This is a genomic window from Dyadobacter chenhuakuii (assembly GCF_023821985.2).
GTDB classification, from domain to species: domain Bacteria; phylum Bacteroidota; class Bacteroidia; order Cytophagales; family Spirosomataceae; genus Dyadobacter; species Dyadobacter chenhuakuii.
The window spans coordinates 3,747,443-4,455,000 of record NZ_CP098805.1 but is presented as its reverse complement, the minus strand read 5'-3'; the positions used below and the strand labels follow the sequence as shown (position 1 = coordinate 4,455,000).

592 protein-coding genes, 6 tRNA genes, 2 rRNA genes and 1 riboswitch (2 of these 601 running past the window's edge) are annotated in these 707,558 nt (G+C 45.4%); of the genes, 282 read left to right on the top strand and 318 right to left on the bottom strand.

The window, feature by feature from the left end; all coding sequences use genetic code 11:
• The 4 genes from NFI80_RS18525 to NFI80_RS18510 form a co-directional block, all read left to right on the top strand.
• Positions 1–1,890 (top strand): 23S ribosomal RNA (locus NFI80_RS18525) (it extends 932 nt beyond the left edge of the window).
• Positions 1,891–1,982: 92 nt separating this feature from the next.
• Positions 1,983–2,094: ribosomal RNA gene (gene rrf / locus NFI80_RS18520) — 5S ribosomal RNA — on the top strand.
• A 144-nt stretch (positions 2,095–2,238) separates the two neighbouring features.
• Positions 2,239–2,589, top strand: coding sequence for an ISAon1 family transposase N-terminal region protein (locus tag NFI80_RS18515; protein ID WP_445438751.1), 351 nt, complete (start codon positions 2,239–2,241; stop codon positions 2,587–2,589).
• The gene (locus NFI80_RS18510) at positions 2,585–3,568 is read left to right on the top strand and encodes an ISAon1 family transposase (protein ID WP_445438752.1); all 984 of its coding nucleotides are present in this window, start codon (positions 2,585–2,587) and stop codon (positions 3,566–3,568) included. The genes NFI80_RS18515 and NFI80_RS18510 overlap by 5 nt, the downstream gene beginning before the upstream one ends.
• Positions 3,569–4,066: 498 nt before the next feature.
• Here NFI80_RS18510 and dxs read toward each other — a convergent pair whose 3' ends face one another.
• The 4 genes from dxs to mutL all read right to left on the bottom strand — a co-directional run bounded on the left by dxs (position 4,067) and on the right by mutL (position 9,738).
• Complete coding sequence (gene dxs, locus NFI80_RS18505; RefSeq protein ID WP_235165744.1) at positions 4,067–6,013, bottom strand: 1-deoxy-D-xylulose-5-phosphate synthase; 1,947 nt, start codon at positions 6,011–6,013, stop codon at positions 4,067–4,069.
• 76 nt (positions 6,014–6,089) lie between these two features.
• Positions 6,090–7,007, bottom strand: a complete 918-nt coding sequence (locus NFI80_RS18500) for a rhomboid family intramembrane serine protease (protein WP_235161902.1) — start codon at positions 7,005–7,007, stop codon at positions 6,090–6,092.
• A gap of 3 nt (positions 7,008–7,010) precedes the next feature.
• Positions 7,011–7,796: a rhomboid family intramembrane serine protease gene (locus NFI80_RS18495; protein ID WP_233794638.1), complete on the bottom strand. Its 786-nt coding sequence runs from the start codon at positions 7,794–7,796 to the stop codon at positions 7,011–7,013.
• Between the two features lie 55 nt (positions 7,797–7,851).
• The gene (mutL, locus tag NFI80_RS18490; protein WP_235165743.1) at positions 7,852–9,738 is read right to left on the bottom strand and encodes a DNA mismatch repair endonuclease MutL; all 1,887 of its coding nucleotides are present in this window, start codon (positions 9,736–9,738) and stop codon (positions 7,852–7,854) included.
• A gap of 240 nt (positions 9,739–9,978) precedes the next feature.
• Between mutL and NFI80_RS18485 the strand changes: the two genes are divergently transcribed.
• Complete coding sequence (locus NFI80_RS18485) at positions 9,979–10,143, top strand: hypothetical protein (protein ID WP_169720018.1); 165 nt, start codon at positions 9,979–9,981, stop codon at positions 10,141–10,143.
• A gap of 69 nt (positions 10,144–10,212) precedes the next feature.
• Here the strand turns inward: NFI80_RS18485 and nagB are convergent, their stop codons facing one another.
• The gene (nagB, locus tag NFI80_RS18480; RefSeq protein WP_026629652.1) at positions 10,213–12,153 is read right to left on the bottom strand and encodes a glucosamine-6-phosphate deaminase; all 1,941 of its coding nucleotides are present in this window, start codon (positions 12,151–12,153) and stop codon (positions 10,213–10,215) included.
• Between the two features lie 213 nt (positions 12,154–12,366).
• Here nagB and glyA point away from each other — a divergent pair, with 213 nt between their 5' ends.
• From glyA to serS, 5 genes are all read left to right on the top strand, one after another.
• On the top strand, positions 12,367–13,671 hold the full coding sequence (glyA, locus tag NFI80_RS18475) for a serine hydroxymethyltransferase (protein ID WP_233794640.1): 1,305 nt from the start codon (positions 12,367–12,369) through the stop codon (positions 13,669–13,671).
• Between the two features lie 133 nt (positions 13,672–13,804).
• Positions 13,805–14,506 (top strand): tetratricopeptide repeat protein, encoded by a 702-nt coding sequence (locus tag NFI80_RS18470; protein ID WP_026629650.1) that lies wholly within the window; start codon positions 13,805–13,807, stop codon positions 14,504–14,506.
• A 104-nt stretch (positions 14,507–14,610) separates the two neighbouring features.
• On the top strand, positions 14,611–15,117 hold the full coding sequence (gene ribH, locus NFI80_RS18465; RefSeq protein WP_235165739.1) for a 6,7-dimethyl-8-ribityllumazine synthase: 507 nt from the start codon (positions 14,611–14,613) through the stop codon (positions 15,115–15,117).
• A 68-nt stretch (positions 15,118–15,185) separates the two neighbouring features.
• On the top strand, positions 15,186–16,544 hold the full coding sequence (locus NFI80_RS18460) for an aspartate kinase (RefSeq protein ID WP_235161899.1): 1,359 nt from the start codon (positions 15,186–15,188) through the stop codon (positions 16,542–16,544).
• A 1-nt stretch (position 16,545) separates the two neighbouring features.
• Positions 16,546–17,838 carry a serine--tRNA ligase gene (gene serS, locus NFI80_RS18455; RefSeq protein ID WP_235161898.1) on the top strand — a complete coding sequence of 431 codons (1,293 nt, stop codon included), beginning with the start codon at positions 16,546–16,548 and terminating at the stop codon, positions 17,836–17,838.
• A 69-nt stretch (positions 17,839–17,907) separates the two neighbouring features.
• Here the strand turns inward: serS and NFI80_RS18450 are convergent, their stop codons facing one another.
• Both NFI80_RS18450 and NFI80_RS18445 read right to left on the bottom strand, forming a co-directional pair.
• Complete coding sequence (locus NFI80_RS18450) at positions 17,908–19,167, bottom strand: hypothetical protein (RefSeq protein ID WP_235165737.1); 1,260 nt, start codon at positions 19,165–19,167, stop codon at positions 17,908–17,910.
• On the bottom strand, positions 19,164–20,432 hold the full coding sequence (locus NFI80_RS18445; RefSeq protein WP_235165735.1) for a hypothetical protein: 1,269 nt from the start codon (positions 20,430–20,432) through the stop codon (positions 19,164–19,166). Before NFI80_RS18445 ends, NFI80_RS18450 begins: the two co-directional genes overlap by 4 nt.
• A gap of 72 nt (positions 20,433–20,504) precedes the next feature.
• Here NFI80_RS18445 and NFI80_RS18440 point away from each other — a divergent pair, with 72 nt between their 5' ends.
• Positions 20,505–21,644 (top strand): acyl-CoA dehydrogenase, encoded by a 1,140-nt coding sequence (locus NFI80_RS18440; RefSeq protein ID WP_235165756.1) that lies wholly within the window; start codon positions 20,505–20,507, stop codon positions 21,642–21,644.
• 173 nt (positions 21,645–21,817) lie between these two features.
• Positions 21,818–22,747: a helix-turn-helix domain-containing protein gene (locus NFI80_RS18435; RefSeq protein WP_026629643.1), complete on the top strand. Its 930-nt coding sequence runs from the start codon at positions 21,818–21,820 to the stop codon at positions 22,745–22,747.
• 65 nt (positions 22,748–22,812) lie between these two features.
• On the opposite strand, the gene NFI80_RS18430 is transcribed toward NFI80_RS18435, so the two are convergent.
• On the bottom strand, positions 22,813–23,247 hold the full coding sequence (locus NFI80_RS18430; RefSeq protein WP_235165733.1) for a nuclear transport factor 2 family protein: 435 nt from the start codon (positions 23,245–23,247) through the stop codon (positions 22,813–22,815).
• A 105-nt stretch (positions 23,248–23,352) separates the two neighbouring features.
• Between NFI80_RS18430 and NFI80_RS18425 the strand changes: the two genes are divergently transcribed.
• Positions 23,353–23,745: a hypothetical protein gene (locus NFI80_RS18425; protein WP_235165732.1), complete on the top strand. Its 393-nt coding sequence runs from the start codon at positions 23,353–23,355 to the stop codon at positions 23,743–23,745.
• Here the strand turns inward: NFI80_RS18425 and nadD are convergent, their stop codons facing one another.
• The 7 genes from nadD to NFI80_RS18390 form a co-directional block, all read right to left on the bottom strand.
• Complete coding sequence (nadD, locus tag NFI80_RS18420; RefSeq protein WP_235165727.1) at positions 23,746–24,318, bottom strand: nicotinate (nicotinamide) nucleotide adenylyltransferase; 573 nt, start codon at positions 24,316–24,318, stop codon at positions 23,746–23,748.
• Positions 24,315–24,881 carry a guanylate kinase gene (gene gmk / locus NFI80_RS18415; protein ID WP_235165725.1) on the bottom strand — a complete coding sequence of 189 codons (567 nt, stop codon included), beginning with the start codon at positions 24,879–24,881 and terminating at the stop codon, positions 24,315–24,317. The genes nadD and gmk overlap by 4 nt, the downstream gene beginning before the upstream one ends.
• A 10-nt stretch (positions 24,882–24,891) precedes the next feature.
• Positions 24,892–25,182 carry a phosphohydrolase gene (locus NFI80_RS18410; RefSeq protein ID WP_233794649.1) on the bottom strand — a complete coding sequence of 97 codons (291 nt, stop codon included), beginning with the start codon at positions 25,180–25,182 and terminating at the stop codon, positions 24,892–24,894.
• Between the two features lie 84 nt (positions 25,183–25,266).
• Positions 25,267–25,866: a sigma-70 family RNA polymerase sigma factor gene (locus NFI80_RS18405; RefSeq protein WP_035360656.1), complete on the bottom strand. Its 600-nt coding sequence runs from the start codon at positions 25,864–25,866 to the stop codon at positions 25,267–25,269.
• 221 nt (positions 25,867–26,087) lie between these two features.
• Complete coding sequence (locus NFI80_RS18400) at positions 26,088–26,591, bottom strand: hypothetical protein (protein WP_026629636.1); 504 nt, start codon at positions 26,589–26,591, stop codon at positions 26,088–26,090.
• Positions 26,588–27,427 (bottom strand): rod shape-determining protein MreC, encoded by an 840-nt coding sequence (mreC, locus tag NFI80_RS18395; protein ID WP_235165723.1) that lies wholly within the window; start codon positions 27,425–27,427, stop codon positions 26,588–26,590. The genes NFI80_RS18400 and mreC overlap by 4 nt, the downstream gene beginning before the upstream one ends.
• Positions 27,428–27,461: 34 nt before the next feature.
• A complete protein-coding gene (locus NFI80_RS18390; RefSeq protein WP_019946014.1) occupies positions 27,462–28,487 on the bottom strand; it encodes a rod shape-determining protein in 1,026 nt (341 codons plus the stop codon).
• Between the two features lie 175 nt (positions 28,488–28,662).
• Between NFI80_RS18390 and NFI80_RS18385 the strand changes: the two genes are divergently transcribed.
• The 3 genes from NFI80_RS18385 to NFI80_RS18375 are packed head-to-tail and all read left to right on the top strand — an operon-like array spanning position 28,663 to position 31,795.
• The gene (locus NFI80_RS18385; RefSeq protein ID WP_235165721.1) at positions 28,663–30,165 is read left to right on the top strand and encodes a GH3 auxin-responsive promoter family protein; all 1,503 of its coding nucleotides are present in this window, start codon (positions 28,663–28,665) and stop codon (positions 30,163–30,165) included.
• 19 nt (positions 30,166–30,184) lie between these two features.
• Positions 30,185–31,345: a 1-deoxy-D-xylulose-5-phosphate reductoisomerase gene (locus NFI80_RS18380; RefSeq protein WP_235165719.1), complete on the top strand. Its 1,161-nt coding sequence runs from the start codon at positions 30,185–30,187 to the stop codon at positions 31,343–31,345.
• Entirely contained in the window at positions 31,346–31,795 is a 450-nt protein-coding gene (locus NFI80_RS18375) for a hypothetical protein (protein WP_235161891.1), read from the top strand.
• Positions 31,796–31,867: 72 nt separating this feature from the next.
• Here the strand turns inward: NFI80_RS18375 and NFI80_RS18370 are convergent, their stop codons facing one another.
• The 7 genes from NFI80_RS18370 to NFI80_RS18340 all read right to left on the bottom strand — a co-directional run bounded on the left by NFI80_RS18370 (position 31,868) and on the right by NFI80_RS18340 (position 36,794).
• The gene (locus NFI80_RS18370) at positions 31,868–32,632 is read right to left on the bottom strand and encodes a glycosyltransferase family 2 protein (protein ID WP_235165717.1); all 765 of its coding nucleotides are present in this window, start codon (positions 32,630–32,632) and stop codon (positions 31,868–31,870) included.
• A 44-nt stretch (positions 32,633–32,676) separates the two neighbouring features.
• Positions 32,677–33,501, bottom strand: coding sequence for a glycosyltransferase family 2 protein (locus tag NFI80_RS18365; RefSeq protein WP_235165716.1), 825 nt, complete (start codon positions 33,499–33,501; stop codon positions 32,677–32,679).
• A 15-nt stretch (positions 33,502–33,516) separates the two neighbouring features.
• Positions 33,517–33,741, bottom strand: coding sequence for a DUF2283 domain-containing protein (locus NFI80_RS18360; RefSeq protein WP_235165714.1), 225 nt, complete (start codon positions 33,739–33,741; stop codon positions 33,517–33,519).
• Positions 33,742–33,743: 2 nt separating this feature from the next.
• Entirely contained in the window at positions 33,744–33,983 is a 240-nt protein-coding gene (locus NFI80_RS18355) for a hypothetical protein (RefSeq protein ID WP_235165712.1), read from the bottom strand.
• A 19-nt stretch (positions 33,984–34,002) separates the two neighbouring features.
• Entirely contained in the window at positions 34,003–34,821 is an 819-nt protein-coding gene (locus NFI80_RS18350; protein WP_082217464.1) for a phytanoyl-CoA dioxygenase family protein, read from the bottom strand.
• A 136-nt stretch (positions 34,822–34,957) separates the two neighbouring features.
• Positions 34,958–35,893, bottom strand: coding sequence for a glycoside hydrolase family protein (locus tag NFI80_RS18345; protein ID WP_235165710.1), 936 nt, complete (start codon positions 35,891–35,893; stop codon positions 34,958–34,960).
• 19 nt (positions 35,894–35,912) lie between these two features.
• On the bottom strand, positions 35,913–36,794 hold the full coding sequence (locus NFI80_RS18340) for a class I SAM-dependent methyltransferase (protein ID WP_235165709.1): 882 nt from the start codon (positions 36,792–36,794) through the stop codon (positions 35,913–35,915).
• Between the two features lie 163 nt (positions 36,795–36,957).
• Between NFI80_RS18340 and NFI80_RS18335 the strand changes: the two genes are divergently transcribed.
• Complete coding sequence (locus tag NFI80_RS18335; RefSeq protein WP_235165708.1) at positions 36,958–38,166, top strand: M20 metallopeptidase family protein; 1,209 nt, start codon at positions 36,958–36,960, stop codon at positions 38,164–38,166.
• On the opposite strand, the gene NFI80_RS18330 is transcribed toward NFI80_RS18335, so the two are convergent.
• Both NFI80_RS18330 and NFI80_RS18325 read right to left on the bottom strand, forming a co-directional pair.
• Positions 38,129–38,878 (bottom strand): polyprenol monophosphomannose synthase, encoded by a 750-nt coding sequence (locus NFI80_RS18330; protein ID WP_235165707.1) that lies wholly within the window; start codon positions 38,876–38,878, stop codon positions 38,129–38,131. The genes NFI80_RS18335 and NFI80_RS18330 overlap by 38 nt on opposite strands.
• A 34-nt stretch (positions 38,879–38,912) precedes the next feature.
• Positions 38,913–39,287 carry a DUF4296 domain-containing protein gene (locus NFI80_RS18325; RefSeq protein WP_235165705.1) on the bottom strand — a complete coding sequence of 125 codons (375 nt, stop codon included), beginning with the start codon at positions 39,285–39,287 and terminating at the stop codon, positions 38,913–38,915.
• A 69-nt stretch (positions 39,288–39,356) separates the two neighbouring features.
• Here NFI80_RS18325 and NFI80_RS18320 point away from each other — a divergent pair, with 69 nt between their 5' ends.
• From NFI80_RS18320 to rnhB, 4 genes are read left to right on the top strand one after another with little or no spacing between them, the layout of a single operon-like run.
• Positions 39,357–40,244, top strand: coding sequence for a DUF58 domain-containing protein (locus NFI80_RS18320; RefSeq protein ID WP_235127167.1), 888 nt, complete (start codon positions 39,357–39,359; stop codon positions 40,242–40,244).
• A gap of 1 nt (position 40,245) precedes the next feature.
• Positions 40,246–41,160, top strand: coding sequence for a hypothetical protein (locus tag NFI80_RS18315; protein ID WP_235165703.1), 915 nt, complete (start codon positions 40,246–40,248; stop codon positions 41,158–41,160).
• An 8-nt stretch (positions 41,161–41,168) separates the two neighbouring features.
• Positions 41,169–42,188 (top strand): VWA domain-containing protein, encoded by a 1,020-nt coding sequence (locus NFI80_RS18310; RefSeq protein ID WP_235165702.1) that lies wholly within the window; start codon positions 41,169–41,171, stop codon positions 42,186–42,188.
• Positions 42,188–42,817 carry a ribonuclease HII gene (gene rnhB, locus NFI80_RS18305; protein ID WP_235165701.1) on the top strand — a complete coding sequence of 210 codons (630 nt, stop codon included), beginning with the start codon at positions 42,188–42,190 and terminating at the stop codon, positions 42,815–42,817. Before NFI80_RS18310 ends, rnhB begins: the two co-directional genes overlap by 1 nt.
• Here rnhB and NFI80_RS18300 read toward each other — a convergent pair.
• The 5 genes from NFI80_RS18300 to rpmH form a co-directional block, all read right to left on the bottom strand.
• Positions 42,775–43,311: a DUF2480 family protein gene (locus NFI80_RS18300; RefSeq protein WP_235165699.1), complete on the bottom strand. Its 537-nt coding sequence runs from the start codon at positions 43,309–43,311 to the stop codon at positions 42,775–42,777. The genes rnhB and NFI80_RS18300 overlap by 43 nt on opposite strands.
• Before the next feature lie 77 nt (positions 43,312–43,388).
• The gene (gene tsaB / locus NFI80_RS18295) at positions 43,389–44,081 is read right to left on the bottom strand and encodes a tRNA (adenosine(37)-N6)-threonylcarbamoyltransferase complex dimerization subunit type 1 TsaB (protein WP_235165697.1); all 693 of its coding nucleotides are present in this window, start codon (positions 44,079–44,081) and stop codon (positions 43,389–43,391) included.
• Positions 44,082–44,237: 156 nt separating this feature from the next.
• Positions 44,238–45,890 (bottom strand): S41 family peptidase, encoded by a 1,653-nt coding sequence (locus NFI80_RS18290; RefSeq protein WP_235165694.1) that lies wholly within the window; start codon positions 45,888–45,890, stop codon positions 44,238–44,240.
• 6 nt (positions 45,891–45,896) lie between these two features.
• A complete protein-coding gene (gene rnpA / locus NFI80_RS18285) occupies positions 45,897–46,310 on the bottom strand; it encodes a ribonuclease P protein component (RefSeq protein ID WP_035360648.1) in 414 nt (137 codons plus the stop codon).
• 15 nt (positions 46,311–46,325) lie between these two features.
• The gene (rpmH, locus tag NFI80_RS18280; RefSeq protein WP_015813300.1) at positions 46,326–46,484 is read right to left on the bottom strand and encodes a 50S ribosomal protein L34; all 159 of its coding nucleotides are present in this window, start codon (positions 46,482–46,484) and stop codon (positions 46,326–46,328) included.
• 277 nt (positions 46,485–46,761) lie between these two features.
• On the opposite strand from rpmH, the gene NFI80_RS18275 reads away from it, so the two are divergent.
• Together NFI80_RS18275 and NFI80_RS18270 are read left to right on the top strand one after the other, a co-directional pair.
• Entirely contained in the window at positions 46,762–47,250 is a 489-nt protein-coding gene (locus tag NFI80_RS18275) for a Panacea domain-containing protein (protein WP_051350060.1), read from the top strand.
• Positions 47,213–47,683, top strand: coding sequence for an adenine nucleotide alpha hydrolase family protein (locus NFI80_RS18270; RefSeq protein WP_235161879.1), 471 nt, complete (start codon positions 47,213–47,215; stop codon positions 47,681–47,683). The genes NFI80_RS18275 and NFI80_RS18270 overlap by 38 nt, the downstream gene beginning before the upstream one ends.
• A gap of 2 nt (positions 47,684–47,685) precedes the next feature.
• Here the strand turns inward: NFI80_RS18270 and NFI80_RS18265 are convergent, their stop codons facing one another.
• The 6 genes from NFI80_RS18265 to NFI80_RS18240 form a co-directional block, all read right to left on the bottom strand.
• The gene (locus NFI80_RS18265) at positions 47,686–48,282 is read right to left on the bottom strand and encodes a hypothetical protein (RefSeq protein WP_235165693.1); all 597 of its coding nucleotides are present in this window, start codon (positions 48,280–48,282) and stop codon (positions 47,686–47,688) included.
• A gap of 390 nt (positions 48,283–48,672) precedes the next feature.
• The gene (locus NFI80_RS18260; RefSeq protein WP_235165691.1) at positions 48,673–50,193 is read right to left on the bottom strand and encodes a RagB/SusD family nutrient uptake outer membrane protein; all 1,521 of its coding nucleotides are present in this window, start codon (positions 50,191–50,193) and stop codon (positions 48,673–48,675) included.
• 25 nt (positions 50,194–50,218) lie between these two features.
• Positions 50,219–53,557: a TonB-dependent receptor gene (locus NFI80_RS18255; RefSeq protein ID WP_235165689.1), complete on the bottom strand. Its 3,339-nt coding sequence runs from the start codon at positions 53,555–53,557 to the stop codon at positions 50,219–50,221.
• A gap of 171 nt (positions 53,558–53,728) precedes the next feature.
• Positions 53,729–54,835 carry a FecR family protein gene (locus tag NFI80_RS18250; protein WP_235165688.1) on the bottom strand — a complete coding sequence of 369 codons (1,107 nt, stop codon included), beginning with the start codon at positions 54,833–54,835 and terminating at the stop codon, positions 53,729–53,731.
• A 107-nt stretch (positions 54,836–54,942) separates the two neighbouring features.
• Positions 54,943–55,551, bottom strand: a complete 609-nt coding sequence (locus NFI80_RS18245) for an RNA polymerase sigma factor (protein ID WP_235165687.1) — start codon at positions 55,549–55,551, stop codon at positions 54,943–54,945.
• A gap of 124 nt (positions 55,552–55,675) precedes the next feature.
• Positions 55,676–56,569, bottom strand: a complete 894-nt coding sequence (locus NFI80_RS18240; protein WP_235165686.1) for a KilA-N domain-containing protein — start codon at positions 56,567–56,569, stop codon at positions 55,676–55,678.
• Positions 56,570–57,002: 433 nt separating this feature from the next.
• On the opposite strand from NFI80_RS18240, the gene NFI80_RS18235 reads away from it, so the two are divergent.
• The 10 genes from NFI80_RS18235 (at position 57,003) to NFI80_RS18190 (ending at position 66,011) form a co-directional block, all read left to right on the top strand.
• Complete coding sequence (locus tag NFI80_RS18235; protein WP_235165685.1) at positions 57,003–58,322, top strand: site-specific integrase; 1,320 nt, start codon at positions 57,003–57,005, stop codon at positions 58,320–58,322.
• Between the two features lie 52 nt (positions 58,323–58,374).
• The gene (locus NFI80_RS18230) at positions 58,375–59,124 is read left to right on the top strand and encodes a hypothetical protein (protein ID WP_235165684.1); all 750 of its coding nucleotides are present in this window, start codon (positions 58,375–58,377) and stop codon (positions 59,122–59,124) included.
• A 202-nt stretch (positions 59,125–59,326) separates the two neighbouring features.
• Entirely contained in the window at positions 59,327–59,623 is a 297-nt protein-coding gene (locus tag NFI80_RS18225; protein WP_235165683.1) for a helix-turn-helix domain-containing protein, read from the top strand.
• Positions 59,624–59,670: 47 nt separating this feature from the next.
• Positions 59,671–59,973, top strand: coding sequence for a hypothetical protein (locus tag NFI80_RS18220; protein WP_235165681.1), 303 nt, complete (start codon positions 59,671–59,673; stop codon positions 59,971–59,973).
• Positions 59,957–60,433 carry a hypothetical protein gene (locus NFI80_RS18215; RefSeq protein WP_235165679.1) on the top strand — a complete coding sequence of 159 codons (477 nt, stop codon included), beginning with the start codon at positions 59,957–59,959 and terminating at the stop codon, positions 60,431–60,433. Before NFI80_RS18220 ends, NFI80_RS18215 begins: the two co-directional genes overlap by 17 nt.
• A gap of 125 nt (positions 60,434–60,558) precedes the next feature.
• Positions 60,559–62,022 (top strand): hypothetical protein, encoded by a 1,464-nt coding sequence (locus NFI80_RS18210; RefSeq protein WP_235165677.1) that lies wholly within the window; start codon positions 60,559–60,561, stop codon positions 62,020–62,022.
• Between the two features lie 382 nt (positions 62,023–62,404).
• The gene (locus NFI80_RS18205) at positions 62,405–62,695 is read left to right on the top strand and encodes a terminase gpP N-terminus-related DNA-binding protein (RefSeq protein ID WP_235165676.1); all 291 of its coding nucleotides are present in this window, start codon (positions 62,405–62,407) and stop codon (positions 62,693–62,695) included.
• A gap of 206 nt (positions 62,696–62,901) precedes the next feature.
• Positions 62,902–64,572: an AIPR family protein gene (locus NFI80_RS18200; protein WP_235165675.1), complete on the top strand. Its 1,671-nt coding sequence runs from the start codon at positions 62,902–62,904 to the stop codon at positions 64,570–64,572.
• A 117-nt stretch (positions 64,573–64,689) separates the two neighbouring features.
• Positions 64,690–65,139: a hypothetical protein gene (locus NFI80_RS18195; RefSeq protein WP_235165672.1), complete on the top strand. Its 450-nt coding sequence runs from the start codon at positions 64,690–64,692 to the stop codon at positions 65,137–65,139.
• 8 nt (positions 65,140–65,147) lie between these two features.
• On the top strand, positions 65,148–66,011 hold the full coding sequence (locus NFI80_RS18190) for a restriction endonuclease (RefSeq protein ID WP_235165671.1): 864 nt from the start codon (positions 65,148–65,150) through the stop codon (positions 66,009–66,011).
• Between the two features lie 126 nt (positions 66,012–66,137).
• On the opposite strand, the gene NFI80_RS18185 is transcribed toward NFI80_RS18190, so the two are convergent.
• The gene (locus tag NFI80_RS18185; protein WP_235165669.1) at positions 66,138–66,863 is read right to left on the bottom strand and encodes a YozE family protein; all 726 of its coding nucleotides are present in this window, start codon (positions 66,861–66,863) and stop codon (positions 66,138–66,140) included.
• 469 nt (positions 66,864–67,332) lie between these two features.
• Positions 67,333–67,405, bottom strand: a tRNA-Met gene (locus NFI80_RS18180).
• Positions 67,406–67,565: 160 nt separating this feature from the next.
• On the opposite strand from NFI80_RS18180, the gene era reads away from it, so the two are divergent.
• The 3 genes from era (at position 67,566) to NFI80_RS18165 (ending at position 70,573) form a co-directional block, all read left to right on the top strand.
• Positions 67,566–68,489, top strand: a complete 924-nt coding sequence (era, locus tag NFI80_RS18175) for a GTPase Era (protein ID WP_235161861.1) — start codon at positions 67,566–67,568, stop codon at positions 68,487–68,489.
• Positions 68,490–68,553: 64 nt separating this feature from the next.
• Positions 68,554–69,864: a ribosome biogenesis GTPase Der gene (gene der, locus NFI80_RS18170; RefSeq protein ID WP_235161860.1), complete on the top strand. Its 1,311-nt coding sequence runs from the start codon at positions 68,554–68,556 to the stop codon at positions 69,862–69,864.
• Between the two features lie 325 nt (positions 69,865–70,189).
• Complete coding sequence (locus NFI80_RS18165) at positions 70,190–70,573, top strand: hypothetical protein (protein WP_235165667.1); 384 nt, start codon at positions 70,190–70,192, stop codon at positions 70,571–70,573.
• 64 nt (positions 70,574–70,637) lie between these two features.
• On the opposite strand, the gene NFI80_RS18160 is transcribed toward NFI80_RS18165, so the two are convergent.
• From NFI80_RS18160 to NFI80_RS18145, 4 genes are all read right to left on the bottom strand, one after another.
• Positions 70,638–71,474, bottom strand: coding sequence for a fumarylacetoacetate hydrolase family protein (locus NFI80_RS18160; protein ID WP_235165666.1), 837 nt, complete (start codon positions 71,472–71,474; stop codon positions 70,638–70,640).
• Between the two features lie 92 nt (positions 71,475–71,566).
• Positions 71,567–74,431: an excinuclease ABC subunit UvrA gene (uvrA, locus tag NFI80_RS18155; RefSeq protein WP_235165661.1), complete on the bottom strand. Its 2,865-nt coding sequence runs from the start codon at positions 74,429–74,431 to the stop codon at positions 71,567–71,569.
• Positions 74,432–74,547: 116 nt separating this feature from the next.
• A complete protein-coding gene (locus NFI80_RS18150) occupies positions 74,548–75,336 on the bottom strand; it encodes a cysteine hydrolase family protein (protein ID WP_235165660.1) in 789 nt (262 codons plus the stop codon).
• Positions 75,337–75,362: 26 nt separating this feature from the next.
• The gene (locus NFI80_RS18145; protein WP_235165659.1) at positions 75,363–75,914 is read right to left on the bottom strand and encodes a hypothetical protein; all 552 of its coding nucleotides are present in this window, start codon (positions 75,912–75,914) and stop codon (positions 75,363–75,365) included.
• Between the two features lie 96 nt (positions 75,915–76,010).
• Between NFI80_RS18145 and NFI80_RS18140 the strand changes: the two genes are divergently transcribed.
• The 4 genes from NFI80_RS18140 (at position 76,011) to NFI80_RS18125 (ending at position 80,250) form a co-directional block, all read left to right on the top strand.
• Positions 76,011–77,309 carry a hypothetical protein gene (locus NFI80_RS18140; protein ID WP_235165658.1) on the top strand — a complete coding sequence of 433 codons (1,299 nt, stop codon included), beginning with the start codon at positions 76,011–76,013 and terminating at the stop codon, positions 77,307–77,309.
• Between the two features lie 71 nt (positions 77,310–77,380).
• Positions 77,381–78,358, top strand: a complete 978-nt coding sequence (locus tag NFI80_RS18135; protein WP_235165657.1) for a glycosyltransferase family 2 protein — start codon at positions 77,381–77,383, stop codon at positions 78,356–78,358.
• Between the two features lie 14 nt (positions 78,359–78,372).
• Complete coding sequence (locus NFI80_RS18130) at positions 78,373–79,131, top strand: DUF5672 family protein (RefSeq protein ID WP_235165655.1); 759 nt, start codon at positions 78,373–78,375, stop codon at positions 79,129–79,131.
• Between the two features lie 87 nt (positions 79,132–79,218).
• A complete protein-coding gene (locus NFI80_RS18125) occupies positions 79,219–80,250 on the top strand; it encodes an OmpA family protein (RefSeq protein ID WP_235165653.1) in 1,032 nt (343 codons plus the stop codon).
• Between the two features lie 5 nt (positions 80,251–80,255).
• Here NFI80_RS18125 and tpiA read toward each other — a convergent pair whose 3' ends face one another.
• A complete protein-coding gene (gene tpiA / locus NFI80_RS18120) occupies positions 80,256–81,017 on the bottom strand; it encodes a triose-phosphate isomerase (protein WP_233794685.1) in 762 nt (253 codons plus the stop codon).
• A 299-nt stretch (positions 81,018–81,316) separates the two neighbouring features.
• On the opposite strand from tpiA, the gene NFI80_RS18115 reads away from it, so the two are divergent.
• The 5 genes from NFI80_RS18115 to NFI80_RS18095 all read left to right on the top strand — a co-directional run bounded on the left by NFI80_RS18115 (position 81,317) and on the right by NFI80_RS18095 (position 88,228).
• A complete protein-coding gene (locus tag NFI80_RS18115) occupies positions 81,317–82,585 on the top strand; it encodes an aspartyl protease family protein (RefSeq protein WP_233794686.1) in 1,269 nt (422 codons plus the stop codon).
• A gap of 40 nt (positions 82,586–82,625) precedes the next feature.
• Positions 82,626–83,282: a tRNA (5-methylaminomethyl-2-thiouridine)(34)-methyltransferase MnmC2 gene (gene mnmC2 / locus NFI80_RS18110; protein ID WP_235165652.1), complete on the top strand. Its 657-nt coding sequence runs from the start codon at positions 82,626–82,628 to the stop codon at positions 83,280–83,282.
• Positions 83,283–83,297: 15 nt separating this feature from the next.
• Positions 83,298–83,882, top strand: a complete 585-nt coding sequence (lpcA, locus tag NFI80_RS18105; protein WP_235165650.1) for a D-sedoheptulose 7-phosphate isomerase — start codon at positions 83,298–83,300, stop codon at positions 83,880–83,882.
• Between the two features lie 36 nt (positions 83,883–83,918).
• The gene (locus NFI80_RS18100) at positions 83,919–84,356 is read left to right on the top strand and encodes an NUDIX domain-containing protein (protein ID WP_235161848.1); all 438 of its coding nucleotides are present in this window, start codon (positions 83,919–83,921) and stop codon (positions 84,354–84,356) included.
• An 89-nt stretch (positions 84,357–84,445) separates the two neighbouring features.
• A complete protein-coding gene (locus NFI80_RS18095; protein ID WP_235165649.1) occupies positions 84,446–88,228 on the top strand; it encodes a DEAD/DEAH box helicase in 3,783 nt (1,260 codons plus the stop codon).
• A gap of 15 nt (positions 88,229–88,243) precedes the next feature.
• Here the strand turns inward: NFI80_RS18095 and NFI80_RS18090 are convergent, their stop codons facing one another.
• The 6 genes from NFI80_RS18090 to NFI80_RS18065 form a co-directional block, all read right to left on the bottom strand.
• Positions 88,244–88,561 (bottom strand): hypothetical protein, encoded by a 318-nt coding sequence (locus NFI80_RS18090; RefSeq protein WP_233794691.1) that lies wholly within the window; start codon positions 88,559–88,561, stop codon positions 88,244–88,246.
• 153 nt (positions 88,562–88,714) lie between these two features.
• Positions 88,715–89,098 carry a RidA family protein gene (locus NFI80_RS18085; protein ID WP_235161845.1) on the bottom strand — a complete coding sequence of 128 codons (384 nt, stop codon included), beginning with the start codon at positions 89,096–89,098 and terminating at the stop codon, positions 88,715–88,717.
• Between the two features lie 33 nt (positions 89,099–89,131).
• A complete protein-coding gene (gene recQ, locus NFI80_RS18080) occupies positions 89,132–91,282 on the bottom strand; it encodes a DNA helicase RecQ (RefSeq protein WP_235165640.1) in 2,151 nt (716 codons plus the stop codon).
• A 59-nt stretch (positions 91,283–91,341) separates the two neighbouring features.
• The gene (locus NFI80_RS18075; RefSeq protein ID WP_235165638.1) at positions 91,342–93,468 is read right to left on the bottom strand and encodes a helix-hairpin-helix domain-containing protein; all 2,127 of its coding nucleotides are present in this window, start codon (positions 93,466–93,468) and stop codon (positions 91,342–91,344) included.
• A 23-nt stretch (positions 93,469–93,491) separates the two neighbouring features.
• On the bottom strand, positions 93,492–94,355 hold the full coding sequence (gene nadC / locus NFI80_RS18070; RefSeq protein ID WP_235161842.1) for a carboxylating nicotinate-nucleotide diphosphorylase: 864 nt from the start codon (positions 94,353–94,355) through the stop codon (positions 93,492–93,494).
• A gap of 57 nt (positions 94,356–94,412) precedes the next feature.
• Entirely contained in the window at positions 94,413–96,185 is a 1,773-nt protein-coding gene (locus tag NFI80_RS18065) for a capsule assembly Wzi family protein (RefSeq protein WP_235165636.1), read from the bottom strand.
• A 125-nt stretch (positions 96,186–96,310) separates the two neighbouring features.
• Here NFI80_RS18065 and upp point away from each other — a divergent pair, with 125 nt between their 5' ends.
• Positions 96,311–96,955, top strand: coding sequence for a uracil phosphoribosyltransferase (upp, locus tag NFI80_RS18060; RefSeq protein ID WP_026629584.1), 645 nt, complete (start codon positions 96,311–96,313; stop codon positions 96,953–96,955).
• A gap of 8 nt (positions 96,956–96,963) precedes the next feature.
• On the opposite strand, the gene NFI80_RS18055 is transcribed toward upp, so the two are convergent.
• On the bottom strand, positions 96,964–99,993 hold the full coding sequence (locus NFI80_RS18055; protein WP_235165635.1) for a carboxypeptidase-like regulatory domain-containing protein: 3,030 nt from the start codon (positions 99,991–99,993) through the stop codon (positions 96,964–96,966).
• A gap of 353 nt (positions 99,994–100,346) precedes the next feature.
• Here NFI80_RS18055 and NFI80_RS18050 point away from each other — a divergent pair, with 353 nt between their 5' ends.
• Entirely contained in the window at positions 100,347–101,414 is a 1,068-nt protein-coding gene (locus tag NFI80_RS18050) for a mannose-1-phosphate guanylyltransferase (RefSeq protein ID WP_235165633.1), read from the top strand.
• A gap of 244 nt (positions 101,415–101,658) precedes the next feature.
• On the opposite strand, the gene recF is transcribed toward NFI80_RS18050, so the two are convergent.
• Entirely contained in the window at positions 101,659–102,762 is a 1,104-nt protein-coding gene (recF, locus tag NFI80_RS18045; protein WP_235165631.1) for a DNA replication/repair protein RecF, read from the bottom strand.
• A gap of 127 nt (positions 102,763–102,889) precedes the next feature.
• On the opposite strand from recF, the gene pdhA reads away from it, so the two are divergent.
• Positions 102,890–103,921 carry a pyruvate dehydrogenase (acetyl-transferring) E1 component subunit alpha gene (gene pdhA, locus NFI80_RS18040; RefSeq protein WP_026629579.1) on the top strand — a complete coding sequence of 344 codons (1,032 nt, stop codon included), beginning with the start codon at positions 102,890–102,892 and terminating at the stop codon, positions 103,919–103,921.
• A 137-nt stretch (positions 103,922–104,058) separates the two neighbouring features.
• Positions 104,059–104,934 carry a twin-arginine translocase subunit TatC gene (gene tatC / locus NFI80_RS18035; RefSeq protein WP_235165630.1) on the top strand — a complete coding sequence of 292 codons (876 nt, stop codon included), beginning with the start codon at positions 104,059–104,061 and terminating at the stop codon, positions 104,932–104,934.
• A 7-nt stretch (positions 104,935–104,941) separates the two neighbouring features.
• On the opposite strand, the gene NFI80_RS18030 is transcribed toward tatC, so the two are convergent.
• The 5 genes from NFI80_RS18030 to NFI80_RS18010 form a co-directional block, all read right to left on the bottom strand.
• Positions 104,942–106,036, bottom strand: a complete 1,095-nt coding sequence (locus NFI80_RS18030) for an aminotransferase class I/II-fold pyridoxal phosphate-dependent enzyme (protein WP_235165625.1) — start codon at positions 106,034–106,036, stop codon at positions 104,942–104,944.
• 20 nt (positions 106,037–106,056) lie between these two features.
• Positions 106,057–107,070: a dipeptide epimerase gene (locus NFI80_RS18025; RefSeq protein ID WP_235165624.1), complete on the bottom strand. Its 1,014-nt coding sequence runs from the start codon at positions 107,068–107,070 to the stop codon at positions 106,057–106,059.
• An 11-nt stretch (positions 107,071–107,081) separates the two neighbouring features.
• Positions 107,082–107,957 carry an NAD kinase gene (locus tag NFI80_RS18020; RefSeq protein ID WP_235165622.1) on the bottom strand — a complete coding sequence of 292 codons (876 nt, stop codon included), beginning with the start codon at positions 107,955–107,957 and terminating at the stop codon, positions 107,082–107,084.
• A 90-nt stretch (positions 107,958–108,047) separates the two neighbouring features.
• Positions 108,048–108,719 carry a CBS domain-containing protein gene (locus NFI80_RS18015; protein ID WP_233794706.1) on the bottom strand — a complete coding sequence of 224 codons (672 nt, stop codon included), beginning with the start codon at positions 108,717–108,719 and terminating at the stop codon, positions 108,048–108,050.
• 83 nt (positions 108,720–108,802) lie between these two features.
• Positions 108,803–109,576 (bottom strand): alpha/beta fold hydrolase, encoded by a 774-nt coding sequence (locus NFI80_RS18010; RefSeq protein WP_235165621.1) that lies wholly within the window; start codon positions 109,574–109,576, stop codon positions 108,803–108,805.
• Positions 109,577–109,939: 363 nt separating this feature from the next.
• Here NFI80_RS18010 and NFI80_RS18005 point away from each other — a divergent pair, with 363 nt between their 5' ends.
• Positions 109,940–110,863 (top strand): alpha/beta hydrolase, encoded by a 924-nt coding sequence (locus NFI80_RS18005; RefSeq protein WP_235165620.1) that lies wholly within the window; start codon positions 109,940–109,942, stop codon positions 110,861–110,863.
• A 2-nt stretch (positions 110,864–110,865) separates the two neighbouring features.
• Here the strand turns inward: NFI80_RS18005 and NFI80_RS18000 are convergent, their stop codons facing one another.
• From NFI80_RS18000 to glpK, 6 genes are all read right to left on the bottom strand, one after another.
• Positions 110,866–112,263 (bottom strand): NADH-quinone oxidoreductase subunit N, encoded by a 1,398-nt coding sequence (locus tag NFI80_RS18000; RefSeq protein ID WP_235161835.1) that lies wholly within the window; start codon positions 112,261–112,263, stop codon positions 110,866–110,868.
• 7 nt (positions 112,264–112,270) lie between these two features.
• Positions 112,271–113,719, bottom strand: coding sequence for a complex I subunit 4 family protein (locus tag NFI80_RS17995; protein ID WP_235165619.1), 1,449 nt, complete (start codon positions 113,717–113,719; stop codon positions 112,271–112,273).
• Between the two features lie 47 nt (positions 113,720–113,766).
• Positions 113,767–115,683 carry an NADH-quinone oxidoreductase subunit L gene (nuoL, locus tag NFI80_RS17990; RefSeq protein WP_235165618.1) on the bottom strand — a complete coding sequence of 639 codons (1,917 nt, stop codon included), beginning with the start codon at positions 115,681–115,683 and terminating at the stop codon, positions 113,767–113,769.
• Between the two features lie 30 nt (positions 115,684–115,713).
• The gene (gene nuoK / locus NFI80_RS17985; protein WP_026629568.1) at positions 115,714–116,067 is read right to left on the bottom strand and encodes an NADH-quinone oxidoreductase subunit NuoK; all 354 of its coding nucleotides are present in this window, start codon (positions 116,065–116,067) and stop codon (positions 115,714–115,716) included.
• A gap of 104 nt (positions 116,068–116,171) precedes the next feature.
• Positions 116,172–116,981: a 3'-5' exonuclease gene (locus tag NFI80_RS17980; protein ID WP_233794712.1), complete on the bottom strand. Its 810-nt coding sequence runs from the start codon at positions 116,979–116,981 to the stop codon at positions 116,172–116,174.
• 129 nt (positions 116,982–117,110) lie between these two features.
• On the bottom strand, positions 117,111–118,616 hold the full coding sequence (glpK, locus tag NFI80_RS17975; RefSeq protein WP_233794713.1) for a glycerol kinase GlpK: 1,506 nt from the start codon (positions 118,614–118,616) through the stop codon (positions 117,111–117,113).
• 104 nt (positions 118,617–118,720) lie between these two features.
• Here glpK and pbpC point away from each other — a divergent pair, with 104 nt between their 5' ends.
• On the top strand, positions 118,721–121,018 hold the full coding sequence (gene pbpC, locus NFI80_RS17970) for a penicillin-binding protein 1C (RefSeq protein ID WP_235165616.1): 2,298 nt from the start codon (positions 118,721–118,723) through the stop codon (positions 121,016–121,018).
• Between the two features lie 2 nt (positions 121,019–121,020).
• On the opposite strand, the gene NFI80_RS17965 is transcribed toward pbpC, so the two are convergent.
• The 3 genes from NFI80_RS17965 to NFI80_RS17955 are packed head-to-tail and all read right to left on the bottom strand — an operon-like array spanning position 121,021 to position 123,943.
• Positions 121,021–122,019, bottom strand: a complete 999-nt coding sequence (locus NFI80_RS17965; protein ID WP_235165615.1) for a M28 family peptidase — start codon at positions 122,017–122,019, stop codon at positions 121,021–121,023.
• 2 nt (positions 122,020–122,021) lie between these two features.
• On the bottom strand, positions 122,022–123,524 hold the full coding sequence (gene cysS / locus NFI80_RS17960) for a cysteine--tRNA ligase (protein ID WP_235165613.1): 1,503 nt from the start codon (positions 123,522–123,524) through the stop codon (positions 122,022–122,024).
• A 32-nt stretch (positions 123,525–123,556) separates the two neighbouring features.
• Positions 123,557–123,943, bottom strand: a complete 387-nt coding sequence (locus tag NFI80_RS17955) for a DUF5618 family protein (protein ID WP_235165611.1) — start codon at positions 123,941–123,943, stop codon at positions 123,557–123,559.
• Between the two features lie 185 nt (positions 123,944–124,128).
• Between NFI80_RS17955 and NFI80_RS17950 the strand changes: the two genes are divergently transcribed.
• Entirely contained in the window at positions 124,129–125,046 is a 918-nt protein-coding gene (locus NFI80_RS17950; RefSeq protein ID WP_235161828.1) for a PfkB family carbohydrate kinase, read from the top strand.
• Positions 125,047–125,120: 74 nt separating this feature from the next.
• The gene (locus NFI80_RS17945; protein WP_235165609.1) at positions 125,121–125,924 is read left to right on the top strand and encodes a glycerophosphodiester phosphodiesterase family protein; all 804 of its coding nucleotides are present in this window, start codon (positions 125,121–125,123) and stop codon (positions 125,922–125,924) included.
• Here the strand turns inward: NFI80_RS17945 and NFI80_RS17940 are convergent, their stop codons facing one another.
• The 4 genes from NFI80_RS17940 to kdsA all read right to left on the bottom strand — a co-directional run bounded on the left by NFI80_RS17940 (position 125,925) and on the right by kdsA (position 128,554).
• Positions 125,925–126,476, bottom strand: a complete 552-nt coding sequence (locus tag NFI80_RS17940; RefSeq protein ID WP_235165607.1) for a DNA-3-methyladenine glycosylase I — start codon at positions 126,474–126,476, stop codon at positions 125,925–125,927.
• A gap of 23 nt (positions 126,477–126,499) precedes the next feature.
• Positions 126,500–126,961: a GyrI-like domain-containing protein gene (locus tag NFI80_RS17935; RefSeq protein WP_235165606.1), complete on the bottom strand. Its 462-nt coding sequence runs from the start codon at positions 126,959–126,961 to the stop codon at positions 126,500–126,502.
• A gap of 82 nt (positions 126,962–127,043) precedes the next feature.
• On the bottom strand, positions 127,044–127,742 hold the full coding sequence (locus NFI80_RS17930) for a phosphatase PAP2 family protein (protein ID WP_235165604.1): 699 nt from the start codon (positions 127,740–127,742) through the stop codon (positions 127,044–127,046).
• Positions 127,742–128,554, bottom strand: a complete 813-nt coding sequence (gene kdsA / locus NFI80_RS17925; RefSeq protein ID WP_235165601.1) for a 3-deoxy-8-phosphooctulonate synthase — start codon at positions 128,552–128,554, stop codon at positions 127,742–127,744. The genes NFI80_RS17930 and kdsA overlap by 1 nt, the downstream gene beginning before the upstream one ends.
• A gap of 231 nt (positions 128,555–128,785) precedes the next feature.
• On the opposite strand from kdsA, the gene NFI80_RS17920 reads away from it, so the two are divergent.
• From NFI80_RS17920 to NFI80_RS17900, 5 genes are all read left to right on the top strand, one after another.
• Positions 128,786–129,022: an acyl carrier protein gene (locus NFI80_RS17920; protein ID WP_026629555.1), complete on the top strand. Its 237-nt coding sequence runs from the start codon at positions 128,786–128,788 to the stop codon at positions 129,020–129,022.
• A gap of 43 nt (positions 129,023–129,065) precedes the next feature.
• Positions 129,066–130,319 carry a beta-ketoacyl-ACP synthase II gene (gene fabF, locus NFI80_RS17915; RefSeq protein ID WP_235161822.1) on the top strand — a complete coding sequence of 418 codons (1,254 nt, stop codon included), beginning with the start codon at positions 129,066–129,068 and terminating at the stop codon, positions 130,317–130,319.
• Positions 130,320–130,333: 14 nt separating this feature from the next.
• A complete protein-coding gene (gene rnc / locus NFI80_RS17910; RefSeq protein WP_235165598.1) occupies positions 130,334–131,080 on the top strand; it encodes a ribonuclease III in 747 nt (248 codons plus the stop codon).
• Between the two features lie 292 nt (positions 131,081–131,372).
• Positions 131,373–131,804, top strand: a complete 432-nt coding sequence (locus NFI80_RS17905; RefSeq protein ID WP_233794726.1) for an Hsp20/alpha crystallin family protein — start codon at positions 131,373–131,375, stop codon at positions 131,802–131,804.
• 223 nt (positions 131,805–132,027) lie between these two features.
• Positions 132,028–133,563 carry a Do family serine endopeptidase gene (locus NFI80_RS17900; RefSeq protein ID WP_026629551.1) on the top strand — a complete coding sequence of 512 codons (1,536 nt, stop codon included), beginning with the start codon at positions 132,028–132,030 and terminating at the stop codon, positions 133,561–133,563.
• A gap of 77 nt (positions 133,564–133,640) precedes the next feature.
• On the opposite strand, the gene NFI80_RS17895 is transcribed toward NFI80_RS17900, so the two are convergent.
• Entirely contained in the window at positions 133,641–135,326 is a 1,686-nt protein-coding gene (locus NFI80_RS17895) for a pseudouridine synthase (protein ID WP_235165596.1), read from the bottom strand.
• A gap of 295 nt (positions 135,327–135,621) precedes the next feature.
• Between NFI80_RS17895 and NFI80_RS17890 the strand changes: the two genes are divergently transcribed.
• From NFI80_RS17890 to NFI80_RS17875, 4 genes are all read left to right on the top strand, one after another.
• Positions 135,622–137,571, top strand: coding sequence for an acetoacetate--CoA ligase (locus tag NFI80_RS17890; protein WP_233794729.1), 1,950 nt, complete (start codon positions 135,622–135,624; stop codon positions 137,569–137,571).
• A 137-nt stretch (positions 137,572–137,708) separates the two neighbouring features.
• Positions 137,709–139,412 carry a S41 family peptidase gene (locus NFI80_RS17885; protein WP_235165594.1) on the top strand — a complete coding sequence of 568 codons (1,704 nt, stop codon included), beginning with the start codon at positions 137,709–137,711 and terminating at the stop codon, positions 139,410–139,412.
• 43 nt (positions 139,413–139,455) lie between these two features.
• Positions 139,456–140,208 carry an SDR family NAD(P)-dependent oxidoreductase gene (locus NFI80_RS17880; protein WP_235165593.1) on the top strand — a complete coding sequence of 251 codons (753 nt, stop codon included), beginning with the start codon at positions 139,456–139,458 and terminating at the stop codon, positions 140,206–140,208.
• A 2-nt stretch (positions 140,209–140,210) separates the two neighbouring features.
• Positions 140,211–141,440 (top strand): MFS transporter, encoded by a 1,230-nt coding sequence (locus tag NFI80_RS17875; protein WP_235165589.1) that lies wholly within the window; start codon positions 140,211–140,213, stop codon positions 141,438–141,440.
• Here NFI80_RS17875 and NFI80_RS17870 read toward each other — a convergent pair.
• The 3 genes from NFI80_RS17870 to NFI80_RS17860 all read right to left on the bottom strand — a co-directional run bounded on the left by NFI80_RS17870 (position 141,411) and on the right by NFI80_RS17860 (position 145,804).
• A complete protein-coding gene (locus NFI80_RS17870) occupies positions 141,411–142,127 on the bottom strand; it encodes a peptidoglycan DD-metalloendopeptidase family protein (RefSeq protein ID WP_235165588.1) in 717 nt (238 codons plus the stop codon). The two genes, NFI80_RS17875 and NFI80_RS17870, sit on opposite strands and share 30 nt — an antisense overlap.
• Positions 142,128–142,192: 65 nt before the next feature.
• Positions 142,193–144,772 carry a zinc-dependent metalloprotease gene (locus tag NFI80_RS17865; RefSeq protein ID WP_235165586.1) on the bottom strand — a complete coding sequence of 860 codons (2,580 nt, stop codon included), beginning with the start codon at positions 144,770–144,772 and terminating at the stop codon, positions 142,193–142,195.
• 87 nt (positions 144,773–144,859) lie between these two features.
• Positions 144,860–145,804 (bottom strand): Ppx/GppA phosphatase family protein, encoded by a 945-nt coding sequence (locus NFI80_RS17860; protein ID WP_235161151.1) that lies wholly within the window; start codon positions 145,802–145,804, stop codon positions 144,860–144,862.
• A 156-nt stretch (positions 145,805–145,960) separates the two neighbouring features.
• Between NFI80_RS17860 and rpsU the strand changes: the two genes are divergently transcribed.
• The 3 genes from rpsU to NFI80_RS17845 all read left to right on the top strand — a co-directional run bounded on the left by rpsU (position 145,961) and on the right by NFI80_RS17845 (position 149,784).
• Positions 145,961–146,155 carry a 30S ribosomal protein S21 gene (rpsU, locus tag NFI80_RS17855; RefSeq protein WP_026629542.1) on the top strand — a complete coding sequence of 65 codons (195 nt, stop codon included), beginning with the start codon at positions 145,961–145,963 and terminating at the stop codon, positions 146,153–146,155.
• 104 nt (positions 146,156–146,259) lie between these two features.
• Positions 146,260–147,132, top strand: coding sequence for a tyrosine-type recombinase/integrase (locus NFI80_RS17850; RefSeq protein WP_235165583.1), 873 nt, complete (start codon positions 146,260–146,262; stop codon positions 147,130–147,132).
• 66 nt (positions 147,133–147,198) lie between these two features.
• The gene (locus NFI80_RS17845; RefSeq protein ID WP_235165582.1) at positions 147,199–149,784 is read left to right on the top strand and encodes a phosphoenolpyruvate carboxylase; all 2,586 of its coding nucleotides are present in this window, start codon (positions 147,199–147,201) and stop codon (positions 149,782–149,784) included.
• 328 nt (positions 149,785–150,112) lie between these two features.
• On the opposite strand, the gene NFI80_RS17840 is transcribed toward NFI80_RS17845, so the two are convergent.
• The gene (locus NFI80_RS17840) at positions 150,113–150,643 is read right to left on the bottom strand and encodes a hypothetical protein (protein ID WP_235165581.1); all 531 of its coding nucleotides are present in this window, start codon (positions 150,641–150,643) and stop codon (positions 150,113–150,115) included.
• 224 nt (positions 150,644–150,867) lie between these two features.
• On the opposite strand from NFI80_RS17840, the gene NFI80_RS17835 reads away from it, so the two are divergent.
• From NFI80_RS17835 to NFI80_RS17825, 3 genes are all read left to right on the top strand, one after another.
• Positions 150,868–151,302: a MarR family winged helix-turn-helix transcriptional regulator gene (locus NFI80_RS17835; protein WP_082217549.1), complete on the top strand. Its 435-nt coding sequence runs from the start codon at positions 150,868–150,870 to the stop codon at positions 151,300–151,302.
• Positions 151,303–151,498: 196 nt separating this feature from the next.
• Positions 151,499–152,230 carry an SIMPL domain-containing protein gene (locus tag NFI80_RS17830; RefSeq protein WP_235161156.1) on the top strand — a complete coding sequence of 244 codons (732 nt, stop codon included), beginning with the start codon at positions 151,499–151,501 and terminating at the stop codon, positions 152,228–152,230.
• Positions 152,231–152,347: 117 nt separating this feature from the next.
• On the top strand, positions 152,348–152,680 hold the full coding sequence (locus NFI80_RS17825; protein WP_026629535.1) for a YtxH domain-containing protein: 333 nt from the start codon (positions 152,348–152,350) through the stop codon (positions 152,678–152,680).
• A gap of 16 nt (positions 152,681–152,696) precedes the next feature.
• Here the strand turns inward: NFI80_RS17825 and nudK are convergent, their stop codons facing one another.
• On the bottom strand, positions 152,697–153,323 hold the full coding sequence (gene nudK / locus NFI80_RS17820; RefSeq protein ID WP_233794741.1) for a GDP-mannose pyrophosphatase NudK: 627 nt from the start codon (positions 153,321–153,323) through the stop codon (positions 152,697–152,699).
• Positions 153,324–153,466: 143 nt separating this feature from the next.
• Here nudK and NFI80_RS17815 point away from each other — a divergent pair, with 143 nt between their 5' ends.
• Positions 153,467–153,985, top strand: coding sequence for a cupin domain-containing protein (locus NFI80_RS17815; protein WP_235165579.1), 519 nt, complete (start codon positions 153,467–153,469; stop codon positions 153,983–153,985).
• Between the two features lie 15 nt (positions 153,986–154,000).
• Here NFI80_RS17815 and NFI80_RS17810 read toward each other — a convergent pair whose 3' ends face one another.
• A complete protein-coding gene (locus NFI80_RS17810) occupies positions 154,001–155,344 on the bottom strand; it encodes a hypothetical protein (protein WP_235165574.1) in 1,344 nt (447 codons plus the stop codon).
• 48 nt (positions 155,345–155,392) lie between these two features.
• Positions 155,393–157,159: a gamma-glutamyltransferase gene (gene ggt, locus NFI80_RS17805; RefSeq protein WP_235165572.1), complete on the bottom strand. Its 1,767-nt coding sequence runs from the start codon at positions 157,157–157,159 to the stop codon at positions 155,393–155,395.
• Positions 157,160–157,305: 146 nt separating this feature from the next.
• On the opposite strand from ggt, the gene NFI80_RS17800 reads away from it, so the two are divergent.
• Both NFI80_RS17800 and NFI80_RS17795 read left to right on the top strand, forming a co-directional pair.
• Entirely contained in the window at positions 157,306–158,547 is a 1,242-nt protein-coding gene (locus tag NFI80_RS17800) for an ABC transporter permease (protein WP_026629530.1), read from the top strand.
• A gap of 66 nt (positions 158,548–158,613) precedes the next feature.
• Positions 158,614–159,063 carry a DUF8785 domain-containing protein gene (locus NFI80_RS17795; protein ID WP_233794745.1) on the top strand — a complete coding sequence of 150 codons (450 nt, stop codon included), beginning with the start codon at positions 158,614–158,616 and terminating at the stop codon, positions 159,061–159,063.
• 74 nt (positions 159,064–159,137) lie between these two features.
• Here NFI80_RS17795 and NFI80_RS17790 read toward each other — a convergent pair whose 3' ends face one another.
• Together NFI80_RS17790 and NFI80_RS17785 are read right to left on the bottom strand one after the other, a co-directional pair.
• Positions 159,138–159,473 (bottom strand): translation initiation factor, encoded by a 336-nt coding sequence (locus NFI80_RS17790; RefSeq protein WP_235165570.1) that lies wholly within the window; start codon positions 159,471–159,473, stop codon positions 159,138–159,140.
• Entirely contained in the window at positions 159,473–160,351 is an 879-nt protein-coding gene (locus NFI80_RS17785) for a diacylglycerol/lipid kinase family protein (RefSeq protein ID WP_235165569.1), read from the bottom strand. Before NFI80_RS17785 ends, NFI80_RS17790 begins: the two co-directional genes overlap by 1 nt.
• A gap of 225 nt (positions 160,352–160,576) precedes the next feature.
• On the opposite strand from NFI80_RS17785, the gene NFI80_RS17780 reads away from it, so the two are divergent.
• The gene (locus NFI80_RS17780; RefSeq protein ID WP_233794748.1) at positions 160,577–161,008 is read left to right on the top strand and encodes a YybH family protein; all 432 of its coding nucleotides are present in this window, start codon (positions 160,577–160,579) and stop codon (positions 161,006–161,008) included.
• 51 nt (positions 161,009–161,059) lie between these two features.
• Here NFI80_RS17780 and NFI80_RS17775 read toward each other — a convergent pair whose 3' ends face one another.
• Both NFI80_RS17775 and meaB read right to left on the bottom strand, forming a co-directional pair.
• A complete protein-coding gene (locus NFI80_RS17775; RefSeq protein ID WP_235165568.1) occupies positions 161,060–161,542 on the bottom strand; it encodes a lipocalin-like domain-containing protein in 483 nt (160 codons plus the stop codon).
• An 84-nt stretch (positions 161,543–161,626) separates the two neighbouring features.
• Positions 161,627–162,619: a methylmalonyl Co-A mutase-associated GTPase MeaB gene (meaB, locus tag NFI80_RS17770; protein WP_235165567.1), complete on the bottom strand. Its 993-nt coding sequence runs from the start codon at positions 162,617–162,619 to the stop codon at positions 161,627–161,629.
• A 137-nt stretch (positions 162,620–162,756) separates the two neighbouring features.
• Between meaB and NFI80_RS17765 the strand changes: the two genes are divergently transcribed.
• On the top strand, positions 162,757–164,751 hold the full coding sequence (locus NFI80_RS17765) for a M1 family metallopeptidase (RefSeq protein WP_235165565.1): 1,995 nt from the start codon (positions 162,757–162,759) through the stop codon (positions 164,749–164,751).
• A gap of 67 nt (positions 164,752–164,818) precedes the next feature.
• Here NFI80_RS17765 and NFI80_RS17760 read toward each other — a convergent pair whose 3' ends face one another.
• The 5 genes from NFI80_RS17760 to yihA all read right to left on the bottom strand — a co-directional run bounded on the left by NFI80_RS17760 (position 164,819) and on the right by yihA (position 169,005).
• On the bottom strand, positions 164,819–165,763 hold the full coding sequence (locus NFI80_RS17760; RefSeq protein ID WP_026629522.1) for a 3-oxoacyl-ACP synthase III family protein: 945 nt from the start codon (positions 165,761–165,763) through the stop codon (positions 164,819–164,821).
• Between the two features lie 144 nt (positions 165,764–165,907).
• A complete protein-coding gene (locus tag NFI80_RS17755) occupies positions 165,908–167,032 on the bottom strand; it encodes a glycosyltransferase (protein ID WP_235165564.1) in 1,125 nt (374 codons plus the stop codon).
• Positions 167,029–167,685: a deoxyribose-phosphate aldolase gene (gene deoC / locus NFI80_RS17750; protein ID WP_235161167.1), complete on the bottom strand. Its 657-nt coding sequence runs from the start codon at positions 167,683–167,685 to the stop codon at positions 167,029–167,031. Before deoC ends, NFI80_RS17755 begins: the two co-directional genes overlap by 4 nt.
• Before the next feature lie 79 nt (positions 167,686–167,764).
• Entirely contained in the window at positions 167,765–168,289 is a 525-nt protein-coding gene (locus NFI80_RS17745) for a DUF5606 family protein (protein ID WP_026629519.1), read from the bottom strand.
• A 107-nt stretch (positions 168,290–168,396) separates the two neighbouring features.
• On the bottom strand, positions 168,397–169,005 hold the full coding sequence (gene yihA / locus NFI80_RS17740) for a ribosome biogenesis GTP-binding protein YihA/YsxC (protein ID WP_026629518.1): 609 nt from the start codon (positions 169,003–169,005) through the stop codon (positions 168,397–168,399).
• Between the two features lie 154 nt (positions 169,006–169,159).
• On the opposite strand from yihA, the gene NFI80_RS17735 reads away from it, so the two are divergent.
• Positions 169,160–169,645, top strand: coding sequence for a thioredoxin family protein (locus NFI80_RS17735; RefSeq protein ID WP_233794755.1), 486 nt, complete (start codon positions 169,160–169,162; stop codon positions 169,643–169,645).
• A gap of 91 nt (positions 169,646–169,736) precedes the next feature.
• Here the strand turns inward: NFI80_RS17735 and gmd are convergent, their stop codons facing one another.
• Together gmd and NFI80_RS17725 are read right to left on the bottom strand one after the other, a co-directional pair.
• Entirely contained in the window at positions 169,737–170,849 is a 1,113-nt protein-coding gene (gene gmd, locus NFI80_RS17730) for a GDP-mannose 4,6-dehydratase (protein WP_233794756.1), read from the bottom strand.
• Positions 170,850–170,910: 61 nt separating this feature from the next.
• Positions 170,911–171,537 carry an SPOR domain-containing protein gene (locus NFI80_RS17725; RefSeq protein ID WP_235165563.1) on the bottom strand — a complete coding sequence of 209 codons (627 nt, stop codon included), beginning with the start codon at positions 171,535–171,537 and terminating at the stop codon, positions 170,911–170,913.
• A gap of 55 nt (positions 171,538–171,592) precedes the next feature.
• Here NFI80_RS17725 and murB point away from each other — a divergent pair, with 55 nt between their 5' ends.
• Positions 171,593–172,609 (top strand): UDP-N-acetylmuramate dehydrogenase, encoded by a 1,017-nt coding sequence (gene murB, locus NFI80_RS17720; RefSeq protein WP_235165562.1) that lies wholly within the window; start codon positions 171,593–171,595, stop codon positions 172,607–172,609.
• Between the two features lie 33 nt (positions 172,610–172,642).
• Here the strand turns inward: murB and NFI80_RS17715 are convergent, their stop codons facing one another.
• The 3 genes from NFI80_RS17715 to NFI80_RS17705 form a co-directional block, all read right to left on the bottom strand.
• The gene (locus tag NFI80_RS17715; RefSeq protein ID WP_235165560.1) at positions 172,643–174,637 is read right to left on the bottom strand and encodes a T9SS type A sorting domain-containing protein; all 1,995 of its coding nucleotides are present in this window, start codon (positions 174,635–174,637) and stop codon (positions 172,643–172,645) included.
• A gap of 129 nt (positions 174,638–174,766) precedes the next feature.
• Positions 174,767–175,675: an ROK family protein gene (locus NFI80_RS17710; RefSeq protein ID WP_233794760.1), complete on the bottom strand. Its 909-nt coding sequence runs from the start codon at positions 175,673–175,675 to the stop codon at positions 174,767–174,769.
• Positions 175,676–175,748: 73 nt separating this feature from the next.
• A complete protein-coding gene (locus tag NFI80_RS17705; RefSeq protein WP_233794761.1) occupies positions 175,749–176,459 on the bottom strand; it encodes an SDR family oxidoreductase in 711 nt (236 codons plus the stop codon).
• A gap of 62 nt (positions 176,460–176,521) precedes the next feature.
• Here NFI80_RS17705 and NFI80_RS17700 point away from each other — a divergent pair, with 62 nt between their 5' ends.
• Positions 176,522–177,250: an MlaE family ABC transporter permease gene (locus NFI80_RS17700; RefSeq protein WP_026629510.1), complete on the top strand. Its 729-nt coding sequence runs from the start codon at positions 176,522–176,524 to the stop codon at positions 177,248–177,250.
• Positions 177,251–177,290: 40 nt separating this feature from the next.
• On the top strand, positions 177,291–178,037 hold the full coding sequence (locus NFI80_RS17695; protein WP_235165558.1) for an ABC transporter ATP-binding protein: 747 nt from the start codon (positions 177,291–177,293) through the stop codon (positions 178,035–178,037).
• A gap of 5 nt (positions 178,038–178,042) precedes the next feature.
• On the opposite strand, the gene NFI80_RS17690 is transcribed toward NFI80_RS17695, so the two are convergent.
• The 6 genes from NFI80_RS17690 to NFI80_RS17665 all read right to left on the bottom strand — a co-directional run bounded on the left by NFI80_RS17690 (position 178,043) and on the right by NFI80_RS17665 (position 187,602).
• Complete coding sequence (locus NFI80_RS17690; RefSeq protein WP_235165556.1) at positions 178,043–179,545, bottom strand: lipopolysaccharide biosynthesis protein; 1,503 nt, start codon at positions 179,543–179,545, stop codon at positions 178,043–178,045.
• A 150-nt stretch (positions 179,546–179,695) separates the two neighbouring features.
• Entirely contained in the window at positions 179,696–180,301 is a 606-nt protein-coding gene (locus NFI80_RS17685; RefSeq protein ID WP_235161177.1) for a TetR/AcrR family transcriptional regulator, read from the bottom strand.
• A 246-nt stretch (positions 180,302–180,547) separates the two neighbouring features.
• A tRNA-Gln gene (locus tag NFI80_RS17680) sits at positions 180,548–180,618 on the bottom strand.
• A gap of 66 nt (positions 180,619–180,684) precedes the next feature.
• Positions 180,685–181,563: an ACP S-malonyltransferase gene (gene fabD / locus NFI80_RS17675; RefSeq protein ID WP_235165554.1), complete on the bottom strand. Its 879-nt coding sequence runs from the start codon at positions 181,561–181,563 to the stop codon at positions 180,685–180,687.
• A gap of 95 nt (positions 181,564–181,658) precedes the next feature.
• Positions 181,659–184,544, bottom strand: a complete 2,886-nt coding sequence (locus tag NFI80_RS17670) for a T9SS type B sorting domain-containing protein (RefSeq protein WP_235165553.1) — start codon at positions 184,542–184,544, stop codon at positions 181,659–181,661.
• Positions 184,545–184,758: 214 nt separating this feature from the next.
• Entirely contained in the window at positions 184,759–187,602 is a 2,844-nt protein-coding gene (locus NFI80_RS17665; RefSeq protein ID WP_235165551.1) for a T9SS type B sorting domain-containing protein, read from the bottom strand.
• A gap of 266 nt (positions 187,603–187,868) precedes the next feature.
• Here NFI80_RS17665 and NFI80_RS17660 point away from each other — a divergent pair, with 266 nt between their 5' ends.
• The 3 genes from NFI80_RS17660 (at position 187,869) to NFI80_RS17650 (ending at position 191,458) form a co-directional block, all read left to right on the top strand.
• The gene (locus tag NFI80_RS17660) at positions 187,869–188,540 is read left to right on the top strand and encodes a succinate dehydrogenase cytochrome b subunit (protein WP_026629476.1); all 672 of its coding nucleotides are present in this window, start codon (positions 187,869–187,871) and stop codon (positions 188,538–188,540) included.
• A gap of 61 nt (positions 188,541–188,601) precedes the next feature.
• Positions 188,602–190,590 carry a fumarate reductase/succinate dehydrogenase flavoprotein subunit gene (locus NFI80_RS17655; RefSeq protein WP_235161180.1) on the top strand — a complete coding sequence of 663 codons (1,989 nt, stop codon included), beginning with the start codon at positions 188,602–188,604 and terminating at the stop codon, positions 190,588–190,590.
• Between the two features lie 115 nt (positions 190,591–190,705).
• A complete protein-coding gene (locus tag NFI80_RS17650; RefSeq protein WP_026629474.1) occupies positions 190,706–191,458 on the top strand; it encodes a succinate dehydrogenase/fumarate reductase iron-sulfur subunit in 753 nt (250 codons plus the stop codon).
• An 85-nt stretch (positions 191,459–191,543) separates the two neighbouring features.
• On the opposite strand, the gene NFI80_RS17645 is transcribed toward NFI80_RS17650, so the two are convergent.
• The 4 genes from NFI80_RS17645 to NFI80_RS17630 all read right to left on the bottom strand — a co-directional run bounded on the left by NFI80_RS17645 (position 191,544) and on the right by NFI80_RS17630 (position 195,844).
• Complete coding sequence (locus NFI80_RS17645) at positions 191,544–192,164, bottom strand: OmpH/Skp family outer membrane protein (protein WP_233794769.1); 621 nt, start codon at positions 192,162–192,164, stop codon at positions 191,544–191,546.
• Between the two features lie 96 nt (positions 192,165–192,260).
• Positions 192,261–192,620, bottom strand: coding sequence for a hypothetical protein (locus NFI80_RS17640; protein ID WP_235165549.1), 360 nt, complete (start codon positions 192,618–192,620; stop codon positions 192,261–192,263).
• A gap of 5 nt (positions 192,621–192,625) precedes the next feature.
• Entirely contained in the window at positions 192,626–195,073 is a 2,448-nt protein-coding gene (locus NFI80_RS17635; RefSeq protein WP_235165548.1) for a penicillin acylase family protein, read from the bottom strand.
• A gap of 42 nt (positions 195,074–195,115) precedes the next feature.
• A complete protein-coding gene (locus tag NFI80_RS17630; RefSeq protein WP_235165547.1) occupies positions 195,116–195,844 on the bottom strand; it encodes a copper homeostasis protein CutC in 729 nt (242 codons plus the stop codon).
• A gap of 277 nt (positions 195,845–196,121) precedes the next feature.
• Between NFI80_RS17630 and NFI80_RS17625 the strand changes: the two genes are divergently transcribed.
• Both NFI80_RS17625 and NFI80_RS17620 read left to right on the top strand, forming a co-directional pair.
• Positions 196,122–196,343, top strand: coding sequence for a DUF2795 domain-containing protein (locus tag NFI80_RS17625; protein WP_013927448.1), 222 nt, complete (start codon positions 196,122–196,124; stop codon positions 196,341–196,343).
• Between the two features lie 150 nt (positions 196,344–196,493).
• Positions 196,494–197,147, top strand: a complete 654-nt coding sequence (locus NFI80_RS17620) for an AlbA family DNA-binding domain-containing protein (protein ID WP_233794773.1) — start codon at positions 196,494–196,496, stop codon at positions 197,145–197,147.
• An 81-nt stretch (positions 197,148–197,228) separates the two neighbouring features.
• Here the strand turns inward: NFI80_RS17620 and NFI80_RS17615 are convergent, their stop codons facing one another.
• Both NFI80_RS17615 and NFI80_RS17610 read right to left on the bottom strand, forming a co-directional pair.
• The gene (locus NFI80_RS17615; protein WP_233794774.1) at positions 197,229–197,582 is read right to left on the bottom strand and encodes a DUF3127 domain-containing protein; all 354 of its coding nucleotides are present in this window, start codon (positions 197,580–197,582) and stop codon (positions 197,229–197,231) included.
• Between the two features lie 83 nt (positions 197,583–197,665).
• A complete protein-coding gene (locus tag NFI80_RS17610) occupies positions 197,666–198,916 on the bottom strand; it encodes a cystathionine gamma-synthase (RefSeq protein WP_255703590.1) in 1,251 nt (416 codons plus the stop codon).
• A gap of 38 nt (positions 198,917–198,954) precedes the next feature.
• Between NFI80_RS17610 and NFI80_RS17605 the strand changes: the two genes are divergently transcribed.
• The 5 genes from NFI80_RS17605 (at position 198,955) to NFI80_RS17585 (ending at position 203,740) form a co-directional block, all read left to right on the top strand.
• Positions 198,955–199,638, top strand: coding sequence for a TVP38/TMEM64 family protein (locus NFI80_RS17605; RefSeq protein ID WP_235161186.1), 684 nt, complete (start codon positions 198,955–198,957; stop codon positions 199,636–199,638).
• A gap of 127 nt (positions 199,639–199,765) precedes the next feature.
• On the top strand, positions 199,766–201,349 hold the full coding sequence (locus tag NFI80_RS17600; protein WP_235165545.1) for a sodium:solute symporter family protein: 1,584 nt from the start codon (positions 199,766–199,768) through the stop codon (positions 201,347–201,349).
• Between the two features lie 24 nt (positions 201,350–201,373).
• A complete protein-coding gene (locus tag NFI80_RS17595; protein ID WP_235165542.1) occupies positions 201,374–202,345 on the top strand; it encodes a dihydrodipicolinate synthase family protein in 972 nt (323 codons plus the stop codon).
• 31 nt (positions 202,346–202,376) lie between these two features.
• Positions 202,377–202,727, top strand: coding sequence for an RNA polymerase sigma factor (locus NFI80_RS17590; protein ID WP_235161189.1), 351 nt, complete (start codon positions 202,377–202,379; stop codon positions 202,725–202,727).
• A gap of 137 nt (positions 202,728–202,864) precedes the next feature.
• A complete protein-coding gene (locus NFI80_RS17585; RefSeq protein WP_026629464.1) occupies positions 202,865–203,740 on the top strand; it encodes an AraC family transcriptional regulator in 876 nt (291 codons plus the stop codon).
• A 3-nt stretch (positions 203,741–203,743) separates the two neighbouring features.
• Here NFI80_RS17585 and NFI80_RS17580 read toward each other — a convergent pair whose 3' ends face one another.
• The 6 genes from NFI80_RS17580 to prfB all read right to left on the bottom strand — a co-directional run bounded on the left by NFI80_RS17580 (position 203,744) and on the right by prfB (position 208,125).
• Entirely contained in the window at positions 203,744–204,178 is a 435-nt protein-coding gene (locus tag NFI80_RS17580; protein WP_233794780.1) for a DoxX family protein, read from the bottom strand.
• 80 nt (positions 204,179–204,258) lie between these two features.
• On the bottom strand, positions 204,259–205,548 hold the full coding sequence (locus NFI80_RS17575; RefSeq protein ID WP_235165541.1) for an MFS transporter: 1,290 nt from the start codon (positions 205,546–205,548) through the stop codon (positions 204,259–204,261).
• Positions 205,549–205,571: 23 nt separating this feature from the next.
• Positions 205,572–206,360, bottom strand: a complete 789-nt coding sequence (locus NFI80_RS17570; protein WP_235165540.1) for an alpha/beta fold hydrolase — start codon at positions 206,358–206,360, stop codon at positions 205,572–205,574.
• The gene (locus NFI80_RS17565) at positions 206,360–206,743 is read right to left on the bottom strand and encodes a type II toxin-antitoxin system VapC family toxin (RefSeq protein WP_235165538.1); all 384 of its coding nucleotides are present in this window, start codon (positions 206,741–206,743) and stop codon (positions 206,360–206,362) included. The genes NFI80_RS17570 and NFI80_RS17565 overlap by 1 nt, the downstream gene beginning before the upstream one ends.
• The gene (gene vapB, locus NFI80_RS17560; protein WP_235165537.1) at positions 206,740–206,952 is read right to left on the bottom strand and encodes a type II toxin-antitoxin system VapB family antitoxin; all 213 of its coding nucleotides are present in this window, start codon (positions 206,950–206,952) and stop codon (positions 206,740–206,742) included. The genes NFI80_RS17565 and vapB overlap by 4 nt, the downstream gene beginning before the upstream one ends.
• A 98-nt stretch (positions 206,953–207,050) precedes the next feature.
• Positions 207,051–208,125, bottom strand: a protein-coding gene (gene prfB / locus NFI80_RS17555) for a peptide chain release factor 2 (protein ID WP_157486611.1) whose coding sequence is annotated in 2 segments (ribosomal slippage) — positions 207,051–208,064 and positions 208,066–208,125 — 1,074 coding nt in all. Because the reading frame shifts where the segments join, the coding sequence is not laid out codon by codon here.
• A 278-nt stretch (positions 208,126–208,403) separates the two neighbouring features.
• Here prfB and lpdA point away from each other — a divergent pair.
• Entirely contained in the window at positions 208,404–209,801 is a 1,398-nt protein-coding gene (gene lpdA, locus NFI80_RS17550; RefSeq protein WP_233794784.1) for a dihydrolipoyl dehydrogenase, read from the top strand.
• 136 nt (positions 209,802–209,937) lie between these two features.
• Complete coding sequence (locus NFI80_RS17545) at positions 209,938–211,695, top strand: response regulator (protein WP_235165535.1); 1,758 nt, start codon at positions 209,938–209,940, stop codon at positions 211,693–211,695.
• A 13-nt stretch (positions 211,696–211,708) separates the two neighbouring features.
• Here the strand turns inward: NFI80_RS17545 and NFI80_RS17540 are convergent, their stop codons facing one another.
• Entirely contained in the window at positions 211,709–212,704 is a 996-nt protein-coding gene (locus NFI80_RS17540) for a polysaccharide deacetylase family protein (RefSeq protein WP_235165534.1), read from the bottom strand.
• A 165-nt stretch (positions 212,705–212,869) separates the two neighbouring features.
• Here NFI80_RS17540 and NFI80_RS17535 point away from each other — a divergent pair, with 165 nt between their 5' ends.
• A complete protein-coding gene (locus tag NFI80_RS17535; protein WP_233794787.1) occupies positions 212,870–213,850 on the top strand; it encodes a hypothetical protein in 981 nt (326 codons plus the stop codon).
• A 28-nt stretch (positions 213,851–213,878) separates the two neighbouring features.
• Here the strand turns inward: NFI80_RS17535 and NFI80_RS17530 are convergent, their stop codons facing one another.
• Positions 213,879–214,874, bottom strand: coding sequence for a bifunctional heptose 7-phosphate kinase/heptose 1-phosphate adenyltransferase (locus NFI80_RS17530; RefSeq protein ID WP_235165532.1), 996 nt, complete (start codon positions 214,872–214,874; stop codon positions 213,879–213,881).
• A gap of 59 nt (positions 214,875–214,933) precedes the next feature.
• Positions 214,934–216,181 (bottom strand): bifunctional 3,4-dihydroxy-2-butanone-4-phosphate synthase/GTP cyclohydrolase II, encoded by a 1,248-nt coding sequence (locus tag NFI80_RS17525; RefSeq protein WP_233794789.1) that lies wholly within the window; start codon positions 216,179–216,181, stop codon positions 214,934–214,936.
• A 184-nt stretch (positions 216,182–216,365) separates the two neighbouring features.
• Between NFI80_RS17525 and NFI80_RS17520 the strand changes: the two genes are divergently transcribed.
• The 4 genes from NFI80_RS17520 (at position 216,366) to NFI80_RS17505 (ending at position 221,854) form a co-directional block, all read left to right on the top strand.
• Positions 216,366–218,315, top strand: a complete 1,950-nt coding sequence (locus NFI80_RS17520) for a T9SS type B sorting domain-containing protein (protein WP_235165527.1) — start codon at positions 216,366–216,368, stop codon at positions 218,313–218,315.
• 181 nt (positions 218,316–218,496) lie between these two features.
• Complete coding sequence (locus NFI80_RS17515; RefSeq protein ID WP_235165525.1) at positions 218,497–220,407, top strand: T9SS type B sorting domain-containing protein; 1,911 nt, start codon at positions 218,497–218,499, stop codon at positions 220,405–220,407.
• A 53-nt stretch (positions 220,408–220,460) separates the two neighbouring features.
• Positions 220,461–220,808: a YbaB/EbfC family nucleoid-associated protein gene (locus NFI80_RS17510; protein WP_233794792.1), complete on the top strand. Its 348-nt coding sequence runs from the start codon at positions 220,461–220,463 to the stop codon at positions 220,806–220,808.
• Between the two features lie 11 nt (positions 220,809–220,819).
• Positions 220,820–221,854, top strand: a complete 1,035-nt coding sequence (locus tag NFI80_RS17505) for a glycosyltransferase family 2 protein (RefSeq protein ID WP_235165520.1) — start codon at positions 220,820–220,822, stop codon at positions 221,852–221,854.
• On the opposite strand, the gene NFI80_RS17500 is transcribed toward NFI80_RS17505, so the two are convergent.
• Positions 221,835–222,056, bottom strand: coding sequence for a PspC domain-containing protein (locus tag NFI80_RS17500; RefSeq protein WP_026629451.1), 222 nt, complete (start codon positions 222,054–222,056; stop codon positions 221,835–221,837). The genes NFI80_RS17505 and NFI80_RS17500 overlap by 20 nt on opposite strands.
• 351 nt (positions 222,057–222,407) lie before the next feature.
• Here NFI80_RS17500 and NFI80_RS17495 point away from each other — a divergent pair, with 351 nt between their 5' ends.
• Complete coding sequence (locus NFI80_RS17495) at positions 222,408–222,602, top strand: cold-shock protein (RefSeq protein WP_026629450.1); 195 nt, start codon at positions 222,408–222,410, stop codon at positions 222,600–222,602.
• Positions 222,603–222,665: 63 nt separating this feature from the next.
• Here NFI80_RS17495 and lysS read toward each other — a convergent pair whose 3' ends face one another.
• Entirely contained in the window at positions 222,666–224,381 is a 1,716-nt protein-coding gene (gene lysS, locus NFI80_RS17490; protein ID WP_235165519.1) for a lysine--tRNA ligase, read from the bottom strand.
• A gap of 217 nt (positions 224,382–224,598) precedes the next feature.
• On the opposite strand from lysS, the gene NFI80_RS17485 reads away from it, so the two are divergent.
• On the top strand, positions 224,599–227,094 hold the full coding sequence (locus NFI80_RS17485) for an AsmA family protein (RefSeq protein ID WP_235165512.1): 2,496 nt from the start codon (positions 224,599–224,601) through the stop codon (positions 227,092–227,094).
• A 2-nt stretch (positions 227,095–227,096) separates the two neighbouring features.
• On the opposite strand, the gene NFI80_RS17480 is transcribed toward NFI80_RS17485, so the two are convergent.
• Both NFI80_RS17480 and NFI80_RS17475 read right to left on the bottom strand, forming a co-directional pair.
• Complete coding sequence (locus NFI80_RS17480; RefSeq protein WP_233794796.1) at positions 227,097–227,807, bottom strand: response regulator transcription factor; 711 nt, start codon at positions 227,805–227,807, stop codon at positions 227,097–227,099.
• Positions 227,808–227,893: 86 nt separating this feature from the next.
• The gene (locus NFI80_RS17475; protein ID WP_235165505.1) at positions 227,894–228,733 is read right to left on the bottom strand and encodes a hypothetical protein; all 840 of its coding nucleotides are present in this window, start codon (positions 228,731–228,733) and stop codon (positions 227,894–227,896) included.
• On the opposite strand from NFI80_RS17475, the gene NFI80_RS17470 reads away from it, so the two are divergent.
• Positions 228,732–229,952 (top strand): AI-2E family transporter, encoded by a 1,221-nt coding sequence (locus NFI80_RS17470; RefSeq protein ID WP_235165502.1) that lies wholly within the window; start codon positions 228,732–228,734, stop codon positions 229,950–229,952. The two genes, NFI80_RS17475 and NFI80_RS17470, sit on opposite strands and share 2 nt — an antisense overlap.
• A 3-nt stretch (positions 229,953–229,955) precedes the next feature.
• Here the strand turns inward: NFI80_RS17470 and NFI80_RS17465 are convergent, their stop codons facing one another.
• The 4 genes from NFI80_RS17465 to NFI80_RS17450 are packed head-to-tail and all read right to left on the bottom strand — an operon-like array spanning position 229,956 to position 233,165.
• Positions 229,956–230,435, bottom strand: coding sequence for a gliding motility lipoprotein GldH (locus NFI80_RS17465; RefSeq protein WP_235165496.1), 480 nt, complete (start codon positions 230,433–230,435; stop codon positions 229,956–229,958).
• Positions 230,436–230,478: 43 nt separating this feature from the next.
• Complete coding sequence (locus tag NFI80_RS17460; RefSeq protein WP_235165495.1) at positions 230,479–230,979, bottom strand: hypothetical protein; 501 nt, start codon at positions 230,977–230,979, stop codon at positions 230,479–230,481.
• Between the two features lie 47 nt (positions 230,980–231,026).
• Complete coding sequence (locus NFI80_RS17455) at positions 231,027–231,824, bottom strand: (Fe-S)-binding protein (protein ID WP_235165493.1); 798 nt, start codon at positions 231,822–231,824, stop codon at positions 231,027–231,029.
• Entirely contained in the window at positions 231,825–233,165 is a 1,341-nt protein-coding gene (locus tag NFI80_RS17450) for a 4Fe-4S dicluster domain-containing protein (protein ID WP_235165491.1), read from the bottom strand. It abuts the gene before it with no gap.
• A gap of 232 nt (positions 233,166–233,397) precedes the next feature.
• Here NFI80_RS17450 and NFI80_RS17445 point away from each other — a divergent pair.
• From NFI80_RS17445 to NFI80_RS17390, 12 genes are all read left to right on the top strand, one after another.
• A tRNA-Phe gene (locus tag NFI80_RS17445) sits at positions 233,398–233,470 on the top strand.
• Between the two features lie 398 nt (positions 233,471–233,868).
• Positions 233,869–234,162 carry a helix-turn-helix transcriptional regulator gene (locus NFI80_RS17440; RefSeq protein ID WP_235165489.1) on the top strand — a complete coding sequence of 98 codons (294 nt, stop codon included), beginning with the start codon at positions 233,869–233,871 and terminating at the stop codon, positions 234,160–234,162.
• 45 nt (positions 234,163–234,207) lie between these two features.
• On the top strand, positions 234,208–235,185 hold the full coding sequence (locus NFI80_RS17435) for an AAA family ATPase (RefSeq protein ID WP_235165488.1): 978 nt from the start codon (positions 234,208–234,210) through the stop codon (positions 235,183–235,185).
• Between the two features lie 368 nt (positions 235,186–235,553).
• Positions 235,554–236,459 carry a DUF8464 domain-containing protein gene (locus NFI80_RS17430; RefSeq protein ID WP_235165484.1) on the top strand — a complete coding sequence of 302 codons (906 nt, stop codon included), beginning with the start codon at positions 235,554–235,556 and terminating at the stop codon, positions 236,457–236,459.
• Positions 236,456–236,836: a hypothetical protein gene (locus NFI80_RS17425; protein ID WP_235165480.1), complete on the top strand. Its 381-nt coding sequence runs from the start codon at positions 236,456–236,458 to the stop codon at positions 236,834–236,836. Before NFI80_RS17430 ends, NFI80_RS17425 begins: the two co-directional genes overlap by 4 nt.
• The gene (locus tag NFI80_RS17420; protein ID WP_235165467.1) at positions 236,833–237,543 is read left to right on the top strand and encodes a hypothetical protein; all 711 of its coding nucleotides are present in this window, start codon (positions 236,833–236,835) and stop codon (positions 237,541–237,543) included. The genes NFI80_RS17425 and NFI80_RS17420 overlap by 4 nt, the downstream gene beginning before the upstream one ends.
• Complete coding sequence (locus NFI80_RS17415; RefSeq protein ID WP_235165464.1) at positions 237,524–238,057, top strand: hypothetical protein; 534 nt, start codon at positions 237,524–237,526, stop codon at positions 238,055–238,057. Before NFI80_RS17420 ends, NFI80_RS17415 begins: the two co-directional genes overlap by 20 nt.
• Before the next feature lie 223 nt (positions 238,058–238,280).
• The gene (locus tag NFI80_RS17410) at positions 238,281–238,610 is read left to right on the top strand and encodes a plasmid mobilization protein (RefSeq protein ID WP_235165463.1); all 330 of its coding nucleotides are present in this window, start codon (positions 238,281–238,283) and stop codon (positions 238,608–238,610) included.
• A complete protein-coding gene (locus NFI80_RS17405) occupies positions 238,607–239,389 on the top strand; it encodes a relaxase/mobilization nuclease domain-containing protein (RefSeq protein WP_235165462.1) in 783 nt (260 codons plus the stop codon). Before NFI80_RS17410 ends, NFI80_RS17405 begins: the two co-directional genes overlap by 4 nt.
• Before the next feature lie 116 nt (positions 239,390–239,505).
• A complete protein-coding gene (locus NFI80_RS17400; RefSeq protein WP_235165460.1) occupies positions 239,506–240,933 on the top strand; it encodes a hypothetical protein in 1,428 nt (475 codons plus the stop codon).
• Positions 240,934–240,985: 52 nt separating this feature from the next.
• The gene (locus NFI80_RS17395) at positions 240,986–242,149 is read left to right on the top strand and encodes an AAA family ATPase (protein WP_235165447.1); all 1,164 of its coding nucleotides are present in this window, start codon (positions 240,986–240,988) and stop codon (positions 242,147–242,149) included.
• Complete coding sequence (locus tag NFI80_RS17390; protein ID WP_235165445.1) at positions 242,150–242,764, top strand: HNH endonuclease; 615 nt, start codon at positions 242,150–242,152, stop codon at positions 242,762–242,764. It begins immediately after the preceding gene.
• Between the two features lie 334 nt (positions 242,765–243,098).
• Here NFI80_RS17390 and NFI80_RS17385 read toward each other — a convergent pair whose 3' ends face one another.
• From NFI80_RS17385 to NFI80_RS17335, 11 genes are all read right to left on the bottom strand, one after another.
• Positions 243,099–243,572 (bottom strand): helix-turn-helix domain-containing protein, encoded by a 474-nt coding sequence (locus tag NFI80_RS17385; RefSeq protein ID WP_235165442.1) that lies wholly within the window; start codon positions 243,570–243,572, stop codon positions 243,099–243,101.
• Between the two features lie 79 nt (positions 243,573–243,651).
• Positions 243,652–245,469, bottom strand: a complete 1,818-nt coding sequence (locus NFI80_RS17380; protein ID WP_235165439.1) for an RNA-directed DNA polymerase — start codon at positions 245,467–245,469, stop codon at positions 243,652–243,654.
• Between the two features lie 152 nt (positions 245,470–245,621).
• The gene (locus tag NFI80_RS17375; RefSeq protein ID WP_235165436.1) at positions 245,622–247,586 is read right to left on the bottom strand and encodes an AAA family ATPase; all 1,965 of its coding nucleotides are present in this window, start codon (positions 247,584–247,586) and stop codon (positions 245,622–245,624) included.
• A gap of 344 nt (positions 247,587–247,930) precedes the next feature.
• Positions 247,931–249,073 carry a Fic family protein gene (locus NFI80_RS17370; protein ID WP_235165433.1) on the bottom strand — a complete coding sequence of 381 codons (1,143 nt, stop codon included), beginning with the start codon at positions 249,071–249,073 and terminating at the stop codon, positions 247,931–247,933.
• A 626-nt stretch (positions 249,074–249,699) separates the two neighbouring features.
• Positions 249,700–250,395 carry a hypothetical protein gene (locus tag NFI80_RS17365; RefSeq protein ID WP_235165430.1) on the bottom strand — a complete coding sequence of 232 codons (696 nt, stop codon included), beginning with the start codon at positions 250,393–250,395 and terminating at the stop codon, positions 249,700–249,702.
• Between the two features lie 2 nt (positions 250,396–250,397).
• Positions 250,398–251,666 (bottom strand): site-specific integrase, encoded by a 1,269-nt coding sequence (locus tag NFI80_RS17360; protein WP_235165424.1) that lies wholly within the window; start codon positions 251,664–251,666, stop codon positions 250,398–250,400.
• Between the two features lie 208 nt (positions 251,667–251,874).
• Complete coding sequence (locus tag NFI80_RS17355; RefSeq protein WP_235165421.1) at positions 251,875–252,450, bottom strand: hypothetical protein; 576 nt, start codon at positions 252,448–252,450, stop codon at positions 251,875–251,877.
• A gap of 158 nt (positions 252,451–252,608) precedes the next feature.
• The gene (locus NFI80_RS17350) at positions 252,609–253,199 is read right to left on the bottom strand and encodes a hypothetical protein (protein WP_235165420.1); all 591 of its coding nucleotides are present in this window, start codon (positions 253,197–253,199) and stop codon (positions 252,609–252,611) included.
• Between the two features lie 34 nt (positions 253,200–253,233).
• Positions 253,234–254,775: a DUF6973 domain-containing protein gene (locus NFI80_RS17345; protein ID WP_235165414.1), complete on the bottom strand. Its 1,542-nt coding sequence runs from the start codon at positions 254,773–254,775 to the stop codon at positions 253,234–253,236.
• A 120-nt stretch (positions 254,776–254,895) separates the two neighbouring features.
• Entirely contained in the window at positions 254,896–255,996 is a 1,101-nt protein-coding gene (locus NFI80_RS17340) for a Fic family protein (RefSeq protein ID WP_255703589.1), read from the bottom strand.
• Between the two features lie 50 nt (positions 255,997–256,046).
• Positions 256,047–256,265, bottom strand: a complete 219-nt coding sequence (locus NFI80_RS17335) for a helix-turn-helix transcriptional regulator (RefSeq protein ID WP_255703588.1) — start codon at positions 256,263–256,265, stop codon at positions 256,047–256,049.
• 118 nt (positions 256,266–256,383) lie between these two features.
• Here NFI80_RS17335 and NFI80_RS17330 point away from each other — a divergent pair, with 118 nt between their 5' ends.
• Positions 256,384–256,644 (top strand): hypothetical protein, encoded by a 261-nt coding sequence (locus NFI80_RS17330; protein WP_235165394.1) that lies wholly within the window; start codon positions 256,384–256,386, stop codon positions 256,642–256,644.
• 7 nt (positions 256,645–256,651) lie between these two features.
• Here the strand turns inward: NFI80_RS17330 and NFI80_RS17325 are convergent, their stop codons facing one another.
• The gene (locus NFI80_RS17325) at positions 256,652–256,804 is read right to left on the bottom strand and encodes a hypothetical protein (protein ID WP_235165386.1); all 153 of its coding nucleotides are present in this window, start codon (positions 256,802–256,804) and stop codon (positions 256,652–256,654) included.
• Positions 256,805–257,245: 441 nt separating this feature from the next.
• Between NFI80_RS17325 and NFI80_RS17320 the strand changes: the two genes are divergently transcribed.
• The 3 genes from NFI80_RS17320 (at position 257,246) to NFI80_RS17310 (ending at position 263,425) form a co-directional block, all read left to right on the top strand.
• Entirely contained in the window at positions 257,246–260,287 is a 3,042-nt protein-coding gene (locus tag NFI80_RS17320; RefSeq protein WP_235165377.1) for a SusC/RagA family TonB-linked outer membrane protein, read from the top strand.
• A gap of 19 nt (positions 260,288–260,306) precedes the next feature.
• Positions 260,307–261,989, top strand: coding sequence for a RagB/SusD family nutrient uptake outer membrane protein (locus NFI80_RS17315; protein ID WP_235165376.1), 1,683 nt, complete (start codon positions 260,307–260,309; stop codon positions 261,987–261,989).
• 203 nt (positions 261,990–262,192) lie between these two features.
• Positions 262,193–263,425 (top strand): sensor histidine kinase, encoded by a 1,233-nt coding sequence (locus NFI80_RS17310; RefSeq protein WP_235165374.1) that lies wholly within the window; start codon positions 262,193–262,195, stop codon positions 263,423–263,425.
• A gap of 51 nt (positions 263,426–263,476) precedes the next feature.
• Here the strand turns inward: NFI80_RS17310 and NFI80_RS17305 are convergent, their stop codons facing one another.
• Positions 263,477–264,058, bottom strand: a complete 582-nt coding sequence (locus tag NFI80_RS17305; protein WP_235165372.1) for a hypothetical protein — start codon at positions 264,056–264,058, stop codon at positions 263,477–263,479.
• Between the two features lie 12 nt (positions 264,059–264,070).
• Entirely contained in the window at positions 264,071–264,853 is a 783-nt protein-coding gene (locus NFI80_RS17300) for a hypothetical protein (protein ID WP_235165370.1), read from the bottom strand.
• 161 nt (positions 264,854–265,014) lie between these two features.
• Between NFI80_RS17300 and ubiE the strand changes: the two genes are divergently transcribed.
• The 3 genes from ubiE to NFI80_RS17285 all read left to right on the top strand — a co-directional run bounded on the left by ubiE (position 265,015) and on the right by NFI80_RS17285 (position 266,600).
• Positions 265,015–265,737 (top strand): bifunctional demethylmenaquinone methyltransferase/2-methoxy-6-polyprenyl-1,4-benzoquinol methylase UbiE, encoded by a 723-nt coding sequence (gene ubiE, locus NFI80_RS17295; RefSeq protein ID WP_026629415.1) that lies wholly within the window; start codon positions 265,015–265,017, stop codon positions 265,735–265,737.
• On the top strand, positions 265,686–266,414 hold the full coding sequence (porT, locus tag NFI80_RS17290; protein ID WP_310587943.1) for a type IX secretion/gliding motility protein PorT/SprT: 729 nt from the start codon (positions 265,686–265,688) through the stop codon (positions 266,412–266,414). Before ubiE ends, porT begins: the two co-directional genes overlap by 52 nt.
• Positions 266,415–266,525: 111 nt before the next feature.
• Positions 266,526–266,600 (top strand) — tRNA-Val (locus tag NFI80_RS17285).
• 90 nt (positions 266,601–266,690) lie between these two features.
• Here the strand turns inward: NFI80_RS17285 and NFI80_RS17280 are convergent.
• The 6 genes from NFI80_RS17280 to NFI80_RS17255 all read right to left on the bottom strand — a co-directional run bounded on the left by NFI80_RS17280 (position 266,691) and on the right by NFI80_RS17255 (position 276,130).
• Positions 266,691–268,592, bottom strand: a complete 1,902-nt coding sequence (locus NFI80_RS17280; protein WP_235165368.1) for a T9SS type A sorting domain-containing protein — start codon at positions 268,590–268,592, stop codon at positions 266,691–266,693.
• A 36-nt stretch (positions 268,593–268,628) separates the two neighbouring features.
• Positions 268,629–270,539: a T9SS type A sorting domain-containing protein gene (locus NFI80_RS17275; RefSeq protein WP_235165366.1), complete on the bottom strand. Its 1,911-nt coding sequence runs from the start codon at positions 270,537–270,539 to the stop codon at positions 268,629–268,631.
• A gap of 176 nt (positions 270,540–270,715) precedes the next feature.
• Positions 270,716–273,574, bottom strand: a complete 2,859-nt coding sequence (locus NFI80_RS17270; protein WP_235165365.1) for a T9SS type A sorting domain-containing protein — start codon at positions 273,572–273,574, stop codon at positions 270,716–270,718.
• 266 nt (positions 273,575–273,840) lie between these two features.
• Positions 273,841–274,224, bottom strand: coding sequence for a carboxypeptidase-like regulatory domain-containing protein (locus tag NFI80_RS17265; protein ID WP_235165362.1), 384 nt, complete (start codon positions 274,222–274,224; stop codon positions 273,841–273,843).
• Between the two features lie 63 nt (positions 274,225–274,287).
• Positions 274,288–274,722 (bottom strand): carboxypeptidase-like regulatory domain-containing protein, encoded by a 435-nt coding sequence (locus NFI80_RS17260; protein WP_235165361.1) that lies wholly within the window; start codon positions 274,720–274,722, stop codon positions 274,288–274,290.
• A gap of 250 nt (positions 274,723–274,972) precedes the next feature.
• Positions 274,973–276,130: a Gfo/Idh/MocA family protein gene (locus NFI80_RS17255; RefSeq protein ID WP_235165360.1), complete on the bottom strand. Its 1,158-nt coding sequence runs from the start codon at positions 276,128–276,130 to the stop codon at positions 274,973–274,975.
• A 116-nt stretch (positions 276,131–276,246) separates the two neighbouring features.
• Between NFI80_RS17255 and NFI80_RS17250 the strand changes: the two genes are divergently transcribed.
• The 9 genes from NFI80_RS17250 (at position 276,247) to NFI80_RS17215 (ending at position 284,516) form a co-directional block, all read left to right on the top strand.
• Positions 276,247–277,704 (top strand): bi-domain-containing oxidoreductase, encoded by a 1,458-nt coding sequence (locus NFI80_RS17250; RefSeq protein WP_310587942.1) that lies wholly within the window; start codon positions 276,247–276,249, stop codon positions 277,702–277,704.
• A gap of 92 nt (positions 277,705–277,796) precedes the next feature.
• Complete coding sequence (locus NFI80_RS25625) at positions 277,797–278,357, top strand: Gfo/Idh/MocA family protein (protein ID WP_310587941.1); 561 nt, start codon at positions 277,797–277,799, stop codon at positions 278,355–278,357.
• Entirely contained in the window at positions 278,354–280,198 is a 1,845-nt protein-coding gene (locus NFI80_RS17245; RefSeq protein ID WP_235165358.1) for an alginate lyase family protein, read from the top strand. The genes NFI80_RS25625 and NFI80_RS17245 overlap by 4 nt, the downstream gene beginning before the upstream one ends.
• Positions 280,155–281,420 carry a glycosyltransferase family 4 protein gene (locus tag NFI80_RS17240; protein WP_235165357.1) on the top strand — a complete coding sequence of 422 codons (1,266 nt, stop codon included), beginning with the start codon at positions 280,155–280,157 and terminating at the stop codon, positions 281,418–281,420. Before NFI80_RS17245 ends, NFI80_RS17240 begins: the two co-directional genes overlap by 44 nt.
• Before the next feature lie 46 nt (positions 281,421–281,466).
• Complete coding sequence (locus NFI80_RS17235) at positions 281,467–282,093, top strand: thioredoxin family protein (protein WP_235165356.1); 627 nt, start codon at positions 281,467–281,469, stop codon at positions 282,091–282,093.
• Between the two features lie 62 nt (positions 282,094–282,155).
• Complete coding sequence (locus NFI80_RS17230) at positions 282,156–283,208, top strand: 4Fe-4S dicluster domain-containing protein (RefSeq protein ID WP_254414155.1); 1,053 nt, start codon at positions 282,156–282,158, stop codon at positions 283,206–283,208.
• Positions 283,209–283,219: 11 nt separating this feature from the next.
• Positions 283,220–283,738, top strand: coding sequence for an NADH-quinone oxidoreductase subunit J family protein (locus NFI80_RS17225; protein WP_235165354.1), 519 nt, complete (start codon positions 283,220–283,222; stop codon positions 283,736–283,738).
• The gene (gene nuoK, locus NFI80_RS17220) at positions 283,735–284,046 is read left to right on the top strand and encodes an NADH-quinone oxidoreductase subunit NuoK (RefSeq protein ID WP_255703587.1); all 312 of its coding nucleotides are present in this window, start codon (positions 283,735–283,737) and stop codon (positions 284,044–284,046) included. Before NFI80_RS17225 ends, nuoK (NFI80_RS17220) begins: the two co-directional genes overlap by 4 nt.
• 23 nt (positions 284,047–284,069) lie before the next feature.
• Positions 284,070–284,516, top strand: a complete 447-nt coding sequence (locus NFI80_RS17215) for a DMT family transporter (RefSeq protein ID WP_235165353.1) — start codon at positions 284,070–284,072, stop codon at positions 284,514–284,516.
• Between the two features lie 50 nt (positions 284,517–284,566).
• On the opposite strand, the gene NFI80_RS17210 is transcribed toward NFI80_RS17215, so the two are convergent.
• Positions 284,567–285,082 carry a DUF6265 family protein gene (locus NFI80_RS17210; protein ID WP_235161224.1) on the bottom strand — a complete coding sequence of 172 codons (516 nt, stop codon included), beginning with the start codon at positions 285,080–285,082 and terminating at the stop codon, positions 284,567–284,569.
• A gap of 132 nt (positions 285,083–285,214) precedes the next feature.
• Complete coding sequence (locus tag NFI80_RS17205; protein WP_233794823.1) at positions 285,215–287,107, bottom strand: amidophosphoribosyltransferase; 1,893 nt, start codon at positions 287,105–287,107, stop codon at positions 285,215–285,217.
• 227 nt (positions 287,108–287,334) lie between these two features.
• On the opposite strand from NFI80_RS17205, the gene recO reads away from it, so the two are divergent.
• Both recO and NFI80_RS17195 read left to right on the top strand, forming a co-directional pair.
• Complete coding sequence (gene recO / locus NFI80_RS17200; protein WP_235161225.1) at positions 287,335–288,030, top strand: DNA repair protein RecO; 696 nt, start codon at positions 287,335–287,337, stop codon at positions 288,028–288,030.
• Positions 288,031–288,098: 68 nt separating this feature from the next.
• Entirely contained in the window at positions 288,099–288,830 is a 732-nt protein-coding gene (locus tag NFI80_RS17195) for a hypothetical protein (protein ID WP_235165352.1), read from the top strand.
• 357 nt (positions 288,831–289,187) lie between these two features.
• On the opposite strand, the gene lptB is transcribed toward NFI80_RS17195, so the two are convergent.
• Positions 289,188–289,919, bottom strand: coding sequence for an LPS export ABC transporter ATP-binding protein (lptB, locus tag NFI80_RS17190; protein ID WP_235165351.1), 732 nt, complete (start codon positions 289,917–289,919; stop codon positions 289,188–289,190).
• 42 nt (positions 289,920–289,961) lie between these two features.
• Entirely contained in the window at positions 289,962–291,674 is a 1,713-nt protein-coding gene (gene recJ / locus NFI80_RS17185; protein ID WP_235165350.1) for a single-stranded-DNA-specific exonuclease RecJ, read from the bottom strand.
• A 119-nt stretch (positions 291,675–291,793) separates the two neighbouring features.
• Here recJ and ruvX point away from each other — a divergent pair, with 119 nt between their 5' ends.
• The 3 genes from ruvX to NFI80_RS17170 all read left to right on the top strand — a co-directional run bounded on the left by ruvX (position 291,794) and on the right by NFI80_RS17170 (position 293,733).
• Positions 291,794–292,207, top strand: coding sequence for a Holliday junction resolvase RuvX (gene ruvX / locus NFI80_RS17180; RefSeq protein WP_235165349.1), 414 nt, complete (start codon positions 291,794–291,796; stop codon positions 292,205–292,207).
• A gap of 49 nt (positions 292,208–292,256) precedes the next feature.
• On the top strand, positions 292,257–292,841 hold the full coding sequence (gene def, locus NFI80_RS17175) for a peptide deformylase (protein ID WP_233794829.1): 585 nt from the start codon (positions 292,257–292,259) through the stop codon (positions 292,839–292,841).
• Between the two features lie 94 nt (positions 292,842–292,935).
• The gene (locus NFI80_RS17170) at positions 292,936–293,733 is read left to right on the top strand and encodes an amidohydrolase (RefSeq protein ID WP_235161229.1); all 798 of its coding nucleotides are present in this window, start codon (positions 292,936–292,938) and stop codon (positions 293,731–293,733) included.
• A 25-nt stretch (positions 293,734–293,758) separates the two neighbouring features.
• Here the strand turns inward: NFI80_RS17170 and gatC are convergent, their stop codons facing one another.
• Entirely contained in the window at positions 293,759–294,046 is a 288-nt protein-coding gene (gene gatC / locus NFI80_RS17165; RefSeq protein WP_233794831.1) for an Asp-tRNA(Asn)/Glu-tRNA(Gln) amidotransferase subunit GatC, read from the bottom strand.
• Between the two features lie 619 nt (positions 294,047–294,665).
• Here gatC and NFI80_RS17160 point away from each other — a divergent pair.
• The 6 genes from NFI80_RS17160 (at position 294,666) to NFI80_RS17135 (ending at position 300,685) form a co-directional block, all read left to right on the top strand.
• Positions 294,666–295,505 (top strand): MotA/TolQ/ExbB proton channel family protein, encoded by an 840-nt coding sequence (locus tag NFI80_RS17160; RefSeq protein ID WP_026629396.1) that lies wholly within the window; start codon positions 294,666–294,668, stop codon positions 295,503–295,505.
• A gap of 61 nt (positions 295,506–295,566) precedes the next feature.
• Positions 295,567–296,181 carry an ExbD/TolR family protein gene (locus NFI80_RS17155; RefSeq protein ID WP_233794832.1) on the top strand — a complete coding sequence of 205 codons (615 nt, stop codon included), beginning with the start codon at positions 295,567–295,569 and terminating at the stop codon, positions 296,179–296,181.
• A 36-nt stretch (positions 296,182–296,217) separates the two neighbouring features.
• Positions 296,218–296,799, top strand: coding sequence for an ExbD/TolR family protein (locus tag NFI80_RS17150; RefSeq protein ID WP_026629394.1), 582 nt, complete (start codon positions 296,218–296,220; stop codon positions 296,797–296,799).
• 29 nt (positions 296,800–296,828) lie between these two features.
• On the top strand, positions 296,829–297,653 hold the full coding sequence (locus tag NFI80_RS17145; RefSeq protein WP_233794833.1) for an energy transducer TonB: 825 nt from the start codon (positions 296,829–296,831) through the stop codon (positions 297,651–297,653).
• A 221-nt stretch (positions 297,654–297,874) separates the two neighbouring features.
• Positions 297,875–298,831: a substrate-binding domain-containing protein gene (locus NFI80_RS17140; protein ID WP_235165348.1), complete on the top strand. Its 957-nt coding sequence runs from the start codon at positions 297,875–297,877 to the stop codon at positions 298,829–298,831.
• 96 nt (positions 298,832–298,927) lie between these two features.
• Positions 298,928–300,685, top strand: a complete 1,758-nt coding sequence (locus tag NFI80_RS17135; RefSeq protein ID WP_235165347.1) for a tetratricopeptide repeat protein — start codon at positions 298,928–298,930, stop codon at positions 300,683–300,685.
• Positions 300,686–300,759: 74 nt separating this feature from the next.
• On the opposite strand, the gene NFI80_RS17130 is transcribed toward NFI80_RS17135, so the two are convergent.
• Positions 300,760–300,966 (bottom strand): hypothetical protein, encoded by a 207-nt coding sequence (locus tag NFI80_RS17130; RefSeq protein ID WP_084439472.1) that lies wholly within the window; start codon positions 300,964–300,966, stop codon positions 300,760–300,762.
• 105 nt (positions 300,967–301,071) lie between these two features.
• Between NFI80_RS17130 and NFI80_RS17125 the strand changes: the two genes are divergently transcribed.
• Positions 301,072–302,475 (top strand): BatD family protein, encoded by a 1,404-nt coding sequence (locus NFI80_RS17125; protein WP_235165346.1) that lies wholly within the window; start codon positions 301,072–301,074, stop codon positions 302,473–302,475.
• 7 nt (positions 302,476–302,482) lie between these two features.
• Positions 302,483–303,562, top strand: coding sequence for a chorismate synthase (gene aroC, locus NFI80_RS17120; protein WP_235165345.1), 1,080 nt, complete (start codon positions 302,483–302,485; stop codon positions 303,560–303,562).
• Here the strand turns inward: aroC and NFI80_RS17115 are convergent.
• From NFI80_RS17115 to NFI80_RS17105, 3 genes are all read right to left on the bottom strand, one after another.
• Complete coding sequence (locus tag NFI80_RS17115; protein WP_235165344.1) at positions 303,559–303,753, bottom strand: hypothetical protein; 195 nt, start codon at positions 303,751–303,753, stop codon at positions 303,559–303,561. The genes aroC and NFI80_RS17115 overlap by 4 nt on opposite strands.
• 125 nt (positions 303,754–303,878) lie before the next feature.
• Positions 303,879–305,225 (bottom strand): Gfo/Idh/MocA family protein, encoded by a 1,347-nt coding sequence (locus NFI80_RS17110; protein WP_233794839.1) that lies wholly within the window; start codon positions 305,223–305,225, stop codon positions 303,879–303,881.
• 23 nt (positions 305,226–305,248) lie between these two features.
• The gene (locus NFI80_RS17105; protein ID WP_233794840.1) at positions 305,249–306,235 is read right to left on the bottom strand and encodes a formylglycine-generating enzyme family protein; all 987 of its coding nucleotides are present in this window, start codon (positions 306,233–306,235) and stop codon (positions 305,249–305,251) included.
• A 138-nt stretch (positions 306,236–306,373) separates the two neighbouring features.
• Between NFI80_RS17105 and NFI80_RS17100 the strand changes: the two genes are divergently transcribed.
• Positions 306,374–308,284 (top strand): ABC-F family ATP-binding cassette domain-containing protein, encoded by a 1,911-nt coding sequence (locus NFI80_RS17100; protein WP_235165343.1) that lies wholly within the window; start codon positions 306,374–306,376, stop codon positions 308,282–308,284.
• A gap of 51 nt (positions 308,285–308,335) precedes the next feature.
• Complete coding sequence (locus NFI80_RS17095; protein WP_233794842.1) at positions 308,336–308,965, top strand: DedA family protein; 630 nt, start codon at positions 308,336–308,338, stop codon at positions 308,963–308,965.
• A gap of 3 nt (positions 308,966–308,968) precedes the next feature.
• Here the strand turns inward: NFI80_RS17095 and NFI80_RS17090 are convergent, their stop codons facing one another.
• On the bottom strand, positions 308,969–309,496 hold the full coding sequence (locus NFI80_RS17090) for a gamma carbonic anhydrase family protein (protein WP_235165342.1): 528 nt from the start codon (positions 309,494–309,496) through the stop codon (positions 308,969–308,971).
• A 119-nt stretch (positions 309,497–309,615) separates the two neighbouring features.
• Between NFI80_RS17090 and NFI80_RS17085 the strand changes: the two genes are divergently transcribed.
• Positions 309,616–310,176, top strand: a complete 561-nt coding sequence (locus NFI80_RS17085; protein WP_235165341.1) for a YqgE/AlgH family protein — start codon at positions 309,616–309,618, stop codon at positions 310,174–310,176.
• 12 nt (positions 310,177–310,188) lie between these two features.
• Here NFI80_RS17085 and NFI80_RS17080 read toward each other — a convergent pair whose 3' ends face one another.
• Positions 310,189–310,410 (bottom strand): hypothetical protein, encoded by a 222-nt coding sequence (locus NFI80_RS17080; RefSeq protein WP_235165340.1) that lies wholly within the window; start codon positions 310,408–310,410, stop codon positions 310,189–310,191.
• A gap of 95 nt (positions 310,411–310,505) precedes the next feature.
• On the opposite strand from NFI80_RS17080, the gene NFI80_RS17075 reads away from it, so the two are divergent.
• The 3 genes from NFI80_RS17075 to gcvP all read left to right on the top strand — a co-directional run bounded on the left by NFI80_RS17075 (position 310,506) and on the right by gcvP (position 315,089).
• The gene (locus tag NFI80_RS17075) at positions 310,506–311,762 is read left to right on the top strand and encodes a metallophosphoesterase (RefSeq protein ID WP_235165339.1); all 1,257 of its coding nucleotides are present in this window, start codon (positions 310,506–310,508) and stop codon (positions 311,760–311,762) included.
• A gap of 94 nt (positions 311,763–311,856) precedes the next feature.
• Positions 311,857–312,063 carry a hypothetical protein gene (locus tag NFI80_RS17070; protein ID WP_233794846.1) on the top strand — a complete coding sequence of 69 codons (207 nt, stop codon included), beginning with the start codon at positions 311,857–311,859 and terminating at the stop codon, positions 312,061–312,063.
• A gap of 131 nt (positions 312,064–312,194) precedes the next feature.
• Positions 312,195–315,089, top strand: a complete 2,895-nt coding sequence (gene gcvP / locus NFI80_RS17065) for an aminomethyl-transferring glycine dehydrogenase (RefSeq protein ID WP_235165338.1) — start codon at positions 312,195–312,197, stop codon at positions 315,087–315,089.
• A gap of 247 nt (positions 315,090–315,336) precedes the next feature.
• Here gcvP and NFI80_RS17060 read toward each other — a convergent pair whose 3' ends face one another.
• The 16 genes from NFI80_RS17060 to NFI80_RS16985 form a co-directional block, all read right to left on the bottom strand.
• Positions 315,337–315,855, bottom strand: coding sequence for an NADH-quinone oxidoreductase subunit J family protein (locus NFI80_RS17060; protein WP_233794848.1), 519 nt, complete (start codon positions 315,853–315,855; stop codon positions 315,337–315,339).
• A gap of 34 nt (positions 315,856–315,889) precedes the next feature.
• Positions 315,890–316,483 (bottom strand): NuoI/complex I 23 kDa subunit family protein, encoded by a 594-nt coding sequence (locus NFI80_RS17055; RefSeq protein WP_235165337.1) that lies wholly within the window; start codon positions 316,481–316,483, stop codon positions 315,890–315,892.
• 15 nt (positions 316,484–316,498) lie between these two features.
• Positions 316,499–317,578 (bottom strand): NADH-quinone oxidoreductase subunit NuoH, encoded by a 1,080-nt coding sequence (nuoH, locus tag NFI80_RS17050; RefSeq protein WP_235165336.1) that lies wholly within the window; start codon positions 317,576–317,578, stop codon positions 316,499–316,501.
• A gap of 42 nt (positions 317,579–317,620) precedes the next feature.
• Positions 317,621–318,736, bottom strand: coding sequence for an NADH-quinone oxidoreductase subunit G (locus NFI80_RS17045; protein ID WP_026629374.1), 1,116 nt, complete (start codon positions 318,734–318,736; stop codon positions 317,621–317,623).
• A gap of 21 nt (positions 318,737–318,757) precedes the next feature.
• On the bottom strand, positions 318,758–320,275 hold the full coding sequence (locus NFI80_RS17040) for a glycosyltransferase family protein (RefSeq protein ID WP_235165335.1): 1,518 nt from the start codon (positions 320,273–320,275) through the stop codon (positions 318,758–318,760).
• Positions 320,275–321,615, bottom strand: a complete 1,341-nt coding sequence (nuoF, locus tag NFI80_RS17035) for an NADH-quinone oxidoreductase subunit NuoF (protein WP_235165334.1) — start codon at positions 321,613–321,615, stop codon at positions 320,275–320,277. Before nuoF ends, NFI80_RS17040 begins: the two co-directional genes overlap by 1 nt.
• Positions 321,616–321,638: 23 nt before the next feature.
• Positions 321,639–322,136, bottom strand: coding sequence for an NADH-quinone oxidoreductase subunit NuoE (gene nuoE, locus NFI80_RS17030; protein WP_026629371.1), 498 nt, complete (start codon positions 322,134–322,136; stop codon positions 321,639–321,641).
• A 13-nt stretch (positions 322,137–322,149) separates the two neighbouring features.
• Positions 322,150–323,376 (bottom strand): NADH dehydrogenase (quinone) subunit D, encoded by a 1,227-nt coding sequence (nuoD, locus tag NFI80_RS17025; protein ID WP_026629370.1) that lies wholly within the window; start codon positions 323,374–323,376, stop codon positions 322,150–322,152.
• 18 nt (positions 323,377–323,394) lie between these two features.
• Positions 323,395–323,895 carry an NADH-quinone oxidoreductase subunit C gene (locus NFI80_RS17020; RefSeq protein ID WP_235161246.1) on the bottom strand — a complete coding sequence of 167 codons (501 nt, stop codon included), beginning with the start codon at positions 323,893–323,895 and terminating at the stop codon, positions 323,395–323,397.
• Positions 323,896–323,901: 6 nt separating this feature from the next.
• Positions 323,902–324,444 carry an NADH-quinone oxidoreductase subunit B gene (locus NFI80_RS17015; protein WP_233794856.1) on the bottom strand — a complete coding sequence of 181 codons (543 nt, stop codon included), beginning with the start codon at positions 324,442–324,444 and terminating at the stop codon, positions 323,902–323,904.
• 26 nt (positions 324,445–324,470) lie between these two features.
• The gene (locus NFI80_RS17010) at positions 324,471–324,845 is read right to left on the bottom strand and encodes an NADH-quinone oxidoreductase subunit A (protein WP_026629367.1); all 375 of its coding nucleotides are present in this window, start codon (positions 324,843–324,845) and stop codon (positions 324,471–324,473) included.
• Positions 324,846–325,042: 197 nt separating this feature from the next.
• On the bottom strand, positions 325,043–327,193 hold the full coding sequence (locus tag NFI80_RS17005) for a sialate O-acetylesterase (RefSeq protein WP_235165333.1): 2,151 nt from the start codon (positions 327,191–327,193) through the stop codon (positions 325,043–325,045).
• Between the two features lie 162 nt (positions 327,194–327,355).
• Positions 327,356–330,532: a T9SS type A sorting domain-containing protein gene (locus tag NFI80_RS17000; RefSeq protein WP_235165332.1), complete on the bottom strand. Its 3,177-nt coding sequence runs from the start codon at positions 330,530–330,532 to the stop codon at positions 327,356–327,358.
• Positions 330,533–330,606: 74 nt separating this feature from the next.
• Positions 330,607–331,614, bottom strand: a complete 1,008-nt coding sequence (obgE, locus tag NFI80_RS16995; protein ID WP_026629364.1) for a GTPase ObgE — start codon at positions 331,612–331,614, stop codon at positions 330,607–330,609.
• A 20-nt stretch (positions 331,615–331,634) separates the two neighbouring features.
• The gene (locus NFI80_RS16990) at positions 331,635–332,216 is read right to left on the bottom strand and encodes an adenylate kinase (RefSeq protein ID WP_235165331.1); all 582 of its coding nucleotides are present in this window, start codon (positions 332,214–332,216) and stop codon (positions 331,635–331,637) included.
• A gap of 156 nt (positions 332,217–332,372) precedes the next feature.
• The gene (locus tag NFI80_RS16985) at positions 332,373–333,176 is read right to left on the bottom strand and encodes a T9SS type A sorting domain-containing protein (protein WP_235165330.1); all 804 of its coding nucleotides are present in this window, start codon (positions 333,174–333,176) and stop codon (positions 332,373–332,375) included.
• A gap of 171 nt (positions 333,177–333,347) precedes the next feature.
• Here NFI80_RS16985 and NFI80_RS16980 point away from each other — a divergent pair, with 171 nt between their 5' ends.
• The 4 genes from NFI80_RS16980 to NFI80_RS16965 all read left to right on the top strand — a co-directional run bounded on the left by NFI80_RS16980 (position 333,348) and on the right by NFI80_RS16965 (position 340,066).
• Positions 333,348–335,174, top strand: coding sequence for a sensor histidine kinase (locus tag NFI80_RS16980; RefSeq protein ID WP_235165329.1), 1,827 nt, complete (start codon positions 333,348–333,350; stop codon positions 335,172–335,174).
• A gap of 77 nt (positions 335,175–335,251) precedes the next feature.
• A complete protein-coding gene (locus tag NFI80_RS16975; protein WP_235165328.1) occupies positions 335,252–337,894 on the top strand; it encodes a valine--tRNA ligase in 2,643 nt (880 codons plus the stop codon).
• 24 nt (positions 337,895–337,918) lie between these two features.
• Entirely contained in the window at positions 337,919–339,256 is a 1,338-nt protein-coding gene (locus tag NFI80_RS16970) for a DEAD/DEAH box helicase (protein WP_233794863.1), read from the top strand.
• Positions 339,257–339,325: 69 nt separating this feature from the next.
• The gene (locus NFI80_RS16965) at positions 339,326–340,066 is read left to right on the top strand and encodes a tetratricopeptide repeat protein (RefSeq protein WP_051350046.1); all 741 of its coding nucleotides are present in this window, start codon (positions 339,326–339,328) and stop codon (positions 340,064–340,066) included.
• Between the two features lie 75 nt (positions 340,067–340,141).
• On the opposite strand, the gene NFI80_RS16960 is transcribed toward NFI80_RS16965, so the two are convergent.
• Together NFI80_RS16960 and NFI80_RS16955 are read right to left on the bottom strand one after the other, a co-directional pair.
• Positions 340,142–341,224: a YncE family protein gene (locus NFI80_RS16960; protein ID WP_235165327.1), complete on the bottom strand. Its 1,083-nt coding sequence runs from the start codon at positions 341,222–341,224 to the stop codon at positions 340,142–340,144.
• A 51-nt stretch (positions 341,225–341,275) separates the two neighbouring features.
• Positions 341,276–343,168: a TonB-dependent receptor plug domain-containing protein gene (locus NFI80_RS16955; RefSeq protein WP_235165326.1), complete on the bottom strand. Its 1,893-nt coding sequence runs from the start codon at positions 343,166–343,168 to the stop codon at positions 341,276–341,278.
• A gap of 77 nt (positions 343,169–343,245) precedes the next feature.
• A riboswitch (cobalamin riboswitch) is annotated at positions 343,246–343,446 on the bottom strand.
• Between the two features lie 83 nt (positions 343,447–343,529).
• Between NFI80_RS16955 and NFI80_RS16950 the strand changes: the two genes are divergently transcribed.
• Both NFI80_RS16950 and NFI80_RS16945 read left to right on the top strand, forming a co-directional pair.
• Positions 343,530–344,468, top strand: a complete 939-nt coding sequence (locus NFI80_RS16950; RefSeq protein ID WP_252172069.1) for a DMT family transporter — start codon at positions 343,530–343,532, stop codon at positions 344,466–344,468.
• Positions 344,469–344,533: 65 nt separating this feature from the next.
• On the top strand, positions 344,534–345,091 hold the full coding sequence (locus NFI80_RS16945; protein ID WP_235165324.1) for a thioredoxin family protein: 558 nt from the start codon (positions 344,534–344,536) through the stop codon (positions 345,089–345,091).
• A 206-nt stretch (positions 345,092–345,297) separates the two neighbouring features.
• On the opposite strand, the gene prfA is transcribed toward NFI80_RS16945, so the two are convergent.
• Entirely contained in the window at positions 345,298–346,371 is a 1,074-nt protein-coding gene (prfA, locus tag NFI80_RS16940; protein WP_233794869.1) for a peptide chain release factor 1, read from the bottom strand.
• A gap of 139 nt (positions 346,372–346,510) precedes the next feature.
• Here prfA and NFI80_RS16935 point away from each other — a divergent pair, with 139 nt between their 5' ends.
• Together NFI80_RS16935 and NFI80_RS16930 are read left to right on the top strand one after the other, a co-directional pair.
• Positions 346,511–347,092, top strand: a complete 582-nt coding sequence (locus tag NFI80_RS16935; protein ID WP_235165323.1) for a hypothetical protein — start codon at positions 346,511–346,513, stop codon at positions 347,090–347,092.
• Between the two features lie 58 nt (positions 347,093–347,150).
• Entirely contained in the window at positions 347,151–347,735 is a 585-nt protein-coding gene (locus tag NFI80_RS16930) for a hypothetical protein (protein WP_235165322.1), read from the top strand.
• Here the strand turns inward: NFI80_RS16930 and NFI80_RS16925 are convergent.
• The 3 genes from NFI80_RS16925 to NFI80_RS16915 are packed head-to-tail and all read right to left on the bottom strand — an operon-like array spanning position 347,726 to position 350,543.
• Entirely contained in the window at positions 347,726–349,246 is a 1,521-nt protein-coding gene (locus tag NFI80_RS16925) for a GH3 family acyl-acid amido synthetase (RefSeq protein WP_235165321.1), read from the bottom strand. The genes NFI80_RS16930 and NFI80_RS16925 overlap by 10 nt on opposite strands.
• Positions 349,247–349,277: 31 nt before the next feature.
• The gene (locus NFI80_RS16920) at positions 349,278–350,153 is read right to left on the bottom strand and encodes an aldo/keto reductase (protein ID WP_233794873.1); all 876 of its coding nucleotides are present in this window, start codon (positions 350,151–350,153) and stop codon (positions 349,278–349,280) included.
• A 33-nt stretch (positions 350,154–350,186) separates the two neighbouring features.
• Positions 350,187–350,543 (bottom strand): DNA gyrase inhibitor YacG, encoded by a 357-nt coding sequence (locus tag NFI80_RS16915; RefSeq protein WP_233794874.1) that lies wholly within the window; start codon positions 350,541–350,543, stop codon positions 350,187–350,189.
• A 257-nt stretch (positions 350,544–350,800) separates the two neighbouring features.
• Between NFI80_RS16915 and NFI80_RS16910 the strand changes: the two genes are divergently transcribed.
• Complete coding sequence (locus tag NFI80_RS16910; protein WP_235165320.1) at positions 350,801–351,142, top strand: single-stranded DNA-binding protein; 342 nt, start codon at positions 350,801–350,803, stop codon at positions 351,140–351,142.
• 90 nt (positions 351,143–351,232) lie between these two features.
• Here NFI80_RS16910 and NFI80_RS16905 read toward each other — a convergent pair whose 3' ends face one another.
• A complete protein-coding gene (locus NFI80_RS16905) occupies positions 351,233–352,717 on the bottom strand; it encodes a xylulokinase (protein ID WP_235165319.1) in 1,485 nt (494 codons plus the stop codon).
• A gap of 318 nt (positions 352,718–353,035) precedes the next feature.
• Here NFI80_RS16905 and NFI80_RS16900 point away from each other — a divergent pair, with 318 nt between their 5' ends.
• The 3 genes from NFI80_RS16900 to NFI80_RS16890 all read left to right on the top strand — a co-directional run bounded on the left by NFI80_RS16900 (position 353,036) and on the right by NFI80_RS16890 (position 356,012).
• The gene (locus NFI80_RS16900) at positions 353,036–354,499 is read left to right on the top strand and encodes a M28 family peptidase (protein ID WP_235165318.1); all 1,464 of its coding nucleotides are present in this window, start codon (positions 353,036–353,038) and stop codon (positions 354,497–354,499) included.
• 9 nt (positions 354,500–354,508) lie between these two features.
• Positions 354,509–355,318, top strand: coding sequence for a 4-(cytidine 5'-diphospho)-2-C-methyl-D-erythritol kinase (gene ispE, locus NFI80_RS16895; protein WP_235165317.1), 810 nt, complete (start codon positions 354,509–354,511; stop codon positions 355,316–355,318).
• 82 nt (positions 355,319–355,400) lie between these two features.
• On the top strand, positions 355,401–356,012 hold the full coding sequence (locus NFI80_RS16890) for a cytochrome c oxidase subunit 3 (protein ID WP_235165316.1): 612 nt from the start codon (positions 355,401–355,403) through the stop codon (positions 356,010–356,012).
• Here NFI80_RS16890 and NFI80_RS16885 read toward each other — a convergent pair.
• From NFI80_RS16885 to ettA, 5 genes are read right to left on the bottom strand one after another with little or no spacing between them, the layout of a single operon-like run.
• The gene (locus tag NFI80_RS16885) at positions 356,009–357,250 is read right to left on the bottom strand and encodes a TCR/Tet family MFS transporter (RefSeq protein WP_235161264.1); all 1,242 of its coding nucleotides are present in this window, start codon (positions 357,248–357,250) and stop codon (positions 356,009–356,011) included. The genes NFI80_RS16890 and NFI80_RS16885 overlap by 4 nt on opposite strands.
• Positions 357,251–357,260: 10 nt before the next feature.
• The gene (locus NFI80_RS16880; RefSeq protein ID WP_235165315.1) at positions 357,261–358,832 is read right to left on the bottom strand and encodes an OmpA family protein; all 1,572 of its coding nucleotides are present in this window, start codon (positions 358,830–358,832) and stop codon (positions 357,261–357,263) included.
• Positions 358,833–358,851: 19 nt separating this feature from the next.
• Positions 358,852–359,448, bottom strand: a complete 597-nt coding sequence (locus NFI80_RS16875) for an LOG family protein (protein ID WP_026629344.1) — start codon at positions 359,446–359,448, stop codon at positions 358,852–358,854.
• Between the two features lie 32 nt (positions 359,449–359,480).
• On the bottom strand, positions 359,481–360,863 hold the full coding sequence (locus NFI80_RS16870; RefSeq protein WP_235165314.1) for a UDP-N-acetylmuramate--L-alanine ligase: 1,383 nt from the start codon (positions 360,861–360,863) through the stop codon (positions 359,481–359,483).
• 23 nt (positions 360,864–360,886) lie between these two features.
• Positions 360,887–362,554: an energy-dependent translational throttle protein EttA gene (gene ettA / locus NFI80_RS16865; RefSeq protein ID WP_026629342.1), complete on the bottom strand. Its 1,668-nt coding sequence runs from the start codon at positions 362,552–362,554 to the stop codon at positions 360,887–360,889.
• A gap of 70 nt (positions 362,555–362,624) precedes the next feature.
• Between ettA and NFI80_RS16860 the strand changes: the two genes are divergently transcribed.
• Entirely contained in the window at positions 362,625–363,905 is a 1,281-nt protein-coding gene (locus NFI80_RS16860) for a DUF349 domain-containing protein (RefSeq protein ID WP_082217289.1), read from the top strand.
• 18 nt (positions 363,906–363,923) lie between these two features.
• Here the strand turns inward: NFI80_RS16860 and NFI80_RS16855 are convergent, their stop codons facing one another.
• Complete coding sequence (locus NFI80_RS16855; RefSeq protein ID WP_233794884.1) at positions 363,924–364,952, bottom strand: LacI family DNA-binding transcriptional regulator; 1,029 nt, start codon at positions 364,950–364,952, stop codon at positions 363,924–363,926.
• A 276-nt stretch (positions 364,953–365,228) separates the two neighbouring features.
• Between NFI80_RS16855 and NFI80_RS16850 the strand changes: the two genes are divergently transcribed.
• From NFI80_RS16850 to NFI80_RS16830, 5 genes are all read left to right on the top strand, one after another.
• Positions 365,229–365,840 carry an RNA polymerase sigma-70 factor gene (locus NFI80_RS16850; RefSeq protein WP_235161267.1) on the top strand — a complete coding sequence of 204 codons (612 nt, stop codon included), beginning with the start codon at positions 365,229–365,231 and terminating at the stop codon, positions 365,838–365,840.
• A gap of 8 nt (positions 365,841–365,848) precedes the next feature.
• Positions 365,849–367,039, top strand: coding sequence for a mannonate dehydratase (uxuA, locus tag NFI80_RS16845; protein WP_235165313.1), 1,191 nt, complete (start codon positions 365,849–365,851; stop codon positions 367,037–367,039).
• 128 nt (positions 367,040–367,167) lie between these two features.
• Entirely contained in the window at positions 367,168–368,592 is a 1,425-nt protein-coding gene (gene uxaC, locus NFI80_RS16840) for a glucuronate isomerase (protein ID WP_235165312.1), read from the top strand.
• Positions 368,593–368,606: 14 nt separating this feature from the next.
• Positions 368,607–369,602, top strand: coding sequence for a sugar kinase (locus tag NFI80_RS16835; RefSeq protein WP_235165311.1), 996 nt, complete (start codon positions 368,607–368,609; stop codon positions 369,600–369,602).
• A 24-nt stretch (positions 369,603–369,626) separates the two neighbouring features.
• Positions 369,627–370,292 (top strand): bifunctional 4-hydroxy-2-oxoglutarate aldolase/2-dehydro-3-deoxy-phosphogluconate aldolase, encoded by a 666-nt coding sequence (locus tag NFI80_RS16830; RefSeq protein ID WP_235165310.1) that lies wholly within the window; start codon positions 369,627–369,629, stop codon positions 370,290–370,292.
• 33 nt (positions 370,293–370,325) lie between these two features.
• Here the strand turns inward: NFI80_RS16830 and NFI80_RS16825 are convergent, their stop codons facing one another.
• The 8 genes from NFI80_RS16825 to NFI80_RS16790 all read right to left on the bottom strand — a co-directional run bounded on the left by NFI80_RS16825 (position 370,326) and on the right by NFI80_RS16790 (position 382,777).
• Positions 370,326–371,477: a DUF748 domain-containing protein gene (locus NFI80_RS16825; RefSeq protein ID WP_233794890.1), complete on the bottom strand. Its 1,152-nt coding sequence runs from the start codon at positions 371,475–371,477 to the stop codon at positions 370,326–370,328.
• A 227-nt stretch (positions 371,478–371,704) separates the two neighbouring features.
• Positions 371,705–373,231 (bottom strand): tagaturonate reductase, encoded by a 1,527-nt coding sequence (locus NFI80_RS16820; RefSeq protein WP_235165309.1) that lies wholly within the window; start codon positions 373,229–373,231, stop codon positions 371,705–371,707.
• A gap of 121 nt (positions 373,232–373,352) precedes the next feature.
• Complete coding sequence (gene lon, locus NFI80_RS16815) at positions 373,353–375,869, bottom strand: endopeptidase La (RefSeq protein WP_235165308.1); 2,517 nt, start codon at positions 375,867–375,869, stop codon at positions 373,353–373,355.
• 132 nt (positions 375,870–376,001) lie between these two features.
• A complete protein-coding gene (locus NFI80_RS16810; protein WP_310587940.1) occupies positions 376,002–376,559 on the bottom strand; it encodes a DUF6702 family protein in 558 nt (185 codons plus the stop codon).
• Positions 376,537–377,853: an RIP metalloprotease RseP gene (gene rseP, locus NFI80_RS16805; RefSeq protein WP_233794894.1), complete on the bottom strand. Its 1,317-nt coding sequence runs from the start codon at positions 377,851–377,853 to the stop codon at positions 376,537–376,539. Before rseP ends, NFI80_RS16810 begins: the two co-directional genes overlap by 23 nt.
• 128 nt (positions 377,854–377,981) lie before the next feature.
• Positions 377,982–379,790 (bottom strand): MutS-related protein, encoded by a 1,809-nt coding sequence (locus NFI80_RS16800; RefSeq protein WP_235165307.1) that lies wholly within the window; start codon positions 379,788–379,790, stop codon positions 377,982–377,984.
• Entirely contained in the window at positions 379,790–381,601 is a 1,812-nt protein-coding gene (locus NFI80_RS16795; protein ID WP_235165306.1) for an ABC transporter ATP-binding protein, read from the bottom strand. The genes NFI80_RS16800 and NFI80_RS16795 overlap by 1 nt, the downstream gene beginning before the upstream one ends.
• A 93-nt stretch (positions 381,602–381,694) precedes the next feature.
• A complete protein-coding gene (locus tag NFI80_RS16790; RefSeq protein WP_235165305.1) occupies positions 381,695–382,777 on the bottom strand; it encodes an acyltransferase family protein in 1,083 nt (360 codons plus the stop codon).
• Positions 382,778–383,006: 229 nt separating this feature from the next.
• Here NFI80_RS16790 and NFI80_RS16785 point away from each other — a divergent pair, with 229 nt between their 5' ends.
• Genes NFI80_RS16785 through NFI80_RS16765 form a run of 5 tightly spaced genes read left to right on the top strand, consistent with a single transcriptional unit; the run spans position 383,007 to position 386,983 of the window.
• The gene (locus NFI80_RS16785; protein ID WP_026629327.1) at positions 383,007–383,576 is read left to right on the top strand and encodes an RNA polymerase sigma factor; all 570 of its coding nucleotides are present in this window, start codon (positions 383,007–383,009) and stop codon (positions 383,574–383,576) included.
• On the top strand, positions 383,557–384,960 hold the full coding sequence (locus NFI80_RS16780; RefSeq protein ID WP_235165304.1) for a porin family protein: 1,404 nt from the start codon (positions 383,557–383,559) through the stop codon (positions 384,958–384,960). Before NFI80_RS16785 ends, NFI80_RS16780 begins: the two co-directional genes overlap by 20 nt.
• A 41-nt stretch (positions 384,961–385,001) precedes the next feature.
• The gene (locus NFI80_RS16775) at positions 385,002–385,508 is read left to right on the top strand and encodes a QcrA and Rieske domain-containing protein (RefSeq protein ID WP_235161279.1); all 507 of its coding nucleotides are present in this window, start codon (positions 385,002–385,004) and stop codon (positions 385,506–385,508) included.
• Between the two features lie 13 nt (positions 385,509–385,521).
• Positions 385,522–386,409, top strand: a complete 888-nt coding sequence (locus tag NFI80_RS16770; protein WP_235165303.1) for a DUF5777 family beta-barrel protein — start codon at positions 385,522–385,524, stop codon at positions 386,407–386,409.
• 19 nt (positions 386,410–386,428) lie between these two features.
• Positions 386,429–386,983, top strand: a complete 555-nt coding sequence (locus NFI80_RS16765; protein WP_254414154.1) for a YceI family protein — start codon at positions 386,429–386,431, stop codon at positions 386,981–386,983.
• A gap of 4 nt (positions 386,984–386,987) precedes the next feature.
• Here the strand turns inward: NFI80_RS16765 and NFI80_RS16760 are convergent, their stop codons facing one another.
• Complete coding sequence (locus NFI80_RS16760) at positions 386,988–390,164, bottom strand: glycoside hydrolase family 2 TIM barrel-domain containing protein (RefSeq protein WP_235165301.1); 3,177 nt, start codon at positions 390,162–390,164, stop codon at positions 386,988–386,990.
• 86 nt (positions 390,165–390,250) lie between these two features.
• Between NFI80_RS16760 and NFI80_RS16755 the strand changes: the two genes are divergently transcribed.
• On the top strand, positions 390,251–391,024 hold the full coding sequence (locus NFI80_RS16755) for a type III pantothenate kinase (RefSeq protein WP_233794903.1): 774 nt from the start codon (positions 390,251–390,253) through the stop codon (positions 391,022–391,024).
• On the opposite strand, the gene NFI80_RS16750 is transcribed toward NFI80_RS16755, so the two are convergent.
• Positions 391,008–391,409 carry a gamma-glutamylcyclotransferase family protein gene (locus tag NFI80_RS16750; RefSeq protein ID WP_235165300.1) on the bottom strand — a complete coding sequence of 134 codons (402 nt, stop codon included), beginning with the start codon at positions 391,407–391,409 and terminating at the stop codon, positions 391,008–391,010. The genes NFI80_RS16755 and NFI80_RS16750 overlap by 17 nt on opposite strands.
• A gap of 149 nt (positions 391,410–391,558) precedes the next feature.
• Here NFI80_RS16750 and NFI80_RS16745 point away from each other — a divergent pair, with 149 nt between their 5' ends.
• The 4 genes from NFI80_RS16745 to NFI80_RS16730 all read left to right on the top strand — a co-directional run bounded on the left by NFI80_RS16745 (position 391,559) and on the right by NFI80_RS16730 (position 396,300).
• The gene (locus tag NFI80_RS16745) at positions 391,559–393,019 is read left to right on the top strand and encodes a BCNT domain-containing protein (protein ID WP_026629320.1); all 1,461 of its coding nucleotides are present in this window, start codon (positions 391,559–391,561) and stop codon (positions 393,017–393,019) included.
• Between the two features lie 78 nt (positions 393,020–393,097).
• Entirely contained in the window at positions 393,098–394,420 is a 1,323-nt protein-coding gene (locus NFI80_RS16740; protein ID WP_235165299.1) for an Nramp family divalent metal transporter, read from the top strand.
• A gap of 128 nt (positions 394,421–394,548) precedes the next feature.
• Positions 394,549–395,856, top strand: a complete 1,308-nt coding sequence (locus NFI80_RS16735) for a Gfo/Idh/MocA family oxidoreductase (RefSeq protein WP_235165298.1) — start codon at positions 394,549–394,551, stop codon at positions 395,854–395,856.
• A 72-nt stretch (positions 395,857–395,928) separates the two neighbouring features.
• Positions 395,929–396,300: a DUF5618 family protein gene (locus NFI80_RS16730; protein WP_235165297.1), complete on the top strand. Its 372-nt coding sequence runs from the start codon at positions 395,929–395,931 to the stop codon at positions 396,298–396,300.
• A gap of 83 nt (positions 396,301–396,383) precedes the next feature.
• On the opposite strand, the gene accC is transcribed toward NFI80_RS16730, so the two are convergent.
• From accC to NFI80_RS16685, 9 genes are all read right to left on the bottom strand, one after another.
• Positions 396,384–397,727 (bottom strand): acetyl-CoA carboxylase biotin carboxylase subunit, encoded by a 1,344-nt coding sequence (accC, locus tag NFI80_RS16725; RefSeq protein WP_026629315.1) that lies wholly within the window; start codon positions 397,725–397,727, stop codon positions 396,384–396,386.
• 35 nt (positions 397,728–397,762) lie between these two features.
• Positions 397,763–398,245: an acetyl-CoA carboxylase biotin carboxyl carrier protein gene (accB, locus tag NFI80_RS16720; RefSeq protein ID WP_235161288.1), complete on the bottom strand. Its 483-nt coding sequence runs from the start codon at positions 398,243–398,245 to the stop codon at positions 397,763–397,765.
• 37 nt (positions 398,246–398,282) lie between these two features.
• Positions 398,283–398,849, bottom strand: coding sequence for an elongation factor P (gene efp, locus NFI80_RS16715; RefSeq protein ID WP_026629313.1), 567 nt, complete (start codon positions 398,847–398,849; stop codon positions 398,283–398,285).
• 27 nt (positions 398,850–398,876) lie between these two features.
• Positions 398,877–399,872 carry a beta-ketoacyl-ACP synthase III gene (locus NFI80_RS16710; RefSeq protein WP_233794911.1) on the bottom strand — a complete coding sequence of 332 codons (996 nt, stop codon included), beginning with the start codon at positions 399,870–399,872 and terminating at the stop codon, positions 398,877–398,879.
• Positions 399,873–399,960: 88 nt separating this feature from the next.
• On the bottom strand, positions 399,961–400,899 hold the full coding sequence (gene plsX / locus NFI80_RS16705) for a phosphate acyltransferase PlsX (protein WP_235161289.1): 939 nt from the start codon (positions 400,897–400,899) through the stop codon (positions 399,961–399,963).
• Positions 400,900–401,031: 132 nt separating this feature from the next.
• Positions 401,032–401,226, bottom strand: a complete 195-nt coding sequence (gene rpmF / locus NFI80_RS16700) for a 50S ribosomal protein L32 (RefSeq protein WP_084439466.1) — start codon at positions 401,224–401,226, stop codon at positions 401,032–401,034.
• 112 nt (positions 401,227–401,338) lie between these two features.
• Complete coding sequence (locus tag NFI80_RS16695) at positions 401,339–401,890, bottom strand: YceD family protein (RefSeq protein WP_235165296.1); 552 nt, start codon at positions 401,888–401,890, stop codon at positions 401,339–401,341.
• Between the two features lie 73 nt (positions 401,891–401,963).
• Complete coding sequence (locus NFI80_RS16690; protein WP_235161291.1) at positions 401,964–402,596, bottom strand: acetyltransferase; 633 nt, start codon at positions 402,594–402,596, stop codon at positions 401,964–401,966.
• Between the two features lie 121 nt (positions 402,597–402,717).
• Positions 402,718–403,374 carry a hypothetical protein gene (locus NFI80_RS16685; RefSeq protein WP_235165295.1) on the bottom strand — a complete coding sequence of 219 codons (657 nt, stop codon included), beginning with the start codon at positions 403,372–403,374 and terminating at the stop codon, positions 402,718–402,720.
• A 108-nt stretch (positions 403,375–403,482) separates the two neighbouring features.
• Here NFI80_RS16685 and NFI80_RS16680 point away from each other — a divergent pair, with 108 nt between their 5' ends.
• Positions 403,483–404,964 (top strand): M61 family metallopeptidase, encoded by a 1,482-nt coding sequence (locus NFI80_RS16680; RefSeq protein ID WP_235165294.1) that lies wholly within the window; start codon positions 403,483–403,485, stop codon positions 404,962–404,964.
• Between the two features lie 16 nt (positions 404,965–404,980).
• On the opposite strand, the gene NFI80_RS16675 is transcribed toward NFI80_RS16680, so the two are convergent.
• Together NFI80_RS16675 and NFI80_RS16670 are read right to left on the bottom strand one after the other, a co-directional pair.
• Positions 404,981–405,895, bottom strand: coding sequence for a TIGR01777 family oxidoreductase (locus tag NFI80_RS16675; RefSeq protein ID WP_235165293.1), 915 nt, complete (start codon positions 405,893–405,895; stop codon positions 404,981–404,983).
• Between the two features lie 54 nt (positions 405,896–405,949).
• Positions 405,950–406,768, bottom strand: a complete 819-nt coding sequence (locus NFI80_RS16670; protein WP_235165292.1) for a lysophospholipid acyltransferase family protein — start codon at positions 406,766–406,768, stop codon at positions 405,950–405,952.
• Positions 406,769–406,993: 225 nt separating this feature from the next.
• On the opposite strand from NFI80_RS16670, the gene NFI80_RS16665 reads away from it, so the two are divergent.
• Complete coding sequence (locus tag NFI80_RS16665; RefSeq protein ID WP_235161296.1) at positions 406,994–408,463, top strand: M48 family metalloprotease; 1,470 nt, start codon at positions 406,994–406,996, stop codon at positions 408,461–408,463.
• On the opposite strand, the gene NFI80_RS16660 is transcribed toward NFI80_RS16665, so the two are convergent.
• Positions 408,464–410,140, bottom strand: coding sequence for a hypothetical protein (locus NFI80_RS16660; protein ID WP_235165291.1), 1,677 nt, complete (start codon positions 410,138–410,140; stop codon positions 408,464–408,466).
• A gap of 249 nt (positions 410,141–410,389) precedes the next feature.
• Here NFI80_RS16660 and NFI80_RS16655 point away from each other — a divergent pair, with 249 nt between their 5' ends.
• From NFI80_RS16655 to NFI80_RS16640, 4 genes are all read left to right on the top strand, one after another.
• Positions 410,390–410,815: a MarR family winged helix-turn-helix transcriptional regulator gene (locus NFI80_RS16655; protein WP_252172068.1), complete on the top strand. Its 426-nt coding sequence runs from the start codon at positions 410,390–410,392 to the stop codon at positions 410,813–410,815.
• An 87-nt stretch (positions 410,816–410,902) separates the two neighbouring features.
• Positions 410,903–412,234 carry a TolC family protein gene (locus tag NFI80_RS16650; protein ID WP_233794921.1) on the top strand — a complete coding sequence of 444 codons (1,332 nt, stop codon included), beginning with the start codon at positions 410,903–410,905 and terminating at the stop codon, positions 412,232–412,234.
• A 7-nt stretch (positions 412,235–412,241) separates the two neighbouring features.
• Positions 412,242–413,294, top strand: a complete 1,053-nt coding sequence (locus NFI80_RS16645) for an efflux RND transporter periplasmic adaptor subunit (protein ID WP_235161300.1) — start codon at positions 412,242–412,244, stop codon at positions 413,292–413,294.
• Between the two features lie 25 nt (positions 413,295–413,319).
• Positions 413,320–416,445, top strand: coding sequence for an efflux RND transporter permease subunit (locus NFI80_RS16640; RefSeq protein WP_235165289.1), 3,126 nt, complete (start codon positions 413,320–413,322; stop codon positions 416,443–416,445).
• A gap of 275 nt (positions 416,446–416,720) precedes the next feature.
• On the opposite strand, the gene NFI80_RS16635 is transcribed toward NFI80_RS16640, so the two are convergent.
• The 3 genes from NFI80_RS16635 to NFI80_RS16625 all read right to left on the bottom strand — a co-directional run bounded on the left by NFI80_RS16635 (position 416,721) and on the right by NFI80_RS16625 (position 418,007).
• Positions 416,721–417,029: a GIY-YIG nuclease family protein gene (locus NFI80_RS16635; RefSeq protein WP_235165288.1), complete on the bottom strand. Its 309-nt coding sequence runs from the start codon at positions 417,027–417,029 to the stop codon at positions 416,721–416,723.
• A 215-nt stretch (positions 417,030–417,244) separates the two neighbouring features.
• Positions 417,245–417,604, bottom strand: a complete 360-nt coding sequence (locus NFI80_RS16630; protein WP_235165287.1) for a helix-turn-helix domain-containing protein — start codon at positions 417,602–417,604, stop codon at positions 417,245–417,247.
• A 4-nt stretch (positions 417,605–417,608) separates the two neighbouring features.
• Positions 417,609–418,007, bottom strand: coding sequence for a hypothetical protein (locus tag NFI80_RS16625; RefSeq protein ID WP_235165286.1), 399 nt, complete (start codon positions 418,005–418,007; stop codon positions 417,609–417,611).
• Between the two features lie 371 nt (positions 418,008–418,378).
• On the opposite strand from NFI80_RS16625, the gene NFI80_RS16620 reads away from it, so the two are divergent.
• A complete protein-coding gene (locus NFI80_RS16620) occupies positions 418,379–419,068 on the top strand; it encodes a hypothetical protein (RefSeq protein WP_235165285.1) in 690 nt (229 codons plus the stop codon).
• Positions 419,069–419,129: 61 nt separating this feature from the next.
• Here the strand turns inward: NFI80_RS16620 and NFI80_RS16615 are convergent, their stop codons facing one another.
• The 4 genes from NFI80_RS16615 to NFI80_RS16600 form a co-directional block, all read right to left on the bottom strand.
• A complete protein-coding gene (locus NFI80_RS16615; RefSeq protein WP_235165284.1) occupies positions 419,130–421,616 on the bottom strand; it encodes a glutaminase family protein in 2,487 nt (828 codons plus the stop codon).
• Between the two features lie 88 nt (positions 421,617–421,704).
• Complete coding sequence (locus tag NFI80_RS16610; RefSeq protein WP_235165283.1) at positions 421,705–422,043, bottom strand: HepT-like ribonuclease domain-containing protein; 339 nt, start codon at positions 422,041–422,043, stop codon at positions 421,705–421,707.
• Positions 422,030–422,320, bottom strand: a complete 291-nt coding sequence (locus NFI80_RS16605; protein ID WP_235165282.1) for a nucleotidyltransferase family protein — start codon at positions 422,318–422,320, stop codon at positions 422,030–422,032. Before NFI80_RS16605 ends, NFI80_RS16610 begins: the two co-directional genes overlap by 14 nt.
• A gap of 81 nt (positions 422,321–422,401) precedes the next feature.
• The gene (locus tag NFI80_RS16600; protein WP_235165281.1) at positions 422,402–424,507 is read right to left on the bottom strand and encodes a protein-disulfide reductase DsbD family protein; all 2,106 of its coding nucleotides are present in this window, start codon (positions 424,505–424,507) and stop codon (positions 422,402–422,404) included.
• A 129-nt stretch (positions 424,508–424,636) separates the two neighbouring features.
• On the opposite strand from NFI80_RS16600, the gene argB reads away from it, so the two are divergent.
• From argB to NFI80_RS16570, 6 genes are all read left to right on the top strand, one after another.
• Positions 424,637–425,434, top strand: a complete 798-nt coding sequence (gene argB / locus NFI80_RS16595) for an acetylglutamate kinase (protein ID WP_235165280.1) — start codon at positions 424,637–424,639, stop codon at positions 425,432–425,434.
• 58 nt (positions 425,435–425,492) lie between these two features.
• Complete coding sequence (locus tag NFI80_RS16590) at positions 425,493–426,821, top strand: cytochrome c (RefSeq protein ID WP_235165279.1); 1,329 nt, start codon at positions 425,493–425,495, stop codon at positions 426,819–426,821.
• A gap of 42 nt (positions 426,822–426,863) precedes the next feature.
• Entirely contained in the window at positions 426,864–430,229 is a 3,366-nt protein-coding gene (locus NFI80_RS16585; RefSeq protein ID WP_235165278.1) for a VCBS repeat-containing protein, read from the top strand.
• The gene (locus NFI80_RS16580; RefSeq protein WP_235165277.1) at positions 430,226–431,536 is read left to right on the top strand and encodes a vanadium-dependent haloperoxidase; all 1,311 of its coding nucleotides are present in this window, start codon (positions 430,226–430,228) and stop codon (positions 431,534–431,536) included. Before NFI80_RS16585 ends, NFI80_RS16580 begins: the two co-directional genes overlap by 4 nt.
• 205 nt (positions 431,537–431,741) lie before the next feature.
• On the top strand, positions 431,742–435,086 hold the full coding sequence (locus tag NFI80_RS16575; RefSeq protein WP_235165276.1) for a SusC/RagA family TonB-linked outer membrane protein: 3,345 nt from the start codon (positions 431,742–431,744) through the stop codon (positions 435,084–435,086).
• Between the two features lie 38 nt (positions 435,087–435,124).
• On the top strand, positions 435,125–436,819 hold the full coding sequence (locus NFI80_RS16570; protein WP_235165275.1) for a SusD/RagB family nutrient-binding outer membrane lipoprotein: 1,695 nt from the start codon (positions 435,125–435,127) through the stop codon (positions 436,817–436,819).
• Positions 436,820–436,997: 178 nt separating this feature from the next.
• Here NFI80_RS16570 and NFI80_RS16565 read toward each other — a convergent pair whose 3' ends face one another.
• Complete coding sequence (locus NFI80_RS16565) at positions 436,998–437,537, bottom strand: thioredoxin domain-containing protein (RefSeq protein WP_235165274.1); 540 nt, start codon at positions 437,535–437,537, stop codon at positions 436,998–437,000.
• 12 nt (positions 437,538–437,549) lie between these two features.
• Positions 437,550–438,890 carry an argininosuccinate lyase gene (gene argH / locus NFI80_RS16560; RefSeq protein WP_235165273.1) on the bottom strand — a complete coding sequence of 447 codons (1,341 nt, stop codon included), beginning with the start codon at positions 438,888–438,890 and terminating at the stop codon, positions 437,550–437,552.
• Positions 438,891–439,047: 157 nt separating this feature from the next.
• On the opposite strand from argH, the gene tnpA reads away from it, so the two are divergent.
• The 3 genes from tnpA (at position 439,048) to NFI80_RS16545 (ending at position 442,689) form a co-directional block, all read left to right on the top strand.
• The gene (gene tnpA, locus NFI80_RS16555) at positions 439,048–439,521 is read left to right on the top strand and encodes an IS200/IS605 family transposase (protein WP_256565285.1); all 474 of its coding nucleotides are present in this window, start codon (positions 439,048–439,050) and stop codon (positions 439,519–439,521) included.
• Between the two features lie 137 nt (positions 439,522–439,658).
• Positions 439,659–440,831, top strand: a complete 1,173-nt coding sequence (locus NFI80_RS16550) for an AIR synthase related protein (protein ID WP_233794939.1) — start codon at positions 439,659–439,661, stop codon at positions 440,829–440,831.
• Positions 440,832–440,982: 151 nt separating this feature from the next.
• A complete protein-coding gene (locus NFI80_RS16545) occupies positions 440,983–442,689 on the top strand; it encodes a PQQ-dependent sugar dehydrogenase (RefSeq protein WP_235165272.1) in 1,707 nt (568 codons plus the stop codon).
• 46 nt (positions 442,690–442,735) lie between these two features.
• On the opposite strand, the gene NFI80_RS16540 is transcribed toward NFI80_RS16545, so the two are convergent.
• Complete coding sequence (locus NFI80_RS16540) at positions 442,736–443,314, bottom strand: O-methyltransferase (protein ID WP_235165271.1); 579 nt, start codon at positions 443,312–443,314, stop codon at positions 442,736–442,738.
• A gap of 104 nt (positions 443,315–443,418) precedes the next feature.
• Between NFI80_RS16540 and ypfJ the strand changes: the two genes are divergently transcribed.
• The 3 genes from ypfJ (at position 443,419) to NFI80_RS16525 (ending at position 445,967) form a co-directional block, all read left to right on the top strand.
• Positions 443,419–444,267 carry a KPN_02809 family neutral zinc metallopeptidase gene (gene ypfJ, locus NFI80_RS16535; RefSeq protein WP_233794943.1) on the top strand — a complete coding sequence of 283 codons (849 nt, stop codon included), beginning with the start codon at positions 443,419–443,421 and terminating at the stop codon, positions 444,265–444,267.
• 125 nt (positions 444,268–444,392) lie between these two features.
• On the top strand, positions 444,393–445,316 hold the full coding sequence (locus NFI80_RS16530) for a DUF6268 family outer membrane beta-barrel protein (protein WP_235165270.1): 924 nt from the start codon (positions 444,393–444,395) through the stop codon (positions 445,314–445,316).
• Between the two features lie 180 nt (positions 445,317–445,496).
• Entirely contained in the window at positions 445,497–445,967 is a 471-nt protein-coding gene (locus tag NFI80_RS16525; protein WP_233794946.1) for a hypothetical protein, read from the top strand.
• 115 nt (positions 445,968–446,082) lie between these two features.
• Here the strand turns inward: NFI80_RS16525 and NFI80_RS16520 are convergent, their stop codons facing one another.
• Positions 446,083–446,685 carry a Crp/Fnr family transcriptional regulator gene (locus NFI80_RS16520; RefSeq protein ID WP_235165269.1) on the bottom strand — a complete coding sequence of 201 codons (603 nt, stop codon included), beginning with the start codon at positions 446,683–446,685 and terminating at the stop codon, positions 446,083–446,085.
• Positions 446,686–446,815: 130 nt separating this feature from the next.
• Here NFI80_RS16520 and NFI80_RS16515 point away from each other — a divergent pair, with 130 nt between their 5' ends.
• The 5 genes from NFI80_RS16515 to NFI80_RS16495 all read left to right on the top strand — a co-directional run bounded on the left by NFI80_RS16515 (position 446,816) and on the right by NFI80_RS16495 (position 451,610).
• Positions 446,816–447,388, top strand: a complete 573-nt coding sequence (locus NFI80_RS16515; RefSeq protein ID WP_235165268.1) for a hypothetical protein — start codon at positions 446,816–446,818, stop codon at positions 447,386–447,388.
• 134 nt (positions 447,389–447,522) lie between these two features.
• On the top strand, positions 447,523–448,131 hold the full coding sequence (locus NFI80_RS16510) for a hypothetical protein (protein WP_235165267.1): 609 nt from the start codon (positions 447,523–447,525) through the stop codon (positions 448,129–448,131).
• A gap of 70 nt (positions 448,132–448,201) precedes the next feature.
• Entirely contained in the window at positions 448,202–448,735 is a 534-nt protein-coding gene (locus NFI80_RS16505; RefSeq protein WP_235165266.1) for an RNA polymerase sigma factor, read from the top strand.
• The gene (locus tag NFI80_RS16500) at positions 448,719–450,272 is read left to right on the top strand and encodes a hypothetical protein (RefSeq protein ID WP_235165265.1); all 1,554 of its coding nucleotides are present in this window, start codon (positions 448,719–448,721) and stop codon (positions 450,270–450,272) included. The genes NFI80_RS16505 and NFI80_RS16500 overlap by 17 nt, the downstream gene beginning before the upstream one ends.
• A gap of 297 nt (positions 450,273–450,569) precedes the next feature.
• Positions 450,570–451,610, top strand: coding sequence for an SGNH/GDSL hydrolase family protein (locus NFI80_RS16495; protein WP_235165264.1), 1,041 nt, complete (start codon positions 450,570–450,572; stop codon positions 451,608–451,610).
• Between the two features lie 73 nt (positions 451,611–451,683).
• Here NFI80_RS16495 and NFI80_RS16490 read toward each other — a convergent pair whose 3' ends face one another.
• Positions 451,684–452,622, bottom strand: coding sequence for a DUF4249 domain-containing protein (locus NFI80_RS16490; protein ID WP_235161325.1), 939 nt, complete (start codon positions 452,620–452,622; stop codon positions 451,684–451,686).
• Positions 452,623–452,652: 30 nt separating this feature from the next.
• Positions 452,653–455,049, bottom strand: a complete 2,397-nt coding sequence (locus tag NFI80_RS16485) for a TonB-dependent receptor (RefSeq protein WP_235165263.1) — start codon at positions 455,047–455,049, stop codon at positions 452,653–452,655.
• Positions 455,050–455,275: 226 nt separating this feature from the next.
• Between NFI80_RS16485 and NFI80_RS16480 the strand changes: the two genes are divergently transcribed.
• The 3 genes from NFI80_RS16480 (at position 455,276) to NFI80_RS16470 (ending at position 458,818) form a co-directional block, all read left to right on the top strand.
• Positions 455,276–455,731: a MarR family winged helix-turn-helix transcriptional regulator gene (locus NFI80_RS16480; protein ID WP_235161327.1), complete on the top strand. Its 456-nt coding sequence runs from the start codon at positions 455,276–455,278 to the stop codon at positions 455,729–455,731.
• Between the two features lie 16 nt (positions 455,732–455,747).
• The gene (ppsA, locus tag NFI80_RS16475; RefSeq protein WP_235165262.1) at positions 455,748–458,372 is read left to right on the top strand and encodes a phosphoenolpyruvate synthase; all 2,625 of its coding nucleotides are present in this window, start codon (positions 455,748–455,750) and stop codon (positions 458,370–458,372) included.
• Between the two features lie 74 nt (positions 458,373–458,446).
• Positions 458,447–458,818 carry a hypothetical protein gene (locus NFI80_RS16470; RefSeq protein ID WP_233794956.1) on the top strand — a complete coding sequence of 124 codons (372 nt, stop codon included), beginning with the start codon at positions 458,447–458,449 and terminating at the stop codon, positions 458,816–458,818.
• 77 nt (positions 458,819–458,895) lie between these two features.
• Here NFI80_RS16470 and NFI80_RS16465 read toward each other — a convergent pair whose 3' ends face one another.
• The 6 genes from NFI80_RS16465 to NFI80_RS16440 form a co-directional block, all read right to left on the bottom strand.
• The gene (locus tag NFI80_RS16465; protein ID WP_235162017.1) at positions 458,896–461,319 is read right to left on the bottom strand and encodes a TonB-dependent receptor; all 2,424 of its coding nucleotides are present in this window, start codon (positions 461,317–461,319) and stop codon (positions 458,896–458,898) included.
• Between the two features lie 147 nt (positions 461,320–461,466).
• Positions 461,467–461,898 carry a hypothetical protein gene (locus NFI80_RS16460; RefSeq protein ID WP_235162016.1) on the bottom strand — a complete coding sequence of 144 codons (432 nt, stop codon included), beginning with the start codon at positions 461,896–461,898 and terminating at the stop codon, positions 461,467–461,469.
• A gap of 3 nt (positions 461,899–461,901) precedes the next feature.
• A complete protein-coding gene (locus NFI80_RS16455; RefSeq protein WP_235162015.1) occupies positions 461,902–463,917 on the bottom strand; it encodes a fibronectin type III domain-containing protein in 2,016 nt (671 codons plus the stop codon).
• 27 nt (positions 463,918–463,944) lie between these two features.
• Entirely contained in the window at positions 463,945–465,942 is a 1,998-nt protein-coding gene (locus NFI80_RS16450; RefSeq protein ID WP_235162014.1) for a fibronectin type III domain-containing protein, read from the bottom strand.
• Between the two features lie 13 nt (positions 465,943–465,955).
• On the bottom strand, positions 465,956–473,554 hold the full coding sequence (locus NFI80_RS16445; protein ID WP_235165261.1) for a hypothetical protein: 7,599 nt from the start codon (positions 473,552–473,554) through the stop codon (positions 465,956–465,958).
• Positions 473,538–475,232 (bottom strand): hypothetical protein, encoded by a 1,695-nt coding sequence (locus tag NFI80_RS16440; RefSeq protein WP_235165260.1) that lies wholly within the window; start codon positions 475,230–475,232, stop codon positions 473,538–473,540. Before NFI80_RS16440 ends, NFI80_RS16445 begins: the two co-directional genes overlap by 17 nt.
• Positions 475,233–475,477: 245 nt before the next feature.
• On the opposite strand from NFI80_RS16440, the gene NFI80_RS16435 reads away from it, so the two are divergent.
• From NFI80_RS16435 to NFI80_RS16420, 4 genes are all read left to right on the top strand, one after another.
• On the top strand, positions 475,478–477,019 hold the full coding sequence (locus NFI80_RS16435; protein ID WP_374759693.1) for a hypothetical protein: 1,542 nt from the start codon (positions 475,478–475,480) through the stop codon (positions 477,017–477,019).
• A 115-nt stretch (positions 477,020–477,134) separates the two neighbouring features.
• Positions 477,135–478,475, top strand: a complete 1,341-nt coding sequence (locus tag NFI80_RS16430) for an outer membrane protein assembly factor BamB family protein (protein ID WP_233794963.1) — start codon at positions 477,135–477,137, stop codon at positions 478,473–478,475.
• 137 nt (positions 478,476–478,612) lie between these two features.
• Positions 478,613–478,924, top strand: a complete 312-nt coding sequence (locus NFI80_RS16425) for a DMT family transporter (RefSeq protein ID WP_235165258.1) — start codon at positions 478,613–478,615, stop codon at positions 478,922–478,924.
• 15 nt (positions 478,925–478,939) lie between these two features.
• Positions 478,940–479,458: a GNAT family N-acetyltransferase gene (locus NFI80_RS16420; protein WP_235165257.1), complete on the top strand. Its 519-nt coding sequence runs from the start codon at positions 478,940–478,942 to the stop codon at positions 479,456–479,458.
• Positions 479,459–479,533: 75 nt separating this feature from the next.
• On the opposite strand, the gene dinD is transcribed toward NFI80_RS16420, so the two are convergent.
• Positions 479,534–480,301, bottom strand: coding sequence for a DNA damage-inducible protein D (gene dinD, locus NFI80_RS16415; protein WP_235165256.1), 768 nt, complete (start codon positions 480,299–480,301; stop codon positions 479,534–479,536).
• Positions 480,302–480,746: 445 nt separating this feature from the next.
• Here dinD and NFI80_RS16410 point away from each other — a divergent pair, with 445 nt between their 5' ends.
• Positions 480,747–481,022 (top strand): hypothetical protein, encoded by a 276-nt coding sequence (locus NFI80_RS16410; RefSeq protein ID WP_235165255.1) that lies wholly within the window; start codon positions 480,747–480,749, stop codon positions 481,020–481,022.
• 40 nt (positions 481,023–481,062) lie between these two features.
• Here the strand turns inward: NFI80_RS16410 and NFI80_RS16405 are convergent, their stop codons facing one another.
• The 4 genes from NFI80_RS16405 to NFI80_RS16390 all read right to left on the bottom strand — a co-directional run bounded on the left by NFI80_RS16405 (position 481,063) and on the right by NFI80_RS16390 (position 485,933).
• Entirely contained in the window at positions 481,063–483,456 is a 2,394-nt protein-coding gene (locus NFI80_RS16405; RefSeq protein ID WP_235165254.1) for a TonB-dependent receptor, read from the bottom strand.
• 152 nt (positions 483,457–483,608) lie between these two features.
• On the bottom strand, positions 483,609–484,760 hold the full coding sequence (locus NFI80_RS16400) for a sensor histidine kinase (protein ID WP_235165253.1): 1,152 nt from the start codon (positions 484,758–484,760) through the stop codon (positions 483,609–483,611).
• A gap of 3 nt (positions 484,761–484,763) precedes the next feature.
• Positions 484,764–485,522, bottom strand: coding sequence for a LytR/AlgR family response regulator transcription factor (locus NFI80_RS16395; protein WP_235165252.1), 759 nt, complete (start codon positions 485,520–485,522; stop codon positions 484,764–484,766).
• Between the two features lie 162 nt (positions 485,523–485,684).
• Positions 485,685–485,933 (bottom strand): hypothetical protein, encoded by a 249-nt coding sequence (locus NFI80_RS16390; protein ID WP_235162006.1) that lies wholly within the window; start codon positions 485,931–485,933, stop codon positions 485,685–485,687.
• A 143-nt stretch (positions 485,934–486,076) separates the two neighbouring features.
• Between NFI80_RS16390 and NFI80_RS16385 the strand changes: the two genes are divergently transcribed.
• The gene (locus NFI80_RS16385; RefSeq protein WP_235165251.1) at positions 486,077–487,714 is read left to right on the top strand and encodes an ABC-F family ATP-binding cassette domain-containing protein; all 1,638 of its coding nucleotides are present in this window, start codon (positions 486,077–486,079) and stop codon (positions 487,712–487,714) included.
• Positions 487,715–487,861: 147 nt separating this feature from the next.
• On the opposite strand, the gene NFI80_RS16380 is transcribed toward NFI80_RS16385, so the two are convergent.
• Positions 487,862–488,404 carry a putative antibiotic biosynthesis monooxygenase gene (locus NFI80_RS16380; protein ID WP_235165250.1) on the bottom strand — a complete coding sequence of 181 codons (543 nt, stop codon included), beginning with the start codon at positions 488,402–488,404 and terminating at the stop codon, positions 487,862–487,864.
• Positions 488,405–488,819: 415 nt separating this feature from the next.
• Positions 488,820–489,467 (bottom strand): Crp/Fnr family transcriptional regulator, encoded by a 648-nt coding sequence (locus NFI80_RS16375; protein ID WP_235165249.1) that lies wholly within the window; start codon positions 489,465–489,467, stop codon positions 488,820–488,822.
• A 187-nt stretch (positions 489,468–489,654) separates the two neighbouring features.
• On the opposite strand from NFI80_RS16375, the gene NFI80_RS16370 reads away from it, so the two are divergent.
• The 4 genes from NFI80_RS16370 to NFI80_RS16355 are packed head-to-tail and all read left to right on the top strand — an operon-like array spanning position 489,655 to position 493,836.
• Positions 489,655–490,614 (top strand): hypothetical protein, encoded by a 960-nt coding sequence (locus NFI80_RS16370; RefSeq protein ID WP_235165248.1) that lies wholly within the window; start codon positions 489,655–489,657, stop codon positions 490,612–490,614.
• A gap of 21 nt (positions 490,615–490,635) precedes the next feature.
• A complete protein-coding gene (locus tag NFI80_RS16365; RefSeq protein WP_235165247.1) occupies positions 490,636–491,913 on the top strand; it encodes a hypothetical protein in 1,278 nt (425 codons plus the stop codon).
• A gap of 1 nt (position 491,914) precedes the next feature.
• On the top strand, positions 491,915–493,213 hold the full coding sequence (locus tag NFI80_RS16360) for an outer membrane protein assembly factor BamB family protein (protein WP_235165246.1): 1,299 nt from the start codon (positions 491,915–491,917) through the stop codon (positions 493,211–493,213).
• 35 nt (positions 493,214–493,248) lie between these two features.
• A complete protein-coding gene (locus tag NFI80_RS16355) occupies positions 493,249–493,836 on the top strand; it encodes a hypothetical protein (RefSeq protein WP_235165245.1) in 588 nt (195 codons plus the stop codon).
• A 267-nt stretch (positions 493,837–494,103) separates the two neighbouring features.
• Here the strand turns inward: NFI80_RS16355 and NFI80_RS16350 are convergent, their stop codons facing one another.
• A complete protein-coding gene (locus tag NFI80_RS16350) occupies positions 494,104–495,657 on the bottom strand; it encodes a DMP19 family protein (RefSeq protein WP_235165244.1) in 1,554 nt (517 codons plus the stop codon).
• A gap of 90 nt (positions 495,658–495,747) precedes the next feature.
• Positions 495,748–496,647 carry an alpha/beta fold hydrolase gene (locus NFI80_RS16345; protein WP_235165243.1) on the bottom strand — a complete coding sequence of 300 codons (900 nt, stop codon included), beginning with the start codon at positions 496,645–496,647 and terminating at the stop codon, positions 495,748–495,750.
• A gap of 94 nt (positions 496,648–496,741) precedes the next feature.
• Between NFI80_RS16345 and NFI80_RS16340 the strand changes: the two genes are divergently transcribed.
• From NFI80_RS16340 to NFI80_RS16325, 4 genes are all read left to right on the top strand, one after another.
• A complete protein-coding gene (locus NFI80_RS16340; protein WP_235165242.1) occupies positions 496,742–499,885 on the top strand; it encodes a DUF3427 domain-containing protein in 3,144 nt (1,047 codons plus the stop codon).
• A 334-nt stretch (positions 499,886–500,219) separates the two neighbouring features.
• Positions 500,220–500,549 (top strand): type II toxin-antitoxin system RelE/ParE family toxin, encoded by a 330-nt coding sequence (locus NFI80_RS16335; RefSeq protein WP_235165241.1) that lies wholly within the window; start codon positions 500,220–500,222, stop codon positions 500,547–500,549.
• Positions 500,550–500,568: 19 nt separating this feature from the next.
• Positions 500,569–501,666: an ImmA/IrrE family metallo-endopeptidase gene (locus NFI80_RS16330; RefSeq protein WP_235165240.1), complete on the top strand. Its 1,098-nt coding sequence runs from the start codon at positions 500,569–500,571 to the stop codon at positions 501,664–501,666.
• Between the two features lie 15 nt (positions 501,667–501,681).
• Positions 501,682–502,812, top strand: coding sequence for a beta family protein (locus tag NFI80_RS16325; protein ID WP_235165239.1), 1,131 nt, complete (start codon positions 501,682–501,684; stop codon positions 502,810–502,812).
• On the opposite strand, the gene NFI80_RS16320 is transcribed toward NFI80_RS16325, so the two are convergent.
• Positions 502,803–503,522 carry a sce7726 family protein gene (locus NFI80_RS16320; RefSeq protein WP_235165238.1) on the bottom strand — a complete coding sequence of 240 codons (720 nt, stop codon included), beginning with the start codon at positions 503,520–503,522 and terminating at the stop codon, positions 502,803–502,805. The two genes, NFI80_RS16325 and NFI80_RS16320, sit on opposite strands and share 10 nt — an antisense overlap.
• 459 nt (positions 503,523–503,981) lie before the next feature.
• Between NFI80_RS16320 and NFI80_RS16315 the strand changes: the two genes are divergently transcribed.
• Positions 503,982–504,269 (top strand): hypothetical protein, encoded by a 288-nt coding sequence (locus NFI80_RS16315; protein ID WP_235165237.1) that lies wholly within the window; start codon positions 503,982–503,984, stop codon positions 504,267–504,269.
• A gap of 327 nt (positions 504,270–504,596) precedes the next feature.
• Here NFI80_RS16315 and NFI80_RS16310 read toward each other — a convergent pair whose 3' ends face one another.
• Positions 504,597–505,871, bottom strand: coding sequence for a relaxase/mobilization nuclease domain-containing protein (locus NFI80_RS16310; protein WP_235165236.1), 1,275 nt, complete (start codon positions 505,869–505,871; stop codon positions 504,597–504,599).
• Positions 505,859–506,290 (bottom strand): plasmid mobilization protein, encoded by a 432-nt coding sequence (locus NFI80_RS16305; RefSeq protein WP_254414153.1) that lies wholly within the window; start codon positions 506,288–506,290, stop codon positions 505,859–505,861. The genes NFI80_RS16310 and NFI80_RS16305 overlap by 13 nt, the downstream gene beginning before the upstream one ends.
• Before the next feature lie 583 nt (positions 506,291–506,873).
• On the opposite strand from NFI80_RS16305, the gene NFI80_RS16300 reads away from it, so the two are divergent.
• The 4 genes from NFI80_RS16300 (at position 506,874) to NFI80_RS16285 (ending at position 514,774) form a co-directional block, all read left to right on the top strand.
• The gene (locus tag NFI80_RS16300) at positions 506,874–509,981 is read left to right on the top strand and encodes an SIR2 family protein (RefSeq protein ID WP_235165234.1); all 3,108 of its coding nucleotides are present in this window, start codon (positions 506,874–506,876) and stop codon (positions 509,979–509,981) included.
• Positions 509,982–510,063: 82 nt separating this feature from the next.
• The gene (locus NFI80_RS16295; RefSeq protein ID WP_235165233.1) at positions 510,064–510,933 is read left to right on the top strand and encodes a glycosyltransferase family 32 protein; all 870 of its coding nucleotides are present in this window, start codon (positions 510,064–510,066) and stop codon (positions 510,931–510,933) included.
• Positions 510,930–513,158 (top strand): family 16 glycosylhydrolase, encoded by a 2,229-nt coding sequence (locus NFI80_RS16290; protein WP_255703584.1) that lies wholly within the window; start codon positions 510,930–510,932, stop codon positions 513,156–513,158. Before NFI80_RS16295 ends, NFI80_RS16290 begins: the two co-directional genes overlap by 4 nt.
• Positions 513,155–514,774, top strand: coding sequence for a carbamoyltransferase C-terminal domain-containing protein (locus NFI80_RS16285; RefSeq protein WP_235165231.1), 1,620 nt, complete (start codon positions 513,155–513,157; stop codon positions 514,772–514,774). Before NFI80_RS16290 ends, NFI80_RS16285 begins: the two co-directional genes overlap by 4 nt.
• A 195-nt stretch (positions 514,775–514,969) precedes the next feature.
• Here the strand turns inward: NFI80_RS16285 and NFI80_RS16280 are convergent, their stop codons facing one another.
• The 8 genes from NFI80_RS16280 to NFI80_RS16245 form a co-directional block, all read right to left on the bottom strand.
• On the bottom strand, positions 514,970–516,190 hold the full coding sequence (locus tag NFI80_RS16280) for a site-specific integrase (RefSeq protein WP_235165230.1): 1,221 nt from the start codon (positions 516,188–516,190) through the stop codon (positions 514,970–514,972).
• Between the two features lie 250 nt (positions 516,191–516,440).
• A tRNA-His gene (locus NFI80_RS16275) sits at positions 516,441–516,516 on the bottom strand.
• A 118-nt stretch (positions 516,517–516,634) separates the two neighbouring features.
• Positions 516,635–517,237: a superoxide dismutase gene (locus tag NFI80_RS16270; RefSeq protein ID WP_026629244.1), complete on the bottom strand. Its 603-nt coding sequence runs from the start codon at positions 517,235–517,237 to the stop codon at positions 516,635–516,637.
• 63 nt (positions 517,238–517,300) lie between these two features.
• Complete coding sequence (locus NFI80_RS16265; RefSeq protein WP_211237755.1) at positions 517,301–517,717, bottom strand: nucleoside deaminase; 417 nt, start codon at positions 517,715–517,717, stop codon at positions 517,301–517,303.
• Positions 517,718–517,833: 116 nt separating this feature from the next.
• On the bottom strand, positions 517,834–521,748 hold the full coding sequence (locus tag NFI80_RS16260) for an Ig-like domain-containing protein (RefSeq protein ID WP_235165229.1): 3,915 nt from the start codon (positions 521,746–521,748) through the stop codon (positions 517,834–517,836).
• 79 nt (positions 521,749–521,827) lie between these two features.
• The gene (locus NFI80_RS16255) at positions 521,828–524,884 is read right to left on the bottom strand and encodes a serine hydrolase domain-containing protein (RefSeq protein ID WP_235165228.1); all 3,057 of its coding nucleotides are present in this window, start codon (positions 524,882–524,884) and stop codon (positions 521,828–521,830) included.
• Positions 524,885–525,073: 189 nt separating this feature from the next.
• Entirely contained in the window at positions 525,074–525,781 is a 708-nt protein-coding gene (locus NFI80_RS16250) for an ATP-binding cassette domain-containing protein (RefSeq protein WP_235165227.1), read from the bottom strand.
• Between the two features lie 78 nt (positions 525,782–525,859).
• Complete coding sequence (locus NFI80_RS16245; protein WP_235156725.1) at positions 525,860–526,975, bottom strand: acyltransferase family protein; 1,116 nt, start codon at positions 526,973–526,975, stop codon at positions 525,860–525,862.
• 220 nt (positions 526,976–527,195) lie between these two features.
• Between NFI80_RS16245 and NFI80_RS16240 the strand changes: the two genes are divergently transcribed.
• Entirely contained in the window at positions 527,196–527,606 is a 411-nt protein-coding gene (locus NFI80_RS16240) for a hypothetical protein (RefSeq protein ID WP_235156726.1), read from the top strand.
• Positions 527,607–527,708: 102 nt separating this feature from the next.
• On the opposite strand, the gene NFI80_RS16235 is transcribed toward NFI80_RS16240, so the two are convergent.
• From NFI80_RS16235 to asnS, 9 genes are all read right to left on the bottom strand, one after another.
• Positions 527,709–529,376: a complex I subunit 4 family protein gene (locus NFI80_RS16235; protein ID WP_235156727.1), complete on the bottom strand. Its 1,668-nt coding sequence runs from the start codon at positions 529,374–529,376 to the stop codon at positions 527,709–527,711.
• A gap of 37 nt (positions 529,377–529,413) precedes the next feature.
• The gene (nuoL, locus tag NFI80_RS16230) at positions 529,414–531,372 is read right to left on the bottom strand and encodes an NADH-quinone oxidoreductase subunit L (protein WP_235165226.1); all 1,959 of its coding nucleotides are present in this window, start codon (positions 531,370–531,372) and stop codon (positions 529,414–529,416) included.
• 61 nt (positions 531,373–531,433) lie between these two features.
• Positions 531,434–532,669, bottom strand: a complete 1,236-nt coding sequence (locus tag NFI80_RS16225; protein WP_235165225.1) for a serine hydrolase domain-containing protein — start codon at positions 532,667–532,669, stop codon at positions 531,434–531,436.
• A gap of 75 nt (positions 532,670–532,744) precedes the next feature.
• Positions 532,745–533,881 (bottom strand): T9SS type A sorting domain-containing protein, encoded by a 1,137-nt coding sequence (locus tag NFI80_RS16220; RefSeq protein ID WP_235165224.1) that lies wholly within the window; start codon positions 533,879–533,881, stop codon positions 532,745–532,747.
• Between the two features lie 574 nt (positions 533,882–534,455).
• Positions 534,456–534,881, bottom strand: coding sequence for a hypothetical protein (locus tag NFI80_RS16215; RefSeq protein WP_235165223.1), 426 nt, complete (start codon positions 534,879–534,881; stop codon positions 534,456–534,458).
• An 8-nt stretch (positions 534,882–534,889) separates the two neighbouring features.
• On the bottom strand, positions 534,890–535,624 hold the full coding sequence (locus NFI80_RS16210; RefSeq protein ID WP_235165222.1) for a hypothetical protein: 735 nt from the start codon (positions 535,622–535,624) through the stop codon (positions 534,890–534,892).
• On the bottom strand, positions 535,561–538,191 hold the full coding sequence (locus NFI80_RS16205) for a DUF6443 domain-containing protein (protein ID WP_235165221.1): 2,631 nt from the start codon (positions 538,189–538,191) through the stop codon (positions 535,561–535,563). Before NFI80_RS16205 ends, NFI80_RS16210 begins: the two co-directional genes overlap by 64 nt.
• Before the next feature lie 39 nt (positions 538,192–538,230).
• On the bottom strand, positions 538,231–541,854 hold the full coding sequence (locus NFI80_RS16200) for a T9SS type A sorting domain-containing protein (protein WP_235165220.1): 3,624 nt from the start codon (positions 541,852–541,854) through the stop codon (positions 538,231–538,233).
• Between the two features lie 164 nt (positions 541,855–542,018).
• Positions 542,019–543,455 carry an asparagine--tRNA ligase gene (gene asnS / locus NFI80_RS16195; RefSeq protein ID WP_235165219.1) on the bottom strand — a complete coding sequence of 479 codons (1,437 nt, stop codon included), beginning with the start codon at positions 543,453–543,455 and terminating at the stop codon, positions 542,019–542,021.
• Between the two features lie 193 nt (positions 543,456–543,648).
• On the opposite strand from asnS, the gene NFI80_RS16190 reads away from it, so the two are divergent.
• From NFI80_RS16190 to NFI80_RS16180, 3 genes are all read left to right on the top strand, one after another.
• A complete protein-coding gene (locus NFI80_RS16190) occupies positions 543,649–544,287 on the top strand; it encodes a hypothetical protein (protein ID WP_235156739.1) in 639 nt (212 codons plus the stop codon).
• Positions 544,288–544,306: 19 nt separating this feature from the next.
• Positions 544,307–545,086, top strand: a complete 780-nt coding sequence (locus tag NFI80_RS16185) for an enoyl-CoA hydratase/isomerase family protein (RefSeq protein WP_235165218.1) — start codon at positions 544,307–544,309, stop codon at positions 545,084–545,086.
• Positions 545,087–545,176: 90 nt separating this feature from the next.
• A tRNA-Arg gene (locus NFI80_RS16180) sits at positions 545,177–545,250 on the top strand.
• Positions 545,251–545,458: 208 nt separating this feature from the next.
• On the opposite strand, the gene NFI80_RS16175 is transcribed toward NFI80_RS16180, so the two are convergent.
• Positions 545,459–546,328, bottom strand: coding sequence for an alpha/beta hydrolase (locus NFI80_RS16175; protein WP_235165217.1), 870 nt, complete (start codon positions 546,326–546,328; stop codon positions 545,459–545,461).
• A 310-nt stretch (positions 546,329–546,638) separates the two neighbouring features.
• Here NFI80_RS16175 and NFI80_RS16170 point away from each other — a divergent pair, with 310 nt between their 5' ends.
• The 4 genes from NFI80_RS16170 (at position 546,639) to NFI80_RS16155 (ending at position 551,150) form a co-directional block, all read left to right on the top strand.
• Positions 546,639–547,595, top strand: a complete 957-nt coding sequence (locus NFI80_RS16170) for an SDR family oxidoreductase (RefSeq protein WP_235165216.1) — start codon at positions 546,639–546,641, stop codon at positions 547,593–547,595.
• A gap of 33 nt (positions 547,596–547,628) precedes the next feature.
• On the top strand, positions 547,629–548,414 hold the full coding sequence (locus tag NFI80_RS16165) for a helix-turn-helix domain-containing protein (protein WP_235165215.1): 786 nt from the start codon (positions 547,629–547,631) through the stop codon (positions 548,412–548,414).
• Positions 548,415–548,578: 164 nt separating this feature from the next.
• Complete coding sequence (locus NFI80_RS16160; RefSeq protein WP_235165214.1) at positions 548,579–550,231, top strand: phytoene desaturase family protein; 1,653 nt, start codon at positions 548,579–548,581, stop codon at positions 550,229–550,231.
• Between the two features lie 97 nt (positions 550,232–550,328).
• A complete protein-coding gene (locus NFI80_RS16155; protein ID WP_235165213.1) occupies positions 550,329–551,150 on the top strand; it encodes an alpha/beta fold hydrolase in 822 nt (273 codons plus the stop codon).
• A 97-nt stretch (positions 551,151–551,247) separates the two neighbouring features.
• Here the strand turns inward: NFI80_RS16155 and NFI80_RS16150 are convergent, their stop codons facing one another.
• Positions 551,248–552,315, bottom strand: coding sequence for an SDR family oxidoreductase (locus NFI80_RS16150; RefSeq protein ID WP_235165212.1), 1,068 nt, complete (start codon positions 552,313–552,315; stop codon positions 551,248–551,250).
• Positions 552,316–552,453: 138 nt separating this feature from the next.
• Here NFI80_RS16150 and NFI80_RS16145 point away from each other — a divergent pair, with 138 nt between their 5' ends.
• Complete coding sequence (locus NFI80_RS16145; RefSeq protein ID WP_235165211.1) at positions 552,454–553,035, top strand: Crp/Fnr family transcriptional regulator; 582 nt, start codon at positions 552,454–552,456, stop codon at positions 553,033–553,035.
• Positions 553,036–553,103: 68 nt separating this feature from the next.
• Here the strand turns inward: NFI80_RS16145 and NFI80_RS16140 are convergent, their stop codons facing one another.
• The gene (locus tag NFI80_RS16140) at positions 553,104–553,829 is read right to left on the bottom strand and encodes a DUF5131 family protein (protein WP_235165210.1); all 726 of its coding nucleotides are present in this window, start codon (positions 553,827–553,829) and stop codon (positions 553,104–553,106) included.
• Between the two features lies 1 nt (position 553,830).
• On the bottom strand, positions 553,831–554,958 hold the full coding sequence (gene tcmP, locus NFI80_RS16135; protein ID WP_235156758.1) for a three-Cys-motif partner protein TcmP: 1,128 nt from the start codon (positions 554,956–554,958) through the stop codon (positions 553,831–553,833).
• A 366-nt stretch (positions 554,959–555,324) separates the two neighbouring features.
• Here tcmP and NFI80_RS16130 point away from each other — a divergent pair, with 366 nt between their 5' ends.
• From NFI80_RS16130 to NFI80_RS16120, 3 genes are all read left to right on the top strand, one after another.
• Positions 555,325–555,567: a hypothetical protein gene (locus NFI80_RS16130; RefSeq protein ID WP_235165209.1), complete on the top strand. Its 243-nt coding sequence runs from the start codon at positions 555,325–555,327 to the stop codon at positions 555,565–555,567.
• A 142-nt stretch (positions 555,568–555,709) separates the two neighbouring features.
• Complete coding sequence (locus NFI80_RS16125; protein ID WP_235165208.1) at positions 555,710–556,537, top strand: HAEPLYID family protein; 828 nt, start codon at positions 555,710–555,712, stop codon at positions 556,535–556,537.
• A gap of 146 nt (positions 556,538–556,683) precedes the next feature.
• Positions 556,684–557,196, top strand: coding sequence for a DUF6934 family protein (locus NFI80_RS16120; RefSeq protein ID WP_235165207.1), 513 nt, complete (start codon positions 556,684–556,686; stop codon positions 557,194–557,196).
• 341 nt (positions 557,197–557,537) lie between these two features.
• Here the strand turns inward: NFI80_RS16120 and NFI80_RS16115 are convergent, their stop codons facing one another.
• The 5 genes from NFI80_RS16115 to NFI80_RS16095 form a co-directional block, all read right to left on the bottom strand.
• The gene (locus NFI80_RS16115; protein WP_235165206.1) at positions 557,538–557,993 is read right to left on the bottom strand and encodes a hypothetical protein; all 456 of its coding nucleotides are present in this window, start codon (positions 557,991–557,993) and stop codon (positions 557,538–557,540) included.
• Positions 557,986–558,624, bottom strand: coding sequence for a hypothetical protein (locus NFI80_RS16110; RefSeq protein ID WP_235165205.1), 639 nt, complete (start codon positions 558,622–558,624; stop codon positions 557,986–557,988). The genes NFI80_RS16115 and NFI80_RS16110 overlap by 8 nt, the downstream gene beginning before the upstream one ends.
• A 173-nt stretch (positions 558,625–558,797) precedes the next feature.
• Positions 558,798–560,426 carry a RagB/SusD family nutrient uptake outer membrane protein gene (locus tag NFI80_RS16105; RefSeq protein ID WP_235165204.1) on the bottom strand — a complete coding sequence of 543 codons (1,629 nt, stop codon included), beginning with the start codon at positions 560,424–560,426 and terminating at the stop codon, positions 558,798–558,800.
• 17 nt (positions 560,427–560,443) lie between these two features.
• On the bottom strand, positions 560,444–563,491 hold the full coding sequence (locus NFI80_RS16100; protein ID WP_235165203.1) for a SusC/RagA family TonB-linked outer membrane protein: 3,048 nt from the start codon (positions 563,489–563,491) through the stop codon (positions 560,444–560,446).
• 518 nt (positions 563,492–564,009) lie between these two features.
• Positions 564,010–564,906, bottom strand: coding sequence for a helix-turn-helix domain-containing protein (locus NFI80_RS16095; protein WP_235156766.1), 897 nt, complete (start codon positions 564,904–564,906; stop codon positions 564,010–564,012).
• A gap of 164 nt (positions 564,907–565,070) precedes the next feature.
• Between NFI80_RS16095 and NFI80_RS16090 the strand changes: the two genes are divergently transcribed.
• The 6 genes from NFI80_RS16090 to NFI80_RS16065 are packed head-to-tail and all read left to right on the top strand — an operon-like array spanning position 565,071 to position 571,038.
• Positions 565,071–565,475, top strand: a complete 405-nt coding sequence (locus NFI80_RS16090; RefSeq protein ID WP_233795030.1) for a putative quinol monooxygenase — start codon at positions 565,071–565,073, stop codon at positions 565,473–565,475.
• Positions 565,476–565,481: 6 nt separating this feature from the next.
• On the top strand, positions 565,482–566,048 hold the full coding sequence (locus NFI80_RS16085; RefSeq protein WP_233795031.1) for a DapH/DapD/GlmU-related protein: 567 nt from the start codon (positions 565,482–565,484) through the stop codon (positions 566,046–566,048).
• A gap of 18 nt (positions 566,049–566,066) precedes the next feature.
• Positions 566,067–567,125: an NAD(P)-dependent alcohol dehydrogenase gene (locus NFI80_RS16080; RefSeq protein ID WP_235165202.1), complete on the top strand. Its 1,059-nt coding sequence runs from the start codon at positions 566,067–566,069 to the stop codon at positions 567,123–567,125.
• A 24-nt stretch (positions 567,126–567,149) separates the two neighbouring features.
• On the top strand, positions 567,150–567,788 hold the full coding sequence (locus NFI80_RS16075) for a (2Fe-2S)-binding protein (protein ID WP_233795033.1): 639 nt from the start codon (positions 567,150–567,152) through the stop codon (positions 567,786–567,788).
• Positions 567,785–568,768: an FAD binding domain-containing protein gene (locus NFI80_RS16070; protein WP_235165201.1), complete on the top strand. Its 984-nt coding sequence runs from the start codon at positions 567,785–567,787 to the stop codon at positions 568,766–568,768. The genes NFI80_RS16075 and NFI80_RS16070 overlap by 4 nt, the downstream gene beginning before the upstream one ends.
• Positions 568,769–568,791: 23 nt before the next feature.
• Positions 568,792–571,038, top strand: a complete 2,247-nt coding sequence (locus tag NFI80_RS16065) for a xanthine dehydrogenase family protein molybdopterin-binding subunit (RefSeq protein WP_235165200.1) — start codon at positions 568,792–568,794, stop codon at positions 571,036–571,038.
• Positions 571,039–571,052: 14 nt separating this feature from the next.
• Here NFI80_RS16065 and NFI80_RS16060 read toward each other — a convergent pair whose 3' ends face one another.
• The 4 genes from NFI80_RS16060 to NFI80_RS16045 form a co-directional block, all read right to left on the bottom strand.
• Positions 571,053–572,408, bottom strand: a complete 1,356-nt coding sequence (locus NFI80_RS16060) for a hypothetical protein (protein ID WP_235165199.1) — start codon at positions 572,406–572,408, stop codon at positions 571,053–571,055.
• A gap of 115 nt (positions 572,409–572,523) precedes the next feature.
• A complete protein-coding gene (locus NFI80_RS16055; protein ID WP_235165198.1) occupies positions 572,524–575,166 on the bottom strand; it encodes an ABC transporter permease in 2,643 nt (880 codons plus the stop codon).
• Complete coding sequence (locus NFI80_RS16050; RefSeq protein ID WP_235165197.1) at positions 575,163–575,489, bottom strand: PadR family transcriptional regulator; 327 nt, start codon at positions 575,487–575,489, stop codon at positions 575,163–575,165. The genes NFI80_RS16055 and NFI80_RS16050 overlap by 4 nt, the downstream gene beginning before the upstream one ends.
• A 182-nt stretch (positions 575,490–575,671) precedes the next feature.
• Complete coding sequence (locus tag NFI80_RS16045) at positions 575,672–577,477, bottom strand: glycoside hydrolase family 15 protein (protein WP_235165196.1); 1,806 nt, start codon at positions 577,475–577,477, stop codon at positions 575,672–575,674.
• A gap of 180 nt (positions 577,478–577,657) precedes the next feature.
• On the opposite strand from NFI80_RS16045, the gene NFI80_RS16040 reads away from it, so the two are divergent.
• Positions 577,658–578,020, top strand: a complete 363-nt coding sequence (locus NFI80_RS16040; RefSeq protein WP_235165195.1) for a DUF4180 domain-containing protein — start codon at positions 577,658–577,660, stop codon at positions 578,018–578,020.
• 61 nt (positions 578,021–578,081) lie between these two features.
• Here NFI80_RS16040 and NFI80_RS16035 read toward each other — a convergent pair whose 3' ends face one another.
• A complete protein-coding gene (locus tag NFI80_RS16035; protein ID WP_235165194.1) occupies positions 578,082–578,558 on the bottom strand; it encodes a hypothetical protein in 477 nt (158 codons plus the stop codon).
• A 530-nt stretch (positions 578,559–579,088) separates the two neighbouring features.
• Here NFI80_RS16035 and NFI80_RS16030 point away from each other — a divergent pair.
• Positions 579,089–579,337 (top strand): hypothetical protein, encoded by a 249-nt coding sequence (locus tag NFI80_RS16030; RefSeq protein WP_235165193.1) that lies wholly within the window; start codon positions 579,089–579,091, stop codon positions 579,335–579,337.
• Between the two features lie 139 nt (positions 579,338–579,476).
• Positions 579,477–579,632 (top strand): hypothetical protein, encoded by a 156-nt coding sequence (locus NFI80_RS16025; protein ID WP_233795043.1) that lies wholly within the window; start codon positions 579,477–579,479, stop codon positions 579,630–579,632.
• 147 nt (positions 579,633–579,779) lie between these two features.
• Here the strand turns inward: NFI80_RS16025 and NFI80_RS16020 are convergent, their stop codons facing one another.
• On the bottom strand, positions 579,780–580,670 hold the full coding sequence (locus tag NFI80_RS16020) for a helix-turn-helix domain-containing protein (protein WP_235156778.1): 891 nt from the start codon (positions 580,668–580,670) through the stop codon (positions 579,780–579,782).
• A gap of 63 nt (positions 580,671–580,733) precedes the next feature.
• Positions 580,734–581,558 (bottom strand): oxidoreductase, encoded by an 825-nt coding sequence (locus NFI80_RS16015; protein WP_235165192.1) that lies wholly within the window; start codon positions 581,556–581,558, stop codon positions 580,734–580,736.
• Between the two features lie 123 nt (positions 581,559–581,681).
• On the opposite strand from NFI80_RS16015, the gene NFI80_RS16010 reads away from it, so the two are divergent.
• On the top strand, positions 581,682–583,955 hold the full coding sequence (locus NFI80_RS16010) for an ATP-binding cassette domain-containing protein (RefSeq protein WP_235165191.1): 2,274 nt from the start codon (positions 581,682–581,684) through the stop codon (positions 583,953–583,955).
• A gap of 22 nt (positions 583,956–583,977) precedes the next feature.
• Here NFI80_RS16010 and abc-f read toward each other — a convergent pair whose 3' ends face one another.
• The 5 genes from abc-f to NFI80_RS15985 form a co-directional block, all read right to left on the bottom strand.
• On the bottom strand, positions 583,978–585,567 hold the full coding sequence (gene abc-f / locus NFI80_RS16005) for a ribosomal protection-like ABC-F family protein (RefSeq protein WP_235165190.1): 1,590 nt from the start codon (positions 585,565–585,567) through the stop codon (positions 583,978–583,980).
• Between the two features lie 179 nt (positions 585,568–585,746).
• Positions 585,747–586,826: a DUF4249 domain-containing protein gene (locus tag NFI80_RS16000; RefSeq protein ID WP_235165189.1), complete on the bottom strand. Its 1,080-nt coding sequence runs from the start codon at positions 586,824–586,826 to the stop codon at positions 585,747–585,749.
• Between the two features lie 146 nt (positions 586,827–586,972).
• On the bottom strand, positions 586,973–587,770 hold the full coding sequence (locus tag NFI80_RS15995; RefSeq protein WP_235165188.1) for a LytR/AlgR family response regulator transcription factor: 798 nt from the start codon (positions 587,768–587,770) through the stop codon (positions 586,973–586,975).
• Entirely contained in the window at positions 587,767–588,846 is a 1,080-nt protein-coding gene (locus tag NFI80_RS15990; RefSeq protein ID WP_235165187.1) for a sensor histidine kinase, read from the bottom strand. The genes NFI80_RS15995 and NFI80_RS15990 overlap by 4 nt, the downstream gene beginning before the upstream one ends.
• A complete protein-coding gene (locus NFI80_RS15985) occupies positions 588,843–589,931 on the bottom strand; it encodes a sensor histidine kinase (RefSeq protein WP_235165186.1) in 1,089 nt (362 codons plus the stop codon). The genes NFI80_RS15990 and NFI80_RS15985 overlap by 4 nt, the downstream gene beginning before the upstream one ends.
• 309 nt (positions 589,932–590,240) lie before the next feature.
• On the opposite strand from NFI80_RS15985, the gene NFI80_RS15980 reads away from it, so the two are divergent.
• The gene (locus NFI80_RS15980) at positions 590,241–590,630 is read left to right on the top strand and encodes a LytR/AlgR family response regulator transcription factor (protein WP_235156786.1); all 390 of its coding nucleotides are present in this window, start codon (positions 590,241–590,243) and stop codon (positions 590,628–590,630) included.
• Positions 590,631–590,742: 112 nt separating this feature from the next.
• Positions 590,743–590,955, top strand: coding sequence for a hypothetical protein (locus NFI80_RS15975; protein WP_026631134.1), 213 nt, complete (start codon positions 590,743–590,745; stop codon positions 590,953–590,955).
• Positions 590,956–590,960: 5 nt separating this feature from the next.
• On the opposite strand, the gene NFI80_RS15970 is transcribed toward NFI80_RS15975, so the two are convergent.
• The 8 genes from NFI80_RS15970 to NFI80_RS15935 form a co-directional block, all read right to left on the bottom strand.
• A complete protein-coding gene (locus NFI80_RS15970) occupies positions 590,961–591,356 on the bottom strand; it encodes a type II toxin-antitoxin system VapC family toxin (RefSeq protein ID WP_235156787.1) in 396 nt (131 codons plus the stop codon).
• On the bottom strand, positions 591,338–591,574 hold the full coding sequence (locus NFI80_RS15965) for a hypothetical protein (RefSeq protein ID WP_235156788.1): 237 nt from the start codon (positions 591,572–591,574) through the stop codon (positions 591,338–591,340). The genes NFI80_RS15970 and NFI80_RS15965 overlap by 19 nt, the downstream gene beginning before the upstream one ends.
• A 62-nt stretch (positions 591,575–591,636) precedes the next feature.
• Positions 591,637–592,584: a D-2-hydroxyacid dehydrogenase gene (locus tag NFI80_RS15960; RefSeq protein WP_235156789.1), complete on the bottom strand. Its 948-nt coding sequence runs from the start codon at positions 592,582–592,584 to the stop codon at positions 591,637–591,639.
• A gap of 151 nt (positions 592,585–592,735) precedes the next feature.
• The gene (locus NFI80_RS15955; RefSeq protein ID WP_235156790.1) at positions 592,736–595,117 is read right to left on the bottom strand and encodes a M1 family metallopeptidase; all 2,382 of its coding nucleotides are present in this window, start codon (positions 595,115–595,117) and stop codon (positions 592,736–592,738) included.
• Positions 595,118–595,149: 32 nt separating this feature from the next.
• Entirely contained in the window at positions 595,150–595,761 is a 612-nt protein-coding gene (locus NFI80_RS15950; protein WP_235156791.1) for a HupE/UreJ family protein, read from the bottom strand.
• A gap of 209 nt (positions 595,762–595,970) precedes the next feature.
• Positions 595,971–597,320 (bottom strand): beta-helix domain-containing protein, encoded by a 1,350-nt coding sequence (locus NFI80_RS15945; protein WP_235156792.1) that lies wholly within the window; start codon positions 597,318–597,320, stop codon positions 595,971–595,973.
• 72 nt (positions 597,321–597,392) lie between these two features.
• A complete protein-coding gene (locus NFI80_RS15940; protein WP_235156793.1) occupies positions 597,393–600,209 on the bottom strand; it encodes a TonB-dependent receptor in 2,817 nt (938 codons plus the stop codon).
• 117 nt (positions 600,210–600,326) lie between these two features.
• Positions 600,327–601,817: a M14 family zinc carboxypeptidase gene (locus NFI80_RS15935; protein WP_235156794.1), complete on the bottom strand. Its 1,491-nt coding sequence runs from the start codon at positions 601,815–601,817 to the stop codon at positions 600,327–600,329.
• 281 nt (positions 601,818–602,098) lie between these two features.
• On the opposite strand from NFI80_RS15935, the gene hisH reads away from it, so the two are divergent.
• The 13 genes from hisH to NFI80_RS15870 all read left to right on the top strand — a co-directional run bounded on the left by hisH (position 602,099) and on the right by NFI80_RS15870 (position 613,962).
• Positions 602,099–602,689, top strand: a complete 591-nt coding sequence (hisH, locus tag NFI80_RS15930) for an imidazole glycerol phosphate synthase subunit HisH (protein WP_235165185.1) — start codon at positions 602,099–602,101, stop codon at positions 602,687–602,689.
• A gap of 10 nt (positions 602,690–602,699) precedes the next feature.
• The gene (gene hisA / locus NFI80_RS15925) at positions 602,700–603,422 is read left to right on the top strand and encodes a 1-(5-phosphoribosyl)-5-[(5-phosphoribosylamino)methylideneamino]imidazole-4-carboxamide isomerase (RefSeq protein WP_235156796.1); all 723 of its coding nucleotides are present in this window, start codon (positions 602,700–602,702) and stop codon (positions 603,420–603,422) included.
• 4 nt (positions 603,423–603,426) lie between these two features.
• Positions 603,427–604,200: an imidazole glycerol phosphate synthase subunit HisF gene (gene hisF / locus NFI80_RS15920; RefSeq protein WP_233795064.1), complete on the top strand. Its 774-nt coding sequence runs from the start codon at positions 603,427–603,429 to the stop codon at positions 604,198–604,200.
• Between the two features lie 84 nt (positions 604,201–604,284).
• A complete protein-coding gene (hisIE, locus tag NFI80_RS15915) occupies positions 604,285–604,914 on the top strand; it encodes a bifunctional phosphoribosyl-AMP cyclohydrolase/phosphoribosyl-ATP diphosphatase HisIE (RefSeq protein WP_235156797.1) in 630 nt (209 codons plus the stop codon).
• 13 nt (positions 604,915–604,927) lie between these two features.
• On the top strand, positions 604,928–605,263 hold the full coding sequence (locus tag NFI80_RS15910) for a phage holin family protein (protein WP_026631145.1): 336 nt from the start codon (positions 604,928–604,930) through the stop codon (positions 605,261–605,263).
• Between the two features lie 59 nt (positions 605,264–605,322).
• On the top strand, positions 605,323–605,661 hold the full coding sequence (locus tag NFI80_RS15905) for a phage holin family protein (RefSeq protein ID WP_235165184.1): 339 nt from the start codon (positions 605,323–605,325) through the stop codon (positions 605,659–605,661).
• A gap of 99 nt (positions 605,662–605,760) precedes the next feature.
• Positions 605,761–606,183: a hypothetical protein gene (locus NFI80_RS15900; protein ID WP_233795067.1), complete on the top strand. Its 423-nt coding sequence runs from the start codon at positions 605,761–605,763 to the stop codon at positions 606,181–606,183.
• Positions 606,180–606,953, top strand: a complete 774-nt coding sequence (locus tag NFI80_RS15895) for a phosphoglycerol geranylgeranyltransferase (RefSeq protein ID WP_235165183.1) — start codon at positions 606,180–606,182, stop codon at positions 606,951–606,953. The genes NFI80_RS15900 and NFI80_RS15895 overlap by 4 nt, the downstream gene beginning before the upstream one ends.
• 151 nt (positions 606,954–607,104) lie before the next feature.
• The gene (locus tag NFI80_RS15890; RefSeq protein WP_233795069.1) at positions 607,105–607,284 is read left to right on the top strand and encodes a hypothetical protein; all 180 of its coding nucleotides are present in this window, start codon (positions 607,105–607,107) and stop codon (positions 607,282–607,284) included.
• 68 nt (positions 607,285–607,352) lie between these two features.
• A complete protein-coding gene (locus tag NFI80_RS15885; RefSeq protein ID WP_235165182.1) occupies positions 607,353–607,967 on the top strand; it encodes a SprT family zinc-dependent metalloprotease in 615 nt (204 codons plus the stop codon).
• Positions 607,945–611,337 (top strand): type IX secretion system sortase PorU, encoded by a 3,393-nt coding sequence (porU, locus tag NFI80_RS15880; RefSeq protein ID WP_235165181.1) that lies wholly within the window; start codon positions 607,945–607,947, stop codon positions 611,335–611,337. Before NFI80_RS15885 ends, porU begins: the two co-directional genes overlap by 23 nt.
• A gap of 104 nt (positions 611,338–611,441) precedes the next feature.
• On the top strand, positions 611,442–612,602 hold the full coding sequence (gene porV, locus NFI80_RS15875) for a type IX secretion system outer membrane channel protein PorV (RefSeq protein ID WP_235165180.1): 1,161 nt from the start codon (positions 611,442–611,444) through the stop codon (positions 612,600–612,602).
• A gap of 79 nt (positions 612,603–612,681) precedes the next feature.
• A complete protein-coding gene (locus NFI80_RS15870; RefSeq protein ID WP_235165179.1) occupies positions 612,682–613,962 on the top strand; it encodes a M16 family metallopeptidase in 1,281 nt (426 codons plus the stop codon).
• On the opposite strand, the gene NFI80_RS15865 is transcribed toward NFI80_RS15870, so the two are convergent.
• Positions 613,963–615,285, bottom strand: a complete 1,323-nt coding sequence (locus NFI80_RS15865) for a cryptochrome/photolyase family protein (RefSeq protein ID WP_235165178.1) — start codon at positions 615,283–615,285, stop codon at positions 613,963–613,965.
• A 131-nt stretch (positions 615,286–615,416) separates the two neighbouring features.
• Between NFI80_RS15865 and NFI80_RS15860 the strand changes: the two genes are divergently transcribed.
• The gene (locus NFI80_RS15860; RefSeq protein WP_233795075.1) at positions 615,417–616,271 is read left to right on the top strand and encodes a 3-keto-disaccharide hydrolase; all 855 of its coding nucleotides are present in this window, start codon (positions 615,417–615,419) and stop codon (positions 616,269–616,271) included.
• Between the two features lie 139 nt (positions 616,272–616,410).
• Here NFI80_RS15860 and murA read toward each other — a convergent pair whose 3' ends face one another.
• The 4 genes from murA to NFI80_RS15840 form a co-directional block, all read right to left on the bottom strand.
• Positions 616,411–617,718 carry a UDP-N-acetylglucosamine 1-carboxyvinyltransferase gene (gene murA / locus NFI80_RS15855; protein ID WP_235156806.1) on the bottom strand — a complete coding sequence of 436 codons (1,308 nt, stop codon included), beginning with the start codon at positions 617,716–617,718 and terminating at the stop codon, positions 616,411–616,413.
• A 44-nt stretch (positions 617,719–617,762) separates the two neighbouring features.
• A complete protein-coding gene (locus NFI80_RS15850) occupies positions 617,763–618,470 on the bottom strand; it encodes a DUF4290 domain-containing protein (protein ID WP_233795077.1) in 708 nt (235 codons plus the stop codon).
• A 118-nt stretch (positions 618,471–618,588) separates the two neighbouring features.
• A complete protein-coding gene (gene porU2, locus NFI80_RS15845; RefSeq protein ID WP_235165177.1) occupies positions 618,589–621,024 on the bottom strand; it encodes a putative type IX secretion system sortase PorU2 in 2,436 nt (811 codons plus the stop codon).
• Between the two features lie 32 nt (positions 621,025–621,056).
• Complete coding sequence (locus NFI80_RS15840) at positions 621,057–621,566, bottom strand: dihydrofolate reductase (protein WP_235165176.1); 510 nt, start codon at positions 621,564–621,566, stop codon at positions 621,057–621,059.
• Positions 621,567–621,801: 235 nt separating this feature from the next.
• Between NFI80_RS15840 and NFI80_RS15835 the strand changes: the two genes are divergently transcribed.
• From NFI80_RS15835 to NFI80_RS15795, 9 genes are all read left to right on the top strand, one after another.
• Entirely contained in the window at positions 621,802–622,176 is a 375-nt protein-coding gene (locus NFI80_RS15835) for a PadR family transcriptional regulator (RefSeq protein ID WP_026631159.1), read from the top strand.
• A 29-nt stretch (positions 622,177–622,205) separates the two neighbouring features.
• Complete coding sequence (locus NFI80_RS15830; RefSeq protein WP_235165175.1) at positions 622,206–624,761, top strand: PspC domain-containing protein; 2,556 nt, start codon at positions 622,206–622,208, stop codon at positions 624,759–624,761.
• Between the two features lie 67 nt (positions 624,762–624,828).
• Complete coding sequence (locus tag NFI80_RS15825; protein WP_235165174.1) at positions 624,829–625,524, top strand: head GIN domain-containing protein; 696 nt, start codon at positions 624,829–624,831, stop codon at positions 625,522–625,524.
• Positions 625,525–625,682: 158 nt separating this feature from the next.
• Positions 625,683–626,540 carry an outer membrane beta-barrel protein gene (locus NFI80_RS15820; RefSeq protein WP_235165173.1) on the top strand — a complete coding sequence of 286 codons (858 nt, stop codon included), beginning with the start codon at positions 625,683–625,685 and terminating at the stop codon, positions 626,538–626,540.
• A gap of 20 nt (positions 626,541–626,560) precedes the next feature.
• On the top strand, positions 626,561–627,079 hold the full coding sequence (locus NFI80_RS15815; protein ID WP_235165172.1) for an acyl-CoA thioesterase: 519 nt from the start codon (positions 626,561–626,563) through the stop codon (positions 627,077–627,079).
• Positions 627,080–627,133: 54 nt separating this feature from the next.
• On the top strand, positions 627,134–627,502 hold the full coding sequence (locus tag NFI80_RS15810; RefSeq protein ID WP_235165171.1) for a Rid family detoxifying hydrolase: 369 nt from the start codon (positions 627,134–627,136) through the stop codon (positions 627,500–627,502).
• A 36-nt stretch (positions 627,503–627,538) separates the two neighbouring features.
• A complete protein-coding gene (gene gltX / locus NFI80_RS15805) occupies positions 627,539–629,089 on the top strand; it encodes a glutamate--tRNA ligase (RefSeq protein ID WP_235165170.1) in 1,551 nt (516 codons plus the stop codon).
• A gap of 102 nt (positions 629,090–629,191) precedes the next feature.
• Positions 629,192–629,446 carry a hypothetical protein gene (locus tag NFI80_RS15800; protein ID WP_026631166.1) on the top strand — a complete coding sequence of 85 codons (255 nt, stop codon included), beginning with the start codon at positions 629,192–629,194 and terminating at the stop codon, positions 629,444–629,446.
• 52 nt (positions 629,447–629,498) lie between these two features.
• On the top strand, positions 629,499–630,278 hold the full coding sequence (locus NFI80_RS15795; RefSeq protein WP_233795085.1) for a TIGR00266 family protein: 780 nt from the start codon (positions 629,499–629,501) through the stop codon (positions 630,276–630,278).
• A gap of 77 nt (positions 630,279–630,355) precedes the next feature.
• On the opposite strand, the gene NFI80_RS15790 is transcribed toward NFI80_RS15795, so the two are convergent.
• From NFI80_RS15790 to NFI80_RS15770, 5 genes are all read right to left on the bottom strand, one after another.
• Positions 630,356–631,363 (bottom strand): ligand-binding sensor domain-containing protein, encoded by a 1,008-nt coding sequence (locus NFI80_RS15790; RefSeq protein ID WP_235165169.1) that lies wholly within the window; start codon positions 631,361–631,363, stop codon positions 630,356–630,358.
• 74 nt (positions 631,364–631,437) lie between these two features.
• Positions 631,438–633,417, bottom strand: a complete 1,980-nt coding sequence (locus NFI80_RS15785; RefSeq protein ID WP_235165168.1) for a sialate O-acetylesterase — start codon at positions 633,415–633,417, stop codon at positions 631,438–631,440.
• A 209-nt stretch (positions 633,418–633,626) separates the two neighbouring features.
• Positions 633,627–635,204 (bottom strand): RagB/SusD family nutrient uptake outer membrane protein, encoded by a 1,578-nt coding sequence (locus NFI80_RS15780; RefSeq protein ID WP_235156816.1) that lies wholly within the window; start codon positions 635,202–635,204, stop codon positions 633,627–633,629.
• 37 nt (positions 635,205–635,241) lie between these two features.
• Positions 635,242–638,472: a SusC/RagA family TonB-linked outer membrane protein gene (locus tag NFI80_RS15775; protein ID WP_235156817.1), complete on the bottom strand. Its 3,231-nt coding sequence runs from the start codon at positions 638,470–638,472 to the stop codon at positions 635,242–635,244.
• Positions 638,473–639,076: 604 nt separating this feature from the next.
• Positions 639,077–640,168: a Gfo/Idh/MocA family protein gene (locus NFI80_RS15770; RefSeq protein WP_235165167.1), complete on the bottom strand. Its 1,092-nt coding sequence runs from the start codon at positions 640,166–640,168 to the stop codon at positions 639,077–639,079.
• Between the two features lie 283 nt (positions 640,169–640,451).
• Here NFI80_RS15770 and NFI80_RS15765 point away from each other — a divergent pair, with 283 nt between their 5' ends.
• The 10 genes from NFI80_RS15765 to NFI80_RS15720 all read left to right on the top strand — a co-directional run bounded on the left by NFI80_RS15765 (position 640,452) and on the right by NFI80_RS15720 (position 656,158).
• Positions 640,452–642,422 (top strand): DUF3858 domain-containing protein, encoded by a 1,971-nt coding sequence (locus tag NFI80_RS15765; RefSeq protein WP_235165166.1) that lies wholly within the window; start codon positions 640,452–640,454, stop codon positions 642,420–642,422.
• A 9-nt stretch (positions 642,423–642,431) separates the two neighbouring features.
• The gene (locus tag NFI80_RS15760; RefSeq protein WP_254414152.1) at positions 642,432–644,360 is read left to right on the top strand and encodes a DUF3857 domain-containing transglutaminase family protein; all 1,929 of its coding nucleotides are present in this window, start codon (positions 642,432–642,434) and stop codon (positions 644,358–644,360) included.
• Between the two features lie 122 nt (positions 644,361–644,482).
• Complete coding sequence (locus tag NFI80_RS15755) at positions 644,483–645,421, top strand: dihydrodipicolinate synthase family protein (protein ID WP_235165164.1); 939 nt, start codon at positions 644,483–644,485, stop codon at positions 645,419–645,421.
• Between the two features lie 91 nt (positions 645,422–645,512).
• Complete coding sequence (locus NFI80_RS15750) at positions 645,513–646,988, top strand: aldehyde dehydrogenase (NADP(+)) (protein WP_235165163.1); 1,476 nt, start codon at positions 645,513–645,515, stop codon at positions 646,986–646,988.
• A complete protein-coding gene (locus tag NFI80_RS15745; RefSeq protein ID WP_235165162.1) occupies positions 646,988–647,989 on the top strand; it encodes a 4-hydroxyproline epimerase in 1,002 nt (333 codons plus the stop codon). The genes NFI80_RS15750 and NFI80_RS15745 overlap by 1 nt, the downstream gene beginning before the upstream one ends.
• A gap of 94 nt (positions 647,990–648,083) precedes the next feature.
• Positions 648,084–649,346 carry an NAD(P)/FAD-dependent oxidoreductase gene (locus tag NFI80_RS15740; protein ID WP_235165161.1) on the top strand — a complete coding sequence of 421 codons (1,263 nt, stop codon included), beginning with the start codon at positions 648,084–648,086 and terminating at the stop codon, positions 649,344–649,346.
• Between the two features lie 162 nt (positions 649,347–649,508).
• Positions 649,509–651,296: a DUF885 family protein gene (locus tag NFI80_RS15735; protein ID WP_235165160.1), complete on the top strand. Its 1,788-nt coding sequence runs from the start codon at positions 649,509–649,511 to the stop codon at positions 651,294–651,296.
• A gap of 50 nt (positions 651,297–651,346) precedes the next feature.
• Positions 651,347–652,774: an APC family permease gene (locus NFI80_RS15730; protein WP_235165159.1), complete on the top strand. Its 1,428-nt coding sequence runs from the start codon at positions 651,347–651,349 to the stop codon at positions 652,772–652,774.
• Positions 652,775–653,030: 256 nt separating this feature from the next.
• On the top strand, positions 653,031–654,581 hold the full coding sequence (locus tag NFI80_RS15725; protein WP_235165158.1) for a M20/M25/M40 family metallo-hydrolase: 1,551 nt from the start codon (positions 653,031–653,033) through the stop codon (positions 654,579–654,581).
• Positions 654,582–654,595: 14 nt separating this feature from the next.
• Positions 654,596–656,158 (top strand): M61 family metallopeptidase, encoded by a 1,563-nt coding sequence (locus NFI80_RS15720; protein WP_235165157.1) that lies wholly within the window; start codon positions 654,596–654,598, stop codon positions 656,156–656,158.
• Between the two features lie 379 nt (positions 656,159–656,537).
• Here NFI80_RS15720 and NFI80_RS15715 read toward each other — a convergent pair whose 3' ends face one another.
• On the bottom strand, positions 656,538–657,011 hold the full coding sequence (locus NFI80_RS15715) for a DUF6934 family protein (RefSeq protein WP_235165156.1): 474 nt from the start codon (positions 657,009–657,011) through the stop codon (positions 656,538–656,540).
• A gap of 298 nt (positions 657,012–657,309) precedes the next feature.
• Between NFI80_RS15715 and NFI80_RS15710 the strand changes: the two genes are divergently transcribed.
• Complete coding sequence (locus tag NFI80_RS15710) at positions 657,310–657,564, top strand: hypothetical protein (protein WP_235165155.1); 255 nt, start codon at positions 657,310–657,312, stop codon at positions 657,562–657,564.
• 205 nt (positions 657,565–657,769) lie between these two features.
• On the opposite strand, the gene NFI80_RS15705 is transcribed toward NFI80_RS15710, so the two are convergent.
• From NFI80_RS15705 to NFI80_RS15665, 9 genes are all read right to left on the bottom strand, one after another.
• The gene (locus NFI80_RS15705; protein ID WP_235165154.1) at positions 657,770–658,231 is read right to left on the bottom strand and encodes a DUF6934 family protein; all 462 of its coding nucleotides are present in this window, start codon (positions 658,229–658,231) and stop codon (positions 657,770–657,772) included.
• An 80-nt stretch (positions 658,232–658,311) separates the two neighbouring features.
• A complete protein-coding gene (locus NFI80_RS15700; RefSeq protein WP_235165153.1) occupies positions 658,312–659,697 on the bottom strand; it encodes an aminopeptidase P family protein in 1,386 nt (461 codons plus the stop codon).
• Positions 659,698–659,781: 84 nt separating this feature from the next.
• Entirely contained in the window at positions 659,782–661,365 is a 1,584-nt protein-coding gene (locus NFI80_RS15695; RefSeq protein ID WP_235165152.1) for a RagB/SusD family nutrient uptake outer membrane protein, read from the bottom strand.
• 22 nt (positions 661,366–661,387) lie between these two features.
• Positions 661,388–664,378, bottom strand: a complete 2,991-nt coding sequence (locus tag NFI80_RS15690) for a SusC/RagA family TonB-linked outer membrane protein (RefSeq protein WP_235165151.1) — start codon at positions 664,376–664,378, stop codon at positions 661,388–661,390.
• A gap of 37 nt (positions 664,379–664,415) precedes the next feature.
• Positions 664,416–667,946 carry a PVC-type heme-binding CxxCH protein gene (locus NFI80_RS15685; protein ID WP_235165150.1) on the bottom strand — a complete coding sequence of 1,177 codons (3,531 nt, stop codon included), beginning with the start codon at positions 667,944–667,946 and terminating at the stop codon, positions 664,416–664,418.
• A gap of 84 nt (positions 667,947–668,030) precedes the next feature.
• Positions 668,031–670,352 (bottom strand): S9 family peptidase, encoded by a 2,322-nt coding sequence (locus tag NFI80_RS15680; protein WP_235165149.1) that lies wholly within the window; start codon positions 670,350–670,352, stop codon positions 668,031–668,033.
• A gap of 201 nt (positions 670,353–670,553) precedes the next feature.
• Positions 670,554–671,717, bottom strand: coding sequence for an NRAMP family divalent metal transporter (locus tag NFI80_RS15675; RefSeq protein WP_235165148.1), 1,164 nt, complete (start codon positions 671,715–671,717; stop codon positions 670,554–670,556).
• Between the two features lie 14 nt (positions 671,718–671,731).
• Complete coding sequence (locus NFI80_RS15670; RefSeq protein ID WP_235165147.1) at positions 671,732–675,580, bottom strand: hydantoinase B/oxoprolinase family protein; 3,849 nt, start codon at positions 675,578–675,580, stop codon at positions 671,732–671,734.
• Between the two features lie 33 nt (positions 675,581–675,613).
• Entirely contained in the window at positions 675,614–676,069 is a 456-nt protein-coding gene (locus tag NFI80_RS15665; RefSeq protein ID WP_235165146.1) for a hypothetical protein, read from the bottom strand.
• Between the two features lie 212 nt (positions 676,070–676,281).
• On the opposite strand from NFI80_RS15665, the gene NFI80_RS15660 reads away from it, so the two are divergent.
• Positions 676,282–676,599, top strand: coding sequence for a nucleotidyltransferase domain-containing protein (locus tag NFI80_RS15660; protein ID WP_235165145.1), 318 nt, complete (start codon positions 676,282–676,284; stop codon positions 676,597–676,599).
• Positions 676,600–676,617: 18 nt separating this feature from the next.
• On the opposite strand, the gene NFI80_RS15655 is transcribed toward NFI80_RS15660, so the two are convergent.
• From NFI80_RS15655 to NFI80_RS15640, 4 genes are all read right to left on the bottom strand, one after another.
• The gene (locus NFI80_RS15655) at positions 676,618–677,496 is read right to left on the bottom strand and encodes an AraC family transcriptional regulator (RefSeq protein WP_235165144.1); all 879 of its coding nucleotides are present in this window, start codon (positions 677,494–677,496) and stop codon (positions 676,618–676,620) included.
• 18 nt (positions 677,497–677,514) lie between these two features.
• Positions 677,515–678,486, bottom strand: coding sequence for an arabinan endo-1,5-alpha-L-arabinosidase (locus NFI80_RS15650; protein WP_235165143.1), 972 nt, complete (start codon positions 678,484–678,486; stop codon positions 677,515–677,517).
• A gap of 10 nt (positions 678,487–678,496) precedes the next feature.
• The gene (locus tag NFI80_RS15645) at positions 678,497–682,261 is read right to left on the bottom strand and encodes a PVC-type heme-binding CxxCH protein (RefSeq protein ID WP_235165142.1); all 3,765 of its coding nucleotides are present in this window, start codon (positions 682,259–682,261) and stop codon (positions 678,497–678,499) included.
• A 222-nt stretch (positions 682,262–682,483) separates the two neighbouring features.
• Positions 682,484–683,611: a Gfo/Idh/MocA family protein gene (locus tag NFI80_RS15640; RefSeq protein ID WP_235165141.1), complete on the bottom strand. Its 1,128-nt coding sequence runs from the start codon at positions 683,609–683,611 to the stop codon at positions 682,484–682,486.
• A gap of 162 nt (positions 683,612–683,773) precedes the next feature.
• On the opposite strand from NFI80_RS15640, the gene NFI80_RS15635 reads away from it, so the two are divergent.
• Positions 683,774–684,325, top strand: coding sequence for a GNAT family N-acetyltransferase (locus NFI80_RS15635; RefSeq protein WP_235165140.1), 552 nt, complete (start codon positions 683,774–683,776; stop codon positions 684,323–684,325).
• A gap of 62 nt (positions 684,326–684,387) precedes the next feature.
• On the top strand, positions 684,388–685,833 hold the full coding sequence (locus tag NFI80_RS15630) for a glycoside hydrolase family 125 protein (protein WP_235165139.1): 1,446 nt from the start codon (positions 684,388–684,390) through the stop codon (positions 685,831–685,833).
• Between the two features lie 575 nt (positions 685,834–686,408).
• Here NFI80_RS15630 and NFI80_RS15625 read toward each other — a convergent pair.
• Together NFI80_RS15625 and NFI80_RS15620 are read right to left on the bottom strand one after the other, a co-directional pair.
• Complete coding sequence (locus NFI80_RS15625) at positions 686,409–687,236, bottom strand: sugar phosphate isomerase/epimerase family protein (protein ID WP_235165138.1); 828 nt, start codon at positions 687,234–687,236, stop codon at positions 686,409–686,411.
• 220 nt (positions 687,237–687,456) lie between these two features.
• Positions 687,457–687,885 carry an META domain-containing protein gene (locus NFI80_RS15620; protein ID WP_235156847.1) on the bottom strand — a complete coding sequence of 143 codons (429 nt, stop codon included), beginning with the start codon at positions 687,883–687,885 and terminating at the stop codon, positions 687,457–687,459.
• Positions 687,886–688,170: 285 nt separating this feature from the next.
• Between NFI80_RS15620 and NFI80_RS15615 the strand changes: the two genes are divergently transcribed.
• Positions 688,171–689,031, top strand: a complete 861-nt coding sequence (locus tag NFI80_RS15615; protein WP_235156848.1) for an AraC family transcriptional regulator — start codon at positions 688,171–688,173, stop codon at positions 689,029–689,031.
• A 64-nt stretch (positions 689,032–689,095) separates the two neighbouring features.
• Here the strand turns inward: NFI80_RS15615 and NFI80_RS15610 are convergent, their stop codons facing one another.
• From NFI80_RS15610 to NFI80_RS15565, 10 genes are all read right to left on the bottom strand, one after another.
• Entirely contained in the window at positions 689,096–690,532 is a 1,437-nt protein-coding gene (locus NFI80_RS15610; protein WP_235165137.1) for a Gfo/Idh/MocA family protein, read from the bottom strand.
• Between the two features lie 26 nt (positions 690,533–690,558).
• A complete protein-coding gene (locus NFI80_RS15605) occupies positions 690,559–691,350 on the bottom strand; it encodes a ThuA domain-containing protein (protein ID WP_235165136.1) in 792 nt (263 codons plus the stop codon).
• 91 nt (positions 691,351–691,441) lie between these two features.
• Positions 691,442–692,278: a BRO-N domain-containing protein gene (locus NFI80_RS15600; RefSeq protein WP_235165135.1), complete on the bottom strand. Its 837-nt coding sequence runs from the start codon at positions 692,276–692,278 to the stop codon at positions 691,442–691,444.
• A gap of 42 nt (positions 692,279–692,320) precedes the next feature.
• Positions 692,321–693,109 (bottom strand): SDR family NAD(P)-dependent oxidoreductase, encoded by a 789-nt coding sequence (locus NFI80_RS15595; protein ID WP_235165134.1) that lies wholly within the window; start codon positions 693,107–693,109, stop codon positions 692,321–692,323.
• A 43-nt stretch (positions 693,110–693,152) separates the two neighbouring features.
• Positions 693,153–694,352, bottom strand: coding sequence for a mannonate dehydratase (uxuA, locus tag NFI80_RS15590; RefSeq protein ID WP_235165133.1), 1,200 nt, complete (start codon positions 694,350–694,352; stop codon positions 693,153–693,155).
• A gap of 56 nt (positions 694,353–694,408) precedes the next feature.
• Positions 694,409–695,740 (bottom strand): DUF3748 domain-containing protein, encoded by a 1,332-nt coding sequence (locus NFI80_RS15585; RefSeq protein ID WP_235165132.1) that lies wholly within the window; start codon positions 695,738–695,740, stop codon positions 694,409–694,411.
• 49 nt (positions 695,741–695,789) lie between these two features.
• A complete protein-coding gene (locus tag NFI80_RS15580; RefSeq protein ID WP_235165131.1) occupies positions 695,790–698,018 on the bottom strand; it encodes a ligand-binding sensor domain-containing protein in 2,229 nt (742 codons plus the stop codon).
• Between the two features lie 71 nt (positions 698,019–698,089).
• The gene (locus NFI80_RS15575; RefSeq protein ID WP_235156855.1) at positions 698,090–699,259 is read right to left on the bottom strand and encodes a sialidase family protein; all 1,170 of its coding nucleotides are present in this window, start codon (positions 699,257–699,259) and stop codon (positions 698,090–698,092) included.
• 5 nt (positions 699,260–699,264) lie between these two features.
• Positions 699,265–701,520 (bottom strand): ligand-binding sensor domain-containing protein, encoded by a 2,256-nt coding sequence (locus NFI80_RS15570; RefSeq protein WP_235156856.1) that lies wholly within the window; start codon positions 701,518–701,520, stop codon positions 699,265–699,267.
• Positions 701,517–703,397, bottom strand: coding sequence for a PfkB family carbohydrate kinase (locus NFI80_RS15565; RefSeq protein WP_235165130.1), 1,881 nt, complete (start codon positions 703,395–703,397; stop codon positions 701,517–701,519). The genes NFI80_RS15570 and NFI80_RS15565 overlap by 4 nt, the downstream gene beginning before the upstream one ends.
• Before the next feature lie 593 nt (positions 703,398–703,990).
• Here NFI80_RS15565 and NFI80_RS15560 point away from each other — a divergent pair.
• Entirely contained in the window at positions 703,991–704,533 is a 543-nt protein-coding gene (locus NFI80_RS15560) for an RNA polymerase sigma factor (protein ID WP_235156858.1), read from the top strand.
• Between the two features lie 52 nt (positions 704,534–704,585).
• On the opposite strand, the gene NFI80_RS15555 is transcribed toward NFI80_RS15560, so the two are convergent.
• Both NFI80_RS15555 and lgt read right to left on the bottom strand, forming a co-directional pair.
• Positions 704,586–705,218: a hypothetical protein gene (locus NFI80_RS15555; RefSeq protein WP_235165129.1), complete on the bottom strand. Its 633-nt coding sequence runs from the start codon at positions 705,216–705,218 to the stop codon at positions 704,586–704,588.
• A 29-nt stretch (positions 705,219–705,247) separates the two neighbouring features.
• On the bottom strand, positions 705,248–706,078 hold the full coding sequence (gene lgt, locus NFI80_RS15550; protein ID WP_233795133.1) for a prolipoprotein diacylglyceryl transferase: 831 nt from the start codon (positions 706,076–706,078) through the stop codon (positions 705,248–705,250).
• 50 nt (positions 706,079–706,128) lie between these two features.
• On the opposite strand from lgt, the gene yidD reads away from it, so the two are divergent.
• Positions 706,129–706,338 carry a membrane protein insertion efficiency factor YidD gene (gene yidD / locus NFI80_RS15545; RefSeq protein ID WP_233795134.1) on the top strand — a complete coding sequence of 70 codons (210 nt, stop codon included), beginning with the start codon at positions 706,129–706,131 and terminating at the stop codon, positions 706,336–706,338.
• On the opposite strand, the gene NFI80_RS15540 is transcribed toward yidD, so the two are convergent.
• Together NFI80_RS15540 and prmC are read right to left on the bottom strand one after the other, a co-directional pair.
• Positions 706,335–707,288 carry an AAA family ATPase gene (locus NFI80_RS15540; protein ID WP_026631209.1) on the bottom strand — a complete coding sequence of 318 codons (954 nt, stop codon included), beginning with the start codon at positions 707,286–707,288 and terminating at the stop codon, positions 706,335–706,337. The genes yidD and NFI80_RS15540 overlap by 4 nt on opposite strands.
• Before the next feature lie 49 nt (positions 707,289–707,337).
• Positions 707,338–707,558 carry the end of a peptide chain release factor N(5)-glutamine methyltransferase gene (gene prmC, locus NFI80_RS15535; RefSeq protein ID WP_233796323.1) on the bottom strand. The gene runs 640 nt beyond the window's last position, so 221 of the gene's 861 nt are visible here — the last part of the coding sequence; its start codon lies beyond the right edge, outside the window — the gene reads right to left on this strand; it ends in the stop codon at positions 707,338–707,340.

Sequence of the window (707,558 nt, the reverse complement as noted above, 5' to 3'; positions counted from 1 at the left end):
ACTCCGAATGGGCTATGATATACACGGCAGTGAGGGCTGGGGTGCTAAGGTCCCAGTCCGAGAGGGGAACAACCCAGAGCATCAGCTAAGGTCCCAAAATATATGCTAAGTTGAACTAAGGGGGTCCGACTGCAGAGACAGCCAGGATGTTAGCTTGGAAGCAGCTATACATTTAAAGAGTGCGTAACAGCTCACTGGTCGAGCGGGGCGGGCATCGATAATAAACGGGCATCAAGCATATTACCGAAGCTATGCGATAGTAATTTATTACGATCGGTAGGGGAGCATTCTCACAGGGGTGAAGGTTTGGCGTAAGCTGGGCTGGACTGGTGAGAAAAGCAAATGTAGGCATAAGTAACGATAATGCGGATGAGAAATCCGCACACCGAAAGACTAAGGATTCCTCCGCTATGCTAATCAACGGAGGGTTAGGCGGGGCCTAAGGGATAGCCGACAGGCGACTCTCGATGGACAGCAGGTTAATATTCCTGCCCTTGCATGCAGTGTGAAAAAGTGACGGAGTATTGTGGTAAGTACGTACTGACGGAATAGTGCGTTGAGCAGAACCTACGGGTGAAGCGAACTTACGAAAACGCTTCCAAGAAAAGCTTTTGAAACGCCAGCTGTACGCAACCCGTACCGTAAACCGACACAGGTAGTCGAGAAGAATATTCTAAGGTGCTCGAGTGAATCACGGCTAAGGAACTCGGCAAATTAACCCTGTAACTTCGGGAGAAGGGGAGCCTCCTCAGTGATGAGAGGCCGCAGAGAAATGGCCCAGGCGACTGTTTAGCAAAAACACAGGGCTCTGCCAAAACGAAAGTTGACGTATAGGGCCTGACACCTGCCCGGTGCTGGAAGGTTAAGAGGGGATGTCATCGCAAGAGAAGCATTGAATCGAAGCCCCAGTAAACGGCGGCCGTAACTATAACGGTCCTAAGGTAGCGAAATTCCTTGTCGGGTAAGTTCCGACCTGCACGAATGGTGTAACGATCTGGGCACTGTCTCGGCCGTGAGCTCGGTGAAATTGTAGTAGCGGTGAAGATGCCGCTTACCCGCCACGGGACGGAAAGACCCCGTGCACCTTTACTATAGCTTTGCATTGTTTTCGGGTCAGGGATGTGTAGGATAGGTGGGAGGCTGTGAAGTTGCGTCGCCAGGCGTGATGGAGCCAACGTTGAAATACCACCCTTCGCTGGCCTGGGATCTAATCCGACAAAGTCGGAGACCGTGCATGGTGGGTAGTTTGACTGGGGTGGTCGCCTCCAAAAGTGTAACGGAGGCTTCCAAAGGTCTGCTCAACACGCTTGGTAACCGTGTGTGGAGTGCAATAGTACAAGCAGGCTTGACTGTGAGACCGACGGGTCGAGCAGGTGGGAAACCAGGGTATAGTGATCCGGTGGTTCTGTATGGAAGGGCCATCGCTCAAAGGATAAAAGGTACGCCGGGGATAACAGGCTGATCTCCCCCAAGAGCTCACATCGACGGGGAGGTTTGGCACCTCGATGTCGGCTCGTCACATCCTGGGGCTGGAGAAGGTCCCAAGGGTTCGGCTGTTCGCCGATTAAAGTGGCACGCGAGCTGGGTTCAGAACGTCGTGAGACAGTTCGGTCCCTATCTGTGGTGGGCGTAGGAAGATTGACGGGGGCTGCCTTTAGTACGAGAGGACCGAGGTGGACCCACCGCTGGTGAACCGGTTGTCACGCCAGTGGCATGGCCGGGTAGCTATGTGGGGAATAGATAAGCGCTGAAAGCATCTAAGTGCGAAACTAGCCCGAAGATGAATCTTCCACATAAGGGTCGTTGTAGACTACGACGTTGATAGGCTGCAGGTGTACGTGTAGAAATACATTCAGCTGAGCAGTACTAATTACCCAAGAGCTTGCACATTAACATCTTAACACTTTTTGATCTCTTCTACTTCCAATATGACATTGATTACTCAAAGATATTGTTGAGTGATAAAAACCAACAAAGACCTTGTTGGTGGCTATTGGCCTGGTGTTCACCTCTTCCCATCCCGAACAGAGAAGTTAAGCCCAGAACCGCCGATGATACTTGGATCAAACCTGGTAAAGTAGGTAGCCGCCACAATACCACTTAAAACTAAAGCCTTGCAGAAATGTGAGGCTTTTTTTGTGCCTCAAGAAATCGCTTAATGTTAAAAAGGGGATCAGTCCGAAAAGTTGGGGGGACGTTAAAAAAGTAGTTTTTTGCAGTGAATCAATTGAGAATACATTGCAAGAGTCGTATTTAGCCCTAGCCCAGTTCCTATTGCCCGAGGGTATCCTCGAGTATTTTGAGCTTTCCAGAATCGTTGAAGCCATTCCAGGCCTTCACATTTACTTAGAAGAAAAGAACCTTCCTCCCACCGAATATAAAGACCGGAAATTAGAGTCGAAGGGCTTTCTGCCCGAGATATACATTCCGGATTTCCCGATTCGTAGTCAGCGTGTTACGCTTTGTATCAAGCGCCGCCGCTGGGAAGTCAAGGATACTGGTGAGGTGGTAAGCAGGGACTGGAATGTAGTGCAACAGGGAACTCGAATGACCAAAGAGTTTGCTGATTTTTTAAAAGGACTGTATTGATAATAACCCTGTCAGCTGCTCGCAGCTAGGCAAGTATTTCCATCTGGACGGTAAGCAGCTTCAGGAGCAGTATAAAAACCATATTAGCGATTACAAGGATTGGGATCAACGTGAGCATGCGGCAGAATGGCTTTTGTATCCAGAAAATGCCGGTCCATATTTAAGCATCGATGAGACCTCACTTTCCAATGGCGAACTTTATACTATTGTAACTAATAAGGCCACAAAAGGAAGGAAAGGCTCTTTGTTAGCAATGGTGAAGGGTACGCAAGCAGCATCAGTGATTGAAATTTTGCGAAAAATACCCAAACGTATTCGCAGCAAAGTGCGCGAAGTGACTTTGGACATGGCTGCCAATATGGGCATGATCGTAAGTCGCTGTTTCCCAAAGGCATTGAAGGTTATTGACCGTTTTCATATCCAGAAATTAGCTTATGATGCCGTCCAGGAAGTCAGAATCAAGTATCGATGGGAGGCACTGGATCAAGAAAATCAAGCTATTGAAGCTGCAAAGCATGCTAATTTGCTTTATCAACCTGAAATTCTTGGCAATGGTGATACTCTTAAACAACTATTGGTAAGAAGCCGGTACTTACTTTTCAAGCATTACGACAAGTGGACTGCTTCGCAAATTCAGCGTTCTAAGCTGCTGTTTGAGCTTTATCCGCTCATTAATCAAGCCTACAAGCTGGCAACGGGACTGGGAACGATCTTTCGAACTGGCAAATCCAAAGAACAAGCCTTCAAAAAGTTGGCACTCTGGTACAATGAGGTGGAAGATTGCCGCCTTGATTCATTTAAAACTGTCGCCAGATCTATTCAGACGCATTATCTGGACATTCTCAATTTCTTTAACCATAGAAGTACGAATGCTTCGGCTGAGTCCTTCAATGCGAAGATCAAGGCATTTCGGTCGTCATCCAGAGGTGTTCGGGATATCCCATTCTTCCTATTGAGGCTTACGAAACTCTATGCTTAACGTCCCCCCAGGTTTTCAGCTTGATCCTTAAAAAGACCATCTCATAAGGATGGTCTTTTTTTGTGCCTGAGGGAATCCGGAGATGTGAATGGGACCGTCTCATAAGGATGGTCTTTTTTTTGTGATTGTTAAGGCACGGCCGACGATACCGCGCTGCGAAGCTTGGCCTGCACGCTTCGTTCAAACCTGCGGGGTCTAACCAGATAAAGTTGGCAGATGGCGTCATCAAAGGCGTGCAGCCAGGCCCCCACTATACCAATGACAGACCATTCTCATAAGTACAGGTTTTCAGTGCTTGGTAAGCTCGTTTTCCTAGGGATTGTTCATTTCACAAGTCCATTTCACAAGTCGTGTAAATAGCAAGCGTACAACGCTGATTTTATATTCTACACAGCAATCAATGGAAAGACGCGCTGGTTTATCTTTCTGTTAGATAGTTAAAACCAAAATGGCTGCTTAGTTTCCCAGCAGCCACGTTAAAACATATTAAGTAAATCCCTAATTTAAAACAATAGTCTTAGCATTAGACCTGGCATTTAAAAACTCTTGAACTGCCTTGATGATGCCTTCTGAATCAACTCCACATTCGCGGTAAAGTTCATTTGGTTCGCCGTGCTCTACGATATTGTCTGGAATGCCCAACCGCTTTACGATGGAAGAATATCCGTTGTCGGCCATGAATTCTATGATAGCGCTGCCAAATCCTCCTTGTAAGCAGCCATCTTCTAGTGTAATGACCCTGTCATAGGATTTGAATACTTCGTGCAGCAGAGCCTCATCTAATGGCTTTGTAAAACGCATATCATACAGTCCTGCCGAAATGCCGTGCAATTCCAACCCTTCACAAGCTTTCAGTGCAAAGTTTCCAAGAGGCCCGAATGAGAGAATCGCAATGTCTTCACCACTTCTCAGTTTTCTGCCCTTACCAATCTGAATTTCTTCAAACGGCGTTTTCCAGTTAGGCATTACGCCCGAACCACGGGGATATCTAATTGTGAATGCTTGCTTTCCTGACTGAAACGAATCCAGCTGCGCCGTGTACATCAGATTTCTCAGCTCCTGCTCATTCATAGGCGAAGCAACAACCATGTTAGGGATGCAACGCATAAAGGCAATGTCATAAAGCCCATGATGGGTAGGACCATCTGCGCCTACCAAGCCCGCTCTGTCGAGGCAGAAGATCACAGGCAGTTCCTGAATGCAGACATCGTGAATAACCTGATCATAGGCCCGTTGCATGAAGGTTGAATATATATTACAATAAACAACTTCGCCCCGCGTCGCCATTCCTGCGGAGAATGTTACAGCATGCTGTTCAGCGATGCCGACATCAAATGCTCTTTTAGGCATAACATCCATCATAATGTTCAATGATGAACCGGATGGCATGGCTGGCGTTACACCAACAATCTTAGGATTTTGCTCCGCGAGCTCTACAATAGTGTTGCCAAAAACATCCTGATATTTTGGTGCTTGCGGCTGATCGTAAACCTTTATTTTAATTTCTCCTGTGATCTTATCAAAAATACCAGGGGAATGCCATTTTGTTTGGTCTTTTTCAGCGGGGCCATAACCTTTACCTTTTACAGTAAGGCAGTGTAGCAACTTTGGTCCCGGAATGCTTTTTAAGTCTTTTAAAACCTCGGTAAGATGACTGATGTCATTGCCGTCAATAGGACCGAAATATCTTAGCCCTAGTGATTCAAAAAGATTGCTCTGACGAAGGATAGCAGTTTTCATCACAGTTTCCACTTTCGAAACGATCTCCTGAGCGCTCTTACCGAAATTGCTCATCTTACCGAGCATATTCCAAACCTCGTCCCTGAATTTATTATAGGTTTGAGAAGTGGTAATATCGGTAAGATATTCTTTCAACGCGCCCACATTAGGATCAATAGCCATGCAGTTATCATTCAAAATGATAAGCAGGTTGGAATCTGTTGCTCCGGCATGGTTCATGCCTTCAAAGGCCATTCCCGCGGTCATCGCGCCGTCTCCTATAATGGCAATATGTTGTCTTTCGAAATTTTTCTCTAATGCAGATGCAACAGCCATTCCTAATGCCGACGAAATGGATGTAGAAGAATGTCCTACCCCAAAGGCATCATAAATACTTTCGCTGCGTCTCGGGAAACCGGAAAGGCCTCCATATGTGCGGTTGGAATGGAAATTATCCCGCCTGCCAGTTAATATTTTATGACCATAAGCCTGGTGACCCACATCCCAAACCAACTGATCATCCGGTGTATTGAACACATAATGAAGTGCAACACTTAACTCAACTACGCCCAGGCTTGCACCAAAATGCCCGCCATAGACGGAAACGTTATCAATGATAAACTGACGTAATTCGTTACATACTTGTGGAAGCTGGGAACTGTCTAACTTTCGTAGGTCCTCAGGGGAATCAATTTTAGCTAATAACTTCCCAGGTTTTATAAGCATATTCAAGCTTTTGAAATCAAATTTTTGCGGAATAAATGCAGACAAAATTAAGCAAATAAGGACATTAAGTCCGACTTTATTTTTGCTGGCTTGCCTTGAACAGCTTTTGCTTTTCTTCTCTCGTCAAACTTTCATAGCCCGATTTTGAAATTTTATCCAGTATGGAATCAATTTCCGTTTGATCAGGCATTTCAATCGTTCCGGATGACGATGCTGAGGAGTAAACACTTGTGCTTCGGTAAACTTGTCTTTCGCGGTAAGTAACCTGCATAGAAGGACGTTTGCGGAATAATCTGGACCATACATTCATCACAGCATATAATGGCTTGCCAAGGTCTGTTCCACTTTGTAATAATTTTATAAAAACATATCCCACAAAAGCACCTCCCAAATGCGCTAAATTTCCTCCGGCGTTAGGGCCAACGGTTTGCGCAAGAGAAAGGATAATGTAAAAAAGGGCAATAAATTTAATCCTGATCGGACCTAAGAATATAAGGTTGAAGGTGTAGTTGGGAAGTAAAGTAGAAGCACCTACTGCCACGGAAAATGCTGCTGCCGAAGCGCCAAGCATTCTCGATCCCTCTACGTGCGCCTGGAAGTAAGGTAATGCATTGTAAAGGACAATGTAAATCAGCCCGCCTGCTATCCCGCCAAGCATATACAGCGCTATAACACGCTTTGCACCCAAATACTCATCAATAAGCTTTCCAAACCAATAGAGGAACAGCATATTGAAGAGGATATGGAAAATATCATCGTGTGTGAAAAAATAAGTGATCAGCGTCCAGGGCCTGTACAAAAACTCATCGGTTGCTGCGGGAAGTTGCAGCGTATTAATCACCGCAGTGTAAACATTTGCGGATTGAGAAAGAGTCAGAATAATCTTTAATAGCAGCAAAGTCAGGAAGACCGCGACATTAACAAGGATTATCTTTACAAGTGCATTCTCTGATTTGGCAAACTCCCTCTTTACGTCATCAACAATATTGCTCATCTCTCAATAGAAATTTGTTCTTTGCGTATTCCAGTAACGCAATAATATATAGGCAAATAGCATTCCTCCGATGTGCGCAAAATGCGCGACATTGTCTGACTGAGCATTCTGAAATCCAGCGTATAATTCGTACAACCCGTAAAAAGCGACAAAATATTTAGCCTTAATCGGAAACGGAACAAAAAGGAGGAAAAGCTCAGTATTCGGAAACAATAAACCAAACGCCATTAGGATGCCGAAAATTGCTCCCGAAGCACCAACCAGCGGCGTATTGATCAAACTTTGATAATAACTATTTACGAACGCTACACTTTGTTGAATGTAGCCAGAATTTGTTGGATTTTCTTCAAACTTATTTAAAAAATCAAGGTTGGCTTCGTAAATTCTTTCAGCATGTTTACTCATAAAATCCACGAGTCCATCCGGCGTCGGATTTTGAGTAAATATTTCAACAGCCTGCCTAACCTGACTGTTTTCAAAATAATCAATCCCGGAGAACAGCATTCCTGCCCCTATGCCCGTAAAAAAGTAAAAGAACAAAAATTTCTTTGGCCCCCAGCCTCGCTCAAGCAATGGTCCGAACATAAATAACCCGAACATATTACTGAACAAATGCCCAAAGCTCCCATGCAAGAACATGTACGTTACAAACTGAAACGGCAGAAACGCAGGGGAAAACACAGACCGCAGCGCAAAGACATTGGTAAGATTAAAAATGTAGGAATCAACTACGAAAAAGAGAATATTGAGAATAAGTAAATTCTTGACAGTAGGGGTTATGGATAACATATTTTGTGTTTAATCAAGATTTATTCAATAACTGATGACCCTATATTTTTGTTCGTCAGGCTTTAAATATACTGGTAAGTTTGTCCATTGTGAGCAACACGATGATTGCTTCTCCGCTAGGCGTTCTGTTGGGGTCCGTGGATGCAAAAAGCTGGTCAATTAAAGTGTGGATTTCTACAAACGAAAGTTTTACTGCATAACGAACAGAAAAGCGTCTGGCCAGTGAGCGCGAAAGGCTTTCGGGTTTATTCAGTTTAAGGTCGGAGTAGCTTTGTTTAAGTTGCTCGATCAGCTCTTCAAAAAGATCTTGCTCACTCTCCTCCGGTAAATCCGCCGGAATTCCCCGAATGATCAGTTCATTGGATCCAAACTCATCAAATTCAAAACCCAGGCTCCTGATCTCCTTTTTCGTCTCATTCACAAGCTGCATATCCGAATGCGTCAGCCTGATCGTTTTCGGAAAAAGCAACTGTTGACACGCACCATTCCGATTTGTAAGCATCTTACGATATCGTTCGTAGAGGATCCTTTCATAAGCCGCCTTCTGGTCAATGAGCATAATGCCGTCTTTGACCTGGGAAAGAATGTATCTGTTATGAAGCTGAAAAAGCACCGCATCGCTTTCCGGCGCAGAAATAACCTCCGAGGCCATTCTGTTGATCTTGCTGGCAATGGTTTTTGGCTGTTCCTGGAATGATGGCCTCGAAACTGTGCTTGCATTGGTTTCAAATGCAGCCAGCTCACGGTTACGGTCTTCGGTATTTTGTAATCCTTCGAAGAGTTTATTCCAATTAGTAAGGTTCGATCTGGACTGTCCGCTTTCGCCTTTTTTAGATTGCGCTGCCCAGTCAGGCATTACTGTTCTTGGAATTAAATTATGGTTTTGATCTGATGATGTTGGGTTCAGAAAATTAATGTTATCATCAAAATCAATGGATTGAGATAAATTATAAACGCCCACAGCTTTCTTCACGGCGGCCATTACAATGGCATACACCGACTTTTCATCATCAAATTTGATCTCCGTTTTCGTCGGATGAATGTTTATATCAATGTGTGAAGGATCAATTTCAATGAAGAGGACGTAAAATGGATGGCTCCCTTCTGGTATAGTCCCGTCAAATGCACTGATAACCGCATGGTGCATGTAACTATGCTTCACATAGCGGTCGTTTACAAAAAAGAACTGCTCGCCGCGTGTTTTTCTGGCAAATTCAGGCTTGCCAATGTATCCCCGAACGCTGATGTAGGACGTATCTTCCTGACAAAAAGCAAGTTGCTCTCGATAACTCTTCCCGTAAATGTCAACAATTCTCTTAACCAGCTTGCCCGATTGCAGGTTGAAAACCTCCGTATCATTATGATGTAATGTAAAGGCAACCTGCGGGTGTGCGAGCGCGACGCGCTGAAATTCATCCAGGACATGACGCATTTCAACCGAATTGGATTTCAGGAAATTGCGTCGTGCAGGAACGTTGAAAAACAGGTTCTTAACCGAAAGATTGGTGCCTTTCAGACAAGCAACTGCTTCCTGCGCCTTAATCTCCGAACCGTCGATCCGGATCATTGTGCCCAGCTCATCAAATTCCTGACGTGTCCTGAGCTCGACCTGTGCAATAGCGGCAATGGAAGCAAGCGCCTCGCCCCGGAAGCCCATTGTTCGGATCCTGAACAAATCTTCCGACTGCCGTATCTTCGAAGTAGCATGCCGCTCAAAGCTCATACGGGCATCTGTTTCAGACATTCCGGAGCCGTCGTCGATGATCTGGATCAATGTTCTGCCAGCTTCTTTCAAAATAACCTGTACATGGCTCGCCTTCGCATCAATTGCATTTTCCATAAGCTCCTTCACCACCGATGCAGGTCGCTGAACAACCTCGCCGGCGGCAATTTGATTGGCTATGGAATCTGGTAATAATTGTATGATGTCGGAAGACGGCATGTCTGAATTTTGATTTATTTAACTATAACAAATAAACAAAAATTTTTTAAGAGCGGGTTCAATTTCGGCGGGTAGCAACCTTGTAGCACTTGCTTTTAGTAGAATCTACAATAGAATAATTACATTGTTTATAAAAATTTTCTACATTTTTCGAACGTTTTTGGAGAATTACTTTGTTGGCAATAAATAAAAACGCTAACTTGGGATATCAAACTCCTATGTTAATAACCTGAACCTGATATGAAAACGCCAATTTCAAAACGATTTAACTTTACGATGGCATTGCAGTGGCTCATATTTTTGCCAATTATTCTGCCGCTCTGCATAATCTTCGGCGCCATCGAAGGCGTTGTGAAAATGGTCGAAAAAATGGCCCAGCGAATGTGGATGGATATGGAATTATAAATGCAAAAAGATATATAAAGTAAAAGCCCGGTGTTCTCACATCGGGCTTTTACTTTATATATTAAAATCTTAGAATTTCCACCTCACAAAAGCTTCCATCGCCTCGTATTCCGCTAAGCCAAGCTCATCATACAAGTGTGCGGTAGCGCGGTTACGCTCTTCCGCCCGCTGCCAGAATTCCCTCGAATCTTCGCCCTGGAACACAACGCCGTCTTTTTGCGACTGGTGTTTGAAAATTCCCTGACGTTTTTTCAAAACCTGATCCGGGCTCATTGGAACAGCCATTTCGATTTCATAAATATCCCATTCAGCCCATGCGCCGCGGTACAACCATACCCAGCAATCCTTCATGAAATTTTTATGTTTCGAGCGCTGTAATGCAGCTTCAATAGCGTCCCAGCATACTTTATGCGTTCCGTGCGGATCGGCGAAGTCACCGGCTGCATAAATTTGGTGCGGCTTAATTTCTTCGATCAGGTTTTCAATGATCTTAATGTCCTCTTCACCGATCGGTTTTTTCTGAACTGTCCCTGTTTCGTAAAAAGGCATGTTGAGGAAGTGCGCCTGGCTTGTAGGGATGCCAACAAAACGGCAAGTTGCCTTGGCTTCACCCTGACGAAGCAATCCTTTCACCTTCCTGATCTCAGGCGTGTCAATTTCGCTGTCTTTTGTATGTTTCAAAAACTCCTTCGCATCCAGGAACATCTGATTCGCTTGCGGGCTGTCGATTCCGAATCCTTTATTGAAGTCAACTACGAAATCGATAAATCGCAATGCTTCATCATCGGCCACGGCAATGTTACCGGAAGTTTGATAAGCCACATGCACCTCATGTCCCTGATCCACCAATCGCTGGAATGTTCCACCCATGGAGATAATGTCGTCATCCGGGTGCGGACTGAAAATCAATACGCGTTTTTTAGATGGCTGCGCTCTTTCAGGACGGTGCGTGTCGTCTGCATTTGGCTTACCGCCCGGCCATCCGGTAATAGTATGTTGTAATTGATTAAATACATTGATATTGATCTCATAGCCGGAACCATATTGCGCCAGCAAATCGCTCATACCATTATCATTGTAATCTTTATCTGTCAGTTTAAGAATCGGCTTGTTCAGCGAGCTGGATAAATGCGTGATCGCCTTTTTGATCATTTTATTATCCCAAACCACCGAATCAACTGCCCAAGGCGTTTTAATGCGGGTAAGTTCAGAAGCAGCACTTTCATCCACAACGAAAGAAACGTCCGGATGCGCCTGCAAATACGAAGCCGGATTTAGCTCTGTAACAGGTCCTTCCACCGCTCCGCGGATCACCGAAGCTTTTCTCTCACCCCAGGCCAGCAGCACAATGCGGCGCGCGTTCAAAATCGGCGCAACACCCAATGTGATCGCTTTACGGGGAACATTATGCAGCCCGCCAAATTCCATCCCGGCCGCCACACGCGTAGAATGATCGAGTGTGATCAGCCTTGTACGTGAATTAATCAGCGATCCTGGTTCGTTGAAACCAATGTGACCATTTCCCCCGATCCCCAAAAGCTGGAAATCCAGGCCGCCTACGGCATTTATTTTATTTTCATAAGATGTGCAGTAATCACGTAGCAATGCAGGAGGAACGGTGCCGTCCGGAAGGAAATAGTTTTCTTTCGGAATATCGACATGATCAAACAGTTGCTCTTTCATGAACCGGTGGTAACTGTAAATCGATTCCGGTTCCATTTGGTAATATTCATCCAGGTTGAATGAGATTACGTTTTTAAAACTCAAACCCTCTTCCCGGTGCATGCGCACGAGAATTGCATAAACCGTTTTCGGTGATGATCCAGTCGCTAAGCCCAAAACACATTTCTTACCCTCTTTCTGCTTCTGGCGGATCAAGTCTGCAATTTCCTTTGCCACTGCATTGGAAGCCTCTTTGGAATCGGCGAAAATTTGAGTCGGTATTTTTTCGTAGGTGATTGGCTGTCCGATCGTTCCGGGCGTTCCCTTCCCGTTATTGGAAGCTTGCATCAAAATTGTTTGTGAATTCACCGATTGCTGGCTCATATTATGCTTGAATTTATTTATAAGAGTTTATGAATAGACAGGGTAGGAAATGGAGAGCAAAAATACAACTCAAAACGAATATTATTAAAATAATTTAAAAAATAAACGCATCCAGAAATATTCTTATTTTTGCACCCAAATCTACGAAATCATCACACCATTTTCCCAATACAACCCATGTCTACACTCACAAGCGTTGAACGTGACACCACCATTTTTGATCTTATTAATAGAGAAAAACATCGTCAGGAATCTGGCATCGAGCTCATCGCCTCTGAGAACTTCACGTCCAGGCAGGTTATGGAAGCAGCTGGAAGCGTGTTGACAAACAAATATGCAGAAGGATTGCCAGGTAAGCGTTACTATGGTGGCTGTGAGGTTGTTGATGAGATAGAACAAATTGCAATTGACCGTTTGAAGGAGCTTTTTGGAGCAACCTGGGCAAACGTTCAGCCGCATTCAGGCGCACAGGCGAATACAGCTGTGTTTCTTGCATGCCTGAATCCCGGCGATAAAATCATGGGTTTTAACCTTTCGCATGGTGGTCACTTAACGCACGGCTCGCCGGTTAACATTTCAGGTAAATATTTTCAGCCTATATTTTACGGTGTAGAAGCCGAAACAGGATTAATAGATTGGGATAAAGTAGAGGAAACGGCTGTAAGAGAGCGTCCAAAACTTTTGATCTGCGGAGCTTCCGCATATAGCCGCGACTGGGATTACGCACGTTTGCGCTCAATCGCAGATCAGATTGGTGCATTATTGATGGCGGATATTGCTCACCCTGCCGGCTTGATCGCCAAAGGTTTATTGAATGATCCGTTTGATCATTGCCACATTGTAACAACCACAACGCACAAAACACTTCGCGGCCCTCGCGGTGGTGTGATCATGATGCGTAATGATTTTGAAAACCCATTTGGTATCAAAACGCCAAAAGGCCAGCTGCGCACAATGTCTTCGCTTTTGGATTCCGGTGTATTTCCTGGAACACAGGGTGGACCTTTGGAGCATATCATTGCTGCTAAGGCGATTGCATTCGGGGAAGCATTGAGCGAAGGTTACTATAACTACGCAGTTCAGGTGAAAAAGAATGCTCAGGCAATGGCCAAAGCATTTGTAGATAAAGGTTACGGCATTATCTCCGGCGGAACAGATAACCATTTGATGCTGATCGACCTTCGGACGAAAAATGGTCAGAACCCAGGCTTAACAGGTAAACTGGCAGAAAATACATTGATCAAGGCAGACATTACCATTAATAAGAACATGGTGCCTTTTGACGATAAATCACCGATGATCACATCAGGTATCCGTGTTGGAACTGCTGCGGTAACTACGCGCGGAATGGTCGAAACTGATATGGAACGCATTGTGGATTTCATTGATACTGTGCTGGTTAATCACGATCAGGATGCTAAGATCGCTGCTGTGAAAGGTGAGATCAATAACTGGATGAAACAATTTCCTTTGTATATCTGATATTTAGCTTTTCAAATAGCGACAGCGCATCGGTTATCCGATGTGCTGTTTTTTTTGTTTATTCCGATGTTTTTTAGCAATAAAATTTCGTTTAGTTTTCATAACTTTGCACTCCAAAATCGAATTAATTGATATGAGCAAGAAAAACACGGACGAATCCGGGCTTGAAATTATTGAAACTCCGGAAGCATTAGCTGGCCAGATCAATAAGGCGGAGGTTTTTTTTATTAAAAATCGCAAGATAGTTTTAGGGATAGCAGGGGCAGTTGTGCTAGCAGTTGTCGCTTTTGCCGGATATCGTTTTTACATCGATGGTCAGGAAGGCACGGCCCAGGATGCACTTGCAAATGTCGTTTACGATTTTGAAGCTGACTCATTACAAAAAGCATTAAACGGAAGCGGTGGCAATGAAGGACTTTTGTCTATCGCTGATTCTTATAAAGGAACTGACGCTAGTAACCTGGCGAATTTCTATGCCGGAGTTGCATTATTAAAGCAAGGAAAATATGATGATGCGATCAAGCATCTTCAATCATTCAGCTCATCTGATCTTTTGGTCCACGCGCGTGCACAATCATTGATCGGCGACGCATATCTTGAAAAAAATCAACCTGCTGAGGCTATTTCTTTTTACAAAAAGGCTGCCGACTATGAGAAAAACGAATATTTCACGCCGGTTTATTTAATGAAATTAGCTATCGCACAAGAAAAAGCCAACCAGCCTGCTGACGCGGTGTCCACATATAAACGTGTTATCGACGAGTTTCCTCTTTCCTCGGAAGTGGTAAACGCGAAGAAATACATGGGAGTATTAGAGGGACAGGTCGGCAAATAATGGTTAACCATTACTGTTTCTGAAAAGGATAAAGCCGACAAAGGTTTTATCCTTTTTTTATTTGCCCAATCAATCATTTACATCCAATAATCTGCTGATTCATTATGTCGAGTGCTGATAAGAATTTAAGTGTTTTCAAAACGGAAGGCCTGCCTGACATTAGCTCAAAAAAGTTTGGAATTCTCGTTGCCGAATGGAATACCGAGGTGACCGAGAAGCTTTTTGAAGGAGCTTACCAAACATTGATCAATAACGGAGCTTCTCCGGAGAACATTGAAAGAGGCAATGTGCCGGGCAGTTTTGAACTCACATTAGGTGCACAATGGTTCGCAGAACGCAGGGACATTGACGCAGTGATCGCATTAGGCGTAGTGATCCAGGGTGAAACCAAGCACAACGATTATATTAATCACGCTGTGGCACAAGGAATTACCAATGTAAGTCTGAAATCAGGCAAGCCCATTATCTTCGGAGTCCTGACGCCCAATAATATGGAACAAGCCCTGGACCGCGCAGGCGGCGTCCACGGAAACAAAGGCGACGAAGCCGCAATCACAGCGATTAAAATGCTGGGCTTATACAATCAGATCGCCACGGCGGGCGCTTACTAAGGGATTATAGATCGTTAGATCATTAAGTTTTTAAATCATTCACTCATTCTCTCATTCAATCATTAAATATGCAAGTCTGGAAATTTGGCGGGACTTCGGTAGGAAAGCCGGAACGCATGCATTCAATCCGCGAACTTCTTAACAGCGATCCAAATCGTAAAATCGTTGTTTTGTCCGCATTATCGGGTTCTACCAATGCGCTTATCGCCATCGGTGAGGCTGCAAAAGCTTATGATGATGCCAAGGCAAACTCACTTATGGATGATTTGAAAGCACATTACCAGCTTTTTATCAAAGAGTTGTACGCCACAGAGCAGGGTTTGGAAGAGGGAACGAACATTGTGGAGACGGAATTCGGCTTTATCAAGTCGCTCATCGGCATCAAGCCTTTCACCATTAAGCAGGAAAAGGAACTGGTTGCAGAAGGCGAAATCCTGAGCACCAAAATGTTCCAGGCTTATTTGGAAGAAAAAGGAGAAAACTCAGTATTGCTGCCTGCGCTTGATTTTATGCGCATCGATGCAGACGGCGAGCCGGAACTGGCAACTATTGAAGATAAGTTGGTAACGATTTTAAATCAATATACAGACAAGCAGACCATCATTACCCAGGGTTTCATTTGCCGGAACCCGCGAGAAGAAGTGGATAACCTGAAAAGGGGAGGCTCCGATTACACAGCTTCTCTTATTGGTGGCGCGATCCGTGCCGATGAAATCCAGATCTGGACCGACATTGACGGAATGCATAATAATGATCCGCGCATTGTAAAAAGAACTTTCCCGATTCGCGAGCTGACATTTGAAGAAGCGGCAGAACTGGCTTATTTCGGAGCGAAGATTTTGCACCCAAGCACGATCACGCCAGCGAAGCTTCGTGGTGTTCCGGTTAGGTTGAAAAACACCATGCAGCCCGAAGCGCCCGGCACATTGATCGCAAACCAGACTTCGGACCGCGACATTAAGGCAATTGCGGCAAAAGATAACATTACCGCGATTTACATTCATTCGACCCGTATGCTGAATGCCTACGGCTTCCTTCGTAGGGTGTTTGAAATTTTTGAAAAATACAAAACACCTGTCGACATGATCACCACTTCCGAAGTCTCGGTTTCAGTGACGATCGACAATTCTGAAAACCTGGAACAGATCACTGCGGAGCTTCGCGAATTTGCTGATTTGGAGGAACATGATCGCGATCAGAATATCATTTGTATTGTAGGAAATTTCAGTGCAGACAAGGAAGGAATTGCTTTAAAAGTGCTGGATGCGATGAAAAACATTCCTATACGAATGATTTCGTATGGTGCATCAGAACATAACTTATCGCTGCTCATCCATTCCAAATACAAGGCAGAAGCATTGAATGTGCTTAATGAGCGACTGTTTTACTACGAAGATGCAATGAAGGACATTTTTACAGCACCCTGATATGTTACAAACGAATTTCATCCGCGAAAACCGTGACTTCACAATCGCCGGATTAACAAAAAAGCATTTCAAAGACGCAGCAGAAGCTGTGGACCTGATTATAGAATTGGATAAAAAGCGCAGAGGTCTACAGCAGGACCTGGACGAGACATTGGCCCAGTCCAATGCAAAAGCCAAGGAAATCGGTGGACTCATGAAAGCCGGAGCAACAGCCGAAGCGGAAGCTGCAAAAGCTGAAACTGCAGTATTGAAAGAGCGTTCCAGGTCATTGGACGAATCGCATAAGGAAGTTGAGGCCAGGTTGCTTCAAGAGCTCGTTAAGCTGCCTAATTTGCCGCATGAGAGCGTGCCGGAAGGAAGAACGGCCGAAGACAATGTGAATGTGCTTGAAGCAGGTGAAAAGCCCGTTTTGCCACAAGGCGCATTGCCCCATTGGGAGCTGATTGAAAAGCTTGGAAAAAACCAGGCGCCGATTATTGATTTTAAATTAGGAAACAAAATTTCAGGTGCCGGATTTCCAGTTTATAAAGGAAAAGCAGCCAGGCTCCAAAGAGCAATGATCGCTTTTTTCCTGGACGAAGCCGGAAAGGCGGGTTACACAGAAGTGCAGCCGCCAATTGTAGTCAATGCAGATTCGGGTTTTGCTACGGGCCAGTTGCCGGATAAGGAAGGCCAGATGTATCACGATGCGCAGGACGACCTTTACCTGATTCCAACAGCAGAAGTGCCGGTTACCAACCTGTATCGCGACGTGATCGTTGCGGAAAACGAGCTTCCGGTGAAGAATGTTGCTTATACACCCTGTTTCCGCAGGGAAGCGGGCAGTTGGGGCGCACACGTGCGGGGCTTGAACCGTTTGCACCAGTTTGATAAAGTCGAAATTGTGCAGATTAATAAGCCAGAAGACTCTTATAAAGCACTGGATGAAATGGTGGAGCATGTGAAAGGTCTTTTGACCAAGCTGGAATTGCCTTACCGCATTCTGCGGCTTTGCGGAGGGGATATGGGCTTTACATCGGCTCTTACGTACGACTTTGAAGTCTGGTCCGCCGGGCAGGAGCGCTGGCTGGAATGCAGTTCTGTTTCCAATTTCGAAACTTACCAGGCCAACCGGTTGAAATTGAGATATAAAACTGCCGACAAGAAAACGCAGCTGCTGCACACATTAAACGGCTCTGCACTCGCATTGCCGCGCATTGTAGCCGCATTGCTGGAAAACAATCAGCAAGCCGACGGAACAGTTAAAATCCCCGCCGCGCTGGTACCCTATTGCGGTTTTGATACGATAGAATAGCATTACTATTCTTTCCAATGCAAAAAGCCTTCGTTCATAGTGAAGGCTTTTTTGTAATGTATAAGAAGCTTATGATTTTGAATGATACAATGCCGCCTCTCTCTTGGGGAATGCTAGCCATATAAAATAACCTGTCAGCAACACAATGCAAACCTGCATAGCGTAATCGACAAACAGTTCCAACGACGCAAATGTATCAAACGGCGTCATATAGCAAGGCATACCAAGCCGCCACCAATACGAAGGATGCACCACGCACAGCACATTGAAAATGAGCAATAATGTAACCTGCATCGGGCTTTTCCAATCAATTACATAAAAAACCAGCGGGATCAGAAACAGGAAAATGTAGTTGCTGTAAGCGCTTTGCTGGACGATCATCATGGTTGCATAAAGCACAATCCAGACGCGGGATAACATGACCCGAAAATCAGCTTTTTGAAGCCTTAATGCTGCCAGACAAGCCAATCCAACCGAAATCACAAGCCCGATCCAGTTCCAGAACTTCTCGCCGACACCAATGTGATTGAAAAACCAGGGGTTAATGATGGCCGGAATGTTTGGCGCCCGCAAGGTTTTGGCTTCGTCCAGCGGTTGGGTAAACTCCCAGCCCACCAGCGGATAAAGAATAGCAAGCGAAATCACGCCCACAATGGCCATAGGAATAACCAGCCTTAATTTATGTTTTTCCAAAATAAACAACGGCACCAGAATGAGCACAAAAATGGCCTTCGTCATCAGCAATCCCAATGCTAAGACCAATGCATACCATTCAACCCGCAATGTCCGCTCGCGCACGAGATAAGCCAGGATCACAAACAGCCACATCCAAACATCTTCCTGAGCACCGATAATGCAAAGCACCAGCCCGCCCGGTAAAAGATAATAAAGCAGCGATTTGAAAAGGAAAATGCCGCGCGATTGAAACGGACGGAAAAAATGGTAAGAAGCCCACAACGCAACGCCATCCATGATCGCCATGGTTAACACGATCATTTTGGGATGATACCAGATTTTCAGGAATGCGCCCAAAAAGTAGGGATAAAGAGGCGAGTAGGGCGACCAGAAATCGCGGTAAACGATTTGCCCTAATGATGCTTTGCTGCCTTCGTCCCAAAAGCCATTGACGTCGGAAGTAGGTTCGAGGCCGGCAATAAGATAGATTAATATGAAAGGTGCAAGCCGGAAAAGAGCCCAGCCAGCGGCTAACATTACATTAACAGACTTATTTTCCAGCCATTTTGTAAGTGCATCCTTTTTGAAAAGAACAATCCCAACCAGTAAGATACAAATCAGGCTGATGCCTAGTTTTGCCAGGACGATGCTCATGCAGTTGTCAGTTTTTCAGAAACCACTTTGCGGTAAGTTTCTCGCAGGATCCAGAAAAAGCACAGCACATTGAGGATTTGCAGGCAATATTCGAATAAGTAGGAAACGTTGCTGAACATGCCCAGAGACGTGTAGGCAGGCTGTTTGATATAAACCCAAACAAACGGCTGCACCACCGTAAGCCAGTTCACTGCCAGTAAAACCACGACGTGGAATGTTTTCCGGACATCAATGATCTCAAAAAGAACGGCCATCAGGTAAGCGATCAGATAAGCACCCATGGCACTTGCCTGGAAAATCATCATACACACAAAACAGGCAATGAAAATGCCGGGAAGCACTTCATTAATATGCCGATGCCGCGCTTTATAAGCCATAAATGCAGGAACGAAAACCGTGAACAACAGCCCAATCCAGTTGATCATGGTTGATTTTTTCTCGTCAACCGTATAAAACAGCTCAACAAATGGTCTTGTTATTGAAAACAGATTAGGCGTCATTAGCTGCTCCGTATGCTGAATAGGCATTAAAAACAGATCACCGATCTGCCAGTAAAGAAATCCAACGGCCGGCAGCCCAACCGCTGCCATTACCAAAAGCATTTTGATTGGTTTTTTGACAACCAGCAAAAGTGCAGGCAATAAGAAAATAAAGGTTACCTTGATCGTCAGTAGCGCCAAAGCATACAGCAGCCCGATGCCGACTTCGTAATTAACGGGTTTTTTAATGGTAAAGCGCCAGATAATCAATGCAGCGCCCCAAAACCAAACCTCTTCCTGTCCATCCACGAGAATGTACATAAACCCGGCAGGAAGCATATAATAAATGACAGCCAGTTGTAAAGCATTGTTAATCCGGCTTTTATAGGTGCTGTAAGTAAGCCAGAGTATAAAGCTTTCCATAAGGACCATAAATAGCACAATGGCACGGGAATTATGCCAGATCCAGACTGGTATGCTTATAATGTAAGCATACAGCGGCGCATGGTAAGACCAGAAATCGCGATACACGAAGCCGCCTGCCTTTGCAGCTTCCGCTTTGTAAAAAAAGAAAGGAATGTCACCTCTCGGATCTTCATTAACGATCAGGAAAATGCCTATCCAGGGAATGAGTCTAAGCAAAACAAAAGCAATCCCTAAAACCACTTTTTCGTTCTCTTTTTGCCATTTAGCGAAGAGCCCCGACTTGCTGATCGTCCAGATTATTCCAAACGTGAGCAGAAGGTTAAGAAGGAGTTTTGTATAAAAAACGGTAAGAACAGGCATTTTTTGCAGCAAAATTTGAGCAAACTTAACATAAATAATCACGTCATGCCATATCATGCACAGTTATTTGGAATGGATTTCAACCTCAGTGAAGAGCATGTCGCCGTTCAGGAAGCAGCCCGCGATTTTGCTGTAAATCATTTATTCCCCGGCGTCATTGAGCGGGATGATGAGCAAAAATTTGACAAAGTTCTCCTCCGGCAAATGGGCGAGCTGGGGTTTCTGGGCATGATGGTTTCGCCGGAATATGGCGGCGGAGGCATGGACACGCTTTCCTATGTGATCGCTATGGAGGAAATTTCCAAGGTGGATGCGTCCGCAGGCGTGATTATGTCGGTCAACAATTCGCTGGTTTGCTGGGGACTGCAAATGTTTGGATCGCCTGAACAGAAAGCGAAATATCTCACCAAGCTTGCCACGGGCGAAATGATCGGTGCATTCTGCTTGTCGGAGCCGGAAGCGGGATCCGATGCCACTTCCCAGCACACGACCGCCGTGGATATGGACGACTATTATTTATTGAACGGCACTAAAAACTGGATCACGAGCGGCGCCACTTCGGACATTTGCCTCGTTATGGCGCAAACCGATCCTGAAAAGGGACATAAGGGAATCAATGTGCTGATTGTAGAGAAGGGACTGGAAGGTTTTGTGGTTGGTAAAAAAGAAAACAAAATGGGCATCAGGGCATCCGACACCACGTCGTTGCTTTTTACAGACGTGAAAGTGCCTAAGGAAAACAGAATTGGAGAAGATGGGTTCGGCTTCAAGTTTGCCATGAGCACATTGAATGGTGGCCGGATCGGCATTGCGGCGCAGGCACTTGGCATTGCGGCAGGCGCGTTTGAGTTATCACTTCAATATTCCAAACAAAGAAAGACTTTCGGCAAACCGATCAGCGAGCACCAGGCCATTCAATTCAAATTGTCGGAAATGGCGACCAGGCTCGAAGCAGCACGCTTACTTGTTTATAAAGCAGCCCGGCTCAAAGACGAAGGCAAAGATTACATTCAAGCCTCGGCAATGGCGAAACTATATGCCTCTGAAACCGCCATGTGGCTGACTACGGAAGCGGTCCAGATTCATGGCGGTTATGGTTATGTGAAAGAATATCATGTTGAGCGCCTGATGCGCGACGCAAAAATCACCCAAATTTATGAGGGTACCTCTGAAATCCAAAAACTTATAATCGCCCGTGAGCTCCTGAAATAATTTGATTTAGGGCATCCTGGCCGATTTATTCGAAATCTTGGATTTAAATGATACAGAAATATCACTTTTTTTTAGTTTTTTGTCAATATATACTTGTATTAGTTTTGTACAATTTATTAGATTTGTACAAAATTTGAAACAACGGTCAAAAGGGCCCTTAATTATAAACAAGTATGGAAGACTATAATAAGATTATTGAGTCGCTGGGGGTAAAGTTTGTGAAAGCGCGTCACATCAGAATTTTGCAACCGATAACCATCAAAAACTTTTACGACGTCCAGAATTCGTTAACAATTTTATACGACGGGGAGGTTTCTTTTGGTTCTGAAGAGTCGCAAAGAGTTGAGGAGGGCGATATGCTTTTCATTCCGGGTGGTAAGCATGCCACGGTGACATATGGCAATGGGCAAACTGCCAAGACCGTTTCGAATGAGGAGTTCATGACCAACCGTGATAATTACATTGAGGCGGGCCACGATCCGGCATTGATCGGAAAATTGCCTAACTCATTTGGTTTGATATCTTTTGAAGCCAAGGTTTTTGATACAGTAAACTTTTTCACTTCTCTGGACGTTCCGCCGTTTTTGATCAAAAGAGACGATCAGATCGCGATCACAATTAACCAGATCCTGACAGAAGATATGCTTGATACACCGGGAAAAGGCCGTATCATCAAAATCAAGACGGAAGAGGTTGTGATCGAGATCATTCGCTACATCTTGAAAAACAAATTGTTTGTTGAGCAACTTGTAACAAACAGCACGTATTTCAAAGATCCTCGTTTGATCGATATTTTCGCTTACATCAAGGATAATCTGGGTGGCGATCTTTCTAATAAGGTTTTGGCTAATGTTGCGAACGTGTCCGAAGATTACGTAGGACAATATTTCAAAATGCTTACCGGAATCAACCCACAGGATTATATCGAATATCAGCGCATGGAAAAAGCCGTTGATTTGCTGCGTACATCCAAGAAAAGCATTCGTGCGATCGGCTCGGATGTGGGTTACAAAGACACCGCTTATTTCTGTCGTCGCTTTAAAATGATGTTCGGGATTCCAGCCGGCAAAATGCGCCGCCGTGAATCATTGATGAACGTATAGTAATCAGAGATTTGATAAAATGAGAAAGAGAACCACACCGGTTCTCTTTCTTGTTTGCTATTAAGTCACTGAACCGGCGTAAACTGCACAGCAACCACTTTCCAGCGCCCGCCGGACTTCACACAAACCGACATATAGGAAAGCGTTCCCTGGAACCCATTGTTTTCAATGCGTGCGCGCACATCCCACATTCCGTTCACGAGCGTTACATCCCCGTATGTACGTGTGCGTGCACCGGAAAGCATGCCCGACTCCACGACGATCATGCCTTGGGAAACTGCCTGTACCAACGCGCGGCCTTCAATAGGCTGTCCCTGCAAACCCACCACGCTGAAATCATTTGAGACGAGGCTTTCCAATGCTTTGGCATCTTCGTCCAGCAATGCCTGGAAAAACAGATTGGAGCAGTCCATTCCGTCCCGGGGCTGCACAGGGGTTGTCTGGGCTTTTAATAGGAAGGGAAAAGCGAATCCCAGGATGATGAGTGCAAATGTTTTCATGCAGCGACGTGTATGGTGTATCGCTAAAAGTATCAAAACAAATTCACCTCCTGAAATTATATGATTAGATTCGTCCTTGTTTTGGAATAAAATCAGGATAGTGTAATGAATAAGTTGATTTCCAGGTATTTGATGTTTGCAATGCTTTTGGGCTTTGCTGCCTGCTCTTCACCACCCGATAAGCTCGGAAGCCTGGACCTTGTAAAATGGCGCGGCGACAGAGGCGGCTGCAATGATGTGCGCGCAGGACTGGAAAAGGATTTCAAAACCATTGAACCGCAGCTAAAAGGGAAATTTGCTGACGATATAGGCGATTTACTGGGCCGTCCGGACATTCACCAACTTGGCGAAAGAAACCAGAAGTTCTACGTTTATTTTCTTTCCAAAGGCGAGCAATGCGATGACATTAAGGCAAAATCAAATGCGCCAAAAGTGATCCTGAAATTCAATGCAGTGGGATTGTTGAGCGAGATTACTTACCAATCGCGTCCTTTGTGATCAGAGATAGAATTTTTTGATCTTAATAAGCTGTTCCACAGGCTCCGGAACGAGATAACGAATAGATCTGCCATTTTGTAAACTGGCGCGAATGTAGGTGGCAGATATGTCCAGCAAAGGCGCTTCGACGAATTTTACAGCCGGATGATTGTTAAATACATGCGATTTTGAATTCGGGCGTGGATATACGTAAAGGCCGGTATATTCCAATATTTTATCGTGGTTTTTCCAGTTTGGAAATTGCGCCAGATTGTCTTCTCCCATGATCAGCCTGAATTCATGCTGCGGAAATTTTTCCTGCAAACGGATCAATGTGTCAATGGTGAAACTGGGCCTGGGCATGTGAAATTCCACATCTGTGGCCCGGAATGCAGCATTATCGGAAATGGCGCGCTGAACAAGATCGTAACGGTCAAATTCGTGCAATAAGCTGCTGTTTTTCTTGAATGGGTTTTGCGGGCTTACTACAAACCAAACCTGCTCCAGATCGGTGGATGTTGCCATGGTGTTGGCAATGATCAGGTGGCCGACATGTATAGGATTAAATGATCCGAAAAAGAGTCCGATTTTCATTGAATAAAATCCAGAACCAGTGCTTCCGCTTTTTTGAGTGTTTCGTCAAGATCATCATTCACGAGCACAACATCAAACTTATCTTCGAAGCTCAGCTCGTAGCGGACTTTTCCAAGGCGGGTTTCCAGTGATTTTTCGGTTTCTGTGCCGCGTTCGCTGAGACGGCGGATGATTTCGGCTTCGGAAGAGACTTTTACAAAAACGGCCAATGCATTGTGGCGGTAAATTTCTTTCAATTTGAGACCGCCCTTTACATCTACATCAAACAAAACCTGTTTGCCCTCATTCCAAAGCCGCTCAATTTCCGTTTTGAATGTGCCGTAATAATTTCCCGCATAAACCTCTTCCCACTCCGCAAACTCGTTGTTGGCAATGCGCTCCCGAAATTCCTTTTTCGGGATGAAATAATAATCTTTTCCGTTCACCTCATGGTCGCGCTGTTCCCTTGTAGATGCAGAGACAGAGAAAGCCAGAAGGTCGGGATATTTTTTAAGAAGATGCCTTACTATTGTAGTCTTTCCGGAACCGGACGGAGCGGAAAATATGATAAGCTTACCTTTCACACGAACAGCATTAACTGTTTATTTTTGAAATAATTGTCTTTAGAATGCTCTCGGGGCAAGGCTTCTTTTCGATCTTAAAATTAAGGGATTCTTTGATGCATTTTTCAAGTCTGTAAGACTCGATGCAAGGCAAGCATTTATCCATGTTTTCACGAAAATGATCTTTCTCGGCCTCGGTTGCTTCATCGTCAAGAATAGCCTGAATTACCTTCATGCATTCAAGATGATGCTCGCATTTCTGCTTCATGGGTTGTTTTTGCGCTTCTTCACTAATTGAAGGCGTGGTAGGGGATGCATTCATTATTAAAATGAAAAATAAGGAATAATGGAATATATGTACAGTTGTACCCTATAACCGAAGAGGTTACAAAAAAAGTTTCACAACCTATGAATCATATCCCATCGAGCTCGCGTAACTCTTTAATTTTTCTTTCAATAAGTTACGCGCGCGGTGCAGTCTGGACCTTACAGTACCGATCGGAATGTCCAGGATCTTGGCCATTTCTTCGTATGTAAACCCTTCAATATCACATAAAATGATCACCGTCCGGAAGTCCACCGGCAGTGCATTTAGTGCATTTGCAACCTCATCACCTATTAATTCCTGAACTGCATCCGCCCGAAGATCGACCGTGTAAGTTGTATCAGAAGCTTCCTCAGAGTTGTAAGTAGTTTCGACTTCCTGATAATCTACTTTGGAAGGCTCCTTACTTTTCTTGCGGTAATCATTTATAAAACTATTCTTGAGAATCCGGAAAAGCCATGCTTTTGCATTGGTGCCTTGTTCAAAAGAAGAAATAAAACGGAAAGCCTTTAAATATGTGTCCTGAACCAGGTCATTTGCATCGTCTTCGTCCATAGTAAGGCGAAAGGCGAAATTATACATTGAGTCAATGTGTGGCATGAACTCACGGTTAAAAACTTCATAACGAAGGTCATCCGTGTATTCATTAGTCGTGAGCGTTTCTGACATGGCAACTAACATAGGAATGCTGAATTTACAAAGATTAACAACAGCTCCAAATCGTACAAATTAAAATTTGATGAATGGCTTATTGAAGCTACTTAACAGCCATCTTTTCACGATAAAAAATAAATCAACTGGGAACCGCATCCTAAAATATTCCAAATTGAATTGCCTCCTGCCGTATTTAATGTATCAACATCAAATTTCGAGCCACGAAGGTTTCGTGTCAAAATGTCATATTAACGTTTGGAAAAAAGTTCCAGGAGTATGATTAGAAGGGTAGTAAACAGCACACTGGCGCCTATGCGGATCAGTGTGTAAAGGATCATTCCAAAATGATTGATCTCCATTAAAAAGAGCATGGAATGATGTAGCAGGATGAGTGGTAAGACATAACCAAGAAATGCACCCAGACCTTGCGCCCTTATTCCCACCTCTGCACGTTCCGCGCCGCGGGATTTCATCTGGTAATGGATAAGGAAAGGTCTCAGGTAAGCGATCAAAACGGTGGCCGAAGCATGCATCCCGAATGTGTTGGAAAACACGTCTACGGTAAAGCCAATGCCGAAAGCAATCAGCAAAAGATACATTCTGTCTACATCAGCAGGAAGCAGCAATACGCCGGCAATGTATATAAAACAGAACGCGTAGTTGAACAACACGACATTCCGCATGAAGAAGATCTGCAGGAACAGATACAACAGGATCATCAGGGAATATTGTATTGCCTCTCGTAAACTCATTTGGTATTTATCGTACGTAATTTAAGACTATCCTGCTCCCCAAGTTGTTGATTTTGTACCACATAAACATAAGAGAGGTTCCTGAAATCGGTTGCCAGCCGCAATACAATGTTGTAAAAGGTCTGATTGGGATGCACACTTACCGTTTCCACCCTGCCCACCATAATGCCGGGAGGAAAAACAGAATTTTGATCCGAAGTAACCGCCGAGTCCCCCTTGAAGATCTTCGTATACTTTGATACATCGATCATATCAATGAAATTAGGATCCTTTCCTGGCCATTTGGCATAACCAATTTCCTTGCTCCTGACAAGCTTCGACGACACCATGAACTGCGAATGCAGGATGGAAGTAACCACAGAAAAGTTCTCTGAACAAAACCTGACCTTCCCAACTACGCCGGTTGCTGAAATAACGCCCATCCCGGGTTTGATCCCGTCAGAGCTCCCCTTATCGATCGTCAGCACATTATTGGTCTGGTTGGTCTCATTATCAACCACTTTCGCTACGGTAAATGTGAAGCGTGATGCAAATGATGAGTCCGGAACGTAGCCAGCCGGAGAATCGATGGGTTTTGTCTGCGTTAATGCCGTAACAGTGGCACGAAGCCGCGCATTTTCATTCGCTAATGCGGCGTTCACCTCGTCCAGTTTCGTGTATTCCTTTGCTGAATTAGAAAAAGCCAATGTTTTGGCGACATAATAATTCGAAGTGTTGAAATAAGTTGCGCCCCAGTAAGTGTTACTGCGCACGATTAACCATACACTGAGAACTTCCAGCAAAATAAATACCAAAAAGAAACGATTCCGGACAACGAAATCAACGAGTTGGAGCATGGGCTAAAGTGTTCACATCGTGAACGATCCAATACTACGAAATCAGTACCGGCTTGTACAATTCAAGATTTTTAAGGACTTCGCCTGTTCCTTTCACTACGGCTTTTAAAGGATCATCCGCAATGTGAACGGGAAGCTTGGTTTTCTGAGCAATGCGTCGGTCAAGGCCATGGATAAGCGCCCCGCCGCCTGTCAGATAAATACCATTCTTGAAAATATCCGCAGAAAGTTCAGGAGGAGAAATTTCAAGTGCCTTCATGACACCTTCCTCAATTTTAGAGATTGATTTATCGAGAGAATAAGCGATTTCACTATACGTAACACGGATTTCCTTTGGAATCCCGGTCATTAAGTCACGGCCGCGGATCTGATAATCGTCCAATGGAATTTCGAGTTCAGGAGAAGCGGATCCGATGGCCATTTTAATCAATTCCGCAGAGCGCTCACCGATCAAAAGATTGTGCTCGCGGCGCATATAATCAACAATGTCTCTCGTAAATACATCACCTGCAATGCGAACAGATTGCTCGCAAACAATCCCTGACAACGCTATAACCGCGATTTCCGTAGTTCCACCGCCAATGTCAACGATCATCACACCATTCGGCTGAGTAATGTCAATGCCGATCCCGATAGCAGCTGCGATCGGCTCGTGCACCATATATACTTCTTTCGCGCCTGCATGCTCGCATGAGTCTTTTACGGCACGTTTTTCAACTTCTGTAATCCCGGAAGGAATGCAAACCACCATGCGGTGGGAAGGTGTAAAAAAACGGCTGCCGGTATCGATCATTTTGATCATACCACGGATCATCATTTCGGCAGCAGTAAAGTCAGCAATTACACCATCTTTAAGTGGGCGGATCGTTTTAATATTCTCGTTGGTCTTCTCATGCATTTGCATAGCTGTGTGTCCGATGGCTAAAACTTTGCCTGTGGTTTTGTCCATGGCAATGATAGAAGGCTCGTCAACAACTACTGTATCTTTATGGATGATCAGGGTATTTGCAGTCCCCAAATCGATCGCTATATCGCTCGTCAAAAAATCAAACAATCCCATATATTTTTTTAAAATTTTCGCTCACTTTGATTTCAGGATGGCAAAATTACAGATAAATAACCACAAACAAAGGCATTTAAAAAATTTCGGCTAATGGCCGTTTTGGCCTCAGAAAAGCCTGTTAGGCGGCCTTGTAGAATAGAATTTACAAAACCTGTGTACCTTTGTTTTTACTATGGGAATCAGAGCACTATTGAGTGAGCCGCTGGCTCGATACATTGTACAGCAGCAACAGGATTGGATCTCGCGGAGCGTCGAAGTGCAGGAAAAATGGAGGGGTAATCTGGTCCGGAAAGCGCTTCATACGGAGTTTGGAAAAGATCATTTTTTTAAGGACATCCACAGCTATTCCGACTTCAAAGAAGCGGTCCCCGTCCACGATTATGAAGACCTTCACAAGTATATTGATAAGGTAAAGAACGGGGACGAAGACATTCTCTGGCCCGGCAAGCCCTTATATTTTGCCAAAACGTCAGGCACAACATCCGGAACCAAGTACATTCCGATTTCCCGCGACTCGATTTCCAACCACATTGATTCTGCCCGCAATGCCATTTTGACGTATATAGCAGAAACCAAAAAAGCCCAATTTCTTGATAATAAGCTCATTTTCTTATCCGGAAGCCCAGTCCTGACGGAAACAGGCGGTGTACTGACAGGCCGCTTGTCAGGTATTTCCAATCACCACGTTCCGGGTTACCTCAGATCCAACCAGATGCCGAGCTACGAAACGAACTGCATTGAAGATTGGGAAACGAAGCTGGACAAGATCATCGACGAAACGCTCGACCAGCGCATGTCGCTGATATCAGGCATTCCGCCGTGGGTACAAATGTATTTTGACAAGATTATCGAAAGGACCGGGAAAAAGATCAAAGACGTCTTTCCGGACTTTTCGCTGTTCATATATGGCGGCGTCAATTTCGAGCCTTACCGCGCCAAACTCTTTGAATCTATCGGAAAGAAGATCGATTCGATTGAGCTATATCCCGCTTCGGAAGGCTTTTTCGCCTACCAGGATTCTCAAAAAGACGACGGTTTGCTGCTGCTTTTGGACACGGGCATCTTCTATGAGTTCATCCCCGTTGAAAACTACTTCGACGAAAATCCCCGGCGATTATCCATCGGAGAAGTGCAGGTTGGGCAGAATTATGCAGTGATCGTGAATAATAATGCGGGGTTATGGGGCTATTCTTTGGGTGATACGGTGCGGTTTGTCTCTGTAAACCCGTACAAGATCCTGGTAACGGGCCGGATCAAGCATTTTATATCCGCATTCGGCGAACACGTGATCGGGGAGGAGATAGAAAAAGCATTGCGTTATGCCATGGAACGACATCCCGAGGTTGAAGTTGTCGAGTTTACGGTTGCGCCAATGGTAAATTCCGAAAATGGCGGACTTCCTTATCATGAATGGTTGGTGGAATTTGCCGTCGAGCCTAACAATAAGGAACAATTCGTGGCCGACGTCGACAGAAAGCTTACCGAACTCAACATCTATTACAAAGATCTGATCAAAGGCAGCATTTTGAAAACACTGGAACTGGTGCCATTGCGCAAAAACTCGTTTATCGATTACATGCGCGCGAATGGCAAACTAGGGGGCCAGAACAAAGTGCCCCGATTGTCCAACGACCGGAAAATCGCGGATGAACTGATCAAAATCAACCGGCAGTAAATATAACCTCAGCATCAGAATGAAAAAAAATATAGCAATTCTTGGATCAACAGGTTCGATCGGGACGCAGGCGCTGGAAGTGATCGAGGCAAATCCCGAGATTTTTTCGGTAGCCGTTCTTACTGCGCAGGATAATGCAGATCTGCTGATCGAGCAGGCAGCGAAATTTCTGCCCAAAGAAGTCGTTATCGGAAATGAAAAGCATTTTGATAAGGTTAAATCAGCTCTTTCCTCATTCAATATAAAAGTTTACAGCGGCATCGAAGCACTGGTTTCCGTCGTTGAATCGGAAGAAATTGACACAGTGCTTACGGCGATGGTGGGTTATGCCGGACTTTTGCCTACTATTCACGCCATTAAGGCTGGAAAGGACATTGCATTAGCAAACAAAGAAACGCTGGTTGTTGCCGGCGAGCTTATTACCGGACTAGCCAAACAATACGGCGTAAAGATTTACCCGGTCGATTCCGAGCATTCTGCCATTTTTCAATGTCTGGTTGGAGAAGAGGAAAACACGATCGAAAAGATCATACTAACGGCTTCGGGCGGTCCTTTCCGCGGCAAGGATCGGGCGTTTTTGGCTAATGTTACCAAGGCACAAGCATTAAAGCATCCTAATTGGAGCATGGGTGCCAAGATCACGATTGATTCGGCCACGCTCATGAACAAAGGCCTGGAAGTGATCGAGGCCAAATGGTTATTTGATTTGGAAGCTTCACAAATAGACGTCATCGTTCACCCGCAAAGTATTGTGCATTCGCTTGTGCAATTTGAGGATGGCAGCATTAAGGCACAAATGGGCTTGCCCGATATGAAACTGCCAATTCAGTATGCATTGCGTTATCCGGCGCGTCTGAAATCGACTTTTCCGAGGTTTAATTTTATGGATTACCCTTCCTTAACCTTTGAAAAGCCCGATATGGACACTTTCAGGAACCTCTCCATTGCTTATGAAGTTTTGGAAAAAGGCGGAAATGCGGCTTGTATTGTCAATGCAGCCAATGAAATTGCGGTAGAAGCGTTTCTTCAGGATAAGATCGGATTTCTGGATATTTCGGACCTGATCATTGAAAGCCTTGCCAAAATGTCCTACATTTCCGCCCCGACGTATGATGACTACGTTCAAACCAATGAGGCGACAAGGCGTTTTGCTTCAGAACTGATACAGGTAAAAGTTTAAATGAAAACCACCCTACTAAAATATTTATCAGTTGCTCTTGCCAGTACGCTCAAATTTTTCGGAGGGCCCATTGCAGGAGTCGTCCTGAAACTAACGTGGCTTGAAACTGCTATTTGCTCGGCTATCGGCATGATGTTCAGCGTGTTCGTACTTACATATGTAGGCGGCGCGATTCAGGATTTTATCAAAAAACGCAGAAAAACACCGCCGAAAAAATTCAGCCGGACCAATCGCATTGCGGTTAATATCTGGAAACGTTTTGGGATCATCGGCATCGCATTTCTGACGCCACCATTATTTACGCCGCTTTTCGGTCCCATCCTCGCCGTCGCCTTCAAAGTGCCGCGCCCGGCGATTTTCCTATGGATGTCTGCAAGCGCGATCATCTGGGGACTCGCCATTTCCTACATTGCCCACAAAATGACATTCGTCCAGGAATGGATTAAGTAAATGTTCAAGAAAATGATGCTGACGGCCGGCGGATTAAGGTAACTCCCTGTCAATTGGCAATAAATGATACTATTAGCGGCTGACTTCCTTTTTAGGCGCAGTAGATTTCTTCATAAAATCGCCTTGCGAGAAGTATTTTTCGATGAGGCAATACATTAAGATAAAGAAATAGCGGCTTCCCATTTCCTTAATTTTCAGCTTCGATTCGCCGTATTTACGGTTTGTCCAGCTATTTGGGACAACGGCATAATTATAACCGCGCACCATTGCTTTTAAGGGAAGTTCAATGGTAAGGTTAAAATGTGGAGCTAAAAATGGCTTAATGCCTTCAATAGTTTCTCTTTTATAAAGCTTAAATGCGTTGGTCGTATCATTGTATTTGATCCCCATCACCACTTTTACAATAAAATTGGCAACGCGGTTGATGACTTTTTTCAATGCAGGATAATCAATGACCTTTCCACCCTTCTCCCAACGCGATCCGAAAACGCAGTCATAATCGCCTTCGAGCATTTTGTAATAATATTTTACCAAATCCTCAGGATCGTCAGACATATCGGCCATGAAAACGGCCACACAATCTCCTTTAAAGCGCTCTAAACCATATCTTACCGCATATCCAAAGCCATTCGGGCCGGGATTTGTGTAGTAAACCAATGTTGGGATTTGAAGTGAAAGCTCGTCCAGCACACGAAGTGTTCCATCTTTGGAATTATCGTTTGTGACGCATATTTCGTGAGGAATATTGTATTTATTTAATGTTTGGTGCAGCGATGTAAGAGTGTGTGTAATTGATTCCTCCTCATTATATGCTGGTATTACGACGCTTAGCTTCATGGATTGCAGATGTTGAAAACAGTACAAATTAAAGATTATTAATTCTAACTGCCAATTTTTTCAAATAAGGATAGCTGCTCATCGTAGCGCGCCAATGTCTTTGCGATCACCTCATCATATCTGTTGCCCAGCCATTTACCAACATTTTCAAACATATCCCGCCGGTTCTGCCAAAACTTTTGATTCGTGTTCGCGTGAACGTTACTCAGCCCCGCGCTATGCTTGTGATAAACGCCCATAGGCTCAGGAAAATAGCCAATCTTGCCCTGTGCAGCCAGTTGAATGATCACCGCCCAATCGCCGGCAGCGGCTTTTGCATGCCAGTCGGCGAAGTCGTTTTGGAGAAAATGATTTCTGTAAACCCAGCTAGCGGTGGCCATAAACCATTTATCTTCCAGAATATCCTCAATGCTGGAAACGGCTTTTTGATCAGGCGTATTAAAAAAATGTTCTGGCGACCCGTCTTCGTAGGTCACCAGAACGTTATGGTGGGATATAGCAAAATCCGGATTCGCATCCAGGAAATCGACTTGCTTCTGTAATTTCAGCGGATCAGTCCAATAGTCATCCCCCTCGCACATCGCCACATATTCGCCTTTACAAGCTTTCAGCAATTGCAGCACATTATTCCGCCCTGCAAATTCCCTCGGCTCCTTGGGACCCTGATTTTCCGAATGTAAATACGCCCGAATCCGTCCAGGATTTTTTTCCTGATATTCGCGAATGATCGCAGGCGTAGCATCCGTAGAAGCATCATCTCCAATCACAATCTCAAATTCAAAATCCGTCACCTGCATCAAGGCCCCATCAAGCATCTGCCCAATGTATCGCTCATGATTATATGTAGGAACGCAAACGGAAAGTTTCAAAGGAAATGGAAAGAATTAGATATTAACGAGTTGTTTAACAGAACCTTGGCTGATCTGCTGGAAGGATAACCCATGCACATTCGTCATATGCTGCGCATGTTCGATAGTCAGTGAAACAGGATTGCCGTTCGCATCCAAATCGACGAGCATGTTCTCATTTACATCATCAGTCGACACGATCTCATTCTGATTAAAAACCAGTAAAAGCGTGTCCGTGTCCTGAAAATACCTGATATCCATAACTAGCTTTCGGTTTTAAATGAGCGGTCGAAAAAGGCGTTGTGCACGGTTTCGCCGTCGTCGAGCAGAACAATACGTAAATATTTTTGGTTCTCCTCGATTTTTGCCCAGCGTCTTATCCGACCGTCTGACTGAATTTCCTCTTTTTCCGGAAAATGAAAGACTTGCTCAATCCATTCATCTTTTATTCCCAGGCGATCGCTTCGCTCTCTTGTGAACAAGAAATACTGTGTGTGTTTCATGAAGATTCTAGCTAAAATTTCAGCTAAAAACCTCTTTCAATTGCTCCACGCTAGGAAAATTAGGTGTTACCAATTCCGTCTCCGGCTTGTAAATGTATGCCATTGGATAGCCTCTTTCGATGAATGTTGGCTCGTCCAGGTTGTTGTAGCGGAGTTGTACGGACCAGCGGATGTTGTTGGTAATGTTGTTGCCGGATTGGTGGATCAGGAATGCGGAGAAGACGAGAATGTCGCCGACTTTGAATTCGGTTTGAACAAAATCTTCTTCTTTCAACGTGGTGGTAATCCCGCCTTGGTAACCCGATGTATTTGATTCCTGCAAACCGATTTTGTGACTGCCTGGAATCACCTGCAAAGCACCAATATCAGCGCCTGCATCAACCATTGGGAACCAGATTACGGTGCTGTCCAATGAGCCCTGGCCTGTGCGCCAATCCTGATGTGCGTCCAGTTTCCAGTGCTTACTGCCATCTTTTGACAAGAAGCGGCTGTTGAACTGCATCGCAGCACGTGCGCCGATGATCGGACTGGAAAGACCAACTTGTTTCAGAATGTCTTCGATCTTCGGATCAAGGCCAAGTCTGTGCAGCGAGAATGTATGCTGAACAGTTTTACCCGTGTTGACGAATGCATTGAAGTCTTTTTCAAAAAACTCAAACATTGCATTTTCAAACTCATCGCGGTTGTCGATATCCGGCGTTTTGCCAGTGACATGCTTGATTTGGGTTGCGAATATTTTTCTGGCGTCCGTATAAATGTTATTGACAACGTCTTTGTCCAAAAAATCTCTTAAAAGGACATAGCCGTCATTGTTGAATTGCTCCTGAAGTGTGCTCATTGTATGACACTTTATGTGGTTTGAAAAAAATTGAGAACCTAATCAGTCTGATAATGTAACCGGCTCTGAATAAGTTCTCAAATTTATGTTTCTGTTGAAATCGAATAAATGACTTTTGTTGCCTTTTAATAAGATCTTAGTCCTCCCAGACCGCGTAAGCAAATCCGGCAGCGCCAAAGCCATTGCCATTATAAAGCAGATATTTCTTGCCGTTATGCTGGTAAAAGTTAGCATAATCGATCATTTGGTAATCAAAATCCTCCGGATTCTCAGATTTAGCAATTCCTACCAAATTATCCTTCCGCTCCCAGTTCGTGCCATCCACTGATTCCGCATAACCTAATCTGTAACTCTGGTTGCGATCCGTGCGGTAGTCACGCGTGTGGCGGTAAGAATAGTACATTTTATAAATCCCATCCTCTTTAAAAACGCTCGGACGGCCTACTGCATGCAGAAAATCGTCAAAATCCAGTGCTGGAATGTCACTGATATCCCAGTGGATCCCGTCCTTACTCGTGGCAGACTGACCTCTATAATAAGGCTCAGGATAATCGTGAATGTATTCGCATTTGTGGCCGGAAATATACCACATCCGCCAGGTGCCGTCTTCATCAATCATCACCGAAGGCTGCGCGGCCCAAAGCGGGTTTTGAATGCTGCGATCCATGATCGGGCCTACGAACATTTTCTTGAATGATATGCCGCCGTCTGTGCTCACAGCCAGTCCCATGGAAAGTCGGTAAGAATTCCAGGTGCGGTTCCAGCCTGTGTAATAAAGCCAGATGTCGCCATTCGGACGGTTTACAAACCAGGAAGGCATGGCACCGGTTTCGTCATATTCACCCGGTCCGCCAAGTTCTAAAATCGGCTTATCGTGGATGTAGAGGATCTTTTTGGGATCGTCGTAATCTACATCGATGAACGTCGGGCGCGATTGGCCGTCTTTGTCTCTGGACGAAAAATATATGCGTAAAAAATCTTCGTGCTTATATGCGAATGGAACCTGTGCGTGCGACAAACTGTGCGGCAATGTTCTGTCCGGCTTATATATAACTCCTTTTTTAACCCACATGAAATGATAATGTTATTGATTAATCAACCGCCTTTTCAGCGCGCAAACGCCAGTTATCCACGAAATCTTTGCCCGGGATCGGCAGGTCAATGTCCACTTCCGGAGCCTTCGCAGTAACTCTGTATTCCATCACATAAAAAGCATTTCCAAACACATAATGCAGCTTGAAATTCTCAATGTTGGCAGGAACGTCTTCCAGAGGCACCTCGGCACGGAAAAGCGGATTGGCTTTTAACAATGTAGCGTAAGTAGGCGTGTTCCGTAACCAAGGCGCAATGCTCTCGTCACCCACAACCACTTTTCCACCCGGACGAACTACGCGGGTAAGCTCGGCAAATGCACGTTTTCTTTCAGAGAATGTATTAATGCCACCAAAATGGAACACAGCGTCAAAAGTATCGTCAGGGAATGGCAGGTAAGAACCGTTTCCAAGGAAATAATGCACATTAACCTCTTCTGTCGAGAGTTTTTCTTGTGCCAGTTTCAACATATTAGGAGAAAGATCGGACAAAACTGCTGTTCCGCCTGGTCTTACGCGGTCTAAAATCAATGATGAATCATTACCGGTTCCAGCGCCTACTTCGAGTGCTTTCATGCCCGGTTTCAATTCCATCAGGTCAATAAAGAATTGTCTGGTCGAAGCTTCGTCTGAATGGTTTAATGTTTCAAAAACCCAGGAAACACCTTTGTCGTAGCGAAGGAAAGCCTGATCGTATAAATATTGCTCGCGGGCATCTTCTGGCAGTAACTCTTTGGGATAAAGCATGTTAACAATGCCCGTATCGCCTACTTCATATATTGTTCCGTCTTCACTTTTCAGTGATTTTCCGTCTTCTGCGATTGTTAGTGCGGTTCCTGTAAGCGGACAAACCAACGATTCTAAAAACTCCTTTTGATTCATTTGTGCTCGGCTGATTGATATATATCTGGTCAAAATTACTTTTTTCTTTTGAACAACATTCAATATCAACCCGCTTATTACCAAAAGGGCTGCACAATATTTATTGTTACCTTTGAATGATTTGTATTGATATCAGTCTCTCAGAATAGATTTTAATTGAATTATGTCTCAGCTGCAAGAAAAAATAAAAGCCCTCGCCAAAGATCAATCCGCCGATATTATCGCACATCGCCGCCATTTGCACAGCAATCCTGAGTTGTCTTTTGAAGAATATAAAACAGCAAAATATGTTGCGGCTGAATTAACAGCAATCGGCTTGCAACCCGAAGAAGGCGTTGCCGGAACTGGCGTTGTCGCGATCATTGAAGGCAGAAATCCTGAAAAACGTGTGGTTGGCTTGCGCGCAGATATGGACGCGCTACCGATTTTGGAGGCCAATGATGTTCCTTACAAATCAACCGTTCCGGGCGTCATGCACGCTTGCGGGCACGATGTGCATACTTCTTCTTTGCTGGGAACGGCGAGGATTTTGAATCAATTAAAAGAAGAGTTTGAAGGAACGATCAAGCTGGTTTTTCAGCCTGCTGAGGAAAAAGCGCCGGGAGGAGCTTCGTTAATGATAAAAGAAGGTGTTTTGGAAAACCCAAAACCGGCGAGCATGGTCGGCCAGCACGTTGCACCGAACATTCCGGTTGGTAAAATCGGTTTTCGCGAAGGCATGTACATGGCAAGCACCGACGAGCTTTACTTAACTGTAAAAGGAAAAGGCGGCCACGCAGCGGCTCCGCATCAGTTGGTGGATCCGGTTTTAATGGCCTCGCATATCATTGTTGCGTTGCAGCAAATCATCAGCCGAAATAGAAATCCCGCCAATCCAGCCGTGCTTTCGTTCGGAAGGTTCATTGCAGATGGCGTAACAAATGTTATTCCAAACGAAGTGACCATTCAGGGAACGTGGCGTTGTATGGATGAAGAATGGCGGGCAGATGGTTTGAAAAGAATGAAAAAAATGGCAGAAGGCATCGCTGAAGCCATGGGCGGAAGCTGTGAATTTGACATTGTACACGGTTACCCGTTCCTTAAAAACCATCCCGAGCTTACCAGACGTGTCAGAAGTTCAGCCACGGATTATATGGGAGCAGAAAACGTCATTGACCTCGATCTTTGGATGGCTGGCGAAGATTTTGCGTTTTACTCACAGGTTGTAGATTCTTGTTTTTACAGACTAGGAACCCGCAATGAAGAACGCGGTATCATTTCCGGCGTGCACACGCCTACATTTGACATTGACGAAAGCGCATTGGAAATCTCAACCGGATTAATGAGCTGGCTGGCTATTTCTGAGCTTGGCCATGCGGGATATAGCGCTTAAAAAAGCTGTTGACTTTCAATGTTATCACGCCAAGGATCGCTTCCTTGAAGATTCCTTTTGACATTTTGGAAGCGCCTTTGGTCCTGTCTGTGAAAATGATCGGCACTTCCACAATGTCGAAACCGTATTTCCAGGAATTGAATTTCATTTCAATTTGAAAAGCATAACCGATGAAACGAATGTTGTCCAGGTTAATGGTTTTCAAAACTTTGCTCGTATAGCAAATAAATCCGGCAGTCGGGTCCATGATCTGCATTCCTGTGATCATTCGCACATAATATCCTGCAAAATAAGACATTAAAACCCTGTTAATGGGCCAGTTAACAACATTAACCCCCGTAATGTAACGCGAGCCGATGGCCACATCGTGACCTTCAACAGCGCATGCATGGTGCAGGCGGATCAAATCTTCGGGCGGATGGGAGAAGTCCGCATCCATTTCAAAAATATATTCATAACCACGCTCCATGGCCCATTTGAAGCCGTGAATGTAGGCAGTTCCCAATCCTAATTTCCCCTTTCTTTCAACCAGGTGAAGTTGGCCTTCATACGTTCTCATAAGCTCTTTCACCACAGCCGCCGTGCCGTCGGGCGAGCCGTCGTCAATGATAAGGACGTGAAATGGCTGACTTAAGCTAAATACTTTTCGTATGATTGCCTCGACATTTTCAATCTCGTTGTAGGTAGGGATTACTACAATACTATTATTCACAACTGGTGATAGGGTTAAATTAAATGTGTGATTTTCAGAGCTTAATATTATTTGTTTTCTCCCGGATCTCCACATTCTTGTTCACTTTTTCATAGATCCGCGTCATCGTTTCCGGACGGGTCATGTAATAATCGTAGCTTTTGCGGTAAGCCACAGTGTCCACTTTGTGTTTTTTCCAAATGTCGCTTTTGAGCTTGCCAAAGATCATCAGCGACGAATCGAGCGATCTTAATTGCATGCGGTTCACCCGCGACTCGGCCAAATGTATATCCGTCAGGATCGTCGCCATTTTTTCCTCGCTCATTGTATCCTTAGGCGGCTTTTCATCGCTGACACAACTTGAAAAAAGCAGCATAGCGAGTAAAAAGTGGATCAACCCGTTCGGGAAATTAACTGTCGGACACCTCATAAAACGCAAAATGTATATCTTTGTTTAGATACGCCGGGTAGCAAAGGTGATAATTTTTTCGCAAAACTAATGTTTGAACAGTTTCTTGGAAAGCTAAGAAAGTATGAAATCCGCATGCGGAAAGCGGTGACCAGCGAGCGTTACGGCAATTTTCACTCCGTTTTCAAAGGTTCAGGTCTGGAATTCGACGACCTGCGGCTTTACCAATATGGCGACGACGTGCGCGCCATCGACTGGAACACTTCTGCCAAAGGACACGGAACATTCGTCAAAATTTTCAAAGAGGATAAAGAGCAAACCGCCTTTTTCATGCTCGATGTAAGCGCGTCGCAGCAAGTAGGAGAGCTGAAAAGACTTAAAATTGACATTGCAAAGGAGATTTGTGGTGTTTTAACATTATCCGCGATTCAGGAAGCCTCGCGGGTTGGTCTGCTTTGTTTTTCTGATAAAAATGAGCGCTATATCCGGCCGTCGGACGGCATGAAGCACGGTTATGGCGTAATTTCAGAACTCTACAAGCTTGTTCCGGAATCAACAAAGACAAACATTGCCGAGGCGATTTTGGTAACGTTAAATGTTGTTAAAAGAAGGAGTCTCATCTTTTTGATCTCCGATTTCATAGACAATAATTATCAGCATAACCTGAAAGCGTTAGCCCGCAAGCATGATCTGATCGTCATTCATTTGTACGATTCAAGGGAAGTGAACCTGCCGGGCTTGGGCATTATTCCGCTTTACGACGCAGAAAAGCAGAGCACGGTTTGGGTTAACACATCTTCCAAACAATACAAGGAAGAAATGGCAAGTCGTTTCAGCAAACGAAGCTCAGAGCTTGAAAGACTTTGCCATCAAAACCGCGCGGACTACATTTCGATCAATACACAAGAGGATTATGTGCCCGCGCTGATCCATTTGTTTAAAGTGAGACGTTATACTAAAAGTAGTGCATCGTCGTAAAATGGTCAGATCCGTCACCGTGCTTTTCACATTGTTTTTGCTCAATGTCCTTTTTCAAACAGAGGGTTTTGGTCAAAAAATAAAGCCATTAGGCCTTTTCCTGACGGACAGCATTGAAGTCGGTAAACCCGTTTACTTCTCGCTCAGCGTTCGCCACAATCCAAAAACGGAGATCTTTTTTCCGGATACATTGTACGATTTTTCACCTTTTGAAATCATTTCAAAAAGAGCATTCACATCCAGCACAGACGATCGCGGAAGTCTGGACAGTGCGGTTTACCACTTGATTTCCTTTGACGTTTCGCATGTGCAGTCACTGAAAATGCCTGTTTATATTTTTAATAAAAAAGATTGCACAGCCGTTTTCACGAAACCAGATTCTGTTTTTCTGATCAAAAGTAATGTTGTTGAAGAAGCGAAAGCGGTGAAACTGGAACCAGAAACTTCTCTTTTGCCGCTGAGCAGCCAGTTCAATTTCTCCATTCTGCTCGGAAGCATTGCCTTGATTATTGGTGTGGTCGGCAGTATTTACTGGGTTTTTGGACAAGATATTTACAAACAATGGCAGCTGATCAAATTGCAGCGAAGACATTTGGAATACGTGCGCTCATTCAACCGGCTAATGCGTAACGCAAGGGAAAAAAACAACATTAAGGACGCAGAGAAGGCGATTATAGTCTGGAAAAATTATTTGGAACGACTTGAAAACAAGCCTTTTGCAACCTACACAACGCGCGAAATCGTTGACAACATGCCCGACGACGCCCTTGCCGAAGCATTGAAAAATATGGACAGCATTATTTACGGACAGGTAATTTCCAAAAACATGGCCGAATCGCTCGAAGTCCTGAAAAGCGGTGCAACGCGGATTTACCGCAATAAAAGAAGATTCATCCTCGACAGGCCCGTCGCTTAATCTGACTTATGGAAAAGTGGTTTTCATTCAAATGGTTTGGTTATGAGGTCTTTCGGTCTTACAAATGGGTGTATCCGTACTTTTTGTATTTGCTGCCATTCGTCCCGCTTCTTTTCTGGCTGCGAAATGCGTTGCACAGGAAGCATAAGCAGCGCCTGGTGATCACTTATAGTCCGGTTCGCGGCGCTCGCGACTGGCAAAAATTGCTTCGTTTTGTCCAGCCAGTTTCAGTAGGACTTGGCATTTGTCTGATTCTCGTTGCACTGGCGCGTCCCCAGGTCATTTCGGAAAGAACAGATCAATATTCGGAAGGCATTGACATTATGCTTTTACTAGACATTTCCGATTCCATGATGGAAAAAGACCTTAGCCCAAACCGTTTGGAAGCGGCAAAACTGGTTGCCAGGGAGTTTATCAGAGGTCGTTTGCAGGACCGGATCGGGTTGATTGTTTTTGCAGGAGAAGCCGTTTCGCTCTGCCCGTTGACGACAGATTATGAGCTCCTTTATGGGTTTTTGAATGAGATAAGTCCTGCTATGGTGCCCACGGCGGGAACGGCAATTGGAAGCGCACTTGCTGTGGCCGTAAACCGCATGCGCGAAACACCGGGTGAAAGTAAAGTGGCGATTTTGATCAGCGATGGTGATAACACTTCCGGGAATTTAGGGCCGGCGACATCGGCGCAACTGGCGCATGCATTTGGGGTGAAGGTTTACACGATTTCGGTGGGTAAGCAAAAAAAATCGACACGCACAGACAGTGCGGCGGTGTCGAATGCGTTAGTAGATGAGACGGAGCTGAAAAATATTGCAGGTTTGGGAAATGGGAAATATTTTCGTGCGTCCGATAATAGTGCGCTAGCGGGTGTCTTCAAGCAAATTGACCAGATCGAAAAAGTGAAATCCAGGGATGTTGTGTCCCGTGATGTGACGGATTTTTACCGGGTTTATCTATATTGGGCAGTGTTGTTCCTGCTGATTGCGATTGGAACAAAAAGTACATTTATGGCAAACATTCTTGAAGATTAATGCTGAAAGCATATTACAATTTCGACGCGGTTGAGGCTGGACTGGACGAGGTGGGCAGAGGTTGTCTGGCGGGCCCTGTGGTAGCCGCAGCGGTAATTTTACCAAGAGATTTTACCCATTCCTATCTTACCGATTCCAAGCAACTGACCAAAATTCAAAGGCTGGAACTCGAAAAAGACATCATCCGCGAAGCCATTTGCTGGGCCGTGGCAGAAGTCGATAATCTGGAAATTGACAGGATCAACATATTGAAAGCCAGCTTTCTGGCCATGCATCGTGCCGTTGACAAGCTGCGCATGAAGCCGGAACATTTACTCGTGGACGGCAACCGCTTCACGCCTTACCCCATGATCCCGCATACGTGCATCATAAAAGGCGACGCACATTATTTCTCAATCGCAGCGGCTTCCGTCTTAGCCAAAAATTATCGGGACGAATTAATGTCCAGACTTTCCGGCCAGTTCCCGCATTATGGATGGGAAACGAATGTCGGTTACCCGACCATTCACCATCGAAAAGCCATTGGCTTGCACGGTCCGTGCCCCTATCACCGCATGACATTCAAATTATTGAAGCCCGAATGCGATCAGGCGATGGAAGAAGAAATGGAAGATTTAGGCTTTTTATAAAGCGGAACCGTGCTGCAAGGCTCACCAAACATTAGGCTCTGAACGATTGGTTTGAGCAATCGGCTAATTTCAACATAAGCAGAAATCGGAACATTCACCTTGCTGCATCCTTTCACAACCACTCTTTTGCCTTCGTATTCGCTAATGTTAAGCTTGCTAATCGCATCTGCGAACAATTTGTCCTCTAAAGCATTCAGATCACCAAAAACAATCGCATTTGCATAAGGCTCCAACTGAACCGCCAGCAACATATAAGCCCAGGTTGGTACAATGGCGTCTTCTGAGCAAGTGACCGCAACATTCTTACCCTCATATTGAGTCCAGTCATGCGCCTTCAGGAATTCACGGAAATCCTCTTCTTTCAGGATCATTCCCTGCCACAAATTGTCTTTGATATCGTATAAAACACGCTCACCGGGATGATACAATTCTTCCAAATCCAGCGAGACAATGCCGCTAACCGCAACCCGGTTTACAATTTCTTCAGTTTCCATCTTAATCTTGCTTTACTTGAATTGCTAACACGAAAAAAGCGCAGTTTGTTTATTTCACCAAACAGAAATCAACTTCACTAAGCAGGCAAGCTGGATTTTTTCGAAGGTGGCGACATAAAATCCTTCAAATAATACGGCTCAAAACCAGCCACATCTTCAAACTGCGCATTCTCAAAAGCCTTTACCGCCAATTCACCGATCGTTACTGCAGAAGGTCGAATTTCTTTGGTTGGAAAAACAGCATTAGGATGATCTCCCAGCAACGCTTCACATTTTGCAGCTCCATCACCGAAGAAAACAACTTTATGCTCACTAAGCAGATCCTGGAATGAATTTTCATCCATGATAATGGCCTGAGTTTCTTGTACGAAACTATTCGTCGAGTCAAAAACAGCCGCATAAACTTCCATTCGCCGCGCATCGATCATGGGGCAAAGCAAGTGTTCGGGATAGAATGCACTCAACTGCAAAGCCATCGCTTCCAGCGTGTTAATAGCAATCATCGGCTTATCCAAGGCATAACACAGCCCTTTTGCAGAGGAGACGCCCACGCGCAAGCCGGTATAAGAGCCGGGGCCTTTGGCAACAGCAATAGCGTCGAGATCATTTAATGTAAAACCTGCATGAGTCACGGCACTTTCCATGAGCGTGGTAAGCATGGAAGAGGATGAACGATCTGTATGCAGGTCGGCGCTGGCGAGTAAAACGGAATTCTCGTGAACTGCCACGGAGCAGCCGCGAATGGAGGTGTCGATACTAAGTAGGAGCATAATATTAAAGAAAGGCAGGAGCAGAAATGCTAACAATTCCTGTCACCCTGAGCGGAGTCGAAGGGGGCGTTACACCTAGGTAGTAGCGCCCCCTTCGGCTCCGCTCAGGGTGACAGGGTAAGTAGCTTTGCTGATTATTATTACAGGGCAAGCAACTTACTTTTTCTTCAAAAGATCATTGTAACGAGCCGGTTCTTTAAACAGCGCCAGCGCCGCCTTCACTTCCGGATCTTCTTTGAATGAGGCTTCTCTTAAACCTTTTTCAAGATAATAATGCTTGATGATTTCTTCTTCCAGGATCTTTTTAATTTCTGGTTTGAAGATTTGCAAATCATTATCCTTGCTATGTGACAGCTTTGATTTCAATGCTTTAAGCTGATCTTCAATTACTTCCAAAGATTTTTCTTTCTTCGCAGAAGCTTCCAGATCATTCAGATCACGCTCAACCTGCGTGGTGTAATCGTATTCTTTATCACCTAGCCATTTGGTAAATGCAGCATAATCCGCGTCGGAAAGACTGAACTCTTTGGCTGGTTTAATAGTCGGGTGCTCGAAGTGGAATTTTACTGCGTAATCGAAGAAAAGACGATTGCGGCCCAGGGAAGTGGCCAGTGGCGAGTAAGTTTCTTTTTCAGTCAAAATGTCTGGCAAAATCCCGCCGCCGTCGAAAACAGAACGTCCATTTTTGGTCTTAAATTCGGTCATTAGTGAATCTGCAATCTTTCCTACGCTTCCATCGTCATTTCTGTGGCTGTAATCGATCGCTTGAATGCACCGGCCGCTGGGGATGTAATATTTTGCGGTTGTGATCTTCATTTTGGTATTGAAAGAAAGATCACGCGTGGTTTGCACCAACCCTTTTCCATAAGTCCGCTGGCCGATCAACACGCCGCGGTCGTAATCCTGGATCACGCCGGAAACGATCTCTGCGGCCGAAGCGCTACGGTTGTTGGTGAGCACGATGACTGGTATTTCGGTGTCCAGTGCAGGATTATAAGCGGTGTAAGTTTTGTTCCATTCGCTTACTTTTCCTTTTGTGGAAACGATTTCTTCGCCTTTGGCAATGAAAATATTAGAGATTTCAATCGCCATATTCAGCAAACCACCCGGGTTGTCGCGCAAATCCAGCACAACGGATTTCATTCCTTTTCCTTTCAATTCCTGAAATGCATTGCGCACTTCGCGGGAGGCCGTTGCTGTGAAATCTTTCAGGTCAATGTAACCCACATCTTCGCTGATCATGCCGTAATAAGGTACATTGGTCACTTTTACAATATCGCGGTTAAGGGAAACTTCCAGCGGCTTGGTGGCGCCGTAACGCTTCAATGTGAGGGTTACGTTGGACTGCGTTTGTCCTTTCAGCAATTTTCCAGTATCAAAATCCTCACGCGTTGAAAGGTCCACGCCGTTGATTTTTACGATTTCATCACCGAGTTGCAAACCGGCTTTTTGTGCAGGTGTATCTTCATAAACCATCATCACCGTATGCTTGCCTTCCGCCGAACTGATGATCGCGCCGATGCCGTTGTATTTTCCGGTGGTCATCGTCATGTAATCCTCAATGTCGTCCTCGGCGTAATACACTGTGTACGGATCCAGTGAGCGGAGCATATTGTCTATGCTGGTCTTAATGAGCTGGTTGGGATTGATTTCGTCCACATAATAAGCATTCAATTCCTTGAACAATGTGGCGTAAATGTCCAGGTTGCGCGCGATTTCGAATAAGCGGTCGTCTTTTTTAAACGAAAAAAAGGCAATCCCTGCCACCACCGGAATGGCCAGCAAGAAGGAGCGAAAATACTTTTTCATGTATGTTCAGGAATTTTGATTTTTTTGAACGGGCCGGGGCAACTTTTCGAGTCTTTTGAGCGATTGCTTCATGGCCGTTTCAATAACGTCGTAAGATGTTATTTCTTTTGCAAGATACAAAAAAGCAATGTAGGAAGGTCTTGATTCCGTGGATAATGCGAGGAGCGACGCCTTGTTCAGGCGGTAAGCCTCACGGCAGCGGCGACGGATGAGATTCCGGTCGACCGCCCGTTTGAATGACTTTTTGGAAACAGAAAATAAAACCTGCGGAAGGGGGGTAGGCGCCTCTTTTTCAATAATATAAAGCACCCTAAAAGGAAAAAGGTAGAACGTGTTGACTTCCGTGCTACCTCTTTGAAACAGCCGTCCGATTACCCGGGGGCTACATAAGCGTTCATTTTTACCAAATGTATTTTTCAAGTTCTCGAACCTGAATTATTGCTTATGACGTTTTTCGTCTGATACTGTCAGTTTCCAACGGCCTTTCTTGCGGCGGCCAGCTACTACTTTACGCCCATTTGCAGTGGACATTCTTTCACGGAAACCGTGTTTGTTTCTCCTCTTGCGATTCGATGGTTGAAAGGTACGTTTCATCTCATTATCAAATTATTGCGCTATAAATCTCTGTCTACCCCTAATTTGGGCTTGCAAAGGTAAGACAAAAAAATTATATTAGTAAACATTTCATCAAAAACTAAAATTAATGGTTAAGAAAAGGGCACTTTTCCTTCCCGTTTCGATTCTAATAGTGACTTAGGAATGTCCGTTGCAGCATTTAAATAAACTTTTTTTCAAATTTGGTGCGTTTATTTGTGCTGATACTGTGTACATTGCGTATATTCAATATGATTTTAATAACCTCACATTCACTATGTATTCGTCTGTTTTAATAGCCGGGCAATTTGTTAACCTTGGCGTAAAGGAAAATAATCCTGTGACGCAGATGAAGTTGCAGAAAATGGTCTTTTTCGCGCATGGGCTGCATTTGGCATTGAATAATGGAGATCCGCTGATCCGGGAGAAATTTCTGGCGTGGAAATTCGGGCCGGTTGTGCCGACGATCTATCAGCTTTACAAAAAATGGGGCAATTCGCCTATAATAGAGAAAACTTCGATTACTGTTAACTCGCAGCCACTGGCCAATTTTTCTGAACTGTCGCCCTCGGCCATTGAAGCGATTAACAACACCTGGGAAATTACAAAAGACGTTGATGCCATCACGTTATCAAACTGGTCCCACGCGACGAATTCGCCCTGGGATGTTACTTATAAGAAGGTTGGAGAGAATGGTGTAATTGACGATAACCTGATTAGAAATTATTTTGAGCAGCAAATCAAATCCCCAATCCCGGCTGTCTGAGTCAAAGCTGTCGGTCGACAGAAATACGTTACGCAACTGGGTAACCGCTGCATCGCCGGAATCAACAGAACAAGATATTAGTGAAAAAACCTTCCTTACGCTGCTTCAACAGGTAAGTCTGGAAGGCTTGTCCCAGAATATCCGGGAGCGGAAAAAATACGCCGAATATATTTTCTGGATGGTTTCCGTGTGGCTGGTGATGGTGATTCTAATCGTGTGGTTAAATGGCCTTGGTGAAGTGTATTGCTACAATTTCCTTGACCCCATCCTGCGCACCGGAGTTAAATACATTAGTTTCAACTTCCAGCTTTCCGATGCTGTCCTTATTGCGTTGATCACGACAGCGACCGTCAACATTACCACATTCTTCCTGGTCGTAACGAAATATCTTTTCCCGAACACCCCCGAAAAAGAAAGCCCGCCCGTGGAGTAACCTTAGATTTCCACGTCCTGTTTCGCCCTGACCTTATAGTCTGATGAATCTTTATCCGACCATTTGTAAACCACCTTTTTGAAGCGAAGGTCCTGGATAATTGGTTTAATATTATCTAAAAACGCGTCCTTGCTTTTTTCCGAGCCAAACAATGCACCGTTGAAAATCAATGTATCGTTCTTCGGGCCGGACGTTGCAATGTTAATCTGCTGGGTTCCGAGCACTTCTTTTTTGGAATCGGCATAAGCTTTTCGCATCGACGGAAATTCCTTAGTCTGGATCTGAATGATCTTTGTTTCCAATGTATCCACCTTGGGCTTAATGACTTTATCCTTACTACCTTTTACCTCGTTATAAAGCGAAGTGTTCGATTTATGCCAAGAAAGTCGGGTCGCGATGTCTGCCTTCGACAAGTCGCTTTTCATGTTCCGGTCAATGTCAATAATTTGATTATCAATAAACAAAACCATGTTCTTCCCTTCCGCAACCGTCAGTTTTTTTGGCGTCAAAAAGTATATACCAAAACCCACCACAGCAGCAGCGATCAAGGCATAAGCGATATATCTGAATATATTTCCTTTACGAGGGTTCTCTTCCATTTTTGTGTTCATCAAGTTTCAAGACAAAGCTAAAAACCCTGTTCCAGGCATTAATAAGCATTACAAGTTACTGCTCGTGCACCTATTTCCCCAGACTGTATACGTTGTGTTTGTGGGAGTTTAGGACAAATAATATCCATTCGGGTCAAATCCCGCAGGATGAAATACCGGCGGCCGTTCCGCGGCGGCAGAGTATTAATTAGCAAACGTTAGAATTCCGGAGGGATGAAATATCGGTAGACAACCATCCATCAACGCACATTAAAAATCCCGGAGGGATGTAACGATGTGCATGTCGTTGCATCCCTCCGGGATTTTGATGTCTTTAATAATTTCTCCTGCTACCGATATTATATCCCTCCGGGATTTGCTTAGTAACCTTGGATTTGCTTAATAACCTGGATTTTGCGGCCCTAAGTTGGGGTTCACCTGCAACTCGACCCTTGGGATCGGCATCAGATAATCCCTTGCTGGGTTGAAGCTCGTATGCGGTTCCAACGATTTTGACCCTGAAAACACCGTTTCGCCCATATTACGGCGCTTAATGTCGAACCAGCGCTTGTATTCAAATGCCAGCTCGATGCGCCTTTCTTCCATGATGAGATCGATGAGGGCGGCTTTGGATAGACCTGCTGTGACATTAGCTGGGAAGGCGGTTTGTTTGCCGGCCCAGTTTCTGGCTCTTGCGCGGATTTCGTTGATGTAGGTCAGCGCTTCTGCGTTAGGGCCGTTTACTTCTACGGACGCTTCGGCGGCGATTAGCAGAATTTCGGCGTAGCGCATGGCGGCGTAGTTGTGGTCGGAATAGCGGCCTTCGGAATTGGATGTTCCGGCAAAACGCGCGTATTTGGCAATGTGTGGCCTTTTTGTATTTGGGAATTCGGTGTATGGGACAAGCTTGCCGCCGATGAGGAGTGAATCGTCGAAGCTAACTTCTTTGCGATAATCGCGGTTGTCCCAGGTGTTGAACACATTCATGGAAGGCACAAGTACGCTCCATCCGCTGCGTGGCGCGTCACCGCCGCGCACGCCCGTCATAGGTGCCATAATGTCGTCATTGGCTCCGCCTTCCCCATTTTTTAGACCGAGGAAATCAATGTCGAAAATGTGCTCTTTCATGTTAGGTGCTTGCGGCGCAACGAACAATGTCTGGAAATCGGCTTCCAGGGCATAGCCGAATTTGTCCTTATTATCAATCACATATTTAGCTTCTGCGTACGCTTTGGCATAATCCGCCAAAGTCAGATGCACCGAGGCCAGATACGAAGCGGCAGTTCCCTTCGAAGCGCGGCTTCGTACTTCCGAAGGCTGTTTTTCGGGCAGCCATTGTTTGGCAAATTCCAGATCTGCAATAATGCTTGCGTAAACCGTCGCTGCCGGTGTTCTGGAAATTTCCTTTACGGCTTCGGGATTGCTGATAAAATAATCAATGTAAGGAACGTCGCCAAAAACCTGCACCAGATTGAAATATGCAAATGCACGCACGAAACGCGCTTCCGCAATCAGCGGATTGATCTCCGCCTCAGGCAACCCAAGCTGTGCGCCACCCGAAATGGCAGCATTAGCAGCACTGATTGTCTGATACCAATTTGGCCAAAACTGGTTGACCATGTTGTTGTTATCATCCATATTGAAATCATTTACCTGCTGCCGCTCGGCAGGCGTTCCGCGGTCGCCAATGTCGACCATATCACTGCGCAACATCAATGCGGAAACAAACTGCCGCCCATAAAGCCGCTCTGTTGCAATCCAGCCATAGGCACCAAAAACCGCCGTTTCTACGTCCTTGGCAGTGCGAAACAAGGATTCAGGCGCGAGCAGGCCCACCGGTTTTTCGTCCAGGTCGGCGCAGCCCAGCGAGAAGCTTGCGGTAAGGATAAAAAGGAATAATTTATTTGTTAAATGCTTCATTTTAAATCGAATTAAGAGTCAGGAATTAAAAACCAACATTCAAGCCAATCGTGTAAGACTTGGCATTTGGATAACTGCCATAATCCAGTCCCAGGTTACGGTTACTGTCCGTATTTCCATCCGACGAGTAGTTCACCTCCGGATCAAAACCTTTGTATTTTGTGAAAGTCAGTATATTTTGTGCACTCGCATAAATGCGCAACTTGCTGATATGCAGCTTGTCCGTAACCGATTTTGGAATGTTGTAGCCCAATGCAATGTTTTTCAAACGGACAAAACTTCCATCTTCTACCCAGCGCGTTGACACACGTCTTGTGCGGCCTGCCATGGCTTTTGGAACATTGGTATTTGTGTTTGTAGGTGTCCAGCGGTTCAATGCTTCTGTCGTCGCATTATTAATCCCTGACAAGAGATTCAGCTCCATCAGCGTATAATTAAGCATATCATTGCCCTGCGATGCCTGGAAGAATATGTTAAGATCGATGCCTTTCCAGCTGAAATCGTTGCTTAGTCCCCACGTATATTTCGGATGCGGGTTACCAATGATCGTGCGGTCGTCGCTGTTCAGCGTGCCATCGGGCTGGCCGGTCAGCTGGCCATCTTTCTTGCCATCAATATCCCTGAATTTTTCACCACCCGCAGCCGTTTCAAAACCACCACCCGGAACAAAGCTGTCGCCTTCCTGATACACGCCGTCATAAATCCATCCATAAAAAGCGCCCACCGGCTGGCCTTCACGCAGGATTTGTGTTTGACCTAATCCCACCAAATGCCCCGGGCCCGACGCATACAGAATGTCCGTTCCGTTTGGTAAGGACAAAACTTTGTTGCGGTTCAGGGAGAAGTTAATGTCCGTATTCCACTTGAACTCGCCCACCAGATTTCGCGTGTTCACAGTAAGTTCAAATCCTTTGTTTTCCACCGATCCAATGTTCTGCAATTGGTTGCTGTAACCAGAATATTGTGGCAGCTGCACACTGAAAAGCAGATCCTTGGTTACGCGGCGATAGTAATCTGCGGTAATGTTCAGTCGGTTGTTCAGCATGCTGAAATCAGTTCCGATGTCGAACTGGTGTGTAGTTTCCCAGGTCAGGTCGTCGTTAGCAACGGTGGTAGGACGCACGGCATTGACCGGCACGCCATTGATAATGGTATACACATTCGAGAACCGAGACATGGTTTGATAAGGCTCAATAGCCTGATTACCAGTCAACCCATAACTCACACGCCATTTCCACTGACTGATTGCCGTTACATTCTGCATAAACGGCTCGCTGGAAATTTTCCACGCAAATGCACCTGAGGGGAATGTTGCCCATTTATGGTTTTTACTAAAATTCGAAGAGCCGTCCTGACGAATGTTGGCCGTGAAAAGATAACGGTCCAGCAAACCATAAGTCAACCGCGCATAATAGGAAGCCAGCTGCCATTCGGTAAGGCTGGAAACCGGACTCTGCCACACCGAAGCGCCGCCCAGGTTCCAGTAAGAAACCGCATCCGTAATGAATGACTGGCCCGTTCCGCCCCATCTTTCGCTCGAAGACGTTTGATAGGAATATCCGAGCATGGCCGAAAGGTCATGGTTAGTGCCGATTTTTTTGGTGTAGGTCAAATAGTTTTCGTTCAGCAGCAATGTGCTTTTTGTGCCGATAACAGATGCCGACCCGCCTACATTACGACCGTCGTTCAATGTTGTAGGGGTGAATTCTCCTGCTCTGCCACTGTTTGTAGTCGCGCCTAATGTGATGCGGAATTTCAAATCGTCCCAAAAGCTGTATTCTGCATAAAGGTTGCCCTGCACGCGGTCACTGAGTGATTCGTTCTGCAATTGCGTGGCGATGGCGTAAGGGTTATCGATCGGGTCATTTAAGCGAGCCACCGTAAAACGGCCGTTAGCACCCATGATCGGCTGATCGGGTTCAAATTTGAATGCAGAGGAAGTTACTCCCGGCGTAAGTCCGCTCGAACCTTCCTGCGTACGCGACTGATTGCGTGAAACACGTTGTGCAAACAGGTTAAGTCCCAGTTTCAAGCGCTTGGCAGCCTGAATGTCAATGTTACTCGTGATCGAAAACCGGTTGTAATCCGAATTCAGAATGACGCCTTTCTGATCATAATAGGCCCCAGATACATAATATTTCACAGCCTCGCTTCCGCCAGCCACCGAAAGCTGGTGGTTTTGGATCCCGCCGCGACGGAAAACTTCATCCTGCCAATCCGTGTCCGCACCCTGGTCAACCACATTCGGCCGCACTTCTTTTACGTAATCCAGAAACTGGCTCGCATTGAGCAGGTCCAGCCTGTTGATTTCTTTTTGCGTAGAAAATGAAGTGTTAAACTCAATCTTTGGCTTACCCGACTGACCTTTTTTAGTCGTAACCATAATCACCCCATTCGCTCCCCTCGAACCGTAAATAGCTGTGGCAGAAGCATCTTTTAATATTTCAATCGATTCAATGTCTTCCGGAGGCGGAATAGCACCGCCCACAAAGCCGTCCACCACATAAATAGGATCGCTGCTGGCATTAATAGAAGTCCCGCCCCTGATCCGCACTTTGAAATTGGACCCCGGCTCACCATTATTTGACTGGATCTGAACCCCGGCCGCACGTCCCTGCAATGCCTGAACCGTTCCTAATGCGGGATATGCCGTCAATTCCTGGGATTTTACAGAAGAAACAGAACCTGTAACGTCACTTTTCTTTACCGTTCCATAACCCACAACAAGCACTTCTTCGAGTGATTTCTGATCCGTTTTCAACATAATGTCGATCTCCGTGCGGCTGCCAACTTTCACTTCCTGCGGCTCGTAACCCACAAAGCTTAGCACTAAAACTGTGTTGGCATCCGGCACAGACAATGTATAACTTCCCGTAGCGTCGGTGGACGTGCCCGATTGCGTGCCCTTGATCAGAATGTTTACACCAGGCAAAGGTTCCTTCGTTTCCGAATCGGTGATTTTTCCCTTAATGGTGATCTCGGCAGGTTTTGAAAATTCCGGTTTCAGCGAGGCTTCCGCATTATCCGTCGCCGGTTTTGGCGTTTCCGATGGCCGGATCACAATATTTTTACCCGAAACTTCATAAGTAAGCCCAAGCGGAACCAGGAAATCATTCAGCACTTTGGAAAGCTCCTGGTTTGATTGCTGAACCGTCACTTTCCTGCTTGACTGGATCACTTTTGAGCTGAAAATAAACCGCACGCCAGCCTGCTTTTCGATGAGGCTGAGCACTTTTTTTACATCCTGCTCCTGCGCTTGCAAACTGATTTTTTTGGTCAGCAGCTCCTGGGCGCGCACGTCCACAGCCGTGGCCGTTCCGATGAACCACAGTGAAATCACGAGCTGAACCAAACTTATCCGCATAAGAAACAACAGTTTACGATTGAACTGTACTGGTATTTTCATAGTTTTGAACAGTTTTGTTAATTGATTATTGGCAAAAACTTTCCCCCGCATCTTTCCAAGGATGACAGTCGGCAAAACTTCGGGGGTTACTTACACAGCCGGTAATGTTCCACCATTACCGGCCATTTTTTAATGATCCTTACAACCTTCTCCTTCAATGATAATGCGGCCGTCGATGAGCTCGTAACGCGCGCCAACTGCCTTGCATACAAGGTCTAATTTTTCGTATAATGTCATTTCCGTAAGCCGCGCCGTGATAGGGCAGCCGTTCATGACGTTTTTGTCAAAAATGATTTCAATGCCATAAGCCTTCTGCAATTCCGCGAAGACATTGGAAACGGGTGTTTCATCAAATTCAAAATTGTGGGGGCTAACATTGCTATCCACCAATTCCGGGCTGGGAATGAGGCTTTTGGTGATTTTTACTGACTCACGTACCACCACAATTTGCTGATTAGGCTCGATCACCACGCCCGTCAGTTCCCTGGAATCCTTTTTTTCATTGATTTCCGGATCTTTCCGCGTGAAAACGGCAACGCGCCCGGTTTTCACTGCTACCGAAACTTCCTTTTCGTTAGCATAGGACCGCACAGTAAAGCTAGTGCCCAAAACTTTGGTAATCACCTCATTAGCATATACAAAAAATGGCCGGGATGGATCTTTAGCAATGTCAAAAAACGCTTTTCCGGAGAGGTAAACTTCTCTTTTTCCGGTTTTAAAATCTGCGGGATAGCTCACTTTGCTGCCCGGATCAAGTTGCAGGCTGCTACCGTCTGCAAGTGAGATCGACAAAGGCTTTTGGGTCTGATTTGTCTTTTCAATGAGCGGCGCGGCGGCGGAGGAAACTAGCTCGTCGTAATTGATTTGTTGCTTGTGGCTGTAAGTCCAGAAAGTGTAACTCATACCGGCTACGACAATCAGCACGGCGGCTATGCTCATTAAGGGCTGGAATAGGCGTATTTTCCGTGAAGTCTCAACAAATTCGTCTTCACTTTTGATATTTCCAATGATCTGGCGAACTGCATTTTCCTTTTCAAAATTTGACAGAAGAGCCGAAGTTGGTGCAATTGCAAGCACCAGATCGCGAGCGCTGCGGACCATTTCCATTTTGTTGGGATGGGCTGCCAACCAGTTTTGCCAGTTTTCCTCATCTTCTCTGGTCGGTTTCAGCACCCAGTTCCGAAAAGCCGGGTCCCAAAGAAAGTCCTCCAAAGTAAAATTATGGTATTGATCCATGTCAAAATGTTGTCATTTAAATAGCATTAGACAACACACAGGATCTGATACTGTATTTTTTTATCTTTTTTTAAAAATTTATTGGGAAGGCGAAAGCTTGGGTTTGATTAATCGATAAACCGAAGCAGAAGAAATAGCGATACAACGGACCGCCATTGTGTTTTGAGGAATTTAAAGGCAGTTTGCAGCAGGTTAGATACCGACTGCGGGTGAATTTCCATAATGGCCGCGATCTCATCCCGGTCCATATCTTCAAAAAATTTCAGGTAAACCGCCTCTTTTTGCCTTTTGGGCAATCCGTTAAGCATATGCGTGATTTGGGAAGCAAGCTGCTGGTCTTGCTCGGACTCTATAAATGAATGTTCTGCATGAAAACCAATGTCGAAACCTTCGTCTGGCAGCAAATGATCAAGAAACAGCATCCGGTTTTTCTGAACCATCCGGTGCAGCCGCCGCCTTAATGAGGCCAGCAGATAGGCTTTGGGTGGAATGTCAGGATTAAGACTGCTTTTTTTCTCCCAAATTTCCAGAAACACATCCTGAATGCAATCCTTAATCAGCTCCCTATCCCGGCAGAATTTATTTCCATATTGAAACAAAAGATCATAGGTAACATCGATCAGCATTTCAAAAGCCGCAACATTCCCAGCCAGCATCTCATGCCACAAAGCAATCTCTTTCTGCTCTTTTTGAATATTGCTGGCAACGAACCTCATTGAAAACACCTATTGAAACGTGTACGAAAACGGATCAACCCTCAGGAAATCCGACTTTATCATGGCGTAATGATAAAAGACACGGACAAGCGTTTTCTGCTTATTTGCCTGGTAATGTTTTGATTTAAATTTTGGGAGGTTGGTCTGGGTTACCAGCCTGCTGATTGCTTTGCAATAGGTAATGTTCAGGATGAGCCATTGACCTCAATGTCGCCAGCTGTGTTAATGCAGTCTTTCGCAGCTCTTCAAATCTGGTTTCCTCTGGTATATTATTGCTGTTTAATATAGCATTGTAACTTTCAAGGTTTGATAGTACAGTCAATTGATGCAAATCTGCAATATCTCTTATATTAAGGCCGTTTGAAGCCAGCTGAACATTCTTTTGCTTCCATTCTTTCGACGTGATGCCGAACAACGCAACATTTAAGAGTTCCGCTTCATTTATATACACAAATTTCTCGTTCTCTTTTGATGTGTTCAGAAAAGGAATCAAGTTGTGTTTGATGGAGTCGGTGTGAATTCTGTAATTGACTTTGCTTAGCATTCTTTTAAGGTTCCACTCGTGGTTGTTAGTTGCTGCCTCCTGTTCTTTTAATCGTTGAAATTCTCGGATCAAAAGAAATTTAAACTCAGGACTTAGCCACGCACAAAATTCCAATACGATATCCTTGTGAGCAAAAGTGCCGCCATATCGTCCGGCATTCGCAGAGATTCCAATTGCATGTGTTTTGTTAATCCATTGTTTGGCAGACATCATGAAACGATTAGTCCCGGCTTCACTTTTAATTCCCTCGAATTCGGGGGAATTAAAATCAGGATTATTAATAGTTTCCCATATTCCCAGGAATTCAATAGTATTCTTATTTCTTATCCATTGTTCTATCAAAGCAGTTCCGCCATCAAAACCTTTGGCCACATCGGAAAGTGAGATAAAGTCGTCGCCATTATCGGCAATGTCTAATGTGATAGAAATTCCCTTTACGTTAAGTTTTCTTTTTTGAGATGGTGCCGTGGTCATATCTGCTGATTTGGTAAAAATCAAATCTATGAAACCATTGCGGAGCTTGGTTTAGGGAAAAAATATGCGGTTAGCCTCATTTATTAAGCGGGTTAGCATCGACTAGGGCAAGGTAGCATAACAGAAAGATAGCTTGGTAGGGAAATCCAAATAAGCCCAAAAACGCAAAAAGGCCGCGAACTTTCGTTTGCGACCTTTTTCTTGTAGCGGGAGCTGGACTCAACATGTTCAAATCTCGCTTTTTGGTTAACGATCTTAAAACTATCAAAAATGCCCTCATTTGATGTGAAAACGGCTCTTTTGATAGGTGAAGAAGTTAAATTAGATTTGAGTGAATTAAAGTAAATTAAATAATTCCGTCCAATATTCCGTCCAATCCGTTGGACGGATTAAATAGAATAAGTACTTTTGACCGTGTTCAAATTCTTAATCTATGGCAAGGAAAACTACCTCTCAAATTACTTACATCCTGCATGATCCAAAGGCAAAAGCAGAAACCCCTATCTATGGCATTATAAGATTCAACAACGACAGAATAAAAGTGTCAACTGGTTTTAAGGTTCTTCCCGAGCATTGGGACGGTGCTAAGTACGACAAGGCAGGCAAACTTGTAAGTCAGGGACGGCAGCGAGTGAAAAACGTGTTGTCTGCGTCTAATAAAGATCAGGTGAACAAATACCTGTCTGATATGGAGCATGAGGTTTCTAGGCTCTTAAATGAGATGAAGTCTGAGCGGGTGGCAGTCACGAAGGAGGCTGTCAAGCAAGCAATAGACGATTGGAAAAACCCGAAAGAGGTCGAGACAGATACCGTTCCAAAGCTTTATAGGTTTATTCAGGAGTTTATTGACAAATCGCCTGAACGAACGAACTCAAAGGGTACTAAGATTACCCATAGGACGATACAAAAGTATAACACGGTTTTTTCAGTACTGAAAGAATTCGCGAGCGGCTATGACCGGGTTGTTGATTTTAGCACGATTGATATTGTCTTTTATACCGACTTCAAGCAGTATTTGGAGCAAAAGGAGTTTTCAGTAAATAACATAGGGAAATACATTCAGACCTTAAAAGTCTGGTTGAATGATGCGTTAACCTATGGTAAAAGTGACAATAAAGCGCACCAGAGCCTTAAATTTAAGGTAACTAATGAGGAGTCAGATTCTATTTACCTCTCTGAAAAGGAGTTGCAAGACATAGCAAAAATCGACTTGTCTAACAATAAAAGGTTAGAGCAAGTGCGGGACTTGTTTTTGGTAGGATGTTATACCGGCTTGCGATTTTCAGACTTAACTACTTTGAAATCAAGCCAAATAAAGAATGGCTTCATTCGAATAGAACAAAACAAGACGTTAGGAAAGGTTGTTATTCCTTGCTTCCCGATCGTCGAAGAAATGTTTAAGAAATATGACGGTAATTTACCCTGTGCCATCTCCAACCAAAAAATGAATGATTATATAAAGGAGGTCTGCAAGCTTGCAAAATGGGAAACACTAGAAAGTATTTCCATTACAAAAGGAGGCAAGAGAATTACCAAAACTGTTCCGAAATGGGAACTTGTTAAAACGCATACTGCCCGACGGTCATTTGCTACTAACATGTATTTGAGAGGAATACCGGCAAAAACAATTATGGCGGTAACTGGGCATGCAACTGAAAAATCTTTCAACAAATACATAAAAGTGACGCAAGAAGAGCATGCAATTTTGATGAAAAAACAATTTGATAGAGGGGTGTTTAGGGAAGCTATGTAGCCAATTAATTGAATGATAGATAATTAACTAGTAACAGATTGTAATAAACCAAATGACAAGTGACGAACGACTACAAATAGCATTAGAGTTATTAGGGCTTAAAGATCAAGTTGTAAAAATTGGCTCAACTGTTAAGGGGCCGCCCCACCTCTTTCAAATGCTAGGTGTTGACGGGCCTTATACGGAATATAATAGAGAGCATGACGGGCCTAACGTCGGCTACAAAGAGAACCCCGTTTTTCATTACCTGCCTGCTGTTTTAGATAAATACGGTCTTTCTCCGGCGGAGGCTAAAAACATACTGCTTTTGATGCAAGGGGCTTTTGGTCAAAATGACAACACGAAATTGCTCGGCCCGGTTTGTGAGATTTTAGACGGAACTCCACCACAACATGGTAGTGAAGATAACAAATTGAAATCTTCTAGAAATGGTCACTCCATTGATCCATCACCGGATAAATCCGCTGTTAGGAAAGTTAAAAGGATAAAGCCTCAGAAATTCGAGGATTTATTTAACGACCAATATACTGAAATAGCTAATAAGTGCCTTCTAGACTGTCGAATAGCGGATAAGAACGGAATATACATCGATAGGTCAAGCTTGCCAAAATATAGACTCCATGCTTTTTGCGTCGCCTTGAATGATGAGCTTTTAAAAAGCGAAAGGTCACTAATCGAGATAAGCGAGTTACTTCAAAAAAAGTTGAATATTCCATATACAAAACTCAAAGAGTCCACAAAACATGATGAATACCTAGCGCAATATGTTAAGATTTTAAAAGGCTATAAATCAAATGTTTGAAGTAAGGAAACGGACTGCAATTGACGAAATTTATTAAGGAATGGAGATGAAGTATTGATATGCTGTTGACCATCAGTGAATTATATTAAAAATCGGACTATTTAAGGCAAGGATATTTAGTTGTCCGTCGGAGTCCGTACCTTTTTTTTGAAACCAGCGACCTTTGTCATGTTCATTAAAATAAAGTAAATAAAACATGATCATGGAAAGACAAATTTTGCAAGTAGAGGGTTTGACAGCTCAAACACTATTAGAGCTGTTCGGTAGCGTAAATAAGCGACTGGATGAATTAGGAGCAAGAGTTAGCCCACCCGACCAAACGGTATTTTTGACGCGTGAGGAAGTGGGAAAGTTTCTTAAAATATCACTTCCAACCGTTTGGGCTTGGTCTAAGCAGGGTATTTTAAAACCTCATCGCTTAGGTAACCAAGTGAGGTATATTGAGTCAGAGGTTTTGCAGGCAGCGAAAGCTACGGGAAAAGGAGGGGTCTCAAAATGAGCATTAACTCAATCCCTCCTATCATTGAACGTAAAAAGTCGTTTATTATGGCCGCACTTGATTTGTTGCCGGAGGTCAAGCCACCTTTTACTATCATAGACAATTATCCCTACTCAATAATGATGTTGGTAAATAGTTTAGAGGGTTATCCATTCGGCGTTTGTCTCCTTCCTAATGAGATTAAAACCGCAATCCATTGCGCCGATTCACTTATCTCGGCATTCTTAGCTGTCTTATGGCAAGGTGAAGTAGAGACGGCTGACATTGAGACGATTGAGAATCTTTTAGAGAGTGCATTGGATAGTATTTGTTCCACAGTAGACAGTATACAGTATGAAAGACACATGTAAAAAGGGTAAGAAGGTGCCTTATTTGATAGAAGAAAAGACGGCGGTGTTTTTCGAGTCGATGACTTATACGCAGCATGCTCATAATTTACTAAAAAAAGGAAAGGTAAAGGGTGTATATACCTGTGAGCGGGCAGTCAGAAAAGCATTAGGAGCGTATCCAATAGGATTGCCTATTACGGCTCCTGTTTCAACCGATTGCGCAAGTATCATGTTTGCTGACAACCTAGTTGCCGGTGCTTGGTTTCTCCTACATCCAAGTAGAACGAGAGATATTGCAGTATGGAAAACAATAGGTGAATACTTGCATAAAGCATGCGAGGCTCTAACTAACGTATACGACTTGGAGTTAGATAGATTTGGAACACCAAAGAGAAGAGATTTCGCAAAAGAGAACAACATTAACAAACTTGCCTTGACACAAGTGGAACTGTTCCGCTTACGTCAAGTATATAAGCGATAAGATGTAATTAGTTGACTGAAAGACCTCCATCCTAGAACCATGATTGCTTTGATAAGGAGTAATACACCTTGGAAGAAGGTCACTAATGCATCGTTACACACATTATAACCAATAACTACTAAATCATGGCAATTGATGGCGTTAACCTGCGGGTTTTCGGCGTAGACCCTTCTTTGTGGCTTAACTGCGAAGATTTGGCCGGACGGTTTGCTGTTAAGGTTAATCCCAAGACAGGCAAGCCAATAAATGAAGTAAAAAAGGCACTATACAAAGGCCTGCGATTTGAAATAAAGCCTTATCCTGATGGAACGACCGGAATGACTATTCGAGGATCGCTTCACAAGTATTTTAACAACGGTAATCATAATTGCAATCAGTTCACTTTTAATGATTTGGTTGACGTAGTGCATGATTTGGAAATGCGCTTTGCAGTGTGTCCGGCTAATACCCACATTGAGAATATGGAGATTGGGGTTAATGTGTACGTGCCGTTTGAGGTGAAGAAAATACTTACCTCTCTGATCTCATACTCGGATAAAAGCTTTGAAGTGATCAATGCCCGTAGGCCCCTCCTAGGCAGACTATGCCCTTCATTCGACTTTGATATAAAACTCTATGATAAGGCATTGCAGGCCGCTACGGATGTTCATATACAAAAGTTCCAGGAGGTCAGCAACCTGCTAAGGTTTGAGATAGCGACCAACCGAATGAGGTGGTTAAGAAGTTGTAATATAAAGACTTTGGCCGATCTGACGGTGCGGGAAAAGGTGTCTCCCTTGTTGGATTTGATGGCGACTGTACTTGACAAAATGATCTTTGTGGACATTGACGCCGATGTTTCGCTATTGTCAGATTCTGATCATGCGCTTTACGGCTTGCTGCGTGACCGGGATAAGTGGCGGCGGTTTGACAAGCGGAAGCGGTACAATATGCGGAAACGGCTACCGAGTCTCTTACAAAAGTGTAACGCTTTCAACTATGCAGGGATGCTACAAACGCTATTGACGGATACTTGGACTGCGTTGTTCGAGGAAGCTGAAAAGGAGGGACTATTGCAACAATTATCGGATTTTAAGAAAACAAGTGAAGCAACCAAAGAATGGACTATTGCACAACTTGAATGCAATAGTGCAATAGTCCCTAGTCAAGAGAAGGAACAAAGGAAGATAGATAAAAATCTGTCGAAAACTGAAACTTCAAAAATATGTCGGTGCTGTGGAAAAGACATATCAGAGCAAAAGCGGGGTAGCAGGTTTTGTTCGGAGAAATACAAAGGGCAAGGAGCAAAAAAATGTCGGAACTCAGAAAGTAATAATCGAAGAGATAAAAAACGGCTCATAATGAAAGCAAAAGAGGCAAATCGATTTCTAATAATCAATTACATGTTCAAAGGGGTGCTTTATTCTGACATATTGCATGCATCGGAGATCAACCCGTGCCGGGAATGGCTAGACTTGGTTATCTCAGTAGAAAGTATCCCACGGATTGCGGATGGAATAAAGTCAAAGCTCCTGGTTTACAGTGAGGCTCGAGAATACTTGCAAAAATTGGTTGATTTTAATGAGGTTACTCCTTTAAACAGCATTTAAACACCCTTCGAGGTCATGCAACAGACTTGCTGTAGGAAGTTAGCTCGACAATGGAGCAAAAATTAAAGTTCGATAATGGTTTTTCAGCACATTGGTATGGTCTTTCCAAAAGCGGTACAAAAAGTACGCTTACCTCATCATTCAACGGGAATTTTGAGGTCGGAAAGATCTAAATCATCCGAAAGTTCGACGATTTTGGTCGAAAAGAGCCATAGAACAGTATACGTAACCGACTTTTCTGGTACCAGGGGTATCGATCTTCTGATACAAAAAACATCTAAAAAATACGCAATCGTGCAAAAGCAGGGTACGCAGGGAGCAATTTTAATTATTTGAAATTTAAGTTTAACTGATAGCAATACACACCAAAATTTACGCAGTTATGGCAAAGAAAACACTCACAATAAAGGAAAGGGCTTTTAACTACCATGTAAAGGGATTGACATTTTCAGAAATAGGCAAGTTATTGGATTTGTCGCCAAGGACGGTGGAGAGGTACAGTCAAGTGGATGAGTGGAAAGCGAGGGCCAACCAAGTAGTCCTTCCTCAACGGGCAAAGGAATTACGAGGAAGGGGTTTTTCGTGCACTACAATTGCGCAAATGATTGGAGTAAGTAAAAGTACAGTTTCCAATTATTTAAGGCGTGCAGAGGTAAAAAATAAGGCTAAATAGGGATGTGCCAGTAATCTTGGATGAAAGAACGTGCTAGAGTTCTATTGCTTGCGAAATAGGTTCTTATTCACCTAGCTATTGAACATGTCGATTAACATCTTATATCTCTATTTGAGTATATAATTGGCAATTCGTATTTTGTAGAGAAACATAAGCTGTGGACAATTCGTCTATGCTGTAATAAACAATTAACAAATCTTTATACGGTGAGCAAATTACACGTTAATCATCTCAAAGCGAAACTAACTGAGCTTTATTCTGACAAGATCGACATTTCAGATGCTAGGAGTGAAGACGACAAAGAGAATTTTTTTTTGACAAGAGCTTATGCCTCGTACACACTACAAATATTAGCGCAAATTGACGCGATAACAGCATCCTCCGCAATTGTTGATGGATTTGATGATAACGGTATTGATGCTATCTATTTTGACAGACGAAACAAAGAGCTATGGTTGGTGCAGTCCAAATGGATAAAAAGCGGAAGCGGGGAACCTGATACGGGAGAAACTTCTCGATTTAAGAATGGTGTGACTGACTTAATAGATTTAAGGTTCGACAGATTTAACGCGAAAGTCAAAGGCAAAGAAGCAGAAGTGATTGAGGCACTGGAAGATCCACTTGTGAAGATAAAAATTGTACTAACATACACCGGACAAGACACATTTTCGGAACATAATAGACGCGTAATTGATGATTTACTAGCTGAACTTAATGATCCTTCTGAACTAGCTATTTTTAACAGATTTTCGCTCAAACAAGCACATAAATCTCTTGTCGGAATACTTGATGGCCAACCAATAAAAGCGGATTTAGCTCTTTCAAATTGGGGTAAAGTAGAGGAGCCTTATAGTGCTATTTACGGGACAATAAATGGAAATGACTTGGCGCAACTGTGGAGCGAAAACCGTGGACGACTTTTTTCAGATAATATTCGAGACTTCATTGGATTTAGCGAGGTAAATGAGGACATAAGAGAAACTGCACTGAACGAGCCAGAAAACTTTTATTTCTATAACAATGGAATCACTGCATTATGTCAGAGTCTACATAAAAAACCAGTCGGTGGTGGGGATAGGGCTGTGGGTATTTTCGTAGCTAACGATTTGAAAATCGTAAACGGCGCACAAACTGTTGGCAGTATTGGAAATGCCTATGAGATAAATCCTGAACAGATTGGAAAGCTAAATGTCTTTATAAAAATAATTTCGCTTGAAAACTGTCCGCCAGAATTCGGATTAAACGTAACAAAAAAAACGAATACGCAAAATCGAATAGACAAGAAAGACTTTGTTTCACTTGATCCCGAGCAAGATAGACTTAAGACAGAATTAGCACTTGAAAGAATTGTGTATCATTTGAAACGATCAGATGGCGTGATTAAACAGGATGAATCCAACTGCTATGTCGAAGAGGTAATAACAGCTTTAGCATGCGCAAAACCTGACATCAATTTAGCGGTTCAGGCGAAACGTGAAGTTGGAAAGTTATGGGAGGACATATCAAAGCAGCCTTACACTGATATTATCAATACGGCTGTTACTGCTACACAAGCTTGGCGTGCTGTTAAAATTATGAGAGAAGTTACGAACAAGCTGAAACTGAAAGAGCAAGCAGCATCAGGTCGTGAAAAAAGTTGTTATATTCATTGTAACAGATTTGTGTTAAATATTGTGTTTTCAAATATTGGACAACAGGTTTTACGTGATCCAAACTTTGACTTTGATGCATACTTTGATTCAACCTTGCCTACCATAATTGATCAAGTTACAGAACAAACAAAAACCAAAATGGAAGAATTGTTTCCTACTTCACTGGTACATCAGGTGTTTCGAAATTTTACGAAATGTAGAACATTGAAAGGATTACTAAATTAGCAAATGCCGCTACTGCAAGGGATTTCCAATTGTTGCTTGCATGTTTAACATATGGTATAGTCAACCCAACTTAGATATTTTTATCTATTGTGTTATTTATCAAAAATCATATAAAGAATGAAGAATCCTTTCGCCGCACAACCCGGCGAACCATTACCGGGCAAATTAGATGAATTTATTGAATGGCAAAAAGAGCAGCTTGCCCTTGCATATTTAGAGCAGTTAGAAATAGATGGTACCATTGATGAGGAAATAGAGGAAAGTTTACATGCAAAGCGATCAATTCGTAGACGCTGGCAATCTGAGTCAGGGTATGTGAGTATTCGTCACGAAATAACCCATTTGGTAACATTTATTGAAGAGAACTTAAATCCCTACTCCAAGCCGTCTGGAAGACCAAAAGATGGCTTGCAAAAGGAATGGTTAGCAGTGAACTTGGCGAAATGGGAGGAACGGTTAAAAGGACAGCGTAAAGATGACCAAGAAATTAAATCGATGGAGCAAGAAGTATTTGAAAGGTGGTATTACATCGCGAGCGTTGGTACTGGTAACCAACAAATTCATTAATTAGGCACATGAAGGAGCATTTTAAATATAGGTTTAGTGATTTATTCAATCCGACGTTAACTGCACTTCACGTCCTTGGAGGTTCTGGATCTGTTGATGAAATTGAAGATCAGGTTGCAACAATTCTAAAATTAACTGACGAGCAGGTCAATGAAATCCATAGAGGTAATACAACGAAGCTCACTTATCGCTTAGCCTGGGCGAGAAATTATCTTAAACACTACGGCCTCTTGGAAAACTCTTCCAGAGGCGTATGGGCATTGACTGAACAAGGCCTAAAGACAAAATCTATAGATAAGGATGTTGTTAATAAAAAGGTAGCGGCAGAAAGTAAAAAAGGCCGCCTTTCAAAGGAAACACCCAAAGAAGTTGAACCAATTGACGAGGCCGAAAACGAGGAAATCGAAAGACTTTCTTGGCAAGAGCAGATAATTGAGGAATTGCAAAATATATCACCAAGCTCATTTGAAAGGCTATGCCAGCGGCTGTTGAGAGAATTAGGATTTCAAAACGTTGAGGTAACTGGAAGAGTAAATGACGGAGGTATTGACGGCAAGGGCCTACTGCGGCTTGGAGGTGTTCTTTCATTTCATGTAATATTCCAGGCAAAACGGTACAAAGGGAGTGTCTCACCATCCATCATTCGTGATTTTAGAGGAGCAATGGTAGGTAGGGCAGATAAAGGCTTGATTATTACAACAGGGACGTTTACAAGGGAGGCAAAAAAGGAGGCCCAACGAGATGGTGCTCCTCCGATTGACCTCATGGATGGAAGTGACCTGGCGGAAAAATTGAAAGAATTGAGACTTGGAGTTGATATTGAACTGATCGAGAAGGTTAATATCAAAAAAGAATGGTTCAAGACTCTTTAGCAAAGTAGTTGTAATCCTCAACCTTTAGGCTGCCTTAATGACGAGCAGTAATCTTACCCCTTACTTGACAAGATGATATATAAAGCCCGCGGTCTGCGGGCTTTATATAAGTCGTACACTTCTCGGCTACCATGTAACGTAATTTATACAGGCTAATTCTGGTGTGCTGCGAACCTCGTCAAGACGTAGGTAATGTTCTTTACCGGCCCTCTTCAACGGACGTTCTACTCTAAAGGAATAATATCTGCCATCGACTTCGATAATTGTCACTGGAATAGCTTTTCTTCCCTCCCAGGAAATCCATGCCTTATCTCCGACGGCAAACTTTTCTACCGTTCTCTTTGAAGAGTGAAGTGGCGTAACATTGGACACATATGTAATCTTCCGGAGATCGTGATTTTTAGGCTTTTGCTTGACAATACGAGGAAGGCTTGATTTGGGCGAATTCTTTCTATGCAGATAAGCTTTGTAGGATTTCCATGCCCTTTTGACAGTTTCCACCACTACTCGAGGTGCGTTTCTAAAGCTCATGTAGTCGAGGTATTTGTCCAAGGCTTCATACAGCGGCCAAGTATTATCTGTCAGCATATCTGAGGCCAAGTCACCCAAAGGGGAATCTCTGTTTTTGTGCTTTTTCAGCCAGTCAGTGAAACTCAGGTGATATACTTCACTCGTCACTTCTAGGTTAGGGATGGATTGCTGCCCTATGCTTTGCAAAAAATGTTTCCAGTTGTGATATCCCAGCTCTATGGAAATTGTATTCAGAGCTTTCATGTGGCTTATGCCGCTTTCCTTTTTTAGATTTTTCGCCTTGCGCTTTACAAAAGCAGGCGTATGTTTTTGCTGTTTCATTTGTGAAATACCTTTAATCTCACAAGAAAATGTCACCCATCAACCATTCTCCTGAATGAGAAAAAGTTAACACAAATGTTATAGAAGACAGTGCTGATACAGCTTTGCAATGATGGGCGGCAGGCTCCTGAATGAGCCACACCCAAAGTTAAAGAACTTTTTTACAACGCCAACGGAATTGAGAGTTTTTAATAACTATGCTTTCGAGTGTGTAGCGATCAAGCAATTGTCAACCTTTGCTCACCGACTAACAGAGTTCCCCGCAATACTAAACAACTAGGGCTTAATGTAGCCGCTACAGAGCATACAACATAGATTCAAAGCAAAGTTAGTTAGTGTAATCGTCTGTTAACTTTTTAGAAATGCCCAAAAAGGTAAAGATTTTTAATATCCGTCCAATAATCCGTCCAACGTGTAAAACGAAGAAAGCCTAATCAGTTAATAAATAACTAATTAGGCTTTTTCTGTGTAGCGGGAGCTGGACTCGAACCAGCGACCTTTGGGTTATGAGCCCAACGAGCTACCAACTGCTCCATCCCGCGGTGTTGTTGAATTGGAGTGCAAACATACGACTATACTGGATATGACGCAACTTTTGACCGATAAATAATTGAAGTTTTTTTGTAATTACCCTCCTTCACAACCTTTTATAGCAATTTCATGGGCGGAAAACCGTACTTTTGTGTGATTTTTAAGTAACACATGGAAGAAAAGACAGAAATAGCAGTTCCTTTCCGCAACCACCGCGCGGGTTTCGTCAGCATTATTGGTAAGCCAAATGTTGGTAAATCCACATTAATGAACGTTCTGGTGGGCGAAAGGATGTCGATAATTACCTCGAAAGCCCAGACTACGCGGCATCGCATCATGGGCATTCTGAATGGGAAGCATGAAGATATCCCGTTTCAGCTGGTCTACTCGGATACGCCGGGTGTCATCAAGCCGGCTTATAAGCTGCACGATTCGATGATGACTTTTGTAAAAGGTTCATTGGAGGATGCAGACGTGGTTTTGTTCGTGGCGGAAATAGGAGAGAAGGTGGCGGATCATGAAGTTTTGCCTTTGCTGAAACGCGCCGATGCGCCGGTGGTGCTGGTTTTGAATAAAATTGACCTTTCTGATCAGGAGCATGTGGATGCGAAAATGGCGGAGTGGGAAGCGGCGATCCAACCGGATGCCATTGTGCCGATCTCTGCATTGCATCAAGCGAACATTGCAACCCTGTTTGACGCCGTAATCACCAGATTACCATTTCACCCGCCGTATTTTGGCGAAGATGAACTAACCGATAAGCCGGAGCGTTTCTTTGCTTCTGAAATGATCCGCGAAAAGATCTTCCTTAATTATCGCCAGGAAATTCCATACAGCTCCGAAGTTTTAATTACAGAATTTAAAGAACGGGACGACATGATCGTTATCCGCGCGGAAATCCTTGTGGAACGCAAAAGCCAGAAAGGAATCATTATAGGAGAAAAAGGCGAAATGCTGAAAAAAATCGGGACGCAGGCGAGGATTGATATGGAAGCGTTTTTTGGTAAAAAAGTGTTTCTGGAACAACATGTGCGGGTTGAGCCGGATTGGAGAAGCAAGGAAAACAAACTCAGGCAGTTTGGCTACGACGAATAATTTATAATAAAAGAAAGAAGGACGGTTGATTGCGAACCGTTTGGACCACATTAATTAATACAAAATGGCAAATATTATTTCAATTGTTGGGCGTCCGAATGTGGGCAAATCCACATTATTTAACCGCCTTACGGAGAGTCGTAAGGCAATTATGGACAACCAGAGCGGCGTTACCCGTGACCGCCATTATGGTTACGGTGAATGGACCGATCAATATTTTACGGTAATTGACACCGGCGGTTATGTCGTTGGTTCAGAAGATATTTTTGAAGGCGCAATTCGTGAGCAGGTTGAGCTTGCATTGGAAGAATCCACGGTGGTTTTGTTCATGGTGGACACGATGACGGGACTTACGGATCTGGACAAAGATTTCGCAAATGTGCTTAGGCGGGTTAAGAAGCCGGTTTATTTGGTTGCTAACAAAGCGGAAACGCAGGAACGTTACCAGTCTGCCGCTGAATTTTACGAGTTAGGGCTTGGTGATCAGATATTTGCTATTTCTGCACAAACAGGCTTTGGAACGGGTGAGTTGTTGGATCAGGTGATCACACATTTTGAGACACCGGGCGTTGAAGATCCCGAGGCTGGAATCCCGCGTATTGCGATCATGGGGAGACCGAATGTGGGTAAATCTTCGTTCCTGAATGTGCTTACAGGAACAGACAGAAGCATTGTGACGGACATTGCAGGCACAACGCGCGACGCCATTCACACGCATTACAATGCATTCGGAATGGAGTTCATCTTAACGGATACTGCCGGACTTCGCCGCAAATCACGCGTTAACGAAGACATTGAATATTATTCCACATTGCGTTCGGTGAAAGCGATGGAGGAATCGGATGTTTGTATCATTCTTTTGGATGCGACACTAGGTCTGGAAGGTCAGGATATGAACATTATCGGTCAGGCAGATAAGGCGAAGAAGGGCATTGTGATCATGGTCAACAAGTGGGACTTGGTTGAAAAGGATTCCAAAACGGCTGATACATTTAAAAAAGCGCTTTTGGAAAGACTTGCTCCAATGAACTACATGCCGATCATTTTCGCTTCCGTGGTTGAAAAACAACGCATTCACCAGGTGATGGAAAAGGCGATGGAGGTTTATAAAAACAAAACCAAGAAAATCACGACTTCGAAGTTGAATGAAGTGATGCAGGCTGAGATCGAAAGATATCCGCCGCCGGCTGATAGAGGAAAGTATATCAACATTAAGTATATGATCCAGCTGCCCACGCCGTCGCCGACGTTCGTGTTTTTCAGCAGCAATCCGAAGCACGTGAAGGAGCCTTACCTGCGTTACCTGGAAAACAGGATGCGCGAGAACTTCGATTTTTCAGGGGTTCCTATTACAATCTTTTTCAGAGAGAAGTAAGAGAATCAGAATGTTATATGAAAAACGCCGGGCCTTCGAGTCCGGCGTTTTGTTTTATCGGGTAACTACTACATTTCAGCCGGTAAAATACGCGTTTCGTCTTTTTTTGGTCAGCCGCTGCAACCTTTTGAATTACCTTTACATCTGTTAATACGAAGGATCTGCCGTTCAACATTTTTAGTCTGCAAAAAATATTTGCTAAAAATTGTTAAAAACAAGGTACTATGTATTGCAAGATACCTAGGAAAACATATATATTTGTACAGTCAATTAGTTACATCGAAATCGCATCCTGATTTTTCTTCTGAACGACCGAAACATAGCCATGAAAACACTTAAAATAGTAACACTCCTAGTTTTGTTCAGCTTGCAAGCTGGCGCAACCGGCTACTCGCACAATATGTTTGTAGCCCACAAAAAGTTACAGGCAGGCAAAGAATGCGTGCAGCCAAGCGAACGCATTATTGCGAAAAAAGCAAAACCAGCAAATGTTGTGAAGCACCACGCAAGTGTGAAGCGCGTTACGGCAATTACTGCTCAGTTTACAAGCAATTCTGAGCCGATGACATTGAATGAAAGAATCCTGGAAGCAGGTCCTTCTTCGTTCTTTTCAAGTGAGCAAAACAGTGATGCCGATGATTCAATCGTTACCAAACTGATCTCATTCGTTCGCTGCACGATTTACGCATTCATCGGATTGCCAAGCTGATCCGACCTAATATTCACCATGAATTAAAAAGCTGCAACTGGTAAGGTTGCAGCTTTTCTCGTTTTCAGCCGACCACATTGGTCAATGTGCCGATGGGCTCGATGGAAATGTGAATGATATCGCCTTGTTGTAATGTGAAATCGGATGGGGGGATGATGCCGGTGCCGGTCATAAGGTAAGCGCCGTGCGGGAAAGCCATTTCGAGGAAAAGATAACGGAGTAGTTCGTCGGGCTTGCGTTTCATCTGGGATAATGTCACTTCGCCGCTGAAAACTTCTTCGCCTGAGCGGACAATGGCAATGTCGATCACCGTATTCTCGCCAAGCGGAAATTCCGGCACATACAGGCACGGACCAATGGCTGCGCTTCCCGTATAAGACTTAGCCTGAGGTAGATACAAAGGATTTTCACCTTCAATGCTTCTGGAACTCATATCATTTCCAATGGTGTAACCCACCAATGTTCCGGATGAGGAGGCAAATAATGTGAGTTCGGGCTCGGGCACATCCCAGGTAGAATCCCGGCGGATGCGGACGGTTCCGTGGTTGCCTATAACCCGCCAGGCGGTCGATTTGAAGAAAAGCTCGGGTCTTTCGGCTTCATACACGCGGTCATAAAAACTGCCGCCGCCTGCTTTTTCAGATTCCTCCATGCGGGCCGTGCGGCTTCTGAAATAAGTCACTCCGGACGCCCAAACTTCCTGAGAACCAATCGGCGCGAGGATTTCCGGCATTGGAATATCGTCTGTGAATGTGATCGGAATGAGGCTTTCAATTTGTATTTCGAGCCAATCGTACAGATCATCCCGGTTCACAGCAACGTCCCAGTCGGTTTCATGCAAACGATAAAAAAGATCGTCGCTTTCCAGCAGGATGCCGTTTTCTGTTTTATATAACTTCATAAGAATCGCATTTTGGTTTCGGTTCAATAAGGCTTTTCCCTATTGTCTTTACTGCATAATCTACGATTCTTCGCTGTAATCAGGCTATTTGATCAGATTTTGTCTTTCAGGAATGTGGCTGTGTAATTGTCGTCGATCTTGGCCATTTCCTCAGGCGTTCCGGCAAATGTAAGGTAACCGCCGCCATCGCCGCCTTCGGGACCGAGATCCAGGATCCAGTCGGCGCTTTTGATCACTTCCATATTATGCTCAATAATGATCACGCTATCACCCTGGTCTACCAATGCATTAATGGCTTTCAGAAGCTTCTTAATGTCATGAAAATGCAGACCGGTTGTGGGCTCGTCAAAGATAAAAAGGGTTTTTCCTTTGTTGGAAGAGCCTTTTCCCAGGAACGACGCCAGCTTTACACGCTGCGCTTCCCCACCCGACAATGTGTTCGAAGATTGGCCTAAGCCTACATAACCAAGCCCCACTTCCTGCAAAGGCATCAGCTTTTCAACCAGCTTTGGTTCAGTGGGCTTGAAAAACTCAATGGCTTCATCCACGGTCATATCCAGGATTTCGGCCACGTCTTTATCATGGTAACGCACTTCCTGGATTTCCTGCTTGAATCTTTTGCCATTACAGCCTTCACATTTAAGGTAAATGTCGGCCATAAACTGCATTTCAATCTTCACCTGGCCTTCGCCCTGGCAAATTTCACAGCGCCCGCCATCCACATTAAAAGAGAAATGGGAAGGTTTATAGCTGCGTGCTTTCGACAATGGCAGATCGGCCATCATCTGGCGGATGTAATCGTAAGCTTTAATGTATGTAACGGGGTTAGAACGGGATGACTTTCCAATTGGATTCTGGTCAATCATTTCCACAGCTTCAATGCGGTCAATGCTGCCCGTGAGCTCGTCGAACTTCCCAACTTCCTCGCTGAATTCTCCCTTCATACGCATTAGCGCAGGATAAAGGATTTTACGGATCAATGTTGATTTCCCCGAGCCGCTGACGCCCGTAACGACCGTTAACGTGTTCAGGGGAATGGTAACATCGAGTTCTTTCAGGTTATTTTCCCGTGCGCCTTTGATTTGTAAATGGTGCAGCGACTGACGTCTGATTTTCGGAACCGGAATCGAATCGTTTTCCAGCAGGAAATCCAATGTGTGGGATTGAATGCCGTTTTCGCTGTTTTCGATATAACCATTGTTTTTCAACTCAGAAATATCTTCCCAATTGCCCTGAAAAACAACGTGTCCGCCGCCCGTTCCGGCTTCCGGGCCAATGTCAATGATCTGATCGGCGGCGTGCATAACCTCTTCCTCATGCTCCACAACGATCACGGTATTACCAAGATCGCGCAAAGATTCGAGCACGCCAACCAAACGTTGCGTGTCTCTCGGATGCAAGCCAATGCTCGGCTCATCCAGAATGTACATGGAACCCACCAATGCGCTTCCAAGTGAAGTCGCCAGTTTAATCCGCTGGAATTCACCGCCGGATAATGTGCTCGTAAGCCGGTTTAATGTCAGATAACCCAAGCCTACGCGGATCATATAATCGAGACGCGTTTCAATTTCGGTCAAAACCCGCCTTGCAATCTGCCGGTCATGGTCGCTGATTTCCAGGTTTTTGAAGAAGGCAGAAACATCCTTGATCGGCATTAAAACCAGATCCGTGATCGAAGCGCCACCCAGTTTTACAAATGATGCATCTTTCCGCAAACGCGATCCGCGGCAATCCGGGCAGGTTGTGCGTCCGCGGAAACGCGAAAGCATGACCCGATATTGAATTTTATAGGTCTGCGTTTCCAGTTCAGCGACGAAGTCATTCAGTCCCTGAAAATATTGGTTACCAGTCCAAAGCAGGTCTTTTTGCTCGTTTGAAAGGTCTTTGTAAGGCCTGTGAATGGGGAAATCAAACTTAGCGGCATTGCGGACAAGCGGCGTAAGCCATTCGCCCATTTTTTCGGTCCGCCAGGGAGCAATCGCCCCTTCATATATAGATAAGCCTTTATCGGGAATGACCAGATCTGGATCAATGCCTAATATTTTACCAAAACCCTCACACCTTTTGCAGGCTCCGTAAGGGTTATTGAAACTAAAAAGATTGACCGTAGGCTCTTCAAACGACATGCCGTCCAGCTCAAACTTATCCGAAAAAACCCGGTGCTCGCCATTCAGCACCTGCACAATGCAAATTCCTTCTCCTTCGAAAAAAGCCGTTTGAACAGAATCCGAAAGCCGATATTGCGTGTCTTCATCGTCGTGCTTTATGCCGGCGCGGTCTATTAAGATAAAAACCTGGTTTCCGGCCTGCGGATAATTGTCCGGGTTTTCGAGAATGTCTTCAATAGAAACGACCTCATCATTGAGATAAATTCTATTATAACCTTTTGATAATAAAATTGTTAGCTCCTCTTCCTGCGTGCGTCCCTCGCGAATGTGCAATGGCGCCAGGATCATGACCCGCGTTCCCTCCTCATGGCCAAGCATGAAATTGACCACATCCGTAACCGAGTCTTTCCGCACCAGTTCGCCCGAAATCGGTGAATAAGTGTGCCCTATGCGCGCAAAAAGCAATTTGAGATAATCATAAATCTCCGTCGAGGTCCCCACCGTAGAGCGTGGATTCCGTGTGTTCACCTTTTGCTCAATGGCAATGGCAGGCGAAATTCCTTTGATATACTCCACTTCCGGCTTCTCCATCCGGCCCAGAAACTGCCGCGCATAACTGCTCAAACTTTCAACATACATGCGCTGCCCTTCGGCAAACAATGTATCAAAAGCCAGCGAAGACTTGCCCGAACCGGAAAGGCCCGTGATCACCACGAGCTTGTTCCGTGGAATGGCAACATCAAGATTTTTAAGATTATTAACTCGGGCACCTTTGATCAGAATGTATTGTCTCGGATCCAGATCATCGAATTGGGCAGCTTCAATCCGCGGCACAGGTAATTGCATCATAGGAGAAATCAATGGGATAGCCGGCGCATGTTTGGTCACACACCGATCTTTATATTAACCAAAAGTACATTTATTTAGTTTGGCATTTCAGGGCGGAATCTTCCGATGCGGCCCTGTTACAGCTGGACTGCGTTTGCCTTCAAAAAAGTCATTCCCTTTTGCGCCGCTTCCTCATAAATGGGGTCGGCGACATCTTCGAAATTGGTCACGTTGGACATGCAATCCGTCAGAATGGTCACCTTAGGGGCCAATTCAGGGGAATACTTTAAAATTTGATTGATGCTCGTCGCCACACAATGTGAACGCGCTTCGCCCGCTACGAGAATTTGATCAAATGCGGCAAGCTCGTCCAAAAATGCCTGATCCAGTTCTGTTTCGGGCGCATTAGCAACCGGAACCTGTGCACGAAAGACGCCGAAATGCTCAGTTAAGGGGTTTGTTCCTTTGATAGCCGCCTTATAATCCCGCCCCGTCCGGTGTGTCCAGGCGAGCAATGCGTCCATGATCGTATCGTCCAGTGCAGCGCCTTTGGAGCCGATCAGGCAATGTTCCGCCCAGATGAAATGCATGAATTCTCCTTCGGCTTCCAGCGTTTCCAGATATTGAATCACATAATCGCGTTCGTAGCGCGGCGTCCACTTTCCGGCTTTCACATTGGCAGCCGTAATCCGGGTGAAAGGCGCCACCGTATTTCCATTCGCATCTTCCCAAAACAGCGGATGCGCAATGTCCAGGACTTTATGCGTGTCCAACGTAGCGAAAATGGCGTCGATCTTTTCTCCTTCCAATGCGATCAGTTTTGCGATCCTTTCCACGTCCTGCTCGGCACCGGGCACAAATAGTGCACCTTTTGGATCACAAAAATCAAACTGTGCGTCGATGAGCAATAGTGCTGTCTTTTTCATTTGGGACGATATGGGATTGAGGCCGTTTAATGTTCCAGTTCTTTCGGGATTTCCATCTGGCGCGCATACATTTTGGAACAAAGCGTATAAAGCGAGGCTAGCATGCGATTGGTGTCCTTAATGTAGTCCACGCGATAATCTTCGTCGAGCTTATTATATGCATTCAAAATCACCTGCGCTTTTTTGGCCAGATACAGCGCGCAAGTGTCTGCACGGGAAGAATAGGTTTTCAATATATCCGCATATTGTTCCATGAAAGTGTTCATCAGGAACAAGTTAAGCTCAATGCTCCCGATTTTATCCTTAGTAACCTTCACATGATAAGAAATATCGCCGCTCAGGTTCCGCATATCCATTAAAACCCAGCCGGGCGTATTTTGGTTGGATTTCGAAGTCCTGGTAATGCGGCCGATAATTTCCTCCCGCCGCTCGGGAATGGTGGCGCTGTCTTCGATCAGCTCAAAGTGCAGCCGGTCCGAAAGCATTTTATCCTTCGTGATCAGCCTTAGCAGCAGCTTATCCTTTTCTTTGGCCGGCATTTGGATAATCGCTTTTTTAAGTTGATCGGGTAATGCCATAAAGTAGGTTTAACATACTTAAATTTACAATCCAGGAATACGCGGTTAACTTTATACAACTCAATATTCCTTCGCTTTTTGACAAAAATATCAGATATGCCTAAATATCTTTCTATCAGTTTAAGCATTGCTATCTTTTTGGTCTTCTGTGTGACGCTTTTCTCCAACACGCTCAACATGCCGTCTTTCGACGACTACGACACGACCATCGGATTTATCAAACGCATCTTTTTCGACGATTATACCGCCAAAGGAAAAGTTGAAATCCTGTTTGGAAGACACAATGAGCACCGGATCATCATAACAAGGCTCGCCGCCGCAGCATATTTCAGCGTTTTTCACCAGGTTGATTTTGCCAATCTCGTGTTTTTTCAAAATCTGATGCTGCTTTGCTTTTTCATATTAATGTTGGTGATTATGGACAACAACAGGCTGCTATATGCTGAAAGCATTCTTTTTGCCTCGGTATTTTTGTTCAGTCTGGGGTTTTGGCAGGTTTCCTTTTATTACTGGGCCGGAAGCCAGCATTACGCGGTTTTTCTTTTCTGTTTCCTGAGCCTTTTTTTCCTGAATAAATCACAAAACATTAAAAGCAAGCATTTTTTCCTGGCGGCCCTGCTCGTCATTATCGCGGTTTTTTCTTTTGGAAACGGGTTTCTTGGCTTGCTGCTGGGAGGATTTATGCTGTTGGTTCAAAAGAAATGGCCGCAACTGGTTGCCTGGACGGTCATTTCTGCTGTTTTACTGTGGGTTACATTCGTTCTGGGCGCACAAGTGGTTGTTGAGCGCGACGTTCCTTTCAACTTCAACTGGATGAAAAGCCTGCTCCTGACTTTCCTTGGCAGTTTTGCCTATGTTAACCCGGCCACCAACTCCGATATCAACATTAATTTTTGCATGATCCTGGGTACGACGGTGCTTTTGGTTTGGATATGGTTGTTTTTTAAAGGTTACCCGCGCCGTAATCCGTTGCTATACTGCATGCTTTCCATGCCCATACTCACGGGCTTTGTGATATCCGTTTCAAGGTTTGAGTACCAGGCTTTTGGTGGTGTGGCGCCGCGCTATATGTTTTTCACGGCGACCATTCCGGTGATCCTGATGCTTATTTTTCTTGACCTTAAAATACTGCGCATTCGGCATTTACGGATTCTGGCGTGGGCGGGCGTGCTGCTTTGGGGAGTCGTTTATGTCAATAATAGAAAAGCGCTGAAAGAAATGAACAAGGACCTGGCCCAAAGAGTGATCGCCTGGCAGAGCGATCCCGAAACGCGCCTCATTCATTTCAACGAAGCGAAGCCTTCCTCCGAGGCGCTGCAATGGGCGATCGACAATAATGTGGTGAAGATTCCTGATTTAAATGAATTCCAGGACACAGAAACCGTTCAAAACTGAGGTCGCAGTTGTGGATAGTGTAAATTGACTGCTAACTTGCAGCGTTTTTTAAATTCTTTTGCAGATTTTTTATGATTTCAGTGGCTTTGTGTACTTACAACGGGGCAAAATACTTGTCCGAGCAGTTGAAGAGCATTGCTGATCAGACACTGCCGGTTGATGAGTTGGTTGTTTGTGATGACAGGTCGAAAGATAATACCATTGAAATTATCAAGTCATTTGCCGAAGGAAGCGCTTTTCCGGTTTACATTCATATCAACGAAACGAACCTCGGCTCGACCAAAAATTTCGAGAAATGCCTTTCCCTATGCACGGGTGACATTATTTTCCTTTGCGATCAGGACGACAAATGGCGCCCCGACCGCGTTCAGAAACAGGCGGATTATCTGAATGCACATCCCAATAAAGATGCCGTTTTCTGCGACGCCATGAAAATGGACGACGATTCAAAGCCAGTCGGCAGCACAATCTGGGAGGAAATTGAATTTGATTCAAAAAAACAGAATAAGTGGAAAAATGGCAAAGCGCATGAGATCCTTTTCACAGGTTTTATCGTGACGGGGGCAACATTAGCCATCAGACAATCGTGTCTGGCGCGGTTGATGCCATTTCCAACCAATGTTCCTGACCTCATTCACGACGCCTGGATGGCCATGGTGCTCAGCCTCGAATGTAAAATTGATTTTATTCCCGAAACACTCATTTACTACCGCATTCACGCCAGCCAGCAGGTTGGGTTTGGAAATAAAGTGGACAAAGTTCAGCTCAAAGACCGGCTGAAACGCGACCGCACCAAGAAATTGATCCCATTGAAGGAAAAAGGGGAAAAGTTGCTCGGAATGTACAGGCTTCTGCAGGCCCTCCCTTTTGTGCCGCAGGAAAAACTGGTCAAGCTGGACCTTGCGCAGAAACACTTTTTTAAACGCGCCGCATTGCCTGATAACCGGCTTTTACGCCTGCCCACGGTTGCAAGCCACATCATTCAGGGCCATTATCATTTCAGCAGCAAAGATTGGTGGTTGCCTGCCATGGGCGACTTACTCGAATAAATGATCCGGTTATAGTGAAATCAAGCAAATCAAAATCTTCCGTTGCAGTTGTTATCCCGGTTTATAAATCGGTGATGAATGAGAATGAAAAACTGTCATTGAAGCAATGCATGAAGGTTTTGGGGAATTATCCTGTCAAAATCGTCAAACCGGCAAGCCTGGATTTGAATGCTGTTACAGAGGCATACCCGAACATTGAGCTCGTTAGCTTCGACGACGCATTCTTCAAAGACATTGCAGCCTACAACCGGCTCATGATCTCTATTGATTTTTACAAAACATTTCTTGCCTACGAATACATACTGATCTATCAGCTAGACGCTTACGTTTTCCAGGATTTACTGTTGGCGTGGTGTGCAAAAGGTTTTGATTATGTAGGAGCGCCCTCGCTGCATATGCCTGCGCTTGACGCACTGGGAGCAGGGGCTTACCAGCAATTTGCCGATGCGCTTTCCACGCATCGCGTTGTGTTCAATGGTGGATTATCATTAAGGCGCATTCCGGCTATTATTCGCTATCTGAAAATTTATAATGCAGTTTATCCGGCTTGGGTCGGGAACGAGGATATGCTTTTTTCGCAGGAAGCAACGCGATTAATTCCTATGAAATTGTTTCTTAAACTCCCTTCCTGGCACGAGGCGCTGGGTTTTGCTTTTGAAAAAAGCCCAGCTGCGACATATGAGATCATGCAGCACAAACTGCCTTTCGGATGCCATGCCTGGGAGCGCTATGATCCGCAATTCTGGTCTGCTTTTATCTCTGACAATCAATAAGTTACATTGTTTAACAAATTTTAACAAACTATCAGGAATGTTAGGACGTTCTTGAAGTTAGTTTTAAAAAGTTAAAAATGTAATGTCATGAATTTCAAAGTGCTTTTGGCAGGAGCAGTTGCCATTGTATTTTCATTCAGTCCGGGTTTTGGACAAATCACGAATAACCCCAAGGTTGAGGAGCAGTCTGTGCCATATGTGAAGATCAGGCGTGTAGAACTTACCGATCAGCAGACCATTATCCACTTTCAGTTTGTTGAAAAAAAGGCAGTGCAGGTCCAGCCGCGTAACCTTCCGTTCCCTATTCCCAGGAAACAGCAGCAGCAATTTCAGCAGCCTAATGCCGGCGCCATCTGGCTCGATCCGGAAACCCGCCTTTACAAGCCAGGAGAAATAGATATAAAGTTCAAGTTTATCAAAGCGGACAACATCCCTACTTCGGGATCAAAAGAGATTATGCCCGGCGACACCGTTAATTTCGTGGCTTATTTTGAGCGTCTGGATCCTGGAATTGAGGTTTTTGACTTTTATGAAGGGCGTAGCACGGGTGGAAGCCAGTCGTGGAATTTTTATGGTATCCACATTAAAAACCCGCTGAAAAAGGAAGCGAAAGCCCCGCAGGCAGCCGCAAAAGTAGAAAAGCCAGTTAAAAAGCCCGTTCAGCCCGCACCAAAGCCAAAGGTGGAAGTGAAACAGGAGCCAGCCGAAGAGCCGGTTGCGGTAGAACAGCCAAAAAGTGGTTTGGAAAAAATGAAAGCCGGTAAAATGGCAATAGGCGAGACGATCAGCTTGCCGAATGTATATTTTGAAACATCAAAAGTGGACCTGCTGCCCGAATCATACGAAGAGCTCAACACGCTCGTGGATTTGCTGAAAGAAAGCGAGAGTATGAAGATCCGGGTTGAGGGCCACACGGATAATGTGGGTGACTTTGACAAAAACCTGGACCTGTCCCGAAAAAGAGCAGAATCGGTGCGGAGCTATTTAATTGAAAAAGGCATCGCTGCCGACCGGATCGAGGCGAAAGGCTACGGAGGCACCCGCCCATTGGCAAAAGGCACCTCCGAAGTCGAACGCAGCAAAAACAGACGGGTAGAATTTGTGGTTACCCAAATGTAATGTGCTTATCTCGCCTTGATAATGTTTGTAAACTCCCTGGATTTCAAGGATGCGCCACCTACCAGGCCACCATCGATGTCCGGGGAGCTGAATAATTCGGGAGCGCTTGCTGCTGTAACACTTCCACCGTACAGGATCGAAATTTCTTCCGCAACAGCCTCGCCATATTTAGATGCAATGTGCTGACGCAAAGCCGCGTGCATTTCCTGCGCCTGCTCCGCCGAAGCAGTTAAGCCCGTTCCGATCGCCCAGATCGGCTCGTAAGCGATCACAACTGAAAGCAATTGTTCTTCCGAAAGATGGAAAAGACTTTCTGTGATCTGGTTTTTTACAAATCCGATATAATCTTCATTCTGACGCTGATCCAGCGATTCGCCGCAGCAGAAAATCGGTGAAACGCCATTTTCCAAAGCAGTATTCACTTTGCTGGCCAGAAGCGCATTGTCTTCATTAAAATACTGACGGCGTTCGCTATGTCCGATCAGCACATATTCCACACCGATCGATTGCAGCATTTGTGCCGAAATCTCTCCCGTATATGCACCCGAGACCTTGTCTGAACAGTTTTGTGCAGCCAGGGCAAAATTCGGGGCGCTTTCCAGATATTTTTTGATAGTAGTAAGATAAATGGAAGGAGGGCAAAGGATCACTTTTACATCACCTTGAACCTCATCGTTCGCCATATTAACGAGTTCGGAAGTCAGCGCAACTGCTTCATCCAGAACTTTGTTCATCTTCCAGTTACCTGCAACAATTTTTTTTCGCATGAGAAAATTTTTATTGTGAAAAACGCCTTTTAACGCAACAAAATTACCATAATTTCCTCATTTACATTATTATCCATAAATGTTCTGAAAAATGTCAGAAACTTTGCACATATAAAGATTTTTTTGTGTTTAATTGAGATAAAATGCATTAATTTTACTTAGATAACCGATCGTGCCGATTTCGGCACTTACTGTTCACCGAGGATAATAAAGACAGAGTTAAGCCATTTATAATCAACGTGTTCTATAATGTTTCTACCGGAGTTCAGAACTTAGCATTTTAAAGAAAGGAGGCCACGATGAAAACGTCTAAGTGGTTATTTGTAGCGATCATACTTTTTACGAGCAGCATAGCATTTGCTAAATCAGAAGATGTGCCCCCCGTTTCCGAGGAGAAGTATGGCTACTTTTTGGATAAAAATCACAAATCCACCCGCATCCCTTTTGAGCTGCATTCAAACCTGATCCTTTTGTATGCAAAGATTAACGACACCGACTCCCTCCGCTTTATTCTGGACACGGGAGTAAGTTCCATCATTATCACAGACCCACACATTCTCAAACCCGACAAGCTGCGCCTGACCAGGAAAGTAAACCTGACCGGCGCCGGCGAAGGCAGCAGCATTTCTGCGCATGTGGCAATCGATAACCGGTTTTCCATGGGCCGCCTTAAAGCCAATCACCAGAACATTGTCGTTTTGGAAGATGATTTTTTAAGACTTTCAGAATATGTCGGCGTGCCGGTTCACGGTATTTTTGGCTACGAAATCTTCAACAACTTTGTGGTTACCATCGACTTTTCGAAGAAAGAACTGATATTAATGCGCCCCGATAAATATCGTTATAAGACAAGAAAAGGCGACAAGCACCCGCTGATCATTGAAGATACCAAGCCATTTACAGATGCGGTAACCCTTTTTGCCGACGGCCGCGAGCACCCGATCCGGGTTTTGATCGATACCGGAGCCGGACACGCATTGTTGCTCAATAACACGCCGAAAGAATCATTCAGGCTACCCGAAAAGGTCATCCGGGCGCAGTTGGGACGTGGTTTGAATGGGGTGATCAATGGCAATCTCGGCAGGATAGACCGGCTGCGGCTGGGCCGTTTTACGATGGACAACATTGTGGCGTCGTTTCCGGACAGCATTGCATTTGGTTCGAAACTGCGCGCCGGGCAGTCGCGCCAGGGTAATATTGGCTGTGAACTGCTGCGCCGTTTCAAGGTAACAATGAATTATTCGCAAAGCTATATGGTGCTCAAACCGGTCAGAAGCCGTTTGCGGGAGAAATTTGAGCATGATATGAGCGGAATGGAGATCCGTGCGGAAGGCATCGACCTGCGTTCATACATTGTCAACCACATTGCCGACGATTCACCGGCTCGTAAAGCGGGGCTTCTGGAAGGCGATCAGCTTTTGTTTATAGATGATCATGCAGCTACGGATTTGAATGTCAGTGAGATTTATAAGCTTTTACAGCGTGGCGACGGGCGGAACATTGATTTGCTGGTAAAACGGAAAGGAGATATTTTCTTTACCCAAATTACCCTCAAAAGAATGATTTAGTTTACTTTTAAGCCAAATTCAATTAAATACGCGGCTTAACTTGGAACGCCTCATCGTAACCGAAGACGGTTCACATTCGCTGTATAGTCCACAGTACAATCAGCAATATCATTCATTACAAGGTGCGCTGGTCGAAGCAGAGCACATTTATGTTAATCTCGGTTTGCGTCCGATCCTTGAACAAGCGGAATCTACGGTTTATGTTTTTGAAATGGGTTTTGGAACAGGGTTAAATGCTTTCCTGACCTGGAAACTGGCCGACTTGCTCAAAAAGAATATTTATTACGTCGCAGTAGAAGCCTTTCCCGTTACGCGGGACGAGGCTTTTTCTTTAAACTATGCCGCATTAACCGGCTACTCCGGCTTTATGGACCTGCACGACTGCGCGTGGTCGGCAGAATGCGCGGTTTCTGAAAACTTTATACTGAGGAAAGAACATTCGCGGCTCGAAAATTTTAAGTCAACCGAGAAATTTGATGTTATTTACTATGATGCATTCGATCCCAGAGCGCAGCCTGAATTGTGGACAGCAGAAATATTTTCACAAATAGCAGCCCAAACCCGGCAAGGCGGCGTATTGGTAACATATTCTTCCAAAGGAATTGTGAAACGTGCGTTAAGGGCAGCGGGTTTTGAAGTGCAGCGACACAGAGGACCGGGACGGAAAACCCACGTTTTGAAAGCGATAAAAATTTAAAAATCTAACATATAAATGGATTACGCCAGCATTATTAGCCAGGAATTAAAAGAAGCACAAGCGATTTTAGACCAATTTTTGAATGACCCCGTCCAAATTGAAAAAATAGAAAAAGCAGCGCGGTTAATGGCCGACGCGATTTTGGCAAACGGAAAGATTATCTCCTGCGGAAACGGCGGCTCACATTGTGACGCCATGCATTTTGCGGAAGAACTAACAGGCCGTTACCGTGATAACCGCCGTTCATTGCCCGCCATAGCCATCTCCGATGTAAGCCATTTGAGTTGCGTAAGCAATGATTATGGCTACGAATACGTGTTTTCAAGGTTTATTGAAGGCCTCGGACAACCTGGCGATGTGCTATTCGGACTCAGCACCAGCGGAAATTCTGCGAACATTATCAAAGCCACCGAAGCAGCGCGTGCGAAGGGCATGAAGGTGATCATTATGTCAGGAAAAGATGGCGGGAAACTGGCCGGAGCCGCCGACATTGAAATCCGCGTCCCACACTTTGGCTATGCAGATCGTATTCAGGAAATCCACATCAAGGTGATCCATATTTTTATGCTTTTGATTGAAAAAATGGTTTTGCAGGAATAATAGGCTATATTATCCTGCACACCAACTCCCAGACCCATGAATGTCCGTCCTTCTGCCATTATTTTACAAGATGAGCGCGTGCTCACTTTACGCTATTGCTATGGCGATCAGGAGGTTTACGCATTGCCCGGCGGCAATCCTGATCCCGGCGAAAGTCTGCAAGCCGCACTTGACCGCGAATTGAATGAGGAATTGGGCGTGATGTCGGACATCAATGAGATGGTGATCTGCGGGGAAGTGATCTGGAAAGAGATCGAAAAAGAAACCCTGCACATGATTTTTCATACCAAAATCACAGGAGATCCCAAGTTGAACCCGGTCCATACAACTGCTGAGGAAATGGTTTGGCTTCCCATCCATGAGCTGGATAAGAAATTAATGTATCCCAATGTCGGAAAGCAGATTCAGGACTTTGTTACGATGTTAACCAAATCGGGCCATATCGGCGTTATCGATCAGCCTTATATCAAATAGCGGAAATTCAGATTTTCCATATATTTTCTCTTCATTTCTATAAAAGAGAAACATACCGTACTTTTGCATTTTAAATGGCAGCAGGGTAAATGGAAAACGAAAAGAAGGAGAAATTATCCAACTTCTTATTAAGACGGACGGAGAAGGATGTATTGTCAAGAGGGCGTTCCATTTATAGCAGCGGGGGATTAAAAGTTTCCAAGCTCGACTACAATGGTCCGGGTAATGCCGAATTTAAGGTCAAGAGCGACTATTCTATTCAATTTTACCAAATATATATCCGGGATTTTCTTACGCCGCAGATCACCACCGAGTGTTCTTGCCCGGATAAAAATGGCCTTTGCAAGCACCGCGTGGCCAGCATTCTATACATTCTCGATAAGATGCCGACCATCAAGCAGGTTGTTCATGAAATGAGCAGCACGGTGATCGAACTGGCAGAGATCAAGGAACTTCAACTAAGAAATCTGGTTCTGGAAGATACCTGGAAAAACAGGGAATCGATCCAGAATGTCATTATTGTTTCGGCCAAAGAAGGTGAAGCTCAATGCATTGTGCGCGAAAATGAACAGGACTTTACGGTTGATTTTCAGCGGATCAAGAGCACCAAGCAGATCCATACTTCCTGCACTTGCAATCAGCAACTGTGGGTCCCCTTGTGTCAGCACAAGCTGGCTGCGTTGCTCAAACTGCGGGAGGAGCTCGGCGATCGCGCATTCGAAGTCATGCGTGATCTTACAGTTGAAAAAAACAATCTCCTGGCGGAATACGGCTATTCGCTGGAAGACGACATTAAGGGGAAGTTTGAATTCAAACTTGATGAAGACGGCGGTTTGTATCTGATCAAAGCCGATCCGGCCTTGCAGAAAGTGGGTCCTTACCAGGATTGGCAAACATTAAGGGACCGCATTTTGCCCGCGCAGAACGTTTCTTTCAGTGTGTCGTCGGATAGTCAGCAGGAGGACGAGGACCGGATCTCTATTTTTGTTTTTTGGCCAAAAGGAAAAAATCATTTGCTGGACATTGGTTTCGGTGTTTTTTCGGTCAAATACAGCTCCAAATCGGAGAAGATTACCAACATTAAGAACATTGCGGGCGGATCGAGCCATTACTATTCCGCGGACGAAATCCCTGTTCTGACGGATGCGGATGCGCGCCTCGTGCGCATTGCGAAGCATTGGGAAGAAGGTTTGCAAAAATTCATACGCAAGCAGGGCTGGTCTTACAATGCATATCTGCATTTTGATGACGTGAGTTCAGAGCAGCGTTATGAAGCCAGGAACTACGTTGGGAAGAACCTGAACAGGATTTTCAACGACCTGGATGCCGAGCGCATTTATCTGGCGGACGGCGATTATGTAACAAGCAACAACCAGCTTACGCAGCTGGAACTGCATCGCGAGCCCGTGAAGCTTTTCTTTGTTCTTACTGAGGATAAGGAGTTTATCACATTAAATCCATACGTTGAACTGAAAGCTGGAAGCCCTTTGGAACTACAAAAAGTGGTTTCCCTGGATAGCTTCTGGCTGGGCATTCATAATGAAAAGACACTTTTCCGCTGGGCTGGCATCAGCGAGGCCGAAATGGTCGCTTACCTGGGTCAGACGGGATATAAAATCAGGGTTAGGAAGGAGTTTTCGGAAGAATTTCTGCGGGACTGGATCATTCCGGTTGCCGAGCAGTTTGACGTTATTTTCCAGACGCGGCACGAAGTGCTTTCCCGCCCTTTAACTTTTAGTAAGCCAAGAATTTATCTGAAAGAGGATGATGCTAACTTGTTGATCGTCCCCAATTTTGTTTATCAGGATGAAAACGAGGAAGGCTCCGAGGTTGTCTTCATGCACGACCAGCGTCGGAGCAAAACCGGCTTCGAAGACAATAAGATTACCATGCTGGAACGTGACCTGCCTGCCGAAAATGCAGTCTGGGAATGGTTGAAATCCTTGAATCCGGCTTTTGCGAACCAAACCGGGCAGCCGTTTTTCTATGTTCCCCTGGACCAGGTAATGAAAGGCGGATGGCTTTTCAGCTTTGTAGAGGCAGTTGGCAAAAAGAAATACGAGCTTTTGGGTTTCAAGGATCTGAAAAAAATGCGCTTCAACCCGAACCGCGGAACCGTAAAAGTGAATGCTTCATCGGGGATCGACTGGTTTGATATGACGGTGGAAATCACATTCGGCGACCAGCGGGTTTCCCTGGCGGATGCTAAAAAAGCATTGTTGAAAAAGCAGAATTACGTTCAGTTACAGGACGGTTCGCTGGGTGTCTTGCCCGACGAATGGATCAGCAAGCTGGAACCATTGCTGCAATTCGGTAGGGTGAATGGAGATAAAATCCATTTGTCGAAAATCCACTTCTCACTTATCGACGAACTCGTTTCGGAAACGGATAATGAAGAGGTGTTCCGGGAGCTTCATGAGAAGAAACAAAAACTCCTCAATTTCAAGCAAATCCCTAATGTAGCATTGCCGGAAAATGTGAATGCGACGTTGCGGCAATATCAGGAAGAGGGTTACAAGTGGATCCATTTCCTGGATGAATTTGGCTGGGGTGGATGCCTTGCGGATGATATGGGTTTAGGAAAAACTTTGCAAATGCTTACGTTCCTCCAACAGCAAAAAAACCTGAATCCGCAAAATACGAACCTTGTCGTAGTTCCTACAACACTGATTTTCAACTGGCAGGCCGAGGCTGCAAAATTTACCCCCGACCTAAGCTTGTATGTGCACCGGGGAATGGCGCGCCGGAAAGACATTGATTTTTTCCGTGAATACGACATTATCCTGACCACATACGGCACCATGCGCAGTGATGTGGAGCTGCTTCGGAAATTCGATTTCAATTACATTGTGCTGGATGAAGCGCAGGCTATCAAAAACCCTGATTCGCTCACCTCAAAAGCTTCCCGACTGCTGCACGCCAAGAATCGCCTGACGATGACGGGAACGCCGGTGGAGAACAATACATTTGACCTTTATTCCCAATTTGAATTCCTGAATCCGGGCATGCTGGGCCACGCGGACTTTTTCCGTAGCGAATATGCGACGCCTATCGACAAATATCAGGATAAAGAGAAAGCTGCTGAACTGCGCAAGCTCGTGTATCCATTCATGCTGAAACGCACGAAGGAGGAAGTTGCGACGGATTTACCGGACAAGACGGAAACCATTCTGTTTTGTGAAATGGGTCAGAAGCAGCGAAAAGTGTACGACACATTCCGCGAGAAATACCGGCTGGAAATTGCCGAGAAACTGGCAACAGAAGGGTTAAACAAAAGCAGTTTCCTGATTCTGGAAGCATTGTTAAAACTGAGGCAAATCTGCGATTCGCCTTCGATCTTGTCGGGTGATGAGGATTTCGGCAATGAATCGGCTAAGCTTGAAGAAATTGTAAGAGAGATCGAAGAGAATGCTTCGAATCATAAGATTTTGATTTTCAGCCAGTTTCTTGGAATGCTGGATCTGATCCGCCAGCATTTGGAAAAAGTGAACATTCCTTACGAATATCTGGATGGGCAAACTGTTGATCGCGCAGGCCGTGTAAACCGTTTCCAGAATGACCAGACTTGCCGGGTGTTCCTGATGAGCTTGAAAGCGGGAGGCGTGGGCCTTAACCTCACGGAAGCGGATTATGTTTATCTCGTTGATCCATGGTGGAACCCAGCGGTAGAAAGGCAAGCCATTGACCGGACGCACCGGATAGGGCAGACGCGCAAAGTGTTTGCCTATAAAATGATTTGCAAGGATACGATTGAAGAGAAAATTCTTTTGCTTCAGCAGCGGAAGCAAGACCTAGCGGAAGACCTGGTTGGCGGAGAATCAGGTTTTATCAAAAAATTAAGTCAGGAAGACATTATGGGCCTTTTTAGTTAAGCGCCCATAGTGTCTTTAATTATTAAGCAATTTCGTTCCCGACGAAATGTTAAGCAGGCTGTTGTTCATCAATTTTACCGAACTCACCGACTGCGAAGAACTATCTAAGGAAGTAAAATCAAACAAATCGGATTTTGACAAAATAGTCACCTCTTGCGCTTGGCGTGAGTTGGATAATTCCTGGTTTGCCAATTCACCACTTCTGTCTATTGAGGGAATATTGTACATTTTTTCCACATTCCCACCCGTCATTGCTTTGTAACGTGCCTCTTTTTGTATTACACAAAGTCCTAGTAAAAAGGTGGCTATGAGCAACGTATGTTTATTTTTCATATTTAAGATGTCTATTTTTTAAGGGTCCTTTTCAGACAACTACAACACAAAGAGCAATTTTCGCTCCAGATGGTTGTAACCGTTAAAAAATTATTTTAGTACAAAAAAGTGCCTTATCATTATGTAAAGGCATTTTTTAACTATTTCAATATATTACGACACAATGGCCGTGAACTCGATTTCAATTAAATATTCCGGCGCAACGAGTTTGCTGATCTCGTAAATCCCCGTAGCGGGCTTGATATCCCTGAAAAAAGCGCCGTGTGCTCTTGCTATATCGTCAAACAGGCTGATGTCCGTGGTAAAAATGCGTGTTCTCACAACATCATTTAAACTGGCTCCGGCTTCCTGCAGAACCTTTTCGATTCTTTCAATAATGTTATTCGTTTGAGCAAAAGCATCGTCTGCCTTTACTTTTTCTCCGTCAACGATGGCAACAGTGCCTGCAACTTCTATAATGTTACCGATGCGCACCGCGCGGCAGTATCCCATTTTGTCTTCCCAGGGAGAACCAGATAGTATATTTTGTCTTGACATGGCGTTGATAGTATAATGATGTAAATATAAAACTTAATTCCGTGATTCCTCGAAAAGTGCAAGTGCGAGCCGGATCTGTCCGTAGTCGAATTGCTCATTAAGCAGCTCGAAAAGGGGTTTGAGTGGATCGTTTTTTCCAACCTGAATTTCCTGTGCAGCTTGAATTATCGTATTATATGCCTGATTATCAATAAGTCCTCGTAAATCAATGTTGTGGCCATCTTCTTTCAGCTTAATTAAATGTGAAATAATGGTGACTGTACTGAGATCACGTTTTTCTGCAATTATTTTTAAAGAGTAACCTTCCTGATACAAATCGAGTGTTTCTACATAGGTCATTCCCTTTACCACACGTGTTCCGGGCTTCGTATTTTCCCTAGCAAAGGCCAGAATTTCGTTAATGAATGTTTCGCCATAACGACGGAATTTCTCTGCACCAATCCCTGAAACGGCTTTCATCTGCGCCTCCGAAATTGGCTTTTTCTGCGCCATCTCTGAAAGCGTTGCATCGCTGAAAACGACATAAGGCGGAACGCCCAGCGCGTCGGCCATTTGCTTTCTTAATATGCGCAGGCGTTCGAACAATGCATCGCGAATGATTTCCTGCTTCGGTTTTTCTTTCGGAACCAGCGCTTCTTCCTTGGCTTTGCGTTCGGAAATCGGAATGAATTTCACGAGCTCTACTTTGCGTTCGCCTTTCAAAACCTGCTTGCTCACCGGATTTAGTTTGAATGAATGTGCTTCGTCGTACGCAATATCCATCACGCCGGAGTTCAGCAGCTGGCCAATGTATTCCGCCCATTCTTCCCCGCGAAGCTCGTTACCGACGCCAAAGGTGGGAAGCCGGTCGTAGCCGTGTTGCAGAATGTTGCGGTTACGGCTGCCCCGCAAAATATCGATCAGCATCCCCATCGCTATTTTCTGGTCGGTGCGCGCAATGCCGGAAAGGGCTTTCTGGGCGATAACGGTGGCATCGAACCGCGTTCTTGGGTTTCTGCACACATCGCAGTTTCCGCAGTCGTAATCCACGGCTTCATTGAAATAGCTGAGTAAGATGCGCCTCCGGCAAATGTCCGCTTCCGCATATTGCTTCATCCGGTTCAGTTTGGCGTGCAAAAGCTCTTTCTGCTCGGCAGATTGATCCGAATTGTTGATCATATCCTGCCTGGTAATGATATCCAGGAAGCTGTAAAAAAGCACGGTGTCCGAAGGGGAACCATCACGCCCTGCCCGCCCGATTTCCTGGTAAAAGCTTTCTACATTTGAAGGCAAGTTGTAGTGAATAACCCAGCGCACATTGGATTTGTCAATCCCCATTCCGAAGGCAATGGTGGCTACAATCACCTGAATGTCATCTTTCAGAAATTGCTCTTGTACGCGAGAGCGTTTATCCGGCGCCAGACCTGCGTGATAATATTCGGCTTTGAAACCGGCATTTTTCAGGCTCGCCGCCACCGTTTCGGTTCCTTTACGGCTCAGACAGTAAATGATGCCGGCCTGTCCCTCGTGTTTTTTCAGAAACTCCTGGATTTGCTGCATGCGTTTTCTACCCGGAAGCACGCTCAGGTTGAGGTTGGGCCGGTCGAAACTAGCGATGAATGTTTCGGCAGATTCAATGTTCAGCTGTTTCAGAATGTCCCGGCGTGTCACGCGGTCGGCGGTTGCTGTTAATGCAATGACCGGAATGTCAGGAAAGCGCATTTTTAAAGTGTTCAGCTGGCGATATTCCGGGCGGAAATCGTGGCCCCAGGACGAAATACAGTGCGATTCGTCCACAGCAAACAACTTTACATTCCACTCGCGTAAAAAATCAAATGTATTTCCCGAAAAAAGGCGTTCGGGTGCAATGTATAGCAATTTCAATTCGCCTGTTTTTGCTTGCCACATCACGCTATCCTGCTCAGCGCCAGAAAGGGATGAATTCAAAAACGCCGCATTCACCCCGTTCCCCCGCAATGCTTCCACCTGATCCTTCATCAACGCGATTAAGGGTGAGATAACAACGGTCAGGCCGTCTTTGAGTATGGCGGGAATCTGGAAACAGACTGACTTTCCGCCGCCGGTCGGCATGAGGACGAGGCAATCTTTGCCTGCCATGACGGTGTCGATGATTTCGGCTTGCTGCGGTCGGAAGGAGTCGTAACCAAAATATTTTTTAAGTGCTTCTAGTTTGTTGTCTTGCATCGGATCTTGAAAAAGAGGTCAAATTTTGGGATTAATTACGGGCAATCAAAAACATTTAATCAAAACTGATACATTACCTGGGCCTTTAACTCGCTGCGTTTGGCACCCTGAATTTCATTCAGGCCGGAGCTGATTTTGTCCAGATTTGCATAGCGCGTTTGTGACCACCTGAGCCACAGCTTCATATTTTTGGAAACGGCATAACGCGCCATGAGATAATGCCGGGTGCCGGCGTCGTAATATGCGGGAATGGAGAAGGCGTAAAGCATATCTTTTTCATACACATATTGTCTGCTGTCATAATCATCCGTTTTGAAATAGGCCAGGCGGGCACTCAGTTCCAGCCTTGGAAATTGCCAGCTTACGTCTTGTAAAAGGGTGAAACCATTTGATTTTGAAATCTTTATATAGGCCAGATTGCCGCTTTGCAAACGGGTTTTGAGCGAGAAGCGAAGTGGTTTCTCATATTCGACGTTGATCGTTGCCGTTTTGCGGATTGTGGAAACGAGCCCATCTTCGTTCCCGCTATCTGACGGCGCATTGCGCTGTTTTTTCTTCTGGTGATATAAAGCGTAAGCATTAAATCGCTTGTTAGGCTTCCAGAGAATGTGGACATAATAATCGTAACCTTTCGAAGGCGCGTCTACCAGATATTTCAGCCACGGAAATTTGAAATAATCATAATATGCACTCAGCTTCCAACGCCGGTTCGGTGCGTAACGAAAACCCGCATAACCGCCCGTTTCATTAATCGGTCGCGTGGCTTCTGCAATGGCATTTCCGTAGAATGTTTGAAAATCGCAGTCGTAATGACGGCCTAACATGCTGAGATCAAACTTTTTGCCCAATGCTGCTATTAAGCCTGCAATGGCTCCGTAACCTCCGCTTTTCGAGCGTGCCGCTTCTCCGAAAAAATGAAAGTTTTGCCATCGGTAATCACCATGCAGGCCAACAACAAGATTGTGTTTTCCGGAAAATTCATAGCGGTTGTAAGCCGTATTCCGCTTCTGTAATTTGATGTCATAACCCGTATTCAGCCATGTGAAGCCAAGCTGGCCAGCTTTGGAAGGCAGCTTAAAGAGCAAATGCATCCCGATATTTTGTTCCAAAAGATTATTATGCTTGTCCCGCTCGCCGGCTGTCCGATGGTAACCGGTGACGGGTAAGGAGCTGGCTATGTGCTCACGATCGTCTTTCGCGTCATTAACAGTTGCATCTCTTTTGGTATAAGAGTAAAATGTTGTTAGCTCAAAATGCTTTGACAATGAAAACGTCGCTGCGGCTCCCCGAAAAAAGTTGGATTCCAATGCAGAAGTGTAAGGTTTTAAGCCTAATGTGCTTCTGTATGTGGAGCTGATGACCTCTGCACCTTTGCCCAGCGAAAATCCCGCGGCCATTACGAGTCCTTGCCCAGCCTGCATTTGATAATCCCCAATGATCAGGTTTTTGATCTTTCCCTGGTTCATAATCTGTACATGAAATGAGGAAAAATCTGAGCCGAGAATTTGCCGTTTTGCATTCCAGTTCCACCAAACTTCGCCCGCATCTTTCTCCATAGCGAAGCCGTAACTGTAAACTCCCGCGCGGGAATTTCTGTATTTCAAATATCCGTAAACTGGTTTTCCGTTATATCTTGAAGCCGTAGATCCGGAATCAGCAGGAAGGAAGCCTTTTTGTTTTTCCAGTAATTTTCCGGACCGGACGATCAGGAAATGTTGCGAAGGGTTTTTCAGCGACTCAGCCAGGGACAATGTGCGCGAATGGACCGTCACAAAAGGCAGTAACCGATAGATGGCGACCAGATCAAAATCAGGAATGGCTTGTAGTTCGTAAAGGGAAATGAGCGGGCCGAGTTGCTCGCGGTATTTGAAAAAGGAATTTAACTGTTTTTCTGAAAGGAGCATTAAAGCCGCCAATTCGTCACGGGTTGCCTTATTAATGTCTATCGGATCAGCATATAATGCGAAAAGCGATTCGTAGAGTTCGCTGTAATCAGCCTCTTCGGAAGGATCGGCGATCAGGTTTTGGATGAAGGCATCAATGTCAATCTCCCTGCGCGGCGGCTCCTGGGCAAAAAGGTTTTTGGGACTCAATAAAAAAATGAGCGTAAGGACAATGCATGGCAGAACCGCCCGATCCCGGATTTTTGACCTAAAAGCGTATGTTAATGTATTTAGTTTAATCATACGCTTTTGGTTTTAGTGAAAGGTTAAAAGGCTTTTAAACTCAAATCCAGACTCCTTGCCTGGTGTGTTAATGCGCCGCTGGAAATGCCATCAATGCCGGTTTCCGCCACCGCGCGCAATGTTTTTTCCGTAATATTTCCCGATGCTTCCGTTTCGTACCGTCCGCCAATGCGTTTTACGGCCTCGCGCAGGTCATCGAGTGAAAAATTATCCAGCATAATAATGTCGACCATCCCCACACGCAGCACTTCGTCGACTTCTTTGAGATTTCTGGTCTCTATTTCAATTTTCAGGTTTTTACCCAATTTTTGCCTGTAAGCACTCGCGCGCAAAATGGCCGGTTCAATGCCTCCTGCATAATCCACATGGTTGTCTTTCAACATGATCATGTCGTACAAGCCCATCCTGTGATTTACCGCACCGCCGATTTTTACAGCTAATTTTTCGAAAACGCGAAAATTAGGTGTCGTTTTTCTGGTGTCGAGCAGCTTTACGGGCAAGTCTTTGATCAGATCCGACATCTGGCGGGCGTAGGTTGCAATGCCGCTCATGCGCTGCATTGTGTTGAGAACCAGCCGTTCAGCTTTGAGGATCAATCGTGCATTCCCTTCAACGGTAAATACCACATCCTTGCTTTTGACGTAAGTTCCGTCAAGAAGTAACACATTTATTTTTAGGGGGGGGTAATTATAGGCTGCGGCCGTCTCGTCAAAAATGATCTGGGCCACCTCAACGCCCGCCAGAATTCCATCCTGTTTCACAAGTAATTGTGCGCGCTTGGTCGCATTTTCTGGCACGCAGGAGAGGGAAGAATGATCGCCGTCGCCAATATCTTCCAGCAAAGCAAGCCGAATCAGATCGCGAAGTTCATGGGGATTGGTTTCCATATTACTTATGGTTTTTGATAAAGGTTATCGGTGTGAAATAAAGGAAGTCGTTGACTACTAGTAAGTGTGCTGGCGAAATGCCATGTTATAGCGCAGTGCCAGGGACCAAACCGTCGACTTGGCGGCTATTGATTCGTCGGGAGAATTAATTCTTCTTTGGAGAAAACGGCCGTCAATAAATAAATTATGTGCCAGCGAATAGCTTGCCCGCAGGTCCGTGTAAGCAGTGGAGGCTTTAATGCCCTGGCCGATCGTCTGGTTCAGATCGCCGTTCCGGTTATCGTAACTCTTTGTAATATCGCTGCCAAAGTTCGTATTTTCATCGGGGTCTTTTCCCTGGTTGGCCATCATAATGGTTCCGTAAAAAGAAAGCCGGGAAGTGGCTTTATAACGGATTATGCCAAGATACTCACGGAAATTCGCGCCTAACGGATGTGTTAATGATTGTCCGTAATGTACGTAATTGGCACCACCGTCCTTATGCGAATAGGTGTAGGGCCGAACCACGTTGTATTCTGCCTGCAAATCCAGGTTAGGCACGCCAAATGCATCCACATACTTTCCGCCAAGCTGAAAACTATATTTATTCGTCCAGGAACCGCTGCCGTTAAAAAGGAATTTTGTCAAAAATTCATCGAGCACAAACTGGCTGTAAATGGAAGCCTTGTTAGCAACCAGCCAACGGAAATCGAAACCTAAGACGGCATTGTCCTTACTTCCCAGATAAGATTCCACATAACGATAGAAAATGATCGGGTTCAGATAATTCAGATCATAACCGCCGCCTACGGAATCCCTGTTAAAAACCTCTGCCTCAAATACACCAATATTGATTTTGTCCGTTAAGTTGACGCTCAAATGGTGAATTGCCGCAAACTTTTTACGTCTCAGGAGCCCGTCGGTTTGATATGAACGGGTATTCGCATTGATCATGCTGGTGTACAAGTTGGTATAGCGGAATTTACCAAGCTGTGTATCAAGTCGTAAGAATAAATATGGGCTGCTGTTATCCGACAGGATCAATGACCTGAAACCGCTTCCGAACACATTATGATCGTGCCCGAACTTCACATTAATGCTCTTTAACGGTCTGAATGTAATGTAGCCTCTTGCCGTAAGATAGTCGATGCCACGGTTCCGGGTTGCTTTGGCCAGTCCTTCACCCGGGAAACTGTAAATATTTTTGAAATCATCAACATAGCGCGGGAAACGGCCCTGCGTATCTGTTACATATGTATAAAATCCCAGCTTCTCATTGATCATCCCACGAATTTCCACACCTCTGCTGGTTCCCCATAATCGGTTTGGTGTTGAATCCTCATTTCTGCCGAACTTTTTACCGTAGCTGTTATCGCTGCCTATGAAGTTGTTTGTAGTAAAGTTAAAATGCAGGTCGAAATCTTGGTTGTGAATGCTGTAAAGGTCGGCGGGGTGATTGAAAAATCTGCGTTTTTTTCCGGGCGGGGGATCCTTAAAAAGGCCTAATCTGGCCAATTTATCGTATTTCAGGGAATCCGTAGCGATCATTCCATTTGTCCACTCCCAGCTATCCTCCCGCAAATAATCAATGGTTTCCCAGTCGCGGTCCGTCAGATTTATTGTTCCTTCCTTTAATATGGAGTCTGTTAACGCAACAATTGCTTTACGCTCAAAGGGCTTGACATTGGAATGAAAACCTTCTGTGAATTTGCCCCTTTTGATCTCTAAACGATCAATTAAATGGTAATAATCGTCATTGAAAGGAACAAAAGAACTTTGTGCATGTACGTATGACAGGGATATCAGTGATAAAATCAATATTTTGAAAAGCCGGATAATTCCTTGATCCATAGGCAAAAAAAATCTACTGTTCACACCATTCACCGTTTGCGGATGATTTTTCAAATAACTCTTCCAAATTACGTCAATGAATTTGTATTATCTTGCATGGAGTAGTTTAAAAAACTGTCCTTCCTATGTTTTTACTTTCCCAAAAACCTTCCATCGCCGATCATTATCTGGCCGAATTGCGTGACGTAAATTTGCAGAAAGACAGGATGCGATTTCGGCGGAATTTGGAGCGGATAGGAGAGTTGCTGGCCTACGAACTTTCTAAAACGCTCACATTCAAAACGGAAAAAGTAGAGACACCTCTCGGACAAGCATCGTCCCGGTCATTGCTCCAACCCGTGGTCCTGGCCACGATTTTGCGTGCCGGATTGCCTTTGCACGAGGGTTTTTTAAATATGTTTGATAAGGCCGACAATGCATTTATCGGCGCTTACCGGGGTCATCACATCAATGCGGAAGAGGAGTTTGAGGTTGAAATGGACTACATTACCAGCCCGGACCTGACGGGTAAAATATTAATATTAATAGATCCGATGCTTGCCACGGGACGGTCGATGGAAAAAGTATATCACGCTTTGCTCCGCTTCGGCATACCCGCACAAACGCACATTGCATCCGTAATTGCCAGTCCCGAGGGCGTTGAATATCTGCAAAAACGCATTCCGCACTGCCGGTTATGGCTAGGCGCAATCGATCAGAAGCTCAACGAGCACTGGTACATTGTTCCCGGACTCGGCGATGCGGGCGATCTGTCTTACGGCGAAAAGTAAGGCGGTTTCTAATTCAGCAATTCATCGAATGTAATCGAGACGTAATAAGTTGAGCCTACATTAGGGCTTCCGTAAGCCTGAATGTAAGATTTGCCCAGTAAATTGGTGCCGCCCAGCTTAATGATCGATTTTAATGCATTGACCTTATAACTCACCTGCGCATCCAGCACGCTCACCGCAGGCACACGCGTGTTTGAGAATATCGGCACATTCGTAGTGCTGGGCAAAACGAAGCTTGACTCCCACAAAAACGCCTGCTGATATTTATAGGCAATGTTGAATCCAACTGAATTATTACTTGTAATTCTTCTCCCGAAAGAGAGGTTATAGCGGTATTTTGGCGTATTAAACTGTGAATACTGTACTTCTGGTGATGGTTTGAAGTCACTCAGCTCGTTGTTGGCAACATTACCGCCTACATTGAATCCTTTTGGCAGTGAATAAGTCAGGCCTAATGCAAATCCGCGCGTTGTAATGGTTTCCGTTGTGTTCACCGTTCTGGAATAGCCATTGAAGTTCCCAACACCTATCCCCGATTCGATTGGAAGGCCGGGAGATGCAGCAGCTGTGGGCACGACAATCACCGTTCCGCCGATGAAATTTTTGTATTTACTAATGTAATAATAGGCATCAACGAAAAGCTTTTTACCAATAACAGCCTTATAGCCAACTTCATAGGAGGCTATGCGTTCAGGTTTCAACTTGGCCGGTTTGTATTTAGGCAGTTTTTCCAATGCATATGCTTTGGCCAGCGTCGGCACCAGGCCAGGAACTTGCGCGGCCAGAATGCCCGGAAGCTGAGCAGAAAGAACCCCCGGCAAAGTCTGGTTCACACCCGCTGTAATCGCTGCCTGAATGGCATCAGGATTATTAGGAATGGCCCCCGCAGCAACACCCTGGTTTACTGCTGTTGTCACCTGTGCTGTTACGGCTGCCATGATGGCCGTAGTAGCTTGTTGCGTAACGGCTGCTTTGGCATAGTTCGTTGCATTTTGCACAATGCTCGGGTCACTGGCAATGACTTGTTTTATAGCATCTTCTGACAAATTCTGCCTTAAAATACCATTGGAAAGATTATACCGGGCATCAAATTCAGGTAAACCGCCGATCAATGTCCCGGATGGTGTTCTGAGGTCAATATATTGGTTCTGGGTGGTCGGGATGCGGAAACCGGTCTGGTAAGATAGCCGAATGTTGTGCTCACCGAATGTGGTTACGGCCGAAACTCTGGGGGTAAACTGTCCATCAAAATTTTCGTTTTTATCATACCGGATCGAAGCTGTCAGTTTCAAATGATCGCTTAGCAAATTCTTGCCAGCCTGTAAAAAAGCACCGAATTCCGAAATCGGGATTTTGCCATTGCGGCCTTCTTTGGTGTCTGCAAATAATGTCCCGGCCGATCTTAGCTCGTAAAGGCGGTAATTGGCGCCCGCCAGCAGCTCGACGAATTTGACCTGGTTTTTAAAATTATAAAATCCTTCAATGTGATAAAGGTTGGTTTTATCAGCAAAACCGCCTCCGCCATTCACGATCGGCAGATTCCTGTATTTATCCAATAACTGATCATACGCTGCGGTTCCCGGCATCGGCATCCCTTTGTCTGCCACTCCGCGTGCTGCCAGATGTGCTTGCTCCTCCGGCATTCCGGCACCTCGTGCGGTCGCAAAAGCGCCTACATATTCGCCAAACCAGGTGGCATGCGGCTTGAAATCATTGAGCATGGAAACTGCGGCTAACCCGGCCAGATACGATTTTCCCGAACGCTCCTGCGTGGTGTAGGCCCGAACTGTGAAATTATCGGCTTTCAGTTCGAGCTTGGCTTGCGTCAGGTTAAAGTCGCGGAGCGAATAGCGGCCTGTTCCGGTGTAAACTGTTGTTCCATAGCCATAATTGACCTGTGCAATGGCTTCTATTTTCTCATTGATCCTGTAATGAACAGCCGCATTGGCTTTGAAACTCTTGGTATTGTAATCCACAATGTCTTTTTCCTGGTAACCCGTGCGGCTTACAAATGTATTCGGAACCAGTGCTACGGCGGCTTGCGGGATCAGGCCGTTGGCAGCCAATGTGCCGGCAACAGCATTGATGTTGGTCTGGACTTCATCCCCGTAAATATTCACGCCATCGTAATCGTTATCGGTTCCTGCACCGCGCCTTGGATCGGATGCGCCGCCTACATTTAAATTATTGTAATTCGTTGCTTCCCAGTCTTTTGCGGTAATATAGGACAGGTTGACTTTGAATGCTACTTTATTATTAAATGCCTTGGCATAGCGAATGGTGCCGTCTATAAATGGCGTTGTAGCTTGGGAGCGGTTGGACTCGTGCATCACGCCCGACTTCACATTGGCACTTAATCCCTGATATAAAAACGGGCTTTTGCTGTTCATAAGGATCAGCCCGTTAATCGCATTAGGTCCATAAAGTGCGGAAGCGGCGCCTGGTAAGACTTCGACATTCTCAACGTCCAGCTCAGACATACCGATGATATTGTCCAGGGGAAAATTTAAACCCGGCGCCTGATTATCCATCCCGTCGATCATCTGGACCGTCCGCGGATTACCCGTGCTGCCAAACCCACGCATGTTTACTGATTTGAACAAAACACCCTGCGTAGTCATATCAATGCCTTTGAGATTGGCCAATGCGTCGTAAAAATTAGCCGACGGCGTTTCCCTGATATTTCTGATGTCCATTTTTTCAATGGCAACAGGCGATTTCATAACGCTTTCTTCTACCCTCGAAGCAGCAACAATAATTTCCTGACCCAAAATCACCTGCTCCACCAGCTTAATGTCCAGTTTGGACATGCCACCGGTCACTTCTATTTCCTGCGTTTGAAATCCAACAGATGAAACAATTAGTGTAAAAGGCGGACTGGAAGTTGTAGTAAGATCGAATGCGCCTTTATTGTCTGTAATGGTCCCGGTTACTTTTCCTTTAACCTGGATACTCACACCGGCAAGTGGCTCCGCGGTTGTGGATTCGGTGATTACGCCATTGACTGTAATCTGTCCGTACGCATTGCAAACAAGCATTATGGCCCAAATAAAAGGGCATAACCTTAGTATTGTAGACAAGTGTTTCATGGTTTTAAGTGGGTTGATGTTCTTCCAGCAAGTTAAAAGAATATTACAGTATCACATAGCATAATTATACTATTTTTTCTTCAAATCATTTTAAATTATACAATCTTGGCATGTTTGAATTTTTAGAAGAACTTGGCCCGTTGTGGTTCGGTAACTAAGTGAAAAATGTGCTATACGGCGAAAAGAGCGCATTAATCCCATTTTCTGGGCTTATTGGTTCGTTTGCATTGGTCATAAGTGGGCGTTTATCCGTAGCTTTGAGTAGTTTTTCATAGTGTGGATAAATAAAATTACCTTTCACAATGCAGGATTCTTATGTAATTATAATGGCCGGTGGAGTTGGTACGAGGTTCTGGCCTTTCAGCAGAACAGACTTCCCTAAACAGTTTCACGATGTGTTGGGAACCGGTAAGACACTTTTGCAGCAGACAGTTGATCGTTTCGACGGCGTTTGCCCGATCGAGAATATTTATATCGTAACAAGTCATGAATACAAGGGCATTGTTAAGGAGCAGATTCCGTCTTTAACGGATGATCAGATCCTTTGCGAGCCCAACAGGCGTAATACTGCACCTTGCATTGCTTACGCTTGTTATAAGATCGCAGCTAAAAATCCGAATGCGAATGTGGTTGTGGCTCCGGCTGACCACATTATTTTGAAGGAGGAAAATTTTAGGGACACTATTAATATCGCTCTGGGCGCGACGCGTAACGAGGACATTCTGGTGACGCTGGGAATTCAGCCAAGCCGTCCAGACACGGGATATGGCTACATTCAATACATTCCGGACAAACTGACGGTTAAGAAAGTAAAGTCGTTCACAGAGAAGCCACATTTGGAATTGGCGCTTCAATTCCTGGATAGTGGTGATTTTGTATGGAATGCGGGGATTTTTGTGTGGAACATTAATGCTTTCAAAAAAGCGTTGAAGAAGTTTCAGCCTAACATTGCCGAGATCTTTGAAGGTGGAGACAGTCATTATTATCTTGAAAGCGAAGATGCATTTGTTCAGAGGGCTTACCAGCATTGCGGCAGCATTTCTATCGACAACGGAATCATGGAAAAGGCTGATAATGTGCATGTTGTGCTAAGTAATTTTGGATGGTCGGATCTGGGAACCTGGAAGTCGCTTTACGAAGTTTCTGAAAAAGACGCCAATCTGAATGTTACAGACGGCAAGCTGATCCTGCATAACACGACGAATTCTATCATCAAAACGCCAAAAGACAAATTAGTGGTTGTCAACGGCCTGGACGGCTTCATCGTCGCCGAGTACGACGGCGTTTTGCTCATCTGCCGTAAAGAAGACGAGCAGAAAGTGAAAGAGTTTGTGGCGGAAGCGAAGGAGATAGATGTAAAGTATGTGTAAGCAAATCCCAGCGGGATAAAAATATTGGTAGCCAACAAATAAATGGTGATATAGCACCATCCCGAAGATTTGATTCAAGCAAATCCCAGCGGGATAAAATATTGGTAGCCAAAAAAAATGTTTTATGCAAACAATCCCGGAGGGATGTAACGGCGTGCACGTTGTTACATCCCTCCGGGATTGCTTTATAGGTATAATGCTTTGCTACCAATATTGCATCGCTCCGCGATTTTGATAACACACTTCAAATAGAATCTGCTCGAATTTTTTCAATCTCAAAAAACCTTACATCCGCTTTTACATTCTCTAGGATCTTCTGGGAGCGCTCTGGTCTGGCGTCGGTGATGAAGACCTGGCCCAGGAAGCCGGTGTCTATTAGTTCGATGAGTTTTTGGATGCGGCGGTCGTCGAGTTTGTCGAAGATGTCGTCGAGCAGCAGGATCGGCGTTTTTTCTTTTTCTTCTTTCAGTAATTCAAATTGCGCCAGCTTCAATGCGATCAAAAAAGACTTCTGCTGGCCCTGGGACCCGAATTTTTTGAGCGTAACACCGTCAATTTCAAATGTGTATTCGTCCTTGTGAATGCCTTTTCCGGTTCGTTGCGCATGTAAGTCACGGGCGCGGTTCTTCCGAAATTCGGCGGCGAAATTTTCACTGGAGACTTCGCTTTCATAGATTACTTCCACCTGTTCATGCCCGCTGCTCAGGAAATCATAGCTTTTCAGGAACAATGGCACGAACCGGTCCATGAATTTGCTGCGGTGATTGTAAATCCGCTGCGAAAGGATAATTAGCGGCTCATTATAGGTTTCCAGCAGGTCTTCATCCACATAGTTGCGCTCTGCAAAAAGCTTCAAAAGACCATTTCGCTGGCTTAAAATCTTGTTATATTGAAGAAAATCGGTGAGATAACCCGGAGCGGCCTGTGCCAGGACGCCGTCAAAAAAGCGTCTGCGCTCCTCGCTGCCGTCGCGGATCAGGTCGGTGTCGTTGGGCGCGATTAACACGAGCGGGAAAAGGCCAATGTGGTCGCTTAGCCGGTCATAATTCTTTTTGTCGGCCATGAAAATCTTGCGCTGGCCGCGCTGCATGCTGCAAGTGATCTGGGTATTTCTGCCAGAATCTTTGAAAACACCATCCAGCACAAAGAAATCAGCTGTATGGCGGATGCCCAGCGCATCCTGATTATGAAAGGCGCTTTTGGTAAGACTCAGGAAATAAATGGCGTCCAAAAGGTTCGTTTTTCCACTCCCATTCTCCCCAACCAGGCAATTTACATGTTCCCCAAAGGTGAAGGCTTTCTCTTCATAGCTTTTAAAGTATGTAAGATGGAGCTTTTCTAGCCACATGAACTTCTTTGTTATTTAGTTTATGCTTATTTTCGCAAATCATATGCGTGAGTACGGCAAAAACAGACTCTGTTCAAACCTCAAACTTTAAGACAAAGTTCTGTCTTTATAAACGAGAACCAAATACATGGCCACCGTTACTGAAAAAAAGAAAAAATCAGACCCAAAGAGTTTACAGCATCCGAAGGAACAATATATGTTCTGGTTCGAGAATATGCTTTTACAGCGTCGTTTTGAAGAAAAAGCCGGCCAGTTATACGGTCAGCAGAAAATCAGAGGATTTTGTCACTTGTACATCGGCCAGGAAGCCTGCTCTTCCGGAGCCGTTACAGCGCTGAAAGAAGGCGACAAATACATTACTGCTTACCGCGATCACGGCATTCCGCTGGCACTGGGAACATCTCCCAATGCGATCATGGCTGAACTTTATGGAAAAAAGACAGGGACAACCAAAGGAAAAGGTGGTTCCATGCACATTTTCGATAAAGAAAAAGGCTTTGTAGGAGGTCACGGAATCGTAGGTGCGCAGATCCCGCTGGGAGCTGGAATCGCCTTTGCTGAGAAATATAACAAAACCGGAAACCTTTGCATTTGCTATTTCGGTGATGGTGCAATTCGCCAGGGAGCTTTTCACGAAGCATTGAATATGGCCATGAGCTGGAAGTTGCCGGTGATTTTCGTTGTGGAAAACAACGGATATGCCATGGGAACTTCGGTGGCAAGGTCTTCCAATGTTACAGAGCTTTACACATTGGGTGAGGCTTACGACATTCCTTCCGAACCCGTTGACGGAATGAGCGTTGAGGCGATCCACGAAGCGGTTGGCCGTGCAGCTGAGCGCGCGAGAAGCGGAGAAGGACCTACTTTCCTGGAATTCAGGACTTACCGTTACAGAGGTCACTCCATGTCCGATCCTCAGAAATATCGTTCAAAAGAGGAAGTGGAAGAATACAAACACCGCGATCCCATTGAGCAAATCCGCGCTGTGATCCTGGAAAACCAGCTGGCGACGGAAGAAGATCTGGAAAACATTGATAAGAAAGTAAAAGATATCGTTGCAGAATCTGTTCAGTTTGCGGAAGATTCAGAATTCCCTGACGCGAAAGAAGCTTACACAGATGTTTATGTAGAGAATGACTATCCTTTTGTAATGGATTAATCAGTCATAAAGCAATTTAAAAAAAACCCGCCGGATTATTTCGACGGGTTTTTTAAGTAAATTCGGCTTTTACAAATACAGAACAATCTTGTTTTTGCTTTTCAACGTAAATAGAATTTTAGTAATAATATAAGAATATGCCCTTAGACCAGGAATTAGAAAGCGAAGAAGAAGAAGTAGGCAAAGAGATGTCGTTTATCGGGCATCTTGAAGAATTAAGATGGCATGTGATTCGGGCAGGTGGATCTATTCTTGTTTTTGCTATTCTGGCCTTTATATATATTAAAGAAATCTACCATTATGTGATCATCGCGCCTTCGCAGCCTGATTTCTGGACTTACCGGATGATGTGTAAGCTGGCAGAAAAAGTACAATACGATGATCTGTGTATCAAGGCATTAAACTTCAAATTGCAGGCGATTGGCGTAGGTGATCAATTCACGATGAGTATGACTTCCGCAGTCATCGCGGGTTTGGTGTTTGCTTTTCCTTATGCTTTCTGGGAGGTTTGGCGGTTCATCAAACCAGGGTTGCGGCCATCAGAAAGGAAGTCGGCGAGAGGAGCCGTATTTTATGTGACATTCCTTTTCTTTTCCGGTGTATTCTTTGGTTATTATATTGTAACGCCACTGGCTATCAATTTCTTAGCTAATTTCACGTTGGATCCTTCGATCATTAACGAATTCAGCTTATCCTCATACATTTCACTCGTTGCGACATTAACATTGGCTTGCGGAATTGCTTTCCAGCTTCCGATTGTTGTTTATGTGCTTGCAAAAGTAGGAGTGCTTACGCCTTCATTTATGCGCGAATATCGCAAGCATGCCATGATCGTAATCCTGATTGTCGCAGCCGTTATCACGCCGTCTCCGGACATTTACAGCCAGGTTATCGTGGCTATTCCATTGTTCCTTCTTTATGAATTAAGTATTCTGGTTGCAGGAAAAGTAGAAAGAGAAAAGCTTGCTGAGGAAAAAGCACTGGCTAGTTCATCAGGTAACGGAGAAATCTAAAAGGGATTTAAGAAATAAAGTTATTACAGACCTCGGCCAATCGGTCGAGGTCTTCTTTTTGGTGGAGCGTGGTGACGGCGATCCTGGTGACGGGAGCATCGTTGACGCTCGGATAGGAAAAGCATGATGCCATAATGCCTTTTACCAACAACGTCTCAAACAAAGCGGAGCCTTCGCAGCAGAATACAGGATAGCCTGGGATGCTTTGAAACAGGTGAGGAGACTGTAAGTGATTCGAGAAATGTTCAACCTTTGTGATCAGCAGATCACTTTGGGTCTTGTAATGTTCTATTTCCAAAAGCCTTTTCAAAGCGTAGGCATATGCGGGCGCGGTTGGGGATGCTCCGGAGAACCAGGCGGAACTGCGAATCGTTTCGGCTATCCGCGCATCACAGGCGATAACGCCAGCAGGAATGCCTAATGCTTTGTTGAGCGAGGAAGCCATCACGACATTGGCCTTTCCAAGCGTCAAAATTGATTTATAAAGGCCATTTGCTGATTCTCCACATACGCCTAATGTATGCGACTCGTCCACCACGATCCAGACATTGCCCCGCAATGGCAAGCTTGAAAAAATTGAAAAATCAAATGCTTCAACGAGAGGCGAGCCAACGGCATCTGTACAAATGATGTGAGCAGTATCCTCAGGGCTTTCTCTGACTTCCCGGATAACGTTTTGTGCCCAGTCCGCCCAGGGACCAGCATATACTTTGTGCTCATTTCCCCATAATGCGGGATGCACCTTGGGTGCGTAATGATATTGAATAGATTGAGAGTTGCCCGATTTATAAATCACCTGCTCAATGATTTTCATCACACATTGCCCTGCCCACATTCCCGATGAAATTAATAATGCAGATTCTGATCCTATCCAATCTGCCAGTTTTTCTTCCGTCTCAGTATAGACAGACAAGCGAAGTGTGTTATTCCGTGAGCTTCCGAAATGCATTCCATATCGTTCCAGACCTTCATATAGGAAACTACGAAAAACTTCGTCGTGTCCCATTCCCAGATAATCTGTTCCGCTGAGCCAAAGATATGTCTCGCAATTGCCGGTTAACACAGTGCGGCCGGGAAGATGGTTGGTTTGAAAAGTTTTCACTGAAAACTACGGATCAAAATTCAGGCATTAAGCATTGCGCCGGAGCCTGTGCGGTTAGGAAAGATAATGCGTCCGTAGTCAAAGGTTACACCGGATGCCGGATCATTGTTGATTAACAGTGAGCCGTCCATATCCACATAATCCAGCAATGGCAGGAAGTGTGCAATGGAAGAGATCCCAACGCTTGTCTCGGTCATACAGCCGATCATTGTTTTCATTCCTAGACTTTTAGCTTCTGCTATCATGCGTTTTGCGGCAGTAGGTCCGCCGCATTTGGTAAGCTTTACATTGATGCCGTAAAACAAGCCGTGGCAGGATTTTACATCACTTTCAATAATGCAGCTTTCATCGGCGATCACAGGAAGCACACATTCGGCAAAGACTTTTTTCATGCCTTCGATGTCATTCGCAGCCAGCGGTTGTTCGATAAATTCAACGCCAAGCTTCTTCAATCCTGGTGCAAAGGCAATGGTTTGCTCTGCCGTCCAGGCACAATTTGCATCTACGCGGAACAGCGCATTCGTGTGTTTACGCAATTCAGATACAATACGAAGGTCTTCGTTGGTGCCTAATTTTATCTTGTAAACAGGCCAGGGGAGCTCTTTCATTTTGGATACCATTTTCTCAACCGTATCAATGCCGATCGTGAAATTGGTGAGCGGGATGTTATCAATATTTAACCCCCAACTTTCATAAAGCTTTTGATTTTTCTTTTTGGCGAATAGATCATGAGCGGCTTCATCCAGGGCGCATTGTGCAAAGGAATTGTTTTGCAAAAGTGGATGCACCAGGTCCCAAAGCTCTTCGGCACTTTGATAGGCGCCACCTTCAATAATCGTTTTCGCAGTTTCTAGCGACTCGATCATATTCGGGATCGTAATGCCGTAGTAGGGGTTGCTGGTTGCTTCTCCCAGGCCGCTCAAATGGCCGTCACGGAGTTCTACAATCAATGTTGGCTGTACATCGCGTGAATCGTGCGCAATGGTGAATGTATGCCTGAGTTGCAGGTCAAATGTGTGATAGATCAGTTGCATCGGTGAATGTGTTAATTCCGCATATCCAATCCCCAGGAAAGCTTGCTTCGCAATGTATTAAGGAAACTGTCGTCGTGCATTTTTATTAATCGCGCGATGAACCCGGCTTTTCTAACGGTTAGTAAGGTGTTTTCATCAACAACCCTTGACCTTGCATCCAGAGAGACCAGAAAATTGTTGCTGCGGCTTTTTACTTCCAGTCTGATGACCGCAGTATCTTCTAAAACCAAAGGTCGGACATTCAAATTATGCGGGCTGATGGGCGTAATAATGAAATTTTGGGAATGCGGAACAAGAACCGGTCCGCCGCAGCTGAGCGAATAACCTGTTGAGCCGGTGGGAGTAGAAATGATCAGGCCGTCGGCCCAGTAGGAGTTCAGAAACTCATCATTGAGATAGGTGTGAACCGTAATCATGGACGAAGTATCGGTTTTTGTGATCGTGAAATCATTTAAACCGAAATTCTGGCCATCAAATAAATCGATATTGGATTCTATTTCTACTAATGTCCTTTCGTCGATCCTGTATTGGTTGTTTTCCAGCGCCTGGATCATATCTGTGATCCGCTCAGGAGGAACGGTGGCCAGAAAACCAAGCCTGCCCACATTGATCCCTATGGCCGGGATCTGCCTTTTTCCAACATGTGAAATGGTTTCAAGCAATGTTCCGTCCCCGCCCATACTCACGATCAGGCGTGCGTCAAAAAGTTCGTCGGGTTTTTCGTAAACAAGCTCTGAGTAGTGCGTGATCCCGTTCTGATCCAGAAAATTCCGAAAGGGTTTGGAGAGCTGGACTTCAACTTTCCGGCGAGACAGCTCATTGAACATGTTTTCAATGAACGGGCGGGCGGACTCATTAAAGTTGCGTCCGTGAATTGCTATTTTCATGGAAGAAAAAGTAGATCATCTTGTTTCTTCCGAAAGATACGCGCAAATATGCCGATTCAAAATACCGGCCGTTGAACTAATGTGAAGAAATCAGGTGGCAAGGTATCTCAAAAGCATATCCAATCGCTCCTGATCTACGCTTTCGATGGGGTCATTGGCATGCGCTTCTTCAATTTCATAACCAAAACGCTCGAGTGTAGCGATAATAGGCGTAATGTGCGTCCGGTTGAGTTTTAATGTAAGCTTCGCTTCGTTCAGCGGATTGTAGCTTTCTCCGGACGAATAATAGCTGCTCAGGACCTTTGTGCCGTTGGATTCGATCAAACGGCTGATCTCTGAAAGCGAATAGCTGCGTTCGGCAATTTTAAGCACTATAACAGCTCCTTTTTCCTGAACACCCAGCTCATTGACGAAATGTTCGATCAGATCATTTACTAAAATACTTCCTGCGAAACTCCGGTCTTCATGCAAAACCGGTATAATCAGCAAGCCGAATTGATTTACAAGCCGTAAAAGTTCGTAAGGATGCTGGTCTTCGGAAGCAAAAATATCCTTGTGCTGGATAATGATCTTCGCAAGCGGGTCCGAATTATCCGTGACATCATAAAGAATGTCCTCGGACACAATTCCCTGATAAATGCCGGCATCTGCCACGACAAGCTGCTTTACACCAAATTCATCCATCCAGTCCAATGCCGTGCTAACCGAATCGGTCAGTTTCAGGACTGGGATCATGGGATTAATCAGGGTAGCAGCAAGCATATTCAGATCGTCATTTTTCGAATCTATAAAAAAACTATATATGTAACAACTTTCGTATCAAAAGAAATTCCCTCAGAAAAATGTCAGGCAACAGGCACTGAAATATGTTTTTCCAGAAAGCTTTCCAGTATCACATTAAATTCATGAGGGCGTTCCATCATGGGCGCATGGCAGCAGTGATCAATAAAATGCAGCTCCGAACCCGCAATAAGCCTGTTAAATTCATAGCCCACATGCGGCGGCGTGATCGTATCATTCAATCCCCAGACCAATAACGTAGGAACATTGATTTCATGCAGATCTTTCGCAAGATTATGTCGCTGCGCAGATTTTGCTATGCCCACAATGCTCATGCATTTAGGAATGCTCGACGTGGTTTCGAAAACTTCGTCAACCAGGTCCTTGGTTGCCACTTCCGGATCGTAGAATGTATATGCAACACGTTCTTTGATGTAGTCATAACTGCCACGCTTCGGGAAAGAGCCGCCCATTGAGTTTTCAAATAAGCCCGAACTTCCCGTCAAAACCAGTTTGTGAACGTTTTCCTGGTTCTTTAAAGTATACAATAGTCCAATGTGGCCGCCCAGAGAGTTTCCGATCACGGTCACATTCGCCAGGTTTTTAAAGGACACAAAATCTTCCAAAAAGGCTAAAAGCGCTTCCAATCCGGCTTCTCGCGGAGGCAGTTCATAAATAGGAAGCAAAGGAATTATAACGCGGAAGCGACTGGAAAAATGATCTATGATGCCGTCCCAGTTGCTCAACGCACCGAAAAGACCATGCAAAAGCAGTAATGTTTCGCCTTTTCCCTCGTCGATAAACTGAAACCTACCTTCTGCATGTACTGGATATTTCATTCTGTTATTGTGGATTGATTATGATATGGCTCATTTTATAACACTTCAAAGAAACTAGTGCATGATTTCCATAAGCTACAAAACTAGTTAAATTTTTTTATTGGTAACAGACATAAAGTAACAAAGCAAATTCTATTTTCTTGTAAATATTATATTAATAATGTCAAAATTTGAAGCATAACGTAGAATGGTGCAATTTGGTTTACGTTGAATGCAGATGTGCCTGCGATTCTGCCCACTTTCAGGTCCAGGTAAAAAAATGCCATTTCATACTTCGTTTCAGGAAAGATAATGTGTAACCGAAATTTAGTTACATTTTAGACTTATCCTGATTAGAAAAAAATTAAAACACGATTAATTAACATGACGCCCCGAAAAGCATTTTCTACAACTCTCGGATTCTGTATCTTACTCATTTCATCCAGCACTTTTCAGGCGTTTGCCCAGACAGTCATGCCGCTTTATCCCGACAAAATTCCGAACTCCATTCAAGTGCCGGATGAGGAGACGAATGTTGATCAGATCGCTAGGAAAGTGTCCCGGCCCACATTAACGGTTTATCTGCCGCCTGCGTCAGCCTCAACCGGAGCAGCAGTGATCGTTTGTCCGGGCGGTGGTTACGGCGTGCTAGTGATGGAGCGAGAGGGACACCAGGTGGCCAAAGCGCTTAACAAAGCGGGCATTGCAGCGATGGTACTGAAATACAGGTTGCCGGACGACAAAATTATGTCCGATAAGTCGCTGGGGCCGTTACAGGATGCGCAGCAGGCGATCAAGACGGTCCGGGAACAGGCGGAAAAATGGAAGATTAACCAGGCAAAGATTGGCATTATGGGCTTCTCAGCAGGCGGACATTTAGCCGCGACCGCAGGGACACATTATGACAGCACATTTATTGCCAACCCAATGAAAACCAGCCTCAGGCCGGATTTTATGATCCTGGTATATCCGGTGATCAGTTTGATGGACCTTATCGGGCATAAAGGTTCGAGCAGCAATCTGCTCGGAAAGACGCCGACGAAGGAGAAGCTTAAATATTTTTCCAATGAACTGCAAGTCACCAAAAGCACGCCACCCACGTTTTTGACGCATGCGGGTGATGACACGGTTGTGCCGGTTTCCAACAGCATTCAGTTTTATGAGGCGCTTAATGCGGTGAGCATTCCAGCCGATATGCACATTTATTCCAAAGGCGAGCACGGGTATCTCAAAACGCCTGCTTTCAGCGAGTGGTTTGGTCGTTGCCTGCATTGGATGAAAGTCAACGAATTTTTGCCTTCAAAATAACCTTATAACAGGCCTTCAAACACGCCGGGAGCAAGTCCGAAGAGGATAGTCAGGAATGTGGCAAGCAATAAAATCACCTGATAAAATGGGGCAACGCGGATCTTGATCAAATCTCCTTCTTTTAAATAAGACGAAATGATCACGCGGAAATAGTAATAAATACCCACCGCGGACATCAACACGGCAATAACGGTGATCCAGATAATTCCTCTGTCTGCCGCGCTGGTGAAGATGAAAAATTTACCCCAAAAACCAGCTGTCAGAGGAATCCCTGCCAATGATAGCATGGAAACCGCGAGCACGAATGCCAGCATAGGATTTTGTTTAGCCAGACCATTAAATGCTTCGTAGCGTTCGTTAGGCTGTCCTTCGAGTGTTTTTTCTCTGGAAACCAACATTAGTACGCCAAAAGCACAGATCGTTGACAATGAATAAGCCAGGGAGTAAAATACGATTGCATTTTGGGAAGGCTTGGTCAATGCGGTTAAAGCGATAAGCATATAACCCGCATGTGAAATCCCGGAATAGGCCAGCATTCTTTTAAAGCTGTTCTGACTCGTTGCACCAATGTTCCCCACGAGTAAAGTAAGCACGGCAATGGTTGCGATAATGATCCACCAAAAGCCATATATTTCACTGAATGAGGTGTTTAACAAACGGAAAAGAGCAGCAAAACCGGCTGTTTTCACAATTGTAGACATGAATGTGGTAAAGATCGTCGGTGCTCCTTCATAAACATCCGGCGTCCAGAAGTGGAATGGCGCAGCCGAAACTTTGAACAACATGCCGATTAACAGCAAAAGCAATCCCGCATATAAGATATAAGGCTGTGCATCTGCCTGAATGTTCGAAGCAAAACCGTGAATGTGGCTGAGTTTGAATGAGCCTGTTGCCCCGTAAATCAAGGTCATGCCGAAAAGCATAAAGCCCGTTGCGAAAGCGCCCATCAAGAAGTATTTCAATGCAGCTTCATTGGAACGCAGGTTGCGTTTGTTGCTTCCTGTCAAAATGTACATCGCGACAGACAAGATTTCCACACCGATAAAAAGCATGATCATGTGCTCAAAACCGATCATCATCAACGCACCAACCAGCGAGAAAAGCATTAACCCAAAATATTCTGCTGGCTCGGAATCAGGGTTTTCCTGGAAGCCTCCTGAAATCGCCACGATCATAAAAGCCGATAGCAGCACGATGCCGTTGAATGCAAGTGTCAGATTATCAACCCGCAGCATATCATAAAAATAAAGCAGCGGTCCTTTGTTCCACTCCACGAAATTGCTCGCAATAGCCAGGACAAGGAAAAATAATACGGCAGGAAGCAAAACATTCTTTGATTTCGAAAAGCCCAGAAACAGGGTTACGACGCCAAGAACAGACAACAATATAATGGGATACATATTTTGACTAGTTATTAACCATTTGTAAAAGTTGACTTACAGCTGGCTCTGTTAATTTCAGAAATGTGTTGGGGTAAATGCCGATCCAGAAAACCATGATCACCAAAGGCAAAAGCACAGCGCGCTCACTCATGGTAAGATCCTGGAATCCTTCAACCCACTTGGAACGCGGGCCGAACATTGATTTTTGGAACATCCGCAGCATATAAACGGACCCCAGAATGATGGTAAGTCCTGCAATTGCGCCCAGCCAGCCATCGTATTGGAAAACGCTGGATAGTAACAGGAATTCGCCTACAAAACCATTTGTTAACGGAAGCGCAACGCTTCCCAGGAGCAGGATCATAAAGTAAACGCTCAAATGCGGTGTGCTCTGCGTGATGCCGCCAAGCTGATCCAGATAACGTGTTTTGGTGCGGCTGTAAATAATATCAATGATGAAAAACAGCCCGATCACATTGATTCCGTGCGCAAGCATTTGAATCAATGCGCCTTGCAAGCCATTGATCGAATAAGAGAAAACACCTGCGGCCATCAAACCAACGTGCGCAAAAGACGAATAAGCGATCAAACGCTTCATATCGCTCTGCTGAATGGCAATGATAGAACCGTAAATGATGCCGATCACGGAAAGGACCATCGCCATCGTGCCCCAGGTTTCCATTCCGCCCGGAACGATCGGAAGCAGGAACCGGATCAGACCATAAACCCCCATTTTCAGCATAATACCGGAAAGGAGCATGGTTGCTGGTGTAGGCGATTCTGTGTAAGTGTCTGGTTGCCATGTATGGAATGGGAACAAAGGCATTTTAATTGCAAAGGCAATAAAGAACGCCCAGAAGATGAAGCCCTGAACCGGTTTGGCAAGTTGCAATGCGTAAAATGCGGTGATCTCAGAAGTATGCGTGCCGGGTGTTTGGTAATACAGATAAACGAGTCCAACCAGCATTAACAAGCTTCCGAAAATGGTGTAAATGAAGAACTTGAATGTTACTTTCAGACGATTTTCTCCACCCCATATCGCTGCCAGGAAGTAAACCGGAATCAGCGCCGCTTCGAAAAACAGATAGAACAAAAACGCATCCGTGGCCGTGAAAACACCGATTAAGGCGGCTTCCATGAACAAGATCAGCGAATAAAAGGAAGCAGGCTTCCTGTAATCATGGTTGAAAGCCGAAAGGATGATAAGCGGTGTCAGAAATGTCGTCAGCAGAACCAGAACAAGGCTGATGCCGTCAATGCCTGCGGCGAAGGAAATGCCTCTGGAAGCGAGCCAGGCGTATTTAAAGCTGAATTGGGTTCCCGCTGCCGGATCAAATTGCAGCCACGTCGCAATGGAAACGCCAAGCACAGCCAGACCGCTCACCAAAGCAACTTGCTTCGCGAGGCGTTCGCCTGAGAGAAGCGTAAGAACACCTGCGGCAATGGGTAAAAGTATTAACAGAAGAGTAAGCATATTTTCAAGTCAACGGTCAGCAACAAATGGTGAACGGATTTTATAGATCAAAGTAAAAGCTTCCAAAACAGGATAACCACAATGCCCAGAACCATGGCAAACACATAATCGCCCGTGGAACCGGTCTGTGTTTTCTTCAAAAGCCCTGCAAAGAATTGGGTAAGTCTTACGAAAGCATTGACCACCAGATCAATAAAGAACTCTCCAAAACTGTAAAGGATATTGGATAAGGTTTTGATAGGCTTCACAAATACATTATCGTAGAGCTCATCCACATAATATTTGTTGTACACCAAACCTTGCAACGCTGATTTTGGCTGAGAATCCGGTGCCGGAACCGAAGCCTTTTGCACATACATAACATAAGCCACAACCGCCGATACCAACGCCACAGCCACCGAAACGCCCATTAACAGATATTCCTCTGAGTGCGAAAGCTCCGTTGGCAAGAAAGCCTCAGGATTCACCTGACGAGACGCGTCATACAACGGGCTCATGAATTCAGCCAGATGATGTGTGCCATGCAATGCTTCCGGTACGCCAATAAATCCGCCTAACGCAGACAGAACCGCCAAAATAACCAGCGGAATCGTCATAGAAGCAGGCGATTCGTGCAAATGATGCTCCTGCTCGTGCGTGCCCCGGAATGTTCCGAAGAATGTCAGGAACAATAGGCGGAACATATAGAATGAGGTCATTAACGAGCCCAAAACCCCGATTACCCAAAGCAATTTGTTGTGCTCGAAAACGTGTGCAAGGATCTCATCTTTGGAGAAAAATCCTGCAAACGGCGGAATTCCGGAGATGGCAATGGTTGCAATCAGGAATGTGAGGAACGTGATAGGAAGCTTTTTCCGCAAGCCGCCCATCGAACGGATATCTTGCTCATCGGACATGGCATGAATCACGCTTCCTGCTCCAAGGAATAGCAATGCTTTAAAGAATGCGTGCGTAATAACGTGGAACATTGAAGCCGAATAAGCCATCGCACCCAAGCCCATAAACATATAACCCAGCTGACTCACAGTGGAGTAGGCCAGGACTTTCTTAATGTCATTTTGTAAAAGACCAATCGAAGCCGCAAACAACGCCGTCGCCGCACCGATAATGCCGACGATTTCCAATGTGGAAGGCGCCAGTGAATAGAGGACATTGGAACGGATCACCATGTAAATCCCGGCCGTAACCATCGTAGCCGCGTGGATCAGCGCCGAAACAGGCGTAGGACCCGCCATTGCATCCGGTAACCACGTGTACAACGGAATTTGAGCCGATTTTCCCATAGCTCCGATAAACAGGAACAATGTAATCATGATGATCACGGGATCACCGATTTCAAAATCCGTTGCCTGGCTGAAAACCTCAAGATATTCAACCGAACCGAATGTGGAGATGATTGTAAAAATCCCCAGTAGGAAACCTAAATCTCCTACCCGGTTCATAATGAATGCCTTGCGGGCAGCATTGTTGTAATTTGTGTTTTTATTCCAAAATCCGATCAGCAGGTAAGAGCACAATCCAACGCCTTCCCAGCCAATGAACATGATCACATAATTGGAACCCAGAACAAGCAGCAGCATGAAGAACAAAAACAGGTTCAGATAAGCGAAAAACTTACCAAAACCTTCATCGTGATGCATGTAGCCGATGGAATAAATGTGGATCAGCGAACCGACTCCGGTAATGATCATCAGCATTAAAAGCGAAAGCTGATCGACCTGGAAAGAGAACGGAATGTTGAGGTTGCCAACTGTGATCCAATCGAAAAGCGGCACGATAACCGGCTGACTGCCAGCCGCTATAAAAGCTTGAAAAGTCATCACCGACAGCACGAAACTCGCCACAACAGCCAATGTTCCGATAATGCCGACAGCGCCTTTGGGTATAGTCTTAAATCCGATTCCGTTGATCAGGAAACCAATCAGCGGTAACAAAGGAATCAGAATGAGTAATGATGCAGACATGTTAAATATTTAATCTTTACTGGCAAATGCTTACCACTTCAATTTGTTAAGGAATCCAATGTCCGTATTTCTTGTGTTCCGGTAAATCATTACGATAATCGCCAGTCCCACAGCTACTTCCGCAGCGGCGACGGCCATGATAAAAAACACAAAAACCTGCCCGGAAGGGTCAGATCTATAAGAAGAAAACGCGATAAGGAGCAAGTTGGCAGCATTCAGCATCAATTCCACAGACATGAAAATGATGATCGCATTGCGACGTGTAAGTACGCCGATAATGCCGATTACAAAAAGTAAAGTGCTGAGAATTAGATAATGTTGAAGGGGAATATTCTGAATAACCGCCGGTATATTGACCTCTGGAATATTGGGGTTTGGGATCATAGCAGGTTTACCTTGTTGGATATTCGGTTAAAATAGTCAAAAATAGATTTCCGGCAAAAATAGACATAAATACTACTTACTCAAGTGCGTTCGCAACGATTATGTCAGCGCTGGGTCAGTGCGCGCAGTTTAATTTCGGTTAGTTTTCTTTTGGTATCCAAAGGAAAATCGCCCTTCATGATCCAATCGTAAAACGAAGGTTCGGCTTTCAAAACATCTGCAATGCGTTTTCCATTGTGTTTTCCAAAATTGAAAACCTCTTCTCCTTTGTCGTTATAGGTCATCCGGCCTGCAAAATCGATCAGTTTGGAAGCCGTAAGCTCGTGAAGCGCAGCCACGTCATTTTTGATCGGTTCTGTTTCCACGCCATGTGAATCAACTACCTTAACGCCTTCATAACGAGCAATTTGTCCTTGCAAAACTTCAAAAGTGGCAATCGTGTCTGCTTCCGCGCTATGCGCATTCACAAGCTCTTTTCCACAATAGAATTTATAAGCAGCGCCCAGGTTACGCGGTTCCATCATGTGGTAAATCCGCTGAGCGTCAACTGTTTTGCGATTTTTCACATCAAATTCAACTCCCACCCGCAGGAATTCTTCCACGAGCATGGGAATATCAAAACGATTGGAATTAAAACCAGCCAGATCGCAGCCTTCCAGGAATGTCGCCAGGTTTTTTGCAATGCCTTTGAATGTAGGCGCGTCCTTCACATCTTCATCGTAAATGCCGTGTATCAGGCTGCTTTCCAGCGGGATAGGCATTTCCGGGTTGATTTTCCGGGTGCGGATTTCGGTTTCTCCATTCGGAAGCGCTTTCACAACGGACAGCTCGACGATTCGGTCGCGGCAGATATTGACTCCGGTTGTTTCAAGATCAAAAAAAGCAAGCGGCTTCTTCAGACGGAGGGTATGCATAAGGCACTGAAATTTGATTTTCGAGCCGTGAAGTTACGCCTAAACCTAAGATAGCGCAAGAAAGAGGTTAGTTTATATAGATTATAAAAAAGTTAAAATTGCTAATCCCGGCATACTAATAAATCAATGCTAATCCATCCAGCCATACGACTTGGTAACCGCTTTTTGCCAGCCTTTGTAAAATTTATCCCTGGTTTCGTTAGCCATGTCCGGGTTCCACGTGTGAGCAATGGCCCAGTTGGCGGTGAGTTCGTCGGTGTTTTTCCAGTAACCTACGGCCAGGCCGGCGGCGTAGGCGGCGCCTAATGCCGTGGTTTCAGCCACAGCGGGTGACACAACTTGCGTATTCAGAATGTCCGATTGGAATTGCATGAGCAGTTCGTTCAAAACCATTCCGCCGTCCACGCGCAGTGAGGCCAGCTTGATGCCTGAGTCCTGTTCCATGGCACGTACGACGTCGACAGTTTGGTAAGCCGTTGCCTCTAAAACTGCTCTGGCAATGTGACCTTTGTTCACATAACCTGTCAATCCGGCAATCACGCCGCGGGCGTCATTGCGCCAGTAAGGCGCATATAAGCCGGAAAATGCGGGCACAAAGTAAGCGCCGCCGTTGTCTTCGACGGTTTTTGCCAGTTTTTCAATGTCGCTGCTTTTTTTGATCAGACCCAAATTGTCCCTGACCCACTGCACCAATGCACCGGTGACCGCGACGCTGCCTTCCAATGCGTATTGGACCGGATTGTCGCCAAATTTATAGGCAATGGTTGTTAGCAAGCCATTTTCCGATGTTTTAAGCTCGTTACCTGTGTTCATCACCAGGAAGCAGCCGGTGCCGTATGTGTTTTTAGCCATTCCCGGTTTGAAGCAAGTTTGGCCAACCAATGCGGCATGCTGGTCGCCCAGGTCGCCGGCAACGGGCACGCCCGGCAGGATTTCGTTGTTGACATAGCCGTAAATCTCACTGCTGCTTTTGATTTCGGGCAGCATATTTTCCGGAATGTCGTAAGCTGCGAGCATTTCCTTATCCCATTGCAATGTTTTGAGGTTCATGAGTTGCGTGCGGCTTGCATTGGTTACGTCCGTTACGTGAATGCCGCCGTCGCCATGCGTTCCGCCTGTCAAATGCCAGATCAGGAAAGTGTCCATGTTGCCAAAAATCGCTTCGCCTTTTTCTGCGTCCTCGCGAATTCCTTCCACATTATCCAAAAGCCATTTCAATTTTAAGCCGCTGAAATAGGTGGAAACAGGAAGTCCGGTGATTTCGCGGAACTGGTTGAGGCCGCCTTCGCGTTCGTATTTGGCGACGAGCTCGGTTGTGCGCGTGTCTTGCCACACCAATGCATTATAATAAGGCTTGCCAGTGCGCTTGTTCCAGACAACCGTCGTTTCTCTTTGATTAGTTATCCCAATCGCCGCAATGTCCGCCGCCGTTGCCGAAACATTGATTCGCGCTATTGCGATCACTTCCAATGTATTTTTCCAGATTTCGGTCGGATTATGCTCCACCCACCCCGGATGCGGGTAAATTTGTTCGTGTTCCTTTTGTCCTACTGAAACAATATTTCCCTGATGATTGAAAAGGATGCAACGCGTACTCGTGGTTCCCTGGTCAATGGCGGCTACGTATTTCGACATGGTGGTATTTTGATTGGCTTTTTTTGCAATAAAGTCAGTAATTAGAGAAAATTACCTGATAGCGACAAATCAGCGCCAAATGAACCCTCACACACATTCCGGAAATGAAGCGTAAATTCAAAATAGCAGGACTGGCTTTGCTGTCTGCCGTTATCCTGTTTCTGATCCTCGATTTCGCCTTTCCATTTCAACCCAAAATCCATTACGCCACGCAGGTTACCGATTATAAGGGGAATGTGATTCATGCTTTTCTGAGTAAAGAAGACAAGTGGCGCTTATATGCCAGCGTTTCGGAAATTACGCCGCTGCTGCGTAAGACATTGATATATAAGGAAGACAAATATTTTTACTATCATCCGGGCGTTAATCCTTTCGCCATTGCTCGCGCTGGCGTCCGTAACATTTTTACGGGCCGCAGAACTTCCGGCGCTTCAACCATTACCATGCAGGTTGTGCGGCTGATGGAGCCGCGGAGGCGGACTTATCTGAATAAAATCCTCGAAATCCACCGTGCATTTCAGCTGGAATTGCATTATTCCAAAGCCGAGATCCTGCAAATGTATCTCAATCTGGTCCCTTATGGCGGCAACATTGAAGGCATTAAGGCGGCTTCGCTGCTGTATTTCGGAAAACCGCCTCAGTTGCTCAGTTTGTCGGAAATTACGGCGTTGACCATTGTTCCTAACCGGCCATCGAGCCTGCGGCCGGGCACACGTAACGATGCCTTGGTGGCTGCCCGCAATGTGTGGCTGCGCCGGTTTGAGGAAGAGCGGCTTTTTGATAAAAACATTATTCAGGATGCGTTGAATGAGCCTTTGGTGGTGAAGCGCCTGCAAGCGCCGAAGCTGGCGCCGCATTTGGCATTGCGATTAAAAAAAGAGAATCCGGATGAGCCGGTGATCCATAGTCAGCTTAAAATTCAATTGCAGAGCCAGATCGAGGAGCAGGTTAAAAATTACATTAACCGACGAAAAATGATGAACATTCACAATGCGTCGGTGCTGGTGGTGAATAATGAGACGATGGAAGTGGAGGCTTATGTGGGCTCGGCGGATTTCAATGATGTGTTCGATGGCGGGCAGGTGGACGGCGTCCGGGCTGTGCGTTCGCCGGGAAGCACCCTGAAACCATTGCTCTACGGGACGGCATTTGATTTGGGATTGGTCACTCCGAAAAAAATTGTAAATGATGTTCCGAGCAATTTCAGCGGTTATGAGCCGGAGAATTTTGATCAGCATTTCAATGGTCCGGTTACGGCGGAATTCGCCTTGGCCAATTCTTTAAACATTCCGGCAGTCAAGATTCTGAAGGAAGTAAGCACGCCCGTCTTGATCTCCAAATTGCGGAAAGCAGGATTTAAAACCATTGACAAACAAGCCAAAGATCTGGGTCTTTCTATGATCCTGGGGGGCTGCGGGGTGACATTGGAAGAGCTAACCCACTTATTTGCAGCATTTTCCAATGAAGGGGAGTTGAAAAAATTACGTTACACTTCCGAAACGCCTTTGGACAAAAAAGGAACGCCTGTCATTTCCCCGGAAGCATCCTACTTACTAACCAACATTCTGACCCAGATCACCCGTCCCGACTTGCCTACAAACTTTGACAACACCTATCATTTACCCAAAATCGCCTGGAAAACAGGCACTTCGTATGGAAAACGGGATGCGTGGAGTATTGGGTATAATCGCCGATATACGATTGGCGTTTGGGTCGGTAACTTCTCAGGGGAAGGCGTTCCCGAGCTGAGCGGCGCAAACACGGCTACGCCTTTGCTGTTTTCCATTTTCAATGCATTGGATTACAACTCGCCCAAAGGCTGGTATGAAACGCCTGCTAATGTCTCATTGCGGAAAGTGTGCGCAGAGAGCGGTGACATTCCATCTGAGTTTTGTACGCATCAGATTTTAGATCAATACATTACGGGTGTGTCGGCTTATAAAAGATGCCAGCATCTGCGGTGGGTTTTTACGGATAAGCCGGGCAAGATTTCTTACTGCACTTACTGCCTTTCTGAAAATGGTTTTGAAAAACGCGCTTACGCCAATCTGGCTCCCGAACTGATCGCCTATAATGAGCTCCAAAAGATCCCTTACCAAAAAATTCCCCCGCACAACCCTGATTGTGAACGTGTTTTCCATGAAGGGCCGCCATTAATCGTGAGTCCGAATGACGGAAGCGAATATTATTTACGCCCCGACGAGCCGCAGCAGATCCAGCTCGCTAGTCAGACGTCCAATGACGTGCAGGAGGTTTTTTGGTATATTAATGATAAGCTCAAACAAAAATCCGCCCCGCATGAAGGCGTTTTTGTGAGCCTTCCGCTGGGGCGGGTTAAAATTTCGTGCAGCGACGACAAGGGCCGGAACTCCAATATCTGGGTGACCGTCAAAAAAATGTGATCCTACAAAGGCTGATCAGCTGCTTCCTGATAAATCACCTGCATCAATGTCTGCCCGACCGCCTTTAATGTCTTAGGATCAATGTGTTCCATCGTGTCATCATTCGTGTGCCATTGGTCAAAGAATGTTTTCGACATGTTATTTGGCTTGGTATGAATGATGTCGATCATCGGGATTTTTGCAATTTTGTTAACCGCCACGTGGTCGTCTGTAATTGCACCGCCTCTTTCGTTGATAAAGAAATTGCTGTATCCAATTCTGCTTGCGGTATTCCAAACCGTATTTACAAAGCGCTCAGCCATTTGTACAGAATAGCCTTCCTTAAAGAATGTGGCACCTTTCGCACCAGCCATATCGAGCAAAATCCCGAAATGAGCGGTGTAATTTGGAATGTGTTTGTTGGCTGCCCAATATTGGGAACCTAAGCAAAAGCCGCTGTATTCATCAGTTGCAACTTCCGAATTCCCCCAATCTTCTGCATCAAAAAATATAATGTCAACGCCAATTTCAGGAGATGGATTTTGCGTAGAAAGCACGCGGGCAACTTCCAGCAAAATTCCAACGCCGCTTGCGCCATCATTTGCTGCCAGTACGGGTTTGTTTTTAACCAAAGAATCCTGATCAGAAAAAGGCCGTGAATCCCAGTGCGCGGCCAGCAGAATCCGTTTCTGCGCTTTTGGGTTAAAGCTGCCGATAATGTTAGTCGAGTTGAGCGTTTGGTTATCGTAAGTTTTTGCTTTGAATTTTTGTTCAATAACATCCAGACCGTAACCTTTAAGTGTTGCCGCCAAATAAGCTGCGCAAGCATCGTGTTGCTTCGTATTAGGAACCCTGGGGCCAAAGTCAACTTGCTTCTGCACAAACTTATAAGCTGAATCTTCACTGAATGCTGGGCTTTTGACAAGGGCGGGCGCTTGCTCGGCGGCTTGTTCGGAACTGTCTTTGGTTTTGCAGCCGTAGGCCAGCACGAAGACAAACAATAACAATGTTAACTTTTTCATATTTACTCTTCGTAAGCCCAATCGATCCGTGTTTTGGAATCGCGGATCACCAGTCCCTGGTTTTTGAAATAAGAACGGATTTCGTCTACTTTTTCGTAGTTCATGGATAATTTATATTCCTTGTAAAGCTTCAACATGCCGTCCAGAATGGCATAACCTTCGTTCAGCTCTTCTTTCAATCCCAAAACATCTTCGAAAAAAGTGACGAAGTTGTTTTTCAAAGCATTGAATGTTTCCTCGCCCAGCGCCGCTGATTTCAGCTGGCCCATATTGAGCATATTAATGTATTTCAACATATTAAACAGGTTCGCAAATGCAACGGCCGTGTTCAGGTCATCATTCATCGCACCATAAAATCCGTCAATGGCTTTCTCGATCTCAATTTTCTTGATCTCGTCCGGGCTCACGCCTTCTTCCGGCATATAGGAAAGCAATTTTGCGTTTCTGAGTCCGTTAGCGAGCTTTTTGTAACCCTTATGCGCTGCCTTTAATGCTTCATTGGAAAAATCGAGCGTGCTGCGATATTGGCTTTGCAGCATGAAGAACCGCACGGTCATGGGACTGTAAGCTTGTTCTAGCAAATCGTGGTTTCCGGAGAAAAGCTCGGCAGGCAAAAACGAGTTATTGAGCGATTTGGACATTTTTTGTCCGTTCACTGTCAGCATATTTGTGTGCATCCAGTAACGCACCGGCTCTTCATTGGTAAGCGATTTCCCTTGCGCGATCTCGCATTCGTGGTGCGGGAATTTCAAATCCATGCCGCCACCGTGAATGTCAAATTGCTTTCCTAAATATTTGGCACTCATGCAAGTACATTCCAAATGCCATCCCGGAAATCCCATACCCCAGGGAGAATCCCATTGCATAATGTGCTCAGGGCTCGCCCTTTTCCAAAGTGCAAAATCAAGCGGATTACGTTTTTCAGATTGTCCGTCCAGCTCGCGGGTTTCGTTTAAAAGATCTTCAATAATGCGGCCTGAAAGCTTGCCATATTCATTGCCGTCTGCCTGATATTTATTGATATCAAAATACACAGAGCCATTCGACTCGTAAGCCGCGCCTTTTTCTATCAAAGTTTTCACCGCCTCAATCTGCTCGATCAAATGTCCCGTTGCAGTAGGCTCAATGCTGGGTGGAATTAAATTGAAAATGGCCGAAACATCGTGAAAATCATTGGTATAGCGTTGCACGATCTCCATCGGTTCAAGCTTTTGGAGCTTGGCCATTTTGCCAATTTTATCTTCACCCGCGTCCCCATCGCCCACCAGGTGGCCTACGTCCGTAATGTTGCGCACATAGCGCACTTTGTAGCCAATATGCGTGAGGTAACGGTACAGGATGTCGAAAGACAAAAACGTGCGGATATTTCCTAAGTGTACATTATTATAAACCGTTGGACCACAGACATACATGCCGACATAGGGAGGGGCAATAGGAACAAATACATCCTTTTTACGGGTCAATGTATTGAATATTCTAAGCGGCTGAAAAGTTTGCGCGGTCATCTATGTTTTTACTTACTTAAAAACTGATTGTATTAATGTTGTGTCTTCACAAGCCGGGTTTCAACCCACTTGATGATCTTTTCTGCTTCTTCAAGTCCTACGGAAGCAATTTTAGCACTTCTGCTTCCCTGGTAACCCATATTGATATGAAGAATTTCGTATGCTGTTACAAATTTGGATAGCAAGCTTTTGTCGACCTTGCTAAGTTCCATTTGATACCACTCTACACTCTTTGGGGTTTTCTTGTTTTTCTCTCCCAGTAATTCATTCAATGCAAGTAAAATGCCTGTATATGCTGTGTGTCCGGCAATCTTGACATACTTTTTGTCCTGATACATTCCATCCTGCTTCTTTGCATTGTTGCTCAAAAAATCTTTTGCGTTGTCAATGTGCCTTCTGGCTTCGCTGATCGCTTCCATAGTAATGTGTTAGTGGTGAAAGTGGTGAATTTTACAAAAATAGCAAATAACCTATGATTGAGTTAAACAGTTTGGCAGAATAGCGTGGGGCCGGGGCGCTATTCGGGCGTTTTGATTATCTTCGCAGCGCTTTTACATAGAAGGCCCAGTTTGAAACTATCTTAAAATCAATACAATACTTATTTATGAGTTTATTAACCGTAGGATCTGTTGCATTCGATGCGCTTGAAACACCTTTTGGAAAAACAGATAAAATTATTGGCGGTGCGGCCACTTACATCACACTAGCAGCATCATATTTCACCAAAGAAAATAATCTCGTAGCCGTTGTCGGCGGCGACTTCCCGGATGAAATGATCTCCCTTTTGCAAGACCATGGCGTTAATACAGAAGGACTTGAAATTGTAAAAGAAGGAAAAACCTTCTTCTGGTCGGGGAAATATCATGAGGATATGAATACCCGCGACACACTTGTTACGGAACTGAATGTGATGGAACATTTCGATCCCATCATTCCGGAATCTTACCAGGGAACGACCTTCTTAATGTTGGGAAATACAGTTCCGGCGACCCAAAAAGTGATTATCGAGCGCATGAAAAGCCGCCCAAAGCTGATTATGCTCGACACAATGAACCTTTGGATGAACATTGCGATGGATGATCTGAAAGCGGTTCTGAAAATGGTGGATTTGATCACGATCAATGATGAGGAAGCGCGCCAGCTTTCGGGCGAATATTCGTTGCGGAAAGCTGCGAAGAAGATCATGGAAATGGGCCCGAAAACATTGATCATCAAAAAAGGCGAGCACGGCGCATTGTTGTTCCAGGGCGACCGCATTTTCTTCGCTCCGGCATTGCCATTGGAAGAAGTTTTTGACCCAACTGGCGCAGGAGATGTGTTTGCAGGTGGATTTATCGGTTATCTGGCAAGCACAGATGACATTTCATTTGAAAACATGAAACGCGCGGTCATTTACGGATCTGCAATGGCATCATTCTGCGTGGAAAAATTTGGGACAGAGCGACTTGTGAACCTGACGCAGGAAGAAATCAATAACCGCGTGCAGGATTTTGTGAACCTGTCGAGCTTCGAAATTCAATAATATTGAGTTGAAATTTTATAAGTCTATGAGTTAAGAATACATCTTACTTGTAGACTTTTTTTATAAAGACCGTCATGTTCAAAAAAGCCACAATCCTTCTTTTTTCGTCATTTCTTGCCTCGCTTACCGTCGTTGCGCAGCAGGTTTTACCAGAGACCAAACATAAAACCGTTGTAATTGCGCACCGCGGAAACCATGTTGCCGTTCCTGAAAACACGATTGCCGCTGCCAGGGAAGCCATTAAAGCCGGCGCTGATTATGTGGAAGTGGATTTGAGGACGACCAAGGATGGGCATTTGGTTGTGCTGCACGATGCCACTGTGGACAGGACCACAAATGGTGCCGGGAAGATCAGCACAATGACTTTGAATGAGGTCAAAAATTTGCAGGTTTTCAATAGAAACAAGAAAACCCATAGAATTCCGGAGTTCAGAGAAGTGCTGGCCGTTTGCAAAGGCAACATTAACATTTATCTCGACTTCAAAGATGCGAATGTGGCTGAAACCTGGAAGCAAATCAGGGAAGCGGGTATGGAGAAGGAGGTTGTTGTTTATTTAAATAAGGAAAGCGATTACCACGAGTGGACGAAAATTGCTCCGAATGTGCCTTTAATATCGAGCTTGCCGAAAACCATCGATAACAAGGAAAAGCTGGCAGGTTACCTGGACAAAATGCATCTGAAAATCGTCGATAACCTGCCGCATGAATCGCTTTTGAAAAATGCAAATGAGCTTGGCGTGCAAGTTTGGCTGGATGTGCAAAGTCCAACCGAAGGGCCTGTTTCCTGGAAAGAAGCCGTTGCCAAGCAGGTTCAGGGATTCCAAACCGACCAGCCAGCTGCCTTGGTAAAATATTTGAAAGAAGCCGGGCTACATTAATCAGGCCTTTTGAGTCGCTTCAATTAATTTGACCTTTTTATAAATCGGACAATCTGCGTCGTGTGCGCCGGGCAGATAACCCGTGCTCATGAGGAATTCATTCACGATTTCGCCGCCGGTGAATTTGAATGTTTTCTTGAAAAGCTTGATCCACTCTTCTTTGCTCAGCGGGTGATGCGCTTCGATCCAGCCTTTGAATGACCCGAAATCTTTTTTCAGTTCCAATATTTTCTGAGCATTCACAATCGCTGCATTCACTTTCAGTCTGTTGCGGACAATTCCAGCGTCAAGTAAAAGCCGCTCCCGGTCCGACTCGTCATATTGCGCGATTTTCTCAATAGAAAAATTATCATAGGCTTTTCTGAAACCAGCCTGCTTTCGCAACATCAATGTCCAGCTCAGCCCAGCCTGATTTATTTCCAAAATCAAACGACCGAAAAGCTCGTCATCATCCGTAATATCAAAACCATATTGATTGTCGTGATAATGCTTATGGAGCAAGTAATCAGCCGTTTCGGAAATGTTGTTGTTGATGAAGCTGCAATAAGACATGGGTCAGGATTTTTAAAGAAAACTTATTTTGTAATGCCGATCTGCACTTCGGTAATGTTGTTTTCAGGATTTTGAAAATCCATATTTAAATACATTTCCCGGTTTTCGCCCGACATGATTAGATTTTTTGCCAAAACATCGGAAATCAACTCACTATATATTTTTCCCAGCCCTTCCCAACTTCCGTAAAGATGCCCGGCCAGACAATTGAAGGGTTCAAGATATTTTAAATTGAATTCAGAATCCGTCAATGGCGCGTCGTAAACACTGACAGGCAATGCGATGGTCAGATTAAACCGGGTTTCGGGATTGCCGTCGGCGCCGTTATAAATCCAGTAAATAGGGCCGGTAATCTCCATTTCCTTGCGAATTGCCTCCCTATACAGGCGATGCGCAACCAGGCGCACGTAACCCATGAGTTCATTCAGAGAAGTTTCGGTTTCGAAATAGAGCACGTGGATAGGTGGAATTGTTTTCGTTTGCATGATGACCATGTTTGAATGTTTTATGCAAATGAAATCACCGCTTGTGACAACCCTATGTCAGCTGGTTTTCCGAATTTCGAATTTAATGTTTCATCCGGCGAACGGTCTGTTGCAGCCAGGGATAACTAATGTAAAGGGCTTTCGTAGCGCCTATGCCAACGCCAGCGCCCATAAGCACATCCGCGAGCCAATGTTTGTTGTTCAAAATCCGTAGCCCGCTAACCGCTGTGGCGGTTCCGTAGCCGCCTATGCTGTACAAAACGCTGCGCTGGCCATATTCTTCGTGCAAAATGGTGGCATTAGCGAATGCCGTTGTCGTGTGGCCGGACGGGAAAGAATAATAATCGGATTGGTCGGGTCGGGGATATTTAATGACCCGCTTTAAACTTTGTGTTACGCCTTGCGCGATAATGTTGGAAAGCAATGCCAGAATAACCTGATCGCCCAGTTTGTGCTTTCCTTTAACACCCGCCGAGGCAAGTCCTAAACTGATCACACCCGGCGCATAAGGAAGAAATTCGTCGGCTTTGGAATGAAAGTTCGGATATTTTGAATGGACCTCCCGCTGAAAATGCCTGCTGATCCTGCCCTGCGCCACTAACCCCGCCAAAGCCAGCGTAACCGGCGGAATCACATCGCCAGCTTTAATTACCCAAAGCGTTGAATCCTTTTCAGTTTTATTTTTCTCCTCAAAACTGCCCTGCGCAATGACTTCCGGAGAAACAATTTGAAAACAGAAAATGACGCAAAAGAGCTGCGTTCTCAGGATGCGTGCCACCATTACATTATCGCTTCACGAACCCTAACCAATCGCTCCAAAAGTCCTTCCAGCTGATCCAGCGGCAGCATATTAGCGCCATCCGACTTAGCTTCGGAAGGATTGAAATGCGTTTCAATAAATAGTCCATCCGCACCCACGGCAATCGCAGCTTTCGCGATGGTCTCGATAAGCTTTGGCTTGCCGCCCGTCACGCCCGATGCCTGATTAGGTTGTTGCAATGAATGCGTGCAATCCATCACAACCGGAACGCCGAACGAGCTCATTTCCGGGAGGTTACGGTAATCAACAATCAGGTCGCCGTAACCAAAACTGTTGCCGCGGTCTGTCAGGATCACCGGACATTCAGGGTTGACCTCATTAATTTTCTCCACGGCAAACTTCATGGAAGCACCCGAAAGGAACTGTCCTTTTTTAACATTAACCGCCTTTCCCGTCTTCGCTGCGGCTGCCAGTAATTCAGTTTGGCGGCATAGGAAGGCTGGAATTTGCAGCACGTCCACATATTCGGCGGCAAACGCTGCTTCGTGCGATTCGTGAATGTCGGTTACCACAGGCACACCAAAAGTATTTCGAACCTCTTCCAAAATCTTTAATGCCTTTTCGTCACCAATTCCGGTGAAGGAATCGATCTTCGTCCGGTTGGCTTTGCGGTAAGAACCTTTGAATATATAAGGGATTTTGAGGCGGTCGGTGAGGCTGGTAATGTGCTCGGCAATACGTAATGCCATGTCCCTGCCTTCAATGGCGCACGGGCCGGCCATGAGGAAAAACAGGTGAGAATCGGCGTTTTTTATATTGGATATGGGAATCATACTATACTTTTTCTGGTGGTCAATAATCAATTTGCGAATGTACGGCTATCCGCTTTGTTCTTTATACAATTGAAAGATTTACTGGGACGCATCCGTGGTAAGCATTTGATTTTCTGGTTTTTTTATTTCAACAACATTAAAAGCAATAAAATGAAAGGACTAAAAAAATTTTGTCAAAGTGAATCGAAATTTCTTTCTTTGTTGCGATTTTAACCAAAAAGTGAATATAAAATGTCAGCAATTGCAGAAAGAGTTAAGCAAATTATCGTCGAAAAACTTGGCGTAGAAGAGTCGGAAGTAACTTCGGAAGCAAACTTCCAGAACGACTTGGGAGCGGACTCTCTAGATACCGTTGAATTGATTATGGAATTTGAAAAAGAATTCAATCTATCTATCCCTGACGATCAGGCAGAGAACATTGGTACAGTTGGTCAGGCTGTTGCATACCTGGAAGAAAACGTGAAGTAATTCGGTTTTTTAGCCAGTATCATTTTATTTCTGTCCCCATTTTATGAGTTTGAAGAGAGTTGTAATTACCGGAATGGGCGCATTAACGCCCGTTGGAAATGATGTTTCTACCTTTTGGAAAAATTTGGTTGCAGGTGTAAGCGGAGCAGCTCCGATTACCCGTTTCGATGCTGAAAAGTTTCGCACCAGGTTTGCCTGTGAAGTTAAAGGTCTGGACGTTACTAGTTACATTCCTCGTCAGGAAGCCCGTAAAATGGACCCATTTACCCAATACGCCGTCATTGCAGCAGATGAAGCAATGAAGGACGCCGGCTTTGACGCAGATACGCTTGATCTCGACAAAGCCGGTGTAATTTGGGGAACCGGAATCGGCGGATTGAAAACCTTTGAAGAAGAGGTGATGAATTTCGCAGAAAACGGCAAAACCCCCAGGTTCAACCCATTTTTTATCCCCAAAATGATCGTGGACAGTGCTTCGGGAGTTCTCTCGATCCGCTATGGTTTCCGCGGTCCCAATTTTATCACCGTTTCAGCCTGTGCTTCGGCCACCAATGCCTTGATTGATGCATTCAATTACATCAAGCTTGGGATGATGAACGTCTGTATTTCCGGCGGTTCGGAAGCGGCGGTTACCATTGCGGGTGTGGGTGGTTTTAATGCATTAAAAGCATTATCCGAAAGAAACGATTCTCCCGAAACGGCATCCCGTCCTTATGATAAGGATCGTGACGGTTTTGTATTGGGAGAGGGCGGCGCGGCGCTGATTCTGGAAGAACTGGAACACGCGAAAGCACGCGGCGCTAAAATTTACGCTGAAATGATCGGTGCGGGCATGTCTTCGGACGCTTACCACATTACAGCTCCCCATCCGGATGGCCTGGGCGCTCATATCGTCATGAAAAATGCGATTGAGAACGCAGGAATCAAGCCGGAAGATGTGGATTATATCAATACGCATGGCACATCTACGCCGATCGGTGATCCACAAGAAATTAAGGCAATTGAAAAATTCTTTGGCGAACACGCGTATGAACTGAATATCAGTTCAACCAAATCCATGACCGGCCATTTGCTGGGTGGAGCTGGTGCGATCGAAGCTGCGGCTTGCATCCTGGCGATCCGTGACCAGGTTGTTCCGCCTACTATTAACCACTTTACCGACGATCCGGAAATTAATCCGAAACTGAACCTGACATTTAACCACGCTCAAAAACGCGAGATCAACATTGCACTCAGCAATACATTTGGCTTTGGCGGACACAATGCATCAGTCGTTTTCAAAAAGTATGAAGACTGATTAACTAATTACACTTGGCAAAGCGAATTCTTATACCGATACTCTCTCTTTTCAGAACCGGAAGTGCTGAGGATAAAAAATTTAAGGAATCGATTGCACATGTAATTGGCGACCGGCCTTCGAATCTCGGCGTCTATCAACTGGCTTTTCGCCACACTTCTGCTTCCCGGGAAACGGCTATCAAAGGTTTTCGTGAATCCAATGAGCGTTTGGAATATCTGGGCGATGCTGTTTTAGGAATGGTGGTTGCAGAGTTTCTTTTTACCAAATATCCTTATAAAGACGAGGGTTTTCTTACCGAAATCCGCTCCCGCATTGTCAACCGGGAATCTCTCAATCAAATCTCAAAAAAGCTTGGCCTCGATCGCCTGATCGAATATGATGGCAACCGTCGCGGCATGTCGCCACGCTCTTCTATGTATGGCGATGCGCTGGAAGCGTTTGTTGGGGCCATTTATCTGGACAAAGGCTTCCGTTTTACGCGGACATTTATCATCAGCAAGCTTATTACGCATTACGATCTGGATAGCATTATTCAGAATAATGCCAATTTCAAAAGCCTCATTATCGAATGGGCGCAACGCGAAGGCAAGGAAATCCGCTTCGAAATTCTGGAAGAACGCGGCACCCGCCACCACCGCGAATTCATCTCTCAAATTCTGGTCAACGACGAGCCTTTTGCTCAGGGCAACGGTTTTACCAAGAAAAAAGCCGAGCAGTCTGCTTCTGAACAGGCCTGCGCAATGTTAGAGCTTCGCTAATTGCCCTTCAAGCGTCATTATTTCTTTCAAGCTTCGCTAGTAGTCGCGGAGTTTTGCTGATTATCTTTCTCATCATTGACTTTTGCAGTGTCACTTGCAAAGTATGTCCGTTTGTCTCATAGTTTTTACTCAAAACACGACATTGTGTCTGCTTTCATAAGGGTATAAATTTTTATCGGACATTATGTCTGCTATTTTTCGACTTTTCGCCTCAGGAATGAGTATTGTTAATAAGCTATCATACCGCAGAGGTTAACTGAAAAATAAAATAGACCATTAAAACTTTATAACAATGAGCACTCTAGTAAAAACCCATTTCGCAAATCCTTCTTACTTAAACGGATTTTTTGGCAAAGATTTATTCAATGAAATCGCAGCCCCTGCATTCTCAGGAAGTGTTCCTGCGGTGAATGTTATTGAAAACACAGAAGGTTTCAAGATCGAAGTTGCGGCTCCCGGCTTGCAGAAATCTGATTTCAAATTAAACCTTGAAAAAAATCAGCTGACCATTTCTGCTCAGAAAGAGCAGAATGAAGAAGAGAAAAACGAAAAATATACGCGTCGGGAATTTAAATACACTTCTTTCCAACGCACCTTCACATTGCCTAACACCATTGACGGCGACAGGATTGAAGCCACTTACAATGAAGGCGTGCTGAGCATCGCGTTGCCAAAACGCGAAGAAGCAAAAGAAAAACCAGCTCGTCAGATCGAGATTGCTTAATTAGCATAATATAAGTTTGAAAGGCGTTATTAATTTTGATTAATAGCGCCTTTTGTTGTGAACAAAGATGCGATTAAATTGTTAGTGACATTGGCAGGATATTTTAGTAAAATCGCATTTCGAAGGACTGCAGTTAAAATATGTTAAATGCGCGTTGTGTGGGAATAAAATAGTAAATGCTTTGCGTTATTCATTCATAAAAATATAACCCCAACAAATGTATATGAAAACAAATTGGAAAGGTTTAGTGTTGGTTGGGTTGATTTCTAGTGCATCAACTCTTGCCGGCTTCAAACTATTTAGTGATAACGATGGTAAAGATGTAATTTTTAAAGAGGCTCCCGCGGAGTCGATTACGCGTTTCACGTCAACCGGCACACCGGTGGGTGCACCCGGGGACTTTGTTTACGCTGCTGAGGCTACAACGCCCACGGTAGTTCACATTAAGTCAACGATGACGCGTCAGGCCTCGCGCGGCGGCGGTCAGCAAATTCCGGATATTTTCAGGGATTTCTTTGGTGACGAATTTGAAGGCGGATCACGCGGCCCTCAGTCTCAGGAAGCATCCGGTTCGGGTGTGATCATTTCTGCGGACGGATACATTGTAACCAATAACCACGTGGTGGAAGGTGCTCAGGAACTGGAAGTTACACTGCATAATAAAAGCAAGTTCAGAGCAAAAGTGATTGGTACTGACCCATCTACGGACATTGCGGTGATTAAGGTAGAAGCGAAAGACTTGCCAGCAGTAGTTTTAGGCAACTCGGATGCCGTGAAAGTAGGAGAGTGGGTTGTGGCGGTTGGTAACCCTTTTAATTTGGAATCAACTGTAACAGCTGGTATCGTAAGTGCAAAAGGACGCGGATTAGGTATCATTGGCCAATCAAGACGCGGTCGCGGCGTTACGCCTGCTTCGGCATCATCTGTGGATTCTCCGCTTGAATCATTCATTCAAACTGATGCGGTTGTCAACCCTGGAAACAGTGGTGGTGCATTGGTTAACCTCAAAGGTGAATTGATTGGTATCAACACAGCCATTGCCAGCCCAACGGGAAGCTTTGCAGGTTATGCCTTCGCGGTGCCTTCGAGCATTGTGAAGAAAGTGTCAAGCGATTTGATCAAATTCGGTAATGTGCAACGTGGTTACCTGGGTATTGCCCTGGATGACCTGGATAGCAGAAAAGCCGAAGAATATGGTGTGAAAGTGAATGATGGTGTATATGTTCGTGAATTCACAGAAAACAGTGCAGCGAAAGCAGGCGGTGTAGTGAAAGGCGACGTGATCGTGAAAGTGGACGGCGTGAATGTTCACTCGATCCCTGAATTGCAACAATCAATCGGCTTGCACAAGCCTGGCGATAAGGTGGCGATTACTGTAAACCGTGATGGCAAAGAGAAAGAGCTGGACATCACATTGCGTAACCGCACAGGCGGTTCAGATATCCTGAAACGTGACGAATCTGCTGCGATTATGAATGCTCTGGGTGCACAATTCGGCAACCTTAGCGACCAGGAAAAACAACGTTTATCCCGTTACAAGCTGGATGGCGGTGTGAAAGTGGTTTCGATCGACGGCGGCAAGTTTGCACGTTCGCAAGTGGAGGAAGGCTTCATCATTACCAAAGTAAATGGTAAGCCGGTTCGTTCCGTGAAAGAATTCCAGGCCGCTATTACTGGCAAGGAAGAGTCAATGGTGCAGTTTGAAGGACTTTATCCTGATGCTCCATACGACGTTTATTCATTCGGATTCCGTTTGTAATATATAGGTTCAAAAAAGAAACCGGCTGTTACGTTTATCGTAGCAGCCGGTTTTCTTTTTGTATTATTCCAAAAATCTTAAAGCATGAATTTCAGCTTTACCACTTCTTTTTCACTTAAAAATCTCCATTTACCACGCGGAAGGTCTTTCTTGTTCAATCCTGCGAATACCGTGCGGTCGAGCTTTTGAACTTCGTAACCCAAATGTTCGAACATCCGGCGAACGATCCGGTTCCGGCCGCTGTGAATTTCCAAGCCAACCACCATCGCGTCTGGCGTTACAATGCCAACTTCATCAGGCCGAATGAAACCGTCTTCCAATTCAAGGCCGTGTTGGAGCTTTTCAAAATCTTCCGTTGTAATCGGCTTATCCAATTCCGCCTGATAGATTTTCTTGATCCCGCCGGATGGATGCGTCAGCTTTACAGCCAGTTCTCCATCATTGGTCAAAAGCAATAAACCCGTTGTATTCCTATCCAAGCGACCCACCGGGTAAACACGCTCGGCACATGCACCTTGAATGAGGTCAAGCACGGTTTTGCGCTCTTCCGGATCGTCGGTTGTGGTGATGTAATCTTTTGGCTTATTAATTAAGATATAAACCATTTTCTCAGGGTTTAATGCCTTTTTGCCGTATTTCACAACGTCAGTAGGCAATACTTTGTAACCCATCTCTGTAATCGTTTTACCATTTACAGAAATCTGACCCGAAGCGATCAGGTCATCCGCCTCGCGACGCGAGCAAATGCCAGCATTAGAAATGTATCTGTTCAAACGAATGAGTGCAGATTCTTCCTTTTCCTTCCGTTTCGGTGCATTTTTCTTTTCGTAGCTGGACAAATTGTAGCGTGGAGCACTTTCAAATCGGCCCACTCTTCTGTCTAATCCGCTGCGATCTTCTGCTTGCTCTGCGTTTTCACTACGGGCAGACTTTTCGAAATCACGCTCTACATGCGCGGTCTCATCTTTTTTTTTAAATTCTGGCTTGCCGTCTCTGCTGGGACGACCAAAAGAACGCTCAGCTGATGGCCGTGAATCACGTCTTTCGCCCTCGCGTGCAGGTCTTTCAGCACGAGGCTTGAATTCTCTGTCGCCGGTGGGTCGGTCACCTTCACGTCTTTCAAAACGTGGTTTAAATTCTCGGTCTCCGGAAGGTCTTTCTCTTTGTCCGGATTCTTCTCTTGAACGGAATGGACGGGACTCTCCCGATTGAGCAGGACGGTCATCGCCTCTTCTCTCAAAGCGCGGCCTGTCGCCTTCGCGTGCCGGTCTTTCAAAGCGTGGTTTAAATTCTCTGTCTCCGGATGATCGTTCTCTTTGTCCAAAATCCTTTTTATCAGCGGGGCTACGGAAGCCACCTTCCTTTTTAGGAAAGCTTGGTCTGTCATTTCCAGGCTTATCAAAGCGCGGTTTGTCAAAACCAGATTTGAATGAAGGCTTGTCGAAGCGAGGCTTATCAAACCTCGGCTTATCGAAGCCCGGCTTGCCGAAGCCCGGCTTATCGAAGCCCGATCTGTCGCTTGATCCTTTTTCGTGATCGAAGCTGGGACGTGCTTTTTGTCCTGCGTTATCTCCGTTCGAGGATGCAGTGCGTAAGCTTGACTTTTTGATGCTTGGTTTACTAAAACGGCTTTCTGCCTCAGGGCGAGCCTTTTTGAATGGATGGCCTGCGCCGTCACTGGATTTGCGGAAGGATTTCTGTCCGCCGGTCGAAGGCTGCGAAGCTTTTGGCGCCTTCGAGGGTGTTGATGTTCTTTTTCTCATTAGGAATGCAGTATCACTACTGGAATTTGTTTCCTCTTACTATTTGCCGTGTACTGACAGCGGTTTTTCGATCTGTATTTCAAAGATGCCACTAAAACCCGCTAATCAACGTATCTGATGATCAGAGTACTAAGTGTTTTAATTAAGTCTGCAAAGATACAGGAAATTTTTAAGTAAATATTTTCACTTGGGTTTATGCCATTTTTGGTAACCAAACGTTTATTAGTACTATTGGTTCAATGCACTGAAAAGCGCGTTTTTCCATAACCTAACCTTCACCTATAAAGATGTAAATATGCCTACTGATGTCCTGCCTCAACCGCTATGGAAACCAGGGAGAACGCTTCTGGAGCAATCCAATCTCAAAAAATACATGGATTGGCTTTTTGTCAAAAGAGGCCTTTATTTCCGCTCCTACCATGATCTTTGGGATTGGTCGGTGACGGATCTGGAAGATTTCTGGGAGAGTTTGTGGCTTTACTTCAATATAAAATCCCATGACCTTTACCTGGAAGTGTTGCAAAGGCCAAAGCATGGGATGATCGGCACTAAATGGTTTACGCGTTCCAAGCTGAACTATGCCGAGCATGTTTTCAGAAATAAAACGAAGGACCGACCAGCCATTCTTTTTCAATCAGAACAATCGGGATTAACGGAAATTTCCTGGGAGACGCTTGAAACGGAAGTTGCCGCTGTGGCTGCCTGGCTCAAACAGCGCGGCGTGCGTCCGGGAGACCGCGTGGCAGCTATTTTGCCAAACATTCCGCAGGCCGTTGTGGCTTTTCTCGCGACCAATGCTGTGGGCGCTGTGTGGTCGTCCTGCTCACCTGATTTTGGTAAAACAGCCATTACAGATCGTTTTTCGCAGATTGAGCCCAAAGTACTTTTCGTGGCGGATGGTTATGTTTATAATGGTAAAACTTACGACCTTACAGCATTCGCACAAGAGTTATCCTTCACATTACCAAGTGTTAAGGACACGGTTTTAGTGAATAATATCAATGCAGAGAACCGCCCGGAAAGATTAACTTCCTGGGAAGACATTCTGCATCTTGAAAATTTCGGGCTTGATTTTGAGCCGCTTCCCTTCGATCACCCGATCTGGATCCTTTATTCATCGGGCACCACGGCTAAGCCAAAAGCCATCACGCATAGCGTAGGCGGCTGCCTTATCGAACATCATAAGGCATTGATCTTACATCAGAATGTAAAACCGGGCGACCGCTATTTCTGGTATTCGACCACGGGGTGGATGATGTGGAATTATGCATTAGGATCGCTGCTATGTGGCGCAACGCTTGTGCTATATGACGGAGCGCCTGCATTTCCATCATCACAAGTGCTCTGGACATTGGCCGAAAAAGCGAAGATCACGCATTTCGGAAGCGGCGCAGCTTACTTCAATGCGTCTATGAAAGCGGGTGTGAGCATTACTTCTGAAAGTCTTAATGCATTGGAAACCATCGGTTCCACCGGCTCGCCGTTGCCGCCGGAGGCCTACGAATGGATTTATAAATATGTAAAAAAAGATGTCTGGCTCATTTCGCTAAGCGGTGGAACGGACGTTTGCAGTGCATTCGTGGGCGGCTGCCCGATTTTGCCCGTTTATCCGGGAGAAATCCAGTGCCGGATGCTCGGCTGCCGGATCGAGGCTTATAGTGAAGATGGCAAACCGGTGACCGACGAGCTGGGTGAAATGGTGATTACGCAGCCTATGCCCTCTATGCCCATTTATTTTTGGAATGATGAGGATGACGAGAAATATATCAGCAGCTATTTTGAAATGTATCCCAATATCTGGCGCCACGGCGACTGGATCAAGGTTACCGACCGCAATTCTGTCATCATTTACGGCCGCTCGGACGCAACATTGAACAGGGGTGGGGTAAGGATCGGAACTGCCGAAATCTACCGCGCCGTTGAGAGCATTCCGGACGTGAAAGACAGTTTGGCGGTGTATCTTGAAAAGGCGAACGGTGACGGGACAATTTCGTTGTTTGTGGTTTTAAGCAAAGACAAAACTTTGACCGATGAGCTGAAACAACGCATAAAGGACGTTTTAAGAAATGAATACAGTCCACGCCACGTTCCGGATACAATAGAGCAGGTTAGCGACATTCCCTATACGATCAACGGGAAAAAAATGGAGGCGCCTATGAAGCGGATTTTGATGGGACAGGATCCTGCCAAATGTATCAATCCGGAGACAATGCGCAATCCGGAGTCTTTAAAGGCATTTGTTTGAGGGCAGAAGTTGGACTAATATCTTATAAATCACCTCTGATACACTTGCTTTAGGCAACCAAAATCGCTTACTTCACGTTAGAGAAATGTGCCTACTGCAACAGGCATGTATACAACGCTTTCAAATATTTTATTGGTATGAATCAAGAAAAATCTCCTAATCCGATTCATAATTCCCGTTCAGTGGTTCGCCTGCCTATCATTATAGCCATTACACTGGCTGCTGGTGTGCTGCTGGGAAGCACTTTTTTTAGCGGGGGCCGCAAGCTTTCGGACGTAGCGAAGGGTTATGCCAAATATCGCGAAGTGCTCATGCTTGTTGAGAATAATTATGTAGATTCTGTTAATACTGAGGAGCTTGTAGATTTTTCTATCTCAAAAATGCTGGAAAAACTGGATCCCCACACCGCTTATTTCAACACGGAAGAAGCCACTGCGGCCCGTTCGCAGCTGGAATCCGGATTTGACGGCATTGGTGTGGAGTTCAATATATATAATGACACGGTTTACGTGGTGACGCCATTAAGCGGCGGTCCTTCGGAAGCGGCCGGAATTCAGAGCGGCGACCGCATTATTTCAGTTAATAAGGAGAATTTATCTGGTCCTGGCGTTACTAATGCGCAGGTTTACAAGCTGTTGCGTGGAAAAAGAGGCACTAAGGTTGATCTGGCCATTGAAAGGGTTGGTTTAGATGAAAAAATGAACTTTGCAGTGGTCCGTGACCGCATTCCGACTTACTCTGTTGACGCATCGTATATGGTAGATCAGGAGATTGGCTATATTAAGGTGAGCCGTTTCTCGGAAACCACTTACGATGAATTCAAATCAGCATTAAAAACACTGAAAGCCAGTGGCTTGAAAAACCTGATCCTTGATTTGCGAGGAAATCCGGGCGGTTACATGGAGCGTGCCACAAGCATGGCCGACGAATTCATTGCAGGCGATAAGCTTTTGGTTTATACAGAAGGCAAGGATAGCCGGTTTGACAGAAAAACGCGTTCACACGTGGACGGAATGTTCGAACAAGGGCCGTTGATCGTATTGGTGGACGAAGGAAGTGCGTCTGCGTCCGAAATCCTGGCAGGAGCATTGCAGGATCACGACCGTGCATTGGTCGTTGGAAGGCGTTCTTACGGAAAGGGTTTAGTGCAAATGCCGATCAAGCTTTCGGACGCATCCGAACTTCGCCTTACTATTTCACGATATTTTACACCAAGCGGCCGGAGCATTCAAAAACCTTATGAGCTGGGCAAAGGTGAAGATTATAGCCAGGATCTTTCACATCGTTACGAGAGCGGCGAATTGTTCAGTGCGGACAGCATTAAATTTGATAAAACCAAAATTTACAAAACAGACGGAGGCCGCATCGTTTATGGCGGCGGCGGGATTACACCGGATATTTTTGTTCCAAAAGATACGCTGCTGAACAGCAAGTATTTATTTGAATTGTATTCCAAAAACATCATCAGAGAATACGCGCTTCGCTACGCGAATGACAATCAGAAAAAGCTTGAAAAACAGTCATTTAATGACTTCTTGACGTCGTTCCAGATATCTGACGCGATGATTGCCGAAATGGTGAAGGATGCTTCGAAGGCTGGAATTAAACCAAATGAAAAAGAGTTAACACTTTCTAAACCCATTATTACTTCGCAAACGAAGGCGATCATCGGACGATATGTCTGGGGCAGGAAGCAGAAAAACGGGCTTAATAATGAGATTTTTCAGGTGCTGAATCCGACGGATAATGTTTATCAGCAAGCGGTCCAGCTATTCAGCCAGGCTGCGCAGCTGGAAAAAGGGAAGTTCAGCAGTTTGAACATTCCCAAAAATAAAAAGTGAGCATCCCCGGAAGCGCACATCTTTTGACGAATTTGATTTTATAATGTCTCGAATTGCATTGATTACCGGAGCGACATCCGGAATTGGAAAGGCCACTGCGGAATTATTTGCAGGTGCCGGAATTGATCTTATCCTTTGCGGCCGCCGCCAGGAACGGTTGGATGAAGTTTCTGCTGAATTATCTTCAAAAGTTAATGTTACCACGCTGGTTTTTGATGTGCGTGACAAAGGCGCGGTGATCGCTATGATCGGTTCCTTGCCGGATGATTGGAAAAACATTGATATCCTGGTCAATAATGCTGGTAATGCACATGGAATGGGTTCATTGGCCGAGGGTGATACGGAGGATTGGGATGCAATGATCGATGGAAATGTGAAGGGCTTGCTATATGTTTCGAAAGCGGTGATTCCGCTGATGCTCGAAAAAGGAGCGGGGCACATTGTCAATATCAGTTCCATAGCAGGAAAGCAGACTTACGTGAATGGTGCCGTTTATTGTGCTTCCAAGGCTGCAGTCGAGGTTTTGAGTGAAGGAATGCGTCTCGATCTGACGCAGCATGGCATTAAGGTGACCAATGTCGCTCCCGGCGCAGTGGAAACAGAATTTTCGCTGGTCCGTTTCAAAGGAGATGAAAGCCGTGCCGAAAAAGTGTATCAGGGATTTGATCCTTTGCAGGCTGTTGATATTGCCGATGCCATTCTTTACGCAGTGAATGCACCTAGCAGGGTTACAATCGCTGACATTACCATTTTAGCTGCTGCGCAATCTGCCGCAACGACGATTCACAGGAAGTAAGCATGAAATCTACTGAACAAAATCCCATTGCTGTTGACTCACCGACAGCAATAAATACTTCGCAAACAGTTTTCCCGATTTTGCTTGCGTTAAGCTTCTGTCATTTGCTGAATGACACGATGCAGTCCTTAATCCCTTCCATTTACCCGATGGTTAAGGAATCTTTTCAATTGAATTTTACCCAGATAGGGCTGATCACATTCACATTTCAAGTGAGCGCTTCTGTACTGCAACCTGTGGTAGGCGCTTACACCGACAAGCGTCCGCAACCCTTCGCGTTGGCTGTTGGAATGTGTTTTACATTGCTGGGACTCATCTCATTATCTCTTGCGAACAGCTTTAATCTTGTTTTGCTTTCAGTTGGGTTGATCGGCGTCGGTTCAGCGGTTTTCCATCCTGAGGCTTCCCGCGTGGCGCGTATGGCTTCGGGCGGTAAGCACGGCATGGCGCAGTCGCTGTTCCAGGTGGGCGGTAATGCGGGGAGTTCGCTGGGGCCTTTGCTGGCAGCATTGATTCTGTTGCCTTATGGACGTTTTCAGGTGATTTGGTTTTCGCTGGTTGCGCTTCTGGCGATTGTTATTTTATCCTGGGTAGGCGGCTGGTATAAGCAAAGTCTAATCCATGTCGCTGCGAAAAAAGTCGAAAAAGCACATCAGGAATCGCATTTGTCAAAAGGGAAAATCGTGTTTGCGATTGGTATTTTGCTGCTGCTAATTTTTTCGAAATACATTTACATGGCCAGTATTTCGAGCTATTTCACTTTTTACCTGATTGACAAGTTTGGTGTGTCCATCCAGAATTCACAGATATATCTTTTCGCTTTCTTATTTGCAGTCGCTGCTGGAACATTCATCGGCGGGCCGGTTGGCGATAGGATCGGCCGGAAATACGTGATCTGGATATCGATTTTAGGCGCAGCCCCGTTTGCCTTGCTGCTTCCTTACGTCAATCTGTTCTGGACGGGCGTATTAAGCTGCATTATCGGGCTCATTCTTTCCTCAGCCTTTTCCGCGATCCTGGTCTATGCACAAGAGCTTATTCCAGGTAAAGTCGGCATGATTGCAGGGCTGTTCTTCGGCTTCGCTTTCGGCATTGCAGGAATCGGATCGGCCATTCTGGGAAGCGTTGCTGACAAAACCAGCATTGAATATGTCTTCTGGATCTGTTCCTTTTTACCGCTTATCGGCTTGCTGACAGGGTTTCTACCGAACTTGGAGCGGAGTAAGGGTTAAGTTGCTGAACAGTTTTCCGCTATCCTCAAAAATCAAATTTGGATCAGGACAGAGATTTAAATAATGTTCGCTGTCCTGAATGCTGCTTACGCCGGGGAAGTCGCCTTGATAGTTACCCATGTCTTTGATAATCTGGAAATGCAGATGCGGTGGCCAGTCGCCGTTTTCGGGGTAGGAGCCTATGGCTGCGAATTTTTCGTTGGCTGAAATATTTTTGCCGACATATAATCCTTCCAGTGAATCCAGTGACAGATGCCCGTAAAGTGTGTAGAAGACGACATTATTTAATGCATGAGCGAGAATAATTGTTGGGCCGTAATCGCCATAATGGTCGTTGAAGGCAAAACTGTGGACGGTTGCGTCTAGCGGTGCATAAATGGGTTCTCCGGCATTTGCCCAAATGTCCGTGCCGAGATGAATGCTCCTTGGTTGGTTGTCTGCGTTATTGAAATGTTTTCGCTGCCGATAGATAATGCGATTCTCTGCGTAGCCGCCAATCCCTGTGAAAGCATTATTTTCAAGCATTTCATCAAATACAAATTGAGAGAAAACCGAAGTTTCGGATAAATCCCTTTGCACAAGCGCTTCATTGGATTCAGAAAAATCCAGCTTTTTAAACGGCTTCGCGCTATGAATGACAGGCGCAAAGCCATTTTGCTTTTCCAGAATTTCTCGAAGTGTAAGCATTAATTGGCATTTGATAAATCTGCTAAGCCCGAACAACCTTGTTTGCGGGCTTAGCAGAGTTGGATTTATTTCGGGTCCAGCGCCATCTTGATCCGTTGCAAAACATCCTGCAAATGATACTTCGTAATTTTATCCGTCGATTTCGTGATAGCAGGTTGTAATGTTGCTTTCAGACTTTCCAAATGTGCCCTCGCAACGGAAGGCAAATCCGTTTTTTCAAGTTCAACAACCCGCGTAGAAAATCCATACGTAATGCCAACCGGTACGGATTGCACATTGACTTTGCCAGGTTTCAGCAGATCAACCAATTTTTCGATATACACTTTTTGAAGATTTCTGCGATGCAGGTCAATGCTTTTGCCCGTTTTCGTTTCTGACCAAATGCCACTTTCCAGGTCTGTAAACATATCGTCCAGCGTATAATTCTTGCTTGAAATTCCGGTTTCCATCAGTCTGACCGCCCTGTCGCCTGCGAAGAGCGTCGTTAATGCATATTCCTGCAATGCTTTGATCGCTTCGACACCGGTTTCTGGTTTGATTTTACTTAAAATATTCTGGTCTAATAACCAGGTCGGCGTTTTGAACAACTGATTGTTAAGGAATACAACTGCTTCTTTCTGAGTCGATTTTGGCACAGTTTCAAAAGTCGATCCCTCCATGTCATATGTGGTAGGGTTATCGTAAATCCCGCCCACATTCTTCATCACGTGGCCAAGATAGCGACGATATTGCTGTATAACATTGTTGTAAATTTCATCCAGCTCCTTATAACTTTCACCGTCCTCGCGGCTCCATTCGATCAGGTTGGGAAGAATTCTTTTTAAATTTTTAATGCCATACTCAGAAGCTTTCATCGCATTATCGCTCAGATCTTCGGTTTGATAACGCGGGTCATACGGGCTGATCTCCGTTCCGAAATGCAGTCGGGAATCTTTGTAAGCCTCTTTGGTCATTTCATTCAAAAGCATTTTTTCAGTCTTCGCATCCTTGGCGTCCAAGAAATTGCTGTAACCCCATTGAATCGCCCATTTGTCGTAATCCCCGATTCTCGGGAACAGATTGGTAATGCTGTCCTCGGGCTGGGCCACGTAATTAAAGCGGGCATAATCCATGATAGAAGCCGTATGGCCATGCTTTTCAATCCATTCTTTGTCACGCAATTTCTCGACAGGTGTAGCCGAGCTCGCACCCATATTATGCCTTAATCCCAGCGTATGCCCGATCTCATGCGAAGAAACGAAGCGCACAAGCTGGCCCATAAGCTCATCATCGAACTTCTTGGTGCGGGCTTTTGGATCCACCGCGCCAGCCTGGATAATGTACCAGTTGCGCAGCAAACGCATGACATTGTGATACCAGCCAATGTGGCTTTCCAGAATCTCACCGCTTCTCGGATCATGCACATTGGGCCCGTACGCATTCTGAATGTCGGCAGCGAAGTAGCGGATCACGGAATAACGCGCATCTTCCAGGCTCATGGTTGTGTCGTTTTCGGGCCAGTATTCGCCGCGGATCGCATTTTTCCAGCCTGCTTTTTCAAATGCTTCCTGCCAGTCATCAACTCCGGCTTTCAAATATTTGCGCCATTTTTCAGGTGTGGCAGGATCAATGTAATAAACGATTGGTTTTTTAGGCTCAATCAATTCGCCGTCGCGCTGCTTTTTAGCATCTTCTGCATTTTTAGGCTCTAAACGCCATCTTACCGCAAAAACTTCTGTATCAGAGCGCTGCGATTCTTCTCCGAAAATGGCATATTGATTTGCAAAATAACCCACCCGACTGTCGAAAATCCTTTTCCGCATCGGCTTTTCAGGCAGCAGGATCAGGGAAGTGTTCATTTCCATAGTCACAACGCCAGCATCGAGCCCGGACGGTAAATACTGACCGATGGACGGGGTAGGAGAAGTAGAGAGCAGCTGCGGCGTTACAGAAAATGTTTTAACGGTCCGGATTTCTGTATTAATGGGAAACGCCCGGATTTTCTCAATGTAGGAAGCTTCCTTTTTAAATGATGTCAATTTCAAAAGCTGCTTGCTGACCGAGCTTAGTGAAAAAACCTGATTATCAGCATTAAAGAAGTCCGTCACATCAATGACAGACGACTTTGCACCAGGCTCTTTTTTAACAGCTTTTATTTCAAAAACCCCGATAATAGGATCTGAGTTTGAGTTTTTAACAGCCTGGAAAATTGGCTTGGTGCTGTCGGGACTCGCAACGACCACTGTTACGGAACGCAATAATAGATTATGGTCCATCCCTTTTTCCCAGCGGATCATTTGCCGGTTGACCTCTTCTCCTCCAAAAATCCCCCCGCCGGCAGCTGTTTTGGCATAGCGCGTTACAGCCATAATGTCTTTGTCCAGCAGTGAATCAGGGATTTCGAAATACCATTTCTCGTCCATTTTGTGAACAGAAATCATGCCTTTCTGGCTCACCGCGCTGGTGTCAATGAGGTCTTTGAAAGCCTTGGGGCCCTTCTTTTTGTCGTCTTTGAGTTTCTCTTTTACTGCGGTGGCCACGGCGTCCACGGCTTTTTCGATCTTGACGTCTTCCTGCTTTTCTTTCTTTTTCTTCTTTTGTGCGTAGGTGGTTGTGGTAAACAGAAATGTGATTCCTACAAAGAGGAAATAACGAATTAATCTCATAGAGTTGGTTTATGTTTTTGCTTGCTTACAAAAATATAAGTTTGCCGGATAGGACGTGCAAATAATTCAGGGGAGGTTACAAAAATATTAAGCTGTCTTTTCGGCCAGCACTTCGGCAAGAACGCCTTCTTTTAATGCATAGCTTGAAACTTGTATCTTCTTGATTCCGTAGCTTTTGAGTACATAGTCTATCAGGCAAACTGCAACCACGATCATGTCCACACGCAGTTCGATCATGCCCGGGATCTGCATTCTTTCGTCATGATTTCCGGTGAGAATGAGTGCATATGCACGGTAAAATTCTTCCAGTGCCAATGAGAAATCAGTTTGGTTTTTCGGAGGCCTTTCATTGGTGCGGAAATGGAAATCAATGTCCACCAACGTGTCGAATGTCCCGGAAGACCCCACCAGCTTATCCGGGGAATACTGGTGGACGGCATTGGCAAGCGGGATCAGTTTTTCTTCAAAATAATTGTAAAGATTTTTGCTGTCACCCTGCGAAAGCGGATCATTGCGCATGAATCTTTCCATCAGTCGCTGCCCGCCAATCTCGAAACTTTGCTTCCAGAAAATCTGCGACCTGTTGCCGATGATGAACTCTACGCTTCCACCGCCAATATCCATGATCAGTGAAGGTGAATCGCCAAGGTCTGCACCGCGTCGGACTCCTTTATAAATGTATTCGGCTTCGCGGTTGCCGTCGATCACAGTGATCGTAATGCCTGTTTTGGAAAGGATTTCAGCACAAAAATCCTGCTGATTCTCTGCATTCCGGATGGCACTGGTGCCGAAAGCGAAAGTTTTCTCATCGGGAACATTGAACTCGTCCAGCTTTTGCCGGAAATAAGTCAGGACGGTCAGTGCACGCTGCAAGGCTTCCTCCGTAATGATCTTTTTGTTGATTCCTCCCAATCCGATCCTTGCCGGTCTGCTATCATGAAATATATTGGTGACAGCATCTCCGTTTTTATCGACAATGAGCAGGTGAAAAGTGTTTGTTCCTAAGTCAATAATTCCCAGTCGCGAGCTCATATAGGGCATTTAATCTGTTAAAAGCTTTTTCCTCAATGCAATGATCACAAAAATAACCTAATAATAATGACTTATTTCTTGATTTTCTGTTTGATAAAGCTTTTCTTTGCAGTCCGATTTCAGAAACCAATTCAAAGAACATTACAATTTATAAGCATGCTTATTATAAACATTAAAGACAACGAATCGATTGACCGCGCTCTTAAGCGTTACAAGAAGAAATTTGAAAGAACTGGTACTATGCGCCAGCTTCGTGCTCGTACTGCTTTCGAAAAACCATCTGTAAGACGTCGTTTCGAAGTTTTGCGTGCCGTATACAAAGAAAAAACTTACGGTCATTTAGAAGACTAGTTCCCAGGAATGGTGTTCTGAAAGATTTCGACAGGATTATTATATCCATATCATAAGGAGAAGGGCTGCTTGTTAAAGGCGGCCCTTTTTTGTATGTTGCTGATATGATAACCTCATTTATTGATTTTCTGAAATTTGAAAAACGCGCCAGTGTTCATACTGTAAAGTCTTATCAGACGGATTTGGACCAGTTTCAGAAATATCTGTTATTTCAATACGAGCTGGATAAGCCCGAAGAGGCAAAGGCACCCATGCTGAGGTCCTGGATAGTAAGTTTGATGGAAGAGGGCATGAATCCATCTTCTATTAATCGCAAAATCGCGTCACTCAGAACATTTTATGGATTTTTGAAGCGTAAAAAGGCGGTTTCCCAAGATCCCACTAAAATTCTCTCAGCGCTGAAAACGCGCAAAAAGCTGCCTGCTTTTGTTGAAGAAAAATCCATGGAAACGCTTTTCATGCCCGATACTTTTACCGACGACTTTGAGGGAGTCCGCGACCGCACCATTATGGAGCTGTTATATGGAAGCGGGATCCGGCTTTCGGAATTGGTTTCGCTTGAAATAAAAGATCTGAATCTTCCCGCCAGGACGATCCGAGTGTTTGGGAAAAGGTCAAAGGAGCGTGTCGTTCCTATTTCTACATCTCTGGCAAATTTACTTTTTCAATATCTGACATTGCGTGCGCCCGAGGAGGATACGGAATGCTTGATATTAACCAATTCAGGCAAAGCAGTTTATCCCGTCTTTATACAGCGAACGGTTGAAAAATATTTGTCGGCCGTCACCACATTGTCGCAAAAAAGCCCGCACGTATTGCGTCATACCTATGCCACACATTTGCTTAACCGGGGCGCGGATCTTAATGCGATTAAGGAGCTTCTGGGTCATGCTAACCTGGCTGCAACGCAGATTTACACGCACAACTCTATCGAAAAGCTTAAAAAAACGCATCAGCAAGCCCATCCAAAAGCCTGAAACCCATTTTTTAGAAGTATATTTGCCTTAATTGCAGTTTCCAGAATATAATTTTGTCACTCCAGTATGAATAACAGTTTCCAGGACGCGGTTGTAACGAAGTACAATATATTTAATAGTCTTTTTCTGAGTTTGCCCTATCGTGGTATTTTTCAGACGGGATCATTGCTCCCCATACTAACGCAGCAGAGTGAGATCGGATTTCAGGAGGGAAAGACGCCACGGGAGATCATAGAGCACTTTTTTTCAGAATTACTGGAAACTGCTACACCAAAAGAAAGGACAGATCTGCTCTTTGCTTTTATCCAATATATAGAAAGGCAAGTTGTACTTTTCGACTCTGTGGAGGATGCTGCATTTGATCAGACGCACGATCTGACTGGCAAAGGATCGGTTAATTATCTGACAGATCGCCTGGATAATGATGAGCTCAAAAAGAAGCTGCTTACCAAGCTCGAAGATTTCAGTGTACGGATCGTGCTTACTGCGCACCCGACACAGTTTTATTCGGGTAAAGTGCTTGGAATCATTAATGATCTCGAAGATGCAATCAAAGAAAATGACTTTACGGAAGTAAACCAGCTGCTCCTGCAATTGGGTAAAACCGCATTCATTAACCACGAAAAACCCACGCCTTTTGATGAAGCGGTGAGCCTTTGCTGGTTTTTGGAAAATGTATATTATGACGCCATCCCATCCATTCTTGAAAAACTGATCAATGGCCTGGGAATGAGCGTCCACGACTGGCCTTACCCGAATGTTTATCGGCTAGGCTTCTGGCCGGGCGGTGACCGGGATGGTAACCCGTTCGTGAATCCGGAAATTACGCTGCAAGTTGCGGCAAGATTGCGGGAAACGCTTTTGAGAGGTTATTATCGTGATTTGAGACAATTGAAGCGCCGCCTGACTTTCAAAGGTGTGGACGAAGCGATCAGTTTGGCAGAACGCAAGATGAACAGCACCATTTTCGGGCCGTTTGAAGAGGGTTATGCCAATGCGCAGGAATTAATTGATGAATTTCTGAAAGCCCGTGAGGTTTTGGTTTCCAAACATCAGGGGCTGTTTGTGGAATTGCTAGACAACTTCATCCTTAAACTAAACATTTTCGGATTCTTCTTTGCTAGCCTGGATGTGCGCCAGGACAGCCGTAAACATGCAAAAGCGTGGGAAGATATCCTTAAAAGGCTGGAAAAGAAGATTCCGTTGCTGAAATACAGTGACTATGAAGGCTGGGATGAGGCGAAGAAAATAGACCTTTTGCTTTCTCTGAACATTCCGTTGCGGGATGAAGATTATGAAGACGAGCTGACCAAGGACATTCTGGGTTCTATCCGCGCTATCAAAACGATTCAGGCACAGAATGGTGAAAAAGGCGCTCACCGTTATGTGATCAGCAATAACACCTCTGCATTGAATGTAATGCAGGTCGTTGCGCTTGCTAAAAACCTGATTGCGGATGAAAGCGGAAAGCTTGCGCTGGACGTGGTTCCGCTTTTTGAAACCGTTGATGACCTTGCGAATGCACCAGAGATCATGCGGACATTGTATCAAAACGAGTTTTACCGCAACCATTTGCAAAACCGCGAAAACCACCAAACTATAATGGTTGGGTTTTCTGATGGAACAAAAGATGGCGGTTACTTACGGGCGAACTGGTCAATTTACCGCGCAAAAGAAGAATTAACGAAAGTATCTCGTGAATTTGGAATCAAGGTTACATTCTTTGACGGCCGCGGAGGCCCTCCTGCGCGCGGTGGTGGCAACAACCATAATTTTTATTCTTCGCTCGGAACAGACATTGAGGATAAAGAAATCCAGCTTACTGTTCAGGGACAGACGATTAGCTCTAATTACGGAACAGTAACCACGGCCATGTACAATTTGGAAAGATTGTTCACGGCAGGGCTTGAAAACCACTTGTTTAGAGGAAATCGTGTTGAAGACGAGCTGAATGAAGAGGATAAAGTCCTTATTGAAGAGATGGCGGCATTGGCCTATGACTCTTATCTGGATCTGAAAAATCATCCGATGTTTGTCAAATATCTGGACAAAAAGACGCCGTTGCGCTTTTATGGACAAACCAACATTGGCAGTCGCCCTACGAAGCGTGGGAACGATGATGAAGGCCTGAAATTCGAAGATTTACGTGCTATCCCGTTCGTGGGATCCTGGGCGCAGATGAAGCAGAATGTGCCAGGCTTTTACGGATTCGGAACAGCGATCGAACAGATGTCGAAAGACGGTAAGAAGGAGACTATTTCGCAATTGTATAAAAAATCATTGTTTTTCAGGACATTGATCGAGAATTCGATGCAGTCATTGTCCAAAGCATTTTTCCCGGCAACCAAATATCTGCGCGATGAGCCCGATTACAAGGAGTTCTGGGATAAAATGTACGATGAGTTTTTACTGACAAGAGACCAACTGCTTGAAGTTTCCGGGCAAAAAGAGCTTCTGGATAGCAACAATGTCACTAAGGTTTCCATTAAAACCCGTGAGCGGATCGTTTTACCATTGATCACCATCCAGCAATATGCATTGCAAATGCTGGCAGAAGATCCGAAGAATCTTCCGGTGGACGTGGAAACATACAACCAGCTCATTATGCGGGCCATGTTTGGGATTATCAACGCGGCGAGGAATTCGGCGTAGTTTTTAAGAATATGAATTAAATGCTCCTGATCATTCGTGGTCGGGAGCATTTTTTTTGAATTGGATTTCATCAAGACAACACAAGGGATTAGAGATGCCGCTTTTTACGAGGTCAGCTCTTCGTGTGAATTCTTCATTGAATTAAGTGTGTCCTAACAGCATCTAAAACCTCGGTGATCGTAGAATCAATAGAGAAAATTAAAGACGGGATGGCTATGTTTGGGACAAAATAGCTAGAATTTGATGTAGACGGAGAGTGTTTCCTAATTGTCAAAGTAACATCCTGTCATAAATCGACTTTTTTATATTGAAATTTTTGGAACATTAGCTAAAATTTTGATATTGTTACAAGCACGAAAAAAGTAAAGTCTCCATCACCCCAAATTTTCCCGTTTTGAAGGACAATATATTGATTTTTTTTAATCCAGTAGCTAAATATGAAATCGTCTGCATTCTCAAAAAGTGCACCTCCTTCATACTCAGGAGTCCAGTCATAGTCTTTATTTTCCTTTAATTTTTCCTTTGCTATACGGGCAAAAGGAAGTTGGTTGTAGTCATGTATCGGCAATGGTTGTGGCGGTCCGAATTGTTTAGTTAACAAGTTATTTGCGGTGTTATATATAGCATCATTAGCAATACTAATTGAAATCTCTACGTCCTCAGATATCAACTCATCATATTCATAGTCGCCATAGTAATATTTAAAAATTACTATTTTCCTGTTTGGGCCATTTCGGAGGAAGTTTGAAAGATTACAGTTTCCGGTATTTTCAATGGGTTCGGAGACATCCTGATCGAATCTACTCTCGAGTAAATCAACTACCTGCCACACTTTTTGCTCTATTTCTTTTACATTCATTGTATAATTATTGTATAGTTAAATTTTCTGGTTTTAATCTACACACCAAAATATTCATGTAGCAATACAATTTTTAAACGGAGTTTTTTGATTATTCATCGGCAATTGTAACCGGCATGCGCTTGTTTATCAAATAATTTTTCCCTGCAATTATTAGTAGACGAATAGTTGAAGGGACTTATAATTGGGATACTCAATTGCCCAAAGCTTCAACGTGACCAATCATGACGCATCATTCTGATCAGCGTGCCTATTTTTTTAAAATAGATACGACTATCAAAAAAATCCGAAATGCTTTACAAAAACAGCTGACGGAGGCCGGTTTTGACCTTACAGTGGATCAGTGGGTGCTAATAGATCATATTTTCAGACGGCAGGGAATCAGTCAGAACGAGCTTGCTGAGCTTACGTTTAAAGATCCGCCAACGGTCACACGCATCATTGATCTGCTGGAAAAAAAGGGGTTGGTGGAACGCGGACCGGCTGCCGGGGACAGAAGAAAATTCAATTTGTTCCTGACCAAAACAGGCGAATCAACCTATAATGAGGCTTTTCCTATTGTTGCAGACATTCGCCGAAAGGGTTGGGGAAGTTTGAATGATTCCGATTATCAGCACTTTGTCCGAATTATGGACTCGATTTATCAGAATTTTACCTGAAAAGGCAGAAAAATAAATTTTTTTTAGTGGTAAGTGGGAGAATAACAGCTGATTGCGTTATGCTCCCATTTATGTTTTAAACCTTTGGCAAATCATTGCATCTAAACTATGTTGACGGCAATGATTCCGGCGCATTACAACGCTAAGCCTGCCGACTGCATCTGTATTTTATATTCAATATTTACTAATGAAAGCCATGAAAAAAATTGTTTTGAGTTCCCTGCTTGCTATGACCGCTTTGTTCCCTGCTTTTTCGCAAATCAAATATGAACAACAGGTCGTTGCACCAAAGATTGAAGTAGCAGGTTTTGCCGAATTGGAAATTGTGCCGGACGAAATTTACTTCAATATCTCACTGCAGGAATATTTTGAAGATGAAAAAAACCAAAAGAACAAGGTCATCATCAGCACTTTGGAAAAACAGCTTTTGAAAGCAGTTGAAGAGGCCGGGTTGCCCAAAGATGCGCTTTCTATCAGTGGATTAGGGGGTTATCAAAATTACACAGATAAGAAAAAGAAGCCTGCTACATTCCTTGAGAGCAAGCAGTATGAGCTGAAAGTGAGCAGTCCTGAGAAGTTGGACGGCATTTTGTCAAAAGTTGAAAGCCGCGGTGTGCAGTATGCGAATGTGAGTCGGGTGGACCATTCAAAAAGAGAAGAATTAAAGAAGCAGGTTAAAATCGACGCATTGAAAGCAGCCAAAGTAAAAGCGGAATATCTGGTTGCTTCGCTGGACGAAAAGCTTGGTAAAGTGCTTGAAATTAAAGAACTGGACGAAAACCTGTACTTTCCTCAGCCTGTTTTTGCGAAGGCCAATATGAGAACATTGGCGCAAGCAGAATCAGCGGATATGGTAGCGGATAGCCAGGTTCAATATCAGAAAATCAAGATAAGCTATCGCATGCAGGCCGCATTTGAAATTAAGTAAGCATGTGATAGTAAATGTGGGCACAGTTTTTTGTGCAAATGTTCGGTGACTTTAAGTATTCCTTTTGTACAAGACATAATTTCATAAATTTAATCTTAAACTAAGTAACTGGAAATCATGAGCATAAACTCAAAACACCTTGCCACATTTATTCTTGGAGCAGCCGCCGGCGTGGCCGCACATAAGTATCTTCAAAGCGAAGAGGGCGAAAAGCTTTTGGAAGACCTGAAAACGAAGGCTAATAATTTGAAAGCCGAAGCAGAAGGTGCAATCGATAAAGCTCCGGAGTATTTTGATGAGCTCAAAACGAAAGGTGCAGATACGCTTAAAAGCAGCTTCCCGGATGCTGAGAGCTTCTTCAAAGATCTTTATGAGAAATTCGTAGGCGGAAAGAGCAGCCCCGAAACGGCGACACCTCAAAACACGCCTACGCCTGATCCCATATCATAGCTAATAGAAAATAAATTTAAATGGCCGAAGAGAGTTGATTTGACTCTGTTTGGCCATTTTTTGTGACTAATTGAGTGAGTTGCGCATGTTGCAGCAGCATAATGGTTTTGGCATCCTTAATTTCCCCGGACTTAACCATATCCAGCGCTTTTCCGAATGGTAATTCCATCACCTCAATGTTCTCCTGTTCCTGCGCGCTGCCGCCTCCATCACTCACTTTCATATCTTCGCTATATTCTGCCACAAAAAAGTAGAGGATCTCGGTAACCGACCCAGGTGACATATAAGCTTCAAATATTTTCTCAACAGAATTGATTTTATAGCCCGTTTCTTCTTCCGTTTCCCGCCTGATGCAATCTTCCGGATTATCACGATCCAGCAGTCCGGCGCAAGCCTCTATCAGCATGCCGGTTTCATTTCCATTCACATAAGTCGGGATTCTGAATTGCCGGGTTAAGAGAACCGTTTGCTTTTCGCGGTTATAAAGCAAGATGACAGCCCCATTGCCACGGTCGTACGCTTCTCTGGATTGCTTTTCCCATTGTCCGTCGGCGCGCTGATAGTCGAATGTGTATTTTTTTAATGTATACCAATTGTTTGACAGCACCTCGTCAGATGTGATGCGAACCCGGTCATTTTTCATATTGACTAATATTGATCGTTTGTGATTAATTATGATCAAAAGTAAGTAAATGATTGAATATGCCAAAACGTGGATTGTATTTTGAAGAATAAAAAGCCTGAGTTCCCGCGTGATTTATTAAACGGGCGTGCTAAATTGTCGATATGATAGAAAACCTGAAACCGGCTCATTATTGGATCGAGAAATATGCATTAAGTCCGCATCCTGAGGGCGGTTATTATACGGAGACTTACCGGGCAGCAGAAAGCATTCCCAAGGAAGCATTACCTGAACGATTCAATGGCGATAGGGCATTTTCAACCGGCATTTATTTTTTGCTGGAAAGCCATAATTTCTCAGCATTCCACAGGATTCAGGCCGATGAAATGTGGCATTTCTATGCGGGGGAAGCGTTGGATGTTTTTGTAATCGATGAGAAAAAAAGGGAAATGCAGGTGATCAGGCTAGGCAATAACCCCGACAATGGAGAAACATTTCAGGCAGTGGTGCCCGCAGGAGCGTGGTTTGCTTCGCGTCCTGCAAAAGGAAGCGCCTATGCACTGGTTGGGTGCACGGTTGCGCCGGGATTTGATTTTGCAGATTTTGAAATGGCCGAAAGGACCGCATTACAAATGCAGTTTCCTGAATTTAAGCAAATGATCCAGGAACTGACAAGAGTTTAAATGTTGACCGAACGATTAGTTGACGCGTAGTTTCGCCCAATATGGCTTGCTAACGGTCTTATCCGGAAACACAGCATAGACTTCATACTGACCGGCTGCAAGGTTCGCAGGAACAACATATCGGCCAACCGGATAACTTACACCGGCAGTGGCCCAATTCACAACCGCCAGGGCTGGTTTCAGATCCACCGTTGTCGCACCGCTTTTCAAACGCAATGCGGGCAATTTGGCAACGTCAAAGCTTGTATTTGATGAGCCGTATTCCACCGGCGATGGTTTTGCATAAAATGTGTCCCCTTTTTTGAATGTCAATGGTTCCACATTTCTCGTAAGCGCCAATGTAAGATCTCCCTTCCAGATCGATTCTATGCCTTTGGTTGTGGCCACATTGGAAACGTAGATGGCACCTTTGCCAATCTGCTTCTCTCCTTCATGAAAGGTAAGCAGGTAAGAGCCGTCAGGTATATTGGCCGGGAATTTTTCCAGATTCAGGTTTGTGGCGCTTACATATTTCAATGCTGCTGTTGCCGGCGTCTTCACGAAATCGTTGGTGAATTTGACCGTATATTTGGTCGATGGAAGGAAATATCCACCACTTATAAACACCGAATCTTTGGTAGAGTAAACAAATTTAGATTCAGAGATCCTGGAAATAGGCTCGCCACGCGTAAACGTAACACCTTCGAATTTGATCGGATTTTTATCCGCAAAAAGGACTTCCATCGTAACAGGGTCCGGGCCCACAAGCTTATCTATCGATTCAAAAACGATATTATCCTGATTCTGGTTATAAGTTGTTTGGTCGGTGAAGCCGGTTTTGGGATTGGTCAGCTTAATGATCGGTGCGGCCTGCCCGGGACGCGCAGGAATGGTCCCAACGCCGGAAACAAATTTGAAGGGGGTTTTGAAGCCATTTGTATTGACAGTAATAGTCTTTGTCAGCAGCTCAACCTTAGGTTCGCCGCCGATTTCGAAATACACTGTGAATGTACCGGCAAACTTGTCTTCCTTATCACGTAATGTAAATGACAGCGGCGGGTTTCCTTTAAAATTATAGGTAATTGTGCTGTCTGTTGTGGCTTTTCCTAGGCTGTCTATCAGCACCACATTTTTGTTTAAAGACATTTTTAACTCTGCCGAATTGCTCTGATATGATTCGGGCATGCTAATCTGATAGTTCTTCGTTACCGAATCAAATGTGACTTTTTCAGAGTCAGTAACGTCAAATGATCTTAAAAACTGTATCGGTGCGAATGGCTTGCCGGTATCCGGATCGGGCCCGAGTTCGTTTGAATCTTTTTTACAGTTTGATAAGCAGGCAGCAGATATAAATAGTAACAGGAATGTAAGTTTTTTCATAACAGGATAAAGCAATGCTTAAGAGTAACGCTCAAAAGCGCTGAAATATTAGTATCCCATACTCGTGTCATCACCCCTCGGATCCGAGCCTCCTTCGAGCGAACCATCCGGGCGTACCAGTATACAATCCATACGCCCGATTGTATTGCGTTGCTGTTCAAGGTTATAACCTTTGTTCTGCAACTTTTTTATAGTGTTTTCCGAAAATGCATTTGATTCAAAAGTGGTTATATCTGGTAACCATTGATGGTGAAATTTTAGTGCGTTAACCGCCTGCTGCATGGTCATACCGTGTTCCAGGACGTTCAGGATGGTTTGGTAAACGGATGTAATAATGGTCGATCCGCCCGGTGTTCCAACGACCATCAGGAGCTTTCCGTCCTTTTCTATAATGGTTGGCGTCATGGACGAAAGCATTCTTTTACCCGGCGCAATGGCATTTGCCTTGTTACCGATCAATCCGTACATGTTAGGCGCGCCAGCCTTTATACTGAAATCGTCCATTTCATTATTCATCAGAAATCCGCCGCCTTTGATCACAACCCGGCTTCCATAGCCGCCATTCAGCGTTGTAGTGAGGGAAACAGCATTGCCTTCTTTGTCAACGATAGAAAAATGCGTTGTTTCAAGACTTTCATAACCTGGGAAAACGCCGCCGCTGATGTCCTTGCTATCCGTTGCTTTATCCCAATTGAAGTCATTCCACCGCTTACTCAGGTAATCTTTACTGATCAGGGTTTCTACCGGCACTTTCACGAAGTCAGGATCGCCCAGGAACTTAGCCCGGTCGGCATAAACCCTGCGTTCCGCTTCGATCATCACCTGAATGGTGGAATCGCTGTGCCAGCCCCATTTCCGCAATGGATGCTGCTCGGTCAGGCGCATGAGTTGCAGCAATGCAACGCCACCGCTGGAAGGAGGCGCCATGGTGATCACCTTATATTCTTTATAGCTTTCTGTGATCGTTTCCCGCCACTGCGCTTTGTAGTCAGCCAGGTCTTTTTTACTAATAATCCCTTCTTTACTTTTATTAATATCCTTTACCAAAAGCCTCGCGGTCCTGCCTTTATAGAACCCATCGTGGCCCTTTTTCTGAATGCGGCGTAAAACCTTGCCCAAATCTTTCTGCACCAGCACATCGCCGGCGACCCAATCTTTCCCGGTTGGATTAATAAAATATTTTGTGCCCGGATTCAATGATAGCAAGTCTTTTTTGATTGCATTAAGTCCGCGTGCTTCTCTTTCTGTTTGCATTACGCCATTCTCCGAAAGGTCAATCGCCGGCTGAATAAGTTGTTTCCAGGGCAGTTTTCCATGTTTTGCATGTGCTTCGGCCATACCAGCCACTGAGCCGGGAACACCCGACGCAAGTCTGCCGAGAATGCTGGATTGGGGGATAACATTGCCGTCTTTATCGAGATACATGTCTGCATGACCTTTTGCAGGCGCTTTTTCGCGGAAATCAATGCTATAACTCTTTCCGGTTTTATCTCTCAACACCAAAAATCCGCCACCGCCCAGATTCCCTGCAGACGGATGCACAACAGCCAAGGCAAATTGCACCGCAACCGCCGCGTCAACCGAATTGCCTCCTGCCTTTAATATCTCAACTCCTACTTTTGAGGCTTCCGGATGTGCAGAGGCAACCATGCCATTTTTCGAAATTACCCCCGGCCTGTCGCTGAAAAATGGTTTCTGATTAGGGTCGTCGGAAAGAAACTGATAGAATCCGGTGGACTCCTTAACTGGTGCTTGCGCAATAAGAAATCCCGGGAAAATACAGCAAACAAGTGCAAGAGTGTAGCGTAATGTCATTGTCAGCGCGTTATAATTCAGTTTGTAATTTATTAAATCAATCACTTTATCTTACCTTTTGTAACAATTTATTTCTGCTCCTGCCACTTTACAGTTAACTTTTGGTTTGAAAGGATTTTGAAAAAAACATTATATCCGACGGCGCTATGAAATTTTTACGGCAGGTTTTAGAAAGTTTCCGTTTTGCCTGGCAGGCGCTCAAATCCAACATTACCCGGACCATTTTATCATTGCTGGGCGTAACGGTGGGCATTTTTGCAATTGTAGCCGTTTTTACCATTGTCGATTCCCTCGAACGCAGCATTAAGGACAGCATGAGCTTCATCGGCGATAAAGTGATATATGTTCAAAAATGGCCCTGGGGTTTCGGAGGAGAATATCAATGGTGGAAATACTTTCAATGGCCGGAGCCTACTTTCGCTGAATATAAATTCCTTTACGATAACCTGGAAAGTGCCAGCGCCGTAGCAGTTATGGATTTCCGGGGCAGCACTACATTAAAGAACGGCTCCAACAGCATTGTAGCGCAGATTCAAGGCGTTTCTTACGAATACAATCAGATTTCAGATATTCCCATTCAGGACGGGCGCTATTTTATCCCGCTTGAAACAAATAATGCACGAAATGTGGCCATAGTAGGCGCAGACATAGCCGCCGCGCTTTTTCCCGGGCAAGATGCAGTAGGGAAGGCATTTAAACTGGCCGGAAATAAGTTTACAATCGTCGGCGTTCAGGTCCGGAAGGGCGAAAGCCTTGTGGATTTCGGCGGAAGTCCTGATAAAAACTGTATAATCCCGTTTGCCTCATTTTCAAAGCTTTTTCAATCGGGGCGCCGCAGTGCTGACATTGTTGTAAAAGGTTTTCCCGAAGATGAAGGAATGAAGGAAGTGGAAGCCGAAATTACGGGCTTAATGCGAACCAAAAGGGGCATTAAGCCGCGGGATGGCAGTAATTTTTCCCTGAACCGCCCCGAAGCCGCTGCGGAAGCAATTGGTCAGCTCTTTGCCGTGCTAACCATTGCCGGCTGGGTAATCGGAAGCTTTTCGATCTTGGTAGGAGGGTTTGGGATCGCCAACATTATGTTTGTTTCTGTTAAAGAAAGAACGAACCTCATAGGCATTCAGAAATCCCTGGGCGCTAAAAACTATTCGATCCTGTTCCAATTTCTATTCGAAGCGGTTATGCTGAGTTTAGTCGGCGGACTGGTTGGCATATTTTTGGTATTTCTTCTATCGTTCATGCCGATGGGCTCATTGCAGATCCTGCTTACGCCGGGTAACATTATACTCGGGCTCGGCGTTTCAAGTATCATTGGTGTGTTGTCGGGAATTGTGCCCGCAATGCTCGCCGCGCGCATGGACCCGGTTATTGCCATTCGGGCAAAATAATAACTAGGAATAGTCAAACTGTTTTGCGAAGTTCGCTGATATCAATAAACTCAGAAAATTACTATTATGCGTAAATGGGTCATATTTGCCATATTTCTGGCCGTCATTTTTGGAATCCTCTATTACCTGACATTCGGCTATTACAGCGAAGGAAAACGCGGAGGTTTCATTACCAAGCTGAGCAACAAAGGATATTTATTTAAAACATACGAAGGCGAGCTGAGAATGGGCGGCCTGTACGAAGGCGACGGCACCATGAATTCTTCGGAATGGGTGTTTTCTGTAAGCGCAAAAAATAAAGATGCGATCGCTAAGCTCGAAGAAGCTATCAAAAACGGGCAGCGCGTTTCACTTACCTACGAAGAAAAATTCTTTACACTGCCCTGGAATGGTGATACCAAATATTTCGTAACCAATGTGGAAGTGCTGGAAAATGTGCGCTCAAACCAGTTGCCGCAGCCACCCCCATCCAATTTGCCTGCTCCAACGGAGATAGACACGAATAAGGTTCTTTAGGCCCTCAATCTCCTAAAGGGGACTTTCTCATCTCGTATGTAAAGTCCCCTTCAGGGGATTTAGGCAAAAAAAAGCTAGCCTCCCGCTTTCTTAGCTTTATAACCCTTCCCAACCAGCCAGTTGATCACCTTATCGCGGTGATCGCCCTGGATCTGGGCTTCCTGGTCCTTTACAGTTCCGCCGCTTCCGCAAAGCGCTTTTAGTTGTTTTCCCAAGGCTTCCATGTCTGCATTGGTGCCAATAAATCCTTTTATAATCGTAATTACTTTTCCACCGCCTTTGCGATCCAGCCAGATCCTCAGGTCCTGCTGTGCAGCGGGTAATGTATCCGGTTCGTCGGCTCCGGAATCGTTGTATTCGAAGTCAGGGTTTGTGGAATATATGACTCCTGTGCGGTTCTTTTTTGACATCAGACAATTACTCGCAGGCTCTGCGGTCTAATTTTAACTTCAATTCTCGTTGTATCAAGCTGAAACGGCTCTCCGTCGTAATGTATCATTGGCGGCACATCCGTCTCCACCACAGCCTCAGTCATATGTGCGTAATCAATGTAACGCGAAGCCTTCATTTGTTTGGTGAAAAGCTGATATGCCAGGGATGTACCATACCATTTCGGGAATGGCTTAATGGTGCAAATGTCGAGTAAACCGTCCTGCAAACTGGCCTGAGGAGCGACCCAGGCATTATTTCCAAACTGACCTGCATTGGCAAATGACAGGGAAAAAGCATGAGTCTCCACACCATTCAACCGGAAACTCTGGGGCTTATAACTCCAATACGACTGAAACGAAACATTAATGTATGTAGACAGTCCACGCTGGTGCTGCTGGCTGAACAAATGCCCTACATAAGCGTCAAAACCCATTCCGGCGGTGCAGAAAAAGGGAATTTGATTAATTTGCGCACTGTCGATGGTGATTATTTTATTCTCAAAAAGCCTTTTCAGAGAAGCTTCCAATGTAAGCGGAATGCCCAGATGACGCGCTAGGCCATTGCCCGAGCCAAGCGGAATGATGCCGATCGGCTGCTCCGTATGCACAAGCGGCTGTGCAATTTCATTGACAGTCCCATCGCCTCCTACGGCAACAATGGCGTTCCAGGGCTGTAAACCCAGGTTTTCTTTTACTAATGTTGTTGCATGCGCCCTTTCTTCTGTAAAAAGTATTTTAGCCTCCGCTCCGTTTTTTTGCGCAAATGTTTCAATAGCCCGTTTCACCTCACCGGCGTTCTTGCCAATCGAAGTGCCGGAGTTGGGATTCAGAATAAACAGATAGGAAGGCTTGTTCACAGGTCAGGCGAAGAATAGGAACAAAATGAGCAGGAAAACGACAATGAATAAGTAATAAAGCCCATCGATAAACGGATATTTCTGACGGTCAAGCTTTTTAAATATATCGTCAAACTTACTCATTCTGATATTTCTGATTTGGATTTTTTGTCTTGCAAACGCTTCCCTTGTTTCTTTCGTGTATATTTAAAATCAGGAAACGATTTACAAAAATCCGCAAAAATTATGAGAAACCGGCTCTTCACCCTCATCCTGATCACGATTTCAATGTTTGCAAAAGCACAGACTTCGAAAGACAAGGAAACCATTTACGGAACCATGAACCGCCAGATGGCCGACTGGAACCGCGGCGACATTGATTCGTTTATGAACGGTTACTGGGAATCGGACTCGCTGATGTTCGTTGGAAAGGCCGGCATAACTTATGGCTACAAAGCCACGCACGAAGGTTATTTGAAGCGCTACCCGGATCGTGCGACGATGGGAACATTAAAATTTACTTACCTGAACCTCACATTTCCAGGCAAGGACGTGGCATTTCTGGTTGGGAAGTTTCACCTGACCCGGCCCGAAAAAGGCGACATCGAAGGACATTACACATTACTCTGGAAAAAGATCAATGGCAAATGGCTTGTAGTATGCGACCACACCAGCTAAAAAAATTGCCCTGCCTTTAAAGGCAGGGCAATAGTAAGAATTGGAATGATATTAAAGTCTTTTGAAGATCAGCAGCGCATTAACAGCCGGCTTGGTTGCATCTGTCTGCGTGTTAACGACAACTGTAAGGTTCGTAGCCGTTTGTGTGATCTTAAATTCCTGGCTGGTTGTGCCTCTGCTTAATGTTAGTTTGTCACCGGCTACTTTCCATTTAGCATCAGTTCCAACGGGAACAAAAGGATCAATTGCAGAAACGGCCGTAGGGCAATCTGCTGCGGTGACAGTGTTATTGGGATTAAAAGTCAGTTTCAATTCCAGGAAACAAGGGGCAGCAGTTTGAATAAATGCCAATGCTGGAATCGTCGTTCCGGGAGTTTCAGGTGTTACAGCTGTTAATTGCCATCTTCCCACTATCGGATTTGTATCTTCCACAGGATCTGGCTCTTTTTCATCGTCTTTGCAGGCAGTCACAACGAAAGCCATTAGCAGGAATGTCAGGAGGGTTAATTTGCTTAATGCGGTGTAGATCTTCATAATCGGGCAGTAATGGTTGGTTTAGTTTAGTAACGCTAAGATTAACGTCCAAACATACTTTAAAAATGCTTTTGCTTAAAGTTTTTATGATTTAACGTTCCGGAATGTTCTAAGCAGATCTTCCGCAGCTGAATCGGGCAGTTCCCTTCCATCACGAACGGCCTCTTCCAATGATGTCAGCTTTGTTTTTACAGCGGCATCACTGAAAAACTGATTTTCCAATGATTGCCTGATAAGGTCGTGCATCCAATTCAGATTTTGGTTTTGTCTGTTTTGGTCAAAAAAACCATTGGCCCTCGTCGTTTTCTCAAATTCCCGGATCAGTTTCCAGATCGCTTCCATTCCATTTTCCTGTAATGCAGAGCATGTGAGCACTTCTGTGGGAAAACCGGAATCCGCTTTTGGGAACAAATGCAATGCATTCTGATAAGCCGAAACCGCCAGAGCCGCCGCTTGCGCATTATCCCCATCCGCCTTGTTGATGGCGATCGCATCTGCCATTTCCATGATCCCTTTTTTAATTCCCTGCAATTCATCACCCGCACCAGCCAGCATAAGGAGCAGGAAAAAGTCCGTTATGCCTTTGACCAATGTTTCAGATTGCCCAACGCCCACGGTTTCGATCAGAATAATATCATGACCCGCCGCTTCACAAAGCAGCATAATCTCGCGCGTGCTCCGGGCGATTCCCCCAAGAAACAAACCCGTCGCCGAAGGGCGAATGTAGGCCAAAGGATTATGAGAGAGCCTTTCCATGCGCGTTTTGTCGCCCAGGATGCTGCCCCGGGATTTCTGGCTGCTGGGATCAACCGCCAAAACGGCCACCCGCTTTCCTAAGGAGGTCAGATAGGTGCCGAAAGATTCGATAAATGTGCTTTTCCCAACACCCGGAACGCCCGTTATCCCGATCCGAAATGCATTGCCGGAATGGGGCAGCGTCTCTTTCAGAATAGCAGCAGCAAGTTCCTTGTCTGCCGGTAACCTGCTTTCCGTGACCGTAATGGCCTGGCTCAGCATGATCCGATCTCCGGCGAGGATTCCGGCTGTGTAGTCTTCAACGGAGAGACGCTTGCGCATGGCATTTTTTACGATGTAACCGGTAATATTTCAAAGTAACTACCGGTTAGCAAAAATGAAACTTTTTATATTAAAAAAGGCGAAAAGCCGTATATTGCTCGTTTACAAACACATATTTTTCAAATTTTATCAATAGAATGAAAATATCCATATTTCGTCTGAGCTTGTTCTTGATGGCAGGTCTTGGATTTTTTAACGCCCACGCACAAGAGCAGGAAAAAGTGAAATACGATTCACACGTGCTTTTTCACCCTTTATTTAATTTTCAGCCTGGTAATGAATACCGGACGGGCAGCGGCTCTCCCGGTCCGAAATACTGGCAAAACCGTGCCGATTACAAGATCAATGTTGCGCTTGACGAGGCAAAGGGAATGGTTAGCGGCGATGTTGAGCTTACTTATAAGAACAATAGCCCGGAATCACTTGAATTCATCTGGCTTCAACTGGACCAGAATGCATTCAATGATCAATCGCGCGGGGGAAAAACAACTCCCGTAACCGGCGGCAGGTTTGGTAACACCGGTTTCAGCGGAGGAGATTCGATTAGAGCCGTTACTGTTCAGCAGGGGAAAGGCGGTTTTGTGGAAGCCACTTATAAAATCACCGATACCCGCATGCAGATCAGGCTTGCAACGCCTGTAAAGCCGAATGGTGATGTGATCAAAATCAAGATCGCATATTCTTTCAAAATCCCTGAGTACGGCTCAGACCGGATGGGAACATTGGAAACGAAAAACGGGATTGTTTATGAAATGGCGCAGTGGTATCCACGCGTTGCCGTGTTTGACGACATTGAAGGCTGGAATTTGCTTCCCTACCTGGGCGCAGGCGAGTTTTACCTGGAATATGGTGATTTTGAATACAATGTTACTGTGCCCTGGGACCACATTGTGGTTGGATCAGGCGAATTGCTGAACCCGAATGATGTGCTTACAGCAGAACAACGGAAAAGACTGGCTGATGCGGCAAAAAGCGATCAGACTGTTATGATCCGCAGCGCAGAAGAAGTTACCAACCCTGCGTCAAGGCCGAAACAGTCGGGAACCCTTACCTGGCGTTTCCGTTGCTTGCAGGCGCGTGATATTGCCTGGGCAACTTCCAAAGCATTTGTTTGGGATGCAGCAAAAATGAACTTGCCAAAAGGTAAAACAGCCCTTGCACAGTCGGTCTATCCGGCAGAAGACGGCGGATTGGACGGCTGGGGCCGCTCGACGGAATACGTGAAAGGCTGCATTGAATTTTACTCAGGTTATGTGCATGAGTACACTTACCCGGTTGCAACCAATGTGGCTGGAATTGTAGGCGGGATGGAGTATCCGGGAATTGTTTTTTGCAGCAGCAAAAGCCGTAAAGATGATCTCTGGGGCGTAACGGACCACGAGTTTGGTCATAACTGGTTCCCGATGATCGTAGGTAACAACGAGCGTAAATATGCGTGGATGGACGAAGGATTTAACACATTTATCAACTTCCTGTCCGCAGATAATTTTAATAATGGTGAGTATAAAAGCGCGCAGATGAATGATATGCAGCGTCTTGCGCCTATCATTTTCCGCCAGAAAGCGGACCCGATCATGACGATCCCGGATGTAGTGCAGGCAGTGAACCTGGGTTGGGAAGCTTATTACAAACCTGCGCTTGGTCTGAAAATGTTGCGTGAGCAGGTTTTGGGCAAAGAGCGTTTCGATTATGCATTCAAAGTATATGTGCAGCGCTGGGCTTTCAAGCATCCGACTCCCTACGATTTCTTCCGTACGATGGAAGATGCAGCCGGTGAGGATCTGGGCTGGTTCTGGAAAGGATGGTTCTTTGAAAATTATAAGCTCGACCAAGGCGTCAAAGGCGTAACTTATGTTGAGCAAAATCCGCAAAAAGGTTCTTTTATAACCATTGAAAACCTGGATCAATGGGCAATGCCGGCTAAAATCGACATTGAAGAAATAAGCGGTAAGAAAACGCGCGTCGAATTGCCGGTTGAAATCTGGCAGCGCGGAGGAAGCTGGACGTTTAAGGCGGCTACACAGCAGCCGATCCGGTCAGTTACTATTGACCCTGAGCACAGTCTTCCTGACATTAATCCTGAAAACAATGTCTGGAAGCCAGCCATGTTCTCGGAGCCGGAAGTGAATTAAGGATTTGAATAAACACGAAAAATGCCCGCATTGATGAGATGCGGGCATTTTTTTGTTTAAATAAATATCAGACCGTAATCAGCATGGCCCCGTAAGAATAGCCACCGCCGAAAACGGTAATCACAATGTTATCGCCTTTTTTGAATTTATCCTTATTCTCCGACAATGCTATCGCACAACCCGCGCAGCCTGTGTTTCCTAAATATTGAATGTTGGAAATCAGCTTCTCCACGGGAATGCCTAATGTATTGATCACATTAAGGCTGATGCGGTGGTTTGCCTGATGCGGAATCAGGTAATCCAGGTCATCGATCGTTAGTCCGCAAGCCTGTAAAACCTGCTGGCTGACCTTTGGCATATACTGGCAGGCATTCTGGAACACGTCCCGACCGTAAGGCATGATTACACCGCGATCATTAGGCCGCAAGACAACTGCTTCAATCGCTTTTCCGCTCGTAGCAGCGCCACCAGTGATCAGTTTCTTGATCTCCATGTCGGAATCCGTCTGGCGTTCTTTTGAAATCAGCAGGGCCGAAGCGCCGTCTCCCCACAAATGCCCCGAAACCGTGTCCATTTCATTATAGTACGCCGTGTTGTGATCAGAAACCACCACCACTGCTTTGGAAGCTTTGCCTAATGCAAAATAACCTTCTACGATCTCGATCGCATTCAATAACGACGAACATGCAGAAGAGATGCTGACAACCGGGATGTCGGGGATTTGAAGCTGATGCTGAACCGCGTGCGCTAATGTAACGATGGTGTCATATGGCGTATAAGTAGCGCCTATAATCAGGTCAATTTCGTTTTTGCTGTAAGGGATATTTTCAAGTAAGGCCTCAACCGCTTTCATAGCCATTGTGGAAGTATTTTCTTCCGGAGAACACTTACGTCTTTCAGAAATTCCTGTGCGTTCTACAATCCACTCGTGGGACAGATTGTTAATATTTGTAAAATATTCATTACCAATAACTTCGCTTGGTAAATAATGACTAACTGTATTAATATACATGATTGAGAAGTTGACTTCGCAAGCTACGATTCTTTTTAATTCCGAAAGTTAAATATTTCGTAGAAATCGTAGTACTTAATATTTGAACAATTCAATAATAAGTTTATAAAATTATACTAAATGGTAAACGCCAAAGAATAAATGCTAGTTTCTATGCAAAGCGCTGTAAAATGTCAGCAATGTACTTTCTTCCGATGCCCAGTTATACATTCTTTCCACCGATTCCCGACCGTTACTTCCCATTTGCCTGCCTTGATCCGGATTTTCAATTAACCACTGCAGCTTTTCACACAACAGCCGGGCGTTATATGGTGAAATACAAAAACCGCATCCCGATTGTTCGACGACATCCCGGTATAAGGGAAAATCGGACGTAATTACCGGCAATTTTAAAGACATATATTCAAACAACTTTGTCGTGTAAGAATCCGGGTAATCTGCAACAGGCTTTAACAATGCAATTCCGGCCACCGCCCGGCGTGCATATGGAAACATTGTCTTCTGATCGGCATATCCGTAAAAAATAAGATTGTCTGCAATCTCCCGATAGCCTGGCAGTTTTTCAATTTCGTTTTGAGAAATCCGAATGCTGCCGAATAAATGCATTTTGAAGTCAGGATAAACTTTCTTCAATGCTGCCAAAGCTGTTACAATTATATCAAAAGATCGTTCCAGCGAAATGACACCCATGTAACTGATCTCCGGACCTTTCTTTTCAACAAATGCTTCGGTTGCGTATTGATCTGTAAATGAGAGTAATGCGTAATTCCGGACTATGGCTGCTGGATAAGTCAGTTTGTCATATTCGTTCAAATAGGCGTCTTCGGTCAGGACAAGGGCAAAATGCTTTCGGGCATAATGATCGAAAATTCGAAATAGCTTTTGGAACAGGAAGTTGTTGTTGAAGGTTTTGATGCTAAACTTTTTGTAAAGATTTTCCTGCACCTCATAAATAACATTGGCCCCCAGCCATTTGAATAACACCGCAACCGGGATCAGTTCCGGAACGAAAATATGCACGAGCTGCGGCCGCAGACGCAGGCATTTCCATAAAAGTAATGTGTGCGAGAAAAGCAGCCGCATGTAAAGACGCTGAAATGCAGGAAGCCACAGCATGGTGATGGCGTCACCGGCAACATTTGGCAGGGCATGCGGCAGCGCGCAAAACACCTCGTATTCTTTTGCAAGCGAAGGCGCGATCTTATATACAATCCTGGGATCTGTGGCCGGATGGACGGTGCTTAACAACAAAACGCGTCGCCTCGTCATGCGCTTACAATGGCAATACCCGATGAGGTTCCGATACGTTCGGCTCCGGCTTCAATCATGGCAATGGCCTGCCCTTTTGTCTTTATCCCGCCGGAAGCCTTGATTTTGACATGTGCAGGAAGGATTGAACGCATTTTTTTAACCACTTCCACATCAGCACCTTGCGCGGCAAAACCGCTTGATGTTTTTACGAAATCAGCATTGGCTTCGGCACATATTTCACAAGCCGTGTAAAGATCAAAGGAATCCAGGTAAGCCGTTTCAATGATTACTTTAATGATAGTATTTTGCGCGTGTGCAATTTCCGCAATCTGGGTGAGTTCCTCCCGCACACTGAGATACGCCATGGATTTGAACTGTGAAATGTTCATCACCACATCCAGCTCCGTAGCGCCGTTTTGCAAGGCATTGGTTGCTTCAAAAACTTTGGTCGCCGTTGTTGAATAGCCGAAAGGAAACCCGATCACCGTGGCTATCTCTATTTTAACAGGACAAAATTCCAGCATTTCCGTTGTATAGGCCACATAAGCGGGAGCCACGCAAACGGCCTTAAACTGATGTATCCACGCCTCCTCACACAATTTCCGAATGTCCGTCTCACTTGCATTGGCAGTGAGCAAAGTATGGTCAATGTAAGCGGAAAGCGATGTCATAAGGTGGGCCGGCGGTAATGTTAAAAAGTAAAAACCCCGTCGGATCGACAGGGTTCAAACAATGATTTATACAACGAAATTATTTTTTGCTTTTCTTTTCCTGCTCAGGAGCGTCTTCCGCAACCACTTCCGAAGTTTCTTCTACCTGCGCTTCTTCGCCAGGTTCCTCAGTGGAAGCAACGAACAGTTCAGGCGTATATTTTGACAATAAATTATACCAGGAAATGATTTTCTTAATGTCTGAAACATAAACTTTTGACCGGTCGAAATCAGGAAGGATTTTGTTCAAAAACTCGATCAATTCTTTGTCAGATGCAGTTTTAGGCTGCAATGTCACTTCTTCGCCATGCTCTTCACGGATTTTCAAAAAAACGTCTGCCAATGGAGCTGATTCTTCTTCACCGTCCGTAAAAATAGAAACGTCTTTCAAAACAGAAACACGTGCAGTTGGCCCGATCAGCGTTTTTTCACGCTTTTCATCCAGGCTTTCCACGATCACACCTGCACGGCTAGGCTTAAGAATACGGAACAATCCGCCTTTTCCTGAAACATTTGCTATTTCTTTCAACAAATCCATTCCTGTTGACTCTACTTTTTCACTCATCCTTTCTTACTAATTAGTTATATCTTAATAATGATTATGTTGAATGCGATGACCACCTCAATTTTGCGCAAAATAACGGAAAGATTGAGCGCGAAACAACCTCTGGCTTACTTTGTCCTTTCAAACGACTGATTATAAGTTTCTATTGCCTCCAGAATCGGGTCGCGGCCTTCGTTTTTTTCTGCCGATGTAATGAACATAGGCGGCACTTCCTCCCATACTTCCGCCAGTTTCTGCCTGTAAGCCTCCATTTGATTTATCGCCTGGTTGGGTTTCAGTTTGTCGGCTTTTGTAAAAATAATGTGGAACGGAATTCCGGCTTCGCCCAGCCCCGCCATAAATTCAAGGTCCACCGCCAGCGCGCTATGCCGGATATCGATCAGGACGAATGTGCAGATCAGATTCTCGCGGTTGTGCAGGTAATCTCCGATCATTTTCTCCCATTTCTCACGCTCAACTTTGCTCACTTTGGCATAACCATAACCCGGCAAATCCACCAGATACCAGGATTCGTTGATAAAATAATGGTTAATAAGCTGCGTCTTACCTGGTTGCTGAGAAGTTTTCGCAAGCGATTTCTTTCCGGTCAGCATATTAATAAGCGAAGATTTTCCAACATTTGAGCGCCCTATGAAAGCATATTCGGGCAAAACGGGATCAGGACATTTCTCATAATCCGAATTGCTCATTACGTATCTTGCTTCCTGAACTTTCATGCTTTTTTGACGTTAATATTAATGCGAAGTTACTTTTTCTTTTTTTACCAACCTCAAATGTCCTGGTGGCATGTTCGCAGGAGGATAATTGGATAAAATAAAACAATAGGGTATTTTCGTTTAAGAGGAATTGAAACCATAACTAAATCAAAAGATGAAAGGTCTTAAAAAATTGTCTCTTCTCGTTGCCATCGTGACTATGACATTTGCAGTTACTATTGCGGCAGAAGCAAATAAAGCGGATAAGAATAGCAAGGAAGTAAAGGCGGAGGAAAAAGGGATCCAGTTTACAGAAGCCAAATGGGCTGAAATCCTGAAAAAAGCCAAAGCTGAGAACAAAATCATATTCTTCGACGCTTACACCACCTGGTGCGGCCCGTGCAAAATGATGCAAAAGAATGTCTTCACACGCGACGATGTTGCAGCTGTTTTTAATAAAGATTTTATCAATGTAAAATATGATATGGAAAGCGGTGAAGGCTTGAAACTGGCCAGCAAATATCCGTTAGAAGCTTATCCTACATTGTTTTTTATTGATGCAAAAGGAAAAGTCATTAAGCAGGTGATCGGGTATCAAACTCCTGAGAAACTAATTGATCTTGGAAAATCTGTTCAGAAAAAGTCTCCTAAGGCGATCTGATCCTGAACATTATGCTATAAGATAAAACCCCCGGAGGATGTCCTTCGGGGGTTTTATCTTATAGCACTGCTATCAAAAACAAGGCTTAATTTTATTCGTAATAATTAGGAACGCGGTGTCCGCTGCTTTCCAGGAGCCTGTCTTTCTTGAAGAGCAGAAGGTCGGCTGTTACCATATCATTGACCAATGCTTTCAAATCATATTTTGGTTTCCAGCCCAGTTTTGTCATTGATTTGGTAGGATCACCGATCAAAAGCTCAACTTCCGTCGGGCGGAAATATCTTGGATCAACGGCTACAACTTCTTTTCCGATCTCAATCTGGAAGTCAGGGTTGTTGCATTTTGTCACCTTAGCGATCTCGGCGGCGCCTTCCCCGCTGAATTCAAGCTCAATGCCAACTTCTGCAAAGGCCATTCTCACGAAATCACGAATGCGCGTTGTGATTCCTGTTGCGATCACGAAATCCTCTGCAACTTCCTGCTGGAGGATCAGCCACATTGCTTCCACGAAATCTTTCGCATGGCCCCAGTCGCGCTGCGCGTCCAGGTTACCCAGGTAAACTTTATCCTGCAATCCCAAAGCAATGCGTGCCACTGCGCGGGTGATCTTGCGGGTTACGAAAGTTTCGCCCCTTAATGGTGATTCATGGTTGAAAAGAATCCCGTTCACCGCAAACATGTCGTAAGCTTCGCGGTAGTTGACCGTGATCCAATAACCATAAAGCTTTGCAACCGCGTAAGGCGAGCGCGGATAAAATGGCGTCGTCTCAGACTGAGGAACCTGCTGCACCAAACCGTAAAGTTCCGATGTAGAGGCCTGATAAATTTTTGTTTTTTTAGTCAAACCCAAAAGACGAACCGCTTCCAGGATGCGCAATGTGCCGATTCCGTCTACATTGGCAGTGTACTCGGGCTCTTCGAAGCTCACCTGCACATGTGACATTGCGCCCAGGTTATAGATTTCGTCAGGCTGTACTTCCTGGATAATCCGGATAATGTTGGTGGAGTCGCTCAGGTCGCCGTAATGCAGTTTGAACCTTATATTTTTCTCGTGCGGATCTTCGTAAATATGGTCGATCCGCTGCGTATTGAATAGTGAGCTGCGACGCTTGATCCCGTGCACTTCATATCCCTTGCTCAAAAGAAGCTCAGCTAAATAAGCACCATCCTGCCCGGTAATACCGGTAATTAAGGCTATTTTCATTATCTATGGGTATGTATAAGTGGATAAAATAATATCCTGCTAAAAATTGAAAATATTGATCCTAGTTGCTCTCGGCAGTAGGGTTAATCATCAGGCTTCGTTTGATATCCACGCGGTCGGACAGGATTACTGCGGAAGAATATCGTTCCCTGATCAGTTCCAGATACTGCTCTGCGTCTGTACGATACATGAAATCGCCCACTTTCACGCGATATGTCGGTTGTGTGTAAGAAACATAGGGGATAAGGTCCGGAAAAGCCTGATATACATAACTTTTGGCATCGTCCGCCTCTTGTCTAACATTACCCACATACATCTGGATCCGAAAGCCGTTTACATAACGGATGGACTTGTTGTGTTTTGCCAGCGTGTCCAGCACCGTTTCCAATCGCTTGTTGACATACAATGGCTTGTCCACATCCGGCTTTGGCGCCGTACTGGCTTTGGGTGTGGTTACCGGTGCTGCTTTTGGAGTAACTGACGGTTCAACATACTCGAAACGAGGCCTTACCGACGACAGATCTTCCCTGTATTCCGAGCTGGAAGAGCTGACAACAGTCTTTTTGCTGCAACCCGAAAGGATGATAATGAAGAGCTGAATCGCCCATAAAAAATTCTTTTTCAGCATCATATCCTTAGCCGTTATTACTGAGCCTGCAAACTTAATCAAAAATGGATGAATCACCATAACATGCTATTTTGAATCTAATAGCTAACTTTACCCGGACTTATTTATTAGTTCAATGCAAATCCAATCAAACTTTTCGCTTCGCAATTTCAATACTTTCGGCCTCGAATCCACGGCTTCCTTTTTCGCCGAAGTAAGTTCGGTTGAAGAACTAACTGAAATATTGCTCGATCCCGTATGGCAGCAAAAGCCTAAATTTATTCTCGGCGGCGGAAGCAACGTGCTTTTCACGCAGAATGTCAATGCATTGGTAATTCATCCTGTCATTAAGGGAATTGAGAAAATAAAGGAAGATGAGGACCATATGTGGCTGAAAGCAGGCGCGGGGGAAGGTTGGCATGAGTTCGTAATGCATTGTGTCTCGCACAACTTCGGAGGCGTGGAAAATCTGTCACTTATTCCCGGCACAGTAGGAGCGGCGCCTATGCAAAATATCGGTGCTTACGGGGTGGAAATCAAGGATGTGGTTGAGTCTGTGGAGGCGGTTTCCATTGAAAGCGGTATAAAAAGGATTTTTTCAAAGGAAGAATGTGAGTTTGGTTACCGGGAAAGTGTTTTCAAAAAAGCGCTCAAAAATCAATATGTGGTAACCGGGGTGACATTTGTTTTGGATAAAAAACCTGTGTTGAACATTGGTTACGGTGATGTTCAGAAAACATTGCTGGAAATGAATGTGACAAGCCCCACGATCCAGGACGTCAGCCAGGCTGTGATTGCCATACGACGCAGTAAACTGCCGGATCCTGCTCAAATCGGGAACGCCGGCAGCTTCTTCAAAAATCCGGAAATCCCATCGGAACAATACAATTCGCTCAAAAACATCTTCCCCGAAATGCCGGGTTATGTTGTAAGTCAAACAATGGTCAAAGTGCCTGCCGGCTGGCTCATTGAACAAGCTGGTTGGAAAGGATATCGCCAGGGTGCGATTGGCGTGCACCAGAAACAAGCATTGGTGCTCGTGAATTACGGCGGGGGCAATGGCAACGAAATTCGTGCGCTGGCAGGCACCATTCAGGATTCTGTGGAAGCCAAATATGGCATCCGCTTATCGCCGGAAGTAAATTTCATCTAGTTAGGAGAAATTCATTTCAAAACAAACCTTCGCTTACCGCACAAGGACCATTTTACGGGTGCTGATTTTATCACCATAATGAACCCGGAGAATGTACTGCCCGCTGCTGAGATCATTCACCGGGATCGTTGCCCAATCCTTGTTCTCGTAGGAAACATTTTTCACCTTCTTGCCATTCACGGTATACAATTCCACCAGACTGATAGCAGAAGTAGTTGAGGCAATGTTGATTACGTCCGTAACAGGGTTCGGATACACATTAATGCTTAGTTCCTGAACCGGCTCCTCGCCCAGTACAACGTCAATGTCCTCTCCCTGCTTGGTGATTGTCGTGGAGGCGAGTTTCGATTCCGACTGGTCGGTGTAACCTCTGATCCGGTATATATAGGTAACGCCTTTTTTTGCGGACGGGTCGGTATATTCGAGTTGACTTGCGGGGAAGCGCATCGTTTCGTGGGAGGCCAGCGTGTCCTTGGCTTCCAATCGTTCCAGCAGGTAGCCGGTAACATTTGGTAATTTGTTCCAGCTCAGCACCACTTGTTTGTCCTTTTCGGCAGCGGCAAGGGCTATGGTGCCCAGGTTTGTATACGGGAAAATCTTGTTGTGATGAAAAGCAAAGGCGCGCAATCCTTTCGTATTCTTTAAAAACGGCCCTATATAGACCCAGGCAGCACTCAAAAGCCCCGAATAATGGTATTTTGAAGGCAAATATTTGATCGTGGAATCATTACCAACCTCTTTCAGCTTGACAATGATCTTATTAGCCTCAGCCCGGCCCGAAGCAAGTTTTTTCCATTCTGCATTCAGGTAGAAAAAGTCTTTTACTGAAAAGACCGAAGTTGGTTCCAGGCTTCCTTCAATGTTAACAGCTACGGTGTCTTTGGGATAAACCATTTGCTGATAATCCTCGAAAACCATTGTTATTTCATCCTTTTCGGGCGTAGAATAGAATGCTTTTTGCAAGCTGGGAGAAGAGATTTTTTCTTTTTCGCCATAGTGGTTATAACCCGCCAGATCCGCCAGGTCCCTGCCCAGTTGCAGATAACCCTCCAACCCATAATGGAACCCGTTCCATCCTGTGGCACCCAATGCTGCATAGGGTTGGATAATCGGATATTTCCGGTCCAATGTTCTTTGCTGCTCGCGTACAACGCCAATCCGGTCGTCATAAGCACCACCACCAAAAAGGGGAAGCTGGAAAACGTAGATCTTTTTAACCATTGGATAATCTTCCTTCCACATTTGCACGAGTTTATCGAAACGTGGCGCCCAGGTTAAAGGATCATTGGAAGAAGATTCTGTTTCACCCTGCCAGAAAAATATCGCTCTCAATGAGGGCAGCAACCCTGTTGTTTTGGCAGCATTGAGCAAAAAGCCGTAAAAACTGGACCGGTCTGTCAGGTCAATCAGGGAAGCCCCGGCGGCGGCACCATTGAGAATGCAGGTCGGAACCTGATATCTTTCTGCTATGACTCTTTGGAATTCAATTCCAAATATGCCCACGCGCTGACCTATGGCATTAGCAAGTCCCCATTCGGCCGCGCCTCCTGATGATCCGTATGTCCGGGCATATTCGTTCCGGTAAGCGTAGTCAACTTCCCAGGCAACCGCATTCGACTGTCCGTAAATGAGATAGAAATCACCAGCCACAACATTATCGCTTTTCGAAATAAGTGTGGAATCGGACTTGGATTTGCAGGCGTAAACTTCATATCCATATTCAGCAAGTTCCGCCTTGATCCTGAATGTGAAGTTGAAAGGAGCTTGTGAGCCGTTGTATTCGAGGTTTTTTCGCTGGTAAGCATTTGGCGCTTTATTCCTGGTTTGTACCACGGAAATGTAAGCGTATCCGGCCGTCTGGACCCTTCCTAAAAATTCCACATTAGCCATTCCGGTGCTGTCCCTTGCAAACAGCTGCATATTCGCCGGAGATTTGTCCAGGATGGCAATGCCGGATTGCTGTGCATGAACATTAGAAATAAAGGCTCCTACAAATGATATGAAAACCAGAAGTATAAATTTTTTCATGCAATAAGTTTGCGTTTACCAGCGGCCCGAACCATACCCTAAAATACAAAAAATCGCTGAACAATCATTGACTAGTAAGGACTGTTCAGCGAGAAGCGTATGATTCTATTTAATCAAAAAATATAAAGATTAATCAAAACACAAAGAAGCCGCGCCGAGCAGACCTGCGTCGTTCGCCAAGGTGGCTCTCTTTATGATAATCGTTTTCAGGTAATAAGGCGTTAACCAGTATTCAAAACGCTCGTTAATGGCAGGCAGAATGTATTCAAACGAAGCAGAAATCCCACCGCCGATCAGAATGGTCGTAATGTCCAGAATGCGGACCATAGAAACCAGCCCTTCGCCCAGCAGATAACCCATTTCCTGGAACACTTGCTTGGCAAGCTCGTCGCCTTTGGAAGCAGCAGCAACAAGTCCGGTTGTGGAAATGGTCCCGTCGGATGGAAGTTGTGTTTGACCCGTGTAATTGGCACGCATGGTGATTGCAAGGTCCAGAAGCTCTTTTTTACCAATGTTCCTTTCCAGCACCTTGCCGTTTTTAGAAGGCACGTGGCCTGGCTCCATGGCATTTCCGCCGCCGCCTTTGAAAACTTTCTTGTCAATAATGGCCGCACCGCCGATGCCTGTGCCTAATGTTACAAAAATATAGTCTTCGGGAAGCTTGTCTTCACCAAAGTAATATTCGCCCAATGCAGCAGCATTAGCGTCATTTTCAAGATAAAAATCGTGTTCAGGAAAGCGGGCTTTCAAATCGGGAACAATGGCGATTCCATCGATCTCAGGAATGGCTGTGATCTCAATTAATGTAGTTCTGTCACGGGTTGTGAGCCCCGGAACGCCGATTCCTACTCTTTTAACCTCGGGATATTCAACAAGCTGGAGCGCTATTGCATCACCTAAACGTTCGATAAAATGCCCTGAACTGCGCCAGCTGGCGGTATCGTGACTGTAAAAATTTGAAATTCTGCCATCCGTAGCGTCAACGATCCCCATTTTTACGTTAGTACCGCCCACGTCTATACCGAGGTATTGTTCCATGAAATGAAATATGGGTTTAATAAATAATTTTAAAAATGCGGCAATTTAGTAAAATTGCTCTATTGTACATCAATCAATCTAAATCTCCCAGCTGCGGCCTGATCAATATCTCTTCCATAACCGCTCTCGGCGACAATGTATACGCCGCCCAAATCGTATCCGCAATGTCTTTGGACTCCATAAACCGCTCTTCGGGCAGGCCTGAGCCTTTCCAGCTGTCTGTATAAGTCGCTCCCGGCAAAACGGCGGTTACTTTTACCTGATGCGGCTTCATCTCTTCCCGCAATACTTTGGTCATTCCGTAAAGCGCAAATTTTGAAATACAATAGGAGCCGCCATTGGGATAGGCCATAATGCTGGCTGTGGAGCACATGGTGAAAATATGTCCTTTCTGATTTTCAATCATTCCCGGAAGGATTCCGCGGGTAAGGTGATAGGCGCTGTAAAGATTTGTCTCCATTGTTTTTTCCAATGTCCCCTCCGTTTCGTTGTGGATCTGGCCTGGAATAAATGTGCCTGTGTTGTTGATCAGGACCGATACAAATCTGGTTTTTGAAACAATAAAATCTATAAATGCAAGAAGGTCATCTTTTACGGAGAGGTCCGAAGTTTGGCAATATAATTTTGCGCTGCCGAACCGGTCGCTCATTTCCTTTTCCAGCGCTTGGAGGTCGCTAGCGTTTCTTGCACAGGTAATTACATCAAACCCCTCTTCCAAAAACCGCTCAACGCACGCTTTTCCGATCCCTTTCGTCCCTCCGGTGATAACCGCTATTGGATTCATTTTTCTGATTGCTTCTTTTTTTGCCTAATTTTCCCGAAAATATTGAATACAATTAAGATATTATGTCTGTAATCGGGAAATACTTCATTTTTTTAGGAACACTATTCGGAAAGGGTGAAAAACTATCGGTGTACTGGCGGCGGCTCATGGAGGAATGTGTGGGGATAGGAGTGAGCTCTATATTCATTGTTGCCATTGTTTCCACATTCATTGGCGCCGTTTCCTGCATTCAAACGGCCTATAACCTCGTTAGTCCTATCATTCCCATTTCAACCGTTGCGCTCATCGTGCGGGACATGGAAATTCTTGAACTGGCGCCTACGATCACTTGCATTGTGCTTGCCGGCAAGGTCGGTTCCAACATTGCCAGTGAGCTGGGCACCATGCGCATTACCGAGCAGATTGACGCCCTGGAAGTGATGGGGATCAATTCATCGTCTTATCTCGTTTTGCCCAAGGTCGTGGCAGCCATGCTGACTTTCCCTATGTTGGTTATTTTTTCTGCATTTCTGGGGATTCTGGGCGGTTACCTGGCCGGCACATTAACAGGCGTTATTACCGAGCGGGATTATCTATACGGGATCAGAGATTCGTTTGTGCCGTACAACATTTTCTTCATGTGTATAAAACCTTTTGTTTTTGGCTTCCTGATTGCAACAATATCTTCTTTTAAGGGGTTTTTCACAACAGGCGGCGCATTGGAAGTAGGAAAGTCGAGCACAGAAGCCGTGACCAACAGCTGTATTTCGATCCTGGTAGCCGATTATCTTTTAGCCCAGCTTTTATTGTAAAAGCGCATTAGCCATGAATTAAGAATAACTGAATCAGCAAATGATTGAAGTAAGCAATATCTACAAAGCATTTAATGGCAAGGAGGTTTTAAAAGGCATTAGTGCATCATTTAAAAAAGGGGAGACCAATCTCATCATCGGCGGCAGCGGAACCGGAAAGAGTGTTTTGCTGAAATGCATGATCGGACTGGTGAAACCCGACCAGGGCAATGTGCTTTACAATGGCCGCGATTTTTACCATTGTGATAAGGAAACGCAGCAGTCGATCCGGCGTGAAATGGGCGTGCTATTCCAGGGTGGGGCACTTTTTGATTCCAAAACAGTGGAAGAAAATGTGCGGTTTCCGTTGGATATGCTTACAGACCAATCGGTTGAGGAAAAGCAGGAGCGTGTTGCGTTTTGTTTGCAGCGCGTTGGATTGGAAGCGGCGGCTAAAAGAATGCCTTCGGAAATCAGCGGCGGGATGAAAAAGCGCGTTGGGATTGCCAGGGCTATTGTAATGAACCCAATGTATCTTTTCTGCGATGAACCCAATTCAGGACTGGACCCGCTTACTTCCGTCAAAATTGATGAGTTGATCAAGGAAATTACAGAAGAATTTCAGATCACAACAATCATCATTACACACGATATGAATTCCGTCATGGAGATCGGACAGAACATTATGTTCCTCTACGAAGGCTCCAAACTTTGGGAAGGCGTTAGTTCAGAGATCATCAGAACAGATGTTCCGGAGTTAAAGGAATTCCTTTTTTCTAATAAGCTGCTCCGCGAAATGGAAAAATAGCTTTTCTATCTTTTATTTAAGAAGGGAATATTCTTCCGCTCAATTAAAAATACAGCCACAGCAAAAATCGCAAGGACAAGCATATGCACCGGAACTGCAATGTACAGATTCGGGATCTTGACGAATGTGGATGCGATGATTACCAGCCCGCCCACGCCAATGTAACCTACGGCAGAAAGGACGTCATAAGGAACAGGATAATACTTTTGACCAAAATAATAACACAATGCGACCATGATAAAAGACGAGGTCGCAAATGCAATGGCAAAGCCCAGATAGCCGATCTGCGGCACCAGAATGAAGCTGGTTGCAATGGTTATGGCCGCGCCCATTAATGTGAGCCAGGTTCCGTATTCTGTTTTATCTGTCAGTTTAAACCACGTAGCGAGGTTATAGTAAACGCCCAGGAACAGATAGCCAGCCAGTAACCAGGGCACCACAGGTAATCCTTCGTGATAGATCTTTTGTTTCAAAAACAACTCCGCCAGCAGATCCAGGTTCAGGCATATGCCCACCCACATGAGCACGCAGATAATGATAAAATACTTGGTAACCTTGGCAAACACCGGTGGCGCATTCTTGTCTTCCCCTTTTGAAAAGAAAAACGGCTCAGCAGCGTATTTGAATGATTGGATTGCCAGGTTCATAAAAATCGACAGTTTGTAACACTGCACATAAATCCCGATTGCCTGCTTGGAGGTTCGTCCGGGATAGAAATTTTCGGGCAATAAGAACTGGATAAACGCCCTGTCAAACAGCATATTCAGCACGCCGCCTGCATTCATGATCATGATCGGGTAGGCGTAAATCCATACCGGGCGGAACAGGGTTTTGTTGAACACAAATTTGAAATCGGCAAATTCTCTTCTCAACATCCAGAAAAACAGCAGGTTAGCAACCAGATTGGCGGTAACAATGTAATCCGGTGCACGTAATGGATCGTAAATCGCATCAACAGCCGGTTGCAGGAAAAGCAGATATTTCCCCGCATGTATATCGCGGCAAAGGATCAGGAAAAAGAGGTTTAAAAAGATATTGATCGCAATATTGGTCACGCGCAGGATTACGAATTTCTTCCCTTTCCCTTCCAGCCGCAGCCTTGCAAACGGGATCGAAACAATGCCATCGATCGCCATAATTACTGCAAACATTCTGACGAGCGAAACGCTTTCCGGGTATTTAATAAATGCTGCAGCGTGGTCGGCGAAGATAAACAGCAGGCCGGAGAAAAATACACTGATAATGATAACTGCGCTGAGAATCAGGTTGTAGTAAGCCTTTCTATCAGTTTCCTGTCGTGCGAAACGGAAAAAAGCGGTTTCCATTCCAAAGGTGTAAAGCACCATCGCGAGGCCCGCATAGGCATAGAGCTGGCCTTGGGCGGCAATTTGTTCGGGTTCAAATAACTTGGTGTGTAGGGCAACCAGCAGGTAATTTAAGAACCGCCCCAGCATTGTGCTGATACCATAAATAGCGGTTTCGCTGGCTAATTTTTTTAGAACGCTCATTGCATGTTAACCTGCGGCAAGTCTTTGCAGGGAACCGCAAATATAGAACAAGGAGTGTACAATATTTCAAATGAAATAGCTGCACACTCCCTGGCAGGCTTCTGATTGAGCCTTAAAATTTTTTTAGCAGGTTAAATTCTGATCAGCAGGTTAATTTCTGATGTCTGTGATGATGCGTTCAATCACTTTTTCAATTCGTTTCCAGCCTTCGTCGGAATGGAGGTCTACGTCGATCATTTTTTCACGGTAGTCCGTAGAAATGGTCATGAAGTAGATGCCGGCCGAAAGGAATGATACAAGCGCGCTGGTGTCGCTGTAATTAGGGAGGTTGCCGATCTTGTCCAGGATCCGCGTTGCAACTTGGTTACGGGCATCGGAAAGCATGGATTTACCTGTTCCGATTTCCCAGCGGAGCAGATCGCGCGTAGCCTTTCTTTCCCGCAAGTCATTCATAAAAGTGTGCATCAGGCTTGTAAGCGCTTTGCTGCGTTCCTCGGGTGCCAGCGTAGGAATGTTGTCAATGTATTCCGTCGCCGTGGTGGAAGTGTACTCACCGGATCTGACATATTGCTCCATCAATCCATCAACACTTTCAAAATAGCGATAGATCAAAACCTTGTTCACGCCTGCTGTGCGCGCAATGAGGTTAACGCCTACCTTTTCTGTTCCGTGTTGTTCGATAACTTCTCCTACTGCTTTGAGGATCTTGCTTTTTGTCCGCTCTCGGTCGCGCTTTTTAACTTTCTCAATTTTCATGTGGGTGCCATTTAGGTTAAATCATAGTAAATTTAATATTTCATATGGAAATATTATATGGTCAAAATACGCGAAGTCACCAATATTGAAAATTTGTTGATAAAAGGGGTGTTTATCGATAAAATCGCCCAATTCATAGATAATAAAGGCCAGTTCGTCGACTAATTTGTACAGATTCTTAAAAAGGAAGGAAGAGGGAAAGACACAAAAAAAGAGCTCACCGGAATGAGCTCTTTAACTTTACTGTTGGCCGACAAGGACTCGAACCCTGAATAAGACAACCAAAATGTCCTGTGTTACCATTACACCATCGGCCAAAACCGTAAACAGTGGTGCAAAAGTAATGCGGCTAATTCATGTTGTCAAGCTTTTCTGGAAAAAAATTAAATGCTTTTTATTTCAACACCCGATGCGATTTTCTTCACAAGGCCTTGGAGCACCTTTCCAGGACCGCATTCGATAAACGTTTCTGCGCCGTCATTTACCATCTGCTCAATGGTTTGCGTCCATCTTACGGGTGCGGTAAGCTGTGAAATGAGGTTTTCTTTAATGACGTTTACTTCGGTTGCCGGCATGGCATTTACATTTTGATAAATCGCACAAATAGGCGCTTCAAATTCTGCTGCGTGGATGGCTGAGGCCAATTCTTCCCGCGCAGGCTCCATCAAAGGCGAGTGAAATGCACCGCCGACTGGCAAAATCAATGCTCTTTTGGCCCCAGCCGCCTTCAAAAGCTCACATGCTTTCTCAACGCCTTCAAAAGTGCCTGAGATCACGACTTGTCCTGGACAGTTATAATTGGCCGGAACTACGATTTCGTCGGTAATGCCTGCACAAACCTCCTCGATAATGTTATCTGCCAGTCCCAGGATCGCCGCCATGGTTGAAGGGCGTATTTCACAGGCTTTCTGCATGGCATCTGCCCGCTTTGCTACCAGTTTTAATCCATCTTCAAATGACAGTGCGCCTGCGGCAACCAGTGCGGAAAATTCGCCTAGTGAATGGCCAGCCACCATATTGGGAGTAAAATCAGGGCTGATCTTCGCCAGGATCACGGAATGTATAAAGATGGCAGGCTGCGTCACATTCGTTTGTTTCAGCTCCTCGTCAGAACCTTCAAACATGATTTTGGTTATTTCAAAACCAAGAATGCTATTGGCCTGATCAAATAGTGTTTTAGCCGAATCTGACGATTGATATAGATCGAGTCCCATTCCTTTGAACTGAGAACCCTGTCCCGGGAAAATGTATGCACTTTTCATAATGATCGTTTCGTTTGGGGATTTGATAAAAAAAGCCCGGTCGTTCAGACCGGGCTACAAAGGAAATACTTCGATGGCAAAGAAAAAAGACGTGCCTATCTGATGATCTGCACCCAGCCTTTGAGTGTTGTGGGCGTGCTTTCTCTTTTTGAGGATTCAAAGAAGATGGTTACTTCATAATAATATTGTCCGGCAGCCAGGTCTTTTCCGCCATTGGTTTTTCCATTCCAATTAATGTTGACGTCCTTGGTGGTAAACACCTGTGCACCCCATCTGTTGAATGCTTTGAATTCAAGAGACTGCACAAAAGCCGGGCATTCGTAAGGCTCAAAAACATCATTTTTGCCGTCTGCATTTGGGGTAAACACATTGGGCAGCACGTACATCGGGCAGTTGTCCTTGCATACAATGTTGCTGGGGGCACTTTCGGCACCAAACCGGTTCACAGCGGTCACATAGTAACATCCTGCGAAGGAAGTAAGGCCCTCATGCGCAAATGTGGTTGCCAAAGGCGATGGCGGCGTGGTTACCGTTGCGATCAATGTGGGCGCATCGCCTTCGTAGCGGGCATAGTAAATGCGGTAAGCCGAAACATTCGGGTCACAGTCTTTTCCATTCACCGATTGCGGATAAGTCCAGGATAGGTGATTGGTCAGGCCGGTTGGGCTGCAGAATGCTTCCGGATGTGCCTGCAACGAATCACAATTCAGCAGATCAATGGCCAGAACAGGCGGACAAGGCTTGGTTGTATCGGATGAGGAAACACACAGGATCTGTGAGAAGTTGTATAGCAAAGCAGGTTTGATCTGCCTGTTATTATATGAGCCAACGGTTTCCACTTTGTAACAATAAGTCGAATCACTGACGATGGTGGTGTTAATAGTCCCATCTGCTGCATATTTATCCGAACCATCGTCTGTAAAAGTGAACGTTTGCGGACCTTGCACGGTCACATCAGCAATGCGGTTGAATGTTCCGGGCCGCCTTTTGTCTTCGCGGTAAACCCGGTGCGTCTGGTTGCCATTCTCCCAGGGAACCAGCGCCGACCAGTTCAGACGGATGCGGTTAGGCTCAGCAGCGCCTTGTTCCAGTCTTACCGAACTGGCTGTTTTAATATCATCCATTTTAACCAGCTGTCCGCCTTGTGTAGCGTAATACTCGAGCTTATAGTTATAGGCATTCGCCAATGTGTTCAGGTTTCTGTCCACGAAAATCGTGTCAGCAGCGCCTGGGGTAAGGTTTGTGTTAATGGTCGCGATCTGAGTAAATGCCGTTCCGTTTTGTCCTACTGCCCTGAACAGGCGATATTGTGCAGGAAGTCCGGATGAAGCCGCAGGTTTTGTCCATTTTACTGTAATAACCCCTTTTGTTTCACTCGTAGAATCAACCGTAACATTTGTAATAACAGGAGCCAGCATCGGCAAATTCAGGCAGAACTCATCAGATGCAATGCTTTCGCCGCCGCCGATCAGGCTTCCAGGCTCATTCACATTGGTTCCCGGACGGGGGAATTCAACAACGATCCTGTAACTGTAAGAAATGCCGGCCCGAAGTCCTTCACCATTGTTGTTGTCCAAGAATGTCGTTTGGTTCACTGCAACCCGGCCCACTTCTTCATAGCCTGATCCCGCCGGAATGCCGGTTATACAAACATCTTCCGGAATATCGGCGCAACCCTCTCTTCTGTAAACAACAATTCTGGCGCCTGCCACCTGGCATTTATAGGAAGTCCAGTTGAGGCGATAAGCGGTTCCGGCCGGGTCTGTTGTTGCTACGGCTCTCAGTCCGAGCGGTTTCGGGCCGTAGACTTTAATGCTAAGCGTGGTCATATCCACCAGTTTTCGGAACAAATTCGGATTGGTGTTGGCCCCTGGCGCGTCTTCTACTTTAAATAATACATCATAGGGCTCCAAACGAATGTGGTTACACGAGGTTTGCCACGTGAATTGTCCGGTAATGGTGCCAATGCCCGATTGCTGCGGCACTGTAAAGCGGGCCAGTTCCGGGCTTACCAATGTTCTTTCGTACACACCGCCGGTAGACGTAAGGTTCAGCTTATCGCCGTTTTTATCCGTCGCCTTGATTTGCTGGTTGATAAGCGTTCCGGCTTCCACACAAATATCCGGGAGCGGTTCTGCGCGCGGCCGGTCGTTTCGGGCATCTTCCACAATGATCTGCATATCGCGCACGATCTCGCCTATAAGCACGCCATCACGCCATTCTTCCACTACAAACGCAACATTATAATATCCTTTTGTAACCGGGGCATCCCAGGTTAAATCACCCGTAAGCCGGTTAATGCCGAAAGTTGCCGGGGAAGCACCATTTTCAGTTTGTCCCGGAGCACCGATCTGGTTTGGGTTAACATATTGCAAATTAACGCCTGCGCCATTGGAAGTTCCTCTTTGCGGCGTGTACAGGCGATACGCAAGACTGTCGCCATCCGCGTCAAATGCATTCGGGTTGTGAATATAACGCTGTCCTACGGCAGCCAGGTCAATGGGCGCATTAAGGAGCACGGGCGTCTGGTTTAAACCGAAACTTGCGTTGATTTCCAGAATGGTGCTCACGTAAAAGTTAAGATTTTGCGTAGGCGGCGGACCAATGTTCAGGATGCCGTTGTTCCGGTTGTCTTCTTCAAATGATATCCTGAATTTCCCCGCCGAAGGAAAAGTGTACCGGACAATGTAGACGTTCTGGGTTGTGTTGTTTCCAATGTTGATGATGGGCAAAATCCGCGGCGCTTCTATCGGACCGTTGCTTCCCACATAAAACTGCACGAAGTTCTGCGCATTGGCAGCGCCTTCTCCGTTTTGCATATCGAAATATGCCGTTAGTTTGATTTCGTAAGTCAGGGAAGTTGCAGAAACCCGTTTTGCCGTAATCTCGCCCGCGCGAATGTGTGTCGCATTGGCCTCAAAGCCAATTCCCAGCAAAATCAGAAAAAAAGAGAATAATAATAACCGTAAAGCAGATCGCATAAATATATCAGAGTCGAACTTTTTAAGATAGAGGTCCAGGCAGAAATACATCTGCCAAGCTATTGATTCAACGAAATTTTAAATAAAAATGTGTGCAGCCGAAGTTAATAAAACAGGCGTTATTGTAAACTTACAAAACAAGTTTATAAAACATATATGTATTGCCATAAACTAGCGCTATGGCAATACAATGGGAAGAAGTAAGGATTTCGGCCTATCTGATGATCTGCACCCAGCCTTTGAGTGTTGTGGGCGTGCTTTCTCTTTTTGAGGATTCAAAGAAGATGGTTACTTCATAATAATATTGTCCTGCGGCGAGGTCTTTTCCGCCATTGGTTTTTCCATTCCAATTGATGTTGACGTCCTTGGTTGTAAACACCTGTGCACCCCATCTGTTGAATGCTTTGAATTCAAGTGACTGCACAAAAGCCGGGCATTCGTAAGGCTCAAAAACATCGTTTTTGCCATCTGCATTTGGCGTAAACACATTGGGCAGCACGTACATCGGGCAGTTGTCCTTGCAAACAATGTTGCTAGGGGCACTTTCCGCACCAAACCGGTTCACGGCAGTCACATAGTAACATCCTGCAAAAGAAGTAAGGCCCTCATGCGCAAATGTGGTTGCCAATGGCGATGGCGGCGTGGTAACGGTTGCGATCAATGTGGGCGCATCGCCTTCGTAGCGGGCATAGTAAATGCGGTAAGCCGAAACGTTCGGGTCACAGTCTTTTCCATTCACTGATTGCGGGTAAGTCCAGGACAGGTGATTGGTCAGGCCGGTTGGGCTGCAGAATGCTTCCGGATGTGCTTGCAACGAATCACAATTCAGCAGATCTATGGCCAGAACAGGTGGACAAGGCTTGGTTGTATCAGATGAAGAAACACACAGGATCTGTGAGAAGTTGTATAGCAAAGCAGGTTTGATCTGCCTGTTGTTATACGATCCAACGGTTTCCACTTTGTAACAATAAGTTGAATCACTGACAATGGTGGTGTTAACCGTTCCATCTGCTGCATATTTATCCGAACCATCGTCTGTAAAAGTGAACGTTTGCGGACCTTGCACGGTCACATCAGCAATGCGGTTGAATGTTCCCGGCCGCCTTTTGTCTTCGCGGTAGACCCGGTGCGTCTGGTTGCCATTTTCCCAGGGAACAAGCGCCGACCAGTTCAGACGGATGCGGTTAGGCTCAGCGGCACCTTGTTCCAACCTTACCGAACTGGCTGTTTTAATGTCGTCCATTTTAACCAGCTGCCCGCCTTGTGTAGCGTAATATTCGAGCTTGTAGTTATAGGCATTCGCCAATGTGTTCAGGTTTCTGTCCACGAAAATGGTGTCAGCAGCGCCTGGGGTGAGGTTTGTGTTGATGGTTGCGATCTGAGTAAATGCCGTTCCGTTTTGTCCTACTGCCCTGAACAGGCGATATTGTGCAGGAAGTCCGGACGAAGCCGCAGGTTTTGTCCATTTTACTGTAATAACCCCTTTTGTTTCACTGGTAGAATCAACAGTAACATTTGTAATAACGGGAGCCAGCATCGGCAAATTCAAGCAGAACTCGTCCGATGCAATGCTTTCTCCGCCGCCTACCAAGCTGCCCGGCTCATTAATGTTCGTTCCCGGGCGGGGGAATTCAACAACGATCCTGTAACTGTAAGATATGCCGGCACGAAGTCCTTCACCATTGTTGTTGTCCAGGAATGTCGTCTGATCCACAGCAACCCTGCCCACTTCTTCATAACCCGATCCCGCCGGAATGCCGGTCAAACAAGGTTGAACAGGAATATCCGAACATCCTTCCCGCCTGTAAATAACGATCTTTGCACCTGGAACCGGGCATTTATAGGAAGTCCAGTTGAGCCGGTAAGCAGTTCCGGCCGGGTCTGTGGCTGCTACAGCTCTTAGTCCGAGCGGTTTCGGTCCGTAAACTTTAATGCTGAGCGTGGTCATATCCACCAGCTTGCGGAAAAGGCTCGGATTCGTTCCGGGGGATGGCGCGTCCTCCACTTTGAAAAGCACGTCATAAGGCTCCAATCGAATGTGATCGCAGCCGGTCTGCCACACAAATTGCCCGGTCACCTGACCAGCCGTATTTTGTCCCGGCACATTAAACGAAGCCAATGCCGGTTTGATCAGAGAACCCTGGTATACACCTCCTGTACTGGTCAGAATCAACGGGTTCCCGTCTTTGTCAACTGCTTTTATCTGCTGATTAATTCGTGTTCCCGCCTCCACGCAAATCACAGGAAGGGGATCAATGGTCGGTCTTGCATTGCGGGCATCTTCCACCAGGATCTGCATATCGCGCACAATCTGGCCGATCCGCACCCCATCGCGCCATTCCTCCACCACGAAAGCAACATTATACTGGCCTTTGGTCACGGGCGCATCCCAGACCAGATCGCCCGTTATGGCATCGATACTGAATGTGGCAGGAGAACCCCCGGCTTCCGTTCTGCCCGGAGGGGTTACCATATTGGGGTCTTTGTAAGGAATGTTCAGGCCGTTTCCTCTTCCGTCGCCGCTTTGGGGAGTGAATAATTTGAAAGACAAGCTGTCCCCGTCGGCATCAAATGCATTGGGATTATGAATATATCGCTGCCCTACTGCCGCAAGGTCAATGGGTGCATTTAACAGAATCGGTGTTTGGTTTGTGCCGATGGCGGTGTTGATTTCCAGTGTTGTATGCACGTAGAAATTAATTCCGTCGGTCTGCACGCCATCTCTTAAATTAAGGGTGTTAGCGTTTCTGTTATCCATTTCCGCCGAGATCTCGTAGGTTCCGGCAGCGGGGAATGTGAATATGGTAACATACTCATTGAAAGTGGTGTTATTTCCAATGTTGCGTATTGTAGCCCTGATCCGGTCCACTTTTCTGGGGCCTTCGCTTCCGAAATAGAAATTGATGTCATTGGCCGATTCCGCGGCTTGCCTTCCACGGTCAGAAACGTCAAAATAAGCTGACAGGCGTATTTCGTAAGTGAGTGACGAGATCCTTCTGGCTGTAATCTCTCCCGCCCGGAAGTGCGTCGCATGCGCATTGAAAGTGGCAAATAGCAAGAGTAATAAACAAAGTATCGGGAGGAATCGTAGAGAAGGACGCATACGAGTAAATTAATGGATCGCCGTTATAGAAAGGTGAACGAAAAATATCGTCAAAAATGTGTATGATTTTAGCATACTAAGTAATTCTTAATAATGATTATAAATAATCGGCTGCTATACAAAAATGGAAAGGTTTTTTTGCCTTGCTTAGGTTTGTGATATACCTTTGAAAGGTTCTAAATATACCTAATTTTTTTGCACTAAAACGATTCGTTTTTCATATGTCGTGGTTTTCACAAACGTTAACGAGCTCTATTGGTAAGAAACTTCTGATGGCTCTTACCGGATTATTTTTGATAAGCTTTCTGGTGATTCATGCCACAATAAATGCTATGATTTTTTACAATGACGGAGGGGAAACCTTTACGCATTGGGGGCATTTTATGGGTACAAACCCCATCGTACGGACGCTTGAGATCGGCCTGGTTGCCGGGTTCCTGATCCACATTGTGGATGGACTGATTCTCTGGAAAAACAATGCATCGGCCCGTCCGGTTAAGTATGCTGTAAACAATCCATCTGCGAACAGCACCTGGTATTCCAGAAGCATGGGTTTGCTAGGCACATTGCTGTTGATATTTCTGGTGATCCATACTGCACATTTCTGGATCCCTAACCGTACCAACCAGTTCACCACAGGCGAGGAGCTGAATCTTTACCAAATGATGCTGGATATCTTCCAGAATCCCCTTGTTGTACTGATTTATGTCCTGGGCTGCATTTCGCTGTTCTGGCATTTGCTCCACGGCTTTAAAAGTGCATTTCAGACTTTGGGACTGAACCACATCAAGTATAATGGTGCGATCAACTTTCTGGGAACGGCTTTTTCTATTGTAGTCCCGATCCTGTTTGCTTTGATGCCGATTTCCATTTACCTGGGATGGGTTTATTAATTAGGCTGTAATCAAGTGCAGCTGTTTTCAATTAACTTTTTGATTAAATAACATTCAATATATGGCAACTTCATCTAGTCTGGATGCCAAAATACCACAGGGGCCGATTGAAACGAAATGGAGTAAATACAAGTCTTCGGTTCCTCTCGTAAACCCTGCCAATAAGCGTAATCTCGAAATTATTGTAGTAGGAACAGGTTTAGCGGGAGCTTCGGCCGCTGCTACGCTTGCGGAAATGGGCTATAAGGTAAAAGCATTCTGTTTTCAGGATTCCCCACGTCGCGCGCACTCCATTGCTGCACAAGGCGGGATCAATGCTGCAAAGAATTACCAAAACGATGGTGACTCGGTTTACCGTCTTTTTTACGATACGATTAAAGGAGGTGACTACCGTTCGAGAGAAGGGAATGTGCATCGCCTGGCCGAGGTTTCGGGAAATATTATTGACCAATGCGTTGCAGCAGGGGTTCCTTTTGCACGCGAATACGGTGGTTTGCTTTCCAACCGTTCTTTCGGTGGAACACAGGTTCAGCGGACGTTTTATGCTGCCGGACAAACCGGGCAGCAGTTGTTATTGGGTGCATATTCAGGTTTACAGCGCCAGGTGGGCATGGGAACCGTGAAAATGTACAACCGCCACGAAATGCTGGATGTGGTGAATATCGATGGCAAATGCCGTGGTATCATCGCAAGAAACCTCATTACGGGTGAAATTGAGCGTCACGGCGGCCACGCGGTGTTGCTTTGCACAGGAGGTTACGGAAACGTATTTTACTTATCGACCAACGCCATGGGCAGTAATGTTACTGCTGCGTGGAAGGCGCATAAAAAAGGGGCTTATTTCGGTAATCCTTGCTTTACACAAATTCACCCGACTTGTATCCCGGTTTCAGGAGAGCATCAGTCCAAGCTTACGTTAATGTCTGAATCCCTTCGTAATGACGGAAGGATCTGGGTGCCAAAAGCAAAAGGAGATGCCCGTCCCGGAAATGAAATTCCGGAAGAAGAAAGAGATTATTACCTGGAACGTCGTTACCCTGCATTCGGTAACCTGGTTCCGCGTGATATCGCTTCCCGCGCTGCCAAAGAAAGATGTGATGCCGGATATGGTGTAGGAACATCCAAACTGGCCGTTTTCCTTGATTTTGCTGCTGCTGTTGAGCGTTACGGAAGAGGGGAAGCGAACAAAAACAACATTGTAAATGCATCCAAGGAAGATATTCTGACATGGGGTAAGGCTGTTGTAAAAGAAAAATACGGCAACCTTTTCGATATGTACAAGCAAATTACGGGTGAAGATCCATATGAGGTGCCTATGCGTATCTATCCTGCGGTGCATTACACAATGGGAGGACTTTGGGTGGATTATAACCTGATGACCACAGTGCCTGGTTTGTATGCATTGGGAGAAGCTAATTTCTCTGATCACGGTGCAAACCGCTTGGGTGCTTCGGCGCTGATGCAGGGACTTGCAGATGGTTATTTTGTAATTCCTTATACAATTGGTGCTTATCTGGCGAAGGAAATTGGAACTGGTAAAATTCCAACGGACCACCCGGAATTTATTAAGGTTGAAAAAGAAGTTACAGACCGGATTGACACATTGTTGTCGATCCAGGGAAAAACTTCTCCTGAGTTATTCCACCGCCGTCTTGGCAAGATTATGTGGGACAAATGTGGTATGGCGCGTAATGAGCAGGGTTTGAAGCAGGCGATCATTGAAATCCGGGAGCTTCGCAAAGAATTCTGGAAGGATGTGAAAGTAATGGGAGGCAAAAATGAATTCAATCCTGAACTGGATAAGGCCGGCCGCGTTGCTGACTTTATTGAACTGGGTGAGTTGATGTGCATTGATGCCTTGACGCGCGAAGAATCTTGCGGCGGTCACTTCCGCGAAGAGCACCAGACGGAAGAAGGAGAAGCGATGCGTGATGATGACAACTTCATGTTTGTGTCTGCCTGGGAGCATAAAGCGCAAGAGGAGTGGGAGCTGCATAAAGAAGAGTTGATTTACGAGAATATTAAGATTGCCCAAAGGAGTTATAAATAGAAGCCGTTTGGCTGTCGGCATTCGATCAGAGTCGTTTGCAGCCGGCTATCAGCTTGTTTCAATATTATTGGTTAATTACTAACCGTTAACTATTACAACAATGAGTGCAGGTAACATGCATATTAAGCTTAAAGTCTGGAGACAAAGCAATAGCAATACAAAAGGAGATTTTGAAAATTACAGTCTGGACCATGTATCCCCGGATATGTCTTTTCTGGAAATGTTTGACGTCCTCAACGAGCAACTGATTGAGGAAGGCAAGGAGCCGGTAGCATTTGACCACGATTGCCGTGAAGGAATTTGTGGAATGTGTTCCATGTACATCAACGGAAGGGCTCACGGACCATTGAAAGGCGTAACAACTTGCCAGTTGCACATGCGCTCGTTCAATGACGGAGATACGATCGTAGTTGAGCCTTGGAGAGCACAGGCATTCCCTGTCATTAAGGACCTTGTTGTGGACCGCGATGCGTTCGACAGAGTGATTTCTGCGGGAGGCTTTGTTTCGGTAAACACAGGTAATGCGCAGGATGCCAACAGCCTTCCGATTCCAAAAGTGGCTGCGGATGAAGCGTTTGCAGCAGCAGCTTGTATCGCTTGCGGTGCTTGCGTGGCAGCTTGTAAGAATGCGTCTGCCATGCTTTTTGTGTCTGCAAAAATTTCCCAGCTGGCATTGCTTCCGCAGGGACAGGCAGAAAGAAGCATTCGCGCAGAGAAAATGGTGGCGCAGATGGATGCAGAAGGATTCGGGAACTGTACGAACACAGGCGCGTGCTCTGCGGAGTGTCCTAAGGAGATCGGACAGGAAAACATTGCCCGTATGAACCGCGAATATATTGGTGCTAAGCTTTCATCTTCGGCAGTTTAACGCCAGGTAAGTTTAGTATAGCACATAAAAAAGCAGGCCGCTAATTCAGTTTAGCGGCCTGCTTTCGTTTTCTACTTTATGTTGCTTACTTCTTTTTAGTAGAATCAGCTTTTGAAGCATTGCTTCCTTTGTATTCTTTGTTCAGGCCGTCAAGGATCTTTTGTGTTACGTCCAATGATGGATTAGCAAACAAAATCCCACCGCCTAACGAGTAACCCAAAACGTATTCGAAACCATTCTCTTTGTTGTATTTCTCAATATAAGAACGGATGTTTTTGTAAAGCTCCTCGTTTTTCTTAGCCTCTTCCTGGCCAAGCGCTTGTGCGGATTGGTCACGGTAAGCAACCAGGTCCTGCTGTTTTTTCATCAATTGCGCCTCTGTTGAGCGTGCTTGCTCAGGCGTCATTGTTTGTGCTCTCTGCTGAAAAAACTGAACTTCATTCTGCAATGAACGGCCTTTTGTATTCAATTCGTTTTCAAGCTGGAAGTTCTTATTTTCCAGTTCTTTTCTTGTATCCTTAAAGAATTCGTAGTTTTTCAACAAAGAATCAACCTGAACGTACACGGTTTTACGACCTGCTACTACACCACCATCTGCTGCTGCACCTGCATCTCCGGAAGGCTTACCTGAAAAATGTAAAAAGAATAACACCGCCACAGCCAGGGAAAGCACGATGTTCCAAATCAATGAAGTATTGTTGTTCACGTTTTTTGAGTTTTGTTTTTTGAACGAGCCGCAAAGATAATAATTTGTGTTTAAGTACAATGAATATCAGAGCCTGTGTAACAATTACGCGGCGTTTTATAAAGATATGCTTTTAGGCGGCGCAGAAATGAACATCCGGCGCACCAGCTGCCCCGATAATCCGGCCAATCCGCCCGTTAACCCGCCTATTAATGCTGAAACCAGCAGGAGCAATATGCCATTGGGCAAAGAAAATATGCCTGCAATCCGGTCGGACATGGCGCCGTCGGAGATGAAGTGTAAATAAAAGCCATAAGCCATCCATAATAGCCCAACAGCCGCAAATCCTGTCCAGAATGCATTGGCGGCATTGGTTTGCCTCATTAGGAAAACCAAAAATGGCACGATGGCTACCACCCACCACGGGGCGAAAATTTGCAGCAATGCGGTCACCACTAATATGATCAGGAAATTCATGAGGATTAAGGTTTTTGAAGCTTTACACTGGATGTCATACGCGGATGCTTCTGGGCTGGTTCAAGTAGATAGATGAGCTCATTAAGCTCCCCGTTTTCCCATTTTTTTAACAAATTCAAATAATAGGGACTTCCCGGGTTCCCCGATTGTCCGCCCGGATAAATGCCATAAGCCCGTGGCACAGGCCCCAGCTCCACCACCATCCGCCAGGAAGGTCCGTTCCGTTTCGTAATGGCATTCACAATGCTGCGGCCACCACCCACTTTCAACGTCGGTGCATTAAATGGTTTAAGACTTCTGCTCAAATGCCTGATTTCCGTCCCTTTCACCTTCGCCCACTGCCACGATTGGCTCATAGGTCCGTGGTGCTTGGTTAAGGTGTCGAGTGCCGCTTTAAAGCTGGTCACCGTCAGATCGGCCAGCGTTTCCTGTTCAGGGGTTGTAATGTTGTCGAACCATTTTTTATCAGGCTCATGGATGATCATATATAATGTTCGGTCACGTGTAGGATATTCCAGGTTTTCACCGAATTCATCATTCCATATGCTAGCGTGCAGCAATGGCATCCATTCTTCGAAAATAGAGGTAGCAACCGATTCAGGTGCGTTTTGATAGTTCCAGTTAGCCAGTGTGATGGCTGCGGCTTTCTGAGAAGGGGTTAATGTTTTTGGTTTTAATATTTCCAACAGTTTTGGTAAAATGTTTCTAGCCAAAACACTGAAATTATCGTTTTGTAACATTCTCAAACTATCGGCATTGGCGCTTGTCATGGACGTTAGTCGCTCATTAATACGCACGCCGCGTTCCGTGGGAGCGAAAACCCAGTTGATAAAATAAGGATAGGAGGGATCAGTGGAGGATTGGTTTGCACTGCTGACGAAACCTCTTTTTGGATTTTTCACATACGGGTTCTGTGCTGCCGGGATCCAGCCCTGCCAGTCTTCCGATGCATTCGTGCCATCAAGGACAAATTTCCCTTGATCCTTGTATTTCAAAGGCAACTTGCCATTTACAGTAAGCGCAATATTCTTGCTGTTATCTGCAAAAACAAAATTTTGCGCGGGGCCCACATAATAGGTCAGTGCCTTGCGGTAATCGTCATAATTTTTGGCCTTATTCAGCTCATAAAATGTAAGAAAGCTATTTCCGGCCTCGTGTCCAATCCATTTGATGGCTAATTCCGGATGTTTTCCCGAGCTGTTGTCTGTTTCTGTAACCGGTCCGTGATGGGTGTATATAACTTCCTCTTCGTAAGGCTGCGCCTGTCCCTTCACATGGATTTGCTCCAAGCGTTTCCTGGTCGGTTTCCATTGGTTATCATGCCAGTATTGCGCCCTGGATTCGTCTTTGAATTTTATTTTATATAAATCAAAAACATCTGCATCCGTATTGGTAACTCCCCAGGCCACATGCTGGTTGAAACCGATAATCACACTCGGAATACCTGGCAGCGACACGCCATAAACATTCATCGACGGTGAATGCAGCTGAACCTGATACCAAATAGACGGCAATGTGAGTTCCAGGTGCGGATCATTGGCAAGGATAGGATAGCCGGTGATCGATTTTTCGGCGCTCACTGCCCAGTTATTACTGCCAATCCCCTCCGGTTTCGCTTCCCGTTGCGTTAATGCACCGGGAATTTTTTTGAATTGGGCCAGACTGTCGCTGTTGGCATGATTACTAGGCTTTCCAGGAATAGGAATCGGCTCAAAATCCCACTTCGTCCCTGAGGGAATAATAGGGCTTTCCTGGAACATGGGATAATCCGGGAACAGATCATTGACCACTTTCTCGCCATACTTCTTCAAGACATTGCTCATATTGAGCTCATTGGACCGCCCGGCCAATGTTAATGTCATCTGTTCCAGCATATACATGGTATTGATCGGCTTCCATGCTTCCGGCTTGTAACCCAGCAGCTTAAACTCAATGGGATAATCTTTCGGCGCGAGCTGGTCAATGTACGCATTCACGCCAGCGGTATACCCTAGCAGCGCTTCCCTTGATTGCGGGTCTTTCATAGCCACCTGAATGTTGGCTTCGGCACCATAACCCATGCCCAGCCGCCTGCTTTGCTGGTCCATCTCCAATGTTGCCTTGCCCAGCACTTCCGAAAGTCTCCCCGAGGCAGCGCGTATTTGCAAGTCCATTTGCCAGAGCCGGTCCTTAGCCGTTACAAAGCCCTGTGCGTAGAAAAGGTCAAAGTTGTTTTTGGCAAAAATATGGGCAACACCCGCGTCGTCGTACCGGATCGTCACTTCCTCTTTCAGTCCGCTGAGTTTCAGGATTTCTTCCCCTCCCTTATCAATGACCTTGTCGCCATTTTGCCCAAACCCTGTAAACGGACTCAAAAACGGGCCTAATGCGGGAGCCGGGCCGAGGGGCTTGTTCAGGAAATAAACAAGGCAAATTGTCGCAGCGAGTGAAACAAAAGCTTTCAAATACTTCATAGAGGGAGAATTGGGTGGCGCACTTTTAAAAGTCGCGCGGCATCAGGAAACTACTTGCACAATAGCCTCAACGAGAGCCAGATCGGCATACATAACCGAATGTTCGTCGGGAATCCCACCTGCCATAGAAATGTCTGCGGGGAAGTATTTTTGTCGACCCGGACGGAATGCCTTGGCGGTCAGGTGTAATGCATGTACACCAGCAGCCGCTAACTGGGCAGCGTTATCATGGTTTACACCAGCTCCCGCCATGATTTCGATGGAATCCCCTGCTTCCTTTGCAAGTTGTTCCAGCAGCGCAATGCCTTCCACTGCGGTTGGTTTCTGGCCGGAGGTCAGAATGCGCTCAGCGCCTGTTTCAATCACTGCTTTTAATGCTTTAACAGGGTCCGGCGTAAGGTCAAATGCGCGGTGGAAGGTCACTTTCATAGGTTTCGCGTGCTCTACGAGCGATTTCGTACGAGTGACATCGACCTGGCCGTCCCTGGTTAAAATGCCTAATACTACACCATTTGCTCCTAATTTTTTAGCCAGATCAATATCCTTTCTCATGATTTCTTCCTCGAAAATATCGTAAACGAAATCACCGCCACGGGGCCTGATCATGACAAAAATATCGATATCAATGTGTTGTCTTACGAGTTCTATCAAGCCTGCGCTGGGCGTTGTCCCACCTTCGCCCAGTCCGCCGCACAATTCAATCCTCCCTGCGCCGCCAGCCTGTGCATTGATACAAGATTCCAAAGAATAAGCGCAAACTTCAATAGTCATAATATTGCTTTTATAATGATTGGGAAAATTACAAAAAGGTTTTCAGGATTGAAGACAATGGCTGGGAATTGTACACAAAGGCTTAGGCATATCTGCTGCGACTTTATTGGCTTCTTGAATATTGTAACTGGTTGGTAAATAGAGGATTAATAATATTGGGAAAATTAAATTTTGAGGGAAGCAATTATTTTTGTTTTTTTTCGCTTTAAGCTTTTAAAAGATGTCAAATTTTTTACTTTTGCAGAAAAGTAAGTAACTATTAATAGGCGAAAATATTATGTACTGGACTCTCGAACTCGCGTCATATCTTGAAGATGCTCCCTGGCCAGCTACCAAAGACGAGCTAATTGACTTTGCAATCAGAACAGGCGCTCCGTTAGAAGTAGTTGAAAACCTACAGGAGCTTGAAGATGACGGTCAGCCTTATGAAAGCATTGAAGAAATTTGGCCCGATTATCCCACCAAAGACGATTTCTTTTTCAACGAAGATGAATACTAGATAGAGAAGACGGCACTAACCAGTGCCGTTTTTTTTGTCCCAATGCCGGAAAACTTTTACAGAATCTGCTGCGCATTATTTTTTTAATCTGATAAAAGGAATGTAAATTGTTAGCGTTATCATAGTGTAGATATCTATCCATTCCAACCGATGGAGCTTCGATTATTGAAAGAGTTGGTTAAGAAAGGTGAGGGTGAACATTTGGAATTCAAGTTGAAGTCCAATCACCCGGAAAAGATCGTCCGTGAGGTTGTGGCATTTGCTAACTCCGGTGGTGGGAAACTCTTCGTCGGGGTGGGAGACGACAAAACGATAAAAGGCCTGAAAGATGCGGAGGAAGATGAGTACACACTCACGAAGGCCATCGACAAATTTATTTATCCCAAAATCAGCTATAAAAAAGAAAGGATCCCGGTAAGTTCGGACCGCGATGTGCTCGTGCTGACCATTCCCAAAAGTATCGATAAGCCGCATTATGTGGTGGACAACACGGGAAACAGGCAGGCTTATATCCGCGTTGAAGACAAATCAATCCAGGCTAGCCGGGAAATGAAAGAAATCATGCGCAGGGGAAGAGGCGAGCGGGATATCCGTTTTCAGTATGGTGATAAGGAGGAAAAGCTGATGAAGCTTCTGGACGAAAAGGAGTCTGTTACGGTGGATCTGTTTGCTGCCTTCGCTGGAATTCCAAGAAAAATTGCTTCCAACACTTTGGTCGTGATGGTGCTGGCGCGGATCCTGGAAGTGCATCCGCACGAAATGATCGATAAGTTTACGATGTCAATGGCTTATCAATCCAATTAACATCAAAAAAATAAAAATCCCGGCTCTGCATCATTTGCTGTCAATAGCAATGTGCGGAGCCGGGATTTTATATGCTTGATTTTAGAAAGGAAGATCGTCCGATTCGTCTTCGCTGAATGTGGTTACGGGTGGCAATGGCTGACCGCCTGCGTTCGAGCCTGAGTTGCCGCTTCCTGCTTTGTCCACTTTCCATGCCTTAACCTCGGTATACCAGCGAGAATTGTATTCGCGGCTTTCCACGTCGATCGACGCCGTTACCTGGTCGTTGATCTGCAAGTTGGCCTGGTCGATTTTATCTCCCCACAGCGCGATGCATACTTTTTTAGGATATTGAGAAGGGATCTCCAGAATGAATTCCTGCTTGCGCCAAGCTCCGTTTTTTCCCTGTCCTGTTACTTCGGGAAGCAAAGCGATGACCGTTCCTGTTAATTCCATTATGATTATATTTTTTAGTGCCTGAAAAAAATGTGATGCCAAAAGTAAGGTTTTTGAACTTTGATTGCAAAGCAAACAGCAACCTATCCGATGGCCCGTTCCAGATCGGCTATCAGGTCTTCCACGTCTTCAATTCCAACACTGAGGCGGATTAATGTGTCTTTTAAGCCTGTTTTGAGCCTTTCTTCTTTGGGAATGCTGGCGTGCGTCATACTAGCCGGATGCGTGCAAAGCGATTCCACGCCTCCCAATGATTCGCCCAAGGAAAAAACTTCCAGGTTTTCCATCACGCGCACGGCTTCTTCATACACATCGCCTTTTAATTCAAATGACAACATGCCGCCATAACCGCGCATTTGCCTGCTGGCCAGGTCATAGGAAGGGTGCGAGGGCAGCCCGGGATAGTAAACCTTTCCAACTTTTGAATGCGCTTCGAGCCATTGGGCCACTTCCAATGCGTTTTCACAATGCCGCTGCATGCGGATATGCAGTGTTTTTATTCCCCTCAAAACCAAAAAACAATCCTGCGGACCCGGAACCGCCCCGCTGGCATTTTGAATGAATGCCAATTGCTTAGCCAGCCCGTCATCATTGGTAATCAACGCGCCCATCACCGTGTCTGAATGCCCGCCGAGATATTTTGTTACTGAATGCATCACGATATCCGCGTCCATATCGAGCGGATTCTGCAAATAGGGCGAGGCAAACGTATTGTCGACAACGCTGTGAAACCCTTTTTCCCGGCACAGGTTGGTTATGGCTCTAATGTCCACGATTTTGAGCAGCGGATTGGTGGGCGTTTCGATCCATATCATTTTGGTTTTCTCCGAAATCGCGTTCCTCACATTTATAACATTGCTCATATCCACAAATTTGAAAACCATTCCGAATGGCTCGAAAATGCGTTTCATAATGCGGTAAGTGCCCCCGTAAATGTCGTTGGTGGCGATAATTTCATCGCCGGGCTTGTATAATTTCAGCACCGCGTCGGTGGCAGCGAGCCCGGATGCGTAGCAAATGCCGTGTTTGCCATTTTCCAATGCGGCAAGTGCATTTTGCAATGCGGTTCGCGTGGGATTATGGGTGCGGGAATATTCGTAGCCCTTATGCTTGCCCGGACTCTCCTGCACGTAGGTGGACGTCTGGTAAATGGGCGTCATAATAGCGCCGGTGGTCGGGTCCGGCTCCACGCCGGCATGTATGGCTTTTGTTGCGAATTTCATGTTTGTGATTTTGTTTGCCACGGATGCACCGCGCGGCGGACCGTGGCAAGAAGAACAAAGGCATAAAGTCAAGATTAGGAAAAACCTTTTAACCAAACAAGTGGTTATCATTATACGCGGAACGAACTAAAAAGTTAAACAGAAAAGCATTGGAGACTTCCTCCCCCAAAAAGTTATCATTACCTGTCATCATAAGCATCTTGCTGACGGTTGTTCCGCTTGTTACAACCTCCATAGCAACTGCCTGGGCCGTTGGGCATGAGAGTCAGCTGCGCAGCTGGCCTTTTGAATGGTGGGTTATCGCAACGCTTATATTAACATTGGCATCCTCCGTCGCCCTTACTCCGCCCACGTTTCTGGCATTGGTTTACGGATATTTCCTGGGATGGACCGCATTACCCTTGCTTTTCGGCTTGAATTTAGGCGCAATCGCCATCATTTACGCTTCTGCTAATTTCCTGCACGCATCTTCCATCCGCGGTTATCTGATCCAGGTTTACCCGCAAGTGAACTCGCTGCTCCGCAGGTTTTATCAAAATGAATTAAGGCTGATATTTTTCGCCAAACTTTCTCCTGTTCTGCCTTTCGCCATTACCAACCTTTTTTTCGCTATGGCAGGCGCGCGGTTCAAACAAGTGATTGCTGGCGGGACGCTGGGAATGATTCCGCGAACGGTCCTGGCAGTTTGGGCGGGCCGTGAAGCGCGTGACATTCGTTATCTGCTGGAACATCCTAATGAAGGTTTAGCGACAAAAATTATATTGATCCTCCTCATCGTCGTCTCGACAATTGGCATCGGTTATTTCTTCAAAGACAAGAAGATAGCAGAATAATCACATTACGCTTTTCAAAGCGGCTCTCCTTTGGTAATATCGTACAATAAATAGGCATAAAACGATATAAATCCAGTGGTTCGATCCTGTTTCTTTGTCATAAAGTTATAATTGTCCGAAAAGTTTAATGAAATCCTTACCATTCGTCGATCTCGTCATCGTTATTGCCTACCTGGTTGGGATGGTTGGTGTCGGCATTTATTTTTCGCGCAACAACAACAGCACCGACCAGTTTACGAAAGCTTCGGGCAAAATTCCAGGCTGGGCAATCGGCATCTCCATCTACGCCACTTTTTTAAGCAGCAACACATTTTTAGGCGTTCCCGGAAAAGCTTATGGGAGCAACTGGAATTCGTTTGTTTTCAGCTTATCCATGCCATTTGCGGCCTGGGTTGCTACTAAGTTTTTCATTCCTTTTTACAGAAATACAGGAGCAGTTTCGGCTTATACGCATCTGGAAGAACGTTTTGGTCCCTGGGCAAGAACTTATGCCGTAGTCTGTTTTTTGCTTACTCAACTGGCCAGAATGGGTTCTATCTTTTTTGGCATTGCATTGAGTCTTCAGGCGCTTACGGGTTACCCCATGTCTACAATCATGATCGTAGTGGGCATTTGCATTGTGCTTTACACGGTAATGGGCGGAATGGAGGCGGTGATCTGGACGGAGGTTGTGCAAGGGGTGATTAAAACGGTGGGCGCATTTGTAATTCTTTACCTGGTGGTTTCAGGAATGGAAGGAGGTTTTCCAAAGATCGTGGAAATCGGTAAGGCCAATGACAAATTTAGTCTGGGGAGTTTTGCGCCTGATTTTACGCAAGCATCGTTTTGGGTGGTGCTGCTATATGGGTTTTTCATGAACCTGAACAATTTCGGCATGGACCAGAATTACGTTCAACGCTATCATACGACCTCGTCGATTAAAGAGGCAGCCAGTTCGGTTTGGCTTTGTGTTTATCTTTATTTGCCCGTTTCGCTGATATTCTTTTTACTCGGATCTTGTCTTTACGCGTACTACCAAAGCAATCCTGAGCTGCTCAACATTGTACGCATGCAGGTGGCAGCGGAAAGATTGCCGAACGGCTCTTCCCAGGCCATTGCCCAATTGGCTTCCACATTGACCCCAGCCGATTATGGCGATAAGGTAATGCCGCATTTTATGGTTAACAAAGTGCCCGTGGGCTTGCTAGGACTCATTATTGCCGCCATTATGTCTGCTGCAATGAGCACGATCAGCTCTGGCATGAATGCATCGGCAACCGTTTTCTCTGTGGATATTTATCAAAAATATATCAAATCGGATCTTACACAAAAAGAGTCGTTGCGGCTGCTATACATTGCTACGACGGTTTTCGGACTGCTGGGAATGATCACCGGAATTGCCATGATCGGGGTGAAAAGTGTGCTGGATGTGTGGTGGATGCTTTCGGGAATTTTCGCCGGTGGAATGCTTGGGTTATTCTTACTCGGCATTGTATCAAGATCAACTAAAAACACGGAAGCGCTGACTGCCACATTAATAGGCATTGCGGTTATTATCTGGATGACATTTTCTACGCAACTTCCCGACCAATACGAATATCTGCGTAACCCGCTGCATCAGAATATGATCATGGTCGTGGGCACGCTCACGATATTTTTAACCGGTATGTTGCTGACGAGGCTGAAAGGCAAAACGCAGCCGGAAGAAGAAGTTTTTGCAGACAAACACTAACACAATACATTCGACATCAATATCATGAACTACGCAACACCCTCCTCTGACTCATTGCCCCAAGGATTCATCCCTGTTATGTTGACCCCGTTTCTTAAATCAGGAGCGGTGGATTATGTTGGATTAAGAGCATTAACAGACCTGTATCTGGAAGCCGGTGCAACAGGCTTGTTTGCCAATTGCTTGTCAAGTGAAATGTTTGAATTGTCGGAGCAGGAGCGCCTGGATGTAACTCAGACTGTTGTAGATCAGGTGGATGGCCGCGTGCCGGTGGTTGCAACGGGCACATTTCCTGGAAGTGTAGCCGAGCAGGCGGCATTTACAAAACGTATATATGCAACCGGTGTGCAGGCTGTAATCATCATTACGGGGCTTATGGCCGAAGAAACAGAGTCAGATGAAGTTTTTACCAACCGCATTCTTGAACTGATATCGCTTACAGATAGTATTCCTCTTGGGCTGTATGAATGTCCCGTTCCTTACAAACGATTGATTAACAGTGAAATACTGGAAACGCTCATGTTGACGGGCCGCATCATTTACCATAAAGATACTAGTCTGGATCTGGATGAAGTGAAGCGGCGGATAGCCGTCGCGGATGGACATAAGTTTGGTCTTTACGATGCCTATATGGTGAATGCAGTGGCATCGCTCCGGGCGGGCGCTGCGGGGCTATCGTGCATTCAAGGTAATATTTTTCCGGAGCTTGTCGTCTGGATATGTGAGCATTACAATGATCCGGCGGCAGCGGATGCGCTTGCCGAAGTGCAGCAGTTTCTGGAAGATTCCATGGACGTTGTCCACTCCGCTTATCCTACGATTGCCAAGTACAGCCTGAAACGCCGCGGCTTCCCGATCTCCACTTACACAAGAAGGGAAGTGGATGCATTAACGCCCGCATTACAGTCACAAATGGACGAATTGCTGGAAGAAGTGGAGCATTTACAGGCATCATTAGGCATTACCAGCATTTTTAAAAAGAACCTGGTTAAATAAAAAACCATTTCTACCCTTAATTCTTAAAGCTATGGATTTCCCAAATCAACACATTCTTTATCAGATCAAACAGGGGGATGAGGCTGCTTTCACGCAACTTTGCTCATACTTTTACTTTCCTGCGGTGAAATTCTGCACAGTGATTTTAAAAGATCAAAAAGAGGCTGAAACGATTACGGAAAGCGTTTTTGCAAGAATTTGGGACCAGCGTGTTGACATTAAAGCAGAGGAAAATTTTCAGGCTTATCTTTTTTTAAATTTAAAAAGTGAAATCTTTTGCCAGATGAACCGCTACAACAATCCGGCGGCCAAGGAAAGATTTTTGAACAAGATCCATTCTTTCAGCAGCAATCAGGCATTTTCGACCAGCCATAAGAAGTAACCATAGTAAATTAAAATAATTGCCGGATTTGATATAACTATTTTAAACTTTTTACGATAAACGTAGATAGATATTCCAAAAAATTTCTTTTTAGATTGAATGTTGGCAACATAATGTTGTCAAGAAGATTTTTAAAAATGAAACCGCACTTTCATAAAGTTCCGATTGCGTCCCGGACTTCTTTCAGCATCCGCCACGACAAAGATTCCGGCTTCGGCACAGTATGGCATTACCATCCTGAATTGGAGCTTCATTACCTGATTAAGGGAACCGGCGTGCGGTTCATCGGAGATAATATCAGCAATTTTTCAGACGGAGAGCTCATTCTGCTGGGCGAAAACCTGCCGCACACCTGGCGTGTTGAAGAGGGTTCGAGCAATACAGCTGTGGAGGTGATCATTGTTCACTTTTTGCCTAATTGTCTGGGAAGTGAATTGCTACAATTGCCGGAAGCGTATCAAATCCCCAAACTTTACGAAAAAGCGCGGCGCGGACTTTTGATTAAAGGCAAAGCAAAGGAGGGGATTATTCCATTGATGAAAGCGGCCGTTAATGCGCAAAACCTGGACAGGCTGATTGCATTGCTTTCTATATTAAAGATTCTGGCGGAAGCAACAGATTTAGAAACCATCGCATCGGCACACGCCTTTTACAAATCCAATGATTCGGAAACGTTGCGGCTTAACAAAATATATGCCTATACGCTCTCAAACTACCGAAACGACATTTCCTTGCAGGACGTCGCGTCCATTGCGAACCTTGGGATAACTTCCTTTTGCCGTTATTTCAAATTAATGACCAAGAAGACTTACAATGATTTTCTGGTGGAAATCCGCATCAGCCAGGCTTGCCGGTTTTTGATTGAGGATAAATTGGCGACAGAAGTGATTTGCTTTGAGTGCGGCTTTAATAATGTTTCCAACTTTTACCGGCATTTCAAGAAAGTGACGGATATGACGCCATTGGAATACAAAAGAAAATATTTGTATAAAACCGCACCCGAGCTGATCTAACGGCTACCGGTCGTGCATTTTCATCCATTCATCCATCGAAAGCTTGCCGGAACCGACAACGGCGAAAGTGACTACCAGAATCAATGTGATCATGGAAAGCCAGAGTTCGGAGTTCAGGTAAGAAAATCCTGAGCGAAAGTTGACGAAAAATACCGCGACGAGCAAGATTGGAATTTGAATGATCGCAGAAATGCGTGTAAGGCAACCAAGTGCGATCAGAAATCCACCAAAAATATGTGCGAACGCTACGTAATGCACAGATGCAACCGTATACAAATGAAGATCAAGTCCTGTTACCAGCTTCGATAAGCGCGTGGTGTCGCTGATAAAGCTGATGCCTTTCACAAACAGAAATACTCCCAAAGCAATACGAACTATATCCAGCCATGCCGGATGATGCGTATCGCCCCAATGCTCGATTCGGTTCATCATGTTCATAACTTCTAAAAGTTTTGGTTTTCAGAAAGTTATACATTCGAATGGATTATGTCAAGAGATAATTTATCTTTTCCAAGGCTCTAATCGATGAGCGAAGTGTGTTTGGTATCCTTCATTTTGAAATAAATGATGAGCGAGATAAATATGCACCCCGTAACATACCAGTAATAGTAACTTTCATGACCTAAGTTCTTCGCCCAAAGTGCCAAATATTCAGCCGTCCCGCCGAAAACTGCAACCGTAATCGAGTAGGGGAGCCCTACGCCCAGCGCCCGCACTTCCACGGGAAAAAGCTCTGCTTTTACAACTGCGTTAATGGAAGTATAGCCGCTCACAATGATGAGCGCCGCCATAAGCAGGCCAAATGCCGACCACATATCCGTCGTGTGGCTTAATGTGCTTAGCAACGGATAAGTGAAGATCGTCCCCAGCACACCAAATGAAATCAGCAGCGGACGACGGCCTATTTTATCGCTCAATGCTCCGAAAGCGGGCTGCAAAAGCGCAAAGATCAACAAAGAGCAGAATGTCAGGATCGTCGATTGATATTTGGTCAGGCCAACGGTGTTAACCAGAAACTTCTGCATGTAAGTGGTGTATGTATAAAAGGCAAGTGTGCCGCCTAATGTTAATCCAACCACAACCAGAATGGCCTTGGGATGCTTCAATAGCTCTTTCAGAGAGCCTTTTTTCTTGATTGTTTCCTCTTTGGCAATGAATGCCTCAGTTTCATTTAAATGCGTCCGCAGGTAAAGGGCGACCAGCGAAAGTGCAGCGCCAACCACAAAAGGAATGCGCCAGCCCCATTCGTGCATCTGCTTATCATTCAGAAACACATTTTGAAGAATAAGCTGTAAGCCCAATGCCAGCAACTGACCGCCTATTAATGTCACATATTGAAAGCTGGAATAGAATCCACGCCGCTCTTTGGTAGCGACTTCGCTCAGATACGTGGCGGAAGTCCCATATTCGCCTCCCACGCTTAACCCTTGCAAAAGCCTGGCAACCAGCAATAGAATAGGTGCTGCTATGCCAATGCTGTTATAACCCGGCAGAAATGCAATCAGCAATGAGCCAAACGACATCAGCAGAACCGACAATGTCATAGCCTCTTTTCTCCCTTTTGTATCAGCCAGTTTACCGAAAATATAACCACCGATCGGGCGCATTAGAAAGCCCACGGCGAAGATTCCGGCGGTGTTGAGAAGCTGGACAGTAGGATTGGAATCGGGGAAAAAGCTGTTGGCAAAATAGAGGGAAAAAGCGGAATAGGCGTACCAGTCGTACCATTCAACCAAGTTTCCGGCGGAGCCGCCCATAATGGCTTTCAGGCGCCAGTTTGTATCATTCTTCGGTAAAGTTTGCTGCATGCGGCGGGTTTAGTTTCCTCAATTTACTTAAATAAAGCAAAAATCCATGAGGCCGCCTGCTCAACCAGCTGCGTATGACCGCTTTTGAGTTGAATATATTGGTTTTTAGGAATCAAATCCGCAAGTCGCCTGACGGCTGCGGGTTTCAATAGTTTATCAAATTGGCCTACGAACAAATAAATCGAAACATTATTGATTGAAGCCTTCTGGTAAAGCGCAGAAATGTCAAATCGCAAATCCCGGAAATGGACCCAGGAATTGTAAACGGTTTGCCGTTTGTCAGGTGTATTAAGCACTTGCTGCGTAAAACGATACAAACTCGCATTCACCAAACCAGCTTTTTGAAGCACATCAGCAACCTTAAAAAAGGCCTCCGGACGCTTCATAGACCAGCGAAAAAGCCCCCGTGCAGGAGCAAAGCGGCTCGCCAGCGAATAAAGCGGATGCTCCGAAACCCCATCGGGAGCAATCAGAAATACATCATCAACACGCTCCGGAAAACCTTCCAAAGTAGCCAAAGCAAACCGCCCACCCATGCTGAAACCGGCAATGTCGAACCTGCCAATCTTCTCCGTTTCAAGAAAATGCCGAACCTGCTCCACCCAAAACTGCTTGGTAACAACCCCTGACTGAACCCCCAAACTCAGCCCATGAAAATAGAGATCAAAAGCATAAATGGTATAACGTTCGCCTAGCATCTTCTCAAAAGGTCGAAAGCAACTCGCCCCATCCTGCCCGATGCCGTGAAATGCAAGGAGAATGCGGTTTCCGCAGCCTAGTTTGTGGAAGGGGAGTGTAGTAGGCTCCTGCATCACCAGTACAGGTCAGTTGGATATAAGAGGAAGCTCGGGTCTTTTGTAACAACGGGAAATTTTTCGGTAATACTTTGCGCTATGATAATGCGGTCAAATGGATCTTTGTGAAAGAAGTCTAATTGACTTACCAGCAGGACTTGATTTATTGAAATAGGTAGAATTTGAATGTCGGACTGGACGAGTTCTGAAAGAAATGTATCCAAAGGCTTTTGCAGGGTCAATTTGCCCAAGCTCGTTTTAATAGCTATTTCCCATAGAGAGGCAACGCTTACAAATTTTTTATTATTGGTGTTTTCAATTGCTTCAAGTGCCTTTGCCGACAAGTTTGAGTCTCCCTCAAAAAACCAAATTAGTGCGTGTGTATCTAAAATTATATTCAAGGCATATATTCTTTAAAGTCATCCAGCGGCTCGTCAAAATCTGGGCTCATGGTGAAAGTCCCCTTCATCATCCCAAATTTCAAGGGCGTTTTCTTCAGGCTATCTTTATGAAGATACTTGCTGATTAGGAAATCGACATAATCGGAAACCTCCTCCCTTAAATTTTGAGGAAGCACGGACATCTTATTCATCAACTCTATTTCGCTCATAATCTTTGCATTTAGAAAGTAAGTTACTCAAAAGAAAAAAAACCTCCAAGTAAGCACCTTAATCTGGCGACTTGGAGGTTTCAAAAAAGTTAGAAATCTTACGACTCCATCAGATATGCCTTGATGAAATCATTGATCTCACCATTCAATACAGCATCGGTGTTCGATGTCTGGTGATCGGTTCGGTGGTCTTTTACGCGGCGGTCGTCGAGGACGTAGCTGCGGATCTGGGAGCCCCATTCGATTTTTCGCTTGGATGCTTCCACTTCTGCGCGTGCAGAATTCCGTTTTTCGAGCTCGATCTGGTAAAGTCGTGACTTCAAAAGCCTGATAGCCACTTCTTTATTCATTAACTGCGAACGTTCCTGCTGACAGGCAATGATGATCCCGGAAGGCTTATGGTGCAAACGCACCGCGGTTTCCACTTTGTTCACATTCTGGCCGCCTGCTCCACCGGAACGATAGGTGTCCCAGGTAATGTCGGCTAGGTTAACATCAATTTCAATGTTGTCATCAGCAAGCGGATACACATAAACGGATGTAAACGAAGTATGCCTCCTTGCGTTGGAATCAAAAGGCGAAATGCGGACCAGCCGATGCACACCATTTTCCGATTTCAAATTTCCGTAAGCGTATTCACCATCAATTTCCAATGTAACGGACTTAACACCAGCCACATCGCCATCCTGCAAATCCACTTCCCGGACCTTGTAACCATTTTTCTCAGCCCACATAATGTACATGCGCATGAGCATGGATGCCCAGTCCTGCGACTCCGTTCCGCCTGCGCCTGCATTGATCTCAATTACAGCCGGCAGTTCGTCGCCTTCTTCCCCCATCATTTTCCGGAATTCTACTTCTTCCAGCTTGTTGGAAAGTTTCAGGCCTTCTTCATCCACTTCTTCCTCTGTTGCTTCGTCGGCTTCATAAAATTCCCAAATTGTGTCCAGATCGTCCCGCAAGCGCGAAAGTTCTTCGTATCCATTGGTCCAGAATTTCAATCCACGGATTTCCCGCATTGTTTTCTCGGCACGTTCTGAATCATTCCAGAACTCCGGTTGAACAGTCTGCTGTTCAAGATCTTCTAGTTGTTTTTTTCGGTTATCGTAGTCAAAGATACCTCCCCAAAGCCTCTACACGGGCCTTCAAGTCTTTCAATTGCTCTGCAGTCATTTGAATTTTTTGAATTTAAGTTTGAAAAAATGTTGCTGTTTGACCTTGTCAGCCTGAGCGGAGCCGAAGGCACGCTACTCCTTGGTAACGCGTCTTCGGCTCCGCTCAGACTGACAGAGGTCCCGCAGGCTCTAAACGTCGCAAAGCTACAACAAATAGCAATAACCCTCAGTTTCACTGCAAATACGAGGCGTTGTAGATGTAGTCTTTCCGGCAAATCGTCTTAACTTTGCAGGAAATTTTTGTCAACCCATTTCGTACAATAAAAATACCGGAAAATGGCTCAAGCATATGATGTGATAGTAATTGGCAGCGGCCCGGGAGGTTATCCCGCAGCCATTCGCGCTTCCCAATTAGGACTTAAAGTAGCAATTGTTGAAAAAGAAAGTTTAGGTGGAATATGCCTTAACTGGGGCTGCATTCCTACCAAAGCACTTCTGAAAAGTGCACAGGTTTTTGAATACATTAAGCATGCAAAAGATTACGGGATCAATGTTGGTGAGTATGCTGCTGATTTCGGTGCAGTGATCCAGCGTAGCCGTGGCGTTGCGGATACCATGAGCAAAGGCGTTTCTTTCTTGATGAAAAAGAACAAGATCGACGTCCTCATGGGAACGGGCAAAGTTAAGGGCCAGAAAACAGTTGCAGTTACAGACAAAGACGGTAAGACAACGGACTACACAGCTGGTAAAGGCGTTATTATCGCCACCGGCGCGCGTGCTCGTGAGTTGCCGAATATCAAGATCGACGGTCAGAAAGTTATCGAATACCGCAAAGCAATGAGCCTTGAAAAACAACCTGCTTCTATGCTGGTAGTTGGATCAGGTGCGATTGGAATGGAATTCGCTTATGTATACGCTTCTATGGGCACGAAAGTGACTGTTGTTGAATTCCTGCCAAACCTGGTTCCGGTTGAGGACGAGGACATATCAAAAGAAATTGCAAAGCAATACAAAAAGCTGGGCATCGAAACTTACGTAAACTCAACGGTTGAGACCGTGGATACTTCCGGAAACGGTTGTAAAGTTTCTGTGAAGACGCCGGACGGACAGAAATCATTTGAAGTAGATATCGTGCTTTCGGCTGCCGGAATCGTTGCTAATCTTGAAAATATTGGTCTGGAAGAAACAGGCATTAAAACGGATAAAGGCAAAATCACTGTAAACGAATGGTATGAAACCAGCGTTCCAGGATTTTATGCGATTGGCGACTGCACGCCTGGCCCTGCTTTGGCACACGTTGCTACGGCTGAGGGAATTATCTGTGCTGAAAAAATCGCAGGACACAAAACGGAAGCATTGGATTACGGAAACATTCCGGGATGTACTTACTGCCAGCCTGAAATTGCGTCTGTTGGATTTACAGAGAAAAAAGCAAAAGAAGCTGGTTACGACATTAAAGTAGGTAAATTCCCATTCAAGGCGTCGGGTAAGGCGGTTGGAGCAGGTGTTACCGACGGTTTTGTAAAAGTGATCTTTGACGCAAAATATGGTGAGTTCCTTGGTGCTCACATGATTGGTGCCAATGTTACGGAAATGATCGCTGAGGTGGTTGTAGCCCGTAAATTGGAAACTACTTCTCATGAGATTATGCGTGCAATCCATCCGCACCCAACAATGTCCGAAGCACTGAAAGGAGCAACGGAAGCGGCTTACGGTGAAGCGATTGATTTGTAACATTAAATAAGTTATTGCTTGAAATAAGGGTATTCATTCATTTGGATGCCCTTATTTTTTGCTATTTATGTAAATTTGGATCATTGTCCGACCGACAGTCTCAACCTTGTTATCAGCGCATTTAAATTGCTCTTTCTTGAATAAATCTACATATACGAACGAGTTCAACGAACTGTGGAAAAAAGAAAGTGAGTTGAAGTCGCGGTGGGGCAACATTATCTTTTGTGTTGCTTATCTGGTTGGTTATCCTGCTACATCCATCCTCTATTTTTTGCGAAAAGATCCTGCGTTTCCGGAGGTTTTGGCGGCAGAACTGGTCCTGAGCGGCGTTATCATCTTTTTGCTCACACTTCATTTTACGGGCAGGCTAAGCGCTCAGAAAGCATCTTTCTATACAAATCTCGCATTGGTGCCGGTGCACGCGTATATCCTGGCCGAAGTGCCGCATGCCTCCTACGACCGTGCCAGCCTGAACATGACGCTTGGCTTAATGTTCTCGTTCTTTGTACTCCGGTGGCCTGTGCAGTACAGCATTATCCTGACCGTGTGTGTTATGACGATCTTCCCACCGGCATTGTATTACCGCCATCCAGGCTATCTGTACAATTTTTTCAGTCAGGGCGGGTTGTTTTTCTTTCTTGGGCAAATGCTGTTTCCCTTCATGATGTATTTTCATGAGAGCCGTAACAAACATGAATTTTTCTATCTTTTTTCGCTTGCCGAGCAAAATGACCTGCTGGAAAAGCAAAAGCAGATTGCGGAAGATGCAACATTGGCCAAGTCGGAGTTCCTGTCCACGATGAGCCATGAGATCCGCACGCCGCTGAATGGCATTGTGGGCATAGTGCATCTTTTGGAAGAGAATAAATCGCGGAGCGAGGAGGAAATGGAGCTGATAGAAACGCTGAAATTCTCCTCTATTCACTTAATGGCGGTTGTGAATGATATATTAGACTTTAATAAAATAAATTCCAATCACGTCAAGCTTCATCCCGTTACGTTCGACATCGAAGAGCTTTTCAAAAACCTTTATAACAGTTTTCTGCCTCGCGCACGGGAAAAAGGCCTTGAATTGTCAGCAGATCTTTCGCCTAACCTTCCCCAACTTCGCGGCGACCAGGTCCGGTTGAGCCAGGTGATAAACAACTTGATTCATAATGCCATTAAATTCACGGATTCGGGGTTTGTAAAGTTCTCGGTTAAGGAGTTGGAGCGTACGAACGATGGCATTATCAAGCTGGAATTTGCCGTTTCCGATACAGGGATTGGTATTTCGGAGGATCAGCAATCCAATGTTTTTGAAATATTTACACAGGTAAGAAGCCTGGTGAAAAGGCAGGATGGCGGGACGGGGCTCGGATTGGCCATTTCCAGGGAGTTGGTCCGTTTGTTTGGCGGAGAGCTGAGGCTTAAGAGTAAGCTTGGAGATGGTTCTGTATTTTCATTTCAAATTGCGCTTCCCTATTCCGTTACCGTGGAAGATCCGGCAAAATCAGAAAAGGTGCCTACACCCGCATTAAACAAAGGCTCCAAAGTGCTGGTCGTGGACGACAATGCCACGAATTTGATTTTTGCCACCAGTCTTTTAAAAAGAAAGAACATTCCCTTTGATCTTGCATCGGACGGAAAGCAAGCGGTCGATAAATATTTCTCCGACCGCTTTGACCTCATATTCATGGATCTGCGGATGCCTGTCATGGATGGTTTCGAAGCCACAAGTATGATCCGCAAACGCGATCCGCAAATCCCCATTGTGGCGCTTACCGCATCTGCATTCGAAGACGAGCGCGAACGTGCATTAGCGAATGGTTTCACCGATTATCTCGTAAAACCATTCCTGCCACCCGATTTCTATAAGATCGTGTATGCACACATTGGGGTTGAAAATCAATGATTTGATTCCCTCATTACTTCACTTTCTGTCTCCGCTGCATCGCCTCGCGCCAGGTGGTGAGAATGATGCCTTCTTTTTCAATGTATTTTTTCAATTCGGGATCAACCATCGCCAGGTAATCGCCCTCACGCGTAGGCAATGAATCCGAAATGTGCGGGAATATGTCGGAGTGGATTGTGCAGTGCATAATGACCATCGTCAGGCCTGGTTTAAGCGCTTTGATGGCATTGATGTATTTGTCTGTCTTGTATTTTTGCAGCGCTTTTTCAGATTTGTCGCCGTTTTCCGGCCCTTTCCAGCCGTAACTGGTGTTTTCCAGATCGTCCAGCACAGGAAGTCCGGCATCCCAGAGTTGCTTTCCAATGGCTTGTGTCATTTGAAAACGCTCCGCACTCATTCTTTCGTCGGCCTGGATAGACGTGTTATGCCCTCCCGGGAACATGACCGGGATTTTTTCCTGCATGCCTACTTTCAGGTAACGCTCCAGAAATTCATTCTTTGCGAAAAGCGTGCCCATGTGTGAATCCATATGCGTGGGTTCTAAACCCATCGCCCGCGCACGGTCCAGCTGCGCCCGGATCTCCATTTCCACTTCATCGGCGGAAGCATTTTTTACAACATCGGCCACACTCCGCCACATTGCACCTTCGGGATCGACCAGCCCTTTCACATTCGGCTTCCCGGCAAGCGGTCCCCAGCGGTAATCCTTCCACTCGGACGTCATAGTAAGGTGAAGTCCTGCATCGAGATCTTTGTTTTCTTTCCAATAATTTACAAAACCCGGCACCCAGCCGCAAGGCATCATTACGCTCAGGGAATTGGCAACACCATTACGGATCGCCTTGATCGCGCCCTGGTTAGATTCATAAGACATACCGACATCATCCACATGAATGATCAGCACTTTTTTCCCTTTCGGGTAACCCAGTTTTTCAGCGTAAGTTTCAGCAGTTTGCGCCATGGCAACATTGGATAGCAGAATGAATAAGAAAAGTAATGTTGTTTTCATATGAGGATTCATTCACATTGTTTTTAAGTTAAGGCAATTTGCGCTTGTTATTACCCGCTTTGGCGCTGATTGTACTATCACCGTGCAAGCCGGATCTGCTTTCAAATACAATAGCCCCCGGTTTTTCACGTTATTTGCCAAAATCAGCCACCCCGACTTTTCCGCATGATCCATTCCCGAAGTCTGCTAACCTGCTCATTTCTTTTGCTTTTCGGCGCCGCGCAAGCGCAGCATTTCTCGCTAAGCCGCCTTTTTTATCCCAATTTGACATTAAAAGCAGATTATGCAGTGCCTTCCAGCATGAACGGGACGCAGGATTACGGCGTGACGAGAACCGGTTTTTTAGGCATAATTCCCATCCACAGCGAAGTGCAGCTGGGTTATAGTTTGAGAAAGAAGTTTGATCTGCGCGCTGTGCACACAGTTATGCTGGCGCAATACAACCAGATCCAGCCAACCGTTGATGGAAAAAATAATCCTGAACATGGGTATAAAACGCTCTCGCTGGGTGTAATAAGGCTGCAAGCCAGCATTAAGGACCGGCTTTGGGTGTATGGGGGCGGCTTGGGTATGACGGAGACCAATGAGACTTTTTTCAGTCCGCAGCCTTTTTTCTGGGGCGGCGCGGCGCGGATGCACATTCTCGGTTTGCGGACTCAGATCATGTATGGATCTGTTTTAGCATATAACCAAAAGCTGCGTTTTGTCCCTGTTTTTGGGGTTAATAAGGGTTTGGGTAGACATTGGCGCGTTTCCGCGTTGCTGCCTTTTATGGCGAATGCCAATTATAAGGCCACCAAATGGTTTAATGTGGATTTGCTTGCAGGATTAAGCGGTTATAGCGGCGGGTTCCAAATACAGATGCCTGAGGAAAAGATGCTTAGGAGAGAGAATTATCGTCAGATCAAAACCGGGATTTCTGCCAATGCGCACTTGTTTACGGCCATCAATGTGTCGGTTGAAGCTGGTGTAAGCACTTTCCGCCAGATCAAAACATTCAATAGTGCCCGGGAAAATCTTACTTCTTACACACCCGCAACGACTCCCTACATTGGCGCAAGTGTTCGCTATATCACGAGCCGGTCGAAGCTTTCTTCTAAATTTACGAGAAGAATGGGCCTAGGGCAGTCCGGGATCAACTGGTAATTTAAAACTCCATCAACTCGGTTGTTGCTTATGCAAAAGCGGGTGGAATAATGAGGTTGATTGCTTCTGTTTTGAGCAATTCCTTGTCAATGGGCACCACGCCCACCAACTCGCAAACCAAGCCTCCGCCCAGATTGGAAATCGCAGCAATGGTTTTTGATGGCAGTCCTAATGCAACGCAGCATGCCGCAATGCTGATCACCGTGTCGCCAGCCCCGGAAACATCCGCAATTTGCCGGATATGCGCGGGCAGTTTGTGGACTTCATCCTGATAATCAATAATTACGCCTCGTTCTGAAAGGGTTATTAATGCACCTTTCACATGCAATGCTTCTTTCAAATGCCGTACGGCATCACGAAGTTCCTCAGGATTATCAACGTCAAATTCGATTTTCAGGCCCTCCCGCAGTTCTTTGAGATTTGGCTTAAACATCGTCGTATTGTTATAAGCCAGGAAGTTTCGTTTTTTGGGATCAACAACGGTAGGAACATTATGCTCGTTGGCAAATGCAGTGATTTCGGAAATTGACTCAGGGGTTAGCACGCCTTTGTCATAATCTTCAAAAATAATCACATTGCTGCTCGGAATCAGCTCTTTGGCTTTGGCAATAAGTTTTTCGGTTTCAATGGCGGAAATGGGTCTGTCGGTTTCCGTATCAATGCGGACAACCTGTTGAGAACCTGCAATAATGCGTTCCTTAATGGTCGTGATCCGGCTTTCGCTGCGAATTAAGCCTTCACAATTCAGGCCTTTTTCCTTCAAACTGTTTTTTAGCAGATCGCCTGAGCTGTCCGTGCCGATTACCGTGCATATAATAGCTTCCGCACCAAGCGATTGTACATTTAAAAGGACATTGCCGGCACCGCCGAGGCGATACTCGCGCTTCTGAACATTAACAACCGGAACCGGGGCTTCTGGGGAAATCCTTTCTACTTTTCCCCAGACATAAGAGTCCAGCATTACATCTCCGATAACCAGTACACGCAAGGTGTTAAATGCTTCAAAAACCTGATTGATATCCATTTAAAATTCTACCGCTATTAGTACAAATATTAGATATGACTTGACTGAAACAACATTCCTTACCCCTTATTAACCGGAATGGTAAGGTTGCTCAAATTGTGACCCATTTTATCTCTTTTTGTCAAAAGATATTTTTCATTGTGCGGGTTAGAAGGAATTTCAACGGTCACCGAATCCACAATTTCAAGCCCGTAACCGATCAGGCCGGCGCGTTTTTTAGGATTGTTGGTAATCAGTTTCAATTTTGTCACTTCCAAGTCGCGGAGGATTTGCGCTCCAACGCCGTAATCGCGGTCGTCCATAGGAAAACCGAGTTCCAGATTGGCCTCAACCGTATCTCTGCCCATTTCTTGCAGTTTATATGCCCTCAATTTATTCAAAAGCCCGATCCCGCGTCCTTCCTGGTTCATGTATACGATCACGCCCTTGCCTTCTCGGTCCACCATTTCCATAGCAGCATGCAGCTGGGGACCGCAGTCGCAGCGGCACGAGCCAAAAATATCGCCGGTAACGCAGGATGAATGTACGCGGACAAGCACAGGCTCATCTTTTTCCCAGGTTCCTTTTACCAATGCCAGATGCAAATCGCCGGTGTTGATCTGGCGGTAAGCGATCAGATCGAAATGGCCCCATTTGGTAGGCATATCCACGCCGATTTCTCTTTTTATTAAAGACTCTTTTTGAAGTCTGTATTCAATAAGGTCCTTGATACTAACCAGTTTAAGGTTAAAACGGTTGGCAATTTCCCTGAGCTGAGGCAAACGGGCCATGGATCCGTCCTCATTCAATATCTCCACCAAAACCCCGGCTGGTGCCAAACCCGCAAGCCTTGGAAAGTCAATCGCAGCTTCGGTGTGGCCTGTTCTTCTTAAAACACCGCCTTGTTTGGCCTTTAATGGAAAAATATGTCCCGGACGACCCAGATCTTCGGGCAATGTATCCGCATCAACCAATGCTTTGATCGTTTTGGAACGGTCGCTGGCCGAAATTCCTGTGGTGCATCCATGCCCAAGCAAATCCACTGACACAGTAAATGCTGTTTCGTGCAATGCCGTGTTCGTGCCGACCATCATTTCGAGGTTCAGCTCGGCGCAGCGCTCTTCGGTGATAGGAACGCAGATCAATCCACGGCCTTCACGGGCCATAAAATTGACAATTTCGGGGGTTATGAGTTCGGCGGCACAGATAAAATCGCCTTCATTTTCACGATCTTCATCATCAACGACAATGATCATTTCTCCTCTTCTTATAGCCTCTATGGCCTCATCTATGGAATCCAGAACTATTGGAATGCTATTATTATTCATTAATCAGGTTGACGAAAAATAGTTTTAGACAAAAACTCGTTTTTACTCAGCAAAGGTACATGCTTAATGTTGAAAAGTTCTATTTTTGAACCTCCATTGCATGCTAACAAAGCTTTTGGCTTATCCGTTTCAATGATGCGCAGGAACTATCCCGCCCGTCATTTTGAAATAAATTTACTCACCTATGAAGATTAATCTACTGATATTGTTCCTGTTAAGCGCATGTTTGTTTATTAATAAAAACGTATCCGGACAAAGCTTCTGTGGTTCAAGCGGTAAATTTCTCGTCACGCCTACCGAAGGCTGCGCGCCACTGACAGTGAATATTACCAATCAGATGGTTAATGCAGAAAACGTAACCTACGCCTATAACTTCGACAAAAACAGCACTTCACCGCCAGAGGAAAAGGACCGGTCCTTCGAGCTTTCGCATGTTTATGATCTGCCCGGGACTTACACCATTCTGCAATACGGCAGTATAAAAGATGTTGCGGGATTCAGTCTTTGCAAAGAAGTTATCGTAAAAGAAAATCGCGCTCCCAAGGCCGATCTGATGACTTGTAACAGCGGACGGGTGCGGCTTACGCTGGTTGATGATGCAATTGCACAGGCTTATGACGCCATCGAGATCAATTGGGGCGATGGTAAAAGTCAGTCCGTAAATATCAAGAATGGCGGGAGGCTTTTTTATGATCATCAATATGCATCTGCCGGGAACATTCCTGCTATCACTGTGCAAGGGAAACATACTTCGGGGAATTGCAGCCAGACATTAAAAACCACATTAACCAAAGAAACCGCGCCGCAGACGCTTGCTAAAATCAGGATCAGAAGCGTGGAAATGCTTGCTTCCGGCGAGGCAAAGATTCTTTATGATGGCATGGAAGGCTTAGCGACAGAGATCTGGATTGATAAGGGCGACGGGCAATTCGTATCAACGGGCAAAGGCGGTCAGTCGGACGGCGCGCAATCGGCAACCATTTCAGGTTTGAACGCCAGGCAGATTTACCGTTTTAAATTGTCGTCCAAGAATTTTTGTGATAACCTGATAGACAGCCCGATTGTCAGCAGCATGGTGGTTAAGGAAGGTTTGGTGTCATTGGATGAGATCATTTCTGTGGCGTGGGAGCATTATCCCAACACGGATAATTTAATCCAATATCAATTAAAACGCGACGGTTCTGTGATTTTTTCATCAGCAGAACAGCTTTCTTATCTCGATACGGATGTAAAATGCGGGACTAATTATCAGTATGAGATTGTTGCCATCATTGAAAATGACGTCCGTTCATACTCCACACCTTTCAGCATTGCCCCTAAAAGTGCATTGCCTGAGACGATAACAACCGGCAGTGTAACAGTCAAAGACGAAAAGACGATTTCCACCCAGGTCGCACTGGTCGGTGAAGGCCTCACCAGCAGCTACAACCTGATTATCGAACGTGCTACATTAGGAAGCCAGGATTTTCAGCAAGTGTCCCAACCGGGCAATCAAAGTCTGTTGTTTGACGACATCGACGTCAATCCAAATGAGAATTCATATTGTTATCGGTTTACTTACGAAAATGCCTGCAACCTGAAATCGCCTGCACCCAGCGTGCCGATCTGCTCAATTTTACTTCAAAACCGCATTTCTGATGTGTATTGGAATGCTGACGCTCCGTTTACTGCCAGCATAGGATCTTATGATTTGATTCAAACCGACAATGCAGGGGTTGTTAAGGATGAGATTCCGAAGCAATTGGAAACCAGTCATATGCTTGATATCGGATCTCAGTCTGCATTTTCGTTTCAGGTAAAGGCTCGTTCGGCAGACGGAAATATGGAAAGTTACTCCAACGTCCTCTCGCTGCGGAGAGACCCTATTGTGCTTATCCCGGACGCATTCACACCGAATGGTGACGCCCACAACGAACGGTTTGAAGTGAAGGCTTATTTTGTATCCAAATTCAGTATGTCTGTTTTTTCGCGTTGGGGTGAGGTTGTGTTTCAAACAGATGACATTGCAGACGGTTGGGATGGGAACATTAAAACCGGGAAAGCGCCGGGAGGTTATTATTTGTACAAAATCGAGATGACCGATGCATTAGGGAATCAAATTTCCAGAAATGGGAGCTTTTTATTGATCCGATAGGATTTTTTTATTGGCTTGTAAATCAGAATAATACTTTGGATGCAATCCCGTTAAAATAGTAAGCGGCATTCTCGCCCGAAATAGATTATTTTTGCAGACCCTTTACAACCATCACTTCTTGATAACACTCCATTAGTAATATGGAGTCTCTAAAAAAGTCATGTTATAACATTGCACACTTATGAGATTAATACTACTATCACTTTTCTTCCTCTTCATTTTAGTTGGTAACACACTGCAGGCCCAGGGACTTTGCGACCGCGGAGGGGGCGGTTTCACAATGGACAAGTCGGAAGGCTGTGCGCCGCTCGTAGTTAGGGTGACAAATACTGTCCCGAACCCAATTTTGGTTGGTTATGATGCTTCTTATGACGGAAAATCTCCAAAAATACAGAATGGCCCCAGTTTTACATATTCTCTTCCAGGCACTTACACTATGTTGCAGCAGGGGGCCGTATCCTCCGGACAGTTCTACGCTTGTCAAAGTGTTAAAGTCTTCGAGACCCGCGTTGTCACACCGCAATATTCCTCGTGCGGTGGTGGAAAGATATTTCTAAGCCTCACCGACGATGTCATCCTGAGCGCCTATGACGAGGTGAAAATAGAATGGGGAGATGGAAAGACGGACATCTGGAAAAAAGGAAGCCCACTCGTGATAGAACACAGTTATGCCGATGTAAGCAGTAATCCGACAGCATTGATTACAGGACTATATGTCGGGAAAGGATGCGCTGCCGGCCGTGCGACGTCACTTCCTATCACTTTTCAGCAGGCGCAGCTTAATGATATCGCCATCAAATCGGTTGAAATGCGGGGGGACGGCACGCTACGGATCGTATATCAGGGTTTGAGCGGTGTTTATACAGATATCAATTATAGTACAAATAATTCAACCTATACATCAGCAGGAAGACGGTCATCCGGCGGCGTACAGCCTTTTGATGTGAAAAATATGGTTACGACACAGGCCTATCAGGTGAAGCTCTCTTCTGAGGACCTTTGTTCGGGTAAAAATGACAGCCGTGTTTACAGCAGCATGACGCTTTCAGGAAAGTCGGAGGACGGGAAAAACATTCTGACATGGAGCAAATATCCGGATGCGACTGATTTTACATCGTATGATCTTTTACGCGACGGGACCATTGTGAAAACTTTCACTTCCATTAATGACATTACCTATATGGATGAAGACGTGGAATGCGGCAGTTATTCTGAATATCAGGTTGTTGCCAAGATCAATGATGTAACTTCCACATCGGCGCCGGTTGGTGTGAAAGCGGAAATTGCTTCTCCCAAACCGATCAAGGACGCAGCCGTAACTGTTGACGGTGATCATCTTGTAACGATTAAAGCAAGTGTTCCGGGAGCCGGTCCCAACAGCACTTACGACCTGACCATCGAGAAAGCGGAGGCTGGCGCAACATTGTTCAAGAAAATCATTACGCTTTTTAATCAAAGTGAATATTCCGATCCGGAAGTTAAGACTGACGAGCTTTCTTATTGCTACCGCATCAGTTATACCAATTCCTGCGGTCAGAAAGTCCCCGCTTCGCAGCCCATTTGCACGATTTTGCTCAAAAAGAACTTAACCACGCTCAACTGGAGTACTGAGTCGCCAATTCTTGCAGGCGTTTCCGGTTATGATGTGATCCGTGTCGGTTCGAGCGCGCCGGAAGAGGCGATTCCGGTTCAGATGAATTCAAGCTACACGGTAAAGGTGAATGCCCAAAGCGATCTTGAATACAATTTCAAAGTCCGGGCGAATTCCACGCAGGGCGGTTTTGAGAGCTTGTCCAATGTAGTCAATTACAAAAGAAGTGCAGGCGTTTTTGTGCCGCAGGCTTTCAGCCCAAATGGTGATGGCTACAATGACGTTCTGGAAGCTAAATCCAATCAGCTTCAATCGTTTAACTTCTCGGTGATGAACCGCTGGGGGCAGGTTGTTTTCCATTCCAACGACATTGCAAGCGGCTGGGACGGCACTATAAACGGGGCAAATGCGCCGGAAGGATCGTATGTTTACAAAATGACTTTCGTGGATGATATCAATCAAACTGTTGAAAAAAGTGGTACATTTATGCTTTTACGATAGGAACCATTTCCGGTAAAAAGGTTTTATAAAAGCATCACTTAATTAGTACGACTATGTTTGGTAATATGGCGGATATGATGGGGCTCATGGGCAAAATGAAAGACCTTCAGTCTCGCATGAAAGACGCGCAGGATTCATTGGTAACGCTGACCCAGGTTGCTGAGTCAGGCGGCGGAATGGTGAAAGCGACTGTAAACGGACAAAAAGCATTAATAGGACTGGATATTGATAAAGACCTTGTCAATCCGGACGATAAGGAAATGTTGCAGGATCTGATTGTTGCCGCAGTCAATAAAGCATTGGATAACATTGAACCAAAAATAAAGGAGCATTTGCAAAAAGCTACGGATGGTGTACTTCCCAACATTCCCGGGCTTGATTTAGGAGGGTTTATGAAATAACCACCTCATCAATGGCTCCCACTGTTGCGATTGTCATCCTGAATTATAACGGCAGACACCATCTCGAACAATTCCTTCCCAACATTTTAAAATATTCGGCAGGCTATTCAGTCTGGATAGCTGATAATGCATCTACGGACCATTCGCTCGACTGGTTAAATGCTTCATATCCAACATTAAATACGCTCACCATTTCCGAGAACAAAGGTTATGCGGGCGGATATAATGATGCTTTAGGACGCATTGAAGCTGACTATTACATCCTGCTGAACTCCGACATTGAGGTTACCGAAAACTGGATACAACCGGTGATCTCCTTCATGGATTCGGACGAAAGGATTGCTGCCTGCCAACCGAAAATACGCGCCTACGATCTTCCAACGCACTTCGAATACGCAGGTGCGGCCGGCGGATATATGGATTACCTGGGTTACCCCTTTTGCAGAGGGCGCATTTTTGACACCCGGGAAGAAGATCTGGGTCAGTTCGACGACGAGCAGGATGTGTTCTGGGCAACGGGTGCTTGTCTTTTTGTGCGTGCCTCAGCTTTCCATCGAGCAGGTGGTTTTGACGAGTCGTTTTTCGCGCATATGGAGGAAATTGACCTTTGCTGGCGGTTGCTGAACATGCAATATCGCATTACCTATTGCGGTAAATCAGTGGTTTACCATGTGGGAGGCGGCACTTTGCACAAATCCAACCCGCGCAAAACCTTCCTTAATTACCGGAACAACCTGATCATGCTTTTTAAGAACTTGCCAAAAGGCAGGAGATGGAAAACCGTTTTTATCCGGTTGATACTCGACGGGATTTCAAGCGTGCGGTTTATGGCTACCGGTGCCTGGCCCGACGTTGTTGCGATTCTGAGGGCGCACATTGCATTTTATATGATGATTCCTGCGCTTATCAAAACGACGAAAAGAACGTCATATCGCGCACCACTTTATTACAGAAGCATTGTTTGGGAGTATTTTGTGCTGGGAAAGCACCGTTTCAGTCAGTTGACGGGGATTACTATCAATAAAATTACAGTTCCCAGATCGTAGGACTGTTGTGACGGCGCCAGTGTTTTTGCAGCTCCATCCAGAAAGCAAGCACCAGATAAAGGATAATCGGCGAACCGAAGGTCATGAAGGTGGCATAAATAAAGTATAACCGGACGCTGCTAGCCGGGAAATTGAGCTTTTCGCCCAACTTTGCGCATACACCAAATATTTGATCCTCAACGTAATACCGAAGTCTGCTCATACCCATTTTTCAATAATTACATCATAATTAAGGATTTTTACCCGCATATACAATTCGGTATTCAAATTACCCAAAAAAACAGGGCGAATTGGCAAAATACCGCTAAGTCGTAAATTTTCAAATTCTTTAATCAAATAAATTGTTTTCCAAACAATTTTTGTTTCTTTGTGATTCAAGATTTTGTAATTTGTTCATTATAATCGAGATGTCTTGATGAAAAAATCCAAAGTTTCTTTTACCAATGCAGTGAGCCTCCCTCAATTATTTGGTTAAGCGTTTTGGCTTTTTGATTGAAACGATTACAATTGTCTTGTATTTTCACCTTATTTCAATTTTTTTTATTCAACCATTATGCCAACAGGTACTGTAAAATTTTTCAATGAAGCTAAGGGATACGGCTTCATCGTTGAAGACGACACAAACAGAGACATCTTTGTCCATGTGACAGGATTGGGAGGACTTACTATCCGTGAAAATGACCAAGTGGAATACGAAGTCGTTGAAGGGAAAAAAGGACTAAACGCTGTCCAGGTAAAAAAGATATAATCGTATTTTTTTTGCAGGAATGAAAAATGCCACTCGGTCAGAGTGGCATTTTTCATTTGTTCTTTAAGCTATCCAAGCCTTTACATCATCCAGTAAAGGCATTTTTTCCTCTATTTTAAGCTTTTTCCGCATACCGCCCAGATCATTGAAAATCTTGTTGGGGTTAGCTGCTTTCAGCTGTTCGATGGTAAGAATGTTCATTTTCTGTAATGCAGGGACCCATGCTGCAGGCACTCCGGCATTGATATAATCCAGCTCCTTAGCCATCTCAACCCTGCGTTCCGGACGCATTTGCGGGAAGAAAATCACTTCCTGAATGCTGGAATTATTGGTAAGCAGCATAGTAAGCCTGTCAATCCCGATGCCTATGCCTGAACTTGGCGGCATCCCATATTCAAGGGCTCTTAGGAAATCATCATCCATTTCCATCGCCTCGTCGTCGCCACGTTCTTTCAGTTTCAGCTGGTCTTCAAAGCGCTCGCGCTGTTCCAAAGGATCATTCAGCTCGGAATATGCATTGGCGATTTCCCTGCCATTGACAAAAAGCTCGAAACGCTCCACCATGCCTGGTTTTGTGCGGTGCTTTTTAGTCAGCGGGGACATTTCAACGGGATGGTCCGTAATGAATGTAGGCTGGATAATGTTCGCTTCTACTTTTTCGCCGAAGATCTCGTCAATCAGCTTTCCTTTACCCATGCTTTCGGTCACTTCCATTCCCCACGCGCGGCATTGCTGGCGGATGCTATCCTCGTCGAGCGCTTCAACATCCAGGCCTGTGTATTGCTTGATAGCGTCTGTAATGCTCAATCTTGGGTAAGGTCCGGCAAAATCCAGCTCTGTTTCTCCGAATATAACGGTCGTTTTCCCATTCACTGCCAGTGCAACTTGTTCGAGCAGTTGCTCGGTCATCTGCATCATCCACAGGTAGTCCTTGTAGGCAACGTATAGTTCAACCGTCGTAAACTCAGGATTGTGCGTCCGGTCCATTCCTTCGTTCCGGAACAGTTTCCCAAATTCATAAACACCTTCAAACCCGCCTACTATAAGCCGTTTTAAATGCAATTCCGTCGCAATACGAAGGAATAGATCCATATCCAGCGAATTGTGATGCGTTTCAAACGGCCTCGCCGCAGCGCCTCCATGAATGCTTTGCAAAACAGGCGTTTCCACTTCAAGCCAGCTTTTTGAATCAAAAAACGATCGCATCGTTGTAATGATCCGGGCCCTTTTGATAAAAATATCACGTACTTCCGGATTCACGATCAAATCCACGTAACGCTGGCGGTAACGCAATTCCGGATCGGTAAAACCGTCGTAAATGTTGCCTTCTTCATCGCGTTTTACCACGGGAAGCGGGCGCAATGATTTATTTAACAGCTTAAATTCCTGTACATGGACTGATATCTCTCCGGTTTGCGTAGTAAATACAAACCCTTGAATACCAATGATATCCCCGATGTCCAGCAGTTTTTTGAATACGGTGTTGTAAAGTGTTTTGTCTTCTCCCGGGCAAAGATCGTCCCGGCGGAAATATAATTGTACACGTCCGGTGCTGTCCTGAAACTCGGCAAATGCAGCGCTTCCCATAATCCGGAAACCCATGAGCCTGCCTGCCATTGTGACGTGCTTATAATCTATCTTATTGTTTTCGTAATTCTTGGCAATGTCTGCGGCATATGTATTCACCACAAATTCTTCGGCAGGATATGGTTCTATGCCCATCCGCATTAATTCTTCGCGCTTTTGTCTGCGCAATATTTCCTGTTCGCTTAATAGCATTTTTGACAGTAATGGTTTGAAAACGACAACCTCAATGTTCGAAAAGAGTCCGCAAAAGTACTATATTTTGCTTGAATAACGAGGATGAAACCATTAACCTGCATTCGTTCGTTGTAAACGTATATGTGCTGGCACGTTATTAATAATTTGTTTAATGCCGAATGCAGCTTTTATTATCAGGCAAGTCGGACATTAATTGCGTTAAATCCCTCTTTTCATGTTTGCAAGAATTTTAAAAATCTTTGGAATAATTGCCCTCTGTGCATTCTTCCTTTTCGGTGCAGTCGAGATATGGGTTTACAGAAACAGGGATAATATCTTCAAGAAAACCAAAGAGTTTGCAAACGAGAACCTGAATGGAAATCTGGAAATTGAAGACTTTAAGTTCAGGCCTTTCAGCGGATCTTTCGGTCTGAATTTCACCTTAACCAACATTAAGCTTACCGACAGCCTTTACCAGCGTCACCAGAAGCCTTTCTTAGAAGCGGAGCAAATGCACATTGCTCTGGATCTTGCGGGGTTTTATAAAGGGAATATCAAGATTAAGAACCTGATCCTGGAAAACGGGAAGATGAGATTATTTGTCCAAAAGGACGGCTATTCCAATTTAAGCATTTTTAAAAGCGATTCTGGGAAAAAGAAGAAAAAAGACTCAGACGGAAACGACGGGCTCTTGAAAAAGCTGGGCAACATGCGTTTTGTTAACTTTTCCGTCAGCTATTCCGACTCTTTAAAACAAAAATATTACGGAGCATTGCTTCATGATGTAACGAATATCTTAACCACAACGGATTCCACGACAAATGCCAGCCTGAACGGGTCTGTGTTGTTTAATCAGCTGACTTTCAAACCAAAGAAAGGTGGTTTTCTGATCAACCAGGAAACGAGGATTGGCGTTGCGCTGGCCTATGACGCCGAAAATAAGCTGCTTAAAATCTATCCTTCTGTATTGGAAAGTGCTACCAATGATAAAATCGGGATTAACGGGATATTTGATTTTGCCGATTCCTCGAAACAATTTACGCTCAATTTCGAAGCCAAGAAAATTGCGATCAAAAATGCGCTTCCGTTATTGAATCGAAGGATTAAGGAGCAGCTTGACTCCATCGGCATCCAAACGGAGGTGGATACAAAGGTTCATGTGAATGGTGGGATAGCCAGTACGGTGCAACCGCACGTTGACGTATATTTCAAGACGGATACATTTCAGTACAGCCTGCCTGTGGGCGTCTTAAGGGATATGCAGGCAGAAGGCACCTTCACCAATCAGGCCGATACGACACAAATACCCGGACCGCTCAATTCACGGGTGACAGCACCGGATGTCAAAGGAAAATTTGAAAGCATCCCTTTCCGGCTGGCCATTGCCATTACCAATTTCCGGAATCCAGTTGCAAGGATCACTGGAAACGTTGATGCTGATTCCACGAACCTGGACCAGCTTCTGGATCCAAAGCGCTATCGATTCAAAAACGGTACGGCGAAAATAGATTTCAATTTTGACGGCAGTCTGAAAAACTTTTACGACCCTGACCGCGACCGGTTTAATGGCAAACTGAGCGGCAAGGTTTCCATCAACAACATTTCGATGGATTATCTGCCAAGGCAGGTACATTTGAAAAAAATAAAAGGCGACGTAACATTTAACGAACAGGCATTTGTATTCCCCGACCTAAGCTTTTCCGATGGCCAGAATATGCTCTATATCAGGGGAAAAGTGCTCGATCTGATCCCTTATTTATTTGGCTCGCCTAAACCGTTACGGGCTAATGTGGACATTAACATTCCCAACTGGAAAATGAACTGGCTGGAAACGCTACTGGCGCCCCGGCAAGTGGTAACGAAGAAAAAGAAGAAGCTTAAACTGGTGGAATTGCTCGATGACGCCATCGACCAGATGCAGATCGTTGCCAAACTGGATGCTAAGAAGCTGAATTACAGGAATTTTAATGCCAAAGATGTAAAAGGGCAGTTTACGATCAAAAACAATGCTGTCAGCATTGAGTATTTTGTCATGAAAGCATTTGGAGGCGGGAATGTGCGTGTTTCCGGGGAAATGGACAATTCAGGAGCAAGCCAGCTGCCTCATATGGCCATGCGCGGCAAAATTTCCAATGCGGATGTACATTCCGTGTTTTATTCGTTTGATAATTTTGGACAAAAGACCTTTACCCATGAAAATCTGAAGGGAATTTTAAACACCGATTTTAGTTTTGAGTCAAGGCTTAATAACAATGTCCGGCTGGTTCCCTCCACGATGAAAGGTTTGTTGCGCATCGACCTTACAAATGCCTACATTCTCAATTTCGAGCCTTTTATGAAGATGAAAAAACTCATTTTCAAACGAAGAAACTTTGAGCGAGTGAAGTTCGCGCCTATCCGCAGCGATTTCAAGCTGAGTGGCCAGGAGATCGAAATTGCGCCAATGGAAATTGAGTCGAATGTGGTAACGCTTTACATTGATGGCATTTACAGCTTTGGTAAGAAAACGGATATCAACATTCAAATTCCGCTGAGCAATCTCAAAAAGCGGGATTCGACATACGTGCTCGACCCGAACAACGAAGAGAAAAAGCAGGGCTCGAAAATCTTCCTGAGGGCGATCGACGAAAATGGTGAAGTAAATATTAAGCTCGCATTCAGAAAGAAAAAAGACAAGGAAAAGGATAAAAAGGACGAACCGGAGATTGACCCCGATCTTATCGAAAAATAAGGTTATTCTTGTTCGTTGCTGAACATATAACCCACACCTTTAAGGGTTTTAATGTAACGGTCGCCCAATTTTTCACGCAGTTTTCTGATATGGACGTCCACAGTCCTTTCGAGAACGTAAATGTCCGCACCCCAGATTTTCTGCAATAATTCGTCGCGGTTAAACACTTTATTCGGCGTCTGCGCGAGAAAAAACAGTAATTCAAATTCCTTTTTAGGCAGTACAACAGACTTTTCGGAACCTTGCGTAACCGTATAATTTTTCCGGTTAATGGTCAAATCCAGAATGTCGATCTGATCACCGGATTCTGCTTTCTGAGCTTCCCTACGGAACAATGCATTAATGCGGCTCATCAGAGCCCGCGGCTTGATAGGCTTGGTAATGTAGTCATCAGCGCCCACATCAAATGCGGCAACCTCCGAATACTCTTCCGACCTGGCCGTTAAGAAAAGAATGTAAGTATTTTTGATTTCCGGGTTACTGCGCAAAATGCGCCCGGTTTCGATGCCGTCGAGCTGCGGCATCATAATGTCCAGAAGGATCAGATCAGGAATAAATGTCTTGGCGATTTCGATCGCTTTCTTGCCGTTGGAAGCGGTAACCACCGAATAGCCTTCCTTAATTAAATTATATTCCAGAAGTTCAACGATATCGGAGTCGTCGTCAACAACTAGGACTTTTGGGGCTGACGCGGCAGATTTAGCAATGCTCATGTTTTTTCTATTAAAACGCAGTTCGAAATTAGCAGATGTTATATTCAGATTATATGCATTACAACATTGTTAACAGAAACATAATATCATTTATAAGTAATCCGGTAAATATCGCCCTGCTCATTTGTCACGAGCATATCGGTATTATTCAAAAACAGGAGCGCCTCATTTTGTTTTTTCACCAACCGAAAACAGCCACGTGGTTTACTGAAATCAATGCGGTTGCCTTCCACGCCGAACAGCAGGATCTTACCATAAGTCAGCAAAGCGAAAGTCTTACCGTCCGGGCTGATATCGGCCGCTGTAACCTGCGAATCAATGGCAATGCTGTCAACAGCAGTTAGGGTGTAATTTCCAGGTGTTGCAGGAAGACGGTAAAGTTTGACATATTTGTTTTTATCCCAATTTTTTGAAAGGAGATAAAGATTTTTTTGATAATAAAATACAGATTCACAATCGAATGCGGGTCTGTTGTTGATCCTTCCCGTCGATTTCTGATCCGCATATCGAAATGAAATTTTTTCGGTAGTATGCTGTTTTTCGTCAAATTTATAGACCTCGAACTGGTCCCTTGGCGTCCCGTTATTTCCAAAATCACCAATATAGAAATTGCCTTCCGCATCTTTCGTCACATCTTCCCAGTCTACATTCTTTGAGTCAGGGACTTTTTTTGTTGAAATAAGCTTGCCGGAAAGGTCAAATTCGTAAAGCTCCGCATTGCCGCCGCTATCATTATGCGTAGTGAATAAGCCAGGCGCCGAGCCATTTGCCAAACCTGAACTTTCCGAGGCAACAGCGGGAAGCTTGCCTATTTTGCTAATTTTGTATTGAGAACGTACTTTCTTGAAATCGTTGATCTTATGATCAGGCTGGCAAGTACAGAACACAGTTTTGACAGCAAACCACAGATACATTAATTTATTCATGAATTCATCGTTACGTCCTCTTCCAAACAAAGATAAAGAAACCCCTCTTTACCTGAAACTGGCGAGCATACTGGTCGCACTTATTGCGTTTGTCTATATCCTCTTTATTCTTCGGGAAACGATCATTCCCATTGCGTTTTCTATTTTGCTCGCTATCCTTCTGCATCCCGTTTGCGCCTGGCTGGAAAGGCATCGCGTACCGCGGATCGGATCTATTCTGCTTAGTATTCTTGCCCTTTTTCTGGTGATCATCGTGCTTGTGTATGTTGTGTCTTTGCAAATCGGCAGTTTCGCAGAAGAACTTCCCAGGATCACAGAGAAAGCGGAGACCATTTTGGATCAAACACTTACAATGGGTGAGCGCTATCTCAACATCAGCCGCAGCCAGCAGGTCAGCGAAGGCAAAAAATATTTGATCAATGCATTGAGTGAGGGTAGGGCCGTTTTATTAAATACCCTGGTTACCACCACCGGCGCTATTTCAACATTCATTTTAATCCCGCTATACATATTCTTCTTCCTGCTTTACCGCGATTTTTTCAGGCGTTTTGTTCATAAAGCCATTACCAATGTGCCTAACGAGTCGCTGAATGCGCTTTTGAAAAAAATATATGAAGTGATTCAGAGTTACCTGTCGGGATTGTTCCTGGTGATTCTGATTGTGGGTGTTTTAAACAGCATTGGATTGCTGCTATTAGGCATTCCGCATGCGATTTTCTTCGGTTTTCTGGCCGGGTTCTTAATTCTCATTCCATACATTGGGATCCTTATCGGGTCCGTACTGCCTGCGCTGTTAGCCGTTGTTACCATGGATTCGCCCTGGTATGCGGTGGGTGTGATTGGGATTATGAGCTTTGTTCAATTTTTGGAAGGGAATTTTATTACGCCAAACATTGTGGGTTCCAAAGTGAGTGTCAACCCGCTGGCTGCCATTGTCGCGCTGTTTTTAGGCGGGCAATTATGGGGTTTGTCCGGATTGATCCTGGCCTTGCCGGTAACTGCAATTCTGAAAGTGATTTTTGATACGATCCCAAGTATGGAACCTTACGGATTTTTGCTCGGCGAACCCGTCCATGAAGTGAAAGAAGATCAAAAAGAAGCGGTTATAGAGCAGACTGTTGAAAAGGAATTTAAGAAAAAACCTTATCGCAGATATCGCAACAAACCCCGCAACCGCCCTGACGGGAATACACCGCCTGCCATCAAACCGGAAATCTAAGCTTTATTTCACCGCCACTTTTTCAACACTGATACCCACGCTCATCACAAACGGGAGTGGGTTTTGGCGCATGGATTGGGTCAGCGTGAATGTATAAATTCCGGATCTTTGGAATTTATGATTTTTCAGGAAAGGGATTTTGTGGTCAAAAAGATCTCCTAGCCCGTGGCCGTAAGGCTTTCCTGTGGTTTCGTTGGAAAGATAAACCTCTTCCAATGTATTAGAAATCACTTTTTGATCCGGACCGGTGAAATTCCTGGTCAGATACATGTTATAATAAGGATACTGCAGCGTGTTACGAAGCAGATAATAGAGATTATAAGTCGCCGTAGTATCCGTTATCTCAACTTTAAAGGTCGGCTTGTTTTTGATATACCAAAGTCCGTCATCAATGTCCTCGTGCGCTTTGTAAACCACGTTTTCATCACAGCCGGACAATGTAAGGCAGAGCGTAAAAATTGAGACAAACCAAAAAAACTTCATTCCGGACCGTTATCGTTTAATTGACAAAACTAATCATTTAAACCTAAACGCTGGATTGCGCGGAAAAGTAGCGGTTAAGCCAGGAGTTTGACGCTGGCGTCTTCCAATGGTTCATCCACTGCGCTTTTGTCGTTACCTGATTATCAAAAATAATGGTCGAAGGCAAAAGGATTTCATCCGTAACAGCCTGCTTAATGCTCGGAACCGGCACGGTATGAATCTGATCATCAGCCCCTAAGTAAGCGATAGAGCGATCAAAGAAATTAATGTTCATCGATCCGCCCACAGCTTGCATCCAATGTACTGACTTGTCAATAGAGCAGCCGCTTGGAAGCTCATCGTTTTCATCCACCGCAATAACCACAAAACGATGTTCGAACACTTTCCCCGAGGCTGTCAGCGGTTTTCCGTGTGCTTCCCAGCCATCCAGTGATGCTTTCAAAGTTTCGGTCAAAATGCCAACTTCTGTGTCAGTTAGCTGACGATCAGCCTGATATATCCACACACGGGCTTGAAAATCGATATCGCTAAATGGAATGTACATGATTCAATATTTTTAAATAAAACTAATTGATAGTGCGCAGGGCAACATTATAACCCTTCGGCCTGAGCGATCAGTTCCGCGAGGTCATAAACTTTAACTGCGCTTTCCTTTTCTTTATTTTTAACACCATCCGTCATCATAACCATACAAAACGGGCATGCAACCGCAATGGTATCGGCACCTGTTGCCAGCGCCTCTTCAATTCTTTCAATGTTAATGTCCTTTTTGCCCGGTTCCGGCTCTTTGAACATTTGTCCGCCGCCCGCGCCGCAGCAAAGTCCCTTGGTCCGGCATCTTTTCATTTCGACCAGATCGGCATCCAATGCTTCCAAAACATGCCTTGGCGCCTCGTAAATGTTATTCGCACGACCCAGATAGCAGGAATCGTGAAATGTGATCTTCTTGCCTTTGAATGTTTCCCCGCCTTCGATCCGCACCCGGCCTTCATCGATAAGTTGCTGCAAAAACGTTGAATGATGGATCACCTCATAATTGCCGCCCAGCTCCGGATACTCGTTTTTTAATGTATTAAAACAATGTGGACAAGCCGTCACGATCTTCTCAATTCCATACATATCAAGCACCTGAATGTTGGACATAGCAAGCATTTGAAATGTAAATTCATTGCCCGCCCGCCGCGCCGGATCACCCGTGCAGCTCTCCTCTGTGCCTAACACAGCAAATTTTACGCCAGCCTTATTCAATATCTTTACAAAAGCGACCGTCACTTTCTTATAGCGGTCGTCGAACGAGCCAGCACAGCCCACCCAGAACAGAACCTCGGGAGCTTCATTATTTGCCGCCATTTCGGCCATTGTAGGCACTTTATATACGAGATCGCTCATTTATTCTTTCGGTTCAAGGGCTGCGGCCCAATTAAAACGGTCACCCGGTGAAAATTTCCATGGCGCCTGATTCGTATCCAGGTTTTGGAACATCATATTCCAGCTTGCGGGCGCCTGCGATTCATCCATCACCTTATGTCGGCGCAGTTGCAAAATAATGTCCAGCGGATTAATGAGCACCGGGCATTCCTGCACGCACGCATTGCAAGTAGTGCAGGCATTTATTTCTTCGACCAAAATATAGTCCCCGATCAGGCTTTTGCCATCATCCACAAACTGTCCGCCGTTTTTCTGCATGTTCCTGCCCACATCTTCCAGTCTGTCGCGCGTGTCCATCATAATCTTACGCGGGGACAATTTCTTTCCCGTTATATTAGCCGGACAAGCAGCAGTACAGCGTCCGCATTCCGTGCAGGAATACGCGTCCATAAGGTTTTTCCAGGAAAGATCCGGCACATCCTTTGCCCCAAACCGGTCAGGAATCACAGCTGCTTCGCCCGTTTGGGTAGTTTCAATTCCCAGCATAGTCTTCACCTCAGCTGTAATTTCCGGCATGTTGTCCATTTTTCCCTTCGGCGCCAACTTTGCAAAATACGTGTTCGGAAATGCCAGGACAATGTGTAAATGCTTGGAATAAGTGAGATAGACTGCAAAAACGAAAATGCCGATAATGTGAAACCACCAGGCAAACCGCTCGTAAATCACAAGCGTATTTTCATTCCAATTTTCAAAAAGCGGTTTGAGGAACTGGCTGAACAGAAAGTCACCTGTTTGTGGATAATGCGGATTTCCCCTGTCCTGAAGTGCCAGGTCGGCAGCATTCATGGTCAGGATCGCGATCATGAGCACAATTTCAAAAACCAGGATCAGCTTGCCATCCAGCGCAGGCCAGCCGTTCATTTCGCGGTGACGGACAGGCTGTAATCTTTCCACTTTAACCGCCGTGCGCCTGAGCAGAAAAATTACACAAGCAACCAGCACGCCCACAGCAAGCACCTCAAAAAAACCAATCAGCACCGGATAAAACCCACCCAGAAACGGCGCAAACACGCGATGCTTTCCCAGAACGCCATCCAGAACAATTTCCAGGATTTCAACATTAATCAGGATAAAACCAATATAAACCGCGAAATGAAGGAAGCCGATCAGCGGTCGATCAAACATTTTCTTTTGCCCGAAAGCAATGCGCAGCATTGTAGAAAGCCTTTCTCCGGGATTATCTGAACGGTCCTCCGGCTTGCCCAGCTGAATCGTAGACCGGATCAGCGTAACCCGCCGATAAGCCAGCCAGGCGACTGTTGCCAGGACGGCTATAAATAAGATTTGCTGAAATATTGCCATTTCGAATCATTTAAACGCATCATTAGTATGCAAGCATACCTTAACAAATATGGTAAAAATGTAAGTCGGTGCAAATGTTTTTAAGATAAAATATGCGGCTATGCCCGTAAAACAAAGATTATCAAGGGAGTAGGTTGTTGCGACAAACAAATTGAGAAATATTTCAGCAAATAGTTTGCAAAGCAAAACCAAACTTCTAGTTTTGCAGTCCCAAAGGGAACCAATTGAGCCTGGTGATGTAGCTCAGTCGGTAGAGCAAAGGACTGAAAATCCTTGTGTCGGCGGTTCGATTCCGTCCATCACCACAGAATACAAAGTCAACCGCTTGATAATCAATAGATTGTCGAGCGGTTTTTTGTTTGGTTTACATTCTGGTTTACAGTTTCCTCAAAATTCCAGATTAACAGACTCAAAGCTCCCTCTTCTATCTAATCCGGACAACATACAACATTGTCACAACAGGAGACTAGAATTAGAGCTTCCTACGCCAATTTCTGGCAGCTTTATCCAACGTACTTTATCCTTTCTTATCTCAAATCGAAATTTTGCTTTTTCTCGCTTTGCTTCGAGGCTAAGCAAAATACGCCTATACAGCGTTTAAATGCATTTAACACAAGCTAAGCAAAGTTCATACTTTTTCATACTTGCTTTTTCAAGGCCTTCGCCCCAACATTTGCCATTACCAATCAAAAACAAATGTGCCATGACCAAGCTAGTAGTAATTGAGTTTGACGAGCTAAAAAACTTTACCAGACAGGTGATTCAAGAAGAATTTAAGAATGCATTTAGTCCTAAGGCTGATCAGATGTCCAGTAGTGATGAAAGACTCTTGTCCCGAGCGCAAATGGCCAAGGAGCTGAACATCTCACTGGTGACTCTTAATCAGTGGCAGAAGGATGGGCTACCTTATCGCAGGCTACACCGAAGACTGTATTTTGTGAAATCCGAGGTGTTGAATTACATGTACACAAATCAAAAATCAAAGAAAAAGGGATAATGCCTCGAACGCATTACCCCTTCAAAAAATCTTATCAAAACTTGTATGACAAAATTAACTGCCCTGAATGGTTTTCACAACCATTTGGAAGGAAAGATTTTACATAAATCTTCATTAAACAAAATGGAAAATCTCGCGGTCAAAGGAAGAACCCTCGCTCCCCTCAGGCGTTTGTTGGGAAACTATGTACTGGAAAATTCCTCAGTAATCTTCGCAGCTGAGCGCGGGACTGGAAAAACGCTATTAGGTCTTCAGGCTTGCATTGCCATTTCATCAGAATGGTCTTCACTCTGGAATGAACCAATTGAATATCACGGAAACACGTTGTTCATTAATTGTGAACTGAGTGAAGATACGATTAGTCGAAGGTTGGCCCGGCTATTTGATGCACCACCAGAAGAGATTAGATTTTCGAACTATCAAAGTTACGTCTACACAACAAAAAAGGGTCTGGAAGAAGAAGCCCAGGCAATTATTGAAATGTCGAAAGTCCACAAGCCGGTTTTGATTGTTCTAGACAATTTCAGGGTAGCTTTTCTAAATTCCGATACCAATAACGGAAAAGAGGTTGCAAAGGCCATGCACTTGATTTTAACGCTACGCGATTTATTGGACACAACGATTATTATAACAGATCATACACGAAAGCATACCAGGAATTTGCTGACCGACAGCGATCTTCAAAGTGGTTCCGGCGTGAAATCTGACTTGACGGATAGTGACATGTTTCTACGGAAGAGCAAACAGGATATTCAATACCGGATCTTTAAGCGCTCGAAGTCTAGGCATTGCGAAGAGACGGACGGTGCTAAACTGATCCGCCTGAATCCGGAATCGCTGTGGTTTGAGTTTGTCCAGGACAACATCGACGAAGCGCAGCACATAGGCACTGAGGTAATGCCCGTAAAGGAGGAACAGAAGGACTTAGCACGGGAGCTTAGAGATCAGGGAAAGACCATCGAGCAGATTGCGAAAATATTGAATAGAGGCAAAGGGACTATTCATCGCTGGCTAAACGAATAATTGGCCTGTAAGAAGTCCACATTTTTCTCACAATCCCTCCTTGTTTATGAGAGGGGATTGTGAAAAAATGTTCGATGAAGTGGCGACACATCGGAATTGAACTCGACTAGTTCGGCTTTGTTCCGCTTGTTCCGAAAATTCCACTTGTTCCAAAGTTCCGTTCGTTCCACCCGTTCCATTAATTCCATTTGATCTCAGATGTTCCATATCATTCCGTTTGTTCCGCTTGTTCCATTCGTTCCAAAAGTTCCAAAATTCCGTTTGTTCCACATTTTTCGCTCAAAAATTTGTTCAAAAATGGAACAAGTTGATAGTCAAATAGATATCAATATTTTTTAGCAAAATGGAACAAGTGGAACGTGTGGAACATGGAACGGAACGGAACGGAACATGTGCGGGTGAAAAAAGAAAAAGATATGAATGCAAAACAATTAAATCAGCAATATAGCATAGTAGGTTTTTTGAATCAAAATGGATTCCAGCCTACTATTAAAAAGGGTCATAACTATTGGTATGTCAGTATGATAAGAGATTTGGAAGTGCATCCCTCACTTAAAGTTGACACCACTAAAAATCTGTGGTATGACCACGGCAGCGGTGTTGGCGGCACGTTGATAGACTTGGCTTGCAAAATTTTCAAAACAGAGGATGTGAAAGAGGTGATCAGGCTAATAACTGGTGGTTTTTCTTCTTTTCACCCGCAAAAAACGGCGCAGGCTCCAACATCGGGAGATAGAAGTAAGCTGCGTATAGTGAATGAAGGTTGCATGCAGGATGATGGCTTGATTACTTATCTCAACCTGCGTGGAGTTTCTATTGACGTTGCCCGAGCGTATTGTAAAGAGCTAACCTACTCGAATAAAGGTCAGGTTTTCAAAGGAATTGCTTTTAAAAATCAATCCGGTGGTTATGAAATCCGGAGCAACGGTTTCAAATCCTGTGTTGCGCCGAAGGACATTTCCTTCATAGAAAATAACGGCATCAATCTGTTGATTTTTGAGGGTTTCATGGATTTTCTATCCTATCTGATGCTACCGGTTTTTCATGTGGCCGATGCGAATTTTTTAATTCTTAATTCCTTGTCTCTGTTAGGAAAAGCAACAGTCTACTTGTCTGAACACAATTCCAAATTCTTATTTCTCGACAATGATCAATCTGGATTCAAAGTGGCTAATAAGCTAAAACAGGGATATCCTCGGGTGATTGATATGAGTTCGTTTTACGCTGGGCATAAGGATCTCAATGATTTTTTAATCCAAAATAGATTCCCATGAATAAAGAAATATTGCTACGGCTCTATGCCAGGAAAGATTCCAAACGCAAACGGATGCTTTACGATCTTTTCAAAGGTACCATATCCATGAGCGCATCTCTGTCCATGATTGCAGAGCTGATTAATCAGGAATTGGGTGAGAAGGATCTCATCAAAGCTGCTGACGTCAAATATTGCCGCCACTATTTCTTAGGTAAAACAAGTGGAGCGACGGCAATTGAAGAAAGCGTTCAGCCTGTTAGCAAGGCATCCAATATAAAATCAGAACATTCGGTGCCAAGGGTAACAACTAAAAGTGAAAGTATAACCTGGACAAATCCGGATTATCTACCTACAAGTTCAACTAAAGAAGTTAAATCTAAATTTTCTAAAAAATGAAAGAAATCAATTTCATCCTTCAAGCCAAAGGCGGTGTTGGCAAAAGTTTGCTTACCTATTTGTTGGGAATGGCGGAGCATAATAACGAACAGTCCCTTTTTGTGGATCTGGATAGTTCAACAGGCACATCAAGTCGGCAGCTTAAATTTCTCGGAGAGTTGCGTACTGAGATGGTTTCCCTACTAAACGAAAAGGAGGTTTTGGTTAGAGATAATCTGGTGTCCTACCTGGAAAGCTTGGCAGAATCCCCATTTAATCGTGTCTATTTTGATTTCGGAGCTCCGGAATCTGAGCAGCTACCCGCATTGATTGAGAGAGATTTGCCATTCAGAGCATTTGTTGACGAGCTGGGATTCAAGGCTAATTTCCATGTGGTTATCGGCGGTGGCGGTGCTTACACATCGAGTGTAGATTACCTTCAAAAGTTATTGATAGCGCTTCGGGGTGAGTTTGAGGTGACTGTTTGGCAAAGCATCACGACGTTTAACAATTTCTCTGCATTGGCAGACGAATTGAAAAAGAATTGCGAAGCCTTAGGTTTGCGATTCCGGACATTTGGAGATTTCGATCCAGGTTCAAATTTGGGGAGCCAAATTCTGGACGGAGTGAGAAAAGGGTATGGTATCAGTGAATACCAGACAGGTGCGAGAATGAGATTGAAAAAAGAACTTAACGACCATTTTAAAGATGAGCTCACAAATCACTAAGGAAGAACTGACCCGGATTAAAGGCAGTTTTCAAGCCAAGTATGGTTACGAAATGGATGAATGGACAGCCGTAATATTGACTGAATTGAATGACAGGTTTGGCAATTTCAGTCAAACGGTACAGCAGTCTACAAAGGAGGTTGGCAATGCGGCTCAATTGATCAAAGGCCAGGTACATGCAGTCCACTTTAAGGATAACCTGCAAGCATTCTCTTTTGGTCTAGGCAAATTCCTCATTCCTTCGCTGGTAGTATTAATAGGAATCTTCTTTACTGCACATTTTATCGGTCAATCGGAAAAGTATGTAACGATCTCAGAGTTTGTAAATCGATATCCCAACTTCGATGCATTTCGACAAATGATTGAGGTTGCAGAGATACGAGAACTGAAATCTCAAAAGTACTTGATTCTTCGTCCAGCAGCAAACGTCAAGTCAATTGAAGTGGGTAAAGAATATCAATACCTCAAAGAAGAAAACGTTGTTGTGGTTCCGTTAATGGTTGGTAATCAATAATTTATACAGTACTTTCTGCTAAAATAGACCAAGTTCGACCATTTTCGACTCGTTTATTACGCCTTGTTTTGGCTCTGGTAAGCAAGCCATGTGTTTGTAACTACAATTCGCCCGCTGCGCTCCGAATTGCAGTTACAAACACACCGGTCGTCCCTCCCTTGACTTGTCAGGGCTACGCCCCGAGCCCCCGCCGAAATTGATCAACAGATAAAAATAACAATCCATGCAAGAAAATTCACAAGATGACTTCCGCGCTCTAAACTCAATTAAAAGGGAAAATAAAAACAGAACGATCCCGCTACGTGTCACGAACCATGAGTATGCGTCTATAAAATCAAAGGCCACTTTGGCCGGACTTTCTGTATCAGAATATCTCCGGAAACTTGGAACTGGTCATCCCGTTCAAGCCCGATTTGACAAGGATGAAAAACGGAATTTACAGGGAATAGGAACTAACCTGAATCAGCTGGCAGCATTTGCCAACAAAGGCTACTTCTACCAAAAGTCGATCACAGAAGTCTTGGAAGAACTTAAACGCATTTTGAAAAAATGATAGCGAAGACAACCATCGGCTCCAGTTTTCTAGGGGCCATCAACTACGGAGCCGGACACAGTTTGGACGGTAAGGAAATTGAAGGGAAATTAGAGCTTTTGCTGCTGCACAATGTTGTTTCGCAGGATCCACTTGGCATTGCATTAGAAATGCAGCAGGAGGCAGCCGGTAGCAGATGTAAAAGGCCAGTGTGGCATTCATCACTCAGCTGGAAGCCAGAAGAAAATCCGACACAAGAGCAGATGATTGAAGCGGCTAACCGATACTGTACTAAAATGGGGGCAGATCCCAAGGATCACCAGATTGCAGTTTACCAGCACCGTGACAAACCGCACAACCATATCCATATCTACATCAACCGAGTGCCAACAGATGGGAGTAAAGCATTGGAGACATCACACAATTACGCCCGGAATGTACGGATATGTAAGGAGATTACGCAGGAACTTGGTTTTGCTAAGGTAGAGAAACTGGAAGAAGGGAAATTGCGGAATGTGGCCGAGAACCAGAAGGAGGCTCAGAAGTTTGTTAACTTGGCAATCAAAGGTGCTTTGAAGCAGAAATGCAAGACTCCTGAGGACTTGGAATGGCGGTTAAAGGAAAAGAGGATAGATTGCAAGTTTACATTGGAAGAGGGGAAGATTAAGTATTCCAGCTATAGTTATCAGGGAGTGCCGATTAAGGGACAGGATGTGGGGTTTACTGCGAAGCAGTTGCAAAAACGCCTTGAAGGTAATCACGACATTCAACTACATAAAAGTCGTCAAATCGGTTTTTGATGAAATCTGGTTGCTTGTTAAAGTTACAATTTCAGGCAAGCGCATTTTAGGTGCAATTAATTGTATAGTTTAGTATTAGACCCTTGCTGCTGGGACTAAATCAATACTTATATAATATGATACGTATATATCTTGATTGGAATGTAATAAGTAATCTAAAGAGGCCAGAATATAAACAACTCGATGATTTTATCATTGGGCATAAGGAACAATTGCTATTTCCATATTCCCCCGCACATTTTAAGGACTTGATGAAAAGTTACTCTCTTGACAACCAGCAATTTGATTCTGATCTTGCAAAATTGCAACAACTGACGGAAAAGCATTTTTTTGGGTTGAAAGACAATTATGTAGTGCCCTTGTTTGGTACACCTGAAGAATACTTCCGATACGAAATTGAAAGTTTACAAAACGCGGATCCTAGTGGATATGATTTTGAAAAGAACGTCCTAGACCTTGATAATTTTGGTGCCGAGCTTGGGTTAGAGAGTTTTGGAAGTATGATCAAAAGGCTTTTGCAAAGTCAAATGTCCGAAATCAACGTAACAGAAGAGAATAGATCGCTACTGAATACTCTATTCCCTAATCTCTCAAACGGCTCAAATCTATGGGACTTTGTGAAGGATTTTGGATTCTTTACAAGCAGTCTGCTTAACGACGGCAGCTTTTATCGTAACCTTCGAAAAGGATTAGGCGATCATGGTTTTAAGTTAGAACCAAATGCAGGTAACTGGAGTGAAGATGATGTGATTAGGAATATTGACGAATTTCTAAAGTCAATAAATACTACTTTTCGAGGATATATCGAAAGTGTATTGAAAATAAACAAGTTGGATGAAAATATATACAATTTTTTCACAACGGCTTACCTCGTTTTGGATATGATAGGTTATAAGTCAGATAAACTTCCAAAGCCAACTGATAACATGCAAAACATCATGACAGATGCAGACCATGCGTTTTATGCGGCTCATTGTGATTATCTGGTCGGCTTGGACAAAAAACAACTTTTGAAAAGTAAAGTACTATATAATGAATTTAAGTTGCCGGTTAAAATACTAACACCAGACCAATTAATCGATGAATTACTTAGCGTCATGCATGTACAAAGTGACAAGACATACTTTGTCGATAATGTACTCGAGCTTTATAAAAAGGATAAGATTGTCGAAAGTTTTCCTCCACTTGAAGATGGTGCGCCATTTGTTGACGTAATTAAGCTTGACAGATACTTTTTTGATTTTTTCAATTATGCTACATGCGCCTATTATACAGAAGAAGATATATTAATAGTAACATTTAAGAAGGTATTCAAAAACTACTCTAAGTTCGTTTTTTATACTGAGGTGGAAAAAGTAGTTGATAAAATCTGTGACTATTTTGCTGATATGAATTACGTCGATGTCCTTCAAAGGAGAAAATTTATCGAGGATGGTGAAGAACCTGAAATTGTATGGGAAGACGACGGACTTGTTATCAAGGTAGAAAAGGATATTGATACACACAGACCAATTCTAGTCCTAGCTGTGAAATTTTCTGCTTAATTCATTAGACAATTAAACTACGTAGAAATTCTATCACAATAGCCACTATTTCATGAAAAACTTTCCTCAAATACAAATTCCCATAGAGCTCCTAATTGGCAGTTACTATGATGATGATGTCAATATTATAATTGGAGAGAACGGAAGTGGTAAAAGCATGTTATTGAATAATATTGCAAAACATTATTTACGTAGAAGTCAAAATGTTATCGCAATAGCAAATACCATATATGATAAGTTTGATATCAAGAGTAAAAAGTTAAACATTCTCCGAGCTTCGAACGGGAAAAATGCAGCTTCTCGAATTTTAATGAAAGCATTTATAACGCTTGCTAATGAGAATCTCAGGCAATTATTTACAATTGCTACGACTTTGGAATATGTAGGCTTTGAGCCAATTATTGGTATTAAAATAACTGGAATTGATGCAGACTTCAGAGATAAGGTAATTCAGTCGGATCTAGATGACGGTAAAATGGAAGGTCTTCTTCTTTATCTAAATAGAAATGCAGATGAAGCAGTAGCATATGACAGAATAGTTAAGATAAACCTAAGCCGGAAAGGATTTCCAGACATAGTAAATGAATTTCTACTATTAATATTCTCTTATTACAGTGAGCTAAAGAATAAGAATTTGATTACAGGTATTGAACTGTTCCTGTATAAAGATGGTGAAGAATTTTCGATAAAGGATGCGAGCTCAGGAGAGTTAACAATGATAACATCCTTGGTTTTTATTGCTTCAACAATAAAAGAAAAAACAATAATATTAATAGATGAACCAGAAAATAGCCTACATCCAAAATGGCAGATCGAATATGTAAAGAAGCTTAGTGAGCTTTTCTATTTTTACCAACCCAAAATTATTCTTGCTACACACTCACCATTAATTGCGAACGGAGCTGAACTCAGCAATCAAAATGTTAAGATTTTTAAGGGTAAGGAAGGGCAGTTCCAACTTGATAGAAGCATTAATAAAATAAACATCGAGGAAATGTATCAGAAGTATTTTGACCTCACAACTCCGGAAAGTCGATTTTTATCGGAATTTGTAATAGAGAATATGAATAAATTGGCTGATAAACAAATAGATACGAAGGAATTCGAGAGAATTATGACAAATATTAAGGAGAATTCATATGATGAGAAGCAAAGAGACGTGATTAATGAGTTGATTGAAACTGGTAAAGAGATTGCTAAAGATATCGAAAAATAAGTGGCACTAGTATTTGAGCAAGTTGACTTAGATAATATTGTGGCGGCGAGAGCAGCAGGAAACAATATCTGGGACAACCCAATTTTATCGAATGTAAAGATCAAAATAAAGGATCATTTTTTGGCAGCACCATTTCCAAAGTGCTGTTATTGTAGTCGATCAGCTATTGGGGAGTTTCGTATGGTAATTGATATTGAACACGTTCTGCCAAAGTCACGTTACGATTCACTGATGTTCGATGTTCAAAACCTAAATATCTCATGCAAGCGTTGCAATATGGAGATAAAGAGGAGTAAGATCGATTTTGTAGTAGATGTTAATGCTATGAAAAATGATTATTTTAATTCGGTTCATTACAAATTTGTACATCCAAATTTGGACAAGTATACGGAGCACATAAGAGTTGCAAGTTTTAGGATAGGGGATTCCATTTTGAACAAATATTTGGTCCGTACCGAATCAAAAGGGCGCTATACATATAACTATTTTTCGTTGAATGAGTTGGAGATAGATAATTTAAACCAGGCTCAAGGCTTAGAGGCATCGGCTAGTCTGACATCTCGAATTAGTACTTCAATCAGAATTAAAATCGCTCAACTTTTACTTAAGCTATAGGCTTTTTTAGGATCATAGGTTGGACGGTTGTTAGTATTATTATTCAAATCTTGGCTTCACATTAGTATCAATTTTGATTCTATTTGCTGAAGCGTTAAATGGACGTCTGGTTAGTAAGATACGTAATATAATCCAAAATTTCCAGACTGGATAATGAGCAAACAAACTGAGTTTTTTTGAAAAGGTCAGAATTATATTTGGTTTTGCATATAGGTATGGAGTTGATAATGTTCGTATTGAAAATTGGATCTAATGTAGACGAGCGGAGCTTCAGTAAATTTGTTCATGTTGCAATGAAGGATTTGTTTTGGCCCAAGATCTAATTTTGGATTGTTTAATGACTTTGAAAGAGAGCAAGCAGAGCTGAGCGCGAAACGGAAGTCTTCATCGAGTAAGCGAGACAAGGAGGAAAGTAAGTCATTGTTTCAAACACTAATGCTTTTAAACGCTTTTGGAACATCTTCAGAGCATGTCTTACCCATACGCAGCGAATAGTAAATGGTGCTACTATTATTCTGCGTTTTCTTAATTCATTAGAAGCAAGTTGCTGTCCAAACGCTGGTGATTCGATAGCATAAGCAACCGCCACATCTTCTATTTCCTTTTCAATCCGGTTCTTCAGTAGCGGTTTACTTCTACTGATTTCTATTAACTCAAATTCGCCACCTTCATCATACAATTTTTGAAAGCGGTAAAAGGAGTCTATGGAGTAGCCCATCAGCTTACGGGCATCCGACACATTGCCTAACTTCTCGGCTAACTTTAACAAGCCAAGTTTAGGTTGAATTAACTTCTGCGTTGTTGTCATACTTAACTGATTTTAAGGTTAGTAAATCTACTAACTGTCAGATCAAGCTTCAACTAATACAATTTAATTCATAGTGGATTTACCTTATATTATATTGAACGTCTATCCATCTCAGATAATATGGATCAGAGATAGATTCAGTGACCTTTGTTCGTACTTCCGGTTTATTACGCACTTGTTCAGAATTGAGTGCTGAACATAGAACTAGAAATTTTGCTAATGGGTATGGATGCTGCTTCTTTTCTGGAAACAGATAAAAACTTAATTTTTTATCAAGTATTTCCAAATCTGAAAATTGAAAAATTTGATTGGCTAATGTAACGGTGTTATTTATTCCAGATGAAATTTGAGCAGATAAGATTTTTGAAACAGCAATGTTATTTATTATCAAAAGCCGCGATAATACACTTGTAACTTGGCGCCTTAAAAATGAGTCTGTCTGCCAAAAATTACTATATTTTTGAATAAAATTTAACAGATCTTCATGATGATTGTATTTTGCCTTAAACCATAGGACACTATAAAAATTAGATGGTGACATCTCTTTGCTAAACAGAAAAGAAATGATTTTTTCCTCAAACTCTTTAAGAAATTCACTAGATTGTCGATCAACAGGTATTTCCCAATGAGTAACTAAATTGCATATCTGATATAAAGACACGTCATCAAATATATCAATTGTGTTCAGGATTTTTAATAATACTTGACTTGTATCATTTGTATATCCAATGTTATCTAGATACATCAAGAGACTGCCCCTAAGCCCCGGATAATCGACGTATTTTTCAGATACAATTTCAAGTAAATTGTTTATCTTTAGTCTGCTGGCCAGTGTAATGTAGCGTTTTGCAACTTTATCCCAATATTTGGCGCTTGTATCCTCAAAATGCTTCAAAAATGACGCATGAACATTTTCAGATATGTTCTTTATGTCTTCGTCCTCAACTTTAACATTCTCTAATTCGTCAAGAAATCTGTTATCTTCAATTTGAAAGTGAAAATAACCTTGCTTTTCATCATATATATTTGTTTTAGCAAGATTTAGGGCAAGACCTCTGGATTTTAGCATGTCTGAAACTGCACTTAATGTTTCAATGGCTTCCTTTTTGCTGTTTACTCCAAATACAATATCGTCCATCCATCTAGTGAAACTATTGCCTGTTTTTTCTTTCAATACATCATCTACTTCGAATAAAAAGGAGTGAGCAAGTAAGCGTATTCCTTCAATATTAGTTGTTGGTAGCCCACGTTTAGAATAAGGTAAATAGTCTGGCTTCCACGATATTTCCTCTAATATTCGAAAAAGTAGATCAATCAAAACTTCGTCTATTTTTCCATATGATGAGAACACTTTTCTCAATTCATTGATGTCAATGCTATCATAGTAATTAGATAGATCAGTTACAACAATTAGCTCTTTCTCGCTATGGAATTTATATATTTCTTTTTGAAGTTTTTTCCATTGTTTTCTCCAACTAAGCCCATATTCTTCAACTTGGTGTGGTTGAGAAACGCTATGCTTATCACGTGAATAGAAGGCGTTTTCGGATGGTTGATTGGCGAGAATCTTTTCGGCAATAGTCTCAACCAATACCTGCAATACTAACGCATCAATTGGTTGTGGAATGACAACATGCCTACACACCCCAAATTTTTTTTCGATGCGGTAAATTAATGGCTGTGATACTTTGTAGGTTCCCGCCAGAATCTCATTTCTAATCGCAAGAGCTCTGTCTTCAATATTATAGTTAAAATCGTAGTGATCATACAGATCTTTAAGATCCATGTATCTTAGTTGGTTCTTTACAATTTTTCTCCAAACATCAACAATTTTTTGTTTTTCGAATATTGCTAAAAGTACAGATTTTCGAAGATGATTAAACCGTTCAGTTTTCATTCCTTAGAAGTAGATTTATGGAGGGTATTTTTGAATTGTCTATTTTATATATGTATGTTTTAGAGTTTAATGAGCCGGTAGTAAGCTTAAATTGCGGCTAACAAAAAAACACGGCGATTAACTAGCTAAGTTTGATGAATTGTGCCACTTGGTTATAATATCGCATTAACTGCTTCGATGACCCTTTCTGCTGAATCTAATGTTTCATTTACACCTTTCCCGTTATCATCCAGTGCCTTCGGGTTTTGGAAGAGCCACATAGCCGGTGTGAAATGGTCAAAAATCTGTACATCCTCCGGGAGCAAATTAAAATATGTTTCAGCCTTTTTAACCAGCCTCGTTGTTGCTGAATTGGCATCAGTTAATTTCTGGACCGTCATTTTATGTTCACTGCCCAATGAGTAAGCGGAGTTCACAATTTTAGTAAATAGCTCTGGATGAATTATATCTTCGATATCTGCTTCCTCTTTGCCAAGAATGGATGCGAAATTTAAAAGCTTATTAGACTCGAGAATTTTATTTTGTTTTAGGCTGTCAAATTTTTTTGAATCTTTCTTAGAGTAATCCGTTAATGCAGCTATCTCTAATTGAGCACCGGAGAATAATGAGACAAATGGTTGAATTTTGTCGATACCACCAGCTGGGCAGATCGTCCATCGAGGATCCAAGCCGCGGCGATTACGTTTTTTCAAGGCATTTGAGAATGCTTGTAAGTATAAGATATCCCCTGGTCCCTCAACTAGTAAAGTCTGTTTTCCAATGAACAAGCTTTGGGTAAGTTCATACCCAAGAGCGCCTTGTAAAGGGAACAGCGTATCTCTGTCAGTCGCCAATGAGTCTTCCCGTATCTTTGTTCCTTCTGATGAAAAGTGGCCTGGTCGGAGTTGAAATATTTTGTCTTCTACTATTTTGATGCCTGGAAAATTATGAGTTGGTACCATAAACGGTGAGTGTGTCGAAAAGATTATTTGATGATATGGTGCGAGTTTTTCATCGAAATATCTTAATAGATCTGCTTGAGCTTTTCCGTGGAGAGTAAGTCCTGGCTCGTCCAGCAACAGAATTAATGGCTTTTTATCTTTTCGTACCTGAGCGAATTTGACTAGAAAGGAAAAGAACCAGATAAAACCGGCACTTCTTTCTGAAAATGGAACTGTAACTTTATGTAGGTTATTTTTGACGCGAGCCCGAGCGATTATTCCTGTGTTGAATGGAGCTTCGTCACCGGATTCTCCTTTCGTAACCCGAACCTCGATCTCTAATGAAGGATTCTGAGTCCAGTACTCTAATAGTTGATCGGTTATGCTATTTGAAGCCGCCTCGCATTTTGCATTTAGTCGCTCATAGGTGTCTGCACCGATTATCTCTGAAACAGTGGTTCCAGCAAATTCTAAAAAGTCTATAAAGACCTTTTCTCCTTCACTAATTTCCTGCCCTCTGTCATGTCGCTGCTGATATGTGTCAACTCTAATCTGACCATCCATTCTATCATAGTGAGAAAAGTACATGAATTTTGGAAGCCTCGGATTTAATACCGCGCGAGTGTGGGTTGTAACAGTTTTACCTACGAGAGTATTCAGGTACTTTAGCAGTTTCTCCTCGCTTTCGCTGCGATCTTCATTTTCTGTTATTTGAGTTATTAGATCTGAAGTGTTTGTCGCGGAAGCGAGACCTTCGATTTCTTTTGGTGTAAGTTTGTGCGCTGCCATTAAGTATTTCAGGGCAGCTCCAATGTTAAGAGGTATATCCCATTCGATACTGTCTGACTTATATCTTTTAAGTACAATCACCTGAGAACTCGTAAGACATTCTTTGCCAAAATAACCCTCAATAGCTGTGACATCTTCTTGGCTAAGTAGCCATGTAGTTTTAATGACAATCGCATCTTTATCTGGATGTCGTTCTTCATATTGGTTCAAATATCTTCTTGGGTAATCCTTTTCTATGTCAAACTTTATTGGGGTTGACGGATGTGGATTGAGCCCAGCTAAGGCATACAACGTTGCGGATTTTCCGGCTTCATTTTTTCCTACTAAGCACAACGTATTGTCGACGTCAAATTCACCGGAATCCTCAATACTGCGATAGTTTGTTATTTGAGCCTTAATTAATTTCATCGGGAAGGTTTTTAAATTGAAAGATTAGCTGTGTAAAATGCAAATATCCAAGTGAAAAACATATTCTCACAACACAATAGCTAAGCAAAGTATGAATTTTGTTTTTCTAACCCCTTTGCTGATTTTTGTTCAAAACACCGACAACCAATTTCATCAAAGTCTCCATTCATCTGGCTTGCTAGCCACCGCAAACAATGTTAGGCTTGCAAGAGCCTATTTGCTTATAATAGGATTTCCAGATCCGCACTTTAAAAAACCAGTTCTTTCGAGAAACTTTATTTCGTCTCTTGCCAAAACATAGATATTTTTTTTATTTAAAGTTGTCCGCCGTAACCGTCTAATTGTTAACTGTGTGTTGTCCGGATAGTCATTGTATCACGCTCTTGTTTTTTCAAACTTCCCACACTTACCAGCAGCGAAATCAGATCATCATTGAAATAATAATTTTCTTTTCCCAGTCTTTTCTTATGCAGAATGTTAATATCACAAAGTAAGTCCAAATATCGGGCAGCGGTTTTGCGGGCAACGTTCAGATCGGTCTTTACGTATTCTATTTTCGTATACGGATGCCGAAATAAACTGTTGATCAAATCCTGGCTATAGACCTTTGGTAGCTCTGTTCTGATTTTTTGTTTATGCCTGGTCATCAGCACCTTGATACCTCTAATCATGTCTGATGTTTGCAGCGCTGTTTGTTCTACTGCATCCAGAATATACAAAATCCAGGGTTCCCATTGTCCTGTCTGGCGTGTCTGTTGGAGCAGATTGTAATAAGCTGTTTTATTTTGATTGATAAAACGACTTAGATACAGGATTGGTAGTTTGAGCAAACCTTCCTTTACCAAAAACAGTATGTTTACAATCCTTCCCGTCCTTCCGTTACCATCATAAAATGGGTGAATACTTTCGAATTGGTGGTGTATAATGGCCATTTTAATCACTGGGTCAATATCTGAGAGGGAGGGATCGTTTATAAAATACTCCAGATTGCTCATCAAAGACACAATTGTATTGTAGTCTTGTGGTGGCATGTATACCGTTTCGCCGGTCTGCTCGTTTTTTAATACCGTACCTGGTACTTTTCTAAAACCTGCATCATTCTCCTCGAGTAATGCTTGTAAGGCAATGATGTTATTACTGGTTAGCAGGCCGCTTTGTTTTACCTGTTGATACCCTTCCAACAGTGCATGGGCGTAGTTGTACACTTCCTTAGCGGCAAGGCTGACGAACTGATGTGTTTGACTATCACTACTATATAATTCATCGTGAGTGGTAACAATGTTTTCTATGGCCGAACTGTCTTTGGCTTCTTGCAGCGCGAGTGTGTTGATGATAATGCGTTCATTCGGGATACTTTCTGCAATACCATTAAGCCCGGCCAGAGCTGCCCGGGTAGTACTTAGTTTTTTAAGAACCGCCTTGGTTTCTATTTCTCCTGCAAGAGGCAGCGTCGGCAGCGGTAGTATTGAGGTACTCATGCTTTTCATAAGTCATTTTTTCAAATTTAGGGTTAATTCCGAACTAACGTGTGTCATTTTTTAAGTTTTTGACCCACGTCCGTATAAACGTGGGTCAAAAACGTGTTTTTCTACACATGTCTTGGATCATCTGATATCCTTATGGTAGGTTTATAATAGCCTTTAATCCTCGTCCGAATTTGAGTCAAATAAAAACTAACTGATTTTCAGTTAGTTAAGATCGGGTAAGGGTTTCCAGTCAATCAAATTATGTTCAAATAGAAGATTGGTAACTAACGTAGCAACGTGAGTCATCTTTTTAATTTTTGGCCCACGTACTAATAGACGTGGGTCAAAAATGCTTTTTTCTATACATGTTGCGTAGGGAATCAACTTATAGACTTTAATTCTCTTGTTACGATGAACCGTCAAGTGTTCCTTGATAGTTGCTAGGCGCTTAGACAAAAATTAAGACGGCTCTTAGACAATGGATATTTATTTATAAGCGCTTTGTCTAAGGCTAAACATTAGTGAATCAAGGAGTTAAATTTAGGAATGTTCTTAAACGTGAAATGTATAGTGCCATTGTTAAAACTTTTAGGTTTTTTCCAAGAGATGTTTTTGTCGAACTGGCCAGCCAGCTGGATCGACGCACATTAAATTTTTTGGTTTGCAGATCCATAGAAAAACGCTCTTAATTCCTCTTGCAACTTAGGGGGAATTTGGGTCACTTTCTTAATATCCACCGCGTCTTTCTGAAGTGAGCTTAAAGCTGATTTTTTAAAGACCTCAAATTGATGAAGAATTATTGCAGTACCCAACGAACTACCTTTCATCGCATATTGTGGACCGTCTGGATTTTTTATCTCGTTGAATAAAAATGAAAATAAGCGCAAAATCTTATTTCGGTCTTCACCTTTAATTTCTGCCCGTGCACCAATATAAATTGGCTCCATCTTATAGGACTCATAGATATCCACAATCCAGTCCAGACAAATTTGAAGTCGGATCTTATCTTCTTTTTTGGATGTCAGCTGTATTCTAGCAGGAAGGGAAAATTTGAAATAACGTAAAAATTTGTCTTTCTCCTCGAAAAGCGTGTAATGGTACTCTAAGCACTCTATTGCTTCTTCCACCGATCCAAAGTAACATAGATAGTTAACTATATCATTTTGATACCTTATCCTTGATGGCTTTTCTGGAAATGATAAATGATATGGATGAGTCGAAGCGCCGATCTCATACCGAAAGTAAGGAGTGAAATCAAGGCTATCTTGATTCTTAAATCCCCACATTTTCTGTGCTCTTTGAAACTCAGAATATTCTGAGTGATAATCATTGTTTTCTTCCATAGTTATTCGTCTTTAAATCGTTTCTCCCAAATTTCAGATATTTGACGTGCATACTGCTTCTTTGTAACCTTGATATATGTAAGAAATGCCTTTTCAGTCCTGTGGCCAGTAATTGCCATAATAGCGTAAGTCGGTGTGCCGGCAAGATACTCATTGGTCGCAAACGACCGCCGGGCGGTATGTGATGTAATTAATGAAAATTTACTAACCTTTTTCTGGGTTCTGACTTTTCCTTTCTTCTCAAATAAGGCCACATCATCGCTAAGCTTCGCTTTTTCGCCAATCTCTTTAAGATACTCATTCATTTTTTGATTGGATATAGCCGGTGGTAAGTGATTCGGTGTTCTATCCTTATATTTCACCATGACCTTCCGGACAATCGGGTGAATAGGGATTTCAAGGTACTCATCAGTCTTGACGGTCTTGGTTTTCAAATATTTGAAATCAGGCGATATGTTTTCTGCATGTATGGTGGTAAGATCAGAGAATCTTAAACCGGTAAAACAACCTACAATGAAAAGATCCCGTACTTTCTCTAGCCTTGGTTCAGCAGACAGGTCGAGCTTCATAAGCAACTTTATCTCTTCTTCATCGAGATAAATCGAATCCACTGCTTTCCGTGGCGTTGAAAACCGTCTGCTCTTGAATTCCAGGTTTTCATTTTCTTTGCGTTCAGTTGCCTCGTTAAGAAAAAACTTTAAAAGGCCAGTGTGTTTGTTCTGTGTGTTTTCATTGTACTTCTTAATCTCTACCATAAAACTTTTGAGATCGTGATAGAAGTCAAGCGTAATCTCATTAAAACTGATGCTTTTCTTTTTTGATTCTACCTGGAACTCTAAGAGCATCTTTAAGTGTGAGTTATACGTTTTAATCGTATTGGGATTTTTGAATGCTACTACGGATTGAATGTATTTGGCAATGAATTCGGTCAGTCCGGATTTCTCTTTCAATGGAGCAGCTTCGTATCTGTCGATCCTGATTTCACGCTCAAAAAGCGGCTTTAAATCGGCAGGAGTGATAGGGAGCCTTTGGTATAAACGTTGCTGATATATCTTCTGAACTTCATTTCGCCATTTTTCCAGGTTGGCATTTAGCTCTGAATATCCTTCATGGCCTGATTTTAACTTTTGGTTTTTAGAATCCCAGAACTTGGGCTTGGTGAATAGATTTGTCGATATGACAACCTGCTCAGTACCATACCGAAAGTACAGGGAAATCAAGCAGATCCCGTTTGGGTTTGGTTTCTTCAAGTAGTATTTTACAGTTGCCATCAGGTGCTTTACTTTGTTTAGACAAAAATATTGTATGCACGCTGGTTTACAAACTGGTTTACAGTAAAATGTTGATAAAGGTTATATTTAATTTAATCCTATTTAATATATTTGTCATTAATAAGGCTGAAAGGCAATAAATTAGATTAAATACAACAATGATGAAAGTCAAAGGTTCGATTCCGTCCATCACCACAACTTAAAGCCGCTACGAGCAATCGCAGCGGCTTTTTTTGTTGGGTAACATTGTAATTCGGAAATCAATCCGGGTAATTATCAATGTACCCAGTGTAGGTTGCGTAAATTTCTTTCTGCTCATCGTCTCAAGCGAGTAACAAAATGAAACCTCTGGTATGCTGTATACCGCAGGGTATTGATAAGCTCTCTTAACAAAGATGGTCAGACAGTCGCGTTCCCATATATAAGATTCATTTCCATGGTTTTCAACATATTTGTAATTGCCCGGATAAAGGTTTTGAATCTCCGCGACAATTTCCTGATCCATTTTGCAGCTGTCTTCATGAAGCTCGAATGCAACACCGTACGTTAATGTTTGTTTCAATTCATCTGAGATTTCGTTGGGCTTTTTCCAATGATTGCCAAAATCAAAAAACCACTTGGCAGAGATATTTTTACATCCGATAGAGGCCGTTTGTAACCACATATAGTTTCTAGAAAAGCCACTAGTAGGCGTTTTCAGCACACCATGCACTCTAATAGGAAACTGAAACTTGATCCCCCGGAAATTTACCTTCGGATCTTCCTCGTATTTTTTATCATCCACCTTGTCTTGAAAAGATAGGTAAAGAATGAAGAGACCGATCAGAGAGGCAACAATGATTTTACCTAAGATGATAAAAGACTATCCAAAATGTAAAGAGCTTTTTTAGAATAATTAGAAGTTTTTGCATGAGCTGTGATTATGGCACGGCATTAATTAAGTTAATCAGGATAATGGTTGATATATCCAGTATAGGTAGCGTAAATATTTATTTGCTCATCGTCAAGTCCATAGCAAAATGAAACCTCCGGTACGCTGTATTTTGCGGGATACTGATTTACCCTTTTTACAAAAATGGTCAGACAATTTCGCTCCCATATGTAAGATGTATTTCCATGGTTTTCAAAATGCCGGTAATTGCCCGGATAAATCTTTTGAATTTCCGAAATGATCTCCTGATCCGTCTTACAGCTATCCTTATGGAGTTCGAATGCAATCCCATAGATCCTTTTCTCTTTCAAGGCATTATTTATTTCTTGTTGACCGTTCCAGTCATTTTCCCAATTAAAAAACCATTTAGTTGAGATTTGATTACTGCCAAAGTAATCAGTTTGTAGCCATGATGAGCTTCGTATAAATCCGTGAATTTGAGGGTTCAGCGCGCCTTTTACCTTTAACGGAAATTGAAAATTAATTCCTCTAAAATGCATGGGCACGATTTGGTCGCAGGTTCCATCAATTTTACGGTTTTCCGTAAGTAATATGTGAATGATGACAAGAACGGCCGTAGTATACAGAATTGCTTTTTTCATGAGCTGCTTACTAATAAATTGAATCAAACTTAACTTACGGACACGTCGGATCTACGTTGCTAGTACTCACTAGAACGGAGTTCTTAACAAACACTAAACCGTATTGTCCCAAATTGGTTGCCTCCTTAACACGGTCAGCCCACTGAAATGCTGTACCAGACCCATTAAATTTGTCAAATATTGAGACACCAGCAGCATTGTTTTTATTGTCCATCTGCGTGTCCATGTCTAATTGTCCGTTTTCATGACCAGCAGCCAGTGTCAATGCGGATTCTTTTGAAAAGGTCTCTGCATTAAGGATTATGAATAAAGCATGTTTAAATGCATTTCCCTTACAATTGTTACAGGTTGATCCAAAAGCATTGTATTTAGTGCTAGTGAACTTTTGTGCGGCGTAAGCATTGGCAGCATACATAAACCTCATTATTCTTTTAAAGCTTTCGACATTGTCAGCAAGCGCATCTAACGCCTCATTCTCTTTTGCATTGAAGGCTTCACCAGTCAAAATGAGCATTAGCTCGCCATAATTTTTTGTAACCTTATCGGCAAACGAGGAAAATAAATCAGTTATCCTGGCCAACATTGGCTGATCAAGTTCATTCAAAACCGCGATTTCAGTTGAGGTGAAGATAATACCCTTTGCCTTAGCTAAACTCACAAGCGGTGCAGCCGCTGCATTCGGCACAACAACCGGCCCTGGATCAGGCGTATTTGGCGTACAAGGTGTTTTTCCAGTCCCAGTTTTAGGTTGTACACAAGGATCATAACCACCGCCAGGATTTGGGACGGTTCCTCCCCCTGAGCCTCCTCCGGTTCCACCTCCCGAACCTCCATAGCCGCCAAATGCGTCGATATATGAGTCAATGCAGGTCGTTACAGTGCTGTATTGATATTCGAAGTAATATTTGCTTCCTGTCGGGCAGCCACACGATGTATGTTGCGAGTTATGGCAGCACAAATGTTCTACAATGCTGGACAGCACCATTACAGATGCGCAAACTGGAACCAAATTAGCACGCCCTTCGGGTCTTCCGCTGGATGGCAGACCGTCGTAATTGTTCATGATCACAGTTCCGTAGAAGCTCCGCTTACGGTCTTTCTTGTATTCCTGTATCCACTTCTTGTCCGGGAAATACCAGGCTAAATATGCCTTGACACCCGCATCGGTTGAGTCTATGATAATGTTTCGGAACACAGTGCCGGTGTGGGACCTGCGATAGACGGGAATGGTGTAGGTCGTGTGGTTGTTAATGGTTAGTTTTCGCACGCTGTCGGTTGTGCTAGGCAAAATCGGAAAAGAAATTACAATTTTCTCGCTGGATCGAAGGCTTTTTTCGGCGCTGGATCTGAAATGGTCATACATTTCTTTGTCTTCGAATCCTTTGACCTGTCCTAAAAACTGATCATAGCTAAGCATTCTGTCTTCTGTCGCTAAAAACTTCTCAGCCGGGCTTTTTTCAGGAGAACTCTTGGTGTCGAGGTCGTCACGGCAGGACTGGTTTGAAAATGCAAATACAAAAACAAGAAGAAATGAAATGCATGACGCGATGCGTCTGAAAAGAGAGAGTTTTTGCATAAATAGTTTGTGAAGGATGAAAAAGTAAATCGATTCGTGAGATTACGATTTATGATTCGATCCTTTACAAGCCGGTATGGCGGCAATGAATAAGCGGTTGGGCTGAGTTATTCTTCGGTTTTACAACATTACTAGCCGGTAACTCGTGCTTCGTCCGCCAGAATCTTCCTTTTCTAAAACGCCCTGTTCAACCAGATTTTGAATGTCTCTGAGCGCGGTGTCCGGGGAGGTCTTTGCGATTTTTGCCCATTTGGATGTGTTGAGCTTCCCTTCAAACCCGTCCAGAAGTTTATTGAGCATTAGCTTTTGGCGGTCATTTAAACTCTTTTCTGTGAACAGCTTCCAGTATTTTGCTTTGTTAAGCACCGTATTGAGAGTCGTTTCCGTTGCTTCTAATGCCCCATCCAGGCAATACAAAAACCATTCGAGCCATCCCGTAATGTCCAGATCGCCTTTTTGCGTTTCTTCTAGGATGTCGTAATAATGTTTGCGTTTATGCTGGATTTGGGCCGACATGCTATAAAAACGCTGCGCGCTTTCATCCGAGCGCGCCAGTTGCCTGTCGGCGATGGACCGGGCAATTCTACCATTGCCGTCGTCAAAAGGGTGAATGGTAACAAACCATAAATGGGCAATTGCAGCCTTAATTACCGCATCCTTTGCATTATCATCGTTAAACCAATTTATGAACTGAGTCATTTCGGCAGGCAGTCTTTCAGAAGCAGGCGCTTCAAAATGCACCTTTTCTCGTCCCATCGCGCCGGAGACAACTTGCATGGGACCTCCCGAATTGTCGCGCCAGTTTCCAACAGTGATTTTAAACATTCCACTGCGACCTGTGGGAAATAAGGCAGCATGCCATCCAAATAGACGCTCTTCCGACAAAGTTTCTTTATAATTCTGCGTTGCATCAAGGAGCATTTCAACAACACCTTCCACATGGCGATCCGCTGGCAGGAGCATTCCAATGTCCATACCGAGCCTGCGGGCAATCGAAGAGCGCACTTGATCTGCATTGAGGATTTCGCCTTCAATCTCATTCGACTTCACCGCATCCAGAGTCAGCGTTTGCAAAACTGCTTCTTCCTGCAATGAAAAGCCCAGACTTTCCATTCGTCCAACCAATTTGCCTTGCTTGTGACGCACAGATGCCAATAGTGGAGAGATCATCTGATGATCCCAAGTAAACCTCGGCCAGGATTTTTTTTGATGAATGTACATATTAATCACCGCATAATATGCGGTAAATATAAATTCTTTTCACCGCATAATTATGGCTCTGAGAAAATTTCGCTTAGCGGCATCCCCAAGCCTTTGGCGATTTGCTGGAGATAGAGAAAGGATGGATTGATTTTTCCTGCTTCAAGGCGTTGTATCGATTGCTGATCTTTGTCGATCACGTGCGCGAGCTCTTCCTGCGTGACGTTTTTCATCTTACGCAATTCCTTTATTCTTAGACCAAGCTTCGTTAGTTCTTCATCCTTTTCCATAGAATAATAAAGGACACATTAAACAAATACATTTTACACAACGAATACGTTGTATTTTGCAGACTTTGTTTACATTTGTTAAACAATAGGATGCCTTCGTTTCAACAAATCAGCACACATGAACTTCAAAATCCTAACTCTTCCAAAGCCAGAAACTCAAATCTGCCTCCACCGTGATCGCAGCGACGAAAACCAGGAAATTGTTCGCATTACAGCATTCGTGGTCGACTCCGCGGGGCAGGAGTTAATGTTGGAAACGGTGGCGCAATTTGCGGATGCGGGATCAGCGAGGCGGTTTGTGTTTGATTTTTCGATAGAATCGGGGAGAATATTTTTGGAAGAATGTCTGAATGAAGATGGAATCGCAATTATCCGTTGAACATTGCCTAATTCGTATATCTGGTATAAAGCAAATCGCGGAGCGATGCAATATTGGTAGCAGTCGCGCGGTAGCCAATGTGTCCATAAACAATGATAAAATCCCGGAGGGATGCAACATCGTGCAAGCCGTCGCATCCCTCCGGGATTTGACTTTGCATCGCCATTATTTTTGTTACTACCAATATTGCATCCCTCCGGGATTTTCATTTTGCTTGGCTATTATCAATTTAATCCAATTTACCTCCGGACACAAACTGACTGCCTTCATTAAAAATCGATTAAAAAATCCTGAATTATCCAACAAAAAAATGGTTCGATTCTATTTTGGCATCGTTCCCGACATCGTTTGCATAAATATATTTGTCCAAAACCTTTGGCATTTCTTGCTAAACGCTAACCTTCCTTTTAGCGAAGGCGGCGTCCGTGAAAAAGATAATCAATAATTTCTTCGATTATTAATATTCCGATCCGCTTCGGCATTCACCTGAACATTCATTTCCAGACACAAGCTCCGAACCGCTTTTTCCGGCAGGATTGTACCCGTTTTTTGAATGTCACTTTTGCATTAATAAATAGAATAATATAAACTGTTATGATGTATGTTTAGAAAACTACAAAGCGTATCGGCCCTGGGGCTGGTGCTCATGTATGGAGTCTTACCGGTTGGTAGTCAGCAGGTTTATGCGGGAAGCCATGCGCATATCGCGGCAAATCCGGTGGTGTTGACAGTCGGGAAGGAAGGGCCGAATGCTGTTTTGGACATTTCAGGAAAAGTGACGGGCGATAATGGAGAGCAACTTCCAGGCGTCAGTATTTTACTGAAAGGAACGACTACGGGCGCTACGACGGATGCAAATGGTTTGTACAAAATCACGATCCCGGCCGGAAACGCGACGCTCGTTTTTTCTTACGTTGGTTATATCAGTCAGGAAATTGAGGTGAGTAACCGCTCGGTTATCGATGTGAAACTGCTGGCTGATACGAAGGCGCTGGAAGAAATTGTGGTGGTAGGTTACGGAACGATGAAAAAAAGTGACGTTACGGGGGCGATTACGTCGGTGAAGGCGAAGGATATTACGGCGATTCCGACTACAAATGCGCTGAGGTCGTTGCAGGGGAAGGTTTCAGGGATCGACATTACGCAGAGCTCTGGTCAGCCGGGTGCGGATATCAACATTGTTTTACGCGGAAATAGGTCGTTACGGGCTGATAATAAGCCGCTTGTGCTGGTGGATGGGATTCCATACGGTTCTTTTATTGACATTAATCCCACGGACATTGCGTCGATTGAGGTTTTGAAAGATGTGGCGTCAACTGCGATTTATGGAACGCGCGGTGCGAACGGGGTGATCATTATTACCACGAAAAAGGGCTCATCGGGCAAGTCGACGCTGTCGTTCAATTCCTATGTGTCGATGAACAAAAAGGCGCTGTATCCGCGGATGATGAACGGGGAGGAATATGCGCAGCAAAAACGTGAGGCTTACCGGACCACAAACGGCGATGTTTACCGGAAGGATGAAGATATTTTCCAGGTTACCGAATTGCAATACATTAAGGATAAGCAGTTTGAAGATTGGCAAAGCTACATTTTCCAGAACGGCTTAATGCAGAATTATGAGATCAATCTCACTGGCGGCAGCGAAAAGACAACATTCTCGACGTCATTTGGTTATCAAAAAGATAAGGGACTGCTGCTCAATGATGTATATCGCAGATTGAATGGTAAGATCAGTGTGGATCATCGGTTGAATGACCGTTTCCGGGTGGGGTTAAGCGCGATTTATTCTTACAAAAATCAGGATAAGCGCGATAATCCGCTGAATATGGCCAACAAAATTCTTCCTATTGCGAAGGCTTTTAATGATGACGGCACGTTGATCCTGAACCCTGCGCCTGGTTACAGCGCGCAATTTACGCCGCTGGCCGACGAGCAGCCGGGCGTTTTTGTAAACAACATTGTGGACAAACGCCTGTTTTCTTCGGCTTACCTGGATGTAAAAATTACGAATGATCTGTTTTTGAAATCAACGATCGGTCTGGATTTCAGGGACTTCCGTCGCGGATATTACAAAGGTTATAACACGGTTGCGAATGCGGGCCGTAACTCGAACTCGGGGGTTGAGATCAATAATTACTTCAACTACACCTGGGAGAACACATTAAATTACAACAAAACCATTGGTAACCACCAGATCCAGGGGCTGTTGGGAACGAGTTCGCTGGGGACTAAATATGAGGAATACACATCTTCCGGCAACAACCAGGCATCGCCGATCACTTCTTACCACGACCTCAATTCTAACACCATTTCCAAAGCCATCGGCAGCCGGTTGCGGGAAACGACCATTGCATCGTTTTTCGGAAGGGTTAATTACAAGTTGAGCAACAAATATATTTTCCAGGCGTCGCTGCGTGCGGATGGATCTTCGGTTTTGGCCGCAGGGAACAAATGGGGCTATTTTCCTTCCGTTTCGGGAGCTTGGCGCGTGATCGAGGAGCCGTTTTTACAGGATAGCAAGGTTTTCAATGACCTTAAATTGCGCGTGAGCTGGGGAAGATCGGGGAATTCGACCATTGATCCTTATGCTACAAAAGGCGGCTTGGGACTTTCTGCGTATGCTTTCGGGACGAGTGCGGCATTTGGTTACTGGCCAAGCGTGATCCCGAATCCAGCATTAACCTGGGAAACAACGGGCACCTGGAATGCCGGTCTGGACTTTGGGTTGGCCGGAAACAGGATTACGGGAACGGTCGACGTTTACCGCTCACGGACGCGTGATCTGCTGTTGCCCAGCTTGCTGCCGACGCACACGGGTTACAGCGAAATCCTCGAAAACATTGGTCAGGTTGAAAATAAGGGGATTGAGCTTGCGATAACGACGCAAAATATTGCCGGCAAAGCATTCAACTGGTCTACGGACTGGACGTTCACGCTGAACCGCGAAAAGATCATTGCCTTAAATAATGGCGTAACACGCAATGAAGCCAATAAATGGTTTGTGGGCGAGCCTACGAAGGTGTTTTTCGATTATAAAAAGATCGGCATCTGGCAGTTAGGGGAGGAGGAAGCGGCTTTGGATTTTGGACAAAATAAGCCGGGCGATGTAAAAGTGGCCGATATGAACGGCAACGGCGTGGTGGATCCGGGTGACCGCACGACATTCTCGAATGTGCCAAAATTCTCTTTCGGGGTCAATAACCATTTTGAATACAAAAACTTTGACCTGAGCGTGTTCGTCTACGGCCGCATTGGGCATTATATCAATTACGAATATAATGCTGGCGCTTACAAGCCGAGTGCACTTGAAAACTCTTCGAATGTAGATTATTGGACGCCGGAAAATCCGACCAATGCTTTTCCTAGGCCAAACAGCTCATACTCAACCACAAATTATTTATATCAGTCTACTTTGGGTTATGTCAAAGGTTCCTTCGTGAAGATCCGGGATGTGTCGTTGGGCTACAACATTCCTTCGGCTTTAACCAAAAAGATCGGTGTGGGCCGGGTGCGGGTTTATGGAACGCTGCAAAACTATTTCACTTTCAGCAAGATCAAGGATTACGATCCGGAGCGCGGCGGCAATTTGGATTTCCCGCTGGTGAAGCAGATGATCTTTGGTGTAAACATTGATTTTTAATACAAAAACAGACATTCCAATGAAAATAAAAATAACGGCCTTACTCATGGCTTTTTCGCTCGTGGGGCTCACTTCCTGCGAAGACTATCTTTCCGAAACCAATAAAAGCGGCCTGACCGAAGACCCGTTTTTCCAGACCGAACTGGGAATGACAGCAGCCGTAAATGCCTCTTATTCAGGTACAAGACTCTGGTATGGCAAAGAATTTCCATCTGCATTTGCCGAAACTGGCACCGATCTCTTCCTGCGCGGCGGTGATAACAAGGCCAATCAGATTTCGGATTATACCGTCGATCTGAATGGTGCTCAAACGAATTTGAAGGATTACTGGGGACATTTATATAAAGCCTTAAACACTTGTAACACAGCATTGAAGCTGCTCCCGGCGCCGATTTTGTCGGAAGCTATGAACAAGCAATATGAAGGCGAAGTGCGCTTTTTGCGGGCACATTACTTGTGGCTCATCACCGAAACCTGGGGCGATGTAGTGCTGCAAACAGAGCCAACTGCCGGTGCCGTTACTACTGCAAAAAGGTCGAGTGTAGAGGATTTTTATAAGGTGATTTTTGCTGATCTGGACATTGCAATCGCCAACCTGGCGCCCGCGAAATCGACAAACGGCCGCATCACGCAGGACGTGGCAAAAGCATTCAAAGCCAGAATGGCCCTTACCCGTGCGAGTTCGACCAACAATGCTGAGATGTATGCGTTGGCGGCCACATTGGCCAAGGAAGTGATTGCATCGGGTCGCTATGCCTTATTTTCTGATTTTAAATCGCTTTGGGATATGAAAAATTCCGAAGGCGGCACTAATTCCGAGGTCGTTTACTACGTGAATTATACCAATGACGACACCATGAACGGGGATTATGATGCGGCCGCGGGCAAGGGCAATAACAGCCATTTGCATTACATTATGGTGTACGATAAGCAGCCCGGGATGGAGCGGTCGGTTGCGTACGGGCGTCCTTACCAGCGCTATGTGCCCACATTGCATTTGCTTGATTTGTTTGACGAAAAGGTCGATCAGCGCTATGCAGGCACTTTTCAGACGGTTTGGCTTGCTAATATGGCCAATCTGAAAGCCGGAACGGTGAATGGTTATCCTAAGATGGCTTTTGGCGACACATCCATGGTTTTCATGAAAACGGTGGCTACGCCCGCACAAATTGCAAACGCAGCCGGTCGTTATAAAATCTTCGACCGCAACACCATGTATAAGGAAGACGGATCGCTGCTGTTAAGGTCTCAGTTTATTCAAATGAGCAAATTAATGGACCCAACCCGCCTGACGGCCAACCAGGAATGGAGCGCCCGCGACGGGTTTGTGATCCGGATCGCCGAACTATATCTAATCGCGGCGGAAGCATTAATGAAGACAAATCCTGCCGAAGCGCTGACTTACATTAACGATCTGCGCAAAAAACGTGCGATTCCGGGTAAAGAAGCGAGTATGACGGTCGCAGCCAAAGACCTGAACATTGATTTCATTCTCGACGAACGCGCCCGCGAGCTGGCAGGCGAACTGCTCCGCTGGTACGACTTGAAACGGACCGGAAAACTGGTAAGCTACGTTCAGAAATACAACATGGACGCCAAAGCGAACATTAAAGAAACCCATAATCTCCGCCCGATTCCGCAAGTGCAATTGGATGCGATTACAAATAAAGACGAGTTCAAACAGAATCCAGGTTATAACTGATTGTTTTTTAAACATTAATTATCGGAGAGGGACGCCTTATGAGCAGCCGCCAGACGGTAGCCGCCCACAAGGAATCCCTCTCCGATTTACGTAAGGAGCTGCGCATCCAGCCGGAATCGTACAACCGCTGGGTGTAATTGCTAACTTTGGTCCCGATCGTAGAACACGGTCAAAGTTGGCGTAAGTAAATTAGTCATTTTTGAATGCATAAAAATCTTCACAAGGCAGGCATAATCGTTGCGGCTTCAATCCCTGTTTTTATTTTGCCTGCCCGCCTGTCAGAAGGGCAGTGGAATGACCCGGTAAACCTGATCGGCTCGGAAATTGTCATCTTCTTTATGAGCCTCGCTTGCTGGTATTGCATCAATTATATCCAACAAAAACAAGGGCGCTGGGCAGGGCTGCTTCTTTCATTGCTATGCTGCTGTGTGCTTTCGAATGTGTTTTATTTCACATTCAACCCCGTTTTCAAAGATTTTCCATTCAGGACAGCCCCAAACCCATTAGGGATCAAAATTCTCATGCTTTGCAGCCGTGGCATTCTCATGAGCGTTATCCTGATCCCGGCGGCCTATTTTCTTAAACGAGACGCCGAAACGCGCTTTCAGCGGAAAGAAATTGAGCGGCTCGCTATTGAAAAAGTTAAAATTGAAAACCGGCTTCTCGAGCAGGCCGTTATGGAACGCACCCAGGCTCTTCAGCAAGCATTGATCTCGTTGGAAAAATCGCAGGAAGATCTTGAACATCAGTTATATATCCAATCACGCCTGGTCGCCTCCATTACCCATGACATTCGCGGGCCATTTGGCTTTCTGATAGTTGTTTCCAGAGAAATTTCCCGGTTGGCGGACGCGAAAAATTACGCGCCTATACATGAATATAGCACCGAACTGCACAAATCACTGGAAACGATGATGGGTTTTGTGGAAAACCTGCTGGACTTTACCAAGCTTCCCGTTCATCAGAAGCTGGCTATAACCGAACAGGTAAATCTTGCACAGCTTGTAAAGGATAAGGCGGATTTGTTTGACGGAATTATCAGGACACATGGCAATGAGCTTGAAATAGATGTTGACCCATCCATTCACGTCTCCAGTAACCCGAATCTTTTAGGGATTGTCTTGCATAATTTGATTGACAATGCAAACAAACACACGCTAAACGGGAAAATAACAATTGCAGCTTCGGTAAAAGGGGACGAGGCCATGGTCATGCTTCAAAACACGGGAAATACCGTCCCCGATAACATTATGCAATGGCTGAATTCTAATGCAGGTTCAGACGGTGCATACCCGCCGCTGGGTATGGCCGAAAGACTGGGAATCGGACTGATTCTTGTGAAGGAAATTACGTCGCTTCTGAAAATCAGACTGTTGATGGAATCTGTAGAGCAGGTAACAACGGTTACCCTTACATTTTCTCAGGATAACGCATAGTGCGCCTATTGCCTCATCTTTGACCAGGAAAACTTGTAAGAATAAGAAAATTCAATTTCCAAAAATCCTCAAATCCGTAATTTCACCCCGGTTAGTTTCCAAAAACTCGCAGAAGGACTTGATTTGCATCATTTGAGCGGAAAAATCCATTGAATGGTCATATTCTTCCTGATAAACATCTTTAAAATCCGTAATTACATATTTCAGGCTGCGGATTCCTTTGCCGCGTAATGCAGGAAGATAAAAATTCTGGTGGCTTGCCGCATAACATCCTGGCTGATAGTTACTTGTTGTTTTAATGTCGACAGCAACCATCTTGCCAAGCACATCCACATAGCCATAAAGCAGCACATCCTCAACCTGATATTCGCAATACACCTGCGTTTTCAGCATCGGCCGGGGCAGAAGTGCGCGTACGCGCGAAAGGATTTCAGGGTCAAATTCCTCTTCGTCAATGCCTTTGATCACCGCTTCCTCGAATGAAACACCTTTCCGCTGCGCTTCCGTTTGCGGGACTGGCAGGCGGTTCACACTATTAAGAAGCTCCGTTTCAGTGATGTAGCCCTTTTCGAATCGATCGAAACGGTTAAGTAATGTTGGATAAAGTTTGTATTTGACAGCGTTTGAGAACATTATGGACTTCTGCTAGTGGGATAATTTAAAACGATAGGCCAATGTTACGGCAATAAAACTGAATTGGTCATTGGGTGTATCACTATATGATTCACTTTCTTCCGCATTGATCAGCCGCATGCCGGAAGTTGCATCGAGCTTATCTGTCCTCACAAAATAAAAACGATAATCGATGCCGATCTTCCAATGTTGAAACAATTTGTAATCGAGGGAAGTGCCTAATGGCAGCATCCCTTCACGTGTTTTTTTAATGTTACGAAGGCTTTTGGGCCTTCCCCATCTCAGGAAATGCGGATTGCGTGCGCTTTGTTTGCTATTGGTAAAACGGAGCAATTGATTGTTGTCCAGATCAAAAGCATTGGCATTAAAATGAATAAGACCCAACCCTCCATAAACGCTGAAATCAGCATTACCCGGCTCAAAATGGCTGAATTGTTCCGTCAAATTCCATTTTACAAACACTTCCACGCTATTAAAAGCATTGACAAACCAGGAATTAAAAAAATCGGTATTCTGACCGCCCAGCTTGCCTGAATGGTAATCAAGATGCAGGGAAAGCTGTTTGTTATAAGCCCTGCCAATACCAAATCCCAAAATGCTGCGCATATCCTGCTCATTCATTTCCCCAAAAAACTGTGTTAATCCGGCATTACAACTTAGTGTAAAGGGTTGATAATCATTCCTGTCATAAGTTTTTTTCTGGCTGATGCCATTGGACGAAGCCACGCGCCGCGTTTGCGCTTCTGCCGCCAATGTGGCCGTTACCAGCACGGCAGCGAGTAAATATTGATGCATGATTGACAACCGATTAACCATTAGTCCTGAGTTGATTCTCCGTTTAGACGCAGGTTTTTGGTTTCGGTCACTATGGCATTTGAATAACCTCATTCAGGCAGTCAGAATAACAACATTTATCTGTTAGTTTTGTTTAATTGTTATATCAACAGCAGAGCGAAATGAGTGTAGTACCATATAAGGACAAAGAGGGCAGCAAGAGGGAGCAGGTGGCCGAAATGTTTGACAATATTTCACCAAAATACGATCTGCTGAACCATCTGCTTAGCGCGGGAGTGGACATTTATTGGCGTAAAAGGGCCATTAAGCTGCTCAAAAAACAGGCGCCGAAAGTGATTTTGGACATTGCAACGGGCACCGGTGATTTCGCAATAGAAGCATTGGCATTAAAGCCCGAAAAGATCATAGGCGTTGATATTTCGGAAGGAATGCTGGCTGTTGGCCGGGAAAAAATTGCCAAACTCGGGAAGCAGGACATCATTACATTACAAAGCGGCGATTCCGAAAACTTGTCTTTCGAGAGCAATTATTTCGATGCAATCATCGTTTCGTTTGGAGTACGCAATTTCCAGAATTTGCTGGTCGGACTGAGCGAGATGAACCGCGTGATGAAGCCAAACGGAACTTGTGTGGTGGTTGAATTTTCCAAGCCGCGCGCCTTTCCTTTCAAGCAGTTTTATAATTTTTATTTCAAATATATATTGCCATTGATCGGTAAAAGCGTTTCCAAAGACAGTTCGGCGTATACATATCTGCCCGAGTCTGTTCAGGCGTTTCCGGATGGGGAAGCTTTTCTTGAAATCTATAAAAAAGCAGGTTTTATCAATACCAAATGCATTACACTTACCTTCGGGATTTGTTCGATTTACATAGGGCAAAAATAATATTAGGCATTCTTTTGCTGCTGATGGCGGCTCAGGAAGTGAAATCACAGGGAATAGGGTACAGGCGCCGTCATTTGGAATTTTACGATGACAAGCCTATCCATTATGGTATCCTTTTCGGCGTGCCATTCACCCGCTTCAATATCAAGCACAGCAACGATTTTGTCTCCAAAGACTCCGCATTCGTAATCCAATCCCCAACCAACGCGGCATTCCGCATGGGCTTTATCGTCAATGCATTTCTGACGGACCATTTCGACATCCGCACCACGCCCTCGGTCTCCCTATACGACCGGAATGTCAAGTTCAGCTACCCTAATGGCGTCGAAAAGACTGAAAAGCGTGAATCGACCTGGATTGAGATTCCTTTGTTGTTGAAATACAAATCCTTACGCAGGGTAAATTCCAGAATGTATATGCTTGCCGGCTTTACTTTGGGTTTGGAAACCAATGTAAAGAGAAACCGGGGCGGCGGCCAGCTGGACACAAAATCGAGTGATTTCTCGCTTGACTACGGCATTGGCTACGAGCAGTTTTTCGAATTTTTCAAATTCGCGCCAGAACTGCGCTTTTCTCATGGGTTAACCAATGTTTTCAACCCTTCTAAAAATTCCTTAGGGACCGGGATCAATAAATTGTCCACGCACACGGTTACATTGTATTTAAATTTTGAATAAAATGTGCCTTGATCTTCAATGAATTGCAATTTTTTTAAATTTTTTTTATCAAAAAAGTTGCAGAGAAGATTTTCGTCCTACATATTTGCACTCCCAAACGACGGGGAAAAAGGGAGTTTAGCTCAGTTGGTTCAGAGCATCTGCCTTACAAGCAGAGGGTCGGGGGTTCGAATCCCTCAACTCCCACGATTAAAAGAGCATCGAGAAATCGGTGCTCTTTTTTCATTTATAACTGCCCGTGCGGCGTCCGCTCGCAAGCAACGGATCAGGGACCGTTCAGTTCTTTACAAAAAGTTTACTTGTCACACCTGCTCTCACAACATACAAACCTGGCTGCAAGGAACTGATGTCAACCGGTAAATGATTACTGGAAACAGGGACGGTTATTACAGTAATGCCGATCATATTTACGATTTCCAGCTTTGTCAGCGTTTTTGAAGATTTGATATTTACTCGGTCATGGGAGGGATTTGGATAAATGCTGAAATCTTCATCCCCGACGGATTCTACCACGGCCATTTTACTGTAAGCAAATTTCCCGTCATGATCGAGTTGCCTGAGGCGATAGTAATTAATTCCTGAGATGGGGGCAGGGTCAGTAAATCGATAGTGTTTTTCGGCAGCTGAATCAGACGAAGCTAAAACCTCACCGATCTTTTCAAATTTTTTGCCGTCTCTGCTTCTTTCAATGTCGAAACGCTCATTATTTGTTTCCATTGACGTCGTCCATAACAACTGAACCTGGCTATGCTCAGCAAAGGCGTCAAATGCAATTAGTGTCACTGGCAAAAGAATCTGATTGTTTGTTAAGGTGCCGTATATCTGGCGTGGTTCAATTCTCCGGTCTAACCAAAAGACAAGAGCTTCATAATTTCCATTGCTAACCATTCTGATTCTAGCTTGATTGTTATCTGCACTGCAGATTGTGGCACCCTTAATGTGCCACTGACGAACACCCAAGCCTGTAACTCGTTGTCCACGGATATCGGATGTAGCATCTGTCCATGCAATAATAGCCCCGTCCGTTCCGTCAGTTACAAGTTGATAGTCATATACCCTGGTATTTCTATTTATAACAGGTAATCCTATCGTTGGCCATAGCAATTGACCAGCAGCGTTTACTCTCTGGCCGTGGATAGCATTGGGTTGCAAAATTGGCCCGTGTGCCCAAATAACTATTGCACCTCCACTATTATCAGTCACCATCTCTGGAAACGCGCGGCCGAGTATACTTTCACATACATAAATGGCTCTGCCAGGCCACATTGATAAACCAGTTGAATTAATGCGCTGGGCGAGGATTTGGTGACTATCTCCAAGGTGTTCATACCAAGAAACAATCGCTCCGCCTTCACCGTCAGCTATAATTTCCGGCTTTATAAAAGGGTCAGCGTAGCCAAGGGTGATAATCTGGAGCCCGCCATTTGACCATTGCTGAGCGCCCGTTTTGCTAAGGTGCTGGGCTTTATAATAGCGGTCGTAGGGCGATGTAGTTTGATGCCAAAATACCATTAACCCCTCATTCCCATCGGCGACCAATTGCGGACGGATATTGGGATTTACATTGTCTTTACTAACAGGCATACCATTAGCTGTCCATTCAGCCTTGCCGGAATGATTGACGTGTTGGGCGTAAATATTTGGGTTAATGTCCCGCTTATCCTCCCATACAATGAATACGCCGCCAGAACCATCTTCCATTACATCTATGCTGTGTTGTAGTCCTAACGCATCACATATGGTTTCCCCATTGAAAGTCCATTGAACCTCACCATTAGCATTTATTCTTTGGGCGTAAATATCCGCATCGAATTCATAAGGAGCTTGATTTCGTGCGTCTGCCCAAACGATAATAACACCACCATCTCCATCCGCAACAAGCTTGAAATCCATCAAATATTCGTCGCTTTCCGTCGCAGTGGCTATGGGCACACCTTCGCCTGGCCATTTCTTAAATCCTTCCGAATCAATGTGTTGAGCATATAAATGAAGAGCTCCCGAACGTAAATCTTTCCATGCTATAAATGTTCCACCTGCATTGTCAGCAGCAAGCTCGTGATCATCTTGGAGGGCTTCAGAATCGCAAATCCTCGTGTTAATTGACGGGTTGTCATTCCATTGCGCGAAGGCATAACACGGAAATACAAGGAGAGAAAATAGAGTGAATAAATGTTTCATATCAAATTAATAGCTTGATTAGCAAAACTATGACACCTATTGCTTCACAAAAACCTGACTCAAAGCACCTCCCTTTATAATATACATTCCAGGTGATAAATCCTTAACATTAATGTGTGTTCTGGGCTTAACTACGCGCTTGTCAAGAACAGTGCGACCAAGCATATCTATAACTTGTAGACGCTCACTAACGTTCTCTGTTTCAACGAAGAGATCACCTATTGTAGGATTGGGATAGACGGATATATGGGAAGTCTTGGGAAGGTTGACATGAACCATCTTGCTGTAAGCAAATTTTCCGTCGTGATCGAGTTGTTTGAGGCGGTAATAATTAGTGCCCGGGAGTGGGGCGCGGTCGGTATATTGATAGTTTTGAGTCGTGTCGGATCCGCTGCTATAAGGATTTACGAACGTAATCTTATCAAAATGCTTAGCATCGGCGCTGCGTTGAATTTCAAAACCCTTATTAACGATTTCCTGACTGGTTGTCCATGTTAAAACTGCATTGTCATTTTCAGCACGAGCCTCGAATGTGACCAGCGTAACGGGGAGCACACCGTCCTTGCCAAGGCGAGATGCAAATATGCTGTCGTAGTCACCAAGCCAGACGATCACAAAGGCTCCATTATCATCAGTGGTGATTGCAACACCGCCCTGATCACTCTCTCCAATGGCAACCGGAATGCCGTTACTTTCCCATAGTAAAGTTCCGGAGTCATTCACGCGCTGGGCATACACGTCTCTGTGGTTATCTGGAACCCCGGCATTCCTGGCGTCAGTCCAACATATAACAGCACCACCCTCGCCGTCAGGCGTTACTTGTGGATTAACCTGATTAAAAGATTGCGCATAAACTGGTATGCCGTCAGCTGACCATTGAGCCTGGCCGCTGGCATTTATCCGTTGCGCGTAAATGTTAGGAGGGCCATTTCTCGGATCTTCCCAAGCGATGATTGCCCCTCCTTGCGCATCACTGACAATATTAGCACGAGTCTGATCTCCATTTGCAGTACAAATGGGAAGTCCTCCAAAAGTCCATTGCGGTTGTCCATTCGAATTGATTTTTTGCGCATACAGGTTTCCGGAAGAATTACGCACGTCATACCAAACAGTTATTATTCCGCCATTGCCATCAGTTATAGATTCCAGTTGTCTTGCATTACCGTCAGTGAAATTGCCTAAAATAGTTCCTTCGGCCGCCCAGAGGGCGTTACCATTGTTATCTAATCGTTGGGCACGTATTTCACTTATTCCATCCTGCTGATATTCCCATGTTACAATTGCACCATTGTTTCCGTCGCTCACAATGTTTAGTAAAATTTTGTGATACTCGTCGTTGTTCGTTACCCTTGCACCATTGCTTTGCCATTGACTTACACCGTTTTCATTGATCCGTTGCATATAAACTTCACTAACTTCACCGAAAGCTCTTTCGCCACTCCATGCAATGATCGATCCACCGCTCCCATCACTTATGATCTTTACTTTATCAGCATAAGCGCATGGGTTACAAATATTTTGGCCATCCTTTTGCCACTGCATTTCACCGTTATCGTTAATCTTCTGGACATAGACATGTAAGCCATCTCGGTTATCTGACCATGCGATGATAGCATTTCCATTTCCATCACTTGTCGATCCCATTTCCATAATGCTGGCGATCATTTCACCGTTACCCTGCATCGGGCGGACTATATGTCCTTCATTTTCATCCCACTTTGGCGAACCAGCTGTGGTAATGCGTTGTGCATAGATATTCGGGCCGAATGTCCGCCAATCTTCCCAGACAAGGAATGTTCCACCAGTATTATCTGTGTGAAGGGTAAAGTCCTCTATCGCGTTTGTCCCCTGGCGGATTAAATTTCCCTGTGTCGGATCTGTACTCCATTGTGCAAATCCAGTCAGACTGGCTAAAATAAGTGCGAGTATTTGTAATGTTATTTTCATAGTGCGAAAAGTGTTTATTTAAAAATGATCCAATATCACTTGCTATCAGATAGTTAAGGCATAAGTCAATGCTTTTTTACTTATGTCCTAAACGTCAACAATTTACGGGAGTTTGAAAAGATGCCTTTAACGAACGAAATTGGATATACGTGATCAGGGTTTTTCAATATTATTACCTATTTCTTCACAACCAACCGGCTCGTCTCAGTTCCATCTTTCAATCGGATGCGGATGATATAATTTCCCGGTGGAAGTTTCTCAACATTAATCTGCGTTGCTGCACCACTCTTTTCAAACACTTTCAGTCCTGAAATATCGAAAATGGCGATGTTTGCAGCATTGGCACCGTCTGCCAAATGTATTAATCCATCATTGCCGATCGGATTTGGAAATATGGCGGGTTCCATACCGTCGAATCTCAGCGTTTTGATCTTGCTGTAAGCGAATGTGCCATCCGTATCAATCATTTTCAAGCGATAGTAGCCCATTTTAAGATCAATATCCCTATCATAAAATTCATACGCTTCCTTCGCTACGCTCAGACTTCGCGCCTTCACCTGACCAATTTCGATCCAGTCTTTACCGGACGAACTTCGCTCAATGATGAATTTATCGCTGTTGATTTCTGCTGCTGTCGCCCATGTCAGTAATGCACGCATGCCTTCGGCCGCAGCTTCAAACGAAACCAACCGTACGGGAAGAGGATTGCCAGGATCTTCTTCTGCGAAAAGTGCTGCAAATTCATCAAACATGCCACTGGCTTTGAGCTTGCTGCTTGGAATGAATGTACCGTTTTGCAGTGACGCGTATAAAACCTTGGACGCTTGGTGATAATGTGCAAAGACGGCAAGTGAATCCACAGCCGTGGTCAGTAAGAAATCACCTTCCCAAACATCAGCCGCATCTGCAAACACCAATTGGTCTTCATCCGGCTTCGCTGGAACATTATCGCAATCATAAACCCAGATCGTTGCTGTTGATGTCGCGCTCAAATCCCTGCGGTTTGGATGAGTACGAACACAGGTAACTTCATAATGGTCCGCTTTTTCAGCCTGAAATGTAATCTGGTCACCGGTAGTTGTAAAATATTGATTGGATGGCAAAACCGTCCAGTTATGCACATATTGCCCATTGGAAGCATTCTTCAAAGAGACCGTAATGTTTGCTGTGTTGTCCTCGGTCGTACGCTTCTTGCCAAATGGATAGCATGTGTTGAAAGGGACGATAACAGGAATTGGCGGAACAGGAAGCGCCGGGCAGGCTGCATTGCCGGATAGCAGGCCTTCGGCGAGGCCTATCAAAGTCCAGTTTATGAAATTTGCTCGAACGTGTATAGTATTGATGTTATCATTTCTCCCATAAACTGCAGCGAAAGGTGATTGCGCTGGACCAATATTCCAAACATTTAATAATTCTCTCTCTGTTTGTGTAGACCTAGGCCCCTGATAATCTATTGAACTAAATGTTGGCACGAAACAAAACTCAAAATGGGTCTTCTTACCAATCAACTTATTGGGAACGCCGGATTGTGTGCGTCCACCAGGAAGAAAATCATCGTTTAAAGCACTTAGGTAAGTCCGGTTAACAGCTTTTCTATTCCATAGATGTCCCCACGAAGCGAATTTGAACACACTACTAGCTTTATTGATATCATTGGTATGAATGTCGATATTGGTGTTTTGCAGTCCTAATGGTGTCCAACTTAGTAGCAATCTGCTGCCATAATTATAGTTATTAAACAATGTACGGTCGCCCGCATCCATACTGCCATGAATTACGGCGATATTGCGGCAATTCTGGGGATAGCCGCCATTTCCGAGTGCGGTGAGTTGCGTGCGGAAACTATCAAAGTCGGCGTGCTTCATGCCCGTATTTGGATGCGCTGCCTGATGTAGCAATAGTTGCTTTGCAGCAGGTGTCCCCAATGCTTTGTAATAATTTCGCCAGCGCTTGGCAAAAAATTTGAGAATGAAGTTGGTAAGCATTGTTGGGTGTGCCTCATAGGCCAGCTGCGTCAGCCCAACTGGCACATTCGCACCCTGATGCGGCGTATCGTAACAGAGCATCAGCTTTACGTGGTGTGCTTGTCCTGCATTTTCCATTTCCCGCAATGCCCACCTGGCAACCAATCCGCTCATGCTTTCACCGATAATGATAGATTCAACATTGCCGGTCTTTTGCGTGTTTACAAGTTCGATGACCGCCTTTAAGACCTGTGCATTATCCTGAATAGCAGCTCGTCCGTCGTTGTAATCGAGCAGTACCAGATCGTAGCCTTCAATTAAAAACTGGTTGAGCGGATCTTTATAATTTGTTTCAATGGCATCGAGATTTACATCCTGCCCCATGTCAAAACCTTCTGCAATAATGATGGGTTTGTCAAATATTTGATCACATCCTTTAATAATGCGAATGGTGCCTCCTGCCAATGCTGTTCTGGCAGATGAATCCGAAGCGACAGATTGAAACGGCTTTGCAGTCACTTCCATTTCCATGTAAGGTTTTAGGCGTTCCATTTGCCTTACATTCACTTTCGTTTCAAAGAGATAATTAGTATTACCAATGGCAAAACGAATTCTTACGCTATGCTCGCCGATCGAATTAAAACGATGGGGAATTAACTTCTTTGTTACCGGATAAGCGGTAAAGCCTCGCCCGTCAATGAAATCAATCTCCACAGAATCGATTTTGTGAGCATGGTTGTCAATGTTTAGAGCTTCGTCCAGTAGAAAAGAAACATTGGACTGGTACAAATCTTCCTGCATTACCGCTGCAGATACGATTCTTACCTTTTCATATTTTGCAAAATCTACCGATTTTCCGGCTTTTTTAAGTGCTTCGTTTTTATTAAGCGCACCATCAGATAGATAAATGCCTTCGAGATTGATGAATGCAATCGGGATAATATTGCTTTTTGTAAGTTTTGCGGCATCCGTTTCAACAAGTTTTGCAAGTTCCGGAAGCCGATCCTGAGCGGGTCTCAGGTCTGTATCGACCAGTCTCTCATATAAATTCTGCCATTCCTCGGAAGACACCGGCTCAGGAGTTTTTCCTTGTTGTCTGTTTAAATTTTTGAAGTAATTAATTTCATTTTGATTAGTTAGGCCAGCATTAAGAAATAGCATTTGCCCAAGGCCGGAGAAGTCGAGACTGTTGATTTTTTGTTGCCGTAGCTGCTCGTAATCCTGAGCAAAAGTGATAGAAAAGACAAAAAGAAGGGCTGGAAGAAGACAATAACGTCCTCTCCTTGCAGCAGCTGCAAAGTGATACATTTTAGTGTATGGTTAAGTGAGTGATTTGGTTATTTAGCGATTAACTGAAAGTCATACCTTGTTTTCCCGCCAATATCAAGGTTGCAGCAGTTCAGTGTTCTTATCTCGTTTTTAAAGACCAAGTAGTCTTTAAAGTGTTTTCCAAATTTTGGATTTTTATTCAGTGAAAATGGGATTACCACATTTACCGAATGAGCTTGTCGGGGCACGTCAGCGACTAATTCGTAATGCCCGGTCTCATCTGTAAAAGCTTCATCAAAAATCTCGTACTTCACATGTTTAGACCCTTGGGCAGTCACCAAAATACTATCCACCGGCTCTCCATTCTGATCCGTAATCGTCCCATAAACCGTCGTCGTGCGATCTTGTTTGAGAAAGCAGCTTTGGAGGTGAATAATGGTTAGTAAATGCATGAAAATGTATAGTACGTGTTTAGATAAGATTGATAAATCTCGTTGTATGTGCTTCATAGCGTGTTATTTAGGAATTAATTGAAAATCGTATTTGGTTTTTTCGCCTATTGATGCAGTGCAGCAATTGTTCGTAGGAACTCCGTCTTTTTCGATTTTAAAGCCATTATAATTGTTCTGGAATTTTGAATTCTTATGGGGGAGAAAAGGCACTTCTACATTAATAGCACTATATTTTTTCGGGAGGTCGGCAACTAGCTCAAAATTTCCATCCTTGTCAGAATAGACTTCCTTCAGAACGGTCCCATTATTGAATTTGAGACCTGTTAAGATCACCATAATACTATCAACCGGCTTCCCGTTCTGATCCGTAATCGTCCCGTAAACCGTGGTTGTGCGGTCTTGTTTGAGGAAGCAGCTGCTTAATGAGCATGTTACTAGCAGCAGCAAGGCTGGTATAAGAGAAGATTTGAAATGAGATAAAAAGTAGTGTTGTTTCATACGCAATTCCGTTTCATGGTGAATGCCATCATTTAGCATTTAATAGAACGGAAGGTAGAAATAATTGCATCGCTTGGAATAAGCGATGATTCTCCGGTTAGGATCAGTAAATTAACGGTAACTAGTTGTAACCGTTGTTAACTCAAATGTGTTGAGGTAAGCAATTCAAACCACCTTTAACAAACGAATATACATATACGTGATCGCAATCTTTTATTGTTGATTTTGTCAAAGGTGGCTTGAAAATATTTTACAGATCAACCTGGCGCTTGGATGCCGCGGATTCTAGGCCAGCTTCCAGAACCTGGATGATCTTTAAGCCGTCTGAAAAATCGGGCTTGATCGCCGTATCGTTTTCAATGGCCGCTACAAAATCCACGACAGCGTGCACAAATGAATGTTCATAACCTATAATGTGCCCGGCTGGCCACCAGTTTCCGGCATAAGGATGCGCTGCCTCGGTTGCCAGAATGGTCCGGAAACCTTGCTGCCCGCTTTCGTCTTCCCGCGAAAAATATTGCAGTTCGTTCATCCTTTCCAGATCGAAACAGAGACTGCCCTTGCTTCCGTAGATCTCAAAAGTCAGCCTGTTTTTCCGGCCTGCGGCAAAACGCGTGGCTTCAAATGAGCCTATTGCGCCGTTTTTAAACATCACCATCATCAATGCAGCGTCTTCCACGGTTACTTCGCCCATTTCGGTGCCAACTTCGCCTGCCGTCAGATTTCCGGTTGTCCCGCCACCTTCCACAATCGGGCGACTTTTAATAAAATTCGCAGTCAACGAAGAAACGCTTGCGATGTCGCCCACAAGATAATGTGCGAGATCAACAGCGTGAGAATTTAAGTCCCATTGCGGGCCGGCCTGTGCATATTCTTTTTGTAACTGCCAGGTTAAAGGGAAGTTGGGGTCAATGATCCAGTCTTGCTGATAGGCACAGCGCCAATGGAAAATGCGGCCGACTTTGCCATCTTCAATCATCTTTTTGGCAAAAGAAACCGCCGGCGTTCTTCTGTAATTGTGGTTGAGATAATGCTTGACATTGTTATCCTCACAGGCTTTCAGCATTTCCTCTGCTTGCTTGCTGTTCATGGAAAGCGGTTTTTCACAAAATATATGCTTGCCTTCCTTAGCAGCAGCGAGAGCGACTTCGTAATGCAGTTGCTGAGGCAGTGCAACGTCGATAATGTCAATATCTGGCCTGGAAACGAGCTTTTTCCAGTCGGTTTCGGTTTCTTCCCAGCCCCATTTTTCGGCAAATTCTTTGAGTGAACCCTCATGTCTGCCGCATGCTGCTTTCAACACGGGCGTTGCGGGCATGTCAAAAAATTGCGGTGCTTTCTTCCAGGCATTGCTGTGCGCGCGGCCCATAAACTTATAACCTACGATTCCAATATTCAGTTTTTTCATGCTTTAATTAAGCTGGATTTGCTTTTTTTACTTGAATTGTAATTATCAAAAATATTAAAATTTTGTTATTGCATTTAACATTGTAATTTCCGGCACTCAATAACACACTATATTTCATGAAGCAGCTTACGCAAAACCTGCGAACGGGGGAAACTTCGTTGCAGGAAGTCCCACCTCCGATTGTCCAGCCGGGTTATGTGCTGATCCAGACGCACAAAAGCCTGATCTCAGCAGGAACCGAGCGCGCATTGATCCGTTTCTCAAAAGCAAATCCATTTCAAAAGGCAAAATTACAGCCTGACAAGTTCCTGCTCGCCATTCAGAAAATAAGATCCGATGGCTTGATCTCTGCAATTAAAAGCATATCTAACAGGCTCGCTCAGCCCATTCCATTAGGTTACTGCAATGTGGGACACGTTTTAGAAATAGGCGAAGGCGTGCAGGACATTCAAGTCGGAGACCGGATTGTGAGCAACGGGCCGCATGCAGAAATGGTTTGCATTCCAAGAAATCTACTGGCAAAAATTCCTGCGAATGTTGCTGATGATCAGGCAGTTTTTACTGTACTGACGTCCATTGGACTGAATGCGGTCCGGCTCGTGTCGCCTTCCCTCGGAGAGACTGTCGTTGTGATCGGGCTGGGACTTATTGGCTTGCTGACTGCCGAAATGCTGAAAATCAGCGGATGTAATGTAATTGGCATTGAGACGAACGAGGAAAGGCTCAAAGTGGCCGTTTCGAGAGGTTTTGCAGCTATTAACCCAAATTCACTAAGCCCTGAACATTGCATCAAAAGCCTCACAAACGGCTTTGGTGCCGACGCCGTCATCATTGCCACTGCTTCTCAATCTGATCATATTTTATCGCAAGCAGCACGGCTTACGCGAAAACGAGGTAAAATTGTATTGATCGGAACGGCTGATCTTCGGATCCACCGCTCGGATTTTTATGAAAAAGAATTGACATTCCAGGTTTCTTGCTCCTACGGCCCGGGTCGCTATGATGCTGAATATGAGCAAAATGGTAATGACTATCCGCATGCTTATGTCCGCTGGACAGAGAACCGCAACTTTCAGGCAGTGCTTCATTTGATGTCGAACGGCTCGTTCGATCCTTCCTATTTGATTGGTGGAAATTTCCCGCTAAATGATTTTAAGGCTGCCTATGCCAATCTGGATGCTCAAAAAAGTATTGCGGTGATCCTGGATTATCCTGAAACATGCTTGTCAAAAAGATCAATTCAGTTATTCAGGCAAAGTTTTTCGGGAAATGATGGGGTAATCGGCATCATAGGGGCCGGGCATTACACGTCGGCAACATTGCTTCCGCTATTGAAAAATGCGTCGATCAAGCACATTGTCAGCGCAAACGGATTATCGGCAGCCAATCTGGCCCGTAAATACAACATTGCATTTTGCGGAACGGACTATCAGGATGTCCTCGGTGATCCGGAAGTTGATCTGGTGATGATTACAACGCGGCATAACCTGCATTCGCAAATGGCTTGTGATGCTGTAAAAGCCGGAAAGCATGTTTTTGTCGAAAAGCCTCGGCTATTTGCCAAGACGAACTGAGTGCGTTTACCAACATTTTTCAACACGAAAACCCAGCGAATGTATCGGTTACAGTCGGGTTTAACCGGCGCTTTTCGCCGCATGTACAGCAGATGAAAAGCTTGCTGGGAGATGCTGTGATGAATATTGTTATCAATGTTAATGCGGGTTTTGTCCCGCAAAATGCATGGATACATGATCTAAAAACCGGGGGTGGCCGGATTCTGGGAGAAGCTTGCCATTTTATTGATTTGATTGCATTTCTGGCGGGAAGCAGAATTGAGTCGGTTTGCACAAATGCGATGATGCCAAACCCGGCTGCAACGACTGATAATGCTTCTATTTTGCTTAAATGCGAAAATGGCTCAACAGGGGTCGTCAATTATTTTTCAAACGGGCATTCCCATTATCCCAAAGAACGCATTGAGGTCCATGCATCCGGACGCACTTTAATCCTGGATAATTTCAAAACCTTGCATGGTTACGGTTTTAAACACTTTTCCAGGTTGAAAACCAGCCAGAACAAGGGGCATAGAGAGGCATTCGAAGCGCTGTTGGATTTTGTCAGAAATGGAGGAAAAGCACCGATTCCGTTTGAAGATATCATAAATACAACGGAAGCCACATTGGCGGCATTGGAAAGCCTGAAACTGAAAACCTGGATTAACATATGATCCAGATTTTCAAAAATATGGGCTTTCGATATGTCCTTTGCCGCATTTGGCACGAAATCCAGCGCGGGACAGGATTGCTAATGCTTCGCTTTCCGGTTCATAAAAGGCCTTTACCGCATTTTTCAAAGGAAGATTGGCTCGATCAAGACATTCAGTTTCCACTAGATCCGGGCAGAACAGATTTAATAAAAAACACAGCGTCGTCCATCTTGCAGGAAAGGGTTGAGCATATCCGGCGAAACCGCTTTCTTTTTTTCCACAACCGTTGGTACACAGTTCCCGATTGGCATACAAATCCTGAAAATGGATTTAAATACAATAAAAATACCCATTGGAGCGCAATTCCAACGCTTTCAAAAGAGGCAGGAGACATTAAATATGTCTGGGAAAAATCGCGCTTCTGCTTCCTTTTTGATCTTTTGCGCTATGATTATCATTTTCAAAAAGATCAATCTGAACTCGTCTTTGCATTGATTTTAGACTGGATCGATCAAAATCCTGTCAACCGTGGCCCGAACTGGATTTGCAGCCAGGAAATTTCATTACGCGTTCTCAATTGGACTTCCGCTTTACATTACTATAAAAATTCAGAAACACTTTCGGCCGAGATTTTCAAAAAGATTACGCAAAGCATTTACGACCAGATGAGGCATGTGGCAGACCACATTCATTATTCAAGAAATGTGGTCAGAAATAATCACGCATTGACCGAGACCTTGGCTTTGTATGTGATAGGATACGCTTTTCCGCAGTTTCCGGAAAGCTTGAAATGGAAAATCAACGGTAAAAAATGGTTTGAAAAAGAAATCGTTTACCAGATTTACCCGGACGGAACATTTCTCCAATTCTCAATGAACTACCACCGCGTGGCCGTGCAATTGCTGACTTTGGCCATACAAGTGGCTGAGTCGGACGGGGAAAAATTCGATGATGTGATTTACGATCGTGCTCGAAAATCATATCATTTTTTGCGAACCTGTCAGGATGATGTGAGCGGATGGCTTCCTAATTATGGCAATAACGATGGCGCATTGTTTTTCCCGCTTGCAGACACCCATTTTAGGGATTTTCGCCCGCAATTAACTGCGCTTAGCAAGGTTATAGGGGATGATCCTGATTTCAAACCTACGTTAATAACAACTTTTGAAAACGGCGGTTACTATATAATCCGCGATCAAAACACATTGACCTTCCTACGCTGCGGCACGTACACAAACCGGCCTTTTCAGGCCGATCATCTGCATTTGGACATTTGGGCAAATGGTAAGAACATCATGCGCGACGCCGGTTCATTTTCTTACAACACGGAAGATAAATGGACAAAATATTTCAATGGGAGCGCCTCGCACAATACGGTCATGCTGGGAGATTTTGATCAGATGAAAAAAGGCCCGCGTTTTATTTGGTTTGGCTGGATTAAGAAAACGTCAGGGTTTGTAAATGAACGGGTTAATGCATTCGAAATTGAGGCGGAATTTGAGGGCTTTTATCATTTGGGCAAAGGCATCAAGCATCACCGCCGCGTTACGAAGTCAAAAAAATGGCATCAATGGATCATTGAAGACCGGATAGAAAATGCTCCAAAACACCTTCCTATGCATCAAATCTGGCATCCTTGCCCGGATTTCTTTGAACATTATCATATGATCTCCTCGGATAAAGAGGGATCTATCATTGAATTTGAGGAAACAGAAGGCTGGTATTCCGGCACTTATGGAAGTAAGGAGGTTTGTCAAAGATTGGTGTTTTCGACGTTTAGCGGATTCATCAGGACGGTGATTTCAGAAAAAGGACTTTATGAGACAAATGCACATTCTTTTGATCCACCAATATTTTCTTGAAGACAATGATGGCGGCGGGTCGCGGTGGAACGAGATGAGCCGGATTTGGGTCGAAGCGGGGCATAGGGTGACCGTTCTGGCTGGAACAACGCATTATATGAAAGGCAATTTGTCCTCTCTGGGTCAGAAAAGTTTTGTAATGCAGACAAATCGAAATGGAGTGAAAGTTGTTCGCTGTAATGTTCCTACGTCTACCGGTAATGGCTTCATAGCAAGGCTTTTGGCGCAGTTTTCGTTTGTTTTTTCGGCAACTTGGGGTGGAGCTTTTTATTTAAAGGGAGAATATGATGTGGTGCTTTCTACATCGCCGCCTTTGTTTGTGGGCATTGCTGGTTTGGTGATTTCCCGGATTAAAAAAGCTAAGTTCATTCTGGAAATCAGAGACTTATGGCCAGAATCAGCCGTGGAGACGGGTGTTTTGCAAAGTAAGCCATTGATAAAGGCAGCATTTAGGCTTGAAAAGTTTCTGTATCACCATGCAAAAGCCGTTACCGTGCTGACGCCGGCATTCAAAACCATTTTGATACATCAAAAGAATGTTCAGTCCGAAAAAATCTGGCTCATTCCCAATGCGGCTGATTTTACCTTTTCAGATAATCTGGATGCAGATTTTGACAGGGTTGCATTCCGAAAGTCGCTTGGGTTGGACCATTGTTTCATTATTATTTACGTTGGTGCGCACGGCATTGCCAATCATTTGATGCAACTCATCGACGCGGCTGAAATTTTGAAGGGGACTGCCACGCATTTTCTGCTCATTGGCGACGGTCCGGATAAAAAGAAGCTAATGGCCCAGGCAAAGCACAGGGAACTGGGCAATGTTACATTTATCAATACAGTTGCAAAGTGGGACATTTTCAAATACATCCTCGCGGCAGACGCAGGCACTTCTGTTTTGAAACGAACCGAAATTTTTAAAACCGTTTACAGCAACAAGACTTTCGATTATTTCGCCTGCCAAAAACCGGTTTTGCTTGCTATCGATGGGATCTCCAGACAGCTGATTGAGGATGCGCATGCAGGGCTTTACATTGAACCCGAGAATCCGGGTGATTTTGCAAAAAAGGTTTTACTATATCTCGCGGATCCGGCTCTCGCGGAGCTTCATGGTCGCAATGGCTATGTATATGCAAGCCAATTTTTTGACCGTGCGCATTTGGCTCAGAAATACTTGCAATACATTGAAAATATGCAGGGAACGCAGTCTCAAACCGCGCCATAACAGGAACCGAAAGCGCTTTCAAAGGGTTTTTTAATAAAGAAATCAAATGAAAAACGTAGCAGATCTCTTTCCATTGGCCGTCACTGAAAATGCATATTCCTACGCAGATTATATGCGCTTAATGGAAAAAGTTGTCTTGGAAAAAAGGACAACTGGCGAAAAACAATCCGAGGATCTTAACCATTATACCAGGCTGAACCTGGCCCGGATGCAGCGCCTGAACAAGACAGTGGTGGTGACGGAAGAGTTGAAAGAAACCATTAACAACGTTACGATCCCGCAGACCTGGTATATTCTGACGGAAGCGTGGTGTGGTGATGCTTCACAAAATATCCCGCCCATTGTTGCGGCGACATTAACTAATCCGCTGATCACAGTCAAAATTTTATTGCGTGATGAAAATCCGACGATTATGGACGCTTATCTGACCAACGGCGGAAAATCGATTCCTAAATTGATTGCTGTAGACGAGGATTTTAATGAGCTTTTCACCTGGGGACCGAGGCCGGAAGAAGGACAGGAAATGATGAGGGCTTATAAGGCCAATCCGGTAAAAAGTTATCAGGAATTTTCGGAAGAAATGCAGCGCTGGTATATCGCAGACAAGTCGCTGAGCTTGCAGCGGGAATTACGGGTGCTATTGAAAGGTGTTTGGTTGAAAAATGAGTTTTAAAAATCAGTTTAGTCTATATTTGCGATAGGCAGAATAAGCTTAGTAAATTTATACAAAGGGGTTTGTCGACGTATTTTAAAAACATATCGGAAGGAATCAGCACCACAGTGACCGGAATGCGGCTGACGCTGAGGCATTTGTGGAATGCACGGAAGCGCCGTAGAATGGTGGATATCCGTTCAGATGATTTTTTTGGAGGGCAGGAGGGGATGGTTACGATCCAGTATCCGCAGGAAACCATTCCGATCCCCGACAATGGCCGCTATCGTTTGCACAATGAAATCGACGATTGCATTGTCTGCGATAAATGTGTGAAAGTTTGCCCGGTTGATTGTATTGATATTGAGCCGATTAAGGCAATAGAGGAAATTGGAAAAGCATCTGACGGATCGTCGATCCGGTTGTATGCCGCGAAGTTCGACATTGATATGGCGAAATGCTGCTATTGCGGACTATGCACGACAGTTTGCCCGACAGAATGTCTTACCATGACCAAGACGTTCGATTACAGTGAGTTAGACGTTCGGGATATGGTTTACAATTATACCAATCTGACGCCCGAAGAAGCAGATGAGAAACGCCGCCTGCTTGAACAATTCCAGAAAGAAAAAGAAGCATTAAAAGCAGCTCCGAAACCGGCTGTGACGGCTGAAAAACCAGCGGCAACTCCGGCAAGACCTGTGTTTAAGCCGGGTATGAAGCCGAAAGTCCAGGATACTGAAGCCGAGGCGAAAGAGGAAGCGCCGGTTACAAAACCACCACGCCCGGCTTTCTTACCAAAGAAACCAGCGCCTGCTGCGGAAAAGACGGAGCCTGTTAATGTTGACCCGGTTAATGCAGAGCCGATTAATGTAGAGCCGGTTAATGTTAATCCGGTTAATGCCGATCCGGTAATTAAGGAAGAAACATTCGAAGCGAAAGTTGAGGAGGCGCCAAAGCCGGCACCGAAACTGCCTTTCAGGCCATCCATGAAACCGAAGGTTGCCTCACAAGAAAAGACCGATGTTGTTCCTACGGATATTGTTCCTGGTGAGGAAGTTAGCCCAGCGGAAGCTCCCAAACCAGCAGCACGGCCAGTTTTCAAGCCAACGATGAAACCGAAGTCTAAAGAATAGCATTGATCTACATGGAAATTGCAGCATTTTATGGGTTTTCACTTCTCGCAATCATTGCTGCGCTTTTCATATTATTTTCCAAAAACCTCATTTATGGTGCATTTGCACTGTTCCTGGCTTTTTTAGGCGTTGCAGCATTATACATTCTGGCCGGCGCGGACTTTCTTGGCGTAACGCAGATCATGATTTACGTTGGCGGGATCCTGGTTTTATTGATCTTCGGGATCATGCTTACGCAGAAAAAGAAAAGCGACGATTCGCAGCATCATAATCGTGTTGAAATCCTGCTTAGTCGTGAAGTTTGGGGGTTTTTGCTCGGTGCAGGCGTTTTCGTGATGCTCGTGAAAATCATTTCGTCCGCAAATTTCAAGATGACTGGCGATCTGATCAGCAGCCGGTCCACCATTAAGACGATTGGTGTAGAACTCATGACCAGCCATCTGCTCCCGTTCGAAATCGCTGCTATTTTATTACTGGTTGCCTTGGTTGGCGCTGCCTATCTCGCTATGAACCGTAATCCTGCGCCATGACCTCCATTCCGTTACAACATTTTCTTATCGTTGCTGCTGCACTTTTTTGCATTGGTCTTGCTATTGCTGTCACAAAACGACATTTTATCGGCATATTGCTTGGGATCGAATTAATGCTGAATGCAGTGAATATCAATCTGGTAGCATTCAGTCAATATGATCCTGAACGGTTGAGCGGGCAGCTTTTTTCGCTTTTTGTCATTGTGGTGGCTGCGGCCGAAGTGGCTATTGCGCTGGCGATAATCTTACGCGTTTATGGTCATTATCAGACGGTTGACCCCGACGAAGTGGATGAACTGAAGAAGTAAATTTGTATTGAAAAATTTGTTGCATGCACTGGATTTTCCTCTTTTTAGCTTTCTTGATTGGCATCAGCAACGCGGTTCAGTCCGGCGTGAATGTGCAATTGCGTGAGTCGTTCAACAATCCGATTTTAGCGGCATTGACATCCTTTTTTGTCGGTTTTATAGTGCTGTTGATTGCATTCGCCTGTTTTAATCAAAACCCCATTCCCAGCATTTCAGATATTAAGCAGGTTTCCTGGACAAGGTTTATGGGAGGCGTTTTGGGCGCTTTTTATGTGCTTACCGTAATTTTTATAGTGAGAAATATTGGTCCCGCTAATATGATCTGCCTGGTTGTGGCCGGCCAGATGATCGCCGCCATCGCTATTGATCATTACGGTTTGCAAGGATTTGCCGTGCATCCGATCACATTGCCGCGCATTGCCGGGGCTATTTTGTTAGTTGCTGGCGTTTACCTGATTCTGAAAAACTAAAAAAGCGATCCGTTTCCGAATCGCTTTGAGAACTGTTGTAAATCAGCTAGTTAAGGAACCCTTGTAAACACGAAGAGGTCCATAAAAACCCATTTGTTATCCTCCATTTTTCCGCGCTGAATAACCAGCTGGTTCTGCGAGCGTCTTTCGTAAATAATCCGCACAGAAACGTCATCTTTCTCAAATAATGCCTGATTCTTTTTGGCTTCGATGAAATTGTAAGTGTCCGAAACGTTTTTTTCCTCCAATGCAATGAGCCCTGGCTTGAAATGTTTCACGCGTGCGATCGGTCCTTTTTCGCCTGGTTCGAATGCAAATACTTCATACAGAGCAGGTTTATCATCCTTAATCATGCGAATGTAACCCATAATGTTGTTTCCCTCGGGAGCTGTCCAGCCAGCTTCAATAGGGCCGCCGTTGTAAGTGCCTTTCCAATGTCCTTCCAGAAAACTGAGGTCGTTAAGGCTGCCGGTGGTGGTTTGTGCGTTTGCAAAATTTGTAAGCACGCAAAGGGCAAAAAGTAGGGAGCACGCTTTCAGTAATGTCATTTTAGTAGATTGCATCATTAGGATTTAGGTTTAAATAAATTTCGGATCATACATTCTCCGGAGGTTCCAATTTCTATAAAAATAGCTGAAATACAAAAAAAGAGCCGTTGCAAATGTGCAGCGGCTCTTCCTACTTCTATATTTTTATACTTAATAAGCTCTTTCCAATTTTCCTTCATGCGAATTGGCAAATGCTTTGTTAACCACTTTATTTCCGCCTAATGTTGGATAATTTCCGGTAAAATACCAGTCTCCCAAATGTTGCGGACAAGCCTTATGTAAATTCTCAACAGTCTGGAACACAACGGAAAGCTCAGCATTCAGATCTTTCGGACGAATGATCTCAGCAATTTTGTTTGAAATCTCCTGATCTGTAAAAGGCTCGTAAAGTGCCTTCACAAAGTTGGTATGATATGGATTTTTGGTTGCGATAGAAGTTACACTGTGCATGTAAGTATCTTCCAGCAAATATTCCAGATCACGTTCTTCAAGCAATTTGAGCACCGCCCTGAAAGCAACGAAATCCTTCATTTTCGACATATCTATTCCGTAGCAATCCGGGAAACGGATTTGCGGAGCGGATGATGCCACAACAATTTTCTTAGGACTTAACCGGTCCAGCATTGTCAGAATGCTCTTTTCAAGCGTTGTTCCGCGAACAATGGAGTCGTCGATAATCACAACCGTATCCACATTCTTACGAACCACTTCAAATGTGGTGTCGTAAACGCTGGAAACCATATCGTCACGCAAAGCGTCCGCTGTAATAAACGTCCGCGATTTTACGTCTTTAGTTACCAGTTTTTCAATTCTGGGTCTGAAAGAAAGCAGTTTTTCCAGGTCGGCTTCGAAAAGAATGCCTTCCATAATGGCCTGCTTGCGCTTTTTCGAAAGATATTCTTCCAAACCTTCTATCATTCCCAAAAACGCCGTTTCAGCCGTGTTCGGGATGTAAGAGAAGATTGTATTTTCAAGGTCGTAATTGACCTCTTTCAATATTTGCGGGATTAACAGCTTGCCCAATTGCTTGCGCTCGTTGTAAATATCCGGATCAGTTCCGCGTGAGAAATAAATCCTTTCGAAGCTGCAAGAGCGTTTTTCAAGCTGTGGCAAGATCGGGAATTCATTGTACTCGCCATTTTTGTCAACGATCAATGCTGAGCCTGGCGTGATTTCCTGAATCTGATTATAATCAACATTAAAAGCAGCCTTAATCGCTTGTTTTTCAGAGGCAACGACAACCACTTCATCATCTGCATAGTAGAATGCAGGACGAATTCCAGCTGGATCACGGATCACGAATGAAGCACCATAGCCAGTTAATCCGCACATGGCATAACCTCCGTCAAAGTCCCTGCACGATCTGTAAAGCAGACGCGGCAGGTCGATATTCTCTTCTATAACGTCTGAAAGTGTCGGATTTTCGTAAATTCCTTTGAAGCGTTCGAACACTCTTTGGTTCTCTTCATCCAGGAAATGTCCTATTTTCTCCATCACCGTCACAGTATCCACTTTTTCTTTTGGATGCTGGCCGAGTGAGACAAGTTTTCCAAAGAGCTCGTCCACATTAGTCATGTTGAAATTCCCCGCCATGACCAGGTTGCGGCTTCTCCAGTTGCTCTGGCGCAGCATAGGGTGGCAGTTCTCAACTTCATTGGAACCGTGCGTTCCGTAACGCAAATGACCCAGCCAAACCTCGCCTGTAAAAGCCAGGTTTTCCTGCAACCATTTGCCATCATTGGCGCGGTCTCTATGATTCTTTAAACCCTTACGGAATTTCTTGTGGATTTTGGAAAAAATATCCGTAAGTGGTTGAGGCTCTACGGATCTGTATCTGCTGATGTATCGTTTCCCTGGCGGAACATCTATCTTGATATTGGCTACTCCGGCTCCATCCTGTCCCCGGTTTACCTGTTTTTCCATCATTACCGAAAGCTTGTGGACTGCGTATAGCGGTGTCTCGTACTTGTCGATGTAGTATTGATAAGGCTTTCTAAGACGGATAAGTGCTATGCCGCACTCATGCTTAATGGCGTCGCTCATATGAAGAGTTATGCGTTAGAAATATTATTATTTGCTGTATGCAAATTGTATTCCCTGAATAATAACTTAACGAATTAATAATCTAAAATAGTTCGTTATGCGTCGCAAAGGTACAAATCCTTTGGCTTAAAAAACTTCAAATTTCTCCGAATTTTACAAGCCGGTTTTTGTGTGCAATTCTTTAATGGAAAGATAACTATTTTTGACCAAAAGGCCAGCTAATTTATATGTTACATAAAACGCGAGGTGTCGCCCTGAGTTATATCCGTTACCGCGAATCTTCCATCATTGCGAAGATTTATACGGAAGGCTTTGGCATTCAGACATATATAGTGAACGGGGTCAGAAGCAGTAAATCGCGTAACAACCGTATTGCCCTGTTTCAGCCGCTGACGTTGCTGGATATGGTGGTTTATCATAAGAATAAGGAGGATACCATGCATCGCATTTCGGAGATGAAATGTTACATGCCGTTTCAGACGCTGCCTTATGATGTTGTGAAATCAAGCCTGGCGCTTTTTGTTACAGAAATGTTGGGCAAAACATTGAAAGAGGAGGAAAGCAATCCCATGCTTTTCCATTTTATTGAGGAATCCGTCCTGTTTCTGGACGAAGCCGAAAATACATTTGAAAATTTCCACATACAGTTTTTGATCCAGTTTGCTTCATTTCTGGGATTTGGGATAGAAACCGTGGAAGATCTCGAAAGTGAGTTGAAAAACAACCATTTCCCACACATGCCCGACGCCGTCGAGCGAGATGCAACATTGCGTTTAGTAAGCGGTGCGTACGGCGCAAATGTCCCATTAGACCGGAAGCGACGGATCATGATATTGGAAAAGCTTATCTTTTTCTTCAAAATACATATGGAAGCATTGGGGGAAATCAAATCGCTGGAAGTTTTGCGGGAGGTTTTGAAGTAGGGCCGGGCGCCGGGCCGGGTGGCATAATTTTGATAACGTATATTGCATATCAAAAATCTAAACAACCCATGAAACATTTACTGACAGCCACATTTGTTCTAGCTTCCCTCATCGGATTTGCCCAGGAGCGCCTGCCACAGGAACGCCTGCCGCAAGTTCCGAAAGGCGCATGGAAGTCCCAGGAACCGACGGGGAGCGCATCTACGCTCATTGTCGCTGATAATTACCTCGCGATTGCTTCCTATAGTATTGGTAATAAATACTTTGAAAGAACAGAAGGCGGCCCGTTCACAATGAGTGGCGACCAGATGACTTATACACCTGAGTTCAATTCTGCGGATTCCCTGAAAATTGGCATTCCTATTGTTTTTACGGTGACTGTAAAAGACGATATCCTCACTTTGAAATATGAAGAGGCCATGGTTTGGATGCGCGTGGATGATGCAACATCTGCACCGATGGCTGGCGCATGGCACATTACAGAGAAGGCAGGCGATCAGGGTGCATTGGTGAAAATTCATCAGGAGGGCACACGGAAAACATTGAAATTGTTGTCGGCAACCCGTTTTCAATGGTTCGCCATTGATCCGGGTGTGAAAGGCTTTTACGCAACAGGCGGAGGCACTTATACGGTTAAGAATGGTAAATACACTGAAAAAATCCAGTTTTTCTCCAAAGACAACAATCGGGTCGGCTCGTCTCTGACATTTGATCACAAGCTTGAAAACGGCCGCTGGGACCATAGTGGCAAAAGCAGCGATGGGAAGCCTATTCATGAGATTTGGGAAAAGATCCAGTAAGCCACTCCGAAAAGCTATAATTTAGATCTGTTCAAAATAATTTTCGGCTTTTGTTTGAATGATTCTAAATAGCGCTTACATTTGCTACACATTAATAGCAAACGATGAGCGCTTTTACATTGAATGATCCTGCGGAATGTGCAGTTGGAGAGGTGACCTGGATGAAATCATTCGGCGAGAATACAGAGTGTGTATTTAAGAAGTGCTGCGAGAAATATAAAAAGAAAGGGAAGCACTGTAAAAAGTGTCCTAAAAAATAATAACTGCGGGATCTGAAAAGAGCCCAAACAGTTCATGGTGAATAATTATAAGAGAGGGAATGCCGCGAAGCGTTCCCTTTTCTATGTGTAATGCTTGCTAAATTTTGCGCTTCAACTCGAAGTTCTGTCCCAGGTAAACGCGCCTTACCACTTCGTCCTCTGCCAGTTCCTCGGCACTTCCTTGCTTCAATATTTTTCCCTCAAATAATAAATAAGCCCGGTCCGTGATCGACAGCGTCTCATTTACATTGTGATCGGTGATAAGGATGCCGATGTTTTTGTGTTTCAATTTGGCCACAATGCTTTGGATATCCTCTACCGCAATGGGGTCAACGCCTGCGAACGGTTCGTCGAGCAGGATAAATTTAGGGTCCACTGCCAGCGCGCGGGCGATTTCGGTCCGGCGGCGTTCTCCTCCCGAAAGCACCATTCCCTTACTTTTCTGCACGTGCGTCAGGTGAAACTCTTCCAGCAGTTCTTCCACTTTCTGTCTTTGATCAGCGCGGGAGAGGTCTGTCATTTCCAGCACAGCACGAATGTTTTCCTCAACCGTCAATGATCGGAAAACAGAGGCTTCCTGCGCGAGATAGCCCAGGCCCAGGCGCGCACGCTTGTACATAGGAAGGCTCGTAATGTCCTTATCGTCCAGGTAAACTTTTCCGCTGTTGGGTTTAACCAATCCTACGGCCATGTAAAAAGAGGTTGTTTTACCAGCACCATTCGGCCCAAGCAAACCTACAATTTCGCCCTGTTCAACCTGATAGCTTACATTATTGTTGACAAGACGAACCCCGTATTTTTTTACAAGGTTTTCGGTTCTTAATATCATTGTTTTTTATCTGTTTGCTGGCCCAGAGCGCATGCTGAGGGCTTAAAGAAACTTGATGTCTTTTAAAGACAGTTGTAACGTTTTTTTGTCCCGAAAGTTATTCTCTTCAAGGCAATACGCGATCGAAAACAGCCTTCCGTTAATTAAATCCGGATAAAAGTGCGCCATGCCGAAGCCGATCGCCGTGAATATTCCGGAATCATTCTGCTTTACATCGAATTTAAGATGCTTTTCCTTCATGATCGTTGGCCTTCCCGCCAGTGAAACATTGCGGGATTCAAAGATCGGCGTCATGTTTCCGGGACCAAAGGGGCCCATTTGACGGAGAATGTTATAAAATTTCGGCGTGATCACATCCAGTTCTAGCAACATATCGATATTGATCATCGGGATGAGCTGATCGGGTAAGATACGGCTGCTTACAATGTCATTGAAACGCGTTTTGAATGCTTCCACATTTTGCAAAGGCAATGTAAGCCCTGCTGCGAAAGTATGCCCGCCATATTGTTCCAAAAGATCCGCACATTCCTCAATAGCTTCATACACATCAAATCCCGGAACCGACCGTGCGGAACCTGCGGCTTTTCCATGTGATTGCGTTAATATAATGGTCGGACGATGGTATTTTTCAATGCACCGGCTCGCGACAATTCCGATCACGCCTTTGTGCCAGTCTTCCTTATATAATACGGTACTTTTTGCGGTCGTAAACCAGTCGTCGTTTTCAATCATGAAAAGCGCCTGTTCCGTGATGCTGGTGTCAAAGGTTCGTCGCTCGCTGTTGTGCTTGTTAATCTCGTGTGCAAAATCAGCGGCTTCTTCGTTTTCTTCGCATAGTAAAAGTCTTACTGCCTCTTTCGCATGCTTGATCCGTCCAGCCGCATTAATTCTTGGCCCGAGACCAAAAACCACATTGGTAATGTCCAGCACACCATTCAATCCGGCGATTTGGATCAATGCTTTAACGCCACATCTTGGTGCAGCATTTAATCTTTGCAAACCATAATATGCCAAAATCCGGTTTTCACCCGTAATAGGCACAATGTCCGAAGCAATGCTGATCACCAGCAGGTCCAGATGATCGAACAAACCCGCCGGGTCTATTTCATTGTCTATACAGAAGGCTTGCAGCAGTTTAAATCCAACGCCGCAGCCTGTGAGTTCTTTATAAGGATATGCGCAATCATCTCTTTTTGGGTCGAGGACAGCAACTGCCGGCGGCAGCTCAGAACCGGGCCGGTGGTGATCACATATAATGAAGTCGATGCCTCTTTCTTTGGCAGCAGTAACTTTATCAACCGATTTTACACCGCAATCCAGTGTTACAATGAGTGAAAAACCGTTTGCGTGCGCCCAGTCAATGCTTTGCCACGAAACGCCGTAGCCTTCTTCGTAACGGTCGGGAATGTAATAGTCGAGATTTGGATATATTTTTTTCAAAAAACCGTAGAACAATGCGACGGAAGTGGTGCCGTCCACATCATAATCTCCGTAAACCAATATTTTTTCACCATTTCTGATCGCATCATTCAGCCTGCTGACGGCTGCATACATGTCCTGCATTAAAAACGGATCATGTAAATGCGCAAGGTCGGGGCGGAAAAAGTTTCGGGATTGCTCAAAATCAAGGATGCCGCGTTGTACCAAAAGGGTAGCCAGCGACGGGCTTACTTTTAACGATTCGGCCAGTTCCAGGACAATGTGTGTTTGTTCAGAAGTAAATTCAGGGTTGTGTATCCAGCGCTTTTCAATCATGAAACAAAGATAATCGGATTCTGTGATGCGTGTATCAAAATCTATATTGAGCCCGCACTATCAGGAAAAGCTAATTGAAAGGTCTTATCTTTGCAAGCAATTAACATTCTTTAAGATAAATGCCGCGTCTTCTGGCGATTGATTATGGTGCCAAACGCACCGGTATTGCTGTTACAGATCCTTTGCAGATCATTGCCACTGCCCTTGATACGGTCAGGACGCATGACTTAACGGAGTTTTTAAAGAAATACGCAGCCAGTGAACCAATCGAAGCATTTATAGTAGGAATGCCGAAAAGGCTTGATAATACGGAAAGTGAGAATGCGGCAAGAGTAACCGCATTTATTAAAATCCTGAAAAAAACATTTCCGGACATTCCTGTACACGCACACGACGAAAGGTTCACGTCGTCTATGGCCCTGCAATCCATGATTGCGTCCGGCTCCAAAAAGAGCGACCGACGGGAAAAGGGCAACATTGATAAAATAAGCGCCACGATCATTCTCCAGTCTTATATGGAAAGTAAAAGGTGAGCGGCATTTACAGGTTACATTATATTACAACGAATAAAGTCGCATTACAATGATTTATCCCATCGTAGCATACGGAGATCCTATCCTGAGAAAACCAACCCAATTCATTGAAAAAGACCAGCTTGATCTGAAAAAACTTTCAGAAGATATGTTTGAGACCATGCATGGTGCAAATGGGGTAGGGCTGGCAGCGCCGCAGATCGGCATGAATATCCGTGTTTTTGTGGTGGACGCAACGCCGTTCAGTGAAAAAGACGATGACGACGACGATGAACCGGATCTTTCATTGGCTGATTTCAAAAAAACATTCATCAACCCTGAAATCCTGGAAGAGGATGGTAAAGAATGGGCATTTGAAGAAGGCTGTCTGAGCATTCCGGGGATCCGTGGCGATGTATACCGCCCCGAGCGCGTGAAAATCCGTTACCGCGATACGGATTGGAATGAGTATACCGAAGAATATACCGGAATGGCCGCCAGGATCATTCAGCATGAATATGATCATTTGTTAGGCAAACTTTTCGTCGATTACCTGCCAACATTGAAAAAGCAATTAATCAAAAGGAAACTCGCGGACATTACAAAAGGCAATGTAGACTCAGATTACCGCATGCGTTTTCCGGGGCGGAGATAATTTTTAATGAGTGAATGAGTGAATAAAACAATAGCAATGAAGTCATTGCCCACTCACTTACTCATTCACTCATTCACTCATTAAAGCATCCACCATGATAGCAGAACAGTCTACGGAAACATTGTCGGTCGCTTTAATTCAAACCGACCTGTTTTGGGAAAACACGACTGCTAACCTGGCAACGCTTGAAGAAAAAATAGCGACGCTGTCGGGTCCGGTGGATATCATTGTGCTTCCGGAAATGTTCAACTCGGGTTTCACAATGAACACCGCAGCGGCCGAACCCATGAATTTCACCACCACGCGCTGGATGAAGCAAATGGCTGCACAAGCGAACGCGCTTGTCATCGGGAGCTTTGCTGTAAAGGAAGAAGGGAGGTTCTACAATCGGTTAATGTGCGTTGCTCCCGATGGTTCCTATGTATTTAATGATAAGAAGCATCTTTTCAGTTTTGGAAATGAGCACCTTACCTATACACCCGGGAAATCCAGGCTGATCATTAATTACAAGGGCTGGAAGGTTTGCCCATTGGTTTGCTACGATCTCCGGTTTCCCGTTTGGAGCCGTAACAGTGCTTCCGATCCTTATGACATCCTTATATATGTAGCGAATTGGCCGGCCAGGCGTGCGCATGCCTGGAATACTTTGTTAAAAGCCCGGGCTATTGAAAACCAAAGCTATGTGGTAGGCGTGAACCGCGTTGGCTCGGATGCAAATGGGCTAACTTACCAGGGAGATTCGGTTGCGCTCGATTATCTTGGGGAGCCGCTGAGTATGCTGGCCAATGCAGAAACGGAAAAGATCGTCACTTTCCATAAAGGTGATCTTGATGCGTACCGGGTCGCTTTCCCAGCATTGAATGATGCCGACGATTTTCAGATAAATTGGTGAGCACACGGACAAAGTGTCCTATAAGTTACTCAATCACCTTCGGGACCATTATATAGGAAGCATTTTTTGCCGGTGCATTTGCAAGTGCATCTTCCCTCGTCATCGTGTTCACGCCCACATCTTCGCGCCAGTTGTTCACTTCGCTAAGGATATGAGTCAGAGGTTCAACGCCATCAGTATCCACCTCGTCCAGCTGCTCCATCCACGTCAATACCGAGTCCATACTCTTTAAAATGCCTTCTTCTTCCTCTGGTTTTATCTCCAAACGGGCCAGGTGGGCTATTTTTTTAAGAGACTCCTTGTCAATTTTCATGATGTTATGAATTTGTTAAGTTACCGTCGGGGACTGAAACGGATGTCAAAATTACCTGATTTTTGCGATTCTGTTTTCCGTGGTGACAAATTATTCGGGAACTGTAAGCATTGACGATGGAAACCGGTGTCTTGCTTCTGTTGTTTTAGTAAAATTTGCCCTGGCACATAAAATAGGGCTTGTCCAAAATTTAAAATTGTTGTTTAACTAATAGTAGGAGAAAAATAATATTTGCTTTTCTACGAGAATGTTGAAATATTTTGAAATACAATCGGCAGCTTTGAAAAACATGTTCGCAGCGATCATTGTAAAGAGTACAATTATGTATAAGTTTGAATTTAGATTGCATTTAGTTCTTAATCAGTACAAAATCGAGAATAACTAAGAAAATTAAACGTGCGGGTTTCTTTAAATTATGCAATTTGTACGTGCTATGTCAAAAATTTCGGGAAAAAAACTGACGAAATGCTTGCTTTTTTTTAAAAGGAAAACTCATACTTTTGTAGAAGGCTAATATCTAAAACGCAATCAAAATTTTATTTTACCAAATCCAGTTTTAACCAAAAGTTTTATTTAATTCACAACCAAAATCTCAATTTAACCTTTAAAAGTAAGTCTGATGGAAAAGAAAGCTACAAGTCCGGCACCAGCTCCAAAGCCTGCTGCGGCAGCAACAAAAGGCAAAGGCGGTTTGAACCCGGCATTGGTAATCCCTCTACTATTTGCGATTGCATTGGCAGTTTACATTTTTGTTCTGGGAGCTCCCGAACACTTTAAAGATGGCGATCACGCAAAAGGCCCAATCGATGGTGATTACTACGGAATCGTTTACAAAGGAGGTCCTATCGTACCAATTTTGATGACTTGTTTCCTGATCGTGTTAACATTTACAATCGAGCGTTTGATCACTTTGAACAAAGCTCAAGGTTCTGGAAGCATCGATGCATTCGTTGTGAAGCTGAGAGGTCTTCTTGACAAAAACCAAATCGAAGAAGCAATTAAAGAATGTGACAGACAAAAAGGTTCTGTTGGTAACGTTATCAAAGCAGGTCTTTTGAAATATAAGCAATTGACTACGGAGACTGCACTTGACAAAGAGCAGAAACTGGCAGCGCTTCAGAAAGAAATCGAAGAAGCAACTACGCTTGAACTTCCAATGCTTCAGAAAAACCTTACGATTATCGCAACACTTGCAGGTGCATCTACACTTTTGGCACTTCTTGGAACGGTAATCGGTATGATCAAAGCCTTCGCGGCTCTTGGTACATCAGGTTCTCCTGACTCCGCTGCACTTGCCACAGGTATCTCTGAGGCCCTTATTAATACGGCACTTGGTATCGGTACTTCTGCGATCGCAACGATCTCATACGCTTACCTGAACAGCCGTGTTGACGACCTTACTTATAGCATTGATGAAATCGGCCTAAGCCTTCAATCAAACTTTGCTACACATTATTAATAGTTTTTTGAACTATTAATATGAAAGTTTCGTTAATATACAAAAAACTTATATATTTGCTATGGGAAAGGTAAGACCTAAGAAGCATGCGCCGCATACAGATATGACAGCGATGACTGACGTAGCGTTCTTACTACTGACGTTCTTTATCATGACGGCAACTTTTAAGTCGAATGAAGCGGAGATTACAACACCCTCTTCCATTTCGCAGATTAAAGTTCCTGATGATGACATTATGGTCATTAGTATTGACAAAGCGGGCAAAGTGTTCTTTGGAGTGGATGCAAAACCGGTAAGAGCAGCAATGCTTGAAAACATTGGTCAATCAAAAGGGATCACGTTCACTGAGACTGAGAAAGCAAAATTTGCATTGCAATCAAGCTTTGGATTTCCATTGAACCAATTGAAACCTTGGTTGAATATGTCGAAGGAGCAAATGCCGAATGTGAAGCAACCAGGTATCCCGGTTGACTCTACGGGGGCAAGTGAACTGGCTGACTGGGTTTATGCAGCTCGTAAGGCTAACAGTCAATTGAGGATCGCTTTGAAAGGTGACAATCTTTCCAAGTTCCCGGTTTTCAAGGACGTGTTGTCTAACTTACAGTCGCAGAACATCAACAAGTTCAACCTGATCACAGGTAGCGAACAAGCGCCTGCCGGCTACACGAACGATTAATTTTAATTAAAGAGATCATTTTAATAAGAAGAGAAAATGGCAGCAATTGAAGAATCCGGTGGTGGTGGGCATGGCAAAGGTGACGGTAAGGTTCGGGGCAAAAAGATGTCTACCCGTGTAGACATGACGCCAATGGTGGACTTGGGATTCTTGCTTATCACGTTTTTCATGCTAGCAACAACTATGTCGAAACCGACATCTATGACGCTGGCTGTTCCTGATAAGACGGATGAAAAGGACCAGGAAAAAACCGAACCGCTAAAAGCGTCAAAAGTGTTGACCCTTTTTATGGGAGCCAACGACGATGTATATTATCTGGATGGAGTAGCTGCGGATGACGATAAAGCAGAAGCATCTTTGAAAACAACCCGCTACGGGTTCGATTTGAGAAGTGTGATTTTCAACTCTGCTAAGCGTATCAATGCTGCAAATCCAAAGGATGAAAAAGGAAACGATCCTTTTGTTGTGGTAATCAAGCCAACGCCGGTTTCAACCTATAAGAACATGGTTGACGTATTGGACGAAATGGCCATTACCAAATCAAAGAGATATGCACTTGTAGAGACTCTGACAGATTCGGAGAAAAAGCTCTTGGGTGACAAAATCGTAGAAAAATAACAATTTAATCAAATCAAATTCAAAGCGCCATGGCAGAAATAGGCCCGAATGCTACACTGGATGATATAGTGTTTGCTGATCGAAATAAGGCGTACGGAGCATTTTCACTTCGTCAGGGCTATCGTGCCGATGTGACGAAGGCTACCATAATCGGAGCAGCTCTCTTTGTTCTTGCAATGTTTACACCGTCAATTATTAATAAACTGTCGGCTGGCGAGGAAGAAGAAGTAGCAATGGTTGAGGTGGATTTAATGAAAATACCACCGCCGCCAATTGATCCGGCAGAACCGCCACCACCGCCACCACCGCCGGTTGAACAACCTAAGGTGAATACGGTGAAGTTCTTGCCTCCTGAGGTTAAAAAGGATGAAGAAGTGCCTGAAGAGGTGCCACCACCAACAGTAGAAGAAATTAAGGAAGCTGTTGTTGCGGATAAAACAGTTGAAGGAGATCCCAATGCGAACGAGATCATTGTTGCTCCCGAAGCAGTTGCGGCACCAAGCAAAGGAACAGTTGTAGAAGCAGCGCCAGAACCGGAAAAGGTTTTTACCGTTGTTGAGCAGCAGCCCGAGTTTCCAGGTGGTACGGCTGAAATGTACAAGTATTTAGGTAAAAATATCAAATACCCAAGTGCAGCTTCACGTGCCAACGTTTCAGGAAGGGTGTTTATGTCATTTGTAGTAAATACGGATGGTAGTATCCAAGATGTGGCTGTATTGAAAGGACTTGGTTTTGGTTGCGACGAAGAAGCTATCCGTGTTGTGAAAGCAATGCCGAAGTGGAAACCAGGTAAGCAATCAGGACGTGCGGTTCGTGTTAAGTACAACTTGCCAATCAATTTCCAGCTGGAGTAACTCATGAGGGAAAAACCATTGCATGAGAAGATCGGTGATCTAACCTCTGTGTTAATGGCTCTGACATACATAGGAGGAGGGGTCTTTTTAGTCCTCTCCTCCTTGTCATTTAGGTTGTTACCTGTTGGCAGTCTGGCAAGGAATGCTTTCGCTGGCACACTTATTTTGTACGGAGCTTACAGAGGTTACAGGGTTTGGAGAAGAAGAAATCAAAAAGAACTATGAAATTTTGGTCAGCCGGAATATTGCTCGGCACATCAGTAGCGTTTCTGAGCTTGCTAGGTTGCGGTGGTTCTAATGGTGATCTTGATAACCCGAGGCAGGGAACAATTACCGTTGCCTCAGACGAATCATTCAAGCCGATTGTTAATGCGCTAACGAATGCATACGAGGGAATTTACCCGAATACGCATTTTAAGTTAGAGTATAAGCCAGAGCAAGAAGCGATTCGTCAATTGCTTAACGACAGTGCCCGGATCATTTTCTCGACCAGGCAGTTAAGCGAGAAGGAGACAGAGCTCATTAAGAAGCAGAAAGGATCCCATAAGTTTCAGCACATTGCAACTGATGGGCTGGCGTTGGTAGTAAGCAAATCAAATACGGACAGCTTAATAACAATGCCCGAGATTAAGGCAATACTGGAAGGGAAAATTACGGACTGGTCTCAGTTGAAGGATGGAAATCAAAAAGGGCCTATAACATTGGTGTTTGACAATGCCAATGCAAGCAACTTGAACTTCATTCTTAATAAATTTGGGATCAAGGACATTCAACGTTTGCGTATTACATCAGCTGGTTCTAACGAGAATGTAATCAAAGATATCAGGTCTAACCCGCTACATTTGGGTTTTATAGGCGTAAGCTGGATCAGCGAAGGGCATTCATTAGCAACAAGGGAATTGTCAAAAGGAATCAACGTATTGGGTGTTGCTCAAAAGGCTAATCCAGATTCTTTGTCAAATTATATTCAGCCCTTTCAAAGCGGACTTGAATTTAAAAGATATCCCCTCCACCGGGATTTATATATCATCAGCCGTGAAGGATATTCGGGATTGGGAGGCGGACTAATGACCTATATCGCACGGGATGTAGGAGGTTTAATAATTCAAAAAATGGGCTTATTGCCAACTGTACCTTACCCCAGGGAGCTCGAAATAACCACGGGGAAGAATTTTTAAGAAGTGTAATACAATTTAAGATTTGGGACTTGTTATTGGAAAGCCAAATTTTTTATCATTATTTTAACCGGGTAAAAAATGAACAGAAACATGAGAATGAAATTAGTAGCACTGGTAATTGGTTTATTAGCGTTTGTTAATTTACACGCACAAACTACGCAGGACGGCTTAGCATTGATCAACGGAGAACGTTACAATGAAGCAGGTGATTTATTTAAAAAACTCGCAGAAACAACGCCTTCTGCTGATAACCAATATTACCTTGGTTATTACTATATAAAAACCAATCAACTGGACGAAGCACAAAAAGCCTTTGATAAAGGTCTTACGATTGATGATAAATCCTATTTGAATAAAGTAGGTCAGGGAACAGTTGCTCTTGCCAAAGGAGAAAAAGCAAAAGCGAAAGAGCTTTTCGACGAAGCAGAGAAGAAAAAGAAAAAAGATGCTGAGGTTCTTTTCAGAATAGGCGAGGCTTACACGCTTTTCGAGAAAAACAACGATCCTGCTGAGGCAATCAGATTGCTGGATGAAGCTGTTAAGAGAGATAAAAATCTTGCTGACGCCTATCTTGCAAAAGGGGATGCATTAATGTTACGTAATGAAGGTGGTGCTGCTGTAACGGCTTATGAATATGCTTTGACAGCAAAACCAAACTACGCAACTGCTCACAACGCGATTGGTCAGATTTACCTTCGTGGTAAGAACTACAACCTGGCGCTTGAAAACTACAAAAAGGCCATTGAAGCAGATCCTAACTTTGCACCGGCATACAAAGACCTTGCGGAGTTGTACTTCCTGGCTCAGAAATACAAACAAGCTGCTGAAAACTTCGATTTGTACATCCAGAAAAGCGGAACTACTGATCCTGAAATGAAATTGCGTGCTGCTCAGTTTGCATTTACGGCTGACGATTATGCAAAATCATTGCAATTGCTTGAAGAGATCAAAGGCAAAATCAACAACCCGATCACATTGCGTATGTATGGCTGGTCTAACTTCAAGACTAACAAGCCTGACGAAGCTATCCAGAACTTGACAGAATTCATCAAAATTGCTCCGGATAAAGTAATTGGTGATGACTACAAATATTTGGGTCGTGCATACAACCAGAAAGTAACAGACGGAAAAGGATATGACTCGACCGGTGTTGCTTACATTTTGAAAGGTGCTGATATGGATACGAGCAAAGCAGAAGCTGCAACTGCATACAAAGAAGTTGCTGCCCTGTATTATGCTGCGAAAGATTTCCCGAACGCTGCTGCAACTTTTGAAAAAGGTATCGCATTGGATACTGCAAAAGCAAGCGCGAATGACTATTACTACACTGGTTTGTCTAACTTCCAGATGGCAACTGCGAAAGTGCTTCCAACTGCTGCAGATTCAAACTATGCAGACAGTGCGAAGATTTCAATGGAAAGACGTACATTATTCCTGAAAGCAGATTCGATCTTCGCGACTGTTACTCAGAAACTTCCTGACTGGCCATATGGATACTATTGGAGAGCAAGTACGCTTTACAATGCATATGACAGACAAGAAAACGTTGACAAGGGAATTTCTCAGCCTTACTATTTGAGATTGACTGAACTGGCTGAAAAAGATCCAGATCCAAGCAAATACAAGTCTTATTTGAAATTGGCTTATGGCTATCTTGCATTCCACGCTCAAACTACATTGAAAGATGAAGCAAAGGCGAAGGAATATTGGGAGAAACTTCTAAAAGTGGATCCGGATAACATATCTGCAAAAGAAGCATTAGGATTAGCTACGCCAACAGCTGAAACGCAGCCAGCAGCAGGCGCAAAAGCTGGTGCTAAAACAAAAGCAGCAGCAACACCGAAGAAAAAATAATTCGGTTAGGTTATAATGAAAGAAGCCGCTTGGATATCCAAGCGGCTTCTTTCATTATAAAAATTTAAAAAATGCTAGCCCAATGAAGACAGGCGCGCAAAACAAGTATTGAGTACTGGTAGATGAACCGTTCCGTAATTATCGTAACACCATTGTCGTAATCTTTTTACCTCGGCTGGCATCAACATACGGATTGCTTTTCTAAGTTCTTTTTCAAACAATCTGCGGTCGAAACTAACTTTCTGCAGAATAATTTTTATGTATTCAAGCATGGAGGCCATAGTATTATGTAATTTTGTGGTTTAGGGAAGTGAATAATATGCATCAGAATTAAATTAAAAACGTCTGAGAGCGGCAATTCCTAATAAAGCTAACGAAAATATTTAATGAAATTATATGCGTTATTAAATATTATTTTGTGTTTTTCTGGTACGCTTCTGGCCCAGACTATTAATGACGCCTCTACCATTGAATTAGGATCCAAAAACTTATCATTGGATCAGCCTTTCCTTATATCGGTTGTTCTGCGTGATGCAGAAACGCGGCCGGCGGTTATTTTTCCGGAAATAAACGGGTTGGAAAAAAGAAGCAAGTCAGCAACCAGTGCCATCAGCACGGTGTATGGCAAGAAAGTGGTGATACAAACCATCACACAGGAATACTTCGCAGCTAAGCCAGGGAACTACCTCATTCCCGCGTTCGTAATCACGATCAACAGCCTCAAATTAAAATCAGAAGAGACAATGGTTGTCTTTTCTCAGCAAGCAAGCCCGGGAGACGCTGTTTCCGTAGGCGTGAGCCCTACTTTTGAGGCGGATGTGGAAGATACAGGCGACGGGATTTTCCTGTCCGTCCAGACGGATAAAAAGGCAGTTTTTATTAGGGAAGGATTTGCGTTGCGCATTTCTCTATACATTGCTGAGAATGCGCCGGTACAAATGGAATTTTACCGGTTCAATGAGCAATTGCAATCTATCCTCAAACAGTTACGGCCGGCGAATTGCTGGGAAGAGAATGTGGGCATTGAGGAAATTGTCAAACGTCGCATAACAATCAGAGGCCGCCGGTATACGGAATATAACATGTACCAGGCCCGGCTTTTCCCGATCACGACCGAAGACATTGTTTTTCCTTCGATCGCCCTGCAAATGCTTGTTATCGATAACAGCAAGGCAGTAAATGTGGAGCGGAAAGTGGTGAGGTCGTTCAGGTCGAACAAGGCGGCTATTGTCGTGCGCCAGTTGCCGGATCATCCGTTAAGGGATCAGGTTGCGGTTGGGCAGTATGCATTAAAGGAGAATCTGTCCAGCACGCTCGTTTATCCCGGCGAGAGCGTGCGTTACATGTTCAAGGTGGAAGGCGTTGGGAACATTGCCGCTATTCCGGCACCGACGATCCAATCCAACTCTACATTTGACATTTATCCGCCGGAAGTAAGTCAAATCATTAAAAGAAGCTACCAAAGTGTGGTAGGGGAGAAAACTTTCGATTACTTTGTTGTTCCCAGAAAGGACGGGGAATTTCCGTTAGGACGGTATTTTCAATGGGTATATTTCAATTCGTCAAAAGCAAAGTATGATACATTGCGGTCCGCAAAAATGCTTTCTGTAAAGGGCGAGGACTATAAGCTTGCCAACTTATCACTGAGCGGCTCTTCCGGGCTGTACGACAACCTGGAAAGCCTTGATAGCAGCAAAGATTCAATAGATTATAAAAAGATTTTAAAAGACACCACCAACGGCATAGTGATTCTGCTATTGATCGCAATGGTTTGGGTATTCAGAAAGTAAATTTTTAATGGGAAGTACGTACGGTAAGATATTCAAAATAGCCACATTCGGTGAGTCGCACGGAGCGGGCATTGGTGTGATCATAGAAGGGTGCCCGGCAGGCGTCAATTTCGACTCAGACTTTATACAAAGCGAGCTGACCAGGCGCAAGCCAGGACAGTCGAGAATTACCACGCAACGGAAGGAAGCAGACGAATTTGAAGTGCTATCGGGAGTGTTTGAGGGCAAAACAACCGGCACACCCATTGCTTTGATCATCCGGAATGAAGATCAGCGCAGCAAAGACTATTCGCACATTGCTGCCCAGTTCCGTCCGTCACATGCGGATTACACGTATCAGGTGAAGTATGGCGTCCGCGATTACAGAGGCGGCGGCAGGAGCTCTGCGAGGGAGACTGCTGCAAGAGTTGCGGCTGGCGCGCTGGCAAAGCTGCTCCTGGCTGATCTGGGCGTAAATATTCAATCCTACGTTTCACAGGTCGGGACATTAAAACTCGAAAAATCATATCAGGATCTCGATCTTTCATTAACAGAAACAAATGCCGTCCGTTGTCCTGATCCTGAAATGGCGCAGCAAATGTTCGATTACATTGACTCGGTAAGAAAGCAGGGAGATTCTGTAGGGGGCGTTGTGAATTGCGTGATTACAGGCGTTCCGGCTGGCTGGGGAGAGCCTGTGTTTGACAAGCTGCATGCGGAAATGGGAAAGGCCATGCTGAGCATTAATGCAGTGAAGGGATTTGAGTACGGCAGCGGCTTTGAAGGCGTTACATTACTGGGTTCTCAGCATAACGATGCGTTCTTTATTGATGACGAAGACAAAGTCCACACCCGCACCAATCATTCAGGAGGTGTGCAAGGTGGGATTTCAAATGGTGAAGATATTTATTTCCGCGTAGCGTTCAAGCCGGTGGCAACCATTATGCAGGATCAGGAAAGCATTGATCAGCATGGGGATGTGGCTATTGTGCAGGGAAAAGGACGTCATGATCCTTGTGTGGTGCCGCGCGCCGTTCCGATTGTAGAGGCGATGGCAGCATTGGTACTAGCCGATTTTTACCTTCGTAACCGGTCCAGCAAAGTTTAAATCTTGTTGTGTTTGCGCCTTTGGTTCAGGCTCAGAACGAGCCAGATTGTTCCCAGGAATTCAATGGCCAGGGCGGTGAGGATAACAGGATTGCTGAATTTGTTTTGATCCGATCTTAGTGAGGCACCGACCGCAAGCAAAAGCATGCCGGTTAGCAGAATGAGCACAGCGTTTCTCAGGCTAAGTTTCACTGATGATATCGTTGGTACAACATTAGAATTCCATCATATGGACAATCCTACTCCAATTTAGAAATTCTATCACAACTTACAAACAAAAAAGGGCTCCCAGGAGCCCTTTTTTACTGCATATTAACTTAAATAACCTGCGTCTTACCAGGAACCGCAACCGGATAAAGTCCGTCAGGACCCGGAAGGATTTTTGGCGAAGCATCCCAGGCCAGTTTGTCCGGGAATAGATTGATGTCTGAGTTGAATGCCTCATCCCATTTGATCATCTTGCCTGAATAAGTTGCCATACGGCCCATAATGGCTGTCATTGTGCTTTTTGCACCATTTTCTGCGTCAGCAAATTTGTATTCACCTTTTGCAATGGCCGCAAACAATTCGTCGTGTTCAACCTGATATGGGTTTTTATCACCTTTATCGTCGTGCTGGTAAATCACGCCGCCTTTGTAATCTTTCAAAATGGTTTTCTTGCCGTCAAAGCTGTCAATGCGGCCTTTTGTTCCTACGAAAGCCTCATCAACCTTGTTCCAGGTGCCTTCAAACTGACGGCATTGGCTGGAAATAACGGTTCCGTCGGCATAAACCAAATCCAATGTATGGTGATCGAAAATCTCTCCGTAAGCCTTTCCGGTACGCACTTCACGACCGCCGGTTCCTTGAATTGAAACAGGGTAACCCTTTTTCACCCAGTTAGCGACGTCAATGTTGTGCACGTGCTGCTCCGAAATGTGGTCACCGCAAAGCCAGTTGAAATAATACCAGTTTCTCATTTGGTATTCCATTTCCGTCTGGTTTGGCTGGCGTTCTTTCATCCACGGGCTGCTGCCAACCCAGTAAACTTGCCCGCCTACGATATCACCAATTGCACCGTCATGAATGCGTTTGATCGCAGCCAGATAATTAGCCTGGTAATGGCGTTGCAGACCCACAACCACATTCAACTTCTTTTTCTTCGCTTCTTCGGCAATTTCAAGCACTTTACGAATTCCGGGAGCATCTGTGGCAACCGGCTTTTCCATGAAAATGTGCTTGTTGTTCTTCACCGCTTCTTCAAAATGCGAAGGACGGAATCCCGGAGGAGTCGCCAGGATGACAACATCCACGTCTTTTAAAGCAATGGCTTTCTTGAATGCATCGAAACCTACAAACTTACGGTCGTCAGGAACATCAACTTTCAATTTTGTATCCACAACCGTTCCTGCTGCATTTTTGTATTTTTTCGCAGTCAGGTTTTTATATGATTCGTCCAGACGGTCCTTAAAAGCATCTGCCATGGCAACGATCTGCACATTTTGCGTTGTGCTTAATGCCTGCGCAGCCGCACCAGTTCCTCTTCCTCCGCAACCGATCAAAGCAACTTTGATCGTCTCATCCACCGCACTGTTAAAGCCATATCCGCGAACCGGATTCAACATTGCACCGCCCGCTGCAAACAGGCCGGTTGCTTTTAAAAAATCACGTCTATTTTGTTCCATTATGTTAAGAGTTTAATATGATCTCAATAATCTTCAATCAGTTTTGGGCTGTAATAAGCATTTATCTCTTCCTGAGACGGTTGTTTCAGTGGCCTAACCACCCTGAAACCAACAAATGATGCACTTGTCATCCACCATTCGCTTTTTGGAAGCTGCGGATCCAGGATCTTCCATTCCGGTTTTGAAGCCGTGCGGGCAGCGCTCCGCAAGTCAGCAGGCTCATCGTCCCAGGAACCACCGCGAACGGCCGTTGGATAAAGCTCGGTAACCGGAGCGTATTTTTCTCCCGCAGGTTGTTTTGCATAATAATCAGGAATGTACTGATCCAATGTCCATTCCATCACATTGCCATGCATATCGTGCAAGCCGAAAGCATTGGGTTTTTTCAATCCGATTTTCTTGTAAGCGGCATCACTGTTTTTACGATGCCATGCATATTCGTCTAATTTAGATTCGTCGGCTCCAAATGAGTAAGCTGTTTTTGAACCTGCGCGGCACGCGTATTCCCATTCAGCCTCAGTCGGTAATCTGTAAAAAACACCTGTTTTTTCATATAGCCATTTGCAAAAATGAATGGCAGCATATTGGGTCATGTTAATCGCCGGATATCCGGATCTTCCCATACCGAACGACATATCTACATAGGGAGGACTCGGGCGGGTGCTGGCATCGGTCTTCTGAACACTTTTGTCGGGATCAGGGTGACGTGCTGCCATTTCCTTTTCCATGTTTTTGAAAGCGTAAAGGTCATATATGTCCCAGTTCACTTCGGTTTTGCCCATCCAGAAGGGCTCGATCTTTACTTTGTGCTGCGGGCCTTCGTCGGGTCGGCGACCTTTTTCGGAATCAGGACTTCCCATCATAAACTCGCCGCCGGGAATCGCGACCATATCGTAGACTTGCGGGCTACCTCCTATTTTTTGCGTATAATTCTTAAAATTGGGGTCTTGTGCTGCTGCGGTGAAACAAATGAAAACGGTTGAGAATAGGAATAAAAATTGCTTGGACATGATTTAAAATGTGTTCTATGGAACCATATAACTAAATATAAAGAGCAATATTATGCTATTTACCCTTTCAAAACGAATTTTTTCTTTGTTGTTTGAGATCTGTCCTACCTTTGTAGGAATTGAATTTTACTTTGGATCATGAATTACCTTTCAGCAGAAAATATAGCAAAGTCATTTGGCGATCAGTGGCTTTTTAAAAACATCAATTTTGGAATCAGCAGGGGCGACAAGGTTGCGCTCATCGGAACGAACGGAACGGGCAAGACCACTTTTCTGAACATTCTGACGGGCAAAATCCCGGCGGATCAGGGAGAAGTAAGCATTCGGAAAGATATTCGGGTAGGATACCTGGATCAAAGCCCGGCTTTTGATGAAAGCCTTTCGGTGATTGACGTGATTTTTTCTTCCAACAATCCTGTGGCGCAAGTTGTTAAGCGCTACGAGCATGCCATTGAAACCGACAACCACGACGAACTTGCCGAAGTGATGGAGGATATGGACAAGTTTAATGCCTGGGATTTTGAATACCGGACCAAGGAAATCCTGGGACGTCTTGGCATTCACCATACGGAGAATCTTTTCGGAACATTATCCGGCGGGCAGCGCAAGCGTGTGGCTATGGCGAAAGTCTTGCTGGAAGATCCTGATTTACTAATCCTGGATGAGCCTACCAACCATTTGGACCTGGATACGGTGGAATGGCTTGAAAACTATCTAAATACGTCCAACACAACATTGCTGGTCGTAACCCACGACCGGTATTTCCTGGACACAGTTTGTAATCAAATGCTTGAACTAGATCACGGCTCAGCATATCCATATAAAGGAAACTACACTTACTTCCTCGAAAAAAAGGCGGAAAGAGAAGAAATGGAGGCAGCCGGCATTGATAAGGCGCGCAACTTAATGCGCAAGGAACTCGACTGGATCCGCCGTCAGCCCAAAGCACGCGGGACAAAGGCAAAATATCGTGTGGATGCATTTGAGGAATTAAAGGAGAAGGCAAGCCAGAAGAAGTTTGATACACAAATGGAACTGAATGTCCGCACTTCGAGGCTGGGCAGCAAGATCATCGAGCTCGAAAATGTGAGCAAAGGATTTGGTGAAAGACAATTGATTAAAAACTTTGAATACACATTCCGAAAAGGCGACCGCATTGGTATTGTAGGCCAGAACGGGATGGGCAAGTCGACGCTCCTGAACATGATCACGGGCGAATTAATGCCGGATAAAGGTCAGATTGTTAAAGGGGAAACGGTTCAGTTTGGTTACTACAAGCAGTCTGATCTCGTTTTTAACGAAAATCAGCGGGTGATCGACATTGTTAAAGATGTTGCGGAGGTGGTGCAGCTGGGAACCGGTGAGACGGTTACGGTCGGACATTTGTTACAGGCTTTCCTTTTTTCACCTTCCAAACAATATGATTTTATCTCAAAACTAAGCGGTGGTGAAAAACGCAGGCTGCAGCTGCTTTTAATATTGATCAAACAGCCCAACTTCCTGATCCTGGATGAGCCTACGAATGATCTGGACATTGCGAGTTTGAATGTTTTGGAAGAGTTCTTATTAAACTTCCCAGGCTGCCTGGTAATCGTTTCCCACGACAGATATTTCCTCGACAGGCTTGTACAGCACATTTTTGTTTTTGAAGGAGAAGGGAAGATTAGTGATTTTCCGGGAAATTATACGGAGCTGCGTGAATATCAGGACGAACAGGAAGCTGAGAAAAAAGCTTCGGGAGGCAATGCAGGCAAAAGCAATACAACCCACGTAATTCAACCTGTGAAGGAAACGGCAGCGCCCGTAGCGCCAACACCCGTTGCAGCTGCAACGCCAAAGCGCAAGCTGAGCTACAAAGAACAGAAGGAAATGGAGCAGCTGGAAGCTGATATAGCCAAAATGGAAGAGCAGAAAACGGGTTTAGTTGCCAAATTGCACGCTGGTGGATCACACGCAGAATTAGCACAATGGTCTAAGCAAATCGAGGAATTAACCGAAAGTCAGGCTGATAAGGAGATGCGCTGGCTTGAACTATCTGAAAATGCTTAAATTTGGCAGCATTGTGATCCTCTGTTCCGATTAGCCGTTTAAATCCGCATTATGAATTCAATCACCGAGTTTTTTCAATATATCCTTAATTCCGAAGAGTTAATCCGCACAGGCGGCCTGCTGGTCATAACTTTCATCGTTTTTGCCGAAAACGGTTTGTTCTTCGCCTTCTTCCTCCCTGGCGACTACCTGGTTTTTCTGGCTGGCGTTTTTTGCGGGACAGGCATACTGAGTGTTCCGATTGGAATTTTGCTGCTGTGTTTGTTTGGAGCCGCGGTAATAGGTTCGTTGGTTGGATATATTTTCGGAAAATACTTCGGTGATATGTTCGAAAACCGGCCGGATTCTTTCTTTTTTAAGAAAAAACACATTGAAACAACGCGGAAATATTTTGATAAATATGGAAGCAGAACATTGATTATCAGCCGTTTCCTTCCAATCGTCCGCACTTTTGCACCGATTTTGGCAGGCCTGGTAAAAATGACGGTTCCTGCGTTTATGATCAACAATGTTGCCGGCGGCGCAATCTGGATCGGGACATTAACGGGTGGCGGTTACCTTTTCGGAGAGCGCTTTCCGTGGATCGTTGATTATGTGCAGTACATTATCATTTTCTTCCTCGCGATCACTACATTCACCGTGATCAAAGGATATCTGAATGCAAGAAAGGAAATGGGTTAATGCTCACTTTCCTTCTTCTTCTTCGCTAAACCAGCCTGAATAGGTAATGTAATTATTGGCCGTCCGGTCAATGGCAGCATTCAGCTCCGTGGATACATCTTTCAGATATTTTGCCGGATTGCCCGCGTAAATTGTCCCCGGTGGGACTTTTGTTCCCTGTGTGACAATGGCGCCGGCAGCAACAATGGACCCGGTGCCGATCACAGCCCCATCCATTACAATGGCGCCCATCCCGATCAGCACGTGATCCTCAATCGTGCATCCGTGTACAATTGCATTGTGCGCAACCGACACATAACTGCCAATAGTGGTCGCAAAACGCTGATAAGTACAGTGAATCACAGCGCCATCCTGAATATTGGAATAATCACCAATCCGAATGCTGTTCACATCGCCGCGCACCACAGCATTAAACCAAACCGTGCAATGGCTGCCCATCACCACATCACCTACAACAGTTGCGTTTTCAGCAAGCCAGCACGCTTTCCCGAAAGTGGGATTAAAGCCTCGCACAGATTTTATATACGGCATATTTTTCTTTTTTCGATTTGTGTAAAATAGGTAAACGAATCTTCCTTTTGTTAAATCGGGACAAAATTGTTGCCAAAAATTAAATATATTACGTTTTTGATCTTTAAGTCATGCCCACTATGCCATCAACCATGAAAATTTCAAAAGGAAGTCTGTTAATTGCCAAACCGTTTCTGGGAGATCCCAATTTTGAAAGAGGCGTTATTCTGATGTGCGAACACAACGAGCAAGGCAGCTTCGGCTTTGTACTGAACCAGATTACCGACCTTTTCCTGGGGGATGTTTTGGACGAAACCATTTATCAGGACATTGCTTTGCATCTGGGCGGACCCGTAGAGAAAAACACACTGCATTTCATTCACAGACGTCCCGACCTGGTTGCCGGTGGGGCGGAAATTATGCCGAATGTTTTTTGGGGAGGAGACTTTGACAAGGTAAAAATGCTCTTGAACCTGAACACCTTTCACGCTGACGATATCCGTTTCTTTATCGGCTACTCCGGATGGAGCGGCGGCCAGCTGGATGAGGAATTGAAGCAGGATTCCTGGATTGTTTCAAGCACCGATTCTGAATTTCTTTTTACAACTCCACCAGAAAATTTCTGGCGGGAAATCCTGCGTAATATGGGCGGCGAATACCGGTCTATTGCCCATTATCCCATCGATCCGCGGCTCAATTAAGCCGAAATCCGGTTAGTTAGGCCGGTCCAGCCCGTTGACAGATTCGTAATCGGATTTGATCCTGCTTACCTCCTTAGTCAGGAATTTTTGTAATTGCTCATTAAAATCCGTCTTATCTTCTTCATTCAGAGAAGCGTAAAGGTCTTTCAGTTCCTGGTTGATCTGCGCGCGATCCTCGTCCGAGCCTGCATTCATCGAACGGATGTGAAATCGCTTAAAATCGAATTCGGGCATATTTTGTTTCATTTAGTGGTTTCAAAATTACGAAATGTCGCCGAACGAGAAAATCCTGTGCGGTGTTACGAGAAATATGATAATAATCACCCCAAATGAACCGGACATTCTTTTTTATATTTTTAACATTCATTCTTTTTGCAATTGATTGGTACGTTTGGCAGGGATTGCGCTTTGCGATCCGGAATCTAACGCCGCTTACACAACGCTGGATCGGAGGAACTTACTGGATTTTCACCGCAGCCACATTAGGAGCCTACATTTCGATGCAGCTTCTTCCGCCGGACTATTTCAAAAGCACTACGCGAACATTTGTTGTCGCATTTATTGCCATTCCTTATTTGTCCAAACTGCTGGCCGTTCTCCTTTTGTTCCTGGACGACATCCGTCGTTTTTTACAATGGATAGCCAGCTTTTTCTTTCCATCGGCGGCGCCTGTTCCGCCTGCAACCGGTGAGCCGGCCATTCCGCGTTCCCAATTTTTGGCGACTACGGCGATGGTGGCGGGAGCTGGCCTGATGGGCACATTTGCTTACGGGATCATCTCCGGGGCGCATGATTACCGCATCCGCCGAGTCCGTATCCCACTTAAAAATCTTCCCAAAGCATTTGACGGCATTAAGATCGCCCAATTATCCGACATTCATTCAGGAAGCTTTTTCAACAGAACAGCTGTGAAAGGAGGCGTGGAAATGTTGATGAAGGAGAAGCCGGATATCGCGTTTTTCACCGGCGATCTTGTGAATGACCGCGCGCTGGAAGTGCGGGAATACATTGATATTTTTAATAAGATAAAGGCTCCGCTGGGTGTGCATTCGGTTTTGGGCAACCACGACTATGGTGATTATTTCCAATGGCCGAGCGTGGAAGCCAAAACGAGCAATCTGGCGGATCTGAGAAAAGCCCATCAGTTGCTGGGCTGGAATTTAATGCTGGACGAAAACCGTGCTATCCGCGTCGATGGAGAGGAAATCGGCTTGATAGGCATTCAAAACTGGGGTGCGGGGAATTTTGCCAAATACGGTAACCTGCAAAAGGCTTATCAGCATACGGAGGATTTTCCTGTCAAAATATTGCTTTCACATGATCCGAGCCATTGGCAAGCGCAGGTTTTACCCAAATACAAGGATATTGATCTTGCACTGGCCGGTCATACGCACGGCATGCAGTTTGGGGTAGAGATCGCTGGATTAAAATGGAGCCCGGTGCAATACAGATACAAACAATGGGCAGGGTTATACACCGAAAACGACCAGCATTTGTATGTAAATCGTGGTTTTGGCTATTTGGGTTATCCGGGCCGTGTGGGTATTTTGCCTGAAATCGCTATCATTGAGTTGGTTAGGGCGTAATATTTAGGGAACTTGTAATTGGGTTGGATCAGTTATATAGGATAACAGCCTAAATGCGTTGAGTATATGAGGTTCTGTAATCCTAAAAATGAATATGATGACAAAATTTGCTTCCTTATTTCTCGTACTCGCATTGATCTGCGGAATATCTGGTGTCAGCACAGTTAATGCAAAGCCAGCCAGCGCGAAGACAGAGCTTTTAGGCAAAAAGAAAAAGTATAAGGGTTATAAAAAGCCGAAATCCAAGAAATTCCTGGGAATATTCAAGCGGAAAACGGATTGCGGCTGTCCCAATCATTGACATTCGAATTGCATCAAAAATTGCATATAATCAAGAGTAAGCAGGGCCATCATTCTCTAAAAGATTCGATTGGATTTGCTTACTTTTGTCTTTTAAAACCATCTAATATTGACGTTGTCAGCCCAAGTTGAATGAAAATTAATCTTCGGAACCAGGATAAATTTGAAAACCGTCACCACGGTAAAGATGCGCAGGAGTTGCAGGAAATGCTGAGCACGATTGGAGCCGCATCTCTGGATGAATTGATTGACCAGACACTTCCTCCGGCCATCAGATTGCAAAAGCCGTTGAACTTGCCAAGACCGAAAACCGAGCAGGAATTTTTGCAGGGTATCCGGAAGATCGCAAGCAAAAATGCTGTTTTGAAATCATACATCGGAACAGGTTATTACGACACCATTACGCCTAATGTAATTCTGCGGAACATTCTGGAAAATCCAGCCTGGTACACGGCTTACACGCCTTACCAAGCCGAAATCGCACAAGGCAGGCTCGAAATGCTATTGAACTTCCAGACCGTGATTACGGATTTGACAGGAATGGAGATAGCAAATGCTTCGCTTCTGGATGAAGCGACGGCGGCTGCGGAGGCAATGACCATGCTGCACAGCCTGCGTCCGGCATCACGTAAAAAAGCAAACACATTTTTCGTGTCGGAACTTTGCCATCCGCAAACCATTGACCTGATTCATACGAGAGCGAAGCCCATTGGCATTGACGTTATCGTAGGAAACCACGCAACCGTGGATCTTACAGACGAGAATTTATACGGTGTGCTAGTCCAATATCCGGCAACCAATGGTGAAGTCATTGATTACACAGACTTTATCGCCTCTGCGCATGAGCAAGGACTTTCGGTTGCTGTGGCTGCTGATTTACTTGCATTAACATTGCTGAAATCACCAGGCGAAATGGGAGCGGATGTGGTTGTGGGTTCCTCGCAGCGATTTGGCGTTCCTATGGGTTACGGCGGCCCGCACGCGGCTTATTTCGCAACGAAAGATTCATTCAAAAGACATATACCAGGCCGGATTATCGGTGTTTCTGTGGATACGGAAGGGAATCGTGCGTTGCGCATGGCTTTGCAGACCCGGGAACAACACATCCGTCGGGAAAAGGCAACTTCCAATATTTGCACTGCACAAGTTCTTTTGGCAGTGATTGCAGGTGCTTACTCCGTTTATCACGGACCGGAAGGCATCAAGAACATTGCCGCCCGCGTTCACGGACTTACAAAACTTTTTGTTGACACCATCAAGCAGTTCCATTACGAAGTCGTAACTGAACATTACTTTGATACAGTCACGGTTAAGACTGGTTTGACCAGAAAACTGCGTGAAACCGCGGTGAAGTGGGGCATTAACCTCAAATACAATGGTGAGGAAAGCGTTTCGGTTTCATTTGATGAGGCCAAAACCTTTGACGATGTCATTTCGCTATTGAATGTGTTTGCCGAAGTTTCTGGCTTCCAGGGTGAAATGGTAATTGATGAAGAACTTGAACTGGATCTGCCAGCAAATCTTGCCCGCACATCCGAATATCTGACACATCTTGTTTTCAATACGCATCATACCGAGCACGAAATGCTGCGTTACTTGAAATCACTTGAAAATAAAGATTTATCACTGGTGCATTCCATGATTTCGTTGGGCAGCTGTACCATGAAACTGAATGCAACGGCTGAAATGATCCCGTTGACCTGGCCGGAATTTGGTGCGATCCACCCGTTCGCTCCTACCAATCAGGTTGGTGGTTATGCGCAGCTGGTAAGCGAGCTGAATATCTGGCTTTGCGAAATCACCGGATTTGCAGCAATGTCATTCCAGCCTAATTCGGGCGCACAAGGCGAGTATGCCGGCTTAATGGCGATTCGTGCTTATCATGAAAGTCGTGGCGACGTGCACCGGAATGTTGCATTAATCCCTTCTTCGGCTCACGGCACCAACCCTGCATCGGCTGTAATGGCAGGAATGAAAGTGGTGGTTACCAAATGTGACGAAAGAGGAAACATTGATGTAGCCGATTTGAGAGCGAAAGCGGAGCAATATAAAGACGAGCTTTCTTGCTTAATGGTCACTTATCCTTCAACACACGGTGTATATGAGGAGAGTATCATTGAAATTTGCGAAATGATCCATTCGTTTGGCGGTCAGGTTTATATGGATGGTGCCAATATGAATGCGCAGGTTGGGCTTACCAGTCCGGCAACCATTGGCGCTGATGTTTGCCATCTGAATCTGCATAAAACATTCTGTATCCCTCACGGTGGTGGCGGACCCGGCGTTGGCCCGATTGGTGTGGCTGAACATTTGATGCCTTTCCTTCCAAGTCACGTTAATTTCAGCACGCAGCCAGAGCATTTGCCAGCAGGCGAAGCAGGAGCCGTTTCTGCCGCACCTTACGGAAGCGCCAGCATCCTGACCATTTCCTACGCATACATTGCCATGATGGGAGAGGCGGGACTAACGAATGCAACCAAATATGCCATTCTGAATGCCAATTATATCAAAGAGCGCCTGAGCGGACATTACGATGTGCTTTATACAGGCACAAACGGTCGCTGCGCACATGAAATGATCCTGGATTGCCGGTCTTTCAAAGCGGCTGGTGTGGAAGCGGAAGATCTGGCGAAACGTCTGATGGATTACGGGTTCCACGCGCCAACATTGTCATTCCCTGTTGCAGGAACATTGATGATCGAACCGACGGAATCTGAATCGAAGGCTGAACTGGATCGTTTTTGTGACACAATGATTGCGATCAGAAATGAAATTCGGGAGATTCAGGATGGTGTTGCAGATCGCACGGATAATGTGCTTAAAAATGCGCCGCATACGTCCCGGATCCTTTTAAGTGAAAATTGGAACAGATCTTACAGCCGCGAAAAAGCAGCATTCCCATTGCCGCATTTACGTTTTAATAAGTTCTGGCCAAGTGTAAGCCGAGTCGACAGCGCTTATGGAGATCGCAATCTGATCTGCTCTTGCATCCCTGTTGAAGCTTATGCAGAAGTTGAAGCCAATTGAGCGATAAATATTATAGCTAGCCCTTTTTCCCAGGATTAAAATCCTGGGCGAAATATGGGTCGCCGGTGACCCGGCTGGCATCTTACAAGCCGCATAGCGGCAATCTATACTTTGCCCCAGGATTTATCCTGGGGATAACAAAAGATTTATCCTGGAGATCAAAGGATTTATTTTTGATCATAAAAGAAAAAAGGAAATGCTCGACCGAGCATTTCCTTTTTTCTTTTATTAATGAAGCAAGTATTGCTTAGAAATGTCTTTCGCCAATTTCTCTTTTACCCAACATCACCGCACCCACCATCGCTACTAAAAGGAGAATGGAAACCAACTCAAATGGAAGCAGATAATCCCTGAAAAGTAAATGTCCAAGGTTTTCGATCATCCCGATTTGTGAATCAAACTGCTGAGGATCAAATCCTGGGATAATGCTTTTGCGATATGCCCCGAAAAGGATCACAAATACAGTTCCGCCGACAATTGTAGCCGCAATTTTGGTTAAGTTGGTTTTAGACTCTTCATTGTCCTGTTTCATATTCAAGAACATGATCACGAAGAGGAAGAGAACCATGATTGCTCCCGCATAGACGATAATGTTAACAGCCGCCAGAAACTGCGCATTAAGCAGGATGTAATGTCCTGAGAGCGTAAAGAACGTCAGGATCAGATACAGGACGCTGTGGATCGGGTTGCGCGAAACAACCACCATTACTGCGCTGAGGACAGTCAGGAATGACAGGAAATAGAAAAACGAAATAACTGAATTCATAAAATTAAATAGCTGATATGCTCAATGAATGTGTTCAGGGAATGGCTCTCGGAACAACATTGGTAACTTCACCGCTGGCTTTTTTCAAGTCCAATGCGCGGGCTTCTTCTTTGGTCCAGGCCTCGCGGGTATATCTGTTGGTCATGTCTTCAACCAACAGGTCTTTTCCCCAGATCACCTGGTCGCGCTCCGCAAATACTGGCACGAACTCATCGTGGCGTAAATAAACGGCTTGTTTCGGACAAGCTTCTTCGCAAAGTCCGCAGAAAATGCATCTCAGCATATTCACTTCGTAAACCGCCGCATATTTTTCTTCGCGATACAGCTCTTCTTCTCCTTTTTCACGCTCAGCAGCCACAATTTGAATGGCTTCTGCCGGACAAGCAACGGCGCATAACCCGCAGGCTGTGCAACGTTCCCGGCCATCTTCATCCCTTTTCAAAATGTGCCTTCCCCGGAAAACCGGGCCCAGGTAACGCTTCACTTCAGGATATTGAATGGTTACTTTTTTCGCAAAAAAGTGCTTAATGGTGATCGCTAGTCCTGTTGCAATAGCAGGCAAGTAGGCGCGTTCCATCAGCGTCATTTCTTTATTGCTTACTTGCTTAGAGCGATTTGTCAGTTGCATGGCAATGTGTTTTTATTAATTCAACCACGCAGTTACCAGCGGCTTAAGGAAAAGCACGGCAGCACCGGTGATAATAATATTAAAAATAGCAAGCGGGATCAGTTTCTTCCAGCCCAGGTTCATCAGCTGATCGTAGCGGAAACGTGGAATAGTCCAGCGCACCCACATGTAGAAGAAGATGAAAAACAACGCTTTTCCGAAAAATACCACTGTTCCGATCAATGTAGCAGCATTATGTCCCGTTTCTGGACCGAATGCCTGCGTCAGTTGCGTATAAACCCAGTCCATTCCAGGATAATTATATCCGCCAAAATAAAGAACCGAGATAATGGCCGACGAAATGAACATGTTAATGTACTCGGCAAAGAGATAAAAGCCGAGTTTCATACTTCCATACTCTGTGTGGTAACCGCCTACAAGCTCAGTTTCACATTCCGGAAGGTCAAAAGGCACACGGTTACATTCAGCGAACGAGCAGGTGATGAAGATAATAAAGCCTAATGGCTGGTAAAAAATATTCCAGTTACCGCCATGCTGCTGCGCTACAATCTCTCCCAACGAAAGCGAGCTGCTCATCATGAGGATAGCAATCAGCGAAAGGCCCATAGCCACTTCATAACTAATGTTCTGCGAGGCCGCACGAATGGCGCCCAGCAGCGAAAACTTATTGTTGGAAGCCCAGCCGCCGACCATAATGCCGTAAACGCCCAGTGCCACAACACCAAAAACGTAAAGGATACCAATGTTGGATTCCACGCCTTGCAAAGCAACTTCATGACCATTGATCCGGAAAGTGCTTCCAAAAGGAATTACAGCACTCGCAAGCAAAGCCGTAAGCATCGCCAAACTCGGTCCGGCGATAAAAAGCCATTTGTTAGCAAGCGCAGGAATGAAATCTTCTTTGAAAAACATTTTACCCGCATCAGCAAGCGGCTGCAGCAAGCCACCCGGTCCTGCACGGTTAGGGCCCATCCTGTCCTGGATAAAGCCGGCAACTTTGCGTTCGCCCCAGGTTGAATACATGGCAATGACCAGGGTAAGAACAAAAACAACGAATATTGTTGCGGTTTTAATGAGAAACTCCGTTAAATCCATTTTTTGTAAACAAGGTTAAAAACAGGCTGTCAGGCCGTTGAACTAGTTATTTTTTGCCAACAATGAGCGGTGATTTGCTTTGTCGTTGTTTTCGATGCTTTGGTGACGGATCGTTTCTTCATCCGTAACGAAAGGACGTGTATCGTCAATTTTTTTGTAAGAACTGTCCGCCAGTTTTATAGCGAAATCAGGTTTCTTCACAAGATCAGCGCGGTATTTGTTGGCTGAAATAACAGAACTGCGTTTTACTTTGGTAGGACCTTCGAGCACCCAGTCGCTGGTTTTTTTCTTTTCAAAACGGCAGGTGTTGCAAATGAAATCGTTGACTTCTCCCCAGGTATTTTTGCGGGCAGTAACCCTGATAATTTCGTCTCCTCTGTACCAAACTGTCGTTTTACCGCAACATTTGTCGCAATCACGGTGCGCATCCTCAGGTTTGGTAAACCAAACGCGGTTTTTGAAACGGAAAGTTTTGTCGGTCAAAGCGCCTACGGGACAAACGTCGATCACATTCCCGGAGAAATCATTATCGATCGCTTTTTCAATGTAAGTGCTGATTTCAGAAGCATCTCCGCGGTTCATTACACCGTGTACACGCTTGTTTGTGATCTGGTCGGCCGTGTAAACGCAGCGATAGCAAAGAATGCAGCGCGTCATGTGCAGCTGCACATACGGACCAATGTCGATTTTATCAAAAGTCCTCCTATCTTCCTCGTAACGCGTTTTTACAGAGCCATGCTCGAATGCAAAATCCTGCAAATGACATTCTCCCGCCTGATCGCAAATAGGGCAGTCGAGCGGGTGGTTGATCAGCAGGAATTCAACAATGCTTTTTCGCGTGTCAAGTACGGCCGGATTTGTTGTGTTTTCAACAACCATTCCTTCCTGAACCTGGGTAATGCAAGATGGGACCAGCTTCGGCATTGGCCTCGGATCTTTTGCTGAACCTTGCGCTACGCGCACAAGGCACGCCCGGCACTTGCCACCGGAGGCAGTCAATGGCTTATAGAAACACATTGCAGGAGGCACGAGCGCAGCCTGACTTTCGTCCGCTTCCGCAATCTTCCGCGCAGCCTGCATGATCGTTGTTCCCGGTTCCACCTCGACTTCAATGCCGTCGAATGTAATTTTTACTAACTGAGGTTTGGTCTCTTCCATGCCAAAAATTATATCATTATGCTATTTGTCGGCCTCGTAAATATCGTACGGGCCCACGGTTGAGCTATATTTTAAAGTGTTTGTAAAATCAACATTGAGAATGTTAACAGGCACAATCCCTTTCAATGAAATTACATATTTAATATCCTTTCTCCTAACCATGCTCTTAAATTTGTCAAAGCGAAAGGTTCCGTTCAGATCTGCCAGATAAACAAGGTCCGGAAATGGGATTAACGCATTATTGACTAAAAAATGATTCAGGAAATAACCTTCCATTTGATTCCCGCCGCAAATATAAACCCACTCCTTCGGTTTCAAGTTTTTCTCTTTATATAAATATTCCGAGACATTACGCTCATCTATATAATGGCGCTCAAAGTTTGAATGGATCACCGATTTGTATTTCATAAAAACAAACAGTGTACAATGCAAAAACGCGAGCACCATATAGAATGACGCTCCCATTTTCAAAAGACTCTGATCAAAACGATATGCATTAGCCGGATGCGCAATGAAAAGTGTAACCTGGATCACTGCCAGCAAAAGATAATCCTGATAATAGCCAACGCCCGCACCAATTTTGAATGCTGTTGAAGTCGAGAAAATAAAAGACAAAAAGCAGCAAAGTGTCAGAAACAAAAGGAAATTGGAATACTTGTGATAAACGATATAACCGCTTACAATAACGTTAGCAATGATCAGGGGCGCAAATTGCAAAAGCCAGTGTTGAAACGTCCAGTCGTAAAACCATTCCCAGCTTGCTGAATTGGCAACACCTCCGATAATGTTGGTAAAAAACAGCTCAATCGAATTAATAGGGAGGATCGCGAGGTAAAAGCCCATTATCAAAATACCAAACGCAGTCAGGCTCACCAGCGTTTTCCACTCTCGCTTTAATATCCAGTAAACCCCGGCAGAAATAGCCAGGATCGCTCCACTTTGCTTTACAAAAAATGCCGTTACTGCAATGAAAATGGCGGCATAGAACCAAAATGGGTTGCCATCTTCCTTCAATGCATTGTAGCAGAAAAATATAAAGACAGTGGTTAGCAGTATCAGTAAACTATCAGGTCGTGAAGTGGTTAAAAGCCAGAAGCTCAGGACGTGAAAAATGTATAAAGCTGCAATGATGGCAATGAACGGCTTTTTGGTAACCCGGTTCAGAAATAGCCCAGCCAGTCCAACCGTAGCCAAAACAAAAATATTTGACCATAACCGGCTTGCAAGGTAAATCTTATGCACTTCAAGCGCCGACCAACCCACGATCTTGCAAAAGGTGGCAACGATGGTCGAGTAAATCGGTGCGTATTGCGATAACCTGAATGGTGCATCCTCCGGATCCAGGTAAATTGGGCTGCCCGATACGAGAAGCTGAATAGGGACAATCGTGCTGCCCTCGCTTCCTGAAATGTCGGGGTGATAGCTGATGGATGCCTGGAATTTGATTATCAGTAATATCAATGCGCTGATGAGCCCGAAGAACAAAGCGATCATGAAGGACTTATCCCGGACCCAAATCAGCGATTTATTGATTTCCATTATACTAATGCCATTTCGCCCTGGTATACTGCGCCGGGCTGCGATGCTTCGTGTGGATGGGTAATGTGCCACATGAACTCATCCCTGAAATGCCGGATCGCGCTGGCAACTGGCCAGGCAGCGGCGTCTCCCAATGGACAAATGGTGTTACCTTCTATTTTTTTAGATATATCAACCAACAAATCAATGTCATGCATGCTTCCGTGGCCATGCTCAATACGGTGAAGCACTTTTTCCATCCAGCCAGTTCCTTCGCGGCACGGGCTGCATTGTCCGCACGATTCGTGGTGATAAAAACGGGAGAAATTCCAGGTGTTGCGAACGATACAAGCTGTTTCATCAAAAACAATGAAACCACCCGAACCTAACATGGTTCCCGTCGCAAATCCACCATCCGACAGTGATTCATAGCTCATCAGGCGATCTTCACCATTAGCCGTTTTCATGATCAGGTGCGCTGGCAGAATGGGGACAGAAGATCCTCCCGCAACTAGTGCTTTCAAATGATGTCCTCTTCTGACACCACCGCAGTATTCGTCGGAATTCAGGAATTCTTCAACACTGACACCCAATTCAATTTCGTAAACCCCGGGCTTATTAATGTGTCCCGAAGCAGAAATCAGCTTCGTTCCTGTGCTGCGGCCTACACCAATGGCTGCATAAGCATCTCCGCCATTGTTAATGATCCAAGGCATATTGGAGATAGACTCCACATTATTCACCACAGTAGGGCTTTGATATAAACCTTTTACTGCCGGGAATGGCGGCTTGTTTCTTGGGTTTCCTCTTTTACCTTCTAATGATTCCAAAAGCGCCGTTTCTTCACCGCAAATGTATGCGCCTCCTCCCGGCTGAACGATCAGTTCGAGATCGTAACCGCTTCCTAATATATTTTTGCCAAGAAAACCCTGTGCTTTTGCTTCTTCAATGGCCTTCTCCAAAATCCGGATCACATACATCAGCTCGCCACGCACGTATATAAACGATTTGTTGGCGCCCAATGCAAAGCTGGATATGATCATTCCTTCAATCAGCAAATGCGGAATGCATTTCATCAAATGGTGATCTTTGAATGTTCCCGGCTCGGATTCATCCGCATTACACACCAGATAACGCGGAACGCCTTCTGGTTTAGCCAAAAAGCCCCATTTCATGCCCATTGGAAATCCTGCACCGCCTCTTCCACGCACACCCGACTTCTTTGCTTCTTCCACAACTTCTTCCGGAGTCATGGATTTTATTGCTTTTTCAACGGCCGTATATCCTCCCTTTTGACGATAAACGTCGAAAGTTTCGATGCCCGGTGTATTAATATGTTCCGTTAAGATCTTTATAGCCATTTGAGGATCAATTTCAGCTTACGCTATTTACTCAACTCTTCAATAATTCCGTCCACTTTTTCATTCGTCAGATTCATGTAATATTTCTCACGAATCTGAAAAACAGGTCCCCAGCCACATGCTGCCAGACATTCCACTTCTTTCAATGTGAAAAGTCCGTCCGCAGTTGTTTGTCCGGCCTCGATGCCCAGTTTTTGTTTCAAATGTCCATATACGTCTTCACCGCCCATTAAGCAGCAAGGACCTGTGCGGCAATATTCAATTACATGCTTCCCGACAGGATCCAGGTGATACATGGTGTAAAAAGTCGCAACTTCATAGACTTCAACGGGTTCCAGGCTTAATAAGCTGGCCACATGATCCATTACTTCGCTGCTCAACCAGCCCCATTGTTCCTGGGCTACGTGTAAAACAGGCAAAAGAGCCGATTTTTGACGGCCCTCAGGATAACGTGCTATGATCTCTTTTACTTTTTCCTGTCTTTCCGGTGTAAATGCAACCGGATTTAATGATTCAGTCATTTCTTGAATATTTTTAGGCGTCCAGCTCACCTGCAATTACATTCAGGCTACTCATGGTCAGGATGGCGTCAGAAAGCGTGCTTCCTTTGCACATTTCGGGATATGCCTGGTAATAAATAAAGCTTGGTCTACGGAAATGCAGTCTATAAGGAGTCCGGCCGCCATCGCTGATCAGGTAAAACCCTAATTCGCCATTGCCGCCTTCCACTGCATGGTAAACTTCGCCGATAGGAGCGTCAATTTCTCCCATTACAATTTTAAAATGATAAATAAGGGCTTCCATGCTCCTGTAAACCTCATTTTTGGGAGGCAGATAATATTCAGGCGCATCGGCATAATAAGGGCCTTCGGGAAGGTTATTAATGGCTTGCTCTATGATTTTAAGACTTTGCCACATTTCCTCATTCCGGACCATATAGCGGTCATAAGTATCGCCATGCTGGCCAACAGGAATATCAAATTCAAAATCCTGATAAGAAGAGTAAGGATTCATCACCCTTACATCATAATCCAAACCGGCTGCACGAAGATTAGGGCCTGTGAAACCATAGGATAATGCCCGTTCCAGGGAGATACCACCTACATTAATGGTCCTGTCCATGAAAATCCTGTTACGGTTGAGCAACTTCTCAAACTCTTTCAGAACAGGCGGGAATGATTTAATAAACTCATGGATCTTGCGGATCGCTGTGGTAGAAAGATCTCTTTCCATTCCGCCTACACGGCCCATATTGGTCGTAAGACGCGCACCGCAAACTTCCTCGTATATTTCGTAAACTTCCTCACGCTTCTGCATTACATACAGGAACCCGGTAAAAGCGCCCGTATCCACACCCAAAATACTATTGCAGATCAGGTGGTCCGTAATCCGAGCAAGCTCCATCATAATCACCCGGATGTATTGGGCCCTTTTCGGCACTTCCACGCTCAGCAACTTTTCAACCGTCATATGCCATCCCAGATTGTTGATCGGGGAGGAGCAGTAATTCATGCGGTCGGTAAGGGTCGTGATTTGGTAAAATGGCCTTCTTTCGGCTATTTTCTCAAATGCACGGTGTATGTATCCAATTGTTTGTTCACCGGAAACGATCTTTTCCCCATCCATTTTCAGGATATTTTGGAAAATACCGTGGGTTGCAGGGTGAGTAGGACCGAGGTTAAGCGTGGTCAGTTCTTCAACCAGCTCAGGTAGATCGGCGTTAGCGGGAACATTATGTGGTAATAATTCAATATCTGCCATATCTTACTCAGTATAGGGTCATCGGCCAAAAAGGGCATCTGTTTTGTCTTCGCGCGTCGCGTCTTCCATCGGAAACTCCCGTCTCATCGGGAAGTAATCCATCTCCTCAATGTTCAGAATGCGCTTTAAATTGGGGTGTCCGTCGAACATGATCCCAAAGAAATCGTATGTTTCCCGCTCCATCCAGTTGGCGGAAGCAAACAATCCTGTTGCCGTTGGAATGTGAATGTCCGCTTCGGCAAGGCTAACCTTGATGCGAACACGGAAGTTGTGCACAAAACTGTGCATATGATACACAACCATAAACTCCTGTCCTGCATTATCAGGATAGTGTATTCCGGTAATATCTGTTAAAAAGATAAACTGGTAGGTTTTATGCTTGTGCAAAAATTCTAATAGCGGGATTATTTCCTCACGAGAGGTTGAAAGCGTCAGCAATCCGTAAGGCTCTTCAAAGTCAAAAACCTGATCACCAAATTTTTCCAAAAGCGCTTCGGCTACCTCCTGGTTACTTAGCATAGGGGATTATTGAATATTATATGATGCTAATAATTCAGAATACTCGTCTGTATTTCTGCGGCGAAGCTTTTCATTTTGTGCCAAATGCTGAATATGCATCAAGCCATCAATGATCTGCTCAGGACGGGGCGGACAGCCGGGAACATACACGTCAACCGGGATGATCCGGTCGATTCCCTGCAAAACGCTGTAAGTGTCGAAGATACCGCCACTTGAAGCGCACGCACCAACGGCCATCACCCAGCGGGGTTCAGACATTTGTAAATAAACCTGCTTCACCACGGGCGCCATTTTCTTGGCGATCGTTCCCATAACCATCAGCAAGTCTGCCTGGCGAGGTGAAAAACTAGGTCTTTCCGATCCAAACCGGGATATATCGTAATGTGCACCCATCGTTGCCATGAATTCAATTCCGCAGCAAGAAGTTGCAAAAGGAAGTGGCCAGAGGGAATAACTTCTTGCCAAACCTATGGCTTCATCAAATGAAGTTGCAAAAAAACCAGATCCGCTATGTCCTTGCGGAGCCTCCACAATCGTTACTTCTTTCATAATTTCCAGTTATTCAAGTTTGTTGATTACTCTTCCCAGTTCAAAACTCCTTTGCGGATCACATAATAGAATCCGGAAAGCAGCAATGCCATGAACAATAACATTTCTACAAACCCAAACATTCCTAAACCCTTAAAATTTACCGCCCAGGGATACATAAATATCACCTCAACATCAAAAAGGACGAATAGGATGGCAACAAGAAAATATTTTACGGATATCGGCGTGCGCGCATCGCCCACGGATTCGATACCACATTCAAACGGATCGTCTTTTAGCTTGCTTTTCCTGCTTGGGCCAATTAAGTGCGTTACAATCATTGTGCCACCAATGAAGCCGGCAGCGAGGATGAATTGTACCAATATCGGCAGGTAATCAGAAGGGAAATATGAATTGTTCATTGAGTCAGTTATTCAGTTACTATCTACGAAATCAACGCGAAAATGTTGTCTGCGGTTACTTTCTTTCTGGTTTCTCAAAATTAGCCTTTGCAAATTTATCAATCAAATTCTTTACTTTATCTTTTGCCTAATTAGTATGATACTAAATAAGCCCCGGATGGCCGGGGCTTATGAACAAAAAATAGGAGGTTTGAACCTTATCGGATCACAATCTGCTTGGTAAGGCTTTGACCTTCGCCAGTTACTCTCAGAATGTATTTTCCTGTTGGCAGATATCTTGTATCAATTTCAATGCGGCTGTCCAGAAGTCTTGGTGTCGTTGTTCTGATCACCCTTCCATAAATGTCAAAGATAGTTACGGCTGCATTGCGGATGTTGTCTCTTGACTCGATATAAACATAATTACCTTCGCTTGGATTCGGGTAAATTACAACTTCGTTTTGCTCATTCGTTTTAAACTCGCGGGAAGCCGTGTCTGAATAGCAAGTCAGCAAATCATCGCCAAGCTGGAAAACCACTTGTGCTCTTGCCGAGTACTCGCCTGTTTTCAGAATTTTGACCAGGTTAGCAGTCGTATCCGACTCTGTTCCTGGCCTGCGCCACAGGAATTTCGCATCCAGATCTGCCGGTATGGAAGCCATAATGCTGAAAGGGCCTGATGGTTCAATAACCGGTTTAGGAATTTCAGGTCTGATGATGAGTGAGGAAGCAGCTGAATTTTCAGAAACACAGCCGAAGATATTTCTTCCCTTCACATAGTAATTACCGCTTTCCGCAATCTGTGCAGTTGCGCCGGTTGCCACCACTGTGTTTGATCCTTGTTTGTACCAGCTGTAAATGTCCGTTCCATCGGCCACGGAGAATTGGAAAGCAGAGTCAAAGCAAGCCTGCTGATCGCCCTGTTGCTGAATCGTGGGCTGAACCGGTTTTGCACCATTATCCAGCACAACAACAGAAGTTAAAATTGAATTGCCAGCATTGTCTTTTACGGTTGCGCGGTAAGTTCCTGCTTCAGAAACCGTAATGCTGTTCCCGGTGGCGCCGTTCGTCCATTGGTACGAAGCAAAACCGGTTGGTAAAGTGATGGTAACAGCATTATTTTCAGTTACACAAGCTGCTTCGATATCAGGAATTGGAGCAGGGTTCGTTGGCGTAGCCGTTGAGAAAAAGTTAGCATCAAGGCTTTCATTCCAGGCATTTGCAAGGATTGTAAGCGCCCGGTTCGTGCCCTCAAAATCCGATGGGCTTTCTCCAACAAAGTGCGTATTATCACCGCGGTTGGGAACTAATGGGTCCGTTTCAGGTCCAGGGTATGTAGGATTAAAACGTGTATCCAAAACGGCATTCTGAGCAGCAATGATCTCAGGATTTATTGTAGAAGGGATCCTGTCACCCGCCGACGTTCTGGAAGTCCGGGCAATAACCCAGGTAATGCGCTTGTCCCCTGTTTCAGCACCCAACCTGTTCATAATGAATTGAAGATCTTCACGGTAAGACGCCGCAGGAGTTTTAAACAAAGCATCCGTTTCTCCCTGCATCCACAACACCGCTCTCACACCATATTGATTGCCATAATTTCTTGCCGCAATTCTCAGGTTGGCAAATGGCATTTGGGGAGGATAGACGAAACCGCCGTATTTATTTTTTGTAGTTAAACCCTTTGCGCTGCTCGCCCAGTTCTCGATGGAAGTTCCTTCCCAGGCTGCATTGATGAACAATATCGGAACATTCAGTTTCGCAACCAGCAAATCACCCAATACGCCCCAGCACCATGCCGACTGGCCTCTCGGAGACATTATTCCAAGGTCTCTTGATATTTTAGAAAAAGCGGGTGGGACAGGATCGGTCAAACGATCGACATCGTCATTGTTATAGTTTGAAATATACATAACGCGGTCATCCTGAGCGGATGGTCCCGGATATTTCTTTAATCCTTGTGCATTAGACTGTCCTGCGATGATAAAAACTTCGCCTACGCCTAACCTGGAAAGAATGTCGCGGCCAACAACTTTTCCATCTGAAAGTCCACGGACTTCAAGCGAATACCAGCCACCCATTAATGTAATATTTCCTTTAAAAACGCCGCCCTTCGGAGCTTGCTGCAAAGTTTCCCAAGGTGTCGGAAAGCCCTGACCTTCCACTACGGGCACGGCGCGGGCTTCAACTTTGTCCATAGGGACAGTAAATGTTCCTGTAACGGTTATCTCTCTCTGTCCCCTAACACTTTGCTGATATACAGCCTGGAAAGCCGGTGAAGTGATTCGGATTTGCGAGAAAGCTGTTGAAGATATAATACTGATTAACAGCAATGCCTTTGCCACAACCGGGAGAATAATTCTATAACGCATTGGAATTCTTAAACAGGGTAAAAATTTGTATATCTGATGGATGTTGGATTTTTTCAACTTCGGCGTGTGCGCCATTACAAAACGGTCACAAATGTAAATGATTATTTTTGCTAAAATATCACTATTCCGTTTTTTTGATTACATCACTGGCGCTACGACCGTTTACTGAACGATAATCAGCTTTTGGGATGCAGTAAACGCCACCGAAACAATCCGCACCACGTACAAACCACTTGATAAGCCCTGGATATTAAAGAATTGCTGACTGTCAAATTTCTTTACTGTGAAGGTTCTGTGAATAACCCCGCGGCTGTCGATGATCTGAACTTCGGCGTTATTCAGGTTTTGTAATGTTTCAATAGTGATCTTGCCGTCGACAACCGGGTTTGGATAAGTAACGAAACCTGGATTCCGGGTGTCTGCAATAAAACTGAAGCGATCAGAAAAATCTGAAAAACAAGTCAATGTCGGGCTGTAAACCACCGTATTATTAACTACATAAGTTCCCGACTGGATCGCTTTCAATGTTGTTCCGTTTTCGGTCAGTTCCTGTCCGTTAAGCTTCCAGACGTGATCTCCTGAATTTAAATTGTTTTCTGCCAGCAACGTAAACACACCGATCTGCTTAATGGTCGGCCGCGTAGGCGTAGGCTTTACATCCACCTGGATTGATCTCGAGAATGGTGAGTAACAGCCTTTTTCATCCCGGACCCTGGCGGCATAGCTGCCCGTTGTATCTGCCTGAATGCTTTCGCCTTCTTCCAGGGTGTTCCAAAAGAATGTATTTCCTAATGTTGCCTTCAGCACCACAAAGTCACCGTCGCAGAAAGTGGTGGCACCTTCCGCAGCAATATTCGGAGCTGGCGGCAGGGCAAGTGTTTCTGTTGTGATCTGGTTACTAGGATCAGAAAAGCATTGGAACTCGTTGATCGTTTGCACGGAGAATGTTCCGGGCGTGGTCACTTTCAATGATTGTGTCGAAGCGCCATTGCTCCATAGGAACGCCGCCGCCGGTGAGGATTGCAAATTAACGCTAAGGTCTGCGCAGAAAACCGTAGGGCCGTCGGCGCGGATTGTTGGCGTTTCAGGAAGAACGTTTGCTACAACCCTTACCACGGGTGACACCGGAGAAACACAGCCGTTTTCATCTTTCGCAGCAATTGTAAAATTACCGGAATTGCGGATCTCGATTTCCCTGCCGGTTTCGCCGTTGCTCCACACATAAGAGAACGCTTCGCTGCTTCTTAATGTCGTATAATCCCGGAGGCAGAATGTGGTTGGACGAAGAGCAGTGATGGCTGGTGTTGCAGGAAGAGCATTTACTTTCACCGCTATCTCGTCCGAAGTTGATTCACAGCCATTGGAATCACGCTGTTTCAAAGAGAATGTGCCTGAGGCAGTTACCGTAATCGCTTTTGAAGTTGCGGCTGTGCTCCATATGTTCCCGCTATCGTAGTTGGAAGTCATGATCAAATTCTCACCCTGGCAAAAAGTAGTGTTGCCGCTCAAAGCAACCACAGGCTTTTGCGGTAATGCATTAACCTTAACATTAACGGGGTCAGAATCAGGGGAATAGCACCCAACTTCATCCAATGCTCTTACCCGATATTCACCGGAAGATTTTACGACAATGGTCGATGTGTTTCCGCCGTTTGACCAGGCATTTTTCAACTTTGAGTCGGAAGTAAGGCTTACTTCGCCGCCGTCACAGAATTCGAGCACGCCCGAGGCCGCGATCTTTGGTTTTGGTGGCAAGGGCGAAGTAGAGACCGTCATTGTAATCTTGTCGGACGTCGATTCGCAGCCATAAAAATTCCTGGTTGTAACAAAATATTCTCCACCTGTGGTCACAGGCACGCGATCGCTGGTGGAGCCATTGCTCCATCTGATGTTTTCAGAAGTGTTGGATATCAATGTTGCCGTATTTCCTAGGCAAACCGGATTGCTTCCTTCAAGCTGTATAATCGGCTTATTAGGTTGAATGTTGTCATTGATCCTGATATTCGGAGAGAAAATATAACGTCCTTTTCCATCGCGGGCGCTAACGCTATGCGTGCCGTTTCCAACCTGGGTATTGCTTGAATTCGAACCATTGCTCCAGCTGAATTGGGAAAGACCAACATTGTCGGCCTCCAGGTTGAGGTTACCATTGCCAGCGCAGGATGCGCTTACCCTTAACGGTCTAACGCCTTGGTATGGGTTTGAATTTGCAAAAAAGTTATCGTTCAGTTGCTGCGCCCAGGCATCGCCCAGCTGCCTCAGCCCGTCATCCTTGAAGTGAACGCCTTCACCTTCTGCCGGACGTGGGATTTGGAGCAAATCCGTGTTCGGTCCCTGGAATACGTTAGGGACATTATTGATAACCCGTTGCTGTCCGTCCGTAACACGGGAAGTTGCTCCGAGCCGGTTATCGTAAGAAGTAATTGATACAACCCACGAAATGTTTTCACCAGCATCGTTTCTGCTGGTTTCAATCACTTTTTTTAGATCGTTGAAATAGGAATCAGTAGTTGTTGTTGGTGTAACATTATCAGACTCGCCTTGTTGCCAGAGAATGCCTCTCAACCCGGTAATCGGCGTCAAGCGTTGAATAACATTACGCATGTTTCCATAGGGCATCCCGAAGGGTTCAAAGTTAACTGGCGCATACACCGATTGCGTCGGCCCATCTATACTCTCTTTCCAGTTCCGGACAGCAGTTCCTGTCCAGGCTACATTGAAAAATAAAACGGGCACCTGGAGTTTGTTAACAAGCTGATCACCAAGCCTTCCCCAACTCCATGCAGACTGTCCACGGGGGCTGATCTTTGTCTCGGCATCTAAGTGGCTAAATTGCGGATGGCGGTCATAAGTCTCAGGAAAAGGCTGATTATAGAGCCTGTTTACGGTGCTTACACGGTCGTCCTGCGCACCTTGGGAACCGAAATGTTCGAAACCTTCTGCATTGGACTGGCCAGCAATAATAAACACTTCTCCTATGCCTACATGGTCTATCCGGGCAGGTTCACCGAGCTGCTGGTCGCCATTGAAAGCGCGTACATAAAGTGTATACCAGCCTCCCGTCCCTTCGATGGCGCCTGTGTACAAGCCACCCTGCGGATTGTTCGAAATTTCTTTCCAGTCAGTGGAGATCCCTTGCCCGTTGATGGCTTCTAGCCGCGCGTCAATGCGTGTAGTGATTTTAGTGTATGTGCCTGAAATGTAAATGTTGGCTTGATTGCCCTTACCCCGTTGAAAGACAGCTCGATCTGTTGGAAAGTCAATGTTTACTTGTGCAGAAGAGGTGAACGAAAGAAAGATTAATCCTACCCAGAACAAGTATGGTAGATAGTGCTTCATGAGTAATATAATTCATTAGAATAACTCCTTAGACACACAAATTGCATCAATTGGTTGCCTGTTTCAAGAAAATATTATTTTACGGACAACGGCAAATTGATGAGGTTCCATATCTGATCTTTCAATTGTTCAATTCCTTCTTGGGTAATTGCAGAAATGAAAATACTGGGTATGGATGCTGGAATTTGTGATTTTAAATCGGCGCGTTCCTCTTCGGAAAGAACGTCAGTTTTTGAGATCGCGAGAATGCGACTCTTATCGAGAAGGGAAGGATTGTATATTCTTAACTCTTGGAGCAATGTTTCGTATTCGGCATTAATGTCTTCACTGTCAGCCGGAACCATGAACAGTAAGATGGAATTTCTTTCTATGTGCCGTAAAAAACGCAAGCCAAGGCCTTTTCCTTGTGATGCGCCTTCGATAATGCCGGGAATGTCGGCCATCACGAAGGATTTGTAGTCCCGGTAAGAAACTACGCCCAGGTTGGGCACCAATGTAGTGAAAGGATAATCAGCGATTTCCGGCCTTGCAGCCGAAACAACGGAAAGCAATGTGGACTTGCCTGCATTTGGGAAACCAACCAGGCCGACATCTGCTAACACCTTCAATTCCAGGATAATCCAGGCTTCGAGGCCAGCCTCTCCTGTCTGCGCATGTTGCGGAGTCTGATTCGTGGCTGATTTGAAATGGTCGTTACCCATTCCACCGCGACCGCCTTTCAGCAAGATCACTTCCTGACCGTCTTCCGTAATTTCAAAAAGTTGTTCACCGGTTTCGGCATTTTTGGCGATGGTGCCTAGCGGCACCTCGAGGATAATGTCCTTACCGATCGAGCCTGAACGTCTTCCGCCTTCGCCGCCTTTTCCGTCAAAGGCCTTGATGTGCTTGGTGTATTTCAGGTGGAGCAATGTCCATAGCTGGCTATTCCCTTTCAGGATTACGTGACCGCCGCGTCCGCCGTCGCCGCCGTCCGGCCCGCCTTTTTCAACGTGTTTTTCCCTTCTGAAATGCAGTGAACCCGCACCACCAGAACCGGAGCGCACATTAATTTTGACGTAATCAATAAAGTTGGAGGAAGCCATGTGTATAGTGAATGAGTAAATTATTTAATGGTAACCGTCGAAATTGCTTTGGTAATTTCTTCAAAAATGAAATCAATCTCACCAATTCCGTCGATCGCGACAAATTTGCCTTGTTCCTGGTAATAGTCAGCAACCGGTTTGGTTTTGCTGTTATATTCCTGGATGCGTTTGCTGATCAGTTCTTCATTCTGGTCATCAGGACGGCCGGAAGTCTTTCCACGGTTAAGCAAACGAGCAAGCAGCTCATTATCGTCTACAACAAGTGCAATCATTACAGAAATACTTTCATTGTAGCTGGCCAGAAGCTGGTCAAGCGCCTCCGATTGCTTTACAGTCCGCGGGAATCCATCGAAGATAAAGCCGGCAGCATCCCGGTGCTCTTTCAGCTTATTGTCGATCATGCCGATCACCACCTCATCAGGAACCAAAATGCCCTGATCCATCAATGTTTTTGCTTGAAGGCCCAATTCTGATCCTGCCTGGATTTCTGAACGCAGCAGATCACCTGTCGAAAGGTGTATCAGTTTGTATTTAGCAATAATATTTTCACTTTGAGTGCCTTTACCTGCACCCGGAGGGCCAAACAGTATAAGATTCAGCATAGTTGCAAAAAAAATTGATGTCGCGGTGGAATGGTGTTTTTCGGCAAATTTACAATTCTAAATAAATGCCAGCCTAATAGTTAGTAGTATTTTTACAATAAAAAATCCTCCTGATGGCTTAAAATCAGGAGGACATGGAATATTTTTTAGAATAAATCAGGGAATAACGACCCGTTTGACGGCTCCGTCTTCATTTTGGACAACGGTTACGAAAACGGTTCCTTTTGTATTTTTCTTTAATTCAACCTGCCCCACAAACTCACCCTCAAAGTCCTTGATTTCTTTCTTTCCGACTTCTTTCCCTTTTGTATCCGTAACAATTACACTCACATCGCCTTTTTGCGGAACGCCGAATTTAAGGTTCAGGACACCATTATCAGGATTATTTGTATAAGCAGTCAGCGAACGCACACTTGCCGGTTTCACGACTTCCTTATTCCAGAATTCACCCATTTCATTTCCAAAATGCTCCATATCACGCATAAGCATTTTGGTCTTTGGTTTCCATTCGTTTTCAAAAGTCCGCATATGCTTTTTGAGATTCTCGGTATTGAATTCAAAATCATTGGAAAAATCGCCTTTCCAATGGTAAGCCAGCGGCTCCCGGTCATCGCGGTGGTCAATGATCACTTTACGCCGCTTTTTCGCGACCATATCCTCATCGCCGTCATCAATGGTCACCGAAACCATCTGGTTATTTTTCTTTTTATCAACACCCAGTGAGTCCAAGACTTTGTCCACAAACTTATCCCGTTCGTCGTCCGTCATAGCGCCCACGCGATAACTCCGCTCCTTGCTCTCCGTTTTGCCATCCTTTTCCCCGGTAACCTTGATTCGAATGGTTGCCTTTTCCTCCTTTCCGGGTTTTTCCGGTTTATCTTCCTGTGCCTGTGCTAACATTGCAGTTGCGCCGGTAAGCAGCAATGACAACATGATTTTGTTTAAAAAAGAAGTCCTCATAAGTAAGATTAGGTTATGTGTATGAATGAATTACAAAATTATCAGAAGCGATTTCCAGTGGGTGTTAAATTTTGTTAAAAACAAGATTGACCCGGGCGGATGCGTTAAATTTGTTTTCAGCAAGAATGTCGGTGGATACGGCGTTCGCGTTGCACCGGAGAATTTAAATTTATGACGAAGAGGAAAATTCAGATAATAGTCGGCTTAATGTGCATTGCGCTCATAGGCCTTATTGGATTTCAATGGTATTGGATCCGTGAGGCGATTGCAATCCGCAATGAGCAGTTCAACCAAAAGGTTTCGGAATCTGTACAGCAAGTGGTGCATCGCCTCGAAAAGCAGGAAATGATGTATCTGCTGCAACGCAGGATTGAAACCGAACAACAGAAAAGCAAGCTGAACCGCATTACCCAGCTGCGGCATACGCCCATCAAAAAGACGCCGGCGGCCAAAACCAAACCTGCCCGTGAGCTCGCTCAGCGAACACAGCCCCGCATGGAGATCGCAATTGGACCCAACGGCGAGGAGATTCACTATCAGATCATTACCGAAGCCGTTCCTACGGATGTGCTCAGCCCCAATTTCCGGGTGATGGTTGAGCACCAGCAGCAGATTATGGAAGAATTTTTCCAGGCTCAGCAGTATGGCGCAGCCGGGATTGACGAATTCATGCGCAGAAGATTAGACGACGAAAGGCGTTTAGGCAATGCATTCAGAGGAATGCAGGATAGTGATGCCAAGAAATATCAGACAGGCAATGGAATGTATCCTGATTCATCTCAGAGAAGGATCGCAAACCGCCAGGTGGCTATTCCCGAGTCAAGAAAAAATGGCAAAAGCACTAATGCTGCGATCAGCGACGCAGAACCCGATCGGGCATCATTGCTGAAAGAGGTGATGAAGGATTTTATTTATACTAAAAGACCTATTGAGCAGCGCGTTAACCGTTTCTTGCTGGATACATTATTAAAAAAGGAATTTGTTGAAAGCGGCATCACGCTACCCTACGAATTTGCCGTGAGGGGCCGGTCAGACAACAGCCTGATCTTTTCCACGGCAAGCCTCAGGCCGAGGGAATGGGAAGAAAAGTCTTACAAAGCGGATCTTTTTCCTAGTGAGACAATTAATGCACCTAATTCTTTATATGTATACTTCCCTGATCAGCAAAAGTACATTCTGAGCAATATGGGAGTAATGTTCGGTGGTTCGGGGATCTTGATAATCGTTATTATGGCCTGCTTTTACATGGCGGTTACTACGATCTTGCGCCAGAAAAAGCTTTCCGACATTAAAAATGACTTTATCAATAACATGACCCACGAGTTCAAAACGCCGATTTCAACCATTGCATTGGCAGCGGAAATGGCGCAGGAAAACTCGTCCGCGATCCAGCAGGCCGCAATCGGTTCGAGGCTCGACCGGTATCTGGGCATCATTAAGGAAGAAAATAAAAGACTGGGAACGCATGTCGAAAAAGTGTTGCAAATGGCGCTTCTTGATAAAGGACATGTTAAATTAAAGATCAGCCAGGCGGATGTGCACGACCTGATCGGTAAAGCTTTAAATGCGCAGAGTGTTCAGATCGAGCAGCGCGATGGTGAGATCGATCTTGATTTCGAAGCGACGCATGAAGTGGTTTCAGGCGATGAAATTCACATTTCAAATGTCCTTAATAACCTGATTGACAATGTTATCAAATACTCGCCTGAGAAACTGCACATCCGCATCAGGACCTGGAATGAGAACGATGGCATTAACATTGCCATTTCCGACAGCGGGATTGGCATGGGCCGGGAACAGCAGCACCGCATTTTTGATACATTCTACCGCATTCCCACCGGTAATGTGCATGATGTGAAGGGTTTCGGACTCGGATTGAGCTATGTTAAAAAGATGGTGGAAGCGCATGATGGAACCGTTCACGTGCAAAGCAAACCAGGCGAAGGAAGCACATTTACAGTCTGGCTGCCCATTAGCAAAGAGGAACAATTAGTTTAGAAATTTCGTCGGCAACGCCTAACTTGCCATCTTTTTAGATGACCAACCGCGGTTTGCGGGAAATTTCAGATTATACAATGATTTCCAAAACATATGCCCCCCAGGAAATAGAGGATAAATGGTATTCCTACTGGATTGAAAACAAGTTCTTCAATTCAAAACCAAATCCTGATAAGGAACCTTACTCAATCGTAATTCCTCCCCCAAATGTAACGGGCGTGCTGCATATGGGGCATATGCTCAATAATACAATACAGGATATTCTGATCCGGAAAGCCCGTATGGAAGGCAAAGAAGCCTGCTGGGTGCCTGGAACCGACCATGCTTCCATTGCAACGGAAGCCAAAGTGGTTGCGATGCTCAAAGAACGCGGTATCAACAAACGTGACCTAACCCGCGACGAGTTTTTAGAATATTGCTGGGAATGGACGCACAAATATGGCGGCATCATCCTCCAACAATTGCGTAAGCTGGGCGCTTCCTGCGACTGGGACCGCACGCGCTTCACGATGGAGCCTGATTTGTACGATTCGGTTATCGACGTTTTTATTGACCTCTATAATAAAGGAGACATTTACCGCGGTCACCGCATGGTGAACTGGGACCCGCAGGCACGGACGACGGTCTCGGATGAAGAAGTGATCATGAAGGAGGTGAATCAAAAATTGGTTTACCTGAAATATCCCCTTGTAGATGAAATCGGCGAAGCGCTTACGGACGAAGCGATCATTATTGCCACCACGCGTCCGGAAACCATTATGGCTGACGTCGCCATTTGTGTAAACCCGCACGACGAGCGTTACAAGCATTTAATAGGGAAACAAGTTGCTATCCCGCTGATCAACCGCACCATTCCGATCATTGCCGACGAATATGTGGAGATGGAATTCGGAACTGGCTGTCTGAAAGTGACGCCTGCGCACGATGCGAACGATTATGTGTTGGGCAAAAGACACGATCTGCCGGTTATCGATCTGCTCAATGAAGATGGCACATTGAATGAGAAGGCGCAGATTCTGGTTGGTGAAGATCGCTTCGTAGCACGTAAAAAGATCATTAAGCTGCTCGAAGAATCGGGTAATCTTGTTAAAACAGAAGAATACAAATCCAATGTAGGCCATTCCGAGCGGACCAATTCGGTGATCGAGCCGCGGCTTTCGGAGCAGTGGTTTTTAAAAATGGATAAAATCAGCAAGCCTGCACTGGAAAATGTCATGAATGACACGGTGCAGCTGATTCCTGCCAAGTTCAAGAACACGTATCGGCACTGGATGGAGAATGTTCATGATTGGAATATCAGCCGTCAGCTTTGGTGGGGCCACCGCATTCCGGCTTATTATTTGAAAGACGGAACGACCATTATAGCAAAATCCAAGCGCGATGCATTGCATAAGGCGCAGCATGAATATCAGTTATTCGCATTGACAGAAGAGGACATTGAGCAGGACCCGGATGTTTTGGACACCTGGTTTTCAGCCTGGCTGTGGCCGATTACTGTTTTCAACGGCATTAAGGAGCCGGATAATGCAGACATTAACTATTATTATCCTACCAATGATCTTGTTACTGCACCCGAAATTCTCTTTTTCTGGGTGGCGCGGATGATCATTGCGGGATATGAATACAAAGGACAGTATCCGTTTAAGAATGTTTATCTCACAGGAATTGTACGGGATAAGCAAGGGCGAAAAATGTCGAAATCACTCGGTAACTCGCCCGATCCGATCGATCTCATCAACCAATATGGCGCTGATAGCATTCGTACGGGCATGCTTTTCAGCTCACAGGCAGGCAATGACCTTCCTTATGATGATAAGTTGGTTGAGCAAGGAAGGAATTTTGGTAATAAAATATGGAATGCGTTCCGTTTGGTTGAAGGTTTCCAGGTTTCCGACAGCTTGCCAGCGCCCGCGGGTTCGCAACTGGCGATCCAATGGTTTGAAAGTAAACTGAACCAGACCATTCTGGAAGTGCAGGATCATTTCTCCAAATTCCGCATTTCGGATGCCCTTAACTCGGTTTATAAACTGATCTGGGATGATTTCTGCGCGCAATATCTGGAAATGATCAAGCCTGGCTTCGAGCAGCCGATCGATAAGCAGACTTACGATGCAACATTGGAATTTTTCGACCGGTTAATGCGCCTTTTGCATCCGTTCATGCCATTTATTTCAGAAGAAATCTGGCAGAATATTATTGAAAGAAAAGAAAAGGATTCCATTTGCATAGCTCCATTCCCGCAAGCTGGCAACATTGATCAGTCACTGCTGAATGATTTTGAAGTGCTTTTTGAAGTGATATCTTCGATCCGGAATTTAAGAAATGCAAAGAATATCAGTCCAAAAATTGCGCTTCCACTGGCTATACGCACGGATAACCAGGCGCGTTACTCGGGATTAGAGCCATTAATACTAAAACTGGCGAATGTTGAGAACATTGGCTATGTGACTGACGAAGGTGAAGGAACTGCCTTCCGGGTGAAATCGGATGAGTTTTTTGTAAGCCTGGCGGATGAGCTCGATGTGGAAACGGAGCGTGAAAACCTGCAACGCGAATTGGATTACACGCAGGGGTTTCTGGATTCGGTGATTAAGAAATTATCCAACGAACGCTTTGTCCAAAATGCAAAAGGCGACATTGTGGAGAAGGAACGCCAGAAGCAGGCGGATGCCGAAGCCAAGCTGGAAACATTGAAAGAAGCGCTTGCAAGGTTGGGTTAGTGGTAGTTTTCGTACCTTTGCGCGATGCAGACTACGCAAAACAAATTTGAGCAATTCAAGCTTAACCGTCAATTACTCAATGCCATTGAAGAAGCGGGATACACCGAGCCGACGCCCATCCAGGAACAGGCCATCCCGCTCGCTTTATCCGGACAGGACATTCTGGGCATAGCCCAAACAGGCACAGGCAAAACCGCCGCTTATACATTGCCGCTCTTAATGCGGATTAAATATGCCCAGGGCGAGCACGCCCGGGCATTAATTATGGCTCCTACGCGCGAGCTGGCCATGCAAATTTCAGAAGCCATCGCGCAGCTGAGCAAATACACCGATATCCGTACAGTTGTGCTTTTCGGTGGAGTAGGAGCCAAGGCACAGATCGAGGCGATACGGAAAGGCGTTGACATCATTGTGGCCACGCCCGGCAGGTTCATGGATCTTTATTTTCAGGAAGAGGTCATTGTCAAGCATCTGAATGTGATGATCCTGGACGAAGCCGACAAAATGATGGACATGGGCTTCATGCCGCAGATCCGGAAATTGCTCGAAATCATTCCCACAAAAAGGCAGAATATGCTTTTTTCAGCCACATTCTCGGATAAAGTGGAAAGGCTGTCCTTCGAATTTCTCGAATTCCCAACGCGCATTGAAGTAACACCTCAGGCCACAACGGCCGAAATGGTTTCCCAATCCATTTACGAATTGCCCAATTTTCGCACGAAAATCAATCTTTTGACCCATTTACTGAAAGATCGGGAAGCATTCAACCGTGTCTTGATTTTTACGAGGAGCCGGGAAGTGGCCGGATTGGTCCATCAGAATCTGCTCGATAGGGTGGTGCGCGAGGATGAATTGAAAGTAATCCATGCCAACAAAGGACAGAACACGCGGACCAATGCAATGGAAGCATTTAAAGAAGGTTCCGTGCGCGTAATGGTGGCAACGGACGTGGTAGCCCGGGGCATTGATATCACGGAAGTAAGCCACGTCATCAATTTCGACGTTCCGCTGATTTACGAAGATTACGTGCACCGGATCGGCAGAACGGGCCGTGCAAACCGCATTGGACAGGCCATCACATTCATGACCATGGCCGACGAATATCACATCCGGAAAATCGAAAAAATGATCCGCATGGAAATCCCGCGGATGGAGTTGCCTGAGGATCTGGAAGTCGCTTCAACGCCCGTTACAGAACGCCAGGACATGCTGAGGGAGATAGATAACCAAAAAAGAAAGGAAGATCCGACGTTTTTGGGAGCCTTTCACGAGAAGAAAAAAACGTATCGCCCGGCGCAGAAACAACCCAATAAAGGAGGGTCAAACCGTCGTAATTCGTCCGGAAGAAGTAAACGGAAATAATGCAATACTATTTAGATAAAACCGTTTAACTTGGACAATAGAAAACCTGTTTCTCTATTAAAGTCACCTATGAAAGAGTCCGTTGTTATTTGGCTTGCTATTCTTATCCCAGTATTTGGCCTTGCACAAAACACCCATCTCGCGAGTGCCGGACCGAATACAGATACGAACCTTGCCCAAAAAAAGCCCTTAGATTTAAAAGAAAGACGCGTGCTCCCGCTTTTTGGGGAAGTAAGCAAAACTTCTGATCAGATTGACGAGGAAATCCGTTTTTTGAGTGAATGCGACAAGTCATTTACAAGTCGCGCTGAGGCGAGCAGCTTTTTTACCGCACGTGCCTGGGAATATTTGCAGGAAGGAGCATTGGATACCGCTTGCTATCGCTTCAATCTCGCGCATTTACTCAATGATAAAAATGTGGAAGCATATTGGGGCCTGGGCGTTATTTCCTACCAGCGCGAAAACTGGGTGGAGGCCAAAAGAATGCTAAGCCGGGGAATTGGTTTGCAGGGTGAAAATGTGCCGCTGCTTGTCGATTTGTCAACCGTTGATCTGAAATTGTACGCGATAACAAGCCGAAAGGAAGAACTGGATGAAGCGGCCGAACTGCTTAACAGGGCAACTGCAATAGATTCTACTTATGCATTAGGCCAATACAACCTGGCTTTGTTACATTACAATCTCAATGATCTTGATAAATCGTGGGAGCATTTGCATAAAGGAAGATCGCTCGATTTTAACCAGATGAACCTTGATTTTGTGGAGCTTTTAAAAGCCAGGAAGCCGGATCCGCAAGGTTTCTTCAAATAGGTTTTCAATTTGATATACATAAAAAAAGTCTCCCGCGAAGGAGACTTTTTTCGTTTGTGATGAATATGCCTTCTGTTATTTGAAGAAGAAGCCTGTTGGCGCAACATTCACTTTTACTGAATCAACAAGTGATCCGTCTGCGCGGTAACGGAGCGCATAACCTGCCTGCGCGAACGAAGGCGTTACACCTGCATACAAAAGCCCTTGCGTAGGGTCAACTGCCAGACCTGTGAAAATTCTCTTGATTAATGGCGTCGTAACATTCACCTGCGCATCGCTGATGCCGAATTTATAAGTTCCTCCATGTTCGCCGGCAGCATCAAAGTATGACAGAACAAAGAAAACCGTTCTCTTATCCGGGCTGAAAGCAAAGTTGGATGCAGATTTGGTCGCATCGCTTCCCAATGACAATGTAGCGTCTGCATTGTAAGAATCAGGGTTCATTTTAATGACCTTAATGCCATCATTTACCCAAAGTTTTCCATCCGCATCAATCCCGATCGGGTTTGGTGCGTTTTCAAATGAAATTGATTTATCAATTGCGTTTGTGGTCGTATTGATCACCGTCAATGTTGTGCCCCCACCATAGGAAACCTTTCCCACAAACAACTTGCCGTTATTCAAAACCAGATTTTCCGGCCCGCCCGATGTGATCTCGATTTGGTCAACCACTTTATTGGTAACTAAATCAACGACAGCTACATAACCGGTCGTGAATTTGAAATCGGCATTGGTTCCCCAGCAAGACACATATGCTTTGTTGTTGGTCCCAAAAACCACTTCCCGTGGATTCTCAATTTCCGGAGCGCCAATGGTCGCAATTCTCTGGAAAGTGTTGCTGTTGACAATCTCAACCTTATCCTGGCCGGCAGACATATTGTCCACAAGAATGATCCCGGTTGCGTCCAGGGCCACATAATCCTGCACGCCGCCTTTCAATGTAGTTCCGTTTGCCGTGTTGAAAATGTCAATCTCCGCAGTGGTTTGTTCTCTCGTAAAGAACGAGATCGCTCCGTTATTTTGAGAGAAATTCCCTTCATTCACCACAAATACACCCTGGATATAATCACCCTTCGGAGCCGGGTCGCTTTGGTTACACGACCATGCGAAAAGAGACAAAGAGGTAAGAGATGCTAATCTGAATAACTGTTTTTTCATTTTTTGCTTTATTAGTTGTAAAGTTTTTGCCACATAACCTCTTGTAAAACATTACTTTGCGGAATGTGGCGGGTCATAAATTAAAATTAAACTTAATGCAAAGCTTCTGCCAGGCATTGCATTGTTTCTTACATTTAGATAAAACGTGTTTGCCAGATTATTGATCTGTCCCTGCAACCGCATTTTTATTTTATCCCAGACAAAAGTATGTTCTGCCAGCAAATTTGTGAGCGTATATCCTTCTAAAAATTGCGTATTATCAAATGTGCTAAAACGCTTGCTGATCGTCTGCGCCTGACCTGTGAGCCTCGTATTTTTATATTGGATAAATGCATTCAAATTTCCTGAATGCATCGGCACAAATACAAGCTGCTTGCCGATAATATCCGAGGAATAGGCATCATAAGCTTTTTCCTGAGCACTTTTATTTAGCGCATACCCTAGGTTGATGCCTGATTTCCAGTCATTTATCTGATGCCGCCACCCAGCCTGCGCTTCAATTCCACGCGCGAGCACTTGCTGCAAGTTTTCTACACGGTAACTTTGCGTAGGATTCCAATAAGTCCAGTCCTTAATGCGGTTGTGATATGCCGTCAGGGAAGCTGAAAATGTTTGGTTAGCATCGATAACAATGTTTTGTTCGAGGCTAACTTCTTTGTTCCACCCGTTTTCCGGCCTGATATCCGGGTTTCCGAGTTCTTTCCAGAAGCGTTCATTCAATGTAGGCACGCGGTAACTTCTTCCTATTGAGCCTTTTAATTTCAGATTATGGGTTTCTTTTTGGACTATAAAATAGTCTGCTCCTAATGAAGGCGTGAATGGCGGATCAAATTTAGTTACAAATGCCTGCCTTAAATTCGCAGAAATGACCAGTCGGGCGGTGGCCTGCCAGCGCGTTAACAGAAAAATGTCACCTCTGTTTTCTGTCACCAATGCTTTATCATAGCCAGCGACCTGGGCTCGGTAATGTGCCCATTCGCCTCCTGCTTTAATCTGAATTGCATTGAATTGAAAATCGCGTTCAACACGGTTTGAAAACTTGTCTGTTACCGCATGGTCCAGCTGACTATAATCACCTTTGGCATAATCAATAATGTCTCTCACCCACGAAGTGCGGATTGTGAAGTCTTTAAATTGATAACGTAACATGGTCCTGTAAGCCTCCGTTAAGGTCAGTTCGCGGCCAGCTTTGTCTTCCGGTGTTAACGTGAGCCGGTTACGGGTTAGCCATACATGCGCCGAAATCTGATGATCATTTTTTGAATTGAAAAACAAATCCTGCACCAGACCGCGCTGGAAAGAAGTGGATGGCAAAACAGTATATTGATTTCGCTCGGTGTATGGAAAATCGTTGTTCATACGACCGTCATACACATTTGTCTTGCCTGAAAAGCTCCACTGATCACTGATCACCGCCGCATAGCGGGCTGTAACCTGGGTCTGGTGGTTGTTGAAACTTTCCTGCTGCCGACCGATTGAAAGCTGCAAAGGCTGGGTCGATGGAGCGCTTCCCAGCAAAATACTTCCACCCACGGCATCACTGCCTACAATGCTGGCAGCAGAGCCATATTGGACAGAAAGCTGATCAAAACCGGTAACTGGGATGGTTGAATAATCTGTCTGGCCAAGGATAGGAGAATTAATGTTCAAACCATTCCATAACACAGCGGTATGGTTAGCCGACGTTCCGCGGAAAGAGGCCGTATTAAGCTGACCGGGGCCGTAATTTTTAAATGCAATCGGCGTGTAAAGTGAAAGCAGCTCGCTGATATTCTGGAAGCGGAAAAGATTCAGAGACGCCGAATCGAACTTTTGGATTTTGAGCCCGCTCATGAATTTTTCAGGAACAAAACCCTTTACGATAATAGGTTCCAAACGAATGCTATCCGACTGTGCAACGAGCATTTCCGGACGGAAAAGCCATGTGGCAATGGTCAAAGCCAAAAAAAACTTCCGGTCAATAATCACCTGGTGTCAAATATGTAGCGTTATCAGCTTTGTTTTTCCTCCGAAAACAAAATTTGATAGATCAGCTTCTGGCAGGTCTCCTGGCTCGTCTTTTTGGTCCGTGGCCTTCCCGTTCGAGGAACAGTGGCATAGGGGATTGGATCAATATAAACAGACTCACAGTTGCGGGGACAGCTTCCGGTTCAACGGAATTCCCTATTAAGCCTTCATGCCGCATTGAAGCAGCTTTCAGCGCCAAAGGTGCAAAGGTAGTGAATTGGCGGGATTTCCGACGCGGTAACATATCCTTTATCTTCTGTATGATATGCTTTATCTTTGACCAAAATCCTGATCATTGTTGGCTGCTCCTGCTCAAAATCCGACTGCAACTTCTTCGCAAAAAGGCATTTATCTGATGCTCGGTGCTGCATTTTTCTTTTCCCTCACCTCCGCAATTTCCAAGTGGCTCGGCCGTGATTTCCACATTGTACAGCTTGTATTTTTCCGGAACATTGTTGGGGTTGTGTTTGTAGTCACCAGCATTTGGCGACGTCCTGTAAGGCAGCAGGGAGGCAAGCTGGGGCTGCTTATTTTCCGCGGCGTTGTGGGCACATTGTCGTTGTATATGCTTTTTTATGCGATACAAACGTTGGGGCTTGGCCGCGCCTCCACATACCAATACACTTATCCCATTTTCCTCGCATTGCTATCCTGGCTGCTGATCGGCGAAACGCTCAATTCCCGTGAGTGGGCAGCTATTTTTGTTGGCTTTACCGGCATCCTGTTCGTTTTCCGGCCCGACCTTTCCATTTCGCTGCGGGACAATGCCTTAGGGCTTGGCAATGCATTGTTAACAGCAATTTCTTATTTGTCAATCAGGCAGTTAGGTGTTGTTTATGACTCACGCGCCATCATTCTTTCTTTTATGTTGAGCGGCATTGTGATGCCCATTATTTCCATGCTCGTCGGGACTTACTATCCTATGGAAAATCTGGATTTCCTGATTGGCACATTCACCTGGCCAACTCACATTTCGCAATGGCTTGGCTTTCTGGCGCTCGGACTGACGGCGCTAATGGGTCAGAGAATGCTGACGCAATCCTTCACATTTGACAAAGCCGGGCGCGTTGCTGCCATTGGTTATTCCAATATTCTGTTCTCCGTTCTGATCGGTTTTTTCATGGGAGAGGCCATTCCTTCATTCTCTATGTTCGCAGGCATGTTGCTGATCGTAGGAGGAGGAGTTATGGTTTCGCTGGCAAAAAGAAAGCCCGCTATGGCAGCCGATCCGGAATAAAGTCAGCCATTAAGCACAATTATTCCACCGTGAAATTTGTTCATTCATTGAAATCAAATGAAGTTATGAAAAGATCAGCTGCATCATTTTTTCTATTTTTGGCCATCCTAACAGTGGCCTCGGGTTTCAGATCCGACAAAAACAGGCCCGCGGAAGGCATTCAATGGTTAACAATTGAAGAAGCCTACGCTAAAATTCAGCAAGAGCCCCGCAAGGTTTTGATCGATGTATATACTGATTGGTGCGGATGGTGCAAAGTGATGGACCGCGAGACATTCAAAAATAAAGCAGTTGTTGAGTACGTCAACCACAAATACTACGCCGTCAAGCTCGATGCAGAACAGAAAAAAGCCATCACATTAGGAGACAAAAAATTTGAATTTCTCTCCGAAGGCGGGCGCGGTGTACATCAACTCGCATTAGCTCTTACCAACAACCAACCCAGTTACCCAACCACCGTTTTCCTGGACGATAAATTCAACATGATCCAGCCTTTGCCCGGCTACATGAAACCCAAAGAATTCCACCAGGTAATCACATTCATAGGAGAAGATTACCACAAAAAAGAAGCCTTCGATACTTATAAATCGAAGACTTACAATGAGTTGTTTGCGGGTAAGTAATATCTTATTTATGCAGAACCAAAATCGCGGAGCGATGCTATATTGGTAGAAAATTCATTATAACCACCATTTAAAATCCCGGAGGGATGTAACGACATGTAAGTTGTTGCATCCCTCCGGGATTTTAAATGGGTGGCGGTCCGATTTTCTACCAATATGTCATCCCTCTGGGATTTTGCATGTCGACTCTGGAGGGACGCATTAATCTAAACCGTCTCTCCCTCCTGCATGCGCTCTGCGTTCTCTGCGATGCGTAGTCTTTCGATAAATTCTCCGATGTCACCTTCCATAACTGCGGGAAGATTGTAAACTGTGTAGCCAATGCGGTGATCGGTAATGCGGCTTTGCGGGTAATTGTAGGTGCGGATCTTATCGGAGCGGTCACCGCTTCCCACCATTGATTTTCTTTGCGAGCTGATGGCGTCGTTATGCTCTTTTAGTTTAATCTCGTACAGCCTCGAACGCAAAACACTCAATGCGCGGTCCTTATTTTTCAACTGTGAACGCTCATCCTGGCAGCTTACCACCAATCCGGATGGAATGTGTGTCAGACGAACCGCGGAATAAGTGGTGTTAACCGACTGTCCACCAGCACCTGACGATTGAAATGTATCTACGCGGACATCATTCATATTAATCTGAACATCCACTTCCTCTGCTTCTGGCAGCACAGCCACGGAGGCGGCCGATGTATGGATGCGACCCTGCGATTCAGTTTGCGGAACGCGCTGAACGCGGTGTACGCCCGATTCAAACTTCATTTTCCCGTAAACGTCCTCACCTTCAACTTTACAGATAATCTCTTTATATCCGCCGTTGGTGCCTTCGGTAAAATCCATGATAGAAGAACGCCAGCCCATTTTTTCAAAAAATCGCTGATACATTCTGAACATATCGCCCGCAAATATCGCAGCTTCATCGCCACCGGTTCCGCCGCGGACTTCGAGAATAATGTTGCGGCTATCATTAGGATCTTTTGGAATAAGCAGCTCCTTGATCGCCTGTTCGAGCTGCTCCAATTTCGGGGTCAGGTCGTCCAGTTCTTCTTTTGCCATTTCCCGAAGCTCTTCATCCTTTTCGGTCGAGATGAGTTCTTTGGTTCCGGCTATGTCTTTTTGCAATTTTAAATAAAGGGCATACTGCTCCACGATCTTTCCCAGATCCTTATATTCTTTGCTTATTTTGGAATAACGGGCAGAGTCCGAAACGATTTCCGGTTGTATAATTTGTTGCGAAACTTCTTCGAAACGTTCTTTTATGGCTTCTAATTTATCGATCATCTTTATTGAATATCTTTGGCACCACGCATTCGGGGCACAAAGATACGCATTTTAGATAAATGAAGGTTTTCTGAGATATCGGCGGGCTTGTGAATTAGATGCTTCGGAATACTGTTACCCATTTATAATGTGCATGGAAATGAAAAAAATATTGGTTGTTGCGGCGCTGATCATATTTATGACGGGCTGCGATACGGGAAACCGCGTTGAGAATACGAAGGAGCTGTCTAACGAAATAAATGCGTCAAAAATAAAACGTGTGACCAACACGCAGCTTATTTATTCGGCCGATGCCTGGGGTAAAAAAATCGCTAAGATCGCTGAAAAGGCGCTGGCCAACGAATTGGAAAGGCATCCGGAAAAAGCCGGAGAAATCTGCCAAAAATTAGCCGAAATCCCGGTTGTTGCCGCATTGCAGAAAGAATATGGTGTTAAAGTTGAGCTTCTGGATATGACCGATCTTAAAAATCCGGACCTCGCGCCAAAAGAGCGGGAATTGCTTGACGCATATCTTTACAGCGCCAAAAGCAAATCCGTCGCCAGCGACAATCTCCAGCAACTCAGCGACACACTACTGGTCTACAATGTGCCCGTCCCTGTAGAAAGCATCATCTGCAAATCATGCCTCCCAAAAGACGAAACACCATTCGCAGTATGGCGACTATTGTTCAACAAAAAAGACATCATCAGAAAGCTGGATGCGAAGCAGTTGAAGGATTGATTTATGTCCGGAATACTTTTTTAAAGAATTAAAGTAAAAATCGCTGCTCCTTTTCTCCATGCAAGCTCCTATTAATAAGACAATTCCGAAAGTTATTGAGAATGAGGTTTTAAAGGCTTTGTCTTTTTACCCTGAGTTGCGGGAGACGCGGATTGATTTTGTGTTCAAGCGCAACATTAAGCGATCCGTCATGCAGGCGCAACCCAAAATTGGGACGATGTTTGGGACAAAACGTGGCTATAACATTAATATTAGTGCGCTTTTCCGTTTAACTACTTCCGCGATCCCGATTCACCAGATTCCGCCGGACATTATGGTTGGCTGGATAGGCCACGAACTGGGTCATGTGATGGATTATGAAAAGAGGGATGTTATAGGAATGATGCGGTTTGGGATTGGTTATTTATTTTCAACCAAATATATCCAGCAAGCGGAAAGAGTCGCCGACACCTATGCAGTGAATCATGGACTGGGAAGCTATATCGTTAAGACAAAGCGTTTTATACTCAATCACGCGAGTTTGTCGGAGAAATATAAAAGCAAAATCGCCCGGCTGTATCTTTCACCGGACGACATTATGGAGCAAGTCAGAAAACTGGAAGCTGCTCAGCTCAATGCTCAAAAAAAGGAAGGTCAGGAGTAATTCCTGACAAAGGATTCAAATTCAAGAAAGTCTTCTTCTTTCATCACGCGTGGGATTTTTACCTGCCCACCGAGTTTTTTAGTCCCTTCGCTCCATTTATAGAAAATATCTTCCGGGATCAGTTCCGTTTCGATGCCCTTCAAAGCACGTCCACGCGCTACATTATAGTTCTTATTATTTTCCCGAAGCGTTTTATCCAATGATTCAGCAACTTTAATAGGATCCGGTGACTTATCACAACTTAAAAACCATTTGTGAATATAATCCTCTCCTCTGTGTACAGCTGCAACGATAAATTCTTTGATCACCACATTATATTCCTGTTCGAGAACCCGCAATGCATCATTCATCTGATTCACTGAAAGTTGCGAACCTACTACATTCAGAAAATGCTTGGTGCGACCGGTGATTTTTATTTCGGCTTTTGCCTTGTCTGTAATTTGTACCGTATCGCCGATCATATAGCGCCATGCGCCTGATACTGTGGATAATAACAATACATATTCGACATTTTCCTCTGCATTTGCCAGAGACAAGACAGGCGCACCGGGTTTCACCAAACCGTTTTCATCCACATGGTCGCCATTGAAGGGCACAAATTCATAAAAGATGCCGTTATCAGGAAAAAGCGCCATGGAGTTTGTATCAGGGCGTTTTTGAATAGCGATAAACCCTTCGGAGGCCAGATAGGTGTCAATGTAAACAAGCGGATGAGCGAATAATTGTTCAAGGCTCTTCCGATAAGGCTCAAATGCGACTCCACCGGTTGTATAAACCATCAGATTCGGCCATATTTCATGAATGTTGTTCAACTTATTATGGCTGATAATCTCTTTCAGCATTAACTCAACCCATGCCGGAATTCCTGAAATGCATCCGATATCCCATTTTGGGGCTTCTTCTGCAATTCTTTTCACGCGCTCGTCCCAGTCGGCAATATCTGCAATTTCTCTCCCCGGCTTGTAAAATCCGCCAAACCAGGTCGGCAGGTTACTGGCACTGATCCCGCTGATCTCACCTTCCTGGTGGTCGTCTTTCTGGATTAAGGAAGTGCTGCTGCCCAGCATTAAAATCTGTTTGGTAAAAAAATCACCGGGCAAATTGAATGCATGAATGTTCGTAATTTCTGAAATGCCTGCTTTTCTGATCGCGGTTAACATATCATCAGTAACAGGAATGTATTTGCTGGCACTTGTGGTCCCGCTGCTCAGCGCAAAATACTGCTGTCCGCCGGGCCAGGTCACATTCTGGTGGCCTTCAAGCAGATAGTGCCACCATTCACCGAACATTTTGTCATAATCGTGAACGGGCACTTTGTCCTGAAACGCAGCAACAATATTATCAGCTTTCAGAAGCTCCGAAAAGTCATAAGCTTTGCCAAAAGCGGTCAATCTAGCAGTTTCAAGCAGGTTTCGTAAAACTTTTTCCTGAGCTTTGACAGGATCAGGATCACTGGTAATCATTCCTGTAAAATCAATTGCCTTTTTTATCAGTTCTCCGATTACCGCCATGCTTAGTTGTGCTTTTAATTGACCAAAATCATTATTTGCTTACAACATGGTAAATTTCGTACCAGTCTTCGTGGCTCAGTTTTATATCCGATGCGCTTGCGCCATTTCTGATGCGTGTTTCAGAAAGTGAGCCGATAATGGGCAGAGTCCCCAGTCTCATCAGCCAGGCAACGGCAGTTTGCTCGATATTTGCATCGTATTTTTTACCGATCTCATCAAGTTTGGCTCTAAGGCGCACAGCTTTTTCTTCTGTTCCGTTCAGAATTTTTCCACCCGCGAGCGGTGCCCATGCGAGCGGCTTGCTGAAATTTTGTTTGATAAAATCGATACGACCATCTTCAATAGCCGTCGTATTCATCAAATTTAACTCGATGTGATTGGTAACGATCGGGATCCTCAAATAGGAAGCCAGCAACTGATGCTGGAAAACGGTAAAGTTGGCAACGCCGATATGTTTCGTTTTTCCTGACTTTACAATTTCTGCAAGCGCTGTCGCTGTTTCTTCCGGATCGGCCAGAAAATCACTTTGATGCAGTAAAAAAATGTCGAGATAATCCGTCTTGAGGCGTTTCAGCGATCCGTTAATGCTGTTGACAATGTGGTCACGGGATGTGTCGTAATAAGTCAGGTTTTTATCAGCAGATTTTCTGATCCCGCATTTGCCAAACAAGACGATTTCGTCTCTTTTAAAAGATTTATTCTGAACTACTTTCCCGAAATGCTCTTCAATCGCAGTATCTCCATAAACATCGGCATGATCAAAAGTATTGATACCCAGTTCCAGACAGAGATTGACAGTTTTTTCAATTTGAGACGTGGTTTGGGCACCTTCGTCTGTCCACCTCCAGAAGCCGTAAATTGCTTCGGAAACTTTGGGGCCAGAGTCGCTTAAACTAACTTTTTTCATAAGGCGGATGTTTGAATGCTGGTGCAAAAATATCTATTTATCCAAACGTTTATCTTTTACGATCAGATAAATATCGTTTTCCAGTTCGAGATAACCGTAATCATACACAAAATGGTAAATGTTCCCTTTGAGTGTTGGGCGAATGCTGGTGATGAGATTAAAGTCGAATCCTTTGCCTGTCAGCAGGCTTTTTGTTGTTTTGATTTTGTCTTCGGGGCAGATTTCTTCCAGTATCCGGCGATTTTTCCGGAGCTGGTTGTTCATGGTCCTGACGATGTTATAAGAATCTGAATTTAACCGGTTATTGTAGCTGTTCCGGCACATATCCGAGCAGAATTTTTTATCTACCCTCCCCATCAGTGGTTTCCCGCATTCCAGGCAATTCTTCATTTTGTCAACGTTTATTCAGATCCGCTTTACGGAATCCGGTAAGTGTGCATATGTGATCTCTTAGTGCAATATAGCAAAATTACTTTTTCAGCGATAAACTAACGGATTTACCCGTTTGCAAACGGCTGCAAATGCTTGTACCTGACTGTAAATAGTTAATAACCGAATCGTATCCCACCGATCCAGCACATTTGCATTGTCGATTGATCACGATCGATTTGTAAGGTTAAGTATTCATTTTTAAACAAACAGAAATTATGAATTCAGTAAAGCTAATCGGAAATGTAGGGCGGGAAATTAATGTGAAGGAGTTTGAAGGCGGAAGAGCGGTAACTTTTTCGCTGGCAACGGATGAAAATTATATCAATAAGAACAAAGAGGAGGTCAAATCGACTTCATGGCATTCAATTATTGCGTGGGGACCGCTTGCGCAGCGTTGCGAAGCTATGCTTGAAAAAGGAAAAATGGTGTCTGTGGAAGGAAAACTAAGTTATCGCCAGTACATAAATAAGGATAATCAACCAGTGCGGGCGGTGGAAATTGTGGCTTTTAAAGTGGAGGAGATTGTCAGAAAAGAGCCGCAGGAGGCGAATGCTTAAAACGAATGCTAGCTGCCAATGGTCTAGCGGGAGTGCGGAAGAAAAAGCCTGGTCTTAACAACAAGGAGGTTACTAAGACCAGGAATGATGTTACAGGCTGTTTTCCAACGCTGCTTTCCAGTTGCCGTAAGCTTCCTTGGTGGCTTCTGTCAGTGCTTGGTCAGGTTCAATGGTGCTTAATGCAGACAGGCCTACAAATGCCTCAGACCGGTTTTGGTAATAACCGAGTCCGAATCCTGCTGCACGGGCAGCGCCCTGGGCGCCATCTGTGTTGTAGAGTTCCACAGTTGCCCCGGAGACATTGGCAAATGTTTCTCGGAAAACGGGGCTCAGGAACATGTTTGCCTCACCTGCACGGATATTTTTCAGGGATACGCCAACGGTTTCCATGATTTCCATGCCGTAGTACAAGGCGAAAACAATGCCTTCCTGTGCAGCGCGTGTGTAGTGGTTCAGACCGTGGCGGCTGAATTGTAAGCCTTTGAATGTGCTTCCGGGATCCTGGTTTTCAAGCATCCGTTCTGCACCATTTCCGAAAGGAAGACAGAACAGCCCATCAGCGCCGACAGGGGCCTGTGAAGCAAGTGCATTCATTTCGGGATAGGAAACATTGCCTTGGAACAACGAATTGCGCAGCCAGCCGTTCAGACTTCCGGTGCCGTTCACGCAAAGCAATACGCCGTAACGCGATGCTTTTGATATGGGGTTTACGTGCAGGAATGTATTTACACGGGATTTTGCGTCAAATTTCACCTGATCGCTCACGCCATAAACCACGCCGGATGTTCCGGCAGTTGCCGCAACTTCGCCCGGTTCGAGGACATTCAGCGAGAATGCATTATTAGGCTGATCACCCGCGCGATAAGTGACAGGGATGCCAGCGCGAAGTCCCAATGCTTCCGCTGCGGATGCCGTAACTTTCCCTTGTTCCGAGAATGTGGGTAAAACCTCCGGCATAATCTCGTGATTGAAACCAAAGTAATCGAAAAGGAAATCTGCCGGCCGGTCATTGACAAAATCCCAGAAAATACCTTCGGATAACCCCGATGGCGTGGTAACAATGTCGCCGGTCATGCGTGCCGCCAGGTAATCGCCCGGAAGCATGAATTTATAAACCTTTGCATAAACATCAGGTTCATTTTCCTTAACCCAACCCAATTTGGATGCCGTGAAATTGCCAGGAGAATTAAGCAGGTGCGGAAGCACGTATTCTTCGCCCAATGCTTCCATTGCCTTATTTCCAACCTCAACGGCGCGACTGTCGCACCAGATGATGGATGGACGCAACACATTCATGTCCTTGTCTACAACCACCAAACCGTGCATTTGATATGATATCCCGATCGCGCCAACCTCGTCCGGTGAAATGCCAGCTTTCTGGATTACTGCCTTTGAAGCCAGACAGGCATTCTGCCACCACATTTCAGGCTGTTGCTCCGCAAAGCCCGGCTTGGGTGCGGCGATCGTCATTTCCCGTTCAGGATAAAATGCAGCGGCAGCCACTGCTCCCGAGTCTGCGTGGATCAAACATGCTTTTACGGACGAACTGCCTAAATCGAATCCCAGGAAATACATTGTGCTATTATGATTAAAATTGCTGTAATATTTAAATATAAGCCGAAAAAAATACAAAAATGTTCCCTCGGTTTTGAAAAAGCAAACTGTTAAGTGTAAATATTACACTTATTTATTTTCTTACTGTCTAACCGCTTTTACCACGAAAAACGAAAAAGATATCCAGTGCCGGAAAAATTCACTATTTTAATGAAGATATTGAAACAATTTGAATCTATTTGTAGTCTTATTTGTGTTATCGAAGCAAAGCACCAAATAGCTGATTGTTAATTTCAAGGTGTAAATTTTAAGAAAACGGAGCATCCGTCAATGGGTATTATGAAAAAAATTGTACAAGTGGTTTTGATTGGTGGCTTTATTGTGATGTTCGCCGGATTCCGTCCCATCGAAAAAAAGTGGGAAAAACCCTTCTCCCGGCTGGATAGTGAGGTAAGAAAGAACAGCAAAGCGTACCAGACGCTTGGTGAAGCAACAAAAACGATCGGGCATAGGCTTACCGGCAGTGTGAATGGAGAAAAAGCCGAAGAATATGCATTTCAGCTCCTGAAAAGTTACGGGTTTACTGATGTTGCCTTTCAGCCATTTGAGGTTGAAGCGTGGATGCGCGATACGGTAACATTGTCTATTGCACCAAGCAGCAGCGATAATTTCAGAGAAGTTCCGGTTGTTTCACTGGCCCACTCACCTGTGGAATCCAAACTTCAGGGAGAAATCGTGGATGTAGGCAATGGTCTTGAAGAAGACTTTGAGGCGATTAAAGAGCGAATAAAAGGCAAAGTAGCTCTTGCGAACATTAACTTAGTAGGATCTCCTGGTAAGAAAAACCTGCACCGTTCAGAGAAAACGGCTTTGGCAATCAAATATGGCGCAACTGGTGTGATCATGGTTAATGGAGCGCCGGGCAAGATCTTGCTTACGGGAACAGCTTCTGTAACTGGTGCTATCATTTCGATTCCGGCGGTTTGTATTTCAAACGAAAGCGGCGGTGAGCTTCGCAAATGGCTGAAAGAGGAGGGCCCGCTGGAAGCGCACATTGATATGCACAACATTTCGAAACCGATCAAAGCAAGGAATGTGATTGCGACATTAAGAGGAAAAACAGATGAGAAAGTGATCATCGGCGGCCACCTGGATTCTTGGGACCTGGCCACCGGCGCAATCGACAATGGCATAGGATCATTTGCAGTAATGGATATTGCCAGGACCTTCAAAGCGTTGAAACTGAAGCCCGAGCGCACGATTCAGTTTGTATTATTCATGGGCGAAGAGCAGGGCCTTTTGGGATCAAAGCACTTCGTGGGCGAACTGAAGAAATCGGGAGAGATTAATAAGGTGAGTTATATGATGAACCTGGATATGACAAACGATCCGAAAGGCGTTAATGCTTTTGGAAGGGACGAAATGAACGAGTTCTTTACAGGTGTAGGCAGTGCCATTCAGCATGTAGACCAAAGCTTTAAGAACGAATCGTCTAACCGTGCTGGCTTGCACAGCGACCATCAGCCATTCATGCTTGAAGGCGTTCCCATAGCAGGATTATCCGGTCATCTGGATCCGAATGTTTTGCAATGTTACCACGCTGATTGTGATGATTTTAGTCTTGTAAACAAAGATCAGTTTGAAAATACCGTTCGCATTGCGTCCATGTATTTATATGCGCTGGCAAACACCGAAACCATAGCCGTTTCCAAGCTTTCCGATACCAAAACGAGGGATTTTCTGATCTCACAGGGGTTGAAGGAAGAATTGGTCATCGGGCAGGAGTGGCGGTGGGAACAATAAAACCTAGTAATGCTTGTATTTCCGAACGCAAAAATTAACATAGGCCTCAATATCGTTGAAAAACGTGCTGACGGTTACCATAATATTGAATCTTGTTTCTATCCCGTTGGCTGGTCCGACGCGCTGGAGATAACGTTGGCAGACGAATTTTCCTTCCGAAGTGATGGAATAGTGATCCCGGGAAATTCATCTGATAACCTTTGTACAAAGGCTTATCAAATGATCGCAGCAGATTATGCTTTGCCGGCAGTGAAAATGCATTTATTAAAAAGCATTCCGATCGGAGCGGGGCTTGGTGGAGGTTCGGCGGATGCTGCATTTGTGATAAAGGCGTTGAATGAGCAGTTTGACCTTAAAATATCTTTTGAAAAACAGCTTGATTACGCACGTAGATTAGGGAGTGATTGCGCTTTTTTCATTTCGAACAAGCCTGCTTATTGTTTTCAGAAAGGGGATGAATTTGAGGATATCGACCTGAATTTGAAGGGAAAGTGCATTGTTCTGGTAAATCCCGGTTTGCATATTTCAACTGTTGAAGCATATTCAGGCATTGTCCCGAAACGGAGTGAGCATGATCTGCATAATGTGTTGAAAGAGCCGATAGAAAATTGGAAGTTTAAAGTAAAAAATGATTTTGAAGCAACGCTTTTCCCTATATATCCTCTCTTAGGAGAAATAAAAGAAGCATTGTATCAGCAAGGAGCCTTGTATGCTGCTATGAGCGGTTCGGGGTCAACCTTGTTTGGAATATTTGAGCTGGAAAAGGATTTGCAGAAGCATTTTGCCGATTACAAAGTCTGGCAAGGGCCATTGGATTAAAAAATATTAGCAGGCTACAAAACGCGGGAAATAGTAGTTATATTCACCTCCCGCTTGCAAACCATTAGAGAAAGAGTTGTAAATGAGCGCCAAACCAACGACCAAATTAAAGGAAAACCCTTTCACCAAACGGCGGGAACCTCTCGGGTTTATGCTTTGGCTGGGCGTGGTCGGAAGCTCGTTGCTGTTTACTTCCATCTTCATTATTTTCCTGGTGAGGGTGCAAAGGGAAACCGGGCATATGATGGTTTTACCAGATATGTTCTGGCTCAGCACATTAGTGATCCTGTTCAGTAGTATTACATTACACGAAGCCAACCTGGCTTTTGCGAGTGAGCGTTTTTTGCATTACCGCGTATTCCTTGGCGCAACGCTCGTTCTGGGAATCACATTTATCTTACTACAAGTTGGCGGATGGGCTGAAATGCTTAATGCAGGCGTATTTGGAGGGGTCACAACTTCCAGCGGGCTAGTTTATCTCCTCACCGGATTACACCTGCTGCATATCGTTGCCGGTGTGATTTATTTAAGCATTCTTTTCCAAAAAGCGATTAAGAACCGGACTTACATAGATTCGTTCATTTACAGTGTGAATGCACCTAATAAGTTAAAAATTAAGTTGTTGACAAGATACTGGCACTTTACCGGTGCACTCTGGCTCGTTGTATTTCTCTTCCTTATCGTCCTTTACTAGTTCGATCCTTCTTTATTAACGCTTCCTGAGAAATTACGTTTTAGGCTCCTTCTGGCAAGGAATGTGCTCAGTAATGTGAGAACAGCCGCCATAATCATGGGTGCGCCCGGCAAGTAGACAGGCGCGGCAGGCTGCGTGAAAAAGGAAAATAGATTGGTCATTAATGGTGGGCCAATGATGGATGTCAGGCTTTGCAGGCTGGTTAATGCACCCTGAATTTCGCCTTGCTCATTGGGTTGCACCTGCGTAGAAATGATGCCTTGTAACGCCGGCCCTGCAATGCTTCCCATAATGTAAGGAACCATAAAGGCGTACATCATCCAGCCCTGCGTGGCAAATGCATATAATATAAACCCAACGGCATACAGGAGTAAACCAATGTAAACACCTCGCTTCTGCCCAAGTTTCGGTAAAATTAGCCGTATTAAATAACCTTGTACAAATGCACTCAGCACACCCACAGCGCCCAATGAATAGCCAATATGCGCCTCGTCCCAGCCAAATTTTTCAATAACATAAAACGACCAGTTGCTTTGCACCGCATGCAATGCTACATAAAGCAGCCCAAGAGAGAATATCAATCCGTAAATGACTGGGTATCGTTTTAGGTTTTTTAAGGAGCCAATCGGGTTTGCCCGTGACCATTCAAATTTCCTGCGGTGCTCGACTGAAAGTGATTCGGGTAAGATAAAATAGCCGTAAAGGCAGTTTAACAAGGAGAATGCAGCAGCAGCGATGAACGGAACGCGGGTTCCATATTGACCGAGCAAACCGCCGACAACCGGACCAATAATGAAGCCAAGGCCAAACGCAGCACCAAGCAAGCCGAAGTTTTGCGCCCGTTTTTCGGGTGTGCTGATGTCCGCAATGTACGCGGCGCCAGTTGTGAAGCTCGCGCCCATGATACCCGCAATGATGCGCCCGACATACAGCCACGCGAGTGTAGGGGCAAAAGCAAGAAAAATGTAGTCAATGCCGAAACCAAACAACGAGGCAAGCAACACAGGCCGGCGGCCAAACCGGTCACTGATCCCGCCAATAATGGGCGCGCAAAGAAATTGCATGGATGCGTAAGCAAATAAAAGCCAGCCGCCATCACGGGACGCAGCACTAATGCTGTCGCCGGTGAGCTCGCTGATCAGTTTGGGCATTACCGGAATGATAATGCCGAGGCCGATTACATCTATTAACAGAGTGACAAAAATAAAACCAAGTGCGGGAGAACGTTTGTCATTCATGTGAGAGATGTTATTTCTTTAAGATCTTGAACTCAACACGGCGGTTTTGCTGCTGGCCCTCGGGCGTGTCGTTTTTGGCAACCGGAACCGTCTCACCATAACCTTTGCTGCCTACCCGGTCCGGCTCGATTCCTTTTCCGATCAGATATTCCCGGACAGAATCGGCCCGGTCCTGGGATAGCTTAATGTTGAATTCCGCGCTGCCGGTGTTGTCTGTATGCCCACCCAATTCAATGGCCAGCGTCTTATTTTCCGTCATTGAAATGGCGATCCTGTTCAATTCTGGAAAGGACTCCGGGCTTAATGTTGACTTGCCTGTGGCGAAGAAAATGTTGTTAAGCCGCACAATCTGGCCTTCTTCGATCGGGATCAGCTTCAAAGATTTGTTGGTGATTTCTTTAAAACCCTTGGTAGCGGTGGAATCACTCAGGTCAATGTTCTCGCCTTCGGCAATAAAGTCCGGCGCTACGGCACGCATGCTGTATTTCTGACCATACGGAAGGACGATTTTGTATTCACCGGTGGTTGGATTGGTCGTCGCGGTTCCGACTTCCTCACCGTCGGCCAGGCTTTCATAAATGATCGTCGCCTCAACAGGTTTCCCTGTTTTGGAGTCAATTACCTTACCACTGATCATGACAACAGGGTCGGAGACAGGAACGCTGGCAATCGGGGCTTCGGCCGTGTCGCCGGGAACCTCTTTCGGTTTCAGGTTATAACGAACCACATCCCCTTTGCCCTCCGTGTCTTTAAACGAGACCATATAGGAGTAATCGCCCACGGCCGAAATGGTATAGTATGCGTCATAACCGTCGGAATTAATGGCCGGACCCAGGTTTACGGGCCTGCTCCACCGTTTCCAGGTTTTATCAATGCGTTTGCTGTAATAAATGTCGTTGCTTCCCTGGCCGCCTTTGCGGTCACTCGAAAAATACAATGTTACCCCGTCGGGAGCGAGAAAAGGTGTTGTTTCGGTGAATTCTTCTGAATTGATCTCATTGCCCAGGTTCATAGGTTTGGACCAGGAACCATCTTTAGCCTTGAAACTCACATAAATGTCGTCCACCTTGCTGTTCTTTTTCTCGCTGAATGACATCACCAGTGTTTTACCATCCGTTGAAAGATAGCCGCAGTCAAACTGCCCTTTGCTGATTTTGGCATAACCCGGAATATCAATCTTGTTGGGAGCAGCCCACCCGCGTGTCGTTTTTTTGCTGGTCGAAAATCCGCGCGTTTCATACACACCGTTTTTGTATGAGCCCTTGATCAGTAACGTGTTACCATCGGGTGTAATGCTGTAAAGACTGTTGTAATCTTCCTTGTTTAACGGCTGGGGAAGGCGGCGGGCTTGCGTCCACTTGTCGTTTTTTAATTCCGAAAACCAGATGTCCTGACTGCCCTTTGCGCCATGCGTATTTTGCGGATGGCTTACCCTTGAAAAGTAGATGGTCTTGCCATCAGGCGAAATAATGGGGTTAATTTCATTGTATTCGGTGTTTACCGTTTTTCCGAGATTTTCCAGCTGCGCATGGGCGCAAAGGGAAACGGAAAGAAACAGCACGGCCAGTGTCGAAATGCGCATCGTTTTTTGGAAGGGTGACTTAGTTATTATCTACATATAACGACTTATCCAGAGGCTTATTTTCTATGTTTTGTACACGAAATGCCTCCATTTTTTCCAAAAGGTCAGCAGCATTGTCAGCTACCACCAAAAGCTTTTGATTATCAGGGTGTAAAAATCCTTCCTCCACCATTTTATCAAGTTGCAAAAGCAACAGATCGTAAAATCCGCTAACATTCAAAAGCCCGACTGGCCCTTTGAAAATTTTCAGCTGCGACCAGGTTAGTATTTCAAAAAGCTCATCAAATGTGCCATAACCACCCGGAAGCGCAATAACGCCGTCCGTAAGGGAAACCATTTTAGCCTTACGCTCATGCATGGTTTCGGTAAAGTGGATTTCAGTCAGCGTTTTGTGCGCTACTTCAAGTTTGGCAAGAAAGTTGGGAATGATCCCGGTCACAGAACCATTGTTTTCCATGGCTCCGTCCGCCACGCGGCCCATTAGGCCCATGTTGCCGCCGCCGTAAATGAGTCTGATGTTTCGCTTTGCCAACTCCGCGCCTAACGTGTACGCAGTTTCCGCATAGATCGTTTTTTTACCGGGATTGGAACCGCAATAGACTACGATTGATTGCATAGTTTAATATATAGTGTTACTGTATGGTTCTGTTAATCAAGCAATTCTGTTGCCAACGCTTTTAAGTCGAGATCGCCGTAAGTGCCTGAGCTCATCAAAAGGAGATTGGCATTTTCCCAAATTAATGTTTTCAAGAACGCCACCATTTCCGCGGAATCGGTAAAAACTTTCAGATCGTCGCGCTTGAAAGCTGTGCGAATGTCTTCTTCCGAGATCGGTTCAAGGCGCTTGTGTTCAACTGTTTGCGGATTGTAATAAACCACTGCAATGTCTGCTGCCTTTAATTTTCTGCGATATTGGCTCAAAAACGCTTTGTTAAGGCTGCTGAATGTGTGCAGCTCTGCGCAGGCAACCAATGTGCGCTCCGGATATTGTTCTTTCAATGCAGCTGTCGTAGCCTCTACTTTTGACGGCGCATGCGCGAAATCGCGGTAAATGTTGACGGTTTCGCTTTTACCCAACAGTTCCAGGCGTTTGGAAGCACCTTTGAAACTTTGAATGGCTTCATAAAATTCATCGTCGGTAATGCCCAGGCGTTCACAAACTGCATAAGCTCCGCTGATATTTTTCATGTTGTGATTACCAAAAACCAGCACAGGAACTTCCTTATTATCAGGCGTGATGAGGATTGTTTTGCCATCTTCAATCTTGTAGGGATGGGCATGATAGGGTGTGCTCACAACATCTGCACGCTCTTTTTGCCCGATAACATTCAGCATATCGTCGGTTTCATCGAAGATAATCCCGCCTGCTTTTGGCAACGAGTCGGCCAGTAGTTCAAATTGCTTCACGTAGGATTCCCAAGTTGGGAAAACATTGAAATGATCCCAGGCAATGCCGCTGATCAAAGCAATGTGCGGCTGGTAATGCATGAATTTCGGGGTAGGATCGAGGGGCGAAGTGAAATATTCGTCGCCTTCGATCACGATCAGCGGTGCTTCTTCCGAAAGCTTCACCATGTTATCAAACCCTTCGATCTGGGCACCTACCAAATAGTTGAAAACACGCTTATTATGATTCAAAACGTGTAAAATCATGGAAGTAATGGTCGTTTTACCATGGCTTCCTGCGATCACCACGCGTTGTTTGTTTACGCTTTGTTCAAAAATATATTCGGGATATGAATACACCTTAATGCTTAGTTCCTTTGCTTTTGCCAGCTCCGGATTGTCCTGCCTGGCATGCATACCCAAAATAACAGCCGATAGATCGGCTGTTATTTTTTCAGGAAACCAGCCAGTAACCGCCGGAAGCAATTCATGTTTAGAAAGGCGGCTTGCCGAGGGTTCATATATTTCGTCATCGGACCCCGTTACTACAAAACCTTTTAAATGCAGGGCAATCGCAAGATTATGCATTACGCTGCCGCCGATCGATATAAAATGTATTTTATCCAGAGATGAAATCTGACTCATTGATAATGATTAACTGTTTCTAACTAAGCTAGTTTCTTATATTTAATCCGCTTCGGCGTCAGGTCGGAGCCTAATCGCTTCTTACGGTTTTCCTCATATTCAGAGAAGTTACCTTCAAACCAATACACCTGCGAATCACCTTCAAAAGCAAGGATATGCGTTGCTACGCGATCCAGGAACCACCGGTCGTGGGAGATGATTACTGCGCAGCCTGCAAAGTTTTCCAAACCTTCTTCCAGTGCACGCAACGTATTGATATCCAAGTCGTTGGTAGGCTCATCGAGCAAAAGTAAATTGCCGCCTTCCTTCAATGTCATGGCTAAGTGCACGCGGTTCCTTTCTCCGCCGGACAGGTTACCGACTTTCTTTTCCTGATCGCCGCCGCCAAAATTAAAACGGCTTACATAGGCCCGTGCGTTCGATTGCTTGCCTGCGATCATGATCCAGTCGTTGCCATCTGCAATACTTTGGTAAACCGTTTTGGCAGGATCCAGATTATCATGTTCCTGGTCCACATAGGCCAGTTCCACCGTGTCGCCCACATCGAAATGTCCACTCAATGGTTTCAATTGCCCTGTTATGAGTTTAAAAAGTGTGGTTTTACCCGCACCATTCGGCCCGATAATGCCAACGATCCCGTTGGGAGGCAATGCAAAACTTAGGTTCTCGTATAAAAGCCTGTCCCCAAAACCCATTGAGACATTGTGCGCTTCGATGACCTTGTTCCCGAGACGGGGTCCCGCCGGGATAAAGATCTCCAATTTTTCTTCTTTCTCGCGCCCTTCCTCACCCAATAAGCGCTCGTAAGCACCCAAACGGGCTTTGGATTTGGCTTGGCGTCCTTTCGCACCCATACGCACCCATTCCAGCTCGCGCTGCAATGTCTTCTGACGTTTTGACTCTGTTTTTTCTTCTTTCTTCAAACGTTCCTGCTTTTGTTCCAGCCAGGAAGTGTAATTTCCTTTCCATGGAATGCCTTCGCCGCGGTCCAGTTCGAGAATCCAGCCAGCCACATTATCCAGGAAGTAACGATCGTGGGTTACGGCGATAACCGTTCCTTTATATTGTCTCAAATGCTCTTCCAGCCATAAAACCGACTCCGCATCCAAGTGGTTGGTAGGCTCATCCAGCAGCAATACATCAGGCTGGCGAAGGAGCAGGCGGCATAATGCAACCCGGCGTTTTTCACCACCCGAAAGCGTTGCAACCAATGTATCCGAAGGCGGGCAGCGCAGGGCGTCCATCGCTATTTCGAGTCGGTTATCCAGGTTCCAGGCGTCTGTTGAATCCAGCTTTTCCTGCACTTCACCCTGGCGTTCCAGCAGCTTATCGAAGTCCGCATCTTCTTCTCCGAATGCCTCATTGATCTGCTCAAATTCCTTTAACAGGTCAACTATTTCCTGAACACCTTCTTCTACAACTTCTCTTACAGTCTTTGTGGGATCCAGTTTGGGCTCTTGTTCAAGCATTCCAACGGAGTAACCGGGAGAGAAAACCACGTCTCCCTGTATGTCCTTATCAATTCCTGCTATAACGCGCAAAAGCGTTGATTTACCTGATCCGTTTAAACCTAAAACCCCAATTTTAGCACCATAAAAAAAGGATAAATAGATGTTTTTAATGATATGCCGGTTTGGAGGAATGATTTTGTTAACCCCCGACATTGAGAAAATAATGGTTTCGTTACTCATTTTTTGTTTAATTTGTGCGATAACAAATATCGTTATTATCCCTACACTTAGCAGATAAAAAATTGAAAGAATGGAAAATGCCACATTGAATGATGAATACGGCTATGTTAAAGACAGCAAAGTATTTTTAAAGGGGTATTTGGAATTCCCCGACCGGCAAATTGGAGAAGTAAAGAGAACTGAGCAGGAAGCGATTGATTACTTTAAAAATCGTTTTAACATCGTTCTGAACAAAGTGGAGCAGTTGGAACAAGAAATAGATGAGGCACTTAACAAGGGTTCTTATCTTACCAAGCTGATCCAGCTTCAACGTAAGCTTAAAGGTTTTGATGCACTCGGGGACTTTGTTCCATTGTTGCAGAGACTGGAAGAGAAAGAGGAATATCTGAAAGGTTTGATCGAGGTTAACCAGCTTAAAAACCTGGAAATCAAACGTGCTTTGATCGAAGATGTAAAGGTTGCGGCGGCTATCGAAGATTATACGGCGGCAACGGATCAGATTCAGGAAATCAAAGCCAAGTGGATTCGCACCGGGCCTGTGGAGAAGGAATATCAGGAAGAAGTGGAAACGACTTTCCAGCAAATCCTGGACGATTTCTTCCAACGCCGGAGGGATTATTTCGACGAGCAGAATAAAATTAACCAGTTCCGTATCGAAGAGTATGAAAAGCTGATCAAGATCACGAAAACGCTGAGTTATTCACGCGATCTGGACGACGCTTATCAGAAAGCCAGGGAAGTGCGGAATGCCTGGAACAACATTGGTGAAGTGCCGCCAAAGCGCTTTTTCAAGGTGAATAAGGCTTACAGGCACTTCTTGAAATTGTTCTATGATAAATATAATCTCGCCAAAGGAATCGAGCCCAAAGTGCGCGTTGACCCACGGATCGTTGAACAACAGAAATTGCTGCAACAAGCGGAAACATTGCTTCGTGCACCAGACATTATTGAGGCATCGCAGGAAGCAAAAGTCCTTTTGAGCAAATGGAAGGAGATTAAAATCCCTTTCAAAATGGCAGATAAGGAGCTTGCAGAGCGTTTCAGAATGGTTTGCGATAAGATATTTGAGCTTAGCTATCTGGCCCGTGTGATCAGCCGCAAATATCCTGCATTTGAACTGAAAAGCCCCGAAGAGCAGCTCAGAACAAAATACAGAGAACTTGAATGGCTTGCCAAACGCGAGAAAAGTGACCTGGAATTTGCCATACTTGAATTTGACAGGACTGCCACCGGCGATCCAGAGCAAGACAAGCAGGCAGCCGGCCGCATCAATATTCAGAAGCGGAAGGTTCAGATGAAAGAAAAGATCCTTTCAGAATTCGAAAGAAAATTGAAAACGATTACGGGTTAGTCAAATACGGGCTAGCGCTTATTTAGCAACCCGCATTGAGGACTGATTAATAACAAGATTGGAAGGCAATACCCTGGTCTCATATTCGGCCGGGGTATTTTTGCTTTCTATCAGATCGAGAAGCAATGATGTGGCTTGCTGGCCCATTTCAAATGACGGCTGCGTAACCGAGCTCACCGGCGGATCGAGCAATGACGACATCGCCAGATCACAAAAACCAACCACCGCCACGTCGTCCGGCATGCGGTAACCCAGCTGCCGCAGTGCCCAATGGATGCCCATGGTGATCCGGTCACTCGCTCCGAAAATCGCATCAGGACGTTCCCGAAGCGCCATCAACTGATACGTGCGCTCCGTCCCGCCTGCCTGGGTGATTTCACTATGCAACACCCATTCTTCCTTAAAATCAATGTTGTGTTTCCTTAATGCGTCCTTATAACCCTCCAAGCGGAACCGCGTGATGGAAACTGGTTTTGGTCCGGCAATGTGTGCAATGCGCTTGCAACCGCGTTTAATCAAATGTTCTGTTGCTTCAAATGCGCCCTTGTAGTCATCCACGCGCACCTTATGCGTTTGCATTGCGTCACTCACACGGTCAAAAAATACCACCGGAATGCCTTGTTCCTGCAAAGAAACAAAATGATCAATGTTCTCCGACTGGCTTGAAATGGCCACAACAAGCCCATCGACACGCCGTGAAGCAATGTGCCGTGATGCAGAACGCTCGCGCTCGAGCTGTTCATGGCTTTGGTAAATCATCGTGTGATAGCCACGGCTATAAGCAATGTCCTCTACGCCTCCGATGGCCGACGAGTAGAACCGGTTTGCAATGTCAGGCACAATGACGCCAATGGTTTGCGTGCGGTTTTTTAACAAACTAATAGCAATTGGATTGGGATAGTAATTGAGTTTTTCGGCCAGCTCAATGACCTTATTTTTTGTCTCCTCACTGATTTCACTGCTGTCCCGCAGCGCCCGCGAAACCGTCGATTTGGAAATGTTAAGCTGCCTGGCAATTTCCTTAATGGTGATAGAGACCTTCTTCATGGAATGTATGGGAATAATACAATTACAACAATTTGTATAAAAAATGCGCTAACCGGCATTTGTTGCACAAATTACAAAGAGTGCACCAAGTTCCGGGAAAAATTACGAAAACGGGAACGGTTCCGGGAACGGTTGCGTAGATTTATTGATTTTTTTCAAGATTAAATTTTGTGTATCAACGAACCAATCGTTAAACTAGGTTCACTGTTGACGAGGCAAGTATGCCTTTTACCACTACGAATCCAGGAAATTTTCTATAATTAACCTAGCTCATTAATGGAAGCAAAATCATTTACCAACACCCTATCATCCGCCCATTCCCAGAAAAGTGCGCTGGAAAGTTTATTTGGCAAAGTGGTGGCAACCGGAGATTATCATGCTTTCCGTGAATTGTTCACGCATCATTACCGGTCGCTTTGTAATTATGCAATGCGTGTGGTGGTTACGCGGGAAATCGCGGAGGAAGTGGTTTCAGATGTGTTTGTGAAACTTTGGAAAAATCGCGAGCAGATTGAAGTGCATACTTCGTTTCAGGCTTACATTTACAGAGCAGTAAGAAATCAGGCGCTGGATTATCTTAAACTGAGGATCCACCGGCAAAATGAGCGTGAATCACTGGATTCCGTACAATGGAACCTGACGCATGCAGACCATTTCTCGCCTGCCGAAGAACTTACATTCAACGAGTTTTTTGATCATGTAGAAGGTTGCATCAAGGCTTTGCCAAGGCAATGTCAGCTGATTTTCCGGCTCAGCCGCGAAGAGGGCCTTCGTTACCGTGACATTGCTGAAAAGCTTGAAATTTCGGTTAAAACAGTGGAAACGCAGATGAGCCGGGCGTTGAAAGTCTTACGCGAACGCGTTCCCGAACATAGGTTAGTAGCATAAATTCAGATATGGCATTAGAACAAACATGGCGTTGGTTTGGCCCCAATGATCCTGTCACATTGCAGGACGTCCGTCAAGCCGGGGCAACAGGCATCGTAACCGCATTGCACCACATCCGTAACGGGGAAGTGTGGGAAGTTGCTGAAATACAAGCACGCAAAGAAATGATCGAGCAAGCCGGCCTTACCTGGTCGGTGGTGGAAAGTGTCCCGGTCCACGAAGCGATCAAGACCCGGACCGGAGATTTTGAACGATACATTATAAATTACCAGCAAACATTGGTGAACCTGGGCGCATGCGGCATAGACACCGTTTGCTACAACTTCATGCCTATTCTGGACTGGACAAGAACCGATCTGGATGCCCCTATGAAGGATGGTTCAACAGGTTTGCGGTTTGACGCAGCGCAGTTTGCCGCTTTTGATCTTTATCTTTTGAGAAGACCTGAGGCGGAAGACGACTACACCGGCGAGCAAAAGCAAAAAGCAAAAAGCTGGCTGGATCATGCGGGAGAAGCAGAAGTTAACAAGCTCGTAAGGAACATTATAGCAGGCTTGCCGGGCTCCGAGGAAAGCTTTACCATTGAGGAATTCAGGACGGCATTGAGTGCATATGCGCATGTGGGTGACCTGGAATTGCGGACCCATTTATACCAGTTCATCCAGGCCATTGCGCCGGTTGCAGCCGAGGCAGGGATAAGGCTTGCGATCCATCCCGATGATCCTCCGTATCCAATTTTGGGACTGCCACGCGTGGTAAGCACAGAAAACGATGCATTGTTATTATTGGAAGCATATGATCATGAGGCAAATGGCATTTGCTTTTGTACAGGTTCATATGGTGTAAGACCTGATAATGACCTCAGCGGAATGGTCGACAGGTTGGGCAACCGGATCCATTTTATCCATTTACGCGCCACAAAAAGAGAACACGACGGCAGTTTCTACGAAGCAGATCACCTCGATGGCGATGTGGACATGTATAGCGTTATGAAAGCATTGCTATCAGAGCAAAGACGCCGGACCGAAGCCGGAAGGACAGATTTAAGAATGCCGTTCCGCCCGGACCACGGTCACAGAATGCTCGACGATCTTTCAGGGACTAAAAGGACAAATCCGGGTTACACTGCCATCGGAAGGTTACGTGGTTTGGCAGAGTTACGGGGGTTGGAGTATGCTATTGAGCGGATTGGCCCCTAAATCCCCTGAAGGGGACTTTGCGTTTCTGCTGGGGGTTAGCCCCTAAATCCCCTAAAGGGGACTTGCGTTTTGCTTTGTATTGATCTTAAATAACTAAAAAAATAGCCCCCTCTTAGGGGGTTGGGGGTATGACAACATTCGCTACTGCACAAAAAACATTCATATCCGACGACTTTCTGCTTCGTTCGGAGACTGCGCGCATTCTTTATCATGATTATGCCAAAGAGATGCCGATCATCGATTATCACTGCCACCTTCCTCCCGATCAGATCGCGGCGGATAAGCAGTTTGAGAATATCACGCAGATCTGGTTATATGGGGACCATTATAAGTGGCGGGCGATGCGTGCGAATGGGATTAATGAGCGCTATTGCACGGGTGATGCGAGCGACTGGGAAAAGTTTGAACAATGGGCGATCACGGTGCCTTACACCATGCGTAACCCGCTGTATCACTGGACGCACCTAGAATTGCTACGTTATTTTGACATTGATATTTTACTAAACAAAGATTCTGCAAGAGAGATCTATGACGAATGTTCGGCTAAATTGAAGCAGCCGGATTTTTCGGTCAGGAATCTTTTGAAACGAATGAATGTGAAGATCGTTTGTACAACAGATGATCCTACGGATTCCCTTTCTGACCATCAGGCGATCAAAGACAGTGGTTTTGACCTTAAAGTGCTGCCTACTTTCCGTCCTGATAAAGCAATGTTGCTGATCGATTCGCCGGAAGAATTCAATCAATATCTTACCAAGCTGGCAGCGGCTTCGGGGGCGGGAGAAATTAATTCTTACGAAGAACTCCTGGCAGCTTTGCAGAACCGACACGACTTTTTTGCATCCATGGGCGGCAAGCTTTCGGATCATGGGTTGGAGCATATTTATGCCTCATTTGATGAAGAAGCTGCGAAAGCGGCGTTTGCGGCGGCGCGCAACGGACAGCTTCCAGGCGATGCACAACGCGAAGCATTCAAATCTATGGTGCTTTTTGAAACTGCGAAAATGGATCATGCAAAATCGTGGACACAACAATTTCACTTAGGAGCATTGCGAAATAACAATGCGCGTATGCTGCGGGAGCTCGGCCCGGATACAGGCTGGGATTCTATCGGCGATTACAGCCAGGCCTCTGCAATGTCTAAGTTTTTTAATAAACTGGATTCCACAAATCAGCTGACCAAAACCATCCTCTATAACCTCAATCCAGCCGATAATGAAGTGTTGGCGACGATGACCGGTAATTATAATGACGGCACCATTGCAGGCAAAATGCAGTTTGGCTCCGGCTGGTGGTATCTTGATCAGAAAGACGGAATGGAGCGCCAGATGAATGCACTTTCCAACATGGGGCTATTGAGCCGTTTCGTAGGAATGCTGACCGATTCAAGGAGCTTTCTGTCTTACCCGCGTCATGAATATTTCCGCAGGATCCTTTGCAACATGATTGGCAGCGATGTAGAAAATGGTGAGCTTCCTGATGATATGCAATGGCTTGGAAAAGTGGTTCAGGACATTTCTTATCGCAATGCAAGTAATTATTTCGGATTTTAGGTAGGTTTGCAACTATGGCTCAAATAGTTTCTTTTGGAGAAGTCCTCATGCGACTTTCTACACCAGGTTTTTCCCGTTTTGAACAAGCACGTCAACTGAATGTTACCTATGCCGGCGGAGAAGCGAATGTTTCTACGGCTTTGGCATATTGGGGACATCATACGGCACATGTAACGCGTTTTCCTGACTCGGCAATAGGTCGGGCAGCAGCGCAATATCTTCAATTTCACGGGGTTGACATCTCCCACATCATTTACGGAGGCCCCAGAATGGCCGTTTATTTTCTTGAAATGGGTGCGGCCCTGCGCGGCAGCCAGATCGTTTATGATCGTGCTAACTCATCATTGGCCGAGATAGACCCAAAGGAAATTGATTGGGACAGCATTTTGAAAGATGCCAAATGGTTTCACTGGGCAGGCATTACGCCGGCACTTTCCCAGGGAGCAGCAGACGCGCTTCTGGATGGAATTAAAACAGCACGGAAATACGGAATAACCGTCTCAGGTGATATTTTTTACAGGGCAAATCTGTGGAAATATGGTAAAAAGCCATCTGACATTCTCCCCGAACTGACTGCCGGAACGGACATTGTGATCGCAAACAGCGAAAATATAAAGGAGATTTTTGGCATCGGCGGAAACGATTTTATAGAGTCCTGTGTCAATTTACAGAAGGCCTATCCGCAAGTGAAGACGGTTGTTGATACAAAACGGACTTCCATCAGCGCGTCACACAACCTTTTACGGGCTTATCTATGGAACGGAAAAGAATTGTTGGAAACGGCTGATATTGAAATCAACCCCATTATCGACAGAGTGGGTGGTGGAGACGCATTCATTGCCGGTTTGATACACGGATTGATTACATTTAATGATCAGCAAAAAGCACTTGAATTTGGCGTTGCGGCCTCTGCGTTGAAACATACGATCGAAGGGGACGCATTGATTTCCACAATTCAGGAGGTTGAGGCGATCCGGCAGGGGGAAACTTCGGGTAGGATCAAACGCTGATTACCGTTCCAAAAAAAGAATGATATGGACAAAGAAACAACATTAACACTATTGAATCAGGTCGGCGTGCTGCCGCTGTTTTATCATGGTGATATAGAAATAGCGAAAGAGGTTATCAATGCCAGTTACAGGGGCGGTGCCCGTGCGTTTGAGTTTACAAACCGCGGCGAAAACGCATTTACTGTATTTACTGAGCTGGTTGCCTATACAAAAGAGAGCTTGCCAGGCTTATCCATGGGCATAGGGACCATTTATGATGCCGAAACTGCACAGAAATTCATCGATGCAGGGACCGATTTCATTGTAACACCTTGCCTTAACCCTGCCGTTGGATATGCTTGTGCGAAAGCCAACATTCCCTGGATTCCGGGCGTTTCTACATTAACGGAGATTTACAACGCACAGCAGGCAGGAGCCGAAGTGGTTAAACTTTTTCCAGGTGATGTTGTAGGATCCAAATTCATTAAAGCGATCCGCGGGCCTATGCCGAATGTTAAAATCATGGTAACCGGGGGCGTACAGCCAACTGCTGAAAGCATTAACGAATGGTTTGGAGCAGGCGCCTATGCGGTTGGCTTGGGATCCAATTTATTTCCAAAAGACATCATCGAAGCCGGTAACTATTCCTGGATCGAGCAGAAAGTTGCTGAAAGCATAGCACTGGTTGCCCAGTTCCGGAAAGCGAGCTGATCATTCAATTTTCAATATGACTGAAAGCGGAACTTAATCTTTTTTACGTTCCGCTTTTTTGCGTTCACGCTTTGCCTTTCTTTCCGCACGTCGCTCTTTACGCTTCTCTTTTCTCTCCTTCCGCACTTCCTTAATAGTGTCTTTTACGCTCATAGAAGAGTCGTATTCAGCCTTAAAGGCTTCCACATAAGCATTCCGGAGCACATTGATAATGATGGGCCAGAAGTCAGTTGAAATTTCGCCCACAGTCCCTTTTAATGGAATGCGTGTGGCCACCTGATCCTTCTTTTTATTTTCCAAAATGAAAGCACCGCCTTCTGCCAGAAGTTCGCGAAAGAACTGGCTCGCATTGCGGTTTTCTTCCTTCATTTTAAATATTTTCATGTCTTTGGTAAGCGGTTTCAAATAGCCTTCCAGCTTTCCGTCGACCATTTTCATCTCGCTCAGAAGGCTCATTGTGCCCTGCTCAAAATCCAGGTTGCCATACTGCCGCGCCAGACTGTTGAGTTTCACCAATTGAAGGTCTTTCAAACTAAGATTGTAATCAAAGTCCGGAATTTTCTTTAACAGCATCATATTGGCCGTAAAGAGCATGGTCCCGCCAAAACCAGGCATATCACCAGTCGCTTTTACTGGCGAAGGAAAACTTTTACCTTTTTCTTCAACGTTCCGAATGTTCTCGATTTCGAGGTTGAAGTTTTTCAGCGTCAGGTCGGTTTTGGGCTGGCTTACAATGCTGGTAAGGTCTACTTTGCCATTAATGATCTGGAAACGGTTTATTTCAATGGGCAAAAGGTCTTTGATCACTTTGGTCCAATCGTTTTCCGCACCAGTCTGGCTGGCTTCCTCGCTGCTGCTGAATGCGAAGTTGATCTCCGGGTTATGACATTCCACCTCGCTCACCAACTTTCCTTTCAGCAACGACTCCCACTGCACCGAGAGGTCCATCTTAGGGATAAGAATAAAAGGCTCCTTTATTTTGCCATTCACCTTGCGGATATTCATACCGTCTATCTGGTAAGCGCCGCGGATGAGATGAATGTCAACGTCGTCAATGTGCCCGGTATAGCCATCCATATCAGCCAGCACCTTGTTCACATATTTCACCACGAAATAGGGAAGCAGCAAGCGTGCGATTATAACAATAACCACTATTCCTATCAGTATTTTTATAGATTTTTTCACAGTTATAAGTCAAAAATCGTGATCATCATTCTTTGAGTTTCAGGGTGTCATAAAGTCAAAAATGATGCCAAAGGGATTTTTAGCATCAGACAGGCAACAGTGAATCGAAGTGCTTGTAAATAAAAAGTCCGCTTTTGTCTGTTTCAACAAAAAGCGGACCGTATGTATGAAGGCTTCCGGTAAAGTCGCCTTATCCTATTTTTATTAGATAATGGCGTTATACAGCATTAATCAACATCAATTTTGGGCGCATCGGCACCGGGGACAATGCGCAATGTATCCATCGCTGCTGCCTCGGCCATATGCGACTTCACAGCGTCCAGAAATCCGGGAAGCTGCGTCAGATCCGTATCCCAAAGTGATACATCGGCTAAAACTTTCTCTGCAAGATCAAGCGGTGAAGCCGCCGTTTTCCACATTTCATCGAAATACGGGGCGGCATCGCAGCGGATCGAATAAGGCTGGCCATCGCGATCGCCGTAGTAAGCGCCGTCTTTATGGACGACCGGCTTCATAAATTTCAGGAATGCAGCGAAACCCTCTGCAAAAAGCGCTGGTGCCTGATCGGACTTTTTGTAATGGCTCAGCAATGTGGGGATATTCCGCATTCTCATTTTGGCTGTGTATTGCACAGTAATGTCGACCAGCTGGTGGCGGATGAACGGGTTGCGGAAACGGTCCAGAACCTGGTTGCCAAATTCCTGCGCACGCGCCGCATCCACATTATAAGGAATGGCGGGAGCGAGTTCTGTCAACATTAAATCCGCTATAAAAGATGCGGTTTCAGGGTTTTCCATGCTTTCCCGGACCGTATCCAGTCCATTCAGGAAGCAAAGGCCGCAAGCAAGCGTATGCGTGCCGTTAAGGAGGCGTAATTTCAGCTCTCTGTACAGATCAATGTTGGGTTCTATCACGACGCCTTTATCCGCTTCAGCAAAGCTTAAAACGGATTTCACATGTTCGCTCCCTTCAATAGCCCATAATCTGTAAACCTCCGAAACGATCAGTAAGTCATCCTTATAACCTTGTTGACCCGAAATAAGCGCCACGGTTTCAGCGTCCGGTTTGCCGGGAACAATGCGGTCCACAAGCGAGCTGCAAAAATGATTATGTTCTTCCAGCCATTGATTGAATGTTTCGTCCAGGTTGTGACGTTTGGCTTGTTCGAGAACAATGTCGCGTAATTTTTGCCCGCTGTTAACGATCAGCTCAGTAGGAACGATCACCATTCCGGACGCTGCACTTCCGTTAAATGCTTTAAAGCGCTCATACAAGTAAGCCGTCAGTTTTCCGGGGTAGGAAGCTGGGGGAGTAGCAAAAATATCATCCTCAGTCAGTTGTATCCCAACTTCTGTCGTATTTGAAATAACAATTTTTAATCCCGGGTTGTGAGCACATTCCAGAATCTCAGCCCAATGACTGTTTGCTGAAATGGTCCGGCTTATGGCGCTATTAATTACCAGCTTATCAACCTGATTTCCATCCTCAATGCCGCGGATGCTGTGTGAGAATACATTTTGCTGCGTAGCAAATGCATCGGTCCCGCCGCTGTTTGTAGACTTCACAACCACAATCCTGCCATTGAAAATCCCTTGCTGATTGGCCTTGTTTACAAAATAATCGGGCAAGCCGCGCAGCAGCACGCCTGTACCAAACTGAATGATCTTTTCAGGCAGTGCAAGCAGGTTGTGATGGTTTGGCAACAAGTCTGGACGCTGGTCCAGCAATTCGGGGGAAAGCTGCGGTAGGGACATTTTAATAATGAATAGTTGTTGATATCAGGACGTGTTTTCGAATTACAAACCCCTAAGCAAAAAAGACGCCCGGAAGCGTCTTTTTTGAACTCAAAATAAATTATTTTTTTGAAAACGGCCTTTAAACGTCCAGAGTCGCGTATCCGCTTTCTTCTTTTTCTTTCTTCTCTTCCGGGAAAATAAAATTGGTGGCATTTTTTACCTTCTCAGGCAGCAATGCATATTCCAGCACCTCATCAATCTGATCCACATAATGGAACGACAGATCTTTGATATAATTCGCTGGCACCTCCTCCACATCCTTGCGGTTTTTTACACAAAGAATAATTTCCTTCACACCTGCACGGCGCGCAGCAAGGATTTTTTCCTTCACACCGCCCACAGGCAATACTTTTCCCCTTAATGTGATCTCGCCCGTCATCGCGATGAACGGTTTCACCCGGCGCTGCGTAAAGATTGAAGCCATAGAAGTTACCATGGTCACACCCGCAGAAGGCCCGTCCTTGGGCACGGCACCCGCAGGCACGTGTACGTGAAGGTCATAATGGTTAAAGATCCTGTAATCGATGCCTAACCGGTCTGCATTGGCTTTCAGATAAGATAATGCGGCCACCGCCGATTCTTTCATCACATCACCCAGCTGGCCAGACAATGTAAGGTTTCCTTTTCCGCGGCTCAGGCTGGTTTCAATGAATAGAATTTCACCACCGACAGAAGTCCAGGCCAGGCCTGTTACTACGCCTGCGAAATCATTATCCTGATACAGATCCTTGTCAAAAATCTCTGCGCCAAGGTATTTTTCAATCTGCTCAGCCTTAATGGTTTTAGGATATTCCTGCTCCATCGCAACCGATTTAGCGATTTTACGGACAACCGATCCTATTTTCTGTTCCAGGTTCCGGACACCGGATTCTCTGGTATAACCTTCTATAATTTTAGTCAATGCAACATCGTCGATCTTGATATCTGTCGATTTCAAGCCGTGATCTTTGCGTTGTTTGGGAACGAGGTAACGTTTAGCGATCTGCAATTTCTCTTCGATCGTATAACCCGTCATTTCAATGATCTCCATCCGGTCGCGCAGGGCAGGGTGGATGGTGTCCAGTGCATTGGCGGTGGCTACGAACAGAACCTTGGAAAGATCGTATTCAACTTCCAGGTAATTGTCTGTAAATGAAGAGTTTTGTTCCGGGTCGAGCACTTCCAATAATGCGGAAGAAGGATCGCCGCGATAATCGGAGCTTACTTTATCAATCTCATCCAGGATGAACACAGGATTGGCATAACCTGCTTTTTTAATGTTCTGAATGATTTTTCCCGGCATTGCGCCGATATATGTCTTTCTGTGGCCACGGATTTCCGCCTCATCATGCACGCCGCCCAGCGCCATTCTGATGTATTCACGGTTTAATGCTTTTGCAATGGATCTTCCCAGGGAAGTTTTACCAACTCCCGGAGGGCCGTATAAACAAAGAATAGGCGCTTTCAGATTGCCTTTCAGCTTCAAAACCGCCAGATATTCAATGATCCGCTCTTTTACTTTCTCCAAACCAAAATGGTCTGCGTCCAGCACTTTCTGCGCACGGACCAGGTCGAAATTGTCTTTGGTATATTGTCCCCACGGCAGGTCAACCAGCATTTCCAGGTAATTCATCGTCACCGGATATTCGGGAGCCATTGGGTTAATGCGTTGCAGCTTCGCCAGTTCTTTTTCAAAATGCAGGCGCACCGCGTCCGACCATTTTTTCTGGCTTGCTTTCAAACGGATCTCGTCCAGATCGCGCTCCAGACTGTCCATGCCAAGCTCGTCGTGCAGGACTTTTATTTGTTGTCTTAGGAAATAATCGCGTTGCTGCTGGTCAATGTCGGAGCTGGCTTTGGTTTGGATTTCCCGTTTCAATTCCAGCATTTCTATTTCCCGCATCATATACTGAAGCAGCAATGTGGCCTGCTTGTGTCCATTTCTCTCTTCAAGCAGCTTTTGCTTATCCGCAACCTCTACATTAATGTTGGAGGAAAGAAAATGGATCAGGAAAATAGGGCTTTCAATGTTATCCAGCGCGATCCTGGCCTCCTGAGGGATTTCAGGGTTCAGGCGCATGATCTTATGCGCGCCATCACGCAGGGATTGCAAAAGTGCTTTGGATTCCTTCTTGGTCGGGCCAACAAATGAATCATCAATCGCCTTAACCTGGGCAGTCAGATATGGTTCTTCGTGCAGAATGGTTTTAATCTCAAAACGTTGTCTTCCCTGCACGATAATGGTCACATTTCCATCTGGTAACGTGATCATTTTCAGGATCTGTGCAACTGTTCCGACATTGTAAAGGTCCTCAGCAGTAGGGTCTTCCTTGTTGGGAATGGCCTGGGTTACTGCTCCGAGTATGCGTTGATTTATATCCGAATTCCTGTATATTTTTTTGACTAAACGAATGGCCTTCTGGCGCACTACGGTCACGGGAATAACCATTCCTGGGAAAAGTACTGTTTGCCTGATCGGCAGTATCGCAAGTTCTTCGGGGAGTTCAAAAGGCTCATCGGAGCCATCAGGGCCACCAAGAGGAACAATTTCAAGGCTATCCATATCCGAATCGGACATTAGCAGCCGACTATATAAGTCAGAAGGTTCAAATTTCATAGGCATTCTGTCAAAATGACAGATAATCTTTTCCCAATATATAAATAATGACTTTCAAAAGAAAGGGAATAATAAAACAAAATAGCCATGCCACCAACGGCTGTGTCAGGCTTTTTAGTAACCGGAATGCGGTTAAAGAATGTGTACAGATTGTCCCTTTTTAAACAAGAATGTGCGTTTTTCGGAAGCGCTTTTAATGTTCGTCATATTGACCTGATCATCAAAAACCTCCATCAGCGTGCTGTTTTGTAGCTTGAAGCCATTCAGAGGACCATTGAATGGAATTTCGAGATAAACCCATGTTGCATCCTCCTCCTGTTCCTTCCCCACATACTTTGCAGCAACCGGTTTTTTCTGACTGTCCATCAGTACAAACGATTTCAAAACATATCGCTCGACCAAGGGATCATTTTTGTCATTGTTCTTTATCACAACGCGCTGCTTATCATTTCCCTGGGTCAGCCCTGGCTGTGACAGCGCACGTTCAAGATCGTCCGTGAACATACGTATACTCACTTCGAATGTTCTGAGCGCAGGGTTATACTGCATCTGTGTGACGCTAACATGATAATCATGCACTGACGACGACAGGGTCAAAACGAAAAAAATAAGGAAAGGAAAGCGGATTAAGCGCTTTGTCCTTTCCTTATTTTCAACCAAAAATATTTTAAAATACTGCTTTCCAGACATCATTGAATATTGCAAAAGCCATCAGGCCAAGTAAAAGCACCATGCCGACTTTCTGTGCATTTTCCAAAAAGCGATCGGATGGTTTACGTCCCGAAATGATCTCGTAAGATAGTATCACCGCGTGGCCGCCATCCAATGCCGGAATAGGTAATGCATTCATGAACGCAAGCACCATTGAAAGCAAACCGGTTAAATACCAGAAGCGGCTCCAATCCCAAACGCCCCCGAACATACGGGCAATGCCGATCGGTCCGCTGAGTGCTTTGGAAGCTGAAACTTCACCTCTGAATATTTTACCAAAACCTTTAATGTTGTTATAAACGACGGCAAAAGCATCATTTGTGCCCACCGAAATGGCTTGTGCCAATGTATATTTTACAGCCGTGTAGTTCAACAGACTTTCGGGATAGAAACCTAGCGTTCCGTCTTCGTCCACAGTAGCATTAAGCGTTTTGCTTTCCGCACCGCGTTGAACGAGCAGTTCAGCTTTTTTGCCTTTCAGATTTTGCAGCTGGCCTTGCAGCTCATGGAAGAACTGGATAGGCTGACCATTGATAGAAATGACCTTATCACCCGTTAGCAGACCTGCTTTTTGTGCAGGAGACGCCGGTACAACTTCACCGATCTTGAATGGTTCCAATGGACGGATAAAGCTTCTTTTTTCTTCCGGATCGGATAGTTTTTCGATAAAGTCATTTGGAATGTCGATCTCAACCTCTTTTCCGGCACGGTTCACAGTGTAAGAACTATTGCTTCCGAGCAGCACTTCCGAACTTCCCAGTTCATCAAAACTAGTGAACGGCTTACCATTCACCTTTACAATTTTGTCGCCCGTTTGCAGGCCGATTTCCTTGGCCAGGTCGCCGGCTACAATGCCGTATTTATTGACCTCGGTGCTGGAAAGATATTTATCCCCATTATTATACGCAATGACGATGAATATGAAAATCCCGACGATTACATTGACGATAATTCCGCCAAGCATGACGATCAAACGCTGCCAGGCTGGTTTCGAACGGAATTCATAGGGCTGAGGCTCCTTGTTCATCGTCTCAGTATCCATGGACTCGTCGATCATTCCCGATATTTTGACGAAACCTCCCAACGGGATTGCGCCAATGCCATATTCTGTTTCTCCTTTTTTAAAGCTGAATATCTTCGGAGGAAAACCAATGAAGTATTTTTCAACTCGCATTCCAAACATTTTCGCAGCAAACATATGCCCCCATTCATGCAGCCCTACCAAAATTGATAAGCCCAGAATGAGCTGCCCTGCCATTATTAATACTTCCATTCAGGTTTCGGTAATCGTTATTTGTTATTAATTAATGTACTAAATCTAATGCTTAAAATCCTCAATCCACGCTCAGAATTAAGAAACGTAATTGTGCCCTGTAAAGTTACGCAAATCCGGGCACAACATTATTTTTCTATCTGAATACCCATCATTCGCATCAATTCCGAAGCATTGAAGCTCTTACAAATTCCATCGTGCAGCTTGTAGTCGAATAGTAATTCACCGTTTTCGACATCGGACCTGAAATGGAAATTGTGAACGTAACTTTCCGTAGCGCCCCATTCCCCAAGTTCAAGATCGTGGGTCGAAACCAGCCCGGAAGCTTTTTTCATATGCAACTGTCTGATCAACGCTTCGGCTCCGCGGTGGCGGTCGGAAGAGTTGGTGCCTTTCAGGATTTCGTCCAGTAAATAAAATACCGGGGCAACATTGTTCTGGTCGGACAGTTCCAGCAGCTTTTTCAGCCTTTTTAGTTCAGCATAAAAAGATGAAGTGCTTTCTTCGAGTGAATCTTGCGTGCGCATGCTGCTGAAAACGCGTACAGGTGCGCATTTGAATGTTTTTGCACTTACTACTGCGCCCATTTGAGCCAATACGAAATTTAACCCGATCGTACGGAGAAACGTACTTTTGCCCGACATATTCGAGCCTGTTACCAGGATCGTATGCCCTGTTCCCGATACACTAAAATCATTGCTGATCCGGCGTTCCAGCGGAATGAGCGGATGGCCCATTTCCTTGGTATCAATCTGGAATTCAGGAGATTCGACAATTTCGGGAGTAATGTACGTGGGATTGGCAAATGCGTGACCAGCCAAACTGTTCATTGCTTCGGCGTCGGCCAGGACTTCCAGCCAGTCGGCTAATTTGTCGTGATTGTCCCGTTTCCAATTTTCAAGTCCTGCAATGCAAAAGAGGTCCCAAAGCGTTGGAATCCCCACAAATAGTGAGAAAAATATATTGTTGCGGTAATCCAGTTTTTCGAAGAGTGCTCCGACTTGTTTCAATGATTGCCCTGAACCTGCAATGCGGTCTTTGCGGGTAAGCCACCACTGTGCCTGGTAGGGAAACGATTGGGCGACTTCGAGGATTTCTCCATAAGAAACCAGTGTTTTCCCCAGCTCAGTGGTGCGATTTGTGACAGCATCAACATATGCTTTGAACCGCGCAATTAATACGGCATTCACGGCAATGCATAACAATAATGGCCACGCAGGCAGGATCGAAAATAAAAACAGAACGGCAACAATCACGGTAATGACACTGAACCAGCGGAAATTCAGCAGGCGTGCCATGTCTTTGTCCATAAATTCCGTCGACCATTTTCTGAAATCGCCGAGTTGCTGTGCGGCATGTTCATGCAGTAAGGCAGTTGCTTCCAGCACCTGGATCATTTCGGGATGGTTGCTGAATTCCGCCGCAGCTTCCTGCCGAAGCCTGATCTCCTTGACATCCGCATGGTTTTTGAGCCAGTTTGCGAAACGCTGGCTGCCTTCCGCGGTCCGCGTCCTGTTAAGGAGCTTATACAATGAATATTCTCCAAAAATGTCCAGATCACTTCCAAATGCATGTTCTTTTTCCTGAAACTGCACGCCGGAATCTGCTCTGCTGAAACGGAATGAAAGCCGGTTAAGCTCGTCGGTGTTGATCGTAACGAGGTTGCGCTGAAAATCGCGTAATCTCCGCGCAGCTTGCTGGCGGCGCATCGAAATCAAGAAAATCACGAGCAATCCGAATGCTACTAATCCCCAGACAGGCTGATTTTGGTTACTCCACAGCCATAGGAAGAAGATCATGGCAAAAAACACGAGTAACCTGGCAATGGCTAGCTGATTAAAGTTCTGCAATGCGGCTGCCTCGGCAATAGCTGCTTTGTTTTTTTCTGTTTCAAAAAATGCTTTGGAGGATTTCTGGGTTGTGCTGCTTGTTTCCATCAATTGCTATCTGCGGTTTCAAATTGCAATTTGATCAGATTTGCGTACAAACCATTGTCCATAAGTGTTAATTGCTGGTGCGTTCCCGATTCCGCAATGCGGCCTTCCCTGATAACGTAAATCATATCCACCTTCCTGATAGTCGCCAAACGGTGCGCTATAACGATCGTAGTGCGGTTTTTCATCAATTCATCCAATGCAATCTGCACCAGCTTTTCCGATTCCGCGTCAAGCGAACTTGTTGCTTCGTCGAGGATCAGAATTTTAGGATCTTTCAAAATCGCGCGGGCAATAGCGATGCGCTGGCGCTGACCGCCGGATAGCTTGATACCGCGTTCGCCAACGACTGTGTCAAATTTTTCAGGAAATGTATCGATGAACTCCCTGGCGTGTGCGCGTCGGGCAGCATCGTATATTTCTTCCCGGGTTGCATTGGGTTTTCCGTAGGCGATGTTCTCATAAATTGTTCCGCCAAACAGCATTACCTCCTGCGGCACGATGGCAATGTTCTTGCGCAGTTCGGTAAGGCCATAAGATTCAACAGGCTGGCCATCAATGAAAATGTTGCCCGTCTGGTGATCGTAGAATCGCATGAGCAACTGCACGATCGTTGACTTTCCAGCGCCGCTGTAACCGACCAGAGCAATTTTCTCTCCTGCTTTTATCTCAAATGAAATGCCTTTCAAAACCGGCAGATCCGCCCGTGAAGGATAAGAGAAATGAACATCCTGATATGCAATGTGGCCTTCAATAGGGCTGGCAAGCGCATTTTTTGCATTTTCCAGATCCAGCTCGGGTTCTTCTTCCAATATTTCAAATATCCTTTCGGAAGCGCCGATAACCCGGTTTATCTGCGCATACAAATCGCCCATTCCACTGATGGAAGCGCCTATGAATGTGGTATAAAGAATGAATGTAAACAAATCCGAAAGGCCAAACTCACCTGCCTGCACCAGTCCCGCGCCATACCAGATCACCCCGACAATGCCACCAAAAAGGGCGAAAATAATAAACGAAACAAATCCACCCCGGAATGCTGCCGCGTAAAGCGATAAGTCCACCACCCGCTTCAAAATCATCTGGTAACGGTTTACTTCTAGCGGTTCATTAGTAAATGCTTTGACCACATTCACAGACTGCAACGTTTCCTCTACAACCACATTGGCCGCCGCAAGCTCGTCCTGCACTTTCCTCGCAAGCCGGCGCTGATGCCTGCCGAAAAACACCGAAGCGATAACCAAAACCGGAAATGTTGCCAGCATAAAAAGCGTGAGTTTCCAGGAAGTATAAAAAAGGATGGAAACACCCACGATTAACGTGGCGACTTGTCTGAAAATCTCTGCTAACGTGAAGGAAAGTAAACCCTGTAACTGCGAAACGTCGGAAGTAATGCGGCTCGTAAGCTCGCCAACGCGACGCTGTTCGAGAAAAGCGATGGGTAATGTGATGATTTTGGTAAAAACATCCGACCGGATATTGGTCATGGCCAGTTCGCTCACTTTTGTAAACAAATACACCCGGAAGAATGAAAAAACCGCCTGGCATATTAGTATAAAGAACAGGAAAAGCGTGATCTGGTTAATGGTGTAGGGCGATTTGCCCTCAATCACTTCAATAATGCTTCCTACCAGCTTCGGGAAAGCCAGTGAAGTGGCGGTGGATAGCACAAGAAAAATGAGCCCGATAAAGAATGTGAGCCTGTACGGCCTCAAATATCTGAGCAGGTCAAGCGTCGTTTTAAGCCCTTGCCAGCTTATTTTTCGCACCGCGAATGGCGATGGTTGTTCAGGAGTGGGTTCACTTTTGGCCATTAAAAATCAGTATAGTGCACATGATAACACATGATTTGAAAATAATATTCAAATATGCGTGGTTAGGCTGCAAAAGTAAGTAAGAACGGGAAACTATTGTATGGCAATTTCCCGGGAGCGGGCATGTGAACCTTTCTGATTCCGGTTTTTGTACCAGTTACGTATTAAATGATTGGCCGGAATTTCAACAAATTTGTTGATCAGCCAGGCGGCTAAGGTAACCACGGCCATGGTCATGAGCAGGGCCGGGTAAATGTTCACCTGCCAGACATCGGTAAGCATTGCCAGCAAACGCAAACCCACATACTGATGGATCAGATACAGGCAATAGGAGATTTTACCCAAAAAGAGAAGGGGCGCTGTGTTTAGAAATTTCAGCTTGCCAAATATCGCCAGCGCAAAAACAATGTGGAAAAAAGTCAGGATCGCATAATGTTCATAAGGAGTCACATGATACTGTGAACGGCCGCCCTGATTATGCAGATAACACGCGGCGAAGAGACAAAACCCAATTAACAGTGAGTTTTTCTTGACATGGTTTCCATTTCTGATGAGGTAAAAAAGAATGCCGGAAAAGAAAAGCGGGAAGTGGTTGAGCAGTTCGATCTTCCGGGTTGCAAACTCATGAAAACCTGTATATAGCGGCGAAAAAGCATGGAAAAGGATAATGAAAACGGTAAAAATAAAGCCCGCACTCACAATGTTTTTGATATTTCCGGTAACCAGTAACACCAGGATCCAGAAATAGAATATAAGCTCAACCAATAATGTCCAGTAAGACTGGTCCATATTCTCCTGGTTAAAAAAGATCGGCATCATCGTCGTATTTGCCAGAAGCTTTTGAAGGGAAACTGCCTCTGGTTCAATAAGCATCATGGCCATTGTTGTTATCAAAAGGCAACACCAGAATGCGGGATATAGCCTCGCGAACCTGGAAACGACGAAATCAGGCCATTTTTTTACTCTTGAAATGGTAAGGAAAATGACAAATCCGCTGATAATGAAAAATATATCAACGCCCGTGACGCCATATCGGAATTCCCATCCCAGCAATAAGCTGTTGGAATTGATCGTGAAATGAAAAAGGACAACCAGCACTGCCGCCAGACCGCGTAATGCGTCCAGTTCAAGAAAGCGGGAATCGATAATGTTAAGATGAGGACGTTTTTCAGTCATTCAATGGCTCCTGACCGGGCAGGAAAAATTTAACGTTGAGTAATAATACTATGCTGCCAAATTTGGAGAAAAATCCACAGTTCTCACATTTGATAAGGCAAAAATTCTTGTCAAACGGTGACTTAATAGTAACATTCTCAAATGGTTATAAAAAATCACCAAAAAATTGCAAACTTGTACGCAACCCTGACTTTCGGTTTGCCGTACTAGTGTTAAAAGAGCAAATAGCATGCCCGAGTATACCTCCGCAGTTCTTCTTGAACTACTCGACGGCTGTTTAAAGAAAAACCGCCGCAGTCAGGAGCTGTTGTATAAACAGTTTTACGGCTATGCTATGAGCATTTGTTTGCGCTATACACGCAGCAGGGAAGAAGCGAAAGAGATACTCAACGATGGATTTTTTAAGGTTTTTACCAAGCTGGATACATTCGATTCCAGCCGTTCATTTAAAACCTGGTTGAGCAGAATTATGATTAATACAGCCCTCGATCATTACAGACAGGAAATACGCCGGGATGTTTTTGATGATGTGGAAGTTGCGGACAATGTGGCCATTGATGAAACGGTCATCAGCAAACTTGCGCACGAAGAATTGATGGAGCTGATCCAGAAACTGACCCCTTCTTACAGACTTGTATTTAGTTTATCAGTTATAGACGGCTATACACACGAAGAGATTGCAGACCAGCTGAATATTTCAGTAGGGGCGTCGAAGTCAAATTTGTCGCGTGCAAGAGAAAAATTGAGAGAAATGTTATCAAAGATAAATATTGGCGATTATGACAGAGTTACCAGATGACGAACTGGATAAGCTCTTCAGAAAGTCATCAGAAGAGCTTGATCCACAATTTGATCCGGAGGATTGGAATAGGTTAAGAAGACGGCTGGATGCCAACGACGGCAAAGTTCCCGGCGGCTGGTTGAGGAAATGGTGGCCTTTGGGCTTACTTGCGCTGCTGATCCCGATCGGCTTCGCACTGTATTTCACGAACAAAACGCAGGAATCAGCGACCCTGCCCATTACGGACGGCCAGTCGAAAAGCGAAATTGTGGCTGATATTAAGGCAAGTGACGATGTAACAACAAGCAATTTTGATAAAACTGATTTAAACAAAAACGAAGTACGGACTGGTGAAAAGAATCCGGAATCGCCCGAAAAGCTGCCGGAAAGGGCCATTTTGTCAACCAAACCTTTACGTAATAAGGAAGCAGACATTGCGAAATCTTCCTCTGTCGCAAATTTGAATATTACCGATTACCAACGCAGCAAAAAATTGCCCCGGAGCCAGTCTAAGACAGGCGGAGTGTACTTAGAGCCTAACCGCTCAAAGCAGGAGGGAGGCGACGGGGCTTTTTCCGTTAACGGCATTGCCAACGACGGATTACCGGAGCGAATTGTAACGAACAATGCTCCAAATGAACAAGTTAAGGAGCAACCTATATCGGAGGAGCAAGCAAGAACATTGATTTCCGTCACGAGGTTAGCGAGCAGGACATTGAACTGGGAAAATCAGCCGGAAATCCCGGCTGTAACATTCGATGCACCGGAAAATGTTGTTGAACCGGCAGAAACTGAAAAAGTGGTGGAAGATTATGCCAAATGGGCCGTTCGGCTTGGTTATTCACCGGATTTGACAACGGTTGGTTTTAAAAATTATACAAAACCAGGGACCGCTTTTTCTCTTTTAATTGAATACGGCTTATCGTCAAGGCTTTATCTGCAGAGCGGAGTGATATGGAGCCGAAAAGATTATTACGCTTACGCGAAGGACTATGAGCTGAAAGATTATGTGACTTATTATAATACGCCATATGGAGTTGATGGAGAATGTACTATGATTGAAGTTCCGCTCGGGCTCCGTTATAATTTCATCCATAAAGCACAGTCGAAGTTGTTCATAGGAACTGGCGTTTCATCTTATTATGCTCAAAAAGAGCAGTACAAGTACCATTATGCCAAATATGTCCCTAAGCAAAAAGAAGGTTGGGATGGAAAAACAGGATGGTTCTTACTGAGTCATATCAATGCATCCGTAGGCTACGAACGCACGATCACAAACAAATTTTCTCTTGTAGCAGAGCCCTACATCCGAATCCCGGTAAAAGGGGTAGGTTACGGAAAAGTAAATCTCACGACAGTGGGAATGTGGATATCACTGCGCTATACACCCGCTTTCAAATAACCCGCATACCCAAATTGTATCTACTAATTTAATTCTTCACTATGGAAAATGTTAAAGCAGACAAAATGAAAAGAGGTGAATTCCTGAGAAGTCTCGGACTAAGCACTTCTACACTCATGGCATTTTATTGCATAGGAACAACCATGACGGCCTGCGGATCCAGCGATGATGAGCCGGAACCAAATCCAGGCGGCGGCGGCTCGGTAAATGGCGTAACCGGAACCACAACCGGCAATGCGATCAACTTTACAGTGGATCTTACCCATAGTAATGCAAAAGACCTGAAAACGGCAGGAACAGGAAAGGTTTTTGGTGATGTCCTGGTTGCCTTTACCACTGCGAATCAGTATGTAGCCTTGTCCAGGATCTGCACGCATGAGGGAAGCACAGTAGGCTACCGAAAAGAGCAGAACGACATCAGATGTCCTACGCACCTATCAGAATTCTCGCTTACAGGTGCAGTGGAACAAGGCCCGGCCACAACTCCGTTGCAAGCTTACAAAACTTCTCTTTCCTCTGACGGAAACACATTAACAGTTACAGCCTAACTGCCCCAAAACAATGAAATTACTCCGCCTAATGATGATGTTGACCTGTTCAACAACGGTTCTCTATGCCCAGGATGACCTGCTCAGTGAACTATCCAAGCAGGATAGCATGGTTACCGTGCCCGTTTCTGCCACATTCAAATCCACGCGCGTCGTCAATGGACATTCCATTGAAACGATGAAAAAGAAGCATCTGGACTTTCGTATCTCGCACCGTTTCGGGCGGCTCAATTCGGGCGCTTACCAGTTTTTCGGACTGGACCAGGCGACGATGCGGATGGGTTTTGAATACGGTGTGACGGACGATTTCATGATCGGCGTAGGGAGGAGCACTTCGCAGAAAGTGTATGATTTTTTTGGTAAACTAAAAGTGCTGAAACAAAGCGATGGTGCCCGCAATATTCCCGTTTCTGTAACGCTTTTCGGTGGAACCGGAGTTGCTACGGTTAACAAGGAACTTGAATTTCAGGACAAACTATATTATTCAGCCCAGGTGCTTATAGCGCGTAAATTTGGAGAAAGGCTTTCCCTGCAGCTTTCGCCTACATTCCTGCACCGCAACAAGCCCGAGGTTTTTGGTGATGAAAAAGTGCTGCTGGCGCTTGGCGTCGGGGGACGGTTCAAGCTATCCAAACGTGTATCATTGAACGGGGAGTATTTTTACACAGCACGGGAGAAAAACACCGTTACTGCTCCCTATTATGATTCCATGTCGTTCGGGGTTGACATTGAGACCGGCGGGCACGTTTTTCAATTGCATTTTACCAATTCGCTGGGTATGATCGAGAAGCAGTTTATCGGGGAAACGACCGGCACCTGGGGCAAGGGTGACATTCACTACGGGTTTAACATTTCCCGCACATTCAGTTTTGACAAGAAGAACAAGAAGGTAGCCAACTGACCGAAAACAACCTATGAAAATGCATCTATCAGCCATGGTTTTCGTAACCGTGCTCGCCTCTGCTTTGCCTTCCGGGCCGCTTCTGGCGCAGGGGAAGTTTGGAACCTCGACCGGAAATACAAAATTCTCTTCGGTAACCCCGCTCGAAAATGTGAATGCAGAGAACAAGAAAAGCCAGGTTATCCTCAACACGGCCAACAATGAAATTGCGATACGCATGAACATGCGGGAATTTGTTTTTCCCAATAAACTCATGCAGGAACATTTCAACGAGAACTACATCGAATCGGAAAAATATCCGACGGCAACATTCAGCGGAAAGGTGGATAATGCGCCTGATTACACCAAAGACGGCCAGTACGATGTTTCGGCGACAGGCAAATTCACCGTACATGGCGTCACCAAAGAGCGCACCATTAAAGGTAAGATGAAGATCGAAAGCGGGAAGATTACGATCAACTCTGATTTTGAAGTGCCGCTAACCGATCACAAAATTGAAGTCCCACAGGTCGTTTTTGTGAAAATAGCCCAGGTAATCAGTGTAAAGGCGCAATATGTGCTGACTGCGAAATGAGGATTTACCTACGGCGCCTTCGCGAAGATTTACGTTTATAAGCAGGCTTTTTCCTGACCGGAGCTTTTCGTACAACGGGCTTGGCAACAGGCTCAGTGGCTTCCTCCTCTGCAACTTCTTCTTCCACATCGGAATCACTTACCGTGTTAGTGGCGAGATTTGAACCGGATTCCTGACCTGTATAAGGCAATGTGTAAGAAGCGATCTGCTCAATGTTGGAAGTGTTGTCAATGGGCTTTAACCGAAAAGCATAACTGTAATTTTTCGCAGGAAGTAGATACGGTGAATGCATTTGTGAAGCGCTGTCGCCTCCGCCAAGCCCCATTTGTGCTAGGTCAATGTTTACGACTGTTTCCAAACCCCGTGTAAGTGTTGCGCCCCGCTTTTTCGATGCCAGTAACTGCTGATCCGTATAGTCATGTACGTTAAAATTAAAAACAGAATCACTTACCGCCAGTAAGCCGATTCCCTCCGCATTGGTAACCGCGGCCCAGCGAACATTGGTTTTGTTTCCATTCTCCTGAGGCGTTAAATGCGCGAAATGCTGATCAGCAACGCTCCCGCCATAAATCCCGATCCTGCCGCTCGTTCTCTGGTCTGCATATGTTGCGTGCGGGCCATTGCCATACCATTGCGTTTTGTTAAATGTGGCTAGCATCCGGAACTGCGTTCCTACTTTCGCCATGGACGGCCACTGGCCGGTTGGGCTGAATGTATTTTTGACATAAATATCACCCGTTGCATAAACGATAAACTCGTTGGTCATATCCACGTCGCCCGTTTTGCTTTTGAATGTTCTTGTTATGGTTACCCTGTAAACTGTTGAAGTCAGGCGCTGTGTTTTGATTTCAGAATCGGAAACTTCCAGCGTATCGAGCCCGGCTTCGCGCCATTGTGCCGCGTAACTTTTTGCGCCACCCGCTTCGTCCTGATGCGTGGGGACACGCCAGAAACTGGCATATGGGCCAGCTTGCAGCATTTCTTCCCGCTTATTTTTGAAAGAAATAATTCCTTCTTTTTTATCAAAAGTCACAGCAAAATCTTGTCCCGTAATCGCAACGCGCGCCGAGCTGATCTGTGCTACGCGCAAAGGCCTTTCATTGTAAAGACTTAGGGCAGGTGCAGCTTCCTGGGATTTGATGAGCGCGATCTGATGCCACGCAACTTCGTGTCCTTTTGGCGCCCAGGAAGTGCCATCTTTGAGGCGTATGCTAATGTTAAGAAAATACTCGGCGCCAGGTTTTTGCACTGCCGGCAACTCGTAAGGGATTGAAACCTGCTGGCGCTGTTTTGAAGCTGCATTAAGATTGCTGATCACGCCGGGCTTTCCGATGATCTTACCATTTTCCTGAACAGACCAGGCCAGTTCCAAGACATTTAATGGTAGAAAATCGTAGTTATTAAGAAGACTGACCGTTTTTTCGCCCGTGCGCATGGTGTCGGGCGATTCAAATTTTACGTATTGATAAACCTTTTTAATCTCAATGAGCTGAGGTTGCGGCACACGGTCAGGATTGATGAGGCCGTCGCCTGCTTGGGTGCTGTCGATCGCATTGGCAAATTCCCAGTAGGACGTCCCGTCAGGTTTTTTGAGCGCTAAGGCCTTGCTGACCCAATTGGAAGCGAAGTGGATTTGCTTCACCGGATGCCTGTCAATGGGCCGCGTAGGGTCGGCGAGATGAATGTAATCGGCCATATCCTTGAAATTCTTGCCCTTTTCAGATTCATTTCCAAGTGACCATACGATTACCGAAGGATGGTTCTTATCCCGCTCGATCATTGCTTTTCCCCGCGCCAGAAATGCCGAACGCCATTGCGGCATATCGGCCAGGATCATGTTTGCACCCGAAATGCCTTGGCCATCCAGGTTGGCTTCGTCAATGACATAAAGCCCGTATTGGTCGCAGAGTTCGTACCACTGGGAAGCATTGGGATAATGTGAAGTCCTTACTGCATTGATGTTGTGTTGTTTCATCAAGGTAATGTCCTTGATCATCGTTTCGCGCGTGATCGCCTGGCCGCTTTCTGCATCAAATTCCTGCCTGTTGACGCCCTTCACCGTAATTACTTTCCCATTTACAACCAACTGCCCATTCTTAATCTTCACTTCCCTGAAACCGACGGGCTGGCTTGTGGCTTCAATCACTTTTCCGTCGGAATTCATCAGCTGAACCGACAATGTGTACAAATAAGGCGTTTCCGCAGTCCATTTTACAGGATTTGGAATAGGAATATCAACCCGCACCGCGCCTTCTTTTGCGGGATCGAGCGTGCCTACCATTTGACTGACCGGCGTTACGACTACTGATTTGTTCGCATCGTATAAAGTGAATAAAACCTGGTGTGCGTGAACGGCCTGTTCCGTGTAATTTTTTACAAAAGCGCTGAGTTTCAATGTTGCATGTTCCTGATTCGCATCCAAAAGCGTTCTGACAGAAAAATCGCTCAGAATCACTTTTGGGCGCACAAGCAAATTTACATCCCTGAAAATGCCCGCTAACCGCCATTGGTCCTGTTTTTCGAGATAACTCCCGTCCGACCAATTGATTACCTGGACCGCCAAGTGATTGAGTCCTGATTTCACATCTTCGGTGATATCGAATTCAAAAGGCGTCATGCCGTCCTCGTGGTAACCAACGGCAACACCATTCAGCCATACGTAGCATGCCGACTGCACGCCGGCGAATTGTAAAAATATTTCCTTGCTTTTAATGTCGTCCGAAACCGTAAATGTGGTCCTGTACATGCCCACCGCGTTCGTATCTGCATTGATCCGCGGCGGCGTGGCTTTAAAAGCTAGTTTGTTATTCGAGACCGGAGCGTCGTATTTGCGGCCTTCACGCGCTCCAGTCACCTGCCAGTTGGACGGGACGGGAATGTTGTCCCAGCCCGCATCCTGCATATTGGGATCAAAAAAATTGGGAATGGCTTTGGAAGGATGCGATGCCCATCTGAATTTCCAGGTGCCGTTCAGCGAGCGTGCCGAAGACGCTTTTTTATCCATTAGCAGCGCACTCTTTTCGTCAGGGTAAGGAATGAAATCAGCGCGTGGTTTTTCCGTATTGACGCCGAAAACCTGCGGGTCCTGCCATTCCGGGACGGCTTGTGCGTGGGATTGGAATGTATTGAAAAGCAGAAAAGCAGTCAGTAAGCCAAGCCAGTAACGGTAAAAGCGGTGCATATAACTTTGGTAGGGTGTGGTATATATTTTTTGCTAAAATTATAGATTAATGCCTTTAATTTGTCTGCAATTGTAAATTCTTTGCTATGCTTCTAGCCGTTGACGTTGGTAACACCGACACTGTTTTTGGGCTTTACCAATCGGATGACTGGGAATATATCTGGCGGATGCGTTCGCTGGTGAATGAAAATGAATCCCATTATGAATCCAGGTTAAGGCTGCATTTCCTCGAAGCGGGGCTATGGTTCGGTGATGTGGATACGGTGGTGCTTAGCAGCGTTGTGCCTGCTATGACGCCCATTATCCAGAAAGTGCTGCGCTCCATGTTCGGTGATGACGTCATTGTCGTCGGCCCGGACATTTATCCCGACCTATCCATTGCCATCAACCATCCGCACGAAATTGGCGCTGACCTCATCGCCAATTCAGTGGCCGTAATGACGCGTTACCAGGAAAATTGCGTGGTTGTCGATTTTGGGACAGCATTAACATTCACGACGGTTTCGAAAGACCGGAAAATACTGGGTGTAGCAATCCTGCCAGGACTTATGACAGCGGTGAAAGCGCTTTTTGCCAACACCGCACAATTACCGGAAGTACCACTGGTTTTACCCAAAACGGCCATTGGAAAAAATACAACAGAAGCCATTCAGGCGGGCATATTACTGGGTTATGAAGGACTTGTAAAGTCGCTTCTGCAAAGGATCAGGCAGGAAATGGGTGGTGAATGCATTGCCGTTGCCACCGGAGGACTTTCGTCTATTATTGAGACCTTGCAAGAAGAGTTCGTAGAAATTGACAGTAACTTAACATTGGACGGACTCCGTATCATTGGCGAGCGCCTCAGACCGAGTGCTTAAAGCGACCGTCTTCAATTAAAGGCAGTCCAGCCACGGATTGGTTGTAAAGATATACCCAGCAATCAAGGCTTGCTTCATTTTCTGTGGTGATTGAAATAGTTTTTCGCAGATACAGGCTGTTTTTTTCATCTTCAAAAACATCCTCATAATCATCCAGTTCCACAAACAATGCTTCCGGCGCAGTTAGCCTGTATATTTCTCCGTGCACTTTTGAGGAAGCATTTTTATCAAAAACAGCTCCCGGATACCAGGAAATGAGATAGAGTAATCCTGAAAAATATCCCCTGCCTTCATACACCGCATTTTCGCGAAGCCGTCCGGCAAACGGATTGTCAAAACCCTGCAGGGTGCCATATGTGAACAGATAAGTAGCGTGCGGATCCATAGCGATGCATTAACATTAGCCAGCGGCAAGTACAATAAATTATAGAACTTTTCCTTTTTAGTAAGTCAAGTCAGTTAGCCATAATCGACTGTTAACTGTATTTTTCTTATATTTACACATATTGCTTTTCAACTTACTAATATACGTTTATGTACGAAAAGAACCTTGGTACAAAACAAAAAGCGTTAAGGATCAACCTGGATCGCAGGATTTATGGGTCTTTTGCAGAAATTGGGGCAGGTCAGGAAACAGCTGCTTACTTTTTTAAGGCAGGCGGGGCATCGGGAACAGTGGCAAAGACCATGTCTGCTTACGATATGACTTTCAGTGATGCAATATATGGAACAGAGGAAGGCGGCCGGTATGTGGTGGAATCCCGCCTGATGAAGATGCTGAACCGTGAATACAATCTTGTTGAGAAACGTCTTTCAGAAAAACGCGGTGAGGAAAGCCAGTTTTTTGCATTCGCCAACACCGTTGTTGCCCTTAATTTTCAGAAAACCAATGAGTCGCACGGCTGGATCGGGTTGCAGTTTCAACTCTCGCCCATGGGCCCGACAAATTATGTGGTGATCCACGTGCGGATGCGCGATGACGAGAATGTCCTGCAACAGCAGGCTTTGGGAATTATCGGCGTTAACCTCATGTATGGCTGTTTTTTCTATTACAAATCTCCTGAAACGCTGTTACTATCCTTAATGGACGATCTTACAACGGATCGCATTGAGATCGATATGGTGCGTTTCAGCGGGCCGGATTTTTCGAAAGTGGATAATCGGTTAATGAGTCTCAGGCTTGTCAAAAACGGTTTTACAGATGCAGCATTGTTTGGCAGTGATGGCGGTGTTTTGCAGCCTTCGGAAGCATTGTATAAAAAGCACATTCTGATGATGCGCGGCCGGTTAAGGCCCATTACCAATGTGCACGTCGACCTGATCAGCAATGGTCAGAAGCAGTTTCTGGATGAGGAGGATGTGGATGAATCGAAAGTTGTCCTCATTTCTGAGCTTACATTGCATAACCTCAAAAGCGGCGACCGCGACATTGACGAAAAGGATTTTCTGGATCGTGTGGACATTCTTTGTTCGCTGGGGCACATGGTAATGATCTCCAATCACCACGAATATTATCGGTTGGTCGCCTATCTTTCCCGCCTTACCAAGCTCAAAGCCGGCCTTTTGCTGGGAAGCCCGAGTTTGCAGGATATTTTTGAAGAAAAACATTATCAATCGCTTCCCGGAGGCATTTTGGAATCCTTCGCGACGCTGTTCAGCAGGAAGGTGAAGCTTTTCATTTATCCCACATTACAGCCCGACGGCTCGGTTTACAGCTGTGCCAACTTTGTTGTTCCGGATCATTTGAGGCCATTATTTCAATATCTGGTCATTAATGACAAGATCGAGGACATTGTGAACTACAACAAGGAGCATATGCACATTACGACCGATAGTGTGCTTGAAAAGATCAAAAGAGGCGAGCCAGGCTGGGAAAAGCTTGTGCCTGAGAATGTTGCCAAGATCATTAAGGAGAAATCCTTATTCGGATTGCCTAATGAGGATAATTATGAGGACACTGTCAAACAGATCCACCAGGCCGTCGGTAATCTTTGATTTGTCGTATTAATCATTCAATAAACAAAATAAAAGTAGTCCTGCTCGTCGTGTTGCTTTTCAGAAGAAAGCTTCAAGATGAGCAGGATTCTTTCTCCTCCTTCCACATTTACGGGAAGACTCAAATATCTGGGCCCCGGTTTCATCCTTTCCGCAGCAATAGTAGGCTCGGGCGAGCTCATTGCCACCACTGCGCTGGGCGCTAAGGCAGGTTTTATCACTTTCTGGGTCATTATTGTAAGCTGTTTGGTGAAAGTTGCGTTGCAGCTGGAATTTGGCAAAAATGCTATTTATACAGGCACGTTCATGATGCATAATTTCAATCAGCTGCCTGGCCGGAAGTGGGGGAGAGCACATTGGAGCATCTGGTTATGGCTTTCTTTGCAGGGATTGAAATTATTGCAGGTCGGCGGGATCGTGGGCGGGGTTGCTATTGTCTTGAACATGGCGTGGCCGGCTATTCCTGTCAATGTTTGGGCTATATTTTCTGTATTAATCACTTCTTTTCTCGTTTATCGCGGCCAGTACGGACTTGTTGAAAAGGGCTCATTGGTGATGATCATTCTTTTTACAGCCGTCATTCTGATGTCGCTGATCTTGTTGCAGGGCACTAAATATGCCATTCACTGGGAACAGGTCAAATCCGGACTTCAATTTTCCTTACCAACCAGTTTGGTAGCGATCGCATTCGGCGCATTCGGCATCACGGGCGTAGGTGGCGATGAGATCATGTATTACAATTATTGGTGTATTGAAAAAGGTTACGCCGCTTACACCGGCCCTAATGACGGAACCCCGGCGTGGACCGAGCGTGCAAAAGGCTGGTTTAATGTCATGTATCTGGATGCGGTGCTGTCGATGGTCGTTTACACAGTGGTGACGGCAGCATTCTACTTGTTGGGCGCAGCGGTTTTGCACAGCGGTGGGGCTGTTCCGGAAGGTTATGAAATGATTGAAGTGCTATCACGCATTTTTACTGAAACGCTCGGCCCATGGGCTAAAAACCTCTTTTTGGTCGGTGCATTTTTTGTGCTCTACTCTACGCTTTTCACCGCAACCGCAAGTTGGGCCAGGGTTTGGGGCGATGCGTTCGGCGCATTAGGCTGGATGAAATTTGATTCTGCTGAGAACCAGCGAAAAAGCATTGCAATCTTGTCCTGGATTTTACCTGCGGCGTGGTGCATACTTTTTCTATTTATTCAATCGCCGGTTCTCATGGTCATCCTGGGCGGAATCGCCACTTCGATCCTGTTACTTTTAATCGTTTATGTTTCGCTAGTTTTTCGCTTCAAAGAGCTGCCTGCCTCCCTGAAACCCACATTAATCTATGACATTTTCTTCTGGATAAGCGTCATTTCCATATTAACAGTGAGCGGATATGGCGTTATCAAGATTTTTTGAATAGTACAAAATGACAAAATTATAGTATTATTTAGCAAATGTTGCTAAGGGAGCGTTTGCGAATAATCGTCTCATTTATATAATCTTACCATTCAGTTTCGTCCCATTACTATCCTGATCTTCCGAATATGAGTAAAGAAAATGAAGTTTCACGCCGGGATTTTATCAAAAATTCTACCGGAGCCGCCGTTGCGCTTTCGATTCCGTCCATCATTCCGGCCAGTGCTTTCGGCGCCAACGACCGCGTGCGGGTGGCAGTCCTGGGTGTGAACGGGCGTGGGCAAAGCCATATCAGCGGTTTTAATAACCTCAGCAATGTAGAAGTAGCCACATTATGTGATCCGGATAACAACATTCTTCAAAAAAGAGCGAAGGAATTTGAGGAAAAGACAGGGAAGAAGGTGAAGATGGAAAATGATCTCCGTAAGGTTTTTGAGGACAAAACCATTGACGCCGTCAGCATTGCAACACCCAATCACTGGCATGCACTGGCAGCGATATGGGCTTGTCAGGCAGGCAAGGATGTGTATGTGGAAAAGCCCGGTTCTCATAATCTTGCCGAAGGACGGAAGCTGGTTGAGGCTGCGCATAAATACAAACGGGTTGTGCAGCACGGCGTTCAGTTACGCAGTTCCGAAGCATTGCAGGAAGCTGTGAAACATTTGCGCGAAGGATTAATAGGCAATGTTTACATGGCAAGAGGTTTGGTCTACAAATGGCGCCCAGATATTGGTGACAAAGGCACCGAACCCATCCCCGCAGGACTCAATTACGACCTCTGGACCGGACCAGCGGAAATGAAGCCATTCTCCAAAAATTACGTGCATTACGATTGGCACTGGCATTGGAACTATGGCAATGGAGACATTGGAAATCAAGGCATTCACGAAACGGATATGTGCATGTGGGGCCTGGGCGTGGACAGTTTTCCTGAGAAAATCACTTCATCCGGCGGCAAATTTCTGTGGAACGATGCCAAGGAAACGCCCGAAGTGCTGACGTCATCATTTGTATATCCCAAAGAGAAAAAGATCATTGAATTTGAAGTACGTCCCTGGATGACGAACGACGAAGGCGGCACAGGGATCGGCAACATTTTCTATGGTTCCGAAGGCTATATGGTCGTAAAAGGTTACGATTTCTACGAAACATTCCTGGGCAAAGAAAAGAAACCCGGCCCAACGCGCAAAGCTGGTGGCGACCATTACAAAAACTTCATCGACGCCGTGGTAGCCAAAGACCCAAAGATCCTGAACGGCCCCGTAGAAACCGCCCACCTTTCCTCCGGCCTGGCCCACCTGGGCAACATCGCCTACCGAACCGGAAGAGCATTAACCTTCGACCCCAAGACGGAAAAGTTTATAAATGACGATGATGCGAATAAGTATTTGACCAGGAAGTATCGGGCACCTTATTCGTTGCCTGGGGGGGTTTAGACTAAGCCTGACGAATGGCCAGGACTTTGTCCGGGCTATTTTATTACCTTTGAGTTATTTAACATTACACACATGAATGCATATCCAGAAATTGACAGGTATCTAAACAATGCAAAAGAGATCCTTGGCACGAAGGCACAAAAGGATGGGAGTGAGTACAAAGACATTAAATATGTTCAGATGGCATCTGGGACGGCTTATAACGCTGCACTCATGATTGCGGATGAGTATTTGAAGAAACGAGAGGGTGCAAAATTTGTGAAACCCAAAAGCATTGAAGATTACCGCAACAGGCTTAGAAAGTATAACAAGACATTGCTTTCCTATTTGAATGAGGCGTACGACACGCTTCATCTGGCAGGTTACTATCACGGAACGCCTTCAGTAAGGACGATTAAGGAAGGGCTGGACGCTACGAGGAAGATGCTTGCTATTTTAAATTAAACAATCCTGCATTAAGATTATTCAGAAAACAAAAATGGCTGCCAGTGCGAACTAGCAGCCACCTTCTGTTTTATATGTTCTCTCTACAAAGTCGAAAAATCAAACGTCTCCAAATATTTCGTTGTGAAGTTTCCGGATTTGAAGCCGGGATCGTCCATGAGTTTAATATGGAAGGGGATCGTGGTTTTAATTCCTTCGATGACGAATTCCTGTAATGCACGCTTCATACGTGTGATTACTTCTTCGCGTGACTGGCCGCTGACGATCAGTTTGGCGATCATGGAATCGTAATTTGGTGGAATGGTGTAGCCGCTGTAAACGTGGCTGTCGATCCGAACACCGTGACCGCCTGGGAAATGCAGATTGGTGATCTTGCCTGGTGCAGGGCGGAAATTGTTCGCGGGATCTTCTGCATTAATGCGGCATTCCATAGCGAAAAGCTTTGGCGTGTAGTTGACGCCTGAAATCGGCTCACCTGCTGCTACTTTGATTTGCTCCTTAATCAGGTCAAAATCAGTAACTTCCTCAGTAATAGGGTGCTCAACCTGAATTCGGGTGTTCATTTCCATAAAGAAGAACTCACCGTGCTTGTCTACCAGGAATTCAATGGTTCCTGCTCCTTCGTAACCAATGGCCTGCGCACCTTTGATGGCGGCTGCACCCATTCTTTCCCGAAGTTCATCCGTAATGATCGGAGAAGGCGTTTCTTCAACCAGTTTCTGGTGACGACGCTGGATAGAGCAATCGCGTTCCGACAAGTGGCAAACCTTACCAAACTGATCTCCAATGATCTGAATTTCAATGTGGCGCGGCTCTTCTACAAATTTTTCGAGATATAAACCGTCGTTACCAAATGCTGCTGCTGACTCTGTGCGGGCATCATTCCATGCCTTTTCAAATTCATCGGGCTTGTTAATGATCCGCATGCCGCGGCCACCGCCACCGGCAGTTGCCTTTACGATTACCGGATAACCAATGCCTTCTGCCAGCATTTTACCCTGTTCCACCGATTCCAAAAGTCCTTCCGAACCCGGAACAACCGGAACACCGGCAGCGATCATGGTTGCTTTCGCAGTGGCTTTATCACCCATCCCGTTGATCTGGGCGGCAGTTGCACCAATGAATTTAATGCCGTAATCGGCACATATTTGAGAGAATTCAGCATTTTCAGACAAAAATCCATAACCAGGATGGATGGCGTCTGCGCCCGTAACTTCGGCGGCTGAAATGATATTTTGAATGCTCAGATAGGACTGACGGCTTGGCGGCGGACCGATACAAACGGCTTCATCTGCAAAGCGAACGTGAAGACTATCACGATCGGCTGTGGAATACACAGCAACCGTTTTGATGCCCATTTCACGACAGGTCCTGATAACACGCAAGGCGATCTCGCCCCGGTTGGCAATGAGTATCTTTTTAAACATGAAAATCAATTAAGTTTTATAGATCGTCCATTGCCTTATATAGGCTCAACTAGGAATAAAGGCTGGTCAAATTCAACCGGAGTGGCGTTTTCAACCAATACTTTTACAATTTTTCCTGAGATCTCAGATTCTATTTCGTTGAAAAGCTTCATTGCTTCGATCACACAAACCACTTTACCCGGCTTAATTTCGTCGCCGATGTTAGCGAAAGCAGGTGTTTCAGGGCTTGAAGCACGATAGAATGTGCCAATCATTGGCGATTTTATAGTGATCAGATTGGAAGATGCTGATTCTGAGGAAACCGCTGGCTCAGCAGGTGCGGAATGCGTAACGGCCGTAGTAGGCGTAACCGGTGCATATGAGGGCGCTGGTGCCGCTTGTGACGAAGATAATGATGCCGTTGGTGCAGAACCGTAGCGCTTCACCTTTATTTTCAAATCGGTCGTTTCAATGTTCACTTCATCAAGTCCCGACTGGGCAATGAAGTCAATCAATTTTTGGATTTCTTTGGTTTCCATTTAGTCAAAATTAAAACTGTGGGTGATGATCGTTGAGCTATGCTTTTACTCTTTCTACGTAATCGTACGTGCGCGTGTCAACTTTAATTTTCTGGCCTTCTTCAATGAATAAAGGAACCATGATCCTCGCACCGGTTTCCACCTCGATCGCTTTCTTGGGAGAGTTCGCCGTATCACCTTTTAAGCCTGGCTCAGAATAAGTTACCAAAAGCTCGACAAACGGAGGCAATTCGCAAAGCAGCGCAGCGTCAGTTTCTGTGTTGATCAGGATCTCAACTTCCTGACCTTCTTTCATTAAATCAGCATTGGTGATCAGTTTTTCATCGATCGAAACCTGATCGAATGTTTCTGCATTCATGAAATTGAAACCCATTTCATCCTTGTACAGAAACTGAAATTTATGTCTCTCCACACGAACCGGAATTATGCCTGCGCCGGAGGAGAATGTGTTATCCAAAACTTTGCCCGAAGTAAGGCTTTTCAGCTTGGTACGAACAAATGCATTGCCCTTTCCAGGTTTTACATGCTGAAATTCAATTACTTGAAAAAGATCGTGATTGAAGTTGATCACTAATCCGTTACGCAAATCTGCGGTAGTTGCCATTTTAATTCAAAAATTAGTATTAATATTTTATTCGCCGTAGGCCCACTTCAGATAAATGGAGCCCCACGTAAATCCGCCTCCAAAGGCAGCCAGAACGAGATTATCACCCTTTTTTAATTGCGATTCATAATCCCAAAGACATAGTGGAATGGTTGCGGAGGTGGTATTTCCATATTTCTGGATGTTCACCATTACTTTATCCATTCCCACACCCATGCGGTGCGCCGTTGCTTCAATAATGCGCCTGTTTGCCTGATGCGGAACCAGCCAGGCTACATCATCCCCGCTAAGGCCATTTTTCTCCATGATCTCGGCCGAAATATCAGCCATATTGGTCACAGCAAACTTAAATACCTGAGCACCATCCTGATATACGTGATGCAAACGCGCATCTACGGTTTCGTGCGTGGGCGGATAGCGGCTTCCTCCTGCTTTTTGGTTCAGGTAAGGATAACCTGCACCGTCGGATTTGATAATAGAATCAATGATGCCGTTTCCTTCTGTATCTGGTTCAAGCAAAACAGCGCCTGCGCCATCGCCAAAAAGAATACATGTTTTCCGGTCGGTGTAATCTACGATCGCAGACATTTTATCTGCGCCTACGATAATGATCTTTTTATATTTTCCTGTCTCAATAAACTGTGAGCCAAGGGTAAGTGCATAAACAAAGCCTGAACAAGCCGCCTGAATGTCAAAGCTTCCGACGTTTTTGATCCCTACCATATCACAAATAAGATTGGCAGTGCAGGGAAAAATGAAGTCGGGGGTTGTTGTGGCGCAGATCAGGAGGTCAATTTCGCTGGGAAGGGTGTTGGTTTTGGCAAGCAATCCTTTTACAGCTTCGGCACCCATATGAGAACTTCCTAAACCTTCGCCTTTGAGGATATGCCTTTCTTTGATGCCGGTGCGGCTGACGATCCACTCGTCATTTGTCGCCACCATGGTTTCAAGTTCGGCATTTGTCAAAATATAATCAGGTACATACCCTTGTATTCCTGTTATAGAGGCTTTTATATGGGTCATGATAAATTTAACTATTCAAAATCCGAATAGGTTTTTGTAAAAAAGAACAGAATCAATTTATTCATTTCGTGGTTGTCAGCAATGGAAATTAATTCAATGCCTGCGCAATATGCAAATATGCTTTTGACTTGACCTGTTTATATGCCCAGCCGAGCATATTTTTTATTGCTATCGGCGATGATATGCCATGAGCGATCATGACATTGCCATTCACACCAATGATCGAGCTTCCGCCAATGGATTCGTAATTTGTTTGATCTACGAATTCATCGCTGAAACCCCGTTGCTTGGAAATTTCATAGAATGATTCGCCCAATTTAAATAAGACATTGCCTGTAAAGCCATCCGTTACGATTACATCGGCTTTATTGGTAAAGAGATCTTTACCCTCAATATTTCCTATAAAATTGATTCGTTTGTTTTGTTTGAGCAGGGGATAAGTGGCCTGAGTTGTAAGAGAACCTTTTTGTTCTTCCTCCCCAATGTTCATCAGGGCTACTCTTGGCTTGTCTATCTGAAAAGTATATTGGGCAAAAATAGAGCCTATCTCTCCAAATTGCGCAAGCACTTCTGGCTTGCAGTCGGCATTAGCGCCAATATCCAGCATAATCGAATAGCTGCCGTCAACCTGTGGCACAAATCCTGCAATAGCTGGTCTTATAATTCCTTCGATCGCCTTAATGCTAAAAAGCGCTCCTACGTGCATAGCCCCCGTGTTACCGGCACTACAGAATATGTCGACTTCTTTTTCTTTCAGAAGTTTGAAACCGATCCCGATGCTGGAATTCGGTTTTTGAGAAAGGGCTTTTGTTGGATGTTCCCCCATCTCAATAACATCTTCTGCGTGAACGACGTCAACATTATCAGGAGTGAAATTGTGCTGGTTGAATATGTCCCAAATTACACTTTCACGGCCAATTAAAACGATTCGCGCCTCGGATGGTAGTTCAGAAGCGGCCTGAATAACCCCTTCAACAATTGCCTGTGGAGCTAAATCTCCCCCCATGGCATCTACCGCAATTTTCATTTACACGCTGTTATTTTAGACTAATAAGTTAGAAATCGAAGGTGTAAATTTAGCAGATGTGCCGTAGTAAAAAAGAATTTCGCAACAACTTTTATACGGCTGCTGCGAAATTGATATACTCATCGACTGAAACTAGACTGTTTTAGAATAGTTCTCAACTACAACTTTACCTCTATAAACCAAGTTGCCTTCGTGAACGTGTGCACGGTGGAATTGGTGAATTTCTCCTGTCGAAGAATCAGTGCCTAATTGTTTTCCTGTAAGGAAATCATGTGCTCTGCGCGAATCGCGACGGCTTGTGGAATGTCTCCGCTTAGGATGTGCCATGATGCTTTATTTTCTGTATGTTTTGTTTTTGGTTTTATCCGTCGGTTGAAACCGGCGGTCATTATAAATTTCCGGCGGTTTCAACCGACGGGTATTGGTATGCGGGGTATTGTTATTCGCCCTTCAGCTTTTTTAATGCTTCCCAGCGGGGATCTATTTTTTCTTCTTCTTCTGTTTCTTCACTTTCCGCGGTTTCCGATGAATAGACCAGAATACCTTCGGCTTCATCTAACGGATCAATTTCCTCTTCCTCGCCGCGCAGGTCCGGATGGATCTTTTTGACAGGGAGCGCTAATGCGATGAAGTCAAAAATGTAGCGTGCTACATTGATCCTGGTCGTATTGCGGTTGATGATCTCGATCTCGTCCGTCAGTTCCTCGTTATGATCGCCAAACTTTAAAATAATGCGATCATCCTGGTCAATGGGCTCTTCAAATGGTTCCAGGCTTCTGTCACAAGTCAGCGTAACGCTTCCTACTGTGTGAAAATTAAGCTGGATCATAGTGGCCGATTTGTTGAGCACAACATGCGTTTTGAAATGGCCAAACTCGATCAGATCCTGTTCAAGTTCCTGGAAAAATGCATCTCCCGACTCCATTTCATAGGCATACTGTTTGTCTTCCAAACCGTAAATGTCTATGTTGTATTTACTTAGCTCTTTCACTTTTTCTGTCAAAAGGACTGCAAAGGTAATGTATTCGATTTAATAAAAAAACTATGGCCGCATTTTATTGGCCTTAGATCTTGCGTGCCGGATTGCCGAAATAAGTGGCTTTTGCCGGCACATTTTCAACCACAACCGAGCCTGCACCGATCCGCGCATTCTTGCCTATCTCTATCCCAGCCACAATAATTGCTCCCGAACCGATAAAAACGCCATCCCCGATTTTCACGCGGTCATTAATGATAGCGCCTGCACCGATCGTTACGTAATCACCAACCTGAACCCAGGTGTCCACCACCGCAGCCGTCTGCACCAGGCAATGTTGCCCGATTTTTGACTTTGCACCAACCGTAACGCGGGCACCGATGAGGTTACCATGGCCGATTGTGGCCATCTCGGAGATCAATGCGCTGTCGTGGATTGCATTGATCGGCATTGTTTTGTATTCTTCTGTTAGCGTTTCCACGAGCCGTTCGCGCACGGAGCGCTCACCAATGGCTACAAATGCTTCGCATTTACTGCCGAGAATGCTCAGAAACCCGGTGTCGTCCGTATTCCCCAGCACACTCACATCGCCAAATTCCTTGCCGTGCAGCTCCTTATGATCGTCCAGCAATCCGTAAACGAGCACATTATTTCTTTTAAATATATCCAATGCCTGAACGCCCAAGTCGCCGGCACCAAAAATCAAAACGGGATTTTCCATAGAATAGGTTATTTAAATGTAGCGTGCCTGATAGCAAACTGTCATATTAGTGGTAAAAAATCAAACCACTGCGGTGACACAGTGGTTCCGTATACATTATATATAATAAAAATCTAAATCATTAAAGGAAAGTGATCCGAAACACAAATGGACTGCCATAAGGCGATATATTATTGCCGTAGTCATCCAGTTGATTGTTATAATTAAAATTATAAAGGGCTGTAAAATGGACCGCTTTGATGAATCGAGCTCCCAATGGCTGCGAATATGATGCTCCTAACATTGGCGAAGCAATCCACTTACGCGCATCGTATTTTTTGAAAGTATCAACTTCTACATTCATCCCTTCAAGCTCCGCAATCACATTGACCATTGGAAAGATAGAATACATTAAGAATCCCCGTCCTCCATAATAGAATTCATTAAAACCAAAGTAACGTGATTTATAATACATCCCCGTAACCCCGACGCCGCCAACCAGCTTTTCTGTAAGTTCATAACCCGCCATGGGAGAGAGGTTAATGTTGGTTACCGTTCCCAGGCTCAGGCCGAAACTTCCGCCTAATCTTAGCCTGTCTACGAACGGACGGTCTTTAAATTCAGCCAACGGCTTTTTCTCAACCAGTTCCCTTCGTTCAACGGGAGGTTTTTCTGCTTCTTCAACATTGTCTTTCCGCAGCGAGTCTGGTCGGTAATATTCATCATCTTGAGCCATTAATGCCGGACTGATTAAAATACCAATCAGGACCGCGCATAGGAGGAGGATTTTACTTTTCATCTTAAAATCGTTTATTTTATAACATTGTAACTGGTAACGTAGAAATCCTGGATTTTGGTTTACGCCTAAACTAGTGCTACCCACTCCTCAAATTACCTTTCTGTATCTATGCATTATAATATTTACGTATCTGACCCGCAGTCTCATTTAATCAACATTATTTACACAATTCCTGAAATAGATGCCGATATCATCGAAATTCAGTTGCCTGCGTGGAGACCCGGACGGTACGAAATACAGAATTTCGCCAAAAATATTCAATTTATTGAAGCGATTTCAGCCACCGATCAGAAACTCCCTATCCATAAAGTAACGAAAGACCGCTGGCAGGTTGCAACGGCTGGTGAAAAAGAGGTCAGGATTCGCTACACATTCTATGCAGCCATTCAAAATGCGGGCAGCAGTTATGTGGACGAGGAATTGTGGTATCTCAATTTCATCAATTTCTGCATGTATACCGAAGGCCGCATTGGCGAAGCTTACACAGTTCATCTGGATTTGCCGGAAGGTTACCAGATCGCGTGCGGATTACCGGCCGAGGGAAATGTTTTAAAGGCAAAGGATTTTTATCAATTGGTTGACAGCCCGTTGCTGGCTTCCGAAAGTTTGCAAAAACGGCATTACCAGGCCCGCGGCGTGGAATTCAACATCTGGATGCATGGGAACTTGCAGCCAAACTGGCGGAGAATTGTCCGCGACTTTCGTCGCTTTTCCCGTGAGCAGATCATTACAATGGGTGAGTTTCCCGAAAACGACTATCATTTCCTGAACCTTATCCTGCCTACGGCATTTTACCACGGCGTGGAGCATCACAACTCAACCATGATCGTGCTCGGGCCGGATGATGAGGGTGAAGGGCTTTATTCGGATCTGTTGGGCGTGAGTTCGCATGAGTTGTTTCACGCCTGGAACATTATACGCATCCGCCCGGCGGAATTGCTGCCTTATGATTTTACCAAAGAAAACTATTTCAGGACTTGTTTTGTAGCAGAAGGCTGCACCACTTACTATGGAGATCTTTTTCTGAAACGCGCTGACGTGTTTACGGAAGAAACTTACATTAAGGAGTTGCAGGTTTACATGAAAAGGCATTTCGAAAGCAGCGCGCACGCCACGCAGTCACTGGCAGACTCGTCTTTTGACCTTTGGCTGGACGGCTATGAAAAAGGGATCCCGAACCGGAAAGTATCCGTTTACCACAAAGGAGCCCTGGCGGCGCTTATCCTGGATCTTTATTTAAGGAAAAAAACCAATCACGAACAGTCGCTTGATACCGTTATGCAGCTGCTGTGGACGCGTTTTGGTAAACCTTTTATTGGATATACCCTGCAAGATTACATTGATATAGTGGAAGAGGTAGCGGGCGAATCGCTTGAATGGTATTGGAATGACTGCATTTTCACCAGCACGCCGCTCGAAACGAGGTTAAACGAAGCGCTTGCTTTTGTAGGTTTACAAATGTCCACATTCAGTAATGGCAACATTCAGTTAAATGTTATGGACAACTTCAAAGCCAAATTGCAGCGCGACAAATGGCTTGAAACCGTAGAGCCGTTAACGCAGGATGAGCTCGAAGAGGAGGAAGAGTAATCTCGTCTGCCGAATGTCATTTTAAAATCTCCCTGAGCGCCTTACCGAGGTCGTCGTATTGATATTGGAAGTCTGTTTCCTTTGCAATTCTTTCATTGACAAGATAACTGCTTCCCAGCACAACACTTGCCATTTCACCGAAAGCGAGCTTCAAGCCAAATGCGGGCACATTGGGCAGCCACTGAGGCTTACCTAAGGCAATGCAGATCTGTTTGGTAAGCTCCTCATTAGTAACAGGATGGCTGGCAATTGCATTGTAAGCGCCTTCCCAGGATTCTTTTTCCATGGCGTCGATATACATTTGGCAAATGTCATCGATATGGATCCACGAAACCCATTGTTTTCCGGAGCCTAATGGCGCACCGAAGCCTAATTTGGCCGGAGCAGCCATTCTTGGGATCGCGCCGCCTTCGTTGCTTAGCACAATTCCGGTCCGGAGTTTTACAGTCCTGATGCCTAACGCCGCAATGTCGTCGGCTGCTTTTTCCCAAACAATGGTCACATGTGAGAGGAAATCATTGTTGGGAGGCGTGTTTTCGGTGTTTCGGACGTCGCCCGTATCTTCGCCATAATAGCTGCTTCCCGACGCCGAAATGAATGCAGTAGGACGAATGTTCTTTTCTTTTAATTTTTTCTGAATCAATCCAATCGTTTCCGTGCGGCTGGTAATGATCACTTTTTTTCGCTCCTCTGTCCAGCGCTCGTCCGCTACCCCCGCACCTGCGAGATGGATGAGGTAATCCGTGTTTTCAAGCGCGTTTTCTTCTATATAACCTTTGTCGACATCCCATTCATAAACCTGCACCGAAGGAATATTAGTCTTCTTCCGGCTCAAATACGCTACTTCGTAACCCTTAGCGAGCAGAAGCTGGGTCAGCCTTTTGCCAATCAGGCCTGTTCCTCCGGTAATCAGTACTTTTTTGCCTTTCATTAAGCTAATATGAATGTGGAAACTTTACTTACGTGGTGAATTCGTTTTCGGATGTCAGGCTGCGGGAATTGCTGTCGGTCCCTCCTTTGGCGCTTCCTGCTCGATGGCTTTCGTGACACGCTCAATCATGCTTTCAAGCGATTCATCGGGCAAAAAGTGCATCGGTGCTTTGAAATGTACGGTTAGCTTCGTGTTTCTTTTCTTAAACCGTAGACCTTTTTTATCAAAAGCCCTTCTGAAACCATTGATAACAACGGGAATTACAATGGGTTGGTGGTCTTTGATCAAATGTGCCGTTCCTTTTCGAACAGGTGCATAAGGCTTCGTGGTTCCCTGCGGAAAACTCACGACCCAGCCGTGCTTCAGTCCCATTCCGATCTTATCCTGAGCATCATTATCCAGCTGCCTTTTTACATTCTCACCATTGGCACGCCAGGAACGTTCAATGGTGATTGCGCCGCCTATGCTGAATAATTTGGGTAAAATCCCTTCTTTCATGGTCTCTGAAGCGGCTACGTAATAGCATCTTGCACGGGGAGAAAACAAGTAGAACGGAGGTGAAATGGTGTCTTTGTAGCCCCACTTGGTTGCACAAAAAATATGGTAAAAAGCAATTACGTCTGCAAAGTAAGTTTGGTGGTTGGATAGGAAAAGCACCCCGTTATCCGGAAGTTCGATAAGCTGGTCGCTGCCGGTTATTTCTATTTTATTGACAGCCGTATATCTGTAATAGGTAAACCATCCGATGATGAAGATAATGATACGCTTGAAAATCAGATAGTTGCCGAAAGGATCCTGCTCGAAAATACCCATAAAGTCAAATCGCACCAACCACGCAGGCAACAGGCTGAAAGTACTTTTTTTCGGATGCATAGTGTAAATGTAATTTCAGTTGTCCTTGCTGAACCGGCGTCTGCCTCAATGAAAATTTTGTACCAATTTGGCGTAATTTAGATAATTAGCACAGTTAATATAAAATATATTTAGTTTGCACTGCATCCGGTTTTTTTGCCGTAAAACATTGGCATGATTCTTTCGAATATTCCACAGACGTTAATTTTTGAATAACTCTCTCGTAAAGCTTCTTTTTTAATTTGTATGAAAATGAAATTTCAATTTCACATTCTTGTGTGCCTCATAGGTGCAGGTTTCCTGTCGGGCTGTTCCAAAAATCCGGTTACCGGCAAAAAGGAAATCATCTTTATGTCGAAGGAAAAGGAAATAGCGCTTGGCGCCGAATCCCACCCGTCGATCGTGGCTACAATGGGCATTTATGACGATAAGAACCTGCAATCCTTTATCAATGAGAAGGGAAAAGCAATGGCTAATATCTCTCACCGCCCCGATTTGCCGTACCAATTCTTCATCGTGGACTCGCCGGTTGTGAATGCATTTGCTGTGCCTGGCGGTTACGTATACTTTACTAGGGGTATCATGGCACATTTCAATAATGAGGCCGAGTTTGCAGGTGTTTTGGGTCACGAAATCGGGCACATTACCGCACGACATTCCGCTCGCCAGCAAACGTCGCAGATCTTTGGTCAGGTAGGATTAATGGCCGGAATGGTGCTTTCAGAAACCGTTCGCGGGCTTGCAGATCAGACGCAGCAGGCGTTGGGCTTATTGCTCCTGAGTTACAGCCGGGAGCACGAGTCGGAGTCGGACAAAATTGGCGTTGAATATTCCAGCAAGATTGGTTACGATGCACACCAGATGGCCGATTTCTTTGGCACATTGAAAAAAATCAGCGAGAAGAGCGGACAAACGATCCCAACCTTCCAATCGACCCACCCGGATCCGGGCGGCAGACAATCGAAAGTGGAAAAGCTGGCGACAGAATACCAGAAAGAGCATCCGGCGAAGTATAATGTGAACCGCGATGCGTATCTGCGCAAAATCGAGGGCATCATTTACGGAACGGACCCAAAGCAGGGATTTGTAGAAAACAATATGTTTTACCATCCTGAATTGAAGTTCCAGTTACCGGTTCCAAGTGGCTGGCAATACGAAAATTCACCTGCACAGTTCCAGATGGCTGCCAAAGATGGCAAATCAATGATGCTGTTTATGCTCGCTCCCGGAAAATCGCTGGAAGAAGCCAGTGCAGCGGTGATCAAAAATTATGGGTTGCAGGTTACTGAAAATGAAAAAACGACCATTAATGGTAATCCTGCGCTTGTCATGATTGCAACACAAGCAGCTCAGACGCAAAGTGGTCAGCAGGCAGCACCTACGGCAAATTCCATACAGGTGGCAACGTGGCTGATCCAGTATGGCGGTAATATTTATGCTATTCACGGCGTATCGCAAGCTGCGAACTTCGCGGGAAGCATGGGGCAGTTCAAGTCGGTTGCGGGTGGCTTTAAATCTGTTACGGACGGAAGTATTCTGAACCGTCAGCCAGACCGCATCAGGATCAAAACCGTGCAACGCGATGGTTCTTTAAAGGATGCACTAAGAGATTTCAATCAGCAAGACAAGCAAATGGACGACCTCGCGATCATCAACGGCATGTCGCTTTCAGATAAAGTAACGAAAGGCACGCTGATCAAAACGCTGAGTAAGTAATCATTTATTTGTTGTCAAATCGATTTGAATGTTGGTGGAATAATGCGTTATGTTTTTATCTCTTTTTTCAAGGAGACTGATCGTGTAGGGCTTTTTTAAACCTCCAACATTCAAAAAGAAAGAGTATAGCTGCGCTGTATTGCCAACGTCAAACAATTTCCCTTTCAGCCAAAAGGATCGCAGACCTTTGTTCGCATTTCTCAGTAAAGGAAATAACAACTGAAAGCGGGCATTTTTTAAAACGACAAAATCAAAGTCGCCGGGATGCAGGGAGTTAGCGCAGCTCATACAATGTACATAATCGAGATCCGAAATCTTTATCGCTTTACTGGCCCGTTGATCAACAGTTGCTTTTTTTAGGGCTTGACTTATCTTTAAAAGTGACAGTGTGGTTTCAGTATCAGGCTGAAAAATCGTCCTAGTCGGTGCCCGCGCAGTTTGGGAGAGTTGTTGTGTATTAAAATAGTAGGCCAGCGTCTGGTCACTGAAAAGATACATGCTGGACAGATTTTTCTGAAATATCAGCAGCCAAGCAAAGATGCTTGCAGCCAGCATGATTGTGGAAATGCGCTGAAATACTTTGGGGAACAGGAGTTGAAATAAGCAGACATTAGCCAAAATCAACATTGTTGGATACAGTTGGTAACGACTGGAAATCATTGCGGAATAGTCGCCAGCATCCATTCGGTTACAGGCTAGCGCTAAGCCTGAGAGCATAATAAAAATGTTCACCTCGACCAACACAATCATTAGACTATCTTTTGCAGTTAATAACTCGTTATAGCAAAAAATTGGCAGCAAATGGCGCAGGGCATGTAGTGATAATAAGGCGGATGCCGCAATAGCGGCGAAACCAAGCACTATTACGATGCTTACATCTGAAAGTGACTGGTGAATAACAAGTCCTTGTCCAATGAAAGTCGTCAGGCCGAGTAATATTTCAAGTAATGTATCCGTGCTGGCATTCGTGGCATGAGATTCAGCGCCAGCCTGATACTGATAGAAGTATGTCAAAATGGTGACGAAAAATAGCAGAATCCAGATTGAAAGGTCTTGCCATCTCCTTTGAAGAAACAGCGAAATTCCTCCAATCCCAAGGGCGATAAATCCATTTCCCGAAGTATAGCACATCAGCCCGCCTACCGCAAGGGCAACCCACCAAATCTTCCTGGACTTGCTGACAAGCATCGAAAATAGCAGCAGGTACAAAAAGTGGATGGTTATATTCTGAAGTGCCGCCATTGCCCATAGCGAATTTTCATGATACTGAAATTGAAACAGCATCCAGCTTGCAAAGACGCTGATCCATATAGACATAGAAGCCTGGCGCTGCCAAGCCGCGACAATGAACCAAATCCCGATCAGAGGCAAATTTCCCAGAAAAATTAAAAGGGTGTAAGAAAGCTTATCTTGAATCAGATAGTTAAGCAGGAAGATAATCCTGGTATAAAACAGCCTGTGTTCATTAAGCTGGCTAAAAAGAATGTCGAGGAATGCTGGCAAAGAAGTTTTATTCATCATTTGCTCGATTTCAAATTGGATAATGTAGTCGTCATAAACCGGCAGATTCCAGTGCAGGAAGCTTATTACAATGGTATAGCATGTGACAGGAACTAGTATCAGGAATAAACAGACCATTCGTGTTACCCTTCCGTGATTGCTTTTTAATAAAATCATGATCCTTTCCCCGTTTGATTATGCCGCAATCGGGGGAAGGAATTTCATTCAAAAGGCTAGCAATAGAGAATCCGGTGAGCATCTGGCGCGTATCAATTATTTGCAGGTAAGTCGGGCTTACTTTAATGCATAAACTATTCGCACATCGGAAAACTTTTCTGTTATTCATTTGGTTGATATGTCAACGTAATATACATTTGCACCATGAACACAACACAGCCTAAATTCTTTGCGAACATAAAAGAGGACATGAAAAACTCCCTGCAATTCAAGTTGGGGGTCGTGACGAAAATTGTTTTTAAGAAAATGAATGCACAACTGGTGCAGGAAGGCATCCCGGTCCTGGCCGAACAGTTACCTATATTAATGGTTGTATATTTCCAGGAGCACGCTATGACGCAGCAGGAAATTGCGAATCTGCTGCAAAAGGATAAAGCAGGAATTCAGCGTTCTGTGCAAACATTGCATAAGGATGGCTTTTTAAAGATAGAAAGCGATATTGAGGACAAAAGAAAGAATCTGGTCACACTGACGCCAAGCGGAAAGTTTGTTTGCGAGCGTATTCAGGCCATGGTTATTGCTTTTGACAATCGCGTGATGGAGCATTTCACGGACGAGGAACGCAAAACATTCATAGGTTACCTGGATAGGGTAGCGGCCGTGGCAGGAGAATAAAATTTTTTAAATAAATAGTTGATATATCACCAGTAGACATATCAACGAGATACAGAATTAGCCTTAAATAATTAATAACCAGAAAAGATGAAAAGTAAATGGATCATAGCAATGCTGGCATTCGTTGCCACGGCCGGGCCTAGCTGGGCGCAAACCCGCCTGAGCCTGAAAGACTGCATTGCTTACGGGATCAAGAACAACGGCAATGTGAAAATTGCGCAGTATAAAGAAAGCATTGCCGTGCAACAAGGGCGCGAGGCATTGGCAGGTTACCTGCCGCAAGTGGCGGGAAATGGCGCGCTGGACGACAACATTAAGCTGCAATCGACGGTTTTACCGGGAGCGCTTTTTGGAGGTGAAGACCGCCGCGTTGCGCTGGGAACGAAATACTCGACCAACGTTTCCGCACAGGCAGATCAGGTAATTTTTGACCAGGCATTGCTGGTTGGAATCAAGGCAAACAAGCCTAACCTCGAAAATGCTGCCCTGAATGCGCAGAAGACCAAAGAGACGATCATTTTTAATGTTACCGATGCTTATTATCAGGTTTTTGTAACGCAGGCGCAGATCGACCTTTTGAAAGATAACCTTGAAAAAACGCAGCAGATCCTGGGCACATTGCAGTTGCAACTGGATAACGGCGTCATCAAAAAAGTGGATTTCGATCGCACGCAGGTGAGTTTGAATAACATTAAATCGCAGCTGACATTAGCAGAAAGCAATTTAATCCTTTCCCAGAACCAGCTGAAATTTCAAATGGGCATGCCGCTGGCCGAGCAACTTGAATTGACCGACAACCCATTAAGCCAGCCTTTCAAATTGGTAGAGCCCGAGAAATTTGACGTGGCGAGTCTGACGGATTTCAAAATCCAGAATGTGAACATGCAGCTGCAATCATTGGAAAAAGAACGGATTAAGGCAGGTTATCTTCCCAAATTGTCTGTTTACGGCCGTTATGGAATGCAATCCCTGGGCCAGAATCTGGGCGAATCCTGGGGCAACTGGTTCAGTTTCGGTGCCATAGGCGTAAAATTGTCTATCCCGATTTTTGACAGTTTCAGAAGAGATGCACAATACAAGCAGGCTGATTTGAATCTTTTGACACAAAATGAACAGCTGAAATTGAATGTTCAGAACTACGAACTTCAAAACCATAATGCTACCACACAACTTCAAAAAGCCAAATTAAACCTCGGCAATGACGAAAGTAATGTGACGCTGGCCAAAGAAGTTTACGACGTTACCACATTGCAATACAGAGAGGGAACGGTGCCGTTGTCGGATCTGCTGAACGCGGAAACATCTTACAAAGAGGCCCAAAGCAATTATATCAATTCCATGCTGAGCTATTATCAGGCCAAATTAGGCATTGAACAGTCGCAAGGCACGCTTAACAACTTTTATTCAACACTGCCATAAGCTTACCATGAAAAGAAAACTCATCATCATCGGCTCCATTGCAATCATCGGGATCCTGATCGGCTTCCGCCTGGTAGCCAATAAATCCAAGATGGACGCCAAGAAAGTAATGCCGGATAACAAAAATGTGACCATTCCGGTGACCGCTGTTTCAGTAAAAGAAGGCAGCACCGACCAGCAGTTGGTCCGCACGGGAAGTCTTATCCCGTTCAAACAGGCAGAAATTATGGCCACTTCGGCGGGTAAGGTCCTGGCGGTGAAATACGATCTTGGAACATTTGTGTCACAAGGCGCAACGCTCGTGAAGGTGGATAGCAAATTAAAAGAGCTCTCATTGCAAGCCACCGAGCTCAATATCAACAAATTGAAAAAGGATACGGATCGCTATAACAAGCTTCTGGCAGGAAATGCAGCAACGGAAGTGCAGGTGAATGACACCAAATACAACTACGAAAATGCCTTGAACCAGGCCGAGCAAATCAAGCAGCAGATCAATGATGCATCCATCGCAGCGCCGATCAGCGGCCGCGTGATCAAGAAGAACATTGAGCCGGGTGAATTTGTGAATGTAGGAACTTCATTGGGAACGATCCTGGACGTGTCGCGCCTGAAAGTGCAGGTAATGATCTCCGAAAATGATGTTTATAAATTGAAAGAAGGTCAGCACGTGAAAGTTGGATCGAGCATTTTTCCCGATAAAAAAATCGATGGGGTGATCTCTTACATTGCGCCTCAGGGCGACGAATCGCACAATTATCCGGTGGAGATTGTGATTAAAAATTCAAGTCAGTTGCGTGCAGGAACATTTGTAAGTGTTGAATTTAGTCAAAAAAGCAGCCAGCAGGCATTGCTTATCCCGAGAAGTGCATTGGTAGAAAGCGTTCGCAATCCGTATGTATACACGGTTGAAAATGGGGTTGCCAAACAACGCAAAATCCAGGTAGGACGCGAATTGGGCGATAATATTGAAGTTTTGTCGGGTCTTAAATCGGGCGAAACGGTGATCACAACCGGCCAGATCAACCTCAGCGAAGGTGCGGCGGTAAATGTTACCAAATAGTTTTCATCAGTAAACGAATCAAGAAATGTCAATCACCGAAGTAGCAGTAAAAAGACCGCTCTTCATCATAGTAGTATTCACGGTGTTGATACTATTTGGTGTGATCAGCTATAAACAATTGTCTTACAACTTGTTGCCCAAATTCGAGGCTAATGTTGTAAGCGTTATGACGACTTACCGCGGAGCCGCTGCGGACGAAGTCGAAACCAATGTTACCAAGCACATCGAAGACGCCGTTTCGGCGATCGAGGGTTTGGATCAGATCAATTCCACTTCTCAGGAAGGCGTTTCCTCTGTAATTATCCAGTTGAAACAAGGCATCAGCGTCGATCTGGCACAACAGGAAGCGCAGCGTAAAGTAGAGCAGGTTATTTCCTTGCTTCCCGACGATGCCGACCGCCCTGTGATCAACAAATTTTCAACCGACGAAATCCCGGTTTTGAGAATGGGTGTAACGGCCAATATGTCGCCATCAGCACTTTACGATTTGATTGATGACAAACTGAAACCGCAGCTTTCCAACGTAACCGGTGTAGGCCAGGTGACCATTATTGGGGGAACGGAGCGTCAGATTCAGGTCAATATCAGTCAGGATAAATTAAAAGCATATCGCCTGTCGATCGCGCAGGTTTCTGCTGCGATTAATAATGCAAACACTTCATACCCAGCTGGTCAGGTAAAAACGCAGGAAGATCAGCTTTCGATCCGTTTTGATGCGAAACTGACCACTGTTGAAAACCTGAGAAATGTGATAGTTGGCCGGAACAGCACTGGCGGGCAGGTCTTTTTGAAAGACATAGCCGAAGTGTACGATGGCACAGCCGATGCAACTGCGGTAAACCACATTAATGGAGCGCCCTCAGTTGCCTTGCAAATCCAGAAACAATCCGATGCCAATGCAGTGGATGTGAGTAAGCTGACCCGCGAGCGTTTGACGACTTTGGAAAAACAATATGCTTCGTCCGGTTTGAAATTCAACATTGCATCCGACCAATCCATTTACACATTGGCCTCCGCGGATGCCGTGGTTTTTGACCTTGGCCTGGCCGTTTTGATCGTGTCGATCGTAATGTTAATGTTCCTGCATAGCTTCCGGAGCTCGATGTTTATCCTGGTAGCATTGCCTTCGTCGATGATCCCGACCTTCATTTTGATGAGCCTTTTAGGTTTCTCACTCAATTTAATGACCTTAATGGCGCTTTCGCTGGTGGTTGGTATTCTCGTCGATGACTCGATTGTGGTTTTGGAAAACATCAACCGCCACATGGAAATGGGCAAAAGCAGATGGCAGGCCGCATTGGACGGACGTGCAGAAATCGGTTTCACAGCCCTCGCGATCACATTAGTGGACGTTGTGGTATTCGTGCCGCTTGCATTAACTTCCGGTTTGATCGGTAACATTCTGAGAGAGTTCTCGCTTGTGGTCGTATTCTCGACATTAATGAGCTTGTTCGTTTCCTTTACATTGACACCGCTTTTGGCTTCGCGTTTTGGTAAAATAGAAATTTTAGATAAAAACACACTTTGGGGACGCCTTAACCTTGGTTTTGAAAGGTTTTTGGATCGGATCAAAGACGAATATGGCCGCATGCTGACCTGGGCTTTGGGTCACAAAAGATATGTTTTCATTCTTGCCCTGGTGTTGATCGTTGGCTCCATTGCTTTGGTTCCGGGCGGTTTCATCGGAGCAGCATTCATGCAGCAAAGTGATCGCGGCGAGTTGAATGTGTCCATTGAGCTTGCGCCAACAGCATCGGTTTACCAAACCAATCAGGTTGCTCAGAAAGTTGAAAAATTATTGTTAGGCAGAAAAGAAGTGACCAAAGTGTTTACCAATGTCGGTTACAGCAGCACAGGTTTGGGAACAACTTCCAATAGCAACATTGCCGACTTAACTGTTCAATTGGTTGATAAAAAGGACCGTACATTATCCTCAGAAGATTTTGGTACACAAATTCAAAAAGAGATCCTGCAAATCCCGGGTGTAAAAGTTACGGTTGCACCTACTTCCATCACGGGTAACGCCAACCAGGCGCCGATCCAGGTAGCGGTAAAAGGGACCGATATGCCTACGATCCGTAAAGTTGCCGCGCAAGTGAAAGAAGTGGTAGCATCGATACCGGGGACCGCGAACGTGGATTACTCCGTTGATGATCCGAAACCCGAAGTAGGCGTGTCATTGGACCGTGAGAAAATGTCGCAACTAGGCATCAACGCAGCCGAAGTAGGCGCAGCATTGCAAACTGCATTCCGCGGCGACGACCGTTCGAAATTCAAAGAAAATGGCAAGGAATACGACATTATGGTCACATTAGACCAGTTCAACCGTTCCAGCGCCGACGACATTCGTCATTTGAGTTTCGTAAACAGCGCAGGACAAGCATTCGAACTTTCTCAATTCGCCACCATCAAAGAAGGAATGGGCGAAAGCGTCCTGCAACGCATTGATCGTCTGGGTTCTATCAGCATTAACTCACAGGTAATCGGCCGTCCATCCGGTTCCATCGGAGCCGACATTCAAGCCAAAATGGCTACTGTAAAACTCCCCGAAGGCGTATTCATCGAATACCGCGGTGACCTGAAAAACCAGGCCGACGCATTCGGCAGCCTGGGCCTGGCACTCGTACTCGGCATCGTGCTTATTTATCTGATCATGGTAGCCCTTTACGAAAGCACGATTTACCCATTCGTCGTACTATTCTCGATCCCGGTGGCACTGGTAGGCGCATTGACAGCATTAGCATTAACCATGGAAAGCCTAACCATCTTCTCTATCGTCGGTATGATCATGCTCCTGGGTCTGGTAGCCAAAAACGCCATCCTGATCGTCGATTTCACTAACCAATTAAAAGAAGAAGGTCACGCATTAAAAGACGCATTAATCGAAGCCGGCAAAGAACGCCTCCGCCCGATCCTGATGACCACCATCGCCATGATTGCCGGTATGCTCCCCATCGCCCTAGCCTCAGGCGACGGCGCCGAAGTAAAAAACGGCATGGCCTGGGTAATTATCGGTGGTTTGACGAGCTCATTGCTGCTAACGATATTCCTGGTTCCTAGTGTGTATTATGTTGTGGATAAGGTAAAGGAGCGGTTCGCGAACCGGAAGGCTAAGAAGCAGAGGAGGCAGGAGTTGGTTTTGGAGGGGTAGCCCTTCGGCTCCGCTCAGGGTGACAGAGAGGGGAGGCAGAGAGTATCTCTCTTTGTCACCCTGCTATCCTTAGCAGAGCGACAGGACGTCACCATCTAGGCGCAACGCCTTTCCATGACTTCCCTCCCCCTGTCACCCTGAGCGGAGCCGAAGGGCGTCACCAGCTAGGCACAACGCTTTTCCATCCGGGTCCTCCCTTCGGCCGCCCGGCGGGCCGTTCCGCTCAGGGTGACAGGGCATAGAACATCTCTCAAACGACTCCAAGATCGGTCCAGCTACTTATTTTTGCAGTGTGTTAAATTGCGACATGCTGCCAACAGCTTCAATTCCTCCCAGCACGCCTTTATCGCCGCCTCCTTCTTCTTTCTACTCCACTTTTTCACCTGCTTCTCAAAAGCAATTGCATCATTTATATATCCAAATTCCCGAAAAAACACCAGCTCAACCGGCCTTCTAGTAAACGTATAACAAGTAACATTACGCCCATTAACATGCTCCGCAAAACGTCGTTCCAGGCAATTCGTAACCCCGGTGTAATAACTCTCATCAGAGCATTTCAAAATATAGACATAGTAAATTCTCATATCCCCAGCGTGTTTAGATTTACATCTTAGACGCTGGTTTTGATTTTAAGTCACAAAAAATGGCCAAAAGCAAAGTGCCCAGGCCATTTCAAATGAAAACACATTAGTTATTAAGCCGCCTTCATCGCTTCAATCCTCTGACAGAAAAGCAGTAAGTCACGAAAAGTATAAAAGATGTTGAGTTTGCGGGGATTGAAACCTGTTTCGTCTTTGATTTAAAACTTTTGCTTGCTTGAAATATTTTGTTCGGTTTTTGGAATGCCTCTTGACCTGGATTGACGATTTATTATTTGCGTGTTTTGATCCGCTTTAAATGTTTCCTCCACTGTAATGAACTGAATAACCGGCGCTTTACCAACCAGCAATGCCAGCTCAATCAGCTTCGAAATGGTAAAGTTGAAATTGCCATTAAGAATTTGGGAAACGTATGAAGGCGACACTTTCAATTTTTCGGCTACTTGCTTCTGAGTCAGATGATGCTCCTGCATGTAAGTATTCAGAAGATTGAACACTTCTATCTGGGTTTTTGTAAGCCAATAGTCTGGATTATTTACCAGATCTTTTCCCGTTACCATATGATTAATTTTGAATGCCTTGTGAATGAATCTCTTGTATCAGTTTGCCTAAATGCTTTAAATCCAATTTCTGACCATTCTTTTTACCTGCCAGAACAATAACCTTACCTGTCTTTTCCAGCTTGATAAGATAGTATCTCAGACTGGCACTTTTTGCCTCATAAACTTTCAAAGATGTGCCCGGCAACTTCAAAACTCTATACAATGTTTTTGGAAGTATTGAAAGATTGCATGCCGCTTCTATGGTGGCGTAAATCTTACCAATATCTTTTCCAAATGTTCCTTCTAATAAAATAAGTTTCTCAAACTCGTCAACCTGACAACTATTATCAATTATTAACTTGTAAAGTTTAATTCTTGTGTTCCCTACAGCAATTGACTTCCTGATACTGAATTTGGACATAAAGTTAAGTTATAACTTAATTAAATGCTAGACACTCATATTTTTTGCGTAATGTAATGTGCAGAAGTATGTGATTACTGACATAAAGAGAGATCAATTATTGTGCGGCTGGCATCGATGAATGAACGCAAAAATCCGGAGTTTGCTGGTTGTGGCTAATGTGGCGGTCTAGATTGATTTCCAAGCTATATCTAAACCAATCCTAGTAATAGTTACCAACCAAAAATCACAAATTTCCCGACCGAAATCACTCTATACCGGGGAATAGACCAAACTGTCCGCACATTCATTCAAATCGATTAAATCGAAATCCAAAGCCTTGTTTTGTAGCCGATAATAAAAACAAATGTTTAACTACAACCAAAGTAAAAATGAATCTTGTACAAAAATTACCAATTGGCTTGGGCTTGGCCTTTTTAATGATGATGAGCAGTTGCTCGAAAGAAGATACACTACAACCTGGAACGGTTGTTACAAATGAGAGCTCAAATCTAAGAGAGGGAGGACCGGTTTTCTCTGCATATTATCTTCCATCTACAGACGGCCCAACTTGTATTGGTTGCGCGCCTAAAAAATGGAAATTAGGAGATCCCGCGCGAGACGCTACATCTAGCTTGACAGCGTACGGGGGTAATCCTTTTAAAAAGTGGGTTCAACCGTTGTCAGAGCCCTCAACAGGTCCTGGGTCAATCTTAACAGTAGTAACTGATGCACAAGGTAGTGGGCAAGCTAGCGCCGACATGGAAAATTTGATAAAGGGCAAGAAATACAAACTTACCTTTAGTATATCTACAACCAGCATTCAAGAAGCCGGTCGCGCAAGCCATTTTGCTTCACATGCTTATTTATCGGTAAAAGACAATGCTACTACTCCATATGTTAATAAATATGTGATAATTAATTTGGATAAGACTAATCAATGGATCACTAAAACAATTGAATTTGAAGCGAAGGACAATAAGCAATCTGTAAATTTGCTCACCTACAACTTACTGACAGAAGCAAATTTAACGTATACAAATTTTCACGTTGGTCCAGATGCGGTTCAACAAATAAACTAGGCAGCTTGTATTAGGCTTGCTTATAAATCCGAATCATCTAATGTGGATTTATAAGTTCTGGTCACTTCCACCTATCCCCCAAAAACTTCATCCAATATCCACCCACAACCGACCTTGCTCTAAATCCAACCGACTTCCCATCTACCGTCTCATGCCAGTCTGAAAGTGGAATACGGTCGGGGGTTTCCATTGCATATTTGTAAACCGGCTTTACCAGCGCTTCGAAATCTTGCTGGTTGGTGGCTAATGTGGCGGTCCAGATGATCCAGTCGGATTTGGTGTAGGTTTTGCGGCTGTCAAGAGGGAGGCCGAAGGGTTTTTGTTTGGTGAGATAATATTTGATTTCTTTTTCGGCGACTGTTTTTGGGAATACATTGAGGTTCAGGAGGTCATCCCAGACGAGGTTGTATTTTTGGCTCCATGAGTTTTTGTTGTCGAAGGTTAATGCATAATGATCGCCGCTGTCAGCTAGTTGCATCCATTTTTGGGCAAATTCTTTTACCAGGGCATTTACTTCGGTGGCTTCTTTTGTGTCGCCCAGTTGCTCGGCCATTTTTGCGTAGGAGGCTAAGCCCATAATGGCCTTGATCGATAAGTTGGCATTGCGGGCGAGATGGCCGGCGAAGTCATCGGTGCAGAGCTGGTTTGCAGGGTCGAAGCCTTCTTTTTTAAGATAATTGGCCCAGGTTGTGAGGACTTTCCAATGCTTTTTGGGGAAATCAATGTTGTTTTCGGCTTTGCAAATGGCGTAAGTGAGCGTGAGCATGTTGCCGGATTCTTCTACGGGCATGTCTTCGCCGTAAGTCTGGCCGTTTGCAAGTGGGTAAGTGCCAACGTCATGCGCCGCGAACGGTTTGGTCCATTTGCCGCTTTCGGAATAATAGAAAATGGGTTCCATCATGCCTTTTAGCAAGGTTGGGTTGTAAAGCAGGAACAATGGCGCGGATGGATACGTGATGTCAACCGTTCCAATGGAGCCATTGCTAAAATTTTCTTTGGATAAAAACAACGGCGCGCCCGAAGGATCAGCAACCAGCTTATGTGCGGAAATAGCTTGGCGGTAAGCCAGCACACAAAGATCGGCATATTGTTTTCCGCCTGCTTTCAATGCATCCTGATAAATCATTTCGTCCGTTGCCTCACATTCTTTCATGATTTTGGCAAAATCTGTTTCTGCGTTTTGCAGCTCATTTTCGATGGTTTTATTCCCTTCTTTGTTCCACCATGGCCGGAGATTTTGTCCAAAATACTGGACAGAATATTCATCGTCGTAACCGATAATAGCGTGTACGGATTGACTTTGCGAACCAATTTTACTGTCAAACGCAAGCACGTAAGCCATCGATCTCGTATCTGCATTCGCCGCCTCCCGCTGGTTTGCCGTGACAAAACCGCTTTTTGCAAACATTTTAATCACTTCTTCTGACGGACCAAAACCGGAGCTTTTAACAAACCGGTGCGGCGCGGATAAAAAGGCGCGGCCCCAGTCAATGCGGACGTCGTCACCTTTGCGGCCGAGCAATTTCGGTTCGGTATTCGCAAGAGACAACATTAATAAGCCATCCGGGGCTCCCCGCTTTCCTGCGACCTGCTGGCTTGCATCATTTACCGCCCATAGTCCCGAAACCGCATTTAAAATTTCCACTTCATGCGTCTTTCCATCCGTAGACGCAACATCATAAACCACATAATTTAAAGGCCGGGAAATGAGGTTCAGGTCTTTCAGGATCAATGGAGCCACAAAACGCGCTTTTAATTGAATCGGCCCAGCCACGAAATCATAAATCGTTTGGGTTGCCGTCATATTAAAACCGGTTTGTTTTGCAAGCTGGATCACATCTGCGCCTTTTGGCGCGATTTCGTCTGCCAAGCCAATGTCGATATAGCCAGGGCCGGCGCCGTTTTTGCAGTAGGCGGCCAGGATATTTTTGCCTTTTTTGAGGGACTTTCTTGCTGAGGCACTCATTGGTTTGAACTCATAATCGCCTGTGTAGCAAGGGGCGCAGTCAAAAGCGGGAACGCCGTTGATGAAAACCTGGACATCGTCGTCGTGGAAAATGTTCAGGGTTGGTTTTTCGAAATCAGCGGCTGTTAATGTGAATTCGCGGCGATACCAGATCTCCTGAGGAAACTCGGTGCCTCCCCGCAGCATGGCATCGTTACGATCTTTCGTCCCGAATGGCGCAGGGCCTTGTTTCCAGGTGCTGACGTTATAACCTTCTTTATACCACCAGTTTGGATCCGGTTTTATGGTTGTGAATTTGGCTGTATAGGGTGCTTGTTTGGCTGTTGGCAATATCGTTTTCATCTCCGGCGTGGGTGCGCCCATAAAGCGGTAAGTCTTTCCATCCACCCGGATCAGCCCGTCCATCGGATGCGGCTTACCCGTCCAATGCTTCGTTACAGAGCCATTCAGCTCATTCCCAAACGACCAAACGCTGGTATAAGGATCAATTGTAATTAGCGGAACGGCAGGCGGCCGGAAGGTTTGGGCAAAACTAGAAAACGCAGCAAACAGAAATAAAATCAGCAGCCAGGGTTTAGACATTGGGATATTAGGCTTGTTAGGAAATAAAAAAGGGATCAAATTGATCCCCTAAAATAAGCTTGCAAAATTTATAAAAGCCATTCTTATGTTATAATGTTGCATTCATTCTCTCTACAACCATTTTCAAAAGCGGAATTTTGTTAGCAATAATATCCCAAACCAATTCAAGGTCAATACCAAAGTATTCATGAACTATGAAGTTTCGGAACGCAATCACTTTACGCCATTCTATTTCAGGATTTGTTAGTTTAAGTTCGTCAGACAAATGATTGGCCGCTTCGCCGATTATCTCCAATTGCCGTTCTATCGCAAAGCGCAGCATTGGATCATTGTAAAGGTCATCTTTTACTTTGCCCTCAATAAAAGTTTCAATGTAATGAATGGCCTCGATGATGTGAAGGAGTCGTGCTTTGTCAAACTCTTTCATAGATCAATTTCTTTTCCTGATCAATGTGAGGCTTGATGTGTGGCGAAAGACCATTGGAACTGACAAGGTCGACCGTTGTGCCCAGCAAAGTCGTGAGCTGCTCCTGCATGTCGAGAAAAGTAAAGAAATCGGCGCCTTTTTCGTAGTCAAGATCCACGAGAATGTCTACGTCACTTTCTTGGTTTTGTTCATTTCTTGCCGCAGAACCAAACAGATATGCTTTTTTGACGGGCTTATCTTTGAAGTAATTGGCGGCAATCTCTGCTATCTCTTTCATAACCTCAACATTTGGTGAAAGATAACAAATTTGAGAAATGCGAACAGATTTTCCGTTGATTAAATTCACCGCAAACAGGTCCTATTTCCCAAACGCTGCCTTCCCGCTATCCAGAAACGCTGCAAAATTTGCAGGATTTAAATCGTAATTCTTTGGCTTAACCAGCAGATTTCCTTCGTTATCGACCAAACAGTAATGTGGCTGGGCGTTGTTGTTGTATTTTACGATTTGGAGGTCGGCGTTTTGGGCACCGATGGTTTTTTTGACTTTGTTATCGTATTTGGAAGTGTACCAGGCGGACTCAGGCAATTCTGTTTTATCATCCACGTAGAGTGCTACGATGACGTAATCATCTCTAAGTCGTTGCTGTACAGCTGGATCTACCCAGACTCTCGCTTCCATTTCGCGGCAGTTTACGCAGCCGTGGCCAGTGAAATCTATAAAAACGGGCTTATTGACTTTCTTGGCGTAAGCTAAGGCATCTTTATAATCGAAAAAGCCTTCTAGTTCGTGCGGTAAGTGGAAAAGATCGGCGTATTTGCGGGTTTCACCGGGGGCAATCGTTGAGGCGACGCCTGCTGTTCTTTTGTTTAAATCAAAATCCAATGTCGATTGCGGCGGAAGGTAACCTGCCAATGCTTTCAATGGCGCGCCCCACATGCCGGGGATCATGTATACGACGAATGTGAAGGTGATAATGGATAAAAGCAATCTGGGTACACTCACTTTTTCAAGCGGGGAATCGTGAGGTGTTCTGATTTTGCCTAATAAATAGAAACCGAGCAAACCAAAAATCACGATCCAGAATGCGAGGTAAATTTCGCGATCCAGCAAGCGCCAGTGGTAAACCTGATCGGCGATGCTTAAAAACTTCAATGCTAATGCCAGTTCCAGGAAGCCCAAAACGACTTTTACAGTGTTCAGCCAGCCGCCGGATTTAGGCAGCGATTTCAGCCATTGGGGGAAAAGGGCGAATAATGTGAACGGAATCGCAAATGCAGCGGAAAAAGACGCCATACCAATGATTGGTTTTACAACTTCGCCGCCCGCAGAAGCCACCAGCAAGCTCCCGACAATAGGACCCGTGCAGGAAAACGAAACGAGCACCAATGTGAACGCCATAAAGAAAACGCCCGCATAGCCGCCCTGATCAGCTTTCTGATCCATTTTATTTACAAAACCACTTGGCAAAACGATCTCGAAAAGCCCTAAAAACGACAATCCGAAAACGAAGAAAATGGCAAAAAACAACAGGTTAGGAATCCAGTGCGTGCTCAGGAAATTGGCAAATGCCGGACCATTCAAGCGCGAAACGACGGTTCCTATTAATGTATATATCAAAACGATGGAAATGCCATACAAGAGTGCCTTAAACTTCCCTTTTTCCTGATTGGTGAAATAACTCACCGTCATCGGGATGATCGGGAATACGCAGGGGGTAAGCAACGCGACCAATCCGGACAAAAATGCGGCTAATGCGAAGCCCCAGAGCGAAGTGTCTTTTTCAGGATCTTCTGCGGTTAACGCTTGCTCCACAGCGGTGTTGGCTTCCGGCGCTTCGGCAGTTGTTACAGTGGGATTCGAAGCTGTTTGTGAGGCCGAATCAACATCTTCAGTGGCTGCGGTGGCCTCGCTTGTGGAAGCAGCTGTTCCCGTTTCTGTTGCTGCGGCCCCGACGGTCGGCTGTGGGTCGCTCGTTGCGGCGCCTGCTACGACTTTCAGGCCTTTAAATTCAAAATCATCATTGCCCGGAATGCAAAGCCCTGTTACGTGGCTGCAAGTCTGATATTCAGATGCCCCTTTGATGACCGGGTTATCCGCGAGTACTTTTATAGTTTGTTTAAAAACCCCTTTTCCTTCAAAATAGCGAACTTTTCCGCCCCAGACTTCCTCAAATTTTTCCTTGGGATTCTGCGGTTTCAGCTTGCCAACAACCTCAAATGTATTGTTCTTTTCAAAATTAAAAGTCGTCAGCATCGGCCCCAGATCCGGATCGAAGTCACTGGAATAAATGTACCAGTCTTTGTCCACAACAGCCGTGAAAATCAGATCGACAGTCTCGCCTTTTTTAACCTCTGGCTTTGAAAATGAATAAGTCCAATGTGCTTTTGCCTTTTGAAGCTGGGAAAAAACGGATTGCGAAAAAAATAGGCAAAGAACAAGGGAGGTGAGAAGGCGGCGTTTCATAATGTTTTAATTCTGCTTTGCTTAGTCAACGTAATTTTGGCAAAAAAATTCATCAATCGAAATTACACTTCCAACGCTGTACGTTTCTGCTAACTTTGCGGCTCGAACACAGCATAAAAACCCACTACAATGTCCCAGACCCTTTATGTCGTCAAAATCGGCGGTAACGTAATCGACAACCCCGAAGCCTGCGCACGTTTCCTGAAAGACTTCGCCAAACTCGATGCTCCTAAAATCCTCGTCCACGGCGGCGGGAAAGTTGCCACGCAAATGGCAGCCAAATTGCAGATCGAAACGCAGATGGTGGAAGGTCGCAGGATTACGGATAAAGCCATGCTGGACGTAGTAACGATGGTTTATGGGGGATTGGTCAATAAAAATCTTGTTGCACAACTGCAAGCATTGAGCTGCAATGCCATCGGCCTCACCGGCGCTGACGGCGGCATCATACGTTCGATTAAAAGGCCGGTTAAAAGTATTGATTACGGCTTCGTTGGAGACATTGAAGCGGTTAATGCCAAGCAAGTGAATGCATTGCTGGCCAGCGGCCTTATCCCGGTCATCGCCCCGCTCACTTACAGCTCGGAAGGGCTGCTGCTCAACACCAACGCCGACACCATGGCTTCCGCAACAGCCATCGCCATGGCCGGAATTTTTGAAGTAAACCTCATTTTCTGCTTCGAGAAAAAAGGTGTTTTGTCCGACCCTGACGATGATAATGCAGTCATTTCTTCCCTCAACCCAGCCTCATATGCCGATTATAAATCATCAGGCGTCATCAACAAAGGCATGATCCCAAAACTGGACAGCGCATTTGAAGCCTTAAACGACGGCGTGAAGCAAGTCACAATCTGCCACGCGGATGATTTGCTGGCAGCAACGAAGTCGGCAGCGGGAACGGTGATCAAGTTGGATGCCATTTCTTAAATTATTTTAAAATCAATTTTCTATTGTTAAATTGCATGAGATAAACCCACTCATTACCATGCCGTTCCGAACAGGCCTTTTGTTTGTGCTTTTGTTGTTGTGTGATTTGTGTGCAGGCCAGGTTCCGGAGTTTTATAAGGATGTCCAGCCCATCATTCATGCCAATTGTGTGCCTTGTCACCGGACGGGCGAAGCGGCGCCGTTTGCTCTCATCACTTTTGAAGATGTTACCAAGCGTTCCAAGTTTATCAAACAGGTCGTAAGCTCGCGCTATATGCCGCCCTGGAAAGCGGACAATCACTATAATTCCTTTGCCAACGACCGCTCACTGAGCGATGAGGATATCAAGACAATTGTAGGCTGGATCGATGGCGGCACGCCGAAGGGAAAGCAAAACCTGAAAGCCGAGCAGGAGTTGCAGACGCGGGTGAATGCCGGGACGGCTTATAAGCGTAAGCCAGACCTCGCTTTAAAGATGAAGGAGCCATTTATGGTGAAAGGCGATGCAGCAGAGCGTTTTGTGATGTTCAAAATCCCTTTTGAACTTGGACAAGAGGCTAATGTGGAGGCCATTGAATTTACCTCCAATAACAAAAAACTCATTCACCACGCCAATTTTGCGATCCACCCGGTTGCAGATCCTGCCATTGATCTGAACAACACAGTCGATTTTGTAGACCTCAGCGGGCCTTCTGGCGATAAATATTATGAGTGGGTCAAATACAAAAAGGAAATGACTTACTATGGCGGCTGGATTCCCGGAACAACCGTTGAAACCTATCCCGAAGATATGGGTTGGATCATGCCAAAACGCGGCGTCGTGCTGGTAACTGTACATTTCGGACCGTCTTCTGTGGATGCCGAAAGCATCGATGGGGTGAATATTTTCTTCAAGAAAACGCCTATTAAGCGGAAGGTGAAAGTGATTAGCCTGGGTTCGGGCGGGATCGGGGAGAAGGACATTAGTCCGCCGTTCATGATTTTTGCAGATGAGGTCAAAAGTTTCCGTTTGCGGATTGCCAATAACCAGCCGGATGTTTCGTTGCTCTACGCTTGGCCGCATATGCATTATCTGGGTAAGGAGTTCAAAGCCTATGCGACCACGGCCGCGGGCGACACGGTGAAGCTGGTGCATGTGCCTGCGTGGGACTTTCGCTGGCAGGAAATTTACAAATATAAAAAGCCACTATTGCTGCCAAAAGGAGCCGTTGTGCACGTAGAAGGCACTTATGACAACACTGCGGCCAATCCCGCCAACCCGCATAGCCCTCCCGAACTGGTAATGTCCACGGGAAATATGCGGAGCGACCAGGAAATGATGACCTTGATTTTAATGTATGTGGAGCGCGAGGCCGGAGATGAAAATCTGGTTTTTAAATGGAATTAGGAGTGTTCATGAGTTAGCATATATCTGGTAACAGCATTACGAATGGGTAAACTTTACTTTCGTCTCATTTCCTTGTTTACCATTCTCGGCATCTCCTGGCCGGGCCACACACAAAGCCTCTTCACGCTTTTGTCACCCAAAGACACAAAGGTCACTTTTATCAACAAGATCGAGGAGAATGATTCGCTGCACATATTCCGCTATGAATATCTCTATAACGGCAATGGGATCGGCATAGGCGATTTCAATAATGATGGCGCGCCGGACCTTTTTGTTTCGGGAAATACAGTTGCTAACAAGTTGTATCTCAATAAATCCGCCGCCGGGAAAATCACATTTGAAGACATTTCCAAAAAGGCAAAAATAGAAGGCAACGGAACCTGGTCTACGGGCGTGAGCGTCGCGGATGTAAATGGCGATGGGCTGCTGGATATTTACGTTTGCCATTCCGGCTTCTTCCGCAAACTTTCCGACCGTAATAATGAGCTTTTTATCAATCAGGGCATCAAAAACGGCGTTCCGGTTTTCAAGGAAATGGCGGTTGAGGCTGGTTTGAATGCCATTGGTTCGCAATCGACGCAAGCTGCCTTTTTTGATTATGACAAAGATGGTGACCTGGATATGTTCCTTTTGAACCACTCCAATCACACAGTTAATCCCTTCCTGAACACGCGCGCCATGCGTGCAACGCCGAATCCTTATTACGGAAACAGGCTTTTTGAGAACATTAGTGATCCAGGAAAGCTGAAATTCAAAGACGTTACAAAAAACGCAGGCATTATCAACAATGCATTGAATTTCGGTCTGAGCGTGATTGTGGCCGATATGAACCAGGACGGCTGGCCGGACCTTTACACAACGAGCGATTACACGGAAGTGGATTGTTATTATGTCAACAACAAAAACGGAACATTCACGGAATCCCTGAAAAAGTCATTTACCCACGTCTCCAAATTTTCCATGGGCGCGGATGTGAGCGATTTTAACAACGATGGAAAACCCGATGTGCTCACATTAGACATGCTTCCGGAAGACAATCATCGCCAGAAGCTGCTCAAAGGTCCCGACGTTTACGACCAATATCATTTGCTGCTCGACAGCGGTTATTACCACCAGAATATGCGTAATATGCTGCATTTAAACCAGGGCACGGATGCAGAAGGCAATGTCAGATTCAGCGAAATAGGGCAAATGGCGGGCGTCTCCAACACAGATTGGAGCTGGGCAGGGTTAATGGCCGACCTCGATAATGATGGCTGGAAGGATCTGCTCATTACCAATGGCTATCTCCGCGATTTCACGAATATGGATTTCCTGAAATACACTGTTGCCGACGAGCAAATGAAGGAAGTAGGGAAGGGGAATTTGAATTTCAAGACATACAGTTTGGTCCAGAAGATGCCTTCCAACAAGCTGAAAAATTATCTTTTCCGCAACACAGCGGACGTTTCCAATCGATTCGCCTTTGAAGATGTTTCCAGAAAATGGGGCTTCAATGAGGCTGCGGTTTCCAATGCAGCGGCCTATGTGGATTTTGATGGTGACGGCGACCTGGACATTGTGATCTCCAATGTGAACGAGCCCGTTTCTATTTATCAGAATAATAGTGATCAAAAAGGGCTGACGATTAAGCTTTCCGGGGCCGGGCAGAATACACGGGCTCTGGGAAGCAAGGTTTGGGTTTATGCCAGCGGGATTACGCAATATGCAGAGCTTTATCCGGTGCGGGGTTATCAGGCAACCGTGACTTCGGATTTACATTTTGGTTTGGGTAAAGTTTCAAAGATCGATTCCCTGAAAGTGGTTTGGCCTTCCGGAAAAATAACTATGCTGAGGGATCTGCCCGCCAAAGTCCTGAACCTTAAAGAATCGGATGCCAATGCAGCAGCGAAAGATCAGGAAAGGCCTGTTTGGAAGACAACATTGCAAAAAGTTAGTGCTCTAAGCATTGGTATTGACTTTATTCACAATGAAAATGAATTCGTGGATTTCAAAGTGGAGGTGCTACTGCCTTATCAATTGTCAAAATTTGGTCCTGCGCTTGCGAAAGCGGATGTGAACGGCGACGGTCTGGAAGATCTGTTCTTTGGCGGTGCTTCCAATCAGTTTGGCGTGTTATATCTGCAAAACCCGGACGGTAAGTTTGAAGGCGCAGCAATCCAGCCATGGCGGCAGAATGCGGCTTGTGAGGAAGTGAATGCATTGTTTTTTGATGCAGACCGGGATGGCGACCAGGATTTATATATAGTCAGCGGCGGCAATGAGTTCGAGGACCAGTCGCCTGAATATCGGGACCATTTGTATATCAATGATGGGAAAGGCATTTTTCACGAAGAAGTCTTAGCATTGCCATCTATGAAAAATCCCAAGCAGTGTGCTGTTCATTCAGACATTGACGGTGACGGTGATATGGACCTTTTTGTGGGCGGACGCGCCATTCCGGGCTCGTTTCCAATGGCGGCAAGAAGTTATGTTTTAAGAAATGACAGTCAGGGAAGCAATGTAAAGTTTACAGATGTCACTGCCGATTGGTCCAAAGACCTGCTAAATCCGGGGATGGTTACCGCGGCAGTTTTCAGTGATTTTGATAATGATAAAAAACCGGATCTGATGCTGGCAGGCGATTGGATGCCGATTAAAGTATATCAAAACACAGGAAATACATTTACCGAAAAATCCCCGTCAGAGCTGCAAAACAGCGACGGTATGTGGGCCGCTATAATGCCCGTTGACCTTGATAATGACGGCGATATGGATTTCGTTTTAGGCAACGGCGGACTCAATAACCAATACAAAGCATCTGCGGAGCAGCCTGTAACGATTTATTATGACGATTTTGACAAAAACGGCGTCGTGGATCCCGTGTGCACTTATTTTATAGGTGACAAAAGTTACCCCATGTTTTCCCGCGACGAAATGCTGGATCAAATGCCGGCTTTGAAACGAAAGTACACCAGTTATGCGCTCTATGCGGATGCAACATTAACGGATATATTCGGTGCAGAGGCCATTAGTAAAAGCAGCAAAGTCCACTGCAAACAATTGTCCAGCATTATCCTGGAAAACAAAGGCAACTTTCAATTCCAAAAACACGAACTGCCGCAGGAAGCCCAAATCTCGCGGGTAAGCGCAATCATTTCGATGGATATAAACAGCGATAAAAAGACTGATTTGCTGTTGGCAGGTAACTTTTCGCCCTATCGTGTTCAGCTGGGGCCTTGCGATGCGTCCGTAGGAGTGGCATTGCGACAAGTTGCGCCATTTCAGTACGAGACCATAAACCCTGCGCAATCCGGTTTCTGGGCGGGCGGTGAAATCCGGAAGGGAACCATAATAGGAGACACGCGTATAGTATTGTCCGTTAACAATGGTGAGCCTGTGATCTTTGAACAAACCATAGAGAAATGAGGGGAAGATTCACTTTGCATTTGCTGCTGATATTGCTATTTGCGAATTATGGGGATAGCATTGCTGCCGTTGCAGGGCCCTCACCCAGGCTTTTGCACCGGGCTGAAAAAAACTTAACGCGTGTGATCGTGTATGATATTTTTTCCCCTCCGGCCGCCAGCAGGATTTATTTGTATGCCAATGTTGCTGCTTACGAAACGCTTGCTATGCAGGATAAAAGCTATCGGACCATGCAGGGACAAATCCCCGGTTTTCCGGACATGAAAGGGTTGAAAAGTGAAAAGAAGGTCAACTATGAGCTTGCCGCTGTCTATGCGTTTTTCAAAACCGGGGGCAAACTGGTGTTTTCGGAGCATTTATTAATCGACAGTATCCGCGTAATCCTGAATGACTTCCGGGAGAAAGATACATTGGTCTACAATAACTCCCTGCGACTCGGGCAGGCCGTGGCGGATAGCATATTAACCTGGTCTGCGAAAGACAATTATGCAAAAACGAGGACAAAGCGGCGGTACACTTACAGTAAGCAAAAAGGCAAATGGACGCCAACACCGCCCGGGTTCATTGACGCTGTGGAACCTTACTGGTCTCAGATCAGGCCGGTTAGCCTGGATTCTGCCGGGCAATTCAAACCCGTTCCGCCACCGGGATACAGTACAGATACGGCCAGCGTTTTTATGAAAGAGGTGCGGGAGGTTTACCACGTTACCCAAAAGTTAAGCAAAGAAGAGGTGTTGATTGCCAGCTTTTGGGACTGTAATCCATTTTATCTCAACACACAGGGCCATCTTAATTTTGCAACCAAAAAGCTCTCACCCGGCGGTCATTGGATATCCATTGCAGGACAGGCTGCGGAAAGTAAAGGCAAAAACTGGCAGGAAACAGCCGCCATTTATGTCCTGACTTCCATGGCGTTATTCGACGGGTTTATCAGTTGCTGGGATGAAAAATACAGGAGCCAGTTTATCCGGCCCGAAACTGTCATTAATGCTTATATAGACGAAAAATGGCGTCCAATGCTCCAAACACCGCCTTTCCCGGAGTATACCAGCGGGCATAGCGTCATCTCTGCCGCGGCAGCAGTGGTGTTAACCTACCTTCTCGGAGAAGATTTTTCATTCAATGACCATACAGAAACTGACTATGGGCTGCCGGTCCGCACTTTCAGGTCATTCAACGACGCAGCAGCCGAGGCGGGGATCAGCCGGTTGTATGGCGGGATACATTACCGGTCTTCCATCACCAATGGCCAGCACCAGGGAGAGTTGGTAGGCCGTCATTTGCTGTCGAAAATAAAGGTCAAATAGTCAATCGGCCAAACACTCTACTTACTTTGTATGCTTATTATTAATATTTTTTAATAAATGTTATGTTTTTGTTAATATTTATATTTATTTTGATCCATCAATACTTATGCTGTTAACGAATAGACTATTCAACTTTGAAAATCTTTTTAGGGCAGGGCATACGTATGGGAATCAAGCCACCTTTATTTAACCACTAAAGTTTACTATGAGACAAAAGTTTACGACTTTAACCCGTCTGGTAACCTTGCTTCTCCTGCTTATAGGGAGCACATGGAGCATGGCCCAGGACAGAAAAACCGTTAATGGAACGGTGCTGGACAAGGATCAAAATCCGTTGCCTGGTGTATCCTACCTTGTAAAAGGAACCAACGCAGGTGGTGCTACGGATGCCAATGGAACATTCAGTGTAAGTGTGCCTTCCAGCACATCCGTGATTGTGTTTTCTTCAATTGGTTACATCAGTAAAGAAGTAACGGTTGGCAATGCCAGCCAGCTGTCCGTAAATCTGGAAGAAGACAACAAAACACTGAACGAAGTGGTGGTTACCGGTTTTGGTATGACTACCGAAGCCAGAAAGCTAGCTTACTCCGTACAGTCTGTACAAGGAAACGACATTACCAGAACTGCCAACGCCAACATGGTAAACGCGCTTCAGGGTAAAGTTGCAGGGGTTATGATCAACCAGGGAACGGGTGGTCCAATGTCCTCTTCACGTATCCGTATCCGTGGTAATGCTTCTTTAAGCCCTAATACACAGCCACTTTTCGTTGTGGATGGTGTGCTTATCCGCCCTGGAACGTCAGGAGCTGACTCTTGGGGAGCTGCGCAGGATTTTGGTAACATTATGAAAAACATCAACCCGGACAACATTGAGTCTATGACTGTGTTGAAAGGTTCAGCTGCAAGTTCGCTTTATGGTTCTGAGGCTTTGAATGGTGTTGTTGTTGTGCAAACCAAAAAAGGACGTCAGGACAAAGGTTTGGGTGTTACTTACAACCATACTTCTACATTTGAAAATGCATATCGTTTCCTTGACCTGCAAAATGAATACGGTGCAGGTTTAAGCCCGACATTTGCAACCGGCGCAGACGGAGTTCCCGAAGTGGACCGTGCCAACTTCCCATTCTCTTACGGTCCGAAATTCGAAGGACAGCAAGTGCGTGACCTGGATGGCCGTATGGTGGAATGGAAAGCCAATGATCCTTTGAGCTTCTTCCAGACTGGAAAATATATCAACCATAACCTGGCTATCGAAGGTGGTAACGAACGCAGTTCTTTCCGTGCATCGTTCTCAACTTTGAAAAACACGTCTATCATGGCTGCGGGAACGGAATTGAAGAGAAACAACTTCAACATCCGCGGAACACAGAAAATCGGAAAAGTGCTTAATCTGGACGTAAGTGCGGATTATACGGATAACGACATGGTCAACCCGATCCGGCAGGGAGGTAACTACAACCCGGTTTTCCGTTTTGTATACAACCGTCCGCGTAACATGGACATTGATTACTGGTCGAAAAATTATCTGGATCCTATCGCCGGCGGCCGCCGCAGAGGTTCTTCTGCTGACCCTTACAACATTACTGAATTCATGTTCCAGACATTTGAATACAGACAATTCCGTAATGAAAAAGTGTTCAGAGGAAATGTCGATCTGACTGGTAACATTACAGACTGGTTAAGCTTCCTGGTTCGTGGTAACGTTCAGAACGAATTGTACACAGGTAACAACCAGAACAGGGGAGACAACGTAAACTTCTCGGGTGGTGAATACCGTGAGTATTCTGAAAACAAAACCCAGACCCGTTTTCAGGGATTGGTTACAGCAACACGCCAGATTGGTGACGACTTCAATTTCAGCCTTTCGGTGGGTGGAGAAACAAACCGTCTGATCGGTGGACGTAAGTTTGACATGAGAACAGATGGCGGTCTTCGCGTTCCTGATGTTTATTCTTTGTCAAACAGTATTAATCTTCTTAAAACAGAAAGCATTGCGCTTACGCCTTCAAAGAGAATCGACGCTCTTTATGCGTATGGTGACCTGACATTCAAAGACGCGTTAACATTGAGCGCCAGCTATCGTACAGACTGGTCTTCAACATTGACCTATGCGAACGGAAGCGGTGACTACATTTATTCTTATCCTTCTGTGGGACTTTCATGGATCGCAACAGAATCGCTGAAAGACCTTCCTACATGGCTGTCATTTGGTAAAGTAAGAGCCAGCTTAGGTTACACAGGTGGTGACACAGAAGCGTGGTCTACGAACCAGACAGGTGTTTATGAGCCAAAACCTGCTTATTTACAAGCAGATGGAAGCCAGATCAACCTGGCAGGTTTCAGAGATCCCAACACACTTCCTAACTATGGTTTGAAAAACCGTCTGGCAAGAGAAGTTGAATTTGGTGCTGACATTCGTTTCTTCAACAACCGTTTGGGGATTGACGCGACTTACTACAACAAAATTACGAAGAACGAAATCCTAAGCTTGAACACCACAACTGAGTCTGGTGTAAGCAGCCGTATCGTTAATGCTGGTAGAATTCAGAACAAAGGGGTTGAGATTTTACTTACGGCTACGCCAATCAAAAAGGCTGATTTCGAATGGAATACAAGCATTAACTTCTCCCGTAACCGTAACAAGGTTTTGGAATTGGTTCAGGGAACAGACACTTACGAGTTGAACCTTGGTTTTGGTGCTGACATTAAGTCGGTTGCAAGAGTTGGAAAAGACTACGGAACGATCATAACTCCTTACGGTTTCGCGATATACGAATCGAATGATGCGAACAATCCTGCTAATGGTCAGAAAGTGATCGGAGCCATTTCCGGTGAAGGTGGAATCGGTTATGTGCGCAATGGTTCATACGGATCAAAAGCAGACAAGGAACTGGGAAGCGTAATGGAGAAATTCCTTGCGAGCAATGTGAACTCGATCCGTTACAAAAACTTCACAGCAACAGTTCAGGCTGATGCGAAGATCGGTGGCTTGATGTCATCTGCAACGCACCAGTATGGTTCTTCTTTGGGATCATTTGCGTTCACACTTCCAGGTCGTAATACTGAATTGGGCGGCGTAACGTTTACAGATGCGGAAGGAAATGTGAGAAATGATGGTATCATTCCGGAAGGCGTTCTAGCCAACGGATTCCAGGTTGTGGTAGACGGCGCTCCGAAAGATTTGGGAGGAATGGCATATGCTGATGCAGTTGCGGCTGGTTATGTGAAGCCAATTCCTGCTTACGCTTACTACATGAACCTTACGCAATGGTCATCGGGTATCCGTGAATATTCTACGTTCGAAAACTCATGGGTTTCGCTTCGTGAAGTTTCGGTTGGATACAACGTTCCTGCTTCATTGTTAGGAAAAGCGAAGATTCAGTCATTGCGTGTAAGTCTGGTTGGACGTAACCTGGGCTATCTGTATCGCACAGCGAAAGACGGTATCAACCCAGAAGGTTTGTACAGCAACAAAGCGGGTGAATTTATGGAATATGGTGGTCTTCCTTTCTCACGTAACCTAGGCGTTTCGGTGAGTGTAGGATTGTGATCCTGAGTTATTACAGCCCATTCAAAATAAAATTTGTTATGAAATTTAGAAGTAGTAAAATATTCTTGTTAGCCGCCGTTGGATTTCTGTCCTCCTGCGAAAAGGAAGCATTCGTGGACATTAACAAAAACCCGGATGCACTTACTGAGATTCCGCCTCAGAACCAGTTTCTGAATGCAACCACTGGTATTCACGGACAGGATTTTGAAGCATTCTATGACCTATACCGTCGTATTATGCCCTGGATGCAGTACAACACGCTGCTGAACGGAAACCAGGGATCGTTCACATTGAACTTCGACAACTTCGCCAACCGTTACGGAAGGCTTTACAATGGTGTTGGGGACAGATTGTACGATCTGGAACAGCTTGTAGGCAAGCTGGAACCTGAGGAGCAGCCACGCTACGATCAGATGATCCAGATAGCACGCATCCTGAGAGCATACTATGCGTTTTATGTATCTGACATCTACGGAAGCATTCCGTATTCGGAAGCTTTCCAGGGACGTTACGGCGGAACACTTCAACCGAAATATGACACGCAACCGGAATTGTTCGCACGTCTGGACGGTGAGATCAAAGCCGCGGTTGCTGCATTGAAAGTTTCCCCTGCGGTTCCTCAATATTCTTTGGGAGCTTACGATCAGTATTACAAAGGCGACCCGCTGAAATGGATCAAAGCGGCGAATGCATTGCGTTTGAGAATGGCTATGCGTGTTCAAAAAGCGGATGCAGCAGCTGGAAACGCGATCATTACAGAAGTGTTGGCACAGCCTGCCGCAGATATGATGGCTGGCAATGAAGATGCATGGATATTTATCGGAAATGCAACATTTACAGGTGACGCCGGCGGCGGAAACTGGAATACAGACGAGCTGAGAGCGCCTAAGCCGATGGTGGATTTCATGTGGGAAAAGCGCGATCCGCGTATTGACGCATTCTTCACGCCAAACGAATATTCTCAGGCCAACATTAACCTGCTGATTGCTGAGAAAAAACTTCCTGCCGGTACAAAAGAAGGAAGACGTTACGTGGGAAGCTTCACAAGCCCGGATGAAGCAAGGCTAACTGCAGTGGTTCAGCGTTATTACACGCCGAAGGTGATCAATTCCAACAAGGAAAATGTAGATACGTTGTCATTGATCCAGCCTCGCTTGTTCAGCACCGGTAAAGCGGACGCAGCCGGAAATGCAGGAACAGGACAATCTTATCTTCCTGTGATCACTTATGCTGAGTATTGCTTTATGCGTGCTGAAATTGCATTGAAAACAACAGGCGCAGCAGCTGCAAAAACCTGGTATGAAGCAGGTGTAAAAAGCTCTTTGGAATGGTATAATCAGGTTGGTGTTAATGCGAAATTGACTGACTACACGCCAACAACGCCAGCAGAAATCACTGCATATCTTGCACAGCCAGGCATTGCCTTCGAAACAGCAAGAGCAATGGACCAGATCGCAAGCCAGAGTTATCTGAACTTCATGAAGCAGCCACAGGAAGGATGGGCGCTTTACAAACGCACAGGTTTCCCTAACGAGAAATCCGTTGTGCCTTTGCCAAAACTAACCTATCTGAATGTTCCTTTGGTAGTGCCACGCCGTGCGCCAATTACATTGCCTTCACAGTCTGACCCTAACTACGCAAACAAAAAAGCAGCTTACGACGCTATGGCAGCTATGCCAGGCTTCGGTGACCTGACCAGCGCAGCAGGACGTGTTTGGTGGGATAAGCCTTGATTTTATATTTTTTAGATTTAGTTATAATTGAAAAAGGAAGGCCGCCTGGCCTTCCTTTTTTTGTAATGTCCCATTCAATATTACTTAACAAAGTCGCAGCGCGGCGCAACATTGGCAGCAAATAAAAAGGGTTGTGAAACGCAAATCCCGGAGGGATGAAACAACGTCCCACCCGTTATCAATCCAGCTTCATATTAATCAGGCAACCAATGGCCTGTGTCTTACTTTGCATGATCGGATTGTCATTCAATGTCGCTTCCAGTGCATTTCTCAGGTAAAGCTCAGTCGCTTTCGGACGACTTTTTCCCAACGCGTAAAACCAGTTATCAATCGCGCCCTGATAGACAACCAGGCCATTTGCATTGAGCAAAACAACTTCCGGCATAACGGTTGCTTTGTAACGTGTTGCCTTCCGCATGCCAGGATCCGGAAAGCCAGGGAATGTAGCATTATAATTTTTCAAAAATCCCTGGATGTCCCGTTCTGTAACGGTTTCCATCGGGAAGTAGGCTTCAAAACTCACGCCTTTTGCACTATAATCGGCATAAATTTGCTTTATTTCCCTCATATACGCATTGGTAACCGGACATTCGGGATCCAGAAAAAGGATCACTTTTAATGGTGTTGCGAGTAATATTTCACGAATGGGCCCTCCTTCGGTTTTATCAAAAGAAACCAGCAGGCAAATAAGGATCAACACATTTATCTTTCGCCACATTCCTTCATTTTGTTAACCGTTCTGCAATAGTTTTTCCAGTGCTGCAGTTACCTTATCGTAACCAAAAGCCGCGATCTCCTGCTTCATGCGCTGCTGGATTTCAGCAGTTTGCAGGTTTCCAATGCTTCCTTCGTGCGTATGCTTCAACTCGCGCGGGGCCGTGTAGCTTCCATCACCTATCTCCGCCCCAACCTGTCGGTAAGCATCCCGGAAAGGCACACCATTGATCACGAGCTCATTCACACGTTCCACGCTGAAAAGCAAATCATATTTGGCATCGTCCAATAGGTTTTGCTTCACTTTCATATTTTCAAGCATGAATGCGGCAATGTCCAGGCAATCCAGGATTTCATCAAAAGCAGGCATTAATATCTCTTTCAACAACTGCATATCGCGATGGTAACCCGACGGCAGATTGCTCAAAACCATCGTCACCTCCATCGGCAATGCTTTTATCCGGTTTGTTTTTGCACGAAGCAATTCCGCCACATCCGGATTTTTTTTATGCGGCATTATGCTGCTTCCGGTTGTAAGGTCGTCGGGCAACACGATGAAGCTGAAATTCTGGCTGTTATAAAGGCATACATCCATCGCTAACCTGGAAACGGTTGCCGCCAGCGAGGCGATTGCCGTCAATGCAGCCTGTTCCGTGCGCCCGCGGCTCATTTGTGCATACACAACATTATGGTGCATGCCCTCGAAACCTAGAAGTTCAGTAGTCAATGTTCTGTTCAAAGGAAAAGAAGAGCCATATCCCGCCCCCGATCCCAGCGGGTTGCGATTAGCCAGGCGATAGGCAGCATTTAATTGAATTAAATCATCGATCAACCCTTCCGCATAAGCGCCAAACCATAAGCCAAACGACGACGGCATGGCGATCTGCAAATGCGTATAACCAGGCAGAAGGTCATTTTTATGCTCCTCCGAACGGCTTACCAGCACATCAAAAAGCTTTTCCGTAGCCTGCACCACTTCAAACAAACGGGCACGCGTATACAGCTTCATGTCTACCAGCACCTGATCATTGCGCGAGCGTCCGCTATGGATTTTCTTGCCTGTATCGCCCAGTTTGCGTGTTAACTGCAATTCCACTTGTGAATGCACATCTTCCACTCCTTCTTCAATTAGGAACTCGCCTTGCTGAATCTGGAAGTGGATTAATTTGAGTTCCTGCTCTAATGCTACAAGATCATCAGAAGTCAAAAGCCCGATGGTTTCAAGCATTTTAGCATGCGCCAGATTGCCTAATACATCATATTCCGCCAGGTGCAGGTCCATTTCCCGGTCCCGACCAACGGTGAATTTTTCTATTTTTTCAGAAGTAACCGTATTTTCTTTTTGCCAGAGTTTCAATGCAGTGATGTATTTGTAGTAAAAAAGATCGGATTGAAAGGCAAATTTACGATCAATTGGGTATAAACCGTCAATTCAAAACGACGCGAAGAAATTATGATGTGACTCAAATATTGATGTTACGTCTAATGGGTATTTATAACAATCGATATTCATTATGAGTTGGACGAGAGTTTGGGTTCACATGGTTTTCGCGACGAAATACCGGCATCCGTTTTTAAATGATTCAATCAGATGGAAAGTTTTTGAGCATATGTACGAAAATGCCAGAGAGAAGGGCATTTTCCTTGATTCCGTGAATGGATGGACGGATCATGCTCATTGCTTGGTTGCGCTTGAAAGGGAGCAAACCATTAGCAAAGTGGCGCAATTGATTAAAGGTGAATCGTCTTTTTGGATTAATCAAAACAAGTTGACGACCCGAAAATTTACGTGGCAGGACGATTATTGGGCTGTCAGCGTAAGCGAAAGGCATGTTGAAATTGTCAGAAATTATATCAGAAAACAAGAATCGCATCATCGAACCAAAACATTCAAGCAAGAAAGTGACCGATTCATGAAGAAATACGGATGGGAACCAACCAATCCCAAATCCCCCAAAAAATCCCCCGTTAGCCGTTCACTTAAGTGAACGGAAATCATTTAAAATTTGGAAATCGTTTGAATTCGAAATCGTTTGAATTTTGGAAATCGTTTCGAAATAGAACGGAAATTGATTGGGGAGGGGCTTTTTCCTATTTTTGTGCGAAATAAATTAATTACGCTCAAATGAAAACTACCGACCGTTATCTGCAACGCGGTGTCTCGGCTTCAAAAGAAGATGTACATAAGGCCATTGAAAAGATAGATAAGGGGCTTTTTCCAAAAGCTTTTTGCAAAATCGTTCCGGATACATTAGCTGGTGATCCCGAATATTGCACCATTATGCATGCCGATGGCGCTGGTACGAAAACCTCTCTTGCCTATTTGTATTGGAAAGAAACGGGCGATATTTCGGTTTGGAAAGGCATTGCGCAGGATGCGATTGTGATGAATACGGATGATCTTTTGTGCGTAGGCGCAACGGGCCCAATGCTCTATTCTTCGACCATTGACCGGAATAAAAACCGCATTCCCGGTGAAGTGATTGCTGAGGTGATCAATGGTGCAGAAGAGGTTTTGGAAATGCTGCGCAGTTATGGCGTTGAAATTTACAGCACCGGCGGTGAAACCGCTGATGTAGGGGATCTTGTAAGAACTGTTACGGTCAACAGCACGGTCATTGCGCGAATGAAGCGTTCGGAAGTGGTTGATAATGCCAACATTGTCGCTGGTGATGTAATCGTAGGGTTGGCATCCTGCGGACAAGCAACGTATGAGGAAGTTTACAATGGTGGAATGGGCAGTAACGGGCTTACTTCTGCACGCCATGATGTTTTAGGTAAGTATCTCGCAGAAAAATATCCGGAAAGCTTTGACCCGGAAGTAAATGCAGACCTAATTTATAGCGGAACCAAAAAATTGACCGATCCCGTTGCAGGAACACCATTGAATGTAGGCCAGCTTGTGCTCTCACCCACAAGGACTTACGCGCCGGTTGCCAAAGCATTGCTGGACGAGATGCGTTCGGAGATCCATGGCATGGTGCATTGCAGTGGCGGCGCTCAGACAAAAATTCTACATTTTGTTGATAACCTTCACATTATCAAGGATAACCTGCTGCCGGTGCCTCCATTGTTTCAAATGATCCAGGAAGAAAGCGGAACAGACTGGCAGGAAATGTATAAAGTGTTCAATATGGGGCATAGGCTTGAAATTTACCTTTCTCAGCAGCATGCGGAGCGGGTAATTGAGATATCTAAATCGTTCGGGATCGATGCGCAGATTGTCGGTAGGGTAGAAGCTTCGGACACCAAAAAACTGACTATTAAAAGCGAATTTGGGGAATTCTATTATAGCTAGCATTTCACAAGCATTCAAATAGAAAGGCCGTCTGATTTAAACATCAGGCGGCCTTTTGCCATTAATGCTCATTAGGAAAAACTAAGGCATAGATGTTGTAGTAAAAACATGACACATATTATAGAAATATTATTAATAATCTGCTAATTATATGAAACACTTCAACTTCTCTCTTAAAATCTTTCTTAGCGCCTCGGGCATTCTTTTGTGCACAGGGCTAGCTTTTGCTCAAACTCCTGAGGTCAACATTGATACGGAGAACCCTGTGATCACCGGACTAAGTTCTGCCATGCAGCTGGTGCATGCTGACGATAATTCCAACCGCATTTTCATTGCTGAACGCGGCGGAACAATCAAGGTGCTGGCACCGAGCCCGTCCGCGACGCCTACTACCTTTCTGAATATGAATCAGAACAGTCAGGTTGTGCTTACAGGAAATGAAGACGGTTTGCTGAGTATCGCTTTTCATCCGAACTTCGAAACCAACGGATATTTTTACACTTATTATTCCAATATGCAGGGGAATCTTGTGGTGGCAAGATACACGGCTGCCAATCCGGCAAGTAATAGTGCAGTCAATCCGAATACCAGATTAGAAGTCCTGGAAATTCCGCATCCTGGTAACGCAAACCACAATGGAGGCGAAATGCATTTCGGTAAGGATGGTTTTCTCTATTTGTCGGTCGGTGATGGTGGAGGCGCAAATGACGTGAATCAGAATGCTAAAAATCCAAATGTTTTGCTTGGTAAAATTTTACGGATGGATGTAAATGTGCCCGATAGCAATCCCATCAAATACGCCGTCCCAGCCGGTAATCCTTATGGCAATGCGGTTTATGCATTAGGATTACGAAACCCATATCGATGGAGCTTTGACAGGCTTACCGGCGATGCGTGGATAGGCGACGTAGGGCAGGGAGCCAGGGAAGAAATCAACCACAGAACGCCGGCTCAGCTTGCGAATGCCAATTTCGGGTGGCGCTGTTTTGAGGGCGACATTGCAACGCCAGGGGTGAACAGGACCGGCTGCGACACAGGCGGGCCTTATGTGGCTCCTGCTTACGCTTATGTCAATGGTGAAAGAGGGCAATCAGTCATCGGAGGTGTGGTTTACAGAGGATCACTTTACCCTCAAATGTACGGCTGGTACATTGGGACCGATTACTACTCCGGCGATATCCATAAAATTTCCGCCAATGAAGCCACTAAAACATACCAGACTTCCACTGTAATTTATATCACGGATATTGGAGAGGATCAGCGCGGTGAAATTTACGCCGTAACCGGCAGTGCGGTTTACCGAATTTCTGCGGGTACTGCATTACCCGTAACATTGGTTGATTTTTCAGGCACACCGGGGAATGAAGGTGTAAAATTGTCCTGGTCAACATCCAGCGAAACAGATTTCAGGCAATTCGACATAGAACAAGGCTTCAACACAGCTCAATTTGTAAAAGTAGGAACAGTAAGTGGACAAAATGCCGTTTCCGGCTCTCAATATGCATTTTCACATAACATCAATTTTGATGGCAATCTTTATTACAGGTTAAAAATGGTTGATAAGGACAATAGTTTCGCCTATTCCAAAATCATCGTTGTGAATACCGAAGACGATTCCCCTGCCAACTTCGTAAGACCCTCACTTATCAGCAATGCCACCATCGATATGGTGCTCAGCGATCCCTTTGATAAAATGGAATTGGTCAGCACGAGCGGAACCATCTTCATGTCCCAGGAAATCACCGGCAAAAGCGGCCCATTAAGCATCCCGCTTCAAGCCACAAGCACTGGAATTTACATAGTAAGGCTTACCGGAAGGGATAGGGTGTTGCAGCAAAAAGTATTGGTTTTGCGATAATCATGCAATTCCCGGTTCCTTCATTTCCCGGAACCGGGGATTGCATTTAAACTTTTACCGCAATCACAATGCCGGTTGCCCAGACTTGTTTTGTGAGAACCAGGTCTGTTCTTTTTTCAAGATCTTCGATTAGCTTAATGGCTTTTAGATCGTGGCCTTCGGGCCAGTTGGGTTGGGGGAGCATATCGTCGATGATGTAATAACCGCCTTTGTTTAGCATGGCCAGCACTTCTTCCAGCATTAGGTATTTGCCGTGCCAGGTGTCGGCGAAAATATAGTCGTATTTTTGGTTGAGGTTATTTTTGACCCAGTCTTCGCCGTCGGTCAATGCTAATGTTAGCCTGGGGTCCTGGCCCAAATGGTCCTCTGCAATGGCCAGGAATTGAGCCTCATTGTCAATCGAAACCAATGTCGAATCACTGTCCATGCCGTCGAGGATCCAGGCTGTGGATAGTCCGGTGCCTGTTCCGAGTTCCAGGAATTTGCCGGCTGGTTTTGAGGCGGCTAATGTTTTAAGCAAAGAACAGGTCTGAATGTCGGATGCCATGGTAAAGCCGGATGCTTTTGTGGCATTGTCGATGGCAACATAAGCCTTGGGTAATGGATGGTTAATTTCCTGGTTCATTTTCGGCATATTTGTTTTTACATCCTAAACTTATGCAATAATTATCACCGACGTATATTGGCATGGTTTTTATTGATTTCCATGCATCTCAAACATCAGAAAATATGCGTTGGCAAGATTTACGAAGAAGCGGCAATGTGGAAGACCGCCGGGGAATGTCCGGAGGCGGTAAAGTAGCGATCGGCGGGATCGGAATGATCATTGTGCTGGCAATTGGACTCTTAACCGGTCAGGATCCCAGCGAGATTTTAGGGAATCTGCAAGGGACGGAAACCCAGCAGCCTGCTCAGACGCGAGCGCCAGGACCGCTTCCCGATGATAAAACTGCCGATTTCGTTTCAGCTGTTTTGGGTAGCACAGAGGATGTCTGGGGCGAGATTTACAAGGCCAATGACGCACAGTACGAGCAGCCAACCTTGCAAATGTTCGAAGACGCAACACAAAGCGCCTGCGGCGGCGCATCTTCTGCAATGGGGCCGTTTTACTGCCCTGCTGATCAGAAAGTATACATTGACCTTGACTTTTGTAATGAATTACGCGACAGGTTCAAAGCGCCGGGCGATTTTGCGGTGGCGTATGTTGTGGCACACGAAGTAGGGCACCACGTGCAAAATTTGATGGGGATTTCGGGGCAGCTGCAAGAGCAGCGCGGCCGGATCAGTAAGGAAGAATACAACAAGCTGTCCGTAAAGCTCGAACTTCAGGCAGATTTCTTTGCAGGCGTTTGGGCTAACCATGCGCAGCAAATGGAAAATATCCTAGAACCCGGTGACCTGGAAGCAGCACTAACGGCAGCTAACGCCATCGGTGACGATAAGCTCCAGAAGGAATCGCAAGGCTACGTTGTCCCGGATGCGTTTACGCATGGAAGTTCACAACAAAGAATGTATTGGTTCAAAAAAGGGTTTGAAACCGGCGATTTGAACCAGGGGAAATACGAGGATATTAGATAAAATTGTCATAAATAGGAATTTGAAATGAGTTGGATAATCGGAGCATTATCCAACTCATTTTGTTTTAACAAACTCCGGAACTTATTGGAAATCCATTTTCGTTACCAGCTCATAACTAGTAATTTATGCAGTTTCGCGGTCCCGGGCCATTTTTTATTATACTCACATTGCTGAGTGCGCACGCTGTGTGCCAATCGCTTAAACCCGGACTCGAAGGGATGGCGCCATCAAAATGGTTAACGTTCCGTCATACGCATGCGCCCGGTAAAACATACCGCTTTAATGGGACGGATACCAAAAGATTTACGCAGGAAGAATATTTCATGCGTGTATGGGTCCCGCTTGTTCACAATAAAAAAATGGCCGTGCTGCTCGGTCCCAATTATCGCACAGAACAGCTTGAATTTAAAAGCACGGGTGAAAATCCGGTAAGCCATATGGAAGGCTGGAATTTGCGGACATTTGCGCTGGACCTTAATTCGGTGGTTAAATTAGATAGCAGTTCGTGGCTTATATTTACTTCACATATTAATAAAAGCGGCGATTTCGGGCGGTTGTTCTGGTCGGAGATTCCTATTAACTATACATTATCTGCTTCTTTCCTGCGCAGGAAAAGCGCTAATAAAGAAGTGGGTTTTGGTGTAATGATGAACAAGAGTTTCAGGGTTACAGTGCTTCCTGTTCTGATTTTTAACTACAATTTTTCTGAAAATTCCGGACTGGAAATGATGCTTCCCAAGAAGATCGCTTTCAGGAAAAACCTTTCGCCTTCGGATATCATTTACCTGAAATCCGAAGCAGTGAGCCGGACCTATTATCTTCACCAATTCAACAGCGATGCGCTCGGCGTTTGCCGTCGGGTAGACATTGATTTGGGCATGTCATATAACCGTAAGCTCGGCAATTATGCTGGTGTTGAGCTATTCGCGGGTTATCGTCAGAATGTCTCCAACCGTTTAATTGAAGGCGCAGTACCCGTGCAGACTTCGGGATTTGCGGGCACCATTGAACTTTATGTTCAGCCTCCCAAATTCAAAAGAAGAAAGTAAATCCTTTATGTATTTGTAGTTTACTTAGTTGATATTTCCGGTTATTTATACTACGGATTTAATTAGTTGGATTAATGTTGATTCCGGTAAATTCGGGATGTTTATTTAGCCTGAATTTTTTATAGAAATTATAATGATTAATTTCACCGGACATAACCGCTAATTTTTAATTCATATTTTATGAAAGCTAAATCAATTAAGTTTTTTTCACCTCAGGAAAACCTTCCAAAAAGTGAGGTAATCAAATCAAAGGCTAAACCTGCCGGCTACATTTCCGCAACAGGTAAAATTGTTCTTCCCGTTGCTGCTCTTGAAGAATTAGGAATTGAAGCCGATGCAACACGGTTCAAAATCGGAACGGATCAGGGGAAAAGAAAGATCAATACGGTATATCTGATTCCTTCTTCTGATGATACAGATACATTTGAATTGGTAAAAAGTGGCCGGGGATATGTGATTCCGCTGGCTATTATTTTGAAACAAGGCGGCGTCGCTTTTGACACTACAAAATACACATTTACGGCAACACCATTCCATTACGAAGATGGCGTTGTAGGTTACGAATTAGCATTGGCAAGTTCTGAACCAAAGCCAGCTTACACCGGAAAGCCACGTGGCCGTAAGCCAAAAGCTGTTGAGCAGGAAGGTTAATAGCCTTGCAGTTTTTCAAGTTATTACTGAAAAAAAGCCGTAATGAATCGCAGGATTGATTACGGCTTTTTTAATGTATTTCTACTTTAAATGTCACTGGTAATTACAAAATAGATCAACGGTTTTTATCAAATTGAATACTTTTAAGACAGCGGCTGAATGTTGCCGGAGTTGTGCCGAGATAAGTGGCAATATAATGATCCGGAATGCGGCGGAATAGTGACGAAGGTTGATTTACATAATGTTCAATACGCTGTTCAACAGATAGATATTTAAAAACTTTGACACGGTCTGTGAAATTAATCAGATGCTGTTCGAGCAGTTTGACAGCCAGTCCGGCCATGTACGCGTCCTCTTGCACGAGCTTCCTGTAAGCATCGTACCCTATGGCATATACGATCGTATCTTCGAGCGTTTCCAGCACTTCGTTTGATAATTGTTGCAACAGAAAACTTTCGGCAATGCAGACAATGTCTCCGTCCGCAACCAACAGTGAAGTAATGTCCTCCGAACCGCGCAAATAATAAGTGCGCATCACTCCTTTTTCGATCAAATAAAGATTAGGGCTCACCTGCCCGAGATCGACCAGGATCCGCCCTTTGGGGATCATGAAACGTTTCAGGTTTTTAGTGAAACGCTCCTTTACTTCCTGGGACACCATGAATTGCGAGGCCTCGAGTATGCGGTCCAGCGGCTTTATTTCTTCTTTGGCTTTCATCAAAATCTTGTCGTAGAACAACGTATATCTATGTCGCAGGACAAGATATAAATTAATACCATTCGAGTTACTTTGATCAGGACATAAACGATGATCCTATTGCCCTTTTCATCCTTAATCAAACCTGACCATGAGAACGCTAGTTTTACAAATCGCATTTTTGAGTTGCACCATGATTCCGTGCCTTGCGCAGGACAAAGGAAAAAGTGAGCTCGCAATAGGTTTCGGCATTATGCCAACGGAAGATGTCGCTGCCGAAATTTTTACAGTGTTCTTTTTAGCATTATCCGGCCGGCTGCCTGACAAGGAGGTGAATGATTTTGCATTTTCATTAAGTTACAAATATCATCTTTCCGAAAGGTTTTCTCTGGGTGCGAGCGGTGCCTATAATGCAGCTGCGCATGAAACCCGCTTTTTTAAATGGATAGATAACGGTCCCCGTCCCAGGACATTAGCAATTGCTGTCGAAACCAATTTCTTTTATTTGAAAAGGCCAAGGGTTAATTTGTATTCTTCTGTGGGCGCAGGTTTTTTTGGTTCCTGGACCAATGAGTATGACGGCATTTCCGACACATCCTATATGGCGCCCACGTTGCATTATTCACCCATCGGCGTGCGGGTCGGAAGAGACGTCGGGGGTTTTGTCGAGTTGGGTTATGGCTTCAAAGGGTTGGTTAATGGTGGGATTAGTATCAGGTTTTAACTTTCGGTAAGCGGCCGCGGTGTATTAATGTTTGACTTTTTTAATTAGTTACCCAACCTTGTGAACAACCCTTGTAGTTTATTTTATTGACAGGCCCTAAACCACTTGTCATTTATCATTAAAACTATAAAGTCATGAAAGTAGAGAAGCTGATTATTTTCGTCATTTTCCTTGGACTGATCCAGCTTGCCGCTTGCGAGCGTAGCAAAATCACTGATCCGGGACCTAATTCACTGAGGGAAGCCGCTGATTCGCTCAACCCCTTTCCGGGAGATTCCCTGCCCCTCGACAGCATATATAAGCCCGATACGTTGGTAGGCGGGACCGACAGCCTGCCCAATGCTGACTCGGTGCGCAGGCAGCCCTTCAAAGCAGGGGATGAATTTTTGATTACTCCGGCAATCCTGGCTGATTCGCTGGCTTACCTCCGGCTGGAAGTTGTGACCAAGAAACAATATTCATGTAAGGAAAACTATATTCGATACGCGGCATTGAACGTCTTTGGCAAAATCGATGTCAGGCTGGAAGAAGTTACGGCATTAGGACCTTGCGAAACCGGAACGGCTCCGTCCAAGGCGACTATCTACTTCAATCGAAACAACATTAGCCCGGATTCTACGTATCAACTTCACATAAGTGCCAGCGGAAAGCATTATAACGGTTCGCTTAAAAAGTCCGGGGATGGCTATGCTATCAGCTGGCCATATGATAGCGGGGTTATTTTTACTAAGAAATCATTATAATTCAGGAAAAGCGATTACGAATTTTTTAACCGCCGGGAACATTAAGCCTGGCGGTTGCTAACATGCCGGATTGGATCATTTAGATGAAATATTAGCGGGTTGCAGGCGTCAGGAGCGTCAAGCCCAGGAGAAGCTGTATCGCCAGTTTTATCCTGTGCTTTTTGCGTTATGCCGTAAATTTTTTGACGACAAACATGAGATCCTGACAGCCATTAATAATGGAATGTTGAAGGTTTTCAAAAATATTGACCAGTTCGACGATCAAAAAGGAGCATTTTTTAATTGGCTTTACACAACAGTGAGAAATGCGGCCCTTACCCAGCTCAGGGATCAGAAAACGCAGCAGTTTGATTACGACGAGCTTGACGATAAGATGGGTTTCGAATCCGCAGAGAATCCATTTGACAAGCTGAGCGCATCGGATGTGATCGTCTATTTATCTGCGTTACCTGTGGCAACCCGGCGCGTTTGCGGATTGTTTTATCTGGATGGTTTTAGCATTAAGGAAATCGGGGAGTCGCTGGATATCTCGGATGGCACGGTGAAATGGCATTTGAGCGAAGGCCGCAAAAAGCTGAAAATAATTTTTGAAAAGATCTTTTGATGTGAAAAACAAAAACAAAAATATCGACAAATTTTTCTCCGGGAAATTGCCGGATCCGGAAATTCCGGCCGACGACGCGTGGGGAAAGATGAACGATATGCTTAATGCTGGCCCCTCGGGTCTTCCTAATAAGCACATGTTCAAAGGCGGCCCCGGCACCTTAGCTAAACTGCTTTCCGGACTGGTTTCGCTTGGGGTTGTCATTTTGGGCGTGTTTTTGTTTTTAAATAACAATGTGGAAAATGCTGGTAACGGGCAGGAGAAAGCTTCGAAACCGGAATCGGCGTTAATTATGAGCAAGGAGGATACTGCAAAGGTTGAAGAAAGTGTAAAAATAGATGAAAGTGAAAAAGCGGTGGAGGAAGGTGGGGCGTTAGTGAATGGTGATGAGTTTGCGAAAAGTGAGGCGTTAGTGAAAAGTGATGAGTTTGTGAAGAGTAAAGAATTAGTGAAAAGTAAAGCATTAGTACGGAGTGAAGAATCAGGAAATCGTGACGCGATTGCTGGCAAAAAGGAAGCAAGAACAATTTCGGAAACGGAAAGAGGTAACATGATAAAGGCACAGCCAGCGAAGCGGAATCGCGTGGTAAAAGTGCCGGAAAGCCGTGTCGGAGCTGCAAAAACGAGACAATCGCCCGATGCTAACCAGAAAAATGGAAGATTGGAAAACGTTGCCGGGGAGCGGGATGAGCATTTTGCAGATCGTGTTGGAAACGGAAAAGTAGCGAGCGAAATTTCGAGTGATCTGAATGTTGTTACTGAGGGTTATAAGCGTCCGGCGGCCACATTGATACAACTCAAATCTCAACATTTTAAGCCGAAATTCTATGATCCTGGTTTTTCAGCCAAAATAAAGGACATTACAAAATCCGATAAAAAGCAGCCGGGGAGCATTCCTGAACAACCGCAACGAAAGACCTTTGAAGCAGGACTTGAATGGAACTTGATTTCGCCGTTGAAACATACTTATTTCCTTTTCACGAGTATCGACAGCACCCAAAAACCAGCATTATCGCTGATCCCGGGCATTTATATAAGTAAATCTTTTCGCGACAATCATTCTCTGGCATTGAGCGCCTCAGCCTACCAGCCCTATTTCGGCAATCATGCAAAACTGGATCAAAATCCGGATTCCATTTCCGGGCCTGATTCTTCGCTTGTTTCGCTCAGGAGAAATCTGATTAAAACGGCCAGCATTAACCTGGCTTTACAATATCAGTATGAGTTGGTCAATCACTTTACGATCGGGGCAGGGGTTGCTTATAGCCGCGTTTTAGGAGCGCTGGTGCAAGAGCAGGTTGTGAACGGAAGAGGCGAACTGTTGGCTCCGAAACTGGTTACATTAAAAGGTTCGGAACAGACCGGGCGCTATTTGAATAAAGATATTTTCTATTTCAAAGCAGGCCTCTCGTATAAGGTGGGGCGTTTCCAGGCAGGAATTAATATTTTGGCACCCCTGAGCAATCTTTCTGCTTCACCGAAATACGCCATTCGAAAAGTGAACGGGCAGCTGTTTTTGAGATTTCGGGTTTGGTAATGCTTTATTTATGGCTTGAATTGCCATATGAGAATTGTTCTACTTTTTGGGTGATGTTACTTCCAGGGATTGGATGATCTTGAATCCAATGAAAAGCATCAACATAACTAATCCTGTTTGAATTAAACCTGCAAGTTGTAAGAATAGTTGTTCCATGGCTATGTGATTTTTCACAAAGGAACATAGCGTGGAAAAATGCAACAAATATTAGTGATTCAACGGCAAAGTAATGAGTCTGCGGTTGGAATGATTATTGTTGGAAGGATGTAAGCATAACCCCATATATCTTCCAAAAAAATGAATGAAGATCAGAATACTGACTCGCACATTAAGAATCCAGACAGTTCACTAAGCCGCAGGCGTTTTTTCCTACAATCTGGGGCGGCCATTTTTACAACAACATTGCTATCGTCGTGTAGCGGGATTATCGAAGATATTTTCCCCAAAACCGACAAAGAGGAAGAAGAAAAACAGCCCGACCGGGACAAAACGCTGGCATTTTTTGGCGATAGTCTCACCATCGGCGCAGGTGGCACTGCTCCTTACGGGAACATTGTTGCAGCTGCACTGGCAAGCAGACCGGTCCTCAGCGACGGCATCGTAGGGCAGGTTGCATCGCGCATTGCCGTGCGACAAGGTGGAACGCCGCTGACAATATCCATCGAAGGCAATAAGCTGAATGGCATCAAGCCTGTGCGGATCACAAAACTGAGCAATCAATTTTTATCAACACCCACCAATAACGACGAATACAGCAGAACCGGCTCCGTAGGCGGCGTCAGGTGCACCATCAGGCGGACGGCCAACGCGGAACTGGGCGAAAATTATACAATCACACCTACGGCTGTAAGCGTAATTGATGTCCCCGAAAACTCGGAATTTTTGCTGGACGACGCTTCGAGGCTGAAAACGGCCACGCAGATCTTATGGTATGGCCGGAATAACATTGGGAAACCGAATGCGGAAGAGGAAATCCTTGCTGCCCTCGACAGTTCCATTGCTTATATCACAGCGCCCGCACGTTACATTGTCCTCGGCGTTCTGCTGGCGCAATCGGATCGGAAGGGAACAGAAAACTTCGAGCAGGTTGCCTCGATTAATGAGAAGCTGGCAGCGAAATATGGAAAATCATTTGTTCCAATGACGCCGCCAACGGATGCAGAACTGGCCGAAATCAGTTATAGTCCTTCACAGGATGACTTGTCGGACCTTGAAAATCTTAATTTCCCGAGAGGTCTGCGGGCCGACGTCAGCACGGACGAAATTCATTTGAATGATAAGGGTTACCAAATCATCGCAAACAGGGTCATAGCAAAAATCAAAGAGCTTAAATACTGATTTGCAGCCTTAAAGATTTTGAACGGTGGCCAGACAAAAATCTGGTCACCGTTTCTTTTGATAGCGGAGCAGTTCAGGGATTAATGGTTTTTCCTACTGCATTAAACGATGCAAAACAGCCCAGCCCACCTTCCACATTCGTATAAACCAAAGTGGGTTCTACAAACGGGTTATCATTATTGTTTTCCAACGAGCGCCTGAACTTGTAATAATGCTCGTCAATGCACATTACTTCTATTCTCACGTCCCTGATGAGGGGCTTTGTTTCCAGTGATTTTTCCGCACCTTTTTCGTCCAGATAGGTAACGGTCCTGTTTGAACTGATATGAGCTCCGTTTTTGGGGCTGATAAACTTGATCCCGTCGAGATTTACATCATTGTAAACGCCTCTCTCAAAAGCAATCATTTCCGTGTTGAAAATATATCGAAAAGGTTCGGTCTTGCCTGTTTTCGGGTCGGGCCGGGGCATAGTTTCTTCATGCGTATAGGAACCGCGAAGTGCGTAATAGTTGCTTTCCCCTTTCACATCTTCCCACGAAAACCAGAACCATGCAGTCGAATCGGTTTCATATCCGGCCCATTCTTTGTCAATGGATACTTCCATTTCTTTAACCCGGTTAAAAGGCACTGTGCATTGCGCTTTCACAAACCTTTTTCCATCATTAACAGTCAATGTATAGGTCTTGCCCGCCACGACCTTAAACGCACTGCTGTCCGCAACGTAGTTCTGGAGTGAATCATCGAAAACCAGCCGGACCTGATTTACATCGTCGGACAGGATTACTTCGGCGTTGGTAACAATCACGGGATTGTAGTACGCAGGCCCGAAGATTGGTTGTGACTCTGTAATAATGGCTTCCAACCGCGGGCTTTGTGGAGAAATGTAGCAGGAAACAGCCAGTTTAGCCTCTACTTTCGGAAGCTTGTCCTGATCCAGATCATTGACAAGGTTCTCACAGCCGCACAGCAAACCGATGCACATCAGCATGAGGAAAAGCAAGGTCTTATTCATGTGTAAAGCCGTTATAACGCGCATTTTTGATCAGAATTTAAAATTATAACTAAAAGACGGCAGCACCGGGAACAGCGAATAGCGTGTCAGGACATTGATCCTTCTGTCAGGATTGCCTGGATCTTTTTTATTATCAATATTATAGAAAAACGGATTTCTGCGGTTGTATGCATTGTAAAGCCCAAATTCCCAGGTGCGTTCGTGCCGCTTTTTCTTCTTGTGAAACTGGATCGCAACATCCATACGGTGGTAAGGCTCTGCCCGGAAGCCGTTTTTGTCTCCATATTCGTTGGTGACATTCCCGCCATATGCAGGTGATCCCCAGGGGTTCGGGACGAAGCGGTTTGGATACGTAGAGAACTTCGAGATCGGGATCGTAAGTGCATTGCCCGTTCCGTAAACCCATGTTGCCGATAATGTAATGCGCTTGCTCAGTTCGTAAATTCCCACCACCGAAATGTCGTTGCGGCGGTCGTAGCGGGGATAGAATGTTTTGCCAAAATTGAGCTCCGGAAATTTCCACTGCGTCCATGATAATGTATAACCTACCCAGCCCGAGAGCTTTCCGGTTTTCTTCTGCACCATGAACTCGGCGCCATAAGACCAGCCTTTTCCCGTGGTAATGTTATCTTCCCAGTCGAGTTCGTTGGCATTTTCACCGTCCAGACTGATAAATGAGGAGCCTTCCTTGTAACTGATAATGTTGTTCATTTTCTTATAGTAACCTTCCAAAGTCAGCGCCAGGCCAGGCTTTTCAAGATCTTTTGCAAAGCCGAATGCAACCTGGCTGGACTGTTGCGGCGCAACCCGGTCGGTGGTAGGAACCCAAAGGTCCGTGGGCAAACCTAGTCCGGTGTTGCTCAGCAAATGCACATATTGGTTCATTTTGGCAAATGAGGCTTTGACGGAAAAATCCTTTGCCAATTTCAATGCTGCGGAAATCCTGGGCTCCGGTCGCACATATAACTTTGTTTTTGTTTGAAAAAAGCTCAATCTGAAACCTCCGTTCACCTTTAATGCAGTAAAGGGCTGCCAGGTATCCTCCACATAAGCGCCCGCTTCCAGGGTGTTGATGGGTTTGGCTTGCAGGTCAATCTCATCGTCAGAAAAGTCGCCTTCCAGCGCCAGGGCCGAAGGGACAAAGCGATGCGACGTAAGCTGCGCCCCGAATTTTACGCTGTGTTTTGCATTGAGGAAATAATCAAAATCCGTTTTCAGGCTATAATCCCGGATCAGGCTGTTGTATTTCAAACTAAACTCATCCTGCAATAAGCCCTTTTCATACCGCTTGTCGTTGGCAAAAATATTAAAATTGAAATGGCTGTAAATCAGCGAAGTATTTACAAACAGCTTTTGGTTGATCAAATGATTCCACCGCAATGTCGCCGTCGCATTCCCCCAGCTCAGCCCCGATCTGTTTTCACTATCGGTGCTCTTTTCCCGGATGTTGAATTTATCACGCCCGAAATATCCACTGACATACAGCTTGTTCTTTGCCCCAAAATCGTAATTGACTTTCGCATTGAGGTCGTAAAAGAAATAGCCTGGCTTCACCTTGCTATCCGACCCCGCTTGCTGTTGGGCGATCAGTGGCTGAGCGAGCACGTCAATGTATGTACGTCGTGCGGAAATCAGGAAAGAGGATTTCTTTTTAGCCAATGGCCCTTCCAGCGTCAACCGGGATGAGATAAGGCCAATGCCACCTTCGCCGTGGAGTTTTTCTTTGCTTCCTTCCTTCATATTCATTTCAACAACCGAGGAAAGCCGGCCACCATATCGCGCCGGAAACCCACCTTTTGTGAGTTCAACACTTTTGAGGGCGTCGCTGTTGAAAACGGAGAAAAAGCCGAAAAGATGGCTTGCATTGTACACAACCGCGTCGTCGAGGATGATCAGATTCTGGTCTGGCCCGCCGCCGCGGACGTATAAGCCCGTTTGTCCTTCGGTCCCTTTTTGGACGCCCGGCATAAGCTGCAAAACGCGTATCACATCCTTTTCACCAAAAAACGCCGGGATTTTTTTGATTTGGGAAATGGGGATCTCAATCTGGCTCATCTGCACCGATTCGCTAACTTTTTCATCCTGTCGCCTTCCCGAAATGATGACTTCGTTCAGCTGATTAGCTGTTGATAATGCAATGTCAATCTGCTGGCTAACGACCTTTTCAACGCTCACTTCCTGCCTTTCATAACCTACAAAGGAATAGGAAATCCTGACGGAATCTGATTTCGGAATGGTCAGTGAATAGAAGCCGTAGGTGTTGGTAACCGTCCCGACCGTAGAATTTTCGAGGTACACATTCACACCTGGCAACAGTTCCAGGCTTCCTTTTTCACGCACAAAACCACTGATGGTAATCTGCTCCTGAGCAAAAGCCTGAAAAGAAACGAAGACAAAAATTAGTAACTGGTAGAGTGGTTTGGGCATACTTAGCATTGCGTTAAAATTCGTTAACGTTCGGTTACATTTTATGGTATGTCAAAAAAATAATTTAATCATTTCAAGAATTTCCTGAACGATGTTGCTAGGGAATACGAGGGAAACAGCGCTAGTGACGCAAAAGGATCGACTTTATTTTTTACCTGATAATTTGGACGTCTCACTTTTCTATAATTATCTTTGTGACTAAGATAATTATTCAACAAGATAAAGTATGAATGACGAGGCTGTAAAGATGGTCCGGCGACTGGGCCAGCAATACGCATATGTTTCACTGCAAATGCATGAAACCGTTGCCCGAAAGGCCGGACTTGCCGGGACGGATCATAAGTATCTGGGATTTTTCCTCGAAAAAGGCGAAATGACGGCGGGTGAACTTTCGAACCTGACGGGTCTCACCACGGGCGCCGTAACCGGTTTGATCGACCGGTTTGAAAAGAGAGATCTGGTGAAGAGACGCTTTGCGCCGGAAGACAGGCGGAAAGTGATCATTGTAGCCAACACCGAAAACATTATGGCGCTCCTTGCGCCGCTATACAAGGATTTCAGGAGCAAAACGGAGGAAATGCTGGCGTCATTTTCCGATGCGGACAGCAAAATCATTGAAGCCTATTTTAACAAAGCGATAGAAATAGCAAAAGAAACGACGGAACAGCTCAACAAACAATAATGCATTACTATTAGCCATGGAAAATAAAAGTCAATTCGTAATAGAATTTAAGAACATTGATAAAACGCACATGCACTTGGTCGGTGGCAAAGGTGCTAATCTGGGCGAGTTGCTGCGGATTCCGGGCGTGCAGGTGCCGGATGGTTTTTGCGTGACTACCAATGCTTTTAAGGAAATTATTGCGAACAGCCCGGATATCGATATGCTGCTTGATCGGCTGGCGCTGCTGCATGCTGAGGATCGAAAAGCGATCAGTGCAATCAGTGCGGAAATCCGAGGGTTGATTGAAGCAACAACGATCCCGGAGGAGATCAGCGAGAAAATTGGCATTCATCTTAATCATTTGGGTGAAAGCAATGCATATGCGGTCCGTTCCAGCGCCACGGCGGAGGATCTGCCGACGGCATCGTTCGCAGGCCAGCAGGATACTTACCTGAATGTCATAGGAAAGGAGGCTATTCTCGCATATATCAGCAAATGCTGGGCTTCCCTGTTCACGGATCGTGCGGTGATTTATCGCATTCAAAACGCATTTGATCATCGCAAAGTCCAGCTGTCGGTGGTGGTTCAGAAGATGGTTTTTCCTGATGCGGCCGGCATTTTGTTCACTGCCGATCCAGTTAATGGCAACCGGAATGTCACATCCATCGATGCCAGCTTCGGCCTAGGCGAGGCGCTGGTTTCGGGCATTGTCAATGCGGATCATTATAAAGTCCGTAACGAAGCTATCGTCGACAAGAAGATAGGAGGAAAGAAGCTGGCTATTCGTGCATCAGCAAATGGCGGCACGCACGAAGAGAAGATTGATCCCAAAAAACAGGAAATGCAAACGCTGACAGATGCGCAAGTTTTACAGCTTTCCGACATCGGAAGAAAAATTGAAGCCCATTTCGGCGCTCCTCAGGATATCGAATGGTGCCTGTCTGGTAACACGTTTTATATTGTTCAAAGCCGCCCGATTACTACTTTGTTCCCCATTCCTCAGACAAGCGATCCGGTTCATGCTGAGGGCCTTCCGGCCGTTTATGTGTCTGTGGGCCACCAGCAAATGATGACGGATGCTATGAAGCCGCTGGGGCTTTCCGTTTTCCTGTTGCTAACCCCTGCCAAAATGCGCACCGCTGGCGGGAGATTATTCGTGGACGTCGCGCCGAACCTAGCTTCTCCGGCCATGCGGGATATTATCCTGAATACGACATTAGGAAAGTCTGATCCGCTGATCAAAGACGCGCTGCTGAATATTTTGGGCCGGGAAGATTTTATTGAATTTTTGCCGGAAGAACAATCGGTTATGAGCAACCCCGCACCGCCGCCTGCCACTCCGCCGTTCATCGACGATCCAAAGGTCATAACGGATTTGATCAGCAAGAGCGAAACATCGCTTGCCGCACTGAAAGCGGATATCCAGTCCAAATCAGGCTCTAATCTGCTTGACTTCATCCGCCAGGACATTCAACAGTGGAAGAAGAGCATGTTTGATTCGCTGAGTACGAAGACAATTATGTCCACTTTTAATGCCTTGGCGTGGGTTAATGACAAAATGAATGAATGGCTGGGTGAGAAAAATGCAGCAGACACACTTACTCAATCTGTCCCCAACAATGTGACTTCCGAAATGGGATTGGCATTACTGGACGTTGCAGATGTGATCCGCCCTTTTCCGGAAGTCATCCATTATCTTCAGAATGTGAAAAATGATCATTTTCTGGACCATCTGGCCCAATTGGAAGGTGGAAAAGAAGCCCAGACCGCAATGCATACTTTTCTACAAAAATACGGTGTACGATGCGCCGGCGAAATTGACATTACGCGTCCGCGCTGGATTGAAAAGCCCGCCACGCTCATCCCGGTTATTCTTGGTAATATCAGAAATTTTGAACCTGGTGCCAGTCAAAGAAAATTTGAGCAGGGGCGGCGGGAAGCATTGGAAAAAGAAAAGGAGTTATTGAACCGGCTAAGACAACTGCCTGATGGTGAGTCAAAAGCAAAGGAGGCCAAACAGGTGATCAACCTGATCCGCAATTTTACGGGTTATCGTGAATATCCAAAATATGGAATGGTAAGCCGCTTCTTCGTATATAAGCAAGCGTTATTAAGGGAAGCTGAACGGCTTGTGCAGGCAAATGTCATAGCTGACAAGGAAGCGATTTATTTTCTCACATTCGACGAATTATGTGAGGTTGTCAGGACAAAAAAGCTGGAAAACGGACTTATCTACCAACGGAAGGAAGCATTTAAAAGTTATGAAAAATTAACGCCTCCGCGGGTTATGACGTCTGATGGTGAAGTAATTACCGGTTCTTATAAAAAAGAAAATCTACCTGATGGCACCATTGCCGGTCTGGCCGTTTCGTCCGGGATCGTTGAAGGTCGCGCGCGCGTGATATTGAACATGGAAGACGCCGGGCTGGAAGATGGCGACATTCTGATTACCGCTTTCACTGATCCGAGCTGGACGCCCTTGTTTGTTTCCATCAAAGGTCTCGTCACAGAAGTAGGCGGGTTAATGACCCATGGAGCCGTTATTGCACGCGAATATGGCTTACCAGCCGTTGTAGGCGTAGAAAATGCAACAAAGCTCATCAAGGATGGACAGCGGATCCGGGTGAATGGGACGGATGGATATGTTGAGCTGATCTAAATTTTGAACTGTATCCGGAATTGTGTTAATTGGTGACCAAATATTAGTTTTCAAATTTTAAACTTTTGGTCAGGATGAAAACAAAGTTGTACTTCATGATGGTTATCGCACTTGGGATTTTCTCAATTGCAGCGCAGAAATCGGTCACGGCGGACGATATATTGGGCACCTGGAAATATCAGATCAGCGATGTTCCGCCCGAATACGAATCCGGATTTTTCACTTTTGAGCAAAAAGACAACAAAACGGTTGGCTACGTAGGTGACACGCAAAAGCAGGAAATGAAGGAATTGACCGTTGCCGCGGATAAAGTCACATTCTCGACAGAATCTGACCAGGGTGTTTTCAAATATAATTTGGCACTAAAAGGCGATACACTCACCGGAATGATCTCATCACAATACGGAGATTTCCCGATCAAGGCGGTTAAGGAAGCAAAAAAATAATGTTTTGATTTTGGACTATAAACAAGAAAAGCCTGCAAATCAATCGATTTGCAGGCTTTTTTATATTAATTCAAACCTTAAAAAGTATAAGTAAAGTTTGCCAGCAAGGCCCGCGGAGTTTGTGGGGCAATCGTTGACCATCCTTTGTAGTATTCTTTGTTAAAAGCGTTGTTCAGTTTGAGGCCTATGCGGTAATTTTCTGCCTGGAAAAAGAGGGAGGCGTTGGCAACGGTGTAAGCGGGCAGCATGAAATCTCCTGTCGAAACATAGTTTATCGCATAACGCTCGCTAGCGCCGTTGAAGCCCAGCCCAAGGCCAAACCCTTTCAGCTTACCGCCCGGAGCTTCGTAATTAGCCCAGAAATTGTAAAGTGTCTTTGGCCCGGCTCCCAGTGGACGCTTGTCCAGAATGTCGGTATAGTCCGTTTTGGTGGTTTTGCTGTCGTTGTTGCTATATCCGGCGCGCACGTTCAGGCCTCTCACAGGGTTAGCATTTACTTCTATTTCAAACCCTTTGCTGTAAATTTCACCATCCTGGATTTTGTTGAACGGCGACGTAGGGTCTGTCATCACCTGGTCTTTCACACGGATATCGTAATAACTGATCGTTGCATTCAGCTTGTTTCTGATAATGTTCGTCTTGATACCAAACTCAATCTGGTTGGCCTGCTCAGGTCTGAAAGTCTTGATCGTTTGCGGGCCGGCTTCCGGGTTGCCCACAAGTGCAGGCGCCACGTTGGTAAAGCCGTTCTGGAAATTGGCAAAAATAGAGACCTTATCCGTAACCGGCTCAAACAAAAGTCCCAATTTCGGAGACAATGTAGTTTGATTGTAATTGTCTTCTCCCGTTGCTATATCGCCTTGATTATCAAAATGATCCAGACGCAGACCTACCATTACAGACAAGTTATTGGTCAGATTCAGCACATCAGACGCGTAAGCGCTGTAAATGTTATATTTCGATTTTGCATTACTCACGCCCTGACGCGCCAGCACGGCATCCACAGCAGCTGTTGAAAGCGGGTAAGCAGTGGTTTCGACCACTTTTGGTGTAAACGGATCATCGCCGCTCGAACCACCTTCCGGCGTTACATTACCGTAAAATGCATAACCCGTGCCGTTGCTTGTGGCCGTGGCTGTGAAATAATCCAGCCCAAGCACAACCCGGTTCCGCAATGTGCCGAGCTTGAAATCGCCAATGAAATTTTGCTGGATATCGGATGTTCCGGTGTATTCATTTTGTTTGTTCAGAAAGCGCGAGAAAGTGTCATTTCCCAATATGCCGTAGTCAAACAAATAGGAATAATAGCCTTTCGTAGAAGTGGCGCTTTTGGAAATCAATGTTTGCGACTGCCATGTGTCCGAAAGTTTGTAATCCATTTCGACCCTGTAATTCTGCGTTGGGTTTTGCAATGTCAGGTCGTTGCTCGTGAAAGAGAGCTTGTAGTTATAATTCAGCTCCTTCATATTTTTGGACTCCGTAGGCGCGGTGCGGTTCAGGAAAAGGAACATGGGGTTCGTTTGTTCCGCCTGTGTAATCTCGCCATAGAAAGAAAACGACAGGTTATTGTTCACCTTATAAGACAGGGAAGGGGCTACGAAGAACGATTTCCGAAAACCAGCGTCCTGGAAGCTGCGCTCTGTTGCATATGAGGTGTTTAATCTAAAATAAATGCCTTTTTCTTTGCTTAATGCTGTATTAAAATCACCCGTTACCTGGTTCAGTCCGAAAGAACCGGTTGTGAATGAAAGCTCACCGCCCGTTCCTACATAAGGCTTTTTGGTTACTACATTAATAAGCCCGCCGTAAGAACTGACCGCATTGCCAAAAAGCGTAGCAGAAGGTCCTTTCAAAACCTCAATGCGCTCAATGTTGGCCGGGTTAATGGTTCCGTTGGTTAGTCCGGGTAGGCCGTTCACCAGTTTAGGCTGGACCGAAAATCCGCGCAGCGAGTAATATCCTGCTCCGTCACCGCCACGGCCCGTGGACGTCCAGAGGTTTTCCACTCCAGCTGCGTTTTTCAATGCATCGTCAAAGTTTGTAACGATCTGTGATTTAAGCAGGTAGTTGGTGATGGTGCTGTAAACCTGCGTGTTTTCGAAATCGCGCAACGGCAATTTGGCAACATAGGCCGTCTGATTTCTTGAAAATTTGTTTTCACTTTCACCTTGCACGAGCACTTCCCGCAATATTTCGTCGCCCTCATACAATGTGATGGTATTCAGATCAACTTCGTTTTGCGCGATCGTAACTGGCAATTCTTTGGTTTTAAACCCAATAGATGAAATCGATAAAGTATAGTTTCCATCGTTCAGATTGGATAATTCAAAGACGCCGTCGCTGTCGGATTGCGTCCCGATTTTCGTGTCTTTGATCAGAACGGTGACACCCGGGATGCTCTTTTTGGAGTTGTCCAGCACAACGCCCTTTAATTTACCTGACTGACCGTAGGAAAGGCATGTTATGAGCAAAAATAATAAAACTGGTAGAAAGGTTCTCATTTGCTTATTTAGACTATTTAAAATTTAAATGACGCTGCAAATGTATTCTTCCCAAAGTTCACTTCCAAGCGAATTGTACTATTTTGGTAAGGAGGGGATTGTAGATATTTTATTCATTCAGAAGCTGGAATTTTTAATACGCAAAACTCACTCCGGCACAAGCTCATATTCATTCACCGTATTCCCCGTCTTCCTGCTCTCATTCGTCCGTTTCAGCAACAGCCTCTCCTGCGTGGGTTTGTCGGTAATGTAAAATTCAATGTTGCCGGCTGATCCGGTGGGTGGGGGAGACAGGTTTTCGAGGATGAGGCGGTTGTTGTCAGGCGAAAGGGACCATTGACCAGATAATGTGCGGCCGTCGACGTCTGTAAAGCGGACTTGCTCCTTGCTGGTCAGGTCGAGGCGGAAGCGGGCGTAGCCTGGTTTGGCGCTGCCCGTATTTCCTTCGGTAAATACCACCACGCCATTTTCCTTTACGGACGTTGCTTTCCAGATCCGCCCAATGTCGGCAGGCTCTACTTTTTTGGGCTGACAGGCAGCAAGCAGCAATAATGCTATCAGATACAGGTTCTTTTTCATGATTTAATAAAGAAGTACTTTTTGTTTTACCAATGTCTTTTCACCATTCAGGACGGCAATGTAAATGCCGGCTGGAAGCTGGGAGAGGTCCAGGATCATGTTTTGGGACAAAGCCGCTGATTTCACTGCCATGCCGCGAGTGTTGTACAATGTCATCTGGCCTGTTGACGGGCGGTCGAGTGTGATATGGAGGATTTTATCGTATATAAAGATCAGGTTGGCCTGCGCTTGCGGCTCTGTGCCAGTAATGATCTGACTGGCAGCTACTTTCACAACGTCGCTATACGGTGATGCGCCCGCGCTGTTTACTGCTTTGATCCGATAATAATAGTCGTACACATCCAAAATCTCACGATCGGGGAATTGTGTTGTGTTTGCCGCCTGGCTTCCGATCTGCTTGAAATCTGCGTCCGGCTTGCGGGAACGCTCGATGATCACCGTCGTTGCATTGGACGATAATGTAGCCCATTTCAGCTGTACGAGATCATAGTCCACCGGCGTCGCGGTCAGGTTTTTGGGCTTATCCGGAATTGGCGCTTTGCGTGTGGTCGCATCTGCGACGTTGCTGTATGCCGATGGGCCGATTGCATTCACAGCCCGAATCCGGTAATGGTACTTTGTCTCAGAGCTCAGGTCTTTATTCTGATAACTTTTCACATTGGCCGCGAGGTCAGCGATTTTTGTAAATGTGGTCCCGTTGGTTGACCGGTCGATCTGAAAACCCGTTTCATTGCCTGAGACATCTTCCCATTCCAAATTGATCTGGTCATGGCTTACCGCTGTGGCGCTGAGCCTTCCCGGCGCATTTGGTGCAACGTCCAATGTTGTAGCGTCGGCAATGTTGGAAAAGCCCGACGGCCCTGAACCATTGACCGACCGCACGCGATACCAATATTTAGTGGCCGGTTGCAGTCCCGTATTTTCGTAGGTCGTTTTATTTGCCTCAATGTCCGCAATTTTGGAAAAGTTGGTGCCGTCTGTAGAGCGCTCCAGTTCGAACCTGGCTTCATTCGTGGCCTGGTCTTTCCAGGAAAGGTTAATCTGGCTGCTGCTAATGGTTTTGGCCGTGAGACTTGTCGGAGCGCCGGGCGGAACATCAAATGTAGTTGCTTCAGCTACATTCGAAAATCCCGAACTCCCGATCGCATTTTTGGCCAGAATCCTGTACCAAAATTTGGTTAATGTGGGAAGGCTTGTGTTGGAATAGCTTGTCGCGTTTGCTGGTATGTCTGCCAGTTTGCTGAAATTATTTCCATCCGAAGACCGCTCTAACTCAAATCCTGTCTCATTATCAGCATTATCCAACCACGTGAGATCGATCTGGCTGGAACTGACAGCCGTTGCGGAAAGGCCCGACGGCGCTGCTGGTTTGGGAAGCGCGCGGCTCACGCAGCTTTCATTCGAGTAACCTGATTCTCCTCCTGCATTGACCGCTTTTACCCGATAACAATAATTATTGCCCACGGTTGTCGTTCCGTCATTATAGCTGAGCGACCTGCTGTATGGAACTCGTGTAAGTAAATTGAATCCACCGCCGTTTTCCGAACGTTCCAGCAGGAAAGTAGTGCCATCGCTGTTGTTTCCCACCCAGGTTATGGCCATGCCGCGGCCGGAAATGTAAAATGCTTCCAGGTTGCTGGGATTTGCAGGCGGGGCCAGAGGTGTGGTAACACGGACTTCATTCAGCTCACCGCCGCAGGATTTGTCGCAAGAGGCCGTTACCCGGTAAATGTAGGTCCGGTTTTCCTGCACGGTTTTGTCCTGATACGAAAATGTGGTGCCAGATAAATTACCCGAAATCGCAGTAAAACGCTGGCCAAAACCGTCTTCTTTGCGCTCAACCACAAACACTTCCACCGAAGAAGGAAGCCGGTCCCAGGACAGGTCCACTTGCTGGTACGAAACCACATTGGCCCGTAACATGGCGCGCTGTGCAAGGCTGGTTTTCGGGAAAAGCAGCACAGTGCCGATGCAAACCAGGAGCAGTAAAAAAGTATGACGGAATGTTCGATTTTTCATTGTTCAGGAAGCCAGATGTAGCCAGTTTTATTTCCAATCAACTTTTACCGGATCGGTTGCGGCACTTTCGCGGTTATCGTCTTCTACGGCCACTATATGGTAATAGTAGCCTACGCCAGGCGCTGCTTCCCGGTCGATGAATGCATTTTGTGTCCCTGATGTGGATGCAACCAGCCTGGGCTTTTCGGTTTTTTCCGTAAAGCGGTATATCAAAAATTTCTCAGGGTTTTTCAAAGGCGCATCCCAGCTTACCAGCACGCCTTTATCAGTCGAAAGCACATTCAGTCCGTGGACGGGCAGCACGGCGTCCAGTGGTTTGTAATAGTCGATTTCGGTGCTGGGGCCGCTGAATTTTTCATTCAAACCATAAGCCTTAATGCGATAGGTGTACCGGACGCCTTGTTTCACGGTGCTGTCCGCGAAATTGTTCCGGTTGTTATCTTCATCCTTTTGCCGGTAAATCGCTTTGAATGCTTTTTCATTAGCCGCCTTTCTTTCAATGATATAACCTAAAATGTAGGGGTCAATGGATCTCATATTCTCCCAAACCAGCAATGCGCGGTCATTCTGGGGAATCATTTCAGGGTTGATCGGCGTTGCCAGCCGCTCGGGAAACCGCGGTTGCGAATAAAGGATCTCACTCATCGGTCCCATATTGTAGCTTGTATTTACAGCCACAACTGCCCACCGGTAACCTGTGCCCAAAGCCAGCTTTTTGACCGGAACCTGATATTTTAACTCCTTACCAGCCAGGATAATGTCGGAATAGCGTTGCAGGGAGTCCGTTTGACCGGCGGCGAAATAAATGTAATAGCCATGTGTATCAAAATCAGCCGGTTGCCAGCGAAAAGTAAGCGTGTCTCTGGATTCTTTCAGCTGAAAATGCGTGGGGGAAACCAATGCTGGCCGACTCGCTTTCAGCATTCCGGAAACTTTCACCGATTCGCCGGAAATGTCGTAAGTGCCGTTTAGCCGGATCTGGTAATAATATCCCTGCACCGGCTCCACACGATTGTCGTAGTAAACCGTATCCGTTGGGGTTGCTAAGCCGATTTTTTGAAAACCTGCATCAAATTTTTCGCTGCGCCAGATCTCAACCGAACGAAGATCCTTGGTCGAAGAAAGCTTCCAGGAAATGGCAATTGCATTTTCAGCTTCTTGTGAAACTGCGTTAATGTGGTGAATAACAGGGATTTCCTCCTGGGGGCGAAGATTGGCAATGGTAATGGTGTCCGACGCGTTGCTCTCATTTCCCAGAAAATCTTTGAGATAAACGACATAAGAATAAAGCATCTTGCGCCGCACATTCGGATCAGTGACAATGAGGAAAAGCGAATCTTTTTTTCCTTTTCTAAAACCCCATTCCGCACCGCATTCTGCAAAGTCGGTCTGCCCGTAAGTGGCCCGCAGAACGCGCGCGCCGGCAATGTAAGGATTGGGTTTTTTAAGTAGATATTGAATGTTAACAACCTGCCCGTTCGCATTTTGATTTACAGCCGTGGCAGTTGTAGCGAATTTTGAACCAGGCACTGAAACTGTTCCCGGGTTATGAAAAACCCCTACCCGCGATTCCAATGCGCGGACCCGATAATCATAACGCTTGCCCTGCATTACATCCGTATCCAGGAAACCGAGCCCTAATGCTTCCAGATATTGCGGATTTTCGCCATATGCACCCAGAGAATCCGCGTGTGCAGCATTGCGATAGCGCGTATATAGCAAAGCGGTAAGCGAATCGTTTGGGATCTCGTACATGGGGTTTTTGGTTGAAAGCAATGTCAGCCGGGCGATAAGGTCCCTTGCGCTCGTAGGGCCTTTTTCGGTAGTGCATACGGGTTGCCAATCGGGTTTGGCGGTTACTTTCCCGGTTTCCAGCCGCTCCACCACATATTGCGGGCCGTGTAACAATTTGTCAATCCGGATAAACACCCCATACGGACCGGCAGTAGCCTGCGGCTTTTGCGCATGCAAGGCAGCCGGGTAAAAACAAACGAGGATCAGCGCTCTATATAGTAGATTTTTCATATCAGCATTTTGATTATTGTTCTGTTACTGTGCAACCGCCTGTGCATGCTGTAAACATGCAGCCGGGTGTGATGGAGAGATCGGGACTGCTTCCGATTTTATATTGAGCTTTGCCGGCCAATGTAAGACAGAAATCAGCGGATGTTCCGGTAGTACCGCCGGTCAGGCCTTCTGTCAGCGTCACCGAAAATCCGGCCCCGATTCTGGAATTCATATCAACTGTAACGCTCTTCGCTCCCGGGTCGAGGGTTAATGTGCCGTCCACACCGCCATTGACGTGGATTTCACCGCCTGCGCTCAGCGAAAGTATGCTTCCATACGCATAAGCATGTGCGCCAATGCCCAGTCCTGTGCCTGTTGTGAATGCGCCATCGCTGTAATTACTGAACACATAACCGTCCACGAAGGCGTCCATTCCCACTTTATATCCGCCCACGCCTGGCAATGAAAGCTCGTAATTAAAGGATTTGATCAAAGGAACGGGCACTTCGCCGATGGCGTAAATTCCTTTGAAACCGTTGAACGAGCATGGTAATGCTTTGCGGTGGCTGTTTGTGAAAAGCACCTGCTGCGCTTCGCCGAGATCATTGCTGTTGTACACGCCCAGCATTAACCCGGCACGCATGGTTACCGGCACAATGAGCGGCACATTCTGCAATTCTCCGGTTGCCACCACGTAAAATCCGTTACCGTCCAACCTTACTTGCGCCATCCCATTCATGAAAGTCATTGTTGGCGGCACCGGGATGTTTGAAAGCTGCATTGAGCCGGTTAGCCGTTTTTTCTCGTGATCATATACCAGGCTCAGCCCGCCGAGGCCCGTATCAATGCCATCGAGCTTAATCTTCTGGCCTTCGGCTTTGATCTCACCGTAGGCAGTAAACGCAAGCCGGTTTTTCTCTTCTTCGCCCAGCATTTTGGAAAAACCCTGTGGTAACCCGGAGAATTTGAGCAGCTCCCATTGCTTATTGGTTACAGATTGGTGTACAAACACTTTACTAAGACCATTGCCGCCAAGTCCGACGCTAAGCCTTTTGAAATCACCGCCTTCATTATAATTCACTTCATCTTTTGCCGGATCTGTGAGGTCTGAAAGGTTGTCGTTCCATTTGGCCAATGTGGCAGGATTGGTCAGGTCCACATTGCGGCCGTGGGTAATGTGCGTTTCATTTTTGTTGTGTACCAAAAGAACATTATCCAGTTTCAGCTTATCCGGTTCCTCAATCTTACCCCGCATGGCTATCACACCTTCGCCGAAGAAGATAGCGGTGGACTGGCTTTTGTCCGCAGCAACATGCTGGCCGGCCTCGAAATTGAGATAACCTTTGGTTTGCAGCTTGTATCCGCCCGGGACAACGGTTTTGAGCTTCACAGTGCCCTGTGGTTTGGAATAAACAAATCGCATTGAAACATCCTGCGGCCCATTGGGGATGGCAGTGGACATCCCCGCATCAAATGCAAAGTAATCGGTGCCGGTTTCAATGGTGGTTGGGCGCACGTCAATGATGTTGAAAAACCGGAACGATTTGCTGCCCGAGCCAAATGACACCACGTCTTCGCCATTATCCAGGAGTGATAATGTTTCAAAATCCATTTTCTTCGAGAGGCCGGGAACCGCATTGGCAGGAAGCTCCGCGGCAGGCAGGCCGTCTTTGGGAACAACTACCATAGCCCAGTGCCCTTTCATATCCGATCCGGTTTGCGGATCGAATGCAAAATGCGGCTCGCCTTTCAGGTTCATTTTTGCCACGCCGGCCAGGTCGAAAGTACCGTTTGGATTTACAATCAGCTGATAAAAATCGTTGCGCAGGTTAAATTCGGTAATAGGGATATCCACTTTCCCTGTTTTTACAACGCCTGATTTGGAATAAAAACCACCCTTCTTATAATCGAGCTTCCAGTCGCGGATTTCTACGCTCCATTTGCCGGCCAGCGGGAAGGTGAGTGGCGTTTCTCCCGTTTTTACATCTACGGTGTTGTTCTTCAAAACCAGGTCACCGATCGTTACTTCCAGTTTTTCCGGCTGGGCGTTTTTCAGGGGACAGGTCATAACAGGATTGAGATGGATTTCATCGCCGATCAGCCGCGAGCCTTCCAACTTGCTGACCGCTTCGAAGTCAAGCAGCCTCAATGTCATGGGTTTACCATTTGCCTGGCAAATCCCAAAATTGGTCCACTTAATGTTGCTTTTTGCCGCGTCGAATGCGGTAACCATTGGTTTATTCGCTGGCTGCCCGGAAACCTCGGGGTCGTACAGGAAGAACTGGCCTTTGTCGTAATACAGCAGGTTGGACGAAAAGTTGAACGAGTTATCGAGCACCTGCGCTTTGGCCATGATCTTGCCGGTGGAAGTGCCGGGCGTTCTTACAATTTTGAGTTTGAAAAGCAGCCCTTCCGGGGAGGAAAGTTTGATGTTATACCTGGTCTTTTTAATGTCAACTTCCGGGGTAGCGTGGTAAAGGAGGTTATTCAGAACATTCGTTTCAAGTGCTACGGATTCTTCAACCGGAATGCCGAAACCCGGATTCTGGAGATCTGCTTTGAAAGCCACATTCTCAAAACGCACCCTTATACTCTTATCTACAATCGCGAATGGCCCTAATCCGCTGTCCGACAAGTCGATTTCGCCCGTAACCCCCATCGTTTTCGGGTCTATTTTTTCGATAGTGACTGGAAAGCCCCATAGCGACGCGATTTTGAATTTATCAAAAGCCGTTAATGTCAATTTTAATGATTGGCCGGATTGCTGCGGCATAAGCAATTTGCTGCCCGCTCCCACGTATGTAGTGCCCGCAGGCAATGGTGGATTGGAAACATTTTTCGGGTCAAAAATGGCCTCAATATTGATCGTGCTGCCATCCAGGGTTTTGGCTACATCCATTGAAAAAGAGCCATCCTTGCCCGTTACCGCGCTGTATTTCACGGGCGCATTGCCACCAGAAGCCACATACACTTCGGCTCCTTCGAGCGGGATTTCTGTTCCTTTTCCCGTGTTGACTACTACAACTCCTTTGACCGTCCTGGCCGGTTGAAGCACTACGACTTTGGTTTCGGCTGTTTTCGTTTCACTATTATTCACAGCTACTGTCCTGGTCACATAACCCGGCGCCGCGATTTCGACATACAGGTTGTCAATGGAAACATTCTTGAAGCGCGTTTCCACGATGCCATCGGTTTCACTTGCCCCAAACTCAAAACCTTTCGATTTCTTGCCAAAAAGCCGCACATATGCATTGGGAACTCCCTTTTTGGTTATTTCATCTTGCAATTTGAATATAATGCGGTGGTCCCGTTCGTAAATATTAATGTCGCCCACATCGATGGTATACCTGTTTGCTTGTAAGACAGGTTTTGGAAGTTGCGTTTTAATGTTTCTTTCTTCACCAAAATAGCTGATGTTGACAGGGAAAATTTTAAGCTGGGATGCCGTAGAAGGTGTTTTAAGGGCATATTTCCAGGTCCCGTTCTCAAATTTGGTCTTCACCATATTGCCATCGTCGGCCTGGGCATAGGCTTCAAGCGACGGTTCCGAGCTGACGACCATTTGATTGTAAGGCTGCGTTTGTACCGGTACGGAACTAACATTGCCGCTTGCTGCATTTTTACCAACTGTCGTTTTTGGTGTTGTTGTTTTGGTGGCAGCATCTTTCACATCCATAGTTGCATTATTGCCGGACACGTCAACAGTCGATTTCTGAATGGCATCAATGTCTATCGCCCTACCGGTGATGACCGTGTTAGGCTCCATTAAAACGCGGTCGTAGTAACTGTTCTGGCCTAATAACACGTCGCCGATATTGATATGGCCTTCATTCTTGGCCTGGTTCATCCAGGAAACATAGACATAGCCCTCCGCCTTAATGCGTACAGTTGTTTTGGTGCCGGGTTTGAGTTGGAATGGTTGCAAAATCCAGCCTTCATCATCCGTTATCATCATCAGGCTTGTGATCTGGCCGGCAGGCGATTCGTTTGGAATATAATTGAGGGTAACTATCGCATTTTTGATGCCCTGTGTTGGATTTGATTTATCTACAACCCGCACATTCACAGTTGGATTGCCTGGTTTCAGGTGACGGATGACAGGGTCCGATTCAAATGTTTTATATTGATCTGCGAAGACCGGCTCATACAAGGCTGACTGCGGGATCATTACCTTTTGGTTCACTTTCACGTCATGCAATTTCTCGCCAAGCCAGTAATTATTCACCGTTTTGCAGTCAACCAAATGACTTGCCCAGCGGTAGTCAGGTGCATGCTGTGTCACAACCTTTTTTTCATACTCTTCATTACTGAAAGTGCCAGAAGGGGTCCAGACTGTGGGGAAATTGGGGTTGTCCAGGTGGAATAGCTCCCAAACTGTTTTGCAATCAATTTTAGAGGCGTCGTACTGTGTTTTTTGTGCCTGTTCCGAACGCTGTATTTCCTCCTGCGTTGCATACGGCGAGAATGTTGACCCCCAGGTTTCGCTGACGGTGATCCGTTTGAGCGAAACAAGCTTATAGTTATTCAAACCGTCCACTGATGATTCGGTTGAAAGGTAATACGCATCGTCCTCACCATTGGCCATAACCATTCTTGGGAATTTAGCAATTCCGCTAGCGTCCGTTTCTGCGGTCGAAATCACGGTGAATTGTTTCATATGGAATGTCATGGTCTGTTTTGCACCAACGCCTTCGTCTGCGGGCGGTCTGCGGTCAGGACCTGTGGGTTTGTCCTTGCTTTTGATCCGGCGCAGCACAGACACCCTTATCCCGGAAAGGTCGTTTCTGATCCCGGCCTTTTGTTCATTCACCAAAGAAATTCCGGTTGTGTCCGATTTGGATTGCGTAATAAGCGTATAGCTTCTGGCCACTGCTGTTACCGGCCCGAAATCATAGGACCCCTGCGGTTTCATCACCTGGTCTTGTTGAATGCCGAATGTTTCGGTCGGGCTTGCATAATAGGGATTGTCCACCACGACGCGGATGCCGCGGATGTAGGCTACGGACGGCATCTTGAATTCTCCCTGGCCAGTTTCTTTGGTAGGCGGAAGCATTCCCAGTTCCATAGGTTTGGTCATCTTTACAGTGAATGTAAAAGAGCCGTCGGAGCCCGTTACTTTGGTATCGAGAGTCTGGCTGAAATCATGATGGAATTCCGAAAACTCGGCATAATTGCCGTAGCTGGTGCCGAATGTGGTTTTATCTGAACCGGCTGCTTTGTAAACCACTTGCAAACGCACCTGCGTGTTGGGCAATGCTTTCACTTGCGCACCTTCCTTACCCGCGTCAGCAAACTTGTATGTGAGCTTTCCGGTAAAAGTCATGGTAGGAGCTTCGTCGGTTTGAATGTTATAGGTGTATTTTTCAATGCGTGCGGGCGTTTCAGGCAGCTTTTCGGAAGGTTTTGTCTTGATAATTGGGTCGGCGTCATCGGGCGCAAGTCCGCAATCCGGGCAGTAGATCTGGTAGGCATCGTAGGATACGCCGCCATAAACAAGGTTATTGATCATCGCGCCGTATTCAGTATCCTTCTTGTTCAAGGCCACCATGCTGATGAACTGATAACCCTTTTTTTCGAGCTCTGCGATCACCTGCATACGCAGCGCAGCTTCACCGGATTTGCCGCTTCCGGAACTGCCTGGCCCATCCGACGAGGGATTTACATTCACATTTACCTTATTACCGACGCCGCCAACGGGCTGGTAACCGCTGTTTATTCCGGCTTGCACAGTTGCAGTTACGGGCCCGGACGATTGGTTTACTGAACCTTCAAACGGAAGCCTGTATTTGTCAAAATCTTTGGCAATGCCTGGTTTCCGGTAAATGACGAGGTGTTTTCCTTCCAGGTTGATGCCGGGAATGCCTGGCCAGTTTTTATATGAAATCTTGGCTGTTACGTCCAGGTTATAGCCGGCCGCCAGCCAGGTAATGTTCTGAACCTCATAGCCTTTTTGCTCGGCGCTGGACACCTGGAAAGTGTTGTCATCCTTGGTTTGGTAGTAGCCCGGCTCGGCCAGGCGCTGGATAAACGGATTCACCGGATCAACCATAAAACGGGTGTAAACCGTCGAATCGCCCAGCGCCTGAATTGAGGTTTTCAGAATTTTAATGGTATAGTTACCCGAAGCGTCGGATTTGCCATAAGCAACTGTTGCCCGGAACCTGTTCGGGAAAATTTTCATAAGAACAACCTGCGTGTTCGGAAGGATGTGCGGTGTGCCGCTTTCGCCCGGGAAACGATAAGCCAGCACGCCCCGGATCGTCAGGCTATCTGCCTCATTTCCTTTGTTTCTTTCAATCAGTGTAAAAGATCTTGGTTTTGAGACTAAAAGCGCTTCGCCCAGCTGCGCGCGGTTTCTTCTCGCTTCCGACATCCCCTGTAACTCGATCCGGACCTCATAATTTTGCCCGGTCGGCATGTTTGCAGGCAATTCCGATTTTTCGAGGCTAAGCTGCTCTCCCCGGACAAGCCGGTCGAGCACCACTGTGCCTTGGCCTCTTTTCTCGTCCGTTTTGATCACTACGCGATAACTGAGTTCGGCAAACTGCTCTACAATGGATTTTTTTGGTTGGGCCTCAAATGCTTTTCGTAATGTTTTTTCAAATTCTTCATCCAGCTTCCAGGTTACCAGGAACGGATTGTTACTGCCTACTTCGATGCTTGCATTGCGTTTTGCTGCCGGGCTTGTGATTGTAATGTATTCCAGATCAACCCCAAGCGGCATTTGCTGGCCATATATGAATGATTGAACAGGGCTCTTTCCGTCGTTCAGGAAATTGAGCCTTTGTCCGATGGGCTTCGCTTGTACGCGCCATGCGTAACGTTTTCCTTTTTGCAAAGGTGGCTGCTGCGGGCCGTATAAAAATGTCGTTGTTCGGAGATTGTTCACTTCCACGCCGGACCTTGGCAACACCATCGCATCTATATATACGTTAGGATCAACATTGGTTTCGGGCAGCTCCACGATCCGGATGCTGTATTCGACCTGATTAGGCAATATGCCCACAGGCGCCGACCAGGTGAAAAGCTGAGTTTGCGGTATTTTGACGGCGATTTCCTCATCGGCCATTGGCGAGATCAGGATAGGCGGCTCAATGATGCGGACAGGGATTAATCCGCTGCAGCCCATGGGGAATTCGGCGGATAACGGGCGGGTGGTGGCATTATCAAATGCCTGGACGCACAATTGATAGTTGCCTTCGGGAAGGGGTAAGCCGCGGTAAAGCTGGTCTTTATTCAACCCTTCGACTTCAATTTGGTTCAGCTCAAAAAGCCCTTCCAGTTCAGCCCGCGTAATCATTCTGTTCACATCCGTTGGCCGCAATTCCAACGGGCGCAACGGACGGTAATGCTGCGAAGTACGAATGACGACACCATTATCGCCTTCCAGTTTGCCCAAAAGCCGCACCGACAATGCCCGGCCCGAAAGATTGGAAATAAATACCTGAACGCGGTTGCCAGTGCCGGGATAATCCTGGATATAAGGACTGTAAGGCGGCAAAACATTGGTGGTGATGCGGATTTGATTTTGGGCAAAACCCGCATAAAATCCCAGACACAGAAATAGCATCATCCCGAAGCCAATGCTCCGTTTTGTGAAAGCGCTATATTTTTTAGAATGAAATTCCATAGCCGATATTTCCTCTGAGTTCGTTGAATTTTTCTGTTTGAATGCCCGTGTTCGAATTGAGATAATTGAACATAATGTTCAGGCTTTGCCTTTTTGCAAGCTGGTAACCCGCATTCAAGGAGGCTGTTAACACTTTTCCTGTTTCCCCAAACTGCTTATTGAACAGATAGGAGAAGTTGAGTGAAGTGTTCAGTTTCTTTTTTAAAAAACTATAATTCGTCCCCAGTGTAGGGCCGTAGAATTTTACTTTCTGATCCGTGGTCCCGGGCAAGGTTTGCGGAAGGCTCGTCTGCGTGTAGGAGAGCATTAAGTTCGCTCCGAACCCACTTTGACTGGCTTGCAGAAAATAGCCCAGGTTAGCATTCTGACTGTTATTTTCGGTTTGTACGGACGTGTTATCATTCAGGTCGGACAGTTGCTGATGTGAGCCGGTAAGGGTGAAAATGTGGGAAAAATCTTTGTCAAAAATGGAATAACGCACGTTAGCAGTTGCTGATAAATTGTTTTGGGCAATGCGGAGCGTATCGATCAATGGCCGGATTCCCGCGCGCTGGCTCAGCCCGTAATTGGAGAGCGAAACGTCGAATCCGAGGGTAGGGTCGGGGTTTAAAGAAACCATCATGGAACCTATGGAGCGGCCTGTGCGCGCGTTTTTATTTTGGGCCAGATTATCAAACTGCTTTCCGTAACTGCCAGCTAACCGCGCTTTTCCTTTGAGTAAATTCAATGTGACATTGCCCGTATAGCTCTGAATATCACTCTGAAAATAATAGGCGCCCATGGTCTGGAAATTAGGATCAATGCGTTTGTACTGAAATTTGACAGACCCCCATTTGCTTTGGTAACCCAATGCCGCCTGCGTGGCCTGGGTTAGCTGGGTGGAAAGCCTCGGCGTGATCAGCTTGCCTACGAGCCGGAACATCGGATTTTTACCCTCGGCCCCCACCTCAGATGCAGAAAGGTCCCGCGTATAGGAACTCGCCGCAAGGTCTGCTTCAACCAGGATGTGTTTGATCAAAAGCAGTCGTGAAGTGAGACCGATAACCATGTTTTCGGCTGGGGTGGTGTATTTCTCGGGAGACATCTGCACCCGGTCGATGGAGTTGGTATCATCACGGGCCCGGAGCATAACCAGGTCCACGTAATTGTTGGGCTTGCCATAACCTACTTTCACCGCATAACCCGTGCGTTTGAAAGACGGGATAACATTAGGATCGGAAAGTGTGGAGGAAATGGCTTTGTTGAAACGGCCATAAACAGCACCTATCCGCAGCATTCCGGGATTCAGCTCAATGCCTCCGCCCAGAAATGTATGACCTGCAAGCGTGAATGGCGAGAAAGATACATTGCGGTAACCTGCATGCGCAGTGGCCCATTTGTATGTGGGGCTCACGCCGAACTGGTTGAACGGCTGACGGAAACTGGCGCCCTGGTTGCCCAGCACAGCAGAAAATGGCAAAGAAATGCCGCCGGGAAGGGTTAATGTAACGGCCCCGCTCAGTCCAAACGGATTGGGTTGGTTGCGCCCGGCGATGCCGCTGGACGTGTACAGGCCAGCATAAGCATTAAGCCCTCCCGAAAGCTGAACCTGCTTGTTTTTAGGCGCGCCATCCTGCGCCCGCAGAAGGGAGCAGGAGCAGAAACAGAGGCAAATCAGTAACAAACCTGAGCGTCGCATTTGCAGAACAGTTTTGGGGTTGAATTAAAACCAGTCTCGACCTGACCGATTTTCCCGAAAGGTATCTGCGCACCTGCCGCTGTTCTTTTTATAATCGATGAACGACATTCAAAAATCGATGAAGGATTTTTAACGGAGCTATGGACACGAAATTCAGAAGCAGGACAAGGGTAAGGTTGCTTTCAAATTTTCTTTCCTATTCATAACAATCATTGATTTTTAACATGAAATACACACTATTATTAATGCTCATCCTGGGTGCATGGACGGCCAGGGCGCAGGATGAGGCGGCCAGGTTTAAAGCCGCCGGAGTGGTGCATTACAGTGATTTCGGCGCCAAAGGTGATGGTAAGACGGACGACATCGACGCCATTGCCGCGACGCATGCATTTGCCAATTTGCACGGTTTGCGCGTGAAAGCCGACGACGGCGCGACTTACTACATTGGCGGAAAACACCTCACTGCCATTATCCGGACGGAAACTGATTTTGGCAAAGCGGCTTTCATCATTGATGACACCGAGGCGGAAAAACGTGATGCCTCTGTGTTTATGGTTAGCTCAGCGCTTAAACCCTTTAAACTGGAAATGATCAGGTCACTAAAGAGAAATCAGAAAAAGATCAATGCCACACTGCCCGGCCCCTGTCTTATCACGGTTACGAATGCAAATGTGAAGCAATACATTCGTTACGGGCTCAACCAAAACAATGGCTCTTCGCAGACGGATATTTTTGTTGTCGATAAAAATGGAAACGTGGATATGAACGCGCCTATTATCTGGGATTTTGATAAAATAACCGAGATTACCGCGCTCCCGATCGATGAAAAACCACTGAAAATCAGTGGCGGACGCTTTACTACAATTGCCAATAAAGCGGAATCCAAATACAACTATTACAGCCGGAACATTGCCGTTCGGCGCTCTAATGTGACATTGGAAGGATTGGAACATCATATTAAAGGCGAAGGCGAGCAAGGCGCGCCTTACAATGGTTTTATCAGCATTGGCGACTGCTCTTATGTTACCGTAAAAAATACCATCCTGACCGGACACAAAACTTACAGCACCATTGGAACAGCTGATAAACCTGTGTCGATGGGCAGCTATGATCTTTCGGTGAACCGGGCGCTTAATGTCTCTTTTGTCAATTGCAGCCAGACGAATGACATCAATGACAGTAAATACTGGGGCATATTAGGCTCTAATTTCTGCAAAAACCTGCTTTATGACCATTGCACGCTTTCCCGCTTCGATGCACACCAGGGCGTTGCCAACGCCACCATCCGTAATTCCACGCTCGGTCACATGGGCATCAATGCTATTGGAACCGGACTGTTATTGGTGGAAAATTCGTGTATCCGTGGCAAAAACATTGTCAACCTGCGTTCGGATTATGGCAGCACCTGGCAAGGCGAGCTGGTGATCCGGAACTGCATTTTTGTCCCGGCAAATGGCAATCCTGTCAGTGCCAGCCTGATAGGCGGGTCCAATTCAGGGCAGCACGATTTTGGCTACATCTGTTACATGCCCGAAAAAATTACGATTGAGAATCTGCGCATCGAAGATTCCGCACACCCCGAAGCTTACGAAGGGCCAGCCATTTTTGCCAATTTCAATCCGGAGATGACGAATGCTTCCTACCAAGAGAAATTTCCTTTTATCAAAACCAAACAGGTTGTGCTAAAAAATGTAACGACTGCCAGCGGTAAAAAGTTGAGGATCAGTGATAATGCGTTCATATTTAAGGGTGTAAAGGTGAATGCAGGGTCAGTTAGCGGCAAATGATATTGTTTTAGTGTGAAAAAATCTTGTTGTACGACAACGTGAAACTATGTCGGGGGACAAGAAGCTAATTTTCTGCATATCGTTCCTTTGCATTGAACAATCAATCATGGGAGCTATGAACAGGATCGCATTAGCCAGAAAACGGGTGCCCGCTATCACAAAGGGCCGGTTATTAGCTATTTTTCTTCTCATTGGACTGGTCGCCTGCGCTCCCGAAAAGATCACAACCCAAATCGACAAGGATGGTGTGATAACCCAGCAACCTCACATTTGGAAATCATCGACTTCCAATGGTCCGCGTTCTTCCGGCCTGCATAGGGGATACATTGTAGAAGATCGCGGCGTGTTAGCTGTGGGTGTTCGTGAATCAGCCCAGAAAGTGGTTGGAGAGCGATTCTTGCAGTTGAAAGACCTGGAAACGGGTGAAAACTTGTGGGTCTGGGACGAATTTGAAAATAAATCCATTGGCACGCTGCGGCAAAGCATCGGACTTTATCCCGGAAGTATGCTGCTACATGACGCCAGTACAACCTATTGTATTAACACCCTGACAGGCAAAACAATCTGGAAAACCAGAAACCCGGAATTATCATTAAGACCTTACCCGGCATTTTTAGGAGAGCGGTATTTTATGCCTGGCAGGAGCTTGGAATCGCAGAAAAAACGCCGGATAGAACCAACGATTTTTGCAGGCGATGTAAGGACCGGTGCGCTTAAAGAAATCGTGAAACCTGTTATGCGTGATGAATACGCTTATATCGACTCAGATTCCCTGTATTACCGGGGCTCAATGCTGAATATGGAAGCGTTTAGCCGGAATGGTAGTGATTATCTGGTGGTGCCTTTCACGGAGCCGGGCCCGAAGGATCAGTACAATCACACGCGTGGTTATTTTGGCCTGTATAATCTCAGCGCGAAGAAATGGGTTTACGAAAGAATAGCCATCCGTCCCGATAATGGTGGTGCTTCGGCTTGTCTGAAGCCCATTGTGAATGGTGATAAAGTGTATGTAACCTCGCTGACGACGGTTGGATGTTTTGATCTGATGACCGGCAAAGAAATATGGAGGCGAAGCCTGTCGGACATGTTCACAGGTTTCAATGATTTTATCCTTGTCGAAGACAAACTTTTGCTCAACGGAGACAATGCGACACTCTATTGTGTGGATGCCAACACCGGATCACCGCGCTGGACCCAGAAGGCAAGCGCATTAACCAGTGACCTTTACCACCAGGATGGCGTGGTGTATTACATTTACACCAAGTCGCTGCTTGCTGTGGACGTTAACACAGGAAAGCTGCTTTGGGATATGCCCTCCCCAGACATTAAACTCGAAAGGCGGCACGACTCGTGGTTTGCCGGCTTCGTTACGGGTTCCCCTGGAAAAAATGGAAAGAAGGGCAAAATCTTTGCATCCACGAATTACAATGTATATTGTTTTGAGGCAGCGTTATAGCGGGAAGGTTTGTAAAATTTTTGACAAAACGGTATTTTTGTCCCGCCGCTCAGCCTTTGCACAGCGGCCATGCAGGAGGACGACCTCCCCCGTATTGGGAACCGAATCGGGACGGCCCGGCCTAAAAGGTCAAAGTCATGTCTTGGATTTATTTGATTGCAGCCGGGCTTCTGGAAGTTGTCTGGGCTTACTTCATGAAGCAGTCGGAAGGTTTCACCCGTCTTATTCCTACCTCAATTACCATCGTCGCAATGATCGCGAGTTTCGCCTTGCTGGCCATGGCTATGCGAACATTGCCATTGAGCACCGCCTACACCGTTTGGACGGGGATAGGCGCTGTTGGGGCATTTATCGTCGGCACTTTTCTGCTGGGCGAGCCAGCCAATGCAATGCGGATCACCGCTGCATTGTTCATCACGGCAGGGCTGGTATTAATGAAACTTTCATGAAAAATAAGAAACCAAATGGATCAAATTACGATAGTTAAGGCTGGCGCTGACGATTTGACTACGGTTCAGCAGATTGGCAGGGAAACATTTTTCGAAACATTCGCAGCAGCCAACACAGAGGCGGATATGAAGCACTATCTGACCGAAAATTTCAGTGATGCTAAAATGGCCGCCGAACTCAACAATCCCCAATCACACTTTTTCATAGCCTGGCTCGGTGATAGTCCCGTCGGGTACATGAAATTAAATACGGGAAAAGCACAGACCGAACTCCAAGATCCGACCTCTCTCGAAATCGAACGCATTTATGTCAAAAGTGAATTTCACGGCAAAAAGGTAGGCCAGTTATTATACGACAAAGCGCTCGAAACCGCCCAACTCGAACAAAAAACATATCTCTGGCTGGGCGTATGGGAAGAAAACCCAAAAGCCATCCGATTCTACGAAAAAAACGGGTTTGTGGCGTTTGACAAGCATGTCTTCAAATTCGGAGAAGACGAGCAGATGGACATTATGATGAGGAAGATGCTTTGAGAGTCTATTTCTTATTCTTTTTCGTTTCTATCAAAACCTTCTTTCCTTCACGGTCCAGCCTTCGTTGCACCTTTTTTACATCGCCGCAGGAGGTAATTCCTCAGGTTTAATGCCTCGTTCGATCAGCATTTTTCGTACTGCAAGGTTGTTGTCTATATGCTCTCTCTCAATGGGTGGTATCCCTCTTAACTCTCTGCTTTGCACATTAATGCTCGTCATTTCTGCGGCCAGGTCTTTGGCTTTGAGGCTGATCGTTGGAAGGAAATCTGCTACTGGGCGGCTGTCGGGAATATTCATCTTTCGTTTTAAGAGTTGGGTTGAAAGACGAAAGAGTGCTTGGTCTCCTTTCGATCTAATGATTGCAAAACCCTTGTCATCAATACCCCGCTCATAAAGAACGCCTGACAATTGCCGTTCGGTTTGGCTAAGTTTTTCCCTCGCCTTAACTCTTTCAAAATCCAGCAACCGCTGCTCAATGATCTCTGCACGTCGTGTTTGCACTGCAAAATATGTTTGCGCAAAAGCAATTTCCGATTTCCGTGTATCACCATTCTGGGCTACCAAGTAACAAGCATATCTCGTGAGTGCGATATCTTGAACAGGTCTCTCGGATTCTGAGCCTATACTAACCATTTTCCTGACGTCAGGAAAATGGTTTTGAACGTCCTCTCCTGCATTAGTACATGCCTCTTTGGCCTTGCTTATGACTTTCTCAAAATTCTCCCATTTGGCATAGCCCAACAAAAGTTGCAGCTCTCTGGCACTCCAACATTCAACGCCTTCAATCTCAGACGCCGCTGTCTCAAAATGTTCGACTAGTAAGTTGATTTCTTCTGTTTTCATAGTGTAAGTAAGTGTCGCTCTTGTGATTGTGAAGCTTTTCTTTTTGACCATTTTCCTGACGTCAGGAAAATGGTTGTGATTCTCGAGTTTTTCGATTGCGCTTCACTTATCGGATTGATTAATCTCTGTGGTATTTTATTTCTTATTTGGTCTTTCAAGTTTGCCACTGCTCTATTTTACTCAAAGCATTTATCAAACGGCATTGATTGCGGGATTTTTACCGTTAATTCATTCATCTCCGACCCATCAAAACTTTCTTCTATATTTGCCCTGCAAACGTTTAACAATACTCATTATGAACAGAAAATTGAGATGTAGGCCAAAAATGGCACTGGAGAAGCAGAAGGGTGAAAGTCCCTGGACCTACCAAAGTTCGCTTTGTTGACGTTTGCAGTGACTTCCCCTTTTTTAAATCCAAATCCATTTTAAACAATGCAAATGTCGGATGGAAAAAGGTGTAGGCTCGAACCAACATTCAGTCAACACAACGGTTGATGCACGTAACGTATCAAATGTTAGCACGCCGCTGACGCAATCACAAGCCGATTTTTTGTATCTCGTGGAATGTCAGGGTTCCGAGGAGTTGGCGCGGTCGCTTAAAATGGTTCATGACCTGGCGCTTTATCATTCAGACGTTCCGTTTGATACGGCTGAAAAATCAGCGCTTTTCGATGTGAAGGTACTTTGGGAAGGCTTCGAAAGAATGGGAGCGAAAGTTTAGTCAGGTTGGCGGGTGGCTGTGGCGGGGCGCCGCCAAAACCTCACATAACCCCTCCGCCCATCCGGCTTTTTTCGGCTTCGTTGCCTAAGCTCCTGTTTTTGGCTTGCTTTACAGTCTTTTTCCCGAAATTGTAATTGAATGAAAGCCTTATCCGCTGATTGTCGGCGTAGGAGCGCGTGGACGTGTAGACAGGCCCGTACGAGGTGACGTAGCGGTATGCCTGGGTCCGGAATACATCCTGGATGGAGATTTTTACATTGCCATTTTTGAGGACTGCTTTATTGAAACTGAGCCACATAAAATACACTTGCTTGTTTTGCATAATCGCAAACCGATAAGGCGAATTGTAGATGAAGAGCAATTCAATTTTGTATCCTTTTGGCAAAGTGAATGTGTTATTGGTGTAAGAATTCATGCCAAATCCGCTGAAATTTACGCCGGGAATGTTGGCGATCGGTGTTTTGGTCCGGGAGGCATTTAAGACGACGGAGCAGTTGGTATACCACCATTTGAACAGCTCCTGGTTCCACGAAAGGCCTGCGTAGGCGCTGTTTACATGCTTCAAATTCTCGGGGATGCTTACAAATGACCTGGTTTCCGGATCTGTGTAAATGACATCGGAAATGTAATCCTTTGTTCGCGTGTAATTGATGAATAGGGAGAGTCCGCCTTTAGAAAACCCGGCATCAATGGTGTGCTCGTAAGACGGCCGCAAATTGGGATTTCCTACTGAAACAAGGTAAGGGTCTGAAAGCCAGCGATAAGGAATCAGGTAAGTGAGTGATGGTCTGGAAATTTTGCGGGCGTACGAAATATTGAACATATCGCCATTTTTCAAGCTTTTGTTCAGGCCTAAACTTGGAAACAATCCTGCATATTGCCGGCTCACGTCGGACCCGGTGAGTTCCTGACTGGTATTTTCGTAACGCAATCCCGATTGTACAGTCCAGCCGCTTTTGAATGCATTGTTGTAACCCGCGTAGGCTGCATAGGAATGTTCCTTGTAAATGCCGGAAACGCTAAAATTCGGGTCGATCGCGTATTGGCCGTCGATTTCGTTTTCCTGCGTGAGCGTATTGTTGTTTCCAATCACGATGTATTTCAATCCCGATTCCCAACGTCCGCGTTTTGTGGGTAATGTTAAATCAGCCTGCGCAATGAGGTTATTTTCGTCTTTTGGATTGCGAATCCTGGCCCTGGTCGGATCGCCGGAAGAAATGCCTTCGAGGCTTCTTTCCTGGTAAATGAGGTGTTGCGTGTTCTTTTTGTCAAAATAACTCTTCGTGACATTAAAAGTCAGCTCTTTGCCTGCACTGTCCAGCTTTCCGGTGTAGTTGAAGTTAATGTCATAGTTCCGGGTTTTATCTGTGGTCAACCGGCTGACGTCCAGCAGCGAGTCCAGCGTTGCCGGATAGGATTTAAAGCCGGTGTTCATGTTGGTTGTATAGTCGCTGTTCCGTGAGCCGCTATTGAGCCGGATGCCCATGGTGTTGTTTTTGTTTGGCGTATAGTCAATGCCGCTGAATGTGGAAAGTCCGTCTGTTTTGTAATTGGTCAATGCTTTGGTGTCCATAAATCCGCCGGGGAATTTGCGGATCAATTCGTCTTCCGAGCCAATATTTTCCAGCGTGCCATTGATAGAAGTGAAGACATTCCATTTCTCCGATCTGAAATTCACCGAGGCATCGGGATAAAAACGCCCGTATTCACCTTTGGAATAAATCAAGCTTAACCGACCGTTAAAGCCTCTTTCCAGACTCTTTTTTGTAATAATATTAATAACCGCCCCGAAACTTGCATCGTATTTGGCAGATGGATTTGGAATAACTTCGATTTTCAGGATGTCTTCCGCAGAGAAACTTTGCAGGAAGTTGGTGAGGGAAGTCTGGCTGGTTTGCCGGCCATCTACCAATATCAGAACATTGCTTTTGTTGCCAACCTTAATCCCCATCGGCGAGGATTGAACCAGAGGCGCGTATTTCAATAGATCCTCCACTTTATTTCCCTTGGCTATGACGCTGTTAGCCACATTCAGGACCATCCGGTCGCCCTTATTTTCTACCAAACTACGCTGGCCCTTCACAGTAACTTCTTCCAGGTTAGCAACTTCGTCAGCCAATGTGATCTGACGGAATTCCTGGATTTTATTTGTGTCGTTTAATGTAAATTGATTGGTAAATGCTTTTGCAAAACCCACGTATTGAACGCTGATCCTATACGCACCTTTCAAAGGATGATCTATTTGAAAATCACCGTTTTCGTTGGTCAATCCGCCTTTTACAATGCTTGAATCGGTAGCTGCCAGAAGCGCCACCGTTGCGTAAGCTGCTCCCGCGTTATTTTTATCAACAACCTTTCCTTTTACAATGTATTGCGCGCGTAGCATGCTTGTTATAAGAAGCATGCAGATCAGCAGAGCGGAGAATTTTTTCATGGAGCTGAGGATTGAATTGTACTGGTTTTTAGATTGTACAAATCAATCCGGAATACAGCGGATTTGAAATCTTCTTAGATCAAGTATGTTGAAAACTAGACGAAATAGGGTGCCGGTATTTCGTCGATTTCAGAACCGGTTTCGTCGATCCGCTAGGCGGCTGTGAGTGGCATTGAAAGGATTACTTTGAATGTTTGATCCTTTGCAATTGTCTCAAAATGGTAGCGATTGGGATAGTAGATTTCCAGTCGTTTTTTCAGGTTGGCGAGGCCCAGGCCAGTGGCTTGTTCAGGTGCTGGTTGCGCTTCGGCAGATCTTTGGGGAACGCTGTTGATAATGTTGCATTCCAGCTTATCGGGATGGATAAATATTTTTATATCAACAAAAGAAGGATGCCGTGAAGCATGTACACCGTGCTTGAATGCATTTTCCACGAGTGTGATCAGCAATAGCGTCGGGATTTCGTGCGATTGCAGGATACTTCCTTCCTGAACCAGGCTCACTTTGCAGCGATGCGTATTCCGGATCGATTCCAGCTGCACATATTGATTTAGATAGGCCATTTCTTTCTCTAGCTTAATAAATTCTTCATTGGCTTCATACAAAGCGAAACGAATGATTTCCGAAGACTTTTGTAGATACTCGGCAGCCTCTTCCGAAATGGGCAGGATCTTGGCATAAGCGGCATTCAGCACATTAAATACAAAATGCGGATTGATCTGTGTCTTCAAAACTTTCAGCTCCATGCCCAATGCTTCGGTTTGCAGTTTTTGCCGCAGAATGGTTTGCCGGGCTGCATATAGCCCAACTTTAACCGACGCTGTGAACAGTAGCAATTCTAGTTCTGAAAGATCGTAGGCAAGTACGGTCCAGGTCAGGGGATCTTCGAGCCGAAGCAGTTTTAAATGCAATCCTCCGATCAAGCGAAAGCGTTCCGGCATCGTTTCCAGGCCATAAGTCATATCAACAAACATGAAAATCAGCGTGTTGAAAGTATGCAGAGATAGAATGGTGCCGAAAAAAACGGCTAATCCCAGCAAAAATCCCTTTAAATACCTGCTAAGAAAGTTGTATAGTGCTACGCAGAAATAGTAGTTTGGGATAAACTTTAAAAAATAAATCACACCCACCAGTGTGAAGCGCGGATCAGCGACGACGTTGGAAAGGGTAGGGAGTGAATAGGCAAAATGCAGCACAATGAAGCCTATCCAAAAACAGACGTGATGGGCGATCCGTACGGCCGGTGTTGGTGGGAAAATGAGAGATTCGAAAAACGAATGTTCAGTCCTGATGCTATTTCCCATGCTCTATTTCGCTGTCAGCTGTCTGAATATCTCATCGCGGGTTGGCGAGACGGCGATGGCGACTTCCTTGCCATTTTGCAGTGTAATGGTGTTGCCCTCGATCATGCGGATTGCATTCCGGTTGACAATGTAGGAGCGGTGCGTGCGTACAAATGGTGGGAACGGCAGCTTTTCCATCATCGCCGACATCGACATTAATGTGACGAGCACACCGCCGGTATAATGCACTTTAACATAGTCCTTTAAGCCCTCGATCAGGAAAATATCTTTAAACCAAACACAATACATTTTACGGTCAGCCCGGATCCAGACATATTCGTCATTGGCAGGACTTTCTGGTTTGATTTCGGGCAAAGTGGATGTTGGCTCAGTGATTTGGCCGCCTGTGATGAGCTTTCTCACTTTGGTGACGGCTTTTAAAAACCGGTCGAATCCGATGGGTTTCAGCAGAAAAGCGGTCACGTCAAATGTAAATCCGTCGACAGCGTATTCGGGATAAGCGGTGGTCATGATCACGTGGAGCTCGGTCGACTGGATGATGTTCAGCAGATGGAGGCCTGAAAGCTCAGGCATATTTACGTCGAGGAATATAATGTCGGGCTTTCGGGCCGAGACAACCTCGATCGCTTCAATGCCATTATAACAACTGCCCTCAAAGGCCAGCCACGGCACTTTTGCGATCAGAAATTTGAGCACCTCATGCGCTGGTTCCTCATCATCAATAATCAGACATTTTATTTTTCTTGTAGTTGTATCGCTCATTGGCCTGCATTTGAATTCGCGTCGTGAATATGGATACTAGAAGTCACATTCACAACGCTTCTCCTGCTTGCAGCGGCGGCGGTTCATTTTTTAAGGCCGCCTAATCTTGCTTTGGCCGTGCGTTGTATCATTACTAAGAAGCAGAACAAACATTTGAAGCCATTAACACCCCGAATATTCCGGCCGGAAAATGCCGTTGAGGGCGGCGATTGTCTTTTCTGCGATTTTGGTCCCGTCCGTTAGTTCAATGTAAGGGTTTGGATCGTCGGCGTGAATCTCCTGAATGACTCCCTGAGCGCGTTCCAGTCCGTTGATGTCCAGGATCATTTCTGCTTTTGCCCCGCGGTTTTTGATATCGGTCAGCATTTCCATAAAGCTTTCATTTACTGATAATGTTGTGCGAACGTCCATAATTTTGTGTTGGTTTTTTGTATTTAAATCAGCTGAATCAGCAATAATGTCTCAACTTAAAAACGTCCGGCCCGAACAATTAATTCAATGTTATTGGTCAATGATGCTATCCTCGTACCTTTGCGGCTTCAAAAAATGAGACGATGATTACAGTTGAGAATTTGGCCGTTGAATTTAGCGGTTCTGTCCTTTTTAGCGAAGTTTCCTTCGTGATAAATCCTACCGATAAAATTGCCCTGATGGGTAAGAATGGAGCGGGGAAATCCACCATGATGAAAATTATTGCGGGTGAGCAAAAAGCCAATCGCGGCCACGTGCGTGCGCCTAAGGATGCGGTGATCGCTTATTTGCCGCAACATTTGCTGACGGAAGACAACTGCACCGTGTTCGAGGAAGCGGCCAAAGCATTCAAGCAGGTTTTTGAAATGCGCGTCGAAATGGAAAAGCTGAACCACGCCCTCGAAACCCGCACGGATTACGAGAGCGATGAATATATGGCGATCATCGAGCAGGTGACTGAAATTGGTGAGAAATATTACCAGCTCGAAGAAGTCAATTACGACGCCGAAGTGGAGAAAGCATTGAAAGGACTGGGATTCCGGCCCGAAGATTTTCATCGGCAGACCAAGGAATTCAGCGGCGGCTGGCGCATGCGCATAGAGCTGGCCAAAATCCTTTTGCAAAAGCCTGACCTTATTTTGCTCGATGAGCCTACCAACCACATTGACATTGAATCGGTGATCTGGCTGGAAGATTTTTTGGTAAATAAGGCCAATGCAGTCATGGTGATTTCCCACGACCGGGCCTTCATCGACAACATTACCAACCGCACCATTGAAGTGACAATGGGACGTATTTTTGATTATAAAGCCAATTATTCGCATTATCTGGTGCTGCGCGAAGAGCGCCGCTCGCACCAGGTCAAGGCATATCAGGAACAGCAGAAAATGATTGCAGACAACATGCAATTCATCGAACGCTTCCGCGGAACGTATTCCAAGACCAACCAGGTTTCTTCCCGCGAGCGCATGCTGGAGAAACTGGAAATCATCGAAATCGACGAAATCGACAATTCAGCCCTGAAACTTCGTTTCCCACCTTCCCCACGCTCGGGCGATTACCCGGTGACGGTGAAAGACGTTTCCAAATCCTACGGCGATCAGGCGGTGTTCAAAAATGCGAGCATGACCATTTCCAGAGGCGAAAAAGTCTCGTTTGTAGGCCGGAACGGAGAAGGGAAGTCGACCATGATTAAAGCCATCATGGGGCAACTTGATGTGGAAGGAACTTGCCAGCTGGGGCATAATGTTAAAGTCGGCTATTTTGCGCAAAACCAGGCGTCGCTACTGGATCCAAGCCTGACTATTTTCCAAACGGTAGACGAAGTTGCAGAAGGTGATGTAAGAACGCAGATCAAGAACATTTTGGGTGCGTTTATGTTTCAGGGTGAGGACATTGATAAAAAAGTAAGTGTATTATCGGGAGGCGAAAAAACGCGGCTTGCCATGGTGAAGCTGCTTTTGGAGCCTGTGAACTTATTGATCCTCGATGAGCCTACGAACCACCTGGATTTGAAATCAAAGGATGTTTTAAAAGAAGCGCTCCGGAACTTTGACGGCACATTGGTGCTCGTTTCCCACGACCGGGACTTTTTACAAGGCTTATCTCAAAAAGTTTTCGAATTCAAGGACAAGCGGGTTATCGAACATTTCGAGACAATTGATGCGTTTTTGGAGCGGAATCGGATTAAGAGCATTGCAGACTTGCAGCTTGCGAAGTAGGATTGCAATCGGTGGTGGGCGGTGCGGCTGGTGAGAGAGGGAGGATTTTTGCGTCGACGAATTATAATGTTATTTTTCTCCGCGGCCGATGGCCGTCACACATCAAATGACAGCGATTGGAGGACTGTTGGTGACAGTCCTTTTATTCTACTTTTGGGCACTTTGTGTGTCTGAGCTTTGTAACCACGGTCTCAAAGCCTTTGTAACCTGCGGCATCACAACCCAGGTAAGCAGTCCCACCATACATCCGGCTACAATCAATGTCTTTAATGCGGGATGAAGCTCCTGGATAAACGGACCCAGAGCATAAGTCAGAAACAGGCTCGTTGGGTATACACCGCAAAGCGTTGCCGCTGCCATTTTCCATCTTGGAGGCGGAACCGGCGAGCGAAACCAGGCTTCGAGGCCGGTAAGCTCCCGATAAACCGGCTCTTCCGTCAGCGTGGATGCATAGGCTTCCCAGTCTTTGAAGAGCTTTGAGTTATAAAAAGCGTCACGCTCAGCCTGGTTGGCGAAAGTTCTTAATATGCCAATTTCCCTACTCTCGCTCCCTGGCAAAGCCGTCATCATTGCCGCACCATGAACCCCTCCATGCAAAAAAGAATCCCCCAAAAAATGCCGCAAAGCCTCTTTAAACTCATCCTCTTTTCCAGGAAGTACTTTACGGGTAATAGCTACATGAATAGGCATGGGAACGTTATCTGCATTTTGGATAGGATTGAATGTAAATATAATAAACGCAGGTTTTCTAGAAAGGCTTAGGGAATGTCCTGGAAGAGAAGGGCTGCCAACAACTTGGAGGGAGACGGGTCTCGAACTTTGCCTTTAATCGGCTTATATTCAAGGTTTTGTCTCCTGTATTTGATGTAAACTACACGAAAGACTCACTATTTTTTATACATATAGTACAACAGTATATTTGTTATGTATAATTCTTTTAGCGAAAGTTGAGTTGTTTTGGGATGATTTTCGCTGGTTTTGGGTGAGCTTTCGGGTGGTTTTTGGTGTTCAAAGTTTGGAAAATGCCTGTGGTTTTTGGCGGTGGTAACTGCGATTTATTAATACAAAAATAATGATCAAACTGTAAATTTTAAAAACTGCGCGGCTACCCAAATGTGGCAAGCAGAACACCAAAACTTGATGCGCGGCCAACCAGATTTTTATCCATATTAATTGTCTTCAAACATCTGCTAAAAGTGGCTGCGGTTGTCCCAAGGTAGGTCGCAATATAGTGGTCCGGAATTCGCCTAAACAAGGATGAGGGCTGACTGATGTAATGTGCTATTCTTTGCTCCACAGAGAGATATTTGAATACTTTAACACGGTCGGTGAAGTTGATCAGATGTTGTTCTAGCAATTGCACTGCCAAACCAGCCATATAAACATCCTCCATAACTAGTTTGCGGTATGCTTCATAGGAAATAGAGATCCCGGTAGTGTCTTCCAGTGTCTCCAATACATCATTCGATTCTTTTTGCATGAGGAAGCTCTCCGCAATGCATACAATATCTCCATCCGAAACAAGAAGTGAAGTAATGTCTTCCGAACCTCTTAAATAGTAGGTCCGCATCGCTCCTTTTTCAATGAAATAAAGGCATTTACTAACCTGTCCTACATCTACCAAGACTCTTCCTTTCGGAATCATGAACCGTTTCATACTTTCCTGAAAGCTCTCCTTTACCTGATCGGATAGAATAAAACTGGGAGCATTTAGTATCCGTTGCAATGGCTTGGTGTCATCTGCGAGTTTCATAAATCAAAAGTTAGGCTTACGCTTTTTAGTCGCTGTATCCAAAATGGTATTAAAATCTTGTCGCACGACAAGACGAATCTATGTTGTAGAACAAGTTAGATCCGTGTCGTAAGACAAGTTATGCATAAATACCCTTTAAGTTACTTTGTGTTGTACAAAAAGAATACTCACCTTAAATCTGTGCTGCATGAAAAATGTAAAACTACCCCCCAAAAAGCTATTTGCTGTCTTTTTCAACCTGCCCAGTGTCATAGCAATAGTTCTGCTCCTAACTACCTCTGCGTGTGACAAAAATCTGATGCAAGAATTGCCTTCCTCAGAAAGATCTGCTGCGGCAAGACTGTCATCCGAGGCCTTGCTTACAACAAGTTACGAAATTGAGGAATATTCTGCGACTCAGATTCTTTCGAAAATTCCGGCAGAAAATAAAGAAAAGGCTTTTATAGAAATAGCCGCTCAGCCACGCCTGGCGAGGCAAAGAGTGGAATTTAAGCTGTTCGCAGATGGTGCATACGAAATGACAACCACTCCCTTACAACCGACAAAAACAGCATTATTGCCTCCTGTCTTGCAAAAGAAACCATATGAGTCTGTGCTCGCACATAAGACAGTTGTTCAAAACAACGTAGTTCGGTTTTTCGACAAGGACGGCAAAGAAACAGGATCGGCGAAATTAAAACCGTCTAGATTCGATGCTCTGGCTCGAAAGGTACTCACATCAACAGCGCTAAATAAGGATGAAGTTGTAAATGAAATAATTGGGCATCCGCTAGTGAATGAAAAATACATCTTAACTCTTGCCAGAGAAAAAAATGCATCCATCAAAGTAAACGGGATAGTAACTGAAATCAAGTTTGATCTGGAAGCCTTTGGTATAGAAAGCAATGAGGCGGCTGAAAATTTGAGGAAGTATTCAGTTCAGCACTACGACTTCGCAAATAAACGTATGCTAGGAGAAAAACTATATGACAAAAACGGGGACAAACTTCTTTACCGTTCGACCATTTTCTACCGGCCGGTAAAGGAGGGGAATCAGATGGAGAAAATACTTTCTGAAAGCTATCATGAGGATCCAAAAACAGGCATTAAAACAAGGCAAATTAAACAGGCGTATTATACTGACATGAAGGTTAATCTCAACATTTAAAACCCTTTAAGCAAAGATATTATGAAAGCAATATATTATGTTGGCAAGTGCCTTTTTATAATGGCTGTCTACTTGATCGAGCCTTCACTTAGTCGTGCACAAGTTAGTCGGGGCGTCGATTGGGTTCACGGATTAGGTGGCAATGCCTCATCACTTGAAGGTGTCGATAACTTCTTTTTTGGTGAAAGGCGAATTATAGCTCCCAATAGGTGGTCTTACACGACTAATACAGGAATTCACAATATGGGCATTGATGTAGATAATAGGACAGGCGGAGGGACGCGTACTGGTCGTATTGGAATAGGACATAGCCTTGGCGGGACAGCGATTAGACAAGTATCGCTCTGGGGTTCGTCCTGGCGAGGAGTCGTGACCATGGGGTCACCCCTTCGCGGTGCTCAAATCTCTACTTCCGCTTCTGACGGAACCAATACCGCCTTTGTTGACAACGGCCGAGAGCGAATGATGGCCGGACCAAGCGTTGGATCGGCAGTTTCTCCCCCAATTTGGCCGAATTTGGGTTTAGAATTCACTTTCATCCAACCACTTGCTACTCTATACTCAGAAGGTATTGCGAAATGGGTCAATAAAAAACTAATGGATAGCTTTGGCCTAGAAGGTCAAACGGCAGTTGATCTGAAGCCTGGCAGTACTTATCAAAATTCAATTGTAAATCAAACGTCGTCCGTCCCCAAAATTTTCATTTGGGGTAATGAAAATTACCCTATTCTTTGGAAGGTTGTGGGCACTTATGCCATTTGGGATTCCGAAACTAACGGTGTCAATTTGGCTTCGGATGTTGCCAATCTTTATAATGCAGCTGTGAACGGAGAAGAATTTCAGAGCTGGGCAAATCTACCTATGCATGGATTTCACCAATGGAGAAAGGGAAAGTGGGAAGAAGGGAGAAACTGGATGAATACCGATTCTAATGAAGGCTGGCGTCATGTTATTGGCGCAAGCTACACCGAATATTTGTCGTGGTATGAGACCGTTGTAACATGTGACTCCTATCAATGGCAAGCTTGCTACGCATCCAGCCCTCCTCCAGGTTACTGTGATGATTACTGCACTGATCAGGTGTTTCACTCTATCGTCATATATCATGATTTACCGAGTGACGGTGTCGTACCAGCTGCTTCGCAAAGAAATATCGACGGCGCTTGGCAAGGGCATCATAGAGAAGCGCCGGGGATAAATCATGGGGAATTTAAAATACCTGATCGGATACAATCTCAGCTTAACTGGGTGTTTGATAATGGCGATGGTACGGATGTGTTTGGAATAGATCGACGTTAGTATGCAGTGGTTAATATACTTAATTATTTTCTCTGGGTTGCTGGCGTGCAACCCGGAGAAAGTCTCCACCGAAACTGACAAGGATGGTGTGATTACCCGGCTACCACATGTATGGAAATCCTCCATTTCAGAGGGGCCACGCTCGTTTGGTTTGCATAGGGGTTATATCATTGATAACCGCGGCATATTAGCTGTCGGGATGCGCAAATCTGCTGAGTCTAGCGCGAAAGGAGAGCAATATTTGTTGTTCAAGGATTTGGAGACTGGTGAAAACATTTGGAAATGGGATGAATTCCAATTCAAAACTATTGGAACACTACGGCAGAGCATTAATCTTTATCCGGGAACGATGCTGTTACATGACGCCAGCACTACCTACCATATCAATACGATGACTGGTAAAACTATCTGGAAGTCGAGAAATCCAGAAATCAGCCTTAGGCCTTATCCGGCATTTTTGAAGGACAAGTATTACGTTCCAGGCGTTAGCATAGAGTCTCAGAGGAGGAAGCGAAGAGAGCCAACTATATTTGCTTGTGATGTTGCAACTGGTGCAGTCAAAGAGCTTATGATGCCAAAACTTAAGGACGAACATGCATATGTAGATCCAGATTCAATTTATTATCGTGGCTCGATGCTGAATATTGAGGCATGCAGTAGAGATGGCATCGATTACTTGGTTGTACCATTTACAGAACCTGGTCCCAAAGATTTGTTCAATGACACTCGCGGCTATTTCGGTCTGTATAATATAACCGATAAGAGATGGGTATACGAACGAATAGCCATACGTCCCGACCATGGTGGCGCTTCATCCAGTCTTAAGCCACTTGTACATGGGGATAAGGTGTATCTGACCTCATTGACCACAGTTGGCTGTTTTGAACTAATGACAGGCAAAGAAGTGTGGAGACGAAATCTGTCGGAAATGTTTACTGGTTTCAATGATTTTATCCTTGTTGGTGATAAGCTCTTGCTCAACGGAGACAATGCAACCCTTTATTGTGTAGACGCTAATACCGGATTGCCTATGTGGACTCAAAAGGCAAGTGTGTTAACGAGCGATCTTTATCATCAAGATGGGATAATCTATTACATCTACACCAAATTTCTGTTGGCTGTCGACCTTCAAACAGGCAAGCTATTATGGGACATGCCTTCACCGGATATCCGATTGGAGGGTCGGGATGATTCCTGGTTTACAGGATTTGTCACAGGAACGCCTGCGAAGGATGGAAAGAAAGGCAGAATCTTTGCGTCAACCAACTATAATGTCTACTGCTTCGAGGCCGAACAATGATTAGGATAGAAAATTCAAAATTTCATAACAACAACATGCAGAGGCCCAACTTCATTATCATCAGCACTTCTTTGCTATTTTTTGTGACGTGCAACTTATGTTATGCTCAGCAATTCCCTAAATATGAAATACAGCTTGGTTTTGGTCCCCTAGCAAGGGAGCAAATTATCGATGATGCTGTGGAAACGCTTCTTGGAACAGCCTCTTTGGATCCAATTCGTATGGGGGACTTTTCAAATTCCTTCAACCTTAGTTTACGCTACCAAAGACGACAATGGATTTCAATTGGATTAGCGTTGGGCTTTACTACTAAAACAACATATCGAACCGACTATTCGGAATCAAAAAGCTTTTACAAGCACTCCAATTTTATGTCAACTTTCGAGGCAAAGTATATTTACCTTGACCACCCGTTTGTACAACTTTACGGAGTAACTGGTTTTGGTATCTTACTTGTAAAAACAAAAGACCAACGATTTCCACACGATACTAAAATGTATGGATGGCCAACAACTCAATTGACTCCAATCGCAATCAGGATAGGCAAGAAATTTGGAGGTTTTGCAGAAATGGGTTATGGATATAAAGGAATAGTGAATTTTGGTGTTAGTGCAAGGTTTTAAATGAGCTATTGGCTTTTCTCTCGATTGTTTGGGTTGTTTGTAAACTGTTAGTATGGTTACTAGTGGGTTATGATGTAAAGGTAAATACCTGTCGAAAAGCATAAGGTCGCTGACTGCTGAGTCAGGGATTTGGTCGACATTTAAGTCTCATTTACTCAACATTAAAATTAGCAATAACATACATATACGATGCCACTTCCACCCCATCCTTCATGGCCGGTCTGAACTTCATCTTGTCCGCAACCGCCATGAATTCCTGCCCATTGGTCATATATGCCGATTTGAAATCGACTTTTCGGATACGCCCGGCTTTATCAACGGATAACAAAGGCAGGTTGATCCTTCGAGGTGGTGATTATCAGGATCAGCAAATGCTTTGGGCATTTTGATATTCAGGGCTATTTCTTGCTCATTAAGGCAGACAGGATATGTGTCCGCTGTTGGCAAATCCTGATCTAATAGCCACTGATCGTTCATCAAATATTGAAATGTGACCTTTCCAACCGGATTTTCGGATTTTGGAAACACTTTATTTGATACACTTTCACCGTTTCGATAGGTCGTTTCCCGTTGCACATTACCATTATTGTAATAACTTTTGGTGATACCGTCCTCTTTGCCATCTTTCATCTCCTGATACAAAGTAAGCTCACCATTTCGGTATGAATGCTGCTTTCCGTCGCGTTTGTAATTCTTGTATTCCTGTTCTTCTCTACCAATTACGCCCTCAGAGTAGGAATATTCATTTATATATAGCCCCGTTCCCGCTATCAGCAGATGTTCACCATGCTCATTCCAAAAGTCATGGATCAAGAAAGTCCGATCCTTAAACTCCGCTTTCAATTTCTGACTTCCGTCCTCGTAGTATTCGAGCCAGTCTTTATCTCTTTCAAAAGCAGATATATACGTCCCAGACTTTGCTAGTTGACCATTGTCATACCATTCCTTATACACTCCAATTCTCTCGTTGTCGGGGATAGACTTATATTCAAGGCTTTTTGGTGACCCGTTTTCGAAATAGGTCCAGCATTCAAATTGGTTGGAGCTATCATTGCGTTTGGTTGCATACTGAATGTTGCCATTTTCAAAATACCCTACCTTCTCACCCGTTTGCACCCCACCGTCAAAATGAATGGTTTCCTGCAACTTCCCACTTTCAAAATAACTATTGAAAGCACCATCCGCCAATCCGTTGTTGATGTTAAAAACTTCCTTTACTTGGTTGTCGGGATAATATGTTTTGTATTCACCTGAAAAATTAATGTCGAATTCATCACCATTTTCATCGACACAAATCTCAGCTGGATTCGCTTTGATATATTTTTCAATGTGCGCCATGGTTTTCCCATGAAGCTGATAATATTGATTATCTAATTCCGAGAGCGCTTCCAGCCGCTCATATAGGTCACTACCGAACAAATCCTTTTTCCTGGCTTTTACAATCAACTTTTCATTCTGCTTATAGATATCATCAGCCTTCCGTATGAGATCGGCCATCTCGAAATCTCCTATGTGTTCAAGCCCTTTCAAAACAGTTTGCACATACTTCCCATAACCATTGTAATAAAACTGTACAAAACCGCCATTCGTGACTTGTCCGTCTACATACCACCAATAATTAAGCGCCTTTTGGCCATACGACAACGACTTAGCTTTCTCCTCCTCTTTTCCATTTATAAAAGCCGTGATTGGTTCAAGTATCAGCCACCCAAAGTCAAAGTTCGAGAGCTTAAAATAGTAAGCTTTATTAATTTTTGGTCTAAAATGACTAGCCGGATCGAAATACCAATATTGGTCATCATTGGAACTACTCTTTTTCAAAAAATCAAATAAGCCCATATTTTCAAGTCAGATTCCCAATTACTATTTAGCAAGAAAATCAAGGTAACCTGTTATCTACTTTTTCAGGCCTTATTTTTCCAAAGCATTTATCATCATTCTTATATTCCCAATCACCATTGCTGCGTCGTCTCGATGCACAAAATGGCCACTGTTGCTTAAATAGATCAGTGCGCCACCTTTACTAGAAGAGTGAATAAAGCGACGCCATCTCAACATATTCGAGCTATTTTTTTCTTCAAAGAACCGCTCATGATCATATTCCTTGCTCCGACGTTCCTTTGGAACTTCAAGCTTTCCGCCGACAAAAAACAGGATAGGTACTTGAGGTATGGGCAAGCTACTAAGCTCCGCGAAGTCAGTTTTTCGGAGATCCGTTAAAACTTGTCCCTCACTCCATGAGGCGTAATGCGACGAATCTGCTTTCGAAGGAGTGTATAAGCGGTTTATAAGCATTTCTTCAATCCGCTTTTCAGAAACGCCAATTGTCCTGAAGATCTGATTCCAGTCAGCTTTTGTTTCCGTAAAATCTGCTGGGTCGACAAATACGAGCCCCGCAATAGCATCGGGATAATATCCTGCGAAAGCCCGCGCGTATACGCCACCCATGGAATGACCGACCAATATATACGGCGGTTCAACTTTCAGTTCCTGCAAAAGTGATTTGAGATTCGCTGCAATCTTTTGAGGAGTAGGCATTTGGAAAACCTTGTCTGATTTTTCCACGCCCTGCCTGTCATAGAGAAAAACAGGAGCATTTTTAGCGAGCGAATCTGTTATTGTATCCCAATTTCCAAACCCCATACCCATTCCATTTTCAAAAACCAGCACTGGCTGACGCAGCTTTCTTTGCTCCAAGCTGCTCGTAAGAACGTGATAATTAACGCCGTTTACACTCACCATTTTTTCCTGAGAGAAAGCGGAGAGCGTGGATGCCAGAAGAGTTAGAATGGTTAGGATTTTTATCGACATACAGTGAGTATTGAAGAATGACTAACATAACTAATATTTGGGTAACTAATTCCTTTCTACAACTTTATCTAAATACCATTCCAAAACCCGCCCCATGCAGCAAGGCCTTTACGAGAATTTGATTACCAAGCTTATCGATTCAAAGATAAGCTCCCTCGATAAACAACAATTCTTTGTAAAGGAAACACCTGTCGAAAAGAGCGAGGTCGCTCGCGTGCTTAGTCAGCATGTAAGTCGCCTTTTGAACTACGGTCTCAGCTTGATATCAGGAGATGATAGTATTGATCGTCAAATTAAAGTATCAAATAAGATTATAAGCGTCCTGCGAACGGAGCTTGAGCACGCTGATTTTGACGAGGATTTAATCTCCCTAAATGGAAAAATCCTGAATGCTGTATTCGCGAAAATGGATGCGCCTTTCTCTGATTTTGAAAAACATATCAAGGAAATAACCCCATTTACAGGTTTAGCACAAAGCGAGTTATTCACGGGTTCCAATGTCGGGCTTTCACTCGAAAGTGAGTTGAAAAAAGAAATACTGTCTTCTGATAAGATATACTTCCTTGTTTCCTTCATCAAATGGTCTGGTATTAGAATCTTCCAGAAGGAACTTGAAGAATTTACCCGTCGAGGTAACCCTCTTAAAATCATCACCACCTCCTACATGGGTGCAACAGACTTGAGAGCAGTGGAGTTTTTAGCGGGGCTACCTAATTGCGAGGTGAAGATTTCATATAACACCAAAAATGAACGGCTACATGCAAAATCTTACCTATTCTTTCGAAACACTGGCTTCAATACCGGCTACATTGGCTCAGCCAATCTTTCTAGGATTGCATTAACCAGCGGCTTAGAATGGAACTTGAAAGTGACGACTCAGGAAGTTGGCCACATCATCGACAAGTTTGCAAAAACTTTCGAGACGTATTGGCAAGACCGAGAGTTCGAATACTTCCGACAAGGAGAACATTCCAAGAAATTGAAAGTAGCACTCGGTAGAGAGAAGAACAAAGGTCAAATCGAAAGGTCTTTTTTCTTTGATATAACGCCTTTACCCTTTCAGGAAGAAATTTTAGAAACGCTTCAAGCAGAGAGGCAAATTCATAATAGGTATAGAAACCTGATTGTCGCTGCGACCGGTACAGGAAAAACGGTAGTATCGGCATTTGATTTCAAAAACTTTCTTAAAACGCATCCTCACGCCAGACTGCTTTTCGTCGCACACAGGAAGGAGATACTGATGCAGGCAAGGGCGACTTTCGCAGGCATTCTGCGCGACAACAATTTTGGCGATCTCTGGGTGGACGGCATCGAGCCAGACAATTATGATGTTGTGTTTGCGTCCGTTATGACACTGGCTAACCGAATTCAGGATCTTCCGCTTTCGGAAAGCTATTATGACTTCATTATTGTTGATGAAGTGCACCACATTGCCGCGAATAGCTACCGCCCAATCCTAAACAAATTTAAACCGAAGGTGCTTCTTGGCTTAACTGCGACTCCCGAGCGTACAGACGGGGCTGATATTCTGGCAGATTTTTGCGATACAATTGCAGCCGAAATCAGATTGCCTGAGGCGATGAACAGGAAACTTCTCTGTCCATTTCAATATTTTGGAATTAGCGACAGTACAGATTTATCTAACGCAACCTGGCAGAATGGCCGCTATCTACCAGGAGAGCTGACGAGAATTTATACGCACAATGATCTTCGGGTGGGAGAAATAATTAATCATTGCAGAAACTATCTCACAGACTATGAAGATGTCAGGGCATTGGGTTTTTGTGTGACTCGAGAACATGCCATTTACATGGCTGAAAAGTTTTCAATGGCTGGCCTAAAAGCGGATTACCTGATCAGCGGAGGCGACCGTGAAGAGCTGAGATCTACCATCAAATCGAAATTGTTGCGAAAGGATATCAATTACCTCTTCGTGGTTGATATTTTCAATGAAGGTGTCGATATCCCAGAGATTGACACCGTGCTGTTCTTACGGCCGACCGAAAGTCTGACGGTGTTTCTTCAACAGCTTGGAAGGGGTCTGCGACTGTCAGAAGGTAAGGAGTGCCTGACTGTTCTTGACTTTGTTGGCAATGCCCGGCCAGAATACGATTTTGAAGGTAAATTCAGGGCACTCATAGGTAAAACCAATACTTCCACGCTGGAAGAGCTCGAACGTGATTTTCCACATTTGCCATTGGGATGCTCCATTGTTTTGGAAAAGAAGGCAAAGGAAATCATTCTAAAAAATATACGATCAGCGACCCAGCTCAATACAAGTCAGCTCGTTACCAAAATTGCCAATTTCCGATATCAAACCACATTGCCTTTATCGCTTAAAAACTTTGTCACGCTCCATAACATTCCGCTGCAAGCGATTTACAAGCGAGCGACTTGGAGCAGACTCTGTCAGTTGGCGAATCGGTTGGACGATCTATTGCCAATCAATGAGGAGGAGACGAAGCGCACGATTCTGAAAAAGTGGCTCTGCTGTAATTCATTCAGCTATTTGTCATTCATTCTAAGGATGGCGAAGCATCAATTTAAGGTAGATGTAAATGCGTTGCCCGATCATGAAAAATTAATGCTTACCATGCTTCACTACGACTTTTGGCAAAGCCCAGGTGGAGCAGAAGACCTGTCGGCAAGTATTGCAAAAATTGGAAGAAATGAACAACTGGTGAGTGAAATGGTCGAGCTGCTCGAACTTGTTATTGACAGAATTGCACACATCGAAATGGACGCTGATCTACCTTTCGTTCAACCGCTCAAAGTACATAGCCGATATTCGAGAGAACAGATCCTGGCCGCTTTCGGAGAAAGCACATTTGAGAGGAAATCCAGCAACCGCGAAGGCGTCGTAAACCTGGAAGCGAAGAATGCCGAGCTGCTGCTCATAACGCTAGAAAAGACAGAAGCAAATTACTCTCCGACCACATTGTATAACGATTACGCAGTTAGTGAAAAGATATTTCACTGGCAGTCTCAGAACACTGCCCGACCTGAAACTGGCAAGGGGCTATCATATATAAAGCAAAAGCAAACGGAGAAATCGATTCTTCTTTTTGTGCGGGAGAAGAACAATGATGAATTCAATAATACGATTGCCTATGTCTTCCTGGGCCTGGCGGACTATATCGATCATTACGGAGCGAAGCCGATGAGTATCAATTGGGCATTGCGCGAGTCAGCTCCGCATTATATTTGGAAGGATATGGCGAAGATGGCGGTTGGGTAGCTGAGCAAAATCGGGCAGCCACGTTTTATTGGCATTGCAGCGTTGTTAAACAATTTATCCATTGATCTGAAAAGCGAATTTCGGACATAGGTTTGCCTCCGCGAAACCCTTGGAAAATGAAACGTTTTTATTAGTGCTCCTGTCAGGGGACATAAAACTGCGACAAGCCGTCGCAGTTTTATTATAAAGACGTGTTCGAGCCTTCTTGTGATCACTCTCGCTTAGCCTCATCTCCGCAATTGAACAAATAACTTGCTCATTGTTTGGAGCCTAAGAAAACTCCGGTATATTTGTAAAAATATTCTTACCGAATTTAGGTAATAAAAATTCTGAGATGGAAATAACCTACTCGAACAAGATCAAGAAGAAACTGAGTTCTCCATCAGAGATTCAGAAAGCCTTCGGCACTATGGCAAAGAAAGTACAAAGTAGGTTAGATGATATCTCCGCATCTCCGAACCTTAAAGTACTCATGCAGATTCCTGCGGCAAATTGTCACCCCCTTTCCGGTAAAAGGTCCGGAGAATGGGCGGTGGACATATCCGGAAATCACAGAATGATATTTGAGATCAATCATGATCCTATACCGAAGAAAGATAATGGCGAAATCTTGACAATCGAGGTAACTGACATAAGGATTATAGAAACGACAGATTATCATTAATCCGTAATCAAGAGACAAAATGAGCAAAAACATTAAGATAGAAAGAGAATTACTGACCAAGCCCGGAGATACGATATTGGAAACGATTGAGTTTCTAAAAATGAGCCAAGCCGAGTTAGCGGAACGGATCGGCAAGACTCCGGCAAAAGTAAACGATATGATTTCGGGTAAAGCACCTATCACGGTAAATACTGCAATGCAGTTGGAAAAGGTGTTAGGGATAGATATGCAATTTTGGCTAAACCGAGAAATGCTTTACCGTGAAAAGCTTGCGCGTATTGAGCAGGAAGAATTTTTAGAAGAAGGTTTGAAATGGGTGAAGGAGCAACCAATTAAGGAATTGCAGAAATACGGTTATCTAAAAGCTAACAAAGTCGGAACTGAAATGGTGGAGGAGTTCCTGAAATTTTATGGAGTAGCGACACCACTGCAATGGCAAAGTATGTATGTGAATAGCTATGCCAGTACAAATTTTAGAAAAAGTACTGCTCATGCCACATTACTAGGCAGTATGGCAGCTTGGTTAAGAATAGGAGAGTTGAAATTAAGAAGTGAAACTTTGCCAGACTTTGATAGAGAAGGATTTAAGATAGCATTAAACGAAATCAAATCCTTAGTAGAAACTCAGCCAGAAGATTTTCCTAGTACATTAAAGTCCATATGCGAGAAAGTTGGAGTTGCAGTAATCTATTCATATAGTTTGCCAAAAGCGCCTATTAGCGGAGCAACCAGATGGATTGGAAAAGTGCCGGTAATTCAAATTACTGACCGTTATAAAACAAATGATCACTTTTGGTTTACATTTTTCCATGAGGCTGCACATATTCTACTACATGGTAAAAAGGATGTTTTTATCGAAGATTTTGATGGAGTAGAAAATGATCCTGAGAAAGAAGCCGAAGCAAACAACTTTGCGCGTGACTGGCTGTTGCCGGATACATTTTTAAACGAAATTGATACAGAGATAACAGAAAGATTAGTACGAAAGATAGCTAGATCATATTCTACTCATCCAGCAATTGTTGTTGGTAGACTTCAAAATTTGAAGCAAGTTCCGCATCATTTTGGTGCAAATATGAAAGTTAAAATTAACTTGGAATATTTTATTGAACATTAGAAATTATAAATAACTATGAATGCGCCAACTTACATTCCTGTTTTCAGACTCCGTCAGCAAGAAAAAAACGTTTTGACTTCTTTTGACTTTGGTAGTGCGATTTATCCATATATAGAAATATTCAAACATTTTGAACAGCTACCGCGTGCGCCAAAAGCTAATTCAAAAGCTAAACCCAAAGCGCCAAAACAGTTTCATGAGATCTATTTGCCGATAATTCGGCAAATCAAAAGTCAAAAAGTGTTTGTGGACTTACCTATTCATTTGAAGGTATCTAACAAAATGAAACCGGAGGTAATCGAGTTTTTACGCGGGGTAGTTGAAAAACGGGATGTGAGGACATCTCACCTGTTGAGTCTAAGAAGTGCTCGTGAGAAGATAATCCCTGTTATTAGTACATATTCCCAAAGGACGGGGGAACCGAATTCTATAAAATTACAGGAAGCTGATTTAAGATTGACCTTCAATACTTTGGCATTTAGAACGTCAGAACTGACTTTTACGAATGACATGAATCAAATAAATGTCGTCCTCCAACCTCACGATTATCTAATAGTTGACTTGGAGGAAAATTGTCTAGGTGATGTTGATGATATGGATACAATTCAATTTATGTTGGACCATCTCAAATCGTTTAACGGATGTCATGTGGTGCTATTAAATAGCCCGATTAACCATAAGATCACAAACACAGGCCTTGATCATGCAGAGATCATTGATAGTGTTGACAATTCTCTACTAGAAAAATTTAGGGCTTTTGGTGCTCATAGTTTTGCTGATCACGCCGGTATAAAAAGAGATGTTGTTGAAAGCGGAGGCGGTATAAGTCCCGGATTTATTTACTACGATGCAGTAGATAATGCTTTCTATGGCTTCAAAGGATTAAAGAGAAAGGAGCCAGAGTTAGACGATTTTAGAGATATTATTGTTCGGGATGTGTTGAATTCTGAGCCCACAAATAGAATGCGCGAATCTAAACTTGAATATCTTTGTCGCGATAATGTTGGATGGAGAATGCTTGAAGACATGTGGGACAGAACGGAACCCTGGAAAAGTCAAGCGAAGTTCAAACGAATAGCAATGGAGCACTATTTGCATTGTATTAATGCAAAAATAAAAAAGGGATACTTTGAGTCTTACGAATAGATAAAATTAGGTTTGATGTTCTTGTTAAAGAAAAACTGAATATCGATAGGTAAAATCTCGTTGTCATTTTCAACGATAAAATTCCATCTGGTTTGATATCTCTCCCTTAAAGCTTTCTTAAATTGCTCATTAATTTGACTGCAGTTTAGCTCTTTAACGATGGTTTCTGAATCTGTGCATCCAAATTGTTTTTGCATTTCTTTTTTAGATAGTAGACTCAGTTGCGTTTCGGGATGGAGCGACTTATTTAATGTAGGTTTCCTGATAATTGTATGCCCAGATTTTTCAGCTGTAATCACACCGAAACTCGACGGAATAATTTCAATACACCGTGTAAGGTGGCGTTGATGTACAACAACATAATTAAATTCAAAAGCGGCAAGATAATCATCAGACTGTTTGGCCAATTTATCCAAGTTGTCTAAACTGGACTTAATCTCAAAGCTAGTTGTGTAATTGTTGATGGTTAAAAAGTCTACTCGACTGCTTCTTACCTTGATCTCATATGCTGCGACTAGATTTCTATACCGAAAAGCCCTGAAAAGTCGATATTTAAGTGTTTGTTCCCCTTCGTAACTACCTATTACGAGATCATTGATCTTTCGATGAAGGTCATACCTACAGGAATTATTAAGTTCAGCAGTAGGATACACTCCCCTTAAAATTTCTCGCAATTTCGGCGTATAATCTAACGCAGTATAGTTTTTCACTATCTCGTTTACCAGCTTTGAGTCTATTATGCCGCAAGTCATGTCATTGATAACAGGGAATGATGAAGAAAAGTAAACAAAATAGTAACCAATAAAAATTCGCTTTTAGGCAGCGTCAACTCCGGATAGGCTAGTAAAATAACCTTTCGCCTAGATATCAAGGTTTTAGCGACTTGAATTTTCAATCTTTTCACTGAGTACATTTGTTTCCAGCTCCGTCACCTCTCTAACATCAGTCGCTACCACGACCGTTAGTTCATTCCCTCATTACCAATCCAAACTTTCCCCTATATTTGCCCCGCAAACTTTTTAGAAACACTTTATGAATTTTATTAGAAAAGCCAGGCCAAAATGGCCTTGGAGAGGCATACGGGTGCAAGTCCCGAAACCTGGCCGAAGTGTTTCTTCGTTGAAGTTTGCGGTGACCTCTCCATTTTGTTCACATCCAAACCATTTTCAATGCAAACTTCAAATGGACCAGGTGTTGACTCGAACAAACCATCCGTCAACGCAACGAATGATGCACGTCACGCATTAGATGTCGGCGCTCCGCTGACGCAATCGCAGGCAGATTTTCTGTATATCGTCGATTGTCAGGGCTGTCGGGAATTATCCCAATCGCTCAAAATGATCCACGATCTGGCTCTTTATCACTCGGATATCCCGTTTGATCAAGCTGAAAAGTCAGCTCTTTTTGACCTGAAAGTCCTTTGGGAAGGGCTCGAAAAAATGGGAGCGAAAGCTTAGAGATTGGAGGACTGTTGGCGACAGTCCTTTTTTGTTGTAGTTCAAAAAATACTTGGCAGTGCCCCGAAATGCATTCACCAGCATAACGCTGGGTGGTTTTATCCTGCTTCAAATGAACACTGATTTCACAAATACTTTTTCACCTCAGCGAAATCGCTATCCTTACTCAAAGTAAAAAGTGACGGGGTTCACCCCTCGGCTGCAAATCCGTGAGGCGGTTTAAGGAGCGGCATTTTGCCGCGGTAAATAGCCTCCTGGATTTGCAGTCGTCACTTTTTGCTTTGTACCTTTCGTTGCGCTGTGGTACAAGCGCATTCCTTCAATAATTCAAAACCCTATCGAAAACCCTTTCTGCTTCTTTCGTTTTGGCTTCTTCAACTGATGTGGCGTATACTCTCCATCTTTAACAGGAGACAACAAAGAATCAAGAGACTTATCATTCTCCAACGAACTACCATTTCCGACATGATAAACATTACCCGCACCAGCAACTTGCCCCACATCTAGCCCCATCTTTTGAGACTTTTGCTGTTGAAGAGAAAAAGGATCCTCAATGCATCGCTCGGTAATGCCCTTCGCGCTATACTGCTTGCCCAATGCACTTCCATTGAAAACACATTTAGTACGGTGATCTAAATAGGTGATCCCGTATAGCTTGCCTTCCTCATTTTTTCGGATTACCGTATCAATCCCGTCTTTTTGAAGAATATTGATCAGCCTGGGCAATGACACGTTTTGTTTGCGATACAAAGTAAAATCTATACTATTCTTAACACGTAACGAATCCTTCGTACGGTTCGGATTCATCTCATTGTACAGAAAACGCACTTTCAGATTTCTATGTGTTGGTTTGAAATGAAAATCGCTTGCTTTGATTGGCACCCCAATCCGGTTGCCGTCTTTATCCAGCACGCGGTATAGGATGCCATTGTTCTTTCTGATCCTCGAACCTTCCGAGCCAATGTCCGCCGCGACATTATAATGGTTGAGCGCTGCATTCAATTCGCCCATCGTGGTAAACTTGTATTCGTTCAGAACCTTATCGAGCACATTGGCAATGGCCTTCTTGGTTTCTGATTTTCCATACTCTGCTTTGATGCTGACAGGCTTCAAATTGAACTCCTGCGCTTTTCGATCTTGTGCTTTCACCAAACCAAAATCTATCTCAATCTCCTTCCTGGTTTTCTCGGATTGATTTTTACCCAGGTTGTGTAGTGAGATCCGGCTTCCATCAGCTTTGATGTTTGTCGTCACGATATGGACGTGCGGGTGACCGGCATCCCGGTGCTCGTATACGAGGGCGGGTTGTTTCTCAAATCCAATACCTTTCAAGTAGGCTTTTGAAATCTCCGTAAGCTGTTCTTTGCTCAGCTTTTCCGACGGATCAAAGTTCAAAGAGACATGAACGGTATTGACCTTTGTCCTTTTGTTCAAAGCGAGCTGCCGCTGAATCCGGTTCAGCTTTTGATCAAAACTCAGGGCATCTGCATCCTTTGGATAGTTGATAGCCGAAATGCATTCCGCATGTCCCTGTTCCAGCTTCTTCTCATTGTATTGCATCACAGCCCGGAACCGACTGCTGGTGTGGATCACTGCAACCATCGATCTGCCAGTTTATCGGTTTGCGATTTGATCTTGTCCAGGATTGAAAACACGAATGTTTTTTCAGCTTCGTAGCTGGCGATCCAGTTTCTAAATTCTGAAATTTGGTTGACTGCATTAAGGCGTTTGGTCGCCTGGTTGAAGTTGTTGCCAAGCCGGTTCAGCTCTTCCCGCAGCTCTGACAATTCGCCAATCATCTGATCTTGCGAACCGTTCCTTTCGATCACCGTTACCGGTCGGTTAAAGATCAAGAGCCGCAAGAATTCGCTTAATTTCCGACAGGTGGTACGGCTGTGTTTGGCTTCCAGATTAGCGTATTCTTCGGGTGTTAACCGGAAGATTACAAGCTTTGTCTTGTTCGATTTTTCTTCTTTCATCACGATCCTATCTACACTTTCAAACATTAAAAACTCTTTCAAAAACCTGGACCGACTTTGGAGGGGAAGGCCAGATCGGGTGCGCAGCAACCGGCGATTGTAATACAATCGTACATCTGGCCAGACGCGCAAAGCAGGCGGCTCATTTGGATTTCGAAGTCTCTGAAACCTTGTGCTGAGCCGATTTGTGAATCTAGTTTATTGAAATGGGATTTTCGTATCCTGTGTAAATTTGCCCTAGGATCAGAAAGCGTATGGAGGATCCTCTCTGGCTAGCGAAAAAAAGTAGAGTTGGTTTGAGAAAGATTGAAAATGACCCAGGTCAATCAAATGGTTTTGGGAATCTTATAAGCGATATTAACTTCTTCCCGGTTAGAAAAGCTTCTATTTTATCGCAACTATTATATTTTAGGGAGAAGAGACCCTAAAGAATACAATAGATGAATGAGCGGGGTTACTACTTGAAAAGACCTAATTGCTTCCGGATAGTCATAGACTTAATTGTAACTTATAGAATATTTTAGTTAACTTTATTAATATCCCTGAACTAATAATGCTTAGGGGCTAGCTGCTCTCTGTGGTAATCTTTACCAAGCAGTTTTATAAACCCTCATAAAATCGTGTAATGACATTTATTGATAAGAAAGAGTTTCTTAGAAGCTTTGCTATTAGGCCCGACGGCGCATTCAATTTTCTTTTGGGAGCAGGAGCCTCTGTTCAGGCAAATATTCCGGCGGCAGGTACGCTGATCTGGCAATTCAAGCGCAAACTTTATTGCGATACATTGAATTTTAAAGAGGAGAAATTCAAGGATCTCGAATCTGATAGAAATCAGCAAATCTTACAAAGTTATTTTGAGCTTAAAGGAGGCTACCCGAAGCTGTGGTCGGGCGAAGAATATTCGTTTTACTTCGAGAAGTGTTATCCAAAATCCATTGACAGAAAGGCGTTCATCCAACGTATCATTCAGAATAAAAACCCTTCTATCGGGCACAAATGCCTGGGTGTATTATTTGACGTTGGCAAGACAAGCCATATATGGACGACCAACTTCGATGAGCTAATAGAAAATGGGATCAAAGGAGTGAATAACATCGCTCACTTTGAGGTTATTTCCCCGGATAACAACCACCAAATTGCTAATCTAAATAAATATCCTCGCGTACTAAAATTGCATGGCGATTACCGCTATGATCAACTGCAAAACACAACAGAAGAACTGCGATCATTGGAGAATTCGCTTCATCACTACTTTGCTCATAGTCATCTCAGTAGCGGATTAATCGTAATAGGATATAGTGGTAACGACTATTCCGTATTGACAGCTTTCGAGGAAACACTTAACCAGAATAATCCTTTCCCATACGGACTGTATTGGTGTGTCAGAAAAGGTACAAAACCAAATGAGAATCTTGTCAGATTGATCGAGAGAGCAAATGAAAAAAGTAAAGAGAAATTGTCCGGATTTATTGAAATTGAAAGTTTTGATGAATTTCTCTTTGATCTCTATGTAGCTAACCAAAAGCCAAATGCTGACATAGAGAATATTGCTAAAAGTCGTTTTGAGACTCGCAGGCCCTTTGCCTCACCACAGGTGAGTAATAACTTTACACCGATAAAGTTAAACGGGTTAAAGGCCCAAGTATTTCCCAAAAGTGTGTTGGCATTTAAGTCGAATTTGGATGGATGGGCTGAACTGCGGCAAATTTTGGACGGTCAGCCAGTCGTCGGAGCGCTTTCTAAAGGCAATACATTACTCTTTGGCGATATTAACGATGTAAACCATCTATTCAACGGTCGCATTACATCTGAGATACTTACTCTCGATATTGATGATCATATTACTTATCATGAGAATTCGTTTTTTCTGGGAATGTTATACGACATGATCGATTATGACCTCAGCCAAAGATTCGGTCTGAAGATCGATAGCCATCACCGCCGCAAATACTATTCGGAGAACCATCGGCTCGAAAGTGCCGAACTGAATAGTTATAAGACGAGTGCTGTAGTGCCAGTATACGAAGCAGTTGAGATTCAGCTCGAATTTCATAACAAAGAACTATTCTTAACTCTGTTGCCGTCAATATTCATTGATGACCAAGGCTCCTTAACCAAAATTAAGAAACAGGCGATTGCAAATGCAGTGTTTTCGAATCGTAGAAATAGTGCCGTAAATGACAGAGAAAAGCTATGGATATCTATTTTGAGGGGAGATCAGGATCATATCAAATTTGAGCTGGCAGGCTATAAACTCGAATTTGAGACTAATTATGCAAGTGCCGGCATTCCGGTTTCTAAAACGCACACATTTAAGGGTGCGTTTCTAACCGTTGAACCCTGCCTGAATTTTAGCTTATCGGATCGAAACCAACGGTCCAGCCATCCGCTTAGAGGTTTGCTAAGATTCGGCCCGCTGGATCATTCTTACGAAAATGGTAAAATAAACCCTCAGGCGATTAAGCTGGCGATCATATCGCCAATCAGCGGTCTGAGAAAAGTGCAATCACATCTTGCTGGTCTGAACCAGGAAATAGCGAGGAAATCTGAGCGTGATTATCTGATAGATTATGTTCCGTTCGCTTCGATCTATAAACGATACTTAGACATTCCTGAGAATGTTGAAAATAAACTTCTCGAGGTAATTAATGATCAGGAAGTCAGCCAAATGGTTCCTTTGCAGTTCTACGATTTTCTGAAACGTAAAATTGATTATTTCTACACGATTCGTGGAGAATTTGACGTATTGGTGATTTATATTCCTAGCGCTTGGTCACATTTCCGGGAGTTAAAAAACGACAACGTTTACTTTGATCTCCACGATTCTATTAAGTTATATTGCGCCAAAAAGAATATTAAAGTGCAATTTATTGAGGATAAGTCAATTAACTACTTTGATCTTGCAAAAGTCCGTTGGTGGTTATCCCTTGGACTATATGTTAAAGCCAATGGTACACCGTGGAGAAACGAAACTATAAGCGATTCGACAGCTTTTATAGGATTAGATTTTTCGGTCAATAGGATTAATAATGCCACTAGGTTTGTCCTTGGTAGTAGCCATATTTTCGATTCATCGGGGCAGGGCTTAAGATTTTTACTGCAACCAATCGAAAACCCCGTGTTTTACGGCCGGAATCCCTTTATGAGCAAAGAAGACGCTCGTAGACTTATTCTCAAACTAAAGGAAGCTTATTTCAGGCTTGATGGCAATTCCAAATTGGAAAAATTGGTTATTCATAAGGTGCTTCATTATACCAACGATGAAATGCAGGGAATTGCTGAAGCGTTGGAAGGAATAGAAAACATTGAGCTGCTGCAAATCCAAAAATACTCGAATTGGCGGGCGATTAGGGGATTTAAAGATGCCAAGAGCAAAATATCTATTGCAGCTTACCCGGTACAACGAGGAACAGTCATCCAACTGGATGATTTTAGCTTTTTATTATGGACACACGGCTCAGTGCTCGATCAAGATGTTGCAGGTGTAAACAAAGACTATTATCAGAGCACGAGGGGTATTCCTGCTCCGTTGCTGATCAGGAGATTTCGTGGGACTGACCCGATTGAAACAACAGTTAAGGAAGTTCTCGCACTAACGAAGATGAACTGGAACGGCGGCGAGCTTTATAAAATCTTACCTGTAACGCTAGACTTCTCAAAACGGCTGGCTAGGTATGCCAAACAAGCAGAGACTCTACAAGCAACTCCTTATGACTTTCGATTCTTTATGTAAGCATAAATAAGTTCTTAGGATTTATCAAAAACGTTTAAACCATCTTTAGGAGAATTCTGATTATCATTTTTAACGTAAAAAGATGGAAACAAATAGCAACGAAAGTTACGGGGCAGACCCGCTGGAGAAAAGTGAGCGTGCTCGCTCCAATTTTGTAAAAGAATTGGTACAATGCTGCGGTGAACCAGGTCGAACGCCATCAATGAATTTACCCAAGCCACCAAAAAGCATTGTGCAATTTTGGGATGATCTTAGCCGATTGCCCCGGGACGTCAGAGAATGTATGGAGTCTTGGAGGGTACTTGAACGATCCGGATTCGAGCTGCAGTGTTTTGACGAGAACTCATCGAGAGAATTTATCCGAATCCACTTGGGATCAAGATATGAGAAGGCATTTGACAAGTGCTATCATCCTTCAATGAAGTCAGATTACTTCCGTTATAGCTACATCCTCGTAAAAGGTGGCTGTTATATTGATGCCGACGACGTCTATCATGGAGCTTCGATCGATCACCTCTTTACTGATGGGCGGCTGAAACTTCAACCGTTCTGTTACGACATTGCATCGGCTCAAATGGTTTCACCGTCAATTTTTATCAATTCAGGGGCAGACAACCTGAGCTGGATATTCTACTTCAATACCACCCCTATGATTGCATGTCCTAATCACCCTATAATAAAGCGTGCACTGCTAAACGCAACAGCAGCGCTCGAGCAAGAATCAAACGGCGAGTTACCTGAAGTCCAAGCAACCACGGGCCCTGGTAACCTCACGAGATCCATATCTGAGATGATTACCGAGGAAAGTTGCCCGAAAGATGCGCTGCTAGTTTTGCACGACTGGGAGAATACTTCTACAAGTAAATGGCCACTCAGTTACCGGAATGATGAGAGAAACTGGAGACTTTCAAATCAGCAAACCTATCGGGCGTCACGGACGGAAGCGCAATGAATTTAGCACGCCCATCAATAGCAATTATCGGTTATGTTTTTCGATTCTGGTTGAGTCTTCGACGACTGCTGCCTAGGCGAAAGTGTAATGCATTCACTGCTCTCGGTACGGAAAAAGCCCCTGCTATTAACACAGTCTATGTCATTAACCTCGATCGAGAACCTGGTCGCTGGTTTAAGATGCAGCAAGAGCTTACACAAATCTTGGACTCATCTGGAGCTGAAGTTCTGAGGCTCACTAAGCGTTACGCCGCGGTCGATGCCATGCAATTCTCACAGAATCCGGGCATGGACGCTGAAATTGATCCTTTTTATACCCTAAGAGATCAGCTTTTTGTAGAACCTCAACCGTTAGTCCTCCCTACGCGCTTTGAGTTAGACTCTCCAATTCGAATGAGCCGAGCGGAGATTGCGGTCGCCCGCTCACACATCAATATTTGGAAGAAGGTTGCTGCCGGTAGTTGTGAACACGTACTTATCCTTGAAGACGATGCTTGGTTTCATCCTGGATTCGCCAAAGATTTAGATCGCGCGTGGACAGAAATAGTGGCAGAAAATAATACGACAGCCAGATTCGACATTCTTTATGTGTCATACCTTGAAGTAAAGCACGGTGCTCCAAAAAGCTATCTTTCAAAAAATGTGTTTCGGCCAGTGCGTGGGCTCTGGCATTTGTCCGGTTATATTCTCTCGCGCGAAGGTGCAAAGAAACTCCTTCACCTGCTTCCTTGTCGCGGCCCCATTGACCTCTGGATTAATCATCATTTTGAAGCATTAGATGTACGCGCAACTAAAACGTCTCTTATCAGCCAACGACGTGACGTTCGCTCTGGCAATTCATATTCAATACTTCCTGCGCTCACTAAAATCGGTGCAATTACTAGTGAAGGAGCATCCTTATTCAATATACGCCCAATTGAGCGCCCCGTGTTTGCTTTTGGTCCAGAAGGTTCTGGCCATTCATCGCTTGCTATGGCTTTATCCATGCTCGGATACAGATGTTGCAGTGATTTAAACAATTTACCCTCTGTTGAAATGGATCGGCTTGTTGCGGGAAAAGACGATCGAGTTTTTGACGCATATATAAACATTGGATCTTTGAGCGCGAGAATTAGTGAACTCCGAAGCCGCTATCCAAAGGCAAAGTTCATTATTACCACAACCAAAGACAATGCTCGGGATTACGGTCTACTAGGTGACGAAGATGGCCTTAAAAGTGCCGACATTGCTGTGCTTCATCTAGGTGAAGTAAATAAATGGCAAATCGTTTGCGAGCATCTCAAATGTGCTCCACCCGCACTCTCTTTTCCGATGTTGCCGGATCTTGGTCAAAGAGCAATTATCGACGACATTATAGAAGTAGAACAGCTTATGAAATACCAGATACCAAAACGTGATAAATCACCTTGGGTAGTTGAGCTTCGTAGCTGGTGGAAAGGAATTAACGTTGCACCAGCAAAAAATGGTCATGGAGAAAATGGAACATTTGTAAGGATCTCCGATCATTTGGAGCATCTTGACACTCGACGCTGGATTTTAAGAAGCGATACTTTCACGGATAATTTGGCGCTTTTTCGCCCTTCAAACATCGACTTCCGTTCAGGAATTGGGGCTGTATTTTCAATAAAAAAAGAGTCTCTTGGCGTACGAAATTATTCAGCTGCGTCATTATGCAGCCTGGATCAATATTTATTCGGAAAGTTTGAAGCGACCATCCAAGCTTCGAATGCGCCTGGTGTAGTCACAGGCATATTTCTACACCGGAATTCACCGCGACAGGAAATAGATATTGAGATCGCAGGTAATCGCCCAAACCGCCTCTTAGTCAATGTTTTTTACAATCCAGGCGACGAAGGCGCAAATTTCGACTATGGCTACCGAGGTGCTCCAACCTATATTGAATTAGGGTTCGACGCATCCAAAACATGCCATCGCTTTGCTATTGAATGGAGCCCACACGAGATTTGCTGGTTAGTGGACGATAAACTGATTCATAGACGTGCAGTCTGGGATCCTACACCGATCCCAAATCTCCCAATGACGTTCCATGTAAACAGTTGGCTAACTCGTTCTACCCAACTCGCCGGGCGAATCAATAACGGACGCCTCCCTGCAACCACAATAGTCGGTGGGATCGCTCTGGAGGCAAATCGTGTCATGCATGCTGATCAACAACGGTCACAAAATAAATCAGGGAATTTTAATTCAAGTCAGCCAGCGCGATGAAAATATTATCATTCAATCCGGGTCACGATGGCGCTTTTACTTATCTTGAAGATGGACATTTAATTACCTCTATTGAGGCTGAGAAACACTCTCGTTATCGACACTCGCCATTGTCCATTCCAGACGTGTTCAGCGTACTTGGTGAACTCAAAGAAGTGCCTGATGTACTTTGCAGAGGCGGGTGGTGGCCTAGCGATACGCATTTATCTGAACAGCGCTTTCATGCCGGATATCATGGCGTCAAAAACAGAGACATAATTGTTGACCAACAACGTTTTTTGGGAAAGACGGTTAAATACTTCTCATCATCGCACGAACGTTCTCATCTTCTATGTGCTTTTGGTATGTCAAATTTGCCAAAAGGAACTCCGTGCTATGCATTACTATGGGAAGGGGTAATCGGATCTTTTTATAAAATCGACGCTGCCTTGAACATTACAAAGCTCGCTGATGTCATGCCTGAACCCGGACATCGGTATGCCCTGCTCTACGCCCTGGCAGATCCAACCTTCAATAAAAGCACAGCCGAATTCTCCAGATTTTCTGATGCAGGAAAGCTTATGGCTTTGGCTTCTTTTTCGAAGCGAAGCAAAGCTTCGGATGAAGAGGAGAAAATAATTGCGTTTCTCATGCAGAATTGCTTGCACCTTACGCCGAAGGAGTGTGAAGCTCTGAAGTATTGCCAACACTATAATATAGGGGTTGAAGATCAGGAGTTTCGTAATTTCGCGGGTATCTTCAGTGATAGAATATTTGATCGATTCTATCAATATGCCGAGTCAAATCTAACAAGAGGGGTACCATTGCTCATTTGCGGGGGATGCGGATTAAATTGTGATTGGAACACCAAATGGAGAGAGACTAATTTTTTTTCAGAGATTTTTGTGCCACCTGTTGCGAACGATTCAGGATCGGCGATCGGCACAGCGATTGATGCGCAATTCCATTTTACAGGGAATCCTAAAATAAATTGGAATGTTTATTCCGGTCTTGAATTCGCTGCCGATGACGCATTTGATGCATCTTTATTTGATGTACACGAAACAAACTACACGATGATAGCCGACATGCTGGCTAATAATCTAATCGTCGGATGGGTAAACGGAAAATACGAAATTGGGCCACGCGCATTGGGAAATCGTTCAATTCTTGCTTCTCCATTCCATGAAAAAACGAGGGTGCGGTTGAATGAGATTAAACAACGCGAACAGTTTCGTCCGATCGCGCCCGTCTGTCTAGAAGAAGATGCGAAGAGTTGGTTTGGCTGCATTTATCCGAGTCCATTTATGCTCTACACGCAGCTTGTTTCTACGAATGCGCTAGCAGCAGTGACTCATGTTAATCGAACAGCACGCCTTCAAACCGTGTCAAGTTTAACTAACAGCCATCTACATGAACTGCTTACAGCATTCAAAGTTCGGACCGGTTACGGCGTCTTATGCAATACGTCCTTGAATTTTAAAGGAAGAGGATTCATAAACAACATAACTGATCTCTCAGCATATACGATAGAACACAATTTGGATGGCTTTGTGATTGGAAGACGAGGCTACATGTTGAAGTCATCTAAAAATTACCAGGCCTACTTGGCAATAACAAATCAAGTGGCTAGCTAGAAAAGCAATGTTAGCCCCCCAGCTATAATCAGACCTTTAACTAATACCAACAAACGCGACAATTTAAGATAACCGCCTAAATGTCATGATAGGCTCACGATATTTAGGCGATCATTTTATTCGTATTCACCTATCGCATAGCACACGCAAGCTCTTGTATAAACTTATGATTAGATAGGTCATGTTGTAATTTCGCTACATCCCTTTCAACCGCTCCCGCAACCCCTTCATATCCTCACTAATCTTCACATCCAGTATCTTAGCATAAATCATAGTCTGCTTCAAAGACCGATGCCCCAGCATCTTCGAAACCGTCTCAATAGGCACCTTATTACTCAGCGTCACCGTAGTAGCGAACGTGTGCCTTGCAATATGAAAGGTTAGCGTTTTAGAAATCCCGCACAGGTTAGCAATCTCCTTCAAATAAGCGTTCATCTTCTGATTACTCAGAACTGGCAGCACGACACCCGCGGCACAGCATTGCGGATGATCCTTATACTTCTCAATAATTTCCAGCGCAGTATCCAGCAGCGGAATACGTGTAGGCGCATCCGTTTTCTGGCGGGTCGTATCAATCCACGGCTCGCCATCCATTCCAACTACAATATCTGTTGTCTTCAACTGCTTCACATCTACATAAGCTAATCCAGTGTAACAGCAGAACAGAAAGACGTCCCGCACCTGGCTGATTCTTTCAACTTCGAATACTTTTTCAGTGAGTCGTTTTAGTTCTTCCCTCGACAGCGGGTTCTTCACAACTTCTTTCTTGGTCAACTTGAAGCCTTGAAACGGATCTTTTTTCAACCACTTATTATTGACACAAATCAACACAACCTTTTTCAAGTTGCTCATGTACTTGATCGCAGAGTTATGGTTGCAGCCTCGCGCACTACGCAGCCAGAAATTGAATTCAGTAATAAATTCATAATTCAAATCCCTGATCGCCATATCATCCTTCTTGTACTTCCATTTGATGAAGGAAGCAGTGTGTTCCTTTGCTGTCTTATAGCGCTTCAAAGTAAGCGGCGCGAACTCTTGGCCGACCAAGGCTTCCATTTGCTCATTATGGTGCTGGAAGACTTCAAGGATAGTGCGAGTCTCATTGCTCTTACCAAGCAGAACATTCTTCAATGCTTCGGCTGTCAATTCCTTGTCATCCTCGATCAGAATCTTCTTCGCTTGAAATACTTTTGAGCTCAGCATGTCCAGGTAGGCATTGAGCGTGCGGGTGTCTTCTTTTTGGCCGGTGGCTCTACCCGCATCTGCATTCCATCTGGTAGGGCTCCAAAGCAGTTTAGTGGACATTTCGACAGACTTGCCGTCCACCGTAATTCTGAGGTAAACATAACGTAAACCCTCCTTTTGATACTTGGCGTGTTTCAAATAGAAAAGCAGACCAAATGTTTTCTCCAACATAACACAAGCGTTTAAAAGTGGTTAAATATCGAATTACCACGCTTGCCAATCAAGATGTTTACGGCGTAAACATCTTGCTATCAATTTGTTATGCCGTTTCCAGTGAGTCTTTTTCTCAAAGTGAGTGAACTACACGAAAGACTCACTGGAAACATGGGAATTTTTGCATTTTTTGATATAATCTGAAAAACAAAAATGCCCGCAAATCATTGATTTACAGGCATTTTGTTTGACTTTGAACTTATTTCAAGGGAGGGAGACGGGTCTCGAACCCGCGACCTCTAGAACCACAATCTAGCGCTCTAACCGACTGAGCTACAACCTCCGTTCTGAGGGGAAAACCCCTTTCGAGGACACAAAATTAGGAAAAGGTTTGAAGGTTACAAGGCGAATGGTGCACTTTTTTTTCAACCTTCAAACCTAAATCTATATTTTCAACCCTAATTACGCGCCAACATAAAGAGCGTCAGCAGCTTTCCAGTCCACTACGTTCCAATATGCGTCGATGTAATCCGGGCGCTTGTTTTGATATTTCAGGTAATATGCGTGTTCCCACACGTCCAAACCGATGATCGGCGTTCCTTTTGCTTCCGCAATGTCCATCAATGGGTTGTCCTGGTTTGGGGTAGAAGTGATGGCTACGCCGTCGCCGGATTTGATCAACCATGCCCAGCCTGAACCAAAACGGCCTGTGGCTGCTTTTTTGAACTCGTCTTTGAAAGCCTGGAATGATCCGAATTTCGCTGTGATCGCTTTGCCGAGTTCGCCTGTTGGTTCGCCGCCGCCGTTTGGAGAAAGTGATTTCCAGAAAAATGCGTGGTTCCAGTGACCACCGCCATTGTTACGAACCGGTGCCGGTGCTTTGCTGATGTTTGCAACGATTTCTTCTATGCTTTTGCCTTCCAGCTCAGTGCCAGCTACCGCTGCATTCAAATTGGTAACATATGCCTGATGGTGACGGTCGTGATGTATCTCCATGGTCAATGCGTCGAAATGTGGTTCCAATGCATTGTTTGCGTAAGGTAAGGGATCTAGTGTAAACGCCATTTTCAGTGTAGTTTAATGTTTAAAAAATATGCTGTATCACTAGGCTAACAGCAGAAAAAGGCTTTATGTTCTTAATCTCTTAAAAAATTTGAGTAGCAGTTCCTGCGATTCGGTTGCCAAAATTCCGGTTGTGAGCGTCGTTTTGGGGTGCAAAATTGCCTTGCCGAGCCTCGAAAATCCACGCTTTTCATCGGCAGCACCAAACACCACGCGGTTCATTTGCGTCCAATAGAGCGCGCCGGCGCACATGACACAAGGTTCGAGTGTTACGTACAATGTGCAATCCTGAAGATATTTAGATCCTAGATTATCTGACGCGGCGGTGATCGCAATCATCTCTGCGTGAGCAGTTACGTCATGTAATTTTTCGGTTTGGTTATAGCCCTTCCCAATAATCCGCTCGCCAATCACAACGACCGCGCCGACGGGAATTTCACCTTCTTCGTACGCTTTTTCAGCTTGCCGCATGGCTTCAGTCATGAAGTAATTGTCAAGAATGTCTGCCTGAATGTTCAATGTATGATTCGTTTATGAATGAAAACGGGACATTCATTGCCAAGCAATAAATGTCCCGTTTGTAGCTTACTGTGTCCTAATTATGGCTTCATAACGCGCCAAACGGTGCTCCTGTTTCCGTTCGTAACCCTCAGCAGGTAAAGTCCGGAAGGGTAGGAGGAGAAGTCTACGTCTGTTACTTTCTGGTTGATGTTTTTCACTGCGCGGGAGCGGCCGTTAAGGTCAATAACCTCTGCGCGGGCTTCTCTTGGCGCAATAATGCCGTCAATTTCCACGGTGCATTGTGTTGTCACAAGCGTTGGATAAACCTTCACCCAATCAGCAGATGCAGGCGGCTCAACGCCCAGGATCGGGTCAACCTGAACCCTTGCGCTGCCAGCCCCTTTGCCGGTTCCACAGCCATTGGTCACCTTCGAAATAGTATAAATGGTCGTAGCTTTTGGCGCTAGTTTGAATGTATAGGGAGTCACAGATGCAGTGATCAGCGAGTCTTTTGTGCCATTGCTTAATGTAAACGTCCACGGTGCTTTTCCTGTGGTTTCAATTTTCATATCCGCTTTATCGCCCATCAGGATCGTTTGGGTGCCGGTAATTGTAGCAACCGGAAGCGGACTTGCCGTAATGGTGATCGCGCTTACGCTGCCTTTAACGGTAAAGTCGGGGTTTTTGCCAGAGCTCACCACGCGAACGTAATAGCTTCCTGCCAGCGTCGTATCCGGGAATGTGGCAGTAATGATATTGGACGAGGCAACGGATGGAATGCTGATAAATTTGGCATCTGTATTCTCCGTAGCGATCTGTACTTTAAACGTGTTTTCGGAAGGGAAATCGCCTGACTGCTGGAATGGAACACTGAACGTTTTTCCTGCACAAGCTTCTGCCACCGACGGATTCCCTGAATTAATGGTAGGGACTTTTACCGTTACCAATGCGCTGCCAATTGGTAAACCTTTACCACAAGCGTTGGCAACTTCGGTTAGCAAATAAGTCGTAGTCGTGACCGGCTTAACCATAATCTCGTGGTTAATCTGATCAGTTGTGTCGGTTTTGCCGTCTGAAAGTGCATACATCCATGGGCCATCGCCTGTAAATTTGACCCTGATCGTAGCGGTTTGTCCCAGATCAATTGTAGTGTTGCCGGAGATCGTTGCCGATGGCAATGCTTTGATATGGATCTTGATCTCTTCTTTCGGGCTTTCGCAGCCGTTTGTGCCGGTTTGTGTTACATAGAAAGAATAATCCTGTACTTTTTCTGTAAACGGCGTAAACGGAACGCCTTGAAAATCAGTATCAGTTGAATTGCGATACCATTTCAGGATGGAGCCCGTTGCATCCAGTCTTGGAGCCACTTCATTCTGGCAGTAAGCCAGTTGCGTGGTAGTTTGTGGTTTTGGTGTTGTATTGATTTTTACATCAATTTTCGCACGGTCGCTGAAGCAGCCTTCCAGAGATTGGCCAACAAAATAAGAGGTCGTACCGCCTTCTGCCGTAGAAGGGATCGGAGCCGCATCGCTGGCGTCACCCCCTGTTGCATTGGTTCCGTACCATTTCAAAATCCCATCTTTTACAGGCGTAGCAGTTAGCGGCTGCGCGACAACAAACTGGCAGATTTCAACGGTTTGGTTGGCGATTGTTGGTAGGACTGGAAGTGGTTTTACGCGGATTTTTTGCGGAACTCTGGTTGCGCTTTCGCAAGATTTAGAGATTTGCGTTGCATAATAGATTGTCTCGCCCGCATTTTTAAGGTTAATGGATGGTGCAGTTTTGGAAGCAACTCCACCAGTAGCAACAGAATACCAGTTTACAGTATTTCCAGCAGCAGGTTGCGCTGCAAAAGTATACGTTTTGTCCGCACGTTCCTGACAGAATGCCTCGGATACTGTTGGCAATGCAGAAGGTCGGGCATTTACTATTACCTCAACCTCAGCACGTGAACTTTCGCATACAAGCGATCCGTATGTGGTAGACTGGGTGACGTAAAAAGTTGTCGTTGATGGTGTTGCCGTTTTCGGTGTTGGAGGAGTAGTATTCCCAGTTACATCGTTGGAAGCTGAATACCATTTGAAAGTCGAGCCGGAAGGAATAAGGGCTTTTGGGGTTTCACCTACACAATATTCTATCGGCGTAGTAACTGTTGGTTTGGCAGCTTCCCTTACATTAACAATAATTTCAACACGCTCACTTTCACATTTCGTGGTTTCGTTACGCTGGCTAACAAAGTATGAATAAGATTTTGCTTCGGTGTTAAGAGGTGTGGGTGCTGTCGTAGAGCCTGTGCCGCCTGTTGCAGCGGTGTACCATAACAATGTATGGTTAGCTAGCGGAGTTGCTTTTAAAGGAGCTGCTGCTGTTGGTGCTTGGCAAATTGCAAGTGGTGTTGTAACTGTCGGCCCTGCAAATTTCTTGCAGCCTACAGTGATAACGATTTCCGCCCTCTCACTTTCGCAGCCCTTAGCATTGGTTTGAGAGACAAAATAGCTTGTAGATCCGGGGCTAACGGTTGCTGGTTTAGGAGCTGAATTAAGAGCAGATCCACCTGACGCCGCAGTGTACCATTTTAAATTTGTGCCAACAGCCGTTAAAACAGGTGCGTTATCTCCGACCTCATAAGTTTTGTTTGATACAGTTGGTTTTTCAGGTGGGGTACAATCGGTTATAGTAACGATTATTTCTGCCCTCTCGCTTTCACAGCCACTCGCATTTGTTTGGGACACAAAATAGCTTGTTTTCCCTGCTGTTGTCGTTGCAGGTTTAGGCGCTCCATTCAAAGCTGTTCCACCTGACGCCGCTGCGTACCATTTTAAATTGGTGCCAACAGCCGTTAAAACAGGTGGGTTGTCTCCAACTTCATAAGTTTTATTTGAAACAGTTGGTTTCTCAGGTGGAGTGCAATTGGTTATAGTAACTATTATCTCTGCTCGCTCACTTTCACAACCACTCGCATTTGTTTGGGACACAAAATAGCTTGTTTTCCCCGCGGTAGTCGTTGAGGGCTTCGGAGCACTTGCTAAGGCATTTCCTCCGGTTGCTGCTGTATACCATTTTAAATCATCACCAACCGCCGTAAGTATAGGTGCGTTATCGCCAATTTCATAGGTCTTGTTAGCAACTGTTGGCTTTGCTGGTGGTGTGCAGGCAGTGATAGTTACAACGATTTCTGCCCTTTCGCTTTCGCAGCCGCTCGCGTTTGTTTGCGAAACGAAATAACTGGTGGATCCAGGAGTAGTTGTTGATGGCTTGGGAGCTCCATTTAGTTCATTTCCACCTGATGCTGCTGAATACCATTTCAAATTCGTACCATCTGCAGTGAGGGCAGGTGCATTAGCCCCGACCTCATAGGTTTTATCGGTCACAACAGGCTTAGCAGGCGGTGTACATGCCGTTTTTGTAACATTAACAACGATTTGGGCCCGGTCGCTTTCGCAGCCGCTTACGGTTTGGCTTACGAAATAGTTTTGGGTTCCTTCGGCTTTGGTATCGGGGACGGGGATGGTTGCTGATCCGGCGGCGCTGGTTACGGTGTCATACCATTTCAGGCCTGTGCCGGTTGCGATTAATGCTACGGCTTTGTCGCCCACTTCGTAAGCCACGGGTGATGTTACGGTTGGCTTTGCCGGAATCGCATTTATTTTGATTGAAGCGCTTTCAGAAGTTGCTATGGCTGGCACCAGTAATACGAAACCTATGACGCGTATTTTATATCCGTCACCACTAGCGGTTCCGTTTGGAATGGTTACCGAAATCGGAGAAGTAGCGGACGAGCCCAGATCTGTGGGCGCGGCAAACGAGCCGGAAGCGTCAGATAATTGAGCGGTGTAATTTGTCGGAGCTAAAAGAATGTCTTTTGCAGTAAACTTGACCGAAACGGTCCCGCCGGCACAGACCTCAACTGGGTCTACAGCATCCGTTTTGATTGTCTGGCCAAATGAATTTGCTACGCATAAAACCGCAGCCAGAATTGTAAAAATACTCTTTTTAATAAATGTTCTGTTCATGTATCTGTCTTAATATCTTTCCGCTAACCTGTTTGTCTGGTAAAGTTAGAGATATTTTTCAAATACACTTTCGACTCGATTAAGGAAGCTCGCTTTTCCTTTCAATAAGTGAACTGTAGACTACATCCTGGATTTTCCGACGCGTGCGCTGCGTAGTAATAGCCGTGTTTTCAGGGTCTGGATTGACGCGGTTGGAGAGAAAAATAAATACCAGATCTTCTTCCGGATCGATCCAGACCATAGTTCCCGTAAAGCCCGTGTGACCGAATGAATTCACAGACGCCTGTGGAGATACGTAAGAACTGTTTCCATCATTCGGTGCTTTGTCCCAGCCCAGGCCGCGGTGGTGGGATTCGTCATAAACCCTTGAAAAAAGCGGAACGGTCGCATTCTCGAAATATCTGCGTCCCGCATAATTTCCCTTCCAAAGGTTCATCTGGAACAAGATAGCAAGGTCACGCGCCGTGCCGAAAAGTCCCGCATGTCCCGCAACGCCGCCCACAATGGCCGACATCTGGTCGTGCACAGTTCCCTGCAAAAGCTGGTTACGAAAACGGTAATCCTGCTCGGTAGGCGCAATTTGTTTTTCGGAAAAACGGCGCAGCGGATTGAAACCCAGATAAGCCAGGCCCAACGGTTCATAAATGTTGGCCGAAACAAAAATGTCGAGCGGCTGACCGGTCACTTTTTCAACGATCTTCTGCAATGTCAGGAAGCCAAGATCGCTGTACAGATAACCGTAACTTCCCGACCTGTCTTTGCGATTGTTCATCGGCGATTCCACCACCCATTTCCAAACCGAATCACGCATTGCGCCTTTGGCAAAAAGCTTTGGGGCAACTTGCAGATAATAGGATGTGTCCGCTTTGGAACTATAATATTCGGGAAGCAGGCCGCCTGCACTGGTTTTGGTCCTGTCCCAAAGCGGCGGATAAAACGAAACCAGGCCCGATCTGTGCAAAAGCAAATCTCTGACCGTGAAATTCTGCTTGTTGGTGCCCATCAATTCAGGCAAATAAGTGGATGCTTTTTGGTCCAGATCGATTTGTTTGCGGTCGTAAAGCAGCATAACAGCCTGCAATGTGGCCGACACTTTGGTCAGTGAGGCAAGGTCGTAAATGGTCTCCGAAGTCACACGGTCTGGTGTGCGGTAACTTAGGGCGCCGAATTGTTTGTCATAAATGATCTTTCCTTTTCTTGACACCAAAACCTCACACCCCGGAAAAACATGGTCATTCACAGCCGCTGTTGCCAGCTCATCGATCCGTTTCAGCGAACTGCCGTCCATACCCACGCTTTCAGGCGTTCCGAAGGCGATCCGGTTGATGGTAGTCGTGGTAACGCCGCTTCCCGCTTTGTATGAAAGTACAGAAACAGGAAGGCGGCCTTGTGATTTTAAGGCGCCGAAAATGATTTGCGGCACAATTTCCTGCTGATCCTTCCCATCCTGGCTTGCGCAGATCAGCGCATCGGTTTCAGGGAAAAACTGAATGCTGTAAGGCGTGCCGAACAAGCACAGGATCACTTTTTTGTTTTGTAATTTCAATTGATTTACAAAATCCACCATCCCCGTCGTAACGCCGTAATTGCTTTTGGGATTAGACGTTATGCCGTGCACATCTACGATTACTGTGTTATAATTAGACAAATAGCCAATCATTTCAGCGATCTGCGCCTGTGAAGTCGGTCCTTCGTAGAATGTGTAGGAACGCATCGGTTTGTAAGTCGAAAGCATTTTCTGGAACGCCACGCTGCTTCCATCCCCGATGCTTACAGAAGCCATTTTATCATCCATTACCGAGCCGATCGGCAGCAGATCATTGTTATTTTTAACAACCGTCACCGACGCCTCGCAAAGTTCGCGATAGAGTTCTTTGCTCTTTTCGGTGTTCAGGTCAGCGTGAAGATTATTGGTGTCAATGGGCTTGTACTGGCTCAATCCTGACCAGTATTTGGCCTGCAAAATGCGTTTTACCTTATCGTCAATGATCTTTTCGCTGATCCTTTTGGAATCAATGGCGTCTTTAATCTTGGCAACGGTTTCGGCAATGCTTTCTGGATAAAGGAGAATGTCGTTTCCGGCGATCAATGCTTTTAGATTCACTTCTGCGGCCTTTCCGGTTTTCAAAACACCGCGCATGTTCATGGCGTCCGTAAAAACCAACCCGCGGAAGCCCAGATCCTTGCGCAAAAGACCGGTAACCACTTTGTCAGACAGCGAGCTGGCCAGATTTGGGGTGCTATCCAATGCCGGAATGAACAAATGACCATTTAAAACGCCCATCAGACTGTCCGCGATCATCGCGCGGTAAGGATAAAGATCCGTTTCGGTAAGCTGGTCTATGGAATGCGTGAGAACGGGCAATGTAAAATGCGAATCCGCATCCGTATCGCCGTGGCCAGGGAAATGCTTGGCGGTGGCAATGATCTTGTTGTGCTGCAAACCTTTCATATAAGCAATCGCCTTGCGCGTCACATTATCGCGGTCCTCGCCAAATGAACGAATGCCGATCACAGGGTTGCCCGGATTGCTGTTAATGTCCGAAACAGGCGCAAAATTGATCTGTATGCCCAAACGGCTGCATTGACGGGCAATGTCGCTGCCCATTCTGTAAACGAGTGCGTCGTCCTGGATCGAGCCAAGCACCATTTGTTTTGGAAAAGAAATCGTGCTGTCGAGGCGCATACCCAGGCCCCATTCACCGTCGATGCCGATAAATAACGGAATGTTGGAATGCGATTGATAGCGGTTTGTGAGCTGCGCTTGTCCTACCGGGCCGCCCTGGAAGAAGATCAGTCCACCGATATGGAAGTCGCTGATCAGCCTGTCAATGTATTTATAATGTGATTCGTCGCGATTCGAGAATGTGGCCACCATGAAAAGCTGGCCTATTTTCTGTTCAATCGTCAGCGATTTTAAAGTGCTGTCTACCCACTCATTTTCTGGCAACACCAGCACAGGATCCAGTCTCTTTTTGACTTTTTTAGCAGGCTGTCTTACTGTTTCAGGCAATGCTACAACAGGCTCATCAACAGACCGTATGCGCTTCCAGGCAACGGAAACCATTGAGGTTAAAATGACCAGAACGACCACACTTACAACTAAACGAAACCGGCTTAACAACCAATTTTTCATACTCCGAACTACTGATTTTAAAGAGGGAATGTTAGGTTACCTGAATTTTGCACTGCTCAAATGAATTTATCAAAGGTTACAATAATAACAAATTGCGGTCGGAATAAATCCGAAAAAAAGTTGTTTTAATGCAATTCTAATATTTAATGCGTGCGGATTCTGACTTTCGATTTCATAGCAAAGCAAACATCAGCGCGTCAGGCTCCTGAAAATTTCTTCGAGCGATTCGCCCGTTTTTCGAAGCGCATCTAATGTGCTGTCGCTCACCACTTTTCCTTTATTAATAATGATCACCCGATCACATAATGCTTCTACTTCCTGCATAATGTGGGTTGAAAAAAGCACCGTTTTGTCCTTCCCGGCATTACGGATCACTTCGCGAATTTCCTGTATCTGATTGGGATCCAGGCCCGTAGTGGGTTCGTCGAGGATCAGCACGGACGGATTATGCAAAAATGACTGCGCAAGTCCCACACGTTGCCGGTAACCTTTGGAAAGCTGCCCGATCTTCTTGCGCTTCTCTGCTTCGAGGCCGCACAAGGCAATGACCTCGTCTACCCGCGTCCGCAATTCGGCGGACTTCATGCCATACAATTTTCCTGAAAATAGCAGGAACTCGCTCACATACATATCAAGGTAAAGCGGGTTGTGCTCTGGCAAATATCCTATTGTCCTGCGCGCTGGCATTGGCTCCTCAGACACGTCATAATCAGATACTTTCGCCGATCCTTCCGAAGCTTTCAGGTAGCCCGTCAATATCTTCATCGTCGTCGATTTCCCCGCCCCGTTCGGTCCCAGGAACCCAACGATCTCTCCTTTCTTCAAACTAAAAGAGATCCCATCAATCGCACGCTGCGTCCCGTAGAGTTTGGTTAGGTTGGTGACTTGGATGGACATTTTTTAATGTTGAATGAGTGAATGAGTGAATGACTGAATGTGATTTTATTCAGTCATTCACTCATTCAAAATTAATTCCTATACCTTCAAAAATAGCTTATTCCGGAACAAAAGATACATAAATGCCCATTGAACCATGATATAAGCGATGACTTCTCCTACGGCTTCGATGGTGTGGGGGAAGTAACTGAGTATGCCGCCAAAAAGTGCCTGGGCTGTGTAATTGAAGTTGATAAAGCTTCCTACCATGTAAATCACGATCGAATTCATCCCGATGACGACAAAGAACAATGTCCATTTACGGTAATTCAGCACGTCCACGATCCAGTAAAACAAGGCCAGCAGCAATGTACTGAACCCGCCGGCACAAAGCACGAACGAACTCGTCCACAGATTCTTGTTAATCGGGAAAAAGTAATCCCAAACGACGCATACGAGCAGGCTGATAATGCCCGCAAAAACCAGGTAAACGACTTTCGTGTTTTTTGAAATAATTTCTTCACTTGTCCGCAAAAGCTCACCCGCAAAAATTCCCATTAACCCCGTTGCAATGGCCGGAATGGTAGAAACCAGGCCCTCAGGATCGTGTATCGTCAAGTGTAACCGTCCCGGAATGATCATTTTATCAATGTAGCTGGCCGGATTGCATTCAATAGTGAGCAAGCCCGCGCCGCAGCCCGGAACCGGATAAAATTTCATAAACAGATAGTAACCAATCAAAATAGCTGCGAACCAGATCCAGCGCGTCCTTTTTTCGGTGTATAAATAAATGATCTGAGCAAACATTCCCGCAAGCCCGATCCGCGCCAGGACGCTTGGGTACCGCATGTTTTCCCATTCGGTTTGAAATAAACCATTGTTGTAAATGACGCCCAGTAAAACCAGTGTCAGTCCGCGCTGAACAACTTTTTTGATCAGTTCCGAAGGCGGGACGCCTTTTTCCAGTCGGCTGCCCAGGGAAAATGGGGCGGAAACACCTGCCATGAACAGAAATGTAGGAAAGATCAGGTCGTAGGCGCGGAAACCGTTCCAGTCGGGGTGGGTGAATTGATGCGCCATAAAAATCGCCCAGGACCAGCCGGTTACTTTTGCGAGCACTGCGAAGATTTCTTCGCCTCCTGAGATCCAAAACATGTCAAAACCACGCAATGTATCCAGGGATAACAACCTCTGCGGCGCAGGACTATCTTTCATTTGATAAAGAAGGGTAAGGAGAAATAAAATTTGGTAAAAAGGGCATAGTTTGGAATAAAATATACTGGTACTTACTGTAAAGATTGCAAAAAATACTATTTATACTTTCGGGCAAAACTACATTTATTTGAAAATACATATAAGTCTTGTGCAGGATTATATATCAATGCTCCGGCCTTGCGTTATAAGCATCAATATTTTCAACCCATTCATTCACCCCATGAAAAAATTATTAATGCTGGGCCTTGTGGCCGTAACGCTGTTTTTCACCGGCTGTGCCACTTCCAACACCGGAAATGGCAACGATAATGATGAAGCTTACCGCAGCGAAGAGCCCGTTACCAACAGCAAACTCAACAACCGTCGCCTCGAAAAGAACCTCGACCGCTTCGCCGAAGAGCTCAATCTCAGCAAACGCCAGCAAAAACAATTAAAGAAAATCGACCGCCGCTACGCCCGCATGGACCGCAAACTGTCCAGAAACGACGAAGCGAAACGCCGCGATCACAAACGACTAGCCGAAGAAAAAAGACAAGAAATCATAGAAGTCCTCACCCCCGAGCAACAACAAACATTGCAGGCTCTGGCCAAGAAGGGGAGGTTCAGCTTGGATCAGATTTTCGGGAAATAACACGCAAATCCTTAATTATTATGGTTTTTAGGGATTTGAATCCTTAATTATTATAGTTTTTAAGGATTTGAATCCCAAAATATTATGGTTTTAAGGATTTGGTTACCGCAAACCATCCAGCCAGGCCTCAACCGTAGGCCCGGTCATATCAAATAGAATCCCGGGCAAAAGGCCCAAGAGAATAGTCAACACAACCAGGGGAAGCAGCATCGCTGTTTCCCTTTTTGTTAGGTCGGAGAGGACGTGGAGGCTGCCGTTTTTGTACCAGAATGCGCCGAAGAACATGCGTTGGTAGGTCCAGAGGAAATATGCTGCTGCTAGTACAATGCCTAATGTCGATAGTGCAGGAATCCAGACTGGCAATGCATCGGACTGGAAGGCGCCCATTAATGTGAAAAGTTCTCCTACGAAACCTGAGAATCCGGGAAGTCCCAATGATGCAAAAAACGCGATGCCGGTGATAATGGTGTACTGCGGCATGACGGCGATGAGGCCGCGGTAATGGTCGATGCGGCGGTCGTGGGTGCGGTCGTAAACCACGCCGGTAAGGATAAAGAGCATTGCGGAAAGAACGCCGTGACTGACCATCTGGTAAATGGCGCCATTAATGCCCTCGGCCGTGAATGCGGCAATGCCGAGTAATACAAATCCCATGTGAGAGACCGAGGAATAGGCGATCATTTTCTTCAAATCGGTTTGTCCTAACGCATTGAATCCACCGTAAATGATGGAAATCATGCCTAATATGGCCAACGGAACGGCACTATACTGCGCCTCGAACGGGAAGAATCCATCCACGATCCGGATAAAACCGTAACCGCCGATTTTCAAAAGAATCCCAGCCAGCACGACCGAAATAGGCGTTGGTGCTTCCACGTGGGCATCGGGCAGCCAGGTGTGGACGGGAACGACAGGCAATTTCACCGCAAATCCAATGAACAGGAACCAGAATGCGAGCAGACGCAATGGAATGTTGCCGATCAGATATTCGGAAGCGGTGCTGAGCAGTGAGCCGGGAATGTAGTTGTTGGGATCGGCGAGATAGGCGAACCGGAAAGTGTGGACGAGCTGCTCAGGCGCGATTTTGCCGTCGATAAGCCATTGCTGCACCTGTAAAATAAGGTCGGGATGAATCGGATCTTCCAGGCCTAAAATGCCTACGACTCTGGCCGTTTCCAACGGATCGATCACCGACAAGTACAGCGCGATCATTACAATCAGAATGAGTAATGATCCGAAGAATGTGTAAATAAAGAATTTCAATGCAGCATATTCACGCCTCGGACCTCCCCATAAGCCAATGAGAAAATACATCGGCAGCAGCATGAATTCGAAAAACAGGTAAAAAAGGAAGAAGTCCTGCGCCAGAAAACAGCCGATTACGCTGCCTGTGAGTAATAAATACAATGCAAAATACGCCCTGGATTTCTGAATAACATTCCACGAACTGATCACCCCTACAAAAAGCACGATCACGGCCAGCAGCACAAGCGGAAAGCTGATGCCGTCCACGGCAAGCGCATAATCGATCGAAACCACACCCAATGCGCCGATCGGCAAGGTGATCCAGTCGGTAACTTCGCTGAGCTGGTGACCGGGATTTTGATTGTCGAAAGAAATATATAACAGCACCGAAATGATGACTTCCAAAGCCAGAGCAATCAATGCGATGATCCGGAAGTTTTCGGGTTTTTTGGCCGGCCATACAGCCACAGCGGCTGCGCCCAGCAATGGAATGGCAATTAGTAATGTCAGTATATGATCAATCATTCAGCATTAAGTTAAAAATCATGGCCGGTGCGTTGTTTTACAGGATTACCAACCACAATATCAATAAAAACACGCCCATGGCAGTCACAATGAAATAAGACTGGATCTTGCCATTTTGTAAATTACGGACTGCCTGCCCGCCGGATTTAATCGAAAAGACCAGCAGATTCACCCCGCCATCCACAAAAAACCGATCGAACCAGCCGATGAGGTGACCCAGGACAACGCTTACTTTGGCAAGCCGGTCAACAAACGAGTCGATGACGCGCTTTTCGAATATTTTCAAATATTTGGTAATGAATGCAAACGGAATGATGAAATATTGGGTGTTGGAATAGTCCCTCAGCCAAACCAGTTTTTGCAGCGCATTAGGAGCATTAACAGCATTTACCGTATTGATACTGAACGGGTTTTCTGATCTAATTTCTCTGTAAGCCAGGAAAATGGAAACGAAAGTTGTCAAACTGGCCACAACCGGCACCCAGACCAAATGCGCTTCTGAGTGTTGTCCTATGAATGATAAAAACCAGCCAGCTGCGTCAAAAGGATTCCAGGAGAACCAGATGAAAACGGACAGAATTGCCAAAACCGCCATCGGAAGCCACATAATGGCTGGCGATTCATGCGGGTGAATGCGTGTGGCATCAAATCTGTTTTGACCAAAAAACACCAGCCAGATCTGCCTTGTCATATAATAGGCTGTCAGGCCCGCGGAAAGGATCACAACAATGGGGAAAATATAAAACGGTGCGCCCAATTCTCCTGCCCAAAGAAATCCTTCGGTAATGATCGCGTCTTTGGATAAAAAACCTGAAAAAAACGGCAAACCGGCCAATGCTGCGGCACATACCGAAAAACAAATGAATGTGACCGGTAATGCTTTGCGCAGCCCGCCCATTGTGCGCATATCCTGCAAATCAAAATCAGAACCAAGGTCGGCCGGTGTTACGGCGTGAATGACCGAACCGGCTGAAAGGAATAATCCAGCCTTGAAAAATGCATGCGTGGCCAGGTGGAACAGGGCAGTTTGCCAGCTCCCGAAACCCACTGCAATGACCATTAATCCTAGTTGTGACATCGTGGAATAAGCCAAAACGCGCTTGATATCCCAAACCTGAGTGGCCTTAACAGCCCCGATAAGCATGGTTATGGTGCCAATTATCGTGATAACCAGCTTTGCATCGAATGTGAGCAGAAAGGAGATTCTTGCCAATAAAAAAATCCCCGCAGCAACCATTGTGGCCGCGTGGATAAGAGCGGAAACGGGCGTAGGACCTTCCATTGCATCCGGTAGCCAGCCCGAAAGCGGAAATTGCGCCGATTTTCCCATGCAGCCGCCGAAAAGGCAAAGTCCAATGGCTGTCAGGATTCCGGGACTTACTGAGTCAATTTTGAGGGAGAGCACCTCAAAGTCGGTAGAACCAATATAGTAAAACAGCATTAAAATGCCCGTCAGGAATGCTGCGTCACCGATCCGGTTGAGCACAAACGCCTTTTGCGCAGCCCAAACAGCCCTGGGTTTGAAATACCAAAAACCGATGAGCAGATAAGAAGAAAGCCCCACCAATTCCCAGAAAATATACATTACCAGCAAGCTGCCCGAAAGCACAATGCCGATCATGGAAAACAGAAAGAGCTGAATGAATGCGAAATAGCGATGTAAATTATTGTCGCCGTGGAGGTAAGCCGTGGAATATAGCTGCACAAGCAATGCGACAAAGTGCACGATCACGAGCATGATGCAGGTTAATGCATCAAAACGAAGTGGAATGTCAATGGAAGTGCTGCCAATTGTGAGCCAGTGAAAACTGACGACGTGTAATGATTGCGGATCTGCGTATAACAAACTGATTATCAGTCCGGCAGCAGTTATGAAGGCTCCCGCGAAACCTGCTGCTTTATTAAAACTTTTTCCAGCTAGCCAGAGCAAAAGAAAACCCAAGAATGGCAATCCCAACAGCAGACAAGCAGGTAAAAAGTATGCAGAATCGGGCATAGATGCGGGAATTCGTTTGTTTCGGCAAATATCCTGAATTCGCGGCCGAATTCAAACAATGCTAGATGTCTTTCTCAATCTCCTCCACTTTGCCCGGTCCGTGGATCACTTCGAGCAGTTCTTTGAGGTCGTAAGTGGAGCGGTTGTAGGAGTTGCCAAGCACAATGATCACCGCTTCGTCTTCCGGGCAAACCCACAGCATGGTATTATAACCTTTCCACCAGCCGCCATGGTAAATGAAGCGTGGTGTGTTGTCCTCTTTCGTATGCATACGGAAGCCATAACCATAATTCCGGATGCCGGCGCGCTCGAAACTGCGAGGTTTGAATGCTTCGTCAAGGAGTTTTTTGTCTAATAATAAGCCTTGGGTCAACCCATTATAAAATCTATAAATGTCACCCGTTGTCGAATAAAGCCCTTTATCCCCGACCACATCGTCGTAATAATCCTTTTCCAGTTTGCGCCCGAACTGGTGTCCATCCGTCCTGAATTGCACAGCCGCACTGGACGTGTCGGTTACCAGGAATGTGTTCATCATGCCGAGGGGCGCAAAAATCTGGTCATACAGATAAGTGCCGAAATTTTCGCCCGATACTTTTTCAACAATGGCGGCCAGCACGCAGTAATTTGTGTTGCAATAATTAAATGATCTTCCCGGGCGGTTGTAAGGCGTAGGTGTAGGGACGACTTTGGCATACCAGTCCATAATATCCAGATTATCAGGATACTTTTTGCCATGGCGCACGCTATCATCAAAAGAATAAATGTAATTGGGAAGTCCGCTGCGGTGGCTTAGAAGCATATCCACTTTCACGCCGTGATAAGGGAAATCAGGAAAAAACCGCTGCACCGAATCATCCAGGCTAACACGTCCTTCCTGCACAAGTTTAAGGACGGCAATGGCCGTAAAAGGCTTCGAAAGCGAGGCAAGTTGAAACCTCGAATCGCTGGTCAGTGTATCCTTCTTTTTTAGATGGGCAAAACCAAAGGAATCCTGATAAAGCACTTGCCCTTTCTGAACAATGAGCACATTACCATTGAAACCAGCCCTTTTTTTACGCCTGAAAATATCTTCAATTTTGGCAATTTTTGCCGCTGTGGCTGCATCCGGATTTTTTACAGGAACAGGGTCCAGTTTGGAGACCATTTTGCCATCGACCAAAATTTCTTCCGGTCCCGACTTCTTTTTCCGCACCAATCCCCAAGAAATGACGAGGATAACCAGGACAGCTAATGCCGCCCACCACACTTTCGGCTGCACTTTTTTCAACATAGGCTTCAAGCCATTTATTTTCATCAGAACGTCGCTTTCCTAACGATGAATCGCAGGCAATTTTTATACTTAAGCAACACAAATTAAGCGCACAATATTTTACGGAACTAATACTTTCGCATGTTCTTTAATGCCATTTTTTTGATAGCATAATAAATACAAACCCGGCGAAAGTGCCTGAGCCGGAATTAAATCAACGGATCCCAGCGTATTAAATTCATGTTTGGTGACTATACGTAAACCGGCAAAACTGGTGAGCTCTAATGATTCGGGATCTATGTTTTGCCCAAAAACGCAGATCTTCAAAGCAGAGGCCGGGTTAGGAGCAACATAAAAGGAGGCGGTTTCTGATTGAACATTAACATCCGCCTGAGCCGAAAACACAATGCTGTCATCCGCGTCCGTCATGCAAACCCTGTAATGGTTGGTTCCGGCGGCAGGCATTTCATCCAAAAACTCGTAACGCGTCCTGCCCTGCGTCTCGCCATTTGCAGCCAGCCGTGCGATTTCTGTGAATGTATTAAAGTGGTTGCTGCGCTCGATGCGGAATTCCTTGCTGTTCTTTTCCCAGGTCGTTTCCCAGGAAAGTAGCGCTTTGCCTTCCTTCGCAGTTGCTTTGAAAAATGTGAGATAAACCGGCAGAACAATTGCCAGCACATCTCCGTTCACAATGATCTCATCGAACCATAATGTGCCGTAAATGCTCGTTGGACCGTAACTGTAAATCCTAAATGTGAATATGTTTTCGGAAAGGTTATCAAACCCCGCAGGGACCGTAAATGTGTAGAATTGGCTCGGATTAACCAATGTAGAAGCCGTAAGGTCGGAGGAGAAGCCATCCATGCTCGTTCGGATCTTGAATTGTTTTGGCCCGTCGGGCGAGCGCCTTAACCTCAGGGAAATGCTGTTAATATTGTATTTAAATGATTTGGCAGTGAATGCAAACTCCATATAGCGGCCAGCCGAAAAGGAATTAGGCCAGGGCCGCACGACATAAGCCGCGACCATCGCGCCGCCAAGCCCGTAACCGCCATTGAGCGCATTGGTGTTCCCGCCACCCGCCAGCACGGCGTCAACAGGCACGAAGTTGGCATGATTGGAAACGCCGCTCTGGGTGTAATCCATCGACCATTTGATTTTGAATGCTTCCTGGGCAGCGCCGTTTGAAACAAAAAACAGCATCATTGACCAGGTCAAAATGATGCTGTTACGAAAAGATTTGAAGTCCGTTTTCAAGTGCGTGAATTTAAGATTTACAGTATTTACTTTATTGATACGGTAAATCTGAAAAAGGTCACGCGGGTAAGGCGAATATTTCGGAGATTGGTTAAATCGCCCTTGTACTCGAAGTTTCCGGCATATTTTAAAGTTAGCGTGTCGCCAGCGCATTTGTGTTTACTTCCGCTTGCGTAATAGTCGTATGTGAATGTTTTGGCTGCGAATTTGACGGTTTTGGGCAGGTTTAGATAATTGTAGCTTAGTGTCGCGCCGCGGTTGCCGTCGTTGGTGATGTTGCCATTGTCATCATAAGCATAATTACAACAAACGCCCCCGGATGATCGGGGGCGTTTTGCTATTACAGTGGTTAATCATACTTCCTAGGGTACGTGAACAAATAAAGGTCTATTGCCTGGTCAAGGAAAATACCTATCAAATCAGCTTCCGAAGCGGCAAAAATCTGCACTTGATTTTGCTTGTCTTCATCAGAAAAATTCATCTACCAAATCTTCGTCTAACTCAAAAGCCAATACTGAATATTTTATGTCAGCTCATTCCGACGTCCGAAAGAAGTTATTTATTTGCCTTATGACTAATCGTCGTAAGTGACCTTTACACCACTTCCCGTATTCATATTTCTTTTTTTTTCGACGTTAGTGGCAGGCATAATGTAATAAGCACCTTTATTCATGGCGGGACGTTCGTAAGCCGCAATCCTTCTGTAATCAAATTTCTTGGCGTGATTATTGGCAGATTGAAAATATCCATCACCAGAAAGCAACGTTACTATACCATTTTTACCAAAAACGAGATACCCTGAAAATCCATCATTTATTCCTGAGTATTCAACCCATATTTTTGGTGACTGACGCGACTCCCCATTATAATAAAAAGTGGAAATACCACATTCGTCAACCCGCTTAATTACCGTACCCTCATACTCGTAGGTGACTTCTAAATGCGTATCGCAACACGAAGAGCAAATTATCATTACTATTAAACCGATCCAATTTTTCATATCTTTCATTAATTACTTCTCCGAATAAACTCTTTACCAAGATCTATCGATCTTTGAGAAAGTTTATCTTCTCCATATTTTCCGATCAAATATGCAGCTCCCAAACCTAATGCAGGATTTACCCTGGTTAATAGTCCAACCCCCACGGTCAAAGCAAAAGCCCATGGTTTGCTGTTTCCGGTCAGATTATATGCACCAAAACCATATTGAACTAATGGCTCTACACCTGAGGATTGTGCAATTGCCCCCGCAGCGAAGTTTCCTGCATCTCTGGGTGAAGCATATTTTCCATACAGTAAAGATCCAGCGGATATATGAGCCTTGATATCCCATTCCCTGTTAGACCCAGCCTTATCAAAATAGTCAATTACAGAAGGCTCAGAATTGACAATCTCCTGTACTATATCTGTAAGCTCCCTGGAACCAAAATCAATTTTGATGTCCGCCCTCTCCACTCGCCCTGTTTGATTGTAAAGATTTTGGTCTGCAAAGCTCAAGGCATGTAAACTTTCTCCAATCCTTTCTCCACCGGCGCCGGTGTTCTCCTTCCGGTAGTTCTTTTGAACAGCTTTTGTCGCTTTTTCACCCTTGCCAGCATGTTGATACACTCCCAAATCTCCATCATCAAAAACAGCCACCACATTGCCATCTTCATCTGTATGAGTCGATGGACTCAGACCTAAGGGATCGACAAATCTAATTGGGTTATTGAAACCGTAACTGTATGGAGACCAAGCTGGCATCTTCTCCGCCAAAGGATCCACAACTCCCAACGCCCAATCTCTGGCATATACATCCTCGCGCCGTAATCCAGATACCCGCTACCCACCTGCAACTCCTTATTATTGTAAAGATAACGATTCACTCCATTCCTCACAGCAGGTGTCTGAACCGGGTTATTTCTGTCAATACTCAACCCAAACGCATAATAATCCGTTTTTTGCAAAACTTGTCCTTCTTCGTCAAACACAACCCGAACATTACCCAAATGGTCCTTCAAACTATATTCAAATGCCAGCTTGTTGTCCCGGAATACGGCTTGGCCTTCTGATAGGGCTACTCTGTAGAGCTTATTTACCGCTGCTACTTGCCTGTATTCGAAGTTTCCAGCGTATTTCAGGATCAATGTGTCCCCCGCGTATTTGTGTTTGCTTCCGTTTGCATCGTAATCGTATGTGAATGTTTTAGCTGCGATTTTGATGGTTTTGGGCAGGTTCAGATAATTGTGGGTAAGCGTCGCGCCGCGGTTGCCGTCGCCGGTGATGTTGCCATTGTCATCATAGGCATAATTACTGACGCCGTTTTTGACGCCCAGGTTATTGCCGGAGCCGTCTGTGACTGACGAAAGCCGATTGCCGAGGTAAGTGTAAGTCAGGTTATCGACGGCGGCTCCTGCCCTTACAAGCGTCTTAATGTTGCCGTTTTTGTCATAAGTAATGCTCTTTTCTGTATCCGGATAAGCGTTAAGTCCGCTGGATCCTAACAACCTGTTGGCACCGTCATAGCTGAATGTGAGCCCTTTGCTGAAATTGGCTTCGTCTTTGCCCAGCCATTGCATCTGACTGATGTTGCCATTGGTGTAATTTGGACCATTATCATAGGCGAGGTTGAAACCGTAGTAGGGAAGGTCCGGTCCATTTACGTCCTTTTTGTAGGCTGTTTTTCCTTCTGTCAGCCAGCCGCGGATATTATGGGTATAATTTGTCCGAAGCCTGAATTTCGTGCCATCTTCGGAATGCAGCCATTTACTTTGCAGCTGGCCCAATGTATTGTAGCGCTGTGCCAGCGTGTAAGCTTCTTTGGTATTTGCGCCGCTGATAATCTTCTCTTTAACGCTCAGAAGCCGGTCTGCATGGTCGTAGGAGTAAGTGGCCAGATGCGAGTGGGTAACATTGCCTGCCAATAGTTGCTCTGTTTTCTGCTCGGAAATTATAGGAGCGAGATCATACTTGTATTGAGAGGAAACCCTTTCGATGCCTCCCGCTCCCAAATCGTAAAGTTCACACGTGGCCTGGATCGGGCGATATTCCGCATCATAATAGGTAACGGTTGTAAGCCAGCCTCCTGCCGCTCCGCTGCCCGGCAGCATCCTAGTCCGGCTTCCGGTGACTTGCGATTTCACACTTAGATTGGCAGATGGGTAATAAGCAGCGTTATAAGATAGGTTGGCGGCTTTTGAAAAGGCGTAATCATCATAAAAGGTAATGTTTAGCAAATTGGCTTCCGTCGCATTTTTAGGCGCCGTTTTATCAAGCGTATAACCTGCATTTATACCGTTGTTGCGATCTTCGTGATGCTGTGTGTTTGCATCAACTACAACCGACCAGTCGGTTCTGGCTAGCGCTGAGGCAATTTCACCGATGAGGATTGGTCTGTTCTGCGCATCATATTTAATAAATGCCCAAACATTGCGGATTTTCTGATTGGCGTCCCTTGACATAACCAGCCTGTCATACTGGTCATAAGCGAATTCGGTCATGCCCGAACCAGGGACTTTCCTGACGACCATTCTTCCGCGTTCATCGTAGTCATAAGTAAATGCATAATCGGTTAATGATGCTACATCCTGGAAACCAGGCTGTAGTACTGCCCTTAGCAATTTCAGATCATCGTAAACATAGTAGGTGGACAATGTGTTTCCGGCCGCTGCTATAACTTGCCGACAGATCGTCTGCCCGAGCAGGTCAGTGAATTCATTGGTTACATTACCCTGTTCATCCGTGTTGTTGATGTAGGTCAATGCCCCGGCTGCATACTGGCCCACTTGTACGATTGTATTGGCAACCGGGTCATAATCATAGCGATTGATCTGGTTGGTGGCGTTGGTTTTGAGCCTGACCACCGAGCTGACGCTTTTATTGCCTGGCGCACGCTGGTTGGTGATGCGGCTCGCAGGTGAGGTTTCGTAAAGTGTTTCCTGGTAAGGTCTTGCCAGATCGGCAGCTTGTAACCCTGCAGAATTGGCATTGTACCAGGCCGCAGCATCTGCTGGGGCATTGCTTTGGTAAGCACCATTTCCAACAGAAACATAGGGTAGATATTGCCTGGGCTGCCTGCCTGCCGCATCAAACTCATTGGTGTAAACCAAATCTTTACCTAACGGGCTCTGTCCTACGAGAATATTTTGAAGCGGGCGACCAAGACCATCCAGGTATTGCACTTCTGTAGCCACCTTGCTTACATCATTTATATCAGCTCCGGATTGCTTGTAGATGCGAGAAATGACATAATTACGACTATTTGTTTGCTGTGCTTTTACTGGTCCTGACAATAGAAATGCCAGGAGCATGTATTTTAAATAATGATTCATGTGCTTGTTTTAAGAATTTATAGTGTTGTTTTTGAATGGTCACTGTTTCATGACGCGATGGGTGGAAATGCTTCCATCTGTGCAGGTGATCTGGACCATGTAAAGGCCGGACGGGAGTTTGGAAATGTTGATGGCTCTGGCCGGTGCCGATTCATGCATTAATGTGCCGGAAGTGTCGAAAATGCGGATGTTTGCAATCTTACCGAGGTCGTCAGTCAGCACATTTAAATTTTCACCAACGGTGATAGGGTTCGGATAAAGCGCGATGTTAATAGCCGTGTCAAAAACGACGCTTTGGAGGCGGCTGTAAGAAAAAGTGCTGTCACTGTCCACCATTTTCAACCTGTATAGATTCTCGCCTTGCAGCGGACTGGCATCTGTGAAGAGATAGGTTTTCAAAGAGTCGCTCGTTCCCATTGCTTGCTGCCATCCGATTGTGAACCAGTTTTTTCCATTCTGGCTGCGTTGGATGTCAAATCGTTCACCATTGGTTTCACTCGTAGTGGACCATTTTAGGATGGTTATCTTTTCTTGTTTAGAAGCAAGGAACTCTACCAGGGTCACTGGCAAGGCTTGCTCGGCCAAAAGTACGAGGCCACTTGCCGCAATGCTGCCTTTGGGTGCCAGCGCCGCACATTCAACGACCTGTCCTGAATAGTTGTAGCAGTAAGACTTTCGCACAGTGCCGCCCGCGTTGCCTGTGCGGACGCTTTTTAGCCGGTTAAAATCATCGTATTCGTAAAAAAGCGACTTTGCATTTGCGTCAGTGCTGCTTTCGATTCCAATAAGAGGTTTATGATTATATGCTGTCGATTGCGCTAATGCGGAGCCTTCTGCAACAGTTCGTGTTTTTAGTAAATCCACCTTTCCTAATTCAGCCGGGCCATAATATTCAAGTTTGGTGATCGATCCATTGCGCTCGTTGTATGTCTGCAAGTTGCCCCTGCTGTCATAGGTAAGAAATTCCAGGTCGGTTGTCATCGACATTGGTTTTGCCGTCCCAATACCGCTTTCTACTTTTTTGGATAAATAAAATCCATTGAACAAGTCAAATTTGACATTTCTAAGGGTTAATCCCACGGGTGCCAATTCAGGGCCGGTGTATTTAAACACGGAAGTTGGTGCTCCAATGAGGTTTTTCGCAGTCATTGCAATGCTGATTGCATCGTTCTGGTTGGAAGGGTAGGTAAACGCTGTTTTAATTTCTTTTCCCTTACTGTCTGGCTGGCCCTGGATATGCAACTGCCCGTTCGGCCAGTATTGATAGGACCGTGTTGCAGACACAACATTCTGTAAAGGGCTGTCCTGATCGTAGGTAACGCTTACATGCTGAACAGGCAGAAATTTCTGCATATTGATAAAATAGGCCGTTCCCTCGTAGCAATAGGTCCGGGTATTGCATAGCGTCGTCAGTGCGGTTTTTACTGATCTCGCAGAATAGTCTGCAATGTTGCCCACAGCCTCATATTGATAGGTCGTTTTCGCAACAGGAGTGCCATTCTTAGTGTAAGTTTCAAGTGCAAGCAGCTTGCCTCTTTTGAATGCGTTGCTGTTGTAAGGTTGGTAAGGTGTTGATCCTGGTTGGATAAAACCGGTTGGAGCGGAATCCGCATATCCGTTCTCGAAATTGCTGTAAGTATGCACGTTCCAGCCGTCCGTAGAAGCCCATTCGATGACGTTCGTATAGCCAATATGGGCACCTAGGCTGTTTTCTGTGGCTGGTAGTACAGATTGTGTTGAAAAAATTTGCTCGGATACAGTTGCATTGGGCGCATCCGGTTTGGGCATGTAATTTGGCCAATAGTACTGAGTTTTCCCGCCTAGCACTCCACTGGAAAGCAACGATGTGGTATCAGCATTCGCCGGATCGAAACCTGACAGATAGTAATACTTCTTTTTCACAGGAGGATTTGGGGAGGCGGGATCATAGCTGTGAATCTCTTTAATACGCAGACCACCAGCCACTTGATTTGTTGCAAAAGCATCCACACCTTCCCAGCGTTTTAGTTTCACTTCTTTTGCATAGGTGTGCGGTTCGAACCAGAACTTCGTAATGCCACTTGTCGGGAATTTGATCTGGGTAAGCGAGCCCAACCTGTAAATATTCTTGTTTACAGCTGGCGTGCGATGCGTATTTCCATAGCTGGCAACTGCATTGAAATCATTGGCAACGTCGATCGCTTTACCATTATAGAATCCCCAATGATCTGTGTGCGATTTGCAATAACCGGGTAGGGAAAGCCCTTGCGCAGAAAAGTAGGAAAATTCATAAGCGGGGAGCTTGCTTGCATTATAGCCTGATTTTTCCTGAACTTTTTGAAGCATTAACCGCTCAGTCGCTACATTATTATACGTCAATTCAAATTCCTTCACAATGCTTCCACCGCCGTTTGCGATCTGAATTTTGTCCAGCTTCCGCCATTTCAACTTGGCCAAAAGCTGCGTCAGGGACTCTGCCGGATTGTTACAAAGACTTTGATTATAAACAGGATAATAGCAATTGTGCAAAAAAGTGAGAAAATCGAGCTTGCTGCCGCCAGCATTCACGAGCTTATTGACATAAGTTGTAAAAACGTCATCTGTGTAGCGCAGCTCGGTACTTTCGTTGGAAATAAATTTGACTTTGAAGTTGTCAGAAACAATTTCTTTGAGATAAATAGGAGAGATAAGCTTGCCATTATAGGCACCGTATTCATTTATAAGTGAAGACCAGTTACCACAGCCAAAAAAACCGCCACCATTTACACTGGCAGCTTTATTGAAAATAGAAAAGTACATTTGCGCAACAAAACTGCCTCGCTCGTAACTGAAATTGATAGATTGGCCTGTGTGTTGGGTTATGGATTTAAGGTGCCAGGAATTGCAAATCCAGTTTGCTTTTCCCTGATTAAAGAAATCAATGCTGAACTCCATATTGGCCGTTGAGCCGCCAAATTCATACTTTGCCCCACTTTCATCTGTAATGTAAAAGCCCTGCATTGTGGGATTGTATTTGCCATTATTGATCTGATTCCACAAATTACCTGTCCAGTAAGGCGGTTTGAAAGGAATGTCGGTCAAAATGGAACTAATCAACTCAACTTTTACTGCCTGGTCACAAAAAACTTTCCACTGGCCGTCATGACCCATCACAAATTTTCCGCTGAGCCCGGGCGCGTTAAAACTGAACTCATCGGGTTCCATGTCAAATGAGGGTGCATTAAATCCCAGGTTTTCAAGTTTTGCTGTTGCGGCCCAATCCGCTGCGCCAAAATTCAACGCATTTCTTACCGGCGCGTGTAAGTAGCCAGGCTCGGAAGGAGAGCCCGGAAGACCTTCGTCAGGCGCATCTTTGACTGTACGTATCACGGCATAATGGGTGGATAAGCCCCAGTTCATGCCTGTCCAGCCTGGGTGTATATCCGGACGGACTCCTGAGGCATCGTAGATCAGTGCAAGCGGAAGTGAAACGGGACCGCTTTCCAAGGTTTGAAGCGAAACCGTTATTTCTGGTTTTCCTGTAAAAAGGGACACTTCAAAATCACCGAATATCCCCAAGTGTGAATTATTAGGGCTTTGGACAGTTTTGGGAGGTTCAGGGATTTGAGAAAAAGAGGGGAGGGCGAGAAAAAGCCCGGACACAATATGCCAGGCACATTTCTTAAATCTGTCGGGTAACTGCATGAAAAAAGCTACGTTTAAATGAACAAATATTTCTATTGCCCATTTAGACGTAGCTTTCAAAAAAGGTTACTACACTGCTATTTTTTCGGTGGATATCAATTATTTGCCGGTAATGATATATGCATTGAAGTATGATAGCTCGTATGCCAATCTTTTAGTTTCTATTAAAACTCTGCGCTCTTAGGATAGCGCGGGAAAGGAATCACGTCCCGAATGTTGCTCATGCCTGTCACAAACAGCACCAAACGTTCGAAGCCAAGTCCGAAACCGGAATGCGGTGCGGTTCCGAATTTACGTGTTTCGAGATACCACCACAGGTTTTCGGGATCAATGCCTACTTCTTTCACGCGACCCAGCAGCTTGTCATAATCCTCTTCACGCTGACTTCCGCCGATGATTTCGCCGATGCCGGGGAACAAAACGTCCATCGCGCGCACCGTTTTTCCATCCTCGTCCAGTTTCATGTAAAACGACTTGATCTCCTTCGGATAGTTGGTAAGAATAACCGGCTTTTTGAAATGTTTTTCCACCAGATAACGCTCATGCTCGCTGGAAAGGTCGATTCCCCAGCCGACTGGATATTGGAATTTCTTTTCTTTATGTGGTTTTGATTTTAATAAAATTTCAATGGCCTCTGTGTAAGTAAGGCGCTCGAAAGGATTATCCACCACGAAGCTCAGTTTTTCAAGGAGCGGGATCGAGCGCTCGTTTTGTGGCTTGTTCTTATCTTCTTCCGCAAGCCTGTTTTGCAAGAAATTTAGATCGTCTTTGCAATGGATCAATGCATAAGTGATCACTTTTTTGACAAAATCCTCTGCCAGGTTCATGTTATCTTCCAGCTCGAAAAATGCCATTTCGGGCTCAATCATCCAGAATTCCGCCAAATGCCGCGTCGTATTAGAGTTTTCGGCACGGAATGTTGGCCCGAATGTATAAATTTTGGAAAGCGCCATCGCACCCAGCTCGCCTTCCAGCTGGCCTGAAACCGTCAGGTTGGCCTCTCTTCCGAAGAAATCCTCTTTAAAATTGATTGCTCCTTCTTCCGTTCTTGGCAACTTATTGAGATTCAATGTCGTAACCCGGAACATTTCACCCGCTCCTTCCGCATCCGAAGCCGTAATAACAGGCGTGTGCAGATAGAAAAATCCACCATCATTGAAATATTGATGCACTGCAAAAGCCAATGCATGGCGAATGCGCAGGATCGCACTGAAAGTGTTGGTACGGGGGCGCAAATGCGCTATTTCGCGTAAAAATTCGAGTGAATGCTTTTTAGGCTGCAAAGGAAAAGACTCCGGATCAGCCGTTCCGTAAACCAGAATGTCGTCGATCTTCACCTCGACAGCCTGACCAGAACCTTGTGATTCAACAAGTTGACCAGTGATTTTAAGGCAAGAACCGGTGGTAACCGTGCTCAGCAGTTCAGCAGAAAACTGGCCGGGCTCAGCCACAGCCTGAATATTATGAATGGTGGAACCGTCATTCAACGCAATGAAAATCGCGTTTTTGCTCTCACGTTTTGTCCTGACCCATCCTTTTACTGTAACGGACTGGTTTTCAGGAGAAGTCTGTAAAATGTCTTTAATCTGCAGCGGTCCCATTTTCTTTTTGGTTCAATCTTATATTTACTGAATGCTTGTGAATCCGGCTTTCCGAATGAGGCGCAAAATTACAAATTACCCTACGAAAACCTATTCCGCGCGCCTAACTTACTTTTCTGCGGGAACTGACTCTTGTGCAGACTGGTTTTCAGCGTAATTTTGTCAGTTACATCCGGATTAAAGACACTCTGCCTTGAATAATCGAATCGCACTCATATTATCTGTAGTATTTCACCCGCTGATCCTCACTACTTATTTGTTCGCCCTCTTATTTATCATTACCCCTGATCTGGTCGGCGTGAGTGCTTTTGAGCTGCCGGCATTGGGCAGCTTGTTGTTGCTTTTGTTTCTGAACACATTCATTGCGCCTGCATTGGTCGTTTATTATTTCCAAAAAATGGGCATTATCAGCACCATGCACGTCGATGACCTCGCAGAGCGCAGGCTGCCTTATCTGGCCTGCATCATTATCTATGGCATTGCCACTTATCTTTTTGGTTGGAAATTGCAACCCATCGCCGAACTCGCCCCGCAAATTGCGATCATTCTCGGTGCGGCCACGATTTCGTTGCTTATTGTTACTGTTGTCAGTCTGTTTTGGAAAATCAGCGCCCACGCAACCGGCATAGGCGGTTCCCTGGGCATGCTTACCGGCCTGCTCATCCGCCACGACGAAGCCCAACTGCTTATTCCACTGATATTTACAGTCCTGATCGCCGGCTGGCTGCTCAGTGCGAGACTGCATTTGAATGCACACACACCCGCACAGATTCTCGTCGGCGTTATTTGCGGTGTTTTTGTGAGTAGCCTCACCGTCTATTTTTTCTTTTGACAAAAAACACTTCACAGCCATGTACCAGCACATTATTTTCGAAAACGCACGTGGCATTGCCAGGATCACGCTGAACCGGCCGCAGGTTTACCATGCACTAAGCCCTGCATTGATCAACGAAATTACCATTGCCGTTAAAGCAGCCGAAAGCGATGAATCCGTTCGCGTCATCATCATCACCGGCGAGGGCGACAAAGCATTTTGTTCCGGCGCAGATTTGAAAGAAACCGCAGGCTCAGGGCAGGGTGCCGGTGAGATTTTGCGGGAATATTATAACCCTATGATCCAGGCCATCCGGAACATTCCAAAGCCCGTGATTTGCAGGCTCAACGGTCTGGCAGTAGGAGCGGGGTGCTCACTCGCGCTGGCCTGTGACGTCGTCATTGCGCGTGAAGACACTTATTTAAGCTTATTATTTGTTCAAATCGGCCTCATGCCCGACGCCGGGGCGACATTCTTCCTGCCTCGCTTGGTCGGCGCCGCCCGCGCTTTCGACATTGCATCCACCGGCAGAAAAGTCTACGCCCCGGAAGCCGCCAGCATCGGTCTCATCAGCAGATCCGTGCGCGCAGACGAGCTGGACGCAGAAATCGAGAGGGCCGCTGCTTACTACCGCGATGCACCCACGCAAGCCATCGGCGCCATGAAGCTCGTCATGAACGAATCTTTTCATTCCAATCTGGCTCAAATGCAGCAACACGAACTCGAAAACCAGGAAAGACTATTCAACACCCACGATGCCCAGGAAGGAATTTCTTCATTTTTGCAAAAGAAAAAGCCTGATTTTCAGGGGAAGTAAAATTTCGTAAAATTTTTTTCAGCATTTTTTGCAATCTGCTATTGCTCCAAGCGCCTCCATTTCCTATCTTTGCACTCCAATTAAGGAATTGGTTGCGTAGCTCAATTGGATAGAGCACCTGACTACGGATCAGGAGGTTTGGGGTTCGAATCCCTACGTGACCACAACCCAAGGCGCCTTTCGCGAGATTGGCGCTTTTTTGTTGCTTTTAGGACGCTACTACGGATTAGGAGGTTTGGGCCGGGCCGCCGGGCGGTTCGAATCCCTACGTGACCACATGAAAATCAAAGACTTAGCAAATTCTGCTAAGTCTTTTTTGTTGCAATAAAACTCGCAATGGATTTAGCTGTAAGATTTTTAAAGTAATGATCCCTAGCGACGCTTTTCCCAGTCTTCAAAAATGAAACGCAGGGCATCGTAATAAGCCACAACGGGTTCGGTCATGTGGGTTTCAGTGGGGTAATGTTTGTAGAGATACTTGAATCCTTTTAGCTTTTTCTTAGCAATTGTTGCATCCAGCTTCAACAGATGTTTATGGAAAAACGAATTAGGCCCCCCTTCGTTTCCGTCACTGTAAAAAAATATTTTGTCTAGGGCTGAACCACTTTTTAATTTTTCATCAGTCATTCTTAACATGTACTTCCTGTCCCACCAAAGAGATGGGCTTACGGCAATATACGCATCAAACAGATCCGGATGAGTCAGCAGACAATTAAGTGCTGAAAGGCCTCCAAAGGAATGCCCTGCAAATATTTTGTAGGGTGTTGTTTTATAATTTTTGTCAATCATTGGGATCAATTCATTCCCGATGAATTGTAAAAATTTTTCGTTCCCGCCGCTGCCTGTATACGAACTACTGTCTGGTTTTTCCTCAAAGTTAAGTAAGCTGTTGGTTGGGGTAAGGTCTCTGGTTCGTTTTGTATTTGGGATGCCAATGACAATTGTCTTCGGCATTGCCGAAACGTCGGGCCTACTCAGATAATCGACATACTGAACAAGCAATTCAAAATGATTGTCGCCGTCCATTACGTATATGACTGGAAAATGGTTGTTTCTATCCGCGGAGTCTGCTTTAGGGCAATGCACATACACCTTTCGGTCTTCGTTTAAAAGCTTGGAGTGAATCGTCAACACCTCACTTGATGTAGGTGTATACGCCTGTAAATTCTGAGAATGTGCCTGAAAAGCGACAACTAAAAATAGACTGGTCAGCCATTGAAAGGGATAAATTATCAATTTCATCGATATAATTTAATTAAGTAGGGCATCGGATTTTTGCTGATTACTACGGCTGCTACTGCGGTCGTAGTGGGTGCCGTGCTTGGCGTAATTTGGTTAAAAAAGACAATTTATATAAATCCGGCGGGAAGTTTTCGGATGACCCCAACAACAAAGAAAAATTGAACTTCACAACAAAGCAGCCTGGTCTGCGATTGCTGAAATTTGTATTGGAAAAACAAAGACAACATGAGGACTTGAAAATCCGAAAATGAATGGCGCGGCCACGCCAAGCAACAACCCAAATCAAATTTCACTTTTAAAACCAATCGAAATGAAACGTATCATATTAGTTACAGGCGGAACCGGATTCGTAGCCATCCATACCATCTTGCAACTGTTACAACAAGGTTATCAGGTGAAAACCACGCTCCGTTCTTTGTCTAAAAAAGACAAAATAATTGATGCATTGAAAGATGGCGGAATTGACGATTTTACTGATCTTTCTTTCTATCAGGCTGAGTTAACGTCAGATGAAGGCTGGGAGGAAGCGGTAAGGGACTGCGAATATGTGCTGCACATTGCATCGCCATTTCCAGCCCAGGCGCCCAAAGATGAGAACGAGCTCATCATTCCTGCTCGTGACGGTGCGCTGCGTGTTTTGAAAGCAGCGAGCAATGCAGGTGTTAAGCGCGTTGTGCTTACCTCGTCGTTTGCTGCCATTGGTTACAGTAATAATGCAAAGGATCACGTATTCACCGAAACAGACTGGACGGATGAGCATGCGCCGATCATGGCATACATTAAATCTAAAACCATTGCAGAAAAAGCGGCGTGGGATTTTATAAAAACAGAAGGTAGTAGCATGGAGCTTACTGTTATCAATCCGGTTGGGATTTTCGGGCCGGTTTTGGGAGATATTTCGTCGGCTTCGCTGGACACGATCGTGAAGGGGATCATCAGCGGCACTACAACCGAAAGCCCGGCATTTACATTCGGCGTTGTTGATGTGCGTGATGTTGCCGACATCCATATAAAAGCAATGCTGCATCCCAAAGCAAACGGACAGCGCTTTCTGGCTACATCTGAGGGCGTAATGAGCGTCTACGATGTGGCGCAACTAATCAAAACCGAACGGCCGGAACTGGCCGCGGATATTGCGGATATGCAGCAGACGGATGAAGCATTTTATATTCAAATGTCGAACAGGAAAGCAGTGGAAATATTAGGTTGGGATCCGAAAAGCAGACAATCCGCTATTCTGGAAAGTGTCGACAGTTTGTATAAATGAGTAAATTTGGATTCATAAAATCAAATGTGACAAGTGAAAGTTAATAACCTGCAATCCTGTCATTTGGGACCGGAAATTTCGCCGGAGCAATTTATATCAGAACATTTCTTTCTGTATTTACTGAAAGGTTCAATAAAGGCTTTTGACGGTCACAAGCATTATCAGATGGTTCCCGGGGATTACTGCATCGCCAGGAAAAATCATTTGGTGCGCTATACAAAATATAAGGATAAGGATGAATTTGAAAAGATCATCATCACATTGGATGAGCCATTCCTAAGGAAGTTTTTGGAGCGGCATCCGGTTCAAGCCCAGGCTGACAGCAACAATGATTCTTTTCTTTTTATACAAGATAACAAACTGATTAAAAACTATATCCAGTCGCTGGAACCTTACTACTCCGGAGATTTGGAGATTGACGAAACTTTTGCGGATATAAAACGCGAAGAGCTGCTGATGATCATTTTAAAGTCTGATCCTGCGATGGCTAATGTGTTTTTCAACTTCGCAATTCCTGCCAAGATTGACCTCGAAGCATATATGAACCGCAACTTCCGCTTTAATATCAGCCTGGAACGTTTCGCCTTCCTTACTGGCAGAAGCTTGTCCTCATTTAAAAGGGATTTTCAAAAGGTTTTCGGCACAAACCCCGGAAATTGGCTTAAAAAGAAACGGCTCGACGAAGCCTATTTTCAAATTAGCCAGCAAAAACACAGACCCAGTGAAGTCTATCTGGAAGTTGGCTTTGAAGACTTGTCTCATTTTTCATTTGTATTTAAAAAAGAATTCGGCAGGACTCCGTCAGAAGTGATGCAATAGCGGCTGGTTAGACGCAAAGCAGGCGGGGAGGATAGATTAATTGAGAATTTAATAACATTCATTTTTCTGCATTTGCCAAGGAACAATATTTTTATATTCATTCCAATCACTCCCAGTTTCCTAAATAGCCAGCCCATATTGTGTCGTCTGAACCGCAGGATTTAATGTATGAATTCGATAATGTCATTATCGGCTCGGGTATGGGTGCGCTTTCGGCGGCGATTTGCCTGCTGCGTGAGGGGCAAACGGTGCTCATTTTGGAACAGCATAATGTGCTCGGCGGCTGGTGCCACAGCTTCCGGATCGGTAGCCAGCGTTTTTCTCCCGGGGTACATTATATAGGTCAGCTGGGCGAGGGGCAGTCCACCCGAATGTTGTACGAAGGTTTGGGAATTGCCAATGAACTCACCTTTTTTGAAATGAACCCGGCTGCCTATGAACATTGCTGGATTGGCGAAAAGCGCGTTGATATTCCAGCCCATTTCGACGCACTTTGCAAAACACTTTCTGCACAATTTGCTGCGGAAAAAAAGGGGATTAAAAAGTATCTGACTGCGGTTAAAAATGTCAGCAGCCAGCTGGACCTGATCTCAGAAATGAACGGTTTTCGTGATCACCTGACCATTCCCTGGCGTACGCGACATCTGGGGAAATACGGCTTATTCAGCGTAAAACGGGTTATTGACTGGCATATCAAGGACCCGCTTTTGAAAAAAATATTGAATATCCAGTGGGGTAACCACGGCCTTCCGCCTGCCCAAGCCAGCTTTCCCTACCATGCTGCTGTGATGGCACACTATGCAAAAGGTGGCTTTTATCCGATGGGCGGCGGTGCGGCGATCGTGAAGGCGATGGCCAATGTGATTAAAAAACACGGCGGCCAGTGCAGGACGGGGCAGAAGGTGAAGCGCATTTTGATCCGGGGCGAAAAAGTGAAGCGTGCGGTGGGTGTCGAACTTGAAAACGGTGCGCTTATTTATGCAAAAAGGGTTATTTCCAATGCGGATCCGGGAACGACTTATAAAAGTCTGATAGGTGAGCAAAACCTCAGCAAGCAGCTTTTGAATCAATTAAAAAATACTAAATATTCCTGCACCTCGCTGATCCTGTTCTTGACGGTTGATATGGATCTCCGCAAAGCGGGTTTGGACTCTGGAAATGTCTGGCTGGTGCCTGATGAAGCGGCGGAAGAATCGTATGGTCAGCATGCAGATGCGGATATTGCTTCGGAAAACGCCTTTCCAGCCCTTTTTATCAGTTCGAGCACATTGAAAGATCCGACGAGTTTTGACGGCATTCACCATACGCTGGAAGTGATTACGCTTATTAATACTCACGCTTTCAGTCAGTTTGATGGTGAAACCGGCATACATTCCCAGGCATACCTGGATTTTAAAGAACGGCTGAGCATGAAAATGATTAAAAGCCTCGAAAAGGTGCTGCCGGGGATCAGCCAAAGCATCGTCCAGAAGGAAATGGGCACGCCGCTTACCAACAAGCATTACATTGGTTCCACGGACGGCTGTGTGTATGGCACCGAAAAAAGTTTCTGGCAGATAGGAGCATTTGCATTTAAAGCGCAAAGTGAAATTGAAAATCTGTATTTGTGCGGCGCGAGCATTCTGGCCAACGGGGTTGCCGGGGCAAGTTATTCGGGTGTGCAAACGGCCGCCAGGATCCTCGGCACATCCCAGGCGGCGCTGCTGAAACCAGATCCGTCCCAACAACTTCACGTATATGCAGCCGAGGATGCAACGCATTATCCTGAGTGGATCAAAACGAAGATGAATACGAGAAGGAAGCTGAAAGTAGTTTAATGAACCAAATTAACACAACATTCACGCGCGTTGCTTGAAAAGTGATCCGATTGTTACGTAATTGTCGCATCAATTTTCACTCTCAATAAATATAATCATGAGCACATTGCAGCTAAGGGACGGGGCCACGCTATTTTACAAGGACTGGGGCACCGGACAACCTATCGTATTTCACCACGGATGGCCACTTTCCAGCGATGACTGGGATAATCAAATGATGTTTTTTCTTCAAAAAGGCTTCCGCGTCATTGCGCACGATCGCCGCGGACACGGACGTTCTTCCCAAACTTTTGAAGGCCATGAAATGAATACTTACGCTGCGGATGTAGCCGAACTTGTTGCACATCTGGACCTTAGAGACGCTATACATGTCGGTCACTCAACGGGTGGGGGTGAAGTGATACGCTATGTAAACAAACATGGTGCTGGCAGGGTTGCCAAAGCCGTGCTGGTAAGTGCCGTAACCCCGCTTATGGTGCAATCAGAAACAAATCCGGATGGTGTGCCGATGGAAGTTTTTGATGAAATCCGCGAGATGACTGCTACACAGAGACCGCAGTATTTCAAGGATTTCTCGGAAGCATTTTACGGATATAATCGTGCAGGTGCTGTTGAAAAGCAGGGCATTCGAGACAACTGGTGGCGCCAGGGTATGATGGGAAGCATTCTAGCTCATTATGAGTGCATTAAGGCATTTTCTGCGACTGATTTTACCGAAGATCTGCAAAGCGTTGATGTGCCCGTATTGGTGCTGCATGGTGAAGACGACCAGATCGTGCCTTATGAGATCACTGCATTAAAAGCCGCTAAATTGTTAAAAAACGGTAAACTGATCACATATCCAGGTTTTCCACATGGGATGCCGACAACGGAAGCCGAAACCATTAATAAGGATATCCTGACGTTCATTCAGGGATAATATTAACTGGCGCTTGATTGTTGTCAGGAGCATTAGAATGGCCGGGTGGGAATTTTTCCGTCCGGCCATTTTGCAATACTAATGTTAGTTCCAGCTATCAAGGAATCAAGTTCTCCGCTCTCAGCCTTTTGAACAAATCAAAAAACGAGTCACGCGTATCCTGATAGCCCGTAAAGCCCAGTTTTCGGCTTTTGGACATGTCCGTCATAACCTCCAAAGGGCGGCCCAAATCGAGATCCGTATGCCAGGCGGAGGCCAGACGATTAATATCGGGTTCTTTCAAATTGTATTTGGAAGCAATCTGCTGCCAGGCCGGGGCGTCGTTTGCCATTTCTTGCTCCAAAGGGCGAATTTGCCCGCCAAATCCGGCTGACTCAATGGCAAACCAGTCTGCTATTTGTTTCCAAAGCCATTTCCAGCGGAAGAGGTCGCCATTCGCAACATTAAATGCTTCATTGTGAGCCGCTTCGGTGGTGGCGGCCCAGATCATGTGTTCAGCCAGCAGTTTTGCATCTGTGACATCGGATAACCCGTTCCATTGCTCGGCTGAGCCGGGAAATTGAAATGGCCTGCCGGTCTCTTTACAAATGCTTGCGTAAATGGCCAGCGTGGTGCCCATATTCATGAGATTACCAACTGCTTTGCCCACCACAGAATGCGGTCTGTGAATGCTCCAGGTAAAACCATCACGCTCAGCGCCAGCATAAACTTCATCTTCCTGGGCATAGTAAAAGTTTTCCAGATCGAGCCTGGGGTGTTCTTCGCGAACGGGCGTTTCGGGCAATGTGCCTGCCTGTGCATAAGCCTCAAACGGCCCCAGATAATGTTTAAGCCCAGTAACCAGCGCAACATGCTGAATAGATTTTTTTGCGGAAAGGCTGTTCAGTAAATTCCGGACCATTGCACTGTTGACGCGGATATTTTCGGCCTCCGTATCATTGCGCATCCAGCTTGTAAAGAAAACGTGGGTAGGCGCCACATCCGCCAGTTTCGCTGCCAGATCAGCCGGATTAAGCAAGTTAGCGGCGATAGGTTTTAAGCCTGCAATTTCTGTGTTCGGATGACGGGAAAGGCCATAAGTGATCCAGCCTTTTTCAATCAGTTTTTCTGCGAGGTTGCTTCCGGTGATGCCGGTTGCGCCCACTACTAGTGCAATATTTGTCATATGCTCGGGGATTTTCAACACTTGATTTAATGTTACAAAATTACCGTACGCCAAGGCGATGCCCATTGACCTGCGTCAAGTAATGCAGTTGATCTAAATCAAGCATTCCTATCTTTGCCGGTGTAAATGTGATTAGCTATGATTAAAGTACTTTTTCAGCACATTCAGGAAAAGGTTTCGCTTTCGGACCTTGATAAGGAGGCAATCGAGACCTTTTTCATTCCCAAAAAACTGAGAAAACGTCAGTATTTATTGCAGGAAGGTGATGTTTGCAAGCATCTGACTTTTATAGCCAAAGGACTGCTAAGGACTTACAATGTGGATGACAAGGGCGACGAACACATGAGCGTTTTTGGCTGGGAAGGGTGGTGGTTATCCGATTTCAACAGCTTTTTGTCGGGCGAGCAGGCCGTATTCAACATTGATGCCATTGAAGATTCGGAGTTGCTGCTGATCTCCCGGGAAAATTATGAAGCGTTAACGCTAGCCGTCCCGGTTATGGACCGCTATTTCCGCATCCTATACCAAAACAGCATCGTCACCAAGGAGCGGCGGTTGATGAGCTCCATCACGCATTCGGCCGAAGAAAAATACGTTAAACTGGCAGAATCAAACCCCAAAATGATCGAACGCGTCCCCCAAAACCTGATCGCCTCCTACCTGGGCATCGCCCCGGAAACGCTGAGCAGGATTAAGAAGAATTTGGCTATGAAGAAATGATCTTTTTGTGAATGCATACTGGCGGGTCAATTTTTTGGAAATCTTTCTATCACCATCCGGGGTATTCTTTAAGCGCTTTCTTGCAGCAATACTTCGGGCATTTCATCGTACGTTTTGCCGTTTAAAAGCCTTCCATTTTCCTTTTTGTTTTTGCCGCCCCACTGCTTGAAGAAAAATGCAACTTCACTATCCTTGCACTGTTCTTGAATTTCCAAAACCCAGTCTGTATTCATGGGCCTGGGCCTATGCCCACTTTCGCCCCCCACAATAACCCAGTCAATTCCGGCAAGATTTAAGTTGGGTAGTGAACCTAACAACGGTTCACAGGAGAGAAATTTAACTTTTGCTTTTGTCTCACGCAAGAAATCAATTCTACTCATAACACTTTCATTTTCAACAGAGACGCCCATCCAAATGTTGTGACTCCATCTAAGCTCCTTATGAACTTCAAATAATCGCTCGGCTCTTTTGGTCAAAACCTGGAAAACGTGCTGCGGATTATCATTCATTACTTCAAATACTTTCTTGATGAAGTCAAATGGAATGTCTTTGTGAAAGAGGTCACTCATTGAATTTACAAATACAACTTTCGAATGTTTCCAGGTGTATGGAATCAACAAAGAATCTTGATGTGTTCGGACTTCAAAATTATCCTTATACTTTTCAATCCCCATTGCCTGCAATCTCTTGGACATGATTTCTGCATAGCAAAATTTACAACCAGTAGAGATCTTCGTGCACCCAGTTGTAGGATTCCAGGTCATCTCCGTCCACTCAATGCTTGATTGCGCCATCTTATTTCAGTTTGAAGTATACTTTATTGTTGTTAGCGTCACCAGCCTTATAGTACTTGACATAAAAAGCTCCCTTCCTTGCCTTCACTCCCTCAGATAAATAAACGTCAAGTAGACCATTCGTCTGCCAGCTTTCGAAAATTTCGTTTGTATGCTTTGGTAGATATCCCTGCCTTAAAGTGAATTCATAGATATCATTATTAAAGCACCTCTTTGTTGCAAGATAAGCCTTTAATTTTTGCTCTAATGCGTTCGTTCTATACTCATAAAACAAGGATGGAACGTTTCCTGAAAATTCCCAGCCTCGTCCATTCTCAGTATCAATCTCCCACTTTGCTTCCAGCATTTCTTCAAATCCTCTGATATGGCTTGTAAAAAAATAAAGGCAGAAAACGGTCTTCTCATCCTTTTTGATTGAAAAATGATCAACGAAATACTTTTCGCCCAGGGATTTTTGAAATCCTTCCCTTAGCTGATTGACAAACTTCCATACATTGTCGTTCGGCACCCATTCCTTGTATTGCGTAAGCTCTTCAATGAAATCCAAGAGTGCTTCGGGAGTTCCATTTTCTGAAAATCTGTACATGTGTTGAACTGGGAGCCATAAAAGAATCTCGCATTTCTTGCCACAGTCCATTAAAGATTTCAAATGTTCTGATCTTATATCCTTGTATCCATAAGGATCAATAAAAACAAAGTGCTTTTCATTTCGGGTCCTTTTAAATGTTCTAGCAAGTCTTGTAACTTCCTCTTTATAATCTTGTGATGTTAAAATAAGATTTCCAGAGCTTGGATTATGCAGTGATAGTGCGATTATGGCATTTCTTAGGATATCAATCTTGTCCTTGTCTTTGTCGTTAAACTGGCAATCTATACTTGGGATTTTATCCGTTTTACGTTCAACGAGTAACTTGTAAGTATCTTGAACTTGGCGAAGTATTACAATCGGACTCCCTTCTTTGTTATCTTCATAAAGGCCTTGTCCGCAGAATAGATCATATATGTTGATTTTTTCAGTAAACCCATCATTACTAATAATGTTAATGTAACGCTTTAAGTATTCACTGAGTAATCGAACCTTCGCTTCGGAATGGCTCAGTAGATTAAGTTTTATGTCTTTTTTGTGCATAAGGGAGGGCGATAAAAGTATTAATGCTTAATAATTAATGCGAAATTCTTCGAGGCCCTAAGTTTCATCTTTTGGTTAAAAAACCATATCTATTTATTCTTCGGCAATGTTTTTAGCTATCATTTATCGATCGGTAAATTTTAAGGCTCGTTAGGTGCGACTTCCATATGTAATTGGATGGGTTCTTGCATTTCTCCAAATTTCTTCCGAATCTTCAACCTCCTATAAACATATACTCTTATGAAGAATCTTGCGAGCATTGCCCTGTTATGGTGTGGGTGTGGCGAAAGCCCCCCGAACGTTGTATATGACGTTAGGACACCTTAGACAGGGCATTTTTTTATTAAAACCTAAAACATATACATTATGCAAACACAACAAAACACCAACGAGTCCCTGGATTCGATGCACCTGGCGTACGGCCGGGAAGTGGCGGAGTTGCTCAGTCAAAGCAGCGCTGCCAGCTGGATGAATGACCTTTGGGACATTTATTCTGGCTACATGCATGCGCAGCCGGAGCTTGGGCACAGCCTTCGCGCGACGGACGTTTTTACTTCATTTAAAGAACTAATGTTCTTTTTCCAGCGGATCGGGGAATTGAAAAAGTAGAATCTGATTCGCTGTTCTCGAAACGAAAAGCCAGGCAATCTGCAAAGGATTGCCTGGCTTTTTTACGGATATAGCAAAAACCTCCTGATTCCCAATTTCCTCCAACATTGGCCCGTATCATTGTATCAAAAACAATGAAAACATGAAAAACTTCATCATCACAACGATCCTGTTTGCTGTTACAATGCTGTCTGCCACGGCGCAGGTTGATACAGTTCAAAAACCAAAACCGTTAAAAATCCGCCACGCCGAGCCGCTTTACATGGATCTTATCCGTGATCTGGGCGCCAGAAAAGGAGAGAAAGAATGGAACGTCGGATATGGCGTTGAAGGACACAAGGATTATACCGTCAACCATTCTTTTGTTGAATACGAATTTTCACCCGTGAACAGGCTTGGTCTGGAAGTAGAGCTGCCGTTTTCGTTTTACAGGTCGGCCCAGGCACAGGAAGGGGCGGCGCTTCCTAGAAACCGCGTTGAAGGGTTGAAACTGGCCGCTCAATATACTTTCCTGGTTTCCGAAAAGCAGCAGATGTCAATGGCTGCGGGTTATATGCATGAATTTCGCACCCATTCTTTTTATTCCATGAATCATGGCCGGGGCATGCTGAAAGGCAATTCTGTCAGCCCGTTTTTTATTGTTGCCAAAAAGTGGGGAAGCCGGATCAACACCATGATTTACACAGGTCCCGAATGGGAATTTACGCCGGAGGAGTCAAAAAGCGAGCTGTTTTATCAGGTAAATGCCAGTATGCATTACGTGCTTCCGAGCGGAAACTTTGTTGGGGTTGAGATAAATGATGAGGCTTCGGCCACGAGCCGCCACACAGTAATTCGGCCACAGATGAAATTGGTTCTGGCATCGAATCTGGCATTAGGGCTCGTAACGGGCATTCCCACCAACTTCCGGAACGACGGCATGAGCTTTATGGCCCGGATCATCTTCGAGCCGAAACGCATACAGAAATAACTTGTGAAGCGTTCCTATGTATAGAAAAATCAAGTATCGCCAAATCCTACGTCCGATAAAATTATAGACACGCTGACCCAAGCAAGCGAAAGCCAACTGCACAGATTTTTACATAGATTTGTGCCTTATTGGTAACACACATTTATATGGACATTATCCCATATCCAACACATCAAATTGGAGGTCAGGAGTTTTACTTTTTTAGTGTTGGAGAGTTAGGCGCAGTTGAATTGCGGATTCGGATTACACTGATGGACGCTGAAACAAGATTCTATAATGTCGGTTTTGGAGTTTGGAACACCCTGAAAGGTGACATTGATGATAAAGTTACAATCAGAAATGGTGACACAGATCGTATACTGGCAACGGTTGGGCAAAAGGCCCTGGAATTTTTGAGGAGCAATCCGCGCGCTAATATTGCAGCTACAGGATCGGTTTTGCCCGGAGAGTTGGCTTTGAGGACCCGCAAATATCAGATGGGTATCAATGCATATTATCATGAGTTAATCGCGTATTGTAATATTTATGGGTTTAAAGCGGATAAAGTGGATGGAAAAATAATGGGTAGTTGGCTAGATTGGGACGGATCGTGGGTTCCTTTTGAGCTAGGCACCAACTACGATGCTTTTTTGTTAAATTTGAAAAGGTCCGAACACTAGTCGAATATAAAAAAACAAATATGGCTAACCAACATTCAAAAACAGCCAAAGAGAAGAGCCTGAAAGGTTTGAGGCATTTGGCAATAACTGGTACAAAAGGCTCAGTATATCCCAAAACGTCCATTGGGTTACTTCTTATGAAAAATTCTTCGGCTATACCATCTGTGCAACCTACGTCGCCATCCCATTATGATGATTTTAACAATTCTGGAAAGTCAACTTTCGATCGTAAAGCGGAGGAAATGAAGGCGTTTCTGAAGAGAAATCCTGTCCCGAAAGAATTTCTAAACTAGTATTCTCTGCCGTTTCAAGTACCGGAACATCTTTCTCAACCCCCCCCATCAAACCCGCTTCTTGAAAATCTTAACAAACTCCCACACACCTGCACCTATTAACAACAAACCGCCAGCCGCGAAAAGGATGTAGAGGCCGGTGTAATGTTTGACTCGTTCGGATGTTGTTGGCAGGAATGCTTTGCCGCTTGCCGGGTCGAAGTGGACTGCGATGGTATCTACGCCTGATAAGCTTCGGTAGTACTTTCTTCCCATCGAGAAATTGTAGGTTTTGCCCAGATATTCAGCGTAAATGCGATCGGGATATTTAACGGTTCCTAGGCCCTCTGACCCGTAAGTGATTTTCATGCAGACAACTGGTAAATGGGCCGACATTTCATCTTCCCATTTTGCACTGGTGTACATCATGTAGGTTATCACGAGGAGGCAAATACCCAGAAGAAACGTGACGAAAGGGACTATCCATCCGTATCGCCGGTTTTCAACGATCAGAACCTCATTCATAGGTTGCCTCGCTTTTGAAAGTTGTGCGGATCAGCGGGACATGCTGTATGTGGTTTTCCATTGGTATGCCTTTGAAATATTCATTGATGACCCATATGCCTTCTGTTTTAAAGGGGAGCAGAAAGCTGTTGCCGTTGTTAAGCTGGAATTGTGCAAATCCGTGTTGCAATTTGCCTTCGTTATGATACATCGTGATTTTGCGAATGTCACCCTCCTTGATGCGTAAGGTCGTGTCGGGGAGTTGTATATCAAGTTCATGTTCATCCGGTAATGTCGTAATCACGACGCCGCGGGCATAAGGCCAGTGATTTAAGTCAATCACAAAAGTGAACATCCCCATACAAAGAAGGGCAAAGCCAAAGATGATGAGAATCGTCCGTCCAATCATGGGGTCCGGCCCTGAAAAGGTTGCGAAGAGCGAAGCTTTTAGAATTACGAAGCCCATAAAAAGGCAAATCAATACAAACACGGATTCCAATCTGACAAAGAACGAGCGGAATGTAGTCTGGTAAATCCGTTGCACTTTAAGCGGAGAGTTCGTGCCGATTGTATTGCGCGTGAATCGCAGCAGTCGCCAGAATACCCAACCCATCGGAATGAAGACGATCAGAAATACCAGCAGCGTGCCCATTGTTACAATGATATGATTTGATCCTTAATATAATTAAATAAAGGTTACATATAAAGAAGATTGAAACATTTTTTGCTGTGATTTTCCTTGCAAAGGCGCTTTGCTAAAAGCAAACGACCGGTCGCCAGAAAAGGCGACCGGTCGGGGAATGTGCTGACAATGAGCAGGTAGGATCAGTATCCGTTGTTCTGCTTCAAGTTTGCATTTTTGTTAAGCTCCGGCCTCGGGATTGGAAGCAGCGATCGGTAGGCGCCGTTAGGCACGTGGGATAACCAGGATTTGGTTGTAAACACACCAAAACGGATCAGATCTTGCCGACGTCGCCCTTCCTGTGCAAATTCCCATCCCAATTCATCGAGGAAACGGCCAAATTTGATATCCGCTCCGCCCTCGTTTGTAGTTGTATTGTGGTTTTTCAACCCGTAAGCATAAGTGCTTCCTTTTTGAAGATCCGCAGCAGTAACAACGGCTTTCGCAGGGTTTGCTTTGAAATTACGTGCTCTTACAGTCGTCACTATGGTTGCTGCTTCTGCGGCTTTTCCGCTTCTCAGCAACGATTCTGCTTTCATCAGTAATACATCTGCATAGCGCAGCAAGGGCCAGTCGTTGCTCAGGTTTACCGTGGTTCCTTTTTCAATTTCAAATTTCCCAAGCCTGAAACCATGGACCTCTTCCGACTGATCCACGCCGGGCAGCTGATTAATGTAGCTCAACGGTTTGCCCGCGTATGCCCCCAGCGTACTCGTTAGCGGTGTTCCGCCTGCCGAATATTGCGGACCTTGAATCCAGTTGCTTACCAGGCGCTCGTCGTCCTTGTCGAACGAATCAATAAACTGCGGAATGGCGCAAATTCCACCCCAGGGCGTGTTCAGCAGGTTGTAAGTGGCCTGATTGGCTGGCTGCAATGTTTCCATGTGAATAGAAAATCCGTTCCAGTCGGTTACGTATTTTATATCAAAAGGTATGGCAAAAATGATTTCCTTAGAAGATTCATTATTTGTTTTAAACACCTCTTTCTGGGTCGCTTCCAATGCATATCCGGCCTTGGAGTTGATCACCAGGTTGCATTGCTCGATACACTTTTCCCAGGCTGGTGTGCCTGTGTAAACTTCTGCATTGAGATACATTTTGGCAAGAAGCGTATGTGCGCCCCATTTATTAAAACGTCCGTAGGTTGTCGGATCGTTCTTTTCTGATAGCAGCGGCAGATTGTCCTGAATATCCTTGACAATAAAATCGAAAACCTCTTTCCGTGTGCTTTGCTTTGGAATAAAACCTGCGGGCACATCAAATTGCGTGATAATCGGCACATTCCCGAACAGGTCGCAAAGCACATAGTAATAGGATGCACGAAGGACTTTGAGCTCGGCAATTACCGCCTCTTTCCCTTCTGTAAACGGAATACTTCCCGATTCGATCTGGAAAATAAGCCGGTTACAATTGGCAATCCCAGCATAAGACCTGTTCCAGTTATTGATCGCGATCTCGTCGTCGGCGGTCCATTTGTGATCGTGGATCCTGCGGTAAACGCCGCCATCCACCCAGCCATTCGGGCGGGAAGGGATAACAAGCTGGTCCCCCGATATCTCCTGGGTGCGGAAAAGCCCGTTCCATTGCTGCATCACATCGCGCCAATTGGTATAGGCAGCGCCTACCAGTGAGGCCACGTCACCGGAAGCTGGTGTGAACTGGTTGGCTATAATACGGTCGAAGCTTTCGTCTTTCAGATCAGTACACGAGCTGCCCAGCAACAGCGCTACAACAGCAATTTTACTTTTTAAACCAAAGTGTATATTTTTCATAATCAAGTTTAGAGTTTTTACAATGACAAGTTTAGCCCCAGTGTGAATGTCCTGGTCATTGGATATTTATCACGGCTGTCATTTCCAGGAGATAGTCCCAGCCTGTCCACCTCGGGGTCTACGCCTTTGTATTTGGTAAAAGTGAATGTGTTAAGCGTAGAGCCGTAAACCCGGATGGCCTTAATGTGTTTTGTTTTCAGCTTCGGGATGTTGTAGCCAATCGTGATGTTGTCGATTTTCCAGAAATCACCATCTTCAATGTAGTAACTGTTGAATTCCTGTGGCATGGTTGGGCTGAGTACAGCTTTGTCAAAAACCTTGTCATAGGATGATTTCAGGTTGTTATACTGTTGAAGGCCAGTGCTTTCAAAGAACATCCGCTGGTAATTCAGGATCTGGTATTTGAATGCCCCACGCATGGTTACGCCCAGGTCCAGATTTTTGTAACGCAGGTTATTGTTGAAGTTGAGATAAAACTTAGGCAAACCATTTCCAAGCACGCGTTTGTCCTCAAAGGCATGCTGGAACTCATCGTAATTTTGCGGCTGACCGTCGCGGCCTTCGTAAATCCACTTACCGTCTTCGGATATGTCCACCACCTTGAAGCCATAAAAATCACCCACCTGGTCGCCAATCCGCACAATGTGCGTAAAAGTCTGAACAGGGTCGCCGGTTGCACCCGTGGTAAAAAAGTCGTTGGTCGTCTTATAAATGTCGTTTGAAAGACTCACCAGCTTGTTGGTATTGGTCGAATAGTTTACACTTGAATTCCAGGTAAAATTGTTGGTCTGCACCGGCACGAAGTTCACCAGCAGTTCCAGTCCCCGGTTCTCCATCACGCCCACATTAGCGCGGGTAGATGTGTACAAGTTGGGCGGGCTGGGCACCTGGAAATCATACAAAAGCCCTTTGATCTTCCTGTTATAAAAATCAATGCTACCATTGATCCTGTTTTTGAGGATCGCAAAGTCAAGACCTATATTCGATTCATGCTTTTCCTCCCATCTCAGGTCGGGATTCGGGTTTTGGGCAGGAACCAATGTCTGCACCCACTTGCCATTGCTGTAAAAGAACTTCTGATAATTCAGGATCGCCACGCCGAGGAACAGGTTATTAGGCTGCGTTCCCGTAACACCATAACCGGCCCTGAGTTTCAGGTCGTCGAAGATCGTCTGGCCTTTCATGAATGCTTCGTTGCTGATACGCCATCCCAGTGAAACGGCCGGGAATGTTCCCCAAGGGTTTTTCGCGCCATATAGCTGGCTCGCACCTTCGTGTCTGATACTTGCCAGCAACAGGTAGCGGTCGTCGAAGTTGTAAGTGGCCCTTGCAAAAAAGCCGATAAGGTTCGTTTCCCTTTTGGAGCTGCCAATCGGCGCAAGTCCGGTTTTCAATGCGTCTCCGATGCCGATATTATTATAGGAAAACTTATCAGTCGGGAAATCCCAGTTCTGCATGAAAGAATCCGAGAACGAGTTGTCCTGATAGCTGTAACCGCCCAGCAGGGAGAACTTGTGACGGTTCAGGTTTTTGGAATATTGGGCGGTAAGCTCCATAAGCTTATCCACCGACCGCACCGACCCAATCGAGGCATAACCATTACGCCCGTCGCGCAGTGCAGATACATGGCTCTTCGTTTCTGAATACCCACGGTTCTGATTGTATTGATTGTAGGAAAACAGGGCCGACAGTTTAAGGTCTTCAATGGGACTGTAGCTGATATTGGATGTTATCCTGGTATTCTGGGAGTTGTTTTTCCCATCACTTTCCTGCAACCGTGCCACAGGGTTATCATAATTAAAGATCCCCGTTTGCTGAAACCAGGTTCCATCCGGGTTTCGTAATGGTGCGGTAGGATTCTGGATGATTGCCTGGCGATAGGTATATCCGTTGAAACTTACCCCATCGCCGGTGGTCGGATAGCTGTTGTATGAGTTGATGAAACCAAGATTAATGTTGAGTTTATCATTCAACATGGTATGGTTTACATCGGCGCGTCCATTAAAGGTTTTGTTTTCAGATTTGATAAAAATACCGTCCAGATATCGGTAGTTAAGGTTCACAAGATAGTTGGTACGGTGGCTTCCGCCTCTGAACGTAAGATTATGGACCTGGCTCAATGCTTTTTTAGAAATTTCTTTCATCCAATCTGTATCCGCGCCCAGGTCCCACGAAGGCTCGCGGATGCCCTGCTCAATGTGCGCGCGATAATCCGCTGCTGTGAGGAGGTCAAGCTTCCGGGCAACTGTTTGTGTGCTGAAAGAGGTGTTGTACTCAACCGTGCTGTTATAATTGCCGCTGGCTCTTTTTGTAGTGACAATGATTACGCCATTGGTGCCCCGCGTTCCATAGATCGCAGCCGCAGAACCGTCCTTAAGAACGTCTATTGACTCAATATCCTCAGGCGCTACGGTTTTAAGGTCGCCGGGAACACCATCAATAAGCACAAGGGGATTTGAGTTAGCACCCAGCAATGTTGTATTTCCCCGAAGCAGGATCTGAGAGCCCTGGGTGGGGTCACCGCTTGGGGCTGAAATGGTAAGACCGGCTACTTTTCCCTGCAAAAGCTGTCCCGCATCCACGGCAGGGGTTTTTACAAAATTCTCTTGCGTAACACGCACTACTGAGCTGGTAATGTCTGCTTTACGCTGACTTCCGTATCCAACCACAACCACTTCCGTAAGTTCCTTGCTGTCAACAGCCAGCACAACATCGAAATTCGACCGACTGCCAATGGCGACTTCCTGGGTAACATAACCAATAAACGAAAAGACAAGCGTGGCAGCCTGATCTTCTGCTCTCAATTCAAAATTTCCGTCGGGATCCGTAATAGTTCCGGTAGAAGTTCCTTTAACCACGACACTTACGCCGGGCAATGCTGCATTGTTGTTGTCCAGCACTTTTCCCTTCAGTACTTTTTCTGCCTTTACCGGAAGCTCCATACCAGCCGTGGTTGGCGGGTGTATAGCCGCCCTCACCTGGCCGGTAAAGATGGATCCCGCGATCAGCATGGCACAAAGCGGTCTGCCAAACCCCGCGAGAGGAGTAAGTCTATTTGTAATCATAATGTTACCGGTTTAGTTAATTGTTACTGATATAGATGTATTTGTTGTTGTTTTATGATATTTTAAATAATTTAAATCCTATTTTTTTCGAGGCGCACCAATCCTTTCTCTGTTTTAATGACCGTAATGGACATAGCATAGCCCAAACCAATGAAGGTTTTCTTTCTGGCGTTCTAACGATACGTAATATACGTAAAGACATGCGCCGCATTATGCAGTGCATCAAATTACAATACAATTTTAAGCTTAAATAATGCTAAACAAAATACGGTTTTTGACGACTACTGACTATATTTTGACCTTATTCGGACATAACAGCCAGAAAGGTGCAAATTTTAGCCGTATCATCAATTCGTGATGGGATGGTGATTTGTCCTATCAAATCCCAGATTTTCGAAGGTTGTACATAAAGCTCAAAACGAAGTATCATTTCAATACAACACTCTGAATATATTCAATGTAGGTTTCCGCAGTGCTGCGGGCCAGCCAGAAGAATGGCCGAGTGAATGGCGATAATTTTAGTTCAGATTCCGGTATTCATTTGGCGTAACACCGGTCTTTTGCTTGAAAAGCCTTGTAAAATGCTGCTGATATTTAAACCCGAGCTGGTAAGCAATTTCACTCAGTGATTGACTGCCTTCAAACATCTTAACTTTGGCCTCATCAATTAACCTGGACTGAATAAATTCCAACGCAGTATGGCCGGTCTCTTTTTTAATTAAATCACCAAAATAGTTAGGAGACAAATTCAGCTCCTCGGCGCAGTAAGCCACGCTTGGCAAGCCGGACGTCTGCGATTTTCCTGATTTGAAATAATCATTCAATAATTGCTCAAACCGCACCAGGATATCCTTATTAACATTGCTTCTTGTGATAAACTGACGATCATAAAAGCGCATGCAGTAATTGAGGAACAGCTCAATGTTAGAAACAATGAGGGTTTTGCTATGCTTGTCAATATTCTGGTCTATTTCAACATTGATCTTTTCCAAACAATCCACAATCGTTTCCTTCTCTTTTTTTGATAAATGCAATGCTTCATTCACCTCATAGGAAAAGAAGGAATAATCCTTAATAACCCTTCCCAAATGCGTTCCGGCGATAAGGTCGGGGTGGAAAACCAGTGCATAACCGGACGGTTTGGTTGCAACTCCTTTGCTATCGATCCCGTAAACTTGTCCGGGCGATATGAAAACCAACGTTCCGTCCTCATAATCATAAGGCTGGCAACCATAGATCATGTCGCCACATTTGATATTCTTGAAAAACACGGCGTAAATGCCCATATAGCGCCGGAAGTGCTGCACGGTCGGTATCTCACTGAAATTGATCACACTCACCAGCGGATGCAGCGTCTCCACACCGATCCAGTTGTTATATTGCTTTACCGTATCTATTCTTTCTACCTGCTCCATAATCTGAGAATTTTCCAGATCAAATATAGCACCTGCCGCAAAACCGATTCTATCTTACAGACGTAATCAGTAAAAGTGGTAAATATTCCAGTAACCTGTATAAAATAGCGCAGGCAGTATTCGCGAGCTTTGTAATAACAACTTCAAACACCAAAATCATTATCATGGGCCTTTATAAATTTATCCCGCTTCTCGTTCTCATGCTGAGCGCAACCGTAGTAAGTGCACAGGTTGCTCAAAACCAGCCGATGGTGCGAATTTCTGAAATCGAGATCGTGCCGGAATTTCTGGCGGAGTATAATGCGATTTTGAAGGAAGAAGCCGCAGCGTCTGTCAAAAAGGAGCCGGGTGTGGTGGCTATTTTTCCAATGTATATCAAAGAGCAGCCCAACCAGATCCGGATCGTGGAGATCTATGCCGACAGCGCAGCGTACCAATCGCATTTGAAAACCCCACATTTCCAGCATTACAAAACAACAACATTGAAAATGGTGAAGGCATTGAAATTGATAGATATGAATGCAATTGATTCGCAGACGATGCCGGAAATCTTTAAAAAATTGAAATAACAGTCAATGAGTACAGAAAAAGACATTTTCACGCGGTTACAGGCCGGTGAACTGCTTCAGAAAGATGATCCTGAATATGGGAAATTCGCGGAAGTAGTTGCCCGGACAATCCGGTTATGTGTGCAAATGAATGCGACCGCAACAGAATTGGATCAGGTCCGAACGCAATTGAGTGAAATTATAGGCACGGAAATCGACGAATCAACGACGATTTTTCCTCCTTTCTACACCAATTTCGGAAAGTCTGTTAAGCTGGGTAAAAACGTTTTTATCAATCACGCCTGCTCGTTCCTGGACATTGGTGGGATAACCATTGAAGATAATGTGCAGATCGGCCCGCGGGTGAACCTTACTTCCGAAAATCATCCGCTTGATCCCGATGACCGCACGACATTGATCCCCAAACCAGTCATTATCAAACGAAATGCTTGGATAGGGGCAGGAGCAACGATTCTGCCGGGTGTAACGGTAGGGGAAAATGCAGTAGTGGCAGCAGGCGCGGTGGTAAGCCGCGACGTTCCTGCGAACACGGTTGTCGCAGGCATTCCTGCAAAAGTTGTAAAACAGATTTAACTACAAGTATCAAATATCATGACAGACACAACAAATATCAAAGCATACGGCACCACAGCAGCACAGGCACCTTTAAATGCAATGGACATCAGCCGCAGAGTTCCAACTCCGCACGACGTTCAAATCGAAATTCAATATTGCGGAGTTTGCCATTCCGACATTCATACGGCCAGAAACGAATGGCGCGGCACAATTTATCCTTGCGTTCCGGGCCATGAGATTGTTGGTAAAATCATTAGTGTAGGTGATCATGTGAGCAAATTCAAAGTAGGCGATACGGTGGGTGTAGGCTGCATTGTGGATTCTTGTCGCGAGTGCCAGTATTGTCAGGAAGGTCTGGAACAATATTGCGAACCAGGCATGACGGGCACCTACAATTCGCCGGATAAATTTCTGGAGACACCCACCTTTGGCGGCTATTCTGAAAGTGTTGTGGTGGATGAAAATTACGTTTTACGCATTCCCGAAAACCTTGATCTGGCGGCAACAGCGCCATTATTATGTGCCGGGATTACAACATATTCTCCATTAAGACATTGGAATGTGGGGCCTGGTCAGAAGGTTGGGATCGTAGGGATCGGCGGTTTAGGCCATATGGGGATCAAGATTGCCAAAGCAATGGGCGCGCATGTGGTTGCATTCACGACTTCCGAATCGAAATTCGCGGAGGCGAAGCGACTGGGAGCCGATGAAGTGGTTTTATCAAAAGACAAAGAGCAAATGGCCGCTTACACAGGCAAGCTGAACTTCATTCTCGATGCTGTTTCGGCGGAGCACGATATTAACGCATTCATTAGTTTGCTTCGCGTGGATGGTTCGCTTGCATTGGTAGGAGCGCCTGAAAATCCGCTGCCGGTTGCAGCTTTCAGCCTGATCCAGGGACGTAAAAGCTTTGCCGGATCCATGATCGGTGGTATTGCAGAAACACAGGAAATGCTGGATTTCTGCGGCGAGCATAACATTGTGGCAGACATTGAAATGATCGACATTCAGGAAATTAATGAAGCTTATGAACGCATGATCAAAGGCGACGTGAAATATCGTTTCGTTATTGACCTGGCTTCCATCAAGAAGTAAGTATTGCACCAATCAACATTCACCATGAACCAAGACAACGCATCAGAAAAGCCGGAAAAGCTGCATAGCAGCGATTCCCGGCGCGACTTTCTTAAAACAACTTCCATCCTCACCGCCATTGCTGTTGCACCCGCAACAGTTGCGAAAGCAGCAAAGCATGATTTAGGAGAAAAGATCAGCCTGGCGTTGGAAACTACGCCTGTGAGTTTCAAGGTGAATGGTGTAAAACAACAGCTTAACCTGGAACCACGCTCCACACTGCTGGACGTGCTCCGTGAGCAGCTGAATTTGACCGGAACCAAAAAAGGTTGTGACTATGGCCAATGTGGCGCTTGTACGGTCCATGTGAACGGGGAGCGCGTGCTATCGTGTCTGAGCCTGGCCATTATGCATGAAGGCCAGGAAGTGACAACCATTGAAGGATTGGCAAAGGGCGAACAGCTGCATCCGATGCAGCAAGCTTTTATCAAGCACGACGGTTTCCAGTGCGGTTACTGCACGCCGGGACAGATCATGTCGGCAGTGGCCTGTATTAACGAAGGGCACGCGAATAACGAAGAAGACATCAGGGAATTCATGAGCGGGAATATCTGCCGTTGCGGAGCATATCCCAACATTGTGAAGGCGATTCAGGAAGTTAAAAACGGGGGGCAGAAATCATGATACAATTTCAATACGAACGCGCGGCAACCACGAAAGCAGCTGTGAATGCATTGGCCAACAGCAGCAATGCGAAGTTCATTGCCGGAGGTACGAACCTGGTGGATCTGATGAAGCGGAACATTACCGCACCAACCAAGCTGGTGGACATTAACCAGATCCCCCTCAAAGATATACAACAGCAGAATGGCAAGATCAGCATCGGCGCCCTGGCACTAAACAGCCGCGTGGCCGAACACAAACTGATCATTGAAAAACATCCGCTGCTTTCACAGGCATTGAATGCGGGCGCATCGCCGCAGATCAGGAATATGGCCACGGTTGGCGGAAATATGATGCAGCGAACGCGCTGCCACTATTTTTATGACACAGCACTGCCCTGCAATAAACGCGAACCGGGTTCAGGCTGCGGCGCATTAGAAGGATTAAACCGTATGCACGCCGTTTTCGGGACGAGTGAACAATGCATTGCCGTGCATCCGAGCGACATGTGCGTAGCGCTGGTAGCATTGGATGCGACCGTGCTGGTAGCAGGCCCGAAAGGAGAAAGGCGGATCCCGTTTGAAGAATTCCACCGGCTTCCGGGCAACCAGCCCGAAAAAGATAACACACTTCAGAACAATGAAATGATTGTGTCAGTTGAAATTCCGGATAATGCTTTTGGTAAAAACAGCCATTATATGAAGGTCCGCGACCGTGCTTCTTATGCTTTTGCATTGGTGTCGGTGGCGGCAGCTCTGAATTTGGATGGAAAGGTGATTAAGGAAGCAAGGTTAGCAATGGGCGGTGTGGCGCATAAGCCGTGGCGTTTGAAAGAAGCGGAAAAAGCGTTGATCGGCAAACCAGCCACCGAAGAGACTTTCAGGCAGGCGGCCGAAATTGCCATGCAAGGTGCTAAGGCTTTTAAATACAATGCATTCAAGCTGAAACTCGGCCCGAATGTGATTGTAGAAGCATTGAAAAATGCCGCTAACCTGGTGTAATCCTAACCCTGAATTCCAAGATCATGAACGAAGCATTTTTCGATAAAAAAGAATATAAGCCACTCGACCGGGTGGATGGGCGCCTGAAAGTGACCGGCGCAGCCAAATACTCAGCCGAATATCCATTGCCTGATATGGCGTACGCCGTGCTGGTTGGCAGCCGGATCGCCAAAGGCACCATTAAAAGCATTGATTCCAAAGCCGCCGAGCGCGCCCCGGGTGTGCTGGCGGTGATTTCGCATTTGAATGCGATCAAAGTGCCGGGTTACCAGCCCAAAGGCGAGCATCCTTCGGAGCCGTCGACCAATGGCCAGCCACTGCGCGTGTTTTTTGACAATAAGATTTATTCCAATGATCAGCCCATTGTAGCGGTGGTTGCAGTGAGCCTGGAAAAGGCGCAGCATGCGGCGTCGCTAGTCAAGGTCCAGTATAATAAGGAGCAACATCAGACCGACCTGGAAGCAAATGCTAAAAATGCAAAGCTGCCTGAATCTGCCAAGAAAAACCCAAAATCACCGACTGCGGATTATGACCGGGGACAGAAAGACGCATTCCAAAATGCCGCTGTAAAAATAGAGGCGGAATATGTGTTGCCTACGGAAATGCATAATCCGATGGAGTTGCAGGCAATCATTGCACATTGGGAAGCCGACAATAAGCTGACGGTTTACGACAAAGTGCAGGGCACAAAAATGACGCAGAAAAATTTTGCCAAAGAGTGGGATTTGCCCGAAGAAAATGTGAAATGCATTACCACATTCGTAGGCGGCGCATTCGGGAATGGATTGCATAACTGGCCGCACGAAACGGCTGCTATTATTGCAGCCAAACAGGTGAAGAGGCCTGTAAAGCTGGTTTTGACACGTGAGCAAATGTTCACAATGGTAGGTTACCGCCCGCGCACCTGGCAGAAAATACAAATGGGCGCGACCAAAGACGGGAAACTGGTTGCTATCAACCACGAATCCATTGGGCAGACGTCGAGCTACGAAGAATTCACCGAATCCACCTTGCTGCAGACGCGAATGATGTATGCTTCGCCCAGCATAAGCACGCGCTACCGGATCTTACCACTCAACCTTGCTACACCCATCTGGATGCGTGGGCCGGGTGAAGCGACGGGTGCTTTTGGGTTGGAATCTGCCATGGACGAAATGGCGCACTCCATCGGAATGGACCCGATCGATTTTAGGCTTGCGAACTATACGGAGTCCGATCCGGACAAGAAAATGCCGTGGTCTACCAAATATATGCGGGAATGTTATGAAGAAGGTAAAAAGCGCATTGGCTGGGAAAACCGGAAACTGAAACCAGGCGAAGTGCGTGAGGGAGAATGGCTTGTAGGCTATGGAATGGGCACGGGCACATTTGGCGCAAACCGCAGTTCGGCCACTGTACATGCAGAGCTGAACAGGGAAGGCAACCTTACTATGCATTGCGCAATTACCGATATCGGCCCGGGTACCGGAACGGCAATGGTGCAGATCGCATCAAATGCTACGGGCATTCCAACCGAAAAAATAACATTTCACCTAGGAAGTTCCGAATTTCCGAATGCAGGATTGCAGGGAGGTTCTTCGACTGTGAATAGCGTGGGGCCGGCAGTGCTTGCTGCTTGTAATGCACTAAAAGAACAGCTCATAACCATGGCAGCGGCCAAGGGAAATGCAGCATTCACTTCTGCAAAGGCTGATGATCTGATGTTTGATAAAAATGAATTGCAGCTCGGTGGCAAGTCTGCAAAAACGACGCTCGCCGATTTATATAAACAAAATAACATTGAAAAAATAGAAACCACCAACGAGTCCAAACCTGACGAAAACCGCACTAAATATTCAATGTATGCATTTTCCATGCACTTTGCCAAAGTTCACGTGCATCCGTTCACAGGCCAGGTGCGCGTGAAAAAAATCGTTTGCTGCGCGGATGCGGGCACCATCGTAAGCCCCAAAACCGCGGCAAGCCAGATGATCGGCGGCGCTACGGGTGGCATCGGAATGGCATTGACAGAAGATGCGGTAATGGACCACCGTTATGGACGATACGTCACCAAAGACCTGGCGGATTACCACATGCCGGTTCATGCCGACGTGCCTGACATTGATGTGTATTTTGTAAACAAACCCGACTTGCTGGCTGATCCGGTAGGGAGCAAAGGACTCGGCGAGATTGCGATCATAGGCGTAGCGCCCGCAATTGCAAATGCAGTCTTCAATGCAACCGGAAAACGAATCCGGGAGCTGCCTATCACGCCGGACAAGCTGATTTGAGTCGGCTCTCTGAGCTATTTGACTTTAATGCTGGACCAATAGGGTTTTGAAACTGTTTTGTCCGGATAAATGCCAGTCACAGTATATGTGCCGGAGGGCAGATTTGCAGGGATCGTGTATTTCCCAACCGCAAAATTGACACCGGCAGCCCCCCAGTTGTACACCGCCAGTTCGGGAACTAGGTCGATTGTCTTTTCGGAAGATTTGAGGCGGAGACGCGGAAGGTGGTTTACATCAAAATTAACCCGGGGATATGTGAACATCAGCGGTGACGGCTTGGCATAGAAAACGTCGCCCTTGCTAAAAGAAAGCTGCTCGACATTCCTGTCAAGACTTTGATTCAGATCGCCTTTCCAAATGGATTCGAGAGATTTTTCATCCGCCTTGCCCAGATGAACGGCCCCCTTTCCCAGCAACTGGTCTTTCTCATAAAAAGAGAGCAGATAGGACCCGTCGGGCAAATTAGCGGGAATTTTGTCGCGCATTAATGTGTGTACGTCATGCATGCGGACAGGCAGCGTAACCGGGGCTGGCAGGGAAACGCCGGAGATGGTCATTGTGTATTTTTCAGTTGGTAAAAAGAAGCCGCCCATTGCCTTAATGGTATCCTGGCGTGTGTATTGGAATGGAAAATAAGTAAAAGCACGGACGGTTGGCAAGGCGCGTTTAAATCGGATCCCCTCGAAAACAACAGGGTTTTGATTGAAGAATTTGATTTCAAAAGTCAGCGGGGCGTTGGTCGTTAGTTCCAGTGTATTTGCCAGATAAATGCTCGGGTCTTCCACATAAAAGGCTGCTTCCTCGGAAAGGCCGGTTTTTTTATCAGTAACTTTAACAAAGGGGCCATTGAAATTGGGCGCAGCAGGCGAACTTCCTTCCTTAACATTGAATTTAAAAGGCAGCTTGATCGCATCCGCATTAACGGCAATTTCTTTTTGAAGTAACTCAATATCAGGGGTTCCGGAAAAATTAAAATAAATATATGGATTAGAAAAATCGTTGTCCGCCAGATCCTGCAAAGTTAAATACAGCGGGGACGTACGTTGAAAATTATAGGTGATGACGCTGTCCGTTGTCAGGTCGTTCGTCTCGTACTTCAACCGAACCCCTGGTTTCATAGAAAACGTAACCTCAGCCTGTGAAGCATTATATGTCTGCGGAAAACTTACCAGGTAAGCATTATGCAGCGAATCGAAAGTGATTTTTTCGGACCCTTTAACCCTGAGACCTTTCAACAGCTCAGTCGCTGCTATCATTTTTCCTTCGGCAGTCGGACCAGGTTGTGGTGCAATTTCAAGAACCGGGGAATCCTTCTTACAGCCTATAAGCAGGCAAACCGACATGATGAACACGTAAAGCAACTTTTTCATAAAAGATAGAGGAATAGGCAAACGGTGACATACGGCATGAAGTAAAGATATTTCTTATTGAAATACAAGTTTTTGTTCTAATGATGATAATTTATTCGCAACGCACATTTAACTGTTATTCATTCTTCAAACTATTCACCGGATTCAAAATGGCAGCCTTCACCGCCTGAAAACTGACTGTGGCGAGGGTGATGACAAAAGCGCCTGCAATGGCTGCTGCAAAAATCCACCAGGATAATGCTGTTTGATAAGTGTATTGTTGCAGCCAGTCGTGCATGAGATAATATGCGATGGGTGTCGCCAGCAGGCAGGATATCATTACCAGGGTCAGGAAATCTTTGGAAAGCAGTTGCCATAAGTTAGCCACGGAAGCGCCAAGGACTTTTCGGATACCTATCTCTTTCTGGCGTTGTTCGGCAAAGAACGTAGCTAAGCCAAAAAGACCGAGGCAACTAATAAAAATTGCCAAAGACGCAAAAGTTGTCGAGAGCTGCCCGATTCGCTCTTCCGCCTGGAACTTCCGGTTATATTCATCACTGGCAAATTTATATTCAAAAGGGCTTCCGGGATTATGTTTTTTGAAAGCAGGTTCAAGCTTTGAAAGTGCCTCCCGAGTCGGAATAGCCGGATTAAGCCTGATGTGAATGAAGGAAGTCCAGTCTTCTTTCAGCATAAAAACGGTGGGCTGGATAGACATAAACGGCGAACCGGTAACCACATCATGAATCACGCCGATAATGGTATACTGATCTCCATTCCATTGCACGCGGGTTCCGACGGCTTCTTTGAGTCCCATAAATTTGACTGCACTTTCATTAATCACCATGCCAACGCTGTCGGTAGAAAAAGCGCGCGAAAAGTCACGTCCCTGCTTGATTTTCCAGTTAACAGTTTTACCATAATCGTGGGTGACACCAACAGTTCCCAGATCACCAAGCTGGTCGGGATCTTTGCCGGTCCAGTTGAAACTTGCATCGCTGCTCCAGACCTCCGAAGTCGGACTCGAAGATTTAGAAATATCGATAGCAGCACCGGTTTGGAGTAATTCATCTCGGAGCGGCTGTGAATGTGCTTGCAGATCCGGGGTTTTTATTTCAACGGACAGTAATCCCGAACGATCGAAACCCACCGGTCTGTCTTTGGCATACTGAATCTGGCGAAGCACAACCAAAGTGCCGATTAGCAGCGTGATAGAAACTGTAAACTGGACAATAACCAGCGTTTGACGCGGTAAGGCCGCAAAACGACCTGCCTGGACCTGCAAGGACGAACCGGCACCTTTAAGGACTTTGATCGGACGAAAACTAGACAAATAGATTGCGGGGTAACTGCCAGCTAGAATACCGATCATGAGCGTAAAACCCAGACCAATAATCCAGCTTGTCCGATCTGTCCACGGAAATGTAATTTGCTTATCGGAAATCTGGTTGAACCAAGGCAATAGCAACTGTACCAATAGCAAAGCCAGAATGAATGCAAATATTGCGACCATCACCGATTCTCCAAGGAACTGTGCCACCAGCTGGCTACGCAGGGAGCCCACTGCCTTGCGAATGCCGACTTCCTTGGCCCTCTTTTGCGACCGGGCAGTGGACAGGTTCATGAAGTTGATACAGGCCAGCATCAGCACAAATGCGCCAATGATTCCAAACAGCCATACAAATTGTATCCGTCCGCGGACCGGCACGCCATTTTCCCACTCGGAATACAAATGCCAGCGGCTCATTGGGTGAAGAAATGCTTTGGGACTAAACCTGGCTTCTTCTTTTGCATGACGGGCTTTGATATTTTCAATTTTTGCGTTGATCTGGTCGAAGCTTGTGTTCGGCGCGATTTGTGCCAGCAAGAGGAAAGAATTATTTCCCCAATTGGTTTCCGAGCGTTTTACCCAGGGTGTTTCCTCCAGAAAGTGCTTCCAGGGCAGTAGGAATGTCACATCATGGAATTCCGTCCCGTAAGGAAGGTCTTCATAAATGCCGGTAATTTTGAAGTAATCTTTGTTGTCAACCTTTATTGTTTTGTTGATTGGGTCTTCCTCGCCAAACAAAGCTTCGGCAACTGATTCGGAGAGTAATGCCGAAGCCGGGTTATCAAGACCGCTGGCTGTGCCTTTGATCATCCGCAGCGACATCATAAACGGAAAATCGGGCTCAACGCAATTGCCCTTTCTGGAAATTTTCTTTTCGCCAGATGTTAAAATATGGTCCTCAGTCCATGACGAAGATGCGATATACGTGAAATCGCTAGCATGCTCACTTTGTAAAGCAGCTCGCATGGGCAGGGGAGTGGCAGGAAAAGTATTGGTAATCCCGTTATAAGTCTGATGCTGCATCACGCGGGCAATGCGGTCATAATGTTGATGATATTTGTTGTAGGAAAGCTCATCCCACATCCAAAGGCCGATCAGGATGGCCGTTGTCATCCCGATGGACAGGCCAACAATGTTGATGCCGGAATAAGTACGATTTTTTGCAAGATTGCGAAAGCCGATCTTCATGTAGTTTTGCAGCATATCTGTATGGCTTGGGTTTGGATATTGGGTTGATTTATCTCTCATGAGTGAAGGCCGCAACAGGCTAAATACATCCATAACGTAGCGCCGCCTGGCCTCACGCAAGCCTATTGCCTGAATCCGTTGCTGGAACAGCTCATATAAATCACCTTCCATTTCATTGGCCAGGTGCGCAGGGCAGAACAATTGCAGCAGCCATGTTGCCCAGCGTGGCGGGACTTTACTGGCAGGTTTGGAAGCGCTCATGACCAGGCTATTTTTGGAATGGTGTCCCACATTTGGTTGCGAAGCTGCCTGATTTCTTCCAATGCGCGCCGGCCGGTTGCCGTTACCACATAAAGCCGCTTGCTCCTTCCGCCCCGCTCACCTGTGGCACCACCCATTTCGGACTTCACAAGCGCCTTTTCTTCAAGCCGGTGCAGGGCAGTGTGCACAGCGCCCAGGTTAACTGTCCGTCCGAGCTGCTGCTCAATTTCGTTTACCACAGCGGCGCCATAAGCATCACCCGTCCTTATGGCAACGGCCAGTAAAACCACTTCTTCAAATTCTCCGAGGTAAGTTCCTTTCATTGTCTGGTATTAGTTATGTAAATGTCAGACAAATACCTTACCAGTAACGAAAGTGTGATCAGAACGCCAAAAAGCCATATTTATAAATTCAAGATGTTCAAAAACGCACAATTTCGCGTTCATATCTGGACAAAAAATCCACCGGATAATATGCCGAAACCATAGAGGCGAACAACACAAAGCTATCTATCCAACTTCTTATCAATCTCCAATGCCGCACTGATTAAAGCCAGGTGCGTGAATGCTTGTGGGAAATTGCCCAGGTGCTCGGCTTTGTGGCCGATTTGTTCGCTAAACAGTCCCAGGTGATTGGCATAACCTATCATTTTTTCAAAACTATCGAGCGCTTTTGCGACTTCCCCGCTTTTGGCGAGGGATTCAATATACCAGAAGGAGCACATGTTAAATGTGCCTTCTTCACCTTCAAGGCCGTCGAATGATGTTTCGCCGTTTTTGTATCGATATAGAAGTACGTCAACACCCAGCTGTTCTTCCACGACCTTTAATGTAGACAGCCAGCGCGGCTCGTAAGGAGAGATAAAATGCATCAGCGACATGAGCAACACGCTGGCGTCCACCGTTTTCGCGCCCTTATGCTGGACCCACGCACCGATTTCATCATTCCAGAAATTTTCATAAATGTCAGTATAAATTTCGTCACGCACTTTTTTCCAATCCTGTTCCGGGAAAGGGAATGAGCGGTGCTGGCCGATCTTTATTGCGCGGTCCATCGCTACCCAACACATAAGCCTGCTGTGCAGAAAATGTTTTTCGGTGTTCCTGATCTCCCAGATTCCGTGATCGGCCGTTTTCCACTGCTTGGTAACCACATTAACCTGCTTCACAATGGTTTCCCAAAATTCAAACGTGATCGCAGTATGCTGTTTGTTATAAATGTAGATGGTGTCGATCAGTTCCCCGTAAATATCCAGCTGATACTGGTCCTGCGCCCCGTTGCCGATTCTTACGGGTTTTGAGTTTTGGTAGCCGCTCAAATGTTCCAGCTCCTTTTCTTCCATATCATGGCCGCCATCGATCGTATACATGAGGTAAAGCTTGTCTTCCTGGGCACGGTCGTGAATCCATTCCAGAAAAGCCGTGGCCTCATCGGTATAACCGAGCCGGAGGAATGCGTACATCGTAAATGCCGCGTCCCTGATCCACATAAAGCGGTAATCCCAATTTCGCCCGCCGCCGATCACTTCCGGCAAGCTGAACGTCGGGGCAGCCACCATGGAACCCTGCTCGCGGGAAGTGAGCAGTTTGAGCGTAATAGCCGAACGGTTCACGGCACCCGTCCAGCGACCTTTATAAGTCGATTTCTTGGACCAGTTCCGCCAGAAATCAACCGTATCCTGGTAAGTATCTTTTTTATAGACATCAATTGGATTTTCATCCTCCACCTGCGTTTTGCCACATTCCAGCACAAGATAAGCCGTGTTTCCCTGTTCAAGCGTAAATTCCGCATAACCTGCATTTTTCCTGATCTGTAACGGAACATCCGCTATCAGGCGCATGACTGTCCCATCCTTATCATTTGCTTTGAAATAAACACCGTCATCACGCATTTCGCAAGTGTGCGAAGCGCCGGCGTAATCAAAAGCAGGCTCACATTTCGCCTGAAAAGTGATGTTGCCACGCACCGTTTTTACCTGCCGAACGATTGCATTTGACTTGTCCATCTGGTCGTTAACCGGCATATAGTCAGTCACTTCCGCGATCCCGTATTCTGAGAAAAAGCGGGTAAGCAGCACTGCCGTTGCCGGGAGGTAAAGCTGCTTGGTATTGTAACCATCCATTTGCGGATAAATACCGAAGCTGCCGCCACTTTTATTATCCAGTAATTTGGCAAAAACAGTTGGGGAATCGAAGGCGGGGTAACACATGAAATCGATAGAGCCTTCCACGGATACAAGGGCAACAGTTTTCAAGTTTCCAATCAATCCATAATCCTCAATCCGCGCATGTTCAGGGTTCTTTCTGGGCATTTGTTATTTTGTGAGTGTGAGAAAGGAGTGTGTAAATTATCACGCCAGGGGGAGGGGCGGAGCAACCGATTACCAGCGATTGTCCCTCTGAGCAGGCATCCCTAAATGTGTAAACGTTTTGTTAATTGGGTCAAAAAGACGAAAATTTGCTTGACCCAATTACTTCTATCTTACATTACAATGAACATTATATCCCATACTGCGGGCGAAGTCCAGATCGCAGAAGTCACTTCTGACAAGCTGATTATCGAAACAGCCGAAGATGGACTGGACTTGCTTGGAAACCTTTATTACCAAGGCTTTGACAGCATTATCCTTGACGAAGCAAACATCACATCCTCCTTCTTCGACCTAAAAACCGGCATCGCCGGAGAAATCCTTCAAAAATTCTCCAACTACCGAATGCGCCTGGCTATCATCGGCGACTTTGACAAATATTCCGGAAAGAGCATTCAGGATTTTATTAGGGAAAGTAACCGCGGTGGGAGGGTTAATTTTTTAGGTGGCGTTTCTGAGGCGTTGGAGAGGTTTGCGAAAGTATAGAGGGTGGAAAAATCTTGGATTGTAGATAGCCTGAATTCAACCCTACGTCGTTGTTCGGACGTCACATTTCGTTAATAGGAATACCATGTTTTAGCGATAATTGCCGTAAATGCTCTTCAAGGACGCTCCCAATCATTACAGCAGCTGGATCTTTGTAGTTTTCGTCCAATAAATGTTGAGACATTTCCAGAAAGTCACTAAAAATTTCTGAGGACATTAATCCCTTCAACGTTCCTAGCCAGCCATTCTCAATTTCAGTTTTTATGGAATTTATAATGCCTTTGCCAGCCAAAACCTGCTCGTATTTATTATTTACAATCGACTGCTTGAATTGGCTGAGATAAGGGCTGTTCTCACCATAAACATTTAATATAAATGATTGAGATGCAGTCTGAAATTCATAAAAGGATTCATGAGAAACCCAATTATACCAATGAAAACTATCTTCTGTTGTAAACTTAGTTGCAAGTGACTTGTTTGCCAGTTCTATTAGATGGTTTACTCTTTCAATCAATACATTATTGATTTTTTTGCTCATAAGATATTATCTCGTGGTTAAGTAATAAAATTCGTATTTCTAAAAATTATTATAATACCAAGATTATGCGAAAATGTTTTCCGGAAAAATAACTCTTGACAACTGCTCCCAGGTTGTTCTGTCAATCATGTAACGTAACTTGTGCTGTATAATTGAAGTTTCGGTTACTAGACTCCTGAAATTCCTGATCTCTTTCTGAGTCATTTGTAAAGGAATAATTAATTTTCCGTTTTGCTTAAAGCAACATAAATATTTATTAAGAGAGCTAATTATAAAATTTAATTATTTAGCAGTATATATCGATTGCTTATAAGATCACCTATGTATTTACAAGGTACCCCGCCATAACATTTGCATTTCTCCAAATTTCTTCCGAACATTCAAGCTCCTAATCAAATGTAACTTATGAAGAAACTTGCAAGAAATGCCCTGTTATGGTGGGGGTCGGCGAAAGCTCCCCGAGCGGTGTTACATCTGCTAGGACACCTAAAACAGGGCGTCCTATTTTCCAATCCTAATAATGTAACATTATGAACACACAACCAAACGCCGAATCCCTGGATTCGAGGCATCTGGCTTATGGCCGGGAAGTTGCGGAGTTGCTATCTCAGAGCAGCGCTGCCAGCTGGATGAATGACCTTTGGGAAATTTACAGCGGCTATATGGCGGCGCAGACGGAGCTCGGACACAGCCGACGTGCGAATGACGTTTTTACTTCGTTTAAAGAGTTGCTGTTTTTCTTTCAGCGGATTGAGAAGGGGAGAATGATGGGCGAATGAGCGGGCGCCTTTGCGCTTAATGTTTAAATCTCTTGATTAAGCCAGGTAATCCTTGTTTGGATTGCCTGGCTTTTATATGTCCCACTTCTGGCACAGATTTTTATCTACCCTTATCACAATTCATCAACAAGCTAAAAACATGAAATCGTCAGCAAAAAATCAGGAGTTATTCGAAGACCAAAGCATATTTGAAAACACCAATCCTTTCCAGCGTGAGAGTGCTTCGGCCGGGATGCAGAAATCGGGTAAAAGACCGAGGATTATGAAGCCGCTTTATTCGGTTCGCCTGTCTTAAAAGTGGAAAGCGGCATTAAGCACACCATAAGCAGCACTAGACACACTATAAAAATATGGCCTGGAAGTTGAGATACATATCAACTCGCCAGGCCTTTTTATTTTTGCTTTCGCTTGGTTTGCTAATTCAAGCTCAATCTATAATTATCTAATTCAAACTCATCTTCTTGAATTCCAGCGGTTTCATGCCGGTTTGCTTTTTGAATAACCGCGTGAAGTAGGAGCTGTTTTCAAACCCGAGTCCGTACGCAATTTCTGCAACGCCCTGACTGCCTTCTCTTAACATGTTTTTTGCTTCCGAAATCAATGATATATGAATGAGGTCCATGGCGGTTTTGCCTGTTTCCTGACGGAGCAGGTCACTGAGGTAACGCGAGGAAACATTGAGCTGCTCCGCGATTGAATTTACACTGGGTAACCCCTTTGTTTGCAAATATCCCTGGCCATAATAAGCCCCCAGCGCATCGTTGAACCTGGTGACGGTTTTGCCTGACATGTCGGTTCGGTTAAGGAACTGCCTTTTATAAAACCGCTGCGCATACATCAAAATCGAGGCAATGTGGCTCAGGATGATCTCCCGGCTGTATTCATCGGGGTTATTTTGATACTCGGCTTTTACTTTGTCATGAAGTTCCCAGATCACCGTTTCTTCTTTTGGGGAAAGGTGCAGCGCTTCATTGACTTCGTAGTCAAAATAACCGTATTTCTGAATGGCATGGTGGAGTTCGTGGCCGGCCAGGAAATCTTCGTGAATGAGGATCATAAATCCCTTTTCTTCAAATTCAATGTCCTTTATTTCAATGATCTGCCGGGGTTTGACAAACATCATCGAGCCTTCGCTGTGGTCATATTCTGTTCTGCCATAGCGAATTATGCCGGACTTTAACTTCTTGAAGCCGATCATGTAAGCATCGCTGGTGAACTCGCGGTTGCCGAGCGTGCAGGCATTGTTACAAGCATTGATGCTGAACAGCGGATTTTCCGGTGGCGCCCAGCCATTGCCCTTATGGATCTCGCTTATCGTTTTATAATGTTTCATTTGTATTGCTAAAAACGAATTGTTCAGAGTTAACAATTTAGCTGTTTTTATAATTCGGCCTACTCAATGTCCGTGCGCCGCAATGCTGACGTCCTTCCATGCCTGAATGTCTTTTAGGCGTTCTGTATAAACCTGGTTCATACCATGATAGGCCACTTTTCCCAGCAATAATCTCAGCGGGGGATTTTCACTGTCTATCACTTTCAGAATAGCGTCCACGGTCGCTTCTGGCTTGCCCCAGCCGTCGGGATTCTCGCCCGATTCGGCAAATGCAGCGCGTACGGGCGCATAATCCGCAATGTCCGATGTGGTCTGAACTGCGGAATTTCCAGCCCATTCTGTTGCGTATCCGTTGGGTTCAATGAGTGTGAATTTAATTCCGAGATGGGCGACTTCGCTGGCAATGGTTTCGCTTAGGCCTTCCACTGCGAATTTGGATGCATTATACAAGCCCAGCATAGGCAATGTTGTTAGTCCCAAAAAGCTGGAAACCTGGATAATATGACCTGATTTTTGCGCTCTCATAACCGGAAGCACGGCTTGTGTAACCCACAGCAAACCAAAGAAGTTAGTTTCCATTTGCGCCCGTGCCTGCTCTTCCGTAGTTTCTTCCACTGTCCCAAACACCCCGTATCCCGCATTATTGATCAGGATATCAATGCTTCCGAAATGCTCTTTAACCTGTGCTACGGCTTTGTTTACTGCATTTCTGTCGTTCACATCGAGCTGAACGGGCAGGATCTTGTCGCCGTACGTGGCAACCAAATCGTCCAGGGCTGCAATGTTGCGAGCACTGGCGGCAACTTTATCTCCGCGTTTCAGGAGTGCTTCCGCCCATAATTTTCCAAATCCTCTGGATGCGCCGGTAATAAAAATGGTTTTTGACATGATCTTATTTTTTTGTGTTTTTAATGTTTATTTTGATGACACAAAGTTGGCGCACATGCCGGCGGATAAATAGCTCATTTGAGCGGAAGAATAGCACAGAATTACCTTGTTCTGTGGCAAGCCATGAATTATAAACAAAAAGCCATGTATCAGGAATTTATTGAAATCCGGGGTGCGCGTGAAAACAATCTGAAAAACGTTTCACTGCGCATTCCAAAACGCAAGATCACCATCTTCACAGGCGTGTCGGGATCGGGAAAATCTTCCATCGTGTTCGATACGATTGCCACGGAGGCGCAACGCCAGCTGAATGAGAATTTCAGCATGTTTATCCGGAATTTTCTTCCCAAATACGCCCAGCCACACGCCGATGCGATTGAAAATCTCAGCATGGCCATTGTGGTCGACCAGAGGAGGTTAGGCGGGAATTCACACTCAACATTGGGCACGATTACGGACATTTCTCCGGTGTTACGCTTGCTGTTTTCCAGGATCGGGAAGCCGCATATCGGGAATTCCAATGCGTTTTCATTCAACGATCCGCAGGGAATGTGCCCGGAATGTAATGGGATAGGAAAAAAAATGGGCGTTGTGGCGGACTCGTTTCTGGACATGTCCAAGTCCCTCAACGAAGGCGCCGTGCAGGTTCCGGTGTTTGCGACCTGGGAAAAAAGCAGTTACGCGAGTTCGGGGTTTTTTGACAATGATAAAAAACTTTCAGATTTCACGGATGAGGAAATGAAGCTGCTGCTCTATGGTAAGGACCTGAAATACAAGTTGCAGGTCGGAGGCGGAACGATGAATGCGACTTACCTGGGTGTGATCGAGAAATTTGAAAAGTCATATATTAAAAGGGACATTAAGACATTATCGGAGCGGACGCAAAAGAGTGTTGCGCCTTACATTGCCCTCAAACCCTGTCCATCCTGCCACGGCGCGCGGCTGAGCCAGGCTGCATTGAACTGTAAAATTGATGGCAGGAATATAGCCGAAATGTCAGCGATGGAAGTGTCGGAACTGGTGTCATTGATCAGTAAAATCAAAGATCCGCTGGCCGCATCCATGGTGGCTACATTATCCGAAAGGTTGCAGCATTTGGTGGACATTGGCCTGGAATATCTGAGCCTGGACCGGGAAACGACCACATTGTCGGGAGGAGAATCACAACGGGTAAAGATGGTTAAGCATCTGAGCAGCAGCTTGATCGATGTTATGTATATCTTCGATGAGCCGAGTGTGGGTTTACATCCGCGTGATGTCCATAGGTTAAACGAACTGCTCGGAAAGTTGCGCGACAAAGGCAATACAGTGATTGTGGTTGAGCATGATCCGGATGTGATTAAAGTGGCTGATCATATCGTAGATGTAGGCCCGCACGCGGGAAGCAAGGGCGGAAACATTGTTTTTGAGGGAACCTATGCTGAGCTTGTCAAGGCAGATACGCTTACCGGTCGCCATATCAAGCAATCGTTGCCGCTCAAAGAAAAATCCCGCAAAGCTTCGGGCAAGCTTTCTGTGAAAAATGCAAAGGTGAATAACTTGCATAATGTAAGTGTGGACATTCCAGGCGGCGTGCTGACAGTGGTTACGGGCGTGGCCGGTTCGGGCAAAAGCTCACTCATTAATCATGTGTTTTTAAAACAACATCCCAAGGCGATCGTCATTGACCAGTCGGCTGTGGGGACATCCACGCGCTCGAACCCTGCCACCTATACGGGCGTCATGGACGATGTGCGCAAGGCATTTGCAAAGGAGAATGGCGTAAGCGCGTCGTTATTCAGCTTCAATTCGCAGGGCGCTTGCCCCAATTGCCAGGGGCTGGGCGTGATTTACACCGATCTGGCCTTCATGGACGGGATCAAAACACCTTGCGAAATTTGGCAAGGGAAGCGTTTCAAGGAGGAAGTGCTGGCTTATAAGCTGGATGGAAAGTCCATTTCCGATATCCTCGAAATGACCGTTTTACAAGCATTGGATTATTTTACACAAAAAGACATTCTGCATAAGTTGCAAGCTATGAGCGATGTAGGGCTTGACTATCTCACGCTCGGCCAGCCGCTCAGCACATTGTCCGGCGGGGAATGTCAGCGCATCAAGCTCGCCAGCGAACTTCATAAAAAAGGCAGCATTTACGTCCTTGACGAGCCTACGACGGGGCTGCATATGTCGGATATAACGCATTTGCTTTCTATCATGAACCGCCTTGTAGACGCCGGAAACACCATGATCGTCATCGAGCATAATCTGGATGTGATCAAGAATGCAGACTGGATCATCGATATGGGGCCGGATGGCGGCACAAAAGGCGGAAAAGTCGTTTTCGAAGGCACGCCTGTCGATTTATTGAGTGCAGAAGGATCCATTACCAGCTTATATCTGAAAAACGCAACGGCCTGATCAGGGCCGTTGCGCGAGGTTTTCATGTCAGCTCAATTGTCCTTTCAATGTTGATTTGGGATAGAAAATAAGCGTCGTGCGAGATGACGAGCAATGTGCCGCGATACTCATTCACTGCTGTGGTCAGGATTTCAATGTTCTTTATGTCCAGATTATTTGTTGGCTCGTCAAGGATAATCATGTCCGGCGATTGGTTGCTGATCGTCAGGCAGCAGAGAATGAGGCGCATTTTTTCTCCTCCGCTAAGGTTTTCGCATCGCTTTTCCCATTCATTTTTCGTGAATAAAAACCGGTTAAGCCGAATTTTTACCTCATGTTCCTGCAAATGCCCCGAATTATAGCGCTGCGCCTGTTCGTAAATGCTCAGATGGTTATGAATTAAAGAATAGTCCTGATCAATGTAAATACACTGATCAACAGCACGGTAAATGTTCCCCGAGCGTGGTTCCAGATTTCCCAGCATGAGGTTAATCAATGTTGTCTTGCCTGACCCGTTATGGCCTTTGATGGCAATGCGTTCGCCGCTGGTGATCTGCATGCTGAGTGGTTCTTTCCACAGCAACTTGTTGTCATATCCGGCCTGAATGTGCTCCGCCGACACCAGTATTTTCCCTTTATGGAGGCTGGAATCATCAAAACCGATTTTCATTGTATCCACATCCACCGCTTCAGTGCGCAGTTGGCTCAGTTCCTGGGCGATGGCATCCACTTTGCCGGCGTGCACGTCCTTCATTTTCGAAGTGCTTTTCTCAGCATTATTCTTCAATGTGTTCATGGAAATCCTGGGCAGCCCTGCTTTTTCCTGCAATTTTTTGCCCCGCGAATCCAGCTTTTGCTGCCGTTCCAGAGATTCCCTTTCGGTTTCTCTGGCTTTACGCAATGCTTTTTCCTTACTTTTCAAATCATGGTTTAATGCTTCTTTCTCAATGCTTTTTTGTTCTGCATAAAAATCATAATTGCCGCCATACACCGTTATGCCGTGTTTGGATAATTCATACACGGCTTGAAGCAGATTAAGCAGCGTGCGGTCATGGCTTACCACCACAAGGGTGTTTGATGTTGTTTTGATATAATCAGAAAGAATAGCCCTGCCCGCAGCATCCAAATGATTGCTGGGCTCGTCCAGAAGCACTATTTCCGGCTGGTTAACCATGATTCCGGCCAGAAAAACCTTTGTCTTTTGGCCGCCGCTGAGCGTTTCCATTTTTTGCATGAGATCCAATGCACCCAACTGCCAATGTGCAAATGCTTCGCAACAACGTTCCTCAATGGCCCAGTCATCGTTTAGCAACGCGAGATTTTCTCCGGTGACATTTCCATCCAGAATGGCCCTTAAAGCATTGATTTTTCCCTCAACACCCAGCGCTTTCGCAACGGAATGATCATTGAACTGACCGAAGATCTGCGGAACATAATAGGGTTCGGATTCAGCTTTGACAAGTCCTTCGGAAGGGAGCAGTTGGCCCGCAAGCATTTTCAGCAGCGTGGATTTTCCCGAGCCATTATTGCCGATCAGGGCAATTTTTTCATGTCGATTGATAGAGAGATTTATATTGGAAAGCAATAAATCCCTGTTAGGGTGCGCATACGCGACACCTTGGAGAAAAAGCATAATTTCTTTCTTTAAAAGTGAATAAATCAAGAGCCGATTGAAGTGGCCCCGGTTATTTTTTTGTGAAAGAAATTGCTCTTACATGGATATCAGTTTGTGGTTAAAGCGCAAATATAAAGCAGTTCGGCATTTTTGTCAATGCTATCTCTTCATTTACCTCATCCTTTCCAGTGCAGCGGTTACCAGAATTTGGGTTTTTCCAATGTCCCGCCCTGCTCCCGGCAGTCGGTGCAGCTGGGCGGGGCGCCCAGGAGGAATTCTCCCCTCAGGCCTGTGTATGACAGTAATAATGAGGTAGTTTCGAGCCCGCATTGCCTGCTGCTCATGGGGTTGCATACTACGTCAAATGTATCGGGCATCATGCAGGTCGGGAATCTTCCAAGCTTCGGGGTGATCGTAAGCCTTTTTGTTTCTTCGGTTGATGCGCTGAAATACCCAAACACGAGTTCTTTTCCGTCCTTGGTGTTTTTGATATTGCCGGTAACCTGCGAAGGTTGGGGATCAAAAAGGCTTCCTGTTCCCTGCGTGGTTTTGGAAAGTGCCGTCCAGTATTCGAACGCAGGCCTGGAAAGGCCATACTGCCGCACCAGTACGCTGTATTTAATGTAAAGTTTATTAGTCGAAACAGGGACTTTGAAAAGTGGCAGATCTTTGATAATGTCACTGGAAAGTTTCACTGTTGTCCCCAACAGAATGCTTCCCGAGCGCATATTTCCCCAACATTGATTAATGTCTTTCGTCCGGGAAACATATTTCTTGTCAATCACTTCGATGCCCGTTTGGTAGGCCGCGCGATATTCCCAGGTTTCTTCAAATTTCCAGCGGTAAAACTGTGTCTTTCCCTGCGCATCGTGGGCGTTTACGTAAAATATCATTGCATCCTGGAAGTTGTCAAACTTGGTGGTCAGGCTGTCGATGGCAGGTGTAACGCTAACCGTCACGTAATCAGATAAATATTCATTTCCATCCTGCGTCTTGATCCGGATCCGGTATTTGTCGGCGGTATTGTATGGCCGGGGTGGAAGCTCATACAAGCCCGCACGTGACTCAGTAAACGCATTCACTTCTCCCGATTCCGATTCGACCGAAACAGTTGCATTGGATTCGATCGTCGGGCCGGCCGTTTGATTTACATTTTGCGTTCTCCTAAGTTCTATCCGGCTGGTGTCTTTCCCCACATTCAGAAATCCATCCACAACCAAATGATTTTCAACAGAATTGACCTCAGGCGGAGAGAACGGCTCAATGCAGCTATCCATAAAGAACAGCATGGCAAAAGAAACAAACTTAAGTAAACGATATCGCATAGCCACTTTTCTCACTAAGTTCTGAAATTGTCAGTAAAACGAGAAACAATGTATCAAAATTTATCATCGGATGGTTACTTATGCTTGTGGGTAACACCTTACTTCCCCATCCATTTCTTAAAATCGTTCGTCTTTTCGCGGCTTACGATGGATTCTTTTTCGAAGGTTGGTTTTAATGTCAGGGCCAGGCGGTTGTTGTAGTAGGGTTGGATCTGGGTTACGGATTGGTGCGTGACGATGAGGCCGCGGTTGATGCGGAAGAAGCGGTCGGGATCGAGAAACAGCTCCAATTCATCCATGCGATAATCCACGACGAACTTCTGACCCTGCTGGTTTTTGAAGAAACTAACCCCGTCTTCAATATAAAAGTAAGCGATTTCCGAAATCTCGACCGACATCATCCTTGCACCCTGCTTCACCAGAAAACGTTTGCGGTAATCCGCGGCTGGCTGTTGTAATTGCAGGTTTTTGAGGATGTTTTCCAGGTTAGCAGGCAATGCTGGCATTTCTGGTTTCCGCTGGTTTCCGGTGAGGTCGTAGAACTTCCTGATGCTGCGTTGCAGATCTTCCTGCTGCACGGGTTTCAGCAGATAATCAATGCTGTTGACCTTGAATGCCTGTAATGCATATTCGTCATAGGATGTTGTGAAAATCACGGTGCTCCTGATTTCTATACGGTTAAATATTTCAAAGCTTTGCCCATCTGCCAGCTCAATGTCCAGAAAAATAATGTCCGGCTCGGCGCTGCCGGTTTCGCGGTTTTCCGAAATCCATTCCACCGTGGCTTCAATGCTGGGTGTAATGCCTTTGATTACAAATTCCGGAGCGGTCTCTTCCAGCAGTTTTGTGAGTTTGCGCACGGCAAGCTTCTCGTCTTCAACAATTAAGATATTCATTGGTTATCAGGATTTTGCATAAGCAAGGGCAACAGTACGACAAAGTGGTCGGTGCTCAGGTCGATCACGGGCTGCCTGTCGGATAGCAGCCTGTATTTAGCCTCAATATTGGCAAGCCCCAGCCGGGTTGATTTTACGCGGGTTGATTTTTCCAAAAGGTTATTACGCACTTCCAGCTGGTCATTGTCGATCGAAGTAATGGCTATCAGAAGCGGATTTTTTTCCAGAATCGTATTGTGTTTTACGGCATTCTCAACCAGTAATTGCAATGTTAAAGGCGGAATATATTTGTTTAAAGCGCTGTCGCTCACATTGATGACGAGTTCCAGGCCCGTATCGTATCTGGTCCGCAAGAGGTGATAATATGATTTGATAAAACGGATTTCGGTGGCCAGCGTCGTGAGCTCGTGCTGGTTGGTTTGCAGCAGATAACGGTAAACCTTCGCCATTTCATCCACAAACTGCTCGGCCCGGGCAGGCTCGTCATGGATGAGTGCCGAAAGTGTATTCAGACTATTAAACAAGAAATGCGGGTTAACCTGGCTTTTCAGACTTTGGAGCTGTCCCTGTAATCCGGCCTTTTTGATGGCTTCTTTATTGATCTTGATCTCTTTCCATTTCCGCAGCGAATAATTTACTTCGTACAAACAGGTCAAAAGCAGGATCGCCAGCATTTCAAACAAATACACATTTATCATTTTCCCGAAATCCAATTGTGCATTCAATGGCCGGAAATGAATGATGAATAGGCCATATGTCGTCACATAGACGCCCGTAAGGACGCAAAATGAGAGCGCGGTGTACACTGCTCTTTTCAGTGACGAATGGATGGATGGATATGTCTGAGCAATATATTGCGCCGCCCAATCATGCGGAATAAATGCCAGAATGGTCATAGCCAAGACCATTAATGTACCCAAAATAAAATTTGGAATGCTCGCAAAATAAGGATCACCGATGAGCAAATAACTGATCGTGGGCACAAACCAGGGCACAAGCAGGACAAACATCCACCTGCCAAAGAGGCTCAACCATATCAGCTGGCCAATGTGCTGAAATCTGTAATGTTTTATCATGTATAGATCAGGGGCAAAAGCACTGTGAATTCTGATCCTTCTTCCTTGATCTGAATGGTTCCAGCCTGGTTGAAAAGCATTTTATAGCGTGATATCAATGTGGCCAGACCGGCATTGCTGAATGGCGTGCGCACGGTCCTTTTTTGCAAATTATTGACCACTTCCAGCTGGCCGGTGGCGGTGGTCCGGATAGCAATCCGCAATGGATGGTCGGCGGAAACAATGTTGTGCCGGATCGCATTATCGATCAATGTTTGCAATGTTAAGGGCGCCATTTGACCATTCAAATACAGATCAGCGGCTTGAATGGAAATGCTTATGCCGTTTTCAAAACGCGTCTCCAGTAAGTAAATGTACGAGCGGATGTAACGAAGCTCGGCGTCGAGCGTAACCATGTTTGTTTCACGGTCGGGGCCGTTGACACTCAGCAGATAGCGGTAAACTTTGGACATCTCGTCCACGAATTTCTCAGCCGTAGCAGGCGACTCTGAGATCAGTACAGACAGGGAGTTAAGGCAATTGAATAAAAAATGAGGGTTAACCTGCTGTTTGACCACTTCCAGCTCGGAAAGCAATTGCCGCTGTTCCATCTGCTGCAATTCGTCCTGATTGGTTTTCCACTGCATGAATGTATAGGCCAGTTCCGTAAGCCCCGCACCGATCAGCGAAGCCGCAAGAAGCAGGAATACAGACCACATGGCCCGTTCACGCTGGATCGAAAAGCCAAATAAATGAATCCGATCATAGGCCAGCAGCACCGCCATCAGAATACAAACATTAACAATTGAATAAAGCACAAACCAGAACACCACGCGGAAAACGGACTGGTGTGTGTCGGGATATATTTTGGCAATGATAATGGCGATGATCTGATTGATGTGATTGGCTATCAGGCAGAGTATAAGGTTAATAAAGCTCCCGCCCAGGAAAACCCGCAGGTCCGAAAAGTAAATGCTTCCCCACATCAGGTAACCTACCACCGGAACGAGCCAGGGGATCACCAATACAAGAATGAAGAAGTTTAGACGGTTTTTTCGAAGCGTATCAAAATACTTATCGAAATACCTGAACCGGATTCGCATCATAGTAAAAACAAGAACAGCAAAAATAGGAACGCGGGAAATCCGGCAGAAACGGATCGGCTGTCAATTGTATAAAAAAAGTGCTGAAATGTCACTAATCTCCTTCCAAACTGCTTACCTGCGACTTTCAGGTAAACTATTGGTGAAAATGGCGATACATACAGATCATCCACCAAAAAGTGTAATACAGATACCAAATCTTACAGTACGGATAATATCTGTTTCCCACCGCAACAATTGCGAGCGAATTTTGTGTCATTCTAATAGCCAGGGCATTACCCTAAAATCAATTTAACTTTTATCTATTAAGCCATGAAAACAACTTTAATGAATCCATTCTCCTGGACAGCCGAACCCGCCGACGTTGACAATGCTCACCTCATTGCAGTGCACATGCACGGCAAGATCTTGTGGGTTTCTGCACAAGAGATCACGTTTCTGGAAGGGGAAGGGAACTACACTTACATTCATACGCGTCAGGGCAAGAAATACCTGGTGTCCAAAACGCTGAAAGTAGTGGTGGAGATTTTGAATGTCGATTTTATCCGGATCCACAAATCATACATTGTTAATCCAATGTACATTACGGCACAAATCGAACCTGACACGCTGTTGCTAAGCTGCGGACGGAAGGTGCCCATTGCAAGAAGAAGAATGCGTGAAATCCATGAAATGCTTGCGGGTGAATCCCTGGCAGCGTAAGGATTATATAGAAGGAAGCCCCGGATCTGCAAAGATCCGGGGCTTTTTTGTTTCCCGTCGAGCGGGCACGGATATTTAACGTCTTGCCGAAACACTTAACACGGCATCGATTATGGCTAAGAAAGCAAAGAAAAAAGGCGGCACAAAAGCGAAGACCAGCGGCAAGAAAAAGAACAAACTAGGCGTTAAAAACTCCCTTGTCAACAACATCAACGCCCGAAAGAAAAAAGGAACCTCCCGCCCCAAAAGCAAAAAAACAGTCAGCAAGAAGTCCTATACCAAGATGAAAAAGAACTGGGGTAAGGGAAAGAAGACTCGGAAGTAGGGTTACTAAGTGTATTTTCTTGGGTTAATGTATTTTAACCCAGACACTTTTCCGAAATCCGAATCATTATCCGAAAGCAGGATCAGGTCGCTTGTTAATGCGGTCGCAGCAATGATTGCATCGGGAATTTTGATCCTATAAGCTTTTCGTATTTCAATCGTCTTTTGCACGATATCCTCGGCAATGCCAAATTCATTGGAAATTTGTAGGAACTGCTTTATAAACTGGGCGAGATGATCGCTTTTTGGGGCAAAGCCTAATAATTCAATCCGGGATATAACGGAGATTTGGGCGTCGCCTGCATCTATTATCGAATCGATCAGATCAAGACCATTCTCGGAAAGTTCTTCGGTTAAATATTTTGTAACAACATTCGTGTCAATCAGATATCTCTTTCCCATTCATTCCTGATATTGTCGAAGTAGCTTTGGATTTCTCTTTTGTCGGCATCTTTCCAGGCACCTCTCAATTGCGTAGAAGGGCGCGCCATTGATTTTTTTTCTTCTTCCGCGACCTCATCTGTAAAAGTTACAAAAACTTTGACACGCTGTTTAACGGCCGGTTTCTCTTTCAGGATGATCTGTCCGTTTTCATAAATCCCTTCAACTGCGGTAAGCATAATCTTTTAGTTTTATAATCAAATATAAACATTTCGGGTAACAAATGTTCCTCTAAATGGTTTTACGAAACCACATTCTCCGGTTCTTCGTGCATGTAGCTTTCGAGGTTGTTGGCGACCATTTGGAGGAGTCGCTTTCTGGCTTCGAATGTGGCCCAGGCAACGTGAGGGGTGATGATGCAGTTGGGGGCGGATAGGAGGGGATTGTCGGCTTTTGGTGGTTCTGTTGACAATACGTCGAGTCCGGCTCCGGCAATGATGCCGTTTTTTAGTGCTTCTGCAAGGTCATGCTCCTGGATAAGCGGGCCGCGCCCGGTGTTGAGAATGATAGCATTACGCTTCATGCGGGCGAGCCGCTCTCTGTTGACGATCTCTTTGGTTTCGTCGGTTAAAGGGCAATGCAGGCTTACTACATCACTTTTTTTAAAAACTTCTTCCAGCGAAACCATTTCAACTCCTTCCGTTGGCGTGGGATGCTTCCTATATGCAATCACATTCATCCCGAATGCCAGCGCAATTTTCGCAACCTGTGATCCAATGTCTCCCAAGCCGATCAATCCCATTGTTTTTCCTGCCAGTTCGGTTAACGGTGTTTTCCAATAACAAAAATCCGGTGAGGCCACCCAATCACCTGCAAACACACTCTGACTATGCAGCTCGGCATGGTTCACAACCGCCAGGAGCAATGCAAATGTCTGCTGCGCCACGGAAGCAGGGCCATATGCCTTCACATTGGTAACTGTAATGTTGTGTTTTCTGGCCGCATTGATATCGATATTATTATACCCCGTCGCCATTACACCAATGTATTTCAATTTCGGCAGTTGATCCAGGATCGCTTCTGTCAGCACGACTTTATTTACCAAAAGCGCCTCCGCTTCCTTCGCCCGTCCGATAATTTCCTCTTCACCAGAGCGGTCATAAATATCGACATGCCCCAGCTTATGGATCGGTGCCCAGTCCAGGTCACCAGGATTAAGGGTATAGCCGTCAAGAATTACGATGTTCATGCTAATCTATTGAATTATAAACGTTTATGAATTGAATTTTGAAATTACATAACTTCTATTTTGAAATTACATAGAATCCATTTTGAAATAACATAAAAAAACCTCCCCGAAACAAGGCTCGGGGAGGTTTCGTTTTTTTATTAAAAAAGCTTTAATTCTTCGGATCGGTGGTGACTTTTCCGGCGCCAGTTCCTTGCATTTGCATGGGGTTAGGCGTCTTTTTGAGTTGCTGCTGCTTGAAGATCTGGAACCTTGTGGGCGCAGCTACGCGCGGGAAGGCGTTGTTTTCTGTATCAATATCTGCGATTTGCTGGTATGGGTCCAATGTCCATTGCACGACTTTCTTTTTGGTGGAAATCACCTTATTAATCTTTGCGTCGTTGAAGCGCCAGATTTCTGCGGGGAATACGGCCACAGAATCAGTGCCGTCCTCAAAACCCATTTTCACGATCACCGGCATGGGCAATCCGCCTTTGTTTTTGATAGAAAGGGTGTAAAAATTGCTGTTTTCCTGGATCAGCGCCTTTTCATTGTCCGAAAGTGTCGCCAGATATTGGTTGTATTTCTGTTTGTCCGCTTCCGTAACCTTGAATGGATCATAGCGGTTGTAGAAGTCGGCCATGGTGGAATCCTGTGCAACAACGGTTTCGCCTTTGGTTTTGGCATCCTGCATTTTACTCATTGTCTGCTGCTTACGCGCGGCTTCTTTACGCGCGATTTCCTTTTCAATTTCCGGATTCTGGGTATCAATGCTAAACCAATCCACGCTTACAAGGTCCTGATCCACAGCTTCGGTTCCATAAAACCAGCCTTTCCAGAACCAGTCCAGATCCACGCCTGAGGCATCTTCCATGGTGCGGAAAAAGTCGGCTGGGGATGGACTTTTAAATCTCCATCTTGTTGCATATTCTTTGAATGCATGGTCGAACAATTCACGGCCCATAACGGTTTCGCGGAGAATGTTCAGCGCAGTTGCTGGTTTCGCGTAAGCATTTGGTCCCAAGCCTATTACGTTTTCTGCGGAGGCCATAATAGGCGTCAGCACAGACTTGTCAGACGACATATAATCTGTGATCTGGTTAGGCTCACCGCGGCGGGTAGGGAAGTTGTAATCCCACTCTTTCTCAGCCAGATATTGGCAGAATGTATTCAAGCCTTCGTCCATCCAAGCCCATTGACGTTCATCGGAATTCACGATCATAGGAAAGAAGTTGTGCCCTACTTCATGGATAATCACCCCGATCATGCCATATTTTACAGCCTCGCTGTAAGTCCCATCTTCCTCAGGACGGCCGCCGTTGAAGCTGATCATCGGATATTCCATCCCGCCTCCTGCAACGCCATGGCATGAGATTGCAACTGGGTAAGGATATTCAAATGTGCGCGCGCCGTAAGATTTCAATGTGTGCGCAACGGCACGGGTCGAATATTGCTCCCAAAGCGGATTCCCTTCTTTTGGATAAATAGACATGCACCAGATCTTGCGGCCGCTTTTGTAAACATCGGTTTGCATGGCATCCCAGATGAATTTGCGGCTGCTGGCAAATGCAAAATCACGTACATTATCTGCTTTGTAAATCCACGTTTTCTTGCCTGGATTCTTATTTTCGCGTTTTTCTGCTTTTTCTGCTTCGGCTTGGGTAACGATCAAAACGGGCGTTTTGGAAGTTTCAGCTTGTTTCAAACGTTGCTTTTGGGTTGCCGTAAGCACTTGTGCATAATTTTGGCATTCGCCGCTGGCTGCCACCACGTGATCGGCGGGAGCGGTGATGGCCACTTTATAATTTCCAAAGATCAATGCAAACTCACCTTGTCCTAAAAATTGCTTGTGGTTCCAGCCATTAATGTCGTCGTAAGGCGCCAGGCGTGGGAACCAGTGGGCGATGAAATAGTTAGCATTGCCGTCTTTCGGGAAAAACTCGTAACCGCTGCGTCCGTAATATTCGGTAACATTATAAGTCCAGTCCACACCAAAAACATAGCTTGTGCCGGACTTCAATGTCATCGGCAAATCAATGCGCATCATGGTTCCGTTGATCGTGTAAGGCAATACTTTTCCCGCTTTGTCCTTTACTGAACCTATTTTATAACCATATTCAACATTCGGGTCAAGGGATGAGCCGCGGCCGTTGTTTAATGCTGCCAGCTGCGCTGTTGACATTCCTTTTTCACTTACCGAGCCTGTTCTGGAAGTGGCACCGATTCCGTCTTTTTTGAAAAGATTTTGGTCAAGTTGCAGCCAGATGTATTTCAGGTCGTCCGGGGAGTTGTTGAAGAATGTAATGGTTTCAGAGCCGATGATTTTTCTTTTATCATCATCCAGTTCCACTTTAATGTCATAATCAGCGCGGTTCTGCCAGTATTCACGTCCCGGCGCACCAGATGCTGCCCGGGTTGAATTCGGTGTTGGAAGCATTGTGCCCAATTGTTCAAAACGATCGTTCGCTTTGTAATTGGGATTTGGAGGAAGTTGCTGCGCCATGGCAGAAACCGTAATAAGCAAAATCAGTAACGGGAGAAGTGCTCTTTTCATATTAGTTGGTTATTGAGAATAATGCAGGTTATTTAGGCTAAAAGGCTGTGCAGGAATTCGTTATTAATGATCAGTGAAAGCGACATGCCGACGATAATGCCGGATAAAATATGGATCCAGCTCAGGCGCTGGACACGAAGGATCTCGATCATGAAAAATGCAATGGACAAAATGACAAAAACGATGATCAGTTGACCCAGTTCCAGTCCAACATTAAAGCCCAGCAACGGACTCACAATGTCTGCTTCTTTTCCTAGTAATGACCTCAGATAATTGGAAAAGCCCAATCCGTGGATCAATCCAAAAAACAATGCGAGCGGATAACGAACCTTTGAAGCTTTCTCATGCTGGCTGAAAGACGCTTTTGGAACAACATAAAAGAAATTAAGGACGGCCGTAATAACAATGGTAACCGGAATGAGCAGCTCAATCCAGTCCGGGTTCACATTCACAAAACCCAATGTGGAAAGCGCGAGCGTAATGGAATGGCCGATAGTAAAAGCAGTAACCAAAACGATCACTTTTTTCCAGTCGATGAGCGTGTATACTGTACAAAGCGCCATAATGAAAAGGATATGGTCGTAGCCAAGGGAATCGGTAATGTGGGTGAAACCTAGTTGTAGGTAAGCCTGGAATTCGGACATTAAATCGTATTAAAATGTATTCGTATTTGAAAAAATACTTGTCAAGACAAAAAAGCGAATTCGAATATATTCTATTCGTCTCATTATTACAAGATGAAAGCTAATTACGAGTGCCTTAGCGACCTTTACCAAAACATCGGGCACAAAAAAAAGACCGGAAGCATCTGCCCCCGGCCTTTCGAAATTCTGACACCAATTATATAAGACTATTATTTCTGAATTTCGTAGTTGGCATTCTGTGGATCCCAGTTAGCCCATTTGTCAGTCCAGTCGGTTGTTCCGAATGCACCAACGACTGTGTTTGCTTCGAATCCTGCTGGCAATGTTGCGCCGCCGGTCAATAAAGCAGAACCTGTCGTTGGCAAAAGACCTGGCTTAGCAGTGATTGAGTTGTAACCAGTTGACAGTTTAAGATCAGCAACAGCAGCCACTTTGTTTTTGCTAGCAGCAGGAGCGAAAAGCGCCAATGTAGTGCCTTCGATCACACCTTCTTTCGGAGTTCCAGTTATAGCCACTGTATTTCCGTCCATTTTGATTTTTCCGGTTGTAAAGTTGGCGATTGTGGTTTCATCCTGAATCCTTACTGCGGAACGTGGCCATTCACCAGTCACCAATGTGTTATAAACCGAGATCGCAGAGTTTCTTCTGATACGCATAGCAGAAGCAAATTTCGCGTTAGGCGTTCCGCTTGCCATAGCGATCGTAACATTGGCAAATTTAGCCGAAGTCTGAGGCGTTGCGGGCGAGCCCGCAGCGTCATTGTCAGACTCAAAGCCATTTGAATCACCAGCCTGATCCGCTACCGCCGGGTCACGAAGGATAAAACCGTATTGAATGTTTCCTGAAAATCCATTGTCTGTATCGAAATCATCGTCCAGACCGCGGTAAGCGATCAAATGTTTTGCATTAACAGCTCCACCAAACCATTCGTAAGAATCGTCGCCTGAGTAAGAAACCTGCACATAATCAACCTCTGTTCCTGAACCCACGCCACCGAATGTAAGACCATTGATCTCTTTATCTGTTTCGTAAGCGATACCAGCGAACTCGATACGTACATATTTAAGCTGTCCTGAATTGTCAGCTGCGTCTGTTCCGCCAAATTTAGACTGGTTTTCTCCTTCAATTACCGCGTCTGGCTTGTTAACCGGCGCTTTTCCAAGGATGATCAATCCACCCCAGTCACCTGCTTTACGCTGTCCGGCTGGTTTGTTTGAAGTAAAGATGATAGGCTTGTCAGGTGTTCCTACTGCTACGATTTTCGCGCCTGGCAAAACGATCAGAGAGCCTTTTTGAACTCCGTCCCCTTTGATAATGGTTCCTGGCTCGATATTCAATGTTACGCCGGATTCAACATAAACAAATCCTGAAAGCAGATATTGGTTGGAAGCAGACCACGTGGTGTTGGCGGTAATTCTGCCTGAGATGGTTTTCATTTCTCCTACCGGCGTTACAATGATATCATCGTCATCTTCTTCGTCATCGTTCGTGCAAGAGAAAGACCCGAACATTGTAAGCCCTAACATCAGCAAGCTCAAAAGTTTACCTGTGTTTTTCATAAATTCAATTGTTTGTTTTTCTGTTTTAAAGTACTCTGGTGATAAAAAGAGCCGGTTTACGACTTGTGGTTATTAAAATTTGTAATTGATTCCGATGGTTGAGTAGCTGCCTCTGCGGTAACTCTGGTACGACTCATCCACGCTGGTGATTTTTTGATCCTGGTTGCTATCCTGGATCAGGCGGAAGCGCTGGTTAAGCAGATCCTGGATTCCCAATTTGATTTCAAGATGTTCTCCCAAAGCCTTCACAATGTTTAAATCGATCACGTTTCTTGCCATTTCATAAACGGTTGGCTGTAAATCGCGGTCACCCACAAGGAAGATCCGGCGTCCTACGACATTGTAAAGTGCATTCACCTGCCAGCCGCGGTTCACATCGTTGTAATAAACTCCTGCATTGATCAGGTAAGGCGATTGTCCTTGAAGCTGGCGGTCATTTTCTTGTCCTGCGAAGCCTGTTAACACATTGCTATTGATCACAGATGCATTTAGCAAAACGCTCAGGTTGTCTACGAATGGAGAAACAGTCAGGTTTTTAAGGGATTTGCGCAGCTCAATTTCAGCACCATAAGTGTAAGCCGATTTTGCATTATCCACATAGAATGAGACGCCTGAACCTGCGTAGCGGATACGTGTTTCGATCGGGTTAACAAAGTGCTTGTAGAATGCCGCAACCGAAATCATTTCGCCTTCTTTTGGATAGAACTCGTAACGCAGGTCGACGTTCTGGATCGAAGGCGTTTTCAAATTCGGGTTACCAACGCGGGACACATCGAAGTTAAAGTCATAGTAAGTAAATGGCGCCAGTTCGCGGAACTCAGGGCGATTTACAGAAACCGAGTAAGCCAATCTTACCAGCGATTTTTCAGTGAAGTTGTAAGCCAGGTTAGCCGAAGGCAGGAAGCGGAAAATCGGGTTGTTCACGCGGATACGTTCGCCGCTACCACGCTGTCTGCTTTGCAGTTTCTGAATGTTGTTCTCGATACGCAGACCAACAGACACATTGAATTTTTTAGTAAAAGGAATGTAAGAACCCACATAACCTGCCATTAATGTGTTTTGGGCGGTATACTTATCATCTGTGTTGGTTCTTTCTGCGTAGTAAAGCTGATCTCTTCCAATGTTTTGTGAATCAAAAAGCTGAGCTGGTGCCTGGCTTAGCAATTCTTGTGAAGCATTGCCTGAGTTGGTCAAATTGAACCATCTTGCTTTGAATGCTCTGTCCTTCATTTCACCGTAAGCACCTGCACGAAGTTTGATCTGCATACTTTCGTCATCTTCGTAAGCGCTGCGTTCGAAACGGTGTTCAAGATCGGCGCGGAAAGAGCTCGTGTATTCGGTTAGTTCAGAATAAAATCTCGCTCCTCTTGTTAAGCTGGCGTTGCTTCCCGGAACAAGTTCCACCTGGAAAGGGCCGGTTGAACCTATCGGACGGGTTGAAATAAAGCGGCGATAATCCGGTTCGCTGCGGATGGTCGTTCCCAATGCGCCCAGCCATTTCAATGTTGTATGTGCGCCCAGCTCGTGCGTTCCGCCTAACTGGCCAGAGTAAATGCTTTTGGACTCGTAACGGAATGCGTAGTTCTGCACTTCAACATCATTGTCTGTATTGTAACCCTGACGGAAGTTGGTCTCTTTATTAGAAAGCTGGTTGAACAGGTTTCTGAATTCGATCTTGTGATTCGGATTAATGATCAATGCCCAGTTAGACATCACGCCCAGGCGGACATTGTTTTGATACAATTCATCCTGATACGAGCTTTGAATGTCTGATTTCTGTTTTTCAGTATTAAAGCTCAGATAACGGAATTGTGTTGTTGGTAAAAACTGGTGTGTAGATGAATAGTTGACATTATTGAATGTGGTCAACTTCATGTTCCCAAGCTCGAACTTGTGGTTGTAACCCAGTGAAGCGCGAAGGTCAGGCGTTACTGATTTTGATTTCAGATCATAAAACTCCGGCAGGTTGCGGAATGCGTTCAATGTTGCGTCCGAAGGCCCGTTTTCGTTTTGCAATCTTTTTGTCGAAGGGAAACCGTTTGGAAGTGCTCTGTCCGGTGCACCGAAACCAGTCCAGTCCAATGATGAGCCTTTGTAATCAAGCACATTTTGGAATGTTGTGTTTCCGCGGTAACCGCCCGTTAAGCTGAATGTAAATCCGTTGTCGTCGGGGATTGTTTTTGTATAAATTTTGATAATTCCACCTGCAAATTCACCTGGCAATTCAGGTGCACCGGATTTGTAGATCATCATCCGGTCAATGGCTGTGCTTGGAATCAGGTCAAATGAGAAAGATTTAACGTCAACCTCGGTTGAAGGCGTGATCGCATCATTCAACATTACGGTGTTGTAACGCTCGTTCAAACCGCGGATAATTACGAAGCGGTCGTCCTGAATAGAAACACCCGGCACGCGGCGAACCACTTGTGAAGCGTCACGATCCTGGGATTTCTGGATCTGCTGGGCAGAAATACCAACGGCGATTTGCTCGGCCTGCTTGATTTCGGTGATAACGGAAACGTCGGTGAAGGATTGACGTTGTCCTACGATCTTAACCTCTTCCAGGTTCGCCACATCTTCCTCAATGGTTGTGTTGATGAGGACCGCCTGATTTGGATAAACTTCAATTGCAATTTCTTTCGGCTTGTAAGAAACGTAGCTTACGATAACCGTTTGCTTTCCTGTGGGGATATTCTGAATGTCGAAATTTCCTTCAACATCTGTTGCTGTTCCGATGGGTGGAGTGGAACCTTTTAAAACAACGCTGGCTCCGATGACAGCTTCTTTGGTCTTGTAATCAACAATGTTCCCCTTAATCGAACCCGTTTGAGCGTATACCAACGTGGTAGTGAAGAGGAAAAATAAGAGAGAGGTAATTTTTAAGTTCATGTCTTGTGTCAGAATTATTTTCTGATACAAAAGTAGACTGCCAATATTACCTCAATGTTACCCCCATGTTATGGCTCAGTTATTTCGGAATGTGGTTTTTCGTTTAAAATCAAGCACTTACTCAATAATCCCGTTTCCTTTTCCGGCTTCAAAGTCTTCCAGGTCGTAAACGAAGCCATTGATGACCGCATACTTCACTACGGCGCCTTTTTTGAGGATAAATGTTGCTGTATTGCCTAATCCAGGCGTTCCGGAAGGAGCAGCTTGCCCGCTTCTGAGGACATGCAATGGCGTTGTTGTAAAGTAAAGACCGAGGGCGCGGGTGTTGCTGTCGGATGCAAGACGGACGTAGGTGTAACCTTGTTTGAGCAGACTTAATGCATTGAGTTTACTGACCTCGCTTACATTCTTATATGTCGTGGGATATACCTTGCCTTTTTCAATGGTTAATCCTTTTGCATCAATTTCTTCACTGCCGAATTGCGGATGCAGGTCGCCGAAGTCCTCGATTTTGCTGTAATAAAAGAATTTGGTTGCATTGGAATAGCTTACTTCATTCCTGTTAATGCCCAGATCCGCCAGAAACGACTTCCCGGATTGCTTAACTGTTGCATTGCGCACCACGAGATCATAAACCCATCTTCCGTTTTCAGGGATTTTGTAATAATCGTCGCGTTTTTCTTTGGTAAGGGAATTGTCAGCGATTTTGTCCAATGCCGAAAGGATCGCCATGAAATTGAGCTTCCTTATATATTGTTTTTCTGGATCGCCTACATAGCCACCGGATTCTATCAGAACCAATGTGGTTCCCCATTTCTGAACATTATCACCAAAGCCACGAGGTTCATGATCGTCGGAATAGCGTGCAACCTGACCGGGAATGTATTTTTGCAAAACCTTATTCATGCCCACGATCAGCTGCATGGAACGCTCGCGGACGGGGTTGATATTCAGCTCGTAATCGTAGGACGTAGCCAGGAAGGAAATGGTCGCAACCTTGGCGCTTCTGCCAGCCGAATAGCGCGGGCTCTGGTCGTGCAGGTTGAAGCCGTAATCGGGTTTCAGTTGATCCACCAAACCTTTCAGTACCACTGCTTCGGGCGTTTGCCGGGAAGCGGCATCACGGTTCATGTCGATGCCCTGCATGGTGCGGCGCTGGTAACGTTCGGCGCCGTCGGGGTTGAGCATGGGAACAAAATACAATGTTGTTTTTTCGAGCAGTTCTTTGCGGAAATCGTCGAAACCGTCGTTTTTGCCTTCCAGGAAATTAAATATGTCAAAGCTCGCCATGGTTGCAGTAGGCTCATCGCCATGCATTTGTGTCCATAGGAGCACTTTTTTCTTGCCCGTGCCGACTTTGATCATTTGTAACGTCCTGCCTTCAAACGACTGGCCGACGGTTTCGATCTTGTAAAGCGGGTTGCCCTGGCGCTTGGCGATGAGCGGAAGAATGTCTTTTTGCTTGAAGCGGCGCTGTGTTAGTGTAGTCTCGCGGTAAGTGTCGTGCACTTTAAAAAGCCGGTTCGGCAGCTCGTCAGACTGTGCCTGGGATGTAACGGTGGTCAAGGTAATTAGAAAGAAAAATAGTTGTGAAATGATAATGCGCATGATCGTACAAAGCCGTTTTGTAATCGCAATGTACAAGAATTTTCTAAGCAAATTTTAATGTAATATTTGTTCGTATGCTTTCTGCTTTTAGCAAATATTACTTACATTTGTGCATGTTTAAAGCTGAAACAAATCATCATTTTCATCAAGGCCATATGGCTTTCGGACGTCTTGGGTGATGTGTTTTTGCAAGTAGTGTTGTAATAAGGTTGAATACATAGTATCCCAGAAGCCCGATTTTCAAAATCGGGCTTTTTTTGTTTTGCCTCAAATCACATTGGATGAAAACAGTCATTATTAAATACAATGCAGGCAATGTGCAGTCGGTCATGTACGCCCTCGACCGCATTGGCGCAAGTTACCTGTACACCGACGATGTTGAAGAAATCCGGTCGGCGGATAAGGTCATTTTTCCGGGTGTGGGCGAGGCCAGCACAACGATGAACTACTTGCGCAAAGTGGGCTTGGATAAAGTCATTCCGACATTGAAGCAGCCTTTTTTCGGAACTTGTATCGGCATGCAGCTCATGTGCCGGTTTTCGGAGGAAAATAACACGGAATGCATGGGGATTTTCGATGTGGACGTAAAACGGTTCCCTGCAACACCAGACTTAAAGGTGCCGCATATGGGCTGGAACAACATTACAGGCTATAAAACTCCGCTTACCACGGGTTTGCCCGACAATGCTTATGTTTACTTCGTGCATAGTTATGCCGCGCCGGTTTGCGAGTACACCGTTGCCAGCTGCGAATATGTGCTTCCGTTCAGTGCTATGCTGCATAGGGACAACTTTTATGCAGCGCAATTTCACTGCGAGATAAGCGGCGACGCGGGGCAGCAGATCCTGAAAAACTTTTTAAACATTGTTTAAACCCTTTGAAATGATTGAAATAATACCAGCCATTGACCTGATCGAAGGAAAATGCGTGCGCCTTACCCAGGGCGATTACGGACAAAAAACCATTTACAATGAAAACCCGCTCGAAGTAGCGATGCAATTTCAGGATGCCGGACTGAAACGTTTACACCTGGTGGATCTGGACGGAGCGAAAGCGAAAAAAGTTGTGAACTGGAAGGTTTTGGAAAAAATCGCTTCAAAAACTTCGTTGCACGTTGATTTTGGCGGAGGCGTTCAGTCGGACGAGGATTTGAAAGCAGTGTTCGAAAGTGGCGCAAAACAAGCTACCGGCGGTAGCATTGCAGTTAAGAATCCTGAGCTTTTTTTGAACTGGCTTTCTGTTTACGGAGGCGAAAAGATCATTCTCGGAGCCGATGCAAAGAAAGAGAAAGTAGCAGTAAGCGGCTGGGAAGAGGGGACGGAGATCTGGGTTTACGATTTTGTTGAGAATTATGTTGATAAAGGTGTCAAATATACGATCAGCACGGATGTGGCGAAGGATGGTTTGCTGCAAGGCCCATCGTTTGACCTATATAAAAATTTGCAGGACAAATGTCCCGACCTGAAAATTATTGCTAGCGGCGGAATAAGTGGGTTGGCAGATGTGGAAAAGCTGGCCGAAATGAACATTTACGGTGTGATCATCGGGAAAGCAATTTACGAAAACCGGATCAAGCTGAGCGAGTTACAGCGTTTTTTGAATTAAAATTATGCTAACAAAACGAATAATCCCATGTCTGGATGTAAAGGACGGGCGAACAGTGAAGGGCGTTAATTTCGTCAATCTTCGCGACGCGGGCGACGCGGTGGAATTGGGAGCATTATACGCGGCCCACGGTGCGGACGAGCTGGTTTACCTGGACATTACGGCCACGGTTGACGGCCGTTCCACATTCATTGACCTTGTGCGGAAAGTGGCGCACACCATTAACATTCCATTTACGGTAGGCGGCGGGATTTCCTCTATTGCGGACGTTTCTGCATTGCTGCATGCGGGTGCGGATAAGGTTTCGATCAATTCGGCGGCGGTAAAAAATCCGGATCTCATCAATGAGCTTTCGCTGGAATTTGGAAGCCAGTGCATTGTGGTTGCGATTGACACGCGTTACATTGAAACGGAAAACGGGCAGGAGCACATTGTCCACACGCATGGCGGGCGTAAACCTACCGAACTCCGGACCATTCCCTGGGCAAAAGAAGTGGAAGACCGTGGTGCCGGCGAAATTTTACTTACTTCGATGGACACCGACGGAACCAAGGCTGGTTTCGCTTTGGAGCTTACGGCAACCATCAGCGGAAATGCGAACATTCCGGTGATCGCTTCCGGTGGGGCGGGAAATATGGAGCACTTTTACGATGTTTTTACTGCCGGAAAAGCCGATGCGGGCCTGGCAGCAAGTATTTTCCACTTTCGGGAGATTGATATTCCGGATCTGAAAAAATACCTTCACGATAAAAACCTGCCTATGCGTATGACGCGCTGAGGCGGGAGGTTTGTCAACTATTACCGGCAACATTCTTTAAAATAGCCGGAAAGAATGCAACTTTGTCCAAATGACTAAACTACAATGAGCGAGACTTTTTCAACTATTGACTTTAATAAATCCCCGGACGGGCTTATACCGGCTATCATTCAGGATATCAACACCAACAAAGTGCTGATGCTCGGTTACATGAGCCAGGAAGCACTTGAAAGAACGAAGGAACTGGGGACCGTGACGTTTTTCAGCCGCAGCAAGCAGAGGCTCTGGACGAAAGGCGAAACTTCCGGCAACTTCCTTTTTGTGAACGAGATAGCCGCTGATTGCGATGGGGATACCATCCTTATCAAGGCGACTCCCGCTGGCCCAACCTGCCACACCGGAGCAGATACATGCTTTGGGGAAAAAAATAGTCAGGATACCCGAATCGGGGAAGCATCTTTTCTCAATTACCTGCAAAAGGAAGTAATCCGGGAAAGAAAATTAAACCCCCTGGACGAGTCATACACCAGCAGCCTGTTTCGTAAGGGGATCAATAAAATAGCGCAGAAGGTGGGAGAAGAGGCCGTGGAAGTTGTGATAGAATCCAAGGATGACGATGCGGATCTTTTCAAAAATGAAGTATCCGATTTGCTTTTTCACCTGCTCGTCCTTTTGGAGCAGAAAAACATTGACTTAGATGAGGTAATTAGCGTACTTCGTAGCCGTCATCAATAAAAATAACCTGCTTATGAAATTAATAATACGTCTGTTAATCAGTACATTAGCAATTTTACTTGCTGCTAAGTTAATTCCAGGAGTTGTTGTAGCTAGCACAACCACCGCCATTATTGTGGCTATTGTGCTGGGGATTTTAAACACATTTTTGAAACCCGTATTGCAGATTCTCGCACTGCCGATCACGATCATGACATTGGGACTATTCTATTTTGTTGTGAACGTTTTCATCATTTACCTTGCCACCTATCTTGTTTCCGGGTTTTCCATAGACGGGTTCATTCCTGCACTGCTTTTCGGTTTCGTCGTTTCTATCATTTCAGGTATTCTTGGTATGTTTTTGGATTAGTGTCAAGTCCAGCTCCGTAAGAGCCTTAAATTGATACACATGATTGAAAACTACTGCTTATGCTTAGTCAACTAGAGGAAATTAAGGACACGCTTTTTAAGTACTTCGAGACCCGTATCGATCTTTTTAAAATCGAAACAAGGGACAAGATTGAACGTGCGGTTGTAATGGGGCTTTATGGCGCCATTCTGCTTTGTATCGCGCTTACAGTGCTTATATTGATGGTAATTCTACTCGGGACGTTCCTGAACAAATGGCTCGACAGCGATTATCTGGGCTATCTGATTCTGTTGGGCGTGTTCATTTTGAAACTGGTAATCTGGATTGTCTTCAGAGAAAAGCTGATTCAGTTTATCCGTGGAATTATCGTTCGTTTTGTCAAAATAAAAGAGGATTAACACTTTTGAAATAGTATTTTGGGGAAAAATTCACTCAAATTGCTATTTTTGGGTTCCTTTTGAAAATTTCTCAGGTTCATCATTAAACTAAAAAATGAAATGAGTGCTTCAATAGATTCTTCCGTAAAGATCACCAAACCATTCTCATCTGATACGGATAAGGATAAGCAAGACCTACTGCTCGACGCGGATTTATATAAGGACAAGCTTGAATTACAATGGAGCGGTTTGAAAACGAACGCTACTGAATATGGAAAGAAAGCATTGATCATCGGCGGTGTGGTGGCAACCACATATGTTGTAATGAATGCAATTTTACCAAAAAATAAGAAAGACGAAAGGGCGGCAGAGGAAGAGGCTGAGGCATATGAGCGAGCTCAGGCATTCAAGGCAGGAGAGGCTAAACAGAAAAGCAAATTTGCGGTTGGAGCAGCCGTTCAAAGTTTAGCCTGGACGTTGGCAGTAGGGTGGGCGCGCCAGAAGCTTAAACATTTAATTGCAGATGATAGAAAAATCGAATGAAAACAGCGAATCATAAAATCGCAGACCTCCTTTCAGCAAGAAAAATAGAGAAAAGGAAATCGTTTGCTGTTCTCTTGGATCCTGACAAAATTAATTTTTCAACATTTCCGAAATTCCTGGAATTCGCGGTTGAGCATGGCGTTGACTTTTTTTTCGTAGGAGGCAGCCTCATTACCAATTACGCGATTGACCAGCTTATTGCCGCTATACACGAGCACACGAACATTCCTGCTATCCTTTTCCCCGGAAGCAGCCTTCACATCGATCCTTCCGCCGACGCGGTCCTTTTCCTTTCCCTGATTTCAGGGCGCAATCCGGAACTTCTTATTGGTCAGCATGTTATAGCGGCGCCGATGTTGAAGAGAAGCGGAATTGAAGTTTTGCCTACCGGTTATCTATTAATCGAAAGCGGAAAGCTCACAACCGTTTCATATATCAGTAATACTACACCCTTACCAAGGGACAAGCCTGGCATTGTAGCTTGTACAGCATTAGCGGGAGAATTTTTGGGCCTCAAACTCATGTTCCTGGACGCAGGCAGCGGCGCACAATTCCCGGTTACATCGGAAACCATCAGAGCTGTCCGCGAAACCGTGGACACACCCATCATCGTAGGCGGCGGTATCGATTCGTATGAAAAAGCGGATGCCGCACTGGGCGCGGGAGCCGACGTAATCGTAGTCGGTAACGGAATAGAACAAAACCCGGACCTGCTTCCCGAAGTTGCAGCATGCGTAAAGGCTTTCAATAGGAAAACAGAAAGCGTTTAAGGAAACAATAGGAGATTTTATTGTACAAAATAAAGGGATTTGGGTGTTTTCTAAGGAAATTTTAAGTTCTTGGAAAAATACAATAGCAAACGTTAGGAACATTCGATTTAATCCTGCTACATTTGTATCGAACCTTAATTACACCCAAGAAATGAAAAAAATATTTGCACTTGCGTTCGTTGCCGGGATGGTAACTTTCGCTGCTTGTACTAGCAAACCAGCTGACGAATCTGCTGATACTACTGCTGTAACTGTTGAAACTCCTGCTGTTGATACTGCAATGGTTGATACAATGGCAACAGATTCAGTTGCTGCTGATTCAGTTAAGTAATTAGACGTACAAGTCGAAATTCGTGAAAAGCGCTATGAAAATAGCGCTTTTCTTTTTTTATTTAAGGAATGAAAAACATATCCTTCGGCCTCCATGTTCCCCAGGAGGCAATCGCATATTGCGAGGAGTTACACCAGGTTTATAAGTTTGATTTCTTTCTCTCCCGGCCCCGCCGCACCAGATTGGGCGATTTCACAGTTCGTCCGCGCTGCACTCCCAGAATAACGGTTAATGTTAATCTCAATCCCTACAACTTTCTGATCACGTATCTACATGAAGTGGCACATTGCGTGGTGCATTTGAATTATAAAGTCCGGCTGAGAAAGCGTGTTGCGCCGCATGGAGTGGAATGGAAGCAGGAGTTTAGTAAATTGTTGCAGCCTGTCCTGAACGAAAATCATTTTCCGGCAGATATTCTTGATGCATTAATACGTTATGCTAAGAACCCGAAGGCGTCAACTGGCGGTGACCTGATTCTGTATAATGCAATCCGCAAATACGACAGTCAGGAGCTGAATGCATCAAGGATAGCATTGTTTCAGCTTCATGAAGGAAGTAATTTCGTGTTTCAGAACAGGTTATTCGTCCGTGGATCGCTCAGAAGGACACGTGTGCTTTGCACGGACAAAGCTTCCCAGCGTCTTTACACCATTCCAGCCCATGCATTGGTTGAAGCATGTTAATGTGCGTGATCGCCTGATCCATTCAGTGTTATGCTGTTTGGGATTACTTATTTCTTTTTCTTCAAAAGCACAGGAAAAATCTATTCTTTCAAGCGGTAACTGGTTCAAGCTGGCAGTTACGGAAACGGGTATTCACCGTCTGGACGCAGCTTTTTTCAAAAAGCTGGGCATTAATGCATCAGAAATTGATCCCAGGCAAATCCAGATTTACAGCCAGCAAGCAGGAATGCTTCCGCAGGCTAATAATGCATTAAAATCCAATGCATTGCTGGAAAGTGCGGTTTGGGTTGCAGGGGAGGCCGATGGTAAGTTTGATGGCAACGACGCGGCTTATTTCTATGCCGAAAGCCCGCACGAAATCTTATACGATTCTGCAAAGGCAGAGTTGAAGCATCAGATTAACATATACACCGATTCCAACTATTATTTCCTGACCTATGGACAGCAAAATGGGCTTAGGGTGAAGCCTTTGGCGGCACTTGCTTCTTTGAATGGCAAAGTGATTAATCAGTTTGATGACTATTGGTTTCATGAAAATGAAAAATACAACCTGCTTAAATCAGGCAGGGAATGGTGGGGCGAATATTTGAACAATTCGCCGCTTGCCTTCACGGCGAACATTCCCGACATTGTTCCGGCGTCGAAAATAAAGCTGCGTACTTCTGCGATCGGTGCAGCACAGATCGCCACCAAATTTCTCTGGCAACTGAATGGCAAGCAAGTAGGAGAGTCTGCCATTGGAACCGTCAGCGCCGGTACTTATGATATCAAAGCATTACGGTCCGATGCAACATTTACAGTAAATGCAGACAATGCGCCAACTGAGGCGTTCAGCATCGCTGTAAACTACGAGCGAAACGGGCAGAATTCCGCACAAGGATATCTGAATTACATGGCCTTACATGTGAAACGACAATTGCGCCGCTACGATAATCAGCAGGTTTACAGGTTTTTACCGGAAATTGCTGACACGGTTACCTATGAATTCGCAAATGCAATTCCAGAATGGCAGCTCTGGGATGTGACTAATCCGCAGGTTCCATCAGTCGTGAATCGAAATATCCAGAACAGCATATATTCATTTACAACAAGAGGCGGGAAGCGTAGCAGACAATATATAGGCTTTCTTGCAAGCCAGGCGATTGAGCCGGTCTTTTTGCAAAAAATTGATCCGCAGAACATTATCAGCAATGCTACGCCAGACTTCCTGATTGTTACACCCCCGGCATTCAGGCAAGCTGCTGAAAGGCTGGCTGCATTCCGCGAAAGTAATGATGAGCTGGAAACGCTGGTTGTGACTACGGACGAGATTTACAATGAATTTGGAGGAGGAAAGCCCGATCTGACCGCGATAAGGGACTTTGTAAAACACCTTTATGATAAAAAGCCTGAGAAGCTGAAATATCTGCTTTTGTTCGGTGATGCAACATTTGATTACAAAAATCTTTTGCAAAATCAATCGGAGTCACAGCAGAGGCTTTGGGTGCCGGTTTACGAAAGCCGAGAGTCACTAAATCCGGTTTATACGTATTCTTCGGATGACTATTTTGGTTTCATGAAGGATGGCGAGGGCGCATGGCTGGAATCGGCTTCGAGTGATCATACGATTGACATCGGGGTAGGAAGACTTCCGGTCAAAACATTGGCTGAGGCGGAGCTCAGTGTGGACAAATTGATCCGCTATGGTTCGTCCGGCCGTGGTTTTGGGAATTGGCGGAACACCATTCAGTTTGTTGCTGACGATGGCGATGGTAACATTCACCAGCGTCACGCGGACGAGCTGGCGACATTGCTTCAAAACGATTTTATGCCTTCACGGGTGTTCATTGATGCATTTCCACAAAATACAGGTGCAGAAGGACAAAAGGCTCCAGCGGTAAATCAGGTGATCAACAAAAAGATTAACGAGGGCACATTAATCCTGAACTACACGGGTCACGGGGGCGTGAGCGGCTGGGCGGAGGAACAGGTCCTGACGCTGGCAGATATGCAATCGGCGCGCGGGATAGATAATTTGCCACTGCTTTTTACAGCGACTTGCGATTTTGGTCGATACGATGATCCCGGGTTGGTTTCAGGCGCAGAATTGATGGTTTTAAGTCCGAGAGGCGCAGCCATTGGTGCCATCAGCACGACGCGGCCGGTTTATTCCAGCACCAATTTCACGCTTAGCAAAGCATTTTATGAAGCTTTGGTTAATAAAGATCCGAGCCGGAGGTTAGGCGATCTTTTCAAAGAAACCAAAAACAAAGCGCTGGTAGGAAGCCTGAACCGCAATTTTACATTGCTTGCGGATCCGTCGATGAAGCTCGCCCGGGCTCAGAAAGCAATCCGATGGGCAGAAAAGCCGGATACATTGCGTGCATTGCAAAAAGTGAAGCTGAAAGGGCAGGTCTTTGACGCAGTTACAACATTAAAGGACAGCAAGTTCGAAGGCATTGCACGCATTGTAATATATGATAAGCAAACCACATTCAAAACGCTGGGTAATGAAGGCAAGCCGGAAACTTATTCAGAGTTTCGCAGCAAATTGTTCGATGGCAGTGTAAAGGTGATAGGAGGGGAATTTATTTGTGAGTTTGTCATGCCAAAGGATATCGATTACCGTACGGGAATAGGCAGGGTCAACGTCTATGCTGTTCAGTCAGACAGTCTTGGTGACGCCAGTGCACAGCTGAGTGTTACCATTGGCGGCAGCGCGATCCCCGAAATCGACAACACACCGCCGCAACTTACGGCCTATGTGAACGATCCGTCGTTCAGGGATGGCGACGTTATTGAGCCGTCGGGCAACTTATACATTTCTGCCAGCGACGAAAATGGGATCAGTATTTCCAATGCGGGGATCGGGCATGATATCACGATGGTTGTCAATGACACGATGTCGGTTAACCTGAACGAATACTACACAGCGGATACGGGTGATTACCGCAAGGGCGTCATCAATTATCCGTTTGAAAACTTACCAACCGGTAAATATGTAATTAGAGTAAAAGTCTGGGATACTTATACTAACTTCTCTGAAATTGCGTTCGGTTTTCAGATAGGTGCATTCAAGGGCATCAAACTCAACACGCTGAAAGTATATCCAAACCCATTTGAAAAAGATTTGTCATTTGAACTGACACATAGCAGGGAAAATGATGATGTCGAAATAGTTTTTAATATATTATCAAACAATGGGCAGTCTCTGGGACATTTCCGCAGACAATATTTCAACATTGAGTCAACCGTTAAAGAAACATTTGACGCTGCTCAATCAGGATATTGGATACCGAAGCTTACTTCTCTTATTTACCAGTTAAGCATCAGGTCCTTAAAAGATAATTCCAGCGACCAGCGGTCCGGTAAGTTGGTCCGTTCTCCTTAGTTTAATAAAACTTATCATTTTTTTAGTAATAACTATCTTTCATTGTATTTTTGACCCTTTAAAGAAGCTGATTCAAAGCACTTCCTATCGCAAATCCAATTTCTATGAGACTATTTTTTGTTAGTTTATCTTCTCTCTTTATTCTATCAACGGGTGCACTTTTGGCCCAAACCACACCATCAAGCACACAAAGGATTCCTCATTCCCCGCTTTCATTCTTAACATTTGCCCCGGACGCAAGAAGCGCTGCGATGGGGGAAGCCGGGGTCGCACTTAGTCCCGATGCCAATGCTACTTACTGGAATGCCGCCAAGCTTCCTTACAATACGAAAGACATAGGTGTATCTGCATCATATACGCCTTGGCTCAGGAACCTTGTAGACGATATGTGGCTGGGTTACCTCACAGGATATAAGAAATTGGGTGACAAGCAGGCTGTTGCACTTTCGGTTAACTATTTCAACAATGGCGAGTTGGATTTGAGAACTTCCACTGGTGCTCAAAACGGATATTTTACTTCGAGAGAACTTGCAATCAGCGGAACTTATGCACGCCAGCTAGGTAAAAATTTCTCGCTGGGCTTAACATTGAAATACATTTCTTCAAACCTTGCAGGAAAAGCGGTTATTGACCAAATTTCACTGAATCCTGCTCGTGTAGCAGCGGGTGATATCAGCGCATATTACCGCAAGCAAATGAGAAACGAAGAGACAGGCGGTGACTTCACATGGTCGCTTGGGGCGGTGCTTTCCAACCTGGGTGGTAAAGTGAATTACGGTGCAGGAACTGATACTGAGAACTTTATCCCTACTAATCTTAAACTGGGTGGTGGAATTTCCTTCTCAGCAGACGGACGCAACCGCTTCAATTTCGTTGCTGACGCAAGAAAACTGATGGTGCCAACTCCGGACGGAACCAACATCAATTCCCGTCCGCTGCTTAATGGCGTGTTCGGATCATTCTCGGATGCTCCTGATGGGTTTAAAGAAGAATTGCAGGAGATCGGATTGGCAGTTGGTGCTGAATATTGGTATAATAACATCTTCGCACTTCGCGCCGGTTATAACTCAGAACATAAGAATAAAGGCGACCTGAAATATTTCACAGCAGGCGCAGGAGCTCATTTTATGGACAGATATTCGGTTGATTTCGCTTATCTTTTCCCAGTTACACAAGGAAGCCCGTTGGCTCAGACACTTAGAATCACACTTTCACTTGGCCTTAACAAGTCGGAGAAACTGGACGTAAGCGATACAGAGAACTAACATAATTCAGAATTTAGTTTTTTCAGAACGAATGGCGTAATTGTAACGTCATTCGTTTTTTATTACTCAACCATTTCACATGACCATTGACCGTACTATCGCCCCCGAATTCAGAGTTATAAATGCTGTAAATCTGCCAGATCCGCAAACTTATACGCTTGATAATGGGACTTCCCTGCATGTAATCAATATCGGAGATCAGCCGGTGATCAGGCTTGAAGTGATTTTTGAAGCGGGGAATTGGTATGAAAGTGAAATCGGTGCGTCGTTCTTTGCAATCAAAATGCTTTCGGAGGGAACGCGTTCGAAAGCATCTGCGGAAATCAGCGAGGCTTTTGACCGGATCGGCGCATTTACCGAAATGACGCATACTGCCGACCGTATAGGAATCGTCGTTTATGCACTTTCGCGGTTTTTACCGGAGGTTTTGCCCCTGGTAAGCGAGCTGATCCATGAAGCCGTTTTCCCAGAAAAAGAGTTTGAAGACCTTCGGAATATCAATATTCAAAATCTGCGGGTTAATAAGGAGAAAAATGCTTACCTGGCAACGACTGCATTCCGTGCAAAACTGTTTGGCAGCAATCATCCTTATGGCCAGAGCCAGGAAGAAGAAACGATTTCTGCACTTTCCATCGAAACGGTCAAAGAGCATTATCATCACTTCATTAAAAATGGAAAATTTACGGTCGTTCTCGCCGGTCAGGTTGGCCAGGAGGATATAAAAGTGGTCAACGAGCAGCTCGGGAAAAGGCAGACTGAGGCGTCTGTTGCGCCATTAAAGAATTTTGAACAATCTCATTATATCGATACAGAAGTGCTTGTAGAGAAGCCTGAGAGCGTGCAGTCATCCATCCGGATGGGAAGGAAGCTGTTCAACCGTCATCATGCTGATTATTTTAAGATGCTGGTAACCAATGAAATATTAGGTGGTTATTTCGGGTCCAGGTTAATGAAAAACATAAGGGAAGAAAAAGGGTTGACATACGGCATTTCTTCGCATTTGGTAACATTGCGCAAAGAAGGTTACTATATGATCGGGACGGATGTGAAAAAGGAATTTACCCAACAAACCATTGACGAAATAAAGAAAGAGATATACAAACTGCAAACCGAGCCGGTAGGCGAGGAGGAGTTGCAAACTGTAAAGAATTTTATGGCAGGAGAATTCGCCGGATCTTTGAACACCGCGTTTGAAGTAGCGGACCGTCAGAAAATCCTGCTTCTCGACGGCTTGCCAACAGATTTTTTCAAACATTACATTGACCAGATCCACGCAACCACAAGCGAAGATGTGCTTGCTATGGCAACGCAGTATCTGAAACCTGAGGATATGCTTACTGTAATTGCCGGCGGAAGGTGATTAAGACTTGTCTAATGCCTTTTTATAGGCTTTGAGACATCTTTCCCGCGCCATTTTGTGATCTACCATGGGTTCTGGATATGCATCAGTGCCAAATTCCGGGACCCATTTTTTAATGTATTCTCCATCCGGATCAAACTTTTTTGCCTGTGCTTCCGGGTTGAAAATCCGGAAGTAAGGGGCCGCATCTGTCCCTGAGCCAACCGCCCATTGCCATCCGCCATTGTTTGCTGCCAGATCGTAATCCAGCAGTTTTTCTGCGAAATAAGCTTCCCCTAAGCGCCAGTTCAACAGTAAATGTTTGGCAAGAAAGCTTGCTGTAACCATTCTGACGCGGTTATGCATAAAGCCAATGGCATTCATCTGCCGCATACCCGCATCCACCAGCGGATAACCCGTCTTACCATCACACCATTTCTGGAAAGCTTCTTTATCATAACCCCAATTAATGTCGTCATATGCAGCCCGGAACGCTTTGCCCTTTCCTACGTGCGGGAAATTATAGAGAATTTGCTGATAGAATTCCCGCCAGATCAGTTCGTTGAGATAAAGGCTACTACGCTCTTTGGCAAATCGCGCCAGCTGGCGAATGCTCACTGTCCCAAATCTTAAATGTATGCCGATTCGGCTTGTGGCCTCCATGGCAGGGAAATCCCTTCCTTTTTCATAGTTTTCGAGCAATTCGGCCGGGATTTGGCTAGATGGGAAATCTGTGTCCGTGGGCTGAAAGCCCATTTCTTCCAGCTCTGGAATTGCGTCGCCTTTCCATTGTAAAAAGTTTTTGAAATACTTTTTGTTAGGGTAAGAAGACAAATAGAAGTCATTGCATTTCTGCTTCCACATGCGGCTATAAGGTGTGAAAACGGTGTATGGCGTATTTTGGCCGGTTAGGATTTCCTTTTTTTCAAAAATCACCTGATCCTTGTACGCTTTCAGCTGCGCATTTTTTGCTTGAAGAATTTTGTTGACTGCTGTGTCTCGCTCGGTGGCATAAGGCTCATAATCTGTGTTGGTAACGGCCTCAGCAATGTCATATTTTTCACTTAATTCTTTCCAGACATCGGTTGGATGACCATAAAATATTAGAATGTCAGAGCCAAGATCACGCAATTGTTTTTGCAATTCCAGAACCGTCTGATGAATGAACATTAGGCGCTTATCTTGCTTATTTTCAAGATCATCCAGGATTGTTTTGTCAAATATAAATAAGGGGACGACAGGATATTCTCCACGCAATGCATAGTATAAACCTGCATTATCATGCAGCCTTAAATCCCGGCGAAACCAAAATATTGTGATCCTTTTTTTTGTTTTTAAGCTCATGATTTACAATTGCAAGAATAGTATGCCAAACGGGTAAAGGCTTATTATAAATACGGAGGAAAGAATTTTTTGGATGCCCCGGATTTGTAACAATCGTCTGTTTACTTTGTGGTCTCATTAATCCTTGATCCATGAAATTACAACTTACATTACTTTTCAGCATGATAAGCTTCATCGTTTTCGGTCAGAAAAATGCCGATAAACAGGAGTGGAAGCAGCTTTTCAACGGCAAGAACCTCGACGGCTGGGACATTAAAATACGTGGATATGAACTGAACGACAACTACCTGAACACATTCCGGGTGGAAGATGGAAAAATGGTTGTGCGTTATGACAAGTATGACGACTTCAAGCAAAAATATGGTCACATTTTCTATAAAGGAGATTTTTCATACTATCGTATTTCCGTGGAATATCGCTTCGTAGGCGAGCAGGCGCCCAAAGGCGAAGGCTGGGCATGGCGCAACAGCGGAATCATGGTGCACGGCCAGCCCGCTGCAACGATGGGGAAAGACCAGGATTTCCCGGCCTCCATTGAAGTGCAGCTGTTGGGTGGAAATGACAAAACCCGCACGACCTGCAACCTTTGCACGCCAGGAACCAATGTGGTGATGGACGGGAAACTAATCACACAACATTGCGTGAATTCCAAGTCACAAACTTACAATGGCGATCAATGGGTAAAAGCAGAAGTGCTTGTACTAGGCGATTCGCTGATCCAGCATTTTGCAAATGGAGAAATGGTTCTGGAATACAACAAACCACAAATCGGCGGAGGGAATGTAAGCGGCCATGATCCGTCGCTGATGATTGCCGGAAAATTACTGGATCACGGTTCCATCTCACTACAAAGCGAAAGCCATCCTGTTGAATTCAGGAAAGTTGAAATCCTGGATTTGAAAGGCTGCATGGACCCAAAGGCGGTCAATTATAAGTCTTACTATGTGAAGGCGGATAATAGCAAGTGTAGTTACGGGAAGAAGTAGGGTGTTACCCCTGTCTACCTGAGCCGTTAATAGCTCTGTCAGCCTGAGCGGAGACGAAGGCGCGTTACCAAGGAGTAGCGCGCCTTCGTCTCCGCTCAGGCTGACAAGGCTATTAACGGCTCAGGCTGACAAGAGCTTATCACAACCTAATGATCTCAGCGCCAATAGCATTCAACCTCCCATCGATGTTCTGATAACCACGGTCGATTTGCTCGATGTTATCGATAATGCTGATGCCTTTTGCGGATAGTGCTGCGATTAGTAGCGCTACTCCGGCGCGGATGTCGGGCGAGGTCATGCGGATGCCGCGGAGTTGCGTTTCGCGGTTGTGTCCGATTACTGTTGCACGGTGCGGGTCGCAGAGAATTATTTGCGCGCCCATTTCAATTAATTTATCTACGAAAAACAGACGGCTTTCAAACATCTTCTGATGGATGAGCACGGTTCCTTGCGCCTGTGTGGCTGTTACCAGGATAATGCTCAGCAAATCCGGTGTAAAACCTGGCCATGGTGCATCGGCAACAGACATGGTGGAGCCATCCAGAAAGTTTTCAATGCGGTAATGTTCCTGAGCGGGAATGAAAATATCGTCTCCCTGGAATTCCATTTTGATCCCGAGCCTTTGAAAAACATCTGGAATGATGCCCAATTGCGCGATCTGGCAATCCTTGATCGTTATTTCAGACTGTGTCATAGCAGCTAACCCAATAAAGCTGCCGATTTCAATCATATCAGGAAGCATTGTATGTTCTGTTCCGCTGAGCTGGCTAACGCCTTCTACAACAAGCAGATTAGAAGCAATTCCTGAAATTTTGGCGCCCATTCTGTTCAGCATTTTACATAATTGCTGTAAATAAGGCTCGCAGGCTGCATTATAAATTGTAGTCGTGCCTTCGGCCATCACGGCTGCCATCAGAACATTGGCTGTTCCGGTAACAGACGCTTCGTCCAGCAGCATGTAAGCGCCTTTCAGGTTAGTAGCATCAACTTTATAAAAACCACCATCTTCTTCGTCGTAACTGAATTGCGCACCTAATTTTTCAAAACCTAAAAAGTGCGTATCCAACCTGCGACGGCCTATTTTATCGCCGCCCGGGCGCGGAATTCTGCCTTTGCGGAAACGTGCCAGCATAGGGCCAAGCAACATGACCGATCCGCGCAAGGCGGCTGCTTTTTGCTTATAAGATTCCGATTCCAGGTGATCCAGATTGATATCAGCTGCTTCAAAGCGAATCGACGACTCACTCAGTCTTGTTTGACGGACACCCAGGTCGGCAAGGAGATTGATAAGCTGATTTACATCCCGAATGTTAGGAATGTTATGAATTGTTACCGGTTCTTTGGTCAAAAGCACTGCGCAAATAATCTGCAATGCCTCGTTTTTTGCGCCTTGAGGAACAATAGATCCTTTAAGCCGTCTATCTCCGGTTATTTTAAATGAAGCCATATTTGAATGTGGGGCAATTGACTGGATAAAATGAAACCTGGATGTTAGATTCCAGGTTTTTTACGGTTATTCCGGTTGTTATTATTGTTGTTGTTACCGCTGTTGTTCCGGCCCGAGAACTTGTTATTGGGCCTGTTTCGGTTGGAGTTGCCCTGGTTGTTGTTCCCTCCCTGCCGTTCCGCATTGTGGCCCGACTGGGCTTTGAAGCCTCCGGCGCCGTTGCCCTGGCCTTGATGGCTGTTTCCGCGGTTGCGCTCCTGACTGCTATTGTTGCGGTCTTTCGGTGCTGCCTCAATAGGCCCGTTAGCACGGATATAATCGATTTCTTCTTTTAGCTGGCCTTTGCTAAGTTGTTCCAGCTGGCCCAATAAAACGTGATCTTCCGGATTGTCCTTATTCCAGGTGTTGAAAAAGGAGCGCATGAGGCGGAAAATATACGAGACAAAAGCCAGTTTATCTTCTTTACTCTCCGTATTTATGGCTTTTTCAAGCAGCAGGTCAATGTTTCGGCCGTAATGGCGATACATTAGATTTTGCTGGTTATAGCCAACTGTTAAAGGTTTTTTACCTAATGCTTCGGGTGAAGGCGGGGGAAATGGACTGTCAACGTCCAATTCAAATCCGGAAATAATGTACAGGTCATCCCACAGTTTATTGGTGTAATCCTGGTTATCCCTCATGTTCGGATGGATCTGACGCATGAGCTCAACCAGAATGTGCGCATAAAGGTTGCGTTTTGTCCGATCTTCCATCTTAACGATGTGATCAGCAAGTTTTTGTACGTTACTACCGTATTCTTTCAAGTGGATAAGTCATTTTTATAATCAACAAAAATAAGAAGTTTTTACGGAAAGAAAAGGATGACCGCGGTTAATGGAGCCAAATCAATTTTCCTTGCAGGGCGTTTTGGGCCGCCGGTGAAATTGTTCTGTTTCCAAGATCCAATTTCAGTTTGTATATATAAACGCCGGACGGCAGGTTTTTGGGATGCCAAAACCATTCGTTTTTTCCATAATGTGCTGAGAACAAGATTTCGTCCACTTTTCTTCCCCACAAATCATAAACGAGCAAACTCACTTTTTCAGGAGATGGCAATGGTCCGAATTCGATAGAAAACCGGAACCATTCATTGGAAGGATTTGGCGAAATATGTATGGCTGTAATGTCCGGTAATGTGGCTGTTGTTGTGTCAGCAATTAATGTTGAATCTTTTGGAAAAATACGGATCGCAGGATCGCCGTGAAGAACCATTTGCTGGGCAGTGATGAGGGCCGTTATGTTTTTTTGTTTAATTAAATTCCTGCGGATGGCTTCATTTTGTATGATACCAAATGCCTGATGAGTAAAATTAGAATCGCCCAGAACTTCGTAAAAGCTATCTGTATAATGTTTTAGATCAGTTGATAAGCCATTGAATGTATGTGCCAGAAACAGCACAGCGCCTTTGTTCGGCGTAAGGATCCAGTCGCTGCTCAGCGTTTTTGTAGAGTAGAAAATGCTTCCCGCCGCACAGCCATTGACAATGATTGCCGGATAGCGCGGATGATTGTTGATGTTGGCTTCGGAATCACTGGCTAACCCGATATCCATGTCCGTCACGTCCAGGCTCGAATGCCCAAACAATGTAATCAGTCCGACACCCTTGTTAACGGGAATGTGCGCCGGAATCTTTTCAACCGGATCGCTGGTCTGCTTTGATATTGTTTCAAAATGGGCTGCTAATGTTGAATGCGCCAATTTTTGCTCAAAAGATTTTACATAATCCAAGAAAACGGCGATCTCACCAGTGGTTCGTCCTCCGCTCAGATGAAGAATATTTCTCCGCCACTTTGCCGTTGGCGGTTCCGATTCTACGGCCTTAACTTTCAGCAAATAATCATAGACATGTTGCGAATTCAATGCATTCAGCCGTCCAATAGGCACAATCGGGTTCAAGCCGGATGCAGAGTCCGTTCCCATCACCAGCGCAATGTCCGATCCCGGCCAGCCAGCATTAGGAACCATATCCAATGTCCGCGCATCAACCGATTTTCTCACGGTTTGCGGGTCAACAGATCGGCCGATTAAGAACACAAATTTCAAATTTCCGGCTTCTGCGATCCGGGAAATCAAATTCCTGATCCCCGCCGGCCCTGGCTCACCGTAATTAAACTGATCATAAATGTCCTCGCTATGCAAAATCAGCGGTTTGAAACCGCCGCCCTGCTTAGAAGCGCGATAAGCAGCGTAAGCCTCAACAGGATCAGCATTGGCAACAGAGACCCGAACAGCCGGTTGTGTAATGATTAAATAGTTAAATCTTTGTGGGTCAATGTCTGTAAATTTGACCAGCCGCGGTTTGAGAATGTTCGTTGGTTTGATTGGTGCGAAATCCTCATTTAAGATCCTTTGCGGATAGTGCAGCTTAGCATAAGACAAAGAAAAAGAGCCCTCATTTTCGGCTGGGACCAACGTGAGCCTAAATTCACTTTTACTCGTGACGTCCGCTGAATCCAGAAACGCTTTGCATATTATGGATTCAAAATCTGTAAAATTGAATGTGCTGATTTTTCTCTTCAAACCTGACTGATCAGACGACCAAAGCGCAAAAGCATGGTTGCCAGCCGATCTTCCAACCAGAACGAGCTCTATTTTAGCTTTTGAAAATTTGTCAAGACAGGCATTGTTAATATTGAATGAAAAGGAATAGGCAACATCGTTTTTGATCTCAGGGCCTGTCCAGCCTTCACCCAAGTCGTAGCCAGAAAGCGCTGAGCCATCATTAAAGCCGCTTTCCGGCGGATAAAACTTTCCGGGCGCATAATGCGATAGAAAGAGTTTCTCCACTTCGGCAAGGCGATAATCAAGCGAATCCTGCGTTAGAACATTGAAATTCACTCGCTTACCCGGAATGCCTACAGCATTATGTGTTAAGAAAAATGCGCTGGTGTCGGAATAGAGGCTGTAGTGTGGATGGGGAATAGAATTGGGTTTAATGTAAAGCGCACTATCCAATGCGCCATCGTTCCTTTGTCCCTGAAAAATGATCTCAATATTATTCTGCTCGTCGGTGCTTACATGAATAGGAACTTCTTTTCCGCGTCGGAACATTTGAAATGCGGCGGACTGGCTGCTATCCAGAGGAAAGCCGGCTTGCAAAAGCTCTGCATTGGTAATTTTGTGAAAACCGTTTTCAACAACCGGAATGCGCAGATAAGTCTGAGAAGCAACGATCCATTCGTTGCCGAACGGTTTTTGAGCTAATAGTGATGCCGGTTGCACTATCCAGAACAAAAGAAATAACGTGTGTTTGAAAAATTTGTTCATACTGAAAACAGATGAACAGGCTGAGTACGTCCTTAACCGGTGTTTTTTCTTTCGTAAATATTCATCGAAAAGGAATAAGCATGCTGCTCGTCTTTTTCATGAAATTCAGAACTAATCAGATCCCAATCATCTTGGTTCACAACCGGAAAAAATGCGTCGCCCTCAACCTGTGCGTGTACAATGGTTAGATATAGTTTTTGCGCGAGCGGCAGCATTTCCAAAAAAACAGAAGCCCCGCCCAATACAAATACGGCGTCTTCGCCAGAAAGTAACGCCAGTGCAGAAGAAATATCTTTTGCATACACCTTATCAGTCACACTTGTATCTGGCTGGCTGGAAGACAGGATCACGTTTTTATAAGTGGAATGCAGCGCATCAGGGGCTTCAAAACTTTTACGGCCCGTTATAAAAGCTTTCCCATCCGTCACTTTCCGGAAATGTTTCCACTCGTCCGGCAGGTGCCAGGGTAAGCTGTTGTTCTTTCCGATGACCCGGTTTTCGCTCATGGCGGCGATGATATAAAGCTGAGTTTGTGTTGCCAATGCAGTTAGATTTGAATTCAATTATTTATAAAATATATTCTAGAATAATAAGGCCAGAAATATTAAATATATTTTGCGCCGGTCAGCATTCAAAATGACCATTCATCCTAACAGCTAAATCTTTTTAACATGGTACCTTGCATCACAAAGTACCTGTGTATACCTTTGTTAAATCAGAAGGCCAATCCTATCTGTTAGCCATGAACTGTTACATATAATTAACACATGAAACCACATGAATATTGAAAATGCCCAAGTGCAGATGCGGAAGGGAATTTTGGAATTCTGCATCCTGCACATCATATCCCGGGGCGAAGTATACGCTTCGGATATGTTGGATGAGCTGACTTCTGCACGCATTATGGTTGTGGAAGGCACGCTTTATCCGCTTCTTACCAGGTTAAAAAATTCTGGCTGGCTGGATTATAAATGGGTGGAGTCCTCCTCGGGCCCGCCAAGAAAATATTATGTTTTGACTGATGAGGGGAAAATATTCCTGGATGCAATGCAAGCCACCTGGTTTGAACTGGCGGAGTCTGTGCAAACTGTTATTCACCGCACAGAGGAATTGAGCAAAACGGCCTCTTCCAATCTTCCCGAACCTAACTGATCATTTAGAGACATTCGATTATTACAATCATGAAAAAGACAATCAGCATAAATATAGGCGGCATCATCTTCCATATCGAGGAAGATGGGTATGAAAAACTGAAAGGCTACCTTTCTTCCATCCAGAAATACTTCTCGTCTTTTGCAGACAGCAAAGAGATTTTATCGGACATTGAAGGAAGGATCGCAGAGCGGTTTTTGAACAAACAAAAAGCAGAAGCTAAGCAGGTTATCTCCCTTTCCGACGTAGACGAGCTGATCGCTGCCATGGGAACGGTTGCTGATTTTGAAGCCATCGAACAGGCGGAAGACATCCTTGCCGATCCATTGGAATCTGCCGCTTCAAAAGGTTATGCACCAAGGGAAGAAACGTATTCATCCGCTTCATCTTCCTCATCATCGTCATATAGCGCCCCTAAAACAGAACCTGCGCCATTCGCTGCCCCGAAAAAACTTTACAGGGATTTGAAACGCAAGCTTTTGGGCGGTGTTGCGGCCGGACTTGCACATTACTTTACGATTGATCCGCTTTGGGTAAGGCTCGCATTTTTGTTTTTTGTCATTGGCTTACCGGCAGGTTCGGGAATGATGAATCTGAATATGGAAGATGAATTCGGACCGTTTTCTGGATTTATGGTGCTGGTTTACATTGCGATGTGGGTTGCTTTTCCAGGTTCTACTACTTTGGAAGAAGATACAAAAATCAAAAAGTTCTACCGCGATCCGGACCGCAAAGTGGTGGGTGGTGTTGCGGCCGGTGTAGCATCTTATTTTGGTGTGGATCTGGGCGTTGTGCGGTTTCTTTGGGTGTTGTCGATCCTGCTTTTCGGAACTGGTGTACTGGTTTATATCATTCTTTGGGTCATTGCCCCGGTTGCCAATACACTAACCGAGAAAATGGAAATGCAGGGCGAGCCTATCACTTTATCCAACATTGAATCCAACATTAAACATGGCTTAAACCTCGACGAAAAAACAGGTGAGGAACATATCGTAACAAAGATTTTCCTTTTTCCCTTTCGTGCAATCGCATTGGTAATCGGTGCATTGGGAAGGATGTTGAAAGGATTGGGGCCTATTATCCGGATTCTGATCGGTGCATTCCTGGTGGCAACGGCGGTTATGGGGCTATTAGGGCTGATCATTGCTGGCGGCGTAGCTTTGGGCGTGACGAGTTCCGCAGCATTTGACAATTTGCCGCTTCCCTTCCTGATTTTTCAAGAATTACCAAGCGTTCTGATTCTGTCGGGATTTCTTGTGTCAGCCATTCCATTGGTTACGTTCCTTTTACTAGGTCTGACGCTTATTTCTAACAAAAGAATTGTCGGAGGCTCAGTTTGGCTGACATTGCTTGGCCTTTGGATTGTTGGAATTATCGGGGCTACGATTGGTGGGATTTCTTACCAGAGAAATTTTGCAAAAAGAGGTGAAGTGGTTCAATCCGTATCTTATCCAGCACCCTCCGGAACGCTCACACTTGATTACAACTATATTAATGATGAGGAAAATGTGGATGTTGGTATCCGTCTGGTTGGATATACGGCAACTTCGGACAGTATCAGGTTGGATAAAACATTATATGCAAGGGGTCGCAGCCGCCAGGATGCGGAGAAGAATGCAAGCGAGTTAGCGTATGATATAGATGTGAAGGATTCTGTGTTTATTTTTAAAGAAGGTCCCATATTGGCAGGACATGGCCCGTTTCGGGATCAGCGGATCGATCTTGCGCTGCATATTCCATTTAACAAACCATTTGTTATGAAGCGCGATTTCTACTTTACCATGAATCGCTGGGATCAGAAAACGACAGACCGCTATGACCTTGATAACGATGAAGTTGATTTCAACACATTGAAATGGGAAATGCGTCAGGATTCAGGGTTGATTTGTGTGAATTTGCCTGCTAAGTTCCTGAAAAGCGATACGGAGGAGAATAATGAAAATGCCGGCTACTCATTTGATTATGAGGATAACAGCGATCTTGAACTCGGCGAGCGCGGCAATTACAGCAAGCAGTTTCCAGTAGGGGATTTTAATAAAATAGACATAGGCGGCGCTTATTCGATCATTATCCGCCAGGGAAATGAGTACAATGTGACAGCAGACAGCGAAGAGCCGGCAGACGTGGATGACCTTAAAGTGTATGTGGAAAACGGCACATTGCGTGTCACCAGAAATAAGGAATTCAGTCTTTTTGATTCTGATAAATGGAAAAGGATCGGCCTGGTGATCACGATGCCGAAGATCGAAAACTTGTCTCTTTCAGGCGCTAACAAAACTTTGGTAAGCGGCTTTACAGGTCTGGGCAAATTGGCAGTGGACATATCCGGCGCTTCGAAATCGGAAATTAATGTTGAGGCGGATCAATTGGAAGTGAGTATTTCAGGTGCTTCCAAAGCAACATTAAAAGGATCTGCGCGGTCGGTAAATCTGGATGCATCCGGCGCCTGCAAGCTGGATGCCGTGGGACTGAACATTCAGACCGCCGATGTGGACGCTTCCGGCGCTTCCAAAGTGGAGTTGGGAAGAATTCCAAGTATCAGACGTCACACGAGTGGCGCCAGCAAGATTAATGTTCAGGAATAGTTAACCCAATGCAACTTTTGATCTTGACTGCACATCTTTTCGAAAAGTCATCTAATTAGTTTATACCATGAAAAAGATCCCTTTATTTTCAGTTGCAGCATTATTAATGCTCTTTTTAACATTGACCACCAGCGCACAGGAAACACGTAATTTTAACTTATCCGGTTTTGATAAAGTTTCTATGGGCAGCGCATTCCGGATTGAGCTAAAACAAGGAAGCAAATACAGTATTTCCACCACCGGCCGCTCCGAGGATCTGCAAGATCTGGAAGCAACGGTGAAAGGGGATGTGCTTCATTTGGGTTACAAAGGCAATAACTGGAATAAAAACAGGAAGACGGTCAATGTAAACATTACAATGCCTGCTTTGGAAGGGGTTGATTTTTCAGGTGCTTGTAAGGCTCATGTGGCTCCTTTTACGGGTGTAGGAAATATGGATGTAGAGGTTTCCGGTGCGTCGCAGGTCAATATGGAGATGTCGGCGCCGAAGTTAACGTTCGATCTATCCGGTGCTTCTTCCCTTGTCCTGGTTGGGAAAGGTGATGTTTTAAGCGGAGAAGTTTCGGGCGCTTCGTCGTTCAAAGGCCGTGATTTTGCTGCCAGAACGGTGAATATTGATGCATCCGGAGCCAGCAGCGCGGCGGTTATGGCGAGCAATGCGGTGCATGCAGATGCGAGTGGCGCGAGCAGCATCCGTTATTCCGGAACGGCGAAAGACATTCATTCCAGCTCTTCCGGCGCGAGTTCGGTAAAAAGAGATTAGTATAAATACTTCGATATCATTTGAACAAAAGGCCGGCTTTGTCCGGCCTTTTGTTTTTGCAAGATCAGTGAAAAAAGCAACAAATTTGGTTAAGAGTAATATATTTACGGACTTAACCTTCTCTGCAATCAACGATCAAAAACTTTTACCTGAGTAAAATGAGAAGTGAGCTTTACCTGAAATATGCTGTTTTAAATGCGTTAATCCTGGTCTTTTCATTCCTGACCGCACAGGAAGCCGCAGCGCAGAACCGCTCCGGCAAATACATCAATCCATTTGGTGTCATGAGCGTAACGGCCGGTGTAGGCGTTGCATATTATATGGGAGACCTGTCGGACGGTGTGAACATGAAGCATTTGGGATTGGGGCCGTCCATTTCAGTTGGAGGACTTTACAGGCTGACAGAGCACGTCAGCGCGCGCGGAGAACTGAGGTTTTATAAGGTTTCAGCCGATCAGAAATATTCTAAAAACGCTCAGAATAATTTATCGTTCAAGACATTCAACCCAGACATTAACCTGGGCATACAGGCGGAATTGTTTTCATTCAACAGCCAGCCGCGGGTTAATCCTTATCTTTTCGGCGGCTTAGGTTTTACATTATTAAATCCAAAAGCCAAAATTGACGGCGAGTGGGTTAATCTCGCGCCCCTCACTACCGAAGGCGTAAAATACAAGCGCTTACCATTGGTTTTCACAGCCGGAATCGGAGTTTCTATCAAAACGACGGAGCGGTTGAGCCTCGGCTTGGAGCTTTGCAACAACTTCATTAATTCAGACTATCTTGACGACGTCAGCACAGTTTATCCCAATCCCGATCATTTGCCGAGCGACTTAGCCCGAAGATTATCCGACCGCTCGCCAGAAATCGGCCTAGATCCGCGTCAACCGGGCTGGAACCGCGGAAGTGCCAAAAACAAAGACAGTTATTTATTCTTACAGGTGCGCGGCACTTATTCCATTGGCAACAGAATGCAGGCCAAGGAGCGCAGGAAAACCCGTTGTCCCAAATTTTAATAAATCATCCATTGTTACATATGTTAAAGCCTAAACACCCTCATCAGTCGGAGGTTACCATGACCGAAATGGTGCTTCCCAATGATACGAATACATTGAATAATCTGATGGGAGGCAGGCTTTTGCATTGGATGGACATTTGTGCCGCCATTGCCGCGCAGAAGCATTCTAACCGCATTGTAGTAACCGCTTCGGTGGATAATGTGTCTTTTAGTGAGCCGATTAAGCTGGGTAACATTGTGACCATGCAAGCCAAAGTAACCCGCGCATTTAACTCTTCTATGGAAGTTTTTCTGGAAGTTTGGGCCGAGGATATTCCTGCCGGGCACCGTGTGAGCACAAACCGCGCGTTTTACACATTCGTTGCTGTGGATCAAAACGGCCGCCCTATCGAAGTGCCGCCGCTCGAACCTGAAACGCCCGAAGAACATGATTTGTATTTAAGCGCACTTCGCCGGCGCCAGCTGCGCCTCGTCCTGGCCGGTCGCATGAATCCTGCGGATGCCACCGAATTGAAAGCGCTTTTTCAGGTAACATAAGTCGGGCTTACTCCCATATTTTTGGTATTTTTACGGCATAAATCCATTCAACTTATGCCAAAAGAGATCATATTTTCAGATAAAGCGCCTGCTCCGATCGGACCTTACAGCCAGGCCGTCAAAATAAACGGGACCCTTTACGTTTCAGGACAAATTGCCGCCGAGCTTGCCCAGTCGGGTGATATTAAGGCCGAGGCAGGAATCGTGATGCAGAACATTGGTCACATTCTCGGCGCAGCCAAGCTAGGTTTCCAGAATGTGGTGAAATCGACGATTTTCCTGAAAGATATGAACGACTTTGCGGCCGTAAATGAGGTTTATGGCAGCTTTTTTACCAAAGAACCGCCTGCGCGCGAAACCGTGCAGGTTGCGCGTCTGCCAAAAGACGTGAATGTTGAAATATCCGTTATTGCCGTCGAATAGGAGGCAAAATCATCCAGTAAATTTTAGATTAAGATAATGAATAATAAACCTGTCCGGGTAAGATTTGCCCCCAGCCCGACCGGCCCGCTGCATGCAGGCGGCGTCCGCACTGCCTTGTATAACTATCTGTTTGCACGCCAGCAGGGTGGCCAAATGTTGCTTCGCATTGAAGATACAGACCAGAACCGTTACGTTCCCGGCGCGGAAGAATATATTTTGGAAGCATTGGAATGGCTAGGCGTCACCATAGACGAAGGCCCGCAGCAAGGCGGTCCGCACGCGCCTTACCGCCAGTCGGAAAGAAAAGAAATGTATCGCGAATATGCCGAAAGACTTGTTGCTGAGGGAAAGGCTTATTATGCTTTTGACACAGCCGACGAACTGGACGCGATGCGCAAACGCCTCGAAGCTGCCAAAGTTGCGGCGGCACAATACAATGCGATCACGCGGATGGAAATGACCAATTCGCTGACATTATCGGCGGAAGAAACGAAATCCAGACTGGAAGGCGGTGAAGCGTATGTAATCCGGATGAAGATCAGCCCAAAGGAAGATATTCGTTTCAATGACCTGATCCGCGGCTGGGTCGTGGTGCATTCCTCGCAGATCGACGATAAAGTGCTTTTGAAATCCGACGGTATGCCGACCTACCATTTGGCCAACATTGTGGACGACCATTTGATGGGCATTACGCACGTGATCCGCGGTGAGGAATGGCTTCCATCGGCACCGTTGCACGTTTTACTTTACAGATATTTAGGCTGGGAAAGCACCATGCCGCAGTTTGCGCACCTTCCGCTTTTGCTGAAACCAGACGGAAATGGCAAGTTATCCAAACGCGATGCGGATCTGGGCGGCTTCCCGATTTTCCCCCTCGAATGGACCGATCCGAACACAGGCGACAAGGCCAAAGGTTTCCGGGAAGAAGGTTACTTCGCTGACGCAACGGCCAATTTCCTTGCCTTACTAGGCTGGAATGCAGGAACCGAGCAGGAGCTTTTCAACATGGAGGAGCTAATTGCCGCATTCAGTTTTGAGCGCGTGCATAAGGCCGGGGCAAGATTTGACATTCAAAAAGCAAACTGGTTCAACCAGCAATATCTTAAAAACCTGGACGATGCAACGCTTATCGAGCAGGCAAAACCGCTTTTTGCTGCTCAGCAGATCCATGTTGACGATCATCAAATTGCGCAAATCGTCTTCTTGCTGAAAGACCGCGTGCATTTCGTGAAGGAGATTGTGAGCGAATCCAGCTTTTTATTCCATACGCCCGAAACTTACGATCAGGAATTGGTTTTGAAAAAATGGGATGAGCAGGCAGTGAATGCGATTTCCGGATTTAAAGATGCTCTGATCGCGTTTGACGGTGAATTTACGGCGCATAACATTAAAGAAAGCCTGTCGGCAACGATGGAATCCCTTGGTATAAAAATGGGCAAAATCATGCAGGCGCTCCGTCTCGCGCTCACGGGTGAAGGCCACGGACCTGACCTGATGGTGACCATGGAAATTTTGGGAAAAGACGAAGTCGTAAAACGTCTGGATAATGCCTTAACCCGCTTACCAGCCCAAATTCGCCTGGCATAATTGTGATATGACCGTTGGATCAAATTGACTTGGGTTCCGTAAAAGGGCTCCTTAATTTAGTAATCATTCGAAATGACCGCTTTGCGGCGAATTTTCAGACACATGGCTAAGAAAAAACCAACCGATACGACCAAACCAGCTGCCGAAAAACCCCGTGTACATAAGGACCTGGACGGATTTGACATTCAGATCAATTCATTTGGCGAGATTACGACCAGCTTCGATATGGACCGTATCAACGAATTTTTGAATAAAAATGTGGACGACAAAAAGCTCCGCGACCGGGAAGATATTCCCGGCCGGAAAACCCGCAAAAAGAAGAAAACAAGCGAGGAAGAGGAGGAAGAAGAAGAGTAGCAAGTGGTCATTACAGTTCAGCTTACTATCAAATTAAACCTTTTACGCACAAATGATCTCTCACGAAATCGATTACAAAATTATTGGCGACGATATCCAGGTCGTAGAAATTGAGCTGGACCCTAACGAAACCGTGATCGCGGAAGCCGGTGCCATGCTTTTCATGGAAGATGGCATTGAATTCCAGACAAAAATGGGCGATGGATCGGAAGCGAACCAGAGCATTATGGGCAAGATCTTCCAGGCCGGAACGCGCCTGATCACGGGCGAATCGCTTTTCATGACGCACTTTACAAACCGGGGATATGGCAAGAAAAAAGTAGCATTTGCAGCCCCTTACCCGGGAACCGTGATGCCCATTGATCTTTCCAAAATCTACGGCAACGAGCTCATCGTTCAGAAAGACGGTTTCCTGTGCGCTGCCATGGGCACAAGCATGAAAATCCATTTTAACCAGCGTTTCGGCTCAGGCTTATTTGGTGGTGAAGGGTTTATTTTACAAAAAATCAAAGGAGACGGAATGGCATTCGTGCACGCAGGCGGCGTGGTGATAGAGCGGAATTTAAATAACGAAACTTTGCGCGTGGATACAGGCTGCGTAGTCGCATTCGAGCAATCATTAAGCTTCGATATTCAGCGTTCCGGCGGCTTGAAATCCATGGTTTTCGGTGGTGAAGGCATGTTTCTGGCCACATTACGGGGCACGGGCCGTTGCTGGATCCAGTCGATGCCAATTTCTAAACTGATTCAACGCTTGTCCGTTGGCGGCCCAAATGCTAATAAGGAAAGCGGGTCGGTGATTGGTGGGTTAGGGCGGTTATTTGAAGATTAATCTTTCTGATATTGATATCAAAGGCAAGTACGAAAGTGCTTGCCTTTTTTGTTGCTCGGTGTTCTCCTTAATATCCTTTATTTCAAAATATAAAGACCGTCGCCCGTTCCCAGCCACATTTCTCCGGCAGGACTTTCAGCAAATGTGAAAATGCCGCTGGAACCTAACTTTTTAAACATCCATTCCTTGCCATTGAAAATGCCATATTCCTTGTCCGCGTTGGAAAAGGATGCCCAAAGGTTTCCGTTTTTATCCGAGTAAATGGATTGGGTACTATAAATCACCGATTGTTCATCAGGCAAGCTTACAATTTGAGATTTGCTGCCATTGAACTTGAAGATCTGCGGCCTTCCGGTGATCATTAAACTTGACAAACCATAATCAATGGACGCGACCAATTCATTGTTTTTGTTGATCACAATGTTTCCGAAATTATAGGGTTTGAATCCTAACTCCTTTGATCCGACAACAGAAATGATATCATCCAGGCCTATTTTGGCGAGCGAACCTTCGTCGAAGCCATCATTAAACGCTACCCAGACCTGGTTCGACTGGTCAATAGTGATGCCTTGTATCAAATTTCCTGGCAATTTGGAATTAGCCGGAGTGAAGGTTATAAATGTAGATCCGTCGTATTTAACCAATCCCCCTGACTGAAAACTGCTGCAAGAAAACCAGATGTTGTCACTTGCATCGATAGCAACCGACCGAACATGATTGGCAGGAAGGCCAAACTGCTTCGATTCATATCTGATAAATTTTACTCCGTCGTATTCCATCAAGTCATTGCTGCCAATCCAGATGTGACCGGCTTTATCTACTTCAATGTCCATTATGGCCGCATTACTCATCGCAGAATTGGAAGAGTCAAAGACTTTGGCTGCTTTGCCATCAAACTTGATCAAGCCCTGACTGAGCGTTCCAAGCCATGCATTTCCTTTTTTGTCGAAAGCGATGCTGGTGATGAAATAGTCTTTTAATGTAATATCGTCAAGCACGCGGCCTTCGGGAATTACGTCTTTCGAATCATTTTTGCAGGAATTGAAAAGAAAGAATAAGGCGAAAATCAGTACAGCGTTTTTCATAATGCTCGGAGTTAGGTTATGACTGATTGACACCATTGCTATAAGAACCGTTGGAATCTGCTGATAATCATTATCTAATTAATAAAAACCATTCTCTGTGTATGCGTGCCTGTTTCGGTTGCAATACGCAATATGTAAATGCCCGCGGGCAATGGATATAGTGTGCGAACGGCGAGCAAACCAATAATCTCCCGATCCGAGACAAACAAAGGATGTGCACGTCCGCCAGCATCATACAGCGAAAGTTGCGGGACGGGGTCAATGTCGTCGGTTTCGAGGTAAAATGCCTGCCTGGTTACCGGATTCGGAAATGCAACAAGTCGTGGCAATGCGCCGGGTTCCAGAATGGTCACGACGGGCGAATAGGAGTTTCTGCCATCCGTATATTCCATTCTTACCCTGTAAAAAATGATCTTTGAATCCGTATTGGTATCAGTGTAAGCATATACGCCTGATCCTGTTCCATTGTCAGGCACATTGTATTGCTGTAAATCGGTGTAGATGTCGCCGTTCGTTGTTTTTTCCAGAACCATTCGTTGCATACCAGGATTTGAGGCCACTAACCATTTGAGGTTGAAAACCTGATTTGCTTTTACAGCGCTGATCGCGTTGACAACCTGTACGGATCGGTAAGCATTGTTTACATAGAATAATGTTGAAGTGCTGCCAGCGAGATTCGGCGTCGTTCCTGCCAGGCGGATGCTGTAATTTCCGTTAGCCAGATTGGCCGGAAGCTTAACCAGCATTGGGTTTGCGCTTCCTATGCCAACTGTATCTATAAATTTCCCACCCTCATCAAACAACTCTGCGCGTAAGGAAAGTGGCCAGGCTTGTTGCCCATGAATGTTGTAACCCAAATAAAAAGACGCACCCGGAAACGCCGTAGAAGGCACAACGCCCGTATGAATGGAATTTGTAGGCTGTATAGGGATGATTTTCCTGAACAACGAATCGGTCAATGCTCTATTCCAGGCAGACGCTGCTAATGTCAGGCCCTGAATCCCGCCCGGCACATTCTCGAAATGCTCGGAGACGGGCCTGGGAATTTGAATGGTGTCGAGGTTTGGGCCAGGAAATGTGTTGAAGTTTTTTAGTGCGGAAAGCCTTTTTTGTGCATTGATAACGGGTAAATACGGATCCTTAATAATGTTGCTCGCCGAATTTCTGGCGATAACCCAGGGCAAATTGTAACCAGCATCCGCACGGGCATTTGTAATTAAGGTCTGGATGTTGTTGAAGTAATTCTGTTCGGTGAATTTCAGTTGCGCATCATTCTCTCCGTGCGACCAGAGCACTGCACGTATTCCGAGCCATGAGTTCAGATGGCGGATGGTGTTGACAATGTTCGAGTAGGGCTGTCTGTTTGGCCAATTTTTTCCAACATAAGGATTAAAAGCATCTTTCCCGGTTGCCGCATCGTAGTAACTGTCGGAATTTGCCGCGGCCCAGGCCGCATTCAAAAAGAGCACCGGCGTTTTGAATCTCTTTGAAATAGAATCACCCAATTCTCCCCAGTACCAGGCCGTTTCTCCAGAAGGAAAAATGAAATTGTCTTTTTTTAAAACCTCAAAAGTCGGCTTCCGCATCGGCTCGTTGGGCGCAACGGTGATGTTTTCTGCATTCAACTGCTTATTGACTGCGTTGAAGGAAACAACCTGGTCGGAAGTACTTTTAGCACCAAGCCCGGGCAAACCCATTGCATTGGAATTTCCTGCCACAAGGAAAACCTCACCTACACCAACGCGATCTACGGAAATAGAATCAATATCCCCATTTTCGGCCACAGCTGAAATTTTCAGCTTATACCAGCCTGTTTCCGCCTGAACAGAAGCCGTCAGAAATCCCTGCCGAACTTGCTCTTCTTCAAAATCCCAGACTTTCTCCCGATGTACATTTCCTTTGATCGGGACCAAACGACCTGCAACGCTTGTATAAGGCCGGTAAGCATACGCCGTAATCGCTATCGATGCAAAACCCGAAAGGTTGCGCTGGACGATCTGGTTATTGGCAGGAGCTGTTAAGATGATCTGTCCGTTTGCAGATATGGAAAGCATCAAGAAGAATCCAATGCACTTAAAACACAACACCGCTGTATATCTCTTGCAGAAAGGTGTGCAGTATGTTCGTATCGTTCTCATCATTAGCCTGCTCTTCACATCTGTTTCGGCTTCAATTTAGCTTAAATTACGTTGAGGCACTTATGGTTTTGGCATAAAAAAAGAGCCGGTCCAAATCCGGACCGGCTCTTCAAACATTACGCTAACTATTGACCGTAACCTGGGTTTTGAGGTGTCAGGCCAGGGTTGTTTTTCATTTCCTGGATTCCTAATGGGAACAGCAGGTGTTTTTCCTGTAAAGCAACACCAGCTCCAACATTCAGGTTAAGGTGACCTACGAAATTGTCAAATCCTTTTGTTTTCTCGTTGAACACTTTGCGCAGACGAACCATGTCAAACCAGGTAATGCCTTCGTAAGCGAATTCATACCAGCGCTCTCTCCAAACCGCTTCGCGGAAAGTGGCCTGTGTGAATGTTCCGATTGCAGGGGTTGTCAACTTAGCACGGTCACGGATTCTTTTGTAAGCCGCATAAGCTTCGGCAGTTGGACCGCCTACTTCATTTTGTGCTTCTGCATAGATCAGCAACACTTCTGCGTAGCGGATCAGGTTCACATTCAGGTTGTTGTTCTTGGTGGCAGTAACACCAGGAGCACCAAGCGCAGTTTGATTGAAATGCTTGAATACATAAGGTGCACCAAGATCAAATTTCGCTCCGTCGCCATTGGTATAATACGTTGTATAGAACCAGCCTTCCTGATCAACTGTACGCAAGTCGCCTTTTTCGTATGAGTTGTAGAATGAAAGCGTTGGAATAGTGCTTCCTGTTCCACCAGGACCTGCAAAAGTTACAGCCTTGAAGTTAGGCAGATAGTCATTCAATGGGAATGATGCAACCAATGCATTATACTGGATCTGGAACAAATGCTCCAATCTGTTTTTCTGCGATTCGGTATGGATCTCCTTGTAAGTAGGAAACAGGTTTACAACATTTGGGTTTGCTTTTGAATAAGTAATTACTTCAAAAGCTTTGTCAGCCGCAAGCTTGTAGTGCGAAGCACCTTTGCCCAACGGGAAACCAGCCATTGTCAGATAAACCTTTGAAAGCAATGCTTTCACCGACATTTGTGTAGCACGGCCGCTTGTTTCGAAAACAGGAAGTCCGGCAGATTCTGCTGCAATCAGGTCTTCTACGATCAGTTTATAAACTTCTTCCTGCGGAGCTCTCTTCGCAAAGAAATCTTCTGATGTTGCCGTTTGTGGTTTTGTCACCAAAGGAACATCTCCCCAAAGACGAACTGCATTGAAGTAAGCCCATGCTCTAAGAAAACGTGCTTCACCAAGCAGTTTTGTTTGCTGTGCAGGTGTTGCAGGAGCTAAAAAAGGAATGGTCGGGATTTTCTCGATAGCAAGATTTGCATTCGCAATAAGGCGATACAATCCGTTCCACCAGTTGTTGATATGCGCTGTGTTACCATCGTAAGTCAACGAGTACAGGTTGTTCAAATCGGAATTTTGTCCCGTTTCAGTGGTTGCAGTTCCTGTTACTGCTTCCAGCAATTGCCAGTTTGCAGAGAAAATACCAGCTCCGTCTCCATAGAATCTAAGACCAGCATAGGTTGCAGCAACGGCAGCTTCTGCGTGATCAGGGATTGTGTAAAAACTTTCCGGTGTTAGGTTGGACGGATCCTGTTCGTCAAGGAAGTCTGAACAGCTCGTCGGTCCCAGCAAAATAGCGCCGAAAAGAAGTGCTGTCCCTAGGTTTTTCAAATTATATAACTTCATAATGAATATCTGTTTTTAAAATAACTTAACCTGTTCATTAAAATGCGATCTGCAGACCAGCCATGTAAGTGGTTGGTTTTGGATAGCTATGCCAGATCATACCTTGTGAAAATACGTTGTCAGCATCTCCACCGCGGATTGGCGTTTGCTCAGGGTCACCATGTGGGTATTTAGTAAGCAAGAAGAAGTTTTGAGCTGAAACGTAAATTCTCAGTTTGCTCAATTTGATTTTGCTGACCATATCCGATGGGAAGCTGTAACCCAAAAGCAAGTTTCTGCCACGAAGGAATGAACCGTCAAAGATCCAGCGTGTATCTACGTTTGTTACGTAACCCGCACGTGTTTCACGAATCTCAGCGATTTGTGAATTTTGGTTTTGAGGAGTCCATGCACCCAATACAGTAGCGTAGCTGTTTGCGATAGAAACGCGGTCTTCGCTAGCGTGCAGGTTCATGTCCATCAGGTCATTTCCGTAAGAGAACTGCATATCAAATGTCAGGTCAAAGTTTCCGTAACGAACTGAGTTCGCCAAAGTTCCCCAGCCTTTTGGACTACCATTTCCAATGATTCTGCGGTCCGCATCTGTGATAGCGCCATCACCGTTGAAATCTTTGTATTTGATGTCACCAGGCAACATTTTAAGGTTGTTACGATAGCTGGTAAATTTAGCAGCCTCGTCTCTTTCAGCCTCGCTCCAAACGCCCAGACGTGTAAGTCCCCAGAATGCACCAACAGGCTCTCCGATACGGATAATGCTCGTTTGGTTTGTAATACCAGGACCACCCACTCCGAAGATGTCAGAAGGTGTTGCCAATGACAATACTTTGCTTCTGTTGAATGAGATATTGAAGTTCGTGTTCCATGAGAAGTTTGCTCTTTCGATGTTAGTCGTATTCAAAGCAAGTTCAACTCCTTTGTTTTCCATTGAACCAATGTTCTTTCTGATAACTGCGTATCCGCTGGTGCGTGGAACCGGAGCATCCAAAAGCATGTCAGTGGTTTTTCTGTAATAGTAATCCGCTTCAACAGAGATTCTGCCTTTCAGGAAGCTAATTTCAAGACCTGCGTCAGTTTGTGCTGTTTTCTCCCATTTCAAATCAGGGTTAGCAAGTCTGTTGATACCCGTTCCGTTAAATCTTGCATCGTTGTAGATGGTTGCATAGTTTGAGCTAAGCAATGACAATGAAGAATAAGAAGGAATTTCGGAGTTACCAGTCAGACCGTAGCTTGTTCTGATTTTCAGGTTGGAAATCAATGTATTTCCTTTCAGGAACTCTTCGTCAGACACTTTCCATGCCAAAGCAGCAGATGGGAACACAGCGTATTTGTGGTTATCACCGAATTTAGATGAACCATCGATACGGCCTGTTACCGTCAACAGATATTTCTCTTTCAATGTATAGTTCACACGTCCAAAGTAAGAGTTGAACGCAAAACGTGCAGCACCTGAACCAACACCCGGCAATGTAGCACCTGCTCCAAGGTTGTTGAAACCGAAGTAATCCGTTGAGAAGTTACGAACGCTTGCTCCTGTTGAAGTCAGGTTCGTTTCCTGCCACGAGATACCCAAAAGTGCATTGATCGCGTGGATACCATTGAAAGTTTTGTTGTAGGTCAAATAATTTTCAAATGACCAGAACGTCTCTTTTCTGCTTGCTTTACCAGCCGTACCAGACTCACCGATTGCCAGTGTACGTGTTTGCGATTCGTTGAATTCCTGAGTCAGGATGTTCACACCAAGAACAGAACGCATTTCCAGGCCAGGAGCCAGGGTAATGTTCGAGTACAAGCTACCCAATGTAGTTTGTGTGTTCTGGTTGTATTTACGGCCCATCAGACGGTGTACCGAGCTGAATGCACCTTCTGCCTGTGGATAATCACGGTTGTTTGCGTAAGTTCCGTCTGGGTATTTAACAGGAAGGAAAGGAAAATCCTCCACCATCTGACGTGGAACAGCATCATTGATATCGACAAGGTTTTCAGCCTGGTTGTTGTAGCTCAATGTAGCACCGATTCTCAACCATTTTTTAACCTGGTCATCAATGCTGAAACGAGTTGAATAACGTTTCAGGTAAGATGTTTTGATCAAACCCTGATCATCACGATAGTTTAGTGACAAAGAGTAAGTTGTTTTGTTGTTACCACCGCTGAAACCCAATTGGTGGTTTTGGGAAACCTTGTGTTGCGTAGCTTCTTTGAACCAGTCGGTATCATAGTTTGGTATGAAATTACCGCTGCCATCCACTGTGAAGATATCAGGATGTTTAGCATTCAATTCAGCACGACGCACTTTCGGGTTTTGCGGAGCATATTTTCCGGCAGCCCATCCCGCAGGGTCATATTTTGCAATGTTGGCGTATGCAAGGTCTTCAACCGCAAGATATTCCTTCGCGTTCAAAACTTTTGCTCTTTTTGGTCCCGCTGTCGGAACGCTCAGGTCCAGGTTGTAAGTAATCACACCTTCACCTGATTTTCCTTTTTTAGTCGTAACCAAAATAACACCATTCGCACCTCTTGCACCATAAATGGCTGTTGAAGATGCATCTTTCAAAACCTCAACAGACACGATGTCGTTAGGGTTGATGAAGTCGATGGCCTGGCTTTGCTGGTTTTGGTTTCCTTGCGGAAGCATTACACCATCCACCACATATAATGGGTTGTTTGAAGAGTTGATGGAGCTAAATCCACGGATACGCACGTTAGCACGACCACCCGGACGTCCTGAGTTCACGTTCACCTGTACACCCGAAACCTTACCCTGAAGAGCCTGGTTCAAAGATGGAGCAGGACGCTCTTTCAATTGATCTTCCTTAACCGAACCTACCGAACCGGTTAAGTCTGATTTTTTAGCGGTACCGTAACCGATAACGACTACTTCACTAAGTGCTTTTGAATCTGACTCCAAAGCGAGGTCAAGCGTAGTGCGGTTTCCCACTTCCACTTCCTGGCCTGTATAACCTACAAAGCTGAACACAAGCGTTGCACCGGTTTCTGGCACTTGCAATGTGTAATTACCGCTTCCGTCGGTGGTTGTACCTGTGCTGGAGCCTTTTATAACAACGTTCACGCCAGGTAAGCCTTCCCCGTTTTCCTTATCGGTAACTTTTCCTTTTAATGTTTTATCAATCTTAGCGTGAGCAGCAGTTCCCGAAGCGATGTTCATGTTGGCGGATGCCACGAAGGGACCTGAAAGAGCGGGTATTAGAAATAATGCATTCCGGATATTCCGCATTCGGAACAACCATTGATAGGTATCGGTATTTTTCATGTAGGTTAGTATTGGTTAAACGTTTTTCATGCAATGTTGGCAAATGGTAATTAACTGTTTCATAGTGAATTCTGGCAATCGGATGTTTTCTGCGTCATTAATTAGTTATTTAAGGTGAGGAAAATTATTTGTGTTATGTTTTAAAAGTTATGGTATTTATTTAATTCGTTCAATTTTTAAAAGCGCAAACTTTTGGCTCCTGGCTATGTTCGGTTTTTGGGTGTTTACTGTTCAGAAATTTCTGGTTGCCATTAATGGGTGCAACGAAAATTTATTTGTGAGAGGTGCCAGACAAGTAAGTTATGCCAGGAATTTGCGTGATCTTCAAAGTGAAAAAAGATGCAATACGATTATCAAGGGTCGGTTGAGATTTTTAAAAGTCTTAAAAAGACGTTGCAATATTATAATAAATAACAATAAATTTCGAATGACCAGCAGAGAAAAAATTAAATTATCTGTGCAAACGTTTGCATAAATTCACTCATATTTGATCAATTTTTGCTCGGAATCAATTAGTTAACCGCATGTTTACTAAAAATATAGCCCTGTTAATTTTCGGGTAAGTCACCGAAAACCAACAGGGCTATATTTAAGATAATGTATTTTAAACCAGATCTACGGTGCGTCCTGTCTTCACAGACTCGTCACAGGCGAAGGCAATCTGCAAGCTTGTGACTGCGTCTTGTAGGTGATCAGTCAGGTCGAAATCATCATTGATCGCATTCAGGAAATAACGCTGCTCGCGGTTGCAAAGCTCCTGATGATCCGGCTCGTCGTCCAGATTGATCCAGGAATCTTGTTTCGTAAATTCATCCTGATCATTCAGGTCCGCATGGTGCACGCGAATGGACTCCGTCTTCGTATGTGCTTCCACGGAAGACGATTTTCCAGTCCCACCCGCATCTTTCGCAACGATAGAAACGCTTCCTTTCGGTCCGATCACGTCTTTTACAAAGAATGCAGTTTCACTGATCATCGGTCCCCAGCCAGCTTCATACCAGCCCACAGAACCGTCTTCAAACCAAATTTGAAGCTGACCGTAATTGTAATTTCCAGCAGGAATGTCTTCCGTTAACCGCGCGCCAATTGCATTCACACGCAATGGTTTGGAACGCGTCATCTGGCACATTACATCTATATAATGTACGCCGCAATCCACGATCGGGCTCAGGCTTTTCATCAAATTCCGGTGAACGCCCCACATGTAACCGTGGCTTTGCTGGTTCAGGTTCATGCGCATTACGAGCGGCTTGCCCAGGTTTTGCGCTTCGGCAACAAAACGTTCCCACGATGGATGCACGCGCAGAATGTAGCCTACAACCACTTTTTTGCCAGCCGTTTTGGCAGCTTCTACTACGCGCTTAGCTCCTTCAACGGTGTCAGCAAGTGGTTTTTCGATGAAAACATGCGCGCCGTGCTCCAATGCTTTTACAGCAAAGTCCTCATGCGTGTCCGGGTAAGTTGAAATGCAGACCGCATCCGGTTTGGTTTCCTTCAATGCCGTTTCATAATCGCTGAAAAGGGCATAACCGCCGCCGAGTTTTTCATTCAAAACCTCTTTGCTTTTGCCGGTTGAAACGATTCCGCAGATTTCAAAACCGTCCAGCGAATGATACGCAAATGCATGGGAAGCGCCCATATTGCCACAACCGACTACGAGTACGCGAAGTGGACTTCCATTTTCGAAAGATGACATAATAATGTTAAATGTTAATGTTCCGGGTTAGCAGGAATAGGTAATTATTGAACAAAGCAAAGCTTCATTTTGGTGCAAAAATAGGCATTAAAATCTGTTTTCGCATTTGGGCCGATTTGAGTGAAAAAAAATCTACGAACAGTTACAAATTTTTTGCTAAAATCAAATTAATGCTGCAATTATGCATAATAATTCTACCTCTTTCTCTATTCGTTGCATGACTCATTTTTTACTTCAGTGCAGACTGTCCTGCGTTGTCTTGTGGAAGGTTTACGTCCTATCCATGCTCACTTTCCTATCTTTTAATGTTGCTGCCCAGGATGATTTCAAGCCGAAGTTTGGGGTTGTGGATCGTGCTGATGTGGAAATGGCGGCATTTCCTGGTGATAGCTCTGCTGCTGCGGTTTACCTCTATGATTTTGGTGAAGTTACCTATCGCTACGACGACATCCGCGGACTGGTAATGGTGATGGAATCCTGGATTAGGATTAAAATCCTTAAAGAATCAGCCCTTGACAGAGCTTCCGTTGCGATCACTACTTACGAGGGCAGCGGGCCCGAAAATCAGGAATTGATGGACGACATTCAGGGCTTCACCTATAATATGGAGAACGGACAGCTTGTACGAACGGCGATGGACCGGAAGTCGATCAAGCGGGAAAAGGCCACGGGCAAATATTATACTTACAAATTCAATCTTGCCAATGCACGGAAGGGTTCCGTGATCGAATATTCTTACAGGCGCACAACGCCATTGACCGTCCGCGATAAGCCCAGTCCCTGGACTTTTCAGGCGTCTGTGCCGAGCAAGTGGAGTGAGTTCCGCATTACGATCCCTTTTTTTCTGGAATATAAAACAACCATGAGCGGTTACCTGCCCCTGTATATCAGCGAACAGGAGCCTACGGATGTGCATGTAGGCTCGTCCAGGCTTAACGGGCGCGGCATTGCCTATCGTTTTGTCGTGAAAGATGCACCTGCATTTGTCAACGAACCTTTTATAACAACGGAAAGCGATTATCTGTCAAAGGTCAATTTTGAGCTTTCCGTCATTCAGGTGCCCGGTGAAATATCGAAGCATTTTTCAAACACCTGGGATGATGTTGAAAAGACATTGAACGAGGCCAACTGGTTTGGTGTAGAGTTGCGGAAATCTTCTTTCCTCAAAGCCAAGCGCGACGAAATTATGCTAACCGCCAAGACGCCCGAGGAAAAAATGGAGCTGGCTTACCGGCATTTGCAAAGCCACATGAAATGGGACGGTTCATCCTATCTGGGTTCAAGAGATGGCGTCAGGAAAGCATATGAAAACAAAGCCGGCAATGCAACTGAGGTGAATCTGATTCTGACCTCACTGCTTCGGGAGCTGGATCTAAATGCGGATCCCGTCATTCTCAGCACACGTTCCAATGGCCGGTTTTTGAAAGAAATTCCGCTTCTGGAAAGCTGCAATTATGTGATCAGCCACGTTGAAGTTGCCGGAAAAGAGTACTTTTTGGACGCCACACAGCCTTATGCCAAGCTCGGCCTCCTTCCTGAGCACACATTGAACGGATATGGCAGGCTTATTCCCAAAAAAGGATCGGGGCGGTTCTTGGATATAAAACCGCTGGACGCGCAGACCAAACTGGAAATGGTAAATGCGAACATTCTACCGGAAGATGGCAGCATAAAGGGAAATTACAGCATTTCCTTTGCTGGTTATGAAGCATTGCGCTGGCGCGACAAATATGTAAAAGAGGCTGACGACATTTATCACGAAGTGCTCAAAAAGCGGTCACCGGAGTGGAAGATCAGCAACATTGCTGTGAAGAATAAAAATGAAGATTTGAAAGGAGCAGTTAATGTTGCCTGCGATTTTGAACTGGAAGACGAGAATGCGTCACCCGATTTGTTTTACTTCAATCCCATTCTGGCCGGTCGCTGGGAAAGCAATCCGTTGAAATCGAAAGAACGGATCTATCCGCTTGATTTCACCAGCGGAATGTCGGAATCATTCATTGGTAATTATAAGCTTCCGGCAGGTTATGTGCTGGAAGAAATGCCAAAGGCAGAAATTGTAAGCCTTCCTGAAAAAGCCGGAAAATTTGTTTACCAGGTGCGACAGTCAGGTGATATGATCCAGGTGAGCAGCGTCATTGTGCTTTCCAAAACGAATTTTCACGCCGAAGAATACCACGACGTAAAAGAGTTCTTTGAACGTGTAGTCCAAAAGCATGCGCAACCGCTGGTAATCAAGAAAAAGGCTAACTAAACCTCCAAGATGCGATTTTTACTCTCTATTCTATTTTTAGTGTGCACAATGCTATGTCAGGTTCAGGCGCAAGATGAATTCGACGTCACAAAAATAAGTCCGGAACTCAATGCCGGTGCCAATGCGGTTGTGCGGTTGGATGAAGATTTTTTTGAGATTATTTCAAAAGCAGAAGCACGGCACAAGAAGCGCACAGTTGTTACGATTCTGAATGAAAAGGGCGAAAATGAATATGGCCAGCTTCTTGTGGGTTATGATAAATTCACCAAAATCACCGATATCAGCGGCATCCTTTATGATGCAGGCGGGAAAGTTCAGAAAAAGCTCAAAAACGCAGACATTACGGATTATGGTTATGGCGGCGGCGGAGATAATATCACCGACGCAAGAGTTAAACTGGCCGATTTTGGTAAAAAGAGCTATGCTTATCCGTACACGATTGAGTTCAATTACGAGACTAAGGAGAAAAATATGATGTTCTATCCGCGCTGGATGCCTCTGTCTGATGAAAAGACGGCCGTTGAGCGCGCGCAGTTCACCATTAAAACGCCAGCCGATTTCAAGTTTCGTTACAAAGAATATAATGGGGTAAATCCGGTGATGAAAACCAAAGGGGAAGGCGGATCGGATGTTTACACCTGGGTTGTCAGAAACAAAGCCGTTTCCAAAACAACCGATTTCTACCCGCTTCCCATGATGGACTATTTGCCGCTCGTGATGGCCGCGCCTTCTGATTTTGAAGTGCAGGATTATCAGGGAAATTTTAACACCTGGGCTGATTTTGGTAAATTTTATCACACATTGAATGCAGGCCGCGACGTGCTTCCACCTGCAACGGTTACCGAAATAAAATCGGTCATTAAGGATGCAAAAACAGATCGCGAAAAAGTTGAAAAACTATACAAATGGATGCAAACCCGCTCGCGTTATGTGAGCATTCAGCTGGGAATCGGCGGCTGGCAGACGATTGATGCCATGACGGTTGCCAGCAAAGGTTATGGCGATTGCAAAGCGCTGAGCAATTTTACCGTCGCTGCATTGCGCCAGGCGGGAATTCCTGCTTATGTTGCCTTGATCAAAGCAGGCAGTGAAGCCATGATGAAGCCTGACTTTCCCAGCAGCCAGTTCAACCACGTCATCGCCTGCGCCGTAGTCGCAAAAGACACGATGTGGCTCGAATGCACCAGCCAGACCACGACCCCCAACTTCATGGGCACATTCACAGGCAGCCGCTATGCATTGCTTGTCACGCCCGAAGGCGGGAAGCTGGTGCAAACGCCTGTTTATAAATCACATCAAAACACACGGAAAAGTCGCGCGAATGTGAACCTGGACGAAGGAGGAAACGGACAAGTGGAAGTGCATACATTATATGCAGGCTTGCAGCAGGAATCGCGCAACAGTGTTTTTCACAACGGGAATAAAGAAGAGCAAAAGAAATGGCTTATGAACCAGATCAATTTACCAAGTCTGGATTTGCAGCGTTTCGAGCTTCTCGAAGGCCGGGAAACAGAACCAACCATTACCGAGAAATTATCCCTGAATGTGCGCAACTGCGCCACCAAAACGGGATCACGACTTTTCATTAAACCAACATTACTAAGTCGCGGATTTGAATTGCCCGCAACTTCGGAGCGGACTACGGACTTTTATCTGCCCGGCTCTGTCTACGACTTTACCGATTCTGACACGGTGTCTTATGTCATTCCGGCGAATTATAAACTGGAAACCACATTGCCTTCTTTTCACATCAATTCGGTTTTTGGCACTTATGAATCCAAAACGGTTTTGGAAAACAACAAGCTCCTTTGCTCCCGGAAGGTCGTTATGAACGGCGGGCGCTACAATGCCAAGGATTTTCCTGCCTGGATCGACTTCCTGAAAAAGGTGAGAAAAGCCGATCGAGCGCAAGTCGTATTCGTAGAAAACAAACCTTGAAGCCGGATTTCGTTTTATGTTAAAATTCGTATATTATTGATTAATACCTGAAATGTTTGGCGGGTAACCAACAATTAACTTTGACAAAAAATCAGATCTTTCATAGTTAACACAATCAATATATGAACAAGGAATCCTGGCAGGGTGTATTTCCGGCGTTGCTAACGCCTTTCAAATCAGACGACAGCATTGATTTTGATCTTTTCCGTAAAAATCTGGAAGTGCAGATCGAAGCTGGCGTCACTGGCGCTATCGTTTCAGGATCACTGGGCGAAGCGAGCACATTGACAAAAGCGGAAAAAGTGGAATTGGTAAAATATGCAAAAAGCATTGTTGCCCAGGATTTCCCGATCGTTGTGTGTATCGCCGAGCAATCGACTGCCGAAGCGGTAAGCCTTGCCAAAGAAGCCGAAGATGCGGGTGCAGACGGTCTGATGGTGTTGCCTCCGATGCGTTATAAAGCAGACGACCATGAAACGGTTGTTTATTTCAAAACCATCGCGCAAAGCACATCATTGCCATTGATGATCTACAACAATCCGGTGGATTATAAAATTGAAGTGACGCTGGCGATGTTTGAAGAACTTGCGAAGGTTCCAAATGTGCATGCCATTAAAGAATCAACGCGCGACGTAAGCAATGTTACCCGCCTGTATAACCGTTTCGGCGACCGTTTCAAGGTTTTCTGCGGTGTGGATACATTGATCATGGAAGAAGTAATGCTGGGCTGCGACGGCGTTGTAGGTGGTTTGGTAGATGCATTCCCGAAAGAAACCGTTGCGATTTTCAATTTGGTGAAAGCCGGATTATACAAAGAAGCATTGGCTGTTTACCGTTGGTATCTTCCTTTGCTTGAACTGGACATTCATCCAAAACTGGTTCAAAATATCAAGCTTGCCGCCACAAAAGCAGGCATAGGCTCAGAATATGTTCGGGCACCAAGATTGGTTCTCGAAGGCGCAGAGCGCGAAAAAGTGCTTGCGATCATTGATCAAGCCATTGCAACCCAGCCTGCTTTGCCTGATTATTTGAATTTGTCTTCGGAAGTTTCTGTTGCATAACATTGTCGCATTGCGCAATCCGGCTTTACTTTAAAGCTGGATTCGCATTCGTTTTGCGACTTTTACAAACAGAAATTATCCTAACCAGCCCATGACAACTTCAAAAGAACAACTGGAAGCCATTTTGCAAAAGTCTCTCGAAGCTTTTGTAATCATAAAAAAACACTCGATCCAGCAGCGTGTGGCATTAATGCGCACAATTGCAGACGAGATTGAAGCCGTTGGTCCTGAGCTCATTGCAACTGCAAAGGCAGAATCCAACCTGCCCGAAGCACGCTTGACAGGCGAAAAAGCACGGACTATTTTTCAATGGAGAAGCTATGCCGATGCATTGGAAAAAGGCGCTCCGCTCGATGCGAGCATTGACACAGCGAACGCTGAAAGAACGCCTCCTAGGCCTGATATTCGTAAAACGAGCATTGCATTAGGGCCCGTAGCTGTTTTTGGTGCGAGCAATTTCCCATTTGCATTCTCAACGGCGGGCGGTGACACGGCCAGCGCCATGGCGGCAGGTTGTCCGGTCGTGGTGAAAGCGCATCCTGGCCATCCCGAAACTTCGTGGATCATGGCTGAGGCCATCGCTAGGGGCGTTAAGAAAAGCGGTTTTCCGGAAGGCACTTTTTCGCACGTATATTTCGAAACCAATGAGGAATCGCAGTTTCTGGTAAGCCACCCGATCACTAAGGCGGTTGGATTTACAGGTTCTTACCGCGCCGGAACTGCATTGGCTGAGATTTCTGCAAAAAGGCCTGATCCAATTCCGGTTTTTGCCGAAATGGGCAGTGTTAACCCTGTGTTTTTATTGCCAAATAAATTGGAGGCTTCGGCGTCTGAATTGGCAAAACAATATGCGGGTTCATTAACATTGGGAGTAGGCCAGTTTTGCACCAATCCGGGCATCGTGATCGCCATTGAAAGTCCTGCATTGGAAATATTTGAAAATGCATTGGAAGAAGAAATTATAAAAATCGCCCCTTCCCATATGCTGCACGCAGGCATTGCAGAAAGCTATGAGAAAGGATGCAAAAAACTAACCACGCAACCAGGCGTTGAGATTCTTGCGGTCACGGAAACGGAAGTTTTGGAAGGACAGGGCGGCGCGACGGTTGCCACGGTAAGCGCACAAACATTCCTGAACAATGATGCATTGCAGGAAGAAGTTTTCGGGCCGTTCGCATTGATTATCAAATGTGAGAACATTGATGAAGTGATTTCTGTCGGAGGAAAGCTGCACGGACAGTTAACAGCCACATTGCTGGCAACGAACGAAGATCTGGCAGAAAATGAAGAACTGATCGGATTGGTAACCGACAAATGCGGCCGGATCCTGTTCAACAACTTTCCAACCGGCGTCGAAGTTTGCAAATCCATGCACCACGGCGGACCGTTCCCGTCATCAAGCAACAGTCAGTTTACATCCGTAGGCTCTGATGCGATCAAGCGTTTCGTACGCCCGATGAGCTTTCAGAACTGGCCGGATGGATTTTTACCCGAAGAATTGAAAAATGCCAACCCGTTAGGAATCTGGCGGACTGTTAATAATGAGCTAACGAAGGAGGCTTTGTAATGAGAAAAACGTTTTTCTGCATCGACGCGCATACTTGCGGGAATCCCGTTCGGGTGGTGGCCGGTGGCGGCCCGCTTTTGCAGGGCAATAGCATGATGGAGCGCAGGCTTCACTTTTTGAAAGAATTTGACTGGATCAGAAAAGGATTAATGTTCGAGCCACGCGGCCACGACATGATGAGCGGGAGCATTCTGTATCCGCCCGTCGATCCCGAAAATGACATTGGCGTGCTTTACATTGAAACCAGCGGCTGCCTCCCAATGTGCGGCCACGGGACCATTGGCACCGTCACGATTGCGATTCAAGAAGGATTAGTAATTCCAAAAGTGCCTGGTAAGCTGCGCCTGGAGACACCGGCCGGTTTGGTTTTGGTTGAATATGTGCAGGAAGGCAAAAGGGTGAAATCTGTTAAACTGATCAATATAAAATCATTTTTGGCAGCTGAAAATCTCGAAGTGGAATGTCCTGAACTTGGGACATTGAAAGTGGATGTTTCTTATGGCGGCAACTTTTACGCCATAGTGGATCCGCAGGAAAACTTCAAAGGTCTCGAACATTACACCGCCGATCAGCTGATCAGTTGGAGCCGCGTTTGCCGTCAGCGGATGAATGAAAAATACAAATTCGTCCATCCCGAAAACGAGCATATCAATGGATTAAGCCATTTTCTCTGGGCTGGGGCCGTTTTGGAGGAGACTTCCACGGCCCGCAATGCAGTTTTCTACGGCGATAAAGCCATTGACAGATCACCCTGCGGAACGGGAACGTCGGCGCGGATGGCACAATGGCATGCCAAAGGAAAACTCAAAAAAGGCGACAAATTTATTCACGAAAGCATCATCGGTTCCAAATTCACCGGAACGGTTGAAGACGAAGTGACAATAGGAGACAAGCCCGCGATCATCCCCGGCATTGAAGGCTGGGCGGTTGTGACGGGTTACAATACAATCATCATCGACGACGAGGAAGATCCATATGCATTTGGGTTTCAGGTTATTTGATGCATTCGGCGGTCGGCAATCGGCAATCGAATTTTAGGTTAACATATATTATAAAAATGCTGACGGCTGATTGCCGAAAGCCGAAGTAAACAATATGCAAGTCACTAAAAAGGGAAGCGCCACGATAATCGGTGGCGGGATTATGGGGTTGACTTCGGCTTACTATTTGTTAAAAAGTGGCTGGAAAGTGACGTTGATTGATAAGGGCGATCTGGCGGATAATTGTTCGCAAGGCAATGCTGGAATGATCGTTCCAAGTCATTTTATTCCGCTGGCTGCTCCTGGCATGATCTCCAAAGGCATCAAATGGATGTTCGACAGCCGCAGTCCGTTTTACGTAAAACCTTCGCTCGACTGGTCACTGGTTTCATGGGGTTTAAAATTCATGAAAAGCGCCACGCCTGCCAATGTGGAACGCGCCGCGCCTCATTTGCGTGATTACCATTTGCTAAGCAAGCAGCTTTACGAAGATCTGGCCAAAGAAGAAGGTTTTGAATTTGGACTGGAAGAAAAAGGCATTCTGATGCTTTACAAAACCGAGAAAGCCGGAGAAGAAGAAATCCACGTGGCGAAGGACGGTCAAAAGCTCGGTTTGGACATTGAAATGCTTACTAAGGAGCAAGTTCAGGCGATCGAACCCAACATTCAGCTGGACGTGATAGGCGCAGTGCATTATCATTGCGACGCACATTTATACCCGACCGCATTGTTTTCGCAGCTTTTGAAATACATTAAAGCACAAGGCGCGGAGTTGATTTTAAATGCAAAGGTTAAGGGTTTTGATATAAAAAACGGAGAAATAAAAGGCGTTCAAACCGAAACCAAAACGGTGGAAGGCGACCTCGTGATCATGACCGGCGGAACGTGGCTTCCCGAGCTTTCGAAGTTGGCAGGTTTGTCAATTCCTGTCATGCCTGGAAAGGGTTATTCCTTCATGGAGCCGAATGCTGAGCATAAAATTGAACATCCCGCATTGCTGATCGAAGCCCGCGTTGCGGTTACGCCGATGAACGGACAAGTGCGATTCGGCGGCACCATGGAGCTTGCAGCGGTGAACGACAACATTAATATGAATCGCGTAGAAGGGATCGTAAACTCCATTCCGCAATATTATCCGGAGCTGAATGTGGCTGTTCCGGGCAAGGAAAGGATCTGGTATGGTTTCCGGCCTTGCTCGCCGGATGGGCTGCCTTATCTGGGTTACAGCAAAAAACTGAAAAACCTCATCGTCGCCGGTGGTCATGGCATGATGGGCATCAGTCTCGGACCGGCAACTGGCAAAATGGTGGCGGAACTGGCCAACGAATCTGCATTGTCGGCCGACATCAAACTTTACAATCCTGAACGATATAATTGACCCGGAACTGTCCGGGTTTTTTGTTTAATAAGAGACTTCATACAGAACTGTCCCATTGAGCGAAGTCTAAATGTCATACTGAGCGAAGCCGAAATGTTATTGCTGAGCAAAGCCGACTGTCATACTGAGCGAAGCCGAAGTATAAACCTTAATCAGACCTGGATGAAACTTTTCAACCACAGAACTTTCTTGTGCCTTATTTTCCTGATAAGCGCAGCCATTTTTATTCCAAAAGCTTTTGCCCAAAGCAAATTTAACCTTTACGAACAAACGAGCGAAACAGCCGGGCTCATCATTCAATACGGCCAAGACACCCGAGCGATCCGCTCTTTTTACTCGCCTATGGAGCGCGGACGAGGCGGCTTCGGAGCGCCAAGCAGTGTCCTGAATTCGCCCGAACAGCGGGAGCGCCTTCGCGAAGTGGATCAGAATTATCTGGATCAGCTTGCCAAACTCGATTTCAATGCCATGAGCATTTATGGAAAAGTGGATTATATTTTGCTCAAAAGAAGCATTGAGGACGATTTGCTGACATTATTGAAAGAAGAAAAAGAATATAATGCGGTGAAAATCTATTTTCCGTTTGCGGACAAAATTTATGCATTGGAAAAAAGCCGGAGACGTGGCGCAACCGTTGACGGACAAGCAGTTGCGAGTCAGCTGAATGATATTTTAAAAGAAGTTAAAACAGCGTTCGACGCATTCAAAAAAACAGAAAGCATTGAAATGCCTCTTGCAGAACGCGGCGAAGAGGCGATAACTGGATTAAAATCCAGGTTGAAGAGCACTTATGAGTTTTACAAAGGTTATGATCCGATGTTTACATGGTGGGTTCCAGAGCCTTACGAAGCATTGGACAGCGCTTTGAATACTTATGCCAAAACAATCAAAAGCAAAGGCAAGCTGAGCACAACGCAAAAGGACGACAACAGCGGCATTAAGGGCGTTCCCATCGGCCGCGAAGAGCTGATTCGCCAGCTTGATGCAGAAATGATCAGTTACACGCCGGACGAATTGATAGAGCTTGCCAACAAAGAATTTGCGTGGTGCGATAAGGAATTGCTGAAAGCATCGCAGGAAATGGGTTTTGGAAACGATTGGAAAAAGGCGCAGGAAAAGGTCAAAAACAGCTACGTAAAAGCCGGAAACCAGCCCGAACTGATCCTAAAACTTTACGACGACGCCAAAACATTCATCACCGCCAACAACCTGATCGATTATCCAGAAATCGCCGACGAAACCTGGGGAATGCAAATGATGACGCCTGAACGACAGCTCATTAACCCATTCTTCCTGGGCGGCCGCGACATTATCGTTTCCTATCCCACCAACACCATGCAGCACGAAGATAAGCTCATGAGCATGCGCGGCAACAATCCTTATTTTTCCCGGGCGACGGTTCATCACGAGCTTGTGCCGGGGCATCATTTGCAATATTATATGAACAGCCGTTACAAGGCTTACCGCAGCGAATTCAGGACGCCGTTTTGGACGGAAGGCTGGTCGCTTTACTGGGAATTGCTGCTGTATGACAAGGGTTTTGCCAAAACGCCCGAGGAGCGGATCGGGATGTTGTTCTGGCGGATGCACCGTTGCGCACGGATTATTTTCTCGCTCAATTATCATTTGGGCAAATGGGGCCCGCAGCAATGCATTGACTTTCTGGTGGATAGAGTCGGTCACGAACGTGCCAATGCGGAAGGCGAAGTGCGCCGGTCATTTGAAGGAAGTTACAGTCCGCTTTACCAGGTGGCTTATCTCATCGGCGGCTTGCAGATCCTGAGCCTGAAAAACGAACTGGTCGACAGCGGCAAAATGACATACAAGGATTTCCACGACGCCATTATGAAGGAAAATAATATGCCCATTGAGATGGTAAGGGCCACATTGATCAATCAACCCGTAACGCGCGATTTTAAAACAAAGTGGAAATTTTATAGTTTCAAATAAAAGCGTACTTTAAGACTTGAAACCTGCCTTTTCTAACCCAAAAATCTTTTATGTCAGTAGAATCCGTCCCGGAAAAAACCGCATTTAAACCCTCATTAGGTCTTGTAGACGCAACCATGCTCGTTGCCGGCAGTATGATCGGATCGGGGATTTTCATTGTCAGCGCAGACATTACGCGCAACACCGGGAGCGTGGGCTGGCTCATGTTTGTGTGGTTAATCACCGGTTTTATGACGCTCACGGCAGCATTGAGTTACGGCGAGTTAAGCGCGATGTTTCCAAAAGCCGGCGGCCAGTATATTTATCTCAAAGAAGCCTATAATCCGCTGATCAGCTTCCTGTACGGTTGGAGCTTTTTCACCGTGATACAAACCGCCACCATCGCAGCCGTTGCCGTTGCTTTTGCCAAATTTACAGCATATTTATTGCCTCAATTCAGCGAAGATATTGTCGCCATCGATCTCGGATTTTTACAAATAACGCCCGCCCAATTACTGTCCATTGTCGTCATTGTGCTGTTAACGTTCATCAATACACGCGGCGTCAACAGTGGCAAAATTATCCAGACCACATTCACATTAACGAAGCTTTTAAGCCTTTTAGGTCTGATCGTTTTTGGCTTGCTTTTTATGAAACCAGAGGTCTGGGCCGCCAACTGGGACTCAGCCACAATGTGGGACATGCACAAATTGAATGTAGACGGAAGCATTGCTTCTTATACAACTATCGCCGCTTTCGGCGCCATCGCAGCATCCATGGTCGGCTCCATTTTTAGTAGTGATTCCTGGAATAATGTAACTTTCATCGCGGGAGAAATCAAGAATCCGCAGCGTAATATCGGGCTAAGCCTTGCATTAGGAACCATCATTGTGACGGTGATTTATTTGCTAACCAATGTCATGTACACTGGCGTGCTATCCTTGCAGGAAATCGCAGCTTCGGACAAGGACCGCGTTGCTGTAACCGCTTCCCACGTCATTTTCGGCACTTCGGGAACGATCATTATTGCAGTAATGATCATGATTTCAACATTCGGTTGTAATAACGGTCTGATTATGTCCGGCGCGCGGGTTTACTATTCAATGGCCAAAGACGGGCTGTTTTTCAGCAAAGTAGGACAACTTAACAAGAATTCAGTTCCGGAATTCGGCCTTTGGATCCAGTGTGTAATCGCATCGCTCTGGGCCTTGAGCGGAAAATATGGTAACCTGCTGGATATGATCTCGTTTGTAGTGGTCGTGTTTTACATGCTAACCATCGTCGGGATTTTCATCCTAAGGAAAAAAAGACCGGATGCGGAGAGGCCTTACAAAGCATTTGGCTATCCATTTTTGCCAATCATTTACATTATAATGGGGTTGGCATTCTGCATTCTGCTCATTATTTACAAGCCAGAATACACCTGGCCAGGATTGATCATTGTGCTGCTGGGCATTCCGGTTTATTATATTATTGCTAGAAAAGAGATTAAGGCTTAGAATTTAAGATTGCTAGAATTGAAAGGAATCTAAGCTCTGTATTCTAATTCTAATAGCTTGCCGGGGGCTTAAGCCCCCGGCAAAAGAGAAATCAAGAAATTGAAGAAAAATAAATTAAAGAATCTATCTCAATTGATTGCCGGGGGCTTAAGCCCCCGGCAAAAGAGAAATCAGGAATTGAAAAAATAAATTAAAGAATTCTATCTCAATTCATTGCCGGGGGCTTAAGCCCCCGGCAAAAAGATAATCAGCTCCTATGAAAAAGATATTTTATTCATTGCTATTCTGTCCAGGGCTTCTTTTTGCTCAGGAAGTTGATCAGGCTGCCATTGCCAAAATCCGGAAGGAGGGCATGGAGAATTCCAAAGTCAAAGAAATCGCTCATCAGCTGACTGATGTTTCCGGCCCGCGTCTTACCAATTCTCCCGGCTTCCAGAGAGCTGCGGAATGGTCGGTGAGTGAGCTGAAAAAGTGGGGTTTGCAGAACTCTCGCATTGAAGATTGGGGCGAATTTGGAAAAGGTTGGCAGGTTGAAAAAAGTTATCTGGCCATGACCAAGCCTTATTATATGCCATTTATAGCCATTCCCAAGGCCTGGACTTCTGGCACAAAAGGGCCCATAACAGGTGAGGTTGTGGTTGTAAACATTCAGAATGAAGAAGATCTAAAAAAATATGCGGATGGAAAACTGACGGGAAAGATCGTTTTGGTAAAAGGCAATGCCGACACTGATCCATCATTCAAGCCCGATGCCGTGCGTTACACCACGGAGGATTTGGACAAAATGACCAACTCACAGCCATTTGGGCAGAGTAACTTCACACCCGAACAAGCCGAACGCATGCGCACCATGCGCAGTTTCCGCAGCCGGGTAGACAGCACCATGAAAGCCCAGAATATCAGCCTCGAACTCGCAGGTAGATCGGGAAAGCATGGCACATTTTTCACCAGCAACGGCGCATCTTACAAAGGCGATGCACCCTTAGCCGGGCCCGCATTTGAAATGGCTCCCGAACACGCAGGACTGGTGGCAAGACTCATTGAAAGCGGCATTCCTGTAACATTAGAAGCTGAATCAAAGACTTCATTTTTTGACAAAAAACTTACAACCGGCAATGTAATCGCCGAAATTCCCGGCGCAGATCCCAAGCTGAAAGACGAAGTGGTTATGCTCGGCGGGCACCTGGATTCATGGCATTCAGCGACTGGCGCGACGGATAATGCGGCGGGTTGCACCGTCATGCTTGAAGCGGTGCGGATTTTGCAGGCATCCGGCTTGAAACCCAAAAGAACCATACGCATTGCGCTTTGGTCGGGTGAGGAACAAGGGTTGCATGGCTCGCGTGCTTATGTAAAAAACACGTTTGGCGATCCGCAGAGCATTAAATTGCTGCCGGCACACGAGAAGCTTTCTGCTTATTATAACATTGATAACGGCACAGGCCGCATTCGTGGAATTTATCTGCAAGGAAACGAAGGTCCAAGGGCGATTTTTGAAAAATGGTTGGCACCGTTTTCCGACATTATCGATCACCCAACCGTCACTTCCCGCAATACCGGCGGAACCGATCACCAGAGCTTCGATGCTTTGGGTTTGCCCGGTTTCCAATTTATTCAGGACGGCATTGAATACGGCTCCCGCACGCACCACACCAATATGGACACGTACGAGCGACTTGTCATGGATGATCTAAAACAAATGGCCGTCGTTGTCGCCGCATTCGTTTATAACACCGCGCAATTGGATCAGAAAATTCCAAGAAAAGATCTTCCCAAAGCAAAGACAGCAGCGGGAGTCGGCCGATAACCTCAAAAACACCGATGAAATTACTAATCTGCTATCTCTCCATAGCAACCAGCCTCGCTTTTGCCCAAAAGCCGATGAAATACGCGGTGTCAATGGAAAATCCATCCAGCCACACGTTCCACGTAACATTAAACTACGAGCCGGAAAAGGGCGACAGTTTGGTTTTAAAATTGCCCGATTGGACGCCAGGATATTATCAGTTAATGGATTACGCATCTAATGTCAATGAGTTCAAAGTTAAAGGTTCCAATGGCAATGCCATAGATTGGAAGCGTTCGGGCAAAACCGGCTGGGTGATTTACACCAAAAAAGCAAGCACATTAACCATCGATTACGACGTAAAAACCACCCGAAAATTCGTCGCCACCAGCTATCTCGACAGCGCACATGCCTACATTACGCCTGCGAGCATGTTCATGTATCCGGATCAAAAGATCAATACGCGGGCAGAAGTGGCGATCATTCCCTACAAGGATTGGCACAATGTAGCAACTGGCCTGGATTCCATTCCTAAAAAGCAATTCACCTATTCCGCACCGGATTTCGACATTCTATACGACAGCCCGTTCCTGATCGGAAACCTCGAACAACTGCCTCCATTCAAAGTGAAAGGCATTCCGCACCGGTTTATTGGTTATAAGTTGGGTGAGTTTGATAAAGTCAAATTAATGACCGACATCAAAAAGATTGTCGAAAAAGCCTCCGCATTAATTGGTGACATTCCTTACAAACATTACACATTCATCGCCATCGGGCCCGGACAAGGTGGCATCGAACATTTGAATTCCACCACAATCAGTTTCAGCGGAGATCAGTTGAATTCGCGGGGCTGGGACGGCATGTTAAGCTTCATTACGCACGAATATTTCCATCATTACAATGTCAAAAGAATCCGCCCGATAGAGCTCGGACCATTCGATTACGAAAACGGAAGTCGCACCAATATGCTCTGGGTTTCAGAAGGCTTAACGGTTTACTACGAGCCTATTATCATGAAAGAAGCGGGACTCATTACCACCGAAAAGATGCTGGAATCATACAGAAGCCACATTGCAGAAGTAGAGAACAAACCCGGCCGCCTGCACCAATCTCTGGCCCAGGCCAGCGCCCAAACCTGGTCCGACGGCCCATCCGGCAGAACCGGTGAAGGAGCAGATCAAACCATTTCCGTCTACCGCAAAGGCCCCATCGTCGGCCTCCTCTTCGACTTCGCCATCCGCCACGAAACCCAAAACAAAAAGTCCCTCGACGACGTCATGCGGAAACTCTACAAAGATTTCTACAAATCCAAAAAACGAGGCTTTACAGAAAACGAACTCCGCGAAACCATCACAAAAGTAGCCGGCAAGCCGCTGGATGAGCTTTTTACTTACATCTACACAACCGCCGAACCGGATTATAAAAAATATTTTGGCTATGCCGGGTTTGACATTGACACTGCGCCAAAGCAAGTTGTGGGAAGTGATAAGACGGAAAAGACGTTCACCATTACGCCGATGAAGAACCCTACCAAATTGCAGAAAAAGGTTTTTGAGAGTTGGAGTAGGGGAATGAAGAAAACAGATTTACTTCCCTAACAGTTTTTCGTGTAGAAGCAAGGGCGTGTAGCGGTGGGTTTCGACGGATATTGTTAAGGATAATTCAACAGCTCTTGATAGATTAGTCGAATGGCTCTATTTCTCGAGTTGACAGTCGGCTGCTGCGGATTTCCGTAATGATCTGATCGGCTGATTTCTGGGACACAAACGCGCCAAACGATTTTTGGAATCGGGATTTCTTAGTGTCTCGATTCTTTTTGATTAATTTGAACATGCCGAAAAGTTCACTTATCTAATTTGGGAAGCCCCGATTTAGCTAAAATCTCGTTGACCTTTTTTAACTTCTCTGGGAAGTATTCCTTTCCGACTAGCTTGTTTAAGCTTTTATCAACTACAACAACTAGTCCTTTTGAATTTTTCAGTTTGCTTCTTTCCATGATGTGTATGTTTCTTTTCTTGTTAATAAAAATACTTCGTAATCTTCACCAACTACAAATTGTTCCCAATGCCCTTTACAGTTGTAACCAAATATAGCAAACTCCTCAATAATTTCAGCTAAGTTATTGGCAATGCCCATTCTGTATAAGCGAGTTCGTGCCTTTGTACTTCCGGTAGCAGTGATCCAGGCTTCCGGATATTTTTCTGTGAATGTATACAGTGTTGCTGCGACGGTAGCTAAGACCCTAACGCTATCTCCATTGTTGCTGATTGAAAGATCATTTATCTCATCGGAGATCGGATTATAATCACCGAAAGCAAGGTTGTAGATGTTTTCGACAGCGGTTTTAGAATAAATGACGCTTTTTTGAATTGAGCCTTTTGGGCCTTTACTAGTAAAATGATAGAGTAAAAATGAGTCGTTTGCGCGACTAATGTATTTGTTATGCTTCATTTATAGTGTGTTCTTAAATTCCCGACAAAGCTAAGAATTACCATGAATATTCCTCGAAGTTGTATTCACTTTTGCTTTTTCCACCAAACCAAGTAAGTTTACAGCGTCCAATTTCCCGAGTAAGCTGTTAATGCGTCGTCAACATTCGTCGGCTCTTATAAAGCTATATAATGCTGCGTACACCAATGAACGGTGTCGTAACTACCGTAATGGTTTGAACACCATTGCCTTACTCGGGTTGGACAACGGCAAGTGCGGCACCGTTTTTTGCAACACAAAACGTCCAATAAAGAGTAAAATGCACACATCAAAAATCCAAGAATCCCGCCAAAGCGCAGCCGAGGAGTTGCTGAGCAACTATCTAAATCAAGATGTTGACCTGATCGAAATCGAACGGATGCACAACGAAATGCTCCGACATTATCTCCGCCCAACGGATGAATGGAATCTTAGCCGTAAGTATGCGTTGCTCGCACTGGATACGAGTGAGGTGCTTACGCGGTTGTTGAAGGAGATTGGGGATTATGGGAAAAGCTGTAAGAGCGAAGCTTAGGCAAAAGAAAAGACGCATTCGAAGATGCGTCTTTTCTTTAATATTTATTTTTTCCTTAATTTACTAAGATCAGGCACTCCGGCTTGTGCTAAAATCTCGTTTGCCTTTTTAAGCTTTTCAGGAAAAAGGATCCTTCCGTTAAACTTTTCCAGCGAATTGTCTATGATAATAGTCGGTCTTTTCGACTTTGTTATTTCGGGTGTTCTCATAATGTGTATTCGTTTTCTCTTCTTGTTACTAAAAAAGCATGATATGACTTGTTAACAACAAATTCCTCCCAGTTCCTGTCATTACTATAACCAAATATAACGAAATCCTGAGAGATTTCAGCTAAATTAATGGTGATCGCCATCCTGTAAAGCCTTGTTCTAGCAGGCGTACTTCCAGTGAACAGAATCATAGCAGATGGATATTCGTCCGTAAAAGTATAAACTGTCGATGCAACCGTGGCTAATACTTTGTTACTGTCTCCGTTATCGGTTATGGTGAGATCGTTCATGGTATCGTTAAGGGGATCATAGTCACCAAAACCAAGATTGTAAATATTGTCAGAATCAGTTGCGGTGTATTCAATGATTTTCTCTACTAATCCTTTTGAGCCTTTACTTGTAAACTTAAAAACAAAAAGGGACTTCCCCGATCGACAGAGATATTTTGGTTTGTTCATTAATGGTGTGCTTCAATAATAGTGTGATCAACTTATTCCGCAAAGCTATAAGATTTCCGGAATAAGCATAACTTTCTTGATCACCCCCGCAACGCCTCAATCCCCCCAACATCCTTCACCAATTCCTTCCCCAGCACCCGATTTCCACCTTCCGTAATCACCAAATTATCCTCCACCCTAATCCCCGTAAAATCCCTGAACTGCTCCAATTTCCCATAATCAATAAACTGCGAAAGCTTATTCTCCGCCTTCCAGCGGTCAATTAATGTCGGAATAAAATAAAGCCCGGGCTCGACGGTAATTACAAAACCGGGTTCGAGGGCGCGGCCTAGGCGGAGGGATTTCCAGCCGAAGGTGGTGCCTTTGATGAGGTCGTCGGTGTAGCCTACGTATTGTTCGCCGAGGTTTTCCATGTCGTGGACGTCGAGGCCCATCATGTGGCCGAGGCCGCATTGGAAAAAGAGCGTGTGTACGTCATTTGCAAGTGCTTCTTGTGGGTCGCCTTTGATGATGCCGACTGATTTTAAGCCTTCGAGTAATTTGGTGGATGCTAATGCGTGGACCTCTTTGAACAAAACGCCTGGTTTGCAGGCTCCAATCGCTGAAACCTGCGCATGGAGCACGATTTCGTACATTTCTTTTTGAGTGCTGCTGAATTGCTTTCCGGCTGGAATGGTGCGCGTGAGGTCGCCGCAGTAATGCATGGCGGTTTCGGCTCCGGCGTCGCATAGTGCCATTTGGCCGTCGCTGATGATGCGGTCGCGGGCGTGTGTGTGCAGTGTTTCTCCGTTCACGGTCAGGATGATCGGGTAGGAGATGTCGCCGCCTTGGGCGATGGCGATGCTTTGTAATTTTCCTGCGATGGCTTTTTCCGTCATGCCCGGGCGCGTGGTGCGGATGAATTCCAGGTGCATGTCAATGGACGTGTTGACGGCTTTTTCGATCTCGGTAATTTCCTCAGCCGATTTGTACGAACGCATCGAAACAATGGCTTTGATCAGCTTGACTGAAGCGCGTTGCGTTGCTTCGGCAGGAGCGATTTTGAGCCATTCCTGCAATTGCAATGTATGCTCGCCGCGGTAGGGAGGCAGAAAATGCACTTCCTGTTTCCGGTTCTGAACATCACGCAAATAGCCTGAAAGCGCCGAAAGCGGTTTCATTTGCGTCACGCCAATCTTGGCAGCCTTTTCAACAAGCGGCTCCTGGTAACCCGTCCAGACAATGTCATCGATCGTCAGTTCATCCCCAAAAATGATTTCCTGATCATTATCAATGTCAATAACCGCATGGATCGAAGCTGTATCCAGCCCGAAATAATACAGAAAAGTGCTATCCTGACGAAATGGATAAACATTATCCTTGTAATTCATCCCCGACTCATCATTGCCGAGCAGAAGAATAAGGCCGCTCCCGACTTTCTTTTTCAAAGTATGGCGGCGTTGTATGTAGGTTTCTTTTGAGAACATGGTCATAATGTTAAACAAAAAAATCCTGCTCACCAACAGCGTCGGGAGCAGGAGCTTATTACCTAACCTTGTTTAAAGTTTTTGTTAATAGCCTGGGTTTTGTTTCAGGTTTGTGTTTTTGTCCAGCTCCGTTTGCGGGATCGGGAACAGGGCGCGTTGCTGGGCGTTGGGGCGGTGGTTGAACCATTTTTTGGTTTCGTATATACCAAACCGTATCAAGTCCTGGCGGCGGTGGGCTTCTGCTGCAAATTCCCAGCCGAGCTCATCCAAAAAGCGTCCGAACTTCACATCGTCTCCGCCCTGGCGCTCAGTAATGGTGCCGTCCGTGGCTTGGTAACCGTAGTTATAGCGACTGCCTTTTGCCAAATCTGCCGCAGTTACAGTTGCCTTCGCAGGGTTGGCTTTGAATGCGCGTTTGCGGACTTCCGTTACGATGGTTGCTGCTTCGCCGGCTTTGCCAGTGCGCAAAAGCGCCTCCGCTTTGATCATCATCACATCGGCGTAGCGAAGCAATGGGAAATCGTTATCCAGACTGCCTGTTGCATTCGGCTTGATTTTGTATTTTCCAATGCGGTAACCGTCGGTCGAAGCCGTTTTTTCAATGCTTGGGACTGTTTTGGAATAAGTAATTACGACTGCTCCGGTCGTTGCGTTCTTTTGCGGACCCATTACCCAGGTGTCGGCCAGGCGGCTGTCTTCGGCGTCGTAAGTGTCAATAAATTGTGGCACGGCGCAGTTTCCGCCCCATGGACCTGCATTCATCGGATACACAGTGCGGCTCAATGGGTCGAGCGTTTTCATGTGGATCTGGTTGCCGGTTCCGTAAATTTCATCGTAAGGAATCGCGAAAATGATCTCTTTGGAATTGAAATTGGTCCAGGTGAAAACATCCGAATAATTGGCGTCCAGCACATATTTGCCACTTTTTATTACATCATCCGCCTGCGCAATGGCTTTTTCCCATTCCGGTGTTCCGGTGTAAACCTGCGCATTCAAATATATTTTTGCCAAAAGCGCTTTCGCACCCCAACGGTTAAGCTGACCGTAAGTTGTCGAAGCATTTTCGCTCAGGTTAGGCATCACTTCAAGCAATTCTTTTACCACAAAATCATACACTTCCTTACGTGTGTTTTGTTTTGGTAAATTAATGTCTTTGAAATCAGTCACAATCGGCACATTGCCATGGTTGTCCAGCAAAAGATAGTAAGCCAATGCGCGCACGGCTCTCAATTCAGCTTCCACTTCCACTTTGCCTGCGGTCAAAGGAATTTCGCCTTCTGCAATTTGGGATAAAACCCTGTTTGCCGTGGTAATGCTGCGAAATGAGCTTTGCCATGCGTTTTCCGGCTGCCATTGCAGTGACGTCCAGGTGTGCTGGTGCATCCGGCGATAGGTTCCGCCGTCGTCCCAGCCATTCGGGCGAACGGGCGTAACGATGGCGTCGGCTGCTTCTTCCTGCAAGTCAAAATAGCCCTGCCAGCCCAGCATTAACCCGCGAAGGGACGAATAAACGGGCGCTACGATCGCTGGAAGGTCTTTTTCGGTGGGCTGGTAAGTGCTCGACAACACTTCTGAATAAACCTGTTCTTCGAGGTCGGTGCAGGAGTAGAGCGTGGCCGCACCCATCATGGATGCGAGGACGATGTATATTTTACTTTTATTGATCATTGTTTCAAAAGTTTGCTGTGGATCAGAATGTTACACTAAGGCCTGCTGTGAATGTCCGGGTTGTCGGATATTTGTCGCGCTGGTCACTTCCCGGGGCAAAACCCGTCATGTCTACGCCTTCCGGGTCAACGCCGGTGTAGCCGGTGATGGTCGCCAGGTTAAGGCCCGAAACGAAGATGCGGGCATTTTTCAAACCTTTCAGAGTAGGCAGCGTGTAGCCAAATGTGACGTTGTCAATTTTCCAGTAATCGCCTTTTTCAATGTAATTGGAAACATAAACAAGCTCATTATTAAGCACTTTGCCGTCGATCGGATCGTACGCCGTTTTCAGCATATTATAAGCCTTGTTTCTTGTGTTGTTATAAAACATACTCTGGAAGTTCAGAATGTCGAATCCAAACGCGCCGCGCATGTTTACAGCCAGGTCAAAGTTTTTGTAACGAACCGAGTTGTTCCAGCCTACATTGTGCTTTGGAATTCCATTTCCATAATACTGGCGGTCTTCCGGTGTCGCATTAGCAATAGGAATCACCTCGCCATCTTTGTTTTCAACCAGCCAGGCGCCTTTTTCATCAATGCCTACACTTTTCCAAACAAAAAACCGTCCGATAGGCTCGCCCACTTTCACGCGGTGCGTCGAAACCTGGATTGGCTCGCCGGTGTAACCTGCGTCAAAAAAGTCATTATCCGCTTCAAACTGGTCGTTGGAAAGACTTACGAGCTTGTTCCGGTTTGTAGAATAAGTGAATCCGGTGTTCCATTGGAAATTGGCAGTCTGCACAGGCACAATGTTCAAAAGCACTTCCATCCCCTCGTTTTTCATCGTTCCTGCATTGATTAACATCGAACCGATCAGGTAAGGAGGGACGGGAACGGGGAAATTGTAAAGCAAATCCTTCACTTTACGGCTGTAAAAATCCACCGATCCATTGATCCTGTTTTTCAGGAAACCAAAGTCCACACCTGCATTAACCTCTTCTTTTTTCTCCCAACGCAGGTCCGGGTTGAAGTTACGCGCCGGCACGAATCCCGGAACCCATTTTCCACCGATAAATGCACCTTCTGTACGCGTAAAATTATAGCTGATCTGCGACAAATAAGGATCACCCGCAATGGTTCCTGTCACACCGATTCCCGCTCTCAACTTAATTTCAGAAACGCCTGAAAGTCCTTCCATAAAGCGCTCCTTGCTGATTCTCCAACCCAAAGAAGCCGCAGGGAATGTTCCCCACTGATTGTTAATCCCAAAACGGGACGAACCTTCACGACGCACGCTGGCCATGAACAGATATTTCTCATCCATGCTGTAAGTCAAGCGACCGAAGAAACCGGCTAGTTGCCATTTGTTTTTCGTGCTTGACATGCCGGCTTGTCCTTTTTGCAAAGCACCGCCCGCCCCAAGGTTGTTCCAATCGTAAGCATCTGTCGGAAAATCCCAGTTGCTTGCATCAAATGCCTCATAAGTTGCATCCTGCCAGCTGTATCCGCCGAGTAATGTAAAACGGTGCTTACCAAATGATTTGGCATAATTTCCGGTAAATTCCAGCAGGTTTTCATTGTTCGCACTCGTGCTTCTGAATGCCGTCGCATTTTGGTTGCTTAGGCGCGTTGCCGTGTGGTTAAATGTTGTAGAACCGCCTTCCAGATTGCTGTTTTGAACATTAGAAACCAATAATTTGAAATTTAAATCAGTTATAGGCGCGTAATCCAAACTTCCGCTCATCCGCATTTCTTTAAACTTCGCTTCATAGTTCGATTCGTTCAAAAGGGAAACCGGGTTTTCATAAAAATAACCATCCCGTTCCTGCCAAGCGCCCGTTTCGGTTCTCACATTGTCTGTCGGGTTGCGGATCATGGCCTGGCGGTAAGCGTAGCCGTAAGCTGCATCATTATCAGCTGGCGAAACGGCTCCGTTGGACGACGTAATGCGGTTAATGATTTGAATGTTGGTTTTCAATTTATTATCAAACATCGCATGATTCAGATCGGCACGGCCTGTAAAACGGTTTTGACCTGATCTCAAAAAGATCCCTTCCCAGTTCCTGTAATTCACAGAACCCGTGAAGTTTGTCGTGCTGTTTCCACCGAAGAATGTCAGGTTATGGTTGTGGCTGACCGGTTTTTGCATGATTTCGTCGAGCCAGTCTGTGTTGCCACCGTAATCCGTGTAATCAATGCCTTCGCCGATTTTCTGACGGTAATCATCGCCGGTCAGCAGTTGCGGTCTGCGTGCAATGGTTTGAATGTTCACGTAATTGGAATATTCTACCGTCGAGCGCGTGTTGTTGCCGCGGTTTTTGCGCGTTGTGATCAGGATTACACCGCCTGTTGCGCGTGTTCCGTAAATCGCAGCCGCAGATCCATCTTTCAAAACATCCACAGATTCAATGTCTTCGGGCGCAACCGTGTTGAGGCCGCCGGGAATTCCGTCGATCAAAATCAGTGGGTTTGAAGTTCCGTTGATTGAGTTGATCCCGCGAAGGTTAATCTGGGTGTTGGAAGTTGGTGAGCCGCTGGGCGTGGTGATGCGCAAGCCGGCCACTTTTCCCTGGATCAATTGCGCGGCATCTCGAACCGTTCCTTTGATAAAATCCTCGCGCTTAATGCTCGCAACCGAACTCGTAATGTCGCCCTTTTTCTGGGTTCCGTAACCGATCACGACCACTTCCGTGAGCTGCTTCTGGTCCGAAGCCATTTCAATGTTGAAATCGTTTTGGGTGCCGACCGAAACTTCCTGGCTGGTGTAACCAATGTAGCTCAAAATCAGCGTTGCATCCTCAGGAACGGTCATTTTGAATTTTCCTTCGGCATCCGTTGCAGTTCCTATCGTGTTATTTCCTTTTACAATAATGGTCACACCGGGGAGCGGATTTTTATCTTCCGCTGAAACCACTTTTCCGGTAATCTGGCGATCGGCTGCCTGTGCATGGGCCGGCAGGACGAGCAGCATCGCTACGCTGCAAAGCAGGTAACAGGCCACTTCCTGAATAAGTCTGGATAATTGTTTATTCATGTGTCAAAAGTTAGATGGTGATAAAATTTTAGCTGGGTTACTTGGCTTCTTTATTGGACGGGTTTGACTCAACTTTCATAATTCCATTCATAATCCGCCAATGGCCCGGGACGGTGCATAAAAAAGGATAATCGCCGGGTTTTTCGGGGGCAATGAAAACAAGCGTCGTGCTTCCTTCCGGACTGATCAATTCAGTGGAATGAAGGATTTCTGGCATTTTTGGAATGTAATTCAATTCAATGGCATTGCTTTCACGCGCCAGCAGATCCGCAGCGGAGCCCACTTTTTCCAGACTTCCCGGAGCGGCGATAAGCAGGTTATGCTGCATAAAATCAGGATTAGTGAAGCGTATCGAGACTTTTTGGCCGGGTTTTACGGTAAATGTCTTTTTGTCAAATTTCATTTCATGCTCAATCACTTTCAGGTTGATCGTCACCGGCGTTCCTTTGCCTTTCCCAATCGCTTCCGGCTTGGCAACAGGCGCTGCTGCGGCCACTTTTTTCTCTGATTTATCTTTTGAAACCTGATTCAGCTGCATTGTGCTTTTTACATCCAGCCAGCCCTTTAACCGGAAATTTTCTGGATAATCGCCCACCCGGTTTTCGTCACGCAAGTCGCGGCCGAGGCGGATGTCATCGGGGTTGAATGGTTTGGTGAAAAGTGATGCTGCTTTGCCCTTAATGGGTGTTTCATCTTCGATTGCCAATGTCATTTCACCGCCTTCGGACAATGTTGCAACGGCATTGAAGCGCTCAGTTGGCAATGTTTGGTTGGAATGAATGTCATATGCTTTGCCGTCTTGTTTGATGAGCCAATGCAATTTTCCATCATTCATATAAAGACTGTAACCGTTCTCCTTATTGCCCTGCGAGGCCACAACGCCCGATAATGCTTCGTCGGCTTTGGTAATAATAGCCTTAATGGTGATTTCTTTGTTGGTAATGTCCGGTGGGAAAATCGGTGGCGACCAGAGATTGAGCACATAAGTTTCCTGCACCAAACCGCGTTCAATGCGGGCGGTTAATGTGGAATCTTTCAGCTTCGCAGCGGCATTTTTAAAGCCTGCTTCATGCTTAATCACGCCAGAGAAAATCGCCTGCTGCAAATATTCATCCGCCGCATTTTCCGAATCCTGACCGGCCAGATAAAGCATTTTGCCAATTTCCTCAGAAGCCGGCAAATCCGTCAATGCCTGAATCGCGGCAAGTCTAACTTTCAAATCAGGATCATTCAAAGAATTTGTCCATTTCAATGCAGAAAGCGTTTTATCGTTTCTTGGCAAAAGCTTCACTGCATTCTTGCGAACGCCCTCAGCCGGGTGCCGCACTGCCCGAACTAGCGTGTGATATGCCTCCTCATTCGAACCATCCAGCGCACCCAATCCCTGTAATGTCCAAAGCGCATGCACGGCAGGACTGTTCAAACCGATTTCATCCACAGACTGATCATTAACCAGCTTAATTAATTCAGGAACCAGTGTTTTGTGCTGTGCTTCTACGATCAATCTTTGCGCCGTAGTGCGCCAGAACATGTTGTCATTTTTCAATGCTGCCAAAAGTCCGGCGGGATCGTTTTTATCCAGTTTTACCGGTTGATAAGGTTTCGCATTTTTATAAACGACCCTGTATATACGTCCATGCTTGTTATCCCGCAACGGGTTGATGTATGCATTGCCTTTACCATTTTCAAAACCGCGCGGCGTAGGGTTATGCTGAATGATGAAACTATACCAATCCGCCACCCAAACGGCTCCATCCGGACCAACTTCCGCATGAACCGGCGAAAACCACTCGTCCGAGCTTGCTAGCAAATTGAAACCATTTTTCTCCTTATAACCCGCGCCATTTGGTTTCAGCATGGCCTGATAAAGCAAGCGGCCCGTCGGTTCGCAGACAAATGCGGTTGCATTCCAATATTGTTTTGGGAAATTTCTTGCGGTGTAAAGATTATGACCCGCCGCCGCCGTAAAGCCGCCGTGAAAATCCACCTGACGCAATGCAGGCGTCATATAATTCATATCGTAATGCGAATCGAGCTTGTAAACCGTGTTGCCCGAACCGTCGGCAACGGAGCGTTTGACATATTCCAATGGCATCGCGAAATGTCCGCTGTAATTGCCGTTAGCCGTTGAAATAAATACTTCAAAATCCTCCGAAAAACCCAATCCCCAGGTGTTATTGGACGTCCGGCCAATGTATTCCAAATTCTTGCCATCCACATCAAATGTGTAAATGCCCTGACTGAAATTCACCGGCTTATCATTCACCGTCCCGCGGTAACCCGCATAACCCAGCACGCCCCAGATCTTGTTATCCAGTCCATATTTCAAATTCGAAGGTCCGGCGTGCGTATCGCTTTTGCCCCAGCCGCTGATGATGTTCTCGCGAATATCGGCTTTGTCATCGCCGTTGGTGTCTTTCAGGAAAATGAAATGCGGCGCTTGGGCTACGATCACACCGCCGTTGGTAAATGTAAGGCTGGTCGGAATGTTCAGGCCGTCTGCAAAAACGGTAAACTTATCGGCCTTGCCGTCGCCATTGGTGTCCTCGCAAATCTTGATGCGGTCTTTTCCGGTTCCGTCTTCCGTTCTAATTTCATTGGGGTAATCTTCCGTTTCAATGATCCATAAGCGGCCTTTTTCGTCCCAGGCCATAGCGATGGGTTTCACAATGTCGGGCTCGGAGGCGAATAATTGTAAATCAAAATCAACCGGAACCTGGATCAATTTTGCAGATTCACCAGGCGAAAGCGGCAGCTGGAATTTGGGAGCCGGATCGCGTTTTTCGTAATTAGGAACGTCGGCATCTTTGAATTCTGGTGTGGGCAGTTTTAAGCTCGCATAGGCGGCTTTTGCATCATCATTGACAGCCCATAACACACCATTCAGCACCAGATCGTGAAACCCTTTTTGCTTCCAGGTGCGCTCGTCGTGGCCATATGCGGTGTAAAACACGCGGCCTTTTCCCTGCGTCCGCACCCAGGTCCAAGGCTCGCGATGCGTGCCTTCCACGCGTTCCTGCAAAATGTTAATGTCGGGATTGATCTTCGCATGCACATAAGTTTCATCCCAGGTTTCAAACTCCTTCAATCCCGCCATCACCGGGTGGTTTGGCTGCGTAATCGGCGCCGTAAATGTGCCATATTTATGCGTGCTGAACTGCGCACCGACTGCTTTGATATACCAATCAGAATTTTGAAAACAGAATGAAGCCGCATGCAAAGGAATCAACGCTTTTCCACTTTCGACAAAATCTTTCATCGCCGTTTCCTGCGCCGGTGAGATCACATTATGGTTGGCATAGATCATTAAGCCATCATATTTCGCCAGATTCTCTGCATTCAAAGCATTCAAATCCGAAGTGTACGTCAGGTTAATGCCTTTCTGGAACAAGGGATGTGCCAGCATCGGGAAGAATTTTTCCGAATAATGATGCTTGCTGTCATGCCCCAGAAACAGTATTTCAATGCGCCGCCCTTCGCTGGACTTTACTTGAACGGCCGTTCCAGATTTCCGTGTACAGCTGTTGATGAAGATGAAGCAGGTTAGTAAAAGCAGTAATTTTTTCATTATAAAAGGGCAAAGCTTTCCTGTTTGGATTATTGCAATTTTTGCAATCCATTACACCGTTTCCGGGCTGACGTCTGTTATGTGTTACTGTGGCGTTAGGTCTGTTTTATTCCTGCTCGGAGGCGTTACCCCCAATAATTTGTTTACAAAAAAGTCTCTCTTTTTCCTTCTTCCGTAAGTCCCGCCGTCGCTGTGGCCCATGCCCGGCACCACCAGCAATTCAAAATCTTTATTGGCTTTTATCAATGCATCCGCCACGCGGTAAGTCGATTCCGGTGGCACATTGGTGTCTGCTTCGCCCACGATCAGCAGCAAGTCGCCCTGCAATTTGGCTGCATTGGTAATGTTGGATTGTTCGTCGTAATGCTTGCCAACCGGGTAACCCATCCATTGCTCATTCCACCATTGTTTGTCCACTCGGTTATCGTGACAGCCGCAAGCCGAAACCGCCGCATCGTAAAAACTCGGGTGGAAAAGCAATGCGCCAAGCGAATTCTGGCCACCCGCAGATGTGCCGTAAACGCCCACCCGAGACGAATCCACGTATGCATATTGTGCGGCTAATGCCTTCATCCAGGCGATCCGATCAGGAAAACCGGCGTCAGCCAGATTTTTCCAGCACATATCGTGAAATGCTTTGGAACGGTTGGCTGTGCCCATGCCGTCCATTTGCACGACGATAAATCCAAGCTCGGCAAGGCTCTGCATTTCACCATAATAACGGAATGCTTTGGGCACGAACGAATCCTGCGGACCGGCATAAATGTTCTCGATGATCGGATATTTCTTCGTCGGATCAAACTTGCTCGGGCGATACACGATGCCCCAGATATCGGTTTGACCATCGCGGCCTTTTGCCTTAAAAATCTCCGGTAACTTAAAGCCTAGCGACAGATATTGCGAAATGTCGGCCTCTTCCAGTTTGGTAACCAATGAGCCGTCCGCCGTTTTCCGCAGCTCGGAAACCGGCGGGCTCATCATCGTTGAGTATGTATCAATGTAGTAAGTGCGGTCGGGCGAAAAAGTGAGCTGATGCGTTGCTTTGGCATGATCGGTCAATTTTACAAGGCCGCTGCCGTCGAATTTGATTCTGTAATAATGAATGTGATAAGGATCTTCATCCGCATTCATGCCGCTTGCCCGAAACCACACTTCGCGTTTCTGTGTATCAATGCTGTCAATGTCACGAACCACCCAATTGCCTTTTGTGATCGGATTTTTGATCTTGCCCGAAAGCTCATCCACCAGATATAAATGCCGCCAGCCGTCTTTTTCCGATGACCAGATTATTTCGTGCTTTTCGGGTTGGTAATGCGTGTAAATGAGGTTTTGGTAAATAAATGTCTCCGTTTTTTCATCGATCACATTTCGCGTGTCACCCGTCGCCACTTCCACATCAATCACCCGAAAACGCTGGTGCCCGCGATCTACTTTTTCATAAGTAAAATGCGTGTTATCGCCATGCCGCCAGCGAATGACCGGCGCTTCGAAAAAGTCAATAATGTCTGATTTAACTTTGGTAACCTGTTTGTTCTCAACATTGACCACAAACATCTCGTAAGACGTAAATTCATCGCCGGGCTGCGCATAACCACGCGTTTTCACCTCGCCCCGTGTCGTGTTCGGCAAGGACGACATAATGATGCTAATCTGCCTTTCTTCGTGCGGTGTTATGCGGTAAGCAACCAAATATTTTCCATCCGGCGACCAGCTTAGTTCGCCAAAAGGTTTCAGCGGGTTTCCCTCGAATGTGAGCTGCTGAGCGTCTTTTTCTTCTTTTTTGGTTAAATAAATATTCCCGTTTCTAATGATAGCCGTCAATTTTTTATCCGGCGAAATGCTGTCTGCCCGGAATGGTCTCCAGCGACTTCTTGCCCGCGTCCAGCCCATTTCTTTGGGACGTTCGAGGGGCAGTTTTTCAAGCTTTTTTGCGGTCTTTGTTTTGGTATTAAATGCAAACCATTTGCCTGTTGTCTGTACAAAAAGGGTCTGGTTTTTAGGGTCTGAATAAATTTCGCTGAGCAGCAATTTGTCAGCCGATAATGTCGAATCCAGTGCTTTTGAAAGTGCGCCTGCGAGCTCTTTTTTATCGAGCGGACTCGTCTTTTTACCCGTTGCTGTGTTGACAAAAATGTACTCGGTAAGGCTGTCTTTTAACACATTTCTATACCAGAATGAATGTCCGTCTGGTTGCCACGTAGGCTGGATCGAGGCTTTCAAAACTGTTCCTTTAGTCACCGAGTCCATGCGCTCCATGTGCTTGTATGAAGCACTGATTTCAGAAGCGTCAGGATGATAAGGTGCCAATACAGGCTGCTGAGCCATACTTTTGTGTGAAAGTAGGGAAAGCAGGGAGCCGGCAAAGACGGTCAGCAGTTGAAGCTTTTGACTGGTAAATTGCGCCATACTAGGAATGATTATCTTCAATTTCGTATGGGTAAAATTACCTTTATGGCAAGCAATAAACTTCGTGGTATTTAGCCCCTTTTTTACCGATATTAACTTATTTCAATGTTAGATTTTGCTTTTGGGTTAAAACAGCAGATTTAATTCGGGATATGTGCAGAAGTGTAGAATAAACGACGGTAAGCCCACCGGCTCGCTAGGTTAATAGATCCCGATTGCTAAGGCCGTCATGGCCGCAACCACAAGCCAGCCCATAATCAACAGCGCGTGCGAATGTTTATACGTCCCCATCAGACGCGATTTTCCGCTTGCAATCAGCAGGATAGCCAGCGCAACGGGAAGCACAAAACCATTCAGCATGCCGACAAAAACAAGCACTTTCACCGGTTTGCCAATGATTGTAAATACGGCAGTGGACATGGCGATGAAAATAATGGTCAGCGCGGCGTGGTGTTTTTCCAAAAACGGGTGGAACGAACGGACAAAAGAAATGGAAGTGTAAGCAGCGCCAACCACAGAAGTGACGGCCGCGCTCCAAATGACCAGACCGAAAATTTGCCGTCCGGCTGATCCGGCGGCTTGTTCGAAGATGGAAGCGGTGGGATTATCGGGATTAATGGTTGCGCCGGACATGACCACGCCCAAGGACGCCAGAAAAAGCAGATAACGAATCACGGTTGTGATCAAAATGCCCGTTGCGGCGCTTCTGTTCACTTCCGGCAATGATGCTTCGCCGCTGATCCCGCTATCGAGCAACCGGTGCGCACCCGCAAATGAAATGTATCCGCCGACCGTCCCGCCGACCAATGTTACTGCGGCCATCGCATTAAATTTCTCAGGCAAGATCGTGTGGTGCAGAGCCGCAACCAGCGGCGGATGCGACGTAAAAGCAACATATAAGATCAAAACGATCATTAATGTGCCGAGTACGCGGCTGAAAATATCCATCGCTTTTCCCGCTTCTTTGAACAGGAAAATCCCAATGGCCATGCCTGCGCTCAGGACTGCGCCGGCTTTCACATTCAAACCTGTCATCGCTTCCAGCCCCAAACCGGCGCCAGCGACATTGCCAATGTTGAACGCAAATCCGCCGAGGACGATCAGAAACGCTAATAGGAAGCCTAATCCGGGAAACAATGCATCGGCCAATTCCTGCGCGCGCTTGCCTGAAACGGTGATGATTTGCCAGATATTGAATTGCGCACAAAGGTCAATGATGACCGTGAGGAGAATGATGAAGCCAAAACTCGTAGCGAGCTGCTGTGTGAAAACCGTCGTTTGCGTCAGAAAACCCGGGCCGACTGCCGAAGTCGCCATCAGGAATGCTGCGCCTAAGAGCGCTTTCGAGGATTTTGAACTCGCCATTTTTACATTAATTTTTAACCGAATCCTCCGCCACCGGGCGTTTCAATTATTAAAATATCACCCTTCTGCGCTTCCAGGCTGCATATTCCTGGCAATGATGTGGTTTCGCCATTGCTGACCAATGTGTGTATGCCACATTTTCCGTCTTCGCCGCCATTCAGTCCGTAAGGTGCGTATTTTCTGTGTTGTCCCAATAATGTGAGCTGTAATGGTTTGAGAAATTCGAATTGTCTCACGATGCCATCGCCGCCGTTGAATGTTCCTTTTCCACCGGAATTTTTGCGAATGCCAAATTCCAGCAAATGCACCGGATACTTGCGTTCGAGCTGCTCGGGGTCGGTGATGCGCGTGTTGGTCATGTGCTGGTGCACGGCAGAGCGACCGTGGAAGCCAGGACCGGCGCCAGTTCCGCCTCCTATGGTTTCATAATAGCCAAATTGCTCATCGCCAAAAAGGAAATTATTCATCGTCCCCTGGCTGCATGCCGCCAGTCCGAACGCTTTAAGCAATGTATCCACCAGCCGCTGGCTCACTTCTGTGTTCCCGCCAACCACGGCCGGACATTGGAAAGGATCGTCGGAAAAATTGGGATGGAGGAAGCTGTTATCCGGCAAAATAATGTCCACATGCTTCATTAGGCCATCATTGAGCGGAATTTCTTTGTTTGCCAAAAGCCTTAACACATACAAAATCGCGCTATACAGGATCGAAATGTTTGCATTGAGATTGTTGGGATGCACATCAGAAGTGCCGGTAAAATCAAAAACCTGCTTTTCGGCGGTTATGGAAACTTTCACCTGAATACGATGGCCGTCATCGAGAAATTCAGTTGCTTCGAAAATTTTGTTTTGCAATGGAATTAATGCGGTTTGAAGCTGTGCCACGGCATTTTCTTTCAATAGCCGCATGTATTTCCGGACAGTTTCGAGTCCGTGCAGGTCCACGAGCCGCAACATTTGCTCACTGCCTTTCCGTAATGCAGACAATGCGGCGATAATGTCGGCTTCATTGGACAGGAAATGCCGGGTAGGATAGGGGCCTTCCGTGAAAAGTGCGCGGATGGTTTCCCATTGAAATACATTGTTTTTGATCAGATATTGAGGCAAAATAACGACGCCTTCCTCAGCCAGACAAGTTGCATCCGGCGGCATGGAGCCGGGAGTTTTGCCTCCGACTTCTGCATGATGGGCGCGGTTGATAACGTAGCCAATGCAAGTTTTGTCTTCCGTATAAATGCCCGAAATCAATGTAATGTCTGGCAAATGTGAGCCGCCATATTTCGGATGGTTCGTAATGATCACATCACCCGGACCGATCTCAATCGCATCTTTCACCAATCTCCCGCAAATCCCCATGCTGCCCAAATGCACCGGAATATGCTGCGCATTCACCAGCAACTCACCGTCCTGATCCAGCAACGCACACGAAAAATCAAGCCGTTCTTTTACATTCACCGAAAACGCCGTCCGCTGCAACTGAACGCCCATTTCGTCCGCAATGGATTTGAAACGATTGGTGAAAAGCTGCAAAGCAACTTCCTCGCTTTGTTTTTCGGCTGTCATGTGAGTTTCCGAAGTTTTGAAAGCAATCGCGTCCTTGCTGTTTTGAATGATCAGTTTCCAGTTTTTTGGGATGTAGGCGGTAGAAGTGTTGTTTAATAAAATCGCTGGGCCGGTGAGTTGGTCGCCCGCTGCGAGTTTGTCCCATTCAAAGAGGTTAGCAGCATCGCGAGCCTCTGGTTTTTCCGTTTCAGATGATTTTGTCTCAAATAATGGTGTGACACTTCTTATTGCATCCGCTGAATTTCCCTCCTTAATGATCGTTTCCAGCGCAATAGGAGCCGTTTTCTCCTGAATCATCAGTTTCAAACTTTCCAATTCAATGGTCAGGTTTGCGGGAAAATAGCCGAATTGTGCCGTGTAAAGTTTTTCAAAAGCATTCAATGTTTCAGCGCCTTCATAACTTACTTCAATTGTATTTTCCTGTCCTGCAAAACGAAGATAAACATAGCAAAAAGCGGTTTCGAATGCAGTAACGCCCTGATCTTGCAGATTTGCAGCGCCTTCCTGCAACAATTCGTTTTTCCAATGTTCAATTTTATCCGCCGATTCTTTCCAGGGAAGCAGGATTTGTTTGGAAACAATGGTGCTGATCAGCGCCTCGCCCATGCCCACAGCGCTGAAAAGTCCGGCGTCGTAAGGAATGATAACGGTTTGAATATCCAGCAATTCGGCCAGCTGGCAACTGTGCAATCCGCCAGCGCCGCCAAATGTGATTAATGCAAAATCAGCAGGATTAATGCCCTTTTCAACCGAGATTTTACGGATCGCATCAGCCATTTTCTCATTCGCAATCCTTTCCAGGCCGGTTAGCAGCTCCGAAAATGAAAGCACATTGCCCGTTTGCGATTCAATGCCTTTTTGCAAATTATGAAGCGCCGCCAAAGCAGCATCCGCCCGAACGGGAATGCCAAATTTCGAAGCATCCAGTTTGCCCAAAAGCAAATTCACATCCGTAATCGTCAGCGGACCGCCCGTGCCATAACATGCCGGCCCCGGCGAAGCCCCCGCACTTTCCGGCCCGACTTGCAGCGAAAATCCATCAAACCAGCAAACAGAACCGCCGCCAGCCGCCACCGTTTCAATCGCCAATGTCGGGTTATGGAATTCGATGCCGTCAATTTCGGTGATGTATTTCAGCTCCGGCCGCCCATCGATCAGCGCCGTATCCGTGCTCGTGCCGCCCATATCGAATGTGATTAATTTGGGGAATCCGAGGCGTTTTCCAGCATTGGCAGCCGCCACCATGCCACCAGCTGGGCCACTTAATAAGCTGTCTTTGGCCCGGAAACCGCTAACCTCGGAAAGGCTGCCCGTGCTGGTCATGACTTTTAAGCTGCCAGTGCTAAGCGGATTGCCGCCCAACGAGTTGTCGCCCAGCGGGGTGTCGCCCAGCGGAATGCCGCCCAGCGGAGTGTCGCCCAACGAATTTTTTATATTAGTCAAATATTGATCTAAAACCGGATCGAGATAAGCATTTACCACGGCCGTTTGCGTGCGCCGTAGAAAATGGGAGAAAGGGAAAAGCTTGGAGGAAACGGAAATGTATTTGGCTCCATTTTCCAAGAATGCTTTTTCAGCCATGAGTTCATGCGCATTGTTTTGGTAAGAATGCAATAGGGAAATGGCAATGGAATCAGCGTTTGCGGCGGATGCTAATGTTGTTAATTCTGCCGCGTTCAACTCCTGGATCACGTTTCCCGAAGCATCCAATCGCTCGTCAATTTCCAAGACTTCGGAATACAGTAATCTTGGCTCGGGAATGTCGATTTGAAACAGGGAAGGGCGTTGCTGATTGCCGATGTAAAGGAGGTCCTTAAAGCCTTTTGTGACTACTAAAAGCGTTTTCGCTCCTTTTCTTTCTAATAATGCATTGGTTCCCCTCGTGGTGCCGAGGCGCATTTCGAGCGGAGGCAGAGTTTCGGTCAGTTTGGTTTTGGTCAATAATCGCGCCGCCAGAACAGGCGCTTCTTCGCCACTGAATATTTCAAAATCGGTGTTTTGAGCAAATGGAAGATCATTTTCAAGAGTGAATGTTTGATTGGAAGAATCAAAAGAAATGACTTTGCTAGTCAAATCATTTTCCAGCAAGCGCAATGTATAGCCTTCCAGCAAGCCCGCATCAAACGCCCAGGAAGCCGCATATTGAAAAGTTTTATCAGCCAGCTTACCAACAATCCGCCCCCGCACGCAGCCCGAGCTCAGCACTTTCAACCTCGTTTTATTCCCCGCAAAATCCACCGCCAGACAATCCGTAAAAGTCCCGCCCGTATCCACCCAAATCTTCCAAAAAGAACCACCCATTTTTCCCAATTCAGCCAAACCAAAAAAGTAATGTTAAGCTCCAAAATAGGGGAGATTTGAAATAAAACCTATGGTTACGAGAAAAATGGCTTCGCTTTGATTTTTATGTAAGTTTGGAGGAGGAATATACCAGTGAGTGGTTTGAGAAAATGAAGTAAGCAAGGGAAAATCCCAAAGGGATTTAATATCAGTAGCAAAGTCAACATGCGCGCAAAAATGCAAATCCCAGAGAGATGCAAGATTGGTAGAAAAAGAGGAAATCAACGTAAAACGCCAATCCCGGAGGGATGCAAGATCGGTAGAAAAAGGAAAATTAACGTAAAACGCAAATCCCGGAGGGATGCAATATTGGTAGAAAAAGGGGAAATCAACATAAACGCCAATCCCAGAGGGATGCAAGATTGGTAGAAAAAGGAAAATCAACGTAAGACACCAATCCCAGAGGGATGCAAGATTGGTAGAAAAAGAGAAATTAACGTAAAACGCCAATCCCGGAGGGATGCAACGTCGTGTACATTATTACATCCCTCCGGGATTGTTTTTGCACTGATTTCAAATTTGCTACCAATATTATGTCCCTCTGGGATTGGCGTTTTACACGCACGTGAATTTGCTACCAATATTATATCCCTCCGGGATTTGCGTTTTACACGCATGTGAAATTGCTACCAGTATTATATCCCTCTTCAAACACTAAGATTATGGATCAAAGAGAGGCAATTATAATCGCGCAGCAGTATATTGACTTGGTAAATCAGACTTACCCGGTGAAACAGGCTTTTCTTTTTGGATCATTTGCAAAGGGCAATAGTCATTTGGATAGCGACATTGATATTGCGTTGGTGCTGGACCGTTCGGCAGATATCATCGAGACGCAGATTGATATGATGAAGCTTCGTAGAAACATTGATTTGCGCATCGAACCGCATCCGTTTATTGTTCAAGATTTTCAAAGCTCCAATCCGGTCGCCCATGAAATCATGAAATATGGGATAGAAATTGGGAAAGTGGCAGCCTAGCTGTCTTCTCGAACAATATTACCCAACCCGCTCACGAAAGTCCTTATGAAACTCCCTTGGACTTTTTCCCATAATCTTCTTAAAAACCCGGTTGAAATTCGTCACATTATCAAATCCAGTCTGGTAACTCACATCTGAAAAGCTGTCGAATTTGCCGGAAATGATGATTTTGCAGGCTTCGTTGACGCGGACTTCGTTGAGGAAGCTGATGAAGGTTTTGTCGGTGTGTTTTTTGAAATAACGGCAGAATGCTTGTGGAGTGAGGTTGGAGATTTCTGAAATTTCGGCTAGTGAAATGTGCCTTTTGTAATTGGTGACAAGATATTGAAAAATCTGGTCCATGCGGATTCCTTCGACTTCGGAAATGATCTGCTCGCTGTTGTTGGTGGCCAGCGGCTTAATGTCGCGGATGGTGGAGAAGAGATGCAGCAGCGAAATGAATGACGCGACGCGCATGCTGTCTTTGTTCTGTTTTAATTCGGAAATCGTCTTCTGGACAAGGGGCAATGCGGATTCCGGAATCTGGTAACCGTTGTGCAGGCCGTCGACAAATTTACGGATACTGGCCATTTCCGGCAGACTCAAAATGTTCTGATGAAGCTGCGTTGGATTGAAGAAAATGGAAACGGAATGGACTTGCTTTTTTTCTTCGGGATTGAAATAGGCTTCGTCGTTTTTGAAAATATGCGACTGATTGGCACCGATAATGTAAACCTCGCCCGACTCAAAACGCTGCATATAATTGCCAGCGATTAGAATCCCCGAACCTTCCACGACCCATTCAATCTGAACCTCCCGATGCCTGTGCAAATGATTGTAATAATGCGGCAACACGTCTTCCTGCACCACAATGGTGTGCTCCTTGGAAACCGGAATGGTGAATTGGACGACTTTCATTTGCGTTTTTTAAACATATTATAACGACGGCCAGCCGTCTTCCCAGCGCAACTTCTCAACCCGCAGCTTCGAGCGGCCCTTGTCTTTGGCGTCATAACCATGAAATATCAGATAATCCGTGCCATCGAAGGTGCAAACCGCATTGTGCCCTACGCCATGCCAATCTTTATCGCCTTCCAGCAGCAATGTTCCGCCCCCATTTTTCATCGGCGTTCCGGCCTTGTCCATGTAAGGACCGGTCAGTTTTTCCGAGCGGCCTACGCGCATTTTGTAAGTGCTTTTTTCGCCGCGGCAGCAATAGTCGTAGGAGGCGAAAAGGTAATAATAGTTATTTTTCTTGAAGATAAAAGGTGCCTCAATGGCTCCATTGCCAGATTCTGAATTTGATGCGGTCTTTGGAACACTGGCTAATGTATGCCATTGCTGCGGATCTGTCGCAATGGACATTGCATCCTGATTGAGCTTGACGAGCTTAATGCCATTCCAAAATGAGCCGAATGATAACCATGGCTGCTCATTTTCGTCTAAAATAAAATTGGGATCAATCGCATTCCATTCATCCCGGCCAGGCACAGATTCAACGACTTGCTGGTGGTCGGTCCAGCGGTAATCCGGACTTCTGGGGTCCAGTGTTCTATTGGTCGCCAGGCCGATGCAGGAGCGGTTTTTACCAAAAGTTGAAATAGAATAATAGAGATAATACAGGCCACTATGTAACGCAATGTCCGGCGCCCAAATGTGCCCTTTGAAACCAGGAACTGCTTTTACAGCCCACTCGGGCGGGGACGCAAAAACGGGCTTTTCTTTCTTCCAGTTTTCCATATCCTTTGAAGACCAGACGCTTATGCCTCGTCCTGTGGTGAAAACGTAGTAAGTTCCATCCTGGCGGATCATGACGGGATCGTGCGCAGGAATGTTTTTAAACAAAGAATCCTGGGCGCAGGATATTTTAGCGCCCAGGATTAGTATCAGAAAAGCAATGTGCTTCATTGATTTCAGGTTATTTACTCAAAACCGCCTGCTCTTTGATGACCTTCATGTTGCCTTTCATCAATCGCCAGTGACCTGGGAATGTGCAGACGTAAGGATAGTCGCCAACCACGTCAGGCACTACGAATTTCAGGCGGAAAGTTTGTCCCGGGTTCACAAGCGGCGTTGCGGCCAAAACTTGCGGAATGTTTGGAACGTAGTTTTTCTCTGCGCCGTCTTTGGCAGTGATCATTTTGTCAGCGGCTGCACCGATTATTTCAGTTGATTTCGGTTTTCCAACCACCACATTGTGCTGCATCGCATCCGGGTTTTCAAAAACAAGCTCAATCGTTTTTCCTGCAACGGCAGTGAATTCGGTTAAGCTAAACTTCATTTCCTCGCGGATCGCTTTGATCTGAACCACCTGCACATTCGGGTCAACTGCAACATCTTCCTTGATGCCGTAAGATTCCATTAATGTTGTGAAACGTGTGCTCAAATCGTCCGGAAGGTCGCCTTTGATCGAAGCAAGCAATGTTTTGCCTTCTTCGTTTGCAGTTTCCTTGCGTTTTGGATTCCATGCGCCTACGATTCCTTTCATGATGGCGTTACGTCCTTGCGGGTCAAGCGTTTGCGCTGTTTTGATCATTTTCAAAACATCGTCACCGCTTGCGTAGGAAGTGTAACCGCGTGTTGCGCGCTCCAATGCAAAGTCAGAAAGCTTGTCCATGCGCTTCACTTCGAAGCTTTTGGTCATCGTGTTGTTTTTGTTCTCGTCTTTTTCTGGAACAACATTGTCCACGTCCACCGTCGCGGTAATGTTCACCTTACCCGACTCGTCCGATGTAAAGCCGAAACCTGATTTCCAGGGACCGTTATTTCCCTCCGTCAGTTTTACAGTTTCACCCGGCGCGATGCCGCTGTTAAGCTGGCGGCTGATGTAATTCGTGTTCAATGAACGACTTCTGATGCCCACATTTACAACCGGAACCAGCTCTTTTGGAACCGCAACAGAACCTTGGTTTGTAATTTCAATCACCACACGCGCATATTCACGAACGTAAGGTGTTTTTGGCTCAATCGTAATGTTCGTAATGGCGAGTTCAGCTGAGCCTTCCACGGTTGGTTTCGCAGCTGCGGTGTGCGCACTGTGATCCATGTTGCTGTGGTCCATGGCCTTATCTGCACTTGCTTTTTGTGTAGAAGCGGCAGTTGCAGACGATTTGCTTACGCGTTGTGCGAGATATTTCTCACGCAATTTGCCATTTTGAGCATTCAAAATCGCAGCAAAAGCATCCGGCATCCAGCGATCTTCTGGCATTGCATAAGTGTCCATCAATCCCAAAACCGCAGTTTCAACTTCCGGCGTGTAAGGAATTTCGGAGAATGCAAGCAGCGAATTCAAGACTACAAGCGGCGCTTTGTCGTGCAATGCATCAGCTGTTAACAATGTTTGCGCAGTGGCAGGATTACGTGGCAACACCTGAACGGCTGTTTTGCGGACGTCAGCAGATGGGTGTTTCAATGCTTCCGTTACGGCAGCCAAAACCGCCGGATCTTCGATCGCTTTAAGACCGTGCAATGTCCATAATGCGTGGATAGCAGCTGTGTTAAGGCCAACTTCGTCAACGCTTTTGTCTTTAACCAGCTCAACCAATTTGCCCGTAACATCTTTGTTTCCGCGTTCAACCAAAAGGCGTTGCGCGTGACGGCGCCATAGCATATTGGTGTTTTTCAATGTCGCAACCAGCTCGTCCGGGCGGTCTTTGCTCAAAACGATCGGCGTATATTTCGGCGCATCTTTCCAGGCAATGCGATACAAACGACCGTGTGTAAAATCACGCAGATCGGTTTCATATGCATTTCCTTTTCCATTTTCAGATCCTTTTGGCGTCGGATTGTGCTGGATAATGTAGCTATACCAGTCGGCCACCCAAACAGCGCCATCCGGACCAACTTCTGCAAACACAGGAGCAACCCATTCGTCGGCACCTGCCAGCAAGTTGAAGCCTAATGCATCCTCAAAATCAGTTCCTTTCGGTTTCATGATATTTTGGTGCAAAATGTGCCCCGTAGGCTCAGAAACGAAGGCAACATTGTTCCAATATTTCTTTGGAAATGCTCTTGCTGTGTAAAAATTATGTCCGGCTGCGGCAGTAAATCCGCCAAAAACGTCCACTTGACGCACTTTTGGCGTGATTGGCTGCATGTCTTTATGCGTATCCGTGCTGCGACTTCCGTTGTCTACTTTGCTTTGACCAAAATAACGGTTTGGAATGGCGCTATACCAGCCGTGCGAGTTGTTAGCCGTTGAGCCAAAAAGATCGCCCGCTTCGTTAAAACCAAGTCCCCACGTGTTATTAGAGGTTTTGGCCACAATTTCCATATCCGTTCCATCTGGTTTGAAGCGGAAAAGTGCTTGTCCAAAGTTCAAAGAATCGGCGTTTCCGAATTTGCCTTTGAAGCCTGAGTAACCAACCGATCCGTAAACCCAGTTGTCAAATCCGTAATGCAGGTTAGAAGGTCCGGCGTGCGTATCACCCGTTCCGAAGCCTGAGAAAAGGATCTTTTTTACGTCCGCTTTGTCATCACCATTGGTATCTTGCAAAAACAGCATATGCGGCGCCTGCGAAACGATGATCCCGCCGTTGGCAAAAACAAGACCTGTCGGAATGCTCAGATCGTCAGAGAACTTCGTGAATTTATCTGCCTTGCCATCTTTATTCGTGTCTTCACAGATCAAAATGTAGTCGCTTCCGCCTGTGTCTTTGCGCTCATTTGGATAATCTTTTGTGATCAAAACAAACAATCTGCCGCGCTCATCCCAGGTCATTGCGATCGGGTGCATTACGTCTGGCTCGTGCGCGAAAACGTCCAGTGTGAAATCAACCGGGATTTGAATGTGCTTAACAGATTCCTCCGGCGACAACGGCAATTGCTGCATTTGCGGGCCAGGGCGCTGCTCGTAGTTTGGAAGTTTGGCTTCACGATACTCAAATGGTTTTGGGGCCAAAGCTGCCAACGATTTTCTTGCGTCATCATTAACCGCCCAAAGAATTCCTTTTTCCAGCATATCCTGAAATCCAGGAACCGACCAGGTGCGTTCGTCGTGGCCATAAGCCGTGTAGAAAATGCGGCCTTTTCCGTGTGTTCTCACCCAGGTGTAAGGCTCTTTTTGCTGGCCTGGTCTGTCTTTTTCCTGATCTTTCTGGATCAAACGCTCCGTCAGAACAATGTTGTCGGGCTGTAATTTCTCGTGCAAATAGGTTTCATCCACCGTTTTGAACTCCTTCACACCAGCGATAGCAGGGTGATCTGGCTTAGTCCAAACAGGCTGAATCGTGTCCCAGGTATGTCTCCAGAACTGGCCACCGATCAGCTTCACCACTTCCGGATTGTTGCGGAAACAATACGAAGCGCAGTGAATGGGGATAAAGCCTTTTCCGCTCGCCACGTAATCCAGCAATGCTTTCGCTTGCTGCGGCGCGATGGAATCCCAGTTTGCATAAAGCATCAGGGCATCGTATTTGTTAAGTGTCTCAGGATTAAGGTCGTTCAGGTTATCCGTGTAGGTAAAGTTGAAACCTTTCGGGCCTAATGCAGCCATGATCTGCGGAACGCGTTCGGCAGGCTTATGGTGTCCGTTGTCTCCCAAAAACAGGATTTCCAGACGCCGCGCCTTTCCGGCCTCGCTCTTGACCGAGGAGCTCTTCACCGACGCGTTCTGCGATGAAGGCTGAGAGGCACAGCCCAGCAGGACAATACCAAGGATAAAGGATAACGCTTTGGTTTTCATTGAGTTCTATGTTCTCTTATTTGTTTTATGCTTTGTTGTATGTTGCTGCTAGTAGCACGCCTTGTCAGCCTGAGCGGAGTCGAAGGCGCGCTACTGGCTTGGTAACACGCTTGTCAACGGCATGGTGCACGTGCCTTCGACTCCGCTCAGGCTGACAGAGGCTCTTGCTCAGACTGACAAGGCGCCCCACTCCTCAGTACAGGCCGCCGGGCGGCCGAAGAGTTACGACAGCTCCTTAAAATCAGGCAGCTGAATCAACGCCCCGCCTTGCAATGCCGACTCATGCGCCAGGATCCCAACGCTCGTCCAGTTGGCCGATTGCCATGCATTCGGGAAAGGATCGCGGTCTTCTATTAATGCGGTGATGAATTCGTGGGCCAAATGCGGGTGTGAGCCACCGTGGCCGCCGCCTTGTACAAATGACAAATGCGCGTTTTCGTCCAGGTTATAAACGCCTTTTCCAGTGAAATGCTGGATTTCTTCTGGCAAATAATGTGCGTAATCAGGCGTCGCCACTTTTTCAGCAATTTCGTGTTCCGGTTTTTTTGCCGTATGGATCACAGGATCTTCGCCTTCGATCAATGGCCATTCGAAAGATTTTTTGCTTCCGTAAACCTCAAAACTTTCTCTGTACTGGCGCGCCACGTCAAATAACGAGCGATATACATAAGCTGATAAGTCGCTGTCCTTAAATTTAATATGCGCGGACTCAACCGCAAAAGGAGAGTTGTGAATTTTTGCCAGATCTTCGCTGATCGTGCCTGAACCGAAGCAGGAAACATACTCCGCTTCCAGCTTCAAAAGTCCCGCAACCGGGCCTACGCAGTGCGTTGCGTAATGCATAGGAGGCAATCCAGGCCAGTAATCAGGCCAGCCTTCCATATCCTGCTGGTGACTTGCTTTCAGGAACTGCACTTTTCCCAATTCACCTTTTTCATACAATTCTTTTACAAAAAGGAATTCCCGCGCATAAACCACGGTTTCCATCATCATGTATTTTTTGCCCGATTCTTTGGTCGCTTTCACGATCTCGATGCAATCCTCCACGCTCGTCGCCATCGGCACGGTGCAGGCCACGTGTTTGCCCGCGCGCAATGCCTTCAAAGTTTGCTCGGCGTGGTTGGGAATAGGGGAGTTAATGTGTACGGCGTCTACATTCGGATCATTCAAAAGGTCGTCGTAACTTGTGTAGCGCACGTCGATGCCATATTGGTCACCGATTTCATTCAGTTTGGACTCTGTACGCTGGCAAATTGCGTACATATTTGCATTGGGATGTTGCTGGTAAATGGGGATAAATTCGGCTCCGAAGCCAAGACCAACGATTGCAACATTAATTTTTTGAGACATATTTATTTTGGTAGGTTAATGATCCGGTTTTAGGCAATACAATTTTAAAACAAAATAGTGCTAAAAACTTTACGTCTTTTGATTAGTACTGACTCGATTTTGACCTGCTTTTTGGCGCAGCGACAAATTCTTGCAAAATATAGATAGAAATTATTAAATTTTATGATCCGACCAGCCATACCAGAAGACGCCCCAAAGCTCGCTCCCCTCATTATTCTCGCCCTGGGCCACATTGCCTGCCTCTTCGCAAAATCCGACGATCCCAGTGACGCAATTCCGCTGATGGAAAAGTTTATTGCGGACAAAGGCAATCAATATAGTTACGAAAATACATTGGTTTACGAAGATGAAAACGGCGTAATCGGCTCGATTGTCGGTTATGATGGCGCTCGTTTGCATGAACTTCGCGCGCCTGTTCTGAAAGTCCTCCGAGCATCCGATCCTAACTTTTCACCCGGCGACGAAACTGAGGCTGGCGAGTATTATGTCGATTGCGTGAATGTAAATCCGGCGCATCAGGGAAAGGGAATTGGTAAAAAGCTGCTCAACGCGTTTTGTGAACTGGCCGCTGCAAAGCATTTCAGTCGCGTCGGATTGATTGTGGACAAGGTGAACCCGGATGCCAGGAAGATCTATGAAAAAGTAGGTTTTCAGGTGGCTGGCGAAAAGGATTTTCTGGGGCACACGTATGATCATATGGTGTGGGAGGTGTAAAAGGAGATTTTTGCCTAAATTGCTTCTTTAAAATATTTTAATAAATCATTTTTCCTGAATCCATGTCTCAACCGAGCAGTTCTCATCGGAGAACATTTATAAAAGCCAGCGCCATGGCTGTGGCCGGAATGGCCGTTTCCAATTGGTCATTTGCCAAGAATGCTGCTGATTTTCTCGTCGTTCGCATTCCTGCCGACAAGCGCAGTTTTACCAGTCCAGCCGTGGAAGCGACGATTACCCGCATGAAAAAGGTGATTAAGGACCCGGAATTGGCGTGGCTTTTCGAAAATTGCTTTCCTAACACCATTGACACAACCGTACATTACAAACCCATCGACGGCAAACCCGACACATTCGTCATCACCGGCGACATCGACGCCATGTGGCTCCGCGACAGCACAGCGCAGGTTTGGCCGTATTTGCCATTGCTCAAAGAAGACACAAAATTGAAGGATATGGTCGCCGGCCTCATCAACCGCCAGACCAAATGCATCATCATCGATCCTTACGCCAACGCATTTTACGATCGCCCGAAGGAAAGCGAATGGACTAAGGACGTAACGGACATGAAACCCATGCTCCACGAACGCAAATGGGAGCTGGATTCGCTCTGCTACACCATTCGCCTCGCTTATAATTATTGGAAAATAACCGGCGACACCAAGCCATTTGACGCTGATTGGACAAAGGCAATGGGGTTAATTCTCAAAACCTGCAAAGAACAGCAACGCAAAGACGGCCCCGGCCCATACAAATTCGGTCGCGTCACTTCGTGGTCAACGGACACGGTTCCAGGCAATGGTTATGGGAATCCAATCAAACCAAACGGCCTCATAGCAAGCACATTCCGTCCTTCTGACGACGCGGCGATGTATCCATTCTTCGTCCCTTCCAATTTCTTTGCAGTCGTTTCCTTCCGTGAAGTGGCTGAAATGTTAGAAAAAGTAGGCGGCGAAGGCGCGAAAATGGCAGGTGATTTTAAAGCGCTGGCAACAGAAGTCGAAACTGCATTGAAAAAATATGCCGTCTATCCACATCCGGAATTCGGCAAGATCTATGCATTTGAAGTGGATGGCTTCGGCAATTATCTGCTTATGGACGACGCTGGCATTCCAGGCTTGATCAGCATGCCATATTTGGGTGCGATGTCGGTTAAAGATCCAATCTACATCAACACAAGAAAATTCGTCCTAAGCGATTCAAATCCTTATTTCTTCAAAGGAAAAGCAGGCGAAGGCTTAGGCAGCCCGCACACATTGGTAAACCAGATCTGGCCCATGGGTATCATCGCTAGAGCCATCACGTCCACAGACGAAAAGGAAATCGAAGCGCAGCTGAAACTGTTGAAAACGACACATAACAACACAGGCTTCATGCATGAATCTTTTGATAAAGATGATCAAAGCAAGTTTACTAGGAAGTGGTTTGCTTGGGTGAATACTTTGTTCGGGGAGTTGATTTTGAAGTTAGAGAAGGAGCGGCCACATTTGCTGGCGAAGGTTTATTGATGCGGGCTTTGTTGGGTGAACTGCGGGTTGAAACCCGCAGTTAAAAATGTTTCGAGCCTACGGCTCTTGCGAAGTAAGCGAAGCATCGACGAGAAAGAGCCGTAGGCTCGACCGATTTTCTAGCCCGGGTTTCAACCCGGGCTTTGTCGTGTGACAGCGGGTTGAAACCCGCTGGTAAAAATGTTCGGAGCCTACGGCTCTTGCTAGGTAAGTGCATCATCGACGAGAAAGAGCCGTAGGCGGCCGATTCTCTAGCCCGGGTTTTAACCCGAGCTTTGTCGGGAGACAGCGGGTTGAAACCCGCCGTTAAAAAATGTTTCGAGCCTCCGGCTCTTGCAAGGTAAGTGCATCGTCGATGAAAGAGCCGTAGGCTCGACCGATTTCCTAGCCTGGGTTTCAACCCGGGCTTGTCGGGAGCCAGCGGATTAAAACCCGCCGTTAAAAAATATTCCGAGCCTCCGGCTCTTGCGAGATAAGTGAACCATCAACGAGAAAGAGCCATAGGCTCGACCGATTTCCTAGGCCCGGGTTTCAACCCGGGGAAATTGTATGACAAGGTCGATTTTTTGGATGGATCAGGACAAATTTGATTTGATGAAGGCCAGTCCGTCGCGCATGAGCTGCTCTTCGGATTCGAACATTTTGCGCCAGATGTTGGCGACTGGCAGTTTTTGGCTGAATGCTTCAATGCTGATCCAGCCGTCGTATTTAATGTCTTTGATGGCTTTGAAAACGCCTTCCCAATCTACATTTCCTTTTCCGGGTGTAGAGCGGTCATTTTCAGAAAGTTGTATAAATGAAATGCGGTCGCCTGCTTTGCGCATGGTGTCGCCGATGTTCTTTTCTTCAATGTTGGCGTGGAAAGTGTCGAACATGATCTTGCAATGCGGGTGGTTCACCTCGTCTACGAAGCGGATCAGCTCGTCGCCGCAGGATGTAAGATAGAGCTCGAAGCGGTTGAGATATTCGAGGCCTAATGTAATGTCGAGGGATTCAGCATAATCAGCCACTTCGCGGATGCCTTCTATTGCCCATTGCCATTCTTCCGGCGTGGCTGGCTGGCCTGTGAAAACGCCCAATGCAGAATGGTAAGGGCCCATTAATTTGGTTGCGCCCAGCACAAGCGAACAATCCAGTGCGCTTTTCAAGTGGTCGATCGTATGCCTGCGCATGGCTGGATCAGGGCTGATCAAATGTTCCGATGGGCCGCAGATCGTGTCGGTTTCGCATGCCAGACCAAGCTCGTCGAGCTTTTTACGGAAGTTAAACCAATGTGCAGGGTTGGTGTTGAAAATCGGGACTTCTACGCCGTCAAAGCCAATTTCTTTGATTAGTTCGAGGGTAGGGAAAAGGCTATCGTCAATTTGTGGCCCCCAGAGGAGGAGATTCATGCTGTACTTCATCAAAAAAGGTTTTTGGTCAGGAAATGTCCTGCTAAAATGCACACAATTTTACAATAAAAAACCGCTTCAAATTTTACCTGATTTGACAAATATCAACCGCATATTGATCTTTTAGCAAGCCTGCCGTTTAGATCAGGGCAAAATAAGCTAAGATGTGAGACAAGAAAAAGGCAGCCTGATCATTCGACCAAGGCTGCCTTTTTCATATTATATAAAAAAACTATTGCACTCTACTGAAAATCAACTGATTGTTATTTTCATAATAAAGCACCAGCTTATTCATTTTCAGATCGTACAGATTTACGTTTGGAATTGCATTTACAAACAAATTACCCCACTGCGTTTCGGCCCGCTCGGTGCCGCCGCCGCCCATTTGAATGGTGTTCTGTTGCGCTGTTTCATAGAAGCCTGTCAGTATGTTGGTTGAGGATGTTCCTTCCAGCTCACCTTTCTCTTTAAAATGCAGGCTTACGGGCATTTGACCTTTGGCTAATACAGGTTTTTTTATCGTGTCTGAATTTTGCACTATACTTTGCAGCTCCCACTTTCCGGTGAGCTCCATATTTGTGTTGATTGTGGTTGTTTTTCCACAGCTGGACAAGGCGAAAACGCCAAACAGGAACGCTAGGAAGGTAATATTTTTGTTCATGACTGCTTAATTGCTGCTATTTGAAGTTATAAGAATACAACGTAACTCAAAACGTTGGAATTGGATTTACGAGCGTTCAATAATTAAAAAACTATGCCATAAAAGGTTTGGCGCATAAATCCCGCAGTGCTGTACTACGTTAATTACAACGCGATTCACGGAAATTTCTTTTGCCGTTGCATAATTGATTTTTTGGATAAACGGATCAGTAGAAATCCATACTAGCCGTATTTTGATGGCAATGTGCTACTTTTGTATAGCATTAAGGTAAAATAAAGCAGGTTTATGAAGGCGCCAATCCATAAAAATATTGAAAGCCAGGTCAGGACGGTGACGATCCAGGAGTTGAAAGCACCTCATTTTGATCCTAACTGGCATTTTCATCCGCATTACCAGTTGTTCACTGTTTTGGAAGGAACTGGCAAGCGGTTGATCGGCGATTCTGTGCAAACGTTCGGTCCTGGTGATACGGTTTTCCTCGGGCCCGATGTTCCCCACCTGTGGCGCAGCGACGCGGCTTATTTCGACACCGGTTCTTCACTGGCGACACATGGCGTTGTTTTGTACTTTCAGGAGGATTTTCTGGGGAAGGATTTTTTGGAGAAACCAGAGATGCTGGCGTTGAAACAGCTGCTTCTGGATTCAAAACGCGGCATTGAATATAAGGGGGAGTTAAGAAGCCATATCCGTTCGGAATTGATGTCGATCATGCATTCAGAAGGATTTCAAACCATTATTCAGCTGCTCACATTGCTGGATAAGCTTGCGCACGAAGCTGGCGGTTCTCCGATTTCCAGTTATGGTTATGTAAATACTTACAAAGTTTCGGAGACGGAGCGCATGCATAAGGTGCACAATTATGTGCTGCAACACTTTTCGCAGGAAATCAGGCTAGGTGATGTGGCGTCTCTGGCGGGGATGACCGAGGCGGCTTTCTGCAGATATTTCAAAGCCCGGTCAAATAAGACTTTTATTGATTTTGTAAACGAAATCCGGATAGGTCACGCGTGCAAGTTATTATTAGAAGATAAGTGGACGATTGCTCAAATCGCCTACGACAGCGGATTTGACTCTCTATCCAATTTTAATAGAAATTTCAAAAGATACATTGGCCACACTCCCAGAGAATACAAAGGAAACTACTAACATTTTCAAATTTATCAATTGCCCCGGGCTTAAGCCCGGGGCAATTGATAAATTTGAAAAATAATTATCCTTTTACATAGTTAGTGCCATATGGTCCGCGCTGGGGCCGTGATAATGTTGCATTGGCTTCCTTGTCTCCGATGTATTCTTCTTTTTTCGGATCCCATTTCAGTTTACGACCCAGTTTCATCGCTGTATGCGCGATCAGGCACGCTGAGCAGGAGCGTTGTGCAATTTCGGCGTGGCTTACGGTTTGTTTGCCATTTTGGATGCATTCGAGCCAGTTCTGGTGTTGTTCGGGGCTTTCGTAGAGGTGGATTTCATTCGCCTGTATTACCGAACCCAGGATTTTAGGATCACTTGCATAGAACGCCTTATTTTCCTTTGCTGCGGCAGCTGCGCCTGGATCGGAAGCCGTCACGCCCACATTGCCACGCGAAACGAAGATCCAGCCGTCCGTTCCTTCGAATTTCACCCCGTTGGGGTTGGTGCCGCCGATTTCCATTTCAACACCATTGGCATATTTAGCATTCACCAGGAAGTCGCCGTGCACATTCCATAAGCCGGAACCGGCAGGCGGGAATGTGGCTTTTCCATCGATTTCAATCGGGCCGGTCAGCTCGGTATCCATGCCCCAATGCGCGATGTCAATGTGGTGAGAACCCCAGCCGGTGATCATACCCGCACCGAATTGCTCTAAACGCAGCCATCCCGGACGGTCATTAATATCGGTTTGTGAATGCACACGATCCAACGTATAGTATACTTCGGGCGTTGAGCCCAGCCACATATCGTAGTTCAAATTGGAGGGAACCGGCATTTTTTCTGTGTTGCCCCCTGCCGGATCACCTGGTAAGCCTACGTAAACTTTTTTCAGCTTGCCAATGCGGCCATTGCGAACCAGCTCACAAGTTCTTTTGAATTGCGGCCATGGGTTCATCGATCGCTGTTGACTTCCCAACTGGAAAACCACTTTCTTTTTCTTAATCATGTCAGCCATCATACGGCCTTCTTTGATCGTCAGCGAAGTAGGTTTTTGCATGTAAATGTGCTTGCCCGCAACGGCCGCCTCCATCGCAGGCTGTGCATGCCAGTGATCGGGCGTGCTGATGATCACCGCGTCAATTTCTTTATTGGCCAAAAGCTCCTTATAGTCGTCATATGCTTTCACATCTACGTAATTCGCTTTGCCGGTCTTATCTGCATATTTATTTTCAATCCACTGTTTGCCCTGCGCAAGCCGGTTTTTATCTACATCCGCCACAGCCATCACATGAGCCACCTCATTTTTCAGGATTTCAGGTAAATCGTGACCGGTTGCAATGCGTCCGATGCCGATCTGGCCGATGTTGATGCGGTTACTGGGTGCGTATTTTCCAAAAACACTTGCCGGGACGATCGTCGGGAACATGGAAGCCGCAATGATACCGGCCGTTCCGGTGGCGGCGCTTTTCAGGAACGACCTTCTGTCCTGGCCGTTTTCTTCTGTTAAATTTTTCATTGGATTCAGGATTAATGTTTTTGATATTACTTTTTACGCACTTCGTCAGTGGGGCTTGTTGCATAAGCCTTGCTGTAATTTCTTGCTTTTTGAGGTCCTATGGCCCATTCGATGGCTCCCAGAATGTGTTTTCTCAAATCTTCCTGCTCATAATCTTCCTTCTGGTGCCCCAGCGAAGTATAAAAGGCGCGGCCACCGTCGTACTCATGCCACCAAACCGACGGGAAAACGGTCCCAAATGTGTCCAGTGCCTTTCCGGCAGGTTTTTGAATCGTTGTATGATCATTTACAGCCAGCACATTCAGGTTCACGCCCAGCTCCTTGATAAAATAAAATTCATCCGTTTTGCGCTCCCATTTTGCGGGTAGGTGCGCCAGGGAAGGATTTTTGGAGTCCAGAACATTCACTGTGAAGCTTTGTCCGGGTTCATGCCAGAAGAATGTTCCGCCCAGCATATCCTTGAACCAGCGCCACTTCCGCTCAGTCCCGGAGGCCGAGTGCAGGCCAACAAAATTCCCGCCCGCCTGGATATAGCGCATCAATGCAACGCGCTGTGCGTCCGTATCGAACACATCATTATTTGTATTGGAAAAAATAAGCGCGTCATACTGTTTCAGATTCTCTTCCGTAAACTTCGCAGGATCATCGCTCACATCCACCCCGAAACCATGCTGCTTCCCCAGAGCCTGGATCGCCACCACCGAAGCCGCAATGTTATCATGCACATAACCCTTCCCATTTTTAGTATAAACCAGGACTTTGACTTTATTCCATTTGATTTTCTGGGCGTTGCTATTCGATACAATCGAAATCAGCATTATAAACGTTAGAAAAAGATTTATTGGTTTTAAAAATATCACTTGCTTCATTGGTCTTTGGGTTGAAATTAATAATGTATCTTGAATCGGATTAATCTTGCAACTCGTCAGGTTTTCGTCGGTTACCTAAACTCCTCGCGTTGTCCGGGCTAACAATTCTCTTCCCGGTCTTGGCTTCAATTTCCTTTCTGGTATTGCCAGCAATACTGCCACCAGCAGTTGCAACGTCCTTACTTTCTTCGAACGTGGCGGGAAGTTTCTCTTTTGATATTTCGCTTGTTGTTGCTTCCGCGAGCATATTAAGTACCAATTCCAGGTTAGTCATATTGTCCCTGAGATTTTCCTTTTGTAGGTTTTTAAATTCCTTATACTCTTTGACTGATTTCTCACTCCAGGCCCGCGTAATAATGTCCGTCAGTGTTGCAAATTCCTTTCCCGCTTTAACTCCTCGATTCTCCCATTCGTCTGTTAGTTCTTTTCTTATTTCAATGCTTTTAAGACGTTGATTAATCCATGCTTTACTATATCCTTTTTGTAAATAGGTTTTCATTGCACGGTCAAATGTCAATTCCGGATTTTCGGTCTCGTTAATCCGCTCATTTCCGACACTTGCTAACCATAGCTTAAATGGTTCCGCCTTAGGTGATGGTATCGATTGGATGAGCCTCAGCGTTTGTTCCGTATCTGCAACATCAGTTAAGTATGACTTCCCGTCTGCGGCAATCATTTTCAGTTGACTACAAACTGTAGTCAACTGACTTCCTTCTTTTTTCAGCCGTCCCTTAAGAACACTCCAATATTTTCTCGGATTCGGGCTTTCGGTCAAAACTCCAACAATGTCAGTAATCACGAAAAACCACCTTTCCAAATCTGCATCCCAGTGGCTCCTTATTTTTTTCTGATCAAACAACTTCACTTTTTCGTCCATAGTATGTGTTTATGATTATAGTGTATAAAAGCTCTTTCAATGTTAAAACCCAATCGAATTGCCACCATCTACGGGCAACGAGACGCCAGTGATGAATTTGGCGGCGGGGGAGGCGAGGAAGACGGCGGCCCAGCCGATGTCGTCGGGTTTGCCCCAGGTTCCCATGGGCGTGCGGTCCATGGCTTTGTCGCGCCGCGATGGGTCGCCGTTCATAGCGGTGAGCATCATGGGCGTTTCTATAAAACCCGGAGCCACTGCATTTATCCTTACATTATAAGGGGAAAATTCGGTGGCCAGCGCTTTCACCATGCCGCCAACCGCGGATTTGGAAGCTGTATAAGCCACTACACGGTCAATTCCGTATAACGCGGCCATGGAGGTAATCATAATGATAGAGCCTTTCTTGCGCACGATCATTCGCTTGCCCACTTCTCTTGTTACAGCAAAAACCGCATGTAAATTGGTTTGAATAACACGATCGAAATCTTCATCTGTGACTTCAATGGCATGTTTTTTCATATTAATGCCTGCATTATTGACCAAAATATCAATCGGGCCGTGCTTCGCCTCAATGCTTTCGATCAATGTGGGAATGGTGCTGAGTTGCGTGACGTCATTGGTAAAGTAATGCACATTAGGCCCGAGCGTGGCGACCGCTTCTTGCAAAACACCTTCGCGCCGACCGGTTATAACCACTTTGGCTCCGGCCTGAACCATGCTTTGGGCAATGTAAAAGCCAATGCCGCTTCCGCCGCCCGTGATAAGCGCCAGTTTTCCGGCGAGTGAAAATACATTTAAAGCGGCTGTGTTAGAATCTTCAATTTCAGGCATTTCTATAAAAATCGTGGGTGATTAATGTTCTTGATTTGGCATTTTAATAATGAAAAGCACGCTTAATGCCCACTTCCAATCCGCGGAGCTCTGCCAATGCTTTCAATCGCCCGATGCCGGAATAGCCGGGATATGTTCTTTTGTGCAGATCATCGAGCATCTGGAAACCGTGATCGGGACGCATAGGAAGCTCAATGTCCTGATAGCCAGCTTCCTTACGTTTTTGCTCTTCGGCTAATAGCGCTTTGATGACAGCGTACATATCTACATCGCCGTACAGATGCGGTGCTTCGTGGAAATTCCGGGTGCCATCTTCACGCTTCGTGGTTCTCAAATGCACGAAATGAATGCGGTCACCGAAGCGTTCAATGATTTTAACAAGTTCATTATCAGCCCTTACGCCCAGAGAACCGGTGCAGAATGTAATCCCATTGGCTCGGACATTACTGGCTTGCATGAGCTCTTCGAGGTCGGCTTCTGTACTGACAACCCTAGGCAAACCCAATAACGACCTTGGCGGGTCATCGGGATGAATGCAGAGATTTACGCCCAGTTCCTGCGCCAGGGGCGCAACTTCTTTGATAAAATAATACAGATTTTCACGCAGCTGCCGATCACCAATGTGCGCATAAGCGTCCAGCAGGCTTTGGAAATTAACAAGATCAAATGCCTCTTCCGAGCCAGGTAATCCTAATAAAACGGTGTTTGTGAGATGAGAAATTTCTTCGGGCGACATGCGCTCGAATTTTTCCCTTGCTGATTGCTGGATTTCAGGCTCGTAGTCGGCCGCGGCATTGGGCCTGCGAAGAATGTAAAGGTCAAACAATGCGAAATCTACCCAAACGAAGCGAAGGGTTTTATGGCCTTCGGGCATTGTATAGTCCAGCTGCGTACGCGACCAGTCCAGCACCGGCATGAAGTTGTAGCAAACGGTCCTGATTCCGCTGGCGGCCAGGTTTTTTAATGATTCCTTGTAGTTTTCAATGTAAAGTTCACGGTTAGGAAGGCCTTTTTTAATGTGTTCGTGAACGGGAAGACTTTCAACAACCAGCCATTCAAGCTTCGTAAACCGTTCATTACCAGCTTCGATAAGCGATTTTCGTTCTGCGATCGCTTCGGGCGACCACACATCGCCTACGGGTATCTGGTGCAGCGCGCTGACGATTCCGGCGCATCCGGCCTGGCGTATGTCCATCAGTGAAACGGGATCATTAGGCCCGAACCAGCGCATGGTATGAATCATAGGATAATTTGCATATTAAGTTATAAATATGCAGACGCGATTGTTTGCGCTTTCCCCTACATCTTCACTTCAATGACAAATATCTGCTGAGAAGCAGGCTTGCCTTCTTTTTGTACCAAACGATTGAATGCTAATGTCTTACCGTCGGGAGACCACACCAAATTAGACGGCGCGGGATTGGTAGGCTGCGTGATTTTTACGAATCTTTGTTCAAAAGGCGCGTCGCCAATCTTGCAAATTGAAATACTTCCCTCGTGAATGTAACCCACCGCTTTCCCGTCCGGACGCCATCTTACGTTCCCCGAAACATTAGATCCGTGTGCAGTAAGCTGACGCGGCTCCCCGCCCAATGGTGAGATCAGGAAGATCTGCTCAACACCATTTTTATCTTTTGCCAAATAGGCAAGCGAAGTTCCGTCCGGTGACGACCGCACAATGCCGGTGCATCCTGGAAATTCGGTTTCAGCAGTGAATGTCACTCTCCTTTGGCTTGCTCCTTTGGGAGGCATCGGGAAATCATCTTTTGTTCCTTCCAATGGCCCAAGTTCGCCGGGCTGCGTAATGTCGTTGGGAATATCGACGATAAAAACTTCGCTCACATCCTGGCCGTTTTTATTTTTTACAACACCAATAAATGCTCTTGCAAGCTGCTTCTCGCCGTTTTTTAACAAATAACCATTCGTCCCGACCCAGCTGTCGCCTGCTGCATGGCTGATCTGATCGCTTCCTGGTTCGGGATTTGGAACAACACGAACTACCAATGCGCTGAACCACTCACCGGAGACGTTTTCTTCATTTTTGTCGACATTTACCTGCCTTATTTTTGTGGAAACGCCTATTGTGCGCAGGTTTCGCTTTTGTCCCGAAGCATCTTCAAGCGCTTTCAGGATGGCATCATTATAAGTAAAACCGATCCATTTTCCGTCGCCGCTCCATTCGTGCCGGTGCGTGCCGCCGCGTAATGCGCCGGGCGTGAATGGAAAAGTCACGTCCCGGGCGTCCATATAAATCGGAACGTTCGGGTTTGCGTCTTCAATGATCACGCCTGTTCTGCGCCATTGCTGATATGGATTTTCCTTTGTGCTATTAGCCAGCCCATGAATAAAAACAACGGCTTGCCGGACCGGGCTATAACTGACAGCGCCAGCTCCCGGCCCCCATATTTGATTGTTTTTTATTTCAAACAAAACCTTTTTCTCACCTGTTTCAATGTTTACTTTCTCAATCTTAGCTGATTCCGCAATGCCGCCGCTGTCTGTCCGTGTGTCATAAACCAACCATTTCCCGTCGGGTGAAAAGTTGTCGTTATTGTCCAGATCGTGATGATAACCGTAATCCTGGGTAACCTGTTTCTCCTGCAGATAGGATTCCGTTTGGCAAGACAGCATTGAGAATAGCATTATTGTGATTGAAAAATAACGTTGAAATTGCATGGAGCTATTTTTGTGGTGCGCTGATGACCCCGAGATAGCGCCCCATCCAGTAGGGCAAAAGCCAGATATCACCCGCGCTATACTCACCGTCACCATTTCGGCCTTCCCGGTCCAGGCTGAACATATTGGCATTGTGGCGCTGAACCTGGCGCTCGTCGGGCGGGAGCACTTCCTTGGTGGTTTGCCTGCGGAAGTTGGGTTCAATCAACTCAATGTCTTTTCGATGGCTGTTTTTGATGTTCCAGTCGATCAGGTCGAGCGGATGTTCCTGTAAATACCAGACCGCTTCTTTCAGATCGAAATCTTTTGCTCCGGTCATTGCTGTGAAAATGTTCCAGGCGCCCTCTTTTTCAGGACGCTCAACCTGCCAGTGATCCAGGATCTGCTGCTTGTATCTTGCTTTCAGCGTATCATTAAGTGCGTAGCGATAAAGCCCCCAGTAACCCACAAAATACATTTCATCATCAGAATGGTTCCAGCCGTCGGACATGTGCTTACTATGCTCATCCGCGTCTGCCGGGGCTTGTCCGATCACTTTCATGGAACGCATCATGTTCTCGAAATAGCCATGCTTGTTCATCAGTTCAAAAGCTTTGGCTTTGTATTTTTCTTTTTTTGTAAAATGATAAGCCGTCTGCAGCATGGATACAATGTTGGAAGAATTCAGCTTCCGGTCTCCAACATTGATTGGAAAAGCATTCACATACTCAGGGTTCCATTTGCCCCACATGGTCGGTTTTCCATCAAAATCTATCAGATATAGATTATTTTTAACGATGTGAGACATCAATGTGTCGATCAGTGCAACCGCCCGTTTCTTCATAGACGGATCATCGACAAGCTCAGCCATAGCACCGAATGCGAACACATGCCCGATCACTTCATCGCTGCTGGTGGTCGATTTCCAATCCCATTCTTTTTCAGCGGAATGCTGCCAACGCTCGCTGTCGCTTAGCTCCTTAATGTGCCCCGATCGCTCAAAAGAGCGCGCCGGAAAGCCGGGAATGCCGGTTACCGAGTACAATCTTTCCAAAGCGTCCAAGGATTCCCGACAATTTTGCAGTGCTTCGGGATCTTTTGTCACGGCGTAGCGGAAAATTTCGCCGCCCAGATACATGGAAGTCCAAAGTCCGTCATTATCAGAATCTTCCATAAAACCCGTCGCAACATTTCCGTGGTCCATGTTAACCAGTGAGGCATTAAACCCGTTTCTGATGTGCCGCTGCCTTACTTGTTTTTCAAAATGCAAAGCTTTTTCTTCAAGCGACATCGATTTGAAATTAATCTGGCCTAACCCTTTGTTCGTCAATATCAAAACTGAATTTTGAGCCCCTTCTGCAATGTCAACGACCTTATTGCCCGGCAGCCAGCGCTCACCATAATAGTAATCGAACTTATTATCAGCCCGGAGTGCAAATGCACCCTCGTCTGAACCAAACCAGATACGGTTATTCACCTCTTTTACGGCTGTTATCTTATTGACGGGAAGCTTGTTGTGGATAGTCCCGGTTTGTTTTTTTGAGGTTATATCAAAAACATGATAGCCATCGCTGGTTCCGATTATAATGCTCTTTTCTTTATTAGCGAGGTCAAAAGCCGTGAAATTGTTCCCTGAAAAAGCCTTGGTCAACACATTATTTCCAACCGGAAGATTATAAAGCGATTTCCTTCCCAGTATCCAGAACTGATTTCCTGTACTTTGAAAAACAATGTCCAAAACCTCGTCATCGGGCAGATTTCCACTCCAGATGTTCTTTGAATCCTGAACCAGTTGCAGCGACTTGCCATCCGATATCAGGAAAGCAAAGTTGTTGCCGCCGGCAAAAATGCTGGCTTTGGGCAATGTATGTTTCGAAAGGAGCGTTCCGGCCCAGGCGTTGCTGAGGATGAAGGATTCGGTCAGATATACATGCTGGTCCTGGTAGCTTGCGATTGCGGCGATCTTTTTGTCCTTCATAAACCGATAGGAATTATCTGCGCGAATGCTTCCCGGATGTAAAAACTGTCCATTTTCGGGATGCAGCAAGCCATCCTTGCCCAGGATCTGCATATTCTCATTCCGGTCGGCAATGACCTGCTGCAAATTCATGCTCTCATTAGCGTAGAATTTGATGCTGTAATCCTGTTTGAATGGCTTATCCTGATGGACGGTCTGTGCGGAATTCTTACCGAAGGATAGTGTCATCAAGAGAAAAATCAACGGCAGGAAACGGAGGTTGGGGGTTTTAAGCATTAACTATTTATAGGTTTAGTATTGTATTCTTTGTGCTGGCATGAAGCGGACTTTCCGCTTCCGCCTGATCTTCATAATAACTTCGGATCTACCACTACATATTTGATTGATTTTTTGCCTTTTTCCGGATGGTAGGAATAGGTCATATGCAACAGGCCGTCGGCAGTCTGAATGAGCGAAGGGTAGGAGTAGCCGCCTTTTTTGGATTTATCGTTTTCGATCCAGCCGCGTTTCCAGGTTTTGCCTTCATCTGCGGAAATCCGGAGGGTTAGTTCATAACGTCCGTCATCGATGTCGTTACCCAGAAAAGCCCATTTACCATCATTCAAAACCAGAAATTCTACACTGGCGGTGTTAGGGATGTCTGTTTTTCGCGTTGCTGTCCAGCTTTCGCCCTTGTCTGAGGATTCGCTGTAATGTACGCGTGTAGGCGGGTCACCGCTGTCGCGCATGAAGGCAACCAGATTACCATTCTTTTTCAATCCCAATGCCGGTTGGATGGGGCCGCGGCCTACAATGGGCAGCCCCGGGCGCCAGGTTGCGCCGTGATCTTCCGAAATGGCTGTTAAGGAAAGGTTATAGCCGTCGGAGTAGAGCGGTAGTACGATTCTTCCGCTTTCCATTAGCAATGGTTTGATCCTGGTCATCCAGCCAATGCTCCGTTTTACAGGATCTTTTGCTGCCTCCTGGATCATGCCGTCGTATCTGGGTGCGTACCCGGCCCATCCTGCGTGATTTGCAGGCAGATCTTTAAACTTTTTCGCGACTTCGACAGCAAATTTGTCATCGGGTTTGAGTAGAATATTGTCCTGCCAGGTCCAGTTCGGTGCGCCGTCGCCGTTGTAATCGGTTGTCGTTTTTGTTCTTAAAATAGACTGTTCCCACAGGTTAGCCTGCACGGCAATCCAAACCAGGAACAGCTTACCCTGTGCATTCAGGAATAGAACTGGGTTGCAATCGGGAATGTGCGGCGTATCGGCCAACAGGAATGGCTCACTCCAATTTTTAGCTCCCTTTTTTAATCTTGAACCCATAATGCGCACATCGTCGGCCGTGCGCTCGCCGCTTCCCTGGAACCAGGCAACGAGGAAGTCGCCGTTTGGTAAGCTCACAATGCTGCTCCCATGAACGTGCTGTTCTTGTTGTGGAAAAATGAGCATTTGCTGTTTGACGGCACTGTTTTGAGCAAAAGTGGCTGTTACATACAGCAGCATTAACAAAAACGGAAAGAATATTTTCATACTAATCATTTGATCATGTTCATATAACGGCCCATCCAGTAAGGTAGCAGCCAAAATACCGGCTCCCGTTCCACTTGCGGGTTGCCACCAGCCATTGTCCAGGGATTTTTATCCCAACGTACGGTCATACGGATACTGGCGGGCTGCAATGCATCCACCTGCTGATCTTCCAGAACCGGCGTTCTTACAATTTTCAGGTCTTCTCTTTTGCTATGGTCAATTGGCCAGTCGATTAAATCCAGTGGCGTGTCCACGAGGAAATCGATGGAGTTATCCAGCTCTGCTTTCTGGCCTGACGAATAGCTATATATGAAGTTAATGAGCGGGTTATGGTCTGCTTTTCGTTTTTCAAACCATTTGTTCAAATGTGCTTTGTAAAAATTCAGGCGCTCAGGATCTTTCTCGCATTTGAGCAAAATCGGATAAAGGTAAGCTTGCAAAACCACGTCGAAGTAAATAAACCAGGCAGGGTTCTGGTTCGTGACTTCTCCCATATTTTCAAGATATTTCTCATCCTTTATGAGCCTTATGTACTCATTTTCATACTTTTTATTGCCAGTTACGTGATAGGCCAGCTTTATGAAAGCGAGCAACTCCATCGAATTCTGGTTGCGGTCGGGAAGCCATTCGGGATCCCGGTTGAGCTTGTCGGGTGACCAGACGGACCAGCGTGTATGTGTGCCGTCGACGTCTGTCAGATTCAGGTTATTTTTCATTAAATGATCCACAATCCTTGCAATATGCGTTGCTATGACCTTTTTCTCGTTCGGATCCGCCACCAATGTGTAGTAGAAATAGTAGCCAAACATATGTCCGCACATTTCATCGCTGCTTGTATCACCTTTCCAGAGCCACTTTCCATCTCTGGATTTGTGCCAGCGTACTTCCACAGGCTTGAAACGCGGCTCTTTCACGAGTTCATCCGCTTTTTCTCTTTCAGTGAAAGTCCGGTTGGCGTCGTGCACGTTTTTCCAATCCGATGGGACGATAGTTCTGGCGAAAAAGCCATCCGTATCCGTCACTTCCTGCAATAATTTCAGGAAACCAAATGCCTTCTCAGCATTAGCTTTTGCTTCCGGGCTTTTTGTGGCAGCGTATCTGAAACTTTCCATGGCGAGGTAATTTCCTGTGTATTCGCCGTCATTATCATCATCTTCGGGCTGCCACGAAGTTGTATCGCCGGGAATCCGCAAATGTGCCTGACCGGCAATCCAGGGGGCACGCATGTGCCTTTTCATTAATATATCGTAGAAAGAGTCACTTTTTTGTGCCAATGTCATCGTTCTCTTCCGGATCGCGCTCACACCCTTTGGCGTTGCGATCCATGCCGTTCCTTCCTTGTCAAATGCGATTTTATTAACCTGGTCATCCATTAACCAGCGCCTGGAAAACAATAACGAATGGCTGCCATCAGGCCTGAAACGTACAATGCCTGCCTGCGTGCCTACCCACATGGAGCTGTCAGGCGCATAACGGACGGATGTAACGTAGACGGATGGGATGCCATTTTCAGGTTTAAGTTCTTTTTCTTTTTTATCCAAACCACGGATTGTTACACCACCCAGTCCACCGACCCAAAGTTTATTGTTCCCATCCAGCGCCAGGCCCTTGGCATAACCGCTGATCAATGCGTCGGTTTTATAGTAATGGGTTAAACCGGTTTTTGTCCAATGATACAATCCTACATCCGTAGCAAGCCATAGGCCTTTGTTTTGATCTGAAATCACATCCCGGACAGACCTGGAAATGTTGCCGTCCATTTTATGGAAACCTTTTCCTTCGTTGAGCCAAAAACCTCTCGGCCCCAATGCGTATATGCCTTCTTTTGCTGCACAAATGGCCGAGACAGGGCCTTCTGGTCCGCTTACTCTTTCCAGTCTCCCCGCTTTATAAGAGAGTAGTCCGTTCCAGGTTCCGAGCCACATTATGCCCTTGGCATCTGATTCTACGTCATAAGCGGGACCGTTGTCGCTTCCGCTTATGATGCTGGACCAGTCGCGACTATCCTTCTTTTTTTGAAAAATGCCGGCTGCTGTTGCTATCCAGATCGCAGATTCCTGATCGACCGCAATGCTCCTTACCTCGTTTTCGGCATTTCCGCTTCCTACGCGAAATGCTTCATGGAATTCCTGGATAAAAGGTTTGTCTTGACAACTGACATTTGCGGATCTGTCAGGCTGCTCCTTTTTACAGGAAACAGCCAGTACGAAGGAGACCAGCAAAAGGCAGTTTTTTAAAAATCTTTCCGCGTAGCAGCTCATGCGTCCGCGTATTTTACATTTTCCTGAAAGAGGAGGGTTATGAGTTTCTTGTATTGGGAAAAATCGGGAATGAGCAAATGTGCACCTGCTTTGACCAGACGCGGCCGTTTTGCCGGATTGTGACCGAAACGCTGAACCTCATTGCTGGTAATGCCCACCGCAATGCCGCCAGCGCGCCTGCCTTCACGGATTTCGTCAGGCCCGTCGCCAAAAACGGCCAGTTCATTTCCGTTCAGGTTGTTGTCCTTAATGATCTTTTCGATGATCATTTTTTTGGAAAACTTGGTGTAATCCTTCAATGCACCGTAAATGCCGCCGTCGAAAAGATGTGCATAGCCAAGCATTTCAGCTTCATGCTTAACATCTTCGGCGTCTGTTCCGCTGGCGAGATACATGGTTACACCTCGTTCTTTCAGCTCCTGCAAGAAGGCAACGGCGCCTTTCATGGTGTAATCTTCCTGTCCGAGTTCTCCTGCAGCCAACTTCTCCATCCGCTTGATGACCATTTCCATCAGGCCATCATTATATAATGCTTTGTACTGGAATTTGTCCAGAATATCCTGCTCAGGCACATATCCCGCTTCCCGAACAAGGTTCACCAAACCTTCCATCTGGTAAATCGTTTGAATGCCAGTCGTTTTATGGATGAACTCTTTTACCTGGCCCAAAACCTTATGGAAAGCATTGGCGTCGATTGTATTGTAATGGTCGCCCAGAATGGCCTTCATCATGACCGGTTCCATAATTTCTTCCCAGCCCTGCCGCAGCGAACTGATCGTTCCGTCGTGATCGAAAACAGCATAGCGGATCTGGCCCAGCTTTTCCAGCACGCCCGGTTCGCATAGTTCAACCTCAGTATCCTGTAAAAACACGGCACTTCGTTCGTTTTCTGCAAGATCAGCATTGTAGATAAAATCAGGATCCTGGCTTACTGAGAGAATTTCCCGGGCATTGGCTGTGCCGGTGGTGTACAATTTCTGAACCGTGACGGCTGCCGCGAAATTGCCGAATGTGGCGGCTTCAACGGAAGGGAAACCGGCCGCAAGGCAAAGCGTGATGGCGCTGATGGCCGTATCGCCTGCGCCAACCGTGTCCAGTTTGCTTTTGAGCTGGATTCCATGGACTTCCCGGGCACCCGTTTGATCAAATGCGATTATTCCGCGTTCGCCGCAAGTCACAAACACCGGCTTTTTGTATTTTTCGTAAACCGCGCGACCATATTTTTTTACCTCCGTGATCGGAACATTATCGCCGGGATTTACAAGTTCGCCATTCAACGACGCTATTTCCCGGTCGTTGCATTTGAGATACGTATTTTCAAAACGATCATTAAAATGCCTGGAATCGAGCATCACGATCTTGTCGCTGTATCTCGCGAAGAGTGCATTAGCCTGATCTATAAAGTGTTCATTATTAATGCTTCCCGTGACTTGCTGATTGAAAATCAGTGCATCCGATTCCTGTAAAGCCTGTTCGATCGCTGCAAGGAGCTTTTGATCCGTTTCGTCGCTGCGTTCATTATATACGCCGAAATCAATGCGGGGTTCCTCCTTTCCGTCAATGATCCTTTTCAGGTAACTATATGTATTGAAATGTTCTTTCTGAATAAAAAGCGCAGTTGTTTCGGCTCCCAAATTTTCCAGTTGTGACCTCAATTCCCTTCCCTGCATATCGTCTCCGATGGTCCCGATCACCCGGATCCCGGCGGGTTTCAACGCGGACAAATTGGCTACAACATTGGCAGCGCCGCCCGGCGTATAGTAATGTCTGGTAACAGCCTGGGCCTGCAGGCCGGTTTCAATCGAAACTTCCGATCCACGTTCATCCATAATCCAATAGGAATCGAGGCAGAAGTCGCCATAGACGGCGATTTTCACTGAGGATATTGTTTCGATGATATGTTGAATGCGGCTTTGGTCCATGGATAACGATTCGGCTTTTGGAATATAATACTCCTGATCACAAATGACAGGCTATCCGCGCTCACGGCATTTTCCTGAAATGTTATAAAATTGTTAACAGGCTCTGTTGGCCCCTGCGTAAAAAATTAGTTTTCAATAGTAGATTCTGCTAAGAAATGATTGATAATGAGTATATATAACGGCTGAGCGCGGTTTGTTTAACTAAATATTAATAAAATTGGATTGCGCAAATTGAAGATATTTTTACGCATTTTGCGATTTGGATTTCAAAATCTAAGCGTAGATTTATGAAAGAATTACGAATAAGCCGCTCAACATAAAACTTTGCCGCATCGAAGAAAAGCAAAATTTGCAATTGCTTTGGTAATGTTTTGACCAATGAAATTTTAGAAAATGTCCTGATAGTCAATTTTATATCGATTTTGAAACGATGTAATCTTTGATAATGGTGCAATGTTACTATATCAAGAAATAAAGTTGTAAAAGAAACATTTTCTCTGTTGAATGTACGTGCTAACCCTATATATAATTCGATAAACTCTACAACCGTGGCCTATCCTGACGAAAATATCCTGAGAAAAGTAACGCAAGGCGACGAACAGGCTTTTGCTGAACTTTACAATTACTATAAAACTCCTGCTTTGCGTTTTACCACGTCTTTGCTGAAAGATGAAGAAGAGGCGGAAAACATGGTTCAGGATGTTTTTATTAAAATTTGGGTGAAAAGAGATCACATTAAGCCCGAGTATAACTTCAATTCTTACCTGTTTACCTGCCTGCGGAATATGGCTTTCGATCATTTCAAGAAGATCGAAAAAAGCGAGCTGTTACGTAAGAATTACATGGAAGCCATCAGAATGGCGGATGAAGATGAAAAGGAAGAGGGAGAAAGAAGGATCAGCCTGGTTGTAGCGGCTGTGGATTCGCTTTCGGTGAAAAGAAGGCAAATATTAAAACTGAATATTGAAGAAGGGAAATCTTACCAGGAGATCGCAGAGTTTCTGAGGATCTCTAAAAATACAGTGAAAAACCAGCTGGTTAAGGCGAAGCAGATCCTGAGAGAAAAGGTGGATTTTGCGACAGCGTATTAAAGCTTTTCAAACGGTCTTAAAAAAAGCAGAAGCGTGATTGCTTCTGCTTTTTTTATTTCAAATTGCCTAATTTGGCGAGATCCAGATCTTTCAGTGCGTTTTTAAGCTGATCCACCGTAATGTGGTCGCCCTGCACATTGACGACGAAACGGTCGGCTACCAGCACATTTACTTCCCCGGATTTGCCTTCGTTGTCGTATTTTTCAAATGCTTTATAACCCTCTATTTTTGTCGTTTTTTCGTATCCGGTGGTCGTTTCTTTATCAATTTCCGCCATCGACCAGCCTGCAAGTGCCATGGTCGATACACCGGCAATGCCTCCTGTATCTACGATTTCAATGTTCAGATTTTCGTCGCCTTCACCTTTGTATTTTGCGCTGGCCGTGGACACAGTGAAACCCATCGCGCCGGATTTTTCGCCAGTGGCTTCCGTGCGGGACATGCCGGCAATTTTTTCAGGCATGAGCTCTTTCAGTTTCCGAAAATCAATCGGGTCAACCGCTTCGCGGCTTCCCATTTCTTTTGCTTTATCGGCGAATGCCTCCAATGCATCAACAGCAGATTTATCAGCCTCCTGCTCAGCTCCTTCCTGCTCAGCCCCTTCTTTCTCTTCCTGCTTCCCTCCGCAGCTGCTCAAAAGCATGGCAGACGCAAGCACCAACGACAGCATAAACGATGTTTTCATCTTGACGGGTTTTTAGATTCAATATTAAATTATCCGGCCAGTTGATGCGTTGATTTTCTGGACTGGTAAATAAAATATAAACCAAGTAATACGGCTGGTATACTCAGAATCTGACCCATATTCAGCAGATAATTGGCTTCGAAGGCTTCCTGGTTTTCTTTCAGGAATTCGTAGAGGAAACGTAAGGTGAAGACCCAAACGAAGAAAATTCCGACCATTAAGCCACGCGGCGTTGCTGACTTGTATTTGTTCCAGATCCACAGCAGGATAAAGAAGAGTATAAAACACGAAATGGATTCATAAAGCTGGGCGGCGTGGCGGGGAATCTGACGGAATTCGGTGTTTTGAACAAAAACAAAACTCCAAGGAACGTCGGTAGGTTTACCCACGATTTCGGAGTTCATTAAATTTCCAAAACGGATGAATGCGCCAGCCAGTGCGATCACGATCACCATCCTGTCGGCAACCCATAAAAACGTTTGCCCGGTTGCGGTTCTTGAACGCGAATAAAGCCAGAGACCTGTTATGATCCCGATGATGGCTCCATGGCTCGCCAGACCTGCATAGGGAGGCAGGATTACTTCAAGCGGTTTTTTGAAAAGAACTTCCGGCTCATAAAATATGAAATGGCCGAGGCGCGCTCCAATGACCGTGGACAGCACCATATATAATGTGAGCGAATCAATATCTTCCAGCGGTTTTCCTTCTTTCTTGAAAACATGGATCATTACTTGTTGTCCAACGAGGAAACCGGCGGCGAAGAGGAGGCCATACCAGCGTACAGGAAATGGTCCAAAATCACCAATTTGAGGAATAGTGAAAATTTCAGGACTGACATTCCATATTATATACGAAATCATGCTTTTATGATGTTAATTGCCAAATATACTACTTTGACACAAGAAGCGAAATGAAATTTTTACTCATCGGGCTGGTTCGGATTTACCAGGGTGTGCTGTCTCCTTACCTGCCAAATTCTTGTCGTTATACGCCCACTTGTTCACAGTATATGATCGAGGCAATCAGTAAGCATGGCGTTGTAAAAGGCACCTGGCTGGGCTTAAAGCGGTTTTCAAGATGTCATCCGTGGGGAGGTCACGGACATGATCCGGTCCCTTAACCAATCGCCACTTTCCGCAAAATGGAATCAATGATCGCCATTGTTCTCACGCCGTCTGCTTCTGCTTCGTAGTTGAGTAAAATCCGGTGGTTCATAATGTCCGGTGCAAGCTCCTTAATGTCTTCCGGCAACACATAATCGCGTCCTTCCAGGTATGCTAATGCTTTTGCCGCTCGGTTCAGGTAAATGGTTGCGCGTGGAGAAACGCCAAACTGAATGTAACGCGCCTCATCACGAAGCCCGTAATCCAGCGGGCGGCGGGTGGCAAAGACCAGCTCGATAATATACTTTTCAAGCGTTTCCGAAATGTTCACTTTGTTGACATTGTTCCGGATTGCGAAAATGTCCTCTTTGTTCAGGATCGGTTTGATCTGGTAGTCATAGTTAATGTCCGACATGCGGCGCATTACTTCCAGTTCTTTGTCCTTTTCAAGGTAATCGACGTAGACTTTCATCATAAAACGGTCGATCTGCGCTTCCGGAAGCGGGTAGGTTCCTTCCTGCTCCACCGGGTTCTGCGTTGCGAGCACCACAAATGGCCGGTCGAGCAGATAAGTTTCATCCCCGATCGTTACCTGTTTTTCCTGCATGGCTTCCAGCAAAGCCGACTGCACCTTGGCAGGGGAGCGGTTCACCTCATCGGCAAGAATAATATTTGAAAAAATAGGCCCCTTTTTTACCTCATAATCCCCAATCTTAGGCTTATAGATCATCGTCCCGATCAAATCGGCGGGCAGCAGGTCGGGCGTAAACTGGATCCTTTTGAAATCAAGGTGCAGCACCTTTGCCATCACATTGATCGTCAGTGTTTTGGCTAGTCCGGGTACACCTTCCAGCAGGATATGGCCGCCGGTGAAAAGACCTATCAGGAGCCTGTTGAGCAGTTTGTCCTGCCCCACAACCACCTTGCCCATCTCATTCAGCACATCCTTTATTTTCTCTATATACATTGATGATTGGTCTATATGTTGGCGGTTTCCTTTGGCCCCCGGCGGATGTTTACTTCCAGATCGCTCTTACGAAGCGGTCTTTTCCGTGGATGTCGCGCAGGATTTCTACGTTCTTATAATTTCTTTCCTCAAAAACCTGCTTGGTCCCGGCTCCGAAGTGCTCGTTGATTTCTACGTAACACTTTCCTTCGGGTTTTAAATGGTGTATGCCAAAATCTGCGATGGCTTTGTAAAACAGCAATGGGTCGCTGTCTTCCACAAATAATGCTT

Bases quoted from the DNA above. Each gene is read 5' to 3' on its own strand.
- dxs (WP_235165744.1), bottom strand. From the start codon at position 6,013: ATGCTTATAAAACCTGGGAAGTTATTAGCTAAAATTGATTCCCCTGAG.
- NFI80_RS18500 (WP_235161902.1), bottom strand. From the start codon at position 7,007: ATGAGCAATATTGTTGATGACGTAAAGAGGGAGTTTGCCAAATCAGAG.
- NFI80_RS18495 (WP_233794638.1), bottom strand. From the start codon at position 7,796: ATGTTATCCATAACCCCTACTGTCAAGAATTTACTTATTCTCAATATT.
- mutL (WP_235165743.1), bottom strand. From the start codon at position 9,738: ATGCCGTCTTCCGACATCATACAATTATTACCAGATTCCATAGCCAAT.
- NFI80_RS18485 (WP_169720018.1), top strand. From the start codon at position 9,979: ATGAAAACGCCAATTTCAAAACGATTTAACTTTACGATGGCATTGCAG.
- nagB (WP_026629652.1), bottom strand. From the start codon at position 12,153: ATGCAAGCTTCCAATAACGGGAAGGGAACGCCCGGAACGATCGGACAG.
- glyA (WP_233794640.1), top strand. From the start codon at position 12,367: ATGTCTACACTCACAAGCGTTGAACGTGACACCACCATTTTTGATCTT.
- NFI80_RS18470 (WP_026629650.1), top strand. From the start codon at position 13,805: ATGAGCAAGAAAAACACGGACGAATCCGGGCTTGAAATTATTGAAACT.
- ribH (WP_235165739.1), top strand. From the start codon at position 14,611: ATGTCGAGTGCTGATAAGAATTTAAGTGTTTTCAAAACGGAAGGCCTG.
- NFI80_RS18460 (WP_235161899.1), top strand. From the start codon at position 15,186: ATGCAAGTCTGGAAATTTGGCGGGACTTCGGTAGGAAAGCCGGAACGC.
- serS (WP_235161898.1), top strand. From the start codon at position 16,546: ATGTTACAAACGAATTTCATCCGCGAAAACCGTGACTTCACAATCGCC.
- NFI80_RS18450 (WP_235165737.1), bottom strand. From the start codon at position 19,167: ATGAGCATCGTCCTGGCAAAACTAGGCATCAGCCTGATTTGTATCTTA.
- NFI80_RS18445 (WP_235165735.1), bottom strand. From the start codon at position 20,432: ATGCCTGTTCTTACCGTTTTTTATACAAAACTCCTTCTTAACCTTCTG.
- NFI80_RS18440 (WP_235165756.1), top strand. From the start codon at position 20,505: ATGGATTTCAACCTCAGTGAAGAGCATGTCGCCGTTCAGGAAGCAGCC.
- NFI80_RS18435 (WP_026629643.1), top strand. From the start codon at position 21,818: ATGGAAGACTATAATAAGATTATTGAGTCGCTGGGGGTAAAGTTTGTG.
- NFI80_RS18430 (WP_235165733.1), bottom strand. From the start codon at position 23,247: ATGAAAACATTTGCACTCATCATCCTGGGATTCGCTTTTCCCTTCCTA.
- NFI80_RS18425 (WP_235165732.1), top strand. From the start codon at position 23,353: ATGAATAAGTTGATTTCCAGGTATTTGATGTTTGCAATGCTTTTGGGC.
- nadD (WP_235165727.1), bottom strand. From the start codon at position 24,318: ATGAAAATCGGACTCTTTTTCGGATCATTTAATCCTATACATGTCGGC.
- NFI80_RS18410 (WP_233794649.1), bottom strand. From the start codon at position 25,182: ATGAATGCATCCCCTACCACGCCTTCAATTAGTGAAGAAGCGCAAAAA.
- NFI80_RS18405 (WP_035360656.1), bottom strand. From the start codon at position 25,866: ATGTTAGTTGCCATGTCAGAAACGCTCACGACTAATGAATACACGGAT.
- NFI80_RS18400 (WP_026629636.1), bottom strand. From the start codon at position 26,591: ATGAGTTTACGAGAGGCAATACAATATTCCCTGATGATCCTGTTGTAT.
- mreC (WP_235165723.1), bottom strand. From the start codon at position 27,427: ATGCTCCAACTCGTTGATTTCGTTGTCCGGAATCGTTTCTTTTTGGTA.
- NFI80_RS18390 (WP_019946014.1), bottom strand. From the start codon at position 28,487: ATGGGATTGTTTGATTTTTTGACGAGCGATATAGCGATCGATTTGGGG.
- NFI80_RS18385 (WP_235165721.1), top strand. From the start codon at position 28,663: ATGGGAATCAGAGCACTATTGAGTGAGCCGCTGGCTCGATACATTGTA.
- NFI80_RS18380 (WP_235165719.1), top strand. From the start codon at position 30,185: ATGAAAAAAAATATAGCAATTCTTGGATCAACAGGTTCGATCGGGACG.
- NFI80_RS18375 (WP_235161891.1), top strand. From the start codon at position 31,346: ATGAAAACCACCCTACTAAAATATTTATCAGTTGCTCTTGCCAGTACG.
- NFI80_RS18370 (WP_235165717.1), bottom strand. From the start codon at position 32,632: ATGAAGCTAAGCGTCGTAATACCAGCATATAATGAGGAGGAATCAATT.
- NFI80_RS18360 (WP_235165714.1), bottom strand. From the start codon at position 33,741: ATGGATATCAGGTATTTTCAGGACACGGACACGCTTTTACTGGTTTTT.
- NFI80_RS18355 (WP_235165712.1), bottom strand. From the start codon at position 33,983: ATGAAACACACACAGTATTTCTTGTTCACAAGAGAGCGAAGCGATCGC.
- NFI80_RS18350 (WP_082217464.1), bottom strand. From the start codon at position 34,821: ATGAGCACACTTCAGGAGCAATTCAACAATGACGGCTATGTCCTTTTA.
- NFI80_RS18345 (WP_235165710.1), bottom strand. From the start codon at position 35,893: ATGTGGGTTAAAAAAGGAGTTATATATAAGCCGGACAGAACATTGCCG.
- NFI80_RS18340 (WP_235165709.1), bottom strand. From the start codon at position 36,794: ATGAATCAAAAGGAGTTTTTAGAATCGTTGGTTTGTCCGCTTACAGGA.
- NFI80_RS18335 (WP_235165708.1), top strand. From the start codon at position 36,958: ATGTCTCAGCTGCAAGAAAAAATAAAAGCCCTCGCCAAAGATCAATCC.
- NFI80_RS18325 (WP_235165705.1), bottom strand. From the start codon at position 39,287: ATGAGGTGTCCGACAGTTAATTTCCCGAACGGGTTGATCCACTTTTTA.
- NFI80_RS18320 (WP_235127167.1), top strand. From the start codon at position 39,357: ATGTTTGAACAGTTTCTTGGAAAGCTAAGAAAGTATGAAATCCGCATG.
- NFI80_RS18315 (WP_235165703.1), top strand. From the start codon at position 40,246: ATGGTCAGATCCGTCACCGTGCTTTTCACATTGTTTTTGCTCAATGTC.
- NFI80_RS18310 (WP_235165702.1), top strand. From the start codon at position 41,169: ATGGAAAAGTGGTTTTCATTCAAATGGTTTGGTTATGAGGTCTTTCGG.
- rnhB (WP_235165701.1), top strand. From the start codon at position 42,188: ATGCTGAAAGCATATTACAATTTCGACGCGGTTGAGGCTGGACTGGAC.
- NFI80_RS18300 (WP_235165699.1), bottom strand. From the start codon at position 43,311: ATGGAAACTGAAGAAATTGTAAACCGGGTTGCGGTTAGCGGCATTGTC.
- tsaB (WP_235165697.1), bottom strand. From the start codon at position 44,081: ATGCTCCTACTTAGTATCGACACCTCCATTCGCGGCTGCTCCGTGGCA.
- NFI80_RS18290 (WP_235165694.1), bottom strand. From the start codon at position 45,890: ATGAAAAAGTATTTTCGCTCCTTCTTGCTGGCCATTCCGGTGGTGGCA.
- rpmH (WP_015813300.1), bottom strand. From the start codon at position 46,484: ATGAAACGTACCTTTCAACCATCGAATCGCAAGAGGAGAAACAAACAC.
- NFI80_RS18275 (WP_051350060.1), top strand. From the start codon at position 46,762: ATGTATTCGTCTGTTTTAATAGCCGGGCAATTTGTTAACCTTGGCGTA.
- NFI80_RS18265 (WP_235165693.1), bottom strand. From the start codon at position 48,282: ATGGAAGAGAACCCTCGTAAAGGAAATATATTCAGATATATCGCTTAT.
- NFI80_RS18260 (WP_235165691.1), bottom strand. From the start codon at position 50,193: ATGAAGCATTTAACAAATAAATTATTCCTTTTTATCCTTACCGCAAGC.
- NFI80_RS18255 (WP_235165689.1), bottom strand. From the start codon at position 53,557: ATGCGGATAAGTTTGGTTCAGCTCGTGATTTCACTGTGGTTCATCGGA.
- NFI80_RS18250 (WP_235165688.1), bottom strand. From the start codon at position 54,835: ATGGATCAATACCATAATTTTACTTTGGAGGACTTTCTTTGGGACCCG.
- NFI80_RS18245 (WP_235165687.1), bottom strand. From the start codon at position 55,551: ATGAGGTTCGTTGCCAGCAATATTCAAAAAGAGCAGAAAGAGATTGCT.
- NFI80_RS18240 (WP_235165686.1), bottom strand. From the start codon at position 56,569: ATGACCACGGCACCATCTCAAAAAAGAAAACTTAACGTAAAGGGAATT.
- NFI80_RS18235 (WP_235165685.1), top strand. From the start codon at position 57,003: ATGGCAAGGAAAACTACCTCTCAAATTACTTACATCCTGCATGATCCA.
- NFI80_RS18230 (WP_235165684.1), top strand. From the start codon at position 58,375: ATGACAAGTGACGAACGACTACAAATAGCATTAGAGTTATTAGGGCTT.
- NFI80_RS18225 (WP_235165683.1), top strand. From the start codon at position 59,327: ATGGAAAGACAAATTTTGCAAGTAGAGGGTTTGACAGCTCAAACACTA.
- NFI80_RS18220 (WP_235165681.1), top strand. From the start codon at position 59,671: ATGGCCGCACTTGATTTGTTGCCGGAGGTCAAGCCACCTTTTACTATC.
- NFI80_RS18215 (WP_235165679.1), top strand. From the start codon at position 59,957: ATGAAAGACACATGTAAAAAGGGTAAGAAGGTGCCTTATTTGATAGAA.
- NFI80_RS18210 (WP_235165677.1), top strand. From the start codon at position 60,559: ATGGCAATTGATGGCGTTAACCTGCGGGTTTTCGGCGTAGACCCTTCT.
- NFI80_RS18205 (WP_235165676.1), top strand. From the start codon at position 62,405: ATGGCAAAGAAAACACTCACAATAAAGGAAAGGGCTTTTAACTACCAT.
- NFI80_RS18195 (WP_235165672.1), top strand. From the start codon at position 64,690: ATGAAGAATCCTTTCGCCGCACAACCCGGCGAACCATTACCGGGCAAA.
- NFI80_RS18190 (WP_235165671.1), top strand. From the start codon at position 65,148: ATGAAGGAGCATTTTAAATATAGGTTTAGTGATTTATTCAATCCGACG.
- NFI80_RS18185 (WP_235165669.1), bottom strand. From the start codon at position 66,863: ATGAAACAGCAAAAACATACGCCTGCTTTTGTAAAGCGCAAGGCGAAA.
- era (WP_235161861.1), top strand. From the start codon at position 67,566: ATGGAAGAAAAGACAGAAATAGCAGTTCCTTTCCGCAACCACCGCGCG.
- der (WP_235161860.1), top strand. From the start codon at position 68,554: ATGGCAAATATTATTTCAATTGTTGGGCGTCCGAATGTGGGCAAATCC.
- NFI80_RS18165 (WP_235165667.1), top strand. From the start codon at position 70,190: ATGAAAACACTTAAAATAGTAACACTCCTAGTTTTGTTCAGCTTGCAA.
- NFI80_RS18160 (WP_235165666.1), bottom strand. From the start codon at position 71,474: ATGAAGTTATATAAAACAGAAAACGGCATCCTGCTGGAAAGCGACGAT.
- uvrA (WP_235165661.1), bottom strand. From the start codon at position 74,431: ATGATGCAATTACCTGTGCCGCGGATTGAAGCTGCCCAATTCGATGAT.
- NFI80_RS18150 (WP_235165660.1), bottom strand. From the start codon at position 75,336: ATGAAAAAGACAGCACTATTGCTCATCGACGCACAGTTTGATTTTTGT.
- NFI80_RS18145 (WP_235165659.1), bottom strand. From the start codon at position 75,914: ATGGCATTACCCGATCAACTTAAAAAAGCGATTATCCAAATGCCGGCC.
- NFI80_RS18140 (WP_235165658.1), top strand. From the start codon at position 76,011: ATGCCTAAATATCTTTCTATCAGTTTAAGCATTGCTATCTTTTTGGTC.
- NFI80_RS18135 (WP_235165657.1), top strand. From the start codon at position 77,381: ATGATTTCAGTGGCTTTGTGTACTTACAACGGGGCAAAATACTTGTCC.
- NFI80_RS18125 (WP_235165653.1), top strand. From the start codon at position 79,219: ATGAATTTCAAAGTGCTTTTGGCAGGAGCAGTTGCCATTGTATTTTCA.
- tpiA (WP_233794685.1), bottom strand. From the start codon at position 81,017: ATGCGAAAAAAAATTGTTGCAGGTAACTGGAAGATGAACAAAGTTCTG.
- NFI80_RS18115 (WP_233794686.1), top strand. From the start codon at position 81,317: ATGAAAACGTCTAAGTGGTTATTTGTAGCGATCATACTTTTTACGAGC.
- lpcA (WP_235165650.1), top strand. From the start codon at position 83,298: ATGGATTACGCCAGCATTATTAGCCAGGAATTAAAAGAAGCACAAGCG.
- NFI80_RS18100 (WP_235161848.1), top strand. From the start codon at position 83,919: ATGAATGTCCGTCCTTCTGCCATTATTTTACAAGATGAGCGCGTGCTC.
- NFI80_RS18095 (WP_235165649.1), top strand. From the start codon at position 84,446: ATGGAAAACGAAAAGAAGGAGAAATTATCCAACTTCTTATTAAGACGG.
- NFI80_RS18090 (WP_233794691.1), bottom strand. From the start codon at position 88,561: ATGAAAAATAAACATACGTTGCTCATAGCCACCTTTTTACTAGGACTT.
- NFI80_RS18085 (WP_235161845.1), bottom strand. From the start codon at position 89,098: ATGTCAAGACAAAATATACTATCTGGTTCTCCCTGGGAAGACAAAATG.
- recQ (WP_235165640.1), bottom strand. From the start codon at position 91,282: ATGCAAGACAACAAACTAGAAGCACTTAAAAAATATTTTGGTTACGAC.
- NFI80_RS18075 (WP_235165638.1), bottom strand. From the start codon at position 93,468: ATGATTAAACTAAATACATTAACATACGCTTTTAGGTCAAAAATCCGG.
- nadC (WP_235161842.1), bottom strand. From the start codon at position 94,355: ATGGAAACCAATCCCCATGAACTTCGCGATCTGATTCGGCTTGCTTTG.
- NFI80_RS18065 (WP_235165636.1), bottom strand. From the start codon at position 96,185: ATGGATCAAGGAATTATCCGGCTTTTCAAAATATTGATTTTATCACTG.
- upp (WP_026629584.1), top strand. From the start codon at position 96,311: ATGTTTTTACTTTCCCAAAAACCTTCCATCGCCGATCATTATCTGGCC.
- NFI80_RS18055 (WP_235165635.1), bottom strand. From the start codon at position 99,993: ATGCTTGTTTGCAATGCGTACGGACAGATTACAGTCAATGGCGTAATC.
- NFI80_RS18050 (WP_235165633.1), top strand. From the start codon at position 100,347: ATGCAGGATTCTTATGTAATTATAATGGCCGGTGGAGTTGGTACGAGG.
- recF (WP_235165631.1), bottom strand. From the start codon at position 102,762: ATGTGGCTAGAAAAGCTCCATCTTACATACTTTAAAAGCTATGAAGAG.
- pdhA (WP_026629579.1), top strand. From the start codon at position 102,890: ATGGCCACCGTTACTGAAAAAAAGAAAAAATCAGACCCAAAGAGTTTA.
- tatC (WP_235165630.1), top strand. From the start codon at position 104,059: ATGCCCTTAGACCAGGAATTAGAAAGCGAAGAAGAAGAAGTAGGCAAA.
- NFI80_RS18025 (WP_235165624.1), bottom strand. From the start codon at position 107,070: ATGCAACTGATCTATCACACATTTGACCTGCAACTCAGGCATACATTC.
- NFI80_RS18020 (WP_235165622.1), bottom strand. From the start codon at position 107,957: ATGAAAATAGCAATTCACGGACGCAACTTTAATGAGTCCGCCCGCCCG.
- NFI80_RS18015 (WP_233794706.1), bottom strand. From the start codon at position 108,719: ATGCTTGCTGCTACCCTGATTAATCCCATGATCCCAGTCCTGAAACTG.
- NFI80_RS18010 (WP_235165621.1), bottom strand. From the start codon at position 109,576: ATGAAATATCCAGTACATGCAGAAGGTAGGTTTCAGTTTATCGACGAG.
- NFI80_RS18005 (WP_235165620.1), top strand. From the start codon at position 109,940: ATGACGCCCCGAAAAGCATTTTCTACAACTCTCGGATTCTGTATCTTA.
- NFI80_RS18000 (WP_235161835.1), bottom strand. From the start codon at position 112,263: ATGTATCCCATTATATTGTTGTCTGTTCTTGGCGTCGTAACCCTGTTT.
- NFI80_RS17995 (WP_235165619.1), bottom strand. From the start codon at position 113,719: ATGCTTACTCTTCTGTTAATACTTTTACCCATTGCCGCAGGTGTTCTT.
- nuoL (WP_235165618.1), bottom strand. From the start codon at position 115,683: ATGTCTGCATCATTACTCATTCTGATTCCTTTGTTACCGCTGATTGGT.
- nuoK (WP_026629568.1), bottom strand. From the start codon at position 116,067: ATGATCCCAAACCCCAATATTCCAGAGGTCAATATACCGGCGGTTATT.
- NFI80_RS17980 (WP_233794712.1), bottom strand. From the start codon at position 116,981: ATGCATACCCTCCGTCTGAAGAAGCCGCTTGCTTTTTTTGATCTTGAA.
- glpK (WP_233794713.1), bottom strand. From the start codon at position 118,616: ATGTCGAAATACGTAGCCGCCATTGACCAGGGAACCACGAGTACGCGT.
- pbpC (WP_235165616.1), top strand. From the start codon at position 118,721: ATGAAGCGTAAATTCAAAATAGCAGGACTGGCTTTGCTGTCTGCCGTT.
- NFI80_RS17965 (WP_235165615.1), bottom strand. From the start codon at position 122,019: ATGAAAAAGTTAACATTGTTATTGTTTGTCTTCGTGCTGGCCTACGGC.
- cysS (WP_235165613.1), bottom strand. From the start codon at position 123,524: ATGACCGCGCAAACTTTTCAGCCGCTTAGAATATTCAATACATTGACC.
- NFI80_RS17955 (WP_235165611.1), bottom strand. From the start codon at position 123,943: ATGGAAGCGATCAGCGAAGCCAGAAGGCACATTGACAACGCAAAAGAT.
- NFI80_RS17950 (WP_235161828.1), top strand. From the start codon at position 124,129: ATGAGTTTATTAACCGTAGGATCTGTTGCATTCGATGCGCTTGAAACA.
- NFI80_RS17945 (WP_235165609.1), top strand. From the start codon at position 125,121: ATGTTCAAAAAAGCCACAATCCTTCTTTTTTCGTCATTTCTTGCCTCG.
- NFI80_RS17940 (WP_235165607.1), bottom strand. From the start codon at position 126,476: ATGTCTTATTGCAGCTTCATCAACAACAACATTTCCGAAACGGCTGAT.
- NFI80_RS17935 (WP_235165606.1), bottom strand. From the start codon at position 126,961: ATGCAAACGAAAACAATTCCACCTATCCACGTGCTCTATTTCGAAACC.
- NFI80_RS17930 (WP_235165604.1), bottom strand. From the start codon at position 127,742: ATGGTGGCACGCATCCTGAGAACGCAGCTCTTTTGCGTCATTTTCTGT.
- kdsA (WP_235165601.1), bottom strand. From the start codon at position 128,554: ATGATTCCCATATCCAATATAAAAAACGCCGATTCTCACCTGTTTTTC.
- NFI80_RS17920 (WP_026629555.1), top strand. From the start codon at position 128,786: ATGTCAGCAATTGCAGAAAGAGTTAAGCAAATTATCGTCGAAAAACTT.
- fabF (WP_235161822.1), top strand. From the start codon at position 129,066: ATGAGTTTGAAGAGAGTTGTAATTACCGGAATGGGCGCATTAACGCCC.
- NFI80_RS17905 (WP_233794726.1), top strand. From the start codon at position 131,373: ATGAGCACTCTAGTAAAAACCCATTTCGCAAATCCTTCTTACTTAAAC.
- NFI80_RS17900 (WP_026629551.1), top strand. From the start codon at position 132,028: ATGAAAACAAATTGGAAAGGTTTAGTGTTGGTTGGGTTGATTTCTAGT.
- NFI80_RS17895 (WP_235165596.1), bottom strand. From the start codon at position 135,326: ATGAGAAAAAGAACATCAACACCCTCGAAGGCGCCAAAAGCTTCGCAG.
- NFI80_RS17890 (WP_233794729.1), top strand. From the start codon at position 135,622: ATGCCTACTGATGTCCTGCCTCAACCGCTATGGAAACCAGGGAGAACG.
- NFI80_RS17885 (WP_235165594.1), top strand. From the start codon at position 137,709: ATGAATCAAGAAAAATCTCCTAATCCGATTCATAATTCCCGTTCAGTG.
- NFI80_RS17880 (WP_235165593.1), top strand. From the start codon at position 139,456: ATGTCTCGAATTGCATTGATTACCGGAGCGACATCCGGAATTGGAAAG.
- NFI80_RS17875 (WP_235165589.1), top strand. From the start codon at position 140,211: ATGAAATCTACTGAACAAAATCCCATTGCTGTTGACTCACCGACAGCA.
- NFI80_RS17870 (WP_235165588.1), bottom strand. From the start codon at position 142,127: ATGCTTACACTTCGAGAAATTCTGGAAAAGCAAAATGGCTTTGCGCCT.
- NFI80_RS17865 (WP_235165586.1), bottom strand. From the start codon at position 144,772: ATGAGATTAATTCGTTATTTCCTCTTTGTAGGAATCACATTTCTGTTT.
- NFI80_RS17860 (WP_235161151.1), bottom strand. From the start codon at position 145,804: ATGAGCTCGCGACTGGGAATTATTGACTTAGGAACAAACACTTTTCAC.
- rpsU (WP_026629542.1), top strand. From the start codon at position 145,961: ATGCTTATTATAAACATTAAAGACAACGAATCGATTGACCGCGCTCTT.
- NFI80_RS17850 (WP_235165583.1), top strand. From the start codon at position 146,260: ATGATAACCTCATTTATTGATTTTCTGAAATTTGAAAAACGCGCCAGT.
- NFI80_RS17845 (WP_235165582.1), top strand. From the start codon at position 147,199: ATGAATAACAGTTTCCAGGACGCGGTTGTAACGAAGTACAATATATTT.
- NFI80_RS17840 (WP_235165581.1), bottom strand. From the start codon at position 150,643: ATGAATGTAAAAGAAATAGAGCAAAAAGTGTGGCAGGTAGTTGATTTA.
- NFI80_RS17835 (WP_082217549.1), top strand. From the start codon at position 150,868: ATGACGCATCATTCTGATCAGCGTGCCTATTTTTTTAAAATAGATACG.
- NFI80_RS17830 (WP_235161156.1), top strand. From the start codon at position 151,499: ATGAAAAAAATTGTTTTGAGTTCCCTGCTTGCTATGACCGCTTTGTTC.
- NFI80_RS17825 (WP_026629535.1), top strand. From the start codon at position 152,348: ATGAGCATAAACTCAAAACACCTTGCCACATTTATTCTTGGAGCAGCC.
- nudK (WP_233794741.1), bottom strand. From the start codon at position 153,323: ATGAAAAATGACCGGGTTCGCATCACATCTGACGAGGTGCTGTCAAAC.
- NFI80_RS17815 (WP_235165579.1), top strand. From the start codon at position 153,467: ATGATAGAAAACCTGAAACCGGCTCATTATTGGATCGAGAAATATGCA.
- NFI80_RS17810 (WP_235165574.1), bottom strand. From the start codon at position 155,344: ATGAAAAAACTTACATTCCTGTTACTATTTATATCTGCTGCCTGCTTA.
- ggt (WP_235165572.1), bottom strand. From the start codon at position 157,159: ATGACATTACGCTACACTCTTGCACTTGTTTGCTGTATTTTCCCGGGA.
- NFI80_RS17800 (WP_026629530.1), top strand. From the start codon at position 157,306: ATGAAATTTTTACGGCAGGTTTTAGAAAGTTTCCGTTTTGCCTGGCAG.
- NFI80_RS17795 (WP_233794745.1), top strand. From the start codon at position 158,614: ATGCGTAAATGGGTCATATTTGCCATATTTCTGGCCGTCATTTTTGGA.
- NFI80_RS17790 (WP_235165570.1), bottom strand. From the start codon at position 159,473: ATGTCAAAAAAGAACCGCACAGGAGTCATATATTCCACAAACCCTGAC.
- NFI80_RS17780 (WP_233794748.1), top strand. From the start codon at position 160,577: ATGAGAAACCGGCTCTTCACCCTCATCCTGATCACGATTTCAATGTTT.
- NFI80_RS17775 (WP_235165568.1), bottom strand. From the start codon at position 161,542: ATGAAGATCTACACCGCATTAAGCAAATTAACCCTCCTGACATTCCTG.
- meaB (WP_235165567.1), bottom strand. From the start codon at position 162,619: ATGCGCAAGCGTCTCTCCGTTGAAGACTACACAGCCGGAATCCTCGCC.
- NFI80_RS17765 (WP_235165565.1), top strand. From the start codon at position 162,757: ATGAAAATATCCATATTTCGTCTGAGCTTGTTCTTGATGGCAGGTCTT.
- NFI80_RS17760 (WP_026629522.1), bottom strand. From the start codon at position 165,763: ATGTATATTAATACAGTTAGTCATTATTTACCAAGCGAAGTTATTGGT.
- NFI80_RS17755 (WP_235165564.1), bottom strand. From the start codon at position 167,032: ATGACGAGGCGACGCGTTTTGTTGTTAAGCACCGTCCATCCGGCCACA.
- deoC (WP_235161167.1), bottom strand. From the start codon at position 167,685: ATGACATCGCTTTCCGCTTACATTGACCATACTTTGCTCACTGCCAAT.
- NFI80_RS17745 (WP_026629519.1), bottom strand. From the start codon at position 168,289: ATGAGTGAAAAAGTAGAGTCAACAGGAATGGATTTGTTGAAAGAAATA.
- yihA (WP_026629518.1), bottom strand. From the start codon at position 169,005: ATGAAAGTTCAGGAAGCAAGATACGTAATGAGCAATTCGGATTATGAG.
- NFI80_RS17735 (WP_233794755.1), top strand. From the start codon at position 169,160: ATGAAAGGTCTTAAAAAATTGTCTCTTCTCGTTGCCATCGTGACTATG.
- gmd (WP_233794756.1), bottom strand. From the start codon at position 170,849: ATGAAAATAGCCTTAATTACCGGTATTACCGGGCAGGATGGTGCTTAT.
- NFI80_RS17725 (WP_235165563.1), bottom strand. From the start codon at position 171,537: ATGGTGATTCATCCATTTTTGATTAAGTTTGCAGGCTCAGTAATAACG.
- murB (WP_235165562.1), top strand. From the start codon at position 171,593: ATGCAAATCCAATCAAACTTTTCGCTTCGCAATTTCAATACTTTCGGC.
- NFI80_RS17715 (WP_235165560.1), bottom strand. From the start codon at position 174,637: ATGAAAAAATTTATACTTCTGGTTTTCATATCATTTGTAGGAGCCTTT.
- NFI80_RS17710 (WP_233794760.1), bottom strand. From the start codon at position 175,675: ATGGAACAATACCTCGGTATAGACGTGGGCGGTACTAACGTAAAAATG.
- NFI80_RS17705 (WP_233794761.1), bottom strand. From the start codon at position 176,459: ATGAATCCAATAGCGGTTATCACCGGAGGGACGAAAGGGATCGGAAAA.
- NFI80_RS17700 (WP_026629510.1), top strand. From the start codon at position 176,522: ATGTCTGTAATCGGGAAATACTTCATTTTTTTAGGAACACTATTCGGA.
- NFI80_RS17695 (WP_235165558.1), top strand. From the start codon at position 177,291: ATGATTGAAGTAAGCAATATCTACAAAGCATTTAATGGCAAGGAGGTT.
- NFI80_RS17690 (WP_235165556.1), bottom strand. From the start codon at position 179,545: ATGAGCGTTCTAAAAAAATTAGCCAGCGAAACCGCTATTTATGGTATC.
- NFI80_RS17685 (WP_235161177.1), bottom strand. From the start codon at position 180,301: ATGAAAATTGAGAAAGTTAAAAAGCGCGACCGAGAGCGGACAAAAAGC.
- fabD (WP_235165554.1), bottom strand. From the start codon at position 181,563: ATGAAAAGTGCATACATTTTCCCGGGACAGGGTTCTCAGTTCAAAGGA.
- NFI80_RS17670 (WP_235165553.1), bottom strand. From the start codon at position 184,544: ATGCGATCTGCTTTACGGTTATTATTATTCTCTTTTTTTCTGATTTTG.
- NFI80_RS17660 (WP_026629476.1), top strand. From the start codon at position 187,869: ATGTCGTGGTTTTCACAAACGTTAACGAGCTCTATTGGTAAGAAACTT.
- NFI80_RS17655 (WP_235161180.1), top strand. From the start codon at position 188,602: ATGGCAACTTCATCTAGTCTGGATGCCAAAATACCACAGGGGCCGATT.
- NFI80_RS17650 (WP_026629474.1), top strand. From the start codon at position 190,706: ATGCATATTAAGCTTAAAGTCTGGAGACAAAGCAATAGCAATACAAAA.
- NFI80_RS17640 (WP_235165549.1), bottom strand. From the start codon at position 192,620: ATGAATTTCCTGATCATATTAGTGGTGACCGCATTGCTGCAAATTTTC.
- NFI80_RS17635 (WP_235165548.1), bottom strand. From the start codon at position 195,073: ATGAAGTATTTGAAAGCTTTTGTTTCACTCGCTGCGACAATTTGCCTT.
- NFI80_RS17630 (WP_235165547.1), bottom strand. From the start codon at position 195,844: ATGACTATTGAAGTTTGCGCTTATTCTTTGGAATCTTGTATCAATGCA.
- NFI80_RS17625 (WP_013927448.1), top strand. From the start codon at position 196,122: ATGTACTGGACTCTCGAACTCGCGTCATATCTTGAAGATGCTCCCTGG.
- NFI80_RS17620 (WP_233794773.1), top strand. From the start codon at position 196,494: ATGGAGCTTCGATTATTGAAAGAGTTGGTTAAGAAAGGTGAGGGTGAA.
- NFI80_RS17615 (WP_233794774.1), bottom strand. From the start codon at position 197,582: ATGGAATTAACAGGAACGGTCATCGCTTTGCTTCCCGAAGTAACAGGA.
- NFI80_RS17610 (WP_255703590.1), bottom strand. From the start codon at position 198,916: ATGATAACCACTTGTTTGGTTAAAAGGTTTTTCCTAATCTTGACTTTA.
- NFI80_RS17600 (WP_235165545.1), top strand. From the start codon at position 199,766: ATGAAATCCTTACCATTCGTCGATCTCGTCATCGTTATTGCCTACCTG.
- NFI80_RS17595 (WP_235165542.1), top strand. From the start codon at position 201,374: ATGAACTACGCAACACCCTCCTCTGACTCATTGCCCCAAGGATTCATC.
- NFI80_RS17590 (WP_235161189.1), top strand. From the start codon at position 202,377: ATGGATTTCCCAAATCAACACATTCTTTATCAGATCAAACAGGGGGAT.
- NFI80_RS17585 (WP_026629464.1), top strand. From the start codon at position 202,865: ATGAAACCGCACTTTCATAAAGTTCCGATTGCGTCCCGGACTTCTTTC.
- NFI80_RS17580 (WP_233794780.1), bottom strand. From the start codon at position 204,178: ATGAACATGATGAACCGAATCGAGCATTGGGGCGATACGCATCATCCG.
- NFI80_RS17575 (WP_235165541.1), bottom strand. From the start codon at position 205,548: ATGCAGCAAACTTTACCGAAGAATGATACAAACTGGCGCCTGAAAGCC.
- NFI80_RS17570 (WP_235165540.1), bottom strand. From the start codon at position 206,360: ATGCAGGAGCCTACTACACTCCCCTTCCACAAACTAGGCTGCGGAAAC.
- vapB (WP_235165537.1), bottom strand. From the start codon at position 206,952: ATGAGCGAAATAGAGTTGATGAATAAGATGTCCGTGCTTCCTCAAAAT.
- lpdA (WP_233794784.1), top strand. From the start codon at position 208,404: ATGGCTCAAGCATATGATGTGATAGTAATTGGCAGCGGCCCGGGAGGT.
- NFI80_RS17540 (WP_235165534.1), bottom strand. From the start codon at position 212,704: ATGAAAACAACATTACTTTTCTTATTCATTCTGCTATCCAATGTTGCC.
- NFI80_RS17535 (WP_233794787.1), top strand. From the start codon at position 212,870: ATGATCCATTCCCGAAGTCTGCTAACCTGCTCATTTCTTTTGCTTTTC.
- NFI80_RS17530 (WP_235165532.1), bottom strand. From the start codon at position 214,874: ATGGATATCAATCAGGTTTTTGAAGCATTTAACACCTTGCGTGTACTG.
- NFI80_RS17525 (WP_233794789.1), bottom strand. From the start codon at position 216,181: ATGAATAATAATAGCATTCCAATAGTTCTGGATTCCATAGATGAGGCC.
- NFI80_RS17520 (WP_235165527.1), top strand. From the start codon at position 216,366: ATGAAGATTAATCTACTGATATTGTTCCTGTTAAGCGCATGTTTGTTT.
- NFI80_RS17515 (WP_235165525.1), top strand. From the start codon at position 218,497: ATGAGATTAATACTACTATCACTTTTCTTCCTCTTCATTTTAGTTGGT.
- NFI80_RS17510 (WP_233794792.1), top strand. From the start codon at position 220,461: ATGTTTGGTAATATGGCGGATATGATGGGGCTCATGGGCAAAATGAAA.
- NFI80_RS17505 (WP_235165520.1), top strand. From the start codon at position 220,820: ATGGCTCCCACTGTTGCGATTGTCATCCTGAATTATAACGGCAGACAC.
- NFI80_RS17500 (WP_026629451.1), bottom strand. From the start codon at position 222,056: ATGAGCAGACTTCGGTATTACGTTGAGGATCAAATATTTGGTGTATGC.
- NFI80_RS17495 (WP_026629450.1), top strand. From the start codon at position 222,408: ATGCCAACAGGTACTGTAAAATTTTTCAATGAAGCTAAGGGATACGGC.
- lysS (WP_235165519.1), bottom strand. From the start codon at position 224,381: ATGCTATTAAGCGAACAGGAAATATTGCGCAGACAAAAGCGCGAAGAA.
- NFI80_RS17485 (WP_235165512.1), top strand. From the start codon at position 224,599: ATGTTTGCAAGAATTTTAAAAATCTTTGGAATAATTGCCCTCTGTGCA.
- NFI80_RS17480 (WP_233794796.1), bottom strand. From the start codon at position 227,807: ATGAGCATTGCTAAATCTGCCGCGTCAGCCCCAAAAGTCCTAGTTGTT.
- NFI80_RS17470 (WP_235165502.1), top strand. From the start codon at position 228,732: ATGAATTCATCGTTACGTCCTCTTCCAAACAAAGATAAAGAAACCCCT.
- NFI80_RS17475 (WP_235165505.1), bottom strand. From the start codon at position 228,733: ATGAATAAATTAATGTATCTGTGGTTTGCTGTCAAAACTGTGTTCTGT.
- NFI80_RS17465 (WP_235165496.1), bottom strand. From the start codon at position 230,435: ATGAAGTTTTTTTGGTTTGTCTCAATTTTTACGCTCTGCCTTACATTG.
- NFI80_RS17460 (WP_235165495.1), bottom strand. From the start codon at position 230,979: ATGTACATTCCATTTAGCGATATCGATTTTCAAGCCCGTGTGTGGATA.
- NFI80_RS17455 (WP_235165493.1), bottom strand. From the start codon at position 231,824: ATGAGCGATCTCGTATATAAAGTGCCTACAATGGCCGAAATGGCGGCA.
- NFI80_RS17450 (WP_235165491.1), bottom strand. From the start codon at position 233,165: ATGGCAATATTTCAGCAAATCTTATTTATAGCCGTCCTGGCAACAGTC.
- NFI80_RS17440 (WP_235165489.1), top strand. From the start codon at position 233,869: ATGACCAAGCTAGTAGTAATTGAGTTTGACGAGCTAAAAAACTTTACC.
- NFI80_RS17435 (WP_235165488.1), top strand. From the start codon at position 234,208: ATGACAAAATTAACTGCCCTGAATGGTTTTCACAACCATTTGGAAGGA.
- NFI80_RS17430 (WP_235165484.1), top strand. From the start codon at position 235,554: ATGGAACGGAACGGAACGGAACATGTGCGGGTGAAAAAAGAAAAAGAT.
- NFI80_RS17425 (WP_235165480.1), top strand. From the start codon at position 236,456: ATGAATAAAGAAATATTGCTACGGCTCTATGCCAGGAAAGATTCCAAA.
- NFI80_RS17420 (WP_235165467.1), top strand. From the start codon at position 236,833: ATGAAAGAAATCAATTTCATCCTTCAAGCCAAAGGCGGTGTTGGCAAA.
- NFI80_RS17415 (WP_235165464.1), top strand. From the start codon at position 237,524: ATGAGCTCACAAATCACTAAGGAAGAACTGACCCGGATTAAAGGCAGT.
- NFI80_RS17410 (WP_235165463.1), top strand. From the start codon at position 238,281: ATGCAAGAAAATTCACAAGATGACTTCCGCGCTCTAAACTCAATTAAA.
- NFI80_RS17405 (WP_235165462.1), top strand. From the start codon at position 238,607: ATGATAGCGAAGACAACCATCGGCTCCAGTTTTCTAGGGGCCATCAAC.
- NFI80_RS17400 (WP_235165460.1), top strand. From the start codon at position 239,506: ATGATACGTATATATCTTGATTGGAATGTAATAAGTAATCTAAAGAGG.
- NFI80_RS17395 (WP_235165447.1), top strand. From the start codon at position 240,986: ATGAAAAACTTTCCTCAAATACAAATTCCCATAGAGCTCCTAATTGGC.
- NFI80_RS17385 (WP_235165442.1), bottom strand. From the start codon at position 243,572: ATGACAACAACGCAGAAGTTAATTCAACCTAAACTTGGCTTGTTAAAG.
- NFI80_RS17380 (WP_235165439.1), bottom strand. From the start codon at position 245,469: ATGAAAACTGAACGGTTTAATCATCTTCGAAAATCTGTACTTTTAGCA.
- NFI80_RS17375 (WP_235165436.1), bottom strand. From the start codon at position 247,586: ATGAAATTAATTAAGGCTCAAATAACAAACTATCGCAGTATTGAGGAT.
- NFI80_RS17370 (WP_235165433.1), bottom strand. From the start codon at position 249,073: ATGAAAAGCATGAGTACCTCAATACTACCGCTGCCGACGCTGCCTCTT.
- NFI80_RS17365 (WP_235165430.1), bottom strand. From the start codon at position 250,395: ATGGAAGAAAACAATGATTATCACTCAGAATATTCTGAGTTTCAAAGA.
- NFI80_RS17360 (WP_235165424.1), bottom strand. From the start codon at position 251,666: ATGGCAACTGTAAAATACTACTTGAAGAAACCAAACCCAAACGGGATC.
- NFI80_RS17350 (WP_235165420.1), bottom strand. From the start codon at position 253,199: ATGAAAAAAGCAATTCTGTATACTACGGCCGTTCTTGTCATCATTCAC.
- NFI80_RS17345 (WP_235165414.1), bottom strand. From the start codon at position 254,775: ATGCAAAAACTCTCTCTTTTCAGACGCATCGCGTCATGCATTTCATTT.
- NFI80_RS17340 (WP_255703589.1), bottom strand. From the start codon at position 255,996: ATGTACATTCATCAAAAAAAATCCTGGCCGAGGTTTACTTGGGATCAT.
- NFI80_RS17335 (WP_255703588.1), bottom strand. From the start codon at position 256,265: ATGGAAAAGGATGAAGAACTAACGAAGCTTGGTCTAAGAATAAAGGAA.
- NFI80_RS17330 (WP_235165394.1), top strand. From the start codon at position 256,384: ATGAACTTCAAAATCCTAACTCTTCCAAAGCCAGAAACTCAAATCTGC.
- NFI80_RS17325 (WP_235165386.1), bottom strand. From the start codon at position 256,804: ATGCAAAGTCAAATCCCGGAGGGATGCGACGGCTTGCACGATGTTGCA.
- NFI80_RS17320 (WP_235165377.1), top strand. From the start codon at position 257,246: ATGTTTAGAAAACTACAAAGCGTATCGGCCCTGGGGCTGGTGCTCATG.
- NFI80_RS17315 (WP_235165376.1), top strand. From the start codon at position 260,307: ATGAAAATAAAAATAACGGCCTTACTCATGGCTTTTTCGCTCGTGGGG.
- NFI80_RS17310 (WP_235165374.1), top strand. From the start codon at position 262,193: ATGCATAAAAATCTTCACAAGGCAGGCATAATCGTTGCGGCTTCAATC.
- NFI80_RS17305 (WP_235165372.1), bottom strand. From the start codon at position 264,058: ATGTTCTCAAACGCTGTCAAATACAAACTTTATCCAACATTACTTAAC.
- NFI80_RS17300 (WP_235165370.1), bottom strand. From the start codon at position 264,853: ATGCATCAATATTTACTCGCTGCCGTGCTGGTAACGGCCACATTGGCG.
- ubiE (WP_026629415.1), top strand. From the start codon at position 265,015: ATGAGTGTAGTACCATATAAGGACAAAGAGGGCAGCAAGAGGGAGCAG.
- porT (WP_310587943.1), top strand. From the start codon at position 265,686: ATGCATTACACTTACCTTCGGGATTTGTTCGATTTACATAGGGCAAAA.
- NFI80_RS17280 (WP_235165368.1), bottom strand. From the start codon at position 268,592: ATGAAACATTTATTCACTCTATTTTCTCTCCTTGTATTTCCGTGTTAT.
- NFI80_RS17275 (WP_235165366.1), bottom strand. From the start codon at position 270,539: ATGAAAATAACATTACAAATACTCGCACTTATTTTAGCCAGTCTGACT.
- NFI80_RS17265 (WP_235165362.1), bottom strand. From the start codon at position 274,224: ATGCATTTACTAACCATTATTCACCTCCAAAGCTGCTTTCTCAAACAA.
- NFI80_RS17260 (WP_235165361.1), bottom strand. From the start codon at position 274,722: ATGAAACAACACTACTTTTTATCTCATTTCAAATCTTCTCTTATACCA.
- NFI80_RS17255 (WP_235165360.1), bottom strand. From the start codon at position 276,130: ATGAAAAAACTGAATATTGGAATCGTAGGTTATAAGTTTATGGGCCGC.
- NFI80_RS17250 (WP_310587942.1), top strand. From the start codon at position 276,247: ATGAAGCAGCTTACGCAAAACCTGCGAACGGGGGAAACTTCGTTGCAG.
- NFI80_RS25625 (WP_310587941.1), top strand. From the start codon at position 277,797: ATGAAAAGCTTGCTGGGAGATGCTGTGATGAATATTGTTATCAATGTT.
- NFI80_RS17245 (WP_235165358.1), top strand. From the start codon at position 278,354: ATGATCCAGATTTTCAAAAATATGGGCTTTCGATATGTCCTTTGCCGC.
- NFI80_RS17240 (WP_235165357.1), top strand. From the start codon at position 280,155: ATGAGACAAATGCACATTCTTTTGATCCACCAATATTTTCTTGAAGAC.
- NFI80_RS17235 (WP_235165356.1), top strand. From the start codon at position 281,467: ATGAAAAACGTAGCAGATCTCTTTCCATTGGCCGTCACTGAAAATGCA.
- NFI80_RS17225 (WP_235165354.1), top strand. From the start codon at position 283,220: ATGGAAATTGCAGCATTTTATGGGTTTTCACTTCTCGCAATCATTGCT.
- nuoK (WP_255703587.1), top strand. From the start codon at position 283,735: ATGACCTCCATTCCGTTACAACATTTTCTTATCGTTGCTGCTGCACTT.
- NFI80_RS17215 (WP_235165353.1), top strand. From the start codon at position 284,070: ATGCACTGGATTTTCCTCTTTTTAGCTTTCTTGATTGGCATCAGCAAC.
- NFI80_RS17210 (WP_235161224.1), bottom strand. From the start codon at position 285,082: ATGATGCAATCTACTAAAATGACATTACTGAAAGCGTGCTCCCTACTT.
- NFI80_RS17205 (WP_233794823.1), bottom strand. From the start codon at position 287,107: ATGAGCGACGCCATTAAGCATGAGTGCGGCATAGCACTTATCCGTCTT.
- recO (WP_235161225.1), top strand. From the start codon at position 287,335: ATGTTACATAAAACGCGAGGTGTCGCCCTGAGTTATATCCGTTACCGC.
- NFI80_RS17195 (WP_235165352.1), top strand. From the start codon at position 288,099: ATGAAACATTTACTGACAGCCACATTTGTTCTAGCTTCCCTCATCGGA.
- lptB (WP_235165351.1), bottom strand. From the start codon at position 289,919: ATGATATTAAGAACCGAAAACCTTGTAAAAAAATACGGGGTTCGTCTT.
- recJ (WP_235165350.1), bottom strand. From the start codon at position 291,674: ATGATTGAAAAGCGCTGGATACACAACCCTGAATTTACTTCTGAACAA.
- ruvX (WP_235165349.1), top strand. From the start codon at position 291,794: ATGCCGCGTCTTCTGGCGATTGATTATGGTGCCAAACGCACCGGTATT.
- def (WP_233794829.1), top strand. From the start codon at position 292,257: ATGATTTATCCCATCGTAGCATACGGAGATCCTATCCTGAGAAAACCA.
- NFI80_RS17170 (WP_235161229.1), top strand. From the start codon at position 292,936: ATGATAGCAGAACAGTCTACGGAAACATTGTCGGTCGCTTTAATTCAA.
- gatC (WP_233794831.1), bottom strand. From the start codon at position 294,046: ATGAAAATTGACAAGGAGTCTCTTAAAAAAATAGCCCACCTGGCCCGT.
- NFI80_RS17160 (WP_026629396.1), top strand. From the start codon at position 294,666: ATGGAAAAGAAAGCTACAAGTCCGGCACCAGCTCCAAAGCCTGCTGCG.
- NFI80_RS17155 (WP_233794832.1), top strand. From the start codon at position 295,567: ATGGGAAAGGTAAGACCTAAGAAGCATGCGCCGCATACAGATATGACA.
- NFI80_RS17150 (WP_026629394.1), top strand. From the start codon at position 296,218: ATGGCAGCAATTGAAGAATCCGGTGGTGGTGGGCATGGCAAAGGTGAC.
- NFI80_RS17145 (WP_233794833.1), top strand. From the start codon at position 296,829: ATGGCAGAAATAGGCCCGAATGCTACACTGGATGATATAGTGTTTGCT.
- NFI80_RS17140 (WP_235165348.1), top strand. From the start codon at position 297,875: ATGAAATTTTGGTCAGCCGGAATATTGCTCGGCACATCAGTAGCGTTT.
- NFI80_RS17135 (WP_235165347.1), top strand. From the start codon at position 298,928: ATGAAATTAGTAGCACTGGTAATTGGTTTATTAGCGTTTGTTAATTTA.
- NFI80_RS17130 (WP_084439472.1), bottom strand. From the start codon at position 300,966: ATGGCCTCCATGCTTGAATACATAAAAATTATTCTGCAGAAAGTTAGT.
- NFI80_RS17125 (WP_235165346.1), top strand. From the start codon at position 301,072: ATGAAATTATATGCGTTATTAAATATTATTTTGTGTTTTTCTGGTACG.
- aroC (WP_235165345.1), top strand. From the start codon at position 302,483: ATGGGAAGTACGTACGGTAAGATATTCAAAATAGCCACATTCGGTGAG.
- NFI80_RS17110 (WP_233794839.1), bottom strand. From the start codon at position 305,225: ATGGAACAAAATAGACGTGATTTTTTAAAAGCAACCGGCCTGTTTGCA.
- NFI80_RS17105 (WP_233794840.1), bottom strand. From the start codon at position 306,235: ATGTCCAAGCAATTTTTATTCCTATTCTCAACCGTTTTCATTTGTTTC.
- NFI80_RS17100 (WP_235165343.1), top strand. From the start codon at position 306,374: ATGAATTACCTTTCAGCAGAAAATATAGCAAAGTCATTTGGCGATCAG.
- NFI80_RS17095 (WP_233794842.1), top strand. From the start codon at position 308,336: ATGAATTCAATCACCGAGTTTTTTCAATATATCCTTAATTCCGAAGAG.
- NFI80_RS17090 (WP_235165342.1), bottom strand. From the start codon at position 309,496: ATGCCGTATATAAAATCTGTGCGAGGCTTTAATCCCACTTTCGGGAAA.
- NFI80_RS17085 (WP_235165341.1), top strand. From the start codon at position 309,616: ATGCCATCAACCATGAAAATTTCAAAAGGAAGTCTGTTAATTGCCAAA.
- NFI80_RS17080 (WP_235165340.1), bottom strand. From the start codon at position 310,410: ATGCCCGAATTCGATTTTAAGCGATTTCACATCCGTTCGATGAATGCA.
- NFI80_RS17075 (WP_235165339.1), top strand. From the start codon at position 310,506: ATGAACCGGACATTCTTTTTTATATTTTTAACATTCATTCTTTTTGCA.
- NFI80_RS17070 (WP_233794846.1), top strand. From the start codon at position 311,857: ATGATGACAAAATTTGCTTCCTTATTTCTCGTACTCGCATTGATCTGC.
- gcvP (WP_235165338.1), top strand. From the start codon at position 312,195: ATGAAAATTAATCTTCGGAACCAGGATAAATTTGAAAACCGTCACCAC.
- NFI80_RS17060 (WP_233794848.1), bottom strand. From the start codon at position 315,855: ATGAATTCAGTTATTTCGTTTTTCTATTTCCTGTCATTCCTGACTGTC.
- NFI80_RS17055 (WP_235165337.1), bottom strand. From the start codon at position 316,483: ATGCAACTGACAAATCGCTCTAAGCAAGTAAGCAATAAAGAAATGACG.
- nuoH (WP_235165336.1), bottom strand. From the start codon at position 317,578: ATGGATTTAACGGAGTTTCTCATTAAAACCGCAACAATATTCGTTGTT.
- NFI80_RS17045 (WP_026629374.1), bottom strand. From the start codon at position 318,736: ATGGAAGAGACCAAACCTCAGTTAGTAAAAATTACATTCGACGGCATT.
- NFI80_RS17040 (WP_235165335.1), bottom strand. From the start codon at position 320,275: ATGGAAATCAATAAATCGCTGATTTGGGTCCGGGATAAGTCCTTCATG.
- nuoF (WP_235165334.1), bottom strand. From the start codon at position 321,615: ATGGCTATAAAGATCTTAACGGAACATATTAATACACCGGGCATCGAA.
- nuoE (WP_026629371.1), bottom strand. From the start codon at position 322,136: ATGACTGAATCATTAAATCCGGTTGCATTTACACCGGAAAGACAGGAA.
- nuoD (WP_026629370.1), bottom strand. From the start codon at position 323,376: ATGGCAGATATTGAATTATTACCACATAATGTTCCCGCTAACGCCGAT.
- NFI80_RS17020 (WP_235161246.1), bottom strand. From the start codon at position 323,895: ATGCTAAGTAACCAGGAGGTAGCCGAAGCGCTTTTGGAAAAATTTGGT.
- NFI80_RS17015 (WP_233794856.1), bottom strand. From the start codon at position 324,444: ATGAAAGAAGTAACGATTGTGGAGGCTCCGCAAGGACATAGCGGATCT.
- NFI80_RS17010 (WP_026629367.1), bottom strand. From the start codon at position 324,845: ATGAACAATTCATATTTCCCTTCTGATTACCTGCCGATATTGGTACAA.
- NFI80_RS17005 (WP_235165333.1), bottom strand. From the start codon at position 327,193: ATGCGTTATAGAATTATTCTCCCGGTTGTGGCAAAGGCATTGCTGTTA.
- NFI80_RS17000 (WP_235165332.1), bottom strand. From the start codon at position 330,532: ATGAAGCACTATCTACCATACTTGTTCTGGGTAGGATTAATCTTTCTT.
- obgE (WP_026629364.1), bottom strand. From the start codon at position 331,614: ATGGCTTCCTCCAACTTTATTGATTACGTCAAAATTAATGTGCGCTCC.
- NFI80_RS16990 (WP_235165331.1), bottom strand. From the start codon at position 332,216: ATGCTGAATCTTATACTGTTTGGCCCTCCGGGTGCAGGTAAAGGCACT.
- NFI80_RS16985 (WP_235165330.1), bottom strand. From the start codon at position 333,176: ATGAGGACTTCTTTTTTAAACAAAATCATGTTGTCATTGCTGCTTACC.
- NFI80_RS16980 (WP_235165329.1), top strand. From the start codon at position 333,348: ATGACGAAGAGGAAAATTCAGATAATAGTCGGCTTAATGTGCATTGCG.
- NFI80_RS16975 (WP_235165328.1), top strand. From the start codon at position 335,252: ATGATTTCCAAAACATATGCCCCCCAGGAAATAGAGGATAAATGGTAT.
- NFI80_RS16970 (WP_233794863.1), top strand. From the start codon at position 337,919: ATGCAGACTACGCAAAACAAATTTGAGCAATTCAAGCTTAACCGTCAA.
- NFI80_RS16965 (WP_051350046.1), top strand. From the start codon at position 339,326: ATGAAAGAGTCCGTTGTTATTTGGCTTGCTATTCTTATCCCAGTATTT.
- NFI80_RS16960 (WP_235165327.1), bottom strand. From the start codon at position 341,224: ATGAAAAAACAGTTATTCAGATTAGCATCTCTTACCTCTTTGTCTCTT.
- NFI80_RS16945 (WP_235165324.1), top strand. From the start codon at position 344,534: ATGAAAAGATCAGCTGCATCATTTTTTCTATTTTTGGCCATCCTAACA.
- prfA (WP_233794869.1), bottom strand. From the start codon at position 346,371: ATGATCGATAAATTAGAAGCCATAAAAGAACGTTTCGAAGAAGTTTCG.
- NFI80_RS16935 (WP_235165323.1), top strand. From the start codon at position 346,511: ATGAAAAAAATATTGGTTGTTGCGGCGCTGATCATATTTATGACGGGC.
- NFI80_RS16930 (WP_235165322.1), top strand. From the start codon at position 347,151: ATGCAAGCTCCTATTAATAAGACAATTCCGAAAGTTATTGAGAATGAG.
- NFI80_RS16925 (WP_235165321.1), bottom strand. From the start codon at position 349,246: ATGGCGGTAATCGGAGAACTGATAAAAAAGGCAATTGATTTTACAGGA.
- NFI80_RS16920 (WP_233794873.1), bottom strand. From the start codon at position 350,153: ATGAAAAAAGTTAGTTTAAGCGACTCTGGCCCCAAAGTTTCCGAAGCA.
- NFI80_RS16915 (WP_233794874.1), bottom strand. From the start codon at position 350,543: ATGAAGAATTGCCTGGAATGCGGGAAACCACTGATGGGGAGGGTAGAT.
- NFI80_RS16910 (WP_235165320.1), top strand. From the start codon at position 350,801: ATGAATTCAGTAAAGCTAATCGGAAATGTAGGGCGGGAAATTAATGTG.
- NFI80_RS16905 (WP_235165319.1), bottom strand. From the start codon at position 352,717: ATGTATTTCCTGGGATTCGATTTAGGCAGTTCGTCCGTAAAAGCATGT.
- NFI80_RS16900 (WP_235165318.1), top strand. From the start codon at position 353,036: ATGAAAAAAATTGTACAAGTGGTTTTGATTGGTGGCTTTATTGTGATG.
- ispE (WP_235165317.1), top strand. From the start codon at position 354,509: ATGCTTGTATTTCCGAACGCAAAAATTAACATAGGCCTCAATATCGTT.
- NFI80_RS16890 (WP_235165316.1), top strand. From the start codon at position 355,401: ATGAGCGCCAAACCAACGACCAAATTAAAGGAAAACCCTTTCACCAAA.
- NFI80_RS16885 (WP_235161264.1), bottom strand. From the start codon at position 357,250: ATGAATGACAAACGTTCTCCCGCACTTGGTTTTATTTTTGTCACTCTG.
- NFI80_RS16880 (WP_235165315.1), bottom strand. From the start codon at position 358,832: ATGCGCATTTCGACACTGGCCGTGCTGTTTCTTTCCGTTTCCCTTTGC.
- NFI80_RS16875 (WP_026629344.1), bottom strand. From the start codon at position 359,448: ATGCAATCAATCGTAGTCTATTGCGGTTCCAATCCCGGTAAAAAAACG.
- NFI80_RS16870 (WP_235165314.1), bottom strand. From the start codon at position 360,863: ATGAGTCAGATTTCATCTCTGGATAAAATACATTTTATATCGATCGGC.
- ettA (WP_026629342.1), bottom strand. From the start codon at position 362,554: ATGAGTAACGAAACCATTATTTTCTCAATGTCGGGGGTTAACAAAATC.
- NFI80_RS16860 (WP_082217289.1), top strand. From the start codon at position 362,625: ATGGAAAATGCCACATTGAATGATGAATACGGCTATGTTAAAGACAGC.
- NFI80_RS16855 (WP_233794884.1), bottom strand. From the start codon at position 364,952: ATGAAGAAGGTCTCTATCACCATTAAGGAAATTGCCAGGCAGCTTAAC.
- NFI80_RS16850 (WP_235161267.1), top strand. From the start codon at position 365,229: ATGGAAGCAAAATCATTTACCAACACCCTATCATCCGCCCATTCCCAG.
- uxuA (WP_235165313.1), top strand. From the start codon at position 365,849: ATGGCATTAGAACAAACATGGCGTTGGTTTGGCCCCAATGATCCTGTC.
- uxaC (WP_235165312.1), top strand. From the start codon at position 367,168: ATGACAACATTCGCTACTGCACAAAAAACATTCATATCCGACGACTTT.
- NFI80_RS16835 (WP_235165311.1), top strand. From the start codon at position 368,607: ATGGCTCAAATAGTTTCTTTTGGAGAAGTCCTCATGCGACTTTCTACA.
- NFI80_RS16830 (WP_235165310.1), top strand. From the start codon at position 369,627: ATGGACAAAGAAACAACATTAACACTATTGAATCAGGTCGGCGTGCTG.
- NFI80_RS16820 (WP_235165309.1), bottom strand. From the start codon at position 373,231: ATGTCCCTACCGCAGCTTTCCCCCGAATTGCTGGACCAGCGTCCAGAC.
- lon (WP_235165308.1), bottom strand. From the start codon at position 375,869: ATGAAATTTGAACCTTCTGACTTATATAGTCGGCTGCTAATGTCCGAT.
- NFI80_RS16810 (WP_310587940.1), bottom strand. From the start codon at position 376,559: ATGTCTGGAAAGCAGTATTTTAAAATATTTTTGGTTGAAAATAAGGAA.
- rseP (WP_233794894.1), bottom strand. From the start codon at position 377,853: ATGGAAGTATTAATAATGGCAGGGCAGCTCATTCTGGGCTTATCAATT.
- NFI80_RS16800 (WP_235165307.1), bottom strand. From the start codon at position 379,790: ATGGAAACAAGCAGCACAACCCAGAAATCCTCCAAAGCATTTTTTGAA.
- NFI80_RS16795 (WP_235165306.1), bottom strand. From the start codon at position 381,601: ATGGCCAAAAGTGAACCCACTCCTGAACAACCATCGCCATTCGCGGTG.
- NFI80_RS16790 (WP_235165305.1), bottom strand. From the start codon at position 382,777: ATGACTGAAAAACGTCCTCATCTTAACATTATCGATTCCCGCTTTCTT.
- NFI80_RS16785 (WP_026629327.1), top strand. From the start codon at position 383,007: ATGCCCGAGTATACCTCCGCAGTTCTTCTTGAACTACTCGACGGCTGT.
- NFI80_RS16780 (WP_235165304.1), top strand. From the start codon at position 383,557: ATGACAGAGTTACCAGATGACGAACTGGATAAGCTCTTCAGAAAGTCA.
- NFI80_RS16775 (WP_235161279.1), top strand. From the start codon at position 385,002: ATGGAAAATGTTAAAGCAGACAAAATGAAAAGAGGTGAATTCCTGAGA.
- NFI80_RS16770 (WP_235165303.1), top strand. From the start codon at position 385,522: ATGAAATTACTCCGCCTAATGATGATGTTGACCTGTTCAACAACGGTT.
- NFI80_RS16765 (WP_254414154.1), top strand. From the start codon at position 386,429: ATGCATCTATCAGCCATGGTTTTCGTAACCGTGCTCGCCTCTGCTTTG.
- NFI80_RS16760 (WP_235165301.1), bottom strand. From the start codon at position 390,164: ATGCACCGCTTTTACCGTTACTGGCTTGGCTTACTGACTGCTTTTCTG.
- NFI80_RS16755 (WP_233794903.1), top strand. From the start codon at position 390,251: ATGCTTCTAGCCGTTGACGTTGGTAACACCGACACTGTTTTTGGGCTT.
- NFI80_RS16750 (WP_235165300.1), bottom strand. From the start codon at position 391,409: ATGGATCCGCACGCTACTTATCTGTTCACATATGGCACCCTGCAGGGT.
- NFI80_RS16745 (WP_026629320.1), top strand. From the start codon at position 391,559: ATGTACGAAAAGAACCTTGGTACAAAACAAAAAGCGTTAAGGATCAAC.
- NFI80_RS16740 (WP_235165299.1), top strand. From the start codon at position 393,098: ATGAGCAGGATTCTTTCTCCTCCTTCCACATTTACGGGAAGACTCAAA.
- NFI80_RS16735 (WP_235165298.1), top strand. From the start codon at position 394,549: ATGAGTAAAGAAAATGAAGTTTCACGCCGGGATTTTATCAAAAATTCT.
- NFI80_RS16730 (WP_235165297.1), top strand. From the start codon at position 395,929: ATGAATGCATATCCAGAAATTGACAGGTATCTAAACAATGCAAAAGAG.
- accC (WP_026629315.1), bottom strand. From the start codon at position 397,727: ATGTTTAAAAAGATACTCATTGCCAACCGGGGCGAGATCGCCTTGCGT.
- accB (WP_235161288.1), bottom strand. From the start codon at position 398,245: ATGGAAACCAAAGAAATCCAAAAATTGATTGACTTCATTGCCCAGTCG.
- efp (WP_026629313.1), bottom strand. From the start codon at position 398,849: ATGGCAACTACCGCAGATTTGCGTAACGGATTAGTGATCAACTTCAAT.
- NFI80_RS16710 (WP_233794911.1), bottom strand. From the start codon at position 399,872: ATGACCCATATAAAAGCCTCTATAACAGGAATACAAGGGTATGTACCT.
- plsX (WP_235161289.1), bottom strand. From the start codon at position 400,899: ATGAAAATTGCGGTAGATGCCATGGGGGGAGATTTAGCTCCACAGGCA.
- rpmF (WP_084439466.1), bottom strand. From the start codon at position 401,226: ATGGCACATCCTAAGCGGAGACATTCCACAAGCCGTCGCGATTCGCGC.
- NFI80_RS16690 (WP_235161291.1), bottom strand. From the start codon at position 402,596: ATGGAAAATCCCGTTTTGATTTTTGGTGCCGGCGACTTGGGCGTTCAG.
- NFI80_RS16685 (WP_235165295.1), bottom strand. From the start codon at position 403,374: ATGAAAAGTAAAATCCTCCTCCTATGCGCGGTCCTGATTGGTATTTTA.
- NFI80_RS16680 (WP_235165294.1), top strand. From the start codon at position 403,483: ATGCATTATAATATTTACGTATCTGACCCGCAGTCTCATTTAATCAAC.
- NFI80_RS16675 (WP_235165293.1), bottom strand. From the start codon at position 405,895: ATGAAAGGCAAAAAAGTACTGATTACCGGAGGAACAGGCCTGATTGGC.
- NFI80_RS16670 (WP_235165292.1), bottom strand. From the start codon at position 406,768: ATGCATCCGAAAAAAAGTACTTTCAGCCTGTTGCCTGCGTGGTTGGTG.
- NFI80_RS16665 (WP_235161296.1), top strand. From the start codon at position 406,994: ATGAAAATGAAATTTCAATTTCACATTCTTGTGTGCCTCATAGGTGCA.
- NFI80_RS16660 (WP_235165291.1), bottom strand. From the start codon at position 410,140: ATGATTTTATTAAAAAGCAATCACGGAAGGGTAACACGAATGGTCTGT.
- NFI80_RS16655 (WP_252172068.1), top strand. From the start codon at position 410,390: ATGAAAAACTCCCTGCAATTCAAGTTGGGGGTCGTGACGAAAATTGTT.
- NFI80_RS16650 (WP_233794921.1), top strand. From the start codon at position 410,903: ATGAAAAGTAAATGGATCATAGCAATGCTGGCATTCGTTGCCACGGCC.
- NFI80_RS16645 (WP_235161300.1), top strand. From the start codon at position 412,242: ATGAAAAGAAAACTCATCATCATCGGCTCCATTGCAATCATCGGGATC.
- NFI80_RS16640 (WP_235165289.1), top strand. From the start codon at position 413,320: ATGTCAATCACCGAAGTAGCAGTAAAAAGACCGCTCTTCATCATAGTA.
- NFI80_RS16635 (WP_235165288.1), bottom strand. From the start codon at position 417,029: ATGAGAATTTACTATGTCTATATTTTGAAATGCTCTGATGAGAGTTAT.
- NFI80_RS16630 (WP_235165287.1), bottom strand. From the start codon at position 417,604: ATGGTAACGGGAAAAGATCTGGTAAATAATCCAGACTATTGGCTTACA.
- NFI80_RS16625 (WP_235165286.1), bottom strand. From the start codon at position 418,007: ATGTCCAAATTCAGTATCAGGAAGTCAATTGCTGTAGGGAACACAAGA.
- NFI80_RS16620 (WP_235165285.1), top strand. From the start codon at position 418,379: ATGAATCTTGTACAAAAATTACCAATTGGCTTGGGCTTGGCCTTTTTA.
- NFI80_RS16615 (WP_235165284.1), bottom strand. From the start codon at position 421,616: ATGTCTAAACCCTGGCTGCTGATTTTATTTCTGTTTGCTGCGTTTTCT.
- NFI80_RS16610 (WP_235165283.1), bottom strand. From the start codon at position 422,043: ATGAAAGAGTTTGACAAAGCACGACTCCTTCACATCATCGAGGCCATT.
- NFI80_RS16605 (WP_235165282.1), bottom strand. From the start codon at position 422,320: ATGAAAGAGATAGCAGAGATTGCCGCCAATTACTTCAAAGATAAGCCC.
- NFI80_RS16600 (WP_235165281.1), bottom strand. From the start codon at position 424,507: ATGAAACGCCGCCTTCTCACCTCCCTTGTTCTTTGCCTATTTTTTTCG.
- argB (WP_235165280.1), top strand. From the start codon at position 424,637: ATGTCCCAGACCCTTTATGTCGTCAAAATCGGCGGTAACGTAATCGAC.
- NFI80_RS16590 (WP_235165279.1), top strand. From the start codon at position 425,493: ATGCCGTTCCGAACAGGCCTTTTGTTTGTGCTTTTGTTGTTGTGTGAT.
- NFI80_RS16585 (WP_235165278.1), top strand. From the start codon at position 426,864: ATGGGTAAACTTTACTTTCGTCTCATTTCCTTGTTTACCATTCTCGGC.
- NFI80_RS16580 (WP_235165277.1), top strand. From the start codon at position 430,226: ATGAGGGGAAGATTCACTTTGCATTTGCTGCTGATATTGCTATTTGCG.
- NFI80_RS16575 (WP_235165276.1), top strand. From the start codon at position 431,742: ATGAGACAAAAGTTTACGACTTTAACCCGTCTGGTAACCTTGCTTCTC.
- NFI80_RS16570 (WP_235165275.1), top strand. From the start codon at position 435,125: ATGAAATTTAGAAGTAGTAAAATATTCTTGTTAGCCGCCGTTGGATTT.
- NFI80_RS16565 (WP_235165274.1), bottom strand. From the start codon at position 437,537: ATGTGGCGAAAGATAAATGTGTTGATCCTTATTTGCCTGCTGGTTTCT.
- tnpA (WP_256565285.1), top strand. From the start codon at position 439,048: ATGAGTTGGACGAGAGTTTGGGTTCACATGGTTTTCGCGACGAAATAC.
- NFI80_RS16550 (WP_233794939.1), top strand. From the start codon at position 439,659: ATGAAAACTACCGACCGTTATCTGCAACGCGGTGTCTCGGCTTCAAAA.
- NFI80_RS16545 (WP_235165272.1), top strand. From the start codon at position 440,983: ATGAAACACTTCAACTTCTCTCTTAAAATCTTTCTTAGCGCCTCGGGC.
- NFI80_RS16540 (WP_235165271.1), bottom strand. From the start codon at position 443,314: ATGAACCAGGAAATTAACCATCCATTACCCAAGGCTTATGTTGCCATC.
- ypfJ (WP_233794943.1), top strand. From the start codon at position 443,419: ATGCGTTGGCAAGATTTACGAAGAAGCGGCAATGTGGAAGACCGCCGG.
- NFI80_RS16530 (WP_235165270.1), top strand. From the start codon at position 444,393: ATGCAGTTTCGCGGTCCCGGGCCATTTTTTATTATACTCACATTGCTG.
- NFI80_RS16525 (WP_233794946.1), top strand. From the start codon at position 445,497: ATGAAAGCTAAATCAATTAAGTTTTTTTCACCTCAGGAAAACCTTCCA.
- NFI80_RS16520 (WP_235165269.1), bottom strand. From the start codon at position 446,685: ATGAAAGCCAAAGAAGAAATAAAGCCGCTGGACCGCATACTCGAGGCC.
- NFI80_RS16515 (WP_235165268.1), top strand. From the start codon at position 446,816: ATGAGAACGCTAGTTTTACAAATCGCATTTTTGAGTTGCACCATGATT.
- NFI80_RS16510 (WP_235165267.1), top strand. From the start codon at position 447,523: ATGAAAGTAGAGAAGCTGATTATTTTCGTCATTTTCCTTGGACTGATC.
- NFI80_RS16495 (WP_235165264.1), top strand. From the start codon at position 450,570: ATGAATGAAGATCAGAATACTGACTCGCACATTAAGAATCCAGACAGT.
- NFI80_RS16490 (WP_235161325.1), bottom strand. From the start codon at position 452,622: ATGAATAAGACCTTGCTTTTCCTCATGCTGATGTGCATCGGTTTGCTG.
- NFI80_RS16485 (WP_235165263.1), bottom strand. From the start codon at position 455,049: ATGCCCAAACCACTCTACCAGTTACTAATTTTTGTCTTCGTTTCTTTT.
- NFI80_RS16480 (WP_235161327.1), top strand. From the start codon at position 455,276: ATGAATGACGAGGCTGTAAAGATGGTCCGGCGACTGGGCCAGCAATAC.
- ppsA (WP_235165262.1), top strand. From the start codon at position 455,748: ATGGAAAATAAAAGTCAATTCGTAATAGAATTTAAGAACATTGATAAA.
- NFI80_RS16470 (WP_233794956.1), top strand. From the start codon at position 458,447: ATGAAAACAAAGTTGTACTTCATGATGGTTATCGCACTTGGGATTTTC.
- NFI80_RS16465 (WP_235162017.1), bottom strand. From the start codon at position 461,319: ATGAGAACCTTTCTACCAGTTTTATTATTTTTGCTCATAACATGCCTT.
- NFI80_RS16460 (WP_235162016.1), bottom strand. From the start codon at position 461,898: ATGAAAAAGAACCTGTATCTGATAGCATTATTGCTGCTTGCTGCCTGT.
- NFI80_RS16455 (WP_235162015.1), bottom strand. From the start codon at position 463,917: ATGAAAAATCGAACATTCCGTCATACTTTTTTACTGCTCCTGGTTTGC.
- NFI80_RS16450 (WP_235162014.1), bottom strand. From the start codon at position 465,942: ATGAAAAATCTACTATATAGAGCGCTGATCCTCGTTTGTTTTTACCCG.
- NFI80_RS16445 (WP_235165261.1), bottom strand. From the start codon at position 473,554: ATGGAATTTCATTCTAAAAAATATAGCGCTTTCACAAAACGGAGCATT.
- NFI80_RS16440 (WP_235165260.1), bottom strand. From the start codon at position 475,232: ATGCGACGCTCAGGTTTGTTACTGATTTGCCTCTGTTTCTGCTCCTGC.
- NFI80_RS16435 (WP_374759693.1), top strand. From the start codon at position 475,478: ATGCTCATCCTGGGTGCATGGACGGCCAGGGCGCAGGATGAGGCGGCC.
- NFI80_RS16430 (WP_233794963.1), top strand. From the start codon at position 477,135: ATGAACAGGATCGCATTAGCCAGAAAACGGGTGCCCGCTATCACAAAG.
- NFI80_RS16425 (WP_235165258.1), top strand. From the start codon at position 478,613: ATGTCTTGGATTTATTTGATTGCAGCCGGGCTTCTGGAAGTTGTCTGG.
- NFI80_RS16420 (WP_235165257.1), top strand. From the start codon at position 478,940: ATGGATCAAATTACGATAGTTAAGGCTGGCGCTGACGATTTGACTACG.
- dinD (WP_235165256.1), bottom strand. From the start codon at position 480,301: ATGAAAACAGAAGAAATCAACTTACTAGTCGAACATTTTGAGACAGCG.
- NFI80_RS16410 (WP_235165255.1), top strand. From the start codon at position 480,747: ATGGAAAAAGGTGTAGGCTCGAACCAACATTCAGTCAACACAACGGTT.
- NFI80_RS16405 (WP_235165254.1), bottom strand. From the start codon at position 483,456: ATGAAAAAATTCTCCGCTCTGCTGATCTGCATGCTTCTTATAACAAGC.
- NFI80_RS16400 (WP_235165253.1), bottom strand. From the start codon at position 484,760: ATGGGAAATAGCATCAGGACTGAACATTCGTTTTTCGAATCTCTCATT.
- NFI80_RS16395 (WP_235165252.1), bottom strand. From the start codon at position 485,522: ATGAGCGATACAACTACAAGAAAAATAAAATGTCTGATTATTGATGAT.
- NFI80_RS16390 (WP_235162006.1), bottom strand. From the start codon at position 485,933: ATGGACGTTCGCACAACATTATCAGTAAATGAAAGCTTTATGGAAATG.
- NFI80_RS16385 (WP_235165251.1), top strand. From the start codon at position 486,077: ATGATTACAGTTGAGAATTTGGCCGTTGAATTTAGCGGTTCTGTCCTT.
- NFI80_RS16380 (WP_235165250.1), bottom strand. From the start codon at position 488,404: ATGCCTATTCATGTAGCTATTACCCGTAAAGTACTTCCTGGAAAAGAG.
- NFI80_RS16375 (WP_235165249.1), bottom strand. From the start codon at position 489,467: ATGAAACTCGCAGATGACACCAAGCCATTGCAACGGATACTAAATGCT.
- NFI80_RS16370 (WP_235165248.1), top strand. From the start codon at position 489,655: ATGAAAAATGTAAAACTACCCCCCAAAAAGCTATTTGCTGTCTTTTTC.
- NFI80_RS16365 (WP_235165247.1), top strand. From the start codon at position 490,636: ATGAAAGCAATATATTATGTTGGCAAGTGCCTTTTTATAATGGCTGTC.
- NFI80_RS16360 (WP_235165246.1), top strand. From the start codon at position 491,915: ATGCAGTGGTTAATATACTTAATTATTTTCTCTGGGTTGCTGGCGTGC.
- NFI80_RS16355 (WP_235165245.1), top strand. From the start codon at position 493,249: ATGCAGAGGCCCAACTTCATTATCATCAGCACTTCTTTGCTATTTTTT.
- NFI80_RS16345 (WP_235165243.1), bottom strand. From the start codon at position 496,647: ATGTCGATAAAAATCCTAACCATTCTAACTCTTCTGGCATCCACGCTC.
- NFI80_RS16340 (WP_235165242.1), top strand. From the start codon at position 496,742: ATGCAGCAAGGCCTTTACGAGAATTTGATTACCAAGCTTATCGATTCA.
- NFI80_RS16335 (WP_235165241.1), top strand. From the start codon at position 500,220: ATGGAAATAACCTACTCGAACAAGATCAAGAAGAAACTGAGTTCTCCA.
- NFI80_RS16330 (WP_235165240.1), top strand. From the start codon at position 500,569: ATGAGCAAAAACATTAAGATAGAAAGAGAATTACTGACCAAGCCCGGA.
- NFI80_RS16325 (WP_235165239.1), top strand. From the start codon at position 501,682: ATGAATGCGCCAACTTACATTCCTGTTTTCAGACTCCGTCAGCAAGAA.
- NFI80_RS16315 (WP_235165237.1), top strand. From the start codon at position 503,982: ATGCAAACTTCAAATGGACCAGGTGTTGACTCGAACAAACCATCCGTC.
- NFI80_RS16310 (WP_235165236.1), bottom strand. From the start codon at position 505,871: ATGGTTGCAGTGATCCACACCAGCAGTCGGTTCCGGGCTGTGATGCAA.
- NFI80_RS16300 (WP_235165234.1), top strand. From the start codon at position 506,874: ATGACATTTATTGATAAGAAAGAGTTTCTTAGAAGCTTTGCTATTAGG.
- NFI80_RS16295 (WP_235165233.1), top strand. From the start codon at position 510,064: ATGGAAACAAATAGCAACGAAAGTTACGGGGCAGACCCGCTGGAGAAA.
- NFI80_RS16290 (WP_255703584.1), top strand. From the start codon at position 510,930: ATGAATTTAGCACGCCCATCAATAGCAATTATCGGTTATGTTTTTCGA.
- NFI80_RS16285 (WP_235165231.1), top strand. From the start codon at position 513,155: ATGAAAATATTATCATTCAATCCGGGTCACGATGGCGCTTTTACTTAT.
- NFI80_RS16280 (WP_235165230.1), bottom strand. From the start codon at position 516,190: ATGTTGGAGAAAACATTTGGTCTGCTTTTCTATTTGAAACACGCCAAG.
- NFI80_RS16270 (WP_026629244.1), bottom strand. From the start codon at position 517,237: ATGGCGTTTACACTAGATCCCTTACCTTACGCAAACAATGCATTGGAA.
- NFI80_RS16265 (WP_211237755.1), bottom strand. From the start codon at position 517,717: ATGACTGAAGCCATGCGGCAAGCTGAAAAAGCGTACGAAGAAGGTGAA.
- NFI80_RS16260 (WP_235165229.1), bottom strand. From the start codon at position 521,748: ATGAACAGAACATTTATTAAAAAGAGTATTTTTACAATTCTGGCTGCG.
- NFI80_RS16255 (WP_235165228.1), bottom strand. From the start codon at position 524,884: ATGAAAAATTGGTTGTTAAGCCGGTTTCGTTTAGTTGTAAGTGTGGTC.
- NFI80_RS16250 (WP_235165227.1), bottom strand. From the start codon at position 525,781: ATGTCCATCCAAGTCACCAACCTAACCAAACTCTACGGGACGCAGCGT.
- NFI80_RS16245 (WP_235156725.1), bottom strand. From the start codon at position 526,975: ATGAAAGATAGTCCTGCGCCGCAGAGGTTGTTATCCCTGGATACATTG.
- NFI80_RS16240 (WP_235156726.1), top strand. From the start codon at position 527,196: ATGAAAAAATTATTAATGCTGGGCCTTGTGGCCGTAACGCTGTTTTTC.
- NFI80_RS16235 (WP_235156727.1), bottom strand. From the start codon at position 529,376: ATGATTGATCATATACTGACATTACTAATTGCCATTCCATTGCTGGGC.
- nuoL (WP_235165226.1), bottom strand. From the start codon at position 531,372: ATGCCCGATTCTGCATACTTTTTACCTGCTTGTCTGCTGTTGGGATTG.
- NFI80_RS16225 (WP_235165225.1), bottom strand. From the start codon at position 532,669: ATGAAAATAAATGGCTTGAAGCCTATGTTGAAAAAAGTGCAGCCGAAA.
- NFI80_RS16215 (WP_235165223.1), bottom strand. From the start codon at position 534,881: ATGAAAAATTGGATCGGTTTAATAGTAATGATAATTTGCTCTTCGTGT.
- NFI80_RS16210 (WP_235165222.1), bottom strand. From the start codon at position 535,624: ATGCCAGCTTGGTCTCCATACAGTTACGGTTTCAATAACCCAATTAGA.
- NFI80_RS16205 (WP_235165221.1), bottom strand. From the start codon at position 538,191: ATGAATCATTATTTAAAATACATGCTCCTGGCATTTCTATTGTCAGGA.
- NFI80_RS16200 (WP_235165220.1), bottom strand. From the start codon at position 541,854: ATGCAGTTACCCGACAGATTTAAGAAATGTGCCTGGCATATTGTGTCC.
- asnS (WP_235165219.1), bottom strand. From the start codon at position 543,455: ATGGGACCGCTGCAGATTAAAGACATTTTACAGACTTCTCCTGAAAAC.
- NFI80_RS16185 (WP_235165218.1), top strand. From the start codon at position 544,307: ATGTACCAGCACATTATTTTCGAAAACGCACGTGGCATTGCCAGGATC.
- NFI80_RS16175 (WP_235165217.1), bottom strand. From the start codon at position 546,328: ATGAAATTGATAATTTATCCCTTTCAATGGCTGACCAGTCTATTTTTA.
- NFI80_RS16170 (WP_235165216.1), top strand. From the start codon at position 546,639: ATGAAACGTATCATATTAGTTACAGGCGGAACCGGATTCGTAGCCATC.
- NFI80_RS16160 (WP_235165214.1), top strand. From the start codon at position 548,579: ATGTATGAATTCGATAATGTCATTATCGGCTCGGGTATGGGTGCGCTT.
- NFI80_RS16155 (WP_235165213.1), top strand. From the start codon at position 550,329: ATGAGCACATTGCAGCTAAGGGACGGGGCCACGCTATTTTACAAGGAC.
- NFI80_RS16150 (WP_235165212.1), bottom strand. From the start codon at position 552,315: ATGACAAATATTGCACTAGTAGTGGGCGCAACCGGCATCACCGGAAGC.
- NFI80_RS16145 (WP_235165211.1), top strand. From the start codon at position 552,454: ATGATTAAAGTACTTTTTCAGCACATTCAGGAAAAGGTTTCGCTTTCG.
- NFI80_RS16140 (WP_235165210.1), bottom strand. From the start codon at position 553,829: ATGGCGCAATCAAGCATTGAGTGGACGGAGATGACCTGGAATCCTACA.
- tcmP (WP_235156758.1), bottom strand. From the start codon at position 554,958: ATGCACAAAAAAGACATAAAACTTAATCTACTGAGCCATTCCGAAGCG.
- NFI80_RS16130 (WP_235165209.1), top strand. From the start codon at position 555,325: ATGCAAACACAACAAAACACCAACGAGTCCCTGGATTCGATGCACCTG.
- NFI80_RS16125 (WP_235165208.1), top strand. From the start codon at position 555,710: ATGAAAAACTTCATCATCACAACGATCCTGTTTGCTGTTACAATGCTG.
- NFI80_RS16120 (WP_235165207.1), top strand. From the start codon at position 556,684: ATGGACATTATCCCATATCCAACACATCAAATTGGAGGTCAGGAGTTT.
- NFI80_RS16115 (WP_235165206.1), bottom strand. From the start codon at position 557,993: ATGAATGAGGTTCTGATCGTTGAAAACCGGCGATACGGATGGATAGTC.
- NFI80_RS16110 (WP_235165205.1), bottom strand. From the start codon at position 558,624: ATGGGCACGCTGCTGGTATTTCTGATCGTCTTCATTCCGATGGGTTGG.
- NFI80_RS16105 (WP_235165204.1), bottom strand. From the start codon at position 560,426: ATGAAAAATATACACTTTGGTTTAAAAAGTAAAATTGCTGTTGTAGCG.
- NFI80_RS16100 (WP_235165203.1), bottom strand. From the start codon at position 563,491: ATGATTACAAATAGACTTACTCCTCTCGCGGGGTTTGGCAGACCGCTT.
- NFI80_RS16095 (WP_235156766.1), bottom strand. From the start codon at position 564,906: ATGGAGCAGGTAGAAAGAATAGATACGGTAAAGCAATATAACAACTGG.
- NFI80_RS16090 (WP_233795030.1), top strand. From the start codon at position 565,071: ATGGGCCTTTATAAATTTATCCCGCTTCTCGTTCTCATGCTGAGCGCA.
- NFI80_RS16085 (WP_233795031.1), top strand. From the start codon at position 565,482: ATGAGTACAGAAAAAGACATTTTCACGCGGTTACAGGCCGGTGAACTG.
- NFI80_RS16080 (WP_235165202.1), top strand. From the start codon at position 566,067: ATGACAGACACAACAAATATCAAAGCATACGGCACCACAGCAGCACAG.
- NFI80_RS16075 (WP_233795033.1), top strand. From the start codon at position 567,150: ATGAACCAAGACAACGCATCAGAAAAGCCGGAAAAGCTGCATAGCAGC.
- NFI80_RS16070 (WP_235165201.1), top strand. From the start codon at position 567,785: ATGATACAATTTCAATACGAACGCGCGGCAACCACGAAAGCAGCTGTG.
- NFI80_RS16065 (WP_235165200.1), top strand. From the start codon at position 568,792: ATGAACGAAGCATTTTTCGATAAAAAAGAATATAAGCCACTCGACCGG.
- NFI80_RS16060 (WP_235165199.1), bottom strand. From the start codon at position 572,408: ATGAAAAAGTTGCTTTACGTGTTCATCATGTCGGTTTGCCTGCTTATA.
- NFI80_RS16055 (WP_235165198.1), bottom strand. From the start codon at position 575,166: ATGAGCGCTTCCAAACCTGCCAGTAAAGTCCCGCCACGCTGGGCAACA.
- NFI80_RS16050 (WP_235165197.1), bottom strand. From the start codon at position 575,489: ATGAAAGGAACTTACCTCGGAGAATTTGAAGAAGTGGTTTTACTGGCC.
- NFI80_RS16045 (WP_235165196.1), bottom strand. From the start codon at position 577,477: ATGCCCAGAAAGAACCCTGAACATGCGCGGATTGAGGATTATGGATTG.
- NFI80_RS16040 (WP_235165195.1), top strand. From the start codon at position 577,658: ATGAACATTATATCCCATACTGCGGGCGAAGTCCAGATCGCAGAAGTC.
- NFI80_RS16035 (WP_235165194.1), bottom strand. From the start codon at position 578,558: ATGAGCAAAAAAATCAATAATGTATTGATTGAAAGAGTAAACCATCTA.
- NFI80_RS16030 (WP_235165193.1), top strand. From the start codon at position 579,089: ATGAACACACAACCAAACGCCGAATCCCTGGATTCGAGGCATCTGGCT.
- NFI80_RS16025 (WP_233795043.1), top strand. From the start codon at position 579,477: ATGAAATCGTCAGCAAAAAATCAGGAGTTATTCGAAGACCAAAGCATA.
- NFI80_RS16020 (WP_235156778.1), bottom strand. From the start codon at position 580,670: ATGAAACATTATAAAACGATAAGCGAGATCCATAAGGGCAATGGCTGG.
- NFI80_RS16015 (WP_235165192.1), bottom strand. From the start codon at position 581,558: ATGTCAAAAACCATTTTTATTACCGGCGCATCCAGAGGATTTGGAAAA.
- NFI80_RS16010 (WP_235165191.1), top strand. From the start codon at position 581,682: ATGAATTATAAACAAAAAGCCATGTATCAGGAATTTATTGAAATCCGG.
- abc-f (WP_235165190.1), bottom strand. From the start codon at position 585,567: ATGCTTTTTCTCCAAGGTGTCGCGTATGCGCACCCTAACAGGGATTTA.
- NFI80_RS16000 (WP_235165189.1), bottom strand. From the start codon at position 586,826: ATGGATAGCTGCATTGAGCCGTTCTCTCCGCCTGAGGTCAATTCTGTT.
- NFI80_RS15995 (WP_235165188.1), bottom strand. From the start codon at position 587,770: ATGAATATCTTAATTGTTGAAGACGAGAAGCTTGCCGTGCGCAAACTC.
- NFI80_RS15990 (WP_235165187.1), bottom strand. From the start codon at position 588,846: ATGATAAAACATTACAGATTTCAGCACATTGGCCAGCTGATATGGTTG.
- NFI80_RS15985 (WP_235165186.1), bottom strand. From the start codon at position 589,931: ATGATGCGAATCCGGTTCAGGTATTTCGATAAGTATTTTGATACGCTT.
- NFI80_RS15980 (WP_235156786.1), top strand. From the start codon at position 590,241: ATGAAAACAACTTTAATGAATCCATTCTCCTGGACAGCCGAACCCGCC.
- NFI80_RS15975 (WP_026631134.1), top strand. From the start codon at position 590,743: ATGGCTAAGAAAGCAAAGAAAAAAGGCGGCACAAAAGCGAAGACCAGC.
- NFI80_RS15970 (WP_235156787.1), bottom strand. From the start codon at position 591,356: ATGGGAAAGAGATATCTGATTGACACGAATGTTGTTACAAAATATTTA.
- NFI80_RS15965 (WP_235156788.1), bottom strand. From the start codon at position 591,574: ATGCTTACCGCAGTTGAAGGGATTTATGAAAACGGACAGATCATCCTG.
- NFI80_RS15960 (WP_235156789.1), bottom strand. From the start codon at position 592,584: ATGAACATCGTAATTCTTGACGGCTATACCCTTAATCCTGGTGACCTG.
- NFI80_RS15955 (WP_235156790.1), bottom strand. From the start codon at position 595,117: ATGAAAAGAGCACTTCTCCCGTTACTGATTTTGCTTATTACGGTTTCT.
- NFI80_RS15950 (WP_235156791.1), bottom strand. From the start codon at position 595,761: ATGTCCGAATTCCAGGCTTACCTACAACTAGGTTTCACCCACATTACC.
- NFI80_RS15945 (WP_235156792.1), bottom strand. From the start codon at position 597,320: ATGAAAAACACAGGTAAACTTTTGAGCTTGCTGATGTTAGGGCTTACA.
- NFI80_RS15940 (WP_235156793.1), bottom strand. From the start codon at position 600,209: ATGAACTTAAAAATTACCTCTCTCTTATTTTTCCTCTTCACTACCACG.
- NFI80_RS15935 (WP_235156794.1), bottom strand. From the start codon at position 601,817: ATGCGCATTATCATTTCACAACTATTTTTCTTTCTAATTACCTTGACC.
- hisH (WP_235165185.1), top strand. From the start codon at position 602,099: ATGAAAACAGTCATTATTAAATACAATGCAGGCAATGTGCAGTCGGTC.
- hisA (WP_235156796.1), top strand. From the start codon at position 602,700: ATGATTGAAATAATACCAGCCATTGACCTGATCGAAGGAAAATGCGTG.
- hisF (WP_233795064.1), top strand. From the start codon at position 603,427: ATGCTAACAAAACGAATAATCCCATGTCTGGATGTAAAGGACGGGCGA.
- hisIE (WP_235156797.1), top strand. From the start codon at position 604,285: ATGAGCGAGACTTTTTCAACTATTGACTTTAATAAATCCCCGGACGGG.
- NFI80_RS15910 (WP_026631145.1), top strand. From the start codon at position 604,928: ATGAAATTAATAATACGTCTGTTAATCAGTACATTAGCAATTTTACTT.
- NFI80_RS15905 (WP_235165184.1), top strand. From the start codon at position 605,323: ATGCTTAGTCAACTAGAGGAAATTAAGGACACGCTTTTTAAGTACTTC.
- NFI80_RS15900 (WP_233795067.1), top strand. From the start codon at position 605,761: ATGAGTGCTTCAATAGATTCTTCCGTAAAGATCACCAAACCATTCTCA.
- NFI80_RS15895 (WP_235165183.1), top strand. From the start codon at position 606,180: ATGAAAACAGCGAATCATAAAATCGCAGACCTCCTTTCAGCAAGAAAA.
- NFI80_RS15890 (WP_233795069.1), top strand. From the start codon at position 607,105: ATGAAAAAAATATTTGCACTTGCGTTCGTTGCCGGGATGGTAACTTTC.
- NFI80_RS15885 (WP_235165182.1), top strand. From the start codon at position 607,353: ATGAAAAACATATCCTTCGGCCTCCATGTTCCCCAGGAGGCAATCGCA.
- porU (WP_235165181.1), top strand. From the start codon at position 607,945: ATGCATTGGTTGAAGCATGTTAATGTGCGTGATCGCCTGATCCATTCA.
- porV (WP_235165180.1), top strand. From the start codon at position 611,442: ATGAGACTATTTTTTGTTAGTTTATCTTCTCTCTTTATTCTATCAACG.
- NFI80_RS15870 (WP_235165179.1), top strand. From the start codon at position 612,682: ATGACCATTGACCGTACTATCGCCCCCGAATTCAGAGTTATAAATGCT.
- NFI80_RS15865 (WP_235165178.1), bottom strand. From the start codon at position 615,285: ATGAGCTTAAAAACAAAAAAAAGGATCACAATATTTTGGTTTCGCCGG.
- NFI80_RS15860 (WP_233795075.1), top strand. From the start codon at position 615,417: ATGAAATTACAACTTACATTACTTTTCAGCATGATAAGCTTCATCGTT.
- murA (WP_235156806.1), bottom strand. From the start codon at position 617,718: ATGGCTTCATTTAAAATAACCGGAGATAGACGGCTTAAAGGATCTATT.
- NFI80_RS15850 (WP_233795077.1), bottom strand. From the start codon at position 618,470: ATGGAAGATCGGACAAAACGCAACCTTTATGCGCACATTCTGGTTGAG.
- porU2 (WP_235165177.1), bottom strand. From the start codon at position 621,024: ATGAACAAATTTTTCAAACACACGTTATTTCTTTTGTTCTGGATAGTG.
- NFI80_RS15835 (WP_026631159.1), top strand. From the start codon at position 621,802: ATGAATATTGAAAATGCCCAAGTGCAGATGCGGAAGGGAATTTTGGAA.
- NFI80_RS15830 (WP_235165175.1), top strand. From the start codon at position 622,206: ATGAAAAAGACAATCAGCATAAATATAGGCGGCATCATCTTCCATATC.
- NFI80_RS15825 (WP_235165174.1), top strand. From the start codon at position 624,829: ATGAAAAAGATCCCTTTATTTTCAGTTGCAGCATTATTAATGCTCTTT.
- NFI80_RS15820 (WP_235165173.1), top strand. From the start codon at position 625,683: ATGAGAAGTGAGCTTTACCTGAAATATGCTGTTTTAAATGCGTTAATC.
- NFI80_RS15815 (WP_235165172.1), top strand. From the start codon at position 626,561: ATGTTAAAGCCTAAACACCCTCATCAGTCGGAGGTTACCATGACCGAA.
- NFI80_RS15810 (WP_235165171.1), top strand. From the start codon at position 627,134: ATGCCAAAAGAGATCATATTTTCAGATAAAGCGCCTGCTCCGATCGGA.
- gltX (WP_235165170.1), top strand. From the start codon at position 627,539: ATGAATAATAAACCTGTCCGGGTAAGATTTGCCCCCAGCCCGACCGGC.
- NFI80_RS15800 (WP_026631166.1), top strand. From the start codon at position 629,192: ATGGCTAAGAAAAAACCAACCGATACGACCAAACCAGCTGCCGAAAAA.
- NFI80_RS15795 (WP_233795085.1), top strand. From the start codon at position 629,499: ATGATCTCTCACGAAATCGATTACAAAATTATTGGCGACGATATCCAG.
- NFI80_RS15790 (WP_235165169.1), bottom strand. From the start codon at position 631,363: ATGAAAAACGCTGTACTGATTTTCGCCTTATTCTTTCTTTTCAATTCC.
- NFI80_RS15785 (WP_235165168.1), bottom strand. From the start codon at position 633,417: ATGCTTTCCATATCTGCAAACGGACAGATCATCTTAACAGCTCCTGCC.
- NFI80_RS15780 (WP_235156816.1), bottom strand. From the start codon at position 635,204: ATGAAGTTATATAATTTGAAAAACCTAGGGACAGCACTTCTTTTCGGC.
- NFI80_RS15775 (WP_235156817.1), bottom strand. From the start codon at position 638,472: ATGAAAAATACCGATACCTATCAATGGTTGTTCCGAATGCGGAATATC.
- NFI80_RS15770 (WP_235165167.1), bottom strand. From the start codon at position 640,168: ATGTCATCTTTCGAAAATGGAAGTCCACTTCGCGTACTCGTAGTCGGT.
- NFI80_RS15765 (WP_235165166.1), top strand. From the start codon at position 640,452: ATGCTCACTTTCCTATCTTTTAATGTTGCTGCCCAGGATGATTTCAAG.
- NFI80_RS15760 (WP_254414152.1), top strand. From the start codon at position 642,432: ATGCGATTTTTACTCTCTATTCTATTTTTAGTGTGCACAATGCTATGT.
- NFI80_RS15755 (WP_235165164.1), top strand. From the start codon at position 644,483: ATGAACAAGGAATCCTGGCAGGGTGTATTTCCGGCGTTGCTAACGCCT.
- NFI80_RS15750 (WP_235165163.1), top strand. From the start codon at position 645,513: ATGACAACTTCAAAAGAACAACTGGAAGCCATTTTGCAAAAGTCTCTC.
- NFI80_RS15745 (WP_235165162.1), top strand. From the start codon at position 646,988: ATGAGAAAAACGTTTTTCTGCATCGACGCGCATACTTGCGGGAATCCC.
- NFI80_RS15740 (WP_235165161.1), top strand. From the start codon at position 648,084: ATGCAAGTCACTAAAAAGGGAAGCGCCACGATAATCGGTGGCGGGATT.
- NFI80_RS15735 (WP_235165160.1), top strand. From the start codon at position 649,509: ATGAAACTTTTCAACCACAGAACTTTCTTGTGCCTTATTTTCCTGATA.
- NFI80_RS15730 (WP_235165159.1), top strand. From the start codon at position 651,347: ATGTCAGTAGAATCCGTCCCGGAAAAAACCGCATTTAAACCCTCATTA.
- NFI80_RS15725 (WP_235165158.1), top strand. From the start codon at position 653,031: ATGAAAAAGATATTTTATTCATTGCTATTCTGTCCAGGGCTTCTTTTT.
- NFI80_RS15720 (WP_235165157.1), top strand. From the start codon at position 654,596: ATGAAATTACTAATCTGCTATCTCTCCATAGCAACCAGCCTCGCTTTT.
- NFI80_RS15715 (WP_235165156.1), bottom strand. From the start codon at position 657,011: ATGAAGCATAACAAATACATTAGTCGCGCAAACGACTCATTTTTACTC.
- NFI80_RS15710 (WP_235165155.1), top strand. From the start codon at position 657,310: ATGCACACATCAAAAATCCAAGAATCCCGCCAAAGCGCAGCCGAGGAG.
- NFI80_RS15705 (WP_235165154.1), bottom strand. From the start codon at position 658,231: ATGAACAAACCAAAATATCTCTGTCGATCGGGGAAGTCCCTTTTTGTT.
- NFI80_RS15700 (WP_235165153.1), bottom strand. From the start codon at position 659,697: ATGTTCTCAAAAGAAACCTACATACAACGCCGCCATACTTTGAAAAAG.
- NFI80_RS15695 (WP_235165152.1), bottom strand. From the start codon at position 661,365: ATGATCAATAAAAGTAAAATATACATCGTCCTCGCATCCATGATGGGT.
- NFI80_RS15690 (WP_235165151.1), bottom strand. From the start codon at position 664,378: ATGAATAAACAATTATCCAGACTTATTCAGGAAGTGGCCTGTTACCTG.
- NFI80_RS15685 (WP_235165150.1), bottom strand. From the start codon at position 667,946: ATGAAAAAATTACTGCTTTTACTAACCTGCTTCATCTTCATCAACAGC.
- NFI80_RS15680 (WP_235165149.1), bottom strand. From the start codon at position 670,352: ATGGCGCAATTTACCAGTCAAAAGCTTCAACTGCTGACCGTCTTTGCC.
- NFI80_RS15675 (WP_235165148.1), bottom strand. From the start codon at position 671,717: ATGGCGAGTTCAAAATCCTCGAAAGCGCTCTTAGGCGCAGCATTCCTG.
- NFI80_RS15670 (WP_235165147.1), bottom strand. From the start codon at position 675,580: ATGGGTGGTTCTTTTTGGAAGATTTGGGTGGATACGGGCGGGACTTTT.
- NFI80_RS15660 (WP_235165145.1), top strand. From the start codon at position 676,282: ATGGATCAAAGAGAGGCAATTATAATCGCGCAGCAGTATATTGACTTG.
- NFI80_RS15655 (WP_235165144.1), bottom strand. From the start codon at position 677,496: ATGAAAGTCGTCCAATTCACCATTCCGGTTTCCAAGGAGCACACCATT.
- NFI80_RS15650 (WP_235165143.1), bottom strand. From the start codon at position 678,486: ATGAAGCACATTGCTTTTCTGATACTAATCCTGGGCGCTAAAATATCC.
- NFI80_RS15645 (WP_235165142.1), bottom strand. From the start codon at position 682,261: ATGAAAACCAAAGCGTTATCCTTTATCCTTGGTATTGTCCTGCTGGGC.
- NFI80_RS15640 (WP_235165141.1), bottom strand. From the start codon at position 683,611: ATGTCTCAAAAAATTAATGTTGCAATCGTTGGTCTTGGCTTCGGAGCC.
- NFI80_RS15635 (WP_235165140.1), top strand. From the start codon at position 683,774: ATGATCCGACCAGCCATACCAGAAGACGCCCCAAAGCTCGCTCCCCTC.
- NFI80_RS15630 (WP_235165139.1), top strand. From the start codon at position 684,388: ATGTCTCAACCGAGCAGTTCTCATCGGAGAACATTTATAAAAGCCAGC.
- NFI80_RS15625 (WP_235165138.1), bottom strand. From the start codon at position 687,236: ATGAAGTACAGCATGAATCTCCTCCTCTGGGGGCCACAAATTGACGAT.
- NFI80_RS15620 (WP_235156847.1), bottom strand. From the start codon at position 687,885: ATGAACAAAAATATTACCTTCCTAGCGTTCCTGTTTGGCGTTTTCGCC.
- NFI80_RS15615 (WP_235156848.1), top strand. From the start codon at position 688,171: ATGAAGGCGCCAATCCATAAAAATATTGAAAGCCAGGTCAGGACGGTG.
- NFI80_RS15610 (WP_235165137.1), bottom strand. From the start codon at position 690,532: ATGAAAAATTTAACAGAAGAAAACGGCCAGGACAGAAGGTCGTTCCTG.
- NFI80_RS15605 (WP_235165136.1), bottom strand. From the start codon at position 691,350: ATGCTGATTTCGATTGTATCGAATAGCAACGCCCAGAAAATCAAATGG.
- NFI80_RS15600 (WP_235165135.1), bottom strand. From the start codon at position 692,278: ATGGACGAAAAAGTGAAGTTGTTTGATCAGAAAAAAATAAGGAGCCAC.
- NFI80_RS15595 (WP_235165134.1), bottom strand. From the start codon at position 693,109: ATGCCTGAAATTGAAGATTCTAACACAGCCGCTTTAAATGTATTTTCA.
- uxuA (WP_235165133.1), bottom strand. From the start codon at position 694,352: ATGATTCATACCATGCGCTGGTTCGGGCCTAATGATCCCGTTTCACTG.
- NFI80_RS15585 (WP_235165132.1), bottom strand. From the start codon at position 695,740: ATGCTGTCTTGCCAAACGGAATCCTATCTGCAGGAGAAACAGGTTACC.
- NFI80_RS15580 (WP_235165131.1), bottom strand. From the start codon at position 698,018: ATGCTTAAAACCCCCAACCTCCGTTTCCTGCCGTTGATTTTTCTCTTG.
- NFI80_RS15575 (WP_235156855.1), bottom strand. From the start codon at position 699,259: ATGAAAATATTCTTTCCGTTTTTGTTAATGCTGCTGTATGTAACAGCC.
- NFI80_RS15570 (WP_235156856.1), bottom strand. From the start codon at position 701,520: ATGAGCTGCTACGCGGAAAGATTTTTAAAAAACTGCCTTTTGCTGGTC.
- NFI80_RS15555 (WP_235165129.1), bottom strand. From the start codon at position 705,218: ATGAAAACATCGTTTATGCTGTCGTTGGTGCTTGCGTCTGCCATGCTT.
- lgt (WP_233795133.1), bottom strand. From the start codon at position 706,078: ATGATTTCGTATATAATATGGAATGTCAGTCCTGAAATTTTCACTATT.
- yidD (WP_233795134.1), top strand. From the start codon at position 706,129: ATGAAATTTTTACTCATCGGGCTGGTTCGGATTTACCAGGGTGTGCTG.
- NFI80_RS15540 (WP_026631209.1), bottom strand. From the start codon at position 707,288: ATGTATATAGAGAAAATAAAGGATGTGCTGAATGAGATGGGCAAGGTG.